The sequence below is a fragment of the Agromyces selenitireducens genome (assembly GCF_052748465.2).
Genome location: NZ_CM188259.1, coordinates 1,239,327 through 2,150,666 on the forward strand (window position 1 = coordinate 1,239,327; position 911,340 = coordinate 2,150,666).

Genomic DNA, 911,340 nt, shown 5'->3' on the forward strand with positions numbered 1-911,340 from the left:
GCGTGCCGCAGCGCGTTCCGCGGCGCGTGCCTCGGCTCGGGTGCCGGGGCGCATCTCGATCTCGCTCATGTCGTCTTCCTGTCGCGTGGCGTGCGACTGCGGCATCCGTCACGGCGGTCGCGGGCCGCCTTGCAGCATACGATGCGGGGCTGGGAGCCGCGCGCGCGTGCCGGATCTGTGGAGAACCGGCCGCGTCAGGCCGGCGTGCCCGCACCCGGCGAGGCGATGACGGATGCCGCGGCCTCGTGCCCCGCGAGGCAGGCCGCCGTGGCATCCGCGCCGCCGATCGCCGCGGCGAGGTAGCCGGCCGCGAAGGCGTCGCCCGCCCCGGTGAGGTCGCGTACGCCGGCCACCGGGGCGACCGGGACCCGCGCCACGAGCACGCCGTCGTCGAACACCCCGGTCGGCGCCGGGCCGTGCTTCACGACGAGCCGACGGCCGACGGATGCCGCGACCGGGCCGCCGCCGGCGACGCCGAGCAGCTGCGCCTCGGTCTCGTTCGCGAACAGCACGTCGGGCCGCAGCTCGGCGTACCAGCCGAGCACGCGCTCGACGCCGAGCCCGTCGAGGAGCCCGGTGGACGAGGCGTCGATCGAGACGCGCGCCCCGCGCTCGCGCGCCAGCCCGACGAGCCGCCGGACCTCGCTGCGCATCGGCTCGTGCTCGAGGCCGTAGCTCGGCACGTGCAGCCATCCGATGCCCCCGAGCCACCCGGCGTCGACGCCGTGCAGCTCGGCCGCGGCGGCGCGGTCGGGGAACATCGTGCGCTCGCCGTCGGGCGCGACGATGAGCACGACGGCGCCCGTGCGGCCGTCCCGCTGCACGCGCACGTCGACGCCGGATGCCGCGAGCGCCGCCTCGAGCGTGCGCCCGGCGCCGTCGTCGCCGACGCGCCCGATGAATCGGGTCGGCGTGCGGGCCGCGGCGTGCGCGGCGACGTTCGCGGCGCTGCCGCCGCGAGCGCGGAAGACCTGCGCGGCCGAGTCGGTGGCCGCGCGGATCGGCTCGGTCGCCCAGACGACGACGTCCTCGAGGAGGTCGCCCACGACGACGAGGACGCCCCCGGCGGGCGGGTCAGCGGGCGAGCCCACGTGCGATCTCCGCGCCGAGGAGCGCATTGCCGCGGTACACCGCCAGGTTCACCTCGAGGCTGCGCCCGCCCGTGGCGCGCCGGACGAAGTCGAGCAGGAACGGAGTCGTGTCGTGCCCGGTGACGCGTTCGGCAGCCGCTGCCGAGAGCGCCTCGGCGAGGACCCGGTCGTGTACGGCGGGGTCGAGCTGTTCGGACTCGGCGACGGGGTTGGCGACGAGCACCGCCGAGTCGAGGCCGAGCTCGTCGCGCGCACGCGCCACGCCGGCGGCCTCGGCCGGGGAGTCGACGCGCGCCGGGACCGGGAACCCCGAGTCGGCCACGTAGAAACCCGGGTACCGGTCGGTCCGGTAGCCGACGACGGTGATCCCGAGCGTCTCGAGCCGCTCGAGCGTGGCGCCGATGTCGAGGATCGACTTCACGCCCGCGCTGACGACCGTGATCGGCGTGACGGCGAGCGACGGCAGGTCGGCCGACTCGTCGAACGTGTCGGTCGCGCCGCGGTGCACGCCTCCGAGCCCGCCCGTCGAGAACACGCGGATACCCGCGCGGTGCGCGAGCCACGCGGTCGCCGCGACGGTCGTGCCCGCATCGAGCCGCCGGGCGCGAGCCACCGGCAGGTCGCGCGTGCTCGCCTTGACGACGTCGTCGGACCCGCAGAGCCGCTCGATCTCCGACGCGTCGAGTCCGACGGTCGGCACGCCGTCGATGACGCCGATGGTCGCGGGTTCGACGTCCGCGTCGCGCACGAGCGCCTCGGTCTCGAGCCCGACGTCGAGGTTGCGGGGCACCGGCAGGCCGTGCGTGAGGATCGTCGACTCGAGTGCGAGCACCGGGCGGCCGGCCGCGACGGCGTCGCGAACGCGGTCGGCGATGCGGATGCCGGCGGAGGGGGCGGTCTGCATGCGCCTCATGCTATGTCGGCGGCCGGGTCTAAGGTGATGAATCGTGCCGCAGCCCGTGATCGTCGCCCGAGACCTCGTCAAGCGCTACGGGGACTTCGCCGCCGTCGACGGCCTCTCGTTCGAGGTCGCGCCCGGCGAGTCGTTCGGCCTGCTCGGTCCGAACGGCGCGGGCAAGTCCACGACCATGCGCATGATCGGCGCGGTCTCGACGCGCACCGAGGGCGAGCTGTCGATCCTCGGGCTCGACCCCGACCGGCACGGTCCCGACATCCGCTCGCAGCTCGGCGTGGTGCCGCAGGCCGACAACCTCGACATGGAACTGCGCGTGCGCGAGAACCTGCTCGTGTACGGCCGCTACTTCGGGCTGCCGCGCCGGGTCGTCGCCGAGCGCGCCGACGAGCTGCTCGAGTTCGCGCAGCTCGCCGACCGCGGCCAGGCGAAGGTCGACGCACTGTCGGGCGGCATGAAGCGCCGCCTCACGATCGCGCGCGGGCTCATCAACGACCCGCGGATCCTCCTGCTCGACGAGCCGACGACAGGCCTCGACCCCCAGGCGCGTCACATCCTCTGGGATCGACTGTTCCGGCTGAAGGAGCAGGGCAAGACGCTCGTGCTCACGACCCACTACATGGACGAGGCGGAGCAGCTCTGCGACCGGCTCGTCGTCGTCGACCACGGCCGCATCATGGCCGAGGGGTCGCCGGCCGAGCTCATCCGCCAGTACTCGTCGCGCGAGGTGCTCGAGCTGCGGTTCGGCTCCGACCGCAACGAAGAGGTCGCGCGCGCGCTCGAGGGCTCCGGCGACCGCATCGAGGTGCTTCCCGACCGCATCCTCGTCTACACGGCCGACGGCGAGGCCGAGCTCGAGCGCATCTCGGCGGCCGGGCTGCACCCGATCACGAGCCTCGTGCGCCGCTCGAGCCTGGAGGACGTCTTCCTGCGCCTGACCGGACGGACCCTGATCGAATGAGCGACCTCCCCTCCGCGGGTCGAGGAGGCCCGAAGGGACGACTCCACGCCCGGCCGACGGATGCCGCGACCGACGGGGCGACGACGGATGACGCGCGCCGCGCGATCGCGGGCGGCGTCCGTCCGCGCCGTTTCGGCGCGTGGTACGTCGCCGAGCACCGCTTCCGCGTCATGTGGTCGTACGCGCAGACGATCCTCGTCACGGGGTTCGGCGAGCCGCTCATCTACCTCTACGCGATGGGCGTCGGGCTCGCGACGCTCGTCGACCGGAACCTGTCGCTCGAGGCCGGCGGCGTCGGGTACCTCGTCTTCGTGGCGCCCGCGCTGCTGTGCAGCGCGGCGCTCACGACGGCGATGATCGAGTTCTCGTACCCGGTCCTGCTCGGCTACAAGTGGAATCCGACGTTCAGCGGCATGCACTCGGGCCCGATCAGCCCGGGGCAGATCGTCGACGGACTCGTGATCTCGGTCGTCGTGCGCCTGACGGCGACGGTGGCGATCTACTACGCCTTCATGCTCCTGTTCGGCGCCGTTCCCTCGTCGACCGGCTGGCTCGCCGTCCCGATCGCGACGCTCACGGGCATGGCGTTCGGCACCCTGCTCATGGCGTACGCCTCGTCGATCCGCGAGGACACCGGGCAGCTCGCCATGGTGCAGCGCCTCGTCGTGCTGCCGCTCACGCTCTTCTCGGGCACGTTCTTCCCGCTCTCGCAGCTGCCGTGGTTCCTGCAGTGGATCGGCTGGATCTAGCCGCTCTGGCACGGCACCGAGCTGTCGCGCGTGGCCACGTTCGGCTACCCCGAACCCGTGTGGCTCAGTACGTTGCATGTCGTCGTCCTCCTGGCGATGACCGCCGCCGGCTGGGTTTGGGCGCGCCGCATCGCCGGCCGGAGGCTCGCCGCATGACCTTCGTCGACCACGCACTCGAGCACCGCGCCGCGCCCCGCCGCGGCGTCGGCGCGCTGTACGCGGGCAACTCGCGCGCGGTCGTGTACCGCGGCTGGCGCGCGACGCGCTCCACGAACTGGCTCGTCATGATGAGCGGCCTGTTCGAGCCCGTCTTCTACCTGCTCTCGCTCGGCATCGGACTCGGCGCGCTCGTCGGCACGGTCGCCGTCGACGGCCGCGAGGTGCCGTACGCGGCATTCATCGCCCCGGCCCTGCTCGCGGTCGCCGCGATGAACGGCGCGATCTACGACTCCACGTGGAACGTGTTCTTCAAGATCCGCTTCGCCAAGCTCTACGAGGGCATGCTCGCCACCTCGCTGGGCCCGCTCGACGTCGCCTTCGGCGAGATCTCGTTGGCCCTGCTGCGCGGCGCGCTCTACGCGGGCGGCTTCATGCTCGTCATGCAGGTGCTCGGGCTCAACCTGTCGTGGTGGGCTGTGCTCGCGATCCCCGCGGTGCTGCTCATCGCCTTCGGCTTCGCGAGCATCGGGATGGCGATCACGAGCTACCTGACGACGTTCCAGCAGATGGACTGGATCAACTTCGTGATGCTGCCCATGTTCCTGTTCTCGGCGACGTTCTACCCGCTGACGGTGTACCCCCAGCCGATCCAGTGGTTGATCCAGGCGCTGCCGCTGTGGCACGGCGTCGAGCTCGTCCGCGGCCTCACCACGGGGGTCGTCGGGCCCGGGCTGCTCGTGCACGTTGCCTACTACCTCGTCATGATCGTCGTGGGCATGGTCTTCACGACGAAGCGCCTCCGTGCGCTGTTCCTCGACTGAAGCGGCCGATCCGGGAGTGTTTCCGCGTGTGACGGCCGTCGGCGACATCCGCTCGGCCCCGGCGTATCGTCGCCTGCACCACGAACTCAGAGGAGCCGCCATGTCGACGCCACAGCCGCACGCCGCCGCCGAGTCCCGCACGGGCCTCGCGATGGGCATGCGCGGCTGCGTCGAGGGCGAGGCGTGCGCGAGCGACCGGCCGGGCCACGGGCTGCACCCGATGCAGGAACGACTGGCGCGGATCGCCGCGAGCAGGTGGGTCGACGCAGTGGTCGTCGACGTTGCGGCCGACGGCTTCGTCGACCTGGTCGACCTCGATGGCGGCCGGCACCGCGTCTGGCACCACGGTGCGGCGCAGGGCCGGGTCGTGGTCGGCGACCCGGTGGCCCTGCACGGCGTCTACGGCGTGCTGGCTCGCGGTGACGACCGCTTCAGCGTCGCCGCCGTCTGAGCCGAGCCGCGGTCAGCTCGCGGGCATCATCTCCCGCATCGAGCCCATCATCTTCTCCATCGCCATCGCCGCCTGATCGCAGGCCATGGCGCACATGCGGCAGTGCTCGGCCATGTCGGCGTGCTTCGAGCACTCCTCGGAGCACGCGCGGCACATCGCGACGCACGCCTCCATCATCGACATCATGACGGTCATGTCGTAGCCGTTCGTGCGCAGCATCATCCGCATCATGACGTCGCACACGTCGGCGCAGTTCGAGCACATGGCGCCGCAGCGCCCCATGCCCTCCGCCGCGTCGGCGTCGGCGCACATCACGCACGCCTGCGAGCACGCGGAGAGTGCCTCCATGGCCTCCTGCATCATCGACATGTCCATGCCCTTCATGGGCATGTCCGACCCCGACATCGCGCCCTTCATCATGTCCATCGTCATGTTCATCGGTGCACCTCGTCGTCTCCGGGGGCCGGGCGTCGACGTTGCCGGCTGCGGACCCGGCGACCCTGTCGGCGGCCATGCTACGCCGGGGCGGGGAGGGCCAGAAGGGGGTGGCGGGATACGGGGGAGCGTGGCAAACGGTCGAGGGAGTGCGACGAACGGTGACGTCGAGCGATTTCGGTGAGCGTCGGGTGTCACGTAAGGTTAGCCTCACCTTGCCTACCGACCTCGCGTCTCTCACACGAACGGCCACCACGTGCGTACGACCCTGACCCGGACCGAGCCCACCGCGCTCGACCTCCTCGGCGGCGACCCCGACGCGCCTGCCCTCGTGACGCCCGCGGCATCCGTCGACTACGCGGAGCTCGCCGATCGCGTCGCCGCACGCCGCGCGGAACTCGGCACGGGCCGCCGGATGGTCTTCCTCGCCGGATCGAACACCGTCGAGTCCGTGGTCACGTACCTCGCGGCGCTCGCGGGCGGACACCCGGTGCTGTTCGTCGCGCCCGACGCGGGCGGCGGCGCAGGGCTCGACGCGCTCGTCGCCCGATACGAGCCCGACGTGGTCGTGCGCGCCGGCCTCGACGACGTCGCCATCGAGGACCGCGGCGGGAGCCGGCACCGGTTCCACCCGGACCTCGCGCTGCTCGCGAGCACCTCGGGCTCGACGGGATCACCCAAGCTCGTGCGCCTCTCGCGAGGCAACGTGCTCGCCAATGCGCGGAGCATCGCCGAGTACCTCCGGCTGACCCCGGCCGACCGGGCCGCGACGACCCTGCCCCTCCATTACTGCTACGGCCTCAGCGTCGTCAACAGCCACCTCATCGCGGGCGGCAGCCTGCTGCTCACCGACCGTTCGGTGGTCGAGCCGGGCTTCTGGGCCGACTTCGACGCGCACGAGGCGACCTCGATCGCCGGCGTGCCGTACACGTACGAACTGCTCGAGTCGACGGACTTCGCGCGGCGACCGCACCCGACGCTGCGGTACGTCACGCAGGCGGGCGGGCGGCTCGCGCCCGAGCGGGTTCGGCGGCTCGCGCGACTCGGCCGTGAAACGGGCTTCGACGTGTTCGTCATGTACGGGCAGACCGAGGCGACCGCGCGCATGGCCTACCTGCCCCCCGAGCTCGCCGAGACCGCGGCCGGCGCCATCGGCGTGCCGATCCCGGGCGGCGCGTTCCGCATCGACGAGACGGTCGGCGGCGGCGCGCCCGGCGAGGGCGAGCTGGTGTACTCCGGCCCCAACGTGATGATGGGCTACGCAGAGACGCCCGACGACCTCGCGCGCGGTGCGGAACTCGCCGAGCTCCGCACCGGCGACCTCGCACGCCGGCGCGACGACGGGCTGGTCGAGATCACCGGACGCCTGAACCGGTTCGTGAAGGCGTTCGGCCTGCGGCTCGACCTCGACCTGATCGAACGACGGCTCGCGGATGGCGGCCTCGAGGCGCGGGCGGTCGGCGTCGACGAACGGCTCGCGGTGTTCGTGCGCGAGGAGCGCTCGGTCGGCCGAGCGCACGCGTCGGTCGCTCGCATCACGGGCCTGCCGCCGCACGGGTTCGACGTGCACGCGATCGCCGAGTTCCCCCGCACGCCCAACGGCAAGCCCGATCATGCGGCGCTCCGCGCGCACGCATCGCTGCTGCAGGCGACGGATGCCGCGGTGCCGGCGACGCATGCGACGGATCCTGTGGCCGATCTCCGCGACCTGTACGCCGAGCTCCTCGGTCGCCCGGACGCGACCCCGGACGACAGCTTCACGACCCTCGACGGGGACTCGCTGAACTACGTCGAGCTCGCGCTGCAGCTCGAGGCGCGCCTCGGCGCACTGCCCGCCGACTGGCCGAGCCGGAGCATCCACGACCTGTCCACGCTGTGCGGGTCGAGGATGCCCGTCAGGGCCGTCTCGAGAGCCGAGGAGCCGGTATCGGAGTCCCCTGCGGCGGTCTCAAGACGGCCTGGCGGCCTCCTCGACCCGCAGCGGCGCCGCATCGCGCGCGTCGAGACCTCGGTCGTGCTCCGTGCGCTCGCCATCGTGCTCATCGTGGCCACCCACGCCGACGTCGTCCAGCTGCAGGGCGGCGCGCACCTGCTCCTCGCGGTCGCGGGGTTCAACCTGGCCCGGTTCCGGCTCACCCCGGGGCACCCCGGGACCGGCGCGGCACCCGGCGACCTCCGCGCCGTTCGCTCGAGCCGGGTCCGCGGGCTGCTGCGCAGCGTGCGCGCCATCGCCGTTCCGGCCGTGCTGTGGGTCGGAGGCGTGGCGCTCGTCGCTCGGACGTACGATCCCGCCACCGTCGCCCTGTCGAACTGGCTCGTCGGCTCGTACGACGGGTGGACCGACCAGTGGCACCTCTGGTTCCTCGAAGCGCTCGTCTGGGCGATCCTCGCCGTGACCGCGATCGTCGCCGTGCCGCGCCTCGACGCGCTCGAGCGCCGTCGGCCGTACGCGTTCGCGGCCGTCGTGCTCGTCGCCGCGCTCGCGCTGCGCTACGCCGTCTCGGGTGGGCCCACGTCGTCGTCGCCGCTGCATTACGCGCTGCCGGGCGTGGCCTGGCTCATCGCGCTCGGCTGGCTGATCGCCCGGTCGACGACGACGCGAGGCCGGGTGGTGGCGAGCGTCGTCGTGCTCGCCACCGTTCCCGGGTTCTTCGGTGATCCGGTGCGCGAGGGCGTCGTGATCGCGGGCCTCGGCCTGCTCGTGTGGGCGACGAGCCTGCCGGTGCCGGCGTTCCTGGCGGGCGGGCTCGGCACCGTGGCATCCGCCTCGATGTTCGTGTACCTCACGCACTGGCAGGTGTACCCGCCGATCGAGGAGGTGTCGCCGCCGCTCGCGATCGCGGCGTCCTTCGGCGTGGGGATCGGGGCGTGGTGGGGCTGGGACCGAGTCGCGGGGTGGGTCAGCGCCAGGCGACCGCGACGATCACGTTCAGCAGCGTGAGACCGCCGATCGCCCACAGCGCCCACGACGGCGCCGGCGCCTTCTTGCGGTAGACGAACACGAGCACGGTGATGACCACCGCGACGAGGAGCTTGACCGCGACCTTGATGTTGTCGGTGTCGTAGAGGTCGCCCATCTCGATCACGCCGACCAGCAGCAGGCCGGTGACGAGCTGCGTCAGCGCGCCGTGCACCATCGCCGGCACCACGGTGCCACGTCCGGCTCCGATGGCCTTCACCTGCACGAGGAAGCCGCCGAGCAGCGACGCGAGGCCGACGAAGTGGAGGATGACGAGGATGATGCGGATGATCTCGAGGGCGGTCATGCCCCCGAGCCTATGAGCCGGGCCGCGTCCGGGGCCAGCCGGACGGCCCTCGCCGCGGCAGATTCAATCGAAGGTCGGATGCCGCGTGGTGCCCGCGCCGATGGCCGCGGCAACGCCGTCGTCAGCCGCGCAGCGCGCGGAGCGCGTTCGCGGTGACGATCGCCGCCTCGGCCGCCTCGCGGCCCTTGTCCTCCTTGGAGCCGGGCAGGCCGGCCCGGTCGAGGCCCTGCTGCTCGTCGTCGAGGGTGAGCACGCCGAAGCCGACCGGCTTGCCGGTGTCGAGCGCGACGCGCGTGAGCCCGTCGGTCGCCGCCGACGACACGTACTCGAAGTGCGGGGTCCCGCCGCGGATGATCACGCCGAGCGCCACGACCGCGTCGGCTCCCGCCTCGAGCGCCGCCTTCGACACGACCGGCAGTTCGAAGCTGCCCGGCACCCGCACGAGCTCGAACGAGGCGCCCGCCGAATCGAGCGTGCGCGTCGCGCCCGCGATCAGGCCGTCGGTGATCTCGTCGTGCCAGCTTCCTGCGACGACGACCACGCGAAGCCCGCGGCCGTCGACGTCGAGTTCGGGGGATCCGGCTCCGCTCATGATGCGTGTCCTCTCAGCAGTGCGTCCGCGGCCGCGTCGGTGAGCTGGCCGTCGTCGATCGAGTGTCCCATGCGCGTGCGCTTGGTCTCGAGGTACCCCGCGTTGCCGGCGCCGACGCCCACCACGAGCGGCAGCCGGTCGGCCACGCGGATGCCGTGGTGCTCGAGCTGGCGCACCTTCTCGGGATTGTTCGTGAGCAGGCGGACGCGGTCGATGCCCAGCTCCTCGAGGATGGCGCTCGCGGCAGAGTAGTCGCGCGCGTCGATCGGCAGGCCCAGGGCGAGGTTCGCGTCGAGCGTGTCGAGGCCCTCCTCCTGCAGCCGGTACGCGCGGAGCTTGTTGATCAGGCCGATGCCGCGGCCCTCGTGTCCGCGCAGGTAGACCACCACGCCGCCGTACTCCGAGATCGCGGCGAGCGCCGCGTCGAGCTGCGACCCGCACTCGCACTTCAGGGAGCCCAGTGCCTCGCCCGTGAGGCACTCGGAGTGGACGCGCACGATCGCGCCGTCGGGGTCGGACGAGGGTTCGCCCGCGATGATGGCCAGGTGGTCGGCGCCCGTGCCGCGGTCGCGGTAGGCGCGCACGCGGAAGTCGCCGTGCTCGGTCGGCAGCAGCGTCTCGACCTCGAACAGCACGCGCGACGTCTCGGCGACGGCCGCCGGCGCCTCACCGGCAGCGAGGTCCTGCCCGCCGTGGTGCTCGAGCAGCCAGTCGATGAGGGCGGCGACCGTCGTGACGGGCAGCCCTTCGCGCTCGCCGAGCTCGATGAGGCCGGGCAGCCGCATCATCTCGCCGTCGTCGGCGACGAGCTCGCCGATCACGCCGACCGGTGAGAGGCCGGCGAGCCGCATCAGGTCGACGGCGGCCTCGGTGTGGCCGGCGCGCTCGCGCACGCCGCCCTCGACCGCGCGCAGCGGGATGATGTGGCCGGGCCGGATCAGCCGGTCGGGCGTGGACTCCGGGTCGGCGAGCACGCGGAGGGTGTGCGCGCGCTCGCCCGCCGAGATGCCCGTGGACATGCGCTCGGCGGCGTCGACGGAGATCGTGTACGCGGTGCCGCGCAGGTCCTCGTTGCGCTCGACCATGAGCGGCAAGCCGAGCCGGTCTGCCACGGCGTTCGGCATGGGCGCGCACAGGAAGCCGCTCGTGTTGCGGACCATCCACGCGATCCACTCCTGCGTGGCGAACTCGGCGGCCATGATGGCGTCGCCCTCGTTCTCGCGCGCCTCGTCGTCGGCCACGATGACGGGCTTGCCGGCGCGCAGCGCCTCCAGCACCTCGGGGATCGTCGCGAGGCTCATCGCGCACCCCCGTCCGCCACGCCGGCGGGTTCGGAGGCGCGCACCGATTCGCCCGGCGCGCCCGGCTCGTGCAGCGACGACGGCAGTGCGCGGTGCGCGTCGAGCCGCAGCATCCGCTGCACGTGCCGTGCCAGCACGTCGGTCTCGAGGTTCACGCGGTCGCCGACGGCGAGTCCGCCCAGCGTGGTCGCCGCGAGCGTCTCGGGAATGAGCGACACCTCGAACCACGACCCGTCGGGCTCGTCGCCGAGCGCGCTGACGGTGAGCGAGACGCCGTCGACCGCGATCGACCCCTTGTCGACGACCAGCGCGGCGAGCGCGTCGGGCAGCGCGAAGCGGACGACGCGCCACTCGTCGCCCGGACGCACCTCGAGCACCTCGGCCGTGCCGTCGACGTGGCCCTGGACGATGTGCCCGCCGAGCCGGTCGCCGACGAGCGCCGCGCGCTCCAGGTTGACGGGGCGCCCCTCGGCGACGTCGTCGAGTGTCGACATGCGCAGGGTCTGGGCCATGACGTCGGCCGTGAACGACTCCGCGTCGGAGTCGACGACGGTCAGGCACACGCCCGACACCGCGATGGAGTCGCCGTGGCGCACGCCCTCGACGACCTTCGGCCCCCGGACGGTGAGTCGCACCACGTCGGCGTGCGGCTCGACGCGCGCGACCGCGCCGAGCTCCTCGATGATTCCGGTGAACATGCTCAGGCCTTCTCTCGGGTGGTGGGGTAGGGATGCGCGGTCGCGCGCGGGCGAGCGACGACGAGGAGGTCGTCGCCGAGCCGCACGAGGTCGGCGAAGTCGAATCGGAGGGCGTCGGCGATCGTGGCGACGCCGACGTCGGCGACGGCGGTCCGGGGGCCGCCGATCACCGCGGGGGCGAGGTACACGAGCAGTTCGTCGGCGAGCCCAGCCGAGAGGAACGCGCTCGCGAGCGTCGGACCGCCCTCGACGAACAGGGAACGGATGCCGCGGCGCTGGAGCTCGCCGAGGTCGGATCCGAGGTCGTCGCCGGTGAACTGCAGCACGTCGTGCGGGTGACGCGTGAGCGCGGCGGCGGCGGGAACCTCGCGGCGGCCGAACACGACGGGGACCGGCTGTGATTCGAGCAGCTCGCCGTCGGCGTCGCGGGCCGTGAGCGACGGATCGTCGGCGAGCACGGTGCCCGTGCCCACGGCGATCGCGTCGGAGGCGGAACGGCGCAGGTGCACGTCGGCGCGGGCCTCGGGGCCGGTGATCCAGCGGCTCGATCCGTCGGCGGCGGCGGCGCGCCCGTCGAGGCTCGACGCCCACTTCACGGTGACCCGCGGGCGACGCGCGCGGGCGGCGAAGAGCCAGTCGCCGAGGAACGCCTCGACCTCGTCGGCGAGCGTCCCGACCTCGACCTCGACGCCGGCCTCGCGGAGCGTGCGCGCCCCGCCCGACGAGTGGTCGCCGGGGTCGTCGACGGCGTACACGACGCGGGCGATGCCCGCCTCGATGAGCGCGTGCGCGCACGGCCCGGTGCGACCCGTGTGGTTGCACGGCTCGAGCGTCACGATCGCGGTCGCCCCGCGTGCCGCGCCCGGCGCGAGCCGCTCGAGTGCGTCGACCTCGGCGTGCGGGGTGCCCGCACCGCGGTGCCACCCCTCGGCGAGGGTCCGGCCGTCGGGCGCGAGGATGACGCAGCCGACGCGCGGGTTCACGCCTCGGGCGGGTCCGCGTTCGGCGAGGACGAGCGCCCGGCGCATCGCCGCGGCATCCGTCACCGCTCGCGTGCCCGTGGACATCGGTGCCTGCCTTCCAGGCTCCGGGGATCCCGGCGACGCGGGAATCGGCGGCGCAAGGCGCCGCCCTCACGTGCCGCCTCCCATCCGGACTTTCACCGTCGGTACCGGAGTTCCACCGGTTCAACCGTTCGCGCGCGGCCGGTCGGCCACGCGCTCCCGGCTCGCGGACTATCACCGCCGGTTCGGACTTGCACCGACCCCGGAGCACGTTTCACTTCGATTCTAGGTCAACGCCGCCGGGCTCCGGCTATTCCCGGTCGGCGCCCGCCGATGTCGCGTCAGCGGCACTCGGCGGCGGCGGCGATCTGCGCGTCGCTCGGACGGCCGTAGGCCTCGATGCCCGAGCCGGGCAGGTCGTAGCCCATGCCGATCGCCCATGCCGTGGCCCACGCCTCGTGATCGCCGCCGAACTCAGGTCCGGCGAAGATCGCGTGGCACTCCTCGCGGAGCACCTGCGTGTGCCCGACCTCGTGCACGACGACGGCCTTCGCGTTCTCGTCCCATGACCAGGCGTTCTCGATGCTCTCGCTGAGCGACACGAGTCCCCAGCCGTCGCCGTCGTCGAAGAACTCGGCGGTACCGGAGAACCAGCCGTCGCTCGAATACCCTCCGACGACGTACGCCCATGCGAAGTCGATCTCGACGCCGTACGAGATCGACCTGGCGAAATCCTCGATCTCGGCCCGGACGGGATGGGCCCCCCGCCGCTCCGCTTCGGCGGAGTGCGAGGTGCGGACGTCTGCCACGGCCGTGACCAACTCGGGCAGCCGGGCGACGCTGCCGGACTCGTACCAGGTGTCGTCGAGCGCACGCTCGAGCGCAGCCCTCGCCCGGTAGGTCGCGTGCGGGCTGGCGTCGAGCGCCGCTGCGGCGGACTCCTTCGCCCCGTCGAGCAGCGCATCGGTGGCGTCGGAGACGGCCCGGGTGGCCGCGGCAACGCGTTCGGTCGATGCCTCGGCAGCGGCTGCGGCCTCGTGCCGGTCCGGGATCAGCTCGATGAGCTCCCACAGGTCGGCGTACCGCTCCCAGGCGGGCGCCACGTCGGCGGGATCGGTGAGCGACGCGATGCCGCCCGCGCCGGCCGGCTCGTCGGCGGCGATCTCGCGGGCCGCGGCGACGGCGGCCTCGAGCGCGGTGCGGTCCTCGTCGGCCACCAGGTCGCCGGTCGGTACCTCGAGCAGGCGCTCGGCACGTTCGGCCGAGGCTGATCCGCGGTCGGCCGCGGCGTCGTACCGCTCGGTCGATTCGTCGTACCGCGCGTCGGCCGCCGACCACTCCGGCCAGACCTGCGCGTGCGCGACCGTCGCGGCGACGTGATGGCCGGCGAGTGCGACCGCGATGACCGCGACGATGGCCGCGCCGGCGCCGATCACGGCCGCGCGACGCGACCCGACGGCAGGCGGCGCAGTCCCCGCGCCGCCGGGTGAGGTCGCCTGATCGGCCTCGGACCCGGCCTCGGGCTCTGAAGATGCCGCGGGCGCGTCGGACGGGTGCATGGGGTCCTCTCGTGCGGCCGTCCGGGGGCCGCGACCATCACGCTACCCTCAGCGGCGGCCGCGTTCGGTCACGATTCCGTCGCGGTCGCCGGGCGCTCCGCCTCATCCTCCACGAGACCGCGAGCCGTGCCCTCGTCGACGATGAGGTCCGTCACGAGCCCGGCCGCCAGAGCGCCCCTGAGGCTCGGAAGCTTGGCCCGGCCCGAGACGACGCAGATGCGACGGGGTGCGCGACGCAGCGTCGCGAAGTCGGGTCCCGTGCCGCGCGCGTTGAGCGCGATCCCATCGGTCGACCCGTCAGCGCGGTAGAACACCGTCGCGACGTCGCCGACCACGCCGTCCCGGCTGAGCCCTCGGTAGTCGGCTCGCTCGAGGTAGCCGCCCTGGTAGACGTGGCTCGGCACCTCGGCGAACGGCGAGCCGATGCCGAAGATGGCGACGTCCATCGCCGACTGCAGGTCGAGCAGGCGCCGCGTGCTCCGCTCGCGCCAGAACGCCTCCTTCGTGGTGGGGTCGTCGAAGAACGCGGGCACGGGGAACTGCTGCACGCGGGCCCCGAAGGCATCGCCGAACCGCCGCAGCAGCTCCGATGCGTACAGGATGCCGGTGGTGCGGAGGTTGCCCGCGCCGTTCAGTTGCACGATCTCGGAGTTGTGCGTCGGCTTGGGCGCGAGGTGGCGGCTCATGGCGCTCATCGTCGAGCCCCAGGCGACGCCGATGGTCTGGTTCGAGTCGATGAACCGGTTGAGAATCCGTGCAGCCGTGAGCGCGACGCGCTCGAGCCGGTCGACGTCGCTGGCATGGTCGGGCACCGGGACGACGTGCGCGGAGACCTCGTGCCGTTCGAGGATGTCCTGCTCGAGCCGGCTCGGCAGGTCGAGCGGCGAGTGGATGGAGATCTCGACGAGCCCGGTCGCGCGCGCGTGGCTCAGGAGGCGCGAGACCGAGGATCTCGAGGTGTGCAGCTCCTTCGCGATGGCGTCCATCGTGAGGTCCTGCAGGTAGTACAGGTGCGCCGCGCGCAGCGCGTCGCGCGTCTTGCCTGAGGGCAGTTCGCCCTCGAGCGCCGGCCCCGCGGCATCCGTCACCGTCATGGTCATCTCCCTTGCACGTTCGTGCATTCCGCTTGCAAGCATGTGCGCCTCTGTCCACGATGTATTCATCCACAGCCGGGCGGACCACGCAACCCGGCGTGACCAGCTCGAAAGGACAGCGATGTCGCCCACCACGTCGCCGACGACGAACCACTCCACGCCCGCACGGCGCCCACGCGCCGAGATCGCGGAGCTCCGGGCCCGCCCCACGGCCGAGGTCGTGATCATCGGCGGCGGCATCAACGGCCTCGCCACGTTCCGCGATCTCGCCCTCCAGGGCGTCGACGTCGTACTCGTCGAGCGCGACGACTTCGTGTCGGGTGCGTCGTCCGCCTCGAGCCACATGATCCACGGCGGCATCCGCTACCTCGAGAACGGCGAGTTCCGCCTCGTCCAGGAGTCGGTGCAGGAGCGCAACTCGCTGCTCAGGATCGCGCCCCACTACGTCAAGCCGCTGCGCACGACCGTGCCGATCTTCTCCACGTTCTCCGGCATCCTCTCGGCGCCGCTGCGCTTCCTCACGCACCGGCAGGGCCGGCCCACCGAGCGCGGCGCGGCGCTCATCAAGGCCGGCCTCACGGTGTACGACGCCTTCTCACGCGACGGCGGGAGCGTGCCCCGCCACCGTTTCGTCGGCCGGACGCGCTCCCTCGCCGAGCTGCCCGCGCTGAACCCGGGCGTGAAGTACACCGCCACCTACTACGACGCGAGCATGCACGACCCCGAGCGCCTCGCGCTCGACGTGCTGCACGACGGCCTCGCCGCGGGGCCGCACGCGAGGGCGGCGAACCATCTCGAGGCCATCGGGTTCGGAGCGAACGGAGTCCGGGTGCGCGACGGGATCACCGGTGCCGAGTTCGACCTCGCCGCCGACGTCGTCGTCAACGCGTCCGGCCCCTGGACCGACCTCACGAATGCACAACTCGGTCGCGACACCGCCTTCATGGGCGGCACCAAGGGATCGCACATCGTGCTCGACCACCCCGAGCTGCTCGAGGCCACCGGCGGGCGCGAGATCTTCTTCGAGCACGAGGACGGCCGCATCGTGCTCATCTACCCGCTCAAGGGTCGCGTGATGGTCGGCACGACCGACCTCGAGCACGACCTGCGCGAACCGGCCGTCTGCACCGAGGAGGAGGTCGATTACTTCTTCGACCTCGTCGCGCACGTTTTCCCAGGCATCGCGGTCGACCGCTCGCAGATCGTCTACCGCTTCTCGGGCGTGCGGCCGCTGCCGCGCCACGACGACACCCAGCCGGGATTCGTGAGCCGCGACTACCGCATCGAGCGAACGGATGCCGACGATCGCCCCGGCACGACCCTGCTCAGCCTCGTCGGGGGCAAGTGGACCACCTTCCGGGCGCTCGCCGAGCACCTCTCCGACGAGGTGCTCGAGCTGATCGGGCGCCGTCGCGCGCGCTCCACGAAGGGCCTGCCGATCGGGGGCGGTGCCGGGTACCCGACGACGGATGACGCGAGGCTGGTGTGGGTCGTCGGCCACGGCGACGGCGTCGGCCGAGACCGGGCCGAGCAGCTGCTCGAGCGGTACGGCACGCGTGCCGAGGCCCTGATCCGCGAGGTCGAGGGCGGCCCGGAGACGCCGCTCGCCGGCCACGAGGCCTACAGCCGCGAGGAGATCGCGTGGATCGCGCGCAACGAACGCGTGGTGCGCCTCGCCGACCTGGTGTTCCGCCGCACGAGCCTCGCCTTCACCGGCGCACTCACGCCCCTGCTCCTCGACGAGCTGGCGGAGGTCGTCGGCGACGAGCTGGGCTGGGATGCCCCCGCGCGCCGGGCCGAGGTCGACGCCACGTGCCGGGTGCTCGCCGAGCGCCACGGCGTGGTGCTGGAGCAGGCCGCGACCGCCTGACGGGCGGGCGCGAATCTGCACAGACGTGCACGCCGGACCGCCGTTCTGCGGCGGAACCGGCGGGTACGTTTCATCGGGGCCGTGAGGCCCTGCCCCATCACCGGGGCGCCGACGACGGTGCCCCGCGTCAACGAAAGAAGGTCAACGTGGACAATCTCGGTGTCGTGTTCCTCTCGGAACTCGTCGGCACGGCCATGCTCGTGCTCCTCGGTTGCGGCGTCGTGGCGAACGTCGCCCTGACGAAGACGAAGGGCTTCGGCGGCGGCTTCCTGCTGGTGAACTTCGGCTGGGGCCTCGCGGTCTTCGCCGGTGTCATCGTCGCCTTCGCGTCGGGCGCCCACATCAACCCCGCGGTGACGCTGGGCCTGGTCGCCAACGGCGTGACCGAGTTCGGCAACGCCGCGGTCGGCACCACGGTCGAGGTCGGACCGCTCAGCGTGCTGACCTACATCGGCGGTCAGCTGGTCGGCGCCATCCTCGGTGCGGTCGTGTGCTGGCTGGGCTACAAGCAGCACTTCGACGACGAGCCCGAGCCCGCGGCGAAGCTCGGCGTGTTCTCGACCGGTCCCGCGATCCGCTCGTACGGCTGGAACCTCGTGACCGAGATCATCGGCACGTTCGTGCTGGTGTTCGTCGTGATCGGCTTCGGCCGCAACGGCGACGCGTCGGGCCTGGCGGCGCTGGGCGCACTGCCGGTGGCCCTGCTGGTCGTCGGCATCGGCGCCTCCCTGGGTGGCCCGACCGGGTATGCGATCAACCCGGCCCGCGACCTCGGCCCGCGCATCGCGCACGCCATCCTGCCGATCAAGGGCAAGGGCGGATCCGACTGGGCGTATTCGTGGGTCCCGGTCGTGGGCCCCGTCATCGGCGGCGTGCTCGCCGGCTGGGCGGCGATCCCGCTGCTGCCGGTGCTCGGCTGACCTCGCGGCATCCGCTCACCCACCACCGCATCACCTCATCCATTCACTGACAGCAACGGAGTTCTCAGATGGCTGACCACATCCTCGCGATCGACCAGGGCACCACCTCGTCGCGCGCGATCATCTTCGACAAGAAGGGCTCGATCGTCTCGACCGGGCAGCTCGAGCATGAGCAGATCTTCCCCAAGGCCGGCTGGGTCGAGCACGACCCGATGGAGATCTGGCGCAACACGCGCGAGGTCATCGGGCAGGCCCTCGGCAAGGCCGACCTGACCCGGCACGACATCGCCGCGGTCGGCATCACCAACCAGCGCGAGACCGCCGTGGTCTGGGACAGGAACACCGGCGAACCGGTGTACAACGCGATCGTCTGGCAGGACACCCGCACGCAGCCCATCGTCGACCGCCTCGCGGCCGACGGCGGCGTCGAGCGGTTCAAGCAGGACGTCGGCCTGCCGCTGGCGACCTACTTCTCGGGCACCAAGATCGTCTGGATCCTCGAGAACGTGCCGGGCGCCCGCGAGAAGGCCGAGGCCGGTGACCTCCTCTTCGGCACCACCGACACGTGGGTGCTGTGGAACCTCACCGGCGGGGTCGACGGCGGTGTGCACGCGACGGATGTCACGAACGCGAGCCGCACGCTGTTCATGGACCTCGAGACCCTGCAGTGGGACGACGAGATCCTCGGCATCTTCGGCGTGCCCCGTTCCATGCTCCCGGAGATCAGGTCGTCGTCCGAGGTGTACGGCACCGTCGAGGAGTCCAGCCTGCTGCGCGAGACGCCCATCGCGGGCATCCTCGGCGACCAGCAGGCCGCGACCTTCGGCCAGGCCGCGTTCGCGGCCGGCGAGGCGAAGAACACCTACGGGACGGGCAACTTCCTGATCTTCAACACGGACACCGAGATCGTCCACTCGAAGAACGGCCTGCTCACGACGGTCGGGTACAAGCTCGGCGACCAGCCCGTGCACTACGCGCTCGAGGGCGCGATCGCCGTCACCGGGTCGCTCGTGCAGTGGCTGCGCGACAACCTCGGGATCATCTCGTCGGCCGCCGAGGTCGAGGAGCTCGCGACGTCCGTCGAGGACAACGGCGGCGCGTACTTCGTGCCCGCGTTCTCGGGGCTCTTCGCCCCGTACTGGCGTCCGGACGCCCGCGGCGCGCTCGTCGGCCTGACCCGGTACGTGAACAAGGGACACATCGCGCGGGCGGCACTCGAGGCGATCGCGTTCCAGACGCGCGATGTCGTGGAAGCCGTGAACGCCGATGCAGGGATCGACCTCACGGAGCTGCGCGTCGACGGCGGGGCGACGGCCAACGACACCCTGCTGCAGTTCCAGGCCGACATCCTCGGCGTGCCGGTCGTGCGTCCTGTCGTCGCCGAGACGACCGCGCTCGGTGCCGCGTACGCCGCGGGCCTCGCCGTCGGCTTCTGGTCGAACCTCGACGACCTCGCTGAGAACTGGCAGGAGGACCGTCGCTGGGAGCCGAAGATGGACGCCGACGAGCAGGGCCGTCTCGTGCGCAACTGGAAGAAGGCCGTCACGAAGACGCTCGACTGGGTCGACGACGACGTCCGCTGACCTTCCTGCGGGTCGAGGAGCGGGCGCAGCCCCGTCTCGAGACCGTTCGTCCGATGGGCGATGTCTCGAGAGGCCGCTGCGCGGCTCCTCGGCCCGTGCCCGCGTCTACGGGGTCTCGAACGCCGTCGCGAGCAGTCCGGGCAGCTCCGCGAGGGTGCGGATCTCGTGCACGCCCGCGGCCGCGGCATCCGTCGCGTCGGGTTCCGACGGCCGGGCGCCCGACCGGTTGAGCCACACCCCGATGAGTCCCGCCCGGGCCGCCCCGATCGCATCGGTGCGGAGCCGGTCGCCGACGTACGCCGCCGCCCAGACCTCCGCATCGGCGGCGAACCGGGCGACCGCGACCTCGAAGATCCGCGGGTCGGGCTTCGTCACGCCCTCGGCGCCGGATGCCACGAGGTGCTCGATGCGCCCCGGATGGCCGACCTCGAGTCCGAGCCGCACGAGCTTGGCGAGCTGGAACTCGATCTCGCCGTTCGTGATGATCCCGAACCGCACGCCGGGCAGCGCCGCCTCGAGCGCGTCGAGCGCCGGGCCCACGTCGTCGTGCAGCGCCCACGACTCCCGGTAGCGCTCGAAGTACCTCGCGAACCATACGCCGGCCGTCTCGTCGTCGATCGCGTCGCCGTGGGCGAGCGCGAAGTCCGTCGCCCGGGCGCGGCGCTGCCCCTCGAAGGACAGTTCGCCGGCGAGATAGGAGTGGTAGTGCCGCTCCTCGAGCTCGTGCCACAGCGCCTGCGCCGCAGCGAGGTCGCCGGAGTACGCGCGTTCGCGCATGTGCAGGGCGATGCCCGCGGCGACCGCCTCGCGGTGCGCCATGAGCGTGTCGTCGAGGTCGAACAGCACCACCGGCCGGCCGCCGCCGGGGCCGCGGGCGGATGACGAGGGCGGTGTCGTGCTCACCGCCGCCGCAGGAAGCCGACACGGTCGTACACCTGCGCGAGCGTCCGCTCGGCGCGCTCCGACGCCTTGTCGGCGCCGATCGCCAGGAGCCGGTCGAGCTCGGCCGGATCCTCCATCAGTTCGAGGGTCCGCTCGCGGATCGGGGCGACCCGATCGACGACGACCTCGGCGAGATCCTTCTTCAGGTCGCCGTAGCCCCGGCCCTCGTAGGCCTGCTCGAGCTCGGGAATCGTCCGGCCCGTCACGGTCGCGTAGATGTCGAGCAGGTTCGCGATGCCGGGTTTCGCCTGCGGGTCGTAGCGGATCTCGCGCTCGGTGTCGGTGACGGCGCTCTTGATGCGCTTCGCGATGACCTTGGGGTCGTCCATCAGGTTGATGAGGCCGTTCGGACTGGCCGCGGACTTCGACATCTTGGCCGTCGGCTCCTGGAGGTCGTAGATCCGCGCCGACTCCTTCGGGATCATCGCCTCGGGCACCACGAAGGTGTCGCCGTAGCGCGAGTTGAAGCGACCCGCGAGGTCGCGGGTGAGCTCGAGGTGCTGGCGCTGGTCATCGCCCACCGGCACGAGGTGCGTGCCGTAGAGCAGGATGTCGGCGGCCATGAGCACCGGGTAGGTGAAGAGGCCGACGGTCGTGGAGTCGGCGCCGAAGCGCGACGACTTGTCCTTGAACTGCGTCATCCGGCTCGCCTCGCCGAAGCCGGTCAGCGTGCCGAGCACCCAGGCGAGCTCCGCGTGCGCGGGCACCTGCGACTGCACGAAGAGCGTCGACCGCGAGGGATCGACCCCGGCGGCGAGGTACTGCGCGGCCGTGCGTCGCGTCGCGTCGCGCAGCGCCGACGGTTCCTGCGGGACCGTGACCGCGTGCAGGTCGACGACGCAGTAGATCGGGTCGTGGTCGTCCTGCAGGGCGACCCAGTTCACGAGCGCGCCGAGGTAGTTGCCGAGGTGGAGCGAGTCGCCCGACGGCTGCATGCCGGAGAAGACGACGGGACGTGCGGAGTTCATGTTCGGTGGGGTCCTCAGGGTTCAGATGGCGTAGTCGACGACGACGGGGGAGTGGTCGGACCATCGCTCGTCGTACGCGTCGGCGCGATCGACGGAGTAGGCCGTCACCGCCTCGGCCAGCGCGCGGGTGGCGAGCTGGTAGTCGATCCGCCATCCGCTGTCGTTGTCGAACGCCTTGCCGCGCCACGACCACCACGTGTAGGGACCGGGCACCTCGCCGGCGACGCGACGACCGACGTCGACCCAGCCGAGGCCGGCGCCGGCGTTGTACGCATCGTCGTCCTCCGCGCCCATGAAGCGGTCGAAGTACGCGCGCTCCTCGGGGAGGAAGCCGGCGCGCTTGACGTTGCCCTTCCAGTTCTTGATGTCGAGCGTGCGGTGACCCACGTTGAGGTCGCCGACGACGACCGCGAGCTCGTGGCCGGCCAGCTGCGACATCCGCTCGCTCATCGCATCGAGGAATCGGTACTTCTCGACCTGCTTCGGGGAGTCGGCCTCGCCCGAGGGCACGTAGCAGCTCACGACGGTCACGATGCGGCCCGCGACCTCGTAGTCGGCCTCGAGCCAGCGACCCGCGGTGTCGTGGTCGGTCTCGCCGAGCTCGACGCGGTGGATGTGCGCGTCGGCGCGGCTCGCGATCGCGACGCCCGCGCGGCCCTTCGCGCTGGCGGGGTCGTGCAGGATGCTCCACTCGTCGCCGAGCAGCGCCGCGAGGTCGTCGGTCGACGCGCGCACCTCCTGCAGGGCGAGGATGTCGACGTCTCGCGCCGCGAGCCAGTCGCCCATGCCGCGCCGGAACGCCGCCCGCACACCGTTCACGTTGGCACTGGCGACGCGGAGCGGGGAGGCGGAGGGCATGACTTCGATCCTAGGCGAGCCCGCCGACGCCGCCGTTCCGGCGCCGACCGCGACGCCGCCGCGCGGCCGCCTCGGCCTCCGCCGCCTCGAGAGCACGCTCCGCGTCGACCACGGCGAGCTCGGCGTCGGCGAGGTCGGCCTCGGCACGGGCGAGCTTCCGACGGCCGCGGAGCCAGCCCAGCCAACCGGCGTCCTCCATGGCGTCGCGGATCGTCCGGACCCTGCGGCGCTGCTCGGCGGACTCGGCCCGCCGCTGGGCGAGCAGCGCTTCGGCCGCCCGCTGGTCCGGCGTCACGGGCCGGAGCGTGTCGTCCGCGTCCGCCGTCTCGATCGCGATCCACGCCGCGGCGACGAGGATCACGATGCTCGCGAGCCGGAACCACAGCAGGAGGCCGATGAAGACGGTGAAGGTCGCGAGGAGCGGGTTGTTCGTGGTCGCCGTGACCAGCACGCCGCCCAGCACGTGCAGCGCGCTGAGCGCGCCGGAGCCGAGCAGGGAGCCGGTCCACATCCTCCGCCACGGAACCGCGGCTCCGGAGAGGAAACGGAACAGCACCGCCAGCGCGATCGTGTCGATGACGAAGACGACCACGAGGGAACCCAGGCGCAGGCCGTTCGACATCACCGGCGAGGCGGCATCCGCCGGGAGCCCAAGGAGGTCGAGCAGCGCGTCGAGCAACGTGGTCGCGACGATCGACAGCAGGGCGGCGACGACGAGCGCGAGCCCGAATGCCAGCGAGGCGAGGAAGTCGCGGGTCTTGAGCAGCACGTACGAGCGATCGTCCCGCGGCAGGCCGAAGGTGCTCCGCACCGCCAGGCGCGTATAGGTGATCCAGCTGATGGCGGTCCAGATCAGGCCGGCGAGGGCGACGGCGCCGGTCAGCCCGAACAGGCTCGTGCTCGCCTCGGTGACCTCGACGAGGTCGTCGGTCGTGATCAGCCCGTCGGGGCCGATGAGCCCGGGCGCATAGGTGTTGATCAGCGTCACGAGCGCGCCGAGCGTGTCGGGGCTCGAGACGAGCCACAGTCCGGCGATCGCGAACGCGACGTAGATCGCCGCGAACGTCGCGAACAACGCCTGGTAGCTCATGCCCGCCGAGAGCAGGAAGCCGTTGCGCTGCAGGAAGTGCCGCCACACGCGCACCGGGAAGATCTCCATCGTGCGGCGAGTGAGATCGGTCACGCGCGCGATCGGCTCGTCGAACCGCTGACGCAGGTCGACCCCGTTGGAGTGGCGCGTCGAGCCCTTCGCGGACGCATCCCCGGCGTCGCGCCCCACGTCACCGCGATCTCCCACGCGATCACCCTAGCCAGAACGCCGCGTGGCGGACGACGACGGGGCCGGCATGCTGACGCCGGCCCCGTCGTGAATCGACGACGTCTACGGCTTCCCGCGCAGGATCGCCTGCTTGACCTCGGCGATCGCCTTGGTCACCTCGATGCCGCGCGGGCATGCGTCGGTGCAGTTGAAGGTCGTGCGGCAGCGCCACACGCCCTCCTTGTCGTTCAGGATGTCGAGGCGCACCTTCGCCTCGTCGTCGCGCGAGTCGAAGATGAACCGGTGCGCGTTCACGATCGCCGCGGGGCCGAAGTACTGCCCGTCGGTCCAGAAGACCGGGCACGACGAGGTGCACGCGGCGCACAGGATGCACTTCGTCGTGTCGTCGAAGCGCTCGCGCGCGGCGACGTCCTGGATGCGCTCCTTGCCCGGCTCGGGCGTGGTGCTCGCCTGCAGGAACGGCTGCACCTCGCGGTAGCTCGCGAAGAACGGCTCCATGTCGACGACGAGGTCCTTCTCGAGCGGCAGGCCCTTGATCGCCTCGACGTAGATCGGCTTCGTGATGTCGAGGTCCTTGATGAGCGTCTTGCACGCGAGGCGGTTGCGGCCGTTGATGCGCATCGCGTCCGAGCCGCAGATGCCGTGCGCGCACGACCGGCGGAACGTCAGCGAGCCGTCCTGCTCCCACTTGATCTTGTGCAGGGCGTCGAGCACGCGGTCGGTCGCGTACATCTCGACGTCGAAGTCCTGCCAGCGCGGCTCCGAGTCGACCTCGGGATCGAACCGGCGGATCAGGAACGTGACGGTGAACGACTGCAGCGCGGCATCCGTCGACGTGGTCTCGAGCGTGGCGGTCGTCACGTCAGTACTTCCTCTCCATCGGCTGGTATCGGGTGATCGTCACCGGCTTCCAGTCGAGCCGGATGTGATCGGAGGCGATCGACGAGTGCGGGTCGCCCGACAGGTACGCCATCGTGTGCTGCATGAACTTCGCGTCGTCGCGGTCGGGGAAGTCGTCGCGCATGTGGCCGCCGCGGCTCTCCTCGCGGTTGCGCGCCGACTCGACGACGACCTCGGCGAGGTCGAGCAGGAACCCGAGCTCGACGGCCTCGAGCAGGTCGGTGTTGAACCGCTTGCCCTTGTCCTGCACGGCGATGTTGCGGTAGCGGTCGCGAAGGCCGGCGATGACGGATGCCACGTGCGTGAGCGACTCCGCGGTGCGGAACACCTGCGCGCCCTTGTCCATCTCGTCCTGCAGCTCCTTGCGGATCGCCGCGATCCGCTCGGTGCCGTTCGAGTCGTGGAGCATCTCGAGCATGCGGCGGATGTCGCCCGCCGGGTCGTCGGGCAGCGGCGTGAAGTCGACGCCCGAGTTGACGTACGCGACGGCGTTGCGGCCGGCGCGCTTGCCGAACACGTTGATGTCGAGCAGCGAGTTCGTGCCGAGGCGGTTCGACCCGTGGACGGAGACGCACGCGCACTCGCCGGCGGCGTAGAGGCCCGGGACGACGGTCGTGTTGTCGCGCAGCACCTCGGCCTCGACGTTGGTGGGGATGCCGCCCATGGCGTAGTGCGCGGTCGGCATCACCGGTACGGGCTCGTACACCGGGTCGACGCCGAGGTAGGTGCGCGCGAACTCGGTGATGTCGGGCAGCTTGGTCTCGAGGACCTCGGCGCCGAGGTGCGTGCAGTCGAGCAGCACGTAGTCCTTGTTCGGGCCGGCGCCGCGCCCCTCCGCGACCTCCTGGACCATGCAGCGCGCGACGATGTCGCGCGGCGCGAGGTCCTTGATGGTGGGCGCGTAGCGCTCCATGAACCGCTCGCCGGAGGCGTTGCGGAGGATCGCGCCCTCGCCGCGCGCACCCTCGGTGAGGAGGATGCCGAGGCCCGCGAGGCCGGTCGGGTGGAACTGGAAGAACTCCATGTCCTCGAGCGGAAGGCCCTTGCGCCAGATGATGCCGACGCCGTCACCCGTGAGGGTGTGCGCGTTCGAGGTGGTCTTGTAGATCTTGCCGAAGCCGCCGGTGGCGAAGATCACCGCCTTGGCCTGGAAGACGTGCAGCTCACCGGTCGCGAGCTCGTACGCGACGACGCCCGACGGCTGGGGCACGCCGTCGACCTCGGTCATGACGAGGTCGAGCGCGTAGAACTCGTTGTAGAACTCGATGCCGAGCTTGACGCAGTTCTGGAACAGCGTCTGCAGGATCATGTGGCCCGTGCGGTCGGCGGCGTAGCACGCGCGTCGGACCGGTGCCTTGCCGTGGTCGCGCGTGTGGCCGCCGAAGCGGCGCTGGTCGATCTTGCCGTCGGGAGTGCGGTTGAACGGCAGGCCCATGTTCTCGAGGTCGATGACCGCGTCGATGGCCTCGCGGGCGAGGATCTCGGCGGCATCCTGGTCGACGAGGTAGTCGCCGCCCTTGACGGTGTCGAACGTGTGCCACTCCCAACTGTCCTCCTCGACGTTCGCGAGGGCGGCCGCCATGCCGCCCTGCGCCGCGCCAGTGTGGGAACGCGTCGGGTACAGCTTCGAGATGACGGCCGTCTTCGCGCCGGGGCCGGCTTCGATCGCGGCGCGCATGCCGGCGCCGCCGGCGCCCACGATGACGATGTCGAACTGGTGGTGGTGCACGCCGTCGACGATCGTCGACTCGGCGCTGGCGGTCTGGGGGTTCACGTGACTCCTATGCGGCGGGGCAGAACGAGGGGAGCAGGTCGGCGGGCGATCCGGCGGGGCACGGGTCGAACGTGAACACGACGAGCGTGCCGAGCACGATGAGCACGGCGGCGGATGCCACGAGCGCGAGCTTGAGCAGTTTCTGCACGGTGCCCGGGTTCGTGTAGTCGTTCACGAGCGTCCGCATGCCGTTGGCACCGTGGATCAGCGCGAGCCACAGCATGAGCACGTCCCACCACTGCCAGAACGGAGAGGCCCACTTGCCGGCCACGAAGCCGAAGTCGATGGCCTTGACGCCCTCGCCGACCACGAGGTTGGCGAACAGGTGGCCGAAGATCAGCACGAGCAGGATCACGCCGGAGGCGCGCATGTAGATCCAGCCCCACTTCTCGAGGTTGACGCCGCGCCTGGGCGCGGGCCGGGCGGGGGTGCGCGGGGATTCGATGACGGTCATCTCGGCGCTCCTACTCGCTGAAGACGTTGATCAGGTGGCGCGGCGTGAACGCGAGCATGGTGAGCACCCACAGTCCGATGACCACGTAGAAGAGGACCTTCTGGTTGCGGGTCGCCCACGACCAGAAGTCGACGAGGATGACACGGAGGCCGTTGAACGCGTGGAACACGATCGCGCCCACGAGCGCGACCTCGCCGAGGCCCATGATCGGGGTCTGGTAGGCGGCGATGACCGCGTTGTAGGCCTCGGGGCTCACGCGCACGAGCGACGTGTCGAGGATGTGCACCAAGAGGAAGAAGAAGATCGCGACTCCCGTGATGCGGTGCAGCACCCACGACCACATACCCTCGCGGCCGCGGTAGAGCGTGCCGCCCGGCTTCTGCGTCGCCGGCTCGTCGGGTGCGGTCGGGGTCCGTGTCGTCGTTGTTGACATGGACAACCCTCCTGGCGGTGTGCGTCGCTCGCCCGACTGTGGGCGCGACGGGACCGATGGCCCGGCTCCGAGTCTAATCCCGCCGGACGAGTGCTCCGGTCGCCACCGCGTCCACCCCGCGGCCCGTGGCTATCCTGAACGGATGCGACAGGCTCCCCTCGACCGCTTCTACAGCGTCATCCCCGCGGGCGGGGTCGGCTCGCGGCTCTGGCCGCTCTCGCGCGCCGACGCGCCGAAGTTCCTGCACGACCTCACCGGGTCCGGCCAGACGCTGCTGCGCGACACGTGGCAGCGCCTGGTGCCGCTCTCGGGCGAGCAGCGCATCATGGTCGTCACCGGCCGGGCGCACCGGGCCGCGGTCGAGGCCCAGCTGCCCGAGCTCGCCGACGAGAACATCGTGCTCGAGAGCGAGCCGCGGGACTCGACGGCCGCCATCGGCCTGGCCGCGGCGATCCTCGAGCGACGCGAGCCCGGCGTGATCATCGGTTCGTTCGCCGCCGACCACGTGATCTCGGGCACGGCCCTGTTCCGCGAGGCGGTCACGGCCGCCGTGGCCGTGGCCGACGCCGGGTACATCGCGACGATCGGGATCACGCCGACCGAGCCCGCCGTCGGGTTCGGGTACATCGAGTGCGGCGACCCGCTCGAGCTCGGCGGCCACGAGCACGTCTCGGCCGTGTCGAGCTTCGTCGAGAAGCCCGACCTCGAGACCGCCCGGGAGTACCTCGCCGGCGGCCGCCACCTCTGGAACGCGGGGATGTTCATCGCGCGCGCCGACCTGCTCCTCGAGGAGATCGCACGCACGAAGCCCGAACTGCATGCGGGCCTCGTCGAGCTCGCCGAGGCCTGGGACGACCCCACGACGCGCGGACCCGCGGTCGACCGGATCTGGCCCACGATCGAGAAGATCGCGATCGACTACTCGGTCGCCGAGCCGGCGGCGGCGGCCGGCCGGATGGCCGTCATCCGCGGTCACTTCCAATGGGACGACGTCGGCGACTTCGCATCGCTCGCCAAGCTCAACACCTCCGGGCGCTCGGGCGAGCTCGCGATCCTCGGCGAGAACGCGCGCGTCCTCTCGGACGCGTCGAGCGGCATCGTCGTCAGCCGCTCCGACCGGGTGATCAGCCTCATCGGCGTCCGCGATATCGTCGTCGTGGACACGCCCGACGCGCTGCTCGTCACCACGAGCGAGCACGCCCAGCGGGTGAAGGCGGTCGTCGACGCGTTGCGGCTCGGCGGCTCGAACGACGTGCTGTAGGCACGGGAAGGCGGTCGACGGATGCCGGTGCGCAGTTCCCTCTGGTTCGGAGCCGCCCTCGTCGCGGCATCCGTCGCCCTCAGCGGTTGCGGGCAGGCGCCCGAACCCGGCGACGACGGCGCGGCCGCCGACGGCTGCGTGCGGATGGTCACGAACTCGGGGGGACTCGAGGACCGGTCGTTCAACCAGTCGAGCTGGGAGGGCCTGCAGCAGGCGGAGGATGAGTACCGCGTCGACGCCGAGGCACTCGTCTCGACGAGCGAGACCGACCTGGCCCCGAACGTGCAGCAGGCGGTGGACTCGGGCTGCGGCCTCGTCGTGACCGTCGGGTACGAGCTCGCCGACGCGACGGTCGACCAGGCCGGAAGGAATCCCGACATCGCCTTCGCGATCGTCGACGAGACCGTGGAGGGCGAGAACATCAAGCCCGTCGTCTTCGACACGGCCCAGGCGTCGTACCTCGCGGGGTACCTGGCCGCGGGCGTGTCGAAGTCCGGCGTGGTCGCGACCTTCGGCGGCGGAAACCAGCCGCCCGTGACGCTGTTCATGGACGGGTTCGTCGACGGCGTCGCCCGATACAACGAGGTGCACGGCACCGACGTGCGGGCGCTCGGCTGGAACAAGGCGACCCAGGACGGCTCGTTCACGGGCGACTTCGAGGACATCAACAAGGGCAAGGTGCTCACCGAGGGCTTCATCGACCAGGGCGCCGACGTGATCCTCCCCGTCGCCGGGCAGGTCGGCGAGGGAGCGGCGGCGGCGGCGGTCGAGCGCGACGGCGTCTCCGTCATCTGGGTCGACAGCGACGGCTACGAGACGCTGCCGGCCGAGTTCCGGCCCGTGCTCCTCACGAGCGTGCTGAAGAACACCCAGCAGGCGATGGTCGAGATCGTCGGGGACGTGCAGTCCGACGCGTTCACGAACGAGTCGTACGTCGGCACGCTCGAGAACGGCGGTGTCGACCTCGCGCCGTTCCACGACCTCGAGTCGCTCGTACCGCCCGAATTGCAGGGCGAACTCGAGGGGATCCGGCAGGCGATCATCGCCGGCGAACTGGTCGTCGAGTCGCCCTCGACGCCCTGATCGGATGCCGCGTCCCCCGCTCGGGGGTGACCGAATCGTGCTCATATGAGCAGAATGTCGCGGCTTCATAACCATTGGCCGATGGGGCCTGAGGACCCATGGCGGCCGACCCAAGTTCGGATAACGTGACTCTCGGTCCCCGAGACCCGTTCGGGGTTGCGTCTTTTGGAGGACACTGTGACGTTCACGTTCAAGAAGGCCGCGGTCAGCGGCCTGGCGACGCTCGGTGCGGTCGCACTGCTCGCCGGCTGTGCCTCGGCACCCGAGGAGACCGACGAGGCCGACGGCGGCGAGGCGCTCGACTACCTGCCCTGCATGGTCTCCGATGCCGGCGGCTTCGACGACAAGTCGTTCAACCAGCTCGGCCTCGAGGGCATGCAGCGTGCCGCCGAGGAGCTCGGCACCGACTACATCGAGGTCGAGTCGGCGGCCGAGACCGACTACCCCTCGAACCTCCAGAACCTGGTCGACCAGGGCTGCGACACGATCGTGACGGTCGGCTTCCTGCTCGCGCCGGCCGCGCTCGAGTCGGCGACCGCGAACCCCGACATCGAGTACGTCTCGATCGACGACACCGTCGACCAGGACTTCGACGGCACCACCGACGCCGAGAACATCAAGCCGATCATCTTCGACACCGCCCAGGCCGCGTTCCTCGCGGGCTACCTCTCGGCGGGGATGTCCGAGACCGGCGCCGTCGGCACCTTCGGCGGCATCAACATCCCGACCGTGTCGATCTTCATGGACGGCTTCGCCCAGGGCGTCGACTACTACAACGAGGCCAAGGGCACCGACGTCCAGGTCATCGGCTGGGACCGCGAGGCCCAGGACGGCTCCTTCACCGGCGGCTTCGAGGCGAACGACACCGCTCGCCAGGTCGCGCAGGGACTCATCGACCAGAACGTCGACGTGCTCCTGCCCGTCGGCGGCCCGATCTACCAGAGCGCTGCGGCCGCGATCCGCGACGCCAACCGCGAGATCATGCTGCTCGGCGTCGACGCCGACGTGTACGAGACCGACCCGTCGGTCGGCGACCTGCTGCTCACCTCGATCCGCAAGGGCATCGACGTCGGCACGTACGAGGCGCTCGTCGCTGCCGGCAACGGCGAGTTCTCGGCTGAGCCGTTCATCGGCACGCTCGAGAACGAGGGCGTCGGCCTCGCGCCGTACCACGACTTCGAGGACGCGGTCTCGGACGAGCTGAACACGGAGATCGAGGACCTGCAGGCGCAGATCATCGCCGGCGACATCGTCGTCGAGTCGTACCTGGCCTCGCAGGAGTAATCCGGGCGCGAAGGGAGGTCGGCGGTCGCCGGCCTCCCTTCGTCGTTTCCTGCGGGTGCGCGGCACTCGCAACATCTGAGCAGCGTCGGCCGCGCATCGGCGCACTTCGGCGCACGACCGCTGCGAATCGCGGTCCGAGAACTAGGATCGGTGGCATGAAACTCGAACTCCGAGGAATCACGAAGAAGTTCGGTTCCCTGGTGGCGAACGACCACATCGACCTCACCGTCGAGGCGGGGGAGATCCACGCTCTCCTCGGTGAGAACGGCGCGGGCAAGTCGACGCTGATGAACGTGCTCTACGGCCTCTACGCGGCCGACGAGGGCGAGATCGCGCTCGACGGCCAGGTCCAGCACTTCGACGGCCCCGGCGACGCGATGCGCGCCGGCATCGGCATGGTGCACCAGCACTTCATGCTGATCCCCGTGTTCACGGTCGCCGAGAACGTCATGCTCGGCCACGAGGAGACCAAGGCGGCCGGCCGGCTCGACCTGCCTGCCGCTCGCGCGAAGGTGCGCGAGATCAGCGAGCGGTTCGGGTTCGACGTCGACCCCGACGCGCTCGTCGACGACCTGCCGGTGGGCGTGCAGCAGCGCGTCGAGATCATCAAGGCGCTCTCGCGCGATGCGCGCGTGCTCGTGTTCGACGAGCCGACGGCCGTGCTGACACCGCAGGAGACCGACGAACTCATGGGCATCATGCGCCAGCTGAAGGAGACGGGCGCGTCGATCGTGTTCATCACCCACAAGCTCCGCGAGGTGCGCGAGGTCGCCGACCGCATCACGGTCATCCGCCTCGGCAAGGTCGTCGGCGAGGCGCGGCCCACGGCGACGAACGCCGAGCTCGCCTCGCTCATGGTGGGCCGCGCCGTCGAGCTCACTGTGCAGAAGGAGGAACCGCAGCTCGGCGACGAGGCGCTCGCCGTCGAGCACCTGAGCGTCATCGACCCCATCGGCCAGCTCGTCGTCAACGACGTGAGCTTCAGCGTGCGCCGCGGCGAGGTGCTCGCGGTCGCGGGCGTCCAGGGCAACGGCCAGACCGAGTTGACCGAGGCGCTCGTCGGCCTCCAGCCGCGCGTGCAGGGCACCATCCGGCTCGACGGCGAGGAGATCACGAGGCACTCGGTCCGCCGCATCCTCGACGCCGGCGTCGGCTTCGTGCCCGAGGACCGGACGGAGGACGGCCTCGTCGGCGAGTTCACCGTTGCCGAGAACCTCATGCTCGACCGCGCCGAGGGCCCACCGTTCGTGAAGGCGGGCAACGTCCAGCACGGGTTCCTCGCCGAGTTCGCCACCGAGAAGGTCGCCGAGTTCGACGTCCGCACCCCTGGCATCGACACCAAGGTCGGGCGTCTCTCCGGCGGCAACCAGCAGAAGGTCGTGCTGGCCCGCGAGCTCAGCCGCGACCTGCGGCTGCTCGTCGCCGCCCAGCCGACGCGCGGCGTCGACGTCGGCTCCATCGAGTTCATCCACAAGCGCATCATCGAAGCGCGCGACACCGGGGTGCCGGTCGTCGTGGTGTCGACCGAGCTCGACGAGGTCACCGCGCTCGCCGACCGGATCATGGTCATGTACCGCGGCAGGGTCGTGGGCATCGTCCCAGGTGACACGCCCCGCGACGTGCTCGGCCTCATGATGGCCGGCGAAGCGCCGCCCTCCGCGCCCGCACCGAGCCCCGAAGGAGCCGTCGCATGAGCAACGTCAACGACCCCGACGTGGCGCTGGAGACCGACCACAAGGTCCCGCCGTCCGATCCGACCCTCGAGCCGGAGCCGGATGCCGAGCCGCCGTCGCGCTGGCACGAGGCCTTCCAGCGCATCGTGACCGGTAACGCGATCATCTCGGTGCTCGCGGTCGTGCTCGCCCTCATCGTCGGCGCCGTCATGATCGCGTTCACCGACGAGCGCGTGCAGGCGGCATCCGGCTACTTCTTCGCCCGCCCCGGCGACACCTTCGTCGCCATCTGGGATTCGGTCGGCGGCGCATACGCCGCGTTCTTCCAGGGCTCGATATACAACTTCCGTCGTGACGACTTCATCGCCGGCATCCGCCCGCTCACCGAGACCCTGAAGTTCGCCGCACCGCTGATCGCGGCGGGCCTGGGCGTCGGCCTGGCGTTCCGCGTGGGCATGTTCAACATCGGTGGCCGCGGCCAGATGCTGCTCGCCGCGGCGGGCGCCGGGTGGGTCGCGTTCTCGTTCGACCTGCCGTGGGGCCTCCACATGGTGGTCGCGGTGCTGGTGGGCATGCTCGCGGGCGCCCTGTGGGCCGGCATCGCGGGCCTGCTGAAGGCGCGCACCGGAGCGCACGAGGTCATCGTGACCATCATGCTCAACTACGTCGCGCTGTACCTCGTGTCGTGGATGCTGCGGACGCCCGGCCTGCTGCAGGCGCCCGGGTCGAACAACCCCAAGACGCCGCCGATGAAGGACACCGCCGTCTTCCCCGACCTGCTGCCCGGCCCGCAGCTCAACCTGCACTTCGGCTTCCTCCTGTCGATCGCCGCCGTGTTCCTCGTCTGGTGGATCCTCGACCGGTCGGCACTCGGGTTCAAGTTCCGCGCGGTCGGCCACAACCCGCACGCCGCGCGCGTGGCGGGCATCAACGTCAAGTCGATGTACGTCTACGCGATGCTCATCTCGGGTGCGCTCATCGGGCTCGCCGGCGTGCACCAGGTGCTCGGCACCGTCACGACCGGTTTCTCGTCGGGCATCGACGCGGGCATCGGGTTCGATGCGATCACCGTCGCCCTGCTCGGACGGTCGACGCCGTTCGGCATCCTGGCGGCGGGCCTCCTGTTCGGCGCGTTCAAGGCCGGCGGCTTCGCGATGCAGGCCGCCGAGGGCGTGCCCATCGACATCGTCCTCGTCGTCCAGTCCCTCATCGTGCTGTTCATCGCGGCGCCCCCGCTCGTGCGCGCGATCTTCCGCCTGCCGCAGCCGGGCGGCAAGCCCAAGCCCAAGCGAACGCGGACCCCGCGCAAGGAGGAGGTGGCGGCGAAGTGACCGCTCCCACGCAGCACCATGCCACGACGTCCACGCCGCGGCTCGACACCACCGTGGTCGTCAGCTGGAAGGCGCCGATCGCCTTCGCAATCGTCACCCTCCTGCTCGCGATCCTGTTCCTCGCCTCGCCCCACGACGGTGACGCGACCTTCCGGCTCTCCACGCGCAGCGACCTGATCCAGCTCCCCGAGCTGGTGCTCAACGGCGTCGTCTTCAGCTGGATCAGCATCGCCCTGCTCGTGCTGATCACCGCCAGCGCGGCGATGTTCGTCCGCGCCCGGCGGAACGTGCCGCTGTGGCTCATCATCGTGTTCGCACTCGTCGCCCTCATGGCCTTCCTCACGTGGGCGGCCGCGGGCGCGCGGACGCCGATCGTGCCGATGCCGGGCCTGCTCGCGGGTGCGCTGAGCCTGTCGGTCCCGCTCATCTTCGGTGCGCTGTGCGGCGTCATCTCCGAGCGGGTCGGCATCATCAACATCGCCATCGAGGGCCAGCTTCTCGCCGGCGCGTTCACCTCGGCGCTCGTGGCGTCCGTCATCGGCCAGCAGTTCCTCGGACCGCTCGTCGGCCTCGCGGCCGCCGCCGTCGCCGGCGTGCTCGTCGCGTTCGTGCTCGCGGCGTTCTCGATCAAGTACTTCGTCGACCAGGTCATCGTCGGCGTCGTGCTGAACGTGCTGGTGATCGGCCTCACGAGCTTCCTGTTCTCGCAGGTGCTCGCCCCGAACGCGAGCCTGCTGAACTCGCCGCCGCGCCTCGATCGCATCCCGATCCCGCTGCTCTCGGAGATCCCCCTGATCGGGCCGATGTTCTTCCGCCAGACGATCATCGTCTACCTCATGTACGCCATCGTCGCGCTCGTGTACTTCGGCCTCTTCCACACCAAGTGGGGCCTGCGCCTCCGATCGGTCGGCGAGCACCCGCAGGCCGCCGACACGGTCGGCATCAACGTCGCCCGAACGCGGTTCTGGAACGTCGCCCTCGCCGGTTCCATCGCGGGACTCGGCGGCGCGTTCTTCACACTCGGCGCCGTCGGCGCGTTCAACAAGGAGATGACCGCGGGCGCCGGCTTCATCGCCCTCGCGGCCGTCATCTTCGGCCAGTGGGACCCGATCAAGGCGACGCTCGCCGCGCTGCTGTTCGGCTTCGCGTCGAACCTGCAGAACACGCTGTCGGTCATGGGCTCGCCCGTGCCGAGCGAGTTCATGCTCATGCTGCCGTACGTGGTCACGATCCTCGCCGTGGCCGGCCTCGTCGGCAAGGTGCGTGGTCCCGCCGCCGCCGGCAAGCCGTACATCAAGTCCTGACGACGGGAGCACCATGACCGCCCAGCACGCGACCGACTGGGACCACCTCCGCGAGATCGCCCGCGAGGCGATGGCGAAGGCCTACGTCCCGTACTCCCAGTTCCCCGTCGGCGCGGCGGCCATCGCCGACGACGGCCGGGTCGTGAGCGGATGCAATGTGGAGAACGCCTCGTACGGCGTCACGCTGTGCGCCGAATGCTCGCTCGTGTCGGCGCTCGTGATGTCCGGGGGCGGCAAGCTCACCGCGTTCACCTGCGTCGACGGGCACGGAAACGTCCTCATGCCCTGCGGGCGCTGCAGGCAACTGCTGTACGAGCACTCCGCCGAGGGGATGCTGCTCGAGACCGTCTCGGGCGTGAAGACCATCGACCAGGTGCTCCCCGACGCGTTCGGGCCGCGCCAGCTCGCCGAGTTCCGAGGAGAGACCGAATGACCGCAGTCGAGGCGTTCGATGCCGTCGACCTGATCCGAACGAAGCGCGACGGCGGCGAACTCTCGACCGGCCAGATCGACTGGCTCGTCGACGCCTACACGCGCGGGTACGTGGCCGACGAGCAGATGTCGGCGATGACGATGGCGATCTTCCTCAAGGGCATGACCCGGCGCGAGATCCGCGACCTCACGATGGCGATGATCGCCTCGGGCGAGCGCATGGACTTCTCCGGACTCGGCAAGCCCACGACCGACAAGCACTCCACGGGCGGCGTCGGCGACAAGATCACGCTGCCGCTCATGCCCCTCGTCGCCACGTTCGGCGTCGCGGTTCCGCAGTTGTCCGGCCGCGGGCTGGGGCACACGGGCGGCACGCTCGACAAGCTCGAGTCCATCCCCGGCTGGCGCGCCGAACTCACCAACGACGAGATGTTCGCCCAGCTCCGCGACGTCGGCGGCGTCATCTGCGCCGCGGGCGCCGGGCTCGCGCCCGCCGACAAGAAGCTGTACGCCCTCCGCGACATCACGGGCACCGTCGAGGCGATCCCGCTCATCGCGTCGTCGATCATGTCGAAGAAGATCGCCGAGGGCACCGGCGCGCTCGTGCTCGACGTGAAGTTCGGCTCCGGCGCGTTCCTGCAGGAGATCGAGCGCTCGCGGGAGCTCGCCCGCACCATGGTCGCGCTCGGCGAGGACGCGGGAGTGGCGACGTCCGCCCTCCTGACGAACATGAACGTCCCGCTCGGCCTCACCATCGGCAACGCGAACGAAGTCCGCGAGTCCGTCGAAGTGCTCGCCGGCGGCGGGCCCGCCGACATCCGCGAGCTCACCGTCGCCCTCGCGCGCGAGATGCTCGCCCTCGCCGGCCGGCCGGACGAGGACGTGGAGGCGGCGCTCGACGACGGCCGTGCCATGGACACCTGGCGCGCGGCCATCCGCGCGCAGGGCGGCGACCCCGACGCCGACCTTCCGGTCGCGAAGGAGCAGCACGTCGTCAGCGCCGACCGCGACGGCGTGCTCGTGCAGCAGGAGGCACTGCCGTTCGGGATCGCCGCGTGGCGCCTCGGCGCGGGCCGCGCCCGCAAGGAGGACCCGGTGCAGCACGCCGCCGGCATCGACCTGCACGCCAAGCCCGGCGACGCCGTCCGGAAGGGGGAGCCGCTGTTCACGCTGCACGCCGACGAGCCCGCGCGGTTCGCCCGAGCGCTGGAAGCGGTCGAGGGCGCGTGGTCGATCGGTGATCCCGGTGACGAGGTGCTGGACGGCGGTCCGCTCATCGCCGACCGCATCGGGCGCTGACCCCCGCGGAAATCGCCCACGTCGGGTACGGCTTCCGCCGGTATCGTGATGGGGTGGACACGCATGCGACCGACTACCGGATCGAGGGCGACGGCACCGACATCCGCTCGTTGCCGAAGATCTCACTGCACGATCACCTCGACGGCGGGCTCCGGCCGCAGACGTTGATCGAACTCGCCGACGAGGTCGGGCTCGAGCTTCCCGCCGGCGACGCCGAGTCGCTGGGCACCTGGTTCTCCGACCAGTCCAACTCGGGCTCGCTCGTCGAGTACCTGAAGACCTTCGACCTGACCACCGCGGTCATGCAGACCCGCGGCGGCCTCGCGCGGGTCGCGCGCGAGTGCGTCCACGACCTCGCCGCCGACGGCGTCATCTACGGCGAGGTTCGCTGGGCGCCCGAGCAGCACCTGACCCGCGGGCTCAGCCTCGACGAGACGGTCGAGGCGGTGCAGGAAGGCCTCGAGGAGGGCGTCGAGGACCTGCGGCGCCAGGGTCACCGCATCCGCGTGGGGCAGCTCGTCACGGCCATGCGGCACGCCGACCGCGGCCTCGAGATCGCCGAACTCGCGGTGCGCCACCGAGACCGCGGGGTCGTCGGCTTCGACATCGCAGGGGCAGAGGCGGGCTTCCCGCCCAGTCGGCACCGGACCGCGTTCGACTTCCTCGCGACCCGGTTCATGCCGGTCACGGTGCACGCCGGCGAGGCCGACGGACTCGAGTCCATCCGCGGCGCCCTCTTCGACGGTCGCGCGCTGCGACTCGGCCACGGCGTGCGCCTCGCGGAGGACCTCACGATCGAGCGACAGGACGACGAGAACACCTACGTGTCGCTCGGCCCCGTCGCGCAATGGGTGCGCGACCGCGAGATCGCCCTCGAGGCCAGTCCGTCGTCGAACCTGCAGACCGGCGCGATCGCTGCATGGGGCGACGAGCTCGTCGACCACCCGTTCGACCTGCTCTACCAGCTCGGGTTCCGCGTGACGGTGAACACCGACAACCGGCTGCAGTCGGGCACCTCGCTCACGAAGGAACTCGCACTGCTGTCCGACGCGTTCGGATACGACGTCGACGACTTCGAGATCTTCCAGCTCAACGCCGCCGCCGCCGCGTTCCTCCCGCTCGACGAGCGCGAGGACCTGGCCGAGCAGATCCAGGACGGATTCGACGAGGCCTGAGCGGCCGGCCGCCCCGGTCCGGACCACCGCACCACCGCATCACGCTGAACGGAACCAGATGACCCTTCCCCCGCTTCCCGACTCCGCGATCGTCCTCGGCGACGACGCGACCGAGTGGCGCGCGGCCGTGCGTTCGGCCGGGCGCGCGCTCACCCGGTCCGGCGCGACGCGCGAGGCGTACACCGAGCGGATGGTCGGGGTGCTCGAGGAGTTCGGCGCCTATATCGTCATCGCCCCCGGCCTCGCGCTCGCGCACGCCCGGCCCGGTCCCGACGTGGTCCGGAACGGCCTGTCCGTGGTCATCCTCGCTGAACCCGTGCCGTTCGGACACCCGCACAACGATCCGGTCCACGTGGTCGTGGGCCTCGCGGTGACCGGCGCCGACGAGCACGTCGCGAGCGTCGCCGGGCTCGCGAACGTCTTCAACGAGCGCACCGCGATCGAGCGGCTCGCCTCGGCGACCACGATCGACCAGGTGCGGCAGGTCTTCGACGGCGAGCCCGGCGTCGGGCGACCGGTGTCGGACGCCGCAGGGGCACCGTCATGAGGATCGTCGCGGTGTGCGGCGTCGGCGTGGGCACCTCCGCGATCCTGAAGGCGAACGCCGAGCGCGCGCTCGGCCGGCTCGGACTGACCGCCGACGTCGATGCGAGCGACCTCGCGGGCATACGCGAGGCGGCCGCCGACGCGCAGGTCGTGCTCACCTCGACCGAGCTCGCCGCCCGGGTCCGCGAGGCGCTCGGTCGTACGGGGGCCGAGATCATCGAGGTCGACAACTACTTCGACGTCGACGAGATCGGCGGCAAGCTCGACGCCTCGCTCGGCTGACGCGGCCCGACGCGCACCTTCCCCGGCCGGGCGCGAGCCCGGGCCGGCGGCTCAGGCGACCAGTTCCTTCATTCCCGCCTCGAGGCGCGCGACCACGTCGGATGCCGCGGCGCGCCGCTCCGAGACCGACCCGTCGGACGCGGCCGCGTCGATGTAGACCTTGAGCTTGGGCTCGGTGCCGCTCGGCCGCACCATCACGCGCGCCCCGCCCTCGAGGCGGAGGCGGAGGACATCGGACGGGGGGAGCCCGTCGAGGCCGAGCGCGAGGTCCTCGACGGCCGTGACGCGCATGCCGCCCACCTCGGCCGGAGGCGCAGCCCGCAGGCGCGCCATGACCTCGGCGATCCGTGACAGGTCGGTGACCCGGATCGACACCTGCGCCGACGCGAAGCAGCCGAAGCGCTCGACGAAGTCGTCCAGGTGGTCGGCGATGGTGCGGCCCTCCGCGGCGAGACGCGCGGCGAGCGAGAGGAACGCGACGGCCGCCGAGATGCCGTCCTTGTCGCGGACCGTGTCGGGGTTCACGAGGTAGCCGAGCGCCTCCTCGAAGCCGAACAGGAGTCCGGGCGCGCGCGAGATCCACTTGAACCCCGTGAGCGTGGCGGAGAACCGCAGCCCGTGCGCCCGTGCCACCGTCTCGAGGCCGGGGGAGGAGACGATCGAGCACGCGAGCGTGCCGTCGCGTCCGGCGGCGGCGGCCTGCTCGGCGACCTGCCATCCGAGCAGCAGCCCGACCTCGTTGCCGGTGAGGCGGCGCCATCCGCTCGCCTCGGACACGTCGGGGACCGCGATCGCGAGCCGGTCGGCGTCGGGATCGTTCGCGATGACCAGGTCGGCGCCGGACTCGCGCGCCGCCTCGAACGAGAGGTCCATCGCGCCCGGCTCCTCCGGATTCGGGAAGGCGACGGTCGGGAAGCGGCCGTCGGGCTCGATCTGCGCGGCGACGAGCGTGGGCGCGCCGAACCCGGCGGCATCGAGCACGCGACGCAGCGTCTCCCAGCCGACGCCGTGCATGGCCGTGTACACGACTCGTGGCTGCACCTGCGGGGCGGATGCCACCGCCGCCGTCGCACTCACATAGGCGTCGACCACCGACTCGGGAGCGGTCTCGAACGCGTCGCGCGGCAGGTCGGGCACGCGAATCGTCTCGGCCACGCGCGTGATGTGCGCGGCGATCTCGGCGTCGGCGGGCGCGACGATCTGCGTGCCCTGGTCGTCGCCGCCCAGGTACACCTTCATGCCGTTGTCGTCGGGCGGGTTGTGCGACGCGGTCACCATCACGCCCGCCGACGTGCCGAGGTGACGCACCGCGAACGCGAGCACGGGCGTCGGCAGCATCCGCGGCAGCAGGGTCGCGCGGACGCCGGCGCCCGACATGACCTCGGCCACGTCGCGTGCGAACACCTCGGAGTTGCGGCGGCCGTCGTAGCCGACGACGACCGACGGGGCGGCATCCGTCGCCCGCTCGAGGAGGTGGGCGGCCAGGCCCGCGGCCCCCTGCGACACGAGCACCCGGTTCATGCGGTTCGGGCCCGCGGCGATCTCGCCGCGCAGGCCCGCTGTTCCGAACGCGAGTCGCGCGTCGAACCGGTCGGCGAGATCCGCGGATGCCGCGGCGTCCCCGCCGCGCACCCGCGCGACGATCGCGGCGAGCTCGTCGCGGGTCTCGGCGTCGGGGTCCTGGGCGATCCACGCCTCGGCGAGGGCGATCCGGTCGTCATCGGTGAGCTGCGGCATCCGTTGCCTTCTCTCTCGGTCACGGCGGCGGGGCGTGCCCCGCGGAGTCGAATGGGTGCGGGGCGGCGGTCAGATCGCCGCGACGATCTTCGCGAGCAGGTCTGAGATGCGGGACTCGGCGGCGCGGCCGGCCTCGATGACCTCCTGGTGGCTGAGCGGGGTCGTCTGGATGCCCGCGGCGAGGTTCGTGATGAGTGACATGCCGAGCACCTCCATTCCGGCCTGGCGGGCCGCGATCGCCTCCAGCGCGGTCGACATGCCCACGATGTCGCCGCCGATGGCCCGTGCCATCCGCACCTCGGCCGGGGTCTCGTAGTGCGGGCCGCGGAACTGCACGTAGACGCCCTCGTCGAGCGTCGGGTCGACCTCGTGCGCGAGCGCCCGCAGGCGCGACGAGTACAGGTCGGTGAGGTCGACGAACGTGGCTCCCTCGAGCGGCGAGTCGACCGTGAGGTTGATGTGGTCGCTGATCAGCACGGGCGTGCCCGCGGACCACGTCTCCCGGATGCCGCCGGCGCCGTTGGTGAGGATCATCGTCGTCGCGCCCGCGGCCGCGGCGGTGCGTACGGAGTGCACGACCCGGCGCACGCCGTGGCCCTCGTAGTAGTGCGTACGGGCGCCGATGACGAGCGCGCGGCGCCCGTTCGGCAGCGCGACCGATCGCAGCGTGCCGACGTGCCCCTCGAGCGCGGGCTTCGAGAAGCCGGGCACCTCGTGGGCAGGGATGGTGTGCGTCGTCTCGCCGATGAGCTCGGCGGCCGCGCCCCAGCCCGAGCCGAGCGTGAGGGCGAGGTCGTGGCGCTCCACGCCGGTGAGCTCCGCGATGCGGGCGGCCGCGTCGCGTGCGACGGCGAACGGGTCGGCGGCGGGGTCGTCGAGCGGGTTCTGCTGCTGCATCCCCTCATCGTACGCAAGCGACGGATGCCGCGGCACGGCCTGCGCACGCCCGTGCTCGTCTGCGCGCGGCATCCGCTCGCGCACCCGCGTCTGCGCGACGCGGCGCGCCGCCGCGTGGGCGTCCTCGCGTTCGCGCGCCCGCGAGCACGTGGAAGGATGGACGCCATGCACACCACGTTCGAGCGCACGCAACGGATCGCCGTCCTCGGGGGCGGGCCAGGCGGGTACGAGGCGGCGTTGGCCGGCGCGCAACTGGGCGCCGAGGTCACGCTCGTCGAGCGCGCCGGCGTCGGCGGGGCGGCCGTGCTCACCGACGTGGTGCCGTCGAAGTCGCTCATCGCCACCGCCGAGGCATCGAACGCGGTCAAGGAGGCCGCCGACCTCGGGGTGCAGTTCTTCGCGAAGGGCGACAACCACAAGGCCGTGAAGCCGGACGTCGCGATCAACCTGCAGGCCGTCAACAAGCGGCTCCTCGGCCTCGCGGCGCAGCAGTCCGAGGACATGCGCTCGAACCTCCTCGAGGCCGGCGTGAACCTCGTGCAGGGCGAGGGCCGCCTGGACGGCCCGAACGCGATCATCGTCGCCACGGCCAAGGGCGGCACCGACTTCGACCGCATCGAGGCCGACACCCTCGTCATCTCGACCGGCGCGACGCCGCGCGTGCTGCCGACGGCGGTGCCGGACGGCGAGCGCATCCTCACCTGGACGCAGCTCTACGCGCTGAAGCAGGTGCCCGAGCACCTCATCGTCGTCGGCTCCGGCGTCACCGGTGCCGAGTTCGCGTCGGCGTACCGCGCCCTCGGCGCGAAGGTGACGCTCATCTCGAGCCGCGAGCACGTGCTGCCGGGCGAGGACGCCGACGCGGCATCCGTCATCGAGAAGGTCTTCAAGCGCAACGGCATGAAGGTGCTGTCGAAGTCGCGCGCCGAGTCGGTCGTGGTCGACGGCGACGGCGTCGTCGCGACGCTCACCGACGGCAAGGAGGTGCGCGGCACCCACTGCCTCATGGCGGTCGGCTCGGTGCCGAACACCGCCGACATCGGGCTCGACGAGGCGGGCGTGCAGCTCGCCGAGTCCGGGCACATCCGGGTGAACCGGGTCGCGCGCACGTCGATGCCGAACATCTACGCCGCGGGCGACTGCACGACGTTCCTGCCGCTCGCGTCGGTCGCGTCGATGCAGGGGCGCACCGCGGTGTTCCACGCGATGGGCGACGTCGTCAACCCGCCCGAGAACCGCAACATCACCTCGAACATCTTCACGCAGCCCGAGATCGCCACGGTCGGCTGGACCGAGAAGGAGATCGACGAGGGCGTCGTGCCCGGCACCGTGTACAAGCTGCCGCTGTCGTCGAACCCCCGCGCGAAGATGATGGGCATCCGCGACGGGTTCGTGAAGCTGTTCGCGTCGGCCGGGTCGGGGGCCATCATCGGCGGCGTGATCGTCGCGCCGAAGGCGTCCGAGCTCATCTTCCCGCTCGCGCTCGCGGTCGAGCACCGGCTCACGGTCGACCAGTTCGCCGAGGCCTTCCCGGTCTACCCGTCGCTCACCGGGTCGCTGACGGATGCCGCGCGCGCCATGCACGTCGTCCGCTGACCGTGAGCCCGCCTCCGCTGCTCCACCTCCACGGTTCAGGAGACGACGTCGGCGGCGCCGAGCGCGCTCGTGTTCGCTGACACGCTCGATCTGCAGGATTCGGGAGCGAAGCGCGTTCGCACCCTCGGTCCTGTGCGGATTGGGGCGGTGATCGCGCGGTTCATGCTGTGCTTCCTGAATTCAGCGGCTGGGGCCGACGGGCATCGGATGCCGCTGGCGCTTGGCGCTCCTGGATTCTGGACGTCCGCGTGCGGTGCACCCTTCCTCCACAGCGAGGGTGCGCGTTGCTTCGTCCGCCGATGGGCTCACCGCGGGGCAGCCGTGACCGCGCGCGCAGGACGATCGCGTGGTGCATCGACGCTCTCGGGCGCTCGACCGGCTCGGCGGCCGTCTCGGCTGCCTCACCGCGTTGCGCGCGTTCGGTCTGTGGGACGGCAACCAGGCCCGAGCGCGCGGCCGCCATGATCCGGAACGCGGCTACTGCCTTGGCACTCGTTGCCTGAGCACGTCTCGGGACATCCGTCCTCGACCGCCGCGGCCATGCAGAATTCAGGAGCGGGTGCCCGATCGGTTGCAGCCTGAGGCGCCGCGCCGTGCTCAGGACTCAGGAAAGCACCGCGGCCATCGCCCGATCAGACCCGGTTTCGAGCGGATGTCGCGCCGTGGCCGGCCGTGCACTCCTGAATTCTGCACCTTGCGCGCGACGGGCGGAGCGTCGATGAGGCCCGCACGGTCCTGAATTCTGCTCGACCGGTCAGGTGGCGGGGGCGTCGTTGATGGCGAGGAGCAGGTGGCCGCTCGAGACGGTCACGCCGGGCTCGGCGTTGACCAGGCCGATGACGCCGTCCTTGTGGGCGACGATCGGCTGCTCCATCTTCATCGCCTCGAGCACGAGGACGAGGTCGCCCTTGACGACCTTGTCGCCCTCGGCGACGGCGATCTTCACGACGGTCGCCTGCATCGGCGCCTTCACGGCGTCGCCGGTGGAGGTGTCGACCGAGTGGTGCACGGCGCGGCGGCGTGGTGCCGGCCCCGCGGTCGCGGACCCGGACGCGGGCGCGCCCGCGAGGCGCTTCGGCAGCGAGACCTCGACGCGGCGTCCGTCGACCTCGACGACGACGCTCGTGCGCGCGGCCGGGCCCTTCGTCTCCTCGAGTTCGCCGGTCCACGGCTCGAGCGTGTTGTCGTACTCGGTCTCGATCCAGCGCGTGAAGACCGTGAAGGGCTCGTCGCCGGCGGGCGCGAACGCCTCGTTGCGCACGATGTCGCGGTGGAACGGCAGCACGGTCGGGAGCCCGGCGACCTCGAACTCGTCGAGGGCGCGGCGGGCGCGCTCGAGGGCGTCCTTGCGGGTGGGGCCGGTCACGATGAGCTTCGCGAGCAGGGAGTCGAACGCACCGGAGATCTCGTCGCCGCTCGTGACGCCCGAGTCGACGCGCACGCCCGGGCCGCCGGGGAATCGGAGCTGGTGGATGGGACCGGGCGCGGGGAGGAAGTTGCGGCCCGGGTCCTCGCCGTTGATGCGGAACTCGATCGAGTGCCCGTTGGTCTCCGGGTCGGGGTAGTCCAGCACGCCGCCCTCGGCGAGGCGGAACTGCTCGCGCACGAGATCGAGTCCGGTGACCTCCTCGGACACGGGGTGCTCGACCTGCAGGCGCGTGTTCACCTCGAGGAACGACGCCGTGCCGTCCTGGCCGATGAGGAACTCGCATGTGCCGGCGCCGACGTAGCCGACCTCCTTCAGGATGGCCTTGGACGCGTCGTACAGCAGGCGGTTCTGCTCCTCGGTGAGGAACGGCGCGGGCGCCTCTTCCACCAGCTTCTGGTGGCGGCGCTGCAGCGAGCAGTCACGCGTCGAGACGACCACGACGTTGCCGTGCTCGTCCGCGAGGCACTGGGTCTCGACGTGGCGCGGCTTGTCGAGGTACTTCTCGACGAAGCACTCGCCTCGCCCGAACGCGGCGACGGCCTCGCGCGTGGCCGAGTCGAACAGCTCGGCGACCTCGTCGCGCTCGCGCGCGACCTTGAGTCCGCGGCCGCCGCCGCCGAACGCGGCCTTGATCGCGACCGGCAGGCCGTGCTGGTCGACGAACTCGAGCACCTCCGAGGCATCCGCCACCGGGTTCAGCGTGCCCGGCGCGAGCGGGGCGCCGACCTTCTCGGCGACGTGCCGGGCCGAGACCTTGTCGCCGAGCCGCTCGATCGCCTCGGGCGACGGGCCGATCCAGATGAGTCCGGCGCCGATCACGGCCCGCGCGAAGTCGGGGTTCTCGGCGAGGAAGCCGTACCCGGGGTGCACGGCGTCTGCGCCGGAGCGGCGTGCGACCGACAGCAGCTTCTCGATGACGAGGTACGTCTCGGCGCTCGTGGTGCCGTCGAGGGCGTAGGCCTCGTCGGCGAGCTTCACGTGACGGGCGTCGCGGTCCTGGTCGGCGTAGACCGCGACCGAGCCGATGCCGGCGTCGCGGGCGGCACGGATGACGCGGACGGCGATCTCTCCACGGTTGGCGATGAGGACCTTGCTGATGCGGCGCATGACTCCCAAGCCTATTGGCCGACGCACGCCGAACTTTGGGTGCGGTCGACAAAAAAGACCGCGAGGTGTTTCGGTGCTCGACAAGCGACGGATGCCGCGGCATCCGCCTCACACGACCGTCAGCGCAGGTCCCAGAGGTCGGTCCAGGTCGCGCCGAGCTCGCGGACGAGCTCGCGGAGCGTCGACAGCGACAGCCCGACGACGGTGGACGGGTCGCCGGAGACGGAGCGGATGAACGGCCCGCCGAGGCTGTCGACGGTGAACGCGCCGGCGACCGAGAGCGGTTCGCCCGTGGCGATGTACGAATCGATCTCGCCGTCGTCGAGGCGTGCGAACTCGACGACCGCCGAAGCGGCTCGGCCGACGGCAGCGCGCGGAGCCCCGCCGCGGTGGTCGATGAGCCAGTGCCCCGACCACAGCACGCCGGAGCGGCCGTTCTGGCGCGCCCAGCGCTCGCGTGCGACGTCGGGCCGGTGCGGCTTGCCGAAGAGCTCGCCGTCGACGAGGAATGCCGAGTCGCCGCCCAGGATGAAGCCGTCGAGAGGCTCGCCGTCGAGCCGTCGTCCGACGATGGCCTCCGCCTTCAGTCGGGCGAGCAGCTGCACGAGCTCTTCGGGTGCGAGCGGGCCGTGCTCGGCCTCGTGCTCCGCGACCGCGGCCTCCTCGTCGACGCCGGGCGCCAGGAGCGCCGGCTCCACGCCGGCCTGTCGGAGCAGTTGGAGCCGGGCGGGCGAGGTCGAGGCGAGGTAGAGGTGCATGCGTCCATCCTGCCGTGGCGGCCGTGTGGGATGCTCGGACGATGGCTGCTCCACGTCGTCGACGTCCCGCTCGCTCCGGCGGACCCGCTCCGGCCCGGCGGTCGGCCGAGCCGGGCCCCGTGCTCGAGCTCGAGCTCGAGGTCGAGCGCATCGCCCACGGCGGCATCGCGGTCGCGCACCATGACGGCCGGGTGGTGTTCGTCGCCGACGCGATCCCCGGCGAGCTCGTCCGCGCCCACGTGGTCGACGCCGGCCGCGAGCGCTTCTGGCGGGCCGAGACCGTCGAGGTGCTGCGCGCCTCGCCGGACCGCCGCGCGCACGTGTGGCCCGAGGCATCCGTCGACCGTGCACCCGAACGCCGCGCGGGCGGCGCCGAGTTCGGCCACATCCTGATGCCGCGGCAGCGTGCGCTGAAGGCCGACGTGCTGCGCGACGCGCTCGCCCGGTTCGGCGGCGTCGAGGCCGACGTCGACGTCGAGCCGGTGGCGGCGGCGCTCGCTCCGGGCGTCGACGAGGACGCCGGTACGGGCTGGCGCACGCGTGTCCGACTGCACGTGGCGGCGGATGGCACGGTGGGCCCCTACGCGGCGCGCAGCCACACCGTGGTGCCCGTCGCGTCGCTTCCGCTCGCCGTGCCGGAGCTCGCCGCGATCGCGCCGCTCGACCGCACCTTCCCGGGCGCCCGCTGGATCGACCTGGTCGCACCGTCCGGCGGTCGGCCCGAGGCCGTGGTCCGCAGGCACGAGCCGCGTGGACGGGATCGGGAGCGCAGCGCGGGTCGCCGGGCTGCGGCCGAGGCGCGCGACGCGGCACGACCGGTCGTCGCCGAGGTGGTCGGCGACCGCCGCTTCGCCGTCGACCGCGACGGCTTCTGGCAGGTCCACCGCGGTGCGGCGGCGACCCTGACACGCGCGGTGCAGGAACTGGTCGACCCCGACCGGTTCGATCCGGCGGCCGAGAACCACGACCTGTACGGCGGAGTCGGCCTGCTCGCGGCCGCGGTCGGCGACCGGTTCGGCCCGTCGGTGCGGATCACGACGGTCGAGGCGGATGCGCGCGCCACGCTCCACGCCGGCGAGAACCTCGCCGGCTGGGTCGGCGCCCGGGCGATCACCGGCCGCGTCGACGGGTACCTCGAGGAACTCGCCGGGGCGGCGGATGCCGCGCGGCGGGGCCTGCGCGGCGCGACCGTCGTGCTCGACCCGCCGCGATCCGGCGCCGGCCGCGACGTGGTGGACCGGCTGGCGTCGCTCGGGCCCGCCCAGGTGGTGTACGTCGCGTGCGACCCGGTCGCGCTCGCGCGCGACGTCGGCCTGTTCCGGGAGCGGGGGTTCGAGCTCGAGGCCCTGCGCGCCTACGACCTCTTCCCGAACACCCACCATGTCGAGGCGGTCGCGCGGTTGGCCGCTAGGGTGTGAATCGACCGTGGAGCCGAGTGAGGGGGCGCTGTGACCGCGGAGTCAGAGTCGATCGCGTCGCGCACGACGGTGGCCATCGTCGACGACCATGAGGCCGTCCGCCTCGGCCTGCGTGCCGCGTGCCGCGACGCCGGCTACGACGTGGTCGCCGAGACGGCCGACGTGCCCAGCCTGCTGGCGCGGTTCCCGGACCCGGCGACCGAGCCGCCGCGCGTGGTGCTGCTCGACCTGTCGCTCGGTGACGGCTCGAGCGTGACCGACAACGTGCGCTCCGTGCTCGCCTCCGGCAGCCAGGTGCTCGTGCACAGCATCGCGGACCGCGTCGCGGCGGTCCGCGAGGCCCTCGCGGCGGGCGCGGCCGGGGTCATCCCGAAGTCCTCGCCGACCTCCGCGGTGATCGCGGCGATCGCGACGGTCGCACGCGGCGACGTGCTGAACAACGTCGAGTGGGCGAGTGCGATCGAGGCCGACCAGGAGTTCGCGAAGGCACAGCTGGGCAATCGCGAGCGCGACGTGCTGCACCTGTACGCCTCCGGGCTGCCGTTGAAGCTCGTCGCGGAACGGCTCGGGATCGCGCATTCGACGGCGCGGGAGTACCTCGATCGGATCCGCGCGAAGTACGTCGAGGTGGGGCGGCCGGCGCCCACCAAGGTCGACCTCCTGCGGCGCGCCGTGGAGGACGGCATCCTCCCCGGACTGGACTCGGAAGGCGGGGATGGCCGCCGCTGACTGGCGCGCGGCGAAGCTCGTCCCGCGCCGCGCGGCGGTGAGCCGGGCGCAGGTCGAGACCGTCTCGAGCCGGGCGTTGGGCGTGTTCGGCGTCGTGTTCGGCGCGCAGACGGTCCCGAGCGCGATCGCGCAGGCGCCGGCGCTCGTCGAGGGCGCCGGCACGGCGATGATGGCGGTGCTCTACGGCGCCCTCGCCGCACTGGCCGTGGCGACGTTCGCCCGGGTCGCGGTCCGCGCCACGGCCGCGACCTTCGCGGCCCTGTACGTCGTCGCCCTGCTGGCGTGGCCCTATCTCCTCGTGGACCCCGCGCGGATGTCCGGCGAGACGCCGTGGCTCTACTACCTCTGCACCGTGGCCACGACGGCGGCCGTGATCGCGCTGCCACCGTTGTCGGCGGCCGCGTACACGGTCGCCGTTCCGGCCGCGTACGGCGTCATCCGGGGCACCCCGGCCGGCGGTGACGCCGGGGTGTTCCTGGCCGTGCTCGACGCGATGTACGCGATGATCCTCGGGATCGTCGTGCTCGTGATCATCACGATGCTGCGGCAGGCGGCGGAGTCGGTCGACTCGGCGCAGGATGCCGCGCTGCAGCGCTACGACATGGTGGCCCGGCAGCACGCGAACGAGATCGAGCGGGTCAAGGTCGACGCGCTCGTCCACGACAGCGTGCTCACCACGCTCCTCTCGGCCGCTGCGGCGCGGACACCGGCCGAACGGGCCCTCGCGGCGCGGATGGCCGGCGACGCGGTGCACCGCCTCGACGAGGCCGCCACCGAGCTGCCGGGCAACGAGGACCGCGTGGGTCTCGAGGTGCTGGTGCGGCGGCTCCACGCCGCGGCGGCGGGGTTCTCGGCGCCGATCGACGTGCGCTCCGGCGACGTCGCCGGGGTCGACCTGCCGGTCGACGCGGTGGATGCGCTCTCGTCGGCGGCGGTGCAGGCGATGGTGAACAGCGTCCAGCACGCCGACGCGCCGGGCCGGGAGATCCGACGCTCGATCGACATCCGCGGCGTCGGATCGGGCGGCTGCGTCATCCGCGTGGTCGACGACGGCGAGGGCTTCGACCCGGACCTGGTGCCCAAGAGCCGCATCGGACTGCGGGTGTCGATCTCGGAGCGGATGGCGAACGCGGGCGGTTCGGCCGGAGTCGAGTCGGCGCCCGGCTCGGGGACGACGATCACGCTCGCGTGGCCCGCCGGGGTCGAGGGGAGCGCGCCGTGATCTCGGTCCCGCGGTGGCTGCTGCTCGTGCTCGCCGCCCTGTTCTCCGGATACCACGTGGTGCTCGGCATCTACTCGCTCGACAAGCCGGCATCGCCGTGGCCGACGGTCGCGGCCCTCGCGCTGTACGCGATCGCGACGGTGCTGAGCCTCTGGCCCGCGCGCCGCGCCCGGATGCCCGACTGGCTCGCCGCGTTGAACCTCGCCGTCGCCATCGTGCTGCCGCTGCTGGTGTCGAGCCAGCTCGATGCGACCGCCGACAACGGCTACGCGACCTGGTACGTCGCGGCCGTCGGCACGCTCATGACCATCACCGCCGCCCGGCGGCAGCTCCTCGCCGCCTGGCTCGGGGTCATCGCGCTCGCGATCCAGACCCTGCTGTGGGCCGGGCCGCTCGCCCTCGGCGCGCTCGGCGTCGTCGGTTCGATCGTGTGGGTGGGGATCGCGCACATGCTCTCGGCGGCACTGGCGGGCGCCGCTCGCTCGACGCGTCGGTACGTCCAGGCCGAGCGCGAGGCCGCGGCGTGGCAGGCCGCCCAGGACGCGCACCTGTTCGAGGGCCGGATGCGCCTCGCTCAGACCCAGCGGATCGCCGCCCCGATGCTTCGACGCATCGCCGATGCCGACCATGAGCTGAGCGACGCCGAACGGAGGGAGTGCCGCACGCTCGAGGCCGCGATCCGCGACGAGATCCGCGGGCGGATGCTGCTGACGGACGCCGTGCGGCGCTCCGTGAAGGAGGCGCGCGACCGCGGTGCGACGATCACCCTCCTCGACGAGGGCGGCATCGACGACCTCGACGAGGACGCGCGGGACCGCGTGCTGTCCCGGCTGGCCGACGCGATCGCCGCATCGCACGCCGATCGGGTCATCGCCCGCACCGCCGCGGCGGGCTCTCCGGTCGCGGTCACCGTGGTGGGGCTCCGGGGCGGCGGCGACGGCGAGGTGCTCGAATCGGACGATGCCGAGGTCGAGCTGTGGCTGGAGATCCCGCGGGCGGAGTGAGGGTGCCCGCGGCATCCGTCGCCCGGTCGGCGCCCGGACATGGAAGCGGGGGGTCGGCCCCTACCGACCCCCCGCAAGCCCGAGTCACGGCGACAACCCGATTACCGCCGGACTCGCCCCCAGAACTCGCCGTCGGTACCCAGCCGGCGGCGGTACGACTCCGTGGAGTGCGCACTCCCCATGCTACGGATCCCCGAACGCGACGGAAGTCAGCATTTCGGGGGACACGACGCGTCCTCCGTCAGCGCGGGGCGGAGCTCCAGCGGCCCGGACCGACCTCGATCGGGGGACGCAGCGCGTGCCTGGGGTGCGCCCACGCGCTCCGCGCCGGGGGCGGGGGCGTCGCCCGCTCCTCCCGCACGGCGGCCACGATGACCGCGGTGACCGCGGCCGCCTCCTCGGCGGACACGTCGCGCGTGAGGAACCTGAGGTCGAGGGACTCGGCGCCGTTCGGCTCTCCGGATGCGGTGGTCATGGCGCCTCCTACAGCGGGATGTTGCCGTGCTTCTTGGGCGGCAGGCTCGCGCGCTTGGTGCGGAGGGCGCGCAGCGCCTTGGTCACCGACACGCGCGTGGCCGCCGGCTCGATGACGCCGTCGAGCTCGCCGCGCTCGGCCGCGAGGAACGGCGAGGCGACGTTGTAGGTGTACTCGTTCGCGAGCCGGGTGCGGACCGCGGCGACGTCCTCGCCGGCCTCCTCGGCCCGCTTGATCTCGCCGCGGTACAGGATGTTGACGGCGCCCTGTCCGCCCATCACCGCGATCTCGGCCGTGGGCCACGCGAGGTTGATGTCGGCCCCGAGCTGCTTCGATCCCATGACGATGTACGCACCGCCGTACGCCTTGCGCGTGATGACGGTGACGAGCGGCACGGTCGCCTCGGCGTACGCGTAGAGCAGCTTCGCGCCGCGGCGGATGACGCCGGTCCACTCCTGGTCGGTGCCGGGCAGGTAGCCGGGTACGTCGACGAGCGTGAGGATCGGGATCGAGAACGCATCGCAGAACCGGACGAACCGCGAGGCCTTCTCGCCCGCCGCGATGTTCAGCGTGCCCGCCATCTGGCTGGGCTGGTTCGCGATGATGCCGACCGAGCGGCCCTCGACGCGGGCGAAGCCCACCACGATGTTCGGCGCGAACAGCGGCTGCACCTCGAGGAAGTCGCCGTGATCGACGATGCCCTCGATGACCGAGTGCATGTCGTACGGCTGGTTCGGCGAGTCCGGGATGATCGCGTTGAGCCTGCGGTCCTCGTCGGTGACCTCGAGCTCGGACTCGCTGTCGTAGACCGGCGCCTCGGACATGTTGTTGTCGGGCAGGAAGGAGATGAGGGTGCGCGCGTAGTCGAGCGCGTCGGACTCGTCGCTCGCGAGGTAGTGCGCGACGCCCGAGATCGTGTTGTGGGTGAGCGCGCCGCCGAGCTCCTCCATGCCGACGTCCTCGCCCGTGACGGTCTTGATGACGTCGGGCCCGGTGACGAACATCTGGCTGGTCTTGTCGACCATGATCACGAAGTCGGTCAGCGCGGGGGAGTAGACCGCGCCGCCGGCCGCGGGCCCGCAGACGATCGAGATCTGGGGGATGACGCCCGACGCGGCGGTGTTGCGACGGAAGATCTCGCCGTACTTGCCGAGCGCGACGACACCCTCCTGGATGCGGGCGCCGCCGGAGTCGAGGATGCCGATGATCGGCACGCCCGTCTTCAGCGCGTGTTCCATGACCTTGATGATCTTCTCGCCGGCGACCTCGCCGAGGGAGCCGCCGAAGATCGTGAAGTCCTGCGAGTACACGGCGACCTGCCGGCCGTGGATGGTGCCGACACCCGTGACGACCGCATCGCCGTAGGGCCGCTTGGCGTCCATGCCGAACGCGTGCGTGCGGTGCCGCACGAACTCGTCGAACTCGACGAAGGAGCCCGGGTCGAGCAGCTCGGCGATGCGCTCGCGCGCGGTCATCTTGCCCTTGGCGTGCTGCTTCTCGATCGCGGCCTCGCCCGAGGCGGTCACGGCCTCGTGGTATCGCTGCTTGAGGTCGGCGAGCTTGCCCGCGGTGGTGAAGAGGTCGGGGCCGTCGTTCGTCGATTCGGTCACGAGGCTTCACTCTACCGGCCTGCCTCCGGGCCGGTTCGTTGACGGATTCCCACAAAAACCCGGTGGTGCGTGGTGGTGATCGCCACCCTCGACCGCCGGACACTAGCCTGAGGGCGACGGATCGGGAGGCGCGCATGGACTGGGTGCGTTCGCGGGCGGAGGTCCCGCGGTTCGAGTGGCTCGACACGGTGGGGTCGACCAACGACGTGGCCCGCGAGGCGGCCACGGGGGCGGATGCCGCGGCATGGCCGCACGGTTCCGCGATCGTCACCGACGACCAGACGCAGGGGCGCGGCCGCCTCGGCCGGACCTGGCTGGCGCCGACCGGCAAGACGCTCGCGATCTCCGTGCTGCTCCGCCCGGGCGACCGGCTCGCAGCCGACGCGTACGGCTGGATCCCGCTCCTGGCCGGCGTTGCGATGACCGAGGCGGTGCGCGGGGCCGTGGCCGCGGCATCCGTCGATCGGGGCGGCGAGGACGACGGCACGGGCGGCGTCGAGGTCGAGCTGAAGTGGCCGAACGACGTGCTCGTGTCCGGCTACAAGGTGTGCGGCATCCTCTCGGAGCTCGTAGGACCCGGCACGGTCGTCGTCGGGGCGGGGCTCAACCTCACGCTCGACGAGCACGACCTGCCGACGCTCACGTCGACGTCGCTGCAGCTCGTCACGGGTCGACGGCCCGACGCCGACGCGGTGCTGGCCGATTACCTGGCCCGGCTGCTCGATCTCGTCGACGGCTTCGTCGCCTCGGACGGCGACGCCGTCGCGAGCGGCGCCGCGGAGCGCCTCGTCGCGGTCTGCGGCACGCTCGGACAGGAGGTCCGCGTCGAGCTGCCCGGCGGCGACGAACTCCTCGGCGTCGCCGAGGCGGTCGCGCCCGACGGCCGGCTGATGGTTCGCGACGCGGAGGACGGCGAGGTGCGGGCGGTCGCGGCCGGCGACGTCACGCACCTGAGGTACTGAGGGGGGTCATGGGGGAGGCGAGCGGTACGCACGGGCTGCCGGAGGGGGAACGCGTCGTCGCGCGGCTCCGGCGACACGCACGCGTGCTCGTGCTGCCCGCGCTGCTGCTCGTCGGGGTCGCCGGTGCGGCCGGCTACGCGCTGCCGCTGCTCGACGACGGTTGGCCGCGCCTGGCGGCGGTGGTCGCCGCCGCCCTCGTCGTCCTGCTGGGGTGCGTCCTGCCGTACCTCTCGTGGCTCGCGGCCCGGACGACGGTGACCACTCGCCGCGTGATCGTGCGGCGCGGCCTGTTCGTCCGCGTGCGACGCGAGCTGTGGCACCGGCGCGGATACGACGTGCAGGTGCGCCGCGGGTGGCTGCAGCGCATCGCCGGGTCCGGCGACGTCCGCCTCGAGACCGGGCACGACGTGCCGGTGGTGCTCCGCGACGTGCCCGACCCGCTGCGGGTGCAGGCGGCGCTGCACGAGCTCATGGCGACCTCCCACGCGCTCGGCGCACCCGCCGTCGGGCCCGGCACGGCCCCGGGAGACGACACCGCCTCGTGGCGCCGCGCCTGAGCGGATCGGCGCTTCGCGACGTCCGCTCGCGCACCGGGGCCGCAGCGGTGGGTGCGGCGCACTCGGCTCGAGCGCGTACTGTAGTCGGGCGGCTCGCCGTCCCCGCGGGCCGAGCGACGAAAGGCACCACTTGGGCGAGGAATGCATCCACGGATTCGACGAGGGCCTCTGCGCGATCTGCTCTCCGCCGGCTGAACCCGACCCTTCGGTCACCGCCGCGCGCAGCCGGCAGGTCCGCGCACCGGGCACCTCGCACGCCGCCGCGGCCGCAGCCGAGGCCCGGGCGGCCACCGCGAAGGCGTCGGGCCGTCCCGCGGCATCCGCCCGCGCCGCGCGCTCGACGGCGTCCACGCGCGCGGGGCGCGGTGGGGCGGGGGCGGGCGAGGCGCCGGTCGACGCGGCCGCGACCCGGCTCTACCACGTCACGCACATCGACAACCTCGGTCGCATCCTCGGCACCGGGGCGCTGCTCGCCGACGCCGGGGAGCCGCCCGCCGAGCCGGTGGTCGACCTCGCCGCGCCCGCTGCGCGCGCGTTCCGGCGGTCCGCGACGGTCGGCGGGTCGGGCGCGACCGTCGCCGAGTACGTGCCGTTCCTGCTCAGCACCGACGCCCACGTGTGGGAGTCGATCCGCACCGGGGCCGCGGACCCGAGGCTGACCGCGGAGGCCGTCGGCCGTCCCATCGCCGACCACGTCATTCTCGTCACCTCGGTGTCCGCAGCCGCCGGCGCCCGCCTGAAGGCGCCCGGCGAGGTCGTCGTGTCCGAGACGGATGCCGCGGTGGGCGGCGCCGTGTTCGCCGACACGTGGCCCGAGGCCGAGCGCACGCTCGTGCGGCTCACGCTCGCCGACGAGGGCGCGGGCCTGCGGGCGGCTGAGGTCCTCGTGCGCGGCAGCGTGCCGCTCGAGCGGATCGCGCTCGTCGCGGTCGCCAACGACCGGGTCCGCGACCGCGTCAGGGCCGCGCTGCAGGCGGTGGGGTCGAAGACCCGCGTGGCGGTGTACCCGCCGTGGTTCCAGGCCGCGGCCGAGTAGCGGCATCCGCCGCGCGGTCGCCGGCCGCACGGGCCGCCACGTCGGGAGCGGGCGCGACCGGCGGCTCCTCGAACAGCGACCGCTGCGCCTCCTCGACCCGGGCGAGGTTCGACAGCCCGTCGGCGCGGTGGTGCCCGAACACCCAGTAGCGGTACAGCAGGAACCGGAACGCGGTGCCGAGCGCGAGGCCGACGACGTTGGTGGCGATGTTGTCGGCGAGCAGGCTCGTGTAGCCGAGCACGTAGTGGCTGACCCACAGGCACAGCAGGGCGATCGCCATGCCGCCGACCGAGACGACCGCGTACTCGGCGAACTCCCGCAGCGCGTGACGTCGCCGGTGGCGGCGGAAGGTCCAGTACCGGTTGCCGAGCCAGTTGAACACGATCGCGACCGACGTGGAGATCGTCTTCGCGCCGATCGCCGACTGCGCCCACGTGTCCTCGCCCACGACGCCGAGCCTCAGGGCGTTGAACAACGCCACGTCGATCACGAAGCCGATGAGGCCGACCACGCCGAACTTCACGAGATAGGCGAGGAACCCGTTCCACGCCCGCGTCGCGAGGCTGCGGAACGTCGCTGGCATCCCCCGATCCTACGGCGCGCCCACCGTAGGATGGGGTGTCGCGGTGCGCGGTGCCCGCGGGAACGGATGGTGTCACCGGTGCGAGTCGGAGTGGTCGGCGCGGGGCAGCTCGCCCGCATGATGATCCCCGCGGCGATCGAGCTCGGCGTCGAGCTCCGCGTGCTCGCCGAGGGCGAGGGCATGGCGGCGGCGCTCGCCGCCCACGGCGTGGGCGACTACACCGACCCCGAGACGGTCCTCGCGTTCGCACGCGAGGTCGACGTGCTCACCTTCGACCACGAGCACGTGCCGCAGCAGGTGCTCCGCGCGCTCGTCGACGCCGGGGTGGCGGTGCACCCGGGGCCCGACGCGTTGCGTTTCGCCCAGGACAAGCTGCTCATGCGCGCCCGTCTCGACGAGCTCGGACTGCCCGTGCCCGAGTGGGCGCGCGTGTCCACGCCCGACGAGCTCGACGCGTTCGTCGCCGGGCACGGGGGCGCCGCCGTGGTCAAGACGCCGCGCGGCGGCTACGACGGCAAGGGCGTGCGCGTCGTGCGCGGCGCTGCCGAGGTCGCGGAGTGGTTCGCGACGGTCGGCGAGGACGGCCGCGACGGTGCGCTGCTCGTCGAGGAGCTCGTGGACTTCCGCCGCGAGCTCGCCCAGCTCGTCGCCCGGCGACCTTCGGGCGAGGTCGTCGCCTGGCCGCTCGTCGAGACCGTGCAGGTCGGCGGGGTCTGCAGCGAGGTCATCGCGCCCGCACCGCACGCGGCGGGCCGTCTCGCCGACGTCGCCGCCGACGTCGCGATCGCCATCGCCGAGGGCCTCGACGTCACGGGCGTGCTCGCGGTCGAGATGTTCGAGACGACGGACGACCGCGTGCTGGTGAACGAGCTCGCCATGCGCCCGCACAACTCGGGGCACTGGACCATGGACGGCGCGACGACCAGCCAGTTCGAGCAGCACCTGCGCGCGGTGCTCGACCTCCCGCTGGGCGGCACCGGATGCCACGACGAGTGGGCCGTGATGGTGAACCTGCTCGGCGGTCCGGCCGAGGGCACGCTCACCGACCGCTACGCCGAGGCGCTCGCCGGCCACCCGACCGTGAAGGTCCACAACTACGGCAAGCAGCCCCGCCCGGGCCGCAAGGTCGGGCACGTCACCGCGATCGGACCCGACCTCGACGAGGCCGTCTACGAGGCGCGGGCGGCTGCGGCGGCACTGCAGGACTAGACCCGCGAGCCGGCTGGCGGTTTCTTCCAGCCGGCGGCCCTACTATCGACGGGTGACCGCAGGCAATTCCCCCGCACCCCTCGTCGGTGTCGTCATGGGCTCCGACTCCGACTGGAACGTGATGCGCGAGGCGTCCGAACTCCTCGACGAGTTCGGCGTCGCGCACGAGGTCGAGGTCGTGTCGGCCCACCGCACGCCCGAGAAGATGATCGCGTACGGCAAGGAGGCCGCAGGGCGCGGCATCCGCGTGATCATCGCCGGCGCCGGCGGCGCCGCCCACCTGCCGGGCATGCTCGCCTCGGTCACGACCCTGCCCGTCGTCGGGGTTCCCGTGCCGCTGTCGCGCCTCGACGGGCTCGACTCGCTGCTGTCGATCGTGCAGATGCCCGCCGGAGTGCCCGTCGCCACGGTGTCCATCGGCGGCGCGAAGAATGCCGGCCTCATCGCGGTGAAGATCCTCGCCACCGCCGACGACCGGCTCCGCGACGCGCTCGCCGACTATTCGGCCGCGCTCGCCGCGCTCGTCGAGGAGAAGAACGAACGCCTGAAGTCCAGCCGATGAGCCTCGCCGACAGCCCGATCCGCCATCCCGACACGGCGTCCCGCCCGCTCATGACGCGGCGCGGGTGGTGGCTCGTGGGCATGAACATCCTGATCCCCGGCTCCGCGCAGGTGCTCGCGGGCGACCGGCGTCTTGGGCGCTTCGGGCTCGGCGCCACGCTCGTGCTCTGGGTGGTGCTCGTCGCGGCGATCGTGACGTGGTTCGCGGCGCCGACCGTCATCTACACGATCGCCTCGAACAGCGTCGCACTGTGGGTCGTCGCACTCGGCCTCGTGTTCTACGGGGTGCTCTGGCTCGTGCTGACGCTCGACACCCTTCGGCTCGTTCGGCTTGTCAGGACGCAGCCGTCGGCGCGAGTGCCGATCGCCGCACTCACCGTGCTCGTGCTCGTCGTCGCCTCGGGCGGCGCGGCGTACGGCGCGTACCTCGCCACCACGGCGAGCGGATTCCTCTCGAGCGTCTTCGCGGCGGGGCCGAGCGAGCCGCCCGTCGACGGCCGGTACAACATCCTCCTGCTCGGCGCCGACACCGGACCCGACCGCGAGGGCACGCGCCCCGACAGCATGACCGTCGCGTCCATCGACGCCGAGACCGGCCAGGCCGTGCTGATCGGCCTGCCGCGCAACCTCGAGGACATCCATTTCCCCTCCGACTCGCCGATGGCCGCCGCCTATCCGAACGGGTACGGCACCGAGCAGGGCTGCCTGGTCGACGTGTGCCTGCTGAACTCGATCTACACCGAGGTCGAGCAGGTCACGCCCGAGCTCTACCCCGATGCGGCCGCGCGCAACAGCACGCCCGGCATCGAGGCGATGCGGGATGCCGCGTCGGGTGTCACCGGCCTCACGATCCAGTACTTCGTGCTCATCGACATGCAGGGCTTCGAGGCGCTCATCGACGCACTCGGCGGCGTGGAGATCACGGTGGAGGAGCGCCTGCCGATCGGCGGCGACGAGAACCTGCAGAACGTCGACGGTTGGGTCGAGGCGGGCACGCAGCGGATGAACGGCTACACGGCGCTGTGGTACGCCAGGTCGCGGTACAGCGCCACGGACTACGACCGGATGCAGCGCCAGCGCGTGCTGCAGGAGGCGATCCTGCGACAGTTCACGCCCGCGAACGTGCTCACCAAGTTCCAGGCGGTGGCCGAGGCCGGCGCGGAGACCGTGCGCACCGACATCCCGCAGTCGATGCTGGGCTACTTCGTCGACCTCGCGGGGAAGACCCGGCAGTTGCCCATCCAGTCCGTCGAGCTCACGCCCGAGACCGGGATCGAACCGGCCTACCCGGACTGGGATGCCGTGCACGCGCTCATCCAGGACGCGATCGCGACGGCGACCGCCGAGCCGACTCCTGCGGAGTCCGCGGCGGGCTGAGCCGCTGCCGCTGCGCCGAAGGGAGCCGGCCCGCGGCTACAGGTCGGCGTGCAGCTGCCAGACGCGCTCGGCGGAATCGCGCCAGTCGAACGCGTGCGCCCGGTCGGTGCCCGCGATCGAGAGCCGCTCGGCGACGTCGGGCTGTTCGACCACGGCGGTGACCGCGGCGGCCAGGCGGTCGACGTAGCCGCCGCCGACCCCGACCGGCACCTCGATACCCGCGTCGGCCGCGACCTCAGCGTACGCGGGCGTGTCGGAGTGGATCACCGGGACGCCGAGGCTGAACGCCTCGATGAGCGAGGTGCCGTCGCCCTCGTCATGGCTGGGCGCGACCAGCGCCGTCGCCCCCGCCAGGACGACCGCGAGCGCCGCCGCGTCGTCCGGTTCGACCGCGACCACGCGGGACGGTGCGACGCCAGCCTCCTCCGCCACGGTCGACACGTGCTGCTCGCCCCAGGTCTGCGGTCCGAGCACGACCAGCGGGATCTCGGGCACGCCGGGACGGCCGAGTGCGCGCAGCAGGTCGACCACGCCCTTGCGCGGCTCGAGGGTGCCCTCGACCACGAGGTACTCGGCGGGGAGCGCGAGCCGCTCCACGATTTCGCGCGCGTCGGCCGGCACGACGAGGCCCGATCTCGGCGCGGTGCCGATGACCCGGATGCGGTCGCCGAGGTCGACGATCGACGCGAGTCGTTCGGCGAGCGCGTGCGTGGACACCACGACCGCGTCGGCGTGGCGGCGGGCGCGCTTCAGCATGGCCTTCTGCCAGGCCACCGAGGCGGAGGTCAGCGACTCCGGGTGGGTCCACGCGAGGACGTCGTGCACGGTCACGACGACCTGCTCGCCCGGGACGGTGCGGTCGTGCCGCCGGAGCGGCGCGAAGAGGCTCGGCGCGTGGATCATGCCCCCACCGGGGGAGGTCGTCAGGCCGAACTGCCAGGCTGCGGCGAGCTCGCGCCGCGCGAGGCTCGACCTGTAGAGACCCGACAGACCCGGGAAGGCCTCGAGGAGCCGCTCGTAGTCGCTCGGCAGCGAGCTCGACACGACGCCCTCGACCTGGCACCCGCGGGGGGCGGTCTCGATCAGGGCGCGCGTCAGCGCCTCGGCGTAGCGGCCGATCGGTCCGGGGACGGGAGCGACGACCTGGTCGACGATCACGCGGAGTGTGGTGGGCATACCTCCCCCTCGGTGCTCGTGCGGCGGCCCGTCAACTGTAACGGGCCGACGCGGTCGTGCGCCGCCGTCGTGCCGGCACTGTGGACGGCGACGACGCCCCGGACAGGGCAAGATGGATGGGTCCCGTCCCGCCGAGATCCGAGAGCGAATGACTCCCAGCACCCCGCCAGCCCGCGTCGTCGCCGTGGTCGTCGCCTACAACCGCCGCGAGCTGCTCGCCGAGGTGCTCGCCGCGCTCGCCGCGCAGGAGACGCCCCTCGCCCGCGTGGTCGTCGTCGACAACGCCTCGACCGACGGCTCGTCCGACGTCGCAGGGGCCGCCGGCGAGCTCGTCGACCTCGTCGAGCTCCCGCGCAACACCGGCGGCGCGGGCGGGTTCGCCGCGGGGATGGCGGTCGCGCTCGCCGACCACCGGCCCGACTGGATCTGGCTCATGGACGACGACACCGTGCCCGCCCCGGGCGCCCTCGGCGCGCTCCTCGGTGCGACGGCCGGCACGGACGCGGTCGTGGCGGGCTCGCGCGTCGAATGGTTCGACGGGACCGAGCACCCGATGAACACGCCGCGGGCGAAGCCCTTCGCGACCCGCTCCGAGCGCGATGCGGCCGCACGCCGCGGCGCCGTGCCCATCCGGAGCACGTCGTTCGTCTCGATGCTCGTCCGCGCCGACATCGTGCGCGCCATCGGCCTGCCCATCGCCGACTACTTCATCTGGAACGACGACTTCGAGTACTCGACGCGGGCGTTGCGCGGTCGCCGCGGCATGCACGTACCGGCATCCGTCGTCGTGCACAAGACGCGCGTGCTCGGGTCGACGGATGCCGACCCCGGAGCGCGTTTCTACTACGAGGTCCGCAACAAGCTGTGGATGTTCCGCCGGTCGCGCGGCCTCGCGCCGTGGGAGAAGGTCCTGTACGGCGGCTCGAGCGCGCTGCGATGGCTGCGCACGGTGCTGCGGTCGAACGACCGGGCCGTGCTCGCCGACGGCTGGCGGCGGGGATGGCGCGACGGCATCCGCTACCGCCCCCGGCCCAACGCCGACTCGCTCGCGGGCCTCGGCCGGGCCTCCGACGCGGTGGCGGCGGTGGAGCCGGCGTGAGCGAGCCGTTCAGCCTGCTGATGGCGGTGTACCGCGGCGACCATCCCGTGCACTTCGCCAAGGCGTTCGCCTCGAGCGTCGAGGCGCAGACCCGGCGTCCCGCGCAGGTCGTGCTCGTGCAGGACGGCCCCGTGTCGCCCGGACTCGAGGGAGCGATCGAGACCGCGATCGCCCAGTCGCCCGTGCCCGTACTGCACCATCGGATCACCGACAACGTCGGGCTCGCCCGTGCGCTCGACGAGGGCCTCTCGCGCTGCGACCACGACATCGTCGCGCGAATGGACGCGGACGACATCTCGCTGCCCGAGCGCTTCGCCGCGCAGGTCCCGCTCATCGAGGGCGGGCTCGACCTCGTCGGCACGGGCATGCTCGAGTTCCTCGACGACGACGGCTCGATCGTCGGCCGGCGCGTGCCGCGCACGGCGCAGGGCGAGATCGAGCGATTCGCCAGGTTCCACGACCCGTTCAGCCATCCGACCGTGGTGTACCGTCGGTCGGCCGTCGAGCGCGCCGGCGGGTACCAGCCGCTCGGACTCATGGAGGACTACTGGCTCTTCGCGCGGATGATCCACGCGGGCGCCCGAGTCGGGAACGTCGCCGAGCCGCTCGTGATGTACCGCGTCGGGGCGGGCGCGTACGCCCGGCGCGGCGGCCGGGCGCAGTGGAGCAGCGAGATGCGACTGCAGCGCGCGCTGCGCCGGATCGGGTTCACCTCGCGCTTCGAGTACCTGCGCAACGTGGTCGTCCGGGGCACGTACCGCTTCGTCCCGGAGCCGGTGCGGCGCCGCGCCTACCGGAAGCTCATCGCACGCGGGTCGAGCGCCGACCACGCCTGAGCGGATCGATCGGGCGGCCGGACCGCCCGATCCGGCACGGTGACCGCGATGCGACGCGCCGAGCGCGGTTGCCCTGATCGGACCCGGGGTCGCCCATACCATGGGGCCCGTGTCCCCGCGCGCGGGGGCGGGTCGGGGGAATGGCATGGCGTCGATTCGGGCGATGTTGGCGGCGGCGGCGGCGGTGGTCGCGCTCGTCGCGGGTGCCGTCACGGCCGACCTCGCGGCGCCCGCGCGGAGCGCGGCGGCGGCCGATCCCAAGGACTTCAACGCCGGCATGATCATCAGCGACCAGGTGTTCTACGACAGCTCGACGATGACCGTGGCCCAGATCCAGAGCTTCCTCAACGCGCGCGTTCCCACCTGCGCGACCGGGTACGTGTGCCTCAAGGACTACTCGCAGGCGACGACGAGCCAGCCCGCGCGGAGCGAGGGCTGTTCTCCGTACGCCGGCCAGTCCGATGAGTCCGCGGCGCTCATCATCTACAAGGTCGCGCGAGCCTGCGGCATCAACCCGCGTTCGCTCATCGTCCTCCTCGAGAAGGAACAGGGCATCGTCACGGATGCCACGCCGTCGTCGCGACAGTACCGGTCGGCGACCGGCTACGGCTGTCCGGACACGGCGGACTGCGACACCACCTACTACGGCTTCTTCAACCAGGTGTACAACGCGGCCTGGCAGTTCCGGAAGTACCGCGCGAACCCGGGCATCCGCGCCTACCAGGCCGGTCGGTACAACACGATCCTGTGGCATCCGAACACCGCCTGCGGTTCGTCGCAGGTGTACATCCAGAACCAGGCGACCGCCGGTCTCTACATCTACACGCCCTACCGGCCCAACGCCGCCGCGCTCGCGAACCTCTACGGCACCGGCGACTCGTGCTCGAGCTACGGCAACCGGAACTTCTGGCGGATCTTCACCGACTGGTTCGGCTCGACGAGCGCACCGGCCGCACCGGCTCCGGTCGCGGTGCCGACCGGAGAGATCCCCCTCGTCTACGCGATCGACGCCGCGGGCGGCTTCTTCCTCTACCCGGGCACGGGCTCGGGCGGATGGCGGACGCCGTTGAAGACCGGCACCAACTGGGGCGCACTGCGGTTCGTGACCGGCGCAGGGGATCTGACCGGCGACGGGAATCGGGACGTCGTCGCGGTCGGCCCGGACGGTGAGCTGTGGATCTACCCGACCGATGCGTTCGGCAGGTTCGGCACGCGGATCGAAGCGGGCAGCGGCTTCGGCGGCGTCACCGCGCTGATCGCCGCGGGGGACTTCAACGGCGACGGGACCCAGGACCTCTTCACGCGGACCGCAGCCGGCGAGCTGATGCTGCATGCGAGCAACGGTGCCGGGGCGTTCGCGCCGTCCAGGCGCGTGGGCACCGGATGGGGCGGCATGACCGCACTCGTCGGCGCCATCGACTTCAACGGCGACGGACGCGCGGACGTGCTCGCGCGGGACGCCGGCGGAGGACTGCGACTGTACGCGGGCGACGGTCGTGCCGGCTGGGCCTCGGCGCGGCTCGTCGGCAGCGGATGGAACGCACTCGACCCGATCCTCTCGCCCGGCGACTTCGACGGTGACGGCGCGCACGACGTGCTGGCGCGAGATGCCAGCGGGTCGCTCCGGCTCTACCCGGGGAACGGTTCGGGCGGGTTCCGCGCGTCCAGGGTCGTCGGCAGCGGATGGGGCGGCATGACCGTGATCGCGGGGCCGGGAGCGACCTCGGAGGCGCCGATCCCGCTCACGACCGGAATGGGGGACCTCACCGGGGACGGCTCGCGTGACGTGCTCGCCCAGGACTCGGTCGGCGGCACCTGGATCTACCCGGGGAGCGGTTCGGGCGGATGGGCGGCACGGCGTTCCGTGACCGGCGATTGGGCCGGGCTCGACCCCGTGTTCGGAGCCGGAGACCTCGACGGCGACGGCCTCCGGGATGTGCTCGCCCGCGACACCGCCGGGCAGCTGTGGCGGTATCCGAGCGACGGCGACGGCGGCTTCGGCCCGCGCGTGAAGGTGGGCGACGGCTGGAACCAGTTCACGGCGATCTTCAACGCGGGCGACGTCGACGGCGACCGGAGATGGGACCTGGTCGCGCGGAACGCCGAGGGCGCGATCCTGCTCTACCGCGGCGACGGCGCCGGCAGCTTCTCGTCACCGACGGCCGTCGGCTCGGGATGGCAGTCCACGCTCCGCGTGTTCAGCCCCGGCGACTTCACGGGCGACGGACGACCCGACCTGCTCGCGATCGCATCGACGGGCGAGATGCGGCTCTATCCCGGCACCGGCACCGGATACGGCACGCCGAGGGTCATCGGCAGGGGCTGGGGCGGCTTCACGTGGGTGGGCAGCCCGGGCGACTTCGACGGCGACCTGGAGCCGGACGTCCTCGCACGCAGTGCCGACGGCGTGCTGCGCCTCTACCCCGGCGACGGCACGGGCGGGTGGCTCGCCGCTCGGCAGGTGGGCAGCGGCTGGCAGGGGATGGAGTTCATCGGCTGAGCGGCGCCCGCGGCTGCCACGGCCGTCGGTCCGTCGGATGGCGCGCCGATAGACTCGGCGTGTGTCGCGCCCCCGCATCCTCTGCATCTCCTTCTCGAACCTGCGGGCGGACTCCCGCGTCCTGCGGCAGCTGAAGGTGCTCGAGCGCCACGGCGACGTCACGACGCTCTCGTATGGTCCGGCGCCCGACGGGGTCGCCGAGCACCTCGAGATCGACCACGCACTTCCCTCGCTCCCGCAGACGCCGTCGGGCGTGATGAAGCTCGCCGTCCGCGCCTACCGGTCCGTCGAGTTCGATGCGCCCGCGGTGCGCGCCGCGCTCGCCGCGATCGGCGACCGCCGATTCGACCTCGTGGTGGCGAACGAGGCGCGGGCACTCCCGCTCGCCCACCGGGTGGCGCACGGTGCGCCGGTCTGGGGCGACATGCACGAGTGGGCGCCGGAGGAGCGCACCCACGTCCTCTCGTGGCGCCTGCTGGTCGCCCCGTTCATGACCTGGGTGTGTCGCGAGTACCTGCCGCGCACGCACGCCGTGACCACCATCAACGACTCGATCGCCGAGCTCTACCGCACGAGCTTCGGGGTGTCCTGCGACGTGGTCCGCAACTCGACCGATCGTCGCGACCTGGCGCCGTCACCGATGCAGCCCGGCCGGATCCGGCTCGTGCACTCCGGCGGTGCGGTGCCGGGTCGCAGCATCGAGACGCTCATCGATGCGACCAAGCGGCTCGACGATCGGTTCACCCTCGACCTGTACCTCGTCGGCGCCCGCGGGGCGGACGCCTACCTCCGGTCACTCGTCGAGCGGGCCGCGGACTGCGACCGCGTGTCCGTGCACGATCCGGTGACGCCGGCGGAGCTGCCACGCGTCCTGAACGCGTACGACGTCGGGGTGTTCGTGCTTCCCCCGCGGACGATGAACCACCGATTGATGCTCCCGAACAAGTTCTTCGACATGGTGCAGGCGCGCCTCGCCCTGGTCTTCAGCACGGCCGAGGAGACGGATGCCCTGATCGCGAGGTGGGGCCTGGGCCTCGTCTCGCCCGGGTACGGGGTCGACGAGCTCGTGGCCACGCTCGAGCAGCTCGATGCGGCGTCGGTCGAGCGGTTCAAGCGCAATGCGCACGCGGCGGCAGACGTCCTCAACTCGGCGACCGACGAACAGGTCGAGGACGACCTCATCCGATCGCTCCTGTCCTCCCGCTGAGCGACCGGGCCGGCACCGGGCGCCGCACCGGCGGTCAGCGCACGAGCGTCGGGTAGAGCCCCGCGAGCCGCCGGTATCCCAGCTCGGCGTCGTGGGTCCGCGCGATCCACCGCGGCCCCTCCGCTTCGGTCCCCTGGTCGAGGCGGTCGAGCGCGGCATCCGCCACCGCCGTCGGGTTCCCGAACGCCGCTGCGCCGCCGCCCACGGGGGGCGCGTCCGGGTAGTGGCCCGGGGCGAGGGCGACGGCGACGGGGACGCCGATGGCGATGGCCTCGAGCTCGCTCGATGAGAGGATCCCGGCGCTCTGGCCCACCACCACGGCCGACTCGGCCATGTAGGCGAGGTAGTCGGCGTGGCTCATCCGCGGGACGAGGTGCACTCCCGCCCGCCGAGCCTCCTCGGCGCCCGGACCCCATTCCAGTCCGGTCACCTCGACGTCGTCGGGGAGCCGGTCGACGAGCCGGCGCGCGATCGCGAGCTGGTGATCCAGCCCCTTCACGTCCTCCCAGCGGGAGCAGAAGAACACCCGCCGCGACGGAGTCCCGGAGCGCCCGGGAAGGGCATCCGGGTCGATCGGGACGGGGAAGTAGATCGCGTCGGAACGGTGGGGGAGCACGTGCTCGGCGAGGTCCGGCGTCGAGTAGAGCACGGCGGCGGCGTGCTCGAGCCCCCACCGGATGCTGCGAGCCCACGCCGCCTCGTACTGCAGGGTGCGGATGTCGGTGCCGTGGAGATGCAGCACGAACCGCTTCGGCACGAATCGCGTGTGCTTGAGCATCGCGCCGGAATGCACGTGCAGCAGGTCGACGCGGGCCGATCGCGCGGCGAGCCGGGCGAGCCATGCCGCCCCCGAGACGGCGTACCGGATGCGCCCGATCGGCCCGTGCCAGGACGGGTCGGCCACCGCGCGAGGCATGAAGGACCACGGTTCGCCGTGGAGGTGCGCGCGTGTCAGGAGCCGCTCGGCGGTGAAAGCCGCATCGTTGACATGGAGGACGCGCACCCGCCCCGGCGACTCCGCCACGTCAGGCGCGCCCGATGACGCGGTACACGACGCCGTCCCCCCACGCGTCGGGCGAGCTCACCCGGCGGCCGTCGACGAACGCGCGCAGCCCCGGCAGGTCGGTCGGCGTGAGCGACCGGTACTCCGCATGATCGGCCTGCACGATCGCCGCGTCGACCGGCTCGCCGAGGTGGTAGGGGCTGAAGCCGAAGCCGGAGAGCTCCTCGTCGGTGTACAGCGGGTCGTGCACGAGCACGTCGGCGTCCCGACGGCGCAGCGACTCGACGGTGTCGAAGACGCCCGAGAAGGCGGTCTCCTTGACACCCCCGCGGTACGCCGCTCCGAGCACGACGACACGGGCCCCCGAGAGCTGGCCGAACGCGCCCTCGAGCATGCCGACGGCGTAGTCGGGCATGTCGAGGTTCGCCTCGCGCGCGGCACGCACGACGGTCGCCTCGGGGTCGTTCCAGAGGTAGAGCCGGGGATAGACGGGGATGCAGTGGCCGCCGACGGCGATTCCCGGCTGGTGGATGTGGCTGTACGGCTGCGAGTTCGAGGCCTCGATGACCTTGTAGACGTCGATGCCGGACTTCTGGGCGAAGCGCGCGAACTGGTTCGCGAGGCCGATGTTCACGTCGCGGTAGGTCGTCTCGGCGAGCTTGGCGAGTTCGGATGCCTCGGCGGAGCCCAGGTCCCAGACGCCGTTCGGGCGCGGAAGGTCGGGCCGCTCGTCGAAGTCGAGCACGGCCTCGTAGAACTCGACCGCCCGCCGCGCGCCCTCGTCCGAGAGTCCGCCCACGAGCTTCGGGTACTTGCGGAGGTCCTCGAAGACGCGGCCGGTGAGCACCCGCTCGGGCGAGAACACGAGGTGGAAGTCGGTGCCCTCCGTGAGTCCCGACGTCTCCTCCAGCATGGGCTTCCACCGGTCGCGCGTCGTGCCGACGGGGAGGGTCGTCTCGTACGCGACGAGCGTGCCGGGCGTCAGGTGGCCGCCGAGCGACCGGGTCGCGGCATCCATCCAGCCGAAGTCGGGGCGCGCCTCGGCGTCGACGAAGAGCGGCACCACGAGTACGACCGCGTCAGCGCCCGGGATCGCCTCGGCGTAGTCGGTCGTCGCGCGCAGTCGTCCCGCGGGCACGAGCTCGGACAGCTTCTCCTGGAGGTGCGCCTCACCGGGGAACGGCTCGACGCCGGCGTTGACCAGCTCGACGGTCCGTGGATTGACGTCGACGCCGACGACGTCGTGCCCCTTCGAGGCGAACTGCACGGCCAGGGGCAGCCCGATCTTGCCCAGCGCGATGACGGCGATCTTCACGTTTGATGCTCTCTTCCTCATGTGTGCGACGGGCCTCAGCAGCCCGTCACCTGGTACAGTCTCGCGTCGCCCCGCTCGGCCAGCAATGTCAGGGCCTCGGGGTCGCGCGGCAGGTCGGTGAGTCCGGGGTACAGCTCGGCGCGCGCGTCGCCGATGAACAGCATCCGGTCGTCGGAGTCGATGACGTGGGTGACGCCGAGTTGCCGGGCGGCCTCGCAGGCGGCCGGGTCGGCGTCGGCGAGGCCTTCCGCGACGGTCCGGTGCGCCTCGGTGTAGCGTCCGCCGACGTGCGGGAAGAGCACGGTGCGACCCGTGAACGCGTAGGCCAGGGCGCTGCCGTTCCAGGGGTTCTGCGCGATGACGCCGTCCTCCGGCACGAGTTCGGCGACGTCGTCGAACAGGGCCAGCTCGTCGGGATTCACCGAGGGGCTGCGATCGTCGAGCCGATAGGCGTGGGCGAGGTCGCGGTCCATGCTCGGGATGGCGCCGAACTGGGTGCCGACGACGGCGATCGCGGCCACGAGCGAGAGCACGGTGGCCCGCAGCGCCGGCGCCGGCTCGGCTCCCCGCCGGCGCGCCGAGCGATCGAGTGCGACGCCGACCCACTCGAGGGCCAGGACGAGGCCGATCACCGCGAGCGGAACCGCGACGACCGGCCCGATCGCTGCGATCCGGAACGCGTCGTTGTACCAGAGACCCGTGATCGCCGTGCGCAGCGGCCCCTCGGGCCAGCCGTTCGCGAAGCCGAACATGATCGCCGCGAGCAGCCACGACGCCACCAACCAGCCGGGCGCGCGTCGCAGCGCGAGGCCGCCGACGACGCCGATGCCCACGAGCAGGGTGGCGACCCACCCGATCGTGATGTCGAGCGGCGCGTTGCGGAGGGCCTCGGCGACCGAGACGTAGAAGGGCCTGACCGACGGCCACCCGTTGTCGCCGGTCTGGAAGCGGGTCCAGATGAACGCCTCGACCGCGAACACGGCGAGTGCGGCGCCGACGATCAGCAGGCGGCGGGAGGTGCGGGTCGCTTCGCGGACGGCGCGAACCGCCCACGCGACGATGAGCGGCGCGCTCAGGACGAAGATCGAGAAGAGGGCGTTCGGGTGTGCGAGGGTCGCGGCAGCCGTGGCCGTGGCCGCGGCCACCGCCCAGCCGAGCGGGCCGACCGCGGCGTCGAGGCGGACCGGCGGCGAGACCTCGACCGCGACTCGGCGGGTGAGGCCGTCGAGCCGCCGAGCGCCGCCGCGGAGCAGTCCCGCCAGGGAGCCGAGCGCGATCGGCACGAGGGCGATCCCGAGCGAGTTGGGGTAGAGCACGCCGTACCACACGAGCAGGTACGGAAAGGCGGCGAAGCCCGCGCTCAGGGCTCCGGCGAGGGCGAGCGCGATCGGCCGAGGCCCGAAGAGCATGCGGACGAGGAACACGCAGGCAGCGGGCCAGACGACGGCGGCGACGACCAGTGCGAGGGCGTTGGCGGTGACGACCGGGGTGGCGCCGGTGGCCTGCACGGTGAGCGCCGCGAAGGCGTGCCAGGTCGTCGGGTAGAAGTTCGACGAGGCGCCCGGCGTCGTCATCGTCATGTGCAGCGGCGAGGCGTCGCCGCCGTCGACGATCCAGCGCACCGCGTTCAGGTGGAAGAGGCCGTCATAGGTCTGCGACGGGTTGCGCGGTGAGAACATGCCCGGAAGCAGGGTCGCCAGGATCAGCGCCCCGCCCGCTGCGACGCCTCCGGCGGTCGGAAGCAGTTCCGACCAGCGGCCGGCGTCCGGGGAGTCCCGCCGGCGTGTCCACCGCCGGATGCCCCACGCGAGGAGCGCGGCCACGACGGCGACCGCGCCGACGGGCAGCAGGCTCCAATCGAGTCCCACGAGGGGCGCGAGGATCGAGGCGACACCGACGATGCCGACGGATGCCGCGACGGCGACACCTGCGAACGCGGCTCCGCGCAGGCCGAGCAGGATCGCGAAGGGCGCGCCGGGGACCACGAGCAGGACGATCGCGACGGCGATCGCCGGCAGTGCCTCGAACCAGCTCATGTGTGCGCGGGAGTCCCGGTCACGCCTCGCCGTCGCCGGATTCGAACGGCGCGGAGCCCTCGAGGAACGGCCGAAGGCGGTTGTCGAACATGGTGAGGGCGGAGCCGATGGCCATGTGCATGTCGAGGTACTTGTAGGTGCCGAGGCGGCCGCCGAAGAGCACGTCGCGCTCCTGCTTCGCGAGCGTGCGGTACTTCAGCAGCCGCGCGCGGTCGTCGGCGGTGTTGACGGGGTAGTACGGCTCGTCGCCCTGCTCGGCGAAGCGCGAGTACTCGCGCAGGATGACCGTGCGGTCGGTCGGGTAGTCGCGCTCGGGGTGGAAGTGGCGGAACTCGTGGATGCGCGTGTAGGGCACGTCGGCGTCGGCGTAGTTCATGACGCTCGTGCCCTGGAAGTCGCCCGTCGGCAGGACCTCCTCTTCGAAGTCGAGCGTGCGCCACTGGAGCGCGCCCTCGGCGTAGTCGAAGTAGCGGTCGACGGGTCCCGTGTAGACGACCGGGACCTGCCCGACGGTGTTCCCCTTCGAGAACGGCTGCGACTCGTCGAAGAAGTCGGTGTCGAGCCGGACCTCGATGTTCGGGTGGTCGGCCATGCGCTCGAGCCAGGCGGTGTAGCCGTCGGTCGGCAGGCCCTCGTACGTGTCGTTGAAGTACCGGTTGTCGTACGTGTACCGCACGGGCAGGCGAGAGATGACCTCGGCGGGAAGCTCGCTCGGCTCGGTCTGCCACTGCTTCGCGGTGTAGTGCTTGATGAACGCCTCGTACAGCGGGCGGCCGATGAGCTGGATGCCCTTGTCGTTGAGGTTCTGCGGGTCGGTGCCCGCGAGCTCGCCCGCCTGCTCGCGGATCAGCTCGCGCGCGGCATCCGGCCCGTGCGCGGAGCGGAAGAACTGGTTGATCGTGCCGAGGTTGATCGGCATCGGGAAGACCTCGCCCTGGTGCTGCGTGTACACGCGGTGCACGTAGTCGGTGAAGGTCGTGAACCGGTTGACGTACTCCCAGACGCGCTCGTTCGAGGTGTGGAAGAGGTGCGCGCCGTACCGGTGCACCTCGATGCCCGTCTGCGCCTCGTTCTCGCTGTAGGCGTTGCCGCCGATGTGGGGGCGGCGATCGATGACGGTGACGTGGAGGCCGAGGTCTCGGGCGGCGTGTTCGGCGATCGTGAGGCCGAAGAAGCCGGATCCGACGACGAGCAGGTCAGTGTTCACGGGGTGGGGGTTCCTCTCGGGACGACGTTCAAGCGTATCCGACCGTCGCTGTGCGGTACGTGGGCGCGTCGGCTCATCCGCGGCCTGCACGGGCCGCCTCGAACGCGCGATCGTAGGCTGCGAGACGCTGCACGTCGTCGAAGCGCTCGCCGAGCGTCCGCGCGACCTGCTCGGCCGACAGGTTCGCCGTGCGCTCGAGCACTCGGGCGACGGCGTCGGCGTACGCGTCCGGGTCGTCGCCCGCCACGAGCTCGCCCGCGGCGGGGTCGACGAACTCCGCCTGGCCGCCCTCGGCGCCGACCACGACGGGCCGGCCGTGCGCGATCGCCTCGGCGATCGCCACGCCGAAGGTCTCGCCGGCCGTCGGCAGCAGGAAGAGGTCGGCGTCGGCCAGGAACCCGCTCACCTCGGACGGCTGCCGGGCGCCGACCAGGCGGACGACGTCGCCGAGTCCGAGCGCGGCGATCGCCGACTCCGCGTCGGCACGCAGGGGACCGTCGCCGACCCAGGTCAGGTCCGCGTCGAAGCCGGCCTCCCGGAGCCGCGCCACCGCGGCGATGGCGATGAGCGGGCGCTTCACGGGTACGAGGCCGCCGACCGAGACGAGGCGGACCGCGTCGCCGTGTCGCGCGGGGCGCATCGGCGGCGGAACGGGCGCGTCGACCGCGTTCGGCACGACCGACACGGGCCCGCGCCGGCCGAGGCGCCGCACGGCACTCGCAAGGTGCTCGCTGACGGCCACGACGACGGCCGGGCGCGAGAGGAGCAGGCGACGGATGGCGCGCCGCGCCGCCCCGCGAAGGCCGGTGCCGACCGCTGCCGTGACGGCCGACGAGTGCTCGGTGTGGACCCAGCCCCGGCGGCGCGGGCCGAGGGCGAGCACCATCGGCCAGAGCGAGGTCGCGGCGTGCGAGTTCACCGCGTCGACGTCGCGAGCGAGCGAGCGGATGCGGCGCGCGGCGCGCCACCAGTCGGCCGGTACGGCGGGCCGCATGGGGATGCGCTCGACCCTGAGCCCGCCGACCGACCCGCGCACGTCGTCGTCGTGCTCGGGCGACACGAGGTGGGCGACCACGATCTCGTGCCCCCGGCGCAGCATCCGCACGTCCCGCGCCACGAACGCCCCGGCGTAGGGATTGCGCCGGTTCGGGTACCACGGCGTGACGACCAGGATCCTCACGGTCCGGCCGCCTCCAGGACGGCATCGGCCGCGGCGGAGCCGACGGCGTCGAGCGAGGCATTCGACTGCACCCATGCGGAGCGACGCGTGCGGCCGGCCTCCGTCTCGCCCGAACGCCAGGCGTCGATCGCGCGGATCATGGCTTCGGCGGCGGCCTCGGGCGTGAACGCCACCGCCTCGCCGAGCCCGTTGTCGCGGACCAGGGCTGCACCGCTGCCGGTTCCGGCGAAGATGACGGGCGCGCCGCATGCGGCCGCGGCGTAGGTCTTCGTGGGACGCGCGAAGTCGTACCCGATGCCGGGGACGATGCTGACCAGGGCGGCTGCGGCGCCGCGGATCCACCCCGCCGCCTCCGCCGGCGGGACCACGCCGCCGAGCACGATCCGGTCGCCGCCCACGCGTGCCGCCTCCGCCCGGATCGCGGGCTCGGACGCGCCCTGCCCGAAGTAGCGCAGGCGCGCGTCCGGGTGCCGCTCGAGCACCGCCGGCATGGCCTTCGCGAACAGCTCGGCGCCCTGCCATTCCGACATCGTGCCGGTGTACACGAGGTACGGGCCGCCGTCGTCCTCGGCGGCGCCGTCAGCCGAGAAGAGGCCGGTGTCGACGCCGTTGCCGACCGTGGCGATCCGCTCGCGACGGGCGCCGAGCTCGACGAGCCGGTCGGTCACCTCGTCGGAGATCGAGAGCACGCTCGCCGCACGGCGCAGCACCGCACCCTCGAGCAAGCGCATGATCCGGACCACCATGGCGGGTGCGCCCATCGAGATGACGCCGTCCGTCCAGACGTCGGCGGCGTAGTACGCGAACGGCTTGCGGCGCAGGGTGCTCACGACCGACACGACGAGTCCGGTCGTGGGCGGTGCCTCGGCGACCGCGAGGTCGTATCGGGCGAACAGGAGCCGGAAGAACAGCGGGATGTCGTAGCTCAGGTACTGGACGTACCCGCGCACGTTGCCGCCGCGGTCGCGCAGCACGGGGAAGCGCGACACCTCGACCCCGGGCTCGCCGACCGGGGTCGCGGGTGCGGTCTTCGGCGGCGTCGTGGTGACCACGCGCACTCGGCACCCGCGCTGTGCGAACCCGCGTGCGAGGGCGCGCAGCCGGAACGCGCCGGCGCTCACCTCGGGCGCGAACAGGCGCGAGGCGATGAGGACCCGGGGAGCGTCCGCCATGGATCAGGCGGCCGGAAGCGACTGCGACTGGCCGGTCTGCGCCGACTCGACGACGGCCTCGGCGACGCGCAGGGTCGTGAGGCCCTCGCGCATCGTGACGGTGTTCGCCGTCTTGCCGAGGATCGCGTCGCGGAACGCCTCGTGCTCCGAGCGGAGCGGTTCGCGCTTGGCGAGTGCGAAGCGGATCATCGAGCCCTCGGAGACGCCGCGGAATGCCGCGACGGACTCCCACTCGGTCGCCTGCGTGCCGTTCTCGAAGAACGTCAGGTCGGCGCTGACGGTGTCGGCGACGAACGCGCCGCGCTCGCCGGTGACGACCGTGACCCGCTCCTTCATCGGCGAGAGCCAGTTGACGAGGTGGTTCGTGATCGCGCCGTTGGCGAGCTGCCCGGTGGCCGAGACCATGTCCTCGTGCGGGCGGCCGCTTCGGGTGGTGGTGCGGGCCGCGACGCTCGTGTAGGCGGACTGGGCGAGCCACGCCGTGAGGTCGATGTCGTGCGTGCCGAGGTCCTTCACGACGCCCACGTCGGCGATACGCGCCGGGAACGGCCCCTGGCGTCGGGTGGCGATCTGGTAGAGGTCGCCGAGCTCGCCCTCCTCGAGGCGGCGGCGGAGGTCCTGGAGGGCGGGGTTGTAGCGCTCGATGTGGCCCACGGCGCCGACGAGGCCCGCCTGCTCGAACGCGGATGCCACGCGCTCGCCCGCCGCGCTGTCGCTTGCGATGGGCTTCTCGACGAGCGTGTGCACGCCCGCGCCCGCGAGCTCGAGCGCGACGGCCTCGTGGTAGCCGGTCGGCACCGCGACCACCGCGGCGTCGATGCCCTGGTCGATGAGGGCCGCAACGGACTCGAGCACGGGCAGGCCGCCCGCGACGCCGTGCGGGTCGCCCTGCGCGTCGGCGACGGCGACGAGCCGCACGCCCTCGAGTTCGCGCGTCACGCGGACGTGGTGGCGGCCCATCATGCCGAGGCCGATGACGCCGATGCGCAACTCCGCCATCACGCACCCGCCTTCGCGAGCTCGTTCACGGCGGCGACGACGCGCTCGAGGTCGCCCTCGGACAGCGACGGGTGCACCGGAAGCGACAGCACCTCTCGCGCCGCGCGCTCGGTCTCGGGGAGGTCGATCTCGAGGCCGAACGACGGGAGCCGGTGGTTCGGGATCGGGTAGTACACGCCCGAGCCGATCCGGTACTGGTCGCGGAGCGCGGCGGCGAAGCCGTCGCGGTCGTCGGACACGCGGATCGTGTACTGGTGGTACACGTGCTCGGCGCCGGCGGCGACCGGCGGAGTGACGACGCCCTCGAGGTTCGCGTCGAGGAAGGCGGCGTTGCGGCGGCGAGCCTCGGTCCAGCCGAGCACCTTCGTCAACTGCACGCGGCCGATGGCGGCGTGGATGTTGGTCATACGGGCGTTGAAGCCGACGACCTCGTTCTCGTACTGCTTCTCCATGCCCTGGTTGCGGAGGAGCCGCAGCATCCGCTCGACGCCGGCGTCACCGGTCGAGACCATGCCGCCCTCGCCGCTGGTCATGTTCTTCGTCGGATAGAGGCTGAACATCGCGAAGCGGCCGAACGTGCCCACCCTGCGACCGTCGAGGCTGGCGCCGTGCGCCTGCGCGGCGTCCTCGTACAGGGCCAGGCCGTGCTTCGCGGCGAGCTCCTCGAACGCGGTCATGTCGGCCGGGTGCCCGTACAGGTGCACGGGCATGATGCCGACGGTGCGCTCGGTGACCTTCGCGGCGACGTCGGCCGGGTCGAGGCAGAAGTGGTTCGGCTCGATGTCGGCGAACACCGGCGTCGCGCCGGTGAGCGCGACCGAGTTGGCGGTCGCGGCGAACGTGAACGACGGCACGATGACCTCGTCGCCGGGACCCACGCCGGATGCCAGCAGGCCGAGGTGCTGGCCCGCGGTGCCGGAGTTCACGGCGACCACGGCACGCCCGTCGAGGAGCACGTCCGAGAACTCCTGCTCGAACGTGGCGACCTCGGCGCCCTGCGCCAGCATGCCGGAGGCGAGCACCGCGTCGACCGCGGCCCGCTCCTCATCGCCGATGATCGGCTTCGCGGCCGGGATGAACTCGCTCATGACTGCTCCTCCCGCAGGATCCCTGCGTCTTCGATGTAGCGTTCGCCGGTCTCGGGGCACACCCACGCGTCACCCTGCTGCTCGAGCGGCACGCCCGCTCTGCCCACCCAACGGATGCGCCGCGCGGGCACGCCCGCGACGAGCGCGAAGTCCGGCACGTCCTTCGTGACGACCGCGCCGGCGGCGACGGTGGCCCACCGGCCGATCGTCACCGGAGCGACGCACACCGCGCGCGCGCCGATCGACGCGCCGTCGCGGATGGTGACGCCGACGGGCGTCCAGTCGTGCGCGCTCTTCAGCGAGCCGTCGGGAGCCACCGCGCGCGGATAGGTGTCGTTCGTGAGCACCACCGCGGGCCCGATGAACACGCCGTGGCCGAGCTCGGCCGGCTCGTAGACGAGCGCGTAGTTCTGCAGCTTGCAGTTGTCGCCCATGACGACGCCGCTGCCGACGTACGCACCGCGACCGACGATGCAGTTCTCGCCGAGGCGGGCGCCCTCGCGGACCTGGGCGAGGTGCCAGACCTTGCTGCCCTCGCCGATGACGGCGTCGTCGGAGACGTCCGCGCTCGCAGCGATCGTAGTCACGAAGGTGTCCTTTCCGGCCGTGCCCGCTCAGGCGCGCGGAGCACCGGCAGTTCAGTCAGTCGGGGGAGTCGCTCGCGGCGCCGTCGGCGCGGGACGCCGACTCGAGGCGCTCCAACCTTACCTGCTGCAGCGCCACCTCCTCGGCGAGGGTCCTGGTCCGGTCCTCGAGGTCGGTGAGCTCTCCGGCGTGCTGCAGGCTCACGAGGAACAGGATCACGATGCTCACGAAGAACACGAGGTTCGACGGCACCTCGACGCCGAGGACCTCGGCCGCCCACGTCAACGTCGACGGGAAGATGCCGACCACGAGCGCCGCCATGGCGGCCACGAACCACCACACGGCGTGCCGCTCGCGCAGGCGACGGCGGCGCAGGAGCTCGATGACCGCGAGGACGGCGATCAGGGCGGCTGCGACGCCGAGCAGGTAGGTCCCGGTGCTCACCGGCTGCCTCCCGTCTCGGGGATCACGACGCGGGGGCGGAGGAGGGCGAAGCCGAGTGCGACGAAGGCGCGGATGAGGTACACGGCGGCCTTGAGCGGGCGATGCGACGGGTTGCCGGCCTGACGCGGACGCATCACGGCGGGAAGCTGCCGGATGCGCAGGCCCGCACGCGCCGCGATGACGAGCGCCTCGACGGTGTCGCCGAGGTACTCGGCGGGGTAGTGCTCGGCGAAGAGCGCGACGGCGCGCGGACCGTTCGCCTTGTAGCCGCTCGTCGTGTCGGTGAGCTTCGTGCGACTGATGCGACCGATCACGCCGGAGAGCAGCCGCATGGCCCATCGACGAGGACCGGTCGCCCGGTAGTCGCCCCTGCCCGCGAAACGTGCGCCGATGACGATGTCGGCCTCGTCGAGCGCCGCGACGAGGGCGGGGACCTCGGCGGGGTCGTGCTGCCCGTCGGCGTCGAGTTGCACCACGTTGCGGAAGCCCTCGTTCCGTGCGTACTTGAAGCCCGCCCGCATCGCCCCGCCGACACCGAGGTTGTAGGGGAGTGCCAGCACGGTCGCGCCTCCGGCGCGGGCGCGCGCCGCCGTGCCGTCCGTGGATCCGTCGTCGACGACGAGGCACGGCACGCCTGGCATGACCCGCTGGATCTCCTCCAGGACGCGTCCGACCGAGGCCTCCTCGTTGAACGCGGGCAGCACGATGAGCGTGCCCTCGGGCCTCGGAAGCATGCGGGGATCCTATCAGCCGTCCGCCGGACGACCGGTGGGACGTGAAGCACAGCGGAGCCGCATGTCGCGTGTGGGAGGATGATCCCCGCGACACGCGAGAGGAGAATCTGGTCTCGTGAAGCTCATCTGGCGCACACTGCGCCGCCTGCTCCCGATCCTGCCGGCCGGGGAGCGCTCGTTCCTCACCTGGTTCATGGTGCTCTCGAGCGCGCTCGCCGTGCTCGACATCCTCGCGCTCGGCCTGCTCGCGCTCTCGCTCGGATCGATGGTGCAGGGCCTGCCCATCCAGCTGCCGTTGATCGGCGAGATCGGCGTCGACGGGTACGTCTGGGTGCTGCTCGTGGTCTCCCTGCTGATCATCCTCAAGTCGGGCCTCAACGTGCTCCTGCAGTGGATCGCGACGCGGAACTTCGCCAAGTACGAGCTCGCCGTGGGCGACCGGCTGTTCGATGCGTACATCCGCGCCCCGTGGGTCGAGCGCATCACGCGGAGCACCTCGCAGCTCGTCCGGCTCGTGGATGTGGGGGTCGCGACGACGACCTCCGGCTTCCTGCTCCCCGTCATCACGATCCCGTCCCTCATCACGACGTTCGTCGCGGTGTTCGTCGTCGTGCTCGTCGCGGCGCCGCTCACGGCGTTCATCACGCTCGGCTACCTGGGGCTCGTGGGGCTCGTGCTCTATCGCTGGGTCTCGCGACGCGCGGTGCAGGCCGGCCGGGTCAACCGCGACTACTCGATCAAGGCCGCGAGCGTCATGACCGACATGGTGAACGCCCTGAAGGAGATCACGCTTCGCAACAAGGCGGCGGAGGTCGCCGCGAACGTGCACCGCAACCGCATCATCTCGACCCGGGCGCGCGCGAACCTGTACTTCCTCGGCAGCGTCCCCAAGTTCGTGCTCGACGGCGCCCTCGTGGGCGGCTTCATCCTCGTCGGCGGCGCCGCCTACCTGGTCGACGGGCTCTCGGGCGCGATCGCGGCGGTCGCGCTGTTCGGCGTGTCGGGCTTCCGCATCGTCCCCTCGCTCATCTCCTTCCAGGGGCTGCTGACCAACGCACAGGCCAACGCGCCCCACGTCGAGATGGTGGTCAACGACGTGGAGGACGCGCAGGACCACCTCGATCGGGCCGAGCGCATCGGACACGAGCCGCTGCAGGGGGACCCGCGCCGTCTCGTCCTCCGCGACGTGGCGTTCTCGTACCCCGGATCCGACCGTCCGGCGGTCGAGGGCATCGACCTCGACATCCCGATCGGCTCGACCGTCGGCCTCGTCGGACCGTCGGGTGCGGGCAAGTCGACCATCGTCGACATCCTGCTCGGCCTCATCTCGCCGTCGCAGGGGTCGATCGAGGTCGACGGCGTGCCGCTCGAGCGCGTGCTGGCCGCCTGGCGCGACCGCGTCGGGTACGTGCCCCAGCAGGTCGCGCTGTTCAACGGCTCCGTCGCGCAGAACGTCGCGCTCTCCTGGGAGGGCGAGATCGACTACGACCGCGTCCGGCGGGCGCTCGAGCGCGCCCAGCTCTGGTCCGCGGTCGAGGCGCGGCCCGGAGGGATGGACTCGCGCATCGGCGACGCGGGCATCTCGCTCTCGGGCGGTCAGCGACAACGACTCGGCATCGCTCGCGCGCTCTACAGCGAGCCGCTCGTGCTGGTCCTCGACGAGGCCACGAGCGCGCTCGATACGAAGACCGAGGCGGATGTCGCCCAGGCCATCCGCGAGCTCCAGGGCAAGGTGACCGTCGTGTCGGTCGCGCACCGGCTCTCCACCGTGCGCGACAACGACCAGCTCTGCTACCTGAGCGACGGTCGGATCGTCGCCAAGGGCACGTTCGCCGAACTCGTCGCCGGAGTTCCCGACTTCGCGGTGCAGGCGGCCCTCGCCGGCCTCACCTGACCGGCGCGTCCTCCGCGGCCGGCCGTGCGGCCCGCTCCAGCTCGCGGCGCACGCTGCGGTGGGCGAGCGCGAGCGGGAGCGGAGCGTCCAGCGCGAGCGCTCTCAGGGGGTTCCGCGTGAGCGCAGTGCGCGGTCGCGGGAAGGGTCGACGCGCGACCGCGAGGGCCACGATGCGATCGCTGCTGCGCGCCTCCCCGACGGCGGCGAGCAGGTCCAGCTCGGCGAGCGCGAGGACCCCCAGCACCTCGGGGGCGAGCGCGCAGATGCGTCCGGCGACGTCGGCGAGGCTCGCGAGGTCCTCGGCCCCGATGCCGACCTCGGCGCGGTTGTCGATGGAGCCGAAGACGTGGCGGCGCAGGAGCTTGGCGGCGATCGTGCGACGCTCCCTCGGGCCGAGCGGGGCGGCGGCGTCGAGCATCGGCCCGAGCCATCCGAATTCGGTCGCGACCGGGCGCGGGGTCGTCGTGGTCCGCGTGGCGGCATCGTCGTGCACGACGTACGCGGGCCCGTCGAGGTCGAACGCGATCCGCGCACCGGAGAACCACACCGTCGTGGAGTAGGGCAGGTCTTCGCCGTTGGCGATGCCGAGCGGGAACCGGAGCCGGCCGAAGCGGGCCCGGGAGACGAGGCCGAGCGGCGCGCTCCGGTACACGAGGCGGTCGCGGACCGGATCGAGCCGGTCGCGGCGGCCGCGCCGGGCCGGAGGCGTGGGGACGATGCCCCCGTCGGCCATGACGATGCGAGGCAGCACCACCTCGGCGCCGTCACGGGTCGCGGCGAGCCACGAGTCGACGGCGCCCGGCTCGAGAGAGTCGTCGGATCCCATCACCGACGTGAAATCGGCGTCCGAGGCGTCGAGGCCGGCGTTGAACGGCGCGGACGGGCTCCGCACGCCGTCCGCCACCTCGAGCAGTCGGAGGCGGGGCGATTCGGCGAGCTGGCCGAGACGCTGCGCGATCGCCGATGCGGGGAGGTTGTGGCAGACGACGATCACGCGGACGCGGTCGGAGTTGTGGTCGAGCACCGAGCCGACGGCGCGACGGATGTCGCGGTCGGTCGTGTGCACGGGGATCACGACGTCGGCCGTCGGCGGCGCGGTCATGCGCGGCGGGCGCTCAGGGCGTCGATCACGCGCTCGGCGGCGCGCCCGTCCCCGTAGGGCGCGGCGTCGGTGTCGGCGGGACGGGGTCGCTCCGTCGCCGCGGCGATCTCCTCGGGCGTGTTCGCGAGCACGTTCCAGCCGAGGTCGACCGTCTCGGCCCACTCGGTCTCGGTGCGGACCGTGGTGCACGGGACCCGGAGGAGGAACGCCTCCTTCTGGAGACCGCCGGAGTCGGTGACCACGCCGCGGCTGCCGAGCACCGCGCGGACCAGCTGCGGGTAGGCGAGCGGCTCCCGCACGCGGATCGCGCCGCGTCCGAGCTCGATCCCGGCGTCCCGGGCCTTCGCGACCAGGCGCGGATGGGCGAGCAGCACGATCGGGTGGGGCGACGAGGCCAGCCCCTCCACGATGCGTTCGAGGCGGCGCGGGTCGTCGGTGTTCTCGGCGCGGTGGATGGTCGCGAGCGAGTACTCGCCGTCGCCCATGCCGAGTTCGTCGGCGAGCGGCGCGGGCGCGTCGGCCACGCGGTCGCGGACGAGGTGGAGCACGTCGGTCATCACGTCGCCGACGAGCATCGAACGCTCGGCGAGCCCCTCTGCCGCGAGGTGCGACATCGCCGCCTCGGTGGGTGCGAGGCACAGGTCGGCGGCGTGGTCGGTGAGCACGCGGTTGTGCTCTTCGGGCATGCGACGGTTCCTCGAGCGCAGGCCGGCCTCGAGGTGGGCGACCGGCAGGTGCAGCTTGACGGCGCTGAGCGCCCCGGCGAGCGTGGAGTTGGTGTCGCCGTAGACCAGCACCCAGTCCGGGGCCGCCGTCTCGAGCACGTCGTCCATCGCGGCGAGGATCGCGCCGGTCTGCACGCCGTGCGAACCCGAGCCGACGCCGAGGTGCACGTCGGCGTCGGGGATGCCGAGGTCGCGGAAGAAGACGTCGCTCAGCATCGGGTCGTAGTGCTGGCCGGTGTGCACGATCACGTGCTCGACGCCCGCGGCCGAGGCTGCCGCGGCGACCGGCGCGAGCTTCACGAACTGCGGCCTGGCGCCGACGATGCTGACGATCCTCACGGGGTTCGAGCCTAGCCGAACCTGTTAGCGTCGAGCCGTGAGCGGACCCGAAGTCGACGTGGTGATCGCCGTGCACTCCCCGGAGCGACCCGTCGAGCGCGCGGCGCGTTCGGTCCTCGAGGGCACCGACGCCGACGTCCGCGTCACCGTCGTGTGCCACGGGACGCCCGAGGAGGGGATCGGCCGTCGGCTGGGCCGGCTGGCCGAGGATCCTCGACTCCGGCTCGTCCGGCACGTCGACGGGATCGCCAGCCCGTCGGGGCCGTTCAACGCGGGGCTCGACCTCGCGGACGCGCCGTTCACGTCGATCATGGGCTCGGACGACGAGCTCGGCCCGGGGGCGGTCGACGGGTGGCTGAGGGTGCAGCGCCGCGACCGTGCGGACGTGGTCCTCCCACGGCTCGAGTACACGTCCGGACGCCGGGTGGGGTCGCCGCCGGTCCGGCCCTTCCGATCGCGCCGGCTCGACGGCGTGCGGGATCGGCTCGCGTACCGGTCCGCACCGCTCGGGCTGGTGTCGCGCTCGCGCTTCGGGCACCTCCGGCTGACGCCCGGCATGCGCAACGGCGGCGACCTCGCGTACGTCGGACGCCTCTGGTACTCGGGCGCGGCGATCTCGTTCGCGCGTGACGCACCGCCCTACGTGATCCACGACGACGCGTCCGACCGGGTCACGCTCGCACCGAAGCCCGTCGCCCGCGAGCTGGCCTGGCTCGACGACCTCGCCGACGCCGAGTGGTTCGCCGCGCTCCCCGCCGACGCGCGGCGGGCGCTCGCCGTGAAGTTCGCGCGCGTGCACGTGCTCGGCGCCGCCACGTCGCGGGCGGTCGCCGGGTCGATCGCCGACGACGACCGGGCGGCGCTCGTGCACGCCGTCCGCGTGATCGCGGCGATCGACCCGGCGTTCGTGCGGTCGCTCTCCTCCGCCGACGCGGCGCTGGTCCGCGACCTGCTGGCGGATGCCGCATCGGCGGAGCGCATCGTCGCCGCCGGTCGCGCGAGGCGGGTGCCTCGTCGGATCGCCGACTTCACGACGTCGTCGCCGCTCGACCTGCTCCGGCGCGACGCACCCGTCAGGCTCACGGTCGGCTCCGTGCTGGTGTCCCGCATACCGACCCGGACGGCGGGGCGCAGGTAGAATCGCACACCGTGGCGCCCGGGCACCGGGTGGTGAGGAGACCCGGTGAACCGACCCCGACTGCTGATCATGTCGTTCTCGCGCATCGAGGGTGACGCGCGAGTGCTGAAGCAGGTGAGGCTCTTCGCCGACCGGTTCGAGGTGACCACGTTCGGCTACGGGGAGATGCCGCCGGGTGCCGTTCGGCACATCCGGATCCCGGACGGCGCGGGCGCCGACCGGCCGCGCGACCGCGAGCTCATCCTCCGCCGCTACGCCCGTGCGTACGCCGACCTGCCGGGCGTGCGATTCGGCCGCGAGGCGCTAGCGGGCGGCGACTGGGACGTCATCATCGCCAACGACCCCGAGACGGCGCCGCTCGCGCTCGAGGTCCGCCGTCCCGGTACCGGGGTCCACTGCGACCTGCACGAGTTCTCGCCCACCCTGCACGAGGAGAGCCGGCGGTGGATGCGCCGGAGATCCCCTTACCTCGCGTGGCTCATCCGCCGCCATGTCGCGCGAGCCGACAGCTGGACGACGGTCGGCCAGGGGCTCGCCGAGCGATACCGTCGCGACTTCGGCATCGACGCGCGCGTCGTCGTGAACGCCTCCCCGTACGCCGACCTCGCACCGCTGCCGGTCGGGTCGCCGCTTCGGCTCGTGCACAGCGGGGCGGGGCTCCGCAATCGACGACTCGAGGTGATGGTCCGGGGGATGCAGCTCGCCCGGTCGGACGCGACGCTCGACCTGTACCTCACGCGGAACCATCCGGACTACCTCGACGAGCTCCGCGCCCTCGCAGCCGAGGGCGGCCGGGTCAGGGTGCTCGACCCGCTCCCGTACGACGAGCTCATCCGCACGCTCAACGGCTACGACGTCGGCGTGTTCGTGCTCCCGCCCACGACGTTCAACTACCGCAACGCCCTGCCGAACAAGCTGTTCGACTACATCCAGGCCCGGCTCGCGATCCTGGTCGGGCCGTCGCCCGAGATGGCGCGCATCGTGGAGGAGCGCGACCTGGGGGTCGTCAGCGACGACTTCACCGCCGAGTCGCTCGCCGCCGCGATCGAATCGCTCGACGCCGACCATGTCGCCGCGTGCAAGCGGGCGGCGGACGCGGCGGCGCACGAGCTCAACGCCGAGTCGACCGTGGGGGAGTGGGACGCCGCCGTGACCGCCCTCGCCGAGCGGAGCCGGGGGTGACGGGGCTGATGGCGCGGCTCGCCGCGGTGCGCGCCGCACTTCCGCGGCCGGTGGACCGCGCCGTCGGGGCGATCGTCGGCGCGGTGCCCGAGCGGCTGCAGATGCGCCTGAACCCCGGCGCGTTCGGGTTCACCGCGGCCGACATCCCGCCGCCCGTCGCGCCGCCGACCGGCGACCGGCGCCTGCTCGTCGCGCCCGTGAACTTCGCCGGCCAGGGGAACGCGTGGGCGCGGGCAGCGGAACGGCTCGACGGCGTCGGCGCGGTCAGCATGTCGTACCGCGCAGCGGGCGCGTTCGGCTTCCCGAGCGACTACGAGGTGCCGACGCGGGTCTTCGTCCGCTCGCGGGACTGGCAGCGGCGTCATCTCCGTGCCGTCACCGGCGGCTTCACGCATGTGCTGATCGAGGCGGAGCGTCCCGTGTTCGGTCGGCTCTTCGATGAGGACGTCGAGCGGGAGGTCGCCGCCCTGCGCGACGCGGGCCTGCGGGTCTCGATGGTCTGCCACGGGTCCGACATCCGCCTGCCCAGCCGCCACCGGGAATCCGAGCCCGACTCGCCGTTCGTGCCCGGCGGCTACGCCGAGACCGAGCGCCTCGAGGAGGCCGCGCGCCGCCATCGCGGCATCCTGGACCGGCTCCGCGCACCGGTGCTCGTGTCGACGCCCGACCTGCTCGCGGACGTCCCCGAGGCCGTGTGGCTGCCCGTCGTGGTCGACGAGCACTGGTTCGAGGCTGCCGGGACTCCACCGCTGCAGTCGGAGCGCCCCCTCGCGGTGCACGTCCCGAGCCGGGCCGGCCTCAAGGGCTCCGACCTCATCGAGGAGACCATGCGCCGACTGGATGCCGAGGGCGTCGTGCGCTACGAACGCCGCGAGAACGTTCCCGCACAGGACATGCCCGCGCTGTACGGGCGCGCGGACATCGTGCTCGACCAGTTCTCGCTCGGCATCTACGGGGTCGCCACGTGCGAGGCGCTCGCCGCGGGCCGCGTGGTCGTCAGCCACGTGAGCGATCGCGTGCGCGAGCACGTCCGGTCGGCGACGCGACTCGAGCTGCCCGTCGTCGAATCCCGCGCCGACGGGCTCGATCGGGTCATCCGCGAGATCGTCGCCGACCGCGAGGCGTTCCGACGCCGTGCGGCGCTGGGGCCGGAGTTCGTCCGCGCCGTGCACGATGGCCGTCGTTCGGCGAAGGTGCTCGGCGCCACGGTCCTGGCGGACTGAGCACGGCCGGCCTCGCGGCCGGGCGCCGCGCCGCCCGGGTCAGCGCTCGAAGGTGCGGCGCCAGGCCTCCGGCGACGTGATCTCCGGCAGCGCCTCGCGGTACTGCTTCGAGAGCTCGGGCCAGCGACGCTTCAGCTCGCGGTGCAGCCGGCGGCTCTGGCGGACGAGACGCCGGAAGGTGCGCGGGTCGCGCGTGTAGCGCACCTTGCCGGTGCCGTCGGCGGTCGAGACGAGCGCGCTGTCGTAGACGGGCAGGCGGAACCAGGTCGCGTCGCGCTTGGCGAGCTCGACCTGGGGGGCCGCGATGTTCCGCGGCTGCGGCTTCGTGAACCACTGGCGCGCGACCATCCGGGCGGTGAAGAGCACGAGCGGGATGCCGCGCGGACCCTTGCCGGGCTTGCCGTCGGGGCCGAGCGGGAAGACCTTCTTGCCCTCGACGGTCGCCGGCACCTCCTCCTCGGTCTTCAGCACGGTCTTCTCGGGGAACCGCTTCGCCTCGGCGCGGAGCTCGCCGAGGATGCTGCCGAGCTCGGCCTGCATGTGCTCGGGCCCCCGCAGGATGTCGCGGAGCGCCCGGTGTCGCAGCGTCACCGGGTAGTACTGCATCGAGAGCAGGTGACGCAGGTCCCACCGCCAGCTGTCCTCCGGGAGCTGTCCGCCGCCGTCGTGCGGGGAGTGCAGCAGCGCCGCGACGAAGCGGTTGCGGGCGTGGAAGTACGCCTGCCAGTCGATCGAGTCGTCCTTGTCGAGCCACGACACGTGCCAGAGCGCCGCGCCGGGCAGCGACACGGTGGGGTAGCCGTGCTCTCGGGCGCGCAGGCAGTACTCGGCGTCGTCCCACTTGATGAACGCCGGGAGCGCGAGGCCGGCGTCGCGGAGGGTCGCCGTGGGGATGAGGCAGAACCACCAGCCGTTGTAGTCGGCGTCCATGCGGGCGTGCATCCACCGCGTCTGCCGGAGGTTGCTGAACCGGAAGTCGTGCGGGACCTCGTCGTGCGGTTGCGCATGCCACATGAACGGCCCGAGGTCCATGCTCTCGGCGAAGGCGTGCATGACGGGTCGGTCGAGCAGGTCGAACATGTGGCCGCCGACGATCACGGGCTGCGTCGCGTACCGGGCGAACCGCACCGACCGGGCGATGCTCTCGGGCTCGATCGTGACGTCGTCGTCGAGCAGGATGACGTACTCGCTCGCACCGGCCTCGAGCGTCTCGAGCATCGAGCGCGCGAAGCCGCCCGAGCCGCCGAGGTTCGCCTGCTCGATGACCTCGAGCCGATCGCCCATGCGCTCGGCGATGCCCGGGTACTCCTTGCGGTCTCGGACGAGCTGCGTGCCCTGGTCGACGACGTAGACACGGTCGAGCACCTCGTCGACCGAGGCGTCGGAGGCGAGCGCCTCGAGCGTGCGCACGCAGTAGTCGGCCTTGTTCATCGTGGTGATGCCGATCGAGGCGCGTCCGTCGCGCACCGCGGCGACATCCGTCTCCCACGCCGCGTCGGCGAGCACGACCTCGCCGCGACCCGCGACGATGTCGAACCAGTACCAGCCGCCGTCGCCGAAGGTCGTGACGGGCAGGTCGACGTGCACGGTGGCGCCCGCTCCCGAGAACGACTCGGACGCCACGCGCTGGGGCACGCCCTGCGCGGTCGAGCGATAGACGAGCAGCGTGCCCGACCCGCTCAGGGTCGCGCGCAGGCGGATGCGGTCGACGACGGTCCAGTGCTGCCAGTACGACGCCGGGAACGCGTTGAAGTAGCCCGCGAACGACATCCGCTCGCCGGATGCCACGCGGAAGCGGTCGCGACCCAGCACGTCGTCGATGTGCGCGCGGTCGCTCACGCGCACCTCGCGTGTTCCGAACCGGGCCCACACGTCGGCGTCGACGTAGAGGGGCAGGACGTCGGGGTCGCCGTCCTGCGGGAAGACGACGCGCTGCAGCTCGGTCCAGGTCGAGGTCACTGGTTTGCTCTCCGGGGAAGTCGGTGGGGCCGACGACCGCCGGCCGCTACGAGCCTACCGCCACCGGCGGCCGGAGGCGGGGCGCGAGCTTCCACAGCTGCACGCCCAGCACCGCCAGCTCGGCGGCGGCGAGGCCCCACGCCACGCCGGGCGCGCCGATGAGCAGCAGCAGCGGGAACATGAGCGCGGTCCCCACGACCGCGCCCGCGATCGTGCTCGTCGACAGGACGCGCGACATCCCGAGCGCGGTCAGGCAGGCGAAGCCCGTGAGCTGCGAGGCGAGGATCGCGGCGAGGTTGACGCCCATCGGGATCGCGAGGTCCCAGCCGATCTCGAGCGCGCCTCCCGAGAGGATCCCGCCCGCCCACGGCGCGAGGAGCGCGTACGCGAGGCCGCCGAGCACGCCGAGCACGAGCGCGATGCCCGCGACCTTCCGCGCGCGCGCGGCGAGCGCCGCCGGGTCGGGGTGCGGCACCCAGCCCTGCGCGACCTGCACGATCGGGCGGGTCGCGTAGAGCGCGAGGCGCACCATCCGCTCGGCCAGGGCGTACACGGCCGTCGCGGCGGGCACGAACAGCTCGACGAGCACGATCGGAACGTTCACGTACACCGACGACGTCGCCGACATCGCGACCGTGTGGCCCTGCCCCCGCAGGTTGCGCACCGCGCGCACGGGGGACAGCGTCATCCGCCAGCCGCGGTGCCGTCGCAGGATGTCGACGGTGCAGATGAGCGCCGACACCACCACGCCCGCCAGCTGCAGTGCCGCGAACCATACGGCGTCGCCCGTCGCGATGACGGCGCCGGCGCCGGCGAGCGTGCCGACGAGCCGCGGCGCGGTGTCGAGCAGCAGGAATCGGATGGGGCTGCGCTCGCCGACGTAGAACCAGCCCGCGCCGAGCGCCACGAGGATGCCGCTGATCGTGGTGAGTGCGGCGAGCAGGGGCTGCGCCGGCGTGATCGCGATCGCCACGACCACCGCGACCGGCACGACGACGAGGCTCAGCCACACGCGGCTCAGCACGGAGTCCGCGAAGTAGCGGCCGCGCTCCTCGACCGGGCGCGACGCGACCTCGGTCGGCCCGACGACTCCCCAGCCGTACACCGCGAGCACGAACGCGAAGCCCGAGACGGCCTGCGCGACCGCGATCGTCGCCCACGACTCGGTGCCCGCCGCGATGATGACCGCCGGGATGACCAGCAGACTCACGATGCCGCTGAGCACCACCGAGAGGCCGTACCCGCCCAGCGCGCGCGCGATCACGCCCCTGCGCATGCGGTCCTCCTCGTCGGTCGGGCAGCGCGCCCGTCGGCATGCGCTGGATCCGCCCCATTCTGCCGCATCACCCGGCCGGGTCGGGGCCGCGGGCCGCGGCGAGCGCGTCGCGCCAGCTCATGTCGCGAGCTGCCTTGACCGCGCACACGACGACGAGCAGCCAGCCGCCCTCCTGCAGCGCGAAGCTCTCGGCGAAGCTCGTGACGGCGACCGCGACGAGCACGAGGGCCGGCCACAGGTAGACGACGCTGCGCCGGTTGGACGCGAGCAGCCATGAGCGCACGAGGGCGACGCCGACGAGCGCCGCGAAGAGCAGCATGCCGATCACCCCGACCTGGAAGTACGCGTCGATCCAGGCGCTGAGCGCCGACGTGAGCTCCCGGCCGATGGCGCGCTCGATCCAGACGTACGGCGCGGAGTCCGGCCAGCGGCCCATCCAGCCCCAGCCCTGCAGGGGGTTCGCGGCGAGGTAGCGGGACACCTCGCGCCAGACGTCGAGGCGCACGTCGAACTCGCCCCGGGCGTCGAGGAGCTCGATGATGCGGATGCGCAGCACCCAGCCGGTGACCAGCCCGACGACCGCGGTGGCGAGCAGGGCGAGCTGCCACCGCCAGCGGCTCGGTGCGGGCACGCGACGGAGCCCGTAGAGCGCCGCGAGCGCGACGAGCGACGCGCCGAGCGCGATCCACGTGACCGGCGAGCCGGCGAGCACGATGCACAGCGCGGCGAGCACGACCGACGCGATCGACCTGCCGCGCGGCACGCTGCGCGTGCGCCATTCGACGATGAACGTGAGCAGCGCGATGAGCGCGACGAATCCGAGGAAGTTGCGCGAGCCGAACACGCCCTGGATGGGCCCGAACGACGCGATGTCACCGGCGATGCCGAGGAACACGATCGGCAGGTCGAGCAGGATTCCGGAGAGCACCTCGAGCGCGATGGACAGTGCGAGCAGCAGCCGGAGCACGTCGCCGAAGGCCCGCACGATCTGGATCGTGTCGCGCATGAGCGCGACGTACAGGCCGAGCACGCCGAACGCCACGAGGTAGGCGACGCGCAGCAGCGTCGTGCCCGGCGCCTCGCTCCAGATGACGGACGCCGCCGCCCAGCCGACGAACACGAGGATCGTGAGCGGCAGGATGCCGTACCACTCGACGGCGCGCCAGCGGGCGACGAGAGAGAGCCCGCACAGGACGAGGAGCACCGTGAGTGCGGCGAGCAGCCCGGGCCAGCCGATCATGGCGCGCGCGGCGTGGGTCGAGAACGCGAGCCCGACCGCGATGAGGGTGAGCGCCTGTGCGAAGCGCGCCGATCCGGCGAACTCGCGCAGCGCCGACCTCACTGACGCACCCGGGGTCGGGTGAAGCGGCGCGGCCACCGCGTCGGCGTCAGCGCCGGCAGCGGTTCGGGCGCCCACTGGCGACGCTTCGTGCCCCACGCGATGGCGATGAGCAGCACCCACCCGGACTCGATGAGGATGCGGCTCTCGGCGAGCGACTGGCCGATGAGCGCGACGAGCGCCAGCAGCGGGATGAGCGATGCGGCCGAGTAGGGCACGCGCGCGCCCCGCTCGTCCATGGGCGGGTCGACGGCGAGGAACCACGATCGCCACAGCGCCCCCGCGACGATCGAGGCGAACGCGACGAGGCCGACCACGCCGAGCTGCATCCAGACGTCGAGCCACGCGTTGTGGGCCTGCAGGTACTCGACGCCCTTGCGGACGGCGAGCCCGTCGAACGGCTCGACCCAGGGGACCCAGTATCCGATCCAGCCCCAGCCGAGCCAGGGCCGCTCGGTCGCGAGCCCGACCACGGCCTCCCAGATGTCGAGGCGGCCGGTGAGGTCGTCGCCCTTGCCGAACAGCTCGAGCAGCGCATTCCAGAAGACGATGAGCAGGGCGACGGATGCCGCGAGCACCCCGGTCGCGGCCGCGTACACGCCGCGCCGCCGGTCGGGCCCCACGCGCCGGGCCCACAGCGCGAAGGCGAGCGCGACCGCGACGACCACGGCGACGAGGATCACGGTGGCCGACCGGGTCAGGACGAACGCGAGCCCCGCGACGACGAGCCATCCGATGCCCTGGGCCCGGCGCATGCCGCCGCTGGCGAGCAGCGCGCCGAACAGGATGATCGCGAGGAGCGCGGCCATCGCGAGCAGGTTGCGGCTCGCGACGATGCCCTCGATGGGGCCCCCCTCGAACAGCAGTGCCCTCGACCAGTAGAAGGCCATCGGGATCGACTCGGCGTCGGGGTCGAAGTCGGGGAAGTTGGGGAGCAGCGGCTCGCGCACGAACAGCGCGACCCAGAGTTCGAACAGCAGCGACAGGGCGAGCAACCACTTGAGCGCGCCGCCGAGTGCACGGAGGAACCCGTGCCAGCCGAGCGAGAGTGCGAGCGAGAGGGCGACGAACGTCGTGATCAGCAGCAGGCCGACACCCAGCACGCTCGCCGCGGGATAGAAGGACCAGGCGATCGAGAGCGTCGCGATGAGCACGAACGCGAGCGTCGACTTCGGCACCCGGCGCCACGCGAGCTCCGGTCGGGCGGACCACCACAGCCAGGCGGCGCCGATCACGACGAGCGCCACGATGATGCCGAAGCCCCACCAGCCGAGCAGGTTGCGCCAGAACTGGCCGGCGAACGCGGTGAACAACGCGAACGTCGCGAACGCGCCCTCGAGCGAGTGCCGTCGTCCGGTGGTCATGCGCACAAGGCTATCGCGGCCGGAGCGGCCGTCCGTGGGCCAGAATGGGCATGGTCCGTCAGAAGGAGCCCCTGTGAAGATCTCGGTCGTCGGATGCGGTTACCTGGGCGCGGTGCACGCCGCGGCGATGGCGAGGCTGGGGCATGACGTCGTCGGCGTCGACACGGATCCAGCGAAGATCGCGAAGCTCGAGGCGGGCGCCGCGCCGTTCTTCGAGCCGGCCCTCGACGAGCTGCTCCGCGAGGGCGTCGACTCGGGCCGGCTCCGCTTCACGACCGACCTCGCCGAGGCCGCCGACGCCGAGGTCCACTTCGTGGCGGTGGGCACGCCGCAGCTGCCGAACGCCGACGGCGCCGACCTCCGGTACGTCAACGGCGCGTTCGACGCGCTCGCGCCCGTGGCATCCGCCGGTTCGCTCATCGTGGGCAAGAGCACGGTGCCGGTCGGCACGGCGGCCGACCTCGTGGGGCGCCTACGGCAGGCGGGCTCGGCGGCACTCGTGGCGTGGAACCCGGAGTTCCTGCGCGAGGGCTTCGCCGTGGCCGACACGCTGACCCCCGACCGGCTCGTGTACGGCGTGGACGACGAGCGCGCGACCGAGCTGCTCGACCGGGTCTACGCCGACATCATCGAGCAGGGCACGCCCCGCATCGTCACCGACTTCGCCACCGCCGAGCTCGTGAAGACCGCTGCGAACGCCTTCCTCGCCACGAAGATCAGCTTCATCAACGCCATGGCCGAGATCGCCGAGGCGACCGGGGCGGATGTCACGACCCTCGCCGACGCGATCGGCCACGACGCGCGCATCGGCCGCCGCTTCCTCAACGCGGGCATCGGCTTCGGCGGCGGCTGCCTGCCCAAGGACATCCGCGCGTTCACCGCGCGCGCCGAGGAGCTCGGCCGCGCCGAGTCGGTGGCGTTCCTCCGCCAGGTCGACGCGATCAACCTGCGCCGCCGCGAGCGCGCGGTCGAACTCGCGGTCGAGATGCTCGGCGGTTCGGTGTACGAACGGCGCGTCGCGGTGCTCGGCCTGACGTTCAAGCCGGACTCCGACGACACGCGCGACTCGCCCGCGCTCGACGTCGCGGCCCGGCTGCACGGGCTGGGCGCCCAGGTGCGCGCGACCGATCCGCACGGGATCGAGAACGCCCGGCTGCGGCATCCGCAGCTCGACTACGTCGCGACGGCGGAGGACGCGCTGCAGGGCGCCGACCTCGCGGTGCTCGTCACCGAATGGCGCGAGTACCGCGACCTGAAGCCCGCCGCGGTGGCCGCGCTCATGGCCGAGCCGCGCATCATCGACGCGCGCAACGTCCTCGACCCGGGCGCGTGGCGCTCGGCCGGGTTCGCGTACCGAGGACTCGGCCGTTCGTAGACGACGGATGCCGCGGCGCGACGTGCGCCCCGCGGCATCCGCTCACGCCGGACCGCCGTGCCGGGCTCAGACGAACGCGGCCTCGCCCGTGATCGCGCGGCCCACGATGAGCGTGTTCATCTCGCGCGTGCCCTCGTAGGAGTAGAGCGCCTCGGCGTCGGCGAAGAACCGCGCGACGTCGTACTCGAGCACGATGCCGTTGCCGCCGCACGCCTCGCGCGCCCACGCGACGGTCTCGCGCATGCGCTCGGTGGCATACGCCTTCGCGAGTGCCGAGTGCTCGTCGCGCGGCTCGCCGCGATCGAGCATCTCGGAGACGCGCACGACCATGCCGAGCGAGGCCGTGATGTTGCCGAGGCACTTCACCAGCAGGTCCTGCACGAGCTGGTGCGCGCCGATCGGCTTGCCGAACTGCACGCGTTCCTTCGAGTACCGCACGGCGGCCTCGTAGGCGCCGATCGCGGTGCCGACCGCGGACCACGCGACTTCCGCGCGCGTCTGGCGGAGCACCGCGGCGGTGTCGCGGAACGAGTTGGCGTTCTGCAGCCGCAGCGACTCGGGCACGCGGACGTCGGTGAGCGTGATGTCGGCGTTCTGCACCATCCGCAGGCTCACCTTGCCCTCGATCTTCGTCGCCTCGTAGCCGGGCGTCGACGTCGGGACGATGAAGCCCTTGACCTGGCCGTCGGCCTCGTCCTTGGCCCAGACGATCGTGATGTCGGAGAACGTGGCGTTGCCGATCCAGCGCTTCTGCCCGTTCAGCACCCACTCGTCGCCCTCGCGGCGCGCGGTCGTCTGCAGGCCGCGCGCCGAATCGGACCCGGACAGCGGCTCGGTCAGGCCGAACGCGCCGATGACCTCGCCCGACGCGAGCCTCGGGATCCACTCGCGGCGCTGCTCGTCGGAGCCGGCGACCGCGATCGACCCGGTCGCGAGGCCGTTCTGCACGCCCACGAAGGTGCCGACCGACGGGTCGACCCGCGCGAGCTCGAGCGCGACGAACCCGCGGAAGACGGCGGAGTTCTCGAACGGCTTCGTCTCGTCCCATGCGAACGACAGCGCGCCGAGGTCGGCGAGGGGCTTCACGACCTCCATCGGGAACTCGGCGCGTTCCCAGTAGCCGTTCACGATCGGCTTGACGTCGCGCTCGAGCCATTCGCGGATGGCGGCGAGGGCCCCCTTCTCCCGATCGGAGAGCTCGGATTCGTACGAGTAGAAGTCGCTCGCGAGCGGCTCGAAGGTCATGGGGGCTCCAATGCGGTGGTCGGACTCCCCGAGCCTAGGCACGGACCCGACCGGGTCCGCAGCCGTTGGTAGCCTGCTGCCAAACCCCGGAAGGACTCGCTCACGCATGTTTGTCGCCATCCGCAACACCCCGAGAGACTATGCGTGGGGATCCCACACCGCGATCGCCGAGTTCCGGGGCGTCGATCCGAGCGGCGGGCCCGAGGCCGAGCTCTGGCTCGGCGCGCACGCGGGGTCGCCCGCAGAGGTCGTCGACGCGGCTTCCGTCGGCGCCGCCGACCTCGCCGAGCTCATCGCGGCGAACCCGACCGCCGCGCTCGGACCGGCGCTCGCCCGCGAGGGCGCCCGGCTGCCCTACCTGCTGAAGGTCCTGGCCGCGGCACGGCCGCTCTCGCTGCAGGCGCATCCGACGCCCGAGCGCGCACGGGCCGGCTTCGCGGAGGAGGAGGCGGAGGGCGTGCCGATCGACGCGTTCGACCGCAACTACAAGGACCCGTTCCACAAGCCCGAGCTCATCGTCGCCGTGAGCGAGACGTTCGAGGCGCTGTCGGGGTTCCGCCCGCTCGACGAGGTGCGCGGCGTGCTGGAGGTGCTGCGAGCCGCGGATGCCGCGAGCGACGAGCCGCAGCCCGGCGCGATCGACCTGCTCGACGCGCGCCTCGCCGACAACGAGCCGCTGCGCGAGACCGTCGAATGGCTGCTCGAGGACGGCCGTGGCGGCGACACGGGCGAGGTCGCCTGGCTGGTCGAGCGGGTGACGGCGCTCGCAGCCTCGGAGGCTGCGCTCGCCTCGCCCTATGCGGCGTCGTTCCGCACCGTGGCGGACCTCGCGGCGGAGTACCCGGGCGACCCCGGCATCGTCATCTCGCTGCTCCTGAACCGGGTGACGCTTCGCCGCGGCGAGGCGCTGTTCCTCGCCGCGGGCAACGTCCACGCCTACCTGTCGGGTCTCGCCGTCGAACTCATGGCGGCAAGCGACAACGTGCTGCGCGGCGGTCTCACACCCAAGCACATCGACATCCCCGAACTGCTCGAGGTGCTCGACTTCACTCCGATCGACCCGCCGCTCCTGCCCGCGACCGAGGTCGCACCCGGCGTCGTCGAGTACCGCCCGCCCGTGCCCGACTTCACGCTGTACCGGGTCGGGGCGACGACGGACGCCGCGCGGCTGGCGCTGTCGGGTCCGGCGATCGTGCTCGCCGAGGGCGGCGACGTCGAGGTGACCGGCGGGTCGGGCACGAGGCGGATCGCGCGCGGAGAGGCGCTCTTCGCCTCACCGGATGAGGGCGTGCTGACGGTCGCCGCCGCCGACGCGGCCTGGGTCGCGACGACCGGGCACGCGGCCGACGACTGACCGGGCGCCGTCGACGCCGCAGGACGCGCGTCCTCGCGGCCATGGATCGTCCAGCGACGGCGTGCGTACAATACCCGGAATGTCCGCGACCGCATCCGTCAACCTCGCCGCGCCCCCGCGCGCGCGATCGGTCGCGCTCGATGTCGTGCGTGCGGTCGGCCTCGTCGCGGTCGTGCTCGGTCACGTCTGGGCGAACGAGCTGGTCCGGCCGCTGCTCTTCAGCTGGCACGTGCCGGTCTTCTTCGTGATCAGCGGGTACCTGTGGCGCGAGGGGCGCCCGCTGGGCGAGGAGGTGCGGCGGCGCACCCGGTCGCTGCTGGTGCCGTACGTGCTCTGGCTCGCGATCGTCACCGCCGCCTGGGCGGCGTTCACCGCGCTCGTGGTGTCGATGCGGCTTCCGGACCCCGTGGCGCTCATCCTCGGCGGGTCGCGGATCGGCGGGCAGTACGCGGCGTTCTGGTTCGTGACGGCCCTGGTCGCCGCCGTCGTGGCGATGCGGGCACTGTCGGCGGTGCGCCCGTGGCTGCCCGCGGTCGTGGGCGTCCTCGCGATCGCCGTCGCGACGGTGCAGCCCGACGTCGTCCGCTGGATTCCATGGTCGGTCGGCGTCGGTGTCATGGCCCTGCTCTTCCTCGCGGTCGGCGACGGTCTCCGTCGCGTGCGGCATCGCGTGCCCGCGCCGCTCGTGCTCGGCGTCGTGCTCGTCGTCGCCGGCCTCGTGCTCGCCGGTTCCGGCGTCGTGGCTCCCGTCGACCTGAAGGCCGCCGACGTCGGCACGCCGATCGCGGGTGTCGCCGTCGCCGTCGCGATCTCGTGCGGCTTGATCTTCGTGGCCGAGTCGCTCGCGCACCGGGTGCCCGAGTGGGCGGGGCGTGCCGCGACCGCCGTCGCGGGGGTGGCGATGCCGGTGATCCTCGGTCATGCCCTGATCATCGAGGCGGGGCGCCTCGTGGGCGTGCCCGGGCCGGTCATCTTCGTGCTCGCGCTCCTCGTGCCGATCGTGCTCGGGTTGCTGCTCGCGCGTACGCGCCCCGGCCGGCTGCTGTTGTAGGGGCCCTGCGACGCGGTCGTCCGCGTGCGGGCCCGGTCGGCGGGACGGTGCCCGACGCGGACCGGGCCCGTCCCGCCTCGACCGTCCGCCGTCAGTCGGCGGAGGCCGCCGACGCCGCCGACGGAGCCGAGGCTGCGGACGCCGGCGTCACGGGGGAGGCCGGCGTGGGCGGGGTCGCCGCGGAGACCGGCGTCGCGGGGGAGACCGACTGCGGCGCCTGGGTCGGGCTCGCGGCCGTCGAGGCGCTCGGTGCCGTCGATGCGGTCGGCGTGGCCGGCGAGGAGGTCGATGCGGGCGCGATGCCGGCGGGCGTCTCGCCCGAGACGGTGCCGGCCTGCTCGGGCTGCACGGTGCCCGGCACGTCCCGCAGTTCGAACGCGTTCGCCGCGGCCAAGGCGCCGCCGGCGACGAGGCCGAGGCCGAGGGTGCCCGATGCGCCGATCACGATCCAGCGCTTGGTCTTCTGCATGGTGCTTCTCCTTCGTGTCCGGGACGGGGTTCCGTCGTGGAATCAGGTTCCCGCGGGCGGATGAGGCGGCCGGGAGGACTCGGTGAGAGGGTCCTCATGCGCCGGGTGCCGCGGCGCGGCGAGCCGCTCGGCGGCGTCGACGAGGCCGACTGCACCGTCGGGGTCGTCCCGTGCGAACGCGGACTGCATCGCCTGCGCGAGCAGGTGTCCGACCGCGTGCGCGTGATCGGTTCCCTCCGGGCGTCCCAGCCAGGATGCCTCGGCGGCCGCCGCCAGCGCGCGGAACCCGGTCGCCCGGGAGACGTCGCCGGACCTGCCGGCCAGGACCACGCTCGCGAGCGCGTGCGCGACGAAGGCGCCCGAGTCGATGCCGGGATCGGCGGACGCGGCGGTGTCGACGTCGACGAGGCCCGTGATCGAGCGTCCGTCGTCGCCCACGAAGAGCTGGCCGGCGTGCAGGTCGCCGTGCACGGTCATCGGCGTGACGGATGCCGCGGCGGCGCGGCGCGCGGCGGACACGAGGGGTCCGAGCCGGCCGGACAGGCGCGGCATCCGCTCGGCGAGGCGGCTCGCGTACCAGCCTGCGCGCGACGCCACCGACGGGCGCGCGGAGGGCGGGATGCCCTCGATCGCGGCGATGCGACCCCGCAGCGCGCCCAGCTCGCGGACGAGCGCCTCGGCGTCCGCCTCGGCGACCACGGCGTCGAGCGGCGTGCCGTCGGCCGCGGCGAGGACGAGCAGTCCCGCCGGAGACCAGCCGAGGACCGGCGGCACGGGCACGCCGGCAGCGGCGAACGCGCGATGGCGACCCGCGATCCGCTCGACGAGGTCGGGTCGCACGATCTTCACGTAGACGGCGCTGCCGCCGACGCCGACGCGGATCACTGCGCGTCGCGTCGGTCGATAGGCGACGAGCTCGACCGACTCCACGGCGCCCGGCACGCCGAGCCTGGCGAGCAGCACGCCGACCGCATGCGGGAACGCGGCGGCCGCGAGGGCCGGCAGGTGCGGGTCGTCCGGGTGCACCCAGATCGCGGCCGGGTCGACCGATTCGTCGACGTAGACGACGCGGGAGGCGTCGGTCGCGTCGCCGCCGAGTGCGGCGGCGACCGCGGTGACGGACGCGGCCCCGCGCGGTTCGATCGCCAGCGTCGACATGCCGACCACGGTCTCGCCGGCCTCGGCGAGTGCCGCCGCGGCGACCTCCTCGGCGGTCGAGCGCGCGAGTGTCGTGCCGTCTCCCGTCATGCTCGCCATCCGACCGGGCGCGCACGTGAGGCGGGTGAGGCGCCCATGAGAGCTCTCTCATGATCGGCCCGGCACGGGGTCCGAACCGGCACGGCCGCTGCGAAGATGGCAGGGATGGACCGGACCGAGACACCAGCCCGGCCGCGCGCGTTGACGGTGCGCGGGCGGATCATCGGCGTCGTCGTCGCCGTCGCCGCGATCGGCATCTTCGTCTCGGGACTCGCGGCGTACGCCGTCGAGCGGCAGCGCGTGCTCGACGCCGTCGAGGACCGACTCCTCGCGAGCGTCGAGAGCGTGCGGTTCATCGTCGCCGACGGGGAGTGGACCGGGCTCGAGCCCGCGCTCGCCGCGGTCGTGCAGCAGGTCAACCCCGACGACAACGCCGGGTCGATGGGCATCATCGACGGCCGCGCCGCGCTCGTGCCGGGGATACCGGTCGATGTGCCGCTCGACCGGTATCCGGCGCTGGTCGACCGCGTCGTCGAGGAGACCGCGGGCGACCGTGTCGTGACCGGCACCTACGTAGCCGACGACGGCGTGGCGCTGCGCTACATCGCGACGCCCGTGCGCCTCTCCGGCGACCCCGCCGAGGGGGTGTTCGCCAACGCGTACGACCTCGGCGCCGAGCTGTCCGAGATCGACGGCGCCGCCCGGGTGTTCACCCTGGCCGCGATCGTGATGCTCGCGGTCCTCGCATTCGTGGCGTGGGTCGTCGCGGGGCGGCTGCTCCTGCCGCTCCGGGAGCTGCGGGAGACCGCGGCGCGCATCACCGCGACCGCGTCGGGCGAGCGGATCCCCGTGCGCGGACGCGACGACGTGTCCGAGCTCACCGTGACCGTCAACGACATGCTGGATCGTCTCGAGGGCGCGCTCGAGAGCCAGCGCCGGCTGCTCGACGACGTCGGGCACGAGCTCAAGACGCCGATCACGATCGTGCGCGGCCACCTGGAGCTGCTCGACCCGACCGACCCGGCGGAGGTCCAGGACGCCCGGGAACTCTCGATCGACGAGCTCGATCGCATGTCGGTGCTCGTCGGCGACCTCACCGAGATGGCCCGGCTGGGCGCGCCCTCCGCGCTCGAGCAGGTCGAGACGGATGTCGCGGACCTGACGCGCTCGATCGTCGCCAAGGCGCGCGCGATCGCCGGCGCCGAGGTCGGTGACGGCCCCGTCGCCGAGGTCCGCGCCGTGCTCGACCCGGCGCGGATCACCCAGGCGGTGCTCCAGCTCGCCCAGAACGCGGTGACGCACGGGGGCGGCGCGTTCACGATCGGGTCGCTCGTGGATCCAGCCACGGGCGAGCTGCGCTTCACCGTCGCCGACCGCGGTCCGGGCATCCCCGAGGCGCAGCGCGAGCGGGTGTTCGAGCGCTTCGGCCGCGCCTCGGAGGGCCGCGGTGCGAGCGGCTCCGGACTCGGGCTGTCGATCGTCGACGCGATCGCCCGCGCGCACGGCGGACGCGTCGAACTCGCGAGCACGCCCGGCTTCGGCGCGGCGTTCACGCTCGTCCTGCCGGACCGCGCCCCGTTCGCGGGCGACGACGTGCGCACGCTGCCCCTCCCGATGGCCGGCATCGCCGAGGCCGTGAGGGGGACGACCCGATGAGCGCCGTCCTGATCGCCGAGGACGAGGACCGGATCGCCGCGTTCGTCGGGAAGGGACTGCGCGCCGCCGGCTTCGCGGTGCAGCGCGCCGCGACCGGCGAGGAGGCGCTCGAGCGCGCGCTCTCGGGCGAGTTCGACCTCATGGTGCTCGATGTCGGCCTGCCGGGCATCGACGGCTTCGAGGTGCTCGCACAGCTCCGCGGCTCCGGGTCGACGCTGCCCGTCGTGATGCTCACCGCGCGGACGTCCGGAGCGGACACCGTCGCCGGCCTCGAGGGGGGCGCGAACGACTACATGCCGAAGCCGTTCCGGTTCGACGAGCTCCTCGCGCGCATCCGGCTGCGGATGACGGAGCGGCCCGCGGAGGCCGGCGCCGATCTGACGCACGCGGGAATGACCCTCGACGTGCGCACGCGACGGGTGCGGATCGGCGGAACCGACGTCGACCTGTCGGCGCGCGAGTTCGCGCTGGCCGAGGAGTTCTTCAGGCATCCGGGCCAGGTGCTGAGCCGCGAGCAGCTGCTGAGCCGGGTCTGGGGCTACGACTTCGACCCGGGCTCGAACGTGGTCGACGTGTACGTGCGCTACCTGCGCGGCAAGCTCGGCCACGAGTGCATCGAGACCGTGCGCGGGATGGGCTACCGGCTGGCCTGATGGGGCGCCGCGACGCGGTCAGTCGTCGTCGTCGTCATCATCGTCATCATCGTCGTCATCGACGTCGACCGGCGGAGGCGCCGGAACCGGGCGCGGCGTCTCGCTCGGTGCCGGCGTCGCCGTCGCGGGGGGCGTCGTGGGGACGACGAGCGGATCGCCGTCGATCACGGGCGCGACGTCGATGTGCTCGCCCGGTCGCTCGGCCGTTCCCGAGGCCGCCCACGCGAACCCCAGGCCGAGGGAGGCGGCGACGGCCACGGCCGAGACGGCGACGATCGCGCGTCGCCGCAGGCGCGTTCGGCGTGACGGTTCCTCCACTCCTCATTGCTACCACCGGACGGGGTGCGCGACGAGCGGGCATGAGAGCACTCTCATGTTCGGGGCGGACCGATGCCGGATGCCGCGGCATCCGTCACCCGTCAGCCGGCCTGACGCGGGCCGAACACGCGGCGGTACTGCGTCGGCGTCGTCTGCAGCACCTTCACGAAATGGTGCCGCATGACCGCGGCCGCGCCGAAGCCGGTCTCGCGTGCGATCTCCTCGAGGGTGAAGTCGGTCTCCTCGAGGAGCTGCTGCGCGCGGAGCAGGCGCTGCCGATTCAGCCACGCGTTCGGAGTGGTGCCGGTCTCGGCCCGGAACTTGCGGGCGAACGTGCGCGGCGACATGAGCGCCTTGCGGGCGAGGCGGTCGACGGTGAGGTCCTCGTCGAGGTGCTCGAGCATCCACGCGAGCACCTCGGCGAACGAATCGGTGCGGCACTCGACGATCGGCGTCTGGATGAACTGGGACTGGCCGCCGTCGCGCTGCGGGGGCACGACCATGCGCCGGGCGATGATGTTGGCGGCGCTCGCACCGAGCTCGGTGCGCACGATGTGGAGCGCAGCGTCGATGCCGGCCGCGGTGCCCGCGCCGGTGACGACCCGGCCGTCCTGCACGAAGAGGACGTCGGGATCGACCTCGGTGCGGGGGAACATCTCGGCCATGCGCTCGGTGTACATCCAGTGCGTGGTCGCGCGGCGACCGTCGAGCACGCCCGCGCGACCCAGCGTGAACGCGCCCGAGCACACGCTGAGCACCCACGCGCCGCGGTCGACGGCCTCGCGGATCACCTCGAGCACCGCCGGGTGGGCCGGCTCATCGATGAGCGACGCGGGAACCGCGACGAGGTCGGCGGTGCGCGCGGCGTCGAGGCCCTCGTGCACGACGACGTCGAAGCCGAGCTTCGTGGCGATGGGACCCGGCTCGGCGGCGACGACGTGGAAGTCGAACGCCGGACCGCCCTGCTCGGAGCGGTCGATGCCGAACACCTCGCAGATCACGCCGAACTCGAACGGCGCCATCTGCGGGACGGCGATGCAGGCGATGGAGTGGAGCACGGCGGCCTCCCTGAGCCGGCCAGCACGCTGGCAGGAATGTGTCGATCAGTGGCGAGTCTGCCACTGTCGGCAGGATCTTGCAAGGGGCAGAATTCCTGCCATGGACATCATCTTCTTCCTCGTGCTGGCGACGCTCGCCGTGTGGGGTGTCGTGGCGACGCTCACGCGGCTCGACTCCGACGGCTACGGCCGCCCGGAGATCCGCGACCGCGTGCGCCACGTCGAGAACCTGCCGACGCGCAACGCCTGATCCCGCCCGCTAGCATCGTCACGACGTCGGAGGCGCCGGCGGCGGAAGGCGGACATGAGCTGGCTGGTCACCGGGGGAGCGGGGTACATCGGGGCGCACGTCGTGCGCGCGTTCCGGGCGCAGGGCATCGACACGGTCGTCGTCGACGACCTCTCGTCCGGCCGCAGGGGCTTCGTGCCCGAGGGCGCCCCGTTCGTCCAGGGCACCATCCTCGACGGCGCGCTCCTCGAGCGGACCATGGCCGACCACGGCGTGCAGGGCGTCGTGCACCTCGCCGGCTTCAAGTACGCGGGCGTCTCGGTGCAGCGTCCCCTGCACACCTACCAGCAGAACGTCACCGGCACCGCCACCCTTCTCGGGGCCATGGAGTCCGAAGGAGTCGACCGCATCGTCTTCTCGTCGAGCGCGGCCGTGTACGGCACTCCCGATGTCGACCTCGTGACCGAGGAGACCCCGAAGCGGCCCGAGTCGCCCTACGGCGAGTCGAAGCTCATCGGCGAATGGCTGCTCGCCGACCAGGGCCGCGCCACGGGGCTCCGCCACACCTCGCTGCGGTACTTCAACGTCGTCGGTTCGGGCACCGACGACATCTTCGACCCGAGCCCGCACAACCTCTTCCCGCTCGTCTTCGACGCGCTGCTCGAGGGCCGCACGCCGCGGATCAACGGTGCCGACTACGCGACGCCCGACGGGACCTGCGTCCGCGACTACATCCACGTCGCCGACCTGGCCGATGCGCACGTCGCCGCCGCCCGCCGCCTCGACGCCGGCGAGACCGTCGAGCCCGTGTACAACCTCGGTTCCGGCCGCGGGGTCTCGGTCGGTGAGATCATGCGCGAGGTGGCGAACGTCACGGGCATCGACTTCGCCCCCGAGGTCGGCCCCCGCCGCCAGGGCGACCCCGCGCGCATCGTCGCCTCGGGCGACCTCGCCGCGCGCGACCTCGACTGGCGCATGCGGCACGGCCTGGCCGACATGGTCGCGAGCGCGTGGGCGGCCCGCCGGGCGGCATCCGTCGGCTGACCTCGCATCACGAACCGGACACGCCGTCAGCGTGTCGCGGCGACGTTGAAGCCTCGACGGGCCGTTGAGGGTTTACGATTCGCGACTTGACTCAGCGGAATTACACCGGTGTAATTGGTCGAGACACACCCCTCGGGGATGTCGGTACAACTGGGTGGGAGACGATATGGGCAAGCCTGAATATCGTTCTGGGGTACCTGAGGATTGGTTCGTCGACCCTGTGCGGCTCGGCGTTCCGGGGGTTCGCGGGGTCGCAGACGACGACGACAATCAACTGGCATGGCAGACCGACGCGCTGTGCGCGCAGACGGATCCGGAGGCGTTCTTCCCCGAGAAGGGCGGCTCCACGCGCGACGCGAAGAAGATCTGCTCCGGCTGCGAGGTGCGCTCCGAATGCCTCGAATACGCGCTCGGCAACGACGAGCGGTTCGGCATCTGGGGCGGACTCTCCGAGCGCGAGCGCCGAAAGCTGCGCCGCCAGGCCGGCTGAACGCCGGGGCGTACGGCGTGCCGAATCATGGCACGCCCGATGCGATGACGGATGCCTCGGGGTGCGCCGCCTAGGCTTGCCCCGATGTTCCCCAGAGTCACCGCCGTCCTCGTCGTTCAGCACGGCGGCGACCGCCTCAATGCCACGCTCGACGCCATCCGCGCGCAGCGGCGACCGGTCGACTCGCTCGCCGTGGTGCTCATGCGCAGCGACGAGGCGACCCGAGCCCTCGTGGAGGCGGCCCACCCCGACCGCGTGGTGCAGCTCGAGTCGCCGAGGCCGTTCGGCGAGGCCGTGCAGACCATCGAGTCCACGCTCGACGCGCCCGGCACGGGCGACGATGCGCTCTGGCTGCTGACCGAGGACTCCGCACCCGAGCCGGGTGCACTCGAGGCGCTCGCCGGCGTCCTGTCGACCGCGCGCACGGCGGGCATCGCCGTGCCGAAGCTCGTCGGCTGGGACGATCCCGGGCGCATCCTGCGGTTCGGCCGTTCCGTCACCCGCAGCGGGCGGAGCCTCGCGGTCGTCGAGGACGAACTCGACCAGGGCCAGCATGACGACCTTTCCGACGTGCTCGGCGGCGACGCCGCCGGGATGCTCGTCCGGCACGCGCTCTGGCGGAGCCTCGACGGCCTCGATCCGGCGCTGCCCGTCGTCGACGACGGCCTCGACCTCGGCGTGCGCGCCCGTCTCGCCGGCAGTCGCGTGGTCGCGGTGCCGGCCGCGCGGATCCGCTTCGCCGACGAGGGCGTGGCCGGTCCGGGGTCCGCGACGGGCGGTCGGGCCGCGCGGCGACGCGCACGCGAGGCACGCACGGCCCGGCTGCACCGTCGGCTCGCGTGGGCTCCCGCTGCGCTCGTGCCGCTGCACTGGCTCGCGCTGCTGCCCATCGCGATCGGCCGGTCCGTCCGGCACCTGCTCGTCAAGACGCCCGGCGCGATCCCCGGGGAGTTCCGCGCCGCGCTCGAGGTCATGTCCACGCCGGGCCGCGTCCTCCGGTCCCGCCGGCGTGCGGCCGCGACACGGGCGGCCTCGTGGTCGACGATCGCGCCGCTCCGGATCCGCCGCGACGAGGTCCGGCTTCGACGCCAGCAGGCCGCCGAGGTGCGGCGCCAGCGGGCCCGTGGCCGAGTCGAGGACGCGCAGTTCTTCGCGACCGGCGGCGGCTGGGTGCTCCTCGGGGCGCTCGTCGCCTCGGCGATCGTGTTCGCGCCGCTCCTCGCCGCGGGCGGGATCGCCGGCGGGGCGCTCCTGCCCCTCTCGGACGACGTCGCGACGCTCTGGCGCAGCGCCGCCTACGGATGGCGCGACGTCGGCGGCGGCTTCATGGGAGCCGCCGACCCGTTCGCCGGGATCCTGGCGGTACTCGGCAGCGCGACGTTCTGGAACCCGTCCTGGGCGATCCTCGCGCTCTGGCTCCTGGCCATCCCGCTCGCGAGCCTCGGCGGCTGGTTCGCCGTCGCCCGGCTCACCGAGCGAACCGCCTTGCGCGTGCTGGGCGGCGTGGCCTGGGCGGCCGCCCCGCCACTGCTCGATTCGCTCGCCGCCGGCCGGCCGGGCGCCGTGCTTGTGCATCTCCTGCTGCCGTGGCTCGCCGTGCTCATGTTCGCGGCGGCCACCTCGTGGGCCGCCGCCGCAGCCGCCTCGCTCGTGTTCGCGGCGGTCGTCGCGTGCGCCCCGACCCTGGCTCCGGCACTCGTGCTGGCGTGGATCGTCGCGCTCCCGCTCAGTGGTCGCGCCGCCGTACGGCTCGCGGGGATCCCCATCCCGGCGCTCGCCCTGTTCCTGCCGTTGATCGTCGAGCAGGTCTCCCGAGGCACGCCCCTCGGACTGCTCGCCGACCCCGGCGTGCAGCGGCCTTCGTCGGTCCCGTCCGAAGTGCAGGCCGCACTGGGACAGGCGTCGGCGACCTGGGGGCGCTGGGAGGACGCGTTCGGCGGCCTCGTCGTCACCGCCGTACCCGCACCCGTCGTCGTCGGGGCCGTGCTCGCCCCCCTCGCGATCGCCGCGGTCTCCGTCGTCGCGTCGCGCCGGTGGCGAGGCGGGCTCCTCGCGCTCGGACTCGCCGCGCTGGGCTACGCGACCGCCGTGGTCGCGTCGAGCGTCGAGGTCGCCGCGGCCGGCGACGCCTCGGTGCCCCTGTGGACGGGCTCGGCCCTCAGCCTCATGTGGTTCGGACTCGTCGCGGCCGCCGTCCTCGCGCTCGAGGCGCTGCCGCGCGGCGCTGCGCCCGCCGCCGTGCTCGTCGGCGTGCTCGCCGTGGTCGCGGTCGCGCCGACCCTCGTCGCGCTGGCCCTCGGCCGCACCGCCGTCGGGCCGGCGCCGGAGCGCACCCTCCCGGCCTTCGTCGTCGCCGAGTCGGCCGCCGATCCTCGCGTCGGCACGCTCCGGCTCGAGCCGACCTCGGACGGCGGCATCCGTTCGACCGTCGAACGCGGGAGCGGTGCCACGCTCGACGTGCAGTCCACCCTCGCGGCGACGCGCGACGAGCTCAGCCCGACCACCGAGGCCGTCGCCTCCCTGGCGGGCAACCTGGTCTCGCGCAGCGGGTACGACGCCTCCGCCGCGGTCGAGGAGCTCGGGCTGTCGTTCGTGCTGCTCGGACCGGCCGGCGACGAGGCGGGAGCCGCCGCCGTCGAGCGACGGGCTCGCGTCGCCCTCGACGCGAACGCCGAGGTCGTCCCGGTCGGCGAGACCGACTTCGGGACGCTGTGGCGCTTCACGGACGCTCGCGTGGACGCCCCCGGCGCGCAGATTCCGGAGCCGCCGGCCGAGGCCGGCTGGGTCATCGCCGGGCAGCTCGTGGTGCTCGGCTCGGCGCTCCTCCTGTCGATCCCGACCGGAGGCGGGCGCGAGCCCGACCGGCGTCCTCCGCACCGCCGGCGCACGCGACGCCCCCGACGTCGCGGGCCGCGTCGGCCTGTGGCCGACCGGCCGATCCCCGCCGAGGCGGCGGAGCCCGATGCGGGCCCGGAACCGGCCGCACCGGCGGGTGCCGGCCCGACGACGACGTCGCCGCCGCCCGGACCGGAAGCCGACGAGCGAACGGCGACCGCCGCAGCATCCGCGGATGCGACGAGCAGGGGAGGCGACGACGATGCGCGTCAACCGTAAGGCGCTCCTGCGCGGTGCCGGGCGCACGGCGGCGGCGCTGGCCGTCGCCGGCGCGGCCGCGGCGGCACTGCTCGCCGGCATGCTCGTGCCCCGGCCGACCCTCGCCGTCGAGCCGCCGTCGGCCCTCGTCCAGCCCGCCGAGAGCCGGCAGCTGCGCGTGTGCCCCGGGCCGCTGCTCGAACTCGCGGGCGACGCGTCCGACGCGACGTCGGCGTCGTCGTTCGGCGCGGCCTCGGTCGCGATCTCCGCCGATCCGGCCGACGCGGTCGTCGACCAGTCGCCCATCGAGGCCCCCGACGACGCGGCCGCGTCCGCCGACGGCGGGCCGCTCGCGATCTCGGCGGAGCCGGGCGCCGTCGAGGGGGGCATGCTCGCCGGAGCTCAGGCGCAGCGGGCGTCGGCCGAGTCCGTGTCCGGGCTCGCCGCCGCGGCGTGCGCCGAGCCCGCCGCCGACTCCTGGCTCGTCGCCGGAGCCACCGACGTCGGGCGCTCGGGACTGGTCCTGCTCGCGAACCCCGGCCTCGTCGCGTCCACCGTCGACGTGCGCGTGCACGGCGAGACCGGCCCCGTCGACGCCCCGGGAGCGCTCGGGATCGTGGTGCCGCCCGGAACGCAGCGCGTGGTCTCGCTGGCCGGCCTCGCGCCGAACATCCGCTCCACTGTCGTGCATGTCACGAGCACCGGCGCCCCGATCGCGGCGGCCCTGCAGCACTCGGTCGTACTCGGCCTGGATGCCGCCGGAGTCGAGCTCTCCACGCCCACCGCGCTGCCCGCCGAACGCCAGGTGATCCCGGGATTCACGATCGTCGACGGTCGCGGGGTCGACCCGCAGGACGACCACGCCGAAGGCGACGACCACCCGGCGATCCGGCTCTACGCCCCGGGCGGCGGCGAGGTCGCCGCGACCGTGCGCGTCATCGGCGCGGACGGCACGGAGTCGGGCGCCGTCGACGTGACGCTCGTGGACGGCCAGGTCAGCGACGTCCCGCTCGGCGTCCTCGCCGCGGGCCGCTACACGCTCGTGGTCGAGGCCGACGCTCCCGTCGTGGCGGCCGCGCGCTCGACCGTCCTCCGCGCCGGCGAGGATCCGATCCAGGCCGACCTCGCATGGCATCCCGCGACCGGTCCGCTGCTGGACCGGGCGGCCGTCGCCGTCCCGCAGGCGCCCTCGCCGGTGCTGCACCTGGTGAACCCCGGCGACGAGGCGATCACGGCCACGGTCCTCGTCGGCGCCGCCGAGCAGGAGGTGTCGATCGGCGGGGGCGGAGCGGCATCCGTCGACCTTCGACCGGGTGAGCGGGTCGTGCTCGAGGGTGCGCAGGGGCTCCACGCCGCCGTCACGTTCGGCGAACCCGAGGCGATCGCGGCCATGCCGGTCGCGCCGCCCGGGCCGCTCGACGCACCCGTTCGGGTCTACCCGCAGTGATGCGGCGTCGGTTCAGAGGTGCCGGTAGCGACCGGGTGCGAGCTCCCACGGGTCGCGGTCGAGGAACTCGGCGACCGCACGGAACACGCAGCTCTCGATGAGCAGCCGCTCGTCCTTCTCCTCGCCCTCCTGCGTGCGGAGGAAGCGGACGATCGGCAGACGGAAGAACACGATGCGCCGCTCGCCGCGGTAGACCTTCCAGCGGTCGACGTGGTCGTCGTGGACGGCCTCCGCCGGCGCGTCGGCGACCTGGAACACGACGCCCTCGAGGTCGGGCCAGAGACCGCGCAGGTACGCGGCGGTCGAGGCGACCGTGACGTCGAACTCCTCGATGCGCGTGCGCAGCGGCTCGAGGTGCGGACCGGTGACCGCGGAGCGCATGCCGCGGCCGTGCCGGTCGCGCGAGAGGCGGCGCGCCGAGGCGGGCGTCGCGACACGGCGTGAGCGGGGCATGGAATCCACTGTAGCGGCGCGCCCGCTCGCTACGCTGGGGTCGCCATGAGACGTTGTTCGCGCACCGCATGCGCCGCCGAGGCGGTCGCGACGCTGACGTACGACTACGCCGATTCGATGGCGGTGCTCGGTCCGCTGGCCCTCACTCGGGAGCCGCATTCGTACGATCTCTGCGCCCGCCACGCCGAGCGGACGTCCGCCCCGCGGGGGTGGCAGATCATTCGGCACGTCACTCTCGGTGAGGTAGGGTTCACGGCATGAATCCCCCCCTTTCCTCGGGCGCTCGCGCGCGCCTGAACGCCAGCGTGAAGGCCTATGACATCCGCGGGATCGTGGGGGAGTCGCTGACGGACGACGTCGTGGAGGCGCTCGGTGCGGCGTTCGTCGACGAGGTGGGCGCGGCGGGCGGCCGGGTCGTCGTCGGGCACGACATGCGCGACTCGTCTCCGGCCTTCTCGTCGGCGTTCGCGCGTGGCGCGACGGCGCGCGGTGCCGACGTCGTGGCGATCGGGCTGTGCTCGACCGACGAGACCTACTTCGCGTCCGGCTCACTCGACGCGCCCGCGGCGATGTTCACCGCGAGCCACAACCCGGCGGCGTACAACGGGATCAAGTTCTCGCGCGCGGGCGCGCAGGGCATCTCGCTCGACACCGGGCTCGCCGCGATCCGCGACCGCGCGGGCGACTACCTCGATGCCGGCGGCGTGACGCCAGTCGCCGAGCCGGGCACGATCCGCGAGGCCGACGTGCTCGCCGACTACGCCGGCCACCTGCGTGCGCTCGTCGACCTCCGCGGCATCCGCCCGCTGAAGGTCGTCGTCGATGCCGGCAACGGCATGGGCGGGCTCACGGTCCCCGCGGTGCTCGGCGAGGCCGCCGGCCTGCCCGCCCTGCCCCTCGAGATCGTGCCGCTCTACTTCGAACTCGACGGCACCTTCCCGAACCATGAGGCGAACCCGCTCGACCCGGCCAACCTGGTCGACCTGCAGCGCGCGGTCGTCGAGCACGGCGCCGACCTCGGCCTCGCGTTCGACGGCGACGCCGACCGCTGCTTCGTCGTCGACGAGCGCGGCGAGGCGGTCGACCCGTCGGCGGTCGCGGCCATCGTGGCACTGCGCGAGGTCGCCCGGGTGCGGGCCCTCGGCGAGGAGCACCCGACGGTCATCCACAACCTCATCACCTCGCGCTTCGTGCCCGAGGCGGTGGAGGCGGCCGGCGCCGTCGCGGTGCGCACGCGCGTGGGCCATTCGCTCATCAAGGACCGCATGGCCGAGACCGGCGCCGTCTTCGGCGGCGAGCACTCGGCGCACTACTACTTCCGCGACTTCTGGGGCGCCGACAACGGCATGCTCGCGGCCATGCACCTGCTGGCCGAGTTCGGCGGACAGGCCGCGTCCGCGTCCCTGTCCGAGCTCGCCGCTCGGTTCACCCCGTACGCCATCTCGGGCGAGGTGAACTCGACCGTCCAGGACGTCCCCGCGGCGTACGCGCGCATCGTCGAGGCGTTCACGGGCCGTGCCGACTTCGACGAGCTCGACGGGCTCACCGTGACGGGCGTCACCGCCGAGGACGAGCCGTTCTGGTGGTTCAACGTGCGCCCCTCGAACACCGAGCCGCTGCTGCGCCTGAACGTCGAGGGCGAAGACGCCGCGACGATGGCCGGCATCCGCGACGAGGTGCTCGCGCTCATCCGCGCCTGAGCGCCGCCTCCGGCGGTCGGATGCCGCGGCGCGACCTGATGCGAGAATGGACGCCATGACCCTCGCCACCTCCACCGCGACATCCGCCCTGCCCTTCAAGGTCGCCGACCTCTCGCTCGCCGAGTCGGGGCGCCACCAGCTGCGCCTCGCCGAGAACGAGATGCCGGGCCTCATGGCGCTGCGCGAGGAGTTCGGCGTCTCGAAGCCGCTCGCGGGCGCGCGCATCGCCGGCAGCCTGCACATGACCGTGCAGACGGCCGTGCTCATCGAGACCCTCACCGCGCTCGGCGCCGAGGTGCGCTGGGCGAGCTGCAACATCTTCTCCACGCAGGACGAGGCCGCCGCCGCGGTCGTCGTCGGGCCAGATGGCACGGTCGACGAGCCGAAGGGCGTCCCCGTGTTCGCGTGGAAGGGCGAGACGCTCGAGGAGTACTGGTGGTGCACCGACCGCATCTTCGACTGGTCGGCCGAGGCCGAGGCGGCGGGCGCCGACTGGATCGGCCCGAACATGATCCTCGACGACGGCGGCGACGCCACGCTGCTCGTGCACCGCGGCCGCGAGTTCGAGGCGGCGGGTTCCGTGCCCGTGGCGACGGATGACGCGACGCCCGAGTACCGCGTCGTGCTCGACACGCTGCGCCGCTCGCTCGAGGCGAGCACCGACCGCTGGACGCGGATCGCCGCCGAGTTGCGGGGCGTCACCGAGGAGACGACCACGGGCGTGCACCGCCTCTACGAGCTGCACGCCGCCGGGCAGCTGCTCTTCCCGGCCATCAACGTCAACGACTCCGTCACCAAGTCGAAGTTCGACAACAAGTACGGCATCCGCCATTCACTGCCCGACGGGTTGAACCGTGCCACCGACGTGCTCATGGGCGGCAAGGTCGCGTTCGTGGCCGGGTACGGCGACGTCGGCAAGGGCGCCGCCGAGGCGCTCCGCGGCCAGGGCGCGCGCGTGATCGTCTCCGAGATCGACCCGATCAACGCCCTGCAGGCCGCGATGGACGGCTACCAGGTGTCTCGGCTCGAGTCGGTGGTCGACCAGGTCGACATCCTCGTCACCGGTACCGGCAACAAGGACGTCGTGCGCCTCGAGCACCTCCTCGGGCTCAAGCACCTCGCGATCGTCGCGAACGTCGGCCACTTCGACAACGAGATCGACATGGCCGCGCTCGAGTCGCTCGACGGGGCCGAGCGCGTCGAGATCAAGCCGCAGGTCCACGAGTGGCGCCTCCCGAACGGACGCAGCGTGCTCGTGCTCAGCGAGGGGCGCCTGATGAACCTGGGCAACGCGACCGGCCACCCGTCGTTCGTGATGTCCAACTCGTTCGCCAACCAGGTGCTCGCGCAGATCGAGCTGTGGACCCGGCCCGAGGAGTACCCGGTGGGCGTCTACGTGCTGCCCAAGCACCTCGACGAGAAGGTCGCGCGACTGCACCTCGATGCGCTCGGGGTCGAGCTCACGGTCCTCACTCCGGAGCAGGCCGCGTATATCGGCGTGCCCGTCGACGGGCCGTACAAGGTCGACCACTACCGGTACTGAGTGCCGCGCAGCGTCTCGTGCGGGTCGAGGAGCCGCGCCGCGGGCGTCGCGCGACCTACCGCTCGGGGAAGCCGATCGGGCGGGACTCGAGCACCGGCCGCAGTGCATCGATCCGCCGCTGCTCGAGGGCGAGTGCGGCCAGGTCGCGCTCGCGCCGGAGCGCGGCGACGCCGGCGAGGAACAGTTCGGGCTCGGCGGCCGGCACGGGCGAGACGTACGGCGCGACCTCGGCTGCGAGCGACTGCGCGACGCGGTGGCGGCTCGCGGGCGCGAGGTGGGCGGCATTGCGGAAGAACGACGCGACGCGGCGTGCGAGCGGGTCGGGCAGCCGGCCGACGTCGGCCACGGCGGCCCAGCCGGCGAGCGGCGCGGGCACGCCGAACGCGAGCGGCTCGTAGCGCGGCACCCGCTCGACCTGGCCGTGCGTGCCCGCGAGGATGTCGCCGAGCCGCTTGGAATCGGGGTTCAGGAAGCCGACGAGGACGGCGAGCCCGCCGAGGGTGAGCCAGATCTCGAGCACGCCGACCAGTGCGCGGATGAGTGCGTGCCGGAACCCGATCGCGCCGCCGTCGTCGCGGACGACCCGGATGCCGAGCGCGAGCTTGCCGAGCGAGCGGCCGCGACTGGCGGTCTCGACGGTCGTCGGCAGCACGACGAGGAGCGCGACGATCACCGCGACGCCGAGTGCGCGGCCGGCGGCCGCATCGAGTTCGAGGCCCGCGATCGCGAGCAGCGCCGCGAGGCCGAGCGCAACGGTCACGACCACGTCGATCGCGGCGCCGCCGGCCCGCATGACCGCGCTCGCGGGGCGCACGTCGAGCGCGACGGCCTCGCCCGTGAGCACGGCCTCGTCGTCGGGGCGCACGCTCGCCGACCGGACTGGGGCGGTCGGTTCCGGCATGGCTAGTATTCAAGCAGATGGACCTCGACGCGCTCGCCTCAGCCCGCCACGACGACTGGCAGCGGCTCGACGCACTCTCACGCGGCAGTCGGCTCGACGGCGAGCGCGCCGACGAGCTCATCGAGCGCTACCAGGCCGCCGCGTCCGACCTGTCGCTGGTGCAGGCGACGGCGGGGTCGACGTCGCTCGGCGACCGGCTCTCGGTGTCCCTCGCGCGGGCCCGGCTCCGCTTCACCGGCGCGCCCGAGGACCCGCTCCGCCAGTTGTCGCGCTTCGCGCTCGTGCACCTGCCCGCCGCGCTGTACCGGGTTCGGTGGCTGACGCTCGCCGTGGCGGCCGCGACGTTCGTGGTTGCCGGACTGTACGCGGCGTGGGCCCTCGCCGACCCGCGCGTGCTCGTGAACGTCGGCACCGAGGAGGAGCTCCGCCAGATCGCCGAGGAGGGCTTCGTCGCCTACTACTCCGAGAACCCGGCCGCGTCGTTCGCCGGGGCGGTGTGGACCAACAACGCCTGGATCGCCGCCCAGTGCGTCGCGTTCGGCATCACGGGCGTATGGGTGCCGTGGGTGATCCTCCAGAACGCCCAGAACCTCGGCGTCACCGCGGCGGTGATGTTCGCCTACGACGAGGCCGACACGTTCTTCCTCTACATCGCCCCGCACGGCCTGCTCGAACTGACCTGCGTCTTCGTCGCCGCGGCGGCCGGCCTGCGCATCTTCTGGGCCTGGGTCGCGCCGGGGGCGCGCACGCGCGGGCAGGCGCTCGCCGAGGACGCCCGGGCGCTGTTCACGATCGCGGTCGGGCTGGCGTTCTTCCTGCTCGTCGCCGGACTGGTCGAGGGGTTCGTGACGCCCGCACCGTGGCCGTGGCCCGTGAAGATCGGCATCGGCGCGCTGGCGCTGGCGTGGCTGCTCGTGTGGATGCTCGTGCTCGGCCGCCGGGCCGCGCTCGCGGGCGAGACCGGTGACCTCGCGGCGTTCGACGCGGGCGCTCGGCGGGCCGTCGCCGGCTGAGCACCGGCCCCCGGCCGAGATCAGAGCTGCCCGGCGGCCTTCAGCGCGAGGTAGTGGTCGGCGAGGGCGGGGGGCAGCTCGTGCGGCGACGCACTGACCGTCGAGCCGCCGAGGCTGCGGATCGCCGCGGCGACCCGGTCGGCATCGAGTCGCGACCGCTCGGCGGCGGCGGCGGCGTACACGTCGGCGAGCTCGTCGCGCCGTCCGACCGCGTCGGCGAGAGCCGGGTCGGCGACGGATGCCACGACGACATTGTGGCGCGCCGTGAGCTGGGGCAGCGCCGCGAGCAGGCCCCTGGCGCTGCCGGGGGAGTCGGCGGCCGTCAGGAGCACGACGAGTGCGCGGCGGCTCGTGACGCGGCGCACCTGGGCGGGAAGACCGGTCCAGTCGGCCTCGACGAGCTCGGCGTCGATGCCCGCCATCGCGTCGACCATGCGCCCGAGCAGCGCAGGTCCGCTCGCGCCGTGCACCCGCCCGCGGAGCCGGCGGTCCCACGCGAGGAAGTCGACGCGGTCGCCGGCGTGGCTCGCGAGCGCGGCGAGCAGCAGCGACGCCTCGAACGCGGTGTCGAGCCGGGGCTCGTCGCCGATGCGCGCGGCGGCGGTGCGCGAGGTGTCGGCGACGATCACGATGCGCCGGTCGCGCTCGGGGCGCCAGGTGCGCACCATGAGCCTCATCGAGCCGGGCTGCTCGGGATCGGAGCGGCGGGCGGTCGCCCGCCAGTCGATCGAGCGCACGTCGTCGCCGCGGACGTACTCGCGGAGCGAGTCGAACTCGGTGCCCTGGCCGCGGATGAGCAGCGGCGTGCGGCCGTCGAGCTCGCGCAGGCGCGTGATCCGCGACGGCAGGTGCGCGCGCGAGTGGAACGGCGGCAGCACGCGGAGGCGCCCGGACGCGGCGAGCGTCGCCTGCCGCGACCACAGCCGCAGGGGGCCGTGCGATCGGACCGTGACCGCGTCGGTGCGCCGGTCGCCGCGGCGCGTGGGGGTGAGGCGCTGCACGATCCGGCGGCCCTCGCCGGGCGGCACGTCGACGCCGGCCCGGTTGCGGCCGTGCACGCCGGCGGACGGCGACCAGCCGTCGCGCACGGTGGCGCGCAGCATCCGTTCGCCGAGGTTGCGGACGACCAGCACGGACTCGGCCGTCTCGCCGAGCCGCAGGCGGTCGGGCAGGTCGCGCGTGAGGGCCACGCGGCGGGGCGAGGCGGCGAGCGACAGGTCGAGCGCGCCGAGCCCGACCGCGAGCACGAGCCACCCGGCGAGCGCCGCCCAGGCCGCTCCGGCGTCGCCGCCGAGCAGGACGACGGGCACGACGCCGAGGGCGACGAGGATGGTGAACCGGCCGGTGACGGTCATCGCTACAGCGGCACCTGCACCTGCTGCACGATGCCGCGCAGCACCTGGTCGACGGACACTCCCTCGAGCTCCGCTTCGGGCCGCAGCTGCACGCGGTGCCGCCACACGGGCAGCAGCATCGCCTGCACGTGGTCGGGCGTGACCTTCTCGAAGCCCGTGAGCCACGCCCACGCCTTCGCCGCGGCGAGGAGCCCCGTCGCGGCGCGCGGGCTCACGCCGAGGCGCATCGAGGGGCTGCGCCGGGTCGCGCGCGCGAGGTCGACGACGTAGGCGAGCACGTCGTCGCCGACGCCGACGCGTCCGGCTGCGGCGCGCGCGGCGGTGAGCTCGGCCGCCCCGAGCACGGGCTCGACGCCCGCCGCCGCGAGGTCGTGCGGGTCGAACCCGTCGGCGTGGCGGCGCAGCACCGAGACCTCGGCGTCGCGCTCGGGCACGTCGAGCACGAGCTTCATGAGGAACCGGTCCAGCTGCGCCTCGGGCAGGTCGTAGGTGCCCTCGTACTCGATCGGGTTCTGGGTGGCGGCGACGAGGAACGGCGCGGGCAGCGGCCGGGTGACGCCGTCGACCGAGACCTGGCGTTCCTCCATTGCCTCGAGCAGGGCCGACTGGGTCTTGGGCGGTGTGCGGTTGATCTCGTCGGCGAGCAGCAGGTTGGTGAACACGGGCCCCTCGCGGAACGCGAACTCGCCCGAGCGCGGATCGTAGGCGAGCGACCCGGTGATGTCGCCCGGCATGAGGTCGGGCGTGAACTGCACGCGGCGCGTCTCGAGCCGGAGCGTGCGGCTGAGGGTGCGAACGAGCAGGGTCTTCGCGACGCCGGGCACGCCCTCGAGCAGCACGTGGCCGTCGGCGAGCAACGCGATGATGAGGCCGGTCACGGCGCCGTCCTGGCCGACGACGGCCTTGCCGACCTCGGTCCGCACGCGGTCGAGTGCGGTGCGCAGTTGCGCGTCGTCGTGCGGCGCGTCGTCGTGGTGCGGGTCGGTCATGGTCGCCTTCCTGTCGGTGCGGGAGCGTCGGTGGGGCCGGGGCGAAGCGCGGAGCGGACGCGGCGTTCGAGGTCGGCGAGATCGCGAGCGAGCGCCACGAGGTCGCGGTCGCCGTGGGGCAGGTCGTCCACGAGCAGGCGGCGAACGGATGCCGCGTCACGGACGCTCGCGCCGGCCGCGCCCGCGACCACGAGGTCGACGTGCGCCGACCGCGGCAGCCGCAGCAGGTCCTGCAGGCGCCGGATCGTGCCGATGCGCAGCTGGTCGAGCGCTCGGGCCCGCGCGGACGAGCGCGCGTAGAGGCGCGCGCGGCCCTCGCCGGTCTCGCCGGCGGGCACGTGCACGGGCAGGTCCTCGACGACGAGCGGGCCGAAGCGGCGCCCGCGCTGGATGCCGGCGGCGATGACGACGACGAGGGCGAGGACGAGCACGGGGCTCACCCATCCGGGCATGAGCTCCTGCATGGTCGGCGCGGCGGCGGCATCCGCGTCGGCCGGACCGGGCAGGTACCAGGCGACCTCGTCGACCGCGCCGAGCAGGCCGATGGCGAGCGCCGCGTTGCCCGACTCGTCGACGGTGTCGTTCGCGAACGGCGCGGTCGAACCCACGAGCGCGACCTCGGCGCCGTCGGGCGCGGTGCCGGTGACGACGGCGAACGCCTCGCCGTCGGCGAAGCAGCCCGCGACGCCGGATGCCGCGGCGTCGGCGTCGACCGTGAGCAGCCCCTGCCCGTCGGACAGCTCGCCCGCGCGTACCGCCGCGCGCAGTTCGCACGTGACCTCGCCGAGCACGCCGTCGGCAGAGCCCGCCAGTCGCACGCCGGGAGCGAGCACCTCGAGCGCGGCGAAGTCGGGTGCGGCGACGACGAGCCGGTCGCTCGCCCGCGCGAGGCGGGCGAGCCCCTCGCGGTCGAGCAGGCCGAGGCCGTCGTGGAGGAACACCGTCGCACCGCCCCGCGCGGCGTGCTCGGCCTCGTCGAGCGTGCCCGCCTGCAGGACGTCGACGCCCTGCGCCTCGAGCACCTGCACGAGCGCGCGGGCGCCGGCGGGCGCGGCGTTGTCGCTGCCCAGCGGCGGGCCGGACGGGCGCGCGAGGCCCTGGATGAACGCGAGCACGAGCGCGCCGAGCACCAGCACGACCGCGAAGACGATCCAGGTGCGGCGTCGGCGCACGAGCGCGCGCAGGCCCGGTGTGAGCGCGCGGCTCGGCGTGCCCGGCCCGCCGGCCGGGGCGGGGACCGTGCGTTCGGCGGGGGACGCGGCGGTCATGCGTCGCCTCCCGCGAGCGGCGCGGCGAGCTCGTCGCTCGCACCGGTGGCCGGTCGCGCCGCCGCCAGGTCGGCCTCGAGCTCCGTGACGCGCCGGTACTGCGCCTCGGTCCCGGGCCGGGACAGGTAGCGGACGGCGTCGAAGTCCGACGCGGCGGACTCGAGTGCGCCGGCGCGGTCGGGGAACGGCCCGGCCGCGGCATCCGCCATGCCGTGCGCGGTGGTTCCCGGATGCACGCGGACGAGCTCGCGCTCGACGAGCGAGCGCACGATCGCGCGGAAGCGCTCCTCGACGGCGAGCGCCCAGTCGCCGGCCGCGGCGGCAGCGGCGGCCGATCGTCGGAGCGCGGCGGCGTCGCGCAGGTCGCCGTCGTCGAACAGCGGCACGGGGGCGCCCGCTCGACGGCGAAAGCGCGGCAGGCCGAACACGAGCAGCGCGATCGCGACCAGCGCCGCCACGACGAGCACCGCGATGAGCGCCAGCGCCGGCATGGGCAGTCCGCCGGCGCCCTCGAAGAGGCCCACGAACCAGTCGCGCACGGCCTGTGCGAACAGGTCGAACGCGGTCGGCTCGGCCGCGCGGTACTCGGGCTTCGCCAGCTCGTCGAGCACCCACCGGCGCGCCTCGGGCGCGTCGGGGTCGAGCGGCGGCTCGAACCGCACCGGGCCGGTCAGGACCACGTCGGGCCGGGACCCGTCGGCGCGGAGCCCGACGTCGCACCGGCCGACGCGGGCACGGCCTCGTACGGGTCGGACACGGTCGCCCCTGCGTCGCGCGCCTCGACGTGGCGCTCGAGCTCGAGGTCGAGCCCCTCGGTCCGCATCCGCAGGTCGATGTAGATGACCGCGATGAGTGCGGCCTGCACGACCGAGGTGATCGCGCCGATGAGGATCGACAGCACGAGCGTGGCGATCGTCGTGCCGATCGAGATGGCCAGGTAGGTGTCGCCGAGGGCCGGGTCGAGGATGCTCGCGAGGATGGTCCCGAGGAACGAGATGGGCTGCACGACGACGTTGGCCGCGAACCCGAGGATGAGGCTGACGAGCACGATGAGCCCGAACGTGCGCCAGAAGTTGCCGTTCGTGAGGGTCCACGACCGCCGCATCGCCTGGCCGATCCCGGCGCGCTCGAGCACGATGACGCTCGGCACGAGTGCGAGCTTGGTGCCGATCCATGCGCCGAGCACCGCGAGCCCGAGGGCCGCGACGAACGCGACGAGGCCCGCGATGACCGCGGCCTCCGGGGAGATGAACGCGGCGGCGACGACGCCGCCGACCAGCACCCCGAACGCGATCATCACGGCGGCGCCGACGAGCAGGGTCCACCCGATGAGGGGGCCGATGCGCCGCGCGGCGCGGCGCCACAGAGCGCCGAACGTGAGCTTCTCGCCGATCGTGCCGCTCGCGACCTCGACGACCATGACGCCCTGCAGGAAGGCGGCCGCCACGACCGACACGGCGATCGGCACGAGCGAGAGCAGGATCACCCAGCCCACCGCGCCCGACAGGACCGCGTCGAGGTCGGATTCGCTCGCGGTCTCGACGCGGCCGAAGATCCAGACGAACAGCGGCACGAACACCGCCGCGGAGGCGATGGCCGACACGAGCTGCACGACGAGGCCCGTGCCGAACACGGGGGCGGGATTGCGGCGCAGCGTGCGGAACGGCGCCCACAGCAGGGTGCCGAACGACATCGGGCGCAGGGGGAGGAGGCCGGGCCTGGGCGGCGGGGTCCATGCGGCCGGTCCGGGCATGCCGTAACCGGGCTGCGCGCCATAGCCCGGCTGGGGGCCGTAGCCGGGCTGCGCGCCGTACGGCGGGGGAGCGGACGGCGGAAGGGGCGGCGGCATCGGCGGCGCCGATCCGGGCGCGGCCGCGGGAGCCGAGCCCGCCTGCGAGGCGGAGTCGGGGCCGTAGGGCGTGCCCGCGGCATCCGTGGCGTCGTCGCGGTCGCCCGCGGGCGGCTTCCAGTCGTGGTCGGGCACGGTGCCAGCGCTCCTTCTCCGGGGGATTCCCCAATGCTGCCACAGGCCGGCCCGCCCGGCCGGTCCGATGCGGCGACCGACTACGCTGGATCCACTGGTTCCCAGCCGGCACCCACGGAGAGCAACGGATGACGCCACGCGTACTCGTCGTCGACGACGACACGGCCCTCGCCGAGATGATCGGCATCGTGCTGCGCACCGAGGGGTTCGACCCGTCGTTCTGCGCCGACGGTTCGGGCGCGCTCGCCGCGTTCCGCGAGTCGAAGCCCGACCTGGTGCTGCTCGACCTCATGCTCCCGGGGATGGACGGCATCGAGGTCTGCGGCCGGATCCGCGCCGAGTCCGGCACGCCGATCATCATGCTCACGGCGAAGAGCGACACGTCCGACGTCGTGCGCGGGCTCGAGTCCGGTGCCGACGACTACATGGTCAAGCCGTTCAATCCGAAGGAGCTCGTCGCACGCATCCGTACCCGGCTGCGCCCCGCGCCGGAATCGACGGTCGAGACGATCTCGATCGGCGACCTGGTCATCGACGCCGCCGGCCACGAGGTTCGCCGGGGCGACGAGCGCATCAACCTGACCCCGCTCGAGTTCGACCTGCTGCTGACGCTCGCCTCGAAGCCGCAGCAGGTGTTCACGCGCGAGATGCTCCTCGAGCAGGTCTGGGGCTACCACTACAAGGCCGACACGCGGCTCGTGAACGTGCACGTGCAGCGGCTGCGCGCCAAGGTCGAGCACGACCCCGACAACCCGCGGATCGTCATGACCGTGCGCGGCGTGGGGTACCGCGCCGGCGCGACCACCTGAGCGGAGCCGTGCGATGACGGCGGCGGCGAATCCGGCGGCGCGTGCCGTCGGGTGGGGGCGCGCGCAGGCCCGCCGCCTCGGCACGCTCTGGCGGCGCTCGCTGCAGTTCCGCACCGTGCTCATCACGCTGGGCCTGTCGAGCCTGGCGATCCTCGTGATCGGCTTCACGATCTCGTTCACCGTCGCATCGAACCTGTTCCAGGACCAGGTCGACCGCGTGCTCGCGTCGTCGGCGACGGCGTCCGTCGCGGCCCAGCTCCTGCTCGAGGCGTCGGATGCGTCGGACCGGGCGTCGGTGCAGGCGGTGACGAGCTCGGCGCTCCAGACTGTCACGGGCGTGTCCGGCAGCGCCGACATCGCGCTGTTCCGGGCGCCCGGCACGACGCCGGCGGCGATCGCCCCGCCGGACTTCCTGAGCCCCGATCTCGGCGGGCGGATCTCCGCCGACCTGCGCGAGCGCGTGCAGGCCAACCCGGACGGGCAGTACTGGCAGTCCGTCGAACTCGTCGACGGCCGGGGCGGATCAGTGCCGGGGATCGTCGTCGGCTCGCAGCTCGAGATCCCCGGTGCCGGCTTCTACGAGCTCTACATCGGCTACGACCTCGCCGACGCAGCCCAGACGCTGTCCTTCATGCAGGCGACCGGCGCCGTCGGCGCGGTCGCCCTCATCGCGATGCTCTCGGCGATCACGCTCCTGGTCGTGCGCTGGGTGATCGAGCCCATCCGTGCGGCTGCGGCGACGAGCCGCCGGCTGGCGGCGGGCGACCTCGGCGTACGACTGCCGGTCAGGGGCGAGGACGAGCTGGCCACGCTCGCGGCATCCTTCAACGGCATGGCCGACACCCTGCAGTCCCGAATCCGCGAGCTGGCCGAGCTGTCGGTCATGCAGCAGCGCTTCGTGTCGGATGTCTCGCACGAGCTCCGCACGCCGCTCACGACCATCCGGCTCGCCGGCGACGTGCTCGACGGGCAGCGAGACGACTTCCGGCCGGCCACGGCGCGCACCGTCGAGCTGCTGCGGACGCAGACCGAGCGCTTCGAGAACCTGCTCGCCGACCTGCTCGAGATCAGCCGGTACGACGCCGGCTCGGTGGAGCTCTCGACGGAGCCGACGAACCTCGTGCACCTCGCGGGCGAGACGATCGAGTCGATGCACCAGCTGTCGGCCGAGCGTGGCAGCGAACTGCGGCTCGATGCGCCCGGGGGGCATCTCGACGCCGACGTCGACCCGCGTCGCATCCGCCGCATCGTGCGCAACCTCCTGGGCAACGCGATCGAGCACGGCGAGGGCCGACCGATCGTCGTCTCCGTCGACAGCAACGAGTCGGCCGTCTCGCTGTCGGTGCGCGACTACGGGCTCGGGATGACCGAGGAGGACGCCGCGCACGTCTTCGACCGGTTCTGGCGCGCCGATCCGAGCCGCCGTCGCAGTATCGGGGGCACGGGCCTCGGCCTCGCGATCTCGCTCGAGGACGCGGTCGTGCACGGCGGGACGATCGACGTGTGGTCGAGGCAGGGGAGGGGCACCGTGTTCCGGCTCACGCTGCCGCGCCGTCGCGGTGTCGGGCCGATCGTGCCGCCGCTGCCGCTCGAGCCCGACGACCCGGACGCGACCGGGCCCGGAGCGCCGGCCGCGCACCAGACCGACACCGCCGCCGTCAGGGAGGTCCACGATGCGTAGCACCGCCCGTCACGTCGCCGCGGTCGTCGCGGCCGCGCTCGTCGCCGCGCTCGCCGGCTGCGCCTCGATCCCGTCGAGCGGCACCGTCAATCCCGGCGTGGCGCGACCGGCCGAGCAGCCGGTCGACCTCGACGTGCTGGTCCGCAAGCCGCAGGGCGGCGAGACGCAGCAGCAGATCCTCGACGGCTTCATCGAGGCCGCGGCGAGCCCGCGCGGCAACTACGAGATCGCGCGCGAGTACCTGACCCCTGCCTTCGCGGGGGAATGGGCCTCCGATGCGGGGACGATCATCGACGTCCTCGCCGATCGGAGCTTCAGCCAGCTCGGCGAGAACGCGATCCGCGTGCAGACCGTGCCCTCGGGGACCCTCGCGCCGAACGGCCAGTACCTCGAGGCGGCCACCACCGCGCCCGTGCAGCTCGAGTACGGCTTCGAGCAGGTCGACGGCGAGTGGCGCATCTCACGCGCGCCGGAGGGACTGCTCATCGACGAGACCACGTTCCAGCTGGTCTACCGCGAGTACACCCTCGCGTTCTTCGACCCCCAGTTCCGCTTCGTCGTGCCCGACGTGCGCTGGTTCGCCGGCCGGGAGTCGGCGCAGACGAGCATCGTCCGCGCACTTCTGGCGGGGCCTGCGGAGTGGCTGGCGCCGGGCGTCGTGTCGGCCATCCCGGACGACGTGACGCTCGACCCCGCGACGGTCCCGGTCAACGACGGCGTCGCCGAGGTCTCGTTCGCCGGCGTGGCCTTCGACAACCTGCTCACCCTGCAGCGCATGCAGTACCAGCTCGAGCAGAGCCTCGCGGGCGTCCGGAACGTGCGGACCGTGCAGCTCTCGCTGAACGGGACGACGCAACAGGTACCCGACCTCGCCGCCGAGCCCGAGCGCACCCAGCGCATCGACCCGCGCGCCCTCGTCTACGACGGCGAGACGTTCGGCTTCCTGTCCGGCTCCGGCGACGAGATCGAGCCCATCGAGGGCGTGTCGGAGCAGGTCGTCGCGCTCGAGCCCACGGGGGCGGCCCTCGGGCCCGGCGACGACGCGGCCGCGGTTCGCGCCGCCGACGGCGTGTGGCTCGTCCGGGCCGACGAGGACCCCGTGCCGCTCGATCCGCGCGACGGACTCGTGGTGCCCGCGCTCGACGTCGACGACGTGGTGTGGTCGGTCCCGGCCGATGCCCCCGACGCGCTCGCCTGGTTCGCGGTCGACGGCAGCGCGTCGGAGCAGATCGCCGTGCCGTGGAGCGCCTCGCGCATCCAGTCGATCGAACTGTCGCGCGACGGCACGCGCATCGCCGCGCTCCTCGCCGACGGCGGGCGGACGCGCGTGGTCGTCGCGTCGGTCCAGCGCGACGAGGCAGGGCTGCCGGTCGCGCTCGGACCCGTCGCGCTCGAGCTCGCGGGAACCTCGGGCGAACCGCTCGACCTCGCCTGGCTCGACCCGGGCACGGTCGGAGTGCTCAGCGCATCGGGGTCCGGGGCGCGCATCGGCCTGCAGGAGATCGGGGCGCCCGACACGGCCGGCGAGGCACCTGAAGGCGCGGTGCAGATCGACGGCGCCAACAGCCAGCGCGACCTGCGGGTGCTCACCATCGACGGCGACCTCGCCACGCGCGCGGGCGTCGGCTGGCAGGTGCAGGACCGCGACGTGCGGTTCATCGCCACGCAGCAGTCCGGCTGAGCCGCGACCCGTCCTCCACAGACCGCCGCGGGTCGACGGTGCGCCCCGGAACCGCGTGCGAACGGAGGTCGCGCCGTGGGCCGGGCACGATGGCCGCCGTGCACCGAGTCGCCCGCGCCGCGCGCGCCGCCCTGCTCGACGCGCTCGCGCTCGCGCTGCCCGTGGACTGCGCCGGCTGCGGCAGCCCGGACCGCTCCGTCTGCGACGACTGCCGCCTCCGGCTCGCGCCCGCACCCGTCGCGGTGACGCGCCCCGGCCTCCCCGAGTGGCGCGGGCTCGAGGCGTGGGCTGGTCTCGAGTACGCGGATGCCGCGGCCCGCGCCATCCGCTCGATGAAGGACGCGCAGCGGACGGATGCCGCACCGGCCCTGGCGCCCGCACTGCGCGCCGCGCTCGCCGCGGCGTGCGCGACGGCCGGCGCGCCGCCGGCGTCGTCGGCGCTCGAGGCCGCGGTCGTGCCCTCGACCCCGGCCGCGCGACGCGAGCGCGGGTACGATCCCGTGCGCCTGCTGCTCGCGCACGCCGGGTTCCACGCGGCGCACGTGCTGCGGACCTCCGCCGGCCGGCTCGATCAGGCGCGGCTCGGACGCGAGGCGAGGTGGGCGAACTCGGCCGGGTCGATGGTGCCCACGTCGCGGCTGGACGGGCGGACGTTCGTGCTCGTCGACGACGTCGTGACCACCGGCTCGACGCTCGCCGAGGCGGTGCGCGCCATCCGTTCCGCCGGCGGAACAGTACACGCCGCAGCCGTCCTCGCCCAGACGCCGCGGCGCATCCCGGAGAGCTCCCTGCCAGTTGACGAACGCCCCGTGACATCCGGCACCCCGGGGACTACGGTGACAGGACAGGCGTGGTCGAACCACCCTTCCGAACCCGGGTGACACGCCGGTGGATGGAGGTCGTCATGGAACTGAACATCGTCGGACGCAACCTGGAAGTGACCGATCGATTCCGCGCCTACGCGGCTGAGAAAGCCGAGAAGGTGTCGCATCTCTCCGACCGTGCGATCTCGCTCGACATCAAGGTGAGCAGGCACAACGAGAAGAACGGGAACTCCGGGCTGGACCGCGTCGAGCTCACGCTCGTCGGCAAGGGGCCCGTCGTCCGGGCCGAGGCCGACGGCTCCGACAAGTACGCGGCGTTCGACGTCGCGCTCGGCCGACTGCTCGAGCGCGTCCGGCGGGCCAAGGACCGTCGCAAGGTGCACCGCGGGGGCAGCCGCAGGCCCACCTCGCTGCGCGAGGCCACCGACGGCGGCTTCGCCGACGTCGGGGTGCAGGCGGCCGATGTCGAGGTGCTCGAGCGCGTGCGCACGGGCGAGATCCCGATCGTGCCCGAGTCCCAGACCACCTCTGCCGAGGAGGCGCCGTACTCGCCCGTGGTGATCCGCCGGAAGGTGTTCAACGCCACCCCCATGACCGTCGACGACGCGCTGTACCACATGGAGCTCGTCGGCCACGACTTCTACCTCTTCATCGACGCCGAGACCCATCGTCCGAGCGTCGTCTACCGCCGCAAGGGCTGGGACTACGGCCTGATCGGCCTCGACGAGCACGGCCACGCCGACGCGACGGCCGAGACCGGACAGGCCGACCTGGCGCGCACCGGCGCCTGAGCGGCATCCGTCGACATCGTCGGCCCGGACCCGGCCGTACCGCGCCGGGCACCGGGCCGACGCCCAGTCCGCTGCCCAGTAGCATGGCTATGATGACCGTCTGCACAGGCGGATACTCCGGCGTGCGCGGGTGCCCCACCCCGACGTCGCATGCCTGACGACAACGGGAGAGCAGTTCGTGGTTTCTATCCTGGAGAAGGTCCTCCGCGTCGGCGAGGGTCGCACCATCAAGCGGCTCGAGAACTACGCCGCCGCGATCAACGCCCTCGAAGACGACTTCCGGGCCCTGAGCGACGACGAGCTCAAGCACGAGACGGTCGAGCTCCGCGAGCGGTACGGCAACGGCGAGTCGCTCGAGGACCTCCTGCCCGAGGCGTTCGCCGCGGTGCGCGAGGCCAGCCGGCGCACGCTCGGCCTGCGCCACTTCGACGTGCAGCTCATGGGCGGGGCGGCGCTGCACCTCGGCAACATCGCCGAGATGAAGACCGGTGAGGGCAAGACCCTCGTCGCGACGACGGCGGCGTACCTCAACGCGCTCACGAGCCGCGGCGTGCACATCGTCACCGTCAACGACTTCCTCGCGAGCTACCAGTCCGAGCTCATGGGTCGCGTCTTCCGCGCGCTCGGGATGACGACCGGATGCATCGTGGCCGGCCAGACGCCGGCGGTGCGCCGCGAGCAGTACGCCGCCGACATCACCTACGGCACCAACAACGAGTTCGGCTTCGACTACCTGCGCGACAACATGGCGTGGCAGGCGTCCGACATGGTGCAGCGCGGCCACTACTTCGCGATCGTCGACGAGGTCGACTCGATCCTCATCGACGAGGCGCGGACGCCGCTCATCATCTCCGGCCCGGCCTCCGGCGAGGCCAACCGCTGGTTCACCGAGTTCGCGCGGCTGTCCCAGCGGCTCGTGCCCGGCGAGGACTTCGAGGTCGACGAGAAGAAGCGCACCGTCGGCGTGCTCGAGCCCGGCATCGAGAAGGTCGAGGACTACCTCGGCATCGAGAACCTCTACGAGTCGGCCAACACCCCGCTCATCTCCTTCCTCAACAACTCGATCAAGGCCCGCGCGCTGTTCAAGCGCGACAAGGACTACGTCGTCATGAACGGCGAGGTGCTCATCGTCGACGAGCACACCGGCCGCATCCTCGTCGGGCGCCGCTACAACGAGGGCATCCACCAGGCGATCGAGGCGAAGGAGGGCGTGCAGGTCAAGGCCGAGAACCAGACCCTCGCGACCGTCACACTGCAGAACTACTTCCGCCTCTACGACAAGCTGTCGGGGATGACCGGTACCGCCGAGACCGAGGCGGCCGAGTTCATGTCGACCTACCGGCTCGGCGTCGTGGCGATCCCGACGAACAAGCCCATGGTCCGCATCGACCAGCCCGACCTCGTCTACAAGAACGAGGAGGCGAAGTTCGCGCAGGTCGTCGAGGACATCGTCGACCGCCACAAGAACGGGCAACCGGTCCTCGTCGGCACCACGAGCGTCGAGAAGAGCGAGTACCTCTCGCGCCTGCTCGCCAAGAAGGGCGTGCGCCACGAGGTCCTGAACGCGAAGAACCACGCCCGCGAGGCCGCGATCGTCGCGCAGGCCGGCCGGCTCGGCGCCGTGACGGTCGCCACGAACATGGCGGGCCGCGGCACCGACATCATGCTCGGCGGCAACGCCGAGTTCATGGCCGTGCAGCGGATGCACGAGCGCGGACTCAGCCCGGTCGACACCCCGGACGAGTACGAGGCCGCGTGGGACGACGTGTTCGAGCAGACCAAGGCCGAGGTCGCGGAGGAGGCCGACAAGGTGCTCTCCGCCGGCGGCCTGTACGTGCTCGGCACCGAGCGACACGAATCGCGTCGCATCGACAACCAGCTGCGCGGTCGCTCCGGCCGTCAGGGCGACCCGGGCGAGAGCCGGTTCTACCTCTCGCTCACCGACGACCTGATGCGCCTGTTCAACGCGGGCGCGGCCGAGAGCCTCATGTCGCGCGGCGTGCCCGACGACGTCGCCATCGAGTCGAAGGTCGTCACGCGTGCCATCCGCTCGGCGCAGGCGCAGGTCGAGGCGCGCAACGCGGAGATCCGCAAGAACGTGCTGAAGTACGACGACGTGCTGAACCGCCAGCGCGAGGCGATCTACTCCGACCGACGCCACATCCTGGAGGGCGACGACCTGCACGACCGCGTCCAGTCGTTCCTCGAGGAGGTCATCGACGAGGTGCTCGACGAGCACACGGCCGAGTCGAGCCCCGACGAATGGGACTTCGACGCGCTCTGGGCCGAGCTCAAGACCCTGTACCCGATCGGGATCACGATCGACGAGGTCGTGGCGGAGGCCGGCGAGAAGGGGCGCGTGAACCGCGATTTCGTCCGGCGCGAGATCCTCTCCGACGCCAGGCTCGCCTACCAGCGTCGCGAGGAGCAGCTCGGCGGCCCGGCCATGCGCGAGCTCGAGCGCCGCGTGGTGCTCTCGGTCATCGACCGCCGGTGGCGCGACCACCTCTATGAGATGGACTACCTCAAGGACGGCATCGGCCTGCGGGCGATGGCGCAGCGCGACCCGCTGGTGGAGTACCAGCGCGAGGGCTACGCGATGTTCCAGCAGATGATGGGCCAGATCCGCGAGGAGACCATCGGCTTCCTGTTCAACCTCGAGGTCGAGGTCGCACAGCAGGGCGCCGCGCCGCGCATCGAGGCGAAGGGCCTGCAGCGCCCCGCCGCACCCGAGGACAAGCTCAGCTACTCTGCGCCGAGCGACTCCGGCGGCGTCGAGGTGCGCAACCAGCGCGGGCAGATCCAGCAGGCCGCGACGCAGCGCGCGCGCCGCGCGGTCGCCCAGCAGCAGCAGCCCCAGCAGCCGGAGCAGCCGGCGGCTCGCGGTGCGTTCGGGCAGCGGACCGACGGCGACGGCGGCGCACCCGCGCCGATGAACCGCCAGGAGCGCCGCGCGCAGGACCGCAAGGGTCGCTGAGCCCGTCACGACCGCGAACGGCCCGGGCATCGCCCGGGCCGTTCGTCGTCGCACGGATCTGCTGAGCCGGCGGCCGGGTCAGGACGTGCGGACTCTCGCCTCGAGGAACGACGTGTGGACGGGTCCCATGCCCTTGATCTCGACGATGCCGCGCGGTCGGACCACGAACCGCTCGGCCACCGCACCGGCGATCCGATCGGTGAGCTGGATCGATCCGGGCGGCGCGGTGGACTCCATCCGGCTCGCAGTGTTCACCGTCTCGCCGTAGACGTCCCAGAGGAACCGCGACTCGCCGATGACGCCCGCGACGACCGGTCCGACGTCGAGTCCGACCCGCAGCTGGACGGTCTGCCGCCCGCCGATCGCGTGCGCCGACGCGAGGTCGCGCAGGCCGAGGGCGAAGTCCGCGAGCGCCTGGAGATCCGCCTCGCCCGCGGGTCCGCCAGTGATCGCCAGGTAGGCGTCGCCGATGGTCTTCACCTTCGTCACGCCCAGCCGGTCCGCCAGGGCATCGAACGTCCCGAGGAGCTCGTTGAGGTCGTGGACGAGTTCGTCCGCCGACATCGTCTCGGACAGGCTCGTGAAGTCCACGATGTCGGCGATCAGCACGCCGACCTCGTCGAACCGATCGGCGATCGGGTGCTCGCCGGCGATGAGCCGATCGGCGATGGGTCCGGGCAGCACGTTGCGGAGGATCCGGTCCGAGCGGTCGCGCTCGTCGGCCAGCGCCGCGGCGAGGCGATCACGGGATCGGACGTAGGCGCGCATGGCGACGAACACGATCGTCGACACCGAGACGATGTTCACTGCGAAGAAGAGGGTGACGATCCACGCGTCGAGGCGCGGCGCGTTCGCCTCGAGCGTCGACTCGAGCGGGACCATGGCGACGACGATCGCGACGAACGCAGCGAACACGAGCAGCGGCCGTCGCACCCGGCTGTACGACAGCGCGCCGACCGGAGCGGCTGCCGCGAAGAGGATGACGCCGCTGCTGTTCGCGAAGCCGCCGAGCGCCACGTGCACGAGCGGCGGGAGCGTGAGGAACATCGCCAGCTGCGAGCGGCGGAACCACGCGTCGTCACGCGTGGCGCGGAGGTGCGCCAGCCCGGCGATCGTGGCGAGGACGTACGCCGTCGGGATGGCGGCGGCCTGGGGAACGCCGATGGCGTAGTAGAACACCGCCCACGGCGTGACGACCGCGGCGGTGAAGACCGCGGCGAAGGTGAGGACCGTCTTCTCCATGCGACGGCCGTCGTCATCCTCCTCCGCGAAGCCGAGCGACGCGATCGGGGTGAGGACCGTGGCGGTGCGTCCGGCGGGCCGGGAGGGCTCCATGGCACGAGGCTACGCGATCGGCGGCATCCACCCGCCGCGGCCCGCCGCAGCCCTCCGGCAGGTCAGAGCACGCTGATCGCGCTCGCGCGCCAGCGCTGGTCGAGCCCCTCGAGACGGATGGCGACCGCGCGCGATCGGGCGCGCTGGTGGACCATCACGACGGCCTCGACGATCCCGTCCGCGGGCTCGTCGACATGCACCCGGCCGACGGAGAACGCGGGCCGCTGCGGCACGAGGCCCTTGGCGCGCCGAGCGCGCGCGGCGAGCACGACGCGCTTGGAGAGGTTGCGGTACACGTCGTCCGTCACCCAGCGGGCCAGCTGCTCGAGGTCGCGGGCACCGGCCAGTACCTCGATCACGCAGTGCGTGAGGTTCCGCAGCAGCGGCTCGGGATCGGCGAGTTCGGCGCGGCCCGAGCGCTGCCGGGCGAACTCGTCGTCGTCGAAGTCGAGGCGTCGCGCGACGGCGTCGCGGACGACGGGCGGGCCGGGCGGGCCGGGCAGGCGTGCGGTCATCGAGTGCTCCAGTAGGGTGGGGTCCGCTCGCCGGGCTGCGTCGACGCGGTACCCCCTGTTCGGGGGTGGTGCTCGGGTCCTGAGTGAACCGTATGGTTCCGTCCGTTCGCGTGTCAAGGAAATCCGCGCCCTGTGGAGAACCGGGGCGTGCGCCACCGCGGCGGGTAGCGTCGGCGCATGCGCTGGGACATGCTGTTCGACGACCTCGAGTCGCAGCTCGACCGCGAGCAGCGCGACGAGGAGCGCGTCCTGGCGCTCGAGTCGGAGCGACTGCGGCTCGCGCGGCTGAGCCTGCGCGACCGCCTCATGGCGATGGCCGCCGCCGACGAGGACGGAGCGGGCGTGCGCATCGAGCTCGCCGGCGGCCGAACCGTCCACCTCCGCCCCGCCGCCTTCGGGCGCGACTGGGTGAGCGGCGCACTCGTCGGCCGGGTCGACGGGGCGCAGTGCGTCGTGCCGATGGCCGCGGTCGCGGCGATCGCGGCGGGGCGTCGCCAGGTGGACGAGAGCCTCGCCCCGGTGCCGCTGCCGTCCGCCCGCGTCGCCGAGCGCATCGGCCTGGCGTTCGTGCTGCGCGACCTCAGCCGGCGGCGCATCGCCGTCGACGTCGAGACGCACGACGGCCGTCACCACGGCACGATCGATCGCGTCGGGCTCGACCACCTCGACCTCGCGGTGCACGAACCCGGAACGCCGCGCCGTGAGCGCGACGTGCGCGGCTACCGGCTCGTGCCCTTCGAGCGCGTGGTCGCGATCAGGGTCCGCTGAGCGCTCTCGGGCGTCAGTCGACCGGCCGCAGACCGCCCGAGCGAACGCCCGACAGCTCGACCACATTGGCGAACTCGCCCTGGTGCCACGCCGAATGACGCCGGGTCGCCTCGTACTGCTCCTCGATCCACAACTCGAGCTGCGTGCGCTCCACGCGCCACGGACCGCGCTCGCCGACGCGGATGGCGGGAAGCTCGCCGGATCCGATCAGCCCGTGCACGGTCTCGACGTCGACCGAAAGCACCTCGGCCGCGTCGGCGACCGAGAGGAAGCGGCCGATCGCGTCGCCCGGACCGTTCTGGATCATCCATCGATTATCGACCTCACCGTCGCGCGCCGCTCACCGTGTGGATAACTTCACGGCGTCCTCTCGGCAACCCGTCACGATGGTCCCGGCGACGCAGGAGAGGAGTCGGGAATGACGTTTCGGGGCGCACGGCGCGAACGGGGTCCGCTGCGGCTCGACCCTCGGCTGATCATCGGGCTCGTGCTGGTCGCAGGATCGACCGTGGGCGTCTGGGCCCTCGTGGAGGCGCTCGACGACACCCGCGAGGTGCTCGTCGCGCCCGAGACGCTGACGCCCGGAACCAGGGTCGACGAAGGGGCGCTGCGCGTCGAGTCCGTCCGGTTGGGCGGCCTCGCCGCGGAGTACCTCGCTCCGGGCGACGTGCCCGACGGCGGATACGTCGTGACCCGTACCGTCCACGCGGGCGAGCTCGTGCCCGCGGCATCCGTCGCCGACCGCGAGAGCGCGGAGCTCGCGGTCGTCGTCGTCGCGAGTGCGCGACCGCTGCCCGGTGACGTGGAACCCGGCGCACTCGTCGACGTGTGGACCGCCGCCGAGGTCGAGCGGGGCGTCCACGAGCCGCCCACGGTCCTCGTCCCGAGCGCAGAGGTCGCCGCGGTGACCGCCCCCGACGGCATGATGGCCTCGGGCGGTCCCACGGTCGAGCTGCTCATCCCGCGCGAGCGGACCGCGGCCTTCCTCGAGGCGCTCGCCGCCGGCCATGCGATCGACCTCGTGCCCGCGAGGGCCGCCGGGGGCGAGTGATGGCCCGCCTCGCGTTCGCCCTCGACCCCTCGGTGGAGGACCGCGTCCTCGCCGACCTCGTCGAGTCCGGACACACCATCGTGGCGCGCCTCGTCGGTTGGCGCGACGTGCTGGACTGCCTCGACGTGCTCGGACCCGACGTCGTCGTCGTCGGGGCCGGCCGCAGCACGCTCACGGCCGAGCTGCTCGCGGCGTGCGATGCTCGCGGCATCCGCTGCATCGCCCTCGCCGACAGCGATCACGACCGCGCCCAGGCGAACCGGATCGGCCTCCACGAGGTACTCGACGCCGATGCCGACGTGGCCGAACTCGAGGCGCTCGTCGCAGGCGGTGTCACGGTGCCGTCGCGCCTCGGTGAACCGGGCGTGGGCGACGGCGCCACCGGCGCGGCGGCGGGCGTGGTCGCGGTCTGGGGCCCCGGCGGTGCGCCGGGGCGCACGACGGTCGCCGTGAACGTCGCCGCCGAACTCGCCGCCGCCGGCCACCGCGTCGCGCTCGTCGACGCCGACCCGTACGGGGGCGCCGTCGCGCCGTGCCTGGGCCTGCTCGACGAGGCGCCGGGATTCGCCTCCGCATGCCGACTCGCGGGTGGCTCGGCACTCGACCGCGCGGAGCTCGAGCGGATCGCCCAGCGCTACTCGTCGCCTCGCGCCCCGTTCGAGGTGTTCACGGGGCTCGTCGGGCCGAACCGGTGGCCCGAGCTCTCGCACGAGCGGGTGACCGCCGCGCTGGAGGCGATGCGGGCACGGTTCGAGTACGTCGTGGTCGACACCGGATTCAGCCTGGAGCGCGACGAGGAATTGATGAGCGACCAGTTCGCGCCCCGGCGCAACGCGGCGACGTTCGCCGCGCTGTCGGCGGCCGACCGCGTGCTCGCGGTGGGCCTCGCCGACCCGGTGGGGCTCTCGCGGCTGCTGCGGGGCCACGGTGAGCTCGTCGACCTCGTCGACGCCGAGCGGGTCGACGTGGTGGTGAACCGGGTGCGTACGAGCGCGCTCGGCATCGACGCCCACGCGCAGGTCCGGCAGACGCTTCGGCGGTTCGCGGGCCTCGCTGACGCGACGCTGCTGCCGCACGACGGCAGGGCGACGGACGCCGCGATCCTCACGGCGCGCACCCTCCGCGACGCCGCGCCGCGCTCGCCGCTGCGCGCGGCACTGCGCGCGTACGTCGACGCCCGGCTGATGCCGGAGCCCGAGCCCGCCCGGCGCCGCGGGCCGCGGGTGGTCGTGCGCCGGCGGACGGCCGTGGCCTGAGGCGGCCCCCGGCGCTGGGTACGCTGGGTCTGTGTCGACCCTCAGTGACCTCGTCCTCGCCCAGGGGCGCAGCAGCCAGGCCGACGTGGACTGGCTGCACATGCTCGTCGGGGACCTCCAGCTCCTCGCGGACCTCGCGTTCGCCGACATCGTGCTCTGGGTGCCCTCGGGCGACGACGACTTCGTCGCCGTCGCGCACTCGCGCCCGTCGAGCGCCGCGACGCTGTTCTACCGCGACTTCGTCGGCCAGGCGGTCCGCGTGGAGTGGAAGGGCCTGGTCTCGCAGGCCTTCACGTCCGGTGCGATCGTCGATTCGTCCGCGCCCGACTGGTACGAGGAGATGCCCACCCGGGTGCGCGCGGTCCCGGTGATGCGCCGGCTCTCGGTCACGGGCACCGAGCTGGCGCCCGAGCCGGTCGCGGTCATCACCCGCCACACGAACCTCGGGGCGACCCGCACGCCGAGCCGGCAGGAACTCACGTTCAACGACTGCGCCGGTGAACTCTTCCAGATGATCGCATCGGGCGACTTCCCCGACCTCGGCGCGCCCACCGGCCCTCGGCGCGGCGCCCCGCGCGCGTCCGACGGCCTCATCCGGCTCGACGTCGACGGCATCACCACCTTCGCGAGCCCGAACGCGCTCTCGGCGTTCAACCGGATGGGCTTCGACGACGAGCTCGAGGGCCAGTCCCTGGCCGAGGTCGCATCGCGTCTGCTCAGCGGCAAGCTCGTGGTCGACGAGTCGCTCCCGCTGGTGGTCACCGGCCGGGCGCCGTGGCGCACCGACGTGGAGTCGCGCGGGGTGACGGTGTCGTTGCGCGCGATCCCCATCCGCCGCCGCGGGGAGCGGACCGGAGCGATCGTGCTGACGCGCGACGTGACTGAGCTCCGCCACCAGGAGCAGGAGCTCATCACGAAGGACGCCACGATCCGCGAGATCCACCATCGCGTCAAGAACAACCTGCAGACCGTGGCGTCGCTGCTGCGGATCCAGGCCCGTCGCACGCACTCCGACGAGGCACGCGACGCCCTGACGCAGGCGATGCGACGCGTCGGCGCGATCGCCGTCGTGCACGACACCCTCTCGGAGGGCCTCAGCCAGAACGTGGACTTCGACGAGGTGTTCGATCGCGCGCTGCTGCTCGTGGCCGAGGTCGCCGCCGCGCACAACACGACCGCGCACCCGAAGAAGTCGGGCACGTTCGGGGTGCTGCCGAGCGCCTACGCCACGCCGCTCGCGCTCGCGCTCACCGAGCTCGTGACGAACGCGGTCGAGCACGGCCTCGCCGGCCAGGAGGGCGACGTGGAGGTCATCGCCGGCCGCTCCGAGACCATGCTCACCGTGCAGGTCCGCGACACCGGTTCGGGGCTGCCCGAGGGCAAGGTCGGCGAGGGCCTCGGCACCCAGATCGTGCGCACGCTCATCCAGGGCGAGCTCGGCGGCACGATCGACTGGCACACCGTGGTCGGAAGCGGCACGGAGGTCACGATCGACGTGCCGCTGCGCTGGATCACCAAGTCCTGACGCTCCCGCCGCGGGCGGCGCCGTCGCACGCGAACGGCACCCGCTCGATGCGGGTGCCGTTCGGTTCGGGTGCTTGCGGGGAGTGCGAGCCGTCGGCCTGCCGGGAGGTGGTCGATCCGGGGACTGCGGCAGTGCGGCTCGCGACGCGCGGGGGTCAGCCCGCGCGACGGGCGCGAGCGGCGCGGCGCTTCAGGGCACGGCGCTCGTCCTCGCTGAGGCCGCCCCACACGCCCGAGTCCTGGCCGGTCTCGAGGGCGTACTGGAGGCAGATCTCGGTGACGGTGCATCGGGCGCAGACCGCCTTGGCCTTCTCGATCTGGTCGACGGCCGGTCCGGTGTTCCCCACGGGGAAGAACAGTTCCGGGTCGGCGGTGAGGCAGGCGGCTTTATCGCGCCAATCCATTCAGATGCTCCTTGCGTTGTCGATCCACAGCGGACGCACGCGTGCGCTGCCGGGAACCGGCTGGTGCTGCGGTGGGGGAAAGCCGAATCTCGGGAAGTAGGATCGGGGAGGATCGGCTCACGTCCCTGTGAGCATCAATTCGGCCTCATAAATGGTCGCATAGCGTGGGAAGTGAATCAAGAGTGCACTTCGGGAGAAGCCTGTGAATGGACGGGACGCCGCCCGTGACCGCGCGGCGCCCTCGGAAGGCGGAGTCCGGGCCGCGCTCCTGACCGTGTCGGTGCTCCTCTTCGCCGAGGCGGCAGCGCTCGTGGCGATGGTGGCGTGGCTCGTGTTCGACCTGTTCGTGCTGCAGCCGTCGTCGGTCGCGACGGCCGTCGCGCTCATCGTGATCACCGCGCTGGCGGCCGCGTGGGTGGCGGCGATCGCCGTGGCATCCGTTCGGCGGGCGCCGTGGTCGCGGGCCGCCGCGATCGTGTGGCAGGTGCTGCAGCTGTCGATCGCGGTCGGCGCCTTCCAGGGCCTGTTCGCGCGGGCCGACATCGGGTGGGCGCTGCTGCTCCCCGCCGTGACGGTGATCGGGCTGCTGCTGTGGCCGCCCGTCCGCGAGCGGTACGTGCGAGATGAGGACGCCGCGCCCGCCGGCACCGACTGACCGGCGCCCGCCGGACGCGAGCGGGCGGCCGCCGCTCGCGCGACGACCGCCCGGATGGCGGGGCGGCGGCTCAGCCGTCGACGCCGAGCTCCGTGCGAAGGCGCGCGACGTGACCGGTCGCCTTCACGTTGTACATGGGCTTGGCGATGCGGCCCTCCTCGTCGATGACGAAGGTCGAGCGGATGGCGCCCGTGACGGTCTTGCCGTAGAGCGACTTCTCGCCCCAGGCGCCGTACGCCTGCTGCACCGCGAGGTCGGTGTCCGACAGCAGGGGGAAGTCGAGGCCATCGCGCTCGGCGAACTGCTTGAGCGTCGCGACGTCGTCCTTCGAGACGCCCACGACGCGCACGCCCGCTCCGGCGAACGAGTTGAGGCTGTCGCGGAAGTCGCAGGCCTCGGTCGTGCACCCGGGCGTCATGGCCGCCGGGTAGAAGTAGAGCACGACCTTCTGCCCGCGCAGTGACGAGAGCGTGACGGGATTGCCGTCCTGGTCGGGCAGGGTGAAGTCGGGGGCGAGGTCGCCGGCGGCGAGTCGAGCGTCGGTCATGTCCCAATCGTAGGCACGACCACGGATGCCGCGGTGCGCGCGCTCCACGCGGCATCCGTCGCCCGCATCAGGCGAACGTGGTGAGGAGCCGCTGCAGGGAGTCGAGCCGGACCCGCCCGGACTCGCCGAGCTCGCCCGCCTGCACGGCTTCGTTCATCGCGCAGTCCGGGGCGTTCGGAAGGTGCGTGCAGCCGCGCGGGCAGTCCTCGGCGACGCGTGCGAGGTCGGCGAAGGCGCCGAGGATGTTCGAGGGATCGACGTGGCCCAGTCCGAACGAGCGGACTCCCGGGGTGTCGATGACCCAGCCCGTGCGGCCGTCGTGCACGAGGCGAAGGGACACGGTCGACGACGACGTGTGCCGGCCGCGGCCCGTGACGACGTTGACGTGGCCGGTCGCGCGGTTCGCGGCGGGCACGAGGGCGTTCACGAGCGTCGACTTGCCGACGCCGGAGTGCCCGACGAACACGGTGCGATGACCGACGAGGCGGTCGGCGATCTCGTCCAGCGGCATCGCGTCGGCGCGGCTCAGGATGACCGGGAGGTCGAGTCCCGCGAAGTTCGCCAGGAACGGCGCGGGATCGGCGAGGTCGGTCTTCGTGACGCACACGAGGGGGGCGATGCCGGCGTCGTACGCCGCGACGAGGTACCGGTCGACGAGGCGCACGCGCGGCTCCGGATCGGCGGCGGCGATGACGATGAGCATCTGGTCGGCGTTCGCGACGATGACGCGTTCGACGGCGTCGGTGTCGTCGGCACTGCGGCGCAGCAGGGTCGTGCGCTCCCGGACGCGCACGATCCGCGCGAGCGTGCCCTCGTCTCCCGAGCTGTCGCCGACGAGGTCGACGCGGTCTCCGGTGACCACGGACTTGCGGCGCAGTTCGCTCGCGCGGGTCGCGGTGATCTCGCGTTCAGTCGGTTCGCCCTCGTCGACGAGCACGGCGTAGCGGCCCCGGTCGACGCCGAGCACGATGCCGATCTCGGCGTCGGCGTGCTCGGGGCGCGTCTTGGTGCGCGGGCGGCTGCCGCGGCGGCTGGGCCGGACCCGGACGTCGGACTCGTCGTACTGGTCGTACTCCGGCTCGTCCTCGTCGTCGTCCGTCTCCCACCAGCTCATCCGAGCATCTGCTCCCAGAGCTCGGTGAACTGGGGGAGCGTCTTGGACGTCGAGCCGATGTCGTCGACGACGACGCCGTCGACGGCGAGGCCGACGATCGCGCCCGAGGTCGCCATGCGGTGGTCGGCGTACGCCTTCCACTCGCCTCCGTGCAGCGGCGCCGGCTCGACGCGGAGCCCGTCGTCGAGCTCGGTGACGCGGCCGCCGAGTCCGTTGAGCTCGGCGGCGAGCGCCGCGAGCCTGTCGGTCTCGTGGTGGCGGATGTGCCCGATGCCGGTGAACGTGCTCGGCTCGTCGGCGAGGGCCGCGAGGGCCACGAGATTCGGGACGAGCTCGCCCGCCTCCGACAGGTCGAGGTCGACGCCGCGGATGCCGCGGCCGCCGCCGTCGCCCGGTTCGGGCGCGTGCACCGTCAGCCGGTCGCCGTCGCGCTCGACGCGAGCGCCGAAGCGGGGGAGGAGGTCGGCCAGCTGCGCGCCGACCTGCGTCGTCTCGGCGGGCCAGCCGGTGATGGTGACCGATCCGCCCGCGACGAGCGCCGCGACGAGGAACGGCGCGGCGTTGGAGAGGTCGGGCTCGATGTCGACGTCGCGCGCGGCGATCGGACCGGGCGCGACGACCCAGCGGCCGACCGACGGCTGCTCGACCGCGACGCCGCGGAGCGCGAGGGTCTCGATCGTCATCTCGATGTGCGGCAGGCTCGGCAGTCGCTCACCCGTGTGGGTGAGGTCGAGGCCGCGCTCGAACCGCGGCGCCGAGAGCAGCAGGCCCGACACGAACTGGCTCGACGCCGAGGCGTCGATGGCGAGCTCGCCGCCCTCGACCCGGCCGAAGCCGTGCACCGTGAACGGCAGCGCGCCCCGGCCGTCGTCGTCGATGTCGACGCCGACCCCCCGGAGGCCGTCGATGACGCCCCGCATGGGACGGCGGCGTGCGCCCTCGTCGCCGTCGAACGTCGTGGGGCCGAGCGCGAGCGCAGCGACGGGCGGCAGGAACCGCATGACCGTGCCGGCGAGTCCGCAGTCGATCGTCGTCGAGCCGACCAGCTCGCCGGCGGGCGTGACGCGCACGTCGTCGCCGAACCCGCCGGCGCCCGACATCCGCTCGAACCCGACCCCGAGCTGGCGCAGACCCTCGACCATGAGCTCGCTGTCGCGCGACCACAGCGGTGCGCGCAGCGTCGACGGGCCGTCGGCGAGGGCGGCGAGCACGAGCTCGCGGTTCGTGAGGGACTTCGAGCCGGGCAGCGACAGGGTCGCGGCGAGCGGGGCGGATGCCACGCGCGCGCGCCATCCCTCGTTCGACTCGACCTGGCGGTTGTCGCCGTACGGATCGAACTCCGGTGCGGAATACCTCGAAAGCTGCATCGGTTACCAACAGTAGCGCCCGGCGGAACGGGAAGGAGTTGGTGCGCGTGTCGACGACAGTGCTCGAACGCCCCGTGGTCTCGGAGCCCCAGGATCTAGGATGGCCCGTGATGACCGGCGACGACACTGCGACCCCGGCCGACGAGCGATCGGCCGACACGCCCACCGACGAGACGCGCGACGAGACGCGCGACCTCGGCGCGCTGTTCGAGGAGCAGGCGCTGCCGTTCATCGACCAGCTGTACGCGGCCGCGCTCCGCATGACCAAGAACCCCGCCGACGCGCAGGACCTCGTGCAGGAGACGTTCGTGAAGGCCTACGCGGCGTTCGGGTCCTTCACCCAGGGCACGAACCTCAAGGCGTGGCTGTACCGCATCCTCACGAACACCTTCATCAACACGTACCGCAAGAAGCAGCGGGAGCCCTACCAGGGCACGATCGACGAACTCGAGGACTGGCAGCTCGGCGGCGCCGAGTCGACCACCGCGACCTCGAGCCGCTCCGCAGAGGCCGAGGCGATCGACCATCTGCCCGACAGCGCCGTGAAGGACGCCCTCCAGGCGCTGCCCGAGGACTTCCGCCTGGCGGTGTACCTCGCCGACGTCGAGGGGTTCTCCTACCAGGAGATCGCCGACATGATGAACACCCCCATCGGGACCGTGATGAGCCGCCTGCACCGTGGCCGGCGCCTGCTCCGCGAGTCCCTCGCCGAGTACGCGGCCGAGCAGGGCTTCGCCGTCGCACCGGCGCCCACCCGATCCCGGAGGAGCACGAGATGACCGACTGCGGCTGCGAGAAGGCGAAGGCCGAACTCGAGGAGTACCTGCACAACGAGCTGTGCAGCGAGGACGCCGCCGACATCCGCGAGCACGTGGAGCACTGCGAGGACTGCCGCGGCGAGTTGCGCGTCGGCGTGGCGATCACCGAGGTCGTGCAGCGGGCGTGCCGGGAGACCGCGCCGGAGGAGCTCCGTGTCATGGTCATGACGCGCATCCGCGACATCCAGTCCGGGCACGGCATCCTCGTCGACTGACCCCGGCAGCCGGCCCGCCTCGTCGGCCGGTCCCGCGCGGTCCGAACTTTCGATGGACGCGGACCGCGGCATCCGTTCCGTAGCGTCGTCGACGATGAACGAGACTGCCGCCCCCGCCAAGCGAACCGGACGCGTGCCCACGTGGCTCCGCGTCCTGATCCCCACCGTCCTCATCCTGATCTGGTTCGCGCTCTTCGGCGCGGGCGGCGCCGCATTCGGCACGATCAGCGAAGTGCAGCAGAACGACCAGGCGTCGTTCCTGCCCGCCTCGGCCGAAGCGACCGAGGTCAACGAGCTGCAGGACGCCTTCCGCGACTCCGAGAACGTGCCCGCGATCGTGATCGTCGCGACCGACGACGGGGGCGAGCTCAGCGACGCGCAACTCGCGGATGTGGAGGAGCTGCGCGACGACGTGCTCGACGTCGAGGGCGTGGTGGCCGACGAGACGTCCCCCGTGATCCCGTCGGAGGACGGCGAGGCCGCCCAGTTCGTCGCGTCCATCGCCCCCGGAGAGGGCGAGGAGGGCTCGGGCGCCACCGTCGAGGCGATGCGCGCACTGCTCGAGGAATCGGCCGTCGACGGCACCACCGCCGCCGTCACCGGCCCGGCCGGCTTCACCGCCGACCTCGCCGAGGCGTTCTCCGGCATCGACGGACTGCTCCTGCTCGTCGCGCTCGGCGCCGTGCTCGTGATCCTCGTGGTGGTGTACCGATCGCCGCTGCTGCCGATCATCGTGCTGTTCACGAGCCTCACCGCGCTCACGGCGTCGGTGTTCACGGTCGTGCAGCTCGCCAGGGCCGACCTGCTGCTGCTCTCGGGGCAGACGCAGGGCATCCTGTTCATCCTCGTCATCGGCGCCGCGACCGACTACGCGCTGCTGTACATCGCCCGCTACCGCGAGGCGCTCGCCCAGTACGAGCGCAAGTGGGATGCCACGTGGGCGGCGCTCAGGGGCTCGTGGGAGCCGATCGCGGCATCCGCGGGCACCGTCATCGTGGCGCTCCTGATCCTGCTCGCGAGCGAGCTGAACTCCAACAAGATCCTCGGGCCCGTCGCGGCGATCGGCATCGTGTTCGCGCTGCTCGCCGCGCTCACGCTGCTGCCGGCGCTGCTGCTCTGGGCGGGGCGCGTGGCGTTCTGGCCCCGCCGCATCCGCCGACCGGATGCCGCTGCCGACGTCGCGCCCGACGCCGAACCCGCGCCCGGTCGCCACGCGACTGCGACGGAGGAGCGCTCGACGAGCGAGCGGGGGCTCTGGGGGGCGATCGGCCGGCTCGTCGCGCGCCGCCCGCGCACGGTCTGGATCCTTTCCACGCTGATCCTCGCGGTCATGGCGCTCGGCCTCGTCCGCCTCGATGCGGACGGCGTGCCGTCCAGCGAGTTCATCCTCGGCGAGTCGCAGGCCCGCGACGGACAGGAGCTCGTGAGCGAGCACTTCCCCGGCGGATCGGGTACCCCGGCGGTCATCATCGGGCCGGAGGACGAACTGCAGGAGATCGCCGACATCGCGCTCGGCACCGCCGGAGTGGCATCCGTCGCCGTGCTCTCGGAGGATTCGCCCGCCGGGAGCGCGCCCGTCACCGAGGAGGGCGTGCAGGCGTTCGGCCCTCCCGGCACGCCGGCGCCCGAGCCCACCGTGGTCGACGGCACCGTGCTGCTGCAGGCCACGCTCGACGACCCCGCCGACTCGGCCGAGGCCGAGGCGACCGTGGTCGAGCTGCGCGAATCGCTCGACGCCGTGGGCGAGGAGGTCCTCGTCGGCGGACCGACGGCCGTCGCGCTCGACACGAACCAGGCCGCGGTCGACGACCAGCGCCTCATCATCCCGCTCGTGCTCCTCGCGATCCTCGTGATCCTGATGCTGCTGCTCCGTGCCGTGGTCGCACCGCTCATCCTCATCGCGAGCGTCGTGCTCTCGTTCGCCGCCGCACTCGGCGTCTCCGCGCTCGTGTTCGAGTACGTGTTCGGCTTCCCCGGCGCCGACCCGTCGGTGCCGCTGTTCGGGTTCGTGTTCCTCGTCGCGCTCGGCGTCGACTACAACATCTTCCTCATGACGCGCGTGCGCGAGGAGTCGATCGCGCACGGAACCCGCGAGGGGATCCTGCGCGGGCTGCGCCTCACCGGCGGGGTGATCACGTCGGCCGGACTGGTCCTCGCGGCGACGTTCGCGGCGCTCGGGGTGCTGCCCATCCTGTTCCTCGCGCAGATCTCGTTCATCGTCGCGTTCGGCGTGCTGCTCGACACCTTCCTCGTGCGCACGCTGCTCGTGCCGGCCGCGGCGTACGACATCGGCCGCGCGATCTGGTGGCCGAGCCGGCTCTCGCGCGAGGAACGGCACCACGGCGCGCACGCGGCGCCGGCCGAGCCCGAAGCGGGGCCCGAGACCGAGCGCGAGCGCGAGGTCGCGCCCGTCGGGTGACGGACCGCCGGCCGCGGCGCTGCCCACCGCCGCGGCCGGTCTCCCCGCGACGGACGCCGGACGCCCGACGCGACGAGCGGATGCCTCCCTGGGAGGCATCCGCTCGTCGCGTCGTGGGCGGGACTACAGCGTGACGGCCCGCTTGACCAGGTCGGCCTGCTCGGCGGCGTGGCGCTTGGCGGAGCCGGTCGCGGGCGACGCGGCCGCCGCGCGAGCGACGATGCGGACCTCGCGCGGCCCGAGCTTGTTCGTCTCGATGATGAAGAACGGCCAGGCGCCCTGGTTCTCGGGCTCGTCCTGCGCCCACACCAGCTCGGCGTTCGGGTAGGAGTCGGCGACGGCCTTGAGCTCCGCGGCGGGCAGCGGGTAGAACTGCTCGAGGCGCACGAGCGCGACCTCGGGGTTGGGGTTCTTCTCGAGCTCGGCGAGCAGGTCGTAGTAGAGCTTGCCGGCCATGAACACGACGCGCTTGACGGCGCCCTTGTCGCTGATGCGGGCGTCGTCGATCACCGGTTCGAAGCGGCCCTGGGTGAAGTCCGCGACCTCGCTGGTCGCCCCGCGCAGCCGCAGCATCGCCTTCGGGGTGAACACCACGAGCGGCCGGCGCGGGCGGGCGTACGCCTGCCTGCGCAGCAGGTGGAAGTACGACGCGGGCGTCGACGGACGCGCGACGGTCATGTTGTTCTCGGCGCACATCTGGAGGTACCGCTCGATGCGGGCGCTCGAGTGGTCGGGGCCCTGGCCCTCGTAGCCGTGGGGGAGCAGCAGCACGACGCTCGAGCGCTGGCCCCACTTCTGCTCGGCCGACGAGATGAACTCGTCGATGACGGTCTGGGCGCCGTTGGCGAAGTCGCCGAACTGGGCCTCCCACATCACGAGGGCATCGGCCCGCTCGACCGAGTAGCCGTACTCGAACGCCATCGCGGCGTACTCGGACAGCAGCGAGTCGTAGATCCAGAAGCGGGCCTGCTGGTCGCCGAGGTTCTGCAGCGGCAGCCACTCCTGGCCGTTCGCCCGGTCGTGGAGGACCGCGTGGCGCTGCACGAACGTGCCGCGGCGGGCGTCCTGCCCGACGAGTCGGACGGGCGTGCCCTCGAGCAGCAGCGAGCCGAGGCTCAGCAGCTCGCCGAAGCCCCAGTCGATCTTGCCGTTGCGGCTCATGTCGACGCGCTTGGCGAGCAGCTGCTGGATCTTCGGGTGCACGGTGAAGCCGTTGGGCTTGTTCGCGAACGCGTCGCCGACGGCGTGGACGACCTCGAGCGACACGCCCGTGGTCTCGGGCTCACCCGCGGCGGGCTCGGGCTCGAGGGCGTCGGCGCCGACGATCGGGATGGCGCCCGTCTGCGCGGCGTGCGTCTCCGCGAAGGCGCGCTCGAGGCGGTCCTGGAAGTCGCGGTGCGCGTTCTCGTACTCCTCCTCGGTGATGTCGCCGCGGCCGACGAGGGCTTCGGTGTAGAGCTTGCGCACCGAGCGCTTGGCCTCGATGAGGTTGTACATGAGCGGCTGGGTCATCGACGGGTCGTCGCCCTCGTTGTGACCGCGGCGGCGGTAGCAGACGAGGTCGATGACGACATCGCGCTTGAACTCCTGGCGGTAGCGGAACGCGAGCTCCGCGACGCGCACGACGGCTTCGGGGTCGTCGCCGTTGACGTGGAAGACGGGGGCCTGGATGGCCTTGGCGACATCCGTCGAGTAGATCGACGACCGCGCGTCGCCCGGGACGGTGGTGAAGCCGACCTGGTTGTTCACGACCACGTGGATGGTTCCGCCCGTGCGGTACGCGCGGAGCTGCGACATCTGCAACGTCTCGAACACGACGCCCTGGCCGGCCATGGCCGCGTCGCCGTGCACGAGGATCGGCAGGATCGAGAACGAACCGACCGGCTTGCGGTCCTGCTTGGCGCGCACGATGCCCTCGAGCACGCCGTTGACGGCCTCGAGGTGCGAGGGGTTCGCGGCCAGCGACACCGGGATCTGGGTGCCGTCGTCGGCGGTGAAGCTGCCCTCGGTGCCGAGGTGGTACTTCACGTCGCCCGAGCCGGAGAAGCCCTTGGTGTCCTGCGTGCCCTCGAACTCGCGGAACACCTGGCCGTAGGTCTTGCCGGCGATGTTGGTGAGCACGTTGAGGCGGCCGCGGTGCGCCATGCCGATCGCGACCTCGTCCATGCCCTCCTTGGCGGCGCCCTGGAGCACCTCGTCGAGCAGGGCGATCATGGACTCGCCGCCCTCGAGGCTGAACCGCTTCTGGCCGACGTACTTGGTCTGCAGGAACGTCTCGAACGCCTCGGCCTCGTTGAGCTTGCTGAGGATGCGCATCTGCTCGTCGTGCGTCGGCTTCTCGTACTTGCGCTCGACCTGCTGCTGGATCCATCTGCGCTGCGGCGGGTCCTGGATGTGCATGTACTCGATGCCGATCGTGCGGCAGTACGAGTCGCGGAGCACGCCGAGGATGTCGCGCAGCAGTGCGGTGCGCTTGTCGCCGAACCCGCCCGTGACGAACTCGCGGTCGAGGTCCCAGAAGGTGAGGCCGTGGCTTTCGATGTCGAGGTCGGGGTGCGAGCGCTGCACGTACTCGAGCGGGTCGATGTCGGCCATCATGTGGCCGCGCACGCGGAACGAGTTGATGAGCTCCTGCACGCGTGCGGTCTTGTCGATCGCGCTCGCGATGTCGACGGAGATGTCGGCGTTCCACTTGATGGGCTCGTACGGCAGGCGGAGCGCGGCGAAGATGTCCTGGTAGAAGTCCCGCTCGCCGATGAGCAGCTCGTGCACCTTCTTCAGGAACTCGCCCGACCCGGCGCCCTGGATGACGCGGTGGTCGTACGTCGACGTGAGCGTGATGGTCTTGCCGATGGCGAGGTTCGCGAGGGTCTTCTCGCTCGCGCCCTGGAACTCCGCAGGGTACTCGAGGGCGCCGGCGCCGATGATGCAGCCCTGCCCCTTCATGAGTCGCGGCACCGAGTGCACGGTGCCGATGCCGCCCGGGTTGGTGAGCGAGATCGTGGCGCCCTTGAAGTCGTCGGCGGTCAGCTTGTTGGAGCGGGCCCGTCGGACGAGGTCCTCGTAGGCGCTGAGGTACTCGTTGAACGTCATGGTCTCGGCGCGCTTGATCGCGGGCACGAGGAGGGCGCGCGTGCCGTCGGGCTTCGGCAGGTCGATCGCGATGCCCAGGCCGATATGCGCGGGCCTCACGACGGAGGGCTTGCCGTCGACCTCGGTGTACGAGACGTTCTGGCTCGGGAAGTCCTTCAGCGCCTGGATGAGCGCCCACCCGATGAGGTGCGTGAACGAGATCTTGCCGCCGCGCGTGCGACGCAGGTGGTTGTTGATCACGATCCGGTTGTCGATCATGAGCTTGGCCGGCACGGTGCGCACGCTCGTCGCGGTCGGCACCGCCAGTGACGCGTCCATGTTCGCGGCGAGGGTCTTCGGCAGGCCCTTCAGCGGCACGACCTCGTCTTCGCGCTCCCCCTCGACCTGCTGCTGCGGGCTGGTGACGGGAACGTCGGCGGGGACCGGCGCCGTGCGCGGCGCGACGGACGTCGTGCGGGCCTCGGGCGCCTGGCCGACGACGGCGTTCGGTGAGGTGCCGTTGCCGCTTCCGTTGCCGGATGCCGCAGCCGGCTCGGCGGGCTTCGCCGTGGGCTGGGCGGCGGGGGCCTCCGCGTCGGCCTGCGGCGCGGCCGCCTCGGAGTGCGGAGCCCGGGGCGCGGGCGTCTCCGCGGCGGGGGCCTCGTCGGCGGGCGCCTGGGGCGCGGGCGCCTCGGCGGCGGGCGCGGGTGCGGCCGGAGCCGCGGCATCCGCCTGCTCGCCTGCCGCCTGGTACAGGGCGGCCTCGTCGGGCATCGCGGCCGAGGCGGCGGGGGCGGGCTGCTCGCCGTTCGTCTTGATCCGGCGGTACTGCTCGAGCACCGGTCGCCACGTGTCGTCGACGGAATCGGGGTCGGCGAGGAACCGCTCGTACATCTCGTCCACGAGCCATTCGTTGGCTCCGAACTCCGCGGCAGTCGTCTCTTCGGACCCCGACCCGGTCAATTGGCTCGACACAGCCTCTCGCCCACTCTCTCCATTGATTGGATTCTCACCTGGTGGCGTGGCGCGCGCAGCACGTCGCGGAACGCCCAATCAAGCCTAAACCCGTTCGGGGGGCGGTCGGCACCGTGCAGGATCAGCGTGGGCGGATCGCGCCATCGATCCGGTCGATGCGCCGTCCGGCCCGCCCGGGGCGGCGTCCGTCCGCCGCGAATACGCTGAGGGCATGGAGTTCTATCGCACGACGCCGCGGCACGACCTCACGTACTCCGACGTCTTCCTGGTGCCGAGCCGCTCAGGAGTCACGAGTCGGCTCGACGTGTCGCTCTCGCCCGACGACGGATCGGGGGCGAGCATCCCGATCGTGTCGGCCAACATGAACTCGGTCACGGGCCCGCGCCTCGCGGCGACGCTCGCCCGACGCGGCGGCATCGGCGTGCTGCCCCAGGACCTCCCGTTGCAGGAACTCGACGAGGCGATCCGGTGGGTGAAGTCGCGGCCGGCGCGATTCGACGTGCCCCATGCCTTCCACGCCGACCAGTCGGTGACCGACGCGCTCGAGGTGCTGCCGCCCGTCGAGGGGCACGGCATCGTCCTGCACGACGACGACGGCCGGTACGCGGGCACCATCCCGGCGGCACGCCTGGCCACCGCGCTGCCCGACGCGAGGCTCGGCGACCTCATCCACGGCGCCATCCCGTCGCTCGACGCCGACGACGTCGACACGCCGCGCCGCGCGTTCGACCTCATGGTCGACGCCGGACTCGACTTCGCGCCGGTGCTCGAGCACGGCCGCGTGGTCGGCACCCTGAGCCGGCGCAGCGCCCTGCGCGGCACGGTCTCCGAGCCGAACACGGATGCCGCCGGCCGCCTCCGGGTCGCGGCCGCGATCGGCATCAACGGCGACGTCGCGGCCAAGGCCCGCGCGCTCGCCGCCGCAGGGGTCGACATGCTCGTCGTCGACACGGCGCACGGGCACCAGGAGGGCATGATCCGCGCGGTGCGCACCGTGCGGGCGGCCGACCTGGGGATCCCGATCGTGGCGGGCAACATCGTCACCGCCGACGCGGTCGCCGATCTCGTCGAGGCGGGCGCCGACGTGCTGAAGGTGGGCGTGGGCCCGGGCGCCATGTGCACGACCCGCATGATGACGGCGGTCGGACGACCGCAGTTCTCGGCCGTGCTCGAGACCTCCGAGGCGGCACGTGAGCACGGGGCGGCGGTCTGGGCCGACGGGGGAGTGCGCTACCCGCGCGACGTGGCGCTGGCGCTCGCCGCGGGCGCGGCATCCGTCATGATCGGCTCGTGGTTCGCCGGCACCATCGAGGCGCCGGGCACGCTGCGTCACGACCCCGAGGGCCGCGTCTACAAGGAGAGCTGGGGCATGGCCTCGACGAAGGCGGTCAAGGAGCGGTTCGGCCGGCTGTCGGCGTACGAGCTCGCGCGCAAGGAGCTGTTCGCAGAGGGCATCTCGTCGTCGGCGATCTACCTCGACCCGCTGCGTCCGTCGCTCGAGGACCTGCTCGACATGATCACGTCGGGCGTGCGCAGCTCGTTCACCTATGCGGGCGCGCGCTCGGTTCCCGAGTTCCGCGAGCGGGCGCTGGTCGGGATCCAGTCGGCGGCCGGGTACGAGGAGGGCAAGGCGCTGCCGGTCAGCTGGTAGTGGTGGGGTGCTTGGCGACTTCGGCGACCCTGTGAGCGGATGGCGCGGCTGCGCGCCGCGCCCCGATACCCTCACGGCATGACGGAGCCGACGCACCCCTTCACACTGCTCGCGGACCCGGTGCGCCGCCGCATCGTGGAGGTGCTCGCGGTCGGCGAGCACTCAGCGGGAACGCTGTGCGACGTGGTCATGACCGAGTTCGGCATCTCCCGGACCGCCGTCTCGCACCACCTGCGCGTGCTCCGCGACCACGATGCGGTCACCTCGCTGATCGACGCGGTCGAGCCGCGTGCACGCTCCTACCGGCTGAACCGGGCGTTCCTCGCCGTCCTCGACGAGGAGGTCGAGCGGTTGCTCCGGCTGTCGGATCATCGCTACGGCACCGTCGAGCGTCTCGCGCCGCCGCCCGTCGATCCGCCGCGGTCGCGCGGGGTCAGGCGGCACCGCTTCGGCGAAGCCGAGGCCCGGAGGCGGGCCGAGTCGCGCGCCGCTTGGGCGGGCTCGAGGATCCCCACCGCCGGGGCCTGATCGGTCGCGTCGACCCGGACCGCCTCCGCAGGGCGATTCGGCCGGCTCCGCATCTGCGGCGATGCTGCGTCCGGACGAGTGTTTCCAGGTCGCTCGTGTGAACACAGCCTCAAATGAGGCTGCCCCGACGTGCGGGGTGCGCCCGGCGTGAGCGCGCCGCGCGGGCCTGTCCACGTGGCGCGGCGGTCGTGACGGACCCGCTGATGCCGCTCACGGGCGTGTCGGACCTGCCTCATGTGAGGCCGCGGTCGTGTCGGGTGTGCCTCATGTGAGGCGGCGGCGGTGTCGGGCGGGCCCCACATGAGGCGAGGGAGGGGCGAGGCGTGAGTCGGCATGATCCAGCGGCACACCTGCGGCGATCGGCCTCATGTGAGGCGAGGCTCACATGAGCGGTGTGGAAACCGTCGCTCCGCGGGTGAGGAGAGCGCCCAGTACCAGAGAACGCCGGGCGGGTGGCATGGCCCCGGAAAGCGGCGGATCGACACGGGCCGATCGACAACGGGCGGGCGGGCGACCGGGCAGGGGCCGACCGGCGCCCCCGACCCGCGGGGTCGGAAGCGCGCGGCATCCGCCGATATACTTGGCCGCACAATGGACGACCCTCCTTCTGCGAAATCTCCCGGCCATAGACCCTCGCCCGTGACCGAACGGGGAGGCGCGGATGTCTGAGTGGATCCTCCTCGGCATCGGACTCCTCCTCACCATCGGCACGGGCCTGTTCGTTGCGAGCGAGTTCGCGCTCGTCAACCTCGATCGAGCCGACCTCGAGTCGCGACGTGCCAAGGGCGAATCACGGCTCGGCCTCACCATCGACGGCCTCAAGATCACCTCGACGCACCTGTCGAGCGCGCAGCTCGGCATCACGCTGACGACGCTCCTCACCGGGTACACCATGGAGCCGGCGATCTCGTCGCTGCTCGCCGATCCGTTGCGCTCCGTCGGCATCCCCGAGGCGTTCGTGCGACCGGTCGGGGCGATCACCGCCGTGGTCGTCGCGACGCTGCTGTCGATGATCATCGGCGAGCTCGTACCGAAGAACTTCGCCCTCGCGCTGCCCCGGCAGACCGCGAAGGTCGTCATGCCGTTCCAGACCGCGTTCACGTGGCTGTTCCGGCCGGCGATCGTGGTGCTCAACGGCAGCGCGAACCGCCTCCTGCGTGCCATCGGGATCGAGCCGAAGGAAGAGCTGTCCGGCGCGCGATCGGCCGAGGAGCTCTCCAGCCTCGTGCGTCGCTCGGCCAGCGCGGGCCTGCTCGAGCAGGACACCGCGACCCTGCTCGGGCGCACGCTGCGCTTCTCCGAGCACGACGCCTCCGACGTGATGACGCCGCGCCCGCGCGTCGCCGCCGTGCAACGGCTCGAGCCCGCCGAGGCCGTCATCGAGCTCGCCCGCCAGACCGGCTTCTCCCGATTCCCGGTGTACGACGAGAACCTCGACGACGTCGTCGGGCTCGTGCACGTCAAGCAGGCGGTGGCGGTGCCGCGTGAGAAGCGCGACCAGGTGCCCGCCTCCGCCCTCCAGTCCGAAGCGCTCCGCGTGCCCGAGACCATGAAGCTCGACATGCTGCTCGGCGAGCTTCGCGGACGCGGCTACCAGATGGCCGTCGTGGTCGACGAGTACGGCGGCACGGCCGGCGTCGCCACGCTCGAGGACCTCGTCGAGGAACTCGTCGGCGAGGTCTCCGACGAGCACGACCGCACTCGCGCGGGCGTCGTCCGCCGCGGCGAGTTCGTCAGCTTCCCCGGCATGCTGCGCCCCGACGAGCTCCTCGACCGCACCGGAATCCAGGTGCCGGAGGACGGCGCCTACGAGACCGTGGCCGGCTACGTCATGAGCGTGCTCGGGCGCCTGCCCGCCGTCGGTGACGAGGTCGACGTCGACGGCGGCCGCTTCCGCGTGCAGCGCCTCGACGGCCGCCGCATCGACCGCATCCAGTTCACCCCGGCGACCGCGCGCACGCACGCCGACGCACTGACGGAGGTCGAGCGATGAGCGACTGGGCCGGCCTCGCCTGGCTGTTCGTGCTGCTGGCGGCCAACGCGTTCTTCGTCGGCGCCGAGTTCGCCGTCATCTCGGCACGACGCTCGCAGATCGAGCCGCTCGCCGAGAAGGGCAAGCGGAGCGCGAAGACCGCGCTCTGGGCGATGGAGCACGCCACGCTCATGCTCGCCATGAGCCAGCTGGGCATCACGATCTGCTCGCTGTTGATCCTGACGGTCTCCGAGCCGGCGATCCACCACCTGCTCGAGTACCCGCTCGAGCTCACCGGATGGTCGCCCGAGGTCGTGTCGACGGTCGCATTCGTCATCGCCCTCGTGCTCGTGTCGTACCTGCACGTCGTGCTCGGCGAGATGGTCCCGAAGAACCTGTCGTTCTCGCTGCCCGACCGCGCGGTGCTCGTGCTCGCGCCGCCGCTCGTGTTCATCGCGCGCGTCTTCCGTCCCGTCATCGTGGCCCTCAACGCCACGGCGAACGGCGTGCTGCGCCTGTTCGGCGTCGAGCCGAAGAACGAGGCCACCTCGACGTACACGCTCGAGGAGGTGCAGACGATCGTCGACCAGTCCCGGCGCGAGGGCATGCTCGCCGATGCGAGCGGCACGCTGAGCGCTGCGTTCGAGTTCACCACCAAGCGCGTCCAGGACGTCGCCGTGCCCATGGACGAGCTCGTCTCCCTTCCCGCGGATGCCACGCCTGCCGACGTCGAGCGTGCCGTCGCCCGTCGCGGCTTCTCCCGGTACGTGCTCGCGGGCGACGACGGCGAGCCCGACGGCTACGTGCACCTGAAGGACGTCATCGACCTCGACGACGACGAGTTCGACGACCCGATCCCGGCCAAGCGGGTCCGGCGGCTCGTGTCGATCTTCGACGGAACGGACCTCGAGGACGCGCTCGCGACCATGCGACGACTCGGCACGCACGTCGCGCGCGCGTTCGACGGGCAGGGCGCCACCACCGGCGTGATCTTCCTGGAGGACATCATCGAGGAGCTCGTCGGCGAGGTGCAGGACGCCACGCGGCGCGGCTGATCGCGCCGCGGACCGACCGCGATCGGGGGGCGCGGTGCGCCAGCGCGAGGCGTAGAATTCGCGCGTCACGAAAGCTGAGGTGTACTCATGTTCGAGAACTCCATCGCGATGGCCACGCTTCCCGCGTCCGACCTCGAGCGGGCGAAGCGGTTCTGGCACGACGTGTTCGGCGTCGACCCCATCCGCAGCGACATGGGCGGTGAGACCTACCTGATCGGAGGCGTCGGCGTGCTCGTGTACGAATCGCAGTTCGCCGGCACCAACAAGGCGACCGCCTTCTCGATCATGACCGACGACCTCGACCGCGACATGGCAGCGCTCCGCGAGAAGGGCATCGCCTTCCACGACTACGACTTCCCCGGCCTCAAGACCGAGAACGGCGTGGTCGAGATGGACGGAGAGCGCGGCGCCTGGTTCGACGACAGCGAGGGCAACATCATCGCGCTCGCCGAGCCGACCAGTATCACCATGGACGACGCGAGGGCCCTGCTCGCCGGGCTGCGCGCCTGAACGCGACCGGCCTCACCACTCCCCGTCGTTGAGGTCGGACCGAGCGCGCACGTACTGCGACGGCCACATCGACGTGCCCGCCCCGAGCTCGCGCGCGGCGCGCAGGGCGAAGTGCGGGTCGCGCATCATCGCCTTGCCGAACATCACCGCGTCGGCTGCACCGGATGCCACGAGGGCCTCCGCCTGGGCCGGTGCGGTGATACGACCCACCGCCGAGACCGACACGCCGGCGCGGTCGCCCACGAACTCGGCGTGCGCCGCCTGGTACGCCGGCCCCGTCGGGATCCGCACGTCGCGCACCAGCCCGCCCGTGGAGATGTCGAAGAAGTCGGCACCGGCCTCGGCCGCCCACCCGGCGACGGTCGCGGTCTGCTCCTCGTCCCAGCCGCCCGGCGCCCAGTCCGTCGCGGAGAAGCGCACGAAGAGCGGCATCCGCTCGCCGATCTCGTCGCGCACGGCGCGCACGATCTCGAGCAGCAGTCGCGCCCGTCCGGCGAGCGACCCGCCCCAGCGGTCGTCGCGCAGGTTCGACAGCGGCGACAGGAACTGGTGCACGAGGTAGCCGTGCGCGGCGTGCACCTCGACGACGTCGAAACCCGCCGCGACCGCGCGCCGCGCCGCCGCCCGGAAGTCGTCGATGACGGCGAGGATGCCCGGCTCGTCGAGCACGACGGGTTCGCGCAGCCCGTCGAAGGCCACCGCCGAGGGTGCGACGGTCTGCCAGCCGCCCTCGTCGATCGGCTGGGATCCCGCCCGTCGCATCGGCTCGGGCCACACCGACGCCTTGCGTCCGGCGTGGGCGAGCTGGATGCCCGACGAGGCTCCCTGAGACCGGATGAACCGCGTGATCCGCGACCATGCCTCGACCTGCGCGTCGTTCCAGAGCCCGGTGTCGTGGTCCGAGATGCGCCCCTCCGGGCTCACAGCCGTCGCCTCGGCGATCACGAGCCCCGCGCCGCCCGCGGCCATCGCGCCGAGGTGCACCAGGTGCCAGTCGTGCGGCACGCCGTCGCGCTCGGTCACCGAGTACTGGCAGAGCGGCGGCACCCACACCCGGTTGCGGATCTCGAGCCCGCGGATCGCGATCGGGCGGAACAGTGCGGGGGTGCTCGGCACCGCGGCCGACTCGAGGGCGCTCATGCGGCCAGCTCCCGCAGCCACGACTCGAGCGCGGCGGCATCCGTGAACACGTGACCCGTGCCGCCGACGGCGACGGCGCCGTCGACGTTCACCGCCTTGTTGTCGATGAAGACGAGGTCGGATGCCGCGATGCCGAGCTCCGACACCACGTGCTCGTAAATCTCGGCGCTCGGCTTGACGAGGTCGAGCTCGCCGCTGACGAACACGCGCTCGAACAGCGGCGCGAACGACCCGTGACGCAGCCACCCGACGAAGTCGGCGCCCGCGTTCGACAGCAGCGCGAGGCGGGTGCCGCCGTCGCTGAGCGCGTGCAGCACCGCGAGCGTGCCCGGGTCGACCGAGAGCCAGCTGCGATGGTCGATCGCCCACAGCTCGTGCACGTCGATCGGGCCGAGGGCGAGCCCGAGGTCTCGGGCCACGAGCGCCCAGTACTCGCCGATCGACGTCGAGCCCTGGTCGAGTCCGTCGCGATGCGCCCAGTACGCCGGCCAGAAGCGCTCGGGGTCGGCCCCCGCGCGCTCGACGAGCGCAGCCCGGTCCGCAGCGGAGGGCGACCGGGAGACGACCTCCCCGTAGTCGAAGACGACGACGCGGGGCGCGAGCGCGATCGGCGGGGGAATGGTCGAGGGCATGCCCCTCAACCTATCGTTGGGGGCATGGGAACCGGGACATGGCGCGAGTGGACCGCCGAGGACGCATCCGAGTGGCTGAGCGCGCCCGGCGCGGACGACGACAAGTACCGCCGCGGCGTGCTCGGGGTCATCACCGGTTCGCCCGACTACCCGGGCGCCGCGGTCCTCGGCGTCGAGGCGGCGCACCGCACCGGCGTCGGCATGGTGCGCTTCACGGGCCCGCGTGCCGTGCGCCAGGCGGTGATCACCGCGCGCCCCGAGACGGTCGGCGTCGCAGGGCGCGTGCAGGCGTGGCTGCTGGGCTCGGGCATGGACTCGTCGCACCGGTCGTTCCTGCTCGCCGGCGAGCTGCAGCACGCGCTCGCGTCCGGCGAGCCGACCGTGCTCGACGCCGGAGGCCTCGACCTCGTCGGGTCGCACACGGCACCCACCGTGATCACTCCGCACTCGCGCGAGCTCGCCAACCTGCTGAACGAGCGCGACGTGCTCACGTCGGTCGAGGAGGTCGACGCGGACCCGCCCGGGTGGGCCGAACGCGCCGCCCAGCACCTGCAGGTCGCCGTGCTGCTCAAGGGCTCGGTGACCCACGTGTGCGACCCGGCGGGCACGCGGCTCACGGTGACGGCCGCGACGCACTGGCTCGCGAGCGCCGGCACGGGCGACGTGCTCGGCGGCATCGTCGGCGCGCTCGCAGCGACGCACCACGATCGCCTGATGACCGACGCCACGGCGATCACGCGCCTCGCGGCGACGGCGGCGTACATCCACGGCCAGGCCGCCCGGCGCGCGAGCGCGGCGTGGGACGGCGGACCGGTCACCGCGCTCGACGTCGCACAGGCGATCCCGCCGGTGATCGGCGGGCTGCTGCGACGGTGACCGCGGAGGATCGGACCGAGTGAGCGAGTGACCGAGCGTACGATTGACGCGGCGGTGGGCGACGCCCCGCCCCGCGGCATCCGTCACCGGATCGGCGGCCGCGCCGCGCTGTGGGTCGCCTTCGTGCTCGTGCACGGCCTGCTCGCCTGGCTCAACCTGTTCGCGCCCGGATATCCGATGGGCGACGTCACGGGGGTCTACCGGGTGTGGGCCGAGACGGCGCAGCACGGATGGCTCCGGATGGGCATCGACACCCCGTGGGTGTACCCGATCCTCGCGTTCGCGCCCATGACCGCGGCGCTGGCGTTCGGGGCGGAATGGTACGGCCAGGCCTGGCTGGCGATGGTCGCCGTGCTCGATGCGATCGCCTTCTCGCTGCTGCTCGGGCGTGGCACGTTCTCGTTGCGGCGCCGCGCGGCGGCCTGGTGGTGGGTGGCGTTCCTGGCGATGCTCGGCCCGATCGCGCTCGGGCGCATCGACGCCGTGACGGTGCCGTTCGCGGTCGTCGGCCTGCTCTGGGCCGCGGGGCGTCCGCGGGTCGCGGCGACCCTGCTCACGGTCGCCGCATGGATCAAGGTCTGGCCGGCGGCCCTCGTCGCGAGCCTGGTGGTGGCGTTGCGCCGCCGGGTCGAGGTGGCCACGATGGCCGTCGCGTTGTCGGCGGGCATACTCGGCGTGAGCCTCATCGCCGGATCGGGCGCCAACGCGTTCGGCTTCGTCGCCGCGCAGGCCGGCCGCGGGCTGCAGATCGAGGCGCCGCTGGCCGTGCCGTGGCTGTGGTGGATCGTGGCGGGCACCGACGAGGCGACGATCGTGTACGACCGCGACATACTGACCTTCCAGGTCGAGGGCCCGGGGGCGGATGCCGCGGCGGCCGTCACGACCCCGCTCATGGCGCTCGGGGTCGCGGCGGTGCTCGCCGCGGGCGTCCGCGCCGCCATGCGGAGGGCTCCCGTCGCGACGCTGCTGCCGCCGCTCGCGCTGGCGTTCACGACCGTGCTCATGCTCGCGAACAAGGTCGGCTCTCCGCAGTTCGTCACGTGGCTGGCCGCGCCCGTGATCCTCGGCATCGTGCTGGGCGGGAGCCGGTTCCTCACGCCGGCCGCGCTCACCGCCTCGATCGCGCTGCTCACGCACGTGCTCTACCCGTACTGGTACGGGTGGCTGCTCATCGCGAATCCCGGGTTCGTCCTGCTGCTGACGCTGAAGGTCGTGCTGCTGTTCGCCCTGCTCTCGTGGGCCGTCGCGAAGGTGTGGCAGGCTGGCTCCGTGCACCGGGCGCCTCGGGCGGATGCCGCGGCCTGAGCGGCGGGTGGCGCGGGCGCAGGAGGGGAACCATCATGCTGGTCGCATTCTCGGTCGCGCCGAGCGGAACGGGCCGGAAGGACGCGTCCGTCCACGATGCGGTCGCGGCAGCAGTGCGCATCGTCCGGGAGTCAGGGCTGCCGAACCGCACGACCTCGATGTTCACCGAGATCGAGGGGGAGTGGGACGAGGTCTTCGCCGTCGTCAAGGAGGCCACCGAGGTCGTCGCCGACTACGGCTCGCGGGTCTCGCTCGTGCTCAAGGCCGACATCCGCCCCGGGTGGACCAACGAGCTCGAGGGCAAGGTGGACCGCCTCGAGGCGGTCATCGAGAACGACGGCTGAGGGCAGCGCCCGCTCCGGCCGTCGGCGGATGGCGCACGGCCGGCGTTGTGCGGGGCCGGCCGTTCTGTCGCGTCGGTCGATTGTCGAATCGATTCGATCCGTGGCAGAATCGAGCGGGTGAGCCCCACGCCCGACGAGTCGACGACCTCCCTGTCGCCGGCTCGCACCCGATTCGCCCTGCTCGCCCTCGCGATGGGCGGCTTCGGCATCGGAGCGACCGAGTTCGTCGCGATGGGCCTCCTCCCCGACATGGCGGTCGACCTGCTGCCGGGCCTCGCGGCGACCTCCACCGAAGCCGCCAACGCCGCCGCCGGATGGATCATCTCCGCCTACGCGCTCGGCGTCGTCGTGGGCGCCCCCACGATCGCCGCGGCCGCCGCCCGCTGGCCGCGCAAGCAGCTGCTGCTCGCGCTGGCCGCGGCGTTCACGCTCGGCACCGTGGCATCCGCCCTGCTGCCGACCTTCGAGCTGGTGGTCGCCGCACGCTTCGTCGCCGCCCTGCCGCACGGCGCGTACTTCGGCATCGCCTCGCTCGTCGCCGCGAGCCTCATGGGGCCCGGCAAGCGGGGTCGCGGCGTCGCGCTCGTCCTGTCCGGGCTCACGATCGCGAATGTCGTCGGGGTGCCGGCGATCACGTGGCTCGGCCAGCTGGCCGGGTGGCGCATCGCCTACCTCGCGGTCGCGGCCATCTTCGCCGCGACGTTCCTCGCCGTGCTCGTCGCGGTGCCGTGGCAGGCGGGCGACCCCGGGGCGACCATCGGCCGCGAGCTTCGCATCTTCAGCCGCGCGCAAGCCTGGTTCGCGCTCGGCATCGGCGCGATCGGCTTCGGCGGGCTGTTCGCGATGTACAGCTACATCGCCCCGCTCGCGACCGATGTCACCGGGCTCTCCGCGGGTCTCGTCCCGGTCGTCCTCGTCGTCATCGGGCTCGGCATGACCATCGGCAACTTCATCGGCGGGCGCCTCGCCGACTGGAGCGTGCGCCGATCGATGTACCTCGGGTTCGCCGTGATGGCGGGCTCGCTCACGATGCTCGCGCTCACCGCTGCGAACCCGGTCGGACTCGTGGTCGGCGTCTTCCTCGTCGGCGGTTCCGCCTCGGCGCTGTCCCCGACCATCCAGATGCGGCTCATGGACATCGCGCGCGACAGCCAGTCGATCGCGGCGGCGCTCAACCACTCGGCACTGAACATCGGCAACAGCCTCGGAGCGATCCTCGGCGGCGCCGCGATCGCGGCGGGTCTCGGCTACGTCGCGCCCGTCTGGGTCGGGCTCGTGCTCACCCTCGCCGGGGCCGCGCTCGCGCTCGCCTCGTTCGCCCTCGACCGCGCGCGCTCGCGCCGCGGCATCCCGATGCCCTCGATCACCGGCGCGGTCCCCGCGGTCGGCGACTGAGGGCCTGCCGCCGACCGGTCGTCGGCTACTCCGACTGCAGGAGGATGCCGTCGGCGATCGCCCGCTTGCGGAGGGCGACCTTCGTGCCCACGTCGTACCCCGCGAGCCGGTACTTCTCGCGGATGCGCTTCAGGTAGCTCTTCGCCGTCTCCTCCGAGATGCCGAGCTGGAACGCGACGGCCTTGACGGGCTGGCCGGCGCCGTACAGCGCCATGACGCGACGCTCCTGCGCGCTGAGGCGCGGCGCCGCTCCGTCGTCGGCGAGCGCTTCGATGAGCTCGGTCGAGATGTACGTCTCACCGGCCTGCGCCGCGCGGATCGCCTCGATGATGGTCTCGACCGGCTCGGACTTCACGAGGTAGCCCAGCGCGCCCGCCCCGAGGGCCTCGCGCACCACGGCCGGCTCGGAGTACGTGCTCATGAGCATCGTGGCCACGTTCGCCGACTTCAGGGTCGAGAGCTTGATCGAGATCGGGATGTTGTCGCGCAGGTCGAGGTCGAGCAGCACCACGTCGACGGGGAACGCCGGGTGGGCGAGCAACTCCGACCACGACGGCACGGCCGCGACGAGGTCGATGTCGGATGCCGCGCCGCGGACCCACTCGGTGAGCGCACCGAGCAGCATGCGATGGTCGTCGACGATCGCCAGCCGGATCGGGCTGGGGTCGGGTTCGGGCACGTCAGGCTCCCCTCGGTCGAGCGGCGCGGTTCGGCGTCGCGGTTCCTGCGCGGCTCGTGGGGTCGATCCGGCAGTCGATGTCGATGCGGAAGCCGTCGAGCCCTGCGACCGCATCGTGTCTTCCGACATTATCCAGTGCCTCCCACGTCGCCTCGTCGACTCTCCGGACGGTGACGCCCGAGACGTCGAAGCGGATGGCGACGCGGGTCCCGTCGTAGAGCCGGCCGTCGTCGGGTCCGGCTTCCTCCGCGTCGGCGTCGCGGCAGGTCACGAGCACCCGCAGCGGCGGCGCCGACGCCTTGGCGCGCCGTTGTCCGGCGATCAGCCACAGGGCGAGGAGCAGGCCGTCGCGCTGTCCGGGTCCGAGGAGCCCCGCGAGGCCCGCCGGGTCGTCGATCGTGACGCGGCGGCTCAGGTACGCCGACTCGGTCACGGCGTGGCGCAGCCAGGTGTCGGTCCGTCCCTCGATGAGCCGGACGCGCAGCCGTGCCGCGAGCTGCCCGGCCCGCTCGGCGGCGGCAGGCGGCAGCGGGAGCACGATGCGGCCCGCGCCGACGTCGTCGAGCAGCGCCTCGGCGTCGTAGTCGAGCTCGGCGAGCTCCTCCGACGCGCGCATGCCGACGGCGGAGCGCGGGGTCGACACCGTGCTCTGCACGAGCGTCAGGTCGAGTTCCCGGCCGACGAGCCGGCGGAACCCGCGCACGGCGATCACCACGAGCACCACCGGCACCACCGCCGACGCCGCGATCGCCACGCCGATCACCGTGCGCGTGCCGGCCTCGGGCGCCTGCAGCAGCGCCTGGACGGTCAGCACGCCGGCGATCGCGATCGACGCGGCGAGCGGCCCGTGCGTCTCGCGGAGCGCCGCCACCGGCATCAGCAGCGCGGCCGCGGCGGGCGCGGCGGTCGGCGTGATCCCGAGGTGCAGCAGGTCGTCGGTGGCGACGACGTCGAGCCAGATGGGAACGGCGAGCGCCGCGAGGAGTGCGGCGAACACCCAGTCGGGCACCCGGCTGAGCCCGCGGGTCGCGACGACGGCGCCGACGCTGACCAGCCCGAACGCGATCCACGCAGGGCCCGGACCGCGGCCCGGCGGGAAGATCGTCGCGAGGCCCCAGGCGTGGAGGAGATGCGCCAGGACGATCGCGACGCTCGCGACGGTCACGCCCGCCGCGAGCCGGCGACCGCCGTGGGCGCTCCGGATGTCCTCCGCGGCGCGCGCCGACCGGGTCGGACGGCGGAACTGCGCCTCGTGCGTCGTGTCGCGCGGCACGTCTCCGCCCGCCGGCATCCGCTGGAATCGGCTCATGGCTTCGGCACCTCCAGCATCACGGTGGTACCGGAACCCGGGGAGCTGAACACGCGCGCGCGGCCGCCGACGGCGTGGAGGCGGCCGACGACCGATTCGGCGAAGCCCAGCCGGGCCGGGTCCACCGACGCGGGCTCGAAGCCCGCGCCCTGGTCGGTGACCATCGCGCGCACCGTGCGTTCGTCGTCGGTGATCGTCACGTCGGCCTCGCGAACCCCCGAGTGCCGCCGGACGTTCTCGAGGCACTCGCCGAGCGCGCCCAGCAGCGCGTCGAGGGTGTCGCGCGGCAGCACGAGCTGGCCGGCACCGTGCCAGTTCACGTCGAGCCCCATCCGCGCGAAGCGCTGCCGCACGGAGTCGAAGGTCGTGCCGAGTGTGTCGGAGGGGGAGTCCGGTGAGAACGCGGTGCTCGAGCCGTTGTCGAGCGGCGCGCCGAGCCGCAGCTGCTTGAGCAGCCGCGCATCGTCGCCGGCCTGCTGGCGCAGCGCGCTCTCGCCCACGCCGACGCCCGAGTGCGCGAGGAGGCTGAGGGTCGCGAGGACGGTGTCGTGCAGGACGCGAGCGTCCTGCCGCTGCTGCGCCTCGGACTCGCTCGCGAGGCGCTCGGCGCGGTGGGCCCGGCCGACCTCGTCGATCCGCTCGCCGGCCCGCTCGATGGCGCGGGCGAGCCAGAGGCCCGTGGCCGTGGACGCGACCCATCCGGCGATCGACGCGACGAGCACCGTACCGAGGTCGGCGCCCGCGAACCAGGAGGCCACCACCGCGGTGACCACGGCGAGCCCCGAGAGGACGACGAGCGCCACCCCGTTGGGTCGCACGATGGAGGGGATCGCGATCGAGGCGGCCGTGAGCGCACCGGTGACCGCCATCGCGGTCTCGGCGGCGGGATCGATCGTGGGGTCGAGCCCGATCACGAGCAGCAGGACGACGGAGGTCGCGATCGTGCCGAGGATGGGCAGCGTGGCGCCGCGCGCGGTGGCGAGGACGACGAGGACGATGAGCACCAGGTCGACGAGGATCGCGAGCGCGAACCGGTCCGGATCGAGGGCTCCCGGCACCAGCAGGCACGCGAGCGCGAGGACCGCCCCGGTGAGGCTCCCGGCGCGGGCGAGGCGCCGCAGCAGCCGGTCGCGCTCCTTGTCGATCCGGCGCATGCCACCCCTTTCGCGGCTCGGCGGCACGGCGGGCGGGTGCCGTCATCCTCGAAGATAGCCCAGAGTGACCCCCTGATGCGGGTCATCCGCGTGGAACCGGGCCGTGCGGTCCGGTTCCGGTCACGCCGCGAGCAGTGCCGCGAGGGCCGCGCCGACGGCGTCGTCCTCGATGAGGAAGGCGTCGTGGCCGTAGTCGGAGCGCAGCACGAGGGGCTCGTCGCCGTGCACGGCGCGACGCAACCCGTGTGCGAGCTCGCGCTGGCCCTCGAGCGGGAAGTAGCGGTCGCTGTCGATGCCGAGCACCAGCGCCACCGCCTCGATGCGGTCGAGCGCCGACGCGATTCCGCCGCGGCCGCGGCCGATGTCGTGGGAGTTCATCGCCTCGGTGAGCACGAGGTAGCTGTTGGCGTCGAACCGACGGGTGAACTTGTTGCCGTGGAAGTCGAGGTAGGACTCGACCGCGAACCGCCCGCCGCCGCCGAGCGGGTCGAGGCCCGACTGCCAGCTGCGCTCGAAGCGCTGGTTGAGCTCGACGGGCGTGCGATAGTTCAGCATCGCCATGCGCCGGGCGAGCGCGAGCCCGCGGGTCGGCCCGTCGCCGTCGGGCGCGTCGTAGTAGGCGCCGCCGCGGAACGCCGGGTCGCTGCGCACGGCCTCGAGTTGCACGGAGTTCAGCGCGATCTGGTCGGCGGTCGTCGCCGCGGGCGCGGCGAGCACGGCGATCCGCTCGACCGCGTCGGGCGCAGCGAGCGCCCACTCGAGCACGTGCATGGCGCCCATCGAGCCGCCGACGACCGCCGCGAAGCGCTCGATGCCGAGTTCTCTCGCGAACGCGACCTGCGCGGCGACCTGGTCGCGGATCGTGAGGAACGGGAACCGCGCGCCCCACTCGACGCCGTCGGGCGCGAGCGAGGCGGGCCCCGTCGACCCCTGGCACCCCCCGACGACGTTCGGGGCGACGACGAACCAGCGCTCGGTGTCGATCGCGCGGCCGCGGCCGACGACGCCGGGCCACCACCCGGCGCTCGGATGCCCCGGTCCCGACGGCCCGAGCACGTGGCTGTCGCCCGTGAGCGCGTGCAGGACGAGGATCGCGTTGTCGCGCGCCGGCGAGAGCGTGCCCCAGGTCTCGTAGGCGACGCGCACGTCGGGCAGCACCTGGCCGGACTCCAGCGCGAGGTCGCCGATCCTCGCGAACCGGCGGTCGCCGACGGGGTCGCCCGCCCGCCAGGCGCCCGTCGCGGGCGCGCGCCCCGCGAGCTGCCGGGCGGCGCGCGCCTCGGGCACGATGCTCGCGGGCACCGTCTCCGACGTCGTCTGCCAGTCCATCCCCTGATTCTCCCCGACTCCAGCCGTGCCGCGGCGACTGTTACGGCGCCCCGACCGTGGCCGGCGAGAGACGACGGATGCCGCGACCCGGGCGGGACGCGGCATCCGTTCGGTGCTCAGGCGGTCGTCACACGCGCGCGGCCTCCGTGGCGCGCCGCGCGGCGGCGAGGCCCGCCTCGAGGTCGGCCTTGAGGTCGTCGACGTTCTCGATGCCGACCGACAGGCGCACGAGGCCGGGCGTGACGCCCGTCGTGAGCTGCTGCTCGGGCGTCAGCTGCGAGTGGGTCGTCGACGCCGGGTGGATGACGAGCGAGCGCACGTCGCCGATGTTGGCGAGGTGGCTGAACAGCGAGAGGTTGTCGACGAGCGCGCGGCCGGCGTCGACCCCGCCCTTGAGCTCGAACGACAGCACCGCGCCCACGCCCTTGGGCGCGTACGTGTTCGCCGCCGCGTACCACGGGCTGGAGGGCAGGCCCGAGTAGTTCACGTGCGCCACGTCGGGGTGCGAGTCGAGCCACTCGGCGATCTCCTGGGCGTTCTGCACGTGCCGCTCGACGCGGAGCGAGAGCGTCTCGATGCCCTGGATGAGCTGCCAGGCGCTCGCCGGCGCGATCGACGAGCCGAGGTCGCGCAGCAGCTGCACGCGCGCCTTGATGACGTACGCGAGCGCGTCGCCGACCGCGGCCGTGTAGCTCGCGCCGTGGTACGACGGGTCGGGCTCGGTCAGGCCGGGGAACTTCTCGACGTTCTTCGACCACTCGAACCGGCCGCCGTCGACGATGACGCCGCCGATGACGGTGCCGTGACCGCCGAGGAACTTCGTCGCCGAGTGGATGACGATGTCGGCACCGTGCTCGAACGGGCGGATCAGGTACGGCGTCGCGATCGTGTTGTCGACGATGAGCGGGATGCCCGCGTCGTGCGCGATCCCCGAGACGAGCCCGATGTCGAGCACGTTGATCTTCGGGTTGCCGATGGTCTCGGCGAAGAACAGCTTGGTGTTGGGGCGCACCGCGCGGCGCCACTCGTCGGCGTCGTCCTGGTTCTCGACGAAGGTCGTCTCGATGCCGAGCCTCGCGAGCGTGTACTTGAACAGGTTGTAGGTGCCGCCGTAGATCGACGACGACGACACGATGTGGTCGCCGGCCTGCGCGATGTTCAGCACCGCGAACGTCTCGGCCGCCTGGCCGGACGCGACGAGCAGTGCGCCGCTGCCGCCCTCGAGCGCGGCGAGCCGTTCCTCGACGACGGCCTGCGTCGGGTTCATGATGCGCGTGTAGATGTTGCCGAACTCGGCCAGTGCGAACAGGTTCTGCGCATGCTCGGCGGAGTCGAAGACGTACGACGTCGTCTGGTAGATCGGCGTGGCGCGCGCCTTGGTCACCGGGTCGGGTGCGGCGCCCGAATGCACCTGCTTCGTCTCGAAGCGCCAGTCGGCCTGCTCTGCCATGGGGGACTCCTCTCGCGTGGGACGCGGCCGCGCCGCTCCCGTCGCCTCACGGTACGTCCGGTCGATCAGTCGATCAACGGATGCCGCAACACGGCGTCATGCGCCGCGACCGGTCTCGTCGCCGGTCTCGCGAGATGCGCGCGCGTCGGGAGCCGTCGCGTCCTCCGCCGCGCTGCGCGGCGCAGACGGGAGCGGCGGCAGCGCCTCGGGAGGGAGCACGAGCGTGCCGGTCGCCGTGGCCGGCTCCGGCCGGAACAACCACCTGGCTCGCGGCTCGACGAGCGGCCGGAACACGCGCCGCACGGGCCCCAGCGAGAGCACGACCGACACGAGCACGCAGAACGCGATCATGAGCGGGAGCACCCACCACGGCTGCCGCCCTTCGAGCAGCGGCGTCTCGCGCAGCGGGAAGAGCACGAACGAGTGCAGCAGGTAGATGTACATTGTCGCGCTGCCGAACGCGCTGAACCACGTCGTGCGGCGAGGCATGAGCACCAGGAACGCGACCGCGAGCAGCATCGCGAGCAGCAGCAGGAACAGGCGGATGGCGCCCGACCACGGCTCGTCGTACCCGATCGCCTGGTACGACTCGTCGTAGAGCATGAAGCGGCGCAGCCGCAGGTCGCGCCACGTCGTGATCGCGATCGGCATCACCGCGAGCAGCGCGGTGAACAGCGCGATCGCGCCCGCGCGCCAGCGCCACGCGACCGCGGTGGGCAGGTCGAGCCAGCGGTCGGTGATGCGCCACTGGCGCAGCTTCCAGCCGAAGACGAAGAACGGGAACATGCCGAACGTGCGGGTGAGCGCGAGCGTCGAGTCGATCTCGACCGCGTACCCCGCGCCGATCGAGATCGCGATCGCGATGATCAGGGGGTAGCGCAGCAGCACGAGGTAGGGCAGCGCGATGCGCCAGATCGCCAGCGCGATGAGGAACCACAGCGTCCACGACGCGGTCGTGTAGTCGAGCACGAAGTCGCCGCCGAGCAGGAACCGGATGACGGTCCAGATCGTCTCGAAGATGAAGTACGGGAAGACGATGTCGGTGAGCACCTGCCGCATCGCGCGCGCATTCGGCGGCCCGGACTTCGCGAAGTACCCGGACACCGTCACGAACACCGCGACGTGGAACGAGTAGATGAACAGGTACACGCTGTAGGCGGCGTCGTCCTCGGCGATGAGCGGCAGGATGCCGTGGCCGACCACGACGAGCGTGATCGCGATCCACCGCGCGTTGTCCCACAGCGGCACGCGCCGCTTCCGGTGGGGCGGCTTCGGGGCGCGGGCCTGCGGCGTCTGCTGCATCCGCCCATTCTGGCGCACCGCCGTCCGCCGCACATCGGCACGGGCCGCGTCGAGGTGCAGAATGGCCGAATGGACGGCATGCGCGCGGTGGTCACGGGGGCGAGTTCGGGCATCGGCGCCGCGACGGTGCGGATGCTGCGAGCCGGCGGATGGGACGTGGTGGCCGTCGCGCGCCGCGAGGACCGGCTGCGGGCGCTCGCCGACGAGACCGGGTGCGAGGTCTTCGTCGCCGACGTCACGAGCGATGCGGATGTCGCCGCACTCCGCGCGCACCTCGAGGCCGGCGACGGCATCCACGCGCTCGTGAACAACGCCGGAGGCGCGAAGGGGCTCGCCTCGGTCGAGGAGTCGGAGCTCGCCGACTGGTCGTGGATGCTCGAAGTGAACGTGCTCGGGGTGAAGCGGGTCACGAGCGCCCTCCTGCCCCTGCTGCGGCGCGGCGCCGAGCAGCGCGGGGTCGCCGACCTCGTGGTGGTCACGTCGATCGCCGGGCACGTCGCGTACGTCGGCGGCGGCGGGTACAACGCCGCCAAGTTCGCCGCGCACGCCCTGACCGAGGTGCTGCGGCTCGAGCTCAACGGGGAGCCCATCCGCGTCGTCGAGGTCGCACCGGGGATGGTGCGGACCGACGAGTTCGCGCTCGTGCGCTTCGGCGGCGATAGGGAGCGGGCCGATGCGGTGTACGAGGGCGTGCCCGATCCGCTGACGGCCGAGGACGTGGCATCCGTCATCGTCGACGCGATGTCGAAGCCGGCCCACGTGGACCTCGACCTCATCGTCGTCAAGCCCGTCGCGCAGGCTGCGCCGCACCGGCTCGCGAAGGGGCCGCTCGCGGTCCGGTGGGACTCCGAGCGATGAGCGACGGCGGGGTCGAGCGCCGGCAGCGGTGGGTCGACGCGACCGGGCGGTGGCTCGCCTTGCTCGGCATCGCGTTCATCGTCGCGTACACGACGTGGGTGCTCGTGCCCGACCTGCCGGCTCCCGTCGTCGTGGTGTTCAACGTCGTGTTCGGCGTGACGTGGCTGATGTTCCTCCTCGACGCCGTCATGCGGCTCGCGCTCACGCCCCGGGGCGAGCGGTGGCGGTACGCGTGGCGCCATCCCATCGAGCTGCTCTCGGTCATCTTCCCCGTCTTCCGTGCGCTGCGGGTCGTCTCGCTGCTGGGGTACCTCCCGGTGCTCCAGCGCCGCACCACCGAGGCGGTGCGCGCCCGCTTCATCCTCACGGCGATCATCTACGCCACCGTCTACGTGTTCTTCATCGCACTGGCCGTGCTCCAGGCCGAACGCGACGCGCCGGGGGCGAACATCACGAGCTTCGGCGAGTCGGTCTGGTGGGCCGTCGTCACGCTCGCCACGGTGGGGTACGGCGACACCTACCCGGTGACGGTGCTCGGCCGCATGTGGGCGGTGTTCCTCATGGCGGGCGGCGTCGCGATCGTCGGGGTGGCGTCGGCGACCATCATCTCGGTGCTCAACGAGCGCCTCGTCGGCCTCCGGCGCGGAGGGCCGGGCGGCGGGTCCGACATGATCGCCGCGCGACCCGCGCTCGACGAACCGGAGCCCACCGGCGGGGGGCCGGTCGATCCGCCCGACGCGCCGCACGGCCGGTAGCCTGACGGGATGACCTCCGACGCGAAGCAGTCCGACCGATGAGCGTCCACCTGGTCGGCGGCGGGTGGACCCCGCAGCACGCCGAGGCCGTGTACGGCCCCTTCCTCGGCGAAGCCGGCGAGGCAGCATCGCGCGACGGCGCCGACCGCCCGAGGGTGGCCGTGCTCGTCGTCGCCCCGCCCGGGTCGGGCGCGGACGAGCGCGCCCGCTGGACGGCCGCGCTCGAGGCCGCCTCCCCGGCCGATGCGCCGGCCGACGTGATGGTCACGATCGTGGGCGAGGACGGCGAGTTCGCCGCGTCCGCGGTCGCCGGGGCGCACGGGGTGCTCGTCGGCGGCGGCCTCACGCCCGCGTACCGGAGCGCGGTCGAACCCGTCGCGGGCGAACTGCGCCGGCTCGTGGCATCCGGCCTGCCCTACCTGGGCTTCTCGGCCGGTGCGGCGATCGCGGCCGACACCGCGCTGCTCGGCGGATGGCGCATCGGCGGCGTCCCCGTCGCGCCCGAGGAGGCCGCGGAGGACCTCGACGACGTCACCGTCGAGGCGGGCATCGGACTGGTCGACCTCACGATCGACTGCCACGCCGCGCAGTGGGGCACGCTCACTCGGCTCATCGCCGCGACCGAGGCCGGGCTCGTCGACGGCGGCATCGCGATCGACGAGGACACCCTGTTCTCGATCGGCGCCGCCGGGCTGCGCGTCGCCGGCGCGGGCAGCGTCTGGAGCGTCACCGCCGGCGACGACGGCGTCGTGGTCCGGAGCATCACCGGCTGATGGGCCGCACGCTCCCGGAGCTCGCCGACGCGGGCCTGATCGACTCGAGCTGGGCCGACGCGCTCGCGCCCGTCGCCGACGACATCGCGCGGATGGGCGACTTCCTCCGCGCCGAGGTCGCGGACGGCCGGGACTACCTGCCGGCCGGCGATCGGGTCCTGCGGGCCTTCCAGCAGCCCGTCGGCGACATCCGCGTGCTCGTCGTCGGGCAGGATCCGTATCCGACGCCGGGCCACCCGATCGGGCTGTCCTTCGCCGTCGAACGCCACGTCCGGCCGATCCCGCGGAGCCTCGCGAACATCTACCGCGAACTCGCCGACGACCTGGGCCTGGAGCCGCCCCCGCACGGCGACCTCGGCGCGTGGAACCGGCACGGCGTCATGCTGCTGAACCGCGTGCTCACCGTGCGGCCCGGCGAATCGGGTTCGCACCGCGGGAAGGGGTGGGAGCGGGTCACCGACCACGCCATCCGCACGCTCGTCGCGCGCGACGCCCCGCTCGTGGCGATCCTCTGGGGACGCGACGCGCAGTCGCTCGCGCCACTGCTCCGCGACACGCCCCGCATCGCATCCGCGCACCCGAGCCCGCTCTCGGCGACCCGCGGGTTCTTCGGCTCGCGGCCGTTCAGCCGAGCGAACGCGCTGCTCGAGGCGCGCGGCGGCCGGCCGGTGGACTGGTCGCTCGCGGACTGAGGCGGCGGACGGCCGCAACCGTCATCCGTTCGCAACACGGCGCGCGTAGCATTGCGGAATGCTCGAGGAGGAATACCAGCAGCGCCGGAGGCTGCCCCGGCACCTGCGTCCGCCCCAGCCCGGCGAGACGCCGTTCTCCTACGAGATCCGGCCCGCGAGGCCCGCCGACCTGCCCGCGGTGCGGGAGATCTACAACTACTACGTCGCCAACTCGATGGTCACGTTCGACGAGGACGCGATGACCCTCAGGGAGTGGAAGCAGAGGTTCGCGATGCTGCAGAAGCTCGGCATGCCGTTCCTCGTCGCCGAGTCGCCGTCGGGCCAGATCCTCGGGTACGCGCTCGTGACGCCGTGGAAGCAGAAGCGCGCCTACCGCTACACGGTCGAGGACTCGATCTACCTCGGCCCCGCGGCATCCGGCAAGGGACTCGGACGCGCGCTGCTCGGCGAGCTCATCGAGGCGTCCAGGGCCGCCGGGCTCAAGGAGATCCTCGCGGTCATCGCCGACCAGGGCGCCGAGGCGTCGATCGCACTGCACGAGCGGTTCGGCTTCACCGAGATCGGGCGCATGGGCCGCGTCGGGTTCAAGTTCGACCGGTGGCTCGGTACCGTCCTGTTGCAGAAGTCGCTCAAGTAGCCGGGCGGACGCCGCCGCTCAGGCGATGACCTCGAGCGTGCCCTGCAGCGCGGGCAGCATGAGCGCCACCACGAGTCCGGTCGCCCCGAACAATGCGGGGTGCGCGAGCCCGATCACGGTGCGCCGGAGCGCGGGGCGGCCCTCGAGCATCGGCGTCGGCACGCGGTCGGCCGCGGGCGCCTCGCTCCAGCCGCGGACGCGCGCGAGGAACCACGCGCAGCGCAGCACGAATGCCGCCCACAGCAGGCCGACCAGTATCGGAACGAGGAACACCATGATGTCGAAGCCGATGCCGATGACCTCGTCCTCCCGGCCCTCGGCGGCGAGCTGGATGGCCTGCGAGATCGCCGCGCCCACCACGACCGACGCGCTCCAGGCGATGACGGCGATGACGAGCGCCGCGTAGCGCACCGCGAAGTGGCCGAACACCGATCCCATCTCGTCGAAGTGCCGCCGAGGGGTGGCGTGCAGCACCGTGACGGTCGCGGCGAGCGACGGTACGACCATCGCGGTGAGCACGAGCGCGTCGGCCCACGTCGGCCACTCGGCGACCAGTGCCACGACCAGCAGCGCGCCGAAGGCGAGGCTCCAGGCGACGCCCCAGGCCAGCGGATGCCGCGCCACGGCACCGACGATGCGCGTTCCGGCCACCCCCGCCACGTGCGCCACTCTACCGGCGCGCCTGCGTAGGCTCGTGGCGTGGCCGACCGGATCGAGGACCTTCACGAGTACACGGCGCTCCAGCTGCACCAGCTGCTGCAGCGCGGCGAGGTGACGCCCGTCGAGGCGACCGGGCACTTCCTGGCGCGGATCGAGCGGCTCGACCCCGTGGTCGGCGCGTTCGCGGCGGTCACGCCCGAGCTCGCGCTCGAGCGGGCGCGCGCGGTCGAGCGCGACGTGCCGCGTGCGGCGCCGCTGTGGGGCATGCCGCTCGCCGACAAGGACCTCCACCCGCGCGCGGGCGTGCCCACGGCGTTCGGATCACGCGCGCACGCCGACCACGTGCCCGACGAGTCCGACGACCTCGTCGACGCGGTCGACGCGGCCGGAGCGGTGAGCCTCGGCAAGACGGCGACGCCCGAGTACGGGCTGCCGTCGTACACCGAGCCGCTCGCGGGCCGCCCGGCGCGGAACCCGTGGGACCTCGCGCTCGGCGCGGGCGGCTCGAGCGGCGGTGCGGCCGCGGCCGTCGCCGCGGGAATGCTGCCCTTCGCCCCGGGCAGTGACGGGGGCGGATCCATCAGGATCCCGGCGGCATCATGCGGACTCGTCGGCGTGAAGCCCTCGCGCGGTCGCGTGCCGGCAGGGTCGGGGCTCGACCGGGTCGCGGGGCTCGGCGTGGTCGGACCGATCGCACGCACGGTGGCCGACGCGGCGCTGCTGCTCGACGGCATGGTCGCGCCGCGCGGGTACCCGCCGCAGCATCCGTTCGCGGTGCGCGCACCGGGGGAGGACGGGCCCTACCTCGGGGCCGCGATCCGCGGCGAGGGCCGATTCCAGGTGGCGGTCATGACGGAGACGCCGTGGGACGACTTCACCGACATCCGGCTGGACTCGTCGGCGCGGGCCGCGCTCGAGGCGGGCATCGCGCTGCTCGATCGGCTGGGCCACGGCGTCGAGGAGCTCGCGCCGTCGCCCGAGCCGGGCTATCCGGGGGCGTTCCGCACGATCTGGCAGGCCGGCGCGGCGACGATCGACGTGCCCGACGAGCGGCACCACCGGCTCGAGCCGCTCACGCGGTGGCTGATGGCGCGCGGTCGCACGTTGACGGCCGCCGACCTCGCGTCCGCGCTGTCGTGGCTTGCGGGCTTCGAGCGACGCACGATCGCCCGGCTCGCGCCGTTCGACGCGGTGCTCACGCCTGCCCTCGCGCTCGAACCGCGGCCGATCGGCTGGTACGACGCCGAGGACGGCGAGGCGAACTTCGCGCAGCAGGTGCGGTTCACCCCGTACACGTCGTTCGTGAACGTCGCGGGCCTGCCGGCGTTGACGCTTCCCGTGCACGACACGGAGGCCGGGCTGCCGATGGGCGTGCAGCTCATCGGACGGCCGGGCGGCGAGGCGACGCTGTTCGCGCTCGCCGCGCAGCTCGAGCGGGCGGCGCGACGGGGTCGACGGCGGCCTCCCGTGTGGTGAGGGGTGAGCGGATGCCGCGAGCGTGATTCGAGGTTGTGGTGGGTGTCCGGCCGTGTGCAAGACTTAGGTAATGCTTACCTCACTCGCCGCGTCGCCCGAGGCCGTACCCCGCCCGCGCCCCGCCTACCGCGGTTTCCGCGCCGCTGTGGCCCGCGTCGAGCGACTCACGCCCCACTTCACGCGCGTCACGTTCGCCGGCGACGACCTCGCGAGCTTCGGCACGGCGGGCCTCGACCAGCGGGTGAAGGTCGTGCTGCCGCTCCCCGAGATCGGCTTCGCCGCGTTCCCCGAGGGCGATGACTGGTTCGGCGCCTGGCGGCAGCTGCCCGCCGAGGAGCGCAACCCGTTCCGCACCTACACGATCCGCGCCGTCCGGCCCGAGCTGCACGAGGTCGACGTCGACTTCGTCGCGCACGGCGACACGGGCCCCGGTTCGGCCTGGGCGACGCGCGCGCAGCCCGGCGACGAGATCGTCCTCGTCGGCCCCGACGAGCTCAGCGAGGGCCGCACCATCGGCATCGACTGGCGCCCGGGCGACGTCGACACCGTGCTGCTCGCGGGCGACGAGACCGCCGCCCCCGCGATCTGCGCGATCCTCGAGTCGCTGCCCGCAGACGCGTCCGGCGCCGCGATCATCGAGGTGCCGAGCGCCGACGACGTGCTGCCCGTCCGCGCACCCGTCGGCGTCGAGGTGCGCTGGCTCCCGCGGGTCCACGAGCAGTCGCACGGCGAGCGGCTCGTTCCCGCCGTCCGGGACTGGGTCGCCCGCACCTGCTGGCTGCGCGACTGCGCCGACCCCGCGTCGGCCGCCGCCGAGTCGTCGCGCCGCACGCTCGCCGAGCTCGAGTCGGCCGCCGACGCCGACGGCATCCTGTGGGACGTGCCCGAGGGCACGAGCCTCGACGGCGACTGCTACGCGTGGATCGCGGGCGAGGCGTCGGTCATCAAGGCGCTGCGTCGGTTCCTCGTGCAGGACGCCGGGCTCGACCGTCGCCAGGTGGCGTTCATGGGCTACTGGCGCCGCGGCCGCGCCGAGCTCGACTGAGCCGGACATGAGCCAGCGGATGCCGGTCGCCGCCCGGTCGCGCCCGGTCGCGGATGCGCCGACCCGCCCACCCGTGGGGTCGCGCCGACGGCGCGTGCCGGCCGGCGTCGTGCTCGCGGCATCCGTCGCCCTGCTCGTCGTGGTCGTCCTCGCGAGCCTCGCCATCGGATCGCGCGCCGTGCCCCTCGACGTGGTGTGGAGCGCATTCGCCGCGCCCGTCGAAGGCGACACCGACCAGCTCGTCGTGCGCGAGCTGCGGTTGCCGCGCGCGGTCGTCGGGCTGCTCGCCGGCGCCGCCTTCGGTGCGGTCGCCGTCGTCCTGCAGGGTGCGACTCGGAACCCGCTCGCCGATCCGGGCCTGCTGGGCCTCAACGCGGGCGCGGCGCTCGCGGTCGTCGCGGCGATCACGTTCCTCGGCGTCGCCACGCCCCTCGGATTCGTGTGGTTCGCGTTCGCCGGCGCCGCGGGGGCGGCCGTGATCGTGTTCGCCGTCGGGTCGACGGGCGGCGGGGCGACGCCCGCGAGGCTCGCCCTCACCGGAGCCGCCGTCATGGCAGCCGCCACCCCCCTCATCACGCTCATCCTGATCCGGGACCTCTCGACGTTGAACCAGTACCGTTTCTGGTCGGTCGGCTCGCTCGCGGGCCGCGGCCTCGACACGGCGGCGGCCCTCTGGCCGTTCCTCCTGGCGGGCCTCGCCCTCGCCGTGTGGCTCGCCCCGAAGCTCAACCTGCTCGCGCTCGGCGACGACGTCGCACGCGGGCTCGGGGTGCGGCTCGGCGCCACGCGGATCGCGACCGCGGCCGCCGTGATCGTCCTCGCCGGCACGGCGACCTCGCTCGCCGGTCCGATCGCGCTCCTCGGCCTCGCCGTCGCGCACGCCGCGCGAGGGCTCGTCGGGGGCGACTACCGGTGGCGCATCGCGCTCTCCGCGGTGCTCGGGGCGATCGTGCTCGTCCTCTCCGACGTCATCGGCCGGGTGGTCGCTCCGCCCGCGGAGCTCGAGGCGGGGATCGTCGCGGCCGTCGTCGGCGCGCCCGTGCTCATCGCGCTCGTCCGTCGCCGAGGGGGAGCGACGTGGTGAGCGCCGCGAGCCGCGCCGTGTCGAGCGTCCGCCCGCCGGGCGCGGGCGCGGCGGCCGACATCGCCCGCGCCGTCGCCGCCGTGCACGCGGCCGCCCGCCGGCGCGCGCTCCTCGTGTCCGTCGGCGCCGGCGTGCTCGTGGTCGTCGCGGCGACCGGGGCGCTCCTGCTCGGTGCCGCGGGGGTGAGCGCGCCCGAACTCGTCGCCGCGCTCACCGGTCAGGGCGACGCGAAGACGAACCTCGTGGTGTTCCGCCTGCGGCTGCCGCGCGTGGCCGCCGCCCTGATCGCCGGCGTCGGCCTCGGCCTCGGCGGAGCGTTGTTCCAGTCCACGCTGCGAAACCCGCTCGCGAGTCCCGACATCCTCGGCGTCACGGGCGGTGCGAGCCTCGCCGCGGTCACGGCCATGCTCCTGTTCGGGCTCTCCGGGCCCGCCGTCTCGGTCGCGGCGTTCGCGGGAGCCCTCGCGGTGGCCGCCGTCATCTGGGCTCTCGCGTGGCGCGACGGGCTCACCGGCATCCGCTTCGTGCTGGTCGGCATCGGCGTCGCGTCGATCGTGTCGGGCCTGCTCGGCTGGCTCATCACGCGCGCCGAGATCCGCGAGGCACCGGCCGCGCTCGTGTGGATGGTCGGCGGCGTGTCGAGCATCCGCTGGGACGAGCTGGCGCTCGCGGGCGTCGCCCTCACCGTCGTCGCCCTGCTCGCTGCCGCCTTCTCGCCGCGGATGCCGCTGCTCGCGCTCGACGACGACACCGCCCGCGGGCTCGGCGTCGACGTCACCCGGGCGCGTCTCGCTGCCGTCGTCCTCGGCGTCGCGGCGGTCGCGGTCGCGACCGCACTCACCGGCCCGATCGCCTTCGTCGCGCTCGTCGCGCCGCCGGTCGCGCGGGCGCTCGTGGGCAACGGCCGCATCGCGCTCGCCGCATCCGCGCTCGTCGGTGCGGCGATGGTGCTCGTCGCCGACCTCGTCGCCCAGCACGCGCTCGGCGGCGTCGCGGTGCCGGTCGGCATCGTCACGGGCCTCGTCGGGGCCCCGTACCTGCTGTGGCTCATCGCCCGCGGCAACCGGAAGGGAGCAGACGGATGACGCATCCCATCTCGCATGCGCTGCGCGCCGAATCGCTGCGGCTCGGCTACGACGGCCGCACCGTGATCGACGACCTCGACCTCGAGGTTCCCGACGGGTGCATCACCGCGATCGTCGGACCGAACGGCAGCGGCAAGTCGACGCTGCTGCGCGGGCTCGCGCGGCTGATCGCGCCCGGGTCCGGCCGCGTGACGCTCGACGGTCGCGACGTCCGCTCGTTCGGCGCACGCGAGTTCGCGCGCCGCGTCGCCGTGCTGCCGCAGCAGCCGGTCGCGCCCGACGGCGTCCTCGTGTCCGAGCTCGTCGCGCGGGGGCGCCATCCGCACCGTGGCTGGTTCGGAGGCCGATCGTCGGACGACGACCGCATCGTGGCGGAGGCGCTCGCGGCGACCGAGACGGCCGAGTTCGCCGCCCGTCCCGTGTCCGAGCTCTCGGGCGGCCAGCGGCAGCGCGTCTGGATCGCGATGGTCCTCGCGCAGCGCGCGGGCATCGTGCTGCTCGACGAGCCGACGAGCTTCCTGGACGCGGCGCACCAGCTCGAACTGCTCGACCTGCTCACCGAGTCCAACCGGCAGCACGGCACGACCGTGGTCATGGTGCTGCACGAGCTGAACCTCGCGGCGCGCTACGCGGATCACCTCGTCCTCGTCGACGCCGGCCGCATCCGCGCCTCGGGGAGCCCGGCGGACGTGATGACGGCGGAGACGGTCGCGGCGGCGTTCGGACTGGAGTGCCTGGTGACCGAGGACCCGGTCGCAGGGTCGCCGCTGGTCGTGCCGATCGGGCGGTACCACCGGGGCGCGGCCTGACGTCGCCGCCCATGACCGCATGTGTCATTCGTCTGAGTAAGGTTAGGCTAAGCTCACCATCGGTCCGAGTCGTCGATGTCTCGAATCCGCCGGACCGACTCCGACACCCCACCGAAAGGGACAACATGCACGCGCGCCGAACGCTCGCCGCCATCGCTGCGACCGCCGCCACCGCCCTCGCCCTCGCCGGTTGCGCCGGCGGCGCCGAACCCGAACAGGGCGGCGACGCGGGCGCCGCGTCATCCGACGCCGTCTTCCCCGTCACGATCGAGCACGCGTTCGGCGAGACCGAGATCGACGAGGCGCCCGAGCGCGTCGCCACGTGGGGGTGGGGGAGCACCGAGGCGACCCTCGCGCTCGGCGTCGTGCCCGTCGCCATCGCACAGCAGGCCTACGGGGCGAACGAGGACGGCGTGCTGCCCTGGGTCGCCGAGGAGCTCGACGAACTCGGCGCCGAGACCCCGACGATCCTCACCGACGACGGCGAGGCCCCGCCCTATGAGGAACTCATCGAAGCCGCACCCGACGTGATCCTCGCCCCGTACTCGGGCATCACCGAGGAGCAGTACGAGCTCCTCAGCGAGATCGCGCCGACCGTCGCCTACCCCGACGCCGCGTGGACGACGCCGTGGCGCGAGGTCGTCACGACCGTCGGCACCGCGCTCGGACTCGAGGACGAGGCGCAGGGGGTGCTCGACGACCTCGACGCCGAACTGGCCGCCACGGCAGGCGAGCACCCCGAGCTCGCCGGCAACACGGTCGCCGCCGTCTGGGACACCGCCGGCACGTTCTACGTCTACACGCCCGAGGACTCGCGCGTGGAGTTCCTCTCCGCGCTCGGGCTCGAGGACGCACCCTCCGTCGCCGAGCTCCAGAACGGCGACTCGCCCTTCTACTTCACGCTCAGCTACGAGCAGCTCGACCAGCTCGGGTCGGACCTCATCCTGAGCTACCACGACACGCAGGCCGAGGCCGACGCGTTCCTCGAGTCGGCGCCGATATCGGCGATCCCCGCGGTCTCGCGCGGACAGGTCGCGCAGGTCGTCGGCACCGAGCTCATCGCCGCCGTCTCGCCGCCCACCGCGCTCTCGCTCACCTACGGCCTGGACGAGCTCGTCGAGGCGCTCTCGGCGGCCGTCGAGCCGACGGACTGACTCGAGCCGGTCAGCCGGCGGACGCCGCCTTGCGGCCCGGGCGCGCCTCGCGCCCGGGCCGTCGGGGCAGGTAGCCGCCGGCCTCGAGTCCGGCCTCGACCTCGAACCGGTTGGCAAGCGGGTTCCGGCCCGACACCCAGTACAGGATCGGGAAGAGCATCCCGTACTTCCGCCACTGCGCGCGATGGATCGCCTCGTGCCCCAGCACCGCGTGCGAGACGTTCGACGACGTGAGGTAGCAGCCGCCGACGCACGATCCGCCCCGCCCGAACGTCCACCTCGGCATTCCGCGGAAGACGACGAGTCCGCGGCGCCGTTCGATGCGGCCCCTGCTCCACAGGAATCCCCACGCGAATCCGACGGCGGTCGCCCACCAGTACCCGGCCGCGCTGACGGGGGAGTCCGTCAGCCGGACCCGGTACATGCGGCTCACGCGCGCGCCTCGGGACGGCCGAGCGACTCCAGCAGCCGCAGCCACACCTCGCTGAGCGTCGGGAAGGCGGGCACGGCGTGCCAGAGCCGCTCGACCGGCACCTCGCCGACGATCGCGATCGTCGCCGCGTGCACGAGCTCGGCGGTGTCCTGCCCGACGAAGGTCGCGCCCACCACGACGCCGCGTTCGGCGTCGATGACGAGGCGGGCTCGTCCGTCGTACCCGTCGGCGAGGATGCCCGCACCGGTCACCGATGAGAATCCGACCTCGGCGAGGCGCACGTCGATGCCGGCCTCGGCGGCCCGCGCGGCGGTGTGCCCGACGGTCGCGACCTCGGGATCGCCGAACACGATGCCGGGCACGGCGACGTGGTCCGCGGTCGCCGCGTGCACGCCGAACCGCCCGTCATCGACGGCGCCGCCGAGCGCCCGCGCGGCGATCACGTCACCGGCGGCGCGCGCCTGGTACTTGCCCTGGTGGGTGAAGAGCGCGCGATGGTTCACGTCTCCGACGGCGTAGAGCCACGGCACGCCGCCGTCCGCATCGGGATCGGATGCCGCGACCGCCGCGAGCGTGTCGTCGACCTCGATCCAGGCGCCGGGTTCCAGGCCGACGGATTCGAGGCCGAGGCCCGAGGTGCGCGGCGTGCGGCCCGTAGCGACGAGCACCTCGTCGACGATGAACGTCTCGCCACCCTCGAGCGTGATGACCACGGCATCGTCGGCGTCTCGCTCGATTCGGTCGGGCGTCACGCCGAGCCGCACCGTCGCACCCGCGGCGCGCAGGCCCGCGACGACCGCCTCGCCGGCGAAGGGCTCCATCGTGCCGAGCATCGTGTGGCGAACCAGCACCGTGACCTCGGTGCCGAATCCGGCATAGGCCGAGGCCATCTCGGCCGCGACGACACCGCCGCCGATCACGGCGAGCCGGCGAGGCACGCTCCGCGCGCTCGTCGCGTCGCGGCTCGTCCACGGGCGCGCGTCGGCGAGGCCCGGGATGCGGGGAACCGTCGGCGTCGAGCCGGTGCACACCGCGACCGCGTGCCGGGCCAGGAGCACGAGCTCCTCACCGTCGTCCTGCGTCACGACGACCCGTCGCTCGCCGTCGAGCCGGCCGTGGCCGCGCACGACCTCGGCGCCGATGCTCGCGACCCAGTCGACGCCGTTGTGGTCGTCCCATTCGGACACCCAGTAGTCGCGCCGGGCGAGCACCGCCGCAACGTCGAGCTCGCCCGTCACCGCTGCCTCCGCGCCGGGCAGGCGCCGTGCCGCGCGGAGGGCGGTGGTGCTGCGCAGCAGCGTCTTCGAGGGCACGCACGCCCAGTAGGAGCATTCGCCGCCGACGAGCTCGTGCTCGACGATCGCGACGCCGAGCCCGGCGGCACGTGCGCGGTCGGCGACGTTCTCGCCGGATGCTCCGGCGCCCAGCACCACCACGTCGATCTCGCGCTCCATGCGTACTCCCTCCGGCGGCCCCCGTCTCGTGCCGGAGGGTGTGGTCACAGCCTATGCAGCGCGCCCGCGCCGCGGCATCCGTTCCGGTCGTCTCATCGGGCGGCGGATGCCGCGCCCGTCGCGAGCGCGCCGACCACCCGCAGGATCGTGGGCAGGTCGTCGACCGCCGCATCGGGCGACGAGGGGGTGAAGCCGGCGATCGACGCGCCGGCGAGCGGGAAGCGCTCGACGACGGCCTTCAGCAGCGTGACGAGCTCGGAGGCGTCGACGCCGAACGGCATGGGTGACGAGAGCCCCGCGAGGGCCGACGGGTCGAGGACGTCGAGGTCGACGTGGACGTACACGTTGCGCGCGCCCGTGGCCGCGAGCGCTTCGAGCGTGCGCTGCGGCTCGCGGAGCTCGTCGATCGAGAGCATCGCGATGCGGTGTTCGTCGATGAACGCCTGCTCGCCGTCGTCGACTGCGCGGGCACCCGCGATCACGATGCGAGCCGGGGGCACGCCGGCCCCCGAGTCGAGCACCAGTCCATCGGCGCCGTCGCCGGCGATCGCGCGCAGCACCATGCCGTTGAACGCGCCGGACGGGCTCGTCTCGGGCGTGTTGAGGTCGGGGTGGGCATCGAGCCAGAGCACTGCCAGGTCGTCCGGGTGGCGAGCGGATGCCGCAGCGGCGGACGCGAGCGCCACCCCGCAGTCGCCGCCGATCACGATCGGCGTGCCGGCGGCCGACGCGAGCGCCGCGGCCGCCCGATCGCGCACGCGGCGGACGGCGCTGTAGCGCTGCACGCCCGTGCCGAGCGCCTCGCCCGCCTCCACCGGGACGTCGACGAGCACGGTGGACGAGGAGGGGAGGTCGCCGTGGATCGCGTGCGCGCCATCGGCATGGCTCATCGCACGGGACGAAACGGAGCCCTGCCACTCGGGGATGACGAGGAAGGCGGCCGGCATGCTCCAAGTATGTTCCGCGCGGCACGCGTTGCGCCACGTCTCGACGGGGCAGGCGGCTACTGGTCGGGGAAGCGCACGAGCCGGCCCTGCACCGCGAGTCCGAAGCAGGCGATCGCCATGAAGCCCAGCCCCAGCAGGCCGCCGACGGTCGTGGACGCGATCACCGCGGCGCCGCTGAGTGCGAGCAGCACGAGCGTCACGCGCCACACCCAGCGTCGCCCGGTGAGCGCGGTCGCCAGGGCGAAGGCGATGAGCAGTCCCAGGCGGAGCCACAGGTCGGCCGGCGTGAACACGGGGCCGGTCCCCGTGGACAGGACCGCGCCGGCCGCGAGCAGCGCCGCCCAGGCGCCGAACAGCCACCAGCCGAACGGGCGAACCGGTTCGGCGCGCGGTGCGGCGGCGTCCGCCGGCGGCCGGTCGACGACGATGCGCGCGGATGCCGCGGGTCGGCGCGGTGCGGCGAGCAGGACCTCGTGCGCACGCGTCACCTCGATGAACCGGTCGCTCGCGGCGCGGATCTCCTCGGCGGGCCGGCCGGTGAAGCGGTCTGGGTGCAGGTCGCGCGCGAGCCTGCGGTACGCCCGGTCGATCTCGGCGGCGTCGGCATCGCGGCGCACGCCGAGCGCGGCGGCCGCCTCGTCGGGGCTCATGGCCCCGCGCGGCCGGCCGGAGTCATGCCGGGCCTCCTCCGAGGTCGCCGTTCAGCAGGGTCACCGGCGGGCCGGTCGTCGCCTCGGGGCGGGTCTCGCCGGCGCGCGGTTCGAGCGCGCGCGGCAGGGACGCGCGGATCGACGCGTCATGGTCGGGCGTCGTCGAGCCGAGCTCGTCCGACGCGAGTTCGGGCGGCGATGCGAACACCTCGGCGGCGCCCTCGCCCCGGAGCCGATCGCGGGCCTGGTGCTCGGTCAGTACCGGCACGAAGTCGCGGATCGGACGCCCGTCGAACCGTCGGTACTCCTCCTCCACGACCTCCGCGATGCGCTCGCGCGCGATCTCCGGGAAGTGCGCGGCGAGGCGGTCGGGGATGCGGTCGACCAGGGCGCGCTCGTCGTCGGCGTGCATCGCGGTTCCTTCCGTGGGTCGTGGAGGGGCGGATGCCGCGGGCGTCGTGCCGCGCGGCATCCGCTCGCGTCAGTTCGAGGCGATCTGCCCCTGCGACGACCCGCCTGCCTTCATCGCTGCGAGCCGGGCCTCCACCTCGGTGAGCTCGCCGAGGTCGTCGAGTTCGTTGAACTGCGCGTCGATGCTCGACGCGGCGAGCTCGGCCTGGCCGCGCGCCTTGGCCTCCTCGCGGCGGATCTTGTCCTCGAAGCGGCCGATCTCGCTCGTCGGGTCGAGGATGTCGATCGACTTGACCGCCGCATGCACCTGCTGCTGCGCCTCCGCGGTCTTCGCGCGCGCGATGAGCTCGGAGCGCTTGTTCTGCAGCTCGACCAGCTTCTGCTTCATGCCGTTGAGGCCGCTCTTGAGCTTGTCGACGACCTCGGTCTGCGCCGCGATCTGCGGTTCGGCCGCGCGGGCCTCGTTCTCGGAGGAGATCTGGCGGCTCAGCGCGACCTTCGCGAGGTTGTCGAACTTGTCGGCGCCGGCGGCGTCGCCTGCGGTGCGCAGTTCGTCGGCCTTCCGGCTCGCCGCGAGCGCCTTGTCGCCCCACTCGCGCGCCGCCTCGACGTCCTCGCGGTGGTCGTCCTCGAGGAGGCGCAGGTTGCCGATCGTCTCGGCGATGGCCGCCTCGGCGTCGGCGATCGAGTTCGTGAAGTCGCGCACCATCTGGTCGAGCATGACCTGAGGGTCCTCGGCCTGGTCGATGAGCGCGTTGACGTTGGCTCGCAGCAGTTGCGAGATGCGTCCGAAGATGGACTGCTTGGACATCGTGGCTTCCTTCCGGTTGGTGGTCATCGGGTCATCATGGGCGGGGACGGTCAGAACCGTCCTCCGCTTCCTCGTCTGGATCGGGTGGCGGATCCGCCGAAGCTGCCGGGCGAGCGGCCGCCGCCGAATCCGCCGCCGCCGAAGCCGCCGGTGCGCCGCCCGCCGCCGCTTCCGCCGAACATCCCGCCGCCGCCTCCGCCGCCCATCATCGAGTTGATGAGGATGCCGCCGAGGACCGCGCCGAAGACGTCGCCGCCGCCGCCACGGGCGGGCTGTCCGCCGAACATGCCGCCGCCGGCCGGCATCCCGGCACCGAAGCCGCTCACGTCCTGCTGCGCGAGCGACATCGCCTGGCCGGCGAGCTGCTCGGCACGCTGGGCGGTGGCGAGTGCGCGGGCGGGGTCGGGCACTGCGTGCGACTGCGCCTCGACGAGGAGGCGCCCTGCCTCGGCGAGGCGCGTGCGCGCCTCCGAGCCGATCGCGCCGCGGCGGGCGACGAGGTAGTCCTCGGCGGCCTGCACCTGCGTGCGCGCGGCGAGCAGGGTGCGGTCGAGCTCGGCACGCGTGCGCTGGGCCTGCACCTGAGCATCGCGGCTGCCCTGCACCGCACGGTCGATCTCGGCGTTGACCCGGTCGACGCGCGCGGTGAGCTCGAGCGGCGACCGCCCGGCCCGTGCGAGTTCGGTGCGGATCGCGGCCGCCTCGGCCTCGACGCGGTCGGCGAGCCCCGCGAGCGCGGGGTCCGGCATGCTCCGCGCCGTGCGCACGTCGGCCTCGAGGTCGTCGACGCCCGTCGCCGCCGCGCGGTCGGCCTCGACGAGGTCGGCGGCGAGCTTCTCGACCGCGGCCGAGAGCAGCCGCGCCTGGTCGACGGCCTCCTCGGCGGCGCGGATCTCGACCGCGGCGGCGCCGGACTCGCCGCGCTGGAGCGCGGCATTCGCCTCGGCCATCGCGCCGCGCGCGAACGAGATGCGCGCTCGCGCCTGTTCGGGGTTGTCGGCTACGGGGGCGAGGGCGGATGCCGCGTACTGCGCACCGAGTGCCTGCAGTCGTTGCGCGGCCGGGGCGATGCCGTCCTCCGCCGAGCGCGCGGCGGCCTCGATCCTGGCGAGGGCCTGCGGCGCGTTCTGCTCGAGGTCGCGCAGCGCGTCGAAGCGGTCGGCCTGCTCGTCGAGCATGCCCTCCGCCTCCGCGGTCAGCGAGAGGATCCCCGCGTACCACTCGCGCTGCTGCGCCTCGGTGTCGGGCTCGTGGTCGTCGAGCCGCTGCTGCAGCGTGAAGGCCTCGCGGACCTTGGACTTCGCCGCCTCGAGTGCCGAGCGGAACCCGGCCGCGGCCTCCTCGCCGAACCCGGCCGTGGCGAAGCCGAGTTCCTCCTCGCTCGTCTTCAGCGCGTCGTCGGCCTGGACGAGGGCGCTCCCGGCGCGGCGGCGCAGTTCTTCGATGGGCACGGGCGGTTCCGCGGGCGCGGCGCCGGACCCGCCGGGGATCCCCGGCGCGCCGACCGCCGCCTGCCGTCGCCGGCGTCGCGCGAGCACGATGGCGATCACGACGACGACGCCCGCGCCGATGAGCAGGATCCACAGGAATCCGGACCCGAACGCGCCGCCGTCCGCCCCGCCTCCGAGCGCCTCGGCCGCCGCGACGGCCGCGCCCGCCCAGTCACCGTCGCGGAGCTCGGGTTCGACCTCCTCGATGCTGATCCGGTCGGTGTCGTCCTGCGAGAGCGACGCGTCCTGCGCCGCGGAGAGGTAGTAGGCGCGGCCCTCGATCGCGACGGCGAGCAGGTAGTCCTCGGTGCCCATGTTGTTCGCGTTGGCGGTGTCGGTCGCCCACGCCGCGGCATCCGCCGGGTTCGTGAACTCGTCGACGTAGGCGACGAACAGCTGGCGGCCGTTCGCGTCGGCCGTGCGTTCGATCGCGGCCTCCACGTCGGCGAGCTCGGCCGCGCTCAGGGCGTCGGCGGTGTCGACGACGGGACTGTCGGTGAACGAGACGGGGTCCTCGGCGTGCACGGCGGCGGCCGGTGCGACGACCATCAGCGCTGCCAGCGCGGCGATCGCGATCGCACTCCCTCGAACCGACCGCATGTGCCAGTGCCTTCCCCTCGGAGCGGATGACTGGAGTCTATGGCGGGCCCGTTCGGCGCGTCCACGGATTCCCGGCGGACCTTCAGTCCCCGTCCAGCGATCCGACTCCGGGCACGGAACGGGACCTTGGTCGGTTCCGTGCCCGCCGGCGGAAGCGTATGGTCCTCCTCGTCGCACCGCGGCATCCGACGGCCGGGAACGGTGCGGGCAGGGGAAGCGTCATCTTGGGGGTCCGATGAGCGACCGAGCCACGTCCGACCGCACGGGCTCCGCCGCCCGCATGCTCGCGCCGCTCGCGCTTGCGCAGTTCATCTGCAGCTACGCGGGCTCGAACATGAACGTGATGATCAACGACATCAGCCGCGACCTCGGGACGTCCGTCCAGGGCGTGCAGGTGGCGATCACGACCTTCCTCCTCGTCATGGCGGCGCTCATGATCCCGGGCAGCAAGCTCACGGACCGCTTCGGGCGTCGCAGGCTCTTCCTCGTCGGCCTCGCCGTCTACGGGGTCGGCGCGCTGACCGCTTCGATCGCGCCGAACCTGGCCGTGCTGATGATCGGGTATTCCATGCTCCAGGGAATCGGCACCGCACTCCTCATCCCGCCCGTGTACATCCTGACGACGCTGCGATACGACGACGTCCGCGAACGCGCCCGTGCGTTCGGCGTGATCAGCGCGCTCGGCGGCCTGGGCGCGGCCGCCGGGCCGCTCATCGGCGGGCTCATCACGTTCGCGATCGACTGGCGTGCCGCGTTCGTGTTCCAGGCGCTCGTCGTCGCGGTCATCCTGCTCCTCGCGCGCCAGGTCGTGGACCCGTTGCCTGCGGACCCGTCCCGTTCCTTCGACCTCGGGGGCGCGGTGCTGTCGGCGATCGGCCTGATCGCGCTGGTGATGGGCATCCTCGCGCTCGACGACGAGCTGTGGCTCTCGATCGTCCTCCTGGTCGGCGGCGCCGCAATGCTCGCGTGGTTCCTGTTCCGCTCGGCGAGGGTCGAGCGGGCCGGGCGCGAACCGCTCGTGTCGCCGACGCTCTTCCGCAACCGCACCTCGAACACGGGACTGCTCACGCAGGTGCTGCAATGGATGCTGCTCATGGGCGTGTCGTTCACGGTGGCGGCCTACCTGCAGGTCGTGCGGGGGTACGACGCGATCGAGACGGGGATCATCTTCACGGCCGCGACCCTGGGGCTGCTCGTCTCGTCGCTCGCCGCCGGCCGCCTCGTCCGCCGCTTCGCGCAGCGCACGCTCATCATCGTCGGATTCCTGCTCACCTCCGCTGGGATCGCCGGACTCATCTGGATCGTGGCCGCGCTGCCGGGCGCGTGGGCCTTCGCACCCGGCCTGCTCGGCATCGGGCTCGGTCTCGGTCTCATGCTCACTCCGTCGGTGAACATCGTGCAGTCCGCGTTCACCGAGGAGCGACAGGGTGAGATCTCGGGCGTCTCGCGGGCCTTCTCGAACCTCGGTTCGTCGCTCGGCACCGCCGTCGCGGGCACCATCCTGGTCGCCGGGCTCGTCGATCCGTCGCGTTCGTACGCGCTCGCGATCGCGGTCCTCGGCGTGCTCGGCCTGGTCGGTGCGCTGCTCGCGCTGCGCCTCCCCAAGGCGGACACGGAACGAGCCGGGCCCTCAGCTGGCTGAGTGGACCCGGCTCTTCACAACGTGCCCCCGGAGGGATTCGAACCCCCGACCTACGGTACCGGAAACCGGCGCTCTATCCCCTGAGCTACGGAGGCGCACAGCCATTCACACTACCACCTGCACCGGCGATCGGATGACGCGCGGCGGGCGTCCCGGGCGCCCGTCAGCGGGCCGCGAGGTTGGCGCGAACCGCCGCGACGAGCTGCTCCGCATCGCCCGGTTCGAAGAACACCGCGGACTCCAGCACGATCCAGTACCCGTCGGCGAACACCTGCGCCTGCCCGGCACCGCCGGACTGTGTGAAGAAGCCCTCGACCTCGGGCGGGGTGCCGTACGTGGGCACCGCGTTGCTGTCGACCGCGGCCTGCCCGACCTGCGCCGCGTACGCGCCCTGGGGCAGGGTCGCGACGCCGAGCTCGATGAGCTCGCCGCTGGTCTGGTTGCTCCAGCCGCACACGGTGCCCTGGGCCTCGGCGACGGATGCCACGGCCTCGGACTCGGGCGCGTACCCGGGCGCCTCGCCGTAGTTCGGGTTGAACTCGTACATCTGGTCGAGCGTGAGGAGCTCGGTGCAGGCGGCCTCGAACGGCAGCGGCTCCTCCGTCGGCTCGGGCGTCGGCTCGGCCGTTCCGGTCGGGGCCGGGGTGCCGGATGCCGCGGGCGGCTCGGTCTCGCCGGGAGCGTCGTCGGGGTTCGTGCATCCGGCGAGCGCGAGCACGGCGGCGAGGGCGACCGCGGAGCGGAGGAGTGGGGCGTTCGGGCGCGGCATGCGGGAAACCATATCAACGGCGACGGGTAGGATCTTCGAGTGACTCCCGCCGATCTCTCGCGTGTCCTGTTCGACCTCGTCTCCGAGCTGGTCGAGCGACGACGCGCGGCAGGCGAGGAGGTCTCGCTCGACCTCGTGCCCGAGGCCGTCACCCTCGAGCGGCCCAAGCTGCGCGAGCACGGCGACTGGGCCTCGAGCATCGCGCTCCGCATCGCGAAGCCGCTCGGGTCGAGCCCGCGCGAGCTCGCCGGTGAGCTCGCGACGGGCCTCGCCGCCGTCGACGGCGTCGCGAGCGCCGAGGTCGCCGGTCCCGGCTTCATCAACATCAGGCTCGACGCCGCGGCCGCGGGCTCGCTCGCGAAGTCGATCGTCGACGCCGGTCCCGCCTACGGGCACGTCGATGCGCTCGCGGGCAGCGTGATCAACCTCGAGTTCGTGTCGGCGAACCCCACCGGGCCCCTGCACATCGGGCACACCCGCTGGGCCGCGCTCGGCGACTCGATCGGCCGGGTGCTTCGCGCCGCGGGCGCGAAGGTCGCGAACGAGTACTACGTCAACGACGCCGGCAACCAGATGGACAACTTCGGCGCCTCGGTGCTCGCCGCCGCGAAGGGCGAGCCGACGCCCGAGAACGGCTACCCCGGCCGGTACGTGACCGACCTCGCCGCTCGCGTGCTCGAGCGCGAGCCGCACCTGCTCGAGCTCGACGCCGATGTCGCGCTGCACACCGCACGCGAGATCGCCTACGAGCTGCAGCTCGCCGAGATCCGCGAGTCGCTCGCGCGCTTCAACGTGCACTTCGACATCTGGACCAGCGAGCGGGCGCTGCACGCGAAGGACGACGACGGGGTGTCCGCGATCGACGCCGCCGTCGAGCGGCTCCGCGCGCAGGGACACGTCTTCGACGAGGGCGGCGCCGTGTGGGTGCGGACGACCGACTTCGGCGACGACAAGGACCGCGTCATCCGCCGCGCCAACGGCGTCTACACCTACTTCGCCGCGGATGCCGCGTACTACCTCGACAAGGGCGACCGCGGCTTCGAGCACAAGATCTACCTGCTCGGCGCCGACCACCACGGCTACGTGCACCGCCTGAAGGCGCTCGCGGGCGCGGCGGGCGACGACCCCGAGAAGGACATCGAGGTGCTCATCGGCCAGCTCGTGAGCATCAACGGGGCCAAGCTCTCCAAGCGCGCGGGCAACATCATCGAGCTCGACGACCTCCAGGCCTGGCTCGGTACGGACGCGCTCCGCTACACGCTCGCGCGGTATCCGGCCGACTCCCCGCTCGCGCTCGACCCCGAGCAGCTGCGGAGCCGGTCCAACGACAACCCGGTCTTCTACGTCCAGTACGCCCATGCGCGCACCTCGGCCGTCTCCCGCAACGCCGCCGACTCGGGCGTCGACCGCTCCTCGTTCGCACCCGAGCTGCTCGACCACGAGACCGAGTCGGCACTGCTCGGCGCGCTCCAGGAGTTCCCGCGCATCGTCGCCCAGGCTGCCGAGCTGCGCGAGCCGCACCGCGTCGCCCGGTACATCGAGGAGGTCGCGGGCCTCTACCACCGGTGGTACGACAACTGCCGCGTCCTCCCGCTCGGCGACGAGCCCGTCGGCGACCTGCACCGCACGCGGCTGTGGCTGAACGACGCGACCGGCCAGGTCATCCGCAACGGCCTCGACCTGCTCGGCGTGTCGGCGCCCGAGCGCATGTAGCCTGCCGTCCCATGGCTGCATCCGACGATGACACCGTCCGTCTCGACCCCGTCGAGCCCGACGGCGGCCCTCGCCGGCGCACGACCGGAGGCGCGCGGGCGGCGATCATCGTGGGCGTGGTGCTCGTCATCGTGGCCGCGCTGCTCGTGCTCGTCGAGACGGTCGGTCGCGGCATCGCCGAGCGCGCCGTCGCCGACGCCATCGAGCGAGACCTCCCCGAGGGCGTCGAGGGCGAGGTCGACGTGCAGATCCGCGGGGTGTCCGCGCTCTGGCAGGCGGCCACCGGGCGGATGGACGAGATGGTGGCGACCGCGCCCGAGCTGTCCGTGAACGGCGTCGAGGTCGATGCCACGGTCACCGCGTACGGCGTGCCGCTCGCCGAGGGCGGGAGCGTGGAGCGCGCCGAGGCGGTGGCATCCGTCGACGAGGCGGCAGTCGACGCGATCGCCGAATCGCAGGCCATCGACGGCGGGCTCACCCTCGGCGACGGCACCGTGTCGTACTCCGACGAACTCGACATCCTGGGCCTGACGGTGGGGTTCGCGGTCACGGCGGAGCCCGAGGCCGCGGGCGATCGCGTCCTGCTGACGCCCGTCGCGGCCGAGCTGCAGGCCGGCTTCGCGACGCTCGACGCGTCGGACCTCGTCGACCGCGTACTGGGCGGCGAGCCCTTCCCGGTCTGCGTCGCCGATCGACTTCCCGAGGGCGTCGAACTGGCCGGCATCGACGTCACGCCGGACGGCGCGACCGTGCGGCTCGAGGCATCCGGCCTGCCCATCGCCGAGGACACGCTCGCGACCACCGGCACGTGCGGCTGAACGAGGCGGCCCGCCGCCCGCGCCGACGGGGTCCTCGTGCGTCACCCGATTCGGCCGGTACGGCGCCCGTCGGTAGACTCGCCCGTAGGCCGCCCCACAAGGGTGGCCTGCACCGAGGCTTCAGGAACCGATCCGGGTTCGCTCGCCGTCCGAGTGATCCGTCGTTCCCAGCGTCCCCGTGAGGTTCCCCGTGGCATCCAGCGCACCCGCCCCCGCGCGTCCGCCCGCGCCCGGCGACCCGAACGCGCTCGCTCCCCACGTCTGGCCCGAGGGCGCGCATCGCGACGCCGACGGCCGGCTCGTCGTCGGTGGCGTCGACGTCCGCACGCTCGCCGACCGCTTCGGCACGCCCCTCTACGTCGTCGACGAGACCGTCGCCCGGGCCCGTGCGGCCCGCACGCGCGCCGCGTTCGAGCAGGCCGCGGCATCCGTCGGCACCACGGCCGTCGTCTATTACGCCGGCAAGGCCTTCCTGTCCGGCGCGATCGTGCGCTGGATGACCGACGAGGGGCTCGGCGTCGACGTCGCCACCGGCGGCGAGCTCGCGGTCGCGCTCGCCGCGGGCGCCGACCCCGGGCACGTCGGCTTCCACGGCAACAACAAGTCGGTCGCCGAGATCGAGCGCGCGGTCGCCGCGGGCGTCGGCACGATCATCATCGACAGCGAGATCGAGGTGGGGCGGGTGGCGGATGCCGCGGCCCGGGCCGGCCGCGTGCAGCGCGTGCGCCTCCGCGTGAACTCGGGGGTCCACGCGTCGACGCACGAGTTCCTCGCGACCGCGCACGAGGACCAGAAGTTCGGCATCGCACTCGGCGACGCGAGGCGGGTCGTCGCCGACATCCGCTCGCACGCCTCGCTCGAGTTCGTCGGGCTGCACTGCCACATCGGCTCGCAGATCTTCGACGCCGCGGGGTTCGCCGAGTCGGCGGAGCGGCTCCTGGCGGTGCACGCCGACCTCGCCGCCGTCGCGCCCGTGCCCGAGCTCAACCTCGGTGGCGGGTTCGGCATCGCCTACACCGAGGCCGACGACCCCGCCCCCATCGAGGAGATCGCGGCGGGCATCGCGCGCGCGGTCTCCGACACCTGCGAACGGTTCGGCGTGCCCGTGCCCCGGCTCGCGTTCGAGCCCGGTCGATCGATCATCGGGCCGGCCGGTATCACGCTCTACACGGTGGGCACGGTCAAGCCGGTGCCGACCGACGAGGGATGGCGCCACTACGTGTCGGTCGACGGCGGCATGAGCGACAACATCCGGACCGCCATGTACGGCGCGCAGTACACCGTGCGCCTGGCCTCCCGCGTCTCGGGCGAGCCCGCCGCGCTCGTGCGCGTCGTGGGCAAGCACTGCGAATCCGGCGACGTCGTGGTCGACCACGACTGGCTGCCGCACGACGTCGCGCCCGGCGACCTCCTCGCGGTCGCCGCGACCGGCGCGTACTGCTGGTCGCTGGCCTCGAACTACAACCACGTGCCACGACCCCCGGTCGTGGCCGTGCGCGACGGCGCCGCGCGCACTATCGTGCGCGGCGAGACCGAGGACGACCTGCTCGCCCGCGACGCGTGGCTGTCCGACGACCACGACGATGACCGACACGGAGTCACCGCATGATCGAATACCGTTCCATCCGCGTCGCGCTGCTGGGAGCCGGCTCGGTCGGCTCGCAGGTCGCGCGCCTGCTGCTCGACCAGCGCGACGAGCTCGCCAACCGGATCGGCGCGCACATCGAGCTCGTCGGCGTCGCGGTGCGCGACGTCGACGCGCCGCGCGACGCCGACCTGCCGCGCGAGCTGTTCACGACCGACGCCGAATCGCTCATCGTCGGCGCCGACATCGTGATCGAGCTCATGGGCGGCATCGAGCCCGCTCGCACGCTCATCCTGAAGTCGATCGCCTCGGGCGCCGACGTGGTCACCGGCAACAAGGCGCTCCTCGCGACGCACGGCCCCGAGCTGTTCGCCGCCGCCGAGCAGGTGGGCGCGCAGCTGTCGTACGAGGCGGCGGTGGGCGGCGCCATCCCCATCATCAGGCCGCTGCGCGACAGCCTCGCCGGCGACCGCATCGAGCGGATCCTCGGCATCGTGAACGGCACCACGAACTTCATCCTCGACCGCATGGACACGACGGGGGCATCGCTCGAGGACGCCCTCGCCACCGCCACCGAGCTCGGCTACGCCGAGGCCGACCCCACCGCCGACATCGGCGGCTACGACGCCGCGCAGAAGGCGGCGATCCTCGCGAGCCTCGCCTTCCACACGGCGGTGCCGATCGAGTCGGTGCACCGCGAGGGCATCACGGGCGTCACGGCCGCGCAGGTCGAGTCCGCCAAGCGCGCCGGCTACGTCGTGAAGCTCCTGGCGATCTGCGAGCGGCTCACCGATCCCGAGACGGGGGAGGAGGGCGTGTCGGCGCGCGTCTACCCGGCGATGGTGCACCGCACGCACCCGCTCGCGGCCGTCCACGGCGCGAACAACGCCGTGTTCGTCGAGGCCGCCGCTGCGGGGCCGCTCATGTTCTACGGCGCCGGCGCCGGGGGAGTGCAGACCGCGTCGGCCGTGCTCGGCGACCTGGTCGCGATCGCCCGCCGGCACGTGCTCGGCGGACCCGGCACTGCCGAGTCCACGCACGCCGAGCTTCCCGTGCTCGACATCGGCCGCATCATCACGCGCTACGCCATCACGATCGAGGCCGCCGACCAGCCGGGCGTGCTCGCGACGATCGCGCACGTGTTCGCCGACCACGGAGTCTCCGTGGGCGAGCTGGAGCAGACCATCAGCGATGAGACGGGCCGGGCTACGCTGGTCATCGGCACCCACGAGGCGCGTGAGTCCGCGCTCGCCGAAACGGTGCGCGCACTCGCCGACAGCCCCGTCGTGACCTCCGTCGCATCCGTCATCCGAGTCGAAGGAGCAGAGTGAACCAGCAGGCAACGAAGGCGACGTCGCGCCAATGGCGCGGGGTCATCCGCGAGTACGCCGACCGGCTCGACGTGACGGATGCCACGCCCGTCGTCACGCTCGGCGAGGGCGGCACGCCGCTGCTGCCCGCCCCCGCGCTGTCGCGTCGCACGGGCGCCGACGTGTGGGTGAAGTTCGAGGGGATGAACCCGACGGGCTCGTTCAAGGACCGCGGCATGACGATGGCCGTGACCAAGGCGGTCGAGCGCGGCGCGAAGATCGTGATCGCCGCGTCGACCGGCAACACCTCGGCGTCGGCCGCAGCGTACGCCGTGCACGCGGGCATCAAGGCCGCCGTCCTCGTCCCCGAGGGCAAGATCGCGATGGGCAAGCTCAGCCAGGCGATCGCGCACGATGCGCACCTCATCCAGATCCAGGGCAACTTCGACGACTGCCTCGACATCGCGCGCGACCTGGCCGAGAACTACCCGGTCCACCTGGTCAACTCGGTCAACAACGACCGCATCGAGGGGCAGAAGACCGCGGCGTTCGAGGTCGTCGAGGTGCTCGGCGACGCGCCGGACCTCCACTTCATCCCGGTCGGCAACGCGGGCAACTACACCGCGTACACGCGCGGCTACCGGGAAGACATCGAAGCCGGCAACGCCACGAGGCTGCCCCGCATGTTCGGCTTCCAGGCCGCCGGGTCGGCCCCGCTCGTGCTCGGCGAGCCGGTTCGGCACCCGGAGACGATCGCGAGCGCCATCCGCATCGGCAACCCCGCCTCGTGGCACCTGGCGCTCGAGGCCCGCGACCTCACCGACGGCTACTTCGGCGCCATCGAGGACGACAAGATCCTCGAGGCGCAGCGCATCCTGTCGGCCGAGGTCGGCGTCTTCGTCGAGCCGGCGTCGGCGATCAGCGTCGCGGGCCTGCTCGAGCGCGCCGAGGCGGGTCAGGTCCCCGCCGGCGCCCGGGTGGTGCTGACCGTCACCGGCCACGGCCTGAAGGACCCGCAGTGGGCGCTCCGCATGCCCGACGGGTCGGATGTGCAGCCGACCGTGGTCCCCGCCGACACCGCGCACGTCGCCCAGGTGCTGGGGCTCGCATGAGCGCCGCGTCGGCGGAGGCGTCCGCGGCGGTGATGCCGGACCTCGCGGGCCGGCGGGTGCACGTCAAGGTCCCGGCGACCTCCGCGAACCTCGGCCCCGGCTTCGACACGCTGGGGCTGGCGCTCGCCCAGTACGACGAGCTCGACGTCGAGGCCGGCGGCGACGGCCTCCGCATCGAGGTGCACGGCGTCGGCGCGGGCGAGGTGCCCGTCGACGAGTCGCACCTCGTCGTACGGGCGATCGCGCACACCCTCGCGCACTACGGGCGGGAGCTGCCGCCGCTCAGGCTGGTGGCGCGCAACGCCATCCCGCACGGCCGCGGCCTCGGATCCTCGGGCGCCGCGATCGTCGCGGGCGTGATGGCCGCCAAGGGCCTGCTCGCCCCCGAGGTCGAGATCTCGCCCGACGAGCTGCTCGAACTCGCGACCGAGCTCGAGGGACACCCCGACAACGTCGCCCCGGCGCTGTTCGGCGGACTCACGATCGCATGGGTCACGCCCGAGGGACCCCGCCACAAGAAGCTCATGGTGCACCGTGGCGTGTCGCCGCTCGTGCTCGTGCCCGAGCACGAGATGTCGACCGCGCTCGCCCGCAGCCTCCAGCCGCAGTCGGTGCCGCACGAGGACGCGGTGTTCAACGTGTCCCGCTCGGCGCTGCTCGTCGCGGCGCTCATCCAGAGCCCGGAGCTGCTGCTCGCCGCGACCGAGGACAAGCTGCACCAGCGGTACCGCGCCGAGGCGATGCCCGAGACCGATCGGCTCATCCGCGTGCTGCGCGCAGCGGGGCATCCCGCCGTGGTCTCGGGCGCCGGCCCGTCGATCCTCGTGCTCGCGAGCGATCCGAGCGAACGCGCCGACGCCATGCGCATCGTGGAGGAGGCGGCCGAGACGCCGTGGCAGGCGCTCCCGCTCGCCGTCGACTTCCTCGGAGCGACCGTGACCCCGGCCGACGAGGACTGAGTCCGAGCGGTCGTCCCGGCGATCCCGGACCATCCTCTCCGGACGGCGTGGCGCGTGGTCGGGACGGCGTCGGCCGGGTGCTAGACTGGTCGCGCACCCGGCAGACGCTGCACCTCTCGCGTTCCAGCCGCATCGTGCAATTCCCGGCATTTCATGCTTTCGCAACGCGCAGTCTGCGCCTCGTGCGCACGACTCCGTCGCGCCGCGATCAGCTCTCCTCGGCCAACCCAGCACCTGGCGAGGGGAAAGGACGAATCCCAGTGACCAACGGAAACGACCACGCCGACGGCGTGGCGAACCGCACCACCCTGACCGCCATGAAGGTGGTCGAGCTCCAGGAGCTCGCCGCCTCGCTCGGCATCGCGGGCGCCTCCAAGCGCCGCAAGGGAGAACTCGTGGAGTTGATCTCCGCTCACCGCGACGCCGCCGACGGCACCGACGCCGTCGGCGACGCCGCGGGCTCCGCGACCGCCGAACCGGCGCTCCCCGGCCTCGAGGCCGAGTCCGCCGAGACCGCGAGCCCCGTGGGAGACGGGGGCCCCGTGTCGGAGCCCGTCGTCGCGGCATCCGTCGTCGAGGCGCCGCCCGCCGAGGCCGCGCCGGCCCGCCGCGGGCGCCAGCCGCGCCGCGCGACGAGCGCGACGGCAGCCGGCCAGCACGCGAACGCCGGACTGAGCGGCGTCGACCTCGTGCCCGGTGACCTGAAGGCCGAGGCCCCCGCCTCCGGAGACGACGCCCGCGAAGCCGCGCGCGCCGCCGTCCGCGAGGAGCTCGCCGCCGCCACCGGCGGCGCGGGTGAGGACACCGGCCGCGGCCCCGCTGCCGAAGGCGAGCCCGAGGGCGAGCAGCCCGAGAAGGAGCCCCGCCAGGGTCGCAGCCGCAACCGCGGCCGACGCGGCGGCGACCGCGACCGCGGCGACCGCGGCGAGGCCCAGAAGCCCGAGCAGAAGAACGATGGCGACCGCCAGGGCGGCAAGGGCCAGGAGGCCGGCAAGGGCCAGGACGGCCGCCGGTCGGACGACCAGGCCGACGAGCGCCAGGGCGACGCCGACAAGGGCCAGAAGGAGCAGGGCGGTCGTGGCCAGCAGGGCCGCGGCGACCAGGGCCGTGGCGACCAGCAGGGCGATGCCGAGGGCGGCGGGCGCCGGAACCGCTATCGCGACCGCAAGCGCCGCGGCCAGGGCGGCGGCGACGAGGTCGAGCCCGAGATCCTCGACGACGACGTGCTCATCCCCATCGCGGGCATCCTCGACGTGCTCGACAACTACGCGTTCGTGCGCACCACGGGGTACCTCCCCGGTCCGAGCGACGTCTACGTCTCGCTCGGCCAGGTGAAGAAGTACCACCTGCGCAAGGGCGACGCGGTCGTCGGCGCGATCAAGCAGCCGCGCGAGGGCGAGGGCAACAGCCGCCAGAAGTACAACGCGCTCGTGAAGATCGACTCGGTCAACGGCCAGAACGGCGAGGAGGCCGCCGCGCGCGTCGACTTCCAGAAGCTCACGCCGCTCTACCCGCAGGAGCGCCTGCGCCTCGAGACCGAGCCGACCAAGCTCACCCAGCGCATCATCGACCTCGTCGCACCCATCGGCAAGGGCCAGCGCGGACTCATCGTCGCGCCGCCCAAGGCGGGCAAGACGATCGTGCTGCAGCAGATCGCGAACGCCATCGCGACCAACAACCCCGAGGTCCACCTCATGGTCGTGCTCGTCGACGAGCGCCCCGAAGAGGTCACCGACATGGAGCGCACGGTCAAGGGCGAGGTCATCGCGTCGACCTTCGACCGTCCCGCGGAGGACCACACCACGGTCGCCGAGCTCGCGATCGAGCGCGCCAAGCGCCTCGTCGAGCTGGGTCACGACGTGGTCGTGCTGCTCGACTCGATCACCCGCCTCGGACGCGCGTACAACCTCGCGGCACCGGCATCCGGTCGCGTGCTCTCGGGCGGCGTCGACGCGTCGGCGCTCTACCCGCCGAAGCGGTTCTTCGGCGCAGCGCGCAACATCGAGAACGGCGGTTCGCTCACCATCCTCGCCACGGCCCTCGTCGAGACCGGGTCGAAGATGGACGAGGTGATCTTCGAGGAGTTCAAGGGCACCGGCAACTCCGAGCTGCGCCTGTCGCGCCAGCTCGCCGACAAGCGCATCTTCCCCGCGGTCGACGTCAACGCGTCGTCCACGCGCCGCGAGGAGATGCTGCTCTCGCCCGACGAGGTCAAGATCACCTGGAAGCTCCGTCGCGCGCTCGCGGGGCTCGAGCCGCAGCAGGCCCTCGAGGCCGTACTCGGCCGCCTTCGCGAGACGCAGTCGAACACCGAGTTCCTCCTGCTCATGCAGAAGAACGCGCCGGTCGGCGGCAACGGCAACGGTCACGGGCACGACGCCGACCACCACCGCTGAGCATGTTCGAGTCCGTCCAGGCACTGATCGCCGAGCACGGCCGGCTCCAGGAGGAGCTGGCCGACCCGGCGCTGCACGCCGACGCCGGGCGAGCGAAACGCGTGAACCGGCGCTACGCCGAGCTCAGCCGCATCGTCGCCGCGCATGACGCCTGGCTGCAGGCGCAGGCCGACCTCGAGGCGGCGCGCGAGCTCGCCAAGGAGGACGAGGCGTTCGCCGACGAGGTGCCGACGCTCGAGGAGCACCTCGCGGCGTCGCAGGAGCGGCTCCGGCGCCTCCTCATCCCGCGGGACCCCGATGACGGTCGCGACGTGATCATGGAGATCAAGGGCGGCGAGGGCGGCGCCGAGAGCGCGCTCTTCGCGGCCGACCTGCTGCGCATGTACATCCAGTACGCCCAGTCGAAGGGCTGGAAGACCGAGATGCTCGAGTCCGACGAGTCCGACCTCGGCGGGTACAAGAACGTGCAGGTCGCGATCAAGTCGAACGCGACCGATCCGTCGCAGGGCGTCTGGGCGCACCTGAAGTACGAAGGCGGCGTGCACCGCGTGCAGCGCGTGCCCGTCACCGAGACGCAGGGGCGCATCCACACGTCGACCACGGGCGTGCTCGTCTTCCCCGAGGTCGACGAGCCCGAAGAGGTCGAGATCAACCAGAACGACCTCAAGATCGACGTGTACCGCTCGTCGGGTCCGGGCGGCCAGTCGGTGAACACGACCGACTCCGCGGTGCGCATCACGCACGTGCCCACGGGCATCGTCGTCGCGATGCAGAACGAGAAGTCGCAGCTGCAGAATCGCGAGGCGGCCATGCGCGTCCTCCGCGCGCGCCTCCTGGCACGTCAGCAGGAGGAGCTCGCCGCCGCGGCATCCGACGCGCGCAAGTCGCAGATCCGCACGATGGACCGGTCCGAGCGCATCCGCACCTACAACTTCCCCGAGAACCGCATCGCCGACCACCGCACGGGCTACAAGTCGTACAACCTGGACCAGGTGATGAACGGCGCGCTCGATCCCGTCGTCGAGTCGGCGATCAAGGCCGACGAGGAGGCACGGCTCGCCGCGATCGGCGACCAGTAGGCGCCCTCACCGCTGGCGGCCGGGGTCCGGTGAGCGGATGCCGCGGCATCCGCTCGTTCAGATGTGGAAGTCGACATGCCAATCGTGCATGCCGCGGGCCGCGTCGGCGGTCGCCGGAAGCAGGGGCTTCGCGACGGCCGGGATGCCCACGAGCAGCGAGTGCGCGGGTGCACTGCGGGTGACGACGGCGTTCGCGCCGACCGCGCTCCAGGAGCCGACCTCGATGTCGCCGAGCACCTTCGCCCCCGCACCGACGGTCACGCCGTCGCCGAGCGTGGGGTGGCGCTTGGCCCCCTTCGGGGCGCCGCGCGGCGCCTTCCCGCCGAGCGTGACTCCGTGGTACAGCATCACGTCGTCGCCGACGACCGCGGTCTCGCCGATCACGACGCCCATGCCGTGGTCGATGAAGAAGCGCCGGCCGATGGTCGCGCCCGGGTGGATCTCGATGCCGGTGAGGAAGCGCGTGACCTGCGACAGCAGCCGCGCGGGCAGGCGCAGCAACGGCACCTGCCACATGCGGTGGGCGAGCCGGTAGGACCAGATGGCGTGCAGGCCGGAGTAGGCGAGCACGATCTCGATCCGGCTGCGTGCGGCGGGGTCGTGGGAGCGTGCGGTCGCGATGTCTTCCCTGAGGCTGCCGAGGATTCCCACCGGTTCAGTCAACCAGACGCAGTCTGGGATCAGTCGAGCAGCCCCTCGTAGAGCACCGTCGACAGGTACCGCTCGCCGTAGCTGGCGAGGATCACGACGATCGTCTTGCCGGCGTTCTCGGGGCGCTTGGCGAGCTGCGCGGCCGCGTAGACGGTCGCGCCCGACGAGATGCCGCCGAGGATGCCCTCCTCGACGCCGAGGCGGCGCGCGGTGGCGACGGCCTGGTCGATGTCGACGTCGATGATCTCGTCGTAGACCTCGCGGTCGAGGATCGAGGGCACGAAGTTGGCGCCGATGCCCTGGATCTTGTGCGGACCGGGCTGCCCGCCGTTGAGGATCGGCGACTCGAGCGGCTCGACCCCCACGATCTGCACCTCGGGCTTGCGCTCCTTGAGCACCTGGCCGACGCCCGAGAGGGTGCCGCCCGTGCCGATGCCGGAGACGAAGATGTCGACACCGCCGTCGGTGTCGTTCCAGACCTCCTCGGCGGTCGTCCGCCGGTGGATGTCGACGTTCGCCTGGTTGTCGAACTGCTTCGCGAGCACCGCGCCGGGCGTCTCGGCGGCGATCTGCTCGGCGCGCGCGACCGCGCCCTTCATGCCCTCCGACCCGGGGGTGAGCACGAGCTCGGCGCCGTACGCGCGCAGCAGCGCGCGGCGCTCCTTGCTCATGGTCTCGGGCATCGCGATGACGACCCGGTAGCCTCGGGCCGCGCCGATCATGGCCAGCGCGATGCCGGTGTTGCCGCTCGTGCCCTCGACGATGGTGCCGCCCGGCTTCAGTTCGCCGGAGGCCTCGGCGGCGTCGACGATGCCGATGCCGAGGCGGTCCTTCACGCTCGCGGAGGGGTTGTAGAACTCGAGCTTGCCGAGCACCGTGGCCTCGGCGCCATCCGTCACCCTGTTCAGCTTCACGAGCGGCGTGCGCCCGAAGACCTCGGTGATGTTCTCGTAGACCTGAGCCATGATGCTCCCTCTCGTGACGTCGGCGAGTGCCGCGATCAAGCTTACGGACGCGATCGATGCCCCGGGCGGTGGGTTACATTCCTTTGCGTGAATGCTCCACTGCCACCGACCGGTCCGCGTCCGCTCCGCCAGGTTCGCGACGAGGCGGTCGCCGCGCTCAGGTCCGCGGGCGTGCCCGACCCCGAGGTCGACGCCGACCTGCTGGTCGGCCATGTGCTCGGGCTGTCACGCGGCGGCGTGCACGCGCGGCTCGTCGTGGGCGGCGAGCTGGGGCCCGCGGATGCTGCGACGCTCGACTCGCTCGTCGCGCGCCGCGCGCGCCGCGAGCCGTTGCAGCACCTGACCGGCACGGCCGCGTTCCGGTCGCTCGAGCTCGCGGTCGGCCCGGGCGTGTTCGTCCCGCGTCCGGAGACCGAGCTGCTCGCACAGCTGGCCATCGATGCACTGCGCGCTGCGGCCGAGCCCGAGCCGATCGCGCTCGACCTCGGGTCGGGCAGCGGTGCGATCGCCCTGTCGATGGCGACCGAGGTCCCGCATGCGCGCGTGTACGCGGTCGAGAACTCGCCCGAGGCCTTCCCGTGGACGCGTCGCAACGTCGAGGAGGTCGGCGCGCCGAACCTGTCGCTCGTGTTCGGCGACCTCGCCGACGCGCTCGGCGAACTCGAGGGCCGGGCCGCGGTCGTCGCCTCCAACCCGCCGTACATCCCGCAGGGCGCGATCCCCCGTGACCCCGAGGTGCGGCTCCACGACCCGGAGCGGGCCCTGTACGGCGGCGCCGACGGGCTCGACGTGGTCCGGGTGCTCTCACGCCGGGCGCTCGCGCTGCTGCATCCGGGCGGCGCGCTCATGATCGAGCACGGGGAGGCGCAGTCCGCCGACATCGCCGCGCTCCTCGCTGGTGACGGATGGCACGCGATCGCGCACCACCGCGACCTCACGGGGCGCGACCGGGTCACGACCGCCCGGCGCTGAGCCGCGGCATCCGCTCGACGGGTCAGCGGCCGCGGCGCGCGCGCGTGTCGATGTAGTCGGCCACGCCGTCGAGCACGCGCTCGAGTCCGAAGCCGAACGGGTCGTCGTCGGCGCGTGCGAACACTCCGGCGTCGACCGCGCGACGCAGCGCCGGGAACTGCTCGGCGGTGACGAGGGCGTCGAGGATGGCCGAGCGGCCGTCGTCGATCGCCTGCGGATCGACGCCTGCCTCGCGTGCCGCGACGTCGTAGGAACGCTCGATGGTGCTCTGCCAGCGGACCTGGCCCGTCACCAGCAGGATGGTCGCGACGCGCTCGTCCTCGTCGAGGGGCGTGTCGGCGAGCGTGTCGAGCATCGCATCCATCCACGCGAGGTTGTTCGGCGTCACCGGGGTGCCCTGGATGGACACGTCGAGCAGCCACGGGTGCTGCCGTTGCACCTCGAGCTGCGCGTGCCCGATGGCCCGGAGCCGGCTGCGCCAGTCGGCGGGGTCGAGGTCGGGATCGGGCTCGGGTGGCAGGCCCGTTCCCCGCTCCTGCATGAGGACGAGCAGGTCGTCCTTGGCGGTCACGTACCGGTAGAGCGACATGGTCGTGTAGCCGAGCGACTGGGCGACCCGGCTCATCGAGACCGCGGCGAGACCCTCCGCATCGGCGATCTCGACTGCGGCGTCGACGATGCGCTCGATGCTCATCTCCCGTTTCGGACCGCGTTGGGGGTTGGCGGCGACGCCCCAGGCGAGGGCGACGCCGCGCGGCAGCTCGGGCTCGATGGGCGTCTCGGCGGTCATCCGGCTCCAATCGGCGGGCGACGGTTGCGTCCAGTGTAGAACTGTGTATTACTTAAACCGACGTGCACGTCATACACAGTTTACGTGATATACGCGGAGGTGCCATGATGCTCGCCATCGATGCGCGCGGAATCGCCAGGCGATTCGGCGCGACCGAGGTCCTGACCGGCCTCGACCTCGCGGTCGAGACCGGCACCGTGTTCGCCCTGCTCGGGCCGAACGGCGCCGGGAAGACCACGACCATCGACATCCTCACGACGCTCGTCCGCCCCGACGCGGGCACGGCGTCGGTCGCGGGGGTCGACGTGATCGCCGACCCCGACGGAGTTCGGGCGCGGATCAGCCTCACCGGCCAGTCGGCCGCCGTCGACGAGATGCTCACGGGTCGCGAGAACCTCGTCATGCTCGCCAGGCTCTCCGGGCTCGGCGCCCGTGCCGCGCGCGACCGGGCCGAGGAGCTGCTCGACCGGTTCGACCTCGCGGATGCCGCGGGCCGCCGCGTCGCGACCTGGTCCGGCGGCATGCGCCGTCGGCTCGACCTCGCCCTGAGCCTCGTGGTCCCGGCCGCCGTCGTCTTCCTCGACGAGCCGACGACCGGGCTCGACACCCGCAGCCGGCAGGAGCTCTGGAGGGTCATCCGCGAGATCGCCGGCGACGGCGCCACCGTGTTCCTCACCACGCAGTACCTCGAGGAGGCCGACCGGCTCGCCGACCGCATCGCCGTCCTCCACGGCGGACGGGTCGCCGCCGAAGGCACCGCTTCCGAGCTCAAGGCCGCGGTCGGCGGCGAGGCCGTCCGGCTCGTCGGCCCCGACGACGAGGTGCTCGCGGAGCTGCCGACCGACGGCACCGTCCACGGGCTCCGCGCCGCCGTCGACGAACTCGACCGGCTCGCGGCATCCGCCGTCGACGGGGCGAGGGTCGACATCCGGCGCCCGAGCCTCGACGACGTCTTCCTCGCCATCACCTCGGGTCCGGCGATGTCCGTGCGGGCCGACCGCGACCTCATCGGAACGAAGGGCCGACCGTGACCACCCTGATCCAGCACCCGCCCGCCGCCGCGCCGGCCGCGGTCCGCCGGCGCCCCTCCGGGCTCACCGCCGAGGCCGTCTTCATCCGCCGGAGCATCACCCACTCGCTGCGCGACGCCGAGGCGCTGCTCATGGCCGTGATCCTGCCGACCATGCTGATGCTGCTGTTCACCTACGTGTTCGGCGGCGCCCTGGATCCGTCGGGCGGGTACGTCGACTACGTCGTACCCGGCATCATCCTGCTCTGCGCCGGATTCGGCGCGAGCTCGACGGCCCTCTACGTCGCCCGCGACATGACGACCGGAATCATCGACCGCTTCCGCACGATGCCGCTGCGGGCGGGCGCCGTGCTCACGGGTCACGTCGTCGCGAGCCTGCTCCGGAACCTCTTCGCGACGGGCATCGTCATCGCGGTCGCGGTCCTCGTCGGTTTCCGGCCCAGCGCAGAACCGCTCGAGTGGGTCGCCGCGCTCGCGATGGTCGCGCTGTACATCCTCGCGATCACCACCCTGTTCGCGGCGATCGGCCTGGCCGCGTCGAGTCCGGACGCGGCGAGCGCCTACGGCTTCGTCCTGCTGTTCCTGCCGTACCTGTCGAGCGCGTTCGTGCCCGTCGACACGCTGCCCGTCTGGCTCGCGTGGTTCGCCGAGCACCAGCCGATCACGCCGGTCATCGAGACCATCCGGAGCCTGCTGACGGGCACGCCGATGGGCGACTCGGCCTGGTGGGCGGTGGGCTGGTGCGTGCTGCTCGTCGCGGTGGCGGCCGGGTGGGGGGCCTGGCTCTTCCGGCGCAGGTCGGGCCGGCGCTGACGCCCCGCGGCGGCGAGCACGGATGCCATGAGGTCGGACCGGCCCGCGGCATCCGTCATGCCCAGCCGCCGGCATGCCGCCGCGTCTAGAATCGTCGGGCCATGACTTCCTTCCACGACTGCTCGGTCGAGTCCGAGCTCCTCGCCGGCATGCGCCTCGCCCGCCGCGCCATCGGCAGCGGCGAGCTCGTCGTCATCCCCACCGACACCGTCTACGGCCTCGCCGCCGACGCCTTCAGCGCGGAGGCCGTGCAGCGCCTCCTCGACGCCAAGGGGCGCGAGCGCACGTCGCCGCCACCGGTGCTGATCCCCGGCATCCCCACGCTCGACGCGCTCGCCGTCGAGGTGCCCGAGGCGGTGCGCAAGCTCGTCGCCGAGTTCTGGCCGGGTGGGCTCACCGTGATCCTTCGCGCGCAGCCGTCACTGCAGTGGGACCTGGGCGAGACGCGCGGCACCGTCGCGCTGCGGATGCCGGCGAACCGCATCGCGCTCGAGCTGCTCTCGGAGACGGGCCCGCTCGCGGTGTCCTCGGCGAACCTTTCCGGCATGCCGTCGGCGACGACCGCGCAGGCGGCACAGGACATGCTCGGCGACCGCGTCGCGGTGTACCTCGACGGCGGCGAGGCGGGCACGGAGTACGAGGCGATCGGCGAGCGCCCGGCCGACACGTCGTCGACCATCGTGGACGCGACCGGGCTCGGCGCCGACGCCTCCGGTGAGCTCCGCATCGTGCGAGCCGGCGTGATCTCGCGCGAGCGGATCGTCGCGGTCGTGGGGGAGGAGCTCGTCGCTCCGGTCCCCACGGTGATCGCGCCGACCGCCACGGACGGCGCGCCCGAGCTCATCGACGACTCCGACGCCGCGAAGTCCGCTGCAGGCGCCGGCGACGATGCGGATGCCGCGGCATCCGTCGGCGATGCGGACCCCGCGGCATCCGCCGACGACGCGGACCCCGCGGCATCCGCCGACGATGCGGACGCCGCGGCAACCGCCGACGACCGAACGGACGCCGCCGCCTCATGACCCTGTTCGTCGCCCTCGCGCTCGTCGCGGCGATCGTGACCTTCGCCGGCTCGATCGTGGTCTGGAAGCTGAGCCTGAAGTACCGGCTCTACCCGAAGATCCGCGAGCGCGACGTGCACACCCGCCCCACCCCGCGGCTCGGGGGCATCGCGATGTTCGCCGGCATCCTCGCGGCGGTCGGGGCGGCCGCGTGGGTGTCGACGCTCGGCATCGACCGGTTCGCGAACGTGTCGATCATCTTCCAGGACCGCTGGCAGGTGCTCGCGATCCTCGTCGCCGCGGCCCTCATCGTCGGCATGGGCGTCGCCGACGACATCTGGGACCTCGACTGGATGACCAAGCTCGCCGGCCAGTTCCTGGCAGCGGGGCTCATCGCCTGGCAGGGCGTGTCGATCGTGTCGCTGCCGATCGGGCTCGGGCCCGACGGCGGGCTCATCGTGGGTTCGTCGTGGATGAGCGCGATCATCACGGTGTTCACGATCGTGCTCGTCATGAACGCCATCAACTTCATCGACGGCCTCGACGGGCTGGTCGCGGGCGTCGCGCTCATCTCGAGCGGCGTGTTCTACCTCTACTCGTACCTGCTGGTGCAGCAGACCTCGCCGACGAACTACTTCAACCTCGCGTCGCTGCTCGCGGTCGTCGTGGTCGGCGCGTGCCTCGGGTTCCTGCCGTTGAACTGGCACCCGGCGAAGCTGTTCATGGGCGACGCGGGCGCGCTGCTGATCGGCCTGCTCATGGCGACCTCCGCGATCGCGGTCACCGGCCAGATCGACCCCGGCACGATCAGCACGCAGGGCGAACTGCTGTTCCCGGCGTTCATCCCGATCATCATCCCGTTCGCGGTGCTGATCATCCCCCTGCTCGACTTCGGCCTCGCCGTCATCCGCCGCCTGCGGGCCGGCAAGTCGCCGTTCGCCGCCGATCGCAAGCACCTGCACCACCGCCTGCTCGACATGGGCCACTCGCACCTGCACGCCGTGCTGATCTTCTACGGCTGGACCGCCGTGGCCTCGCTCGGCTGCCTCCTCGCGTTCGTGCTGCCCGTGTACTTCCGCATCGACCCCATCTGGGCGTTCGCGTTCATCGGCGTCGGCTTCGTCGTGCTCGCCGCCGTGACGCTCGCACCCCTGGGCCGCCGCAAGCGGCAGACCGTGGCGGCCGAAGCCGATGCCGCGACCGCGCCCTACCCGCCCGGGCTCGACGAGCTCGCCGCCGACGACCACCCGACCGACCCCGCCACGCCCGCGACGGCGGGCGAGCACCGTACAGGAGCCCGATGAGCGCCGCACCCCGAGACCCCGCCGACCGCACGCCGACCTCCAATCCCGTGCTGCGCCGCGCGCTGCTGTGGGGCGGTGTGCTCGCGGCCGCCATCGCCATCGTGGGCGGCGTGCTCGGCTTCGCCTTCGCGGGCGTGGAAGGACTGGTGAGCGCCCTCCTCGGCACGCTCATCGCGGTCGTGTTCATGGGCATCACGGGTGCGAGCATCCTGCTCGCCAACCGCTTCGCCGGTTCCGACGTGTTCGTCGGGGCGTTCTTCGGCATCGTGCTCGGTGGATGGCTGCTGAAGTTCATCCTCTTCATCGTGCTCGTCGTCGCCCTGCGCGGGGCCGACTGGCTCGACCCGGTGGTGCTGTTCCTTTCGATCGTGGCCGGCGTGATCGGGTCGCTGGTCGTCGACGTCCTGGTCGTGGCCAAGTCGCGCCTGCCCTACGCGAGCGACACCCGGCTGCCCCCGCCGCCCACCCACGAGTAGGCGCCGCGCCGCCTCGGATGCCTCGTCGCGCATGCTCCGGACGTCCGGGCCGGTCGCCCCGGACTTCTACACGATGTAGCGATTCGGCGGAGGCCCGAAGTCTTGCTAGAGTGGGGGCGATCCCCCCACGGTTCCGCCTGTTCAGGCATGTGCGGAACCGGTCCGATGTTCGTCGACGCGAGAGCTTGCGCTCCACGCCCCGAAACAGGAGATAGCGCTGCTAGCACACGCTGTGAACCTGCTGGTTCCCTTTGCTACCGAAGATGGTGAGTTCCACGGGCCGTCGATCTCGGAATTCTTCCCGGGCCCCCTCCTCTTCGAGGACACGCCGTTCGAGATCAACCGCATCATGCTGGTCCGCTTCGTCGCGGTCATCGCGTTGCTGCTGGTCTTCTGGCTCGGCACGCGGCGCATGCGCGTCGTCCCGGGCCGATTCCAGAGCATCGTCGAAATGGGTCTCGACCTCGTCCGCGTGAACATCGCCGACGACCTGCTCGGCAAGAAGGACGGCAAGCGGTTCCTGCCGATCCTCACCACCATGTTCTTCATGGTGCTGTTCATGAACATCACGGGCGTCATCCCGTTCCTGAACATCGCCGGAACGTCGGTGATCGGCGTGCCGCTCGTGCTCGCGATCGTCTCGTACGTCACCTTCATCTACGCGGGCATCAAGAAGAGCCCCGGCAACTTCTTCAAGAACTCGCTCTTCCCCTCGGGCGTGCCGTGGCCGGTGTACATCATCGTCACGCCGATCGAGCTGATCTCGACGTTCATCATCCGGCCCGTCACGCTGACGCTCCGACTGATGATGAACATGATCGTCGGCCACCTGCTGCTCGTGCTCTTCTTCGCGGCGACGCAGTTCTTCGTCTTCCAGCTCGGCGGCTGGTACACCCTGCTCGGCGCAGGCACCCTGGCCTTCGGCCTCGTGTTCACGCTCTTCGAGGTGCTCGTCGCCGTCCTGCAGGCCTATGTCTTCACGCTCCTCACCGCGGTCTACATCCAGCTCGCGGTGGCGGAGGAGCACTGAGCCAGGGCATCCGCCCGAAAAGAACCCCAAGAAAGGAAACCCAACGTGGACGCAACCACCGTTCTCGCTGAGATCAACGGCAACATCGCGACGGTCGGCTACGGCCTCGCCGCCATCGGCCCGGCCATCGGCGTCGGCATCGTCGTCGGCAAGACCATCGAGGGCGTCGCCCGCCAGCCCGAGCTCGCCGGCCGCCTGCAGGTCCTGATGTGGATCGGTATCGCCTTCACCGAGGCGCTCGCCTTCATCGGTATCGCCACCTACTTCATCTTCGTCTGATTCTTCCGTCCCAACTTCAGGAGGCCAACGTGCTTCACGCAGTCCTGAGAGCTGCAACCGAGGGCGAGAACCAGAACCCGGTGTTGCCGGCGGATTACGACATCCTCTGGTCGGCGGTCTGCTTCGTCATCATCCTCGTCTTCTTCTGGCGGTACGTGCTGCCGCGCATGCAGAAGCTCCTCGACGAGCGTGCCGAGGCGATCGAGGGCAACATCGCGAAGGCCGACGAGGCCCAGCGCAAGGCCGAGGCGGCGCTCGAGGAGTACACCGCCCAGCTCGCCGACGCCCGCGCCGAGGCCGGCCGGATCCGCGAGACCGCTCGCGAGGACGGCAAGAAGATCGTGGCCGAGGCGAAGGACCAGGCATCCGCCGAGGCGGCCCGCGTCACCGCGAGCGCCCAGGCGCAGATCGAGGCCGAGCGTCAGTCCGCGTTCGTCACGCTCCGCTCCGAGGTCGGCACCATCGCGATCGACCTCGCGTCGGGCGTCGTCGGCGAGACCCTCACCGACGACCAGAAGGCGAAGGCCGTCGTCGACCGCTTCCTCGCCGACCTCGAGGCGTCCGAGCAGGCCGCCGCTGGGGGGAAGAAGTAGTCCATGGGCAGCGCTACGAGAGGAGCCCTGGCCGGCACGCGAGCCGAGCTCGCCGCGTCCGGCCGGGCCGAGCTCCCGGTCGCCGGCGACCTGCTCGCCGCGAGCCGGGTGATCGGTGCGACGCCGCACCTGCGGACCGCCCTCACCGACAATGAGGCCGGCGTCGCCGAGAAGCGCGCGCTCATCGAGCGCGTGTTCGGCGGCAAGGTCTCGCCGACCGCCGTCTCGCTCCTCGTGAGCGCGTCGTCGCAGCGCTGGTCCTCGGCGCCCGACTTCCTGTCGGGCCTCGAGGAGCTCGGCCTCCGGGTCGCTGCCGACGCCGCGGGCACCACCGAGGTCGACGCCGAGCTGTACGCGTTCCAGCGCTTGGTCGCGGCCGACGCGGAACTCGAGCTCGCGCTCGGGTCGAAGCTCGGCTCGACGGAGGCGAAGGTCAAGCTCGTCGACCGTCTGCTCGGTCCCGCCGCGTCGCCCGCCACCACGCTGATCGTCCGTCACCTCGTGCAGGCGCCGCGCGGCCGCCGCATCGGCGAGATGCTGCGTCACGTGGCCTCCGTCGTCGCCGACCAGCGCGGCTTCGACGTGGCGACGGTGACGACCGCGGTCCCGCTCACCGACGACCAGGTCGCCCGCCTCGAGCGCACGCTCGGAGCACAGGCCGGCCGCCGCATCCGCTTCGACTCGGTCGTCGACCCCTCGGTCGTCGGCGGTGTGCGGGTGCAGATCGGCGACGACGTCATCGACGGCAGCGTCGCCAGCCGCCTCAACGACCTGAGGCAGAAGCTTGCCGGCTGAGGCCGGACGACAACGACCGGCGTGCTGCGCCGCGACACACCAGTAGCTGTACCAGCGGTACAGAACAGGGCCCGGCCCTTCAGAAAAGGAAATGGCAATGGCAGAACTCTCCATCAGCCCCGACGAGATCCGTTCGGCTCTCTCGGAGTTCGCCCGCGAGTACGAGCCGGGCTCGGCGCAGAAGACCGAGGTCGGCTACGTGACCGACGCGGCCGACGGCATCGCCCACGTCGAGGGCCTGCCCTCGGTCATGGCGAACGAGCTCATCCGCTTCGCGGACGGCACCCTCGGCCTCGCCCTGAACCTCGACGAGGACGAGATCGGCGTCGTCGTGCTCGGCGAGTTCACCGGCATCGAAGAGGGCATGGAGGTGACCCGCACGGGCGAGGTGCTCTCGGTGCCCGTCGGCGAGGGCTACCTCGGGCGTGTCGTCGACCCGCTCGGCGACCCGATCGACGGTCTCGGCGACATCGCGACCGACGGCCGTCGCGCGCTCGAGCTCCAGGCGCCCGGCGTCATGCAGCGCAAGTCGGTGCACGAGCCGCTCCAGACCGGCATCAAGGCGATCGACGCGATGATCCCCGTCGGCCGTGGCCAGCGCCAGCTCATCATCGGCGACCGCCAGACCGGCAAGACCGCGATCGCGATCGACACGATCATCAACCAGAAGGCGAACTGGGAGTCGGGCGACCCGACGAAGCAGGTCCGCTGCATCTACGTCGCGATCGGCCAGAAGGGCTCGACCATCGCCTCGGTGAAGGGCGCCCTGGAAGACGCCGGTGCGATGGAGTACACGACGATCGTCGCGGCTCCGGCCTCCGACCCCGCGGGCTTCAAGTACCTCGCGCCCTACACGGGCTCGGCCATCGGCCAGCACTGGATGTACGCCGGCAAGCACGTCCTGATCATCTTCGACGACCTGTCGAAGCAGGCCGAGGCCTACCGCGCCGTGTCGCTGCTGCTCCGCCGGCCGCCGGGCCGCGAGGCGTACCCGGGCGACGTCTTCTACCTGCACTCCCGCCTCCTCGAGCGCTGCGCGAAGCTCTCCGACGAGCTCGGCGCGGGCTCGATGACGGGCCTTCCGATCATCGAGACCAAGGCGAACGACGTCTCGGCGTACATCCCGACCAACGTGATCTCGATCACCGACGGCCAGATCTTCCTCCAGTCCGACCTGTTCAACTCGAACCAGCGGCCGGCGGTCGACGTGGGCATCTCGGTGTCCCGAGTCGGCGGCGACGCGCAGGTCAAGTCGATCAAGAAGGTCTCGGGCACGCTCAAGCTCGAGCTGGCCCAGTACCGCTCGCTCGAGGCGTTCGCGATGTTCGCGTCGGACCTCGACGCGACCAGCCGCCGCCAGCTCGCGCGTGGTGCTCGCCTGACCGAGCTGCTCAAGCAGCCGCAGTACTCGCCGTACCCCGTCGAGGAGCAGGTCGTCTCGATCTGGGCCGGCACCAACGGCAAGCTCGACGAGGTGCCCGTCGAGGACATCCTGCGCTTCGAGCGGGAATTCCTCGACTACCTGGGCCGCAACACGTCGGTGCTCTCGGACCTCCGGGAGACCAACGTGCTCTCGGACGAGACGGCCGCCGCCCTCGAGTCCGAGGTCGACAAGTTCAAGCTCGAGTTCCAGACGGGTGAGGGCAAGCCGCTCGCCTCGGTCGGCAGCGAGCAGTTCGAGGCGATCGACGAGGAAGAGGTCGTCCAGGAGAAGATCGTCAAGGGTCGTCGCTAGTCGATTCCTTCGTTCCCCGAGGCTCTCGGGGCCGCTCCGGCGGTTGAACCGGGAGCCTCGGGAACAGGAAGTCAGGACACAGGAGAAACATGGGAGCGCAGCTTCGGGTCTACCGCCAGAAGATCAAGTCGGCGCAGACGACCAAGAAGATCACGCGGGCGATGGAGCTCATCTCCGCCTCGCGGATCCAGAAGGCGCAGGCGCGCGTCGCCGCGTCGACGCCGTACTCGAACGCCATCACTCGCGCGGTGTCGGCGGTGGCGAGCTACTCGAACGTCTCGCACGTGCTCACGACCGAGCCCGAGCGAGTCGACCGCGCCGCGATCGTCATCTTCACCTCCGACCGCGGCCTCGCGGGCGCCTTCAACTCGCAGGTGCTGCGTGAGTCGGAGGAACTCGCCGAGCTGCTTCGCAGCCAGGGCAAGGAGGTCGTGTACTTCCTCGTCGGCCGCAAGTCGGTGGGCTACTTCTCGTTCCGGCGCCGCGATTTCGAGCGCAGCTGGATCGGCGGAACGGACAGCCCTGAGTTCGAGACGGCCAAGGAGGTCGCCGACGCCGTGCTCGAGGCGTTCCTCCGCGATTCGGTCGACGGCGGCGTCGACGAGATCCACATCGTCTACAACCGATTCGTGAGCCGCATCACGCAGGTGCCCGTCGTGACCCGCCTGCTGCCCCTCGAGGTCGTCGAGGCCGAGGAGGAGGCCGCGCCGAGCGGCAAGCCCGAGGTGTTCCCGCTCTACGAATTCGAGCCCGACGCCGAGACGGTCCTCGACGGACTGCTCCCGGTCTACATCGAGAGCCGCATCTTCAACGCGATGCTGCAGTCGGCCGCCGCGAAGCACGCGGCGACGCAGAAGGCGATGAAGTCGGCCACCGACAACGCCGACAAGCTCATCAAGGACTACACGCGTCTCGCGAACGAGGCGCGCCAGTCCGAGATCACGCAGCAGATCGCAGAAATCGTGGGTGGAGCCGACGCGCTCTCCTCCTCCAAGTAGCCAAGATTCATCCAGAAGGAAGAGAACATGACTGACACCGCAACCGCGCCAGTCCAGAGCCGGACCGGCGCCGTCGGCCGCATCGCCCGCGTCACCGGCCCGGTCGTCGACATCGAGTTCCCGCACGACTCGATCCCCGAGATCTACAACGCCCTGAAGACCACGATCACGATCGGCGACGAGTCGAACGAGATCACGCTCGAGGTCGCCCAGCACCTGGGCGACGACCTCGTCCGAGCCATCGCCCTGAAGCCCACCGACGGACTCGTCCGCGGCCAGGAGGTGCACGACACCGGCGCCGCGATCTCGGTGCCCGTCGGCGACGTGACCAAGGGCAAGGTCTTCAACGTGATCGGCGAGGTGCTGAACGCCGAGCCCGGCGAGCAGATCGAGATCACCGAGCGTTGGCCGATCCACCGCAAGCCCCCGAAGTTCGACCAGCTCGAATCGAAGACCCAGCTCTTCGAGACCGGCATCAAGGTCATCGACCTGCTCACCCCGTACGTGCAGGGTGGGAAGATCGGCCTCTTCGGCGGCGCGGGCGTCGGCAAGACCGTCCTCATCCAGGAGATGATCCAGCGCGTCGCGCAGGACCACGGCGGTGTGTCGGTGTTCGCCGGCGTCGGCGAGCGCACGCGTGAGGGCAACGACCTCATCCACGAGATGGAGGAGGCGGGCGTCTTCGACAAGACCGCCCTCGTCTTCGGCCAGATGGACGAGCCTCCGGGGACGCGTCTGCGCGTCGCCCTCTCGGCCCTCACGATGGCGGAGTACTTCCGTGACGTGCAGAAGCAGGACGTGCTGCTCTTCATCGACAACATCTTCCGCTTCACCCAGGCCGGTTCCGAGGTGTCGACGCTCCTCGGTCGCATGCCGTCCGCCGTGGGCTACCAGCCGAACCTCGCCGACGAGATGGGCATCCTGCAGGAGCGCATCACCTCGACGCGCGGCCACTCGATCACCTCGCTGCAGGCGATCTACGTCCCCGCCGACGACTACACCGACCCGGCTCCGGCGACGACGTTCGCGCACCTCGATGCGACCACCGAGCTCTCCCGTGAGATCGCGTCGAAGGGCCTCTACCCGGCTGTCGACCCGCTGACCTCGACGTCGCGGATCCTCGACCCGCGTTACCTGGGCGAGGACCACTACCGCGTCGCGACCACGGTCAAGCAGATCCTCCAGAAGAACAAGGAGCTGCAGGAGATCATCGCGATCCTCGGTGTCGACGAGCTCTCCGAAGAGGACAAGATCACGGTGTCGCGTGCGCGCCGCATCCAGCAGTTCCTCTCGCAGAACACCTATATGGCGAAGAAGTTCACGGGCGTCGAGGGTTCGACGGTTCCGCTGAAGGACACGATCGAGTCGTTCGACGCGATCGCCCGCGGTGACTTCGACCACGTCGCCGAGCAGGCGTTCTTCAACGTCGGCCCGATCTCCGATGTCGAGGAGAACTGGGCTCGCATCCAGAAGGAGAACGGCTGATCATGGCCGGCCTCAATGTGAGTGTCGTCTCGGCCGACCAGGAGGTCTGGTCGGGCGAAGCGGCCATGGTGGTCGCCCGGACCGTCGAGGGCGAGATCGGCATCCTGCCGGGCCACGAGCCCATGCTCGCCATCCTCGCCGGCGGCGAGGTGCGGGTGACCCTGCCCGGCGGAGAGAAGATCACCGCCGACGCGGAGGACGGGTTCCTCTCGGTGCATTCCGACGCGGTGCAGGTCGTGGCCTCGCGGGCTGCGCTCGCCTGAGGGGCCGCGGATGCAGGGGGAGCAGCCGTTCGACCGTCAGTTCGGTGACCTGACGGTCACCCAGCTCATCGTCATGGCCGGGCTGCCGGGCGCGGGCAAGTCGACGATCGGGGAGATCGTCGGCGCCCGCCTCGGCGCCACGGTCGTCTCCGTGGACCCGATCGAATCCGCGATCCTTCGCGCGGGGATCGACGCCGACCAGCCGACCGGACTCGCCGCGTACCTCGTCGCGGAGCAGATCGCGGAGAAGGAGCTCGAATCCGGGCGTACGGTGATCGTCGACGCGGTCAATGCCGCCGAGTCGGCCCGGCTGCAGTGGCGCGACCTCGCCGAGCGCACCGATGTTCGCCTCCGGGTGATCGAGGTGGTCTGTTCCGACGAGACGTTGCACCGCGGGCGGCTCGAGAAGCGCGAGCGGAACCTGCCGCACCTCGACGAGATCACCTGGCGCGCGGTCGAGCAGAGCCTCGAGGGGTACGCGCCCTGGACCGGACCGTCGTCGGCGCTGCCGCGCGTGACCATCGACAGTGCGCAGGCGCTCGGCGCGAACGTCGATGCCGCGCTCGCGTTCATCGCGGCGTAGTGCTGGTCCTGCTCCCGCCCTCCGAGACCAAGCGAGACGGAGGGACGCTCGGCCCGCTCGAACTCGAGGGCCTCGCCTTCGAGGGGCTGACCGAACCACGTCGCGTCGTCGTCTCCGCCACGCGCGACCTCGCCCGGGACGCCGAGGCGATGATGCGCGCGCTGAAGCTGGGTCCGCGGCAGGCCGCGGAGATCGACCGGAACCGGACCCTGCTCGAATCACCCACGATGCCGGCCATCGATCGCTACACCGGAGTGCTCTTCGACGCGCTCGACCCCTCGAGCCTCGACGACACGGCGCGCGAGTTCGCCGGCGGACACGTGGCGGTGCACTCGGCGCTCCTCGGACTCGTCCGCGGCCTCGATGCGGTCCCCGCCTATCGGCTCTCGCACGACTCCCGGCTGCCGGGCCTCCGACTGAAGTCGGTGTGGCGCGACCCGGTGTCCTCCGCACTCGCGCAGCAAGACGGGCTGGTCGTGGACCTCAGGTCGGAGGGGTACGTCGACCTCGGCCCAGCTCCGTCGCGCGTCGACGTGGTGTACGTGCGCGTCGTCTCCATCGGGGACGACGGCCGCCGACGTGCCCTCAATCATTTCAACAAGCGTGCGAAGGGCCTGCTCACCCGAGCGCTCGTCACCCAGCGGCCGCTTCTCCGGTCCCGCCAAGACCTCATCGACTGGGCTCGGGACGCGGGCTTCGTCCTCGGTCCGGGATCCGCGGATTCGGCGCACCCGGTCGAGCTCGAGCTGGTGGCCTGAGCCTGCTCACACCGCAGCGGGGCGTGCGCCCGCTCGGAAGCAGCCTGCCACGTGATCGTCGACCATGCCCGTCGCCTGCATCAGCGCGTACATCGTCGTGGGACCGACGAAGCGGAAGCCCTTCGCGCGGAGGGCACGACTCATGGCCGTCGACTCGGGCGTCACGGCTGGGACCTCGTCGAACGAGGCGAGGGCGCGTGACCGCGCTGCCGGCGCGAAGGCCCAGAGGAAGCCGTCGAGCGGCTCGTCGAGCGCGAGGGTCGCGCGGGCGTTCGAGATGGTCGCCTCGATCTTGCCGCGGTGGCGGATGATCCGTGCGTCCTCGAGGAGGCGCTCGACGTCGGCCTCGGTCATCTCGGCCACTCGAACGGGCTCGAAGCCGTGGAAGACCTCGCGGAACGCCGGGCGACGTCGCAGGATGGTGATCCACGAGAGCCCGGCCTGGAACCCTTCGAGGCAGAGCTTCTCGAAGAGTCGCACCGGGTCGCGCTGCGGCCGGCCCCATTCCTCGTCGTGGTAGCGGCGGTATTCGGGGTCCCCTGCGCTCCAGGCGCACCTCGGGACGCCGTCGTCGCCGACGATCACGTCGACGCCGGCGGTCACGCGGCGAACCCGATGCGCTCGTGCGCCAGCAGCCACAGCTTGGTGGGGATGCCCTCGCCGGCGGAGTAGCCGGTGACCCGGCCGTCGGAGGCGAGCACGCGATGGCAGCCCACGATGATCGGCACAGGGTTCGAACCGACCGCCCCGCCGATCGCTCGCGCGGACCCCGGGCGCCCCACCGCCGCGGCGAGTGCGCCGTACGAGGTGGCCTCGCCCCAGCCGAGGCGACCGAGCTCGGCCCAGACCGACTGCTGGAACGGCGTGCCGACGAGCCGGACGGGGAGGTCGAAGGCGGTGCGGGAACCGGCGAAGTACTCGGCCAGCTGGTCGCGGGCCGCGAGGAGCAGTGGGCTGGGGCGTTCGGTCTCGGCGTCGTGCGGGAGCGCGCCGTCGCGTTCCATCGTCAGCGACGTCAGGTGCGCGTCATCGGCCTGGAGCTCGATGCGCCCGATCGGGCTGTCGAATCGGAGGAGGTACGGGGAGGTCATGCTTCGAGGCTAGCGGCGGCGTCCGTCATCGACTGGCGGGAATCGGACACTGCTGGGCCAGGCCAGGACCGCCGGCCGTGTGCAGGAGGGGTGCCGCGGCGGTCGCGTCGCGACCCCACCAGTCCTCCCCAGGCCGGCGTCGTGGCGGTCGGTTCCCGGCGACGCGCCCCGCGGGCAGCCCGGTCCGGTCGATCACGGACGCTTGGGCCATGACCACCATCATCCGCGCCGAGGCGGCGCACGACTTCCTGGCCCTCGTCCCCGCCCTCGTGGGCTACCGCCCCTCGGGCTCGGTGCTCTGCGTGGCCTTCGACGGCAACCGCACCGGCGGGGTCCTCCGGCACGACCTGCCGGCCGATGCCGAGGCGGCGGACGCACTCGTGGGCGCGATCGTGGGCACCATGTGCCGACTCGCCCACGCCGACGCCGTGGTCCCGATCGTCTACACCGATCAGCGGTTCGACGGCGGTGACATCCCGCATCGCGACCTCCTCCAGGGTCTCGCCCGCCGAGCCGAGGAGGCGGGGTTCCTCGTCCGCGACGCGCTGTGCGTGGCTCCCGACGGCTGGGCGTCCCTGCTCGACGAGGACCTGCCGCCGGGTGGGCGCTCCCTCGCGCTGATCGAGGAGAGCCCGGCGGCCGCCCGGGGCGAGGAGCACGGCCCGCTCGCCGATTCGGCGACGGCGCTGGTGCGCCTGCCCGAACCGGACCCGGAAATCGCCCGGGAGGTCGCGCGCATCCTCGACGCCCTCGGTGAGGTCGACCCGAGCGCCGCGACCTCGGCCGACGGATGCGCGCGCGGGTTCGACCAGCGGAGACTCGAGGTGATCGACGAGATGGAACGGGAATTGGGCGACGGGCTCGATCCCGTCGTCGCGGCGGAGCAGCTCGCCACGCACGAGGGCCGTTCCACCGCACGGCTCGCCTGGGTCGTCCACCTCCTCGGCCGCCCGGTCTTCCGTGACGCGATGATGCTGCAGGTGGCGTTCGGCCCGGTCATCGGAGAACTGGCACTCGACTCGGCCGAGGAGGCGGCCGAGCGGGCGCGGCGGTCGGGCGAGACCCTCGACGACCTCACGCGTCGCGAGCTCGACGCCGGCGGGGTGGAGTCGGTCGACGAATTCCTCACCCGGTTGCTGCTCGGCCAGGCGGCGGCGCGTCCCGACCCGGAACGGATCGTGCGAGCGCTCGACACGCTGGTCGTCGCGATCGCCAACGCGCCGCGGTCGCACCGCGCCGGCGCCCTCTGCGTCGCGTCGTGGCTCTCGTGGGCGCTCGGGCGCGGGTCAGCGGCAGGCGCCCTCATCGACCTGGCGCTCGACTGCGATCGCGCCCACGGCATGGCGCAGGTACTGGCCGGCCTCTTCGGTACGGGCACGCTGCCGGAATGGGCGTTCGGCGCCACGGTGACGGATGCCGCCGTGGGACACGGTGCCGTCAGTGCCCCGTGAACGGGCCGATCAGGCGCGCCATGAGCGACGGCCGTCCGGTCAGGCGCTCTTCCGCATCTGCGATCCCCATCCCGGTGATGCCGAGGTTCGCGAGCACCCAGCGGATCGGTTCCGGTTCCCAGAGCGGGGAGCGGTGGTCGACCCACGGCAGCGCGGTGAGCTCCGTCCGGCGCCCCAGCACGAGGTCGGCGAGCGTGCGCCCGGCGAGGTTGGTCGTCGAGAGGCCGTCGCCGACGTAGCCGCCGGCGAATCCGACGCCGGTCCGCGGGTTGTAGCTCGCGGTCGCATGCCAGTCCCGCGCGACGCCCAGCGGACCGCCCCAGCGGTGGGTCACGCCGGCGTCCCCGACCGCCGGGAACAAGTCGCCGAGCGTCCGCCGGAGGTGCGCGAACACGTTCTCGGACCGTTCGAACCGCGGGTCGACGGCGCTGCCGAAGTGGTAGTGCGCGCCGCGGCCGCCGAAGGCGAAACGGTTGTCGGCCGTGCGCTGCCCGTACACGAGCAGGTGACGGTAGTCGCTGAAGGTCTCGCCGTGCGCGATGCCGATCTCGTCCCACACCGCGTCGGCCAGCGGCTCGGTCGCGATCATGAGGGAGTAGATCGGGAGGATCCGCCGTCGCACGCGCGGCAGGCTCGGACCGTACCCCTCAGTCGCCACGATGACGTGACGCGCGGAGACGGTGCCCTCGGCCCCCGTGCCGTCGAGCGCGCGGAAGCGCACGCGACCCGCGGAGAAGTCCACCACCTCGGTGCGCTCGAAGAGCGCCACCCCGCGGGATTCCAGGACGCGCGCCAGGCCGCGGACGAGCTTCGCCGGGTGCACGCGAGCGGTCGCCGGGTCGAGGACCGCGGCGGGCGATTCCCCGTCGAGCCCTGCGACGCCGAAGCGGGAGGCGACGTCGGCCGGCGCCCAGTACTCGAGCGCGTCGACGCCGAAGCGGCCGGCCTCGGCGACATCCGCCCGCGCGGCGCGGCGCTGCACGTCGTCGCGTGCGAAGAGCACCGTGCCGCCCTGCGCGAAGTCGCAGTCGATGCCCTCGGCGTCGGCGACACGGCCGACCTCGGCGACCGTGTCGACCATCGCACGGCGCATCGCCACGGCCGCGTCGCGTCCGTGGGTGCGCTCGAGCGAGGCGGCCGAGCGCGGGAACAGCGCGGAGCACCAGCCGCCGTTGCGGCCCGACGCGCCGAATCCCACGATCTCACGTTCGAGCACCGCGATCCGCAGGCTCGGGTCGGCAGAGGTCAACGCGTACGCCGTCCACAGCGCCGTCAGGCCGCCACCGATCAGGCACACGTCGAAGCGGGCATCCGCCGTGAGGGCCGCGCGCGGACGGAGGTCGTCCAGCCCGCGCGCGGCCAGGTCGTCGAGCCAGAAGCTCGCACGCCGATACGACACCTGTGCGCCATCGGCGGGCACAGGCCGCCGCACTCCCGTCATCAGACGCGCGCGGGAACGAGCAGGTGCTCTCCGCCGTGGCGGTGACCCTTGAAGTCGGCAGCGCGGTTCGTCGCCTCGGTGAGCACGCCCCGGAGGATCTGCTCGATCTCCTGGAACTCGGGCACGCCGATCGTGAGCGGAGGCGCGAGCTGGATCACGGGGTCTCCCCGGTCGTCGGCGCGGCAGTACAGGCCCGCATCGAACAGCGCCTTCGACAGGAAGCCGCGGAGCAGGTGCTCGGACTCCTCGTCGTTGAACGTCTCACGCGTCGCCCGGTCCTTCACGAGCTCGATGCCGAAGAAGTACCCGTCGCCGCGCACGTCGCCGACGATCGGGATGTCGAGCAGCTTCTCGAGCTCGGCGCGGAACAGCGGCGAGTTCTCGCGGACCCGTTCGTTGAGGCGCTCCTCCTCGAAGATGTCGAGGTTCTCGAGCGCCACCGCGGCCGACACGGGGTGCCCGCCGAAGGTGTATCCGTGGTAGAAGGACGTCGTGCCGGTCTTGAACGGCGCGTAGATCCTGTCGGAGATGATCGTGGCGCCGATCGGGGAGTATCCCGAGGTCATCCCCTTCGCGCAGGTGATCATGTCGGGCTGGAACCCGTAGGTGGTCGAGGCGAACATGTTCCCGATGCGGCCGAAGGCGGTGATCACCTCGTCGGCGACCAGCAGCACGTCGTACTGGTCGCAGATCTCGCGCACGCGCTGGAAGTATCCCGGCGGCGGAGGGAAGCATCCACCCGAGTTCTGCACCGGCTCGAGGAACACCGCCGCGACCGTCTCGGGGCCTTCGAAGAGGATCATCTCCTCGATCCGGTTCGCAGCCCAGGCGCCGAAGGCCTCGACGTCGTCGGCCGGCGCACCGACGTCGCCCGCGCGGTAGAAGTTCGTATTGGGCACGCGGAATCCGCCCGGCGTCACGGGCTCGAACATCTCCTTCATCGCCGGGATCCCGGTGATGGCGAGGGCGCCCTGCGGCGTGCCGTGATACGCGACGGCCCGCGAGATGACCTTGTGCTTGGTCGGGCGGCCCTGGAGCTTCCAGTAGTACTTGGCGAGCTTGAAGGCCGTCTCGACGGCCTCTCCGCCGCCGGTCGAGAAGAAGACGTGGTTCAGGTCGCCGGGAGCGTACCCGGCAAGACGGTCGGCGAGCTCGATCGCCGCCGGGTGGGCGTACGACCAGATCGGGAAGAAGGCGAGCTGCTCGGCCTGCTTCGCGGCCGCCTCGGCGAGGCGGCGGCGCCCGTGGCCGGCGTTCACGACGAAGAGACCCGAGAGGCCGTCGAAGTACTCGCGCCCGTGGATGTCGTAGATGTGATGCCCGTCGCCGCGCGTGATGATGGGCACGCCGTGCTCCTCCATCGTCGACTGGCGGGCGAAGTGCATCCAGAGGTGGTCCTTCGCCTTCTGCTGCAGCGCGGCGTCGTCGAAGCCGGTCGTGCCGGAGCCGGGGGCTGCGTCGAGGGTGGTCATGGGGGGTCTCCTTCCGGGCGGGCCCGCGATCAGCGGGTGCCCCAGTTGTAGAACTGCTTCTGCAGCTTGAGGTAGACGAACGTCTCCGTGGTCTGGACGCCGTCGAGGTTGCGGATGCGGGAGTTGAGCAGCGTGATCAACTGGTCGTCGTTCTCGCACACGACCTCGGCCATGAGGTCGAAGCTGCCCGCCGTCAGCACGACGTAGTCGATCTCCGGGATCTCCGCGAGCGCCTCGGCGAGTTCGCGGGTGTCGCCTGTCGCCCGGATGCCGATCATCGCCTGGCGCGTGAACCCGAGTTGCATCGGGTCGGTCACCGCCACGATCTGCATGACCCCGGCCTCGGTGAGGCGCTGCACGCGCTGGCGGACCGCCGCCTCTGAGAGTCCGACCGCCTTGCCGATGTCGGCGTACGAGCGCCGTCCATCGGCCTGGAGCTGCTCGATGATCGCCTTCGAGACGTCGTCGAGTTGCACCGGCCGGTGGTTGGACGCGCGACTGCCGTTGGACATGCGTCCGATCATGACAGTGGATCGGTTCGATCACAAGGGATTCCGCAGATTCGTAGCCGATCTGCAACGGATTCCATCGTCGGATGCCCTTCCGTTCGTCGCGTCGCCATGGCACGATGGTCGGCATCGCGAGCGGCGCGCAGCGCGCCCCGCCGACGGCCGCGCGCCGCGGCATCCGCCCCACCCACCGGAGGACCCCGTGCCCGAGACCCTGCGCAACTTCATCGGCAACGAGTACGTCGACGCCCGAGGGGACGACGCACTCGACCTCATCGACCCCGCGACCGAGGCGGTGTACGGCCGGGCGCCCGTTTCCACGGCGGCGGACATCGACGCCGCCTACGACGCGGCGTCCGCGGCCTTCGAGAAGTGGGGGCAGACCACGCCGGCCGAGCGCCAGCTCGCGCTCTTCCGTATCGCCGACGCCATGGAGGAGCGAGCCGACGAGTTCGCCGACCTCGAGTCGCAGGACACCGGCAAGCCCCGCGCCACCCTCGTCGCCGACGAGATCCTCCAATCGGTCGACCAGCTCCGCTTCTTCGCCGGCGCCGCCCGGAACCTCGAGGGCCGCTCGGCGGGCGAGTACCTCGCCGACCACACGTCGTTCGTCCGCCGTGAGCCCATCGGCGTCATCGGCCAGGTCGCGCCGTGGAACTACCCGCTCAACATGGCCGTCTGGAAGGTCGCGCCGGCGATCGCCGCGGGCAACACGGTCGTGCTGAAGCCGTCCGACACCACGCCGCTCGCAACGCTCAAGCTCGCCGAGGTGGCCGCCGAGCACCTCCCTGCTGGCGTGCTCAACGTCATCACCGGCGACCGGGCCACCGGAGCGGCGCTCCTGCAGCACCCGACGCCCGAGATGGTCGCCATCACCGGCTCGGTGCGCGCCGGCATGGAGGTCGCCCGCGCCGCGGCATCCGACCTGAAGCGCGTGCACCTCGAGCTCGGCGGCAAGGCGCCCGCGATCGTGTTCGACGACGTCGACCTCGCGGCGGCGGCCGAGGGCATCGTGTCCGCCGCCTACTTCAACGCGGGTCAGGACTGCACGGCGGCCACCCGGGTCCTCGTCCACGAGTCCGTGCACGACGAGCTCGTCTCGGTCTTGGTCGAGCAGGCGCGCGCGAGCGCCCGCACCGGCGGGCCCCGCGAGGACGGCGTGTTCTTCGGCCCGCTCAACAATCCGAACCAGCTCGCGAACGTCTCCGGGTTCATCGAACGGCTCCCCGACCACGCCGACGTCGCCACCGGCGGTCGACGCCAGGGCGAGCGCGGCTACTTCTGGGAGGCCACCATCGTCACCGGCCTGCGCCAGGACGACGAGGCGGTGCAGCGCGAGATCTTCGGCCCCGTCCTCACCGTGCAGTCCTTCCGGGAGGAGCACGAGGCGATCGCGATGGCCAACGGCGTCGACTACGCACTCGCCGCGTCCGTCTGGACTCGGGACCACGGCCGCGCGATGCGGTTCGCCAAGCACCTCGACTTCGGCTGCGTGTGGATCAACACCCACATCCCGTTCGTGTCGGACATGCCGCACGGCGGCTTCAAGCACTCCGGCTACGGCAAGGACCTGTCGCAGTACGGATTCGAGGACTACACGCGCATCAAGCACGTGATGAGCTTCATCGGCTGACCCGGAGCGCCGCCGGGTGCGAGACTGGTTGCCATGGTCGACGGGGCAGTGCGCAGCAGGGTCGACCCGGAGGCGCCGCAGTGGGACGTGGTCGTCGGGGAGCGGTTCATCGCGGCGCTCGCGGCGCCCGCGCCCGATCGCGTGACGAGCGCGGTCGCCGACGTCGCCGCCGCCGACGACGTGGAGGTGGAGGGCCTCGTCGCCCGGATCCCCATGGGCCCCGGCGGCATCGAGGACCTCGCCCTCGTCTGGTGGCCACGCGGCGGCGACCCCCTCACCGCACTCGTGCGCGGACAGGCCGTCGTCGACCTCGCCTCCCCGGGCGGATCCCGGCGGTTCGACGCACGCGGGATCACGCCATGGCACCTCGCGGAGTTCTCGGCCGTCACACGGCTGCGCATCGCCGCCGCGGGCTCGCCGCTCGAGGCCGTCCGGCATGCGGCGCTCGCCGGCGAGGTGGTCCCGGCCCGCCGTGCGTCGTTCCGCGCGGCGGCGGTCGAGTGGTCTTGGCGCGAACTGCCCGAGCGTGCCGACCCGTATGCACTCGATGCCGACACGGTGCTCGCGCGCCGGCCGCGACTGCACGGCGCGGCCGTCGACGCCGACACCGTGCGCTCGCTCAGGCACGCGCCGCCGACGGCCCCGATGCCGATCCTCGAGGACGCGGACACGGTCCGCTCGTCCGGGCACGCGGGGGCGACGATCACGGCGCGGGCGCCCCGGCCCGAACTGGTCATCGAGGACGACACCGTTGCGGCCCGCGATCGCGCCGACGACGAGGCGGACTCCGGCGACACCCGGGAGCTGCCCGTTCCGGCGACGGCCTTCCGCGTGGTCGGCGGCGAGGCGGCGGTGATCGACTGCCCGGTCATCATCGGTCGCAGCCCCAAGCCTCCGCGGATGCCGCAGGGCGAGGTCGCGCTCGTGCGCGTCGACTCGCCCGCTGAGGTCGTCTCCGCGACCCACCTCGAGCTGCGGCGGGAGGGGATCCGGGTCGTGGCCACCGACCTCCGCTCGACGAACGGGACCATCGTCCGCTCCGCCGCCGGGGTCCGGCGACTGCGTCCGGGGGAGTCGGTCGTCGTCGCCCCGGGCACGACCCTGCAACTCGGAGGGGATACGATCGTCGAGATCCTGACCGATCTCGGGGGGATCGAGGCATGACCTCCACCGGACAGGGGCGGACCAGGTGACGCAGATCGGCAACGGCAACAGCCGGCACCGGATCGCGCTGCCGGACGGCACCGAGGTCACGCTCTCGTGGGCTGCGGCCACCGACACCGGCCTGCGCCGTGCGGTCAACGAGGACAGCTTCGTCGCGCAGGCGCCGGTGTTCGCGGTCGCGGACGGGATGGGCGGACACGCCGCGGGCGACTTCGCGAGCGCCGCCGTGGTCACCCGACTCGCCGAGCACGGCGGCAAGCCGGCCGTCGGCACCGCCGACATCGACGCCGCACTGCAGCTCGCCGTGCAGGACATGGGGCGCGGCACGGGCGTCACCGACGAGGGCAGCGGCACGACCGTGACCGGCGTCGCCCTCGGCGTCATCGGCGACCAGCCGGCGTGGATCGTCTTCAACATCGGCGACTCGCGCGTGTACCGCCTCGTCGGCGGCGTGCTCGAACAGCTCACCGTCGACCACTCGATCGTCCAGGAACTCGTCGACGCGGGTCAGATCTCGCGCGAGGAGGCCGACACGCATCCGCACTCGAACGTGATCACGCGTGCGGTCGGATTCCACGAGGCACCCATCCCCGACTACCGGGCGATCGCGCTCGAGGAGGGCATGCGGCTGCTCGTGTGCTCCGACGGACTGACGAAGGAGCTCACCTCCTACGGCATCCGTCATTTCCTCATCTCGGGTCGCCGTCCGGAGCAGGCCGTGCACCAGCTCGTCGAGGCCGCCGTCGGCAATGGCGGGCGCGACAACGTCACCGTGGTCGTCGTCGACGTGCTGCGGGTGGAGCGGCCCGCGGAGGCGGCCTCGGACCAGTCCTGAGCGGGACGGTCCTCCGCGGCATCCGTCGACCTACAATGGGGCGATGCACCGGGCGCCGAGCGCGCCCGGCGCGCTGCCGGTGCCCGAACCCGCTGGGAGGAACGTGACGAGGCGACTGCCGTCCACGCCGCCGAGCCTCCCGGGGTTCTCGTTCATCCGGGTGCTCGGAGCCGGTGGCTTCGCCGACGTCTTCCTGTACGAGCAGAACATGCCCCGGCGGCTCGTCGCGGTGAAGGTGCTGCTCGCCGAGGTCGTGAACGACGACGTCCGCCGGATGTTCCAGGCCGAGGCGAACCTCATGGCCCAGCTCTCCAGCCATCCGTCGATCCTTACCGTCTACCAGGCGAGCGTCGCCGCCGACGGCCGTCCGTACCTCGTGATGGAGTACTGCTCGGCCACGCTCGGCCAGCGGTACCGCGCCGTGCAGCTGCCGATCGCCGAGGTGCTCTCGATCGGCGTGCGCATCGCGAGCGCCATCGAGACCGCGCACCGTCAGGGCGTGCTCCACCGCGACATCAAGCCGTCGAACATCCTGACCACGGCCTACGGGCACCCCGTCCTCTCCGACTTCGGGATCGCCGCGACCCTCGGACAGGCGGAGGCGAACGACACGGTCGGGCTCTCCATCCCGTGGTCGGCTCCCGAAGTGCTCCTCGACGAGGTCTCGGGCACCGTGGCGAGCGAGGTGTGGTCGCTCGGCGCCACGGTGTACTCGCTGCTGGCCGGGCGCAGCCCGTTCGAGGTGCCCGGCGGCGACAACGGCACGATGGCGATCGTGAACCGCATCGAGCGATCGAGGCTCCAGCCGACGGGGCGGCCGGACGTGCCGCCGAGCCTGGAGGCGGTGCTCGCCAGGGCGATGTCCAAACGACCCGCCGATCGCCAGGCGGGCGCGCTGGAGTTCATCCGCGACCTGCAGGCGGTCGAGGAGGAACTCGCGCTGCCCCAGACGCCGCTCGAGGTCGCCATGGACGACTGGGCGATCGCGACCGCCGTCGACCTCGACGAGCGCACCCGGCTGGGCGCCGGGAGCTCGGCCGACACCGGCTCGACGCGTCCGCGTCGACGGCGCGCGTCGTCGGCCGCGAGGGCGGTCCGCCCCGCCGCGGACTCGCGATCCCGCGGCGACGACGCGGCGGTCCGCCGTGGCGCCGCGCCGCCCAGCACCGGCCGGCTGCTGTGGGGCGTCGGCATCGCGGCGGCGGTGTTCGTCGGGCTCGTCGTCGCGGGCCTGCTGACGGTCGCACGAGGGGCCGCGTCGATTCCGGTCGTGGCGAACGTGAGCGCGGAGGTGTCCGGCGCGAACGTGGTGTTCACCTGGGACGATCCCGGACTTCGGCAGGGCGACTCCTACGTCGTGAACGTCGAGGGCGGCGAGCGTCCGCCGCAGCGCGAGGCGATCGCCGCGGTCATCGCGGAGTCCGACGGACCGGTGTGCGTCACCGTCGCGGTATCGCGCGACGGGCGGACGGGCGCCCCGAGCGCCGAGCGGTGCGTCGAGGTGGACCTGCCGTGATCGACGTGCGGGAGCTCTGGCGCACCCGGCGCGCGGGCGTGCTGACGGGGACCGCGGTCGGCGTCGTGGTCGCCGTGGTCGCCGGGGTGGCGGTGGCGTCCGGCGGCTACACCGCCCAGCGCGTGGACCTCGGGGACGCCGCGGTCTGGGTCTCCAACGAACGGTCCGAGTCGGTCGGCAGGGCGAACACGGCGGTCCACGAGCTCAACGCCGTGGTCGAGGCCGGCGGAACGCGCCCCGAGGTCGTGCAGCGCGGCTCGACCGTCCTCGTGCTCGATCGGGACCGGGCGAGCGTGGGCATCGTCGACCCGGCGACGGCCAGCGTCATCGACACGGTCGCCGTGCCCCCCGCGGGAACGGAGGTCGCCCTCGCGGGCGACCGCGTCGTGGTCACCGCCGACGGCGACCTCTGGGTGGAGCCGGTGGAGGAGTTCGGGCGCTTCGTCAGCGACGCCGAGCCGGCGTTCGAGTTCGGTGCGGAATCCGTCGTGTCGGTCGACGAGGCCGGCCGCGTGTTCGGCTTCACACCGTCCACCGGCGAGGTCAGGGAGGTCCGTGCCGCCGCACCCGAGGGCATCGTCGATTCGTGGCGGCTCGAGCCGATCGAGCCCGAGGGCGTGCAGGTCACCTCTGCGGGTGGGCGCTGGGCGGTGCTCGACACCGTCGGGCGGGTCCTCCACCTCGACGGGCGGACCGTCGACCTGTCCGGACTCGTCTCGGGGGCCGGCGGAGCGGTGCTCCAGCGTCCCTCCGTCGGCGGCGAGGCGATCCTGATCGCCACGCGCGACCGCCTCATCGAGGTCGCGTTCGACGGCTCCGCGCCGCGCGAGCTCGTCGGCGGCCGATCGGGCGGACCGGCTCGGCCGATCCTGCACGGCGGGTGCGTCCATGCGGCCTGGGGCGGCGGAAGCGCCTGGCGCGCGTGCGGCGAGGACGCCGGGGACCTCCACGACCTGCAGCGCCGCGTCGCCGGAGCAGGCCTGCGCTTCCTCGCGAACGGCGACGCCCTGGTGCTCAACGACGGGCAGACCGGCGCCACCTGGGCCGCCGCCGACGGGTACGAGCTCATCGACAACTGGGACGAGCTGCTCGCGGTCGAGCGGGACGAGCGCCGCGTCGAGCAGAACGACCCCGACTCGCCGGTCACGACCGAGAAGAGCCAGGTGGCGCCGGTGGCGGTCGACGACGAGTTCGGCGCGCGCCCGGGCCGCTCGACCCTGCTGCCCGTGCTGCTCAACGACTACGACGCGAACGGCGACGTCCTCGTGATCGCCTCGACCTCGGGCGACCTGCCGGAGGGCGCGCGCATCGACCTCGTCTCCGACCGGCAGCAGTTGCAGCTGACGCTGGACGACCGCGCGGCCGGTTCGTTCGACCTCCGGTACGACATCGACGACGGTCGCGGCGGCTCCGCCCAGGCCGTCGCGCGGGTGACGGTTCGCGAGGCCGACGAGAACGCTCCTCCCGTCCAGGTGCGCGCCGCGCGGGCGGTCGTCGAATCGAGCGGCCGGGTGACCACCGCCGTGCTCGGGGAGTGGGTCGATCCCGACGGCGACCCGATGTTCCTTCGGAACGCGTCCGTCGGCGCTCCCGACGACGTGACCTCGACCGCCGAGGGCGTGGTCGTGTTCGACGAGCGCGGCGGCGAGGGAGCCGAGCGGCGGGTGTCGCTGCTGGTCTCGGACGGTCGCGACGACGGCTCCGGCACGCTGCGGGTGGGCGTGCGCGCACCCGGCGAGGCGCCCCTCGTCGCGGAGTCGTTCGTCGCGCTGGCGACGCAGGGCGAGGAGATCCGCCTCGAGCCGCTTCGGCACGTGCGTGGCGGCTCCGGCGACATCAGGCTGTCCGCCGTGCCGTCCAAGCCCGAGGCCGAGCTCGCGCCCGACTTCGACAAGGGCACCTTCCGATTCACGAGCGGCGCGGTGCGCACCCACTTCCTCGAGTACACCGTCACCGACGGCGGGCAGACCGCCACCGGCACGATCCGCGTCGAGGTGGCGGCGCCGCCCGAGCGCGACACGACGCCGATCACCGTGCCTCACACCGCGTTCCTGCGACTCGACCAGCCCATGGAGGTCGACGTCCTGGCCGGCGACATCGACCCCACGGGCGGGCTCCTGGTGATCACCGGTCCCGGTGAGGCGCCCGACGACCCCGGCGTGCGCGTCGAGGTGATCGAGCACCGGATGCTGCGCGTGAGCCTCACGCGCCCGCTCGAGCAGGGCTCGGCCACCTTCGGATATCGCGTGAGCAACGGCCTCGCCGACGCCGAGGGGACCGTCACGGTCGTGCAGGTGCCGGCGCCGCCGGAGCCGCAGCCGCCGGTCGCGGCGCCGGACACGGCGTCGGCACGCACCGGCGACGTGATCGACATCCCCGTGCTCGACAACGACGAGCATCCCGACGGCGACCCGCTCCAGCTCGACCCCGAGCTCCTCGAGCTCCCGGCGGACGGGCTGTTGTTCGTCGCGGGCAACCGCCTCCGATTCCATGCGCCGGAGGAGCCGGGCGTGTTCGAGGCCGCGTACCGGGTGGCCGGTCCCGACGGGCAGTACGCCACGGCATCCGTCGCCATCACGGTGCGGGAGGCGGACCCGGAGACCAACACCGCGCCCGTTCCGGCGACCGCGACAGCGCAGGTGCTGGCCGGCGACACGGTCCGCATCCGCATCCCGCTCGGCGGCGTCGATCCGGACGGCGACTCCGTGCAGCTGCTCGGCCAGGAATCCAACCCGGAGCGCGGCGCGGTCGTGGATCGCGGATCGGACTGGCTCGAGTACCATGCCGGCGAGTACTCCGCCGGAACCGACACGTTCGAGTACTCGGTGGTGGACGCGCTGGGCGCTCGCGCCACCGGGACCGTTCGGGTCGGCGTCGCACCCGGCCTGGAGGGAGCGCGCGCGCCGGTCGCCGTCGACGACCGGATCACCGTCCGTCCCGGCCGCACCATCGCGGTCCGGGTGCTCGCCAACGACTCGGACCCCGATGGCGAGCAGCTCATGATCGCCGCGGTCGAGTCGAACACGGGCACGGCCACGGCGCGCGTGGACGACGACGTGATCCGCGTCGAGGTGCCCGAGGGCGAGGCCGACCACAGCTTCGTCTACACGGTCGAGAACGAACGCCTGGGGGCCACCACCGCCTTCCTCCGCGTCGACGCCCGGGCCGATGCGCCGCTCCTGCGTCCCGAGGCCGCGGACGTCGTCCTCAGCCTGAGCGACATCCTCGAGGAGGACCGCGTCGAGGTCGACGTGCTGTCGGACGTCTTCATCGCCGACGCGAACGCCCGCGACGCGTCGGTCTCGCTCGTCGAGGGGTACGAGGACGGCGCCCGGGTGACCGGGGCGGGGGAGATCGAGGTCGACGTACGGGACCGGCAGCGGATCGTGCCCTACGCGGTGGGCCATCCCGACGACCCCGACCTGCGCGCGCTGGCGTTCATCTGGGTGCCGGGTCGGGACGACGCGATCCCGCAGCTGCGCCGGGACGCGCCGCAGGTGCGGGTGACGACGGGCGACGAGGTCGTCCTCGAGCTCGACGACCACGTCGTGGCGGCCTCGGGGCGTCCGGTCCGGTTGACGGATGCCGCGACCGTGCGCGCCTCGCACTCGGACGGCAGCGACCTCGTGGTCGACGACGACACGCTCCGCTTCCGCAGCGAGCCGGGGTACTTCGGACCGGCGTCCCTCTCGTTCACCGTCACCGACGGCGAGTCGGCGGACGATCCGGACGGGCGCACCGGCACGATCGTCATCCCGATCGACGTGCGTCCGACCGAGGGCCAGCCGCCGACGTTCACCGGCGGCGTCATCGACTTCGAGCCCGGGCAGGCGAGGACCATCGCACTCGAGCGGCTCACCAGCCGGCCCGACGACGAGAGCGAGGCCGATCTCGACTTCCGGATCGTCGGCGAACCGCCGGCGGGCTTCGACGTCGCCGTCGACGAGGGCGAGCTGCGGGTGCGCGCGGCAGAGTCCACGCCGCAGGGCACGCGCGACGCGGTCACGATCGCGGTCTCCGACGGCGCCGTGGAGGGCACGCCCGGGCGCGTCGAGTTCCGCGTCGTGCCCTCCACCAGGCCGCTCGCCCAGCCGGCGTCGGACGAGGCGGTCGCGCCGCGGGGACGGACGACGACGGTGGACGTCCTCGCGAACGATGCGGCGGGCAATCCGTTCCCGGACACGCCGCTGCGGGTCGTCGCCGTGCGCGGCCTGGATTCAGGCCTGCCCGCCGGGGTCTCGATCACCCCCGATGCCGATCGGTCGCGGTTGTCGATCACGGTGTCCGAGGGCGCCGAGCCCGTGAACACGGCCGTGCAGTACCAGGTCGCCGACGCGACCGGTGATCGCAGCCGGTACGCGTGGGGCACCGTGACCATCTCGGTCCAGGACCGTCCGGACCCGGTGACCGACGCACGAATGACAGGATTCGGCGACGGCGTGCTCGACGTCGCGTTCGGCGCCGGCGCCTTCAACAACTCGCCGATCCAGGGTTACCGCATCTCCCTGGTCGACCCCGGCGACGGCAGCGAGATCGGCGCGACGGAGTGCCTGGCGACGACGTGCGGCGTGGCCACTCCGGGCAACGGCCCCGGCGCCGCGGTGAAGGTGCGCGTCCAGGCGCGGAACGGCATCGGCCTCTCCGACCCGGTGGAACTGCCCACCCCGGTGTGGTCCGACGTGATCCCGGGGCCGCCGAGCGGACTCCGGGCGATGCCGCTCGACGGCCGGCTCCGCATCGAGTGGGATCCCGTCCCGACCGGATCGGGCAGCCCCGTCGGCACCTACGTGGTGTCGGTCGCCGGGTCGCCGCTCGAGGTCTCGGCCGCGCGCGTCTGCACGGCCGCTCTGTGCGCCACCGAGTCGCAGGGACTCGCGAACGGCAGCAGCGTCGCGGTGAGCGTGAGCGCGCGGAACGGCGCCTTCCCCGCGCTCGCGACGTGGACCGAGGCGACGACCTCGGGCACGCCGTTCGGGGCTCCCGTCCCGGGCGACATCGCGGTGGACGCGGATGCCGCGGCGGGATCGGTCGTGGTCTCCTGGAGCCCCTTCGCGGGCAACGGCGATGCGATCGCCGGGTACTTCGTCGAGCGGCTCGTCGAGGGCGAGTCCTCGGTGCCGACGGGCGCGCAGGCCTGCTCGGTGACGAAGCCGGCACCGGGCACCGTGGTGGCGCCGACCGTGGGCGGCACCGTGGCCGAGGTCGTGAGGGCCGGGCCGGACGTCGCGAGCGTGTCGTTCACGGGCACCTCGACGGAGGCCGCGCGGTACTCGTTCGTCGTCTGGGGCTACAACCGCGCGGGCTGCGTGCACACCGCGGTCGCGAGCACCGTCGTCCGTCCCGCCCCGGGCGGCGTGACCGGGGTGGACAGTGCGATGGACTGGCTCAACGTCGAGACCTGGGACCGCTACGTCTCCGGGGTCGACGCGGGCACGCGCCGGCTCCAGATCATCGCCGTCGACGCGAACGGCGCCCGCGTCGGAACGCCGCGCGACTTCAACGGCTCCGGATGGCTGCGCGCGCTGCTCAGCCGTCCGTTCGGCGAGACCGCCCGGTTCCAGGTTCGTGCCTGCTCGGTGTGGGGCTCGTGCGGCCCGTGGTCGGAGACCCAGCCGTCCGGCGAGTCGCCGTCGCTCACGTTCGCGCTGCCCGGCCGCGCCTACGATCCGGCGACGTCGACCTGGACGTGGACCGCCGACCCGGCCAATGGCGGCCTCCCGGCCGCGTACCGCTGCGGCATCGAGGGCGACGCCGTCGGCCGGGTCGCCCAGTCGGCGACCTCGTGCCAGGTCGCCGGGGGCGGTCCGGGGGACCGGGTCTGGTTGGATGTTGAGGTCGCGGGCATCACCGCGAGATTCGAGGCCCGATGAACGCGCAGGGAGCACGCATGACCATGACCCCCGACGACGCGAGCCGGTTCGCCGCCGACCTCGACCGACTGGTGGGCGCGGTCGAGGAGGTCCTGCTCGGCAAGAACCGCGTCATCCGCCTGGCGTTCACCGCACTGCTGAGCGAGGGCCACCTGCTCCTCGAGGACGTCCCCGGCACGGGGAAGACCTCGCTCGCGCGGGCCATGGCGCAGTCGGTCGCCGGGTCGAGCAACCGCGTCCAGTTCACGCCCGATCTGCTGCCGGGCGACATCACGGGCGTGTCCGTGTACGACCAGCGCACCGGCGCGTTCGAGTTCCACCCCGGTCCGATCTTCGCCAACATCGTCCTCGCCGACGAGATCAACCGCGCGAGCCCGAAGACGCAGTCGGCCCTCCTCGAGGTCATGGAGGAGGGACAGGTGACCGTGGACGGGCAGACGCATCCCGCCGGCCGGCCGTTCATGGTGATCGCGACCCAGAACCCCGTCGAGCAGGCGGGCACCTACCGACTCCCCGAGGCGCAGCTCGACCGGTTCCTCATGCGGACCTCGATCGGCTACCCGGACCATGCGTCCACCATCCGCATCCTCGAGGGCACCGACCAGCGCGCGCACGACCAGCGCGTCGAGCCGCGCCTCGACGCGGACGAGATCGTGCGGATGGCCGCGCTCGCGCGGACCGTGTACGTCGACCCCACCATCCACGACTACGTCTCGCGGCTCGTCGACGCCACCCGGACCGCGAAGGAGGTCCGCCTCGGTGTGAGCGTGCGCGGCGCGCTCGCGCTCGTCCGCGCCGCGAAGACCCATGCCGCGGGTCGCGGTCGCCACTACGTCGTGCCCGACGACGTGAAGGCCCTCGCCGAGCCGGTGCTCGCCCACAGGCTCATCCTCGACCCCGAGGCGGAGTTCGACGGCGTGACCGCCTCGAACATGATCGCGCAGGTCCTCATCGAGACGCCCCCGCCGTCGGCGAGGCAGGCCGGGTGACGTTCCACACCGGCTCCACGATCCCCGAGGAGGCGGCCAGGGAGGGTCTGCTCGCGGTCGTGATCGGGCGCGGCGTCGCGGCGGCGCGCGCCGCGGCATCCGTCGTCGACCGGCTGGCGACCTCCGCCCGCGGAGTCGTCACCACGCTCGGCTGGGGCGTCGTCGTGGCGGCCGTGGCCGCGCTCGCCCTCGGCTACGGCTGGGGCTGGGCCGAACTCGTCGTCGTCGGCTGGGGCCTCGCGCTCCTCGTCGTGCTCGCCTCGGCCCACCTCGCGGGGCGGGGCGCGGGCAGCATCGACCTGTCGCTGCCCGTCGACCGGGTGGCCGTCGGCGAGGCCGCCGAGGCCAGGCTCGTCGCGCGCAACCCGGGACGGCGCCGCTTCGCCGCAGCGCGGCTCGAGCTGCCCGTCGGCGATCGCATCGTGTCGCGCATGCTGCCTCCGCTCGCGCACGACGCCGTGTTCGACGAGCGGGTCGCCGTCCCGACCCGCCGGCGCGGCGTCATCGCGGTCGGTCCGGTGCGGACCGTGCGCGCGGACCCCATCGGGCTCATGCGACGCGACATCGAGTGGTCGGGCGTGCGGATGCTCCACGTGCACCCCCGCACGATCGCGGTCTCGCCGCTCAGCACGGGCTACCTGCGCGACCTCGAGGGCACGCCGACCCGCGACCTCACCGTGAGCGACATCGCGTTCCACGCGCTCCGCGAGTACCAGCCGGGCGATGACCGGCGCTACATCCACTGGCGGAGCTCCGCGAAGACGGGCACCTTCATGGTCCGGCAGTTCGAGGAGACGCGGCGGAGCCGGATGATGGTCGTGCTCGACCTCGCGTCGGACGCGTACGAGGACGCCGAGGACTTCGAGCTCGCCGTCAGCGCGGCCGCGTCCCTCGGGGCGCGCGCTATCCGCGACGCGCGCAGCATCAGCTTCATCACGTCGGGCCGCGCCCGCGCTGCCGGCCGGGCGTCGACCGCCGCCCCCGGGTCGCGCGGGGGCACCGGGATGCGGGAGCTGCCGACGGCCTCGCGCGACCGCCTGCTGGACGCCCTGTGCCTCGTCGAGACCGACCCCCGCGCCGCCGGGCTCGCCGACACGGTCCGCGCCGCCTCGGAGTCCGTGAGCGGGGTGTCGCTCGTGTTCGTGGTGACCGGTACGGCGCGACCCGTCGCCTCCCTGCGGCAGGCCGCATCGCGGCTCCCGGCGGGCGTCGAGGGCGTCGTCGTCAGGTGCGCCGCGGAGGGCGAGGCCGACGCTCGGGCGATCGGCGCGCTCTCGGTGTTCGGCATCGGCTACCTCGAGGACCTGCGGGCGATGGTCGCGAGAACGGCGTCGGTGGCATGAGCGAGCGCATGATCGGACCGGAGCGGCCCCTCGGCGCGCCCAGGTCCGGCGAGCGCGGTCGGGGGCTTCGCGACCTCGGGATCGGTCGCGCGAACGGGCCGATCCCGGCGCTCCTCGACGTGGCGATGATCGCTGCGATGACCGCGGCGGCCATGGTGCCGTGGTGGCCCGTGTACGAGAGCACCGCATTCGTCGTCGCCGCAGTGGTGGCGATCCTCACGGGCTCGGCCGTGGCGGTCGCCGGAGCCATCCGGTCATGGCCGTCATGGGCCGTCGTCGCGGGCGTGGCCGGCACGTACCTCGTGCTGGGCGTCCCGGTGGCCGTGCCCGGGAGGGCGTCCGCCGGCGTGCTCCCCACCGCGGAGGGGCTGGTCGAGCTCGTCGCCGGCACCGCCCTGTCGTGGAAGCAGCTCGTGACCATCGCCGTGCCCGTCGGCAGCTACCAGGCGCTGCTCGTACCGCCGTTCCTGCTCGGCCTCATCGCCTCCGCGGCTGCGGTGACGATCGCGCTGCGCACGCCGCGCCCCGCCGCGGCGGTGCTGCCCCCGGTGCTGCTGCTCATCGCGGGCATCGCCCTCGGGGTGGTGCACGACGAACTCGCGGTGCAGTCCGGCCTCGCGTTCCTCGTGACGTGCGTCGCCTGGCTCGTCCGAGTCGGCATCGCCTCCCGCGGGACGCTGGTCGCCGAGCAGTCGAGGGACGCCGCGTTCGCCGACGCGCGGCGGGTCGTCGCCGCCGCCGCACTGGTGGCGGTGGCGCTGGTCGGAGCGACCGCGGCGACCGCCGTCGCCCCGCCCGGCCCACGCGAGGTCGTGCGCGCGCAGTTGCAGCCGCCGTTCGAGCCGGACGACTTCGACAGCCCGCTCGCCGCGTTCCGGCGCGCGTTCGAACCGGACACCGCGTCGACGCCGATGCTGTCGGTCCGCGGGCTGCCCGACGGTGCCGGGCTGCGCATCGCCACCCTCGACACCTACGACGGCGTCGTGTACTCGGTCGGCGGCGCCGACCGGGCGGCGGCGTCCGGGCAGTTCACACGGCTGCCGTACCGGCTCGACCAGACGGCCACGCCGGGCGAACCGGTCGAGCTCGACGTCGAGGTGCTCGGATACGACGACGTGTGGGTGCCGGGCATCGGTCGGCTCGAACGCATCGAGTTCGGTCCCCGGGCATCCGCGCGGGCCGAGGCGCTCGCCGAGGAGTTCCACTACAACGACGTCACGGGCGCCGGCGGGGTGCGCTCGGGGCTGCAGGAGGGCGACGCGTATCGGGCCTGGTCCGTGGCATCCGTCGACGACGTCGACCTCGCCGGAATGCAGCCGGGAGGTGCCGTGCTGCCCGATGGACCTGACGCCCCGGACGACCTGCTCCGCCTCCTCGACACGTGGGCGCCCGCCTCCGACCCTCCCGGACTGAGGCTGGAGAAGGTCATCGGCGGCTTCCACGCCCACGGCTACGTCAGCCACGGCGACGACGACGAGCCGAGCCGGTCCGGTCACTCGCTCGACCGGCTGGCCGAGTTCGCGAGTGTCAAGCCGATGCTCGGCGACGGCGAGCAGTACGCCGTCGCAGCCGCGCTCATGGCGCGCGCGATCGGCTTCCCGGCCCGGGTGGTCGTCGGCTACCTGCCCGGCGACGGGGCACGCGCCGACGCGGAGGGCGCGCGGGTCTTCCGCAGCGCGGACCTGCAGGCCTGGATCGAGGTCCAGGCGAGCGGCGGCGAGTGGGTGCAGGTCGACCCGAACCCCGAACCCCGCGAGATACCGGAGCGCCAGCCCGACGAGCCGACGGTCGTCTCCCGCCCGCAGTCGGCCCTGCCGCCGCCGGAGGAGCGCACGCCCATCGAGGACCTCTCGGTCGAGCCGGACTCCGGCTCGGACGATGCCGACGACGAAGGCGCGGCGTGGCTCGATGCGCTCCTCGCCGCGGCTCGCGTCGTCGGCATCGTGCTCGCGCTGGTCCTGCTCGCTGCGAGCCCGTTCCTCGCGGTCGTGCTCGCGAAGTCCCGTCGCCGTCGGCTCCGACGGCGTGCGTCCACGCCGGTGGAGCGCATCGAGGGCGGGTGGCAGGAGTTCACCGACACCGCCGCCGACCACGGCTACCCGATCGACCCGGGCGCGACCCGTGCGGAACAGGCCGCGACCGTCGGCGGACTCGGCCCGCTCGTGCTCGCGGCGGTCGTCGACCGTTCGGTCTACGCGCCCGGAGGACCCGGCGATGGCGACGACGACCGCGTGTGGGCGGCGGTCGACGAGCTGCAGCAGCGCATCGCGGCGCCTCGGTCATGGCGCGAGCGGCTGAGGGCCGCCATCTCGCTCGCCTCGTTCGGCCAGTACGCTGGCAGCCGAAGGGAGGCGGCTCGTGAACTGCCGGATCTGCGGCGCTGACCTCCCCGAGGGCGCCATGTTCTGCGGCGAATGCGGCAGCTCGACGTCGGCCACGCCCGAATCGCGCCGGCCGATCGACCCGCGACCCGGCGACACGTACGTCATGCACCGCTCCGAGAGCGGCATCATCAGCGTGCCGGTGCCCGAGACGACGGATGCCGCGGCGACGGATGCCGCGGCGACGGTCGCCCCGGCCGTCGCGGTCGCGCCGGAATCCGGTCACGTGACGACGTGGCCGGGGCCTCCCGCCGAAGCGGCCGAGGGCGCGACCCTCCCCGCGTGGGAGCTGCGGTTCTCCACCGGCGAGGTCGTGACGGTGTCGGGGACCGGCCTCGTCGGACGCCGGCCGATGCCGCAGCCGGGGGAGCGGTTCGCGCACCTCGTCCAGATCGTCGACCGAGGACTGTCGGTGTCGAAGACCCACCTCGAGTTCGGCGAGCACGACGGCGAGCTGTGGGTCGCCGATCGCTTCTCCTCGAACGGGACGGTCGTCCGCCGGCCGGGCGAGGGTGGCGTGCGATGCGAACCGGGCCGCCGGATGCTGGTCCCGCGCGGCAGCCGCGTCGAGATCGGCGAGCAGGCGTTCACGGTCGACTGACCCGTCCTCCCCAGGCCGCTGCGCCGCGCCGGGCCCGAGGTTCCGTCCGGACGCCTTCGATCGGCCGTGCGGCCGTGGTGGGCTGTCGGCGTGCCCGACACGAGCTCCCCGGTCGCACCCGGCCTGTCGCCCCTCGCCCTGCCGCCGCGCGCTCCCGAGCCCGCCCGAGCCGGCTTCCCGTGGATCGCATCCTCGGCACCGGTCGCGGGCGCGCTGCTCATCTGGGCCGTCACCGGTTCGACCTTCGCGCTCCTGTTCGCCGTGCTCGGCCCGCTCGTGGCCGTGGCGTCGATGCTGGACTCGCGTCGTCAGGCCGTTCGCGAACGCCGGCGCGGCGCGGCCGACCGCGAGCGGGCGCTCGCCCGCCTGGAGGACGAGATCGCACTGCGACACGATCTCGAGCGCGAAGCGGCGTGGCGCGATGCGCCAGGCGCCCGTCGCATCATCGAGCAGCACGTCCCGGCATGGCGCGAGCGTGCACCGGGTCGCGTCGTCCTCGGCGCGGCGGGCGTGCCGAGCCGCGTGCGGGTCGAGGGCGTGCCGGGCGACGAGCGCGACGCCGACCTCCTCCGCCGGGCCGCAAGGCTCCTCGACGCCCCGGTCACGGCCGACGTCTCGGACGGCCTCGGTTTCGTCGGGCCGAGGGCGCTGGCGCTCGCCGCGGCGCGGGCGGCCGTCGTGCAGTGCGCACACGCCGTCGCACCCGATGCGCTTGCGATCGATGGACCGTCGAGTCCGGAGTGGAGATGGCTGGCGGCGCTCCCGCACTCGGCGGCGTCCGCCCCCGCCCGCCTGCTCGTGACGGAGGGGGCGGGGGCGCCCGCCGCCGGTGGCCGAGCTCGGGGCGCGCGGCCGCATGTCATCGCCGTCGGCACCGGAACCGCCGACCTCCCGCCGGGGCTCGGCACCGTGGTCGACCTCCGGCATCGGGGCAGCGCCGTCGTGGGCGGCCGACCGCCCGTCGAGATCGTCCCCGAGCTCATGAGCTCCGCTGAGGCCGGCACGTGGGCGGAGCGTGCGGCGGCGGTGGCGCGCCGAGCGGGTCTGGGCCGGACCGAGCGACTGCCGATCCGCGTCGAGCTCACCGAGTTGGGCACGGTCGACGCCGATCCGAGCGACCGGTCGTCCCTTCGCGTGCCGGTCGGCGCAGGCGACGGCGTACCGCTCGCGCTGGACCTCGCGGCCGGTCCGCATGCCCTGGTCGCGGGAACGTCCGGGAGCGGCAAGAGCGAGTTCCTCGTGTGCTGGATCGCCTCGCTCGCGGCCGCCCACGCCCCGGACCGCGTCGCGTTCCTGCTCGTCGACTTCAAGGGCGGGGCCGCCTTCGACCCCGTTGCCGCGCTGCCGCACGTGACGGGAGTCGTCACCGATCTCGCGGAGGGCGAGGCCGGGCGCGCCGTGGCGAGCATGCGGGCCGAGCTGAGGCACCGCGAGCAGGTGCTCGCCGCTGCCGGAGCACGCGACATCGCCCGCCTCCCGAGCGAGGTGGTGCTGCCACGCCTCGTGGTGGTCGTGGACGAGTTCCAGGCGATGGTCGAGCGGTTCCCCGACCTGGGAGCGGTCATCGCCGACGTGGCCGCGCGTGGTCGATCACTGGGCGTGCACCTCGTGCTCGCGTCGCAGCGACCGAACGGCGTGGTCCGCGAGAGCGTGACCGCCAACTGCGGCATCCGCGTCTCACTGCGGGTGCTCCAGCGAGCCGACAGCGTCGCGGTCGTCGGCACCGACGAGGCCGCGTCGCTGGACGTCTCCACACCGGGTCGCGCCATCGCCGATCCCGGCGACGGGCGCACGGTGCGGTTCCAGTCGGCGATCGCCGACGAAGCGGCGATCCGTCGCGCCCGAGAACGCCACGCGGGCGCCGCGCCGCCGCGGCGTCCCTGGCTCGACCCGCTGCCGGCGACGCTCGGGCTCGACTCGATCGCCGAAGTGCTCGGCACGGCGCCTGCCGCGCCGGGGCGCGTCCTGCTCGGCGTCGCCGACGATCCGGACCGGCAGCGCCGCGTCGCGATCGAGTGGGACCCTCGCGACGACGGACCGCTCGCCGTGCTCGGGATGCCGGGCTCCGGGCGCACCGCCCTGCTCGATGCCATCGCCGCGCAGGTCGCCGACGCTCGCGGCGTCGATGCGGTCGTGCGGGTCGAGGGGACCCGGAGCGGCGTGTGGGACGCGCTCGATCGCGCCGAGTCGGCGATCGCGGGCGGTCCTGGCGTGCCGCACCTCATCGTCTTCGATGACGTCGACGGGAAGTTCTCGGGCTGGCCGGACGAGGCCCGGTTCGCAGCGATCGCGAAGCTCGAGACCGTGCTCCGAGGTGCGCGGGGCGCGGGATCCGCGGTCGTGGTGTCGGCGTCGAGGCCGGCCGGGCTCGGATCCGGCGTGCGCGACGGCCTCACGTCGACGGTCCTGCTGCGGCATCCGTCGCGAGCCGACCTCGTGCATGCCGGCGGCGACGGATCGCTGTGGGACCCCGACGGTCCGGCCGGATCGGGGCAGTGGCGCGGACTCCGCGCACAGTTCCTCGCCGCACCGCGGCCGGCCACGATGCCGGTGCGGCCGCCGGCGCGGTTCGAGCCGGCGCAGCATCCGCTCACGGTGATCTGCAGCGCGACGCCGCGCGCGGACGCCGCCGCGCTCACGACCGCCTGCCCGGAGGCGGACGTCGTCCTGCTCGGCGCCGGCGGCGATGCGACCGACCGGGCGGCGACCGCGCTGCGGGGCGGGACCGGGCCCGCCAGGAACCGGTTCGTCATCGGCGACGCCGAGTCGTGGGCCGCGAACTGGTCGCTCGCCGGCCAGGCGCGCGGAAGGGCCGCGATCGTGGTGCACGGCGGGAACGCGGAGTACCGTGCGCTGATACGGGATCCCGGGCCGCCGCCGCTGCTCGACGACCATCGCGGGCAGTGCTGGGTGATCCTGCCGGAGCAGTCGCCGGTTCGTCGGACCTGGATCACGCCGGACGACGGAATCCGCGCGTGAAGGGCCTGCACCAGCACTGATTCCGTGCGATTCGACGCGAGAAATTAACGATTCGGTCATGATCTCGTGATTTCTGCCACGCAGTGTGACATCATCTTCGCACCCCCTGCACGTACATCGAAGCCGATGAGGAGCCCCGCGTGACCAGTCGACCCCTTCCCCAGGACCCCGTCGTCCGTGCCCTGATCGCCCAGGCTCGCCGGACCCAGCTCACGCGCCGCACGCTCCTCGCCGGCGGCGCGGCGGGCGCGTCGGCGCTCGCGCTGGCCGCGTGCTCGACAGGCGGCGGCCAGGCGCGTCCGAGCGCGGCCGCCGACGTGTCCGACACCGACAAGACCCTCAACTGGGCCAACTGGGCGGCCTACATCGACGAGGACGACGCGGGCAACTACCCGACGCTCGTCCGCTTCGAGGAGGAGACCGGGATCTCCGTCAACTACGAGGTCGCCGTCGACGACAACAACACCTACTACGGCAAGGTCAAGGACCAGCTCGCGCTCGGCCAGGACATCGGCGCCGACACGGTCTGCCTCACCGATTGGATGGTCTCGCGCTGGATCCGCCTCGGCTACACGCAGGAGCTGGACCACGAGAACATCCCGAACATCGCCAACCTCGCACCGGCGCTCGAGAACCCGGACTTCGACGAGGGACGCAAGCACTCGCTTCCGTGGCAGGGCGGGTTCGCCGGCATCTGCTGGAACACCGAGAAGGTGCCCGGCGGCCTCCGCGAGGTCCAGGACCTCTGGAACTCCGACCTCAAGGGCCGCGTCGGCGTCCTCTCCGAGATGCGCGACACGATGGGCCTCATCATGCTCCAGAACGGCGTCGACATCTCCGGCGACTGGGGCGACTCCGAGTTCGACGCGGCCATCGAGATCCTCGACGAGCAGGTCGCGAACGGCCAGATCCGCAACATCAAGGGCAACTCGTACCTCGAGGACCTGAAGAGCGAGGACACGCTCGCCGCGATCTGCTGGTCGGGCGACATCACGGTGCTGAACGCCGAGGCCGGCGACAAGTGGGAGTTCGCCATCCCCGACGCGGGCGGCACGCTGTGGAACGACAACTTCCTGATCCCCATCGGATCGCCTCGCAAGACGAACGCCGAGACGCTCATCAACTACTACTACGAGCCCGAGGTCGCCGCCGAGGTCGCCGCGTGGGTGAACTACATCACGCCGGTCGTCGGGGCACAGGAGGCCGCAGCCGCGATCGATCCGGAACTCGCGGAGAACCAGCTCATCTTCCCGAACGAGGAGACCCTCTCCAACGCGTACATCTTCCGTGCGCTCTCGGGTGCCGAGGAGCAGAAGTACCAGACGCAGTTCCAGCAGATCCTCCTGGGTTCGTGATGTCGGGTCGCGAATTCGCCGAGAGCGGGGCCGACCTCGAGCTCGTCGGCATCCAGAAGCGCTTCCCCGGGTTCACCGCCATCGAGGAGCTCGACCTCACGATCCCCGCGGGATCCTTCTTCGCGCTGCTCGGCCCGTCGGGCTGCGGCAAGACGACGACCCTGCGCCTCGTCGCCGGCCTCGAGGAACCCACGCAGGGGCGGATCCTCATCGGGGGCAGGGACGTGACCGACACCAAGGCGCACCAGCGCCCGGTGAACACCGTGTTCCAGAGCTACGCGCTCTTCCCGCACATGACCATCATCGACAACGTCGCGTTCGGTCTGAAGCGCCGCCGCATGGACGACCCGATGGGCAAGGCGCACGAGGCGCTGAAGCTCGTCGAGCTCGACCACCTCGCCCAGCGGCGACCCGCGCAGCTCTCGGGCGGTCAGCAGCAGCGCGTGGCGCTCGCCCGGGCGATCGTGAACCGCCCCGCCCTGCTCCTCCTCGACGAGCCGCTCGGCGCGCTCGACCTGAAGCTGCGCCGCCAGATGCAGCTCGAACTGAAGACCATCCAGGAGGAGGTCGGCCTGACCTTCCTCCACGTCACCCACGACCAGGAGGAGGCCATGACGATGGCCGACACCGTGGCCGTCATGAACAAGGGCGCCATCGAGCAGATGGGTGCGCCCGAGGAGCTCTACGAACTTCCGCGGACGGCGTTCGTCGCCAACTTCCTCGGCAAGTCGAACCTGTTCACCGGCGACATCGTCGGTACCACGAGCGACGCACTCGCGGTCGACGTCGCCGGTCAGCGCATCACGGTGCCGGTGTCGCGCGCCCAGCGCCATCAGGGGCTCGTCACCGTCGGCGTGCGGCCCGAGAAGGTCGCGCTCCACACCGAGGCGCCGGAGGCCGCGTCGACGCACAACCTCGTCGGTCCCGGCCGCGTGATCGACGTGTCGTTCGCCGGCGTCAGCACCGAGTACATCGTCGCGGTGCCCGGCATCGGCCTGCTCTCGGTGTTCGCACAGAACGTCGGCTTCGGGCCGGTCGCGCACGAGGGCGACGAGGTCTGGGTGAGTTGGCAGGTCGAGCACGGCTTCGGCCTCGCCGACGAACCGCAGGAGGCCGACCGCTTCCCCGCCGACGACGACACCCGCTCGATCGCGGTGCAGCGGCGCGAGGCGCTCATCTCGGAGCTCGAGGGCAGCTGAGCCATGGCCTTCGCAGCATTCGCGACGACGGAGGCCCAGCCGCAGGCACCGAAGAAGAAGAGCCGCATCGCGCTGCTCCTGCTCCTGCCCGGCATCCTCTACCTCGTCCTGTTCTTCCTCACGCCGCTCATCTCGCTGCTGCTGACGTCGCTCCAGGCGCCGTCGGAGTTCGGCGACATCGGCGTGTACGACTACGCCTTCAACTGGCAGAACTACGTCGCCGTCATCGAGTCGTACTGGCCGCACATCCTGCGCTCGTTCGGGTACGCCCTCGCGGCGACCGTGCTGGCGCTGCTGTTCAGCTACCCGATCGCCTACTTCATCGGCGTGAAGGCACGTCGCCGGCCGCTGCTCCAGAGCATGCTGCTGGTGCTCGTGATCGCCCCGTTCTTCATCAGCTTCCTGCTCCGCACGCTCGCGTGGAAGCAGATCCTGTCGGACGAGTCGATCATCATCACGTCGCTGAAGGCGCTGTCGCTGCTCGCACCCGACGCGTACTTCGCGGGCACGCCGTTCGCGGTGATCTTCGGCCTGACGTACAACTTCATCCCCTTCATGACGCTGCCCCTGTACACCACCCTCGAGCGCCTCGACACCCGGTACCTCGAGGCGGGCAGCGACCTGTACGCCAACCCCCTCACGGTCTTCCGCAAGGTCACGATCCCGCTGTCGATGCCCGGCATCGTGGCGGGCACGCTGCTGACCTTCATCCCCGCGGCGGGCGACTACGTCAACGCGAGCCGCGACTTCCTCGGCGGTCCCGACACGCAGATGATGGGCAACGTGATCGAGGCGAACTTCCTCGTGCTGCTGAACTACCCGGCGGCCGCGGCGCTGTCGATCATCCTGATGGCCGCGATCCTGGTGCTCGTCGGCGTCTACGTGAAGCGATCCGGAACGGAGGACCTGCTGTGAGCGGCGAAGCACAGGCCGGGGCGGTCCTCGGCGGACTCGCGGGCAGCGAGGAACTCGAGGAGCGGCGACCCCCGCAGGCCCCCAGGCGGCGACGCATCGGCCTCGGCGACTGGCTGCTGCCGGTCTACGTGACCCTCGCGTTCATCTTCCTGCTGATCCCGATCGCGTACACCTTCGTGTTCTCGTTCAACGACTCCATCAAGTCGAACATCTCGTGGCGCGGGTTCACCTTCGACAAGTGGCTCAACGTGTGCAACGTCGAGGGCGGTGCGGTGTGCGAGGCCTTCGCGAACAGCATCATCATCGCGCTGGTCGCGACGGTGGCCGCCACGACGCTCGGCACGATGATCGCGATCGCGCTCGTCCGGTACCGGTTCCGCGCGCGCTCGGCGATCAGCCTCCTGCTGTTCCTGCCGATGGCGACGCCCGAGGTCGTGCTCGGTGCGGGCCTTGCCGCGCAGTTCCTCGCAGTCGGCGTTCCGAAGGACATGACGACGATCATCCTCGCGCACACGATGTTCTGCATCAGCTTCGTCGTGGTCACGGTGAAGGCCCGCGTGGCGAGCCTCGACCCGGCGCTCGAGGAGGCCGGCCGCGACCTGTACGGATCGCCGCGCGCGGTGTTCTGGCGCGTCACGTTCCCGCTCCTGGTGCCGGGCATCATCGCTGCGGCGCTGCTCGCGTTCGCACTGAGCTTCGACGACTTCATCATCACGAACTTCAACTCCGGTTCGGTGACGACGTTCCCGAAGTACGTCTACATCTCCGCGTCGCGCGGCATCCCCGCCGAGGCGAACGTGATCGCGTCGGCGGTGTTCATCCTCGCGCTGACGCTCGTCATCGTCACCCAGGTGTCGCGGGCGGCACGTGCGAAACGGCTCGCCAAGAACGTGGGCTGAGAGCGTCACGGCCCGGCCGAGACGACGAGCGGACGCCGCGACCTGGAGGGGTCGCGGCATCCGCTCGGTCGTTCGCCGACCGGGTCAGACCGTCGCGCGGATGCGGCCGACGACCGCCCCGCCGCCCAGGACCTCGAGTCCCAGGTCGGGCTCGGCCGCGTCGACTGCGCTGCCCTCGAGCGCACCGGCGCCCGCGAGGAGGCGCGCCGCGACGATCGCCAGGGCGCGCGGGGAGCCGTCGAGCATCTTCAGCGCGACCGTGGTGCCGTCGGGTGCGGTCATGACCTGCACGCCCTCGGCACCGAACTTCGAGAAGACCCCCAGTCGCTCGATCGCGACCGTGTCAGGTCGTCCCGGGCCGGCGACCGCCCATCCGTTGGCGCGCACGGCCTCGGTGAGGGCCGCGGCCTCGCGGAACAGCGCGAAGGGCGAGGAGGTCGACGAGGTCGTGATCTTCTGGATGCCGCGGGCGAGCCCCGTGAGGCTGAGCGCGTGCACGGGTGCGCCGCACCCGTCGATCACCGTCGCCGACGGCCGCTCGCCGGTGAGTCGCTCGAGCACGTCGAGGACGCGCTTCTGCATCGGGTGCTCCAGGTCGAGGTAGTCGTCGAGGGGCCAGTCGTTCGCGTGGCAGGCGAGCAGCATCGCCGCGTGCTTGCCCGAGCAGTTCATCGTGATCGCCTCGGCGCGAAGTCCCTGTCGCATGAGCTGGTCGCGCGACTCGCGATCGGTCGGGAACTCCGCGGGGCACCGCAGCGCCGACGCGGGGAGTGACGCGCGCGCGAGCAGCCCGCGCACGAGTGCGACGTGGCGCGGCGTGCCCGTGTGGCTGGCGGTGGCGATCGCCGCGTCCTCGCCGCGGAGCGTCACGCCGGAGGTCATCGAGGCGACGGCCTGGAACGGCTTCATGCTCGAGCGGGGCAGGACCGGCGCACGCACGTCGCCGAGTGCGCGGAGCACCTCGCCGTCGGGCGCGAGCACGATCGCCGAGCCGATGTGGCGCGATTCGGCGAAACCGCCGCGCTCGACCACGGCGAGCTCGGCGGCGTCCGACGCGCTGAAGGTGCCGGCCACGCTCAGGCGAGGGTCGCGAACGCGTCGTCGAGCACGCCGAGCGCGTCCTCGATGAGCTCGTCCGTCATCCGGAGGCTGGGCAGGAAGCGGAGCACGTTGCCCCAGGTGCCGGCGCTCAGGAACAGCACGCCCTGCTGCGCCGCGTGCGCGATGAGCGCCGATACGGCCTCGGGGTTCGGCTCCCGGGTGGTCTGAGCGGTACCCGGGCGCACGAGCTCGATCGCGATCATGGCGCCGCGGCCGCGGACGTCGCCGATGATGTCGTACTTCGCACGGAGCCGTTCGAGGCCCGCCGTGAGGGTGGCCCCGATACGGCGGCCCTCGGCGAGCAGGTCGTCGCGCTCGATCGCCTCGAACACGGCGACGGCCGCGGCGCACGCCACCGGGTTGCCGCCGAACGTGCCGCCGAGCCCGCCGGGGTGCGAGGAATCCATGATCTCGGCGCGGCCGGTGACGGCGGCGAGCGGCATGCCCGCGGCGATGCCCTTCGCGGTGAGGACGAGGTCGGGGATCCAGCCGAAGTGCTCGGCGGCGTAGTACCGGCCGGTGCGGGCCATGCCGGACTGGATCTCGTCGGCGATCATGACGACGCCGTTGGCGGTGCACCACTCCTGGAGCGCCGGGAGGTACCCGTCGGCGTAGACCATGAAGCCGCCCTCGCCCTGGATGGGCTCGACCACGAGGCACGCGAGGTCGCTCGCCCCGACGACCTTCTCGAGGTAGCCGATGGTGCGCTCGGCGGCCTCGTCGCCCGAGAGGCCGTCGCGATACGGGTACGAGCTCGGCGCGTGGTACACGTCGCCCGCGAGCGGGCCGAAGCCGGTCGCGTACGGCATGGCCTTGTAGTTCATGGCCATCGTGAGGTTGGTGCGACCGTGGTACGCGTGGTCGAGCACGGCGACCGCACGGCGGCCGGTGTGCTTGCGGGCGATCTTCACCCCGTTCTCGACGGCCTCGGCGCCGGAGTTCACGAGCACCGTCTTCTTCGCGAAGTCGCCGGGGGTGTGCTCGGCGAGCAGCTCGGCGACGCGCACGTACTCCTCGTACGGCGTGATCGTGAAGAGGGTGTGCAGCACGTCGTGGGCCTGCCGCGTGATGGCGTCGACGACGCCCGCAGGAGTGTGGCCGGCGGTGGTCACGCCGATGCCGGCGCCGAAGTCGAGGAACCGGTTGCCGTCGACGTCGACGAGGATCGCCCCGTGCGCGCGCTCGATGTAGACGGGCAGCACGCTCGACACCCCGGAGGACACGACCGCGGTGCGCCGCGCGTGGAGCTCCTGCGACCTCGGGCCGGGGATCGCGGTGACGACCCGTCGCTCCTGCGGCACGGCGGCGGCGTGCGCGCTCGACTCGGCGGGGAGGGACTCGACGGGAATCTGGGTGTCAGTCATGATCGGACCAGCTTATCGCCGCACCCCGGACCCGCCGTCGGCGGGCAGGTGCAGAATCGACGACGACGCGGAATCCGCGTCGATGAGGGAGGACGACCCATGCTCGGGGAGCACCGATACGCGATCGACCTCGAATGGCAGGGCGACCGCGGCGACGGCACCGCGTCGTACCGCGCCTACGGGCGGCAGCACGTCGTCCGCGCCGACGGCAAGCTGCACGAGATCGCGGGGTCGAGCGACCGTGCGTTCCACGGCGACCGGGAGCGATGGAATCCCGAGGAGCTCGCGCTCGCGGCGCTCAGCCAGTGCCACATGCTCTCGTACCTGCACGTCGCGACCAACCACGGCGTGGTCGTGGTCGGCTACTCGGACGCCGCGACCGCCACGATGCAGGAGGACGGCCGCGGCGGCGGGCGGCTCGTCGAGGCGGTGCTGCGCCCCCGCGTGGTCGTCGCCGAGCCGGGCATGCGCGAGCTCGCCGATTCCCTGCACCACGAGGCGTCCGAGAAGTGCTTCATCGCGGCGTCGGTCAACTTCCCGGTCCGGCACGAGCCGGTCGCACTCGTCCGCGGCGTCGAGGAGTAGCGGCCGGTCAGGCGCCGGTGCGGGGGTCCATGTCGGGCACGGGAGGCACGACCGGCGGGCAGGTGTATCCGCCGACGAGGCGCGAGCACGGCGGGAAGTACGCCGGGAGTCGCTCCGACTGCGGGTCGCCGAACCAGCGGTGCCACAGCCGCCAGAAGTTGAGGTTGCCGTACGCCGAGCAGTCGTCCCCCGAGGTCGGGTCGGCGAGCAGGGCCTCGTTCGGCTGGTACGGCGTGTAGTTGTAGAGGTTCGCCGTGGCCTGGTTGCGGATGCGGACGGTACTCGCCCCGCACGCGTCATCCGGATGGTAGCCGACGTCGACCGTGCCGATGCGGTACTGCCGGTCGGGCTCGGCCGTGTACTGCCGGAACTGCCACGCCGCACGGTACACCTGGTTGAAGAAGCCGAAGTAGCGGGCGTCGCACTCGGCGTCGTCGGGGCACGCGTACCCGGTGGCGCGCTCATAGCCGCGCGCGCTCGGTCGGGTGAGCAGCGACTGCTCCTTCTGCAGCAGCACCAGCAGCACGCGCGGGCTGATGCCGCACGCCTCGGCGACGTCGGCGATGATCCGGCTGGCGCGCACCGACTCACCGCCATCGACGGCGGCGCAGTGGCGCGGACCGACGGCCGGCACCCGTTCGACGGGCTCGGCGTGGTCGGCGAGGCACGGCACGAGGTCGACGGGCCGGCAGTTCCGCGACTCGAGGAACTCCTGGATCTCGTCCTCGTCCATCGCCGTGGCGTCGTAGAACGCATCGTCGCTCACGATGAAGCCCGGGTCGAAGGCGTCCGTCGACGGGATGCGGCGGTCGGCCGGGTCGTCGGCCCGGTCGAAGCCCGGCTGTGGCGCACAGCCCGCGAGCACGAGGGCGACGGATGCCGCGACCGCGGCGATCCACGTGCGCACCGTCGTCCTCATCGGCACGACGATAGCGAAATGCGCTTCCCGCAGGCTGGGAGTCGGTGGGTCAGACGCGCTCGCGGGGCGCCACGCGGTCGGCGATCCGGGCGAGGGCGCCGTGCGGCGGCGCCTCGTTGTAGGCGTCGGCGAGCTCCTGGCCGCTGAGTGCGTGGATCGCGGCCATGATCTCGTCGGTCGCGGCCCGGCGGGCGCGGCCGGACGTGGCGGCGCCGTGCCGGCCGACGTCGATGGGGGCGCCGAAGTGCACCTGCACGGGTCGCACCCGTGGAAGCTTCGCGCCGACGGGCTGGATCTCCTGCGTGCCGACCAGGCCGACCGGCACGACGAGGGCACCGGTCGTGAGGGCGAGCCACGCCACGCCCGTGCGACCGCGGTAGAGCCGGCCGTCGAGCGAACGCGTGCCCTCGGGGTAGAGCGCGAACGCACTGCCGGAGTCGAGGATGCGCCGGCCCTGGTCCAGCGCGGCCTGCGCCTGGGCGCCCGCGCCGCGCTCGACGCCGACCGCGCCGATCGCGGTGAAGAACGTTCGCGACAGCCAGCCCTTCACCCCGGTGCCGGTGAAGTAGTGCGACTTCGCGAGGAACTGCACCGGCCGCGGGGCGGCGAGGGGGATGACGATGCTGTCGACGAACGAGAGGTGGTTCGAGGCGAGGATGACCGGGCCCGACCTGGGCACGTTCTCGGCACCCGTGATCTTCGGGCGGTACAGGAGACGCACCGTCGGCCGCAGGATTCCGCGGACGATGCCGTACACGGGCCCCGGCTTCGACGGCGGCGCGGGAACGGCGTCGGCCTCGATCTCACTCACGGTCCGACGGTACGCCACCGCCCATGCGCGCCGGGGAATATCCCGGGCGGCTCGGAGCGGCGCCCGGCGTGCGTCATCATGGGGCGCATGGATCTCACCGAGAGCGATGTCGTCGCACTGGGCGACACGGGCGCTCGCGCCGTCGTGCTCGTCGGCGGGCGCCGGGCGCCGGCGGTCGATGCCGTGCTGCGCGCCCACCTGGCCGCGTCGGCCGAGGTCCCCGCCGACGACATCGAGCTCGATCACGCCTGCGAGCGGTGCGGGGCGAGGCACGGCAGTCCGGTCGTCTCCTACCCGACGACCGCGTCGGGCGGGCGCTGGTACGCGGACGCCGGCGTCGCGGACGGCGTCGTCGTCGCGGCGGTCGGGACGCGGCATCCGCTCGGGGTCGGGGTCGAGCCGGCGACCGCGGACGTCGAGCCGCTCATCGACGAGGCCGCGCTCCACCCCGAGGAGCGGGCGCGGCTCGCCGAGCTCGACCCGGTGGCCCGGCCGCTCGTACGGGCTCAGGTGTGGGCGCGGAAGTCGGCGCTGCTGCGTGCGGTCGGCCACGTCGGCGTCATCGAGCCGTCGATGCTCGCGCTGACCGACCCGCTCCATGACGACGGCGTCGGACGCATCGCGCGCACGCTGCCCGAGTTCGGCTCGAGCTGGCGCGAGGTCCGCTTCCACGACGTCGCCGTGCCCGGCCGGGTCGCGGCATCCGTCGCGGTGCTGCCGCGCCCGTGACCGGCCCCCACCTAGAGTGGTCGGGTGCGCAGCGTCATCATCCTCGGGTCCACGGGTTCCATCGGCACGCAGGCGCTCGACGTCATCCGCGCCAACCCGAACCGGTTCGATGTCGTCGGCCTCGCGGTCGGGTCGAACCGCGCCGAGCTCGAACGGCAGGCGGACGAGTTCGGCGTCGAGCACACCGCGGTCGGCGTCGACGAGGCCGTGCAGCTCGTCCGTTCCGTCCGTGCCGACGTCGTGCTGAACGGCATCACCGGATCGGTCGGACTCGGGCCGACCATCGCGACCCTCGAGCGCGGGATGACGCTCGCGCTCGCCAACAAGGAGTCGCTGATCGTCGGCGGCGACCTCGTGACCCGGCTCGCGAAGCCCGGGCAGATCGTCCCGGTCGACTCCGAGCACTCCGCGATCGCGCAGGCGCTGCTCGCGGGCACCGCACATGAGGTGCGCCGGCTCGTGCTCACCGCCTCGGGCGGGCCGTTCCGCGGCCGCGCTCGCGCCGAGCTCGTCGACGTCAGCCCGGCGGACGCGCTCGCCCACCCCACGTGGGACATGGGGCTCGTGGTCACCACGAACTCGGCGACGCTCGTCAACAAGGGCCTCGAGGTCATCGAGGCCCACCTGCTGTTCGAGGTCGACTACGACCGGATCGACGTGGTCGTGCACCCGCAGTCGATCGTGCACTCGATGGTCGAGTTCATCGACGGGTCGACGATCGCGCAGGCGTCGCCGCCCGACATGCGACTGCCGATCTCGCTCGGTCTCGACTGGCCGCACCGGGTGGCGGCAGCCGGCAGGCCGCTGGACTGGACCACGGCGCAGCAGTGGACGTTCGAGCCGCTCGACGACGATGCGTTCCCGGCGGTTCGCCTCGCCAAGCAGGTCGGCCGCGCGGGCGGGGAGTACCCGGCGGTGTTCAACGCCGCGAACGAGCAGGCCGTCGCCGCGTTCCACGCGGGCCGCATCCGATTCACCGACATCGTCGACACGGTTCGCGAGGTCGTCGAGTCCCATGAGTCGGCCTCGGGCGACCTGACCGTCGACTCCCTCGCCGAGGCCGAGCGCGCCGCGCGCCGGCAGGCCGACCTGCGCATCGCGCGACGGTAGCCCGCGGCATCCGCACGGTCGCGCCATCGGCTCACAGCCGCCGGACAGCGTGCACCGAGCCGGCGGCCCTACGATGACGGGGTGGAAACCGTGCTCGCGTTCGTCGTCGGCGTCGCCATCATCGTCGTCGGCCTCGCCGTGTCGATCGGCCTGCACGAGATCGGGCACCTGGTGCCCGCGAAGCTCTTCGGCGTCAAGGTCACGCAGTACATGATCGGCTTCGGGCCGACCATCTGGTCGAAGCGGCGGGGCGAGACCGAGTACGGCGTGAAGGCGATCCCGCTGGGCGGCTACATCGCGATGATCGGCATGTTCCCGCCCGGCAAGGGCGAGCAGGCGGGCGAGGGCAGCACGAGCTTCCTGCGCGGGATGGTGCAGGACGCCCGAGCCTCGAGCGCCGACTCGATCACGCCCGGCGACGAGCACCGCGCGTTCTACCGCCTGCCGGTGTGGAAGCGCATCATCGTCATGTTCGGCGGGCCGTTCATGAACCTGGTGCTCGCGATCGTGCTGTTCGCGATCCTGCTCATGGGCTTCGGGGTCGCACAGCCGTCGACCACGATCGGGTCGGTCTCGGAATGCGCGCTGCCCGCCACGAGCGAGCGCCAGACGTGCGAGCCGGGCGATCCCGCAGCGCCCGGCGCGGAGGCGGGACTGCAGCCCGGCGACGAGATCGTGTCGGTCGCCGGTGTGGCGATCGCCTCCTGGAACGAGTCGACCGCCGTCATCCGCGAGCATCCGGACGAGGCGATCGAGGTGGTGGTCGTGCGCGACGGCGAGCAGGTCGTGCTCGACGTCACGCCGCTGCTCAGCGAGCGGTACGTCATCGACGACCGGGGACGGATCGTCGAGGACGAGGCGGGGGAGCCCATCACCGTCGAGGTCGGCTTCATCGGCATCGCGCCGGCCTCGGAGACGGTCCGCCAGCCGGCGACCGCCGTGCTGCCGACCGTCGGCGAGAACATCACCGGCGTCGCGAACATCATCGTGAACCTGCCGCAACGCATGGTCGACGTGGCCGAGGCGGCGTTCGGCCCCGAGGAGCGCGACCTCGACGGACCGATCAGCGTGGTGGGCGTCGGCCGGGTGGCCGGCGAGGTCGCGAGCCTCGACGAGGTCCCGGTCGCATCGCGTGCGGCATTCATGGTCGGCCTTCTCGCCTCGCTCAACGTGGCGCTCTTCGTGTTCAACCTCATCCCGTTGCTGCCGCTCGACGGCGGGCACATCGCGGGCGCGCTCTGGGAGGCGATCCGCCGCGGCTGGGCGAAGGTGCGCCGACGGCCCGACCCGGGGCCGGTCGACATGGCCAAGTTGATGCCCCTGACCTTCGCGGTCGTCATCGTGCTCGGCGGCATGAGCGCACTGCTCATCTACGCCGACATCGTCAAGCCCATCAGCGTGCTGTAGCCCCCGGGACGCCGCTCGGGTTCAGCGTCGGTGAGCGAGGCGGACCCCCACCTCGGGCTCCGCGGCCATCGTCCGCTCGAGCGCGAACGCCTGGTGCCGGTATCCGACGGTCTCGTAACCGATGATCACGACGACGGGCGAGAACGCGGCGATCGCGATGCCGCCGCCCATGCTCCAACCCGACTGCACGGCGGCGATCGCGAGCCCGAGCGGTACGAGGCTGCCGAGGAACAGCGCGATGTGGAACGGGTCGAGCTGCTTCAGGAGCAACGTGTAGAGCGTGAACAGCGCGACCGAGAAGACCGCGACGGGCACGATGACGGTCAGGAGGGCCTGGGTGTCATCGATGTGCGCCACTCCCTCGATCACGTACGCGGCCACGTGGAGGCCTGCTCCGGTGGCGGCGAGGGCGCCGAAGACGACGATGTGGCCGTAGCCCCAGACGAACCCGCGGCGCCGGTGCCGGGCGAGCACCACCCCGGACGGCATGGTGAAGTACACCCACCAGAGGGCGAAGGCGAGCAGCGTGCCGCCGAACACGACGAGTCCCGCCTCGAGGTCCCAGCCCTGTTCCTCGACGACCGCGGAGATGGCGAGGACCGTGCCGAGCACCACCTCGCCGAGCGTGATGATCACGAGCAGCCCGTAGCGCTCGGCGATGTGGTGCGCGTGCCAGGGCGTGCCGCCGTCGCGCGACTCGGCGATGACCGGGCCGGTCAGCTCGACCAGCACCAGCACGGCCGAGACGACGAGCGTCGCCTCGAGCGGCGGCCGTGCGATGAGCAGGAGGATCCAGCCGACCTGTGCGATCGAGATGACCACGACGTAGGTGAGCGCCGCCCGGCGATGCGGCGGGTCGTGGCGCGCGGCGCGGAGCCACAGCGCGATCGTGGCGACGCGCATGACGACGTAGCCCACGACCATGAGGCGGTTGTCGATGTAGGCGCCTTCGTCGATGGAGTCGAAGAACCGGGGCATTCCGAGGGCGATCAGGAGCACGCCGATCATCGCCACCATCGTGGCGATGCGGAAGTACACGTCGTCGTTGTCGTAGGCCGAGGCGAGCCAGGAGTAGTTGATCCAGGCCCAGGTGATCGCGAACACCGCGAACGAGAACGCGATGATCGCCGGCGTGAAGTGTCCGAGCTCGAGCAGGTGGGCGGCCTGGGTGCCGGCCTGGCTGAACGCGATGACGAAGGTCAGGTCGAAGAAGAGCTCGAGCGGCGTGGCACTGCGGTGCGACTCCGCCGGATCCCGGCCCGCCATGCGCCGCAGGCGGTGGTTCAGGCGCGAGCGAGCGGATGCCGCGTGCCCTGCCGCATCCGTCGTGGTCTCGCTCATGGAACCCCCTCGAGAACGGCCGCGCGCCCGCGCCGTGCTGACATTCTGCATCAGCGGATGGTGCGGGCGCGCGGCCCGAACGCGGAGATCAGCGCGAGAGCAGCAGCGCCTCGCCCTGGCCGCCGCCGCCGCACAGCGCGACCGCGGCCTTCCCACCGCCGCGGCGGGACAGCTCGAGCGCGGCGTGCAGGGCAAGTCGTGCGCCGGAGGCGCCGATCGGGTGGCCGAGCGCGATCGCGCCGCCATGGACGTTCACCTTCTCGTGGTCGAGCGAGAGGTCCTTCATCGACTGCAGCGACACGGCGGCGAACGCCTCGTTGATCTCGACGAGGTCGAGGTCGCCGGCCTGCCAGCCGGCGCGATCGAGCGCAGCCGCGATGGCGTTCGAGGGCTGCGAGTGCAGGGAGTTGTCGGGGCCGGCGACCTGGCCGGACGCGCCTACGACCGCGAGCCACGGCAGGCCGCGCTCCTCGGCCCACGCGCGGCTCGCGACGACCACGGCCGCGGCGCCGTCGGAGATCGGGGAGGAGTTGCCGGCCGTGATGGCGCCGCCTTCGGCGAACGCCGGGCGGAGCTTGCCGAGCGTCTCGGGCGTGGAGTCGGGACGCACGCCCTCGTCGGTCGCGACGACCACGGGGTCGCCCTTGCGCTGCGGGATCTCGACGGGCACGATCTCGGCGTCGAAGAGCCCGTCGGCCTGCGCTTTTCCGGCGCGGACGTGCGAGGCCGCGGCCACTTCGTCCTGCTCGGCGCGGCCGAGGCCGTAGCGCTCGTTGAAGCGCTCGGTCGACGAGCCCATCGACTCGTGGTCGAACGCGTCGGTGAGGCCGTCGTGCGCGGTGGTGTCGACCAGCTCGATCGAGCCGTACAGGTGCCCCTTGCGGGAGCCGGGGAGGACGTGCGGGGCGTTCGTCATGGACTCCTGGCCACCGGCGACGACGACGTCGGCCTCGCCGAGGCGGATCAGGCGCGCGGCATCCGTCACGGCCACGAGGCCCGAGAGGCAGACCTTGTTCAGCGTGATCGCGGGCACGCGCCACGGGATGCCGGCGGCGACCGCCGACTGCTTCGCGGGGTTCTGCCCGGCGCCGGCCTGCAGGACCTGGCCCATGATCACCGCGTCGACGTCGTCGGGGGAGACGCCGGCCCTCTCGAGGGCGCCGCGGATGGCGACGGTGCCGAGCTCGACGGCGGTGCGGCTGCCGAGGTTGCCGGCGATGCGGCCGAACGGGGTGCGCGCACCGGCGACGATGACGACGTCGGGGAAGCTCATTTCGGGTGGACTCCTTCGTCTCGGGATGCGCGGGGACGCTGCGTACCCGACTCGGGTTGCGCGTCATGCGCGTTCGACTCTAGTGTACGTTCCTGAGACCTGAACCAGCTGTCAGGTTTGACATCGTCGTCACTCAGAGAGGCTCACAGCATGCGAGTTACACCGAAGTACCTCGCGCCGGCGCTCGTCGCCGCCGCGGCCACCGCCATCGCGCTCGCCGGTTGCGCACCGACGAGCCCCGCCGGGGGAGGCGACGCCGACGGCGCGGACGCCGCTCCCGTCGCCATCGGCATGATCACCTCCCAGACCGGCCCGCTCGCCGCCTACGGCGAGGCCTACACCGCCGGCTTCGAGGCCGGCCTCGACTACGCCACCGAGGGCACCGGCACGGTCGACGGCCGCGAGCTCGACATCACGTGGGAGGACGACCAGGGCAACCCCGACACCGCGGTCGCCAAGGCGAAGGACCTCATCGGCCAGGGCACGCAGATCCTCGCCGGGACCGTGGTCTCGGGCATCGCGACATCGCTCGCCGAGCAGGCCGAGCAGAACGAGGTGCTCTACATCTCCGGCCCCGCGGCCACCGACGCCATCACGGGCGTCAACGAGTACACCTTCCGCTCCGGCCGTCAGACCTACCAGGACGTCGCGACCGCGGGCACCTTCATCGGCGATCCCTCGGGCAAGAAGGTCGTGGTGTTCGCGCAGGACACGGCGTTCGGCCAGGGCAACCTCGCCGGCGTCGAGGCCGTGCTCGGCGGCCAGGGGGCCGAGGTCGAGGGCGTGCTCGTCGCCGAGGACGCGACCGAGTTCACGCCGTTCGCGCAGCAGCTCATCGCCGCGCAGCCCGACCTCGTCTTCGTCGCGTGGGCCGGAGCCTCGTCGGGCGCGATGTGGACCTCGCTGCAGCAGCAGGGCGTGTTCGACGCGACCACGGTCGTGACCGGCCTCGGCGACGTCGCCACGTACCAGGCCTACGGCGACGCGTCGGGTGACATCTCGTTCCTCAACCACTACTTCGGCGGCGCCGCCGGCACCGAGGTCGAGTCGGCGATGGTCGAGCACCTCGAGGAGGCGGGAGCCGAGCCGGACCTCTTCTCGGTCGACGGCTTCGTCGCAGCGCAGATGATCGTGCAGGCCGTGCGCGAGGGCGGCGACGACGTCGAGGCGATGATCGACGCGCTCGAGGGCTGGACCTTCGAGTCGGTCAAGGGCGAGGTCACCGTCCGCGAGGACGACCACGCGCTCATCCAGCCGATGTTCCAGGTCTCGCTCGTCGAGGGCGACGCCGGGTGGGAGCCCGAGCTCGTCGAGACGATCGACGCCGAGACGGTCGCCCCGCCGGTCGTCGACAGCAAGTGACCTGATCCGTCCCACCACGATCGGAACCGCACGGACATGACCGACCACACGGCGCTCGAGCTCGAGCACGTCTCCCTCCGCATCGGCGGCGCGCAGCTGCTGCAGGACATCTCGCTGGCGGTGCCCGAGGGCGAGATGCTCGGCGTCATCGGCCCGAACGGGGCCGGCAAGACGACGCTGTTCAACGTCGCCTCGGGCGTGCTGCGCCCCACCGAGGGGGTCGTGCGCCTCGCCGGCGCCGACGTGACCCGTCATCCCGTGCACCGGCGCGCCGCGGCCGGCCTCGGCCGCACGTTCCAGACCTCGAGCCTGTTCCCGGCGCTCGACGTCCGCGAGAACGTGCGGCTGGCCGCCCAGGTGCGCGAGGGCCGCGCGGCATCCGTGTTCCGCACCCCGCGGCGCACGGATGCCGCCACCCGACGCGCCGTCGCGGCGCTCGAGGAGGTCGGCATGGCCCACCGGGCCGACCGGGTCGCCTCGGGCCTCGCCCACGGCGAGAAGCGCAAGGTCGAGATCGCGATGCTCATCGCGATGGAGCCCCGCGTGATCCTCCTCGACGAACCCATGGCGGGCGTCGGCTCGGCCGACGTGCCGGCGCTCACCGAGGTGATCCGCGGGCTCCACCGCGGCGGGCGCACCGTGCTCATGGTCGAGCACCACATGGACGTCGTGCTCGGCCTCGCCGACCGCGTCGCCGTCATGCACCACGGCGAGCTGCTCGCCGTCGATTCCCCGGAGGCCGTCATGGCGAACCCCACCGTGCAGTCCGCGTACCTCGGCAGCGCCGCATGAATCGCGAGAGCCCGGCCGGCGAGCCGATCCTCAGCATCCGCGGCCTGCACGGACGGATCGGCGGTCAGCAGGTCGTCGAGGACGTCTCCTTCGACGTGCCCGCCACGGGCGTCACCGCGCTCCTCGGGCGCAACGGCGTCGGCAAGACGTCCACGATCAAGTCGATCCTCGGCCTCATCGACCGCACCGGCGAAGTGCGGCTCGCGGGCGAGCGCATCGACCGGATGCCCACGCACCGCATCGTGCAGCGCGGCGTCGCCTACGTCCCCGAGGACCGCGAGGTGTTCGGCTCGCTGACCGTGGCCGAGAATCTGCGCCTGGCCGAGCGCGACCGGATGCCGCGGCGCGAGCTCGTGGCGGCCCTCTTCCCCGACCTGCAGGCCCGGCTCGAGCAGCGTGCCGGCACCCTCTCGGGCGGCCAGCAGCAGATGGTCTCGCTCGCCCGCGCACTCGTGAACGAGAACCGGCTGCTGCTCGTCGACGAGCCCACGAAGGGCCTCGCCCCGCGCATCGTCGACGAGGTCGCCGACGCGCTCGCCGAGGCCGCCCGCACCGCGCCGATCCTGCTCGTCGAGCAGAACCTGCCCGTCGTGCGCCGGCTCGCCGAACGCGTGGTCGTGCTCTCCTCCGGCCGGGTCGTGTTCGCGGGCACGGCCGATGAACTGCTCGACGACCACGACCGCGTGCAGCGCTACCTCGGCGTGCACGACGAACGGGAAGCCGCCTGATGGACACGCTGATCCTCCTCCTCATCACCGGGCTCGGGCTCGGCGCCCTCTACTTCCTCGTCGCGAGCGGCCTCTCGCTCATCTACGGCCTCATGGGAGTGCTCAACTTCGCGCACGGCGCGTTCCTCACGATCGCCGCGTTCATCGGCTGGGAGGTCGGACGGCGCATCTCCGACGGCACCTGGACCGGGCTGCTGATCTCGATGGCCGTCGGCATCGTCATCGGCGCGACCGTCGCCGTGCTCACCGAGGTGCTCGTCATCCGCCGCCTGTACGAACGCCACATCGAGCAGGCGCTCGTCACCGTCGGGATCTCACTGGCCGCGGTCGCCCTCTTCGAGGGCATCTGGGGTTCGGACCCCATCTACACCGATCGGCCGGCCTGGCTGACGCAGACCACCGAGGTGCTGGGCGCCCGCATCCCCAACGACCGGTTCCTGCTCATCCTGTGCGCGCTCGTGGTGCTCGGCGGGATCGTGCTCTTCCTGCGTCGGACCCGGTACGGCCTCATCATCCGCGCGGGTGTCGAGAACCGGCACATGGTCACCGCGCTCGGGATCGACGTGCGACGCTCGTTCACGCTCGTGTTCGCGATCGGCGGCGCGGCAGCCGGACTCGGCGGGGTGCTGGCATCCGTCTACTACGGCTACGTCTCGGCCCACCTCGGGTCGGTGCTGCTCATCTTCGCGTTCATCGTCACCGTGATCGGCGGGCTCGGATCGCTCACCGGCGCCGCGATCGCCTCGGTGCTCGTGGCCGTGCTGCAGCAGTTCGCCAACTTCTACCTCGGCGGCACCGGCGACCTCGTGGTCGTCGTGCTCCTCGCCGCCGTGCTCCTCATCCGCCCGCGTGGACTCATGGGAAAGACCGCATGACCGCCAAGTCGCTCCGCCTCGTCATCGGCGGCATCCTGCTCGTCGTCGCGCTGGCCGTGCTGCCGCTCCTCGCGATCGAGATCCCGGGCGTGCTGCCCGGTCCGACGTACACCCCGGGCACGCTCCAGATGCTCGCGTTCGCACTGCTCATCGCCGCGCTCGCCCTCAGCTACCGCATGATGTTCGGACTCGCCGGGCTGCTGTCGTTCGGGCACGCGCTGTTCTTCGCTGCGGGGGCCTACGGGCTCGCGATGACGCTCGAGGCGTTCGGCCCGTCGGACTGGCCGAGCCCGGCGATCTTCGTCGCCTCGATCGGCATCACCCTGGTCGCCGGGGTCGTGCTCGCCGCGACCGTCGGCTCGCTCGCGCTCCGCGTCACGGGCATCTCGTTCGCGATGGTCACCCTCGCGTTCGCCCAGGCCGGCTCGGTGCTCATCCGCCGCAACCCGGGCGGCGCGACCGGCGGCGAGGAGGGCATCCCGCTCGACACCGCGAACGTGCCGCCCGAGCTCGTCGGCGTGGTCGACACCCGCAACCTGTACTGGATGGCGCTCGGCGTGCTCGTGGCCGTGTACCTCGTGGTGCTCTGGGTCGAGCGCAGTCGCGCGGGTCACGTCGCCGAGGCCATCCGCGAGAACGAGCTGCGCGTACGCGTCATCGGGATCCGGCCGTACGACGTGAAGCTGCTCGTGTTCATCGTCGCGTCGGTGCTCGCCGCGGTCGCCGGCATGGGGTACCTGCTGCTGCAGTCCGGTGCCGCGCCGCGCGTCGCCACCGCGGACTTCACGCTGACCGTGCTCGTCATCGTGGTGCTCGGCGGAGTGGGCGCCCGGTGGGGCGCGATCGTCGGCGGTATCGTCTACACACTGCTCGACCAGCGGCTCACGGCGCTCGCCGGGTCGGACGCGGTCGCCGCGCTGCCCGACGTGCTCCGGATTCCGCTGTCCGAGCCGCTGTTCATCCTGGGCACGCTGTTCGTGCTCGTGGTGCTGTTCCTGCCCGGGGGCATCGCTGGACTTCCCGACCGGATCCGCACCGGGAAGCGGCAGCACCCGGCCGAACGGGAGGAGGCGGTGGATGCCTGACGCGACCAGGGAGCACGACGCACCCCGGACCCACGACGGGCCCTGCACGCTCGGGCGCTGGACCGCCGACCGTGCTCGGACGACGCCCGACGCCGTCGCGATCGACGACCGGGGCGTCGTCGTCACGTACCGAGAGCTCGACGAGCGCGCGACCCGGCTCGCCGCCGCGTTCCGCGCGGCCGGCTACTCCGTGGGCGACCGGATCGCGACGATCACGGGCAACAGCGCCGACCACGTCGTGCTGTTCTTCGCGTGCGCGAAGGCCGGGCTCGTGCTCGTGCCGCTGTCGTGGCGCCTGTCGCCGCGCGAGCTCGCCGAGCAGCTCGAGACGGCCGATCCGGTGCTGCTCCTCGTCGAGGACGAGTTCCAGACCGTCGCGCGCGCCGCGCTCGACCGGCTCGCCCGTCGCCTCCCGACGGGTGCCCTCGGCGCGCACGGCGTCGAGCAGCACGTGCCGCATCCCGGCAGCCGGGCCGTGCCGCCGGCCACGCGCCGAGACGTGCGCGACGACGATCCGCTGCTCATCGTGTTCACCTCGGGCACCACGTCACGGGCGAAGGGCGCCGTGCTCACGCATGCGAACTGCTTCTGGACGAACCTGTCCCTCTCGAAGACCATCGCGATCGCCGAGCACGACGTGGTGCTCGCGGTCATGCCGCAGTTCCACGTCGGCGGCTGGAACATCCAGCCCCTGCTGGCCTGGTGGTCGGGTGCGACGGTCGTGCTCGAGCGCACGTTCGACCCGGGGCGCGTGCTGCACCTCATCGCCGAGCGCGGGATCACGACGATGATGGGCGTGCCCGCGAACTACCTGTTCCTCGCGCAGCATCCGGAGTTCGCCGCGGCCGACCTGTCGAGCCTCGGCCACGCGGTGGTCGGCGGCGCGCCCATGCCGCCCGCGCTGCTGCGCACGTGGCATGCGCGCGGCGTGGCCCTGACCCAGGGCTACGGGCTGACCGAGGCCGCGCCGAACGTGCTGTGCCTGCCGGACCGCGAGGCGACCCGGCGCGTGGGCTCGGCCGGACTGCCGTACGCCCACGTCGACGTCGCGGTCGCCGATCCGGCGACCGGGGAGGTGCTCGACGGCGCCGCAGAAGGGGAGCTGCTCGTCGCCGGACCGGGCGTGTTCGCGGGCTACTTCCGCGACTCGGACGCCACGGCCGCGGCACTCCGCGACGGCTGGCTCCGCACGGGCGACCTGGTCCGCCGCGATGCCGACGGCTACTTCACGATCGTCGACCGGCTGAACGACGTGTACATCTCGGGCGGGGAGGGCGTCTCGCCCGCGGAGGTCGAGTCGGTGCTGATCGCCCATCCGGCGGTCGCCGACGTCGCGGTCGTGGGCGTGCCCGACGAGCGCTGGGGCGAGGCCGGCTCGGCCTGGGTGGTGCTGCGTCCGGGCGCGATCACGGATGCCGCGGAGCTGGCGGAGTTCGCCCGTGCCTCGCTCGCGGGCTACAAGGTGCCGCGCGACATCCGCTTCATCGACGAGATCCCGCGTTCCACTGCGTCCAAGGCGCTCCGCCGGGTGCTCGCCGAACGCGCCGCGCGGCTGGCCGAGGCCGAAGGGGTGGACGCGTGACCGCCACAGCGCCGCGCACCGCGCGCGGGGAGAAGACCCGGCGAAAGCTGCTCGAGGCGGCCGAGCACGTGTTCGCCGAGCTCGGCTACACCGAGGCATCCGTCTCGCGCATCACCGAGCGTGCGGGCGTCGGCCAGGGCACGTTCTACCTGTACTTCGACACGAAGCTGCGCATCTTCGAGGAACTCGTCGAGGACCTGAACCACCGGGTCCGGCAGGCGATGAGCGAGGGCGCCGCGAGCGCGACCACGCGCCTCGAGGCCGAACGGGCCGGGTTCGCCGCGTTCTTCCGGTTCACGGCCGAGCACCCGGCGCTCTACCGCGTCATCCGCGAGGCCGAGTTCGTCTCGCCCGAGTCGCTGCGGCTGCACTACACGCGCATCGTCGAGGGCTACATCGACGGCCTGCGCCTGGCGCAGCTGGACGGGGAGATCGGCGACATCGACCCGACCGTGGCCGCGTGGGCGCTCATGGGCATCGGCGAGATGATCGGCATGCGCTGGGTGCTGTGGGGGAGCGGCGAGGGCGGCGCCGGCGACGACGCCGACCCGACCGCGTCGGGCACGACGGCCGTCCCCGAGCACGTGCTCGACGAGATGATGCGGTTCATCGGCGGCGCCCTCGGAAGGGGCGCCGGCCGGAGCGACGAGGAGGATTCATGACCGGACCGACCGGATCGACGGGACTGGCCGGACGCCGCGCGATCGTGACCGGTGGCGCGAGCGGCATCGGCCTCGCGTGCGCCGAGGCGCTCGCGGCGGCGGGCGCGCACGTGACGATCGCCGACCTCGACGGCGAGGCCGCGGCATCCGTCGCCGACCGCATCGGAGGCGAGGCCTGGACGGTCGACCTGGGCGACACGGCCGCGCTCGCCGACCTGACGCTCGAGGCCGACGTCCTCGTGAACAACGCGGGGCTGCAGCACGTGCGGCCGATCGAGCAGTTCGAGCCGGAGCGGTTCTCGCTGCTGCTGCGCGTGATGCTCGAGGCGCCGTTCCTGCTGATCCGCGCGGCGCTGCCGGGCATGTACGAGCGCGGGTTCGGGCGCGTGATCAACGTCTCGAGCGTGCACGGCCTGCGCGCCTCGCCGTTCAAGTCGGCGTACGTGGCCGCCAAGCACGGCCTCGAGGGCCTCAGCAAGGTCACCGCGCTCGAGGGCGGCCCGCACGGCGTGACGTCGAACTGCGTGAACCCGGGTTACGTGCGCACTCCGCTCGTCGAGAAGCAGATCGCCGACCAGGCGAAGGTGCACGGCATCCCCGAGGGGGACGTCGTCGAGAAGGTCATGCTCACCGAGTCCGCGATCAAGCGGCTCGTCGAGCCCGGCGAGGTCGCGAGCCTCGTGCGGTGGCTCGCGAGCGACGACGCTCGCATGGTCACCGGCGCGAGCTACACCATGGACGGCGGGTGGAGCGCCCGATGAACGGTCCGGTCCCCTTCAGCGCGCCGGTGCGCGGCGGCGACCTCGCCGGCGGGCAGTGGCGAGCGGATGCCGCCGGCATCCCGATCCTCGCCCTGCACGGCATCACCGCGAGCCACCGCGCCTGGCACCACGTCGCCGACGCGCTACCCGGGCGCCGGATCGCGGCGCCCGATCTCCGCGGTCGCGGACGTTCGAACGCGCTGCCGGGCCCGTGGTCGCTGCGCGACCACGCCGACGACCAGGCCCGGGTGCTCGACGCCCTCGGCATCGACCGCGCCTTCGTCGTCGGCCACTCGATGGGGGCGTTCGTGACCGTCCGGTTCGCGGCGGCGCACCCCGACCGCGTCGCGGGCGTCGTGCTCGTCGACGGCGGCCTGCCGATCCCGCATCCCGAGGGGCTCGCACCCGACGAGGTCGCCGCGGCCGTGCTCGGCCCGGCGCTCGCCCGGCTCGAGATGCGCTTCGCCGACCCGGCCGCGTACGTCGACTTCTGGAAGGCGCACCCGGCGATCGGCCCGGCATGGGACGACCACCTCGCCGACTACGTCGCGTACGACCTCGTGGGCACGCCGCCCGAGCTGCGCTCGTCGTCGGTCGCCGAGGCGGTCGCGCAGAACGTGCTCGAGCTCGACGGCAGCGCCGGCTACGCCGACGAGCTCGCGTCCCTCCCGGCGCCCGTCGATTTCCTCCGCGCCGAGCGGGGGCTGCTCGACCAGCCCGAGGCCCTGTACGCTCCCGAGCGGGTGGCGGCGTGCGCAGAACGGATGCCGGCGCTCCGCGTCACCGAGGTCGCGGGGCTCAACCACTACACGATCGTCATGACGGATGCCGGTGCGGCCCGGGTCGCCGCGGTCGTCGCGCCGCGTCTCGCCGAGGCCGACGACGCGGCATCCGTTGCGAATCGCTGACAAGGAGGTCACACGATGACACTGGACAAGACCGTCGGATCGGCCGCGGAGGCGGTCGCCGACATCCCGCACGGCGCGTCGCTCGCCGTGGGCGGGTTCGGGCTGTGCGGCATCCCCATGGTGCTGATCCAGGCGCTGCTCGAGCGCAGGGTGGGCGACCTGTCGGTCGTCTCGAACAACTGCGGCGTCGACGACTGGGGCCTCGGCGTGCTGCTCGGCGCGGGGCTCATCCGCAAGATGACCTCGTCGTACGTGGGCGAGAACAAGGAGTTCGAGCGCCAGTACCTCTCGGGCGAACTCGAGCTCGAGCTGACCCCGCAGGGCACGCTCGCCGAGAAGCTCCGCGCGGGCGGCGCGGGCATCGCGGCGTTCTACACGCAGACGGGCGTGGGCACGCAGGTCGCCGAGGGCGGCCTGCCGCAGCGGTACGCCGCCGACGGCTCGATCGCGGTCGCGTCGGAGCCGAAGCCCGTGCAGGCCTTCACGGTGCGCGGCGAGGAGCACGAGTTCGTGCTCGAAGAGGCCATCACCACCGACTTCGCGCTCGTGCACGCCGTGAAGGGCGACCGGCACGGCAACCTGGTGTTCGACAAGTCGGCCCGCAACTTCTCGCCGCTCGCGGCGATGGCCGGGCGCGTGTGCATCGCGCAGGTCGAGGAGCTCGTCGAGCCCGGCGAGATCGACGCCGACGCCGTGCACCTGCCGGGCATCTTCGTCGACCGCGTGGTCGAGGTCGGCCCCGGCATCGAGAAGCGCATCGAGCGTCGCACCGTCCGAGAGGGGAACTGACCATGGCGCTCACCCGCCTCGAGATGGCCGCCCGCGCGGCGCAGGAGCTCGCCGACGGATCGTACGTGAACCTCGGCATCGGCCTGCCGACGCTCGTGCCCAACTACGTGCCCGACGGCGTCACGGTCGTGCTGCAGTCCGAGAACGGCATCCTCGGCGTCGGTCCGTACCCGACCGAGGACCAGGTCGACCCCGACCTCATCAACGCCGGCAAGGAGACCGTCACGGTCCTCCCGGGCGCGGCGTACTTCGACTCGGCCACGAGCTTCGGCATGATCCGCGGCGGCAAGGTCGACGCCGCCATCCTCGGCGCCATGCAGGTGTCGAAGGACGGCGACCTCGCCAACTGGATGATCCCCGGGAAGATGGTCAAGGGGCCCGGCGGCGCGATGGACCTCGTGCACGGCGCCCGCCGCCGCATCGTGCTCATGGAGCACGTCGCCAAGGACGGCTCGCCCAAGATCGTCGACTCGTGCTCGCTGCCGCTCACGGGCAAGGGCGTCGTCGACCGCATCATCACCGACCTCGCGGTCATCGACGTCACACCCGATGGGCTCAAGCTCGTCGAGGTCGCACCGGGCGTCTCGGTCGACGAGGTCGTCGAGAAGACCCAGCCGCCCCTCGACACCTCGGCGGTCGCCGTCGTGGTGGTCGAGTAGCGCGAAGCGCGTATCCAGATCCCGTCGAAAGGACTCCGTCATGACCGATCACCTCCTCCCCGGCATCACCGCGCACCGCGTGACCACGCCGCGCTACACCGCCCAGGTGCTCGAACGACCGGCGGATGCCGCTGCCGACGCGGCGCGCACCGTGCTGTTCGTGCACGGCAACGTGTCGTCGTCGCTGTTCTGGCAGCCGACGATGCTCGCGCTGCCGGACGACGTGCGCGCGCTCGCCGTCGACCTGCGCGGCTTCGGCGGCAGCGACGTCCTGCCGGTCGACGCGACCCGGGGCCTCGGCGACTTCGCCGAGGACCTCGCGTCGGTGATCGCCGAGCTGGGCCTCGCCGACGTGCACCTGGTGGGCTGGAGCATGGGCGGCGGCGTGGTGCTCCAGGCGCTGCTCGAACACGAGCTGCCCGTGGCATCCGTCACGCTCGTGAACCCCGTGTCGCCCTTCGGCTTCGGTGCGACGGATGCCGCGGGGAAGCTGCTGAACCCCGACGCTGCTGGCTCGGGCGGCGGGGGAGCGAATCCCGACTTCATCGCGCGGCTGGAGGCGGGCGATCGCACGGCGGAGGCGCCGGCGTCGCCGCGCTCGGTGTACCTCGGCACGTACGTGGCGCCCGGCTTCACGTCGGAGCACGACGACGTGTGGGTCGAGTCGATGCTCACGACCGCGACCGGGGAGCACAACTACCCGGGCGACTCGCGCCCCTCGGAGCACTGGCCGGGCTTCGCGCCGGGCGGGCGTGGCGTGCTCAACACCATGGCGCCGACGAACTTCGACGTCAGCGGCATCGTCGACCTGCCGTCGAAGCCGCCGATCCTGTGGATTCGCGGCGCGCAGGACGCGATCGTCTCGGACGCGTCGCTGTTCGACCTGAACCAGCTGGGCGCGCTCGGCGTGATCCCCGGCTGGCCGGGCGCCGACGTCGCGCCGCCGCAGCCGATGATCGCGCAGACCCGGATGGTGCTCGACCGCTACGCCGAGCGCGGCGGAAACTTACGCGAGGTCGTGCTCGAGCAGTGCGGGCACTCGCCGCACCTCGAGCACCCCGAGCGGTTCCTCGAGGAGCTCGTCGCGCAGCTCGACGGCGCCGAGGAGGCCGCAGCCTGAACCGGAGGAGCGATACCGTTTCGTGATGCGGGGGTGCGCCGGACGGCGCACCCCCGCTGCAATGCTGGTCCCGACGGTTCCCCGCCCTTCGAAAAGGAGATTCCGTTGGCCCGACGCCCGCCCTACGCCGCGCTGCCTATCCTGACCCTCGCCGCCGGGCTCGCGATCGCGCTCTCCGGCTGCGCTCCCGAGGCCGCGCCGGTCTCAGAGCCCGACATCGCGCCCGGGACCGCATCGCCCGCCGCGACGCCGAGTCCGGATCCACTCGACTCCGTCACCGCCGTCGTCATCCGCCCGGGGGGCCTCGACCTCGTCGACGCCGGCGGAGCGGTGGTCGCCGAGCACTCGTTCGACGACGACGCCGTCGCCATCGTCGAGACGCTCGCGACGGTGTTCGGCAGCGGCGCCGAGATCGAGGAGGTCGCGGGCGTGTGCTGCGAGGCACCCCGCATGACGATCTACCACTGGGACGGCTTCCAGGTCATGGACGACCACATGGGGTACTTCACCGACGACGACGAGCGGAACTGGATCGACGAGGTCGGCCCCGACGTGCACGAGATGAACGTCCGCGTCGCCGCCGAGACCGCGGCAGTCGGCGGTGTGGCCGTGACTGCGGGAGACGGATTCGCGATCGGCGACGACATCGACGCGCTCGACGGGCGTGTCGACCACGCGGGCGGTCCGGACTGGGTCCAGGTTCCGCTCGAGACGGGGCCCGAGCTCGGACCCGAGATGATCGAGGGCATGCCGAACGCCTACTCCGTCATCGTGCAGGTCGCCGGGCCGGCCGCCGAGCCGCAGCTCGTCGCGCCCGTCAACCTCGGCGCGCACACCGTCTGATGCCGGCCCCGCACGAAGGAATCCCGATGATCCGTCGAACCCGTACCGCAGTCCTGCCCGTCCTCGCCCTCGCGGGGAGCCTCGCGCTCACGGCGTGCGCGGCGAGCCCGGCCTCCTCGCCGACGCCCAGCGCGTCCGAGGCGGCGCCCGCCGAGACGCCCGCGCCGTCGCCCGATGCCGCCGACGGTGAGATCGCCGCCATCCTCGTGCGGGCCGACGCCGTCGAGTACCTCGACGGGTCCGGCGAGCCCATCGATGGTGCACGGGATACGTACGCCGAGCCGATCGACGCCGCGCTCGCCCGCCTCGCCGACCTGCTCGGGGACCCCGCCGTCGAGACCTACGAGTCGCACTTCACGGCGGGTACCGGCACGCTCTACCGGTGGAACGGCCTGGCGCTCGAGCAGTTCCCCGTTGAGATGGTCGCCGACGTACCCGACGCGCCCACCTGGGGCGTCCGGCTCGAATCCGCGTCGGCGGGGGAGCTCGAGCTCGTCACCGTCGACGGGCTCCGGGTCGGCGACACCGTCCCCGACGACCTCGAGACCTCGGCATGCAATTCGCTCATGGCCGAGATCGTCGGCACGGTCGGCGTCGAGGTCGACGGCACCCCCTCGGTCGCCGCGATCCGCTCGCCCGTCTACACGGACGCCTGCGAATGACCCCGCGCGCAGGATAAGCCGCCCGGGCCGGCCGCGCCAGTCCCTCGCACCCGCCGCCGTACGGCGCGCAGGATGAGGGGATGACCGACGCACGAGCCGTCCACGACGACCGCATCGCCCCCGAGCCCGAGGACGATCGCAAGCCGGACACTCCGCCGGAGGTGTCGAAGCGATCGTGGAAGTACGTGTTCCGCAAGACGCTCCGCGAGTTCGTCGACGACGAGTGCCAGGACAGCGCCGCGGCACTGACGTACTACGGGGTGCTCGCCATCTTCCCCGGCCTGCTGGCGCTCACGTCGCTGCTCGCGCTCGTCGGACAGGGCGGGAGCGCCATCGACGCCCTCCTGGGCGTGCTCGAGGGCGTGGCACCGCCCGAGGTGCTGCAGGTGCTGAGCGAGCCGCTGCGCAACTTCGCGAACTCGCCCGCGGCCGGACTCGGGTTCGTGACCGGTCTCGTGATCGCCCTGTGGTCGGCATCCGGATACGTCGGCGCCTTCGGGCGGGCGATGAACCGCATCTACGAGATCGAGGAGGGCCGGCCGTTCTGGAAGCTGCGCCCGATCCAGCTCGGCGTGACCGTCGCCACCGTCATCCTCGTCGCGATCATCGCGGTGATCCTCGTGATCTCCGGGCCCGTGACGGACGCCATCGGCTCGGCGCTCGGCCTCGGCGAGGCGGTGCGCGTGGTGTGGGAGGTCGCCAAGTGGCCGCTGCTCGCGTTCGCCGTGATCCTCATCATCGCGCTGCTGTACCACGCGACCCCGAACGCGAAGCAGCCGAAGTTCCGGTGGGTGAGTCTCGGCGCGCTGCTCGCGATACTCGTGCTCGTCATCGCGTCCGCGGGCTTCGCGCTGTACGTCGCGAACTTCTCCAACTACGACCGCACGTACGGGTCGCTCGCGGGCGCGATCGTCTTCCTGCTGTGGCTCTGGATCGCCAACAACGCGCTGCTGTTCGGCGCCGAGTTCGACGCCGAACTCGAACGCGGGCGAGAGCTGCAGGCCGGTATCGAGGCCGAGGAGCGCATCCAGCTCCCCCCGCGCGATACCCGCAAGCTCGACAAGGCCGAGGAGAAGCGGAAGGAGGACGTGCGCATCGGTCGCCGGATCCGGGAAGCGGCGGACGGGCGTCGGCGCGAGCAGGAGGCCACCCGCGATTAGGCATCCCGGCGACGCCGTACGGAAGGATGGGTGCATCGGGGGACGGCGTCGAGGAGGTGCCATGGACAACGCGGACCAGCTGGACCCGAAGGACCCGCGCAAACCGCACAGTCTCGGGGAGATCTCGCCGCGGTCGTGGAGGTACGTCGCGAGGCGCACGGTGCGGGAGTTCATCGACGACGAGTGCCTCGACACGGCCGCCGCGCTGACGTTCTGGGGCATGCTCGCACTCTTCCCCGGCCTGCTGGCGGTGACGTCCCTGCTCGCACTCATCGGCCAGGACGGGCGTGCGATCGGGGAGTTGCTGGATCTCGCCGAGCAGCTCGCGCCGGGCCCGGCGCTCGAGGTCGTCTCCGAGCCCCTCCGCACGTTCGCCGGCTCGCGGGCCGCGGGCATCGGCTTCGTCACCGGCCTCGTGATCGCGCTCTGGTCGGCGTCGGGCTACGTCGCCGCCTTCAGCCGCGCGATGAACCGCATCTTCGAGGTCGAGGAGGGGCGCCCGTTCTGGAAGCTGCGTCCGATCCAGCTGGCGATCACCGTCGCCGCCATCGTGCTCGTGGTGATCGTCGCGGTGATCCTCGTCGTGTCCGGGCCCGTGACCGATGCGCTGGGTTCGGCGCTCGGCCTCGGCGAGGCGGTCCGCGACGTCTGGGATGTCGCGAAGTGGCCGCTCCTCGCGGTCGTGGTCATCCTCGCGGTCGGGCTGCTCTACTACGCGACGCCGAACGTGCGCCAGCCCAGGTTCCGTTGGATCAGCTTCGGTGCGCTGCTCGCCATCGCGCTGCTCGTCATCGTCTCGGCGGGATTCGCCCTCTACGTGGCCAACTTCTCGAACTACGACCGGACGTACGGCTCACTCGCGGGCATCATCGTCTTCCTGCTCTGGCTCTGGCTCTCCAACGCCGCATTGCTGCTCGGTGCCGAATTCAACGCCGAGTTGGAGCGCGCCCGCCAGCTCCAGGCTGGGTTCGCCGCCGAGGAGCGACTCCGACTCTCACCCCGCGGGACCCGCGCCGCCGAGCGGGCGGAGGAGCGGGATCGCGAGGGCGTCGAGCTCGGGCGTCGCATCCGCGAGGCGCACGCGCGCCGGGAGGACGCACCGGACGAGGAGTCGTGACGTCGGAACGAGCCAGGCCGGAGCCATCCGTTCGATGGAGGTGCCGCCCAGCGGGGCCGCCCTAGACTGGCAGCGTGCCTGCAGTGAACATCGGAATGCCCAAGGTCCCCGAAGTCCTCGCGCCCCGGCGCAAGTCTCGGCAGATCAAGGTGGGCAAGGTGCTCGTCGGCGGCGACGCCCAGGTGAGCGTGCAGTCGATGACCACGACGCCGACCCCGAACATCAACGCGACCCTGCAGCAGATCGCCGAGCTCACGGCCTCGGGCTGCGACATCGTGCGCGTCGCCGTGCCGAGCCGCGACGACGCCGAGGCGCTGCCGATCATCGCGAAGAAGAGCCAGATCCCGGTCATCGCCGACATCCACTTCCAGCCGAACTACGTCTACGCGGCGATCGACGCCGGCTGCGCGGCCGTACGCGTGAACCCCGGCAACATCCGCAAGTTCGACGACCAGGTCGCCGAGATCGCCAGGCGTGCGAAGGCGGCGGATGTCTCGATCCGCATCGGCGTGAACGCCGGCTCCCTCGACCCGCGCCTGCTGCAGAAGTACGGCAAGGCGACCGCCGAGGCGCTCGTCGAGTCGGCCGTGTGGGAGGCGAGCCTGTTCGAGGAGCACGACTTCCACGACTTCAAGATCTCGGTCAAGCACAACGACCCCATCGTCATGGTCAAGGCGTACCGGATGCTGGCGGAGCGGGGCGACTGGCCCCTGCACCTCGGCGTCACCGAGGCAGGCCCCGCGTTCCAGGGCACGATCAAGTCGGCCACCGCGTTCGGGATCCTGCTCGGCGAGGGCATCGGCGACACCATCCGCGTCTCGCTCTCCGCACCGCCCGTCGAAGAGGTGAAGGTCGGCCTGCAGATCCTGCAGTCGCTGAACCTGCGCGAGCGCAAGCTCGAGATCGTCTCGTGCCCGTCGTGCGGTCGCGCGCAGGTCGACGTGTACAAGCTCGCCAACGACGTCACCGACGGGCTCGAGGGCATGAGCGTCCCGCTGCGCGTCGCGGTCATGGGCTGCGTCGTGAACGGCCCCGGCGAGGCCCGTGAGGCCGACCTCGGCGTGGCATCCGGCAACGGCAAGGGCCAGATCTTCGTCAAGGGCGAGGTCATCAAGACCGTGCCCGAGTCCGAGATCGTCGAGACGCTCATCGCCGAGGCGAACCGCATCGCCGACGAGATGGGCGTCGACGCGCCGGTCGGCGCGCCCACGGTCGTCACGCCGTAGCGCAGTCGCGGCATCCGCTCGTCGCTAGAATCTTCGGGTGCCCACACGCCTGACGAACTTCTTCCTCCGCACGCTCCGCGAAGACCCCGCCGACGCCGAGGTCACGAGCCACAAGCTGCTCGTGCGCGCCGGCTACATCCGCCGGCAGGCGCCGGGCGTGTTCGCATGGCTGCCGCTCGGGTTGCGCGTGAAGGCGAAGATCGAGCGCGTCATCCGCGAGGAGATGGAGGCCGCGGGCGCGCACGAGGTGCACTTCCCGGCGCTGCTGCCGCGCGAGCCCTACGAGCAGAGCGGCCGGTGGACCGAGTACGGGGACGCGCTGTTCCGCCTGAAGGACCGCAAGGAGGCGGACTACCTGCTCGCGCCCACGCACGAGGAGGTCTTCACGCTGCTCGTGAAGGACCTGTACTCGTCGTACAAGGAACTGCCGCTCACGATCTACCAGATCCAGGACAAGTACCGCGACGAGGCGCGCCCTCGCGCGGGCCTGCTGCGCGGCCGCGAGTTCACGATGAAGGACGCGTACTCGTTCGACGTGACCGACGCCGGGCTCGACGCCTCGTACCAGGCGCAGCGCGACGCGTACGAGCGCATCTTCGCCCGCCTCGGCCTCGAGTACGTGATCGTGCAGGCCGACGCGGGTGCCATGGGCGGTTCGAAGAGCGAGGAGTTCCTGCACCCGACGCCTGTCGGCGAGGACACCTTCGTCCGCTCGGCAGGCGGCTACGCCGCGAACGTCGAGGCGTTCACGACGCTCGCGCCCGAGCCGATCCCGTTCGGCGGCCTCCCGCCCGCCGAGATCCTGGATTCGCCGAACACGCCGACGATCCAGACGCTCGTCGACCTCGCCAACGACCGCTACCCCCGCCCTGACGGCCGGCCGTGGACCGCCGCCGACACGCTGAAGAACGTCGTGCTCGCGCTCACCCACCCGGACGGCAGGCGTGAGATCGTCGTCGTCGGCATCCCGGGCGACCGCGAGGTCGACGCCAAGCGCGTCGAGGTCGCGTTCGCGCCCGCCGTCGTCGAGGCCGCGACCGACGAGGACTTCGCCGGGAACCCGGGACTCGTGAAGGGCTACATCGGACCGTGGTCGCCCGAGGGTCCCGTCCTCGGCGCCGAGTCCGTCACCGGCATCCGCTTCCTCGTCGACCCTCGCGTGGTCGACGGCACCGAGTGGATCACGGGCGCCAACCTCGACGAGAAGCACGTGTTCGGCCTCGTCGCCGGCCGCGACTTCGTCGCCGACGGCACCATCGAGGCGGCGAACGTGCGCGCCGGCGACCCGGCACCGGACGGCTCGGGGCCGGTCGAGCTCGCGCGCGGCATGGAGATCGGCCACGTGTTCCAGCTCGGCCGCAAGTACGCCGACGCGCTCGGGCTCAAGGTGCTCGACGAGCACGGCAAGCTCGCGACGGTCACGATGGGCTCGTACGGCATCGGCGTGACCCGCATCCTCGCGATCATCGCCGAGCTGCACAACGACGAGAAGGGCCTCATCTGGCCGCCCGCCGTGGCGCCGTTCGACGTGCACGTGCTCGCGACGGGCAAGGACGCCGTCGCGTTCGAGGCCGCCGAGCGCGTCGTCGCCGATCTCGAGTCCGCGGGGCTAGAGGTGCTCTTCGACGACCGCCCCAAGCTCTCGCCGGGCGTGAAGTTCGCCGACGCCGAGCTCATCGGCGTGCCGCGGATCGTGATCGCCGGTCGCGGCGTCGCCGACGGCGTCGTCGAGGTCTGGAACCGCGAGTCGGGCGAGCGCACGAGCGTGCCGATCGACGGCGTGCGTGTCGCGCTGGGGCGCTGACGCACCGCCGCTGGGCCGACCCGCACCTCGGAGGCAGACGAACGCCCCCGGCGCCCTCACGGGCGGTCGGAGGCGTTCGGCGTCTCAGCGGCCGATCTCGCCTCACATCTTGGCGTAGCGCGCCCGGGCGAAGCAGAAGATGCCGTACACGATGAGCCCGGCGCCGACGAGCCAGAGGATGAACACCCCGAACGGCAGTTCGGTCAGGCTCTTGAGGGCGGCGTCGAGGCCACCGGCCGCCTCGGGGTCGGCGGTCACCGCGGCGACGACGAACAGCACGCCCACGATCGCGACCGCGATGCCCTTGGCGATGTAGCCGACGATGCCGAACGTGGTGATGCCCTTGTGCGTCGACTCGCGGCCGGGAAGCATCAGGTGCTTCTCGAACTTGCGCTTGGCACCCCGGTAGACGAACGCGGCGCCGACACCGAGGATGATGAGCCCGACCAGCGCGAGCAGGAAGACCCCGCCCGGGGTCGCGAGCAGCTGCGCGCTGAGGGCGTCGGTCGACTGCTCCGAGCTCGATCGACCGCCCAGTGCGTACGTCAGTGCGGTCACGCCGATGGCCGTGTACGCGATCGCCGTGCCGACGTACTTGACGCGATAGCCCCACTTCTTCTTCGTGTCCGGGTCGCGGACGAGGAACGCCTCGGCGATCTGCCACAGGGCGAGGGCGAACAGGCCCAGCCCGATGACCCAGAGCAGCACGAGGCCGAACGGCCAGCTCGCCACCTGCTGCATGGCTCCGCCCTGGTCGGCTTCACCCCCGGCGCCCTGGGCGACGGAGATCGCGATGGCGCCGATCACGACGTGGACGATCCCGAGGACCACGTACCCGATGCGGGCGAGCACCTCGAGGATGCGGGAGTTCTGGGCCGCGCTTGCGGCCGACTTGCCGGTGGTCGATGTCATGCGGACAGCGTAGTGATGGGAGGCGCTCGAGCGTCAGGGGTGGGCACTCGCTTGCGCGGACGATTCCCGCGGTGCTATAGCGGCGCGGCCGGACGTCGTTCACACGTCGGTCCGGACGCGTTCACCCGCGGGTCGCCGCCCGGCCGAGCGTCCGTCATCCGCCCCCGCGATGCTCGCCGCGTCCCTCAGACCCGACTGCGCCCGACGGGCGCCTGAACGAGGAGCTGCCATGGCCCTGCCCGAACTCCGTCTCTCCGCCGTGGACCACGCCCGCGGCAAGCGATCGCCCGTCACGTGCCGGCTCAAGTGCGCCGACGCGTGCCTCGGCCCCGAGTGCAACAACTCCGCGAACCCCGAGTTCCGCTCGCTGGCCTCGACCGCGCTCTCGCGGCGCGCGCTGATCGGCCTGGGGACGGCGGGCGCGATCGCGATCGCCGTGGGCGACGCCTTCCGCGGTGCGCCCGCGCAGGCCACGCCCGGGACGGGCGCCGTCGCGGCGTCCGGCCTTCCCTTCGAGCCGATCGCCCCTGTCGCCTCGACGGTCGACGAGTTCACGGTCCCGGCCGGCTACCGCTGGCAGGCGCTCGTCCGATGGGGCGACCCGATCTTCCCCGACGCCCCCGGGTTCGACCTCGCGAGCCAGACGCCCGAGGCCCAGGCCCGCCAGTTCGGATACAACGTCGACTACATCGACGTGATCGTCGACGCCGGCGGCGTCACGGGCGTGCTCGTGGCGAACCACGAATACGTGAATCCCGCACTCATGTTCCCGCCGTCGAGCGATCCTGCGGAGCTGCGGAAGCGGAGCGAGGTCTTCAAGGCCGCGCAGGGCATGTCCGTGGTCGAGGTCGAGCGCGACGCGATCGGCGCGCCGTGGCGCCTCAAGGCCGACGGACGCCGCAACCGCCGGCTCACGGTCGACAGCGACTTCGAGCTCACGGGGCCCGCGGCGGGGTCGGCGCTCTTGAGGACGGCCGAGGACCCGTCGGGTCGGATCGTGCGCGGCACGCTCGGCAACTGCGCGGGCGGGACGACGCCGTGGGGCACGGTGCTCTCCGGCGAGGAGAACTTCAACGGCTACTTCTCCGCACCGGCCGACACGCCCTCGCGCGCTCGCTACGGATTCCGCCGGTCGGCGACCTCGACGGGATGGGAGACCTGGGACCCGCGCTTCGACGGCACGGCACCGGGGTACGAGAACGAGTCCAACCGGTTCGGCTACATCGTCGAGATCGACCCGCAGGATCCGACCTCGACGCCCGTGAAGCACACCGCGATGGGCCGCTTCAAGCACGAGGGCGCCAATGTGCGCATCGCCGAGGACGGCCGCGTCGTGGCGTACATGGGCGACGACGAGCGCGGCGACTACCTGTACAAGTTCGTGTCGAAGCACCGCTACAACCCCAACCGGGCGGATGCCGCAGCGCGGAGGCAGAACCTGCGGCTGCTCGCCGAGGGCGACCTGTTCGTCGCTCGCTTCTCGGGCAACGCGCCCGCTGCGGAGATCACGGGCACGGGCGCGCTCCCGTCCGACGGCGCGTTCGACGGGGCGGGGGAGTGGGTCGCGCTCACCCGCAACGGCCGCAGCGCCGTGCCGGGCATGCGCATCGACGAGGTCCTCGTCGACACGCGCCTCGCGGCCGACCACGTCGGCGCCACGAAGATGGATCGCTGCGAGGACGTCGAGCCGCACCCGACCACCGGCCGGGTCTACGTCGCCTGCACGAACAACACGCGCCGCGGCCTCGACTACGCGCCCGACGAGGCGAACCCGCGCTCGGCCAACCGCGACGGCCATGTCATCGAACTCACCGAGCTCGACGGGCAGGGCGGCACGCGCTTCGGCTGGAGCATCCTGATGCTCTGCGGCGACCCCGCGGGCATCTCCGAGACCTACTTCGCGGGATACCCGAAGGATCTCGTCTCGCCCATCTCGTGCCCGGACAACGTCGCGTTCGATTCCGAGGGCAACCTGTGGATCTCGACTGACGGCGCACCCTCGACCATCCGCAGGAACGACGGGCTCTTCAAGGTGCCGCTCGAGGGACCTGAGCGTGGTCGCGTGCAGCAGTTCCTCTCGGTCCCGCGCGACGCCGAGACCTGCGGCCCGATCATCCGGGACGGCGAGGGCATGGTGTTGGTGGCGGTGCAGCACCCGGGCGAGGACGGGACGTTCGACGCCCCGAACTCCCTGTTCCCCGACTACGGCTCGGCCGAGCCCGGTGCGGCGGCCGCCCCGCGTCCGTCGGTCGTGCAGGTCTGGCGCGGCTGACGCCTCCGGCGAGGGGCGACGGATGCCGCGGCGGCATCCGTCGCCCCTGCTCGCTCAGTCCTGGTGGTGCAGGTGGTCGCGGTGCTTGGACGCCTGGCGTCGCGCGGTCGCGAGGTCGATCGGACCGGTGACCGAGCGCTCGTCGGTCCAGCACTCGATCCCGGTGAGGTCCGGGACGAGATCGCGCGTGAACACCGGGTCGCGACCCTGGCGGCGCTGGTGCATGAAGTCCCGCATGAGGCGGAACGCGACCCCCGAGAGCAGGCCGATCGCGATCAGGTTCACGAGCGCCATCAGGCCCATGATCCCGTCGGCGGTGTTCCAGATGAGGTCGCTGCCCGCGATCGAGCCGACGAAGATGGCCACGACGACGAGCGATCGGTACGTCGTGAGCACCGCCGTGCTCGTGGTGATGAACTCGATGTTCGACTCGCCGTAGTAGTAGTTGCCGAGGATCGAGCTGAACGCGAGCAGGAACACGATGATCGTGAGCAGGACGCTCGCCCATGACCCGAGGTTGGCGACCATCGCGTCCTGGGTGAGGCCGATCCCGCGTTCGGCGTTCGCGAGGTCGGGGTTCGAGACGAGGATGATGAACGCCGTGATCGAGCAGACGAGGAACGTGTCGAAGTAGACGCCGAGGGTCTGCACGAGTCCCTGCTTCACGGGGTGCGTGACCGCGGCGCTGGCGCCGGCGTTCGGCGCCGACCCGAGGCCGGCCTCGTTCGAGAACATGCCGCGCTTGACTCCCGTCATGATGATCGTGCCGAGCGCCGCGCCGAGGAGTTCGTTGTAGCCGAAGGCCTGGGTGAAGATCGAGGCGAACACCTCCGGGAGGCGCGTGATGTTCATCGCGACGATCACGAGCCCGACGAGCAGGTAGAGGAGCGCCATGAGCGGCACGACCGCCTGGGTCACGTGGGCGATGCGCCGGACGCCGCCGAAGACGACGAGGCCGGTGAGCGTCGCGAGCACCGCCCCGACCGCCCACGCGACCCATCCGGCCGCACCGTCGGGAGCCACCGTCGACGTGAAGCTCGCGCTGATCGTGTTGGCCTGCAGCGACGAGAACGCGAAGGGGAAGCAGAGGATGAGGATGACCGCGAAGAGGATGCCGGCCCACCTCGCCTTGAGCCCGCGCTCGATGTAGTACGCCGGGCCGCCGCGGAAGCCGTCCTTGTCGCGCACCTTGTACAGCTGGCCCAGCGTGGACTCGACGAACGCCGAGGCGCCGCCGATGAAGGCCATCAGCCACATCCAGAAGATCGCCCCCGCCCCGCCGACCGCGATCGCCGTGCCGACGCCCGCGATGTTGCCGACGCCGACGCGTGATGCCGCCGAGATCGTGAACGCCTGGAAGGCGGACACCGACTGGGGGCGCCCCGACTCGTCGCGCGGCGTCTTGTCGGTGAGGGTGCGGAACATCTCGGGGATGAGCCGGAACTGCACGACGCCCGAGCGCACCGTGAAGTAGATCCCGAGGACCGCCACGAGGGGCAGGACGATCCAGGTCCAGAGGGTGTCGCCCGCGGTGAGGACGAGATCGTTCAGGGCATCCATGACGCCCAGCATGCCAGTCGCGGCGAGGATCGCTCGGTTCGGCGCGCTTCCGTCGCCTCGGGCGCCGCGTCAGGCGGTCGGCGAGCCCGCGGCGCCGTGCGAGCGCTCGCGGACGAGGCGCTCGACGACATCGGCGGCCGCGCCGGCGGCATCCGTCGCCTGCAGCCGCTCGCCGAGTCGCGCGGCCGCCGACCTCGCGCCCTCATCGGACAGGAGGTCGGTCACCGCCGCCGCGAGGCGCGCGGGCGACGACGACTTCGGCAGCGCCTGCCCGGCGCCGGCGCGCTCGATCGACCGCCCGACCATCGGCTGGTCGAGCATCGGGTGCATCGGGAGGACGAGGACCGGAACGCCGTGCGCGAGCGCCCGGAAGGTCGTCGAGTGCCCGCCGTGCCCGATCACGAGCGACGCCCGCGGGAACAGCTCGCCGTGGTCGGCGCGGTCGACCATCCTCACGTTCGGCGGCAGCCGCAGCTCGCGATCGGGCCGCAGGCCACCGAGCGTGATGATCCCGCGCACGGGCAGCGAGCCGAGCGCGGCCGCGATGCGCTCGTACGCGTCGGTCTGTCCGGGGAACCAGGTGGTCGACAGGCTCACGACGACCAACGGGGGAGCGGATGCGTCCGGTGCGGCGGCCCGGCCCGCCTCCAGCGCTCCGACCCAGTCGGTCTCGCGTGCCAGCGGCGTGCGGCGGGACGACGCCGGGTCGAGGGCGACGTCGCAGATCACGATCCGGGCGGCGGCGTGCGCCCACTCGGTCAGGGGGCCGGCCCCGCTCAGGCGCGCGGCGACCCCGACGGGACCGCGCCGATACACGTGCTCCCAGTACTCGAGGTACGTGTGGAACAGCACGGCGGCGGGGACACCGCCCTGCTGCGCCCCGCGGGTCGAGGACGCCATGAGCGAGTCGACGATGGCGGCGTCGGAGCCGGCGACCGCCTCGCGTACCTCGTGCTCGAGGTCCCGGTCGGCGGCGAGCCTCGCGGCCTGGCCGATCGCGGCCGGCACCGATCGTCGCACGCCGGAGTTCCAGAAGTCGAGCGATTCGAGGGCGCGGAATGCGTGCCCCGCGCGCCCGACGGCCTCGGCCTGCCGGCGGTGTCCGAGTACCTCGATGCGGTGGCCGCGACGGGCGAGCTCGCCGGCGATGCGGAGCGTCGGGGGCACGTTGCCGCCCCCGTCGACGGTGACGACGGTGATGGTGGACATGGCGGTTCCCTTCATGCGGGCGGCGTGCGCCGGGCGTCCGGGTCGATTCGGTCGGTGACGGATGCCACGAGCTCGAGCATCCGGTCCAGGGTCTCGTCGCGCGTGCGGCCGAGGTCGCGGCGCCAGAGCTTCCACGCCGAGACGTCGGTCGCGGCCACGAGCAGGTCGGTCGCGGTCTCGCGCCGGGGCGCGGGGAGTGGATCGAGCGAGCGCGCGAACACGGCGCCGACCCACTCGCGGTGCAGGCGCTTGCCGGGCGTGGTGATCTCCGCGGCGAGGGGCTCCCAGGATTCCTGCCCGAGCAGCAGGAGCACGGTGTCGCCGCGGAGCTCGTAGTGGTCGACGAGCGCGGAGAGCGACGCGGGAACATCGTCGGGGTCCGCGGTGCGCTCGGCGACGACCTCGGCGCTCGTGTGCTCGAGGACCTCGCGGAAGAGCGCGTCGCGGGAGCCGAAGGTGCGGAGCACGGTCTGGACGGAGACGTCGGCTCGCTCCGCGATCGCCGGGAGGGTGCACGCCGCGATCGGGCGTTCGCCGCCGAGCTCGACCGTCGATCGGATGATCCGCCGGCGGGTCTGCTCGGCCTGCTCGGCGCGGGCCCGCATCGTGTACGTTCGCGTGGTTTTCATGACAATGCCCATTAACGCCGAATCTCGTTTCCGTGTCAATACCCATACACGCGAAAATTCCGGCCCCCGGATGACGGTGCTCCGCGGCATCCGCTAACCTTGAGTGTTCCGCCCGGGTGGGGAGCGGACCTGAGAGCTGAATAGAGGAGGCCGGAAGTGGACATCGACCTCAGCGTGCTCCGCATGATGGAGCGCGAGAAGGAGATCCCGTTCGACGAACTGGTGCAGATCATCGAGCAGGCGATCCTGATGGCCTACCTCAAGCACACCAACCCCGCCCAGCACGGGCACGCGAACCCGAAGGGCGCCCGCGCGCACCTCGACCGCAAGACCGGCCACGTCTCGGTCTACGTTCCCGAGTACGACGAAGAGGGGAACGTCATCGGCGAGGCCGAGGACTCCCCGAGCGACTTCGGCCGCATCGCGGCCTTCGCGGCCAAGCAGGTCATCAACCAGCGACTGCGCGACCTGGCCGACGACGCCGTCCTCGGCGAGTTCCGCGGCCGCGAGGGCGACATCGTCGCGGGCGTCATCCAACAGGGTCCGAACCCTCGGATGGTGCACATCGACCTCGGCACGGTCGAGGCGATCCTCCCGCCCGAGGAGCAGGTGCCCGGCGAGGAGTACCCGCACGGCCAGCGCATCCGCGTGTACGTCACGAGCGTCGCCAAGGGTGCGAAGGGGCCGTCGATCACGGTCTCGCGAACCCACCCGGCGCTCGTGCGCAAGCTGTTCGCGCTCGAGGTGCCCGAGATCGCCTCCGGCGTCGTCGAGATCGTCTCCCTCGCCCGCGAGGCCGGCCACCGCACGAAGATCGCCGTACGCGCCACCCAGCCGGGCGTCAACGCCAAGGGCGCGTGCATCGGCGAGCTCGGCCAGCGCGTGCGTGCCGTGACCGCCGAGCTCGGCAACGAGAAGATCGACATCGTCGACTGGAACGAGGAGTTGGCGACGTTCGTCGCCTCCGCCCTGTCGCCGGCGAAGGTCACGAGCGCCTACGTCATCGACGAGGGCACGCGGGCCGTGCGCGCGCTGGTGCCCGACTACCAGCTGTCGCTCGCCATCGGCAAGGAGGGTCAGAACGCCCGTCTCGCCGCGAAGCTCACGGGCGCGAAGATCGACATCCAGCCGGACTCGATCCTCGATGAGGCGTGACGCTCGGCCGCGTTGCCGGGCGTTGTCCGGAGACGCACAGGCCGGAGGTGTAGGATGGAACCCGTCAGAACGTGCATCGGATGCCGTTCGCGCGCCCCGCGGTCCTCACTTCTGAGGGTCGTCGCCCAGCAATCCCGAGTCGTCGCCGATACGTCGGCGGTGCTCCCCGGGCGGGGTGCGTGGCTCCATCCGACGCTCGAGTGCCTCCGACCCGCCCAGCGGCGCCGCGCCTTCGGGCGCGCGCTCCGCGTGACCGGCGAATTGGACACATCCGATCTGGAGAACAGGCTGAACGGCTAATGGACAACTCATGAGCGGCTCGAAATGAGACCCGTCCGTCATTGATGGTCCCCCTGTTTCGGGGCGGACCCGGAACAGGAGAGAAGTGGCTGCCAAACCACGCGTACACGAGATCGCCAGCGAGCTCGGCGTCGACAGCAAGGTCGCGCTCGAGAAGCTGAAGGAGATGGGCGAATACGTCAAGGGCCCGTCGTCCTCGATCGAACCCCCCGTCGCCCGTCGCCTCCGCGCCGCCCTCGAGGCGGCCGGTGGGGCGAGCAAGTCCGCCGAGGCACCCAAGGCGTCGTCGGCCAAGGCGTCGTCGGTGAAGCCGGGTCCCAAGCCCGGTCCGAAGCCCCCCGCGGCTCCCGAGCCCGAGGCGGCTCCGCAGGCCGACGCGCCCCTGTCGGTCGCCGAGCGCCAGGCGGCCGCCGAGAAGGCGGCTGCCGAGAAGGCGGCTGCCGAGAAGGCGGCTTCCGAGAAGTCTGCGGGGGAGACCGCCGCGACGGAGGAGCCCGCCTCGACGACCGAGCCCGCCGCGGCCAAGTCCGGCGGCGCCAAGCCCGGCGACGTCGCACGTCCCGCGGGTCCGAAGCCCGGCCAGAGCGCGCCGCGTCCGGCGCCGCGCCCCGGCGCGCCCCGCCCCGGCAACAACCCGTTCTCGAGCTCGCAGGGCATGGGCCAGCGACAGGGTCAGCCCCGTCCGGGCAACAACCCGTTCTCGAGCTCGCAGGGCATGGGCCAGCGGCCCACGCCCGGCAACATCCCGCGGCCCCAGCCGCCGCGCCCGGGCGCCCCGCGTCCCGGCGCGCCCCGTCCCGGCGGCCCCGGCGGCCGTCCCGGGGGCGGCGGCTTCCAGCGCCCCGGCGGCGGTGGCGGCGGTGCGCGTCCCGGCGGTGGCGGCGGCTTCGGCGCGCCGCGTCCCGGCGGCGGCTTCGGCGGCCCGCGTCCCGCGGGCGGCGGCGGTCGCGGTCGTGGTCCCGGCGGCGGCACGGCAGGCGCGTTCGGCCGCGGCGGCGGCAAGAGCAAGGCCCGCAAGTCGAAGCGGACGAAGCGGCAGGAATTCGAGATGCGGGAGGCGCCGTCGCTCGGCGGCGTGAGCGTCCCACGCGGCGACGGCACCACCGTCATCCGCCTGCGTCGAGGCTCCTCCATCTCCGACTTCGCCGACAAGATCGACGCGAACCCCGGTTCGCTCGTCACGGTGCTCTTCCACCTCGGTGAGATGGCCACCGCGACCGAGTCGCTCGACGAGGCCACCTTCGAGGTGCTCGGCGCCGAGCTCGGCTACAAGATCCAGGTCGTCTCCCCGGAGGACGAGGACCGTGAGCTCCTCGAGGGCTTCGCCATCGACCTCGACCAGGAGCTCGAGGACGAGAGCGACGAGGAACTGCAGGCGCGCCCGCCGGTCGTGACCGTCATGGGTCACGTCGACCACGGCAAGACGCGACTCCTCGACGCCATCCGCAACGCGAACGTCGTCGCGGGCGAGGCCGGCGGCATCACCCAGCACATCGGTGCGTACCAGGTGCACACCGAGCACGAGGGCCTCGATCGCGCGATCACCTTCATCGACACGCCGGGCCACGAGGCGTTCACCGCCATGCGTGCCCGTGGTGCACAGGTGACCGACATCGCGATCCTCGTGGTCGCGGCCGACGACGGCATCATGCCGCAGACGGTCGAGGCGCTGAACCACGCCCAGTCGGCGAACGTGCCGATCGTGGTCGCGGTCAACAAGATCGACAAGCCCGACGCCAACCCGGCCAAGGTGCGCCAGCAGCTCACCGAGTTCGGCCTCGTGGCCGAGGAGTACGGCGGCGACGTCATGTTCGTCGACGTATCGGCACTGAACAACATCGGCATCCAGGAACTGCTCGACGCAGTCCTCCTCACCGCCGACGCCGGCCTCGACCTGCGTGCCAACCCCGACAAGGACGCGCGAGGCGTGGCCATCGAGGCGAAGCTCGACAAGGGCCGCGGCGCCGTGGCGACCGTGCTCATCCAGTCGGGAACGCTGCGGGTCGGCGACGCGATCGTCGCGGGCACGGCCTACGGCCGCGTGCGTGCCATGGCCGACGAGAACGGCGATGCCGTACTCGAGGCGACGCCGTCGCGTCCCGTGCAGGTGCAGGGCCTCTCGACGGTGCCGCGCGCCGGCGACACCTTCCTCGTCACCGAGGAGGACCGCACCGCGCGTCAGATCGCCGAGAAGCGCGAGGCCGCGGAGCGCAACGCGCAGCTGGCCAAGGCGCGCAAGCGGATCTCGCTCGAGGACTTCACGCGAGCCCTCGAGGAGGGCAAGGTCGAGGCGCTCAACCTCATCATCAAGGGCGACGTGTCGGGTGCCGTCGAGGCGCTCGAGGAATCGCTCATGAAGATCGATGTCGACGACTCGGTGCAGCTGCGCATCCTCCACCGGGGCGTCGGTGCCGTCACCGAGAGCGACATCGACCTGGCGACGATCGACAACGCGATCGTGATCGGGTTCAACGTCCGGCCCGACGTGAAGGCGCGTGAGCGCGCCGCCCGCGAGGGCGTCGACGTGCGCTTCTACTCGGTCATCTACAACGCGATCGACGACATCGAGAACTCGCTGAAGGGCATGCTGAAGCCCGAGTTCGAAGAGGTGCAGTCGGGTGTGGCCGAGATCCGCGAGGTGTTCCGCTCCTCGAAGTTCGGCAACATCGCCGGTGTCATCGTGCGGTCGGGAACGATCACGCGAAACGCCAAGGCGCGCGTCATCCGCGACGGCGTCGTGGTCGGCGACAACCTCGCGATCGAGTCGCTCCGCCGGTTCAAGGACGACGTCACCGAGGTCCGCACGGACTTCGAGGCGGGCATCGGCCTCGGCAAGTTCAACGACATCCAGGTCGGCGACGAGATCGAGACCATCGAGATGCGCGAGAAGCCGCGGGCGTAGCACCCTGCGCACGGGGCCCCGTTCGTCCACCGCGATGAGCGGGGCCCCGTACTCCTCCCACACCACGAAAGGCAGGGAATCATGGCCGATCCGCAACGGGCCAGGAAGCTGGCCGACCGCATCAAGGAGATCGTCGCCAAGCGCCTCGACAAGGGCCTGCGCGACCCGCGACTCGGCTTCGTCACGATCACCGACGTGCGCGTGACGGGCGACCTGCAGCACGCGAGCGTCTTCTATACCGTCTACGGCACCGAGGAGGAGCGACGCGACTCCGCGCTCGCCCTCAAGGCGGCCACGGGCATGCTCCGCACCGAGGTCGGCCGCAACATCACCGCGCGATTGACCCCGACGCTCGAGTTCATCGCCGACGCGATCCCCGAGAACGCCGAGCACATCGAGGAACTCCTCCGCGAGGCGCGCCAGCGCGACGCGGAGACCTCGACCCTCGCGGCGTCGGCCCAGTACGCCGGCGACGCCGACCCGTACGTGACACCGCGCGACGAGGACGAGGACGAGTCGGACGACGTCCAGCAGGAGCGCGGCGCGAGCGCCGCGGGCTGACCCCGGTCGGCTCCGGCGCACCGGTCGAGGCCGCCGTGCGCCCGAGCAGGGCGTCGGCGGCCTCCGCCATGCGAGCGCTGGGTCGGAGCATGGCGTTCCGCCGGAATGCTCCGATGCGCAGGCGATGCTCCGGCTCGCCGCCGGCATCCGTTCGGCCCTGTCGGGCCCGACCGCCCGGCGGTACACTGCCCCCGGATCTGCCCATTTCAGCGGAGGGACGGCGCATGTCGGCCACGGCACCACCGGTGATCCTCGTCGTCGCCCGGGATCCCGACGCGCGCTCGGCCATCGTGGCCGAGCTCGCTCGCCGCTACGGCGCGGACTACCGCATCGACGAGGTCGTGGACGAGCACGAGGCGGCCCACCGGATCGAGATGCTCAGCGACGAGGCGGGGCAGCTCGCCCTCATCCTCGCCGACCGTGCCGGTGACGTCGACGGGCGGACGGTGTTCGCCGTGGCGAGGTCGTGGTTCCCCGACGTCCGGCGCGGCCGGCTCATCGAATGGGGCCAGTGGGGCGACGCCGGGGTGCGCGAGGAGATCCTCTCCCTCATGGCCGCCGGTGAGCTCGAGTACTACGTGATCCGGCCGTGGCACTCGCCCGACGAGTACTTCCACCGCACCATCACCGAGTTCCTGCTCGAATGGGAGCGCTCGATCGGCGCCCGTCCCCGCGAGGTCACGGTGATCGGGCGGGCGAGCCTGCCGCGCACCCACGAGGTGCGGAGCCTGCTGGCGCGCGGCGGCGTGCCGCACGACTGGCTCGAGCCCGCCGACCCGACGGCACGGGAACGGCTCGACCGCTCCGGGATCACCGACATCCCGGACGTCCCGGTCGTGGTCATGCTCGACGGCCGCGCGGTCATCGACCCGTCCAACGCCGAACTCGCTGCGGCGTACGGGCTCGACACCGTCGTGGACGCGGACGGCACCGCCGACGTCGTCGTGGTCGGCGCGGGCCCGGCGGGGCTCGCTGCGGCCGTCTACGCCGCCTCGGAGGGCCTCGACGTCCTGGTCGTCGAACGCGAGTCGATCGGCGGCCAGGCGGGGTCCAGCTCGCTCATCCGCAACTACCTCGGCTTCTCCCGCGGCATCTCCGGGTCGGAGCTCGCCCAGCGCGCCTACCAGCAGGCGTGGGTGTTCGGAGCCCGCTTCGCCCACGCGCGCGAGGTCGTCGGGCTCGAGCGCGATGGTGCCGGCTTCGTGGTCCACATCGCGCCCGACCTCGCGGTGCGGTGCCGGAGCGTGGTGCTCGCGACCGGCGTGTCGTACCGGCGGTTGGGCGTCCCGGACCTGGAGGGCTTCGAGGGCAACGGGGTGTACTACGGCGCGTCCGCGGTCGAGGCCCCGGGCATGGCGGGCAAGCCGGTGTTCGTCGTGGGCGGCGGCAACTCCGCGGGGCAGGCGGCGCTGCACCTCGCCCGCTACGCGGCATCCGTCACCCTGCTCGTACGCGGCACGTCGCTCGCCGACAGCATGTCGCAGTACCTCATCGACCAGCTCGCCGCGCAGGGCGTGACGATCCGCTCCCGCGCCGAGGTCGTCGGCGGAGGCGGCGGCGGGACGCTCGAGCACATCATCGTGCGCGATCGCGACTCCGGCGAGACGATCGAGGAGGCGTGCGCCGGATTGTTCGTCCTCATCGGCGCCGCGCCGCGCACCGGCTGGCTGCCACCCGACGTGGTGCGCGACCGCTGGGGATACGTGCTCACGGGTCCCGACGTCATCGCGCAGGGCGGAGGGGGCGTCTGGCCGCTCGAACGCGAACCGGCCTCGCACGAGACGAGCCTGCCCGGCGTGTTCGCCGTCGGGGACGCGCGCCGCGGGTCGGTCAAGCGGGTCGCGTCGGCGGTGGGCGAGGGATCGGTCGTGGTGTCGTCGGTGCACGCGCACCTCGCGGAGGTCGAGGCGGCCGGGGCCGCGACGACGACCGGCACGGGCGGGGAGGGGAGCGCGTCGCGATGACGCGCATCGAGCCGGGGACCGGGCCGGTGGCGCCGTCGCCGTCGCCGGCTCGCGTCGCGCTCGTCGCCGCGATCCTCGCCGTGCCGTTGCTGGGGCTGTGGCTGCTCGTGGCCAGACCGGCGCTCGACCTCGAGTGGGAGCACCAGCCGGCGCACTTCTGGATCGTGCTCGCGGCCGGGGCCATCAACGCGGCGCTCGCCTGGACCGTGGGAGCGGCGGCGCGGCTGCGCCGGGACGCGCGGCTCGTCCTCGTGTCGCTGTCGTTCCTCGCGGCCGCCGGCTTCCTGGCACTGCACGCGCTCGCGACGCCAGGCGTGCTGCTCGGAGGCTCGAACACGGGCTTCGCGCTCGCGACGCCCGTCGGCCTCACCGTCGCGGCGGTGTTCGCGGCATGGTCGAGCCTCGACCTCGACGGCGACAGCGGCGCGCGCGTGCTGCGGCTCGCACCGTGGCTCGTGGGCGGGCTCGTCGCGCTCATGCTCGCGTGGGCCGCGGTGTCGCTGCTGCGGCTCGGGCCGCTCGACGCGCCGGCGCCGCCCGAGCGCATGGCCGTGCCGTTCGCACTGCTCGCGTGCGTCGGGCTCATCGGGTACGGGTTCGCCGTCATCCGCTACCTGCGCATGCCGCGCCATGCCGCCTCGCCGCTGCCGCTCGCGTTCGCGGCGGCGTTCACGCTGCTCGCCGAGGCGGAGATCGCGGTGGTGCTCGGCCGCAACTGGCACCTGTCGTGGTGGGAGTGGCACGTACTGATGCTCGCCGCGTTCGTCATCATCGCGGTGGCCGCGCAGCGCTCGTGGCGCGAGGAGCGCTGGGCGGGGCTGTACACGCACGACACGGCCGCGGGCGAGCGAGACGTCTCGGTGCTGTTCGCCGACCTCGCCGGGTTCACCCGCTTCTCGGAGTCGCACGATCCGGCCGAGGTGACGGCGATGCTCAACACGTACTTCACCGATGCGATCCCGCCGCTCGTCGAGCGGTTCGGCGGCCGGGTCGACCGGCTCATCGGCGATGCCGTGATGGCGGTGTTCGAGACGGATGCCGCGTCGAGCGCCTCGCACGCGCACCGCGCCGCCGGCGCCGCCCTCGCGCTGCAGCAGGCGACCGCAGTGGTCGCCGCCGAGCACCCGGACTGGCCGAGGTTCCGCGTCGGCGTGAATTCCGGGACCGCGAACGTGGGCATCCTCGGCACGGGCGGCGGGCGCACCTACACGGTCATCGGCGACACCGTGAACGTCGCGTCGCGCATCGAGCACCGCGCCCCGGTCGGCGGCGTCGCGATCGCCGCGTCGACGCGGGAGCGCCTCGGCGACGCGGCGGTGACCGAGCCGCTGGGGGCGCTGCGCGTCGACGGACGCGAGGCGCCCGTCGAGGCGCACCTGCTCGTCGGCCTCGCCGGCTGAGCGGATGACGCGCGGCGTACCGGGCGCCGGCTCAGGCGTGCGGGAGCGCGTACCCGTCGGGTGAGGCGACCGCGAGTCCGTCCGCGACCAGTGCGTCGAGCGCGCGTCGGAAGCGAGCGGGATCGTCGGGCAGCAGCCGTGCGAGTTCGTCCGTGCGGACCGGCCGGTGCGCGGCGCGCAGCTCGCGCATGACGATTCCGCGCGCCTCGCGGTCGCTGCCGGCGAATCGCGCCTGCCGTGGACGGCGAGGTCCGTCGTACTCCGGGTACCCGGCGGCGCGCCAGGCGCACAGGTCGGCGATCGGGCACGTCTCGCAGCGCGGTGCGCGGGCCGTGCAGACCGTCGCGCCGAGTTCCATGGCTCCGGCGTTGAACCGGTGGGCGGACTCCCGGTCGGCGGGGAGCAGGCGTTCCATCGCGGCGAGGTCTCGCACGGTGGCGGGCGGACCGGCCTCGGCGTGGCCGTCGACCGCGCGCGCGATGACGCGACGGGTGTTGGTGTCGACGACGGGATGCCGGTCGCCGAACGCGAACGCCGCGATCGCGCGCGCCGTGTAGTGCCCGACGCCCTGCAGGGCGAGGAGCTCGTCGAGGTCGCGCGGCACCTCGCCGCCGTGCCGCTCGACGATCTCGGTCGAGGCGCGGTGCAGCCACAGCGCGCGCCGCGGGTAGCCGAGCCGGTCCCATGCGCGCACGGCCTCGGCAGGCGGCTCGGCGGCGAGTGCGGCGGCCGTCGGCCAGCGTGCGATCCACTCCTCCCACCGCGGCTGGACGCGACTCACCTGCGTCTGCTGCAGCATGAACTCGCTCACGAGCACCGCCCACGGCGACACGTCGGCGGCGCGCCACGGCAGCGGTCGGGCCGCCTCGGCGAACCATGCGACGATCGCGCGCGCGATCCGGTCGGGGCGGTCGGCGTCCCGGGGGTCGCCGGCGCGGGCGGGCTGCGGCATCCGCCCAGCCTATTCGGGCCCAGCCGTGCGACGACGCCGCATCGACGCGGACCCCGCCGCGCCGTACGCTCGACGCATGGAACTGGTCACCACGCCGCGCGTCGCGTTCCTTCGACAGGTCGTCGACGGGTTCCTCGCACAGACGGGCCGCGGGCGCGTGATCGTCGCGATCGACGGCCCGGTGCGGAGCGGCAAGACCCAGCTCGGCGACGACCTCGCCGACGTGCTGCGGGAGCGCGGCCAGGCGGTCTTCCGCGCGAGCGTCGAGGACTTCCACCGCTCGCGCGAAGCCCAGGCGGAGTACGGGCCCGACACGCCCGATCGCTACTTCGGCTACGGCATCGACGAGTCGGTGCTGAGGCGCACGCTCGTCGACCCGTTCCGCATGGCGGGCTCGGCCGCGTTCGTCACGAGCGCGTTCGACCTCGTGCGGGACGCCTGGGTGGAGCCGAAATGGCGCACGGGCCCCGCCGACGCGTTCCTCGTGCTCGATGGGCGGTTCCTGCTGCGCCGACGGCTGCGCGACCTGTGGGATGTGCGGATCGCGGTCGACGGCGACCCGGTCGACCCGGCCGACGTGATCGCCTACGCGGAGTCCGACCCGCGCGAGCACGCGCAGGTCGTGATCGACGTCGCCGACCCGGCCCACCCGCGGAGTGGCGGCCCCCGAGGCTAGCTTCGGAGCACGGCCGTCACGCGCTCCGGCGGCAGCGGCGCGCCCGCGCGCTCGACCTCGTGCACGAGCGCGACGAGCGCGCGGTTGACGGGTGCGTCGAGCCCCGCGGCATCCGCTTCGCGCACCACCGCGCCGTTCAGGAAGTCGATCTCGGTCGGCTGCCCGCGGCGGAGGCTCTGCTGCGTCGAGCCGAGGTTCGGCACGTCGCCCATCCGCACGCGCATCGACCACGGCAGCAGCTGCCCGGCCCACAGCGGCAGCCTCGCGAAGAGTCGCAGGCGTCGGTCGCCGAGCCCCTGCAGCGAGCCGAAGCGGATGCCGCGGGCCGCGCCCACGCGCACGGTCTCGCGCATCGACGCCGCGACCACGCGCCGCAGTCCGCGATCGTCGACGACGTCCTGGACGCTCCGGCCGACGATCGCGGGGACCGCGTTGAGCATGTTGACGACGAGCTTGGTCCACTGCGCGCCGCGGAAGTTCGCGATCGCCACGATCGGCGCCGCCTCGGAGAGCAGGGCGGCGACCCGGCGCACCTCGTCGTCGGGTTCGCCGGCGCCGGCGACCGGTGACGGGCGGCCCAGGTAGCTCGCCGCGGTCGTGGTCACCCGCACCGACCCGGGCTCGGTGTAGTTGGCGGCGATGATCGACAGCAGGCCCATGCACGACGAGCGGGGCAGCATCCGCTCGGCGGTGGCGACGCCGTCGAGTCCGTTCTGCACGACGACCACGGTGGCGCCGTCGACCACGTCGGCGTTCGCGGCGAGCGCCGACTCGGCATCCTGCGCCTTCGTGCACACCAGCACCAGGTCGGGTCGCGTCGTCAGCCGCTCGCCGGCCGCGGGATGCACGTGCGCATCGCCGTACCCGCCCGACAGGCGGATGCCGCCGGAGCGGATCGCCTCGAGTCCCGCGCCGCGCGCGGTGACCTCCACGTCGTGGCCCGCGCGCGCGAGCAGCGCCGCGAACGTCCCGCCGAGCGCGCCCGCGCCGATGATGCCGATCCTCACCGCTCCAGCGTAGGACGACCGGCGGTCGGCATCCGCTCGCGCTGTTAGCCTGTACCGCGTGAACAGCGGCATCCTCCTCGTCGACAAGCCGCAGGGGATGACCAGCCACGACGTCGTCGCCCGCATCCGCCGCCTCGCCGGCACGCGCAAGGTCGGGCATGCCGGCACGCTCGACCCGATGGCCACCGGGTTGCTCGTCATCGGGGTCGACTCCGCGACGCGCCTGCTGCACCACCTCGTCGGGCTCGACAAGGAGTACCTCGCGACCGTTCGACTCGGCTGGGGCACCACGACCGACGACGCCGAGGGCGAGGCCCTGCCCGCGGCATCCGCCGACGTCGTCGCCGCGATCGAGCGGGATCTGGTCATCGACCGCATGGCCGCGCTCACGGGCGTCATCGAGCAGGTGCCGAGCGCCGTGAGCGCCGTCAAGGTCGACGGCAAGCGGGCGTACCAGCGGGTGCGCGAGGGCGAGCAGGTGGAGCTGAAGGCGCGCACGGTCACCGTCGCCGCGTTCGAGTTGCTCGACGTGCGCCCGGGCGACGGATGCCTCGACCTCGACGTGCGCGTCGCGTGCTCGTCGGGCACCTACGTGCGGGCGCTCGCGCGCGACCTCGGCGCCGCGCTCGACGTCGGCGGCCACCTCACGGCGCTGCGCCGGACGCGCATCGGCCGGTTCGACGTCGCCGAGGCCGGCGAGCTCGAGGGCTTCGATGTCGCCGCGCGCCGACTCTCCCCGTCGGATGCCGCGCGGCGGACGCTGCCCGTCGTCGAGATCGGCGCCGACGCCGCGCGCGACCTCCGACACGGCAAGCGCATCGCGGCACCTGCCGACGCGGACGCCGTCGCCGGTCCCATGGCCGCGATCGGGCCGCAGGACGTGCTCGTGGCGATCGTCGAGCGCCGCGGCCCGCAGCTGAAGGTCGTCACCGGGTTCCCCGCCGAGGAGGGCGCATGATCGAGTGGTTCGCCTACGTGCAGGTCGCGGTCGCCGTCGTCGGCGGCGTGCTCTGCGTCGTGCTCGGGCTGGCGAAGCGCGTGCCGAACGACCTCGTGCTCGGCGTGCTCGCCCTGGTCGAGCTGCTCCTCGTCGCCCAGGTCGTCGTCGCGATCGTCGCCCCGGCCGTCGGCAACGCACCCACCGGCGACCCGCTCGAGTTCTGGGTGTACCTGGTCAGCGCGCTGCTGCTGCCGCCCGCGGCCGCGTTCTGGGCGCTCCTCGACCGGAGCCGCTGGGCGACGGTCGTGTGCGGCGTGGCAGCACTCGCCGTCGCGGTCATGGTGTACCGCATGCTGCAGATCTGGACCGTGCAGGAGGCGTGATGCGCGTTCTGGGAGAATCGACGGACATGAGCGACGCACGCACCGAACCCCCCGCGGGGCCGAGCCGCATGAGCGGCGTCGGCCGCGTCCTCGTCGCCGTGTACGCGGTGCTCGCGCTCGCGGCGACCGGCCGCAGCTTCGTGCAGATCGTGCAGCGGTACGACGAGGCGCCGCTGGCCTACACGCTCTCCGCGCTCGCCGCCGCCGTCTACATCGTCGCCACGGTCGCGCTCCTGCGCCCCGGGCGCACCTGGTACCGCGTCGCGTGGGCGACCATCGTCTTCGAGTTCGCCGGGGTCGTCGTGGTCGGGGCGCTCAGCGTGGTGCGGCCCGACCTGTTCCCCGACGACACCGTGTGGTCGTGGTTCGGCCGCGGCTACCTGTTCATCCCGTTCGTGCTGCCGTTGCTCGGCATGTGGTGGCTCGCCACGCACCGGCCCGACGCGGATGCCGCGGCGCCGGCCGGCCGGGCGGCGTCCGTCGCCCGCGCGGCATCCGCCGACCGCGACGCCTCGGCGGAGGGCCGCTCGTGAGGACCTTCGACGGACTCGATGCGGTGCCGCGCGGCTTCGGGCCCTCGGCGGTGACGATCGGCAAGTTCGACGGCGTGCACGAGGGGCACCGCGCGGTCATCGCGAAGCTGCGCGAGATCGCCGAATCCCGTCGGCTCGCGGCCGTCGCGATCACGTTCGATCGTCACCCGGCCGCCTTCCACGCCCCCGACCGATGCCCGCCGCAGCTCATCAGCACCCGGCAGAAGCTCGAGCTGCTCGCCACCACCGGCCTCGACGCGACGGTGCTGCTGCACTACGACGCCGCCCTCGCGTCGAACTCCGCCGACGAGTTCGTACGCCGCTTCCTGGTCGAGGCGCTCCGGGCGCGCGTGCTGCTCGTCGGCCACGACTTCAGGTACGGCGCAGGAAACGAGGGCGACGTCGACATGCTGCGGCGCCAGGGCGAGGAGCTCGGCTTCGAGGTCGTCGTCGTCGACGACGTCGTGCCGGAGGGCGGGCGGCGCGTCTCGTCGACGTGGATCCGCGAGCTGCTCGATGCCGGCGAGGTCGAGCACGCGGCGAAGCTGCTCGGCCATGTCCCGACGGTGAGCGGGATGGTGGTGCACGGCTTCAAGCGCGGGCGCGAGCTCGGCTACCCGACTGCGAACCTCGAGCCGGATGCCGAGGGCTTCATCCCGGGCGACGGCGTGTACGCAGGCTGGCTCGTCGACGGCGGCGTCCGGTACCCGGCCGCCATCTCGGTCGGCAACAACCCCACCTTCGAGGGCGTGCGGATGAAGCAGGTCGAAGCGTACGTGCTCGACCGCGATCTCGACCTGTACGACCACGTCGTCGGCATCGAGTTCGCGCACCGGGTGCGGGGCATGGAGAAGTTCGAGGGCATCGAGGCGCTCATCGAGCAGATGGGGCGCGACGTGGAGCGCGTGCGGGAGCTCGTGGCCTGACGCCGGCCGGAGCCGCGCAGCTCGGCGCTCAGGCCCCCTGCGGCGCGGGCGGCACCTCGTCGTCGCGTGGTGCGCGGGGGGCGTCGTCGCCGATGCCGGTCAGGAACCGCAGCAGGCCCGCCGCGGTGTCGACCAGCGGGGAGCCGTGGCCGAACTCCCAGCCGGCATCCGTCGCCCGCAGGCGATGCCCGGAGATCACCGCGCGGATCTCGGTGGGCGCGGCGGCCGCGCGGCGGAGGGCGACCGCGCCGGACGCGCGCGGCGAGAGCGGCACGACCACGCCGACCGCGTCGCCGATGAGCAGCGCGGCGACCACGGCGTCGTCGAGCTCGACGACGTCGGTCGGCTTGGGTCGGTCGCGGACGACGCCCGCCCGCGCCGCGATGGCGCCCGACGCCTCCGCGGGCCCGGCGAGCCGGGTGAGCTCGGCGAGCCGCCGGGCCTCGCCCCCGCGCGCCAGCCGCCCCGCGGCGTCCAGTGCGCGACGGGTGCGCGTGCGACCGAAGTCCTCGACGAGCTCGGACGCCACGTCGCCCACCCGCCAGCCCGGACGCGCAGTGGGTGATGCCCAGGCGTCGCCGTCGCACGATCGGACGACGGCGGCGAGCGCCGTGAGCACCTCGGCGGTCTCGGCACGACGGTCGGCGGTCACGCCGGACTCGTCGACGTCGGAACGTCGGCTGAGCGGAAGGTAGCGCGAGAGGTCGGCCACCCGCCCAGCCTAGACTCGGCTGGTGACGAATGCCGCCCTCCGCCCGCTGTGGGCGGGGCGCACGCTCGCGCTCGTCGGCATCGTCGCCGTCGCGTTCAACCTCCGGACGGCGGTCGCGTCGCTCTCACCGATCCTCGTCTCGCTGGAGCGCGACATCCCGCTCTCGGCGGTCGCCGTGGGCTTGCTCGGCATGCTGCCGCCCCTGTGCTACGCGGTGTTCGGCATCGTCACGCCCGTGCTCGCGCGGCGGTTCGGCCTCGAGGCCACGCTGCTGGTCTCGCTCGGGGCGCTCGCGATCGGCCTCGCCTGGCGCGGGCTCGCGCCGTCGGCGGAGTGGCTCCTCGTTGCGAGCTCGCTGACGTTCGCCGCGATCGGCGTCGGCAACGTGCTCCTGCCACCGCTCGTGAAGCGGTACTTCCCGGATCGCATCGGCCTGCTCACGACCGTCTACGTCACCGCGATGTCGGTGAGCACGTTCCTGCCTCCGCTGGTCGCCGTGCCGGTGGCGGATGCCGCGGGGTGGCGCGTCTCGCTGGGCCTGTGGGCGGTGCTCGCACTGGCGTCGCTCGTGCCGTGGATCGCCCTGCTCGTGCATCCGCGGCGTGAGGTTCCGGCAGAGCTTCCCGAGGAGGCCGAGCCGGGCCTGCTCCGTCGCGCGTTCCGGTCGCCGCTGGCGTGGGCGCTCGCGATCGTGTTCGCCGTGTCGGGGTTCAACGCCTACGCGCTGTTCGCGTGGTTGCCGCTGATCCTGCAGGAGACCGCGGGGTCGTCGCCGCTCGAGGCGGGTGCGCTGCTGTCCCTGTTCGCGGCGATGGGCCTGCCCGCGGCGCTGGCCGTGCCCGTCCTCGCCGAGCGGCGCGGAGCGGTGCGGGTGCTCGTCGCGATCGGCGCGGCCGGCATCGTCCTCGGCTACCTCGGGCTCATCCTGGTCCCGTCGACGGCGACGTGGCTCTGGGTCGCCCTCATCGGGATCGGACCGCTGTTCTTCCCGCTCGCCCTCGTGCTGATCAACCTCCGCACGCGGACGCACGCCGGGGCGGTCGCGTTGAGCGGGTTCGTCCAGTCCGCCGGCTACGTCGCGGTCGCCGTGGGACCGCTCGCGGTCGGCCTCCTGCACGACGCGACGGGGGAGTGGACGCTCCCGCTCGTGCTGTTGCTCGCCTCGGCGGTGCCCGCCGTGGTCGGCGGCGCCGTCGTCTCGCGCCCGAGGTTCTTCGAGGACGAGGGCGGCTGACTCCGGAGCCGGAGCCGTCGCAGCGGTGGGACGGGCATCGCCCGTCCCACCGGAGCGTTTCAGGCGGTCGCGCCGACCCCCACCGGGACGAGGCTCGCCGGCGCCGCCTCCTGCTGGTCGGGTGCCGCGATCGGGTCGTCGCGCTCCGCGCGACCGGCCGGCAGCAGGAACGCCAGCGCGAACGCGGCGGCGAGCACGGCGGCGCCCGTGGCGACCGCTGGGACCGCGGCATCCACGTACGACGTCGGCGTCAGCTCGCCGCCGGCGCCCGTGAAGACGGCCGTCAGGACCGCGATGCCGAGGGCCCCGCCCACTTCGCGCAGCGTGGAGTTCGTGCCGGTCGCCTTCGCGTGGTGTCGTTCGGGCATGCGCGCGAGCACGGCGGTCGCCATCGGGGCGAACACGAGTCCCATCCCGACGCCCGCGAGCACGAACGGCGGGACGAGCGTCGCGAACGCCACGTCCGTGGTGAGGACTCCCGCCATCCAGAAGAGGGCGACGGACTGCGCGCCGAGGCCGGCGACCATGAGGGCGCGCGTTCCGATGCGCGGCGCGATGAACCCGGCGATCGGCGCCACGACCATGGGCGCGATGGTCCACGGGGTCGTCATGAGCCCGGCCTCGAGGGGCGAGCGCCCCTGCACCACCTGCAGGAACTGCACGAGCAGGAAGATCGAGCCGAACATGCCGAAGCTGAAGGTGAGGCCGACCGCGTTCGCCACGCTGAAGCTCCGGTCGCGGAACAGCGAGAGCGGGAGCACCGGCGACGCGGTGCGCGTCTCCCACGCGACGAAGGCGAGCAGGAGGACGGCGCCGGCGCCCAGCGACGCGAGCACTTCGGTGCTGGTCCATCCCGCCTCGTTGCCGCGCACGATGCCGTAGATCACGCCGAGCACGCCGAGCCCCGCGAGCGAGACCCCCGGCAGGTCGAGCGGGCGGCGCTCGCCGCGCGAGTCCGGCAGCACCGCGAGGGCGAGCGGGATCGCGGCGACGCCGATCGGCACGTTGACCCAGAAGATCGACTGCCAGTTCCAGCCCTCGATGATGAGCCCGCCGATGAGCGGTCCGAGTGCGACGCCGAGCCCGGAGACGCCGCCCCAGATGCCGATCGCGGCGGGGCGCAGCCGCGTGGGCACCGCGCCGGCGAGGAGCGTCAACGACAGCGGCATGATCGCCGCGGCTCCGAGTCCCTGGAGCGCCCGCGCGCCGATGACCATCCACGGCTCGGTGCTGAGGGCCGTGAGGACACTCGCCGTGCTGAACACCGCGACGCCCGCGACGAACACGGTACGGCGCCCGACGCGGTCGCCGAGGGCCGCGGCCGGGAGGATGAAGGTCGCGAACGCGAGGGTGAACGCGTTGAGGAACCACTGCAGCTCCTCGATCGTGGCGCCGAGCTCGACGGCCATGACGGGGAGGGCGTTGGTGATGACGAGGTTGTCGAGGGTCGCCATGAACATCGGAAGCGACGTGGCGACGAGGACGAGCCAGACGGGGGCCCTGCGGACGGATGACATGTGAAGCTCCTGGACGGATGGATGAAGTAATCGAATGATTACAAACGTAATGTAGTAATCGACTGATAACATGTCAACCATGGCCACCCGATCCGAACGCATCCCCGCCGGAGAGCGGCGAGAGCAGATCCTCGACGCCGCCATCGCCGTGTTCGGCGAGCTGGGCTATGCCGGCGCCACGACCGATCGCGTCGCGCGCGCGGCCGGGATCAGCCAGCCCTACGTCGTCCGGATCTTCGGCACCAAGGAGCAGTTGTTCATCGAGACGCTGCGCCACACGATGGGGCGGGTCCTCGCCGCCTTCCGCGGCGCACTCGCCCGCGACGACGGTCGGTCCGCCGAGCAGCGCCTGGGCGAGGCCTACGTGCTGCTGATGGAGGATCGGGGTGTGCTGCTCACGATGCTGCACGGGTTCATGCTCGGCGGCGACCCCGCGATCGGGCCGGTGGCCCGCGAGGGCTTCCTCGAGATCTTCCGGATGCTGCGCGACGAGGCGCGCTTCACCGCCGACCAGATCCACCGGTTCCTGGCCGACGGCATGCTCATCAACACGCTGCTCGCCTCCGGCATCGCGCTCGCCGCGCCGGCCGACCGCGACGCCGCCGGGCTCATGGAGTGCACGTTCGGCGAGCAGGTCGGCGAGGCGCTGGCGCGCGCCTCGGCGTGACCCGGGTCCGATCCGGTTCCGGGTCCTGGCCGGGTCCGGGCGATCTCAGCGGTTCGCGGTCGGTCGCCACAGCATGACGATGTCGCTGTCACCGCGGCGGACCTCGATGAAGCCCTTCCGCACGTAGAGGTTCCGCGCCGGATTGCCGACCTCGACGCTGAGGCTCACGCCCGGTACGCCCGCGGCCGCAGCACGATCGAGCGCCGCGTCGATGAGGCGACCGCCGATGCCGCGGCCGCGCTCGTCGGCGGAGACCCACACCGACAGCTCGGGGATCTCATCGGCCACGTAGCCGTACGCCGGATCGTCGGCAGTGAAGTGCACGACCCAGGCGACCCCCGCCTCCTTGCCGTCGCGGACCGCGACGATCCCGTAGTCGCCATGGCCCGGGAACCGATCGAAGTAGTGCGCGAAGCGGCGCTCGGAGACCACGTCGGCCATCGTGAACCGCTCGCCCATGCGATTGACGTTGTCGAGGGTGGCGCGTGCGAGGAGGCCCCGGTCTGCCGGGCCGGCATCGCGGAGGCGTGTTCCGGCGTGCTGCGCGGGCCGGTGCACGAGCGCCGCCGCGCCGATGAGCGGCCCGTCGCCGGAGAGCTGCGACGGCACGATCCGCGTGCGCCGGACGAAGTCGAACGCGGTCCGCCGGTCGAGTGCGGCGCGGGCCGCGTCCAGCAGGGCGGGGGAGACGCGGGAGAATCCGCCGCCCACCGCGACGACGTCGAGGTCCACGAGGCTCGCGGCCGAGGCGATCGCCCGGCCGATCGCGGTTCCGGAGCGGGCGACCGCGGCGATCGCGACGGCGTCGCCCGCGGCGTGCGCGCGCGCCAGGTCCTCGCCGGTCGCGCCCGCGAAGCCGTTCGCGCGCGCCCAGCGCACCGTGCTCGGGCCCGAGGCGACCGCCTCGAGGCATCCGCTGCCGCCGCACGCGCACGCGTCGTCGAACCCGCCGACCTCGAGGTGGCCGATGTGGCCGGCGTTGCCGGTCGGGCCCGCGACCGGGAGGCCGTCGAGGACCAGCCCTCCGCCGACACCCGTGGAGACGACCATGCCCATCAGGTTCCGCGCGCCCCGGCCCGCTCCGACCCAGTGCTCGGCGAGGGCGATGCAGAGCCCGTCGCCCGCGAGCGCCGGCGGCGGCGCGTCCGGCACGAGGCCGGCGACCCGGTCGACGAGCGGATGCCGCCGCCAGGCGGGCACGTTCAGCGGCGACACGGTGCCGGCCTCGAGGTCGACGGGGCCGGCGCTGCCGATGCCCGCGCCGGCGAGTCCGGCTCCACCCGGAACGGCGACGAGGGCGTGGCGGACGACGTCCTCGACGGCGCGGTCGAGTTCGTCCGCGGAGGCGGCGGGTCCGGTCGGGCGCCGTGCACGCGTGCCGGCGACGACGCTGCCGACGTCGTCGACGAGGGCGGCCTCGACCTTCGTTCCGCCGAAGTCGACCGCGAGTGCGAGGCGTGCCGTCATGCGGTCAGCATACGGGCGCGGCATCCGTCGCCCTCTGCTCATGTGAGCAGATCGACCCGCGCATGTTGCCGTGCGCGCGAGGCGAGCCTACGCTGGGAGGCGGCGGAAGGAGACGAATGGACGAGACCGACGAACTCCTCTCGATCCGGGCGGCGGAGCTCTACTACGAAGAGAACAAGACGCAGGACGAGATCGGCCAGGCCCTTCGCCTCACGCGCTGGAAGGTCGGGCGGCTGCTCGCCCAGGCCAAGCAGCGCGGGTTCATCCGCATCGAGATCCTGCACCCGCGGGCCCGGCGACTCCCCATCGAGCGGCGGCTCCGCGAGGAGCGCGGGCTCGACGACGCGATCGTCGTCTCGTCGGCGGGCGTCGGCTCGCCCGACGAGCTGCAGGCCCGGACCGCACAGGCCGCCGCAGACTACCTCACCGCCCTCCGCCCGGTGCCCCGCACGCTCGGCGTCAGCTGGGGCCGCACGCTCTTCGAGATCTCGCAGCACCTGCGGAACGGCTGGGCCACCGGCGTGAACGTCGTGCAGATCAACGGCGGCGTGAGCCTCAACCGGCGCGCCGGCACCGCCGCGGCCACCGCGGTCGCCATCGCGCAGAAGGGGGGCGGCAACGCCACCCTCCTGCCCAGCCCGGCGATCCTCGAGCACCTCGCCACGAAGCAGGCGATCGAGTCCGACCGAGTGGTCGCGGGGGTCATCGAACTCGCCCGTTCCGCCGACGCCTACCTCTTCAGCGCCGGTCCGGCCGACCACTCGTCGGTGCACATCGAGAGCGGCTACCTCACCGAGTCCGACGTCGACCTGCTCGTGCAGAAGGGCGCCGTTGGCGACGTCGTCGGCCGCTACATCGACGCCGACGGCAACATCGTCGACTCCGGGCTCGACGCCCGCACCGTCGGCCTCACCCTCGACGAGCTCCGCGAGGGAAGGCTCCGCATCGCCGTCATCGCCGGCCGCGCGAAGCACCCCATCGCCGATGCGGTCGTCCGTTCGGGCCTCTGCTCGGTCCTCGTCACCGACGAGGCCACCGCCCTCCACCTCCTCGACGGCTGAGCCGCCCGCGGCATCCGTCACGACCGAAAGCCAGGAACACATGTCAGGCACCTCACTGGTCACCGCCCGGGAGCGCGCGCTCGCCGTGCTCGGCGGCGAGCCCGACGACGCCACCCTCCGCCGGTACCTCCACGGCATCGCCGGCGTCGACGCGGTCGGCCTCGAGCAGCGCGCCGCCGGGCTCGGCACGCGATCCATCAAGACGACCTCCAAGAAGCGGGCGCTCGACACGATCATCTCGCTCATCGACCTCACGACCCTCGAGGGCGCCGACACGCCCGGCAAGGTGCGCTCGCTCGCGGCCAAGGCCATGGTCCCCGATCCGACGGATGCCGCGACCCCGCGCGTCGCGGCCGTCTGCGTGTACGGCGACATGGTCCCGCACGCGGTCGAGGCGCTCGGCGCGCTGCACGGCGACCCCGACGACGGCCGCATCGCCGTCGCGGCGGTCGCGACCGCGTTCCCCTCGGGCCGGTCGTCGCTCGAGATCAAGCTCGCCGACACCGCCGAGGCCGTCGCGAACGGTGCCGACGAGATCGACATGGTCATCGACCGCGGCGCCTTCCTCGCCGGCCGGTACGGGCTCGTGTTCGACCAGATCGCCGCGGTGAAGGAGGCCTGTCGCCGCCCCGACGGCACGAGCGCCTCACTCAAGGTCATCCTCGAGACCGGCGAGCTCGTGACCTACGACAACGTCCGCCGCGCCTCCTGGCTGTCCATCCTCGCCGGCGGCGACTTCATCAAGACGTCCACCGGCAAGGTGCAGCCCGCCGCGACGCTGCCCGTCACGCTGCTCATGCTCGAGGTCGTGCGCGACTGGCACCTGATGACCGGCCAGCGCATCGGCGTGAAGCCCGCGGGCGGCATCCGTGCCTCGAAGGACGCGATCAAGTACCTCGTCACCGTCGCCGAGACCGTCGGCGAGGAGTGGCTGCAGCCGCACCTGTTCCGCTTCGGCGCCTCGAGCCTGCTGAACGACGTGCTCCTGCAGCGACAGAAGATGACGACCGGCCACTACTCCGGTCCCGACTACGTGACGATCGACTGAGACGAGAGCACCGATCATGAGCTTCCTCGAATACGCACCCGCACCCGAGTCGCGGGCGATCCTCTCGCTCCGCGACAGCTACGGCCTCTTCATCGACGGCGAGTTCGTCGACGGCCGCGGCACCCCGTTCCAGACCTCGTCGCCCGCGACCGAGGAGCGCATCGCGACCATCGCGAACGCGAACGGCGCCGACGTCGACGACGCGGTCGCCGCCGCGCGTCGCGCCTACGACCGCACCTGGTCGCGCATGTCGGGCCGCGACCGCGGCAAGTACCTCTTCCGCATCGCGCGCCTCATCCAGGAACGGGCACGCGAGCTCGCCGTGGCCGAGTCGCTCGACAACGGCAAGCCCATCAAGGAGTCGCGCGACGTCGACGTGCCGCTCGTGGCCGCGTGGTTCTTCTACTACGCCGGCTGGGCCGACAAGCTCGACCACGCGGGCCTCGGCGCGAACCCCCGCGCCCTCGGCGTGGCCGCGCAGGTCATCCCGTGGAACTTCCCGCTGCTCATGCTCGCGTGGAAGATCGCGCCGGCGCTCGCCGCGGGCAACACGGTCGTGCTGAAGCCCGCCGAGACCACCCCCCTCACGGCGCTGCTCTTCGCCGAGATCGTGCAGCAGGCCGACCTGCCGCCCGGCGTGGTGAACATCATCACGGGCGCCGGCGACACCGGGGCGGCGCTCGTCGGGCACGACGGGGTCGACAAGGTCGCCTTCACGGGCTCGACCGCGGTCGGTCGCGCGATCGCCAAGCAGGTCGCCGGCACGAACAAGAAGGTCACGCTCGAGCTCGGCGGCAAGGCCGCGAACATCGTGTTCGACGACGCGCCCATCGACCAGGCGATCGAGGGCATCGTCAACGGGATCTTCTTCAACCAGGGCCACGTCTGCTGCGCGGGCAGCCGGCTGCTCGTGCAGGAGTCGATCCACGACGAGGTCGTCGAGCGGCTGAAGAACCGCCTGTCGACGCTGCGTCTCGGCGACCCGCTCGACAAGAACACCGACATCGGCGCGATCAACTCCGCCGAGCAGCTCGAGCGCATCAACGAGTTGTCGGAGGCGGGCGTCGACGAGGGCGCCGAGCGGTGGAGCGCGCCGTGCGAGATCCCCGAGAACGGGTTCTGGTACGCGCCGACCATCTTCACCAACGTGCAGACCTCCAACCGGATCGCACGTGAGGAGATCTTCGGGCCGGTGCTCTCGGTGCTCACGTTCCGCACGCCGCAGGAGGCGATCGCCAAGGCGAACAACACCCCCTACGGCCTGTCCGCGGGCATCTGGACCGACAAGGGCAGCCGCATCCTCGCGGTCGCCGACCAGCTCCGCGCGGGCGTGATCTGGGCGAACACGTTCAACCGGTTCGACCCGGCGAGCCCCTTCGGCGGCTACAAGGAGTCCGGCTACGGCCGCGAAGGCGGCCGCCACGGCCTCGGCGCGTACCTCGCACCCGCGTCGGTCACGTCGACCGGTCGGGGCGGCACGCCGCGCGGCGTGGAGGCCGCTGCGGCATCCCCCGACGAGAAGCCCGCACGCCGCACCCGTCGAACGTCCAAGCCCGCGAAGAAGGGAGCCGCCAAGTGAGCCGCCTCGCCGTGCCGAAGACCTACAAGCTGTTCATCGGCGGCGCGTTCCCGCGCAGCGAGTCCGGCCGCACCTACGAGGTCCTGAAGGCCGACGGCGCGTTCCTCGCCAACGCCGCGAAGGCCTCGCGGAAGGACGCGCGCGACGCCGTCGTCGCCGCGCGCGGCGCCGTCGCAGGCTGGGCGGGCGCCACCGCGTACAACCGCGGCCAGGTGCTCTACCGCATCGCCGAACTCCTCGAGGGGCGGCGGGCGCAGTTCATCGCCGAGATCGAGGACGCCGAGGGCGCCACCCGCGCCCTGGCCGCCGCGCAGGTCGACGAGGCCATCGATCGCTGGGTCTGGTACGCCGGCTGGGCCGACAAGTTCGCCCAGGTCGCCGGCAACGCCAACCCCGTCGCCGGCCCCTACTTCAACATCTCGGTGCCCGAGCCCACGGGCGTCGTCGCCGTCGTCGCGCCGCAGGACTCCTCGTTGGTCGGTCTGGTCTCGGCCGTCGCGCCGGCCCTCGTCGCGGGCAACGCGGTGGTCGTCGTCGCGAGCGAGCGGTACCCACTCTCGGCCATCTCGCTCGCCGAGGTGCTCGCCACGAGCGACGTGCCGAAGGGCGTCGTGAACATCCTGACGGGATCGCCCGCCGAGATCGCGCCGTGGCTCGCAAGCCACGCCGACGTCAACGCGATCGACCTCGTCGGAGCGGCCGACCTCGACTGGATCGACCTCGAGATCGCCGCGGCGGACACGCTGAAGCGCGTGCTGCGCCCCGAGCAGGGCCCGGATGCCGCGGCGCCGACGCTCGACCGCATCTCCGCGTTCACCGAGACGAAGACGGTCTGGCACACCAAGAGCCTCCGCTGACCTGAGCCGTCCCGGGCGAGCGCGGTCGCGCTCGGAGGATTCACAGCCGTGGCCCGGCCCGGCCCGCACCTCGCGGGCTAGGGTCGGGCCATGCGCATCCTGGTGACCGGGGCGACCGGGTACATCGGCGGTCGGCTCGTGCCGCGGCTGCTCGACGAGGGGCACGACGTGCGGGTCGTCGTGCGGCGTCCCGAGCGGCTGCGCGACGTGCCGTGGGCCGCGGGCGTCGACGTCGTGGACGGGGACCTGACGGATGCCGCGGTGGTCGGCCGGGCGATGCGCGACGTCGACGTCGCCTACTACCTCGTCCACTCGATGGGCGGTCGCGGCGACTTCGAGGACACCGAGCTGCGCATCGCGCGGAACATCGCCGCGGCGGCGAAGTCGAACGGCGTCGGGCGCATCGTCTACCTCGGCGGACTCCACCCCGATGGCGGCCGGCTCTCGCGGCACCTGCGGTCGCGCGTGCGGGTCGGGGAGATCCTGCTCGGGTCGGGCGTACCGACCATCGTGCTGCAGGCCGGGGTCATCATCGGGTCCGGCTCGACGTCCTTCGAGATGATCCGGCACCTCACCGAGGTGCTGCCGTACATGCCCGCGCCGCGGTGGGTGCGCAACTTCATCCAGCCGATCGCGGTGCGCGACGTGCTGCACTACCTGATCCGCGCCGCCGAGGCGCCGCCCGAGGTGAATCGCGCGTTCGACATCGGCGGTCCCGACGTGCTCCGGTACGGACAGCTCATGAACGGCTACGCGGTCGAGGCCGGCCTCCGGCAGCGGCCGATCGCCGCGCTGCCCGTGCTCACGCCATGGCTCGCGGGGCAGTGGGTGAACCTGGTCACGCCGATCCCCAGGCGGCTCGCGGTGCCGATCATCGAGTCGCTGCAGTTCGACTGCGTCATGCGAGAGCACGACATCGACGCGGTGATCCCGCCGCCTCCCGAGGGGCTCGTCGGCTACCGCCGGTCGGTGCGGCTGGCCCTCGAGAAGGAGCGCGCCGGCGAGGTCGAGACGAGCTGGCGCAACGCCGAGGTCGCGGGGGCGCCGAGCGATCCGCTGCCGAGCGACCCCGACTGGGCCGGGTACACCGTGTACGTCGATCGGCGCGAGCGCCACGCGGACGCGCCCGTCGATGCGCTGTGGACGGTGATCGAGGGCGTCGGCGGAGAGAACGGGTGGTACTCGTTCCCGCTCGCGTGGGCCGTCCGCGGGTGGATCGACAAGCTCTTCGGCGGCGTCGGCCTGCGGCGCGGCCGGCGCGACCCCGACACGCTGCACCCGGGCGACGCGGTCGACTTCTGGCGTGTCGAGGCGATCGAGCGGCCGAGGTTCCTGCGGTTGCGTGCTGAGATGCGCGTCCCCGGCCGGGCGTGGCTCGAGCTGTTCGCCGAGCCCGACGGCGGCGGCTCGCGCTACCGGCAGCGTGCCGTGTTCTTCCCCAAGGGGCTCGCGGGGCGGCTCTACTGGTGGTCGGTGCTGCCGTTCCACGGCATCGTGTTCGCCGGCATGGCCAATCGGATCACCGCGGAGGCGGAAGCCGCGGCATCCGCCTCAGGAAAGTAACGAAACGGTAACGACGTTGCTAGAGTGACCTGCACGGCTCGCGCAACGAGGCGCGAGGCCGAGGAAGGTCCCGATCCGTGCGCCACGCCCCCCACGCGACCGTCAGCCCGGCCGCGCCCGCCGTCCGCCCCGCCCGAACCCGATTCCGCAACCTCGCCCGCCGCGCCGCGAGACCGCCCCGCCGACACGTGCGCATCGCGCTCGCGGCCACCGGCGTCGCCGCGACCGCCTCGCTGCTCTGGACCGCCGCGACCCCCGCCGACGTGTACGCCATCGACGTGTTCGGCGCGCTGCGCCAGCCCGGCGATGCAGCGGCCATCATCGGCCACCGCGGCGACCGCTCGCTCGCCCCCGAGAACACGATGCCCGCGCTCGAGCTCGCCATGGACGAGCTGGCGTACGTCGAGACCGACGTGCGCCTCACGCGCGACGGCGTGCCCGTGCTGTTCCACGACACCGACCTCGAGCGGGTCACCGGCCGCGACGGTCGCGTCGAGGACCTCGAACTCGCCGAGCTCGAACGGCTCGACGTCGGAGCCTGGTACGGCGAGGACTTCGCCGGTGAGGCCGCCCCGACGCTCGACGCCTTCCTCGAGGCCCTCGCGGAGCGCGAGGACGCCCGCGCGCTCGTCGAGCTCAAGGCGGTCTGGTCGCCCGACGAGGTCCGGCGCGTCGTCGACCTCGTCGAACGCCACCGGCTCCGCGGTCGCGTCGTGCTGCAGAGCTTCAGCATCGAAACCCTCCAGTCCGTGCAGCGCGTCTCGCCGACCACGCCGCGGATCATGCTCATCCGGGAGCTGCCCGCCGATCCGGTGCCGCTCGCCGAGTGGCTCGGGGTCATCGGATTCGGCACGACCGCGGCATCCGTCACCGCTGCACCCGACGCCGTCGACGCCGCGCACGCCGCCGGCATCGCCGTGCTCTGCTACACGCTCAACACGCAGGACACCTGGGCGCAGGTGAGCGCGCTCGGCGTCGACGGCATCATCACCGACCAGCCCAGCGACCTCGACGAGTGGATCGCGATGACCGCGCCCGGCACGTGACGCCCGCGCTGGGCCTGGCGTGCGGGGCCGGTCAGCGGACGACGACCGCGTCGACCTCGAGCCGCGCCGCCGCCGCCGCGAACTCGGCGTGCATCGCCGTCGAGAACAGCACGAACCGCACGAGATCCGGCGATTCGGCGGCGCGCGAGGCGGCCGCGAGCGCGACCTCCGCGACGTCGTCGGCGGGCCAGCCGTACACGCCGGCCGACACCGCCGGCAGGGCCACGGACGCCGCGCCGAGCCGCGCCGCGAGCCCGAGCGAATTGCGGTACGCCGCGTCGAGCAGCCGGCGCCGTCGCGCGGCCTCGGCGCCCTCGCCGGGCCACACCGGTCCGACCGTGTGCACGACCCACCGCGCGGAAAGCCGGCCCGCCGTCGTCGCCACGGCCTCGCCCGTGGGCAGCCCATCGGGCAGCGTCGAGGCGCGCAGCGCGCGGCACTCGGCGAGGATCTCCGGTCCGCCCGCGTGGTGGATCGCCCCGTCGACCCCGCCGCCGCCGAGCAGCGACGAGTTCGCGGCGTTGACGATGGCGTCGACCCGCTCGAGCGTGAGGTCGCCGGCGACCAGCTCGATGCGCGGCATCCGTCAGCCCCGGTTGTTGGAGAGCTCGAAGATGCGCACGAGCTCGGCCACGGCCTCCTCGCGCTGGTCGCCGCCCTCCTCGTACATGTGCGACACGTGCGTGCGCAGGTGGTTCTCGACGAGCAGCTTGTTGAGCGAGCCGAGCGACTTCTGCACCGCGAGCGACAGCGTGATGATGTCGACGCAGTAGTCCTCGTTCTCGATCATCTTCTCGATGCCGCGCAACTGGCCCTCGATGATCTTCGTGCGGTGCAGGGCGCGCTTCTTGATGTCGTCGATCACCCTGCAAGGATACGCCCGAGGCGCGATACCCCGGTCGGTATCGACCGCTCGTCGGACCGGCGTGCCCGAACGGATGACGCGGGCCCGCCCGTTCGCTACCGTGAACGCATGGCCGCAACCCCGCCCGGCACCCGCCGGATGCAGCGCATGTTCGCCGCAGCGACGGCGCTCGCCGGAGCGCTCGCGCTCTGCGTCGGAGCCGCCGCAGCCGCCGCCCCGACCGCCGCCGAGCGACCCGCCGCGGCCCCGCCGCCCGTGCAGGCCGTGCCCGCCGACGTCGACGACTTCACCTTCGCGCGGTTCGATGCCGTGTACGAGCTCGGCCGCGACGCCGACCGTCGCTCCGAGCTGCTCACGACCGAGACCCTCGTCGCCGTGTTCCCCGAGTACGACCAGAACCGCGGCATCCGTCGCGCCATCCCGCGCACGTACGACGGGCATCCCACCGACATCCGCATCGTGTCGGTGACGGATGCCACGGGCGAGGCTCGCGGGTACGAGGTCGAGCGCAGCGAGGACGGCGTGTTCGAGCTCGTCACGATCGCCGCCGAGGATTTCGTGCACGGCGAGCAGACGTACGTGATCACCTACCACCAGCGGAACGTCACGTTCGATCCGGACGACCTGCCCATCCAGGAGTTCTACTGGGACGTCAACGGCACCGGGTGGGCGCAGCCGTTCGGCGTCGTCCGGGGAGAGCTGCGTCTCGACGAGGACCTGAGGCAGGCGTTCACGGGCGATGCGGCGTGCTACCGCGGGTACGAGGGCTCGTCGACGCCATGCGATGAACTCCTGATGCAGGAGGACCCGGCGGAGGAGGGGCCGGTCCTCGTGGCGACCGCAGCCGCGCTCGGCCCCTACGAGAACCTCACGCTCGCCGCCGGGTTCGCACCCGGGACCTTCGAACCGCGCGACGAGCGGTTCACGTCCTCGCCCGCGGCGATGGGGTCCGCCGCGGCGGGACTCACGGCGCTCGTGATCGCGATCCTCGCCGGCGTCTTCCGAGCGACGCGCTGGCGCGACCACCCCGGGCGCGGCATCATCGTCGCCGAGTACGAGCCGCCCGAGCGGCCGTCGCTCATGGAGGCCGCCGACCTCGTGAAGGCGCCCGGGAAGGGCATCACCGCGACGATCCTCGCCGAGGCGGTCGCCGGGCGGGTGCGCGTGGTCGAGACCGGCCGCAAGAAATACGCCGTGCAGCTCCTCGGCGGCGTCGACGGCGCCGATCGAGACGCCAGGCGCGTGCTCGCGGCGCTGTTCGGCCCGGGGGCGGCGCCCGGCGCGCTCCGAAACCTGAAGTCGCGCGACACCACCCTCGGCACCAAGCTCGTGAGCCTTCGCCGGCAGGTCCACTCGCGCGTGGCGCGCGAAGGCCTCCGCCGTCGCCCCGACCGTGGCCTCCGCGCCCTGCTCGCGGTGCTCGTCATCGCGGCCGCGGTGCTCGCCGCGATCCTCGGCATCATGGCGCTCGACGCGAGCATGGGCGGCGCCTGGCCGTGGCTGCCGATCCTCGGTGCGGGCGCCGCCGCGCTGGCGACCGTGTGGCTCGTCGCCGACGTGCGCCCGCTCACCGAGCGCGGGCGCGGGTTCCGCGACCACCTCGAGGGACTCCGCGAGTTCATCCGGCTCGCCGAGGCGGATCGGCTTCGGATGCTGCAGAGCCCGACGGGCGCCGAGCGGGTCCCCCTCGCGCAGGGCGCCGTCGCGGCCTCGGACGGCCCCGACCCCGACGCCGTGCTGCGCGTCACCGAGAAGCTGCTGCCGTACGCGGTGCTGTTCGGCCAGGAGCGCGAGTGGAGTCGCGAGCTCGCGGAGCTCTACGCCCAGCGCGGCGAGCAGCCCGGATGGTACTCGGGTCGCAGCGGCTTCAACGCGGCGGTGTTCGCATCGAGCGTCAGTTCGTTCTCGAGCGTGGCGAACTCGAGCTGGTCGGGGTCGTCGTCGAGCTCGTCCTCGGGCGGCTCGAGCGGCGGCGGCTCGAGCGGCGGCGGTGGTGGCGGCGGTGGCGGTGGCGGCGTCTGACCGGACGGCGACGCGCGGGGCTCACTCCGCCTCGTCGGCGCCCGGCTCCTCGGGCAGCACGACGCGGCGCTCCTCGTCGATGCCGACGACCTCGTCCTCCGGCTCGTCGCCCACCGGACGCTCGTCGTCGTCGGCGACCTCGGACCCGGCCTCGGCCGGGATCTCGCCGTCCTGGGCGGCTTCGAACTCGTGGTCGTCGGTGATGTCCTCGCCGAACTGCGTCGCCTCGTCCATGCACCGAGCCTAGCCCGCCGCGGTTCGGAACGCTCGGGATCCGGGACGGCATTGGCGCGGAGCGTGCCACGGCGCGTAGAATGTCCGAGGCGCCCGACGAATCCGTTCTTCGGTCCGACGGCAGGGGGAACTCGCCCCGCCATGCTCGGCTCCCGGATTCGGCGCACCGCGACGACGGCCCAGACGATCGAGCCCGTCCGGCGGTGCCGGCCACCGCGCCCGGTGGCGGGGGAGCCCGTTCGCATCGGGCCCAGACAGGGGAGGACCATTGGCCCAGACGAGGCAGCGACAGCGCACGCGTTCGCGTGACGACGACGCGCCCATCATCCCGATCCTCGCGCGGAAGGTCCGCGAGGTAGAGCAGAAGGCGCAGAAGAACAAGCTGGGCCCCACCAACCGTACGAAGTTCCAGGTGATCGCGCTGCTCATGCGCGAGGAGCGCGCGCGTGTCAAGGGCGACGGCGAGCTCGGCGACGCCGCGCGCGCCGAGCTGCTGAAGCGCCTCGACGGCATCGCGCAGATCCTCGCGAAGACCGCCGCGCGCGACACGAGCCTCATCACGCTGCTCGAGCCGGACGCCTCGATCTCGACGGTCGCGCAGCGGTTCCGCCGGGACTGGCTGCTCGAGTCGGGAGCCGAACTGAGCGAGGACGAGCTGATCATCGTGCGCGAGCCCGAACCGCAGCCCGAGCTCTCGCAGAACCAGGTGATCCCGCCGTCGGTCAAGTCGCGCAAGCTGGCCAACCCGTTCCTCCCGCCCGACTTCTCCTCGGCAGCGCAGCCGACCGTCCACGTGCGCCGACTGGCGAACTGGGAACTGCTCGGGCCGCTGTTCAAGTCGTTCGAGGCCGGCTCCGGCGGCCAGGCCGCCTCCATGGACCTGCCCGAGGCGCCCAGGGTCGACCGGCTCGCGCCGCGCGGCCTCGAGCTCATGCCGCACCAGGCGCGGTTCATCGAGGCCGCCCGCCAGGGTCACCGCCGCTTCCTCCTCGCCGACGAGCCCGGGCTCGGCAAGACCGCGCAGTCGGTCCTCGCGGCGTCCGTCGCCGGCGCCTACCCGCTCCTCGCGGTCGTGCCGAACGTCGTGAAGATGAACTGGGCGCGTGAGGTCGAACGCTGGACCCCGCACCGCCGCGCCACGGTCATCCACGGCGACGGCGACAGCGTCGACGCGTTCGCCGACGTCATCGTCGTGAACTACGACGTCCTCGACCGGCACATGGCCTGGCTGTCGACCATGGGGTTCCGCGGCATGGTCGTCGACGAGGCCCACTTCATCAAGAACCTGCAGTCGCAGCGCTCACGGAACGTGCTCGCGCTCGCCGAGCGCATCCGCCGCAACACCCCGGGCGGCGACCCGCTGCTGCTCGCGCTGACGGGCACGCCGCTCATCAACGACGTCGACGACTTCCGGGCCATCTGGCAGTTCCTCGGATGGATCGAGGGCGACCGCCCGTCGCCGGAACTGCTCGGAAAGCTCGAGGAGACCGGGCTGACGCCGGCCGACCCCGGCTTCTACGCCGCGGCCAGGCGCATCGTGATCGACCTCGGCATCGTCCGGCGCCGCAAGGTCGACGTCGCCGCCGACCTGCCGGAGAAGCGCATCGCCGACCTCCCCGTCGAGCTCGACGACGAACTGGGCCGGTCGATCCGCGCCGCAGAGCGCGAGCTCGGCCACCGCCTCGCGAGCCGGTTCCGGGCGCTCGTCGAGTCGCGCAAGCTTCGGGTCGGCGACCTCGACGAGCTCGAGCGCGACCAGTTCATCCGCGCTGTCGCGCTCTCCGAACTCGAGGAGTCGAAGTCGACCAAGTCGGCCGAGAACGTCTTCACCATGGTGCGGCGCATCGGCCAGGCCAAGGCGGGCCTCGCGGCCGACTACGCCGCGCAGCTGGCCCGATCGGCCGGCAAGGTCGTGTTCTTCGCCAAGCACATCGACGTCATGGACCAGGCGGAGGCGGCCTTCGCCGCCCGCGAGCTGCGCACCGTGTCGATCCGAGGCGACCAGAACGCGATCGCGCGCCAGCACGCCATCGACGCGTTCAACTCCGACCCCGAGGTGTCCGTCGCGGTGTGCTCGCTCACCGCGGCGGGCGTCGGCGTCAATCTCCAGTCCGCGTCGAACGTCGTCCTCGCCGAGCTCAGCTGGACCGCCGCCGAGCAGACGCAGGCGATCGATCGCGTGCACCGCATCGGCCAGGACGAGCCCGTCACGGCGTGGCGCATCATCGCCGCGCACACCATCGACGCCCGCATCGCGGAGCTCATCGACCAGAAGCAGGGCCTGGCGCTCCGCGCCCTCGACGGCAGCGACGTCGAGCCCGGCTCGGCCGACTCGGTGCAGCTCGACGCGCTGCAGCACCTGCTCCGCCAGGCGCTCGACGGCGCCCTGTAGCGGCCGGGCCCGCGGCATCCGTTCTCGTCATCGGCACGAACGGATGCCGCGAGCCCGACTAGACTCCTCGACGTTCGCGCCTCGATGATGCGGCCCCCCGCGAACGTCCACCTCACGAGGAGTCACCAGGCATGAAGATCGGCATTCTCACGAGCGGCGGCGACTGCCCCGGCCTCAACGCGGTCATCCGCGGCGCGGTGCTGAAGGGCGTCATCTCGCACGACGCCGAATTCGTGGGCTTCCGCTGGGGATGGCGCGGCGTCGTCGAGCGCGACATCATGCCGATCACCCGGCACGACGTGCGCGGCCTGTCGAAGCAGGGCGGCACCATCCTCGGCTCGAGCCGCACCAACCCCTTCGAGGGCGAGCAGGGCGGGCCCGACAACATCCGCACGATGCTCGAGGACGAGGGCATCGACGCGATCATCGCGATCGGCGGCGAGGGCACGCTCACCGCGGCGCGCCGCCTCGTCGACGAGGGCGGCCTGCCCGTCATCGGCGTGCCCAAGACCATCGACAACGACCTCGCCGCGACCGACTACTCGTTCGGCTTCGACACGGCGGTCGAGATCGCCACCGAGGCGATCGACCGGCTGCGCACCACGGCCGAGTCGCACAACCGCTGCATGGTGCTCGAGGTCATGGGCCGCCATGTGGGCTGGATCGCGCTGCACTCCGGCATGGCGGGCGGCGCGCACGCCATCCTGATCCCCGAGCAGCCGATGGGCATCGAGGAGATCTGCCACTACGTCGACTCCGTCCGCGAGCGCGGTCGCGCACCGCTCATCGTCGTCGCCGAGGGGTTCAAGCTCGACACCATGGACGAGGCGCACTCGCATCTCGGGCTCGACGCGTTCAACCGCCCGCGGCTCGGCGGCATCGCAGAGAAGCTCGCCCCGATCATCGAGGAGCGCACCGGCATCGAGTCGCGCCACACGGTGCTCGGCCACATCCAGCGCGGCGGCGCGCCGTCGGCCTACGACCGCGTGCTCGCCACGCGCCTCGGCATGGCCGCGGTCGACGCCGCGTTCGACCGCGCCTGGGGCAGCATGGTCACCCTCCGCGGCACCGACATCGCGCGCGTCACGATCGCGGAGGCGACAGGCGGACTCAACCTGGTGCCGCAGTCCCGCTACGACGAGGCGAAGATCCTCTTCGGCTGAGTCGATGGGCGACCCACGGATGCCGCTGCCGCAGGTCTGCGTCTGCTACCTGCTGCGCGAGTCCGGCGGGCGCACGGAGGTGCTCCTCGGCCGGAAGAAGCACGGGCTCGGGCGGGGCTACTTCGTCGGGCTCGGCGGCAAGCTCGAGCCGGGGGAGACCGCGGTCGAGGCGGCCGTGCGCGAGGTGCACGAGGAGTCGGGCGTCACCGTGCGCGCCGCCGACCTCGAGGCGCGAGGGCTGCTGACGTACCTGTTCCCGCACCGCGAGGCGTGGAGCCAGGAGTCGAGCGTGTTCGTCGCGCGCGCGTTCACGGGCGCGCCCGCGGCATCCGACGAGCTCGACCCGGAGTGGTTCGACCTCGACCGCGTGCCGCTCGACGAGATGTGGGACGACGCGAAGCACTGGCTTCCGGGCGTGCTCGCGGGAGGACGGGTGCGGCGCACGTTCGTGTTCGGCGAGGACCTCGCGAGCGTGGTGCATCACCGCGATCACGTCGCATAGGATCATCGGGGCTCGCCGCAGAGCCCCGGGCCGCCGTCGTCCCGCTCCGACCCCCGCTCCACCGAGCGGACCGCAGCCGAGGCGCCCCCTTCGCGCCTCCCGACCACGGGGACCACATGACCGCGACCGAGACCGAGCACCGACCCGACCCCGCTCCCCAGCCGCGCACGACGAACGCGATCGACCGTTACTTCGAGATCACGAAGCGCGGCTCGAGCGTCTCCGCCGAGGTGCGCGGGGGCATCGTGACCTTCGTGACGATGGCGTACATCGTCATCCTCAACCCGATCATCCTCTCGAGCGGCACGGACGTCGCGGGGAACGCGCTCGACTTCGCGCAGGTCGCCGCCGTGACGGGCCTCACGGCGGGCGTCATGACGATCCTGTTCGGCGTGGTCGCACGCCTGCCGTTCGCCTTCGCCGCCGGGCTCGGCATCAACTCGTTCCTCGCCGTCTCGGTGGTCGGGCAGGTCACGTGGCCCGAGGCGATGGGGCTCGTGCTCGTCAACGGCCTCGTCATCGTGCTGCTCGCCGCGACGGGCCTGCGCCGCCTCATCTTCGAGGCCGTCCCGATGCAGCTGAAGCTCGCGATCACGGTCGGCATCGGCCTGTTCATCGCGTTCATCGGCTTCGTCGACGCCGGGTTCGTCACGGCGACCGGTGCCGCGTCGCCGCCGGTCGGGCTCGGTGTCGACGGGTCCGTCTCGACGATCCCGACGCTGGTGTTCGTCATCACGCTGCTCGCGACCGGAGTGCTCGTGGCGCTGCGCGTCAAGGGCGGCATCCTCATCGGACTGCTCTCGGGCACGGTGCTCGCGCTCGTCCTCGAATCGATCCTCGACCTCGGCCCGAAGTTCGGCGCAGACGGCTCGGTGAACCCGCAGGGCTGGGGCCTGTCCGTGCCCGAGCTGCCCGCGCAGTGGGTGGGCCTGCCCGACCTCTCGCTCGTCGGCCAGGTGAGCTTCGGGAGCTTCGAGCGGATCGGCGTGCTCGCCGCACTCATGCTCGTCTTCACGCTCGTCTTCACCAACTTCTTCGATGCGCTCGGCACGATGACCGGCCTGTCCAAGGAGGCGGGCCTCGCCGACGCGAAGGGCGACTTCCCGCGCCTGCGCTCGGCGCTGGTCGTCGAAGGCGTCGGCGCGGTCGCGGGAGGGTTCACGTCGAGCTCGTCGAACACGGTCTTCATCGAGTCCGGCTCGGGCATCGGCGAAGGCGCGCGCACCGGTCTGGCCAACCTCGTCACCGGCGTGCTGTTCCTCCTCGCGATGTTCCTCACGCCGCTCACGTCGGTCGTGCCGTCCGAGGTCGCGGCCGCGGCGCTCGTCATCGTCGGCGCCCTGATGATGTCGCAGATCCGCGGCATCGACCTGTCCGACTTCAGCGTCCTCCTGCCGGTCTTCCTCACGATCACGGTGATGCCGCTGACGTACTCGATCGCGAACGGCATCGGCGCGGGCTTCATCAGCTGGGTCGTCGTGCGTGCGCTGTCGGGCAAGGCGCGCGAGATCAGCCCGCTGCTCTGGATCGTCGCGGTCGGGTTCGTGATCTACTTCACGCGCGGTCCGGTCGAGTCGCTGATCGCCGGCTGAGGGCGGCGCCATCGGACGGGTGTCCGCCGCCCCGCCGATCCGGGGGTTGGCCCCATGTCGGGGGCGACCGCGCGTCCGTAGCGTGGAGGCATCCGCTCGAACAGGAGAACCCCGCGATGACCACCGCAACCGACCCCATGACCGACCCCATGACCGCCGCCGCGCCGACTTCACCGTACGCCGTCGACTACTCCGCCGCACCCGCGGCATCCGTCGACGAGCAGCGCGGCTTCGCGATCTCGAGCCTCGTGCTCGGCCTCGTCTCGATCGTGGCGGGCTTCACCTTCGTCGTCCCGGTCGCCGGCCTCGTCCTCGGCATCCTCGCGCTGAAGCGCGAGCCGTCGGCACGGACCATGGCGATCTGGGGCATCGTGCTGAACGCCGTGATGCTCGCCGGCATCGTGATCGCCGGGCTTGCCGCGGCCGCGTTCGGCCTCTTCCTGCTGCCCTTCGTGCCGCTCGCGTTCATCTGAGCCTCGCCCGTCCTGCCGATGCCCCGGTCCACCGCGACCGGGGCATCGGCATGTCCGCAGCCTGTTCCGGGCACGCGCGCAGGCGTAGTCTGGCGCTCGGAGGGTGGCGATGGGGCGGGAACGGGGGCGACCGATCCGGGCGGCGGGCCCCGACGAGCCCGGGTACGCCGCCACCGAGGACGGGTACGTCGCGTACCGGGTGTTCGGCCACGGCCCGCGCGACCTGCTCGTGATCGGGAACTGGGCGAGCAATATCGAGGTCATCGCCGAGCACCCGTCCATGGCGCGGTACCTGGATCGCCTGGGCCGGTTCGCGCGCGTCATCTGCTTCGACAAGCGCGGCGCCGGCCTCTCCGACCCCGTGCCGCTGAACGCGCTGCCGACCCTCGAGCACTGGATGGACGACGCGCGCGCCGTCCTCGACGCCGTCGGCTCGGAGAGCGCCGCCCTGCTCGGCGACGCCGAGGGCGGGCCGATGGCGATGACCTTCGCGGCCACCTACCCGCAGCGCACCCGGGCCCTCGTCCTCGTGAACACGTTCGCGAGGATGCTCCGAGCCGACGACTACCCGATCGGGATGCCGGTCGAGACGTCGGAGAAGCTCCTCGTGGAATGGGAGCGCGGATGGGGCCGGGGCGACGTCGTCCTGCCGCTCTCGGCGCCGAGCGTCGCCGACGATCCCCAGATGCAGCGCTGGGCAGGTCGCTACATGCGGCTGTCGGCTTCGCCCGCGACCGCCACCCGGATCTACCGCTGGGTGCTCCACCTCGACGTGCGGTCGGTGCTGCCGAGCATCAACGTGCCAACGCTCGTGCTGCAGCGGCGCGACAACCGCCACTACCGGGCGCCCATGGGCCGGTACCTCGCCGAGCACATCCCCGGGGCGACGTACGTGGAGCTGCCCGGAGCCGACTGGTACCCGCCCTTCATCGACGCCGATCCGGTCCTCGACCGGATCGAGGAATTCCTCACGGGGGACCGGCCGGAGCCGACCGACGACCGCGTCCTCGCCACGGTGCTGTTCACCGACATCGTCGGCTCGACCGACTCGGCCGCGCGTCTCGGCGACCGGCGCTGGCTCGACCTGAAGGACGCGCACGACGCCCTCGTCCGGGCGCAGCTCGAACGGTACCGCGGGAAGGAGATCGCGACGACGGGCGACGGATTCCTCGCGATCTTCGACGGTCCCGCCCGCGCGGTGCGTTGCGCGTCGGACATCTCGTCGGCCGTCCGGGCCCTGGGCATCGAGATCCGGGCGGGGCTGCACAGCGGCGAGGTGGAACTCCACGACGGCGAGATCGCGGGGATCGCCGTCCACATCGCGGCGCGCGTCATGGCGCTCGCGGAGGCGGGACGGGTGCTGGTGTCCGGCACGGTGAAGGACCTCGTCGTCGGTTCGCCCATCCGGTTCGACGACCGGGGTTCGCACGCGCTCCGGGGGGTCCCGGGGGAGTGGCGCCTCTTCGAGGTCGCCGGGCTCGACTGACGGCGGCCGATGCGCCTCAGCCGTAGAAGCCGCGCAGCAGGGCCTCGGTGCCCTCGAGGTGCTCGGCCATCGCGCGCGCGGCGTCGTCGCCCGAGCCGCGCAGGATCGCCTCGACGATCGCGCGGTGCTGGTCGTCCGAGTGCGCGATATTGGGCGTGAGCAGCGGGATGCCGTCGAGGAACGCGTTGACGCGCATGCGCACGTCCGCCATGAGCGGGATCACGCTGGATGCGCCGAGCAACTCCGCGATGAGCAGGTGGAATCGCGAGTCCGCGACGCGGTAGTGCTCAGGCCCGGCGTCGTGGCAGTCCTGGTACGCCTGCCACAGCCGTTCCCGGTCGGACGCCGCGAGCGGGCGCTCCGCCGCGCGCCGCGCCGCGCCGACCTCGACGACCGCGCGCAGCGCGAGCGTGTCCTCGAGCTCGGCGGCGAGCGCCTCGGGCTCGGTCGGCGGCGCGGGGGAGTGCGGGGTGGTGTGCGCCGGAAGCGGGTCGGCGACGAACGTGCCGCCGTAGCGACCCCGTCGCGAGATCACCCAGCCCGCGTCGGCGAGCGACCCGATCGCATCGCGGAGGGTGTCGCGGCTCACCTCGAGCGTGCCCGCGAGCTCGCGCTCCGGGGGGAGGCGCTCGCCCGGGGCGATGAGCCCGAGCCGGATCGACTGCAGCAGCCGTTGCACCGTCTCCTCGAATGCGTTCGCCGGGCGGGCGGGCGTGAGCAGCAGCCCGGCGCTCAGCACCGAGGCGGGTTCGGGCGCGGGCGGGCTCGCCGCGGCATCCGTCGCCGCCCGCTCGTCGCCCGCCCCCGTGGTCATGGTTCGAGCCTAGAGTGGCGTGACGTAGGCCGAGCTGATGCCGCCGTCGACGAGGAACGTCGAGCCGGTGATGAACGAGGCGTCGTCGCTCGCGAGGAACGCGACGGCCGCGGCCAGCTCCTCGGGCTCGGCGAAGCGGCCGACGGGCACGTGCACGAGCCGGCGCTGGGCCCGCTCGGGATCCTTCGCGAACAACTCCTGCAGGAGCGGCGTGTTCACCGGCCCGGGGCACAGCGCGTTCACGCGGATGCCATGCCGGGCGAACTGCACGCCGAGCTCGCGGCTCATCGCGAGGACGCCGCCCTTCGACGCGGTGTAGGAGATCTGCGACGTGGCCGACCCGAGCACGGCGACGAACGAGGCGGTGTTGATGATGGACCCGCGGCCCTGCGCGACCATGTGCCGGAGCGCCGCGCGTGAGCACAGGTACACCGACTTCAGGTTCACGTCCTGCACCTTCTGCCAGGCGGGCAGCTCGGTGGTCTCGATCGAGTCGTCGTCGGGCGGCGAGATGCCGGCGTTGTTGAACGCGACGTCGACCGAGCCGAACACGCGGGCCGCCTCGTCGAAGAGGTGGTTCACCTGGTCCTCGTCGGTCACGTCGACCTGCACGAACAGGCCGCCGACGATGGATGCCGCGGCCTCGCCGGCCTCGCGGTCGAGGTCGCCGATCACGGCCTTCGCACCCTCGGCGGCGAGGCGCTTGGCGGTCGCCAGGCCGATGCCCGATGCGCCCCCGGTGATGACGGCGACGCGGCCGGCGAGGCGCTGGGTGAGGTCGATGCGGGTCAGGTCTGCCATGGTGCTCCTTGGGTTCAGGCCGGGTCGACGGCGAAGAAGACGTTCTTGGTCTCGGTGAAGGCCAGCGGCGCGTCGGGCCCGAGCTCGCGGCCGAGCCCCGACTGCTTGAACCCGCCGAACGGGGTCGCGTAGCGCACCGACGAGTGCGAGTTGACGGACAGGTTGCCCGACTCCACGGCCCTCGCCACGCGGATGCCGCGGCTGAGGTCGCGCGTCCAGATCGAACCCGAGAGGCCGTACTCGGTGGCGTTCGCGAACGAGATCGCGTCGGCCTCGTCGTCGAACGGGAAGACGGACACGACCGGCCCGAAGATCTCCTCGCGCGCGGCTCGCGAGTCCCGAGACGGCGTGAGCACGGTCGGTGCGAACCAGTACCCGGGTCCGTCGGGAGCGGTGCCGCGGAACGCGACGTCCGTGTCATCCGGCACGTACTCCGCGACGCGCTCGAGGTGCGCCCGCGCGACGAGCGGGCCCATCTCGGTCGTGTCGTCGGCCGGGTCGCCGACCCTCACGCTCCGCACGGCTGGCTCGAGCAGCTCCATGAAGCGGTCGTAAGCGCTGCGTTCGACGAGGATGCGGCTGCGAGCGCAGCAGTCCTGACCGGCGTTCTCGAAGACCCCGTACGGCGCCGTGGCGGCGGCGCGTTCGAGGTCGGCGTCGGCGAACACGATGTTGGCGCTCTTGCCGCCGAGCTCGAGCGTCACCCGCTTCACCTGGTCGGCGCAGCCCGCCATGATCCGCTTGCCGACCTCGGTCGATCCGGTGAAGACGATCTTGCGCACGATCGTGTTGGACACGAACCGCTCGCCGACGACCGAGCCCGTGCCCGGGATCACCTGGAACAGGCCCTCGGGCAGCCCGGCCTCGAGACCGAGCTCGGCGAGGCGCAGGCTCGTGAGCGGCGTCCACTCGGCCGGCTTCAGCACGACCGCATTGCCTGCGGCGAGCGCCGGGGCGAACCCCCACGACGCGATCGTCATCGGGAAGTTCCACGGCGTGATGACCCCGACGACCCCGAGCGGCTCGTGGAACGTCACGTCCATCCCGCCCGCGACGGGGATCTGCCGCCCGGAGAGTCGTTCGGGTGCCGAGGCGAAAAACTCGAGCACGTCGCGCACGTGGCCGGCCTCCCAGCGCGCCTGCCCGATCGGGTGGCCGGAGTTGAGGACCTCGAGCCCGGCGAGGTCCTCGACGGCGCCGTCGACCGCGTCGGCGAACCGCCGCAGCAGGCGCGCGCGGTCGGCGGGGGCGACGCCCGCCCACTCGCGCTGGGCGCGCGCGGCGCGCTCGATCGCGGCATCCGCCTCGTCGACCGTGGCCGCGGCGACGGTGGTGACGACGGTCTCGTCGGCGGGGTTGACGATGGTGTGGGTCACGCGGGGGTCCTCCTCGTGCGATGCGTGCGGGCGGCCTCGACGAGGCCAGCGAACAGGCGGCGGTCGGCGGCGTTCTCCTCGGGGTGCCACTGCACGGCGACGCCGAACGACGCACCGTCCACCTCGACGGCCTCGATGACGCCCTCGTCCGTGCGGGCGGTGACGACGAGCCCCTCGGCGACGCGGTCGATCGCCTGGTGGTGGTAGACGTGCACGTCGACGGCGCCGCCGGGCTCGTCGGTCTCCCCGAGGACCGCGTCGAGGCGGCTGCCGCGCTCGACCGCGACCCGCTTCTCGCCGAACACGGCGGGCGCGGGCTGGTAGTCGTCGTTGCCGACGACGTCCGGGAGGTGCTGGACGAGCGTGCCGCCGAGCGCGACGTTCAGCATCTGGGCACCGCGGCAGATGCCGAGGAACGGCACGTCCTCCTCGATCGCGGCGGTGAGCAGCGCGTCCTCCCACGCGTCGCGGTCGGGGCGCGGGGCGCCCGTGCGCTCGTGGGCGTCCTGGCCGTAGCGGCGCGGATCCACGTCGGCTCCGCCGGAGACGATGAGCCCGTCGATCGAGGCGAGCACGCGATGCGCCACCTCGGGCGTGACCGGCTGCGGCGGCAGCAGCACGGCGATGCCGCCGGCATCCGTCACCGCATCGAGGTACACCTTGGGCAGGAACGACGCCGGGAGGTCCCAGACGCCCGTCTGCGAACGCTCGAGGTAGGTGGTCACGCCGATGACGGGCGCGTCCGGCGAACCCGACGCGGCGGTGTCAGAGGCGCTCGAACCCACGGACCCGCTCCCAGTCGGTGACGGCCGCATCGTACGCGGCGAGCTCGATGCGCGCGTTGTTGAGGTAGTGGTCGACCACCTCGTCGCCGAAGGCCTCGCGCGCGAGGTCGGATGACCCGAACAGCTCGGCCGACTCGCGGAGCGTCGCGGGCACACGCGCGACGTCGCTCTCGTACGCGTTGCCGACGAACACGTCGCCGGGGTCGAGTTCGTGGTCGATGCCGTGCAGGCCCGCGGCGATGAGCGCGGCCACGGCGAGGTACTGGTTCACGTCGCCGCCGGGCACGCGGTTCTCGACGCGCATGCCGAGCCCGTGGCCGACGACCCGCAGCGCGCAGGTGCGGTTGTCGAGTCCCCACGCGATCGCCGTGGGGGCGAAGCTGCCGGCGACGTAGCGCTTGTACGAGTTGATGTTCGGCGCCGAGAACAGCGTGAGCTCGCGCATCGCTGCGATCTGGCCGCCGAGGAAGCGCTTGAACATCGTCGACATGCCACGCTCGTCGGCCGGGTCGCTGAAGACGGCCTCTCCGGAGTCGCTGCGGAGCGAGATGTGGATGTGGCAGCTGTTGCCCTCGCGCTCGTCGAACTTCGCCATGAAGGTGAGCGCCTTGGCGTGCCGATCGGCGATCTCCTTCGCACCGTTCTTGTAGATCGAGTGGTTGTCGCACGTGCCGAGCGCGTCGGTGTAGCGGAAGGCGATCTCCTGCTGCCCGAGGTTGCATTCGCCCTTCACGCCCTCGCAGTACATGCCGGCGCCGTCCATCGAGTTGCGGATGTCGCGCAGCAGCGGCTCCATGCGGGTCGAGGCGAGCAGCGCGTAGTCGATGTTGTAGTCGCTCGCGGCAGTGAGGTCGCGGTATCCCTTTCGCCAGGCGTCGCGATACGAGTCGTCGAAGACCATGAACTCGAGTTCGGTGCCGACGTACGCCTTCAGGCCGCGCTCGGCGAGCCGGTCGAGCTGGCGCTGCAAAATGCGGCGGGGGGAGGCCTCCACGGGCCGTTCGTCGAGCCACTGCAGGTCGGCGGTCACGAGCGCGCTCGCGTCGAGCCACGGCGCCATGCGGAGCGTCGTGAGGTCGGGCACGAGGGCCATGTCGCCGTAGCCGCGTTCCCAGCTCGACATCTCGTAGCCGTCGACCGTGTTCATCTCCACGTCGACGGCGAGCAGGTAGTTGCACGCCTCGGCGCCGTGCAGCGCGACCTCCTCGAGGAACAGGCGCGCCGAGACGCGCTTGCCGACGAGTCGGCCCTGCATGTCGGTGAACGCCACGATCACGGTGTCGACATGCCCGTCGGCGACCGCGGAGCGGAGTCCGTCGAGCGTGAGGTATCCGGTGGGTGCCGCCATGTCGGGCGCCTCCTCGCGTGGGAATGGTCGGGTTCGTCGCCCATTACATCACGCCGCGGCATCCGAGGGTAGGCATTCAACGTGGCGACAGCGGATGGCACGCGCCGAACTCGGCCAAAAAAGGTCTGTACGAGCGACCATTGGCGGTCCTATCATGTGGCGCACAGCATCGCACCCCGCGCCCGCCCCCCAGAGGCCTGCGCGATGACGGACAGGAGCGCCACATGGCGAAAGACACCCTCAAGGTCTCGGGCGTGACGTACACGACCGCCGAGCAGGGATACTTCGAGAAACGCCGACTCACCCGGGCCGCGGGAGTGTGGGGCCTCTGGGGCCTCGCCGTCGCCGCGGTCATCTCCGGTGACTTCTCCGGATGGAACTTCGGCATCGACTTCGCCGGGTTCGGCGGCATGCTGATCGCGTTCGCAATCCTCGTGGTCATGTACTACGGGCTCATCTTCTCGATCGGCGAGATGGCCTCGGCCATGCCGCACACCGGCGGTGCGTACTCGTTCTCACGGGCCGCGATGGGGCCGTGGGGAGGCTTCGTCACCGGCCTGGCCGAGACCATCGAGTACGTCGCGACGACCGCGGTGATCGTGTTCTTCTCGGCGTCGTACGCCGACGCGATCACGAGCGAGCTGCTCGGCTTCTCGATGCCCGGTCCGGTGTGGTGGATCATCCTGTACGCGATCTTCATCGGGATCAACGCGGCAGGCGCGAACATCTCGTTCAAGTTCGCGATCGTCGTCTCGATCATCTCCATCGGCATCCTGCTCGTGTTTTCGGTCATGGCGCTGTTCTCGGGCCAGTTCTCGTGGGACAACCTCTTCGACATCGCGCCCGACCCCGGCCAGAGCGCGTTCCTCCCGCACGGCGTGCTGCCGATCCTGTTCGCCCTGCCGTTCGCGATGTGGTTCTTCCTCGGGATCGAGGAGCTGCCGCTCGCGGCCGAGGAGTCGCACAACCCGGTCAAGGACATCCCCCGGGCCGGCATCATCGCGCGTGCCACGCTGATCGTCACGGGTCTCCTGGTGCTGTTCCTCAACACCGGCGTCGTCGGCGCAGCCGACACGGCCGTCGCAGGCGAGCCGCTGCTCGACGGCTTCCGAGTGATCGTGGGCGACGGGCTCGCGGCCGTGCTCGCACTGTTCGCGCTGATCGGCCTGCTCGCGTCGCTGCAGGGCATCATGTTCGCGTACGGACGCAACATGTACTCGCTCTCGCGCGCCGGGTACTACCCGAAGTTCCTCTCGCTGACCGGCAAGCGGCAGACGCCGTGGGTCGCGCTCGTCGCAGGCGCGGTGATCGGCTTCGTCGCGCTCCTCGTGCTCGATCTGCTCGCACAGGTCGACGCCGAGGGCGCGGGCGCGGTCGCGGGCGCGATCGTGCTGAACATCGCGGTGTGGGGTGCCGTGCTCGCCTACCTCCTGCAGATGATCGCGTACGTGATCCTGCGCAGGAGGCACCCGGACATCAAGCGCCCGTACCGCAGCCCGTGGGGCGTGCCCGGCGCGATCACCGCGGCGGCGATCTCGGGCCTCATCTTCCTGGGCTTCCTGCTCAACCCGACGTTTGTCCCGGCGATCATCGCCATCGCGGTGGTGTACGCGGTCATGCTCATCGGCTTCGGCGTCTACGGCCGCAACCACCTGGTCCTCTCGCCCGAGGAGGAGTACGCGGTCTCGGGCGGCCTCCACGGCGATCCGCAGGCGGAGGGCTACGGCGGCAGGGTCGAGGAGGAGATCCTCGCCATGGACGGCGTCGACGAGACGGCCGGCGAGCCGAAATCGGCAGCCGCCGAGCCGAAGGCGTAGCCGGCGCACGGGCGGACGGCGCACGAAACGTGCGCCGTCCGCCCGGCGACGCACGGAAGCGCCGAGGACGCTGCGAACGGCGCCGCGGGGCTCGCGAGTAGGCTCGACACGACCCCGCGCGGCGACCCCGCGCACCCGCAGAGGCGATGGAGCCATACGTGTCGACGATCCGACCATCCCACCCGACTGCCGTGAGCGAATCAGCGGAGGACCCGGTGCTCACCGCGAACTTCCAGGGCCCGACCCGCACCGAGACCGACTCGCTGGGCTCGGTCGAGGTGCCGGCCGACGCGTACTGGGGCGTGCACACCATGCGCGCCCTCGAGAACTTCCCGATCTCCAAGCGCCCGATCTCGGTCTATCCGGAGCTCGTCGTCGCCCTCGCACAGGTGAAGCAGGCCGCCGCCCGGGCCAACAAGGAGCTCGGGGCGCTCGAGCCGCAGAAGCAGAAGTGGATCGACGAGGCGTGCCAGCGGATCATCGACGGCGAGTTCCACGACCAGTTCGTCGTCGGCGTCATCCAGGGCGGCGCGGGCACGTCGACGAACATGAACGCGAACGAGGTCATCACCAACGTCGCGCTCGAGATCTCCGGCCACCCGAAGGGCCGCTACGACCTCCTGCACCCCATCGACGACGTCAACCGCAGCCAGTCCACGAACGACACGTACCCGACCGCCGTGAAGCTCGCGATGACCGCGTCCCTCACGACGATGCTCATCCAGCTCGACCAGCTGCGCATCTCGTTCGGCCGCAAGGGGCGCGAGTTCCACGAGGTGCTGAAGGTGGGCCGCACCCAGCTGCAGGACGCGGTCCCGATGACGCTCGGGCAGGAGTTCCACAGCTTCGCCACGACGCTCGGCGAGGACATCGCCAGGCTCCGCGAGACGATCAAGCTGCTCTCCGAGGTGAACCTGGGCGCGACGGCGATCGGCACGGGCATCACCGCCGACCCGGGCTACGCCGCCGCCGTCGTGCGCCACCTCAGCGAGATCACCGGCCAGCACCTCGAGACCGCGCCCGACCTCGTCGAGGCGACGAGCGACACGGGCGTGTTCATGACCTTCTCGAGCGCGCTGAAGCGCAGCGCCATCAAGCTGTCGAAGATCTGCAACGACCTGCGGCTGCTCTCGTCGGGTCCGCAGGCGGGCCTCGCCGAGATCAACCTGCCGCCCAAGCAGGCCGGCTCGAGCATCATGCCCGGAAAGGTGAATCCGGTCATCCCCGAGGCCGTCAGCCAGGTCGCCTACGCGGTCGCGGGGGCGGATGTCACGGTCATGATGGCCGCCGAGAACGGCCAGTTGCAGCTCAACGCGTTCGAGCCGGTCATCGCGCACTCACTGCTGCAGTCGATCACGTGGATGCGCCAGGCGTGCTGGACCCTCCGGGTCAACTGCGTCGACGGCATCACCGCGAACACCGAGCGACTCGAGGCGCAGGTCGCCTCGAGCGTCGGCGTCATCACCGCGCTCATCCCGTTCATCGGCTACACCGAGGCGGCGAAGCTCGCCAAGCAGGCGCTCGCCACCGGACGGCCGGTGGCCGACCTCGTCGTCGAGGCGGGGCTCATGACCCGTGAGGACGTGACGCGGCAGCTGTCGCCGTCACGACTCTCGGGCGTCCATCCGATCACCCAGACGATCGCCGTGGTGCAGCGGAAGGGCGAGCCGAGCGACTGACGCGAGCGCCGTCCGCAGCGGTCAGACGACCCGGCAGTGCGTCGTGAGCGAGCCGATGCCCTCGATCGTGACCGTCACGGTCGAGCCGTCGTGGAGGAAGACCTGCGGGTTGCGGCTGTAGCCCGCGCCACCCGGGCTGCCGGTCGAGATCAGCGTGCCCGGCGGCAGGGTCGCCGTCTTCGAGAGGTACGAGATGATCTCGGCGACGCTGCGCACCATCTCGTTCGTCGAGCTGTCCTGCAGGATGTGCCCGTCGAGGTTGGTCGTGAGCCAGAGGTCCTGCGGGTCGGCGATCTCGTCGGCGGTGACGACGACGGGACCGGTCGGGGTGAAGCCGTCGAACGACTTGCAGCGCGACCACTGGGCCTCACTGAACTGGATGTCGCGAGCCGTGATGTCGTTCACGACCGTGTAGCCCCACACATGGTCGAGCGCGTCGAGCGGCGAGACGTCCTTCGCGGCCGTGCCGATGATGACGCCGAGTTCGGCCTCGTAGTCGACCTGGGTCGCGACGTCGCCGGCCCATTCGGTGGTCTGCCCGTGCCCGGTGAGGGAGTTCGGCCAGAGCGAGAAGATCGTCATCGCCGACTCCGACCGCAGCTTCAGCTCGGAGGCGTGCGCGGCGTAGTTCGCGCCGATCGCGAGCACCTGGGCCGGCCGGAGCACCGCGGAGGAGTGCCGGAGCTCGTGCACGGGGGTGGTCGGGGCGCCGGCGTCGACCGCGGCGTCGACCGCCGCATGCACCGCGTCGAGGGCCCCGGGGCCGCGCTCGATGAGGTCCTGCAGGTCGCGCGGCGGGTCGGGGAGGATCGCGTCGAGGAAGATCGCGTCGTCTCCGAGAACCGTCGCGAGTCGGGGGGTGGGCTGGCCTTCGACTCGGAGGTGCGCGAACTTCACCACCCCAGACTATCCACCGGTCCAGCGCGTCGGCTGTGCGAGACGTACAACGACCGGGGTCGGATGCTCCGTCACGTCGACAAAGGTCAGGCGGATGCCGCGGCGCGCCACAGGTGCATGGACGCGTAGCTGCGCCACGGCGCCCAGGCCGCGCCGTGCGCGGCGAGGGCCCGCGCCTCGGCGGGAAGCCCGAGGCGGGCGGCGCCGTTGCGCAGCGCGAGGTCGGACACGAGCAGCTCGTCGGGCTCGCGGGTCACCCGCATCGCCAGGTAGCCGGCGGTCCACGGTCCGATGCCGGGCACGGCCAGGAGGTCGGCGCGGAGCTCGTGCCGCTCGCGCTCCGGCGCGACGACGAGCTCGCCGGAGGCGAGCCGGCCGCACACGTCGACGATCGTGCGGATCCGGGCAGCCGGGCCGCGCAGCACCGACGCGCCCTCGGCGGCGATCGCCGCCGGAGTCGGGAACAGCAGCCGCGACCCGTCGAAGTCGACCGGCTCGCCGAGCGCCTCGGCGAGGCGGGTGAGCGCGGTGCGGGCGGATGCCACGGAGACCTGTTGGCCCACGAGCGCCCGGACGACGAGCTCGTGCGGGTCGAGCGCCCCGGGCATGCGGATGCCGGGCGTCGCCGCGATCGACGGCGCGAGCGCGGGGTCGGCGGAGAGGGCCTCGTCGATCGCGACGGCGTCGGCGTCGAGGTCGAACAGGCGCCGCACCCGGGCGACGAGCGGGGCGAGGTCCGCGAGCGCGGTGAGGCGCGCCTCGACGTCGAGGCCGGCCGCGCCGGTCGCGCCGGTCGCAGCGCGGAGCCGGACGAGCGCCGGACCGGCGGGCAGCGCGAGCGTCCGCTCGAAGCGATCGCGGCCGGCGACCTCGACGCCATCGACCGCGCGTGCCGCGAGCCATGCGAACACGCCCGCGGCGTCGAGCGGCGCCCGGGCGGGCAGGTGCAGGCGCACCACGCCGGGCTCCGCCGCGGCGGCCGGCGCCGCGGCATCCGTCGACGCGGATCGCGGGCCGGAGCGGCGCGCGGCCGACGCCCGGAGCTCGAGCGGGCTGCGCTCGTACACCGCCCGGATCGTGTCGTTGAACTGGCGGATGCTGCCGAAGCCCGACGCGAACGCGACGTCGGCGACGGGCAACGAGGTCGAGACGAGCAGCGTGCGAGCGGTCTGCGCGCGGTGGGCGCGGGCGAGTGCGAGGGGCCCGGCGCCGAGTTCGGCGGAGAGCACGCGCGTGAGATGGCGAGGGGTGTACCCGAGTCGCGCGGCGAGGCCCGGCACGCCCTCGCGCTCGACGACGCCGTCGGCGATCAGCCGCATGGCGCGCGCGGCGAGGTCGTCGCCGAGGTCCCACTCGGGCGAGCCCGGGACCGCGTCGGGCAGGCAGCGCTTGCACGCGCGGAGGCCCGCCTCGTGGGCGGCGGCCGCGGTGCGGTAGAAGGTGACGTTCACGGGCTTGGGCGGCGCGGCGGGGCAGCTGGGCCTGCAGTAGATGCCCGTCGAGTGCACGCCGGTGATGAACTGCCCGTCGAAGCGCGCGTCGCGCGCCAGCATCGCGCGGTAGCGCTCGGCGAACGCGGGATCGCCCAGCGGCTCGGCGTCGCGCGGCCGGACGGGTGCGGCGGTCGGGGTCATCACCCTCCAAGGCTCGCACGCCCCACCGACCCCCGGTAGCGGAAATCGGACATCACTGCGATCGGTACGCTGGCGGGATGCACGACGACGTCCTCACCCGCCTCACCGCCGCGCTCGGCGACGCCGTCGTCGCCGGGGGACCCCTCCTCGACGCCGTCCGGGAGGACCGCTCGGGCTGGGTGAGCGAGCATCCGGCGCTCGCGGTCGTGCACGCCGCATCCGTCGACGATGTGCAGCAGGTGATGCGCCTCGCGTCCGAGACCGGTTCACCCGTCGTCCCGCGCGGCGCCGGCACCGGCCTGGCCGGCGGCGGCATCGCGAGCCTCGGCGCGATCGTGCTCGACCTCACGCGGATGAACCGCATCCTCGAGCTCGACGACGTCGACGAGCTCGCCGTCGTCGAGGCCGGCGTGCTGAACGGCGACCTCGACCGCGCGGCGCGCGAGCGCGGCCTCTGGTACGCACCCGACCCCGCGAGCCGTGCCATCTCGTCGATCGGCGGCAACATCGCCACCAACGCGGGCGGCCTCCTCTGCGCGAAGTACGGCGTGACCCGCGAGAGCGTGCTCGGCCTCGCGGTCGTGCTCGCCGACGGCTCCCTGCTTCGCACGGGGCACCGCACCGTCAAGGGCGTGACGGGCTACGACCTCACGGCGCTCATGACCGGCTCCGAGGGCACGCTCGGCGTCATCGTCGAGGCGACCGTGCGCCTCAGGCCGATCGTGACGGGCGAGACCCACACGGTCGCCGCGGCCTTCCCCGACGTCGAGGCGGCGGGCGTCGCCGCGGCGGGCGTCGCGGCGGCACGCATCCGTCCCGCCCTGCTCGAGCTCATCGACGCCGTCGGGCTCGCTCGGGTCGCCGAGCACCTCGGGCCGGACGCGCTCGCGGGCACGCCCGTCGCCGGCCTCGAGCCGGGCGAGACCTTCCTGCTCGCGCAGACCGACGCGGGCGACGCGGCCGCCGAGGCCGACGTGATCGCGCGCGTGTTCGCCGAGGCGGGAGGTCGCGTCACGCGGTCGACGGATGCCGCGACCGGCGAGCGCCTCCTCGACATCCGCCGGGCCATGCACCCCGCCCTCGCCTCGCGCGGGCGCGTGCTCATCGAGGACGTCGCGGTGCCGCGCTCCCGGCTGCCGCAGATGTTCCGCGAGATCGCCGAGATCGGCGAGCGGTACGGCGTCGAGATCCCCACCCTGGCACACGCGGGCGACGGCAACCTGCACCCCAACTTCGTCTTCGAGGGAGAGGACGTGCCCGACCACGTGTGGGCGGCGGCCGACGACATGTTCCGCGCGGCCGTGCGGCTCGGCGGCACGCTGACGGGGGAGCACGGCGTGGGCCTGCTCAAGCGGCGCTGGCTCGCCGACGAGCTCGGCGACGCGTCGGTCGACCTGCAGCGGCGCATCAAGGCGGTGTTCGACCCGGCCGGCATCCTGAACCCCGGCGTGATGTTCGTCCCCGAGCCCGGCGCCGCTCGGTAGGCTGCACCGCGTGAGCCTCACGCCGACGCCAGCGCCCGGTCCGCAACCGCACCTGCACGTCTGGCCGCCCGAGGCGCCGCGCCGCCGCGGCGCCGCGGTGGGGATCGTGGTCCTCAGCGCGTTCGCGGTGCTCGCCGGGCTGCTGGTGCTGGCCTACCTCGCGATCTCGTTCGGCATCTCGGTGCTCGTGGTGGGCACGCTCGTCGCGCTCGTGCCGCTCGCGATCGTGCTGCTCGCCGTGCGGTGGGTCGACCGGTGGGAGCCCGAGCCGCGCTGGGCGCTGTGGTTCGCGTTCCTCTGGGGCGCAGCCGTCTCGGTCGCCATCGCCCTCATCGTCGACCTGGGGGTGCAGCTGTTCGTGGCGATGTCGAACCCTGCGGGCGCCACCGCCGACGCGAGCATGCAGGCGGTCGTGCAGGCGCCGATCGTCGAGGAGCTGGCCAAGGGCGTCGGGGTCCTGCTGATCTACGCGTTCTCGAAGTCGCACTTCGACGGGCCCGTCGACGGGCTCGTCTACGCGGCGACGGTCGCCGCGGGCTTCGCCTTCACCGAGAACGTCCTCTACTTCGGCGCGGCGCTCATCGAGGGCGGCGCCGGCGAACTCGGCGCGACCTTCGTCGTGCGCGGCATCTTCTCGCCGTTCGCGCACGTGCTGTTCACGGCCTGCATCGGCATCGCGATCGGGTTCGGCGCGCGACGCGGCGGCGCGGGCGTCGTCGGCTGGTTCCTCGCCGGGCTCGTGGCGGCGATCCTCCTGCACGCGTTCTGGAACGGCTCGCTCGCGTTCGCCGACGCGTTCGCGCTCTACTTCACCGTCCAGGTGCCGATCTTCATCGGCGCCGTCGTGGTGACGCTGCTGCTGCGCCGCGAGGAGCAGCGGGTCACGCGGCGGCGCCTCGCCGAGTACGCCGCGGCCGGCTGGTTCAGTCCCGACGAGGTCGAGGGCCTCTCGTCCTGGTCGGGTCGCCGCGCGGCGCTCGGCTGGGCGCGCGCCCAGCGCCCGCCGCGCACCGCGCAGGTGCAGCGGTTCATCGCGGATGCCACGCGGCTGGCGTTCACGCGGCAGGCGCTCGTGACCGGCCGCGCCGACGTGCGCCGACTCGAGGACGAGCGCGTGCTGCTCGATGCGGTCACGCGCCACCGCAACGCGATCTCGGCCTGACCGACCGCGGCTCGGAGACCCGGCCGGAACGGAAAGAACTCGTCGCCCTGTGGATGTGGCAATGCCGACATCTCGACGGGGCGACGAGTCCTTTGAGGGCTTCAGCCTGCAAGATGTTCGCCGTTGGCGCAAGACCCCCCCGGACGGACGTCCCGGATTGAACCGGCCCGCGGCATCCGTTTGGATGGGGGGATGACTGATACGAACAGCAAGCCCGAGGTCGACGCTCCCCAGGGCCCGGCGCCCGAAGACCTGGTCATCGAGGACGTCGTCGTGGGCGACGGCCCCGAGGCGACGCCCGGCTCGACGGTCGACGTGCACTACCTCGGGGTCGAATACGACTCGGGCGAGGAGTTCGACTCCTCGTGGAGCCGCGGCCAGTCCATCAACTTCCCGCTGCAGGCGCTCATCGCCGGCTGGCAGGAGGGCATCCCCGGCATGAAGGTCGGCGGTCGCCGCAAGCTCATCGTGCCGCCGCAGAAGGCCTACGGCCCCGCGGGCGGCGGCCACCAGCTCTCGGGCAAGACCCTGATCTTCGTGATCGACCTGCTCGGCGTCAGCTGAGCGGACTCGAACGCTTCCCGGCCGGCGGACCCTCGGGTCCGCCGGCCTTCGTCGTGTTCCCCGAACTTCTTTCATGCAAGTGCATCCGATCGGGGTGCGACGTCCGAAGTAGGTGGTGAAGGCAAAACTTGCCGCTCCGCCACGGCGGGGCCGATCTGGAGGGAATCATGAAGAAGATCCTCATCGCCGGTATCGGAGCCGGGGCGCTCGTCGCCTTGGGCGCCGTCGCACCGGCCAACGCCGCCGAAGACAACGCGATGCTGTCGGTGCTCCACGGCGTCCCCGGCCTGACGGTCGACGTCTACGTCAACGACGAGCTCACGCTCGACGACTTCGAGCCCGGCGACCTCGCCGGCCCGCTCGAGCTGCCAGCCGGCACGTACACGGTGGCCATCACCGCAGCGGATGCCGCGGACGCCTCCGAGCCCGCGATCGGGCCCGTCGACCTCCCGCTCGAGGCCGGCGGCAACTACACCGCTGTCGCGCACCTCGACGCCGAGGGCAACCCGACTGCGAACCTCTTCACGAACGACGTCTCGGACATCGCCGCCGGCGAGGGTCGCCTCACGGTGCGCCACGTCGCCGCGGCTCCCGCCGTCGACGTGCTCGCGGGCGGCTCGGCCGTGATCTCGGGTCTCGAGAACCCCAACGAGGAGACGCTGAACCTCCCGGCCGGCACGGTCGAGGCATCGGTCGCCGCCGCCGGCACCACCGACCCGGTCATCGGGCCGGCCCCGGTCGACGTGACCGAGGGCACGCTGACCATCGTCTACGCATGGGGCAGCCTCGAGGACGAGAACCTCGACCTCGCGGTGCAGACCATCACCGGCATGCACTCCTCGCCTGACGGCGTGCCGGCAGGTTCCGCGGGCCTCGTGGCCACGAACTCGCCCGAGCAGCAGGTCGGCATCTGGGCCGCTGCCGGCCTCGCGGTCCTGGCGGCCGTCGCGCTCGCCGCGGGCTTCGCCCGCAAGGCGATCACCGCGAAGGCGGAGCGCTGATCCGCATGAGGGGAAAGGAGGCCGCGGCCGGGGTGATCGGGTCCCTGGTCGCGGCCTCCGCCGTGCTCGGCCTCCTGGCCGGGTGCGTCGCGGCGCCGTCGGGAGACGGTGCCGCGACGAGCACGGTCCCGGAGACGACGCCCGCGACGCAGCCCGCCGACGGCGACGCACGGCCCGCGGCGGCGGCGCCGCCCGCGTCCGTGCCGGACGTGCCGCGGCAGTCCGCGTCGCTCGAGGAGCAGCGCCGGGCACAGCCCCCAGCACCGACCCGCATCGAGGTGCCCGCGCTGGGCATCGACATGGCGATCCGGCCCGTGGGGCTCGACGGCGACGGCAACATGGGCCTGTTCGACGATCCCGCGATCGCGGCCTGGTACCGCTGGGGTCCGGCGCCCGCGAGCGAGTCGGGCTCGACGGTCATCGCCGCGCACGTGGACTCGCTGGAGTACCGCGTGCTGCCGTTCGCCAAGCTGCGCGACGCGCAGCCCGGCACGCTCGTGATCGTGACGGATGCCGCGGGCACCCGGCACTCGTACGGCATCGACGCGACGCAGGTCGTCGAGAAGGCCGCCGTCGACTGGGAGGCCGCCTTCGACCGCTCGGGCTCGCCGAGGCTCACCCTCGTCACCTGCGGGGGCGAGTTCGACTACGAGAACCGCACGTACCTCAGCAACCTGGTGCTGACCGCCACGCCCCGCTGACCCGCTGGGCGCTTCGATCGACGAGCGAGGGAGGATGGATATGCTGATGTCGACGCCGCATGCGACCCTCGCGGCGCCGCCGCGAGTCGCGGCCGACGCGACGCGGCTCCTCCCGACCCGGAGAAGGGGTGAACGCCGCACCGTGAGCGCGACCGCCTTCGACACCCTCGACGATCGCACGCTCGCGACGGAGTTCGCCGCCGGCGAGGAGCGGGCGCTCCGAGAGGCGTACGCGCGCTGGTCGCCGCTCGTGTTCCGGCTCGCCCTCCGCTCTCTCGGCGACCGGTCGGACGCCGAGGACGTGACGCAGCAGGTCTACATCTCGGCGTGGCGGGGCCGACACACGTTCGACGCGGGCAGGTCGACGCTGAGCGCCTGGATCGTCGGCATCGCCAAGCACCGCATCGCCGACGCCCACGCGGCGCGCTCGCGGGCCCGGCGCCTCGAGGACACGCTCGTCGCCGAGGCGGCGACCGCGCCCGAATCCGTCGACGACGACCTCGCGGAGCGGGTCATGGTCGCCGAGGAGCTCGAACGCCTCGAGCCCGTGCCGCGACGGGTCATGCAGCTCGCGTTCTACGACGAGCTCAGCCACTCGCAGATCGCCGAGACCCTCGGCCTGCCGATCGGAACCGTGAAGAGCCATGTCCGACGCAGCCTCGCCCGGCTGCGCACGCGATGGGAGGTGGATGATGGACCACATCGAGTCTGAAGAACTCGCCGTGCTCGCGCTCGACGGGCGCGAGCCCGACGCAGCCGTCCGAGCCCACCTCGACGCCTGCCCGGACTGCCTCGCCGAGTACGACTCGCTCGTCCGCACCGTCGCGCTCGGTCGCGGCGCGCCCGATGACGACCTCGAGGCGCCGCCGTCGTCGGTGTGGGAGTCGATCCACGCCGAACTCGGCCTTGCGCCCGAGCTCGCCGCCGATCCGACCGCCGGCCGGACGCCGGTGGCCGTGGCCGCCGCGCCGGCCATGCGCGGCGAGCACGTCGCGCCCCGGCGGCGTGCCCGCACGCCGTCGCTCGCCTCCGGAGGCCCGGAGGGTCCGCGGCGTCGCATCGCGTGGCTGCCGATCACCGTCGCCGCGGCGATCGGCGGCATCCTCGCGGGCCTCGGCCTCGGCTGGCTCCTCGGCGCCGCGGGCGGGGGGACCGTCGGGCAGGACCCGGCGGTCGTGCTCGCCAGCGCGGAGCTCGACTCCTTCCCCGGCTGGGACGACGCCGTCGGCAGCGCCACGGTCGAGGAGGGTCCCGACGGGCTCCGCACGGTCGTCGTCGACCTCGACGCGACCGTCCCCACGGGCGAAGTGCGCGAGGTGTGGCTCATCCGCTCCGACGCGTCCGGCCTGGTGAGCCTCGGCCTCCTCGACGGCGACAGCGGTCGCTTCGTCGTGCCGGCCGGCATCGACCTCGACGAGTTCACCCTCGTCGACGTCTCGGCCGAGCCGGTCGACGGCGATCCGGCGCATTCGGGCGACTCGATCGTCCGAGGCGAGCTCCGCTCGACCTGAGTCGGCGGGGTCGGCCGGCCCGGCGGCCGCGGATCAGGCGTCGCGCGTCGGGCGCTGCCCGCGCTGCGGCTCCGCCGCGTCGCGCACGCGCTCGACGAGGTCGCGCCACGGGCCCGTGACCTGCCGTTCGGCGAGCGTGGCCTCGTGCGGCTCGCAGCGGATCCGATACTCGTAGCGGTCCGGTTCCGGCGGCGCGGGCGGCGTGTCGTCCCACGGGATGCGCTCGAGGAGCAGCTCCCACTCCTCGGCGTCCGGCTGGTCCTCGACGTGGACCGTCCACGTGAGGCGCAGGCCGGCGATGCCACCGCTGCGCACGACCTCCACGTCCATGGGGCGATCGTACTCCGGCCCCGGACAGCCATGGCGGGGAGCCGCTCGTCGCTGCGCGCTCCGGCTTCCGATGAGTGGAAGTGTGATCGGCCGGCGTCATCCGTCGAAGTGGGAGAATGGGGTGATGGGCCGGATCACGGCGCGCAGGCGCGTCACCCGATACTCGTTCGGCGAGCGCATCTCCCGGCGCGAGGACGAGCTCACCGTCGAGGAGCCGCTCGAGGTCCGCGTCGGCGGTCGTGCGCTCACCGTCACGATGCGCACGCCGGGTCATGACGTGGAGCTCGCGCTCGGGCTGCTCGTGTCCGAGGGGGTCGTGCACCGGCGCGACGACGTCATCGCCGCGCGGCACTGCGCCGGCGAGCCGGGAACCGAGGGCGAGTTCAACGTCCTCGACGTCGCGCTCGCACGCGGCGTCGCCCTGCCCGACAGCGCCCGGCACGCCCTCACGATGACGAGCGCGTGCGGGCTCTGCGGCAAGGACAGCATCGAGGCGGTGCGCGTCCGATCCGTCCACGACGTGCGCGCCGACGACCTCGCGGTCGATCCGGCGTGGCTCGCAGGCCTGCCCGACCGGATGCGAGCCGAGCAGCGCGCGTTCGAGCGCACCGGCGGACTGCACGCCGCCGCACTCGTCGACGTCGAACGCGACGAGTTCCTCGTCGTGCGCGAGGACGTCGGCCGCCACAACGCCGTCGACAAGGTCGTCGGCTGGGCCGTCCGCGAGGACCGCCTGCCGTTGCGCGGCACGGTGCTCGTGCTCTCCGGACGCGGCGGATTCGAGCTCGTCCAGAAGGCGTCGATGGCCGGGATCCCCGTCGTCGCGGCGGTATCCGCGCCCTCATCGCTCGCCGTCGACCTCGCCGACGAGGTGGGCCTGACCCTCGCCGGCTTCGTGCGCGGCGGGTCGATGGTCGTGTACGCCGGCGACGAGCGGCTCCGCGCGGCATCCGCCGCGACATCCGCTCCGAACCCGACCCTGGAGGTGCCCGCATGAGCCGGTCCGTTCCCGAACACGCCGACTACCCCGACCTGCAGACCGGTTCCCCCAAGCACGAGGCCGCCGGCGCCGAGGCGGTCGCGCGGACGCTCGAGTCGACCATCCGCGAGCTCGGACCGGTGCGCGCCGCACGACTGCTGCTGAAGGTCAACCAGCGCGACGGGTTCGACTGCATGAGCTGCGCCTGGCCCGACCCGAGCCATCGCAGCGCGTTCGAGTTCTGCGAGAACGGCGCGAAGGCCATCACGTGGGAAGCCACCCCGCTCACCGTCCCGCGCGAGTTCTGGGCGGAGCATCCGCTCTCGTCGCTGCAGGACGCGACCGAGCACTGGCTCGGGCAGCAGGGTCGGCTCGTCGAGCCCGTGTACAAGCCCGCGGGCGCCGACCGGTACGAGCCCGTCTCGTGGGAGCGCGCGTTCGAGCTCATCGGCGAGCGGCTGAACGCCCTCGACTCGCCCGACGAGGCGGCGTTCTACACGAGCGGCCGCACGGCCAACGAGACCGCGTTCCTCTACCAGCTCTTCGTGCGGGCGTTCGGCACGAACAACCTCCCGGACTGCTCCAACATGTGCCACGAGTCGACCGGCACCGCCCTCGGCGAGGTCATCGGCGTCGGGAAGTCGACGATCGCCTACGACGACTTCGGCGAGGCCGACCTCGTCATCGTGATCGGCCAGAACCCGGGCACGAACCATCCGCGCATGCTCACGGCGCTCGAGGGCACCAAGCGCAACGGCGGTTCGATCGTCGCGGTGAACCCGCTGCCCGAGGCGGGGCTCATCCGGTACAAGAACCCGCAGAAGGTGCGGGGACTCGTCGGGCGCGGCACGCCGATCGCCGATCGCCTGTACCAGGTCCGCTCCGGCGGCGACCAGGCGCTGCTCCAGGCGGTCTCGAAGCGGGTGCTCGACGCCGAGGCCGCGGCGCCCGGCACCGTGCTCGACCACGCGTTCCTCGCCGAGCACACCGTCGGCCTCGAGGCGTTCGCCGAGCACCTCGCGGATCTCGACGAAGCCGAGGTGCTGCGCGCGACCGGCCTCACGTCCGAGGAGATCGACGACCTCGCCGCCCGTTACATCGCGGCGGAGCGTGTCATCATCACCTGGGCGATGGGACTCACGCAGCACCGCAAGGCCGTGGACACCATCAAGGAGATCGTGAACCTCCTCCTGCTGCGCGGCAACATCGGCCGGCCCGGCGCGGGCGCATCGCCGATCCGCGGGCACAGCAACGTCCAGGGCGACCGCACCATGGGCATCTGGGAGAAGATGCCCGACCGGTTCCTCGACTCGCTCGCCGAGGAGTTCGGTTTCGAGCCGCCCCGCGCGCACGGACTCGACGCGGTCGACACGCTCCGTGGCCTGCGGGACGGGCGGGTGAAGGTGTTCATCGCGCTCGGCGGCAACTTCGTCGGTGCGATCTCCGACACCGCCGCCGCCGAGGCGGCCATGCGCGGCGCCCGGCTGACGGTGCAGATCTCCACGAAGCTCAACCGCTCGCACGTCATCACGGGCGAGGAGGCGCTGATCCTCCCGACGCTCGGCCGCACCGAGGTCGACCTGCAGGAGACCGGCCCGCAGTTCGTCTCCGTCGAGGACAGCGTGTGCGCCGTCCATGCCTCGCACGGCAGCATCCCGCCCATCGGCGACGACGTGCGGAGCGAGATCGCGATCGTCGCCGGGATGGCGCGCGCGACGATCGGCGACCGGCACGGCATCGACTGGGACGGGATGGTGCGCGACTACGACGTGATCCGCGACCACATCGCCCGCGTCATTCCCGGGTTCGAGCGCTTCAACCACGACGTGCGGCGCTCGGGCGGCTTCGTGCTGCCGAACGGCCCGCGCGACTCCCGCACGTGGGTCACCGCGACCGGGAAGGCGCAGATCTCCGTCACCGAGCTGGAGCCGATCGAGGTGCCGCCCGGTCGGCTCATCCTGCAGACGCTGCGCTCGCACGACCAGTTCAACACGACCGTGTACAGCCTGAACGACCGCTATCGCGGCGTCCGGAAGGGACGCGACGTGGTGTTCGTGAACCCGGACGACCTCGCCGAGCGTGGGCTGGCCGACGGCGACCGCGTCGACGTGGTGAGCGAATGGCCGGGGGAGGCCGATCGCGTGCTGCCCGGTCAGCGCGTCGTCGCGTATCCCACGGCCCGCGGTTGCGCGGCGGCGTACTATCCCGAGGCGAACGTGCTCGTGCCGCTCGACAGTACCGCGCTCGGCAGCAACACGCCCGTGTCGAAGGGCATCGTCGTCCGGCTGGAGCCGACGGCGGGATGAGCCCGTGGGCGCGCCGAGTGCCCTAGTCGGGGTCGAGGCCGACGGCGCGCCATCCGCTCGCCACGGCCCGCGACTCGCGCGATGCGACGCCGAACCGTGCCCGTGCCGCCGCGTGCGTGGCGGCCGCGAACACCTCGAAGCCGTCGTCGGGGCCGAGCACGCCGTCGGTGAGAGTGTCGTACCAGACGCGGCCCGCGTGCTCCCAGGCGAACCCGCCGAGCTCGACCGCGGCCAGGGCGAAGGCCCGGTTCGGGATGCCCGAGTTGAGGTGCACGCCGCCGTTGTCGTCGCGCGTGTGGATGTAATCGCGGAAGTGCGACGGCTGCGGGTCGCGACCGAGGACGTCGTCGTCGTACGCGGTGCCGGGCTCGAGCATCGAACGCAGCGCGCGGCCCTGGACGAGCTCGGTGAAGATCCCCTCGCCGATGAGCCAGCTCGCCGCGCCGGCATCCTGCCCCATGGCGTACTGCTCCACGAGCGCTCCGAACACGTCGGAGACGTGCTCGTTCAGCGCCCCCGACTGGTCGCGGTAGCGCAACCGGGCGGTCGCCTCGGTGACCCCGTGCGCGAGCTCGTGCCCGATCACGCTGAGCGACTGGGTGAATCCGCGGAAGACCTCGCCGTCGCCGTCGCCGAACACCATGCGCTCGCCGTCCCAGAAGGCGTTGTCGTAGCGGTCGCCGAAGTGCACCGTCGCCTCGAGCGGCGCGCCCGCGCCGTCGATCGCGTCGCGGCCGTACACGCGCTGGAACAGCCGGTACGTCTCGCCGAGGCCGTCATACGCCTGGTCGACGGCCTCGTCGCCCGTGTCGGGCTCGCCCTCGCGGCGGACCAGCCGGCCGGGCAGCGTCTGCGCGCCGCCGGCGTCGGAGATGCGGCGATCCGGCTCGGGCTCGGCGCCGGGGCGCAGCGAGGGGCGGCCCTCGTGTTCGGGCGGCACCGCGAACGGCGGGTGCCCGCCCTCGACGCGCAGCTCGCGCATCGGAACGTCGTGACGGAGCGAGCGCCGTGCGGCCTCCGCCGCGACGTCGAACTGATCGGTCGCCTGGGCGACCCGAAGCAGCAGCCACGGCGGCACGATGCCCGTGCGAGGGCCGGCGTCGCGCGGGTGAGGGGCGGGCGGCATCCGGGTCATGGGTCGATGCTCGCATGCACTGCCGACAGCGTCGCGTCCCCCCGGCCGCGAGTCGCCTGCGAGTAACGGACCATCGCGGCACGGCATGGCAGGCTGGTGGGGTGACCGCGACCGCCCCTGCAATCGCCGACGTGCGCACGCACCCCGTCGCGCTGGTGCCGGCGCTGATCGTCTGCGGCGCGGCCGTGATGCTGTTCGGCTTCCAGATCAGGATCGCCGGGTACGCGCTGCTCGCGATCGGCCTCGTCATCGCCTGGCTCGTCGACCGGTCGGGGCGCACCGAACGGCTCGCACCCGACCTCGCGCTCATCGCCGTCGGCCAGGCGATCATCTCAACGATGCCGCTCGAGGCCGACATCTCGTGGTGGAACATGGTGCGCTTCGCGATCGTGCTCGGTTCGGCCGTCGCGGTGCCGTACGTGATCTCGCGGTACGTGTACGGCGACCGCGTCATCCGCTTCCCGTGGCGCACGGGCCGCAGGTGGACCCGCACGCAGTGGCTCTACCTCATCGGCGTGACGTTCGCCGGATGGCTCATCCTGCCGTTCTACTTCATCACCTCGGGCGTCTACACGAACTGGCCCACGGTCGTCGCGCCCGACGAGATCGCACGCCTGTTCGTCGGCGTCAACGCGGTCGGCACGTGGGACGAGCTCTTCTTCATCTGCACCGTCTTCGCGCTGCTGCGCCGGCACTTCCCGACGTGGCAGGCGAACCTGCTGCAGTCGATCGTGTTCGTCTCGTTCCTGTGGGAGCTCGGCTACCAGGCGTGGGGCCCGCTGCTGACCATCCCGTTCGCGCTCATCCAGGGTTACACGTTCAAGCTCACCAAGTCGCTCACCTACGTGCTCGTCGTGCACCTCATCTTCGACGCGGTCGTCTTCGCCGTGATCGTGTACGCGCACAACGGGTGGCCGGCGATCTTCCCGTTCGTGCCGGGCGGCGTCGCCGGCGGGTGACGGATGCCTCGGGGCGGCCCGCTTCCCCCGGTCCGAGCGTTCACGACGAGCGCAGCCGCAGTGCGCTCCGCACCGACAGGAGCGCCAGTACGAGCGCGGCGGCCACGATGGCCGCGCACAGGGTCCACTCGAGCAGTCCCGGCCGAGCGGGTGGGAACTCGAACACCGCGCCCGCGTCGCTGCGGTGGAGCGTCGCGGTCGCGCCGACGGTGAGATCGTCGCTGCGCACGTCGGCGCGTGCGCCGTCTGGGAGTTCCACGCCGACGACGCGGAACGGCGCTCGGCCGCTGCCGCGCCGGTCGCCGACCAGCCGCTCCTCGATGCGCTCGTCGACGACGGTCGCTTCGACCGGCGTGTACGACGCGAGCGCTCGGGCGGAGGTCTCCCCGATCACGGCGACCGCCCACACCGCGAGTGCGATGGCGATGAGCGCGAGCACGGCGGCGGTGAGCGCAGGCGGCGGGTATCCGCCGCGGTCGTCGTTTCGTCGTTCTGCGGGGGTCATCGCGGTGCGATCCATCGGTACGTTCACGCACGCGCGACCACGCCGGGCGGCGTCCGAGCTCAGCGTGCGACGTCCGCGCCGTGGTCGCCGAGCCAGTCGAGCAGCACGGCCGCGTGGTTGACCCGCTCGTCGCGCGCACCGAACAGGAGCGTGACCCGCTCGTGCTCGCGGCCGGTCGCGAGCAGCGCTTCGGCCGCGGGATTCCCGTCGAGCTCGACGCGGTAGCGCGCCGCGAACTCGTCGAACCGCTCGCCGGCCGCGTGGTGCCACTCGGTGCGCAACTCGGGGGAGGGCGCGACGTCCTTCGCCCATCCATCGAGCTCGGCGCGCTCCTTCGAGATGCCTCGGGGCCAGAGCCGGTCGACCAGTACGCGATACCCGTCGGATGCCACTGGCGGGTCGTAGACGCGCTTCATCGTGAACGCCATGCGCTCAGTCTGCCGGTTCGCGTGGAGCCGCCGCATCCGGACGACCGGCAGTCAGCGATTCCGCCTGCCGCGCAGCCCGACGACGAGGAGCGCAACCCCGAGCACCGCGATGATCGGACCGAGCACGGCCCACAGGGTGGAGCCCGTCATCGGGCTGCCGCCGAGCAGGCCGACCCCCTGGAGCGTGAAGACGACGCCCGCGACGACCGCGACCGTGCCGGCGGTGACCGGAAGCACCCTCATGCAGCGCAGCCTCCCCGACTCCACGACCGTCCGCAAGACCCGGCCGCGTCGACCGACGGCGGCGGCATCGGTGCGCGCGGCGCGATCGGCTTCGAGCGTCGGGCCGGTGGCATCCGCTCTGCTAGAGTATTGAGGTTGCCGTGAATCGGCCGCGCATGAAGAGAGCCCAGGCATCAGGCCCCGGGCAGCGCGCAACGAGAAGGAAGGGGATCCCATCTATGGCTCTGGATGCAGACACCAAGAAGGCGATCATCGAAGAGTACGCGACGCACCCCGGTGACACTGGATCCCCCGAGGTCCAGATCGCGATCCTCACCAAGCGGATCAAGGACCTCACCGAGCACCTCAAGGAGCACAAGCACGACCACCACTCGCGTCGTGGCCTGCTGCTCCTCGTCGGTCAGCGTCGTCGTCTGCTCGGCTACCTCGCCGACGTCGACATCAACCGCTACCGCTCGCTCATCGAGCGTCTCGGGCTGCGCCGCTAAGCGCTGCAGACCGCGCGGCTCTCGACGACACCGCGAACTTCTTGCGAAGGCCCCCCGCCGGCTCATCACGAGCCCGCCGGGGGCCTTCGTCATGCCGGGCGCGGTGCTGCGGCGACCCCGCGAGAACGGATGCCGCCGCATGCCCTGTCAACCCCGTTGAGCCCGCCACGGGGCCTCCGTACCGTCGAACGGGTCCGACGACGAGAGGAGTGTCCCGCATGGCCGAACGACTGGACGGCAAGACCGTCGCCTTCCTGGTGACCGACGGGTTCGAGCAGGTCGAGCTGACCGAGCCGTGGAACGCGATCAAGGGCGCCGGCGCCGAGGTCCACCTGGTGTCGCCGTCCGAGGGCACGGTCCTCGGCATGGACCACACGGACAAGGGCGACACGTTCGACGTCGACCGCGACGTGAGCGACGTCGCCGCTGACGACTACGACGCGCTCGTCCTGCCGGGCGGCGTCGTCAACGCCGACCACCTGCGCATGGACGAGGCCGCCGTGGGGTTCGCGCGCGCGTTCTTCGAGCAGCACAAGCCCGTCGCCGTGATCTGCCACGGCGCGTGGACGCTCATCGAGGCCGACGTCGTCCGCGGCCGCACGATCACGTCGTACCCGTCGCTGGCGACCGACCTGAGAAACGCGGGCGCGGACTGGGTCGACGAGGAGGTCGTCGTCGACCAGGGGCTCGTCTCGAGCCGCAGGCCCGACGACCTGCCCGCGTTCATCGACAAGGCGATCGAGGAGATCGCCGAGGGGGAGCACGCCGGCCAGGTGGCCTGAGCCCCCGGGCCGAACCAGGCGAGGATGCCGCGGGCATGGGGTTGCCCGCGGCATCCTCATGCCCGTGCCCGGTGCGCCCTCGCCGCCATCCGGTTGCCGCACCGGGTGCTGCAGTAGCGCTTCGACGCGTTCTTCGACAGGTCGACGAACACGCCCGTGCAGTCGTCGGCGTCGCAGCGGGCGAGGCGGCGCGTCTCATCGGCGCGGATCACATCGACGAGGGCCATGGCGCCCTCGACGAGCATGCGCTCGGCGAGCGGGACGTCCTGCGACACCGCGTGGATGTGCCAGTCGAGGTCGTCGTGCCGCATGAGGCGCGGCGTGGCATTCGTCTCCTCGAGGATCGCGTTGACCGCCTCGACCATGGCGTCGCGCTCCAGGGTCCAGATCGCGCGGAGCCGGTCGCGCACGGCGCGGACCTCGTCGAGCTCGCGCCGGTCGCCGTCGCGCCGACCCGAGAACCCCCACGCGTCGAGGAGCGCCGTCAACTGCGCGGTCGTGGCGAGCTCGTCCTCGCCGGATTCCGACGCGCCGGGGACGGTATCGGCGACCGCCGCCATGAACCCGAGGGCCGCTGTCGTGTCAGCGGTGAAAATCATTTGACTCCTGACATCCGTTCGGCTACTGTCACGAGCATAACGACGTTCGGCCCTGACGTGGCCGACGGCGCGCAGGTCGTTGAAGGGGGCATCGTGCGTGCATCACGGGGGATCGTCGGGATCGCGCTGGGACTGGCCGCGGGCCTCGCCTTCGGTGCGGGCGGCGTGTTCGTCAAGCCGCTCCTCGAGGGCGGATGGTCGCCCGGCGCGGCCGTGCTCGCACGGATATCCATCGCGGCCGTCCTGCTCGTGATCCCCGCGCTGATCGCCCTCCGGTTCGACCTCCGCCCGCTGTGGCGCGCCCGCTGGACCGTGCTGCTCTACGGCCTCGTCGCCGTCGCGAGCGTCCAGGTCGCGTTCTACGCCTCGATCGAGCGCATCCCGGTGTCGATGACGCTGCTCATCGAGTACCTCGCCCCGATCGCGCTCGTGCTGTTCGCCTGGGTGCGAAGCCGACGGATGCCGCAGCTCATCGTGCTGGGCGGCTCGGTGCTCGCGATCGCCGGACTCTGGCTCGTGATCGGCCCGGGCGGCGGCGACCTCGACCCGCTCGGCCTCATCTTCGGCGCCATCGCCATGATCGGCGTCTGCGTGTACTACGCGATCGGCGAGCGCGCGACCGAGCAGCTGCCGCCCGTCGCGCTCCTCGCCGCCGGATTCGTCGTCGGCGCGATCGCCCTCGGGATCGCCGGCGCGGTCGGGGTCCTGCCCATGGAGGCGACGTTCACCGACATGGCGTTCGTCGGCGGCACCGCGCCCTGGTGGGTGCTGCTCCTCACCGTCGGCGCGCTCTCGACGGCGTTCGCCTACACCGCGGGCGTCGCAGCGATCCGGATGCTCGGTTCCAGGCTCTCGTCGTTCCTCGGCCTCTCCGAAGTGATCTTCGCAGCGATCGTCGGCTGGATCCTCCTCGGCGAGGCGCTCGGCCCGCTGCAGGTCCTCGGCGGCGTGCTGATCCTCGGCGGGATCGTGCTCGTCCGGCTGGAACGCGGCGACCGGACCGCGGCGTCCGTCGCCCTCGACATCGACCTCGCACCGGTTCCCGACGGCACGACGGTGGATCCGCCCGCCGACCCGCAGCGCCCGCGCGTCGCCGAGCGCGCGTAGGCTGCGCGCATGCGCTTCGGACTCGTCATCCTGCCCCAGTACGAGTGGCCCGAGGCCGCGAGGCTCTGGCGCGACGCGGAACGGCTCGGCTTCGACCACGCCTGGACCTACGACCACCTGTCCTGGCGCGGGCTCGCGGGGGAGCGGTGGCACGCGACCGTCCCGACCCTGACGGCGGCCGCGATGGTGACCGAGCGCATCCGCCTCGGCACGCTCGTCGCGAGCCCCAACTACCGCCACCCGGTGCCGTTCGCGAAGGACGTCGCGACGCTCGACCAGATCGCCGGCGGCCGGGTGGTGCTCGGCCTGGGTTCGGGCGGCACCGGGTTCGACGCGTACGTGCTCGGACAGGGCGAGCTGACGCCGCGCGAGCGCTACGAACGGTTCCGCGAGTTCACCGAGGCGCTCGACCTGCTGCTCCGCTTCGAGCGCGGCTCGGGCGAGGGCATCACGTACTGGGGCGACGAGTTCTCCGCCGACGCGGCGCGCATGGTCGGCGAGCCCGCCCAGCGGCCGCGCATGCCGTTCCTCATGGCCGCGAACGGCCCTCGCGCCATGCGGCTCGCCGCACGGTTCGGCTCGGGCTGGGTCACCACGGGTCCGAAGGCGTACACGGATGCCGCGTGGTGGGCGGGCGTCGCCGCGCTCGTCGCCCGCCTCGACGAGGCCTGCGCCGCCGAGGGACGCGATCCCGGCGACCTCGACCGGGTGCTGTCGCTCGACGACGAGGCGCGGTACTCGATGGCGAGCGTCGGCGCGTTCGAGGACGCGGTCGGCCGCGCACGCGAGCTCGGCTTCACCGACGTCGTCTCGCACCGCCCGCGGGAGCACGGCATCTACGCCGGCGACGAGGCCGTGCTCGAGGAGGTCGGCGCCCGGCTCGAGGCGCTGCGGTGACGGATGCCGCGGCCTGCGCCGTGCTCCGCCGCGGGTAGCCTGTCGTGGTGCCTGCGCCCCGCTTCGTCCACCCGCTCCGCTGGGAGCCGCTGCCGTACCTCGTCCTCCTCGTGCTGCTGGTGCTGACGGGGCTCATCCGGCCCGAGTCCGGCATCGCCTTCGCGGCGCTGGTCGTCGCGATCGCGCTGGCCCTCGCCTGGCTCGCGACCGTCTTCGTGCGCGAGCGGCGGATGCGGAATCCCGATCCCATGGGCGACCTGAGGAGCCTCGACGAGCTCGACCTCGTCGAGGCTCCGTCGGCCGGCGGCACGCTGCGCACGGTGGTGCCCGTCGCCGACGCATACCGCCACCAGGCCGCGATCGACCTCGCGCGCCTGGGCGGCGGCGCCGACCAGCATGCCGTGCTCGTGCCGCGCGCCCGGCGGTGGCTGTCACCGCGATACCGCATCGGCGTGCAGCTCGTCGGCGGAGGCCGGCCACGGCACGCGGGCTTCGTGGCGGATGCCGCCGACGCGACCTGGCGCGACCGGCTCGACGCGCTGCGCGAGGAGGGACGGTACGTGCGCGTGCCCGCGCGGATCGAGGGCGCGGCGCGGCCGTTCCGCGTCGACCTCGACGTCAGCGGGCTGGCTGCCGTACTCGGTGACGACGGAGCCGACGCCTCCGGATAGGCAAGGATTCGTCACCACTACGGGTGCCCCCTATACGGGGTTCACGGGGGCAAGTCAAGACTGTTTCTTCCGGTGACAACGCGCATAGGGTCTCCGCTTGAGGGGCGTCGACGAGGATGCTCCCCGTGAAGGAGAGACGATGTATCGAACTGCAAGGCTTTCCCGCCGTGCAACGGTGCTCGCGACCGCGACATCCGTGGTCGGCGCACTGGCACTCGCGCCCGCAGGGGCGGCACTCGCCGCACCCGGCAAGTCGTGCGACGCGCGCAACAACAACACCGTCGCCAAGCTGCTCGAATGCGTGAGCGCCGACGGTGCCCTGGAGCACCTCGAGGCGTTCCAGGCGATCGCCGACGAGAACGACGACAACCGTGCCGCCGGCACGTCCGGCTACGAGGCGAGCGTCGACTACGTCGTCGAGGTCCTCGAGGCCGCCGGATGGGACGTGTCGATCGACGAGTTCCCGTACACGTACGTCGGGCCGTCGACGCTCACGCAGCTCACGCCGGTGAACGCCGAGTACCCGACCGGGCCCTTCACGGGCAGTGGCGCGGGCGACGTCACCGCCGACGTGACCCCCGTCGACATCCAGCTCGGTCTCGGCAACACGAGCACCAGCGGTTGTGAGGCCACGGACTTCACGGGCTTCCCGGTGGGCGACATCGCCCTCATCCAGCGCGGTGCCTGCAACTTCAGCATCAAGGCGCTCAACGCCGAGGCCGCGGGTGCCGCCGGCGTGATCATCTTCAACCAGGGTGAGGTCGACACCGACGCCAAGCAGGGCCTCATCGTCGGCACGCTCGGCGGCTCCAACGTCGTCGACATCCCGGTCGTCGGCGCGAGCTACGCGCAGGGCGTCTCGCTCGCCGAAGCCGGTTCGACCGCGAACATCATCGTCCCCGAGCCGGAGTCGCGGCCGCAGAAGAACGTGATCGCCGAGAAGACCGGCGTCAACGACGACAACGTCGTCATGGCCGGTGCGCACCTCGACTCGGTGCAGGCCGGCCCCGGCATCAACGACAACGGCAGCGGCTCGGCCGCCCTGCTCGACCTCGCGGAGAAGATCTCGAAGCTCGAGCCGCAGAACACCATCCGCCTCGCGTGGTGGGGTGCCGAGGAGAGCGGCCTGATCGGCTCCGAGGAGTACGTCGCCGAGCTCAGCCAGGAGGAGCAGGACCGCATCGCGCTGTACCTGAACTTCGACATGGTCGCGTCGCCGAACTACATCTTCATGGTGTACGACGGCAACGAGTCCGGCTGGACGGCCCCGGCGGGCGTGCCCATCCCCGACGGCTCGATCCAGATCGAGCAGCTGTTCGAGCAGTACTACACGAGCGTCGGCGAGCCGTATGACGACGCCCAGTTCAGCGGCCGCAGCGACTACGACGCATTCATCCGCGTCGGCATCCCCGCGGGCGGCCTGTTCACCGGCGCCGAGGTCGTGAAGACCGAGGAGCAGGCGGCGATCTGGGGTGGCGTGGCCGGCGAGTCGTACGACCAGTGCTACCACCAGGCATGCGACACGATCGACAACGTCAACCTGCACGCGATGGGCGTCAACGCCGACGCGGTCGCGCTCGCCGTGCTCGTCTACTCGTACTCGACGGAGTCGGTGAACGGCGTCGAGGGCGTGAACATCCCCGGCGGGCTGAACCTGCCCGAGGCGGCGGGTCCGGAGGGCACCATCGGCGGCAACGCCGGCGGCCTCGACCCCGACCTGGTCCACGACCACGACCACCACCACGGACCGACCGAGACGGAGTAGCCCGGATCGATCGACCCCGGCGGGGCCCGTCGCGAGAGCGGCGGGCCCCGCGCTCGTCCGCGGGGGCGGGCGGTAGCGTGTGCACGTGGTCGAGTCCAGTGGCACCATCGGCCGGTTCCCCCGGCGCGGCGTGGCCTCGGGCCGTCGTGCCGCCGCCGTGGACGACGAGCGCTCGCGCGACGACCGGCTTCCCGACATCGACTGGCGCGTGCTCCCGCCGGGTGCCGAGCGCACGACGTTCGCAGCGCCGAGCGGCGCGCTCGCCCGGGTCGCGATGGGTCCTGCCGACGGCCCGCGCATCGTGCTGGTGCCGGGAGCCACGGGGTCCAAGGAGGACTTCGTGCTGCTCATGCCGTTGCTGGCGTCATCGGGTCATCGGGTCGAGTCGTTCGACCTCGCCGGACAGTACGAGTCGGCGGATGCGGGTCCGTGGAACCTCGTACCGCCCCGCGAGCACTACGACGAGCGGCTGTTCGTCGACGACCTGCTCGCCGTACTCGACGACGGCGCGCCCGGCGCCCACGTGCTGGGCTACAGCTTCGCCGGGACGATCGCGCAACGGGCGCTCGTCGAGCGCCCCGACCGGTTCACGAGCCTGACGCTGCTCAGCACCCCGCCGCTCGCGGGGCAGGTCTTCCGCGGGATGAAGGCCATCGGCCCGATCACCGGCGTCGCGTCGCCCCGTCAGGGTGCCGAGCTCATGCTCTGGGGCATCCGCAACAACCTCAACCGCGTCCCGCCCCGTCGGCTCGCGTTCGTCCGCTCCCGATTCGCGTCGACGCGCCGCGAGAGCGTCGTCGACATGATCGGGCTGATGATGCGCACACCGGACCTGCGCCGGGAGCTCGCCGGCTCGTCCGTGCCGATGCTGGTCGCGGTGGGGGAGCACGACATCTGGCCGCGGCGGTTCCACGAGGCGTTCGCGCGCGAGATCGGCGCCCGGTTCGAGGAGTACCCGTCGGGACACAGCCCGTGCGAGCAGTCTCCGAACCAGCTCGCACGCGACCTCCTCGCGCTCTACGCCGAGGCTGGACTCACTCCCTGACCGCGTCCGACGGTGGGCGGGCGGCGCGCCGCCGCTCGGCTCGCCGCCGGAGCGGCGGCCAGGCGCGGCGGTCGACCTTCAGCGTGTGGAATCCCATTCGGACGCGCCGCCACAGCCCCGACGCGCTCTCGAACGGGCGGGCCGACACTCCGACGACGAGCGATGGCTCGTACGCGACGGTCATGCCGGGCTGCATCCACCATGACAGGTCGAGGTCGTCGTGCACGTCGGCACGATCGCGGTGCACCACGTCGCGCAGCACCGCCCACGCGTCGCGGCGCAGCGCGAAGTTGGATCCGAACAGCGGAGGATGGCCGAGGAGTGCGCCGATCGCGACGAAGTAGCCGCCGAGGTAGAGGCGGCGACCCGCCCACCGACGCGGAGCCGTCCCGCCGTAGAAGTTCCCCGTTGCGGTCACCGCCGTCGGGTGGTCGGGGTGCGACATCCGTCGCTCGACCTGCTCGAGCCAGTCCGGCGCGGGCACGGAGTCGGCATCCAGCCTGGCGAGGATGCTGCCGGATGCTGCGTCGAACCCGGCCGCGGTCGCGGGCCAGATGCCCAGTGCCGGCGGGCGCACGACCCTCGCGCCGGCCGCGTGGGCGACCGTCGCGGTCCCATCCGTCGAGTCGGCGTCGACGACGATGACCTCGTCGGCCGCGCGGGTCTGCCGGGCGATCGCCTCGAGGCACGTCGCGAGGTACGACGCGTCGTTCCGGCTGGGAATGACGACGGAGATCGTGAGCACGGTCATCCGCAGCCGGCCTGGCCGGCGCGCGGCGGCCGGCGGGGCTCGACGCTCCGGGGACGAGATCGCGTCGAACCCTGCATGGTCCCCTCGATACGGGCTTCACCGACGGATGTCAAGGCCGAGCGCTCGCCCCGCTCGGCCTGCCGGAGCCTCGTCGCGGACGCCGGCGGCAGACTGGGCGTCGTGGAGACGATCGTCAAACGCAGTGCCGATGCACCGGAGGGCTTCTTCGAGGCGGAGGCGGCCGGACTCGCCTGGCTCGCCGCGGCCGGCGGCGTACGCACGGCGAGGGTGCACGGCGTCGGGACCGCGTGGATCGAGCTCGAGCGGATCGACGAGACCGGGCCCGCGCCTGCCGCCGCGTCGGCCTTCGGAGTCGCGCTCGCCCGCACGCATGCCGCCGGGGCGAGCGCGTTCGGCGCCCCGCCGGACGGCTGGAGCGGGCCGCTCTTCATCGGCCGTCGGCCGATGCCGTCGGCGGCCGAGCCGACGTGGGGCGCGTTCTACGCCCGCGACCGCGTCCTGCCGTTCCTCGCGATCGCCGAGCAGGTCGGGGACGTCACGCCGGTCGAGGCGGAGCTCGTCCGTCGGGCCGCCGCGGCCGTGGCATCCGGAGCCTTCGACGACGACGAGTCCCCGGCACGGATCCACGGCGACCTCTGGAACGGCAACGTGCTGTGGTCGGCGGACGGCGTGGTGCTCATCGACCCTGCCGCGCACGGCGGCCACCGCGAGACCGACCTGGCGATGCTGCAGCTGTTCGGCTGCCCGTTCCTCGAGGACGTGCTGGAGGCGTACGACCGGGCAGCGCCGCTGCGATCAGGATGGCGCGAGCGCGTGCCGGTGCACCAGCTGCATCCGCTGGCCGTGCACGCCGCCGGGCACGGCCGGGGGTACGGCGTGGCGCTCGCGGATGCCGCGGAGGCCGTGCTGGCACTGGCCTGAACGGCGTCGCACCCCGCCGGGAATAGTCTGGTCGCGGCATCCGTTCTCATCAATTGCATGCCAATGTATGCAAAGCCGAGGAAGCCCAGGAGGGCGAGAGACATGCAGTTCGGAATCTTCACCGTCAGCGACATCACGCAGGACCCGACCACCGGCCGCACGCCGAGTGAGGCCGAGCGGATCCAGGCGACGCTGACGATCGCCAAGCACGCGGAGGAGGTCGGGCTCGACGTGTTCGCGCTCGGCGAGCACCACAACCCGCCGTTCTGGTCCTCCTCGCCCACGACGACCCTCGCCTACATCGCGGGCCAGACGAGCACGCTGCAGCTGTCGACCGCAACCACGCTGATCACCACGAACGACCCGGTCAAGATCGCCGAGGACTACGCGATGCTCCAGCACGTGTCGGGCGGCCGCGCCGACCTCATGCTGGGCCGCGGCAACACCGGACCCGTTTACCCGTGGTTCGGCAAGGACATCCGCCAGGGCCTGCCCATCGCGATCGAGAGCTACGAGCTGCTGCACCGGCTCTGGCGCGAGGACGTCGTGGACTGGGAGGGCAGGTTCCGCACGCCGCTGCAGGGCTTCACCTCGACGCCGCGGCCGCTCGACGGCGTGCCCCCGTTCGTCTGGCACGGCTCGATCCGCACGCCCGAGGTCGCCGAGCAGGCCGCGTTCTACGGCGACGGCTTCTTCGCCAACCACATCTTCTGGCCCGCCTCGCACACCCAGCGCATGATCGCCCTGTACCGGCAGCGGTACGAGCACCACGGGCACGGCACGGCCGCGCAGGCGATCGTCGGCCTCGGCGGCCAGGTGTTCATGCGGAAGAACTCGCAGGACGCCGTGAACGAGTTCCGGCCCTACTTCGACAACGCGCCCGTCTACGGACACGGCCCGAGCATGGAGGACTTCACCCAGCAGACCCCGCTCACGGTCGGCAGCCCGCAGGAGGTCATCGACCGCACGCTCGGCTTCCGCGACTACGTCGGCGACTACCAGCGCCAGCTGTGGCTCCTCGACCACGCCGGCCTGCCGCTGAAGACCGTGCTCGAGCAGCTCGACCTGCTCGGCGGCGAGGTGGTGCCGGTGCTCCGGCGCGAGTTCGCGAAGGACCGCCCGGCCGAGGTGCCCGACGCGCCCACGCACGCGTCGCTCGTCGCGGCGACGTACGGCGACCGGGCGCCCCGCCAGGCCACGCCCCGGGCCAACCGCGGCGACAACCTCACGGCCGGCTCGCCCTACCAGGACGCCGAGCCCGAGCCCGCCGTGGCGCAGGGTTCGGCATTCGGGCTCGCCGCGACCCGGACGGCGGGTGTCCGATGACCGCCAAGCGCATCGTCGTCGTCTCGTCCGGCCTCAGCACGCCGAGCTCGACCCGGCAGCTCGCCGACCGGCTCACGGCCGACGCCGTGGGCGTCCTCCGCGAGCGGGGCGTCGAGGCCGAGGTCCGCACGGTCGAGCTGCGCGACCTCGCGCACGACATCACGAACCATCTGCTCACGGGCTTCGCGCCGCCGAAGCTGCAGGAGGTGCTCGACGAGCTCGCCTCGGCCGACGGCCTCATCGCCGTCACGCCGATCTTCTCCACGAGCTACGCGGGCCTGTTCAAGTCGTTCATCGACGTGATCGACCCGCAGTCGCTCACCGACCTCCCCGTGCTCATCGGCGCGACCGGCGGCACCCCGCGGCACTCGCTCGCGATCGACTACGCCATCCGGCCGCTGTTCACCTACCTGCACGCGATACCGGTGACGACGGGCGTGTTCGCCGCCACCGGCGACTGGGGCGGGGGCGGCGACGGCGTCCGCTCCCTCCCGGAGCGGATCTTCCGCGGCGCGCGGGAGTTCGCCGAGCTCGTCGAGCGCACCGACCGGAGCGACCGCGTGAACGACCCCTTCGCGCTCGACCGGCCCATGGGCCACCTGCTCGGCGGGCTCGCGGGGGAGTAGCCGCAGCGCGCGCCGCGCACCGCGGCGCTCGCACCACGGCACGAGCCGGGGCGGAGGCGAATCGTCCTCCCGGCCCCGGCTCGTGGTCCGGATGGCCGCGCGACGCGTCAGTCGTCGAGCACGAACGTGACCTCGAGGGTCACCGACCACTCGATGATGCGGTCGCCGTCGACCTTGACCTTCTGCTCCTTGACCCAGGCGCCCTTGACGCCGCGCAGTGTCTGGGCCGAGCGTGCAATGCCGACCGCGACGGCGTCTTCGAAGCTCGTCTCGGAAAAGGCGGTGATGGTGGTGACCCGTGCGACGGATGACATGGAGTTCCTCCTCGAACGATCCGGGACGCACCGGACGATGCCCCCCAGGGCCAATCATGCGCCTCCTCGGCTCCCGCCGCGAGGGGTTGCGTGAACGGATGCCGCGGGGCCACCTCCCGCGCCTCCGGAGCCCGGCGCGCTCGCCGGGCGTGACCCGCGCGCGACCGTCCCGGGAACGGCATCCGTCGGCTGGGTGAACCCTCGTGGACCACCGGCGTCGCGCCGTGCGCCGCCGCTCCGGCCACGCCACGCTGGGAGCCGTGAAGGTCGCACTCCTCGCGGAATCGTTCCTCCCGCACATGAACGGCGTCACCCATTCGCTGCTGCAGGTGCTGCGCCACCTCGAACGACGCGGCGACGAGGCCCTCGTGATCGCACCGCGCTCGGGGCCGGTCGAGCACGGGCTCCACGGGGCCCGCGCCGAGTTCCTCCGCTCGGTGCCGCTGCCCGGGTACCCCGAGGTGCGGGTCGCGTTCGCCGGCGCCCGCCGGCTCGCGGGCGTGCTCGCCGACTTCGCGCCCGACGTGGTGCACCTGGCGTCGCCGTTCGTGCTCGGCTGGCAGGGCGTGCTCGCCGCCGAGCGGCTCGGCGTGCCATCCGTCGCCGTCTACCAGACCGACGTGCCCGCGTACGCCGAGCGCTACCAGGTGCCGGGCGCGGGGCCGATGCTCGCCCGGCACGTCGCCCGCATCCACCGACGCGCGACACTGACGCTCGCACCGTCGACGTCGGCGGCCGAACGGCTCGAGGACTACGGCGTCGAGCGCATGCGGCGGTGGGCGCGCGGGGTCGACACCGAGCGATTCCAGCCGGCGCGGCGCGACCCGGCGTGGCGCCGGCGATACGCGGCCGAGGGCGAGGTGCTCGTCGGGTACGTCGGCCGCCTCGCGCCCGAGAAGCAGGTCGAGGACCTCCGCGCGCTCACCGGCATCGAGGGCCTGCGGCTCGTGGTGATCGGCGACGGCCCGGCGCGGCCGGCGCTCGAGGCGATGCTGCCGGGCGCGCGGTTCACGGGGTTCCTCGGCGGCGACGCGCTCGCGACGGCGATGGCGAGCCTCGACCTCTTCGTGCATCCCGGCGAGAGCGAGACCTTCTGCCAGACCGTGCAGGAGGCCCTGGCGAGCGGAGTGCCGGTCGTGGCAACCGGTCGCGGCGGCCCGCTCGACCTCGTGCACTCGAGCCGCGACGGCTGGCTGTACCGGCCCGGCGACCTCGGCGAACTCGCGGCGCGTGTCCGCGACCTCGCCGGAGACGCCGCGAAGCGGCGTGCGTTCGGCGAGGCGGCGCGCGAGGGTGTCGCCGACCGCAGTTGGGAGCGACTCGGCGATGAACTGCTGGGCCACTACGACGAGGCGCGCGGCATTCGCGCGCGCCTCGTCGGGGCGGCGCCGACGGTCGAGCCGGTCGCGACGGCCGAGCGCGGCGAGCGGATGCCGCGCGCGGGCGCCGCGGCCGCCGATACGCCGGCGCCGCCGGCGCCGCCCGCCGGCGGATGGCGGCGCTACGTCGCCGTCGGCGACTCCATCACCGAGGGACTCTGCGACTCCTCGCGCATGGCCGCGGGGGAGTACCGCGGCTGGGCCGACCGGCTCGCCATGCTGCTCGCCTCGGCCGGAGACGGCGTCGCCTACGCGAACCTCGCGGTCCGCAGCCGCAGGGTCGGCGACGCGGTGGGGCGGCAGCTGCCCCGGGCCGTCGAGCTCGAGGCGGATCTCGTGTCGGTGCTCATCGGCGGCAACGACCTCGTCCGGGTGGGTGCGCGTTGGGACGTGCTCGCGGGCCGGCTCGCCGATGCGGTCGACGCCGTCCGTTCGACCGGATGCGACGTGCTCGTGGTCGCGCCGTTCCTGCCGGCGCACGCACGGCTCGGGGTGGTGCGCACGCAGTTCGGACGCTTCGCCGAGCGCCTGCTCGAACGCGCCGACGCGAGCGGGGCCTTCGTGCTCGACGCCGGCGCGCACACCGGGCTCACCGTCCGCGGAGTCTGGGCCGAGGACCGCGTGCACCTGAACTCGTCGGGTCACCGCACGCTCGCGTACGCGGCTGCGTCGGTGCTGGGGGTGCCGGATGCCGCGGCGCTCGCGGGGCTCGACGCGGCCCTGCACGGCGACGCCGACGAGCCCGACGCGCCGCCCCTCGGCACCGCCGAGTGGATCCGGCGGCACGCCGCGCCATGGGCGGGACGCCGCCTCCTCGGCCGCACCGCGGGCGACGGCCGTGACCCGAAGCACGACGCGCTCGTGCCCGTGCCCCCGCCCGGAGGCCATCGCTCGAGGGGCGGCGCGCGGACCTGACGGCGGCCGTGTCGCGGGAGCGCCGCGGCATCCGGCCACCGGGCCCCGCTAGGTTGCGACACGCCGGGCTGGTAGGCTCGCCCAGGGTGCCCGTGCGGCACCCGCTCAAATCAACATGAGCTCGCGCCCCATCGTTCGGGCGCTCTGGAGCAGGCCGGCAGGAAGCTGGTCCCCTGTGGTGGCTTACCAAGCGAGAGCTTGGTGGACTTCTACTGGTGGCCAGCGCTGGCGGGTCATCGACGCGCTGAGATCTGCCTGTTCCTGCTCCTTGTTCACCTCGCGCGCCACACGGGCGTGCGAGCCGAAACAAAGGAGAGAGACCTCTTGGAAGGTCCTGAAATCACGTTCGCCGAAACCGTCATCGACAACGGTCGGTTCGGCACCCGCACCATCCGCTTCGAGACCGGACGCCTCGCCCAGCAGGCGCAGGGCTCGGCGGTCGCCTACCTCGACGACGAGACCATGCTGCTCTCGGCCACGTCGGTGTCGAAGCACCCGAAGGAGCACTTCGACTTCTTCCCGCTCACGATCGATGTCGAGGAGCGCATGTACGCCGCGGGTCGCATCCCCGGCTCGTTCTTCCGCCGCGAGGGCCGTCCCTCGACCGAGGCGATCCTCACCTGCCGCCTCATCGACCGCCCGCTGCGCCCCTCGTTCGTCGAGGGCCTCCGCAACGAGGTCCAGGTCGTCGTGACCGTGCTCGCGATCGAGCCCGACGAGTTCTACGACGTGCTCGCCATCAACGGCGCGTCGCTCTCGACGCAGCTGTCGGGCCTGCCCTTCTCCGGACCGGTCGGCGGCGTGCGCGTCGCCCTCATCGACGGTCAGTGGGTCGGCTTCCCGAAGCACTCGCAGCTCGAGGACGCGGTCTTCAGCATGGTCGTCGCCGGCCGTGTCGTCACCGAGGCCGACGGCTCGCAGGACGTCGCGATCATGATGATCGAGGCCGAGGCCACCGACAACGCGTGGAACCTCACGCAGGCCGGTGCGGTCAAGCCCGACGAGACCGTCATCGCACAGGGCATCGAGGCGTCGAAGCCGTTCATCAAGCAGCTCGTCGAGGCGCAGCAGAAGGTCGCGGCGACCGCGGCCAAGCCGACCGCCGACTACCCGACGTTCCCGCCCTACCAGGACGCGACCAGGGCCGCCGTCGAGGAGCTCGCGCTCGAGGAGCTCAAGGGCATCTACCAGATCGCCGGCAAGGTCGAGCGCCAGGACGCCGACGACGCGCTCAAGGCGCGCGTCAAGGAGGCCGTCGCCGCCAAGGTCGAGGCCGGGGAACTCCCCGAGTCGGCCAACGGCGAGGTCTCGGCCGCCTACAAGTCCGTCACCAAGCACGTCGTGCGCTCGCGCGTCCTCTCCGAGGGAGTGCGCATCGACGGTCGCGGCCTGGCCGACATCCGTCCGCTCGACGCCGAGGTGCAGGTGATCCCCCGCGTGCACGGCTCCGCCATCTTCCAGCGCGGCGAGACCCAGATCCTGGGCGTCACCACGCTGAACATGCTCAAGATGGAGCAGCAGATCGACTCGCTGAGCCCGGTCACCAAGAAGCGCTACATGCACAACTACAACTTCCCGCCGTACTCGACGGGTGAGACGGGTCGTGTCGGTTCGCCCAAGCGCCGCGAGATCGGCCACGGCGCCCTGGCCGAGCGTGCGCTCATGCCGGTGCTTCCCACGCGCGAGGAGTTCCCCTACGCCATCCGCCAGGTCTCCGAGGCGCTCGGCTCGAACGGCTCGACCTCGATGGGCTCCGTCTGCGCGTCCACGCTGTCGCTGCTGAACGCGGGCGTGCCGCTCAAGGCGCCGGTCGCGGGCATCGCGATGGGCCTCATCTCCGACACCGTCGACGGTGAGACCCGCTACGCGGCGCTTACCGACATCCTCGGCGCGGAGGACGCGCTCGGCGACATGGACTTCAAGGTCGCCGGCACGTCCGAGTTCGTGACCGCGATCCAGCTCGACACGAAGCTCGACGGCATCCCCGCCTCGGTGCTCGCGGGTGCGCTGACCCAGGCCAAGGAGGCGCGCACCACGATCCTGCAGGTGCTGAACGCCGCCATCGACGGTCCCGACGAGATGGCGCCCACCGCGCCGCGCGTCATCAGCGTGCAGATCCCGGTCGACAAGATCGGCGAGCTGATCGGCCCGAAGGGCAAGACGATCAACGGCATCCAGGACGACACGGGCGCCGACATCTCGATCGAGGACGACGGCACCGTCTACATCGGCGCGACCGACGGTCCCACGGCCGAGGCCGCCCGCGCCGCGGTGAACGCGATCGCCAACCCGACCAACCCCGAGGTCGGCGAGCAGTTCCTCGGCACCGTCGTGAAGATCGCCGCGTTCGGCGCCTTCATCTCGCTGCTGCCCGGCAAGGACGGCCTCCTGCACATCTCGGAGGTCCGCAAGCTCGCCGGCGGCAAGCGCGTCGAGAGCGTCGAGGACGTGCTGGGCGTCGGCCAGAAGATCCTCGTCGAGATCACGAAGATCGACGACCGCGGCAAGCTCTCGCTCGCCCCGGTCATCGCCGACGACGCCGACACCAACGGTCGCTCGGCCACCGGCGAGCACGCCGAGGCCCCCGCGGAGGGCGCCGACGCGTAGGCGATCCCCGCTCGAAGCGGATGCCCGTCCCGACCTCGTCGGGGCGGGCATCCGTCGTCTCGTCGACTACATCGGCAGGAACGTCGCCGAGCGGATGACGCGGTCGCGTTCAGCGATCGCGGCGTCGGCGGCGGACCGCTCGGCCATGCGCCGCAGCAGTCGGTCGCGATCGATGCGGCGTGCGGCCCGGCGCCGGCCCCAGCGGGCGAGTGCGAGGCCGGTCCGCACGGCCCACTCGCCGAGCCGGTTCGAGCCGGGGGAGTACGTCAGGGAGTCCATCACGCCTCCTTCGGGGAGTCCGCGGTCTCCGGGGAGTCCGCGGTCGGCTCGCCGCGCACGAGCGGGAACGCGTTGACGTGGATCTGCACGGGACGCGAGCCGGCCGACGGCGTGCGCTTGTAGGCGCCGATGTACTTCTGCAGGACGACGTCGATCTCGGTCACGAGCCCGTGCAACTGGTCGGGCGTGAGTCGCAGGTTGATGGTGTCCGACGTGGCGACCTCGAGCCAGTCGCTCCCGAACACCGCCTCGCCCTCGGCCACGTACTCGCGGAAGTTCTGCTCGCGTGATCGATACCACTCGTCCTCGACCAGTTTCACCGCCAGCCGCTCCGCGCTGCCCGGCGGCAGGTCTCGCGCGTCCGGGATCGCGATCGAGCCCGGACTGCGCTCCCACCAGCGTTCACGGCCCTTCCCACGCGTCGTGTCCTCCCGCACGAGGCCGGCACGCGCAAGCTGCCGAAGGTGGTAGCTCGTGGCCCCGCTCGATTCACCCAGGCGCTCGGCGAGCATGCTGGCGGTGAACGGGCCGTACGACGACAGCTCGTCGTAGATGCGCACCCGCAGCGGGTGGGCGAGGCTCTTCAGGCTCTCGGACGGGAGCAGGTGGTCGATGCCGGGGTGTCTCGTGCTGCTCGGCCAGTCCTCGAGGCCCTTGGTGACGTCATCCATGTTGCAAAGATATCGCTGCAAAGGAAGCTTTGCAATAGGTACTTTGCAAACAGTTCTTTGGATCGCGCGATCCTATCCGGCGACGTGGCGGAGCACCGCGGCCGCGAGTCGGTCCGCCGCATCCTGCGCGAGGGAGAGGTACAGGATGGGCTCGATCAGCTCGAGCTCGAGCACGGCGAGTCGACCGCCGAACCGCACCACGTCGATCCGCGCGTAGTCGAGGTCGAACGGGAGCCGCGAGTACAGGTCGCGCACCTGGGCGAGGTCGTCGGCGGAAGCCGCATGGGCCGCGACGGTGCCGCCGTAGATGCCGTGTGCGCGGAAGTCGCCGGCGGCGGGCAGCTTGCGCAGCACATGGCTCACCTCGCCGCCGATCACGGCGAAGGAGTACTCGCCCTCCTCGAGCACCGCCGGCGCGAACGGCTGGACGAGCATCGCGTCCCCGACCGTGCGCAGGTGCTCCGACAGCCGGGGGGCGGGGAGCCGGACCACCCCGGAGCCGCCGACCCCGACCGTCGGCTTCACGACGAGCTCGTCCCACCCGGCCGCGGAGACGGCGCGCACGGCCGCGTCCGGGTCCGACGTCACCGTTCGGATCAGCGGCACGAAGGGAAGGCCCCGGTCGGCGAGCGCGTCGAGGTAGCGCTTGTCGCTGTTCCACCGGACCGCGTCGAGCGGGTTCCGGACGCGGCATCCCTGAGCCTCGATGGCCGCGAGGGCGGTGAGGAACTCGGGGAGCCGGTCGACGTAGTCCCACGTGCTGCGCAGGACCGCGAGGTCGAACCCCGCCCAGTCCGCGTCATCGGACCACGCGACGGGCACCGCGTCGACCCCGCGCCGGCGGAGCGCGGCGATCAGGAGCCGGTCGTCCTCGAAGAGCGCGTCGACGTCCCGGATCTCCCAGGTGACGAACCGCGGGAGCCGTTCGCAGCGGAGCACCGCGACGCGCGCCATCCGATCATCCCGACCGGGCGAGCAGCGGTGCGAGCCGATAGGGGATGAGCTCGCCCATGACGAGCGATGTCTCGGTGCGCTCGACGCCGTCGATCGCGAGGATCTCCTCGTCGATGCGGAAGAGATCGTGCGCATCGCGACCCACGACCCGCACGAGCAGGTCGACCTGGCCGGACAGCCCGTGGGCCTGGATCACCTCCGGGATCCTGGCGAGCTCCCGTACCACGTCGGCGAGGACCTTCTGCCGCGCGTGCACGGCGACGAACGCCTCGAGCGGGTAGCCGAGCGGCGCCGGGTCGATGCTGCGCTCGAACGACATGAACGCTCCGGATGCATCCAGCCGCGCCATCCGCGCCTGCACGGTGTTGCGGCTCATCTTGAGCCGATCGGCCAGGGCCACGACGGTGGCGCGCGGATCGTCGGCGAGCGCCTTCAGCAGGGCTCGGTCGACCGCGTCGTAGCCGTTCATAGCGCCACACGTTAGCACCCTGACGTGGCGGTGCACCATGCAATGTGCGCAACTCGTCCGCCGTTGCTTGAGCCGAATGCCAGATCGTCGTACGCTGCCGGTATCCGGCATCGGCGCCGGGTGCGACGCTGCCCACAAGGCGGCCGAGCCGACACGGAGGTTCGACGATGACCCCTTCCGACCGAGAGGCGACCGGGCTGCTCACCCGCCCCGACGACCTCGTCCAGCTCCTCGACGAGTCGGGCGTGCGACACGCGCACCCCGTATTCGACCCGTGGGTCGCCGACGTCGACACCGATGCGCTGGCCGCCCTCCACCGCGACATGGTCGTGGTCCGCCGGCTCGATACCGAAGCCACCGCGCTGCAGCGCCAGGGCGAGCTCGGCCTGTGGCCGCCGCTCGCCGGCCAGGAGGCCGCGCAGATCGGCTCCGCGCGTGCCCTCGACGACGAGGACTTCGTGTTCTCCAGCTACCGCGAGCACGCCGTGGCGTGGCTGCGCGGCGTGCAGCCCGTCGAGCTCCTCAGCGTGTGGCGCGGCACCGCGGCGTCCGGCTGGGACCCCTACGAGAAGCGCATGGCCGTGCCGCAGATCATCATCGGCGCGCAGTCGCTGCACGCCGTCGGCTGGGCCATGGGCGCGAAGTGGCAGGGCGCCGACCACGCCGCCATCAGCTACTTCGGCGACGGCGCGACGAGTGAGGGCGACGTCAGCGAGGCGTTCGTCTTCGCGTCGAGCTTCGAGGCGCCCGTCGTGTTCTTCTGCCAGAACAACGGCTGGGCCATCTCCGAGCCCGTCGGCCTGCAGTCCAAGCAGCCGCTCGCGCGCCGCGCCGACGGGTTCGGCATGCCCGGCATCCGCGTCGACGGCAACGACGTGCTCGCCGTGCTCGCCGTGACCCGCTGGGCGCTCGACCGCGCCCGGCGCGGCGAGGGCCCCGCGTTCATCGAGGCCGTCACGTACCGCATGGGCCCCCACACGACCGCCGACGACCCGAAGCGCTATCGCACCGACGACGACCTCGCCGTGTGGCGCGAGCGCGACCCCATCGCGCGACTGCACGCCCTGCTCGCGGCATCCGGTGCCGACATGGGCGCCGTCGACGCCGACGCGAAGGCCGCTGCCGACCGGGCCGCAGCCGACCTCCGCGCGGCCATCGCGAACATCCCCGACCCGGAGCCGATGAGCGTCTTCGACCACGTCTACGCCGAGCCCAACAGCCACCTGGAGCGGCAGCGGTCGCGGTACGCCCGGTACCTGGCGATGTTCGACGAGGAGGGCGACCGATGACCACGCTGACCCTCGGCAAGGCACTCAACGAGGGGCTCCGCCGTGCGCTCGCCGACGACGACACGGTCGTGCTCATGGGCGAGGACATCGGCACGCTCGGCGGCGTGTTCCGCATCACCGACGGGCTCAAGGCCGAGTTCGGCGCCGAGCGCGTCGTCGACACGCCCCTCTCCGAGGCGGGCATCCTCGGAACCGCCGTCGGCCTCGCGTACCGCGGGTTCCGGCCCGTCGTCGAGATCCAGTTCGACGGGTTCGTCTACCCCGGTTTCGACCAGATCGTCGCGCAGGTCGCGAAGCTGCACTACCGCTCGCGAGGCACGGTGAAGATGCCCATGGTCATCCGGATCCCGTTCGGCGGCGGCATCGGCGCGGCCGAGCACCACTCCGAGTCGCCCGAGGCGTACTTCACCCACACCGCCGGACTGCGCGTGATCGCGTGCTCCAACCCGGCCGACGCGTACGTCATGATCCGCCAGGCGATCGCGAGCGACGACCCCGTCGTCTTCCTCGAGCCGAAGCGCCGGTACCACGTCAAAGGCGAGGTCGACCTCGACGCCAACCTCGCCGACGCCCGGCCCATGGGCGTCGCCACGGTCGTGGCATCCGGGCGCGACGTCACGCTCGTGACGTACGGCGCGCTCGTGCAGACCGCGAAGGACGCCGCGACCGCAGCCGCGGAGGACGGCGTCTCGATCGAGGTCATCGACCTGCGCTCGCTGGCCCCCGTCGACTACTCCACGATCGAGGCATCCGTTCGCCGCACCGGCCGCCTCGTCGTCGCCCACGAGGCGGGCGAGCAGGGCGGCGTCGGCGCCGAGATCGCCGCGTCGATCACCGAGCGGTGCTTCGAGTACCTCGAGGCCGCGCCCGTGCGCGTGACCGGCCACGACATCCCGTACCCGCCGGCGAAGCTCGAGCAGCACCACCTGCCCGACCTCGACCGCATCCTCGACGGCGTCGACCGCGCCATGGGCCGGCCGAACTCCCTGTCGGACATGTCGGGGGTGGAGGCGTGAGCATGATCCGCGACTTCGCACTGCCCGACCTCGGCGAGGGGCTCACCGAGTCCGAGATCGTCGCCTGGCGCGTCCAGGTCGGAGATCACGTCGAGCTGAACCAGATCATCGCCGACGTCGAGACCGCCAAGGCCGTCGTCGAGCTGCCGTCGCCGTTCGAGGGCACCGTCACGGCGCTGCACGCGGCCGAGGGCGAGACCGTCAACGTCGGCGAGAAGCTGTTCTCGTGCGACACCGGCGGCGGCGCCGCATCGACGGATGCCGCAGCGACGGCGTCAGCCGGCGATGAGGTGGTGACGGCGCAGGCCGCTGCCGCTCCCGCGCCCGCGCAGGAGGCGCCCGACGCCGAGGCCGCCGCGCCCGTCGAGACGCGCGAGCCGACCCTCGTCGGCTACGGCGCCGGCGTCGACCGGGCTCCCAAGCGCCGCGCCCGACGTCTCGGCAGCGCCGCCGCACTCCGCGACGACCTCGTGCCCGCGCCGCCCGAGCACGACCGCATCGAACCCGACACCGCGACGCACGGCGGCGCGAACGGGCTGCACGACGCCGACGAGCGCCCCGAGCGCCCGCGGTCGACGCCACCCGTGCGCAAGCTGGCACGCGACCTCGGCGTCGACCTCGAGCGGGTGCTCGGAACGGGCGAGCGCGGGCTCATCACGCGCGCCGACGTCGAGGCCGCGGCATCCGGAACCTCGGCGCGCGCCCAAGAGGGCGTCGGCGCCGGGGCCGAGCTGGAGGTCGGGGAGGCCGGAGGCCGTCTCGAGGCCCGTCCCGCCGAGACCCGCATCCCGATCAAGGGCGTCCGGAAGCACACGGCCGCGGCGATGGTCCGCAGCGCGTTCACCGCCCCGCACGTCACCGAGTTCCTCACGGTCGACGTGACCGCGACGACGGAGCTCCTCGCCGCCATCCGCTCGGACCGCGCGTACGCCGGGCACAAGGTGACGCCGCTCACGGTCGTCGGCAAGGCGCTGTGCATCGCGGCGGCCCGCACCCCGGAGGTGAACTCGCGGTGGGACGAGGACGCGCAGGAGATCGTGCGCTTCGGCCACGTGAACCTCGGCATCGCCGCGGCGACCGAGCGCGGGCTCGTCGTGCCGAACGTCAAGGGCGCCGAGCGGATGACGCTCATCGAGCTCGCCGACGCGATCTCGGCGCTCGCCGAGACCGCACGCGCCGGCAGGACGCCGCCGGCCGCCCTCTCGGGAGGCACGATCTCGATCACGAACATCGGGGTGTTCGGCATCGATGCGGGCACGCCGATCCTCAACCCCGGGGAGGCGGCGATCCTCGCGATGGGTGCCGTGCGTCGCCAGCCGTGGGAGCACCGCGGCGAGATCGCCCTGCGCGACGTCATGACCCTCTCGCTGTCCTTCGACCACCGCCTGGTCGACGGCGAGCAGGGTTCGCGCTTCCTGGCAGACATCGGCCGGATCCTGCGTGAGCCCGGCCTCGCGCTCACGATGTCCTGATCCCGTGCGCCGGGGGTGGTGCACCCGCCCCCGGCGTCGGAGAATGGGCGCATGGACAAGCGCACGCCGCTGTCGCGCGACGACGTCGCGGCCGAACTCGAGGCGACCGGATTCCGGCACGACGGAGAACGGTTGACCGCGGAATTCCGCACGGCCGATTTCGCGTCCGCCGTGCGACTGCTCGACGCGGTCGCGGTCGAAGCGGATGCCGCGAATCATCACCCCGACGTGAAACTCGGCTGGGGGCGCGTCGAATTCGACCTCGTCTCGCACGATGTCGGGAGCGTGACGCGGCGCGACGTCGAACTGGCGAAGCGGATCGCCGCCATCGCAGGCGAGCAGGGCGCGCGCGTCCGCTGAATTCGGCCGCCCGCTTCGAACTCGAATTCTCCACATCCGACGCTGAATTCGTGCGCGCCATTTCCGAACGGAATATGCTTCGTATTCGAAAGCAGTTCCCCCTGGAGAATTCAGCGGAGAATACCGCAGAAAGGGCGTGCACAATGGCCAAGCGAGTCGTGGAGACGCTCGTCGACGACCTCGACGGATCCGACGCCGACCGGACCATCGCGTTCAGCATCGACGGCGAGGGCTATGCCATCGACCTCTCGTCGGCCAACGCCGACAAGTTCGACGCCGCGGTCGCACCGTTCGTCCGAGCCGCGCGCCGGACCTCGTCCGGCCGTGCGAGCGGCGGCACGCGCCGCCGTGCCGCAGGCGGCGCAGGCGACACGAAGGAGGCCCGCGAGTGGCTCCGTTCGAACGGGCACCAGGTCTCCGACCGCGGCCGCATCCCGGCACCTCTGCTCGAGCTGTACCGCAACCGCTGAGCGCCGCTCAGCGCAGCTCGAACTCGATCTCCTCGATCTCCTCGCCGCGCGCCTTCGCGACGTCGCGGTGACGGCCGACCTCGACGAATCCGAGCTTCCCGAGCACCGAGACGGATGCCGCGTTGTCGGCCGCCGCCCGCGCCCGCACGGGTCGCGGCTGCGAGTCGAGGAAGAGCCGCACGGCGCGCGTCGCGATGCCGCGACCCCACTGCTCGCGGTCGATCCAGTAGGTGATCTCGGGCGTCCGCGTCTCGGCGTCGATCCAGCGCGCGACGCTGCCGACGATGCGGCCGTCGCAGCGCACGGTGCGCGCGTCGACGTCGTCGCGCCCGAACAGGCGCTCCCAGTGCGCGTCGAACGCGGCACGGTCCGACGGGTCGCCGGCGGTGAATGCGGCCATGCGGTTCGCCTCGGGATCGAGTTGAATGCGGAACAGCTCATCGAGGTCGCCCGCGCGGGTCGCGCGCAGGGTCACGACGTGAGGCTCGACCATGCCATGTCCTCCAGGATGCTGCGGACCACCCTGTCCGCGGGTCGGCGCCCATGGATGCGGGCGCTGTGGGGGGTCGAGTTGATCAGTCCGAAGGCGGCGTGTGCCCGGATTCGCAACTCGGATTCGGCCCGGTCGGGCCTCAGGCGGGCGAGCACGCCCACCCACAGTTCGACGTACTCGCGCTGCAGGCGCCGGACCTCGTGGGCGTCCGCCTCGTCGAGGCTGCCGAGGTCGCGGTCCTGCACGCGGATCACGTCGGCGTTCGCGAGCGCGAAGTCGACGTGGAAGCGGATGAGGGCGCGGAGCGCGCCCGCGGGGTCGTCGGCCTCCGCGATCGTGCGCCGCCCGCCGTCGAGCAGTCCGCGGCTCGCGTCGGCGAGGATCGCCGCGAGCACCGCGGCCTTGCCGGGGAAGTGGCGGTAGACGGCCGGGCCCGACACGCCGGCGGCCTGGCCGAGCTCCTCGAGCGTGACGCCCGGGTAGCCGCGCTCGGCGAAGAGCCGCGCGGCGGCGTCGAGCAGCGCGGCGCGACGGTCGGCCTTGGCGCGGCCGCGTTCGGTGAGCGTGTCGCTCAGGGTGCACCTCCGGGGCATTCGGTGAATGCACACTAACCGACTGCCGGGTGTGCGGCAACCGAGGAGGCCGGCCCGCGCGCGGCATCCGCTCGATCGGGGTGCTCAGCGAGCGGATGCCGCGGCGGCCTCGCGCACGAGTCGCACCGCCTCGGCGGTGCCGCCGTTCCACGGCGTGCCGTGCCCGGGAAGCACCCACGTCGCGTCGATCGCGGCGAGCCGTTCGAGCGAGTCGAGCGCCGCATCGGGCTCGTCGGTGAAGGGCGCGGGTGCGGGGCCGCGCCGCCCCGTGAGCACGTGCCGGGTGGTGAGCGCGTCGCCGACGCAGACGGCGTCGAGGTCGGGGGAGTGGACGGCGATGCTGCCGGGCGAGTGGCCCGGCATGCCGATGATCACGGGCGAGCCGGGGAGGTCGAGCCGCTCGCCGTCGGTGACGGTGCGGACCTCGCTGAGGTACGCGGTCCTGGCGCCGCCCTTTCCGAGCGCGTAGGCGAGGAACCTGACGACGGGCCAGGGGCGGGCGCCGCGGCCGAACGAGGTCGACGGCTTCTCGCCGCCCTTCGCGCGGTCGGCGTCCGCGGCGTGGACGTAGACCGGCACTCCCTGCTCGAGGCGGAGGCGTTCGGCGAAGCCGACGTGGTCGCTGTCTCCGTGCGTGAGGATGATCGCCCGCACGTCGTCGACCGTGAGGCCGGCCTCGGCGAGTTCGGCGAGCAGTTCGGCATGGTGGCCGGGGAGGCCGGCATCGACGACCGTGACGCCGCGGTCGTCGATCATGAGGTAGGACGCGACGATCTCGTTGCCGACGCGCCTGAGTCCTGGACGAAGTTCCATGATGGCTACGATACGTAGCTATGATGGCTAGTGTCAATAGTCATCGATCCTCAGGCGAAGGAGGAGCCATGCCGGCACCCGTGAAGGTCACCCCGGAGGCGTTGCGCGAGACGGCGCGAGAGCTCCTCGAGCGCGGCGGGCTCGCGTCGCTCACGATGCAGTCGGTCGCCACCCGACTCGGCGTCCGTGCGCCGTCGCTCTACAAGCACGTCCGCGATCGCGACGACCTCGTGCGCATCGTCGCGGAGGACGCCGCGGCAGAGATCGGCGAGCGCGCGGATCGCGCGATCGCCGGCGTGGAGGATGCCGCCGACGCGGCGCGGGCGCTCGCGGCATCCGCCCGTCGTTTCGCGCACGAGCGACCGCACGGCTACGGCCTCGTGTTCGGCCCGCTCCCCGAGGGTGCGCGCGCGGGAGGATCCGCGCTCGACCGGGCGAGTGCCGCGGTGCTCGAGGTCTCGCGGCGGCTCGCCGGCGACGGGCAGGCGCTCCCGGCCGCGCGCACGCTCACGGCATGGATCCACGGGTTCACCAGCATGGAACTCGCCGGGGCGTTCCGACTCGGCGGGTCGGTCGACGAGGCCTGGGCGTTCGGGCTCGAGCGCCTGATCGCGGGGCTCGCGGCGACCGCGGGGGAGTCCGGAGGCGTGCACGCGGACGCCCGGGCCGGGTGAGCCCGCTTGCGGAACTCGGTGAATGGTCGCTAACATGAATCCCGGTTAGCGAGCGTTCACCGAAGGCGCTCGGGTCCACGCCACGACGGAGAGGCGGACGGGAGCGGATGCACATCCTCACGAGCGCGCTCGACGCGGCATCCGATGCCGCCCGCGCGAACGCCGAGGCCCACGAGGCGCTCGTCGGCGAACTGCGAGCCAAGCTCGCGAAGGCCGCCCTCGGCGGGCCGGAGGCCTCCCGCGACCGTCACGTCGCGCGCGGCAAGCTGCTGCCGCGCGACCGGGTCGAGCGCCTGCTCGACGAGCGCAGCCCGTTCCTCGAACTCGCGCCGCTCGCAGCTGAGGACCTCTACGGCGACGACACGCCCGCCGCGGGCGTCATCGCCGGCATCGGGCTCGTGCACGGCCGGCCCGTCATGGTCGTCTGCAACGACGCGACCGTCAAGGGCGGCACCTACTACCCGATGACCGTCAAGAAGCACCTGCGGGCGCAGGACGTCGCGCTCGAGAACCGCCTGCCCTGCGTCTACCTCGTCGACTCCGGGGGCGCGTTCCTGCCGAAGCAGGACGAGGTGTTCCCCGACCGCGACCACTTCGGGCGGATCTTCTACAACCAGGCCAACCTGTCCGCCCGCCGCATCCCGCAGGTCGCCGCGGTCATGGGCTCGTGCACCGCGGGCGGCGCGTACGTGCCCGCGATGAGCGACGAGACCGTGATCGTCCGCAACCAGGGCACGATCTTCCTCGGCGGCCCGCCGCTCGTGAAGGCCGCCATCGGCGAGGTCGTGACCCCCGAGGAGCTCGGCGGCGGCGACCTGCACGCGCGGCACTCCGGCGTCACCGACCACCTCGCAGAGGACGACGAGCACGCGCTCGAGCTCGTCCGCGACATCGTCGGCACGCTGCCGCAGCCCGCCGACCGCGCCTGGGCCGTGCGCGAGCCCCGCGAGCCGGCGGTCGACCCCGCGACGCTCACGTCGGTCGTGCCGGTCGACGTGCAGCAGCCCTACGACGTCCGCGAGGTCATCGCACGCCTGGTCGACGGCAGCGAGTTCCACGAGTTCAAGCGCGAGTACGGCGACACGCTCGTCACGGGCTTCGCCTGGATCGACGGCCACCCGGTCGGCATCGTCGCCAACAACGGCGTCCTGTTCAGCGAGTCGGCCATGAAGGGCGCGCACTTCATCGAGCTGTGCGACCAGCGCGGCATCCCGCTGCTGTTCCTCCAGAACATCTCCGGGTTCATGGTCGGCCGCGACGCCGAAGCCGGCGGCATCGCCAAGCACGGCGCGAAGATGGTCACCGCGGTCGCCACGACGCGCGTGCCGAAGTTCACGGTCGTGATCGGCGGCTCCTTCGGCGCCGGCAACTACTCGATGTGCGGCAGGGCGTACTCGCCGCGATTCCTCTGGATGTGGCCCAACGCGCGCATCTCCGTGATGGGCGGCGATCAGGCGGCATCCGTGCTGTCGACCGTCAAGCGCGACCAGATGGCCGTGCGCGGCGAGCAGTGGTCGGCCGAGGACGAGGAGGCATTCAAGGCCCCCGTGCGCGAGCAGTACGAGACGCAGGGGAGCCCCTACCACTCGACCTCGCGGCTGTGGGACGACGGCGTCATCGCGCCCGGCGACACCCGCACGGTGCTCGCGCTCGCGCTCGAGCTGGCGAGCCGCACCCCGCTGCCCGAGCCCCGCTTCGGCCTCTTCAGGATGTGACCGGATGACGCAGCCCACCCCCTCAACGCCGCAGCGACCCTTCGATCGCGTGCTCGTCGCGAATCGCGGCGAGATCGCCGTCCGCGTCATCCGCACCTTGAAGCGGCTCGGCATCCACGCGATCGCCGTGTACTCCGACGCCGACGCCGGGGCGCCCCACGTCGCGCTCGCCGACGAGGCCGTCCGCATCGGACCGGCCGCGGCATCCGAAAGCTACCTCGACCCCGCGCGCATCGTGCGGGCCGCGCTCGACATGGGTGCGCAGGCGATCCACCCCGGGTACGGCTTCCTCTCCGAGAACGCCGCGTTCGGCCGCGCCTGCGCAGAGGCCGGGATCGTGTTCGTCGGACCGGGTTCGCTCGCACTCGAGGTCATGGGCGACAAGATCCGCGCCAAGCAGCACGTGGCCGATTCGGGCGTGCCCGTCGTACCCGGGGTGAGCGAGCCGGACGCCACCGACGACGAACTGCTCGACGCGGCGTCGTACATCGGCTTCCCGTTGCTCGTGAAGCCGTCGGCCGGCGGCGGCGGCAAGGGCATGCAGGTCGCGCGCGACCAGGGCGAGCTTGAGCACGCGCTCCCGGCCGCACGCCGGGTCGCGCGCGCAGCCTTCGGCGACGACACGCTGCTGCTCGAGCGCTTCATCGACCAGCCCCGCCACATCGAGGTGCAGGTGCTCGCCGACGCGCACGGCACCGTGATCCACCTCGGCGAGCGCGAGTGCTCGCTGCAGCGGCGCCACCAGAAGGTCGTGGAGGAGGCGCCCTCGCCGCTGCTCGACGCCGACACCCGTGCGCGCATCGGGGCCGCCGCGTGCGACGCGGCCCGCAGCGTCGACTACCTCGGTGCGGGCACGGTCGAGTTCCTGGTCTCGGATGCCGCGCCCGACGAGTTCTTCTTCATCGAGATGAACACGCGCCTGCAGGTCGAGCACCCGGTCACCGAGCTCGTCACGGGCGTCGACCTCGTCGAGCAGCAGCTGCGCATCGCCGCGGGGGAGCCGCTCGCCATCGCGCAGTCCGACGTCCGGCTCGAGGGCCACGCGATCGAGGCGCGCGTCTACGCCGAGAGCCCCGAGCGCGGGTTCCTGCCCTCGACCGGCGAGGTGCTGGCCTGGCGCGAGCCGTCCGGCGACGGCGTGCGCGTCGACGCGGGCATCCGCGAGCGCCAGGAGGTCGGCGCCGACTACGACCCGATGGTCGCGAAGGTCATCGCGCACGGCGCCGACCGGGCCGAGGCCCTCGACCGGCTCGACGCCGCGCTGGCCGACACCGTGCTCCTCGGCGTCGAGTCGAACATCGCGTTCCTCCGGACGCTGCTCGCGCACCCCGACGTGCGCGCCGGGCACCTCGACACCGGTCTCATCGATCGTCTCCAGGAGTCGGGCTCAGGCGCTGCGACCGCGTCCGCCGACGAGTCCGACGAGGCGGCGGACGACCCGACCACCCGGCTCGCCGAGGTCGCCCGCCTCGCCCGCGACCGTGCGGCGCGCGCAACGTCGGCGCACGATCGTGCGTGGCAGCGCGAGCTCGGCTGGCGGCTCGGCGACGGCGGCATCACCGAGCGCGCGTCGCGTGCGGCCGCCGACCTCGACCGCGCGACCGTGCGGGTCGCCGACGACGGCACGGCGTGGGTGCACCTCGACGGCCGCACGGTCGCCCTCCCACGAGTCGACCGCCGAGCGGCGCTCGAGGCCCGCCTCGCACAGCTCGAGCGCGGCGGCACCTCCGACCCCGACCTCCGCGCCCCGATGCCGGGCAGCGTGACGACCCTGCTCCTGGCCGATGGCGACCGCGTCGAGGCCGGGCAGGCGGTGCTCGCCATCGAGGCCATGAAGATGGAGCACCGCGTCACGGCGACCGTCCCCGGCGTCGTCCGGCTGCGCGTCGCCGCGGGTGAGCAGGTCGCGCGCGACCAGGTCGTCGCGCGCATCGAGCACGCTGCAGAGCGCGTCGACGCCGGCCCTGCGGCATCCGACCCCCGACCCTCGGACGGCACCCATGACGCAGCCGTCCCGAACGCATCCCACCAGGAATGAGGAGCACGATGCACGACCTGACCGACGAGGAACAGCAGCTGTACGACATGGTCTGCGAGTTCGCCGACACCGTCGTCGCACCGCAGGCCTACGAGGCCGACCGCTCGCACGAGCTGTCGATGGACGTCGTCGCCCAGATGGGCGAGCTCGGGCTCTTCGGCCTGCCGTTCCCCGAGGAGGTCGGCGGACAGGGCGGCGACTACATGGCGCTGTGCCTCGCGATCGAGGCGCTCGCCCGTGTCGACCAGTCGATCGCGATCACCCTCGAGGCCGGCGTCGGCCTCGGCGCGATGCCGATCTACCGACACGGCACCGAGGAGCAGAAGGCCGAGTTCCTCCCCGACCTCGTGGCGGGGCGCGCACTCGCCGGCTTCGGCCTCACCGAGCCCGAGGCCGGATCCGATGCCGGCGCCACGCGGACGACCGCGGTGCTCGACGGCGAGGAGTGGGTTGTGAACGGCTCGAAGCAGTTCATCACCAACTCGGGCACGCCGATCACGCGGTTCGTGACCGTCACCGCGGTCACCGGCGAGCGGACGCGCCCCGACGGCTCCGTCTCGAAGGAGCTCTCCACGATCATCGTGCCGAACGGCACGCCCGGGTTCACCGTGGGGCCGGACTACGACAAGTCGGGCTGGCGCGCCTCTGACACCCACCCGCTGACCTTCGACGACGTCCGGGTGCCGGCCGCCAACCTGCTCGGCGAACGCGGACGCGGCTTCGCCAACTTCCTCCAGGCGCTGGACGAGGGCCGCATCGCGATCGCCGCCCTCGCGACAGGCGCGGCGCAGGGATGCCTCGACGAGGCCCTGACCTATGCGAAGACCCGCAACGTCTTCGGCGTGCCCATCGCGAGCCACCAGTACATCGCGTTCACCATCGCCGGAATGCAGGCCCGCGTGCACACCGCCCGCCTCGCCTGGCACGACGCGGCGCGGCGAGCCGATGCAGGGCTGCCGTTCAAGAAGGAGGCCGCGATCGCGAAGCTCGTCTCGAGCGACGCCGCCATGCTGAACGCGCGCGACGCGACCCAGATCTTCGGCGGAATGGGATTCATGAACGAGACGACCGTGGCTCGGCACTACCGTGACTCGAAGATCCTCGAGATCGGCGAAGGCACGAACGAGGTGCAGCTCATGGTCATCGCCCGCGAGCTCGGGCTGGCCGGCTAGGGCGGGTCGGCTGCGGGAAAGGAGGAGCGTCATGACGGACGCCGCGATGCGCGAGGTCGTGCAGCGGGGGCTCTGGTTCGAGGAGTTCGAGGAGGGCGTGCGCTACCTGCACCGCCCCGGCCGCACGGTGACGGAGGCCGACAACGTCCTCTTCACCACGCTCACCATGAACCCGCAGCCGCTGCACCTCGACGCGGCCTGGTCGGCGCGCCAGCCGTTCGGCCGCATCCTCGTGAACTCGCTCTTCACGCTGTCGACCCTCGTGGGCCAGTCGGTGGGGCAGCTCACGCAGGGCACGCTCGTCGCCAACCTCGGATTCGGGGCCGTCGCGTTCCCCAATCCGGTGTTCGTGGGCGACACCCTCTACGGCGAGAGCGTCGTCGAGTCGAAGCGGCTGTCGTCGTCGCGTCCCGGAGAGGGCATCGTGGTGCTCGGCCACACCGCCCGCAACCAGGACGGCGACGTGGTCGCGACCGCGTCGCGCACGATGCTCGTCTGGACCCGCGACGCCGGCGAACGGCAGTCGCGCACGAACGGCGAGGCGAACCGATGACGCACCCGCCGTTCCCCTTCGGTCCCGCGCTGCTGTTCTGCCCGGCCGACCGGCCCGACCGGTACGCCAAGGCCGCGGAGCGCGCCGACGCCGTGATCCTCGACCTCGAGGACGCCGTGGCCGAGGTCGCGAAGTCGGCGGCGCGCGAGTCGCTCGTGGCGAACCCGCTCGACCCCGCGCGGGTCATCGTGCGCGTGAACCCGGCGTCCACGCCGCACCTCGTCGACGACCTCGCGGCGCTGCGGCGCACGTCGTACCGTACCGTCATGCTCGCCAAGTGCGAGGGCACGGCCGACCTGGTGACCCTCGAGGACTTCGACGTGATCGCCCTGTGCGAGACCGCTCGGGGCGTGCTCGCCGCCCCCGCCCTCGCGTCGGTGCCGATCGTGTCCGCGCTCATGTGGGGCGCGGAGGACCTCGTCGCCTCGCTCGGCGGCGCCTCCAGCCGCCACGCCGACGGGCGGTACCGTGACGTCGCGCGACACGCCCGGTCCCAGGTGCTGCTCGCGGCGGGCGCGCACGGCGTGGCGGCGATCGACGCGGTGCACCTCGACCTCGCCGACGCGGACGGCCTCCGCACGGAGGCAGAGGACGCGGCCGCGCTCGGCTTCGCCGCGACGGCGTGCGTGCACCCGGGCCAGGTGGAGGTCGTCAGGGCGGCCTATGCGCCGAGTCACGAGCGACTGGAGTGGGCGCATGCGCTGCTCGCCGAGGCCGCCGTGCGCGAACGCGACGGCGTGTTCGCCTTCCGCGGGCAGATGGTCGACGCGCCGCTGCTACGGCAAGCTGAGGCGGTCGCGCGGCGGGCGCGTTCCCGGGGTGGGCTCGATGAAAGGACTGAGGCCTGATGAAGATCATCGTCCTCGTGAAGGAGGTCCCCGACACGTGGGGGGAGCGGAAGCTCGACCTCGAGACCGGGCTCGCCGATCGCGCCGCGAGCGAGGCGGTGCTCGACGAGATCGGCGAGCGGGCGCTCGAGGTGGCGCTCGCCCACGCCGACGTGCACCCCGACGCCGAGGTGGTCGTCATGTCGATGGCACCCGAACGCGCCGCGACGACGATCCGCAAGGGCCTGGCGATGGGAGCCGGATCGGCCGTGCACATCGCCGACCCGGCCCTGGCCGCCGCGGATCTCGGCCTCACCGCGCGCACGCTCGCCGCGGCGATCCGACGCACCGGGTTCGACCTCGTCATCACCGGCAACCTCTCGACCGACGGCAGCGGCGGCGTGATTCCCGCGATGCTCGCGGAGTTGCTCGAGGTGCCCAACGCGACCGCCCTCTCATCCGTCGAGATCACCGACGGCTCGGTGTCGGGAACGCGCAACGTCGACGGTGGCACCATGCGCGTGAGCGCGTCGCTGCCGGCGGTCATCTCGATCACCGAGGCGCTCCCCGACGCCCGCTTCCCGAACTTCAAGGGCATCATGGCCGCGAAGAAGAAGCCGTTCGAGACGTTGAGCGCCGCCGACCTGGGCATCGAACCCGAGGATCTCTCCGTCGCCGTGTCGATCATGACCGCCATCGCCGAGAAGCCCCCGCGCACGGCGGGGATCAAGATCACGGACGACGGCGACGGCGGCACGAAGATCGCGGAATTCCTGATCGAGAACCGGCTGGTCTGAGAGGACGATCATGACCGACCACCCCGCAGACGCCATCCTCGTCGTGCTCGAGGCGACGCCGAACGGCGAACTCGCGTCGAGCGCCGCCGGCCTCCTCGCGGCCGCGTCTCAGATCGGCACGCCCGTCGCGCTCGCCGTCACCGCGCCCGGCCGGGCGCAGTCGCTCGCCGAGCAGGCTGCCGCGCTCGGCGCCGAGCGGGTGCTCGCCGTCGAGACGACCTCGACGCAGTCCGAGCTCACGATCCCGCAGGTCGACGCGCTCGCCGCGGCTGCGGCGCTCGTCGCGCCCGAGGCGGTGCTCATCTCGAACTCGATCGAGGGCCGCGACATCGCCGGCCGGTTCGCCGCCCGCACGAGCGCTCCCATCGCCGCGGACACGGTCGGCGTCTCCCGCGATGACGAGGGCGTCCTCGCCCACCACTCCGTGTACGGCGGCGCGTACACCGTCGACTCCGCGGCGACCTTCGGGCCGCTCGTCGTGACCGTGCGGCAGGGCGCCGTCGAGGCGCGCGCCGAAGCACGGCCCGTCGCACTCGAGTCGCTCGAGGTGCCGGCCTCGGGCGCGGCATCGGCCGCCATCGACTCGGTCGAGGCCGTGACCGTGACGTCCGGTCGACCCGAGCTGCGGGGAGCGAAGCGGATCGTCTCGGGCGGTCGCGGCCTCGGCTCGGCCGAGAAGTTCGCGCTCGTCGAGGAGCTCGCCGACGCGCTGGGCGCCGCCATCGGTGCGTCGCGCGCGGCCGTCGACGCCGGCTACATCCCGGCGAGCCAGCAGGTCGGCCAGACCGGCGTCTCGGTCTCGCCGCAGCTGTACATCGCCCTCGGCATCTCGGGTGCGATCCAGCACCGCGCCGGCATGCAGACCGCCAAGAACATCGTCGCCGTCAACAAGGATCCCGACGCGCCGATCTTCGAGGTCGCCGACTTCGGCGTCGTCGGCGACGTCTTCACCGTGGTCCCGCAACTGATCAGCGCACTCGCCGAGCGGAAGCGGTGACCCGTGGCAGCCGTCCGGAACCTGCGCAGGGGATTGCCTCGCCGGCACGGCGGTGAGCCCTGGCCGCCTCCCGGCGAAGCGCCCGGCGACCCCGTCGCCGCGTCGGTCGAAGCTCCCGCGAATCCTGCCGGCCCCGAGACGACGATCGCCGCGTCACCGGTGGCATCGGCGCCGGCGGCTCCGGTCGCGGCGGCGGCGGCCGTATCGTCCGCGGTGGCCCCTGCCGTCGCGCCCGCCTCCGTTTCGTCGGGTCGTCGGCTTCGGAGCGGGCTTCCGCGCGTGCCGGGTGGCGCACCGTGGCCCGCGGCCGGCGATGCGCCCCGTGCCGAGAACATCGAGGTGACGGATGCCGCGGACGCCCCGCCGCCAGTCGTCGCCGTGGAGCCCATCGCCGAGCGTGCCGAAGCGACGGCACCTGCACCGCAGTCCGAGGGCACCGCCGCGCCTGCAGTGGCGACCGGTGCCGGGCTTCGCCGCGGGCTCCCGAGGGTCGCCGGGGGAGATCCGTGGCCGGCGTCGGCGGTCGCACCGGTCGCTGAGGCCACGGCGCCGGAGCCGCTCGTGGAAGCCTCCGCACTGCCCGCCGAGTCCGTGCCCGAGTCGTCGGTGGCGGCACCCGCACCGTCTGTCCAGGCCGACGAGCCGGCGCCCGCAGTGCCCGCCGCCACCCCGGCTCCCGCACCATCCGCGGTGGCGGCTCCCGCAGCGTCCGTGCCCGCGGCGCCCACTCCGACCGCGGCGCCCACTCCAACCGCCGCACCCGCCGAGTCGGCGGGGCCTTCCGCACCGCCCGCGGCGGCCCCGGCACCGAGCGCCCCCTCGCAGCCGGGCCCGGGACGGTACGGCCCGCTGACCGTCAGGCAGTGGGTCGGGGCATCCGTCGTCGGCGTCCTCGCGATCATCGGCGCCGCGACCATCGTCGTCCAGCTCACGAGATGGTTCCTCGGACTGGAGCTCATGCAGGACTTCATCGCGACCTACCCCGGCGAGACGCCCCTGCCCGAGGGGGCGCCCGTCGGGCTTCCGGCCTGGCTCGGCTGGCAGCACTTCTTCAACGTCTTCCTCATCCTGCTGATCATCCGCTCGGGCCTGCAGGTGCGCACCGAGCGGCGGCCGCCGGCGTACTGGACGCCGCGCTGGTCGAAGGGCGGCCAGGGCAGGATCAGCATCAACCTGTGGTTCCACCAGTCCCTCGACATCCTGTGGCTCGTGAACGGACTCGTCTTCGTGGTCCTCCTGTTCACGACGGGCCAATGGATGCGCGTCGTGCCGACCAGCTGGGAGGTCGTCCCGAACGCGGTGTCGGCCGGGCTGCAGTACCTGTCGCTGGACTGGCCGCTCGAGAACGGCTGGGTCAACTACAACAGCCTGCAGGTGCTCGCGTACTTCGCGACGATCTTCATCGCTGCGCCGCTCGCCGCCATCACCGGGGTGCGGATGTCGGGGCTGTGGCCGAAGAACGCCACGACGCTCAACCGCGTCTATCCCGTCGAGTGGGCGCGTGCCGTGCACTTCCCGGTCATGCTGTACTTCGTCGCGTTCATCGTGGTGCACGTCACGCTCGTCTTCCTGACCGGGGCGCTGCGCAACCTCAACCACATGTACGCGGCGCGGGACGCCGACGACTGGCTCGGTTTCTGGATCTTCGTCGCCTCGATCGTCGTCATCGCGGCAGCGTGGATCGCGGCCCGCCCGACGGTGCTCGCGCCGATCGCAGGACTGTTCGGCAAGGTGGGTCGATAGGCGTCAGCCCGACGCGGTCGTTGAGGACGAGGACGACGAGCGGATGCCGCGACGCGACGCCCGTATGCGGGGCGCGCGCCGCGGCATCCGTCCCGCTCACACGGCGACGTCGCGCCGGCGGAAGACGAGCCAGCCCGCGAGGAGCAGGACCGCGATCACGGCGAAGTTCAGCCAGATCGTCTCGTTCCATCCGTTCTGGAGCGGCGCGTCGGCGTAGGCCCAGCTGTACGGCGAGAAGTCCTGGAGCCACTTCAGGTCGTCGCCCTGGTTGCCGAGGGCGTGCATCGCGTACGCGTAGACCGCGATTCCGGCACCCGCGCCGAGCGCCCAGGTGCGCCGGCCGGTGATGCCGCCGACCGCGACCGCGGCGACGGCGCTGAGCGACACGAGGCCGAAGAAGGCCGTCGTCGTGGCGACGAGGTTCGCGACCTCGATCTCGAGCTCGGACGGCTCGTTGAGCAGCAGCACGACCGCGAAGCTCACGACGCACAGCCAGGCGAGCTTCACGAGCACCGCGGCGGTCCGCTCGGCGAAGAGCTGACCGCGCGTGACGCCGTGCGCGAGGGTCAGCTCGAGCTGGCCGTTCTCCTCGTCGTTCGCGATCGCGCCCGTGCCCCAGCCGACCGCGGCGATCGTGAGCAGCACGAATCCGATGAGGCCGAAGAACGTCGCCTGCGCGTATCCGGGGCCGGAGCCGATCTGGTCGTAGCTCAGCGTCTGCACGAGCTCGGGCGGCAGCGAGTCGATCATCTCCTGCATCTGCCCGTTGCCGCCGAACGACGGGTACAGCGGCAGGTACAGGAACAGGGCGACGAGGATGCCGGCGGTCCAGCCCGCCAGTCCGCGCCAGCCGTCGGCGATCGAGCGGCGGAAGAGCGGGAGCACGCGGGTCATCGCTTCGCCCCCTTCCGGTCGGAGTCGTCGTCATCGTCGGCATCGGTCGCCGACAGGTCGGTGCCGTAGTAGGCGAGCACCATCTCCTCCAGGTCGGGCTCCTCCATGGTCAGGTCGACCACGGCGAGACGTGCGACGGCCTTCACGAACGCGTCGACGTGCGCGTCGAGCGTCGCCGAGAGCGCGACGGTTTCCGGGCCGTTCGCCTCGGCCGCGACGCCCGTCACGCCCGGGACCGCGTCGAGGGTCGCGCGTGCCGCCGCGGCATCCGCTTCGGCGACCACGAGCTTGACGTGCCGGACGGCGTTCTCGCGGAGCGCGGCGACCGTGGACCGCTCGACGATGCGACCCTGCTTGAGGATCGCGATCTCGTGCGCGGTCTGCTGCACCTCGCTCAGCACGTGCGAGCTCAGGAACACCGTCTGCCCCTTCGCCTTGGCCTCGTGCAGCATCGCGTGGAACTCCTGCTGCACGAGCGGGTCGAGCCCGCTCGTCGGCTCGTCGAGCACGAGCAGCTCGGGCTCGTGCATGAACGCCTGGATGAGGCCGATCTTCTGCTTGTTGCCCTTCGACAGGTTGCGCACGGGTCGGCCGAGGTCGACGCCCAGCCGGTCGGCGAGAGCGTCGACGGCGCCGGGCCGCACGGGTCCGGAGATCTCGGCGTAGTGGGCGAGCAGCTCGCGGCCCTTGACGCGGGTCGACAGGTGCAGCTCGCCGGGCAGGTAGCCGATGCGGCGCCGCAGCGACGCCCCGCCGGCGCGGGGCGTCTCGCCGAGCACGCGCAGTTCACCCGCCGAGGGGCGGAGGATGTCGAGCAGCAGCCGCATGGTCGTGGTCTTGCCCGCGCCGTTCGGCCCGATCATGCCGAACACGCTGCCGCGCGGGATGTCGAGGTCGATGCCGTGCAGGGCGGTGTTGGCGCCGTAGCGCTTGACGAGGCCGCGCGTCGCGACGGCCGCCTCGGTGGTGGTCTCCATGGAGGTCCTTTCCGGTTCGATGACGAGATGGCGGATGCCGCGCGTCAGGCCTGCGCGGCGTCGTCACCGGTCGGGGGATCGGGGTCCTGGTTCGGGTTGCCGGTTCCCTTGTCGGAGCGGACCCGCTCGGCGGGCGCCGACGCGTCGGGGTGCGGCGACGCGTGCCCGGCGCCGGCGTCGGCGATGGCGGCGCGCGCCGCGTCGAGGATGCGCGAGTCGGTGTACATGCCGTGCGTGTAGAGCTCGAGCGTGGGCAGCGTCATCCGCCGCACGGTCGCTGCGTCGTCGAGGGGTGCGCCGAGCGTGCGCGCGAGGTGGTCGCGCAGGAGCAGGGGGGCGAGGCCGTAGACGGTCACGAGCAGGGCGCGCAGCTCCGGGTCCGAGCTCTCGTGCATGGCACCGGAGGCGACGCCCTCGGCGAGCATCGCGCGGGTCTCGCCGAGGATGAGGTCGAACAGCCGCGCACCGCCCTCGGTGCCGTCGGCGAGCATCATGGCCACGTAGTCGAGATAGCCGCGGAAGCGCCCGGGGTCGTCGAGCCATTCGCGGATGCTGGAGGCGACCGACGTGTCGCCGAGGCGGGACTTCTCGCCCATGAGCTGGCCCACCATCCATTCGTCGCACGCGCGGCGCAGGCCCTCCTTGGAACCGAAGTGGTGGATCACGAGGCCGGGGCTCACGCCGGCGTCGGCGGCGATGTCGCGCACGCTCGTCCGCGCGAACCCGCCCGCGCCGAACCTCGCCACCGCAGCGTCGCGGATGCGCGATGCCGTGGTGGCGTCGCCGGCGGGGATTGAACGCATGTTCAGCATACTAAACGCTCGTTCAATCGCTGCGCAAGGCGTCGGAACACGGGACGGACGCAACGCGCGATGGATCGTTCGGACGATGCCGCCGGGACGGGCTCCGGAGACCCTGTTCACCAACGGTTCGGTAACGCTTCACCGGATCCGGCGAGATCGGCGGCCCAACGCCGCCTAACCTCGAAGCAATCCTGGGGAGGAGGATCGCGTGGCACCGAGGCACGCACAGTACGGAGCACGGCGCGCCGGGGGCGGGCCGCCCGCCGCGGTCGCGCGCGCCGCGACCGCGGAGATCGACATGGGCGCCGCGTCGTCGGCCCGGTCCGCGGAGGCGGAGGATGCCGCCGATGCCGTCTCGTCGCCGACGACGGCCGAGATCCAGACGAATGCGTTGTCCGGCCCGATCACGGTTCCCCAGCGCGTCCGCCTGGCGGACTCCGGGATCGACACGCATCCGCTGGCGCTGCGTGCGAGCGGCTTCGGCGCCGCCACCGGCGCGACCGAGGCCGAGGAGGTCCTCGATCGATTCGCCTCGCTCGGCGGCACGCTCGTCGACACTGCCGACAGCTACGCCGGGGGTCGCAGCGAACGCATCGTGGGGGAGTGGATGGCCGCGCGCGGCACGCGCGACCGGATGCGGATCATGACTCGCGTCGGCCGCCATCCGGACCACCCCGGGCTCTCGCCGGCATCCATCGCGGCGGCCGTCGACGCGTCGCTCGGTCGCCTCGGCACCGAGCGCATCGACCTGCTCTGCTTCCACGGCGACGACCCCGACGTGCCCCTCGAAGAGAGCCTCGGTGCGGTCGACGCCCTCATCGCCGCGGGCAAGGTGCGCGCCATCGGCGCCTCCGGGTCCACGCCCGAACGGCTCATCGAGGCTCGGGTCCTCGCAGCCAACGGGCTCCCGCGCTTCGAGGTGCTCGCCACCCGCTACAACCTCATGGAGCGACGCGGTTTCGAGGGGGCGCCGGAACTGGTCGCACACGCCCAGGGGCTCGCGGTGCTGCCCGACATCGCACTCGCCGAAGGTTTCCTCGCCGGCCGCGTGCGCCGTCGTGCCGACCTCCGCCGCGACCCGCGCGGCGAGCGGCAGGCCAGGCACCTCGGCCGCCGCGGCCTGCGGGTGCTGCGCATGCTGGACGAGATCGCCGCGGCGCACGGCACCGTCCCGGCCGCAGTGGCCATCGCCTGGCTGCTCTCACGGCCCACCGTCGTGGCGCCCATCGCCGGCGCGAGCCGTCCCGAGCAGGTCGACGCGCTCATGGGGGCGGCGTCGCTGATCCTGCACCGCTCCGAGCTGGTCGAGCTCGATCGCGCCTCGTCCTGAGCCGCGCGCACGGTCCGCGCCGCGGGGCGTGGCATAGGCTGGAGGCGTGAACGGCGCCGTCGACCTCCCCCTCGGAGTGCCCGAGCTCGAGTTCCGCGCCGCAGGCGACACACTGGTCCGCCGCTCGGTGCTGCCCTCCGGCATCCGCGTTCTCAGCGAGCGCGTGCCCGGCAGCCGCAGCGCCACGATCGGCTTCTGGGTGGCGGTGGGCTCGCGCGACGAGCACCCGTCCGACTCCGGGCACCCCGCCACCTACGGGTCGACCCACTTCCTCGAGCACCTGCTCTTCAAGGGCACCGAACGCCGCAGTGCGCTCGACATCGCGATCGCGTTCGACGCCGTCGGCGGCGAGCACAACGCCGTCACGGCGAAGGAGTACACCTGCTACTACGCCAAGGTGCAGGACCGTGACCTGCCGATGGCGGTCGGCGTCCTCGCCGACATGTTCACCTCGTCGCTCCTCGACCCCGAGGAGTTCGAGAGCGAGCGCCGCGTCATCCTGGAAGAGCTCGCGATGGCCGGCGACGACCCGGCGGATGTCGCGAGCGAGCGCTTCTTCGAGGCGGTGCTCGGGCGGCATCCGCTCGCCCGGCCCATCGGCGGCGACCCCGACACGATCGCGGCGGCCGCGCGCGACGCCGTGTGGGCGCACTACCGCGCCAACTACCGGCCGCAGGACCTCGTCGTGACGGTCGCGGGCGCGGTCGACCACGATCGCGTGGTCGCCGACCTGCAGGCCGCCCTCGGCGATGCCGGGTGGCGCCTCGACGACGAGGCGGCGCCGGTCGAGCGCCGCGCCACCGAGCCGGCGACGCCGACCGGCACGAGCGGCCTGTCCGTCGTCGAGAAGCCGAACGAGCAGGTCAACCTCGTGCTCGGCATGCCCGGCCTCGTCGCCACCGACGACCGGCGCGCCGTGCTCAGCGTGCTCAACACCGTCTTCGGCTCGGGCATGTCGTCGCGGCTGTTCCAGCAGGTCCGCGAGCGGCGCGGCCTGGCCTACTCGGTGTACTCGTTCGCGCCCGGCTACTCCGACGCGGGCGTGTTCGGCATGTACGCCGGGTGCGCGCCGAAGAACGCCGCGACCGTCGCAGCGCTGATGCGCACCGAACTCGAGCGGCTCGCGCACCACGGCGTCGCCGCCGACGAGCTGGAGCGCGCGGTCGGCTACCTCGGCGGCGCCTCGGCGCTCGCCCTCGAGGACTCCGACACCCGGATGTCACGGCTCGGCCGTGCCGAACTCGCCCTCGGCGAGTTCGCCGACCTCGACGAGGCCCTCCGCCGGGTGGCTCGCGTCACCGCCGACGACGTGCAGGCACTCGCCGCCGACCTCGCCGCACGGCCGATCTCGCTCGTGGCCGTGGGCCCCGTCGACGAGCACGCCTTCCGGTCGGTCGTCGACCAGCCCGAACCCCGAACCGACGTCGCCTGAGCGACGCCCGACCCACCAGGATCCGACGTGCCTCACCACCTGTACCTCGTTCGCCACGGCGAGCAGCTCGACGCCGAGCACGGCATGCCCGACGGGCCGCTGTCGCCCCGCGGCCGCCGGCAGGCGGAACTGCTCGCTGAGCGGCTCGGGGGGATCCCGTTCGACCACGCCTGGCACTCGCCCCTCCAGCGCGCCGCCGAGACCGCCCAGATCATCGCCCAGAAGCTGCCCGCCCTGCGGCCGGAGCCGACCGCGCTCCTGTTCGACTGCATCCCCTCCGGTCCGGATCCGGAGACCCCCGCGGCGTACGCGCCGTTCTTCGGCTCGTACTCGGAGCTCGACTTCGAGGCCGGCCGGGCGCAGATGGCCGACGCGCGGGCCGAGTTCCTGAGTTCCCATCGCGAGGACCGGCACGACCTGCTCATCACGCACAACTTCGTGATCGGCTGGTTCGTGCGCGAGGTGCTGGGGGCGCCGGAGTGGCGGTGGGTCACGATCAACCAGGCCAATTGCGGCCTCACGGTGCTCACGCAGCGCGCACCGGGCCGGCCGTGGAGCCTCGTCGTGCACAACGACCTCGCGCACCTGCCGCCCGAGCTGCGGACGGGCCTGCCCGACCAGTACTCGCTCTGAGCGGCGCCGCGCAGCCGGTCAGACCCGCTTGCCGTACCAGTTCGTCGCGTTCGGGTTGGCGTTGTAGGGCTCGACGTCGACGTAGCCGCTCGACCGGTACAACCCGCCGGCGGCCTCGAGGCTCGCGTTCGTGTCGAGCACGAGCTCGCCCGCGCCGAACCCGATCGCCCGGCGCTCGAGCTCGGCGAGCAGTCGGCGCCCCTCGCCGCGGCCGCGACCCGCGGGCGCGAGCCACAGGTGCTTGACCTCGTACCGCACGGTGCCGTCCTCGGCGTCCGGGATGCGCCGCACGCCGCCGCAGCCGACCGCGGCGCCGGACTCGTCCTCGAGGACGACGAACACGCCCGCCGGGGGCGTGAACTGCGCCGGGTCCGGCCAGGTGGGGCGGTACTCGCCCTGCTCTGACGGGAACCCGGCGGCTCGCTCGGCGAAGTAGTCGCCGAGCAGCCGGTGCGCGTCGGGGTCGGTCACGGCGGCGTCGCGGAAGCGCAGCATCCGCCCAGCCTACGTCGGTCACCGGTCGGGCCCGCGCAGGACGATTGCTAGGGTGATCGTCGTGACGATCAGGGTGGCGGTGGCCGGGGCGACCGGGAAGATGGGGCGGCTGGCCGTCCGGTTGATCGAGGAGGCCGACGACCTCGAACTGCACGCAGGGCTCGACTCGTCGTCGAGCCTCGACGAGCTCGACGGCGCCGACGTCGTGCTCGACGTCACGCACCCCGGCGCGAGCCAGGGCATCGTCGAGGCGGCCATCGAGGCCGGCGCCGCGGTCGTGGTGGGCACGTCGGGCTGGTCGAACGAGCGCGTCGCCGAGGTCGAGCGGCGGCTGCGCGACCACGACGAGGCTCCGGGCGTGATCTTCGTGCCCAACTTCTCCGTGGGCAGCGTGCTCGGCTCCGCCTTCGCCGCGTTCGCCGCGCGTCACTTCGACTCGATCGAGATCGTCGAGGCGCACCACGCCGGCAAGGTCGATTCGCCCTCCGGCACGGCCGTCCGCACCGCCGAGCTGATCGCCGCCGCACGCGGCGAGTCCGGGCCCGTCGCCGCGCCGCACGCCGACCAGCGAGCGCGCGGGCAGCTCGTGGCGGGCGTGCCCGTGCACAGCCTCCGGATGTCCGGGCTCCTCGCCGAGCAGCGCGTGATCGTCGGCGGCGACGGCGAGACGCTCACGATCGCGCACTCCACGGTCTCGTCGTCGGCATACGAGACCGGCATCCTCCTCGCGCTGCGGCGCGCGGCGACGGCCGAGGGGGTCACCGTCGGGCTCGACGCCCTGCTCGGGCTCGAACTGCCCGGCTCCCGATGAGCACCGCGAAGATCGGCGCTGTCGTCATGGCGGTGCTGCTCGGGGTGTACCTCGCGCTCGTCGGGTGGCGCGCCGTGCAGTTCGTGCTGACCGGCGAGCCGGTCGCGGTGGTGATGGGCGTCGCGCTCATCGTGCTGCCCGTCGTCGCGGCGTGGGCGATCTGGCGCGAACTCCAGTTCGGCATCCGGTCGCAACGGCTCGTCCGGCAGCTCGATGAGGAGGGTGCGCTCGACCTGGGCATGCCGCTCCGTCCGAGCGGTCGGCCCGAGCGCGCCGCGGCGGATGACGCGTTCCCCGCGTTCCGCGACGCGGTCGAGTCCGACCCGGAGTCCTGGCGCGCCTGGCTCCGCCTCGGCCTCGCCTACGACGCCGCCGGCGACCGGCGGCGCGCGCGCCGGGCGGTGCGCCGGGCTATCGAGCTGGAGCGTGCTCGAGGCTGAGCATCGCGTCGATCGCCGATTCGACCGTGACGTGCCGGAACCGGTAGCCGTCGTCGATGAGTCGCTGCGGACGCACCTTCTGGCTCGACAGCAGCAGGTCGTCGGCGGCTCGGCCCAGCCCGAACTCGAGCAGCTTCTCGGGCACGGGCAGCCCGTACGGGCGGTGCATGCGCTCGGCGAGCGCGGACATGATCCGGTCGGCCGTCGCGGGGGTCGGTCCGACGAGGTTCACCGGTCCCGAGAGGCGCGAGTCGAGCAGGTGGACGATGGCGCCGACCTCGTCGTCGATCGAGATCCACGGCCAGTGCTGGCCGCCCGTGCCGAGCCGGCCGGAGACGCCGAGGGCGGTCAGGGCCCGCACGCGCTGCATCGCGCCGCCGCGCCCGATGATGATGCCGGTGCGCAGGAGGACCGTTCGCGTCTCGCGAGGTGCCAGCTTGGTCGCGGCCTCCTCCCATCGACGCACCACGTGGGCGAGGAAGCCGTCGCCTGCGCTGGAATGATCCGTGAGGTGCTCGCCGGGGCGGTCGCCGTAGATCCCCACGGCGGAACCGCTGAGGAAGATCCGCGGCGGAGCCTTCGCCTTCTGCATGGCCTCGGCGAGCGTGCGCGTCGCAGCCACGCGCGACTCGAGGATCTCCTGTTCCCAGCGCCTGGTCCACGGCAGCCGCGCGAGCGAGGCGCCCGACAGGTTCAGCACCGCATCGACGCGGTCCATGACGGTGAAGTCGATGATCCCCGAGGCCGGGGACCAGGCGACCTCGTCGTCGGCGGTCGCCTGACGTCGCACGAGGCGCACCACCTCGTGGCCCGCGTCGGTCAGGCGAGCCGTGACCGCGGTGCCGATGAAGCCGGAGGCGCCGGCGACGAGGATGCGCACCTACGCGAGCTCGGCTTCGATCGTGATGGTCGTGCCGCCCAGCGCCTTCGAGATCGGGCAGTTCGCCTTCGCCTCGTCGGCGATCCGCTCGAACTCGGTCTCGGTGATGCCGGGCACGCGCGCGCTGACGAGCAGATGGCTGCCGGTGACCCCCTCGCCGGGCTGGAAGGTCACGGCCGCAGTGGTCTGGATGCTCTCGGGCGTGTGGCCGGCCTCGGCCAGGGCGAGCGAGAACGCCATCGAGAAGCAGGCCGAATGCGCTGCGGCCAGCAGTTCCTCCGGGTTCGTGGTGCCCGCCTCACCCTCGGCGCGCGCCTTCCAGTTCACGTCGAACTCGGCGAGCTTCGAGGAGTCGAGGCGCGTCGTGCCCGACCCCTCGAAGAGGGTTCCCGTCCAGACCGTGGTCGATTCGCTCGTCAGTGCCAATGGGTCCTCCTCCTCGAGCCGGTGCTCCAGCCTATCGACCGGATGCCGCGCGCGGCAGTGGGTCCGGCCCGCGCGTCACGCGTGGCGGATGACGCGTGCCCGCACGAGCAGCAGGTACACGTGGCATCCGAGGCAGTAGGCGAACGCCGCATTGAGGAACGCGGCGACGAACGCGATCGACGCGGCGAGGGGGACGGCGAGCGGAGCGCCCGCGAGGCCGAGCACGACGCCCGTTCCGGTCACGAGGAGCCCGACGAGTTGCGCGAACGTCGGCGGACGCGGGTCCTCGAGCTCGGCCGGCGGCGCGAGTCGCGGCCGCACCAGCGCCCGGAAGAACAGGCCGAACGGATGCCGCGCGACGCCCGCGACCGCACCCCACGCGAACAGCGCCGCAATCGCGGCGAGCAGCCCGAGCGCCGCGGCATCCGCCCCGCCGAACCCGAGGACGGCGGTCACGAGCAGCAGGACCGCCGTGATCGCGGCGGCGAAGCGCGGACCGCGCGGGTCGATCCCCGGCCGCGTGGGCGCGGGGCCCGGGCGGGACTCAGGCGTGCTGGGGGACACGGTACCTCCGGGTGAGATCGTCGATGAGGGTGCGGAGCTCGCCCACGCGCGGGACGCCGGCGATCCGGCCGACCGTGCGCCCGGTCGCGTCGAGCACGAGCACCGTGGGAGTCTGCCGCACGTCGAAGCGGTCGGCGAGCGCGGCGTCGTCGGTGAGGTCGACCTCGATGTGGCGCACGTCGCCGTCGTGGCCCTCCGCGAGCCCCGCGAGCGACCGTGCGACGCCGGGGCAGCGGCTGCAGTACGAGGTGGAGAACTGCACGAGCGTGACGTCGGCGCCGAGCGCGTCGCGTGCGAGGCCGAGCGCGGCGGCGTCCGAGGCGTCGCCGTCGGTCGGGGCGAGGGAGGGCGTGGCGCGGTTCGTCCGAACGCGTCCCTCGCGCGACCTCGCGAGCACTCCGATGGCCGTCGCGACCAGGGGCAGCCCGATGCCGGCGACGAAGGCGGGCACGAGATCCATGCGCAGGATGCTACGGGGGCGGGGCTGGAAGCCCGCCGCGTGTGACGGCAGGTGACGCACGGGCCGGACGGTGCGGCGTCCGCGGCCCCGACGCGCCCGCGCCGTGCCATCCGCTCGGCTCGTGCGGGCGTAGCCTTGACGCCGTGGCCAGCTCGATCCCCACCCCGTACGAAGACCTCCTCCGCGACGTGCTCGCGAACGGCACTCCGAAGGGCGACCGCACCGGAACGGGCACGCGCAGCGTGTTCGGCCGTCAGCTGCGGTTCGACCTGTCGAAGGGCTTCCCGCTCATCACGACCAAGCGCGTGCACTTCACGTCCATCGCGTACGAGCTGCTGTGGTTCCTGCGCGGCGAGTCGAACGTGCGCTGGCTGCAGGAGCACGGTGTGACCATCTGGGACGAATGGGCGGATGCCGCGGGCGAGCTCGGTCCCGTCTACGGCGTGCAGTGGCGCTCGTGGCCGACCCCGTCGGGCGAGCAGATCGACCAGATCGCCCAGGTCATCGAGCAGATCCGTACGAACCCCGACTCGCGCCGCCTCATCGTGTCGGCGTGGAACCCCGCCGACATCCCGGACATGGCTCTCGCGCCGTGCCATGCGTTCTTCCAGTTCCACGTGGTCGACGGGCAGCTGTCGTGCCAGCTGTACCAGCGCAGCGCCGACCTGTTCCTCGGCGTGCCCTTCAACATCGCCTCGTACGCGCTGCTCACGCACATGATCGCCCAGCAGGCCGGGCTCGAGGTGGGCGACTTCGTGTGGACCGGCGGCGACTGCCACATCTACGACAACCACGTCGAGCAGGTCACCGAGCAGCTCACCCGCGACCCGTACCCGTACCCGACGCTGCGCATCGCGCGCACGCCCGACTCGATCGACGACTACCGGTTCGAGGACTTCGAGGTGGTCGGCTACGAGCACCACCCTGCGATCCGCGGTGCCGTCGCCGTATGAGCACGCCGCGGATCGGCCTGATCTGGGCTGAGGCCCACGGGGGCGTGATCGGCGCAGGCGGCGGCATGCCCTGGCACGTGCCCGAGGACCTCGCGCACTTCAAGGCGACCACCGACGGCGCCCCCGTCGTGATGGGCCGCCGCACGTGGGACTCGCTGCCGCCGCGGTTCCGCCCGTTGCCCGGCCGCGCGAACATCGTCGTCACCCGGCAGTCCGACTGGACCGCCGAGGGCGCGGTGCGTGCGGGCTCCGTGGAGGAGGCGCTCGCGCTCGCGGCATCCGACGCCGACGACGTGGTCTGGGTCATCGGCGGGGCCGAGCTGTTCGCGCGCACCATCGAGGCGGCCGACCTCCTCGTCGTCACCGAGCTCGACCTCGACGTCGTTGGCGACACCTTCGCGCCGGCGCGCGGCCCCGAGTGGCGCGTCACGACGGTCGACCCCGCCGACGGATGGCACACCTCGTCGAGCGGCATCCGCTACCGCTTCGTCATCTCCTCTCGCGACGCATCCTGATCCCGACCCGACTGCGGACATGACGGGGCCGGAGCGCGGTCGGTGGACGGGACGTGTTCCGCTCGCGCGACTCCTGAAAACAAGGACGCGCCCTGCTGCGGGTGCCCGCCGGCTCAGGCCGCCCGCGCGCGGGGTGGCCGCCGGGTGTCCTTGGTTTCGGGAGGTTTCGGGGCGCGGGGTGGTCGTCGGGGTGTCCATGGTTCCGGGAGGCTCGGCGGGCGCGAGGAGGTTGCCCGGAGTGTCCTTCGTTTCGGGAGCTCGCCCGATCGGCGGACCACGAGGCGTCAGCGGGAGCGATGCGGTGGGCCGGGCCATGCGGCATCCGCTCGACCCGATAGCCTGTAGGGCGTGACTGCAGACAACCCCTTCGGCCAGGTGCTCGTCGCGCTCGTCACGCCCATGACGGCGGACGGCGAGGTCGATTGGCCCGGCGTCGAGAAGCACATCGACGACGTCATCCGGGCCGGGGCCGACGGCATCGTCGTCACGGGCACCACCGGTGAGACCTCGACCCTCACCGACCCGGAGAAGATCCGCCTCGTCGAGGTCGGCAAGGAGGTCGCGGCCGGCCGGGCGAAGATCATCACGGGCGGCGGCTCGAACGAGACCGCGCACGCGATCGAGCTCTACCGCAAGAGCGAGGCGGTCGGCGCCGACGGCATCATGATCGTCACGCCGTACTACAACAAGCCCACGCAGGCCGGCATCCTCACGCACTTCCGCATGGTGGCGGATGCCACCGACCTGCCGGTCATCCTCTACGACATCCCCGGCCGCACGGGCGTGCCGATCAAGTACGAGACCATCCTCCGGCTCGCCAAGCACCCGAACATCCTCGCCGTGAAAGACGCCAAGGGCGACTTCAGCGAGGTCAGCCGGGTGCTGAACCAGACCGACCTCATGTACTTCTCGGGCGACGACGCGAACGTCCTGCCGCACCTCGCGATCGGCGCCACCGGCCTCATCGGCGTCACGGCGAACATCGCCCCCGCGCCGTACCGCACGATCGTCGACGCCGTGAATCGCGGCGACCTGAAGACCGCGACCGCCGAGCACCAGCGGCTCGAGCCGCTCGTGCGCGCCGTCATGACGCACGTGCCCGGCACCGTCGCGGCGAAGTACATCCTGCACGGGCTCGGCCGCATCGGCAGCCCGCGCGTGCGACTGCCCCTCGTCGGACCCGAGGAGTGGGAGGCCGCGCTCATCGAGGACGAGATCGACCTCGTCCAGGGCATCCCCGGCGTCGACTTCCACAACTTCCGGCCCGACCGCAACGCCGCCGCGGGCGGCGCCCTGCCGAAGGTGGCCGGCACGACGCGCTGACGGACGGCGCGCGCCGCGCACCCGCGCACGCGCGGCTCCAGCCAGCCCCGAGACATCCGCGGCCCCCGAGGGTCGCACCGAACTGAACACCGCGAATGTGAGGAGGGCACATGCCCGACGAAGTCATCGACCCCGCGCCGCTCGAAACCGGCACGCTCCGCGTCATCCCGATCGGCGGCCTCGGCGAGGTCGGCCGCAACATGACGCTCTACGAGATCGACGGCAAGCTGCTCATCGTCGACTGCGGCGTGCTCTTCCCCGAGGAGCACCAGCCGGGCGTCGACCTGATCCTGCCCGACTTCGGGTTCCTGCGCGACCGCCTCGACGATGTGGTCGCGGTCGTGCTCACGCACGGGCACGAGGACCACATCGGCGCCGTGCCGTACCTCCTGAAGCTCCGCTCCGACATCCCGCTCATCGGGTCGAAGCTCACGCTCGCGCTCGTGGAGGCGAAGCTCAAGGAGCACCGCATCCAGCCGTACAGCCTCACGGTGGAGGAGGGCGGGCGAGAGAAGCTCGGGCCGTTCGATCTCGAGTTCATCGCCGTGAACCACTCGATCCCCGACGCGCTCGCGGTCGTCATCCGCACGGATGCCGGAACCGCGCTCGCGACGGGCGACTTCAAGATGGACCAGCTGCCGCTCGACGGCCGGCTCACCGACCTGCGCGAGTTCGCCCGCATCGGCGAGGAGGGCGTCGACCTGTTCCTCGTCGACTCGACCAACGCCGACGTGCCCGGCTTCACGCCGCTCGAACGCTCGATCGGGCCGGTGCTCGACGAGGTGATCGCCCGCTCGCCCCGGCGGGTGATCGTCGCGAGCTTCTCGAGCCACGTGCACCGGGTGCAGCAGGTGCTGCACGCCGCGCACCAGAACGGACGCCGCGTGGCGCTGCTCGGCCGGTCGATGGTTCGCAACATGACGATCGCCGCCGACCTCGGCTACCTCGAGGTGCCCGAGGGCGTGCTCATCGACTACAAGAAGGCGGGCGACATCCCCGACGACCGCATCGTCTACATGTCGACCGGATCGCAGGGCGAGCCGATGGCCGTGCTCTCGCGCATGGCGAATCGCGACCACCAGATCGAGGTCGGCGAGGGCGACACGGTGATCCTCGCCTCGAGCCTCATCCCCGGCAACGAGAACGCCGTGTACCGCGTGATCGACGGCCTCACGAAGCTCGGCGCGAACGTCGTCCACAAGGGCAACGCGAAGGTGCACGTCTCCGGCCACGCGGCCGCGGGCGAGCTGCTGTACTGCTACAACATCGTGCAGCCGCGCAACGTGGTGCCGATCCACGGCGAGTACCGGCACCTGGTCGCCAACGCGCGCCTCGCGCAGGACACCGGCATCCCCGCCGAGCGCACGTTCCTCGCCGAGAACGGCACGGTCCTCGACCTGCGCGACGGGAAGGTCACCGTCGCAGGCCAGCTCGACCTGGGCTTCGTCTACGTCGACGGCTCGACCGTCGGCGAGATCACCGACGCCGACCTCAAGGACCGTCGCATCCTCTCGGAGGAGGGCTTCATCTCGGTCATCATCGTCGTCGACGCGAACACCGGCAAGGTCATCGTCGGCCCCGAGATCCACGCCCGCGGATTCGCCGAGGACGACGCGGTGTTCGAGGACGTCAAGCCCAAGATCGTCGCCGCGCTGGCGGATGCCGCACATCACGGGGTGCGCGACCCGCGCGCGCTCCAGCAGACCGTGCGCCGCACGCTCGGCAGCTGGGTGAACCGGCGCCTCCGCCGGCGGCCGATGCTCGTTCCGCTCGTCATCGAGGCGTAGTCGGCTTCGTTTCGGGCGAGCGGACGCCGCGGCATCCGCTCACCCGAAACACCGCCGTAACACCACGGGCGTACCCTCCGCGCATGGCCGAGTTCACCATCCGGCCCGCCGCGCCGGCCGACGGCGGGTTCCTCGCCGACATGGTCGTCGAGGCGGCGAACTGGCGCGCGGGCGCCGTGCGGCCGAGGCCGGCGGTGCTCGCCGATTCGCAGCATGCGGCGTACGTGTCCGGGTGGCAGCGCCCTGCCGACCGTGGCGTCGTCGCGGTCGACCCCGAGGGCAGGTCCGTCGGTGCGGCCTGGTACCGGCTGTTCGGAGCCGACAGGCCGTCCATGGGGTTCGTCGCGGCCGGCGTCCCCGAGCTCATCATCGGCGTCCGGCCGCTCTGGCGCGCCCAGGGCCTGGGGCGGGCACTGCTGCGCGCCCTCGCGGACGACGCCCGCGCCGGGGGCTACGCCCGGCTGGCGCTCAGCGTCGATCACGACAACTTCGCGCGCGAGCTGTACCGCTCCGAGGGCTTCGCCATGGTCGCATCGGCGGCGGGTCGCGAGACGATGGTGTGCCGGCTGCGCTGAGCGCGGCATCCGTCGCCCGAGCGCTGCGTGCGACACTCGACCGGCCTGCCGGCCCGCGTCGGCGGCGGGCCGTAACGTGGAACGCATGGCTACGCGCACCAAGTCGAACGGCCGCGCCTCGGGCGCGTCCGGCCGCGGCTCGTCGACGCGGACCGCGCCCACCAAGAAGCTGCCGGCGCAGCGATCGTCGACGCGCACGTCGCGCTCCACGTCGCCGGCTCCCGACCGGCCCGCTCTGATCGTCCGCGGCTGGATGGGCCTCGCGCACCTCACGGGCGGTGCCGCCAGGGCGCTCGGCCCCGAGACCCTGGCCCGCGAGGAGCGCCGCGACGGACTCCCGTTCTTCCTCGTCCTCCTCGCGATCGCCGGGGCGGTCGTGGAGTGGTTCCTCATCAACGATCCCGTGGCACGCACGCTCGACGCCTACACGTTCGGCGGACTGTTCGGCCGCGTGGCGTTCGCGCTCCCGGTGGTCATGTTCATGTTCGCGATGTGGCTGTTCCGCCACCCGAGCTCGGTCCACGACAACACCCGGATCGGTATCGGGCTCGGCATGCTGCTCCTCACGACCTCGGGGCTCTGCCACCTGTTCGGCGGCCAGCCGTCGCCGAGCGCGGGCATGCCGGAGCTCGCGACCGCGGGCGGCATCCTCGGCTGGATGCTCGCGCAGCCGCTCATCTTCCTCATCACCGAGATCGGCGCCGGCATCGTGCTCGGAGTGCTCGGGCTGCTGTCGCTGCTGATCCTCACCAAGACGCCGCCGAACCGCATTCCACAGCGCTTCCGCGAGCTGTACGAGTGGCTGTTCGGCGCGGTCGATCACGGCGACGAAGCTCCCGCCGCCGCCGACGGCGCCGCCGAGAAGCCGAAGCGGCGCTCCCGGAAGGAGCGCGCCGAGCAGGTCGAGCTCGACGGCGTGGACAGCGACGACGATCAGCCGGGCGGCGGCCTGCTGCCCTGGTGGCGGCGCAACTCGTCGAACCGCGAGGAGGACCCGGACTTCGACGCGGGCGGGGCGGAGGGGATCACCGAGGTGTTCGGCGAGGGGTCGGCCGCGGGCAGCTTCGACACGCCGCTCGAGGGCGCACGGCCGGACCCCGACGCGTATGGGGCGGGCGTGATCGACGACCTCGAGCGCGCCGAGTCGGCGCTGCAGCGCTTCACGGGCGAGGTGCCGCATGGCGGCACCGGCCTCCGGGGCGACGACGCCGGCGCCACGCAGGCGCTCGCCGGACTCGAGCCGGCGGTGGCGGCCGGGGTCGTCGCGGTCGACGGCGTCGCCGGCGGCGCCGACCCCGCGGCATCCGAGGCGCCGGTGGCCGCCGCCGAGCCGGATCGGCCATACCATCTGCCGTCGGCCGCGACGCTCGCCGCGGGCGCACCCGCGAAGACCCGATCGGCGGTGAACGACGAGGTCGTCCGGCAGATCACGGGCGTGCTCGAGCAGTTCGGCGTCGACGCGAAGGTGACGGGCTTCTCCCGCGGGCCGACGGTGACGCAGTACGAGATCGAGCTGGGGCCGGGCGTGAAGGTCGAGCGTGTCACCGCGCTCTCGAAGAACCTCGCGTACGCGGTCGCGTCCAACGAGGTCCGGATCCTGTCGCCGATCCCGGGCAAGAGCGCGATCGGCGTCGAGATCCCCAATGCCGACCGCGAGACCGTGACGCTCGGCGACGTCCTGCGCTCGGGCGCGGCCGTCAACGCGAAGCATCCGATGACGATCGGCGTCGGCAAGGACGTCGGCGGGGGCTACGTCGTGGCCAACCTGGCGAAGATGCCCCACCTCCTCGTCGCCGGCTCGACGGGCTCGGGCAAGTCGAGCTTCGTGAACTCGATGATCACGAGCCTCCTCATGCGGGCCAAGCCCTCCGAGGTGCGGATGGTGCTCATCGACCCGAAGCGCGTCGAGCTCGCACCCTACGCCGGCGTGCCGCACCTCATCACGCCCATCATCACGAACCCCAAGAAGGCCGCCGAGGCGCTGCAGTGGGTCGTGAAGGAGATGGACATGCGGTACGACGACCTCGCGTCGTTCGGGTTCCGCCACATCGACGACTTCAACAAGGCCGTCGTGAACGACGAGATCGTGCTCCCGGCCGGCTCGGAGCGCAAGCTCAAGCCGTATCCGTACCTGCTCGTGGTCGTCGACGAACTCGCCGACCTCATGATGGTCGCGCCGCGCGACGTCGAGGACTCGATCGTTCGCATCACCCAGCTCGCGCGCGCGTCGGGCATCCACCTCGTGCTCGCGACGCAGCGGCCGTCGGTCGACGTGGTCACGGGGCTCATCAAGGCCAACGTGCCGTCCCGGCTCGCGTTCGCCGTGACGAGCGTCACCGACTCCCGGGTCATCCTCGACCAGCCGGGCGCCGACAAGCTCATCGGCCAGGGCGACGCGCTGTTCCTGCCGATGGGCGCGTCGAAGCCGATCCGCGTGCAGGGCGCGTGGGTGACCGAGACCGAGATCGATCGCGTCGTCAAGCACGTCACGCGCCAGGCTCGGCCCGAGTACCGCAACGACGTGGCGGCCGCCGTCGAGAAGAAGGAGATCGACTCCGACATCGGCGACGACCTCGAGCTGCTGCTCGCGGCCGCCGAGCTCGTCGTGTCGACGCAGTTCGGGTCCACGTCGATGCTGCAGCGCAAGCTCCGGGTCGGGTTCGCCAAGGCCGGCCGGCTCATGGATCTTCTCGAGTCGCGGGAGATCGTCGGCCCGTCCGAGGGGTCGAAGGCTCGCGACGTGCTCGTGACGCCGGAGCAGTTGCCGGGCGTGCTCGCCAAGCTGCGCGGCGAAGAGCCGGCTGCACCCGCTGCGCCGGCTGCATCCGCTCCGCCCGCGGCGCCCGCAGCCGCACCCCCTTCCGCCGCACCGCCGCCTGCGGCCTCGCCCGACGAGGTCGACGATCGGTACGACGATCCGGTCGGCCGCATCCCCGAGGGCCTCGAGGAGGTCGAGACGGCTCCCGACGAGGACGCATGGGGGCTCACCGGGCGTGACTGACGTCACGGGTCGGAGGGCCCGGGGCGCCCGCGGACCCCGCACTAGGCTGTGCCCATGACCTCACCGGCCGGCCGAACTCGCTCGGCGAACTGGAACCTGCCGAACGCCATCACGGTCGTCCGGATCGTGATGGCCCCGGTGTTCTTCTGGCTGCTGCTCGCCGACGCCGGCGCCGACGGCCCCATGCGCTGGTGGGCCGCCGTCATCTTCGTCGTCGCCATCTCGACCGACTGGGTCGACGGCTGGCTCGCGCGCCGCAACGGACTCGTCACCGACCTCGGCAAGATCCTCGATCCGATCGCCGACAAGCTCCTCACGAGCGGTGCCCTCGTGTGCCTGTCGATCCTCGGCGAGCTGCCGTGGTGGGTCACGATCGTCATCGTCGTGCGTGAGGTCGGCATCACCGTATGGCGCTTCGTCGAACTCGGCCGCGGCACCGTCGTGCCGGCCTCCTCGGGCGGCAAGCTGAAGACCCTCACCCAGGCGATCGCGATCTCGCTGTTCCTCACCCCCCTCTGGACGCTCGTCGGCGACTGGATCATCTGGGTCAACTGGGCATTCATGGTCCTCGCGCTCGTGCTCACCGTGTGGTCCGGGCTGCTCTACGTGCGCGACGCCTTCCGCCTGGCCCGCGAGCACCGCGGCGAGGCACGGTGACGGGCCCCGCGACGTCGGATCCCGAGACGACGGCGACGGAGGCCGAGGCGCTCATCGAGCGCCTCACGGCGTCGGGCCGCACGGTCGCCTGCGCGGAGTCGCTCACGGGCGGACTGCTCGCCGCGACCCTCGTCGACGTGCCCGGCGCGTCGAACGCGTTCCTCGGCGGCATCGTGGCGTACGCGACCGAACTGAAGCGGGCCCTCGTCGACGTCGACGCCCACCTGCTCGAACAGCGCGGGCCCGTCGACCCCGAGGTCGCCGAGCAGCTCGCGGATCACGTGCGAGCGCTGTGCGCGGTCGGCGGCCGCCCGGCCGACCTCGGCATCGGCACCACCGGCGTCGCGGGCCCCGACCCGCAGGACGGGCACCCGCCGGGCACGGTCTTCATCGGCATCGCCTCGGCCCGCGGCATCCGCTCGGTGGCCCTCCGGCTCGCCGGCGACCGGCAGGAGGTTCGACGCGCGACGGTGGCGCGAGCGATCGCCGAAGGGCTCGCCGAACTCGACGCACCGGCCCCCGGAACCGCGGAATAGCGCACGTGAACAGCCTGTTACAGGTGGCAGGTTCACAAGAAAAGTCCAGTGTGCGACGCTAGGCTCGGTACATCGGGAAGAGGCGCTAGACTGACCTCCCCGCACCGGCCCCGCGGGGGCCGCAGGCATCTGAGAGGGAGGTTCCGATGGTTCTGGTTCGACAGGAGATCGGCGACGTGCTGAGGGACTTCCGCCTGCAGAAGGGCCGGACCCTCCGTCAGGTCGCCAGCAAGGCGAGCGTCGCACTCGGCTACCTCAGCGAGGTCGAGCGCGGGCAGAAGGAGGCCTCGAGCGAGATCCTCGCCTCGGTGGCCGAGGCACTCGACACGCCCATCTCCGTGATCATGCACGAGGTCGGCGACCGCATCGCGGTGCTCGAGGGTCTCAGCACCCCGTCGGTGCCCGACAGCCTGCCCGACGACCTGGTCGCGGAGTTCGACGCGGACATGATGGTCCGCTGACCCGCAGGCATCCAAGCTCGACGACGGCCGGTCCTCGGACCGGCCGTCGTCATGTCCGGAGGGTTCCGTGAAGCGAAGCGAGTTCAACCTGGCCGTCGAGCAGGAGTTCGGTGCAGGATACGGCGGCGTCGTCGTCAACGACCTGGTGCTCGCCGAGCTCGGCGGGCGGACCGCGCGCGAGGCGCTGGCCGACGGCGCTGCGCCGCGCGACGTCTGGTCGGCGATCTGCCGGGCGACCGACGTCCCGGAGTCGCGCCGTCACGGCGCGGGCCGCCCGGTGCCGGGAGAGCGACGCTGACGGCTCCGAAGACGCGTTCGACACGCCGCGCGTCGTGTCGAACATCCGTTCGGATGGCGCGCTAGGCTCCTGCACAACGGGAGCGATGTCGCATCCATCCACATCGGCGCTTCCCGAGCGACGGATGTCGGTGGCCGGCCATACGGTCGATGCGTCGGAACACACCGCCAACGCCTTGTCGAGAGACGTGCCGGGTCACGGCCCGGCACGCGGATCGACAGCCTAGAGGCAGCCGCAACGACCACGAAGGAGCACCGATGCCATCCCCTGCAGACCGCGAGAAGGCCCTCGAGACCGCACTCGCCCAGATCGATCGCCAGTTCGGCAAGGGCTCGGTGATGCGCCTCGGCAGCGAGGAGCGCGCGCCCGTCGAGGTCGTCCCCACCGGCTCCATCGCGCTCGACGTCGCGCTCGGCGTCGGAGGCCTCCCGCGCGGCCGCATCATCGAGATCTACGGGCCGGAGTCCTCGGGCAAGACGACGCTGACCCTCCACGCGATCGCCAACGTGCAGCGCGCGGGCGGCATCGCCGCGTTCATCGACGCTGAGCACGCGCTCGACCCCGACTACGCCAAGAAGCTCGGAGTCGACATCGACTCGCTCCTCGTCTCGCAGCCCGACACGGGTGAGCAGGCCCTCGAGATCGCCGATATGCTCGTGCGCTCGGGCTCGATCGACCTCGTCGTGATCGACTCCGTCGCGGCGCTCGTGCCGCGCGCCGAGATCGAGGGCGAGATGGGCGACTCGCACGTCGGCCTCCAGGCCCGCCTCATGTCCCAGGCGCTCCGAAAGCTGACGGGCGGGCTGAACCAGACGAACACCACGATGATCTTCATCAACCAGCTGCGCGAGAAGATCGGCGTGTTCTTCGGCAGCCCCGAGACCACCGCGGGTGGCAAGGCGCTGAAGTTCTACGCCTCCGTCCGACTCGACATCCGTCGCATCGAGACCTTGAAAGACGGCACCGAGGCGGTCGGCAACCGTACGCGCGTCAAGGTCGTCAAGAACAAGATGGCGCCGCCGTTCAAGCAGGCCGAGTTCGACATCCTCTACGGCGTCGGCATCTCCCGCGAGGGCAGCCTCATCGACTACGGCGTCGACCAGGCCATCGTCAAGAAGTCCGGTGCCTGGTACACCTACGACGGCGACCAGCTCGGCCAGGGCAAGGAGAACGCGCGCAACTTCCTCCTGCAGAACCCCGACATCGCGGCCGACATCGAGCGCAAGATCCTCGCGAAGCTCGGCATCGGCCAGCCCTCGGGCGGGGCCGCCCCGGTCGCTCCGGTCGCTCCGGTCGAGTCGATCGCCGCGAAGCGCAAGGGCGCCTGAGTCCGAGACGGGTCGCATGGGCGAGCAGCGGAACGAGGGACTGGCACCGGTCACGTACCTGCCGTGGGCCGTGCCGTCGTCGGAGGGATCCGGCGACGGCGGGTCCGCGTCGCGAGGCGAGCGGGTAGCCGCAGCTGCCGGCGTGAGCGGACGCCACCCCGCGGGCCGTGGCCGCGCGGTGCGGGAGCATCCCGCCGATGACCGGGCGGACACCGGTGAAGCGGAGGGCGGTCGTGGCGTTCGAGGCCGGCTCGCGATCGTCGGCGAGGAGCCGGAAGCCGAGACCGGCGTCGAACGCGATGAACGCATCGACCGGCTGATCGTCTCCCGCCTCCGCCGCTCGTCGTTGTCGGTCGCCGAGGTGCGGGCGACGCTCGCCGAGCACGGCCTCGACGACCACGAGATCGAGGAGTGGGTCGAGCGGTACGAGCGCCTCGGCTACCTCGACGACCGACGCCTCGCCGAGCAGCTCGTCCACAGCCACGGCGTCCGCCGCGGCCGGGGGAGCGGGGCCCTGCTGCACGAGCTCGGGCGCCGCGGCATCGACGGCGAGCTCGCGCGGTCGGCCCTCGAGGCGCTCGACCCCGAGGTCGAGCTCGAGCACGCGACGGCCATCGCCGCGCGCCGCGTGCGGCAGCTCGCCGGACTCGACCGCGCGGTGGCGCACCGCCGACTCACTGCGTTCCTGCTCCGTCGAGGGTACGGCGGCGACGTGGTGCGCGAGGCGGTTCGAGCCGCGCTCGACGACGACGCCGAGTGACGGCTCGTAGACTGGTGCGATCATGAGCACCATCCACGAGGCGGCGCCTCCGGCCGCAGCCGCCGACGGCGTCGCGCCGCGCACCTACGAGGTCCGCACCTACGGGTGCCAGATGAACGTCCACGACTCCGAGCGGCTCAGCGGTTCGCTCGAGGCCGCGGGATACGTCCCTGCCGACGGCGCCGAGCCCGACATCGTCGTGATCAACACCTGCGCCGTGCGCGAGAACGCCGACAACAAGCTCTACGGCAACCTCGGTCACCTCGCCGGCGTGAAGCGCCGCCACGCGGGCATGCAGATCGCCGTCGGCGGCTGCCTCGCCCAGAAGGACAAGAACGTCATCCTCGAGAAGGCGCCCTGGGTCGACGTCGTCTTCGGCACGCACAACATGGGCTCCCTCCCGAGCCTGCTCGAGCGCGCGCGTCACAACGACGAGGCACAGCTCGAGATCCTCGACGCGCTCGAGGTGTTCCCGTCGACGCTGCCCACCAAGCGCGACTCCACCTACTCGGGCTGGGTCTCGATCTCCGTCGGCTGCAACAACACCTGCACGTTCTGCATCGTGCCCGCCCTGCGCGGCAAGGAGAAGGACCGCCGCCCCGGTGAGATCCTCGCCGAGATCCAGGCGCTCGTCGACGACGGCGCGATCGAGGTCACGCTCCTCGGCCAGAACGTCAATTCCTACGGCGTCGAGTTCGGCGACCGTCATGCGTTCGGCAAGCTCCTCCGCGCGGCCGGCGAGATCGACGGCCTCGAGCGCATCCGCTTCACGAGCCCGCACCCCGCCGCCTTCACGGACGACGTCATCGATGCGATGGCCGAGACGCCCAACGTGATGCCGCAGTTGCACATGCCGCTGCAGTCCGGATCCGACCGCATCCTCAGGGCCATGCGCCGGTCCTACCGCTCCGAGAAGTTCCTCGGCATCCTCGACCGGGTCCGCGCGAAGATCCCGAATGCCGCGATCTCGACCGACGTCATCGTCGGCTTCCCCGGCGAGACCGAGGCGGACTTCCGGGAGACCCTCCGCGTCGTCGAGGCAGCCCGATTCGCCTCCGCCTTCACCTTCCAGTACTCCATCCGCCCCGGCACGCCCGCCGCGACCATGGACGACCAGGTGCCGAAGGAGGTCGTGCAGGAACGCTACGAGCGACTCATCGCGCTGCAGGAGCGAATCTCGTGGGAGGAGAACCGGAACCGCGTCGGCACCGCCGTCGAGGTGCTCGTCTCGACCGGCGAGGGCAAGAAGGACGCCGAGACGCACCGCATGAGCGGCCGCGCCGAAGACAGCCGCCTCGTCCACTTCGAGGTTCCCGAAGGGTCCGACCTGCCCCGTCCGGGCGACGTCGTCTCCCTGACCATCACGCAGGCGGCGCCGTTCCACCTGCTCGCCGATTCGGCCGACGGCCGCCCGTTGCGCATCCGCCGCACCCGCGCCGGCGACGCGTGGGATCGTGCGCAGGCCGAGAGCTGCGCGGTACCCGCCACAGCCGGCGCCGCGGCATCCGGCCCCGGCCCGGTGGCGCTCGGCCTGCCGACACTGCGCATCGGATCCGAACCGCTCACCTCGCCCGGCGTCGGCACCATGCCGATCTACGACCCGGCCGACGGCCAGCGCTGACGTGACCCTCGTCGCGATCGTCGGCGCCACCGGCACCGGCAAGTCGCGCTTCGCGCTCGATCTCGCGCACGCGATCGCCGAACGGGGCGGATTCGCCGAGGTCGTCAATGCCGACGCCATGCAGCTCTACCGCGGAATGGACATCGGCACCGCCAAGCTGCGGCCCGGCGAGCAGGAGGGCGTGCCGCACCACCTCCTCGACGTGCTCGACGTCATCGACGAGGCATCCGTCGCCGCCTACCAGCCTGCGGCCCGCGCCGCCGTCGACGACATCGCCGCGCGCGGGGGCGTCGCCCTGCTCACGGGCGGCTCGGGGCTCTACGTCTCCAGCGTGATCCACGACCTGCGCTTCCCCGGCACGGATGCCGCGATCCGGGCCCGACTCGAGCGCGAGCTCGACGAGGTCGGCCCCGGGCTGCTGCACCGCCGCCTGCGCGGACTCGACGCCGCGACCGCGGCATCCGTCGACCCGCAGAACGGACGCCGCATCGTGCGCGCGCTCGAGGTCATCGAGCTGACCGGCGAGCCCAAGGCCGCGCGACTGCCCGACGAGCCCGTGCCGTGGCGCCCGCACCGCATCGTGCACCTGCGCGCCGAGCGGGCGCGCCTCGTCGAACGGCTCGACGCGCGCGTGGAGCGGATGTGGGCCGACGGCCTGCTCGACGAGGTCCGCGCACTGATCCCGAAGGGGCTCGAGCGCGGCGTCACCGCGCGCAAGGCCATCGGCTACGCGCAGGCGCTCGCCGAGATCCACGGGCGCATGACCGAGGCCGACGCGATCGCGGAGACGCAGGCGCTCACGCGCACCTATGCCAGACGGCAGGTCGGGTGGTTCCGGCGGTACGCCGCGGCGTCCGTCGTCGACGCCGACGACCGGGCGGCGGTGGCCGCCGAAGTGACACGCCGGGCCGGGGTCGATTGAGCGCCCGGCCGCGCCCGGTCGGGAGCCGCCGTCCCGCTGCCTAGACTGGTGCGATGGCGTTCGATCTGCGGTTCACCAAGGGACACGGCACGGGCAACGACTTCGTGCTGTTCAGCGACCCCGAGGGCGAGACCGAGCTCACCCCGACGCGCATCGCCGCCGTGTGCGACCGGCACTTCGGCGTCGGAGCCGACGGCCTGATCCGGGCCGTGCGGTCCGACCGGTTGCCCGACGGCGCCGCGGCGCTCGCGGAGGACCCGCAGGCGACGTGGTTCATGGACTACTGGAACGCCGACGGCAGCCCGTCGGAGATGTGCGGCAACGGCATCCGGGTGTTCACCCGCTACCTCATCGACCAGGGACTCGTCGAGCTCGGACCCGACGAGTCGATCGCGATCGGCACGCGCGCCGGCGTACGACGCGTGCACGCGCTCGGCAACGGGGGCTTCGAGGCCGACCTCGGAACATGGCGCCTCGACGGCGGCGAGCCGCTCGTGCGCGCCAAGAACCTGCCCGTCGCGCGGCCCGGCCTCGGGATCGACGTCGGCAACCCGCACGTCGTCGTCGCGCTGGCCGACGACGACGAGCTCGAGGGTCTCGACCTCGCGTACCTGCCGATCCTCGACCCGCAGCCCCAGGCCGGCGCCAACGTCGAGTTCGTCGTGCCCGCCGAACCGCTGGTCGAGGGCGGCCGCGGGCGCATCCGCATGCGCGTGCACGAGCGGGGGTCGGGCGAGACGCTCTCGTGCGGCACCGGTGCGGTCGCGTCGGCGCTGGCGGTGCGCCACTGGGCCGGCCAGGGCGCCCCCGACGACTGGGTCGTGCAGGTGCCGGGCGGGGTCGTGGGCGTGCGCATGTCCGCGCAGGACGACGGCGAGCACGTGCTGCTCTCGGGGCCGGCCGAGCTGGTCTTCGACGGGGTGCTGAGCCTCGCCTGATCGAGCGGTGGCCGCGAGGGCGGCCGAGGGCGGCCGGTCAGCGCCGGCGCGTCACCGCCAGTACGCGGAACCCCTTCGAGGTCGCGGTCCGGACGACCGTCCAGCCATCGCCGAGCTCGTCGCCGAGCCAGCGCTGGAGCGAGTCGGCGCCGAGGTTCTTCTGGACGACCAGCCACGCAGTCGCCCCCTCCTGCAGACGAGGCAGCCATCGGCGCAGCAGCGCATGCAGCTCGGCCTTGCCGATCCGGATCGGCGGATTCGACCAGATCGCGGCGAATCGGAGGTCGGGGGGAACATCGTCGGGCATCGCCGCGTTGACGTTCTCGAGGCCCAACCGCCGCGCATTCCTCCGGACCAGGTCGAGCGCCCGTTCGTTCACGTCCACCGCCCACACCGTGGCATCCGGCGCCTCGAGTCCCAGGGTCAGCGCGATCGGACCCCAGCCCGCCCCGAGGTCGAGCAGGTGGCCGGCGGCGGGCGGATCGGGCACCTCGCCGAGCAGCACGCGAGTGCCGAGGTCGACGTGACCGGGGCTGAACACCCCGCCCGCGGTGAACACCTCGACCTCGCGGCCGGCGAGCCGGACGGGGACGATGCGGAGCGAGCCGTCGTCGGCGGGCTTCGACGAGAAGTAGTGCTCCTGCGGCATACACGGGAACCTATCGCACGAACGGAAGTAGGCTGGACATGATGAACGACGCTGCACACGAGACCTCCGACGACGCCGTCGAGCGCGTGCTGCGCAGCGCCGACACCCGGGCCGGCATCGCGCGCTTCGGCGGCGGCGACGCCACGTCGATCCAGCGCGACGGCCTCGACCGCGGCCCTGCGGGCGACGGCCACGACGGCGAGCAGTACGACCGGGAGGAGCGCGCTGCGCTCCGACGCGTGGGCGGCCTGTCGACCGAGCTCGAGGACGTCACCGAGGTCGAGTACCGGCAGCTGCGCCTCGAGAACGTCGTGCTGATCGGCGTGTATCCACAGGGCTCGCTGGAGGACGCCGAGAACTCGATGCGCGAGCTCGCGGCCCTCGCCGAGACCGCCGGAGCGCGCGTGCTCGACGGCGTGCTGCAGCGCCGACCGCATCCCGACCCCTCGACCTACCTGGGCCGCGGCAAGACCGAGGAGCTGCGGCACATCGTCGCTGCGCTCGGCGCCGACACGGTCGTCGCCGACACCGAGCTCGCACCGAGCCAGCGGCGTGCGCTCGAAGACGCGGTCAAGGTCAAGGTCATCGACCGCACCGCCGTGATCCTCGACATCTTCAGCCAGCACGCCAAGAGCCGCGAGGGCAAGGCGCAGGTCGAACTCGCGCAGCTCGAGTACCTCCTCCCGCGCCTGCGCGGCTGGGGCGAGTCGATGTCCCGCCAGGCCGGTGGACAGGTCGGCGGCGCCGGCGCCGGCATGGGCTCACGCGGTCCCGGTGAGACGAAGATCGAGCTCGATCGACGCCGCATCCACACGCGGATGGCCCGGCTGCGCAAGCAGATCGTCGGCATGAAGCCCGCGCGCGAGGCCAAGCGCGCGAACCGCAAGCGCAATGCGGTCCCGTCGGTCGCGATCGCCGGGTACACCAACGCCGGCAAGTCGAGCCTGCTCAACCGCATCACCGGGGCCGGCGTGCTCGTCGAGAACGCCCTCTTCGCGACGCTCGACGCGACCGTGCGCCGCAACACGACCGCTGACGGCCGCGTCTACACGATCGCCGACACGGTCGGGTTCGTGCGGAACCTGCCGCACCAGCTCGTCGAGGCGTTCCGGTCGACGCTCGAGGAGGTCGCCGACGCCGACCTCATCGTGCACGTCGTCGACGCCGCGCACCCCGACCCCGCGAGCCAGATCGCGACCGTCCGCGACGTCATCGGCGAGGTCGGCGCCCGCGACATCCCCGAGCTCGTCGTCTTCAACAAGGCCGACCTCATCACCGCCGAGGACCGCCTCGTGCTGCAGGGGCTCGAGCCGAACGCCGTCTTCGCCTCCGCGCGCACGGGCGAGGGCGTCGCCGAGGTGCTCGAGGCCATCGGCCGCATGCTGCCCGACCCGGCCATCGAGGTCGACCTCCTGGTGCCGTACGACCGCGGCGACATCGTCTCGACGCTCCACGAGACCGGTCGCGTGCTCTCGACCGAGTACGTCGAGGACGGCACGCGGATCCGCGCGCTGGCCTCGCCCGAGCAGGCCGCGCAGCTCGCCGAGTACCGCGCGAGCGCGCTCGCGTAAGCACCCGCGCGCCCGGTCACGCGTCGTAACAACGGGGCGGATGCCGCCGACCCCGTCGTATCGTCGCTCCTGATCGTGGCGAGCGGCCGGATGCCGCCCGTCTGGAGCGACCGCCGAGCCCGGCACCCGCCCGCGAGACCCACCTGCCGTGACGGCCGGTCGGGCGCGGCGTGCCGTGCACTCGACCTCCCGTCGCGGCATCCGTCACAGGAGCGCCATGACTGGATACGATCCCGATTTCGGGGACTTCCGGCCGACGCCGCCGGTCTCCTTCGAACTGTTCCCGCCGCGCACGGACGCCGCCGCGCTCGCGCTCGGACGCGCGATCGACCGTCTCGCCGAGGTCGATCCGGCATTCATGTCGGTGACGTTCGGCGCCGGCGGTTCCTCGCGAGACCGGTCGCTGACGGTCCTCCGCCACCTGCTCGAGCACACCGACGTCGAGCCCATGGCGCACCTCACGTGCGTCGGCTCCAGTCACGCCGAGGCGAACCGACTGGTGCGCGAGTTCCTCGACGCCGGCGTGACGAGCTTCCTCGCGCTCCGCGGCGATCCGCCCGCAGGCGCCGACCCGGACGCCGGGATCGGCGACCTCGAGAGCGCCGCCGAGCTCGTGCAGCTCATCCACCGGGTGCAGGAGGAGCGCGAGCCGTTCGGGCAGGCGGGCGTCCCCGGCGTCCCGGGCGGATCGCGGATCCTCGAGCGCCCGCGGCCCGAACTGGTCGCCGTGGCCGCCTATCCGAACGGTCATCCTCGCTCCCGCGGGCTGGACCACGACGTCGACGTGCTGCTCGCGAAGGAGGTCGCGGGCTCGAACCTCGCGATCACCCAGCTCTTCTGGCGAGCGGACGACTACCTCGGGTTCGTCGAGCGGGCTCGTGCCGGCGGCGTGACCATGCCGATCCTGCCCGGCGTCATGCCCGTGACGTCGCCGACGCGGCTCGCCCGACTGCAGGAGCTCACCGGTGTGCCCGCCCCGGAGGAGCTTTCGGTCGCCCTCGCGATCGAGCCCGACGCCGACGCGCAGTTCGAGCTCGGCGTCGACTTCGCGGCCCGGCTCGCCGACGAGGTGGTCGCCGGCGGCGCACCGGGCCTCCACCTGTACACCTTCAACCGCCATGAGGCCGTGCTCGCCGTCCTGGACCGGCTCGGCCTCCTCACCCCCGCCCCCGCGGGAATCGAGAGGAACACGAGAACATCATGAACGCACCCGCATTCCCGACCGGAACCATCCTCGGCTATCCCCGCATCGGCCGCCGCCGCGAGCTCAAGCACGCGGTCGAGGCCTTCTGGGCCGGCCGCATCGACGCGTCCGAGCTCGAGGCGCGCGCCGCCGGACTCCGCGCGGCGACGCGCGACCGGCTCGCCTCGCTCGGCCTCGGCCGCGACGACTCATCGATCCCGGAGTCATTCTCGTTCTACGACCAGGTGCTCGACACCGCGATCGCGGTGGGCGCGGTGCCCGACCGGTTCCGGCGCCTCGCGAACGAACGCGGAACGATCGACCTCGCGGGCTACTTCACCATCGCCCGAGGCGAGGGAGACGACGCCCCGCTCGAGATGACGAAGTGGTTCGACACGAACTACCACTACCTCGTCCCGGAGATCGGACCGGACACCGCGTTCGCGCTGCACGCCGAGCGCATCGTCGCCGGGTTCGCCGAGGCGAAGGCGGCCGGCTTCCTCACCCGTCCGGTCCTCGTCGGACCGGTCACGTTCCTGCTGCTCGCCAAGGCCGCCGACGGGGCGCCCGAGGGCTTCCGCCCGCTCGACCGCCTCGTCGACCTCGTGCCCGTGTACGCCGAGTTGCTCGCCGAGCTCTGCAGGGCCGGCGTCGAGTGGGTGCAGCTCGATGAGCCCGGGCTCGTGAGCGAGAGCATCGACGAGCCGCGCGGCCGCGTCATCGAGGCGCTCGGCGCCGCCTACGACGCGCTCGGCACGGCCGCCCGCCGCCCGCTGCTGTTCGTCGCGGCCCCGTACGCCGGCCTCGGCGACGCCCTTCCCGCCCTGGCGGCTGCGCCGGTCGAGGCCATCGGGCTCGATCTGGTGCGTGGCCGGGTGCCAGAGCAGCTCGATCCCGCGACGGCGGCGGGACTCGCCGCGAAGACCCTCGTCGCCGGCGTGATCGACGGACGCAACGTCTGGCGCGGCGACCTGGACCGCGCCTTCGACCGCGTCGAGGCGCTGCGCACCCTCTCCGGGAGCGTCTCGGTGTCCACGTCGACTTCGCTCCTGCACGTGCCGCACGACGTGGCCGATGAGACCGCGCTCGACGCGGGGCTCGCCGGCTGGCTCGCGTTCGCCGACCAGAAGGTCGCCCAGGTCGCGACCCTGGAACGCGGCCTCGTCGCCGGACGAGCGGCGATCCAGGCTGAGCTCGACGCGGCATCCGCTGCGCTGGCCGAGCGGGCCGCGGCGCCCGGCGTCCGCGTTCCGGCGGTTCGCGATCGCCTCGCCGCGCTCGACGACGCCGCGTTCTCGCGCGCGGCGAGCGACGCACGCGCCGCCGCACAGGAGGACCTGGATCTGCCCGCACTGCCGACCACGACGATCGGCTCGTTCCCGCAGACGACCGAGATCCGCCGTGCACGCGCCCGGCTGGTGAGGGGCGAGCTGACGGATGCCGCCTACCGCGAGCTCATGCGCGAGGAGATCGCCCGCGTCATCTCGCTCCAGGAGGACCTCGGCCTCGACGTGCTCGTGCACGGCGAGCCCGAGCGCAACGACATGGTCCAGTACTTCGCCGAGTTGCTCGAGGGCTTCGCGGTCACGGAGCACGGCTGGGTGCAGTCGTACGGCTCGCGCTGCACGCGCCCGTCGATCCTCTGGGGCGACGTGGCGCGGCCCGCGCCCATGACGGTCGAGTGGTCGCAGTACGCCCAGTCGCTGTCGGACAGGCCCGTGAAGGGCATGCTGACCGGCCCGGTGACCATCCTCGCGTGGTCGTTCGTGCGCGACGACCAGCCGCTCGGCGACACCGCGCGCCAGGTCGCGCTCGCGCTCCGCGACGAGATCGCCGACCTCGAGCGCGCGGGCATCCGCATCATCCAGGTCGACGAGCCGGCTCTGCGCGAGCTGCTTCCGCTGAAGCGCGCGGACCAGCACGCCTACCTGGAGTGGTCGGTCGGGTCGTTCCGTCTCGCGACGGGCGGCGCGGCGCCGGCCACGCAGGTGCACACGCATCTCTGCTATTCGGAGTTCGGGGTCGTGATCGACGCGATCCGGGAGCTCGACGCCGACGTGACGTCGATCGAGGCGGCGCGCAGCCGCATGGAGGTGGTCGACGACCTCGCCGCGAGCGGCTTCGACCACGGCGTCGGCCCGGGTGTCTACGACATCCACTCGCCCAGGGTGCCGGGCGTCGACGAGGTGCGGTCGCTCCTCGAGCGCGCGGTCGGCGGCGTGCCGGCCGGCCGGCTCTGGGTCAACCCCGACTGCGGCCTGAAGACGCGCGGATACGACGAGACGGTCGCGTCGCTGGCGAACATCGTCGAGGCCGCGCGCGCCGTGCGCGAGCGCGTCGCGGTCGGCGCGAACGCGGGCTGACGGCAGGCGAGGGCGGATGCCGCGGCAGTGGGCCGTGGCATCCGCCGCCGGTCGTTCGCGGTGGCGTCGCGGCGCGGCGTCAGACGGCGCGGAGGACCGCCACGACCTTGCCGAGCACCTCGGACTCGTCGCCGAGGATCGGCTCGAAGGCCGTGTTGCGGGGGAGCAGCCAGGTGTGGCCGTCGCGCTGGCGGAAGACCTTGACGGTCGCCTCGCCGTCGAGCATCGCCGCGACGATCTCGCCGTTCTCGGCGGTGGGCTGCGAGCGCACCACGACCCAGTCGCCGTCGCAGATCGCGGCGTCGATCATCGAGTCGCCGACGACCTTGAGAATGAACAGCTCGCCCTTGCCGACCAGCTGGCGGGGGAGCGGGAAGACCTCCTCCACCTGCTGCTCGGCCGTGATGGGCACACCGGCGGCGATGCGCCCGACGAGGGGCACCATGGTCGCGTCGCCGATCGGTGCGGGCTCGGCGGTCGACTGCCGTGGCTCGGAGCCGGGGACGTCGATGAGCACCTCCAGTGCGCGGGGACGGTTCGGGTCGCGACGGAGGTAGCCGGCGAGCTCGAGCTGGTTGAGCTGGTGGGTGACGCTGGAGAGCGACGAGAGGCCGACAGCGTCGCCGATCTCGCGCATGCTCGGGGGATACCCGCGCTCGGCGACCGAGCCGCGGATGACGTCGAGGATCGCGAGCTGCTTGGCGCTCAGCGTCTTGCGCCGACGCGACCGGCCGCTCGTGCCGCGCGCCCGGTCGGTGTCGATACTCACGTGCTGGCCTCTCGTCGGGGCCGCCATGGCCCGGATGTCGGTGGTCGGTGTTCGACTGTCGTCGGACATTCGAAACTGTATCCGCCCAGCGCGCTCGCGACAAACATCTGTTCGAGTGTGTCGCGGAATCCGGGGCCGAAACCCACCCGCGGGCTCCTTGCAGGTTCGATTGTTCGAAGATATATTCGGAACACAGCTTCGCATCCGGCCTTCCCGGCCGAGGGTCGGGTGCGAAGCCATCCCGAGGAGGTGCGGAGTGAGTGCAGTGCTGATGGGGTCGACCGGTGGTCGGCCGATGCCCGAGTTCGCCCGGCCCGTCGTGCGCTCGCGGCTGCGACTGACGCGCCGCGGCCGGATCGTGCTGACCGCCCTCGCCGCCCTGCCGCTCGTCGTCGGAGTCCTGGTCGGGTCGCTCTCGTCCGGCGGCGCCGTCGCCGGCATCGACGGCGGCGCTACGCCCGCGACGTTCGAGACCGTCGTCGTCGGAACGGGCGACTCCCTCTGGGTGATCGCCGAACAGATCGCGCCATCCGAAGACCCGCGCGACGTGATCCTCGAGATCATGCGCCTGAACGGCCTCGCCGACGCGGTCGTGCAGCCCGGTCAGCGCCTCGCGCTCCCCGTCGTCGACTGACGGCCGCGGCGAGCACGTCATCGACCGCCGCACACCGAGGGAGCTGCAGCCGCGCGCGGATAGCATTGATCGGTGACGAGTCTCGACGACCTGCCCATCCGCGACGACCTGCGCGGCAAATCCCCGTACGGTGCACCGCAGAAGACCGTGCCCGTCGCCCTCAACGTCAACGAGAACACGCATCCCGTCCCGGAGGACGTGGCGCACGACATCGTCGCGCGCGTCGCAGGCGCGATCATCGGCCTCAATCGCTACCCGGACCGTGAGTTCAGCGACCTGCGGCTGGCGCTCGCACGATACCTGGGGCACGGACTCCGGCCCGAGCAGCTGTGGGCCGCCAACGGCTCCAACGAGGTGCTGCAGCACATCCTCCAGGCATTCGGCGGTCCAGGGCGCACCGCGCTCGGCTTCGCGCCGACGTACTCCATGTACGGGCTGCTCGCCTCGGGCACCGGCACCGGCTGGATCACCGCCGACCGCGACGCCGACTACGAGCTCTCGCCCGAGACGGCGGTCGCCGCGATCGAACGGCACGACCCGGAGATCGTGATGCTCTGCTCGCCGAACAACCCGACCGGCACGCCGCTGTCCATCGAGACGATCGCCGCGGTCGCCGACGCCGCGCGCGGCGTCGTCGTGGTCGACGAGGCGTACCAGGAGTTCGCCGAGCCTGGCGCGCCGAGCGCGCTCACCCTGCTCGAGGGCCGGCCGCGCCTGCTGGTCTCGCGCACGATGAGCAAGGCATTCGCGTTCGCCGGTGCGCGCGTCGGCTACCTCGCCGCAGACCCCGCCGTGGTCGACGCGCTCCGGCTCGTCCGGCTGCCGTACCACCTCTCGGCGCTCACGCAGGCGGCGGCGCTCGGCGCGCTCGCGCACTCCGGCGAGATGCTGGCGATGGTCGACGAGATCCGCGGGCAACGCGAGCGCATCGGCCGCGAGCTCGGCGCGCTCGGCTATCGTCCCTATCGCAGCGCCGCGAACTTCGTGCTCTTCGGCGGCGTCGCCGATCCGCACGCCGTGTTCGAGGCGCTGCTCGAGCGCGGCATCCTCATCCGCGAGATCGGCCTGCCCGGGTGCCTTCGCGTCACCGCCGGCACCGAGGCCGAGACCACCGCCTTCCTCGAGGCGATGGCGGCGTTGACGCCGCCCGGCTCCGCCACGACCTGACCCACCACCCGGCAACCCACGGACCCGCTGAATAGGATGACCGCATGACCACCGACCGCCCCACTCGCACCGCGCGCGTGCAGCGCGAGACCAGCGAGTCGAGCATCGATCTCTCCATCGACCTCGACGGCACCGGCACGAGCGACATCGAGACGAGCGTGCCGTTCTACGACCACCTCCTCACGGCGTTCGCGAAGCACTCGCTGACCGACCTCACCGTGCGCGCGAAGGGCGACATCGAGATCGACGTGCACCACACCGTGGAGGACGTCGGCATCGTGCTCGGCACGGCGATCCGGCAGGCGCTGGGCGACAAGCGGGGCATCTCGCGGTACGGCGACGCGCTCGTGCCGCTCGACGAGGCGCTCGCGCAGGCCGTGGTCGACATCTCGGGCCGGCCCTACCTCGTGCACGCCGGTGAGCCCGCGGGGTTCGAGTTCCACCTCATCGGCGGCCACTTCACCGGCTCGATGGTGCGGCACGTCTTCGAGGCGATCACCTTCAACGCCGGGCTGACGGTCCACGTCACCGTGCTGGGCGGCCGCGACCCGCACCACATCGCCGAGGCCGAGTTCAAGGCGTTCGCGCGCGCGTTCCGCCAGGCGAAGGCGTACGATCCGCTCGTGACCGGCATCCCGTCGACGAAGGGCGCGCTGTGACCCCCACGCCTCGCGTGGCGGTGCTCGACTACGGCTCGGGCAACGTGCACTCGGCGGCCAAGGCGCTCGAGCGTGCCGGAGCCGACGTCGAGCTCACTGCCGACCGCCGCACCGTCATGGAGGCGGACGGGCTCGTCGTCCCCGGCGTCGGCGCCTTCGCCGCCGTCATGGACGGGCTCCGGGCCGTCCGCGGCGACGAGCTCATCGACCGGCGGCTCGCGGGCGGCCGGCCGGTGCTCGGCATCTGCGTGGGCATGCAGGTCATGTTCGAGCACGGCGTCGAGCGGGGCGTCGACACCGAGGGGCTCGGCGAATGGCCCGGAACCGTACGCGAGCTCCCGTCGGACGTCCTGCCGCACATGGGCTGGAACACCGTCGAACCCGATGAGGGCTCGGTGCTCTTCGCCGGAATCGAGCACGAGCGGTTCTACTTCGTGCACTCCTACGCGGCACAGGAATGGCATCTCGACGTCATCCCGCCGTTCCCGCAGCCGAAGCTGACCTGGGCCCGGCACGGCGGGCGATTCCTCGCCGCCGTCGAGAACGGCCCGCTGTCGGCGACGCAGTTCCATCCCGAGAAGTCGTCGGATGCCGGCATCCGACTGCTCGCCAACTGGATCGGCTCGCTCGCCTGAGGCGGGCGGACGAACCGGTTCGCCATGACCGGCCCGCAGCGGACTAGGATGCTGTGACTGTGCCGAAGTCGCGAATCTCGCGGCATCCGATTCGAGGACAGTGATGAGTGAGTTCAGCAAGAGCCCCCGCCTGGTACTGCTTCCGGCAGTCGACGTGGCGGGCGGCAAGGCGGTGCGCCTGACGCAGGGCGAGGCGGGCACCGAGACCAGCTACGGCGACCCCGTGGACGCCGCGGCGGACTGGGCCGACCAAGGCGCCGAGTGGATCCACCTCGTCGACCTCGACGCCGCCTTCGGCCGCGGGTCGAACGCGGGCGTGCTGAAGAAGGTGATCCGGCAGGTGCGCGGCGTGAACGTCGAGCTCTCCGGCGGCATCCGCGACGACAAGTCGCTCGAGCACGCGCTCGAGATCGGCGCCAAGCGCATCAACCTCGGCACGGCCGCGCTCGAGAACCCCGAGTGGGCGGCGTCCGTCATCGCGCAGTACGGCGAGGCCATCGCCATCGGGCTCGACGTGCGCGGCCACACGCTCGCCGCGCGCGGCTGGACCAAGGACGGCGGCGACCTCTGGCAGGTCATGGATCGCCTCGAGGCCGCCGGCGCCGCACGGTACGTCGTCACGGACGTGACGAAGGACGGCACCCTGCAGGGCCCGAACCTCGAGCTCCTGCGCCAGATCATGGAGCGCACGCGGCGACCCGTCATCGCGTCGGGCGGCGTCTCGAGCCTCGACGACATCGCCGCCCTCCGCCAGCTCGTACCCCAGGGGCTCGAGGGCGCGATCATCGGCAAGGCCCTCTATGCGGGCGCGTTCACGCTGCCCGAGGCGCTGGATGTCGCATCCCACTGACCCGGCTGCGGACTCGGCCGGTCGGCCCTGGGCAGGCCGTTCGTTCCAGTCGAACCCGCATGCGGGCGACGACGGACGGATGGCGCCCGAACTCGCCGCCGCACTCGCACGCTTCCGCGCGGGCGACGGGGGGCAGGCCGACGTGGTCGCCGCGTTCGGCGCGTCGCGGCTGCTGATCCCGCTCCTCGCCGAACTCGGCGACGGCGGGACCGAGGTCGGCGCGCACGGCCACGCCGTCGACAAGAGCCAGGAGCTCTCGATCGTCACGGTCGAAGGACCCGACGGTCGCCGCGTCCTGCCCGTGTTCGGCTCGGTCGAGGCCATGTCGCGCTGGAACCCGGTCGCGCGTCCCGTGCCGGCTGACGGGGTGCGCGTCGCACTCGCGGCGGCCGACGACGGCACCGAGCTCGTGGTGCTCGACCCGGCGAGCCCGACCGAGTTCGTGCTGCGCAGGCCCGCCGTGTGGTCGGTCGCGCAGCAGCAGCACTGGCGACCGCCGTTCGAGTCCGACGCGGTGCGCGGCGCGTTCGAGCGCTCGATCGCGGGCGAGCTCGCCGTCGTGGGCGTCGAACTCGAGGCCGGCGATCCGGATGCCAGGCTGCGCGGCCCGGAGCTCGTCGTGCGACTGCGCCTGGTCGCCGGACTCACCCGGACCGAGCTCGACGCCGTCACGACGCGGCTCGCCCGGCGGTGGTCGGAGGACGACGCGATCGCGACGGGCGTCGACTCGCTCACGGTCCGCCTGGTCGCCGACGTGGCGGAACCGCCCTCGCCGGGGCGCCTGCCGTAGGCTGACCGCATGACCGACGCCTCCGGGGGGAACCAGCGTCCGCCGCACCACGACGATGTGCTCGACGACGTCGAGACGGATGCCGCACCCGCGCAGCATCCCGCGGAGTCGCCGTCGGCCCGCGCGAGCGCGACGGGATCCGACCGGGACGACGGCGACGGCGACGACCTCGCCCCGCCTCCCGAACGGCCCACCCTCTCGGACGACCGGCGCCCGCCCGTGCTCAAGATCGTCCCGCCGCCGCGCTCGATCAGGACCGCTCGGGTGCTGTGGCTGCTCAGCTTCACCGCCGTCGCCGTGGCCATGCTGATCGCGTTCCTGTCGCACGAGTCGATCGCGGCGAAACTCGAGGAGACGCTGCTGCGGCTCTCGCCGGGCTACGACGAGGCCTCGATCTCGTCACTCGTCGACATCATCTACTGGACCTGCATCGCCAGCCTCGGCGTCGTCGTGACCGTCGAGGCCATTCTGCTCGCGATGGTGCTGAACCGCCGCGGCGGGGCCCGCTGGGTCCAGCTCCCGCTACTCCTGGTGCACGCCGGTGCGGCGCTCGTCGGGAGCGCCTTCCTCACCGTCACGGAGTTCGGCCTCCTCGTCGAGGTGCTGCTCCTCGGCGGGCTCGGCCTCGCGGTCGCCGCCTGGGTCTCCAGCCTCCTCCCCGGCGCCAACCGATGGTTCCGCACTCGGGGCGAGGTGCAGCCGGCGACGCTCCACTGAGACCGGCCCTGCCGCGATCACGAGCGCCTCGCAGCTGCGCGTGACGACGTCGCACGCCTCCGCGGATGCGCGGTCGAGGAGCGGACTGCCGGCCAGCGCCCGCCAACGCTGCAGGGCGGCCGTGGCAGCGCGGTGCAGGTCCTCCGGAGCGGCGTCGTCGGGCAGGCCCAGGCGGTCGGCGAGTCCGGTGCCCGCTGCGCCGATGAGCCGCTCCGCCTCCGCGGAGTCCGCCGGGGAGAGGCCGAGGCCGCTCGTTCGCGCGGCCGAGAGCAGCGCCAGTTCCCTGAGCTCGTGGGCATTCGACTCGAGCCGCTCGATCGAGCGCTCGATGAGGGGCGCAGCCGTCGGCCGACGCTCCGCGAGCAGCGCCCGGAGCGCCGCGAGCGCCGAACTCGCCTTCAACGCGTCGGCCCGCGACCGGAACTGGCCGCCCACCAGGTGGATCAGGTCGTCCATCCCGGAACGGCGATAGAGCTCGTCGGCCAGGCCCGTCGAGTCGTGGTGCCCAGCGCGGATCGACACGGCCGCCATCCGGATCCCGAACATCCCGAAGCGCTCGAGCAGGTTCCGGCGCTCCTCCGCCGTCACGTCGATCGGCGCGTCCTCGCGGACGAACCGGTCGACCGACACCAGCATCCGTTCGCGGGCGCTGCGGCCGAGGCGAGCGAGCCTGCGGAGCGCGTCGTACTCGCGTTCGCGGAGGGTTCGCGCGGACTGCGCGAGGAGCCCAGCGATCGGCACCACGTCGAGCGCGAGGGACCGCAACGACCCGTCGCTGCGGTAGCGTTCGGCGATCGACCTCGCCGAGAGCAGCGCGTCGATGCGGCCCGCCCCGATCTCGTCCGCGCGCGAGAGCACCGCGATCGCGTTGACCGTGCGCGACCGTGCGACCGCCGTGTCGTGGAACGCGGAGAGGAAGCCCACGTCGGCGGAGTGCATGTGCCGGGTGAGGTAGATGATCGCATCGGCTTCCGACGGGTTGGCCTCCGGGGTGAGGAAGGCGGCCGATCGCGCGGAGATGTCGGTCGAGAGCGAGCCGATCCCCGGCGTGTCGATGAGGGTCACGTCCTCGAGGCGCTTGGACGGCCATTCGACCACGACGCGGTCGACGTCCTCCGGCGTCGACGGCTCGAGGTCGATGACGAGACGGCCGTCGACGCGGCGGACCGGGACGGAACGGGCCTCCCCGCTCCGGAGGTGGACGGTGATGCTCGGAGCGGTGCCGTGGCGATACCACACGATGACCTTGGTGCACTCGCCGGCGTCCGTCGGGGCGATCTCCTCGCCGATCACGGCGTTGAGCAGGGTCGACTTGCCCGCCTTCACCATGCCGGCGATGGCCACCCGCAGCGGCTCCCGGAGGCGGTCCTGCTGCTCCCGGATGCGCTCGACGGCAGCGGCGTCGCCCCGGAAGTGGTCGGCCGCGAGTTCGAGGAGCTCGTCGGCCTGCTCGAGGAGGCGCCCGTTCACGCCTGGCCGCTCCCGGCCGCCGGGGCGGAGTCGACCGGCGCCCCGGTCGGGTCGGATGCCGCGGACGAGGTGGAGTGTCGCGCGCGGTTCGCCGCGACCGTCGCACCGTCGATCGACTTCGCCCTGCTCGAGAGCGCGTCGACCTGCTGGAGGTCGCGTCGCAGCTGCTGCACGCGCTTGTCGCGATCGCTCGCATACATGTTCGCCGCCTTCTGGGCCGCCAGCACCGAGTCGGCCAGCGACCGGTGGTGCTCGTCCGCGATGGCCGTGAAGTGGTCGCGCGTGATGCGCTGGACGAGGCGCAGGCGGTCGCGCAACTGCTTCCCGACCTGGAAGATGATCTCGTCGACCTGGCGTCGGATGAGGTTCTTCGCCTCGGCACGGCGGCGCTGGAGGCGATTCTCGACGTCCTCCTTGTAGGCCTTGCGGCCGATGACGGCACCGGCGGCGAGCGAGAGCGGATTGATGAGCGACATCCCGACGATGCTCGTGATGATGCCGACCATGAGCACGCCGCCATAGGACCCGCGGAGCCCGATGTAGAACTTCTGCATGGGCCCGAGCCGGCCCGGGTCGAGCTCGGTCATGTCGTCGACGGCGTCGAGCACCTCGTGGGTGTCGTCGACGTGGATCTGCGGGAGGGTGACCTCCTCTTCGTTGAAGTGCCGGGCGACCTTCGCCGAGAGCCACTGCGCGCGCTCCTGGGTCCAGACGAACGTGTCGGTGACCGCCGACGACACGCGCTGCTCGAACCAGTCGACGAGCTCGTCCCAGATCGGACCGGGGTCGCCCTCGTCGATCGCCTCCTCCGCCTCGCGCTGGATCGTGCGCAGCCGGTCGCGGAGGTCGTGCTCCATGTCGGCGATCAGGTCGGTGGCCCCGTCGTTGAGGGTGATCTGCCAGCGGGCGGAGTTGCGCCGGAGCTCATCGGCGCGGGCCTTCGTCGTCTCGAGCTTCGCGACCATCTCGGGCGTCTTCTCGGGGTCGAGCAACGCGCTGAGCTCGGAATCGATGGAGAGGCGCAGGTGCTCGGTCGTCGACATGAGGTCGGCAGCCGCCGACCGGCGCTGCAGGAGTTCCGCCTTGCCGACCACGTCGCGTCGGAGGTAGGAGACCAGCTCGGTGAACCCGGACTCGGCGTTCAGCTCGTGGTCGGATTCCCGCAGCGCGGTCAGGCGCAGGTTCGACGAGATGGGGAAGATCGGGATCGACGGATCGATCGACTGCAGGTGGCCCCGATCGAGCTCCTCGACCTGACGCCACTGCGGGTAGAGGTCGATCTTCGTGAGGACGCATGCCACGTTGGGCGAGATGCGCATCGCGTGGCGAAGGAACTGGATCTCGGGCTCGGTGAACTCCTGCGACGCGTCGGAGACGAACAGCATGGCGTGCGCGGACGGCAGCGTCGCGAGGGTCGTGATCGCATGCGCCGAGTTGAGCCCGCCGACGCCGGGGGAGTCGATGAGGGTGAGCCCGCCCTTCAGGAGCTTGCGGGGGAGTGCGACCTCGGCGGAGGCGACATCCGTCTCGGTGCCACGGCCGCCGCGCTCGGAGACGTACCGGGCCAGGTCGGCGATCGGGATCTCGGTGCGCTGCGAACGACCGTCGGCCTCGAGGGTCCCGCCGATCGCGCTCGTCGAGAGCACCGAGGCGGACGCGCGCTCGCCGTAGCGGACCGTGGTCGGCACGGCGGTGGCGATGTCGTCGTCGACGGGGCAGACGGGGGCGTTCACGAGTGCGTTGATCAGCTGGCTCTTGCCCTGCTTGAACTCGCCGACCACGATGACGCGGATGTTGGGGTCGTGGAGCCGGTCGCGGGTCTGCTCGAGCCGGCGCCGCAGGTCGGGTCGGTCGCCATTGCCCGCGAGGGCGATGCCGCGGTCCACGAGTTCGATGAGTTGCTGCACCGTTGCACTCCCCGTTCGACGTTCTTCGATTCAACCAGACGGACAGCGGATTCGGCCCGGCGCACCTGGAGTGCGCCGGGCCGAACCGCCGTGTGGGACTACAGCGCGAGGTCGACCTCGTTGTCGGCGACCTGGTCGCCGGGGCCGGTCTCGACCGCGTTGTCGTTCACCTGGAACGAGTCCTCGATCTCGGTCTCCTCGTTGAAGGATTCCTCGACCTCGACCTCGACCTCGACCTCGGTGAGGTCGCCGGGGCCGGACTCGAGGTTGTTGCCGTTGAACGACTCCTCCACCTCGACCTCGGTCGAGTTGTCCGAGTTGTCCTGGAACGAGTCGTTGACCTGGAACGAGTCCTCGATGTCGACCTCGATGTCGGTGTTCGTCGAGTTGTCGACCGAGTTGTCCTCGTTGAAGGAGTCCTCGATGTCGACCTCGATCTCGGTCTCGTCGTTGTAGGAGTCCTCGTTGAAGGAGTCCTCGATGTCGACCTCGATCTCGGTCTCCTCGTTGAAGGAGTCCTCGATGTCGACTTCGGTGGAGTTGTCCGTCGAGTTGTCCGTGTTGAACGAGTCGACGGCGACGTTCGTCGTCGAGTTGTCCGAGTTGTCGTTGAACGAGTCCTCGATCTCGAGCTCGTTCTCCTCGTTGAAGGAGTCCTCGATGTCGACCTCGAGGTCGTACTCGGTGTTGCCGGCGATGACCGTGCCGCCCGTGGTGGCGACGATGCTGCCGTCACCCACGTTCGTCGACGTGTTCTCCACCTCGTTGTTGACGCCGACGATGCTGTCCTCGGCCCAGATGTTCGTGTTCGTCGACTGGTCGTTGACCACGTCGCGGTCGTCGATGTACGAGTAGTTGTTGACCACGCTCATGATCTTCTGGACGGCGACGTCGTAGTCGCCCTTGCCGCCGCCGTGGTGGCCGCCCCAGTCGCCCTTGCCGCCGCCGTCGTGACGGCCGCCGCCGCCGCCCCAGCCGCCGCCGCCGCCGCCGCCCCAGCCGCCGCCGCCGCCACCGCCGCCGCCCCAGGCTCCGCCCGAAGCGCTGCTGTCGATGCTGTTGCCGCCGGTGTCGTACTCGCGGTTGCCGACCGGCGAGAAGTCGAGCGCGACCGGCAGGACCGCGTCGACGTCAGCCGCGCAGATGCCGTTCAGGCCCGCGTTGGTCAGGGCGCCGTCCGGGTCGCCCCGGAACTCCGCAGCCGCCTCCGGGTCCCGCAACAGGCCCATCAGGAAGTCCAGCAGCGCCGTCGTGATGTTCGACATGATCGATCTCCTCCATACGTTGAGATGGCGATGACCGACACCTGCGCCGGTCCCCCGAGAGACACCTTCCTCTTCTGCCGATCCCGGGACATCGGGGGCGAGCCCCGTGCTTTCCGGTGACGGTAGGGGGGATGGGGGAATCCGCGGCGGCCCGTTAGGGGATTCGGCAGGGCCCCCGAACGGGAGGTCGGGGTCGGGGACCGGCGAACGGCTCGCTCAGCTCGTCTCGTCGGCCTCGAGCGCCGTCCGCAGCTTCGCGATCAGGTCGGAGCGGTTGGTGGCGCCGAGGCGGCGACGGATGCGGGCGATGTGGTGCTCCGCGGTGCGCGGCGAGATGAAGATCGCCTCCCCGATCTCCGCGTAGGTCTTGCCCTCGAGTACAAGGCGCGCCACCTCGCGCTCGCGAGCGCTCAACCGAGCATCGTCGCGCCCCGGCGCCGACGACGTCGTGCCACTCGAAGCGCTCCGGTCCGCGCGCGCGAGCCCGGCGGGTCTCGACTCGTCGGGGTGGAGGCTCCGCGCCAGTGCGAGCAACCGCAGGGAGTCCTGGTGCTCCGCCGCGCGAGCGGCGGCGTGCCCGGCGAGCCTCGCGGCATCCCACGGGTAGCCCGCAGCCCGGAGCTCGCGCGCCGAATGCTCGACGGCCTCGACGTCGACCTCGCCGGCGAGTGCCGCCGCCCAGGTGCGAGCGGCTCGCGCGAGGCGCTGCGCGGTGCGATCGCCGACGCGCGCATCGAGCGACTCGGCGTGGCGTTCGACCGCGGCGGCGTCATTCCGGAGCAGCCCCGACTCGATCTCCGTCCAGTGCAGTGCCGTGGTGAGCGGCCCGGGGTGGCCGACGTCGTCGAGGATCCGCCAGACCTCGGTGAGGTGCGCATCGACGAGGTGCATCTCCCCGAGGCGCGCGGCTGCGACGACGAGTTCGGCCAGGGCCGGAAGCGTCGTCAGGTCGGGGCGCATGCCGGCGATCGAGTGGCGGGCCGCCTCCCACGCCCGGACCAGGTCGGGGATCTCGCCCTGGTGCCGGGCGAGGCCGACGCGGAGCGCGCTCGCGAGGAGCTCGTCGCGCAGGCCGAGCGGGTGGGCCGCGGCATCCGCCATCGCGGCGGCGAGATGCTCGCGCGCGTGCAGCGGGCGATCGGCGCGGAGCGAGACCATGCCGCGCATGAGCTGTAGCCGGGCAGAGAAGGCCGGGCCGCCCTGACCCGCCTCGATCGCGGACGAGAGCACGTCGTCGGCGATGCTGAGTTCGCCGAGGGCGAGGGCCACCTGCGCCGCGAGCACCGCGGGGACCTCGGGCAGTGCGGTCGCCGCATCGGCCTCGGACAGCACGCTCGACGCACTGAGGAGCGATGCGAGCGCCCGGTCCGGGTCGTCGTCGAGGAGGCGCAGCAGGCCGTCGGCCATGAGGTCGATCGCCATATGGGACGACGTCGGGTACGCGACCCGGTCGCCGGTCGCCTGAAGCGTGGTCGCCCGCTCGAGCGCCCCGGTCGCAGCCAGGCCGACCACGGCGAGCGGCCCGAAGGCGCACTCGTCGCCGGCGAGGCGCTCATACGCCTCAGCGCTCTGCCGCAGCAGGCCCTGGCGCGCCCAGACCGCGGCGGCGACCTCGACCGCGCGGCAGACGTCCGGAGACCCGGCTCGGGCGAGCAGGCGGTCGATGAGGCGTTCCGCGTCCCGGATGTCGCCGGCAGCCCAGGCCGCGGACGCCCGACGTGCCTCCAGTGCGGTCGGGTCCGCTCCGGCCGCCACGGCGGCCGCGTACCGTCTGCCGGCCTCCGCCGGATCGGTCCTGAGGAGCTCGTCCCCGGCGCGCTCGAGCGCGGATGCGACGCGACCGTCGCGGAAGCCCTGCTCGGCGAGCGAGAGCGCGGCATCGTCGAGGGGCATGCCCGAGGCCTCGATCGCGTCGACGAGCTCGCGACGGAGCGACCAGGCCTCGTCCGGCAACGCCACCCGGAGGACCGCCGCGCGCACGAGTGGCGTCAGCCGGCCATCGGCCCCCGCGAGGCCCGATGCCCGCGCCGCCTGCATGAGCGCGAGCGTGTCGGCCTGCGCGAAGCGCGGTGCGGTGGCGAAGGCGGGCCCCGATGCCGAGAAGCCGACGGCGAGGGCGAGCACGAACTCGCGCGTGGGCCGGTCGAGCCCGTCGAGCTCCTCGGCGACGTGCGCGAGCACCTGGCCGGGAACGTGGGCGTCGACCTCGAGGCCCCAGCCGTCGTCCCGGACCGCGACGAGGGCCAGGTCGACGAGGCGAGGGTTCCCGGCCGTCAGGTCGAGGATCCGGTCGATGACACTCGGCTGGACCGCGGCCCCGAACACCTCCGAGGACCGCACCATGACCTCGGCGGCTGAGAGCGGGTGGAGCATGACCATCGAGTGGCGCCGCCCGGCGTGGTCGAGCACGTGTGCGACGGGCGCGGACGGCGAGGGGCGGAAGGCCACCACGAGATGAGCGAGGTCGTCGCCGACCACCCGGTCGAGGACGGACAGCTCGCCGGTGGCCAGCTGCTCCGCGTCGTCCACGAGGATCACGACCGGCGTCGCGCCGGCGTCGACCGCCAATTCGGTGTCGGGCTCGATGCCGTGCACGACGCGCGCGCCGCCCGCATCGAGCTCCGCCGCCATCCGCTCGAGCAGCGTCGACTTGCCCGATCCGCCCGGACCGCTCACGCCGGCGACCACCCGGTCGGAGCCGCGAAGGATCAGCCGGACGAGCGCCTCGCCGTCGGACCAGCCGGCGACGGCGGGCGGGCGGTGGGAATCGGTGGCATGCGTGGATGCGGTCATGGCGCGGTCGTGGGCTCCGGCGACGGGTCGGTGGTCGGGTCAGGGGCGACCGTGGGCTCGGGGCTGGGCTCCGGGACGGGCTCGGGGCTCGGTTCCGGCTCGGGCACCGGCTCGGGGCTGGGCTCCGGGACGGGCTCGGGGCTCGGTTCCGGCTCGGGGCTGGGCTCGGGCACCGGCTCGGGGCTGGGCTCGGGGGTCGGATCCGGTGCGGGGTCCGGGGTCGGGTCGGTGCTGGGTGCCGGCGCGGGCGTCGGGTCCGTCGTCGGATCGGCGGCCGCTCCGTCGCCGGTCGTGGAACCGGACGCGGAGGTGTCCCCGCTGCCGTCGGACGATCCGGCTCCCGCCGAACCCGAGGTCGACTTGGTGGTCGTCGGCGTGGACTTGCCCGGCTTGAGCGGGCCCGCAGGCTCCTCCACCTCGGATTCGTCGGCACGGGTGAGGGGATCGTCGGCGAGCGGCGCACGCGGCGGGGCGCCCGAGTCCGTGGCTTCGCCGGTGACGTACCTGCCCGCGGCGGTCGCGCTCGATCCCTCCAGTTCCGCGGCACCGCCGGTCGAGCCGTCCTGCTGACCGCCCGCGCCGAGCGGCGTGATCGGCACGATCACGGCGAGGAGCGCGGCCGCGGCACCGGCGAGCAGCGTGGTGCGCACCCCCATCGAGAGGTGCGGCGAGTCCGCCGCGAGCAGCCACGCGGGCACGGCCGTGCGGCGCGCCCCGTCCGCCGCCACCTCGTCGTGGTCGCCCTCGGCGGCCATGCCCTCGACTGCGGGCTCCGGCGCAGGCGGCGCCTCGAGTCGCCGGCCCGCCGCGATCGCGGCGCCCTGGCTGATGGATGCCTTCGGGTCGACGTCGATGGCCACGGGGAGCCCGAGCTCGGCGGAGATGAGCTGGGTCACGGCCGGGATGCGGGACGAGCCGCCGATGAGCAGGATCGCAGACAGTGCATCGGCGTCGAGTTCCGCCGCGGCGATCGCGTCGCGCAGCGTGTCGACCGTCCGCCGGAGGTCGGGTTCGATCATCTGCTCGAACTCGGCCCGTACCAACCGGACGCGGGCCTGGCCGGACGGGAGGATGACGGGCACGGCCGTCTCGCCGTCGAACGAGAGCGCCTCCTTGGCCTCGGTGCATTCACGGCGCACCCCGGCGAGGGCGACGATCGCATCCGGCGTTCCGTCGTCGAGCTCGGCGAAAGCCTCCCCGGCGGCTCCCCGGACGTGCTCGAAGACGAGCTGGTCGAAGTCCGAGCCGCCGAGGCGGTCGATCCCGCGGGGCGCACCCACCAGGCTCAGGCCGTCGTCGCCCTCGCGCCGCAGCAGGGCGACGTCGAACGTGCCTCCGCCGAGGTCGTAGACGCCCAGGACGCGCTCGTCCTCGAGTTCGTGCTCAGAGAGGTACTTCAGCCCGGCGGCCTCGGGCTCGCTCACGAGGTCGACCTCGCCGAGACCGACCCCCGCGAGCGCGGTCCGGACCGACTCGATGCGGTGCGCGCCCCATGCGGCGGGGTAGGACAGCGCGACGGAAGCGGGCGATCCCCCCTCCTGGGCCTCGGCGCGCTCGACGACCCACTGGGCGAGGAGCGCGAACAGGTCCTCGGGCGCCACCGCGATGTCGCCGACGATCAGCGGCGTCTCATCGCCGATGCGACGCTTGAACTCGCGGACCACGCGGTCGGGCGATTCGATCGCGCGCCGCTCCGCGGCCTCGCCGACGACGACGGCGCCGTCCTCCCCGAGGTAGACGACGGTCGGCACGGCGGATTTCCGCGTGCCGAGGTCGATCGGCCTCAGCCGTAGGGCGCCGTCGGCCTCCCGCCGGCCCACTGCGGCCGCGGTGTAGGTGGTTCCGATGTCGATTCCGAGCGCGTATGAGTTCAAAGGACTCTTACCCCCCTGCGCGACACCGGCGTGCGCCGTTCGAGTCCGTGCCGCGACCCGTCGAGTATCCCGCGCTCGCGCTATGGCGGCAACCGGGGCAGGTGCCCCGATTCGGGGTACATATCGACCACGGTGGCTGGCCTCCTGCGGGATTCCGCCCGATGTCCGGGGGACAGCGGCGCGTTCGGGGGCCATACCCCCAGAACGGGGGTCATGCCCCTTCCGTCGCCGAAGCGATACTTATGGGTCATGGTGTGGGCGCGGAGGGGGCTGCGACGCCTGGTCGCAGCAGCGACGGCGGCGGTCGTCGCCTCGAGCCTGACCGCCTGCGGGCTGTCCACGTTCTTTCCCGTGGTCGACGAATCCACGCCGACCGGCGAGAAGGTGGATGCCGCGCTCGAGCCGTTCTACGGCCAGGTCCTGCGCTGGGAGCAGTGCGGGGACTTCCAGTGCGCGACCGCGATCGCGCCGCTCGACTGGGATGCCCCGACCGGAGCGGAGATCGAGCTCGCGCTCATCCGCCAGCCGGCGCGGGGCGATCGAGTGGGCTCGCTGCTCATGAACCCCGGCGGTCCGGGGGTCTCCGGCTACGATGCGGTCGCGAGCGGGCTCGAGGTCGCCACCACCGAGAACCTGCAGGACCGCTACGACATCGTCGGCTTCGATCCGCGCGGTGTCGGTCGCTCGACTGCGGTCGACTGCCTGCCGCCGAAGGAGCTCGACAGCTTCCTGTACACCCCGGCACGCGGAGTGCGCGGCACGACCGACTGGCTCACGTCGCAGAACGAGCTCACGCATCGCTTCGGCCAGGCGTGCCTGCGGAACACGGGCGAGCTGCTCGCCAACGTCGACACTGCGAGCGTCGCGCGCGACCTCGACATGCTCCGGGCCGCGCTGGGCGAGGAGCAGCTGGCCTACCTGGGGTACTCGTACGGCGCTTACCTCGGCACGGTCTACGCGGGCCTGTTCCCCGAACGCGTCGGCCGGCTCGTGCTCGACGGTCCCATCGACCCGTCCCTCGGCCGTTCCGCGATCACGCTTGCGCAGGCCAAGGGCTTCGAGGCCGCGCTCCGGTCGTATCTCACGGCCTGCATCCCAGCCGCGACCTGCCCGTTCGAGGGCACCGCGGATGACGCGCTGCCGATCGTGCGCGAGATCCTGGACGCCGTCGCCAAGAACCCGATCCCGTCGACCGACGGCCGCGTGCTCGGTGTCGACACGCTGCTGCTCGCGATCGCCGCGCCGCTCTATCGGCAGGACACGTGGCCCGTGCTCGACACCGTCTTCACGACCGTGCTCGCCGGGCAGGCCGAGTTCGCGCTGACCGTCGTGGACGGCTACTACGGCCGCACGCCCGAGGGCGACTACTCGGGCAACCTCCCGGAGGCGATCCGGGCGGTGAACTGCCTCGACCACACCGCGCAGAACAACGTCGAGGTCATGAAGGAGGAGGCCCGGACGCTCAGCAAGGAGGCGCCGCACATCGGCGTGTACTTCTCCTTCGGCGACGTCGCATGCCTGTCGTGGCCCTTCCGGTCCGAGCTCGAGCGCGTGGCGATCACGGCGCCCGGCGCAGCGCCGATCCTCGTGCTCGGCACGACGGGCGACCCGTCGACGCCGCACGCGTGGGCGGTCGCGGTCGCCTCGCAACTCGAGAGCGGCGTGCTCGTCACGCGCACGGGCGAGGGCCACACGGCGTTCAACAAGGGCGATGCGTGCGTGGATGCCGCGGTGGAGGCGTACCTCGTCGACGGCGTCGTGCCGCCCGCCGACGTGACCTGTCCGGCCTGAGCCCGCGGTCCCGGAGACGTTGACTCGCGCATCCGCGGCGGAGCATGATCGGGACTGCGCGACGGCGCGCGGAATCCAGGTGGATCATGACCCAGGCATCGACCGGGGCCGCGACGGGCGCGAGCTTCCGGCCGCACGACCCCGCCCTGCTCGACCTCGCCCGCAGGCACGCGGCGGAATGGCTCGACGCCCTGCCCGAACGGTCCATTCCACCGCGTGCGTCGGTTGACGAGGTCGGCGACGCGCTCGGGCGCGAGCTCCCCGAGCACGGCGAGCCGGCTGCGGAGGTGATCGATCGGCTCGTCGAGCGCATCGAGCCCGGGCTCATGGCGATGGGCTCGCCGCGCTTCTTCGGCTGGGTGATCGGCGGCACGCAGCCGGTCGCGCTCGCCGCGGACTGGCTCGTGTCGGCCTGGGACCAGAACAACGGACTGCGGAACGTCACTCCCGGCACGGTCGCCGTCGAGGAGGTCGCGGCGGACTGGATCCTCGACCTGCTCGGACTGCCGCCCGAGAGCGAGGTCGGCTTCGCGACCGGCGCCACGACGGCGCAGTTCGCGTGCCTGGCGGCGGCCCGCGACGAGGTGCTGCGCCGTGCCGGGTGGGACGTCGCCCGCGACGGCCTCGCCGGCGGGCCGCGCGTGCGCTTCGTGGTCGGCGCCGAGCGGCATGCCACGATCGACCTCGCCGGCCGGTACCTCGGACTCGGCATCCCGGCCGCTGCGGCGTCCGACGACCAGGGTCGGATCCGGCCCGACGCCCTGCGCGAGGTGCTCGCAGCAGGCGAGGGACCGGCGATCGTCTGCCTGCAGGCCGGCAACATCCACTCCGGCGGGTTCGATCCCTTCGAGGAGGCGTGCCGCGTCGCGCACGAGGCGGGCGCCTGGGTGCACGTCGACGGCGCGTTCGGCCTGTGGGCTGCGGCGTCCCCGCGGCTGCGGCACCTCACGGCGGGACTCGCCGACGCCGACTCGTGGTCGACCGACGCGCACAAGACGCTCAACGTCCCCTACGACTGCGGCATCGCGATGGTCCGCGACGGCGCGGCGATGCGGCATGCCCTCACCATGCATGCGAGCTACCTGCAGGCGACGGCCATCGGCGCCGACCCGCACGAGAAGGTCGCCGAGCTGTCGCGACGGGCTCGCGGCGTGCCGACGTGGGCGGTGCTGCGCCACCTGGGTCGTGACGGCGTGGCCGAGCTCATCGATCGGCTGGCGGAGTCCGCGCGGATCATCGCCGAGGGGGTCGCGCGACTTCCCGCAGTGACGGTCCTCAACGACGTGGTGTTCACGCAGGTCTGCATCGCGCTCGAGGACGACGCGGCCACCGAGGCGCTGAGCGCCCGGCTCTGGGCCGACGGCGAGGTGCTCGCGATGACCTCGCGCTGGCACGACCGCGCCGTCGTGCGCTTCTCCGTGAGCAACTGGGGCACGGACGCCGCGCAGGCGCGCCGCACGGTCGCCGCCGTCGAGCGCGCGCTCGCCGGGTTGCGCTCGGGCGGCTGAGGGGGACCCGGCGACGATGTCCGCGGCATCCGCTTGAATGGGGGGATGACCGGGGCGCTCGACGAGTTCGCGCCCGCGACGCGGGCGTGGTTCACCGAGTCGTTCCGCGAGCCCACACCGGTCCAGGACGCGGCGTGGCGGGCGATCTCGCGCGGCGAGCATGCGCTCGTCGTCGCCCCGACGGGGTCGGGCAAGACGCTCGCGGCGTTCCTCTCGGCGATCGACCGGCTGCACCACGCGCCGCCGGCGGTCGACGCGGCGACGGGCGAGGTGACGGAGGCCGCGCCGCGGGCGACGCGCGTGGTCTACATCTCGCCGCTCAAGGCCCTCGGCGTCGACGTCGAGCGCAACCTCCGCGCGCCGCTCGTCGGCATCGCGCGCACGGCCGCGGCGATGGGCGTCGAGGTGCCCGACGTCACCGTCGGGGTCCGGTCTGGCGACACCTCGCCGACCGACCGCCGCGCGCTCGTGAAGCGTCCGCCCGACATCCTCATCACGACGCCCGAGTCGCTGTTCCTCATGCTCACGTCGCAGGCGAGACAGACGCTCGCCGGCGTCGACACGGTCATCGTCGACGAGATCCACGCACTCGCGGGCGGCAAGCGCGGCGCACACCTCGCGCTCTCGCTCGAGCGGCTCGACGAGCTCGCGGGCGCGCCCGTGCAGCGCATCGGCCTGTCGGCGACCGTGCGCCCGCACGAGGAGGTCGCGCGGTTCCTCTCGGGCACGCGGCCCGTCTCGATCGTCGCGCCGCCCTCGGGCAAGCGGTTCGACCTGCGGGTGACCGTGCCCGTCGACGACCTGGCCGACCTGTCGGGCGAGGGCGGAGGGTCGGTGTGGCCGCACGTCGAGGAGGCGATCCTCGACGAGGTGCTCGCGCATCGCTCCACGATCGTGTTCGCGAACTCCCGGCGGCTCGCCGAACGCCTCACGGCGCGGCTCAACGAGCTGTGGGCCGAGCGGAACGCGCCGCCCGAGGGGGAAGGTGGCGGCGGGGAGCTCGAGCGGTCGGTCGCTGCGGCGTCCGTCGCTGTCGACGGATCGGGCGGAGCCGCGGCGGCCGCCCCGATCGCTCCGGCGGGGGCCGCATCGGTCGCGATCCGCCGGCCTCCGGCCGAGCTGCCGGGTGCGTCGGGCCTCACCGCCGGCGCCGAGCCCGTGATCGCGCGCTCGCACCACGGCTCGGTGAGCAAGGAGGAGCGCGCGTTCGTCGAGGCCGACCTCAAGGCCGGGCGGCTGAGGTGCGTCGTGGCGACGTCGAGCCTCGAGCTCGGCATCGACATGGGCGCCGTCGACCTCGTCATGCAGGTCGAGTCCCCACCGTCGGTCGCGAGCGGGCTCCAGCGCATCGGGCGCGCCGGGCACCAGGTCGGCGAGGTCTCCAAGGGCCTGATGTTCCCCAAGCACCGTGCCGACCTCCTGCACTCCGCCGTGGTGGCCGAGCGGATGGTGGCGGGCGGCATCGAGCCGCTGCGGATCCCCGCGAACCCCCTCGACGTGCTGGCGCAGCAGACCGTCGCCGCGTCGGCGGTCGACGAGTGGGAGGTCGAGCACTGGTTCGACGTGGTACGGCGCGCGGCGCCGTTCCACGCGCTCCCGCGCTCGGTGTTCGACGCGACGCTCGACCTGCTCGCGGGCCGCTATCCGTCCGACCGGTTCGGCGAGCTGCGACCGCGCATCGTGTGGGATCGCGACGCCGGCACGATCACGGGCCGGCGGGGGGCGCAGCGCCTCGCGGTGACCTCCGGTGGCACCATCCCCGACCGCGGGCTCTTCGGCGTCTTCATGGTCGGCGACGCCGGTCCGGGCCGGCGCGTCGGCGAGCTCGACGAAGAGATGGTGTACGAGTCGCGGGTCGGCGACGTGTTCGCGCTCGGCGCGACGAGCTGGCGCATCCAGGAGATCACGCACGACCGCGTCATCGTCTCGCCGGCGTTCGGGGAGCCCGGCCGGCTGCCGTTCTGGAAGGGCGACGGCATCGGCCGGCCCGCCGAGCTCGGCGAAGCGATCGGCGGGTTCATCGGCGAGCTGGCGGGCGCCGACGCATCCGCTGCCATCGCGCGCTGCGAATCGGCCGGGCTCGACGAACGCGCGGGCGCGAACCTCGTGCGCTTCATCTCCGACCAGCGCGACGCCACGCGCGTGGTGCCCGACGACCAGAACCTCGTGGTCGAGCGGTTCCGCGACGAGCTCGGCGATTGGCGCATCGTGCTGCACTCGCCGTACGGCATGCGCGTGCACGCGCCGTGGGCGCTCGCCGTCGACGCCCGCGTCCAGGAGCGCTTCGGCCTCGAGTCGCACGCGGTCGCGAGCGACGACGGCATCGTGCTGCGACTGCCCGACACGGCCGACGAACCGCCCGGCAGCGAGCTGTTCGACTTCGACCCGGCCGAGCTCGCGCAGGTCGCGACGGAGCGCGTCGGCGACTCGGCGCTGTTCGCGTCGCGCTTCCGCGAGTGCGCGGCGCGGGCGCTGCTGCTGCCGCGCCAGAACCCGGGCAAGCGGTCGCCGCTGTGGCAGCAGCGGCAGAAGGCGTCGCAGCTGCTCGAGGTCGCGCGCGACTTCCCCGACTTCCCGATCGTGCTCGAGGCCGTGCGCGAGTGCCTGCAGGACGTCTACGACCTGCCGGCGCTCACCGCGATCGCCGAACGCATCCGCGCGCGTCGCGTGCGGTTCGTCGACGTCGCGACCGACACCGCGAGCCCCTTCGCCGCGAGCCTGCTGTTCGGCTACGTCGGCGCGTTCATGTACGAGGGCGACGCGCCGCTCGCCGAACGCCGGGCGGCCGCGCTCTCGCTCGACCCGGGCCTGCTGGCCGAATTGCTCGGCACGGTCGAGCTGCGCGAGCTCCTCGACCCGGCCGTGGTCGAGGAGACCGAGCGCATGCTGCAGCGGCGCCATCCCGATCGGCTCGCGACGGGCGAGGAGGGGGCGGCCGACCTGCTGCGCGAGCTCGGACCGCTGACCGCGGCCGAGGTCGCCGAGCGCGTCGACGCGTCGACGGATGCCGCGGCATCCGTCGACGCTCTCGTCACCGCGCGCCGCGCGGCGCGGGTGCGCTACGCGGGCGGCGATTGGATCGTCGCCGTGGAGGACCTCAGCCGCCTGCGCGACGCGCTCGGCGTGCCGATCCCGCCGGGCCTGCCGGAGGTGTTCGGCGAGGCCGTGCGCGACCCGCTCGGCGACCTCGTGAGCCGCTACGCACGCACGCACGGTCCCTTCACGACGCACGCCGTCGCCGAGCGCTTCGGGATCGGCGCGGCCATCGCGCACGCCGCGCTCGCCCGCCTCGCGGGCGACCGCCGACTCGTCGAGGGGGCGTTCCTGCCGCACGGCACCGGTACCGAGTGGTGCGACGCCGAGGTGCTGAGGCGCCTGCGCCGCCGCTCGCTCGCGGCGCTCCGCGAGGAGGTCGAACCCGTCGCCCCGCGCGAGTTCGCCAGGTTCCTGCCCGACTGGCAGCACGTCGGCGGGCGCCTGCGCGGCGTCGACGGCGTGGCGGCGGTCATCGAGCAGCTCGAGGGCGTCCGCATCCCCGCGTCGGCGTGGGAGACGTTCGTCCTCCGCGCCCGGGTCGGCGACTACCGCCCAGACATGCTCGACGAGCTCACGGCGAACGGCGAGGTGCTCTGGGTCGGGCAGGGCTCGCTCTCGGGCGACGACGGCTGGGTCAGCCTCCACCTCGCCGACACCGCGAAGCTCACCATGCCCGCGCCAGCCGACCAGCCGCTCGACCCGCTCGAGACCGAGCTGCTCGCCGTGCTCGGCGGCGGCGGCGCCTACTTCTTCCGCCAGCTCGTCGACGCCGTGGGAGGCACCGACGAGACGGCGGTGCTCGACGCACTGTGGCGGCTCGTCTGGGCCGGACTCGTCACGAACGACACGTTCGCGCCCGTGCGGGGCCTCCTCACCGGCGGCGGCGCGCACAAGACGAAGGCGACGGCGCCGCGGGCGCGACTGCGCGGCCGCACGCTGTCGCGCCGGGCGCTCGCGTCCGCCGCGGCCGCGGCCGACGGGGCCCGGGCGCCGCGGTCGGCGCCGCCGCGGGCGGCCGGCCGCTGGTCGGTGCTGCCCATGCCGAGCGACGCCGCGACGCCGCGTGCGCACGCGCTGGGTGAGACGCTGCTGGAACGCTACGGCGTCGTCACCCGCGGTTCCGTGGTCGCGGAGGACATCCTCGGCGGCTTCGCGCTCGCCTATCGAACGCTCGCCGGGTTCGAGGAGACCGGGCGGGTGAGGCGCGGGTACTTCATCGACGGCCAGGGCGGCGCGCAGTTCGCCACGAGCGCCGCGGTCGACCGGCTCCGGCAGGCGCCCGCGGGCGGCGCGGTCGTGCTCGCCGCGACCGACCCCGCGAACCCGTTCGGCGCCGCACTCGAGTGGCCCGAGCCGACGGTCGATCTCACGCACCGCCCCGCCCGGAAGGCCGGTGCACTCGTCGCCCTCGTCGACGGCGAGGCGGTGTTCTACCTCGAACGCGGCGGCCGCACGGCGCTCGTGTTCACCGGCGACGAGGAGGCGCTCACGTCCGGCGCGACCGCCCTCGCCGAGGCGCTCTCGCGCGCCCGCGGCGCCCGGTTCCGGGTCGAGTCGGTCAACGGCGGCGGCGTCCACGGGTCCGTTCTCGACCCGCCACTTCGTGCGGCGGGCTTCCGCGAGACGCCGCAGGGGCTCCGCTTCGAGGCGAGGAGCTGACCGGCGTGCCCGAGGGCGACACCGTATTCCGCGTCGCGAAACGCCTCGATGACGCGCTCGCCGGGCGCGTCGTGACACGCAGCGACCTGCGCGTGCCCGCGTTCGCGACCGTCGACCTCGCGGGCGACGTCGTCCACTCCGTCGGCAGCCGCGGCAAGCACCTGCTCATGCGCATCGGCGACGGGGTGCTGCACTCCCACCTCAAGATGGAGGGGGAGTGGCGCGTGCTCCGGCCCGGCCAGAAGTGGCCTCGGCCCGCCCACCGTGCGCGAGCGGTCATCGAGACGGCGGAGGCCACGGCGATCGGCTTCGACCTCGGCCTCGTCGAGGTCTTCCCGGCATCCGAGGAGGCCGACCGAATGGGCCACCTCGGCCCCGACCTGCTCGGTCCCGACTGGGACGCGGCCGAGGCCGCACGGCGCCTCGCCGCGGATCCGGCGGCTCCGGCCGTCGTCGCGCTCGCCGACCAGCGCAAGCTCGCGGGCCTCGGCAACGTGCTCGTCAACGAGGTGTGCTTCCTCCGCGGCATCCGCCCCGACCGGCCGATCGGCGAGATCGACCTCGCAGCGACGATCGACCTCGCGCGGCGGGTCATCTTCGCGAACCGCGAGCGCCTCGAGCGCACCACCACGGGCGACACGCGCCCGGGGCGACGGCTGTGGGTCTACGGGCGCGAGGGGGAATCGTGCCGACGCTGCGGCACCCGGATCGTGCACGGCCGCTTCGGCCGCAACGACGTCGAGCTGCGCGAGACGTACTGGTGTCCGCACTGCCAGCCGTAGAGGGGCGCCATGGCCGGAGGGGACCTTCGCCCCTTCCGGCTCGTGCGGTGCTCCGGTCTCATGGACTCCTCGGCAGCGACGAAGCGGAGGGGTGGAATGTCCGACCGGAACGATGGAGAGCCGCCACCGACGATGCCGTGGTACGCCCGCACCTGGGCGCTCATCGCTGCCGGTGCGGCGGGAGTCCTGGGCCTGATCCTGCTGGCCGTGGGGATCTTCGCCTTCACCAGCGCCTCGGGCGTCAGCGACGAGGCCGCCGCCCTTGAAGCCCAGGCCGCCGCCACCGCCGAGGAGGCGGACGCTGCTGAAGCCCAGGCGGCCGCCGCTCGGGAGGCGGCTGCCTCCATTCCCGACCTGATCGCGGAGGTGGAGAGCCAGAGCTTCGCCGTCCTGACCGCGTCCGAGGCGACCGTCGCCGCCCGCAACGCCCTGGTCGAGTGCTCCAATGCGGCGACGGAGGTCAGCGCTCTCGTTGCCTGCTTCCAGGAGCAGTCCGCCCTCGTCGCGGCCGCCGTTGACGAGGAGATCGCCGCAGTTCGGGCGCTGGACGAGGCCGTCGTCGAAGCGCGAGATGCCCTCGACACCGCGGAGGAGGAACGATGAGCGATTCAGTCCCTCCCGAGGACCGGACTCCCGCCTCGCCCCCGGCCGAGGGCCCGCTCGACCAACGTGCAGCGGCCGAGCAGCACACGGCCCCGGTAGAGGCGCAGTCGGCCCGGGCACCCGACCACGTCGACGCCCCTCGGCCGCGGCCCGCTGCGGGACGACTCATCCTCGTCATCGCCGGGGCGGTGCTGCTCGTGATCGGCCTCGGCACGCTCATCGCGGGTCTGCTGGCGACCAGCAGCGCCACGGCGGCCCGCGACGATGCCCAGACGGATCTACGGGCGGCGCAATCCGACCTGGTCACCGCCGAGGACGACCTGGCCGCGGCCGAAGGCGAACTCGATGCGGCACGGACCGAGGCCGACAGCACGATCGGCGTCGCCGATGAGGTCCTGGTCGTCGGCGGGGAGCTGTGCGACTGCGACGGACGCCTGACCGATCTCGAGACCCGGATGCGCGAGGCGGCCGAAGCCGGCGACCTGGAGACGCTGGACGCCCTCGCCGCTGAGGCCAACACCGAGATCGACACCGCCAACGATCTGCTGGACGCCCTGCGCTCGGCCCTCGGCATCGGGGGCGTCTCGGCGTCTAGGTGACCGGGCCGGTCCACTTCTCTCCGGGCCCCTGGCCGATCGGGTCGGGGATCGAGGAGGCCTCGCGGAACGCGAGTTGGAGCGAGCGGAGACCGTCGCGCAGCGAACGCGCGTGCATGTCGCTGATCTCGGGCGCGCCCGCGGTGATCAGCCCGGCGAGGGCGTTGATCAGCTTGCGTGCCTCGTCGAGGTCGGTCTGCGACGCGGGGTCGTCCGCGAGCCCGACCTTCACGGCGGCCGCGCTCATGAGGTGGACCGATGCGGTGGTGATGACCTCGACCGCGGGCACGTCGGCGATGTCGCGCGTCGCGTCGGTCACGGCCTGTGCGGCGTCCGGCGCATCGGCGACGCCGCCGGCTCCGTGGTCGAGGGGCTGCTCGTGCTCGGGCGCACGCGTGGGCTCGGGCGAAGTGTCGCTCACCGGGGGATTCCTCTGCTAGACTACTGCGGGCTCCGGGGCCAGTCCCCGGTACGAAAGTGGAGAGACTCCCACCCGCGCATACCGCTTCATCAAGGTTACCGGGTCGTTCGCACTCCGCTTCCCCGTTCCGGCGGGGGAGTAGCAAGGGTGCCGCATGAGCCCGCGGATTCGTTCCGCGGGGGTCATCGCGTGGATTTCCGCTCTCGTCGTCGGGCGGCATCCGTCTCCCGATGAGCTGGAACCACAGTTCGAGTAGAGGAGACACGCATCAGCGATCCGCGTACCAATGACCGTATCCGCGTCCCCGAGGTCCGCCTCGTGGGCCCAGGCGGAGAGCAGGTCGGCGTCGTGAAGATCGAGGTGGCACTGCGGCTCGCGCAGGAGGCCGACCTCGATCTCGTCGAAGTCGCGCCGAACTCCCGTCCGCCGGTCGTCAAGATCATGGACTACGGCAAGTACAAGTACGAGGCTGCGCAGAAGGCCAAGGAGGCTCGGCGCAACCAGGCGAACACGATCCTCAAGGAGGTCCGGTTCCGCCTCAAGATCGACAAGCACGACTACGAGACCAAGATGAAGCGCGCCGTCGGCTTCCTGAAGGCCGGCGACAAGGTGAAGGCGATGATCCTCTTCCGGGGTCGCGAGCAGTCGCGCCCCGAGATGGGCGTCCGCCTCCTGCAGCGCTTCGCGGAGGACGTGGCCGAGTACGGCACCGTCGAGCACAACCCCACGATCGACGGCCGCAACATGGTGATGGTCATCGCTCCCCTGAAGAACAAGTCCGAGGCCAAGGCCGAGGCGAACGCACAGCGTGCTGCGGCGAAGCAGCGCCCCCCGGCCGAGTCCGAGGGCGACGACCCGCAGACGGCCGAGGCCACCGAGGCCTAGGCCAGCACATCGTCCGCCACCCCGAGTGGCGGCAGAACCAAGGAGAAACACGAGATGCCGAAGCAGAAGACCCACTCCGGGTCCAAGAAGCGCTTCAAGGTCACCGGCAGCGGCAAGATCAAGAAGCAGCAGGCCGGTATGCGGCACAACCTCGAGGGCAAGTCCTCGGTGCGCACCCGCCGTCTGAACCAGGACAAGGTCGCCTCGGCGCCCGACACCAAGGTCATCAAGAAGCTGCTCGGTCGCTGAGCGACGAGACCCGATAAGGAAGTAACAGAGCAATGGCAAGAGTGAAGCGGGCGGTCAACGCCCACAAGAAGCGTCGGGTCATCCTCGAGCGCGCCGAGGGATACCGCGGGCAGCGTTCGCGCCTGTACCGCAAGGCGAAGGAGCAGGTCACCCACTCGCTCGTCTACTCGTACAACGACCGCCGCAAGAAGAAGGGCGACTTCCGTCGCCTCTGGATCCAGCGGATCAACGCGGCCGCGCGCCAGAACGGCATCACGTACAACCGCCTCATCCAGGGCCTCGGCCTCGCGGGTGTCGAGGTCGACCGTCGCATCCTCGCCGAGCTCGCCGTGAACGAGCCCGCGGTGTTCGCGGGCCTCGTCGAGACCGCCAAGCAGGCGCTCCCGAGCGACGTGAACGCCCCGAAGAACGCGGCGTAGTCCTCCGCCTTCCGGTTCGAACGGCCCGGCATCCCCCGTGGGTGCCGGGCCGTTCGTCGTCTGCGAGCGGATGCCGCGGGCGCTCGGCGACGTGTGCGGCATCCCTCGGCGGGTGCTCCCGCGCCTCGCGGGCACGGTCAATAGACTGGCGGCATGCTCGAGAACCCGAGGTCGCCGCGCGTGCGGGCCGTCGCGAAGCTCGCGAAGAAGCCGGCGCGCGCCGAGACGGGCATGTTCCTGCTCGAGGGGCCGCAGGCGGTCGCCGAGGCGCTGACGTTCCGCCCGCAGCTCGTCGTCGAGCTCTACGCCACGCCGACCGCGATCGAGCGCTACAGCGACATCGGCGACACCGCCATCGACGCGGGCGTCGACGTCGAGTACGTCTCCGAAGAGGTGCTGCACGCGATGGCCGACACGGTCACGCCGCAGGGCTTCGTCGCCGTCTGCCACCAGTTCCCGACCGCCGTGAAGGACGTGTTCGCGACGAAGCCGAAGCTGGTCGCGATCCTCGAGGAGGTGCGTGACCCCGGCAACGCCGGCACGATCGTGCGGGCAGCGGATGCCGCGGGCGCCGACGCCGTCGTCTTCACCGGCCGCGCGGTCGACCTCTACAACCCGAAGGTCGTCAGGTCGTCGACCGGGTCGATCTTCCACCTGCCGGTCGCGGTCGGCGCCGAGCTCGAGGACGTCATCGCGCGCGCCCGCGAGGCCGGCCTGACGATCCTCGCGGCCGACGTCAAGGGCGAGGACCTCCTCTCCGCCCGGCGGGAGGGCCTCCTCGAACGCCCGACCGCGTGGCTGTTCGGGAACGAGGCGCGCGGGCTCTCCGACGACAGGCTCGCGCTCGCCGATCGGGTGGTGACCGTGCCGATCTACGGGCATGCGGAGTCGATGAATCTCGCGACCGCGGCATCCGTCTGCCTGTACGAGAGCGCCTTCGCCCAGCGCGACCTCTAGGTCACGAATCGGTAAACCCCCCCGCGCGTGGGTGGCCGCGCGATGCCGCAGCGCCCTAGTTTGAGGGGTATGCCTCCGGCCGATCCCGCACCTCCTACGTCGAACATCTCGGTCCGCCGCGGCGAACCGCTCGTGGTCATCGAGCACGTCGACAAGCACTTCGGCGAGCTCCACGTGCTGAACGACATCAACACGGTCGTCAACCGAGGCGAGGTCGTCGTCGTCATCGGCCCGTCGGGCTCCGGCAAGTCGACGCTGTGCCGGGCCATCAACCGCCTCGAGACCATCGACTCGGGCACCATCACGATCGACGGCGAGAAGCTGCCCGAAGAGGGTGCGGGGCTCGCCAAGCTGCGTGCCGACGTCGGCATGGTCTTCCAGTCGTTCAACCTGTTCGCCCACAAGACCGTGCTCGAGAACGTCACGCTCGCGCCCATCAGGGTGCGGCGGGTGTCGCGCAAGGAGGCCGACGCCAAGGCGATGGAACTCCTCGAGCGCGTCGGCGTCGCGAACCAGGCGCAGAAGATGCCGGCGCAGCTCTCCGGAGGGCAGCAGCAGCGCGTGGCGATCGCCCGCTCGCTCGCGATGAACCCGAAGCTCATCCTCCTCGACGAGCCGACGAGCGCACTCGACCCCGAGATGATCAACGAGGTGCTCGACGTCATGGTCAGCCTCGCCGAGCAGGGCATGACGATGATCGTCGTCACGCACGAGATGGGCTTCGCGCGCAAGGCAGCCGACCGCGTGCTGTTCATGTCCGACGGGAAGATCGTCGAGGAGGCGACGCCCGCGGAGTTCTTCGACCATCCGAAGACCGATCGCGCGAAGGACTTCCTGTCGAAGATCCTCGAGCACTAGACCTCCGCTGCCACGAGCGGCGGGGAACCCGAACGAACCACGAGAGATGAGGCACGACATGAGACGCAGCAGAATCGCACTCGTCGCGGCGGCCGCCGCCAGCGCACTCCTGTTCAGCGGCTGCGCCGGCGATGCCGGTGACGACGCCGCCGAGGAGCCCACGGTCGAGGAGGCCCCTGAGTTCGAAGAGGGCACGACCATGGCCGAGCTCGCCGAGGCGGGCTCCATCACGATCGGCACGAAGTTCGACCAGCCGCTGTTCGGCCTCGTCGGCCCCGACGGCGTGCCCGTCGGCTTCGACGTCGAGATCGGGAAGATCATCGCCAGCGAGCTCGGCATCGCCCCTGAAGACATCGAGTGGGTCGAGACCGTGTCGGCCAACCGCGAGCCCTTCATCGAGAACGGCGAGGTCGACATCGTCGTCGCGACGTACACGATCAACGACGACCGCAAGCAGGTCGTCGACTTCGCCGGACCGTACTTCGAGGCGGGCCAGTCGATCCTCGTGCTCGAGAGCAACGAGGACATCCAGAGCGAAGAGGACCTCGTCGGCCAGCCGGTGTGCTCGGTGAGCGGTTCCACTCCGGCCGCGAACCTGCGCGACATCGGCGCCGAGGTGATCGAGACCGACACGTACAGCAACTGCCTCGAGCCGCTGCGCAGCGGCCAGGCCGTCGCAGTGTCGACCGACAACGTGATCCTCGCGGGCCTGGTCGACCAGAACCCGGGTGAGTTCAAGGTCGTGGGCGAGCCGTTCACCGAGGAGCCGTACGGCATCGGCCTCATGAAGGGCGACGACGAGTTCCGCGACTTCATCAACGACGTGCTCGAGGAGGCCTACGAGGACGGCAGGTACGAGGAGGCGTGGGAGGCGACCGCAGGAACCGTGCTCGAGTTCCGCGACCCGCCGGCCGTCGACCGCTACTGATCCCGTCGGGCGGGGTCCGGCGCCGAGCGCCGGGCCCCGCCTCGACCGCCTGACCGCCGCGACGCGCCGGGCACCGGTCCACTGAGAGAAGGAGGAGCGTGGACGCCGTCATCGACAACCTGCCCGCGTACCTCGAGGGCTTCGGCATGACGCTGCTGCTCCTCGGCGTCTCGGGGCTCGCCGCCCTCGTGATCGGCACCCTGGTCGCGGCGATGCGCATATCGCCGGTGCCGTCGCTGCGCTGGTTCGCGACGGGCTACACCGAGCTGGTGCGCAACACCCCGCTCACGCTCGTGCTGTTCTTCACCGCGATCGTGCTGCCGCTGCTCGGATCGCGGCTCGACTACGTCACCGCGGCGATGATCGGCCTGTCGGTGTACACCTCGCCGTTCATCGCGGAGGCGCTGCGGTCGGGCATCAACGGCGTGCCCGTCGGACAGGCCGAGGCGGCGCGCAGCGTCGGCTTCGGGTTCGGCCAGACCGTGGGGCTCATCGTGCTGCCCCAGGCGTTCCGGATGACGGTGCCGCCGCTCATCAACGTCTTCATCGCACTCACGAAGAACACGTCGGTCGCGGGCGGGTTCTTCGTGGTCGACCTCTTCGCCACCGGCCGCATCCTCGCGAACGCCCGCGGCGACGCGGTCATCCCGATCCTGCTCGGCGTCGCGACCTTCTACCTGCTCATCACCGTGCCGCTGGGAATCCTCGCGGCGCGCCTCGAACGCCGTTGGGTGGTGCAGCGATGACCGGCGCGAGCGTCCTCTTCGACGCGCCGGGCCCCGTCGCCCGCCGTCGCTCCCTGATCAGCTCCATCATCGGCGCCGTCCTGATCCTGGCGGGGCTCGCGTGGGTCGCACTGACCCTCGCGGCGCCGAAGGGCAACCTCCCCGGGTACTTCGACCCGTCCCGCTGGGAGCCGCTGGCGGAGCCGCTCGTGTGGCAGCGCATCATCACGGTCGGCATCTGGGGCACGCTCAGCGCCGCGTTGACCGCCGCCGTGCTCGCCATCATCCTGGGCATCATCTTCTCCCTGCTGCGCAGCGCGCAGACGTGGTGGATCCGCGTCCCCACCGCGGTGGTGCTCGAGTTCCTGCGCGGCATGCCCGTGCTGCTCATGATGCTGTTCATCCTGCTGGTGCTGAGCACGGGCACGTTCTGGGCGGTCGTCGCCGCGCTCGCGCTCTACAACGGTGCGCTCATCGGCGAGGCCCTGCGCGCCGGACTGGCCTCACTGCCCCGCGGCCAGCGCGAGGCGGGCCTCAGCCTCGGCATGCGCCCGATGCAGTCGAAGATGCTCGTCGAGTTCCCGCAGGCGTTCCGGCAGATGCTGCCGATCATCATCGCCCAGCTCGTCGTGCTGCTGAAGGACACCTCGCTCGGCTACATCGTCGGCTACGTCGAGTTGCTGCGCGTGACCATGAACCAGCTCGCGACGTTCTACGGCAACTACTACCTGTTCTCGTTCTTCGTCGTCGCGCTCGTGCTGTACCTGATCATGAACCTGTCGTTGTCATGGTTCGCGCGCTGGGTCTCACGACGCACGGCCAGCAAGACGGGAGGCCCGGCGCTGAATCCGGATGACGAGGACCAGGCGCTCCTCCAGGCCAAGGCGATCGCCGACGCACAGCAGTCGCGCGATCAGAGGGGTCGCGGCGGGATCTGATCCCGGGCGCCGACCGGCTTCGACACGTCTCGTGGCGGCCGCGCCCACTAGACTCGTTCTTCGTGTCCGAGCCCCTTGAGATCACCGAACCCGCGGTCGCCGCGGCCGTCGATGCAGCGCTCGCCGCGATCGGCGCGGCCGGCGACTCCGCGGCGTTGAAGGCCGTCCGCGCCGAGCACACCGGCGAGAAGTCCGTGCTGGCGCGCCTCAACGCGTCGTTGCGCAATGTCCCGAACGACCAGAAGGCCGCCCTCGGCAAGCTCGTGGGTTCCGCGCGCGGCCGCGTGAACCAGGCGTTCGCCACCCGAGAGGCCGAGATCCTCGAGGCCGAGGCGGAGGCGCAGCTCGCCGCCGAGACGGTGGACGTCACCGCGCTGCCGTCGCGCTTCGCGCCCGGCGCGCGGCATCCGCTCGCCCTGCTGCAGGATCGGGTGTGCGACGTGTTCACCGGCATGGGCTGGGAGATCGCCGAGGGCCCCGAGGTCGAGAGCGAGTGGTTCAACTTCGACGCGCTGAACTTCGACGCCGACCACCCCGCCCGCGCGATGCAGGACACGTTCTTCGTCGACCCGCCCGAGTCGCACCTCGTGCTGCGCACGCACACGAGCCCGGTGCAGGTGCGCTCCATGCTCGAACGCGAGGTGCCGATCTACGTGCTCGCGCCCGGGCGCGTGTACCGCACCGACGAGTTCGACGCGACGCACCTGCCCGTGTTCATGCAGTTCGAGGGTCTCGCCGTCGACAAGGGCCTCACCATGGCGCACCTCAGGGGCACGCTCGACCACTTCGTGAAGTCCATCTTCGGCGACGACGCCAAGGTGAGACTGCGGCCCAGCTTCTTCCCGTTCACCGAGCCCTCCGCCGAGCTCGACTTCTGGCACCCGACGTTCAAGGGCGGGGCGCGCTGGATCGAGTGGGGCGGGTGCGGCATGGTGCACCCCAACGTGCTCCGTGCTGCGGGCATCGACCCCGAGGTGTACACGGGCTTCGCCTTCGGCATGGGCATCGAGCGGGGACTCATGCTCCGCAACGGCGTGCAGGACATGCGCGACATGGCCGAGGGCGACATCCGCTTCTCACAGCAGTTCGGAATGGTGGTCTAGAGATGCGAGTGCCGCTCAGCTGGCTCGCCGAGTACGTCGACCTGCCCCCTGGCACGTCCTTGGAGGAGGTGCACGCCGCGCTCGTGCGCGTCGGGCTCGAGGAGGAGGACGTGCACACGTTCGACCTCCAGGGTCCGATCGTGGTCGGCGAGGTCCTCGAGTTCGTCGAGGAGCCGCAGTCCAACGGCAAGACCATCCGCTGGTGCCAGGTTCGCGTCGCGCCCGACGGCGAGACGGCGGCCGACGGAGGCGCCGCCGTGCACGGCATCGTGTGCGGCGCCCGCAACTTCTTCGTCGGCGACAAGGTCGTCGTGACGCTGCCGGGCTCCGTGCTGCCGGGCCCGTTCCCGATCGCCGCGCGGAAGACCTACGGGCACGTCTCCGACGGCATGATCGCGTCGACGAAGGAACTCGGGCTCGGGGAGGACCACGACGGCATCCTGCGCCTCTCGACCCTCGGCGTCGACGCGCCCGTGGGCACCGACGCGATCGCGCTCCTCGGGCTCGACGACGCGGCGGTCGAGATCAACGTGACGCCCGACCGCGGCTACGCGTTCTCGATCCGCGGCGTCGCTCGCGAGTACGCCCACGCCACCGGCGCCGTGTTCCGCGACCCGGCAGCGCAGGTGGCGGCCGCGGATGCCTCCTCCGAGGCCTTCCCCGTCGAGGTCCGCGACGACGCGCCCATCCGCGGCCGCGTCGGCGCGAGCGTGTTCGCGACCCGGATCGTGCGGGGCATCGACCCGACCCGGCCCACGCCGGCGTGGATGGTCGCGCGGCTCAAGCTCGCAGGCATCCGCTCGCTGTCGCTGCCCGTCGACATCACCAACTACGTGATGCTCGAGCTCGGCCAGCCCATCCACGGGTACGACCTCGATGCGCTGCAGGGTGGCATCGTCGTGCGTCGCGCGCACCCTGGTGAGACGCTCGAGACGCTCGACGGCAAGGTGCGGGAACTCCACCCCGAGGACCTGCTCATCACCGACGACCGCGGCGCGATCGGCCTCGCGGGCGTCATGGGCGGCGCAGACACCGAGATCGGCGACGAGACCCGCAATGTGCTCATCGAGGCGGCGAACTTCGACACTGTGTCGATCGCACGCACCGCACGCCGGCACAAGCTGCCGAGCGAGGCGTCCAAGCGCTTCGAGCGCGGGGTCGACCCCGCGATCGCCGGCGCGGCGGCCGCACGCGTCGCGCAACTGCTCGTCGACCTCGCCGGCGGCACCGCCGACGAGACCGGCTCGCTCATCCACTCCGCGCCCGAACGCGACGCGATCCTGCTGCCCGACGGCTACGTCACCCAGCTCATCGGCGTGGAGTACTCCGACGACGAGGTGCACGACGCACTCGCCGAGATCGGCGGCCGTGTGACGCGCGTCGACGGCGGGTTCTCCGTCGTCCCGCCGACCTGGCGGCCCGACCTCACCGCGAAGGCCGACCTCGCGGAGGAGGTCGCGCGCCTGCTCGGCTACGACCGCATCCCGTCGGTGCTGCCCGTCGCCCCGCCCGGCCGCGGGCTCACGCGCGCCCAGCGCATCCGGCGCGGCGTCGCCGACGCGCTCGCGGCGGGCGGCGCGACCGAGGTGCTCGCGTTCCCGTTCGTCACCGAGGCCGAGAACGCCGCCTACGGCAGCGTCGACGGCTCCCCGGTGGCGAGCGTGAGGCTCGCCAACGCGCTCGACGCGTCGACGCCGTACCTGCGTCGCTCGCTCCTGCCGGGGCTGATCGGTGTCGCGCGCCGCAACCTCTCGCGCGGGCTCGTCGACCTCGACGTGTTCGAACTCGGCCTCGTGTTCCTGCCGGAGACGGGCCGCGAGTACGGCACGGCCGAGCTGCCGATCGGGTGGAAGCGGCCGGCCGCGTCCGTGCTCGACGAGCTGAACGCCGGGATCCCGGCTCAGCCGCGCCACATCGCCGTCCTCTTGACCGGAGACCTGCGTGCGAAGCAGCCCGGCCGCGCCGCCGAGCCCGCCGGGATCGCCGACGCGCTCGATGCGGTGCGCCGCATCGCCCATGCCGCGGGCGCGGAGGTCGAGTTCGCGCAAGGCGCCCACCAGGCGCTGCACCCGGGCCGCACCGCCGAGGTGCGGGTGGCCGGGCAGCTGGTCGGCTACGCCGGCGAGCTGCACCCGGGGTACGCCGCCGGGGCCGACCTGCCGCGCGTCGTGGCGGTCGCCGAGGTCGACCTCGATGCGATCATCGCGCTCACCGACCCGGCGGTCGAGGCGCGACCGATCGGCACGCTGCCCGCGGCGACGCAGGACCTGTCGCTCGTCGTGGGCGCCGACGTGCCGGCCGCCCGCGTGGCGGAGGCCGTGCGCGACGGCGCGGGCGACCTGCTCGAGCACCTGCAGCTCGTCGACGACTACCGCGGCCCGGGCGTGCCCGAGGGTTCCAAGAGCCTGACGTTCGCTCTCCGGTTCCGCGCGGGCGACCGCACGTTGACCGCAGCCGAGGCCAGCGACGCCAAGCTCGCGGGCGCGGCCCTCGCCGCTGAGCGCACGGGGGCGGCGATCCGCGAGTAGCGGCATCCGTCGACGGATCGCCTCGAGGGCGCCCTGCCGACGCAGGCCGGGCGCCCTCGTGGTTCCACCGACCCGGCATGGGGGGTGCCGCCGATCGGACCCCGGCGGTACGGTGGGGCATGGCCGAAGCGAAGACCCAGCCGACCGGGGCGTCGGTGTCCGACTTCCTCGCCGCCGTCGAGCCGGCGGGGCGCCGTGAGGACGGCTTCGAACTCCGCGAACTGTACGACCGCGTGACCGGCACCGACGCGGTCATGTGGGGTCCGTCGATCGTCGGCTACGGGCTGCACCACCTCCGGTACGCGTCCGGTCGCGAGGGTGACTGGCCGGTGGTGAGCTTCTCGCCGCGGAAGGCCGCGATCTCGCTCTACGGCCTGCAGACGCCGGGGGCCGATGAGCTCATCGACCGGCTCGGCAAGGTCAAGCGGGGCGCCGATTGCCTCTGGGTCGGCCGGCTCTCCACGATCGACCGGCACGTGCTGGAGGAGCTCGTCGACCGGGCATGGGTGCGTACGCGCGGCGAGGACGTCTGAGTCGCCGCGAGGCGCGCTGCGCCGCGGATTTGCGAGTGCGCCGGGCGGATCGGTAGGGTCGCCGCATGTCCACCGGTCGGTCCGCCATCCCCGCACGCGATGCGCGTGCCGCGGTGTCGCATGGCCGACGTCGGGTCGAGCGCCGAATCCAGGCGACTCCCGTGACGGCCTGACCCTGCCGTCCTGGGCGTCGCCGGAACCGTCTCACCCGACCGATCAGCCCATAAGGTGGAATCCATGACGTACACCGTCGCCGTCTCCGGCGCGTCCGGCTACGCGGGCGGGGAGCTGCTGCGCCTCCTCGCCGACCATCCCCAGTTCGACGTGCGCACCGTCACCGCTCACTCGAATGCCGGGCAGCCGCTGACCGCGGTGCAGCCGCATCTGCGCAGCTACACGCACCTGACGCTCAAGGAGACCTCGGCAGCCACCCTCGCGGGCCACGACGTCGTGTTCCTCGCGTTGCCGCACGGCGCGTCGGGCGCGATCGCCGCCGAGCTCTCCGACGACACGCTCGTGGTCGACTGCGGCGCCGACCACCGCCTCGAGGACTCCGGCGACTGGGCCGCGTTCTACGGCGGCGACTTCCACGGCGCGTGGGCGTACGGCGTCCCGGAGCTGCCGCGGCTGTCGGGCACGCAGCGCACCCGCCTCGCGAAGACACGTCGCATCGCGGCGCCGGGATGCAACGCGTCGGCCGTCGCGCTCTCGCTCGCCCCCGGCATCCGCGCGGGCGTCATCGAGGACCGCGACATCGTGTCGGTGCTCGCCGTCGGCCCGTCGGGCGCCGGTCGCGCGCTGAAGGCGCACCTGCTGGGCTCCGAGATCCTGGGTTCCGCGAACCCGTATGCCGTCGGCGGCACGCACCGCCATATCCCCGAGATCCAGCAGGCGCTCCGCTGGGCGGGAGCCGCCGCACCCTCGCTCTCGTTCACGCCGGTGATCGTGCCGATGTCGCGCGGCATCCTCGCGACCTCGACCGCCCGCATCGTCCCCGGCACGGGTGCCGCGGCAGTGCGCGCCGCCTGGGAGGACGCCTACGCGGCCGAGACCTTCGTGCAGGTCCTCCCCTCGGGGCAGTTCCCGCGAACGGCCGACGTCCTCGGCGCGAACACCGCGCTCATGGGGCTCGCCGTCGACGAGGCAGCGGGCCGGGTCGTCGTGGTGACCGCCGTCGACAACCTGGTCAAGGGCACCGCGGGCGCCGCGATCCAGTCGGCGAACATCGCACTCGGCCTGGCCGAGACCACCGGCCTCCCCGTGAACGGAGTCGCACCGTGAGCATCACCTCGCCTGCAGGATTCGAGGCCGCGGGCATCGCCGCCGGCATCAAGCGCACGGGCGCACTCGACCTCGCGCTCGTCGTGAACCGTGGGCCGGGCCAGCACGCGGCCGCGGTGTTCACGTCCAACCGGGCCAAGGCCAACCCGATCCTTTGGTCCGAGCAGGCGGTCGCCGACGGGACGGTCGCGGCGGTCGTGCTGAACTCCGGCGGGGCCAACTGCTTCACGGGGTCCGAGGGATTCCAGGTCGCGCATCGCACGGCCGAGGCCGCGGCATCCGCCCTGCACGTCTCATCCGGCGACGTCCTCGTCTGCTCGACCGGCCTCATCGGCGAGCAACTGGACGGCGAGGTGGTCGAGGAGGGCGTGCTCTCCGCGGTCGATCGCCTCTCCGCCGACGAGTCGGCCGGCGACGACGCGGCGCGTGCGATCATGACCACCGACTCGCGGCCGAAGACGGTCGACGTGCAGGTCGACGGATGGCGCATCGGGGGCATGGCGAAGGGCGCGGGCATGCTCGCACCGGGCCTCGCGACCATGCTCGTGGTGCTCACCACCGACGCCGAGGTGCCCTCGCCCGAGCTCGACCGGGCGTTGCGGCAGGCGACGAGGGTCACGTTCGACCGGCTCGACTCGGACGGCTGCATGTCGACGAACGACCAGGTCACGCTCCTCGCCTCGGGCGCGTCGCGGGTCGTGCCCGACCCGCAGACCTTTACGGAGGCGCTCACCACCGCCTGCCGCGAACTCGCGCTGCAGCTGCAGTCCGACGCCGAAGGTGCGAGCCACGACATCGCCATCGAGGTGCACGGCGCGACCACCGAGGACGACGCGGTCGAGGTGGGTCGATCGGTCGCCCGGAACAACCTGTTCAAGGCCGCGATCTTCGGCAACGACCCGAACTGGGGCCGGGTGCTCGCCGCGATCGGCACGACCCGGGCCCCGTTCGACCCCTACCTCGTCGACGTCACGATGAACGGCGTCCGCGTGTGCCACGCCGGACGGCCCGACCGGCCCCGCGACGAGGTCGACCTGACGCCGCGCGCCACGCACGTGCTCATCGAGCTGCACGCGGGCGAGGCATCCGCCACCATCTGGACGAACGACCTCACGCACGACTACGTGCACGAGAACAGCGCGTACTCGAGCTGAGCATGAGCGAGGAGCACATGACCCCCGACGGCGACGCCCGAGCGGATGCCGCTGCCGCCGCCCGCAAGGCGGAGACCCTCATCGAGTCCTTGCCGTGGCTGAAGCGGTTCCACGGCGAGATCATCGTCGTGAAGTTCGGCGGCAACGCGATGGTCAGCCCCGAGCTGCAGCGCGCGTTCGCCGAGGACATGGTGTACCTCCGCTACGCCGGCATCCGGCCGGTGGTGGTGCACGGCGGCGGCCCGCAGATCTCGTCCATGCTCGAGCGCCTCGGCATCCCGAGCGAGTTCCGCGGCGGGTACCGGGTGACGAGCCCCGAGACGATGGACGTCGTGCGCATGGTGCTGTCGGGCCAGGTGAACCGAGAGCTCGTGAGCCTCGTCAACGAGCACGGACCGCTCGCGGCGGGGCTCTCCGGCGAGGACGCGGGCCTGTTCCGCGGCCGTCGGCGCGGGGCGGTGGTGGACGGCGAGGAGGTCGACCTCGGGCTCGTGGGCGACGTCGTCGCGGTCGACCCCGAGGCGGTGCACGCGCAGCTCGAGGCCCGCCGGATCCCCGTCGTGTCGTCGATCGCGCCCGACCTCGACCATCCGGGACAGTCGCTGAACGTCAACGCCGACTCGGCCGCCGCATCGCTCGCGGTCGCACTCGGCGCGGCGAAGCTCGTGATCCTCACCGACGTCGCGGGCCTGTACCGCGACTGGCCGAACCGCGACTCGCTCGTCTCCGAGATCTCGGTGCCCGACCTCGAGGCGCTGCTGCCGTCGCTCGAATCGGGCATGATCCCGAAGATGACGGCCTGCCTCGAGGCGGTCGCCGGCGGCGTGCCCAAGGCGGCGATCATCGACGGCCGGGTGCCGCACTCGATCCTGCTCGAGATCTTCACGCAGCAGGGGATCGGCACCGAGGTCGTGGCGTCGGCGGATGCCGCGGCATCCGTTGCCGGTGCGTCGTCGACGGATGCCGCGGGGGCCGTCTCGTGAGCGGGCCCGCGCACGACTGGCGCGACCGGTTCGGCCGGCGCATGATGCGCACGCTCGGGATGCCGCTCGCGAAGCTCGAGCGCGGCGAGGGCTGCTGGGTCTGGGACGACCAGGGCACGCGGTACCTCGACTTCCTCGCCGGCATCGCCGTGAACTCGCTCGGCCACGCGCACCCGGTGTTCGTCGACGCGGTGTCGCGGCAGGCGGCCACGCTCGCGCACGTGTCGAACTACTTCGCGACCGGGCCGGCACTCGAACTCGCCGACCGGCTCACGCGCCTCACCGGCGCCGGCGAATCCGGGCGCGTGTGGTTCGGCAACTCCGGCGCCGAGGCGAACGAGGCCGCGTTCAAGCTCGCGCGCCTCAACAACTCCGGCGGCGCGCGCACGCGCGTGCTGGCACTCGTCGACGCGTTCCACGGCCGCACGATGGGGTCGCTCGCGCTCACCGGCAAGCCCGCGATGCGCGACGCGTTCGAGCCGCTGCCCGGAGGCGTCGAGCACCTGCCGACGACGATCGAGTCGCTCGAGGCCGAGGTCGACGAGTCCGTCGCCGCGCTGATCGTCGAGCCGATCAAGGGCGAGGCCGGCGTGCTCGACCTGCCCGACGGCTACCTGCAGGCGGCCCGCGAGCTCACCCGCCGGCACGGGGCGCTCCTCATCCTCGACGAGGTGCAGACCGGAGCCGGCCGCACGGGCGAGTGGTTCGCCTACCAGCACGCCGGCATCGTGCCCGATGCGATCACGGTCGCGAAGGGCATCGGCGGCGGCATGCCCATCGGGGCGCTCGTCACGTTCGGGCACGCGTCCGAGCTGTTCTCGAAGGGTCAGCACGGTTCCACGTTCGGCGGCAACCCGCTCGCGACCTCGGTCGCGAACGCCGTGCTCGCCGAGATCGAGCGCGCGGGCCTCGTCGGCAATGCGGCCCGGCGCGGTGCCGAACTGCGAGAGCGCATCCTCGCCATGGGGTCGCCGCTCGTCGAGGGCGTGCGGGGCAGGGGGCTGCTCCTCGGCGTCGCGCTCACGGAACCGGCCGCCCAGGCGCTCTCCGCCGCGGCGCTCGACGCCGGACTGATCGTGAACGCCGCGAACGACTCCACCATCCGGCTGGCGCCACCGCTCATCATCGGCGACGACGAGCTCGACGAGTTCGAGGCGCGGTTCGCGCGCGCGCTCGCCGCAGTCGCCGCACCGCACCGCTGACCATCCGCGCCCTCGCGCGCACGAACGGAAGACCACATGACGCGACACTTCCTCCGCGATGACGACATCACACCCGCCGAGCAGGTCGAGATCCTCCGCCTCGCCGAGCGACTGAAGGCCGACCGCTGGGCCGAGACGCCGCTCGCCGGACCGCAGACCGTCGCGGTCATCTTCGACAAGTCCTCGACGCGCACCCGCGTGTCGTTCGCGGTCGGCATCGCCGACCTGGGCGGATCGCCGCTGATCATCTCGACCGCGTCGAGCCAGCTGGGCGGCAAGGAGACCCCGTCCGACACGGCGCGCGTGCTCGAGCGGATGGTCTCCGCGATCGTCTGGCGCACGTACGCGCAGTCCGGCCTCGACGAGATGGCCGCCGGCACCACGGTGCCCGTCATCAACGCGCTCTCCGACGACTTCCACCCGTGCCAGCTGCTCGCCGACCTGCTCACCATCCGCGAGCACAAGGGCGAGCTCGCCGGGCTCACGGTGGCCTTCCTCGGCGACGGCGCCTCGAACATGGCGCAGTCGTACGTGCTCGCGGGCGCGACCGCCGGAATGCACGTGCGGGTCGCGTCGCCAGAGGAGTTCGCGCCCGCGGCATCCGTCGTCGCCGACGCCGACCGCATCGCAGTCGGGACCGGAGGCTCGGTGGCCCTGTACACCGACCCCGCCGAGGCCGTCGCCGGCGCCGACGTCGTGGTGACCGACACGTGGGTATCGATGGGCAAGGAGGACGAGAAGGCGCACCGCGTCGCGACGTTCGGGCGGTACCGGGTCGACGCCGAGCTCATGGCGCTCGCGAAGCCCGATGCCGCGTTCATGCACTGCCTTCCCGCCGACCGGGGGTACGAGGTCACGGCCGACGTCATCGACGGCCCGCAGTCGATCATCTGGGACGAGGCGGAGAACCGCCTGCATGCGCAGAAGGCGCTGCTCGTCTGGCTCTTGGCACGGAAGGACGCGTGAGCATGACCGACCAGCAGCACGGCACCAACGAGGGCTCGCTCTGGGGCGCCCGCTTCGCCGGCGGTCCGTCGCCCGAGCTCCAGCGCCTGTCGAAGTCGACCCACTTCGACTGGCAGCTCGCACCGTACGACCTCGCCGGGTCGCGCGCGCACGCGCGCGCCCTCGCCGCGGCCGGCTACCTCGAGCCCGGTGAGCTCGACCGCATGCTCACCGGTCTCGACGCACTCGAGGCGCGCGTGCGCTCGGGCGAACTCGCCTCCGCCGAGTCCGACGAGGACGTCCACGGCGCGCTCGAGGCCGCGCTGATCGCCGAGGTCGGCTCCGAGCTCGGCGGCAAGCTCCGTGCCGGACGCAGCCGCAACGACCAGATCGCCACGCTCGTTCGTCTCTACCTCAAGGACCACGCCGCGACCATCGGCCGGCAACTCGTGCACCTCATCGACGCGCTCTCCGCGCAGGCCGACGACCACCGCGCCGCGATCATGCCCGGCCGCACCCACCTGCAGCACGCGCAACCCGTGCTGCTCGCCCACCACCTCCTCGCGCACGCATGGGCGCTCTCACGCGACCTCGAGCGCCTCGTCGACTGGCTGAAGCGCGCCGACGTGTCGCCCTACGGCGGGGGAGCGCTCGCCGGGTCCACGCTCGGGCTCGACGCGGCATCCGTCGCCCGCGACCTCGGGCTCGCGGCACCCGCGGAGAACTCGATCGACGGCACCGCGAGCCGCGACGTCGTCGCCGAGTTCGCATTCGTCGCCGCGATGATCGGCATCGACCTCTCCCGCATCTCGGAGGAGGTCATCCTCTGGAACACGCGCGAGTTCGGCTTCGTCACGCTCGATGACGCCTACTCGACGGGGTCGTCGATCATGCCGCAGAAGAAGAACCCCGACATCGCCGAGCTCGCGCGCGGCAAGTCGGGCCGGCTCATCGGCAACCTCACGGGCCTCCTCGCGACGCTCAAGGCGCTGCCGCTCGCGTACAACCGCGACCTGCAGGAGGACAAGGAGCCCGTCTTCGACTCCGTCGAGACGCTCGAGGTGCTGCTGCCCGCGTTCACGGGCATGATCGAGACGCTGACGTTCCACACCGACCGCATGGCAGAGCTCGCGCCGGCCGGGTTCTCCCTGGCGACGGACGTCGCGGAGTGGCTCGTGAAGCGGCGCGTGCCCTTCCGCGACGCGCACGAGATCACGGGGGCGCTCGTCCGCCACGCCGAGGAGCACTCGCTCGAGTTGCACGAGGTGGACGATGCGGCGCTCGCCGCGATCTCGCCGCACCTCACCCCCGAGGTGCGCGAGGTGCTCACCATCGAGGGTTCGGTGGCGAGCCGCGACGGCATCGGCGGCACGGCGCCCGACCGCGTCGACGCGCAGTTCGCGGCGCTCGCCGACCGCGTCCGCCACCTCGTGCCGTCGCTGCCCGGAGGCGACGACTGACCGTGCCGGGTGAACGGGTGGGCTCGGGCGAGCGGATGCCGCCGACGCAGCGCGTCGGCGATCTCGTGCGACCCGACCGTGCCTGGTTCGCGCGTGATTCCGTCGAGCTCGCGCCCTGGTTGCTCGGCGCGGTGCTCGTGCACGACACCGACGAGGGGCGCGTCGCAGTGCGCCTCTCCGAGGTCGAGGCGTACCGGGGCGTCGGGGAGGACCCGGGTTCGCACGCGTTCCGCGGCATGACGGCGCGGAACGCGGTGATGTTCGGCGAGGGCGGGCACCTGTACGCGTACTTCACGTACGGCATGCACGTGTGCATCAACATCGTCGCCGGGTGGGAGGGGCGTTCCGCGGGCGTGCTCCTGCGCGGCGGCGTGGTGGTCGAGGGTGCGGAGCTCGCCCGGTCGCGTCGGCCCCGTTCGTCGGATCGTGATCTCGCGCGCGGGCCGGCGCGGCTCGCTCGGGCGCTCGGCGTACCGCTGACCCGGAACGGCGCCGACCTGCTCTCCGCGCCGTTCGACCTGCGCGTCCCGCCGACGCCGGTCCCGCACCACACCGGGCCGCGCACCGGGATCAGCGGACCCGGGGGAGCGGCCGACTACCCATGGCGCTTCTGGTTGCCCGGCGATCCGGGCGTCTCGGTGTACCGCCGGCATCCGCGGTCGCACTGATCGGCGCGAGGGAACGACACGGCGCGACCTGCTCGTGCGGCGGGCCCCGGCCTCACCGGATCGCGGCGTGCACCGCGAGTGCGGCCGCACATGCCCAGATGAGGCTCGCGAACGTGCCGATGATGAACCGCTCGCGCGCCTCGGGCGCCTCGAGCTCGGTGAACCGGCCGACGCCCTTGACCGCCACGACGATCGCGAGGCCCTCCGGGAAGCCGGCGATGATCGAGCCCGCTGCGCCGAGACGCTCGAGCACGCCGATCGTGAGGCCGCCGCGCAGCACCTCGCGCCGTACTGCCGCGACACCGGGCGCGCGCGGCTCGTCCGGACGAACGGTGACGAGGATGCCGCCGTGCGCACCCGGCGGAGCGCTCGTGCCCATCGCGAGGTGCAGGGCCGTCGCCGCGGCGGGACTCCCGCCGAAGACCGCGACCACCGCGCCCAGCAGCGCGATCAGGGGAGCGGCGACGGCGGGGACCGGGTCCGGGATCGTCGAGGCCGCCACGATCGCCACGACGACGGTTCCCGCCGCCGGCCACAGGTGGATCGGGCGCGGACGCAGGTATGCGAGCACCGACAGCACGGCGGCCGCCGCGAGCGATCCGACGATCACCGCCCAGCCCAGGGCCGACATCGCCTCGACGAGGTTCACGGGTCCTCCTTCTGCGGCGTCCGGGGTCGGGTCCGGCTGGTCGTCGGCCGCGCGACGAGCCTAGCGACCGGCTCCGTCATCGGAGCGGTCTCGACCGGGAGCGTCGCCGCCTGCGGGATCGCCGGTCGGGATCCGGCCGGCGACGTCGAGTTCGCCGAGCAGGCGGATGAGCGCAGGGGCGGCGTCGCCGTCGGCGTTCCACTGCGCCGCACGGAGTCGTTGGCTGACCGCCGCGTCGGAGATGCCGAGGATGCGCGCGGCGTCCTTCTGCGTGCGACCGTCGCGCACGAGGTCGACGGCCTCCCAGCCGTGCGGGGTGCGGCGATCGCGGAGGAGGAGAAGCAGCCGTACGAGCGACTCGACGTGCGCGGGCTCCAGCGTGCCGTGGTCGCCCTCGGCGGCCCGCAGTGCGAACCGCGCGTCGGCACGCTTGGCGGCCTCGACGGCGTCGCGCGCGGCGACGAACGCGGGGCCCGCCGCCTTGCGCACGGCGTCGGGAAGCGGTTCGCGCACGTCGCCGACGCCCAGCCCGATGCTCCAGCGCCCCGCACGGTGCAGCGCGAGCACGAGGTCGAGTGCGGTGGCGGGGTCGGCGGTGATGGCCTGGACCTCGTCGCCCGCGGTCTGGTCGACCGGGAGCGCCAGTCGGTCGCCGAATCCCGCTTGCAGCTCATGCCGCATGGAATCGGATCGATCGATGTCGGCGCGGCTGCCGATCTGGTCGGCGGTGATGACGTACATCTCGCACCTCCTCCGATGAAGGTACCAGACTTCAGCGAGAGTGATCAAGGTTCAAACCTTTATTCACTTGAATGAAGCTTTGGGGCTTCAGCGCTCACATGCCCGGCGCGCTGCTAGCCTTGCTGTCGTGTCCGACCCCGCCATCCTCGCCACGCAGCAGAACGACCCGACGTTCGAGGACGTGTGGGAAGAGCTCCGCTGGCGCGGGCTCGTGCACGTCTCGACCGACGAGGCCACCCTGAAGCAACTGCTGGCCGGCGACCCGATCACCTACTACTGCGGGTTCGACCCGACCGCGCCGAGCCTTCACCTGGGCAACCTCGTGCAGATCCTGACGCTGCGGCGGATCCAGCTCGCCGGCCACAAGCCGCTCGGTCTCGTCGGCGGATCGACCGGGCTCATCGGCGACCCGCGCCCCACGGCCGAGCGCACCCTCAACACGAAGGAGACCGTGGCCGAGTGGGTCGAGCGGCTCCGAGCGCAGGTCAGCCGCTTCCTGTCGGCCGAGGGCGACAACGCGGTCCGCATGGTCAACAATCTCGACTGGACCGCCGACCTCTCCGCGATCGACTTCCTCCGCGACATCGGAAAGCACTACCGTGTCGGCACGATGCTCAAGAAGGACGCGGTGGCATCCCGCCTCAACTCCGAGGCCGGCATCAGCTACACCGAGTTCAGCTACCAGATCCTGCAGGGGTTCGACTTCCTGGAGCTGTACCGCCAGTACGGGTGCGTGCTCCAGACCGGCGGCAGCGACCAGTGGGGCAACCTCACGAGCGGCACCGACCTCATCCACCGGGTCGAGGGCCGGCACGTGCACGCGATCGGCACGCCCCTGATCACGAACTCCGACGGCACCAAGTTCGGAAAGAGCGAGGGCAACGCGATCTGGCTCGACGCCGAGATGTGCAGCCCGTACCGCTTCTACCAGTTCTGGCTCAACACCGACGACGCCGACGTGGTCTCGCGGCTCAAGGTGTTCACGTTCCTCCCACGCGAGCGCATCGACGAGCTCGCCGAGAAGGTCGCGACCGAGCCGTTCCGCCGCGAGGCGCAGAAGGTGCTCGCGAACGAGGTGACCACGCTCGTGCACGGGGCGGAAGCCACCGACGCCGTGGTGGCGGCCTCGCAGGCGCTGTTCGGCCAGGGTGACCTCGCGACGCTCGATCGGGGCACCCTCGAGGCTGCGCTCCGCGAGCTGCCGCACACCGAGGCCGAACCCGGCGCCCCGGTGGCGCAGCTGCTCCTCGACACCGGGCTCGTCTCGAGCCTCAGCGAGGGCCGCCGCGCGATCGCCCAGGGGGGCGTCTCGATCGACAACGTGCGCATCGACGACGAGGCGGCGACCATATCCGACCGCGTGACGCCGGGTGGCATGGCGGTGCTGCGACGTGGCAAGAAGACCCTCGCGGGCGTCTTCGTCCGGTAGGTCGCCATGACGCGAGGAGCCGCCGACCGCCTCCTCGCACGCGTGTGGGCCGAGCTCGGGCGCGAGCCCGCCGAGCTCGAGCTCCTCGCGCCGCTCCCGACCGCCCCGCTGCCGGCTCGGCTCGACGCGTCCGCGCTCGCCGTGGCATCCGTCGCCGCAGCGAGCCTTGCGGGGTGGGCGGCCTCGGCGGGCCGTCGCTCGATCCGGCTCGACGGCGACCGCATCGCCAACGCGTTCCAGAGCGAGCGCGTGGCCCGCTTCGCCGGCGAGGCACCCGACGTGTGGTCGCCGCTCTCGGGCTTCCGGCGCGCGCGAGACGGCTGGGTCCGCACGCACGGCAACTACCCGCACCATGCGGCGGCCCTCCGCCGGGTGCTCGGGCTGTCGGCGACGGATGCCGCGGTGCCGGCGCTGGTCGACGACGCCGTGGCGCGCCGGCCGGCCGTCGGCCTCACGGCCGAGGTGACCGCGGCGGGCGGCATGTGCGTCGTCGTCGCGCCGGAGGAGCCCGCCGTCGACGCGCGACTCGCGGGCACCCCGCTGATCGGGGTGTCGCGGCTGCGGGATGCCGGGCCCGTGCGAAGCGACGCCGGCCGCAGGAACGCCGGGCACCCGCTCGCCGGGGTCCGTGTGCTCGACCTCACGAGGGTGATCGCGGGGCCGGTCGCGACGCGCACGCTCGCGCTGCTCGGTGCGGACGTGCTGCGCGTCGATCCGCCTGAGCCCGCGGAGCTCGGCTGGCAGCACCTCGAGGGCGGGCCGGGCAAGCGCACCGCCATCGTCGACGCGCGCACCCCCGACGGGACGGCGGTGCTGGACGGGCTCATCGCGGATGCGGACGTGGTCGTGCTCGGCTACCGCCCGTCCTCGCTCGCTCGCATCGGGCTCGATCCCGCCCGTCTGGCCGGGCGGCATCCCGGAGTCGTCATCGCGCAACTGTCGGCCTGGGGGTTCGAGGGAACGGCGGCCGAGCGCGGCGGGTTCGACAGCCTCGTGCAGGCTGCGAGCGGGATCGCCGTCACCGAGGGGGAGCGCGGCGCACCGGGTGCTCTGCCCGCGCAGGCGCTCGACCACGCCAGCGGGTACCTGCTCGCCGCCGCGGTCTGCACGCTGCTCGACCGGCGCTCGGTCGAGGGCGGAACGTGGCTGGCACGGATGTCGCTGCGCCGCACGGCCGCGGAACTGCTGAGCATGCCTCGCACCGCCGTACCGACGCCGGAGCGGACGCTCGACGACGACGCACGCGCGAGGCACTCGATCGACATCGCGGGACCCGCCGGCGCGCAACGGATCGCGCTGCCCGCGATCGCCGCTCCGACGGGTCCGCTGACGTGGGCCGAGCCTCCGCATCCGTGGGGCTCGGATGCGCCCGGATGGGCGGAATGACGGGCGACACGCCCGGGATGCAGGCCCGAGTTGCGGGAGGTCCGGCATGTACGTAAAGTATTCATTCGTTGCCCCACAGGAGCGAGAGAAGCGAGAGAGCTTCTCCTCCTCAAGTGGCACGACAATCCCGAACCTGATGACGACTCGATCGTCCGGGTTCGAAGCGTCCGGAACGGTCCCTCGAGGATCACCGGGTGAAGAACGAAACAGCTCCGGCTGATCGGTTCGCTTCGAGCGGCCGTGGCTCGGGTGCGTCCGTTCCTTGAGAACTCAACAGCGTGCACTATGTTCAATGCCAATTTTTTGAACCCCGGCCTCGTCTTCGGATGGGGTGGGTGATTTCTTTGATTGATGGACAATTTGATTTTCGAGTCAGTTGTTTCTCTGTCAGTGATTGAACTTCCTGGCGCTCTTTGGGGTGTTGGGGACCATTTTTTTTGGAGAGTTTGATCCTGGCTCAGGACGAACGCTGGCGGCGTGCTTAACACATGCAAGTCGAACGATGAAGCCCAGCTTGCTGGGTGGATTAGTGGCGAACGGGTGAGTAACACGTGAGTAACCTGCCCTGGACTCTGGGATAACCCCGAGAAATCGGAGCTAATACCGGATAGGACCTTTCCCCGCATGGGGTTTGGTGGAAAGTTTTTCGGTTTGGGATGGACTCGCGGCCTATCAGCTTGTTGGTGAGGTAATGGCTCACCAAGGCGTCGACGGGTAGCCGGCCTGAGAGGGTGACCGGCCACACTGGGACTGAGACACGGCCCAGACTCCTACGGGAGGCAGCAGTGGGGAATATTGCACAATGGGCGCAAGCCTGATGCAGCAACGCCGCGTGCGGGATGACGGCCTTCGGGTTGTAAACCGCTTTTAGTAGGGAAGAAGGGCTTCGGCTTGACGGTACCTGCAGAAAAAGGACCGGCTAACTACGTGCCAGCAGCCGCGGTAATACGTAGGGTCCGAGCGTTGTCCGGAATTATTGGGCGTAAAGAGCTCGTAGGCGGTTTGTCGCGTCTGCTGTGAAAACTAGAGGCTCAACCTCTAGCCTGCAGTGGGTACGGGCAGACTTGAGTGGTGTAGGGGAGACTGGAATTCCTGGTGTAGCGGTGGAATGCGCAGATATCAGGAGGAACACCGATGGCGAAGGCAGGTCTCTGGGCACTTACTGACGCTGAGGAGCGAAAGCGTGGGGAGCGAACAGGATTAGATACCCTGGTAGTCCACGCCGTAAACGTTGGGCGCTAGATGTGGGGACCTTTCCACGGTTTCCGTGTCGTAGCTAACGCATTAAGCGCCCCGCCTGGGGAGTACGGCCGCAAGGCTAAAACTCAAAGGAATTGACGGGGGCCCGCACAAGCGGCGGAGCATGCGGATTAATTCGATGCAACGCGAAGAACCTTACCAAGGCTTGACATATACGAGAACGCCGCAGAAATGTGGAACTCTTTGGACACTCGTATACAGGTGGTGCATGGTTGTCGTCAGCTCGTGTCGTGAGATGTTGGGTTAAGTCCCGCAACGAGCGCAACCCTCGTCGCATGTTGCCAGCACGTTATGGTGGGGACTCATGTGAGACTGCCGGGGTCAACTCGGAGGAAGGTGGGGATGACGTCAAATCATCATGCCCCTTATGTCTTGGGCTTCACGCATGCTACAATGGCCGGTACAAAGGGCTGCGATGTCGTAAGGCGGAGCGAATCCCAAAAAGCCGGTCTCAGTTCGGATTGAGGTCTGCAACTCGACCTCATGAAGTCGGAGTCGCTAGTAATCGCAGATCAGCAACGCTGCGGTGAATACGTTCCCGGGCCTTGTACACACCGCCCGTCAAGTCATGAAAGTCGGTAACACCCGAAGCCGGTGGCCTAACCCTTGTGGAGGGAGCCGTCGAAGGTGGGATCGGTGATTAGGACTAAGTCGTAACAAGGTAGCCGTACCGGAAGGTGCGGCTGGATCACCTCCTTTCTAAGGAGCATCTGGCACTCTTCGGGGTGTCCAGGCATGCCAGATCAGCGGCGTTCGTTCGCTGCTGGCAGCTCATGGGTGGAACATTGACATAGGCATCAGCTGAGTCGTCCTGGTTTCAGTACGCCGGCCCTTCGGGGTGGGTTGGAACGGATCGGGTCGAGGGGGTTGGTGCGTGCACGCTGTTGGGTCCTGAGGGGCCGGACGATCCTCGCGCTTTCGGGTGCGGGGTGATGGTCTCTTCAGACCTTCGCCGATGTTGACCTGTGGGTCTTCGGGGGTGGGGGTTCTGACCGTCTGTTGAGAACTACATAGTGGACGCGAGCATCTTAGATTCAGGACGTCATGTCCTGGGTCACAAAAGGTGAGTCGCCAGGTTGCATCCTTCGGGGTGTGGTTTGGCGTATTCACTGGTCAATTTCTCATCCGGGCCTTCGGGTTCGGGTGTGCGATTCGATAACTCATGTGATTTTCAAGTTTCTAAGAGCAAACGGTGGATGCCTTGGCATCTGGAGCCGAAGAAGGACGTCGTAATCTGCGATAAGCCTCGGGGAGCTGATAAACGAGCTGTGATCCGAGGATTTCCGAATGGGGAAACCCCGCCAGGCCCTCAGGGTGACCTGGTGACTCCCGCCTGAATGTATAGGGCGGGTAGAGGGAACGTGGGGAAGTGAAACATCTCAGTACCCACAGGAAGAGAAAACAACCGTGATTCCGTGAGTAGTGGCGAGCGAAAGCGGATGAGGCTAAACCGGTCATGTGTGATACCCGGCAGGGGTTGCATGGTCGGGGTTGTGGGACCTCTCGGGCTGTTCTGCCGGACAGCCGCGGTGACGCGTCAGGTATAGACGAACCGGATTGAAAGCCGGACCGGAGTGGGTGTGAGTCCCGTAGTCGAAATGCCTGGCCGGCCGGAGGGGGATCCCAAGTAGCACGGGGCCCGAGAAATCCCGTGTGAATCTGTCAGGACCACCTGATAAGCCTAAATACTCCCAGATGACCGATAGCGGACAAGTACCGTGAGGGAAAGGTGAAAAGTACCCCGGGAGGGGAGTGAAATAGTACCTGAAACCGTTTGCTTACAAACCGTTGGAGCCTCCTTGTTGGGGTGACAGCGTGCCTTTTGAAGAATGAGCCTGCGAGTTAGTGATCTGTGGCGAGGTTAACCCGTGTGGGGCAGCCGTAGCGAAAGCGAGTCTGAATAGGGCGATTCAGTCGCAGGTCCTAGACCCGAAGCGAAGTGATCTATCCATGGCCAGGTTGAAGCGACGGTAAGACGTCGTGGAGGACCGAACCCACTTAGGTTGAAAACTGAGGGGATGAGCTGTGGATAGGGGTGAAAGGCCAATCAAACTTCGTGATAGCTGGTTCTCTCCGAAATGCATTTAGGTGCAGCGTTGCGTGTTTCTTGCCGGAGGTAGAGCTACTGGATGGCCGATGGGCCTCAACAGGTTACTGACGTCAGCCAAACTCCGAATGCCGGTAAGTGAGAGCGCAGCAGTGAGACGGTGGGGGATAAGCTTCATCGTCGAGAGGGAAACAACCCAGACCACCAACTAAGGTCCCTAAGCGCGTGCTAAGTGGGAAAGGATGTGGAGTTGCACAGACAACCAGGAGGTTGGCTTAGAAGCAGCCACCCTTGAAAGAGTGCGTAATAGCTCACTGGTCAAGTGATTCCGCGCCGACAATGTAACGGGGCTCAAGCACGTCACCGAAGTTGTGGCATTGACGCGTATAGGCAGGCCTTCGTGGTCCAGCCGTGTTGATGGGTAGGAGAGCGTCGTGTGCTGGGTGAAGCGGCGGTGGAAACCAGCCGTGGACGGCACACGAGTGAGAATGCAGGCATGAGTAGCGAAAGACGGGTGAGAAACCCGTCCTCCGGAAGACCAAGGGTTCCAGGGTCAAGCTAATCTGCCCTGGGTAAGTCGGGACCTAAGGCGAGGCCGACAGGCGTAGTCGATGGACAACGGGTTGATATTCCCGTACCGGCGAAGAACCGCCCACACGAAGCCAGGAGTGCTAAGCATCCCAAGCCGTGACCGACCCTTCGGGGGACGTTGCGGGGCGGCATGCGACCCCATCTGGTGGAGTGAGCGTGATAACAGGTGTGACGCAGGAAGGTAGCCCAGCCCGGGCGATGGTTGTCCCGGGGCAAGCGTGTAGGCCGAGCGATAGGCAAATCCGTCGCTCATGCAGGCTGAGACGTGATGCGGATGAAAAGTGGGTGATCCTATGCTGCCGAGAAAAGCATCGACGCGAGGTTCCAGCCGCCCGTACCCCAAACCGACTCAGGTGGTCAGGTAGAGAATACCGAGGAGATCGAGAGAATCGTGGTTAAGGAACTCGGCAAAATGCCCCCGTAACTTCGGGAGAAGGGGGGCCGGATTCGTGAAGGGACTTGCTCCTGGAGCGTTGAAGGCCGCAGAGACCAGTGGGAAGCGACTGTTTACTAAAAACACAGGTCCGTGCCAAGTCGCAAGACGATGTATACGGACTGACGCCTGCCCGGTGCTGGAAGGTTAAGAGGACCGGTTAGCTCTTCGGAGCGAAGCTGAGAATTTAAGCCCCAGTAAACGGCGGTGGTAACTATAACCATCCTAAGGTAGCGAAATTCCTTGTCGGGTAAGTTCCGACCTGCACGAATGGCGTAACGACTTCCCAGCTGTCTCAACCGCGAACTCGGCGAAATTGCATTACGAGTAAAGATGCTCGTTACGCGCAGAAGGACGGAAAGACCCCGTGACCTTTACTACAGCTTGGTATTGGTGTTCGGTGTGGCTTGTGTAGGATAGGTGGGAGACTGTGAAGCGGGCACGCCAGTGTTCGTGGAGTCATTGTTGAAATACCACTCTGGTCACTCTGGATATCTAACTTCGAACCGTGATCCGGTTCAGGGACAGTGCCTGGTGGGTAGTTTAACTGGGGCGGTTGCCTCCCAAAGAGTAACGGAGGCGCCCAAAGGTTCCCTCAACCTGGTTGGCAATCAGGTGGCGAGTGTAAGTGCACAAGGGAGCTTGACTGCGAGACTGACAGGTCGAGCAGGGACGAAAGTCGGGACTAGTGATCCGGCAGTGGCTTGTGGAAGCGCTGTCGCTCAACGGATAAAAGGTACCTCGGGGATAACAGGCTGATCTTGCCCAAGAGTCCATATCGACGGCATGGTTTGGCACCTCGATGTCGGCTCGTCGCATCCTGGGGCTGGAGTAGGTCCCAAGGGTTGGGCTGTTCGCCCATTAAAGCGGTACGCGAGCTGGGTTTAGAACGTCGTGAGACAGTTCGGTCCCTATCCTCTGCGCGCGCAGGAAATTTGAGAGGATCTGACCCTAGTACGAGAGGACCGGGTTGGACGAACCTCTGGTGTGCCAGTTGTTCCGCCAGGAGCACCGCTGGTTAGCTACGTTCGGGATGGATAACCGCTGAAAGCATCTAAGCGGGAAGCCGGCCTCAAGATGAGATTTCCATCCCCTTCGGGGGGAGAGGCTCCCAGCCAGACGACTGGGTTGATAGGCCAGATGTGGAAGCACCGCAAGGTGTGCAGCTGACTGGTACTAATACGCCGATAACTTGACAATCACTACACACACTCTGTTGTAAGGCTGGAGTGCGTGGCCTGATGACTCGCGTCCACTCTGTGGTTCCCAGCAGACGGGAAAACACACACAATCACACAGTGATACACGCCCCGACCCACCCGGTCGGGGCCCACCGAGACCACCACCACACCCCCGCGCGGGTGTGCTGGTCCTAGAGTTTCGGCGGCCATAGCGCGAGGGAAACGCCCGGACACATTCCGAACCCGGAAGCTAAGACTCGCAGCGCCGATGGTACTGCAGGGGCGACCCTGTGGGAGAGTAGGACACCGCCGGACATTCATTGAGGAGTGGCCACCCACAGCGTTCAATTGCGAGCGCTGGCGGGTGGCCATTCTTCGTTTAAGGTGCCGGCCCAGGGGTCGGCAGTACGGTTGAGTCCACGACGGCTCCCCATACGACAGGAAGATTCGTGAGCGATTCGACGCAGCACGGCCCGGGCGAGGAGCGCCCCGGCGCTGACCGACGACCGCGAGGAGCCGGCGGAGAACCGCCTCGACGCGACGACCGCGGGAACTCGCGGAACGCACGCGGTGATCGCGGGGATGATCGCCGGCCGCGCAAGGACGGTGATCGCCCGTACCGTCCTCGCCAGGACGGCGGTGAGCGGAAGTCGTACGGTTCGCGTCCTGCGCGCGATGGCGAGCGCAAGCCCTACGGGCGTCCCGACGGTGAGCGGAAGTCGTACGGTTCGCGTCCTGCGCGCGATGGCGAGCGCAAGCCCTACGGGCGTCCCGACGGTGAGCGGAAGTCGTACGGTTCGCGTCCTGCGCGCGATGGCGAGCGCAAGCCCTACGGGCGTCCCGATCGTGCCGACGAGCGCAAGCCCTATGGGCGTCCCGACGGTGAGCGCAAGCCATACGGCTCGCGCCCTGCTCGGGATGGCGAGCGCAAGCCCTACGGTCGTCCCGATCGTGCCGGTGAGCGGAAGCCGCATCAGGGTGGGGCTCGCACCGGCGACCACCGGAGCGCCGGCCGGGTCGCCGGGCGCCCCGCCGAACGGCGTCCGCGAGAGGACGCCGGTCGTCGTCCCGGGGCGCACGGCGCAGCGGAACTCCAGGTTCGACCCAGGCACGATGATCCGGAGATCCCCGAGCGGATCGAGCCGAAGGACCTCGACCGCAGCGCCCGAGCCGAGCTGAAGACCCTGACCAAGGAGAACGCGGACTGGGTCGCACGTCACCTCGTGGCCGCGGCCGAGGCGCTCGAGGACGACCCGGCGCTCGCGCACCGGCACGCGCTCTCGGCGTCCCGCCGCGCAGGCCGCATCGGCGTCGTACGGGAGACCCTCGCGATCACCGCGTACGCGACCGGCGACTTCGCCCTCGCGCTGCGCGAGCTCCGCACGTTCCGCCGGATCTCCGGCAGCGACGAGCAGCTTCCGCTGATGGTCGACAGCGAACGCGGCGTCGGTCGTCCGGACCGTGCGCTCGAGCTCGGGCGATCCGTCGATCGTTCGACGCTGCCGGCATCCGTGCAGGTCGCGCTCGCGATCGCGATGTCGGGTGCCCGGCTCGACCTCGACCAGCCCGACCTGGCGCTGGCCGAGCTCGAGATCCCGCAACTCGACCCCGATCGCGCCTTCTCGTACAGCCCGGCGCTCTTCTCCGCCTACGCGGAGGTGCTCGAGCAACTCGGCCGCTCGGAGGAGTCCGCATCGTGGCGCGAGCGCGCGCAGCGAGCCGAGGCCGCTCTGGCCGGCGACGGGTTCGACCTGGTCGAGGTGTACGACTTCCAGGGCGACGAGCCGGCGGATGCCGACGGTGCCGCGAAGCCCGTGGTCGCGGCATCCGCGGCCGGCCGGTCCACCGCAGACCCCGACCTGCCGGAGTCCGCGGCCCCCGACCTGCCGGAATCCGCGCAGCACGATCCGGCCGAGGGCGAGTCGAGCGATCCGGCCGACGCGATGGAGCCCGAGGTGGCGGCGATCCTCGCCGAGACCGCCGACCCGGACACGAGCGTCGCCGAGGACGACGACACGGAGACCGAGCGCGGATGAGCCCGTTGTTCGGTCGCCGCGATGCCGGCGCCACGCCGCTCGACGGCATCGATGCCGTGTTCGCCGACCTCGACGGCGTGGTCTACGCAGGACCGCACGCACTCCCGCACGCCGTCGAGAGCCTCAACCGCGTCGCCGACCACCTTCCCGTCGGCTACATCACGAACAACGCCTCGCGCAGCGACGAGCAGGTGGCGGGGCACCTCGCCTCCCTCGGGCTGCGCGTGACCGCGCACGACGTGGTGACCTCGCCGCAGGCGGCGATGCGGCTGCTCGCGGCATCCGTCGACCCCGGCTCGCTCGTGCTCGTCGTGGGCGGGGACGGGATCGTCACCGAGCTCGAGCGCGGCGGCTACCGGGTCACGCGGTCGGCCGACGACGCGCCCGACGCGGTCATGCAGGGCTTCCACCCGGACGTGGGATGGCGCGAGCTCGCGGAGGCGGCGTTCGCGCTCAACGCGCACGGCGGTCCGGGTGAGCCGGGAGGCATCCCGTGGATCGCCACGAACATGGACTGGACGATCCCCGTCGAGCGAGGCATCGCTCCCGGCAACGGCACGCTCGTGTCCGCAGTGCACACCGCGGCCGGACGGTTCCCCGAGGTCGCGGGCAAGCCCGAGACCCCGATCTTCGACGTCGCACGCGACCGTTTCGGCGCGACGACCCCGCTGATGCTCGGCGACCGGCTGGACACCGACATCCGCGGGGCGAACCGCGCGGGCATCGCATCGGTCGTCGTGCTCACCGGGATCGACAGGGCGAAGCAGGTGCTGGCGGCCGATGCCGCGAGTCGTCCGGACTTCATCCTCGGCGACCTGCGCGGGCTGCACGAGCCGTATCCGGAGGTCGAGCGACGGCGCGGCGCGGTGCGGGTCGGGCGCGCCTCCGTACGCGTCGACGGGCGGAACGTCGTGATCGAGCGGGACGGCGACGACGCGCTCGACCTGCTGCGCGCCGCCTGCCTGGCGATCTGGGAGTGCGGCACGGCGATCCACGCGCTCGAGGTGCCTGAGCGGCTGTACCGCTGAGCCGACCGCCCGGTCGATCCGTGTCGGCCGCGGTGGTGTCGGTGGAGCCGGGTACCGTTGAGTGCGTGAGCACTGGAGATCTGGACCCAGACGAGGTCGGCGCGCCCGGGCCCGACACGGCGGCATCCACGGCCGATGCGCTCGTCGACATCGAGACGGCGCCGCTCGAGGAGCGCGCGGCCCGCTACGACGTGCTCGCCGATCGGCTCCGTGCCGAACTCGAGCGGTCCGACCCCGCTCGCGCCTCGGGCTGACCCGTGAGCGGAGAGCGGCTCGACGCCGCGCTGGCGGCACGCGGACTCGCGCGATCGCGCACGCACGCGGCGTCCCTCATCGCCGACGGCGTCGTCACCGTCGATGGCCGTCCCGTGACCAAGGCGTCGTACCGGGTGGCCGACGACGCGGTGCTCGAGGTCGCGGCATCCGACCACTACGTCAGCCGAGCGGCGCACAAGCTCATCGCCGCACTCGACGCGTTCGACGTCGATCCCGCGGACCGCGTCGTGCTCGATGCGGGGGCGTCGACGGGCGGGTTCAGCCAGGTGCTGCTCGAGCGGGGCGCGGGGACCGTGCTGGCGATCGACGTGGGGCACGGGCAGCTCGCGGCGCAGCTCTCGGGGGCGCCCGGGCTCGTGCTCGTCGAGGGGTGCAACGTGCGACACCTCGACGCGCCCGAGCTCGCTCGGCTCACGGGAGTCGACGAGCGGCCGACACTCGTCGTCGCCGACCTGTCGTTCATCTCGCTCACGACCGTGCTGCCGGCCTTGCGGGAGACCGCCGCCGACGACGCCGAGTTCGTGCTGCTCGTGAAGCCGCAGTTCGAGGTGGGCCGGAGCAACACCCGCGAGGGCGTGGTCCGCGATCCGGCCGCGCGCGAAGACGCCGTGATGCACGTGCTCTGGGCCGGTCACGACCTCGGGCTTCGGACCGCGGGCGTGCGGTCCTCCCCAATCCTCGGAACGCACGGGAATCGCGAGGTCCTCGTGCTGCTCAGCCCGTCGCGGGGCGCCGATCCGTCAGAATGGTCGGGTCGGGTCCGAGAAGCGACGGGAGGCGTCACGGCGTGAGCGATGCACGGCATTTCCTCGTGGTGTCGCACACGGGTCGGCAGTCCGCCCTCGAGGCGACGGCCGACGTGTGCGGGCAGCTGGTCGCCGCGGGCGCCGTCCCGGTGATCGCGGCCGAACAGTGGCACGACGTCCTCGCCCACCTGCCGGAGCTCGAGGGGGTCGTCCGCCGGCTCGAGGAGGTGTCGCCCAAGCACCTCGAGCTCGTCATCGTGCTCGGCGGCGACGGCACGATCCTGCGCGCCGCCGAGCTCACGCGCGAGCATCCCGTCCCGCTGCTCGGCGTCAACCTGGGTCACGTCGGCTTCCTCGCCGAGAGCGAACGCGACGACCTCGGCTACACCGTCGGGCGCGCCGTCGCGCGCGACTACACCGTCGAGGAACGCATGACGCTCTCCGTGCGCGCGAAGGTCGGCGACGACGTCGTGTACGAGAGCTGGGCGCTCAACGAGGCCACCGTCGAGAAGGCCGAGCGCGAACGCATGCTCGAGGTCGTGATCGAGGTCGACCGGCGTCCGCTGTCGTCGTTCGGATGCGACGGGGTCGTCATGTCGACGCCCACGGGCTCGACGGCGTACTCGTTCTCCGCGGGCGGGCCGGTCGTCTGGCCGGCGGTCGAAGCGCTCCTGCTCGTCCCGCTCAGCGCCCACGCCCTCTTCGCGCGCCCCTTGGTCGTCGGGCCCGAGTCGTCGCTCGCGGTCGAGGTGCTCGAGCGCACCGAGGCCTCGGCGGTCATCTGGTGCGACGGGCGGCGCATGTTCGAGCTCCCGCCGGGTGCACGCGTGATCGTGCGCCGGTCACCCGTGCCCGTGCGCCTGGCGCGGCTGCACCAGGCGCCGTTCACCGACCGGCTGGTGAACAAGTTCCAGCTGCCCGTCACGGGATGGAAGGGGCCGGTCGCAGGTGATTGAGGAACTCGGAATCCGCGACCTCGGCGTGATCGCCGAGGCGACGCTGCCGCTCGGTCCCGGTTTCACCGCCGTGACGGGCGAGACCGGCGCGGGCAAGACCATGGTCGTCACCGCACTCGGCCTCCTCCTCGGAGCGCGGGCGGATGCCGCGTCGGTGCGCGCCGGCGCGAAGCAGGCGTGGGTCGAGGGTCGATGGCTGCTCGACGACGTCGAGCCCGTCGCCGAGCGCGTCGCCGACGCCGGCGGCGACCTCGACGGCGGCGAGCTGCTGCTCGGCCGTTCGGTCTCCGCCGAGGGGCGGAGCCGGGCCATCGTCGGCGGGCGGACCGCTCCCGTCGGGGTGCTCGCCGATCTCGCCGACCACCTCGTGGTCGTCCACGGGCAGGCCGACCAGCAGCGTCTCCGCTCGACGACGGCGCAGCGCGAGGCGCTCGACCGGTTCGCCGGCGCGGGCCTCGCCACCACGATCGAGGAATACCGGGCCGCCTATCGCTCGTGGCGCTCCGAGGCGGACGAGCTGGGCCGGCTGCGCGAACAGCACGACGCGCGCGCCCGCGAGGCCGAGGAACTCCGCGCGGCGCTCGACGAGGTCGAGGCGGCCGACCCGCAGCCCGGCGAGGACGCCGCGCTGGCCGAGCGGGCCGACCGGCTCACGAACCTCGAGGACCTCCGGGTGGCCGCGGCGCAGGCGCGCGAGCTGATCTCGGCCGAGGCGCCGGCCGACGACACGCCCGATGCGGTGACGCTCGTCGAGGCCGCCCGCCGTCACGTCGATCGCGTCGTCGCGCACGACCCCGCGCTCGCGCCGATCGCCGAAGCCGTCGCGGGCGCCGGGTTCGCCCTCGCGGATGCCGCAGCCGAGCTGTCGGGGTACCTCGCCGGCCTGGACGCCGACGGCGCGGCCGAACTCGAGACCGTGCAGGAGCGTCGGGCCGTGCTCGCGGCACTCATGCGGCGGCACGGATCCCTCGAGGAGGTGCTCGCATTCCGTCACGACGGCGGGCTGCGACTCGTCGAGCTCGACGGCGACGACGATCGCATCGTCGAGCTCGAGGAGTCCGTGGAGCGTCGTGCCGCCGAGGTCGCCGAGCTGGCCGATCGGGTGAGCGGGCTGCGGGCGTCGGCGGCCGAGCGGCTCGCCGCCGCCGTGACCGGCGAACTCTCCGCGCTCGCGATGCCCGACGCCGAGCTCACCGTCGCCGTCGAGCGCGCGCCCGAGCCCGGACCGAACGGGCAGGACCAGGTCGCGATCCTGCTCCGGCCGCACCCGGGCGCCGAGCCGCGTCCGGTGTCGAAGGGCGCCTCGGGAGGCGAGCTCTCGCGGGTCATGCTCGCGATCGAGGTCGTCATCGCCGCAGCCGACCCCGTACCCACGTTCGTGTTCGACGAGGTCGACGCGGGCGTCGGCGGGGCCGCCGCGATCGAGATCGGGCGACGATTGGCCCGGCTCGCCGAGCGTGCACAGGTCATCGTGGTCACCCATCTCGCGCAGGTCGCGGCGTTCGCCACGAACCACCTGAGCGTGGTCAAGGGCACCGACGGGCGCGTCACCGCATCGAGCGTCCGGCAGCTGCAGGGGGTCGACCGCGAGGCGGAGATGGCGCGGCTGCTCTCGGGTCTCGCCGACTCCGAGAGCGGGCTCGCGCACGCGCGCGAGCTGCTCGACATCGCCGAGGCCACGGCGGCCTGAGGCGGTCGCAACGACTGCCGACACGCCCGGACGCGAGCGGGTGGCCGACATGCCCGCCGCATGTCGGGCCATTCCCAGCCTGGATTCGGATAGACTGCAAGCCCGTGGTGGAAGATCGCGGCGCAGACATTTCGAACGACACGACCAAGCACATCTTCGTGACCGGTGGTGTCGTTTCCTCTTTGGGCAAGGGCCTGACGGCGGCAAGCCTCGGCAACCTGCTCACGGCACGGGGTCTGCGGGTGGTGATGCAGAAGCTCGACCCGTACCTCAACGTCGACCCGGGCACCATGAATCCGTTCCAGCACGGTGAGGTGTTCGTCACCGACGACGGTGCCGAGACCGACCTCGACATCGGCCATTACGAGCGGTTCCTCGACATCGAGCTCTCGCAGGCGGCGAACGTCACGACCGGCCAGATCTACTCCACCGTCATCGCCAAGGAGCGACGCGGCGAGTACCTCGGCGACACCGTGCAGGTCATCCCGCACATCACCGACGAGATCAAGCGCCGGATGCGGCTGCAAGCGTCCGAGACCCCGAAGCCCGACGTCATCATCACGGAGATCGGCGGCACCGTCGGCGACATCGAGTCGCAGCCGTTCATCGAGTCGGCGCGCCAGGTGCGCCACGAGCTCGGCCGCAAGAACGTCTTCTTCGTGCACGTCTCGCTCGTGCCGTTCATGGGCGCCTCGGGGGAGCAGAAGACCAAGCCGACCCAGCACTCCGTCGCGGCACTGCGCTCCATCGGCATCCAGCCGGATGCGCTCGTCCTCCGCAGCGATCGCCCCGTGACCGAGTCGAACAAGCGAAAGATCGCCCTCATGTGCGACGTCGACGAGGCCGCCGTGGTCAACGCGGTCGACGTGCCGTCGATCTACGACATCCCCACGATGCTGCACGAGCAGGGCCTGGACGCGTACCTCATCGAAGCGCTCGGCCTCGGCGACAAGGCGGGCGATGTCGACTGGTCGGGCTGGAGCGACCTCCTCGATGTCGTGCACGACCCCAAGCACGAGGTCACCATCGGCCTCGTCGGCAAGTACATCGACCTGCCCGACGCCTACCTGTCGGTGACCGAGGCGCTGCGGGCCGGCGGCTTCGCCAACGAGTCCAAGGTCAGGATCGAGTGGATCCCCTCCGACGAGTGCCGCACCCCCGAGGGCGCGAAGGAGAAGCTCGGACACCTCGACGGCATCCTCGTGCCCGGCGGCTTCGGCGTGCGCGGCATCGAGGGCAAGCTCGGTGCCCTGCAGTTCGCGCGCGAGAACGGGATCCCGACGCTCGGGCTCTGCCTCGGCCTGCAGTGCATGGTCATCGAGTACTCGCGCAACGTCGCCGGCCTCCCGGGTGCCTCGTCGAGCGAATTCGACCCCGACACCGAGTTCCCCGTCATCGCGACGATGGAGGAGCAGGTCGAGATCATCGCCGGGGGCGACCTCGGCGGCACGATGCGCCTCGGGCTCTACCCGGCGAGGCTCGACGAGGGCTCGATCGTCGCCGAGCTCTACGGGTCGACCGAGGTCTCCGAGCGGCACCGTCACCGGTACGAGGTGAACAACTCCTACCGCGACCGCATCGCCGAAGCCGGCCTGGTGTTCTCGGGCATGTCGCCCGATCGCCACCTCGTCGAGTTCGTCGAGCTGCCGCGAGACGTGCACCCGTTCTACGTCGCCACGCAGGCGCACCCCGAGCTCCGCAGCCGGCCGAATCACGCGCACCCGCTGTTCCGCGGCCTCGTCGCGGCCGCGCTCGAGCGCCAGCAGGCCAGCCTCCTCTTCGAAGTCGAGAATGCCTGAGTCGCTGCCGGTCGACGAGTACGTCGACCTGCCCCTGCTGGACCGGGAGACGGTCTTCGACGGGCGGATCTGGGACGTGCGCCGCGACGCCTTCGCGTACGGCGACGATGAGATGCGCATCGAGCGGGAGTACGTCGACCACCCCGGCGCGGTCGCGGTGCTCGTGCTCGACGACGACGAGCGCGTACTGCTCATCAAGCAGTACCGCCACCCCGTCCGTGCCCGCGACTGGGAGATCCCAGCCGGGCTGCTCGACGTGCGGCACGAGCCCGCGCTCGAGGCCGCACGGCGCGAGCTCGCCGAGGAGGCCGACCTCGCGGCATCCGACTGGGCCGTGCTCGTGGACTACTTCACGACGCCCGGCGGCAGCAGCGAGGCGATCCGCGTCTTCCTCGCCCGCGGCGTCCGCGCGACCGACGCACCGTTCGACCGCGAGCACGAGGAGGCCGACATGGAACTGCGCTGGGTGCCGCTCGACGACTGCGTCGACGCCGTGCTCGCGCGGCGGCTCGGCAACCCGTCGCTCGCGATCGGCGTGCTCGCCGCCGCCGCCGCCCGCGCCCGCGGCTGGCGGAGCCTCTCGCCCGCGAACGCGCCCTGGCCCGCGCATCCGGCGAACCGGCCGGAGGCGTAGTGGACGCACGCGCGGTCGACGACTACCTGCGGCACCTCACCGTGGAACGCGGCCTCGCACGCAACACGCTCGCGTCGTACCGTCGCGACCTCGCGATCTACGAGGCGTGGCTCGACACGGCCGGGATCGATCGGCCCGAACAGGCCGCCGAGGCCGATCTCACGGCGTTCCTCCGTCACCTGAGCGCCGAGCGCGAGCCGCGGCTGGCCGTGTCCTCGATCGCCAGGGTGCTCTCGGCGGTGCGCGGGCTGCACCGCTTCCTGGCGGAGGAAGGACGCACCGCGACCGACCCGTCGCGCGACCTGCGCCCGCCGAAGCAGCCGATGCGGCTGCCGAAGGCGGTCCCCGTCGAGCAGGTCGCCGCGATCATCGAGGCCGCCCGCGTCGGCGACGAGGTGACCGCCCTGCGGGACGTCGCGCTGCTCGAACTGCTGTACGCGACCGGCGCGCGCGTCAGTGAGGCGACCGCCCTCAACGTCGACGACCTCGTCGACGACGACGTCGTGCGGCTCTTCGGCAAGGGCGGCACCCAGCGCATCGTGCCTGTCGGCAGCTACGCGCGCCGCGCGGTCGATGCCTACCTCGTGCGATCCCGGCCCGTGCTGTCGGCACGGGGAACCGCGACGCCCGCACTGTTCCTCGGCGTGCGCGGCCGACGCATGTCGCGCCAGGCCGTCTGGAAGGTGCTGCAGGATGCCGCCGAGCGGGCCGGCGTCGCGGCATCCGTCTCACCGCACACCCTGCGGCACTCGTTCGCCACGCACCTGCTCGCCGGCGGTGCCGACGTGCGCGTCGTACAGGAACTGCTCGGGCACGCGTCGGTGGCGACCACGCAGATCTACACGCTGGTCACAGCCGATACACTCCGCGAGATGTACACGGTCGCGCACCCTCGTGCTCGCTAGAATCGACCAAGCATCGCAGCCGACAAACGGAGAGAGAACCGCACCGTGACCAACGAGACCTACGACCCGGCGGACGGCACCGCCACGCTGGAGTCGGATCTCGGTCCCACCGGTCGGCCGCTCCGGGAGTTCGCCGAGCCGCCCGCGCTCGCCTCTCACGGTCCCGCGCGCATCATCGCCCTCTGCAACCAGAAGGGCGGCGTCGGCAAGACCACGACGACGATCAACCTCGGTGCGGCGCTCGCCGACTACGGCCGCCGCGTGCTCGCTGTCGACTTCGACCCGCAGGGCGCGCTCTCCGCGGGCCTCGGCGTGCCGACCCACGACGTGCCGACGATCTACGACCTGCTGCTCTCGCGCAACGTCACCCCGGCCGACGCGATCCAGTCGACGAACGTCGAGGGCCTCGACGTGATCCCGGCCAACATCGACCTCTCCGCCGCCGAAGTGCACCTCGTGACCGAGGTTGCGCGCGAGCAGATCCTCGCGAGCGTGCTGCGCAAGGTGTCGGGCGACTACGACGTCATCCTCATCGACTGCCAGCCGTCGTTGGGCCTGCTGACCGTGAACGCGCTCACCGCGAGTCACGGCGTGATCATCCCGCTCGAGTGCGAGTACTTCGCGCTGCGCGGCGTGGCGCTGCTCATCGAGACCATCGACAAGGTGCGCGACCGGCTCAACCCGGCCATCACGCTCGACGGGATCCTCGCGACCATGTACGACGCGCGCACCCTGCACTCGCGCGAGGTGCTCGAGCGCGTGGTCGAGGCGTTCGGCGACAAGGTGCTCGAGACGGTCATCACCCGCACGGTGAAGTTCCCCGACGCGACCGTCGCAGCGACGCCGATCACCGAGTTCGCGCCCGAGCACCCGGCGTCGCGCGCGTACCGTCAGCTCGCCCGGGAGCTGGTCGACCGTGGCGCGGTCGCCTGAACCGACGGCGGCGGCGACCGGTGGCGGTGCGGCGGGCGCCGCGATGACGGATGCCACGCCGCCGGCCGGGCACGACGCTCCGGCCGAGCCGCAGTCCGGCGCCGGGTTCCGCGTCGCTCTGTCGAACTTCGAGGGTCCGTTCGACCTGCTGCTCTCGCTCATCGCCAAGCACGAGCTCGACATCACCGAGGTGTCGCTGTCGGCGGTCACCGATGAGTTCATCGCCTACCTGCGGGGCATCGAGACGAACGAGGACCTCGACCGGGCGAGCGAGTTCCTCGTGGTCGCGGCCACGCTGCTCGACCTGAAGGTCGTGGGGCTCCTCCCGCAGGGCGAGCTCGTCGACGCGGAGGACGTCGCGCTGCTCGAGGCGCGCGACCTGCTCTTCGCCCGCCTGCTGCAGTACCGGGCGTTCAAGGAGGCCGCGCGCTGGTTCGGCGGCCGGATCGAGGCGGAGTCGCTGCGCCACGCGCGCACGGTGCGACTCGAGGAGCGGTTCCGCCGGCGCGAGCCCGAACTGCGCTGGACGCTCGGCCCCGACGACTTCGCAGCCCTTGCGATGCTCGCGCTCACGCCGCGCGAGGTTCCCGTCGTCGGCCTCGATCACCTGCACGCCCCGCTCGTGTCGATCCGCGAGCAGGCCGCGCACGTCGTCGCCGTGCTGCGTCGCGGCGACCCCGTCACGTTCCGCCAGCTGATCGCCGGCATCGACCGGCCGGGTATCGTCGTGGCTCGGTTCCTCGCGGTGCTGGAGCTGTACCGTCACTCTGCGATCGGGTTCGAGCAGCTCGAGCCGCTGGGTGAGCTGACGCTGCGGTGGGCCGCCGGCGACGGCTGGACCGACGACCGACTCGAGACCCTGGGAGCCGACTATGACGAGTGAGACGGATGCCGCGGAGCGGGGCCCCGAGACGGCCCCGGAGCCGGTCCCGCGAGACCCGGAGTCGCCCGAGATCTCGGTGGCCACGCCCCTCGACGTACCCGGCCAGCCGCGGCTCGACCTCGACCGGGCGCTCGAGGCGATCCTCTTCATCGCGGACGAGCCGCAGTCGATCGTGCACCTCGCGGCGGCGGTGCAGCGTCCGCTCGCCGAGGTCCGGGCCGCGATCTCGCGCCTGCGGGACGACTACGACGGCCGGGCGCCGTCGGGCGAGCCGCGCACCGACGAGGGGGAGTCGCCGGCAGGCGCCGGCATCCGTCGCGCCTTCGAACTGCGCGAGGTCGGCGGCGGGTGGCGCTTCTACGCACGGGCCGAGTACGACCGGCTCATCACCGACGTCGTCGCCGCGCAGACCTCGACGCGGCTGTCGCAGGCCGCGCTCGAGACCCTCGCGGTGATCGCCTACAAGCAGCCGATCTCGCGGTCGTCGATCGCGTCGATCCGCGCCGTCAACGTCGACTCGGTCGTGCGCACGCTTCTCGGGCGCGGGCTCGTCACCGAGGTCGACACCGACGAGGAGACCGGCGCGATCCTGTACGGCACGACCGACGTGCTGCTCACCAACCTGGGCGTCTCGTCGATCGACGAGCTGCCGCCGATCTCGCCGCTGCTCGACGGCGGCCAGGAGGGATTCGAACGTGACCACCTCTGACCCGGCCGGCGGCGCGGGCGCGCTGCCCGGAGGCACACGCCTCCAGAAGGCGCTTGCGGCCGCGGGCGTCGCCAGTCGACGCGTCGCCGAGCAGATGATCGTCGAGGGCCGCGTCGAGGTCAACGGCCGCGTCGTGACCGAGCTGGGCACGCGCATCGATCCGATGGCCGACAAGGTCGCCGTCGACGGCACCGCGGTGCAGCTCGACCAGGAGAAGCGCTACTACATGCTGAACAAGCCGCGCGGCGTGGTGTCGTCCATGGCCGACGAGCACGGCCGGCCGGACCTCAGGCGGTTCACCGACCCGCTCGACGTGCGGGTGTTCAACGTGGGACGGCTCGACGGCGACACGAGCGGCCTGCTGCTGCTGACCAACGACGGCGAGCTCGCGCACGTGCTCGCCCACCCTTCGTTCGGCGTCGAGAAGACGTACATCGCGAAGGTGAAGGGCCGGGTGACGCCGCAGACCCTGCAGCGGCTCAAGGACGGGATCGAGCTCGAGGACGGGCCCATCCGCGCCGACCGCGCGAAGATCATCCAGACGCAGGCCGGCGCCGGACACACCATGGTCGAGGTCACGCTGCACTCCGGCCGCAACCGGATCGTGCGCCGAATGCTCGACGCGGTCGGCCACCCCGTGGTCGAGCTCGTGCGGCGCCAGTTCGGCCCGCTCCACCTCGGGACGCTGAGGTCGGGCGCGATCCGCGAGTTGACTAGAGTCGAACTCGGCGCGCTGCTCACGATCGCGCGGGCCGCGGACGAGCAGCGGAAGGGGAACGGCTGAGGTGGTCGAGTCACGGCTGGTCGGGCCGGTCCGCGTCGTCGGCGCCGGCCTGCTCGGCACGAGCGTCGCGCTGGGCCTGCGCGCCCGTGGAATCGACGTGATCCTCGCCGACGCGTCGCCCACCCATGTCGCGATCGCCGTCGACCTCGGCGCAGGTCGACCCGCGCAGCCGGGCGATGCGCCCCAGCTCATCGTGGTGGCGGTGCCGCCGGATGTCACGGCGACCGTCGTCGCCGCCGAGCTCGCCGCGTTCCCCGACGCGATCGTGACGGATGTCGCGAGCGTGAAGGCCGGGATCCTCGCCGAGCTCGAGGCCGCCGGCGCCGACGTCTCCCGCTACATCGGCTCGCACCCGCTCGCCGGACGCGAGCGGGGCGGACCCCTCGCGGCGCGCGCCGACCTGTTCGCCGGCCGCCCCTGGGTGGTCGCGGCGCACGACGAGATCAGCTACCGGCGCGCGAGCGCGATCGACGACCTCATCCTCGACCTCGGCGCGACCCTCGTCGAGATGACCCCCGAGGAGCACGATCGCGGCGTCGCGCTCATCTCGCACGTTCCGCAGGTCGTGGCGAGCGTCATGGCGCGCCGGTTCATCGACGCCCCCAACGCCGCGCTCGGCCTCTCCGGCCAGGGCGTGCGCGACGTGACCCGCATCGCGGCGAGCGACCCGGACCTGTGGGTGCAGATCCTCGGCGCCAACGCCGCCCCGGTCCGCGACATCCTGCTCGCCTACCGCGACGATCTCGACCGCTTCATCGACGCGCTCGCCGACCCGGCCGCGCCCGGCGCCCGCCGCAAGGTCGCGGAGGAGCTCACGGGCGGCAACACGGGCGTCGAACGGCTGCCGGGCAAGCACGGCACCGACAAGCGCTTCACGACGATCATCGTCATGGTCGACGACCGGCCCGGCCAACTGGCGACCCTGCTCGCCGAGATCGGCGAGATCGGCGTGAACCTCGAAGACCTCCGCCTCGAGCACTCGCCCGGCCGCCAGGTCGGCCTCGCCGAGATCGCCGTGCTCCCCGAGGCGGCCGACCGACTCACCACCGAGCTGGCCGCACGCGGCTGGCGGATCGCAGGATAGAACGTGCCCCACGAACCCCACCCCGTCGAGTACCCCGTCGTCGTCGCCGTCGACGGTCCCGCAGGCAGCGGCAAGTCCAGCGTGTCGAAGGAGGTCGCGCGCCGGCTCGGCTGGGGCTTCCTGGACACGGGCGCCGCGTACCGTGCGCTCGCCTGGCATGCCACGGCGTCGCACGTCGACGCGGATGACGCGGCATCCGTCGTCTCGTGCCTCGACTCGTTCGACTACCGCATCGGCACCGACCCGCAGGGGTACGCGGTGCACGTCGGCGAAACCGACGTGACCGACGCGATCCGGGAGCCGGGCATCTCGGCCATCGTGAGCGCCGTCGCGCGCGTCCCGGAGGTGCGTTCGCACCTGATCGAGGTGTTCCGGGCGATCATGGCCGCCGAGGCGCGCCCGGGCATCGTCGTCGAGGGCCGTGACATCACGACCGTCGTCGCGCCCGACGCGCCCGTGCGGATCCTGCTCACGGCGTCGGAGGACGTGCGCACCGCGCGCCGGTCCGCCGAGCTCGTGGGTCACTCCGCCGCCGCGACCGGGGCGCAACTCCGCGCCCGCGACGCCGCCGACTCGAAGGTCGTCGACTTCATGAACGCCGCCGAGGGGGTCACCACGGTCGACTCGACCGACCTCGACTTCGACGCGACCGTGGAGGCGGTGCTCGGCGTGATCCGCGACGCTCAGGTTCGTACTGGTTGAATAGACAGGTTGTGCGCTCGCGCGTACGACCCCGAGACCTTCCAGGAGCTGACATGACCGACCGCGACGACGAGTTCGACGCCCCCGACGACGACCTCGCCGAGCGCCTCGCCGAGGTCGACGAGGACCTCGCGGAGCAGCGCGCCGCCGCACTCCGCTCCGGACTCGACGAGTACGACCTCGACGAGGAGGACCGCGACCTGCTCGAGCTCTCCGAGGAGGGCGAGGAAGGCATCCGCTACCTGCCGGCGCTGCCGGTCATCGCGATCGTCGGCCGCCCGAACGTCGGCAAGTCGGCGCTCGTGAACCGCATCCTCGGCCGCCGCGAGGCCGTCGTCGAGGACACGCCCGGCGTCACCCGAGATCGAGTCTCGTACAAGGGCGAGTGGCTCGACCGTCGCTTCACCCTCGTCGACACCGGCGGATGGGAGCCCGACGCGCGCGGCATCGACGCGTCGGTGGCCGCGCAGGCCGAGGTCGCGATCGACCTGTCGGACGTCGTGCTGTTCGTCGTCGACGCCACGGTCGGCGCGACCGCGACCGACGAGCATGTCGTGCGGCTGCTGCGCAAGACGAAGAAGCCCGTGTTCCTCGTCGCCAACAAGGTCGACGACGCCCGTCAGGAGCCCGAGGCCGCTGCGCTATGGAACCTCGGCCTGGGCGAGCCCTACCCGGTCTCGGCGCTGCACGGGCGCGGCGTCGCCGACATGCTCGACGAGGTGTTCAAGGTCCTCCCGCAGGTCTCCGCGGTCGCGAAGGACGAATTCGGCGGACCCCGCCGCGTCGCGATCCTCGGCCGTCCCAACGTCGGCAAGTCCAGCCTGCTGAACAAGGCCGCGCGCGAGGAGCGTGTCGTCGTCAACGAGCTCGCCGGCACCACGCGCGATCCGGTCGACGAGCAGATCGAGCTCGGCGGGAAGATCTGGCGGTTCGTCGACACCGCCGGCATCCGCCGTCGCGTGCACCTGCAGCAGGGAGCCGACTTCTACGCGTCGCTGCGCACCCAGGCCGCGCTCGAGAAGGCCGAGGTCGCGGTCGTGCTGCTCGACGTGTCGCAGCCGATCTCCGAGCAGGACGTGCGAATCATCGACCTCGTCCTCGAGTCGGGCCGCGCGCTCGTGCTCGCGTACAACAAGTGGGACCTCCTCGACGACGACCGTCGCCGCTACCTCGAGCGCGAGATCGAGCAGGACCTGCACCACGTGCAGTGGGCGCCGCGCGTGAACATCTCGGCCAAGACCGGCCGCCACCTCGAGAAGCTCGTGCCCGCCCTCGAGACCGCCCTCGAGTCGTGGGACACGCGCATCCCGACGGGCAAGTTCAACGCGTTCCTCACCGAGCTCACGCAGGAGCACCCGCACCCGGTGCGCGGCGGCAAGCAGCCCCGCATCCTGTTCGGCACGCAGGCGTCCACGCGCCCGCCGACGTTCGTACTGTTCACGACCGGATTCCTCGACCCGGGCTACCGCCGGTTCATCCAGCGGCGCCTGCGCGAGATCTACGGCTTCGTCGGCACGCCCATCGTGACCAACATGCGGGTTCGCGAGAAGCGGCCCCGCTAGCCGGTACGGCGTCGGGCGAGCGGATGCCGCGGGCGGGCGGGACGACGTGGAACTGACGGTGCGCGTGAAGCCGGGCAGCCGGCGCGGCCCGCTCGTCGAGGCGACGCCCGACGACCCCATGGCATCCGTCACCGTGCACGTGCGCGAGCGCGCCGTCGACGGCGCCGCCAACGACGGCGTCGTCGCGGCACTCGCCGCGCACTACGGGGTGCCGCGACGCGATGTCGAGATCGTGCGCGGACACACCGCGCGGATCAAGCGGGTGCGGGTCGACCTGCCCTGATCGCCGGCAGGCGCCACGCGTGCGTCGCGATCGCATGCGGTCGGCTGAACGCGGTGCGCACGCCCGTCGAGGCGAGCACCGAGTCGGGAAGTCGCCCTGCGAGGTCGGGGAACCCGGTCGCGGCGAGGAGGTCGTCGTCGAGCTCGAGCAGCTCGGCGCGGTGCAGCGCCCACGGCGCATGTGCGTTCCGCGCCCACACCGTCCGGCCGAGGTGCCGCTCGTGGTACCCCCACCGGTCGGTGAGGAAGTGCGCGAGCGCGGCGTCCGGCGCGTCGGGCGGAACCGGCTCGCCGAGGCGCGCTCGGACGTGCGTCGACGGGCCGCGGAGCCCTCGGCGGCGGCTCCGGAAGTCGAGCTCGAAGCCCGCGGCATCCGCACGCCGGGTGACGCTCGAACGCGCCCAGTGGTACGGCAGCCCGAAGCCGACCCGGGCGGCGATCACGGGAAGCAACCGCCCGGCCTCGAGCGTGCGGAACACCACGCCGTGCCGGCCGGCGACGTCGCGCGCGTACAGGCGCACGTTGACCTCGACGAACGTGCCGAGGCGATGCAGCGGCGGCAGCGGCGGGAAGCGCGTGTCGGCGAGCACGAACGGGATGAGTCCCACCCAGGTGGACCCGTCGACGACGTCGGGGCGCGTGCCCCTGGGCAGGTAGGGCTGGACGCGTGCGGGCTCGACGCGCCAGTGCAGGAACACCAGGTCGCGCCAGTGCTGCTCGAGGACGGCGCGCCCCGGCAGCGGGGGTGCGGTGCGCGGCAGTCCGTCCACGTGCACCATCCTGCCGTGCCGACCGCGCCCCGCGCGAGGGCCGCGCCCTGCGTAGGCTCGGAGCATGGGATCTGACGGCGGAGTCCTCGGGGACCGGGCGCTGGCGGTGCTCTCGGGGTTCCACCGCTGGGTGATCAGGGTCTCCCGGGGCAGGCTGGGGTGGCGCATCGGGCGTCTCGTCACCGTCGAGTTGCACACCATCGGCCGGCGCACCGGGCTCCCGCGCAGCGCGATCCTCTCGGCGCCGATCGTGGAACCCGGCCGGGTGGTGCTCGTCGCGTCGAAGGGCGGCGCGGACCGGCATCCGGCCTGGTACCTGAACCTCGCCGACCACCCGGACGTCGTCATCGACCTGCGCGACGGCAGCCGAACCATGCGGGCTCGCACCGCCACGCCCGAGGAGAAGGCGGAGCTGTGGCCGCGGGTCACGGCGGTGTACCCGGGATACGCGCACTACCAGCAGCGCACGCGTCGCGACATCCCGGTGGTGATCTGCGAGCCGAGGCAGCCGGACGGCGGCGGCCGCGATTGACGACGGTTGACGATGGGGAGCGGGTCGCCCAGCATGGGCGCATGGGGCAGGCCGACGACGACGCCGGAGCGATCGTCGTGCGCGCCCTCGGAGCGGTACGCGACCGCTTGCGCGAGTACCATCCGCTCGCGATGGTCGACGAGCCCGACGCGCTGCACCAGATGCGCACGAACGTGCGACGGTTGCGGAGCCTGCTCGCCGCGTACGGGCCCGTCCTCGACGCGGGCGTCGCGACCGAACTGCGTCGGCGGCTCCGCGAGCTCGGGCGCGAGCTCGGAACCGTGCGCGACCTCGAGGTCCGTGTCCAGGTCGCCGAGGACGCGCTCGGGGCGGGCGACGAGGCGGGGCGATTCGACTCGGACGAGGATCGCGCACGCGTGCGCGGCATCCTGATCGACGACGAGACGGTCGCGCACGACCAGGCGCACGCACGCTTCGTCGAACGGCAACGGATGCCGCGGGCGATCGCGCGCCTCGCGGAGCTCGATCGCGTGCTCGCCGATCCGCCGTTCACCGAGCGCGCCGCCCGACCGGCGAAGCGCGAACTGGCGGCGCTTCTCGACCGGGAGGCGAGCCGCGCCGCCAAGCGAGCGCGACGCCTGCCCGCCGACCCGGAGCTCGAGGACCTGCACGAGCTCCGCAAGGCGGGCCGGCGCCTTCGCTACGCGGCCGAGGCGGTCACGCAGCCACCGGTCGAACTGTTCGGTGATGCGGCGGTCGCGCTCGCCGAGGCGGGCGACGCGATCCACGACGTGCTCGGCGACCATCGCGACGAGCTGCTGTTCGCGGAGCACCTGCGTCGTTCGGCGGCGCACGCTGCGCATGCGGGGAAGCCGGCGGACACGCTCCTGCGACTCGCGGACGACGCGGATGCGCGCGCCGAAGCGCACCTCGCGAAGCTGGCTGACGCGATCGACGGCGTGAAGGCCGCCGCCGCGAAGTGGCACGGCAAGGTGCGCTGAGCGCGGATCAACCTGCGAGTACGCGACGCATCACGACCCGGTGCGGTTTCGGGCGGGCGACCTCGACGAACCCGGCCGCAGCGAACATCGACACGGTCCCGGGGAAGAGCTCGGCAGCCGGCGGCTTCGACCGAGCGGCGGGATCGACCGCGTACGCCTCCACGACCCGGGCGCCGTGCTCGTGCGCGTAGGCGACCGCGGCGGCGGCGAGTGCCGTCGCGACGCCGCGCCGGCGGAAGGCGCGCGGGATCACGAAGCACGACACCGACCAGACGCCGACATCGGTGAAGTCGGGGTCCGGCGTCGCCGACGCCACGGGGCTGTGCGGGAGCCGGACGAGGGCCGGTCGCGGTTCGACCGCACACCACCCGACGGGCGTCTCGCCGTCGTACGCGAGCAGTCCCGGTCCGGGGCCCGCCTCGGCGAGCTGGGCGGCGAGCCGGTCGCGGAGCTCGCCGGGCTCGGCCGCCCGGAACTCGGCGCCACGGAGCTTGTACCACTGGCACCAGCACGTCGCGGGATCGCCGCGAGTGCCGAAGACCGCCTCGACATCGGCGAACGGCGCCTCGCCGGCCGGAACGACGCGCAGGCTCGGATCGACCGATGCGATCACGTCGTCGGGTTCGTGCATGTCGCGAGGCTATCGCGGGGGAGCGACATCCGTGGATGCCGGGTCGAGCCGGAGCGCGCGCAGCTCGTGGGCCAGTCGCCGGAGCGCGTCGTGGTCGGCCGTGAAGCTCGCGTCGAGCGCGGCGGAGCCGAGCATCGCGGCAGCCCGGGGGTGTCGACGCTGGTAGTCGGCGAGGAGCTCCACGCGCTCGTCCTCGTCGAGCGGCCGGGCGTTCGCCGCGTAGCGCCGGGATCGCCAGTCCACGCGCACCCGCGGGTTCGTGACGGCGTTGCGATACCAGTCCGTGCGCGGCCCCCGGCTCGCGACGACCCACAGGACCGGCGGCGAGCCCGGGTCCCGGCCCGCGCGCCGCGCGACCTCGACGACGGTTCGCCTCGGCTCTCCGGTCGTGCGACCGACCGCGGTGAGCATGAGGAAGCGGCCGCCGAGCAGCCAGCCGAGACGCGCTCGGTAGAGCACCGAGGGGGCGCGGTAGAACCATGCCAGGAGCGGGCCGGGCTTCGTCATGACCACGGCGCAATCCTACGAGGGGAGCCGTGCAGCCGGTGGCGCCGTCCGACACTCCCGATACGATGAATATGCAACACAATGAAGTATCATCACGATATGACCCGCGAACCGACGGTGCTCGACCGCCTCCTCGAGATCAGCGAACTGTTCCAGCGCGACCTGGCCCGCGAGTTCGCGGGCACCTCGCTCACCACCGCCCGCACGCGGGTGCTGTGGGACCTCGCGCACGCCGGGCCGTCCACCCAGCAGGCGCTCGCGAACCGGCTCGAGGTGAGCGCGCGCAACATCACCGGCCTGGTCGACGCGCTCGAGGAGGGCGGCTACGTCGAACGCGCCCCGCACCCGACCGACCGGCGGGCGACCCTCGTGGCCCTCACCCCGTCGGCCGACGAGCTCATGCGCGAGATGCAGCGCGACCATGAGGAGCTCTCGGCCACGCTCCTCGCCGCGGTCGCGCCGGCCGACCGGGAGCCCCTCCTGCGTGGCATCGACGCGGTCGCCGAGCGCCTGCGCGAACTGGTCGCGGCATCCGGCGCTGCCCGCGCGGCGGCCCACCCCACGGGAGCGGGACGATGACGGCGGACGTCGAGCGGGCGGCCGCGCCATCCGTCGCCCGTCGCATCGGCGGGTTCGCGCTGCGAGCGCTGAAGCTCGAGCTGCGCATCTACTCGAGCATCGGGCGCTTCATCACGAGGCGTCCGGCGGTCGCGCCGGGCGCGGCCGGATTCGGCTACCACACGCCGGTCTTCACGATCCTGATGATCTTCATCGTGCTGTCGGCGGTCGAGATCCCGATCATCGACCTGATCGTGCACCGATGGCCGGTGGTGCGGATCACGTTCCTGATCCTCGGCATCTGGGGGCTCACGTGGATGTTCGGCCTGCTCGCCGCGTACCTCATGCGCCCGCACACCGTCGGGCCCGAGGGCATCCGCGTGCGCGAGGGGCTCGAGATCGACATCCTGCTCACCTGGGACGACATCGCCTCCGTCGCGCGCGAACGCCGCGTCGACGAACCCAAGACCCCCAAGATCACCGAAGCGGATGCCAGCCGGACACTGTCGCTGCGGATGCAGGACGAGACCGTCGTCGTCGTCGAACTCGAGCGACCCACCGTCGTGCGGCTGCCCGGGATGCCGCCGAAGGGCGGAGCGCAGGCGGTCGACGAGGTGCGGATCTGGGTCGACGATCCGGGCGGATTCATGGACGCGGTGCGGCAGCACATCTGAGGGCTCCCGCGTTGCGGGGCAGGGGTCGCCGACGGATGCCGCGCGGCCGGCGTGTGCACGAGCACCCCGTCCGATGCCGCTATGATGGTCAAGTTGTCTTCGCGGGAACGTCGAGGGCATCGGGCTGTGGCGCAGCTTGGTAGCGCACTTGACTGGGGGTCAAGGGGTCGCAGGTTCAAATCCTGTCAGCCCGACCGGGAAGAGGCCCGGAATCACGCGGAAGTCGCGGGTTCCGGGCCTCTTGCGTCGGAGATGCAGTGCCCGTCTCGCCCCGAGGGCGGGGATCACGGAGTCCGGCCCGCCGGCCCGCTTCACGATCGAGACGCGCGGCGCCGACGGCGTCGTTCGCGCCAGCCCAGTGCTGCCTCTTCAGCACGCTGTCGCTCCTGCTCGGCGGCGGCACGTCGCGCTCGTTCGAGGCGCCGTTCGCGCCAGGCTCGTACCGCACGGTCGGGGTCGCGGAGTCCCGTCACGACGGGCGGGCCGCCGAGGAGTTGACGACGCGCCTCCTTCACCCGCGCGTTGAAGTCGTCGATCGCGGCCCGCACGTCCTCCTCGCGGTGCATGCGGTCGAGCCGATCGTCGAGCGCTGCATCCTCGGTGCGCAGGGTCAGTGCAGGCGGGCCGAGCCCGGTCAACTGCTCCGACTCGATCTTCCGGCGGATCCACCAGTCGGGATCATGACGACCGTTCAAGCCGGGCAGCGGCTTGCCGGCGCCGGGAAGGTTGTCGAACTCGCCGCGACGGATCGCCTGCTGGATGGCCGTCTCGACGTATGCCGCCCGATCGGCGGCCGTCGGGGCGGAGACCTCGGACTCAGGCTCCGGCTCGGCGGACGCGTCGTTCGCCGCGACCGGCACGCCCTCGCCGGCTGTTCGGGATTCGAGCGCCCGGTCGAACTGTTCGAGTCGATACTGCGACACCGTGCGTCGAACGTCGTCTGACATGTGGCTTCCTCCCTCCGTCCACGTTACGTCTCGGCCGCGCCGTCGTCGACGTCAGCGAAGCACCCACCGATCGGGGGCCGTTCTCGAGGAAGGCCCGGGTGGCCCCGATTCGTCGGAGTGGCCGGAAATGCCTCGTTTCTGCCCTGCCGTGCCGCCTGTGGACAGACTCCTCCGTGCTCGCTTGGCGGCCCCTAGTCTGACGCAGGGCGGCGCTGCCCACGGCGCGCCCGAAGGGAGCGTCAGTGTTCACGACCGTGGTCCGCTCGGATTCGATGCGACCCGCACTCCAGCCCGGCGACGTGCTGCTCGGCACTCGTGTGCGTCGCCGTACGCGGCTGCGTCACGGCGAGATCCTCGTGTATCGGGTGCCTGAGGAGCCGGGGACGCGCATCAGGCGGCTGATCGCCGTGCCGGGAGACCGGGTGCGAATCGAGGAGGACGGCGGCGTATCAGTCAACGGCGAAGCGGTCTTCGAGCCGTACGCCCGCCGATCGGGCGGGTTCCGCGGCTCGTTCGGCGTTCCGGACGACCGGTACTTCGCGTTGAGCGATCGCCGCGAGGGACTGCTCGAGCCGCTCGCCTGGCGGCAGTCGTTCGTGCCGACGGGCGACGTCGTCGGCGTGGCACGGGTACGACTGCTGCCCTGGCCGATCGCCGGCACCGGTGTCCTCGCACGGTGATGCCGCCGTACGGTGAGGGAGTGGAGGTCGTACTCGCCGCGAGCGCGGTGGTCACCGATGCCGACGGGCGGGTGCTGCTCGTCCGGCGCGGTCGCGAACCGCAACGCGGACGCTGGTCCGTGCCGGGTGGACGAGTCGAGCCGGGCGAGACCCTCGAGGAGGCGGCGGCCCGAGAGGTCCATGAGGAGACGGGTCTTCGCGTCGAGGTCGATCGCGAACTCTGGAGCGTGCGCGTCCCGATCGGCGACGGGCGGGAGTTCGAGATCCACGACTTCGCGGCGACCGTCGCCGGTGGCGAGCTCGCGCACGGCGACGATGCGACCGACGCGCGCTGGGTCGCGCCGAGCGAGTTGCCCGAGCTGAGGCTCACGATCCACCTCATCGACCACCTGCGCCGCGCCCGCATCGCCGCACCCCTGCCGCACGTCGACGAGCACGCCGTCACCGTCGCTGCCGGCCGCGAAGCGGTCTGGTCGGCGCTCGGGCAGGTCGTGGAAGGCGCCGGCACCCCGTGGTTCGCCGGGCTCCTCGGATGCGACGACACAGTGGCATCCGGCCCGCGCCCACTCGCCGTGGGGTCGACGGTGCCGGGATTCCACGTCGTCGCCGCCGACCGCCCGGCAGGGCTCAGGCTCGCCGGCCGGCACCGGTTCTCGGACTACGAGCTCGTGTTCCGCATCGACGAACTCGGTCGCGGTCGATCCCGCCTGCGAGCCGAGACGCGCGCGTTGTTCCCGGGGCGGCTCGGCGCGGTCTACCGGATGCTGCTCCTGGGCGCCGGTCTGCATGCGCGTGCCACCCGCGGCATCCTGTCGACGGCGCGGCGGGCCGCCGAGATGCGCGCGACCGGGTCAGGCGGCCGTGCGTGAGGGTGCGGCATCCGCGGCTGCGTCGTCGTGTCGCTGCGCGCGCGTTCGCCGACGAGCACGGGTACGGCCCGGAGCTCATCCCGGACGGGATCGAGCGCCGCCGCAGCGCCGCCGAAGCCTGAGCGAGGCATGATCGACGCATGGGATTCACGCGAGCCGAGCTCGAGTCGTTCAGGGGGAGGAGCGTCGACGACCTGATGCCCGAGCATCCGAAGCTCGTGTTCGTCGGCATCAACCCGGGTCTCTGGACCGCGGCGACCGGCACGCACTTCGCCCACCCCGGCAACCGGTTCTATCCCGCGCTCGCCGCAGCGGGGATCATTCCGCGGATGCCGCGCTTCGCCGACGGATTCACTGACGAAGATCGGCGGATGTTCCTCGACGCCGGCATCGGCATCTCGAACCTCGTGCACCGGGCGACCGCGCGAGCCGACGAGCTCGACCGGGAGGAGCTGCGCGAGGGGGCGGCGAGGCTCGAGGCCGACGTGGCCATGTGGCATCCGCTCGTCGTCGCGGTCGTCGGGCTCACCGCATATCGGCAGGGCTTCGGGCGGCCGAACGCGAAGGCCGGCCGACAGGAGGAGCGCCTGGGCGGCGCCGAGCTGTGGGTCGTCCCGAACCCGAGCGGGTTGAACGCGCACGCGACCGTCGCCGACCTCGCACGCGCGTACGCCGAGCCGGCGCGCGCCGCCGGGATCGAACTGCACCGCCCGGAGGCGTGAACGGCAGGGACGCGCGACGGCCCGGTCGCCGGCAGAAACTGGGCGACCGGGCCTTGGGACGGTTTCAGCCGCGCTGGCCGGCACCCGTCACCAGGTTGTACGGCGCGAACACCCAGCCCGGACTCTGCCCGACGACCGCCCACGCGTCGAGGTAGCGACCGTCGGAGGGACCCTGCTCAGGGCCATACTCCAGCGGGATCCGCGACCCGTCGTCCGACCCGTCGATCGTGAGCCCGACGGACGCCGCGTAGGCGGCGAGGTCATCGCCCGGCGTGTAGCCGCCCGCCGTGACGGTGACCCCGTCGCCGATCGAGCCTCCTGTGAACTTCACGAAGATCGGGCGTCCCTCATCGACGCGGTCGTGCGCCACGAGCAGGCCGCCCGGCCAGAAGTACGAGTACGAGTCGGAAGTGGCCAGTTCCTCGTCGCTCTGCAGGGTGGGCTGCGCAGCGAACACGGTGGTCAGCGCGCCGACGAAGGTCGCCGGGTCGTCGAAGTACGACAGCTTCGCCACGACGGCGCCAGAGGCGTCGACGAGGTCGAGCCCCTCAGGGCGGACCGCGATCGTCGATACGGTGGTCAGCGGATCGACGGCCGGCGGCGGAGGCGGCGGCTCCGTCTCGATCGGGAAGGTCCGCGGCGGAACCTCTGGCGTCGTCGCTGCGACCACGGGTTCGCTCGTCGCAGCGACGGCCTCGGTGGGCTCGTCGTCGCGACCGATCGCGCCGGCGATCGCGGCACCTGCGGTGCCGAGTCCGAGCAGCAGGGCGACGGCGAGCGTGCCGCCGACGATGCGGTCGGTGAGCTTGCTGCGCTTCGGCTTCGGTTCGGCCGCGGCCTGCTCGAGCACGTTGCGCTTCATCTGGACGAGCATGCGAGTGAGCTCGTCGCCGGTGGGGGGTTCAGTTCTCATCGACGGTCACCGCCTTCCTCAGTCGTGCCCGGCTTCTGGACACGTGTTGCTTCACCGCGCCGACGCTGAGGCCGAGGGCCTTCGCCGCGTCGGCGTACGGCATTCCCTCGACGAGGCACATCTCGCACACCCGTCGGTCGATCGGCTCGAGCCGATCGATCTCGTCGAGCACCCAGCGCAGCTCCTCGCGGGCGGTGTCGGCGTCGCTTCGTGCGCCGCCGAGCCCGGCGAGGTCGGTCGTGTGTTCGTCCGGCAGCGCGTCGGCTCCCTTCCGTGCCTGCATGCGGGACTGGTTCCGTGCGAGGTGCCGGCAGGTCACCAGCAGCCACGGCAGCAGCGACGACTCGCGATGGTGATCTCGCCCGCCCTCCGCCACGCCGTGACGAACGTGTCCTGCACGATCTCCTCGACGTCCATCCGGCTCGACGCGAGCGCCCAGGCGTAGCGCGTCACCGCCGCGGCGTGACGGTCGAACAGGACCGCCAGCGCACCCTGATCACCGTCCGCCAATCTCCCGAGGAGATCGGCGTCGGTGCCTTCGTTCTCTTCCACGTGCACCCGCTCAAACTCGAGGTGTCCGCTCAGGTGACGAAGGTCACAGGTCGTCCCCGATCCGGAGCGCATAATGGATTGATGAATCCATCAATCCAGTGAGGGAGTGCATGTTCTCCGACGCCAGCCGACCGCTCTACGAGGTCAAGGCCAACCTCTTCAAGGGCCTCGCGCACCCGCTGCGCGTGCGCGTGCTCGAGGTGCTCGCGGCATCCCCCGACGACACGCCCGTCGCCGAACTGCTCGAGGCGACCGGCCTCGAAGCCTCGCACCTCTCCCAGCACCTCGCCGTGCTGCGCAACTACGGACTCGTGACCGCCGAGCGCCGCGGCAACCAGGTGCGCTACCGGCTCGCCTACCCGCAGGTCGCCGACCTGCTGCGCGTCGCACGCTCGCTCCTCGCCGAGATCCTCGTGACCACCGAGCGGCAGCTCGTCGAGCAGTCCGCGCTGCCCGAACTCGCGCCGGCGGCGACGACGGATGCCGCAGCCCCCCGGGCCCGCGCATGACCGCCGTCGCACCCGTGCAGCGCGCCGCGCGCGCCATCCGCTCGCTGCTGCCCGGCGCCGCCGACTACCGCGACGTGCGCCGCACCTGGAAGGGCGACCTCGTCGCCGGCATCACCGTCGGCATCGTCGCACTGCCGCTCGCCCTGGCGTTCGGCGTGAGCTCCGGCGCCGGGGCGGCGAGCGGGCTCGTCACCGCGATCGTCGCCGGCGTCGTCGCCGCCGTGTTCGGCGGGTCGAACGTGCAGGTGTCCGGCCCGACCGGGGCGATGGTCGTCGTGCTCGCCCCGATCATCGCCGCGCACGGGCTCGGCGCGCTCGCGATCGTCGGCGTGCTCGCGGGGCTCATGGTGCTCGCCGCCGGCATCCTCCGGCTCGGCCGCGCCGTCACCTTCATCCCGTGGCCGGTCATCGAGGGGTTCACCCTCGGCATCGCCGTCATCATCTTCCTGCAGCAGGTGCCCTCGGCGCTCGGCGTGCCCGCCGCCGAGGGCGCCAACGCGATCGTCGGCGCCGTCGACGCGGTGGCACGAGCGTCGTGGGCGGATGCTGCGTGGGCGCTCGTCGTCGTCGCCGTCGTCGCGGCGATCATGCTCGTCGCCCCACGCATCCACCCGCTCGTGCCCGGCTCGATCATCGCGATCGTCGTCGTGACGGTCGTCACCGCGCTCGCCGGAGCCCCCGTCGCCAGCATCGGCGAGCTGCCGTCGGGACTCCCGGCGCCCGTCATCCCGACCGTCGACCTCGAGACGCTCGGCGTGCTGCTGCTGCCGGCGGCGACCGTCGCGGCCCTCGCCGCGATCGAGTCGCTCCTGTCGGCGCGGGTCGCGGCCACCATCTCCGACACGGGCGCGTACGACGCCGACCGCGAACTCGTCGGCCAGGGGCTCGCGTCGGTCGCCTCCGCGCTGTTCGGCGGCATGCCCGCGACGGGCGCCATCGCGCGCACCGCGGTGAACGTCCGCTCCGGCGGCAGGACGCGACTCGCGGCGATCCTGCACGCGGTGCTCCTCGCGGGGATCGTCGCCGTCGGCGCGGGCGTGGTGGCCGCCATCCCGCTCGCCGCCCTCGCGGGCGTGCTCATGGTCACCGCGACCCGCATGATCTCGATCGCGACCGTGCGCACCGTCATGGGCGCCACCCGGGCCGACGCGATGGTGTTCGTCGGCACGGCGATCGTCACCGTGAGCGTCGACCTCATCACCGCGGTGCTCGTGGGCATCGCCGTCGCCGCCTTCCTCGCCCTGCGCACGCTGGCCCGTTCGAGCGGCGTGCACCGTGAGGAACTCCCCGCACCCGCGGAACCCGGCGACGAGCGGATCGCGCTCTACCGGCTCGAGGGCGCGCTCTTCTTCGGCGCGGCCGAGCGGATGCTGCAGCGCGTCGGCGAGCTGCGAGACGTCGACGTCGTCATCATCCGGATGTCGCAGCTGCAGCTGCTCGACGCCACGGGCGCCCAGGTCATCACCGAACTCATCCACGCGCTCGAACGGCGCGGGGTCACCGTGCTGGTGAAGGGCATCCAGGGACGCCACCTCGAACTCGCCACGCGCGTCGGCGTGATCGCCTCGCTCCGGCACCGCAACCACCTCTTCGACGACCTCGCCGCCGCGGTCGAGCACGCGCGCAGCCACACGCGGCGCGCGGCGGAGGCGCGCGGCTGAGGCCGTCCGGCCTGCTCGGCAAGCCCCTGCCCGGGAGATCGGACCGTGGGGCACGATGGAGGCATGCCAGCGCAGCCGCCCACGGTCTCGGTCGTCATCCCGGTGAAGGACGACGCCGACGTGCTGCGCCGGTGCCTCGCCGCGCTCGCCGCGCAGACCCTGCCGCCCGACGAGGTCGTCGTCGTCGACAACGGGTCGACGGACGACTCGGCCGCTGTGGCCCGCGCCGCCGGGGCTCGTGTGGTGGACGAACCCGAACCGGGCATCCCCGCAGCGTCCGCGCGCGGGTTCGACGAGGCCCGTTGCGAGATCATCGCGCGACTCGACGCCGACTCTCTGCCGCCCGCCGGCTGGATCGCGCACATCGCGACCGCGTTCGGCGCCGATCCCGAGCTCGACGCCATCACGGGCCCCGCGACCTTCATCGACGGACCCGAGCGCTGGCGTCGCCCGCTCGCGTTCGCGTACCTCGGAAGCTACTTCGCGACCGTGACACCGGCGCTCGGGCACGTGCCCCTCTTCGGCTCCAACTTCGCCGCCCGCCGCAGCGCGTGGCTGGAGGTCCGCGACCGCGTGCACCGACACGACCCCCTCATGCACGACGACATGGACCTGTCGATCCACCTCGGCCCGCGCCGCCGCATCCGCTACGACCACGCGCTCATGATGGGCGTGTCGATGCGGGCGCTGAACGGCGACCGGATGCTGCGCCTCCGCCGTGGCATGCACTCCATCGTGTCGCACTGGCCGGCCGAGTTCCCCTGGTACCGCTGGTACCGCCGCGCGGTCCGGCCGCGCTCCCGCGGGGCCGCCGCGGTGCGCCCCTGACGACATCGGGGCCGCGGCGTACGATGGAGATCACGCCGGCCGGGGCGCTCTGGAGGGAGCACCACTGGCCACCTGGCATCCGATCCTCGCCGCCGACGAACCCGAACCGGGCCGGTGGCGACTCGTCGACTCGATGGGGCGCGAGTACGGTCGCGTGACGATCGTCCGCGTCGACGGCGAAGTGCGATACCGCGCCGAGTTCGAGGGGCGCCTGCTCGGCTGGGGTCGCACGTTGCGCGGCGCGTGCGAGCGCGTGCACCACGCCTTCGTGCGCTCGCACGGGCCGGGGGAGTGGCAGGGATACCCCGACTTCTCGCACGCTCGACCGTGATGACGTCCTCCGCGCGGTACTGAGGAAAAGTCGACACCTTTGACGACTTTCACAGGAAACCGGCACGACTCGTGGAGGAAGAGTGTGCAGACTGGCGACTTCGCCCCGGCGACCCCCCTTTTCTTGCACCGAGACGACGACAGGATCCTCGGCCCGTGACGACAGCACGCGTGGCCGACATGTGAAATCTATGCGCAACCAGACGACATCCCCCAACGCCCCCCAGCCCACCACGCCGCACGACCTCGACGCGAACCGCTCGCGCGTCCGCCGCGTGCGACGCAACCGGAAGGCCCTGTTCGCCTCCGGCGCCATCGTCGCGGTCGGCGCCCTGGTCGGCTCCGGCTTCGCGCTCCAGTCGGCCGTCGCCGACGAGCACGCCCGCATCGCCCAGACCGCGGCACTCGCCGATGCCCATAACCGTGGCATCGAGCAGCTCGACGCGCACGGCGGCATCCTCGAGGCGCAGGCCGTGAAGCAGGCCGAGGACACGCTCACCGTCGCCGGCGACACGCTCGCCGCAGCCGAGGGCAAGGCCGATGCCGCCGAGCTCGCCTCGACGGTCGCCACCCTGGAGCACTACACCTACCTCGCTCCCGAGCGCGTGTTCGAGCTCGCCGACGTGGCCACGACGCACGCGGAGCAGGTGAAGGCCGAGATCGCGGCGTTCGACAAGGCCGCCGCCGAGAAGGCTGCAGCCGAGAAGGCCGCTGCCGAGAAGGCCGCTGCCGAGAAGGCCGCGGCAGAGGCCGAGTCGTCGGCTTCGCAGCCGAGCAGCCCGTCGTACCCGTCGGGCCCCGCCAACCCGAGCGGCGCGCAGGCGATCGCCCGCGACCTGATGTCCTCGATGTACGGCTGGGGCGACGACCAGTTCGGCTGCCTCGTCGACCTCTGGAACAAGGAGTCGGGCTGGAACGTCTATGCGACCAACCCCTCGAGCGGGGCGTACGGCATCCCGCAGGCGCTCCCCGGGGACAAGATGGCGACCGCCGGCGCCGACTGGCAGACCAACGCCGCGACCCAGATCAAGTGGGGCCTCGGCTACATCTCCGGTCGCTACGGCACCCCCTGCGGCGCGTGGTCGCACTCCGTGTCGGTCGGCTGGTACTGATCCAGGATCCTCCCCCCGGGCTCACCCGGTGGTGCGCGGCGTCTCGAACGCCGTCAGCCACCGGGTGAGCACCGTTTCGAGCACGGCCCGTTCGTCCGCGTCGATCGCGGCGAGCAGGCGGTGCTCGTTCGCCATGTGCGCCGTCATGCACTCGTCGATGAGCTCGCGCCCGGCCGGCGTGAGCGCGATGACCCGTCCGCGTCCGTCGGCGTCGCTCACGCGTCGCGTGACGAGGCCGCGCTGCTCGAGCCGGTCGATGCGCTTGGTCATCGCGCCGCTCGTGACCATGGTGGACGCCGCGAGGTCGCCTGGCGTGCGCTCGTACGGCTCGCCGACGCGGCGGAGGGTCGCCAGCACGTCGAACTCGCCCTCGGCGAGCCCGAAGCGGGAGTAGACCGCCACGAGCTCTTCGCCGAGGGCATTGGCGAGCCGGTGGAGCCGGCCGATCACGCCCTGCGGGGAGACGTCGAGATCAGGCCGCTCGCGGCGCCATTCGGCCATGATCCGGGCGACATGATCGCCTGCGGCATCCGTTGGGGAGGTCATGATCGCATTCTATCTTCCAAGGAAGCTATACTGTCTTCCATGGAAACTATCTGGCGCTGGGGGCTCGTGACCGCGATCGCCCCGATCGCGTGGGGCAGCACCTACTTCGTCACGCGGGAGTTCCTGCCTGCCGACGCGCCGCTCTGGGGCGCCGCGCTGCGGGCGCTGCCCGCCGGCCTCGTGCTGCTGGCCATCAGGCCGCGGATGCCGCGGGGTGCGTGGTGGTGGCGGTCGCTCGTGCTCGGCACCCTCAACGTGGGCGTCTTCTTCGCGCTCATCTATCTCGTCGCGCAGTTGCTGCCCACGAGCCTCGCGTCGACCGTCATGGCCACGTCGCCCGTCGTCATGATGCTCCTCGCATGGCTGCTCGCGGGGGAGCGCCTTCGGGCGGTGCCGCTCATCGGCGCGGCGGTCGGACTCGCCGGCGTCGTCCTGCTGCTCGCCACGGATGCCACGGCCGTCGACCCGCTCGGCGTCGCGGCATCCGTCGCGGCCATGCTGCTCTCGTCGCTCGGCTACGTGCTCGCCCGGCGCTGGCGCGACGGCACCGAGGTGCTCGCCGTGACCGCGTGGCAGCTCATCGCGGGCGGGCTCATGCTCGCACCCGCAGCGCTGCTCGTCGAAGGCGCCCCGCCCGCCCTCGGCGCCGTCGAGATCGCCGGATTCGCCTACGTGAGCCTCGTCGCCACCGCCGCGGCCTTCGTCGCCTGGTTCAGCGGACTCTCGCACCTTCCCGCGGGCACGGTCGGCCTCATCGGGCTGCTGAACCCGGTCACCGGGGTCCTGCTCGGCACCATGCTCGCCGGGGAGGTGCTGGGCGCATGGCAGCTCGCCGGACTCGGGCTCGTGCTCACGGGCATCCTGCTCGGACAGCCGGCGGCGGCGCGCATCGTGGCGCGGATCCGCCCGCGCCACCGCGCGGCGGGGCCGCCGCACTCGCCCACGGGTGCCCTGCCGGCGGCGAGCGGCGCGGTGCGCAGCGCGGCGGCCGCGGTCGCGACGCGCTGAGCGCCGGGGACCGAAGTCCCGTAGGGCCACGGTGCGCGGTGCTAGCGTCCGCGACAGGAGGTCGGCGTCGCCGAGCACTCCAGCGGCGACGATCGGGGGACGCATGGTCCACGGCTGGTGGCATCGACGGCGGAGGCCTCCCGCGCGACGCGCCGACGCCGGAGGTCGCGCACCGGGCGCTGCGATGACCGCGCCGACCGCGGCGCTCCCGCGCGCGACCGTCCTCCTCCTGGGCCTCGCGGCGGCCACGGTCGCGGTGTTCGGCATCGCCGCGGCGCGTTCGGTCGTCGCACCCGCGTTCCTCGCGCTCGTCCTCACCATCTGCGTGCACCCGCTGCGGCGGATGCTCGAACGGCGCGGCGTCCCGCGCGGACTCGCGACCGGCAGCGCGATCATCGCCGTGTTCGCGCTCCTCGCCGGGTTCTTCGCCGCGCTCTACATCGCGCTCGTCCAGTTCGCGACGCTCCTGCCCGAGTACGCCGACGAGATCGAGGCGGGGCTCGCGAACCTCGCCGGCGGTCTCGAGGCGATCGGCATCGGCGCCGCCCAGGCCGAGACGATCGTCGGCGGGCTGGAACCGTCTCGGGCGATCGAGATCGTGACGGGGTTCCTGGGGGGCATCACCGGGATCGTGTTCTCCCTCGTGATCATCCTGACGCTGCTCATCCTCATGGCCATGGACGCGAGCTACGGCCCCGCCGTCCTGCGCGAGCTCCGGTCGCGCCGGCCCGCACTCGTCGGCGCGCTCGTGGGATTCACCGTCAACGTGCGGCGCTACATGCTCGTGACCGCGGCCCTCGGCGCCGCACAGGGCGTGATCAACTGGCTCGCCCTGCTCATCCTCCAGGTGCCCGGGGCGGCGCTCTGGGGCCTGCTGTCGTTCATCTGCAGCTTCATCCCGAACATCGGGTACTTCATCGCCATCATCCCGCCGCTCGTGTTCGGGTTCCTCTCCGGTGGGTGGCCGACGGTGATCGCCGTGATCGTGCTCTACGGCCTGGTCAACGCCGTCGTCCAGTCGATCATCCAGCCCAAGGTGGTCGGCGGCGCCGTCCGCTTGAGCGAGACGATCACGTTCGTTTCGGTCCTGTTCTGGTCGCTGGTCATCGGGGCGATCGGCGCCATCCTCGCCGTACCGCTCACGCTGCTCGCCCGCACCCTCCTCATCGACGCGGACCCCTCGATCCGCTGGTGGCGGCCGGCCACCGGAGACGTGCACGACATGAAGGCGCTGGCGGCCGAGATGGGGGCCGAGGTGGCGGCGCAGGGCCGCGCGGACCGGGAGGCACGCGCCGAGCGGCGCCGGAAGTGATCGGTCGACCGCGCACTCACGAGAAGGCGGTGCGGTCGGCGCCGCGCTCCGGCCGGGCGCGTCGTAGCCTGACGGGATGAGCGAGCACACCGAGCAGGCAGCCGAGCCCGCCGCCGGCGGCATCCGTGCGCGAGTGACGCGCCTCGTCGAATGGGCGATGAGCACGAAGCCCGTCAGGGCGTTCCTGCGCTACCAGGAGGAGCACGGGCCGGCGCTGGCCGACTCGGTGACGTACCGCACGCTCTTCTCGGTGTTCGCGGGCGTCTACCTCGGCTTCGCCATCGCCGGCATCTGGCTCGCGGGCAACCCCGACGCGATCGATGCGCTCGTCGAGATGGTCGGCACCGTGATCCCGGGCCTGGTCGGCGAGGGCGGGGTCATCGATCCCGATGACGTCGTGCAGCCGCTCACGCTGAGCATCACCGGCGCGTTGGCACTCGTCGCCCTGATCGGCGCGGCGATCGGCGCGATCTCGTCGCTCGACGTGGCGCTGCGCGAGCTCACCGGTCTGCCCGACCCCGGCCGGTTCTTCCTGTGGACGATGCTCCGCAACCTCGTCATCGCGATCGCGTTCGGACTGCTCCTCGTGGTCGCCGCGGCGATCACGGTGCTCGGCACGGGCGCCCTCGGCACGGCGCTGGCATGGTTGGGACTTCCCGTCGGCGACGCGGTGCTCGACACGAGTTCGCGGACGCTGTCGATCCTCGTCACGTTCGCCATCGACACGGTCGTGATCGCCGGGCTGTTCCGCGTGCTGTCCGGCCTGCGGCCGAGCGCCCGTACGCTCTGGACGGGGGCGCTCATCGGGGGCGCCGGGCTCACCGTGCTGCAGGTCCTCTCGGGCCTGTTCGTGGGCGGCGCGTCGACGAACCCGCTGCTGGCCTCGTTCGGGTCGCTCATCGCCCTGCTCATCTGGCTGAACCTCTCCAGCCAGGTCGTGCTCATCGCGAGCTCCTACATCGTCACCGGCGTCGACGACGAGACCGACCGTGTCGCTGCGAGGTTCGGCGCCACGTCGGCGCCGCTGCGGCGGCTGAAGCGCGCCGAACGACGGGCAGCGGATGCCGCGGCCGAGGTGGCCGCGGCCCGCGACGCGCTGCCCGGCGTGCACGACCCCGGCGCGCACGCCGCGCGACGCACCCCGTGACGTGCGTCGACCCCGGCGCGCGGGCCGGCGTCGAGGCAGGTCGTGACGTTCGTCAGCTCCGCTCGGGCACGCCGTCGCCGTCGAAGTCGGTGTCGGTGTACTCGCCCTCGTCCTCGACGATGACCGCGTCGGCCTCCTCGACGACGACGTCGTCCTCGCCGTCCCAGTCGCCGTCGTTCGCCGTGGCGCGCGAGTCCTTCGGCACCGCCGCGTCGGCGGGCACCTCGGAGTCGGTGTACTCACCCTCGATCGGATCATCGGACCGGATCTCGTCGACCATGCTCACTCCGTTCGTCGCGACCGTTGATCCGCGCGGCGCGCGGCGGTCGAGGCTCACGCTAGGCACCACGCGTCGCCCCGTCCACGGGATTGACGCTTCGCTGCGACCCGAGTACAAGGTCACCGGCTCCTTCGCGCGGACCGTGGGCGTCCCGGCCCGCTGGCGGCGGCGACCGAGCGGCTCCAGACTGGATGCGTGCCGTCCGTCCTGGGACTCGTCCGCTCCGTGGTCGCGCCGCTGACGCGGACCCGTCCGTTCCGTGCGCTGGCGCCGCGGGTGCTCCCGAGCATCGAAGCCGCGATCGGCGCGGTCACCGGCGGGCGGGTGCAACTCGCGTCGCTGCTCGTGCCCTCGCTCGTGCTGCATTCGGTGGGTGCCCGTACGGGCGAACGCCGCTCGACACCGCTGATGTACACGCCGGACGGGCACGGGCGCGCGATCGTCGCCGGCACGAGCTTCGCCCGCGCGCGCCATCCGTCGTGGACGTACAACCTGCTCGCCGACCCGCGCGCCGAGATCACGGTGCGCGGTCGGACCATGCCGGTCCTGGCCGCGCTCGTTCCGGAGGAAGAGCGCGACATCGCATGGGCGCGCATCGAGGCGCAGTGGCCCGGGTACCGTGCGTACGAGCGCGAATCCGGTCGCGTGGTGCGGTTGTTCCTGCTGCAGCCCGTGTCCGCCCACCCGCGCCACCAGGGGGACGCGCAACGTCTCGACGTCGGCGGTGGCTGGGGTTAGGCTCCCCGCATGTGCAGGAACATCCACACCCTCCACAACTTCGAGCCCGCCGCCACGAGCGACGAGGTCCGTGCCGCCGCGCTCCAGTACGTGCGCAAGGTGAGCGGGTCGACGCACCCGTCGCAGGCGAACCGTGCCGCGTTCGACGAGGCCGTCGAGGCGATCGCGCACGCCACGCAGCACCTGCTCGACCACCTCGTCACCAACGCGCCGCCGAAGGACCGCGAGATCGAGGCCGAGAAGGCGAGGGCGCGCGCGGCGAAGCGCTACGCATCGATGAGCGCGTGACCGACGTCGGCGGCGCACGATAGCGTCGAGCCATGGCCGGCGACGCGGTTACCCTGCACATCGACGGACCCGACGGCGAGCGCGCCGTGCGGATCTCGAGTCCGACCCGGGTGCTGTGGCCCGAGTCGGGCATCACGAAGCTCGAGCTCGCCGAGTACCTCGTCGCCGTCGGCCCCGCGTTCGTGGCCGCGAACGGCGGCCGGCCGGTGTCGCTCGAGCGGTATCCGGAGGGTGTCGAGGGTGAGTCGTTCTTCTCGAAGAACCCGCCCCGCGGCGTGCCCGCATGGATGCGCGACGTGTCGGTGACGTACCCGAGCGGCAGGCGGCATCCGCAGCTCGTCATCGACGAACCGGCCGGGGCAGCGTGGGCCGCGCAGATGAACACCGTCGTGTTCCACCCGTGGGCGTCACGCGCCGCGAACCCCGACAATCCCGACCAGTTGCGCGTCGACCTCGACCCGCAGCCGGGCACGGGCTTCGCCGAGGCGGTCCCCGCCGCGCTCGCCCTCCGCGACCTGCTCGCCGAGGTCGGGCTCACGGGCTACGTGAAGACCTCCGGCAACCGAGGCATCCACGTGTTCGCCCCGATCGAGCCGGAGCACGAGTTCCTCGACGTGCGACACGCGGTCATCGCGCTGTCGCGTGAGCTCGAACGACGGATGCCGCGGCAGGTGACGACCGCGTGGTGGAAGGAGGAGCGCGGCGAACGCATCTTCCTCGACTACAACCAGGCCAACCGCGACCGAACCATGGCCGGTGCGTACAGTCCCCGCGCGCTCCCGAACGCGGCCGTGTCGTGCCCGCTCGAGTGGAGCGAGCTCGAGCAGGCCGATCCGGCCGAGCATACCGTTCGGAGCGTCCCGGCACGGCTCGCGGAACACGGCGACCCCTGGGCCGACATGCACGACCACCCCGGGCGCATCGACACGCTGCTCGAGTGGTGGCAGCGCGACCTCGACGACGGCCTGAGCGAGCTGCCGTTCCCGCCCGACTTCCCGAAGATGCCCGGCGAGCCCACGCGCGTGCAGCCCAGCCGGGCGAAGAAACCGGCCGACGACCGGACCGCCGACTGATCCGGAGCTCACACCTCCCGGGGCGCCGAATCCGCGTGCGGCACCCCATGCACCGTGCGGTGCAGTCGCTCCATCCGAGCGTCGAGCTCGGCGGCCGTTCGCGCGGCATCCGTCAGCTGCTCGAGCAGCTCGTCCGGCACCCGCCGGTCGTACTTGTAGTAGATCTTGTGCTCGAGGCTCGCCCAGAAGTCCATCGCGATCGTGCGGATCTGGACCTCGACCGCGACCGGGTGCTCGCCCGTCGACAGGAACACCGGCACCTCGACGATCAGGTGCAGGCTCTGGTAGCCGTTCTCCTTGGGCCGGGCGATGTAGTCCTTGACCTGGATGACTCGCACGTCGGCCTGCGCCGTGAGGAGCTCGGCGAGCCGGTGGGCATCGGAGACGAAGCTGCAGGTCACCCGCACGCCCGCGATGTCGGTGATCGTCTCCCGGATCGCGTCGAACGTCGGCTCGACGCCCTTGCGCCGCATCTTCGCCACCACGCTGTCGAGCGACTTCAGCCGGCTCGAGATGTGTTCGATCGGGTTGTACGCGTGCGCCTGGTTGAACTCCTCGCGCAGGATCGACAGCTTCGTGATCACCTCGTCCATGCCGAACTTGTACCGCAGCATGAACCGCTCGGTCTCGTCGCGGAGGGCGCGCATCTCGTCGAGGGTCCGGCCGTCGAGCGCGTCGAGCGTGCGCTGCGCGCGGGCGGTGAGCATCGAGGCGGGGGGCGTGTGCCGGGCGGGTGCGGTTCCGTCGAGCGGGGTCACGCGCGTCACGCTACGGGTCGAACCTCTGGGTTCCCTCTGCGCCGGCCATGCGGACGCCGCGGATGGGCGGCGTCGATCGACGCGCTCAGTCGGCGGCGTCGACGTACCGCCAGCGGTCGTCGCGGACGAACCGGCTCGTCTCGCGCTGCGCTCCGCGTTCGCCGTCGACCGCGTACCGCGCGACGAACTCCACGACGCCGTCGCGGTCGAGCGGCCCGCCGCGGTCGGCACGCACGACCTCGAGCGAGCGCCAGGCGATCGCGGCGTCGAGCTCCAGGGTGCGGGGCCGGGTCGACGGATGCCACGTCGCGAGCAGGTACGCGACGTCGCCCGCCGTGAATGCGGTGTACCGCGACCGCATGAGCTGCACCGCGGTCGGCGCTGCCGCCCGTCCGGCCAGGAACGGTCCGCAGCACTCGCCGAAGTCCTGCCCGGTGCCGCAGGGACAGCGGGCGTGATCCTCGGGGGCGGCGAATCGGGCGTCGTGGGGCACCCGACCAGTGTGCCGTACATGCGAGAGAGCGGCATCCGCCGGGCACGGTGATGGGATGCCCAGCCGGAACCGAGGATTCGTCCAGTTTCGTACGGAAGGGTGGGGGACTTGTGCGCCCGGGCCCGCGACGGCCCGGGCGATTCCATGCCCACGCTCGGAGGGCCCCCGACTCCACGATCCGAGCGCCCCCGAGAACCTATGCGCAACGACACCCAGCAGACCGAGACCCGCACGCCCACGACCCCCTTCGCCACGCCCGCCGCGACGCGGCGCGCATCCCGCCGCCGCCGCCTCGGCCGCCGTCGCCTCATCGCCGGAGGCGCCGTCCTCACGGCCGGCCTCGTCGCCGGCACCGGCGTCACCATGCAGTCCGCGCTGGCCGCCAACGAGCGCGTCCAAGCGACCGCCGCGATCACCGACGCCGCCGCGCGCGACACCCTCCAGCTCGGCGCGTACGCCGGCATCGCCGAGGCGAAGACCCACGCGCAGGCCGAGGACACGCTCGAGCTCGCGAGCGACACGCTCGCCGACGTGGAGGGCAAGGTCGACGCCGACGGCCTCGCGGCCTCCGTCGCCTCGCTCGGCGACTACGAAGCGCTTCCGCTCGACGAGGTGCGTGAACTCACCGCCGAGACGAAGGCGCGGATCGCCGAGGCGATGCAGGCTGCCGAAGCCCACGACCGCGCCGAGGCCGAGCGCGTCGCCGCCGCCGAGGCGCAGGCGCGCGCCAACACGCCCGAGGGCGCCAAGCAGTCCGCTCGCGAGATCATGGCATCGCAGTACGGCTGGGGCGCCGACCAGTTCCAGTGCCTCGACTCGCTCTGGACCAAGGAGTCGGGCTGGAACTACCAGGCCGTGAACCCCACCAGCGGCGCGTACGGCATCGTCCAGGCGTGGCCCGCCGACAAGCTCGCCACCGCCGGCGCGGACTGGCGCACGAACGCCGCGACCCAGATCAAGTGGGGCCTCCAGTACATCTCCGCGAGCTACGGCACGCCGTGCGCGGCGTGGGGGCATTCGCAGGCCGTCAACTGGTACTGATCCGGCACGCGCCGAGTACGTCGACCGGCCGCGCGGGAGTGATCCCGCGCGGCCGCGTCATGCCGTGCGCGGGTCCAGCAGGTGCCGGCGCTCCGGATGCCGATCGAACCACTGCTCGACGTACCAGCAACTCGGCACGATCCGCTGCGCGGTCCGCTGCTCGACGTCGTCGACGGCGAAGCGCGTGAGCTCGGCAGCGAGCCCGGCGCCGCGGTAGGGCGGGTTCGTGAACGTGCGGACGAACGCGACGGCGTCGCCGAGCTCGCGGTAGTCGAGCACGCTCGCGATCACGCCGTCGACGCGCACGACGTAGCGTCGGAGGCCGGGTTCGTGGGCGAAGTCCTTCGTCACGGTCTCAGGCTACGCCGTCTCGGCCCCGCAGGCGGTCGAGCTCGCGGCGTTCCCGCTTGGTGGGGCGGCCGGCGCCGCGATCGCGCAACGCGACGGTCGGCACCGCCTCGCGCGGTGGAGGCGGCGGGGTCCGATCCTCGGCCGCCGTCGCGGCGACCGCCGGCGAGACGCGCTTCACCAGGAGGCGCCGCACGATCAGGATCCGGTCGAAGCCGTGGAGGCGGACCCTCACCTCGTCGCCCGGTCGCACGGCGAGCGCCGCCTTCGCCCGCTCGCCGTTCACGCGCACGTGCCCGGCGCGGCAGGCGGCCGTCGCCGCCGAGCGCGTCTTGCAAACGCGCACCGCCCACAACCACGCGTCCACGCGCGCCGACTCGAGGTCCGCCATCGTTCCAGCCTACGTACGGGTCACCGGGCCATCGCCCACCAGATCAGCAGCAGCGTCACCGCGAACCCCACGAGGTAGTTGATCAGGATGAAGTGGCGCCACCCGCGGTTCGACTCGCCGGACGCGGCATCCGTCACCGACCGGTAGGGCCACGCCGCCCACAGGTAGGGCGCCACGAGCAGCGCCGCGAGCGGACCGGGCCACTCGGTCGCGAGCATCAGCAGGCCCGCCGCCGTCCAGAGTGCGAGCGCGAGGCGAACGGTCGCCGCCGCACCGAAGGCGGTCGCGATCGAGGCGATGCCGCCGTCGCGGTCGGGGACCACGTCCTGGACCGCACCGAACGCATGGCTCGCCATGCCCCACAGGAAGAACGCCGTGAGGAGCGCGACGAGCGGCCACGTGAACTCCGCCCCCGCCGCCGCCAGGCCGTACACCGCCGGGCTCACGAAATGCGTGCTCGACGTCATCGAGTCGAGCAGCGGCCGCTCCTTGAACCGCAGCCCCGGCACCGAGTACGCGAAGACCGCGAACAGGCTCACCGCGAGCACGGCCCACGACCACGGATGCGACGTGCCCGCGAGCCAGAGCATGGCCACGAGCAGCGGTGCCGCCGTCACGACCCCCGCCCACACCACCGCCCGGTGCAGCCCCGGGTCGAGCAGGGCGCCCTCCGCGCCGCCCTTGCGCGGGTTCCGGAGGTCGGACTCGTAGTCGTACACGTCGTTCACGCCGTACATCAGCAGGTTGTACGGGATCAGGAAGAACAGCGTGCCCACGACGAACAGCGCGTCCACGTCGCCCGTCGTCAGCACGTACGCCGCCGCGAAGGGGAACGCGGTGTTGATCCAGCTGATCGGCCGGGACGACAGGATCACCTGGCGGATCGCGTGGCGCGCGCCGTTCCGGGTGCGCGGCGGCTCGAAGCCGGTCATCGGCGCTCCTCCGTGTCATCCGTGTCGTGCGTGTCGTCGCGCGTCGGGCCCGACGCGGCTGCCGCCGTCGCACGACCGGGCCACCGCCGCACCGCGACCTGCCAGACCGCCGGCAGGAGCAGGACACCCGCCAGCGGATACAGGAAGTCCTCGATCGGCGCGAGCCCGATCGTCACGCCCGACCGCTGTCCGTCATCGTACGCGACGATGCCCGTGCCGATGATGAGGGAGTCGAAGACCGCCGTGAGCGCGAAGAGGGCGGATGCGGCGACGCCGGTCGCGATCCACCGGTGCCGGGCGGCCCGGCGGCCGCGCGGCAGCCATGCCCAGGCCGCCAGCACCGCGACCGCGAGGAACGGCAGGCTCATGAGCGCGTACGTCATGATCGCCCTCCCGGCTCCGAGCCGGCCTCGATGGCGGATGCCGCCGCCCGAGCCTCGCGCGCCCGCAGCATCCGCTCGACGCCGAACACGAGCACGAGCGTCAGGTAGCAGAGGAAGAGCAGGAACACCGGCTCCTCGAGCGGCAGCTCGGGCGCAAGTTCGACGCCCGTCACGATCTGCGACTCGCCGCGGAAGAACACGCCGAGCACGATCCCCGCGGCATCCCAGAGCAGGAAGAACGCCAGTCCCACGCCGATCGTGACCGCCGAGGCGACCGGGGCGCGCCAGAACACGAGCCGCCAGCGCGAGTCGATGAGCGCCATGCACCCGATGACGACGACGAGTCCCGCCAGGTATGCGAACCCCGTCATGCGAGTGATGCGCCCGGCCCGGCCGCCTCGAGGGCGTCGGATGCCGTGGGCTCGGCGATCGGCCCCGCCGACCTGTCGCCGCGCACGCGCTTCAGCACGTTCTCGGCGCTGATCAGGCACATCGGCAGGCCGATACCCGGCACCGAGGAACCGCCGGCGTAGTAGAGGCCGTCGACGCGCCGCGACTGGTTGGTGCCGCGCAGGAATGCGCTCTGCCGAAGCGTGTGCGCGGGGCCGAGCGCCCCGCCCTGCCACGAATTCAGGTCCTCGGCGAAGTCGGCCGGCCCGATCGTGCGGCGCACCACGATGCGTTCCGCGAGGTCGTCCAGGCCCGACGCCTCGGCGATGCGGGCGATGGCCCGGTCGGCCGTCTCCTCGACGAGACGGTCGCCGGCACCGTCGAGTCCGCCGTTGCCGATCGCCACGTCGGCGGGCACCGGGATCAGGATGAAGAGGTTCGTGTCGCCCTCCGGCGCCACCGTCGGGTCGGTCGCGCTCGGCATGCACACGTAGAAGGACGCCGGGTCGGGCACGTGCGGGTCCGAGCCGAAGATCGCGCCGAAGTTGCGCTTCCAGTCGTCGGTGAAGAAGAGGGTGTGGTGCGTCAGGCCGGGCACCTCGCCGCGGATGCCGAGCAGCGCGAGCACCGCACCGGGGCCGGACGTGCGCCGGCGCCACCACGACTCCGGATAGGTCTGGGCCTGCCTGGGGAGCAGTTCGGTCTCGGTGTGGTGCAGGTCGGCCGCGGAGACGACCCTGTGGGCGGGCGCGACGACGCTGCGACCCGACGCATCACGGAACCGAGCACCCGCGACCGCGGGCTTCGCGTCCCCGGACAACTCGATCGACTCGACGCGCGCGCCCGTCACGATGTCGACGCCCGCGTCCTGCGCCACGGCCGCGATCCGGTCGATCAGCTCGGCGAAGCCGCCCTGGGGGTAGAAGACGCCCTGCTGGAGGTCCATGTGGCTCATGAGGTGGTACATCGCGGGCGTGGCATCCGGCGAGGAACCGAGGAACACGGCCGGATAGCCGAGGACCTGCTGCAGCCGGCGGTCGCGCACCGACTGCGCTGCGAAGCGGTCGAGCGGGGTCGCGAGCAGCTTGGCCAGGCGGCCGGACCGTCGCAGCACCTCGCCGGTGAGCAGCTCGCGCGGGTCGTCGAAGTTCGTGTACAGGAATCGGCGCCGGGCGATGTCGTAGGTCGACTCCGCCGAGTCGAGGTATCGCTCGAGGGCCTGCCCGGCGCCCGGCTCGATGGACTCGAACAGGGCGACGTTCTCCGTACGCGTCGGACGGATGTCGACCGGCTCTCCGAACCCCTCCGCATAGACGCGGTACCCCGGGTCGAGGCGGACGAGGTCCAGCTGCTCCGCGGCGCTCGTGCCGAAGAGCCGGAAGAAGTGGTCGAACACCTCGGGCATGAGGTACCACGAGGGACCGGTATCGAACCGGAATCCGTGTCGCTCCCAGCGGCCGGCGCGGCCGCCCAGCTCGTCGCGGGCCTCCAGCAGCGTCACGCGGTGCCCGTCGCGGGCCAGCAGCGCGGATGTCGCCAAGCCGGCGATCCCGCCGCCGATCACCACGATCCGCTCGGATGCGCCGATCATCGTCGATTCCCTCCAGTGCCCAGTGCGGAGCGCACCGCGATGGCGAGCTTCTCGCCGTCGGGCACGCGGATCCGCGTCGCCATGATCTCGGATGCGGGCGTCGCCCGGCAGCGCGCCGTGAGGCTCGCGAACAGCCCGTGCGCCGCGGCCACCGCCGAACGCGCGCGGCGCGGCAGCTCGGGGAGCGTGCGCCGGGCGATGTCGAGGTCGCGGTCGATGTCGTCGAGGATCGCGTCCTTGTCGTCCTCGGTGAACGCGTCGGGGTCGACGCCGGGGAAGTAGTTCCGGCCGAGCGTGCGCCAATCGACCGCGAGGTCGCGCAGGAAGTTGATCTTCTGGAACGCCGCGCCGAGGTGGATCGCGCCCCGCTCGAGTCGCGCGCGACGCTCGTCGTCGACCGGCTCGTCGACGAGGAAGGCGGCCAGGCACATGAGCCCGACGACCTCCGCGGAACCGTGGATGTACGGCCCGATCTCTTCGGGCGCGAACGGGGCCGGGTCGAGGTCGCGTCGCATCGAGGCGAAGAACGGCCGCGTGAGCTCGCTGCCGAACCCCGTCTCGCGGGCGACGTTCGCGAACGCATGCACGACCAGGTTCGCCGAGTAGCCGCGTTCCATCGCCCGCTCGGTGTCCGCCTCGAGCCCGTCGAGGACCTCGTGCAGCTCCCGCTCGGTCAGACCGGCCTCGGCCGCGGCGCCGTCGACCACCTCGTCGGCGACCCGCACGAGCGCGTACACCGAGCGGATGCGGCGACGGGTCTCGGCGTCGAGCAGCCTCGCCGCGGCGCCGAACGAGGTCGAGTAGCGGGCGATCACGGTCGCCGAGCTCGCCGCCGCGGCATCCGCGTACCGCTCGAGGAGGGTCATGGCGGAGCGCCGGCTCATCGCACGCGCTCCATCGCCCGCTGCGCGAACTCGCCCAGTTCGGAGCGGAGTTCGGGGGGCAGGTCGGCCGCGTCGAGTTCGTGGCGGGCGAGCGTCACGTGCTCCTCGGCCAGGACGGTCGCCGCCTCGAGCGCACCGCACTCGCGCAGGGTCTCGCGGAGCACCGCCGCGTCGTCCTCGTCGAGGGCAGGATCGCCGAGCCGCTCGACGATCCGCGGCCAGGCGGCGGTCGTCGCCGCGTGCGCGATGAGTGCCGTGCGCTTGCCCTCGCGCAGGTCGGCTGAGGCGGACTTGCCCGTCACCGTGGGGTCGCCGAACACGCCCAGCACGTCGTCGGTGATCTGGAATGCGACGCCGACGAGCCGGCCGAACCGGCACAGCGCGGCCACCGCGTCGTCGCCTGCCCCGGCGAGCACGGCCCCCGCGGCGAGCGGCGCCTCGAACGAGTAGACCGCGGTCTTCTGCTCGAGCGTCGCCAGCACCGCCTCGATCGCGGGCGTGGCACCTCGCAGCGAGCCGATCACGTCGGCGAGCTCGCCCGCCGCGGAGACGAACACCGCTCGATCGAGGATGTCGAGCAGCGACTCGCGGCACTCGCGCGCCACCGGGAGCATCGCGATCTCGCGGTGTGCCCGGCTCAGCGCGAGGTCGCCCCCCAGGACCGCGGCGGTCTCGGCCCACACGGCGCTCGCACGCTCGTCGGCCCCGTGTGCGATCGCGCGCTGCCGGAACCGGCCGGCGACGTTCGGAGCGCCACGGCGGACGGTGTCGCGGTCGATGAGGTCGTCGTGGATGAGGAATGCCGTGTGCAGCAGCTCGAACGCGAGCGCGACGCGAGTCGCCATCGCGCGATCGGCGCCGCCGAATCCCCGATACGCCGACCACACGAGTCGCGGCCGCACCCGCTTGCCGCCGGTGCTCTGCTGCTCGATGGACTCCCACAGTGCCGCGTAGTGGGCGCCGAACGCGCCCGCGCGTACCCGCGCCTCCGAGAAGAAGGAGCGGAGCTCGTCGTCGATCGCCGAGTCGAGCAGGTCAGGCACGGAACAGCTCCAGTTCACGGGCCTGCAGCACCAGCCACGGGCTGAACGCCCAGGGGGCGGCCTCGACCGCGGTCGCGAGCGACCTCGGGTCGACCCAGCGGTACTCGGCCACCTCGCGGGGATTCGGATCGGGTTCGCCGGTCGTCGTGGCCACGTACACGGGGCACACCTCGTTCTCCACGATCCCGCTCGCGTCCGTGGCACGGTAGCGGAAGAGCGGGAGGGCGAGTTCGACGGTGCCGACCTCGAGCCCGAGCTCGAAGTCCGCGCGCCGGTGGACGGCGTGCAGCAGCGGCTCGGCCGGCTTCGGGTGACCGCAGAAGGAGTTCGTCCACACGCCGGGCCACGTCTGCTTCCCGATCGCGCGGCGCGTGATCAGCACCTCGCCGATCGGGTTCAGCACGTGGCACGAGAACGCGAGGTGCAGCGCCGTGTCCGGCCCGTGGACCGCGCTCTTGGGGGCACGCCCGATCGGCGTGCCGGACTCGTCGAGGAGCACCACTTCGTCTTCGACGGCCTCGGTCGTGTGCGCCATGCTGGCCTCCTCGTCGGTACGGCGTCGTGCGCGGACCCGTGCGGATCGTGAACCCGAAGCTAGCAGCGGGCCCGCGACCTCGGAACAACCGAAAGTTGGACCGGTGCGCCCTGACGGCCTGAGTCCGGCATGCTGGAGTGATGACGGGGGAGAGCGGCGACGGCTGGGTGCATGGGCCCGACGGATCCCGCTACTGGGGGCGGTACGGCGCGGCCGGCCTGCTGCTGCTCGATCCCCACGGTGCAGTGCTGCTCCAGCACCGCGCCGCGTGGAGCCACTTCGGCGGGACCTGGGGGATCCCGGGCGGCGCGCGGCATCTCGGCGAGTCCGCCTACGAGGCGGCGGTGCGGGAGGCAGGCGAGGAGACGGGGCTGCCGGCCGAGCTCGTCGTCGAACGATTCGAGAGCGTGCTCGACCTCGGGTACTGGTCGTACACGACCGTCGTGGCCGACGCCGTGCGCCGGTTCGAGCCGCGCATGACGGACCCCGAGAGCATCGCGCTGCGGTGGACCCCGATCGACGCCGTCGAGGCCCTCCCGCTGCATCCGCGATTCGCCGAGGCGTGGCCGGCGTTGCGCGCACGGGTACGAGCCGCCGGGGATCGCTAGGATCGGATCGTGGCGGGACAGAGCGTGGGGGCGCAGGTCTGGACGATACCGAACGTCCTCTCCATGCTGCGGTTGCTCCTCGTTCCCGTCTTCCTCGTCCTCGTGGTCCGGGGCGCGTACGTGGCCGCGCTCATCGTCCTCGTCGTCGCGAGCCTGTCCGACCTGCTCGACGGCTACCTGGCCCGGCGATTCGACCAGGTCACACGGCTCGGGCAACTGCTCGATCCCGCGGCCGACCGCCTGTACATCTTCGCCGCGCTCGTCGGCCTCGCCGCGAACGGGCTGGTGCCGTGGTGGATCGTCGTCGTGATCGTCGCCCGCGACGTCATGCTCCTCGTCCTCGGCGTCGTACTCGCCAACCACGGGTACGGACCGCTCCCCGTCCATCAGCTGGGCAAGGCGGCCACCTTCGCGCTCTTCTTCGGGGTGCCGGTGATCATGCTGGGCCTCGCGTTCCCGGCGGCGCAGCCGGTCAGCGAACCGCTCGGCTGGGCGGTGACCCTGTGGGGGGCGTTCCTCTACTGGTGGGCGGGCGTCATCTACGCGATCGAGACGGCGCGCGTGGTCAGGATTCCGCGTGCGTCCGGCCCCGCCGCATCCGATACGCTTGAGCAGGGAGGTTAGCGGTGGCGGATTCCGACATGACCCAGGCCGGTGCGAACGGTGAGGAGCGCGAGCCCTCGACCGCGACTTCGGCGCATGAGTTCAACGGCGCGAACGACACGACGATGGGGTTCAGCCGCGAGGCCGCTGCCCAGCTGAGCGCGCTCGACGCCGACATCAGCGCGGCCGAGCAGGAGGCGATCAACGCCCTGCCGTCCGGCTCCGCGCTGCTGATCGTGCGTCGCGGTCCGAACGCCGGCGCGCGCTTCCTGCTCGACACCGACGTCACGACCGTCGGCCGGCACCCCGACGCCGACATCTTCCTCGACGACGTGACCGTCTCGCGCAAGCATGCCGAGTTCGTCCGGCATCGCACCGCGTTCGAGGTGCGCGACCTCAACTCGCTCAACGGCACCTACTTCGACGGCGTGCGCATCGAGACCGCATTGCTGAGCGACGGGGCCGAAGTCCAGATCGGCAAGTACCGGCTCACCTTCTACGCGTCGCGACGCGACCTCGCGCCGGCGGGCGCGGGGTGACCGAGGGCGCCGCGACGCGGCGTCAGGTCCACGCCCCGCCGCGCTTCGGCATCGGTCAGGTCCTCGCGAAGCTCCAACCCGAGTTCCCGGAGCTGACCCCCTCGAAGCTGCGCTTCCTCGAAGAACAGGGGCTCGTCACGCCCGCACGGACTGCGGCGGGGTACCGCAAGTTCTCGCCCGCCGACGTCGAGCGGCTCGGCGTCGTGCTCTCCATGCAGCGCGACCACTACCTCCCGCTCAAGGTGATCCGTGCCCACCTCGAGGCGGTCGACCGCGGCGAGACGCCCGCCCTCCCGGGCGCGACCAGCGGCGCGACCGTGCGTGCCACCGCGAACCGCTACACGCGCAGCGAGCTCCTGAACGCAGCGGATGCCACGGCGAAGCTGCTCGACGATGCGATCGCCGCCTCGCTCATCCGGCCCGCCGACCTGTACGGCGACGACTCGCTCGAGGTGCTGCGAGCGCTCGCCGCCCTCCGGGCGGTCGGCATCGAGCCCCGTCACCTCCGCGGGATGCGCGGGGCCGCCGAGCGGGAGGCCGCGCTCATCGAGCGGGCGATCGCACCGGAACGACGTCGCGATGCCGCTGGCCGGGCGCGCAACGACGAGCGCGCCGGCGAGCTCGCCGGGCACCTCGCCGCCGTGCACGCGAGCGTCCTGCGCCAGTCGCTCGGCCGTTCGTCCGACTGACGACGACACGCCGTGACGTTCGGCCCGATGTCCTCGACTCCGGTGCCCACCGTGGGTAGCGTGGAATCCGCGCCGCTGAGGCGCCGACGACAGTGAGGGGCGATGGGATGACCGAGCTCGATCGGAGCGAACGCGCACGGTACGACCTCGGTCTGCTCTTCACCGACGGCCTGCCGGAGCACGACGACGGCACCGGCTACCGCGGTGCGGTCGCCGCGCGCGCCGCCGGCATCAGCTACCGCCAACTCGACTACTGGGCGCGCACGCAGCTCGTCGAGCCGACCGTCCGGGGTGCCGCCGGCTCCGGTTCGCAGCGGCTCTACGGGTTCCGCGACATCCTGGTGCTCAAGCTCGTCAAGCGGCTGCTCGACACGGGCATCTCGCTCCAGCAGATCCGCGTCGCGGTGACCCAGCTGCGCGAGTCGGGCGTCGACGATCTCGCCCAGACCACGCTGATGAGCGACGGTGCGAGCGTCTACCTCTGCACGTCCGACGACGAGGTCATCGACCTCGTCAACCGTGGGCAGGGCGTCTTCGGGATCGCGGTCGGCAAGGTCCTCCGCGAGGTCGAGTCCACCTTGATCGAGCTCGACACCCAGGCGACCGACCCGGTCGATGAGCTCGCCGCCCGCCGCAGCCGCTCGGCGCGCAAGATCTCATAGCGCGGCGTCATCCGGCGACCTCCGCGGCGGTCGGGTCGCGGGGCGTCGGTCGACCCGTCAGGGGTGTGCACGTCCGGCTCCGCGGTGAGCGCCCCGACCGCGGCATCCGTCGTCAGCGCGAGGAGGAGTCGATCTCGAGGCGCTGCTGGGGGGCTCCGCCGAATTCGGCGATGCGGGCCGTACGGAGCACGCGCTCGAGCAGCTGGTCGAAGTGGTGGGACATCTCCTCGGCGCTCTCGCCGGGCCACATGTGCAGCGGCTTCGCGGCACCCTGCGCCTGCTGCAGCGACGTTCGCTCGGGCAGCTGGGGCGAGAGCACGAGCGGTCCGAACATGTCGCGCAGTTCCTTGATGCGGAACTGGTGCTCGAGCGACTGCACGCGCGCGCGATTCACGATGATGCCGAGTGGCTGCAGGCGAGGGGAGAGGCCTCGGCGGATCTCCTCGATCGCGCGCAGGGCGCGGTCGGCCGCGGCGACCGAGAACAGGCCGGGCTCGGTGACGACGGCCACGCGGTCGCTCGCCGCCCACGCCGTGCGGGTCAGGGCGTTCAGCGACGGTGCGCAGTCGATCAGGACGAGCTCGTAGTCGGCCTCGACGTTCGCGAGCGCCTCCTCGAGCTTCCAGATGTCGCGGATCGACGGGTGCGGACCGTCGTAGTTGATCGCGGACGGGCTGCCGATCATGACGTCGATGGTCGACTGCGGGTTCGAGCGCGCCCAACCGCTGGGGGCGATCGCCGAGCGGACGATCTTCTCCTTGGGCGAGGCCAGCACGTCGGCGACGTTCAAGTGACCGGCGACCTGGATGTCCATGCCGGTCGAGACGTCGGACTGCGGGTCGAGGTCCACGACCAGTGTGCGCACGCCGCGCGCGAAGGCGGCCGACGCCAGTCCGAGGGTGACGGTCGTCTTTCCGACGCCGCCCTTCAGGGAACTGACCGAAAGAACGTGCACGAGCGAATACGTTACCGTTACTCGCAACGCGATACCTAAATGTTCGCTGTGCGGATAACCCCCCACCCGGAAAGGCCTGCATGTTCTCGAAGATCCTGGTCGCCAATCGCGGTGAGATCGCCATCCGGGCGTTCCGCGCCGCCGTCGAGCTCGGTGCGAAGACGGTCGCCGTCTTCCCGTATGAGGACCGCAACTCGCTGCACCGCCTCAAGGCGGACGAGGCCTACCAGATCGGCGAGCCCGGGCACCCCGTGCGCGCGTACCTCGACGTGTCGGAGATCATCCGGGTGGCCAGGGAGTCCGGGGCGGACGCGATCTACCCCGGCTACGGATTCCTCTCCGAGAACCCCGAGCTCGCGCAGGCGGCCGCCGATGCGGGCATCACGTTCATCGGCCCGCCCACGCGCGTGCTCGAGATGGCTGGAAACAAGGTCACCGCGAAGGAGCAGGCGATCGCGGCCGGCGTCCCCGTGCTGAAGTCGACCGAGCCCTCGCGCGACGTCGAGGCGCTGCTCGCGCAGGCCGACGAGATCGGTTTCCCGATCTTCGCGAAGGCCGTCGCCGGCGGCGGCGGTCGCGGCATGCGCCGCGTAGACAGGCAGGAGGACCTGCGCCGCGCCCTCGAAGAGGCCATGCGCGAGGCCGACAGCGCGTTCGGCGACCCGACGATGTTCCTCGAGCAGGCCGTGCTCCGGCCGCGTCACATCGAGGTGCAGGTGCTGGCGGATGCCGCGGGCGACACCGTGCACCTCTTCGAGCGCGACTGCTCGGTGCAGCGCCGTCACCAGAAGGTCGTGGAGATCGCCCCGGCGCCCAACCTGACGGACGAGGTCCGCGAGTCGCTCTACCGCGACGCGGTGGCGTTCGCGAAGTCGATCGGCTACGTGAACGCGGGAACGGTGGAGTTCCTGCTCGACACCGCGGGCGAGCGCGCCGGCCAGCACGTGTTCATCGAGATGAACCCGCGCATCCAGGTCGAGCACACCGTGACCGAGGAGGTCACCGACGTCGACCTCGTCGTCGCCCAGATCCGCATCGCTGCGGGGGAGTCCCTCTCCGACCTCGGCCTCACCCAGGACCGCATCCACCTCCGCGGGGCAGCGCTCCAATGCCGGATCACGACGGAGGACCCGACGGCGAACTTCCGGCCGGACACAGGCAAGATCACGACCTACCGATCGCCCGGCGGGGCCGGCATCCGTCTCGACGGCGGCACGGTCAACCCGGGCGCGCAGATCAGCCCGCACTTCGACTCGATGCTCGCCAAGCTGATCTGCCGCGGCCGCGACTACCAGCAGGCAGTGACCCGCGCCAAGCGCGCCCTCGCGGAGTTCCGCATCCGAGGCGTCTCGACGAACATCCCGTTCCTGCAGGCGGTCCTCGACGACCCGCAGTTCGTGTCGGGCGACCTGAGCACCTCCTTCATCGACGAGCGACCGCAGCTCATGCGCGGTCGGGTCTCGAAGGACCGTGGCACGAAGATCCTCAACTGGCTCGCGGATGTCACGGTGAACCAGCCCAACGGATCCGCGCCGACCACCGTGGCGCCCGTCGACAAGCTGCCGGAGATCGACCTGTCGCAGCCCGCGCCGAGCGGTTCGCGCCAGCGGCTGCTCGAGCTGGGCCCGGCCGGCTTCGCCGCCGCCCTGCGCGAGCAGACGCCGCTCGCGGTCACCGAGACCACGTTCCGCGACGCGCACCAGTCGCTGCTCGCGACGCGCGTGCGGACCAGGGACCTCGCGGCGGTCGCGCCGTACGTCGCCCGCATGACGCCCGAGCTCCTCTCGGTCGAGGCCTGGGGTGGCGCGACCTACGACGTCGCACTCCGATTCCTCGGCGAGGACCCGTGGGAGCGGCTCGGCACACTCCGCGAGTCGCTGCCCAACCTGAACATCCAGATGCTGCTCCGGGGCAGGAACACGGTCGGCTACACGCCGTACCCCACCGAGGTCACCGACGCGTTCGTCCAGGAGGCGGCATCCACGGGCGTCGACATCTTCCGCATCTTCGATGCGCTGAACGACGTCTCGCAGATGCGTCCGGCGATCGACGCGGTGCTCGCCACCGGCAGTGCGGTGGCGGAGGTCGCCGTGTGCTACACCGGCGACCTGCTCGACCCGGCCGAGGACCTCTACACGCTCGACTACTACCTGCGCCTCGCCGACGACATCGTCGCTGCGGGCGCACACATCCTCGCCATCAAGGACATGGCCGGCCTGCTCCGGCCGACGGCGGCCGCGAAGCTCGTCGGCGCACTGCGCGAGCGCTTCGACCTGCCCGTCCACCTGCACACGCACGACACGGCGGGCGGCCAGCTCGCCACGCTGCTCGCGGCCAGCCGCGCGGGCGTCGACGCGGTGGATGTCGCGAGCGCGCCGATGGCGGGCACCACGAGCCAGCCCTCGGCCTCGTCGCTCGTCGCAGCTCTCGCGCACACCGAGCGCGACACCGGCATCTCACTCGACGCCGTCTCCGACCTCGAGCCGTACTGGGAGGCGGTGCGCCGCCTGTACCGCCCGTTCGAATCGGGACTGCCCGGCCCCACGGGCCGCGTGTACCGCCACGAGATCCCGGGCGGCCAGCTGTCGAACCTCCGCCAGCAGGCGATCGCGCTCGGGCTCGCAGACGACTTCGAGCTCATCGAGGACATGTACGCCGCGGCGAACAAGATCCTCGGACGGGTGCCGAAGGTCACGCCGTCGTCGAAGGTCGTGGGCGACCTGGCGCTGCACCTCGCCGCCGTCAAGGCCGACCCGGCCGACTTCGAGGCCAACCCCGAGAAGTACGACGTGCCCGATTCCGTGATCGGCTTCATGGCCGGCGAGCTCGGCGACCTCCCGGGCGGCTGGCCCGAGCCGTTCCGCTCGAAGGTGCTGGCCGGCCGCGACGTGCGCATCGGCGTGACCGAGCTCACGCACGCCCAGCGTCGCGGACTCGAGGCGCCCGGGCGCGAGCGGCAGGAGCTCCTGAACTCGCTGCTCTTCCCGGCGCCCACCCGGCAGTTCGAGCAGATCCGCGAGCTGTTCGGAGACCTCTCGGTGGTCGACACCGCCGACTACCTCTACGGGCTGCGTCCCGGCGCCGAGCATGTCGTCGAGATCGCCAAGGGCGTTCGCCTGTACGCGGGTCTCGAGGCGATCGGCGAGGCCGACGACAAGGGCATGCGGACCGTCATGACGATCCTGAACGGGCAGCTCCGGCCCGTCTTCGTGCGCGACCGGAGCATCACGGTCGAGACCCGCGCTGCCGAGAAGGCCGACCAGTCCCAGCCCGGGCACATCGCCGCGCCGTTCTCCGGTGTCGTGACGCTGCAGGTCGAGTCCGGCGCCGAGGTCGCGGCGGGCCAGGCCGTGGCGTCCATCGAGGCGATGAAGATGGAAGCGGCGATCACGTCGCCGATCGCCGGCGTCGTCGAACGGGTCGCGATCCCGAAGACCCAGCAGGTCGAGGCGGGTGATCTGCTCGTCGTCGTGCGCCCCCTGTAGGCTGATCAGCGTTCCGCACTGGTGAGCGTTCCGCACTGATGAGGAGGGGAATCGGTGGCTGAGCACGACGATCCGGAGAACACCGAGCGCCGTGAGGGTTCACGCTCTGCGGCTCGGCGGCAGGGAGCGGACTCCGACGGCGCGGGCGATCCGCCCGAACCCGTCGACGTGCGAGTCGACCTGCCGCCGCCGCCCCCTCCGCAGATGCCCGACGACGAGGTCGCCGTCGCGATCGACGATGTCGCGGTCGATCCCGGCGGACTCGGTCCTGCAACGAGGGCGACGACCTCGGTCGAGCTGGTCGATCCCGCGCTCCCGCGCGGCCGTGGCCGAAAGGAGTCCACGCGCGACGGGGCATCGCCGTACCGAGCGCTGCTCGCGGCGGATGCGTCGCGCTCCCGCCGGGCTCGGGTCGCGACCGACTCGGGTGCCCACGTGGCGATCATCGACGATCCGGCTAGGGTGGGCGCGCCCGCCGAGGTGCCGGAGGCTGCCGATTCCCTCACCGCCGACCGCCTGATCGACCTGACCCGCACGACCCGGCCGGCGCCGCAGGGCGGATTCAACCGTTTCCTCTACGACGCCACATTCCGCCTGGTGAACCTCGGCGATTCGGCGAAGGTCCAGGCGCACCGTGCGATGAACGAGCGCATCCAACGCCGCTTCGAGGGCGGCGCGCGCTTCGTGCCGGTGCTCACCCGCAAGGGCGGAGTGGGCAAGACCACCGTGACCACCCTCCTCGGCATGGCGCTGGCCGACGCGCGCGATGACCGGGTCATCGCCATCGACGCGAATCCGGACCGTGGGACGCTCGCAGAGCGGGTCGATCGGCAGACCCGCGAGACCGTCCGGGACGTCGTGGCGAAGGCGAAGTCCATCGCCGGGTACACGGATTTCTCGGAGTTCGTCTCCCGGGACGAGACCAGGCTCGACATCCTCGCCTCTGATACGGACCCGACCCTCTCGGAGGCGTTCGACGCCGACGACTACGAGGTCGTCGCCGACCTCGCGGCGCGGTACTACTCGCTCGTGCTCACCGACTGCGGAACCGGCATCGTGCACTCGGTGATGCGGGCGACACTCGAGCGGGCGGATTCGATCGTGGTGGTCTCGGGCGGCAGCGTCGACGAGGCGCGGCTCGCGAGCGAGACGCTCACGTGGCTCGAGGCGAACGGCTATGGGGAGCTGGTCCGCAACGCGGTGGTCGCCATCAACCTCGCCACCCAGGGCACGCATCTCGTCAAGGTCGATGAGATCGAAGCCCACTTCCAGTCGCGCGTGCGCGAGATCGTGCGGATTCCGTACGATCCGCAGCTCGCGGCGGGCTCAGTGGTGCACTGGCGCGACCTGCGTCCGGTCACCCAGTACGCAGCCCGCGAACTCGCCGCCCTCGTGGTGGAAGGCCTGCCCGCCGACCGCGGGCACTGATCTCGGAGCACCATTGCCGGAACGTCCCATTCGCCTGTTCGGCGATCCCGTCCTGAAGACCGTCTCAGCACCCGTCGACCAGATCGACGATCGCGTGCGCGCCCTCGTCGACGACCTCGTCGAGAGCGTTCGTCTCCCCGGTCGGGCCGGCGTCGCCGCCCCGCAGATCGGCGTGAACCTGCGCGTGTTCAGCTACAACGTGGACGGCGAGATCGGATACGTCATCAACCCCGAGATCGTCGAGGTGTCGGGGGAGCCCGAGCTCATCGACGAGGGATGCCTCTCGGTGCCCGGCCTGTGGCACAAGACGCCGCGGCGTCCGTTCGCGCGGGTGCGGGGGATCGACGTGGACGGCAACGAGATCGAAGTCTCGGGCACGGGTCTCATGGCGCAGGCCCTCCAGCACGAGGTCGACCATCTCGACGGCCTGCTCTACCTCGAGCGGCTCGAGAAGGACGAGCGCCGGGCGGCCATGCGCGCGGTCCGGGAGTCGGACTGGTTCTGAGGTCGGTGCGTTCCGCCGACGCGTCGCGGTCGACCGGCCGGATGCATGGGAATGGCCCCGCGGAGTGCTCCGCGGGGCCATTCGCCGGTCGGTGACGACTCACTGCACGATCGAGTGACCCTCCGTCGCTGGGGAGCCGGAGTACATGCCCTGGATCTCCCCGTCGAAGTCCTCGAGGATCACGTTGCGCTTGATGCTCATCTTCGGCGTGAGGTGTCCGCTGGCCTCGGTGAACTCGATCGGGAGGATGACGAACTTCCTGATCGACTCCGCGCGCGACACGTGCTCGTTCGCCGCGTCGATGGCGCGCTGGACCTCAGCGAGCACCGCGGGGTGCCGCGTGGCCTCGTCGAGGCTCATGCCCGCGTCCTCGCCGTGCGTGTTGAGCCACACCGGGAGCATCTCGGGGTCGAGCGTGACGAGCGCCGAGATGAACGGCTTCTGGTCGCCGACGACGACGACCTGCCCGACGAGCGGGTTGGCCCGGATCGGATCCTCGAGCGCAGCGGGCGCGACGTTCTTGCCGCCGGCGGTGACGATGATCTCCTTCTTGCGGCCGGTGATGGTGAGGAAGCCGTCGGAGTCGAACGTGCCGATGTCGCCCGTCTTGAACCAGTCGCCGTCGAACACGGCTGCGGTGGCATCGGGGTTCTTCCAGTACTCCTTGAAGACGTTGATGCCCTTGACCTCGATCTCGCCGTCGTCGGCGACGCGCACCGCCACGCCCGGCAGCGCGGGCCCGACGGTGCCGATCTTCGACTTGGTGACGAGGTTGACGGTCGCGGGAGCCGTCGTCTCGGTGAGGCCGTAGCCCTCGAGGATGGTGATGCCGAGCGCGTGGTAGAAGTGGCCGAGGCGCGGGCCGAGCGGCGCCGACCCCGAGACCGCGTACTTCACGTTGCCGCCCATCGCCGCGCGCAGCTTCGAGAAGACCAGGCGGTCGAAGAGCATGAACTTGAGCTTGAGCCCCAGCGGGATCTTGCCGCCGGACTCCTGGGCGGTCGAGTAGGCGACCGCCGTCTCGGCGGCAGCGTGGAAGATCTTGCCCTTGCCGCCGGCCTCGGCCTTCTGCTCGGAGACGTTGTAGACCTTCTCGAACACCCGGGGGACCGCGAGCAGGAAGGTCGGCTTGAAGCTCCCGAGCGAGGGCAGCAGCTGCTTGGTGTCGGGCTGGTGGCCGACGCGCACACCGGCGTGCACGCAGAGCACTGAGATGAAGCGGGCGAAGATGTGCGCCGTGGTGATGAACAGCAGCGTCGAGGCGCCGTCGGGATCGAGCACGACCTCCTTGAGCGCGACCGCGGAGTTGCGGCAGAGCTCGACGAAGTTGCTGTGGGTGAGCACGCAGCCCTTGGGCCTGCCGGTCGATCCGGACGTGTAGATCAGCGTGGCGATGTCGGAACCGACCGCGAGGTTGCGGCGACGCTCGATCTCCTCGTCGGGCACGTCGGTGCCGGACGCGGCCAGCTTGTCGAGGTCGCCGAGGTCGACCTGCCAGACGTTGCGGATCGCGGGGAGGTCGGGGTGCACCTCGTCGAAGCGCGCGAAGTGGTCGGCGGTCTCGACGATGACGGCGATCGAGCCCGAGTCGCCCAGGTTCCACTTGACCTGCGAGGGCGAGCTGGTCTCGTAGATCGGCACGAGGACGGCGCCGGCGAACCACACGGCGAAGTCGATGAGGGTCCATTCGTAGCGCGTCTTGCACATCAGGCCGACCTTGTCGCCCGGCTGGATGCCGGCGGCGACGAGGCCCTTGGCGAGGCGCACGACCTGCTCGTGGAACTCCCGCGTGGTGACCGGGCTCCAGCCGCCTTCGGCGGTGGGCAGCGAGAACAGGACCGAGTCGGGCGTGGCCTTCACGCGATCGACGAGCAGGTCGGTGGTGTTCGCGTCCGGGTCGGCGGGGACCAGCAGTGGAGTGGCGAATTCGGTCACGGTAGCTCCTTCGGCACCGGGAGGTCGCACACGCTTCGGGGCCGCGCGAACCTCGGCATTGGGGTTGACTACACTCTAGTCGGTGCTGCGCGGCGCGTCCGCTGCGGTTCCTCGTCCGCGACCCCCTTCGAAAGGCAGCCCGACGTGCACGCGATCGGCATCGACATCGGCGGCACCAAGATCGCCGGGGCAGTGGTCGACGAGCTCGGCGCCATCGTGCGCACGGAGCGCGTCCCCACGCCGGCAGGCGACTCGGCCGCACTCGAGGACGCGGTGGTCGACATGATCCGCCGGCTCTCCGCGACCGGTCCGGTCACCGCGGTCGGCGTCGCGGCGGCCGGCTTCATCGACGCCGCGCAGTCGACGGTGTACTACGCCCCGAACATCGACTGGCGCAACGAGCCGTTCCGGGAGAAGCTCGAAGCCCGCGTCGGGAGCGCGGTGATCGTCGAGAACGATGCGAACGCCGCCGGATGGGCTGAGTTCCGCTTCGGCGCCGGCCGCATGGTGAGCGACATGGTGATGCTCACGATCGGCACGGGCGTGGGCGGGGCGATCGTGGCGGGCGACCGCCTGTTCCGCGGCGGCTTCGGCGCGGGTGCCGAACTCGGCCACCTCCGCGTCGTGCCCGGCGGCATCGCCTGCGGTTGCGGCCAGCACGGATGCCTCGAGCAATACGGTTCCGGACGGGCGCTCATGCGCATGGCGAACGAGATCGCCGACGCCGGCGGCATCGGTCAGGCGCTCGCACGCGCGCGCGACGAGCACGGCGCGCTCGACGGCGCCACCGTCGGCGGCCTCATCGCCGCTCATGATCCGGGCGCGCTCGCTGCGCTCCGGCAACTGGGACGCTGGCTCGGTGAGGCGGCCGCGAGCCTCTCGGCCGTGCTCGACCCGCAGCGATTCGTCTTCGGCGGCGGCGTCGCCGCGGCCGGCGAGCTGCTGCTCGCACCGGTTCGCGAGGCGTTCCTCGAGCACCTCCCGGCGCGCGGCTACCACCCCGAGCCCGACTTCGTCATCGCCGAGCTCGTCAACGACGCCGGAGTGGTGGGCGCGGCCGACCTGGCGCGGCTCTGGGTCGAGGAGCACGGCTGAGGCCCCGGCGGTTAGGCTTGCAGGCGGGCGCGACGGACGGAGGACACCGGTGTTCTACTGGATCATGAAGCACATCGTGGTCGGCCCGATCCTCCTCGCGATCTTCCGGCCGTGGGTGGTGGGGCTCGAGCACGTCCCCAGGCACGGACCCGTGATCCTCGCGTCGAACCACCTGTCGTTCATCGACTCGATCTTCCTGCCGATCGTCGTCGACCGGCCCGTCGTGTTCCTCGCCAAGAGCGAGTACTTCACCGGCAAGGGCCTGAAGGGCTGGGCGACGCGGCTGTTCTTCCAGGCGGCCGGCCAGCTGCCCATCGACCGTTCCGGCGGCAAGGCGTCCGAGGCGTCGCTCAACACCGGGCTGCGTGTGCTCCGCGAGGGCCGCATCCTCGGCATCTACCCCGAGGGCACAAGAAGCCCCGACGGCCGGCTCTACCGCGGTCGCACCGGCGTGGCGCGCATGGTCCTGGAGGCCGGCGTACCCGTGGTCCCGGTGGCCATGATCGGCACCGCCGAGGTGATGCCGATCGGCACCCGGGTGCCCAAGGTGCGTCGTATCGGCATCGTGTTCGGCGAGGCGCTCGACTTCAGCCGGTTCGAGGGCATGGAGGGCGATCGCTTCGTGCTGCGTTCCGTGACGGACGAGCTCGTCTACGACCTGCGGGCGCTGAGCGACCAGCAGTACGTCGACGTCTACGCGAGCTCCGTTCGAGAGCAACGCGCCACGCAGTCGCGGTAGGCTGGAGGGTACGGCGTCGCGACGTGCGGCGCCGGTCTCGTTCCCTCCCGCGCCCAGTGCGCCCGAACCCTCCAGGACAGCCCCGTGGTACAGCTCGTCGAGCCGGTCGTGAATGCAGATCCCTCCGTGATTGCCGGCCTCGACTATTGGCGCACGCTCCCGATCAAGCAGCAGCCCGCCTGGCCCGATCCCGAGGCTGCGCACGCGGCATCCGCCGAGCTCGCCACGCTGCCGCCGCTCGTCTTCGCGGGCGAGGTCGACATGCTTCGCGACCGGCTCGCGGCCGCCTCGCGCGGCGAGGCGTTCCTCCTCCAGGGCGGCGACTGCGCCGAGACCTTCGCAGGGGCGACGGCCGACCAGATCCGCAACCGCGTCAAGACCGTGCTCCAGATGGCGGTCGTGCTCACCTACGGCGCCTCGATGCCGGTGGTCAAGATGGGGCGGATGGCGGGCCAGTTCGCCAAGCCGCGCTCCAGCGACACCGAGACCCGCGGCGACGTGACGCTGCCGGCGTACCGCGGCGACATCGTCAACGGCTTCGACTTCACGCCCGAGTCGCGTGCGGCCGACCCGTCGCGCCTGCTCCATGGCTACCACATGGCCGCATCGACCCTGAACCTGATCCGCGCGTTCACTCAGGGCGGGTTCGCCGACCTGCGCCAGGTGCACGCGTGGAACCAGGGCTTCGCTTCGAACCCCGCGAACGCCCGCTACGAGAAGCTCGCCCGTGAGATCGACCGCGCGGTGAAGTTCATGGACGCGTGCGGCGCCGACTTCGACGAACTCCGACGCACCGAGTTCTACACCGGCCACGAGGGTCTGCTCATGGACTACGAGCGACCCATGACCCGCATCGATTCGCGCACGGGCACGCCGTACAACACGTCGGCGCACTTCATCTGGATCGGCGAGCGCACCCGGGAACTCGACGGCGCGCACGTCGACTTCCTCTCGCGCGTGCGCAACCCGATCGGCGTGAAGCTCGGGCCGACGACCACTCCCGAGACGATGATGGAGCTCGTGGAGAAGCTCGACCCGAACCGCGAGCCGGGCCGGCTCACCTTCATCACGCGGATGGGCGCAGGGAAGATCCGCGACGCCCTTCCGGCCCTGCTCGAGGCGATCAAGGCGAGCGACGCGAACCCGTTGTGGGTCACCGACCCGATGCACGGCAACGGCATCACGACGTCGACCGGATACAAGACGCGTCGCTTCGACGACGTGGTCGACGAGGTCCGCGGCTTCTTCGAGGCGCACCGGAACGCCGGCACCTTCCCCGGCGGCATCCACGTCGAGCTCACCGGCGACGACGTGACCGAGTGCCTCGGCGGCTCGGAGTACATCGACGAGGAGACGCTCGAGACGCGGTACGAGTCGCTGTGCGACCCGCGCCTCAACCACATGCAGTCGCTCGAGCTCGCATTCCTCGTCGCCGAGGAGCTCGCCGCGCGCTGAGCGCGGAACGGATCGCACCATGGGCGGCCGTGGCGTCCACCGGATGCCGCGGCCGTCCGTCCGCGGCGAGGCGCGATGCTGCTCGGGCTAGGGCTCGAAGTTGACGGTGATCTCGGAGCCGCGCTTGACGCGCTCGCCCGCGGCCGGGCTCTGCACCGAGGCGACGACCGCGCCCTCGAGGAACTGGGGGACGTTCGAGCTGACGGCGAAACCGAGCTCCTCGAGCTGCGTGCGCGCCTGTGCGATGGTCTGGCCGGTCACGACGTTCGGCACCTCGACGAGATCGGGTCCCTTCGACACCGTGAGCCGCACCGTGTCGCCCGGGTTCATGGGATCGTCGAGCCAGTCGGCCGTGACGACCACGTCGACCGGGACCTCGTCTGCGAAGACCGGGTCCGCGAACTCGACGACGAGCCCTGCCCCCTCGAGCCGCGACTGCGCCTCGCCGACGGCGAGGCCCTCGACGGGCGGCACCGGTCCGACCGAGACCACCAGCGAGAGTGCGCCCAGTTCGGGATACGTCGCCCCGACGGGGGCCCCGTCGGCGTCGAGCACGGCGATCACGTTCCCCGACTCGACCTCGGCCGAGAACTGCTGGGTCGCCGCTTCGGCGACGGTGAAGAACTCGCCGAGCTGGGCGCGCGCGTCGGCCTCGGGCAGGCCGACCACCTGCGGCACGTCGAGGAACTGCGGCCCGAGCGAGACGAACAGCTGCACCGTCGAGCCGCGGCGGGCCTGGGCGCCCGCCTCGGGGTCGGTGCCGGAGACCTGTCCCTGCGGCACGACGGGGTCGTTGCGCTCGGCGCGCTCGACCTCGAACCCGGCCTCCTCGAGCACCTGCACGGCGCTGTCGGGCATCAGGTTCGCGGTGTCGGGCACCACGGCGAGTGAACCCGGGCCGGCGCCGAAGTACCACCCGGTGCCGCCCGCGAGGCCGGCGAGCACGAGCACGAGGGCGAGCAGCCAGTACCCGCGACGCCGTCGCCGGTCGGACGCGCGGGCGAGTGCGGTCGCGTCGTCGTCCGGCTCGGCGTCGCCCGCGTCGGCGACGGCGAGCATGCCGGTGCCCAGCACTCGCGTCTCGGCCGTCGGGTGGCGGTCGCCCGCGTCGAGCACCATGGTGTCGCTCGCTGCGGGGAGCGGCTGGGCGGGGCGCAGGTGGGGCTCCATCTCGCGCAGTCGCTCGAGCATGGTGCGGGCGTCGGCGGGCCGCTGGTCGGGGTCGCGCGTGGTCGCCCACAGCACGAGCTCGTCGAGCTCGGGCGGGATCGAGGGGTTGCGGGTGCTCGGAGCCGGCACCGAGTCGTTCGCGTGCTGGTACGCGATCTGCATCGGCGCCTCGCCGACGTAGGGCTGTTCGCCCGTGAGCATCTCGTAGGTCATGATGCCGAGCGCGTAGATGTCGCTGCGCGCGTCGGCCACGCCGCGGGTGACGAGCTCGGGGGAGAGGTACGCGATGGTTCCGAGGAGCGCCTGCCCGGTGGCGGTGTTCGCGCTCGCGGCGCGGGCGAGTCCGAAGTCGCCGAGCTTGATGCGGCCGTCGTCGGCCAGCAGCACGTTCTCGGGCTTGAGGTCGCGGTGCACGATGCCGGCCTTGTGCGCGGCGGCGAGCCCGGACAGCACGGCGTCGAGGATGTCGACGGTCTGCTCGGGGGTGAGCCGCCGGTAGTCCTTCAGCAGGTCGCGCAGCGTGATGCCGGGCAGGTACTCCATGACGAGGTACGCCATGTCGGCGTCCTGCCCCTGATCGAACACGTTGACGACGTTCGGGTGCGCGAGCCGTGCGGCGGAGCGCGCCTCCTGGACGAACCGGGTCTTGAACGTGTTGTCGTCGGCGAGGTGGCCGTGCATGACCTTGATCGCGACGCGCCGCTCGAGGCGGAGGTCGGTCGCGAGGTACACCGTCGCCATGCCGCCGCGCGCGATGCGCGAGCGCACCTGATACCGGCCGTCGACGAGACGGCCGATCATCGGGTCTGCGGGCGGCGCGGTGGTCACCGTACGAGTGTACGAATCCACGTATGCCGTCAGCCGAACAAACGCCGGGGAGCCTCAGGATCGCAATTGCATCGTGATCGGAGGGCGCCCGTCAGCCGAGCTCCTCGAGCCAGCGCCGTGCCGAGGCCTCCCACTTGGCGTAGTGGTGCGGATGCGCGCTGCGCTGGACGGCCTGCGCGGCATCCGTCACCGTCATCGACGACCACCCGTCGAGGTCGAGCAATCCGGGGGCCACGCCGGCCGTGGGGGAACCGCGCCCGCCGAAGAACGCGCGCGCGGCGTACGCCGGATCGAGGACCTGCTCGGGCGTGCCCCAGCCCTGGCTCGGGCGCTGCTGGAACAGTCCGAGCGAATCGAGGTCGCCGTGGCGGACGTTGCGCAGGCCCGATTCCTGCGCCGCGGCGGCGAGCGCGATCACGATGCCGCGGTCGGGCACCCCGAGTTCGCGGCCGACGTCGGCGATGACCTGCGCGTTGGCGCGCATCTCGGCGTCGAGCGCCACGTCGAGCGAGGCGGCGGCGGTCGCCTCCACGGGCTGCTCACGGCGCACCACGAGGCGCTGCCCCGGATGGATGACCGCGTCGCGGTCGAGGTCGTTGAGCTCGAGCAGCCGCGCGAGCGTCGTGCCGTGGCTGACGGCGATGCCGATGAGGGTGTCGCCCGCGGCGACCTCGTGGGTATCGGATGCCGCGGCGGGGGCGGGCGGCGGGGGACTCGCCCCGTCGCCGCCGGGCAGCACGATCGACTGCCCCGGGAAGATCAGGCTCGCGCGGCCCAGGCCGTTCGCCCGGAGCACATCGTCGACGGCGAAGCCGTACTCGGCGGCGATGCCGCTCACCGTCTCGCCCGGTGCCACGACGTGGCGTGCGATGCTGGGTGGCTCGGCGCTGCGCTGGGTGGCGCCGCCGGGGAGTGCGAGCCGCTGGCCGGGGAAGATCAGGCTCGACCAGCTCAGCCCGTTCTTCGCGAGCACCTCGGCGGTCGAGAGGCCGTAGCGAGCGGCGATGCCGCTGACGGTGTCGCCCTCGCCCACGGTCACCTCCGCGGGGACGTCGGTCGCCGTGCGCACCTGCGGAGCCGGCGACGGGGACGACGGCAGCGCCCTGGCCTTCGGCGACCGCTTCACCGTCTGAGGTGCGGCCTCCGCGGGCTGCGCGAAGCCGAGGGTCACCGCAACGGCGCCCGCGATCGCGACGGGCACGGTGAGCAGGCGACGGATGCCGCGCGGCCAGACCTTCGGCTCGTACGCGTCGTCGCCCGCCGATGCGGCCCCCGGATGCTGCGTCATGCTCCCCTCCGCTCCCTGGCGGATGCGGTCACCGTCTCACGCGCGCCCGGGCGAGTCAAACTCATCCGCGCGCGTCGCGCGGCCCGCCGGAAGGCGGTTCCGCAGGCCGCCGTCGGCGTGGCAGGCTGGAGTGGTGACCGATGCCGACCAGGCCGACTGGCTGACCATCCCCGAACTCGTCGAGCGACTCGACCAGACCCCGAGCCGGATCCGGCGCCTCATCGCCGAGCGATACCTTCTCGCCACGAAGATCGACGGCGTGCTGAAGGTCCCGGCCTCGTTCCTGAGGGACGACGCGCCGCTGCCCGAACTGCACGGCACCGCGATGGTGCTCGCCGACGCGGGCTTCAGCGATGCCGAGTCGCTCGAGTGGTTGCTGGGCGAGGAGGACAGCCTGGGCACGACGCCCATCGCGGCGCTGCGCGCCGGACGCAAGTCCGAGGTGCGGCGCGTCGCGCAGGCGCTCGCCTGAGCCGCCGCGCGCGGGGCTCCGGTCAGCTGACGCGCCGGGTGACCGCGCGCGCGAGGTCCGCGAGTCCCGCGGCGGCCTCACGGTCGACGGGCGCGGCCGCGAGCGCGGCCATGGCCTGCTCGGTGTTCGACGCGATGAGCCCCTCGACCGCATCGACCGCTCCGGCCTCGAGGATCGCCCGCTGCAGCATCCGGACCTGCTCCTCGCTCAGCGCCGGGTCGCCCAGCAGTTCGTCGAGCAGTCGACGCTCGCCGGGTCGCATCCGCTCGCGCGCGATCGCCACCAGGACGGTGCGCTTGCCCTCACGGAGGTCGTCGCCCGCCGGCTTGCCGGTGACCTCGGGGTCGCCGTAGACCCCGAGCAGGTCGTCGCGGAGCTGAAAGGCGACGCCGAGGGGGAGGCCGAACTCGCGGAGCGCGTCGAGCTGCGCCGGGCTGCCGCCGGCGATCGCCCCGCCGATGGCGAGGGGCGCCTCGATGGAGTACTTCGCCGACTTGAACATCACGACGCGCTCCGCACGGGAGCGTTGGTCCGACTCGGGTCGCGTGTGCCAGGCGCGCTCCTCGAGGATGTCGAGGTACTGGCCGACCGTGACCTCGGTGCGCATGCGGTTGAACTCGAGCCGCGCCGATCGGGCCGCCCCCGGCCGGCTCAGGGTGGCGAGGCCCTCGTCGAGGAGCTCGTCGCTCCAGCCGAGCAGCAGGTCGCCGAGCAGGATCGCGGTGCCGCGACCGTAGTCCGGCGAGGAGCCGGACCATCCCGCGTCGCGGTGCTGCGCCTCGAAGACGCGATGGGCCGATGGGGCGCCGCGGCGCGTGTCGGAGTGGTCGATCAGGTCATCGTGCACGAGGGCGGCGGCGTGGAAGATCTCGAGGGCCGCCGATGCCGACACGACGGCGTACCGCTCGGCGGATGCCGCGGCATCCGTTCGCTCGACGCCGTCGCGCAGGGCCTCCCACCCGAGGTGGCAGAACCGGGCCCGGAATCGCTTGCCGCCGCTGAGAAAGCGCTCGGAGAATCCCGAAAGCGGGTCGAGGTCGGTCGCGATGGAGCGGAGAATGGAGGCACGATCGGCGAGGAACTCCTCGAGGCGTTCGTTCACGAGATCGACGAGTCGGGGAGCCGGGACCATCGTCCTAGCCTAGCGACGGCGCGGCGGACTAGAATGGCGTCACGAAGCGTCGGTCCCGAACACGAGGGGAAAGAGATGCCGCTTTCGGAGCAAGAGCAGCGCCTTCTCGAAGAGATGGAGCGGAACCTCTACAAGAACGACGCCGACTTCGTCGCGACGGTCGGAGGTTCCGGCCGCGGTCGACCCAATTACCGGGCGATCGTCATCGGCGTGCTGCTCGCGGTCGCCGGTGCGGGAGCGCTCATCGGCGGCGTCGCCTCCCAGCTCCTCATCGTCGGCGTGCTCGGCTTCGCCCTCATGTTCGTCGGCGTGCTCGTCGCCATCACGCCGTCCAAGCGCGGCGCTGCGACCACGTCGCCGATGGCAGGCCCGTCCGGAAGGGCAGGCAGGCCTGCCCCCACTCCGCGCGGCGGCTTCATGGACCGTCTCAACGAGCGATGGGATCGCCGCCAGGAGGGTCGCGACTGAGCCGCGGCACCCGCTGAACCACTTCGCCTGAACGGGCCGATCATCCGATCGGCCCGTTTTTCGCGTGCCCGGGGTCGGCCGCGTCGCTCCGCTCCATCCATTTCCCTCCACCTTCGGAATCCCTGAGAATCCGGGCTTCCACTGAGGTACGACGCGCCGGAACACGGCAAGGTCATTGAGTGGTGGAGGACAGTGGAGTAAAGTGGGGCCACACCTGGTTCCTGGCCGGAGGAGTGGGGGTGGTGCGATGTTCCTCGGAAGCTACGAGCCCAAGCTCGATGAGAAGGGTCGCGTCATTCTTCCGGCGAAGTTCCGGGAGGAACTGTCGAACGGACTCGTGCTCACGCGCGGTCAGGAGCGCTGCATCTACGTGTTCAGCGCGCGGGAGTTCGAGAGCATGAGCGAGAAGATCCGCCTGGCCCCGGTGACGAGCAAGCAGGCGCGCGACTACATGCGCGTCTTCCTCTCGGGGGCGTCCGCGGAGACCCCCGACAAGCAGCATCGGGTCACCATCCCCGCCACGCTTCGCGCGTACGCGGGCCTCGACCGGGACCTCACGGTCATCGGCGCGGGAAGCCGGGTGGAGATCTGGGATGCAGCGGCGTGGCAGACGTACCTCGCCGAGCAGGAGGCGGCCTTCGCGGAGACGGCGGAGGAGGTGATTCCCGGACTCTTCTGAGTCCTCGGGTCCCGACTCCCAGCCGTGCGAGCCTGCTGCACTTCCCCGCAGCAGGACGAACGGATGGGGATCAGGACCCGAGGCCCAGGAAGAAGGGAGACATCATGGACATCGATCGCATCCACACGCCGGTCATGCTGGACCGCACGCTGGAGCTGCTGGCACCCGCCCTCGAGCGCGAGGGTGCCGTGTACGTCGATGCCACGCTCGGCATGGGCGGGCACAGCCGCGCGGTGCTCGAGCGGTTCCCTGGCGCCACGGTCATCGGGCTCGACCGCGACACCGAGGCGCTCGCGATCGCACGCGAGCGGCTCGCGCCGTTCGGCGACCGGGTGCGACTCGTGCACACGGTGTACGACGGCATCGCCGAGGCGGTGCGCGGAGAGGGATTCCGCGAGGTGCACGCCATCCTGTTCGACCTCGGCGTCTCGTCGATGCAGCTCGACCGGGCCGAACGCGGCTTCGCCTACGCCAAGGACGCCCCGCTCGACATGCGCATGGACTCCACCGGCGGGCGCACCGCCGCCGACGTCATCGCCGAGTACGACGAGGCCGACCTGCGTCGCATCTTCCACGAGTACGGCGAGGAGAAGCTCGCGGCACGCTACGCCCGCGCGATCGTGCGGGCCCGGCAGTCCGCGCCGATCACCCGGTCGGGCCGGCTCGTCGAGGTGCTGACGGATGCCACGCCCGCAGCGCTGCAGCGCGCCGGCCACCCGGCCAAGCGGGTGTTCCAGGCGCTGCGCATCGAGGTGAACGAGGAGCTCGGCGCGCTCGAGCGCGCGATCCCAGCGGCCCTCGACCTCGTCGCCGTCGGCGGCCGCATCGTCGTGCTGTCGTACCAGTCGCTCGAGGACCGTCTCGTCAAGCGGGCCCTCGCCGCGGCATCCAGTTCCACGGCGCCGGCCGGGCTGCCCATGGAACTGCCCGAGCATCGCGCGCAGTTCAGGCTCCTCGTCCGGGGAGCCGAGCTCGCGAGCGAGACCGAGCAGGCGGAGAACCCGCGTGCCAAACCGGTGCGACTCCGCGCCGCAGAACGAGTGAGGAGGCCGTCGTGACCGCACTGCCGGCCCAGACACGACCCGCCGCACGCCCCGCGACCGAGCGGATGCCGCGGCTCCGTCCGGCACCCGACGTCGCCGCCGGCGCGCGCGGGCGGCCACGGCTCGCCTACGCGGTCGTCGCACTCGCGTCGATCGGGGTCATCGCGGTCGCCCAGCTGCTCCTGTCGATCGCGATGACCCAGGGCGCGTACGAGATGGACGAGCAGCTGCTGCGCCAGGCCGAGCTGCGCCGCGAGGAGGCGAAGCTCACCGACGACCTCGACCGGCTGGAGTCGCCGCAGTACCTCGCGTTGAACGCCGAGGCGCTCGGCATGGTGCCCAACGCCGATCCGGTGTACCTGCGCCTCTCGGACGGGGCGGTGATCGGCGAACCCCGGCCGGCGTCCGGGACTGCGGCGTCCTCGGCTCCGCTCGTCCCGAATGCGCTGATCGACGGCGTGCCGCCGGTGACCGAGCAGCGCACGGGGGAGACTGCGACTGCCGGAGGGGGCGAGCCGGCTGCGGGGACTCCCGCTGCTCCGCCAGGGCTCACGGGCGGCCTGCCGACGCCGGCCACGCACTGACACGGTCCCGGCCACCCGAGCCTCGACCGACCGACCGACGACGATGAGGAGCGAACCACCACGATGAACCGAGTGAGCCGGCATCCCACGCGGCGGATCCTCGCCGCCGGCGTCGCTCTGCTCCTGCTGGTGGGGTGGTTCGTCATCCGGCTCGTCGACATCCAGGTCGTCCGCGCGGCCGAGCTCAACGAGGCGTCCCGCGACGTCCGGTCGCGGATCGACACGATCTACGGCGAACGCGGCGAGATCCTCGACGCGAACGGCACGGTGCTGGCCGAGAGCGTGATGCGGTACGACATCGCGCTCTCGCCGAAGCAGGCGATGGTCGGGCCCGTCTCCAGGACGCAGCCCGATCCCGCCGACCCTTCGAAGACCATCGAGGTGGAGGTTCCGCTCGATCAGGTGCTCGCCGAGCTGGGCGCCGTGATCGGGACGTCCGGCGAACAGCTCCGAGCCGTGATCGACGCGTCCCTCGAGCAGGATCCGGCGTCGGACTTCGCGTTCGTCGCGAAGGGCGTGGACACGGCGACCTACGAGGAGGTCAAGGCCCTGAAGGTCCCGTGGGTGGTCCCGTACGAGCACCCCAGCCGTCGCTATCCGAACGGCGCCGTCGCAGGCAACCTGCTCGGGTTCATGGGCGACGACGGCGATGCGCTCGCCGGCCTCGAACTCTCCGAAGACCGGTGCCTCGCCGCGGAGAACGGCGAGATGCGCTCGCTGCGAAGCCTCACCGACTGGGTCACGATCCCCGGTTCGGAGCAGCTGGTCGCCGCGGCCCGCGACGGCGGCGACCTGCAGCTGACGATCGACGCCGACCTGCAGTACTTCGTCCAGCGCGTCGCCGCCGAGCAGGTCGCGGCGACGCAGGCCGAGTGGGCGACGGTCACGGTGATGGAGGCGAAGACCGGCCGCCTCCTGGCGGTGGCCGACGTGCCGACCGTCGACCCGAACGCGCCGACCTCGGTCGACTCGGACGACCGTGGGTCGCGCGCGTTCACCGCCCCCTTCGAGCCGGGATCGACGTTCAAGTCGCTCACGTCGGCATCCGTCATCGATGCCGGGGAGGCGACGCCGACGAGTCGTGTCACGGCCCCGTACCGCTACGAGCCGGACGGCGCGGACATCACCGACTCGTTCGGTCACGACCCGGAGCGCTGGACCATGACGGGCATGCTGGTCGTCTCGTCCAACACGGGCATGTCGCTGTTCGGCGAGCGGATCAGCGACGCCGAGCGCTACGAGTACATGCGCGCGTTCGGCCTCGGCGAGCCGACCGAGGTCGGCTTCGCGAGCGAGGCGGGTGGCGACCTGAACTACGACGACGGCTGGCCAGACTCGCAGACGCGCTACGCGACCATGTTCGGCCAGGGCCTGTCGACCACTGCGGTGCAGATCGCGAGCGTCTACCAGACCATCGCCAACGGCGGCGTGCGCATGCCGGTCACCCTCGTCGACGGATGCCGCATGCCGGACGGCACGCTGGAGGACGCAGCGTCCACCGAGGGGCGCCGAGTGATCTCCGAGGGCGCCGCCGAGCAGACGGCAGCGATGCTCGAGCGCGTCTACGAGGACGCCTGGGTCTCGGACCGCTGGGAGATTCCCGGCTACCGGGTCGCTGCGAAGACCGGAACCGCGCAGGTCCCCGACGGCGCGGGCGGCTACCTGTCGGGCTACCTCGTCTCGGCTGCCGGCTTCGCGCCGGCCGATGACCCCGAGTTCGTCGTTTCGGTGAGCATCAAGAACCCGGTTAAGATGAATTCGTCCGCCGCAGCTGCTCCCGTCTTCCAACAGGTGATGAGCCAGGTGCTGAAGAAGTATCGGACGGTTCCATCCGGCGCCCCGGCGCCTGAACTGCCAGCAAACTGGTGAGAAAGTTGGGTTCGTGACCGGAACGCCTCCCACGGCACTCCGGCCGCAGCACCCGAATCCTCGATCGCTCCGCGGCCTCGCGGACGCGTTCGGATTCGAGGTGCGCGGCGGGATCGACGACCTCGACGTCACCGGCGTGGCCATCGCCTCCGGCGCCGTCCAGGGCGGCGACCTGTACGTCGGCGTGCCGGGCCGCAACGCGCACGGAGCCCGATTCGCCGGGCAGGCCGCGGCCAACGGGGCCGTGGCGGTGCTGACGGACCCCGCCGGCGCCGGGCTCGCCGCCGAGTCGGGTCTGCCGGTGCTGGTCACGGGCGATGCGCGCGCGGCGCTCGGCGACGTCGCGGGGTGGATCCACCGCACCGATGAGAACCCCGCGACCCTGTTCGCGGTCACGGGGACGAACGGCAAGACCAGCGTCGTCTACCTGCTCTACGCGATCCTCCGCCAGCTGGGCGTGACCGCCGGACTGACCTCGACCGCCGAGCGCCGCATCGGCGACGAGGCGGTGACGAGCGCGCTCACGACGCCCGAGGCGAGCGAGCTGCACGCGCTGCTGGCCCGGATGCGCGAGGTCGACGTGCGCGCGGTCGGCATCGAGGTGTCTGCGCAGGCGCTGACCCGCCACCGCGTCGACGGCCTCGTGTTCGACGTGGCGGGCTTCACGAACCTCTCGCACGACCACCTCGATGACTACGCGTCGATGGTGGACTACTTCGAGGCCAAGCGCGAGCTGTTCACGCCCGACCGAGCCCGGCGCGGCGTCGTGACGGTCGACTCGGAGTGGGGACGGCGCCTGGTCTCGGAGTCGCGGATCCCGCTGACGACGCTCGCGACCGAGCCGGGCGTCGACGCCGACTGGCGGATGACGCTGCTCGACGAGGCGCCCACGCACACGTCGTTCCGGCTCGAGGGCCCCGACGGTCGTGCGCTCGAGACGAGCGTGCCGCTCATCGGGCACTTCATGGCAGCCAACGCGGCGCTCGCGATCGTCATGCTGGTCGAGGCGGGCCACGATCTCGACCTCATCGGCGGGGCCATCGCCGGTCGCGGCATCGACGCGTACATCCCGGGCCGCGCCGAGCGCGTGTCGGGCGACCGGGGGCCCGTCGTGTACATCGACTACGGCCACACGCCGGACGCCTTCCGGCAGACCCTCGACGCGATCCGCCGGACGACCGACGGTCGCATCGTCATGGTGTTCGGGGCCGACGGCGACCGGGACACGACCAAGCGCGCCGACATGGGCGCGATCGCGGCGCGCGGCGCCGACGCGCTCGTCATCACCGACTTCCACCCCCGTTCCGAGGATCCCGCGGCGATCCGCGCCGCGCTCATCGCCGGGGCGCGGGACGCCGTGCCCGACCGCGAGATCCACGAGATCGGCGACCCGCGGGCGGCGTTCCGCCGCGCGCTCGACCTGGTCGGCGAGGGCGACGCGGTGCTGTACGCCGGCCCCGGCCACGAGGACTACCACGAGGTCGCCGGGGTGAAGCATCCGTACTCGGCCCGGGACGACGCCCGGCTCGCACTGCAGGAAGCGGGGTGGCTCGAATGATCGCGCTGACCATGGCCGAGGTCGCCGCGGCGACGTCCGGCCGATTCGAGGCGAGCGGCACGCAGGCCACGCCCGAGACGGTGGTCACGGGCGCCGTGACCACCGACTCGCGCGAGGTGGAGTCCGGTGGCGTGTTCGTGGCCAAGCGCGGCGAGTCCGACGACGGGCACCGGTTCGCGCCCGGCGCCGTCGAGCGCGGCGCGGCGCTGCTCGTCGTCGAGCACGAGCTCGACCTGCCCGTGCCGCAGGTCGTGGTGGCCGACTCGGTCGATGCGCTCGGTGCGCTCGCGACCGAGGTCGTGCGCCGGGTCCGTGCCCTCGGCAGGCTGCGGATCGTGGGCGTCACTGGCTCGAACGGCAAGACGACCACGAAGAACCTCCTGCGTACGGTGCTCGAGCAGGTCGGGCCCACGGTCGCGGCCCGGAAGAGCTACAACAACGAGGTCGGAGCGCCGACCACGATGCTCGAGCTCTCCGACGACACCGAGTTCCTCGTCGCCGAGATGGGCGCGTCGGGCGTGGGCGAGATCGCCCGCCTGGTGCGCATGGCGCGGCCCGACGTGGGCATCGTGCTCAAGGTCGGCCTCGCGCACGCCGGCGAGTTCGGCGGCATCGAGAAGACCGTGCAGGCCAAGTCCGAGATGGTCACCGAGCTGCTGCCGACGGATGTCGCGGTGCTGAACGCCGACGACCCGCGCGTCGTGCCGATGGCCGGGCTCACGCGTGCGCGCGTCGTGTGGTTCGGACTCGCCGACCAGGCCGACGTCCGCGCGACGGACGTGCAGGTCCACGCACGCGGCACGGAGTTCACCGTCACGGTGCCCGGCGGCGAGTCGGCACGGGTGAGCTTCTCGGTGCTCGGCGAGCACCACGTGATGAACGCCCTCGCGGCGATCGCGGCGGCGCTGCAGCTCGACGTGCCGCTCGCGCGCATCGTCGAGGGCCTCGAGAAGGTCACCCTCGCCGAGCAGTGGCGCATGCAGGTCATGGGCGGCCGGCACGACATCACGGTCATCAACGACGCGTACAACGCCAGCCCCGACTCGATGGCGGCGGCGCTGAAGACCCTCGCGCAGGTCAAGCGCCCGGGCGCCCGCACGATCGCGGTGCTCGGCGAGATGAGCGAACTCGGCGAGTTCTCGGGCGAGGAGCACGACCGCATCGGCCTGCTCGCCGTCCGCCTCGGCATCTCGCAGTTGGTCGTCGTGGGAGGGGGCGCCCGCCGCCTGCACATCTCCACGATCAACGAGGGCTCGTGGGACGGCGAGTCCGCGTACGTGGACACCGCCGACGAGGCGTTCGACCTCGTGACGTCGATGGCGCGTCCCGGGGACACCGTACTGGTGAAATCGTCGAACTCGGCGGGCCTCCGCCACCTCGGCGACCGACTGGGAGAATGGTTCGCGTGAGAGCACTTCTGACCGCCGGAGCACTGTCGCTCTCCTTCACGCTCTTCCTGACGCCGCTGTTCATCCGGCTGTTCACGAGGCTCGGGTGGGGGCAGTTCATCCGCGACGACGGGCCGCAGACCCATCATGTGAAGCGCGGCACGCCCACCATGGGCGGCATCATCTTCATCCTGGGCACGTTGTTCGGCTACTTCAGCGCCACGTTGCTCATCGGCGACGGGCCCACGGCCTCGGGCCTGCTCGTGCTGTTCATGATGGTCGGCCTCGGCATCGTCGGCTTCATCGACGACTTCCTGAAGACCCGCAAGAAGCAGAGCCTCGGGCTCGGGGGGTGGGCGAAGATCGCCGGCCAGACCCTGGTCGCTGCCGTCTTCGCGCTGCTCGCCCTGCAGTTCCCCAACGAGGAGGGGGCGACGCCGGCGACGACGAAGATCTCCTTCATCCGCGACCTGCCGCTCGACTTCATGGTCTTCGGCACGGTGTTCGGCATCGTCGCCTACGTCCTGTGGATCGTGCTCATCTCCGCGGCGGCGTCGAACGGCGTGAACGTGACCGACGGCCTCGACGGACTCGCGTCCGGCGCGTCGATCCTCGCGATCGGGTCGTTCATCATCATCGGCTTCTGGCAGTTCAACCAGTCGCGCTTCAGCGAGAACCTCAACCCGAGCGACCTGTACCGCAGCTACGACGTCCGCGATCCGCTCGACCTCGCGATCGTGGCGACCGCGATCGTCGGCGCTGTCGTCGGGTTCCTCTGGTGGAACACCAACCCGGCCCACATCTACATGGGCGACACCGGTTCCCTCGCGCTCGGCGGCGCCCTCGCCGCGCTCGCCGTGACGAGCCAGACCGAGCTCCTGCTGCTCGTCATCGGCGGCCTGTTCGTGATCGAGGCGGGTTCGGTGATCGTGCAGCGCGCGTACTTCAAGGTCTCGGGCGGCAAGCGCATCTTCCTCATGAGCCCGATCCACCATCACTTCGAGCTGAAGGGGTGGGCCGAGGTCACGATCGTGGTGCGGTTCTGGATCATCGGCGGCCTGTTCGTGGCGGCCGGCGTCGGCGCGTTCTACTTCGAATGGCTGCAGAGTTGACGGATGCCGCATCCGGCGCCTCGCGCCTCGATCACCTGACCAGCTGGCACGCCGACTGGCGCGGCCTGCGTGTCGTGGTGCTCGGACTCGGCGTCACCGGGTTCGCCGTCGCCGACACGCTCGCCGAGCTCGGCGCCGAGGTCACGGTGTACGCGCGAGATCGCGACGACGACCGGGCGCGGATCCTCGACGTGATCGGGGTGCGCCTCGAGGTGGACCCGCTCGACGACGTCCCCGACGGGATCGCCGGCGACGCCCCCGATCTCATCGTGGTCTCGCCCGGATTCCGGCCGGACCATCCCGTGCTCGTGTGGGCGGCGCAGGCCGGCGTCGCCGTGTGGGGCGACATCGAGCTGGCCTGGCGTGTCCGCGACAAGGTCAGGGCCGCCGAGTGGATGCTCGTCACGGGCACCAACGGGAAGACCACCACCGTGCAGCTCGCGGCGACGCTCATCGCGGCGAACGGCGTGCGCGTCGCGCCGTGCGGGAACATCGGCGTCCCGGTGCTCGACGCGGTGCGCGACCCGATCGGCTACGACGTCCTCGTCGTCGAGCTCTCGAGCTTCCAGCTGCATACGATGCCGACGACCGGTCCGGGAGCGGTGCACCCGTACTCGAGCGTCTGCCTGAACCTCGCCGACGACCACCTCGATTGGCACGGCTCGGCCGGCGCCTATCGCGACGCGAAGTCGAAGGTCTACCAGAACACCAAGGTGGCGTGCGTGTACAACCGCGCCGACGAGGCGACGATGCACATGGTCGAGGACGCGGACGTCGAGGAGGGCGCGCGCGCGATCGGGTTCGGCCTCGACACCCCCGGGCCGAGCGACTTCGGCGTCGTCGACGGCATCCTCTGCGACCGGGCATTCCTCGAGGAGCGTCGCACCGCCGCTCTCGAGATCACCACGCTCGACGAGCTCGAGCCGCGCGGCCTGGCCGTGCCGCACATCGTGGCGAACATCCTCGCGGCGTCGGCGCTCGCACGCTCCTACGACGTGCCCGTCGCGGTCCTCCACGACGCGCTCGCGACGTTCCGCCTCGACGCGCACCGGATCGAGACGGTCGCGATCTCCGGCGGCATCCGCTGGATCGACGACTCGAAGGCCACCAACCCGCACGCCGCCGAGGCGTCGCTGCGGGCCTTCGGCCGGGTGGTCTGGATCGTGGGCGGTCTGCTGAAGGGCGTCGACGCCGACGCCCTCGTCCGGCGCCACGTGCCGCGGCTCCGGGCGGCGGTCGTGATCGGTCGCGACCGCGCGGCCCTCGTCGAGGCGTTCCGCCGACACGCGCCGGGACTGCCGCTCCTCGAGGTGGCGACGGATGACACTGAGGACGTGATGCCCGACGCGGTCGCCCTGGCGGCCTCGGTCGCGGAGGACGGCGACACCGTTCTCCTGGCCCCGGCTGCGGCATCCATGGACCAGTTCGCGGACTACGCCGACCGGGGCCGGCGATTCCAGGACGCCGTCCGCGAGCGATTGGGAGGAACGGCGCATGACGAGCCCGCCTCGGACGACCCGCCCGCAGAAGGGCGCTGACGGCACGGGACCGGTCGCACGGATCCGGCTCGGAGCGTTCCGCGCCGAGTCGAAGGACTACTTCCTGCTGCTGGGGACCGTCCTGTTCCTCGTGGTGCTCGGGCTCGTCATGGTGCTGTCGTCGTCGATCGTGCAGTCCGGCCTCGAGAACGACGGCGACTACACCTCGCGGGCGCTGCAGCAGGCCACGTACGCCCTCATCGGCGTGCCGGTCATGCTGCTTGCGGGGCGGATGCCCGAGGCGTTCTGGATGCGCATCGCATGGCTCGTGCTGGCGATCTCCTGCGCGCTGCAGCTCCTGGTCGTCGCGACCCCGCTCGGCGTCGAGGTCGGCGGCAACACGAACTGGCTCCGGCTGGGCCCGGTGCAGTTCCAGCCGTCGGAGCTCATCAAGGTCGCCCTGGTGCTGTGGCTCGGGCTCATCGTGACGAAGAAGAAGGACCAGCTCGGCGACTTCACGCACGGGATCCTGCCGATCCTGCTGGTCGGCGGCGGCGCCATCGGCCTCGTGCTCCTCGGCGGCGACCTCGGCACGGTGATGGTCATGGCCGGGATGCTGCTCGGCACCCTCTTCCTCATCGGCGTGCGGCTGCGGCTGCTCGTCGTTCCGCTGCTGTTCGGCGCGACCGCGTTCGCGCTCGTCGCGGTGTCGAGCGAGAGCCGGATGAAGCGCATCACCGCGTTCCTCCAGGAGCACTGCACGCAGTTCGACACCGCCGACTGCTGGCAGATCCAGCACGGCACCTTCGCCCTCGCGAACGGGGGGATCCTCGGCGTCGGCCTCGGCAACTCGGCCGCGAAGTGGTCGTGGCTACCCGCCGCCGACAACGACTTCATCTTCGCCATCATCGGCGAGGAGCTCGGACTGATCGGCGCGGTCGTCGTCCTGGGGCTCTTCGTGGTGCTGGCACTCGCGCTCGCCCGGGTCCTCCGCGCTGCGCAGACGCCGTTCGCCAGGACGGTGTCCGCGGCCGTGCTCGTGTGGGTCGTCGGCCAGGCCTGTGTCAATATCGGTGTCGTGCTCGGCGTCTTCCCCGTCCTCGGTGTGCCGCTGCCGCTCGTCTCCGCCGGCGGCACGGCACTGCTCACCACGCTCGCCGCGATCGGCATCGTCCTCTCCGTCGCGCGCGACCCCGGCGCGCCCGCCCGTGCGGCGGCGCGCGCCGAGCAGCGGCGCGAGGCCCGCGCCATGAAGGCGGCGCGCGCCCGATGACGACCTACCTGCTCGCCGGCGGGGGGACCGCCGGCCACGTGAACCCGCTGCTCGCGGTCGCCGACCGGCTCCGCGAACGCGATCCCCGCGCTCGGGTGCTCGTGCTCGGCACCGAGGAGGGCCTCGAGGCGCGCCTCGTCCCGGCCCGCGGCTACGAGTTGCTCACGATCGAGAAGGTGCCGTTCCCGCGCCGGCCCAACGGCGCCGCGCTGCGGTTCCCGTCGCGGTTCCGCCGCTCGATCCGCACCGTCGCGGCGCTCATCGCCGACCGCGGCGTCGACGTCGTGGTCGGGTTCGGCGGCTACGTCGCCACGCCCGCGTACCTCGCCGCTCGCCGCGCGGGCGTCCCGGTCGTGATCCACGAGGCGAATGCGAAGCCGGGCCTCGCCAACCGCCTGGGCGCGCGATTCGCCGCGCGCGTCGGCGTCGCCTTCCGCGGCACGCCGCTGCCGCGCGCCGAGTTCGTCGGCATGCCGCTCCGCCGCGAGATCGAGACGCTGGATCGCGGTGGCCGCCGCGCCGAGGCCGCGGAGCTGTACCACCTCGACCCGGCTCGTCCGGTGCTGCTCGCGACGGGCGGGTCGCTCGGCGCCCGGCGCATCAACCGCACCATGGTGCAGAGCGCGTCGGCGATCGTCGCCGCCGGGTGGCAGGTGCTCCACGTCACGGGCGCGGCATCCGATGTCGAGGACCCGGGCGTCGACGGCTACCGCATGCTCGAGTACGCCGACCGGATGGACCTGGCGCTCGCGATCGCCGACGCCGCCGTCTCGCGCGCTGGCGCCGCGACGGTGAGCGAGCTGTCGGCACTCGGGATCCCGGCCGTCTACGTGCCCTACCCGGTCGGCAACGGCGAGCAGCGCTTCAACGCCGCCGATGTGGTGGCCGCGGGCGGCGGCATCCTCGTCGACGACGCCGCGTTCGTTCCCGAATGGGTCGACGAGAAGCTCGTGCCCCTGCTCGCCGACGGCGAGCAGCTCGCGTCGATGGCCCGCGCCGCGGCATCCGCCGGCGCTCTCGACGGCACCGACCGCACGGTCGCGCTCATCGACGGCGCGCTGGCCGGGGCGGGGTCGCCACCCCGACGGGGCGCGTAACGTTGACGTCGACCGCAGCACACCACCCAGGAAGCACCGCACACCGTGACCATCAAGCCCGACCTCTCCACGCCCGTCCCCGCCGACCTCGGCGCCGTCCACTTCGTCGGCATCGGCGGTTCGGGCATGAGCGGCATCGCCCGCCTCGTGCTCGGTGCGGGCCATCGGGTGACCGGTTCCGACGTGCGCGACTCCGACAACATCGCGGCGCTGCGCCGGCTGGGCGCGACGATCGCGATCGGCCACTCCGCCGAGAACCTGCCCGACGACGTCGACACGGTCGTCGTCACGGGTGCATTGTGGCAGGACAACCCCGAGTACCGGCTCGCGCTCGAACGCGGCATCCCCGTGCTGCACCGCTCGCAGGCGCTCGCGTCGGTCATCGCCGGGCAACGGCTCGTGTCCGTCGCCGGCGCGCACGGCAAGACCACGTCGACGGGCATGATCATCACGGGCCTGCTCGCCCTCGGCGAGGACCCGAGCTTCGTCAACGGCGGCGTCATCGAGGAGCTCGGGGTGAGCTCGGCCTCGGGGTCCGGCGACCTGTTCGTGGTCGAGGCCGACGAGTCCGACGGATCGTTCCTGCTCTACGACACGTCGGTCGCCCTCATCACGAACGTCGATCCCGACCACCTCGACCACTACGGATCGCTCGAGGCGTTCGAGCAGGCCTTCGTCGACTTCGCCGACCGCGCGCGCGAGTTCGTCGTGATCTCCTCGGACGACGCGGGAGCGAAGCACGTGGCCGGGCGGCTCTCGCACGAGCGCGTGCTCACCTTCGGCGATGCGGCGGATGCCACGGTGCGCGTGCACTCGATCGAGACGGACGGCCCGGTGGCCTTCGCGATCACGTACGAGGGTGCCGAGCACCGTGCGCGCCTGCGGGTGCCCGGGCGTCACAATGCGATCAACGCCGCCGGCGCGTTCGCGGTGCTCGTCGGCCTGGGCTTCGACCCGGCGACGTCGCTCGAGGGCATCGCCCGCTTCGCCGGCACCGGCCGTCGGTTCGAGCTCCACGGCACGGTCGACGGCGTGAGCGTGTTCGACGACTACGCCCACCATCCCACCGAGGTCGCAGCGGCGCTCTCGGCAGCGCGCACGGTCGTCGGCGGCGGCCGCATCATCGCGGTGCACCAGCCGCACCTCTACAGCCGCACCCGCCTGTTCGCGAAGGAGTTCGCGGAGGTGCTCGAGCAGCACGCCGACGAGACGGTCGTGCTCGACGTGTACGGAGCGCGGGAGGATCCCGAGCCCGGCGTCACCGGGGCGCTCGTCAGCGAGCGGTTCGCGCACCCGGAGCACGTGGCGTTCATCTCGGACTGGCAGGAGGCGGCCGAGCACACGGCGCGCATCGCGCGTCCGGGCGACTTCGTGATCACGCTGGGCTGCGGCGACGTGTACCGCATCGTGCCGCAGATCCTCGGTTCACTCGAGCGCGAGCGGCTCGCCTGAGGACCTCGACGTGAAGCGGCCGCAGGGGTTCGAGCGGGCGACGCCGGCTCGCCCGCGTGCGTCGACCACGGCGGAGGCCGCGGGACGGCGGCCGCCGGAGGTACCGCGCGACCAGGCGCTGACCGAGCCGATCAGCCTGCCGGCGGGCGGGGCGACGGATGCTGCCGTCGGCGTGCCGTCGGTGGAGGGCGCCCGTCCGGCGGCCGGTTCCGCGACGGCGACGCCCCCGGCGCCACCCTCGCCACGCGCGTCGACCCCCCGCGCCTCGACGCCGCGGAGCACGGGCGACTCGTCGCGCGACGTGCGGGCGGCGCGGCGGGCCCTCGCGGCCGCGGAACGGCGCAGGCGCCGGTACGAGCGTCAGGAGGTGCGGCGCTTCACGAAGCGGAGCCGCCTGCGGCGTATGACCTGGATCGTCGGCCTCGCGTCGGTCGCGGCGCTCGCCCTGCTCGCCGTCGGCGTCGCCTACTCGCCGCTCATGGCATTGCGCGAGATCCGCGTCGAGGGCGCGTCGCGGGTGCCCGCCGCCGACATCCGTGCTGCGTTCGACGATCGGCTGGGCACCCCGCTGCCGCTCATCGCGACCGACGAGGTGCGGCGCACCCTCTCGGCGTTCCCGCTCATCGAGACCTACTCGACGCAGACGGTGCCGCCCGGCACACTGGTCGTGCGGGTCGTCGAGCGCACGCCGGTCGGAGTCGTGCAGACCTCCTCCGGGTACGTGTCGGCGGATGCCGCGGGCGTGGTGATCGAACGCCACGGCGCCCCGCCCGAGGGGCTGCCGCTGGTGACCGCGGTGGGCGGCCTCGACGGCGACGCGTATCGAGCGGCGGGAGCCGTGCTGCGCAGCCTGCCGGCGGAGCTGCGTGCGCGTGTCGCCCAGGTGACGGCCGACACGCCCGACGACGTTCGCCTCGAACTGGCCGAGGGCGCCGTCGTGGCCTGGGGGAGCGCGGACGAGTCGCCCCTCAAGGCCACGGTCCTCGCACGGCTGATGGCGGCGGCGCCGCCGGATCGGGTCGATCGCTACGACGTCTCGGCGCCGCTCAGCCCGGTCACCGATTGACGCCGGAACCTCGACGACGATCCGCCTTCCGGATCGCGACACGCGGGGCCGCCTCTCGGACCGGTTCGGACGCGCCGATACCTTCGACTCAGGAATTGCATACTCGGCAAAACTTTAACCTTCGACTGGAGGTTGAAAGTTCAGAGTTCGCACGGAGGGCCCGAAATGTCGACTAACCAGAACTACCTCGCCGTGATCAAGGTCGTCGGCATCGGCGGCGGCGGCGTCAACGCCGTCAACCGCATGATCGAGCTCGGCCTACGGGGAGTCGAGTTCATCGCGATCAACACCGACGCCCAGGCACTGCTCATGAGCGACGCCGACGTCAAGCTCGACGTCGGTCGCGATCTCACCCGCGGGCTCGGGGCCGGCGCGGACCCCGAGGTCGGACGTCGCGCCGCCGAGGACCACGCCGAGGAGATCGAGGAGGCGCTCGCGGGCGCCGACATGGTGTTCGTGACCGCGGGCGAGGGCGGCGGGACCGGCACCGGCGGGGCTCCGGTCGTCGCGCGCATCGCGAAGTCGATCGGTGCGCTGACGATCGGCGTGGTCACCAAGCCGTTCGCCTTCGAGGGCAAGCGCCGCCAGACGCAGGCCGAGCAGGGCGTGGCACGCCTGAAGGAGGAGGTCGACACCCTCATCGTCGTCCCGAACGACCGCCTTCTCGAGATCAGCGACCGGGGCATCTCGATGCTCGAGGCGTTCGCGACCGCCGACCAGGTGCTCCTCGCCGGCGTGCAGGGCATCACCGACCTCATCACGACTCCGGGCCTGATCAACCTCGACTTCGCCGACGTGAAGTCGGTCATGCAGGGCGCGGGGTCCGCGCTCATGGGCATCGGCTCCTCGAGAGGGGCCGATCGTGCGATCAAGGCGGCGGAGCTCGCCGTGGCGAGTCCCCTCCTCGAGGCCTCGATCGATGGCGCGCACGGCGTGCTCCTGTCGATCCAGGGCGGCTCGAACCTCGGCATCTTCGAGATCAACGACGCCGCGCGCCTCGTCCAGGAGGCGGTGCATCCCGAGGCCAACATCATCTTCGGTGCGGTGATCGACGACACCCTCGGCGACGAGGTGCGGGTGACGGTCATCGCCGCCGGATTCGACGGCGGCGACCCGATGCCGAAGCCCGTCGAGGTCAAGAAGCCGACTGCGGTCCCGGCGGCCGTCGGCGCGAGCGTCGGCGCGGGCTCGGCGATCTCGGGTGGGGAGGCCGGCGAGCCGCTCGCGGAGATCGACATCGAGGAACTCGTGGAGACGGCGAACTGGGGCGAGGCCTCGAGCACCACAGCCGACCAGATCGTGTCCGACCCGGCCTTCGCCGACGACTCCGACGACCTCGACATCCCCGACTTCCTGAAGTGATCGGTGCTGTCGCGCCGAGCACGCCCGACGGGTCGGGAGGCCGACCATGAGCGAGCTCGACGAGCGGCTGGCCGCGGTGCGGGCGGGCGTCGCCGACGCCGCGCACACGGCCGGCCGCGACCCTGCCGAGGTCACGACGATCGTGGTCACGAAGTTCCAGCCGATCTCGCTGATCCGCGAGCTCGCAGCGCTCGGCGTCCGCGACATCGGGGAGAACCGCCACCAGGAGGCTCAGGCCAAGGCGGCGGAGCTCGCGGACCTCGACCTCAGGTGGCACTTCGTCGGGCAGCTGCAGAGCAAGAAGGCCAGGCAGGTGCGCGCGTACGCGGCGGCGATCCACTCGGTCGACCGCGAGTCGCTCGTCGATGCGCTGCGCTCCGATGAGGCATCCGTCGACTGCTTCGTGCAGGTGAACCTCACGGACGATCCAGGTCGCGGGGGAGCCGCCCCGGACGAACTCGAGGCGCTCGTCGAGAAGGTGCTCGGCACTCCCGGGCTCTCGCTGCTCGGACTCATGGCGGTCGCGCCGCTCGGTGAACCGGCCCGGCCCGCGTTCGCGCGGGTGCGTGAGATGTCCGACCGCGTACGGGCCCTCGCACCGGCGGCGCGCTTCCTGTCGATGGGGATGTCGCACGACTACCGCGAGGCGATCCTCGAGGGTGCGACACACCTTCGGATCGGCACGGCAATCACGGGGAATCGGCCGACCGCCGGATAGCCTCGAACCACGGAACCACTGACGGAGGCAGCGATGTCGAACCCGCTCAAGAAGACCATGGTCTACCTCGGACTCGCGGATGAAGAGCTCGAGGCCGAGACCCAGCAGCCGGCACCTGCGCCCGTCGTGCATGCCGCTCCCGCACCGGCCGCCCCCAAGGGCGGAGCCGCGGTGACCCCGCTCCGGAAGACGCACGTCCAACCGACACCCCCGCAGGCGGAGATGAACGAGATCCTCACGGTGCACCCGCGCCAGTACCGCGACGCCCAGATGATCGCCGAGTCGTTCCGCGACGGCGTTCCGGTCATCATCAACCTGTCGCAGATGTCCGACGCCGACGCTCGCCGGTTGATCGACTTCGCCAGCGGTCTCTCGCAGGGCCTCTACGGGAAGATCGAGCGCGTGACGAACAAGGTGTTCCTGCTGTCGCCGGCGCACGTGGTCGTCTCGGGCGAGGCGGGCGAGTCCGAAGGGGATGTGGACGCGTCCTTCTTCTCGCACGCGTAGACTCCCGACGTGAGTGCCCTCGCCATCGTCTGGAACCTGGTCTACACCCTCCTCCTCATCTACTTCTTCGCGATGTGGGCGCGGTTCGTGCTCGACCTCGTGCGCACGTTCAATCGGTCGTGGCGTCCCCGCGGCCTGGTGCTCGTGCTCGTGGAGGCCGTGTACACCGTGACCGACCCCCTCGTGAAGTTCTTCCGGCGGCTGATCCCGCCGATCCGCCTCGGTCAGGTCGCGCTCGACCTCGGCTGGTCCATCGCCATGCTCGTGGTGATCATCGCGATGACCGTCGTCTCGTCGCTTGCCGCCGCCTCGTGAGCGGATGACGGGCCGTGGCGCGCCGTGCGTCGGGGCACTGCGTCCCCGAGGATCTCTTTGCTACCGTTAGCTGAACGTGATCGACAGTTCGACAGATTCGAGGGATGGGAAGCCATGGCGCTAACTCCGGAAGATGTGGTCAACAAGCGCTTCCAGGCGACGAAGTTCCGGGAGGGCTACGACCAGGACGAGGTCGATGACTTCCTCGACGAGGTGGTCGTCGAGCTGCGCCGCCTGAACCAGGAGAACGAGGAGCTCCGCCAGCGCCTCGCCGCCGCCGAGGCACGCTCCGGCGAAGGCCAGGGCGCTCCCGCGCCGGCTGCCGCACCCGCCCCGGTCTACGCCGAGCCCGCGGCCGCGCCGCCCACGGTCGCCGTGCCGACGCACACGGCCGCGCCGCAGTCGGAGATCGACGAGCAGACCAGCACCACCAACCTCCTGCAGCTGGCCCGCCGCCTGCACGAGGAGCACGTCCGCGAGGGCGTCGAGAAGCGCGACGCGCTGATCGCCGAGGGCCATGCCACGGCGGCGCGCATCGTCGCCGAGGCGGAGGCCAAGCAGCGCGCGCAGATGGGCATCCTCGACCAGGAGCGGATGGCGCTCGAGAAGCGCGTCGACGAGCTCCGCGTGTTCGAGCGCGAGTACCGCCAGAAGCTCAAGAGCTACATCGAGGGTCAGCTCCGCGAGCTCGACACGGCCCAGCCGGTGCAGGTCTCCGGCGGCGCCGGATTCTCCGCGCCGGTCGGCGCGCCGGGCGTGACGAACGAGCAGCCCTCACCGACGTTCCAGGGCTTTGCGGGCTGAGCGCCCGGCCAGGGTCGGCATCACCGCACTGCTCATCCTGGTCGGCGTCGCGATCACGGTCTACGGCGTCGACCAGGTGAGCAAGCAGTACGTCGTCACGACGCTCGCTGAGGGCGAGGTCGTGCCGGTGCTCGGCAACGTCCTGCAGTGGCAGTTCGTGCGCAACCCGGGCGCCGCGTTCTCCATCGCCAGTGGCATGACGTGGATCTTCACGATCTTCGCCGCGGGCGTGATCACGTTCATCATCTGGTTCGCGCGTCGCATCCGCTCGATCGCGTGGGCGCTCGTGTTCGGGCTGCTCCTCGGCGGCGTGCTCGGCAACCTCACCGACCGCCTGTTCCGCGAGCCCGGCTTCGGCATCGGGCACGTGATCGACTTCATCTCGACGCCGTGGCTCATCCCGGCGATCTACAACGTCGCCGACATCGCCATCGTGTCGAGCATGGTGCTGTTCATGATCCTCACGATCCGCGGCGTGGGCCTCGACGGGTCACGTCCGTCGCGCGACGGCGGCGAGCCGGGCGCGAACGATGCGAACGAGGCGAAGCCCGAGCGCGACGCCCGGAGCGGCGGCGCAGGGGCCGAACTCGCGCGCGAGTCCTGAGATGGAGCACCGTTCACTTCCCGTTCCCGACGGGCTGGAGGGCGCGCGAGTCGACTCCGGGCTCGCGAAGCTGCTCGGGTTCTCGCGCACGCAGGCGGCCGACATCGCGACGGCCGGCGGAGTCCACCTCGACGGGGCGGCGGTCGACAAGTCCGACCGATTGCACGCAGGCGCCTGGCTCGAGGTGAGCTGGGAGCCGCCGCGCACGCTCGAGGTGGAGGCGATCCCGGTCCCGGACCTCGGCATCGTGCACGACGACGATGATCTCGTCGTGGTCGACAAGCCCGCGGGCGTCGCCGCGCACCCGTCCCTCGGCTGGGAGGGGCCGACGGTCGTCGGCGCCCTCGCCGCGGCCGGGTACCGGATCTCGACGTCGGGCGCCCCGGAACGCCAGGGAGTCGTGCACCGGCTCGACCAGGGTACGAGCGGCCTGATGGTCGTCGCGAAGTCCGAGCGCGCCTACACGGATCTCAAGCGGAAGTTCCACGACCGCGAGGTCGAGAAGATCTACCACACGGTGGTCCAGGGGCATCCCGACCCGCTGGCCGGAACCATCGACGCGCCGGTCGGGCGACACCCCCGCTCGGAGTGGAAGTTCGCGGTGACGGTCGACGGCAAGCCCGCCGTCACGCACTACGAGACGATCGAGGCGTTCCCGTACGCCTCACTGCTCGAGGTGCACCTCGAAACGGGGCGCACGCACCAGATCCGCGTGCACATGGCGGCGCAGCGGCATCCGTGCGCCGGCGACGCGATGTACGGGGCCGACCCGACGTTGAGCGCCCGGCTGGGGCTCGAGCGGCAGTGGCTGCATGCGAGGCGGCTCTCGTTCGTGCACCCCGGCACGCGTGAGTGGACGACGTACGGATCGGACTACCCGGCAGACCTCCAGCACGCGCTCGACGTGCTCCGCGGCGACTGAACCGCCCGCAGCGCGACGCCCTCGTGCCGGTGGCGGCGAATAGACTGCAACCACTCCCAGACCCCGATCGCCGCACCACCGATGAGGAGCCCTGTGGCCGCCGATTCCTTCGTCCACCTGCACGTGCACTCCGAGTACTCGATGCTCGACGGTGCGGCTCGGGTCGGTGAGCTGATGAAGGCCGCGGCCGCCGAGGGCATGCCCGCCGTCGCGATGACCGACCACGGCAACGTCTTCGGCGCGTTCGACTTCTGGAAGCAGGCGACGGACGCGGGCGTGAAGCCGATCATCGGCACCGAGGCGTACCTGACGCCGGGAACGCACCGCAGCGACAAGACCCGCGTCCGGTGGGGCAACGGCGGAGGCGACGACGTGTCGGGGTCCGGCGCGTACACGCACATGACCCTGCTCTCCGAGACGACCGAGGGCATGCACAACCTCTTCAGGCTCTCGAGCCGCGCGTCCATCGAGGGGTACTACTTCAAGCCGCGCATGGACCGCGAGCTGCTGCAGACCTACTCGACGGGGCTCATCGCGACCACGGGCTGCCCGTCCGGCGAGGTGCAGACGCGGCTCCGCCTCGGCCAGTACGACGAGGCGGTGAAGGCCGCGGCGGAGTTCCGTGACATCTTCGGCAAGGAGAACTTCTTCGCCGAGGTCATGGACCACGGGCTCGGCATCGAGAAGCGCATCATGGACGACCTGCTCCGCCTCGCGAAGCAGCTCGACCTGCCGCTCGTCGCGACGAACGACCTGCACTACACGCACGCCCACGACGCGAAGAGCCACGCGGCGCTGCTGTGCGTGCAGTCGGGCTCGACGCTCGACGACCCGAATCGGTTCAAGTTCGACGCCGACGAGTTCTACCTGAAGTCCGCCGCCGAGATGCGGCACCTGTTCCGCGACCACCCGGAGGCGTGCGACAACACGCTGCTCATCGCCGAGCGCTGCGACGTGCAGTTCAACACGAGCGCGAACTACATGCCGCGCTTCCCGGTGCCCGAGGGCGAGAGCGAGCAGAGCTGGTTCGTGAAGGAGGTCGAGAAGGGCCTCCACGAGCGGTACCCGGGCGGGATCCCCGACGAGGTGCGCAGGCAGGCCGACTACGAGGTCGAGGTCATCAGCCAGATGGGCTTCCCCGGCTACTTCCTCGTCGTCGCCGACTTCATCAACTGGTCCAAGCGCAACGGCATCCGCGTCGGCCCCGGTCGAGGCTCGGGCGCCGGCTCGATGGCCGCGTACGCGATGAAGATCACCGACCTCGACCCGCTGCAGCACGGCCTCATCTTCGAGCGGTTCCTGAACCCAGACCGCGTCTCGATGCCCGACTTCGACGTCGACTTCGACGAGCGTCGTCGCGGCGAGGTCATCAAGTACGTGACCGACAAGTACGGCGACGAACGCGTCGCGCAGATCGTCACGTACGGCACGATCAAGGCGAAGCAGGCCCTGAAGGACTCCTCGCGCGTGCTCGGGTTCCCGTTCGGCATGGGGGAGAAGCTCACCAAGGCGATGCCGCAGGCCGTGATGGGCAAGGACATCCCGCTCTCCGGCATCCTCGACAAGGACCACCCGCGCTACAAGGAGGCGGGCGACATCCGCGCCCTCATCGAGACCGATGCCGAGGCGAAGACGGTCTTCGACACGGCGCTCGGCCTCGAGAACCTGAAGCGGCAGTGGGGCGTGCACGCCGCGGGCGTCATCATGTCGAGCGAACCGCTGATCGACATCATCCCGATCATGAAGCGCGAGCAGGACGGCCAGATCGTCACGCAGTTCGACTACCCGGCCTGCGAGTCGCTGGGCCTGATCAAGATGGACTTCCTGGGCCTCAGGAACCTCACGATCATCGACGACGCGCTCGACAACATCGAGGCCAACCGCGGGTTCCGTCCGGTGCTGGAGGACCTGGCGCTCGACGACGCCCCGGCGTACCAGCTGCTCTCCCGCGGCGACACGCTGGGCGTGTTCCAGCTCGACGGCGGGCCGATGCGCTCGCTCCTGCGGCAGATGAAGCCCGACAACTTCGAGGACATCTCCGCCGTCATCGCGCTCTACCGCCCCGGTCCCATGGGCGCGAACTCCCACATCAACTACGCGCTGCGCAAGAACGGCCTGCAGCCGATCACGCCGATCCACCCCGAGCTCGAGGAGCCGCTGCGCGACATCCTCGACACGAGCTACGGCCTGATCATCTACCAGGAGCAGGTCATGGCCATCGCGCAGAAGGTCGCCGGGTTCAGCCTCGGCCAGGCCGACATCCTGCGCCGCGCGATGGGCAAGAAGAAGAAGTCCGAGCTCGACAAGCAGTACGAGGGCTTCTCCGGCGGCATGAAGGCCAACGGCTACTCGGATGCCGCGATCAAGACGCTGTGGGACATCCTGCTGCCGTTCTCCGACTACGCGTTCAACAAGGCCCACTCCGCGGCCTACGGCGTGCTGAGCTACTGGACCGCGTACCTCAAGGCGCACTACCCGGCCGAGTACATGGCGGCGCTGCTGACGTCCGTGGGCGACGCGCGCGACAAGCTCGCGCTGTACCTCAACGAGTGCCGCCGCATGGGCATCAAGGTGCTGCCGCCCGATGTGAACGAGTCGATCGGGTTCTTCGCCGCCGTCGGCGACGACATCCGCTTCGGGCTGGGCGCGGTGCGCAACGTCGGCTTCAACGTCGTCGACGCGATCCGTGCGGCGCGCGACGCGAAGGGGCGCTTCGAGACGTTCCACGACTTCCTGAAGAAGGTGCCGACCCAGGTCGCGAACAAGCGCACGGTCGAGTCGCTCGTGAAGGCCGGCGCGTTCGACTCGCTCGGGCACACGCGCCGGGCGCTCGTCGAGATCCACGAGGGCGCCGTCGAGGCCGCCGTGAAGGAGAAGCGGGCGGAGGAGAACGGCGACATCGGGTTCGACTTCGACAGCCTCTTCGAGGATCACGAGAAGGAGGCGGCGCCCTCGCCGGTACCGGACCGACCCGAGTGGTCGAAGCGCGACAAGCTCGCGTTCGAACGCGAGATGCTCGGCCTCTACGTCTCCGACCATCCGCTCGCGGGCCTCGAGGCGACGCTCGCGAAGCACGCCTCGACGACCATCACCGACCTGATGAGCTCGGATGCCACGCAGGACGGCGACGTCGCGACGATCGCCGGGCTCGTGACGAGCGTGCAGCACCGCGTGGCGCGGCAGTCGGGCAACCAGTACGGCATGATCCAGGTCGAGGACTTCTCGGGCGAGATCACCGTCATGTTCATGGGCAAGGCGTACCAGGAGTTCGCGCCCGCACTGAAGGGCGACTCCATCGTGGTGGTGCGCGGCCGCGTGAGCCTGCGCGACGACGGCATGAACCTGCACGCCTACAGCGTGTTCGAGCCCGAGGTCGGCCAGGGCGACGAGAACGGCCCGGTCGTGATCTCGCTGCCCGACGTGCGGGCGACGACCGACACGATCACGGCGCTCGGCGACGTGCTGATCCGCCACCGCGGTGACACCGAGGTTCGCCTGAAGCTCACGAAGGGGCGCACCGCCCGCGTGTTCGAGCTGCCCTATCCGGTCGCGGTGAGCGCCGACTTCTACGGGGAGCTCAAGAGCCTGCTCGGTCCGAACTGCCTCGCGTGACGCTCGCCCAGCGCTCGCCCGGCCGCGATCGGTAGGCTGGGCGGGCCATGCTACGCACCATCGACCTTCGCGGCACCCGCCCCTCCGCACGCGAACTGCTCGCGCTCGTCCCGCGCGCCGAGACCGACGTCGCGGCCGCGCTCGACGCCGCACGCGGGCTCATCGACGACGTGCGCGCACGCGGCGAGGCCGCGCTGCTCGACCAGGCCGAGCGGTTCGACCGGGCCCGACCGGCCTCGGTCCGCGTCGGCGCCGACGAACTCGCCGCCGCACGCGACGCCCTCACCACGGAGGTCCGCGCGGCGATCGAGTCGACGATCGAGCGCGTGCGCGCCGCGAGCGCCGCGCAGGTCCCGGCTCCCGAGACGACGGTGCTCGGGCCGGGCGCGATCGTCGAGCAACGCTGGCAGCCGGTCGCGCGGGTCGGGCTGTACGTGCCCGGCGGAAAGGCCGTGTACCCGTCGAGCGTCGTCATGAACGTGGTGCCCGCGCAGGTCGCGGGCGTCCGCTCGATCGCGCTCGCGTCGCCCGCTCAGGCCGCCTACGGCGGGCGCATCCACCCCACGATCGCCGGCGTCGCCGCGCTCCTCGGCATCGACGAGGTGTACGCGATGGGCGGCGCCGGCGCGATCGGGGCGTTCGCATACGGCGTACCCGGCATCGGACTCGACCCCGTGCAGCGGGTCACCGGTCCGGGCAACGTCTTCGTCGCCGCAGCGAAGCGGCTGGTGCAGGGCGTCACGGGCATCGACTCCGAGGCGGGCCCCACCGACATCCTCGTGATCGCCGACGACGCGGCCGACGCCGACCTCGTGGCATCCGACCTCGTCAGCCAGGCCGAGCACGACGAGCTGGCGGCCGCCGTGCTCGTGACCGACTCGCCGCCGTTCGCGAACCGCGTGCTCGAGCGTCTCGCTACGCGCGTGGCCGCCACGCGGCACGCCGAGCGCATCCGGACCGCGCTCGAGGGACCGCAGTCGGCGGTCGTGCTCGTCGACGACCTCGAGCAGGCGGCCGACTTCGCCAACGCGTTCGGCGCCGAGCACCTCGAGATCCAGGTCCGCGACGCGGACGCCGCGCTCGCCCGCATCGAGAACGCCGGAGCGATCTTCATCGGTCCGCACTCGCCCGTGAGCCTCGGCGACTACGCGGCGGGCTCGAACCACGTGCTGCCGACCGGCGGGCAGGCGCGGTATGCGTCGGGCCTGTCCGCGGCGACGTTCCTGCGGCCGCAGCAGGTCGTGCGCTACGACGAGCGGGCCCTGCGCGAGGTCGCCCCGGTCATCGCGACCCTGTCGGCCGAGGAGGACCTTCCCGCGCACGGCGAGGCGGTCACCGCCCGCTTCGGCGACCGACCCTGACCGCGCCGCTACGCTGGGAGCACCATGCACTGCCCGTTCTGCCGCCACCCGGATTCGCGCGTCATCGATTCGCGCACGAGCGACGACGGCCTCTCGATACGTCGGCGCCGACAGTGCCCGGAGTGCGGGCGCAGGTTCTCGACGACCGAGACCGCGAGCCTCGCGGTGATCAAGCGCTCCGGCGTGATCGAGCCGTTCAGCCGTGAGAAGGTCGTGCTCGGCGTGAAGAAGGCGTGCCAGGGGCGGCCGGTGACCGACAGCGACCTCGCGGTGCTCGCGCAGAAGGTCGAGGAGACGATCCGCTCGACGGGAGCGTCGCAGGTCGAGGCGAACGACATCGGCCTGGCGATCCTCCCGCCGCTGCGCGAGCTCGACGAGGTCGCGTACCTGCGGTTCGCAAGCGTCTACCAGGCGTTCGAGTCGCTCGAGGACTTCGAGACCGCGATCGGCCAGCTTCGCGAGGAGCACGGGCGCCTGCCCGCGCGGCCCGTCGAGTAGCCTGATCCAGGCATGTATCGACTTCTCTTCTCACAGGTCCTCTCGCGCATCGACCCGGAACGCGCGCACCACCTCGCCTTCGGCGTCATCCGTCGACTGCCCGCGCTCGGCATCGGGCGGCTCGTCGAGCGCTACACGGCGCCCGCCCCCGAGCTCGGCGTCGAGGCGCTCGGACTGCGATTCCCGTCGCCGTTCGGGGTCGCCGCCGGATTCGACAAGGACGCCCTCGCGGTCGTCGGCCTCGGCAACCTCGGGTTCGGCCACGTCGAGGTCGGCACCATCACCGCCCTCGCTCAGCCGGGCAACGAGCGGCCGCGCCTGTTCCGGCTCATCGCCGATCGCGCGTTGATCAACCGCATGGGCTTCAACAACGGCGGGGCGGATGCCGCAGTGGGCCGCATCTCGCGGCTGTCCCGTCTCACGCACCGGCCGGTGCTCGGGGTGAACATCGGCAAGAGCCGCGCCACGCCCGTCGAGCGCGCGACCGACGACTACGTCCGCAGCGCGAAGGTGCTCGCCCCGCACGCCGACTACCTCGTCGTCAACGTGAGCTCGCCGAACACCCCGGGCCTCCGCGGCCTGCAGGAGCTCGATTCGCTCGCCCCGCTGCTGGAGGCGGTGCGCGACACGGCCGGGCGCACGCCGCTCCTCGTGAAGATCGCACCCGACCTCGACGATGCCGAGGTCGTGCGTATCTGCGAGCTCGTGGTCCGGCTGGGACTCGACGGCATCATCGCGACGAACACGACGATCTCGCGAGCCGGCCTCGTCACGCCTGCCGCAGAGGTCGAGGCCATCGGCGCGGGCGGGCTCTCCGGGGCACCGCTCGCAGCTCGGTCGCTCGCGGTGCTCGCACTCATCCGCGCGCACGTGCCCGAATCGCTGTGCGTCATCTCGGTCGGCGGCGTCGAGACGGCGGACGACGTCCAGGAGCGACTCGACGCGGGCGCGACGCTCGTGCAGGGCTACACCGGATTCGTCTACCGCGGTCCGCTGTGGGCTCGGCAGGTCAACCGCGGGCTCGAGCGCCTCCGCCGCGAACGCGGCGTCGCGGCATCCGTCACCTGACCCTCGGCAGGCACGCCCGCGAGGTCTGACGTCAGAGCATGCCGATGTCGGCGAGCCGGTCGGCCAGCGTGGCACCGTCGCTGGCCGAGACCCACGGGACGTCGGCGCCGTGCTGCTCGGCCTTGGCGCGGCCGCCGGCGAGGACCGCCTCGCCGACGGACAGCTCGCGGATCGCGACGGCCGCGACCCGCTCGGGGTGCTCCGCCGCGAAGGACGCGTACAGTTCCTCGTCGTGCTGGCCGTCGTCGCCGATCAGCAGCCAGCGGATGTCGGGGAACTCCTCGGCGAGCCGGCGCAGGTTGTCGGACTTGTGCTCGCGGCCGCTGCGGAACCAGCGGTCGTGCGTCGGGCCCCAGTCGGTGAGCAGGATCGGTCCGGCGGGGTAGAGGTTGCGCGACAGGAAGCGCGTCAGCGTCGGGGCGACGTTCCATGCCCCCGTCGAGAGGTAGACGACCGGCGCACCCGGGTGCCGTCGCACGAGCCGCTCGTAGAGCACCGCCATGCCCGGCGTCGGACTGCGGGCGTGCTCGTCGAGCACGAACGTGTTCCAGAACGCCACGAACGGGCGGGGGAGCGCGGTCACCATGACGGTGTCGTCGATGTCGGAGACGATGCCGAAGTGCACGTCGGGCGCGACGACCCAGACCGGAGCCTCGACCGGCTCCGACCCCTCGACGTGCAGCACCGCCCGGTTCCAGCCGGGCTCGAGCCGCGCGGGGACCCGCGTGTCGATCACGCCGCCGCGGTCGGCGAGCACCTCGATCCGCTCGCCGCCGACCTCGATGGTCACGCGGACGTCGCCGACCGGCACGCTCGTGAAGCTGCGCCAGCCGCGGATGCCCTGCTCGCGCCGCCGCCGGCGACGCTTCGACGTGCCTTCTGCGGAGGCCGGCCTCGACAGCAGGACGCGACAGAACACGCGGACCCACTCCGTCGAGCCGTACCCGGTGTACGGGACCACGGTCGGCACGTGGCCGCGGCGCCTCGCCCAGCGCTCGCGGACATCGTGGATCCAGTCTTCGAGGCGCGCGGCACCGTGCCGGACCGGCCGTTGCCGGGGACCGGCCGGGACGGGGGAGCTCACCGGCATCCACTCAGTCTTTCATGCGGTCCCGCAGGTGGGTCAAACCCGGGCCGCGAACGGCGGTCGGCAGCATCCGCGGTCGCAGGTAGAGTAGTCCGGCAAGTGAGGAGGTCCCGTGCCAAACATCGACCTGATCCTCGGGACCGATCACGTCCGGAGGCGCTCGGTCCGCACCGAGCCGACGCAGCGACGCAGCAGCCAACGGCTCGACGCGCTGCTCGACGCCGCGGCCGAGATCGTCGACGAACTCGGATTCGAGCGACTGACCACGCAGATGGTCGCCGAGCGCGCGGGCGCGTCGATCGGCACGGTCTACCGCTACTTCCCCGACCGGGTCGCCGTCCTGCACGCGCTGCGCGAGCGCAGCGTCCGGCGGTACCGCGAGCGGCTCGCCGAGGCGCTCGAGCAGGCCGACCTCGCGGAGTGGTGGCACGTGATCGACGTGGCGCTCGACGTGTGCGCCGAGCTGTACCGCGACGAGCCCGGGTTCACGGTCGTCCACGCCGCGCCTCGCGAGCTGGCCGACGACGGCGAGGCGGAGATCGCCCATCGCCTGGCGCGCCTCCTCGAGCACGACTTCGGCATCCGCGACGACGCCGAGACCCGCTTCCGGCTCGGCATCGCCGTCGAGGTCGGCGAGGCACTCATCCATCGCGCCTTCGCGCGAGGAGCCGACGTCGACGTGCGGTACATCGACGAGGCGCGGCGCGTCGTGCGCGAGTACCTCGACGGGCACCTCGCCGACGGCGTCGCGGCCACCTCGGCCGCCTGAGAACCTGCCGAGATCGCTCGCGCGGCGGCGGGTGCCGTTGCGACGGACCGCAGTGAGGTGTTTGGCTTGACCCTGCGCCGGTCGGCGCCCCAGCACGTGGGGAGAGGCAGCATGATCGAGTTCCGCGGCGTCACGAAGCAGTTCCCCGACGGCACGGTGGCCGTGCACGACGTCGACATCGTCATCCCGCCGCACAAGACCACGATCCTCGTGGGTTCGTCCGGCTCGGGCAAGACCACGCTGCTGCGCATGATCAACCGCATGGTCGACCCGACCGCGGGGCAGGTGCTCATCGACGGCACGGATGTCGCGACGGTCGATCCCGTGAAGCTGCGACGCGGCATCGGGTACGTCATGCAGAACTCCGGGCTGCTGCCGCACCGCAAGGTCATCGACAACGTCGCGACCGTGCCCGTCCTTCGCGGCGAGTCGAAGCGCGCGGCGCGCGCCCGGGCCCTCGAACTCATGGACACCGTCGGGCTCGACCGCTCCCTCGCCGACAAGTACCCGGCACAGCTCTCCGGAGGCCAGCAGCAGCGCGTCGGCGTGGCGCGCGGGCTCGCCGTCGACCCGAACATCCTGCTCATGGACGAGCCGTTCGGTGCGGTCGACCCGATCGTGCGTTCCGAGCTGCAGCAGGAGCTGCTGCGGCTGCAGGGCGAGCTCGGCAAGACGGTCGTGTTCGTCACGCACGACATCGACGAGGCGTTCCTCCTCGGCGATCAGGTCGTGATCCTGCGGACCGGCGGCGAGATCGTGCAGATCGGGTCGCCCGCGGAGATCCTCGCCGGCCCGGCCGACGAGTTCGTCGCCGGCTTCATCGGCGCCGACCGCGGCCGGCGCACGCTGCGGGTCACCGAGGTCGACGGACGCCGGGTCGTGGTCGACGAGGCCGGGCGGCCCGCCGGGGTCCTCGCCCCGTGAACTGGCTCTGGGACAACCTCGACCGGGTGGCCGAGCTGACACTCGTGCACCTGGCGTTGTCGGTGCCGCCCGTCATCCTGAGTTTCGTGATCTCGATCCCGATCGGCTGGGCGGCATGGCGGTACCGGTGGTCGCGGGGCGCCGTGCTCGGGTTGGCCGGCATCCTCTACGCGATCCCGTCGTTGCCGCTGTTCATCGCGATGCCCGGGATCATCGGCACGTCGCTGCGCTCGCCGGTGAACGTCGTGGTCGCGCTCACGCTGTACGGGATCGCGCTCATGGTCCGCTCCGCGGCGGACGGGTTCGGCGACGTCGACCCGGGAGTGCGGCTCTCGGCGACGGCGATGGGCTACTCGCCGTGGCGCCGGTTCCTGGGCGTGGAGCTCCCGCTCGCCGGTCCCACGCTCCTCGCGGGACTGCGCGTCGTGATCGTGAGCACCGTGAGCCTCGTCACCGTGAGTGCGGTGCTCGGCATCCAGAGCCTCGGCAGCCTCTTCACCGACGGCTTCCAGCGCAACATCCCGCTCGAGATCGCCACGGGCATCGTCGCGACCGTGATCCTCGCGCTCGTGCTCGATTTCGCAGCGGTGCTGCTCGGCCGGGTGCTGATGCCGTGGACGAACGTCGATGCCCGCGCGCGACGAGAGTCGAGGAAGTCGATCCGCGACCCCGAGGGGGCGGTCGCATGAGCCTCTTCGCCGAGGCGTTCGCGTGGATCCTCGACCCGGCCAACTGGTCCGGCGACGACGGGATCGGCGCACAGCTCTGGTTCCACCTGGTGTTCAGCCTCGCCGTCGTGGGGGCGGCTGCGGTCATCGCGCTGCCGGTCGGTGCGCTCATCGGCCACACCGGGCGAGGCCGCGAGACGGCGGTCACGATCTCCGGCGGAATGCGGGCACTTCCGACGCTCGGCCTGCTCACGCTGGTCGCGCTGGCGCTCGGCGTCGGCATCCTCGCTCCGTTCATCGCGCTCGTGGTGCTCGCCATCCCGCCCGTGCTCGCCGGCGCGTACGCCGGCGTCGGCGCCGTCGACCGGCGCACCGTCGACGCGGCCCGTGGGATGGGCATGACCGAATCCCAGATCGTCGGCAAGGTCGAGTTCCCGATCGCCCTGCCCACCGTCATGGGCGGCATCCGCTCGGCAGTGCTGCAGGTGGTGGCGACCGCCACGCTCGCCGCCTACGTCGGCGGGCCGGGGCTCGGCACCTACCTCTTCCTCGGCATCCAGACCCGCGACTACCCGTTGATGCTCGCCGCGTCGATCCTCGTGATCGCGCTCGCGCTCGTGCTCGACGCCGTCTTCGCCGGCCTGCAGCGACTCGTCGTGCCCGCGGGCGTCCGCGCCGCGCGCGACACCGAAAGGCTCCGCCTCCGGCCGGTCCGGTCGAAGGCGGTCGTGGGCGCACCCGCATCAGGGGCGCCCGTCAACGAAGGGAATGCATCATGAGGTCCGCAACTGGAAGAGGCCGGCTCGTCGCCCTGGCGGCGGCCGCGGTCGGGGCGACAGTGGCCCTGGCAGGGTGCGCGTCGGGGGATCCCCTGGACGAGGAACCCGGTGACGGCGGCGACGGCGCGAGCACGTCGGAGACCATCGTCGTCGGATCGCAGGACTACTACTCGAACGAGATCATCGCCGAGATCTACGCGCAAGCCCTCGAGGCGAACGGCTACACGGTCGAGCGGGAGTTCCGCATCGGCCAGCGTGAGGTCTACATCCCCGAGATCGAGGCGGGCGAGATCGACCTGTTCCCCGAGTACACCGGCAACCTGCTGCAGTACTACGTGCCCGACACCGAGGCCACGACCGCCGACGACGTCTACGCCGAGCTCGAGGGCGCACTGCCCGACGGACTGCGCGTGCTCGAACCGTCGTCCGCGACCGACCAGGACTCGTACAACGTCACACGCGAGTTCTCCGAGGCGAACGACGTCACCAGCCTGGCCGACCTCGCCGACGTCTCCGAGCCGATCACGCTCGGCGGCAACGCCGAGTTGGAGACACGGCCGTACGGTCCCGAGGGACTGCAGGAGGTCTACGGCGTCGACGTCGGCTTCACCGCGATCCAGGACTCGGGTGGTGCGCTGACCCTCAAGGCGCTCACCGACGGCCAGGTGCAGATGGTGAACATCTTCAGCGCCGACCCGAACATCGCCACGAACGACCTCGTGACGCTCGAGGATCCCGAGGGCCTGTTCCTCGCTTCGAACGTCGTCCCGATCGCGAGCGAGAAGGTCACCGACGAGATCGCGGCGATCATCAACGAGATCAGCGCGGAGATGACCCCCGAGGACCTCGTCGAGCTCAACTCGCAGAGCGTGAACGAGCAGCGTTCGGCCGACGACATCGCCGCCGAGTGGCTCGAAGCGAGCGGCCTCCTCTAGGAATCGTCCCGACGCTCGGGAGGGTCGGTCGCCTCGGCGGCCGGCCCTTCGTCGTGTCCGGCGAGGTCGGCCGCGACCGGCTCGGCGGCGTCCGGCGCGATGCCGTGCGGGGCGACCACGGCGCCGGCGTCGTGCACCGCATCATCCGCCATGTGCCGTGCCTCGAGCCGCATCAGGATCTTCTTGGCGAGCCAGACCAGCACGAGGAACAGCACGATGGCGCCGACGAACAGGTACCCGGCCCAGTGCAGGTCATCGCTCAACCGCCGGTACTCGCCCGCGGCCGCCGATCCCACGCTCACGTAGGCGAAGGCCCAGATGATGCAGGCCGGCGTCGTCCAGGCGAGGAACCGGCGGTACGACATGTCGCTCATGCCGACGGTGAGCGGCACGAGCGAGTGGAGCACGGGAAGGAACCGCGAAATGAACACCGCCGGGCCGCCCCGCCGGGCGAGGTATCGCCGCGCGCGGTGCCAGTTGTGCTCGCCGATCCGCCGGCCGACGCGGGACCGCTCGATGTGCGGACCGAACCAGCGGCCGAGGGCGAAGCCGATGCTCTCGCCGATGAGCGCACCGACGATCACCGCGAGCGCCAACGCGAAGTACTCGACCGTGCCCTCGACGCCGGTGGATGCGACGATGACGATGCTGTCGCCCGGGACGACCAGTCCGATGAGCACCGACGTCTCGAGCATGATGCCGATCCCGGCCAGCACGGTGCGCAGCACCGGGTCGACGTTCGCCACGGTCTCGAGGATGCCGTCGAGCAACTCGTTCATCGTCTCGAGCCTATTCGCTGCGTCGCGGATACGGCTGTGAGCTAGACGGCCACGGCGGCGAGGACGAGGACCGGCGTCGCGACGATCACGCCCGTGGCGGCCCAGCTCGCGACCCGGGCGTGCGGCGCGAGCGGATGCCGCCCCGGTTCGAGTCGGAGGAGCCGCTGCTCGAGCATGCCCGCGTCGGGGTTCACGCCGCCGGCGTCGGCGTACGCGCCGGGCTCGCCGGTGCTGCCGACGAGGACGAGGGCGCGGCGGAGCGGCTGGTCGCCGGTGACACGTCGGGCGCCGTCGTCGGCGAGCAGCTCGGTGAGCAGCGCGACGGCGCGCTCGGCGCGATTGGCGATGGGGAACCATGGGAGCGCGCCGTGCCAGGCGCGGAAGGCGAGGAGCACGAGGTGGTGGAACTGGTCGAGGTGCGCCCGTTCGTGCGCCACGACGGCCCGGAGCTCGTCGTCGTCGAGGAGCTCGACGAGGCCCTCGGTGATCACCGTGGCGGTGCGGATGCCGGGGACGCAGTACGCGACCGGCACTGGGTGGGAGAGGACCCGGGGCGCTGCCGGGTCGGCGCCCGGTTCGGCGAGCAGGTCGACCAGTCGGTGCTGCCGGCGGCGGGCGCGTTCGGCGCGGACGGCCGTGGCGGCGAGGTTGAGTGCCAGGTGCACCGCCAGTCCGACTGCCAGCGTGAGCGCGGCGAGGTGGACGACCCCGTAGCCGTCGGGCACGGGGCCGGCCGAGAAGGCGGGCAGCAGGTCGGCGGCCGCGCCGGCGATCGATCCGGCCGGCGAGGCGCCGAACACGAGCAGCGACCCGATCATCGCGAGTCCGCCGCCCAGTGCGATCCCCTGCCACAGCGCGAGGGCGGTCGCGGGGGAACGTGAGGGCCACGCCGCCCGGGAGAGGGCGACGGGGACCGGCCAGGCGAGCGCGAGCGCGACGACGCCGAGGAGGACGGCGGCGGCGACCACGTCAGCGGCGCACGAGTTCGTCGAGGAGTCGGCGCAGCGTGCGCGCCTCGCCGTCGGTGACGGTGCCGACGAAGCGCGCCAGCGCGGCGTCGCGATCGGAGGACGACGAGAGGACCTCGTGCATGAGCTCCGCGGTGTGCTCCGCGCGTGAGAGGAGCGCGTGGTAGCGGTGCGGCCGGGTCTCGCGGGCGCGGGACACGAAGCCCTTGCGCTCGAGCCGCGAGAGCACGGTGAGCACGGTCGTGGTGGCGGGGGTCCGCGACGGGTCCGCGGGGTCGGCGAGGCGCTCCCGCACCTCGTTCGCGGTGAGGGCGCCATGGCTCTTCCAGAGCTGCTCCATCACGGAGCGCTCGAGCTCGCCGAGTCCTGCCATACGACGAGGATACCGCGCATCCGCGTCATGGTTCTACATGACGTAGAAAAGTGCTCTACGCTGTGTAGAAGTATCGCGTCGCCGTCACTCATCGAAAGGTGCCTCCGCAGTGAACGAGCTCCTCGATCCGCTCCTGCTCGCCAGGTGGCAGTTCGGCCTCACGACGGTCTACCACTTCCTCTTCGTCCCGCTCACGATCGGGCTCGCCACCACGGCCGCCATCTTCCAGACCGCCTGGGTGCGCACCGGGAAGGTCGAGTACCTCCGCATCACGCGGTTCTTCGGCACGATCTTCCTCATCAACTTCGCGATGGGCGTCGTGACGGGCATCGTGCAGGAGTTCCAGTTCGGCATGAACTGGTCCGAGTACTCGCGGTTCGTCGGCGACGTCTTCGGTGCGCCGCTCGCGCTCGAGGGCCTGCTCGCGTTCTTCCTCGAGGCGACGTTCATCGGTCTCTGGATCTTCGGCTGGAACCGCCTGCCGCAGAAGCTGCACCTCGCGACCATCTGGGCGACCGCGATCGGCAGCATCCTGTCGGCGTACTTCATCATCGCCGCGAACGCCTTCATGCAGAACCCGGTCGGCTACCAGATGAACGCCGAGCGCGGCCGGGCCGAACTCGTGGACATCTGGGCCCTGCTCACGAACCCGGTCGCCCTCGCCGCGTTCCCGCACACCATCTTCGCGGCCTTCATGGTGTCGTCTGGCCTCGTGATCAGCGCCGCCGCCTGGCACCTCGCCCGCAACCAGCACCTGGACACCATGCGGCCCGCCCTGAAGTTCGGACTCTGGACGATGGTCGGTGCGGGCGCCCTGACCACGTTCTTCGGCGACCAGCTGAGCCTCGCAATGGTCGCCACGCAGCCCATGAAGATGGCCGCCGCCGAGGCGACGTACGACACGGTCTGCGGCGCGGATGCCTCGTTCTCGCTGTTCACGCTCGGCACGCCCGACGGCAGCACCGAGCTGTTCTCCGTCCGCGTCCCGTACCTGCTCTCGCTGCTCTCGACGCACACGCTCGACGGATGCGTCGAGGGCATCAACGACCTGCAGGCGCTGTACGCCGACCTGTACGGACCCGGCGACTACGCGCCGATCATCTGGGTGACCTATTGGTCCTTCCGCTGGATGATCGGCCTCGGCATGCTGCACATCCTCGTCGCCGTCGTCGGCCTCTGGCTCACCCGCGGTGGCCGGATGCCGCGCCGGCGCTGGGTGTGGACCGCAGCGATCTGGAGCTTCCCGCTCTCGCTCATGGCGATGATCGTCGGCTGGGTCTTCACCGAGATGGGCCGGCAGCCGTGGATCGTGTTCAGCCTCCTGCCGACGGAGTCGGCGGTGTCGCCGAACGTCACGGGCCTCGAGGTGCTCATCTCGCTCGTCGCCTTCACGCTCATCTACGGCGCCCTCGCGGTGGTCGAGGTGAAGCTGATCCTCCAGGCGATCCGCACGGGCCCGCCCGAGGTCACGCCGCCCGACCCGGAGACGGGCAAGGTCGAACACGCCGCCACGGTCTACTAGGAGAAGACGGACATGGATCTCGCAGTGCTCTGGTTCTGGATCGTCGCCTTCCTCTTCGTCGGCTACTTCGTGCTCGACGGGTTCGATTTCGGCGTCGGCATGTCGCTGCCCTTCCTCGGGAAGGACGACACCGACCGCCGCGTGCTCATCAACACCATCGGCCCGGTCTGGGACCTCAACGAGACCTGGGTCATCGTCGCGGGCGCCTCGCTGTTCGCGGCGTTTCCGGAGTGGTACGCGACGCTGTTCTCCGGCTTCTACCTGGCGCTCCTGCTCATCCTGCTCGCGCTCATCGCACGCGGCGTCTCGTTCGAGTACCGGCACCAGCGGCCCGAGCTGGCGTGGAAGCGGCGCTTCGACTCGATGATCGTCGTCGGCTCGGCCGTGCCCGCACTGCTCTGGGGCGTCGCGTTCGCGAACATCGTGCAGGGCGTACCGCTGGATGCGGACCACAACTACACCGGGACGCTGTTCGACCTGCTGAACCCGTACGCCCTCCTCGGGGGGCTCACGACCCTCCTCCTGTTCTTCACGCACGGCGTCGTCTTCGCGGCGCTCAAGACCGACGGCGAGATCCGCGAGCGCGCCCGCCGCCTCGCGACCCGCGCCGGCGCGGTCACGATCGTCGTCGCGGCGACGTTCCTCGTCTGGACGGGGCTCGCGCACGGCACGTTCTGGTTCTGGGCGCTGGCCGCGGTCGCCGCCCTGGCCCTCATCGGCAGCTGGCTCGCGAACTCCCGCGGCGCCGAGCGGACCGCCTTCGCGCTCATGGCCCTCACCATCGGCGCGGCGGTGTTGGGACTGTTCGCCGCCCTGTTCCCCGACGTCATGCCCGCCTCGAACGACCCCGCGAACAGCCTCACCATCGCCAACGCGTCGAGCACGCCGTACACGCTCACGGTCATGAGCTGGACCGCGCTGATCTTCCTCCCGCTGATCCTCGCGTACCAGGGGTGGACCTACTGGGTGTTCCGCAAGCGCGTGACCAGGCAGACGATCGACGCCGCGGTGCACTGACGTGCGCCCGCTCGACCCCAGGCTCATCCGCCGCTCGCGCGCCGCGCGCGGATTCCTCATCGGCGGCGGCGCGCTGGCGCTGCTCCAGGCGGGATCCACGGTCGCGTTCGCGTGGGCGTTCTCGACGCTCGTCGTGGGGCTCATCGAGGGCGAGGTGACGTGGGGCGTCGAGCCGGTCGTGGTCGTGCTCGTGGTCGCGGCATCCGTTCGCGGCATCGCCGGATGGCTCTGGGAATGGCTCGGGTCGGCAGGGGCGATGCGCGTCAAGTCCGGGCTCCGTGACGACCTGCTCGCGGCACTCGGGTCGCGGCCGCCCGAACGGCGCGGAGCCACGACCGCGAAGGCCGCGACGCTCCTCGGGCCGGGACTCGACGCGCTCGACGAGTACTTCGGCCGCTACCTTCCGCAGCTCGTCCTCACCGCCGTCGCGACGCCCGTGCTCGTCGCAGCGGCGTGGATGGCGGACTGGGTGTCGGGGCTGATCCTCGTGATCGTCCTGCCCCTCATCCCGGTGTTCATGGCACTCATCGGCATGGCCACCGAGGTCGTGCAGCGACGCCAGTGGGAGCGGCTGCAGTCGTTGTCCCGCGGGTTCCTCGAGGTCGTCGGGGGGCTCTCGACGCTCATGGTGTTCGGCCGCGCCGAACGGCAGGTCGGTCGCATCCGCACCGTCACCGACGAGTACCGCTCGAGCACCATGAAGGTGCTGCGGGTCACGTTCCTCTCCGGCTTCACCCTCGAGCTCGCCGCGAGCCTGTCGGTCGCGCTCGTCGCGGTGTCGATCGGCCTGCGCCTCGTCGCGGCCGACATGTCGTTCGCGCCCGGGCTGTTCGTGCTCATCCTCGCCCCCGAGGTGTTCCTGCCGATCCGCAACGTCGGCGCCGCGTTCCATGCATCGACGGCGGGGCTGGAGGCGTCGCGTGACGCGCTCGACGTGCTCGAGGGCGACACGGACGCCGCGTCGCGACCGGCTGCGATCGCTCCCGCGGTGACGAGTGCGACGGATGCCGCGGGCCTGCGGGTGCGCGGACTGCGGGTGTTCCGCGACGGCCGGCCGGTGCTCGCCGGGTTCGATCTCGACGCCGCGCCGGGCGAGGTCGTCGCCGTCACGGGTGCGAGCGGCTCGGGCAAGTCCTCGCTCGTGGCCGCACTCCTCGGATTCGCCGACGCCGCGGGGGAGGCCACGCTCGACGGTGCGCCGGCAGGAGCGGGCACGCGATACCGCACCGCCTGGGCCGGGCAGGCGCCCCACCTGCTCGAGGGCACGGTCGCGGAGAACGTGCGCCTCGGCGCGTCGGATGCGCCCGCCGAGCTCGCCACCCGTGCGCTCGCGCTCGCCTCGGTCGACGTGCCCGCCGAGACGCCGCTCGGGCCCGGGGGCTCCGGGCTCTCCGGGGGGCAGGCGCAGCGCGTCGCGGTGGCGCGCGCCATCCATCGGCTGCTCGCACTGGACGCGCCGTTGCTCGTGCTCGACGAACCGTCGTCGGCACTCGACGCCGACCGCGAGGCGGCACTGGCCGCGGGATTGCGCGCGCTCGCGGACGAGGGGCGCATCGTCGTCGTCGTCACGCATCGCGAGGCCCTCGCTCGCCACGCCGACCGCGTGGTCGCGATCCGGGAGGTCGCCCATGCCTGATCCGACCACCACGGTGCTCCGCCGCGCCGTGCCGCCCGTGCGCCGGCTGCTCCCGTCGGTGCTGCTCGGCGTGGCCGCCGGGCTCTCGAGTGTCGCCCTGCTCGCTGCGAGCGCGTGGCTCATCGCCCGCGCCGCCGAGCAGCCTCCCGTGCTGTACCTGTCGCTCGGCGTGGTCGGCGTGCGTGCGTTCGCGCTCGGCCGTGCCGTGTTCCGCTACCTGGAGCGCCTCGCCGGGCACGACGCCGCGTTCCGCCAGCTCGCCGCGATCCGCGCCGACGTGTTCGAGCGGATGCTGCCGGTCGCGCCCGATGGGCTCGCGACGACCCGGCGCGGCGACCTGCTGTCGCGATTCGTCGGCGACGTCGACGAGCTGCAGAACGTCTCGCTGCGCATCGTGCAGCCGCTCGCCAGCGCCGCGGTGGTGCTCGCTGCGGCGCTCGCCGGGCTGGCCTGGCTCGCCCCGGGCTCGGCGCTCGCGGTCGGCGCCTGCCTCGCGGCGGGCATCGCGCTCGCGGTGCTCGCCCAGCAGGTGATGGCGGCCCGCGCGGACGCCCGGCTCGCGCCGCTCCGCGGCCGGCTGCAGGCGGCGATCGTGGAGCATGTCCAGGCGCTCGACGTGCTCGTCGCGTACGACGCCGCCGAAGCCGGTCGTGCGCGCATCCGACAGATCGGCGCACAGCTCGAACGCGTGACCCGGGCCCGGGCCTCTGCCCAGGGCTTCGCTGCCGCCGCGATGAGCGCCGTGGGCGGCATCGCGGCCGTCGCGAGCCTCGCAGCAGCGGCCCCCCTCCTCGCCGAAGGGCGGATCGACGGGCCGACGTTCGCCGTGCTGTGCCTCGTCCCGCTCGCGATCGCCGAGGTCGCGACGGCCGTTCCGGTCGCCGTCGGGTCCCTGCGGGCCGTCCGCGCGAGTGCCGGCCGGGTCGCCGACGCGGTGCCCGACGAGGTGCCGCCGGAGTTGCCGGTGCCGCGTCCGGCGGCCGATGTCGACCTCGCGCGCCGCGATCCGGCGCCTGGGCGTGAGGGCAGGGCTCCCTCGCTGCGACTGAGGGGCATCCGCGCGAGCTGGCCGCGGGTCGCCGCGGATGACGATCAGCGACCGGAGCTGGCATCCGTCGCATCACCGTCGTCCGGGCCCGAACGCCCCGACCTCGACGGGGTCGACCTCGACGTCGGACCCGGCGAGCGCGTGCTCGTCGAGGGCTCGTCCGGTGCGGGCAAGACCACGCTCGCGCACGTGCTGGTCCGCTTCCTCGAGTACGACGGCTCGTACCGGATCGGCGACGTCGAGGCGCGCGAGATGGACCCGCGCGACGTCCGTCGCGCGGTCGGCCTGGTCGAGCAGCGTCCATGGCTGTTCGACGAGGACCTGCGGCAGAACCTGCTGTTCGCGCGCGACACCGCGTCCGACGACGAACTGCTCGAGGTGCTCGACCGCGTCGGCCTGGGGTCGTGGGTCGCCGGACGCGGCGGGCTCGATGCGCGCGTGGGGGAGTGGGGCGCGCTCGTCTCCGGCGGCCAGGCACAGCGCATCGCGCTCGCGCGGGCGATGCTCGCCGACTTCCCGGTGCTGGTGCTCGACGAGCCGACGGCGAACGTCGACCCAGAGCGCGCCGACGCGCTGCTGCACGACCTGCTCGGCGCGGCCGGGCCGGGGCGGAGCGTCATCCTGATCTCGCACACGGGTGCCCCGGCGGGGCTCGTCGAGCGGACGGTGACGCTGGGCGGCTGAACGTGATCGGCCGGATCGGTCCGCTGCGCCGCCCGGGCGCGACGGATGGCCCGCGCGGGGCGGGCAGTACGCTCGGAGGGTGCCACGACGCATCCGGAGCCTGACGCTGCACGAATGGCGCGACCCCGAGACGGTGTTCCTGGCACTCGGGGCCGACGCGGAGACGGTCGCCTGGCTCGACAGCGGCGACGACGTGCGCGCGGGGCGCAGCGTGATCGCGGTGGCCGCCGCCGACGCCCCGGTCGTGATCGCCGACGATGCGGTCGACCCCGACCGCGTGTACGCCGAGCTGGCTCGCCGGATCGGCGGCGTCGGGCTCGGCGCGGACGCCGACCCTGAGGGCCGCGCCGCCGTCGGCTGGTACGGCTGGTTCGGGTACGAGTTCGGGGCGCGCACGCTCCGGGTCCCGGCTGCGGCCACCGAGGCGCCGGCCGCGGCGTTCTTCTTCGCCGACCGGGTGGTCGTGTTCGAGCACGCTGCCCGCGACGTGCGACTCGAGTGGATCGAGGGCGACGACCACGCCGCATCCGTCTCGGACTGGGTCGACCGCACCCGCGCGACGCTCGCCGCCCTCTCGGCGGAGCGGCCGGATCACCCCGCCGACGTGCGACCTGAGCCATCCGTCGCGACGCGCTGGCGCCACGACGCCGACGCGTACCGACGGATGATCGGCGAGTGCCGGGCCGCGATCGTACGCGGCGACGCCTACCAGCTCTGCCTCACGAATCGCGTCGCCCTCGACGTACGACCCGACCCGGTCGCGACCTACCTCCGGCTCCGCCGCGGCAGTCCGAGCCACCACGGCGGCTACCTCAGGTTCGGCGACGTCGCCCTGCTCAGCGCCTCGCCCGAGCAGTTCCTCCTCGTCGAGCGCGACGGCACGGTGGCGACCAGGCCCATGAAGGGCACCCGGCCCCGCTCGGCCGACCCCGTCACCGACATCGCGCTCCGCGCCGAGCTCAGCGCGAGCGAGAAGGAACGCGCCGAGAACCTCATGATCGTCGACCTCATGCGCAACGACCTCGGCCGCATCGCCGAGCTCGGGACGGTCGCGGTGCCGAGCCTGCTCGAGGTCGAGGAGTACCCGCACGTGCACCAGCTGGTCTCGACCGTGACGGCGCGGCTGCGGCATCCGCTCACCGCGCTCGACGCCGTGAGGTCGGCATTCCCAGCCGGGTCGATGACCGGTGCGCCGAAGGAGAGCGCGATGCGGATCCTGCACGCGCTCGAGCGAGGTCCCCGGGGCGTGTACTCGGGGGCGTTCGGATGCCTCGGGGTCGACGGCACCGCCGACCTCGCCATGGTCATCCGGTCGATCGTGCTCACGCCGTCGGGTGCGTCGATCGGCACCGGCGGCGGCATCACGGCGCTGTCGGATCCCGACGAGGAGGTCGAGGAGACCCTGGTCAAGGCTCGAGCGCTGATCGCCGTGCTCGGCGGCGGTGCGGCATCCGTCACCCCGGCGGGACGCCGCGCCGATTGAGTAGGCTTGACCCTCGGGCGTGCCGCTCGCGCGCGCCCGCGACCCGGGCGATCGACCCCACCCCGCGCATCACGATTGAGAGTCACGTGGCACACGAGCAGGACACCACCGACACCGCCGACGCCGGCACCTACGACTTCGCCGCCATCCAGGCGAAGTGGCTCCCGGTGTGGGAGGAGCTCCAGCCGTTCCGCGCCGCGCAGCCCGGCGACACGCGTCCACGCAAGTACATCCTCGACATGTTCCCGTACCCGTCGGGCGACCTGCACATGGGCCACGCCGAGGCGTTCGGGTTCGGCGACGCGGCCGCTCGGTACTGGCGCCACCAGGGCTTCGACGTGCTGCACCCCATCGGGTGGGACTCGTTCGGCCTGCCCGCCGAGAATGCGGCGATCAAGCGCGGCGCCGACCCGAAGGCGTGGACCTACGCGAACATCGAGCAGCAGAAGCGCTCGTTCAAGCAGTACGCGCCGTCGTTCGACTGGTCGCGCGAGCTGCACACCAGCGACCCCGAGTACTACAAGTGGAACCAGTGGCTGTTCCTGAAGCTGTACGAGAAGGGCATCGCGTACCGCAAGGCCGGCCAGGTCAACTGGTGCCCCAACGACCAGACCGTGCTCGCCAACGAGCAGGTCGTCGACGGCCACTGCGAGCGCTGCGGCTTCGTCGTCACGAAGAAGGCGCTGACGCAGTGGTACTTCCGCGTGACCGACTACGCCGACCGCCTCCTCGACGACCTCAACCAGCTCGAGGGCAAGTGGCCCACGAAGGTCATCACGATGCAGCGGAACTGGATCGGGCGGTCCTCCGGCGCCGACGTCGACTTCGCGATCGAGGGCCGCGACCAGCCGGTCACGGTGTTCACGACCCGCCCCGACACGCTCTACGGCGCGACGTTCATGGTGGTCGCACCCGACTCCGAACTGGCTGCCGAGCTCGTCGCCGGCGCGTCCGACGACGTCCGCGCCAGGTTCGACCAGTACCTCGAATCGGTGCGCGCCGAGAGCGACATCGACCGGCTCGCGACCGACCGGCCCAAGACGGGCGTGTTCCTCGATCGCTACGCGACCAATCCGCTGAACGGCGAGCGGCTGCCGATCTGGGCTGCCGACTACGTGCTCGCCGACTACGGCCACGGTGCGATCATGGCGGTCCCCGCGCACGACCAACGCGACCTCGACTTCGCGCGCACCTTCGAGCTGCCCGTGCGCGTCGTCGTCGACACCAACGCGCCGGTGACCGGCGTGATCCCCGTGATCCCGGTCGACGACCAGGGCGTGCCGCTGCCGCTCGAAGACCTGCCCGAGCTCGACCCCGCCGCGACCGGCGTCGCGCTCACCGGCGAGGGGCGCCTGATGAACTCCGGCCCGCTGAACGGGCTCAGCAAGACCAACGCGATCCGTCGCGCGATCGAGATCCTCGAGGAGCGCGGCCTCGGCCGCACGGCCAAGAACTACCGCCTGCGCGACTGGCTCATCTCGCGGCAGCGGTACTGGGGCACGCCCATCCCGATCGTCCACTGCGAGCAGTGCGGCGAGGTGCCGGTGCCCGAGTCCGACCTGCCGGTCCGGCTGCCGGATGCCGCAGGCCTCGACCTGCGACCCAAGGGGGCGAGCCCGCTCGGCGCGGCCGACGAGTGGGCTCGGGTGGAGTGCCCGAACTGCGGCGGCGACGCACGCCGCGACTCCGACACGATGGACACGTTCGTCGACAGCTCCTGGTACTTCCTGCGCTACCTGAACCCGAACGACGACGGCCGTGCGTTCGACCCGGCCGAGGCCGAGAAGTGGATGCCGGTCGACCAGTACGTCGGCGGCGTCGAGCACGCGATCCTGCACCTGCTGTACGCGCGCTTCTTCACGAAGGTCCTGTTCGACCTCGGGTACCTCGGCTTCACCGAGCCGTTCACCTCGCTGCTCAACCAGGGCATGGTGATCATGGACGGCCAGAAGATGTCCAAGTCGAAGGGCAACCTCGTCGAGTTCGCCTCCGAGCTGTCGGCGCACGGTTCGGACGCGCTCCGCGTCACCCTCGCGTTCGCGGGCCCGCCCGAGGACGACATCGACTGGGCCGACGTGTCCCCGGTCGGTGCGGCCAAGTTCCTCGCTCGCGCCTGGCGCATCTCCGGCGAGGTGACCTCCAGCCCCGACGTCGAGTGGAAGACGGGTGACCCGGCGCTGCGGCGGGTCACGCATCGCCTGCTCGCCGACGCGCCCGGCCTCGCCGAGTCGTTCAAGTTCAACGTCATCGTCGCTCGCCTCATGGAGCTCGTGAACGCGACCCGCAAGGCGATCGACTCGGGCGCCGGGCCGGCGGATGCCGCGGTGCGGGAGGCCGCCGAGGTGACGGCGATGATCCTCGACCTCTTCGCCCCGTACACGGCCGAGGAGATGTGGCAGCGCCTCGGATACGAGCCCACCGTCGCGAACGTCGTGTGGCGCAAGGCCGACCCGGCGCTCCTCGTCGAGGAGTCGGTCACCGCGATCGTGCAGGTCGACGGCAAGGTGCGCGACCGCATCGAGGTGTCGCCGAAGATCGGCGCCGAGGAGCTCGAGGCGCTCGCGCGCGCGTCCGACGCGGTCGGCCGGTCGGTCGGCGAGCGCGAGATCGCGAACGTGATCGTCCGTGCACCGAAGCTCGTGAACATCGCCACGCGCCGCTAGCGCACCCGCCCTCCACAGGAGTCCACGTCGACCGGGCGTCCGCGCACGACCGGTCGCGAGGCCGCCGACCGTCGCGCCGTGGCTAGCGTTCCGGCATGCCCGTGCGCCGACCGACCGACCGAGCCGCCGCCGACCCGCTTGCCGCGCTCGACGACGTCCGCGCGGCGCCGCGGTCGCGCATCGCGGTCGGCGCCGCAGTGGTCGTGTTCGTGGCGGCGGTCGCGGTCTCGGCGGTCGTCACGTTCGCGTCCGCCGGTGGCGGCATGCAGGGTGAGGTGGGTGCACCGGGTGTCCGTATCGAGGGTGTCGGGGCGACGGATGCCGCGGCCGGGGGAGCCACGGGCGACGACGAGCTCGCGTCGACCGGCACCCTGCTCGTGCACGTCCTCGGTGCGGTCGCCCGACCCGGGATCGTCGAGCTCGCCCCGGGGGCCCGGGTCGTCGACGCGGTCGGCGCTGCGGGCGGCCTCACGGCCGAGGCCGATCCCGGTGGAGTGAACCTCGCACGCGCACTGGTCGACGGCGAGCAGCTCGTGGTGCCCGTCGTCGGCGCGGCCGAGTCGGCAACGGCCGCCGGAGCGCCGGGTCCGGGCGACGGGCGAGTGAGCCTCAACCATGCCGACGCGGCCGAGCTGGACACGCTGCCGCGCATCGGCCCGGCGCTCGCGCAGCGCATCATCGACTGGCGTGAGGCGAACGGGCCGTTCACCGACGTCGCACAACTGCTCGACGTCGCCGGCATCGGCGACGCCGTGTACTCGGGCCTCGTCGACCTCGTGACGCTCTGAATGCGCGCCCACGACCTGCGCCTGCTGCCGTCCGCGATCACCGCATGGGCGATCGCCTGGGTCGCGACCGGCGCAGCGGACGCGGGTGCACCCGCGTGGGTGGTGCCGACGGCATGCTGGAGCGCCGCGGCAGCCGGGCTGGTCGCCGCGGTGACGCGCTCCAGCGCCGTGCGCGCGGCGCCGACCGGGGGTGGTGCGGGCCGTCCGAGGAGTACCGGGGGTGCGGTGTTCGCGCTCGTCGCGGTCGCCGCGACGTGCGCCGCCCTCGTCGCCACCGCCGCCGGGATCGGCCTCGCGCTTCGAGGGTCGGGTCCGCTTCCGGCCGCTGCCGCCGACCGCTCCTGGGTCGAGGCGGAGATCCGGATGGAGGCGGCGGCGAGGGCCTCGTCGGTCGCGGCATGGGAGGAGCGGTCGACCGCCTGGCGAGCGCCGGCCACCGTGATCGCGGTCGACGGTCGCCCGCATCGTCCGGTGCGCGTCGAGGCGGTGCTGTCCGGCCCAGCCGCCGCACCCCCATTCGGCGCGACGCTCACGCTACGCGCCAGGGTCTCGGCACTGCCGGGCTCCGACCGTGAGGGTTTCCGGCTGCGCGGCGAGGTCGAGCGGATCGGATCGGCGTCCGCCCTGATCGCATGGACGCACCCGCTGCGCGATGGACTCGCCGACGCGGCGCAACGGCTCGGCGGCGACGGGGGCGCGCTCGTCCCCGGTCTCGCCATCGGCGACACCGCGGGGGTCTCCGAGGAGCTCCGGGAGGCCATGACCGCGGCGTCGCTCACCCACCTCACCGCCGTTTCCGGGGCGAATTGCGCGATCGTGACGGCGGCGGTGTTCTGGGCAGCGGGACGCGCGGGCCTGCCGCGTGCCGCGCGCATCGGTGCCGCCCTGGCCGCGCTGCTCGGGTTCGTCCTGCTCGTGACGCCCGAGTCGAGCGTCGTCCGCGCGGCCGTGATGGCGGTGGTGGTGCTCGTCGCGCTCGGAGTGGGCCGCGCGGGCGGGGGCGCATCGGCCCTCGCCGTCGCGACGGTGATGCTGCTCGCGATCGATCCCTGGTACTCGCGCGACTTCGGCTTCGCCCTGTCCGTCTGCGCCACGGCGGGACTCATCCTGCTGTCCGGCCCGCTCGGCAGGGCCCTCGCGAAGTGGATGCCGCGACCCGTCGCAGCAGTGGTGGCGATCCCGCTCGCCGCGCAGCTCGCATGCCAACCGGTGCTCATCCTCCTCGAGCCCGTGCTGCCCGTCTACGGGGTGCCCGCCAACCTGCTCGCCGCCCCCGCGGCTCCGATCGCGACCGTCGCCGGCCTCGTCGGGTGCCTCCTCCTGCCGGTGCTGCCGTCGGTCGGCTTCGCGGCCCTGCAGGTCGCCTGGCTGCCGGCGACATGGATCGCCATGCTCGCCCACGGGACGCAGCGATTGCCGGTCCAGACCGTGTCGTGGCTGCCGGATGCGCCCGGCGCGGCGCTCTGCGCCGTGGCGGTCGCCGCCGGTCTCGTCGCCTCGAGCCGGCCGCCGGGGCGCGGCCGGGCGATCGCCGCCGCGGTGCTGGTAGTCGCCGTCGCCCTTCCCGTCGGTGCCGCGGCCGGTCGCCCGCTCGTCGCCCGGGCCGCGCTGCCGGGCGACTGGCAGATCATGCAGTGCGACGTGGGGCAGGGCGACGCCGTGCTCGTGCGCGACGCGGGAGCGACCCTGCTCGTGGATGCCGGACCTGATCCCGGCGCGCTCGAGCGCTGCCTCGACCTCGCCGGCATCCGGCGCCTCGATCTCGCCGTCATCACGCACTGGGACGCCGACCACGCCGGCGGGGTCGCCGCCATCGCAGGGCGCGTCGGCGTGGTCCTTCACGGGCCGCTCGACGGCGGACGCTCGAAGCGCGCGCTGGCCCCGCTCGTGGGCGGCGGTGCCGAGGTGATGGAGGTCGCCTCGGGCGCGTCCGGATCGCTCGGCGAGGCGGACTGGCGGGTGCTCTGGCCGCCCGCCCGGACGGCTCCCGGCAACGACGCGAGCGTCGTGCTCGACCTCCGGTCGGAGCGCTTCCGGGCGGTGTTCCTGGGCGATCTGGGCGAGGAGGCGCAGGAGCGCCTGCGGCGCGACCACGACCTCGGCCGCGCCGACGTCGTGAAGGTCGCCCACCATGGCAGCGCCGACCAGAGCGCCGAGCTGTACCGGGAGCTCGCGGCATCCGTCGGATTCGTCGGCGTGGGTGCGGAGAACGGCTACGGCCACCCCACGGAATCGCTGCTGGACCTCCTCGCCCACGGCGGCACTGCTGTCGTCCGCAGCGATCAGGTGGGGACCTCCGCGCTCATCGCGGCGGACGGCGGGTTCAGGCTGTGGAGCGAGCGTGCCGCCGACGTCGGCGGCGATCCGTAGACTGGTCCGGCAGTCGGAGGGAGCGCACGTGGCGGCACGCGGAGGCACGGCCAAGGCGAAAGCGGCGATCCCGCAGTTGACCTGGAACCAGGTCAGGCCCGCACCTGTCGTGCTCGTGTCCGGGGGCGAAGACGTCCTGGCAGAGCGCGCCGTCACGATGCTGCGCGACGCCCTGCGCGACGTCGACCCTGAGCTCGAGGTCAGCGACCTCGATGCCGACGGCTACCGGCGCGGCGAACTGCTCACCCTCGCGAGCCCGTCGCTGTTCGGCGAGCCGCGGCTCATCCGGGTCGCGGGCGTCGAGCGTTCGACCGACGACTTCCTCCTCGACGCGCTCGAGTACCTGGCCGATCCCGCCGAGGGCACGACGCTCGTGCTGCGACACCGCAGCGGCACCCGCGGCAAGAAGCTGCTCGACGCGATCCGCGCCGGCACGGGCGGTGGCATCGAGATCGTGTGCGCCGAGCTCAAGCGCGACTCCGACAAGCAGGACTTCGCCGCGGCCGAGTTCCGCCTCGCCGGGCGGCGCATCGCGCCCGCGGCCCTGCGCTCCCTCGTGGCGGCCTTCAGCGACGATCTCGGCGAGCTCGCCGCCGCCTCCCGTCAGCTCATCGCCGACGTGCCCGGCGACGTCGACGAGGCGACCGTCGCCAAGTACTACGGCGGCCGCGTCGAGACCACCGCGTTCGCGGTCGCCGACTCGGCCATCGCGGGGCGGCACGGCGAGGCGCTCATCGCGTTGCGCCACGCGCTCGACTCCGGCGCCGACCCCGTGCCGATCGTCGCCGCCTTCGCCATGAAGATTCGCACGATGGCCAGGGTGGCCGGTGCCCGCGGTGCTGCGGCGTCGTCGCTCGGCCTCGCGCCGTGGCAGGTCGACCGCGCCCGCCGCGACCTCATGGGATGGGACGACGAAGGCCTGGGCGCCGCCATCGATGCCCTCGCCGCCGCCGACGCCGCCGTGAAGGGTGCCGAGCGCGACCCGGTCTTCGCGCTCGAGCGGCTCGTGGGCGTCATCAGCGCGCGCGGCCGCGCCCTGGCCTGAGCCCTGCGCCCGTCCTCGTCCGCCGGTACCGGACTGCACGCCGGGGCGGCAACGCACGGCAACGCCGAGGGGTCCCGCACCGACACGGTGCGGGACCCCTCGGTCGAGTTCGTTCGTCGCCTAGAGCGCGGCGACCTGCTTCGCGATGGCCGACTTTCGGTTCGCGGCCTGGTTCTTGTGGATGACGCCCTTGCTCGCGGCCTTGTCGAGCTTGCGGGTCGCGACTCGAAGGGCGGCGGTCGCCTTCTCCTTGTCGCCCTCGGCGACGGCCTTGCGTGTCGCGGTGATGACGGTCTTGAGCTCGCTCTTCACGGCCTTGTTGCGCTCCTGCGCCTTCAGGTTGGTGCGGATGCGCTTGATCTGCGACTTGATGTTTGCCACGTGGTTCGTCTTTCGTGTGTTCTGCGGGTACCGGAGTTGCCGCAATCGGTAGAGGGGCCGTCGCGGCGCATCGTGCGGGGTGGGACCCACACGCAAGCCAACAGGCAACGATACCAGCAACGGCGGGCGACACCAAAGCGCGAGGGCGTCGTCGTCGTGGTGTCAGCGGGCGACGCGACGACGGTCGCTCCGGGCCGCGCGGAGTTCGAGCTCGGCCACTGCCCCGAGCACCGCCGCAGCGAACTCCGCCGGCCGCACGAGGCTCACGAGGTGCGTCGCGCCGTCGATGTGCACGAGTCGCCCGTCGCGCGCCGCTCGGAGCAGCCGGCGCTCCTCGATGCGGAAGTGGTCGTAGCGCCCGTTCACGAACCAGATCGGCACCTCGACGGCCGCGATCGACGCCTCGATGTCGAGCTCGGCGACCGCGCCGATCGCCGGCTGCATCACGTCGAGCGCGACGCCGCCGGCGACCACGTCGTCGACCGCGGCGGGGGAGAGGAAGAGGCGCGCCATCGCGTCGTTCAGCCCGCGCCCCCGGTCGGGCAGCCGCCGGATCGCCGCAGCGAGCGCCAGGTACCCGCGCAGGCCGGCGCCGCGCGGGCGGGTTCCGCATGAGGCGGCGACCAGCCCGTCGAGACGATGCGGATGCCGCGCCGCGTACTCGATCGCGAGATACCCCCCGAGGCTCATTCCGACGAGCAGCCGCGGGGTTCCGGGATCGGCGTCGGCGAACGCCTCGTCGATGGCGTGCATCGCCGCGGCGAGCGTGAACTCCTCGTCGAGGCGCGCACCGTGTCCCGGCAGGTCGACCGTGACGACATCGAGGTCGTGGCGCGACAGGCGCGCGACCTGCCCGCGCCACATCGTCGCCGACGTGCGGATGCCGTGGACGAGGACGACGCGGGCGCGCGGCATCCGTCAGCCCGCCCGGATCGCGCCGAGCTCGCGCGCCTTCGCCACGGCCGCGGTGCGCGATCCGACGCCCAGCTTGGTGAAGATGTGCACGAGGTGCGACTTCACGGTCGCCTCGCTGAGGAACAGCGCCTGCCCGATCTCGCGGTTGGTGCTGCCGCCCGCGACGAGCGCGAGCACCTCGGACTCCCGGACGGTGAGGCGCTGATCGGGACTGCGCTGCGACGCGTCGAGCCGCGACGCGACCGCGGGTGCGAGGGCGGACTCCCCGGATGCCGCCGCGCGGATCGCCGCCACGAGCTCGCCGGGCGGGGCGTCCTTCAGGAGGTACCCGCTCGCGCCTGCCTCGATGGCGCCCAAAATGTCGGCGTCGGTGTCGTAGTTGGTGAGCACGAGCACGCGCGGAGCGCCCGGCGTCGAGCGGATGCGCCGTGTCGCGTCGACGCCCTGGAGCCGGCCGGGGAACTGCAGGTCCATGAGCACGAGGTCGACGCCGGGCGTCGCGGCCAGCGCCACGGCCTCCTCGGCGCTGGCGGCCTCGCCGACCACCGAGAGGTCGGGCTCTGCCTCGAGGAGGGCCCGCATGCCGGCGCGCACCACGGGATGGTCGTCGCTCAGCACGAGCCGGATCATGCGGTCACCGCCGGAATGCGCACGGACAGCGCGGTCCCGCCGCCCGGGGTGGACTCGACGTCGGCGGTCCCGCCGAGCGCCTCGGCGCGGTGACGGATGGCGCGGAGGCCGAAGGACGCGGCATCCGGGCCCGCGGGCTCGAGCCCCGCCGGATCGAACCCGACGCCGTTGTCGACGACGTCGAGCGCGACCTCGTCGCCGAGGTAGCTGAGGGTCAGCTCGGCGCGGGCCGCATCGGCGTGCTTGACGACGTTCGAGAGCGAACCCTGCGCAATGCGCAGCAGCGTCGCCTCGATCGACATCGGCAGGGGCACCGGGTGGCCGCTCAGCGAGAACGAGATCCGAGTGCGCGAGCCCGCCTGCGCGGCCTGCTCGTTCGTCGCCGAGGCGAGTCGACGCAGCGCCGCGGGCAGGGTCTGCTCGTCGAGCGCGGGTGGGGTGAGCTCGCGGATGAACCGGCGGGTCTCCTGCAGGTTGTCGGACGCGGTCTCGCGCGCGAGGCGGAGCTTGTCGCGCACGGCATCGTCGTGGATGTCGCGTTCGGCCGCGTGCAGCAGCATCTGGATGCTCGAGAGGCCCTGCGCGACGGTGTCGTGGATCTCGCGGGCGATGCGCTCGCGCTCGGCGAGCGTGCCGGCTTCGCGGCTCGCCGCCGCGAGCTCCTCGCGGGTGGCGAGCAGGTCGAGGATGAGCGACTGGCGCTCGCGCGACTCGACGGCCATCGCCCGGTAGCCGAGCCCGATGATGACCGCGACGCCCGCGGAGATGAAGGGGCCGAGGATGCTCCCGACCTCGAAGCCCAGGTGCGAGGTCGTGCTCCACACGCTGAGCAGGAAGGTCACGGCGACGAGTGGCACCGCGAAGCGTGCGGGCAGCACGTGCAGCTCGAGGAAGAAGAGGGGGAACGCCAGGAAGGCCGCATCCGGGGTCAGCGCGCCGAGGCCGAGCCAGAGGCCCAGGAGCATGACGAGCCAGCCCGCCCGCATCCACGGCGTCACCACCTGGTGCGCCGTGACCACGCCCACCGCGTAGGTGCCGATGAAGGCGATCGACAGGATGGCGATCGCGATGAGCTGGTCGTCGCCGACGATCACGGCGCGCGCGAGGACGAACAGCGTGAGACCCACGACGAGCACATGCAGGCCGACGCGGAGTGACGTGAACACGGGCCGCAGCGCCGACGGCTGCACCCGTCCGACGAGTGGGGCATCGAGCACGGTCATGGTGCGTTTCAGCGTAGTCCGCGGGCCCGCGGGAGGCATCCGTCGAAAGTGGGATCGGCGGCGTGGGAGAATCGACGGGATGTCTCCGAGAGCCGCTGACCCCCCGGTGCCCGCCGCCACCGATCCCGCGCTGATCCGCAACTTCTGCATCATCGCGCACATCGACCACGGCAAGTCGACGCTCGCCGACCGCATGCTCGGCATCACGGGCGTGGTCGCCGACCGCGACATGCGCGCGCAGTACCTCGACCGCATGGACATCGAGCGCGAGCGCGGCATCACCATCAAGAGCCAGGCCGTGCGGATGCCGTGGCAGGTCGGCGACACGTCGTACGCCCTCAACATGATCGACACGCCCGGGCACGTCGACTTCAGCTACGAGGTGTCCCGTTCGCTCGCCGCCTGCGAGGGCGCGATCCTGCTGGTCGACGCCGCGCAGGGCATCGAGGCGCAGACGCTCGCGAACCTCTACCTCGCGCTCGAGAACGACCTCGAGATCATCCCGGTGCTGAACAAGATCGACCTCCCGGCCGCCGAGCCCGAGAAGTACGCGCGCGAGCTCGCCGACCTCATCGGCGGTTCGCCCGACGACGTGCTGCGCGTGTCGGGCAAGACCGGCATGGGCGTGGAGGACCTGCTCGACCGGGTGGTCGAGCGCATCCCCGCCCCGACGGGCGACGCGGATGCCCCGGCCCGGGCGATGATCTTCGACTCCGTCTACGACAGCTACCGCGGCGTCGTCACGTACGTCCGGATGGTCGACGGCAAGCTGAACCCACGCGAGCGCATCCAGATGATGTCGACGCGCGCGACCCACGAGATCCTCGAGATCGGCGTGAGCGCACCCGAGCCGACACCCACGAAGGGCCTCGGCGTCGGCGAGGTCGGCTACCTCATCACGGGCGTGAAGGACGTGCGGCAGTCCAAGGTCGGCGACACGGTCACGACGGCTGCGAAGTCGGCTGCCGAGCCGCTCGCGGGCTACACCGAACCGCTGCCCATGGTGTTCTCGGGCCTGTACCCGATCGACGGGAGCGACTACCCCGAGCTCCGCGAGGCGCTCGACAAGCTCAAGCTGTCGGATGCCGCGCTCGTCTACGAGCCCGAGACGTCGGTCGCACTCGGCTTCGGCTTCCGCTGCGGATTCCTCGGCCTGCTGCACCTCGAGATCGTCACGGAGCGCCTCCGCCGCGAGTTCGACCTCGACATCATCGCGACCGCGCCGTCCGTCGTCTACGAGGTGACCACGGAGGACAAGAAGACCGTCACGGTCACCAACCCGAGCGAATTCCCGACCGGCGGCAAGATCGCCGAGGTCCGCGAGCCCATCGTCAAGGCCGCGATCCTCGCGCCGAAGGACTACGTCGGCACCATCATGGAGCTGTGCCAGTCGCGTCGCGGCACGCTGCTCGGCATGGAGTACCTCGGCGAGGACCGCGTCGAGATCCGCTACAGCATGCCCCTCGGCGAGATCGTGTTCGACTTCTTCGACAACCTGAAGTCGAAGACCGCCGGCTACGCCTCGCTCGACTACGAGCCCGCGGGCGACCAGGCCGCCGACCTCGTGAAGGTCGACATCCTGCTGCAGGGCGAGCAGGTCGACGCGTTCAGCGCGATCGTGCACCGCGACAAGGCCTACGCCTACGGCGTGCTCATGACCGGGCGGCTCCGCGAGCTCATTCCGCGGCAGCAGTTCGAGGTGCCCATCCAGGCGGCGATCGGCGCGCGCATCATCGCGCGCGAGTCGATCCGCGCGATCCGCAAGGACGTCCTGGCCAAGTGCTACGGCGGTGACATCACCCGCAAGCGCAAGCTCCTCGAGAAGCAGAAGGAGGGCAAGAAGCGCATGAAGATGGTCGGCCGTGTGGAGGTCCCCCAGGAGGCGTTCATCGCCGCGCTCTCGGGCGAGACCGAGAAGAAGGACGCGAAGAAGTAGCGTTCCGGGCGTCCGGCCGATTCCGGCCGCACGGGCCCTCCGAAGTACGATGTTCGGATGACTCGACGCAGCACGTTCACCGACCAGTCGGTCACGTACGGCGCGATCGGCGCGACGCTCGACCCAGACCTGCTGCGGTACCCGCCCGCCGGGTTCCGCCCGGCGGAGGACTCCGTCAAGCTCGGCTCCGGGCGCGAGCGCTTCGACCGCGCCGCCGAGGAGCTCATGACCTGGGGCGTCCAGAAGGGCGCCGGATTCGAGGTCACCGAGGTCGCCCCGGGCACGGGCGCGCAGTACACGGGCATCGCCTACGACGCCGACGGTTCGCCGCTCGCCGAGCAGCCGACCGCGCACGCCGAGCAGCGGTTCGCGGCCGACGGCACCCCCTTCGTCTCCGCGGGGATGACCGCGACGCTCCGGCGGCGCGGACGCCTGCGCAGCCGGACGACCCCGATTCTCGTCGTGTACGTCGTCGACGAGCCCGGTCGCATCGGCTTCGCCTACGGCACCACGGGCGACTCCCCCGAGCACGGCGAGGAGTCCTTCGTGCTCGAGCACCGCGACGACGACACCGTGTGGCTCACGATCCGCTCGGCGCTCGAGCCCGGGGGCGGCATCCACCGCCTGCTCGCGCCGCTGACCCGCCGCCGGCGCCGAGAGCTGACGCGCGCCGAACTGCGCGCGCTGCACCCCGCGTACACCTGACCGTGGCCGGACCCCTCCCGATCGCCGATCCGGCGCCCTCCGACGGCCTGCTGCCGGCGAGCGCGGTGACGGATGCCGCCGACCGGGCGTTCGGCGTCTACGTGCACGTGCCGTTCTGCCGGGTCCGCTGCGGCTACTGCGACTTCAACACGTACACGGCGGGCGAACTCCGGGGGGTCACCCAGGCCGGGTACCCCGACCAGGCCATCGAGGAGATCCGTCTCGCACGGCGCGTGCTCGCGGCATCCGCTGCTCCCGAACGGACCGCGCAGACGGTGTTCTTCGGCGGCGGCACGCCGACGTTGCTGCCGGCCGCCGACCTCGTGCGCATGCTCGCCGCGATCCGCGACGAGTTCGGGCTGGACGACGGCGCCGAGGTCACGACCGAGGCGAACCCGGACTCGGTCGGTCCCGACGGCCTTCGGCGGCTCGCCGAAGGCGGGTTCACGCGCGTGTCGTTCGGCATGCAGTCCGCGGTGCCGGAGGTGCTCGCAGCGCTCGACCGCACGCACGACCCCGCGCGGGTGCCGCTCGTGGTCGGCTGGGCACGCGACGCCGGGCTCGACGTGAGCCTCGACCTCATCTACGGCACGCCGGGGGAGTCGCTCGCCGACTGGCGCACGAGCCTCGAGGCCGTCGTCGCCGAGCGGCCCGATCACGTCAGCGCGTACGCCCTCATCGTCGAGGACGGCACGAAGCTCGCCCGACGGATCCGCCGCGGCGAACTCGCGCCGATCGACGACGACCTCGCGGCCGACATGTACGAGCTCGCCGACGACCTGCTCGGCGCGGCCGGATACGAATGGTACGAGGTGTCGAACTGGGCGACGGATGCCACGAACCGGTCGCGGCACAACCTCGGGTACTGGCGCGGCGACGACTGGTGGGGAGTCGGGCCCGGGGCGCACAGCCACGTCGGCGGCATCCGGTGGTGGAACGCGAAGCACCCCGCCGCGTACGCCGAGCGGATCGCGGCCGGCGTGTCGCCCGCGGTGGGCAGGGAGACCCTCGACGCGGCGACGCGGGAAACCGAGCGCGTGCTGCTCCTCGCACGGATCCGGGAGGGAATCGAGGTCGCGTCGCTGCACGCCGGCGGCCGTCACGCCGTCGCCGGGCTCATCGCCGACGGGCTCGTGGACGCGAAGAACGCCCTCGCCGGGCGGGTCACGCTCACCCGGCGAGGGCGTCTGCTGGCCGACGCCGTCGTGCGGCGCCTGCTCTACACGGTGGTCGAGTAGCGCGCGGCGCGCACCCGACGGTGGTCGAATGGCGCGCAGCGCGGACCGGGACCTAGCTCACGAACTTGATCGCGATCGGGTAGACGTACGGCTGCCCCTGGTTCGCCTTGAGCGCGGCGATGATGCCGAACACGATGGCGGCGATCCACGCGGCGAGCAGGATCAGGAAGCCGATCAGCACGAAGGCGAGGATCCAGCCGACGACGTACGCGATGAGCAGCGTGATCTGGAAGTTCAGCGCCGTGGCCGAGTGCGCGCGGATGAACGCTCCGCGGTCCTTGAGCACGAGGTAGCCGATGAGCGGCGGCAGGAACCCGAACAGGATGCCGCCGATGTGGATCAGCGTCGCCCAGAGCCGCTGGTCGGGCGGGCTCATCTCCTGGGCGGGGGCGCCGTAGCCGGGACCACCGCTGGGCGGAGGCGGCGTGGGCCCGCCGGGAGGCGGCGGAGGCGTGGTGCCGCCGGGCGGCGGGGTGCTCGGCGGGTTGGGCGGTGTGGGAGGTGGTGCGTCGGACATGATGCTGGCTCCTTGGTCGGTCGCACGCCCGTGTCGCGAGGCGTTCCCTCATGCTGGCACACGGCGACGCGCCGGTCGAGGGGTCTCGGACCGGCGCGTCGCAAGGTCGTGCGCGGGTTACTTGATGAGGCGCAGTGCGAACGGGTAGCGGTAGTGGCGACCCTCCTTGGCCTGCAGGAAGGCGATGATCGAGAAGACCACGCCGAGGATCCACGGAACGTACAGGAGGAAGCCCAGCACCGCGCCGATGCCGAAGGTCACGACGGTGAGCACGGTGACGACGACCCAGAGCGCGACGGTGCCGAGCGCCAGGGTGATCTGGAAGTTCAGCGCCTCCTTCGCCTCGGTGTTCGTGAACGAGCCGCGGTCCTTGAAGACGAGCCAGATGATGAGCGACGGCAGGATGCCGAGGATGCCGCCGAGGTGGGCGAACGAGCCCCACTGCACGTCCTGCTCGTGGGAGAGCGGGGCGGCGGGAGCGGCGGGTGAGGTGTTGGGGTCGGTCATGCGGGGTTGCCTTTCGGGTTGACGGGGAGGTGCGACGGTCGCACGCGCGAGGACGGGGCGGCGGTCGGCGCGATCACACGCTACTGCCGTGGGACTCGGCCCGGCAACGGTGCCGGCACCGAATCCCGCGATATGATTGGCAGTCATGCGAACCGAGTGCTAAGCGCATGGTTCGCGCGCACGCAGGTCGGTCGAGGGAAGCGAGGGTCATGGTCTCCGAACGCAGCCTCGCCGTGCTCCGCGCGATCGTCCAGGACTACGTCGCCTCGCGCGAGCCCGTCGGCTCGAAGACGATCGTCGAGCGGCACCACTTCGGCGTCTCGGCCGCCACGATCCGCAACGACATGGCCCTCCTCGAAGAGGAGGAGCTCATCGCGGCGCCGCACACCTCGTCGGGCCGCATCCCCACCGACAAGGGCTACCGCGTGTTCGTCGACCAGCTCGCCGACATCCGGCCCCTCACGACCGCGCAGCGTCAGGCGATCGAGACGTTCCTCGGCGAGTCGAACGACCTCGACGAGCTGCTCGCACGCACCGTCCGCCTCGTCTCGCAACTCACCCGACAGCTCGCGGTCGTGCAGTACCCGAGCTTCGCCCGCGCCCGAGTCCGCCACGTCGAGCTCGTCTCGCTCGCGCCGACACGCGTGCTGTGCATCCTCATCTCCGACACCGGCCAGGTCGAGCAGCGGCTCGCCGAGCTCGACCAGCCCGTCGACGAGGAGACGCTGCACCGCCTCCGCAACCGCCTCAACGAGGTCGCCGAGGGGCTCACGATGGCGGATGCCGCGACGGCGCTCTCGACCGAGACCGAGAAGGCCGACAGGGCCCACGCGGAGGTGCTGCGGACCCTCGCCGCGACCCTCGCCGACCAGGCCAAGGTCACGCGCAGCGACCGGCTCGTGGTGGCCGGCGCCGCCAACCTCGTGCGCACCGAGCAGGACTTCGCCGGCAACATCCTCGGCGTCATCGAGGCGATCGAGGAGCAGGTGGTGCTCCTGAAGCTCTTCGGCGAGATGGCCGCCGACCAGGGCATCGCCGTGCGCATCGGCCGCGAGAACGCACCCTTCGGACTCGGCGAGACCTCGGTCGTGTCGAGCTCGTTCGAGATCCCCGGGCGCGACGTGTCGCGACTCGGCATCGTCGGGCCCACCCGCATGGACTACTCCCAGAGCATGGCCGCCGTGCGCGCCGTCGCTCGCTACCTCTCGCGCACGCTCGGCGAGAACTGAACCGCGCGGAGCCGCCCGTGCGCGGCATCCGTCACCGGCAATCGAAAGGAACCCGCCCGCAGTGGCCGACCATTACGAGGTCCTCGGCGTCTCGCGCGACGCCACCCCCGACGAGATCAAGAAGGCGTACCGACGGCTCGCCCGCGAACTGCACCCCGACGTCAACCCCGGCGCCGAGGCGTCCGAGCGGTTCAAGCAGGTCACGCACGCCTACGACGTCCTCTCCGACCCCAAGCAGCGCCAGCAGTACGACCTCGGCGGCGGGCAGGGCGGCTTCAACGGCGCCGGGTTCGGCGGGTTCGGCGATATCTTCGAGACCTTCTTCGGCGCGGGCCAGTCCAGCCGCGGGCCGCGGTCGCGCCGCGAGCGCGGGCAGGACGCCCTGATCCGGCTCGAGGTGGGCCTCGACGACGTCATCTTCGGAACGCACCGCGACCTCGAGGTCGACACCGCCGTGACCTGCGAGACCTGTCACGGCTCGTGCTGCCAGCCGGGCACGTCGCCCGTCACCTGCGACATCTGCGGCGGCACCGGGCACATCCAGCGCGCGGTCCGGTCGCTCCTCGGCAACGTCATGACCTCGAGCCCGTGCGGATCGTGCCGCGGGTACGGCACGATCATCGCGACCCCCTGCGCCACGTGCCAGGGCCAGGGTCGCGTTCGTGCGCGCCGTACCGTGCCCGTCGACGTGCCCGCGGGCGTCGACACCGGCGTGCGGCTGCAGATGCCGGGCTCGGGCGAGGCCGGTCCCGCCGGCGGACCGAACGGCGACCTCTACCTCGAGATCAAGGTGCGGAACCACGAGGTGTTCAGCCGCAACGGCGACGACCTGCTCTGCACGCTCGAGGTGCAGATGACCGACGCGGTGCTCGGCACGGACGCGAAGGTGGCGGCCCTCGACGGCGACGTCGACCTCGAGCTGAAGCCGGGCGTGCAGTCGGGCGACATCCTGACCGTGCGCGACCGCGGCATCACGCACCTGCGCGGCGGGGGCCGTGGCGACCTCAAGGTGGCCGTGCACGTCGTGACGCCCACGAAGCTCAGCCACAAGGAGCGCGAACTCGTTCAGCAGCTCGCCAAGCAGCGCAAGGCGCAGCCGCCGCAGCTCGGGCACTTCCAGCAGGGACTGTTCGCACGACTGCGCGACCGGTTCCTCGGCTGACGCGCGAAGCGGATGCGGCGATGAGCAGCCTCTACCTCGACGAGACCCTCGACCTGGCCCGTGTCGAGCCGGGCGCGACGGTCGAGCTCGTCGGCGACGAAGCGCGGCACGCCGTGACCGTCGCGCGCGTGCGCGTCGGCGAGCGGGTTTCGGTCGGCGACGGACGCGGTCGGATCGTCTCGGGCGAGGTCGCCGCGACCGAGTCGCGCCGGCTCGAACTGGTGGTCGACGAGGTCCGCGACGAGCCGGAGCCGTCGCCGCGGCTCACGCTCGTTCAGGCGCTCGCGAAGGGCGATCGCGACGAGCTCGCGGTCCAGGCCGCGACCGAGCTCGGGGTCGACCGGGTCGTGCCGTGGGCTGCGGCCCGCTCGGTGTCGCGCTGGGAGGGACCCAAGGCCGAGAAGGGTCGTGCGCGCTGGGCCGCCATCGTGCGCGAGGCGGTCAAGCAGTCCATCCGGAGCCGCGTGCCGCCCGTCGACTCGGTCGCAGCGACGCGCGAGCTCCCGGCGCGCCTGCAGGGCGAGCGGATGCTGCTGCTCGTGCCGGGCGCACCGACCCCGCTCGGCGGCATCCGTCACGACGGCCGCGACCTCGCGCTCGTCGTCGGCCCTGAGGGCGGCATGGACCCTGCAGAGATCGAGCGGCTGGTCGAGGCCGGGGCCGAGCCGGTGCGGCTCGGGGAGTCGGTGCTGCGCACGTCGACGGCCGGCCCTGCGGCGATCGCGGTGCTGTCGGTCGCGCTCGGGCGGTGGTGACGCATCCGTCGCTACGATGGGGGCATGAGCGGAACGGCGGAGCCCACGGTGTTCGAGCGCATCGCCGCGGGCGAGATCCCGGCGCGGATGGTGGCCGAGACCGATCGCGTGATCGCGTTCCACGACATCGCCCCGCAGGCGCCCGTGCATGTCATCGTCACCCCACGCAAGGGCGAGTACCGCGACGTCGTCGAACTGGCTGCGGGCGACCCCGACCTGCTCGCCGAACTCGTCTCGGTCGCGCGGGGCATCGCCGACGAATTGGCGGGCGGCCAGTTCCGGCTGATCTTCAACACCGGCCCCGCCGCGGGCCAGACGGTGTTCCACGTCCATGCCCACGTGCTCGGCGGCGGGCTCGAGGAGGGTTCGCTTGGCGGGCGCTGACGACAAGGGCGAGGCCCGGCTCCCCGTCCCCGAGGCACGAGCCGACGAAGAGCGGCTCCACGTCGACGGCATCGCGATGGTGCGCCTGCTCGGCCCGCAGGACCGCCTGCTCACGAGCATCGAGCGCGAGTACCCGGGCGTCGAGGTGCACGTGCGCGGCAACGAGATCGCCATCCGCGGCGACGAGGAGCAGCGGCGGCGCGTGCGCCGGCTGATCGAGGAACTGCTCGAGCTCGTCCGCGGCGGCGAGGACCCGACGCCCATCGAAGTGAGGAGCTCCGCCCGAATGCTCGACGCCGACCCGAACTCCCGGCCCTCCGAGGCTCTGGGCCAGGTGATCGTGTCGGCCAGGGGCCGCTCGATCCGGCCGAAGACCGAGGGGCAGCGCGCCTACGTCGACGCGATCGACGAGCACACCATCGTGTTCGGAATCGGGCCGGCCGGCACCGGCAAGACGTACCTCGCGATGGCGAAGGCCGTGCAGGCGCTCCAGCGCAAGGAGGTCAACCGGATCATCCTCACGCGTCCGGCCGTCGAGGCGGGGGAGCGGCTCGGGTTCCTGCCCGGCACGCTCACCGAGAAGATCGACCCGTACCTGCGGCCGCTCTACGACGCGCTCAACGAGATGATGGACCCGGAGATCGTCCCGAAGCTGCTCGCGTCCGGCACGGTCGAGGTCGCGCCGCTCGCGTACATGCGCGGACGCACGCTCAACGACTCGTTCGTCGTCCTCGACGAGGCGCAGAACACCACTCCCGAACAGATGAAGATGTTCCTCACACGGCTCGGGTTCGGCTCGCGCATGGTCGTGACCGGCGACATCACGCAGGTCGACCTGCCGGGCGGCTCGTCGGGCCTCCGGCTCGTCACGCGGATCCTCGACGGGGTCGAGGACATCCACTTCGCGAAGCTCACGAGCGACGACGTCGTGAGGCACACGCTCGTCGGCCGCATCATCGACGCCTACACCGAGTTCGACCAGCGCTCGCAGGCCCAGCGATTCGAGCGCGAGCAGGCGCGCGAGTTCGCGAACCGCGCCGAGCGCCGCGGCGCCGCCGACCGGCGCGGAGCGGCCGGGCCTCGCGACCACCTGCCGAGGAAGAGGAGCACGTGAGCATCGAGGTCAACAACGAGTCGGCCGTCGCGGTCGACGAGGCGGCGCTGCAGCGTCTCGCGGTGTACGCGCTCGACGCCCTGCACGTCCACCCCGACGCCGAGCTCGCGATCGTCCTCGTCGACGAGGGGGCGATGGAGCAGCTCCACGTCCAGTGGATGGACGAGCCCGGGCCGACCGACGTGCTGAGCTTCCCCATGGACGAACTGCGCCCGGGCACCGAGGACCAGCCCGCGCCGCCGGGCCTCCTCGGCGACGTCGTGCTCTGTCCGCAGGTCGCGGAATCCCAGGCCAGGGCGGCCGGTCACGACCTCCTCGACGAACTGCAACTGCTCACCGCGCACGGAATCCTGCACCTGCTCGGGTTCGACCACGCGGAGCCCGCCGAGGAGCGCGAGATGTTCGGCCTGCAGCGCGACCTCCTGGTCGGCTTCGCCATGCAGGAGCGACGCCGCTGACCATGATGCTGCCCTGGCTCTTCCTCGCCGCGGCGCTCGTGCTCGTCGCCTTCGGCGGCCTCATGGCCGCGGTCGACTCGGCGATCGGCGCGAGCTCGCGCGCCGACCTCGTCGAGATGTCGCTCGGCGCGAGGGCCGAGCGTTCGCTGCGCGCCATCGCCGACGACGCCGGCGCGCACGTCAACGCCGTGAACTTCATGCGCATCCTCGCCGAGACCACTGCGGCGGTGCTCGTGACGCTCGCGTTCACGTTCTTCCTCGACGACGTGTGGCTCGTCCTGCTGGTGTCGGCGCTGATCATGACGGCCGTGTCATTCGTGCTCGTCGGCGCGAGCCCGCGCAGCGTCGGCCGGGCGCATGCGAGCACGGTGCTCCGGCTCTCCGCACCGATCGTCCGGTTCGTGCGCGTCCTCCTGGGGCCGCTCGCGAACGCGCTCGTCTCGCTCGGCAATCGCGTGACACCGGGCCGCATCCGGTTCGCCGGCGTGTCGAGCGAGGAACAGCTGCTCAGCATGGTCGACGAGGCCACCGAGCTCGAGGTGCTCGACCAGGGCGACCGCGAGCTGATCCATTCCATCTTCGAGTTCAGCGACACCCTCGTGCGCGAGGTGATGGTGCCGCGCACCGACATGGTCACGATCGAGCGCTCCGCCCACCTCCCGCAGGCGATGGCGCTGTTCCTCAAGGCGGGGTACTCGCGCATCCCGGTCGTCGAGCGCGAGGCCGACGACATCGTCGGCGTACTCTACCTGCGCGACCTCGCCAAACTCGGGTTCGAGCGGCCGCTCGACTCCGAATCGCTCACGGTCGCCGACCTCACCCGCCCCGCCGTGTTCGTCCCCGAGTCGATGAAGGCCGACGCGCTGCTCCGGCAGATGCAGCTCGAGTCGAACCACCTCGCGATGGTCGTCGACGAGTACGGCGGCATCGCCGGCCTCGTCACGATGGAGGACCTCATCGAGGAGCTCGTCGGCGACATCTCCGACGAGTACGACCGCGAGGCCGCGCAGGTCGAGGAACTCGGCGAGGGGCGGTTCCGGATCAACGCCCGCCTGCCCGTGGACGAGCTCGGCGAGCTGTTCGGGCTCGACCTGGAGGACGAGGACGTCGACTCGGCGGGCGGGCTGCTCGCGAAGGAACTCGGCCGGCTGCCGCAGACAGGCGACCGCGCCTCGGTGAGCGGCCTCCTGCTCGAGGCCGAGCGCACCGAGGGCCGCCGCAAGCGCATCGCCACGATCCTGGTCGAGGCCGACCAGGCGCTGATCGACGTGCGCACCGCATTCGCCGGAAACGACGCCGCACCGACCGAGGGAGATCGACCATGACCGACTACCGCGCAGGGTTCGTCTCGTTCGTGGGCCGGCCGAACGTCGGCAAGTCGACGCTCACGAACGCGCTCGTCGGCGAGAAGGTCGCGATCACGAGCTCGAAACCGCAGACCACACGGCGCGCCATCCGCGGCATCGTGCACCGCGAGTACGGGCAGCTCATCGTCGTCGACACGCCGGGATTGCACCGCCCGCGCACGCTCCTCGGCGAGCGCCTGAACTCGCTCGTGCAGACCACGCTCGGCGACGTCGACGTGATCGGCTTCTGCGTGCCCGCGAACGAGGCGATCGGTCCCGGCGACCGGTACATCAACGAGCAGCTCGAGCAGTACCCGCGCGCGAAGAAGGTCGCGATCGTGACCAAGACGGATGCTGCGGGCAGGGCGAAGGTCGCCGAGCAGCTGCTCGCCGTGTCGCAGCTGCGCGAATGGGACGCGATCATCCCCGTCTCTGCACCGAAGGGGGAGCAGCTCGACGTGCTGGTCGACGAGCTGCTGCAGCTCATGCCCCAGTCGGAGCATCCGCTCTACCCGGCGGAGGCCGTGACCGATGAGGACACCGCCGAGCGCATCGCAGAGTTCGTGCGCGAGGCCGCGCTCGAGGGCGTCTCCGACGAGCTGCCGCACTCGATCGCCGTCACGGTCGATGACATGATCGAGCGCGACGACAAGGACCTGCTCGAGATCTACGCGAACCTCTACGTCGAGCGCGACAGCCAGAAGGGCATCATCATCGGCAAGGGCGGGGCGCGCCTGCGCGAGGTGGGGGAGCGCGCCCGTGCGCAGATCGAGGGGCTGCTCGGGCGCCGGGTGTACCTCGCGCTGCACGTCAAGGTCGCCAAGGACTGGCAGCGCGACCCGAAGCAGCTGGGCCGGCTCGGGTTCTGACGGTCGCGTGCGCGGGATCGCTGCGCTTGCGGGAACAGCGACCGGTCGCGCAGGGGGATCATGCGTGCACGAGGCGGCGGCATTGCGGGCTCCCTTGGTTAGGGTCGGAGCGTGTCGCCCCGCAGCATCTATGTCGAGACCGTGATCAGGGCTGACCTCGATGAGGTGTGGGCCGCGACGCAGGACCCGGCCAAGCACGTGCGATGGGACGTCAGGTTCTCCGAGATCCGGCCGACCGGAGTCACCGAGGATGGCGCCGCCCGGTTCGACTACTCACGGCGCGCGATCTTCCACACCGTCGAGGGCACGGGCGTGAGTCTCGGTGAGGTGTCGCGCCCGGACGGCGTCCGTACCTCGGCGCTGCGATTCGCCACCACGGACCGGTGGTCTCCGATCCGGTCAGGACGCGGGTACTGGCGGTACGAGCCCGCGCCGGGCGGCATCCGCTTCATCACCGGTTACGACTACGAGCCCGGCTGGGGGCCGCTCGATGTCATCGTCAGGCCAGTGCTGGGGTGGGCGACGGCGTGGAGCTTCGACCGGCTCCGGATCTGGCTCGAGAGCGGCCAAGCGCCGGAGCGCTGGCCATTGGCGAGCGCAGCATGGTGGTGGCGCCGGGATCGACCGCGCGCGTCCAGGTGCCGGCGTTCACCGGACGGTGGACGCCGGAGAGCCGACCACCTGCGTGGTGCGCCGCCGACGCTTGCGGAGCTGCCCGAGCCGGAGGCGAGCCGATGACCTCGATGTTCGAGCGGGCGCTCGGGGAGGCGCAGTTCGCGCGGCTGCATCCGATGTTGCAGCGCAGGTTCGGTGTCGGGCTGGACCGAGCCGAGGCGTGCATCGGCCGCGGCGTCATGAGCGAGATCCGGCGCGGGCCGTGGTGGACCGTGCCGTTCCTGCAGATCGGCCGGCTCCGCAACATCCTGGTGCCGGATGTCGGCGACGACGTGCCGTTCACGATCGAGAACCACCCCTACCTCGACCCGTTCGGCCGTGAGACGGTCACGTTCGTGCGCGAGTACACCGTCGGTCGGCGCCGCCGACGGTTCGATGCGACGATGATCCTCGTCGGCGACCGGATCGTCGACTTCCTCGGCACGCACCAGCACCTGGCCGTCGATCTCGACCTCGCCGTCGATGAGGACGGCGGGCTGCTCCTCACCTCGAATGCGCAGCGGTTCTACGAAGGCCTCGTGGGCTTCCGGTTCCCGATGCTGTTCAGTGGGCGCGCGACCCTGCGCGAACGCTACGACGACGCCGACGGGCGGTTCCACATCGACCTCGAGGTGCGCAACGACCGCTTTGGATTCCTCTTCGGCTACCGCGGCAGCTTCACCTGCCACTGGGTGCCGGCCACCGACGCCCCGAGGAGGCTGAAGCCGGTCCGGCACGAGCTCCGCACCTGAGCGACATGCAACCCGGGAGGGCATTGCGTTGGAGGGGTCGGCGCCGCCCCGCCGCCCACGCCGCGAACGCCGCCAGGCTGGGCCAACCGGATCGCCCCGACACCGTCCGCGACGAGATCCGCTGGCAACTCGATCACATGTCCGACCTGACGAGGTCCGCGCTGCGACGGTTGCCCCCCGTCGGCGAGGACCCCGCCGGTCCTCTCGGCTCAGGACTCCTCGCGTCCGGCATCCTCGGTTCGATCATTCGGGAGATCCAAGCCGGCGTGCGCGATGCTGCACCGCAGAACGGGGACAAGTAGGTGATCGTCGCCGTCAGTCGTCGGTGTCGGTCCAGGACGCGATGTCCACGCCGTGGTTGTCGGGCGACGCGAGCGACCACCAGGCGGGAGCGTGCGAATCGTCGGCGAGTCGCCCTCCGGCGGCAATGGCGGCATCCACGCGCGCCTGAGCCTGGTCGGCCGGCACGAACACGTCGAAGTGCGTCCGGCCCCTCGCCGGGGCGTCTCCGGCGATCGGGTTGAAGGCGAGCTGCGGCCCGCAGCGCAGCGGATCGACGGCATCCGTTTCGCCGAACGGCTCGTAGCCCAGTGCGGCCATGAAGAACGGTCGCACGTCGGCTCGGGAGTGCTGGGCGACGTAGACGCCGATCGACTGCGCGCGCCAGGGATCGGACGTCAGACCTATCTCGGCGGCGGCGATGGATACCGCGGCGGCGAACCCCGTGGCAGGCGCGGGGATCCCGTCCCAGCTGCGGTGCGGGATGCGCACGACGACCGCCTCGGGACGCACGTCGACGTCGGGCAGCATGCCGAACCGCTCGGCGGCGGCGGCGACCGATCCGACGAGGCCGGCCGCATGCGAGAACGACGTCGCGGTGAAGACGGCCTGCGGGCCCGTTCCGGTGACACGCCAGTCCGAGACGCCCGGCGCTCGGTGGAACTCGGCCGCGGAGATCCATTCCGAGGCGTTCGTCGACTCACCCATGGGACTCCTCCTCGCGCCGTCGGAGTCCGAGACCGCGGACCAGCGAGGACTCCAGACGGCACGCTACTCCGTCGTCGACCCATGGGGTCCGCCCGGAGGATGATTCCGTTCGCCGCCGCGCGCTCCGCTCCGGGGCAGGGCGTACCGTGGATCGGTGAGCATCTCGACCCATCGCGCCACGCTCATCGTGGACGGCATCCTCGCGGCGCTGTTCTTCGCGGTGTGCGTGCTCTACGCGTTCGTCGGCGGCTGGCCCGACGTCGTCGTGGTGACGCTCTTCTCTGCCGCGCTGGTGATCCGCCGGGTCGCCCCTGGTGCTGCGCTCGTGGTCGCGTGGGTGGCGGCGTGCGCGCAGATGCTGATGCTCCGCGAAGTGCAGCCGGCGGATGCCGCGGTCTTCGCGATCATGTACTCGACCGCCGCATACGGTTCGCCGGCGGTCCGGTGGTGGGGACTCGGGTCGGCGGGCGCGGGCGCGGTCCTCGCCTCGGCGTACCTGTCAGTGGTCATGCCGCTCGTCAACGGCATGGGTGTCGCGCCGGCCGCCGACGCGTTCGGCCGCCTGATGTGGTCGGGACTCGTCTTCGGCGCCGCACTCGCCGGGCTCGTCCTCGCGTGGACGGTGGGCCTGCTCGCGAAGACCGTCCGCGACGCACGCGAGCAGGGCCGTCGCGCCGAGCTCGACCGCCGCGAGCTCGAGCACGCCGAGTACCGCTACGTCGTCGAGCAGGAGCGTTCGCGCATCGCCCGTGACATGCACGACGTGGTCGCGCACTCGCTCGCCGTCGTCATCGCGCAGGCCGACGGAGCCCGCTTCGCCGCCCGTACCCGCCCGGAGGCGGCGGTGCAGACGCTCGAGACCATCTCGGGCGTCGCGCGCGGTGCGCTCGGCGACGTGCGGGCCCTGCTCGGTGAGCTCCGGCACCGCGAGGGCGGCTCGCCGCAACCGGTGCTCGACGACCTCGACGACCTCGTCGAGCAGGTCCGGGACGCCGGGCTCGACGTTCGGCGCACCGAGCGCGGCGAGCGCGTGCCGCTCGGCGCCGGCCACCAGATCGCCGTGTACCGCATCGTGCAGGAGGGCCTCACGAACGCGCTGCGTCACGGCGACGTGTCCGAGCCCGTCGACCTGGCGCTCGAGTGGGACGCGCACGGTGTCGCGGTGCGGCTCGAGAACGCGGTGCCGGATGGCGCGGCGCCGGGCACCGCGCGCGACGCGACGCCGGGTCCGCGCCACGGCATCCCCGGCATGCGCGAGCGCGCCGAGCTCGCCGGCGGCGCGTTCGCCGCCGAGTCGCTGCCGAACGGACGGTTCCGGGTGTCGGCTCGCATCCCCGCGCAGGCGGCGTCGTGAGCGGCATCCGTGTCGCACTCGTCGACGATCAGGCGCTCTTCCGGGCCGGCATCCGCATGCTCGTCGAGTCGCAGTCCGACCTCGTGTTCGCGGGCGACGCCGCCGACGGCCGTGCCGCCGTCGCCCTCGCCGAGCGCAGCCGCCCCGACGTCATGCTCATGGACGTCCGGATGCCGCAGCTCGACGGGATCGCCGCGACCGAGCGCATCCTCGCCGACGCGGCGCGCGCCGGGCGCGAGCCGCCCCGCATCCTCGTGCTCACGACCTTCGACCTCGACGAGAACGCGGCGCGCGCCATCCGCGCGGGCGCGAGCGGGTTCGTGCTGAAGGACGCCGATCCCGAGTTCCTGCTCGCGGCGATCCGCACGGTGCACCGCGGCAACGCGGTGATCGCCGCGAACGCCACGCGCGACCTCATCGCGAGCGCGAGCCGGGGGAGCGGCCGCCGTCCCGCACCGGCCGCGTGGAACGACCTCACCGCGCGCGAGCGCGACATCTTCCGGCTCGCGGCCAAGGGCCTGTCGAACGCCGAGATCGCGGCATCCGAGTTCCTCGGCGAGGCGACCGTCAAGACGCACCTGAGCCGCGTGCTCGCCAAGCTCGGCCTACGCGACCGCGTGCAGCTCGTCGTGTTCGCGTACGAGCACGACCTGCCCGTCGACTGACCCGACGGTCCCGCGGGTCATCCGAGCGGATGACGTGGGCGAGCCTCCCGGCGGACGCGCCGGGCGCTGTCCGGTCCATAGCGTCGACGACATGCACATCCAACCCTCAGACCTCGGACTCGTCGCCCGCGTCGCCGGCCTCGGCAAGCGCTACGGCTCGGGCGCCGGGACCGTGACCGCGCTCGACGACGTCTCGCTCGGCCTCCGCCGCGGCGAGTTCACCGCCGTGATGGGCCCGTCGGGCTCCGGCAAGTCCACGCTCATGCACATCATGGCCGGGCTCGACTCACCGACGTCGGGCCGCGTGTGGCTCGGCGACACCGACATCACCGAGCTGCCGGATGCCGCGCTGACGGTGCTGCGCCGCCGCCGCGTCGGCTTCGTGTTCCAGTCGTTCAACCTCGTACCCACGCTCGACGTCGAGGGCAACGTGCTGCTGCCGTTCGAGCTCGACGGCCGTCGGCCGACGCGCGACGAGCGTGCGGTGATCGACGCACTGATCGACCGGCTCGGCCTCGCACCGCGCCTGCGTCACCGTCCGCACGAGCTCTCCGGCGGGCAGCAGCAGCGTGTCGCGATCGCCCGCGCCCTCGCGACCCGGCCCGACCTGGTGTTCGCGGACGAGCCCACCGGCAACCTCGACTCGCGAACCGGCCGCGAGGTGCTCAGCATCCTCGCGGAGGCGAGCCGCGAGTCCGGCCAGTCCATCGCGATGGTCACCCACGATCCGGTGGCGGCGAGCCACGCCGACCGGATCCTCTACCTCGCCGACGGCCGCATCGTGCGCGATGCCGCGCGGTCGACGCCCGAGGAGATCGCGACGTACATGCTCGCGATGGAGGCCGCGGCATGAGCCGCCTGCGCCTCGCCGACCAGTGGCCGACGCTCGTCGTGGCGGCTGTCGCCGCCGCGTTCGGCGCGATGCTCCTGCAGGTGACCGGGCTCCTCGGCGCGGCGATCCGCGCCGACGACGCGACGGGCTCGAGCGACACCGCGATGCTCATCCTCGCGATCACCGCGTGGGTGTTCATCGTCATCGCCGTATACGTCGGCGCGATCGTGACCTCGAACACGGTCGCCACCGTCGTCGCCGGTCGCACCCGGACGATCGCGCTGCTGCGCCTCGTGGGCGCGAGCGCCGGCTCGCAGCGCGCCGCGATCGCCAGGGAGGGGCTCGTCGTCGGCACGGCCGGGGCGGTGGCCGGCGTCCTCATCGGTTCGTTCGCCGCCTGGGGGATGGGGGCGTGGGCCGTGCGGGCCGACGTGATCCCGGAGACCGCGTACGACTGGGCGAACCCCTGGGTGGCACCGCCGGCCGTGGTGGTCGCCCTCACGACGTGGCTCGCGGCATGGGTGGGTTCGCGACGCGTGCTCGCCGTGCGCCCCGCCGAGGCGCTGGGCGGCGCGAACGAGTCCTCGCGTGAGGAACTCCACGCCCGCAAGGGTCGCAACGTCGCCGCCGTCACGCTCACCGTGACCGGGCTCGCGCTCCTCGTGATCGGCGTGCTCGCGGGGCTCGTCACGCCCCTGGGCGTGTTCATCGGCCTCATCGGCGGCGTACTGTCGTTCACCGGGATCGTCCTGGGCGCCCACCTCGTGATGCCGCCGGTGCTCCGCGCGGTCGGCCGGCTGCTCGGCCGTTCTCCGTCGGCGCGGCTCGCCGCCGAGAACGCCGTGCGGCATCCGGAGCGGAGTTCGCGCATGACGATCGGGCTCGTCATCGGCGTGACACTCGTCACGATGTTCGCCGTCGCGATGGAGTCGTACCGCGTCCTCCTCCTCGAGGCGGTCGCCGACCGGCCCGAGCTCGTGGCGGGCATCGAGGCGATGGTGGATGCCACGGTGGCCGTGTTCAGCGTCCTCATCGGGTTCAGCGCGCTCATCGCCGCGATCGGCCTCGTCAACACGCTCTCGCTCAGCGTGCTGCAGCGCACGCGCGAGCTCGGGCTGCTCCGCGCGCTCGGCTTCGAGCGCCGGCAGGTGCGCGCAATGGTCGTCGCGGAGGCGGCGGCGCTCACCGCGGCGGCCACGATCGTCGGAATCGTGCTGGGCGTCGGGTACGGCTGGGCGGGGGCGCAGTCGATGCTCGGGAGCGTCTCCGGCGAGCCGATGCTCATCGCGCCCGTCATGCCGTGGCCGGTCCTCGGGCTGGTCGCCGCGGCGGCGGTCGTGCTGACGGTCGTCGCGTCGCTCGCGCCCGCCCGGCGCGCGGCGCGGGTGTCGCCGGTCGAGGCGCTCGCGGTGGGGTGAGCACCCGGGGCGGGTGCCGGTTCCTGGGGGGCGGCATCCGCCCCGCTCGTGCGGCCGGAGACGGGCCCGTTCGTCACGGTGCTGCGCCGCCGGCGAGCGGGTGTTAGCCTTGTCGCGTGCTTCACGGCCTGCTCCTCCTTAGCTGCCGCAGCGAGTCCTAGTTCACAGGCCTCCCTCGCTGCGGAGTTCGTCGTCGGCTGAAACCCCCGAATAAGCGAGAAGAGCACCCAATGAAGAACTCCCAGAAGCCCTCCGCGATGCCCGTGCATCGCTACCGTCCGTACCACGAGCAGATCCGCGTCGACCTGCCCGATCGCACGTGGCCGTCGAATCGCATCGAGAAGGCGCCGCGCTGGTGCGCGGTCGACCTGCGCGACGGCAACCAGGCGCTCATCGACCCGATGAGCCCAGAGCGCAAGCGCATCATGTTCGACCTGCTCGTGCGCATGGGCTACAAGGAGATCGAGGTCGGCTTCCCGTCGGCCAGCCAGACCGACTTCGACTTCGTGCGCAGCCTCATCGAAGAGGGAGCGATCCCCGATGATGTCACGATCCAGGTGCTGACGCAGGCGCGCGACCACCTCATCGAGCGCACCTACGAGTCCATCCGCGGCGCGAAGCAGGCGATCGTGCACCTGTACAACTCCACGAGCGTGCTGCAGCGCGAGGTCGTCTTCCGCACCGACAAGCAGGGGATCATCGACATCGCCCTCCACGGCGCGCGCAAGTGCCGCGAGATGGAGGCGACCGTGCCGGGCACGACCGTCTACTACGAGTACTCGCCCGAGAGCTACACGGGCACCGAGCTCGAGTTCGCCGTCGACGTCTGCAACCGGGTGCTCGAGGTGCTCGAGCCGACGCCCGAGCGGAACGTCATCGTCAACCTCCCCGCCACGGTCGAGATGGCCTCGCCCAACGTGTACGCCGACTCGATCGAGTGGATGTCGCGTCACCTCGCGTACCGCGAGAACGTCATCCTGTCGCTGCACCCGCACAACGACCGCGGCACCGCGATCGCCGCGGCCGAGCTCGGCTACATGGCCGGCGCCGACCGCATCGAGGGATGCCTGTTCGGCAACGGCGAACGCACGGGCAACGTCGACCTCGTCGCGCTGGGCATGAACCTGTTCACGCAGGGCATCGATCCGCAGATCGACTTCTCGGACATGGACGAGATCAAGCGCACTGCCGAGTACTGCAACCAGCTGCCCGTGCACGAGCGCAGCCCGTGGGCCGGCGACCTCGTCTACACGGCGTTCTCGGGATCGCACCAGGACGCCATCAAGAAGGGCTTCGAGGCGATGGAGGCGCGCGCCGCCGAGCGCGGCGGCTCGGTCGACGACCTTGCCTGGGCCGTGCCCTACCTGCCCGTCGATCCGAAGGACATCGGACGCAACTACGAGGCTGTGATCCGCGTGAACTCGCAGTCCGGCAAGGGCGGCGTGGCGTACCTGCTGAAGAGCGACCACGCGCTCGACCTGCCGCGCCGGCTGCAGATCGAGTTCTCCGGCGTCGTGCAGGCGAAGACCGACGCCGAGGGCGGCGAGGTCACGAGCGACGAGATCTGGCGCATCTTCAACGACGAGTACCTGCCGGCGCCGCAGGACCGGCCCGACGAGAAGTGGGGCCGGTTCGAGCTGCTGTCGTTGCGCACCGAGAGCGACCTCACGGGCGACGTTCGCGTGCGCGTCGGCCTCCGCGACGGCGACGAGCGCGTCGACGCCGACGGGTCGGGCAACGGGCCGGTCGCCGCATTCCTGTCCGTGCTCGCCGCCGAGGGCGTCGACGTCCGCGTGCTCGACTACAGCGAGCACGCCATGTCGGCCGGGGGCGACGCGATCGCCGCGGCCTACGTGGAGTGCCAGGTCGAGGGCCGCACGCTGTGGGGCGTGGGCATCGACGCCGACATCTCGACCGCGTCGCTCAAGGCCGTCGTCTCCGCGGTCAACCGCGCGCTGCGGGCCGCCCGCGTGCGCGAGGAGGCACAGGCGCCGGCGCTCGCCTGACATTCGTGCGGCGGGCGGGTGCCGCATCCGTCGCCCCGCCCCGCTGTCACGTCGGCCGGGTTCAGCTGCGTCGCCACACCCGCCAGCTCGCGATCGCGCGCTGCTCGGGCAGGCTCCAGCCGAAGCGCACCGATCCCAGCCGGATCAGGGTGGTGACGATGACGCACGTGATCGCGGCGACGGTGATGTTCGTGCCGAGGGCGACGAGCACGACGATGAGCACGGTGCCCGCGGCCGCCGCGACGGCGTACAACGATCCGACGTGCATCAGCGCGATCGGCAGGTTGAGCGACACGTCGCGCAGGATGGAGCCGCCCACAGCCGACACGACGCCGACGAACACCGCGGGCACCTCCGGGACCCCGTAGGCGAGCGCCTTCGTCGTGCCGATCGCGGCGAACAGGCCGATGGTGACCGCATCGAGCGCGATGATGAGCGGGTTCAGGCGCGTGAACAGGCGCAGCAGCGCCATCCCGAGCAATGCGGCGAGCGTGGCGACGACGAGGTACCAGTTGCTCTTCATCGCCGCCGGCAGCTGGTTCAGCAGGATGTCGCGGAGGAGACCGCCGCCGAGTCCGACCAGGATCCCGATGAGCGCCACGCCGAGCAGGTCGAGCCGGCGTTCTTTGAGCCTGCCGGCGAACATGGCACCCTGCAGGGCGCCGACGCCCACCGCCGCGAGGTCCGTCCAGAGCGGGATCTCGAACGGGGCGACGGTCATGCCTCGGTTGTACCACGCGCGCCGCGCGGGGCAGCGGGTCCGGCGCCGACGGCCGCGAGGTGCTCCTCGAAGGTGATCCGGCCGTACGGCTCGCCGGGTACGAGGTTCGCGCCGGACGCGAACGCCGTGAACCGGGTGCCCGGCAGCCGGAACGCGACGGTGGGGCGGCGGGAGCCGCGGGCCGCGAGGAAGGCACGTGCGAGGTCGCGCGCGGTGCGCGCCTCGGGGCCGCCGATGTCGGGCACGAGCCCCGCGGCATCCGTCTCGAGGAGTTCGACCAGGCGGCGTGCGACGTCGTCGACCGCGATCGGCTGGAACGCGAACGCCGGCGCGAACACGACGGGGGAGAAGCGCTGCACCGCGAAGAGCGATGCGACGAGGTCGTGGAACTGCGTCGCGCGCAGCACCGTCCACCGCAGGCGCGACTCGGCGACGAGCCGCTCGGAGTTCCGCTTGCCGGCGTAGTACGCGAGCGGGATGCGGTCGATGCCGACGATCGACTGGTAGATGATCCGCGGCCTGCCCGATCGCTCGGCGGTGCGGACGAGCCCGCGTGTGATCTCGGTGTCGTCACGGAGCGTGGTGGCCAGGTGCAGCACCGCTCCGACGCCCTCGAGCGCCGCCTCGACGCCCTCGCCGGTCTCGAGATCGCCCTGGAGCGTGCCGGGCCGGCCGCTGCGGCTCAGCACGCGGACCTCATGGCCGTGCTCGGCGAGGCGGCGCACGACGGCGTGCCCGAGCGTGCCGGTCCCGCCGGTGACGAGGATGAGTGCGGACGACGAGGTCACCCGACCATTCTGCCGCCCCGGCGAGCGGTGCGGGCGCGCGCACGGCGCCGACCGCGGCGGTCGGTGGGAGAATCGTCGGGTGCCCGTGTACCGAGATGACGCCGTCGTGCTGCGCACCCACAAGCTGGGCGAAGCCGACCGCATCGTCACGCTGCTCACCCGGCGCCACGGCAAGGTCCGGGCCGTCGCGCGCGGAGTCCGGCGCACGGCGTCGAAGTTCGGTTCGCGGCTCGAGCCGTTCATGGTCGCCGACCTGCAGCTGTACGAGGGCCGCACGCTCGACGTGATCACCCAGGCCGAGACGATCGGCTCCTACGGTGCCGAGATCGTCGACGACTACGAGGCCTACACCGCGGCGAACGCGATGGTCGAGACGGCCGACCGCGTCACCGAGGCAGAGGGCTCGACGCAGCAGTACCTACTGCTCGTCGGCGCGCTGCGCTCGCTGTCGCGGCGCGAGCACGGCGCGTCGCTGACGCTCGACTCGTACCTGCTGCGCGCGCTCGCGATCGCCGGCTGGGCACCGAGCTTCGTCGACTGCGCCCGCTGCGGTCGGCCCGGACCGCACACCTCGGTCGTCGTGCAGCTCGGCGGCGTCGTGTGCGACGAGTGCGCCCCGCCGGGCGCGCCCCGCATCGCGGCATCCACCGTCGACCTACTGGGTGCGCTGCTCGCGGGCGACTGGGCGGTGGCGGATGCCGCGCCCGAACGCGACCGAGCCCAGGCGAGCGGCATCGTCGCGGCCTACACGCAATGGCACCTCGAGCGCGGCCTGCGCTCGCTCTCCCACGTCTCCCGAGGAGCGACCCCCCAGTGACCCCGAAGCCCTACACCCACAAGGACGCGGTGCCCTACCGCCCGCTCGACTGGACCGGCGTGCACCCGCCCGCGTTCGCGAGGGGTTCGGTACCCGAGCACGTCGCGATCGTGATGGACGGCAACGGCCGATGGGCGAACCGGCAGGGCCTCACGCGCATCGAGGGGCACAAGGCCGGCGAGGCGGCCCTGCTCGACGTCGTCGCGGGTGGCATCCAGGCGGGCGTGAAGCACCTGTCGGTGTACGCGTTCTCGACCGAGAACTGGAAGCGATCGCCCGACGAGGTGCGCTTCCTCATGGGCTACAACCGAGACGTGCTGCACCGCCGACGCGACCAGCTCAACGAGTGGGGCGTGCGCATCCGCTGGGCCGGTCGCCGCCCGCGCCTGTGGCGGTCGGTCATCGACGAGCTGCAGTACGCCGAGCGCCTCACCGCCGGAAACGACACCATGACCCTCACCATGTGCGTGAACTACGGCGGGCGCAACGAGCTCGTCGACGCCGTCCGCTCGATCGCCGACGACGTGGCATCCGGTCGCCTTCGTCCGTCAGCCGTCACCGAGAAGCTCATCCAGAAGCGGCTCTACGTGCCCGACCTTCCCGACGTCGACCTGTTCGTGCGCAGCTCGGGGGAGCAGCGCACCTCGAACTTCCTGCTCTGGCAGTCGGCGTACGCCGAGATGGTGTTCCTCGACACGCTCTGGCCCGACTTCAGCCGCACCGACCTGTGGCACGCGATCGAGCTGTACGCGTCGCGCAGCCGCCGGTTCGGCGGGGCGATCGACGCGCCCGCCGAGGGCGACGAAGCGTAGCGCGCGAGCGGATGCCGCGGCGCCGGCGTCGAATATGGAGCGATCCCGTGCCGTCGCGGGAATACACCGCTGGAGGCCTCCGTTGGCCCTCTGCGTGACGAGCCCCATCAAGATCGACATCTGGTCCGACATCGCGTGCCCGTGGTGCTACATCGGCAAGCGCCACCTCGAGAGCGGGATCGCCGCGCTCGGGGACGACGCTCCCGACGTCGAGGTCGAGTACCACTCGTACGAGCTCTCGCCTGACACGCCCGTCGACTACGCGGGCTCGACGGTCGAGTTCCTCGCGCACCGCAAGGGGCTTCCCGTCACGCAGGTCGAGCAGATGCTCGAGCGGGTGACGGGGATCGCCGCCCAGGCGGGGCTGTCGTACGACTTCGACACCGTCGTGCACACCAAGACGCTGAACGCGCACGAGCTGCTGCACTTCGCGAAGGAGCACGGCCTGCAGCTCGAGCTCTCGGAGCGCCTGTTCCGCGCCTACTTCACCGAGGGGCGCCACGTGGGCCGCATCGACGAACTGGTCGAGCTGGCGGCCGAGGTCGGGCTCGACGCGGATGCCGCGCGCGAGGCGCTCGAGTCCGGTCGGTACGGCGAGGCCGTGCAGGCCGACATCGCTCAGGCGGGCGCATACGGCGTCCAGGGTGTGCCGTTCTTCGTGTTCGACGGGAAGTACGGCGTCTCGGGCGCTCAGCCCGCGGAGGTGTTCTCGCAGGTGCTGACGCAGGTGGCCGGCGAGCGCGACGGGGCTGCGGCGTGACCGGCCCCGAGACGGATGCCGCGCCGGCGCCGTTCACCATGCTCGGCGGCGCGGGAGTCGTCTGCGAAGGCGACGTGTGCGTCGTCCCACCGGTGGTCGAGTAGGTCTCGATACGCATCGGCTTCAGGCTGGCGCTGATGCGCGAGGAGTCGCGACACGCTGTCCGCACGACCGCGGACGCGGCGTGTTGCGTCCCCTCACGGCGCGGCGCGGCGCGGTGAGCGCGCGCGGAAGGTTCAGGTCACTCGGGGTCGCTGATATCGGCGACGGTCGCCTCGAGCGCACGGACGAGCGCGTCGGCGTCGACGAAGAGGCTGCGGCCGTGCTCGCCCGCGCCCATCGAGACACGCCGGCCCGGGATCGTCGCGTCGACGACGACCGGCCATGCGTGCGTCGAGCCGAGCGGGGTGATGGTGCCGCGCTCGTAGCCCGTGGCCTCGAGCGCGAGCGAGGCGTCGGGCAGCTGGAGCTTGTTGACCGACAGGAGCGCGCGGAGCTTGGGCCAGCTGATCTTGCGGCCGCCGGGCACGAGCGCGAACACGTACGTGTCGTCGCTCTTCTTGACCACGAGCGATTTCACGATGTCGGCGGGCGTGATGCCGAGCAGCTGGGCGGCCTCCTCGAGGCTGCGGGCGGCCGGTCGCTCGATGACCTCGATGTCGAGGCCCCTGGCGGCGGCATCCGCGCGCACGCGCTCGGCACCGGTCAGCCCCTCGAACGCGGTCATGCGGTCCTCCACAGCTCGGCCATGAACGCATCCTAGGCGGCCGCGCGTGGGCGCCGGGCGGGAAGCCCCGGTCGTCTGGGAGAATCGGAGGCGATGCCAACGACCACCACCCCCGCCCGCCCGCTCACGATCGGCGGCCTCGAACTCGAGGTGCCCGTCGTGCTCGCACCCATGGCGGGCATCACGAACACCGCGTTCCGGCGGCTCTGCCGCGAGTTCGGCGCCGGCCTGTACGTCAGCGAGATGATCACCAGCCGCGCGCTCGTCGAGCGCACGCCCGAGTCGATGCGGCTCATCACGCACCACGAGTCCGAGACGCCGCGTTCCATCCAGCTGTACGGCGTCGATCCGAAGACGGTGTCCGAGGCCGTGACGATGCTCGTCGCGGAGGACCGCGCCGACCACATCGACCTGAACTTCGGCTGCCCGGTGCCGAAGGTGACCCGCAAGGGCGGGGGAGCGGCCCTGCCGTGGAAGTCGGGCCTATTCCGCGACATCGTCGAGGGCGCGGTGAAGGCCGCCGGCGAGGTCCCGCTGACGATCAAGATGCGCAAGGGCATCGACGCCGACCATCTCACCTACCTCGAGGCGGGCCGCATCGCCGAGGGCGCCGGCGTCGCGTCGATCGCGCTGCACGCGCGCACCGCGGCCGAGTTCTACTCCGGGCACGCAGACTGGTCGGCGATCGCCAAGCTGAAGGAGGCCGTGACGAGCGTGCCGGTGCTCGGAAACGGCGACATCTGGTCGGCCGACGACGCCCTCCGCATGGTCGATGAGACCGGATGCGACGGGGTCGTCGTGGGCCGCGGCTGCCTGGGCCGACCGTGGCTGTTCGGCGACCTCGCGGCCGCGTTCCGCGGCGACCCTTCGACGGGCTCAGGGCACGTCAAGGCCGAGCCGTCGCTCGGCGACGTCGCTCGGACGTTCCGCCGGCACGCCGAACTGCTCACCGAGTTCTTCGACAGCGAGGAGCGCGGCTGCCGCGACATCCGCAAGCACGTCGCCTGGTACTTCAAGGGCTACCCGGTCGGAGGCGACCTTCGCGCGAGGCTCGCGACCGTCGAGTCGCTCGCGCAGCTCGACGACCTGCTGGGCACGCTCGACTGGTCGACGCCGTACCCGGGCGAGGGTGCCGAGGGGCCGCGCGGCCGCGCCGGAACCCCGAAGCACCCGGCCCTGCCCGACGGCTGGCTCGAATCCCAGGAACTCGTCGGTCACGACCGAACGACCCTCGTCGACGCCGAACTCGACACGAGCGGCGGCTGAGCCGGTGCGCGACCGACTCTTCGGCGGCTACCACGAGGCCGACGCCGAACGCTTCCTGCCCGAGCAGCACGACAACCGGCGCCGCAGCGACTTCGCGCGCGACCGCGCGAGGCTGCTGCACTCGAGCGCCCTGCGCCGACTCGCGGCGAAGACGCAGGTGCTGAGCCCCACCTCCGGGCTCGATTTCGCCCGCAACCGCCTCACGCACTCGCTCGAGGTCGCGCAGGTCGGGCGCGAACTCGCCGGCAGCCTCGGCCTCGACCCCGACGTGGTCGACACCGCGTGCCTCGCGCACGACCTCGGTCACCCGCCATTCGGGCACAACGGCGAGAAGGCCCTGAACGGGTGGGCCGTCGAGATCGGCGGGTTCGAGGGCAACGCGCAGACCCTGCGCATCCTCACGCGCCTCGAGCCGAAGGTGTTCTCGCCCGAGGGCCGGCCGCTCGGTCTGAACCTCACGCGGGCGAGCCTCGACGCGAGCTGCAAGTATCCGTGGCCGGAGACCTCTGGCGTCGGCGACCCCAGCGGCCGCAACAAGTTCGGCTTCTACGCCGACGACGTCGACGTGTTCGAGTGGATGCGGCGTGGTGCCCCCGAACGCCGGCTCTGCGTCGAGGCGCAGGTGATGGACCTCTCCGACGACATCGCCTACTCGGTGCACGACCTCGAGGACGCGATCGTCGGCGGGTACATCGACGTCGCCGCGCTCGGCCGCCGTGTCGACCACGACGAGCTCGTCTCGTCGATGCACGACTGGATCGGCGGCGCCATCGCCCACGACGAGCTCATCGCCGCGTTCGACCGCCTCGACTCGCTCGACGCCTGGATCTCGTCGTGGGACGGCAGCCGCCGCGACCAGGCGGCACTCAAGAACCTCACCAGCCAGCTCATCGGCCGGTTCGCGCACGCCGCGACCGAGGCGACCCGGGCGCAGCACCCGGTCGCGAGCCTCATCCGGTTCGACGCCGACGTGGTCGTGCCGCGCGAGATCCAGGCCGAGATCGCCGTGCTCAAGGGCATCGTCGCCGCGTTCGTCATGTCGAGGAACACCCGCCAGCCGATCTACTCCCAGCAGAGGCAGGTGCTCACCGCCCTCGCCGACGCGCTCTGGGAGTCCGGCGAGGCGCACCTCGATCCCGGCTTCGCCGAGGACTGGCGAGCAGCCGCGGATGACGCGGCGCGCAAGCGCGTCGTGGTCGACCAGGTCGCGAGCCTCACCGACCAGTCGGCGCTCGCCTGGTACGAGCGGCTCGTGCAGCGATGATCGCCGCGACCGGCCGCCGCGCGGCATCCGCCGAATAGGATGAAGGGCATGGCGGGCCGGATTCGACAGAGCGACGTCGAAGAGGTCAAGGCCCGCACGAACATCGCCGACATCATCGGCGAGCACGTGGCGCTGAAGTCCGCCGGCGTCGGCTCGATGAAGGGCCTCTGCCCGTTCCACGACGAGCGCAGCCCCAGCTTCCACGTCACTCCGCAGCGCGGCTTCTACCACTGCTTCGGATGCGGCGAGTCGGGCGACGTCTACACGTTCCTGCAGCGCATGGACCACGTGTCCTTCACCGAGGCCGTCGAGCGGCTCGCGGGCCGCATCGGCTTCGACCTCCACTACGAAGACGGGGGACCGGCCGCCGAGCACGGCAACCGTGCGCGCCTGCTCGCCGCCAACGACGCCGCGGCGGAGTTCTTCGTCGAGCGCCTCGGCTCGCCCGAGGCCGAGGTCGGCCGTCGATTCCTCGGCGAGCGCGGGTTCGACGCCGAGGCCGCCCGCCGCTTCGGGGTCGGCTTCGCACCCAAGAGCTGGGACGCGCTCACGAAGCACCTGCGCGCCCGCGGCTTCACGACCGAGGAGCTCGCGGCATCCGGGCTCGTCTCGCAGGGCGACCGCGGCGTCTACGACCGATTCCGCGGCCGGCTCGTCTGGCCGATCCGCGACGTCACCGGGCAGACCGTCGGGTTCGGCGCCAGGCGACTGCTCGAGGACGACAACGGGCCGAAGTACCTCAACACCCCCGAGACCGCGGTCTACCACAAGGCGCAGGTGCTCTACGGACTCGACCTCGCCAAGCGCGACATCGCGAAGACGCATCGCGTCGTGGTGGTCGAGGGGTACACGGATGTCATGGCCTGCCACCTCGCGGGCGTGACCACCGCCATCGCGACCTGCGGCACCGCCTTCGGCGTCGACCACATCAAGGTGCTGCGCCGCGTGCTCGGCGACGACTCGGGCGTCGGCGAGGTCGTGTTCACGTTCGACGGCGACGAGGCCGGGCAGAAGGCGGCGATGCGCGCCTTCGGCGAGGAGCGGCGGTTCGCGGCCCAGACATTCGTCGCCGTCGCGCCCGACGGCCTCGACCCCTGCGACCTGCGCCTCGCGCGCGGCGACGGCGCGGTGCGGTCCCTCGTCGAGTCGAAGACGCCGATGTTCGAGTTCGTGATCCGGCACACGCTGTCGCGGTTCGACCTCGAGACCGTCGAGGGGCGCGTGAACGCGCTGCGCACCGCAGCGCCGATCGTCGCCGACATCCGCGACCCGGCGCTCCGGCCCGGCTACACGCGCGAGCTGGCACGCATGCTCGGGATGGAGCTCGGCGAGGTCACGCGCGCCGTCCGCGCGGCGGAGGGCCGTGACCGAGGCGCACCCGGCCCAGGCGCATCCGGCCGGGGCGACCGCGCCGAGCGTGGAGACCGGGGCGGCGACCGTCGCGATGGGCCGCGCGACCCGGCGAGGCCCGCGGGCGGCTCGAACGGCGCGCCCGGAGGCGCCGCGCACGGCGAGCCGTCCAACAGCGCCCAGCCGGCACGGGCATTCTCCATCCGCGACCTGCCGAACGACCCCGCGACCCGCCTCGAGCGCGACGCCCTCCAGGCCATGCTCGGGTATCCCGAGGCGGTCGGAGTCGACCTGCTGCGGCAGGGAGTGGACTGCCGGTTCGGCAACGCGACGCTCGCGGTCGTTCGCGACGGCATCGCGTCGGCCCTCGCCGCGGCATCCGTCGACGAACCGGGCAGGGGAGCGACCGCGACGGCGACCGTCACGGTCGACCGCGTCGTCGCCGAGGTCCCGCCGCCGTTCGCGTCGATCGTGCAGCAGCTCGCAGTGCTGCCCGTGCCGCAACGGAACGAGGTCGAGCTCACGGCGTACGTCCGCGGCGTGGTCGGCGCACTCGTCGACCGCGAACTGCTCCGCCAGAAGCAGGAGCTGCTGGGTCGCCTCCAGCGTGCCGACCGCTCCGACACCGCCACCTACACGGCGATCCAGCGCGCGCTCGTCGCCCTCGAGGACGAGCGACGCCGACTGCGTGCCGACTGACCCGCCGCGCGGCCCCCGGGGGCGGCATCCGCTCACCGCTGCGCCCTGAACTGAGGGCCGCTCAGGGTCGACGCTGCGCACATGAGCACAAGGTTGCAGATCGGTCACATTCGACGTTCCGGGATCCCCGCGCCCCGAACGGGGGACGGCGGTTGTGCTAGGCCTGAGAGATACGAGATCGTGACGCGGCGACCCCGCGCGCGATCACCTGACAGGAAGAGGTAGACGGATATGTCATCCGCATCCACGAACCGCAGGCGGGCGCTCGCGTTCGCCGCGGGCTTCTCCGCCGCGGCCCTCGCGCTCACCGGCTGCACCGCCGGCGGCGACGACGAGGGCGGCGAGGCCGGTGGCACGCTCACCATCGGCACGACCGAGCAGATCACGGCCCTCGACCCCGCGGGCTCGTACGACAACGGCTCGTTCGCGGTGATGAACCAGGTGTACCCGTTCCTCATGAACACCCCCTACGGCAGCCCCGATGTCGAGCCCGACATCGCGGAGTCGGCCGAGTTCACCTCGGAGAGCGAGTACACGGTGACCCTCAAGGAGGGCCTCACCTTCGCCAACGGCAACGAGCTCACCTCGTCCGACGTGAAGTTCACGTTCGACCGCCAGCTCGCGATCGCCGACCCCAACGGCCCCTCGTCGCTGCTCTACAACCTCGACAGCGTCGACACGCCCGACGACCTCACCGTCGTGTTCAACCTCAAGTCGCCGAACGACCAGATCTTCCCGCAGATCCTCTCGAGCCCGGTCGGCCCGATCGTCGATGAAGACGTCTTCTCAGCCGACGCGCTGACCTCCGACGACGAGATCGTCGAGGGCGAGGCGTTCGCCGGCCAGTACACGATCACGACCTACAACTTCAACGAGCTCGTGTCGTACCAGGCCAACCCCGACTACCAGGGGCTGCTCGGCGAGGCGAAGACCGAGACGGTCAACGTCCGCTACTACACCGACGCGTCGAACCTGAAGCTCGACGTGCAGGAGGGCAACATCGACGTCGCGAACCGCACCCTCAGCGCGACCGACATCGAGGACCTCCGCGGCAACGACAACGTGAAGGTCGTCGACGGCCCGGGCGGCGAGATCCGCTACATGGTCTTCAACTTCAACACGATGCCGTTCGGCGCGACCACGGCGGAGGCCGACGAGGCGAAGGCCCTGGCCGTGCGCCAGGCGGTCGCGCACCTCATCGACCGCGACGCGATCTCGGAGGAGGTGTACAAGGGCACCTTCACGCCGCTGTACTCCTACGTGCCCGAGGGCCTGACCGGCGCCAACGAGGCGCTCAAGGAGCTCTACGGCGACGGCAACGGCGCTCCGGACGCCACCAAGGCGGCCGAGGTGCTCGAGGCCGCCGGCATCGAGACGCCGCTGGACATCAGCATCCAGTACGTCGCCGAGCGCTACGGCCCGTCGTCCTCCGACGAGTACGCCGTCATCAAGGACAGCCTCGAGGCGGACGGCCTCTTCACGGTCAACCTGCAGTCGACCGAGTGGGTCCAGTACTCCGACGACCGCGTCGCCGACCTGTACCCGGTGTACCAGCTCGGCTGGTTCCCGGACTACTCGGACGCGGACAACTACCTCACGCCGTTCTTCCTCACGGAGAACTTCCTCGCGAATCACTACGACAACCCCGAGGTGAACGACCTCATCCTGCAGCAGGCCGTCACGGCCGACCCCGCGGAGCGCGAGGCGCTCATCGGCGAGATCCAGGACGCGGTCGCGGCCGACCTGTCGACCCTGCCGTACATGCAGGGCGCGCAGATCGCCGTCGTGGGCGCCGATGTGGAGGGTGCCGAGGACACGCTCGACGCGTCGTTCAAGTTCCGCTACGCGGCGCTGTCGAAGGGCTAGCCACGGGCTAGAGTCGTTGAAGCTCGACGACGGGGGCGATCTGCTACCGCGGGTCGCCCCCGTTCCCCTGTACCCCTGAGGAATCCATGAGCACCACGCTTGACACCGTGCCCCCGTCGGAGGGGGCACCCCAACCGGATCGGCCCAAGGCGAAGGCGCAAGGAGGCGGCTTCGCACGGTACCTGCTGATCCGCTTCCTGCTGATCTTCCCGACGATCTTCATCCTCGTCACGGTCGTCTTCTTCCTGATGCGCACGACGGGCGACCCGATCACCGCCGCGCAGGGCGGGCGCCTGAGCGCCGATCAGCTCGCGCAGCTGCGCGCCGAGGCCGGCTACGACCGGCCCGTCTTCGTGCAGTACGTCGAGTACCTCGGCCAGATCTTCACCGGCAACTTCGGCGAGACGATCACCACGAACCGGCCGGTCCTCGAGGTGCTCCTCACCTACGGCCCCGCGACGCTCGAGCTGGTCTTCTACTCGCTCATCGTCGCGTTCGCGGTCGGCATCCCGCTCGGACTGCGCGCCGCCTACCATCGCGACAAGCCGCAGGACGCCGTCTACCGCGTGCTCGCCATCCTCTGGTACGCGATCCCCATCTTCTTCGCCGGCCTGCTGCTCAAGCTCGTCTTCGCGGTGTGGCTGAAATGGCTGCCCGTCGCGGGCCGGGCGACGGTGAGCTCCGAGATCCAGATGCAGCTGCTCGACACGAGCACCGGGCTCTACACCATCGACGCGATCCTCACCGGCGATCCCGAGGTCGTCCTCGACGTGCTTTCGCACGCGGTCCTCCCGGCCATCGCCCTCGGCCTGCTCACCGCGGGCATCTTCCTCCGCCTCGTGCGGACGAACGTGATCGGAACCCTCGCGACGGACTACGTCGACGCGGCACGCTCGCGCGGCGTCAGCGAGCGACGGCTGCTGAAGCGACATGCCTACCGGCCCGCGCTGATCCCGATCATCACCGTGATCGGCATGCAGATCGCGCTGCTGCTCGCCGGGGCCGTGCTGACCGAGACGACCTTCGAGTGGAAGGGTCTGGGCTTCATCCTCGCCGAGTTCCTCGAGTCGCGGGACTTCGTCGCGGTGCAGGGCATCGTCGCCCTGCTCGCCGTCATCGTCGCCCTCACGAACTTCGTGGTCGACATCATCGCGGCGTTCATCGACCCGAGGGTGAGGTACTGAGATGTCGACGGCATCCGTCACCACCGCCCCGGCCGCCCCGCGCCGCCGGCTGGTCGACCGTCTCCCGGTCGTGCACCAGCTGCGCCAGAGCGTCGGGCTCCAGCGCGGCATGCTCGTCGCCGGCCTGATCATGGTCGGCGTGTTCCTCATCACGGCGGCGCTCGCCCCCGTGCTCGCGCCGTACGGATTCGCGCAGCGCCGCGACGACGACGGGTCGTTCGGCACGCAGCAGCCCCCGTCGCCCGAGCACCTCCTCGGCACGACCGTCGGCGGCTACGACGTGCTGTCGCGCGTGATCTGGGGCACGCAGACCGCAGTGCTGGTGATCGTGCTCGCCCTGCTGCTGTCGATCTTCATCGGCGTGACGCTCGGCCTCTACGCCGGGTACTTCGGCGGCTGGCTCGACCGGGTGCTCGTCGTCATCGCCGACGCCATCTACGCCTTCCCGTCGCTGCTGCTCGCGATCGTGATGTCGATCGTGATCTCCGGCGGGCAGTCCAGCCTGCTCGGCGGCGTGCTCGCTGCGGCGATCTCGATCATGGTCGTGTTCATCCCGCAGTACTTCCGGGTGATTCGCGCCGAGACCGTGCGCATCAAGTCCGAGGCGTACGTCGAGTCGGCGAAGGTCCTCGGCGCGTCGAACGGTCGCATCGTGGTGAAGCACGTGTTCCGCAACGCCACGCGCACGCTCCCGCTCATCATCACGCTCAACTCGTCCGAAGCGGTGCTCACGCTCGCAGCGCTCGGCTTCCTGGGCTTCGGCATCGAGCCGACCGCGGCGGCCGAATGGGGCTACGACCTGTTCAAGGCCCAGTCGGATGTCACGAGCGGCATCTGGTGGACGGCGATGTTCCCGGGCCTCGCCATCGTCTTCACGCTGCTCGGCATCACCCTCGTGGGCGAGAGCCTCAACGACCTCGCCGACCCGCGCCTGCGCGGCCGGCGTCGCGTCGCGCAGGCCGCCGGCGAGGTCGCCGAGACCTCGGTCGTCCCCGGCGGCACCCTCGGCGCAGGCCCGGGCGGACTCGCGGGACTGGAAGACGGCGAGACGTTCGACGAGCACGGAATCGAGGTCAGGCGATGAGCACGGTGGTCGACATCCGGAACCTGGGCGTGTCGTTCGCGACCGACGCCGGCGCCGTCAAGGCCGTCGACGACGTCAGCCTGTCGGTCGAACGCGGCGAGGTGCTCGCCATCGTCGGCGAGTCCGGCAGCGGCAAGACCGTCACCGCGAAGACGATCCTCGGCCTGCTCCCCGAGACGGCGACGACGCGCGGCGCGGTCGTGCTCTCGAACCGTGCGGGCACCGCGGAGCACGACGTGATCACGTTGAGCGGAACGCAGCTGCGCGGCATCCGCGGCACCGACGTCGCCATGGTGTTCCAGGAGCCGTCGACGGCCCTGAACCCGGTCTACACCGTGGGCTGGCAGATCATGGAGGGGCTGCGCGCCCACGGGAAGGTCTCGAAGGCCGAAGCGCGCGCGAAGGCGATCGACATCCTCGGCAAGGTGGGCATCCCCGATCCCGAGACGCGGGTCGACCACTTCCCGCACCAGTTCTCCGGTGGGCAGAAGCAGCGCGTCGTCATCGCGATGGCCCTCGTCCTCGAGCCCGGCCTCATCGTCGCCGATGAGCCCACGACCGCGCTCGATGTCACCGTGCAGGCCGAGATCCTCGACCTGCTCCGCCGTGTCCGCGACGAGTTCGGCACGGCGATCGTGCTGATCACGCACAACATGGGCGTGGTGGCCGACCTCGCCGACCGTGTGGCGGTCATGTACCAGGGGCGGGTGGTCGAGGAGGCCACGGCGACCGAGCTGTTCGCCGCGCCGAAGGACGACTACACGAAGCGACTGCTCGCCGCGGTGCCGTACGTGGGGCACGGCGTGGCGAAGGCCGCGGAGCGCGCGGCAGCCCGACCGGAGGGCTGGGCCGAGCAGACGCCCGTCGTCGAGGCGCGCGGGCTTGAGATCGAGTACCCCGGGCGACTCGGGCGTGCCGGCTTCCGTGCCGTCGACGGTGTCGACCTCCTCATCCGTCCGGGCGAGGTGCTCGGCCTGGTCGGCGAGAGCGGCTCGGGCAAGACCACGATCGGTCGCGCCATCGCGGGACTCACGAAGGTCACGGGCGGATCGCTGCAGGTGCTCGGGCACGAGATGAACGGCATCCGCGAGCGCGCCTTCCGGCCATCGCGAAGCCGCATCGGGTTCGTGTTCCAGGACCCGGCATCGAGCTTCAACCCGCTGCTGACCATCGCCGAATGCGTCGCCGAGCCCCTCGTCATCCACGAGCGCGCGGTCGACGCCCGGGATGCCCGGCCGCGCGTCGACGAGCTGCTCGAGGCGGTGCAGCTGCCCGCGGCGTACGGCGACCGGTTCCCGCACGAGCTCTCGGGCGGCCAGCGGCAGCGCGCGAGCCTGGCGCGGGCGATCGCGCTCGAGCCGGAGCTGCTGATCGCCGACGAGCCCACGTCGGCGCTCGACGTCTCGGTGCAGGCGCGCGTGCTCGAGCTGTTCGCCGAGCTCCAGCGCGAGTTCGGGTTCGCCTCGCTGTTCATCAGCCACGACCTCGCTGTCGTCGACCTGCTCGCCGATCGCATCGCGGTGCTCTACCGCGGGCGCCTCGTCGAGGAGGGCACCGGCGCCGAGGTGCTCGGTGCGCCGGAGGACCCCTACACCCAGCGGCTGCTCGCGTCGCTGCCGGTGCCCGACCCGGCCGCACAGGCCGAGCGGCGCGAGGAGCTGCGCCGGATCCGGGAGGTCGCGGGATGAGCCATACGGCAGCACACGGGCACCCGGTCGTCGTCAGCGACCTGTCGGTCGAGTATCCGGCTCACGGTGCCAGCGCAGCCCATGTGGCGCTGCGGGGCGTCGACCTGCGGCTCGCGCCAGGCGAGGTGCTCGGGCTGCTCGGCTCGGCCGGCAGCGGCAAGTCGACCCTCGCGCGGGTGCTCTCGGGCGTGGCCTTCGAGCCCGCAGCTCCCGGCGGCGAGGTGCGGCCGGTGATCACGGGTGGCGACGCGATCGTGCTCGGAACGCCGCTGCGCGGCATCCCGCGCCGCAGGGTGCCGGAGCTGCGCTTCCGCGTCGGCTACCTCGCGCAGGACGCCGCGGAGCACCTGCCGGCCGACCGGACGGTCGCCGAGATCATCGGCGAGCCGATCCTCGAGCGCGACCGACGCTACAACCGGAGGGCGCTCGCGACGCGCGTGGCGACGATGGTCGACGCGGTCCGGCTGCCCCTCGGCATGCTCGATCGATACCCGTACGAGCTGAGCGGGGGCCAGCGCCAGCGCGTCGCGCTCGCCCGCGCGCTCGTCCTGGGCCCGTCCTTGCTCATCGCAGACCAGCCGACGGCGGGGATCGACCTCACCGTGCGCGACGCCGTCGCCCAGCTGATCGGCGAGCTGCGTGACGGGCACACGTTCTCGGCGATCGTCATCACGCACGACCTGCCGGTGCTGCGCCGTGTCGCCGACCGGCTCGCGGTCCTCGACCAGGGCCGGCTGGTGGCGCTCGGCACGATGGAGGAGCTGTTCCGCGACCCCGCGCACCCGTACGTGCGGGCACTCGGCTCGGCGCTCGACGGCGGTCACGCGGTCATCGACGACCTGAGGCCCGAGCAGTCGGCGTGACCACCTCGTCCGTCGACGGAACCGGCCGCGGGACCATCGCGATCGTGTCCGACGTCGAGCCGCGGTTCGCCACCGCGGTCGTCGACGCCGGAGGAGTCGTCGAGCCGCTCTCCGGGGACACGAGAGGACTGGTGTGGACGAGCCCGTCGGGCGAGGACGAGCTCGAACGCGTGCTCGCCGCGTATCCGGCGATCTCGTGGGTGCAGCTGCCGTGGGCCGGCGTCGACGCGTTCTCGGGCCTGCTGCGTCGCCACGCCGGCGACGGCCGGACGTGGACGAGCGCGAAGGGCTCCTACGCCGGGCCGGTCGCCGAGCACGCCCTCATGCTCGCCCTCGCCCTGCTCCGTGAGCTGCCGCGGCGGGTCCGTGCGGGGCGGTGGGCGCACGACGAGCTCGGTCGAACGCTGCACGGGACTCACGTGGTCCTCGTCGGCGGCGGGGGCATCACGGTCGAGCTGCTGCGGCTGCTCGAGCCCTTCGGCGTCCGGGCCACGGTGGTTCGGCGAACGGATGCCGCGGTGCCGGGCGCCGGGCGAACGGTGACCTCCGTCGGGCTCGTCGACGCCCTCGCCGACGCCGACGTCGTGTTCGTCACGGCGGCGCTCACCGACGGAACCCGCGGCATGATCGGACGCGACGCGTTCGCCGCGATGCCGCACGGCGCCGTCCTCGTGAACGTCGCCCGCGGGGCCATCGTCGACACCGACGCGCTCCTCACGGCGCTCGGGTCCGGTCGGCTCGGGGGTGCGGGCCTCGACGTCACCGACCCGGAGCCGCTGCCGCCGCGGCATCCGCTCTGGACCGCGCCGAACTGCATCGTGACGCCGCATGTCGCCGACACGGACGCGATGACGGTGCCGCTGTTCGCCGAGCGGATCGGCCGGAACACGCGCGCATTCCTGGGCGACGGCGCCTTCGAGGGCGTCATCGATCTCGAGGCCGGGTACTGATGGACCTGAGGCCGCCTCGAATTGGGACTGGGGCGGTCGTTTTGCTAGAGTGATCCCTGCGCAATACGCGATCCTCCATAGCTCAATTGGCAGAGCAATCGGCTGTTAACCGATAGGTTCTTGGTTCGAGTCCAAGTGGGGGAGCTCTCGAAGGCCGTCCGGTTCCCGGGCGGCCTTTCGTCACCCCGGGAGGTCTCGTGTCCGATGTCGCGGACGCCGCCGCCGGTGGGGCCGCGGTCCGCAGCGCCCGGCGCGACGGGATCGCCGTCGGTCTCGCGACGGCCGCGTACGGCGTGTCGTTCGGCGCCCTCGCCGTCGCATCCGGGCTCGACGTCTGGCAGGCGTGCTTCCTCAGCCTCGTGATGTTCACCGGTGGATCGCAGTTCGCCCTGGTCGGCGTCATCGCGTCCGGGGGAGCGGCGGCGGGCGGATCGGCCGTCGCCGCTGCGGCCCTCCTCGGCGTGCGCAACGTCGTCTACGGCATGCGCATGCGACCGGTCGTCGGCGACCACGGGGTGCCGCACCGGGTCGCGGCCGCCTGGCTCACGATCGACGAGTCGACCGCCGTCGCGCTCGCGCAGACGAGCGACCGGGCTGCGCGCGTCGGGTTCTGGGTGACGGGCATCGCGATCTTCGTCGGCTGGAACCTCACGACGCTCGCGGGTGCGCTCATCGGCGATGCGCTCGGCGACACCCGGGCCTACGGACTCGACGCGGCTGCGGCGGCGGCGTTCCTCGGCCTGCTGTGGCCACGGCTGAAGCGGCTCCAGGCGGGCGCGACGGCGGTCGTCGCAGCGGTGGTCGCCACCATCGCCACGCCCGTGCTCACCCCGGGACTCCCGGTGCTCGTCGCGGCCGCGGTCGCGGTCGTCATCGGCTGGTTCGACCTCCTCCGGCGGAGGGGCGAGGCATGACCGTCTGGCACGTCATCCTGGTCGCGACGGCCGCGACGCTGGGCCTGAAGCTCGCCGGCCACCTCGTTCCGGCCGGGTTCCTCGAGCGCGAGCGGCCGGCGCGGATCGCGGACCTGCTGACCGTCTCGCTCCTGGCCGCGCTCATCGCGGTCCAGACGCTCGGCGACGGGCAGGCGCTCACGGTCGACGCCCGCGTGCCCGCCGTGATCGTCGCCGCCGCGCTCTACGCGGTGCGCACGCCGTTCATCGTCGTCGTGGCCGTCGCGGCCGCGGTGGCCGCCGGCATCCGCTTCTTCGCCTGACCGGCAGGTCGACGGATGCCGCGGCGCGGGCACTCGCGCGCGTCAGCCCTCGAGGTCGTCCACACCCGGCATCCAGCTGCTCCCGGGACGCCCCCAGCCGCGCTTCTTCGTGATCTTCTGCACGATGCGCTGGTCGTGGTCGTCGAGGCGGTCGGTGTAGAGGATGCCGTCGAGGTGGTCGTACTCGTGCTGGAAGATCCGCGCGAGCCATCCGTCGGCGACGATCTCGAACGGCTCGCCCTCGAGGTCGGTGGCCCGCAGGATCGCGCGATCGGCACGGCGCAGCCCGAACCGCTCGCCGGGGAACGACAGGCAGCCCTCGGACTCGTCCTCATCATCGGGCATGCCGGGCACCGGCGGGGAGATCCAGAGCTCCGGGTTGATGGCGACGCCGCGCCACGTCCGGTCGTCCTCGTCGGTCCAGCCGAACGTGAACACGCGCAGCGGCACGCCGACCTGGGGAGCCGCGAGGCCGACACCGGGGGCGGCGTCCATCGTGTCGTAGAGGTCGGTCACGAGGGCCCGGATCCCGTCGTCGATGTCGTCGACCGGCGACGCCGGAGCGTGGAGCACGGGGTCGCCCGTGATGCGGATGGGGAGGACGGCCATTCGCCAAGGATAACGACGGGGGAGCAGGTAGGGTCGATGCGTGGATCCCGACCTCACCGAACTGACCGAGCTCATCCCGCTCGATCCGACACAGTTCATCGGCATCCCGCTGGCACTGATCGGCGCGGTCTTCCTGTCGATGGGCGCCCAGTTCCAGCATCGCGGCGTCGTCAAGGTCGAGGCACTCACCGCCGACACGCTCGGCAAGGGCCTCAACGGCAGGCAGCTCGCGCTCCTGCTCGCACGCCCCTCGTGGGTGCTCGGCACGTTGATGCTCGGGCTCGCGATCATGTTCCAGCTCGCGAGCCTCTACTTCGCGCCCCTCATCGTGGTGCAGCCGCTCGGAGCCCTCGCGCTCGTGATCACCTCGATCCTGAACTCCCGGCTCAACCACGTGAAGCTGAACCACAAGTCGATCGTCGCCATCGTCATGTGCGTGGGCGGCGTCTTCATCTTCGTGGGCGTCGCGGCGTTCACGGCCGTCAGCAAGCCGGTGTCGGTCGGCCAGATCGTCACGATCCTGATCGTCCTCGCGGTCGTGCTCACCGCCGCGGCGATCACCTTCGCGCTCTGGCGTCGGCGCATCCGGGCGCTCTACTACGTGATCATGGCCGGAGTCCTGTACGGCTTCGTCGCCACGCTCGCGAAGGTCGTGCTGAACCGCCTGCAGCAGGGCGAGTTCGAGTGGATCACGCTCCTCTGCGTCCTCTCCCTCCTCGCCGCGACGGCGCTCGGGGCGTACTTCGTCCAGAACGCCTACGCGAGCGGCCCGCCCGACCTGGTGATCGCCGGACTCACGGTGGTCGACCCCATGGTGGCGGTCCTCATCGGCGTGATCGTGCTCGGCGAGGCGTCGCAGGCGCCGCTGTGGGCGACCTTCGTGTTCATCGTCACGGGCGCGGTCGCGGTCTGGGGAGTGTTCCGGCTGGCCGCGAACCATCCGCAGACCCGCCTCTGAACCGCGCCGCGGGTCAGGTCGCCCGCACGGGGGTCTCGTAGACTATCTTCGGATGGAGCCTCCGGCCATCGAGCCGGGCACGCCCCGGCGATCGGCCCCCGATCCCTTCCGCCCGGGCCACCACAGCCCACGAACTGCGAGGTACAGCACCACGTGTCCGACACACCGAGCGCGTCAGCCGCTGCCGACGCGGAGCGTCCCCTCCGCATCCTGATCGGCGCCGACACCTTCGCGCCCGACGTCAACGGCGCCGCCCGGTTCGCCGAGCGACTCGCCGCCGGCCTGGTGGAGCGCGGCCACGATGTGCACGTCATGGCCCCGGCCGCGAGCCGCAAGCACGGTAGCTGGAAGGAGGTGCACGAAGGTCAGGAGATGACCGCGCACCGCCTCTACAGCTGGCGCTGGTATCCGCACGACTGGCTCCGCTTCGCACTGCCGTGGCGCATCAAGCAGAACAGCGCCCGCGTGCTCGACATGGTGCAGCCCGACGTGGTGCACTTCCAGTCGCACATCATCGTCGGTCGCGGCCTGTCCGTCGAGGCGCAGAAGCGTGGCATCCGCATCATCGGCACCAACCACATGATGCCCGAGAACATGCTCGAGTTCTCGCTCATCCCGAGGGCCTGGCGCGAGTGGGCCGTCGGGCTCGCGTGGAAGGCCGCGCGACGCAGCTTCAGCCGCGCCGAGTCCGTCACGACGCCGACCCGCCGGGCCGCAGACTTCCTCGAGCGGGCGACGGGCCTGCGCGGGGTCCACGCGATCTCGTGCGGCATCGACGCGCACAAGTACTCCCCGAACTGGGAGCCGCGCACCGAGAACCGCATCATCTTCGTCGGCCGCGTCACGCACGAGAAGCACATCGACGTGCTGCTCAACGCGATCACGATGCTGCCCGACGAGCTCGACGTGAAGGTGGAGATCGTCGGCGGCGGCGACCAGAAGCGCAACCTCGAGCACCTCGCGAGCGAGCTCGGGATCGCCGACCGGGTCACGTTCACGGGCTACGTCACCGACGAGGAGCTCCGCGAGGCGTATCACCGCGCGTCCGTCCTCGCCATGCCGTCCATCGCCGAGCTGCAGAGCATCGTGACGATGGAGGCCATGGCGTCGGCGCTGCCGGTCGTCGCTGCGAACGCGATGGCGCTGCCGCACCTCGTGCACGACGGCGAGAACGGCTACCTGTTCACGCCCGGCAGCGCGGAGGATCTGGCCGCGAAGTTGCGGGTCGTCCTCGAGGCCGCGCCGACGGAGTACCGCCGGATGCAGGAGGAGTCCCTGCGGCTCATCGCCGCACACGACATCCAGCGCACCATCACGACGTTCGAGAATCTGTATCGTGGGAAGCCGGTGACCGAACCGGTCACCGACGTCGCACCGGCGGCACTCCCCGAGTGACCCGGCGCACGGGGCGGTAGCTCAGCCGGTCAGAGCAGTGGACTCATAATCCATCGGTCACGGGTTCAAGTCCCGTCCGCCCTACCTCGAAATCTCGACTCATCAGGGTTTCTTGTCCCAAGCGGAGGGACGAGATTTGATGCGCAACACGTTTATCCAACACTTTTGGTCGAGAAACGGTCGTACGGGCCCTCCTGAACGGGAGGTGCTCGGGCGGGTTCGGCTCGTCTGGGATGTCCTCGGACACCTATGTGTCATGGACAGCGAACGCATCTCCGGACTCGGTCTCGAGCCGATGTTGACGACCAGCGAGCTCGCCGAGTACCTCGGCGTGCAGGCGCAGGCGATCTACGATCTGCGCGCCGACGGGAGGGGTCCCTCCGGCATCCGTGTGGGGCGGGAGATCCGCTACCGCATCTGCGACGTCCGGCGCTGGCTCGAGCGGCTGCACGAGGCCGAGCCGGCGACGACGCGTGGCGGCGGTGGACGCTGATGGCGGGTCGGAAGCGCCTGCCGATCGGCACGTTCGGGGAGATCACCGTGCAGAAGGTCGCAGTGCGCAAGTACCGCGCCTCGACGCGGTACCGCGACTGGGATGGCGTGACGCGCCAGGTTTCGTGGACCGCTGAGAGTCGAGCGGCGGCGGCGTGGGCGCTGAAGAAGGAGCTCACGGGTCGGATGCGGCTCGGTGACGGCGCCGACGGGCTCTCTGCGGATTCGCCCTTCAGCGACCTTGCCGCCGCGTGGCTGGAGGACATGTGTCGGGATCACGATCTGGCGGACAACACGAAGGACACGTACGAGCGCGAGCTCCGGACACTCGTGATGCCCACGTTCGGGAACTTCACCGTGCGCGAGGTGACCGTCGGGCGAGTCGAGAGCTTCCTGAAGACCCAGCGGGCGAAGTCGTACCCGCGGGCGAAGCACTCGCGGACGATCCTCGGGATGGTGATGTCGTTCGCGGTGCGGCGCGAGATCGTCCCGCGCAACCCGGTGAAGGAGACGTCGAGGCTGAAGAAGCCGAAGCACGTGCCGAAGGCGCTCACGTCCGAGCAGATCGCGCAGATCCGGCAGGCGGCGCGAGATTGGCGCACGGAGGAGGGACGACTCGGCCCACGACCAGACGGCCAGATCCGCGACCTCATCGAGGTCATGCTCGGAACCGCCACGCGGATCGGTGAAGCCTTGGCCCTGCGTAAGTGCGACGTGGACATGACCGTAGACCCGCCCCGGGTGTACGTCGCGGGCACGATCATCGTGAGCAGGGGCAAGGGCGTCTTCCGGCAGTCGCACCCGAAGACCCATGAGTCGAATCGCGTGATCGCGGTGCCGCCGTTCGCCGCTGAGGTGATCCGCCGGAGGCTGGCGCTGATCGCGGGCGAGAACGATGAGGCGCTGCTCTTCCACTCGCGGAAGGGGACCCCGCTCACCCCGAACAACGCGCGGCGGACGTTTCGGGCGATCCTCGCGAGCGCCGGCATGGAGGACATGGAGATCACCCCGCACGCCTTCCGCCGGACTGGCGCGACGCTGCTCGCCAACGAGGTCGGAATCCAGACTGCTGCCGACGTGCTCGGACACACGTCCACCTCGACAACCAAGGAACACTATGCAGAGCCGGATCGGTCGGTGAATTCGGTGGCGGCGGAGGTGTTGCAGAGGTTGGCGCCGGATCCCGACCCTAGGTGATCGGCTGAGCTGATGCATGTCGCCGTCGCCAGAATTTCCTGGCCGGTCTCTTCGTCGCAAGGTGGGTCGCCGTGCACGTGTGTGACAGGCTCGGGCGGTGAGCCAAGGCAAACTGTTCTACGTGGTGGGTCGATGGTCCGGCACATCGTCTGGGCGGATAGCTGACCGTCCATGGTCGCCATCGTGGTCGCGACATGCCGGTCGCCTGGTAATGGAGATCAAAACCATACATTGTCATGCCCGCCGTCAATAGAGCGGGATGGCCGACAATCATGCTTGAACTGTGAGCTCGAAATATACGCTCTGCGGCGACAGGGTACGCCGGGTCCGGGGCTTCAGCGCCTCCTCCAGGTTGTAGCGATCTGTTCGCCGGAGGTGGACCGCAGCCGCAGCCGCAGCCGCAGCGCGAGGTGCGGGCCCGGGCGCAGCGCGAGAGCGCATTCCGGCGCGGCAACTCAAGGCTCCGGTAATGACTGATCGCGGAGACACTTGACCCGAGGGTCTACCCTCCATGTCGGGGAGCGCCAATAGGATCACGTTGGGGCATGCCTCTGCCCGTTCACGGGCCGGGCGGCAGCCGCGTGCGGGCGTACAACGCTCAGGCTCGCTCGACGGAGCTGGGCCAGGAGCGCAGCGCCTCCAAAAGGCCATCAGTGAGATCGCGATTCGTGAAGGAACAAGATTCATGGCGAGGCTAAACCTCAAGGCCGTCGAGGAGCGCGTCGCCCCTCTCGGAGGACGCGACGCGTACGACCGTGAGTTCATCTTCGATCTGCTGCTTGCGTACGGGAAGCCACGGGCCAACGTCACGCGGCTGCGCAATGGCTCCCTCAGTGTGGCGGACGACAAGACGACGGAGGTCGCGCAGAAGAACGTTGTCTACTTCAAGGAGACGACCGACGACCCGCTCGGCGTGATCGACGAGCTCAAGAGTTCGCCGACTGTGGTGCGCTACAACACGCGGTTCGTGATCGTCACGGACTACGACCAGCTGCTCGCCGTCGATACGAAGACTGGCGAGAACCTGATGATACCGATTCGGGACATCGGCCAGCACTTCACGTTCTTCCTGCCCTGGGCGGGCATGGAGAAGGCGCAGTATGTCGCCGAGGCGCACGCCGACGTCAAGGCGGCCGAGCGGATGGGCAAGCTCTTCGACGAGCTTCTCGCCGCCAACCCCGGGCTACTCGAGCTCCCGCACGGCCGTCACGCACTGAATGTCTTCTTCACCCGGCTGCTGTTCTGCTTCTTCGCTGAGGACACCGGGATCTTCGACGAGAGCCTATTCACTAACGCCGTCGGCTCGCACACTCAGGCGGACGGGTCGGACGTCGCGGAGTTCCTCGTCGACCTGTTCGCTGCGCTCGACACCGAACTCGTCGCGGACAAGCCGAAGCATCTGGCCAGCTTTCCGTACGTAAATGGCCGACTCTTCAGCATGAAGACTGACCACATCGTGCCGAATTTCACCAAGAGGGCCCGGGATCTGCTCATCGAGTCAGGCACGCTGATCTGGCGCGAGATCAACCCCGACATCTTCGGGTCGATGTTTCAGGCGATCGTCACGCCCGGTGACCGCTCGGATCTCGGGCAGCACTACACCTCGGTCCCAAACATCCTCAAGACGATCGAGCCGCTGTTCCTCGACGGGCTCAAGGAGGAACTCGACGCCGGGTACGACTCGGTAAAGAAGCTCGAAGCCCTGCTGACGCGAATCAGTGAGATCAAAGTCCTCGATCCAGCCTGTGGCTCGGGCAACTTCCTGATCATCGCCTACAAGGAATTACGGCGTGTGGAGCATGCAATCTTGGAACGGCTCGCCGAGCTCGATGTCCACCATCAGGTGCTGTATGCCGTGTCGAACATCAACATCGAGAACTTCTACGGCATCGAGATCGACGACTTCGCCGTCGAGGTCGCGATCCTTTCCCTATGGATCGCCAAGCACCAGATGAACACCGAATTCAGGGCAAAGTTCAACCTCTCCATCCCGCTCATTCCGCTCAAGGAGACGGGGCGGATCCAGCAGGGCAATGCCGCCCGTGTGGACTGGAACACCGTCTGCCCGAACGATGGCGGCGAGATCTATCTGATCGGGAACCCGCCGTACAAAGGTGCGAAGGCGCAGACGGCGGAGATGAAGGCTGATTTTTCGTTCGTGTTCGGAGAGCGACCCTTCAATAAGAACCTGGACTACATCGCTCTCTGGTTCGTGAAGGGTGCGGACTACATCGAGGGCACGCGAGCTGAGCTTGCGTTCGTGACCACCAACTCGGTTTCGCAGGGCGAGCACGTGGGGCTGATGTTTCCGATGATCTTTGCCAAAGGCATCGAGATCGGATACGCCTACACCTCGTTCAAGTGGGAGAACAACGCCAAACGCAACGCAGGCGTCACCGTCGCGGTCATCTGTCTTCGCAACGCGTCGTCGTCGCCAAAGTACGTGTACACCGACGACCTCAAGATCGCCGCTACCAACATCAACGGATACCTCGCAGACGGGGCAGATGTGGTAATGCAGCGGCGTACGAAACCTCTGGGTGCGGCACGTCCTGAGATGGTGTTCGGGTCGATGCCGCGTGATGGCGGGGGGCTTATTCTGTCGGCGGACGAGCGCCGCCAGATGATTGCCGCTTATCCATGCAGCGAACTGTTCATCAAGCGCTACATGGGATCCTCTGAGTTCATCAACGACGGTGAGCGATACTGCCTGTGGATCCCAGACGAGATGGCTACGGCTGCCAGGGCGATACCCCCAATCGGAGCTCGCCTGGAAAGAGTCGCTGAGGAACGGTCCAAGAGCAAGGCGGGCAGTACGGCCGCATTCGCCTCGCAGCCCCATCGGTTCGTGCAGATCAGCTACAAGCCGACCAACTCGATCATTGTCCCGAGCATCTCTTCAGAGCGCCGGGATTACATCCCAATGGGGTATCTCGGCCCGGACGTCGTGATCTCGAACAAGGGGTTCGCCGTGTACGACGCTGAGCCATGGGTATTCGCCTTCCTCACGTCGCGGATGCACATGACGTGGGTGAACGCAGTATCTGGCCGCATGGAGATGCGGTACCAGTACTCGAACACGATCGTCTACAACAACTTCCCCGTCCCGCCTCTCACCGATGCGGTGAAGGAGCAGCTCACCATCGCGGCGTTCCGTGTGCTCGACGTGCGCGAGTACCACTGCGAGAACACTCTCGCCGAGTTGTACGACCCCGATTCGATGCCGAGCGACCTACGGCAGGCTCACGCCGACGTTGATGCGCTGGTCGACTCGCTCTACTCCAAGCGCGGATACGAGACCGATGAGCAGCGGTTGTCGGACCTGTTCGCTATGTATGAGGCGATGACAGCCGAAGCGGCCGCGAAGGCGCCAGCTAAGAGGACGAGGGGGGCGCGGAAGTGAACGCGATCAAGAAGCCGGTCAACATTGTCAACGTGACCTACGCTCACACGGGCGGGTCGGTAAACACCGACGGGATGGGCATGCGGGAGATGCAGCAGCGCGTCTTCGCGAAGCGCGATGCCCAGCATCTCCTGGTCAAAGCCCCACCGGCGTCGGGCAAATCCCGTGCACTGATGTTCGTGGCCCTCGACAAGCTCTACAACCAGGACCGAAAGAAGGTCATCGTCGCCGTCCCAGAGCGGTCGATCGGAGCTTCGTTCTCGTCGACGAAGCTGACCGAGCACGGCTTCTTCGCGGACTGGGAGGTGAAGCCCGAGCACAACCTCTGCGATGCCGGCTCGTCTCAGGGCAAGGTTGGCGCGTTCATCGACTTCCTTGATGGCCCCGACGCCGTGCTGGTGTGCACGCACGCGACGCTGCGGTTCGCGTTCGAGAAGCTCGCTCCGGAGGCCTTCAATGGCACCGTGCTCGCGATCGACGAATTCCACCACGTTTCTGCCGACACCGAGGCCAACCGCCTCGGCGCGCTGCTTCGCGACGTGATGAACGGCTCGGACGTCCATATCGTGGCGATGACCGGCTCGTACTTCCGCGGCGACTCGGTACCTGTGCTGTCGGCCGAAGATGAAGCGCGGTTCATGCCGGTCACGTTCAACTACTACGACCAGCTCAACGGGTACGAGTACCTGCACTCGCTCGGCATCGGCCACCATTTCTATCAAGGCCGCTACACGGATGCGATCACCGAGGTCTTCGACCTCGACAAGAAGACGATCCTGCACATTCCCAACGTCAACTCGGGCGAGTCCACCAAGGACAAGATCGAGGAGGTCGGCTTCATCATCGACTCGATCGGTCACGTCGAATCCACCGACCCGGACACGGGGATCATGGAAGTCCGCCGGAACGACAATGGCGAGATCCTTCGTGTCGCTGACCTGGTTGACGACACGGACCAGAAGAAGCGCGCAGATACCTTGCACTACCTCAACACCGTCGCGTCCAAGGATCGGGACGGCGTCGATGTGATCCTCGCCCTCGGTATGGCCAAAGAGGGCTTCGACTGGCCTTTCGCGGAGCACGCCCTCACCGTTGGCTACCGGGCTTCGCTGACGGAGGTGATCCAGATAATCGGCCGTGTCACGCGCGACTCGCCCGGGAAGGACCACGCCCAGTTCACGAATCTGATCGCCGAGCCGGACGCCCCCCAAAGTGAGGTGAAAGTCTCGGTGAACAACATGCTGAAGGCGATCACTGCGTCATTGCTGATGGAGCAGGTGCTGGCGCAGAACTTTGAGTTCAAGACCAAGCGAACCGACGACGACCAGCCGACCCCGCCGGGCGTCATCAAGATCCATGGCTTCAAGGAGCCTTCGACCGATCGGGTCAAGCAGATCGTAGAGACGGACCTCAACGACCTCAAGGCCACCATCCTGCAAGACGACACATTCGCGAAGGCCGCCATTGGCTCGGTGGACCCTGAAATGACGAACAAGATCCTGATCCCCAAGATCATCCGGGAGCGCTACCCCGATCTGGACGAGTCGCAGGTCGAGGAATTGCGGCAGCAGGTCGTGGTGGACTCGGTGATCAAGAATGGTGAGGTCAAGATCGTCGGCGACAAGCGCTTCCTCAAGATGTCCGACAAGTTCGTGAACATCGACGACATCAACATCAACCTCATCGACTCGGTCAATCCGTTCCAGCGGGCCTTCGAGGTCATCTCGAAGTCGGTTACGCCGTCGGTGCTGCGGATCATCTCCGACGCAATCACGGCCACGCGTGTGGAGGTCACCGAGGAGGAAGCGCTCGCGTTATGGCCGAAGATCCAGCAGTGGGCGAAGGTGAACGGTCGCAGGCCGAGTGTTCGGTCCGACGAGCCGACGGAGAAGCGCTACGCCGAGGTGGTGCTGTTCCTACAAAGGAAGCGTCAAGAGCGCGAGGCGGCTCAGCGCGCGACCGACATGGCGGACGAATCATGAGCGACCCCAGCACCGCCGAGGACCACGGCTTCAAGCCGCCGTCCAGCATCGACGAACTCCTAGACTCCGATCTCGATGGCCTGCTAGACGCGCCCGACATGCCGCAGAAGATCACCGCGGCAGATCGGCTTGAGCGGGCCTTCCTGGAGATCGTGGAGTTCCGGCGCACCCACGGCCGGATCCCGAGCTCGACGACGCGGGATATCGCCGAGCGGAAACTCGGCGCACGACTGGACGGGATCCTCGCCAACGACGAGAAGATCGCGGCCCTGAAGCCACTCGACGAGTTCGGACTACTGGAGACGCCCGAGGCGCCGGCGTCGATCGACGAGCTGCTCGGCGACGACGAGTTCGACCTGCTCGGCGATGACACGGGCCTGCTGGACGTCTCCGACCTGCCGGTGCGCCGCCAAGTACACGACAGCGAGAGTGCAGCGCGCCGTGAGAAGGCCGAGGACTTCGAGCAATTCGAGCCGCTGTTCAAGCAGAAGCACGATGAGCTGCGAAGTGGCGCGAGCAGGCTACTGCCCTACCCCGGCATGTCCCACATCGTGGCGGGCGCATTCTTCGTTCTCAACGGCGTGATGCTGTTCGTCGCCGAAGTCGGTGAGACTGAGTACAAGCAGACGACCGTGCGGGAGAACAAGCGCGAGCGGCTGCGGGTCGTCTTCGAGAACGGCACGGAGTCCTCCATGTATCGGCAGTCGCTTGCAATCAGGCTGAGTGACGAGGACGGCAACGTCGTCGCCCGGACCGAGCTGCCTGAGATCCTCGGTGAGGACGAGGTCAGCGGTTACATCTACGTGCTCCGGTCCCGCAGCGAAGACCCACTAATCGCCGACATCGACCACCTGTACAAGATCGGCTTCACGCGAGGGGCGGTCGAAGATCGGATCAAGAACGCCGAGAAGTCGCCGACGTACCTCATGGCGCCGGTCGACATCGTAGCCAGTTACCGCACTTACAACCTGAAGGCATCCGCGCTGGAGAACCTTCTGCATCGGGTCTTCGCCGCAGCGCGACTCCACCTAACGCAGGCCGATCACAAGGGTCGCGCCTACGACCCGTCGGAATGGTTCATCGTGCCGCTCGGCGTGATTGACCAAGCGATCGAGCTGATCATCTCGGGAGGCATCGTCGACTACATCTACGACGCCAAGGCTCAGAAGCTCGTCGGGCATCGCGATGATTAGCGAAACCACGCATGGTGACGCCCACAGCCGCGTCGACGTAGCCACAGGAGCTCTATAGCAGCCCTAGTCCTGGTCGTGCTTGGTCGGAGAAGGAAACGCCTCGTGAGCGTGGCGACGTCGAGTGACGTCTTCGATCACGAACTGCACGAAGTCCGATTCACGGTCGACAATCGAGAGATCTTCGTCGGTAGCAACACGAGGCTCACCCGGCCAGGCAGTTTGGCGAGTTGGGCGATCGCGGTCGAGGCGCGTGCCAGACGTTCCGACCCAGTCATGGAGCCGTTGGCGGGCGTCGGCGAAGTCGCGGTGCCAGCCGTAGGGTGCTGACCCGTGCTGGTCGGGGTCGTAAGCGCTGAGCCAGTGCAGGTGCAGCGCGGAGAGTTCCCAGACGAGTTCGGGGTGCCGGTGCCAGAACGGTGGCACCACGGACGCCGGTAGGCCGTACGTTCGTCGTAGCCAGTTCACCCAGCGGTTGAGTTCAATCCACTCGACCTCCGCTTCCTCAGCGGTGAGCAGGTTCCAGTTGATCGGGTGCGGCGGCTCCGGAGTGAGCGGGCCGTCGAGGTCGTCGAACGCGTCGGCGCCGAGCGAGTCGTCGTCCGTCTGCCAGCGGCTCGAGGCATCCGGCATGGTCGGCTCACAGCCCGAGGGCGGATGACTCGTCGCGCACCAGTGCTGGCCGGCGTGATGCCAGCGCGTCGGGCACGGCCTGCTCGACGGCTGGTCCAGTACGCCGTGAGCGATCGACGTCGTAGTTCGTGCGGGCGAGGTCGTGGCCGATCTTCTTCGCGACGAACTCTTCGCGCTCGATGATCGCGCCGTCGCGCTCTACCTGGAAGGTGCGGACGTACCCCTCGGCGACGAAGCTGTCGCCCTTCGCGAAGCGGGCGAACGCGCGGTCGGCGGTGGCGCGGTAGGTCACGAGGTCGTGGAAGCTCGGCTCGAGCTCGCTGAAGCTGCCGTCGTCTTCCCGGCGGAAGTGCGGCTGGCCGATGCGGACGTAGAAGCGGGTGTCGCCGTTCTCGGTGATGGACTGCTGGGGATCCGAGGCGATGAAGCCGGAGAGCGACTGCTGCGTGTGAAGAGCCATGGGACTCGACCTCCTGTTCGTTTCGGCGGACCGATCGGTCCGCTCGAGGAACAGGTGCGCCGGCCGATTCACGGGCGCGGCGTCGCGTACGGGTCAGGCGGCACACGGGGATGCTGCGTCGTGCGGACATGGGCGAGGTGCACGGTCTCGACAGCGGTTCGGAGTCGGTCGAATCGTCCGATCGGATTCCCGCGGTATTGCGCGAGGTAGAAGACGTCGGTGCCCTGCCGTGTGATGCGGATGCCGCCGTAGGCGTGGCCTTCCGAGTCGCGCAGGGTCCATGTGCCTGGACTGTTCTCATCGGCGTTGAGGAGCGGGTGCCACTGGGTGGATCCGGGCTGCTTCGTGTTCACGGTGGCGTCCTTCACTGGGGCGGATGTCGCTTCTTGGTAGAGGGTCCAGACGACCTCAGCGCAGAGGCGGATGTCGTCGGCGGGGAAGTAGCCGAGGAAGGCGCGCGCGTCGTCATCTGCGGACCATGTGTCGGCGCGGAGGAGGGGTCGGGGTGGATATCCAGCGGTCACCGTTCGGATGATGGCGATGCGCCTGCTTGCGTCGAACTGAAGCCAGGTGCCGGGCCCGACGACCCGGAGCTTCGGCTGCCAATAGCGCATGCTTCGAACATACATTCGAAGATCGGATTGCAGTCATCAGTCTTCGGGAGTCGGCGGTGATTCTGGCGCAGCCGCTCGAGCCGGCTTCCGCAGGAGCCGTTCGATCTCCACGCGTTGCGCGCGTAGCTCCGCGGCGTCCGCTCGGTTCGTCCACAGAAGCAGCTTGGCGATGACCGGGGGAGCGGCACGCAGAAGGATGAGCCCCGTGCCGAACGGGAGCGTTCGGATGGTGTCGGGTGGCATCGTTGCGACACGGCGGATCGAGCGCTGGGACGAGCGGGATCCGCGGTCGCCGACGGTGGTCGAGTCGGTTGCTTCGTCGCGCTCGCCGATGAGAGTTGACAGGTCTTGGAGGTCCCGGGAGTTGGATGCTCCGCCGAGGACGATCTTGACGATCGAGGAGTCCCAGATCGAGTTGGCAGCATTGTCGCTCCACTTCGTGCGAGCTTGCGCGAGGGACTGCAGGACCGGCATCGTCGTGATCCCGGTGCCGCCGCCCTCGGCCATGAGGCTGGGCAGCGATGGCAGGGGTGCGAGGTTGCCGATCTCGTCGAGGGCGAGCAGGAGCGGCGGGTCGAGGCGTGCGCCGGGATTGCGGGCTGCCATTCGTCGGGCGGTCTCGATGAGGTCTTCGACGAACGCCGAGACGAGCGCTGCGGAGTTGTTCGCGCCAGCGCCGGTGGCGAGGAGGTACAGAGTGCCCTTGCTGCGGAGGAATCGTTCGGGGTCGAATCCCTCGCCGTCGGTCGGCGAGACGGCGTCGAGTACCCGGGGGTCGGCGAGGGCGCCGAGGGAGAGCGAGACCCCTTGCCAGATGGAGTCTCGGGTGCGGGGGTCGGCCTCGAGCATGGCCTGGAGTGAGTCGCCCCATCCGGTCGCGGCGTACGGGTTGCTGAGCAGAATGGAGACGGCGTCGTGGGAAGCGGATGGGTCGAGGGTCCAGCGGAAGAGCTCGGCGGGTGGGCGACGGTCGAGGGCGGCGGCGTGAAGGAGCGATTGGAGCGCGGTGCGGGTCTTCGCCTCCCAGAACCCGCCGCCGTCGACGCCGCCGGCCGACAGCCCGGTTCCGGCGGCAAGGCCGGTGGCACGGATCATCGCGGTCAGCGGGTCCTCACAGCCACGAATGGGCGACCAGCGCAAGCCGGCAGGGACGCCCGCGGCGAGGTGCTGCGGGTCGAACACCGCGACCGGCCCCGTCCGTTGCCGCGCTCGAAGTGTGACGGTGAGGTTGTCCGGTCGGGTGGACGTGGTCACGACGGGGCCGGGTGCGTCGAGAATGGCGTTGATGACGATGTGCGCGCCCTTGCCTGAGCGGGGTGGGCCGATGACGAGCATCGAGTCCTCGACGCTTGCCCAGACCGTGGTGCCGCGAGCGCGACCAAGGACGTAGCCGACGTCAGCTGGGCCGGCGTTCGTGAGCGAGGGGCGCAAGTGGATGGCCCGCTTCATGAGCGCGGCGCGGGATGCGGCGCGCGTCACCTCGGTTCGCGTGGCTATGCCGGCGATGCGGTGAGGATCGAGCCTTCGGGTGCGAGCTGTACCGCGAAGCATCCACCACAACCAGATCGCTACGGCCACGGCGATCGTGATCAGCACGGCAGCACTGAGCCAGAACACGAAAGGGTTCAGCCCGGGCGCGCCGAGAGCGGTGGCTGGGTTGCCTGGATTCAGGACTACGGCGAGCCCGGCCTCGGGCCCACCAGTCGGTTGCGGGAGTCCCGTAGCCCACGTTGCGATAGTGCCGGCCAGGCGGAGGAGCAGCGCGAAGCCGGCCGCGCCGATCAGGAGCGCGATGCCGAGGTTGGCGAACTCATCGCCGAGTGTGCCTGTTCGTGTCGTGCTCATCTATGCACCCCACCTCGCATGACGCCCTCAGAGCACGAGGCCGGGGCCGGCGCGGTCGAAGCGTCGGGCGGGGGAGTAGGCGAAGGTCCGGTCACCTGAGAACCCGCTCGTGGAGTCGAGTAGGTCGGTGACATCCTGAGCATCGGTGACGAGGCTTGCGACGCCTTCCTGGATCAGCCGGTGGCATCCGGCGCTCGCGGCGCTCGTGACAGGTCCGGGCACGGCGCCGACGGGTCGGCCGAGCGAGTGCGCTTGGCCGGCGATGTTCAGCGATGACGATCGGTGCCCGGCTTCGACGACGACGGTCGCCCCTGACAGCACGGCGAGGAGCCGGTTGCGCTGCTGGAAGCGCCACCGAGTGGGCGCAGCCCCGGGCGGGAGCTCGCTGACGATGAGGCCGCCGGCGTCGGCGATGCGTTCGAAGAGCTGTTCGTGGCCGGCGGGGTAGGCGCGGTCGAGTCCGCTGGCGATCACGGCGATTGTCGATCCGGGCGATGTGGCAGTTGCGGCACGGTGCGCTGCCCCATCGATGCCGTACGTCCCGCCGGAGACCGCCATGCGCCCTTGGGATGCGAGCCCCGAGACGAGTTCGGTGGTGACGTGGTCGCCGTAGCTGGTGGAGGCGCGCGCGCCGACGACGGTGACCCTGCTCGGGAGAGGCGCTGCGAGCAGGCTGGGGTCGCCTTTGAGCCAGAGCGCGAGTGGTGCGCTTGCGCCGAGCTGCTGGAGTTCGCCGGGCCAGTCGAGGTCGTCTGGGGTCAGCAGGTGCAAGTCGTGGCGTTCCATGTCGGCGCGGATTCGTTCGACCTGGTCGGGGTTGATGCGTGGGGCGAGTCGACGCCGCCACAGTTCGCCTTCGGCCGGGTCGACGCCGTTCGGCAGCCGCTCCCCGGTCGTGACGAGGTCGACCGTCGCGGCGGCGCCGAGTCGGCCAACGAGGGTCCCGGTAATAATGTCGTTCGGCTCGGACAACGCCGCGAGTGTCATCCTCGCCTCCCGCTCCAGGTCCAGGGTTTCGGTCATCTGCAGTGCCTCCTCCATCTGATCGACTATCGGCCCGCAGTCATGCGGGCAGTCGTATCGAATGCTTCGAGTTCGTCGGGGTGGAGTTGGTGCTGGACGACGAAGCTGCGGTCCTTGACCCGCCAGAGCCCTTGGCCGGTGCCGAGTGCAGGGAGGAGCTTCTGCTCGGTGCCGCTGAGTCCGAGGGCGGTCGCGGTGTGACCGAGTTGGTCGGGCTCCTGGCGGTAGACGATCCGGGTTTCCGCGTTCGCGAGCAGGGATGATGCGAGGGCGCGCATCGCGGATCCGGAGTCGCCGACGTTGTCGAGGTCGCTGAGCTTGTGGAAGACGAGCATGTTCGCGATGCCGAAGTGGCGCGCAAGCCGCCATTGCGCGTCCATTCGGCGCAGCAATGCGGGGTACGCCATCAGCCGCCAGGCCTCGTCGTAGATGACCCAGCGTTGGCCGCCTGCCGGGTCGGCGAGCGCGGACTCCATCCACGCCGACGAGCAGGTCATCAGTACGGAGATGAGGGTCGAGTTCTCGGCGACGCGGGAGAGATCGAGCGAGACCATCGGCAACGACGGGTCGAATCGGACGGTGGATGGCCCGTCGAAGAGGCCGGCGAGGTCGCCGGCGACGAGGCGGCGCAGCGCGTGGCCGACGAGGCGCCCGTCTTCTGCGAGCCGACCGTCGTGGTTGTCCTCGCTGGTGGGATCCAGGATGCGGTCCACGACCATTGGCAGGATGGGCACCTCCGCGCTCCTGACCGTGTCGGCGAGCGCGAGGTCGATGGCCGTGTGTTCGAGCGGGCTCAGCGCCCGGTCGAGCACGGTCTCGGCGAGCGCGCCGATGAGCTCACGGCGACGTGATGCCAGCTGGGCGGCCCATTCTGCGTCCGACGCCGACGCCGCCCGATGCCCTTCATCGAGCGGGTTGAGCCGGTTGCGCAGCCCATAGCCGAGAATGATCGCCCTACCGCCGACGGCTTCGGCCACCGCCGTGTGCTCACCCTTGGGGTCGCCGGGAACGTAGACCCGCCGGCCGAATGGCAGCGACCGGGTGTAGAGCGACTTTGCGAGCGACGACTTCCCGGAGCCGACGATGCCGGCCAGGACGATGTTCGGCGCCGTGATCATGCCGCGCTGGTACAGGACCCACGGGTCGTAGACGAACGATCCGCCCGAGTAGAGGTCCTGGCCGACGAAGACGCCGGCCGAACCGAGCCCGGCTTCGGCGAGGAACGGGTAATGCCCGGCCAGCGTGGCCGACGTGTCTTGGTGCTTGGGCAGCTTCAGACGGCCGGGCATCCTGAGCTGCGCTGGACCCGTGTCGCCGGCAGCCGGGAGGTAGGCGGCCGACCGAGCTTCCGCGCGCTCGGCTTGCAAGCGGGCGCGCGCCTCGAGTGTCTTCGCTCGTCGAGCATCCGCTTCGATCTGCGACGCTGAACGTTTCCGCGCACGTCGCTCGCGGCGGTGCTCGTTGTGGGGCACCGCGAGCGCCGCGGTGTGCAGCCGTTCGTCGACCGTGTTCACAGCGCGATCACGTGCCGGGTCCGGTGTGCCGACAGCGCGGGGTCGACGTCGAAGTGCTGGGGAATCGCATCCCGGAACGGTGCGGATGTCTCGACGGTTGCCCCCGGCACCACCGGTTCCGCGTCGGGCGCGGCCTCGTAGCGGCGAAGGAGCGAAACATAGCCGTACATCTCGCTGTAGGTCAGCGCGTACGGCGAATCGGGATCCTCGATCGTGCGATCGGCCGATCCGACGGGAATCCGGTCGTAGACGTAGCCGTTCACGAGCGCGGCATCAGTTGTCTCGTCGCCGAGGTCCCACTGCTGCAGGTACTCGATTGCGGCCGCTTCGCCGTCGCGGTCGATCATCGCCAGCAGCTCGCTGGCATCCTCATCCTGAAGGAAGACGACGCTGATCCATCGGGACGTCGATGCGTCCATGCGTTCGTCGATCATGATGACTCCAATCGGATGCTTCGCACGACAGGTGCTCCGCATAGGAGGTGTGCCCGGCTTCACACGCTGCGGCAGAGCGGCAGGGCGGCGGCGGTGAAGGCCTGCGCCTGCTGACCCACGAGGCGGCGGATCTCGCAGGAGGCCTGGATCGCGGCCTGCTCGATCGTCGACACCGCCGCGTCGAGGTCGTCGACGGTCGGTGCTGTGACGCAGACCAGACCGGTCGTGCGCAACACCCCATGACCGGCGGTGAGGTCGGCCTCTTGCTGCAGTACGTCTTCGTACTCGGCGCTCGAGCCGGCGTCCTCGATCTGGCCGATACGTCGGCGCTGGTGGGCGTCGCTGATGAGCTCGGTCTTCTTCTTGCGGAGATCCCTCGCAGCCTGGTCCGCCCGGACGGGCAGATAGTGCAGCGACACCGTTCGAAGCACGCCGTTCGTGAAGACGAGAGGCGAAAGGAACCCGGGGTAGACCTGCGAACGTGGCCATTCGCTGATCCAGAGCACGGCATGGAATGCGCTGTCGGAGCGAAGGCGATCCCAGCTCTCGGCTACGGCCACGGGGCCGGCTGCGTCCAACGAGCGTCCGACTTCGGGATGCCGGTCGAGTTCGACGCCGACCGCCGGGTCGTAGGCCGTGCGCAGGATGCTCGCGAGCTCGTCGGCGGTTAGCCATCCGCCGACGATCAGGTCGGCGGCGCGGAGCGCCCCCGTCAGTGCCGCCATCTCCTGGCGAAGCACGGTCGCTGCACCGCGCATGCCGCCGCCCGACGTGCGGACCTGTCGCGCGGCGGCCTTCAGATCGAGGGAGAGGCTGATCGTGGTCGCGTGCCGTTCGCCGGCCGGCCCGGCCCGTTGGATGAGGTCGCGGTAGGTGGATGACGCCCAGCTATCGTCTTCGATCCCATGCCGCTGCCACCATTCGGCGAGACCGGTGCCCGAGTCGGGGAGGGTGCGCTCGGTGACCTGGAGGCGTGCGATGCGCCCGGATCGGCAGGCGCCGGCGAGCGCCCGGCCCCAGAGGGTGACGCGACGGTGCTGCTCGCCGGGATCGAGGAGCGCGAACGCCGGATGCGACACCGTCACGATCGCGGTGAGGGTCTGCGTGTGCGGGTCGTGGATCATGACCGCACCTGACTCGGGATCGTTCCATTCCCGAAGCGGCGCCGCGTCGCCCGGCAGCGCGAGCGTGCCGGCCGGTCGAGGCTTCACGATGCGGCGCCGATAGGTGAGCTGCCCGTGTGCGGCACGCCAAAGCCAGCGGCTGACGATCGGCACCCACTCGACGACCTTCCGGCCGCCGATCGGGATCGCCGCGAGTGCGGCTGCGGTTGCCCAGATCGGGCTCGTCCATGCGATGCCCGCGGCGCCAGCGGTGTACAGCGAGACGACGTTGGTGAGCACGGCGATCGAGAGCGCGATCAGCTGGGGGAGTGAGAGACCGAGCAGGATGCCTCGTCGCGTGAGCCGTGAGAATTGGACCGGCTCGAGTTGATACGCGGTGCTCGTTTCCGTGCCCATGGCTACACGTCCTTTCGTGCGCGGCGGGCCGCCGGGGAAGCAGCATCCGGCCAAGGTGTGGGGGTCTTCGCCTTGCTGGGGCCGAGCACCGGGGGCGACGAACTCGGTGGGGTGGATGCCGCGGCGTCGCCGGCCGATGCCGAATGCGTGTCCGCGACGCCGCCGACCGCGTGTCCGACCGTCGGTCCGGCCTTCGCTGTCGACGACGCGACGACGGCGCCGGCAGCGACCCCTGCCCCGACTCCGGCCGCCGCTGCGCCTGCGCCGGCGGTGCCCCCGCCCGCAGCTGAACCCTGCGTCGCGGACCCGCCCGCGGCACCGGTCGTCGAGGCGGCTCCGTTAGGCCCGACGCCGCCGGTCCCTCCGCCACCTGACGCGCTGCCCCCGCTGCTCTGGCCAGCTGGAGCTTGGCCACCGCGCCCCGCTCGCGCGACACCGCCACCATCGCTGTCGCCGAGAATCTTCTTCGCGCTGTCGGACATTGGCCCGTTCGGCACGGGCACTGGTCGGTTCATCGCGGACTTCGCTTCCTGCTCACTCGACATCGCGTGATACATGTCGAGGCCGACGAAGTTGAGGAACTTGTACGTGATGTACGGCGCGAACGCGGCGATGAACATCAGTACGATCCCGGCGATCGGGTCGCTGATGGATGCCAGATCCGCGTCGATCGGCGCTGACACCTGCGCGACCGCGACCAGGAAGATCACGACGAGCACGAGCTTCGACAGGATCAGCGCGATCACGAAGGCCACCCACTTCGAGAACCACCCCTTCGCGGCATCCCAGGTCGCACCCGCCAGCGCAACCGGCCCGAAGACGATCGCGACGAGCAGCAGCGCCTTGCGGATCAGAAGCGAGAACCAGACGATCGCGGCTGCACTGATCGCGAGCGCGGACAAGAAGATCGTCACGATCGCACCGACACCTGGAGCGCCGATGTTGATCGCCGCGAGGCCGGAAGCGAGCAGGGCGATCCGATCGCCCATCCCTTCCATCGTGTTCCCGCTGGCCTGCACGATCCCGACGGTCAACTGGTCGGTGATCTCGAGCAGGAGGCCGGTGATCGTCACGATGACGAAGGAACCGAGCACCGCCTTCGCCAGGCCGAGCGCCGCACGAGAAAGCGCCCCCGGGTCACGTCGCACGAGGCCCGTGATGAGCTGCAGGCAGAAGAAGATCAGGGCGAGGAGCACGGCGACGCCGAACAGCACGTTGAAGACAGCGATGTATCCGGGGTCGGTGAGATCGACCAGCGTGGTCGTATCGAACGCGTCCCAAACGGCCTCGAACAGCCACGCGGCCGCCAACCCCATCGCGTGCGCGAGCCAGTCGAACGGCGCCGCAATCAGCGACGCCGTGCCCTCGCCTACCGTCCCGCAGACCTCGGCGATCACGGGGATGTCGCAGACACTCATCGGCGCTTCCATCACGATTGCGCGCGCCCCGGATCAGACGGCTTGGCCGACATTCCAGAAGAAGTTGATGAGCGTGACGGCCCCGCCACAGATGATCGCCGCGCCGCATGCGACCAGCACGCCGAGCTTGCCGCGTGAGGCGAGGTGCGGGTTCGACGAGTTCGCGCCGAATCCCCACACGATCGCCGAAACGAGCAATGCAAGCACGCTCAGGATCAGCCCGACCGTCATCACGGCGCCGACGATGATGCGCAACTGGTCGATGCCGGGAAGGCCGGTGCCGTTCGGATCGATGTCGATCACTGGAATCTCCCTCGTCGCACGGATGGGTTCGAGAGGGAGGTGTGCATAGCGCACCGCGTCGACGCTCACCTAGCGCTGGAGGAGGTGGGTGAGCGGCACTGCGCGCCTAGATGAGGTGCATTCAGGTGCCCAATCGCTGTCGGCTTCTCAGTCGCCGTTCTTCTTGCGGTGTTGCACCTGCAATCCGCCAGCAGGGCGGGGCTCGATGAGGAAGAGGTCCGTCGCTCGAACAAGGTCGGAGAGTTTCGCGTACCCCCAGTTTCGTGAGTCGAAATCGGTATGCTGCTTCCTCATCAGTACGCCCACCGCCGAGAGGTTCGCCCATCCGTCCTCGCCCGATGCGGTGGTGACGCTCGTCCGCAACCCTGAGACGAGCTTGGTGTCGCCGCGCAGCTTCTGCGGCGGAACGCGCGTCGGCGCCGTAGTGGTGCTCTCCGCTGCCGGCTCGTCGAGCACGTCGAGGTAGGTGAATCGATCGCACGCGTTACGGAAGGCTTCGGGCGTCTTCCGCTCTCCGAACCCATAGACCGTGACACCTTCTTCCCGAATACGTGATGCGAGACGGGTGAAGTCGCTGTCGGATGACACGATGCAGAACCCATGGAATCGGCGCGTGTAGAGCAGGTCCATGGCGTCGATGATCAGCGCACTGTCGGTCGCGTTCTTTCCGACCGTGTTGGCGAACTGCTGCATCGGCTGAATGACGTGCTCGTTGGCGACCGGTTTCCAGCTGCTCAGGCTCGGCTTTGTCCAGTCGCCGTAGACCCGCTTCACCGAGGCCGTGCCAAACCGGGCGACCTCTGTGAGGACTGCACCGATCTTCGATGGCGGCACGTTGTCGGCGTCGACAAGGACGGCGAGGAGGTCGTTCGGCTGCGACATACCAACAAGCATGGCAGTCAGTGCCCAGCCATCCCGCCTGCCTAGGGATTACGCATCGGAAGCCGCAGGCGGATCGCTTTCCGGGCGCTCAGACGGAATGAGAAGGCTGCGTCGGCAATCTGACGTGCCACCGGCAATGTCGAGAGGACAAGGTCGCTGGAAGGTTCCCTGCCCGTGGGCTGAACCCCACTCGCGCGCCGACCAACCTACGCGCCGAGGTCGGGTGTGTAGGCATTGAGCAAGGTTCGAGTGAGCTGTTCTCCGCGGATTGCGATGGCTTCCAAGTGAGCGGTTGTCATGGGAGCAAAATTCGTCGGGTAGTTCTGGACGCGAGTGCGGGGAACGAGGTCCGCCACGGATATTGGCAGCCGCTCGTCTCGCATGCCGAGGTAGACGTGAACAAACCCCTCTAACTGTGCATTCTCGCGGGCCGAGTGGACACGGCTCCGGCCCGCATCCTGAGACTTGGTGTGGGTGATGTCGAAGCTCTGGGCAAGTCTGCCGACCATGAATCGTGCTGCGGGGCGCTCCACACGGCCGCGTCCGGCATCGACGGCCACGATGTAGTCGAGGTCGAAGACATGCGAGCTGAACTGCCTTGATCGACCGGGGAGTAAGGGAGCGAGCCCGAGATTGTCGTACACACCGCCGTCGGTCATGACCAGTTGCTCGCTGCGATGAGTGCCGTCCCTGCCTACGAACTCATAGCCGCGGCGCAAAGCAGGAAGCAGGACGGGGAATGCCGCGGAGGCCGCAACCGCTTCCGCGACTGTTACTTCGCTGAGGATCGTTCCGTATGGTGAGCATGCGCTGACGGCACTGCCGAATCGCACCGCATTGCCAGTCCTCATGTCGGTTGACGAGATCACGGCGTCGGTGCCAGCATGCGTGACGTCGGTGACAAGCTTGGCGCCGAAGTCACGTGCCGCAAGCGCCTCGACGAGCGCATCCGTGCGGGAGTAGGAGCGCCCTTGCCGCCCGCCGATCGCGTGGACAGCGCTTGCGATGGCTCGCCCCGCCGCGCGTGGTGCGAACGCGCGTCGGGCGAGTTCCCATTGGAGGCCGGCGCGTAGAACCTCCGTGACGGTGTCGTCGAACTCATCGAACCGTTCGGGGCCGTAAGCCCACATCGCCGTGAGGAGGCTGCCACCACTGATTCCGGAGACGACTGTCACCTGGCGCAGTAGGTCGCGGTCGTGGAGCGCGCGTAGGCTGCCGAGGCCGAATGCTGTTGCGCGGAAGCCGCCGCCCGACAGGGCGAGTCCGATTCTCGGGCTCATTGGTTCGTGCCGATACGTTTGCGTCCGCCGATGCCGGGGGGCGGTTGCGTCGGGTAGGCATATCCGCCGGGGAACCACGCACCGGGTGAGGTGAGATACAGTCCGACACCCCGCGCCTGCCGGCGGGCAGTGGTCCGGTCGACCACTCGAGCATAGACGTCGGGCGACGTTCCTCGATCGATCCAGCCTTCCCAGATGGTGACGTCACCACCGAGGATCAGCATGAGGGAACGACGGCTGTTCCCGTCTGGGGCGACGATGTCGGCCATGCCTGCCTCATCCGTCGAGCTGGGTGATGCAAAACCGTACGGGTGTGTGTGCCACATGCCGACAAACCCAACCCGATTGGCAGTGGCGGCACGGAGCGAGGTCACAATCTCTTGCGTACCCTCAATTCCGTGGTCGAAGTATGCGGCCGACAGATGGCTATCCGGCGAGGGACCTGAAACCGTGTCGATGAGGACGGTCTGCGTTGCCTCGTCGAAGCTCCCCAGCAGCATCCCGCCGGTTTCGATCCGCGGCCCGCGCACTCGGCGCCCACGGCGAGCCTCGGTGCGCATCTCTGCCAGCGCACGCGCGTTGATGCGGATCTCGTACTCCCCGGTCTGATCTGTGAGGGTCAAGTCATTCCGCCACCCAATGAGCACGGGTCGCGGTCCCTTCGCATCCGGGTAGAAGTCGCAGCCGATTGCGGTCATGGGCGCAGCGTCCGTACTGGCCACGACAGCGACCGCGGAGACGAGTAGCGCGGAGGCAAGAGCTGCTGTCTCGCCCGCGGAACCCGTGAATGTGGGGGCGGAGCAGCCGGGCTCGGGGAAGAATCGCTCCGTTCGAGGAGGGTCGGGAAAGAGGTCCTCGGAAATGCTTCCCCACCCGGCAGGCGCAGTGGTGGCCGTGTCGATGGCGAGGCGGCGAAGGATGTCATGCCCCCCTCCGGTCGCTCCTCGTAGTGAGACCGTGGCCACACCCCGCTGGGCTGTGTGGCCGAACAGTGCGCTTATGGTCGCCGGCCACTGGGCACGCGCGGCTGCGCGGGCTCGTTCGATGCCGACCCGCACACCGATGTCGGCCGTCGCGTCGACGATGAGGTCGTACTGGAGCAGGCTCCCCGGATCGGTGAGTATCCCCGTCACGATGTTGACGCGCGAGCTCGTGACGGTCAGGTCCTGGCGGATTCGAGACAATCGCGGCGCGAGTCGTTCGGCCTTGTTGTAGCCGATGTCAGCGTCCTCGTACGGCTGCCTAACGAGGATTCCCGGCGTGACAACTCCCTTGTCGATGACATGTAGCTGGGCAACCCCTGCACGAACACAGTGCTCGGCGATCGGAGCTCCAAGGGCGCCGCAACCCAGCACCAGCACTCTCTTGCCAGAAAGCCACTGGACAGGTGAGTCGGTATCTCGACGACGCGTCACCTCGGGGCGAGCTTCGTGGATGACCATCCACCGCAGTTTCGCGAAACCGAGCCAGTCGTGAGCCAGGTCCCGCACCCGCGCAGCGAGATCGACGTGCTCGGGACTGACATCTTGGAGAAGATCGGTGATCTTCGTGCCGAGATCATCGAGGTGCCAGGCCGTGATATGAGCGAGCAGCACTCCCGGCTCAAGACGGCGGGCAGGCGTACCCAACAGCATCATCGCGGGCACGGCGTCATCGCCTTCAAGCGTCACGCCTATGGCCTTGTTGATCGTGCGAGCGTTGACGAGCGCCTTGAGCAGCTCATCGCGGCTGACGCCATGCCGGTCGAGAGCACTCGCGAGGAGCTCCGCGGTGCTCGGGTACTCCATGTCGAGAGTGTCGCTGATCAGCACCAACGGCGCCGCGAAGAGCGCAATGCCGTCCTCTGCCCGAGCTGGCAGCTCATCAGCCACGAACCGGTCATAGACCTGCTGCCCTGTCAGCCAATCGAGGATGTCGATTCGCTCGCCCCGTTTCGCGCACCACGCATATAGGAGCCGTACCCGTGCAGGCCAGGCCTCCGACCAGGGAACGAGATCACCCAGGTCCGGGCGGACCACCACCCAGCCATTCTTGTACGAGTTGTACGCGACCGGCGGGTGGAGCGGCTGTCCAGCAGGATCAAGTTCGCCAGCCGCCGCTCGGCGGAGCCAGAGATTCAGTCGCCCAATCAGTCCCCGCATTCCGTCCGCGGGATTCCATTCCACGGCGGGGGCCGCGTACAGGCAGAGAAAGCGCCCCCATTGGACGTGTGGCGTTCCCGCCCATCGTCGATGCGTGACATACACATCCGGGTGTTGGTATGGGAAAGACGAGCCGACGACGATCTCGAACCGCTCACGAGCGCGGACGCGGATGCCGTCACCGACCGTCTCGATTCCGGACGTGTCGAGCGAGACCGTGAAGCTGGTCAGACCGCTCTGGTTGGTCTCAGCGCCCAGTAGCTGGATTGCACCGCCGCTAACTTCGGCGAGTTCGGACAGCTGCCGCCGCGCAAGTGCACTCAACGACCGAACCCGACCGGCGTCTCCGGCGCGCTGCTACCGCCTCGATCCGCGGTCACGGCCGCATCCACCCGCTCATGGCCGACACCCGTCGTGAAGGCCGCAGCCGACCTCGGAATCTCGTTCCCAACCGCTACCGCAGCCGCTGTGACAGCAGCGAACCGACGTCCAACCGCGGACGCGGCGAGCTCGATCACGGCCTCGGATGCGGCCGACTTGACCAAATCGCCGCGGATGATGCGGGCACCCGCTGCGTCGACACCGAACACCACCGGCGAAGGAGCCCCCTCGTCCACCCACGACATGGTGCAGATCACCTCGTCGGCGATCTCCGCATATCGATCCGCAGCCATCCTATGGGGAGGGTTGAGTCCGTCGACGTCCACATTCGGGAACACTGCACTGCTGCACACGACGGTGCCGCCCGGACGTGCATTGCGCTCGAACGCATTGAGCACATCCATCTGAAGCTGCTCATCGCCATCGGCGTCCCTCTTGTACATCACTCTCTTGGAGCAGTGATGAGGCGCCAACAGAAGATCCCATGCGAGGTACTGCTCGCGGTTGTAGTACTCGCTGTAATCGAAGACCTTCATGATCGTGTCATGAGCGAGGTCGCCGAACAGCAGCACCTTCCCGTCAACACCCGTCTCATCGGTCAACTTCACCTGCATCGAGAGCGAGGTCTCGTTCCGAGCGGCAGCGGCATCATCCTTGAACGGCGCGTGGATAAACGCCTCGAACTCGCCAGCACGCTCGTGCCCGTCGAGTACCGTCAACGACCGTCCAGGCCACGCCAGATACTCGTCAGGCAATTCGCTGTACGCGTGCGAACTGTGCTCATCGTCGTAGCCGACAACGCGAATCCGATCGCCGCTCGCGGGAACGGTGCCCGCGTTCACAGCATCCATCGTGGCCGCGATTCGCCGCTCCGACTCCTCTCGGAACGCAACGGCGTCGCTACACAGCTCTGGAGCGTCCGGGTCGTTGTACTCACGCCAAAGTCGGGGTGTCGACCACAATTCGCCGATGTTCACCTTCTCCAGCAGGTCCGCGAACCCAAGACAGTGGTCCTTGTCCGCATGGGTAAGCACAAACGTTGCGAGATAGGGCTTGCCTTCGACCACTGGCAACGCTTCGACGAGGCGATCGACTACCGCCACCTCAGGCGTTTGCTCGTCGTCCGCCTTCGCCATGTCGTGAATGTCGACCTGCATCACAAGAAGGTCGTCGACGACTACCGTGGTGCTGTCTCCGGTACCGACCGGCCAGAACACCACACCGCGGGCAGGAAGCCCTTCGGACTCGCTCATGCAGCGCCTCTCCGCCAGGTCATCGGGCGTGACTCTAGGCTTCGCAACTAAGCTACCGGCCGCCGCCGACACCCCGACCAACCAACGCGCTGCGGGGCCGTCGCCCCTCATTCCATTCGTCAGAGATGCCACGGAGCATTGGCTATCAAGATGAACGACGACTGTTGTCTCGCACATCAGAGTCGAAGTCGTTCTGACCTGACCGGTAGCCGGTCGGCCAGTGATGCATCGCCGTAAGGCTGGTTGGTTCAGCACGGCAGACGCTCGGGGTGCGGATTACGCACGCCTGTCCGCAAAATAGCCCAGTGAAGGGGGCTTACCGCTCTGCTCACGAACGCTCCAAACGCAGGCCGAGCGATCGCTCGCCTAAAGCTGAGATCCGACGCCGAGCAGGAAGTTGACCCAGGCTACGCCTGAGCCGGCGAGCGCCGCGGCACCGCACGCCACCCAGAGCCCGATCCGCGCGCGCGTGGCCGTCTGGACGTGTCCGTTCGCGGATGCGAGCGCCCAGGTGACTCCGCTGATGATCATCATCAGCACGGCGACAATGAGCACGAACGTCAGCAGGGCGCCCGCGATACTCTCGATTTCGGCTGCGCCGCCGACGGCTCCGAAGTCGGGGAAGATGTCCATGTCATGCCGCCCTTCCTGGCCGACATCCGGCCGTGGCAACTTCGGCGCCGGCAAGGCCTGCCGCACCGTGTTCCGCAAGCCACACCAGTGCGTCGACCGCCGGCTCGCTCGCCCCGCCCGGGTGGATCTCGAGGTGAAGGTGTGGCCCGGTCGACTTTCCAGCGGATCCAACATCGCCGATGTGCTGCCCCGCGGCCACGCTGTCACCCACGGTGACATGGATTCCGTCGTCGTACATGTGGGCGTAGTACGACGCGACGCGCTCGCCGCCGACGGTGTGCTCCAGGATGATGACCCCGCCGTAGGTGCCGCGCTCTCCGGCGAACGTGACGACACCGTCGGCGACCGCGAGAATCGGTGTGCCCGCCGGTGCTGGCAGATCACTGCCTGCATGGAATCGCTCCACGCCGGTGTACGGGTCGATTCTGGGCCCGAAGCTGTCCGACGTCGTGTACGTGCCAGCCGGGAGCGGGAAGACGACGCGCGAGGTCTCGGGTGCCGCCGGGCTTGCACCGCTCGACCCACTCGGCTGCGATCGGGTGAGCGCGGTGAGGATGGTCTCGGCGACCGGCTCGTAGTTCCGGTATCGGTCCGGAAAGGCGCTGACCTCGACCGCCTGCGCAGCCTCGCCCGGGTCGAGCAGCTGCCAACCCGAGATGTCCAGCAACCCGCGCGGGGACCCGCCGTTCGGCCCTGAAGGACCTCCGAAGAACGCCCGCGACTGATACACGGGATCCATCAATTCGGCGACGGTGCCCCAGCCCGACGCGGGGCGCATCTGGAACAACCCGAGCGAATCGTGATCGGAACCGACACCGTCGTTGGGGTGGTCGAGGGACTCGGGATACGCGCTCGGGTTGGCGAGCATGCGCAGGGATGATTCGGTGACCGCCGCCATCAGCGCGATGATCACCCCGTTCCGGCCAACGCCCGCGACCCGGCCGCCGATCGAGATGATCGTCGCAGCATGCGTGAGCTGCTGCCTGTTCAGCGTGATCGACCGTCCGTCGCGAGTCTGCGCAGTCAGCGAGTCCGGGATCGCACCAAGGAGAAGCGATCCAGAGGCGCACGAGATCGCAGCGGGGTTCATGAGCGCCGCCACGCTCACGAGCGACGCCGGCGGCGCGACGATCAGGAGAAGCACGAGCAGGCCGATGAGTTTCTTCATCGCTCGCCTCACTCCAACGGGGAATCCGGTCGGGATATCCGCAGCAGCACGCATGGATCGACTGCGGGGCACGCGATGAAGACCGTGAATGAAATCCGTCGACTCGTGCGCATCTCCTGCTCGCCCCAAGTTCCGGCCCGCTGGCGAACGCCCACGATGGTGAAGGCCGCGGCATCCGCGGGAAGCTGGCCCGGAGCCGCCTGCGCGATCGCGGTCCACCACGTGCTGGGCACTACGACCGACTCCACCTCGATCCTCTGCCGGGTCCCGTAGTCGCCGAGCCGACCCCAGTACTCCGGTCCCGGCAGGTAGTTGCGAACATCGGCTGCGACCGCGGATGCCTCGTCGGCATCGGCTGCATCGACCAGAGTCTGCGCCCACTCCGAGACGCCGCCCGGATGTCTGGTGTCCCACGTGAATAGCGCGCGCGCCACAGCCCGGGCGAACCGCTCCGGATCCGATGTCGCGACGATCGGTCGTGGTTGAACGACTGGTGCTGCGCTGCTGGGAGACGCGGATGCCTCGTGGCCGGCGTGCCCGGTTCCGCCGGCGGCGCCTGGGCCGCGAAGTAGCCCGAAGATTCCAATTGTCACGAGCAGGAGGAACACACCCGCGACGACAGAGACCGCGATGATGATCCGGCGACGTCGATGCAGGGCGAACATCACCGGCTCCTCGAGGTCGCCGCGTGACGCAATCGGCTTCGTAGCGACCGCAGGGTTTCGGCGAACTCGATCGTGCCTGCGAGCGTAGCTTCGAACTGCTCCCACTGCTCGTCCGTAAGCGTGGATGCGAGCTCGTCGACGTCGTATCGCTTCCACCAGTCGCGAAGGTCGGTCCACTGGAACACGAATGCGCGAACCGGCAGCGCGTCGGAGCCATCCGCAGGCGTTATCCGCTTGATGCGCGCAGCGCCACTCGTGGGCGCACCGCCCTTCACGCGGGCGAGCGCCTCACGTGCAAGTTGCTCGAGCTCGACTGCCCTCGCCGTCGACTCGACCGCGTGCAGACGCGCGGCGCCGTGCAACGAGGCCCGCCGAACGCCCGTCGGCTGCGAGACGTCAGAGGCGATCGCCTCGAGTTCAGCAAGTGACATCCGCGCACCGATGCGCTGATGTGCGGGGTGAACCGCTGCGCCGTTGTCGATGCCATCGAGCTCTGCGAGCGCCTGAGCGCGAATCGTGGCATCCACGTGGCCATCCCCGGCGATCCGCTGCAGGTCGTTGATCTCCTCGAGTCGGGAGTACGCGCGCCGACCGGTCACGATTCGGGCCGCCTGTGATCGGCTGTCCCCGACGCCGCTGAGGGACGGTTCCGCCGATTCGGCGGCACCGTCCGGTCTCGGGTTCTCGTCGTTCGCGTGGAACCTCGACGCAGCCTGACGGCGTGCCGCCTCCTCGGCGAGTACAACCTTCAACTCGCGGTACAGGGTTGCCGCTTCCGTCGCACTGAGCGGTTTGTGGAGGAGGTTGTCGTCCTGCTCCGCGAGAAGCTCCATGAGGCGATCCGAGATACCCGACCGAACCCAGACGTTGAGCTTCCGAACGCCCAACTGCCGAAGCGCCGCCAGTCGACGCGCCCCGCAGACGAGGACGCCTTCGGGAGTGACCGTGATCGGTTGTAGCAGACCTTGACGTTCAATCGAGGTGGCGAGCGCGTCGATGTCGCCGAGGTCAACCCGATGCCGCGTGCCGATTCGGATGGAGTCGATCGAGCGCTCCAGTTCGATGTGCCCGGCGGAACTGGTCATACCCGCGCCTCGGGGAGATTGACCACGATCTCCGAGATCAGGTCGTCGTCTCCGAACAACGAACGCAGCGGCTCGCCCACCAGGAGTCGAAGCAGGATGCCTCGGCCGGCTGCCGTGTGCGATTGCGTTGGATCCGCGCAACCCAATACCGCCCGCAGCATCGAGAGCCACGCGCCCTTCGGAAGGTCGAGCAGCGCCCGCGCGGTGTAATCGCGACGCAGCGACTCGTAGGCGGACGCGCGCGACGGCGCATCCGCCAATCGCCCGCAGATGTACTCGACGCCACCGCGTGCACGGTCTGGTGGCCAGCCGAGCAAGGTGAACAGTGAGATCGCGTCCTCGACAGCCGACTCGACGCCCGGGGGAGCAGCATCCATGCCGACGTCGACCGGTTCAGTCCGGAATGCGGGGTGGTAGTCGGGCAGGGCGTGCTCGCGGTCACTGAAGCGTTCGGCATCGTGGTAGCCCGAGAACCGAGGTCGACGGGCCTGGTGTACCGAGCAGAGGAGCCCCTGCGCGCGTTCCTCCGCGATACAGGTCACCTGGACGGCTCGAGTGACAACGGCCCACGGGTCATCCGCTCGCAAAGTGGCAGGTGCCCGCATCGCGTCGAATGCGGCGGCCGCAGCCTCCCATGGATCCAGCCCGTGCTTGCGGGCGAGAGCGGCATAGCGGTCGGCCGCATAGCGCATGAGTTCTGCGGCCTCGGGATCGGTACGCCAGCAGGATCCGCCGTCGGACTGCAACCGTTCGAGCACGATGCGAAGGTGCTCGGAATCGCGAAAGGACTCCGAGTGAGGATCGTTGTCAACTTTCCGGTCCATCGTGGCACCTCCCGACACGGTGATGTGCGTCTCCGCCGACACCACGATGCGCATGATCAACGCCGCCCCAGGTCGCGCCGGATGAACGTGGGATGCGCCTGCGACCGCCCGAAGGCGGAGAGAGGAGGAAGCCGATCCGCCCGATCGCGGATCGCTCGCCGAGTGGTCGCGGCGGATCGCCGCATCCGCCGTGCCAGTTCTGCCTCGAAGTTGAGTCCCCGTCCGGCAACCCGGCCAGACCCGCTGTTGAGCAGCTCGGACGCGCGAACCCAGATGATGCCAGGCTGCTCAGGCGCACCGCCGAGGAGATCTCGCCGGACGCGTTCGCGCGGCGTCGCGCTCTGCGGCGCCCGGGCGAACGCGTGACGCTCATCGGGTCGGTCGGGTGTGAGCACGTCGTTACCCCGGTGCTCGATGGCGCGAGCGTTGCGTGTCTCCTCGAACTCGTCCTCATCCATCTCTCGTGCCCTCCATCACGGTGTTGTTCTCCAGAGCAGGTGTGACGACGCGTTCCCGGAACCAGCGCCCGACCGTGGACGGGTGCACGCCCAGGTGCTTGGCGATCGCCGAGTTCGACCATCCGAGCGCGCGAAGCGACGAGGCATCCGAGCGACCCGAGGTGGTCGGAGTGGACTCTGTTGTCGCCGAGGCGCCGCTCGGGTCGGCGACGTCGGGCTCAGCAGCCGGCGCCGCCGTGCGGCCGACTTCGTGACGCATGAGCACCGAGGTGAGGTGCGTGATCGAGAGCAGCACCAGCGGGGGTACAGCCGAGACGGATGCCGCGAGTACGACCGGCACTTCCGTGGCCTCGGCGACGATCGCATGGATCGCGTTCGCGGTGACCGAGATGGCCGCGCCCGCGACGAGCAGCGCCCATGGATACCAGGCGACGCGGGAGCGCGCGAGGGCGACGGCCGCGACGGTCGCGACCACGATGATGCCGTCGACGATGAGCGGCCATACCCAGGCCTGAGCCGGGTCGAGTCCCGACCGGCGTGCGAGGTCGCTGAGCGAGGTGAACGAGAGCCAGAAGGCACCGGCTGCGATGAAGACCGTACCGATGACTGCGGTGATCATCGCGAGTCGGACGCCATCGACGCTCGCGCAAGTCACGGCAGACACGGCCCCGCACCTCTCTGGATGCGTGGAGCGGGACAGTCACGCCAGGTCGCGGCCGTCGTGGGGTTGGCAATCGCCGCTTGTCGGACGGCGGAGCGGATCGTGGTCGCGATCTCCCACTCGGGCAGCCCGATGCTGATCGCCGCCGTGCCCAGTGCGGCCTCGACGTCCGACGATGCGAAGCCGGCCTCCGCGAGTCGGCAGGCAGCCCAGAAGAGGCCGTGGTTCCGTTCGCCTTCCCGAAGGCGACTCACCCAAGTGGCGAGGCGTTCGGGATCCGGCGAGGTGCTCGTCGCGATCTTCGCGGCCGATCTCACGGGTCGCGGATCAATGAAGCGCCGAAGGGACTCTGCGTCGACGGGCCGGGGGTTTGCGGCGCACAGGGAGAAGAGTCGATAGGCGACCCGTCCGCGGTCGGCGGCCAGCATCGACGGCGGAACGAGGACATAGCCTCCGGCGCCGCGGAAGTCGATATGCGCCGCCGCAGCTTGCCAGCATCGCTGTGGACGAGACGGCACCGCCGGGAAGTAGACGTGGAGCCCGCCAGACGGCGTGCGGACCTTGGCGAGCTCGCCTTCGACGTGGCCGGCGGTGACGGCGCGCTCGAACGCGCTGAATCCGGATGCTTCGCCGGCGACATCGACGTCAACGACATCAATGCCCGAGGTTCTTCCCGTCGGCATGCCGATGTTCGCGTTCGGCCACCTCGACCACCACGCCCGTACGAGGTCGACGTCGCAACTCGCATCGTGGAAGCCTGCGCGCGTCAGTGGACGCTTCCCATCCACGGTGCACGGGAAGATCGGGGTGCCGGCTCGAGCGAAGGCGAGCGCGGCGTCGCACGTCGACATCCGTCCCGTGGCCAGTAGCAATTCGGCGACGCTCATGACAGGCTCCGGGTCCCCACTCGGAGTTCGCGGTCGAGGGGCGTCGGTCGCGAGGCGGCCGGCCCGACGTTCAGGGGAGGGCCAAGCGGTTCTACGCCCGGAGGTTCGATAGCGCCGCTCTGCGCGGTCGGCAACAGGTCGAGGATTGCGACGGCAGCTCGGCGCACGCGCTCGCCGGTGTCTTGGACGACCTCGACCGCGGATTTCTCCTTCACCGACGTCGCCCAGGTGGAGACGTACGGAATCGTGTAGCTACTCGTGTCCATGCCATGCGCCGCAGCGATCATCAGCGCGACGGACTCGGCCTCGACCTCCCCGATGCCGCGATGCGTCACCGCGTCCGTCGTCGGATCGTGCATTCGGATGTGGGCGAGCTCGTGCGCCAGTGTCTTGACCTTCGCCGCGGCATCCATGTCTTCTCGAATCTCGACGATGCGCGCACCGAAGTCGGTCACACCGTTCGCGCCGCCGAGTGTGCAGGCCTCCACCATCGAGAGGCGGAATCCCTCGCCTCGGACCATGTCGGCGAGCCCGTCCCAGAGGCCGACCGGGGCTTCACCACTGAGCAGGTGCGGTACGGGGAGCGCAGGGAGCGGGACTCCGTCGGTCTGCGAAACATCCCACACGTACGCGGGCCGCACCCCGATCATGCGCGGGCGGACCACCCCACCCGGGCGCGGGCGCTCGTGCCGCTCGAGCCGACGCCACGAACTCGGATCGGTGGGCGAGGATGTCGCGAACCGCGCAGTCAGGGGAGCGAGGATCATGTACCCGGAATGGCCCGCGAGTACGCGCCGCCCGAGAGACTGCCACTGCTTGAAGCCGGCGACCCAGGTTGGAACGGGCTCGGGCACCTGGCCGCGGCGGAACGCTGCCTCGTGCTGCCACCAGATCAGCATCGTGTTGTTGAAGGAGCGGGTCCGAAAGCGGGCGGCGAATTCGAGCGCTCGCCTCCATTCGTCGCCTGAGACGAGCGATTCGACGGACGCGACGAGGTGCTCGTGAATCTCGTCAAGTTTCGCATCCCAGCCTTGGCGTGGTTGCGGCTTGGTCGACACGTCGTTCACCTTCCAGAAGGGCGTCGCCGGTTCGGCGCGGCTGACGCATAGGTGTGCGCACACGGCATGGAAGGCCTCCAGGCATCTCAATGTCGCCGCCGGGTCCGTCGTCGCCGGCGCCTTCAGCGCTATCGCTAAACTGAGTTTGAGCATGCTCAAACCGGGCGCTTGACTCGTTCCTAGCACTGGAATTGAGCATGCGCAACCGTTGCGTTGGGCATGCTTAAAGACTAGATTGAGCATGCCCAACTCGTGCCCGGAGTTGGAGCCAAGACGACGATGCCTCGCCTGACCCGAGCGGGTGGAAGGTGTTCCGACACATGATCGAAGACGAGAGCAACACCGCAGCAGAGGATCTCGCGAAGCGACTCCGGCTCCTTCTCGATGTCGCCGTCGCCGAGACCGGCTCAGAGCCCACGTACTCCCAGATCGCGGCGTTCCTCGAGCAGCGCGGCACGAACCTCTCCCGCTCGCGATGGACCTACATGGTGAACGGTCATCGGTATGTGCAGGACGGCGCGCTGTTCGAGGGTCTGGCCGACTTCTTCGACGTCGACGCAGCCTTCCTCATGGGTGCTGAAGGCGCTGAGACTCCAGCGAAAGTGAGTGCGCAGCTCGACCTCGTGCGCTCCATGCGTGCCGCACGCGTCAAGTCGTACGCGGCGCGCACATTGGGCGACATCTCGCCGAACGCGCTCCAGGCGATCAGCAAGTTCCTCGACGAGGAGATCAAGCACACATAGAAGTCCGGCGGGCGCTGCGAAACGCGGTGGTATCCGGAGACATCATGAGGGGGTGGCCGAGACAGTGAACAGCGAAGTGAACGTATCGACGGCGTTCCATGAACTCGCGCTTGGTGAAACCTTCACGTTCGACGAACTCGTGGGCGCGGTGCAGTTGCGACGTCGGCGAGGAATCCGCATCGTCGAGCTGGCCGAACTCAGTGACCACGACGGACTCTGCGCCATCTGGCTGATGACGGACACCGAGGACATCGTGCTACACGCGCGCAGCGACTCGAGGCTCCACAGGCAGCAGTTCGTGTTGCACGAGCTGGCCCACATGATCCTCGATCACGGGATCGACGACGATCGTGAGATGCCGGACTTCCTACTGCCGGACATCCCACCTGAGACTCGACGTCGCTTGCTTCGGCGGCAGAACCTCGACACGGCGGAGGAGATCATCGCGGAGTCGCTCGCCGACCAGCTCGCCGCAGCGATCCGCGGATCGGCGATGCACGAGTCACGATTCCTGGAGATCTTCGGGTGATTCCCGTCCTGGTCGCCACGCTGATGTGGATTCTCCTGGCCTGCCTGGTCATCATGCGCCGTGGCCGCGAGGAACGCACGATCACCTACGCCACGCTCACCATCGCGATCTCGATGACCCTAAACATCGACCCACTGTACGAAGCGCTCGATGCGGCGTTCGGCGGGTGGAATCTCGTGACGCTCCTCGCCGATCTGGCGTTGACGATCGGCGTGTTCTTCCTCGGCCGTGGGGTGATGAAGGCGTCCGATCGACAGCCGCGCATCGTCAGGGTCGCTCTCGGCCGCACCGTGCTCGCCGCTGCGCTTGTGTGCTCGATCGTCGCGTTCGTATTCATCGACCAGGGCGGGACGACGACGACGTTCATGCTCGACCTCGGCGACCAGCCGGCCGCCGCGACGTACTCGATGATCCACTTCGCGTACTACGCCGTCGTGCTCGCCGCGATGGCGGTGCTGGCAGCGCAGCGCATCCGAGAGTCGCAGGGCAGCCAGCGATTCCCGCCGACATGCCTGCTGATCGGCAGCCTCCTTGGCATAACCCTGAGCGCGGTCGTCATCACGATGGACGTAGTGCACGTCGTCGGTAACCTCGATCTCATGGCCACCGTCTCGGCTGCCTATGGCCCGCTCTACCTGGGCACCTTCGCGTTCCTCTGCGCGGGGTTCGCTTCGCAGCCGGTGCTGCGAAGTCTGGAGACGCGATCTCGAGCTCGCACGACCCGAGTGCTCACCGACGAGCTCGAGCCGATCTGGCGTCGAGCGATCGGGGTGCGCCCAGGCATCAGCCAGCGAGCGGATGCCGCGTTCCAATCGTCCGAACCGGAGACCGTGTTGCATCGCGAGATCGTCGAGATCCGCGACGCGCTGATCGATAACCGCGTGTCGTTCGAGCTCACCGCTGGGGAGAGCGAGCTCATCGATCGTGCCGAACATCACCTGGTTGGCGGCGATGTGTCCGATGCGACCTCTCAGCCTGCTGACGCCCAGTCGGCTGGAGACTCGCGAAGGGCAGCGCGATGAGGGCGGGCTGGTCGGTCGCAGCGATCGGGGTCGCTGCGGCGGTGTCCCTCGGTGGGCTGGGACTCCTCATCGCGCGACGTATGACCGCGCCGGCGCCACCGCGGCGTTTTGACCTGGTCATCCGCGAGGTGACCCAGACTGGCGGCGCGCGAGCAGTCGTCCTGGACCGGACGCGGCAGACGATCGAGCACGGCCGATACAGCCTGCTTCTGGAGCGCGGTGGGCTGGTGCGGCTGCGAAGCACTGTGCACGACATGGGGTCGGGCCTCGTCGGGCGAGAGGTGGTCGATGGCGGCGGGGCGACCGACCTTGTGGCGGGGGACCGCGCGTCGTGGAGCGGGATCTACTACTCGGCACCTTCCGACGCGGGCCTCGACGCCGTCGATGTCGACATCCCGACCGGCGCCGGGCCGGCCCCTGCCTGGCTCATCGAACCAGCCGGCGCGGCGTCGTCGACGTGGGCGATCCACATCCACGGGTTGGGAAGCCCCAGAGCCGGAACGCTCAGGGGAGTTCAGGTCGCGTCCGAACTCGGGCTGACGTCGCTGGTCGTCACGTATCGGAACGACCGCGAGGGGCCTTCGGTCGGGACGAGGCGATCGACGCTCGGGGCGACGGAGGTCGATGACGTCCGGTCGGCGCTCGCCTTCGCTCGCGCCAACGGCGCGCGCCGATTCGTCATCTTCGGCTGGTCGATGGGAGGCGCGATCGCATTGCAGCTCGCCGCCGACCCCGCGTTGCAGCCAGAGCTCGCCGGACTCGTGCTCGAGTCGCCCGTACTCGACTGGGTATCGACGATCAAGGCGAATTGCCTGCGCTCAGGACTCCCCGCCTGGGCAGGGCCGCTCGCCATTCCTTGGCTCGACGTGCCGATGCTTGCTCGGCTGGCCGGCATGCCGAGTGCTGTGGGCGTCGACCGCTTCGACTGGATCGCGCGTGCCGAGGAGATCTGCACCCCAACGCTGGTGCTTCATGGCACCGTGGACACTTCGTCGCCGTTCGAGGTCGCCGTACGCCTCGAGCGACGTCGCCCCGAACTGGTCACCCTCGAATCATTCAAGGCCGACCACACGATGACCTGGAACTCCGATCCGGAACGCTGGCGTCAGACCGTCCTCAGCTGGCTGGTTGCCCGCGTCGGTTGAGACTGGCGCCTCCGCGGTCAATCACCTCCATCACCTGAACGGGGTTTCCCCGCGATCGGCGCTCGGCGATACGCTCGCCCCATGAGCGGTAAGGCCCTAGCGCGACTCGCCACAGTGGTAATCATCATTGGGACCATCTTCCTGTTGGCGCTTCTCGGCGCGGGATGGGGTGCGCTCACCAGCTCTTCAGGTTGGGGAGCGTTCGGCATCTTGCTTCTCCCGACCCTGGGCTGCTTCGGCATCGGACAGGCGTTGGCTTCGGCCGCGAAACGGAAGGGTGTGAATCCGACGACTTGGGAGTCCTACCCTCGAGGTGACGCGCCGGCGAAAGTTGATCCCACGCGGCGCCACTTCATCATGTCGGCGCTCCGCCAGACGCTCGTCGAGGACCCGGCCGGCACCGAAATCGCCGGCTCCAACCTCGCCGCTGCCGATGAAATGCTAAGGAGCTACCACCAAGCGCCCGAAGCGAACTGGGGAGTCATCTGGCAGGAAGCCGCGCGAAGTCGAAAGCTTCCGATGTATGGAGAGGCACCCTACTGGTCCAACACGGGACCTGGAGGGCGCCCGGTACCTCTCACCTACCTCGCATTTTGGGACTCCTCGGATCGGTTGCGGGCTGTGCGCGACGGCGGCACAGCACCGTCGATAGTCGGGTTGGCCATGGACGATCCCGACCTCGCGGTTAGGTCGGCGGCGCGGACGCGATAGGTGCCAGGCTGAAGTCCGAGAAGCGAGGCTCGGGACGCCAGGCGCCAGCGAGGGGGAGACTTCGGCTGGGTACGAGCTCAGAGAGCGGCACGCCATGGATCGCGCGGGATGGCGTCGATCAATCAAGAGCCGCGCTTCCCGCGCGTGATGCGCGAATTGCTGCTCAGCGACGCGAAAGGTAGCTAGGAGCCTGGCCGACCCGACCGGTCACCGCAAGCGGCGCGGCGGCCGGTCGGCTTCGACGAGGTCGAATTCCGCGGCAGGAACGTGATTGAGCGCGGCTTCAACGAAACCAAGCAGTGGCGCAGCCTTTGGTCAGCCGGTACGACAAGCTCGCCATCACTTAACCGCGGCGGAGCCGTCCTGAGACCTATCACGCTCTGGACCGTCCGATTAGGAGAAAGGCCTGGTCGGGATCGCCGCTTTTCGCATTACGACCATGCCGTAGGGCTACCAACCTGCCACCACCAATGCCGCCACGCCTCTTGCAGATCGAGGCGCACCTTCTCGACGGCGGGGAGGTGACGGCGATGACGGTATCGATGCGGGTGATGAGCGCCGGCGACGGCTTTCGGTACTTGCTCCGCACTGTCGCTGCCGGCGATGGCGACCGTTCGCTCTCGACGCCGCTGACCCGCTACTACAGCGCGGAGGGCACGCCGCCGGGGCGCTGGATGGGAAGCGGCCTCCATGCCTTGGGCTCGACCATCGTGGAGGGGAGCGAGGTCTCCGAAGAGCAGCTCCAGCGCCTGATCGGCCTAGGGCGCGATCCGGTTACCGGTGAACCACTCGGGCGGGCGTACCCCGTCTACGAGAAGGGGTCGGATCTCGCGACTGCCCGCCGCCGCGCTGTCGCCGGCTACGACTTCACGTTCTCGATTCCGAAGTCCGCGAGCGTCCTCTGGGGCGTTGCGGATGCAACGACGCAGGCGCTGATCGTGCAAGCCCACCATGCGGCAGTTGCGGAGTCGCTTGCGTTCATCGAGCGCGAGGTTGCAGCGACGCGCACCGGGGTTGCCGTCCGCGACGGCGCCGTTGCGCAAGTCGACGTGTCGGGGCTGATCGCAACCGCGTTCGATCACTTCGACAGCCGCGCCGGCGATCCACACCTGCACACGCACGTCGTGATCAGCAACAAGGTGATGGCCGTGCTCGACGGGAAATGGCGTTCGCTCGACGGACGACCGCTGCATGCAGCGGTCGTTGCGATCTCCGAGCTACATGAGACGCTCTTCGCGGACGCACTGACGCGGTCGATCGGCGCGCAATGGGAGCAGCGTCCACGTGGACGAGACCGCAGTCCGGCCTGGGCGATCACGAAGGTTCCGGAGGCCCTGGTCGCCGAATTCTCGACGCGTTCGCAGCACATCGATGCTGAGACGGACCGTTTGATCGAGGCGCACATGCAGGCGCAGGGGCGTCGGCCCGGTCGCGTGACCATCATGAAGCTCCGCGCGCATGCCACGCTGTCTACCCGGCCCACGAAGGAAGTGCATTCACTCGCGGAGCTCACGGCGGGCTGGCGCGAGCGCGCTGCGCGAGTGCTTGGCACGGGTGCCATGAACTGGGATCACGCAACGGTCGCCAACCTTCCGGAGGCCATGCTTCGAGCTGACGACATCCCGCTTTCGCAAGTCGGCGCCCTCGGGAGTGCCGTGATGACTGCCGTGAGCGAGAAGCGCTCCACCTGGCGGCATTGGAACCTCGTCGCCGAAGCAGCCCGTCAGACAATGAGCCTCCGGTTCGCGTCGGCGTCAGATCGCGAGGCGGTGATCGGTCTCGTCGTCGATGCTGCCGAGCGGGCGTCGCTTCGCCTGACGCCGCCGGAGCTCGCGCCGAGTCCGGCATCGTTCCGGCGATCGGACGGCTCGTCGGTCTTCCGTCAGAAGCAATCGGTCGTGTTCAGCTCGGCAGAGGTGATGGCGGCCGAGTCGAGTCTGCTGGCGCGCTCGGCCGACGACTCCGCGCCGCGCGTCGCGCTGAAGACACTCCATGTGACGCTCAACGGCGGCAGTGGCAGGGGAGCAGTCGGCGACGGGCAGTTCGAGGCGCTCGCGAAGATCGTCGCCTCGGGGCGCCTCGTGGACGTGCTCGTCGGTCCGGCTGGCGCGGGCAAGACCAGCGCGATGAGTGCGCTTCGCCGTATGTGGGAGAAAGAGCACGGCGCCGGCTCGGTCGTGGGGCTCGCGCCATCCGCCGCGGCCGCTCACGTCCTTGCTGAGGATCTGGGCATCCCGACCGAGAACCTCGCGAAGTGGTGGCACGACCACCTGCGCAAGGGGACGACATTCCGGGTCGGCCAGCTCGTCATCGTCGACGAGGCATCCCTCGCGGGCACGTTGCACTTGGCACGAGTGACGGCGCTCGCTGAAGTTGGGAGAGCGAAGGTCCTGCTCGTAGGCGATCCTGCGCAGCTTCAATCCGTCGAGGCCGGTGGCGCGTTCTCGTTGCTCGTCCACGACCGGACGGATGCTCCGGAGCTCGTTGAGGTGCATCGGTTCGTCAACGAGTGGGAGAGGACAGCGTCGCTGGCTCTGCGCCGAGGCGACCCCGAGGCGATCGATGAGTACATTGCGCACGCCCGAGTAATCGAGGGCAGTACCGAGGCGATGGCGAATGCTGCGTACCTCGCATGGCGCGCCGATACCCGCGCCGGCAAGGCGAGTGTGCTGATCAGCGAATCGAACGAAGCGGTGTCGGCCCTCAACGTCCGGGCACGGGTCGAACTCATCCTGGAGGGTCGAGTCGACGCGCTCCGCGAGGCGGAGCTGCACGATGGCACCGCGGCATCCGTCGGCGACATCGTCATCACCCGGCGGAACGATCGCCGGCTTCGCGCCGGACGACGCTGGGTGCGCAACGGCGACCGATGGACCGTTGCGACAGTGCGCAGGGATGGCGGGCTCGAGGTTCGCCGGCCCGAACGCTCATGGCGGGGCACCGTCGTGCTGCCGGCGGCGTACGTCCGTCGTCACGTCGAACTCGGGTATGCGGTGACCGCTCACCGCGCCCAGGGCATCACCACCGACACATCCCACGTTGTGGTCGCGTCGGGCACGACTCGGGAGAACCTCTACGTGGCGATGACACGTGGACGCGAGTCGAATGCCGCGTACGTCGCGATCGACCGACCGGATGTCTCGCACATCGGGCCGCGGCCCGGCGACGCGGAGAAGCCGACGGCGCGGAGGGTTCTCTACGGCGTGCTGCAGCATGTCGGAGCCGAGTTGTCCGCGCACGAGACGCTCGCGGGGGAGCAGGATGCCTGGGCTTCGATCGCTCAGCTCGCCGCGGAGTACGAGACCATCGCTGCAGCGGCCCAGCGGGGTCGATGGACGGAGCTCGTGCGCGGTTGCGGACTTCCTCCAGGCCAAGCCGAGGCCGTGATCGAATCCGATTCCTTCGGGCCGCTGACTGCCGAGCTCCGGAGAGCGGAAGCCGAGCACTTCGACATTGAGCAACTGCTCTCAACAATCGTCCGCGCTCGCGGGTTCGACGATGCGCAGGATGTCGCGGCGGTGCTGCGTGCCCGAGTCGCGGCGGCAACAGCCCGTGGTGTCCGCGGTCGCGCCGCGCCTTCTCGCAGGGCTCCGCGGCTCATAGCGGGACTTATCCCGCCGGTTCTCGGTGAGATCGATCCCGAGTCTCGCCGGGCGCTCGAGGAGCGGCGCGCTCTGATCGAGGCACGCGCGGACGCGATTCTCGATCAGTCGCTGCACGGAAAGGCGTCGTGGACTCGCGCACTCGGGGTGCCCCCGCGCGGAGCCTCAGAAGTCTGGCGCCGTCACGCCCTGACCGTTGCCGCCTACCGCGATCGCTACGGCGTCACGGGTATGCACGCCTTGGGGCCCGAACCGCAAAACGAAGTGCAGCGGGCGGATGCGGCCAGGGCACGGCGTGCGCTCGGCATCGCGCGGCGGCTGTCGGAACAGGCGCGCGGCCTCGAACGGCAGAGGCCGAGTGTCCCGACGGCTCTTCCGTCTGTCGGACCTCAGTTCTAAACTGCGGCCGAAGGCGACCTCATTTCGTCCCATCGCTCGTCGCGATGGTTTGACCTCCGACCTACGGCGGTCCCTCCAAGTTCTCGTCGCCGAACATATGGAGGGCTGCAGCATGTTCGGACTCATCTGGGCGAGCGTCGCCCGCACCCACTTCGTGCTGCGTCGGTTCATGCCTACCAACATCCTGCTCGACGCCATCCACACGCGCCGTGGACTGAAGTGGGGCGTGCCTGCGATGCTGCTCGCAGTTCCGTACGGCCTCGGAGCGCTGCTGTGCCTCGGACTCGCTAAGGGCGAGGCGCCGGGCTGGCTGTACCTCGTCGGAGTTCTCTTCGCATGGAACGCGCTGAAGTTCATCGTCGCCGGCCCCGTAACGCTGATCCGGCTCGCGCGGGTTCGGGTGCACGAGGCTCGAGTCCGTCGTGAGGCGGTGAGTACGCGCGAGGAGCACGACGGCTTCGGTCGGGGCGTCGCCGCGCCCGACCCCCGGCCTGAGCGCGAGTCGGCAGATCTCGCCAGATAGACCTTCATCCCGGCATTAGCGGCACGGCACTGTCGGTGTACCTGTTGTTCGCGTAAGTCTTGTGGCACGACGTATGCGCGAGCAGGAGGAACAGCCATGTCGGTCCCGCAGGAGCAATTCGACGATCTCCTCAGCCGAACTGCGCTCGCGGCGCTGTTCTACTACCCGGAGATCGGGGTCGACGATGTCGAGTACGACCTTCAGAGGGACATCGAGTACTGCCTCGAACCGATCGACGGGCTCACGGTCGAGGACGTCGAGCGCCTTCGCAGCGTGATCGGGCGCGTGATCACGAATCCGTCGGCGCATCGCTCCGAACTGCTCGCCCTCGTTATCGAGCTCGCGGGGCCTCCAGCCGGGTAGGAGATGCTTGTGCCCGGCACCTTCCGCGACGACGAAGCCAAGCGCGCCGCCGAGAAGCGCGAGCGGAATCGACGTTGGCGAGAAGCCAACGCGGATTACGTGCGCGAACAGAGTCGCGCGTGGAAGGAAGCGCACCCGGAGCGCGTGCGGGAAATGAATCGTCGGTGGCGCGAGGAGCATCTTGATCGAGCTCGCCAGCAGAACCGGGATTCGGCGCGACGCACGGCCGTACGCAAGCGGCGCGAAGCCGAGGTACGTCGGAAAGCGCGGGAGCGAGCGAAGCGCTGGCGGGAGGAGCACCCCGACCGGGTGCGCTCGTACCAGCGGCGATGGGCCGAAGACAATCGCGACAAGGTCCGGGAGTACTACAACCGCTACTACGCGACGCATCGCGACGAGGTGAGCGAGCGCGCCGCTGCGCGACGTGACACTGATCCCGACCGCACCAGGCGCGCCACAAGAGAGTGGGCAGAGCGGAACAAGGATCGTCGCGCGGAACTCCAGCGCAGCCGGCGGAGCAACCCCGAGATCTATCAGGCCGAGCTCGAGGCGAACGCCGCGGCACGGCGTCTCAAGCGGCGGCTCGCTCGTGCGGGGCTACCGCCGAGGCAACTGCACCGAACCACCGCCGCAGAGCGTCGTGCGAATGAGAGGGAGGCCGCGGCATATTTCGGAGATCCAACCCTCAACGAACACCTGCGGCAGTTCACGGTGTTCGCTGAGACGTTGACGGAGCACATGCTCGAGCACGGTGCCAGCATGCGGGAGTTTGCGGAAGCCTACGCGTCGAGACGTGCGCGGATAGGGCTCCCGCCGGTCGACGTCGAACGCGTAGTCTACGCACGCGCCGTTGAGGTCGTGAGCAACCGCGTTCGCCGGGTCGACCTTCTCACCAGGCGGGATGTCGCGGCCGCCGTGCGCAGCACGAAGGCGGCGGTTCGGCAAGAGGAGCGCCGACGACAGTACAACCGACTCGCGCGTGCGGTCGTCGACCACGTCAAGGTCAACCGAGCTCGGCTTATCAACGACGCCGAGCTGGAGAACAGGGCGCGGCTCCATTACGGCAAGAAGCCCATGTCCCGCGAATCCCTTGTTGTGCAGCTCGCGCTCCAGGAGGTCCTTCCGCTGGTTCCGACCAGCCGGCTGACGGAACGCGACACCAACGCAGTCGCCCGAGCCGCGGTGGTCACGATTGATGCCGAGTGGCATCTGCGCGCCGTGGCCACGCAGGTGGCTCTGACGCCTCGTGAACCGCGCGCAGCTTCGACCCCACGTTCGAGCCCTCCATCGTTGGCAACACGCTAGCGAGGTGCGGGCACCTACGTTCGATTCCGGCCGGTTTCGAGAGTCGAGCGCGTCGGTTGGCGTTGCCCGCTCGCGCCGAATTGTTGGGCCCGGACATCGTTCCCCGCACGAATCTCGGGGCGCTTCAGACTGGCTTTCAAGAGGATGCCGTTCCGACGGTGGCCAACAACCGCCAGAATTGCCCTCGCCCCCTAATCTCGGGAGAGGGGAGTCTCGAGTTGGGAGCTGGCCGCCGTGAATATTCAGTGGACTACTTACCTGCGATGGGCGGTGTGTGTCTTAGCAGGATTGGCGACCCTGTTACTCGCATACAGTGAGCTTGGCCTGACAGCTATCCAGAGCCTTGAGCTGAGCCTTGAGGAGACGAGTGTCCAGGGTATTGCGGGTATCGTTGCGGCGGTCATCATCGGTGTCTTGTTGCTTCCAGCAGCGCGACGAACCGTGGAGAGCGGAGTGCCGAGGGCGAGCTGGCTCCGACGGCAATGGGATGCCGGCGATTGCACGACGTCGCCGTGGTCAGGCCTTGACCTGACGAATCTCGATCGTCGCACCCTTGTGGTGACCAGCCCTCGCCAAGCGCAGCGTGCCCAACGATCTCTGATCCGCGCCGGTGGCGCGCTCAGCATGCCCGTCTTAAGCGTGCGCGTTGATGCCCACTCTCCATTCGAGGCCGCTGTGGCCGCCGCGCGACGCGACTATACGCGTCTCGTTCGTGCCGGAAGGAAGCCGTTGTGGGAAATCGATCGACTTGTGGTCTATCTCGTCGACCTTTCCTCAGTAGAGCCAACAGCTCCGCAGCTCAGCGAGATCACGGAGGTCATCCAGAGGTGGAATGAACTCCGACCTGCGCGCGTGGCAGTCGTGTTCATCAACGAGGCTACGGCCGCCAACGACTTTGCCGTGGACGAGTTCGCTGGATTCCAATCTGTTCGGTTGCAGTCCGATTCTGATGAACGTGCCCCGTTGCCAGATCAGGTTCAGGCAGACTTGCTGACAGAAAAGACCGCACAGGTGCGAGGGCCGCTGCTGTTGGCATCACTATTTGCGACGGCAGCTTTGCTCCTATCGAGTCCGACCCTAGACAGCTGGTGGCCGGGCGTGAGTTTCTCGGCGGCATCATTCGGAATGGTGCTCGCCGCTTGCTGGACGATATGGCCCCCTGAGGTGATCGCGTCCCGACTCGGAACATCGGTCGCAGTCGCCATCGGCGTTGCAGTACTGATGTGCTCGGGGCTTCTTGCATCGGCGGCTGGCTCCTTTCCAAATGGGGTGTCTCTCTGGCTCGCACTCGGTTCCACGGCCACGGTAGCCGCATTCATCGTGTCGGCGCTGCAACGCGGAACAAAGAACCGCGAGTTCCCGAACCTCAGCGCGGTGGGCTGGATTGGCGTCTTGCTGGCGACGTGGTTTACCGTGGCGGCCGATCCAGCGCTGATTGCACTCGGACTCATCGGATCGCTCGTCGCGATCAGATCGGGCTCTGCGAATGCCAGACTCGTCGTGCTATCTGTGCTTGCCGCGCTGGTTGCCATCCATGTCGGCTTGGCACTCTTTGCGCTTGGCCCCGACGCGACAGATAGCGGTGATCTTGCGTACGACGGGTTCTGGCCAGTTCTCGTTGGCGCCATCGCTATCGAAGCAGTCATCGTCCTAATGATTAGAGGCGGAGGAGCTACTCAACAGATAGCCGACGGGTCGAGCAAGCCAGCTTTCATTGGTTTCGGGGCGTGGTGGATCGTTCTGTGGATGGCCGCGCCGTTGCCATGGTCAAATGGCGTTGCCTCCACCGGCGCACTCGCGCGCATCGACGGCTTGGAGTACTTCATTGTCATCGGATCGAGCCTTCTGAGCGTCCTCCTTGGTATCGGTGGGCTCCTTCTCTGCTCACTTCTTGGCGCTTCACGCTGGGTAGTCCGTTTGGCGCTCGCGCTCCCGATTCTCGCCGGCATCGTCGCAGCATCGCCGGTGAGCTTCTCGTGGGCCGGCTGGCCGGCCTGGGTACCCACTGGCTTGTGCGTGCTCGTCGTCCTTGCCATAGCTCCCAGGCGCACGGAGTACGAGACCTGGTCGCAGGCGTTTGGAGCCCGAAACATCCTTCATGCGCTTGCCCTTGTGGCAGCTGCTTCACTTTCGCTCGGGCTACTCGTCTCAGTCTTCGGCCGCGTTGCGCATGACCTCTTGCGGTCGGCGTTCGCTGATGTACCTTTGCGAGACGCTCCCGACCTGATAACGCAGGTTTGGTTCTACGGGAGCGATGTGCTAACCGTCTTGGAAGCCTTTCGAACCCCGAGTGGACTCACTGCTTCCCTCGTCCTCGTTGGAGGTCTGGGCCTTGCCTGGATAACGCCTCGACTCATCGGCTGGAGCAGGTTCAGCGCGCTGAGCACCAGCTGGATCGAGAAGGGCGCTGAGGTTCGAAGCCGAGTCGATCTCCGTGGTGTGGATGTGCTCGCGGCACTTGCTGTCGGCCTCCTCTTGGCCGCGGGTTCGGCACCCCTCTACGACAGCACCCCCCTCTACCCGCTTCTGGGATCCGCGGATTACAACTTGGCGAACTTGCTCTCCGCCGTAATATGCGTTCTGGTGCTGATTTGGGCATGGCGCTGGCGGCACGGATCTGCCGACTGGTTAGCGCTACTGCTAATTCTCAACGCATATATCCTCGGCTCTCCAGGTACTGGCACTGAAGCGGGAATAGTGATCGGAATCTTGGCCGGCGCACTCCTTATCGGTGGGCCCAGCACCATCCTCGACTCACGGCGATCCACCCCACTCGTGAACGTGGTCGTTTGTGCCGTCGCCGTCGCGCTCTGCGCCCTCGCGATCTGGATCGTTGCCGGAAGCCGGACATCCGTGGACTTCGGTGGCGTGCCGATACTGAATACGATCGTTCTCGCCGCGTTGTTCGTGCCAGCGATCATCGTGAGGCCGGGACCTTACTCCGCGTTGTCAATCCGCGTCTCGCAGTTCAAACGAGCTGGGCGTCGACTCGCGGCGGTCGCCACGGTCTGGGTCGTGCTGGGCCTGGCGCTGTCGCAGCTGTATGTCGCCTCGTTGATTCAAACGGGTTGGGTCTCCGAGGAAGAACTCTGGCCAGTGTTCCTACAGTTCAGCACCGTCGCCATCTTGGTTGTGCTCGGCGCCTACGGATGGCTCCATCTCGGTGTGCTCGTCCTTGGCGCAGGGGCACGCAAATGGAGATGGTCACGCCACCTACGCCGGGAGGTTGCGCGGGCCTTCAACGACGCAGACGCCTCTGCCTCAGCCGTCATGGCGGACCATACGGCTCGCCCGCCGAGATGAGTCCCTCAGTCGAAGAACAACTGTCGGCGAGATGTACATGGGTGCTTCGCAGAACCGCTCTCCGAACACGCCGGGGGACTCAGCGCTCTTGAGGTAGAGGCTTTGGAGTACTGGACAGAAAGGGCCGAAACGACGGCAAAGAACTGGGAGCTGCTACCGGTGTGATCGGCTCAACGTCATTGCCGCCCACCGAGTCCCCGCACTCAGCGCTGCCCGGCGGGATCACCCCGCAGCAGGCGTGGGACGCGACCCCGAAGGCCAAAGCTCCCAGTCCGGAACCGCCGGCGGCCCACGCCGGTCCCGTTTGAACCGATGGCGGCAACGAGCGCATGCGCGTCGTCAAGGTCGCCGGCAACGGCACGGCGTACGCCCGCGGCATCTTGCTTCCAGACCAGCTGCGACTACGTCGGCCAACGCGTGTACGTCGTCTAGGAGACCGTCGGAGTCATGTTTTTCGACCATTGCACCCTCATCGCCGAGTACCCGTTGGCCCGCACCCGGCACCCGCTACGTCGGCAGCAGCGAGCCCGCGGCCGACTGCCCAAGACCCTCCCAGCGTCACCGATGTCCTGAGACATCAACTGTTACCGAAGTCCTGAGGCAGAACTGTCACCGATGTCTTGAGACATCACACCCGGGCCGACGACTTGAGCCGCGCACATTTTTCCAGCACTTTTGACTCGAGACGGCTCGAGGACGGTCGAGATCAACGGGTAGCATCGGGACTCGACAGTTGTGATCGCGGCAAGAATCCACTGATCACGTCTAGATTCTTCGAGTGATTCTGGCTCAGGCCGAAAACGGCGACTGCAGACCGGGTAGATCCTTCGGTCACGGGTTCAAGTCCCGTCCGCCCTACAAGTCCCTTGTGTTACTTCGCCTGATTGGTGCCGTTCGGCCTTCGGGTGAGTGGTGTCAATGTTCCGGTTGATCGGTTCCACCTGTTTCGGTTGATGGGTGACACTCCCGAGTATGCGGGAGTTGAGCGTGTCAGAGCAGCGGTATCAGGCCGTGCTCGCCGTGATCAAGGACGGTGACACGGTGGTGTCGGTCGCGGCCCGGTTCGGGGTGTCGTGGAAGACCGTGCATCAGTGGTTGTCCCGGTATGAGGCGGATGGGCTCGAGGGGCTGGCGGATCGTTCGCATCGGCCGAGGTCGTCGCCGTTGCAGATGCCCGCGGTTGTCGAGGTCGCGCTCGTGGATCTGCGGCGTCGGCATCCCTCGTGGGGGCCGCGGCGGCTGGTCTACGAGCTGCGCCTGGCCGGCGTCGAGCCGGTGCCGAGTGAGTCAGCGGCGTATCGGGCGTTGCTGCGTTTCGGGTTGATCGATCCCGCGGCGAGGCGACCCAGGGATCGGAAGTGGAAGCGGTGGGAACGGGGCCGGGCGATGGAGCTGTGGCAAATGGACGTGGTCGGCGGGGTCGTGCTCGCGGATGGGCGCCGGGCGAAGGCGTTGACCGGGATCGATGACCATTCGCGGTTCTGTGTCTCGGCGTTCTTGATGCCTCGGGAGAACGCGGGCAGTGTCGCCGAGGGCCTCCGCCTCGCCTTGGAACGGTATGGGCTGCCGGGTCAGGTGCTCACCGACAACGGGAAGGTGTTCACGGGCCGGTTCAGCCAGCCGCCGGTGGAGATGCTGTTCGATCGGATCCTGCGTGAGCACGGCGTGGAGCATCTGCTGACCCAACCGCGGTCGCCGACGACAACGGGGAAGGTCGAGCGGTTCCATCGAGCGCTGCGGACCGAGTTCCGCACCGACCGGGTGTTCGCCTCGCTGGCGATCGCGCAGGCCGAGCTCGATGCCTGGGTTCAGGACTACAACCATCGTCGTCCGCATCAAGCGATCGGGATGGTGCCGCCGGCGACACGGTTCCTTGCCGCGGCGACCACGCCGTTACCGATTCGGCCGACCGCGGCCACCGCAAGGCCGGCGGCTGCTGCCGGGCGACCGGGACTGGGTCGCCCGGCGTGCGAACGCGGTCGGGGTGATCACCGTGAACTGGCAGCAGATCGTGCTCGGCAAGGCCGCCGCGGGCCGGGACCTGGACGTCTGGGTCACGGACGAGGTCGTGCAGGTCTGAAGCGCTCTCTGACGGTGCAGACGTGGCGGCGGAGATCGTCACCGACCCATTCGTGTACGCGATCGGATTCACGATCGACACCCAGCGGGTCGTCACGGCGGCCATCCCGTGCGAACACCTCTGGATCTTCAGCGCTGAATCTCGAAAAGCGGTCAAGTTTGCTCCTTCTAGTCAACCAGCTCCGCAATCGGCTGGCTTTAGCCGGAGTCGTCACCCTCTAGGTAGTCGAAGGCGGTGCGGGGGAAAGTAGCGCGAGGGCTGGGTTCGGCCCGTCTGCCGACCCAGAAGTATGCTCGTCCGTCGCTGCCACGGGCATAGCGGTGGGTGCGGCGAACACGGATCCCGTCCGGAGGCACCTCGTGCTCGTTCAGTCGCCACGCCTCGGCCACGATCCTGCTGTGGTACTGCGGGTTGCCTGCATTCGCCTGGGGATCAGTGCGTCCGCGCCGAAGGTACAACTCCGCGACGGCGCCGCCTGGTCCGGGCCGTGTCCGCGGCAGGTAGGGGACCCAGGCCGGCGACGCCCCGGCGGCAAACCGGTATCTGGGTAGGTCGGCGTCATCTTGTGGACCTGCCCCTTGCCGGACCGACGCCTCGCCGTTGGTGACGAGCTGTCCATCCTCGGTGCGGTAGGCCTGCTCGAACGCCCACACGAGGTTGGCATGTTCGTCGGGCAGGAAGCGGACGTCCTCAACATCGTCGTTGCTGACGATCGCCACCGCATTGTTCGGCACAAAGAGCAAGTCCTGTGCTGCGGCGGGATCCTGCCCATCGGCCGTCGTCAGGGTGAACACCGTCCAGCTCTCGGCATCCACTGGCGGTATCGGGGTCAGTACGCCGAAACTGTCCACCACCGACAATTCAGTGATCCGGCGCAGGGTGCCGCCCCGTTGCTCGAGAGGGACGATGTACCAGTCGTTGACGTCGACGTAGCCGAGCTCCGGCAGCAACATTGAGAGCACATTGGGCTCGGGGTCGTTCGGCGAATCGAGGTACGCATCGGCATCCTCCAGCCGCCACCAGCGTGGGTGTGGCGCACCAGGCACCGCGATCTGGGTGGGCACCACCCGTCGGGTGCCGGTGTCGGTCGGATCGGCGGGCGAGGTGGCCACCAGGTCCACGGCATACCAGTCGACCGTGGGGCCGACGTACTCGCCGGCCCGCAGTCGATGGGCGCCCGTGTCGAGCTCGAAGCTGTGCTCGAGGGCGGCCGACTGCCAGGCCGGCGATTCCCCGTTCGGCTCCTCGCGCTCCACCGCCCACTCCAGCGGGGCGTCGAGGTCGATCTGCTCGTCGGTGCCTGAGCGGTTCAGCGTCGCAAGGGCGAACTCGCTCCAGGCGGCCGACACCCACGCCGGCCGGCCACCGTTCTCTGCCGTGAACTCCCCGACCTGCCACTGGCGAGCTAGGAACCACAGCGGATCTTTGACTCGAGCCTGCACCGCCTCGGCGAGTCGTACGCTGCTATCTGCGCCATACAACTGTTGGGCAAAGTCAACCATCAGTCCTCCTGGGCGACGAAGCCCGCGATCTCACGCAACCCGATGCCGCTCGGCCCCACCGGGTCGCCGTCATCGAATACCACCATGGCGCCGTCGCGGAACGAGGACAGCACGTCGAGCGGACGGCGGAACTGGCGTATCGGCAGACGCCTGCGCAACCCCGCCGGAGTGAGCTTGGCGGTGACCTGGTTCGCGAACGGGAGCAGCGGCCCGGGCAGCCGCCGTGCCTCGGCGGGCAGTGCGCGGATCATCATCCAGCGGATGGCATGGCCGACCATCCCTGCTGCGGCCTCGGGTGTCCACTCGGTGATCGTCTCGTCCGGCTCGTCGCAGAGCAGCAGGCAGTGTGGGGGCTCGCTTTGCGGCGCGTCGTAGTTGATCGCGACACCGGTTTGCTGCCGGCGGCTGGGCCGGGACTCCGACCACTCGTCGGCAACGGTGCCGACATACAGCTCGGGCGACTTGAGCGTCGCCTGCCGTGCCAGCACGGCGCCGAACAGCCGGGTACGTGGAGCGATGGTCTCATCTCGCTGATCTGCGGTCGGATCACCCGATTCGTCGTCGGTGGCGGCCGGGCTGATCGGGAAGGCGCGGTATTCGCCGAGCCGGCTCGCCGTACGCACCGCCCGGCCGACCCGGCTTCGTACGTCTACGAAGTCCCCAAGGACGGCACCCGGTCCAGCGTTGGTCCCCAGCAGGGGAGTGGTCGCCGGCACGCGGGCGATGGGTGGAAGCACCGGCAGGGCCCCACCGTCCAGGACGTCCCGAATCGCCGCGGTGAGCGCCGTCATCTGGCGCACGACCTCGGTGTCAGTCGTGGGCGTGGCCTCGCTGTCGGATAGCGCCCCGGCGAGTGCAGCGGCCCGACCCTCCAGCCGGGCAACCAACCGGGCGTACTCCGACTCGAATAGATCGGCCGCGTCGGCTAGTTCGAGCGTCGCGAATAGCCGCAGCGCACCCGGCTCGGCGAAATGGGAAGCCTGGACCAGTACGGCGTCCAGCCGGTCCCGTGCGGACTCCAGATTTGCCAGCGAGTTTGCAAGAGCCGCTTCATCGGCAGCGGCATCGAGCAGTCGGCGGTGGTTACGGGCGCGGATCATGACCGTGGACACGGCCGATCGCAGCGCCTCCGCGGACGCGGTGACCGCGGCTCGTAACCGGCTTGCCCGCCTGCGGAGCTCGGCCCGACCGGGCCGCAGCGCCTGAAGGGATGCCGCGGAGTCCAGGGGCAGCGCCGGAGACGCCGCCCCGGACAGGTCGGTCGCGTCCAGCGGACGGCCGTCGGTGACCAGGCCGTGGAACTCGGCGGCGGAGTCGAGGAGTGTCCGGACCGGGGCGGGGATGTCGATCTCGACTGGCCGGACTCGGGCGAAGAAGACGCCCAGCTCGCCGTCCGGTAATGGTCCGAGAAGAGTGGCGGTGGCAGGATCGGTACGCCACCGGCGGAGCAGTTCATGCCGGGCCCGCACCGCGAGCTCGCTGTGCCCCCCGACGACCAGATCCAGTGGCACCAGCCCGAGGTCGCTCGCGAGCCGGAGCCGGATCCGCCGCGGCGCGGACCCGTCGGCCGCACCGACGACGACATCGACCGCCGCGGTCGCGGCCTGTGGCAGCAAGTCGGCGGCGGCTGCCGCAAGGGCCGGCTCGGCCAGCACGCGGGGCGGCGTGGGTCCGTCGAGGCTGGCTACCTCGACCGGTACGAATGCCACGATCACCCGGTGCGACGAGCCCTGGCCGGAACGCACCGTACGGATGAAGGTCGGTTCGCCGGGCACCGGCTCGCCGCTGAGCACGGCCAGCCAGGCATTCGCAGCCGTCTGCTGGCCGTTCGCCCGAAGGTGGGTCGCCTCGCACAACACCAGGTCCGCGAGGGCGTCCAGGTCGTCACGCAACTCATCCTGCAGATGGTCCAGCAGCGCGCGGTCGGCCGGGCTGGACACGAACTGCAGCCCGCTGTCGATCAGGGCGAACCCGTCGAGCGCCCGCAGCCGTACCGGCTGGTTCGACTCCGGATCGCGCAGCGGCAGGTTGTCCCGCAGCGTCAGGATGAGGTCGTCGCGGTTGCGTTCGTGCAACCGTCGTTCGGCCCGGAGCCCGATCGCGTGTGCCGGTGACATGCCCCGCTGAAGCAACGACAACAGGCGCAGCGCCTGGCGGACCCGGCGAGACGTCAGGTCGATCGCGAAGCCGCCGGACGTCCGGAACCGTTGATGAGCGGCCCTGAGCAATGCCGCCGTGGTGGCCTGGGCCGGGCTGGGCGCCTGGAGGTAACCGACGGCAGTGCCAGTCGCGGCCTCCGGCTCGGGATTGGCGAGGAATCCGTACCAGCCGGCCTGCAGGCGCTGCTCGCCAGCTCGGCGCCGAGCGATGAGCTGCCGGTGGGCGAGGCCGCTCATCCAGGCATCGGCGCGGTGGCCGACCACGTCCAAGGTCTCCATCAGCAGCACTTCGAGCTGAGCCCGTCCGCCTGGGCGGCGGGCCACCTGCTCGAGGTGGTTCAGCGCACTGATCATGGTCGCTGACCGGTTGGCGATCTGGTCGCGAACCTTGTTCGGAAAGCCGAAGGGGACCTGTTGTGGGCGGGCGAGACGGAGAAGCGCGTTGACCTCCAACTCATCGAGTCGGTCGTCCTGCGGTCGCGGCAGCACCATGCGATCCCGCAGGGTGGTCTTCCCCCGCCCGGTCAGGAACGCCTCCACCAGCAGGGAGATGCCCTTCGTGATCGACATCCGGGCCAGTCGGTACAGCAACGGCAGGCGGGCATCCGTCTCTATTGGGTCCGCCAGCGCCGACAACGGTTCGGTACGCAGCGCGGCGAGGTACTCCTCCGGCGCACCGCCGACGTACCCACAGCCCAGTGGCTCGGCGTCGGCCTCACCGAGAGGGGCGACGAGCAGCCGGCGGGACGTTGCCAGCTGACGCAGGATGGATTCCAGTTTCTCGGCGAGGCGGCGTTCGTTCGGCTCTATCCGCGTCACCGCCTCGGCCGCATACTGCGCTTCGGAACCCAGATACGTAGCCGCATAGCGGATCAGCACCGAGGAGATCGCCCGCTCGGCGGTCGTTTGTTCGTCAAGTGGTTGCATCCGCGTGATGTCGATGAGCGGCAACACGCCGTAGGGGTTGTTGCCGAACCGGACGACGGGTAGCACCCCCCGGCCGACGATATCCCGGGCCAGGAACTCCACTACGTCCTCGTCGGTCACCTCGGCGAGGCCGCGGAGCGCGCCAGCGACCGCGTCCAGCAGCGCTGGGCCGACAACCCGGATCATCGCGCGCGCGTCCTCCAGGGCGGTGTCGGCCGCACCGGTGGCGCGACGGATCGGCCCAGCATCCACCGCAAGAGCCTCGATCAGCAGGTCGGCCGCCTGCTCCAGCGGGGAGCCCAGCTCGCCCGACTCATCAGAGGTTGCGGCCCGCAGGTACGCGAGGGGGTCCCGGCGTCCGTCCAGGTCCGGCGCACGGGCCTGGGCACTATTGTTGGTCGGCGCATCCTGCTCCAAGAAACCGAACCGGCCGTGGGCCACGGCGTCGCGGAACAGCCGGCTCAGTGCTGGCCTGGCGTCTCCGGCGTTGAACCCGACCGCGACCAGCCAGTCCGCACGCAGGGCGGCCCCGACCAGCTGTGGGTCGATCAGTCGCAGGCCGAGCCCGGCTGCCACCGCGACGTCGAAATCCACCAGGAAGCCGCCCGGCACCAGCGCATCCGGGGTGTACCGCAGTTCCGCGGGCAGGGCGGCGCTCACGCCGAGCGGCGTCACCACACCGGACCCGTCGAGGGCGAAGAGCGCGACCCGGGTCGGCGGCACGGCAATCCGGCCGATCCGGTCCGCCCAGTCAGGATCCGCCGGCGCGCCCCGGCTGCGGAGTAGGTGCACGGCGCGTGCCGGCCCCACCCGTGCCGCGAGCAGCGACCAGGCGCCGGCTACCACCGGGTCGTCGGCGTCCCACCACCGCCGGCCGCCGATGGCCGCTTCGAAGGCCGCCAGCGCCGGCCGCTCGCCGCGTGTGATCGGTTGGATGCCGCGTTCGCTGAACCCGTCGTCGAAGAACCAGCGGAACCAAATCTGCCGCTCGCCGTCGGCCAGCGGGACATCCGTGCTGGCGAATGGTTTGTTGAGCAGGCTGGTCCGCTGGTCGCGATTGTCCCGGCCGTCGTCGGGTTCGACAACCCGGTGCGGCAGGTCGGCTGAGATCACCCGGTATTCCAACCGCAACGGAAGCAGCAGCAGCGGTGCGCTCATAGCAGCCTCCGGACCGGGATCACGACCGCAACCGGCCGCTGCCACATGCTGCGGGCGATTGTGGCCGACGTACGGCCGGGACCCCAGTAGTCGGGTCCGTTCTGGACGGCTAGCGCGGTCGATGCGACGTCGAGGTAGCCCGCAGCGGTCAGGTTCACGTGAGACCAAGACAGGTCGTCCCAGCTCGGGATCTCGGTCGGTTCCGGCGGGTCGACCTGGGCGAACTCGGTGGGGATCGTGTCGTCCAGCACCCGACCGAGTGTGGCCAAGGCGAACGGCAGCGCCATCGCCCGGTACTGCTGGCGTTCCCGGCGGACCCGGACAGTGGCGATGTCGAGCCCGAAGCGCAAGCGTCCTACCGGTTCGAAGAGCACCAGGAAGAACCGGTTCAACGCGGCCTCCACCGCCGCACGCCCGATCGCGAACCCGTAGTAGGCGACGTCCGCGCCGAGTCGGCCGAAGAACACGGGGTGGTGGTCGGTGCCCTCGCCCTGCCGCCAGGTGGTTCCCGGACCGCGGTTCAGCACCGCCACCAACTGGCCGAACCGACGGATAGCGTCGCTTCGCAACACCAGGACGAGATCGGCCTGACCGTCGTCATGCGGCGGGAGGTTGAGGCCCGGCGTGCGGCTCCACAGATGAATCGGTGGAATGTCCGCGCCGGTCGGGTCGGAACCGGCACGGCCCCGGTCCCAGAATCGGGTCAGCACCGTGCGGCTCCCGTCCATCGGAAAGCCCCGCCAGCGCAGCTCGTTGGCGAGCTCGTGGTTGGCGCCCACCAGGAACGCCTCAATAAAGGGCCGATGCTCTTCGACGAGCGTGACGGTGTTCTCCGGTAGGCCGGTCAGTTCACTGAGGATCCGATCTGGCGCGAACTTCTCCAGCAGCGGTGACATCGCCACCGGCGGAGTCGGGTGACGCACGACCGGCCCCAGCACGTTGCGCTCCCGTGCGCTGAGTCCCGCGATGACGTCGGCGGCCTTGGCCGCGGGCAGCCGTATGAGCGTGGCGCGGACCGGCGCGACCAGTTCGACGGCGGTCGCTCGCCCAACCGGGATGGCGATCCCGGGTTGCCGGGCGGGCTCGAAGACTTCGGCCGCACCCAGCTCGTCGCGGATGAACCCAGCCAGCGCGGCCGGTACTTGCGGCGACGGAAGTGCGTTCGGCTGGGTCGGTGGGCGGCCCGACGGCAGCGTAGGGACGCGGATCGTTGGCACCAGGCCACGGGTGGGTCGCTTCGCGGACTGCCGTCGCAGGTCCCGGGAGGCGAAGGTGGACGGTACACCGACCGCACGCAGTGCTTCGCGCATCGTTCGGCCTTCGCCGACCGGTTGGTAGGGCGCCAGCGGCTCGGCCGCGGCCAGTGCAACTTCGGCGGGGAGGCGGTTGAATCGCGACGCGACCAGGCGTTGCGCCATCGCCGCGGCGAGCCGGAACCGATTGATCCGCTCGTTGGCCCGAACCGCCTCGTCGTGCTGCGAATAGCAGAGCCGGACCAGCGCCTCCTGGTTGCGGCGTACGGTTTCGGCGCCGAGGCCGGCCGCCTCGCGCAGGCCGAGGTCCAGATTGATCCGGTCGAACCAGTGGTTGGCCTCCGCCCGGCCCACCCGTACGTCACGGGTCGGGGTGCTGCGCCAGCCGTACGCGGGTGGTGCGAGCAACGGATCCTCAGCGTCCGGACCGTCACCATCCGGCGCAGGGGTTTCGGCCGCGATGGCACCGGTCAGCGCGGCGGCCAGCAGCGGGCGCAGCGCGGGCGGCGTCTCGATCGGTCCCAGCTCGGTTCCAAGCCTGGCGAGCGCGTGCCGGACGGTGATCGTCCGCCCAGGCGCGGAGAAACCCGGGAAGAAGCCGGGATCGTCAGCCCGCGCCAACCGGGTCACCGCCACTCCCGATGCGTCGGTAGCCGGGAGTGGCCGGAGCCGCCGCAGCAGCAGCTCCAGGTCTTCCACCGCGCTGGTGACGAAATGGCTCTGGAAGTAGACCGGTAGAACGACCGGATCGGGCGACCCGCCCCAGGCAAGCGCGTTCCACGGCGTGGGCTGCACCGGGAGCCCGAGTCCGGCCAGCCGGCCTGCCGCGTAGCTTGGCACCAGAAACAGGTGGTACACGGAGCTGTCGGTCAGCCTGCGGGCACACAGCAGCCGAGCGAACACAGCGTCGGCGTGCGTCCGCACCAGCTCATCGACCGCGACGTCGGGAGCCACCTCCCGGCTGACGTGCACATGCGCCCAGGCCCAGGACTGGCTCAGGTCCGGCAGGGATGTACGCGGCTCCAGTACCCGGATCACCGGCAGCAGCGCGCCGCCAAGCTCGACGAACTCGAACTCCGCCGGCCGCAGGGCAATCAACGCCAGCCACGGACGTACCCGATCGCGCCCTGAGGTGTCCAACGTGTAGCGCCAGGGAAAATCGGCGTCGACGAACTCGACGAACGGAACGTAGTTGGGCTCGAAGCCGCGGCCGGCCGGAGTGGGCTCGACCCGGCTTATCATCCGGGGGTCAACTCCGACCACGTCCCCGGCGCCGCGCAGCTCGACGTCAAGCGACGCGTTCCCGACCGTCTCGCCGTCGGTCCGGATCTCCACCGCAACGTCCGCGCGGCGGCGGAACCCACCCGGCCGGGGCGGTCGAAGATCGACCAACAGCGGCGCCCGAGCGTTCGGCAACAGGGAGAACGTGGCCGCCATCTCGCCTCCTCAGGCTGCCGCGGCCACGACGTACGCCGCCACCGCTGGGTTTGCCGGGGCGGTGCGACCGCGTGACGGCGCCGACTCGAGCACCTTTGACAGCGACGCCACGAGGTCTAGCTCGCCGCCGATCGGAGCGTATTCCGTCGTCCGGATCGATACGGCGGACTCGCCGACTCCGGCCACCGCCTCCGGGTTCAGCGGCTGCGCAACCTGTCGGCGGTGCACCGCGCTCCAGCGAGCGAACTCAGCGTCGGCGAGCTCGACGTCCTCGACCACGACCGGCGGCAGGGTGGAGCCGCCCCGGGGCTGCAACACAATGACCTCATAGCCGTACTCGGCGTCCACCCCCGCACCGGGATTCACAACCAGGTCCTCCCCGCCGAGGACGAGGCCAGCCGGGTGCTCCTCGAACGCCGGCGCCCGCAGCCGTTCCTCTTCGCCTAGCGCCCAGAAATGGCCGCGGACGAAATCGGCCACCGCCGGGGACAACGGCAGGTCATTGCCGACCGGGTCGAGCACCGCGAGGTCGTACCGGTGGGCGCCGCCGGCCAGCGCCGCCTCGCCGAGCCGCTCGATAACCACCCCGAGCGGGACCGCCCGCTGCAGGATGTGCACGCCGGCCGCCGGATCGACGACCCCCTGGGCTTCCGGCGCGTCGACCGCGGCAGGTGGGAACACCACTCCGCTCACCCGAGTGGTCGACGGGATCGGCTCGACACCGGCGCCGCCCTCGATGGCATCGCGCAGCACGGTAATCGGGTCAGTAGTGGGCGGGGTCAGCGGCAGTTCCTCGCCCCAGTCGTGCTCGACGCCGAACCCGACGTCGTACCCCCACACAGTCGCCCACACCCGGCCGGCCACTCGGAACGGGTTCGGACCGGACAGCCGCAGATCGAAGCCGAGACTGAGCACCACGTCGCCGTCGACAAGGAGCGACAGGTGGCCTCCCAACTTCGCGTCGAAGGCGAACGGGTCGAAGTACACCAGCGCGTGCAGATACAGCTCGCCCTCGGCGGCAAGCTGTCCCACGAGAAAGACGTCCGGACCCTTGGCGTACAAGCTCGCCATGGCGCCGAACTGCAGAGAGTTGGCGGTCACGGCGAGATAGGCCGACAGGGTCACGCGCGGGTTGTTCGTGCCGAAGTTGATCGAGAGTCGGCTCAGGTCCGGAAAGTTCGCCGGCCGCGGATAGGCCGGATGGAGCCCGCCGAACGAGATGACATGGTCGGTCCGGGGGGCCCAGCCGGTGCGCGCCGCCATCTCACCGCTGATCGCGTACGTCAGCACGCGCGATCCCGGGTTCAGCGCGGCGTCCATGGAAATCGTGCCGGCGGCGAAATTGATCTCACCGAAGAAGGACACGCGCAATGAGACCAGGGCGGTGTCCTTGTTCGGCAGATCCGAGCTGATCAGGCCGAGGATGAGCGCCCGTGGCTGGTCGCCCACCTCGATCACCAGGCCGAGCTTGCCCTCGACTAGAGTCGGTCGACCGAAGACGATCCTGGCCACTGGGCCGAAGATGTGTACGCCTTCGGCGGCGGGAAACACGTCGGCGAGTGCATCCAGGATCCGCGGAGCCTGACCGACCGGATCCGCCGGGAACAGCAGGTTGTCAAGGCTGCCGCGCGTGATGAGCTCCCTTAGGGCGGAGCTGTCGGCCCGGCGGTTGATGCCGATGATCCCGCCTAGGCCGGTGAGGAAGAAGCCGTAACCGAGCGGAATATGGAACTCGCCGAACACCGACGCGAGGAATGAGAAGCCGTCCCGGCCGCCGGGCAGTTGGGTGGTGAGGATCGCCATCGCTGAAAATCCCATGGTCTCGAACTGGAGGGCGAGTACGCCGCGGTACTCATGGTCCTTACGGAACAGTGCACCGCCACCAGCGATCGGCCCTGTTTCTAGCGCCACGGCGTACCCGGATGGGAATTGGATCCCCGCATCGAGGTCTAACACGCCGAACGCTCCCTCGGGATTCTCGGTCAGCCTGAACTCGAGACCGAGATCCGCAAACGCAAGTGTGAGCGGCCCGATGGACGCGGCGGCGCTTACCAGTGTGGTGAGGCTCGCTCCCTGCGCGAGCGTCAGGCGTAGGCCGAGTTCGTGCACCCGTACGACGCCGGCGACGCTGACGTCCAACGGGATCCGAAGGGTGAGCGCCGAGCCCTGTTCGATGTATATGCCGCGCCCGGGTCGCCAACCCGCGACGACGTCGCCCGCATCCAGCTCGATCGGCCTAGGAATGATCTGGGCAAGCAGTCCGTCGCCGGAGGCGTTCAGGACCAGCCGCAGCCCCTTGATCGCGACGGCGACATAGAAGTCGCCCTCGGCGGAGCCACCGACACCGAACGAGACGCCGTTTGCCTCCAGCCTGGATCCGCCTGAATCTCCGATGATCAGGATGGTCGCCTGGTCGGGCTGCCTCTCCTTGGCGACCTCCATCCGAAACGAACCCGCTGGGATTGTGCTGTCGAGCATGTCGACCTGCAGCCCAGACGGGTGGATGCGGAAGACCATCCCACCGACGAGGTCAGGCCCGGCCTCGATATACATGACCCAGGTCCCGTCGTCGCTGACTGGTAGCGCAGCCTCGATGGCGGCTCCGACGGACGGCATGATGGCGATCCCGCGGTCCCGATCGACGGGCGCCAGGCTTCCCTTGATGGGAAAGGCGATCAGGCTCACGTCGACATCGACGCTGTCGCCTTTCACCAGCCGGTGCAGGGGAATCTCTACACCAGTGGGCCGTAATCCGCCGTGGTCATCGAGCACATCATCCAGCGCCGTCGGCAAGTCACGGGGAAGGGCGACGACGCCCAGTTCGTCGCTGAGTCTGGCGAGATTATCTAGCAGTTGGTCGGCTGCGAACTCGGTCCGACCCCACGCATAGACCTCTTGCATGAGACTCGATGGGTCGTCGACCCATCTACGGATACGATCCCATTGGAATCGATACCGCTCGAAAGCGATCGCCGCCGCGCCCTCGCCCTCTGCTGGCATGAGGACCTCTATCTCCAGCACACCGAGCAGGATGAGCCCGCGCAGGATCGCAGGAGCGCGGAAGCGCAGGTAGTCCACGATGAGCAGGTCAACGATCTCCGTAGCGAAGCTGGGCCCGAGGTTGATCGCGTCGAGAACCTCGGGTAGTTGGCGCACTGCTAGGAAAATCTCAGGCACATCTCCCGCGATCCGGGTGTGGTCCGCATCGTCGAGCGGCTGGCTCGCCCAGGCCTTATCACCAAGCGTGGTGATAAGCGCGGACAGACTCTGCTTCGTGGCCGCCGTCGCTGCCATCGCTTCCGCGACTGCTGCTGCGCTCGGATCATGACCGAGGCGCTGGAGCAACTGCCGCATTCCGGCGGGTGAGTCGAGTGCCAGGAACACCGGAGTGAGCAAGTCGAGGAGTTCACCGGTGAGCCGGTCGGCTGTAGAGGTCACTGTGAAACTCCGATCGCGTGGGTCAAGCCACGAGCGCGGGTAACGCGGAGATGACCTCGGCGGTCCTGTAGTCCACGTTGTCACCGTAGAACTCGATCAGGAATGCGTAAGACGGCTCCAGACGCTGTTGGCGTTCACCGATGCCGCGCTCCTCGTAGCCGAACAAAGCTGAGCGCACGCGCGCCTCACCGTCGAGCCCGCGAGCTTCCAGACGACGTTGGAGCATGTCGACCGCGGTGTCCGGTCGTACTAGGTCCACGGGAGGTCCGCTCCGGACGATCGGCCGCCAGACCTCCCGACCCCCGACCACGACGTCGTCGGTGCCGATTCGTACCATCGCTCGGCCGCCCGGCCCGATCGCGGGAATACCGTCTATGGTCCGCCGGAATATCAGTCCGGCGTCGAGCGTCGCGACTTCGGATAGCTGCCCGACCGGCGAGCTCGTCTGAGCGTGCAGGTGCGTGACGCGCTCCATCGTTGTCGGCCCAGCGGGGCGGCCGAGCCGGACGAGGAAGTCCCGGGCGATCTCTTCGAGACGACCCACAGATGAGGTGATGTTCTGCCCCTGCTCGTCTGCGAGTGCGCGCAGGCTGTATCGGATGCCACCCGACCTAGCGTTCATGGCGACTCTTACCCGCTGATCGCCAGCGATGAGCCAGTCCTGCTCGCGGTTCCACTCGAGGTCCGCGAGCCGATCAATTAGCATCAGGCGACGCAACATCGATAACACGCTGACCCGGCTCACTGGTTGCGCTTTCACCTCGTGGACCCTGGCGTGAGCGACGGGGAGTTCAGGCATCTCGTCCAGCGTGAGGATAATCATCGCATCAGGACCGCCAGCACACGGCGGCCCCTCCGACATCGGCCGGAGCCAGGGTGTCCTCCGGATCCGCCAGGCTCTCGCCCTTGAGGCGACGCATCGCGTCGGCCTCGGACCGGCCCCATGCCATGGCCACCGGAGCATCGTCGATATTGCCAAGCCATGGAGATGAATGCGCCTCGTCCAGCCATGCCTCGGCCAGCGGCTCTCCGCCGCCTGCTCGTAAGCCAAACGCGGCCCCGCGATCCGACGTCCAACTTGCGTCAGAACTCAGACCGGTAAAGCCGAACATCATGTGGATCCCAGCGAAGCACCGTGTCCAGGTATGCGACGGAAAAGCCTCGGCGCGCACCGCCCGCCGATCGATCGCCGCCCGTTCGGTTTCACCAGGACGCCTGAATTCATGATTGATGAGTCGTACCTGGAGACCCTCGCACAAATCAAGCACCAGCCACCGTAGGCGACCATCTCCCAGCTGCATGCGTGCGCTTGGAGGCTCTTGATCTTCTCCTTCTTCCCTCGGCGGCAGGACTGCTGAAGCTACTACGCATCCGTCGGGGCTATTGAAGGTGGCGTCGACCCAGTGCACCCACTTCCCGCCCCTTAGCTCGAATCCATGCGTGCCTCCGTGGGTCGCTAAGAAGGCAAAGTCGACCGTGTCGACGCCGCCGGGAGCACTGTCCGTTTCACGGGTCCAGTGCCGAGGACTGGCTGCGCCTTCAGCAAGTCGGACTGTCACACGATGGCCGCCAGCTCGCATGGCTCCCGCGAATCCGTCCGCAACGTCATCGCAGTACTTCGTCTGCTCGTAGCCATGAACGGCACAAACGGGTTGCTTCCTGTAGTCATTGACCCAGTAACTGCCCACGGTCACTGACGGATGATGCACCACCCGCCAACGATATTCCCGGAACGGCAGATCTGAATAGTCCTCACTTAGGCGGACGAGGATGCGATATGCCGAGAATTACATCGAGCAGATTCGAGACCTCCGTAGGACGGCACCACCGAGCCGAATAGCTCCATCGGTCACGTTCAATTCATGCGTCGAAGGCATTTACGCGATGTCGCGGTGAGCATGACCGGTCGAGAAGCCTCACCGACCGGCGCTCGCCGACAGCGTTCCGGCTCCCGGTGGTCCGTTGCTTGCGATCAAGGCCGACGCTTGCGAGATGATCCTAGCCTCCGCAGTGTTGCTGTGGGGCTGGGCGCATCGCTCGGCTTCTCTGTCGCGAGTACCGCGGCAGGCGACTCTGGGCGGGACTCGGCGGCGCGCCTGTCACTCGTGACGATCGCCGGTTAGGTTGCGTTCTTCGTCGAACCAGCCACGCTCGGCTTCGTCGGTGACGGGCAGGACCCGCGTGCCGCTCTGCTGATCTCGCTCGTGTTCGTGGTCATCGCGCGGCTGATCGGTGGGCGCGCTGTGCCCGCGCGCGTGCTCGTCGACGAGGTATGACGCGAGGCTCACCGCAGTGCAGTCGCGTGCTCGGGGTCGCACGGCAGAACTATTGGCTGATCACCGTCAGCAGCGGCGCCGTCGATCTGGAAGTGCATGGCGGCTTCTCGTCTTTCGTCAGGGCTGCGGGGCGAGAGTGGATGTGACGTTCGGGATGGGCTCCAACCGTCAGAGCCGAAAAGGAGATTCTTCGAACGACCACACGGTGACCGCTTCCGTGTCCAAGACGAAGCTGCCACCGCGCTGCCCTCTATGCGGGACACAACTAACACCAGACCGGCGGCGGGACGGCCACCGGCTTCCGGAGGCGGACGACGTGGTCCTTCCACGTGCTCGTGCCTGAGGATCAACGAGATCGCCTGCTGTATGGCCCTGACCAAAGGACGCTCCGGACGCGGGACCGGATTGAGGCGGAGTCTAGGTGGTGGTCGCCCAACGTCGAAGGCTACGCGAGCAGGCTGGCCAAGCTGGGCCGCGCCTCCAGCGCATCGGCAACGGGCATGCTTGCAGCCTCGGCGAGGGCTGCGAGATCCTCAGGACCACCCGTCACTGCGCCCAAGCCCGCATCTTGGTCGCGCTGGCCGCGTAGCGCAGTAGCGATCCGGATTCGGTCAGCCTCGTGCAGGTCGAGTGAGGTCCGGGCGGCAATGATCGCCCGCTGGTAATGCGCCCGCCGCGTATCGGCGTCGACGGCTGCCCGTGCTGCCTGCAACGGTTCCTCGATCGGGCTCAGGTATCGCCAGTCGTCGCGGTCGACTCGGCTCTCCAAGCGGAGCAGCAGGAAGCTGCCCGGCGGCACTGACGAGGGCCCGTCGCCTGACCAACAGACGAGATGCCCGTTGGCAACCCACAGTGGCTGCGGTGGCGGCTGATCCAAGACAGCCAGAAAGCCCGGCGCGAGGACGGGGCCATTGCCGCCGGGCATTGCCAGCGACCCGTCGTAGGCGAGCGTGCCGACATTGCCATCGATGTTGAGCAACTGTTCGAAGGCGTCCACGACCTGGCCGGCGATACCCAGCCCGGTAGACAGAGCGGTCGTTGTCAGCAACCCGCCAAAACTGCCAACGACGTCGATCAAAGTGCGGACACTGTTGTCACCCTTGACCGCGACCAGGCCTGTGTTTATCGAAACGGTGCCACCGGAGAACGGCAGCAGGGGCGTCAGCGGTTTGTTTGTCGTGACGGCTGCGTTGGCGGCTTCGGTGAAGCCGGGAATCGATCCCGGATTGATCACCGCGACCTGCTCATGCCGGTTGTGGCCGAAGTCGCGGACGACGACACTGTGCACTGCCGGGTGCCACTCGGTGAACCACCGTCGAGAATGCTCAAGTCGGGCCTCTGTCAACCACAAGCGTAGATACGTGGAGTCGGCGGCGAACCCCGGTGCTTCCGAGCCCGCCGGCCCCGCGCGCTCCGCCGGGATCCACTCCGCGTGTCCCGGCCACGCCTTAGAGCTGACCACGGACTTCACGCGCTCGAACAGTCCCATCGGAGTCTCCTTTCAGTGGGCCAATCAGGTGAGGGCTTCGGAGATAAACAAGCAAGCCCCGAGGGCGTCCTCTACTTGCCGGTCGCCTCCACGCGCCACTAGAGACTCCTGCATCGCCCGATAGGCACGCACGAGTCGATCGTGGGTGAGCTCATCAATGGTGTCGAGCCGCAACGCCTCGGTCAGCGCCCGAGTAGCGTCCAGCCACATTTTGCGCTGGAAACCCGGGAGGGTGATAACCACGGGCACGCCCTCCTGGGCGAAGTCGCTGCCCAGCTGGCGCAGGTACGCCGCCTGTTCGCGCGACCAGGTGTCCAGTTCGAGCTCGAAATCTGGTGGGCCTTGAACGATGACGAGTTCTGGGTTGACCCATTGCGACAACAGTTCGTTCGCGGTCGCGAAGCGCGAGCTTGCAGGTTCCCGCTCCCGTGAGGTGGAGGGCACGTAGGGAAACGCGACTCCGCGACGCTCTTCAACCGGCGAGCCGATCAGGTGGATGACTCGAGCGGTGCTCAGAGCCGGAGGGACGTCGACGCGAGTGAGACCCGTACTGAGGACCGTTGCGCGGTTTCCCCAACATTCCGCCAGAGCTGGGTCGCCAGTGAGCACCGTCGTGGGCCATGTCGGATGCCGGGTGGGGGAAGGCCGCCGTGTGGATCGTTTGAGGCGACGCCAGATCGGCCAGTTCGCTGGAAGGGATCCAGCAACGGAGCTGAGCATGGTCTCCCACGAGACTGCGCCGACGTCCGCGGAGTGCAGGATCTCAACCGGCGTGTCCTCATCGAGTCCGGCAGTCAGGGCTTGCAGCGCTAGCGTGTCGGCACGGCCGGAGGGTACTTGGAGTGCCCAGGCTGGGCGGACGTCACCGTTGGGGTCGTGTCGGATCACTTGCACGGTCCCGGTGCGGAGGATCTGGGTCTGCGTGGAGCCTGCGATCCCCTCGATCTCGAGCACTACAGGCGATACATCCGAGCTCTTTGGTATGAGGAACGCGTGCGAGGCAGGACTTCCGCCCAGCCACGACGTCGGCCGGTTGTGTGAACCCACGAGGGGACTGAGTTCTGCTGGGAGAAGCAGTCGGTTTTGCGCGTCGCGCGTGCCGACGATCGCGCCAACAGTCGGTAGCCAGCTCTCCTCAGTTTGACCAGCTCCGACGGCGCGGACGACGATGCAACGCAAGACCCATGCCTGCCATGCCCTGGGCGAGATCGAGAGTACGTCTGACGTCGGGTTGTTGAGATCATCCCAGGGCGGCAACCCGATGAGTGGGCGCGCCAGCTCGTACGCGGCCGAGAGTGCCTGGATCTTTTCGGCGAGGAGCCCTGGGGGACTGCCAGGTTCGTGGAGGGCGGCTATTGCTGCTGCCGCCGACGCTCGGAGCCTGCCGCCTGCATCATCGGCCTCGGCGAACCAGTCCGCGGCTTGCTTGAGCATTGGGGCGGCGGCCCGCGGTAGCCGTAGGGAAAGCGAGTCGCCTTCGTCGAGCGCGACCTCGGCTGCGTGGTTGACTCCGAGTCGGTCTGCGAGGCGCCGAGCCTTGATCGCTCGGCGACCAGTGAGGACACTGTTCCTCAGCGCCAGGCGCAATGCTGTCTCTGGGTCATCGCCTTCCGGTTCGAGCCATTGGTTGAGCGCGGGCGCGGCCGGGACGGGTTCGCCGGTGAGCATAGCGAACTCGATGTGATCGAGCGCACGGTGGGCGTCGGCAGCTGTGGTCGGCACTGTCGGGATCTCCGAACGGAGCAGCCCTGATGTGGGCAATGAACCGCCTGCGCGTACGGTGCGCCACCAGCTGTGCAGGAGGGTCGGATCGGGCGTGGCGGGGCCCCTCTCCCAGATCGGCACAGTCACCTTGTCGCCGTCGAAGGCCTCCAGATCTGCGAGCAGGACGACGTCTCGCGGATCGCCCGAATCTGCCAGTCCGCTCGAGAGGCCATCGCCAAGATCCCGCAGCCGGTAGCGGCGAACGATGACCATTCGCGCTCGCTCAGCCATGAGGTACTCCTCCGGCGAGTCCGGCTGGGTGGCCAAGTCCTGAAGTTCCATTAGGGCTTCGTCGATATCTCCCGACCGCGCGCGAGCTTGGGCTTGGGAAACGGCGAGTGCGGGTACTTGGAGGTGGACGGGCACACGGGCCCGGGTTGACGGCGCCTTCGCCGTCACGGGCAGTTTCGTGTGCCCGGTCGCCAGACTTGCAATGGCTCGCAGGGATGATTCACGGTCGTGGTCGACTGTCACGATCGAGCCCGTCTCGGTCAACCATTGAGCGGCCTCGTCAGCGTGTCCGAAGCGTTGCCACCAAGCCCAGCTCGCTGTCAGCCTGATGCGCGCCCCGACATCGTCTACAGGCCAGTCGGTCCACTCGTTGCCTTGCTGGCTACCGACGGAAGCTTCTGCCAGCTCGACCGCCCTCGCCAGCCACCTCAGGGACTCGCGTTTCGTCCCGTGCCGCGCTTGCGCGAGTCCGACGAGTAACGCGGTCATGGCGACGAGTTCCGGGCCGATGTCTCGTTCGATCGCTGCCTTGTAGAGACGCATCGTCGTGGCCGTTAGGTCTTGACTCGTCGGTACGACCCTTTCGAGGCCGGATACGAACGAGGCCGCCAGTTGTTCGTCGAGACGGTCTGCCCACTCTTCGACGGCCGTGCCAACCACGGTCGGCAGATGCGCAGCACCGCGAGCCGCGGCCCGCGAGCTGGGACGCGACTTCGTTTGTACCTCCGCCCACAGCAACTGGTGGCCGTCGACTGGATCGGGTGATTCGCGTTCGAGGCAGGCCACGTAGCTCGCCGTAACCGGACCTGCGAGGGCGTGATCGTGGCCAACCGCACCCTGTGCCCCGAGCAATAGCGCGGTGATCCGCTGCAACCAACCGAACGCTGCCTCGGCGCGGGCGCGTTCCTCGATCCGCTCCCACCATTCGATCAGGTCGACCTCATCGTCGTCATGTGTGAGTTCGATCGCTCCGGCCACGTGTTCGACCGTGACGGCGTTTCTTGGCGATGTCTCGCAGTGCATGCGCAGGAAGCTCGCAGCTTGTCGACGGGCGCGGGTCCATGCCGCTCGACGTGTGTTGTCGAGGTACGCCATCATCCGTGCGCGCAGATGGGGATCGACGACCATCAGGTCGAATTCGAGGCTCACCCATTCCTGCTTGGCGATCGACGCTTCGAGGCGGTCGAGCTCAGCGCCTTGAAGGCCGGTCACGCCGCCGAGAGTTGTCGCGTCGAAGCGGCCGAGGGCGACGATGACTGGCAGCATGTCCTCAAGGGTGTCGTCGTCGAGGCGATCGATGATTCGGTGCCGGACGTAGAAGTCCGCGTCCATTGCTGCGATGGCCGCCGTGCTCAGCTCGGGGTCGTCCTTGGCCCAGTTTGCGAGCAAGGCGACATCGAACGGGTTGAGCTCGTCGCCTCCTGCCGTTTCGGCGACACGGGCGACGATCGCGTTGGCTCGCTTCGGATCCACGTCGAACCAGCGGACGAACCTGCCGGCTTCCGGCTTAGAGAATCCCCCGACGAGAAGTTCCTTGGCGCCGTCGGGCAGCGGCAGCACTCGTCGTCCCGACAGCACCACCCGCACGGCGGGTGATGCTTCGTGCAATCTCGAGACAACGTCCAGTGCTGCCTCGACATTCGCTCGCCCACCGGCGGCCTTCTCAAGCTCTTCGGTGGTGTCGAGAATGACGACGGTCGGACGGGGGAGCGCCGACACCGCCTCGCTGAACGCGGCGTGCACCAGGCCCGCTCTCTGGGCTCGGATCGCGGGCACGTCGGCCGGATGGGTTCGCTCAGCCTCCTCGATACGGGCATGCCAATCGGCGATGAGTCTGTCTAGTCGATCGAACCGGAGGACTGCTTCGGGCTCGGCGAAGAAGCGCAGTTCGGCGGCGAGCGTCAGCATCAGCAGGCCGGGCTCGGTTCCGGGATAATTGGGGTGCAGGTAGTCGAAATCGATTCTCGCCACGGAGCCGGCCGAACCGTCGCTGGGGAACCGGGATTCGAGCCAGCGGACCAACATAGTCTTTCCGGTTCCCCCGTCACCTCGAAGGTGCAGAGCCCAGAGGGGGCTGGAATCGGCCAGGAGCGAAAGCAGTTGCGCCTGATAGCGCTTGCGTGGGAAGTAGCCCGCGCTGAAAATCGTGATCTCCTCGTCACGGCGCTTGCGAGCCACTAGGCGGCCTGCCCGAAGGCGTGCGCCGGTGAGTTCGCGGCCCAACGTGAGCTCCAACCTGGCGGCACCCTCGATCCAATTGACTGCCTCGGCCAGCTCGCCCTCGGCGATCGCGGCTTCGACGAGCTCGATCAGGCGATCCGCGACCGCATCGGGGGACGGCGCTTCGGAGGTGAGCCGCGCGAAGCGGTCCAGTGCTGCCGGCACCTCCACGTGGGCCCGCTGGGCCTCCTGCACGGCGTCAGCCACGGCGCGCAGATGATGTTCAAGGATCGTCAGGGGTGCACCGGCGACGAGTGGATCGGTGAGGACGTTTCGTGCCTGCTCCTCGGGTACCACGTAGCGGTCGCCGGTCTGCACCATCAGTCCCGCTGCGCTGAGTGCGTTCAGAGCAGCTGCCGGTGCGAGCCCGGATGCGTCGAGCACCGCCGATGTCCAGATGGGGGCCATCGCAAGCCGGGCCACGGCATCGATCCCAATGGTGTCGATCTCGGCCGCACGGCGAGCCTGGGCATCGTTTGTCGCCGTAGCCAGCGCTGCCGCAAACCGCCGGTCGAAGTCCCCGCTCAGGTCGCCTCTGGCTACGCGGCTCATGGGACCTCCCCGATGAGTTCGCTCAGTCGTTGCAGGTCCGTCGCGGGCACTAGGGCTTCCGTATCACGGAAGGCCAGGATCGCGACCTGAAGGGCGTCGCCGATGAACATGGTGGGATTTCCGTTGGTAGTCTGCTGGATCCGGTCGAGCACTTTGTCACGGTACTTTGGGACGGCAACCAACGGCTCGTCTCCGCCGAGCAGCAACTGCTGGTAAGCCAGGTGCGCGGTCGGTGGTGCGAACGGCTTGAGGTCGCACTTGACCGCACGCCCCCGTTGGACGAATGACGCGATGGCCTCGATGGCGCCGTCACCCGGCGTGCCATCCCCGGCGCTGTAAGAGAACAGGAGTGGTACGCGTTGCTCGGATGTGCCGAGCCCGTTGCCGGTCACAGTGCGCAGCAGACCGCTGACGGCCAGACCGTACTTATGCAGGTCGTCGATCTGGATCACCAGCCCGCGTCCGGGCGATGGGCCATCGCCGACCGCCCGCCCGATGACGGCTAGGTCCGAGCGCAACGCCATGCCGACGACCTCAGTCGAGTTCCAGGCGTCGGTCCCTGCTTCGATCCGCTCGCGGATGGCCGGATCGAGCTCGGGGGCCGGCTGGGCATCGAGCATCATGACCTGGAGGGTCGTTGGGGGTTCCGCGCCGGCGACTCGGGCGGCATCGCGTGCGTTCATGGCCAGCCGGCGTGCCAGTGTGAGGAAGTCTTGCCCGCGGTCGTCACCGGCCCGCTGGCCCGTATCGGAGACGCAATAGCCGGCGAGGGTGGCGATCGCTGCGAGCTCCGCCAACGTCCGACTGGTACCGACCTTCGTGCTGCTGGAGACATCGCTGGGGGAACAGAGCGCGAGCACGACCGGGGCACCGACGGTGGTTGCGGTCAGGAATCGGCCGAATGCGTCCAATACCTCGTGCCGCCCGCAGAAAGTCGGCGGCCGTCGGTAGTCGGACAGCAGTTCGGCGGCCCTGGCCACGCGCCTTCTGTGAACTCCGCTGGCGTCCAATTCCACGCGACCGTCCACGTCGGGGGTACTGAACACGGCTGGGTATGCCCAGTCCACGTCATCGGTGACACCGTTCGAGGCGATGTACGCCTCCCGTCGCCCGGCTGCCGCTGCCTGCAGCACATTGCCGCTCGCGAGCAACGCTCCGTAAAAAGCGAAGGTGAACTCCCTGCACGTCTGAGATGCGATGGTCCCCGTCATCGCCGCGACGATCGGCACCCCGAGTTGGACGCAGTCCGCGGCCAAGGAGGGGCGGAATGTGACGAAGTCCGGACCGTCGCCACCACCGGGCAGGGAATGGCCCGCCGCCGTCCGGCAGGCGGTGAGAACGAGCACCCTGGGCAATGCGGCGCCGGCACTGAGCACGTTGATCAGCTGCTCGCCACTCATCTTGTCGCTCCTGGCGTCGGATCTCGGCAACGGAGCGAGTTCGACGTAGCTGCTGCCGTTGGCGAGCTGCTCACCGTGGGCGATGAGGTGGATGATGTCAGGTTGGACGGTCCGGCAGGCCGCAGCCAGGTCGTCCCGATTGGCGTTGACGATCACGTTCGCTTCGAGTCCCATATGGCGGCGTCGCACGGTGTCAAGGAGGGCCAGGTACTCCGCGGCCGGCTGGATTGTCGGGTCATCCAGCGTGGTGCCGATGACGACGAGCACGCGTGGGATGAGAGCGACGGGGCCGGGATTGACGCGCGCGGCCGGCCCGACGGAGCGGCTAATGGCCACGGCCGGCCGGCGTCGTAGTGCGAGAAAGCCGTCCCCGTCGTGCAATAGTTCCCAGGGGAGTCGTTGCAGCGCGGCAGCGTCCTTGCTGGTGGCAACCACCAGGTTGATGTCGTCGTCGCCGTCGAGCAACGCCTGCCGACCTGCAGCGTCGACAAGGCACGACAGCAAGTGCTGGCCGATCGTGCTTCCGTCGGCGCTATCGACGTCGTTCCGCTCCAGGCGGTCCAGTGCGGCAACGAGGTCGTTGGTCTGCATCGCGCCGTCGGGTGGGACGGGCAGCACTCCGAGCTCGGTCGCCGCCTCGGCGAGCTCCCGCGGGGGTAAGTCTGCGGTCGCCACAGTCCACGGTCCGGGGCCGCTGATTTCGAACAGCACCCGCCGGTTCACCGGCGTGCCTCGACCCGTTCGCGGGGCGGCTCTTCGAGCTCATCAGCACCCGATTTCGCCAAGGCGGCCGCAAGCGCGCTCAGGTTGCCTTCGATCGCCTCGGCGGCGCCACCCGCCCGCACCCCGGGTGCGTGTAGTGCGATCAGCTCCTGGTAGGCGTGGTCCTGCACCGTCTCCTCCAAGCGACGCCGTCGTTCGTTATCAGCCCGACGGGCGTCGGCCGTGGCTGCCACAACGCCGGCCAGTGCGATGCGTGGGCCACGGAGCGACGGTGGCGTGGCCGGGTGGGGACCTCCACTAAACCAGCGGCGCCATTGTTGAACCTCGCCAGTGGGGGCGAAGTCGGCCGCGTCGAACCCGATCCAGGAAGCAAGCGTGAAACCTGGCGGTCCGACCCTGAGTCCTGCGTCGACGACTGCGGATGCATAGGCGAGGTCTGGCAGTTCCGCGTTGTGCACCAGGGCAGCCGCCTCGGATGAAGGCCACGCGGGACCCGGATCCAGGTTCATCGCGACGATGGCGTGCTCGATTAGGCTCAACCGCACGATCGCCGCAGGGTAGCCTGCACGTGGCTCGGACATCCGCTGCTGAGCGCCGAGTTCCAGCTCGGCGATGGGCCACAGAGCCCACTGCCCGAGGAGGGCGACGGAGACCAGATCGGCAAAGATTTCCACGCTCCAATCGCCCCAGCGGGTGACAGCGTCCTGATCGGAAGGGTTGACGGTCGCGACCGCGTCCTGGATCGTGGTGCGGAATGCCTGCACGAGTCTCGCGGCGAACTGCAGGTGATGGCCCGTTTCGTGAGCGATCAGGCTGAGCAGCCACGGCTCGTAGGTCGCCGCCACAGGCACCCGTACGGTCGGCACCGGCAGGCGAGCTAGATGCTCCCGGACGAAAGGGGCATCGGCGTAGGTCGCAGCCAGGTCGGCCGGCACTAGCCCGGCCGGGAACGCCTCGGGGGCGTGCACCGGATCCAGGTAGGGGAGCGGCACGGCACCGGCCAGCGGCGGACGAGTGTTGGCAGCGCTCCCGTCGGCGAAGCAGGGCCGCCAACAACTCCACAGCACCTCGTCGGCGGCCTGGATGCACCTCTTGCGAGATTCGGGTCCGTCCCGTTGGTCGAATCGTTCGGCAAAGAACCGCCAGACCCGTTCGACCCAGACCGCTCGTCGATCGGCCAGCCGGCATGCCTCATACACGAGGAGCCAGTCGTCGTCCGCCGGCGGGATCGTCGCGGCCACGGCCCCCAGACAGTTGTCGACTACCGCCGAAATGGTGTCCAGTTGGGTCCTGTACTGCTGCCACGTGTCGGACTGATGACGGTCACTCAGCCACTGGGCGAACGCGGTAGTCAAAACGCTCACCCGGGCGTGGGACGCCGCGACGCGCCCCACAAGCATCTCGGGAACTTCCCCCACGTGCCGAAGCATAGTTGTCTGGACTGGTATGACGATAGTCCTGCTCATCGTGGTTTCTTCCTCGAACAGCGCGGCTCCGAACGTCAGCGTTGAGCCTGGTGAACCCGCCTCTGCTAGAACTCGCAGCGTCTCGCCATGGATACTCATGATGGCCCACTCGCAGTCTTACTCGCTCGCAGTGAACCAGAAAAAGTCCTCACTTCAACGGACCGCTTCGACGAGTTCACCGACACCTTGGAACAGCGGTCCCCGGCGATGATCAGCATGTGGCGGGCGTCGTGGGGAGAGTTCACCCCGTTCCCGTTCTAGCCGGCGCCGCTTCGTGTGCACTACCAACGCGATCGAGTCGTTGAACGCGAGGTTCCACAGCGCCGTCCGCCTACGCGGGCAATTCCCGAACGAGCAGGCCGGCAAGGTGGGGCGCCATCGCCGCTGTCTTGCGATCTTCGGCTGGAATAGCCGGCCCCCGATCTCGCAGCAAATCGATGGACTGCCGGTTCGCCGGGGCACGTTTCAGTCCGGCGAAGTGAGGATTCTAGCTTGACCCGCTGAAGAGAAAACACGAAAGGTGGAAGATGAGCGTTCATCGGTGTTGGGTGCGTGCCGCTGAACGTCACGTCGGGGTCCAAATGCCAGGTTGGAACGACGCGATTCAGGTCGAAGTCCGGGGACGGCTGAGCCCAGATCGAATGAACGACCCCGGCTCGTATGAGGGACGACTTGATCCGCGCACGTTTATCCAACGCTTTTGATCCGAGAGGGCTCGAGAACGGTCGAGGTCAACGGGTAGCATCAAAATCCGACAGCGACGATCGCGGCAAGGAATTCCAGATCACGTCGAGATTCTTCGAGGCATCCCGGCTCGTGCCGAGATCGCGAGCCTGGGCCGAGTAGATCCATCGGTCACGGGTTCAAGTCCCGTCCGCCCTACCTTGAAATGTGCCTTTGATCAGCGATTTGTCTGAGGCGTCGCTTTCGTTCCGAAGCTGGCGCTGTGGCGTGGTGCCGCCGCGAAAGTGCGCTTGATCTGGGATTTCAGATTCGAACCTGTGACATTCCTACGCCTGGATTCGGGTTCAAGTCCCCTCGTTAGGTGCGGAAATCTCTCTTGATCTGGAGTTTCATTGGACTCGGGCTGGCGGCGAGCGCACGCCGCGCACGTCTATTCAGCACCTATTGCATCGCGACCCACGCCGCCCGCTCACATGGTCGACGTTGGCCTGACGTCGGGTTCTCGGGACGTTGAGGGTGGTCACCTCTCGGGCACGTGCGAACCGTGCGCGCCCGTGATCCCTTGGCAGCCCCTGCGTCGGGATGGTTACGTGATCAGAAGCCGAGGTCGAAGCTGCCTCCTGCGTCGAATTCGTCGGGCGGGGGCGAGTCGGTGGTGTCATCGGGGGGAGGGCTCCAGGTGTTCCATGCGACCGAGGCGAGCGAGTACCAGATGACGGTGTCCAGGATGGAGAAACCGACCACCGCGTTCGTCTCTGCTCGTACCTCCGTCTCGTCGAGCGTCTGTGCGATGGTGCCGGGTCGGCGGCGTTCAGCTCTGGCGGCCGAGTGGGCGAGGCTCTCGGGGCGAGCGTCGGCTGGTCGCTCGTCGTCGGCGGTCGCGGTCGCGGTGAGCCGTTCGTAGAGCAGGTCGAGCTGCGCGGGGGTGAGCTGTTCGAACGCTTCGACATGCGCCTGCTCGAGGACGTCTTGTGGTGCAGTCCGCAGCAGTTGCTCGTACCGTTCGACGGCTGCGGCGTCTCTATGCGGGACGCCCGCCGGTGCGGGCTCGGGTTCGAGTTCGACCTTCCGACCGAAGATGCGTTCGAGTAGACCCATCAGGTGCTCCTATGTCGTTTTCGCACGGTCCGTGCGACTGGCTGACGAGATTCGTGTGGACGATCGTGGGATTTCGTTCTTCTCGCGGTGCCCGGTCACGTGCTCCTGCGCCCGGCCGTGATCAGCCGAATGTGAAGCAGTAGACCTCCGCTCCGGTTTCGAGGAACTCGATCTCGAACCTGCGGTCCGTGATCGGACCGGGCTGCCGGATGAGCTGGTACGTGTTCTGATCGCGGACGATCCCGCGGCCGTCGGCGTCCACGTCGGTACCGTTGGCGTCGGCCACGGGCCGGCCGTCGAGAGTCACGCGGAACGGAATGGCAGCGCCCCTGGCCCGGGGGCCCATGACGAGGTTGAGGTCGCGGGCGCTGAACTGGAACGCGATCCGTGCGCCGGGTGCGTTCGAGCCCGCGGCGTGCCGGGCGACGGTCCAGTTCCCCGATAGGTCCCACGAGTTGAGCGGCAGCGAGGGCGCCGTCGTGTACTCGTACGGCAGGTCGAACGGCGCTGATCCCTCCGACGCGAAGCCACTGCTCTGGATGTACCCGAGGTAGGTCTCTGGTGACCGCAGCGCCTGCCAGTCAGCTGCGACCTCGAGTCCCCGAGGCTCGACCGACACCAGGTCCCGGTCGAGGGCCTGTGCTCCGGCGTCGAGGAGGAGGCGCTGAATGACCATCTCGGTCTGCGCGTACTCGCCCTCGCCGAAGTGATGGTGCCGGACGCGTCCGTTCACGTCGGCGATGTAGACCGCCGGCCAGAACCGGTTCTCGAAGGCGCCCCACACCCGGTATCCGCTGTCGACCGCGACGGGATACTCGATGCCCAGGTTGCGCGTCTGCGCGACCACGTTATCGATGTCGCTCTCGAAGCCGAACTCGGGCGTGTGCACGCCCACGACGGTCAGGCCGGCCTCCTCGTACTTCGATGCCCAAGCCCGGATGTACGGGAGCGTTCGAAGCCAGTTGACGCAGGTGTAGGTCCAGAAGTCGACGAGGACGACCCGGCCGCGGAGTCCCTCGGGTGTCAGCGGCTCGGAGTTGAGCCATGCGGTCGCTCCGACGAACGGTGCGAGGCGCCCTTCATCTGGGAGCATGCCGTCGTCTTCCGCCAACCAGTGCGCGATGGAACGGATGATGCCGGTTCGGGCGCGCCCGTCTGGCTTGGTCGTGGCAGCTGCGTCGTGCATCGGGATCTGCTCATCGTGCATGGGACACCTCCAGGAGAGAGTTGCTCGGTCAATCGGACGGGCTCGCGGGGCGCAGCGCCTCGTCTGCGGCGGGTGTGGCGCCCTGGGCGAGCTTGAGCCGAGTCCAGACGTTCATGTTGATGATCACCGCGGCGATCTCGGCGACCTCCTTCTCGTCGAAATGGGCCCGTAACGCGTCGTGCAGTTCAGGGAACCGTGCGATGTCGAAGGTCGTGAGACCCTCGCAGTAGGCGAGCGCGACCTTCTCGATCGGCGAGAACATGGCACTCTCGCGCCATCCGCTCAGGTGCGCGACGACCTCGGCCGGGATACCCAGCTCGTCCGCCGCTCGGCTGTGCAGGATCAGGCAGTACGAGCACGGATCGAGCTGGGCCACGCGAAGCCGCAGCAACTCGGCAAGCCGTGGATCCAACGACAACGCGGCCGAATACCCGAACCTCGCGGCCATCTCCATCGCGATGTCGTGGAACGGCGTGAGGTCGGGATCGAAGCGCGTGTTCACGAACCGAACCTTGGACCGAGATTCTCGGTCTGATTCAGCGGCCGAAGGCGGTCGCGACGAGCTAGTCATGAGCGTCGGACTCTCAACGCCGGATCTCGGGGAGCCTGTCGCCGATGTGCCCCGGCGCCGTGACGGCGAGTACACGTTGCACGAACGCGTCATACTCCTCCATGAAGTGACGAAGGAACTTCGCCGTGGCCTCGTCGCGAACCTCTCCGTCGTTGCTGAACACGTCATCGCGGAACGTGATGTATGCCTCGGGCGCATTCAACTGGGGGGCATCGAGGAAGCTCAGCACGCTGCGCATCGACGACTGCATGACTGCGGTTCCGATGCCGCCGGGTGAAGCTCCGATGATGCCGGTCGGCTTCATTGCGAAGGAGTTCGATCCCCACGGGCGCGAACCCCAGTCGATGGCGTTCTTCAGTGCGCCCGGGATCGAGCGATTGAACTCCGGCGAGATGAACAGGATGCCATCGGATGCCTCGATTGCCTGCTTGAGTGCTCGGGCCGGCGGCGGGAAGTCCGCATCGAAGTCCTGGCTGTACAGCGGCAGGTCGCGTATCGCGATCTCGGTGAACTCCAGATCATCGGGTGCGAGCTTGAGGAGCGCTTTCGAGAGCGTTCGGTTGATCGACGTGCTCGAAAGGCTTCCGACGAAGTATCCGATCTTGTGTGTGTGCATGAGCCTGGTCCCTTTCGGTCGTAGCGGCATTCAGTCGCTCTCGGTGACCGCGATGATCGTCCTACCCCTGACGCGCGCGCCGGATGCGAAGGCCGCCGCGGACTCGGCAATGGGCCGCACGCTGCCGACGATCGGCCTGACGCGCCCCATCTGGAGCCGACGTCCCAGATCGGCGAGACGTGCACGATCCGGCTCCACGACGAAGAAGATCGCCTGGCCGTCCGTGGGTTGTCGCGGCGGCGGGCCGGCGACGGTCACGATCCTGCCTCCGGGCCGGAGGACATGGAGCGAGCGTTCGAAGACCTCACCGCCGATCACGTCGAAGACGACATCGACCTGGTCTCGTTGTTCGAGTCGGTCGGACTGCAGGTCTATGAACTCGTCCGCTCCGTGCTCGAGGACGAATTCCCGGTCTCCCGCGCGGCCGGTGCCCACGACCCACGCGCCCGCATCGCGCGCGAGTTGGACGGCGGTGGACCCGACGCCTCCGGCTGCGCCGTGGATGAGAACCGACTGACCGGTCTCCAGGTGGCCGTGGTCGAAGAGTCCTTGCCAGGCCGTGAGTCCTGAGATGGGCAGCGCGGCCGCGGTGACGAAATCGACGCCGGCCGGAAGTGGTGCGAGGTTGCGCGCCTCGACGGCGGCATACTCGGCCAGGGAGCCGTTGCGGGCCCAGTCCGTGAGGCCGAACACCCGCTGTCCCACGGTGAGTCCCGTGGTGCCGTACCCCAACTCGACGACGACCCCCGCCAGTTCGTGACCTGGGACGCTGGGGGCACGATCATGGCCGGCGCGGTCGATCCAGGTGCCCGGCCACGTCAGTTCACCGCGTGTGAAGCCCGCGGCATGAACCCGGACGATGACGTCATTCTCTGCAGCGTGCGGATAGTCGATGTCGGTCCAGTTCATGGCCTCCACGTCGAGCCCCGACTCGGCCACGGTGATGGCTTTCATGACGCAACTCCTTGCTCCGGCCAGTCCTACGGATACGGCGTCATGCGCTCTTCAGGAAGGCAGACAGGAGCTCCAGCATCTGATCGGGTGCCTGCTCGGCGACCCAGTGACCGGTGTCCGGGATCACGGCGGTCTCCACGTTGGTCGCTGCCGGCCTGATGCCCTCTGCCGCCGCCGGGCCCCAGCTGTTCGCCCCACCGATCCCGAGGACGGGGATGGTCAGCTTCTCTTGCTGGCGCTGGTGATTCTGCTCCAGGGTGGCGTCCCACGCTCGGTACAGCCCGAAGCTGGCGCGAAGGGCATCCTTGGTGCGGTTGTAGAGGTCGACGTAGTACTTGATGGTGGGGTTCGGAAGTGTCTCTCCGCCGCCTTGGATGGCGAACTCGTATCGATAGAACTCCTCGGCGTTGCTGCGGACCATGTTGACGATGAGTTCATCGTCGACGCGGTTGAATGGGATGTGCCACAGCCGGTTGTTGAGGAAGTCGGGGACGAAGAGCGGTGGTGCAGGGATCTCGGGATGCTCGACGCCGGGAGGGCCGGGGATCTCGGCGACAGCCATGCGCTCCACGCGGTCTCGGTGGTCTGCGGCGAGCGCATACGCGATGATGTAGCCGGTGTCGTGCCCGACCAACGAGAACCGCTCGTGGCCGAGTTCGTCCATCAACGCGGCGAGGTCGTCGGCAAGGGTCGCCGAGTCGTAGCCGACGGCTGGCGTGGCGGTCAGCCCGATCCCGCGCTGATCGACGGCGACGACGGTGAAGTCCTGGGCCAGCGTCGGCATCAGGAAGCGCCATGCGTACCAGCTCTCCGGCCACCCGTGGACCAGCAGCAGCGGGGGACCATCGCCGCCGACGACCGCGTGCTGCCGGATTCCGTTGGCCTGCACGAATCGATCCTCGAACGTCGCCGTGAACCCCTCAGGGAGGTTCGGCGCATCGGACACCGATCCGGTCGATCCTCCTTTCGCCGCGGATGCCGCGGACGGTGAGCCTGCGAGGATCGCCATGCCGGCCGCGACCGCCGCACCACCCACGAGCCCACGGCGTGACAGCAGCTGGTCTCCGCCGTTCGGCGGCAGGTCGGGGGCGGCGTGACCTCGGTGAATGATGGACATGGCAGTCCCCTTTCAGTGCGCACGGATCGTGAATTCTCTGCCGGGAGTCGGCAAGTCCAAGGTCTACCCAGTGCACGGCAGCTCGCACCCGTGAGTGCCACTGGTCGAGGCACTGGCCCTGGGCTCGAGGCCTACACCAGTGAGTCACCCGTGGCCTTCACGGGTGCGATGGGGGAGGGGGCGGGAGCAAGCTCGGCGGTGTCACCATCCTCATCAGGTCTCACGAAGGGAGACGTCGTCATGAGCACGATCATTGAAACCCCCACCGGGATCCGCCCGTTCCACATCGACATCGCAGACGAGCAGATCGACGACCTTCGCCGGCGCGTCGCTGCGACGCGCTGGCCCACGAAGGAGCTCGTTCCGGACAGGGCGCAGGGCGTGCAGCTCTCGACGGCACAGGCGCTCGCTCAGTACTGGTCCGAAGAGTACGACTGGCGTCGATGCGAAGCACGCCTCAACGCGCTACCCCAGTTCACAACCGAGATCGACGGGGTCGAGATCCACTTCATCCACGTCAGATCCCGGCACCAGAACGCCCTGCCGCTCATCATGACGCACGGCTGGCCCGGGTCGGTGGTCGAGATGCTGGAGACGATCGGCCCATTGACCGACCCGACCGCGTACGGTGGCACGCCGGAGGACGCCTTCCACCTCGTGCTGCCATCCCTGCCCGGCTACGGGTTCTCCGCTCAGCCGTCCGAACTCGGCTGGGACGCCGGCCGGACCGCCCGCGCCTGGGCCGAGCTGATGCGCCGCCTCGGCTACTCCCGTTACGTCGGGCAAGGCGGCGATGTCGGCGCTCTCGTCACCGACTTGATGGGCCGCCAGTCGGTCGAGGGCCTGATCGGCTACCACCTGAGCCTCCTCACGGCGGTCCTCGCGATCGGCGATCACTTGCCGAAAGAAGCCGAGAAGGAACGCGTCGCGGCCGAGGCATTCGGCACGTTCCGGCAGGACGGCTTCGGGTACTTCCTCGAGATGGCCACGCGCCCCCAGACGATCGGCTACTCATTGCTGGATTCCCCGGTCGGGCTGGCGGCCTGGATGCTCGACCACGACACGGACAGCTACTACAAGATCTCCCGCGCGTTCGTCGACAGCGAACCCGTGGGCAATCTCACCCGAGACCACGTTCTGGACAACATCACCTTGTACTGGCTGACTCGCACGGCGGACTCCGCCGCGCGGTCGTACTGGGAGGACGCACGAGCGCTCGCTGCAGCGCTGGCGAGCGGGCAGGCGCCGCCACCGGTCACCGTGCCAGTCGGATTCACGACCTTCCCCGACGAGATCTGGGCGTCGCCCCGCAGCTGGGTCGAGGCGGTCTACCCGGATCTGGCCTACTTCAACGAGGTCGACCGGGGCGGCCACTTCGCAGCCTGGGAGGAACCGGAACTCTTCACCTCCGAGATGCGGGCGGCATTCAAGTCGGTGCGCTGAAAGACGAGTGCTGGTGCCCGGGTCAGGTCACGTTCCCGGGCGCCAGCGCCTCCGCCAACTCCTTGCGAGAAGCGATCCCGAGCTTCGCGAAGACCTTGTGCAGATGCCACTCGACGGTTCGGGGACTCAAGAACAACTGCGCGCTGATATCCGGGTTGGAATGCCCGTCGCGAGCGAGACGGGCGATCTGCTGTTCCTGCGGGGTCAGCACGTCGCGCCGACCGGGGCCGCGCTTGCTGACGCGTTCACCCGTGGCGACGAGTTCGCGGCGCGCGCGCTCCGCGAACGCGGTCATGCCGATCGCAGCGAACTCCTCGTAGGCGTCCCGCAATCGGCCGCGTGCATCGATGCGTCGGCCTTCACGGCGGAGCCATTCGCCATGGAGCAGGTAGGCACGGGCGAGTTCCGTACGGAGCGGGGTGCGGCCGAGGTGATCGATGGCCTCCCGAAAGTGGCGGTCCGCTGCGATGCCGTCGCCGATGAGTGCTCGGCTGCGGGCTTCGATGCCGAGCGCCGAGTCCGTCCCGCTCGCCTGCGTCGTCTCGACGAGGCGCTCCATCGCCTCACGCGCCTGTGCCGTCCGCCCTACGCGCATCGCCGCCTCGACCAACTCGGGAAGTGCCCAGATGGAGACGAACGGCTCGTAGGTGGCGGACGTGGCGCGGTTGGCGGCGGCCATCGCCAGGTCGTATCGCGCAAGGCCGTTGTAGAGGACAGCTGCCGCCCAATCCGTGTTCGTCGTAGCCATTCCTTGGCCGCCTTTTGCTGCCTCGGCCAGCGTCTCGGCGATCAACGCCGTCGTTCGGTGTTCGTCGCCTTGCGCAGCCAGGAGCCGCAGTTCGATTGTGGGCGGGAAGTGGCTGCCGATGGCTGCGGCGACGTTTGTCGCTTCGGCGACGATGGACGCGGCGCCGGCGAAGTCGCCGGCCCAGACTGCGGAGTTGCCGAGGGCTGCCAAGGAGATCGGCAACTGTCCCAGGGCGCCGAACCGTCGGAAGATCGCGCTCTGCAACTCGGCGATCGACTTCGTGCCTTCGGGGTCCCACGAGGCATCCGTGGCGGCGGTCGCCGCCCATCCCCACCGGACGACATCTTCAGCGGGGATGCCGGCCAGCATCGTCGCAGCACGCTGTAGCGTCGGGACGGCGGCGGCATGTCCGTCGATGATCAATCGCGCCAGGCCTTCGAGCAGGAGATCCAGCGCACCCGGATCACCTGGCCTCGGAGGCAGGGCGAGGATCGTCCGACAGATCCGTGTGAGATCGTCGTGTCCCGCGTGCTGACCGGCGAAGACCGTCGCGACCCAGGCGATCAAGTAGGTCTGACGGCCTTGGTCGGCGTCGATCGCCTGCATCTGCGCGGCAGCCTTGGCGAGCAACGGCGGAGCATCACTGCCGAAGTCGGCGGCGAACGCAATGTGGCCGCGAAGGAGATCTGCCAGGGCATGCTGGAAGGCGTCGAGTTGACCTGTCTGTGCCTCGTCGAGCGAGTCGAGGGCATCATCGAATGCGCCCGCCTGGAAGCTCGCTTGAGCGGCGGCCAGGATGCGAGTTGTGCGCTGGGCCGGGTCGATCGTCAACGCCGCCGCCCTGTGCAGGAAGGCCGCGGCCGCGGAGATCCCTCCGCGGGCCTGCGCCCGAGCCGCGGAGCGCTCCAGAGCCGATGCGACGACTTCGTCCGGCCCTGTGCTTGCGGCCGCGAGATGCCAGGCGCGTCGATCCGGATCGGCCTCGGAGTCCGTCGCATCGGCGAGGGCGGCGTGTACGCGCCGCCGCTCGTCGACGGCGGCCGCGCGATACACGACCGAGCGGACCAGGGGGTGCCGGAATCCCAGGTCGAGTCGGCTGTCGAGCAGGCCAGCTGTCGCCGCAGGCGCTGCTGCATCGAGGGTGATCCGGAGGCGTTCGGCGGCGGCTCTGACCAGCGAGGGATCACCGGCCGGCTCGGCCGCCGCGACGAGCAGCAACTGCCTGCTCGGATCCGGGAGCGCTGTCAGTCGGAGGAGAAAACTCTGCTCGAGTCGGGCCGGGACCGACACGCTGTCCGGAAGGCCGAATCCGCCGGCAATCTTCTGCGTCGTCCACGCCTTCGGCAGTTCCAGCAGGGCCAAGGGGTTGCCCCCCGCCTCCGCGATGATGCGATCCCGCACGGACTCGTCGAGTCGACCTGGTATCGCCGACTCGAGGACGGCACGCGCGTCCGTATCCCCGAGCGGTGTCACCGTCATCTCTGGGAGGCCGGCCAGCTGGGGGATGTCCTCCCCGTCGCGGGCGGCGAAGACGAGGACAACAGACTCAGCGGCGAGGCGGCGGGCGACGAAGCCCAACACCTGCGCCGACACACGATCCAGCCACTGCGCATCATCCACGAGGCAGACCAGCGGCTGCGCTTCGGCGACGTCGGACATCAGGCTCAGGACAGCCAAGCCGACCAGGAACTTGTCGGCGGGCGTGCCGGCGCGAAGCCCGAACGCCGTCGCGATGGCGTCTCGCTGTGGCTCGGGCAGGCGGTCGAGGTGATCGAGAAGCGGAGAGCACAGCTGGTGTAGCCCGCTGTACGCGAGCTCCATCTCGGATTCGACCGAACCAGCTCGCAGAATGCGACAGCCTGCGGCGTTGGCCAAAAGGTAGTCGAGGAGGGCTGTCTTCCCGATCCCTGCTGTGCCCCGAACGACGAGCGCGCCGCTTGTGCCGAGCCGGGCGCGGGCGATCAGTTCGTCCAGCCGGGCGCGCTCGTCTCGTCGGTCTGTCAGGCGCAGGTGCGCCTCGAGTCTTGCTCCCAAGAGCGGTTCACCCGCCTTGCTCCACCATGCCGGCGACGGTCACCGCCCGTCGCCCACGCAGACTGTACCCGACCGCCGGCGATGCGACTACAAAGTAGGGACAACCGCCTGCCGAGGATGACTTCTTGACGTTCGACAGCCGGTAGGAATGTCATCACGCAACCTCGCGAGAAGGCGGCCCCCGTCGCGCGGCAGGTCGTCTCTGGCACCGCGAAGCCGATCTCTTTTCCGGCTCACCATCCGCCGTCCCACGATTCGCCGAAGGAATCCGGGCCTTCGCGAGCCGCCCATCCGCCGCCGTTGAAGTCCACCGCTCCTCATAGGGCTGATGGGAGCGCGAAGGCGGCCACCGTTTCGAGGATCGACGAGGTGGCCCAGATGCCCACCGGGATGCCGGTCGCGCCGGGACCGAGTGTGCGGGCGATGGCGCCGGGTCGGCGACGCTCCGAATGTGCAGCGGAACGAGCGAGGCTCGCCGGTCGGGGGTCGGTCGGCTTCTCATCGTCGTCGGTGGCACCGTTGGTGAATCGCTCGAACAGCACTCTCAGCTGCTCGGGCGTGAGTCTCTCGAACGCTTCGACATGCACGCGTTCGATTGCCCCGGTGTCGGCGGTCAGGAGCATCCGCTGATATCTGTCGACGATGAGTCCGTCGCTTCGCGACTCGCTCGAACGTGACGACGGAGGTTTCCGCTTGGCGCCGAAGACGCGGTCCGTCAGTGCCATGGTGATTTCTTTTCGTTCTGGCCGTGCAGTATGCGTCACGCCATTTGGGGCGCGCGCATGTCGCCATCCGCTGTCGGTTCGGTGGTCTTCCCGTGCGTCTCCACGTGGCTCAATAGCCGGGTGAAGGTGCCACCGGTGCCCCGCAGGCGGTCGAAGAAGGTCGTCGCCTCAGGTGTGGCGGTGGCCCGTCTGGCTGCTTCGTAGGAGGCGAAGTAGAGGTCGACAGTTCGATGAGCTGGAGCGGGTGACCCGTCGTTGCTCGGGAAGACCCTGGCAGTCTCGATTCGCAGCAATCCCGGCATGGTCCCGGCGAGATCGAGCAGCGCCGGGAACCGGCTTTCGAACGCGATCGGTCGCGCGGGGTTGTCGATGATCAGCGACAGCTTGATCTCATCCATGATCCGTCTCGATTCGGGTCGGCATGTGCGCTGAGCCGCTCGGCCGTCGCACGCTGCGCGTAATGCGGCACGTCCTTCGGAAGGCTGGACGTGGCGCCGACGTGATCGGAGTGGTGATGGCTGTAGATGACCCAACCGTCCGAGCCGATCGCGGGCCATTTGGCCGTATCCGGAATGGGGTGCGTGGTGGTCTCACGCACGCCCCGCGCCTCAGCCGAGTTTGCGGATGTCGCCGGCGCGACCTTCGCACCGGAAACCCGGCGCGTCGTGGTCTGAGTCGTGTTCATGATGGCCTCCTCGTGCCGGCGTACGGATCGATCCGGCCCTCTCAGGATGTCGCTGAGCTGGCCTCCTCGCGCCCGGGGGACACCCGGGCGCGATGCCCGGGCAACCCCCGGACCTCCCTGGCCGTTTGTCGCAGGGGGTTGTCGGCATGGCGAGGTCCGCGGCCACGTCGGGCTGCCGACCTCGTTCGGAACCGTAGGCGCGCGATGGTCAGACTTGATACCGAGAGTCAACGGCGCACGGCGGCTACGCGGGTCGCGCTAGCGTCGCACAGAGGTGCGGGGCCGTCACGCCTCGATCGCTCCGGCCGGAGGACGAGCGAATTCGATTGCACCACTGTCCGAGAACCGGATCCATGCCCTGTCGTCGGCTTCGACGACGGTCATGAGCACTCGACCGCACCTGCTGCACCGCACGACCGTGCCGGCGCCGCTGACATACACCAATGCGCGGGCGAGTTCCGCAAGCATCCCGCACCCTACGCATCGCATCATCGTGGTGGTGATGTCGAACGAGAAGAAGTCGGCGAGCGGGCCGGCGAGGGCGTTGCCGTCGAGGTGACCGGTCATCACGTGCCTCCGTATCGTTCGGTGCGGATGTCGCGTGGCTCGTGGCCGAGTTCCACGAGCCAGTCGGCGACGCGCTCGACGAACCCCGTCGAGCCGCACACGTAGACCCGCGGGCGCTCGGCCGGCGGGATCACGGCGGCGGCCAGCGCCTCGCGCGTGATCCGCCCGGGCGGCGCCGACCAACCGTCGGGCGCACGCCGCGTGTACACGAGGCCCAGCTGCAGGGGTGCGGATGCCGTGGCGAGCGCCGCCCACTCGTCGGCGAAGTAGACGTCGTCGGGGGTGCGCACCGAGTACAGCAGCCGGAACGGCGTCGGATCGTCGGCGTCGGCGTGCGCCTGTGCCATCGCGTAGAGCGGCACGACGCCGGAGCCGCCGGCGATGAGCTGCACGGGGCGCGCGTCATCCGTCACCGCGGCCGGCCGCCACACGAAGAACGCGCCCAACGGGCCGTGCACCTCGAGCTGATCGCCGGCCCGCAGCTCGTCGACCAGGTACGGCGACACCTCGCCGTCGGGCAGCTTGTCGACCGCGAGCACGACCCGCGTCGACCGGCCCGACGAGGCGATCGAGTACGAGCGGGTCGCGGTGTACCCGTCGGGCGCGGTGAGCCGCACGTCGAGGTGCTGGCCGGCCTCGTTGCCGGGCCAGCCGTCGACGTCCAGCTCGATACGGGTCGCGTTCGGCGTCTCCCGGTGCGTCGCGGCGACGGTGGCGACATGCCATCCGGCGCGCGGCACCGCGCGCAGCGCCGAGCGCGGCGACGCGCCCGCCGACGCGACCGGCGGTGCGGCCCCGTCGGCGCTCACCAGTACCGCTCCTCCTTCCACGGGTCGCCCCGCAGGTGGTACCCGTTCTGCTCCCAGAACCCGGGCTCGTCCTCGGCCATCATCTCGAGGCCGCTCACCCACTTCGCGCTCTTCCAGAAGTAGAGGTGCGGCACGAGCAGGCGCGCGGGCCCGCCGTGCTCGGGGTCGAGCGGTTCGCCGTCGAACTCGAACGCGACCCACGCCTTGCCGTCGAGCAGGTCCTCGAGCGGCACGTTCGTCGTGTACCCGCCGTAGCTGTGCGCCATCGTGTACTCGAAGTCGGTCTCGACGTCCTCGAACAGCGTGTCGAGCGACACGCCGCGCCATCCGGTGCCGAGCTTCGACCAGTGCGTGACGCAGTGGATGTCGGTCGTGACGTCCTCGATCGGCAGCGCCATGAACTCGTCCCACGTCCACGAGCGCGAGGCGCCCGTCTCCGTGCGGATCGTGAACGACCAGTCGGCGGTGTCGATGTCCGGCGTCGGCCCGGCCGACAGCACCGGGAAGTCACTCACCAGCGTCTGCCCGGGCGGCAATCGGTCGTCCCGCTCGCGCCCGCGCCCCGTGAAACCCCTCGTGATGAACGACATGCCCGTCTCCTCCCAGCTTGTTCGAGGTGGTCAATCCCACCTCGACCAACGGCCCTGCGGACCTCGAGCTCGGGCCACAGCCACGCACAACCGCCAGACGGGACGCAGGGCGCTAGGGGTCAGTCGAAGCTGGGTGCGTCCGTACCGCATCGCTGAACTGAAGCTCTCAGTGCGACCGGATGCTACTCCCCTCCGCCGTCACCGGCAATGACAGGAGCGCCCGATCGAATCGGCGGGCTCGAGACTTCCCGCACAGACCGGCAGGTGACGCGACGCCAGTGGAGCCGCCAGTGGAGCCACCAGTGGAGCCGCCAGTGGTGCCGACGGGCGCGAGGCCCGGACCGCTCGGGCAGGCTCGGTCTCGTAGAACTACGGCTCTGTGAAAGGAACTCCATCATGAGCATCACCGTCGCCACGTTCCCCGGTGAGACTCGGGCGTCCCCACGAATCTGGGCAGAAGCCGTCTATCCAGGTCTCGCCTACTTCAACTCCGTCGAGCGGGGCGGTCTCTTCCCCGCTTGGGAGGAACCCGAGCTCTTCGCCACCGAGGCGCGGAGCGCGTTCAGGACGCTCCGATAGTCGGATCTGCGGGCTCAAGCGTCGAGGCGGCATGATTAGGGCGCTCTCTCGAACAGACGCGCGCGGCTGGAAAGGAGCGGATGATGATGGAACACCCTCGGGACTACGATCTCGCAAAGATCGCCACACTGGAGTTCGCCCCCGCGTGCCACCTCAGCGGCTGCTTCCGGGACGCTGCCGAGGCCGTTCAATGCGTATCTTGCCTCGACATCCGGGCTCTCTTCTGTGTACGTCACGCCCGGGAATGGAACTCCGCCGCCCGTGCCGCGGAGTGCGGTTCATGTCATGCCACCTCTTCGCGCTACGCCGCCCTATATGCGATTCGTCCGCTCGGGGCGTTCCTGGTCGGGGGCGCACGATGAGCGTGCTTGGATGCACAGGGCTCGGAGGGTCGAGCGCGCGGTCGCGTTCCGGGCGCTCATTCCCGATCGTCGTCGAAGCCGCCGCTCTGCGCGTTCCACGACCTCCATGCAGCGGAGACGACCGAGAACCAGACGACAGCATCCAGCAACGCCGCATCCGACAGCGCATGGACGATCCATTGTTCACCGCCCTCGGAAAGGCCCTTGTCGGCCTGCGCGATCGAACGGGCAAGGCTTCTCGGCAGCGCATCGAGAGGTCGAGTCCCGACAGTCGGAGCGATCGCGGTGAGTCGATCGAACAGCACGTCCAACTGAGCCGGGGTGAGCCGCTCGAAGGCCTCGAGATGGGCGTGCTTGATTACGCCCCGCGGTGCGTCCCGTAGCATCCGCGCGTACTGGCTCACTGCCTTCTCGTCTGCTTCGGGCACGACCCAGGGAACAGGCTGGACGGCTGGACGTGCCTGTTGAAAGAGCCTGTCGACCAAGCCGATGAAACCCATCCCTCTCGACCTCCTCGCCGGCGTGCAACTCGTGGCGATCGGGATCATGTTCAGGGTGCCGAGTCCACTCATTCCAGCCTTGTCCAAGTCCTGCCTGGTCGCCCCAGTAGGAACCACTGGACTTTCCCCGGCACCGGCTCGGCTTCAGTCGCGGGTGCAAATTTGCGCCACGGGTGTGGACGCCTCTCCGGTCGTTGCGGCAGGTGGTGCCCCGAACTAAACTCCAGCCAACCGAGACCTCATGTTTCCCGCCTCCGCGCCTGCCTGGCTCTGTTCCTGACAGCCTGATCGCAAGGAACGACCGTTCGGTTCATTCCCGTCACGTGAGTAACGCACTGCAGGTTGTGGCCCGGACCCCGACCACATCTCGACTTCAGTGGACGATCGTAGATCTCGGGATCGAGGGCACAGTCAGGTGTATGGGGGCCTGAGTATGGGAATGAACGACGAAACTGCGCTCCTTGATCGTTCTCGGGAACGTACGCGGCTCGACGAATTCCTCGCGGATGCCAGCAGCGGGCACGGCACGGTTCTCGTCGTCCGCGGCGAAGCCGGAGTCGGCAAGACAGCCCTATTGCGCTACTGCGCCGACCGAGCAACCGAGCTCCAAGTTCGACGGACGGCTGGAGTCCAGTCCGAGATGCAGCTGCCGTTCGCCTCGCTCCATCAGCTCTGCCGGCCGCTGCTAGATCGGGTGGACACGCTCCCACGACCGCAACAGACCGCCATGAGGATCGCCCTCGGCCTCATCGAGGGGGACTCACCCGACCCGTTCCTCGTCTCCCTCGCCGCTCTCGGCTTGCTCTCGGAGGCCGCAGCGCAACAGCCGATGCTCTGCCTCATCGACGACGCGCAATGGCTCGACAACGCCTCTGGGCAAGCCCTTGCGTTTGTCGCAAGACGGCTGCTCGCTGATTCCGTGGCCATGCTTTTCGCCGTCCGCGAGCCGGCGGTGAATCGAGAGCTCGACGGCCTTCCCGATCTCTGGCTGGGTGGTCTGGCCGAACCCCATGCGCGTGCACTCCTGCAGACGGTCATTCCTGGACAACTCGATTCGCAGGTGAGAGAACGCCTCTTGGCCGAGACGCGCGGCAATCCGCTCGCACTCCTCGAACTGCCCCGACGGTTGAGCTCCACACAGCTGCCGGGTGCCTTCGTGCTTCGTGACGGCAGAGATCTGCCCGAGCGGATCGAGGAGGCGTTTCTGACGAGCCTGGCGGCTCTCCCTCCAGAAGCTCGCCTACTGCTCCTGCTTGCGGCGGCCGAGCCGACGGACGACCCGATGTTGCTCTGGCACGCCGCGGGCCAATTGGGCATCGGTGCTGAGGCGGCAGAGGCGACAGAGCGCGAAGGCCTGCTCGCCATCGACAATGGCGTGCGATTCCGGCATCCGCTCGTGCGCTCCGCGGTCTACCGGGCGGCATCGCCCCATGACCGGCGCCTCGTGCATCTCGCCCTCGCCGAGTCCAGCGACGCCGAGGCGGATGCCGACCGCCGCGCCTGGCACCTCGCGGCGGCAACCATCGGACCGGACGAGTCAATCGCCCTGGAACTCGAACGATCAGCAGGCCGGGCTCGCGCTCGCGGCGGCCTCTCCGCGGCGGCGGCGTTCCTCACGCGCTCGGTGGTGCTGACCAATGACCCGACCAAACGGGCTGAACGCGCGCTCGCCGCAGTGCAGGCGAGCGTGCATGCCGGTGAGTTCGAATCCGCGTTGAAGGTTCTTCCGATGGCCTACACATCGGCGATCGACGAGCTTCAGCGCGCTCGAGCCGACCTGCTGCGAGCCCAGATCGTGTCCGCCTCCGGAGCGCTCGACGAAGCGTCCTCCCTATTGCTCGCAGCGGCGACGCGGCTGGAGCCACTCGACCCCGTGCTGGCCCGTGAGTCGTACCTGGATGCCTGGGGCGCCGCCCTGTTCGCCGGAAATCGCGCCGGCGCGGATATGCGCGAGGTGTCACGCATCGTGCGCACCAGGCGGATCTCCGCCGACCAACCGCATGGAACCGACCTCCTCCTCGACGGGATGTCCGTCCTGATGACCGACGGCCGAGAGGCGGCCGCCCCTGAGCTCCGCCGTGCGATCCGGGGCTTCGTCGGCGAGGACCTTCCGGTCGACAAGGGAATGCGCTGGAGTGTGATCGCGTCGTGCGCCGCGCTCGAACTCTGGGATTTCGAAAGCCGAGACGGCATCACGATGCGGCAGATGCAGCGCGCCCGGGACGCCGGCGCGCTCACGCCACTGGCGTTCAGCTTGAACAGCACCGCCATCACGATGGCGATGACCGGCGAGTTCCAATCGGCCCAGCTACTGTGCTCGGAAGCCGAGGCTGTAAATCAGGCGATCGGCAGTCGGGTCCCCCCATTCGGTGGGATGCTCCTGGCCGCACTTCGCGCCCGGGAGGGCGGCGACGCCGAACTCATCGAGCGGGCAATGCAGGACGCCGAAGCGAGCGGATCGGGTTTCGGACTCCAGTGGGCGCAGTGGACGGCCGCCATGCTCCTGAATGGCTTGGGTCGGTATGACGAGGCGCTGCTTGCTGCCCAACGAGCCTGGGATCAGTGGCCGGACTGGTTCGTCTCGATCTTTGCTTCGGTCGAGTTGATCGAGGCTGCTACGCGCCTCGGCCAACTGCACCGAGCTGCAGATTCGCTCGAACGGGTCCGTGAGAGCGCCAGAGTGGGCGCGACCGACTGGGCGAAAGGCGTCTCCGAACGTTCGACTGCACTCCTCATCGAGGGAGCAGACGCCGAAACCCACTACTTGAACGCCATCCGGCACCTCAGCGCGACACGTCTCCGACCAGATCTGGCGCGAGCCCACCTCGTCTACGGCGAGTGGCTCCGGCGGGGGCAACGTCGAGTCGATGCTCGCGAGCAACTGAAGATCGCGCATTCGATGTTCACTGAGATGGGCGCCGAAGGATTCGCGGAACGAGCCCGACATGAATTGCTCGCGACCGGGGCGACGGTGCGCAAGCGCAATCAGGCGCAACGGGAGGCGTTGACACCGCAAGAGGCGCACGTGGCACGACTCGCTGCGGACGGTCGAACCAACGCGGAGATCGGTGCCACGCTCTACCTGAGTCCGCGCACCGTCGAATGGCACCTCAAGAAGGTCTTCCTCAAGCTTGAGATCACCTCCCGCCGAGCCCTGCGGAACTCGCTGGCGAAGTACGAATCGGTCGCCGGGTGATCGCGCATCCCACCGGCCCGCCCGCGGCCGCCTCCGACCGAGGCTTGAAGCGCTCGCAGCCGCTTGAGCTTCGACCAGGGTCCGAAGTCCCAATAGTCCGCATGGTCGGCGACCTCCGGCAGGATGCTTCCACGGCGGTGCCCGGGCCGACGACTTGAGCCGCGCACGTTTATCCAGCACTTTTGACCCGAGACGGCTCGAGGACGGTCGAGATCAACGGGTAGCGTCGAGACTCGACAGTTGCGATCGCGGCAAGAAACCACTGATCAGGTCTAGATTCTTCGAGTTATCCCGGCTCAGGCCGAACGGGCAACTCCAGACCAAGGAGATCCATCGGTCACGGGTTCAAGTCCCGTCCGCCCTACTTCGCCACTTCGCCTCGGACGAGGAACCCGAACGCCGGCACCGTCCAGCTGCCCGGACGGTGCCGGAGGCCACAGAGCGGGTTTCGTCACTCGACCGACATCGGCAGAGGCCGCCTGCTCGTCGACCGATTCTCTACGAAGTCCGACGGCCGACGCGGTGGGCGGCTCGTAGGGTCGAAGGGTGCCCAACACCCCGATGCAAGAGGTCCGAATGATCACCGTGCACCTGCGCTACGAAATCGACCCCGAGAAGGTTGCGGAGTTCCGGGAGTACGGCCGACGCTGGATCCGACTCATCGGTCGGTTCGGCGGCCGTCACCACGGGTACTTCCTCCCCAGCGAGGGTGACAGCGACGAGGCGTTCGCGCTCTTCAGCTTCCCGTCACTCGCCGAGTACGAGCGGTACCGGGTCGAGGCAGCCGACGACCCGGAGTGCCTCGATGCCTACCGCTTCGCGACCGAGACGAAGTGCATCCGACGCTACGAGCGACGCTTCCTCTCGCCGGTGTTCGACTGAGATCGCCGGGCTCCGGGCCCCTCCCCACTCTCACCCGATCGTGAACTCCGCGCGAACCTGAACCAACGTGATGGAATCGACGAAGGCATCGATCAACTCAGGCGTGAGCGTACCGACATTGCCGATCAGATCTTGGAACGCCCCCGACTCCAGTCCCGCACGCAACGCCGACCGGAGCTCGATCATCTCCGCGGTCACTGACACGGTGCCGCGTCGCGGCGTCGTGGCCTCAGTGGTCGTGCCGACGGCGACCCAGTAGTCATCGACGTTCGCCACGACGGCCACCGGGAGGGTGGAGGACACGAGCGGCTGCTTCGCGTCCGTTCGGAAGCGCGTGAGCGAGAGCGAGACGGTGTCCGCGGTGGAAAGTGCCTCCGAGGTGATGGCGAAGTCGTACGCGATCCGCGACGGATCACTGTCATCGGCGACGAGGTAGAGCGTGCCGATCGGGGTCAGCTGCATCATGTCCTCTGGACCGAACGCTGCGGTGGCCGATTGGTCGTCGATCGAGGCGCTCACCTCGGCGACCGTCTTCGTCGTGTCTGGCCTGATCGGCTGGGGCTTGCTCTTTGCCCCGGCGCCCAGTACTCGATCGATGACGACCTGGGCCTCGGTGGCACCGACCACGCGGTCGACGATGCGTCCCTTCGGGTCGACCAGCAGGTGCGTCGGGAACGCCGACGGGTTCTCGTCATCGAGGAGGAACATCCACGCCGCGCGCCAGAGTGCGGACGCGGTGGAGGCCTCGGCGTGGAGCACGGTGCTCGTCGGAGCGACGGACGCCTTCCAGTTGACCGCATCCTGACGACCGGCGGGCACGCCTTCGGTGATGCCTTCGGTCAGCAGGCTCGTGAACGCCAACTCGACGCCGTGCTCATCTCGGAGCTTCTGCTGCGCTGTCTCGACCTCCTCGGCGAAGAACCGACACGGCGCGCACCAACCGGCGCAGACATCGATGAGCGTGTACGTTCCACCGCGGGCGGTCGTGATCGTGTCGCGGATATTGCGCCGGACGCCGTCCTGGTCCTCGGCTTCGACGCTCGCAAGCTGCTCGCCGGGCAGGAAACCGCTCGGCCTCACGACGAGCGTCGTCGTGGTCTCGACTGCGTCCACGGTCGCCCGGAGGCCGACGAATCCGCCATCAGGACCAGCGGTGGCGGTGACCGTCAATCGGCCGTCGTCGCCGGTCTGCCCCGACTGGGCGCTGATCACGACCGTGGCATTGGAGACGGGGTCCTCCATCACCTCGAGCGTCACCGTGGCACCTGCCACCGGTTCGCCGAGTTCGTCGACCACGGTCAGCCCGACGGGCTCGCCGAATGGCGCATTCGGTGCCGCGAGATAGACGGATGCGTCGAAACTGGCCGCAGCCGCGGCGCCGACCGCCGTCGCGGGCGACGCGGGTGCCAGGACTCCGAGCAGGAGCCCCAGGACGCTCGCCCATGCGAAACCGGAGGGCGTCCGCTTCCGATGCTCCGTACGGCGTGCCGCAGAGTGCGCGGTCTGGTTCATCGTCGTCGCGTGAGCGAGCATGGTCTGACCTCCGAGTCGGGCAGTACTCGGGCCAGATGCTGCCAGTACAGAAGATGGTGGAGCCGGAATGCCGCCGACAGCCCCAAAACGGGGCACGTCGTCCAGGTCGGCCCACGTCGCCGCATGAACCCCGTGTGACCGCAATCCCGTCTCGCGATGACCCACGTTGAAGCCACGGGCCGGGACGTCGTCGTTCCGTCGTCCCGGCCCGCGCTGCCGAGTCAGTCCTGCCTGGCGGTGACCGCGCCCGTTCCAGAGGCGATCGAGCCGCCGGCGAGCCCGGCGAGGATCGCACCCACGTCGAGCCCGGTCAGCGACTTGACCACCTCGGTGCCCTCGCCGAGGACCTGGCCGACCGTCTTGGTCATCGCGCTCGCGCCGTCGGTGGAGACGACCGTGAGCGTGTCGATGTTCGAGATGGGCTCGGCGGCGGCTCGAACGATCTCCGGCAGGCGCGAGATGATCTCCTGCGCGAGGGCGGCCTCACCGTACTTCTTGAGCGCCTCGGCCTTCGCGTCGGTCGCCGCCGCCTCCGCGACACCCTCGGCCTGGATCGCGGCGGCGCGCGCCTCGCCCTCGGCGCGTACACCGGCGGCGAGGGCGACCTGACGGTCGCGCTCGGCCTCGCCCGCGAAGCGCACGCTCGTCGCGGCGGCCTCCGCGTCCTGCACGGCCGCGACCTTGTTCGCCTCGGCGATCTTGGTGCGCTTGTACGCATCGGCCTCGGTGGCGGCGTTCGCGGCGTCGCGCTGCGCCGTGGCGCGCTGCACCTCGGCGTAGGCCTCGGCCTCGGCGGGCTTGCGAATCTCGATGTCGAGGCGCTCCTGGGTGACGAGGGCCTGCTCCGAGAGCGCGTCGCGCTCCTGCACGGCGACCAGCTTGTCCTGCTCTGCGCGCGCGAGAAGCCCGGATGCCTCTGCCTCCGCGTTGGCGCGGTCGGTCTCGGCCTTGATCGAGGCCTGCTTGAGGCTCAGCGCCTTCTGGCGCTCGGCGACCTGCTCGGCGGCCTCGATGCGCGCGAACTCGCTGACACGCGCCGCCTCGGCTTCGCTGACCTCGGCGACCTGTCGAGCCCGGGCGGCCTCGGCGCGACCGAGGTTGGCGAGGTAATCACTGCCCGGCGTCGAGATGTCGCTGATGTTGAGCAGGTCGACCTGGAGGCCCTGCTCGGAGAGGTCGGTCTTCGTCTCGGCGACGACGCGGTCGGAGAGCGACTTGCGGTCGGAGATGATCTGCTCGATCGTCATGTCGCCGACGATGGAGCGCAGCGACCCCTCGAGCGACTCCTTGATGATCTCGGTCAGGAGGTCCTGCTGCGACAGGAATCGTTGCGCGGCACGCCGCACGCCGTCCTCAGTGCCGCTGACCTTGAAGTTGATCGACGCCTTGATCGCGATCTTGATGCGGTGCTTGTCGACGCCTTCGACGGTGATGCCGATCTGGCGCTGCTCGAGCGAGATCGCGAACCCCTGCTGGAGGATCGGCCAGACGAAGGTGCGACCGCCGATGACGACGCGCTGTCCGGATCCGCTGTCAGCGGTGCGGCCGGCGCCCCGGCCGACGATGATGAGCGCCTCGTTCGGTGGCACGCGACGGATGCGGCGAGCGATGAAGGTGAGCAGTCCGGCAACGGCGACGACGATCGCGATGATCGCGCCGATCTGCACGAGCTCGGGGGAGAGGGGGATCACGGGGTCCTTCCGGTTCGGGGATGATGTGGCGTTCGTGTCTCAGGGGGAGGGTGCTACCGGCGGCGTTCAGCCGCGGTCGGCGATCACCTTGACGCGGCTTCCGGCGTGGGCGACGACGCGCACGCGCGACCCCTCGGGGATCGGCGCATCGGCGAACGCGAGGCGTCGTTCCAGCTCGCCCGGACCGTCGAGGCTGACCTCGCCGCCCGACTCGCCGATCGCGGCGGTGGCGACCCCGGTGAGGCCGACCGCGGACGCGGGCACGCCGTCGGAGCTCTTCGCGAGGGACCGCACGACGAGGGCGGCCGCGACGTACGCCAGCGCCGCGAGGATCGCGCCGAGCACGTAGGCCCAGACGACGTCGAGCCCGCTGCTCGCCGTGATCGCCCCGGCCGCGCCGAAGACCGTGAACGCCACCGCCAGAGCGGTGCCGGAGATCATGCCGTCGCCGATCTCGAAGTGGTCCAGCACGTCGCCGATCACGAGCGACACCACGAGCAAGGTGAGGCCGAGGCCTCCCACGATGAGAAACGGAAGGAGCACGGGCGGCCTCTCTTGCGGGCGCCCCGAGGCCGGGCATGCCTGAGACGAGCGGGCTGCGACGGGTGCGGGGGCGGGTAGGGCTGGCGGGGGTCGGGATCACCCTAGCGGCGACCCCGGCGCGGGCGCCAGAGCGGGCGCGCGTATCGCGTCGACCGCCGCATCGCCGCGGATGACGCGCATGAGTCGCACCACCTCGTCGGCCACCTCGGTCGTCACCGACCGGCACACGATGCTGTACGGGCCGAGGGCCGCCAGCCCGCCCGCCCGGATCCGGATGACCTCCCATCCGACCTCGCAGAGCGCCTCGTCCTTCTCCTGGTCGGAGCCCTCCTTCAGGCCGCGGTGCGCGCGCCCCGATCGCCCGGGGTCGTCGTACTCGATCGCGATCCGCAGCTCGGCGACGAGGATGTCGGGCCAGACCTCCTGTCGTCCGTAGAACATACGAGCGGTACGCACCGCGTTGGCGCGGTGGTGCAACCGCACGCGTTCGCCGAGCAGCACGCGCAGGCGCTGCTCGGTCATCGAGGTGCCCACCCGGAGCCCGTGCTTCATGAACGGCATGCCGGCCTCACGTGCGGCACCCGGCGCCGCCGCGTTCGCCCTGCACTTCGGGCAGCCGGGACCGGTCAGCACGTCGATCACGGGGGCTCGGAACCGGTCGTGCCCCCGCCGGCACCGCCAGTCGTACTCGGCGCCCACACGGGTCTCGGCGGCGAGTGCGGAGCGCTGCGGCGGCGCGACCCGACCGAGGAGCTCGCCTCGCGTTCGCTGGGTCTCGTGCAGCAGCATGCACATGGGGCAGTTCCTTCGCAGCGCGACCGCTCCGGGGGACCCGGCCTCCGCGCCGTGCCCGCACCCGAAGCTCACCGCGACCAATGCGCGCTCCCGACCGTCATGCCGACATCGTGGCGGGTGCCGCCGACATCGGCGGCCGGACCGGTGTCGGCGGCGCGGAGGATGATGGAAGCGTGCGGATCGCGATCGCGGCGACGGGCGCTGGGCGCGTGACGGTCGGCGACCCCGATGGCGGCTCCGTTCACGACCTCGAGCGGCATGACCTGCCCGCGCTGGTCGCGCGGCTCGAGGCCGAGCACGCGCCGCGGTGGATCTGGCGCGATACCCGGGAATGGGCGCCGCAACTGCTGGCGGCCGGCGTGCGCGTCGCGCGGTGCCATGACCTGAGGCTGTGCGGGGCGATCCTCGCCTCGTCGACCGTCGTCGCCGAGGCACGCGAGGGCATGCCCGGGCGCCCGGCGTGGTTGCCGCCCGGCCCCGCAGAAGCCGCTGCCGACGCGAGTGCCCCGGCCGCGGCATCCGTCGCCGCCCACGCCCCGCACGCCGCACTCTTCGAACTCGACGAGCCCGTCGACGCCGGCTCTCGGGAAGGCGCGCGGCATCCATCGATCGACGACCTTGCGGCCGAGCACGACCGGCAGCTCGCACTGGCGGATGCCGCGGAGCGGTCCGGCGCGCTCCGCCTGCTGCTCGCCGCCGAGTCGGCCGGTGCGCTGATCGCCGCCGAGCTGCGGGTGGCGGGGCTGCCATGGGACCGCGCCGAGCACGAACGCGTGCTGGAGGAGGCGCTCGGCCCCAGGCCCGCCGCCGGCCGGAAGCCGCATCGTATGGAGGAGCTCTCGGCGCTGGTGCGCGACGCGCTCGAAGCGCCGACGCTCAACCTCGACTCGCATGCCGACCTGCTGCGCGCGCTCCGCGCTGCCGGCATCGGGGTCGACTCGACCGCGCGGTGGCAACTGCGCGAACACGACCATCCGGCGATCGCTCCGCTGCTCGCCTACAAGAAGCTCGCGCGGCTGCTGTCCGCCAACGGCTGGGCCTGGCTCGACGAATGGGTCGTGGGCGGGCGCCTCCGGGCCGATTATGTGGCCGGCGGTACCGCGACCGGCCGGTGGGCTACCGCGGGCGGGGGAGCCCTGCAGCTGCCGAAGGCGGTGCGCGGTGCGGTGTCCGCCGATGACGGCTGGTCGCTCGTGGTCGCTGACGCCTCCCAGCTCGAGCCGCGCGTGCTCGCGGCCCTCGCGCGCGATCCGGCGATGGCCGCGGCGGGTCGCGGGCGCGACATGTACGGCGCGATCGTCGACGACGGCGTGGTCGCCACGCGCGACGAGGCCAAGGTTGCCCTGCTCGGCGCCATGTACGGTGCCACCACCGGCGACAGCGGCCGCCTCGTGCCGCGTCTCGCGCGGGCCTACCCCCGTGCCATGGCCCTCGTCGACGACGCTGCGCGTGCCGGCGAGGCCGGCCGTCGCGTGTCGACGCTCCTCGGCCGATCGTCGCCCCTGCCGTCGGCATCTTGGCACGACCTCCAGGCCCGCGCGAACGCCGTCGACGCCACCGCCGTCGACGAACGCCGTGCGCGGGCGGCGGCCCGCGACTGGGGCCGGTTCACCCGGAACTTCGTGGTGCAGGGCACCGCGGCCGAGTGGGCGCTGTGCTGGATGGCGGGGCTTCGCGCACGCCTCGCCGCGATCCCGGTCCCGCCGAGCGTGACGCCGGCGACCGCGTCGGGGCCCGCCTTCGAGCGGATGCCGCACGTGGTGTACTTCCTCCACGACGAGCTGATCGTGCACGCGCCCGATGCCCTGGTCGACGCCGTCGCGAGCGCGGTCCGTGAGTCCGCCGCCGAGGCGGGCACCATGCTCTTCGGGGAGGCGCCCGTCGAGTTCCCGCTCGACCTCGTCGTGACGCGGAGCTACGCGTCGGTCGTCTGAGCGGCCGACGCGAGCGGAGCGCCCGCGCCCCGCGCCGGCCGTCGTCCGCGGCGCGGGCGCTCCGCACTGGGCGAGAACGCGAGCGATGCGGCATCCGTTCGGGCCACCTCGTCGAGCCAGCGCAGCGCCGACTCGGCTGCTTCGAGATCGGCGGCGGCCGACAGCCGCGCGAGCCCATCGCGGGCGTGGTCCCGGTCGGTCGCGTGCGTCGCTCCGCGAGCGGCCGCGCCGGATGCCGCATCTCGCCGCCTCACCCACCTGGCTCGCTCGCCGTCGATCACGCCGTCGGCGTCGACGCCCGGCATGGAGAGCGCGATGAGGACGCGATCGACCGTCTCGTGCCAGGGATCCGCGCCCGACGCGTCGCGCCCGGCGAGCCAGGCGGCGGCGGCGGCGCGGCCGGCCTCGGTGAGCCGGTGGAGGGGGAGGTTGTCGTCGGTGGCGCCCGCGGGCTCCACGAGCCCTCGGCCGGTGAGACGGTCGAGGGTCGAGTACGTCTGGCCCACGTTCACGTCGCGCCGTCCGCCGGTCCGCTCGGCGAGGCCCCCGTGCAGCTGGAATCCGTAGGCCGGCCCGTTGAGCAGCAGCACGAGCAGCGCATCGCGTACGGCCACATGGTCTCCTTCGCCCGGGGATGATTCGACTCACCCGGTATGCAGTTTAGGGCAGAGGCTTGTCATGGCGGGCAACGCGCGTCATACTCGAACTGGCGAGTCGCATCGTCGACAACCGAACACACCCGCTCACGCCGAGCCGTTCGTTTCCGAGGTCGTAGGGGAAGACGCACCTCACGAGAAACGGAGCAGGAGATGGCGGAGCAGTTCACGCGGGCCGAGCGCGCCGCGCGAGGCATGCTGTTCGTGCACTCGTCGCCGCGGGCGGTGAGTCCCCACGTCGAGTGGGCCGTCGGTCGTGCGCTCGGCAGCGCCGTCAACTTCGACTGGGCCGAGCAGCCGGTGCTGCCCGGCATGATGCGCACCGAATACTCCTGGACCGGCGATCCGGGGGCGGGCGCGCGCATCGCGTCCGCCCTGCGCGGTTGGGAGCAGCTGCGCTTCGAGGTGAGCGAGGACCCCGGGCCCGGCAACGACGGCTCGCGGTGGATGCACACTCCGGAGCTCGGCGTCTTCTTCGCCCAGACGGATTCCGCCGGCAACGTCGTCATCCCTGAGGACCGCATCCGATACGCCATGGAGATCGCGGCGTTCGACGCGGGCGAGCTGCACCGCGAACTCCGGCTCGCACTGGGCCAGGCGTGGGACGACGAGCTCGAGCCGTTCCGTCACGCCAGCGACTTCGCCCCGGTGGTCTGGTTGCATCGCGTGGGGTGAGGCACGCCGCCGCGGTGGCGCGACGCGTGGTCGGTCGACCTGGTCCCGGCAGCGCACGACCGAAACCGGCGGCGGTGACGCAGAAGGCCCCGGCACCACGTGGTGCCGGGGCCATCGCATATGACGGATGCCGCGGCATCCGTCACACCGTTCAGGCGGAGCGGAACGCGGCGACCGCGTTGTGCCCGCCGAACCCGAACGAGTTGCTGATCGCGATCAGGTCACCGTCGCCGAGGGCGCGCGGTGAGGTCACCACGTCGAGCGGGATCTCCGGATCCTGGTCGTCGAGGTTGATCGTCGGTGGTGCAGTGCGCTCGTGGAGCGCGAGCACCGTGAAGATCGCCTCGATCGCGCCGGCACCGCCGAGCAGGTGGCCCGTCGAGGCCTTCGTCGCGGTGACCGGGATGGCGTCGAGCCGGTCGTCGAAGATGCGTCGCAGGGCGTTGTACTCCGCGATGTCGCCCACCGGGGTGCTGGTCGCGTGCGCGTTGACGTGCCGTACGTCGGCGAGGCTGGCGCCCGCGCCCTCGATCGCGGACTTCATCGCGCGGGCGGCCGCCGACCCCTCGGGGTCGGGGGCGGTGATGTGGTACGCGTCGCTCGTGATCGCGCCGCCGAGCAGCTCGGCGTAGATCTTCGCGCCGCGCGCCTTCGCGTGCTCTTCGGTCTCGAGCACGAGCGCGGCGCCGCCCTCGCCCATGACGAAACCGTCACGGCCGAGATCGTAGGGGCGCGAGGCGACTGCGGGATCGTCGTTGCGACGCGACAGCGCCTGCATCGAGTTGAACGACGCGATGGTGATCGGGTGGATGGCCGATTCCGAGCCGCCGGCGACGACGACGTCCGCGATGCCGTCCTGCAGCTGCTCCCACGCGCTCACGAGCGACTCGGTGCTCGACGCGCACGCCGAGACGACGGTGCGGATCCCGGCACGAGCGTGGAGGTCCATGCCGACCGCCGCACCCGGGCCGTTCGGCATGAGCATCGGCACGGTCATGGGCAGCACGCGGCGCGTTCCGCGTTCGCGCAGGGTGTCCCACGCGTCGAGCAGGGTCCAGACGCCGCCGATTCCGGTCGCCCAGGCGACCGCGAGTCGCTCGGGCGCCACCTCGGGCGCGCCGGCATCGGCCCAGGCCTCGCGGCCGGCGATCAACGCGAACTGGCTCGACGGGTCGAGCCGCTTGAGCTCGTGGCGCTCCAGGGACTCCGCGGCGGGCACCTTGGCCGTCGCGGCGAAGGTCACCGGCAGGTCGTACTTCTCCACCCATTCGGCCTCGAGGGTGCGCGCGCCGGACTCACCGGCGAGCAGGGCGTTCCAGCTGTCACGGGCGGTGCCGCCGATCGGCGTGGTCGCACCGATACCCGTGATCACGATCTTCTTGGTCATACGAGAACAACTCCGTGGGGAAGAGGGTCGGCGGGGCGGGCCGGAGACCGGCCCGCCCCGTCGCCACTAGGCCTGGGCCTTGACGATGAAGTCGACGGCGTCGCCGACGGTCTTGAGGTTCTTGACCTCCTCGTCGGGGATCTTCACGTCGAACTTCTCCTCGGCGTTGACGACGATCGTCATCATCGAGATGGAATCGATGTCGAGGTCATCGGTGAACGACTTGTCCAGCTCAACCGTGTCGGTCGCGATGCCGGTCTCGTCGTTGATGAGCTCGGCCAGGCCGGCAAGCACTTCTTCGTTGGACAATGCCATGGTTCTTCTCCTTGGGGGGTGTCTCGTTGACCGAGACACAGTCTAGATGGACGAGGGACGGCGGCTAGGGGAGAGCCACCACTTGGGCGCCGAACACGAGTCCGGCGCCGAAGCCGATCTGGAGGGCGAGGCCGCCCGAGAGTTCAGGCTGCTCCTCGAGCAGCCGGTGCATCGCCAGCGGGATCGAGGCCGCCGACGTGTTGCCCGTGGTGGCGATGTCACGGGCGATCGCGACGGATTCCGGCAGCTTCAGCTGCTTGGCGAACTCGTCGATGATGCGCATGTTGGCCTGGTGGGGGATGAACGCGGCGAGGTCGTCGGCGGTCACGCCAGCCGCATCCAGCGCCTGCTTGGCCACCTTCGCCATGTCCCAGACGGCCCAACGGAAGACCGTCTGGCCCTCCTGGCGGAGCGTCGGCCACTCCGAGCGGCCCTCGCGGAAGTCGAGCAGCGTGTGGTTCATGGTGACCGCGTCGGCCTTCGAGCCGTCGGAACCCCACACGGTCGCGCCGATGCCCGGGTCGTCGCTCGGCCCGATCACGACCGCGCCCGCACCGTCGCCGAGCAGGAACGAGATCGTGCGATCGGTCGGGTCGACCACGTCGGACAGCTTCTCGGCACCGATGACGAGCGCGTAGTGGGCGGCACCCGTGCGGATCAGGGCGTCGGCCTGTGCGACCGCGTACGCGTAGCCGGCGCACGCCGCGTTCATGTCGTACGCGGCGGCCGGGTTCGAGCCGACCCGATCGGCCACGACCGCGGCCATCGAGGGGGTCTGCCGCACATTGGAGATCGTCGCGGCGATCACGAGGTCGATCTGCTCGGCAGGGACGCCCGAGCGCTCGATCGCCTCGCGCGCGGCATCCGTGGCGAGGTCGACCGCGAGTACGTCGGCGCCAGCCCGGACGCGCGTGATGATTCCCGTGCGCTGCCGGATCCACTCGTCGGAGGAGTCGATCGGTCCGACGAGGTCGTCGTTCGGGACCGCGTTCTCGCCGCGGGCGGCGCCGACGGAGTAGAGGCGCGTGTGCGCGGGGCCGTGCGACTGGGTGAGCGTGGGGTGCGTCATGCGTTCTCTCGTGTCGGTCGGTGGGCTATGCGGCCTGCTCGAGCAGCGCGATCGCTGCCGGAAGGTCGTCCGGCGTCTTGACGGCGACCGTCGGGACGCCCTTGAGTGCGCGCTTGGCGAGGCCGACGAGCGCGCCGGCCGGCGCGAGCTCGATGATGCCGGTCACGCCCGCGTCGGCGAACGAGTCCATGCAGCGGTCCCAGCGGACGGGGGAGGCGACCTGGCCGACGAGCAGCTCGACGAACGACGAACCGGATGCCACGGGGGATCCGTCGCGGTTCGTCCAGAGCGGGAGGACGGGGTCGGAGGCCGACAGCGACAGCGCGACCTCCGTGAGCCGCTCGCGTGCGGGCTGCATGTACCGGGTGTGGAAGGCGCCGGCGACCTGCAGCGGGATCACGCGGGCACCGGCGGGCGGCTCGGCCTTGAGCTCCTCGAGCGCCTCGAGGGCCCCGGCGACGACGACCTGCCCGCCGCCGTTGAAGTTCGCCGGCTCGAGGTCGAGCGCGTCGAGTCGTGCCAGCAGCTCGGCTTCGTCGGCGCCGATCACGGCGCTCATGCCGGTCGGCTCGAGGGCAGCGGCCTCCGCCATCGCCCGACCGCGCTCGGCGACGAAGCGCATCGCATCGGCCGCGTCGAGAACGCCGGTCGCGGCCGCGGCGGTGATCTCGCCGACCGAGTGTCCGGCGACGCCGCCGATGCGGGCGATGCGACCCTGCGCGGCGAGCGCGTCGAACGCGAGGATCCCCGCGGCGACGATGAGCGGCTGTGCGATCGCGGTGTCCCTGATGGTGTCGGCGTCGCTCTCGGTGCCGTGCAGGGTCAGGTCGACGCCTGCGGCCTCCGAGAGCGCGGAGAGGCGCTCGGCGAACGACGGCTCGGTGAGCCAGGGTGCGAGGAAACCGGGGGTCTGGGAGCCCTGACCAGGGCAGACGACGACGATCACCGTCTCAGTCTGCCAATCACTACCCCGGCATGAGTGTGCACTCGTGACAAGGTATGCGGGGAGACGTTGTGACGACGGCACATAGTCGGCGTCAGTTCGCCGACCGGCGCCGCGGCACGGCCTCATGGTCGCTCATCGAGCCGATGATGAGCGCCGACTGCAGGATCAGCGCCTCGCGCGCTCCCGTGGCATCCCACCCGATGACGTCGGAGACGCGCTTCAGCCGGTATCGCACCGTGTTCGGATGCACGAAGAGCTCCCGGGCGGTCGCCTCGAGGGAGCGGCCGTTGTCGAGGTAGCTCCAGAGCGTGGTCAACAGCTCGGTCGAATGCGCCTGCAGCGGACGGTAGATGCGGTGGACGAGCGTCGCACGCGCGAGCGGGTCGCCGGCGAGAGCGCGCTCGGGCAGGAGGTCGTCGGCGTGCACGGGCCGGGGCGCGTGCCGCCACGACCGGGCGACCGCGAAGCCCGCGAGCGCCGCCTTCGCGCTCTTCCCGGCGTCGACGAGGTTGGGCACCTCGTGGCCGAGCACGAGGTGGCCTGCGCCGAAGTGCGGCTCGAGTTGCGTGGCGATCTCCATGAACGTCAGGGCCGGCGCCGTGCCGACCGCGTCCTCGGACTCGCTGCCCCGGGGCTCGGCCCGGCCGATCACGACCACGAGCCGGTTGCCCTGCACGCCCACGAGCACATCGGCCTGCATGTGACGTGCCGCACGGCGGACCTGGTCGACGTCGAAGAGCTTCGGCGCCGTGCCGACGAGCACCGCGACCTCGCCGTGGCCGTGCCAGCCCAGTGCCGCGATGCGGCTCGGCAGCTCGTCGTCGTACTCGCCGGACAGGATCGAGTCGACGACGAGCGCCTCGAGCCGGGCGTCCCAGAGGCCGCGCGCCTCGGCGGCGCGGGCATAGACGTCGGCCGCCGCGAAGGCGATCTCACGCGAGTAGAGCAGGATCGCCTCGCGGAGCGGCTCGCCGCCGTCCTTCACGCGCTCCTCGACGACCTCGACCGTGACCCGGATGAGCTGCAGCGTCTGCTGCAGGCTCACCGAGCGCAGCAGTTCACGCGGAGCGGCGCCGAAGACGTCCGCCGCGATCCACGGCGTCGACTTCGGGTCGTCGAACCACGAGATGAACGACGAGATGCCGGCCTGGGCGACGAGGCCCACCGCCGAGCGGCGGCTCGGCGGCATGTCCCCGTACCAGGACAGCGTGTCCTCCAGCCGCTTGAGCGTCTGCGTGGACAGCTCGCCCGCGATGGTACGCAACCACGCGAGCGTCTCCGCCTTGGTCCGGGGCTTCGTCGCCACTGCCGGGGGCCTGCTAGCTCTCGCCGCCGGCAGTGCCGGTCGTGCCCGCGTTCACGTCGTGGAGCCGGTACTTCTCGATCGCCTGCGCGGGAAGCGAACGGTCGACCTCGCCGCGGTCCGCGAGCAGCTGGAGCGTCCGCACGACCACCGAGGGTCCGTCGATCTTGAAGTAGCGGCGCGCGGCCGGACGGGTGTCGGAGAACCCGAACCCGTCGGCGCCGAGCGTCGCGTACTGCCCAGGCACGTAGGGTCGGATCTGCTCCTGCACCGCGCGCATGAAGTCGGACACGGCGACGAAGGGGCCCCGGGCTCCCGCGAGCTTGTCCGTGAGGTAGGGGACACGGCGCTCGGCGTCGGGGTGCAGGAAGTTGTGCTCGTCGACCGCGAGGCCGTCGCGGTTCAGCTCGGCCCAGCTCGTCACCGACCACACGTCGGCCGAGACGCCCCAGTCCTGCGCGAGCAGCTGCTGCGCCTCGAGGATCCACGGCACCGCCACGCCCGAGGCGAGCAGCTGCGCCTTCGGACCCTCGTGGTGCGACTCCGAGACGCGGTGGATGCCGCGGACGATGCCCTCGACGTCGACGCCCTCCGGCTCGGCGGGCTGCACGAGCGGCTCGTTGTAGACGGTCAGGTAGTACATGACGTTCGGATCGGGGTGGTTCCCGCCGTACATCCGGTCGAGGCCCGAGCGCATGATGTGCCCGATCTCGTACCCATAGGCCGGGTCGTACGAGACGACCGCGGGGTTCGTCGCAGCGAGGAGCGGCGAGTGGCCGTCGGCATGCTGCAGGCCCTCGCCGGTGAGCGTGGTGCGACCGGCGGTCGCACCGATCATGAAGCCGCGCGTCATCTGGTCGCCGGCGGCCCAGATGGCGTCGCCGGTGCGCTGGAACCCGAACATCGAGTAGAAGACGTAGATCGGGATGAGCGGCTCGCCCTGGGTCGAGTACGAGGTGCCGACGGCGGTGAACGAGGCGAGCGCGCCCGCCTCGTTGATGCCGACGTGGATGATCTGACCCTGCGGGCTCTCCTTGTAGGCCAGCAGCAGCTCGCGGTCGACGGACGTGTAGTGCTGCCCCATGGGGTTGTAGATCTTCGCGTTCGGGAAGAACGCGTCCATGCCGAAGGTGCGGGCCTCGTCGGGGATGATCGGCACGATGCGGTTGCCGAAGTCCTTCGAGCGCATGAGGTCCTTGAGGATGCGGACGAACGCCATGGTGGTGGCGACCTCCTGCGTCCCCGAGCCCTTCTTGGCGATCGCGTAGGCCGAGTCGTCGGGCAGCGAGATCGCGGTGTGCTTCGTGCGGCGCTCGGGCAGGTAGCCGCCCAGTTCGCTTCGGCGCTCGTGCATGTAGCGGATCGCCTCGTCGTCCTCGCCGGGGTGGTAATACGGCGGGAGGTAGGGGTTCTCCTCGAGCTGCGCGTCGGAGATCGGGATGCGCATCGTGTCCCTGAAGGTCTTCAGGTTGTCGAGCGTCATCTTCTTCATCTGGTGCGTGGCGTTGCGGCCCTCGAACGCGGGACCGAGGCCGTAGCCCTTGATGGTCTTGGCGATGATGACGGTCGGCTGGCCCTTGTGCTCGACCGCGGCCTTGAATGCCGCATAGACCTTGCGGTAGTCGTGGCCGCCGCGCTTGAGGCCCCAGACCTGGTCGTCGGAGAGGTCCTTCACGAGCTCGAGGGCGCGCGGGTCGCGGCCGAAGAAGTTCTCGCGCACGTAGGCGCCGGACTCGGCCTTGTAGGTCTGGTAGTCGCCGTCGGGCGTGACGTTCATCAGGTTGCGGAGGGCGCCGTCGTGGTCGCGCGCGAGCAGGTCGTCCCACTCGCGGCCCCAGACGACCTTGATGACGTTCCAGCCGGCTCCGCGGAAGAAGCTCTCGAGCTCCTGGATGATCTTGCCGTTGCCGCGGACCGGACCGTCGAGGCGCTGCAGGTTCGCGTTGATGATGAACGTCAGGTTGTCGAGGCCCTCGTTCGCGGCGACCTGGAGCTGCCCGCGGCTCTCGACCTCGTCCATCTCGCCGTCGCCGAGGAATGCCCAGACGTGCTGGTCCGACGCGTCCTTGATTCCGCGGTTCGTGAGGTACTTGTTGGCCTGTGCCTGCCAGATGGCGTTGATCGGCCCGAGGCCCATCGACACGGTCGGGAACTGCCAGAACTCGGGCATGAGGCGAGGGTGCGGGTACGACGACAGGCCGTTCGGGGCGTGCGACTTCTCTTGACGGAAGCCGTCGAGCTGGTCGCCCGTGAGACGGCCCTCGAGGAACGCACGTGCGTAGGTACCGGGGGAGGCGTGGCCCTGGATGAAGATCTGGTCGCCGCCGCCCGGGTGGTCCTGGCCGCGGAAGAAGTGGTTGAAGCCCACCTCGTAGAGCGCCGCCGACGAGGCGTACGTCGAGATGTGCCCGCCGACCGCGATGCCGGGCCGCTGCGAGCGGTGCACGAGCATGGCGGCGTTCCAGCGGATCCAGGCGCGGTAGCGGCGCTCGATCTCCTCGTCGCCGGGGAACTCGGGCTCGTTCTCGGGGGCGATCGTGTTGATGTAGTCCGTCGTGGGCACCATCGGCACGCCCAGGTGCAGCTCCTTGGAGCGCTTGAGCAGGCTGAGCATGATCTCACGCCCGCGCTGGTGGCCCTTCTCGGCGACGAGGGCGTCGAGGGACTCGGCCCACTCGTTGGTCTCCTCCGGATCGGAGTCCATCGCCTCGACCGAGTACGGGTCCTGGTCGTTGACAGTCACACTCGACCTCTCTCTTCAGCAGATCGTGCCTCTGATTCGTGCGTGCGCACGACGAAGACCGGGTCACGGTCGGGGGCACCACGCCATCCTAGTGATTCTATGCCCGCGTTTCGGCAGCTAGGCTGGCGCGCGTCCCACCGGTCGTCAGGGAGGCGCTGTGATCCTCGACGTGGGGGCGACCGCGCCCGACTTCGAACTGCCCGACCAGTTCGGCGCGCCGCAGCGGCTCGCGGCACGTCGCGGCGTCCGTCCGGTCGTGCTCGTGTTCGTCCCGTTCGCGTTCTCGCGGACCTGCACGGGCGAGATGCGAGAGCTCGACGCCAACGCCGCGCTCTTCGCCGGCGCCGGTGCCGAGGTGCTCATGGCATCCGTCGACGCGAAGTACGCCCTGCGGGCGTGGGCCGAGGCCGAAGGCGTCGGGCTCACGCTGCTCTCCGACTTCTGGCCGCACGGCGGCGTCGCCGCAAGCTACGGGGCGTTCGACGAGGCTGCGGGGTTCGCGCGGCGGGCGACGTTCGTGATCGACGCGGCGGGCGTCATCCGCTCGTCGTTCGTCACCGGACCGGGCGAGGCGCGACCGCTGTCCGCATACCGCGAGGCGCTCGACGGGCTCGGCCGCCCGTGACGGATGCCGCGGGCGCGCGTCGTACGATGGGGGAGCGCCGCAGGCGCAGGGGCCTTTAGCTCAGTTGGTAGAGCGCCACGCTTACACCGTGGATGTCGTCGGTTCGAGCCCGGCAGGGCCCACCCGTCTCGCCGTGCGCCACTCAGGCGGGCAGCACCCACTCGTCGTCGGTGATGATCGGGACCTCCTGACCGTCACCCGTCACCCCGGCGATCGAGACGCCCGGTCCGCCCACCACGACGTCCGTGTGCACGGCGGCGACGTGGTTCACCCCGGTCGATGCGTCGCCGTCGGGCACGACCATCGGGAAACCCTGGCCCCAGGCGATATGCGAGCCCGCGTTCTCGTCGTAGAGCATGTCGTGGAACAGCACCCCGGCGCGACGCACGCGGGAACCGCCGTCGACGAGCGCGACCTCGCCGAGCCGGCGCGCGTTCGGGTCCGAGTCGAGTTGCGTGATCACCGCGTCGAGCCCGCGCTCCGCATTCGCATCGACGATGCGGCCGCCCTCGAAGCTCAGTGTCAGGCCTTCGACGAGCACCCCGCTCGGCAGCAGGAGGAACGGACGGGTCGTCGCGATCGTGCCGTCGGCGCGACTCGGATCGGGCGAGGTGAACACCTCCTCGGTCGGGATGTTCGGGCTGAACTCCACGCCGTCCGAGGTGTGCATGGTCGCCGCCAACCAGCGCCACTCGGGGACGAGTCCGATCTCGAGGTCGGTGCCCGGGCCCGAGTAGCGCAGGGCGGTGAGGTCGAGCGCATCGACCGCGGCTGCGCGCCGCCGCAGCCGCGCGGTGTGCGCCAGCCAGTCGCGGACCGGGTCGTCGGAGTCGAGGCCCACCGCGGTGCCGACGGCCCGCCAGAGCCGGTCGACGTCCGGCTCGCCGTACACCGCGCGCGCCCAGCCCGCGTTCGGCGCGGCGACGATGCACCACTGGAGGCCGCCCGCCATGAGCGCGGCGCGCTCGCGCGCCGCGAGCTCGACCGGGCTCGCGGCGACCACCGCGGCCGCGTCGACGTCGTCCATCAGGTGCGGTTCGGGGTTCCCGGTGATCCGGAGGTACGCCAGGCCGGGCTGCTCGAGGCGCTCGGTGGCGGCGCGATCGCGAGCGGTCCCCGCCGCGATCATCGGACCCGCTCCGTGCACGATCCCCGATCGGCGCACATGGTCGTCCTGGTACTCGACGTCGACGAACCCGGCGCCCGCATCGTAGGCGGCATCGACGATCGCTCGGACGATAGGGGCGTGCTCCACGAGCGCTCGGACCACGAGTGTCTGGCCCGGCTGGAGGTTGAGACCGCCGCGGACCACGACGTCCGAGTAGCGGTTCAGGAGTTCGGACGTCGTCAGGTCGACCATGCCGCGGATGCTAACGAGGCTCAGTCGAGGCGGCAACCGCGGGCCCGGCTGGCCGCGCGGATCGGCGTAGGCTGGGCGGGTGCCTGTCCGCCTCGCCGACGTCCTCTCGACCGTGGAGCGCCTGTGGCCGGTCTCCGGTGCCGAACCGTGGGACGCGCCGGGGCTCGTCACCGGCGACCCGGCGCGTGCGGTCTCGAGCGTCCTCCTCGCGGTCGACGCCGTATCGGCCACCGTCGACGAAGCCGTCGCCCAGGGCGTCGACCTGATCGTGGCGCATCACCCGCTGCTGCTGCGCGGAGTGACCTCCGTCGCCGAGGACCGGTACAAGGGCGCGCTGCTCGCGAAGCTCATCCGCGCCGACTGCGCGCTCGTCGGGGCGCACACGAACGCCGACGTCGTCGAGACCGGCACGTCGGCGGTGCTCGCCGACCGCCTCGGGCTCGTCGATGCCCGGCCGATCGTGCCGGGGGCGACGGATGCCGCGCGTGGGCTCGGGCGCGTCGGGCGCCTCGCCGAGCCGACCACGCTCGGCCGGCTCGCGCGCCGGCTCGCCGAGCTGCTGCCCGCCACCGCGACCGGCGTGCGCGTCGCCGGAGGCTACGACGACCCGGTCGAGACGGTCGCCGTGTGCGGGGGAGCGGGCGATTCGCTCCTCGCCGACCCCGCCGTGCGCGCCGCCGACGTGTACGTCACGGCCGACCTGCGGCACCACCCAGCGTCCGAGGCCCGCGAGCAGGCGATGCTCGGCGGCGGCCCGGCGCTCATCGACGTGTCGCACTGGGCGAGCGAGTGGCTCTGGCTCGACGCGGCCGCCCGCGAACTCCGCGCCGCCCACCCCGAACTCGAGGTCGTCGTGAGCGACCTCAACACCGACCCGTGGGACTTCCAGGTCGTCCAGTGACCGGTCCCGCCCCCACCACCCCCACGAGGAGCACCACGTGAAGGCAAGCCCCGCCGACCAGCAGCAGCTGCTGCGCCTCCAGTCGATCGACACGCGCCTGCAGCAGCTCGCGCACAAGCTCCGCTCGCTGCCCCAGACGGCCGAGCTCCAGGCGCTCGCCGAGCGCGACTCGGGGGTGCGGGGCCGCCGAGCCGAGGCGGTCGGCGCCCTCGAGGACGCGCGCGCCGAGCTGGGTCGCATCGAGTCCGACGTCGAGGTCGTCGAGAAGCGCATCGCGCGCGACGGCGATCGCCTCACGCACACCTCGTCGATGAAGGACGTCACCGCGCTCGAGTCGGAACTCGTGTCGCTTCGGAAGCGCCTCGCCGACCTCGAGGACCTCGAACTCGTCGTGATGCAGAAGGTCGAGGACGCCGAGGCGCGCGTCGCCGCGATCGACGACGAGCGCGCCGCGATCGCCGCCGACGCCGGCCGGCTGGAGGCCGCCCGCGACGAGGCCGCGGGCGGGCTCGGCACCGAGCGCGACGGCGCGGAGCGCGACCGTGCGACGATCGCGGGCACCATCCCGGAGGACCTGCTGGCGTTCTACGAGCAGCGCCGCACGCGCGGCGGCGGCGTCGGTGCGGCGCACCTGCGCCAGCGCACGTGCGGCGGGTGCACCATCACGTTGACGGGCTCCGACCTCGAGGCGGTCCGTCGTGCGGCGCCCGACGAGGTCGTGCAGTGCCCCGAGTGCGACCGGATCCTGGTCCGCACCGACGAGTCCGGGCTCTGACGGGCGCGCCTGCGAGGCGCTCCCGGCGCACGATCGGCGCCGTCGGCTACCCTTGGAGGGCGAGCGGGTCGGCAAGACGGCCGCGTCGTCCGAGCGATCGGGCGCCGAGGAACGTCCGGGCTCCGCAGGGCAGGACGGTGGGTAACGCCCACCCGGGGTGACCCGCGAGACAGTGCCACAGAAAGCAGACCGCCACGGGCCCCGGCCCGCGGTAAGGGTGAAACGGTGGGGTAAGAGCCCACCAGCGGCCGCGGTGACGCGGTCGGCTCGGTAAACCTCGTCCGGAGCAAGGCCAGACAGGGAACGATGGGGCTGCCCGTCCCGTTCCCGGGTGGGCCGCTGGAGGGTTGCGGTGACGCAGCTCCGAGAGAGATGGTCGTCCAGCCGGTGTCGCGCAAGCGCCCGGTGAACAGAACCCGGCGTATCAGCCGGCCCGCTCGCATCACGCCGCCCGCGACGCCGTCAGAAGCGCGCAGCGAGCGCAGCCGCGCCCAAGAGGCCCGCGTTGTTGCGGAAGGCCGCGGGCACGATCGGCGTGTCGAGCGATAGCAGCGGCAGGAACTCCTGGTGGTGCTTCGAGACGCCGCCGCCGACCACGAACAGGTCGGGGGAGAACAGGAACTCCACGTGCGAGTAGTACCGCTGCAGCCTGGCGGCCCATTCCTCCCACGAGAGATCCTCGCGCTCCATCGCCGAGTACGCGGCGCGATCCTCCGCATCGTGCCCGTCCAGCTCGAGGTGCCCGAGCTCGCTGTTCGGCACGAGCACGCCGTCGTACAGGAACGCCGAGCCGATGCCCGTCCCCAGCGTCGTCAGGATCACCAGCCCCCGCTCGCCGCGCGCGGCGCCGAACTGCGACTCGGCGTAGCCGGCGGCATCCGCGTCGTTGATGAAGTGGATGGCGCTGCCGAGCTCGCGCTCGAACAGCCGCTCGGCTTCGAGCCCGATCCACTCGTCGGAGATGTTCGCGGCCGACAGGGTCCGGCCGTGCCTGACGATGGCGGGGAAGCACACCCCGAGCGGCAACGACGTGTGCCCCTGTCCGGCGATGATCGCGAGCAGCTGCCCGGTCGCCTCGAGGATGTCGACGGGCCGGCCGCCCTGCGGCGTCTTGATCTTCACCCGCTCGGTGACGAGCTCGCCGGTGCCGAGGTCGACGACCGCTCCCTTGATGCCCGTGCCGCCGATGTCGATGCCGATCGCACGCTCAGTCGCCATGGCGCCACCCTATCGCGGGGCGTTCGGCCGCCGTTCAGGGCAGGGTCAGGATCTCCGAACCGCGCTCGGTGACCACGAGCGTGTGCTCGAACTGGGCCGTGAGGGACCGATCGCGCGTGACGACGGTCCAGTCGTCGTCCCACAGGTCCCAGTCGGTGGTGCCCAGGGTGAGCATCGGCTCGATCGTGAAGACCATGCCCGGCTCCAGCACGGTCGTCGCGTTCGGGTCGTCGTAGTGGGGGATCACGAGGCCCGTGTGGAACGCCCGCCCGACGCCGTGCCCGGTGTAGTCCCGCACGACGCCGTAGCCGAACCGCTTCGCGTACGACTCGATCGCGCGGCCGATCACGTTCACCTGCCGGCCGGGGGCGACGGCGCGGATGCCGCGGGCGAGCGCCTCGCGCGTGCGCTCGACGAGCAGCCGCACCTCCTCGTCGGCCTCGCCGACAACGAACGTCGCGTTCGTGTCGCCGTGCATGCCGTCGAGGAAGGCGGTGACGTCGATGTTGACGAGGTCGCCGTCCTCGAGGACCGTGTCGTCGGGGATGCCGTGGCAGATCACCTCGTTGACCGAGGTGCACGACGACTTCGGGTAGCCGCGATAGCCAAGCGTCGACGGGTACGCGCCGTGGGCGACGACGTGCTCGTGCGCGATGCGGTCGAGCTCGTCGGTCGTGACGCCTGGACGGATCGCCGCTGCGGCCGCCTGGATCGCATCCGCGGCGACGCGTCCTGCGGCGCGGATGCGGTCGACCTCGTCCGGGGTGTAGCGGTCGCCACCGCCGTTCGGCGACGGCGCGGCGCGGCCCACGTACTCGGGTCGGGCGATCGAGGCGGGCACGGGACGGGCGGGCGACAGGCGGCCGGGGATGAGGAGGCCGTCGGGGTCCTTGGGCATAGGATCAGCCTATGTCCGCCGACACTGAGCATCAGTTCTGGTACAACCTCAACACCGGTGAGGTCGAGGAAGGCATGGTCTCCCCGGCCGTCGAGCGCGTGGGTCCCTTCGAGACCCGCGCCGAGGCCGAGCAGGCACTCGAGATCCTCCGCGCGAACAGCGCCAAGTGGGCCGAGGAGGAGGCCGCCGAGGAGTGACCCGCCGCGCCGCGGCCGACCCGAGCGTGGGCCCGGCTCAGTAGGAGTGCTCCTCGGTCGGATACGCCCCCGAGGCGACATCCGCCCGCCACGCGGTCGCCGCGTCGCCCAGGACGCCGGCGAGGTTCGCGTACTGCTTGACGAACTTCGGGATCCTCCCCGTCGTCAGGCCCGCCCAGTCGGTCCACACCAGCAGCTGCCCGTCGCAGTGCGGCCCGCCGCCGACCGAGATGGTCGGGATGTGCAGCAGCTCGGTGACCTGTCGCGCTGCGTCTGCGGGAACCATCTCGAGCACCACCGCGAACGCGCCCGCATCCTGCACCGCCTCGGCGTCGGCGAGCAGCTGCTTCACGCCCTCACCGCGGCCCTGGATGATGTGGCCGCCGAGGCCGTGCTCGCTCTGCGGGGTGTAGCCGATGTGCGCCATCACCGGGATTCCGGCGCCGACCACGCGACGGATCTGCTTGTGGCTGCGTTCGCCGCCCTCGAGCTTGACCGCGTGCGCGCCCGTCTCCTTCATGAAGCGGATGGCCGTGCGCAACGCCTCGTCGGGACCGTTCTCGTACGACCCGAAGGGCATGTCGGCGACGACGAACGCGCGCTGCACGGCGCCCGCCACCGCGCGGGTGAGCGGGATGAGCTCGTCGACGGTCACCGGCAGGGTCGTCTCGTAGCCGAGGACGTTGTTCGCCGCGGAGTCGCCGACGAGCAGGAAGTCGATGCCGGCCTCGTCGAAGATCCGTGCGGTGAGCGCGTCGTAGCTCGTCAGGCCCGTGATCTTGATGCCCTCGCGCTTGGCGTTCTGGAAGTGCCTGGTGCGGACGCGCTTGGGCCCGGAGGTCGTCGTCGCGGCTCCGCCGTAGGGGTTCTCGGCCGGGGCCGCCGTGCTGTCGGATGCGGCGTCGTTGGATGCGTGCTCGGACATGCCGCAAGTCTGGCACACGAGCCATCCGCTCGATCTGCCGCGGCGGTGCGACCCAGTACGCTGAGAGCATCGAGGAAGGGTGTGCATGGACAAGCAGCGCGACTTCGTTCTCCGGACCATCGAAGAGCGAGGGGTCAAGTTCGTCAGGCTCTGGTTCACCGACGTGGTCGGCACGCTGAAGTCGGTCGCGATCGCGCCGGCCGAGGTCGAGGGCGCCTTCACCGAGGGCATCGGCTTCGACGGCTCCGCGATCGAGGGGCTCAGCCGCACGTTCGAGTCCGACCTGCTCGCGTTCCCCGACCCGACGACCTTCCAGACGCTCCCGTGGCGCGGCGACATCGACCCGACGGCGCGCATGTTCTGCGACATCACCACGCCCGACGGCGAGCCGGCCGTCGCCGATCCGCGCAACGTGCTGAAGCGCACCCTCGCACGCGCCGCCGATCGTGGTTTCACCTTCTACACGCATCCCGAGATCGAGTTCTACCTGCTCAAGTCGAGCAAGTACGGGCCCGAAGGGCCGCAGCCGGTCGACTCGGCGGGCTACTTCGACAACGTCCCGGGCGGCACCGCGCACGACTTCCGGCGTCGTTCGGTGCGGATGCTCGAAGACCTCGGCATCTCGGTCGAGTTCAGCCACCACGAGGCCGGGCCCGGCCAGAACGAGATCGACCTCCGCTACGCCGACGCGCTCACGACGGCCGACAACATCATGACCTTCCGCACGGTCGTCAAGGAGGTCGCGATCGAGCAGGGCGTCTACGCGACGTTCATGCCGAAGCCGTTCTCGGACAAGCCCGGCTCGGGCATGCACACGCACCTGTCGCTCTTCGAGGGCGACGCGAACGCCTTCTACGAGGCGGGCTCCCAGTACCAGCTGTCGAAGATCGGCCGCCAGTTCATCGCCGGCCTGCTCCGCCACGCCAACGAGATCACCGCGGTCACGAACCAGTTCGTGAACTCGTACAAGCGCCTGTGGGGCGGCGACGAGGCGCCGAGCTTCATCTGCTGGGGCCACAACAACCGATCCGCGCTCGTCCGCGTCCCCCTCTACAAGCCGGGCAAGGGCCAGAGCGCACGCGTCGAGTACCGCGCGATCGACTCCGCCGCGAACCCCTACCTGGCGTTCTCGCTCATGCTCGCGGCGGGCATGAAGGGCATCGAGGAGGGCTACGATCTCCCGGCCGAGGCCGAGGACGACGTGTGGGCCCTCACCGACAGCGAGCGTCGCGCGCTCGGCTTCCGGCCGCTCCCGGCGAGCCTGGACCACGCCATCGAGTACATGGAGGAGTCCGAACTCGTCGCCGACACCCTCGGCGAGCACGTCTACAACTACGTCCTCGCGAACAAGCGCGCCGAGTGGCGCGACTACCGTTCGCAGGTGACCCCGTTCGAGTTGCAGCGCAACCTCGAGATCCTCTGACGATCGGCACCGGATGACGCGCCAGGCCCCGATGCTCGGTGCGCTGGCGCGTGCCGGCTTCGACGACCTCGACCGGGCCGCACGCGAGTCGGCTGCGCTCGCGGAGTCCGCCGCCGTCCCGCTCGAGACGCTCATCGAGGCGATCTCCGTCGCGGGAGACCCCGACCAGGCGCTCGAGGAACTCCGCCGGCTGATGGACCGTGCACCCGAGGCGGTCCACGGCATCCTGGCCGACGACGAGGTGTTCGACCGGGCTGCGCGACTCCTCGGCGCGTCGCGGGGCTTCGGCGAGTTCATGCTGCGGAACGTGGACGAGCTCGACGTGCTCGTGGCGGGGCCGACCGCGCCGCCGACCGCCGCGGAGGCCGCCGCGGAACTCGTCGAGGCAGTGGCATCCGTCGACGCGAGCGGCGCCGCCCTCGTCGACGCAGGAGCCCGCGTGCTGCGCGTGCGGTACCGCCGGCTCCTCGCGCGCATCGCACTGTGGGACCTCACCCGTCCCGACGCGGTCGAGGCGGTCGACACCGTCGCCGCAGGACTGGCCGACCTCGCCGGCGCCGCGCTCGAGGCTGCGCTGCACCTCGCGCGGAGGGTCGTCTCCCGGGGGCCCGGCGAGCCCGCCGCCCCCGGCCGGTTCCCGGCCGAGCAGGTCGACGCCACGCGCCTCGCGATCATCGGCATGGGCAAGGCGGGTGCGCGCGAGCTGAACTACGTCAGCGACGTCGACGTGATCTTCGTCGCGGAGTCCGCCGACGAGGAGGCGGTCGCGACTGCGCGCGCGATCGACATCGCCACGCGCCTCGCGATGCTCGTCATGCGCCTCATCGGCGAGCCGGGCATCGAGCCGCCGCTGTGGGAGGTCGATCCGAACCTCCGCCCCGAGGGCAAGGACGGCGCGCTCGTGCGCACACTCGAGTCGCACCTGCAGTACTACGACCGGTGGGCGAAGAGCTGGGAGTTCCAAGCGCTGCTCAAGGCGCGCCCGCTCGCGGGCGACCCCGGGCTGGGCCAGCGCTACGAGGCCGCCGTCGCCCCGAAGGTGTGGGCGAGCTCCTCGCGCGACGGGTTCGTCGAGTCCGTGCAGCGCATGCGCGAGCGCGTCACCGAGCACATCCCGGGCGACGAGGTCGACGTCCAGCTCAAGCTCGGACCGGGCGGGCTGCGCGACATCGAGTTCACGGTGCAGCTGCTGCAGCTCGTGCACGGGGCGACGGATGACGCCATCCGCCAGGCCGGCACGCTCCCCGCCCTCGCCGCACTCGCCGAGCACGGCTACGTCGGTCGCGAGGAGTCGGCGGAGTTCTCGCGCGACTACCGGATCCTGCGCGTCCTCGAGCACCGCCTCCAGCTGAGCCGGCTGCGGCGCACCCACCTCATGCCGCGGGATGCCGGCGCGACCCGCGTGCTCGCGCGGTCCTCCGGCCTCGGTCGGAGCGCCGACGAGCTCACCATGCTCTGGCAGCGCACGCGTCGTCGCGTCCGAGGGCTGCACGAACGGCTGTTCTACCGACCGCTGCTCTCGGCCGTGGCCGCGCTGCCCGCGGACGGGCTCGAACTCACGAGCGACCAGGCGGCGGCGCGTCTCGCCGCGATCGGCTTCCGCGATCCCAAGGGTGCGCTCGCGCACATCGGCGCACTGACGGCCGGCGTGACCCGGCGCGCCACCATCCAACGGCACCTCATGCCGGTGCTCATCTCATGGTTCGCCGACGGGACCGACCCCGACTACGGCCTGCTGGCGTTCCGGCGCATCAGCGACACGCTCGGCACGACGCACTGGTACCTGCGCCTCCTCCGGGATTCGTCGGACGCCGCCCTGCGGCTCACCAGGGTGCTGTCCGGCTCGCGGTTCGCGGGGGAGCTCCTCGAGCGCAGTCCCGAGGCGGTGGCCTGGCTCGAGGACGTCGACGAGCTGCGACCGCGACCGCTCGCGGCGCTGCGCGAGGAGGTCGGTGCGGTCCTCGCCCGGCACACCGAGCTCGACCCCGCCGCGAAGGTGCTGCGGGCGATGCGCCGCCGCGAGGTCCTGCGCCTCGCCCTCGCGGGCATGCTCGACGTGTGTTCCGTCGAGGAGCTCGGACACGGGCTGAGCGACGTGGTCGAAGCCCACATCGACGGCCTCGTCCGGGCGATCCGGCGCGGTGACGACGGCATCGAGTTCGCGGTCATCGGCATGGGCCGGTTCGGCGGACGCGAGCTCGGCATCGGCTCCGACGCCGACATCCTCTACGTGTACCGCGCGGCAGGCGCCGAACCCGACGCCGCCCACACTCGGGCGCTCAAGATCGTCTCCGAACTCGTCCGTGTCAGCGAGGATGCCCGGCTCCCGTTCGAGCTCGACGCGAACCTCCGACCCGAGGGACGCAACGGCGTGATCGCCCGCTCACTCGACGCCTACCGCGCGTACTACGCACGATGGTCGCTCACGTGGGAGGCCCAGGCGCTGCTTCGCGCGCGCGGGGTCGCCGGTGATGCCGCGCTCGTCGACGAGTTCACCGAGCTCGCCGACACGGTGCGCTATCCGGAGCAGATCGCCGAGCGCGAGGTGCGCGAGGTCAAGCGGATCAAGGCCCGCGTCGAGAACGAGCGACTGCCGCAGGGCGCCGACCCGACCCGCCACCTGAAGCTCGGGCGCGGTTCGCTCAGCGACGTCGAGTGGTACGTGCAGCTCATCCAGCTCGAGCACGCTGCGCGCGTGCCGTCGCTGCGGACCACGTCGACGCTCGAAGCCCTGGCGGCCGCCGTCGAGGCCGGTCTCGTGCACGCATCGGACGCGACCACGCTCCGTGCGGCATGGATCTTCGCGTCCCGGGCGCGTTCCGCCCTCACGCTCTGGCTCGACCGGACCACCGACGTGCTTCCGGTGGAGCGCACCCAGCTCGAAGGCGTCGCGCGGATCATGGGCTACCCGCCGGGATCCGCCACGCAGCTCGAGGACGACTACCTCCAGGTCACGCGACGCGCCCGCGCGGTGTTCGAGCGCGGGTTCTACGGGGTCGAGCCGAAGCGCGAACCGACCCGAGGCTGATCGCCGGACGTCACGAGGGCCCGTGTCGCGTATCGCGACACGGGCCCTCGGCTCTCTGGGGGGATGGGGGGGTGAGAGTCTAGACGCCGTAGTAGAGCTCGAACTCGAACGGGTGGGGACGCTGGGCCAGCGGCTTCAGCTCCTTCTCCCGCTTGTAGTCGATCCAGGTCTCGATGAGCTCCTTGGTGAACACGCCTCCCTCGAGGAGGAAGTCGTGGTCGGCCTCGAGCGCGTCGAGCGCCTCGCCGAGGGACGCGGGCACCTGCGGGATGGCCTTCGCCTCCTCGGGAGGAAGCTCGTAGAGGTCCTTGTCGACCGGCTCGTGCGGCTCGATGCGGTTCTTGATGCCGTCGATTCCCGCCATCAGCTGGGCGGCGAAGGCGAGGTACGGGTTGCCCGACGCGTCCGGCGCGCGGAACTCGATGCGCTTGGCCTTCGGGTTGGTGCCCGTGATCGGGATGCGGATGGAGGCGGAGCGGTTCCCGGCCGAGTAGACGAGGTTGACGGGGGCCTCGAAGCCCGGGACGAGGCGGTGGTAGGAGTTCACCGTCGGGTTCGTGAAGGCGAGCACGGCGGGGGCGTGCTTGAGGATGCCGCCGATGTACCACCGCGCGACATCCGACAGACCGCCGTAGCCGGCCTCGTCGTAGAACAGCGGCTTGCCGTCGTTCCAGAGCGACTGGTGGGTGTGCATGCCCGAGCCGTTGTCGCCGAACAGCGGCTTCGGCATGAAGGTGGCGGTCTTGCCCCACTCGTTCGCCGTGTTCTTGACGATGTACTTGAACTTCAGGATGTCGTCGGCCGCGTGGACCATCGTGTCGAACTTGTAGTTGATCTCGCCCTGGCCGGCCGTGCCGACCTCGTGGTGCGAGCGCTCGACCTCGAGTCCTGCGTCGATGAGCTTCAGCACGATGTCGTCGCGGAGGTCGGCGTGCTGGTCGACCGGCGAGACGGGGAAGTAGCCGCCCTTGTACGCGGTCTTGTTCGCGAGGTTGCCGCCCTCTTCGACGCGGCCCGAGTTCCAGGCACCCTCGCTCGAGTCGACCGAGTAGGAGCTCGAGTGCTGGTTCACCTCGTAGCGGACGTCGTCGAAGACGTAGAACTCGGCCTCGGGCGCGAAGAACGCGGTGTCGGCGATGCCCGTCGAGGCGAGGTACTTCTCGGCCTTCTTGGCGATCTGGCGGGGGTCCTTGCCGTAGATCTCGCCGTTGCGGGGGTTGTAGATGTCGAAGACCATGATGAGCGTGCGCTCGGCCCGGAAGGGGTCGACGTAGGCGGTCGACACATCGGGGATCAGCTGCATGTCGGACTCGTGGATCGACGCGAAGCCGCGGATCGAGGAGCCGTCGAAGAGCTGGCCGACGGTGAAGAAGTCCTCGTCGACGGTCGAGGCCGGGATGTTGAAGTGCTGCTGCACACCCGGAAGGTCGGTGAAACGGATGTCGAGGAACTTGACGTCCGTCTCCTTGATGAACTTGAGGACTTCGGAAGAATCACTGAACATGTGACGGTGCTCCAAGGCGGGTAGGGGGCGAGACGCAGTCGTTCGACCGCTCCCGACGGTAGCCGGACGCCGTTTCCCGACCGTGACGCGAATGTTTCGACCGTGTTACACGATGCCGCCTCGGTAGAATCGTCCGGTGAGCCCGCCAGCCCCCGCCCCGTCCGGACACCTCGAGCCGAGCCGCTACCCGGGGGAGCGACTCGGCCTTCCCGAGGAGGGGGCCGGCTCGATCGCGCGCCTCGGCCGTCGCGTCGCCGCGCTCCTGGTCGACTGGGCCATCGCGAACGTCATCGCCCTCCTCGCGGGTCCGTACGCGTCGAATGCGCAGTCGTGGACCACTCTGCTCGTGTTCGCGCTCATGCAGGTGCTGTTCATCCCGACGATCGGCGGGAGTATCGGGCACCGGGCGCTCGGGCTCCGGGTCGTCCCGCTCGGCGGCGGCTGGGTCGGTGCCTGGCGCCCCGTCGTGCGCACGCTGCTGCTCGTGTTCGTCATTCCGGCCGTCATCTTCGACTCCGACCAGCGGGGGCTGCACGACAAGGCGGCCGGCACGGTGCTGATCCGCGCCTGAGACGCGACTGCGGCATCCGCTTCGATGAACGGATGCCGCAGCCCGGAGGGAGTCGTCAGCGCATCTTGCCGCGCTGGGGCCGCACCTTCATGGGGTCGATGCCCTTCGGGATCGGCAGGGACGCCTGGAGGGAGTTCAGCCGGTTGGTCACGGCCAGCACCTCGGGCTTGGTGAGCGTGCGCTTGGTCTTCCGCAGCGTCGCGGGGAGGCGGTGCAGCTCGATGGAGCCCTCCTCGTGGCCGACGGAGAGCAGCCTCACGGGGACGTTCGGGAGCACGCGCGTGATCTTGCGCTTCTCGTCTTCGAGCATGCGGGTCGTGCGCGAGCGCGGACCCTCGCTGATCAGCACGACACCGCCGCGGCCGACGGCGCGGTACACCGCGTCCTGAGTCTTCCCGTTGACGGCGACCGGCATCTCGTTGCCGACCCAGCCGCCGCGGAGGCCGCTGCGGAGGACGGCGCCCACTGCGCCCGGCTGCCCGTCGATCTGCGAGTAGGCGGCCCGCTCGGCGCGACGGCCGAGGATCACCAGTGCGATGAGGATGCCGGCGAGCACGCCCGAGACCACCCACAGGGCGATGGTGAAGCCGTTGCCGCCGCTCAGCCACAGCGCGAGGCCGAGACTCACGAGGACCGGGAGCAGGAAGCCGAGGAGCATGAGCCACTGCGCGCTGGAGTCGTAGCGGCGGGTCATCTGGAAGACCTGCCACATCTGCTTCATGCGGCCGGGTTCCTTGCGCGGCTTGGGGGCGGACCCGGCGTCCTTGGTGCGTGCCATGCCTCAAGGATACCGGCGGCGGACGGGCCCCTCCGACCGAGGGAGGGACCCGCCGCGCGGGCTCAACCGACGGCTTGCGCGAACCCGAGCGACTCGTCGGCCAGATGTGCGAGCTCGGGCGGGAGCGCGCGGCCCTTCGCGTGCATGGACTGCGCCCAGAGCCGCCCCGCGCGATACGACGACCGCACGAGCGGGCCGGCGAGGACCCCGAGGAATCCGATCTCCTCGGCCTCCGACTTGAGTTCCACGAACTCCTCGGGCCGCACCCATCGCGCGACGGGCAGGTGTCGTGGGCTCGGCCGGAGGTACTGCGTGATGGTGATGATGTCGGTACCGGCGTCGTGCAGGTCGCGGAGCGCCTGCGAGACCTCGTCGCGATCCTCGCCCATGCCGAGGATGAGGTTCGACTTGGTGATGAGGCCCGCCGCCCGCCCCTGCCTGATGACATCGAGCGAGCGCTCGTAGCGGAACGCCGGACGGATGCGCTTGAAGATGCGCGGCACCGTCTCGACGTTGTGGGCGAACACCTCCGGACGGGCCGAGAACACCTCGCCGAGCAACTCGGGATTCCCCGAGAAGTCGGGCACGAGGATCTCCACGCCCGTGCCGGGGGACTGCGAGTGGATCTGGCGGATCGTCTCGGCGTAGAGCCAGGCGCCCTCGTCGGGCAGGTCGTCGCGGGCCACGCCCGTGACCGTCGAGTACCGCAGCTGCATCCGTACGACCGACTCGGCGACGCGACGCGGTTCGTCGACGTCGTAGTCGGCGGGCCTGCCGGTGTCGATCTGGCAGAAGTCGCACCGGCGGGTGCACTGCGATCCGCCGATGAGGAAGGTGGCCTCCCGATCCTCCCAGCACTCGTAGATGTTGGGACAGCCGGCCTCCTGGCACACCGTGTGCAGGTCCTCGCCCTTCACCAGCTGCTGCAGCTGCCGGTACTCCGGGCCCATCTTCGCGCGGGTCTTGATCCACTCGGGCTTGCGCTCGATCGGGGTCCGGGCGTTCCGGACCTCCAGGCGCAGCATCCGTCGGCCGCCGGGATCGGCGCTCATGCCGCGACCCCCTCGACCGGGGAGAATTCCGCGTCGAGTCGGTCGCGCACGGCGTCGACCACGTCGGCCGGGCGGACGGTGCGGCCGAGCACGCGCGACATCGTGGTGATGCCGGCGTCACGGATGCCGCACGCGATGATCCTGTCGTACGGCTCGAGCGAGTTCGAGCAGTTCAGCGCGAAGCCGTGCATCGTCACACCATCGGCGACGCGGATGCCGATCGCGGCGATCTTCTCCTCGGCCCCGTCGCGCACGATCCAGACGCCCGAGCGACCCTCGACCCGGCGCCCCTCGATGCCGAACCCGGCGAGCACGTCGATGAGGACGCCCTCGAGGCGCCGGACGTAACCGACGACGTCGATGGGTTCGGCCAGGCGCAGGATCGGGTAGCCGACCAGTTGACCCGGCCCGTGCCAGGTGATCTTGCCGCCGCGATCGACGTCGACGACGGGCGTGCCGTCGGTCGGGCGTTCGTCCGGAGCGGTGCGCTTGCCGGCCGTGTAGACCGGGTCGTGTTCGAGGAGGATGACGGTGTCCGGTCGTTCACCGGAGACCACCGACTGATGGACGGCGCGCTGGAGGGCGAGGCCCTCGCTGTACGGCACGGAGTTGGCGCTTAGCCCCGTGTCGACGTAGTCGAGCATGGACCTCAGTCTAGGTCGGACCACCCGTCCTCCCCAGCCGCCGCCGACCACCTGCCCATTCCGACCGCGCGGATGTCGGCGACCGGGCCCGGCCGGCCGCGAGAACCTTCCCGCATGCCGAATCCCAGCCGACGTCGCGGGCGCTCCGCACGCGCGCGCGTCCCCGCTTCCGCACCGTCCGGATCAGGTCGCCCACATGGCCGATCCGACGGCGGGGTCGGTGCCTCGCCCTCCGCGGGCGGAATCCTCGCGGGATACCGCCTCGTGCGACGACTCGCGGCGGGGGACCGGGCCGACGTCTTCCTCGCCGTCGTGGACGGGGGAGCGGTGGACGACGCGGCGGGCGGGGGTGACGGCGGAGCGGCGCCTGCGGGCGCACCGCTCGCGGTGATGCGGGTCTACGGGCCGGAGGCCGACGACGATGCGATCACGACCGAGATCGAGGCGATGGAAGCCGATCGCACGGGAACGCTGCCGAGGTTGATCGACGTCGCCAACGTCGGGGACGGCCGGGCATGCCTGGTCGTCGAACGCATCTCCGGCACGCCGCTCTCCGAGTTCCTGACCGCGGGCAGCCTGCTGCCGGGCCAGGTCGTGACCGCGCTCGCCCCCGTCGTCGTCGCACTGCGGCACCTCGCCGATCGGGGCCTCGTCCACGCGAGGCTCGCCGCAAGCGATGTGCTCGTCGACGACACCGGCCGTCCCCGGCTCATCGGGCTCGGCGCCCTGTGCCGACTCGACCGGCGCGAGTCCGCGGCCGATCGGGTCGCGGTCTCGCGCGAGGGGCATGCGGCACTGCTCCGGCTCCTCGAGGATTCCGCTACGGCGTCGACCGACCGCGCAGCCTTCACCTCCGTGCTCGACCTCGCCCGGTCCGCACTCGATGCTCGGCCCTTCGGTCGCGTCGAGGCCGAGATCGAGCGGGCGCTCTTCGCGGTCGCTCCCGCGCGTCCGCTCCTCGCTGCGATGGACCGACCGACGAGCGGGCCGTCGCCGACACGTGTCGCGACCGCCCTGCGCGGAGACCCGAAGCCCGCCGCGCTGATCGACACGGACCGGCCGATCGCGGCGGAAGCGCCGGTCCGGAATCGGATGGGGCGACTGGCGGCGCTGGCGCAGCTCCCGCCGACGGCGGTGGACGACCTCGCCGTCGCGCTCGACACGGATCCGCGAGTCCGGTCCGTTCGTCGTGCGGCCGCGTGGGCGCGACGACGTCGGCCCGCCCTGTTCACGGGCGGATTCGCCGGGGCCGCCGCGCTCGTGGCGCTGCTCTCGGCCGTTCCGCCATCGTCCGCCGACAACGGTGCCCGCGCGGAGCGTCCCGGCTTCGAGGCGGTGCGCGAAGGGGCTGATTCGGGCGCGGCTCAGGACGGTACGGAGGCGACGGTTGCCGTGCCTGCGGGTGAGCTCGACGCGGCCCCGTCGCCGGACGTGCCCGATGATCCGGTGACGGCCGCCGCCGCGCTGCTGGAGATCCGTCAGACCTGCCTCGCGACGAACGACCTCGACTGCGTGCTCGCCGTGGACCAGCCGGGATCCCCGATCGCGGCACGCGATCGCGCGGCGATCGAACGCGGCGAGGCGGCAGCCCATGCGGAGGTGGACCTCGACGCCATCACCGTGGCGGCCGACCTGGGTGACGCGATGGTGTTGACGGTCCCGTGGACCGAGGTGGAACGCGAACCGGCCTCGCTCCTGATGATGCGGAGCGAGGCCGGCTGGCGTCTGCGGGAATGGTTCGACTAGATGCCGAGGTCGCCCTCGAAGTCGCCCTCCTCGAGACGGGCCTTGACCGCCGTGAGGAACCGCGCGGCGTCGGCACCGTCGATGATGCGGTGGTCGTACGACAACGCGAGGTAGACCATCGAGCGGATCGCGATCGCGTCCGAGCCGTCCTCGGAGATCACGACGGGGCGCTTCACGACCACGCCGGTGCCGAGGATCGCCGTCTGCGGGAGGAAGACGACGGGCGTGTCGAACAGCGCGCCTCGCGAGCCCGTGTTGGTGAGCGTGAAGGTTCCGCCGGCGAGCTCGTCGGGCTTCAGCTGGTTGTTCCGCGTGCGCTCGGCGAGGTCGGCGATCTGCTTGGAGAGACCGGCGAGGTCGAGCTCGCCGGCGTCGCGCACGACCGGCGTGAGCAGCCCGCGCTCGGTGTCGACCGCGATGCTGAGGTTCTCGCGCTCGGGGTAGACGATCGACTCGCCGTCGACGGTCGAGTTGATGATCGGGTACGCCCGCAGCGCCTCGACGGCGGCGAGGGCGAAGAACGGCAGGAAGGAGAGCTTCGTGCCCGTCTTCTCGTGGAACTCGCCCTTCACGCGATCGCGGAGACGCGCGACCCGCGTGACGTCGACCTCGACCACCGACGTGAGCTGCGCGGTCGACTGCATGGAGACGACGGCGCGCTCGGCGACGACCTTGCGCAGCCGCGTCATCGGCTGCGTCGTGCCGCGCAGCGGCGATGTCTCGAGCTGCTGGCGCGCGGGAGCGGCCTCGGCCGCGGGCGCTGCGGCGGTCGAACCGGCCGACATCACATCCTGCTTGCGGATGCGCCCGCCGACGCCCGTGCCCTGCACGGAGGCGAGGTCGACGCCCTGCTCGTTGGCGAGCTTGCGGACGATGGGGGTCACGTAGCCCGACGGGCCGGCGTGCGCGCCGCCTGCCTGCTGCGGCTCGGCCTGCGCCGGAGCGGGCTGCGGAGCCGGTGCCGTGGTGGCCTGGGGCGCCTCGGCCTGCGGGGCCGGAGCCGCCTGGGCTTGCGGAGCGGGTGCGGCCGGAGCCTGCTGCGCGGGTGCCTCGGCGGCCGGCGCGGGCGATTCGTATCCGCCCTGCGGGGCGGGAGCCGCCTCGGCCGCGGGCGCGGCCTCCTGCGCGGGTGCGGGTGCCGGCTGCTGGGGCTCGGCAGGCGCTTCCGGAGCCTGCTGTGCGGGAGCCGCTTCCTGTGGGGGGGCCGCCTCCTGTGCGGGAGCCGCCTCCTGTGCAGGAGCCGCCTCCTGTGCGGGAGCCGCCTCCTGTGCGGGAGCCGCTTCCTGTGCGGGAGCCGCCTCCTGTGCGGGAGCCGCCTCCTGTGCGGGAGCCGCCTCTGCTGCCGGCGCAGCCTCGGCCGCGGGTGCCTCAGCACCCGCGCCGGATCCGTCGCCGATCGTGACGAGCGCGGTGCCGACCTCGACGGTCTCGTCCTCCTGGACGAGGATCGCCTCGATCACGCCGGCCACCGGCGACGGGATCTCGGTGTCGACCTTGTCGGTCGAGACCTCGAGCAGCGGCTCGTCGACCTCGACACGGTCGCCCACGTTCTTCAGCCAGCGGGTGACCGTGCCCTCCGTGACACTCTCACCGAGTGCCGGGAGGCTGACGGATTCGCTCATGCGCTTGTCTCCTTCACAGCGTGTGACGCGTTCTAGCTTATTGCAGTCGTGATTCGGCGGCCCGGCATCAGAGCGCGTGGAGCGGCTTGCCCGCGAGCTTCAGGAACGCCTCGCCGAGTGCCTCGTTCTGGGTCGGGTGGGCGTGCAGCAGCGGCGCGATGTCCTCGGGGTACGCCTCCCAGTTCACCGCGAGCTGGGCTTCGCCGATGAGCTCGCCGACGCGGGCGCCGATCATGTGCACGCCGACCACGGGACCGTCGTTCACGCGGACGACCTTGATCGACCCGCTGGTCTCGAGGATGTGGCTCTTGCCGTTGCCGGCGAGGTTGTACTCGTACGACGAGACCTGGTCGGCGCCGAACTTCTCGGCCGCCTTCGCCTCGGTGTACCCGATCGAGGCGACCTCCGGGTCGCTGTAGGTCACCTTGGGGATGTTGACGTCCTCGACGACGATCGGGTTCAGGCCCGCGATCTCCTCCGCCACGAAGATGCCCTGCTGGAACCCTCGGTGCGCGAGCTGGAGACCGGGAACGATGTCACCGACCGCGTACACGCCGGGCACGCTGGTCTGCAGGCGCTCGTTCGTGGGGACGAAGCCGCGGTCGATGGTGACGCCGGCCTCCTCGAACCCGAGGTTGGCGGTGACCGGGCCGCGACCGACGGCGACGAGCAGCAGCTCGGCTTCGATCGTGTCGCCGTTCTCGAGGCTGATGACGACGCCGTCGTCGTGCTGGGTCACGCCCTGGAAGCGCACGCCGAGCTTGTACTCGATGCCGCGCTTGCGGAATGCGCGCTCGAGCTGCTTGGAGATCGACTCCTCCTCGTTCGGCACCAGGTGGGGGAGCGCCTCGATGATCGTGACGTCGGAGCCGAAGGACCTCCAGACGCTCGCGAACTCGACGCCGATGACTCCGCCACCGAGGATCGCGACCTTCTGCGGCACGAAGTCGAGTTCGAGCGCCTGCTCGCTCGTGATGACGCGGCCGCCGATCTCGAGGCCGGGCAGCGATCGCGAGTAGGAGCCGGTCGCGAGCACGACGTTCTTGCCCACGAGGCGCTGCTCGCCCACCTGCACGGTGTCGGCGGCCACCAGGCGGCCCTCGCCCTCGACGACGGTGATGCCGCGGGCCTTGATGATGCCCTGGAGGCCCTTGAACTTGCTGGCCACGATGCTCTCGCGGTACTTCGTCACGGCCGGGACGTCGATGCCCTCGAACGAGGAACGCACGCCGAACTTCGCCGATTCGCGGGTGTTGTCCGCGATCTCGGCCGCGTGGAGCAACGCCTTCGTCGGGATGCAACCGCGGTGGAGGCACGTGCCGCCGAGCTTGTCCTTCTCGACGAGGGCGACGCTGAGGCCGAGCTGGACGGCACGAAGCGCGGCCGCGTACCCTCCGCTGCCGCCTCCCAGGATGACGAGGTCAAAGTTCTGCTCGGACAAACCGGATTCTCCCTTGCGCGTCGGATCTGCGGCGAGAACTGCCCCGGCTGATGGCCGGGCAGGCTGCACGGGCGGTGATCGCCCCCCACGACCTTACTACCTGGCGGCGAGCTGCTCGCCCAGCGCGACGAGCGTGCGCACGGCCGCCCCGGTCGCGCCGGGACCGCTGTGCCCCCAGGCCGAGCCGGAGTTGAACGAGGGCCCCGCGATGTCGATGTGCGCCCAGGGAATGCGCGGCGCGTCGTCGCCCTCTCGGCGGCCGACGAACTCCTGGAGGAACACGCCCGCGAGCAGCATCCCCGGCACGACCGTCCCGAGCTTGGTGTTCGCGAGGTCGGCCACGTCGGACTTCAGCAGCGCCCGGAGGTCGGCGGGCAGGGGCATGGGCCACACGGCCTCGCCCGCGGCATCCGCGGCCCGTCGCACCTCGCCGACGAGGTCGTCGTCACCCATGACGCCGGAGATGCGGTTGCCGAGCGCGACGACCTGCGCGCCGGTCAGCGTGGCGACGTCCACGATGGCGTCGGGCTGCTCCTCGCTCGCGGCGGCGAGCGCGTCGGCCATGACGAGGCGGCCCTCGGCGTCGGTGTTGAGGACCTCGACCGTGGTGCCGCCCTTCATCCGGATGACGTCGTTCGGCCGGGCGGCGTGGCCCGACGGCATGTTCTCCGCGAGGCACAGCCATCCCGTCACCCGCACCGGCACGTCGAGTTCCGCGAGCGCGACCATGGCGGAGAGCACCGCCGCCGCTCCGGCCATGTCGGACTTCATGCCGACCATCGACGCACCGGGCTTCAGCGAGAGCCCGCCGGAGTCGAACGTGATGCCCTTGCCCACGAGCGCGAGGTGCACGGATGCCGCGGCGGGGGCGTAGTCCAGTCGCACGAGCCTCGGGGGACGCGAGGATCCGCCGCCGACCGCGAGGATGCCGGCGAAGCCCTCTGCGGCGAGCGCCTCCTCGTCGAGCACGCGCACGCCGATCCCGGCGGCGGAGGCCGCCTCGGCCGCGAGTTCGGCGAGCACCGCCGGCGGCAGGTCGTTGGGCGCGTCGTTGACGAGGTCCTTGGTGCGCGCCACCGCGGCGACGGTCGCCTGCACGCGAACGAGCCGGACCGCGTCGGCGTCGTGGCCGGTGTGGAGGACGATGCGCCCCGGTCCCGCAGGCGCCTCGCGGTACCGGGTGTACGCATACGCGCCGAGGCCGGCGCCCTCGAGTGCGGCAGCGGCGACCAGGGCGTCGGCATCCGCGGGTGCGGCGACGGCGACCGTGGTCGCCGACGCGAGGGCGCGCGTCCCGGCGCCGGCGGCGACGCGGATGGCTGCGGCATCCGTCGTGTCGCCCAGCCCGGCGACGACGACCACGCGCGCGGGGTCACCGGGGGCGACGAGCTTCGTGACCTCGTCGGCCGCGCCCTTCGCACCGAGCGCCGTGAGGGCGGCCGCGATCCACTCGAACCCGCCGGGTGCGAGCGGCTCGGCGCCGTCGACGGCGCGGCGTGCGAAGACGAGGACGGCATCCGCGTCGGTGTCGGCGGGCAGTGCTGTGCTGAGCTCGAGGCTGGGAACGGGCATGGACTCGATCGTAGGTGTTCGCTGTGGGCATCACCGCGGGCGTCCGGCATCCGGCCGGGGGAGCGCGTCGGCTCAGTAGCCTTGGAGCATGCGCGATCCCCGCACCCTCTACGAGCTCGCCCCGGACGCCGAGGTGCCCGCCGGGCTCCCGCTCGTCGCGGGGCTCACGGGCTTCGCCGATGCGGGCGGCGCCGTCGCGCAGACCACCGCGTACCTTCGCTCGACGCTCGAGACGCGCGTCGTCGCCGCGTTCGACACCGACGAGCTGCTCGATTACCGCGCGAGACGTCCGATCATCATGTTCGAGGAGGACCGCCTCACCGACTATCGCCCGCCGCGACTGTCCCTCGACCTCGCGCGCGACGAGCTCGGGCAGCAGTTCCTGCTGCTCACCGGCTTCGAGCCCGACTTCCAGTGGGAGCGGTTCTGCGCGGCGGTGCTCGGCCTGATCGAAGGGCTCGAGGTCGGCTCGACGACCTGGCTCAACTCGATTCCCATGCCGGTACCGCACACGCGTGCGATCGGGGTGACCGTGAGCGGCAACCGGTCCGACCTCGTGGAGGCGATGTCCGTGTGGCGCCCCACCACGCAGGTCCCGGCGAACGCATTGCACCTCGTCGAGTACCGGCTCCAGGAGCGCGGGCATCCCACCACCGGGTTCGTGCTGCTCGTTCCGCACTACCTGGCGGATGCCGAGTACCCGGCGGCGGCGGTCGCGGCGCTGGAGGCGATCAGTGCGTCGACGGGCCGCATCTTCCCGACCGATGCGCTGCGGGAGCAGGCTCGGGAGTTCGTGGCGCGGATCGACGAGCAGGTCGCCGAGAACGGCGAGCTCGCGAAGCTGGTCCATGCGCTCGAGGAGCGCCACGACGCGTACATGGAGGGCACGACGGTGCGTTCTCCCCTCACCGATGAGGACGGCGAACCGCCCTCGGCCGACGAGATCGCGGCCGAGCTCGAGAAGTTCCTCGCGTTCCGCCGCAACCGCGACGACGAGCGGGAATGACTGCTCCGCCCGGGAATGTCCGCGGACGCTCCGGCGTTTCATCCCCATGCAGGCCTCGACGCGCCCGATCCCGGCGGTGTCGCGGGACGGCAGACGCGCGCGGCTCTGTATAATAGGGGGAAGGACCCGTTCTGGTCCGCCGTGCGGCTCGCGCCGCATCCGACGCGGACTTGACATGGGTCCTCATCGTGTCCGAAATCGCCGGATCGCGACGTATTCCGCGTGTCCGAGCTCGGGCACCGCGCGCGACGGTGAGGAAGAGGTTCAAACGCATGGCAACCAAGGCCACCACGGCGGCGACCGACGAGGTCGAGGCGAAGACCGCCACCGCCTCGAAGCGCACCACCACGACGAAGAAGACCACCACGGCCAAGCCTGCCGCGAAGACGAGCGCCGCCAAGTCCGCCGCGACGAAGACCGCGAAGTCGTCCACGGCCGCACCCGAGACGGATGCCGCGGCCGAGGCCGCGCCGAAGGGCAAGCAGGCGACCACCGCCTCGAAGACGCCTCGCACGTCGACCGCGAAGGGCGCGAAGGGCGCCAAGGCCGAGTCCGGGGCTGACACCGACGAGGTCGAGCCCGAGGAACTGGAGGACGCCGAGGCCGACACAGCGGCGCCCGCCGATGAGACCCCGGCCGAGGAGGCCGCGCCTGCGGAGGACGAGGAGGAGGCGAAGCCGATCCCGGTCGAGCCGCACCCCACGGGAGCGCTCGTGCTGCGCGCGTCCGACGACGAGGACGAGATCCCCGTCTACTCCACGACGATCACGGGTGCGACCGCCGACCCCGTCAAGGACTACCTCAAGCAGATCGGCAAGGTCGCGCTCCTCAACGCGGCCGAGGAGGTCGAGCTCGCGATGCGCATCGAGGCGGGCCTCTTCGCCGAGGAGAAGCTGTCGCACATGAGCGACGCCGAGAAGAAGTCGCAGCTCGGGCGCGAACTGCAGTGGGTCGCCCGAGACGGGCAGCGGGCCAAGAGCCACCTGCTCGGTGCGAACCTGCGACTCGTCGTGTCGCTCGCCAAGCGCTACACGGGTCGCGGCATGCAGTTCCTCGACCTCATCCAGGAGGGCAACCTCGGCCTGATCCGCGCGGTCGAGAAGTTCGACTACACCAAGGGCTTCAAGTTCTCGACCTACGCCACGTGGTGGATCCGCCAGGCGATCACCCGGGCGATGGCCGATCAGGCCCGCACCATCCGCATTCCCGTGCACATGGTCGAGGTCATCAACAAGCTCGCCCGCGTGCAGCGGCAGATGCTGCAGGACCTGGGCCGCGAGCCCACGCCCGAGGAGCTGTCGAAGGAACTCGACATGACCCCTGAGAAGGTCATCGAGGTGCAGAAGTACGGCCGCGAGCCGATCTCGCTGCACACCCCGCTCGGCGAGGACGGCGACAGCGAGTTCGGCGACCTGATCGAGGACACCGAGGCCGTCGTGCCCGCCGACGCGGTGGGCTTCACGATGCTGCAGAAGCAGCTCGAGTCGCTGCTCGACTCCCTGAGCGAGCGCGAGGCGGGCGTCATCCGCATGCGCTTCGGCCTCGGCGACGGCATGCCGAAGACACTCGACCAGATCGGCGACACGTTCGGCGTCACGCGCGAGCGCATCCGCCAGATCGAGTCGAAGACGATGGCGAAGCTCCGCCACCCGTCGCGTTCGCAGTCGCTCCGCGACTACCTCGAGTAGGCCGCAGGTGAAGTACGCGCCGGCGATCCTCGTCGGCCGGCTCGTCAGGATCGCCGCCCGGCTGCGCAAGCCGGGCGGCGGTTCGGCGGTGCCGGGCCTCATCGTCAACCGCATCGCGCCCGGCTACCTCAAGCGCACGCTGTCGGGCTTCCCGCAGGGGCTGGTCGTCGTCTCGGGCTCGAGCGGCAAGTCGACCACGACCAAGATGCTCGTCGCGATCCTCCGGGCCCACGGCGAGCAGGTCTTCACCAATCCCTCGACGGCGAACATCAGCCAGGGACTCACGTCGGCGCTCCTCGAGCGGGCCGACTGGCGGGGCCGCGTGCCGGGCGACGTCGCGGTGCTCGAGATGGACGAGGGGCACGGCGCGGTGGTCATGCAGGGCGTCGACGCGCGGATCGCGACACTCACGAACGTGATGGTCGACCAGATCGACCGCTTCCACGATTCCGAGATGGTCGCGGGCATGCTCGCGCGCATCGCGGACCGCGCGCACGAGGCCGTCGTCGTGAACGCCGACGACGCCTACCTCCTGCGGCTCGCGGCGAACCTCCGGGCGGACGTCGCGGTGCGCCGCTTCGGCGTGTCCGATGCGGTCCTCGCCGCGGCGCCGCGCGGACTCGGGCACACCGAGACGAGCGCCCAGCGGCTCGACCCCGCCGACGGCATCGTCGTGGCATCCGTCGACGGCGCGTCGACCGTGCTCGCCGACGGTGCGGCGTCGATCACCGTCGGGCTTCCCGCGCGCGGCATCCACTACGCCGTCGACGCCGCCGCCGCGTACGCGACCGCGAAGCAGGTGCTGGGGGAGCGGTTCTCCGCAGAGACCGCCGCCGCGTCGCTCGGCGCGATCCCCGCCGTGTTCGGGCGCGGTGAGCGCGTCACCGTGCGTGGCCAGCAGGTCGACTTCGTTCTCGTGCAGAACCCGGCCAGCTACCAGCTCAACGTCGACAGCATCGCGCCCGGGACCGAGCAGATCCTGTTCGCCATCGGATCGGACGTCCGCGATCCGTCGTACTTCTGGCCGGCGGACGCCTCGTCGCTCGGCAGGGTGTCGCTCGTCAGCGGTTCGAAGGCCGCGGAGGCGGCGCTCATGCTGGCCTACGACGGCGTCGAGATCGACCGTGTCGAGCCCGACCTGGCTCGGGCGCTCGACGATTTCCTCGCCCTTCCGGCGCCCGCGGCGGGCGTGAAGACGATCGTCTTCTCCGCCGACTCGATGCGGCGCACGCGTGCCCACCTCGGACTCACGGGAGCGGAATGACCCTCACCATCGTGTCCCTGCTGCCGTCGCTGCAGAACACCAACGGCGACGCCGAGAACGCCGTGGTGCTCGAGTCTCGCGCCCGCTGGGCCGGACTCGATGCCCGCGTGGTCGCGGTCGAGTCGGCATCCGACCTGCCCGAGCACGTCGACGCGGTGGTGCTCGGCTCGGGCAGCGACGCCTCCCTCGACATCTCGCGGGAGCGGCTGCTCGGCCTGGTCGACGAGCTTCGTCGGTGGGGCACGGAAGGCGTGCCGATCCTCGCCGTCGGCACGGGGTGGGAACTGCTCAGCTGGGGAATCGAGCGCGCCGACGGGTCGACCGTCGAGGGACTCGGCATCGTCGCCGGTCGCGGCGTGCCGCGCGCGCGCCGCATCACGGGCGACCTCATCGTCCAGGTGCCGCGGATCGGTCAGCTCGTGGGCTTCGAGAACCACGCCCGCGACTACGTCGGCGCGGAGGCGTCCCCGCTCGGTCGCGTGCGGGCCGGCACCGGCAACGGTCGCGGATCCGGGCAGGAGGGCGTTCGCATGGGCGACGTCATCGGAACGCACCTTCACGGACCCGTGCTCGCCAAGAACCCGCGCCTCGCCGACTCGATCCTCGAGCGCATGTGCTCGCGCGCCGGGCTCGCGTACACGCCGGGCGCTCAGGCCGCGGTGGTGGACGGCTACGCGGAATCCGCCCGTCACGCCCAGCTCAAGGCTGCGGGCGTCGCGCCGGCCGACTGAGCCCGGTCCGCGGCATCCGCTGCACCGCACACGACGAACGCCCCGAATGGCTCCGGGGCGTTCGTGTCGTCTGGGACGCGCTCAGTCGCGCGTATCGGTGAGGAGCCGGCTCGACTCGTCGTGCCAGCTGTGGGCGATCTGCGAGAGCTTCTCCTCGTGCTTGCGACCGTGATGGGCGCAGAACAGGAGCTCGCCGCTCGTGACGACCACGCGGATGTAGGCCTGCGCGCCGCAGGCGTCGCACCGGTCGAGGGCCGTGAGCTCGTGGGGGGTGTCGAGTTCGTCGACCGCACCGGCGGTGTCGGTGTACTGGTTCATGGCGCCTCCTCCGTAGCTCACGATCCGATCTGTTCTCATCAATCAAAACACGTGCGGCGCCGCGATCCTTCCGTGGGAGCCCGCATTTCGCTCAGCGCGAAGCGCCTGACCTGCATCGGGGGTGGCCCTCAGTAGGCTTGTGCGACGTGAGCTCCGACTATTCCGCCCGCCATCTCTCCGTGCTCGAGGGCCTCGAAGCCGTGCGAAAGCGCCCGGGCATGTACATCGGCTCGACCGACTCCCGCGGCCTCATGCACTGCCTCTGGGAGATCATCGACAACTCGGTAGACGAGGCGCTCGCGGGCCACGGCACCGAGATCGAAGTGGTACTCCACGCCGACGGCAGCGTCGAGGTCCGCGACCGCGCCCGCGGCATCCCGGTCGACGCCGAGCCGAAGACGGGACTGTCGGGCGTCGAGGTCGTGTTCACGAAGCTCCACGCGGGCGGCAAGTTCGGCTCCGGCTCGTACTCGGCATCCGGCGGCCTGCACGGCGTCGGCGCGTCGGTCGTGAACGCGCTGTCCGAGCGCCTCGACGTCGAGGTCGACCGGGGCGGGGCCACGTGGGCGATGTCCTTCCATCGCGGCGAGCCAGGCGTGTTCGCCGACAACGGCACGCCGTCGCCGACAGCAACCTTCACGCCGTTCGAGCGATCCAGCGAGCTGCGGAAGGCCGGGCGTGTCGCGAAGGGCGTCACCGGCACCCGCGTCCGGTACTGGGCCGACCCGCAGATCTTCACGAAGGGCACCGCGTTCCAGCTCGAGGACCTCCTGAACCGGGCCCGGCAGACCGCCTTCCTCGTCCCGGGCCTCGCCATCTCGGTCGTCGATGAACGGGGCGAGGAGCCCGAGAGCCACCGCTTCCGATTCGACGGCGGCATCTCCGAGTTCGTCGAGCACCTCGCCGTCGACGGTCCGGTCACCGACGTCTGGCGACTCACCGGCGACGGTCGCTTCACCGAGACGGTTCCCGTGCTGAGCGACCACGGCGCCATGATCCCGACCGACGTCGAGCGGCACTGCCACGTCGACATCGCCCTGCGCTGGGGCACCGGCTACGACACCGTCTCCCGCAGCTTCGTGAACATCATCGCGACGCCGAAGGGCGGAACCCACCTGGCGGGGTTCGAGCAGGGCCTGCTGAAGTTCCTCCGGCAGCAGGTCGAGCAGAACGCTCGACGGCTCAAGGTCGGCAACGACAAGATCGACAAGGACGACGTCCTCGCCGGGCTCACGGTCGTGCTGACCGTGCGCCTGCCGGAGCCGCAGTTCGAGGGCCAGACCAAGGAGGTGCTCGGCACCCCCGCGGTGCGCTCGATCGTGGCATCCGTCGTGCAGAAGGCGCTGGGGGAGCGGTTCGCCTCCACGAAGCGCGATGACAAGGCCCAGACCTCGCTGCTCCTCGAGAAGATCGTCTCCGAGATGAAGGCGCGCATCTCCGCGAGGACCCACAAGGAGACGCAGCGGCGCAAGAACGCGCTCGAGACGTCGTCGCTGCCTGCCAAGCTCGTCGACTGCCGCTCGAGCGACGTCGAGCAGAGCGAGCTGTTCATCGTCGAGGGCGACTCCGCGCTCGGGACGGCCAAGCTCGCGCGCGACAGCGAGCACCAGGCGCTCCTGCCGATCCGCGGCAAGATCCTCAACGTGCAGAAGGCCAGCATCGCCGACATGCTGAGCAACGCCGAGTGCGCGTCCATCATCCAGGTGATCGGCGCAGGTTCCGGGCGAACCTTCGACCTCTCCGCGGCGCGCTACGGCAAGGTCATCATCATGAGCGACGCCGACGTTGACGGCGCGCACATCCGCACGCTGCTGCTGACGCTGTTCTTCCGCTACATGCGGCCCATGATCGAGGACGGCCGCGTGTTCGCCGCGGTCCCACCGCTGCACCGGGTCGTCGTCATGAATCCCGGCTCGAAGCCGAACGACGTCATCTACACCTACTCCGAGGCGGAGCTGACCGGGGTCCTCGCCACGCTGCGCAAGCAGGGCAGGAAGCACCAGGACCCGATCCAGCGCTACAAGGGGCTCGGCGAGATGGACGCCGATCAGCTCGCGACGACGACCATGGACCGCGGGCACCGCACGCTGCGCCGGGTCGGCGTCGCCGACGCCGAGAATGCCGGCCGTGTGTTCGAACTCCTGATGGGCAACGAGGTCGCGCCGCGCAAGGAGTTCATCGTCGACAGCGCCGCGGCGCTCACGCGTGAGCGCATCGACGCCTAGCCCTGCACCCGCGCGGACGGTTCCGCCCGGGCAGTCGTCGGTCAGGGGCGACCGGGCGGGATGTTCTGGTTCAGGTGGAACACGTTGCCGGGATCGACCTCGTACTTGAGCGCCCGGAGCCGAGCGAGCTTCGCCTCGGAGTATGCGCGACGCACTCCGGCCGCGCCCTCGTCGGCGAGCGCATTCACGTAGGCGCCGCTCGCGAACCGGTCCAGCGTGCCCGCGTATCGGCGTGCCGCTGCGATCCGCCGCTCGTCCTCCGCCGGATCGCTCCACCGAGATGCGGCGACGAACTCGAACGCGGCGCCGCGGCCCGAGAACGCGGTCGCCTCGTCGGGCACCTCGGCGATGGCTCCGCCGTAGGCCTGCAGGCTCACGTTCGGCAGGTCCCGCCCCGCTCGCGACAGGACGGCGTCGATGACCTCGTCGCCGAGCGCGTCGAAGTAGTGACCCTTCCAGTACCGCCGCCACGCGTGGCCCTCGACGTCATCCTCACGCGTCTGCAGCTCGAGGTAGCTGAGCGGCTCGACGATCCGCTGCGGTGCCTCCGTCGCGTCCGCGAGTTCGGATCCGAGCCGCTCGGCCACGGCGGCGCCCTCGACGGGGTCGCCCACCCACACGAAGCCGAGGGACACGGTGCCGCCCGCGATGGTCGCGTTCCACGTAGCCCTCCGATCGGCCGAGGCGGCAGCATCCCGCCAACGTCGCATGGCGCCCCCGGCGGCGGATGCGGGGAACCGGAACTCGACCGAGAGCGCCTGTCCGGGCTCGGGATGGAGGGCGAACTCGAACTCGGTGACCACGCCGAAGTTCCCGCCGCCACCCCGAAGGCCCCAGTAGAGCTCCGGATTCGATTCGGCCCCGACCCGAAGCGTCTCGCCCGCCGCGGTCACGAGCACGAACGAGACGACGTTGTCGCACGCGAGGCCGTGGCGGCGTGCGAGCCAGCCCATGCCGCCGCCGAGCGTGAGACCGCCGACTCCGGTGTGCGAGACGTTGCCGGCCGTCGTCGCGAGCCCGTGCTCCTGCGCAGCACGGTCGAGTGCTCTGAGCAGCGCACCGCCCTGGACGCGCGCCCGGCGCGTCCCGGCGTCGACCTGCACCGCGCCCATGGGGCGGAGGTCGATCATGAGCCCGCCATCGGGCACGGCATGACCGACGATCCCGTGTCCTCCGCATCGGACGCCGACCTCGAGGTCGTGTGCGATCGCGAAGCGGACCGCGACAGCCACGTCGTCCGCGCTCGTGCAGCGCACGATCCAGCGCGGCCGACGGTCGACCATGGCGTTCCAGACCGTCCGCGCCTCGTCGTATCCCGGGTCGCCGGGCTCGAGCACGTCACCCTCGACCGCGCTCCTCAGCTGCTGGACCGTCATCATCACCTCCCGGGTCCGGATGGGCCGCGACGCCTCGATGCGTCGAGGGCGCGCCGCCGGGACATGGCCGAACATGCCACGCCCGCCTCCGGGCCGTCAAGCGTCGCCGCCGGGGCTCGGCGTTGACCGGAGTGGCGCCGGCGCCACGGTCAGCGCTCAGCGGATGGCGCGGCCCACCGCGTGCACGGCGGCCTCGAGCGGCTGCCCCGACCCGTCGCGCTTGCCGTTGCCCGCGGGCAGCGCCCGGACGGCGCCGTCCGACGCGAGGGCGTGCGCCGGTCCGGGACCGACCCACGCGACCGCCAGGGCATCCTGGCCCTTGAGGAAGCGGTGGGCTCGGACACCTCCGGTCGCGCGGCCCTTGCCCGGGTACTCGGCGAAGTCGGAGACCTTCGCTGCGCCGGGGTCGGCGCCGAGCAGGGTGTCGCTGGCGGCCGCCACCGTGACGACCACCGCGGCGTCCACGTCGTCCCGCTGAAGCGCCTCGAAGTCGATGACGCGAGCGTCGGCTGCGAGCTTGATGCCGGCCATGCCGCCCGCCGGGCAGCCCTGCGGGCGCACCGTCGAGGCCGGGAAGTGCAGCAACTGGGCGTCGCTCGTGACGAAGACGAGCTCGTCGTCGTCGCCGCCCTGGGCTGCGCCGACGACGCGATCGCCCGGCTTGAGTGAGATGACCTCGAAGTCGGGCCGGTTCGGGTAGTTGCCCGGCGCGACGCGCTTCACGATGCCCTGTTCGGTGCCGAGCACGATCGGCTGGACCGAGGCGAGCGACACGACGCCCAGCACGCGCTCGTCGCGGTCGGTGAGCCCGAGGTACTCGGCGACCTTCACGCCGGCGGCGAGGTGGACCGAGTTCGCCGGCAGCACGGGCAACTCGAGCGGGGAGAACCGGATCAACCGGCCCTTCGAGGTCACGGCGCCGATCTCGCTGCGGCTCGTCGTGTCGAGCTCCGAACGGACGGCGTCGTGCTTCGCACGGCGAGCCGGGGGAGCGAGCTGCACGGCGGGCGCCCCTTCGGCGGCGTCGATGCGCGCGATGCGCCCGGTGGCGCTCAGGATGACACGGCAGGGCACGTCGGCGTGCTGGAGCTCGGCCGGGTCGACCGCCCTGCGGGACTTCGGCTGCACCTTGGCCTCGGTGAGCATCGTCCGGCGCGGCGTGCCGTACAGCTCAGCCGCCCGGCCGAGCTCGTCGCCCACCTGCGCGCGGATGCGGGCGTCGCTGCCGAGGAGTTCCTCGAGCGCGGCGATCTCGGCGAGGAGCTGGTCGCGCTCGGCCTCGAGCTCGATCCGCGAGAACCTGGTGAGTCGACGCAGCCGAAGCTCGAGGATGTACTCGGCCTGCAGCCGACTGAGGTCGAACACGTCGATGAGGCGGGTCCGCGCGGCATCCGCATCGTCGCTCGTGCGGATCACCTGGATGACCTCGTCGATGTCGAGGATCGCGATGAGCAGCCCCTCGACGAGGTGCAGGCGCTCGCGTCGACGCGCGAGCCGGAACTCCGAGCGTCGGGTGATCACCCGGATGCGGTGGGCCAGGTACACGTCGAGCAGCTCGCGGAGTCCGAGCGTCTGCGGCTGCCCCTCGACGAGGGCGACGTTGTTGATGCTGAAGCCGTCCTCGAGGGGGGTGAGCCGGTACAACTGCTCGAGGACCGCCTGCGGGTTGAAGCCGGTCTTGACGCCGATGACCAGTCGCAGGCCGCGATTGCGATCGGTCAGGTCCGTGACATCCGCGATGCCGGTGATCTTCTTGGCGTTGACGCCGTCCTTGATCTTCTCGATGACCTTCTCCGGGCCGACGAGGTACGGCAGCTCGGTGACCACGAGCCCCGTCTTGCGCGCGGTGAGCTGCTCGATGCTCACCTTCGCGCGCGTCTTGAACGAGCCGCGACCGTTCGCGTACGCGTCGCGGATGCCGGCGAGGCCGACGATCGTGCCGCCCGACGGGAAGTCCGGCCCCGGGACGTACTCCATCAGCTCGTCGAGTGTCGCCTCGGGATGCTCGAGCAGGTGGCGGGCCGCCGCGACGACCTCGATGAGGTTGTGCGGCGCCATGTTGGTGGCCATGCCGACCGCGATGCCGCTCGCGCCGTTGACGAGCAGGTTGGGGATGGCGGCGGGCAGCACCTCGGGCTGCTGGTGGGAATTGTCGTAGTTCGGGACGAAGTCGACGACGTCCTCGTCGAGGTCGTCGGTCATCGACATCGCGGGCGGCGCCATCCGCGCCTCGGTGTAGCGCGCCGCGGCCGGGCCGTCGTCGAGCGAACCGAAGTTACCGTGGCCGTCGACGAGGGGTACGCGGAGCGTGAAGGGCTGCGCGAGCCGGACGAGCGCATCGTAGATCGCCGAGTCGCCGTGCGGGTGCAGCTTGCCCATGACCTCGCCGACGACGCGAGCCGACTTCACGTGACCGCGGTCGGGGCGCAGCCCCATGTCGCTCATCATGTAGAGGATGCGGCGCTGGACCGGCTTCAGGCCGTCCCTCGCGTCCGGCAGCGCGCGCGAGTAGATCACCGAGTACGCGTACTCGAGGAACGAGCCCTGCATCTCCTCGGCGACGTCGACGTCGTCGATCCGCTCGGCGATCCGGGAGGTGCTGGGCTCGTTCTTGCTTGGGGTCATTCGTCGTCTCTGCGCAGGGCGTGCCGGGCACGCACGGGGGAACGGGGACCGCGCCCGGCCTGTGCCAGACTGGGCGCGATGCCTGCAATGCTACCGGTGCCCGCCGACGGAGCCCCGCGGCTCACCGCGGTGCTCGGCGCCGCGCTGGCGTCCGTCGCAGGAACGCGGAACGTCCTCGACCTTCCGGCCGCATCGTCTGCAGTCGTCGTCCTCGTCGACGGGCTCGGCGCGGCGAACCTCAACGCCCGCGCAGGCCATGCGCGAAACCTCGCCGGTCGGATGGCGAAACGCGACGTGATCCGCACGGTGTTCCCGTCGACGACCGCCGCCGCGATCGCGAGCTTCGCCACGGGCCTCATGCCGGGCGCCCACGGCCTGATGGGCTATCGGGTGCCCGACCGCGCGAACGACCGCGTCGTCAACCAGCTCAGCGGGTGGGACGACCTCATGGTCCCCGAGACCTGGCAGCCCCACCCCACCGTCTTCGACCAGGCGGTGGAGCGCGGTGTCCGCGCCGTCGCCGTGGGCGGCACCCGGTATGCGACGTCGGGCTTCACCCGGGCGGTGCTGCGCGGCGCCGAATACCGTGCGGGCGGCACCGTCGCCGACCGCTTCGCCGAGGCCATGCGCGTCGTGCAGGAGGGGCCCGCGCTGGTCTACGTGTACGTTTCGGAGCTCGACCAGATCGCCCACGCCCACGGTTGGGAGTCCGATCGCTGGATCACGGCACTCGAGTCCCTCGACGCCGAGGTGGCCGCATTCGAGCGGCGGATGCCGCGGGGCACCGGACTGCTCGTCACCGCCGACCACGGCATGGTCGACGTGCCCACCCATCGCCACGTGTTCGTCGATGCACGCCCGGAGCTCCTCGAGGGCGTGCGCCACGTCGCCGGGGAGCCGCGTTGCCTGGGGCTCGTGCTCGAAGCGGAGCTGGATGCCGCCGCGCGCGAGGCGCTGGTCGCCGGATGGCGCGATGCGGAGGGGTCGCGCGCCTGGGTCGTCTCGGCCGACGAGGCCGTCGCCGCCGCACTGTACGGCGACGTCGAACCGCGGAACCGCGACCGCATCGCCGACATCCTCATCGCGGCGCGAGCCGGCGTCGCCTACTACGACCGACGCGACGCCGACCGACGAGGGGAATCGATGATCGGCCAGCACGGCTCGCTGACCGACGAGGAGACACGGATCCCCCTGATCAGGATGGGCGCGTACGCGCGATCCTGACCGCGGGTGAGGTCAGGCCGGGTACCGGCCGCGCTTCACCTGCGGCTTCGGCAGGCGCAGCGGACGCAGCTGCAGGGCTCGCATCGCGGCGTACCAGCGCACGCGCTCGACCTTGTCGGCGCCGAACTTCGCCGCCAGCTTCCGCTGCAGGACGAAGCCGAGGATGATCACGTCGACGATCGAGACGAGGAAGAACGCCCAGAGGGCGAAGATGCCGATCGTCTGCACCTCGTAGCTCGGGACGAAGGTCAGCACGATCACCGCGAACATGACCGGGATCAGGATCTCGCCGATGCTGAACCGCGCGTCGATGTAGTCGCGCACGTACTTCTTCTGCGGGCCGCGATCGCGTGCCGGGAGGTACTTCTCGTCGCCGGCGGCCAGACCGAGGCGGGCGCGCTCGCGTGCCTCGGCGGACTTCGCACGGGCCTGGCGGGCGGCCTCCTTGCGGTCGTTCGGCACCAGGGGGCGCTTGCGTGCGGCCTCGCGTTCGGCGCGCGTGGGGGTCGGGGCGCCCTTGCCGACCTTGGGGGCGGCGCCGTCGCCGTCGCCGGTCTGCGGAGCGGGAGTGTCGGTACTGGGGTGCTTGGCCACGGGAGTCCTCGTCGATTCGGTTCGCCTTAAGATTACCCGCATGACCGACCTGCGACCCGACGTCCAGCCTGCCCGTGAACCCGTCGAGCCGACGAGGGGAGGGGAGACCCTCGATCGGCTCCGGGCCGCCGTCGAGTCCGGGTTCCCGTCCACGGTCGCAGACCTCACCCGTCTCGTGCGGATCCCGTCCGTCTCCTGGGCCGCGTTCGATCCCCAGCACGTGGCGCGTAGCGCCGACGCGGTCGCCGCCCTGGTCCGCGGGCTGGGCGTGTTCGACGTGGTCGACATCCGACGCGCCCCGATCGGTTCGGAGGACGGCGCGCCCCTCGGCCAGCCGGCGGTCGTCGCGCGCCGCGCCCCGCGGAACGGGCGCCCGACCGTCCTCCTGTACGCCCACCACGACGTCCAGCCTCCCGGACGGGACGAGGACTGGGCCTCGGCGCCGTTCGAGCCCACGCTGCGGGGCGACCGCCTCTACGGACGCGGAGCGGCCGACGACAAGGCGGGCGTCATGGCGCACATCGCCGCCGTCCGGGCCCTGGTCGACGTCCTCGGCGACGACCTCGACCTCGGCATCGCGCTCTTCATCGAGGGCGAGGAGGAATTCGGGTCGCGGTCGTTCGCATCGTTCCTGCGTGACAACCGCGAACTCCTCGAGGCGGATGCGATCGTCGTGGCCGACTCCAACAACTGGGACGTCGACACCCCCGCACTCACCGTGGCCCTGCGCGGGAACGTGACGTTCCGGCTCAGCGTCACGACACTCGACCATGCGTCGCACTCCGGCATGTTCGGCGGAGCGGTGCCCGATGCGATGCTCGCCGCGGTCCGACTGCTGGATTCGCTCTGGGACGCCGACGGCGCCGTGGCGGTCGAAGGACTCGTCGCGGCCGACCTCGAGACGCCCGACTACGACGACGCGCAGCTCCGCGCCGAGGCCGGCCTGCTCGACGGGGTGGCGTCCATCGGGCGCGGCAGCATCCTCTCGCGCATCTGGGCGCAGCCCGCGATCACGGTGACCGGGATCGACGCCCCGACGGTCGCGAACGCGTCGAACACGCTGCTGCCGAGCGTGGCCGTGCGGATCAGCGCGCGCATCGCCCCGGGCCAGGACGCCGCCGAGGCGCTCGAGGCGCTCCGCGCCCACCTGTACGCCCATGCGCCGTTCGGGGCGCGAATCGCCATCGACGACGTCGACACCGGGCAGCCGTTCCTCGTCGACACGAGCGGATGGGCGGTGACCGAGGCGAAGGCCGCCATGGCCGACGCGTGGGGGAAGGAGCCGATCGACATCGGCGTGGGCGGCTCGATCCCGTTCATCGCCGAGCTCGTGGAGGAGTTCCCGGCGGCGCAGATCCTGGTCACCGGCGTCGAGGACCCGGATTCGCGCGCCCACAGCCCCAACGAGTCCCTGCATCTCGGCGTGTTCCGACGTGCCGTGCTCGCCGAGGCGGCGCTGCTCGCGCGACTGGAGACGCGCGGCGGCCGCTGAGCCGGTCGGCCTGCGATGGAGCGGATGCCGCACCCGCGCGCCGAGCGGGGGAGACCCCCAGCCGCCGCAGGTACAATCGGCGTACCCGAAGACTTCCGAGGAGTGACATGAGCGACACGATCACCGACGCCACGCACGGCGTGAAGCTGAGCGAGCCCGCCGCCGCCAAGGTACGCAGCCTCCTCGAGCAGGAGGGTCGCGACGACCTGCGCCTTCGCGTGGCCGTCCAGCCCGGCGGCTGCTCGGGTCTGATCTACCAGCTGTACTTCGACGAACGAGTCCTCGACGGCGACGCGGTGGTGGACTTCTCCGGCGTGGAGGTCGTGGTCGACAAGATGAGCGTGCCCTACCTCGACGGCTCGACGATCGACTTCGAGGACACCATCCAGAAGCAGGGCTTCACCATCGACAACCCCAACGCGGAGGGCAGCTGCGCCTGCGGCGACTCGTTCCACTGAGTCCGGCCCGCCTTCCGGAAAGGGAGACTCGCTCCGGCGGGTCTCCCTTTCCGGATTTTCCGCCGATGGGCGGACGTTTCGTCGCATATCTCGCTGAATGGGCGCCGAGCGTGCACGACCACGGTGCCGGTTCGGAGTAGGCTAGGACCGATCAATGCGCTTCGCTGAGAAGCGCCTTCGAGTCTCCCGAAAGGTCACCGGTGCGCCACAATCGCCGTCTCCGATGGGCTGCTGTTCCGATCGCAGCGACGCTCAGCCTCGTCCTCGCCGGATGCACGCAGGCACAGCTGAACGGATTCCTCCCCGGGTTCGTCGAGGGCGAGCCGCCCACGACCAACCACGCGGAGCGCATCTCCGGCCTGTGGGTCACGTCGTGGATCGTCCTCCTCATCGTCGGCGTCGTCACCTGGGGTCTGACCATCTGGGCCGTCATCGCGTACCGGCGCCGCAAGGGCCAGACCGGCCTCCCGGTCCAATTGCGATACAACATGCCGATCGAGGTGTTCTACACCGTCGTGCCGCTCATCCTGGTGCTCGGCTTCTTCGCCTTCACCGCGCGCGACCAGCAGGCGATCGAGCAGCGCTTCGCGGAGGACGAGGTCGACGTCCAGATCGAGGCCATCGCCAAGCAGTGGGCATGGGACTTCAACTACGTCGACGAGGACGTCTACTCGGTCGGGGTCCAGGCTCGGTTGGACGAGGACGGCGCGGCGGGCTCAGTCGTGCAGGAGGAACTGCCCACGCTCGTGCTGCCCGTCGGGGCCAACGTGGAGATCGCCCTCCAGTCCCGCGACGTCATCCACTCGTTCTGGGTGGTGGACTTCCTTTACAAGAAGGACATGTTCCCCGGCAAGACGAACTACATGTCGTTCGTTCCCGAACGCGAGGGAACCTATGCCGGCAAGTGCGCCGAACTCTGCGGGGAGTATCACTCGCTCATGCTCTTCAACGTCGAAGTGGTCTCGCAGGACGAGTACGAGGCGCACATCGACTCGCTCCGCGCCGCCGGTCAGGTCGGCCAGTTGTCGACGGAGTACGACCGGAACCAGAACCTGCCCGGAACGGGCGCGCCCGAACTCGAAGAGGAAGAGTAAGCCGCGATGAGCACCACCACCGCACCGGGTCGCCCCAGCGCGACGTCGCAGCCGTTCGGCACCTCGAAGGTCGAGCGCAAGGGCAACATCATGGTCAAGTGGATGACGTCCACCGACCACAAGGTCATCGGGTACCTGTACCTGGTCACGTCGTTCATCTACTTCCTCGTGGGCGGCGTGATGGCGCTCATCATCCGCGCCCAGCTGTTCGAGCCCGGCCTCGAGATCGTCCAGACGCGTGAACAGTACAACCAGCTCTTCACGATGCACGGCACGATCATGCTGCTCATGTTCGCGACCCCGCTCTTCGCCGGCTTCGCGAACGTGCTCATGCCGCTGCAGATCGGCGCACCGGACGTGGCGTTCCCGCGCCTGAACGCGCTCGCGTACTGGCTGTTCAACTTCGGCTCGCTGATCGCGGTGGCCGGATTCTTCACTCCGCAGGGCGCCGCGTCCTTCGGATGGTTCGCCTACCAGCCATTGGCATCGACGACGTTCTCACCAGGAATCGGCGGAAACCTCTGGATGCTCGGCCTCGGCATGTCCGGCTTCGGCACGATCCTCGGCGCCGTGAACTTCATCACGACGATCATCACGATGCGCGCCCCGGGCATGACCATGTTCCGCATGCCGATCTTCACCTGGAACACGCTCGTCACGTCGATCCTCGTCCTGATGGCGTTCCCGGTCCTCGCGGCCGCGCTGCTGGCCGCCGCGGCCGACCGCATCTTCAACGCTCACATCTACGATCCCGCGAACGGCGGCGTCATCCTATGGCAGCACCTGTTCTGGTTCTTCGGGCACCCTGAGGTCTACATCATCGCCCTGCCGTTCTTCGGTATCGTCTCCGAGATCTTCCCCGTGTTCAGCAGGAAGCCGATCTTCGGGTACAAGACGCTGATCTATGCGACCATCGCCATCGCCGCGCTCTCCGTATCGGTGTGGGCGCACCACATGTACGTCACCGGCTCGGTGCTGCTGCCGTTCTTCGCGCTCATGACGATGCTCATCGCAGTGCCGACGGGCGTGAAGATCTTCAACTGGATCGGAACGATGTGGCGAGGATCGATCACCTTCGAGACGCCGCTCATCTGGGCGCTCGGCTTCCTCATCACGTTCGTGTTCGGCGGCCTCACGGGTGTCATCCTCGCCTCCCCGCCACTCGACTTCCACGTGTCCGACACGTACTTCGTCGTCGCGCACTTCCACTACGTCGTCTTCGGCACGGTCGTGTTCGCGATGTTCGCCGGCTTCTACTTCTGGTGGCCGAAGTGGACCGGCAAGATGCTGAACGAGACGCTCGGCAAGTGGCACTTCTGGCTCCTGTTCATCGGGTTCCACACGACGTTCCTCATCCAGCACTGGCTGGGCGTCGTCGCCATGCCGCGTCGGTACTACTCGTACCTGCCGGAAGACAACATCACCTGGATGAACCAGCTGTCCACGATCGGCGCCTTCATCCTCGCGGTGTCGATGATCCCGTTCTTCGTCAACGTCTACATGACCGCGCGCCGCGCGCCGAAGGTGACCGTCAACGACCCGTGGGGCTACGGCGGCTCACTCGAGTGGGCGACCAGCTGCCCGCCGCCCCGGCACAACTTCACGTCGATCCCGCGCATCCGTTCGGAGCGCCCGGCCTTCGACCTCAATCACCCGGAGGCCGGCATCCCAGTGGGCATCGGCCCGGCGAAGGACGCCCCCGAGGCTCCCGTGTACGACGCCGACACGAAGGAAGTCAAGTAGATGCGCACGAACGTCATCCTCTTCTGGGTCCTGACCGGATTCTTCGTCCTGGCGGCAGGCGTCTACGCCTTCTGGTCGACGATCGACGGTGCATCGCGGATCGCCAACTCATACAGCCCCGGTCCGGAATGGGCTGGGACCATCGCACTCGCCCTGACGGCGATCTTGAGCGCGTTCATCGCGTTCTACCTCGGCCGTGTCCGCAAGGAACAGGGCGGCGAACTGCCCGAGGACCGGCTCGATGCCAACATCGACGACGGTGACGCGGAGCTCGGCTTCTTCAGCCCATGGAGCTGGTGGCCGATCCTGCTCGCGGGCGGCGCCGGGTTGGCCTTCCTGGGGCTCGCGGTCGGCGTCTGGATCACGTTCATCGCGGTCCCGCTCGCCCTCGTGGCGCTCGTGGGATGGGTGTACGAGTACTACCGCGGAAACTTCGCGCGCTGAGCGCGTTCGACGTGGGAGCCCCGGCCGGGTCCGGCCGGGGCTCCTCCGCGTCGTGGTCGAACTCCGGATTCAGTCCCTTCTCACGGCACCGACGACGCACCATGCGAATGCGGGCTCGCGAAGGACGATCTCGAAGCCCTGTCGTCGCACGGCGTCGCACATCGATTCAGGATCGTGGATGAACGCGCGGTAGCTGCGACGCGCGGCTCGACACATCCCGTTCTCGACGGCCGCGGCGGCGCGCGTCAGCCAGTTGCGCGGCGGGTGACTGAACGCGATGGTGCGATGTGCGCGCCCGGCGGCTGCTGCGAGGAGCAGCTCTGCATCGGGATAGCAGCACACCACGCGATTCAGGACGACGATGTCCGACCGGGGGCGGAGCCGGGCTGCAACGCCAGATCGATGCGGACGGTGCGCGCGACCAGTCCGTCGACCCCGGCGGCAGCGATGAGGCGCTCCGCCTCCGCCTCGTACTCGTGCGAGAGCTCGAGGTTGACCGTGCGCGCGGCACCTCGGGCGAGCAGTTCGAACTGCAGTTCGCCGACCCTGCCTCCGATCTCGAGCACGCTGGCGCCGTCGATCCCGCTGTCGACGACGAACTCGAGGAGTCGGCGCTCGACCGTGGTCGGACCCTTCGCGCCGTAACGGCGCGCGACATGGCGTGCGAACCGCTCGTCGAACACGGCGTCGTAGCGGGTCGGATCAGGCGGGCCGCAGCACGCGTCCATCTCGCCAGTATGGGCCCGGCTCAGCCCCGATGGAAGCGAAGCACGTCGACGGACACCGTCACCTCGGTCTTCGCTTCGCGAGGCGCCGCGGACTCGAGACCACCGGCGCGCGCTTCGGTGAGTGCGTCGTCATCCCCGTCGCCAACGTGGTGAGCCGACGGCCCCATCCTCACGAGCGACCGAGCCTGGGCCGCATCCAGCGCGATGCGGTACTCGAGACGGTGGCGCGTGCCGGCCCGGAATCCGGCGCGTGCCAACTGGTCCGTGACCATCTCGGCCTTCCCGCCGGGGATCTCGAGCATCCCACCCTGCGCACGGAGCTCGCGCAGATGTCGATCGGTGGGAACGACGACCACGACCGCGCCGCCCGGCTTGGTGATCCTGGCGAACTCCTCGGGGTTCCGGGGTGCGAAGACGTTGATCGAGACATCCGCGATCGCGTCGCGGATCGGCAGCGGACGCCAGAGATCGAGGACGATTCCGACCGCGTTCGGGACGGCCTTCGACGCCATGCGAACAGCGACGGGGGAGCGGTCGCCGAGCAGGAACTCAGCCCCGGGGAACCGTGCGGCCAGATGCGCGGAGTAGTGACCGGTGCCGCAGCCGAGATCGGCGATCCTCAGCGGTTCGGAAGACCCATGCGCGACCGGATCACAGGCGTCGGCGATGGCCTCGGCGATCGGGTCGAATGCGCCTGAGCCGAGCAGAGCGGCACGGGCTTCGAGCATCTCCCGGCTGTCGCCGAGCGTGTGCGGCGCGCGTGGCGGTAGGAGCGTCAGTGTCCCGTGCTTCGACAGGTCGAACCGGTGGCCGGCGGCGCAACCGACGACCCGACCGGGGAGTTCGGCGAGGGGGAGTGAACAGTTCGGGCACCGGAGCCACGTCGAGTCGATCGACATGGTCCGGTGCCCGATGGCGGTGCGGTCGCGGGTCAGTGCTGCGACGAGTGGTGAGCCGCCTCGAGTTCGCCCTTCGTGACCGGCGCGATGCGGTCCTCGAAGAACCACCGCGACATTCCTGCGCGGATGCGCTGACCGACCGTGATCTTGCCGCGGTCGTTCGGTCGCAGCATGAGCGGCTCGTACGACTCGTAGCTGACGAGCTTCCAGCGGTCGTACTCGTCGAGCGGCTGGTGCACCTCGATGAACTCGCCGCCGGGGAGCTTGACGATGCGTCCCGACTCATAGCCGTGAAGCACGATCTCGCGGTCCTTCTTCTGCAGCGCGATGCAGACGCGCTTGGTGACGAAGTAGGCGATGATCGGGCCGAGGATCAACAGTGCCTGCAGCGATCCGATCACGCCCTCCATCGTGAGCATGAAGTGCGTCGCGATGAGGTCGGAGGCCGCTGCCGCCCACAGGACCGCGTAGAAGGTCACGCCGGCGGCGCCGATCGCGGTACGCGTCGGCTTGTTGCGCGGACGGTCGGCGATGTGGTGCTCGCGCTTGTCGCCCGTGACCCACGCCTCGATGAAGGGGTAGATGAGCACCGTCAGGATGAACAGCCCGAGCACGGTCACCGGCACCAGGATGTTCAGCGACCAGGTGCGGTCGAACAGCACGAACTCCCAGCCCGGCGGGACGAGACGCAGCGCACCGTCCGCGAACCCGATGTACCAGTCGGGCTGCGTACCGGCGGAGACGGGCGACGGGTCGTACGGACCGTAGTTCCAGATCGGGTTGATCGTGAACAGCGAGGCGATCAGCGCCAGCACGCCGAAGACGATGAAGAAGAATCCACCGGCCTTCGCTGCGTACACCGGCAGGATGGGCGGGCCCACCGCGTTCTGCTGGGTCTTTCCCGGTGCGGCGTAGTGCGTGTGCTTGTGCACGACCACGAACATCAAGTGGATCGCGATGAGCGCGAGCAGGATCACCGGCAGGATCAGGATATGGAGCGTGTAGAGGCGCCCGACGATGGCCGTGCCCGGGAACTCGCCGCCGAAGAGCAGGAACGAGGTCCACGTGCCGATCAGTGGGAAGCCCTTGATCATGCCGTCGATGATGCGGAGGCCGTTGCCCGAGAGCAGGTCGTCCGGCAGCGAGTAGCCAGTGAAGCCCTCGCCCATCGCGAGGATGAACATCACGAAGCCGATGACCCAGTTGATCTCGCGCGGCTTGCGGAACGCACCGGTGAAGAAGATCCGCAGCATGTGCAGGCCGATCGCGGCCACGAACAGCAGCGCCGCCCAGTGGTGCATCTGGCGGACGAAGAGACCGCCCCGGATGTCGAACGAGATGTCGAGCGTCGAAGCCATCGCGATCGACATCTCGACGCCCTTGAGCGGCACGTACGAGCCCTCGTACTCGATCTCGGCCATCGAGGCCTGGAAGAAGAACGTCAGGAACGTGCCGGTGATGAGGATGACGACGAAGCTGAAGAGCGCGATCTCACCGAGCAGGAACGACCAGTGGTCGGGGAATGCCTTGCGGCCGAGTGCGTTGACGAACGTCGAGAGGCTGGTCCGCTGGTCGATGTAGTTCGACGCGGCACCTGTGACGGAGCGACGCTGCGGCGCTTGCGTTGTTGCGGTACTCAATGACGCTCCCAGAAGCTCGGACCGACGGGTTCGGTGAAGTCGCTCTGCGCAACGAGGTAGCCCTCGTCGTCGACCGCGATCGGCAGCTGGGGAAGCGGACGTGCGGCCGGCCCGAAGATGACCTCGCAGTGGTTCGCCACATCGAACTGCGACTGGTGGCAGGGGCAGAGCAGGTGGTGGGTCTGCTGCTCGTACAGGGCGACGGGGCAGCCGACGTGGGTGCAGATCTTGGAGTACGCGACGATGCCGTCGTACGACCAGGAGGCGCGCTCCTCGGTCTCGTTCAGATCCTCGGGGTTGAGGCGCATGAGCAGCACCGCGGCCTTGGCCTTCTCCTCCAGGCGCCCGTGGTGCATCTCGGCGAGGCCCTCGGGGATCACGTGGAAGGCACTGCCGATCGTGACGTCCGACGCCCTGATGGGGACACCCGACGGGTCGATCGTGAGTCGGGTGCCCTGCTTCCACATGGTGTGGCTGAGCAGCTCGACCGGGTTCTCGTCCTGCGGCGCGAGCCCACGGAAGAGGACGACGGCCGGAAGCGGGAACACCAGCAGTGCACCGATGAGGCTGTTGCGGATGACCGACCGGCGCGTGAAGCCCGACTCGCGGTCGGCATCCTGGAAGACCTGGATCGCGCCCTGACGCGTCTCCTGATTGCCGCCGATGGGGTGCCGCTCGTCGGCGATCTCGACGTCGGCCATGAGCGACTTCGCCCAGTGGACCGCGCCGAATCCGATCCCCAGCAGCGCGAGCGTCGCGCCGAGGCCCACGAACATGTTGTTCAGGCGGACGTCGCCGACGTTGTTGCCCTCCATCGGGAAGAGCATGTACGCCGCGATCGCCCAGATGCTGCCGAGGATCGAGAGGTAGAACAGCGTGTAGACCGTGCGCTGCGCGCGCTGCTCCTTCTTGGGGTCCTCATCGGTGACGCGCGGACGGTGCGGCGGGAAGCCGGGGTTCTCGAACGCGTCCGCCGGGATGAGTGCGGTACCCGTCTTCACGGCGGGGACGTTCGCGGCGTGCGACGAGTCGGCAGCGGCGATCTCCGAACCGCTGTGGTCGTCCTGTGCCATGGTTCTCCTTCTTCGCTTCTTCGGTCGGCCCTAGTTGGACTTCGCCGTGATCCACACGGTGATCGCGACGATGGCGCCGAGACCGAAGATCCAGATGAACAGGCCCTCCGCGACCGGACCGAGCGAGCCGAGCTCGAACCCTCCGGGCGAACGGTTGTCTTGCACGTACTGCAGGTAGGTGATGATGTCGCGCTTGTCCTCGGGCGTGATGTTCAGGTCGTTGAACACCGGCATGTTCTGCGGACCCGTGACCATGGCCTCGTAGATGTGGACACCGGAGACATCCGTGAGCGCGGGAGCGTACTTGCCCTCGGTGAGGGCACCGCCGGCGCCGGCGACGTTGTGGCACATGGCGCAGTTGATGCGGAAGAGCTCGGCACCGTTCGCGGCGTCGCCGCCGCCGCTGACGAGGCTGTCGGCGGGGATGTCGGGTCCGGGCCCGAGCGAGCCGACGTAGTACGCCAGCTGCTTGACCTGCTCGTCGGTGAACTGCGGCGGCTTGACCGGAGCCTGAGGACCCTGCATCTGCATCGGCATGCGACCGGTGCCGACCTGGAAGTCGACCGACGCTGCGCCGACGCCGATCAGGCTCGGCCCCACTTCGGTGCCCACCGCGTCGATCCCGTGGCACGTGGCGCAGTTGGCCTGGAAGAGCTTCTTGCCCTCTTCGATCGTCTCCTGCGACGTGGGGGAGGGCTCGGCCTGCGCGGTCGTCGTGCTGAAGGCGGCGTAGGCGCCGCCGGTGAAGACGAGGCCGAGTGCGAGCAGCGCGGCGGTGGCGAGCGGATGCCGGCGACCGGTGCGTCGCTTCGAGCGGGTCATTGATCTCTTCCTGTTCACGGGCATTGCGGTTCGACGCTCCTGGGTTCGGCCGTTATCTGAGGACGTAGATGACGAGGAACAGACCGATCCACACCACGTCGACGAAGTGCCAGTAGTACGACACGACGATCGCGCTGGTGGCTTCGCGGTGGCCGAAGTTCTTGACGGCGAACGTGCGGCCGATCACGAACAGGAAGGCGATGAGACCGCCCGTGACGTGGAGGCCGTGGAAGCCCGTCGTGAGGTAGAACGCCGAGCCGTAGGCGTTGGAGTCGAGGGCGATGCCCTCCGAGACGAGCTGCGCATACTCCCAGACCTGACCGGCGACGAAGATGGCGCCCATCGCATAGGTGAGGAAGAACCACTCGACCATGCCCCACTGCGTCGGCTTCCAGCCCGTGCGATAGGGCTGGCTGCGCTCCGCCGCGAACACCCCGAACTGGCACGTGAACGACGACGCCACGAGGATGATCGTGTTGGTCAGCGCGAAGGGGAAGTTGAGGCGACCCGCTTCGAAGTCCCACAGTTCGGGGGACGTCGACCGGAGGGTGAAGTAGATCGCGAAGAGGCCCGCGAAGAACATCACCTCGCTTCCGAGCCACACGATCGTTCCGACCGCAACGGTGTTCGGACGCTTGATCACGGGCGCGCTCGCCTGATACGTCAATGAGGTGCTCGTCACCATCCCATTATGGCTGATTCGGCGGCCAAGTTTTCGACGTCACGTCGAGATCACAGACTCGTCGACCGTCGCGGAGTCCGAGACGGTCCTGCTGAAGGCCGTGAATCCGCCGTGAATCCGCGCGGATAGGATCGACCCATGTCCGCGACGCAGAACTGGCCGGCCGTGCTCAACGCCCTCCTCGAGGGCGAGGACCTCAGCGTGTCCGATGCGGCATGGTGCATGGAGCAGGTGATGACGGGCGTCGCGACCGACGCGCAGCTCGCCGCATTCCTGGTGGCGCTCAGGTTGAAGGGTGAGACCGTCGACGAGGTCGTCGGCTTCCGCGACGCGATCCTCGAGCACGCCGTGCAGCTGCCTGCGGACTCCATGGCGCTCGACATCGTCGGCACCGGAGGCGACCGGTTCGGCACCGTGAACGTCTCGACGATGGCCTCGGTCGTCTGCGCCGCGGCGGGCGTGCCGGTCATCAAGCACGGCAACCGCGCGGCGAGCTCCGCATCCGGCTCGTCCGACGTGCTGGGCGCCCTCGGAGTCGACCTGTCCCTGTCGGCCGCTCGGGTGGCCGAGGTGCTCGACGAGGTCGGCATCACGTTCGCGTACGCAGCCGCATTCCACCCCGGTTTCCGCCACGCCGGTCCCGTGCGCTCGCAGCTCGGCATCCCGACCGTGTTCAACTTCCTCGGCCCGCTGTGCAATCCGGCCCGTCCGGAGGCGTCAGCGGTCGGCGTCGCCCACCTCGATCGCGTCCCGCTCATCGTGGGCGTGTTCCAGACACGCGGCGCGACGGCGCTCGTCTTCCGGGGCGACGACGGACTCGACGAGCTCACGACGACGGGGCACAGCCACATCTGGGAGATCTCCCGCGGCACCGTCAAGGAGCACGACCTCGACCCCCGGGAGCTCGGCATCCCCCGGACGGGCATCGAGCAGCTGAAGGGCGGCGACGCCCAGCACAACGCGGGCGTCGTCCACGACGTGTTCGGCGGTGCACGCGGGCCGATCCGCGACATCGTCGTGCTGAATGCGGCCGCGGGTCTCGTGTCGTACGAGCTGGCGAACGATCCGAACCAGATGCAGCGGACGATCCTCGAGCGGTTCCACGAGAAGATGGCCGTCGCCGAGGGGGCGATCGACAGCGGCGCAGCGGCGCGCAAGCTCGACGAGTGGGTCGCGGCGACGCGACGCTGAGGCGACCGATTTGCCGCGCGGCATCCGCTCTGCGCCGTCGCCGGGAACGCAGTGACGGGGCCCCGCCGAAGCGGGACCCCGTCACGTGCAGCCGAACGGTCAGCGGACGTCGTCGTCGACCCAGTCGAAGGTCTTGGTGACGGCCTTCTTCCAGAGGCGCAGCTGGCGCTCGCGCTCGTCGGCGTCCATCTTCGGCTCCCAGCGGCGGTCCTCCTGCCAGTTGGCGCGGAGCTCGTCCAGGTCCGACCAGAAGCCGACGGCGAGCCCCGCGGCGTACGCGGCACCGAGCGCGGTGGTCTCGGCGACGACCGGGCGGATGACGGGCACGCCGAGGATGTCGGCCTGGAACTGCATGAGCGTGTCATTGGCGATCATGCCGCCGTCGACCTTGAGGTCCTCGAGGTCGACGCCGGAGTCGGCGTTGACCGCGTCGAGCACCTCGCGGGTCTGGAACGCCGTCGCCTCGAGTGCCGCGCGCGCGATGTGCCCCTTGTTCACGTAGCGGGTCAGGCCGACGAGCGCGCCGCGGGCGTCCGGACGCCAGTACGGGGCGAAGAGCCCCGAGAAGGCGGGCACGAAGTACGCGCCGCCGTTGTCCTCGACCGTCTTGGCAAGTTCCTCGATCTCGGGAGCGCTCTGGATGATCCCGAGGTTGTCGCGCAGCCACTGCACGAGCGACCCGGTGACGGCGATCGCGCCCTCGAGCGCGTAGTGCGCAGGCTGGTCGCCGAGCTTGTAGCCCAGGGTGGTGAGCAGGCCGTTCTTCGAGTGGACGATCTCGGTGTCCGTGTTGAAGATCAGGAAGTTGCCCGTGCCGTAGGTGTTCTTCGACTCGCCCTTGTCGAAGGCCGCCTGGCCGAAGGTCGCGGCCTGCTGGTCGCCCAGGATGCCCGCGACCGGCACCTCGCGGAGCAGGCTCGAGGACTCGACGTTCCCGTACACCTCGGAGGAGGAGCGGATCTCCGGCATCATCGAGCGCGGGACCCCGAACGTCTCGAGGATGTCGTCGCGCCACGAGAGCGTCTCGAGGTCCATGAACAGCGTGCGGCTCGCGTTCGTGACATCCGTCGCGTGCACACCGCCGTCCGTACCTCCGGTGAGGTTCCACAGGACCCAGCAGTCGGTGGTGCCGAAGAGCAGGTCGCCCGCCTCGGCGCGTTCGCGCGCTCCGTCGACGTTCTCGAGGATCCAGACGATCTTGGTGCCCGAGAAGTAGGTCGCCAGCGGCAGGCCGACGTCCTGCTTGAACCGCTCGACGCCGCCGTCGGCCGCGAGGCGGTCGACGATGGGCTGCGTGCGGGTGTCCTGCCAGACGATCGCGTTGTACACCGGCTCGCCGGTGTTCCTGTCCCAGACCACGGCCGTCTCGCGCTGGTTGGTGATGCCGACCGCGGCGATGTCGTGCCGGGTCAGGTCGGCCTTGCCGAGGGCCTGCCCGATGACCTCGCGCGTGTTGCGCCAGATCTCCATCGGGTCGTGCTCGACCCAGCCGGCCTTGGGGAAGATCTGCTCGTGCTCGAGCTGCCCGGTCGAGACGATCGAGCCCTTCTTGTCGAAGATGATCGCGCGCGACGAGGTGGTGCCCTGGTCGATCGCGAGGATGTAGTCGGCCATGTCGGATTCGTACCTCTCTGTACCGTTGGTGGTTCGATTTCAGGTGAAGCGGATGTCGCGTGGCGCTCGTCTCCGATCGACGAGGGGCCGGTCGCCGACCGGCCCCTCGTCGCGCTCAGAACTCGATGGGCAGCAGCGGGATCGCCGCCCAGCCGGCGAGCACGCCGCCGATGACGGGGCCCACGACCGGGACCCACGAATACGCCCAGTCGGATCCGCCCTTGCCCTTGATCGGCAGGATGGCGTGCGCGATGCGCGGGCCGAGGTCGCGGGCCGGGTTGATCGCATACCCGGTCGGGCCACCCAGGGAGGCGCCGATGCCGACGACCAGCAGGGCCACCGGCAGTGCGCCCAGCGCCGCCAGGCCCGACGCGTCGCCGTTGCGGCCGAAGCCGATCACGACGAACACCAGCACGAACGTGCCGATGATCTCGGTCACGAGGTTCCAGCCGTACGAGCGGATCGCGGGACCGGTCGAGAACACGCCGAGCTTCGCCGCGGGCTCGGGCTCGTCGTCGAAGTGCTGCTTGTAGCCCAGCCAGCACACGACCGCACCGAGGATGGCGCCGACCAGCTGACCGCCGATGTAGGTCAGCACGCTGAGCGGTCCGACCTCGACCGTGGTGCCGACCGCGGCGTTGCCGAACTCGGGGACGCCGTTGGCGACCAGGCCCAGCGTCACCGCGGGGTTGATGTGGGCGCCCGACGCGAAGGCGACGATGACACCGGCGAAGACCGCGAGGCCCCAGCCGAAGTTCACCAGCAGGAAGCCGCCGCCGAAGCCCTTCGTCTTCGTCAGGGCGACGTTCGCCACGACGCCGCAACCGAGGAGCACGAGCATGGCCGTACCCACCAGTTCAGCGAGGAACAACACACCGAGATTGTCCACGTTGACCTTCCATCCTTTCGCCGTGCCCCGACGGGCCGCGCCCAGGGGCGGAACTGCGCCCACACTACCGGCGGCTCTCACAAGCGGGGAAGGGGTTCCGCATTTTCTGCGAAAGCCCTTTCACCCACGCCGTCGGCAGGGGTAGCTTGACGGGGGAGTGCTGCGTCGGCGCCGACGGGCGAGGGGTCCGGGCACGCGCAGCCGAGGGGAAAGGGACGCTTCGTGAAGAAGATCATCAATGACCCGAAGCGCGTCGTCGACGAGTCCGTCGCCGGATTCGCGCTCGCGCACGCCGACCTCGTCACGGTCGCCACCGACCCGATCCACGTCGTGCGCGCCGACGCACCGGTGCAGGGCAAGGTCGGCATCGTCTCGGGAGGCGGAAGCGGCCACGAGCCCCTTCACGCCGGATACGTGGGGCACGGCATGCTCGACGCCGCAGTGCCCGGTGCCGTGTTCACGTCGCCCACGCCGGATCCCATCCTCAACGCCACGAAGGCCGTCGACGGCGGCAAGGGCGTGCTGCACATCGTGAAGAACTACACCGGCGACGTGCTCAACTTCGAGACCGCAGCCGACCTCGCCGCCGCGGACGGCATCGAGGTGCGCGCCGTGGTGACGAACGACGACGTCGCCGTCAAGGACTCCCTCTACACGGCCGGCCGACGCGGCGTCGCGGGCACAGTGCTCGTCGAGAAGATCGCCGGCGCGGCCGCCGAACGGGGCGACTCGCTCGACCGGGTCGCCGAGGTCGCCGAGCGGGTCAACGCCAACGCCCGCTCGATGGGCATGGCGCTGACGCCGTGCACGGTGCCCCACGCGGGGGAGCCGAGCTTCACGCTCGCGGAGGACGAGGTCGAGATCGGCATCGGCATCCACGGCGAGCCCGGCCGCGAACGCATCAAGATCGAACCCGCGGACTCGCTGGTCGACCGCCTGATCACGCCGGTCCTCGAGGACCTGCCGTTCTCATCCGGCGACCGCGTGCTGCTCTTCGTCAACGGCATGGGCGGCACGCCGCAGGTGGAGCTGTACCTCGCGTACCGGCGTGCGGCCGAGGTGCTCGAGGAGCGCGGCATCCGCATCGAGCGCTCGCTCGTGGGCAACTACATCACCTCGCTCGAGATGCAGGGCTTCTCGATCACGCTCCTGAAGCTCGACGACGAGATGATCGAGCTGTGGGACGCCCCCGTGCACACCGCCGCCCTGCGGTGGGGTCGCTAGGGGCGCCGCGGTGGGACTCGACATCACCTGGGCGGTCGACTGGGTGCGACGCAGTGCTGAATCCATGTCCGTGAACCGCGTCGAGCTCATCAACCTCGACCGGGAGATCGGCGACGGCGACCACGGCGAGAACATGGATCGCGGCTTCCAGGCCGTTCTGCCGAAGCTCGACGACCTGCCGGCGGGGTCGACCCCGTCCGACGTGCTCAAGCTGCTGGCCACGACCCTGATCTCCACGGTCGGTGGTGCAGCCGGCCCGTTGTACGGCACGGCCTACCTCAAGGCCTCCGGCGCCGTCGGCGGTGAGGTGTCGCTGGATTCGGCCGCGATCGTGAGGTTGCTGGAATCCGGACGAGACGGCATCGTCATGCGCGGCAAGGCCGAGCTCGGCGACAAGACGATGGTCGACGCGTGGTCACCGGCGGTCGACGCGGCCCGCGAGGCGGCCGACGCGGGGGCCAGCGCCGCGGAGACGCTCCGCGCCGCAGCGGACGCCGCCGCGGCCGGCTCCGACGCGACGATACCGCTCGTCGCCCGCAAGGGGCGCGCGAGCTATCTCGGCGAACGTTCGGCCGGGCATCGCGACCCGGGGGCGCAGTCGACGGCCTACCTGATCGACGCGGCGGCCGCCGCGGCGTCCAACGGGACCAGTGCCTGACGCCGCCGGCGCCGAACGCGTCGGCATCGTCTTCGTGTCGCACTCCGCGCAGCTCGCCGAGGGACTCGTCGACCTCGCCCGGCAGATGGCGCCGACCGTCCGCCTCGAGGCGGCCGGCGGTACGGACGACGGTCGTATCGGCACGAGCTTCGACAAGGTCACGGCGGCGATCGGGGCCGCGGATGCCGGCGCCGGGGCGGTCGTGCTGTGCGACCTCGGCTCGGCGATCATGACCGCCGATACCGCGCTCGAGTTCCTCGACGACGACCAGCGCGCGCGTGTGCGGATCGCCGATGCGCCGCTCGTGGAGGGCGGCGTCGCGGCATCCGTCAGTGCGGAGTCCGGCGAGTCTCTCGATGCCGTGGTACGCGCCGCCGAGTCGGCGGGTGGGGGTGGGGGCGCGGACGAGCCGACCCGCCCGGGCGATGCGGGGTCGACGGGGATCAGCCGCCGCGTGACGCTGACCAACGCCGACGGGCTGCACGCGCGACCTGCCGCCGAACTCGTCAAGCTCGCGAGCACGTTCCCGCAGACCGTGACGGTCAACGGCATCGACGCGAAGAGTCTCCTGTCGATCATGGCGCTCGGCCTCACGCAAGGGGCCGAGGTGGAGATCGCGTCGGACGATCCGGACGGCGCCGCAGCGGTCGACGCGATCGTCGCGTTGGCCGAATCCGGCTTCGGCGAGCACTGAGGCAGAGGTCGCGACCGCGCCGCTCGCGTCATCCGGCGGCGTCACCGCTGGTACGACGTACCGCCCGCCCCGCGGCGCGCCCGAACGACGCCGCGGGCGACGACCGCAGCCGCGGCCGCAGCGGCGGAGCCCCACACGGCTGCGGCGCCGATCGCCGTCGCCGCGCTGGGCGCGACGATCGACTCGCCTGCGAGGGCCTGGACCGTGACGACGGCGGTCGTCGCGGCCGCGAGCACGGCTGCGATGAGCACCAGACCGAACCGCACGCGGGGATCGGCGAGCACGGCGACGCGACGGCTCGCCCACTCGAGGGCCATGACGAGCACGATGAGCGCCTGCAACGCGTGCATGCCGACGAAATGAGGGATGCGCAGGTCGCCGGCCACGGTGCTCCACCCGAGCACCGGAATGCCCGGGCCTCCGTCGGCGACCCCGACGGAGTGCGCGCCGGCGATGCCGCGGAAGTCGGCGAGCTGCTCGGCGGTCGGGCTCGTCATCAGGAACGCGAGGGCCATGCCGCCGAGTGCGAGGATCGCGCCGGCGCGGATCGCGAGCGTGCGCGCCGCATCGCCGAGCGGCGCCCGGAACAGCGCGAAGGCCACGACGAGCGTGGCGATCCAGACCACGACGATGGACGCCGCCATCGCCGACCACAACGCCGTCGCCAGCGGCGTCGACACGTTGAAGTGGCTCGTCGTGCCGGCGACGACCGCGCCCACGATGACGACCATCTCGACGACGAGCGCGGCCGCGCTGATCGTGCCCGCCCACCACGACACGCGGCGGAGGCGCCCCCGAGTGAGCCTGATGAGCCACGAGAGGGTCACCGCGTAGATCGCGATCGAGAGCGAGAACTTGAGCGGCTTCGCCCAGATCGGCTGGCCGACCAGCACCCGGTCATCGAGGAGCAGGCCGACGACGCTCGCGCCCGCGAGGGCGACCATCGCGATGGTGAGGATGAGGAGCGGCCGGTGCAGGGGTGCCGCGAGGACGACGTCTCGTCGTGCCCGCGACGACGGGCTCGGTGCGTCGGTCAGGGTGGTCATCGAGAACTCCTCGTGCGTCGGATCGCTTCGGCCCGTTCGGGCTCGTACCTGATGGTGGAGACGTGCTCCTGCGCGGCTCGCCGGAGCGCCGCGAACAGCGCGTCGCCGAGCGCCGTGCCGACCACGACGGTCTCGGCCTTCTCGTCGCGGGTGGCACGGGCTTCGACCATGTCGAGGTCGGCCTCGGCGACGATGAGGGCCGCTTCGACGTATCGGCGATACCAGTCGTCGGCATCCCGCTGGCCGACCCCCTCGATGGCCCGGATGACGGCCGCGGTCGCCGTGCGTCCCGGGTTGTCCTGGTGGATCGCGAACCCGCCGAGCAGGTCGTCGGCGCGCTCGAGTGCGGCGGCATCCACTTCTCGTTCGTCGATTCGAGCGGATGCCGCTCGCTGGGCGACGCCGAAGACGTGGGGGAGTGGCAGGTCGGAGTCGATCGCGCCGATCACCTCGCGCGCGGTCGCGACGTCGAGCCCGCCCGGGCCGAGCAGCGCCCGGATGAGACGGATGCGACGCACGTGCTCGTCGCCGTACTGCGCCTGATTCGGGCTCGTGCGGAGTCCGGGCGGAAGCAGGCGCTCACGCAGGTAGTACTTCACGGTCGCGACCGGCGTGTCGGTGGTTCGGCTGAGCTCGGACATCCGCATATGGATACTATAACTATCGATAGTGACTTTGTCCATATTTTCCTCGCGGGCCGTCGCCCCGCGGGAGTACCATCACGCCATGGCACGCGAAGAGGCGGGCCCCGACACTCGAAACGCGTTCACGCGGTTCTTCGATCGCGTCGACCGGGTGATGACCCCGGCATTCGAGTCGCCGACGGTGGCCCCAGAGGAGCCCGACGACCGCAGTCAGTCGGGGGAGAAGCCGTGTCCGCTCTGCGGACACCCGATGTTCGAGCACCGCATCGACGAATCCACGTCGAACGTGCTGCTCGAATGCCCGACCGACGAGCGGCTGCCCGAACCCGCGGCAAGCGGCCCGCTCAATGAGTACGGCATGCCGGCCAGCGACGAGCGCCTGGAGAAGCTGAGGCGTCGCTCCGAGAAGCGTTCCTGAGTCCGATCATCCGCCTCCGGGCATCCCGGGGCCGTACTGCTGCGGTTCCCGGACACTGAAGCCGCGCCATTGTGAAGCGACTTCAGTGAATTGCCCTTGTGCGCCGCCCAGCCCGACGAGGGGATGCGTCCCCTGGTTGAACGGACATAATGTGCATTATCGGCGCATTACGGCGGGCCCGAACTTCAGCGCACGATACGCGCTGAGGTCGAAGGACCCTATGCGATCGGGTGCTCATCCGTGATCATCGAGACCGATGCCGACGCACCGAGATGCGCGCGCACTGGGGGCGAGATGATGTTGAGCGAACCGGGACCGGCGCCGAGAGGCCCGGCCTGGCGGGCGGTGGCACGTTGCGTCGGAGCGAGCATGGTGATGCTCGTTCGTCGGCGGGTCCACCTGCCGCGCGGCCAAGTGGGGCGCGTGCTGCGCTTCGCTGACGGGAGCACCGCCCGCGTCTACCGCGAGACGACGGTCGACCGGAGGCCGCCCGTGGACCCGTGCGTGCTCGTCGTCGCCTTCAGGCTCCGCCTGATCCGTGGCCGTCGGATGCACCGCGCCTTCGAAGCGGAGAGCCTGCTCAACACCCCGCTGTTCGTCGGGTTCCCGGGGTACGTGTCCAAGCTCTGGTGCACGCATGACGGCTCCGGGGTCTATCGCGGGCTCTACGAGTGGGACGGCCCTCAGCTGGCCCAGCAGTACGCCGCATCGCTCTGGCGGGTCCTCGAACTGGGAAGCGTCCCCGGCTCGATCCGCTACCAGGTCGTCCCCGGATTGCACCGCGACGACGTCCTGGCCCGCGAGCGCGGCGTGGACGTGGAGTGGGGTGTCGAGTTCCTCGGCCTGGACGGGCTTCCGTCTGAGGAAGGGATGGTGTCGGCGCGCCTCCGCGCGGCCGACGGGACGGCTGAGCAGCTGCCCTGCCGGTTCGTCGCCGGGTGCGACGGCCAGTCGAGCTCCGTGCGCCGCCTCGTGGGCGCGGAGTGGTGCGGGGCGCCCTACCCGGTGGAGGCGATCCTCGCGGATGTGGAGCTCGGCACGGCCTTGGAGCCGGGCGTGCTCCACGTCGCGGTGGGAGATGCCGGGCTGGCGTTCCTGTTCGCGCTCGGCGAGGGTGCCAGCTGGCGGATGCTCGCGACCCGCCCCGCCGACGTCCCGCCGCATGGGCCGTTCGGGCAGCTGGGTGAAGGCGTGCCACCCGAGGAGGTGCGTCGTCTCATCCGCGAGTCGCGCCTCGGGGCGACCATCGACGACGTCCGCTGGTCGGCCCGAGTGCCGCTCCAGCACCGAGTGGCGAAGCCGTTCCGACGCGGACCGCTGTTCCTCGTCGGCGATGCCGCTCACGCGCATTCGCCGGCCGGCGGACAGGGCATGAACAACGGAATCCTCGATGCCGTCAACCTGGGATGGAAGCTGGGCCTCGCCGCCTCGGGCGACGCTCACGAGCGGCTGCTCGAATCGTACGACCAGGAACGGCGACGAGCCGCTCACCAAGTGCTTGCGCTGACCCATCTGATCTTCTTCGGCGAGGCATCGGCGAACCCCGCCGCCCGGCTCGCCCGGGGCGTGCTCCTGCCGTATGCCGCTCCCCTGCTCCCGGGACTGCTGCGGCGGCGGCATGTCACGGCGGCCGGCGTCCGGCTGCTCTCCCAGCCGTTCGTGCACTATCGGAACAGCAGCATCTCCCGAGACGCCGAGCCACGCGCCACGCGTTGGCCCCGCCCGGGCAACCGACTCCCCGACGCGCCTGCCACCATCGGCGGTCGTCGGGGTCGACTCCACGAACTGACGGCGGCACCCGGCATCCACGTCCTCCTCGAACCCGATGCGCCATGCGACCCAGGGATGCTCGGCGGGCAAGCGCCGAATGGTCCAGTACGCGTCCACCGTCTCGTCGGCCATCCCGGGCGTGGCGTGGTGGCGGTGCGCCCCGACGGCTACGTCGGCTTCCGTTGCGGCGAGACCGACGACAGGCTCGGCGACTGGCTCCGCCTGGTGGGCGCAGTGCCGAGCGCGATGCGCGACCTGCGTCGACCGCCGAATGCTCCTCAGGAGTGATGCCGGTCAGCCGACCGCCTTCCTCACGAGCTCGACGATCGCCTTCTCCCCCGCCGGCGTCAGCTCCGTGAGCGCGTACGCTGCGGGCCACATCTCGCCGTCATCGAGCATGGCGTTGTCGTTGAAGCCGAACGTGGCATACCGGGTCTTGAACTTCAGCGCGGGCTGGAAGAAGCAAAGCACCTTGCCGTCCTTCGCCCACGCCGGCATTCCGTAGTAGGTGCGCGGCGCGAGCTCCGGCGCGTGCTCGGTGATGAGTTCGTGCAGCCGCTCCGCCATCGTTCGGTCGGCGCCCTCGAGCTCGGCGAGCTTCTCGAGCAGGTCGGCGCGGCCGTCCTGCTTCTTCCCGCGGCGCACCTCCTTGGCGCGGGCCTTCATGGCATCGCGTTCCTCGTCCGTGAAGCCCTCGGGGTTCTCGTCGCGCGCCGCCGTCTTCTTCGTGTCAGCCATGGCCGACTCCTTTCAGCTCTTCGGTTCGGGTCGATGCCAGAACGGTCATCGGCCGACGTAGTCGGCGAGGTGCTGCCCGGTCAGCGTCGTGCGACCGCCGACCAGATCCGCCGGGGTGCCCTCGAACACGATGCGGCCGCCGTCGTGCCCGGCGCCGGGCCCGAGGTCGATGATCCAGTCGGCGTGCGCCATGACCGCCTGGTGGTGCTCGATCACGATGACCGACCTGCCGGATGCGACGAGCCGGTCGAGCAGGCCGAGCAGCTGCTCGACGTCGGCCAGGTGCAGGCCGGTGGTGGGCTCGTCGAGCACGTAAACCTGCCCCTGCTCCCCCATGCGGGTCGCCAGCTTCAGTCGTTGCCGCTCACCCCCCGACAGCGTGGTAAGCGGTTGCCCGAGCGAGATGTACCCGAGGCCGACGTCCGCGAGCCGCCGCAGGACGGCGTGTGCCGCCGGGATGCGCGACTCCCCCGTTCCGAAGAACGACTCCGCCTCCGACACGGGCATCCCGAGCACCTCGCTGATGTCGCGTCCGCCGAAGCGGTACTCGAGCACGGACGCGTCGAATCGCCGTCCTTCGCAGACCTCGCAGGTGCTCGCCACACTCGCCATCGGGCCCAGGTCGGTGTAGATGACCCCGGCACCGTTGCAGTTCGGGCATGCTCCCTCCGAGTTCGCGCTGAACAACGCCGGCTTGACGCCGTTGGCCTTCGCGAACGCCTTGCGGATCGGTTCGAGCATGCCCGTGTAGGTCGCCGGGTTGCTGCGACGCGACCCGCGGATGGCACCCTGGTCGACCGACACGACGCCGTCGCGCCCGGCGACCGAGCCGTGGATGAGCGAGCTCTTGCCCGATCCGGCGACGCCGGTCACCACCGTCAGCACGCCGAGCGGGATGTCGACGTCGACGCCCTGCAGGTTGTTCGCGGACGCGCCGCGGACCTCGAGCGCGCCGGTCGGCGTGCGCGTCGAGGACTTGAGCGTCGCGCGGTCGTCGAGATGGCGGCCCGTGAGGGTGCCGCTCCCCCGCAGCCCGTCCACCGTGCCCTCGAACACCACCTCGCCGCCGGCGGAGCCGGCGCCCGGGCCGAGGTCGACGACGTGGTCGGCGATCGCGATCGCCTCCGGCTTGTGTTCGACGACGAGCACGGTGTTGCCCTTGTCGCGCAACTGCAGGAGCAGCCGGTTCATTCGCTGGATGTCGTGCGGGTGCAGCCCGACCGTGGGCTCGTCGAAGACGTACGTGACATCCGTCAGCGACGACCCCAGGTGACGGATCATCTTCGTGCGCTGCGCTTCGCCCCCCGACAGCGTTCCCGACGGACGCTCGAGCGAGAGGTAGCCGAGGCCGATCTCCACGAACGAGTCGAGGATCTGCCGCAGCGTCGAGAGCAGCGGCGCCACCGACGGCTCGTCGAGGTCTCGGACCCACTCGGCGAGGTCGCTGATCTGCATCGCACAGGCGTCCGCGATGCTGATGCCGCGGATCTTCGAGGACCTGGCGCCCTCGCTGAGCCGGGTCCCGCCGCACTCAGGGCAGGGCTTGAACGTGACCGCGCGCTCGACGAAGGCCCGGATGTGCGGCTGCATCGCCTCCCGGTCCTTGGAGAGGAACGACTTCTGGATCTTCGGGATGAGCCCCTCGTAGGTCATGTTGATGGACTGCAGCCGGACCTTGGTCGGCTCCTTATACAGGAAGTCGTGGAGTTCCGCCTCCGTGTAGTCGCGGATCGGCTTGTCCGGGTCGAGGAAACCCGACTCGCTGAAGATCCGGACCATCCAACCCTCGGCGTTGTATCCCGGCACGGTGAGGGCTCCCTCGGCGAGCGACTTGCGATCGTCGTAGAGCTGGGTCAGGTCGATGTCGGAGACCGTCCCCATGCCCTCGCAGCGCGGACACATGCCGCCGAGCTGGCTGAACTCGGCCGTGACGGCCTTGCCGTCGCCGCGTTCGACCGTGATCGACCCGCTCCCCCGCACGGTCGGGATGTTGAACGAGAAGGCCTGGGGCGACCCGATGTGCGGCCGGCCGAGCCGGCTGAAGAGGATCCGCAGCATCGCGTTCGCATCGGTGACCGTGCCGACCGTGGAGCGCGCGTTCGCGCCCATCCGCTCCTGGTCGACGAGGATCGCCGTCGTCAGACCCTCGAGGACGTCGACGTCCGGGCGCGCCAGCGTCGGCATGAAACCCTGGACGAACGCACTGTACGTCTCGTTGATCATGCGCTGCGACTCGGCGGCGATGGTGTCGAACACGAGCGAGCTCTTGCCCGACCCCGAGACGCCGGTGAACACGGTCAGCCGTCGCTTCGGGATCTCGACGCTGACGTCCTTGAGGTTGTTCTCGCGCGCCCCCCGCACGCGGATCAGGTCGTGGCTGTCGGCGACGTGCTGCGCTGTGCCCGACGCACGCTCGGTCCCGGTCGTCGTCATCGTCAGCGCGGCTCCTGGATGCGGACCATGTTGCCCGCGGGATCGCGGAACGCGCAGTCGCGGACGCCGTACGGCTGGTCGATCGGCTCCTGGGCGACCTCGGCGCCGCTGGCCTGCACCTGCTCGAACACGGCGTCGACGTCGTCGGTCGCGAGCACGATGCTCGCGTACGTGCCCTTCGCCATCATCTCCGCGATGGTGCGGCGTTCCTCCTCGGTCACGCCGGGGTCGGCGGCGGGCGGGTGGAGCACGACCGACGTCGCCGACTGTCCGGCCGGCCCGACCGTGATCCAGCGCATCCCGTCGTACCCGACATCGTTCCGCACCTCGAATCCGAGCGTGTCGCGGTAGAACTCCAGCGAGGCCTCGGGATCCGTGTGCGGCAGGAACGTGTACTGAATCGTGATGTCCATGTCGGCCACGCTACTGACGACCGGCGGCCGCCGCTTCTCGATTCCTGATCGGTCTGGTCACCCGCTTGGCGAGGACGGACGGGACGCCCTCCAGGGGGTGCGACGCCGTCCGGCGGTAGACGCTCGGCGACACCCCGACGAGCTCGGTGAATCGAGTGCTGAACGTGCCGAGCGAGGAGCAGCCGACGGCGAAGCAGACGTCGGTGACGCTCAGGTCGCCGCGCTGCAGGAGCGCCATGGCCCGCTCGATCCGTCGCGTCATGAGGTACGAATACGGCGATTCGCCGTAGGCGCGGCGGAACTCCCGGCTCAGGTGCCCGGCCGACATGTTCACCCCACGCGCGAGCGCGTCGACGTCGAGCGGCTGCGCGTACTCGCGGTCCATCCGATCGCGTACGCGACGGAGCCGGGCGAGATCGTTCAGGCGCTGTTCCTCCGCCGGACTGGTGCTCACGTGCGCGATGCTGCCACTTCGGGTGAGCGTTGTCCAGCACGTGGGCTCGGGGGTGCCGAACGAGCGATTCGAACGTGCGTTCGAGGCCGAACGACCCGACGCGGTCCCCCGCTCGGTGGAAGAATGACGCCATGTCCGCGAAGGTGGCGTTCGTGCTCGGCGGCGGCGGCGTACTCGGGGCCGTGCAGGTCGGGATGCTCCGCGCGGTGCTCGAGCGCGGCATCCGCCCGGACCTGGTCGTGGGCACGTCGATCGGCGCCATCAACGGCGCGATCATCGCCGCGGACGTGGACCGCAGCGTCGAGCGCCTGGATCATGCCTGGACGTCGAAGGACGCGCGCGTGCTCACCACGGGCCTCGGCGTACGGCCAGGACGCGCGCACGTCATGTCGCCCGGTCCGCTGCTGCGCCTGCTCGAGGGCGCGCTTCCGGAGGTGCGCACCTTCCGACAGCTCGAGGTGGCGTTCCGCTGCTGCGCCGCCAGCATCGAGCGCGCCGCCGAGCACTGGTTCACCGACGGACCCCTGATCCCCGCCGTGCTCGCCTCGGCCGCGCTTCCGGGCGTGTTCCCCGCGGTGCGGATCGGCGATGAGCACTTCGTCGACGGCGGCATCGTGAACTCCATTCCCGTCAGCGAGGCCGCCGCGGCCGGCGCGACCGAGATCTACGTCATGCAGGTCGGGCGGATCGAGTACCCGCTCTCGGCGCCGCGCAACCAGTTCGACAACGCCCGCGTCGCGTTCGAGATCTCCCGCCGGCACCGGTTCGCCCGGGACACCGCCGCGCTTCCCGCCGGAACGCGGCTGCACGTGCTCCCCACGGGAACCTCGAGCGAGCGCGACAACCGCATCGTCCGCAACCTCTCCCCGGCCGCGGTGCGGCGGCGCATCGAGAGCGCCCATCGCGCGGCATCCGACTACCTCGATCACGAGTCCGCGCCGATGCCGGCGACCGACGGCTCGCCGGCCTGATGCGCGTTCCGCCGACGTGGGTTCGTCGGCTCGTCCTCGCCCCCGCCGTCATCCTCGCGGCCGCGGTCTTCACGGCGTTCCTCCCGCTCTGGCTCGTCGTCGCGACCGCGGTGTCGATCTTCGTCGAGCCCCGACTCCGGACCCCCCGCCTGCTCTGGATGGGCTACCTGTACCTGCTGTGGGATGCCGCCGGGCTGATCGCGTTGTTCGCGTTGTGGATCGCCTCGGGCTTCGGGCGTGGCATCCACTCCCCCGGTTTCCGGCGTGCGCACTACCGACTGGTCGCGCGGATGCTCGAGTTCCTGTTCTGGAACGGGCGTGCGGTGCTGCGCCTCGACATCGACGTGCGCGTCCCCGCCGGGTTCCACGACGATGACGGTCCCCGAGTCATCGCGAGCCGCCACGCAGGACCCGGCGACTCGTTCATCCTCGTCCACGCCCTGTACCACTGGTTCGATCGGTCGCCCCGGGTCGTGATGAAGGACACCATGCAGTGGGATCCGGCCATCGACGTGGTCCTCAACCGGCTGCCGAACCGGTTCCTCGCCCCGGAGCCGGCACCGGACGCCCGAAGGACCTCCGACCATGTCCTGCAGGGGCGAATCCGCGAGCTCGCGAGCGACATGGGGCCACGCGATGCGTTGCTGATCTTCCCGGAGGGCGGCAACTTCACGGAGCGCCGCCGGACCGGCGCCATCGAGCGATTGCACGCGGCCGGCCTGCATGCGGCCGCCGAACGCGCCGCCCGCCTGCAGAACGTGATGGCCCCGCGGCCGGGGGGCCTGTTCGCCGCGATCGACGCCGCGCCGGACGCCGACGTCTTCTTCGTCGCGCACACCGGACTCGATCGGATCCGCACCATCACCGACGTGTGGAGGGAGCTGCCCACCGACAAGACCATCACCATGCGGTTCTGGGATGTCTCGCGAGCCGACATCCCGACCGACCACGACGAACGCAACGATTGGCTGCTGGCGGAGTGGGAGGAGATCGACGACTGGATCGAGGAGCACAGGCCCACGTCTGTCCCCGAGGCACGGCCCATCGCGCGGATCCGTCGTCGGCGCTCCTTCCCGTCCGAGCACCCGCGCCGAGTCCCGGGCGCGACACGCCGGGAATGACGCGTCGGCTCCGCGCTTCCGGCGAATCGCGGGCATACGCTGACCCCGAGCGCGCCACCCCGGGCGCGCCGGAAGGAGTCGTCGCAAATGTCGTCCCCGCAATCCAACAGCGCCTTCAGCGCCTTCGCGTTCGATTCGGCCGAGCTCACGAAGTCGGCGGTCAACACGATCCGCGTCACGCTCGGCATCACGGGCGTCCTCGCCCTCATCGCCGGGATCTTCATCACGTTCTGGCCCAAGGACTCGGCGATCGTCCTCACCGTGATGATCGGCATCTACTTCCTCATCGCCGGACTCGCCTACGTCGGGCTCGGCATCTTCTCCAAGGGCCTGTCGGGCGGCGCGAGAGCGCTCGACATCATCCTCGGCATCCTCTTCGTGATCGGCGGCGTGCTGATGCTGTCGAACCCGACCGAGAGCGCCGTCGTGCTCGGCATCTTCCTCGGCGTACTGGTCGGCATCCTCTGGATCGTCGAGGGCGCCGTCGCACTGGCACAGGCCGGCAGCTCGGCCTCGAAGGGATGGGCGATCTTCTTCGGCCTCCTCAGCATCATCGCCGGCATCGTGCTGCTGTTCTCGCCGTTCTGGGGCGCCGCGATCCTGTTCTGGGTGACCGGCATCGCGCTCATCGTGCTCGGCATCATGCAGATCGTGCGCGCATTCACGTTCGGCCGTGGCCTCCAGTTGTCCGCCTGAGTCCGGGGGGCTCGCGGGCGGGCCGCGGGGCCGGTCGTCTCGGATTCGACCGGCCCCGCCTTCCTGCCCGGGCTACCGCTCGGGCGAGAACCCTGAGACGTCGCCGACGTAGCGGGTGTGGTTCTCGGGCAGCGGGTCGACCGCCGCGGAGGCCACCTCGGCGGCGAACTCGGCCACGTTGTAGAGCTTGCCCGCGTCCTCCTTGCGGGCGGCGATCGCGCCCGGGTTCGCCCGCTCGAGCAACGTCGCGGTGATGGTGCCCTCGATCATGTCGCCGGAGACGACGACGAGTTCGACGCCCCTGGCCTCGAGCTCGGGCAGCTTCGCCCGGAGGGCGTCCTCGCCGGCGCGCTTGGACAGTGCCACGGGCTCGTACTCGGGCATGGTCGGCGTCGTGCGGATGAAGTGGGCCTGGTGGCTCGTGACGAACACGATGCGGGCCCGTTCCGCGAGGTGCGGGAGCGCGTTGTCGACCACGTTGACCTGCGCGTCGCGGTTCAGGCGCATCGCGTAGTCCTCGCCCATGCCGGTCTCCATGCCGCCGGACGCGTTGAGGACCAGGAGGTCGACGGGCCCGAGTTCGGAGACGGTGCGCGCGAAGAGGGCCTGCACCGACGCGGCATCCGTCAGGTCGGCGCCGACCGCGATCGCCCGGCCGCCGGCCGCGGTGATCTCGCTCGCGATCTTCTCGGCCCGAGGCGCCTTGCTGCGGTAGTTGATGACCACGGCAGCGCCGGCCCCGGCGAGATAGCGCGCCGTGTCGGCGCCGATGCCGCGAGACGATCCGGTGACGACGGCGACGCGGCCGTCGAGCGATCCGGGGGCGAGCGGGTTGGTCACGATGGGCTCCTCGATGCGTGGGATGTCTGCGCGCCACTCGGACGCGCCCCCGAGACTACCAACTCCCCCATGCGCGCCTGACGCGCTGCTAGGTTCGACAAGGGGTCGCGAAGGAGAGAACGTGGATGTGTTGACGCAGTACGCGTGGATCGCCTGGCTGGTGCTGATCCTCGTGTTCGCGACCATCGAGGTGTTCACCCTCGAGATGACCTTCCTGATGCTCGCGCTCGGCAGCGTCGCCGGGCTGCTGTCCGGCCTCACCGGCATCCCGTGGTGGGCTCAGTTCATCGTCGCCTCCGTCGTGGCGGTCGCGCTCATCCTCACCCTGAGGCCGTCACTGCTGCGGATGCTGCGCCGCGGCGCGGATCCGACCCGCAGCAACATCGACGCCCTCATCGGCGTCGAGGCGAAGGTGGTGCGCACGGTCACGGCCGCCGGCGGACAGGTCAGGCTCTCGAACGGCGACGTGTGGACGGCGAGGCTGTCGCCGGTCACCGAGCAGGCGGATGTCGCCGTGGGCGAGCTCACGCTCGTCACCGGTATCGACGGCGCGACGGCGGTCGTCGTGCCCATGGAGAGGAGCGCACAGGCGTGAACGACATCGGGCCCATCCTCACGCTGGTGGTCGTCGCGGCGATCGCGATCTTCGCGATCGTCGTGATCGCACGCGCGATCCGGATCATCCCGCAGGCGTATGCGGGCGTTGTGGAGCGACTCGGCCGGTATCACAAGACACTCACGCCGGGCCTCAACCTCCTCGTGCCGTTCATCGACCGGCTGCTGCCCCTCGTCGACATGCGCGAGCAGGTGGTGTCGTTCCCGCCGCAGCCGGTGATCACGGAGGACAACCTCGTCGTCTCGATCGACACCGTCGTCTACTTCCAGGTCACCGACGCGCGTGCGGCGACCTACGAGATCAACAACTACCTCGGTGCGGTCGAACAGCTCACCACCACCACGCTGCGCAACGTGGTCGGCGGGTTGAACCTCGAGGAGGCGCTGACCAGCCGCGACAACATCAACGGGCAGTTGCGCATCGTGCTCGACGAAGCCACCGGCAAGTGGGGCATCCGGGTCTCCCGGGTCGAGCTCAAGGCGATCGACCCGCCGCTGTCGATCCAGGACTCGATGGAGAAGCAGATGCGCGCCGAGCGCGACCGGCGCGCCGCGATCCTCACCGCGGAGGGCACGAAGCAGTCCGCGATCCTCGAAGCAGAGGGTGCCCGGCAGGGGGAGATCCTCCGCGCCGAGGGCGACGCGAAGGCGGCCGTGCTCCGGGCGCAGGGCGAGGCGGAGGCGATCCTCACCGTGTTCGACGCGATCCACAAGGGCGACCCCGACCCGAAGCTGCTCGGCTACCAGTACCTGCAGATGCTGCCGCAACTGGCCGAGGGCGCCTCGAACAAGCTCTGGATCATCCCGAGCGAGCTCACCGAAGCGCTCAAGGGCATCGGCAACGCCTTCACCCCCAAGCCCGGCGACCGCTCCCCCGGCTGAACACCCGGAAGTCGGTGATAGATTCGTCGAAGGGGCGATCACGATGGTGGACCTGAGCCAGTACCTCTGGATCATGTGGCTCATCCTGATCTTCGTCTGCGTGACGATCGAGCTCCTGACCCTCGAGTTCACCTTCCTGATGATCGCGTTCGGATCCGTCGCGGGACTCGGCGCCGACCTGCTCGGCTGGGAATGGTGGGCTCAGTTCCTCACCGCGGCCGCCGTCTCGGTGCTCCTGATCCTCCTGATCCGGCCGGTCCTGCTGAGATACATGCGACGGGGAGAAGATCCGACGCCGAGCAACGTCGCCGCGCTGGACGGCATGTCCGGTCTGGTGGTGTCGTCGGTGAGCGGCACCGGCGGGCTCGTCAAGCTCGCCAACGGCGAGACGTGGACCGCGCGCCTCGCGACGGGCTCCGATCGTGGCGTGCTCGAAGCCGGGGCCGCCGTGCGCGTGATCCTCGTCGACGGTGCCACCGTGGTCATCGCCCCCGTCGAGCGGGATCCCGCATGACGATCCGACCCGACCACACCGAGGAGCGCCGAGCATGATCAGCATCGACGGATTCATCACGCAGATCTTCATCATCGTCCTGCTCGTCGTCGTCGGGATCTTCGTCCTGGTCACCCTGATCCGCGCGATCCGGATCATCCCGCAGGCGTATGCGGGCGTGGTGGAGCGACTCGGCCGATACCACCGCACGCTCACGCCGGGGCTGAACATCCTCGTGCCGTTCATCGACCGGGTCCGCCCGCTCGTCGACATGCGCGAGCAGGTGGTGTCGTTCCCGCCGCAGCCGGTGATCACGGAGGACAACCTCGTCGTCTCGATCGACACCGTCGTCTACTTCCAGGTCACCGACGCGCGTGCGGCGACCTACGAGATCAACAACTACCTCGGTGCGGTCGAACAGCTCACCACCACCACGCTGCGCAACGTGGTCGGCGGGTTGAACCTCGAGGAGGCGTTGACCAGCCGCGACAACATCAACGGGCAGTTGCGCATCGTGCTCGACGAAGCCACCGGCAAGTGGGGCATCCGGGTCTCCCGGGTCGAGCTCAAGGCGATCGACCCGCCCCATTCGATCCAGGACTCGATGGAGAAGCAGATGCGCGCCGAGCGCGACCGGCGCGCCGCGATCCTCACCGCCGAGGGCACGAAGCAGGCCGCCATCCTGCAGGCCGAGGGTGCCCGGCAGGCCGAGATCCTCCGCGCCGAGGGCGACGCGAAGGCGGCCGTGCTCCGGGCGCAGGGCGAGGCGGAGGCGATCCTCACCGTGTTCGACGCGATCCACAAGGGCGACCCCGACCCGAAGCTGCTCGGCTACCAGTACCTGCAGATGCTGCCGCAACTGGCCGAGGGCGCCTCGAACAAGCTCTGGATCATCCCGAGCGAGCTCACCGAAGCGCTCAAGGGCATCGGCAACGCCTTCACCCCCAAGCCCGGCGACCGCTCCCCCGGCACCTCAGGCTCACCCACCGACCTGCCCGGCTGACCCGCACGTGGCGTCGCAATGGTTCGACCCGCCGAGGCCGCGCGTGCTGGCGCACCGGGGCCTCGCGCTCGACTCACCCGAGAACACCATGCTCGCGTTCGAGCATGCGGTCCGGGCCGGCGTCGAATACCTCGAGACGGACGTGCACGTGAGCGCCGACGGCGAGGCCGTGCTGGCTCACGACCCCACGCTTCGGCGGGTCGCCGTCGGGCGCGGCGAGCGCGTCGCCGACCTGCGGCTCGCCGACCTCCGGACCGTCGATCTCGGCGCCGGCCAGGGCTTCGCCACGCTCGGCGAGCTGTTGCACGCGTTCCCGAGCACGCGATTCAACATCGACGTGAAGACGGATGCCGGAGTCGAGCCGACCGTCGACGCGGTCCGCCGCGCCGACGGGGCCGACCGCGTGCTGCTCACCGCGTTCTCCGACGCCCGTCGCAGGCGGCTCGCCGCGATGGTCCCCGGGGTCGCCACGTCGGCGGGTCGCGCGTCGGTGCTCCGCGCGCGCGCAGCATCCGTCACCCGCAGTGCGCCGTTGCTGCGCCGCGCGGTCGCCGGCGCGCACGCGCTGCAGATCCCCGAGCGGGTCGGCCGGATCCGGCTGCTCTCACCCGCGCTCGTCGACTCGGCCCACGCGGCGGGCCTCGAGGTGCACGTCTGGACGGTCAACGACGAGGCCGACATGCGGCGACTGCTCGCCCTCGGCGTCGACGGCATCGTGACGGATCGCGCCGACGTCGCACTGCGCGTCGTCGCGGGAAACTGAGAGTCGCCCGGCAAAAGCCCAGCCCGCGGGAAGAGGATGCCCAGCTTGATCGTCTATACCTGAGTGACGATCGAGAGGAGTACGCCATGGCGGACCGGAGCCTTCGGGGCATGCGAATCGGCGCCCAGAGCCTGCAGAGCGAGGACGGCGTCGTGTTCGCCGACCGTGCGGACTACACGTACCAGTGCGAGGCGTGCGGCCAAGAGACGATCATGACCTTCTCGACGGAGGCGGAGACCCCCGAGATGTGGGAGTGCCGTCACTGCGGCGGTTCCGCGGTGCTGCTGGTCGACTCGAAGCCGGTCGAGATCGACCGGTCGGGCGAGAAGGTCGCCCGCACCCACTGGGACATGCTGCTCGAGCGCCGGACTCGCGCCGAGCTGGAGGAGCTCCTGGAGGAGCGCCTCAACTACCTGCGGGCCCGTCGAGGCCAGCAGAAGATCGGCGCCTAGGCCGCCGACTCCACGCCGTCGCCCCGCCCGGACCCCGTCCGGCGCGGGGCGTTCTGCTGTGCGGCGCGGACCCCGGCGATGACGAGTCCGGCGATGGCCCCGAGGGTGATGAGCGTCGGCACGAATCCGCCGAGCACCACCGACGGGGTGAACCCCTCGCGGAGCTCGACGTCGGTGACCATGGCACCGGCCTCATACGCGGGCAGCGAGTCGATCGTGCGACCGGCGGGATCGATGACCTGGCTCGTGCCGACCGTCGAGATGTTCACGACGCTCCGGCCCGTCTCGATGGCGCGCAGGCGCGCGATCGCAAGCTGCTGCTGGTTCTCGTCCGTGCCGCGGAAGTCGGCGTTGTTCGTCTGGAACAGGTACACCTCGGCGCCGTCGCGTGCGCCCTCCCAGATGAGTCCGTCGTAGATGACGTCGAAGCAGATCGCCAGGCCCGCGACGGCACCGTCGAGCTCGAACACGGGAGGCTCCGTCCCCGGCGAGTAACCGCGCTGGATGAGGCCCGTGAGCTCCGGGGCGAGCGCATCGAAGAACCAGCGGTCGGGGATGTACTCGCCGAACGGCACGGGGTTCCGCTTCGAGAACCGGTCGACGGCCCCCTCGCCGGCCTTCCACAGCAGGGACGTGTTGTAGAACCGCTCCTCGTCATCCACGGTGACCGTGTTCAGGACGATCGGGGCATCGAGTCGTTCGCCCAGGTCGTCGAACACGCGAGCCGCCTCATCGCTCCGGGTCGGGTCGATGTCGGAGCCGCCCTCCGGCCAGAGCAGCACGTCGATCCCGGGCTCGTCGAGCACCGGCTCGGTCGCCTCGAGTTGCGCGGCGAGCACGTCGCCCGGCTCCCGCTCGTCGAAGTAGCCCGACGGCCCATTGCCCTGGACGCTCGCGACCCGCAGCTCGCCGCTCGCCACGGTCGGCCACGCGGGAACGACCATCGCCGCGACGAGCAGCGCCGCCACGGGGACCGCGGTCCTGAGGTCGCGCCATCCTCGCAGCCGGACCCACTCGACGGCACCCGCGACGATGACCACCATGACCAGGCCGAGCCCGCTCGATCCGACCCAGGAGACCACCTGCGCGAACGGGCTCTCGGACTGGCTGAGTGCGGCTCGCCCCCACGGGAAGCCGCCGTACGGCAGTGTTCCGGTCGCCGTCTCGCGGAGGATCCACAGCCCGGCGACGAGCAGCGGGAGGAGCAGGAGCCGTGCCCAGCGCGACGAGGTGGCCCGCGGCACCCAACGGTACGCGAGTGCGATGAGCACCGCCCCACCTGCGACGAACCACGATTCGAGGATCGACAGCGCCAGCCACGGCACGGGGCCAAGGTACAGCGACGTCCATGACACGTGCGTGAGGTAGAACGCGAGCCCGAACGCCAGGCCGATGTGGAACGCCGCCCACGACGACCGGCCGATCAGCGCGACGAGCGCCATCGCGATGCCGGCGAACGCGAGCGGCCACACGCTCGCGCCCGGGAAACCGAGGTCGTACACGACGCCGCCGAGGGCGGACACGATGAGCGCCGCCCACAGCGGCATCAGCGGCCGGGTGGCGTCGACGGATGCCGCGGCCGTGGCATCCGTTCGCGTGGGCACCGCGCTCATGCCGCCGCACCGTAGGCGACCACGCCGCGACGCACCGCGTCGATCGCGGCGCGCGCGGTCGCACCGAGCTCGGCGTCGGCGACGATCGACACCTGGTCGAGCAGGTCGACGACCTGCTTGGACAGCCGCACGAAGTCGCCCGCGGCGAGCTCGGTCTCCGACAGGACGCTGCCGAGCGCCGCGCCCCGAGCCCACGCGTGCATGGCCGAGGCGAGCGCCGGCGACGGTTGCTCGGTGCCGGGCAGACGGTGGTCGCGCTCGACGTCGTCGAGCTCGCTCCACGCGTCGGTCGTGCGATCGAAGGCGATGCGGAACGGTCCCTTGGGCAGCCGGAACTGGATGCCGCGATCGTCGCGCCGCGGCTCGTACACGAGCGCTGCCGCCATCGCCGCGATGCCGGCCACGTCGAGCCCGTCCCACAGGCCGCGACGGAGCGACTCGGCGACGAGGAGGTCGCGTTCGCCGTAGATCCGCTTGAGGGTGCGGCCCGCCGCCGTCGAGACGAGGCCGCCCTGACCGTCGGATTCGAGGTACCCGAGCCGCTCGAGCACTTCCGCGACGCGGTCGAACCGCTTGGCGACCTGCCCGGTCCGAGTGCGGATCTGCCGGCTGAGGTCGTCGTGATCGCGCTTGAGGCGCCACCAGCGCTCCGCCCAGCGCGAGTGCTGCTCGCGCTCGGCGCAGCCGTGGCAGGGGTGCGCGCGCATGCGCTTGCGTTCGGCGGCGAGCTCGCGCTGCATCCGCTCTCGCTGGGCGTGCGTCGCGTTGCCCTTCGACTGCTGACGTTCGAGGTCGGAGATGCGCCGGCGCATCGCGGCGTACTCTCCGAAATCGCCGAGGTGGCACTGCATCGCCTTCTCGAAGCCGGCCATCGACTCCTCCTGCTTGCGCAGCGTGCGCGCGAGGTCGACGACGGCCCGGTCGGCCTGGAACTGGGCGAACGACAGCTCGAGCACCTGGCGCGTGCGTTCTCGACCGAACTGGTCGACGAGGTTCACGGCCATGTTGTAGGTCGGCGAGAAGCTGGAGTTGAGCGGATAGCTGCGGCGCGAGGCGAGTGATGCCACGGCCTCGGGGTCGAGTCCGTCGATCCACTGGATGACCGAGTGGCCCTCGACGTCGATGCCGCGGCGACCCGCGCGGCCCGTGAGCTGCGTGTACTCCCCCGGCGTGATGGGCACGCGCGCCTCGCCGTTGAACTTCTCGAGCTTCTCGAGCACGACCGACCGCGCGGGCATGTTGACACCCAGCGCGAGCGTCTCGGTCGCGAACACGACCTTCAGCAGCTTGCGCTGGAAGAGGTCCTCGACGATCTCCTTGAACGTCGGGAGCATGCCCGCATGGTGCGCCGCCACGCCCCGCTGCAGCCCTTCGAGCCACTCCCAGTACCCGAGCACGGCGAGGTCGTCGTCGCGCAGCATCCGCGCCCGCTCCTCGACGATCGCCCTGATCTCGTCGCGCTCGGCGGTGTCGGTGAGGCGGATGCCGCTGCGGAGCACCTGGCGGACGGCCTGGTCGCACCCGGCGCGCGAGAAGATGAAGACGATCGCAGGCAGCAGGTGCTTCGAGTGGAGCAGTGCGACGACATCAGGCCGATCGATGCGCCCGCCGCCCGGGCCGCCCTGGTGGAAGCGCCCCCGGTCGCTGCCGCGGCGGCCGCGCTCCGAGCGGCCACGGATCGATCGGCCGCCCGCGCGGGCCAGGCGCTGGAGTTCGGGATTCACCCGGTGCGTCGCCGCCTGACCCGACGAGTCGAACAGGTCGACGAGCTTGCCGCCGACGAGCACGTGCTGCTCGAGCGGCACGGGGCGCTGCTCCGAGACGATGACGTCGGTGTCGCCGCGCACCGCCTGCAGCCAGTCTCCGAACTCCTCGGCGTTCGAGACTGTGGCGCTCAGCGAGACCAGGCGCACCTCCTCGGGAAGGTGGATGATCACCTCCTCCCACACCGCACCGCGGAAGCGGTCGGCGAGGTAGTGCACCTCGTCCATGACGACGTACGCGAGCCGGTCGAGCAGCGGCGAATCGGCGTAGAGCATGTTCCGCAGCACCTCGGTCGTCATCACGACGATGCGCGCCGAGGAGTTGATGTTGGTGTCCCCCGTGAGGAGTCCGACGTTCCTCGCCCCCCAGGCCTCGACGAACTCCTGGTACTTCTGGTTCGACAGCGCCTTGATCGGCGTCGTGTAGAACACCTTCTCGTCGCCGGACAGCATGGCGAGGTATACGGCGTACTCCGCCACGACCGTCTTGCCGGCGCCCGTGGGTGCGGCGACGAGCACGCTGCGGCCCTCGTCGAGGGCGCCGCACGCGGCCCGCTGGAAGGGGTCGAGGTCGAAGGAGAGGTTCGCCGCGAACTCCTGCAGCCTCGGCTGGCGCCGTTGCTGCCGGGACAGGGCGTAGCGTTCCGCCGGCGAGAGGCTCATCACCCCTCCAGCCTAGACAGGCGTGCCGAACTCCCGCTCCAGGCGCTTGGCGACCCGCTTGTCATGCAGGTAGGCGATGCCGTACGCGCCGAAATACAGCCCGATCATGGGGATCGCCAGCATGAACATCGACACGACGTCGGCCGACGGGGTGGCGATCGCGGTGAACAGGGTGATGACGAGGATCGCCACACGCCACGACTTGATGATCGACGCGGCGCTGATGACGCCGGCGAGGTTCAGCAGCACGATGAACACGGGGACCACGAAGGCGATGCCGATGGCGAGCACGAGCTTCAGGACGAAGTCGTAGTACTCCTTCGCGGTGAGCAGCGATTCGCTGCCCTCCGGGACGAACCCGGTCATGAGCTTGACGATGTTGGGAAGGACGAACCAGCCGGCAGCGCAACCCGCGAGGAACAGCGGGATCGCCGACGCCAGGAAGATGAACGAGAACTTGCGTTCGCGCTGGTTCAGGCCGGGAACGAGGAACGCGAAGATCTGGTACAGCCACACCGGGCTGGAGATGACGATTCCGACCGTGAACGCCACCTGCAGGCGGAGATCGAACGCGCTGGAGATCGTCGGGAAGATGATGCCCCCGCCGCCCTGCGCCTCGGCCACCGCTTCGACGGGCGCCTGGATCGCGTTCCAGATGAAGAGGTCCGTCAGGATCCAGCCGACGACCGCCCCGAGGACGATGGCGATGGCAGACCTGAACAGCCGCTTCCGCAGCTCGACGAGGTGCGCGCCGAGCGACATCCGCTTCTCGCGGTTCGCGCTGCCGCGATCCTTCACGGCGGTCACAGGGCTAGGCGTTCGGGCCGGCGTCCGTGCGCTTCGCCGGATCGGCGGGGGCCGCGGACGCGGTGGGAGTGCTCGCCGCAGTCGACGAGGTCGTCGATGCTCCGCTCGCGGGCGCGTCGGTGGTCGCCGTATCGTCGGACGCGTCGGTGCGCTCCTCGGAGTCCGACCGGACCTCGCTCTTCAGGATCTTCATCGACTGGCCCAGGCTGCGCGCGAGCGCGGGCAGCTTCGGCGCACCGAACAGCAGCAGGATCACCAGGAGGATGATCAGCGCGTGCCAACCGGTGAAGGCGTTTCCAAACATAGGTGCTCGTCCAATTCTGGCGGGATGGTCCGGCCAGTCTACCCGGTCGATCCGGCGGTCCGCCTCACTCGGTCTCCGGGTCGCGGGTCGATTCGGACGGATCGTCCGGGTAGCCGGCCAGCCCGGCCTCCGCCCATTCCGCGACCACCGCGCGGGCCTCGGCGGGCGAGACGACCGTGACGAGGCCGGGAAGGCCCGCGACGAGCCGCTTGAGGCCGTGCACGTGCGCGAGTCGCAGCGTGACGCGCAGGCGGCCGTCGATCTCGGTCGTCGTGGAGTCGGCGAGGTAGTCGGCGAGCAACGGCAGGGTCGCAGGCGCGACGTCCACCACGATCTCGAGGTCGGTGTCGGACGCCTGGAACAGCGTCTCGGGGATGGCCCGATCGGAGTGGTCGGCGATCGGCTCCTCGGCCACCTCGAGCCCGCTCATGCGGTCGATGCGGAAGTTGCGCACGTCCTCACGCAAGTGGTCGAACGCCTGCAGGTACCAGTCCGCGCCGAGCGACGCGATGCGGAGCGGATCCACCCGTCGGTGCCGTCGCTCGCCGCGCGCATTGAGGTAGTCGAACTCGAGCTGCCGGCCGGATGCCACGGCGCGACGCACCACGGCGAGGGAGGCGTCCGCGGCCTCTTCGGCCACCGCCAGCCTGCTCGGCGCCGCAGAGGCCCCGGCCCGCAGCTTCTCGGTGAGCGCGGCCAGCGACGCGCTCCCGGCGTTCTCGGGCGACGCGGACAGGTACTGCAGGCCCGCGATGAGCGCCGCGGCCTCGCGTGCGGAGAGCCTCGGCGCATCGTCGATCGCGACGTGGTGGACGATCACGATGACGTCGTCCTCCTCGAACGAGTCCCAGTCGATGTCGAACAGGTCGTTCGGCTGGTAGGTGCCGGTCGCCCCGGGCAGGCCCGACGTGGCGATGAGCTTCACCGCGTCGCGGATCTCCTCCTCGCCGACGCCGAAGTGCGCCGCGGCCTCGGAGACGTCGACGACACGCTGCTCGAGCAGGTACGGCACGAGCGCGAGCAGGAACACGAGCTTGTCGGGGGCCCGCATACCGGCCGCTCGACGCGGCGACGGCCCCTTCATCGTGTTCCTCCCGCTCGGTGCGCGGCGGCGACGGCGGCGAGCCGCTCGCGCACCGCGCCCCGGAGCGGCGCGGGCGAGATCACGCGCACCTCCGGGCCGTACGAGGCGAGCTCGTCGGCGAACACGGCCGCATCGGTGTAGTGCAGGCGGATGACGCCGGCGTCCTCGTCGGACCGCACCGCCCGCTTCCCGAGCCGCACCTCGGCGTCGGATCCCGCGCTCACCGCGAGGTCGGCGACGTTCGCCTGCCGCAAGGCCTGGAGGTCGGCGAGCACGCGATCCTGGACGTCGGCGGGCGGCGGGTCGAACGCCGTGCCCGCGAGGGTGTGCACGTCGCCGACGATGCGCGACAGCAGGAAGGTGCGGGGCCCCGCTGCGTCGGCGTCGCGGCCGTGCAGGTGCCAGCGGCCCTCGTGCAGCACGACCGCGTACGGTTCCACCGTGCGCAGTCGCGGCTCGTGCTCCCCCGGCTTGAGGTAGCGGAAGCGGACGCGCTGTCGCTTGTCGAGCGCCTGCCGGAGCGGCTCGAAGGCGGCATCCCGCACCCGGAGCCGTGGCGCGTAGCCGATGACGGGCTCCCGCGGCTCGATGCCGAGCGAGCGGAGCTTCGTGAGCGCGCGCTGCGAGTCGGCCGACAGCGACGCCTCACGCCACACCTCGGCGGCGAGCCCGAGCAGCGCCAGCTCGTCGGGCGTGAAGCGCACGTCGACGGGGAGGTCGTAGTCGCCCTTCGGTATCCGGTACCGAAGGGCCTGGTTGTCGCCGGGCCGGTCGGGCGACTCGATCGTCTCGAGCGGGATGCCGAGGTCGCGGATCTCGTCCTTGTCGCGTTCGAACTGCCGCTCGAGGTTGGCATTGCCGCCGCGGTCGTCGTATCGCTCGGCGTAGCCGCGCACGGTCGAGAGGATCTCGGACTTCAGCAGCCCCGTCTCGGTCGCGAGCAACGCGAGCACGAGGCTGAACAGCCGGTCCTCGACCGGGATCCTCGGCTCCCCCGTGCGCTTGGATGTCGCCACGTCAGCGATCATACTGACCGGCGCACCGGGCGGAGGATGCGCCCGCCCGTCACACCACGCCGAGGATGTCGATGACGAAGAACAGCGTCGAGCCAGCGGGGATGCCCGGCTGCTCGGTGTCGCCGTAGCCGTCCTCGGGTGCGATCACGACGCCCACCTGGGACCCGACCGTCTGGCCGATGATCGCCTCCGAGAACCCAGGAACCACCTGCGATCCCTCGCCCTCGGCGACGACGAAGGCCGTGGGCCCGCCGTTCTCCCAGGTCGAGTCGAACACCTCGTTGTCGGACCAGAGCACGCCGGTGTAGTGCACGACGACCTGGTCTCCGTCCTCCACGACGTCCCCCGAGCCGGCCTTGAGCACCTCGACCTCGGTCGTCTCGAACGGCTCCGTGTCGGGCACCGTGATGCCGGGTCGACCATCGGGCGCCGTGACCACGGCGGGGAAGCCGTCGCGCGAGAGCTGCGGAGCGCCGTCCGCCTTCCGGAGGAAGGCGCGCTGCACGTCGAACACCGCCACGAGGCTGTCCTCGGGACCGATGCCGAGCTGCTCGTTGCCGGCTTCGCCGAACGCGTCGGCGGGCGGCACGACCACGGCGACGCGGGAGCCCTCACGCGCACAGCTCAGTCCCTTGGCGAACCCCGGGATGCCGCCGCCGCCGAGCAGGATCGGCACGGGCTCCTCCTCGCCGAACCCGCCGACGGTGAGCTCCTCGCCGGTCGACCCGTTGTAGACGGCGAGGCCCACCAGTGCCTGCTGGCCCGCCACGAGCCGGTCGCCGTCGCCCTCGATGACCTCCGTGCACTGGGTCTCCGACGGCGAGACCGGCGTCGGGAAGTCGACCCGGGGCTCGTCGCCGAAGTCGCCCTCGACCTCGATGAGGTCGGACGAGGCACCGGAGGTCGCCTCGGGTTCGGGTGCCGCGGTGCAGCCGGTGAGCGTGACCGCGACGGCGGTCGCGGTGGCCAGAAGCGCGAGCGGGAGTCGCACGGGTCCTCGTTTCGTCTGGGTGGAACGGGCGCAGACAGCCTAGTCGGCGTCGGCCGTCTCGGTGTCGGGTGGGGTGTCGTCGTCACCGCGCGAACGGCGGGCCGCGGCATCCGCTGCACGCGCGCGCTTGCGGAGCACCTTGTCGCTGACGTTGCGCTCGCCGAGGGCGCCCGGGGTCCAGGCCTCGAAATCCTCGTCGCTGAACTCGGTCTTCGACGGGCGGCGCTTGAGCTCGGGCAGCACCGTGCCGGGCGCGAGCCGGCGCGCGGTGAGGAGGAACCCGGTGTGGGCGATCATGCGGTGGTCGGGTCGGACCGCGAGGCCCTGCACGTGCCATCCGCGGACCATGGTCTCGCTCGCCTGCGGCTCGGTGTACCAGCCGGTCGCCCGGATCGCCTCGGCGACCCGCGAGAGCTGGGTGACGGTCGCGATGTAGCAGAGCAGCACGCCGCCGGGCTTCAATGCGGTGGAGACGGCGGCGACGCACTCCCAGGGGGCGAGCATGTCGAGCACCACGCGATCGACGGATGCCGCGGGCGCCTGCTCGGGCAGCGCCTCGGCGAGGTCGCCGAGCGTGATGGACCAGTTCGCGGGGTCCTCGCCGTGGAAGGTCGCGACGTTGCCGCGCGCGACGTCGGCGAACTCCTCGCGGCGCTCGAACGACAGCAGGCGACCGGCCGGGCCGATCGCGCGCAGCAGCCAGAGCGAGAGCGCACCGGAGCCGACGCCCGCCTCGACCACGGTCGCGCCCGGGAAGACGTCGGCCTGGGCGAGGATCTGCGCGGCGTCCTTCGGGTAGACGATCGCCGCGCCGCGCGGCATCGACATCACGAAGTCGCTGAGCAGCGGCCGGAGCGCGAGGTACTCGACGCCGACCTGGTTGGCGACGACGGAGCCGTCGGGCCGGCCGATGAGGTCGTCGTGCGCGATCGGCCCCTTGTGGGAGTGGAAGAGCTTGCCCGGCTCGAGCGTGATCGTGTGCAGGCGGCCCTTCGGTCCGGTCAGCTGCACGCGGTCGCCGGCGCGGAAGGGCCCGCTCGCCTCGCCGCGGCTCACGCGCGTTCCTTCGCGGAGGCCATGACGCGTGCGATGTCGTCGATCGTCCGGCCGTCGAGACTGTCCCAGATGACGTGCGCGGCGGCCGGGTCGAGCGGCACCATGTGCGGCACGCCGATCGCGACGGTGCCGGCGGATGCCGCGGAGCGCAGCCCCGGCACGGAGTCCTCGATCGCGACGCACTCGGCGATGTCGACGCCGAGTCGCTCGGCGGCCGTGAGGTAGGGCTCGGGGTGCGGCTTCGGCTCGGCGACCTCGTCGCCCGTGACGAGCAGGTCGAACGCCTCGAACGGGATGGCCGCGACGATGTCCTCGGCCATCGCGCGGACGGACATCGTCACGAGCGCGGTCGGGACAGCGGCGTCGCGCACCGACTTCAGCAGCGCCTGCGCGCCCGGTTGCCACGGCACGCCGTGCTCGGCGAGCTGCTCGCGCACGCGTGCGGTCAGTCGCGCGACGATGGTGTCGGCGTCGAGGTCGACGCCCGCCCGCTGGAACACGGCGGCGGCCTCCCAGAGGCCGGCGCCGACGACCTGCAGCGCGTCCTCGTCGGTCCAGTCACCGCCGAACTCGCGGACGAGTTCGCCCTCCGCCCGCATCCAGTACGGCTCGGTGTCGACGAGGGTGCCGTCCATGTCCCAGAGGACGGCGGCGGGGAGGGGTCTGATCACAACGGGCGATTCTATCCGCACGCCCTATTGTGGAGGTGAGCCCGGAGGTCCCGGGCTCGGGAAGCGGGGCGAACCGAGTGCACCAGCCGACCGGGTTCGAGGGCGGACGACTCCTCGTCGTCGCGTTCGAGGGGTGGAACGACGCAGGCGAAGCTGCCACCGGCGCCGCGAGGCTCCTCGCCGAACGACTCCGGCTCGCCGAGGTCGCCGCCGTCGATCCCGAGCTCTACTTCGACTACCAGTTCACGCGCCCCACGATCCAGGCCGAGCCCGACGGCACTCGCCGGCTGAAGTGGCCGGGTGCCGCGATCCTCGGCCCGAGCGGCATCCCCGCCGAGCCCGACGAGGAGGGCGTCACCGGCCCCGGCGCCGACACGCTGCACGTGCTCCTCGGGGCCGAGCCGGCCAGGACCTGGAAGGGCTTCGCCGCCGAGCTGGTCGATGCCGCGCTGTCGGCCGACATCGAGGGCATCGTGCTGCTCGGGGCGATGCTCGCCGACGCACCGCACACCCGGCCGCTCGCGGTGTTCGCCTCGAGCGAGAACCCGGAGGTGCGCGCCGCGCTCGGCGTCGAGCGGTCGTCGTACGAGGGGCCGGTCGGCATCCTCAGCGTCATCGCCGACCAGGCCGAGCGCGTCGGCATCCCGACGGTGTCGCTCTGGGCGTCGGTCCCCCACTACGTGCACAACGCACCCTCGCCGAAGGCCGTCCTCGCACTGCTCGGCAAGGTCGAGGAGCTCACCGGGCTCAGCATCCCCCGCGGCTCCCTCGAGGACGAGGCGAAGGAGTGGGAGGCGAGCGTCGACGCGCTCGCCTCCGACGACGACGAGATGGCCGGCTACATCCAGCAGCTCGAGCAGGCGCGCGACGCCGCCGACGCGCCCGAGGCATCCGGCGAGGCCATCGCGCAGGAGTTCGAGCGGTACCTGCGTCGACGCGGCGACCAGCCCGGCGGCGGTCCGTGGCGGCCACGCGACGGGGGCTGAGCCCACCGGCCGCTCCGCGGCATCCGCTCGCTGCTGCTACGCCCGCGCACTGCTAGAACGGCTGCAGGACGCCCGTGCCGAGCAGGACGAAGATCGTCGTCCCGAGCGCGATCCGGTAGATCACGAACGGCAGGAAGCTGCGCTTCGAGATGTAGCTCATGAAGAAGGCGATGACGAGCAGTGCGACGACGAACGCCACGACGGTCGCGACCGCCGTCTCGAGCGGGCCGTACACCGCCGGTTCGCCCCAGCTCTTGAACAGCTGGTAGAAGCCCGACCCGAACACCGCGGGAATCGCGAGCAGGAACGCGTACCGCGCCGCGGCAGCGCGCTCGTAGCCGAGCAGCAGGCCCATGGTGATCGTGCCGCCGGAGCGCGAGACGCCGGGGATGAGCGCGAGCGACTGGGCCAGGCCGAAGTAGATGCCGTGCGGGACCGTCAGGTCGTCGAGCTTGCGGCGCTTCGCGCCCGCCCAGTCGGCGAGGCCCAGCACGATGCCGAACACGATGAGCATCGTCGCGACGACGTACAGGGACCGGAAGACGGTCTCGATCTGATCCTGGAACAGCAGGCCGAGCACCACGATCGGGATCGAGCCGACGATGATGAGCCAGCCCATGCGCGCATCCGGGTCGTTGCGGGGCACGCGACCGGCCAGCGACCCGAACCAGTGGCGGATGATCCGCACGATGTCGCGCCAGAAGAACACGACCACGGCCGCCTCGGTGCCGAGCTGCGTGATCGCGGTGAACGCCGCCCCCGGGTCGGCCGCATTGGGCAGGAACTCGCCGAGGATTCGCAGGTGCGCGCTCGACGAGATCGGCAGGAACTCGGTGAGTCCCTGCACGAGGCCGAGGATGATCGCTTCGAGCAACTGGGTATCGCCTTCCGCCCTCCGGACGGCGGAGGGCACGGGACCGTCGTGGTCGGGAGTGGTGGGACGTACGTCGGTGCGCGGACCTCAGTACGCGAGCAGGAGGTCGCGGAGGACCCGCCTACCGAAGACTAGTGCGTCGAGCGGCACGCGCTCGTCGACGCCGTGGAACATCGCCGGGAAGTCGATGTCGGCCGGGAGCCGCAGCGGCGCGAAGCCGTAGCCGGCGATGCCGAGGCGCGAGAGCGACTTGTTGTCGGTTCCGCCGCTCAGGAGGTACGGGAACACGGTCGCCTCGGGATCGTGGGCCTGCAGGGCCTGCGTGACGGCGTCGACCAGCGGGCCTCGCGTCGGCGCCTCGAGGCCGACGTCGCGATGCACCGTCTGGATCTCGATGTCGGGGCCGATGAGCTCGCGGATCTCGGCGAGGACCGCGTCCTCCTCCCCCGGCAGGGTGCGGATGTCGACGAGCGCCTCGGCACGGTCGGGGATCACGTTGTGCTTGTAGCCCGCATCGAGCAGCGTCGGGTTGGACGTCGTGCGGAGCGTCGCGGTGATGAACCCCGACGCCGACCCCGTCGCGAGCGCGAGCTCGTCGGGCGACACCTGCTCCGGATCGACGCCGAGCGCGCCCGCGATCGCGGCGAGCAGCTCGCGCGTGGTGTCGGTGAGTCGCAGCGGCCACTCTCGGCGCCCGATCGCCGCGACCGCCTCGGCGAGCCGCGTGATCGCGTTGTCGCGCACCAGGCGCGATCCGTGCGCCGCAGTGCCGTGCGCGACGAGCCGAACCCAGAGGAGCGACTTCTCGCCCGTCTGCAGCAGGTACGCCCGTTCATCGCCGACCGTGATCGAGTACCCGCCGACCTCGCTGATCGCCTCGGTCGCGCCGGCGAACAGTCCGGGGTGCTCGTCGACCAGCCAGCTCGCACCGTACAGCCCGCCGGCCTCCTCGTCGGCGAAGAAGCCGAGCACGAGCTCGCGCTCGGGCAGCCTTCCCTCGGCGAGGATGTCGCCGACCGCGGCGAGGATCATCGCGTCCATGTCCTTCATGTCGACCGCGCCGCGACCCCACAGCATGCCGTCGCGGATCTCGCCGGCGAACGGGTCCACGCTCCAGTTGCGCGGATCGGCCGGGACGACGTCGAGGTGGCCGTGCAGCACGAGCGCGGGCTTGTCGGGGTTCGCGCCCGGAACGCGCGCGACCACGCTCGTGCGGCGCGGCGCCGCCTCGAAGACGGCCGGCTCGAGTCCCATCGCGCGCAGGCGCGCCTCGACGTACTCCGCCGCCTCGCGCTCGCCGTTCGAGCGGCCTTCGCCGTGGTTCGTGGTGTCGAACCGGATGAGGTCGCGCGCGATGACCCCGGTCTCGTCGAGGTCGTCGGGCAGGCCGGCGGCCGCTGCCGCGGCCTCCGCGGAGGTCGGTCGGGCGTCGGTCGGGGTGGTCTCGGCCATGCGGTCCACGCTAGCGTCGGCGGGCGTCCGCGCGTGTTCAGCGGGCCCGGAAAACCGTGCTAATGTCTTCTACGGCCGCTGAGGGATCAGGGGTCCACGGCAACGCGCGGGTGGCGGAAATGGCAGACGCGCTAGCTTGAGGTGCTAGTGCCCTAACGGGCGTGGGGGTTCAAGTCCCCCCTCGCGCACGCGTTGTCGAGAAGGCCGGATCTTCGGATCCGGCCTTCTCGCGTTAACGCGTGGTCGTGCACTGTGCAGAATTCAGGAGCGAACCGACGCCGCCACCCCCTGGGCGCGGTGTATCGCTCCCGGGAGGCCCTCCTCGCACCCTTCGATCCTGAATTCTGCACAGGGTCGAACGAGGGGAAGAGCCGAAGCGACCCCCGGTCGGGGGCGTGGACGCGTGGCATCGGCGACTTGCCGTATTCGAACATGTGTTCGAACATTGAGTGGTGACGATGACCGCTCCCCGACCCGGGCCGACCGCTTCCGCAGCGGCGGCGGGCCGGGTGGAGCGCGTCGAGGAACTGCAGGCGCGCATCCGCGGCATGCAGGCCACCCGGCTCGACTCGCGGGCCGTGCCGACGCATCCGGCGCTCGCCGCGGTGCTGCCGGGCGGCGCGCTCCGCGAGGGCGCGGTCGTGCAGGTCGAGGGGTCGGTCACGCTGCTCATGGCCGCGCTCGCGGGGCCGTCGCGGAGCGGGCGGTGGGTCGCGGTCGCGGGCATCCCCGAGTTCGGCGTCGAGGCGGCGGCCCGGTTCGGCGTCGACCTCGAGCGGCTCGTGCTCGTGCCCGATCCCGGGCGGCAGTGGCTGACGGTCGCGGCGGCGCTCGCCGACGTGATCCCGGTGGTGGCCGTTCGGCCAGTGGGGCGGCTCGCGCCGGCCGAGGCGTCGCGGTTCGCGGCACGGCTCCGGCAGCGGGGCGCGCTACTGCTCGTCGACGGCGACTGGCCGGGCAGCGACGCGCGGCTCGAACTCGAGCGGAGCGAGTGGTCCGGGCTCGGGCACGGGCACGGGCACCTCGCCGAACGCGAGGTGATGGTCCGGGTCACGGGTCGCGGGGAGGTCGGCCGGGGCAGCCGGCGGCGCCTGCGGCTGCCCGCGGGCGACCTGGGGTTCGCGGCGGTCGACGAGGGGGTCGAGGCGACCGCCCGCGGCGCGGCATCCGTCGCCCACGACGTCGGCGGCATGATGCACCGGCCCGACTTCGCGGCGAGGGCGTCGTGAGCGGGGCGGTGCGCACCATCGTGCTGTGGTGCCCCGACTGGCCGGTCCTCGCGGCGTGCCGCGAGCACGGCGTCGACCCTGCGCTCCCCGTGGCGCTCACCGAGAAGGGACTCGTGCACTCGTGCTCGGCCACGGCACGGCGCGACGGCGTGGCGCGCGGGTTGCGGCTCCGCGAGGCGCAGTACCGTTCGACCGCGCTCACGGTGCTCGAGTACGACGCGGCGCTCGACCACCGGGCGTTCGAGCCGGTCGTGCGCGGCATCGAGGCGATCGTGCCGGGCCTGCAGGTGCTCCGGCCGGGCACGCTCGCGATGCGTGCGCGGGGTCCGTCGCGGTACTACGGGGGCGAGGATGCCGCGGCGCGGGCGCTCCTCGATGCGGCGGCCGGGCTCGGGGTCGCCGGTGCCCGGGTGGGTGTCGCCGACGGCCCGTTCGCGGCCGAGCAGGCAGCGCGGGCCGGTCGCGGCACCTCGGTGCACGTCGTGCCGGCCGGTGGCGCGGCCGCGTTCCTCGCGCCGCTGCCGGTGTCGCTCGTGACCGACGCGCGCACGACGACGCTCCTGCACCGCCTCGGCGTGCGCACGCTCGGCGAGTTCGCGGCGCTGCCCGACGATGACGTGCGGCGCCGGTTCGGAGCGGCGGGCGCGTTCGCGCACGACCGGGCGGCGGGACGCGAGCAGTCTCGCGTGGCGCCGCGCACGCCGCCGCCCGACTTCGAGGTCGAGCAGCACTTCGAGCCCCCGCTCGAGCGAATCGACCAGCTCGCGTTCGCGTTCCGGGTGCGGGCCGAGGAGTTCATCGAGCGGATGCGGGCCGTGCGGCTCGTGTGCACCGGCATCCGCATCGAACTCGACGACGACCGTGGCGGGCACTCGAGCCGCAGCTGGCTGCACCCGCACTGGTTCACGCCCGCCGACGTGGTCGACCGCGTGCGCTGGCAGCTGCAGGGCGGGAGCACTGCCGATGCGGGGCTGGAGGCCGCGATCGTGCGGCTGCGGATCGTGCCCGAGCGCGTCGACTCCACGGGCAATCACGAGGAGGGGTTGTGGGGCGGCGGGCCCGACGAGCGCGTGCACCACGGGCTCACGCGCGTGCAGAGCATGCTCGGGCACGAGGGCGTCGTGACCGCGGCGGTCGGCGGCGGTCGCATGCTCGTCGACCGGCAGGTGCTCGTGCCGTGGGGCGATCGCGCACCCGAGCGTGGGGCGGCCGAGGCGCCATGGCCGGGGAGCCTGCCCGCACTCGCGCCTGCGAGCGTGTTCCGTGAGCGGATGTCGGTGGCGCTCGCCGACGAGGGCGGCACGCCGGTCGCCGTCGACGCCCGCGGGGCGATCTCGGCGGCGCCCGTCTCCTTCGCGGTGGCCGGCGCACGACCGTCGCCCGTTCGGGCGTGGGCGGGCCCGTGGCCGGTCGTCGAACGCTGGTGGGATGCCGAGCGGGCCCGGCGCGTGCACCGGTTCCAGGTCGTCGACCACGACGGCTGCGCGTGGCTGCTCGTGCGCGACGCCGACGGCTGGTGGGCCGAGGCGAGGTACGACTGATGGGCTGGAACAACCCCGAGATCCCGTGGTCGGAGCTCGAACGCCGGCTCTCCGACCGACAGCGACCGAGCACCTCGAAGGTGCTGGCCGACGGCGGCGACAGTCCGGGGTGGAGCCGGAAGCGGCATCCGTACCGCCCCTCGCAGGAGGCCGAGGAACGGCCGACCGGGCCGATCGTGCCGTACGCCGAGCTGCACGCGCACTCGACGTTCAGCTTCCTCGACGGCGCCTCGGGACCCGAACGGCTCGTCGAGGAGGCGCACCGCCTGGGCCTCACGGGCCTCGCGATCACCGACCACGACGGGTTCTACGGCATCGTGCGGTTCGCCGAAGCCGCCGAGGCGTACCCCGAGCTCGACACGGTCTACGGCGCCGAGCTGTCGTTCGGGCTCACCGAGCCGCAGATGGGCGCGGCCGACCCCGAGGGCGACCACCTGCTCGTGCTCGCCGCTCGAGAAGAGGGGTACCACCGGCTCGCCTCGGCGATCACCGCGGGCCAGCTCGCGGGCGGTGAGAAGGGCCGCCCGGTGTACGACCTCGACGAACTCGCGGCGCGAGCCGACGGCCACTGGGTGATCTCGACGGGCTGCCGCAAGGGTGCGGTGCGTCGGGCGCTCGCGGGCGCGGGCGGGGCGGATGCCGCGTGGCGCGAGCTCGACCGACTCGTCGCGCTGTTCGGGCGCGACCACGTCGTCGTCGAGCTCACCGACCACGGCGACCCGATGGACCAGGTGCGCAACGACGCGCTCGCGGAGCTCGCCGCCCGTGCGCGCCTGCCCGTGCTCGCGACGAACGCCGTGCACTACGCGACCCCCGATGAGCACCGGCTCGCGTCGGCGCTCGCCGCGGTGCGCGCGCGGCGCAGCCTCGACGAGCTCGACGGGTGGCTGCCTGCCTCCGACGGGTTGCACCTGCGCTCGGGCGCCGAGATGCTCGCCCGGTTCGACCGCTACCCCGGCGCGGTCGCGCACTCCGTGGAGCTCGCGCGCGACCTGACGTTCCGGCTGCGGAGCGCCCGGCCGAAGCTGCCCCGGCAGGAGGTCCCCGAGGGGCACACGCCCATGTCGTGGTTGCGCGAGCTCACGTGGCGCGGCGCCGAGCGGCGCTACCCGGGCGTACCCGGCCACGTGCGCGAGCGACTCGCGAAGGAGCTCGACGTCATCGAGCAGAAGGACTTCCCCGGCTACTTCCTGATCGTGCACGACCTCGTGCAGGAGGCCAGGCGCCGGGGCATCCTCTGCCAGGGTCGCGGCTCGGCGGCGAACTCGGCGGTCTGCTATGTGCTCGACATCACCGGGGTCGACTCGATCTTCTACGAGCTGCCGTTCGAGCGGTTCCTGTCGTCGCTGCGCGACGAGGAGCCCGACATCGACGTCGACTTCGACTCCGACCGGCGGGAGGAGATCATCCAGTACGTCTACGGCAAGTACGGCCGGCACAACGCCGCGCAGGTCGCGAACGTCATCAGCTACCGCCCGAAGGGCGCCGTGCGCGACATGGCGAAGGCGCTCGGCTACTCCACCGGCCAGCAGGATGCCTGGTCGCGCCAGGTCGAGCGCTGGGGCGCCGTCGTCGAGACGCAGGACCACGACATCCCGCCGGCCGTCGTCGAGCTGGCCGAGCAGCTGCTGACGTTCCCCCGGCATCTCGGCATCCACTCGGGCGGCATGGTGCTCACCGACCGGCCCGTCGGCGAGGTGTGCCCCATCGAGCACGCCCGCATGGAGAACCGGACGGTCCTGCAGTGGGACAAGGACGACTGCGCGTGGATGGGCCTCGTGAAGTTCGACCTGCTCGGCCTCGGCATGCTCGCCGCGCTGCAGTACACGTTCGATCTCGTGCGCGAGCACACCGGCGAGGAGTGGGAGCTCGCGACGCTCCCCAAGGAGGAACCGGCGGTCTACGACATGCTGTGCCGCGCCGATTCGATCGGGGTGTTCCAGGTCGAGTCGCGTGCGCAGATGGGCACGCTCCCCCGACTCAAGCCCCGCTGCTTCTACGACCTCGTCGTCGAGATCGCGCTCATCCGGCCCGGGCCGGTGCAGGGCGGTGCGGTGCACCCGTACATCCGCCGCCGCACGGGCGAAGAGCCGGTCGCCTACCTGCACCCGAAGCTCGAACCGGTGCTGCGGCGCACGCTCGGGGTGCCGCTGTTCCAGGAGCAGCTCATGCAGATGGCCGTCGCGGTCGGCGATTGCGACGCGGCCGACGCCGACCTGCTGCGCCGGGCGATGGGCTCCAAGCGCGGCGTCGAGAAGATCGAGCGGCTGCGCGCGAAGCTCTACGCGGGCATGGAGCGCAACGGCATCGCCCCGGACGTGGCCGACGCGATCTACGAGAAGATCGAGGCGTTCGCGAACTTCGGCTTCGCCGAGAGCCACGCGATCAGCTTCGGGCTGCTCGTCTACGCGAGCTCGTGGCTGAAGCTGCACTACCCGGCCGCGTTCCTCGCGGCGCTGCTGCGCGCGCAGCCCATGGGCTTCTACTCGCCGCACACCCTCACGGCCGACGCACGGCGGCACGGGGTCGAGCTGCTCCGGCCCGATCTCGCGCGGTCGGGCGTGCACGCGGGGCTCGAGGCGGCCGGCACGGCCGGCACGGCCGACCCCGATGAGACGGCGTCGGATGCCGCGGCGGGGGCACGCGGCATCCGTCGCCCCACCGGCATGCCGGGCTGCGCCGACGCCACCCAGCCACCCATCGGCCCGTTCGACCGCGACGCGCCCGACCGCTCGACGGAGCACCGCCGCGACGGCGCGTTCGCGGTGCGGCTCGGCCTCGCCGACGTCACCTCGATCGGGGCGAAGGTGGCCGAGCGGATCGTCGCCGAGCGCGAGCAGCACGGGTCCTACCGCGACATGGCCGACCTGTCGCGTCGCGCCGACCTCGACGCGGCCCAGCTCGAAGCGCTCGCCGCGGCGGGTGCGTTCGAGTGCTTCGACCTGCAGCCCAGGCAGGCGCTGTGGCTCGCGGGCGAGGCCGCGCAGGACCGCGCCGACTACCTCCCCGGCGCGGTCGTGGTCGTGCAGCCGCCGCTGTTGCCGCTGCTGAACGACGCCGAGCAGGTCGTCTACGACCTGTGGGCCACGGGCATCTCCCCCGACGACCACCCGATCCGCCACGTGCGCGACCGGCTCGACACGCGTGGCGTCGTCCGCATCGATCGGCTGACCGAGGCGGAGTCGGGCCGGCGCATCGAGGTCGGCGGGGTCGTCACGCACCGGCAGCGTCCGGCGACCGCGAGCGGCATCACGTTCATGAACCTGGAGGACGAGTCCGGCACGCTCAACGTGATCGCGAGCGTCGGCGTCTGGACGAGGTACCGCCGCATCGCCCGCGAGGCGCCCGCGATGGTCGTGCGCGGCATCCTCGAGCGCTCACGCGAGGGCGTCGTGAACCTCGTCGCCGACCGCTTCGAGCCGCTCACCGTGTCGACGTCGAACCGGTCGCGCGACTTCCGCTGAGTCGCGCGGTGGACCCTGCAGCCGCGCGACAGCGGCGATACGCTGGAGCATGGCCGTGCGCACCGTCGCATCGGCAGGCTGACGGAGCGTTCCCGTGGCCCGGCCGACGCGTGCACCGCTCATCACGACGGCGTTCGTCGCCCTCGCGGCAGCCGATCTCGCCTACTTCACCGCCGACGGCATGGCGATCTTCGCCTTGCCGCTGTACGTCGTCGGCCCGATCGGCGGGAACGAGGCCGCCGCAGGTATCGCCTTCGGCGCGTTCGCGGTGTCCGCCCTCGTGCTGCGGCCCATCGCCGGGCGGCTCGCCGACCAGTTCGGTCGCCGACCGCTGCTCGTCGGCGGCGCCCTGCTCGCTGCCGGCGCCCTCGCGCTCACCGCGACCGCCGACTCGCTGGTCGTCGTCGTGGCGCTCCGCCTCCTGGGCGGCGTCGGCGAGGCCGCGTTCTTCGTCGCGAGCTTCGCCGCGCTCGCCGACATCGCGCCGCCGGAGCGCATGGGCGAGGCCCTGTCGTACAACTCCCTCGGCCTCTACCTCGGGCTCGCGCTCGGTCCGCCGATCGGCGAGGTCCTCCTCGACGCCGGCGGCTACGCGGCCGTCTGGATGGGCGCGGCCGCCGTCGCGGCGCTCGCCGCCGCGATCGTGCTCATCGTCGGAGAGACACGGACCACCCGTCCCGTGGCGAACGAACCGATGCGCATCATCCACCGGCCCGCGATCCCGGCCTCGCTCGGATTCCTCACGTCGCTCATCGCGATGGGGGGCCTCCTCGCCTTCGCATCGCTGCACGCGACCCGCACCGGGTTCGAGAATCCGAGCGTGGTGCTGCTCGTGTACGGCGGCACGGTCGTGGTCTGCCGGATCGCCTTCGCGCGCGTGCCCGATCGCGTCCCATCGCTCGCGCTCGGCACTGCGGCGCTCGTCACGATCGCAGTCGGAGCGGTCGTCGCCGCCGCCTGGCAGCAACCGGCCGGCTTCCTCGTCGCCACGGTCGTCATGGCGGTCGGCGTCGCCTTCAGCACGCCCGCCTTCTTCTCCGCGATCTTCGCGACCGCATCACCGTCCGAACGGGGCATCGCGTCGGGCACCGGCAGTGCCGCGATCGACCTCGGACTGGGGATCGGGCCGATCCTGCTCGGGTTCGTCGCGGCGCCGCTCGGGATCCCGTGGGCGTTCGCGGTCGCGGCGGCGATCGCCGGGCTGGGCGCGGCGTGGACGGCGGCGCTCGCTCGGCGCGCGAGGACGGCGACCGCCGCCTGAGCGGCGTCGTGTCGCGGCCCCCCGCGATGCGGCATCCGCTAGCCTCGTGCGGTGCCCGCCCACAGTCACGATCGCTCCGGACCCGACCGCTACGGCGATGACGTGCTCGCCGGCGACTGGCGTGCCGCCGGTCGCCGCACGATCCCCGAGGTTCCCGCGACCCGCGACCTCGTCGTCGAGCTCGCCGCCGACGGGTACTGCGGCGCCGTCGTCGGCGTCGAGAAGCAGACGGTGACGCTGGAGGACCGCCACGGGCGAACGCGCATGTTCCCGCTCGGCCACGGGTTCCTCGTCGACGGCGAGCCCGTGCGGCTCGTCGCGCCGAAGGCCGCCGCACCCCAGGGTCGCCTTCGGACGGCATCGGGGTCGTTCGCCACGGAATCCGGACCGGCGAAGGTCGCCCTACCGAGCCGCATCTTCGTCGAGGGGCGCCACGACGCCGAGCTCGTCGAGAAGATCTGGGGCGCCGACCTGCGCGTCGAGGGCGTGGTCGTCGAGTACCTCGAGGGCGTCGACGTGCTGGGCGAGGTGCTCGACGGGTTCCAGCCGGGTCCGGCGCGCCGGGTCGGCGTGCTCGTCGACCACCTCGTCCCCGGCTCGAAGGAGCAGCGCATCGCCGACTCGGTCATGCGGGGCCGACACCGCGGACACGTGCTCGTCGTCGGCCACCCGTACATCGACATCTGGCAGGCGGTGAAACCCGCCCGACTCGGGCGCGACGCGTGGCCGACGATCCCGCGCGGCACGTCATGGAAGCACGGCGTGTGCGCGGCGTTCGGCTGGCCGCACGCCGAGCAGTCCGACATCGCGCGCGCGTGGCAGCGCATCCTCGGGCAGGTCCGCGGGTACGGCGATCTCGAGCCCGCGTTGCTCGGCCGCGTCGAGGAGCTCATCGACTTCGTGACGACTCCGCCGCATCCCTGAGCGGCCGTCATCCGATCGTGGTGCCGAACGCGAGTCCGAGCAGGTAGGTGACGGCGGCCGCCCCCAGTCCGATCGCGAGCTGCCGCACGGCGCGCTTCAGCGGCGACGCACCGGACAGGAGGCCGACGGTGGCGCCCGTGAGGAGCAGCGCGAGGCTCACGAGCACCGTCGCGGTGATGATCGCGGCCGTGCCCGACATCCCGAAGATCCACGGCAGCACCGGGATGAGCGCTCCCGTCGCGAAGAACAGGAAGCTCGAGATCGCCGCGTTCACGCCCGTGCCGACCGCCTCGTGGTCGTCGTCGACGAGACCGATCGCGTCGGTGGGTGCGGGGGTGCGTCCGGCCGCCTGCACGCGCGCGACGACGAGCGAGGCCTGTTCGACGGCGTCCTGCGGGTCCATGCCGCGCGCACGGTACACGAGCGCGAGCTCGTTGGCGTCGATGTCGAGGTCGACGAGCGCCTCGCGCGCGGTGGGGTCCGGGGCGGATGACTCGAGCAGCTCGCGCTGGGAACGCACCGAGACGTACTCCCCCGCGCCCATCGACAGGGCGCCGGCGAGGAGGCCCGCGATGCCCGTGAACAGGACGATGGGCGCCGGCACGCCCGTTGCGCCGATGCCGAGGACCAGCGCGAGATTGGAGACGAGCCCGTCGTTCGCGCCGAACACCGCGGCTCGGAACGTGCCTGCGAGGCGGCGTCGCCCGCGTGCGGCCAGCCCGCGGACGACTTCGCCGTGGATGCGCTCGTCGGCGGCCATCGCGGCGGTGGCGTGCGGGTCGGTCGCGTAGGGCGAGCGGGACTCGGCGCGCTGTGCGAGCGCGAGCACGAAGATCGACCCGAAGCGGCGGGCGAGCCCGGCCAGCATGCGGGTGCGGAGATCGGCGCGCGGTATGGCGCCGTCATCGCCGTCGAGCAGTGAGAGCCAGTGCGCCTCATGGCGTCCTTCGGCCGCGGCGAGGGCGAGCAGGATCTCGCGTTCCTCGCCCTCGCGCCGCGCGGCGAGCTCACGGTAGACGGCGGCCTCCGCGCGCTCGGCGGCGATGTGGCGCTTCCAGCGTGCTCGGTCGGCTGACGTGCCCTGTGGTTCGTCGGCGGTCATTCGGCTCCATCCGTTCGCGGGCGACGGTCGCGACCTGTCGGCCGGGCGCCCGCCTCATCGCGCGTCGGGCCCCGCTGGGCCTCCGAAAGGCTAGCGTCGCGGATGCCGCCGTTGGGCGCTCCGCGGCGGGATTGGCAGCATTTCGGACCGCCGAACGTCGGCTCAGCCGACGAGCTTCTGCCAGCCGTCGCCGTCGGCGTACTCGAAGATGAGGTTCGTCTCGGTGTGGGCGACCGCGGGGTGGCCGGTGAGGTGCGCGAGGACGAACTGGCGGAGCTCCTCCGCGTCGCGCGCGGCGACGTGCAGCAGGTAGTCCTCGGCTCCGGCCATGTGGAAGACGCCCAGGACGCCGGGAAGGTGCGGCACGGCGTTGCGGAACGCGTCGATCTCGCTGCGGTCGTGCTTGACGAGCCGGATGGCGATGAGGGCCTGCAGGGAGACGCCGAGCGACGCGAGGTCGACGTCGACGCGATACCCGCGCACGGTGCCGAGGCTCTGCAGGCGGCGGAGACGGAGCGACACCGTCGACTCGGCGACGCCGACCTCGGCGGCCAGGGCGGCACCCGAGGCCCGGGCGTTCTTCGACAGCGCGGCGAGCAGCGCGCGGTCGACTCGGTCGAGTTCGGCTTTCTGCGCCATGGTCGAGCTCCTCACCGTCTTTGTTGAAGATACTGCGCAATCTCGGGCACAATTGCAAGCATCTTCGTCACGAGTCCAAATGGATAGAAGATTCTGTAGCCTGCTCCCATGCTGACACCGATGTCGAACCTCGAGACCCGCGCCGTCCACGCCGGCATGGAGGGCGTCCACGAGCAGGGCTCGCACGTTCCCACGATCGATCTTTCCACGACCAACCCGCTCGGCGACGTGGAGAGCGGCGGAATGTCCTACGAGGAGCTCGCCACGGGCGGCTGCCTCACCGAGGGCCGCTCGGCCGTCTACCAGCGGCTGTGGCATCCGGGCGTCGCGCGCTTCGAGACCGCGCTCGCCGACCTCGAGGGCGCCGACGGTTCGGTCGCGTTCGGCACGGGCATGGCGGCCCTCGCGGCGACGCTCATCGCGACCGTCTCCGACGGCAGGCCGCACGTCGTGGCCGTCCGCCCGCTGTACGGCGGCTCCGACCACGTGCTCGAGAGCGGCCTGCTGGGCACCCGGGTCACCTGGACCGACGTGGACGGCATCGCCGCCGCCATCCGCCCCGACACCGGGCTCGTCATCGTCGAGACCCCCGCGAACCCCACCCTCGAGCTCATCGACCTGCGGCGGGCAGCGGATGCCGCCGGCGACGTACCGCTCCTCGTCGACAACACCTTCGCGACGCCGGTCCTGCAGCGCCCGATCGAACACGGCGCGACCCTCGTGCTGCACAGCGCGACCAAGTACCTGGGCGGACACGGCGACGCCATGGGCGGCGTGGTCGCCGGCCCGATCGAGTGGGTCGAGAAGCTCCGCCGCGTCCGCGCCCTGACGGGCGGACTGCTGCACCCGATGGGCGCATACCTGCTGCACCGCGGCATCCGCACCCTGCCCATCCGCGTGCGCGCCCAGCAGGAGACCGCCATGGAGCTCGCCCGACGGCTCGAGGCGCACCCGGCCGTCGCGCGCGTGCGCTACCCCGGCCTGCCCGGCCAGGACCCGCAGGGCCTCATCGGCCGCCAGATGGCGGGAGCGGGGTCGATCATCGCGCTCGAGCTCACGGGAGGATTCGACGCCGCATGCCGGTTCACCGAGGCATGCGAGCTCGTGACGCACGCGGTCTCCCTGGGCGGCGTGGACTCGCTCGTGCAGCATCCCGCGTCGCTCACGCACCGCCCCGTCGCGGCGCACGCGAAGCCGAACGCGGGCGTCGTGCGCCTCTCCATCGGGCTGGAGCACGTCGACGACCTCACCGCCGACCTCATGGCCGCGCTGGACGCCGCCGCGGAGCCTCAGGACCTCGGGCGATCCTCCGGTGCCGGCGTCTCCGCCGACGTCGCCGGCTGAACCGCCCCGACGTCCGGCGCCGTGGCGGCGGGGTTGCGGATCCCGATCCACGACACGACCCCGCCGACCACGAGAAGCGCCGCGGTGACGATCGCCACACGCCGGTAGCCGTCGACGTCGAGCTGCCCCGCGACGATCACGCCGATCGACGCGATGGAGACGAGCCCGGCGATGCGGGCGACCGCGTTGTTCACCGCCGAGCCGATCCCGGCCCGTGACGGCTCGACCGCGCCGAGGATCGCGGACGTGAGCGGCGCGACCGTCATGGCCATGCCGAGACCGACGACGATCATGCCCGGGAACACCTGCCACCAGTACTGCACGGGCAGGTCGATCATGAGCGTCAGCAGGTAGCCGACGGCGACCACGATCGGGCCGGCGGTCATGAAGAACCGCGGCCCGTAGCGGCCGCCGAGCGTGCCGAACCACGCTCCGAGCAGCACGAGCAGCGCCGTCGGCGGAAGCGTGGCGACGCCGGCGAGTGTCGCAGAGAATCCGCCGACCTCCTGCAGGAAGATCGGCAGGGCGAACAGCCCCAGCATGAACGCGGCGTAGATGAACCACGTCGCGAGGTTTCCCGCCGCGAAGTTCCTCGCCCGGAAGAGCGTGAGCGGGAGCATCGGGGCCGCCGCCCGCCGCTCCCAGAGGACGAAGGCGACGAGGGCGACCACGCCGACGACCGCCGGGATGTACACGAGCGGGTCGTCCCATCCGAGGCGCCCCTGCTCGATCAGGGCGAAGACCGTGCCGCCGAGCCCGACCACCCCGAGCACGGCGCCGAGCCAGTCGACGCGGGCGCGGTCGGGGTTCGGCTCGTCGCGGCCGAGCGGGCGCATCATGACGAGCACGGCGGCGATCGGCACCACGTTGATCGCGAACACGAGCCGCCATGACACGAGGTCGACGAGCACCCCGCCGAGGATCGGCCCGATGAGGAACGCGCTCGTCGTCCAAGCGGTCCAGCGACCGATCGCGCGCCCCTGCTCCGCGGCCGGGAAGTTCGCGATGATGAGGGCGAGCGAGCTGGGCACGAGCAGGGCACCGGCCGCGCCCTGCAGGGCTCGCGCGACGACGAGCACGGCGCCGTCCATCGCGATCGCGCAGACCACTGAGGTCACCGCGAATCCGTACAGGCCGATGCGGAGGATCCGAAGCCTCCCGAACGAATCGGAGAGGGACCCGGCGAGCAGGATCAGCGCGCCGAGCGTCAGCAGGTAGGCGTCCACCGCCCACTGCTGCAGCGTGAGGCCGCCACCGAGTTCGGCCTCGATCGCCGGCAGCGCGATGTTGATGACCGCGCCGTCGAGGAACGCGATGAACGCGACGACGATCGCGATCACGAGTACGCGCGTGCGGCGGTCCATGCGCGTCATGCTACGCCGCGCCGGTGACGGATGCCGCCGCGCGGACTCAGCGCCCCGAGAGGCGCTTGCGCAGCAGTTCGATCCGGGACTGCAGCTGCGTCACGGTCGCGTGCGCGACCTCGGGGCCGCCGCACGCCCGGCGCAGGTCGGCGTGCACGAGCGAGTGCGCCTGCCCGGTCTGCCGGGCATAGAGCCCGACGAGGCTGTTCAGCAGCGACCGCTGCTCCTTGAGCGTGCGGTACAGCGCGACGGGCTCGGCGTGGCCGGGCTCCTCCTCGGTGGATGCCACGTTCCTGCGCCGGTCCGACGCGCGCCGCGCCTGCCGTGCCTGCCGGTGACGCAGCAGCTCGGCGACCTGGTCGGGCTCGAGGATGCCGGGGAGCCCGATGAAGTCGAGCTCCTCGTCGCTGCCGGGCTCGGCGAACGTGCCGAAGTCGGTGCCGTCGTATACGACCCGGTCGAACGTCGCGTCCGACCCGAGCGCCTGCCAGGTGAACTCGTACTGGAGTTCGTCGGAGGCCTTGTCGTCGCGATTCGCCGATTCGAGGAGGCCGTCCTCCAGGCCCGGATCGTCGTCGTCGCCCGAGCGTCGGTCGAGCGCGTGGTCGCGCTGGCGTTCGAGCTCGCCCGCGAGCGCCATGAGCACGGGAACATTGGGCAGGAACACCGACGCGGTCTCACCGCGACGGCGTGCTCGGACGAATCGTCCGATCGCCTGGGCGAAGAACAGGGGCGTCGATGAGCTGGTGGCGTAGACGCCGACGGCCAGTCGCGGCACGTCGACGCCTTCGGACACCATGCGCACCGCGACCATCCACCGGCTCGTGCTGTTCGAGAACGCCTCGATGCGCGCCGATGCCTCCTTCTCGTCGGACAGCACGACGGTGACCTTCTCGCCGCAGACGCGCTCGAGGATCTCGGCGTAGGCGCGCGCCATCGACTGGTCGGTCGCGATGACGAGCCCGCCCGCGTCGGGGATCGCGTGCCGCACCTCGGTGAGGCGACGGTCGGCGGCCTGCAGCACCGAGGGGATCCACTCCCCCGTGGGCTCGAGCGCCGTCCGCCATGCGGCCGAGTGGATGTCCTTCGTGGCGTCCTCCCCGAGGCGGGCCTCCATCTCGTCACCCGCCTTGGTGCGCCAGCGCATGTTGCCCGCGTAGACCATGAACAGCACGGGGCGCACGACGCCGTCCTGCAAGGCGCGCCCGTACCCGTAGTCGTAGTCGGTGCTCGAGACTCGGATGCCGTGCGCATCCGGCTCGTAGTGCACGAATGGGATCGGCGCAGAGTCGCTGCGGAACGGCGTGCCCGTGAGCGACAGCCGCCGGGTCGCGGGCTCGAACGCCTCGCGGATCGCGTCGCCCCACGAGAGCGTGTCGCCGCCGTGGTGGACCTCATCGAGGATGACGAGCGTGCGGCCCGAGAGCGTCAGCTCGCGGTGCAGGGCGGGGCGCACCGCGACCTGCGCGTACGTCACGGCGACCCCGTGGTAGTGCCTGGCCGAGCGGCCATGGGCGTTCCGGAACCCGGGATCGAGGCGGATGCCGACCCGCGCCGCGGCATCCGCCCACTGGCGCTTCAAGTGGTCGGTCGGGGCGACGACCGTGATCCGGTCGACCACGCGGCGTGCCCGCAGCTCGACGGCGAGGCGCAGCGCGAACGTGGTCTTGCCGGCCCCGGGCGTCGCCGCGGCGAGGAAGTCGCGCGGTTCGGTCTCGAAGTAGCGGTCGAGCGCTTCGGCCTGCCAGGCGCGCAGTTTCGAGGCGGTGCCCCACGGCGCGCGTGCCGGGAACGAGGGTGAGAGGTGTTCGGCGGCCGAGGTGCCCGGCAGGTGCTGGCCGGTGGGGGTCGCGTTGCTCACTCTGCAGCACTGTAGTCGAGACGCCCGACACGGATGCCGCGCTCGGCACGGACGCGCGACCAACGGCCCACGGCGACGGCGTGGCCTGTGCAGAATGGAGGGATGGTCACCCAGCAGCACCCCTGGTCGAGATATGTCGCGATCGGCGACTCGTTCACCGAGGGCATCGGCGACCCCGAGCCCGGCGTGCCCGGCGGCCACCGGGGCTGGGCCGACCGCGTCGCGGAGGTGCTCTCCCAGAGCACCGACGACTTCGCGTATGCGAACCTGGCGATCCGCGGCAGGCTGATCCAGCAGATCATCGACGAGCAGATCGAACCGGCGCTCGAGCTGCGTCCCGACCTCATCACGATCTCGGCGGGCGGCAACGACGTGATCCGCCCGCGCACCGACCCCGACGAGATCTCGGCGCGCTTCGAGTACGCGATCGAGCGCCTGTCCCGCGATCGGGCGACGATCGTGGTGTTCACGGCCGTCGACGTCGGTTTCAGCCCGGTGTTCCGTGGCATCCGCGGCAAGGCAGCGATCTACAACGAGAACCTGCGGGCGATCGCGCAGAAGTACGACTGCGTGGTCGCCGACCAGTGGGCGCTCACCGAGATCCAGGACACGCGGATGTGGGACCGCGACCGCCTGCACCTGAACGCCCTCGGCCACCACGAGGTCGCCCGCATGGTGCTGCGCGCCCTCAACGTCGAGAACGACCTCGAGCCCATGAAGCCCGAGCCGCTGCCCCAGCACTCCTGGCGGCAGGCGCGAACGCAGGACCTCTCGTGGGCGCGCGAGTACCTCGTGCCGTGGGTCATCCGCCGCATCCGCCACCAGTCATCCGGCGATCTCATCACCGCGAAGCGACCGCAGGCCGGGCCCTACGCCGCACGGACTGAGGCACTCGCCGACGAGGCGCGCGCGTCCGACGAGTAGCCGATCAGTCGAGCGCCCCCGGGTTCGTCAGGCGCCACCACGCGCCGGGGTCGTCGATGGTGCCGTCGAGCTCGAGCGGCACCTCGATGCGCTGCGCGCCGGCGGTGACCACCGCGAGCCCGGCCGCGGCGCCGTCCGCCGCCAGGGTCACGGGCTCGGCGGTCACGGCCACATCGACGGGCGTGTCCGACCAGACGACGACGGTCGCCCGCTCGGTCGCCCGGGCCGTCGCGCTGTCGCCCCACGGCGTCTCGTACGTCGCGAGCTCGGTGCCGGCCTCGAGCGCGACGACCTCGCGGAACCCGGGCGCGATCGTGTCGATCATGTCGGCGATCCCGGCGCGCACGTCCGGATGGTTCGCTCCCCCGAGGAGCACGCCGACGAGCGTGACCGAGGTCGACCCGACGGGTACGTCCGCGGAGAACAGCAGGTTCGCCGCGTCATCCGTGGTGCCGGTCTTGATGCCGTCGACGCCGTGCGTGTCGAGCAGCTTGTTGGAGTTCTCGAGGGTGCCGAGGCCCGGGATGTCGACCTGCTTCGTCGCGACGATCTCCGCGAGCGTCGGGTCCTGCAGGGCGAGCTCGCCGAGCTTCACGAGGTCGGCCGCGGTGCTCGTGTTGTCGAGTGAGAGGCCGCTCGTGTCGGCGATGTCCGTGTTCGCGAGACCGTGCTCGGCGACCCACGCCCGCGCGCGCTCGAGGTACGCGTCGACCGAACCGAACGCCCACTGCGCGAGCGAGATGCTGTAGTTGTTGCCGGACGGCAGCATCATCGCCTCGAGGCTCTGCCGCAGGCTCAGGGTGGTGCCCGCGGCGACCGGGGCGACCGAGCCGTTCTGCGCGACCATGTCCCAGTAGAGGTCGATGTCCGCTTCGGTGTAGGCGATGCCGGGGCCGCCCTCGCCGGCGGGGATCGGGTGCTCCTCGAGGATCACGAGCGCCGTCACGACCTTCGCGATGCTCGCCATCGGCATGGGCGTCGACTCGCCACCGGCCGCGAGCGTGCCGTCGAACCCGACCGCGCCGACCGCCCACGTGCCGAACCCGGGCTGCATCACAGCCTGCGGCGTCGCAGCGATCGGCGCGGGGTCGACCACGACCGGCGCGATCTCGGACACGGGCGCGGTGAGCGTCGTCGTCGCATAGGCGCCGCCGCCGACGAGTCCGGCGAGCAGCACGCCGAGCGTGCCGAACACGGCGATGCGGCGTCGGCGGTACACCCGCGGCGAAGGGCGGGGCGGGGCGGCGGGTGCGGCGGGCGGCGCCGGGTCGAGCGTGCGTGACATCCGTTGCAGGATACCGACCCCGCCTATGCGAGCGCGTACAGCGCCACGGCTGCGGCCGCGGCGACGTTCAGCGAGTCGACGCCGTGCGCCATCGGGATGGTCACGATCGTGTCGGCCGCCGCCAGCGCCTGCCGTGAGAGCCCGTCGCCTTCCGCGCCGAGGACGAGCGCGAGGCGCTCCGGCGGGTCGGCCGCGAGTCGACGCAGGGTGACGGCGTCGTCGGCGAGCGCGAGCGCCGCCAGCCGGAATCCGTGGGCGGTGAGCAGCTCGCGCGCCTCGCTCCACTCGGGCAGTCGCGTCCATGGCACCTGGAAGACCGTGCCCATGCTGACGCGCACGCTGCGGCGGTAGAGCGGGTCGGCGCAGCGCGGCGTGACGAGCACCGCGTCGGCGCCGAGCGCGGCGACCGAGCGGATGATGGCCCCGACGTTGGTGTGGTCGACGATGTCCTCGAGGATGACGACGCGGCGCGAGGTGGCGAGCAGCTCGCCGGGGTCGGGCAGCGCGGGCCGTTCGAATGCGGCGAGCGCACCGCGGTGGACGCGATACCCCGTGATGGCCTCGAGCTCGGCGGGATCCGCGAGGTGCACGGGGATGTCGAACGGCGCCAGGGCGTCCTCGAGCCCCGGGAGCCACTTCTCCTCCATGAGCACCGAGCGGGGCGTGTGCCCGGCGTCGAGGGCGCGGCGGATGACCTTGGCCGATTCGGCGATGAAGATGCCGCGTTCCGGCTCGGTGATGCTCCGCAGCGCGACATCCGTCAACCGGGCGTAGTCGGCGACGGTGTCGGATGCCGCGTCGCTGACTCGTTCGATTCGCATGTGTCCTCCGCTGACAGCCTGCCAGCCTGCGGAAACATTCCGGTAAAGCGGGGTGTTTAGACTCTGGGAACCGCGGTACCGGACTCGGGCGCCGCGGCACCGTCGAAGGGAGGGCCCGTGGTCACGGGTATCGAGGCGCCGGCATCGCACGGCGCACTGTTCGACGAGGCGATCGACCTGATGCGCGGATCGCGCGTGGCGGTGCTGACCGGGGCGGGCGTGAGCACGGATTCCGGGATCCCCGACTACCGGGGTGAGGGTGCGCCGGTGCGCAATCCCATGACCGTGCAGACGTTCCTGTCTTCTGAGACGGCGCGCAAGCGCTATTGGGCCGGCAGCCACCTGGGGTGGCGGGCGTTCGCCTCGGCGCAGCCGAACGACGGCCACCGAGCGCTCGCGGGCCTCGAGGCGGCGGGCGTGGTGTCGGGCGTCGTGACGCAGAACGTCGACGGGCTGCACCGCAAGGCGGGCAGCACGCACGTGGTCGAGTTGCACGGCGGTTCCGACCGGGTCGCGTGCCTGGCGTGCGGGCAGATGTTCGCACGGCAGTCGGTCGCCGACCGGCTCGAGCTGTTGAACCCGCACATCGACCTGTCGAGGCCGGCGCGCATCAACCCCGACGGCGACGCGGAGGTCGACGACGTCGAGTCGATGGTGCTGCCCGAGTGCACCGTGTGCGGCGGGGTGCTGAAGCCCGACGTGGTGTTCTTCGGCGAGTTCGTGCCGACCCCGGTCTACCGCCAGGCGGCGTCGCTCGTGCAGCGGGCCGACGTGCTCCTGGTCGCGGGTTCGTCGCTCGTGGTGAACTCGGGCGTGCGCCTGCTCGAGATCGCACGCCGTCGTCGGGTCCCGATCGTGGTCGTGAATCGCGGCGTGACGAAGGGCGACGGCCGGGCGACGGTGAAGATCGACGCGGGCGCCACCGAGACCCTGACCGCGATGGCGGAGGCGCTCGGCGCATGATCGTGCGCCTCTGGCGGCCGACGGATGCCGCGGAGCCGGTCGACGGCGCTCCGGCGACGACGATCGCGCTCGTGCGCCACGGCGAGACCGACTGGAACCGCGAGCGTCGCATCCAGGGGGCGACGGACATCCCGATGAACGAACGCGGCCGGGCTCAGTCCCGGGCGGTCGCCGAGCGCCTCGCGACGTCGCGCTGGGATGCGGTGGTGACGAGTCCGCTGTCGCGGTCGGCGGAGACCGCGGCGATCATCGCGCGGAGGCTCGGCCTCGTCGACCCGGCACACGTGCCCGCCCTCGCGGAGCGCCGGCACGGCCTGCTCGAGGGGCTCACGGCCGAGGACCGGCTGCGGATGGAGGCCGACGCGGTGCCGATCGACGGACTCGAGTCGCGCGTGTCCGTCGTGTCGCGGGCGGTGCCGGCCCTGCTGGGGTTGGCGGCCCGGCATCCCGGGGGTGCGGTCGTCGCGGTGACGCATGGCGGTGTCATCCAGTCGGTGCTGCTGCACCTGTGGGAGCGGGCGTCGCTGCCGAGCGGGTCGGTCGCGAACGGGTCGGTGCACGAGTTGCGTGCGTCGGACGCGCGGCTCGAGCTGGTGTCCTCCGACGCGGTGGTGCTCGCGGAGGCGACCGGAACCGAGTGAAGGGCGCTACCGGGCCCGGTCCGCGGCGACGCCGCGCACCACGTCGAGCAGGCGCTCGGCCGACGCACTCCAGGTGAACCGCGCCGCGGTGTCGACGGATGCCGCGGAGCGCCGCTCCCACTCCCCCGGCCGTTCGAGCGCGCCGACGGCCTGTGCGAGGGCGTCGGGGTCGTCGGCGGGGAAGTAGAGGGCTGCGTCGCCGCCGATCTCGCGGAAGATCGGGATGTCGCTCACGACGACGGGCGTGCCGAGCCGCATGGCCTCGACGAGCGGGATGCCGAACCCCTCCGCCTTCGACGCAGTGACGAGCGCGGTCGCCCCGGCGAGCACGTCGGCGTACTGGGCGTCGGTCGCGCCGTCGTGGAACACGAGCCTCGCCTGGGGCGCGAGCTGCTCGAGCCGCCGGCGCTCCTCGGGGCGCACGCGGCTCATGAGGTGCAGTTCGTGGTCGGGCAGGAGCGCGGCGGCGCGCACGAGCGTGTCGACGCCCTTGTACGACATGAAGGAGCCCATGTAGACGAGTCGACCGCCCTCGGGGCGCGCGCGTGGAAGGTCGGGCGTGCCGATCTCGTCGGCGGCGTTCTGGACGACGGTGAGCGGCCGCTTCGTCAGCCGGTGCTTGCGGATCAGCCCGGCGCTCGTCTCGGACACGGTGACGACCGCGTCGGCACGGTTCAGCAGCATCCGCTGCGGCCACCACATCAGGTGGTAGACGCGCCAGAGCGCGCGCACGAACGAGGGCAGGTCGCGGGGCGGGGTGCGGTTCTCGTAGTAGATGAGGTCGTGCAGGGTGAGCACGAGTGCGTAGTCGCGCCCCCACGACCCCATGGTCTGCATCGGGGAGAACACCACGTCGGGCTCGAGCTTGCGCACCTGCCGCGCGACCCACGGCTCGCGCACGCTCGTCGGCCCGCTCACGAGCTCCCACGGCAACGGCGGCAGCTTGTCGAGCTGCCGGTGGTCGCTGATGAGCATCGTGAGCGGATGCCGCTTCCCGAGCTCGCGCACGATTCCGGCGGTGAACCGGCTGATGCCGTCGTGGTGGTCGATCCGCACGTACCGGCAGTCGACGACGAGCCTCACGCGCGCTCCCCCTCGACGAACACGCGGATGTGCCCGGCCGCCTCGGCAGGGGTCTCGTAGTGGATGAGGTGCCCGACGCCGTCGATCACGGCGATCGTGCCGTCGGCGAACAGCGGCGCGAGGCGGTGCTGTGCGGCGAGCGGGGTGATGTCGTCCTTCTCGGCGACCACGAGCAGCACGGGCACGTGGATCGCGGGCGCGTACTCGCGCACGTCATGGCTCACCGACGCACGGAACGCGGCGAGCACCGCATCGCGGTCGCTGAACGCGGAGAAGTACTGGTCGTGCTGGTCGTGGATGAACCGGCGCAGCGCCGGCTCCTCGGTCTTCGCCATGGTCACGCTCATGACCCTCACGATGGCGCGGTTGCGCAGCAGCGCGAACCCGATCTTCTCGGGGAGCGCTGCGGCGGCGCGGTAGTAGCCGATCGCGAGCCGCGTCATGATCGCGCGCGGCCCGTCGAGCGCGGGCGCGCCGATCGGGTTCACGAGCACGAGCCGGTCGGGTTCGAGGCCGGAGGCCACCGCGGCCGAGGCGATGATCGACCCGAACGAGTGGCCGAGCAGCGTATAGCCGCCGGCGGTGCGAGCCGCGGCATCCGTCGCCCCGGACGCCGCGACGAAGGCGGCGAGCCAGGTCGCGTACCCGTCGATGTCGTGGTCGGCGCCCGCGAAGGTCGACGACTCGCCGAACCCGGGCAGGTCGGGCACGATCACCCGGTAGCCGGGCAGCTTCGCGACGATGGGCTCGAGGCCGTGGTGGTCGCCGCGGAAGCCGTGCACCATCACGATGACGGGTGCGTCGTGGTCGCCGTACTCCCACCACGCGGTGTCGCTCCCGGCGACGAGGGCATGGTGTTCGCGGACCGGGATGCGCGCGAGGTCGTCGGCGTACGGTGAGGCGATCATCCCGGCCATCCTACGGCGCGGCTGCTGGGCGCTGTCGGGGGGCATGGATACCGTGACGGGCATGGAGCACTCCCCCGTCGCATCCTGGGCCGACACGCTCGCGGTGTTCGACCTCGAGACCACCGGCATCGACATCGACACGTGCCGCATCGTCACCGCCCACGTCGGCGTGATCGGGCCGGGCGGCGAGGTGCTCGAGCAACGCCAGTGGCTCGTCGACCCCGGCGTCGAGATCCCCACGGCCGCGACGCTGATCCACGGCGTCACGACCGAGCGGGCGCGGCTCGAGGGGCTCCCGGCGGTGCAGGGCGTCGTCGAGATCATCGGTGCGTTGACGGATGCCGCGACGCGGGGCCTGCCCATCGTGGCGTACAACGCCGCCTACGACCTGTCGGTGCTGCATCGCGAGGCCGAGCGGTACGGGCACGACGCCTTCAGGGGTCCGGCGCACGTCGTCGACCCCCTCGTGATCGACAAGGCCGTCGACACGTACCGGCGCGGCAAGCGGACCCTGACGGCCGCATGCGAGCACTACGGCGTCGAGCTGACCGCGGCGCATGACGCGGGCGCCGACGCGATCGCGGCCGGCCGGGTCGCCCAGGCGATCGCGCGCCGCTTCCCGGAGCTCGCGGCGGTGGCCGCGGCCGAACTGCACGCGCGCCAGGTCGACTGGTGCCGCGAGCAGGCCGAGAGCTACCAGGACTGGCGGCGCCGCAACGGCGAGCCCGAGTTCACGACGTCGGGAGCGTGGCCGCTGCGCTGACCGCGCGCCGCCGCGTGACGGGACGAACGGCCGTCGCGCGATCGGCGCGCGTCTGGAACGCTGGACCCATGACGGCACCGACGGACCACCGATCCGCGACCGACGCGTTCGCCGAGGCGAGCGCCCTGTGGCTCGTGGGCGACAGTCCGCCCGCGTTCCTCATCGACGCCGCGGTCGACGCGGTCGTCGCCGGGCTCGACGCGCCCGCCCTACACGAACTCGCGGGGCTGTCCGACTCCGACGAGGCATGGGAACTGCGTGCCGCGCTCGAGCGCGCCCTCGGCGACCTCGGGGTGCCGGTGCCCGACCCCGCGCCTGAGACGCGACCGATGGCGATGCGCGCGCTCGCCGCGCTGATGCTGCGCGACCGCATCTCGGTCCGTGAGCTCGTCGACTGGTCCCGCGGGGTCATCGGCGACGCCGAGCCCGGTGAGGCGCGCCGCTTCCTCGAGATCGGCGACGACCTCGACGGCGGCCGCATCACGCCGCACGAGGCGCAGCTCGGCGCGATCGACGAGGCCACCCGATACCTCCACGTCACCGCCGGCGACTCCGGAGCCTGATCCCCCGGCGGAGCGGACATGACGAAGGGCCGGACGACTCGAATCGCCCGGCCCTTCGCGTTCGGCTTACTTGCCGAAGTTCTTGAAGCGCTGGTTGAACTTCTCGACGCGGCCGGCCGAGTCCATGATGCGCTGCTTGCCCGTGTAGAACGGGTGCGACGCCGACGAGATCTCGACGTCGATGACCGGGTAGGTCTCACCGTCGAGCTCGATCGTCTTGTCGCTCGACACCGTCGAACGCGTGAGGAACGTCTCGCCCGAGGCGAGGTCGCGGAAGACGACGGCGTTGTAGGCGGGGTGGATGTCGGTCTTCATGGAGACTTCCTTGGTTGATCGGATTCGGATTCGCCCCGCCTTCGGGCAGGGAAAGCATGTCGGCCGTCGGGCCAGCACACAAGTCTAGCAGAGGGTCGGCGGATGGCGCGTCAGCGGGCGGCGCGCGCCGAGTACCGCCCGTCGCGCTCGGTGAGCTCGATGGGCATGCCGAACGTCTCGGTGAGCGTCTCGGAGGTGAGGGCCTCGGCGATGGGGCCGGCGGCGCGGATGCCACCATCCGCCAGGAGCATCGCGTGGGTGAATCCCTGCGGGATCTCCTCGACGTGATGGGTGACCATCACGATCGCCGGCGACGACTCCGACGAGGCGTACCCGCCGAGCAGCTCGACGAGCTCCTCACGGGCGCCGAGGTCGAGCGACGCGGCGGGCTCGTCGAGCAACAGCAGCTCCGGGTCGGTCATGACCGATCGCGCGATCTGCACGCGCTTCTGCTCGCCGTCTGAGAGGCTTCCGAACCGTCGGTTCGCGAACCCCTCGAGCTGCCACTCCTTCAGCACGCGCTGCGCGCGCCGGTCGTCGATCGTCTCGTACTCCTCGTTCCAGCGACCCGTGACCGAGTAGGCGGCGGTGAGCACGCTGTCGAGCACGGTCTCGTTCTTCGGGATGCGACGGGCCATCGCCGTCGACGCGAACCCGATCATCGGGCGGAGCTCGAACACGTCGGTCTTGCCCAGCGGCTCCTGGAGCACCTCGACCGAACCCTTCGTCGGGTGCATGGCAGCGGCGGCGATCTGCAGGAGCGTGGTCTTGCCGGCCCCGTTCGGGCCGAGGATCACCCAGCGCTCGTCGGATGCGACGTTCCAGTCGATGTCGTCGAGGATCGCATTCCCATCGCGGACCACCGACACATGCTGGAACTGCAGAACCGTAGACGCCATGCCCACCATGCTAGTGGGACCGGCGGACCCGCCCCGCGCACCCGCGGAGGGCTCAGCGGCCCGCGAGGACCCGCTCGTAGAGGGCCCGTGTGTCGGCCGCGATGGCGTCCCAGGCGAAGTGCCGCTCGGCGCGCACGCGCCCCGCAGCGCCCATCTCCCGGGCGCGCGACGGGTCGCTCACCACCCGGGTGAGCGCCTCGGCGAGGTCGGCGACGTACCGCTCCGGATCGACCGGCGTGCCGGTGCCGTCATCCGCCTGTTCGATCGGTACGAGCACGCCGGTCACGCCGTCGTCGACGACCTCGGGGATGCCGCCCGTGGCGGTCCCGACGACGGCGGCCCCGCACGCCATGGCCTCGAGGTTCACGATGCCGAGCGGCTCGTACACCGACGGGCACACGAAGCACGTCGCGGAGGTGAGCAGCGCGGTGAGCTCGTTGCGAGGCAGGTGCCGGTCGATCCAGACGACGCCCTCGCGGGTCTGCCCGAGCTCGGCGACGAGCCCCGAGACCTCGGCCATGATCTCCGGCGTGTCGGGCGCACCCGCGCACAGCACGAGCTGCACCTCGGCCGGAAGCGCACTCGCGGCGCGCAGGAGGTACGGCAGGCCCTTCTGGCGGGTGATGCGCCCGACGAACACGATCGACGGGCGGTCGGGGTCGACGCCGAGCGACCGCACGAGGTCGGGGTCGTCGTTGGGCTTCCAGTCGGTGAGGTCGATGCCGTTGTAGACGACCGACACCCGCTCGGGGTCGATGTCGGGGTAGGAACGCAGGATGTCGCGGCGCATGCCGTCGCTCACCGCGACCACGGCGTCGGCATCCTCGAACGCGGCCTGCTCGACCCAGCTGGAGACCCGGTAGCCGCCGCCCAGCTGCTCGGCCTTCCACGGACGGAGCGGTTCGAGGCTGTGCGCGGTCACGACGTGCGGGATCCCGTGCAGCTTCTTCGCGGTGAACCCGGCGAAGTTCGCGTACCAGGTGTGCGAGTGCACGAGGTCCGCGCCCGCGGCATCCGCTGCCATCAGCAGGTCGACGCCCATCGTCGACAGGGCCGCATTCACGTCCGCGAACTCCGCCGGCGTCCCGTAGCCGGTGGTGCCCTCCTCGTCGCGCGGAGCGCCGAAGCAGCGCACGCGCACGTCGGTGTCGTGTCGGAGGGCTCGGACCAGTTCGGCGACGTGCACTCCGGCGCCTCCGTAGATCTCGGGCGGGTACTCGCGGGTGAGCAGGTCGACGCGCATGCGGCAACGTTAGCCCGTTCCGGTCACGCGCCGTCAACCACCTGTGACGCGCGGCATCCGTCTGACTACGCTGGGGACATGGTGGCGACGCGGAAGATCTTCGGGATTGTTCTTGCAGGCGGCGAGGGGAAGCGCCTCATGCCCCTCACGGAGGACCGCGCGAAGCCCGCGGTGCCGTTCGGCGGGCAGTACCGCCTCATCGACTTCGCGTTGTCGAACCTCGTCAACTCCGGGCTCCGGCAGATCGTCGTGCTCACCCAGTACAAGTCGCACAGCCTCGACCGCCACGTCTCGCAGACCTGGCACCTCGACGGCCTGCTCGGGTCGTACGTCGCCTCGGTGCCCGCCCAGCAGCGCCTCGGCAAGCGCTGGTTCTCCGGCTCGGCCGACGCGATCCTCCAGAGCCTCAACCTGATCTACGACGAGCAGCCCGACATCATCGTCGTGGTCGGCGCCGACCACGTCTACCGCATGGACTTCAGCCAGATGATCGACGCGCACATCGAGTCCGGTCAGGAGGCGACCGTCGCGGCGATCCGCCAGCCCATCTCCCTCGCCGACCAGTTCGGCGTCATCGAGGTCGACCCGCAGGCACCAGACCGCATCCACCGCTTCCTCGAGAAGCCGAAGGACCCCGAGGGCCTCCCGGATTCCCCCAACGAGGTGCTCGCCTCCATGGGCAACTACGTCTTCAACGCCGATGCGCTCATCGACGCGGTGCTCCGCGACGGCGAGCGCACCGACTCGAGTCACGACATGGGCGGCGACATCATCCCCGCCTTCGTGGCCCAGGGCAACGCCGGCGTGTACGACCTCAAGCGCAACGAGGTGCCCGGTTCCACCGACCGCGACCGCTACTACTGGCGAGACGTCGGAACGATCGACTCGTTCTTCGAGGCGCACCAGGACCTCATCTCGGTGCTGCCGATCTTCAACCTCTACAACCGCGAGTGGCCGATCTTCAGCCAGCAGGTCAACTCGCCGCCCGCGAAGTTCACGCGAGACGCGCGCGGGTCGCTCGGGACGGTCATCGACTCGATCGTCTCGCTCGGCTCGGTGATCTCGGGTGCGCACGTGGAGCGCAGCGTCCTCGGGCCCTGGGCGATCGTCGGGTCGGGGGCGAACGTGTCCGACTCGATCCTGTTCGATCGGGCGCGCATCGAGGCCGGCGCGACGGTGCGACGGGCGATCCTCGACAAGGAGGTCGTCGTCGAGGAAGGCGCGCACATCGGCCTGAACCGGGCTGAAGACCTCGCGCGCGGATTCGTCGTCACCGAGAGCGGCGTGACGGTGGTGGGCAAGGGCTCGCACGTACGAGCCTCCACGTGACGGCGGGCTCATCCGGCCGCGCGGGCGGCCTCCTCGTCGTGCTCGACGCCGACTCCACGCTGATCCGCGAGGAGGCGATCGAATTGCTCGCCGCGGCGGCCGGCAGCCTCGAGCACGTCGCCGCGGTCACCGAGCGCGCGATGCGCGGCGAGCTCGACTTCGCCGCGAGCCTGCGCGAGCGCGTCGCGACGCTCGCCGGGCTTCCGGTCGACGAGGTGCTCGCGGCGCGCGGCCGACTCACGCCGACGCCGGGCGTGCATGAGTTGGTCGACGGCGTGCACGCGGCCGGCGGTCGCGTGGGCGTGGTCTCCGGCGGATTCCACGAGCTCCTCGACCCGCTGGCCGAGCGTCTCGGGCTCGACTTCTGCCGCGCCAACCGACTCGAGGTCGACGGCGACCGGCTCACCGGCCGGGTGCTCGGCGACATCGTCGACGCGGAGGCGAAACGGCGTGCGCTCGAGGAGTGGGCCGCGGCATCCGGCACCCCGATCTCTCGCACGATCGCCGTCGGCGACGGCGCGAACGACCTGCGCATGCTCGATCGTGCCGCGCTCGGCGTCGCGTTCTGCGCGAAGCCGGTCGTGCGGGCGCAGGCGGATGTCGCGATCGACCGCGTCGATCTCAGCGGCGTGCTCGCGCTGGCCGGGTTGCGAGGGTAGGGCGCCGGCTCCCCCGGCGGCGCGCCGCTGGTCGACCTCCGAGGGCGATCTGGGAGATCCATCCGAAAGCATCGATCAGCGCGCCATCGGGCCTACCGTGAGGGCATGAAGACTCGAACCGCTGCCGTTTCGTCCGCTTCCCTCGCCGCGCTGGCCCTGCTGGCCGTCGGCGTCGCACCCGCAGCGTCGGCTGCGCCCGCACCCGCCTCGGCCGCTGGTGGGTTCCAGGAGACCATTCCCCTCCCCGACGGGTTCCAACCCGAGGGCATCGCGATCGACGCCCGGGGCACTGCCTACTTCGGCTCGCTCGCCGACGGCGACATCTACGCCGCCGATGTCCGCTCGGGTGAGGGCGAGCTCATCGCCGAGGGTCCGGGATCGCCGTCCGTCGGCCTCGCCGTCGACCAGCGCGGGCGCCTGTTCGTCGCGGGTGGGCCAGCGGGCGATGCGCGCGTCATCGACACGCGCACGGGCGAGGTGCTCGCGAGCTACCAACTGTCGGCCGGCCCGACGTTCATCAACGACGTGATCGTCACGCGTGACGCCGCCTGGTTCACCGACAGCCAGCAGGCGCAGCTGTACAAGCTGCCGCTCGGCCCGGCCGGCACGCTGCCGGCGCAGGATGAGGTAGCCGCGCTCCCGTTCACCGGCGACTTCCAGCTCGTGCCCGGGTTCAACGCGAACGGCATCGAAGTCACGCCGGACGGCAAGGGCCTGCTCGTCATCCAGTCTGCGACGGCGACCCTGTTCCGCGTCGACCCGCAGTCCGGCGTCGCGACCGCCGTCGACCTCGGCGGCGTGCCGCTGACGAACGGCGACGGCCTGCTCGTCGAGGGTCGCACGCTCTACGTCGTGCAGAACCGGCTCAACCTCGTCGGCGTCGTGCAGCTCGCCGCCGACGGCTTCAGTGGCGAGTACGTCGACCAGCTCACCAACCCCGCGTTCGACGTGCCGACCACGGTCGCCTCGTACGGCAACGGGCTCTACCTGCCGAACGCGCGATTCGGCACGCCGCCGACCCCCGACACCGAGTACTCGGCGAACCGCGTCGAGCGCTGACTCGACCGGGCCCGCCCGCCGTGTCGACGGCGGTCTCAGTGCCCCATGCCGAGGCCGCCGTCCACCGGGATGACGGCGCCGGAGATGTAGCCGGCGTCGTCGCCCGCGAGCCAGGCGACGACCTTGGCGACCTCACCCGGCGTCGCGAAGCGGCCTGCGGGGATGTTCTTCCTGTACTCGGCCTGCTGCTCCGCGGGCAGTGCGTCGGTCATGTCGGTCTCGATGAAGCCGGGCGCGACGACGTTCGCCGTGATGCCGCGGGCCCCCAGTTCGCGCGTGATCGAGCGGGCCATGCCGACGAGACCGGCCTTCGACGACGAGTAGTTCACCTGGCCCGCACCGCCGAACAGTCCGACGACGCTCGAGATGAGCACGATGCGGCCGAACCGCGCCTTGAGCATGCCCTTCGACGCGCGCTTCACGACGCGGAAGGCGCCCGTGAGGTTGGTGTCGACGACGCTTGCGAACTCGTCTTCGCTCATGCGCATGAGGAGGGTGTCGCGTGTGATGCCGGCGTTCGCGACGACGACCTCGACCGGTCCGAACTCGGCCTCGATCTCGCTGAACGCACGGTCGATCGAATCGGCGTCGGTGACGTCGGCGCGCACCGTGAGCGTGCCCTCCGGGCCCTCGCCCGAGCGCGCGGTCACGGCGACCCGGTGCCCCTGCGCGACGAACTCCTGCGCGATGGCATAGCCGATCCCGCGATTGCCTCCGGTCACCAGCACCGTACGGCTCGTGGTCATGGCGGACTCCGTCTCTCTCCAAGGCGCGCGCGTCAAGGCCGAACGGCCCGTCCCAGCATAGAGGTTGCCGTGTACGCGGCATCCGTCGCCCGCAACGGACGTACCCTTGGAGGTGAGGAGCGCCGCCAGCCCCGGCGACCATCATGAAGCAGCAGCCCACCCAGTCGATCACGTCGCTGCCCGCGTCGCCGGACGAGGAGCGGCGGGCCCGCATGATCAAGTACTCGATCATGATGGGCATCCGCGTGGTGTGCATCTTCGCGCTGCTGTTCGCGCAGGGCTGGTGGATCCTGGTGTTCGCGGCCGGAGCGGTCTTCCTGCCGTACTTCGCGGTCGTCGTCGCGAACGTCGGCACCTCGCGGCGCGGCGATGAGGTGCTGCGGCCGGGCGGGCTCGTCCCCCTCGCGCCGACCGCGCCGACCGCCGACGACTCCGCCGACGACGCACCGGCACACGAGGGCGACCCGCGCTTCCATGCCGCGGCCGACGACGACCCGCGCGAGAAGCGCCCCGAGGGGGACGCCGCGTGATCGGCTCGCTCGGCGCCGCCCCCGCGGGCGGCTGCTCCCGCGCGGGGTGCCACGACCCCGCGACCTGGCGCATCGATTGGCGGAACCCGCGCATCCACACGGGTGAGCGCTTCAAGACCTGGCTGGCGTGCGACGAACACGTCGACTACCTGCGCGAGTTCCTCGCCGCGCGCTCGTTCCCGGTCGACGTCTCACCCTTCGAGACGACGGATGCGGCGGGCGCCGAGCCGCACGACCGCGACGACGCACCGGCAGGCGGTGACGCGGCATGAGCGAGTGGCGCTTCCTCGCGTCGCCGCGCTGGGCGGGCTATCTCGCCCTCGTGGTCGTGTTCGCGATCGCCTGCTCGGCGCTCGGCACGTGGCAGTTCAACCGTCGCGCCGAGGCGCTGGCCGAGGTCGCCCGCATCGACGCGAACTACGACGCCGACCCGATCCCCGTCGCCGAGGCACTGCCCGACCCCGAGTCCTTCGACATCGACCAGCGCTGGCAGGTCGTATCGCTCGCGGGCGAGTACCTGCACGACGAGGAGGTCGTCGTGCGCAACCGTCCCGGCTCGGGCAGCACCGGCTTCGAGGTGCTGACGCCCATGCGGCTCGACGACGGCATGGTGTTCGTGGTCGACCGCGGCTGGATCCCGCAGGCCTCCGACGGGCGGCCGTCCGAGGTCGCTCCGGCCCCTGAGGGACAGGTCGAGGTCACGGCCCGACTGAAGGCCGGCGAGCAGCAGATCGCCGGTCGCACCTCGTCGGGCACCGAGTTCGCGACGATCGACCTCGCCGAGCTCGCCGGGCGAGTGGGCGAGCCGACGTACACGGGCGCCTACGGCATCCTCGTGCAGTCGGGGGCGGATGCCACGGAGCCGCCCATCGCGCTCCCCCGCCCGGTTCGCGACGAGGGCCCGCACCTCTCGTATGCGCTGCAGTGGTTCGTCTTCGCCCTGATGGGCTTCGTCGCCCTCGGCTGGTTCGCGAACCAGGAGCGCAAGCTGCTCGCAGCGGATGCCACGGAGCGCTCGGGCACGCCGCGCCGGGCCGCGCCCGAGTCGACGCGGCCACCGAAGCCGCCGCGCACCCGCAGCGATGCCGACGTGGAGGACGAGATCCTCGACCGGCGGTGATGAGCCGCGGCACCCGCTGCGCTCACCTCGTCGCTGGACCGGTGCCGTCTCGGACGACGTCCGTGCCGATGACCCGGTCGTAGGGCGTCCGTCCGCGTGAACGAACTCGGCCACGCGACCGCCGATTCGTAAAGTATGTACATAATTACGGCGCATCACGACAATCTCGACGTGCCCGAAGCCATGTCCCTGGTGCGTGCGACGATCCGCAGGACGGACCGACGATGTGGGAGGACGAGATGCGCGGCGAGGCGACCGTATTGCACGCGGACCTCGACGCGTTCTACGCCTCGGTCGAGCAGCGTGACGCGCCCGAGCTGCGCGGCCGGCCGATCATCGTGGGCGGCGGTGTCGTGCTGGCGGCGAGCTACGAGGCGAAGGCCCGTGGGGTGCGCACCGCGATGGGCGGCCGGCAGGCGCGGGACCTGTGCCCGGATGCCGTGGTCGTCCCGCCACGGATGGACGCGTATTCGACGGCCAGTCGAGCCGTGTTCGCCATCTTCCGCGATACGACGCCCTTCGTGGAGGGGCTTTCCATCGACGAGGCGTTCCTCGAAGTCGGGGGTCTCCGACGCATCGCGGGCACGCCCGAGCAGATCGCGGTGCGATTGCGTGAGCGGGTTCGGACGGAGGTCGGGCTGGCCATCTCGGTCGGGATCGCGCGGACCAAGTTCCTCGCGAAGGTCGCCAGCGCGGTCAGCAAGCCCGACGGGCTGCTGCTCGTCGAGCCCGAGCGGGAGCAGGCGTTCCTGCTCCCGCTGCCGGTGGAACGGTTGTGGGGAGTCGGTGCCGTCACCGCCGAGAAGCTGCACCGGCTCGGCATCCGCACCGTCGGGCAGCTGGCCGAGCTCGAAGCGGCGACCGCGGAGCAGCTGCTCGGCAAGGCGACCGGCGCGCATCTGCACGCGCTCGCCCGGCTACGCGACCCGCGTCCGGTCGACACCACGCGCCGCCGCGGCTCCATCGGCTCCCAACGCGCGCTCGGCAGCCGCCCGCGCCCGGCCGACGAACTGGACCTCATCCTCACCCAGATCATCGATCGGCTCGCCCGCCGCCTCCGCGACGGGGACCGGGTGTGCCGCACGGTCGTGCTGCGTCTTCGCTACGGCGACTTCGCGAAGGCCACCCGATCGCGCACCCTCCGCTCCGCGTCCGACCGCACCGCGGTGCTGCTCGCCGTCGCGCGAGGACTGCTCGCCGGTGCGCAGCCCGAGATCGCCGAGCGCGGCATCACCCTGATCGGCGTCTCGCTGTCGCAGCTGGCGCGCGCCGACAGCCTCCATCCGGAGCTGCCGATCGACTGGGACGACGGGGTGCGCCTCGACACGGCGCTTGACGCGGTACGCGATCGCTTCGGCGCGGCGTCCGTCGCGCGAGCTGCGCAACTCGGTCGCGATGCGGGCTGGTCGCCGCCACTGCTGCCCGAACACGAGTGACCTCAGGAGTGGCTGGCGTCGAGGTGGTTCGTGATCGCTGTCATCACGTGTGGCATGTTCGGATATGGGAACGAGTGACCGGCGTCGCCCAGCCAGAGGCCGCGAGCGGAAGGGATCGCTGCGGCGAGTCGGTGGCCGTGCTCGATCGGCAAGAACGCGTCGGCCGTCCCGTGGATCACGAGGGTGGGTGCCGTGATCGTGCCCAGAACGGGGTAGCGGGAGCGGGTCGCGGCGACGGCAGCCTGGTGTTGGCGCAGCGCACGGAGGTTGAGGCCGTTTCGTTCGCGGAGGTCGTAGAGCACGATCCTGGTCCACTCCTCCACGTCGACAGGTTCGTCCCCGCCTTGCGCGACCAGTCCCGCGAGCATCTCCTTCACGAGGTTGGCCTCACCGCCGAGCAGGCGGTAACGCAACAGCGGGAGGCCGGCTGTCGCGGACCTGATCAGCGCCCAGGTCCGTGGTCCGGGCATGGAGGGGTCAGTGGGGTCCGCGGATGTCGACATGAGGGTGAGCGACCGGACCCGCTCGGGGTATCCGATTGCGACCTCTTGGGCGATGAAGCCTCCGAGGGAGAGCCCGACCACGTGAGCACGGTCGACGCGAAGCTCGTCGAGGACGGCGATCGCATCGCCTGCCATGTCGATCAGCGAGTAGGGATGCTCTCGGCTCCAGCCCGTCATCCAGCTCGATGCACCGGTACCCCGCTGGTCGTACCTGACCACTCGGTATCCCGCCGCCGACAGGGCGCGCAGGAACGTGGGCGGCCAGACCAGCGAGCCCGCACCGAGTGCGATGTTGAGCAGTACGACGCCCTTCTCCACACCGACAGGCGGGATGGACTCGTACCAGATCCGGGCCCCGCCGGACTGCGCGTACCCCGACTTGCCGGTGACGACTCCCGTCACGGGGCCGGCGCGGATGCGGGCGATCGTACTCTCCGTACCGGGCGGTAGGCGGGGTCCTCGCCAGGCCAGAAACGCCGCGAGCCCGGCAAGCCCCAACGCCGCCGATGCCAGCACCACCGACTTCCTCATCGGCTCAGTCTAAGGACGACCCCGGCACGCCCCCCGGGCAGTCGAGCGCGCGTGCTCACTGATGGCGGGGGCCTACGCGAGCTCGATGAGCTCCTGGTACTCGCGGCTCCAGTGGTCCTCGGTGCCGTCGGGCATGATGAGCACGCGCTCCGGGTTGAGGGCCTCGACGGCGCCCGGATCGTGCGAGACGAGCACGACCGAGCCCTCGTAATGGGCGAGCGCGTCGAGGATCTCCGCGCGGCTCGCGGGGTCGAGGTTGTTGGTCGGCTCGTCGAGCAGCAGCACGTTCGCCCCCGAGACCACGATCATGGCGAGCGCGAGGCGCGTCTTCTCGCCGCCGGAGAGCACGCCGGCGGGCTTGTGCACGTCGTCACCCGTGAACAGGAACGAGCCGAGCACCTTCCGCGCCTCCGTCTCGGTCAGGTTCGGCGAGGCGCTCACCATGTTCTGCAGCACGGTGCGCGCGACGTCGAGCGTCTCGTGCTCCTGTGCGTAGTAGCCCACCCGCAGGCCGTGACCGGCTTCGACGACGCCCGTGTCGGGCCGGTCGACGCCCGCGAGGATGCGGAGCAGCGTGGTCTTGCCGGCACCGTTCAGGCCGATGATGACGACCTTCGAGCCGCGGTCGATCGCGAGGTCGACGGCGGTGAAGATCTCGAGCGAGCCGTAGCTCTTCGACAGGTCGGCCGCGGTCAGCGGCGTGCGACCGCACGGCGCCGGCGTCGGGAAGCGCAGCTTCGCGACGCGGTCGACGGCGCGCACCTCGTCGAGGCCGGCGAGCAGCTTCTCGGCACGCGCGACCATCTGGTGCGCCGCGGCGGCCTTCGACGCCTTCGCGCCGAACTTCGCGGCCTGCGCCTGCAGAGCGCCCGCCTTCTTCTCGGCGTTGGCGCGCTCCTTCTTGCGCCGCTCCTCGTCGGCGGCGCGCTGGCGCAGGTAGTGCTTCCAGCCCATGTTGTAGATGTCGATGAGCGAGCGGTTCGCGTCGAGGTAGAAGACGCGGTTCACGACCTCGCCGACGAGCTCGACGTCGTGGCTGATGACGATGACGCCGCCCTTGTAGTTCTTCAGGAACTCGCGCAGCCACACGACCGAGTCGGCGTCGAGGTGGTTGGTCGGCTCGTCGAGGATCATCGTGTCGGCGTCCGAGAACAGGATGCGCGCGAGCTCGATGCGCCGCCGCTGGCCGCCCGACAGCGTCTTCAACGGCTGGTCGAGGATCCGGTCCGGCAGGTTGAGGTTCGACGCGATCGACGCGGCCTCGGCCTCTGCCGCGTATCCGCCGAGCGCCTGGAATCGGTCGGTGAGCGTGCCGTACCGCTTCATCGCCTTCTCGGCGACACCCGGGTCATCGGAACCCATGTTCTCGGACGCCTCGCGCATGCCGAGCACGAGCGAGCCGAGGCCGCGGGCGTCGAGGATCCGCGTGCGCGCGAGCATCTCCGGGTCGCCCGAGCGCGGGTCCTGCGGCAGGTATCCGATCTCCCCGGTGCGGTCGATGCGGCCACCGGTGGGCGAGGTCTCGCCCGCGAGGGTCTTCGTCAGCGTGGTCTTGCCGGCGCCGTTGCGGCCGACGAGCCCGATCTTGTCGCCATCGGAGACGCGGAAGTTGACGCCTTCCATGAGCAGGCGCGCGCCGACGCGGATCTCGAGATCATGGACGGCGAGCACGGTCGACCTCCGGTCGGGGTGGGTATGGGTGGGCGTGCCGAGCGGCACAGCCCTCCAGTCTAGCGGGCGAGGACGGATGCCGCGTGTCGGCGGTCCGCGGCAGACTGGCGCCATGGCGCCCACATCCTCCCCCGCCCTGCGCGCCGCGCGGATCCAGGCGCACGGCTTCCGCTCCCCCGCCGGCGATGCGGTCGCGGTCGTCGAGCGGCTCGGCGCCCTCCAGGCGCAAGACCTCGGTGCTGCGAAGTGGGCGATCGGCAGCCGCATGGCCGAGCCGAGCATGGCGGCCGTCGATACGGCCCTCGAGTCCCGGCGGGTCGTCCGGTCCTGGCCGATGCGGGGCACCCTCCACGTCCTTCCGTCGCGTCTGCTGCGCCCGGTGCTCGCCATCACCGGCCCGCGCGTGCTCGCGGCCGCCCGGCGCCGGCACGAGCAACTCGAGCTGGGCGAGGCCGAGTACCGGCTCGCGCGCGACGCCGCCGAGCGGCTGCTCACCGGGGGCGGCAGCGCCACGCGCGACGAGCTCGCGGCGACCTGGGAGGCCGCAGGCGTCCATTCCGGCGGCCAGCGCGCCTACCACCTCATCGGCTGGCTCGCCCTCGACGGCGTACTGTGCTGCGGTCCGGTCGACGGGCGCGTGCAGCACTTCGCCTTGCTCGACGAATGGGCACCGGCGGGCGCCGACGAGCCGACCGAGCGAGACCAGACACTCGGCGACCTGTTCACGGCGTACATCACCGGACACGGTCCGGCGACGATCTCCGACTTCGCCTGGTGGACCGGCCTGACGAAGGCCGACGCGAAGACGGCCCTCGCCGCCGCGGGCGATCGCGTCGAGCCGTTCGCGGGCGACGACGACCGCTTCATGGCCGCCGGGTCGACGGATGCCGCAGCCTCGCGCCCGCGCGGCGCCCTCGCGCTTCCCGCCTTCGACGAGTACTTCCTCGGCTACGCCGACCGCTCCCCCGTATGCGAACCGCGGTACGCCGACCTCGTGGTCCCCGGCCGGAACGGCGTCTTCCAGCCGCTGCTCGTGCTCGAGGGACGCGTGGTCGGCACGTGGCGCCGTCGAGGCACGGCGACGAAGCCGCGCATCGAGCTGCGCTGGTTCGAGCCGATGCACACGACGGCATCCGACCGGTTCATCCGGCCGCTCACCACCTGGGCACGCTTCCAGGGCGTCGAACTCCAGGGCGTCGAGGGTCTGGTGGTCGGGTAGCGGCGACGCCGCGTATCGAGCGCGGTCGGGCTGGGTCTCGATACGGCCGCGAGCGGCCTCCTCGACCAGCACAGGCTGCCGCGAGCGGCCTCCTCGACCAGCACGAGGAGGGCGGCCCGAGCCGAAGGCCCGGACCGCCCGATCGCGGTTCAGCGCGATGCGCTCACTCCTGGACGAGCGCCGCCTGCAGCTCGAGCGAGATCGTGACCTGCTCGCCGACCAGCACGCCTCCGGTCTCGAGGGCCGCGTTCCAGCTGAGGCCGAAGTCCTCGCGGTTGATCACGGTCTTCGCCGTGGCGCCGCCCTTGTAGTTGCCGTACGGGTCGGTGCCGAAGCCGCCGAAGTCGAAGTCGAACGTGGTGGGCTTGGTCACGCCCTTGATGGTGAGGTCGCCGTCCACCTTGAACTCGCCGTCCACGATGCGGACACCGGTCGAGACGAACTCGATCGTCGGGTACTGCTCGGCCTGGAAGAAGTCGTTCGTCCGCAGGTGCGCGTCGCGGTTGGGCTCGTTCGTGTTGATCGACACGACCTCCGCGGTGGCGGTCACGCGCGAGTCCAGCGGGTCCTCGCCGGTCACGAACGTGGCGTCGAAGCGCTCGAACTTGCCCTTGACCTTGCTGATCATCAGGTGGCGCACGCTGAAGGCCACCTCGCTGTGCGTGGGGTCGATCTTCCAGGTGCCGGCCTTGTAGCCCGGGATCTCGATCGTCGTCTCGGTCGTCGTCATGCCATGTACTCCTTCGATGCGTTCGCAGCCTGCTTCCGGCCACGTTGAATGCAAACGCATGAAGTGTCGGGAACTATTCCCCGGAGTTCGGAACGAGTTCGCGTCGGAGCTCGAACACCCGCTCCGCGGCCTCGTCGAGACGCTCCTCCGGGATGCGCCCGGAGGCGACCGCGTCGGCGATCGATGCGGCGAGACCATCGACGCTGATGCCGAACTCCGACGGGTCGGCGGGCAGCACGTAGAGCAGCAGGTCGCCCCCCGCCGCGAGTGCGCGCACCGCGTTCTCGCCCGGGTCGGCGTACTCGGGCAGTCCGTTGTGCTGGAGCATCAGCATGTCGTCCGTGACGATCACGCCGTCGAAGCCCAGTTCCTCGCGGAGGATCCGATGCCACTCCGGCGACAACGACGCGGGCGCAGCGTCCACGGCCGGGTAGGCGAGATGGCCCGTCATCACGAGTTCGACGTCGGCGCCGACCGCCGCGGCGAACGGCAGCGACGGCCCGGCGCGCCACTCCTCGAGCGACAGCGGCGCCGACGGGATCGACACGTGCGAGTCGCCCGGCGCGGCCCCGTGGCCCGGGAAGTGCTTGACCGTGCTCGCGACCACGCCGCGTTCGCCGTCGACCGCGGCCGCGACGCGCTCGCCCGCCGCCTGCGGGTCGGTGCCGAGCACGCGGTCGAAGATGAACGACGATGGATCGGCAGTGACATCCGCCACGATGCCGAAGTTGATGTTGACCCCGGATGCCGCGAGCGTCGCCGCCCGCGCCGCGAACGCGTCTCGCGTGGCCTCCGCGGGCTGACCGCGCACGACCCCCGGCCCGGGTGCCGGATCCCAGTCGATGCGGCTGACGATGCCGCCCTCCTGGTCGATGCCCACGAGTGTCGCCGCCTCGGGGTCGACCTGCAGGTGGGCCGTGAGCGCGGTGAGCGACGCCTCATCGCCGGGCATGTTGTCGCCCATGAGGATGACGCCCGCGATGCCCTCGTCGAGGAGCGCGCGCATCGCGCCGGGCTCGGTGCCGGGCGCATGCAGCATGAGCACCGAGGCGGCCTTCTCCTCGACGGTCATGCCCGCCACGCGTTCGGCCGCCCACTCCGCGGGCGTTGCGGGCGTGGGGGTGGGCGTCGGAGTCGGGCTCGGTGCGGCCGCGGTCGGGCTCGGGTCGGGCGACGCAGGCGCCGCGCACCCCGCGAGCACCGCCGTGCCGGCGAGGGCGAGGGCGGCCAGGGTCGAGCGGAGGCTCCGGCGCATCCGGCGAGTCTACGCGGCCCGCCTGCGCGGTTCCCGGGCACGGTCGGGGTAGAACGGACGGGATGGACGACGGACGCGACCGCGAGATCCTGCGCCGGCACGCTGCCGACGGCACGCTCATGGCGGGTGGCGCGGCGGCGATCCTGATGCAGCTCGCCGACCCGCGGATCGCCGCGGGCGTCGCGCGGCACAGCGGGTTCAGGGAACGGCCGCTCGACCGGCTCGACGGCACGCACCAGTACCTGACGGCGCTCGTGTTCGGCGACGAACGCGACATCCGTCACGTGGTTCGCGTCGTCGATGCACGCCACGCGCGCGTCCGTGGCAGCGAGCCGCGGACGTACGACGCGCGCGACGCCGACGCGCAGCGGTGGGTCGCCGCGACGCTGCTCGCCATCGCGCTCGAGCTCGAGGAGCGCCTCGCCGGGCGGCCGATCGCCACCGAGACCGGCGACGCGCTCGTACGCGGCTACGCGCCCATCGCGGCGCGCCTGCAGGGGGCGGATGCCGGATGGCCGACGTCGCGCGCCGAGTTCGACGCCTGGTGGTCCGGGCGCCTCGTCGGGCTCGAGGTGGGCGACGACGCGCGTGCCATCGCCCGGGACCTGCTCGGCGGGAGCGGACTTCCCGCCCCGCTCCGAGCGCTCATGGCACCCGTCCGCCTGATCACGGCCGCGCTGCTTCCGCCCCCCTTCCGCGACGCGTACGGCTTCCGCTGGACACCGCGGGCCCAGCGGGTGGCGGAGGCATGGCTGCGCGGGCTCGGCATCGCCCGCCGCGCCGTCCCGGCCGGCATCCGCTCGCTGCCCACGCGAATCTCGCTCCGTCGGCTGCGACGGCGCATTCGGTACGCTGGGTGCCAACCGCGAGGACGAGGATGACCCAGCAGGCAGCACATCGAGGCGAACCGCTCGACGCGATCGACCGTCGCATCGTCGCGGAGCTCAGCCGCGACGGCCGCCTCTCCGTTCGCACCCTCGCCGAGCGCGTGCACATCTCCCGCACGGCAGCGCACAATCGCGTCCTCGCACTGCAGCAGCGCGGCGTCATCACGGGCTTCGGCGCGCAGATCGACCGCAAGGCGATCGGACTGAACATCTCCGCGCTCGTCGTCGTGCGCATCGGCGACGTGTCGTGGGAGGAGATCGCGGCGAAGCTCGCGACGCTCCCCTTCGTCGAGAAGGTGCAGGCCGTCTCGGGTGACATCGACATCATCCTCACGGTGAGCGCGCCCGACCACGAGCAGCTGAGCCAGGCGATCCTCCGTGACATCCACGACATGCCCGGTGTCGTGTCCACGAGGTCGCACCTGATCCTCGCCGAGATCGACGGTCGGCCGCCCGCGCAGTCGCTGGACATCTGGCGCTCCTGAGGGCCCGTCCGGCGGACGCACGGCACCCGTTTCGGTCCCGGCGTGCCGTTCGTTCACGGTTCTCGCGAACCCCCAGCGGACGCCATGCAGACTGGCGCACCATGGCCGTATGAGCCTCAACGTCGAGCATCACGAACCTCGGGTCCTGCCCTCCGAGAAGCCCCTGCGCCTCCTCGACAACGCCGGGCACGCGTTGCACGGCAAGGAGACCGGCGGCTTCGAGCTGCCGGCCGTCGAGACCCTCCTCGAGCTCTACCGCCGCATGGTGGTCGCACGCCGATTCGACGTGCAGGTCACCGCGCTCACCAAGCAGGGCCGCCTCGCGACGTATCCGTCGGCGTACGGCCAGGAGGCCTGCGAGATCGGCGTCGTCTCGGCGATCACGTCCGACGACTGGTTCTTCCCCACCTATCGCGACAGCATCGCGCTGCTCACGCGCGGCCTGGAGCCGGCCGACATCCTGCACTCGTTCCGCGGCGACTGGCACAACGGCTACGACCAGCGCGCCCACCGCACCGCCGCGCAGGCGACCCCGCTCGCCACGCAGGCGCTGCACGCGGTCGGCGTCGCGCACGCCGCACGACTGCGCCGCGACCCGATCGTGACCCTCACCTACCTCGGCGACGGCGCCACGAGCGAGGGCGACGCGCACGAGGCGTTCAACTTCGCCGCCGTGTGGCAGACGCCGACCGTGTTCCTCGTGCAGAACAACCAGTTCGCGATCAGCACCCCGCTGAACCGCCAGTCGCACGCGACCACGCTCGCCGACAAGGCCGTCGGCTACGGCATGCCCGGCTACCACGTCGACGGCAACGACGTCGCCGCGATGTACGCGGTCGCCACCGCGGCGGTCGAGCGCGCCCGCTCAGGCGGCGGCCCGACCCTCATCGAGGGCCTCACCTACCGCATCGAGTCGCACACGAACTCCGACGACCCGACGCGCTACCGGCAGAGCCGCGAGGTCGAGCACTGGAAGCGCCGCGACCCGATCGAGCGACTCGAGAAGTACCTCGTCTCCGAAGGCGCCCTCACCGACGCGGTCCGTGCCGAGATCGGCGAGGCCGCCGAGGCGCTCGCGGCCCGCACGCGCGACGCCATGAACGTGCAGCCGGAACTCGACCCGCTCGAGCTCTTCGACCACGTCTATGCGACGCCGCGCGCCGCCCTCGCCGAGCAGCGCTCCGCGCTCGAGGCCGAGCTCGCCGCCCACGCCCGGCACGCCGGAACGGAGGTGGCCGCCCGATGAGCGCGACCGCGACCGAACGCGCAGCGGATGCCGCGGCATCCGCCCCGCAGTCACTGACCATGGCGGCCGCGCTGAACGCGGCCCTGCGCGACGCGATGGAGGCCGACGAGAACGTCGTCGTCTATGGCGAGGACGTCGGGCCGCTCGGCGGCGTGTTCCGCGTCACCGACGGCCTGCAGGCGAAGTTCGGCGACGAGCGCGTCTGGGACTCCCCGCTCGCCGAGTCCGGCATCGTCGGCACCGCCGTCGGCATGGCCATGTACGGCATGCGCCCCGTCGTCGAGATGCAGTTCGACGCGTTCAGCTATCCCGCATTCGAGCAGATCGTCTCGCACGTGGCGAAGATGCGGAATCGCACGAAGGGCCGGCTCACGCTGCCGATGGTCATCCGGATCCCGTGCGCCGGCGCCATCGGCGGCGTCGAGCACCACTCCGACTCGTCCGAGGCGTACTGGGCGGCGACGCCCGGCCTCACGGTCGTCATGCCGTCCAACCCCGCCGATGCGTACTCGATGCTGCGCGAGGCCATCGAGAGCGACGACCCGGTCGTGTTCATGGAGCCGAAGAGCCGCTACTGGTCGAAGGCGAGCCTCGAACTTCCCGTGCGCACCGAACCGATGAACCGTGCGAAGGTCGTCCGCGAGGGTACGGATGTCACCCTGATCGGCTACGGCCCCACGGTGCGCACCGCACTCGACGCGGCATCCGCCGCCGAGGCCGAGGGACTCTCGGTCGAGGTGATCGACCTGCGGAGCCTCTCGCCGTTCGATGACGAGACCGTGAGCGCATCGGTTCGGAAGACCTCGCGTGCCGCGGTGATCCACGAGGCTGCACAGTTCGGCGGCTACGGCGCCGAGGTCGCCGCACGACTGACCGAGCGGAACTTCTTCCACCTCGCCGCGCCCATCCTCCGCATCACCGGCTACGACATCCCGTACCCGTCGCCCAAGCTCGAGGAGCACTACCTGCCGACGCCCGACCGCGTGCTCGACGCGATCGCCTCGTGGGAATGGGACCTCGCATGAGCGCGCACGAGTTCATCCTGCCCGACCTCGGCGAGGGCCTCACCGAGGCGGAAGTCGTCGCCTGGCTCGTGCAGCCCGGCGACGAGGTGACCGTCGACCAGCCGGTGGTCGAGCTCGAATCGGCCAAGTCGGTCGTGCAGCTTCCCACGCCCATCGCGGGCGTCGTCGAATCGCTCGGCGGTGAGGTCGGCCAGGTGCTGCATGCGGGCGAGGTCCTGCTGCGACTCGCGCCCGTGGGCGCCCCGGTCGAGGCGACGGATGCCTCGGGCGCCCCGGACACGGCCGCCGCTGCGGAGCCCGCCGAGGAGGCCGCCACGGCCGACGCGACCGGCCCGGTAGCCGCCGAGCCAGGCATCGCGGTGCCGACGGATGCCGTGGGCGAGGAGTCCGGCGCCGTGCTGATCGGCTACGGCACCCGCACCGCCGCGGCCTCCGCTCGTTCGTCCTCGGCGCCGTCGCGCTTCGGACGTCGACGGGGCGGAACCGCCGACGGGGATGCCGCTGGGTCGACTCCCGCTCCGCAGGCGGCGCCGCCCGAGCCGTCGACCTCCGACGCCGGCGACGGCACGCCCGACGAGCACCACGGCCTCCTCGAGCACGGTCGCCACTCCCCCGTGATCTCGCCCATCGTGCGTCGCCTCGCGCGCGAGCACGGGTTCGACGCGAGCGAGCTGCTCGGCTCCGGACCCGACGGCCTCGTAACCCGCGGCGACGTGGAGGCGTTCATCCGCGAGCTCGACGAGGCGCGCACGGCGCCCGCCGGTGCGCCTACGACGGCGACCCCCGCTTCGGCGTCGTCCGCGGAGCCGGCAGCCGGGACGCGCGACCGGCGGCGCGTGCCGCTCGACCGCATGCAGCGCGCCGCCGCGGCGCACTTCACGCGCTCCCGCCGTGAGATCCCCGAGGCGACCGTGTGGATGGACGTCGACGCGACCGAGCTCCTCGCCGCGAAGCGCCAACTCCAGGAGGCCACGGGCGAGCGGTTCGGCATGACCGCACTCGTCGCCCGCTTCGTGGTGGCCGGGCTCAAGCGGCATCCGTCGCTGAACGCCAGCTTCGACGCCGACCGGAACGAGCTCGTGCTGCACTCGGCCGTGAACCTCGGCCTCGCGGCGCAGACCCCGCGCGGGTTGCTCGTGCCGGTCGTGCACGGTGCCGAGCGGATGTCGCTGCGCGAACTCCGGGACGCCGTCCAGGGTCGCACGGAGCAGGCGGCGACGGGCGCGTTCCCGCCGGACGCGCTCTCGGGCGGCACGTTCACGCTCAACAACTACGGCACCCTCGGCGTGGACGGATCGGCCGCGATCATCAACCATCCCGAAGCCGCCATGCTCGGCATCGGCCGGCTCGTGCAGCGGCCGTGGGTGGTCGACGGCGAACTCGTCGTGCGGACCGTGACCGAGCTCACGATCTCGTTCGATCATCGCGTCTGCGACGGGGCGGAGGCCGCAGCCTTCCTGACGTTCGTCGCGGGCTGCATCGAGCGACCGGTCTCGCTGCTCGCCGACCTGTAGGACGATCGGACGGATCGAGGCGCACTCCCTGCGGAGTGCGCCTCGATCGTTTCCGGGCTCCCGCCGGTCTAGAAGAAGTCGTCAGGCGTGCCGGCCGCGCGCTCGACGTCGCGGGTGTCGACTCGGGCCGCGGCGAGCTTGGAGTGGGCGAGCCGGAGGCCGGACTCCATCTGGGCGGCCCAGGCGTCGGACTCGCGCGCGGTCGCCTCGGCGGCGCGAGCGCGCGCGTCGGCCGCGTCAGCCGCGCGCCGAGCGTCGGAGACCTGGCGGAGTGCGAGCGAGATTCCGTAGTACGCGGCGACCATCGTGGCGATCGGCGCGGCGACGATCGCGAGCGCGCTCACCCCCGAGGCGTCCGGCGCGAACGCCACGACGAGCGCGAACGCCAGGAACAGCGCGGCGATCGCCGCGAGCACGACGGTCATGAAGCGGAGGTCGCGGCTCCACTGGGCGCTGCGCTTCGGAGCGCCCGCCGCAGGCGGCGACGTGGCGTCGGCGGACGCGTGGACCTGGTCTGCTCCGAGCACGGCCGTATCGCCGTGACCGGAATCGAGGAGCCCGGATTCGGGCGGACGTGTTGTGGTGTCGCTCATCGGCGGTGCCCCTTGCGTTCGGATCGTCCCCTCATTGTCCTGCCGTGCTCGTGAGGCGGTCAAGGAAGCGCGCCGGACGTCCTGAGGCCCGCCGGGCGCGGATGTCGGTGGGTGCTGAGACGATCTCAGTATGGGAGTCGTGGAACTGAGGCAGGCGCGGCAGGTCGCCGTCGGCGACACGCTCGTCAGCGCGAGCGGGCGGTCGTACGAGGTCGTGAAGCTCGCGCGCATCGGCCGCGGCATGCGCGTCGACTACGTCGACCACGACGGCCGACGGGGGCGCTTCACTGCCGCACCGGACTCGATCCTGCGCGTGCGAGTCGCCGCGGTCGCGTAGCCCCGCGACCATGCCGTGACACGACGAAGGCCGGCGCTCAGCACCGGCCTTCGACCTTCAGATGGTGGATCTGAGGGGACTCGAACCCCTGACCCCCTGCATGCCATGCAGGTGCGCTACCAGCTGCGCCACAGACCCGTTCTGGATGCCGCCCCCTGCGGGGCAACGGATTCAGCGTACACCAGCCCCGCGCCCGAAATGAAATCGAGACGACCTCACGGTTGCGTGCCGGTGCCGCCTGCGGCGGAGCTTCCGTGACGCTCCAGAAGGGGCTCCACGGGGATCGCGGGGCAGTCTCGCCAGAGCCGCTCGAGCCCGTAGTAGAGCCGCTCCTCCTGGTGGAAGACGTGCACCACGAGGTCGCCGAAGTCGAGCAGCGCCCAACGGCCGCCGTCGCGCCCCTCGCGTCGCATCACGTCCTGCCCGGCATCGCGGACGGCGTCGACGACGGCGTCCGCGATCGCGACGACGTTCCGCTCGGAGTTGCCGCTCACGAGCAGGAACACGTCGGCGAACGGCAACGGCTCCGACACGTCCAGCGCGACCAGATCCTCGCCTCCCTTGGCATCGGCCGCGCGGGCAGCGACGGCGAGCAGGCGATGTGCGTGGTCGGATGCGGTCATGTACTCGACTTCCTCGTAGCGTTCTGCATGGGCGCCTAGAAGAGACCCGCGAGGGCTCCGACGACGAGCGTCGCCACGACGCCGAGCGCGAGCACGCCCGCGGTCACCGCGAGCACGAGGGGCACGTTCATGCCCTCCTTCGACGGGGGCGCCATCATCGCGCGGTTCTGGCCCTGCGTGCTGATCGCGCGCGTCGCGGCAACCGGGGCCACGCCGGCGCCAGCGACGTCTTCGACGCTGTCGAACATGCGGTCGACGTCGGCGGAGTCGATCTGGCTGGGGTGCACACCGGTCGCCCCGTAGCTCCTCGGCAGGTCGATCGAGCCGGTCACCATGATCTCGCCGCTCGGGGCGAGCGGGGTGCCGAGCGCGCCGTGGTCGGGCAGGCTCGGCAGGATGAGCGCGTTGGTCGTGGTCGGTACGCCGCGCGGGGACCCGCCGCGCGACAGCAGCTGGTCGTACGGCTCCTCCCGGTCGTCGGGCAGGTTGAGCTGCGAGGTCCAGTGACCGACGGGCTTCGGCGCGGCGACAGGCTCGTCGAGCCCGGCATCCACCGTCGTATGGGGTGCAGCGGCACGACTGGGCACCTGCTGGTGCGGCGGACGTTGCGGCTGCGGGTACGCCTCACGGCGTTCGTCGGGACGCTGCGACGGACCGCCCGGCGCTCGCTGCGGAGCGGGACCGCGGGCGGGGGCCGGCCGCGAGGCCTCGACGAACTCGTCCTCGGCCTCGAAGCCCTCGGCCGTATGGGCATCGAGCATCGCCCGGAGTTCGCGTCGCGTGAGCGTCCGCTCGGGGGTGTCGAGCTGCGAGGGCGCCGGCTGCGGCGCTGCCGTGCGGACGCCCGGCTGTGGAGGCTGCGACGACGGAGTCCGCCCGGCAGGTGCGGGGATCGGACCGGATGTGGTCGCGGCGCGCTGCGGCCCCTGCGGCGGGAGCGGACCGGACGAGGTCGCCCCGCGGTCGTCGGCGCCTTGCTGGGGCCGTTGCGCGGGCGGGAGGTTCTGGTAGTGCTGCGGGGGCGCGCCCTGCGATCGGGGCGGCGTGCTCCCCCACCCCTGCGGCGGCCGTTGCTGCGGCGCCTGGCGAGGGTCCACCGGACGTCGGTCGGCGGGCGGCTGCCCCTGAGCGCCACCGCCGGGGCCGCCGCGTGTCGGCGCGGGACCGTAGCCGGCGCCCTGCGGCGCGCCCGAGGTCGCGGGCTGGGGCACGCGCGGCTGCTGGGGGTAGGGCTGCGGGGCGTGCGACGGGGCGGGAGGCGAGGCATCCGTCGACTGCGCCGCGGCGGCCTCGGCACGCTGCTGCTCGAGCAGGCGCTCGCGTTCGCGGATCTCGCGCCGCGTGAGCGGCGGTTCCTGCGACGACGTCATTCGACACTCCGGTAGAGGTGGTGCTTGGAGATGTACTGGACGACCCCGTCAGGCACCAGATACCACACCGGGAAACCCCGGCGCGTCCGATCCCGGCAGTCCGTCGACGAGATCGCCAGCGCCGGTACTTCCAGCAAGCTTACGTCCTGCTCAGGCAATCCCGAAACGGACAGCACGTGTCCCGGACGACTCACAGCCACGAAGTGAGCGAGCGACCAGAGCTCCTCGATGTCCTTCCACGAGAGGATCTGGGCGATCGCGTCGGCCCCCGAGATGAAGAACAGGTCGGCGTCGGGGCGCTCGGCACGGAGGTCGCGGAGCGTGTCGATCGTGTACGTCGGCTTCTGCCGGTCGATGTCGACCCGGCTGACCGTGAACCGCGGGTTCGACGCGGTCGCGATGACGGTCATGAGGTACCGGTGCTCTGCCGGTGTCACCACTTCTTTGTAATACGGCCGCCCTGTGGGGACGAACACGACCTCGTCGAGGTCGAACGACTGCGCGACCTCGCTCGCCGCCACGAGGTGGCCGTGGTGGATGGGGTCGAACGTGCCGCCCATCACGCCGATGCGTGGTCGGCGCACCTCGGTGGCCATGGCCGAACCGGCGGCCTCAGTGACCGCCGTGCTCGGCTCCCGAGTGACGCGCAGCGTAGGCCGCGGCCTTGGCGCGGTGACGGTTGGCCACGTCGCGGTACGAGTAGGTGACGGCGCCGAGCGCGAAGAAGATCACGAGCGTGATGATCCCGTAGACGATGGCGTTGAACGGGAGTTCCCGCGCGAACTCGGTCTCGGTGAACACCGTGCTCGTCAGCACTGCCGTCGCAAGGCTCATCGCCGCTCCTCCAGGTCTCTCGGATGTCGCTCCGGACAGTCTAGCGGTCCGGACGGATGCGGCCGACGCGGGGTCGGCCCCGGCGCGTCAGGCGCGCACGTGCCCCGCACCGCGCACGATCCACTTCGTGCTCGTGAGCTCGGGCAGGCCCATGGGCCCGCGCGCATGCAGCTTCTGCGTCGAGATGCCGACCTCGGCGCCGAAACCGAACTCGGCGCCGTCGGTGAAGCGAGTCGACGCGTTGACCATGACGGCGGCCGCATCGACCTCGTCGAGGAAGCGCTCGGCGTTTCCGAGGTCGTTCGTGATGATCGACTCGGTGTGCTTCGTCGAGTACCGGCGGATGTGCGCGAGGGCGTCGTCGAGCGAGTCGACGATGCCGACGGACAGGTCGAGGCTCATGTGCTCGGTCGCCCAGTCCTCGTCGGTGGTCGGCACGGCCGACGGATGCAGCGCCCGGACGCGCTCGTCGCCGTGCACCGTCACCCCGGATGCCTCGAGCCGCTCGAGCACGGGCGGCAGCAGGCGCTCCGCGGCATCCGCGTGCACCAGCAGGGTCTCGAGCGCGTTGCACACGCTCGGCCGCTGCACCTTGGCGTTGTGGACGAGGTCGACCGACCAGTCCTCGCGCGCGCTCTGGTCGAGGAACATGTGCACGACCCCGGCGCCGGTCTCGATGACGGGCACGGTCGCCTCGTCGACGACGGCGCGGATGAGGGCCGCGCTTCCGCGCGGGATGAGCACGTCGACGTGGTCGCGCGCGCGCATGAGGTGCCGCGCGCCCTCGCGGCCGAAGTCGTCGACGGTCTGCACGGCGTCGCCGGGGAGGCCGACGCTCGCGATGGCCTCGCGGAGCACGTCGACGAGCACCGCGTTGGTGCGCTCGGCGGCGGAACCGCCGCGCAGCGCGACCGCATTGCCGCTCTTCAGCGCGAGTGCGGCGATGTCGACCGTCACGTTGGGGCGGGCCTCGTAGATCGCGCCGACGACGCCGAGCGGGACGCGCACCTGTTCGATCCGCACGCCGTTCGGCAGCGTGCGTCCGCTGACGGTCTCGCCGACGGGGTCGGTGAGGGCCACGACGTCGAGCACGGCGTCGGCGATCGCCCCGATGCGGCGTTCGTCGAGCGTGAGGCGGTCGAGCAGTCCGGTGCCGAGCCCGGACGTGCGGCCCGCCTCGAGGTCGGCGGCGTTCGCGGCGACGATCTCGCCGACGCGCGCGCGGAGCCGGTCGGCGATCGCCTGCAGCGCGGCGTCCTTCTCGGCGGTCGTCGCACGCGCGAGCCGGCGCGACGCCTCCTTCGCGGCGGCGAGGCGCTCGTCGAGCACGGTCGCGAGGTGCGTCTCGAGGTCGATGGCGGGATCGGTGCGGACGTCGGTCATGCTGCCAGCCTAGTTCGCACGCGAGCGCTCCGGGCTGCGTGTGACGTCAGCGGGCGGCGGGCTCGAACCAGGTTCCGATGGGCGACCCGGTGAGTGCCTCGGCGACCAGCGACGTCGCCGTGACGAGCACCCCGGTGCCGGATGCCGCGGCGATCCGCGCGGCGGACACCTTGGTCTCCGCTCCCCCGGTGCCGACGCCGGCGCGGCCGATCGAGCCGATTTCGACGCCTGCGAGCTCGTCGCCGAGCGGCACGTGCGGGATGCGGTCGGCACCCTCGAGGTGCGGCGGCCTGGTGTAGAGCGCGTCGACGTCGGAGAGCAGCACGAGCAGGTCGGCGCCGATGAGCTCGGCGACCATCGCCGCGAGCCGGTCATTGTCGCCGAATCGGATCTCGTGGGTGGCGACGGTGTCGTTCTCGTTCACGATCGGCATGATCCTCAGCCCGAGCAGCCGTTCCATCGCACGCTGCGCGTTGAGGCGGTGCGTGTCGTTCTCGAGGTCGCCCGCGGTGAGCAGCACCTGGCCGGCGACGATGCCGTAGCGGCGCAGGGACTCCTGGTAGCGGTAGATGAGGATGTTCTGGCCGACGGATGCCGCGGCCTGCTGCGTCGCGAGGTCGTCGGGTCGGGCGTCGAGCCGCAGGTACGGCATGCCCGTCGCGATCGCCCCCGACGAGACCAGCACGACCTCGGCGCCGCGCTCGTGCGCCGCGGCCAGCGCGTCCACGAGCGGTGCGATCTGCCCGACGTTCACGCCCGAGATCGAGGACGAGCCGACCTTCACCACGATGCGACGCGCGTCCGCCACGCGTTCGCGCGTCAGGGGCGTCGTCGTCATCCGCGTTCCTCGTGGTCGGCGGCGTCGGCGGCCTCGTCACCCGCCCAGAGTCCGGCCGCGCGCTCGCGCTCGAGCTCGGCTCGCGCCTCCGCCTTCGCGTCCATGCGCTCGTGGTACTCGCCGCGCCGCTCGGCGCGCGTCGCGCGACGGTTCTCGTCGAGGCGGACGTCGCTCCCGCGGGGCGACGTGATGAGCTCCGCCGTCGAGGTGAGCGTGGGCTCCCAGTCGAACACGACGCCGGCGCCGGGTCCGATGACCACGGTCGAGCCGGCCACGGCGCCCGCGCGGACGAGCTCGTCCTCCACGCCGAGGCGGGCGAGCCGGTCGGCGAGGTAGCCGACGGCCTCGTCGTTCGTGAAGTCGGTCTGCGCGACCCAGCGCTCCGGCTTCGCGCCGAGCACGCGGTAGATCGTGCCGTAGCTGCCGCCCTCGGGCTTCACCACGAATCCGGCATCGTGCACGGGCTTCGGGCGCAGCACGATCCGCGGCGCGGCGGGCGCGTGCGCGGCATCCGCTCGGGCTCGGTCGACGACCTCGCCGAGTGCGAAGCCGAGCTGCCGGAGCCCCTCGTGGCTCACCGTGGAGATCTCGAACACGCGGTAGCCGCGCGACTCGAGTTCGGGGCGCACGAACTCGGCGAGCTCGCGCGCCTCGGGGACGTCGACCTTGTTCAGCGCGACGAGCTGCGGACGATCGAGCAGCGGCACCTGGCCCTCGGGCACGCGGTACGCCTCGAGCTCGCGCAGGATGACCTCGAGGTCGGAGATCGGGTCGCGGCCCGGCTCGAGCGTGGCGCAGTCGAGCACGTGCAGCAGCGCGGAGCACCGCTCGACGTGCCGGAGGAACTCGAGCCCCAGGCCCTTGCCCTCGCTCGCGCCCTCGATCAGGCCCGGGACGTCGGCGACCGTGAATCGGTGGTCACCGGCCTGCACGACCCCGAGGTTCGGGTGCAGGGTCGTGAACGGGTAGTCGGCGATCTTCGGGCGCGCCGCGGACATCGCCGCGATGAGGCTCGACTTGCCGGCGGACGGGAAGCCCACGAGCGCGACGTCCGCGATCGTCTTCAGCTCGAGCGTGACCTCGCCCTCGAATCCGGGCGTGCCCAGCAGGGCGAAGCCGGGGGCCTTGCGCTTCTGCGAGGAGAGCGCGGCGTTGCCGAGGCCGCCCTGGCCGCCGGGCGCGACCACGAAGCGCATGCCCGGTTCGGTGAGGTCGGCGAGCTCGGTGCCGTCGTCGTCCTTCACGAAGGTGCCGACGGGCACGGGGAGCTCGAGCGGCTCGCCGGTCGCCCCGGAGCGGTTGTCGCCCATGCCGGGCTGGCCGTTCTCGGACGAGCGGTGCGGCCGCCCGTGGTACGCGAGGAGGGTGGTCACCTGGGGGTCGGCGACGAGCACGATGTCGCCGCCGTCGCCGCCGTTCCCGCCGTCGGGGCCGGCGAGCGGCTTGAACTTCTCCCGGCGCACCGACACGCAGCCGTTGCCGCCGTGTCCGGCGCGCAGGAACAGGCGCACCTGGTCGACGAAGCTCACCATCGCCTCATCACTCCCTCTCGAAAAACACGTGAGGGCGAGCCGAAGCCCGCCCTCACGAAACCGGTCGTCGCTACGCGTCGACCGCGACGATGTTCACGACCTTGCGGCCGCCCTTGGCGCCGAACTCGACGGCGCCGGCCTCGAGGGCGAACAGCGTGTCGTCGCCGCCACGACCCACACCCGCACCGGGGTGGAAGTGCGTGCCGCGCTGGCGGACGAGGATCTCGCCGGCCTTGACGACCTGACCACCGAAGCGCTTCACGCCGAGGCGCTGCGCGTTCGAGTCACGACCGTTGCGAGTGGAGCTCGCACCCTTCTTGTGTGCCATTGTCCCTGTCTCCTCTGGCCGTTACTTGATGCCGGTGATCTTGACGCGCGTGAGCTCCTGACGGTGGCCCTGGCGCTTCTTGTAGCCGGTCTTGTTCTTGAACTTCTGGATCACGATCTTCGGGCCGCGAAGGTCGTTCAGGACCTCGGCCGTGACCGTGACCTTGGCGAGCGACTTCGCGTCGGAGGTGATCTTGTCGCCGTCGACGAGGAGGACGGGCGTGAGCTGCACGTTGCCGTCCTTGTCGGCCTTGATGCGGTCCATCGTCACGATGGTGCCGACCTCGACCTTCTCCTGCCGACCACCGGCGCGCACTACTGCGTAAACCACTTCTCGTACCTATCTCCAGGGAGCCTTGCGACTCCTACGAATTTGATGGGATGTCACTGCGCGGATGACCCCAGCGGGAAGGAGGGTCGTCACTGCCAGAAAACTGTGCGTGCCCACCGGGATAAGCGGCGGCACCAACGGTCGAGTTTACACGGATGCCGCAGGGGCGGTCAAACGCGCGGCGACCGCGTGTCCCATCGGCCACGAGCGGATGGCCCGCCGCCCCGGCGTACACTCGGCGCATGGCCGTGCTCATCGATCCGCCGCTCTGGCCGAAGCACGGCACCGTGTGGTCGCACCTCGTGAGCGACGCCTCGATCGAGGAGCTCATCGCGTTCGCCGAACGCAACGGCATCCCCGCGCGCGGCTTCGACCTCGACCACTACGACGTGCCCGTAGAACGCTACGACGAGCTCGTCGCGGCGGGCGCCGAGCCCGTGCCCGCGCGGGAGCTCGTCCGGCGGCTCCGCGCCAGCGGGCTCCGGGTCACCCCGCGCGAGCGACGCGGCTCACTCGGACGCTGAGTCGCCCTCGCCGCTCTCGGGGCGCGTGATCACCGGCGGAGCGCCCGCGGGGCTCAGGGCCGCCGTGGTCACCCGACGGCTCTTCGAGCGGGTGCGACCCTCGCCGGGCTGCTTGGGCGCGGGCAGCGCGTCGAGCATCGAGTCGAGGAGCACCTCGGCCTCCGGCACGCGCGCCGGACGTTCGCGCCGCACGGGCGCCTCCGGCAGCTCGATGAGCGGTGCGGAGCGGTCGTCGGAGGTCTCGGCCGCGGGCGTGGAACCGGCGGCGGCTTCGCCAGGCGTCTCGGTGGCGGCGACCGCCTCGGCGGCCTCGGCGGCCTCGTTCCGCTCGCCGCTCGCTCCGCCCGTTCCGCGCGACGCGCGCCGGCGTCCGCGACGGCGCCCCGTGGGTGCCTCCGCGGCTGCCTCAGCCTCGGGCGCAGCGCCCGACCCGGCGGCCGGCTCGCCGGTCGGAGCCGCGGCTGCGACATCCGTCAGCGGCGCCTTGTGCTCGGCGTGCGCGACCGTCGATGCGGCGATCTGCGCGAGCGCGTGCTTGACGTCCTCGGTGATCGCGTGGGTGCCGGCATGCGCCTTGTCGGCGGCCGGCGGCTGCGACGAACCGCCGCCGTTGCCGCCACCGCCGCCACCTCCGCGGTTGCGTCGACGCTCGACCTGCTGCTGCGGTGCGCGGTGCTTGGCGATGGGCTCGTGGTGCACGATGATGCCCCGCCCCGCGCACACCTCGCACGCCTCGGAGAAGGACTCCAGCAGGCCGAGGCCGAGCTTCTTGCGCGTCATCTGCACGAGCCCGAGCGAGGTGACCTCGGCGACCTGGTGCTTGGTGCGGTCGCGCGAGAGGCACTCGACGAGTCGGCGCAGCACGAGGTCGCGGTTCGACTCGAGCACCATGTCGATGAAGTCGACCACGATGATGCCGCCGATGTCGCGCAGGCGCAGCTGGCGGACGATCTCCTCGGCCGCTTCGAGGTTGTTCTTCGTCACCGTCTCTTCGAGGTTGCCGCCGGAGCCGACGAACTTGCCGGTGTTGACGTCGATGACCGTCATCGCCTCGGTGCGGTCGATGATGAGCGAACCGCCCGACGGGAGCCACACCTTGCGCTCGAGCGCCTTCTCGATCTGCTCGGTGATGCGGAACTCGTCGAATGCGTCGCGCTCGCCCTCGTACGCCTCGACGCGCTCGAGCAGGTCGGGCGCGACCTGGCCGAGGTACTTCTCGATCGTGCGGCGTGCGTCGTCGCCGGCGATGATCATCTTCTGGAAGTCCTCGTTGAAGACGTCGCGGACGATCTTGATGAGCAGGTCGGGCTCGGAGTGCAGCAGGGCCGGGGCCTGGACCTTCTCGATGGTCTGCGAGATGTCCTGCCACTGGTTGACGAGCCGGTTGACGTCGCGCGTGAGCTGCTCCTCGGTGGCGCCCTCGGCGGCGGTGCGCACGATGACGCCCTGGTTCTCGGGCAGCACCTCCTTGAGGATCTTCTTCAGGCGCGCCCGCTCGGTGTCGGGGAGCTTGCGGCTGATGCCGTTCATCGAGCCGTTCGGCACGTACACGAGGTAGCGGCCCGGCAGCGAGACCTGGCTCGTGAGGCGCGCGCCCTTGTGTCCGATCGGGTCCTTGGTGACCTGGACGAGCACGCGGTCGCCCGGCTTCAACGCGAGCTCGATGCGACGCGGCTGGTTCTTCTCGCCGTTCTCGGCGGCGGCGTCCCAGTCGACCTCGCCCGAGTACAGCACGGCGTTGCGGCCGCGGCCGATGTCGACGAACGCGGCCTCCATGCTCGGCAGCACGTTCTGCACGCGGCCGAGGTAGACGTTGCCGATGAGCGACGCGTCCTGGTTGCGGGCGACGTAGTGCTCGACGAGCACGCCGTCCTCCATGACGCCGATCTGGATGCGGCCGCCCTTCTGCCGGACGACCATCCGACGGTCGACCGACTCGCGGCGCGCCAGGAACTCGGCCTCGGTGATCACGGCGCGTCGGCGGCCGGCGTCGCGGCCGTCGCGGCGGCGCTGCTTCTTCGCCTCGAGACGCGTGGAGCCCTTGACCTTCTGCGGCTCGGTGATGAGCTCGGGCTCGCGGGGCTTTCGGACCTTGACGACGGTGTTCGCCGGCTCGTCGCCGGCGTTGCGCGACTCCTCGCCGCTGCGGCGGCGCGACCGGCGGCGCACGCTCGACCCCTCGCCCGAGGCCTCGCGGTCACGGTCACGGTCGCCTCGATCGCCTCGATCGCCTCGATCGCCTCGGTCGCCTCGGTCGGCGACCGGCGGCTCGAACACCGGCGGCGCGTGGAAGATGAGCGACGTCGTCGTGAGCTCCGCGGGGATCGGCGACTCGGGCGTCGCGGGAGTCTCCTCGGCAGCTTCGGGCGCGACGGATGCCTCGAGGCCGGCCTGCTCGCCCTCGGCCTCGGCCTCGCCGTCGTCCTCGGCGGTGCGATCCGTCGGGACCTGCCCACCCGTGGGCGCCACCTCGGACTGCTCCCCCGGAGCGGACTCGGGGGTCTCCGCGACGGCGGGAGTCTCGGCGGGCGCGGCGGGCTCCGGAGTCGCCGTGGGCTCCTCCGAGCCTGCGTGAGCGTCGTCCACGGCCTCGGCCGCGGCATCCGTCACGTCGTGCTCGCCGCGTGGCACGACCTGCGTCGCGCGCCGGCCCGTGCGGCGGGCGCCGAACAGCCCCACCTTGCGCCGGCTCGGCTCGTCCGATGATGCGTCCGTCGGTGTTCCGTTGTTGTCTTCCACCATCTCTGGTGCACTCCTACGCCGGGGGCGGTGGCCGCGCCACCTCACCCCGTACTCCTCGGAGCGGCCCAGCGCCGTGCGCCGGACCGCCAATCCTTCTCTGCTGCGCCCGGCGGGTGCCGGTGACGCCAAATCTCGCGGTTCGTCCGCGGATGCGGATGCGGTGCATCCCCAAAGCCCTCGTTGGCGTCGCACCGAGCGCGGCCCGGGCGACTGCAACGATTATCGCACGGTCTCCCAGCGCCGCGCGGAATCGCCGTGCCAGAATACCGGGCATGCCCGACACCCCCCGCCCGGCGCGACCCGTCGCGCTCGCCGTGTTCCTCGTGATCGCCGGGGCGCTCGGGCTTCTCGCCGCCTTCGAGCTGACGCTCGAGAAGATCCTGACGCTCTCGAATCCCGGGTACGTCCCGGGCTGCAACGTCGGCGTCCTCGTGGGCTGCAGCGTCAACCTCGGATCGGACCAGGGGTCGGTCTTCGGCTTCCCCAACCCGCTCATCGGGCTCATGGCCTGGCCGGTCGTCGTCACGACCGGCATGGCGCTGCTCGCCGGCGCACGGTTCGCGCGCTGGTACTGGATCGGGCTCAACGTCGGCGTGACCGGCGCGCTCGCGTTCGTGATCTGGCTGATCGCCCAGAGCATCTACGTGCTCGACGTGCTCTGCCCGTGGTGCATGCTCACCTGGGCGGTCACGATCCCCGTGTTCTTGGTGGTCACGCTCCGGAACCTGCGCGAGGGCGCCATCCCGGCATCCGAGGGCATGCGGCGCGTCGCCGGCACGCTCATGGGATGGGTGGCCGTCATCACCATCGCGTGCTACGCCGTCGTGGTCCTGCTCGCGCAGGCGCAGATGAACGCGATACCTCGCGTGCTCATCGACCTGCAGAACCTGTTCTGATCCGCAGAGCGCCGACGGCGGCGGCATCCGTCACCGGACACCGCCGCCGCGACGCGGTTGCGGAGCGGGCTCAGCCGAACCAGAGCGCGAGCTCGCGCTCGGCCGACTCGACCGAGTCGGAGCCGTGCACGAGGTTCTGCTGCACCCTCAGGCCCCAGTCGCGGCCGTAGTCGCCGCGGATCGTGCCGGGCGCCGCAGTCGTCGGATCGGTGGTGCCGGCGAGGACCCGGAAGCCCTCGATGACGCGGTTGCCGGCCACGCGCATCGCGACCACGGGACCGGACTCCATGAACTCCACGAGCGGCTCGTAGAAGGGCTTGCCCTCGTGCTCGGCGTAATGCTGCGCGAGCAGCTCGCGGTCGGGCTGCACCATGCGGATGTCGACGAGCGAGTAGCCCTTCGCCTCGATGCGGCGGAGGATCTCGCCCGTGAGGTTGCGCGCGACGCCGTCGGGCTTCACCAGCACGAGGGTCTCTTCGATGGCGGTGGTCATTCGGGTTCCCTTCCTGGGGCGGCGGACGCCGCCCGATCACGGTCGATGCGCGCGCCGGCGATCATGCAGTACGCCCACATGCCGCCGAACAGCGCACCCACGACGAACATCGCCGGGTTCAGCACGCCCGACGCGAAGATGACGGCCTGCAGCGCCCAGCCGAGCCCGTAGGCCCACTCGTGGCGCAGCGAGCCCACGGTCACGACGAGGCCGAGGATGACCAGGCCGCCGCCGGCGAGCGGCGCCCACTCGGGCAGGCCGAGGATGCCGCCCTCCTCGCGCGACAGCCCCCAGATCACGAGGGCCGCGAGGAAGACGACGACGACCTCGAAGACGAGCACGATGCTCGCGAGCGTGCGGCGCACCGAGCGCGGTCCGCCGGGCACGGGCCGCGGCACCTCGTCGCCCGCCGGTCGCTCCGGGTCGGCGGCGGTCATCGGCTCGCCCAGCCGCGATCGTCGGCGATCGCCATCGCGTCGCCCACGAGCGTGACCGACCCGGTCACCACGACGCCGCGCTTCTCGCCGCGCGTGGCCCAGTCGCGGGCCTCGTCGAGCGCGTCGTCGAGGCGCTCGATCACGTCGACGCGCTCCGGCCCCACGATCGAGGCGACGGATGCCGCAAGCTCGCCGGCCGGGATCGCCCGGTCGGATTCGGACTGCGTCACGACGAAGCTCGCCGCCGTCGGCTCGAGCGCCCTCACGATGCCGGTCGCGTCCTTGTCGCCGAGCACGCCGAGGACGACGACGAGCTCGTCGAAGTCGAAGTACTCGCCGAGGGCCTCGACGAGCGCGCCCGCGCCGTGCGGGTTGTGCGCGGCGTCGACGAGCACGGTCGGGTCGACCGAGATCGGGTGGAGCCGGCCCGGCGAGGTCGCCCCGCCCAGCCCCGCCTCGACGACGTCGTCGGCCAGGCGCACGCCGCCGCCGAGGAACGATTCGACCGCGGCGATCGCGAGCGCCGCGTTCTCGGCCTGATGGCGGCCGTACTGCGGCAGCGCGAGGTCGCGGTACTCGCCCGCGAGGCCGCGCACCGACACGAGCTGGCCGCCGACGGCGACCTTCGAGTCGAGCACGGCGAAGGCGCCGCCCTCGACCGCGACCGTGGCATGCTTCGACGCGGCGACCTCGTGCAGCACCTCGAGTGCCTCGGGAGCCTGGAAGGCGGTCACGACCGCGGCATCCTGCTTGACGATGCCCGCCTTCGTGCGGGCGATCTCGGCCACGGTCCGGCCGAGCCGCTGCTCATGGTCGATCGCGATCGGCGTGATGACGGCGACCTGGCCGTCGGCGACGTTCGTGGAGTCCCACTCGCCGCCCATGCCGACCTCGAGCACGGCGACGTCGACGGGCGCGTCGGCGAACGCCGCGAAGGCGAGCACCGTGAGCGCCTCGAAGAACGTGAGCGGTTCCTCGCCGCGACCCGTGAGCTCGGCGTCGACGAGGTCGAGCACCGGCAGGATCTCGTCCCAGATGCGCGCGACCGCCTCGTCGGCGATCGGCGCGCCGTCGATGCGGATCCGTTCGGTGAACCGCACGAGGTGCGGGCTCGTGAGCAGGCCCGTTCGGAGCCCCTGCGCCCGCAGGATGCTCTCGATCATCCGGCTCGTCGAGGTCTTGCCGTTCGTGCCCGTCAGGTGGATCACGGGAGCCGCGCGATGCGGGTCGCCGAGCAACTCGACCGCCCGGCGGGTGGCGTCGAGCCGCGGCTGCGGCGACGCCTCGCCGACCCTCGCGAGCAACGCCGCATAGACGGCGTCGGCCGCGTCGCGCTCCTCGGGCGTGGACTCGGGGATCACGTCGGTCACCGGGCCGTCACCTCCGCGAGCTTCTCGACCGCGACCGAGAGCTTCGACGCCTCGCCGACCGAACGCGCGTCGTCCCCGCCCACGTCGCCGGCGGCGATCACGACCTCGGGCGCGAGTGTCTCGCGGCCGATGAGGTCGCGGTGCGTCTCCGCGGCGGCGGCGCCGGCGGCGGTGTCGAGCGTGAGCGTCAGGCGGATGCGATCGCCGACCTCGAGGCCGGCTGCCTTGCGGGCGTCCTGCACGGCTCGGACCACGTCGCGCGCGAGGCCCTCGGCCTCGAGCTCGGGCGTCGTCGCGGTGTCGAGGATGACGAAGCCGCCGTCGGCGAGCAGCCCGAGCGCCTGGCCGCCGTCACCGGCGCCGCTCGCCTCGAGCACGAGGTCGTACTCCCCCGGCTCGAGCGCGATGCCGCCCGCGACGACCGCGTCGCCCTCGAGCGTCCAGTCACCCGAACGCGCGGCCCGGATCGCCTGCTGCACCCGCTTGCCGAGTCGTGGTCCGGCGGCGCGCGCGTTCACGGTGAGCCGCTTGGTGACGCCGTAGGCGGCCGCGCTCGACTCGTCGAACTCGACGAGATCGACGCGCTTGACGTTGAGCTCGTCGCGCAGGATCGCTTCGAACGGTGCGAGCATCGCGGCCTCCGCAGTGACGACCGTGAGCGACGCGAGCGGCAGTCGCACTCGCCGCCCGGCCTGCTTGCGGAGCGCCAGCACCGCACCGGTCACCTCGCGCACGGCATCCATCGCCGCGACGAGCTCGGGATCGGCCGGGAACTCGGAGGCGTCGGGCCAGTCGGCCAGGTGCACGCTGCGGCCTCCGGTGAGCCCGCGCCAGACCTGCTCGGTCACGAGCGGGAGCAGCGGCGCGGCGAGACGCGTCAACGTCTCGAGGACGGTGTGAAGCGTGTCGAACGCCTCGGCGCCCGTGCCGTCCTCGGCGACGCCGCCCCAGAACCGGTCGCGCGACCGGCGCACGTACCAGTTCGTGAGCACGTCGGCGAAGTCGCGGAGCTTCTGCGCCGCGAGCGGCGAGTCGAAGTCCTCGAGGTCGGCCGTGACCGCCTCGACGAGGTCGCGCAGCTTGGCGAGGAGGTAGCGGTCGAGCACGTCGGTCGAGTCGGTTCGGCGGGATGCCTCGTAGCCGCCCTCGCGCGCCGTGTTGGCGTAGAGCGAGAAGAAGTACCAGGTGCTCCACAGCGGGAGCATGAGCTGGCGCACGCCCTCGCGGATGCCCTCCTCGGTGACGATGAGGTTGCCGCCGCGCAGCACCGAGCTCGACATGAGGAACCAGCGCATCGCGTCGGAGCCGTCGCGGTCGAACACCTCGTTGACGTCGGGGTAGTTGCGCAGCGACTTCGACATCTTCTGCCCGTCGTTGCCGAGCACGATGCCGTGGCTCACGACGTTCTCGAACGCCGGGCGGTCGAAGAGCGCCGTCGACAGCACGTGCAGCGTGTAGAACCAGCCGCGCGTCTGACCGATGTACTCCACGATGAAGTCGGCCGGGTTGTGCGAGTCGAACCACTCGCGGTTCTCGAACGGGTAGTGCACCTGCGCGAACGGCATGGAGCCCGAGTCGAACCACACGTCGAGCACGTCGGGAATGCGGCGCATGGTCGACCGGCCGGTCGGGTCGTCGGGGTTCGGGCGGGTCAGCTCGTCGATGTACGGGCGGTGCAGGTCGGGCTCGCCGTGCTGGTTCACCGGCAGGCGGCCGAAGTCGCGTTCGAGCGACTCGAGCGAGCCGTAGACGTCGATGCGCGGGTACGCGGGGTCGTCGCTCTTCCATACCGGGATCGGCGAGCCCCAGTACCGGTTGCGGCTGATCGACCAGTCGCGCGCGCCCGAGAGCCACTTTCCGAACTGGCCGTCCTTGACGTTGGCCGGGACCCAGTTGACCTCCTGGTTGAGCTCCTCCATGCGGCCGCGGAACTCCGGCACGCGCACGAACCAGCTCGACACCGCGCGGTAGATGAGCGGGTTGCGGCAGCGCCAGCAGTGCGGGTACGAGTGCTCGTAGCTCGCCTGGCGGAGCAGCCGTCCCTCGGCCTTCAGGAGCTGGGTGAGCGGCTTGTTGGCGTCGCTCCACAGCTGGCCCGCGACATCCGTCACCTCGGGAAGGAACCTGCCACCCTCGTCGAGTGAGACGATCACGGGGATGCCGACCGCCTCGCAGGCCTTCTGGTCCTCCTCGCCGTAGGCGGGCGCCTGGTGCACGAGTCCGGTGCCGTCCTCGGTCGTGACGTAGTCGGCGACGAGGATGGTCCAGGCGTTCTCGAGCCCCCAGCGCTCGATGTCGGCGTAGTAGTCGAACAGGCGGTCGTAGGTCACGCCCTCGAGTTCGGCGCCGCGGACCGTGCGCGACACCGCGGCGCGCGCCTCCTCGGGCGACTCGTAGCCGAGCTCCCTCGCGTAGTTGCCGACGAGGTCGACGGCGAGGAGGTACTCGGCCCCGAGCACCTCGGTGTCGGATGCCGCGCCGCCCGCGCGCTCGCGGAGGACCGTGGCATCCGGGGTGCCGTTCGGACCGGCGGGGACGACCGCGTACTCGATGTCGGGGCCCACTGCCAGCGCGAAGTTCGTCGGGAGGGTCCACGGCGTGGTCGTCCAGGCCAACGCGCGTACGGCGGTGAGCCCGAGCGATTCGGCCTTCGCGCCCGTGAGCGGGAAGGTGACGGTGACGGTCTGGTCCTGGACGTTCTTGTAGACGTCGTCGTCCATGCGCAGCTCATGGTTGGAGAGCGGCGTCTGGTCGCGCCAGCAGTACGGCAGCACGCGGTGGCCCTCGTAGGCGAGGCCCTTCTCGTGCAGCTGTTTGAAGGCCCAGATGACGGATTCCATGAACGTCACGTCGAGGGTCTTGTAGTCGTTCTCGAAGTCGACCCAACGGGCCTGGCGGGTGACGTACTCCTCCCACTCCTTCGTGTAGCGGAGGACGGCGTCGCGCGCGGCCTGGTTGAACGCGGCGATGCCCATCTGCTCGATCTCGGCCTTGTCGGTGATGCCGAGCTGGCGCTCGGCCTCGAGCTCGGCGGGCAGGCCGTGGGTGTCCCAGCCGAAGCGGCGATGCACCTGCTTGCCGCGCATGGTCTGGAAGCGCGGGAAGACGTCCTTCGCGTAACCCGTGAGGAGGTGCCCGTAGTGGGGCAGCCCGTTGGCGAAGGGCGGGCCGTCGTAGAAGACCCACTCCTCGGCGCCGTCGCGCTGGTCGACGGAGGCCTGGAACGTGCCGTCGGCCTTCCAGTGCGCGAGCACGTCGCGCTCGATGGCGGGGAAGTCGGGCGACGGGGCCACGGGCTGGTCGTCGTTGCGGGGGTACACGCGCGCTCCTTGCGGGACGGATCACCTACCGCGAGGACGCCGGGACCGGTTCGACCCCTGCGCGGTACCACCCCGCTTGCCCGGCAGCGTCGCACCGGACCTCTCTGCTGCGGCTGTGACGGGCCTGCCCCGTTCGGTTCTACTGGGCTCGCGGTGGTGCTGCGGGCGGTTCTTCCGAAGACTCCCCGGTGATGGCCGGATCGATGTCGGTCCTTCCAGACTACCGGGTCGGCGGCGGGCGTCGCACGCCGGTTGCGGGACCGCCCGGGGTCCAGCGGTACGCCTCGCCGATGAGCTCGAGGAGGGCCTGCTCGGGCAGGTCGCGGGCCCTGGCCTCGTCGACGAGGTCGTGGATGGCGCCCGCGAGGGCGCCGTGGCCGCCGAGCCGGACAGCGACGACCGCGCCGCGGCCGCGATGCAGCTCGATGAGGCCCTCGTCGCGGAGGGTCCGGTAGGCGCGGAGGACCGTGTGCATGTTGACGCCGACGGATGCCGCGAGCTCGCGTGCCGCGGGAAGGCGTTCGCCGCCCGCGAGGCGGCCGTCGACGATCGAGGCGCGGATGCCGCTCGCGAGCTGCCGGTGCAGCGGGATCGCACTGGTCGGGTCGATGTGGATCAGCACTTCATGAATCTACTTGTTCTATGCATATACTAACAAGTTGCTTGTGGCGCCATCCGCGCGGTGTCAGGATGATCCGGGCCCCCACGACGCGGCCCGATCCCACTCTCCCCTTCCTGCAAGGACCTCGATGCGTGCTGCACCCGTGACCACTCGGCGCCTCGGCCGCCGTTCCGCCCTCGTCACCGCCGGCCTCGCGTCGGCGCTCGCGCTCACCGCCTGTCAGGCGGCCGAGCCGGAGGGCTCCGACGAGCCGGTCGAGGGCGGCACGCTCGTCTACGCGAGCGGCGACGCCGAGCCCACGTGCCTCGACCCCCACGTCGGCGGCAACTACCCTCAGGCGCTCATCGCCGGGCAGTTCCTCGAGTCGCTCGTCTCGCGCGACTCGTCCGGCGAGATCATCCCGTGGCTCGCCGAGTCATGGGAGTCGTCGGAGGACGGCCTGTCGTGGGAGTTCGCGCTCCGAGAAGGAGTGTCGTTCACGGACGGCACGCCCTTCGACGCGGAGGCCGTGAAGGTGAACGTCGAGCACCTGCAGGACCCCGCGACCCAGTCGTCCACGGGCTACCTCGCGATGGGCAAGGTCGAGCAGGTGGAGGTCGTCGACGACCTCACCGCCCGCTTCGAGCTGACGAGCCCCGACAGTGCCCTCCTCGAGTCGCTCAGCCAGCCGTGGACCGCGATCCAGTCCCCCGCCGGCATCGCGCGGGGCATGGAGGAGAACTGCGAGGCGCCGATCGGCACCGGCCCGTTCGTGGTCGACGAGTGGGTGAAGCAGGACCGTGTGACCCTGGTCCGGAACGACGACTACTCGTCGCCGCCCGCCGATGCCGAGCACGACGGGCCGGCGTACCTCGAGGCGATCGAATGGCGCTTCGTCCCGGATGCCGCCTCCCGCTACGCCGCGCTCCAGGGCGGCCAGGTCGACGTCATCGACAACCCGCAGCCCGACACGATCGCCGCCGCCGCCGAGTCCGGAGCGTTCACCTGGCTCGACGCACCGCGACCGGGCGCCTCGAACCGGATCGAGCTGAACTCCGGTCAGGCGCCCTTCGACGACGAGCGCGTCCGCGAGGCGTTCATCCGCGCAGTCCAGGTCGACGACGGCATCGACGCGCTGTTCTTCGGCACCGCGGAGCGGTCGTACTCGGCGCTGTCGTCCGCCGAGGCCCTCGCCTACTCGGACGAGACGCTGTTCGAGCCCGACCTCGAGCGCGCGAACGAACTGCTCGACGAGGCGGGCTGGACCGAGCGCGACGCCGACGGCACGCGCCTGAAGGACGGCCGGCGCCTGAGCCTGCGCTTCCCGGTGAGCACGAACCAGTCGATCCCTGCCGAGCAGTCGCTGTTCGACCAGGTGCAGGCGACCGCCGAGGAGGCCGGCTTCGATGTCGTCATCGACCTGCTCGACCTGTCGAGCTGGTACGGCCGGCTGTTCGCGAACGAGTACGAGATCGTGAGCGCGCCATACACCAAGGTCGGGCCCGACGTGCTGCGGATCCTGTACCACTCCGACAGCATCACGCCCGCTCCGAGCGGCTACTTCGCGAACCTCGCGCAGCTCGACGACCCCGAGGTCGACGCACTGCTCACCGAGGCCGCCGCGACGAGCGACGCCGACGCGCGCGCCGACCTCTACGAGCGCGCGCAGCAGCGCATCCTCGGCGGGTTCTACCTCCTCCCGCTCTACGACCAGCAGAACAGCTTCCTCCTCGACCCGTCGGTTCGCGGCGCCCGCGCCATGCCGACCGTGTCGACCCCGACCTTCCATGACGCCTGGCTCGCCGGCTGAGCCGAGCCCGCGCCGCCGCAGCACCGCGCGTCACGCCGCAGTGCTCGTCGGCGGCGCCGTGTTCGTCCTGTGGGCGGTCGCGACGCTGACCTTCATCGCGATCCGCCTCATCCCGGGCGATCCGGCGCAGGCCATCCTCGGCGGGCCGGGTTCGCAGGCGTCGCAGGAGGCGCTCGACCTCGTCCGCCAGGAGTACGGGCTCGACCAGCCGCTCGTGGTGCAGTACCTCGCCATGCTCGGCCGGCTGATCACCGGCGACCTCGGCACGTCCTACGCGCTCAAGGTGCCGGTCGCAGAGCTGCTGGCCGCGCAAGTCGGGGGAACGCTGCTGCTCGCCGTCCTCGCGCTCGCCTCGGCGTGGGTGCTGGCGCTGGGGCTCTCCCTCTGGTCGACCGGCCGCGGTCGTGCGGCAGCGGCCGTCGGCGAGGGCATCGAGCTGACCGCGGCCGCCCTGCCGCACTTCTGGCTCGCGGCGGTGCTCATCGCGGTCTTCAGCACGGGCCTCGGATGGTTCCCGCCCGTGTCCACGGGCACCCCGGCCGGGCTCGTGCTGCCCGTCATGACGCTCGCCGTGCCGCTCGCCGGCTTCCTCGCGCAGGTCATGCGCGAGAGCCTGCTCGACGCGCTGCAGCAGCCGTTCGTGGTCTCCGCGCGGGCGCGCGGCGAGAGCACCGCGGGCGTCCGACTCCGGCACACCATTCGCCACGCCGCGCTGCCCGGCATCAGCCTGTCCGGCTGGGCCCTCGGCTGGCTGCTGTCGGGCGCCGTCGTCGTCGAGACGATCTTCGCGATGCCCGGGCTCGGCCGCACCCTCCTGCAGGCGGTCACGCTCCGCGACATCCCGGTCGTCGTCGGCGTCGTGCTGCTCGTCGCGCTCGTCTACGTCGTCATGACCGTGCTCACCGACCTCGCGGCCCGGATCGCCGACCCGCGCCTCCGGCAGGAGGGCGCACGATGAGCGAGCTCGAACTCCGGCAGGCCACCGTCACGGCGGCGGTCGAGCACGACGAGGCGCCCAGGCGACCCCGAGTGCCTCGCATCGGAACGCTGCTCGCGTTCGCGTTCGTGCTCTTCCTCGTCATCGCGTCGTTCGCGCCGTGGCTCGTGCAGACCCAGCCGCCGAACGCGATCTCGGCCGCGGAGGCGTTCCAGCCCCCTTCGGCGGCGCACTGGTTCGGCACCGACGAGTCCGGCCGCGACGTCTACAGCCGCGTCGTCGCGGGTACGAGCACGTCGCTCACGATCGGCGTGATCGCCACCCTCATCGGCCTCGCGCTCGGCCTCGTGCTCGGCGTGCTCGCGAGCTTCGGCGGCCGCGCCGTCGACTTCGGCGTCAGCCGGCTCGTGGAGGTGCTGTTCGCATTCCCGGGCCTGCTGCTCGCGCTCCTCGTCATCGTGATCTACGGGCCCGGGCCCGTGACGGCCACGATCGCCGTCGGGCTGTCCACCGCGCCCGGCTACGCGCGCATCATCCGCGGCCAGCTCATCTCGATCCGCACGGCGCCATACGTCGAGTCCGCCCGCGTGCTCGGCCACTCCCCTGCCCGCATCCTCTCCCGGCACGTCCTCCCGAATGCGCTCGTGCCGTTGTTCGTGCTCGCCACGCTCGGCGTCGGCCAGGCGATCGTGTGGGCGTCGGCGCTCAGTTACCTCGGGCTCGGTGCGCAGCCGCCGGCCGCGGAGTGGGGCGCCATGCTCGCCGCGGGTCGCACGTACCTCGCGACCGCGTGGTGGATGACCGTGTTCCCCGGGCTCATGATCGTCGGCACGACCGTCGCGACGACCGTGCTCGGCCGCGCGCTCACCCGCCGCCACCGGGAGGTGCGATGACCGATCGAACGGATGCCGCGACCTCGAGCCGCACCGCACGCGCGCCGCTGCTCGAGGTCGCCGGCCTTCGCGTCGCGTTCGGCCGGGACGAGGTCGTCCACGGGATCTCGCTCCGGATCATGCCCGGCGAGTGCGTCGCGATCGTCGGTGAGTCCGGCTCCGGCAAGAGCGTGACCGCACGCTCGCTCCTCGGGCTGGCCGGGCGGGGCGCCCGCACGACCTCCGACCGGCTCGAGGTGCTCGGCCGCGAGCTCGGCGACGCCGACGAACGCGCCTGGCGCGCCGAGCGCGGGCGCAGCATCGGCCTGATCCTCCAGGACGCGCTGGTCTCCCTCGATCCGCTGCGCCCGGTCGGCCGCGAGATCGAGGATCCCCTGCGCATCCACGAACGGATGCCGACCGCCGATCGCCGCGCGCGCGTGCTCGAGCTCCTCGACCGCGTGGGCATGCCGGACCCGGTGCTCGCGGCCGGCCGCCGTTCAGGCGAGCTGTCGGGAGGCCTGCGACAGCGGGCACTCATCGCCTCCGCCCTCGCCCTGGATCCGCCGCTCGTCATCGCCGACGAGCCGACCACAGCCCTCGACGTCACCATCCAGGCCCGCGTGCTCGCGCTCCTCGGCGAGGTGCGCTCGCGCGGCACCGGCCTGTTGCTGATCAGCCACGACCTCGCGGTCGTCAGCCGGCTCGCCGACCGGATCCTGGTCATGCGCGGCGGCCACGTGGTCGAGGAGGGACCGTCCGGGCAGGTGCTGGGCTCGCCCCGCGAGGCGTACACCCGGGCGCTCATCGCCGCAGTGCCCACGGACCGGGCACGAGGGGAACGGCTCGGTCTCGCCGGACCCGAGCCGATGCCGCCTGACACGCTGCCGGCCCCCGCCGAGGTCTCTGCGCGCCCGGGCACCGCTGCCGACGGCACCGCGCCGGTGCTCCGGCTCGACCGCGTGACCAAGACCTTCCCCGTCCCGGGCGGCAGGTTCGCCGCCGTCGACGACGTGTCGCTCGAGCTGCGGGCCGGCGAGACGCTCGGCCTCGTCGGCGAATCCGGTTCGGGGAAGACGACCGTCGCGCGGCTCGCCCTCGCACTGACCGAGCCCGACTCCGGCAGCGTGGAGCTCCACGGCGCGCGCTGGTCGGGGCGTCCCGAACGGGAACGACGACCGATGCGACGGCGCATCGGAGCGGTCTACCAGGACGCGCTGAGCTCCTTCGACCCGCGTTGGAGCATCCGCGGCATCCTCGACGACGCGGTCGCCGTCGCCCTGCCCGGCGCCGGACGCCGCGATCGCGGTCGACGCATCGCCGACCTGCTCGACCAGGTCGGGCTCGCGGCCTCCTTGGCCACCCGCCGCCCGCTCACGCTTTCGGGCGGGCAGCGCCAGCGCGTCGCGATCGCGCGCGCGCTCGCGGCGGCGCCCGAGGTGCTCGTCTGCGATGAGCCGGTCTCCGCGCTCGACGTGACCATCCAGGCGCAGATCCTCGACCTGCTCGACGACCTCCAGCGTCGGGACGGCCTGGCGCTGCTCTTCATCTCCCACGACCTCGGCGTGGTCCGGCACATGAGCGACCGGATCGCGGTCATGCGCGCCGGCAGCATCGTCGAGGCGGGCGGAGCCGAGGACGTGTTCGCGTCGCCGCGGCATCCGTACACCGTCCGACTCGTCGCCGACGCACCCCGGCTCACGACGTGACCGGCCCTCCGGCGCGGGCGTTGCCCGGCGAACCGGGGCGCCAGTAGCATCGGGGCGAGCCCGGGAGGCGCGATGAGCCAGGACGATGCGACACGACCGGTTCCGCACGAGCCCGCGACCGAGCGGCTCGGCACGGCGCCCGATCCTGCGGATCCCGGTCGACCGCCCGGCACCCGCCGGATGACGTGGCTGTGGGTCGCGATCGGCGTGCTGGCCATCGCCGTCCTGGTGCTGCTCGCGCTCCTCATCCTGCGACCGGCCGCGACGCCCGCGGCGGACACGACCGCCACGCCGACGCCGAGCGAATCGCCGTCGAGCACGCCCCCGGCCGAGACGAGCCCCGAGGCCACCACGGAGCCCGCCCCGCCATCCGCACCCGTGTTCACGTCGTTCAGCGCCGAGCCGACGACCGCCGACTGCTCGGGCGGTGCCGCATCCGTCCCCCTCGTGTTCAGCTGGTCGAGTGAGGGCGCGACGGAGGCATGGATCGGCGTCGGCACCACGGACGCGCAGGCCGCGCCCTACGAGGCGGTGCCGACCTCGGCCTCCGGCTACGCGAACCTCGCGTTCCAGTGCTCCGAGGAGAGCCAGGTCTACACCGTCACGATCAGCGGACCGACGGGCGTCACGCACAACTCGGTGACCATCGTCAGGGGCTGACCGGGCGCGCGCCGGCGCCGCCGAAACTGGGTCGAGCGGGCCCGATGGGGTGCGCGCCTCGCGGTCCGGTAGTCTTGAACGTCGCATACTCAGGCACCTCATCACGGACTCGGTGCCGCACATACCGAACCGGAGCATCATGACCGACAGCGCGCGCATCCCCGACAAGCCGGCACTCGAGGGCCTCGAATCCAAGTGGGGCGATGCGTGGGAGGCCGACGGCACGTACCGGTTCGAGCGCGAGGGCGCGACCCGCGAGACCATGTACTCGATCGACACCCCGCCGCCGACGGCGTCCGGCTCGCTCCACATCGGCCACGTGTTCTCGTACACGCACACCGACGTCATGGCCCGCTTCCAGCGGATGCGCGGTCGGCGCGTGTTCTACCCGATGGGCTGGGACGACAACGGCCTGCCCACCGAGCGTCGGGTGCAGAACTACTACGGCGTGCGCTGCGACCCCTCGCTGCCGTACGACGGCGACTTCACGCCGCCCTTCGCCGGCGGCGAGGGCAAGAGCGTGAAGGCCGCCGACCAGCTGCCGATCAGCCGGCGCAACTTCATCGAGCTGTGCGAGCAGCTCACGGTCGAGGACGAGCAGCAGTTCGAGGCCCTCTGGCGCATGCTGGGCCTGTCCGTCGACTGGACGCAGACCTACCGCACCATCGCCGACGAGGCGCTGTTCACCTCGCAGCTCGCCTTCGTCCGCAACGTCGAGCGCGGTGAGGCCTACCAGGCGCTCGCGCCGACGCTGTGGGACGTGACGTTCCGCACCGCCGTGGCGCAGGCCGAGCTCGAGGACCGCGAGCAGCCCGGTCACTACCATCGCGTGGCGTTCCACAAGCCCGGCGGCGGGCATGTCGAGATCGAGACGAGCCGACCCGAGCTGATCCCCGCATGCGTGGCGCTCGTCGCGCACCCCGACGACGAGCGGTACCAGCCCCTGTTCGGCACGACCGTGACGACGCCGGTGTTCGGCGTCGAGGTCCCGGTCGTGGCGCACCACCTCGCCCAGAAGGACAAGGGCACCGGCATCGCCATGATCTGCACCTTCGGCGACGTGACCGACGTCGTGTGGTGGCGCGAGCTCGACCTCCCGAACCGCGCGATCATCGGCTTCGACGGTCGCGTGATCGCCGATGCGCCCGACGCGATCAGCTCGGGGGCGGGTCGCGAGGCCTATGCGAAGCTCGCCGGCAAGACCGCGTTCTCGGCGAAGCAGGCCGTCGTCGAGCTGCTGCGCGACTCGGGCGACCTGCTGGCCGACCCGAAGGCGATCACCCACCCGGTCAAGTTCTTCGAGAAGGGCGACCGCCCGCTCGAGATCGTCTCGACACGCCAGTGGTACATCGTCAACGGCGCGCGCGACGAGGCCCTGAAGAGCCGGCTCCTCGAGCGCGGTCGCGAGATCGACTGGCACCCGGACTTCATGCGCGTGCGCTACGAGAACTGGGTCGGCGGGCTCTCCGGCGACTGGCTCATCTCGCGCCAGCGCTTCTTCGGCGTGCCGATCCCGGTCTGGTACCCCCTCGACGGCGACGGCAACCCCGTGTACGACGAGCCCATCGTCGCCACGCGCGAGATGCTGCCCGTCGACCCGTCCTCGACCGCGGCCCCCGGGTACGACGAGTCCAGGCGAGGCGAACCCGGCGGGTTCATCGGCGAGCACGACGTGATGGACACGTGGGCGACCTCGTCGCTCACCCCGCAGCTGGCCGGCGGCTGGGAGCGCGATCCCGAACTGTTCGACCTGGTCTTCCCGTACTCGCTGCGTCCGCAGGGCCAGGACATCATCCGCACCTGGCTGTTCTCGACGACCCTCCGCGCCGAGCTCGAGCACGGCGCGTCGCCGTGGAGCAATGCCGCGATCTCCGGCTTCATCGTCGATCCCGACCGCAAGAAGATGTCGAAGTCGAAGGGCAACGTCGTCACGCCGTCGGGCCTCCTCGAGCAGCACGGCGCCGACGCGGTCCGATACTGGGCCGCATCGTCGCGCCTCGGCACCGACGCCGCCTTCGACCCGCAGAACCCGACGCAGGTGAAGATCGGGCGCCGCCTCGCGATCAAGGTGCTGAACGCGGCCAAGTTCATCCTCGGCTTCGAGGGTGCAGCGGATGCCGCGGTCACCGTGCCCGTCGACCGCAGCATGCTCGCGGGCCTCGCCACGGTCGTCGAGCAGGCCACGCGCGCGCTCGAGGCGTACGACCACGCCCGCGCCCTGGAGGTGTCGGAGACGTTCTTCTGGACGTTCTGCGACGACTACCTCGAGCTCGTCAAGGAGCGCGCGTACGGCGAGGCGAGCCCCGAGCAGGCGTCGGCGGTCGCCGCGCTGAAGACCGCGCTGAGCGTGCTGCTGCGCCTCTTCGCACCCGTCATCCCTTACGCGGCGGAGGAGGCGTGGAGCTGGTCGAACGACGGTTCGGTCCACGTCGCGCCCTGGCCGTCGGTGGAGGATCTCGCCGCTCGCGGTGAGGCCGGCGTGGAGCTGCTCGAACTCGCGAGTCTCGCACTCACCGGCATCCGTCGTGCGAAGACCGACGCGAAAGCCTCGCAGAAGACGCCAGTCGCCAGTGCGGTCATCGCGGCGCCGGAGGCGGCCACGACCCTGCTCGCGTTCGCCGAGGGCGACCTGCGCGCCGTCGGCCGGATCGCCGAGCTCCGCTTCGACACTGCCGACGCACTCGAGGTGCGCGAGGTCGTGCTCGACGTCCCAGTAGAGGAGGCACGCGCATGAGCGTGACGATCCGCGACATCCGCGACGGCGACTTCTTCGGCTGGCTGCCGCTCTTCGACGCGTACTGCCGCGCGCGCGACGTCGCGCTCGACGACACCAAGGCGCTCATCGTCTGGAGCTGGATCCAGGACCCGCGCAGCGCGCTCCGCGGCATCGTGGCGGTCGACGGCGACGGCGCGCCGGTCGGCCTCGTGCACTACCACCCGGAGCCGCGCACGATCGACGCGAGCGTCGGGCTCGTCGTCGACGACCTGTACGTCGACGACGCGCATCGCGGCAACGGCGTGGCCCGTCAGTTGCTCGGGACGGTCCGCGAGCGGGCGGGCGAACTCCACGCCACGCGCGTCAGCTGGTCGGCCGATCCCGGCGACGCGGACGGCATCCGGGTGTCGGAGGAGGTCGCTCGCCGCAACCCGGCCATCGCCTTCGAGATGGAACTCTGATGCGCCTCGGCACGCGCTGGGAGTTCGGCGCGGAACCGCCCGCGTCGGTGCCCGCCGGACTGCGGCCGCTCATCGCGACGGCCGAATCTCACGTCGCCGACGGCGCGGGGCGCCACTGGACGCTCACCTGGCTCGAGGGCCGCCCGATCGCCGAGCTCGACGACGGCACGGTCGTGACGATGGGCGACGCGCCCGCCGTCGACTCGCCCGAGGCGGACGACGAGAACTGGTGACCGCCCGCGTCGCGACCGGGTGAGGCCGCTCCGCGCTCGCGTCAGGCGCGCGCGATGATCTCCCCGTGCGGCATGAGGAACCAGGCATCGGAGTCGGCCGCCCATCCACGCCAGGCCTCCGCGATGCGATCCAGTTCGGCACGGCTGGAGTGCCCCGACTCGATCGCGTGCGCGGCGAACTGCGACCGCACCGCCCGCTCCGCCCACGCGCCGCCCCACCACTCGCGGTCGCGGTCGGATTCGAAGACCCAGACCGAACCCGACGCACGCACCTCGGCGAACCCGGCTTCGCGTGCCCAGCGCTTCAGCATGCGACCGGCGTGCGCCTCTCCCCCGTTCCAGGCGCAGATCGCTTCGTTGAGGGATCGCCAGCGCTCGAGTACCGGCGATTCCGGACTCCAGATGACGCCGCCGTAGTCGACGTCCCGGGCTGCGAGCACGCCGCCGGGCTTCAGCACGCGCCGGAACTCGCGCATCGCCTCGACGGGTCGCGCGAGGTGCTGCAGCACCTGGTGCGCGTGGACGACGTCGAACGAGTCGTCGTCGAAGTCGAGCCGGTACGCGTCGCCGACGCGGAACTCGACGTTGCCGACGCCCTCGCTCGCGGCGAGTCCGTTGGCACGCTCGACGACGTCGTCGGCCGCGTCGATGCCCACCACCTGCCCCGGACGCACGCGTCGCGCCAGGTCGATGGAGATGGTGCCCGGGCCGCTGCCGACGTCGAGCACGCGCATGCCCTCGGCGAGGTGCGGGACCAGGTACGCCGCCGAGTTCGCGACGGTGCGCCACTCGTGCACGCGGAGGACGCTCTCATGGTGGCCGTGGGTGTAGGCATCGCGCGATCCGGCGCCGGAAGCTCCGTCCATGCCACCGAGCCTACGGCGTGCGACCTCATGACGACCGGCCCGCCCCCACGTGGGGACGGGCCGTCGATGATGTCGGAATCAGATCGCGAAGCCCAGCGCGCGCATCATGTCGCGGCCGTCGTCGGTGATCCGCTCGGGACCCCACGGCGGCATCCACACCCAGTTGATGCGGAACCGCTCCACGACGCCGTCGAGCGACTCGGCGGTCTGTTCCTCGATGACGTCGGTGAGGGGGCAGCCGGCGCTCGTGAGCGTCATGTGGATGACGAGGGCGTCGTTCTCGTCGTCCCAGCTGAGGTCGTAGATCAGCCCGAGGTCGACGATGTTGACGCCGAGCTCCGGGTCGACGACGTCCTTCAGCGCCTCGCTGATCTCGTCGAAACGCTCGGGGGCGAGTGAGGTGACCATGGTGGGATTCTACCGGCGCCTACTGGGCGGCCGGCTCGGGGACGTTGTAGCGGTCGTAGCCCTCGTCCTCGAGGCGGTCGGCGAGCTCCGGTCCGCCCTGCTCGGCGATCCGGCCCGCCACGAAGACGTGCACGAAGTCCGGCTTGATGTAGCGGAGGATGCGCGTGTAGTGCGTGATGAGCATGATGCCGAGGCCGGTGTTCGCCTTGGCGCGGTTCACGCCCTCCGAGACGACCTTGAGCGCGTCGACGTCGAGGCCCGAGTCCGTCTCGTCGAGCACCGCGAACCGCGGCTTGAGCAGCTCGAGCTGGAGGATCTCGTTGCGCTTCTTCTCGCCGCCGGAGAAGCCCTCGTTGACGTTGCGCTCGGCGAAGGCGGTGTCCATGCGGAGGTTGGTCATCGACTCGCGCACGTCCTTCACCCAGCTGCGGATCGACGGCGCCTGCCCGTCGATCGCGGTCTTGGCGGTGCGGAGGAAGTTGGTGACGGTCACGCCGGGGATCTCGACGGGGTACTGCATCGCGAGGAAGAGGCCCGCACGCGCGCGCTCGTCGACGGTCATGTCGAGCACGTTCTCGCCGTCGAGGAGGATCTCGCCCTCGACGACGGTGTACTTCGGGTGGCCGGCGATCGTGTACGCGAGCGTGGACTTGCCGGAGCCGTTCGGCCCCATGATGGCGTGGATCTCGCCCTCGTGGATGGTGAGGTCGACGCCGCGGAGGATCTCACGGGTCCCCTGGTCGGTCTCGACGTTGACGTGGAGGTTCTTGATCTCGAGCACAGACATGGTGATTCGGTGGTCTCTTTCGTTCGTGTCGGCCGCGCGGGCCGGAAGCAGATGGAAGTCGGGGTCAGACGGCGATCTTCACCTCGGGGTCGATGAACACGCCCCCGTCGGTGATGTCGACCTGGTAGACGGGCACCGGCTCGTACGCCGGCAGTGTCAGCGGCTTGCCCGTAAGGAGGGAGAACTTCGAGCCGTGCGCCCAGCATTCGAGCGTGTCATCCTCGACGAACCCCTCGGAGAGCGAGATGTCGCCGTGCGTGCAGGTGTCGCCGATGGCGAAGATGTCGCCGGCCGCGTCCTTCACGACCGCGATCGGCACGCCCTCGACGACGAAGCGCTGGGCCTCATTGACGGCGAGGTCGTCGACCCCGCACACGCGAACGGATGCCACGTCAGCTCCCCTGCAATTCGGCCTCGAGCGCCGACATCAGGCGCCCCTCGAGCTCGGCGTCGCCGATCTGCTGCACGACCTCGGCGAGGAAGCCGCGGACGACGAGACGTCGCGCCTCGTCCTCCGTGATGCCGCGAGCCTGCAGGTAGAACAGCTGCTCGTCGTCGAACCGGCCGGTCGCCGACGCGTGGCCGGCGCCCTCGATGTCGCCGGTCTCGATCTCGAGGTTCGGGACGGAGTCGGCGCGGGTGCCGTCGGTGAGGACGAGGTTGCGGTTCTGCTCGTAGCTGTCGGTGCCGGTCGCGGCGTTGCCGATGAGCACGTCGCCGATCCACACGCTGCGCGCGCCATCGCCCTGCAGGGCGCCCTTGTAGGTCACGCGCGAGCGCGTGTGCGGGGCGTCGTGGTGCACGAACACCTGCTGCTCGAGGTGCTGGCCGGCGTCGGAGAAGTACAGGCCGAGCGCCTCGACGTCGCCGCCCTGTTCGGCGAGGTGCGTCGAGGGATTCACCCGGACGACCCGGCCGCCGAGCGAGACGACGATGTGCTTGAGCTTCGCGTCGCGCGCGATGCGCGCGAAGTGGCTCGCGAGGTGCACCGCGTCGTCGGCCCATTCCTGCAGCGAGACGACGGTGAGGTTCGCCCCCTCGCCGACGATGATCTCCACGTTCTCGGCGAGGCGCGCCTCGCCCGTGCCGCGGAGCACGACGAGCGCACGGCTGTTCGGGGCGGCCTCGATGACGGTGTGCGCGGCGCGCGGGCTGCTGCCCAGGTCGGAGCGCGAGACGGTGACCGCCTTGGCCTCCTCGCCTGTGACCGACACGAGGAGCGCCTCGTCGAAGCTCGACCAGGCGTTCGCCGCGGCGCGGTCCTCGGGCAGCCCGGCCGTGCCGATGCGCCGATCGTCGCGCGGGATCCACGACAGCTCCACGCCCGCGGCATCCGTGGACGTCACCTCGAGGCGCGAGCCGTCGAGCTCGCCCGAGGTGAGGTCGGCGAACGCGGCGACGGGCGAGTACTTCCACTCGTGCTCGCGACCGGTGACCGGGGCGAACGCCGCGACGTCCGTCGACCGGAACCGCTCGGAGCGGGTCTGGACGGGCACGACGGGGCCGTCGGAGTGGGGTCGGAAGCCGTGCTGCTCGGCTGTGGGCATAGCGGTGCTCTGCGTTGCGACGGTCATTCCTAGCCGACCGATCCTTCCATGCCCATCTCGATGAGCTTGTTGAGTTCCATCGCGTACTCCATGGGCAGCTCGCGCGCGATCGGCTCGATGAAGCCGCGCACGATCATGGCCATGGCCTCGTCCTCCGCCATGCCGCGGGACATCAGGTAGAACAGCTGCTCCTCGCTCACCTTCGAGACCGTGGCCTCGTGGCCGAGCTGCACGTCGTCGACGCGGATGTCGATCGCGGGGTACGTGTCGGAGCGGGAGATGGTGTCGACCAGGAGCGCGTCGCAGCGCACGGTGTTGGCCGAGTGGTGCGCGTTCGCGTCGACCCGCACCTCGCCGCGGTAGCCCGCACGGCCGCCGCCGCGGGCGATGGACTTCGACACGATCGACGACTGCGTGTACGGCGCCATGTGGATCATCTTCGCGCCGGCGTCCTGGTGCTGGCCCGGGCCCGCGAAGGCGACCGAGAGGGTCTCGCCCTTGGCGTGCTCGCCCATGAGGAAGATCGACGGGTACTTCATCGTCACCTTGGAACCGATGTTGCCGTCGACCCACTCCATGGTGGCGCCCTCGTGGGCGACCGCGCGCTTGGTGACGAGGTTGTAGACGTTGTTCGACCAGTTCTGGATCGTCGTGTAGCGCACACGCGCGTTCTTCTTCACGATGATCTCGACGACCGCGGAGTGCAGCGAGTCGGACTTGTAGATCGGGGCGGTGCAGCCCTCGATGTAGTGCACGTAGCTGTCTTCATCCGCGATGATCAGCGTGCGCTCGAACTGGCCCATGTTCTCGGTGTTGATCCGGAAGTAGGCCTGCAGCGGGATCTCGACGTGCACGCCCTTGGGCACGTACACGAACGAGCCGCCCGACCACACCGCGGTGTTCAGCGCGGCGAACTTGTTGTCGCCCGCGGGGATGACGGTGCCGAAGTACTCCTCGAAGATCTCGGGGTGCTCCCTCAGCGCCGTGTCGGTGTCGAGGAAGAGGACGCCCTGCTCCTCGAGGTCTTCACGGATCTGGTGGTACACGACCTCGGACTCGTACTGGGCGGCGACGCCGGCGACGAGGCGCTGCCGCTCCGCCTCGGGGATGCCGAGGCGCTCGTAGGTGTTGCGGATGTCCTCCGGGAGGTCCTCCCAGGTCTGGGCCTGCTTCTCGGTGGAGCGGACGAAGTACTTGATGTTCTCGAAGTCGATGTCCGAGAGATCGGCGCCCCAGGTCGGCATGGGCTTGCGGTCGAACAGCTGGAGCGCGCGCATGCGGCGCTGCAGCATCCACTCGGGCTCGTTCTTGAGCTTGGAGATGTCGGCCACCACCTCGGGCGACAGGCCGCGGCGGGCGGATGCGCCGGCCACGTCGGAGTCGGACCAGCCGAACTCGTACGTGCCGAGGCCCTCCAGCTCGGGGCGGTCGATGAGTACGTCCGTCATGCTCTCCCTCTTCTCCTCCCACGTACCGGATATCAGTCCGGCCCACCCCCGCCGCCCGGTCGAGGTGCCGCTGCAGTCGTGGGGTGATGTGCGGGTGGCTTCGTCGCGTACCTACAATGGCTGTGGGTCCGCCCACGCCCTCGCGCGTCTCACGGACCTGCCAACCAATCAAGTCTATAGGGTCGAAGGTCCCGGAAGTCCGACTCCCAGCGGCCTCCCACCGCGACCCGGATCAGGAACGACGAGCGTGAACCGCTTCACCGCGTGGCTCCCCGACCGCATCGACCGCCGGGTGCGGGTGGCCGCGTGGCTGTCCTTCGTCGCCCAGACGATCATCATCGCGACCGGGGGCGCCGTGCGCCTCACCGGCTCCGGGCTCGGATGCCCGACGTGGCCCCTGTGCACCGAGGACTCGCTCGTGTCGACGCCCGAGATGGGCATCCACGGCATCATCGAGTTCGGCAACCGCCTGATGACCGGCGTCGTCGGCATCGTCGCGCTTCTGGTCGTGCTCTCGATCTGGCGAATGCGACACGAGCGCCGCGACCTGTGGCGCCTCGCGGTCATCGTCGTCCTCGGCATCGTCGCGCAGGCCGTCGTCGGAGGCATCACGGTGTGGACCGGGCTCAACCCGTTCATCGTGGGCTTCCACTACGTCGCCTCGCTGCTGCTCGTGTGCGTGACCGCCGCCTACCTGGTGCGGCTCGACGCAGTCCCGGGTCCGCGCGAGCTCGCGGTGCCCCGCTGGTACGCCGCGCTCGCCCACGCCACGACGGCGGTGCTCGGCCTGACGATCGTCTTCGGCGTGCTCACGACCGCGTCGGGTCCGCACTCGGGCGACGCGGACGCGGGCCGCACCGGGTACAACGCCGAGCTGCTCGAGCACGTGCACGCGTGGCCCGGCTACGCCCTGCTCCTGCTGACGGTCGCACTCGTCGCCGCCGCCCGGCGCCTCCGCCTGCCGACCCTCGGCTGGGGCATCGCGCTGCTGGCGATCGAACTGGTGCAGATCGCGGTCGGCCTCTACCAGGCGCGCAACGGCCTGCCGCCGGTGCTCGTCGGCATCCACATGGTCCTGGCGGCGCTCACCGCCGCCACCATGACGGTGTTCGTACTGCGACTCAAGCGGCCGGCGACGACGGATGCCACGGCGTCGGACGCCGCGCTCGCGGCATCCGCTCGCTGACTCAGAACGGCAGCAGCGGGTCGATGCCGACCGCGAGGAACAGCAGTGACAGGTACACGATCGAACCGTGGAAGACCCGCATGGGCGAGACCTCCTCGCCGCGGATCGCCAGGCCGTAGAGGCGGTGCGTCTCGTAGACGAACCAGCCGCCGGTGACGAGCGCCACCGACGTGTAGAGCAGTCCCATGCCCGCGACGGGCACGAGGAGCAGCGATGCGGCGACCGTGGCCCACGCGTAGAGGACCACTTGGAGGCCGACCTGCGCGCGGCCGCGGACGACCGCGAGCATGGGCACCCCGGCGGCGGCGTAGTCGTCCTTGTACTTCATCGACAGCGGCCAGTAGTGCGGCGGGGTCCACAGGAAGATGATGAGGAACAGGATGAACGGTGCCCAGTCGAGGCTCCCCGTCACCGCGGCCCAGCCGATGAGCACCGGCATGCAGCCCGCGACGCCGCCCCAGACGATGTTCTGCGCCGTGCGTCGCTTGAGGATCAGGCTGTAGAACACGACGTAGAGCAGGATCGCGGCGAGCGACAGCGCGGCGGCGAGCCAGTTCGTGAAGGCCCAGAGCCAGACGATGGATGCGGCGCCGAGGGCGTATGCGAAGACGAGCGCCTCACGATCGGTGAGTTCGCCCGTGACGAGCGGCCGCCCCTTGGTGCGCTTCATCACTCGGTCGATGTCGCGGTCGATGTAGCAGTTGAACGCCCCCGCGGATCCGGCGCTCATCGCGCCGCCGATCAGCGTGGCGATGACGAGCCACAGGTCGGGAAGGCCGTTCGCGGCGAGGATCATGGTCGGCGCGGTGACCACGAGCAGCAGCTCGATCACCCTCGGCTTCGTGAGGGCGACGTACGCGGCGACCTTGCGTCGCAGGTTCGTCGTCGCCGGTCGAGCGTCGGGAATGGTCGGTGCGGCCTGCATGAACTTCCTCTTCCGGGCGCGCGCGGACTGGGCGGAGGCGTGCGCATTCCGTTCGATTCTAGGCCATGGCCGACGCCCGTCCCGACCGTCTCGCGACCCCGGGACGGCCGGGCACCGCGGCCGCGGGTGCGCGTCAAGCCCCGTCACAGAGCATGGGCGACTCCATATACTGAGGTCAGCGCGCCCGGGGCGCGGATTCGCCGTGCAACTCCACCTGACGCATGACCGGATCGGTCACCGGGCTCCACCGCGCCGTCGCATTTTCCGGCGGGTCCGGGAGCCGTATGGAGAAGGCTCCCCGACGCCGTCACGACCGGAAGGAACAGCAACCCGTGGCAACTCTGCACTGGGACCCCATCGACGATCGCGCGGTCGACACGGCGCGCATGCTCGCCGCCGACGCCGTGGAGAAGGTCGGCAACGGCCACCCCGGCACGGCGATGAGCCTCGCGCCCGTCGCGTACCTCCTCTACCAGAAGATCATGCGCCGCGACCCGGCCGACCACGGCTGGCTGGGGCGAGACCGCTTCATCCTGTCGGCCGGCCACAGCTCGCTCACGCAGTACGTGCAGCTCTACCTCGCCGGCGACGGCCTCGAGCTCGCCGACCTGCAAGCGCTCCGCACGTGGGGCTCGAAGACCCCCGGCCACCCCGAGTACGGCCACACCGACGGCGTCGAGATCACGACCGGCCCGCTGGGGCAGGGCCTCGCCTCCGCCGTGGGCTTCGCCTACGCGGCCCGCTACGAGCGCGGCCTCTTCGACCCCGAGACCGCGGCCGGCGAGAGCCCGTTCGACCACCACGTGTACGTGATCGCGAGCGACGGCGACCTGCAGGAGGGCGTCACGGCCGAGGCCTCGTCCCTCGCCGGCCACCAGCAGCTGGGCAACCTGGTCGTGGTCTACGACTCGAACCAGATCTCGATCGAGGACGACACCGACATCGCCTTCACCGAAGACGTCGCCAAGCGCTACGAGGCGTACGGATGGCACGTGCAGACGGTCGACTGGAAGAAGTCCGGCGACTACGTGGAAGACGTCTCCGAGCTGAACGACGCATTCGACGCCGCGAAGGCCGAGACCGGCAAGCCGTCGATCATCATCCTCAAGACGATCATCGGCTGGCCCGCACCCAACAAGCAGAACACCGGCAAGATCCACGGCTCGGCCCTGGGCGCCGACGAGCTCGCCGCGACCAAGGAGGTGCTCGGCTTCGACCCCGAGCAGACCTTCGTCGTCGCCGACGAGATCCTCGAGCACACGCGCGGAAACGCTCGCGATCGCGCCGCCGAGGCGAAGGAGACCTGGCAGCAGGCGTTCGACGCGTGGGCGGCCGCGAACCCCGAGCGCAAGGCCCTGCTCGACCGCCTCGAGGCCGGCGAGCTGCCCGGCGCACTCGAGGACGCGCTGCCCGTGTTCGAGCCCGGCAAGGACGTGTCGACGCGCGCCGCGTCGGGCAAGGTCATCAACGCGCTCGCCGCGCGCCTCCCCGAGCTGTGGGGCGGTTCGGCAGACCTCGCCGAGTCCAACCTCACCACGATCAACGACGCCGAGTCGTTCATCCCGGCCGAGCACTCGACGCACGAGTTCAGCGGCAACGCGTTCGGGCGCGTGCTCCACTTCGGCATCCGCGAGCACGCCATGGCCGCGATCGTGAACGGCATCGTCCTGCACGGGAAGACTCGCGCGTTCGGCGGCACGTTCCTGATCTTCAGCGATTACATGCGCCCGGCCGTCCGCCTCGCGGCGCTCATGGGCATCCCGTCGATCTACGTGTGGACGCACGACTCGGTCGCCCTGGGCGAGGACGGCCCCACGCACCAGCCCATCGAGCAACTGTCGTCCCTGCGCGCCATCCCGGGCCTATCGGTCGTCCGCCCGGCGGACGCCAACGAGACCGCGTACGCGTGGCTCGAGATCCTCAAGCGGCGCGGCGGACCCGCCGGCATCGCACTCACCCGCCAGAACATCCCGGTGTTCGAACGCGGCGAGGGCGCGGCATCCGGTGACACGCTCGCCTCGGCCGCGAACGCGGCCAAGGGAGCGTACGTCCTCGCGGAGGCAGCCTCGGGCGAGCCCGAGGTGATCCTCCTCGCCACGGGCTCCGAAGTGCAGGTCGCGCTGGCCGCACGCGAGCAGCTCGCCGCCGACGGCGTGCAGGCGCGCGTCGTGTCGGTACCGAGCCTCGAGTGGTTCGAGGAGCAGGACCAGGCGTACCGCGAGTCGGTGCTCCCGGCATCCGTCACCGCACGTGTCTCGGTCGAGGCGGGCCTGGCGCTGACCTGGCAGCGCTACCTCGGCACGCGCGGCCGCGCCGTCTCGATCGAGCACTTCGGCGCGTCCGCCGACTACAAGACCCTGTTCCGCGAGTTCGGGATCACGGCCGAGGCCGTCGTCGCCGCCGCGAAGGAATCGCTCGCGTCCGCGTGACTGAGCAGAAGGAGACCATCACCATGACCACCTCCCCCACCACCGCCCTCTCGGAGGCCGGCGTCAGCATCTGGCTCGACGACCTCTCGCGCGAGCGCATCGCGTCGGGCGACCTCGAGCGGCTCATCGCCGAACGCGACGTCGTCGGCGTGACCACCAACCCGACGATCTTCGCCGGCGCGCTCGCCAAGGGCGACGCGTACCGCGACCAGCTCCACGCACTCGCCGCCGACGGCGCCGACGTCGACCGCGCGGTCTTCGAGACCACGACCGACGACGTGCGCGACGCCGCCGACGTGTTCCGCCCCGTCTACGACCGCACCGACGGCTACGACGGACGCGTCTCGATCGAGGTCTCCCCCGATCTCGCGAACGAGACCGACGCGACCATCGCCGAGGCCCACCGCCTCTGGGAGAAGGTCGACCGGCCCAACGTGATGATCAAGATCCCCGCCACGCGTGCCGGACTGCCCGCGATCACGGCGGCGATCGGCGCGGGAATCAGCGTCAACGTGACGCTCATCTTCAGCCTCGACCGGTACCGCGACGTCATCGACGCGTACCTCGCCGGCCTCGAGCAGGCGAAGGCCGCCGGCATCGACCTGTCCACCATCCACTCGGTCGCCTCGTTCTTCGTCTCGCGTGTCGACAGCGAGATCGACAAGCGCCTGGACTCCATCGGCACGCCCGAGGCGCTCGCACTGAAGGGCCGCGCGGGCGTCGCGAACGCGCGCCTGGCCTACGAGCTCTACCAGCAGCAGTTCGCCACCGATCGTGCGATCGCGCTGCTCGACGCCGGCGCCAACCGCCAGCGTCCGCTGTGGGCGTCGACCGGCGTGAAGGATCCGGCGTTGCCCGACACCCTGTACGTGACCGAGCTCGTCGCACACGGCGTCGTGAACACCATGCCCGAGAAGACCCTCGAGGCGACGTTCGACCACGGCGTGATCGAGGGCGACACGGTCACGGGCGCGTTCGCCGAGGCCGGCCGCGTGCTCGACGCGCTCGCGGGCGTCGGCGTCGACTACGACGAGGTCACCGACCTGCTCGAGCGCGAGGGCGTCGACAAGTTCGTCGTGTCGTGGCACGAGCTGCTCGACACGGTTCGCACCGCGCTGGAGGCCGCACGATGAGCTTCCGCATCTCCGTCAGCGGCCCCGCCGCCGACGCCGTCCGCCGCGCGGTCCCGCAGCTGGTCGCCGACCGCGTGGCCTCGCGCATCACCGCGCTCGACGCATCCCTGTGGGGCCCCGACGCCGAGGCCGAGTCGGCCAAGCGGCTCGGCTGGACCCAGGCCGTCGCCGTCTCCCGTCCCCTGCTGCCCGAGATCGCCTCGCTTCGCGACGAACTGCGCGCCACGGGCGTCGACCACATCGTGCTCGCCGGCATGGGCGGATCGTCGCTGGCTCCCGAGGTCATCACCCGCACGGCAGGCGCCGAGCTGACCGTCCTGGACTCGACCGAGCCCGGCCAGGTCCGCGCCGCGCTCGCGGACCGGATCGGCCGGTCCGCCCTCGTCGTGTCGTCGAAGTCGGGTTCGACCGTCGAGACCGACTCGGTGCGCCGCGCCTACGAGCAGGCGTTCCGCGACGCCGGCATCGACCCCGTCTCCCGGATCATCATCGTGACCGACCCGGGTTCGCCGCTCGACGAGTCGGCGCGCGCCGCCGGCTACCGGGTCTTCAACGCGGATGCCACCGTCGGCGGGCGATACTCCGCGCTCACGGCGTTCGGCCTCGTGCCCTCCGGCCTCGCCGGCGTCGACCTCGACGAACTGCTCGCCGAGACGCAGGCCATCGAACTCGGGCTCGCCGTCGACGCGGAGGAGAACCCCGGCCTCATCCTGGGTGCCGCGATCGCCGCGACCGAGCCGCGCCGCGACAAGCTCGCGATCGTCGCCGACGGCACGCACATCGTCGGGTTCGCCGACTGGGCCGAGCAGCTGATCGCCGAGTCCACCGGCAAGGGAGGCACCGGCATCCTGCCGGTCGTGCTCGGCACCGACGCGCCCGAGCTGGTCGACGTGGCATCCGACGTCCAGGTCGTGCGCCTCGTCGACGACGCCGGCACCGACGTCTTCGTCGACGGCACGGACGGCGAGATCCGAGTCTCCGGCACGCTCGGCGCGCAGCTGCTCGTCTGGGAGTACGCCACCGCGGTGGCCGGTCGCATCCTCGGGATCAACCCCTTCGACCAGCCCGACGTCGAGTCGGCGAAGATCGCCGCGCGCGGCCTGCTCGACGCACGGCCCGAGCCGGCCCCGGCCGCGTTCGTCACCGATGGCATCGAGGTCCGTGGCACGCCCGACGTCATCGGCGCCGCCAGCGACCTCGCCTCGGCGATCGAGGTGCTGCTCGAGGAACTGCCCGCCGACGGCTACCTCTCGGTGCAGGCGTACGTCGACCGCGTCGCGCACCCCGAGGTCGAGCAGCTCCGCGACGTCCTCGCGGCGCGCAGCGGCCGGCCCGTCACCTTCGGATGGGGCCCGCGCTTCCTCCATTCGACCGGCCAGTACCACAAGGGCGGTCCGGCGCACGGCGTGTTCCTGCAGCTCCTGCAGCGACCCGCAGAGGACCTCGCGATCCCCGAGCGGCCCTTCACGTTCGGCGAGCTGATCGCCGCGCAGGCCTCCGGCGACGCCTCCGTGCTCGCCGAGCACGGGCGCCCCGTCCTGACGCTCACGCTCGCCGATCCGAGCCGCGACGTCCAGGCGTTGCGCGCCGCGATCGGCTGACCGGGAGCACGCACATGCATCCGGTCGAGATCACGGCGACGCACAACCCCCTGCGTTCGCCGAAGGACTACCGCCTGAACCGGATCGCCGGCCCGTCGAGCCTCATCATCTTCGGCGTCACCGGCGACCTGTCGCGCAAGAAGCTCATGCCCGCGGTCTACGACCTCGCGAACCGCGGGCTCCTGCCCCCCGGTTTCGCGCTGGTCGGGTTCGCCCGCCGCGACTGGGAGGACCAGGACTTCGAGCAGGTCGTGCACGATTCCGTCAAGCAGTACGCGCGCACCGAGTTCCGCGAGGACGTGTGGCAGCAGCTCGCCCGCGGCGTCCGCTTCGTGCCCGGCGCCTTCGACGACGACGAGGCGTTCGAGCGCCTGCGCCGCACCGTCGAGGAGTTGGACCGCGAACGCGGCACCATGGGCAACCACGCGTTCTACCTCTCCATCCCGCCGAAGTCGTTCCCCGTGGTGACCGAGCAGCTCAAGCGCTCGGGGCTCACGGAGCAGCGTGACGGCCAGTGGCGCCGCGTCGTCATCGAGAAGCCGTTCGGGTCCGACCTGAAGACGGCGATCGAGCTGAACGACGTGGTCGCGTCGGTGTTCCCGCCCGACTCGGTGTTCCGCATCGATCACTACCTCGGCAAGGAGACGGTCCAGAACATCCTCGCGCTGCGGTTCGCCAACCAGCTGTACGAGCCGATCTGGAACGCCAACTTCGTCGACCACGTGCAGATCACCATGGCGGAGGACATCGGCGTGGGCGGCCGCGCCGGCTACTACGACGGTATCGGCGCGGCGCGCGACGTCATCCAGAACCACCTGCTCCAGCTCCTCGCGCTCACCGCCATGGAGGAGCCGATCTCGTTCGACGCCGCCGACCTGCGCGCGGAGAAGGAGAAGATCCTTCGCGCGGTGCGCCTGCCCGGGGATCTCGCGACCGCGACGGCCCGGGGGCAGTACTCCGGCGGATGGCAGGGCGGCGAGAAGGTCGTCGGCTTCCTCGACGAGGAGGGCATGAACCCCGAGTCGATCACCGAGACGTATGCGGCCATGAAGCTGCTGATCGGCACCCGCCGGTGGGCCGGCGTGCCGTTCTACCTCCGTGCGGGAAAGCGGCTCGGCCGACGGGTGACCGAGATCGCGGTCGTGTTCAAGCGCGCCCCGCAGCAGGTGTTCGCCGACAGCCAGACCTCGCAGCTGGGCCAGAACGCGCTCGTCATCCGCGTTCAGCCGGATGAGGGAGTGACCATCCGGTTCGGATCCAAGGTGCCGGGCGCAGGCATGCAGGTGCGCGACGTCACCATGGACTTCGGGTACGGCCACGCCTTCACCGAGGCCAGTCCCGAGGCCTACGAGCGGCTCATCCTCGACGTGCTGCTCGGCGACCCGCCCCTCTTCCCCCGTCAGGAGGAAGTCGAGCTGTCGTGGAAGATCCTCGACCCGATCGAGGAGTTCTGGGCTACCCAGGGGCAGCCCGAGCAGTACCGGCCTGGTTCATGGGGGCCGTCGACCGCAGACGAACTCCTCACTCGCGACGGACGCACCTGGAGGCGCCCATGATCGTCGAACTGCCCGAGACCACGACCAGCCAGGTCTCGAAGACGCTCGTGAAGATTCGCGAGGAGGGCGGGGTCGTCGCGCTCGGCCGCGTGCTCACGCTCGTCATCGCCACCACGCACGGCGGCGAGGAGGAGGCCATCGAGGCCGCCAACGACGCCTCGCGCGAGCACCCGATGCGCGTCATCGTCGTGTCGACGGAGCTCGAGGAGGACGGCCCCGCCAAGGAGAGCCGGCTCGACGCCGAGATCCGCGTCGGCGGCGATGCGGGCGCGAGCGAGGTGATCGTCCTCCGTGCCCGCGGCGACGCGGCCCAGGACGAGCAGAGCCTCGTGATGGGCCTGCTCCTGCCGGACGCCCCGGTCGTCACGTGGTGGCCCGGCGCGGCTCCCGAGGTGCCGGGGGACGCGCCCCTCGGTCGGATCGCCCAGCGACGCATCACCGACGCCTCGACGCAGCACGACCCGCAGGCAGCGCTGCACGCGCTGGCCGAGAGCTACCGACCGGGCGACGCCGACTTCGCCTGGACGAGGCTGACCCTGTGGCGAGCCCAGCTCGCGGCGGTGCTCGACCAGCCTCCCTACGAGCCGGTCACCGCCGTGCACGTCGCGGGGTCGATCGACTCGCCGTCGACGACGCTGCTGGCGGCATGGCTGTCCATGCAGCTCGGCGCGAGCACCGACTGCGCCCTCGTCGGACTCGAGCACGGTTCGCACGGAATCCGCGGCGTGCACCTCGTGCGGAACACCGGAACGATCGAACTGGTCCGCGACCTGCCGGGCGTCGCCACGCTCCGCCAGCCGGGCCAGCCCGTGCACGACGTGGCGCTCCCCCGTCGCAGCCTCCGCGACTGCCTTGCCGACGAGCTTCGCCGTCTCGACCCGGATGAGTTGTACGGTGAGGTGATCACGAGCGGCCTGTCGCTCATCGCCACGGGCCGGGACACCGACGACGAAGGAGTCACCGTATGACGAACGAGCGCCGCGTGCTCCACCCCGACAAGGGCACCCTCGCGGGTGCGGTCGCCGCCCGGTTCATCACGAAGGTGCTGGACCTCCTCGACGACCAGGACGTGGTGCACGTGGTGCTCACGGGCGGGAGCATGGGCGCCGCCGTACTCGAGGCGGTGCGGGAATCCCCCGCCCACAAGTCGATCGACTGGGGCCGAGTGCACTTCTGGTGGGGCGACGAGCGCTGGGTTCCCGAGGGCCACGAGGATCGCAACGATCGGCAGTCGCGTGTGGCGCTCCTCGACTCGCTCGACCTGCCATCGGAGAACGTCCACCCCTTCCCCGCGTCGGACTCCGGACTCTCGCTCGACGAGGCGGCCGACGCCTACGCGGCGGAACTCGGGAGGTTCTCGGCGAACGGGTACCCGCACCCCGTCTTCGACATCATGTTCCTCGGCGTCGGTCCCGATGGGCACGTCGCATCGCTGTTCCCGCACCGCTCCGGCATCCAGGTGGTCGACCGTCCGGTCATCGCGGTCCGCGAGTCGCCGAAGCCGCCGCCCGAGCGCCTCAGCCTGACGCGTCCGGTCATCAACGCCTCGCAGCGCGTCTGGCTCGTGCTGGCGGGCGCCGACAAGGCGTCGGCCCTGGGCCTCGCGCTGGCCGGCGCGAGCCGTGACGAGGTGCCGGTCGCGGGCATCAAGGGCCGGCGGCGCACCGTGTTCTTCATCGACCAGGATGCCGCAGCCGAAGTCCCCGATGCGCTCATCGCGCGCGAGTACTGACGACTGCCCGCGCACACGACGAAGGCCGCCCCGGATTTCCGGGGCGGCCTTCGTCGTGGATCGTCACGCGCGACCACGCGCGTGCGAGCGTCAGTCCTTCGCCTGGGTGCCGCGCCGCTGGCGCAGCTGCTGCAGCGCCTCCTCGAGGAGCGCCTCGGCCTCCTCCTCGGTGCGCCGCTCCTTCACGTAGGCGAGGTGCGTCTTGTAGGGCTCGAGCTTCGCGACGGCCGGCGGGTTGTCCTTGTCGCGGCCGGCCGGGAGGCCGGTCGAGGGGCTGTCGATGACGTCGGGGATCTCCTCCTCCGGCAGGTTCGCCGCGAAGTACCGCACCGTCTCGTTGCCCTGGGCGTCCCAGTAGCTGACCGCGACGCGGTCGGCGTGGAAGCCGCGGTCCTGCTCGCCCATGGGGCCGGAGCCGACTCGCGAACCTCGGATCGCGCTGTTTCCTGATGCCACGGTGACCTCCGTCAGATTCCGGCGTCGAACTTCGTGATGAGCCCCAGCACGACGATGCAGGTGATCCAGACGAGCCCGAGGATGATCGTGATGCGGTTCAGGTTGCGCTCCGCCACCCCGGACGCACCGAGGTTCGACGTGACGCCGCCGCCGAACATGTCGGACAGCCCGCCGCCGCGGCCCTTGTGCAGCAGGATCAGGAGCGTGAGCAGGATGCTCGTGAGGCCGAGCAGCACCTGCAGGACGACCTGGAGAATCTCCACGGTGAAACCTTTCCGGGGCATGACCAAGTGTCGAATGCCGCCAGTCGAGTATAGCCGCCCGTGTCGGCCGGCCCGCGCGGGTGCGGCGGGTCGGGCGACGACGGTCGGCCTGCGCGTCGGCCCGTCAGGCCCCGACGTGCTTCTTGAATCGGACGATGCTCGAGAACTCGTCGAGGTCGAGGCTGGCGCCGCCCACGAGCGCACCGTCGACATCGGCTTCCCGCAGGAAGGCGGCGATGTTGACGGCCTTCACCGAGCCGCCGTAGAGGATGCGTGTCGCCGCAGCGAGCTCCTCGCCGGCGATCTCGGCGAGCACGCCGCGGAGCGCCGCCGCGACCTGCTGCGCTTGGTCGGGCGTCGCGGCCTTGCCCGAGCCGATGGCCCAGACGGGCTCGTAGGCGACGACGAGTCCCTTGCCTGCGTCGACGCCCTCGAGCGCGGCACGGAGCTGCGCGACCGGCACAGCGCTCGCCCCGTGCTGCTCCAGGTCCTCCGCCGTCTCGCCCACGCAGAGCACCGGGATGAGCCCGTGCCGGTGCGCGGCCTTCACCTTCGCGTTCACCTCCGCGTCCGACTCGCCGTGGAGCGTGCGCCGCTCCGAGTGGCCGATGATGACGTACCGGCAGTCGAGCTTCGCCAGGAACGCACCGGAGACCTCGCCCGTGTAGGCGCCCGAGTCGTGCTGCGACAGGTCCTGCGCGCCGTAGGCGAGGGGCAGGTCGTCGGCCGCGACGAGCGTCTGCACCGAGCGGAGGTCGGTGAAGGGCGGGAACACGGCCACCTCGGCGTCGGCGGCGTCGTGCTTCGCGTCGGCGAGCGACCACGCGAGCTTCTGCACGAATGCGATCGCCTGCAGGTGGTCGAGGTTCATCTTCCAGTTGCCCGCGATGAACGGGGTGCGGTTCACTGCCATCCGAGGACCTCCAGTCCGGGGAGCTTCTTGCCCTCGAGGAACTCGAGGCTCGCGCCTCCGCCCGTCGAGATGTGTCCGAATGCGTCATCGTCGAAGCCGAGCTGGCGCACTGCCGCCGCCGAGTCGCCGCCGCCGACGACGCTGAGTCCATCGACCTCGGTGAGCGCGGATGCCACGGTCCGGGTGCCCTCGGCGAAGGGAGCGAGCTCGAACACGCCCATGGGGCCGTTCCAGAACACCGTCCTCGCCGCGCGGATCCGCTCGGCGAAGGCCGCAGCGGTGTCGGGGCCGATGTCCAGCCCCAGCCCGGACGCCCCGAACGGCGTCTCCTCGATCGCGTCGGCCGCGGTCACCTGGTGCTCGGCGTCGGCCGAGAAGGAGGCCGCGACCACGACGTCGGTGGGGAGCACGATGTCGACCCCGCGCTCCGCGGCATCCGCGAGGTAGCCCTTGACCGCCTCGATCTGGTCGGCCTCGAGCAGGCTGGAGCCGACTTGGTGCCCCTGCGCCGCGAGGAAGGTGAAGAGCATGCCGCCACCGATGAGCAGTGCGTCCACGCGCGGCAGCAGGTGCTCGATCACGCCGAGCTTGTCGGAGACCTTGGAGCCGCCGAGCACCACGACATAGGGCCGCTCGGGCTTCTCGGTGAGGCGGTCGAGCACGTCGAGCTCGGTCGCGATGAGCAGGCCGGCGGCGCTCGGCCGCAGTTGCTCGAGCTCGAACACGCTCGCCTGCTTGCGGTGCACGACGCCGAAGCCGTCCGAGACGACGGAATCGGCGAACTCCGCCAGCTGCCCGGCGAAGGCGGTGCGCTCGGCCTCGTTCTTGCTCGTCTCCCCCGCATTGAAGCGGAGGTTCTCGAGCACGAGCACCTCGCCGTCGCGGAGGGCGGCGACCTTGGCCACGGCATCCTCGCCGACCGTGTCGCCTGCGAAGGCGACGGGCGCGTCGAGCAGCTCGCCGAGGCGGGCCGCGACCGGCGCGAGGCTGTACTTCGGTTCCGGGGCGCCCTCGGGCCGGCCGAGGTGGGAGATCACGATCACCTTGGCGCCCTGTTCGATTAGCGCGGTGAGGGTGGGGACCGACGCGCGCACGCGGCCGTCGTCCGTGATGACCCCGTCCTTGACAGGGACGTTGAGGTCGCAACGGACGATGACGCGGGTGCCTGCGAGCGGACCCAGGGAATCGATGGTTCGGAGGGTCACTTCGTTCGCCTCAGAGCCGCTCGGCCACGTACTCGGTGAGGTCGACGAGGCGGTTGGAGTAGCCCCACTCGTTGTCGTACCACGCCGACAGCTTCACCTGGTCGCCGATCACGCGCGTGAGGCCGGCATCGAAGATCGATGAGTGCGGGTCGGTGACGATGTCGCTCGAGACGATGTCGTCCTCCGTGTACTTCAGGATGCCCTTGAGCGGCCCCTCGGCGGCCTTCCGGTAGGCGGCCTTGACCTCGTCGACCGTGACCGGACGAGAGGAGGTCACCGTGAGGTCGGTGATGGAACCGGTCGGGACCGGAACTCGGAGCGCGAAGCCGTCGAGCTTGCCGATGAGCTCGGGCAGCACGAGGCCGATGGCCTTGGCCGCGCCCGTCGAGGTCGGCACGATGTTGACCGCTGCGGCGCGGGCCCGACGCAGGTCCTTGTGCGGGCCGTCCTGGAGGTTCTGATCGGCGGTGTACGCGTGGACGGTGGTCATGAGGCCGCGCTCGATGCCGAACTCGTCGTTGAAGACCTTGGCGAGGGGCGCGAGGCAGTTCGTGGTGCACGACGCGTTCGAGATGATGTGGTGCTTCTCGGGGTCGTAGCTGTCCTCGTTGACGCCGATGACGAACGTGGCGTCCTCGTCGGTCGCGGGTGCGGAGATCAGGACCTTCTTGGCGCCGGCCTCGATGTGCTTGCGTGCGTCGGCGGCCTTGGTGAAGAAGCCGGTCGACTCGATCACGATGTCGACGCCGAGCTCGCCCCAGGGCAGGTTCGCGGGGTCGCGCTCGGCGAACGCCCTGATCGACTTGCCGTTCACGACGAGGTGCTCGTCGTCGTACTCGACGGTCGCATCGAGGCGGCCCGTGATCGAGTCGTACTTGAGCAGGTGCGCGAGGGTCTTGTTGTCGGTGAGGTCGTTCACCGCGACGATCTCGAGGTCGGCGCCCTGGGCCAGGGCTGCTCGGAAGTAGTTGCGGCCGATACGGCCGAAGCCGTTGATGCCGATCTTTACGGACACAGGTGTCTCCCCTGTTCTGACGGGCGCGATCGCGCTTTCGAGATGGATCTGACCGGACGGCGGTGTCCCCGGACGACGCCCGGGGACACCATCCGCGTTATGACAGTAGCAGCAGCCCTGAGGTCTTCTCAGTCGCCGTCTGGAGGCGCTGCTGGACGTTCGCCCAGTCCACGATGTTCCAGAACGCCTTGACGTAGTCGGCGCGCACGTTCTTGTAGTCGAGGTAGTAGGCGTGCTCCCACACGTCGAGCATGAGCAGCGGCACGATGCCCGCCGGGAGGTTCGCCTGCTGGTCGAAGAACTGCACGACGATCAGGCGCTGGCCGATCGAATCCCACGCGAGCACGGCCCAGCCCGAGCCCTGGACGCCGAGCGCGGTCGCCGTGAAGTGAGCGCGGAACTTGTCGAACGAACCGAAGTGGTCGTCGATGGCCGAGGCGAGCTCGCCGGTGGGCTTGTCGCCGCCGTCCGGCGACATGTTCGTCCAGAAGATCGAGTGGTTCACGTGGCCGCCGAGGTTGAACGCGAGGTCCTTCTCGAGCTTGTTCACGTTGGCGAGGTTGTCCGAATCGCGCGCCTCTGCGAGTTGCTGCAGCGCGGTGTTCGCCCCGGTGACGTAGGCCTGGTGGTGCTTCGAGTGGTGAAGCTCCATGATCGTGCCGCTGATCGACGGCTCGAGCGCACCGTAGTCGTAGGCGAGTTCGGGGAGGGTGTAGTCAGCCATTGCTTCTCCTTGTCAGCAGCCGGGTGAACCGGACCTCTGCCCGGCGGACCGCGGCTTCCTCGATCCTATGCCCGCGGTCGCCGCGAGCGATGGGGGTTGACGGTTTCCTACGGTCGACGCGCTCGCCCGGCGCGCGCAGCGAGCGCCCGCCTTCAATCGACGTCGAGGTCCGGGGGCAGGTTCGCCTCGGTGCCCGGCACGCCCAGCTCGACGGCGCGCTTGTCGGCCATCGCGAGCAGGCGGCGGATGCGGCCGGCGACGGCGTCCTTGGTGAGCGGAGGATCGGCGTGGTGGCCGAGCTCGTCGAGGCTCGCGTCCCGGTGCGCCAGGCGCAGGTCGCCGGCGTAGCGCAGGTGGTCGGGGATGTCCTCGCCGAGGATCTCCATCGCCCGCTCGACGCGCGCGCAGGCCGCCACCGCCGCCTGCGCGGAACGGCGCAGGTTGGCGTCGTCGAAGTTCACGAGCCGGTTCGCCGTCGCACGGACCTCGCGACGCTGCCGCAGCTCCTCCCAGTTCCGGACGGTCTCGGTCGCGCCCATGAGCGCGAGCATGCTGCTGATCGCCTCGCCGTCGCGGATGACGACTCGGTGCACGCCGCGCACCTCGCGAGCCTTCGCCGAGATGCCGAGTCGGCCGGCCGCGCCGACCAGCGCCATGGCGGTCTCGCTGCCGGGGCAGGTCACTTCCAGGGCTGCAGAGCGACCCGGGTCGGTGAGGCTCCCGCGGGCAAGGAACGCACCGCGCCACACGGCCGCGACATCGTCGCGGGAACCGGTGGTGAGCTTGTTGGGCAGGCCACGCACGGGTCGCCGTCGCGCGTCGAGCAGACCGGTCTGGCGGGCGAGCGTCTCGCCGCCGTCGAGCACGCGGACGAGGTACTGGTTCGTGCGGCGCAGGCCGGCGGCGTTGATCACCGACACGTCCGGGCGGACGCCGTACAGCTCACCGAGGTCGCGGGTCACGCGACGTGCGATTGCGGGCGAGTCGAGCTCGGCTTCGATCGCGATGCGCCCGGAGATGATGTGGAGACCTCCCGCGAACCGGAGCACCGACGCGAGCTCCGCTGCACGGACCGGGGTCTTCGTCACCTCGGTCCCGGCCAGCTCCTCTTTCACCTCTGCGGTCAGGGCCACGTGGTCGTCCTCTCTGTCGTTCGTGGGCGCGCGGGGCGCGGGGTCATTCGCGTCCGAGGTCGCGATGCTTGACGCTGACCGCCAGTCCTGGGATCGACCGCAGCCGCGCGGCCAGCTCGCGGGCCATCGCGACGGAGCGGTGCTTTCCGCCGGTGCAGCCGATCGCGATGGTGGCGTGCGGCTTGTTCTCGCGCTGGTAGCCCGCGAGCACCGGCTCGAGCGCCGTGACGTAGGCGTCGAGGAAGCCGCGCGCGCCGTCCTGTTCGAGCACGTAGTCGCGCACGGCGACGTCTTCACCGGTGAGGTGCCGCAGGCGTTCGTCCCAGAACGGGTTGGGCAGGAAGCGCGCGTCGGCGACGAGGTCGGCATCGGCGGGCAGCCCGTACTTGAATCCGAAGCTCTGCACGGTCACGCGCAGTCCAGCCCGGCCCGCCTCGGCGAAGGTGTCGGTGACGAGGTTGGCGAGCTGGTGGATGTTGAGCTCGGACGTGTCGACGAGGATGTCGCTGGACTCGCGCACCTCGGCGAGCCGGGTGCGCTCGGCGGTGATCCCGTCGAGCAGCGTCCCGTCGCCCTGCAGCGGATGCGGCCGGCGCACCGATTCGAAGCGGCGGACGAGGACGGCATCGCTGGCGTCCAGGAACACCACGCGAACGTCGGCGTGCGTTCGGAGCGCGGCCAGGATCTCGCGCAGTTCCGAGAAGAAGTCGCCGCCCCGGATATCGACGACCGCGGCGATGCGCGGGAGCGACGTGCCTGCGCGCTCGGCGAGGTCGACGAGCGGACGGAGCATCTGCGGGGGAAGGTTGTCGACCACGTACCAGCCGAGGTCCTCGAGCGCATCGGCGACGGTCGATCGTCCGGCTCCGGACATCCCGGTGACGATGAGCATCTCCTGCCGTTCGCCGTCGGTCATGCGCGTCGCGGTCCCTTCCGTGCGTCGTTCCCCCGAAGCTCCAGCCTAGTCGGCCGAGTCGCCCTGCAGGCGCGAGCGCACGCTCGCCGCGAGCGCCGGGCCGATCCCGGGCACCTGCGCGATGGCCGCCTGGTCCGCGCTCCGCAGGCGCGCAACCGAGCCGAAGTGCGTCAGGAGTGCCTTGACCCGCGCTGGACCGAGACCGGGCACCTCGGAGAGGACGCTCGAGATGTCCCGCTTGCGGCGCTGGCGCTGGTGGGTGATGGCGAATCGGTGGGCCTCGTCGCGGATCCGCTGGAACAGGAACAGCGCGTCGCTGTTCCGCGGAAGGATCACGGGGAAATCGGAGTCCGGCGTCCAGATCTCCTCGAGGCGCTTCGCGATGCCGCACAGCGCGATGCCCTGCACTCCGGATTCCCGCAGCGCCCGCGCGGCGGCGGCCACCTGGGGCGGTCCGCCGTCGACCACGAGCAGGTTGGGCCGGTAGGCGAACTTCTTCCGACGACCGGATGCCGCGGCATCCGTCACCTCGTCACCGGGATCGCCTGCACCTCGAGCCGACATGTCGTCGGCGCCGTGGGCGGTCGCGTCGCCCGGCCGGTCGACGAGGTACGCGAGCCGCCGCGTGAGCACCTGGTGGATGGAGTCGGTGTCGTCGGTGGAGTTCGGGATCGTGAAGCGCCGGTACTCGTCCTTGCGGGGCAGGCCGTCCTCGAAGACGACCATCGACGCGACGATGTTGGTACCGCTCAGGTGCGACACGTCGAAGCACTCGATGCGCAGGGGCGCGTCGGCCATGTCGAGCGCCTCCTGGATGTCCTCCAGGGCGCGCGATCGCGCGGTGAAGTCGGCGCTGCGACGGGTCTTGTAGAGCATCAAGGTCTGCCGTGCGTTCTGCGTCGCCGTCTCGAGCAGGGCCGCCTTGTCGCCGCGCTGTGCCGCGCGCAGCCGCACCTTCCGGCCGCCGAGGTCGCCGAGCCAGGCGGCGAGGGCCTCGGCGTCGTCGGGCAGGGCAGGCACGACGACCTCGGACGGCGGCCGGATGTCGTCGCCGTACGCGTGCTGGACGACCGAGTCGACGAGGTCGCCGAGGCCCATGTCGAGTTCGGTGTCGACGGTCCAGGAGCGCTGTCCGCGGATCCTTCCGCCGCGCACGATGAAGAGGTGCACCGCGGCGGCGAGCTCGTCGTGGTCGATGCCGAAGACGTCGATGTCGACGTGGTCGCGGAGCACGACGGTGCTCTTCTCGAAGAACTGCTCCGCGGCCTGGAGCTGGTCGCGTCGCCGTGCGGCGGTCTCGTAGTCCTGCGCGGCGGCCGCCTCGCGCATCTGCTGCGTGAGGTCGGTGATGATGCGACGGTCCTGGTTCTGCATGAAGGCGACGAACCGCGCGACGTTGACGCGATGCTCCTCGATCGTGACCCTGCCCGAGCACGGCCCGAAGCAGCGGCCGATCTGCCCCGCGAAGCACGGCTTGCCGGTCTGCATCGCCCGCTTGTAGTCGCTGTCTTTGCAGGTGCGGATCGGGAACAGCTTGAGCATGAGGTCGAGCGTCTCGTTGACCGCCCAGACCTTGGGGTAGGGGCCGAAGTACCGTGCTCCGCGGATGCCGCGGCGCCGTGTGACGATCGCCCGGGGGGCCTCGTCGGCGAGCGTGACCGCGAGGTAGGGGTAGCTCTTGTCGTCACGGTACTTGACGTTGAACGGCGGGTCGAACTCCTTGATCCACGTGTACTCGAGCTGCAGCGCCTCGACGTCATTGCCGACGACCGTCCATTCGACGGATGCCGCGGTGGTGACCATTCGTCGCGTGCGCTCGTGGAGAGTGTGGAGCGGCGCGAAGTAGTTCGAGAGCCGGGCGCGCAGGTTCTTCGCCTTGCCGACGTAGAGCACCCGCCGGTCGGCGTCGCGGAACCGGTAGACGCCCGGTGCGGTCGGGATCTCCCCCGGCTTGGGCCGGTACGGGACGGTGCTTCGCATCGTCAACTGGCGGCGACGGCCGGTCCCGCCGCAGCCTCGATGACCTCGCGCAGGAAGTACCCGGTATGGCTGTCGTGGTTCTCGGCGACGTCCTCCGGAGTGCCGACGGCGACGACCTGCCCGCCGCCGGAGCCGCCCTCCGGTCCGAGGTCGACGATCCAGTCGGCGGACTTGATGACGTCGAGGCTGTGCTCGATGACGATCACCGTGTTGCCCTTGTCGACCAGCTTGCCGAGCACCTTGAGGAGCTTCCGCACGTCTTCGAAGTGGAGCCCAGTGGTCGGCTCGTCGAGGACGTAGACGCTTCGACCGTTCGAACGGCGTTGCAGCTCGGTCGCGAGCTTGACGCGCTGCGCCTCGCCTCCCGAGAGCGTCGTGGCGCTCTGGCCGAGCTGAACGTAGCCGAGCCCGACGTCGACGAGGGTCTTGAGGTAGCGGTGGATCGCGGAGATCGGCTCGAAGAACTCGGCGGCCTCGCTGATCGGCATCTCGAGCACCTCGGCGATGTTCTTGCCCTTGTAGTGCACCTGCAGGGTCTCGCGGTTGTAGCGCTTGCCCCCGCAGACCTCGCACGCGACGTAGACGTCGGGCAGGAAGTTCATCTCGATCTTGATCGTGCCGTCGCCCGCGCAGGCCTCGCAGCGACCGCCCTTGACGTTGAAGCTGAACCGCCCGGGCAGGTAACCGCGCGCCTTGGCCTCGGCGGTCTCGGAGAACAGGGTGCGGATCCGATCGAACACGCCCGTGTACGTGGCGGGGTTCGAGCGGGGCGTGCGGCCGATCGGCGCCTGGTCGACGTGCACGACCTTGTCGAGGTGGTCGAGTCCGGTGACGCGCCGATGCTTGCCGGGTACCTTGCGGGCGCCGTTCAGCCGGTTGGCGAGTACGCGGTACAGGATGTCGTTGACGAGCGAGGACTTGCCGGAGCCGCTCACGCCCGTGACGGCGGTGAGCGTGCCGAGCGGGAACGACACGTCGACGCCCCGGAGGTTGTTGGCCTGCGCACCCTCGACGGTGATCATCCGCTCCGGGTCGACGGGACGACGCCGTGCCGGGAGCGGGATCTCCTTGCGGCCGGAGAGGTAGTCGCCCGTGAGCGACTCGCGGTTCTTCACGAGGTCGGCATAGCTGCCGCTGTGCACGACGGTGCCGCCGTGGACGCCGGCGCCGGGGCCGATGTCGACGATCCAGTCGGCCGTGCGGATCGTGTCCTCGTCGTGCTCGACGACGATGAGCGTGTTGCCGAGGTCGCGGAGCGCCACGAGCGTGTCGATGAGCCTGCGGTTGTCGCGCTGGTGCAGGCCGATGCTGGGCTCGTCGAGCACGTAGAGCACGCCCGTCAGGCCGGAGCCGATCTGGGTGGCGAGGCGGATGCGCTGCGCCTCGCCGCCCGAGAGCGTGCCCGCGGCGCGCGCGAGGTCGAGGTAGCTGAGGCCGACGCGGATGAGGAAGTCGAGCCGGAGCTTGATCTCGCGGAGCACCTGCGCGGCGATCGCCTGCTCACGGTCGCTGAGCTCGAGACGGTCCATGAAGGAGCGCGCGTCGTGCAGGCTGAGCCGGCAGACGTCGGCGATCGAGGCGTCGTGGATGAGCACCGAGAGCACCTCGGGCTTGAGTCGGTCGCCGCGGCAGACCGGGCAGGGCACCTCGCGGAGGTACTCGGCCCAGCGGGCTCGCTGCACGTCGGTCTCGGCCTGGAGGTACTGGCGCTCGATGTACGGCACGACGCCCTCGAAACCGGAGGTGTAGCTCATCTCGCGGCCGTAGCGGTTGCGCCAGCGCACCTTGACCTCGAAGTTGTCGCCGCGAAGCACTGCGGCGCGCGCGTCGGCCGGGAGCTCGTCCCACGGTGTGTCGAGCGAGAACCCGAGGTCGCGGGCGAGGCCGTGCAGAAGCTTCTCGTAGTAGTTGTAGAGGCTCTTGCCCTGCGAGGTCCAGGGCAGGATGACGCCCTCGTTGATGCTGAGCGACGGGTCGCCGAGCAGTAGGTCCTCGTCGACGGACATGCGCGTGCCGAGGCCGGAGCACTCGGGGCAGGCGCCGAACGGTGCGTTGAACGAGAACGTGCGCGGCTCGATCTCGGTGAGCGCGATCGGGTGCTGGTTCGGGCAGCTCAGCTTCTCGGAGAAGGTCTGCCATGCGGCGTCGCCATCGCGATCGACGTAGTTGATCTGCACGACGCCGTCGGTCAGGCGGAGCGCGGTCTCGAGCGAGTCGGTGAGCCGGCCGAGCACCTCGTCGGATGCCACGAGGCGGTCGATCACGACCGAGATGTCGTGCTTGACCTGCTTCTTGAGTGTGGGCGGCTCGTCGAGCCGGATGACCTCGCCGTCGACGACCGCGCGCGAGTAGCCTTGGCCGGAGAGTTCGCGGAAGAGGTCGACGAACTCGCCCTTCTTCTGCGAGACCATCGGGCTGAGCACCTGGAACCGGGTGCCGGCAGGAAGTTCCATGAGCTGATCGGCGATCTGCTGCACGGTCTGGCGCTGGATGCGCTCACCGCACACCGGGCAGTGCGGCACGCCGATGCGCGCCCACAGCAGCCGCATGTAGTCGTAGATCTCGGTGATCGTGCCGACCGTCGAACGGGGGTTGCGGTTGGTCGACTTCTGGTCGATCGAGACCGCGGGGCTCAGCCCCTCGATGAAGTCGACATCGGGCCGGTCGACCTGGCCGAGGAACTGACGCGCGTACGCGGACAGCGATTCGACGTACCGGCGCTGCCCCTCGGCGAAGATCGTGTCGAACGCGAGCGAGGACTTGCCGGACCCCGACAGGCCCGTGAACACCACCATCGCGTCGCGCGGGATCTCGACGTCGACGTTGCGCAGGTTGTGGACGCGGGCACCGCGGACACTCAGGCGCGAATGGGCATCGAGACGTGAAACTGGCACCCTACGAGTGTACGAACGCCCTCTGACATGAACGCCGAGAGCGCACGCGCTGAGAGCGAACATACGTTCGACTTCGCCGGCCCCGGGCCCGGGCCCGACCGTGCGCCGGGTCGCTCGGCACTCGTTCAGCCGAGGTGGCCGGCCTTCTCCATCTGCCGCAGTTCGCGCTTGAGCTCGGAGACCTCGTCGCGCAGTCGGGCCGCGAGCTCGAACTTGAGCTCGCCCGCCGCCTCGAGCATCTGCTCATTCAGGTCGCGGATGAGGTCTTCGAGGTCGTTGGCGCCGGCCGCGGCGATACCCTCGCGCCGCATCGGGACGGGTGAGGTCTTCTTCGCGTCGCGGCCGCGCAGCAGCGCCGCCGTATCGGCCTCCTCGCGCGCGAGGACTTCGGTGATGTCGGCGATGCGCTTCCGCAGCGGCGTCGGGTCGATGCCGTTCACCCGGTTGTACTCGAGCTGCTTGTCGCGGCGGCGGTTGGTCTCCTCGATCGCGGACTGCATCGAGTCGGTCATGACGTCGGCGTACATGTGCACCTGGCCCGAGACGTTGCGTGCCGCGCGCCCGATGGTCTGGATGAGCGACGTCGACGAGCGGAGGAAGCCCTCCTTGTCGGCGTCGAGGATCGCCACGAGCGACACCTCTGGCAGGTCGAGTCCCTCGCGGAGCAGGTTGATGCCGACCAGGACGTCGTACACGCCTGCCCGGAGTTCGGTGAGCAGCTCGACGCGCCGAAGGGTGTCGACGTCGGAGTGGAGGTAACGGACGCGCACGCCCGCCTCGGTCAGGAAGTCGGTGAGCTCCTCGGCCATCCGCTTCGTGAGCGTGGTGACGAGCACGCGTTCGTCGCGCTCGGCACGGGCACGGATCTCCTCGAGCAGGTCGTCGATCTGGCCCTTCGTCGGCTTCACCACGATCTCGGGATCGACGAGGCCGGTCGGGCGGATGATCTGCTCGACCACCCCGTCGGCCACCCCCATCTCGTACTTGCCCGGGGTCGCCGAGAGGTAGACGCTCTGGCCGATGCGGTCCTTGAACTCGTCCCACTTCAGCGGGCGGTTGTCGAGCGCGCTGGGCAGCCGGAACCCGTGCTCGACGAGCGTGCGCTTGCGCGACGAGTCGCCCTCGTACATCGCCCCGATCTGCGGCACGGTGACGTGCGACTCGTCGATCACGACGAGGAAGTCGTCGGGGAAGTAGTCGAGCAGGCAGTGCGGGGGCTCACCCGCGGAGCGCCCGTCGATGTGCCGCGAGTAGTTCTCGATGCCCGAGCAGAAGCCGATCTGCTCCATCATCTCGAGGTCGAAGGTCGTGCGCATGCGCAGGCGCTGCGCCTCGAGCAGCTTGCCCTCGCGCTCGAGCTCCTGCAGCCGCTCGTCGAGTTCGTCGCGGATCGTGCCGATCGCCCGCTGCATCACGTCGGTGCTCGCGACGTAGTGCGAACCGGGGAACACGGGGACCGCATCGAGCTTCGCGAGGACCGAGCCCGTCAGCGGGTGCAGGCTGTACAGCGCCTCGATCTCGTCGCCGAACATCTCGATCCGGATCGCGTGCTCCTCGTAGACGGGGATGATCTCGATCGTGTCGCCGCGGACCCGGAACGTGCCGCGCGAGAAGTCGACGTCGTTGCGCTGGTACTGCATCGACACGAACTTGCGGATCAGCCAGTCGCGGTCGACTCGCTGACCGACCTGGAGGGGCATCATGGCGTTGAGGTACTGCTCGGGCGTGCCCAGGCCGTAGATGCACGACACCGTCGACACGACGACCACGTCGCGCCGGCTGAGGAGGGAGTTCGTCGTCGAGTGCCGCAGCCGCTCGACCTCGGCGTTGATCGACGAGTCCTTCTCGATGAAGGTGTCGGTCTGCGGCACGTAGGCCTCGGGCTGGTAGTAGTCGTAGTACGAGACGAAGTACTCGACCGCGTTGTTCGGCATCAGCTCGCGGAACTCGTTGGCGAGCTGGGCCGCGAGCGTCTTGTTGTGGGCGAGCACGAGCGTGGGTCGTTGCACCTGCTCGATGAGCCATGCGGTCGTCGCCGACTTGCCCGTGCCGGTCGCGCCGAGCAGCACGACGTCGGTCTCGCCGGCGTTGATGCGCGCCGCGAGGTCGGTGATCGCCTGCGGCTGGTCGCCGCTCGGCGAGTACTCGCTGACGACCTCGAACGGGCGCACGGAACGGGTCGACTGCATGGCTCCAAGTCTAGGTTCGGCCACCGACACCGATCCTGAGAGCGGATGCCGCAACCCGCGGCATCCGTCGACCGTCAGCGCTTCGCGCGCCGCGCCCGGTCGACGTCGACCCAGAGGGCGTCGGCCTGGCTCATCGTGTGGGCGAGGCTGCCGCCCGTGTCGATCACCACGTCGGCGAACGCACGGCGATCCTCGTCGCTGATCTGCGCATCGACCCGCGCCTCGGCGTGGAGCGGGTCGAGCCCGCGCTCCTCGACGAGGCGCTTGACCTGTGCACGCTTGGGCGCACTCGTGACGACGATCAGGTCGAACGGGTGGTCGACCTGCGCCTCGACCAGCAGCGGGACGTCGTAGACCACGACGGCGTCCGGGTCGTCCCGCTCGGCCTTGGCGATGAGCCGGCCCGAGAGCTCGCGCACCGCGGGGTGCACGATGCCGTTCAGGCGAGCCCGTGCGTCGTCGTCGTGGAACACGATGTCGCCGAGCCGCTGCCGATCGAGCGTGCCGTCGTGCCTGAGCACGTCGTCGCCGAACTCGGCGACGATGGCGTCGAGGCACGCGGAGCCGGGCTCGACCACACGACGAGCGAGCTGGTCGGCATCGAGGTGGATGGCGCCGTGCTCGACGAGCCGGCGGGCGACGGTGGATTTTCCGGAGGCGATTCCGCCGGTGAGGCCGATCAGGTACACACGACCAGCCTATTGGCTGTGCCACCCTCGTCCCGACCGACGCTCGAGGTCGTCGGGAGCGTGCCGCCCTCTATCATCGCCTTCGTCGCTCCGACGACGAGGTCGTCGCCGAGCCGATGCCGGACACGCCGACGGAGAACACCGGGACGCCGGAAGGCCGGCCCCCGAGGGGACCGGCCTTCCGTTCGGTTCGCCGTTCGAGCGGCGGACTCAGTTGCTCGAGAGCTTCTCGCGGAGCGCCGCGAGCGACGCGTCGTCTGCGAGGGTGCCGGCGCCGGCCGACTCGCTCACGAACGACGAGGTGCCCGACGAGAACGAGTCGTCCGAGGTCTGCGCCGCAAGCGAGGCCGCGACCTGCTTCTTGTGCGCCTCCCAGCGAGCCTGGGCGGCAGCGTACTCCTGCTCCCACTTCTCGCGCTGGGCCTCGAAGCCCTCGCGCCACTCGTTGGTCTCGGGGTCGAAGCCCTCGGGGTACTTGTAGTTGCCCTGCTCGTCGTACTCGGTGAGCATGCCGTAGAGCGCCGGGTCGAACTCGGTGCCCTCGGGGTCGACGCCCTCGTTGGCCTGCTTCAGCGACAGCGAGATGCGGCGACGCTCGAGGTCGATGTCGATGACCTTGACGAAGACCTCCTCGCCGACCGACACGACCTGCTCGGCCAGCTCGACGTGGCGGCCCGACAGCTCGGAGATGTGCACCAGGCCCTCGATGCCATCGGCCACGCGGACGAACGCACCGAACGGCACCAGCTTGGTGACCTTTCCGGGCGTGACCTGGCCGATGGCGTGCGTGCGGGCGAAGACCTGCCAGGGGTCCTCCTGCGTCGCCTTGAGCGACAGCGAGACGCGCTCGCGGTCGAGCTCGACGGAGAGCACCTCGACGGTGACCTCCTGGCCGACCTCGACGACCTCGCTGGCGTGCTCGATGTGCTTCCAGGAGAGCTCCGAGACGTGGACGAGACCGTCGACGCCACCGAGGTCGACGAACGCACCGAAGTTGACGATCGACGAGATGACGCCCTTGCGGATCTGGCCCGGGTGGAGGTTCTGCAGGAAGGTCGAGCGCGACTCCGACTGGGTCTGCTCGAGCAGCGCGCGACGCGAGAGCACCACGTTGTTGCGGTTCTTGTCGAGCTCGAGGATCTTCGCCTCGATCTCCTGGCCGAGGTACGGCGTGAGGTCGCGCACGCGGCGCAGCTCGATGAGCGAGGCGGGAAGGAAGCCGCGGAGGCCGATGTCGACGATGAGGCCGCCCTTGACGACCTCGATGACGGTTCCGGTGACGACCCCGTCGGTCTCCTTGATCTTCTCCACGTCGCCCCATGCGCGCTCGTACTGCGCACGCTTCTTCGACAGGATCAGGCGGCCTTCCTTGTCCTCCTTCTGGAGGACGAGGGCCTCGACGGTGTCGCCGACCTCGACGACCTCGCTGGGGTCGACATCGTGCTTGATGGAGAGCTCGCGCGAGGGGATGACGCCCTCGGTCTTGTAGCCGACGTCGAGGAGGACCTCGTCGCGGTCGATCTTCACGACGGTGCCCTCGATGAGGTCGCCGTCGTTGAAGAACTTCAAAGTCTTCTCGACCGCGGCGAGGAAATCGTCAGCAGACCCGATGTCGTTGATCGCGACCTGCTTGGGCGCCTTGGTCGTTGCGGTTGTCATGTAGTGGATGCTCCGTTAATGGACAGAATCGGGCCCGTCGCGGAATGAGCGTGTCGTTGGTGATCCGCGGCGGGCATGCGGACAGGGATGTCACACGAGTGACGCTTCATCCTATCCGCAACCTCCGCCGAGGGGCAACCGCGCAACTGCGCGGCCCTCGCGCGGCATCCGCTCCGCCGCCGAACCGTCCGTCGCCAAGTCCGCCCACGAGCGCTCAGGCGAGCAGCCCGCCCTTCAACGTGTCGAGCCCCACGCCGCCGAGCGCGAGCGCGCGCGAGTGGAACGAGCGGATGTCGAAGGCATCGCCCTCGCGCCGGTGCACCTCGTCGCGCAGCTGCTCCCAGATGCGCTGGCCGACCTTGTACGACGGCGCCTGCCCCGGCCAGCCCAGGTAGCGGTGCACTTCGAAGCGGACGAACTCGTCGGGCATGTTCACGTTGGCGCCCAGGAACTCGAACGCGTACTCCCCCGTCCATGCCCCGGTGCCGTCCGGCCGCAGCTTGCCCAGGTGCACGCCGATGTCGAGCACGACGCGCGCGGCGCGCATCCGCTGGCCGTCGAGCATGCCGAGGCGGTCGGCCGGGTCGTCGAGATAGCCGAGCTCCGCCATGAGCCGTTCGGCGTACAGCGCCCACCCCTCGGCGTGGCCGGACGTGCCGGCGAGTTGACGGCGCCAGGTGTTCAGCTGCCCGCGGTTCACCACCGCCTGGCCGATCTGCAGGTGGTGGCCGGGCACGCCCTCGTGGTAGACGGTCGTCTTCTCGCGCCAGGTGTCGAACTCGGTGACCCCCTCGGGCACCGACCACCACATGCGACCCGGCCTGGCGAAGTCGTCGCTCGGACCCGTGTAGTAGATGCCGCCCTCCTGCGTGGGCGCGATCAGGCACTCGAGCGTGCGGATCTCGTCGGGGATGTCGAACTGGGTCGCGCCGAGCTCGGCGACGGCCCGGTCGCTCGTGTCCTGCATCCACCGCCGGAGCGCTTCCGTGCCGACGAGCTTCCTGGACGGGTCCGACTCGAGGTGGGCGACGGCTTCGGCGACGGATGCCCCGGGGACGATCTGGCGCGCGACCGCCTCCTGCTCGGCGACCATCCGGGCGAGCTCCTCGATGCCCCACTCGTACGTCTCGTCGAGGTCGATGACGGCGCCGAGGAACCGGCGGGACTGCAGTGCGTACACGTCGCGCCCGACCGCGTCATCGCGTCCGGCGCGCGGGGCGAGCTCACCGTCGAGGAATTCGGCGAGACGCCCGTAGGCGGATGCCGCGCCGGCGGCGGCCGCATCGAGTTCGCGCTGCAGCGGCCCGGCGACCCGGGCGTCGCTCGAGGCGGCGCCCTCGACGAAGGCGGGGAAGAACCCGTCTGGGCGCGCGTGCCTCCGCGCCTGCTCGGCGACCTCGCGCACCTGGCGCACGGCGGGAACCACTCCCCGCTCGATTCCGACGCGCAGCGTCCGGACGTATCCGTCGACCGCGGCCGGGACCGCGCCGAGCCTCGCGGCGATGCGCTCCCAGTCGTCGGTGGAGCGCGTCGGCATGAGGTCGAACACCTCGCGGATCTCCTGCGCGGGGCTCGCGATCACGTTGAGGTCGCGGAGGGTCAGGTCTGCGCCATCCGCCTCGAGGTCGAGCTCGAGTTCGCTGCCGAGGTCGGCGACCGTGATGCGGTCGACGTCGTCGGTCGGCGTCGCGCTGCGCAGCTCGCCGAGGGTGGTCCGCGTCGCGTCGACCACGGCGGCGTGCCCCTCGGGCGAGTAGTCGGGCAGGCGGTGGTCGTCGCTCGTGCGCCCGATGTACGTGCCGACCACCGGGTTCAGCCGGACGATCTCGTCGACCCAGCGCTCGGCGATGCGGTCGACGTCGGTCTGGGTGCGCTCGGATGACATGGCAGCGAGCCTAGGCGAGCGCTCGACCGGCGTGCGAACCGGAGGCCCCCTCGGTTCCGGGCTTGCCGTCAGTGCGCGGCATCCTCCCAGTCGCGGCCGCGGCCGACCGAGACGTCGAGCGGCACGAGCAGGTCGGCGGCTCGCGACATGCGGTCGTGCACGAGGGCCTCGACGTCGTCTCCCTCGCCCGCCGCGACCTCGAAGATGAGCTCGTCGTGCACCTGCATGAGCATGCGCGACCGGAGCTCGCGCGCCTGCAGCTCGCGCTCGACGCCGATCATCGCGAACTTCATGATGTCGGCGGCCGAACCCTGGATCGGCGCGTTGAGCGCCGCCCGCTCGGCGTTCTCGCGCAGCACCCGGTTGGGGCTGTTGAGGTCGGGGAACGGGCGGCGACGGCCGAAGATCGTCTCGGTGTAGCCGTCGACCTTGGCCTGGGCGACGACCCCGCGCAGGTAGTCGCGAACCGCGCCGAACCGCTCGAAGTAGTCCTTCATGAGCTGCGTCGCCTCGGCTCGGTCGATGCGCAGCTGCTTCGACAGGCCGAA

The 911,340-nt window shown here is 71.3% G+C and carries 829 protein-coding genes, 7 tRNA genes, 3 rRNA genes, 1 other RNA gene, 2 pseudogenes and 1 riboswitch (2 of these 843 running past the window's edge); of the genes and pseudogenes, 498 read left to right on the forward strand and 344 right to left on the reverse strand.

Features of this window, described 5'->3' with window-relative positions; all coding sequences use genetic code 11:
- The 3 genes from ACULK4_RS05790 to ACULK4_RS05800 all read right to left on the reverse strand — a co-directional run.
- On the reverse strand, positions 1-69 hold the start of the coding sequence (locus tag ACULK4_RS05790; protein ID WP_445965605.1) for an ABC transporter ATP-binding protein. Its footprint begins 1,977 nt before the window's first position; the window shows 69 of its 2,046 coding nt (coding positions 1-69); its start codon is at positions 67-69; its stop codon lies beyond the left edge, outside the window.
- A 125-nt stretch (positions 70-194) separates the two neighbouring features.
- Positions 195-1,091, reverse strand: a complete 897-nt coding sequence (locus ACULK4_RS05795; RefSeq protein ID WP_445965604.1) for a carbohydrate kinase family protein — start codon at positions 1,089-1,091, stop codon at positions 195-197.
- Positions 1,075-1,995 carry a pseudouridine-5'-phosphate glycosidase gene (locus tag ACULK4_RS05800; protein ID WP_445965603.1) on the reverse strand — a complete coding sequence of 307 codons (921 nt, stop codon included), beginning with the start codon at positions 1,993-1,995 and terminating at the stop codon, positions 1,075-1,077. The genes ACULK4_RS05795 and ACULK4_RS05800 overlap by 17 nt, the downstream gene beginning before the upstream one ends.
- 43 nt (positions 1,996-2,038) lie before the next feature.
- On the opposite strand from ACULK4_RS05800, the gene ACULK4_RS05805 reads away from it, so the two are divergent.
- From ACULK4_RS05805 to ACULK4_RS05820, 4 genes are all read left to right on the forward strand, one after another.
- Positions 2,039-2,965 (forward strand): ABC transporter ATP-binding protein, encoded by a 927-nt coding sequence (locus ACULK4_RS05805; RefSeq protein WP_445965602.1) that lies wholly within the window; start codon positions 2,039-2,041, stop codon positions 2,963-2,965.
- A complete protein-coding gene (locus tag ACULK4_RS05810) occupies positions 2,962-3,714 on the forward strand; it encodes an ABC transporter permease (RefSeq protein WP_445965601.1) in 753 nt (250 codons plus the stop codon). The genes ACULK4_RS05805 and ACULK4_RS05810 overlap by 4 nt, the downstream gene beginning before the upstream one ends.
- A 152-nt stretch (positions 3,715-3,866) precedes the next feature.
- Entirely contained in the window at positions 3,867-4,694 is an 828-nt protein-coding gene (locus ACULK4_RS05815; RefSeq protein ID WP_445965600.1) for an ABC transporter permease, read from the forward strand.
- Between the two features lie 100 nt (positions 4,695-4,794).
- The gene (locus ACULK4_RS05820; protein ID WP_445965599.1) at positions 4,795-5,145 is read left to right on the forward strand and encodes a hypothetical protein; all 351 of its coding nucleotides are present in this window, start codon (positions 4,795-4,797) and stop codon (positions 5,143-5,145) included.
- Between the two features lie 12 nt (positions 5,146-5,157).
- On the opposite strand, the gene ACULK4_RS05825 is transcribed toward ACULK4_RS05820, so the two are convergent.
- Complete coding sequence (locus ACULK4_RS05825) at positions 5,158-5,583, reverse strand: four-helix bundle copper-binding protein (protein ID WP_445965598.1); 426 nt, start codon at positions 5,581-5,583, stop codon at positions 5,158-5,160.
- Between the two features lie 253 nt (positions 5,584-5,836).
- Between ACULK4_RS05825 and ACULK4_RS05830 the strand changes: the two genes are divergently transcribed.
- A complete protein-coding gene (locus ACULK4_RS05830) occupies positions 5,837-8,521 on the forward strand; it encodes an AMP-binding protein (protein ID WP_445965597.1) in 2,685 nt (894 codons plus the stop codon).
- On the opposite strand, the gene ACULK4_RS05835 is transcribed toward ACULK4_RS05830, so the two are convergent.
- From ACULK4_RS05835 to ACULK4_RS05865, 7 genes are all read right to left on the reverse strand, one after another.
- Entirely contained in the window at positions 8,481-8,846 is a 366-nt protein-coding gene (locus tag ACULK4_RS05835; RefSeq protein ID WP_445965596.1) for a hypothetical protein, read from the reverse strand. The genes ACULK4_RS05830 and ACULK4_RS05835 overlap by 41 nt on opposite strands.
- Positions 8,847-8,967: 121 nt before the next feature.
- Positions 8,968-9,438 carry a 6,7-dimethyl-8-ribityllumazine synthase gene (ribH, locus tag ACULK4_RS05840; protein WP_445965595.1) on the reverse strand — a complete coding sequence of 157 codons (471 nt, stop codon included), beginning with the start codon at positions 9,436-9,438 and terminating at the stop codon, positions 8,968-8,970.
- The gene (gene ribA / locus ACULK4_RS05845) at positions 9,435-10,739 is read right to left on the reverse strand and encodes a GTP cyclohydrolase II (RefSeq protein WP_445965594.1); all 1,305 of its coding nucleotides are present in this window, start codon (positions 10,737-10,739) and stop codon (positions 9,435-9,437) included. Before ribA ends, ribH begins: the two co-directional genes overlap by 4 nt.
- Positions 10,736-11,437 (reverse strand): riboflavin synthase, encoded by a 702-nt coding sequence (locus ACULK4_RS05850; RefSeq protein WP_445965593.1) that lies wholly within the window; start codon positions 11,435-11,437, stop codon positions 10,736-10,738. Before ACULK4_RS05850 ends, ribA begins: the two co-directional genes overlap by 4 nt.
- A gap of 2 nt (positions 11,438-11,439) precedes the next feature.
- Positions 11,440-12,504 (reverse strand): bifunctional diaminohydroxyphosphoribosylaminopyrimidine deaminase/5-amino-6-(5-phosphoribosylamino)uracil reductase RibD, encoded by a 1,065-nt coding sequence (ribD, locus tag ACULK4_RS05855; RefSeq protein ID WP_445965592.1) that lies wholly within the window; start codon positions 12,502-12,504, stop codon positions 11,440-11,442.
- A 66-nt stretch (positions 12,505-12,570) separates the two neighbouring features.
- Positions 12,571-12,716, reverse strand: a riboswitch (FMN riboswitch).
- A 66-nt stretch (positions 12,717-12,782) separates the two neighbouring features.
- Positions 12,783-14,000 (reverse strand): hypothetical protein, encoded by a 1,218-nt coding sequence (locus tag ACULK4_RS05860; protein ID WP_445965591.1) that lies wholly within the window; start codon positions 13,998-14,000, stop codon positions 12,783-12,785.
- 68 nt (positions 14,001-14,068) lie between these two features.
- Entirely contained in the window at positions 14,069-15,100 is a 1,032-nt protein-coding gene (locus ACULK4_RS05865; RefSeq protein ID WP_445965590.1) for a sugar-binding transcriptional regulator, read from the reverse strand.
- Between the two features lie 115 nt (positions 15,101-15,215).
- Here ACULK4_RS05865 and ACULK4_RS05870 point away from each other — a divergent pair, with 115 nt between their 5' ends.
- The 3 genes from ACULK4_RS05870 (at position 15,216) to glpK (ACULK4_RS05880) (ending at position 19,467) form a co-directional block, all read left to right on the forward strand.
- A complete protein-coding gene (locus tag ACULK4_RS05870) occupies positions 15,216-16,964 on the forward strand; it encodes a glycerol-3-phosphate dehydrogenase/oxidase (RefSeq protein WP_445965589.1) in 1,749 nt (582 codons plus the stop codon).
- Positions 16,965-17,158: 194 nt separating this feature from the next.
- The gene (locus tag ACULK4_RS05875; protein ID WP_501043378.1) at positions 17,159-17,884 is read left to right on the forward strand and encodes an aquaporin; all 726 of its coding nucleotides are present in this window, start codon (positions 17,159-17,161) and stop codon (positions 17,882-17,884) included.
- Between the two features lie 68 nt (positions 17,885-17,952).
- The gene (glpK, locus tag ACULK4_RS05880) at positions 17,953-19,467 is read left to right on the forward strand and encodes a glycerol kinase GlpK (protein ID WP_501043362.1); all 1,515 of its coding nucleotides are present in this window, start codon (positions 17,953-17,955) and stop codon (positions 19,465-19,467) included.
- Between the two features lie 105 nt (positions 19,468-19,572).
- Here the strand turns inward: glpK (ACULK4_RS05880) and ACULK4_RS05885 are convergent, their stop codons facing one another.
- The 8 genes from ACULK4_RS05885 to sdhC all read right to left on the reverse strand — a co-directional run bounded on the left by ACULK4_RS05885 (position 19,573) and on the right by sdhC (position 27,075).
- On the reverse strand, positions 19,573-20,370 hold the full coding sequence (locus ACULK4_RS05885) for an HAD family hydrolase (RefSeq protein ID WP_445965199.1): 798 nt from the start codon (positions 20,368-20,370) through the stop codon (positions 19,573-19,575).
- A complete protein-coding gene (trpS, locus tag ACULK4_RS05890) occupies positions 20,367-21,377 on the reverse strand; it encodes a tryptophan--tRNA ligase (RefSeq protein ID WP_445965200.1) in 1,011 nt (336 codons plus the stop codon). The genes ACULK4_RS05885 and trpS overlap by 4 nt, the downstream gene beginning before the upstream one ends.
- Before the next feature lie 21 nt (positions 21,378-21,398).
- The gene (locus ACULK4_RS05895; protein WP_445965201.1) at positions 21,399-22,235 is read right to left on the reverse strand and encodes an exodeoxyribonuclease III; all 837 of its coding nucleotides are present in this window, start codon (positions 22,233-22,235) and stop codon (positions 21,399-21,401) included.
- 10 nt (positions 22,236-22,245) lie between these two features.
- Positions 22,246-23,532, reverse strand: a complete 1,287-nt coding sequence (locus tag ACULK4_RS05900; RefSeq protein WP_445965202.1) for a YihY/virulence factor BrkB family protein — start codon at positions 23,530-23,532, stop codon at positions 22,246-22,248.
- Positions 23,533-23,616: 84 nt separating this feature from the next.
- On the reverse strand, positions 23,617-24,375 hold the full coding sequence (locus ACULK4_RS05905) for a succinate dehydrogenase iron-sulfur subunit (protein ID WP_445965203.1): 759 nt from the start codon (positions 24,373-24,375) through the stop codon (positions 23,617-23,619).
- 1 nt (position 24,376) lies between these two features.
- Positions 24,377-26,188: a succinate dehydrogenase flavoprotein subunit gene (sdhA, locus tag ACULK4_RS05910; RefSeq protein ID WP_445965204.1), complete on the reverse strand. Its 1,812-nt coding sequence runs from the start codon at positions 26,186-26,188 to the stop codon at positions 24,377-24,379.
- 7 nt (positions 26,189-26,195) lie between these two features.
- Entirely contained in the window at positions 26,196-26,642 is a 447-nt protein-coding gene (locus tag ACULK4_RS05915; RefSeq protein WP_445965205.1) for a succinate dehydrogenase hydrophobic membrane anchor subunit, read from the reverse strand.
- A gap of 10 nt (positions 26,643-26,652) precedes the next feature.
- Positions 26,653-27,075 (reverse strand): succinate dehydrogenase, cytochrome b556 subunit, encoded by a 423-nt coding sequence (sdhC, locus tag ACULK4_RS05920; RefSeq protein WP_445965206.1) that lies wholly within the window; start codon positions 27,073-27,075, stop codon positions 26,653-26,655.
- A gap of 142 nt (positions 27,076-27,217) precedes the next feature.
- Here sdhC and ACULK4_RS05925 point away from each other — a divergent pair, with 142 nt between their 5' ends.
- The 11 genes from ACULK4_RS05925 (at position 27,218) to ACULK4_RS05975 (ending at position 38,745) form a co-directional block, all read left to right on the forward strand.
- Positions 27,218-28,336, forward strand: coding sequence for a mannose-1-phosphate guanylyltransferase (locus ACULK4_RS05925; RefSeq protein WP_445965207.1), 1,119 nt, complete (start codon positions 27,218-27,220; stop codon positions 28,334-28,336).
- A gap of 21 nt (positions 28,337-28,357) precedes the next feature.
- A complete protein-coding gene (locus tag ACULK4_RS05930) occupies positions 28,358-29,419 on the forward strand; it encodes a BMP family lipoprotein (protein WP_445965208.1) in 1,062 nt (353 codons plus the stop codon).
- Between the two features lie 177 nt (positions 29,420-29,596).
- Positions 29,597-30,703 carry a BMP family lipoprotein gene (locus ACULK4_RS05935; protein ID WP_445965209.1) on the forward strand — a complete coding sequence of 369 codons (1,107 nt, stop codon included), beginning with the start codon at positions 29,597-29,599 and terminating at the stop codon, positions 30,701-30,703.
- 155 nt (positions 30,704-30,858) lie between these two features.
- Complete coding sequence (locus tag ACULK4_RS05940; RefSeq protein WP_445965210.1) at positions 30,859-32,397, forward strand: ABC transporter ATP-binding protein; 1,539 nt, start codon at positions 30,859-30,861, stop codon at positions 32,395-32,397.
- On the forward strand, positions 32,394-33,707 hold the full coding sequence (locus ACULK4_RS05945; protein ID WP_445965211.1) for an ABC transporter permease: 1,314 nt from the start codon (positions 32,394-32,396) through the stop codon (positions 33,705-33,707). Before ACULK4_RS05940 ends, ACULK4_RS05945 begins: the two co-directional genes overlap by 4 nt.
- Entirely contained in the window at positions 33,704-35,011 is a 1,308-nt protein-coding gene (locus ACULK4_RS05950) for an ABC transporter permease (protein ID WP_445965212.1), read from the forward strand. Before ACULK4_RS05945 ends, ACULK4_RS05950 begins: the two co-directional genes overlap by 4 nt.
- Before the next feature lie 13 nt (positions 35,012-35,024).
- Complete coding sequence (locus ACULK4_RS05955; protein WP_445965213.1) at positions 35,025-35,444, forward strand: cytidine deaminase; 420 nt, start codon at positions 35,025-35,027, stop codon at positions 35,442-35,444.
- Positions 35,441-36,742, forward strand: coding sequence for a thymidine phosphorylase (locus tag ACULK4_RS05960; protein WP_445965214.1), 1,302 nt, complete (start codon positions 35,441-35,443; stop codon positions 36,740-36,742). Before ACULK4_RS05955 ends, ACULK4_RS05960 begins: the two co-directional genes overlap by 4 nt.
- Before the next feature lie 53 nt (positions 36,743-36,795).
- Positions 36,796-37,917, forward strand: a complete 1,122-nt coding sequence (locus ACULK4_RS05965; protein ID WP_445965215.1) for an adenosine deaminase — start codon at positions 36,796-36,798, stop codon at positions 37,915-37,917.
- Positions 37,918-37,975: 58 nt separating this feature from the next.
- Positions 37,976-38,464, forward strand: coding sequence for a PTS sugar transporter subunit IIA (locus tag ACULK4_RS05970; RefSeq protein ID WP_445965216.1), 489 nt, complete (start codon positions 37,976-37,978; stop codon positions 38,462-38,464).
- On the forward strand, positions 38,461-38,745 hold the full coding sequence (locus ACULK4_RS05975) for a PTS sugar transporter subunit IIB (RefSeq protein WP_445965217.1): 285 nt from the start codon (positions 38,461-38,463) through the stop codon (positions 38,743-38,745). Before ACULK4_RS05970 ends, ACULK4_RS05975 begins: the two co-directional genes overlap by 4 nt.
- Positions 38,746-38,796: 51 nt before the next feature.
- Here ACULK4_RS05975 and ACULK4_RS05980 read toward each other — a convergent pair whose 3' ends face one another.
- Positions 38,797-40,482 carry a phospho-sugar mutase gene (locus tag ACULK4_RS05980; RefSeq protein ID WP_445965218.1) on the reverse strand — a complete coding sequence of 562 codons (1,686 nt, stop codon included), beginning with the start codon at positions 40,480-40,482 and terminating at the stop codon, positions 38,797-38,799.
- A gap of 69 nt (positions 40,483-40,551) precedes the next feature.
- A complete protein-coding gene (locus tag ACULK4_RS05985; protein ID WP_445965219.1) occupies positions 40,552-41,379 on the reverse strand; it encodes a purine-nucleoside phosphorylase in 828 nt (275 codons plus the stop codon).
- A gap of 165 nt (positions 41,380-41,544) precedes the next feature.
- Here ACULK4_RS05985 and ACULK4_RS05990 point away from each other — a divergent pair, with 165 nt between their 5' ends.
- Complete coding sequence (locus tag ACULK4_RS05990; protein WP_445965220.1) at positions 41,545-42,975, forward strand: NAD(P)H-quinone dehydrogenase; 1,431 nt, start codon at positions 41,545-41,547, stop codon at positions 42,973-42,975.
- A gap of 754 nt (positions 42,976-43,729) precedes the next feature.
- Here ACULK4_RS05990 and ACULK4_RS05995 read toward each other — a convergent pair.
- The gene (locus ACULK4_RS05995) at positions 43,730-45,511 is read right to left on the reverse strand and encodes an acetyl/propionyl/methylcrotonyl-CoA carboxylase subunit alpha (RefSeq protein ID WP_445965221.1); all 1,782 of its coding nucleotides are present in this window, start codon (positions 45,509-45,511) and stop codon (positions 43,730-43,732) included.
- A gap of 119 nt (positions 45,512-45,630) precedes the next feature.
- Positions 45,631-46,269 carry a Maf family protein gene (locus tag ACULK4_RS06000; protein WP_445965222.1) on the reverse strand — a complete coding sequence of 213 codons (639 nt, stop codon included), beginning with the start codon at positions 46,267-46,269 and terminating at the stop codon, positions 45,631-45,633.
- Between the two features lie 41 nt (positions 46,270-46,310).
- On the opposite strand from ACULK4_RS06000, the gene ACULK4_RS06005 reads away from it, so the two are divergent.
- Genes ACULK4_RS06005 through ACULK4_RS06020 form a run of 4 tightly spaced genes read left to right on the forward strand, consistent with a single transcriptional unit; the run spans position 46,311 to position 50,642 of the window.
- Positions 46,311-47,687: a class I SAM-dependent RNA methyltransferase gene (locus tag ACULK4_RS06005; RefSeq protein ID WP_445965223.1), complete on the forward strand. Its 1,377-nt coding sequence runs from the start codon at positions 46,311-46,313 to the stop codon at positions 47,685-47,687.
- A 30-nt stretch (positions 47,688-47,717) separates the two neighbouring features.
- Entirely contained in the window at positions 47,718-48,416 is a 699-nt protein-coding gene (locus tag ACULK4_RS06010; RefSeq protein WP_445965224.1) for a response regulator transcription factor, read from the forward strand.
- Positions 48,403-49,638, forward strand: coding sequence for a sensor histidine kinase (locus tag ACULK4_RS06015; RefSeq protein WP_445965225.1), 1,236 nt, complete (start codon positions 48,403-48,405; stop codon positions 49,636-49,638). Before ACULK4_RS06010 ends, ACULK4_RS06015 begins: the two co-directional genes overlap by 14 nt.
- Entirely contained in the window at positions 49,635-50,642 is a 1,008-nt protein-coding gene (locus ACULK4_RS06020; RefSeq protein WP_445965226.1) for a DUF8320 family protein, read from the forward strand. Before ACULK4_RS06015 ends, ACULK4_RS06020 begins: the two co-directional genes overlap by 4 nt.
- 241 nt (positions 50,643-50,883) lie before the next feature.
- Here ACULK4_RS06020 and ACULK4_RS06025 read toward each other — a convergent pair whose 3' ends face one another.
- Entirely contained in the window at positions 50,884-51,117 is a 234-nt protein-coding gene (locus ACULK4_RS06025; RefSeq protein WP_445965227.1) for an acyl-CoA carboxylase epsilon subunit, read from the reverse strand.
- Between the two features lie 8 nt (positions 51,118-51,125).
- Positions 51,126-52,727, reverse strand: coding sequence for an acyl-CoA carboxylase subunit beta (locus tag ACULK4_RS06030; protein WP_445965228.1), 1,602 nt, complete (start codon positions 52,725-52,727; stop codon positions 51,126-51,128).
- Between the two features lie 134 nt (positions 52,728-52,861).
- Here ACULK4_RS06030 and ACULK4_RS06035 point away from each other — a divergent pair, with 134 nt between their 5' ends.
- From ACULK4_RS06035 to ACULK4_RS06045, 3 genes are all read left to right on the forward strand, one after another.
- On the forward strand, positions 52,862-53,689 hold the full coding sequence (locus ACULK4_RS06035) for a biotin--[acetyl-CoA-carboxylase] ligase (RefSeq protein WP_445965229.1): 828 nt from the start codon (positions 52,862-52,864) through the stop codon (positions 53,687-53,689).
- Between the two features lie 8 nt (positions 53,690-53,697).
- Positions 53,698-54,246, forward strand: a complete 549-nt coding sequence (locus ACULK4_RS06040) for a PH domain-containing protein (protein ID WP_445965230.1) — start codon at positions 53,698-53,700, stop codon at positions 54,244-54,246.
- A gap of 130 nt (positions 54,247-54,376) precedes the next feature.
- The gene (locus ACULK4_RS06045) at positions 54,377-55,282 is read left to right on the forward strand and encodes a DarT ssDNA thymidine ADP-ribosyltransferase family protein (protein ID WP_445965231.1); all 906 of its coding nucleotides are present in this window, start codon (positions 54,377-54,379) and stop codon (positions 55,280-55,282) included.
- On the opposite strand, the gene ACULK4_RS06050 is transcribed toward ACULK4_RS06045, so the two are convergent.
- Positions 55,203-55,865: a GtrA family protein gene (locus tag ACULK4_RS06050; RefSeq protein ID WP_445965232.1), complete on the reverse strand. Its 663-nt coding sequence runs from the start codon at positions 55,863-55,865 to the stop codon at positions 55,203-55,205. The genes ACULK4_RS06045 and ACULK4_RS06050 overlap by 80 nt on opposite strands.
- A 66-nt stretch (positions 55,866-55,931) precedes the next feature.
- On the opposite strand from ACULK4_RS06050, the gene ACULK4_RS06055 reads away from it, so the two are divergent.
- The 3 genes from ACULK4_RS06055 to ACULK4_RS06065 all read left to right on the forward strand — a co-directional run bounded on the left by ACULK4_RS06055 (position 55,932) and on the right by ACULK4_RS06065 (position 59,012).
- The gene (locus ACULK4_RS06055) at positions 55,932-57,074 is read left to right on the forward strand and encodes a 5-(carboxyamino)imidazole ribonucleotide synthase (RefSeq protein ID WP_445965233.1); all 1,143 of its coding nucleotides are present in this window, start codon (positions 55,932-55,934) and stop codon (positions 57,072-57,074) included.
- 94 nt (positions 57,075-57,168) lie between these two features.
- Positions 57,169-57,636 carry a 5-(carboxyamino)imidazole ribonucleotide mutase gene (gene purE / locus ACULK4_RS06060; protein WP_445965571.1) on the forward strand — a complete coding sequence of 156 codons (468 nt, stop codon included), beginning with the start codon at positions 57,169-57,171 and terminating at the stop codon, positions 57,634-57,636.
- Positions 57,633-59,012 (forward strand): LCP family protein, encoded by a 1,380-nt coding sequence (locus ACULK4_RS06065; RefSeq protein ID WP_445965234.1) that lies wholly within the window; start codon positions 57,633-57,635, stop codon positions 59,010-59,012. The genes purE and ACULK4_RS06065 overlap by 4 nt, the downstream gene beginning before the upstream one ends.
- Before the next feature lie 36 nt (positions 59,013-59,048).
- Here the strand turns inward: ACULK4_RS06065 and ACULK4_RS06070 are convergent, their stop codons facing one another.
- Positions 59,049-60,188, reverse strand: a complete 1,140-nt coding sequence (locus ACULK4_RS06070; protein ID WP_445965235.1) for a glycosyltransferase — start codon at positions 60,186-60,188, stop codon at positions 59,049-59,051.
- Positions 60,189-60,336: 148 nt separating this feature from the next.
- Here ACULK4_RS06070 and ACULK4_RS06075 point away from each other — a divergent pair, with 148 nt between their 5' ends.
- The 4 genes from ACULK4_RS06075 (at position 60,337) to ACULK4_RS06090 (ending at position 65,830) form a co-directional block, all read left to right on the forward strand.
- Positions 60,337-61,287 (forward strand): glycosyltransferase, encoded by a 951-nt coding sequence (locus ACULK4_RS06075; RefSeq protein ID WP_445965236.1) that lies wholly within the window; start codon positions 60,337-60,339, stop codon positions 61,285-61,287.
- Positions 61,284-62,123, forward strand: a complete 840-nt coding sequence (locus ACULK4_RS06080) for a glycosyltransferase (protein WP_445965237.1) — start codon at positions 61,284-61,286, stop codon at positions 62,121-62,123. Before ACULK4_RS06075 ends, ACULK4_RS06080 begins: the two co-directional genes overlap by 4 nt.
- A gap of 145 nt (positions 62,124-62,268) precedes the next feature.
- Positions 62,269-64,623: an FG-GAP-like repeat-containing protein gene (locus ACULK4_RS06085; protein ID WP_445965238.1), complete on the forward strand. Its 2,355-nt coding sequence runs from the start codon at positions 62,269-62,271 to the stop codon at positions 64,621-64,623.
- 61 nt (positions 64,624-64,684) lie between these two features.
- Positions 64,685-65,830, forward strand: coding sequence for a glycosyltransferase (locus ACULK4_RS06090; RefSeq protein WP_445965239.1), 1,146 nt, complete (start codon positions 64,685-64,687; stop codon positions 65,828-65,830).
- A gap of 34 nt (positions 65,831-65,864) precedes the next feature.
- Here the strand turns inward: ACULK4_RS06090 and ACULK4_RS06095 are convergent, their stop codons facing one another.
- From ACULK4_RS06095 to ACULK4_RS06145, 11 genes are all read right to left on the reverse strand, one after another.
- Positions 65,865-66,746 (reverse strand): glycosyltransferase family protein, encoded by an 882-nt coding sequence (locus ACULK4_RS06095; protein ID WP_501043363.1) that lies wholly within the window; start codon positions 66,744-66,746, stop codon positions 65,865-65,867.
- Positions 66,747-66,855: 109 nt separating this feature from the next.
- A complete protein-coding gene (locus ACULK4_RS06100) occupies positions 66,856-68,148 on the reverse strand; it encodes a nucleotide sugar dehydrogenase (protein ID WP_445965241.1) in 1,293 nt (430 codons plus the stop codon).
- A 35-nt stretch (positions 68,149-68,183) separates the two neighbouring features.
- On the reverse strand, positions 68,184-70,184 hold the full coding sequence (locus ACULK4_RS06105; protein WP_445965242.1) for a DUF6541 family protein: 2,001 nt from the start codon (positions 70,182-70,184) through the stop codon (positions 68,184-68,186).
- 19 nt (positions 70,185-70,203) lie between these two features.
- Complete coding sequence (glf, locus tag ACULK4_RS06110; RefSeq protein WP_445965243.1) at positions 70,204-71,391, reverse strand: UDP-galactopyranose mutase; 1,188 nt, start codon at positions 71,389-71,391, stop codon at positions 70,204-70,206.
- Positions 71,392-71,464: 73 nt separating this feature from the next.
- Complete coding sequence (locus ACULK4_RS06115) at positions 71,465-72,571, reverse strand: glycosyltransferase family 4 protein (RefSeq protein ID WP_445965244.1); 1,107 nt, start codon at positions 72,569-72,571, stop codon at positions 71,465-71,467.
- Entirely contained in the window at positions 72,568-73,743 is a 1,176-nt protein-coding gene (locus tag ACULK4_RS06120; RefSeq protein ID WP_445965245.1) for a glycosyltransferase family 4 protein, read from the reverse strand. The genes ACULK4_RS06115 and ACULK4_RS06120 overlap by 4 nt, the downstream gene beginning before the upstream one ends.
- Before the next feature lie 3 nt (positions 73,744-73,746).
- The gene (locus ACULK4_RS06125) at positions 73,747-74,742 is read right to left on the reverse strand and encodes a Gfo/Idh/MocA family protein (RefSeq protein ID WP_445965246.1); all 996 of its coding nucleotides are present in this window, start codon (positions 74,740-74,742) and stop codon (positions 73,747-73,749) included.
- The gene (locus tag ACULK4_RS06130) at positions 74,742-75,830 is read right to left on the reverse strand and encodes a DegT/DnrJ/EryC1/StrS family aminotransferase (RefSeq protein ID WP_445965247.1); all 1,089 of its coding nucleotides are present in this window, start codon (positions 75,828-75,830) and stop codon (positions 74,742-74,744) included. Before ACULK4_RS06130 ends, ACULK4_RS06125 begins: the two co-directional genes overlap by 1 nt.
- A complete protein-coding gene (locus ACULK4_RS06135; RefSeq protein WP_445965248.1) occupies positions 75,827-76,417 on the reverse strand; it encodes an acyltransferase in 591 nt (196 codons plus the stop codon). Before ACULK4_RS06135 ends, ACULK4_RS06130 begins: the two co-directional genes overlap by 4 nt.
- Positions 76,418-76,472: 55 nt before the next feature.
- Positions 76,473-76,859, reverse strand: a complete 387-nt coding sequence (locus ACULK4_RS06140; RefSeq protein WP_445965249.1) for a DUF2304 domain-containing protein — start codon at positions 76,857-76,859, stop codon at positions 76,473-76,475.
- A complete protein-coding gene (locus ACULK4_RS06145; protein WP_445965250.1) occupies positions 76,856-77,593 on the reverse strand; it encodes a glycosyltransferase family 2 protein in 738 nt (245 codons plus the stop codon). The genes ACULK4_RS06140 and ACULK4_RS06145 overlap by 4 nt, the downstream gene beginning before the upstream one ends.
- 115 nt (positions 77,594-77,708) lie before the next feature.
- Between ACULK4_RS06145 and ACULK4_RS06150 the strand changes: the two genes are divergently transcribed.
- Positions 77,709-79,487, forward strand: a complete 1,779-nt coding sequence (locus ACULK4_RS06150; protein ID WP_445965251.1) for an ABC transporter ATP-binding protein — start codon at positions 77,709-77,711, stop codon at positions 79,485-79,487.
- On the opposite strand, the gene ACULK4_RS06155 is transcribed toward ACULK4_RS06150, so the two are convergent.
- Positions 79,480-80,589 (reverse strand): glycosyltransferase, encoded by a 1,110-nt coding sequence (locus tag ACULK4_RS06155; protein WP_445965252.1) that lies wholly within the window; start codon positions 80,587-80,589, stop codon positions 79,480-79,482. The genes ACULK4_RS06150 and ACULK4_RS06155 overlap by 8 nt on opposite strands.
- Complete coding sequence (gene wecB / locus ACULK4_RS06160; RefSeq protein WP_445965253.1) at positions 80,586-81,653, reverse strand: non-hydrolyzing UDP-N-acetylglucosamine 2-epimerase; 1,068 nt, start codon at positions 81,651-81,653, stop codon at positions 80,586-80,588. Before wecB ends, ACULK4_RS06155 begins: the two co-directional genes overlap by 4 nt.
- Before the next feature lie 37 nt (positions 81,654-81,690).
- Here wecB and ACULK4_RS06165 point away from each other — a divergent pair, with 37 nt between their 5' ends.
- Genes ACULK4_RS06165 through ACULK4_RS06175 form a run of 3 tightly spaced genes read left to right on the forward strand, consistent with a single transcriptional unit; the run spans position 81,691 to position 85,196 of the window.
- Positions 81,691-82,791 (forward strand): glycosyltransferase family protein, encoded by a 1,101-nt coding sequence (locus ACULK4_RS06165; RefSeq protein ID WP_445965254.1) that lies wholly within the window; start codon positions 81,691-81,693, stop codon positions 82,789-82,791.
- Positions 82,792-82,836: 45 nt separating this feature from the next.
- On the forward strand, positions 82,837-83,973 hold the full coding sequence (locus ACULK4_RS06170) for a glycosyltransferase (protein ID WP_445965255.1): 1,137 nt from the start codon (positions 82,837-82,839) through the stop codon (positions 83,971-83,973).
- On the forward strand, positions 83,970-85,196 hold the full coding sequence (locus ACULK4_RS06175) for a CgeB family protein (RefSeq protein ID WP_445965256.1): 1,227 nt from the start codon (positions 83,970-83,972) through the stop codon (positions 85,194-85,196). The genes ACULK4_RS06170 and ACULK4_RS06175 overlap by 4 nt, the downstream gene beginning before the upstream one ends.
- Positions 85,197-85,235: 39 nt before the next feature.
- On the opposite strand, the gene ACULK4_RS06180 is transcribed toward ACULK4_RS06175, so the two are convergent.
- From ACULK4_RS06180 to ACULK4_RS06195, 4 genes are all read right to left on the reverse strand, one after another.
- Complete coding sequence (locus tag ACULK4_RS06180; protein WP_445965257.1) at positions 85,236-87,155, reverse strand: glycosyltransferase; 1,920 nt, start codon at positions 87,153-87,155, stop codon at positions 85,236-85,238.
- 46 nt (positions 87,156-87,201) lie between these two features.
- The gene (locus ACULK4_RS06185) at positions 87,202-88,431 is read right to left on the reverse strand and encodes a lipopolysaccharide biosynthesis protein (protein ID WP_445965258.1); all 1,230 of its coding nucleotides are present in this window, start codon (positions 88,429-88,431) and stop codon (positions 87,202-87,204) included.
- A gap of 67 nt (positions 88,432-88,498) precedes the next feature.
- Positions 88,499-89,773, reverse strand: a complete 1,275-nt coding sequence (locus tag ACULK4_RS06190) for an O-antigen ligase family protein (RefSeq protein ID WP_445965259.1) — start codon at positions 89,771-89,773, stop codon at positions 88,499-88,501.
- Positions 89,770-91,134, reverse strand: coding sequence for an O-antigen ligase family protein (locus tag ACULK4_RS06195; RefSeq protein ID WP_445965260.1), 1,365 nt, complete (start codon positions 91,132-91,134; stop codon positions 89,770-89,772). The genes ACULK4_RS06190 and ACULK4_RS06195 overlap by 4 nt, the downstream gene beginning before the upstream one ends.
- A 73-nt stretch (positions 91,135-91,207) precedes the next feature.
- Here ACULK4_RS06195 and ACULK4_RS06200 point away from each other — a divergent pair, with 73 nt between their 5' ends.
- A complete protein-coding gene (locus ACULK4_RS06200) occupies positions 91,208-92,509 on the forward strand; it encodes a UDP-glucose dehydrogenase family protein (protein WP_445965261.1) in 1,302 nt (433 codons plus the stop codon).
- Between the two features lie 66 nt (positions 92,510-92,575).
- Here ACULK4_RS06200 and ACULK4_RS06205 read toward each other — a convergent pair whose 3' ends face one another.
- Positions 92,576-93,754, reverse strand: a complete 1,179-nt coding sequence (locus ACULK4_RS06205) for an acyl-CoA dehydrogenase family protein (RefSeq protein WP_445965262.1) — start codon at positions 93,752-93,754, stop codon at positions 92,576-92,578.
- A gap of 106 nt (positions 93,755-93,860) precedes the next feature.
- Here ACULK4_RS06205 and manA point away from each other — a divergent pair, with 106 nt between their 5' ends.
- Positions 93,861-95,108, forward strand: a complete 1,248-nt coding sequence (gene manA, locus ACULK4_RS06210; protein WP_445965263.1) for a mannose-6-phosphate isomerase, class I — start codon at positions 93,861-93,863, stop codon at positions 95,106-95,108.
- 79 nt (positions 95,109-95,187) lie between these two features.
- A complete protein-coding gene (locus ACULK4_RS06215) occupies positions 95,188-96,159 on the forward strand; it encodes an acyltransferase family protein (protein ID WP_445965264.1) in 972 nt (323 codons plus the stop codon).
- Positions 96,160-96,250: 91 nt separating this feature from the next.
- Here the strand turns inward: ACULK4_RS06215 and ACULK4_RS06220 are convergent, their stop codons facing one another.
- Together ACULK4_RS06220 and ACULK4_RS06225 are read right to left on the reverse strand one after the other, a co-directional pair.
- On the reverse strand, positions 96,251-96,628 hold the full coding sequence (locus tag ACULK4_RS06220) for a hypothetical protein (protein ID WP_445965265.1): 378 nt from the start codon (positions 96,626-96,628) through the stop codon (positions 96,251-96,253).
- A 42-nt stretch (positions 96,629-96,670) separates the two neighbouring features.
- Positions 96,671-97,876: a phosphotransferase gene (locus ACULK4_RS06225; protein ID WP_445965266.1), complete on the reverse strand. Its 1,206-nt coding sequence runs from the start codon at positions 97,874-97,876 to the stop codon at positions 96,671-96,673.
- A gap of 114 nt (positions 97,877-97,990) precedes the next feature.
- Between ACULK4_RS06225 and ACULK4_RS06230 the strand changes: the two genes are divergently transcribed.
- Together ACULK4_RS06230 and ACULK4_RS06235 are read left to right on the forward strand one after the other, a co-directional pair.
- Positions 97,991-99,481 (forward strand): sensor histidine kinase, encoded by a 1,491-nt coding sequence (locus ACULK4_RS06230; protein WP_445965267.1) that lies wholly within the window; start codon positions 97,991-97,993, stop codon positions 99,479-99,481.
- A complete protein-coding gene (locus ACULK4_RS06235; RefSeq protein ID WP_445965268.1) occupies positions 99,478-100,134 on the forward strand; it encodes a response regulator transcription factor in 657 nt (218 codons plus the stop codon). The genes ACULK4_RS06230 and ACULK4_RS06235 overlap by 4 nt, the downstream gene beginning before the upstream one ends.
- Before the next feature lie 18 nt (positions 100,135-100,152).
- Here the strand turns inward: ACULK4_RS06235 and ACULK4_RS06240 are convergent, their stop codons facing one another.
- Both ACULK4_RS06240 and ACULK4_RS06245 read right to left on the reverse strand, forming a co-directional pair.
- Positions 100,153-100,452: a hypothetical protein gene (locus tag ACULK4_RS06240; protein WP_445965269.1), complete on the reverse strand. Its 300-nt coding sequence runs from the start codon at positions 100,450-100,452 to the stop codon at positions 100,153-100,155.
- Between the two features lie 101 nt (positions 100,453-100,553).
- Complete coding sequence (locus ACULK4_RS06245; RefSeq protein WP_445965270.1) at positions 100,554-101,510, reverse strand: GlxA family transcriptional regulator; 957 nt, start codon at positions 101,508-101,510, stop codon at positions 100,554-100,556.
- Positions 101,511-101,610: 100 nt separating this feature from the next.
- On the opposite strand from ACULK4_RS06245, the gene ACULK4_RS06250 reads away from it, so the two are divergent.
- From ACULK4_RS06250 to ACULK4_RS06270, 5 genes are all read left to right on the forward strand, one after another.
- A complete protein-coding gene (locus tag ACULK4_RS06250) occupies positions 101,611-101,760 on the forward strand; it encodes a hypothetical protein (RefSeq protein WP_445965271.1) in 150 nt (49 codons plus the stop codon).
- Positions 101,761-101,814: 54 nt separating this feature from the next.
- The gene (gene galE, locus ACULK4_RS06255; protein WP_445965272.1) at positions 101,815-102,783 is read left to right on the forward strand and encodes a UDP-glucose 4-epimerase GalE; all 969 of its coding nucleotides are present in this window, start codon (positions 101,815-101,817) and stop codon (positions 102,781-102,783) included.
- Between the two features lie 166 nt (positions 102,784-102,949).
- A complete protein-coding gene (locus ACULK4_RS06260; RefSeq protein WP_336572884.1) occupies positions 102,950-103,273 on the forward strand; it encodes a WhiB family transcriptional regulator in 324 nt (107 codons plus the stop codon).
- Between the two features lie 84 nt (positions 103,274-103,357).
- The gene (locus tag ACULK4_RS06265; protein ID WP_445965273.1) at positions 103,358-106,387 is read left to right on the forward strand and encodes a glycosyltransferase; all 3,030 of its coding nucleotides are present in this window, start codon (positions 103,358-103,360) and stop codon (positions 106,385-106,387) included.
- Positions 106,344-107,813 carry a DUF5719 family protein gene (locus tag ACULK4_RS06270; protein WP_501043364.1) on the forward strand — a complete coding sequence of 490 codons (1,470 nt, stop codon included), beginning with the start codon at positions 106,344-106,346 and terminating at the stop codon, positions 107,811-107,813. Before ACULK4_RS06265 ends, ACULK4_RS06270 begins: the two co-directional genes overlap by 44 nt.
- Positions 107,814-107,825: 12 nt before the next feature.
- Here the strand turns inward: ACULK4_RS06270 and ACULK4_RS06275 are convergent, their stop codons facing one another.
- On the reverse strand, positions 107,826-108,266 hold the full coding sequence (locus ACULK4_RS06275; protein WP_445965275.1) for a hypothetical protein: 441 nt from the start codon (positions 108,264-108,266) through the stop codon (positions 107,826-107,828).
- Positions 108,267-108,311: 45 nt separating this feature from the next.
- Here ACULK4_RS06275 and ACULK4_RS06280 point away from each other — a divergent pair, with 45 nt between their 5' ends.
- Genes ACULK4_RS06280 through ahcY form a run of 3 tightly spaced genes read left to right on the forward strand, consistent with a single transcriptional unit; the run spans position 108,312 to position 111,509 of the window.
- Entirely contained in the window at positions 108,312-108,527 is a 216-nt protein-coding gene (locus ACULK4_RS06280; protein ID WP_445965276.1) for a DUF3499 family protein, read from the forward strand.
- On the forward strand, positions 108,524-109,966 hold the full coding sequence (locus tag ACULK4_RS06285; RefSeq protein ID WP_445965277.1) for a phosphomannomutase/phosphoglucomutase: 1,443 nt from the start codon (positions 108,524-108,526) through the stop codon (positions 109,964-109,966). The genes ACULK4_RS06280 and ACULK4_RS06285 overlap by 4 nt, the downstream gene beginning before the upstream one ends.
- A gap of 55 nt (positions 109,967-110,021) precedes the next feature.
- Positions 110,022-111,509: an adenosylhomocysteinase gene (gene ahcY / locus ACULK4_RS06290; protein WP_445965278.1), complete on the forward strand. Its 1,488-nt coding sequence runs from the start codon at positions 110,022-110,024 to the stop codon at positions 111,507-111,509.
- Positions 111,510-111,564: 55 nt separating this feature from the next.
- Here the strand turns inward: ahcY and ACULK4_RS06295 are convergent, their stop codons facing one another.
- Positions 111,565-112,410: an RDD family protein gene (locus ACULK4_RS06295; RefSeq protein ID WP_445965279.1), complete on the reverse strand. Its 846-nt coding sequence runs from the start codon at positions 112,408-112,410 to the stop codon at positions 111,565-111,567.
- A gap of 17 nt (positions 112,411-112,427) precedes the next feature.
- Between ACULK4_RS06295 and ACULK4_RS06300 the strand changes: the two genes are divergently transcribed.
- Positions 112,428-113,423 carry a stage II sporulation protein M gene (locus ACULK4_RS06300; protein WP_445965280.1) on the forward strand — a complete coding sequence of 332 codons (996 nt, stop codon included), beginning with the start codon at positions 112,428-112,430 and terminating at the stop codon, positions 113,421-113,423.
- A gap of 20 nt (positions 113,424-113,443) precedes the next feature.
- On the opposite strand, the gene ACULK4_RS06305 is transcribed toward ACULK4_RS06300, so the two are convergent.
- From ACULK4_RS06305 to ACULK4_RS06325, 5 genes are read right to left on the reverse strand one after another with little or no spacing between them, the layout of a single operon-like run.
- The gene (locus ACULK4_RS06305) at positions 113,444-114,778 is read right to left on the reverse strand and encodes a DUF58 domain-containing protein (protein WP_445965281.1); all 1,335 of its coding nucleotides are present in this window, start codon (positions 114,776-114,778) and stop codon (positions 113,444-113,446) included.
- A 2-nt stretch (positions 114,779-114,780) separates the two neighbouring features.
- The gene (locus ACULK4_RS06310) at positions 114,781-115,767 is read right to left on the reverse strand and encodes an AAA family ATPase (RefSeq protein ID WP_445965282.1); all 987 of its coding nucleotides are present in this window, start codon (positions 115,765-115,767) and stop codon (positions 114,781-114,783) included.
- Entirely contained in the window at positions 115,764-117,035 is a 1,272-nt protein-coding gene (locus tag ACULK4_RS06315; RefSeq protein WP_445965283.1) for a DUF4350 domain-containing protein, read from the reverse strand. The genes ACULK4_RS06310 and ACULK4_RS06315 overlap by 4 nt, the downstream gene beginning before the upstream one ends.
- On the reverse strand, positions 117,032-117,715 hold the full coding sequence (locus ACULK4_RS06320; protein ID WP_445965284.1) for a DUF4129 domain-containing protein: 684 nt from the start codon (positions 117,713-117,715) through the stop codon (positions 117,032-117,034). The genes ACULK4_RS06315 and ACULK4_RS06320 overlap by 4 nt, the downstream gene beginning before the upstream one ends.
- On the reverse strand, positions 117,706-119,019 hold the full coding sequence (locus ACULK4_RS06325; RefSeq protein ID WP_445965285.1) for a DUF7847 domain-containing protein: 1,314 nt from the start codon (positions 119,017-119,019) through the stop codon (positions 117,706-117,708). The genes ACULK4_RS06320 and ACULK4_RS06325 overlap by 10 nt, the downstream gene beginning before the upstream one ends.
- Before the next feature lie 128 nt (positions 119,020-119,147).
- Between ACULK4_RS06325 and mtrA the strand changes: the two genes are divergently transcribed.
- From mtrA to secA, 6 genes are all read left to right on the forward strand, one after another.
- Positions 119,148-119,828, forward strand: a complete 681-nt coding sequence (gene mtrA / locus ACULK4_RS06330) for an MtrAB system response regulator MtrA (protein WP_445965286.1) — start codon at positions 119,148-119,150, stop codon at positions 119,826-119,828.
- Between the two features lie 13 nt (positions 119,829-119,841).
- On the forward strand, positions 119,842-121,509 hold the full coding sequence (gene mtrB / locus ACULK4_RS06335; protein ID WP_445965287.1) for an MtrAB system histidine kinase MtrB: 1,668 nt from the start codon (positions 119,842-119,844) through the stop codon (positions 121,507-121,509).
- Positions 121,502-123,190, forward strand: a complete 1,689-nt coding sequence (locus tag ACULK4_RS06340) for an LpqB family beta-propeller domain-containing protein (RefSeq protein ID WP_445965288.1) — start codon at positions 121,502-121,504, stop codon at positions 123,188-123,190. The genes mtrB and ACULK4_RS06340 overlap by 8 nt, the downstream gene beginning before the upstream one ends.
- Positions 123,191-123,288: 98 nt before the next feature.
- Positions 123,289-124,071, forward strand: a complete 783-nt coding sequence (locus ACULK4_RS06345; RefSeq protein ID WP_445965289.1) for a ComF family protein — start codon at positions 123,289-123,291, stop codon at positions 124,069-124,071.
- A 23-nt stretch (positions 124,072-124,094) separates the two neighbouring features.
- Positions 124,095-124,805, forward strand: coding sequence for a ribosome hibernation-promoting factor, HPF/YfiA family (hpf, locus tag ACULK4_RS06350; RefSeq protein WP_445965290.1), 711 nt, complete (start codon positions 124,095-124,097; stop codon positions 124,803-124,805).
- A 178-nt stretch (positions 124,806-124,983) separates the two neighbouring features.
- Positions 124,984-127,782: a preprotein translocase subunit SecA gene (secA, locus tag ACULK4_RS06355; protein WP_445965291.1), complete on the forward strand. Its 2,799-nt coding sequence runs from the start codon at positions 124,984-124,986 to the stop codon at positions 127,780-127,782.
- Between the two features lie 78 nt (positions 127,783-127,860).
- On the opposite strand, the gene ACULK4_RS06360 is transcribed toward secA, so the two are convergent.
- The gene (locus ACULK4_RS06360; protein ID WP_445965292.1) at positions 127,861-129,117 is read right to left on the reverse strand and encodes an adenylate/guanylate cyclase domain-containing protein; all 1,257 of its coding nucleotides are present in this window, start codon (positions 129,115-129,117) and stop codon (positions 127,861-127,863) included.
- Positions 129,118-129,179: 62 nt separating this feature from the next.
- The gene (locus ACULK4_RS06365) at positions 129,180-129,632 is read right to left on the reverse strand and encodes an Rv3235 family protein (RefSeq protein WP_445965293.1); all 453 of its coding nucleotides are present in this window, start codon (positions 129,630-129,632) and stop codon (positions 129,180-129,182) included.
- Positions 129,633-129,809: 177 nt separating this feature from the next.
- On the opposite strand from ACULK4_RS06365, the gene ACULK4_RS06370 reads away from it, so the two are divergent.
- Positions 129,810-130,400: a hypothetical protein gene (locus tag ACULK4_RS06370; RefSeq protein WP_445965294.1), complete on the forward strand. Its 591-nt coding sequence runs from the start codon at positions 129,810-129,812 to the stop codon at positions 130,398-130,400.
- Between the two features lie 13 nt (positions 130,401-130,413).
- Here the strand turns inward: ACULK4_RS06370 and ACULK4_RS06375 are convergent, their stop codons facing one another.
- Positions 130,414-130,707: a helix-turn-helix domain-containing protein gene (locus tag ACULK4_RS06375; RefSeq protein WP_445965295.1), complete on the reverse strand. Its 294-nt coding sequence runs from the start codon at positions 130,705-130,707 to the stop codon at positions 130,414-130,416.
- 111 nt (positions 130,708-130,818) lie between these two features.
- Here ACULK4_RS06375 and ACULK4_RS06380 point away from each other — a divergent pair, with 111 nt between their 5' ends.
- From ACULK4_RS06380 to ACULK4_RS06390, 3 genes are read left to right on the forward strand one after another with little or no spacing between them, the layout of a single operon-like run.
- Positions 130,819-131,451, forward strand: a complete 633-nt coding sequence (locus ACULK4_RS06380; protein WP_445965296.1) for a hypothetical protein — start codon at positions 130,819-130,821, stop codon at positions 131,449-131,451.
- A complete protein-coding gene (locus ACULK4_RS06385) occupies positions 131,451-132,707 on the forward strand; it encodes a CpaE/TadZ family protein (RefSeq protein ID WP_445965297.1) in 1,257 nt (418 codons plus the stop codon). Before ACULK4_RS06380 ends, ACULK4_RS06385 begins: the two co-directional genes overlap by 1 nt.
- 31 nt (positions 132,708-132,738) lie before the next feature.
- A complete protein-coding gene (locus ACULK4_RS06390; protein WP_445965298.1) occupies positions 132,739-134,232 on the forward strand; it encodes a sensor histidine kinase in 1,494 nt (497 codons plus the stop codon).
- Between the two features lie 154 nt (positions 134,233-134,386).
- Here the strand turns inward: ACULK4_RS06390 and ACULK4_RS06395 are convergent, their stop codons facing one another.
- A complete protein-coding gene (locus ACULK4_RS06395) occupies positions 134,387-134,635 on the reverse strand; it encodes a WhiB family transcriptional regulator (protein WP_055859573.1) in 249 nt (82 codons plus the stop codon).
- 274 nt (positions 134,636-134,909) lie between these two features.
- Here ACULK4_RS06395 and ACULK4_RS06400 point away from each other — a divergent pair, with 274 nt between their 5' ends.
- A complete protein-coding gene (locus ACULK4_RS06400) occupies positions 134,910-135,290 on the forward strand; it encodes a hypothetical protein (RefSeq protein WP_445965299.1) in 381 nt (126 codons plus the stop codon).
- Between the two features lie 70 nt (positions 135,291-135,360).
- Here ACULK4_RS06400 and bcp read toward each other — a convergent pair whose 3' ends face one another.
- The 3 genes from bcp to aroA form a co-directional block, all read right to left on the reverse strand.
- Positions 135,361-135,837, reverse strand: coding sequence for a thioredoxin-dependent thiol peroxidase (bcp, locus tag ACULK4_RS06405; RefSeq protein WP_445965300.1), 477 nt, complete (start codon positions 135,835-135,837; stop codon positions 135,361-135,363).
- Between the two features lie 67 nt (positions 135,838-135,904).
- On the reverse strand, positions 135,905-136,951 hold the full coding sequence (gene rsgA / locus ACULK4_RS06410; protein WP_445965301.1) for a ribosome small subunit-dependent GTPase A: 1,047 nt from the start codon (positions 136,949-136,951) through the stop codon (positions 135,905-135,907).
- Positions 136,948-138,318 carry a 3-phosphoshikimate 1-carboxyvinyltransferase gene (gene aroA, locus ACULK4_RS06415; protein ID WP_445965302.1) on the reverse strand — a complete coding sequence of 457 codons (1,371 nt, stop codon included), beginning with the start codon at positions 138,316-138,318 and terminating at the stop codon, positions 136,948-136,950. Before aroA ends, rsgA begins: the two co-directional genes overlap by 4 nt.
- 110 nt (positions 138,319-138,428) lie before the next feature.
- Between aroA and ACULK4_RS06420 the strand changes: the two genes are divergently transcribed.
- The 3 genes from ACULK4_RS06420 to ACULK4_RS06430 all read left to right on the forward strand — a co-directional run bounded on the left by ACULK4_RS06420 (position 138,429) and on the right by ACULK4_RS06430 (position 141,770).
- Positions 138,429-139,097, forward strand: coding sequence for a sigma-70 family RNA polymerase sigma factor (locus ACULK4_RS06420; protein WP_445965303.1), 669 nt, complete (start codon positions 138,429-138,431; stop codon positions 139,095-139,097).
- Positions 139,094-139,351, forward strand: a complete 258-nt coding sequence (locus tag ACULK4_RS06425) for a zf-HC2 domain-containing protein (RefSeq protein ID WP_445965304.1) — start codon at positions 139,094-139,096, stop codon at positions 139,349-139,351. The genes ACULK4_RS06420 and ACULK4_RS06425 overlap by 4 nt, the downstream gene beginning before the upstream one ends.
- A 94-nt stretch (positions 139,352-139,445) precedes the next feature.
- The gene (locus ACULK4_RS06430; RefSeq protein WP_445965305.1) at positions 139,446-141,770 is read left to right on the forward strand and encodes an MMPL family transporter; all 2,325 of its coding nucleotides are present in this window, start codon (positions 139,446-139,448) and stop codon (positions 141,768-141,770) included.
- 123 nt (positions 141,771-141,893) lie between these two features.
- On the opposite strand, the gene ACULK4_RS06435 is transcribed toward ACULK4_RS06430, so the two are convergent.
- Positions 141,894-145,817, reverse strand: a complete 3,924-nt coding sequence (locus tag ACULK4_RS06435; protein ID WP_445965306.1) for a multifunctional oxoglutarate decarboxylase/oxoglutarate dehydrogenase thiamine pyrophosphate-binding subunit/dihydrolipoyllysine-residue succinyltransferase subunit — start codon at positions 145,815-145,817, stop codon at positions 141,894-141,896.
- Positions 145,818-146,028: 211 nt separating this feature from the next.
- Here ACULK4_RS06435 and guaB1 point away from each other — a divergent pair, with 211 nt between their 5' ends.
- From guaB1 to ACULK4_RS06460, 5 genes are all read left to right on the forward strand, one after another.
- Entirely contained in the window at positions 146,029-147,468 is a 1,440-nt protein-coding gene (gene guaB1 / locus ACULK4_RS06440) for a GMP reductase (protein ID WP_445965307.1), read from the forward strand.
- A gap of 78 nt (positions 147,469-147,546) precedes the next feature.
- Complete coding sequence (locus ACULK4_RS06445) at positions 147,547-147,996, forward strand: ArsR/SmtB family transcription factor (protein WP_445965308.1); 450 nt, start codon at positions 147,547-147,549, stop codon at positions 147,994-147,996.
- 661 nt (positions 147,997-148,657) lie between these two features.
- The gene (locus tag ACULK4_RS06450) at positions 148,658-149,989 is read left to right on the forward strand and encodes a hemolysin family protein (protein ID WP_445965309.1); all 1,332 of its coding nucleotides are present in this window, start codon (positions 148,658-148,660) and stop codon (positions 149,987-149,989) included.
- Positions 149,986-151,023: a hemolysin family protein gene (locus ACULK4_RS06455; protein WP_445965310.1), complete on the forward strand. Its 1,038-nt coding sequence runs from the start codon at positions 149,986-149,988 to the stop codon at positions 151,021-151,023. The genes ACULK4_RS06450 and ACULK4_RS06455 overlap by 4 nt, the downstream gene beginning before the upstream one ends.
- An 87-nt stretch (positions 151,024-151,110) precedes the next feature.
- Complete coding sequence (locus ACULK4_RS06460) at positions 151,111-151,533, forward strand: VOC family protein (RefSeq protein WP_445965311.1); 423 nt, start codon at positions 151,111-151,113, stop codon at positions 151,531-151,533.
- Positions 151,534-151,545: 12 nt separating this feature from the next.
- On the opposite strand, the gene ACULK4_RS06465 is transcribed toward ACULK4_RS06460, so the two are convergent.
- Together ACULK4_RS06465 and ACULK4_RS06470 are read right to left on the reverse strand one after the other, a co-directional pair.
- A complete protein-coding gene (locus ACULK4_RS06465) occupies positions 151,546-152,673 on the reverse strand; it encodes an NADH:flavin oxidoreductase/NADH oxidase (RefSeq protein WP_445965312.1) in 1,128 nt (375 codons plus the stop codon).
- Positions 152,670-153,305: an HAD-IA family hydrolase gene (locus ACULK4_RS06470; protein WP_445965313.1), complete on the reverse strand. Its 636-nt coding sequence runs from the start codon at positions 153,303-153,305 to the stop codon at positions 152,670-152,672. Before ACULK4_RS06470 ends, ACULK4_RS06465 begins: the two co-directional genes overlap by 4 nt.
- Before the next feature lie 24 nt (positions 153,306-153,329).
- Between ACULK4_RS06470 and ACULK4_RS06475 the strand changes: the two genes are divergently transcribed.
- The 4 genes from ACULK4_RS06475 to ACULK4_RS06490 all read left to right on the forward strand — a co-directional run bounded on the left by ACULK4_RS06475 (position 153,330) and on the right by ACULK4_RS06490 (position 157,225).
- Complete coding sequence (locus ACULK4_RS06475; RefSeq protein WP_445965314.1) at positions 153,330-154,181, forward strand: ADP-dependent NAD(P)H-hydrate dehydratase; 852 nt, start codon at positions 153,330-153,332, stop codon at positions 154,179-154,181.
- 54 nt (positions 154,182-154,235) lie between these two features.
- The gene (locus ACULK4_RS06480; protein WP_445965315.1) at positions 154,236-155,486 is read left to right on the forward strand and encodes a hypothetical protein; all 1,251 of its coding nucleotides are present in this window, start codon (positions 154,236-154,238) and stop codon (positions 155,484-155,486) included.
- Between the two features lie 35 nt (positions 155,487-155,521).
- A complete protein-coding gene (locus ACULK4_RS06485) occupies positions 155,522-155,830 on the forward strand; it encodes a thiamine-binding protein (protein WP_445965316.1) in 309 nt (102 codons plus the stop codon).
- Between the two features lie 192 nt (positions 155,831-156,022).
- Positions 156,023-157,225 carry an MFS transporter gene (locus ACULK4_RS06490; protein ID WP_445965572.1) on the forward strand — a complete coding sequence of 401 codons (1,203 nt, stop codon included), beginning with the start codon at positions 156,023-156,025 and terminating at the stop codon, positions 157,223-157,225.
- A 25-nt stretch (positions 157,226-157,250) separates the two neighbouring features.
- Here the strand turns inward: ACULK4_RS06490 and ACULK4_RS06495 are convergent, their stop codons facing one another.
- From ACULK4_RS06495 to ACULK4_RS06520, 6 genes are all read right to left on the reverse strand, one after another.
- The gene (locus ACULK4_RS06495; RefSeq protein ID WP_501043379.1) at positions 157,251-157,850 is read right to left on the reverse strand and encodes a LuxR C-terminal-related transcriptional regulator; all 600 of its coding nucleotides are present in this window, start codon (positions 157,848-157,850) and stop codon (positions 157,251-157,253) included.
- A gap of 55 nt (positions 157,851-157,905) precedes the next feature.
- Complete coding sequence (locus tag ACULK4_RS06500) at positions 157,906-159,213, reverse strand: hypothetical protein (RefSeq protein WP_445965318.1); 1,308 nt, start codon at positions 159,211-159,213, stop codon at positions 157,906-157,908.
- Complete coding sequence (locus tag ACULK4_RS06505) at positions 159,210-160,367, reverse strand: sensor histidine kinase (protein ID WP_445965319.1); 1,158 nt, start codon at positions 160,365-160,367, stop codon at positions 159,210-159,212. Before ACULK4_RS06505 ends, ACULK4_RS06500 begins: the two co-directional genes overlap by 4 nt.
- Positions 160,368-160,487: 120 nt before the next feature.
- Positions 160,488-161,696, reverse strand: coding sequence for a homoserine O-acetyltransferase MetX (metX, locus tag ACULK4_RS06510; RefSeq protein ID WP_445965320.1), 1,209 nt, complete (start codon positions 161,694-161,696; stop codon positions 160,488-160,490).
- A gap of 127 nt (positions 161,697-161,823) precedes the next feature.
- Positions 161,824-163,146: a bifunctional o-acetylhomoserine/o-acetylserine sulfhydrylase gene (locus tag ACULK4_RS06515; RefSeq protein ID WP_445965321.1), complete on the reverse strand. Its 1,323-nt coding sequence runs from the start codon at positions 163,144-163,146 to the stop codon at positions 161,824-161,826.
- 96 nt (positions 163,147-163,242) lie between these two features.
- Entirely contained in the window at positions 163,243-164,448 is a 1,206-nt protein-coding gene (locus ACULK4_RS06520; RefSeq protein WP_445965322.1) for an acyltransferase family protein, read from the reverse strand.
- Positions 164,449-164,517: 69 nt separating this feature from the next.
- On the opposite strand from ACULK4_RS06520, the gene ACULK4_RS06525 reads away from it, so the two are divergent.
- Genes ACULK4_RS06525 through ACULK4_RS06545 form a run of 5 tightly spaced genes read left to right on the forward strand, consistent with a single transcriptional unit; the run spans position 164,518 to position 168,163 of the window.
- Positions 164,518-165,306 carry an SDR family oxidoreductase gene (locus ACULK4_RS06525; RefSeq protein ID WP_445965323.1) on the forward strand — a complete coding sequence of 263 codons (789 nt, stop codon included), beginning with the start codon at positions 164,518-164,520 and terminating at the stop codon, positions 165,304-165,306.
- Positions 165,303-166,061, forward strand: coding sequence for a potassium channel family protein (locus tag ACULK4_RS06530; protein ID WP_445965324.1), 759 nt, complete (start codon positions 165,303-165,305; stop codon positions 166,059-166,061). The genes ACULK4_RS06525 and ACULK4_RS06530 overlap by 4 nt, the downstream gene beginning before the upstream one ends.
- Before the next feature lie 38 nt (positions 166,062-166,099).
- Complete coding sequence (locus ACULK4_RS06535) at positions 166,100-166,834, forward strand: type 1 glutamine amidotransferase family protein (RefSeq protein WP_445965325.1); 735 nt, start codon at positions 166,100-166,102, stop codon at positions 166,832-166,834.
- Entirely contained in the window at positions 166,834-167,526 is a 693-nt protein-coding gene (locus ACULK4_RS06540) for a uracil-DNA glycosylase (RefSeq protein ID WP_445965326.1), read from the forward strand. Before ACULK4_RS06535 ends, ACULK4_RS06540 begins: the two co-directional genes overlap by 1 nt.
- A gap of 58 nt (positions 167,527-167,584) precedes the next feature.
- The gene (locus tag ACULK4_RS06545; protein ID WP_445965327.1) at positions 167,585-168,163 is read left to right on the forward strand and encodes a GNAT family N-acetyltransferase; all 579 of its coding nucleotides are present in this window, start codon (positions 167,585-167,587) and stop codon (positions 168,161-168,163) included.
- Positions 168,164-168,181: 18 nt separating this feature from the next.
- Here ACULK4_RS06545 and ACULK4_RS06550 read toward each other — a convergent pair whose 3' ends face one another.
- A complete protein-coding gene (locus ACULK4_RS06550) occupies positions 168,182-168,823 on the reverse strand; it encodes a hypothetical protein (protein ID WP_445965328.1) in 642 nt (213 codons plus the stop codon).
- Between the two features lie 51 nt (positions 168,824-168,874).
- Here ACULK4_RS06550 and ACULK4_RS06555 point away from each other — a divergent pair, with 51 nt between their 5' ends.
- The 6 genes from ACULK4_RS06555 (at position 168,875) to ACULK4_RS06580 (ending at position 175,476) form a co-directional block, all read left to right on the forward strand.
- Complete coding sequence (locus ACULK4_RS06555; protein WP_445965573.1) at positions 168,875-170,299, forward strand: amidase; 1,425 nt, start codon at positions 168,875-168,877, stop codon at positions 170,297-170,299.
- Positions 170,300-170,369: 70 nt separating this feature from the next.
- Positions 170,370-171,344, forward strand: a complete 975-nt coding sequence (locus ACULK4_RS06560) for a siderophore-interacting protein (RefSeq protein WP_445965329.1) — start codon at positions 170,370-170,372, stop codon at positions 171,342-171,344.
- 7 nt (positions 171,345-171,351) lie between these two features.
- Positions 171,352-172,428 (forward strand): FecCD family ABC transporter permease, encoded by a 1,077-nt coding sequence (locus ACULK4_RS06565; RefSeq protein ID WP_445965330.1) that lies wholly within the window; start codon positions 171,352-171,354, stop codon positions 172,426-172,428.
- Entirely contained in the window at positions 172,425-173,513 is a 1,089-nt protein-coding gene (locus ACULK4_RS06570; protein ID WP_445965331.1) for a FecCD family ABC transporter permease, read from the forward strand. The genes ACULK4_RS06565 and ACULK4_RS06570 overlap by 4 nt, the downstream gene beginning before the upstream one ends.
- Complete coding sequence (locus ACULK4_RS06575) at positions 173,510-174,322, forward strand: ABC transporter ATP-binding protein (RefSeq protein WP_445965332.1); 813 nt, start codon at positions 173,510-173,512, stop codon at positions 174,320-174,322. Before ACULK4_RS06570 ends, ACULK4_RS06575 begins: the two co-directional genes overlap by 4 nt.
- A gap of 125 nt (positions 174,323-174,447) precedes the next feature.
- A complete protein-coding gene (locus tag ACULK4_RS06580) occupies positions 174,448-175,476 on the forward strand; it encodes an iron-siderophore ABC transporter substrate-binding protein (RefSeq protein WP_445965333.1) in 1,029 nt (342 codons plus the stop codon).
- A gap of 10 nt (positions 175,477-175,486) precedes the next feature.
- On the opposite strand, the gene ACULK4_RS06585 is transcribed toward ACULK4_RS06580, so the two are convergent.
- From ACULK4_RS06585 to ACULK4_RS06615, 7 genes are all read right to left on the reverse strand, one after another.
- On the reverse strand, positions 175,487-175,900 hold the full coding sequence (locus ACULK4_RS06585; RefSeq protein ID WP_445965574.1) for a Fe-S oxidoreductase: 414 nt from the start codon (positions 175,898-175,900) through the stop codon (positions 175,487-175,489).
- Between the two features lie 5 nt (positions 175,901-175,905).
- Positions 175,906-177,363: a dihydrolipoyl dehydrogenase family protein gene (locus ACULK4_RS06590; protein ID WP_445965334.1), complete on the reverse strand. Its 1,458-nt coding sequence runs from the start codon at positions 177,361-177,363 to the stop codon at positions 175,906-175,908.
- Between the two features lie 92 nt (positions 177,364-177,455).
- Positions 177,456-178,310: an arginase family protein gene (locus ACULK4_RS06595; protein WP_445965335.1), complete on the reverse strand. Its 855-nt coding sequence runs from the start codon at positions 178,308-178,310 to the stop codon at positions 177,456-177,458.
- Positions 178,311-178,366: 56 nt separating this feature from the next.
- Positions 178,367-178,960: a J domain-containing protein gene (locus tag ACULK4_RS06600; protein ID WP_445965336.1), complete on the reverse strand. Its 594-nt coding sequence runs from the start codon at positions 178,958-178,960 to the stop codon at positions 178,367-178,369.
- A gap of 22 nt (positions 178,961-178,982) precedes the next feature.
- Positions 178,983-179,372 (reverse strand): three-helix bundle dimerization domain-containing protein, encoded by a 390-nt coding sequence (locus ACULK4_RS06605; RefSeq protein ID WP_445965337.1) that lies wholly within the window; start codon positions 179,370-179,372, stop codon positions 178,983-178,985.
- A gap of 69 nt (positions 179,373-179,441) precedes the next feature.
- Entirely contained in the window at positions 179,442-180,182 is a 741-nt protein-coding gene (locus ACULK4_RS06610) for a PspA/IM30 family protein (protein WP_445965575.1), read from the reverse strand.
- Between the two features lie 50 nt (positions 180,183-180,232).
- The gene (locus ACULK4_RS06615; RefSeq protein ID WP_445965338.1) at positions 180,233-182,272 is read right to left on the reverse strand and encodes a TPM domain-containing protein; all 2,040 of its coding nucleotides are present in this window, start codon (positions 182,270-182,272) and stop codon (positions 180,233-180,235) included.
- A gap of 235 nt (positions 182,273-182,507) precedes the next feature.
- Between ACULK4_RS06615 and ACULK4_RS06620 the strand changes: the two genes are divergently transcribed.
- A complete protein-coding gene (locus ACULK4_RS06620; protein WP_445965339.1) occupies positions 182,508-183,914 on the forward strand; it encodes an MFS transporter in 1,407 nt (468 codons plus the stop codon).
- Between the two features lie 22 nt (positions 183,915-183,936).
- Here ACULK4_RS06620 and ACULK4_RS06625 read toward each other — a convergent pair.
- Both ACULK4_RS06625 and ACULK4_RS06630 read right to left on the reverse strand, forming a co-directional pair.
- Positions 183,937-184,009, reverse strand: a tRNA-Arg gene (locus tag ACULK4_RS06625).
- Positions 184,010-184,077: 68 nt separating this feature from the next.
- The gene (locus ACULK4_RS06630) at positions 184,078-184,683 is read right to left on the reverse strand and encodes an iron ABC transporter ATP-binding protein (RefSeq protein WP_445965340.1); all 606 of its coding nucleotides are present in this window, start codon (positions 184,681-184,683) and stop codon (positions 184,078-184,080) included.
- A 39-nt stretch (positions 184,684-184,722) separates the two neighbouring features.
- Between ACULK4_RS06630 and ACULK4_RS06635 the strand changes: the two genes are divergently transcribed.
- The 8 genes from ACULK4_RS06635 (at position 184,723) to prfA (ending at position 195,655) form a co-directional block, all read left to right on the forward strand.
- A complete protein-coding gene (locus tag ACULK4_RS06635) occupies positions 184,723-186,396 on the forward strand; it encodes an arginine--tRNA ligase (RefSeq protein WP_445965341.1) in 1,674 nt (557 codons plus the stop codon).
- An 11-nt stretch (positions 186,397-186,407) separates the two neighbouring features.
- A complete protein-coding gene (locus ACULK4_RS06640) occupies positions 186,408-187,214 on the forward strand; it encodes an LmeA family phospholipid-binding protein (RefSeq protein WP_445965342.1) in 807 nt (268 codons plus the stop codon).
- A gap of 190 nt (positions 187,215-187,404) precedes the next feature.
- Positions 187,405-188,823, forward strand: a complete 1,419-nt coding sequence (gene lysA, locus ACULK4_RS06645) for a diaminopimelate decarboxylase (RefSeq protein ID WP_445965343.1) — start codon at positions 187,405-187,407, stop codon at positions 188,821-188,823.
- Positions 188,820-190,130 (forward strand): homoserine dehydrogenase, encoded by a 1,311-nt coding sequence (locus ACULK4_RS06650; RefSeq protein ID WP_445965344.1) that lies wholly within the window; start codon positions 188,820-188,822, stop codon positions 190,128-190,130. Before lysA ends, ACULK4_RS06650 begins: the two co-directional genes overlap by 4 nt.
- Complete coding sequence (gene thrC, locus ACULK4_RS06655) at positions 190,127-191,221, forward strand: threonine synthase (protein WP_445965345.1); 1,095 nt, start codon at positions 190,127-190,129, stop codon at positions 191,219-191,221. Before ACULK4_RS06650 ends, thrC begins: the two co-directional genes overlap by 4 nt.
- Complete coding sequence (gene thrB, locus ACULK4_RS06660) at positions 191,218-192,180, forward strand: homoserine kinase (protein WP_445965346.1); 963 nt, start codon at positions 191,218-191,220, stop codon at positions 192,178-192,180. Before thrC ends, thrB begins: the two co-directional genes overlap by 4 nt.
- Positions 192,181-192,497: 317 nt before the next feature.
- Positions 192,498-194,576, forward strand: coding sequence for a transcription termination factor Rho (rho, locus tag ACULK4_RS06665; protein WP_445965576.1), 2,079 nt, complete (start codon positions 192,498-192,500; stop codon positions 194,574-194,576).
- A 2-nt stretch (positions 194,577-194,578) separates the two neighbouring features.
- Positions 194,579-195,655, forward strand: coding sequence for a peptide chain release factor 1 (gene prfA, locus ACULK4_RS06670; RefSeq protein WP_445965347.1), 1,077 nt, complete (start codon positions 194,579-194,581; stop codon positions 195,653-195,655).
- 57 nt (positions 195,656-195,712) lie between these two features.
- Here the strand turns inward: prfA and epsC are convergent, their stop codons facing one another.
- Positions 195,713-196,306 (reverse strand): serine O-acetyltransferase EpsC, encoded by a 594-nt coding sequence (epsC, locus tag ACULK4_RS06675; RefSeq protein ID WP_445965348.1) that lies wholly within the window; start codon positions 196,304-196,306, stop codon positions 195,713-195,715.
- A 29-nt stretch (positions 196,307-196,335) separates the two neighbouring features.
- Positions 196,336-197,271, reverse strand: coding sequence for a cysteine synthase A (gene cysK, locus ACULK4_RS06680; RefSeq protein ID WP_445965349.1), 936 nt, complete (start codon positions 197,269-197,271; stop codon positions 196,336-196,338).
- An 87-nt stretch (positions 197,272-197,358) separates the two neighbouring features.
- On the opposite strand from cysK, the gene prmC reads away from it, so the two are divergent.
- Positions 197,359-198,243 carry a peptide chain release factor N(5)-glutamine methyltransferase gene (prmC, locus tag ACULK4_RS06685; RefSeq protein ID WP_445965350.1) on the forward strand — a complete coding sequence of 295 codons (885 nt, stop codon included), beginning with the start codon at positions 197,359-197,361 and terminating at the stop codon, positions 198,241-198,243.
- 22 nt (positions 198,244-198,265) lie between these two features.
- On the opposite strand, the gene ACULK4_RS06690 is transcribed toward prmC, so the two are convergent.
- Entirely contained in the window at positions 198,266-199,033 is a 768-nt protein-coding gene (locus ACULK4_RS06690) for a TetR/AcrR family transcriptional regulator (protein WP_445965351.1), read from the reverse strand.
- A gap of 104 nt (positions 199,034-199,137) precedes the next feature.
- Here ACULK4_RS06690 and ACULK4_RS06695 point away from each other — a divergent pair, with 104 nt between their 5' ends.
- The 15 genes from ACULK4_RS06695 (at position 199,138) to ACULK4_RS06765 (ending at position 212,176) form a co-directional block, all read left to right on the forward strand.
- Positions 199,138-200,064: an ATP-binding cassette domain-containing protein gene (locus tag ACULK4_RS06695; RefSeq protein ID WP_445965352.1), complete on the forward strand. Its 927-nt coding sequence runs from the start codon at positions 199,138-199,140 to the stop codon at positions 200,062-200,064.
- Positions 200,061-200,876 carry an ABC transporter permease gene (locus tag ACULK4_RS06700; RefSeq protein ID WP_445965353.1) on the forward strand — a complete coding sequence of 272 codons (816 nt, stop codon included), beginning with the start codon at positions 200,061-200,063 and terminating at the stop codon, positions 200,874-200,876. The genes ACULK4_RS06695 and ACULK4_RS06700 overlap by 4 nt, the downstream gene beginning before the upstream one ends.
- A 101-nt stretch (positions 200,877-200,977) precedes the next feature.
- Positions 200,978-201,898 carry an L-threonylcarbamoyladenylate synthase gene (locus ACULK4_RS06705; protein ID WP_445965354.1) on the forward strand — a complete coding sequence of 307 codons (921 nt, stop codon included), beginning with the start codon at positions 200,978-200,980 and terminating at the stop codon, positions 201,896-201,898.
- The gene (locus ACULK4_RS06710) at positions 201,895-203,181 is read left to right on the forward strand and encodes an MraY family glycosyltransferase (RefSeq protein WP_445965355.1); all 1,287 of its coding nucleotides are present in this window, start codon (positions 201,895-201,897) and stop codon (positions 203,179-203,181) included. The genes ACULK4_RS06705 and ACULK4_RS06710 overlap by 4 nt, the downstream gene beginning before the upstream one ends.
- The gene (locus ACULK4_RS06715) at positions 203,178-203,657 is read left to right on the forward strand and encodes a Cg1360 family ATP-synthase-associated protein (protein WP_445965356.1); all 480 of its coding nucleotides are present in this window, start codon (positions 203,178-203,180) and stop codon (positions 203,655-203,657) included. Before ACULK4_RS06710 ends, ACULK4_RS06715 begins: the two co-directional genes overlap by 4 nt.
- A gap of 232 nt (positions 203,658-203,889) precedes the next feature.
- On the forward strand, positions 203,890-204,687 hold the full coding sequence (atpB, locus tag ACULK4_RS06720; protein ID WP_445965357.1) for a F0F1 ATP synthase subunit A: 798 nt from the start codon (positions 203,890-203,892) through the stop codon (positions 204,685-204,687).
- A gap of 45 nt (positions 204,688-204,732) precedes the next feature.
- Positions 204,733-204,966, forward strand: coding sequence for an ATP synthase F0 subunit C (gene atpE, locus ACULK4_RS06725; RefSeq protein WP_022888426.1), 234 nt, complete (start codon positions 204,733-204,735; stop codon positions 204,964-204,966).
- 29 nt (positions 204,967-204,995) lie between these two features.
- Entirely contained in the window at positions 204,996-205,559 is a 564-nt protein-coding gene (locus ACULK4_RS06730; protein WP_445965358.1) for a F0F1 ATP synthase subunit B, read from the forward strand.
- 3 nt (positions 205,560-205,562) lie between these two features.
- Positions 205,563-206,354, forward strand: a complete 792-nt coding sequence (locus ACULK4_RS06735; protein ID WP_445965359.1) for a F0F1 ATP synthase subunit delta — start codon at positions 205,563-205,565, stop codon at positions 206,352-206,354.
- A 97-nt stretch (positions 206,355-206,451) separates the two neighbouring features.
- Complete coding sequence (gene atpA, locus ACULK4_RS06740) at positions 206,452-208,089, forward strand: F0F1 ATP synthase subunit alpha (protein WP_445965360.1); 1,638 nt, start codon at positions 206,452-206,454, stop codon at positions 208,087-208,089.
- Between the two features lie 89 nt (positions 208,090-208,178).
- Entirely contained in the window at positions 208,179-209,087 is a 909-nt protein-coding gene (locus ACULK4_RS06745) for a F0F1 ATP synthase subunit gamma (RefSeq protein WP_445965361.1), read from the forward strand.
- Between the two features lie 27 nt (positions 209,088-209,114).
- Positions 209,115-210,572: a F0F1 ATP synthase subunit beta gene (atpD, locus tag ACULK4_RS06750; protein WP_445965362.1), complete on the forward strand. Its 1,458-nt coding sequence runs from the start codon at positions 209,115-209,117 to the stop codon at positions 210,570-210,572.
- Positions 210,573-210,574: 2 nt separating this feature from the next.
- A complete protein-coding gene (locus tag ACULK4_RS06755; protein WP_445965363.1) occupies positions 210,575-210,835 on the forward strand; it encodes a F0F1 ATP synthase subunit epsilon in 261 nt (86 codons plus the stop codon).
- A 10-nt stretch (positions 210,836-210,845) separates the two neighbouring features.
- The gene (locus tag ACULK4_RS06760) at positions 210,846-211,418 is read left to right on the forward strand and encodes a P-loop nucleotide/nucleoside kinase family protein (protein ID WP_445965364.1); all 573 of its coding nucleotides are present in this window, start codon (positions 210,846-210,848) and stop codon (positions 211,416-211,418) included.
- Positions 211,418-212,176, forward strand: a complete 759-nt coding sequence (locus ACULK4_RS06765; protein ID WP_445965365.1) for a YaaA family protein — start codon at positions 211,418-211,420, stop codon at positions 212,174-212,176. Before ACULK4_RS06760 ends, ACULK4_RS06765 begins: the two co-directional genes overlap by 1 nt.
- Before the next feature lie 6 nt (positions 212,177-212,182).
- Here ACULK4_RS06765 and ACULK4_RS06770 read toward each other — a convergent pair whose 3' ends face one another.
- Together ACULK4_RS06770 and ACULK4_RS06775 are read right to left on the reverse strand one after the other, a co-directional pair.
- Positions 212,183-212,779, reverse strand: coding sequence for a DNA-3-methyladenine glycosylase I (locus tag ACULK4_RS06770; protein WP_445965366.1), 597 nt, complete (start codon positions 212,777-212,779; stop codon positions 212,183-212,185).
- The gene (locus ACULK4_RS06775; protein ID WP_445965367.1) at positions 212,776-213,267 is read right to left on the reverse strand and encodes a methylated-DNA--[protein]-cysteine S-methyltransferase; all 492 of its coding nucleotides are present in this window, start codon (positions 213,265-213,267) and stop codon (positions 212,776-212,778) included. Before ACULK4_RS06775 ends, ACULK4_RS06770 begins: the two co-directional genes overlap by 4 nt.
- A 209-nt stretch (positions 213,268-213,476) precedes the next feature.
- On the opposite strand from ACULK4_RS06775, the gene ACULK4_RS06780 reads away from it, so the two are divergent.
- Positions 213,477-214,718 carry a DUF4192 family protein gene (locus ACULK4_RS06780; RefSeq protein ID WP_445965368.1) on the forward strand — a complete coding sequence of 414 codons (1,242 nt, stop codon included), beginning with the start codon at positions 213,477-213,479 and terminating at the stop codon, positions 214,716-214,718.
- Here ACULK4_RS06780 and ACULK4_RS06785 read toward each other — a convergent pair.
- The 3 genes from ACULK4_RS06785 to ACULK4_RS06795 are packed head-to-tail and all read right to left on the reverse strand — an operon-like array spanning position 214,705 to position 218,143.
- On the reverse strand, positions 214,705-216,117 hold the full coding sequence (locus tag ACULK4_RS06785; protein WP_445965369.1) for an NAD(P)/FAD-dependent oxidoreductase: 1,413 nt from the start codon (positions 216,115-216,117) through the stop codon (positions 214,705-214,707). The two genes, ACULK4_RS06780 and ACULK4_RS06785, sit on opposite strands and share 14 nt — an antisense overlap.
- 41 nt (positions 216,118-216,158) lie before the next feature.
- Positions 216,159-217,631 carry an aspartate aminotransferase family protein gene (locus ACULK4_RS06790; protein WP_445965370.1) on the reverse strand — a complete coding sequence of 491 codons (1,473 nt, stop codon included), beginning with the start codon at positions 217,629-217,631 and terminating at the stop codon, positions 216,159-216,161.
- A gap of 29 nt (positions 217,632-217,660) precedes the next feature.
- The gene (locus ACULK4_RS06795) at positions 217,661-218,143 is read right to left on the reverse strand and encodes an Lrp/AsnC family transcriptional regulator (RefSeq protein ID WP_445965371.1); all 483 of its coding nucleotides are present in this window, start codon (positions 218,141-218,143) and stop codon (positions 217,661-217,663) included.
- A gap of 199 nt (positions 218,144-218,342) precedes the next feature.
- Between ACULK4_RS06795 and ACULK4_RS06800 the strand changes: the two genes are divergently transcribed.
- The 14 genes from ACULK4_RS06800 (at position 218,343) to ACULK4_RS06865 (ending at position 241,819) form a co-directional block, all read left to right on the forward strand.
- The gene (locus ACULK4_RS06800; protein ID WP_445965372.1) at positions 218,343-219,773 is read left to right on the forward strand and encodes a gamma-aminobutyraldehyde dehydrogenase; all 1,431 of its coding nucleotides are present in this window, start codon (positions 218,343-218,345) and stop codon (positions 219,771-219,773) included.
- A 33-nt stretch (positions 219,774-219,806) separates the two neighbouring features.
- A complete protein-coding gene (locus tag ACULK4_RS06805; RefSeq protein WP_445965373.1) occupies positions 219,807-220,937 on the forward strand; it encodes an FHA domain-containing protein in 1,131 nt (376 codons plus the stop codon).
- Between the two features lie 25 nt (positions 220,938-220,962).
- A complete protein-coding gene (locus ACULK4_RS06810; RefSeq protein ID WP_445965374.1) occupies positions 220,963-221,772 on the forward strand; it encodes a PP2C family protein-serine/threonine phosphatase in 810 nt (269 codons plus the stop codon).
- Positions 221,773-221,815: 43 nt separating this feature from the next.
- Positions 221,816-223,288 (forward strand): serine/threonine-protein kinase, encoded by a 1,473-nt coding sequence (locus ACULK4_RS06815; protein ID WP_445965375.1) that lies wholly within the window; start codon positions 221,816-221,818, stop codon positions 223,286-223,288.
- Positions 223,285-229,158, forward strand: coding sequence for an Ig-like domain-containing protein (locus ACULK4_RS06820; RefSeq protein ID WP_445965376.1), 5,874 nt, complete (start codon positions 223,285-223,287; stop codon positions 229,156-229,158). The genes ACULK4_RS06815 and ACULK4_RS06820 overlap by 4 nt, the downstream gene beginning before the upstream one ends.
- Before the next feature lie 17 nt (positions 229,159-229,175).
- Complete coding sequence (locus ACULK4_RS06825; RefSeq protein WP_445965377.1) at positions 229,176-230,147, forward strand: AAA family ATPase; 972 nt, start codon at positions 229,176-229,178, stop codon at positions 230,145-230,147.
- Positions 230,144-231,490 carry a DUF58 domain-containing protein gene (locus tag ACULK4_RS06830; protein WP_445965378.1) on the forward strand — a complete coding sequence of 449 codons (1,347 nt, stop codon included), beginning with the start codon at positions 230,144-230,146 and terminating at the stop codon, positions 231,488-231,490. The genes ACULK4_RS06825 and ACULK4_RS06830 overlap by 4 nt, the downstream gene beginning before the upstream one ends.
- The gene (locus ACULK4_RS06835; protein ID WP_445965379.1) at positions 231,487-233,874 is read left to right on the forward strand and encodes a transglutaminaseTgpA domain-containing protein; all 2,388 of its coding nucleotides are present in this window, start codon (positions 231,487-231,489) and stop codon (positions 233,872-233,874) included. Before ACULK4_RS06830 ends, ACULK4_RS06835 begins: the two co-directional genes overlap by 4 nt.
- A 103-nt stretch (positions 233,875-233,977) precedes the next feature.
- The gene (locus ACULK4_RS06840; protein ID WP_445965380.1) at positions 233,978-234,472 is read left to right on the forward strand and encodes an FHA domain-containing protein; all 495 of its coding nucleotides are present in this window, start codon (positions 233,978-233,980) and stop codon (positions 234,470-234,472) included.
- A 90-nt stretch (positions 234,473-234,562) separates the two neighbouring features.
- Entirely contained in the window at positions 234,563-237,451 is a 2,889-nt protein-coding gene (locus tag ACULK4_RS06845) for an FtsK/SpoIIIE domain-containing protein (RefSeq protein WP_445965381.1), read from the forward strand.
- 140 nt (positions 237,452-237,591) lie between these two features.
- The gene (locus tag ACULK4_RS06850) at positions 237,592-238,806 is read left to right on the forward strand and encodes an ABC transporter substrate-binding protein (RefSeq protein ID WP_445965382.1); all 1,215 of its coding nucleotides are present in this window, start codon (positions 237,592-237,594) and stop codon (positions 238,804-238,806) included.
- Positions 238,806-240,005 (forward strand): ABC transporter ATP-binding protein, encoded by a 1,200-nt coding sequence (locus ACULK4_RS06855; protein ID WP_445965383.1) that lies wholly within the window; start codon positions 238,806-238,808, stop codon positions 240,003-240,005. The genes ACULK4_RS06850 and ACULK4_RS06855 overlap by 1 nt, the downstream gene beginning before the upstream one ends.
- A gap of 3 nt (positions 240,006-240,008) precedes the next feature.
- Positions 240,009-240,920, forward strand: a complete 912-nt coding sequence (locus tag ACULK4_RS06860) for an ABC transporter permease (RefSeq protein WP_445965384.1) — start codon at positions 240,009-240,011, stop codon at positions 240,918-240,920.
- 95 nt (positions 240,921-241,015) lie between these two features.
- Positions 241,016-241,819 carry an ABC transporter permease gene (locus ACULK4_RS06865; RefSeq protein ID WP_445965577.1) on the forward strand — a complete coding sequence of 268 codons (804 nt, stop codon included), beginning with the start codon at positions 241,016-241,018 and terminating at the stop codon, positions 241,817-241,819.
- An 84-nt stretch (positions 241,820-241,903) separates the two neighbouring features.
- Here ACULK4_RS06865 and ACULK4_RS06870 read toward each other — a convergent pair whose 3' ends face one another.
- Positions 241,904-242,893 carry an asparaginase gene (locus ACULK4_RS06870; protein WP_445965385.1) on the reverse strand — a complete coding sequence of 330 codons (990 nt, stop codon included), beginning with the start codon at positions 242,891-242,893 and terminating at the stop codon, positions 241,904-241,906.
- Between the two features lie 2 nt (positions 242,894-242,895).
- On the reverse strand, positions 242,896-244,284 hold the full coding sequence (gabT, locus tag ACULK4_RS06875; RefSeq protein WP_445965386.1) for a 4-aminobutyrate--2-oxoglutarate transaminase: 1,389 nt from the start codon (positions 244,282-244,284) through the stop codon (positions 242,896-242,898).
- A gap of 99 nt (positions 244,285-244,383) precedes the next feature.
- Here gabT and ACULK4_RS06880 point away from each other — a divergent pair, with 99 nt between their 5' ends.
- The gene (locus ACULK4_RS06880; RefSeq protein WP_445965387.1) at positions 244,384-244,869 is read left to right on the forward strand and encodes an OsmC family protein; all 486 of its coding nucleotides are present in this window, start codon (positions 244,384-244,386) and stop codon (positions 244,867-244,869) included.
- 7 nt (positions 244,870-244,876) lie between these two features.
- Here ACULK4_RS06880 and ACULK4_RS06885 read toward each other — a convergent pair whose 3' ends face one another.
- Both ACULK4_RS06885 and ACULK4_RS06890 read right to left on the reverse strand, forming a co-directional pair.
- Positions 244,877-245,788, reverse strand: a complete 912-nt coding sequence (locus ACULK4_RS06885) for a LasA N-terminal domain-containing protein (RefSeq protein WP_445965388.1) — start codon at positions 245,786-245,788, stop codon at positions 244,877-244,879.
- Between the two features lie 49 nt (positions 245,789-245,837).
- Positions 245,838-246,599 (reverse strand): lysophospholipid acyltransferase family protein, encoded by a 762-nt coding sequence (locus tag ACULK4_RS06890; RefSeq protein ID WP_445965389.1) that lies wholly within the window; start codon positions 246,597-246,599, stop codon positions 245,838-245,840.
- A gap of 87 nt (positions 246,600-246,686) precedes the next feature.
- On the opposite strand from ACULK4_RS06890, the gene ACULK4_RS06895 reads away from it, so the two are divergent.
- The 3 genes from ACULK4_RS06895 to ACULK4_RS06905 all read left to right on the forward strand — a co-directional run bounded on the left by ACULK4_RS06895 (position 246,687) and on the right by ACULK4_RS06905 (position 249,845).
- On the forward strand, positions 246,687-247,328 hold the full coding sequence (locus ACULK4_RS06895) for a 4'-phosphopantetheinyl transferase family protein (RefSeq protein WP_445965390.1): 642 nt from the start codon (positions 246,687-246,689) through the stop codon (positions 247,326-247,328).
- A gap of 24 nt (positions 247,329-247,352) precedes the next feature.
- A complete protein-coding gene (gene dxr, locus ACULK4_RS06900; protein ID WP_445965391.1) occupies positions 247,353-248,438 on the forward strand; it encodes a 1-deoxy-D-xylulose-5-phosphate reductoisomerase in 1,086 nt (361 codons plus the stop codon).
- A gap of 81 nt (positions 248,439-248,519) precedes the next feature.
- Positions 248,520-249,845: a M50 family metallopeptidase gene (locus ACULK4_RS06905; RefSeq protein WP_445965392.1), complete on the forward strand. Its 1,326-nt coding sequence runs from the start codon at positions 248,520-248,522 to the stop codon at positions 249,843-249,845.
- Positions 249,846-249,866: 21 nt separating this feature from the next.
- On the opposite strand, the gene ACULK4_RS06910 is transcribed toward ACULK4_RS06905, so the two are convergent.
- Both ACULK4_RS06910 and ACULK4_RS06915 read right to left on the reverse strand, forming a co-directional pair.
- Complete coding sequence (locus ACULK4_RS06910) at positions 249,867-251,186, reverse strand: low temperature requirement protein A (protein ID WP_445965393.1); 1,320 nt, start codon at positions 251,184-251,186, stop codon at positions 249,867-249,869.
- Between the two features lie 88 nt (positions 251,187-251,274).
- Positions 251,275-252,459, reverse strand: coding sequence for an acetyl-CoA C-acetyltransferase (locus ACULK4_RS06915; RefSeq protein WP_445965394.1), 1,185 nt, complete (start codon positions 252,457-252,459; stop codon positions 251,275-251,277).
- Between the two features lie 150 nt (positions 252,460-252,609).
- Here ACULK4_RS06915 and ACULK4_RS06920 point away from each other — a divergent pair, with 150 nt between their 5' ends.
- From ACULK4_RS06920 to ACULK4_RS07005, 18 genes are all read left to right on the forward strand, one after another.
- Positions 252,610-253,821 carry a substrate-binding domain-containing protein gene (locus ACULK4_RS06920; protein ID WP_445965395.1) on the forward strand — a complete coding sequence of 404 codons (1,212 nt, stop codon included), beginning with the start codon at positions 252,610-252,612 and terminating at the stop codon, positions 253,819-253,821.
- A gap of 36 nt (positions 253,822-253,857) precedes the next feature.
- Positions 253,858-254,613, forward strand: coding sequence for an ABC transporter ATP-binding protein (locus ACULK4_RS06925; RefSeq protein WP_445965396.1), 756 nt, complete (start codon positions 253,858-253,860; stop codon positions 254,611-254,613).
- The gene (locus ACULK4_RS06930) at positions 254,610-255,341 is read left to right on the forward strand and encodes an ABC transporter ATP-binding protein (protein WP_445965397.1); all 732 of its coding nucleotides are present in this window, start codon (positions 254,610-254,612) and stop codon (positions 255,339-255,341) included. Before ACULK4_RS06925 ends, ACULK4_RS06930 begins: the two co-directional genes overlap by 4 nt.
- A complete protein-coding gene (locus ACULK4_RS06935) occupies positions 255,341-256,216 on the forward strand; it encodes a branched-chain amino acid ABC transporter permease (protein WP_445965398.1) in 876 nt (291 codons plus the stop codon). The genes ACULK4_RS06930 and ACULK4_RS06935 overlap by 1 nt, the downstream gene beginning before the upstream one ends.
- Entirely contained in the window at positions 256,213-257,301 is a 1,089-nt protein-coding gene (locus tag ACULK4_RS06940) for a branched-chain amino acid ABC transporter permease (RefSeq protein ID WP_445965399.1), read from the forward strand. The genes ACULK4_RS06935 and ACULK4_RS06940 overlap by 4 nt, the downstream gene beginning before the upstream one ends.
- Positions 257,294-258,883: an AMP-binding protein gene (locus ACULK4_RS06945; RefSeq protein WP_445965400.1), complete on the forward strand. Its 1,590-nt coding sequence runs from the start codon at positions 257,294-257,296 to the stop codon at positions 258,881-258,883. Before ACULK4_RS06940 ends, ACULK4_RS06945 begins: the two co-directional genes overlap by 8 nt.
- The gene (locus ACULK4_RS06950; RefSeq protein WP_445965401.1) at positions 258,880-259,545 is read left to right on the forward strand and encodes a TetR/AcrR family transcriptional regulator; all 666 of its coding nucleotides are present in this window, start codon (positions 258,880-258,882) and stop codon (positions 259,543-259,545) included. Before ACULK4_RS06945 ends, ACULK4_RS06950 begins: the two co-directional genes overlap by 4 nt.
- A complete protein-coding gene (locus ACULK4_RS06955; protein ID WP_445965402.1) occupies positions 259,542-260,306 on the forward strand; it encodes a 3-hydroxybutyrate dehydrogenase in 765 nt (254 codons plus the stop codon). The genes ACULK4_RS06950 and ACULK4_RS06955 overlap by 4 nt, the downstream gene beginning before the upstream one ends.
- Entirely contained in the window at positions 260,303-261,214 is a 912-nt protein-coding gene (locus tag ACULK4_RS06960) for an alpha/beta hydrolase (RefSeq protein WP_445965403.1), read from the forward strand. The genes ACULK4_RS06955 and ACULK4_RS06960 overlap by 4 nt, the downstream gene beginning before the upstream one ends.
- 15 nt (positions 261,215-261,229) lie before the next feature.
- Positions 261,230-262,003, forward strand: coding sequence for a CoA transferase subunit A (locus ACULK4_RS06965; protein WP_445965404.1), 774 nt, complete (start codon positions 261,230-261,232; stop codon positions 262,001-262,003).
- 2 nt (positions 262,004-262,005) lie between these two features.
- On the forward strand, positions 262,006-262,662 hold the full coding sequence (locus ACULK4_RS06970) for a CoA transferase subunit B (RefSeq protein WP_445965405.1): 657 nt from the start codon (positions 262,006-262,008) through the stop codon (positions 262,660-262,662).
- 40 nt (positions 262,663-262,702) lie between these two features.
- Entirely contained in the window at positions 262,703-263,782 is a 1,080-nt protein-coding gene (locus ACULK4_RS06975; protein WP_445965406.1) for an alpha/beta hydrolase, read from the forward strand.
- Positions 263,783-263,887: 105 nt separating this feature from the next.
- Entirely contained in the window at positions 263,888-264,625 is a 738-nt protein-coding gene (locus ACULK4_RS06980; RefSeq protein WP_445965407.1) for a hypothetical protein, read from the forward strand.
- Between the two features lie 26 nt (positions 264,626-264,651).
- Entirely contained in the window at positions 264,652-265,287 is a 636-nt protein-coding gene (locus ACULK4_RS06985; protein WP_445965408.1) for an alpha/beta hydrolase family protein, read from the forward strand.
- An 80-nt stretch (positions 265,288-265,367) separates the two neighbouring features.
- A complete protein-coding gene (locus ACULK4_RS06990) occupies positions 265,368-266,447 on the forward strand; it encodes a YihY/virulence factor BrkB family protein (RefSeq protein ID WP_445965409.1) in 1,080 nt (359 codons plus the stop codon).
- A 61-nt stretch (positions 266,448-266,508) separates the two neighbouring features.
- A complete protein-coding gene (locus ACULK4_RS06995; protein ID WP_445965410.1) occupies positions 266,509-267,564 on the forward strand; it encodes a YihY/virulence factor BrkB family protein in 1,056 nt (351 codons plus the stop codon).
- A gap of 95 nt (positions 267,565-267,659) precedes the next feature.
- Positions 267,660-268,790, forward strand: a complete 1,131-nt coding sequence (gene ispG, locus ACULK4_RS07000) for a flavodoxin-dependent (E)-4-hydroxy-3-methylbut-2-enyl-diphosphate synthase (RefSeq protein ID WP_445965578.1) — start codon at positions 267,660-267,662, stop codon at positions 268,788-268,790.
- Between the two features lie 37 nt (positions 268,791-268,827).
- Positions 268,828-270,594 (forward strand): proline--tRNA ligase, encoded by a 1,767-nt coding sequence (locus tag ACULK4_RS07005; RefSeq protein ID WP_445965411.1) that lies wholly within the window; start codon positions 268,828-268,830, stop codon positions 270,592-270,594.
- 102 nt (positions 270,595-270,696) lie between these two features.
- Here ACULK4_RS07005 and ACULK4_RS07010 read toward each other — a convergent pair whose 3' ends face one another.
- Positions 270,697-271,506: a DUF1206 domain-containing protein gene (locus tag ACULK4_RS07010; protein ID WP_445965412.1), complete on the reverse strand. Its 810-nt coding sequence runs from the start codon at positions 271,504-271,506 to the stop codon at positions 270,697-270,699.
- A 229-nt stretch (positions 271,507-271,735) separates the two neighbouring features.
- On the opposite strand from ACULK4_RS07010, the gene ACULK4_RS07015 reads away from it, so the two are divergent.
- Positions 271,736-273,778: a PhoX family protein gene (locus tag ACULK4_RS07015; protein ID WP_445965413.1), complete on the forward strand. Its 2,043-nt coding sequence runs from the start codon at positions 271,736-271,738 to the stop codon at positions 273,776-273,778.
- 54 nt (positions 273,779-273,832) lie between these two features.
- Here the strand turns inward: ACULK4_RS07015 and ACULK4_RS07020 are convergent, their stop codons facing one another.
- The 3 genes from ACULK4_RS07020 to ACULK4_RS07030 form a co-directional block, all read right to left on the reverse strand.
- Entirely contained in the window at positions 273,833-275,338 is a 1,506-nt protein-coding gene (locus ACULK4_RS07020) for an alanine/glycine:cation symporter family protein (protein WP_445965414.1), read from the reverse strand.
- 69 nt (positions 275,339-275,407) lie between these two features.
- Positions 275,408-276,547 (reverse strand): glycosyltransferase, encoded by a 1,140-nt coding sequence (locus tag ACULK4_RS07025; RefSeq protein WP_445965415.1) that lies wholly within the window; start codon positions 276,545-276,547, stop codon positions 275,408-275,410.
- 11 nt (positions 276,548-276,558) lie between these two features.
- Positions 276,559-277,176, reverse strand: coding sequence for a TetR/AcrR family transcriptional regulator (locus ACULK4_RS07030; protein WP_445965416.1), 618 nt, complete (start codon positions 277,174-277,176; stop codon positions 276,559-276,561).
- 156 nt (positions 277,177-277,332) lie between these two features.
- Between ACULK4_RS07030 and nusA the strand changes: the two genes are divergently transcribed.
- From nusA to ACULK4_RS07060, 6 genes are all read left to right on the forward strand, one after another.
- Positions 277,333-278,331 carry a transcription termination factor NusA gene (gene nusA / locus ACULK4_RS07035; protein WP_445965417.1) on the forward strand — a complete coding sequence of 333 codons (999 nt, stop codon included), beginning with the start codon at positions 277,333-277,335 and terminating at the stop codon, positions 278,329-278,331.
- 54 nt (positions 278,332-278,385) lie between these two features.
- The gene (locus ACULK4_RS07040) at positions 278,386-278,631 is read left to right on the forward strand and encodes a YlxR family protein (protein ID WP_445965418.1); all 246 of its coding nucleotides are present in this window, start codon (positions 278,386-278,388) and stop codon (positions 278,629-278,631) included.
- Between the two features lie 85 nt (positions 278,632-278,716).
- On the forward strand, positions 278,717-281,533 hold the full coding sequence (gene infB, locus ACULK4_RS07045; protein ID WP_445965419.1) for a translation initiation factor IF-2: 2,817 nt from the start codon (positions 278,717-278,719) through the stop codon (positions 281,531-281,533).
- Between the two features lie 81 nt (positions 281,534-281,614).
- Positions 281,615-282,094 (forward strand): 30S ribosome-binding factor RbfA, encoded by a 480-nt coding sequence (gene rbfA / locus ACULK4_RS07050; RefSeq protein ID WP_445965420.1) that lies wholly within the window; start codon positions 281,615-281,617, stop codon positions 282,092-282,094.
- Positions 282,095-282,318: 224 nt separating this feature from the next.
- Positions 282,319-284,058: an NAD(P)/FAD-dependent oxidoreductase gene (locus tag ACULK4_RS07055; protein ID WP_445965421.1), complete on the forward strand. Its 1,740-nt coding sequence runs from the start codon at positions 282,319-282,321 to the stop codon at positions 284,056-284,058.
- Positions 284,055-285,458, forward strand: coding sequence for an adenylate/guanylate cyclase domain-containing protein (locus ACULK4_RS07060; protein ID WP_445965422.1), 1,404 nt, complete (start codon positions 284,055-284,057; stop codon positions 285,456-285,458). Before ACULK4_RS07055 ends, ACULK4_RS07060 begins: the two co-directional genes overlap by 4 nt.
- A 31-nt stretch (positions 285,459-285,489) precedes the next feature.
- Here ACULK4_RS07060 and ACULK4_RS07065 read toward each other — a convergent pair whose 3' ends face one another.
- A complete protein-coding gene (locus ACULK4_RS07065) occupies positions 285,490-286,410 on the reverse strand; it encodes an iron-sulfur binding domain-containing protein (RefSeq protein WP_445965423.1) in 921 nt (306 codons plus the stop codon).
- Positions 286,411-286,486: 76 nt separating this feature from the next.
- On the opposite strand from ACULK4_RS07065, the gene ACULK4_RS07070 reads away from it, so the two are divergent.
- Positions 286,487-287,086 (forward strand): nucleoside/nucleotide kinase family protein, encoded by a 600-nt coding sequence (locus ACULK4_RS07070; protein ID WP_445965424.1) that lies wholly within the window; start codon positions 286,487-286,489, stop codon positions 287,084-287,086.
- Here ACULK4_RS07070 and ACULK4_RS07075 read toward each other — a convergent pair.
- Complete coding sequence (locus tag ACULK4_RS07075; protein WP_445965425.1) at positions 287,083-288,093, reverse strand: ketopantoate reductase family protein; 1,011 nt, start codon at positions 288,091-288,093, stop codon at positions 287,083-287,085. The genes ACULK4_RS07070 and ACULK4_RS07075 overlap by 4 nt on opposite strands.
- 97 nt (positions 288,094-288,190) lie before the next feature.
- Between ACULK4_RS07075 and truB the strand changes: the two genes are divergently transcribed.
- The 4 genes from truB to ACULK4_RS07095 all read left to right on the forward strand — a co-directional run bounded on the left by truB (position 288,191) and on the right by ACULK4_RS07095 (position 290,875).
- Entirely contained in the window at positions 288,191-289,051 is an 861-nt protein-coding gene (truB, locus tag ACULK4_RS07080; protein ID WP_445965579.1) for a tRNA pseudouridine(55) synthase TruB, read from the forward strand.
- A complete protein-coding gene (locus tag ACULK4_RS07085; protein WP_445965426.1) occupies positions 289,048-289,416 on the forward strand; it encodes a hypothetical protein in 369 nt (122 codons plus the stop codon). The genes truB and ACULK4_RS07085 overlap by 4 nt, the downstream gene beginning before the upstream one ends.
- Before the next feature lie 68 nt (positions 289,417-289,484).
- Positions 289,485-289,949 (forward strand): hypothetical protein, encoded by a 465-nt coding sequence (locus tag ACULK4_RS07090; protein WP_445965580.1) that lies wholly within the window; start codon positions 289,485-289,487, stop codon positions 289,947-289,949.
- Positions 289,946-290,875, forward strand: coding sequence for a bifunctional riboflavin kinase/FAD synthetase (locus ACULK4_RS07095; protein WP_445965427.1), 930 nt, complete (start codon positions 289,946-289,948; stop codon positions 290,873-290,875). Before ACULK4_RS07090 ends, ACULK4_RS07095 begins: the two co-directional genes overlap by 4 nt.
- A 28-nt stretch (positions 290,876-290,903) precedes the next feature.
- Here ACULK4_RS07095 and ACULK4_RS07100 read toward each other — a convergent pair whose 3' ends face one another.
- On the reverse strand, positions 290,904-291,587 hold the full coding sequence (locus ACULK4_RS07100) for a hypothetical protein (RefSeq protein WP_445965428.1): 684 nt from the start codon (positions 291,585-291,587) through the stop codon (positions 290,904-290,906).
- A 22-nt stretch (positions 291,588-291,609) separates the two neighbouring features.
- Between ACULK4_RS07100 and ACULK4_RS07105 the strand changes: the two genes are divergently transcribed.
- Positions 291,610-292,821: an MFS transporter gene (locus ACULK4_RS07105; protein ID WP_445965429.1), complete on the forward strand. Its 1,212-nt coding sequence runs from the start codon at positions 291,610-291,612 to the stop codon at positions 292,819-292,821.
- 59 nt (positions 292,822-292,880) lie between these two features.
- On the opposite strand, the gene ACULK4_RS07110 is transcribed toward ACULK4_RS07105, so the two are convergent.
- A complete protein-coding gene (locus ACULK4_RS07110; protein WP_445965430.1) occupies positions 292,881-294,338 on the reverse strand; it encodes a DHA2 family efflux MFS transporter permease subunit in 1,458 nt (485 codons plus the stop codon).
- Positions 294,339-294,417: 79 nt separating this feature from the next.
- Here ACULK4_RS07110 and ACULK4_RS07115 point away from each other — a divergent pair, with 79 nt between their 5' ends.
- A complete protein-coding gene (locus tag ACULK4_RS07115; protein ID WP_445965431.1) occupies positions 294,418-295,005 on the forward strand; it encodes a TetR/AcrR family transcriptional regulator in 588 nt (195 codons plus the stop codon).
- Positions 295,006-295,050: 45 nt separating this feature from the next.
- Here the strand turns inward: ACULK4_RS07115 and ACULK4_RS07120 are convergent, their stop codons facing one another.
- Complete coding sequence (locus ACULK4_RS07120; protein WP_445965581.1) at positions 295,051-295,464, reverse strand: GNAT family N-acetyltransferase; 414 nt, start codon at positions 295,462-295,464, stop codon at positions 295,051-295,053.
- A 90-nt stretch (positions 295,465-295,554) separates the two neighbouring features.
- Positions 295,555-296,472, reverse strand: a pseudogene (locus ACULK4_RS07125) (ROK family protein); the annotation flags it as partial.
- Between the two features lie 116 nt (positions 296,473-296,588).
- On the opposite strand from ACULK4_RS07125, the gene ACULK4_RS07130 reads away from it, so the two are divergent.
- From ACULK4_RS07130 to ACULK4_RS07155, 6 genes are all read left to right on the forward strand, one after another.
- Positions 296,589-297,533: a sugar-binding transcriptional regulator gene (locus ACULK4_RS07130; RefSeq protein WP_445965432.1), complete on the forward strand. Its 945-nt coding sequence runs from the start codon at positions 296,589-296,591 to the stop codon at positions 297,531-297,533.
- A 40-nt stretch (positions 297,534-297,573) separates the two neighbouring features.
- The gene (gene deoC / locus ACULK4_RS07135; RefSeq protein WP_445965433.1) at positions 297,574-298,581 is read left to right on the forward strand and encodes a deoxyribose-phosphate aldolase; all 1,008 of its coding nucleotides are present in this window, start codon (positions 297,574-297,576) and stop codon (positions 298,579-298,581) included.
- A 16-nt stretch (positions 298,582-298,597) separates the two neighbouring features.
- Positions 298,598-300,160, forward strand: coding sequence for an aldehyde dehydrogenase family protein (locus ACULK4_RS07140; RefSeq protein WP_445965434.1), 1,563 nt, complete (start codon positions 298,598-298,600; stop codon positions 300,158-300,160).
- Positions 300,157-301,017, forward strand: coding sequence for an aldehyde dehydrogenase family protein (locus ACULK4_RS07145; protein WP_445965435.1), 861 nt, complete (start codon positions 300,157-300,159; stop codon positions 301,015-301,017). Before ACULK4_RS07140 ends, ACULK4_RS07145 begins: the two co-directional genes overlap by 4 nt.
- Before the next feature lie 90 nt (positions 301,018-301,107).
- On the forward strand, positions 301,108-302,580 hold the full coding sequence (locus ACULK4_RS07150) for an SDR family oxidoreductase (RefSeq protein WP_445965436.1): 1,473 nt from the start codon (positions 301,108-301,110) through the stop codon (positions 302,578-302,580).
- A 77-nt stretch (positions 302,581-302,657) separates the two neighbouring features.
- Positions 302,658-303,626: a glycerophosphodiester phosphodiesterase gene (locus ACULK4_RS07155; RefSeq protein ID WP_445965437.1), complete on the forward strand. Its 969-nt coding sequence runs from the start codon at positions 302,658-302,660 to the stop codon at positions 303,624-303,626.
- A 31-nt stretch (positions 303,627-303,657) separates the two neighbouring features.
- Here the strand turns inward: ACULK4_RS07155 and ACULK4_RS07160 are convergent, their stop codons facing one another.
- A complete protein-coding gene (locus ACULK4_RS07160; RefSeq protein ID WP_445965438.1) occupies positions 303,658-304,209 on the reverse strand; it encodes an O-acetyl-ADP-ribose deacetylase in 552 nt (183 codons plus the stop codon).
- A gap of 3 nt (positions 304,210-304,212) precedes the next feature.
- Entirely contained in the window at positions 304,213-304,491 is a 279-nt protein-coding gene (locus ACULK4_RS07165; protein WP_445965439.1) for a metal-sensitive transcriptional regulator, read from the reverse strand.
- A 108-nt stretch (positions 304,492-304,599) separates the two neighbouring features.
- Here ACULK4_RS07165 and ACULK4_RS07170 point away from each other — a divergent pair, with 108 nt between their 5' ends.
- Entirely contained in the window at positions 304,600-306,513 is a 1,914-nt protein-coding gene (locus ACULK4_RS07170; RefSeq protein ID WP_445965440.1) for a DUF2207 family protein, read from the forward strand.
- 21 nt (positions 306,514-306,534) lie between these two features.
- Here the strand turns inward: ACULK4_RS07170 and ACULK4_RS07175 are convergent, their stop codons facing one another.
- Positions 306,535-306,747: a hypothetical protein gene (locus ACULK4_RS07175; protein ID WP_445965441.1), complete on the reverse strand. Its 213-nt coding sequence runs from the start codon at positions 306,745-306,747 to the stop codon at positions 306,535-306,537.
- A 268-nt stretch (positions 306,748-307,015) separates the two neighbouring features.
- On the opposite strand from ACULK4_RS07175, the gene ACULK4_RS07180 reads away from it, so the two are divergent.
- The 6 genes from ACULK4_RS07180 to ACULK4_RS07205 all read left to right on the forward strand — a co-directional run bounded on the left by ACULK4_RS07180 (position 307,016) and on the right by ACULK4_RS07205 (position 314,355).
- Positions 307,016-309,139 carry a DEAD/DEAH box helicase gene (locus tag ACULK4_RS07180; protein ID WP_445965442.1) on the forward strand — a complete coding sequence of 708 codons (2,124 nt, stop codon included), beginning with the start codon at positions 307,016-307,018 and terminating at the stop codon, positions 309,137-309,139.
- A 131-nt stretch (positions 309,140-309,270) separates the two neighbouring features.
- A complete protein-coding gene (locus ACULK4_RS07185; protein WP_445965443.1) occupies positions 309,271-310,302 on the forward strand; it encodes a 6-phosphofructokinase in 1,032 nt (343 codons plus the stop codon).
- 4 nt (positions 310,303-310,306) lie between these two features.
- Positions 310,307-310,804 (forward strand): 8-oxo-dGTP diphosphatase, encoded by a 498-nt coding sequence (locus ACULK4_RS07190; RefSeq protein WP_445965444.1) that lies wholly within the window; start codon positions 310,307-310,309, stop codon positions 310,802-310,804.
- 116 nt (positions 310,805-310,920) lie between these two features.
- Positions 310,921-312,396, forward strand: coding sequence for an NCS2 family permease (locus ACULK4_RS07195; protein WP_445965445.1), 1,476 nt, complete (start codon positions 310,921-310,923; stop codon positions 312,394-312,396).
- Positions 312,397-312,512: 116 nt separating this feature from the next.
- Entirely contained in the window at positions 312,513-312,869 is a 357-nt protein-coding gene (locus ACULK4_RS07200) for a DUF4190 domain-containing protein (protein WP_445965446.1), read from the forward strand.
- 109 nt (positions 312,870-312,978) lie between these two features.
- Positions 312,979-314,355 (forward strand): adenylate/guanylate cyclase domain-containing protein, encoded by a 1,377-nt coding sequence (locus tag ACULK4_RS07205; protein WP_445965447.1) that lies wholly within the window; start codon positions 312,979-312,981, stop codon positions 314,353-314,355.
- Between the two features lie 16 nt (positions 314,356-314,371).
- Here ACULK4_RS07205 and ACULK4_RS07210 read toward each other — a convergent pair whose 3' ends face one another.
- Genes ACULK4_RS07210 through ACULK4_RS07230 form a run of 5 tightly spaced genes read right to left on the reverse strand, consistent with a single transcriptional unit; the run spans position 314,372 to position 319,479 of the window.
- Positions 314,372-315,169: a FadR/GntR family transcriptional regulator gene (locus ACULK4_RS07210; protein WP_445965448.1), complete on the reverse strand. Its 798-nt coding sequence runs from the start codon at positions 315,167-315,169 to the stop codon at positions 314,372-314,374.
- Between the two features lie 9 nt (positions 315,170-315,178).
- Positions 315,179-315,970: a 3-oxoacyl-ACP reductase gene (locus ACULK4_RS07215; protein WP_445965449.1), complete on the reverse strand. Its 792-nt coding sequence runs from the start codon at positions 315,968-315,970 to the stop codon at positions 315,179-315,181.
- A gap of 14 nt (positions 315,971-315,984) precedes the next feature.
- On the reverse strand, positions 315,985-317,346 hold the full coding sequence (locus ACULK4_RS07220; RefSeq protein WP_445965450.1) for an aldehyde dehydrogenase family protein: 1,362 nt from the start codon (positions 317,344-317,346) through the stop codon (positions 315,985-315,987).
- Positions 317,343-318,131 carry a gamma-glutamyl-gamma-aminobutyrate hydrolase family protein gene (locus tag ACULK4_RS07225; RefSeq protein WP_445965451.1) on the reverse strand — a complete coding sequence of 263 codons (789 nt, stop codon included), beginning with the start codon at positions 318,129-318,131 and terminating at the stop codon, positions 317,343-317,345. The genes ACULK4_RS07220 and ACULK4_RS07225 overlap by 4 nt, the downstream gene beginning before the upstream one ends.
- The gene (locus tag ACULK4_RS07230; protein WP_445965452.1) at positions 318,112-319,479 is read right to left on the reverse strand and encodes a glutamine synthetase family protein; all 1,368 of its coding nucleotides are present in this window, start codon (positions 319,477-319,479) and stop codon (positions 318,112-318,114) included. Before ACULK4_RS07230 ends, ACULK4_RS07225 begins: the two co-directional genes overlap by 20 nt.
- Positions 319,480-319,703: 224 nt before the next feature.
- On the opposite strand from ACULK4_RS07230, the gene ACULK4_RS07235 reads away from it, so the two are divergent.
- Both ACULK4_RS07235 and ACULK4_RS07240 read left to right on the forward strand, forming a co-directional pair.
- A complete protein-coding gene (locus ACULK4_RS07235; protein WP_445965453.1) occupies positions 319,704-321,296 on the forward strand; it encodes an amino acid permease in 1,593 nt (530 codons plus the stop codon).
- A 146-nt stretch (positions 321,297-321,442) separates the two neighbouring features.
- Positions 321,443-322,975, forward strand: a complete 1,533-nt coding sequence (locus tag ACULK4_RS07240; protein ID WP_445965454.1) for an aspartate ammonia-lyase — start codon at positions 321,443-321,445, stop codon at positions 322,973-322,975.
- A 21-nt stretch (positions 322,976-322,996) separates the two neighbouring features.
- On the opposite strand, the gene ACULK4_RS07245 is transcribed toward ACULK4_RS07240, so the two are convergent.
- Both ACULK4_RS07245 and ACULK4_RS07250 read right to left on the reverse strand, forming a co-directional pair.
- Complete coding sequence (locus ACULK4_RS07245) at positions 322,997-323,872, reverse strand: fumarylacetoacetate hydrolase family protein (RefSeq protein WP_445965455.1); 876 nt, start codon at positions 323,870-323,872, stop codon at positions 322,997-322,999.
- Between the two features lie 86 nt (positions 323,873-323,958).
- The gene (locus tag ACULK4_RS07250) at positions 323,959-325,506 is read right to left on the reverse strand and encodes an AlkA N-terminal domain-containing protein (RefSeq protein WP_445965582.1); all 1,548 of its coding nucleotides are present in this window, start codon (positions 325,504-325,506) and stop codon (positions 323,959-323,961) included.
- 77 nt (positions 325,507-325,583) lie between these two features.
- Here ACULK4_RS07250 and ACULK4_RS07255 point away from each other — a divergent pair, with 77 nt between their 5' ends.
- The 7 genes from ACULK4_RS07255 (at position 325,584) to ACULK4_RS07285 (ending at position 331,929) form a co-directional block, all read left to right on the forward strand.
- A complete protein-coding gene (locus ACULK4_RS07255) occupies positions 325,584-326,990 on the forward strand; it encodes an FAD-binding oxidoreductase (protein ID WP_445965456.1) in 1,407 nt (468 codons plus the stop codon).
- A gap of 10 nt (positions 326,991-327,000) precedes the next feature.
- Complete coding sequence (locus ACULK4_RS07260; protein WP_445965457.1) at positions 327,001-328,152, forward strand: PrsW family intramembrane metalloprotease; 1,152 nt, start codon at positions 327,001-327,003, stop codon at positions 328,150-328,152.
- A 192-nt stretch (positions 328,153-328,344) separates the two neighbouring features.
- The gene (locus tag ACULK4_RS07265) at positions 328,345-328,716 is read left to right on the forward strand and encodes an FKBP-type peptidyl-prolyl cis-trans isomerase (protein WP_445965458.1); all 372 of its coding nucleotides are present in this window, start codon (positions 328,345-328,347) and stop codon (positions 328,714-328,716) included.
- A gap of 167 nt (positions 328,717-328,883) precedes the next feature.
- Entirely contained in the window at positions 328,884-329,717 is an 834-nt protein-coding gene (locus ACULK4_RS07270; protein WP_445965459.1) for a DUF4397 domain-containing protein, read from the forward strand.
- A 5-nt stretch (positions 329,718-329,722) separates the two neighbouring features.
- Positions 329,723-330,418: a class F sortase gene (locus ACULK4_RS07275; RefSeq protein WP_445965460.1), complete on the forward strand. Its 696-nt coding sequence runs from the start codon at positions 329,723-329,725 to the stop codon at positions 330,416-330,418.
- Between the two features lie 46 nt (positions 330,419-330,464).
- On the forward strand, positions 330,465-331,130 hold the full coding sequence (locus ACULK4_RS07280) for an RNA polymerase sigma factor (protein ID WP_445965461.1): 666 nt from the start codon (positions 330,465-330,467) through the stop codon (positions 331,128-331,130).
- A complete protein-coding gene (locus ACULK4_RS07285; protein ID WP_445965462.1) occupies positions 331,111-331,929 on the forward strand; it encodes an anti-sigma factor in 819 nt (272 codons plus the stop codon). The genes ACULK4_RS07280 and ACULK4_RS07285 overlap by 20 nt, the downstream gene beginning before the upstream one ends.
- A gap of 33 nt (positions 331,930-331,962) precedes the next feature.
- On the opposite strand, the gene ACULK4_RS07290 is transcribed toward ACULK4_RS07285, so the two are convergent.
- The gene (locus ACULK4_RS07290; RefSeq protein WP_445965463.1) at positions 331,963-332,259 is read right to left on the reverse strand and encodes a protealysin inhibitor emfourin; all 297 of its coding nucleotides are present in this window, start codon (positions 332,257-332,259) and stop codon (positions 331,963-331,965) included.
- Between the two features lie 124 nt (positions 332,260-332,383).
- Between ACULK4_RS07290 and fdhD the strand changes: the two genes are divergently transcribed.
- Both fdhD and ACULK4_RS07300 read left to right on the forward strand, forming a co-directional pair.
- Positions 332,384-333,256, forward strand: a complete 873-nt coding sequence (gene fdhD / locus ACULK4_RS07295; RefSeq protein ID WP_445965464.1) for a formate dehydrogenase accessory sulfurtransferase FdhD — start codon at positions 332,384-332,386, stop codon at positions 333,254-333,256.
- Positions 333,253-335,544 carry an FdhF/YdeP family oxidoreductase gene (locus ACULK4_RS07300; RefSeq protein ID WP_445965465.1) on the forward strand — a complete coding sequence of 764 codons (2,292 nt, stop codon included), beginning with the start codon at positions 333,253-333,255 and terminating at the stop codon, positions 335,542-335,544. Before fdhD ends, ACULK4_RS07300 begins: the two co-directional genes overlap by 4 nt.
- A 22-nt stretch (positions 335,545-335,566) precedes the next feature.
- Here the strand turns inward: ACULK4_RS07300 and ACULK4_RS07305 are convergent, their stop codons facing one another.
- Complete coding sequence (locus tag ACULK4_RS07305) at positions 335,567-336,679, reverse strand: M4 family metallopeptidase (protein WP_445965466.1); 1,113 nt, start codon at positions 336,677-336,679, stop codon at positions 335,567-335,569.
- A 101-nt stretch (positions 336,680-336,780) separates the two neighbouring features.
- Between ACULK4_RS07305 and ACULK4_RS07310 the strand changes: the two genes are divergently transcribed.
- Positions 336,781-337,638 carry a CPBP family glutamic-type intramembrane protease gene (locus ACULK4_RS07310; protein WP_445965467.1) on the forward strand — a complete coding sequence of 286 codons (858 nt, stop codon included), beginning with the start codon at positions 336,781-336,783 and terminating at the stop codon, positions 337,636-337,638.
- Positions 337,639-337,678: 40 nt separating this feature from the next.
- Here ACULK4_RS07310 and ACULK4_RS07315 read toward each other — a convergent pair whose 3' ends face one another.
- From ACULK4_RS07315 to ACULK4_RS07325, 3 genes are read right to left on the reverse strand one after another with little or no spacing between them, the layout of a single operon-like run.
- Positions 337,679-338,143: a hypothetical protein gene (locus tag ACULK4_RS07315; RefSeq protein WP_445965468.1), complete on the reverse strand. Its 465-nt coding sequence runs from the start codon at positions 338,141-338,143 to the stop codon at positions 337,679-337,681.
- A gap of 59 nt (positions 338,144-338,202) precedes the next feature.
- Positions 338,203-338,571, reverse strand: a complete 369-nt coding sequence (locus ACULK4_RS07320; protein WP_445965469.1) for a DUF488 domain-containing protein — start codon at positions 338,569-338,571, stop codon at positions 338,203-338,205.
- 51 nt (positions 338,572-338,622) lie between these two features.
- Positions 338,623-338,814 (reverse strand): hypothetical protein, encoded by a 192-nt coding sequence (locus ACULK4_RS07325; RefSeq protein ID WP_445965470.1) that lies wholly within the window; start codon positions 338,812-338,814, stop codon positions 338,623-338,625.
- Positions 338,815-339,032: 218 nt separating this feature from the next.
- On the opposite strand from ACULK4_RS07325, the gene rpsO reads away from it, so the two are divergent.
- Positions 339,033-339,302 carry a 30S ribosomal protein S15 gene (rpsO, locus tag ACULK4_RS07330; protein WP_067946678.1) on the forward strand — a complete coding sequence of 90 codons (270 nt, stop codon included), beginning with the start codon at positions 339,033-339,035 and terminating at the stop codon, positions 339,300-339,302.
- A 218-nt stretch (positions 339,303-339,520) separates the two neighbouring features.
- Positions 339,521-340,084 carry a type 1 glutamine amidotransferase domain-containing protein gene (locus tag ACULK4_RS07335; protein ID WP_445965471.1) on the forward strand — a complete coding sequence of 188 codons (564 nt, stop codon included), beginning with the start codon at positions 339,521-339,523 and terminating at the stop codon, positions 340,082-340,084.
- A 56-nt stretch (positions 340,085-340,140) separates the two neighbouring features.
- Here ACULK4_RS07335 and ACULK4_RS07340 read toward each other — a convergent pair whose 3' ends face one another.
- Positions 340,141-340,683: a CGNR zinc finger domain-containing protein gene (locus ACULK4_RS07340; protein ID WP_445965472.1), complete on the reverse strand. Its 543-nt coding sequence runs from the start codon at positions 340,681-340,683 to the stop codon at positions 340,141-340,143.
- A gap of 93 nt (positions 340,684-340,776) precedes the next feature.
- Here ACULK4_RS07340 and ACULK4_RS07345 point away from each other — a divergent pair, with 93 nt between their 5' ends.
- The 5 genes from ACULK4_RS07345 to ACULK4_RS07365 all read left to right on the forward strand — a co-directional run bounded on the left by ACULK4_RS07345 (position 340,777) and on the right by ACULK4_RS07365 (position 346,168).
- Positions 340,777-341,790, forward strand: coding sequence for an EamA family transporter (locus tag ACULK4_RS07345; RefSeq protein ID WP_445965473.1), 1,014 nt, complete (start codon positions 340,777-340,779; stop codon positions 341,788-341,790).
- A gap of 9 nt (positions 341,791-341,799) precedes the next feature.
- On the forward strand, positions 341,800-342,687 hold the full coding sequence (locus tag ACULK4_RS07350; protein WP_445965474.1) for an LLM class flavin-dependent oxidoreductase: 888 nt from the start codon (positions 341,800-341,802) through the stop codon (positions 342,685-342,687).
- Between the two features lie 47 nt (positions 342,688-342,734).
- Entirely contained in the window at positions 342,735-343,358 is a 624-nt protein-coding gene (locus ACULK4_RS07355; protein WP_445965475.1) for a hypothetical protein, read from the forward strand.
- A gap of 139 nt (positions 343,359-343,497) precedes the next feature.
- Positions 343,498-345,123: a M28 family peptidase gene (locus tag ACULK4_RS07360; RefSeq protein ID WP_445965476.1), complete on the forward strand. Its 1,626-nt coding sequence runs from the start codon at positions 343,498-343,500 to the stop codon at positions 345,121-345,123.
- A gap of 85 nt (positions 345,124-345,208) precedes the next feature.
- The gene (locus tag ACULK4_RS07365; protein WP_445965477.1) at positions 345,209-346,168 is read left to right on the forward strand and encodes an alpha/beta fold hydrolase; all 960 of its coding nucleotides are present in this window, start codon (positions 345,209-345,211) and stop codon (positions 346,166-346,168) included.
- On the opposite strand, the gene ACULK4_RS07370 is transcribed toward ACULK4_RS07365, so the two are convergent.
- On the reverse strand, positions 346,158-346,919 hold the full coding sequence (locus ACULK4_RS07370) for a glycosyltransferase family 2 protein (protein ID WP_445965478.1): 762 nt from the start codon (positions 346,917-346,919) through the stop codon (positions 346,158-346,160). The two genes, ACULK4_RS07365 and ACULK4_RS07370, sit on opposite strands and share 11 nt — an antisense overlap.
- A 189-nt stretch (positions 346,920-347,108) precedes the next feature.
- On the opposite strand from ACULK4_RS07370, the gene ACULK4_RS07375 reads away from it, so the two are divergent.
- The 3 genes from ACULK4_RS07375 to ACULK4_RS07385 all read left to right on the forward strand — a co-directional run bounded on the left by ACULK4_RS07375 (position 347,109) and on the right by ACULK4_RS07385 (position 349,813).
- Complete coding sequence (locus ACULK4_RS07375; RefSeq protein WP_445965583.1) at positions 347,109-347,861, forward strand: fructosamine kinase family protein; 753 nt, start codon at positions 347,109-347,111, stop codon at positions 347,859-347,861.
- 102 nt (positions 347,862-347,963) lie between these two features.
- Positions 347,964-349,187, forward strand: coding sequence for an LLM class flavin-dependent oxidoreductase (locus tag ACULK4_RS07380; RefSeq protein ID WP_445965479.1), 1,224 nt, complete (start codon positions 347,964-347,966; stop codon positions 349,185-349,187).
- Complete coding sequence (locus tag ACULK4_RS07385) at positions 349,184-349,813, forward strand: FMN reductase (RefSeq protein ID WP_445965480.1); 630 nt, start codon at positions 349,184-349,186, stop codon at positions 349,811-349,813. Before ACULK4_RS07380 ends, ACULK4_RS07385 begins: the two co-directional genes overlap by 4 nt.
- 107 nt (positions 349,814-349,920) lie before the next feature.
- Here ACULK4_RS07385 and ACULK4_RS07390 read toward each other — a convergent pair whose 3' ends face one another.
- Positions 349,921-350,127, reverse strand: a complete 207-nt coding sequence (locus tag ACULK4_RS07390) for a dodecin family protein (protein ID WP_445965481.1) — start codon at positions 350,125-350,127, stop codon at positions 349,921-349,923.
- A gap of 260 nt (positions 350,128-350,387) precedes the next feature.
- Between ACULK4_RS07390 and ACULK4_RS07395 the strand changes: the two genes are divergently transcribed.
- Together ACULK4_RS07395 and ACULK4_RS07400 are read left to right on the forward strand one after the other, a co-directional pair.
- Entirely contained in the window at positions 350,388-352,421 is a 2,034-nt protein-coding gene (locus ACULK4_RS07395; protein WP_445965482.1) for a glycosyltransferase, read from the forward strand.
- A gap of 324 nt (positions 352,422-352,745) precedes the next feature.
- Positions 352,746-355,028, forward strand: a complete 2,283-nt coding sequence (locus ACULK4_RS07400) for a polyribonucleotide nucleotidyltransferase (protein ID WP_445965483.1) — start codon at positions 352,746-352,748, stop codon at positions 355,026-355,028.
- A 66-nt stretch (positions 355,029-355,094) separates the two neighbouring features.
- On the opposite strand, the gene ACULK4_RS07405 is transcribed toward ACULK4_RS07400, so the two are convergent.
- The 4 genes from ACULK4_RS07405 to ACULK4_RS07420 all read right to left on the reverse strand — a co-directional run bounded on the left by ACULK4_RS07405 (position 355,095) and on the right by ACULK4_RS07420 (position 357,401).
- Complete coding sequence (locus tag ACULK4_RS07405; protein ID WP_445965484.1) at positions 355,095-355,307, reverse strand: hypothetical protein; 213 nt, start codon at positions 355,305-355,307, stop codon at positions 355,095-355,097.
- A complete protein-coding gene (locus ACULK4_RS07410; protein WP_445965485.1) occupies positions 355,307-355,978 on the reverse strand; it encodes an ArsR/SmtB family transcription factor in 672 nt (223 codons plus the stop codon). Before ACULK4_RS07410 ends, ACULK4_RS07405 begins: the two co-directional genes overlap by 1 nt.
- A 72-nt stretch (positions 355,979-356,050) precedes the next feature.
- Positions 356,051-356,932, reverse strand: a complete 882-nt coding sequence (locus ACULK4_RS07415; RefSeq protein ID WP_445965486.1) for an ATP-grasp domain-containing protein — start codon at positions 356,930-356,932, stop codon at positions 356,051-356,053.
- A gap of 4 nt (positions 356,933-356,936) precedes the next feature.
- The gene (locus ACULK4_RS07420) at positions 356,937-357,401 is read right to left on the reverse strand and encodes an Lrp/AsnC family transcriptional regulator (protein WP_445965487.1); all 465 of its coding nucleotides are present in this window, start codon (positions 357,399-357,401) and stop codon (positions 356,937-356,939) included.
- A gap of 167 nt (positions 357,402-357,568) precedes the next feature.
- On the opposite strand from ACULK4_RS07420, the gene pdhA (ACULK4_RS07425) reads away from it, so the two are divergent.
- From pdhA (ACULK4_RS07425) to ACULK4_RS07445, 5 genes are all read left to right on the forward strand, one after another.
- Positions 357,569-358,690: a pyruvate dehydrogenase (acetyl-transferring) E1 component subunit alpha gene (gene pdhA / locus ACULK4_RS07425; protein WP_445965488.1), complete on the forward strand. Its 1,122-nt coding sequence runs from the start codon at positions 357,569-357,571 to the stop codon at positions 358,688-358,690.
- Positions 358,687-359,706 (forward strand): alpha-ketoacid dehydrogenase subunit beta, encoded by a 1,020-nt coding sequence (locus tag ACULK4_RS07430; protein ID WP_445965489.1) that lies wholly within the window; start codon positions 358,687-358,689, stop codon positions 359,704-359,706. Before pdhA (ACULK4_RS07425) ends, ACULK4_RS07430 begins: the two co-directional genes overlap by 4 nt.
- Before the next feature lie 2 nt (positions 359,707-359,708).
- Positions 359,709-361,178, forward strand: a complete 1,470-nt coding sequence (locus ACULK4_RS07435) for a dihydrolipoamide acetyltransferase family protein (RefSeq protein ID WP_445965490.1) — start codon at positions 359,709-359,711, stop codon at positions 361,176-361,178.
- Between the two features lie 51 nt (positions 361,179-361,229).
- Positions 361,230-361,538 carry a 4a-hydroxytetrahydrobiopterin dehydratase gene (locus ACULK4_RS07440; RefSeq protein WP_445965491.1) on the forward strand — a complete coding sequence of 103 codons (309 nt, stop codon included), beginning with the start codon at positions 361,230-361,232 and terminating at the stop codon, positions 361,536-361,538.
- A gap of 143 nt (positions 361,539-361,681) precedes the next feature.
- Entirely contained in the window at positions 361,682-362,008 is a 327-nt protein-coding gene (locus tag ACULK4_RS07445; RefSeq protein WP_445965492.1) for a histone-like nucleoid-structuring protein Lsr2, read from the forward strand.
- 7 nt (positions 362,009-362,015) lie between these two features.
- On the opposite strand, the gene ACULK4_RS07450 is transcribed toward ACULK4_RS07445, so the two are convergent.
- The 3 genes from ACULK4_RS07450 to ACULK4_RS07460 all read right to left on the reverse strand — a co-directional run bounded on the left by ACULK4_RS07450 (position 362,016) and on the right by ACULK4_RS07460 (position 363,907).
- Positions 362,016-362,501, reverse strand: coding sequence for a GNAT family N-acetyltransferase (locus ACULK4_RS07450; protein WP_445965493.1), 486 nt, complete (start codon positions 362,499-362,501; stop codon positions 362,016-362,018).
- A complete protein-coding gene (locus ACULK4_RS07455) occupies positions 362,480-363,094 on the reverse strand; it encodes an SACE_7040 family transcriptional regulator (protein WP_445965494.1) in 615 nt (204 codons plus the stop codon). The genes ACULK4_RS07450 and ACULK4_RS07455 overlap by 22 nt, the downstream gene beginning before the upstream one ends.
- Positions 363,095-363,178: 84 nt before the next feature.
- Positions 363,179-363,907 (reverse strand): MBL fold metallo-hydrolase, encoded by a 729-nt coding sequence (locus tag ACULK4_RS07460; RefSeq protein ID WP_445965495.1) that lies wholly within the window; start codon positions 363,905-363,907, stop codon positions 363,179-363,181.
- Between the two features lie 68 nt (positions 363,908-363,975).
- On the opposite strand from ACULK4_RS07460, the gene ACULK4_RS07465 reads away from it, so the two are divergent.
- The 9 genes from ACULK4_RS07465 to ACULK4_RS07505 all read left to right on the forward strand — a co-directional run bounded on the left by ACULK4_RS07465 (position 363,976) and on the right by ACULK4_RS07505 (position 374,423).
- The gene (locus ACULK4_RS07465) at positions 363,976-364,581 is read left to right on the forward strand and encodes a TetR/AcrR family transcriptional regulator (RefSeq protein WP_445965496.1); all 606 of its coding nucleotides are present in this window, start codon (positions 363,976-363,978) and stop codon (positions 364,579-364,581) included.
- A 107-nt stretch (positions 364,582-364,688) separates the two neighbouring features.
- Positions 364,689-366,296: a carboxyl transferase domain-containing protein gene (locus ACULK4_RS07470; protein ID WP_445965497.1), complete on the forward strand. Its 1,608-nt coding sequence runs from the start codon at positions 364,689-364,691 to the stop codon at positions 366,294-366,296.
- A gap of 4 nt (positions 366,297-366,300) precedes the next feature.
- A complete protein-coding gene (locus tag ACULK4_RS07475; RefSeq protein ID WP_445965498.1) occupies positions 366,301-368,334 on the forward strand; it encodes an acetyl/propionyl/methylcrotonyl-CoA carboxylase subunit alpha in 2,034 nt (677 codons plus the stop codon).
- A gap of 8 nt (positions 368,335-368,342) precedes the next feature.
- Entirely contained in the window at positions 368,343-369,506 is a 1,164-nt protein-coding gene (locus ACULK4_RS07480) for an acyl-CoA dehydrogenase family protein (protein ID WP_445965499.1), read from the forward strand.
- Between the two features lie 31 nt (positions 369,507-369,537).
- Positions 369,538-370,059, forward strand: a complete 522-nt coding sequence (locus ACULK4_RS07485) for a MaoC family dehydratase (protein WP_445965500.1) — start codon at positions 369,538-369,540, stop codon at positions 370,057-370,059.
- Positions 370,056-370,907 (forward strand): HpcH/HpaI aldolase/citrate lyase family protein, encoded by an 852-nt coding sequence (locus tag ACULK4_RS07490; RefSeq protein WP_445965501.1) that lies wholly within the window; start codon positions 370,056-370,058, stop codon positions 370,905-370,907. Before ACULK4_RS07485 ends, ACULK4_RS07490 begins: the two co-directional genes overlap by 4 nt.
- Positions 370,907-371,683, forward strand: a complete 777-nt coding sequence (locus ACULK4_RS07495; RefSeq protein WP_445965502.1) for an electron transfer flavoprotein subunit beta/FixA family protein — start codon at positions 370,907-370,909, stop codon at positions 371,681-371,683. Before ACULK4_RS07490 ends, ACULK4_RS07495 begins: the two co-directional genes overlap by 1 nt.
- Positions 371,684-371,693: 10 nt before the next feature.
- The gene (locus ACULK4_RS07500; protein WP_445965503.1) at positions 371,694-372,680 is read left to right on the forward strand and encodes an electron transfer flavoprotein subunit alpha/FixB family protein; all 987 of its coding nucleotides are present in this window, start codon (positions 371,694-371,696) and stop codon (positions 372,678-372,680) included.
- A 279-nt stretch (positions 372,681-372,959) separates the two neighbouring features.
- On the forward strand, positions 372,960-374,423 hold the full coding sequence (locus ACULK4_RS07505) for a cytochrome b/b6 domain-containing protein (RefSeq protein WP_445965504.1): 1,464 nt from the start codon (positions 372,960-372,962) through the stop codon (positions 374,421-374,423).
- 96 nt (positions 374,424-374,519) lie between these two features.
- On the opposite strand, the gene ACULK4_RS07510 is transcribed toward ACULK4_RS07505, so the two are convergent.
- From ACULK4_RS07510 to ACULK4_RS07520, 3 genes are read right to left on the reverse strand one after another with little or no spacing between them, the layout of a single operon-like run.
- The gene (locus ACULK4_RS07510) at positions 374,520-375,317 is read right to left on the reverse strand and encodes an ABC transporter permease subunit (RefSeq protein WP_445965505.1); all 798 of its coding nucleotides are present in this window, start codon (positions 375,315-375,317) and stop codon (positions 374,520-374,522) included.
- Positions 375,314-376,294, reverse strand: coding sequence for an ABC transporter ATP-binding protein (locus ACULK4_RS07515; protein WP_445965506.1), 981 nt, complete (start codon positions 376,292-376,294; stop codon positions 375,314-375,316). The genes ACULK4_RS07510 and ACULK4_RS07515 overlap by 4 nt, the downstream gene beginning before the upstream one ends.
- Positions 376,295-376,338: 44 nt before the next feature.
- Positions 376,339-377,097 carry a TetR/AcrR family transcriptional regulator gene (locus tag ACULK4_RS07520; protein WP_445965507.1) on the reverse strand — a complete coding sequence of 253 codons (759 nt, stop codon included), beginning with the start codon at positions 377,095-377,097 and terminating at the stop codon, positions 376,339-376,341.
- A gap of 208 nt (positions 377,098-377,305) precedes the next feature.
- Between ACULK4_RS07520 and ACULK4_RS07525 the strand changes: the two genes are divergently transcribed.
- Genes ACULK4_RS07525 through ACULK4_RS07535 form a run of 3 tightly spaced genes read left to right on the forward strand, consistent with a single transcriptional unit; the run spans position 377,306 to position 380,492 of the window.
- Entirely contained in the window at positions 377,306-378,427 is a 1,122-nt protein-coding gene (locus tag ACULK4_RS07525; protein ID WP_445965508.1) for an aldo/keto reductase, read from the forward strand.
- A 46-nt stretch (positions 378,428-378,473) separates the two neighbouring features.
- Complete coding sequence (locus ACULK4_RS07530; RefSeq protein WP_445965509.1) at positions 378,474-379,859, forward strand: M16 family metallopeptidase; 1,386 nt, start codon at positions 378,474-378,476, stop codon at positions 379,857-379,859.
- A 27-nt stretch (positions 379,860-379,886) separates the two neighbouring features.
- Positions 379,887-380,492, forward strand: coding sequence for a histidine phosphatase family protein (locus ACULK4_RS07535; RefSeq protein ID WP_445965510.1), 606 nt, complete (start codon positions 379,887-379,889; stop codon positions 380,490-380,492).
- Positions 380,493-380,510: 18 nt separating this feature from the next.
- Here the strand turns inward: ACULK4_RS07535 and ACULK4_RS07540 are convergent, their stop codons facing one another.
- On the reverse strand, positions 380,511-380,987 hold the full coding sequence (locus ACULK4_RS07540) for a GNAT family N-acetyltransferase (protein WP_445965511.1): 477 nt from the start codon (positions 380,985-380,987) through the stop codon (positions 380,511-380,513).
- 61 nt (positions 380,988-381,048) lie between these two features.
- Between ACULK4_RS07540 and dapB the strand changes: the two genes are divergently transcribed.
- Positions 381,049-381,798 carry a 4-hydroxy-tetrahydrodipicolinate reductase gene (gene dapB / locus ACULK4_RS07545; protein ID WP_445965512.1) on the forward strand — a complete coding sequence of 250 codons (750 nt, stop codon included), beginning with the start codon at positions 381,049-381,051 and terminating at the stop codon, positions 381,796-381,798.
- Entirely contained in the window at positions 381,795-382,238 is a 444-nt protein-coding gene (locus ACULK4_RS07550; protein WP_445965513.1) for a tetratricopeptide repeat protein, read from the forward strand. Before dapB ends, ACULK4_RS07550 begins: the two co-directional genes overlap by 4 nt.
- Here ACULK4_RS07550 and ACULK4_RS07555 read toward each other — a convergent pair.
- From ACULK4_RS07555 to ACULK4_RS07570, 4 genes are all read right to left on the reverse strand, one after another.
- Positions 382,210-383,118 (reverse strand): TIGR01777 family oxidoreductase, encoded by a 909-nt coding sequence (locus ACULK4_RS07555; protein WP_445965514.1) that lies wholly within the window; start codon positions 383,116-383,118, stop codon positions 382,210-382,212. The two genes, ACULK4_RS07550 and ACULK4_RS07555, sit on opposite strands and share 29 nt — an antisense overlap.
- Positions 383,119-383,544 carry an OsmC family peroxiredoxin gene (locus ACULK4_RS07560; protein WP_445965515.1) on the reverse strand — a complete coding sequence of 142 codons (426 nt, stop codon included), beginning with the start codon at positions 383,542-383,544 and terminating at the stop codon, positions 383,119-383,121.
- Positions 383,545-383,619: 75 nt separating this feature from the next.
- Positions 383,620-384,108: a DUF4395 domain-containing protein gene (locus ACULK4_RS07565; protein ID WP_445965516.1), complete on the reverse strand. Its 489-nt coding sequence runs from the start codon at positions 384,106-384,108 to the stop codon at positions 383,620-383,622.
- Positions 384,089-384,568, reverse strand: a complete 480-nt coding sequence (locus ACULK4_RS07570; protein WP_445965517.1) for a TlpA family protein disulfide reductase — start codon at positions 384,566-384,568, stop codon at positions 384,089-384,091. The genes ACULK4_RS07565 and ACULK4_RS07570 overlap by 20 nt, the downstream gene beginning before the upstream one ends.
- A gap of 143 nt (positions 384,569-384,711) precedes the next feature.
- Between ACULK4_RS07570 and ACULK4_RS07575 the strand changes: the two genes are divergently transcribed.
- The 15 genes from ACULK4_RS07575 (at position 384,712) to dapF (ending at position 400,243) form a co-directional block, all read left to right on the forward strand.
- The gene (locus tag ACULK4_RS07575) at positions 384,712-385,521 is read left to right on the forward strand and encodes a thymidylate synthase (RefSeq protein ID WP_445965518.1); all 810 of its coding nucleotides are present in this window, start codon (positions 384,712-384,714) and stop codon (positions 385,519-385,521) included.
- Complete coding sequence (locus ACULK4_RS07580; RefSeq protein ID WP_445965519.1) at positions 385,518-386,036, forward strand: dihydrofolate reductase; 519 nt, start codon at positions 385,518-385,520, stop codon at positions 386,034-386,036. Before ACULK4_RS07575 ends, ACULK4_RS07580 begins: the two co-directional genes overlap by 4 nt.
- A 399-nt stretch (positions 386,037-386,435) precedes the next feature.
- Positions 386,436-387,359 carry a 4-hydroxy-tetrahydrodipicolinate synthase gene (gene dapA, locus ACULK4_RS07585; protein ID WP_501043380.1) on the forward strand — a complete coding sequence of 308 codons (924 nt, stop codon included), beginning with the start codon at positions 386,436-386,438 and terminating at the stop codon, positions 387,357-387,359.
- A 110-nt stretch (positions 387,360-387,469) separates the two neighbouring features.
- Complete coding sequence (locus ACULK4_RS07590; RefSeq protein WP_445965521.1) at positions 387,470-389,146, forward strand: ribonuclease J; 1,677 nt, start codon at positions 387,470-387,472, stop codon at positions 389,144-389,146.
- 83 nt (positions 389,147-389,229) lie between these two features.
- Positions 389,230-389,721, forward strand: a complete 492-nt coding sequence (locus ACULK4_RS07595) for a GNAT family N-acetyltransferase (RefSeq protein WP_445965522.1) — start codon at positions 389,230-389,232, stop codon at positions 389,719-389,721.
- A gap of 85 nt (positions 389,722-389,806) precedes the next feature.
- A complete protein-coding gene (locus ACULK4_RS07600) occupies positions 389,807-392,722 on the forward strand; it encodes an FtsK/SpoIIIE family DNA translocase (RefSeq protein WP_445965523.1) in 2,916 nt (971 codons plus the stop codon).
- A gap of 54 nt (positions 392,723-392,776) precedes the next feature.
- Entirely contained in the window at positions 392,777-393,379 is a 603-nt protein-coding gene (gene pgsA, locus ACULK4_RS07605; RefSeq protein WP_445965524.1) for a CDP-diacylglycerol--glycerol-3-phosphate 3-phosphatidyltransferase, read from the forward strand.
- Entirely contained in the window at positions 393,376-393,915 is a 540-nt protein-coding gene (locus ACULK4_RS07610; protein ID WP_445965525.1) for a CinA family protein, read from the forward strand. The genes pgsA and ACULK4_RS07610 overlap by 4 nt, the downstream gene beginning before the upstream one ends.
- A 146-nt stretch (positions 393,916-394,061) precedes the next feature.
- A complete protein-coding gene (locus ACULK4_RS07615; RefSeq protein ID WP_067949248.1) occupies positions 394,062-394,376 on the forward strand; it encodes a helix-turn-helix domain-containing protein in 315 nt (104 codons plus the stop codon).
- Between the two features lie 67 nt (positions 394,377-394,443).
- The gene (locus ACULK4_RS07620) at positions 394,444-394,674 is read left to right on the forward strand and encodes a DUF3046 domain-containing protein (protein ID WP_445965526.1); all 231 of its coding nucleotides are present in this window, start codon (positions 394,444-394,446) and stop codon (positions 394,672-394,674) included.
- A gap of 257 nt (positions 394,675-394,931) precedes the next feature.
- Positions 394,932-396,002, forward strand: coding sequence for a recombinase RecA (gene recA, locus ACULK4_RS07625; protein WP_445965527.1), 1,071 nt, complete (start codon positions 394,932-394,934; stop codon positions 396,000-396,002).
- A 16-nt stretch (positions 396,003-396,018) separates the two neighbouring features.
- On the forward strand, positions 396,019-396,762 hold the full coding sequence (locus ACULK4_RS07630) for a regulatory protein RecX (protein WP_445965528.1): 744 nt from the start codon (positions 396,019-396,021) through the stop codon (positions 396,760-396,762).
- Positions 396,763-396,784: 22 nt separating this feature from the next.
- A complete protein-coding gene (gene miaB, locus ACULK4_RS07635; protein WP_445965529.1) occupies positions 396,785-398,383 on the forward strand; it encodes a tRNA (N6-isopentenyl adenosine(37)-C2)-methylthiotransferase MiaB in 1,599 nt (532 codons plus the stop codon).
- A gap of 1 nt (position 398,384) precedes the next feature.
- Positions 398,385-399,305 (forward strand): tRNA (adenosine(37)-N6)-dimethylallyltransferase MiaA, encoded by a 921-nt coding sequence (miaA, locus tag ACULK4_RS07640; RefSeq protein WP_445965530.1) that lies wholly within the window; start codon positions 398,385-398,387, stop codon positions 399,303-399,305.
- A 53-nt stretch (positions 399,306-399,358) separates the two neighbouring features.
- Positions 399,359-400,243, forward strand: a complete 885-nt coding sequence (gene dapF, locus ACULK4_RS07645; protein WP_445965531.1) for a diaminopimelate epimerase — start codon at positions 399,359-399,361, stop codon at positions 400,241-400,243.
- A 37-nt stretch (positions 400,244-400,280) separates the two neighbouring features.
- On the opposite strand, the gene ACULK4_RS07650 is transcribed toward dapF, so the two are convergent.
- Positions 400,281-400,892 carry a class I SAM-dependent methyltransferase gene (locus ACULK4_RS07650; protein ID WP_445965532.1) on the reverse strand — a complete coding sequence of 204 codons (612 nt, stop codon included), beginning with the start codon at positions 400,890-400,892 and terminating at the stop codon, positions 400,281-400,283.
- A gap of 41 nt (positions 400,893-400,933) precedes the next feature.
- Between ACULK4_RS07650 and hflX the strand changes: the two genes are divergently transcribed.
- The 3 genes from hflX to metE all read left to right on the forward strand — a co-directional run bounded on the left by hflX (position 400,934) and on the right by metE (position 406,009).
- Complete coding sequence (gene hflX / locus ACULK4_RS07655; RefSeq protein ID WP_445965533.1) at positions 400,934-402,463, forward strand: GTPase HflX; 1,530 nt, start codon at positions 400,934-400,936, stop codon at positions 402,461-402,463.
- 217 nt (positions 402,464-402,680) lie between these two features.
- Positions 402,681-403,667 carry a methylenetetrahydrofolate reductase gene (locus tag ACULK4_RS07660; protein WP_445965534.1) on the forward strand — a complete coding sequence of 329 codons (987 nt, stop codon included), beginning with the start codon at positions 402,681-402,683 and terminating at the stop codon, positions 403,665-403,667.
- Positions 403,664-406,009 (forward strand): 5-methyltetrahydropteroyltriglutamate--homocysteine S-methyltransferase, encoded by a 2,346-nt coding sequence (metE, locus tag ACULK4_RS07665; protein WP_445965535.1) that lies wholly within the window; start codon positions 403,664-403,666, stop codon positions 406,007-406,009. The genes ACULK4_RS07660 and metE overlap by 4 nt, the downstream gene beginning before the upstream one ends.
- Positions 406,010-406,088: 79 nt before the next feature.
- Here metE and lexA read toward each other — a convergent pair whose 3' ends face one another.
- Positions 406,089-406,805, reverse strand: a complete 717-nt coding sequence (gene lexA / locus ACULK4_RS07670) for a transcriptional repressor LexA (RefSeq protein WP_445965584.1) — start codon at positions 406,803-406,805, stop codon at positions 406,089-406,091.
- A 229-nt stretch (positions 406,806-407,034) separates the two neighbouring features.
- Between lexA and ACULK4_RS07675 the strand changes: the two genes are divergently transcribed.
- The 6 genes from ACULK4_RS07675 (at position 407,035) to ACULK4_RS07700 (ending at position 411,513) form a co-directional block, all read left to right on the forward strand.
- Entirely contained in the window at positions 407,035-407,412 is a 378-nt protein-coding gene (locus ACULK4_RS07675; RefSeq protein ID WP_445965536.1) for a LysM peptidoglycan-binding domain-containing protein, read from the forward strand.
- Positions 407,413-407,484: 72 nt separating this feature from the next.
- Positions 407,485-408,579 (forward strand): histidinol-phosphate transaminase, encoded by a 1,095-nt coding sequence (locus tag ACULK4_RS07680; RefSeq protein ID WP_445965537.1) that lies wholly within the window; start codon positions 407,485-407,487, stop codon positions 408,577-408,579.
- Between the two features lie 44 nt (positions 408,580-408,623).
- Entirely contained in the window at positions 408,624-409,238 is a 615-nt protein-coding gene (hisB, locus tag ACULK4_RS07685) for an imidazoleglycerol-phosphate dehydratase HisB (protein WP_445965538.1), read from the forward strand.
- A complete protein-coding gene (gene hisH / locus ACULK4_RS07690) occupies positions 409,235-409,873 on the forward strand; it encodes an imidazole glycerol phosphate synthase subunit HisH (RefSeq protein WP_445965539.1) in 639 nt (212 codons plus the stop codon). Before hisB ends, hisH begins: the two co-directional genes overlap by 4 nt.
- 103 nt (positions 409,874-409,976) lie before the next feature.
- Entirely contained in the window at positions 409,977-410,723 is a 747-nt protein-coding gene (priA, locus tag ACULK4_RS07695; protein ID WP_445965540.1) for a bifunctional 1-(5-phosphoribosyl)-5-((5-phosphoribosylamino)methylideneamino)imidazole-4-carboxamide isomerase/phosphoribosylanthranilate isomerase PriA, read from the forward strand.
- Entirely contained in the window at positions 410,707-411,513 is an 807-nt protein-coding gene (locus ACULK4_RS07700; RefSeq protein WP_445965541.1) for an SseB family protein, read from the forward strand. The genes priA and ACULK4_RS07700 overlap by 17 nt, the downstream gene beginning before the upstream one ends.
- Before the next feature lie 522 nt (positions 411,514-412,035).
- Here the strand turns inward: ACULK4_RS07700 and ACULK4_RS07705 are convergent.
- From ACULK4_RS07705 to ACULK4_RS07725, 5 genes are all read right to left on the reverse strand, one after another.
- Positions 412,036-413,700: a dynamin family protein gene (locus tag ACULK4_RS07705; protein WP_445965542.1), complete on the reverse strand. Its 1,665-nt coding sequence runs from the start codon at positions 413,698-413,700 to the stop codon at positions 412,036-412,038.
- Entirely contained in the window at positions 413,697-415,607 is a 1,911-nt protein-coding gene (locus ACULK4_RS07710) for a dynamin family protein (RefSeq protein WP_445965543.1), read from the reverse strand. Before ACULK4_RS07710 ends, ACULK4_RS07705 begins: the two co-directional genes overlap by 4 nt.
- A gap of 98 nt (positions 415,608-415,705) precedes the next feature.
- Complete coding sequence (locus ACULK4_RS07715; RefSeq protein ID WP_445965544.1) at positions 415,706-416,872, reverse strand: IniB N-terminal domain-containing protein; 1,167 nt, start codon at positions 416,870-416,872, stop codon at positions 415,706-415,708.
- Between the two features lie 216 nt (positions 416,873-417,088).
- On the reverse strand, positions 417,089-419,665 hold the full coding sequence (locus ACULK4_RS07720) for a LuxR C-terminal-related transcriptional regulator (protein ID WP_445965545.1): 2,577 nt from the start codon (positions 419,663-419,665) through the stop codon (positions 417,089-417,091).
- A complete protein-coding gene (locus tag ACULK4_RS07725) occupies positions 419,662-421,539 on the reverse strand; it encodes an Hsp70 family protein (protein WP_501043365.1) in 1,878 nt (625 codons plus the stop codon). Before ACULK4_RS07725 ends, ACULK4_RS07720 begins: the two co-directional genes overlap by 4 nt.
- A gap of 249 nt (positions 421,540-421,788) precedes the next feature.
- Here ACULK4_RS07725 and ACULK4_RS07730 point away from each other — a divergent pair, with 249 nt between their 5' ends.
- The 6 genes from ACULK4_RS07730 to ACULK4_RS07755 all read left to right on the forward strand — a co-directional run bounded on the left by ACULK4_RS07730 (position 421,789) and on the right by ACULK4_RS07755 (position 431,517).
- Positions 421,789-423,330: an alpha/beta fold hydrolase gene (locus tag ACULK4_RS07730; protein ID WP_501043366.1), complete on the forward strand. Its 1,542-nt coding sequence runs from the start codon at positions 421,789-421,791 to the stop codon at positions 423,328-423,330.
- 86 nt (positions 423,331-423,416) lie between these two features.
- Positions 423,417-424,838, forward strand: coding sequence for a pyridoxal phosphate-dependent decarboxylase family protein (locus tag ACULK4_RS07735; protein ID WP_445965548.1), 1,422 nt, complete (start codon positions 423,417-423,419; stop codon positions 424,836-424,838).
- Positions 424,839-424,883: 45 nt separating this feature from the next.
- Positions 424,884-429,533, forward strand: a complete 4,650-nt coding sequence (locus ACULK4_RS07740; RefSeq protein ID WP_501043367.1) for an Lhr family ATP-dependent helicase — start codon at positions 424,884-424,886, stop codon at positions 429,531-429,533.
- A 5-nt stretch (positions 429,534-429,538) separates the two neighbouring features.
- Positions 429,539-430,315 (forward strand): DNA-formamidopyrimidine glycosylase family protein, encoded by a 777-nt coding sequence (locus tag ACULK4_RS07745; RefSeq protein ID WP_445965550.1) that lies wholly within the window; start codon positions 429,539-429,541, stop codon positions 430,313-430,315.
- A 96-nt stretch (positions 430,316-430,411) separates the two neighbouring features.
- Positions 430,412-430,918, forward strand: a complete 507-nt coding sequence (locus ACULK4_RS07750; RefSeq protein WP_445965551.1) for a hypothetical protein — start codon at positions 430,412-430,414, stop codon at positions 430,916-430,918.
- A gap of 188 nt (positions 430,919-431,106) precedes the next feature.
- Complete coding sequence (locus ACULK4_RS07755) at positions 431,107-431,517, forward strand: hypothetical protein (RefSeq protein ID WP_445965552.1); 411 nt, start codon at positions 431,107-431,109, stop codon at positions 431,515-431,517.
- Here the strand turns inward: ACULK4_RS07755 and ACULK4_RS07760 are convergent.
- Entirely contained in the window at positions 431,510-431,833 is a 324-nt protein-coding gene (locus ACULK4_RS07760) for a DUF1844 domain-containing protein (RefSeq protein WP_445965585.1), read from the reverse strand. The two genes, ACULK4_RS07755 and ACULK4_RS07760, sit on opposite strands and share 8 nt — an antisense overlap.
- A 369-nt stretch (positions 431,834-432,202) precedes the next feature.
- Between ACULK4_RS07760 and infC the strand changes: the two genes are divergently transcribed.
- The 18 genes from infC to ACULK4_RS07850 all read left to right on the forward strand — a co-directional run bounded on the left by infC (position 432,203) and on the right by ACULK4_RS07850 (position 449,751).
- Entirely contained in the window at positions 432,203-432,820 is a 618-nt protein-coding gene (infC, locus tag ACULK4_RS07765) for a translation initiation factor IF-3 (protein WP_445965586.1), read from the forward strand.
- A gap of 54 nt (positions 432,821-432,874) precedes the next feature.
- Positions 432,875-433,069 carry a 50S ribosomal protein L35 gene (rpmI, locus tag ACULK4_RS07770; protein ID WP_067949205.1) on the forward strand — a complete coding sequence of 65 codons (195 nt, stop codon included), beginning with the start codon at positions 432,875-432,877 and terminating at the stop codon, positions 433,067-433,069.
- Positions 433,070-433,101: 32 nt separating this feature from the next.
- Complete coding sequence (gene rplT, locus ACULK4_RS07775; RefSeq protein ID WP_445965553.1) at positions 433,102-433,488, forward strand: 50S ribosomal protein L20; 387 nt, start codon at positions 433,102-433,104, stop codon at positions 433,486-433,488.
- Between the two features lie 153 nt (positions 433,489-433,641).
- Positions 433,642-434,445 carry a TrmH family RNA methyltransferase gene (locus ACULK4_RS07780; protein WP_445965554.1) on the forward strand — a complete coding sequence of 268 codons (804 nt, stop codon included), beginning with the start codon at positions 433,642-433,644 and terminating at the stop codon, positions 434,443-434,445.
- Positions 434,446-434,514: 69 nt separating this feature from the next.
- Positions 434,515-435,303, forward strand: a complete 789-nt coding sequence (locus tag ACULK4_RS07785; protein WP_445965555.1) for an amino acid ABC transporter ATP-binding protein — start codon at positions 434,515-434,517, stop codon at positions 435,301-435,303.
- Between the two features lie 58 nt (positions 435,304-435,361).
- The gene (locus tag ACULK4_RS07790) at positions 435,362-436,231 is read left to right on the forward strand and encodes a glutamate ABC transporter substrate-binding protein (RefSeq protein ID WP_445965556.1); all 870 of its coding nucleotides are present in this window, start codon (positions 435,362-435,364) and stop codon (positions 436,229-436,231) included.
- A 146-nt stretch (positions 436,232-436,377) separates the two neighbouring features.
- Entirely contained in the window at positions 436,378-436,977 is a 600-nt protein-coding gene (locus ACULK4_RS07795; protein ID WP_501043381.1) for an ABC transporter permease subunit, read from the forward strand.
- The gene (locus ACULK4_RS07800; protein ID WP_445965558.1) at positions 436,974-437,894 is read left to right on the forward strand and encodes an amino acid ABC transporter permease; all 921 of its coding nucleotides are present in this window, start codon (positions 436,974-436,976) and stop codon (positions 437,892-437,894) included. Before ACULK4_RS07795 ends, ACULK4_RS07800 begins: the two co-directional genes overlap by 4 nt.
- Before the next feature lie 62 nt (positions 437,895-437,956).
- Positions 437,957-438,997 carry a phenylalanine--tRNA ligase subunit alpha gene (gene pheS, locus ACULK4_RS07805; protein WP_445965559.1) on the forward strand — a complete coding sequence of 347 codons (1,041 nt, stop codon included), beginning with the start codon at positions 437,957-437,959 and terminating at the stop codon, positions 438,995-438,997.
- A 2-nt stretch (positions 438,998-438,999) separates the two neighbouring features.
- The gene (gene pheT / locus ACULK4_RS07810) at positions 439,000-441,525 is read left to right on the forward strand and encodes a phenylalanine--tRNA ligase subunit beta (protein ID WP_445965560.1); all 2,526 of its coding nucleotides are present in this window, start codon (positions 439,000-439,002) and stop codon (positions 441,523-441,525) included.
- A gap of 119 nt (positions 441,526-441,644) precedes the next feature.
- Complete coding sequence (locus tag ACULK4_RS07815) at positions 441,645-442,058, forward strand: DUF1801 domain-containing protein (RefSeq protein ID WP_445965561.1); 414 nt, start codon at positions 441,645-441,647, stop codon at positions 442,056-442,058.
- A 237-nt stretch (positions 442,059-442,295) separates the two neighbouring features.
- Positions 442,296-443,339 carry an N-acetyl-gamma-glutamyl-phosphate reductase gene (gene argC / locus ACULK4_RS07820; protein ID WP_445965562.1) on the forward strand — a complete coding sequence of 348 codons (1,044 nt, stop codon included), beginning with the start codon at positions 442,296-442,298 and terminating at the stop codon, positions 443,337-443,339.
- Positions 443,336-444,493, forward strand: a complete 1,158-nt coding sequence (gene argJ / locus ACULK4_RS07825; protein ID WP_445965563.1) for a bifunctional glutamate N-acetyltransferase/amino-acid acetyltransferase ArgJ — start codon at positions 443,336-443,338, stop codon at positions 444,491-444,493. Before argC ends, argJ begins: the two co-directional genes overlap by 4 nt.
- Positions 444,494-444,510: 17 nt before the next feature.
- The gene (gene argB / locus ACULK4_RS07830) at positions 444,511-445,476 is read left to right on the forward strand and encodes an acetylglutamate kinase (protein ID WP_445965587.1); all 966 of its coding nucleotides are present in this window, start codon (positions 444,511-444,513) and stop codon (positions 445,474-445,476) included.
- A gap of 41 nt (positions 445,477-445,517) precedes the next feature.
- Positions 445,518-446,678 (forward strand): acetylornithine transaminase, encoded by a 1,161-nt coding sequence (locus ACULK4_RS07835; RefSeq protein WP_501043382.1) that lies wholly within the window; start codon positions 445,518-445,520, stop codon positions 446,676-446,678.
- 36 nt (positions 446,679-446,714) lie between these two features.
- Complete coding sequence (gene argF / locus ACULK4_RS07840; RefSeq protein ID WP_445965565.1) at positions 446,715-447,644, forward strand: ornithine carbamoyltransferase; 930 nt, start codon at positions 446,715-446,717, stop codon at positions 447,642-447,644.
- 2 nt (positions 447,645-447,646) lie between these two features.
- Entirely contained in the window at positions 447,647-449,083 is a 1,437-nt protein-coding gene (argH, locus tag ACULK4_RS07845; protein ID WP_445965566.1) for an argininosuccinate lyase, read from the forward strand.
- A gap of 35 nt (positions 449,084-449,118) precedes the next feature.
- Complete coding sequence (locus tag ACULK4_RS07850) at positions 449,119-449,751, forward strand: DNA-3-methyladenine glycosylase (RefSeq protein WP_445965588.1); 633 nt, start codon at positions 449,119-449,121, stop codon at positions 449,749-449,751.
- 52 nt (positions 449,752-449,803) lie between these two features.
- Here ACULK4_RS07850 and ACULK4_RS07855 read toward each other — a convergent pair whose 3' ends face one another.
- Together ACULK4_RS07855 and ACULK4_RS07860 are read right to left on the reverse strand one after the other, a co-directional pair.
- Positions 449,804-450,400: a hypothetical protein gene (locus ACULK4_RS07855; RefSeq protein ID WP_445965567.1), complete on the reverse strand. Its 597-nt coding sequence runs from the start codon at positions 450,398-450,400 to the stop codon at positions 449,804-449,806.
- Positions 450,401-450,460: 60 nt separating this feature from the next.
- The gene (locus ACULK4_RS07860) at positions 450,461-451,141 is read right to left on the reverse strand and encodes a DNA-binding protein (RefSeq protein WP_445965568.1); all 681 of its coding nucleotides are present in this window, start codon (positions 451,139-451,141) and stop codon (positions 450,461-450,463) included.
- Between the two features lie 127 nt (positions 451,142-451,268).
- Between ACULK4_RS07860 and tyrS the strand changes: the two genes are divergently transcribed.
- From tyrS to ACULK4_RS07970, 22 genes are all read left to right on the forward strand, one after another.
- A complete protein-coding gene (gene tyrS, locus ACULK4_RS07865) occupies positions 451,269-452,570 on the forward strand; it encodes a tyrosine--tRNA ligase (protein WP_445965569.1) in 1,302 nt (433 codons plus the stop codon).
- A 6-nt stretch (positions 452,571-452,576) separates the two neighbouring features.
- Entirely contained in the window at positions 452,577-453,956 is a 1,380-nt protein-coding gene (locus tag ACULK4_RS07870; protein ID WP_445965570.1) for a CoA transferase, read from the forward strand.
- A gap of 434 nt (positions 453,957-454,390) precedes the next feature.
- Positions 454,391-455,915: ribosomal RNA gene (locus ACULK4_RS07875) — 16S ribosomal RNA — on the forward strand.
- A 470-nt stretch (positions 455,916-456,385) separates the two neighbouring features.
- A 23S ribosomal RNA gene (locus ACULK4_RS07880) occupies positions 456,386-459,487 on the forward strand.
- 179 nt (positions 459,488-459,666) lie between these two features.
- Positions 459,667-459,783, forward strand: a 5S ribosomal RNA gene (gene rrf / locus ACULK4_RS07885).
- The 16S, 23S and 5S rRNA genes sit together here, the layout of an rRNA operon.
- A gap of 134 nt (positions 459,784-459,917) precedes the next feature.
- Positions 459,918-461,504 carry a primosomal protein gene (locus ACULK4_RS07890; protein WP_501043368.1) on the forward strand — a complete coding sequence of 529 codons (1,587 nt, stop codon included), beginning with the start codon at positions 459,918-459,920 and terminating at the stop codon, positions 461,502-461,504.
- Positions 461,501-462,532 carry an HAD-IIA family hydrolase gene (locus tag ACULK4_RS07895; RefSeq protein WP_445966763.1) on the forward strand — a complete coding sequence of 344 codons (1,032 nt, stop codon included), beginning with the start codon at positions 461,501-461,503 and terminating at the stop codon, positions 462,530-462,532. Before ACULK4_RS07890 ends, ACULK4_RS07895 begins: the two co-directional genes overlap by 4 nt.
- 65 nt (positions 462,533-462,597) lie before the next feature.
- A complete protein-coding gene (locus ACULK4_RS07900; protein ID WP_445966762.1) occupies positions 462,598-462,786 on the forward strand; it encodes a hypothetical protein in 189 nt (62 codons plus the stop codon).
- A 3-nt stretch (positions 462,787-462,789) separates the two neighbouring features.
- Positions 462,790-463,599 carry a TlyA family RNA methyltransferase gene (locus tag ACULK4_RS07905; protein WP_445966761.1) on the forward strand — a complete coding sequence of 270 codons (810 nt, stop codon included), beginning with the start codon at positions 462,790-462,792 and terminating at the stop codon, positions 463,597-463,599.
- The gene (locus ACULK4_RS07910; RefSeq protein ID WP_445966760.1) at positions 463,554-464,510 is read left to right on the forward strand and encodes an NAD kinase; all 957 of its coding nucleotides are present in this window, start codon (positions 463,554-463,556) and stop codon (positions 464,508-464,510) included. Before ACULK4_RS07905 ends, ACULK4_RS07910 begins: the two co-directional genes overlap by 46 nt.
- On the forward strand, positions 464,503-466,200 hold the full coding sequence (gene recN / locus ACULK4_RS07915) for a DNA repair protein RecN (protein ID WP_445966759.1): 1,698 nt from the start codon (positions 464,503-464,505) through the stop codon (positions 466,198-466,200). The genes ACULK4_RS07910 and recN overlap by 8 nt, the downstream gene beginning before the upstream one ends.
- A gap of 182 nt (positions 466,201-466,382) precedes the next feature.
- Positions 466,383-467,999 (forward strand): CTP synthase, encoded by a 1,617-nt coding sequence (pyrG, locus tag ACULK4_RS07920; protein WP_501043369.1) that lies wholly within the window; start codon positions 466,383-466,385, stop codon positions 467,997-467,999.
- Positions 467,992-468,633: an NUDIX domain-containing protein gene (locus tag ACULK4_RS07925; protein ID WP_445966757.1), complete on the forward strand. Its 642-nt coding sequence runs from the start codon at positions 467,992-467,994 to the stop codon at positions 468,631-468,633. The genes pyrG and ACULK4_RS07925 overlap by 8 nt, the downstream gene beginning before the upstream one ends.
- The gene (gene xerD / locus ACULK4_RS07930) at positions 468,633-469,538 is read left to right on the forward strand and encodes a site-specific tyrosine recombinase XerD (RefSeq protein WP_445966756.1); all 906 of its coding nucleotides are present in this window, start codon (positions 468,633-468,635) and stop codon (positions 469,536-469,538) included. The genes ACULK4_RS07925 and xerD overlap by 1 nt, the downstream gene beginning before the upstream one ends.
- 45 nt (positions 469,539-469,583) lie before the next feature.
- Positions 469,584-470,471 (forward strand): ParA family protein, encoded by an 888-nt coding sequence (locus ACULK4_RS07935; RefSeq protein WP_445966755.1) that lies wholly within the window; start codon positions 469,584-469,586, stop codon positions 470,469-470,471.
- Positions 470,472-470,514: 43 nt separating this feature from the next.
- Complete coding sequence (locus tag ACULK4_RS07940; protein WP_445966774.1) at positions 470,515-471,354, forward strand: segregation and condensation protein A; 840 nt, start codon at positions 470,515-470,517, stop codon at positions 471,352-471,354.
- Positions 471,344-472,063, forward strand: a complete 720-nt coding sequence (gene scpB, locus ACULK4_RS07945) for an SMC-Scp complex subunit ScpB (RefSeq protein WP_445966754.1) — start codon at positions 471,344-471,346, stop codon at positions 472,061-472,063. Before ACULK4_RS07940 ends, scpB begins: the two co-directional genes overlap by 11 nt.
- Positions 472,050-472,847 (forward strand): pseudouridine synthase, encoded by a 798-nt coding sequence (locus ACULK4_RS07950; RefSeq protein WP_445966753.1) that lies wholly within the window; start codon positions 472,050-472,052, stop codon positions 472,845-472,847. Before scpB ends, ACULK4_RS07950 begins: the two co-directional genes overlap by 14 nt.
- A 1-nt stretch (position 472,848) precedes the next feature.
- A complete protein-coding gene (locus tag ACULK4_RS07955) occupies positions 472,849-473,931 on the forward strand; it encodes a prephenate dehydrogenase (protein WP_445966752.1) in 1,083 nt (360 codons plus the stop codon).
- A 3-nt stretch (positions 473,932-473,934) separates the two neighbouring features.
- Positions 473,935-474,633, forward strand: a complete 699-nt coding sequence (cmk, locus tag ACULK4_RS07960; RefSeq protein WP_445966751.1) for a (d)CMP kinase — start codon at positions 473,935-473,937, stop codon at positions 474,631-474,633.
- Positions 474,634-474,686: 53 nt separating this feature from the next.
- On the forward strand, positions 474,687-476,195 hold the full coding sequence (gene der, locus ACULK4_RS07965; RefSeq protein WP_445966750.1) for a ribosome biogenesis GTPase Der: 1,509 nt from the start codon (positions 474,687-474,689) through the stop codon (positions 476,193-476,195).
- 46 nt (positions 476,196-476,241) lie between these two features.
- Positions 476,242-476,478 (forward strand): DUF167 domain-containing protein, encoded by a 237-nt coding sequence (locus ACULK4_RS07970; protein ID WP_445966749.1) that lies wholly within the window; start codon positions 476,242-476,244, stop codon positions 476,476-476,478.
- Here the strand turns inward: ACULK4_RS07970 and ACULK4_RS07975 are convergent.
- On the reverse strand, positions 476,450-477,247 hold the full coding sequence (locus ACULK4_RS07975; RefSeq protein ID WP_445966748.1) for a YqjF family protein: 798 nt from the start codon (positions 477,245-477,247) through the stop codon (positions 476,450-476,452). The two genes, ACULK4_RS07970 and ACULK4_RS07975, sit on opposite strands and share 29 nt — an antisense overlap.
- A gap of 64 nt (positions 477,248-477,311) precedes the next feature.
- On the opposite strand from ACULK4_RS07975, the gene ACULK4_RS07980 reads away from it, so the two are divergent.
- The gene (locus ACULK4_RS07980; RefSeq protein ID WP_445966747.1) at positions 477,312-477,779 is read left to right on the forward strand and encodes a nitroreductase/quinone reductase family protein; all 468 of its coding nucleotides are present in this window, start codon (positions 477,312-477,314) and stop codon (positions 477,777-477,779) included.
- A 41-nt stretch (positions 477,780-477,820) separates the two neighbouring features.
- Positions 477,821-478,741, forward strand: coding sequence for a CHAD domain-containing protein (locus ACULK4_RS07985; protein WP_445966746.1), 921 nt, complete (start codon positions 477,821-477,823; stop codon positions 478,739-478,741).
- A 7-nt stretch (positions 478,742-478,748) separates the two neighbouring features.
- On the opposite strand, the gene ACULK4_RS07990 is transcribed toward ACULK4_RS07985, so the two are convergent.
- Both ACULK4_RS07990 and ACULK4_RS07995 read right to left on the reverse strand, forming a co-directional pair.
- The gene (locus ACULK4_RS07990; RefSeq protein ID WP_445966745.1) at positions 478,749-479,372 is read right to left on the reverse strand and encodes a GNAT family N-acetyltransferase; all 624 of its coding nucleotides are present in this window, start codon (positions 479,370-479,372) and stop codon (positions 478,749-478,751) included.
- Between the two features lie 9 nt (positions 479,373-479,381).
- Positions 479,382-479,879 (reverse strand): nitroreductase family deazaflavin-dependent oxidoreductase, encoded by a 498-nt coding sequence (locus ACULK4_RS07995; RefSeq protein ID WP_445966773.1) that lies wholly within the window; start codon positions 479,877-479,879, stop codon positions 479,382-479,384.
- Between the two features lie 99 nt (positions 479,880-479,978).
- Here ACULK4_RS07995 and ACULK4_RS08000 point away from each other — a divergent pair, with 99 nt between their 5' ends.
- From ACULK4_RS08000 to ACULK4_RS08010, 3 genes are all read left to right on the forward strand, one after another.
- Complete coding sequence (locus ACULK4_RS08000; RefSeq protein ID WP_445966744.1) at positions 479,979-480,458, forward strand: MarR family winged helix-turn-helix transcriptional regulator; 480 nt, start codon at positions 479,979-479,981, stop codon at positions 480,456-480,458.
- Entirely contained in the window at positions 480,455-481,111 is a 657-nt protein-coding gene (locus tag ACULK4_RS08005) for a hypothetical protein (protein ID WP_445966743.1), read from the forward strand. Before ACULK4_RS08000 ends, ACULK4_RS08005 begins: the two co-directional genes overlap by 4 nt.
- Positions 481,112-481,231: 120 nt before the next feature.
- A tRNA-Pro gene (locus ACULK4_RS08010) sits at positions 481,232-481,305 on the forward strand.
- Between the two features lie 117 nt (positions 481,306-481,422).
- On the opposite strand, the gene ACULK4_RS08015 is transcribed toward ACULK4_RS08010, so the two are convergent.
- A complete protein-coding gene (locus ACULK4_RS08015) occupies positions 481,423-482,058 on the reverse strand; it encodes a DnaJ family domain-containing protein (protein ID WP_445966742.1) in 636 nt (211 codons plus the stop codon).
- A 242-nt stretch (positions 482,059-482,300) separates the two neighbouring features.
- Between ACULK4_RS08015 and lepB the strand changes: the two genes are divergently transcribed.
- The 4 genes from lepB to ACULK4_RS08035 are packed head-to-tail and all read left to right on the forward strand — an operon-like array spanning position 482,301 to position 484,329.
- Positions 482,301-482,738 (forward strand): signal peptidase I, encoded by a 438-nt coding sequence (gene lepB / locus ACULK4_RS08020; protein ID WP_445966741.1) that lies wholly within the window; start codon positions 482,301-482,303, stop codon positions 482,736-482,738.
- A 20-nt stretch (positions 482,739-482,758) separates the two neighbouring features.
- On the forward strand, positions 482,759-483,607 hold the full coding sequence (locus ACULK4_RS08025) for an NUDIX hydrolase (protein ID WP_445966740.1): 849 nt from the start codon (positions 482,759-482,761) through the stop codon (positions 483,605-483,607).
- Positions 483,604-483,729: a hypothetical protein gene (locus ACULK4_RS08030; RefSeq protein WP_445966739.1), complete on the forward strand. Its 126-nt coding sequence runs from the start codon at positions 483,604-483,606 to the stop codon at positions 483,727-483,729. Before ACULK4_RS08025 ends, ACULK4_RS08030 begins: the two co-directional genes overlap by 4 nt.
- 18 nt (positions 483,730-483,747) lie before the next feature.
- On the forward strand, positions 483,748-484,329 hold the full coding sequence (locus ACULK4_RS08035; RefSeq protein WP_445966738.1) for a mismatch-specific DNA-glycosylase: 582 nt from the start codon (positions 483,748-483,750) through the stop codon (positions 484,327-484,329).
- Between the two features lie 64 nt (positions 484,330-484,393).
- On the opposite strand, the gene ACULK4_RS08040 is transcribed toward ACULK4_RS08035, so the two are convergent.
- The 3 genes from ACULK4_RS08040 to ACULK4_RS08050 are packed head-to-tail and all read right to left on the reverse strand — an operon-like array spanning position 484,394 to position 485,794.
- Positions 484,394-485,242, reverse strand: coding sequence for a hypothetical protein (locus tag ACULK4_RS08040; protein WP_445966737.1), 849 nt, complete (start codon positions 485,240-485,242; stop codon positions 484,394-484,396).
- Positions 485,232-485,525 (reverse strand): RNA polymerase sigma factor, encoded by a 294-nt coding sequence (locus tag ACULK4_RS08045; protein ID WP_445966736.1) that lies wholly within the window; start codon positions 485,523-485,525, stop codon positions 485,232-485,234. Before ACULK4_RS08045 ends, ACULK4_RS08040 begins: the two co-directional genes overlap by 11 nt.
- Before the next feature lie 32 nt (positions 485,526-485,557).
- A complete protein-coding gene (locus ACULK4_RS08050; protein WP_445966735.1) occupies positions 485,558-485,794 on the reverse strand; it encodes an RNA polymerase sigma factor in 237 nt (78 codons plus the stop codon).
- Positions 485,795-485,904: 110 nt separating this feature from the next.
- Between ACULK4_RS08050 and ACULK4_RS08055 the strand changes: the two genes are divergently transcribed.
- The 5 genes from ACULK4_RS08055 (at position 485,905) to ACULK4_RS08075 (ending at position 490,234) form a co-directional block, all read left to right on the forward strand.
- Positions 485,905-486,303: an ArsR/SmtB family transcription factor gene (locus tag ACULK4_RS08055; protein ID WP_445966734.1), complete on the forward strand. Its 399-nt coding sequence runs from the start codon at positions 485,905-485,907 to the stop codon at positions 486,301-486,303.
- Positions 486,300-487,964: a SulP family inorganic anion transporter gene (locus ACULK4_RS08060; protein ID WP_445966733.1), complete on the forward strand. Its 1,665-nt coding sequence runs from the start codon at positions 486,300-486,302 to the stop codon at positions 487,962-487,964. Before ACULK4_RS08055 ends, ACULK4_RS08060 begins: the two co-directional genes overlap by 4 nt.
- A gap of 63 nt (positions 487,965-488,027) precedes the next feature.
- Positions 488,028-488,792, forward strand: coding sequence for a glycosyltransferase family A protein (locus ACULK4_RS08065; RefSeq protein WP_445966732.1), 765 nt, complete (start codon positions 488,028-488,030; stop codon positions 488,790-488,792).
- Positions 488,793-488,946: 154 nt separating this feature from the next.
- Positions 488,947-489,123 (forward strand): hypothetical protein, encoded by a 177-nt coding sequence (locus ACULK4_RS08070; RefSeq protein WP_445966731.1) that lies wholly within the window; start codon positions 488,947-488,949, stop codon positions 489,121-489,123.
- A gap of 190 nt (positions 489,124-489,313) precedes the next feature.
- Positions 489,314-490,234 carry an aggregation-promoting factor C-terminal-like domain-containing protein gene (locus ACULK4_RS08075; protein WP_445966730.1) on the forward strand — a complete coding sequence of 307 codons (921 nt, stop codon included), beginning with the start codon at positions 489,314-489,316 and terminating at the stop codon, positions 490,232-490,234.
- A gap of 21 nt (positions 490,235-490,255) precedes the next feature.
- Here the strand turns inward: ACULK4_RS08075 and ACULK4_RS08080 are convergent, their stop codons facing one another.
- A complete protein-coding gene (locus ACULK4_RS08080) occupies positions 490,256-490,780 on the reverse strand; it encodes a MarR family winged helix-turn-helix transcriptional regulator (protein ID WP_445966729.1) in 525 nt (174 codons plus the stop codon).
- A 39-nt stretch (positions 490,781-490,819) separates the two neighbouring features.
- On the opposite strand from ACULK4_RS08080, the gene ACULK4_RS08085 reads away from it, so the two are divergent.
- The 3 genes from ACULK4_RS08085 to ACULK4_RS08095 all read left to right on the forward strand — a co-directional run bounded on the left by ACULK4_RS08085 (position 490,820) and on the right by ACULK4_RS08095 (position 494,247).
- Positions 490,820-491,788, forward strand: a complete 969-nt coding sequence (locus ACULK4_RS08085) for a DMT family transporter (protein WP_445966728.1) — start codon at positions 490,820-490,822, stop codon at positions 491,786-491,788.
- A gap of 184 nt (positions 491,789-491,972) precedes the next feature.
- Positions 491,973-493,100: an AI-2E family transporter gene (locus tag ACULK4_RS08090; RefSeq protein WP_445966727.1), complete on the forward strand. Its 1,128-nt coding sequence runs from the start codon at positions 491,973-491,975 to the stop codon at positions 493,098-493,100.
- A 76-nt stretch (positions 493,101-493,176) separates the two neighbouring features.
- Positions 493,177-494,247 carry a YihY/virulence factor BrkB family protein gene (locus tag ACULK4_RS08095; RefSeq protein WP_445966726.1) on the forward strand — a complete coding sequence of 357 codons (1,071 nt, stop codon included), beginning with the start codon at positions 493,177-493,179 and terminating at the stop codon, positions 494,245-494,247.
- A gap of 52 nt (positions 494,248-494,299) precedes the next feature.
- On the opposite strand, the gene ACULK4_RS08100 is transcribed toward ACULK4_RS08095, so the two are convergent.
- Positions 494,300-494,527, reverse strand: coding sequence for a hypothetical protein (locus tag ACULK4_RS08100; protein WP_445966725.1), 228 nt, complete (start codon positions 494,525-494,527; stop codon positions 494,300-494,302).
- Between the two features lie 195 nt (positions 494,528-494,722).
- Here ACULK4_RS08100 and ACULK4_RS08105 point away from each other — a divergent pair, with 195 nt between their 5' ends.
- Genes ACULK4_RS08105 through ligD form a run of 3 tightly spaced genes read left to right on the forward strand, consistent with a single transcriptional unit; the run spans position 494,723 to position 496,626 of the window.
- On the forward strand, positions 494,723-495,265 hold the full coding sequence (locus ACULK4_RS08105; RefSeq protein ID WP_445966724.1) for a nitroreductase family deazaflavin-dependent oxidoreductase: 543 nt from the start codon (positions 494,723-494,725) through the stop codon (positions 495,263-495,265).
- Positions 495,266-495,274: 9 nt separating this feature from the next.
- A complete protein-coding gene (locus ACULK4_RS08110) occupies positions 495,275-495,553 on the forward strand; it encodes a DUF2277 domain-containing protein (RefSeq protein WP_445966723.1) in 279 nt (92 codons plus the stop codon).
- Positions 495,554-495,585: 32 nt separating this feature from the next.
- On the forward strand, positions 495,586-496,626 hold the full coding sequence (gene ligD, locus ACULK4_RS08115) for a non-homologous end-joining DNA ligase (RefSeq protein WP_445966722.1): 1,041 nt from the start codon (positions 495,586-495,588) through the stop codon (positions 496,624-496,626).
- A gap of 8 nt (positions 496,627-496,634) precedes the next feature.
- Here the strand turns inward: ligD and ACULK4_RS08120 are convergent, their stop codons facing one another.
- Positions 496,635-497,273, reverse strand: coding sequence for a GTP pyrophosphokinase (locus tag ACULK4_RS08120; protein ID WP_445966772.1), 639 nt, complete (start codon positions 497,271-497,273; stop codon positions 496,635-496,637).
- Between the two features lie 196 nt (positions 497,274-497,469).
- Positions 497,470-497,877 carry a YchJ family protein gene (locus ACULK4_RS08125; RefSeq protein WP_445966721.1) on the reverse strand — a complete coding sequence of 136 codons (408 nt, stop codon included), beginning with the start codon at positions 497,875-497,877 and terminating at the stop codon, positions 497,470-497,472.
- Positions 497,878-498,075: 198 nt separating this feature from the next.
- Here ACULK4_RS08125 and ACULK4_RS08130 point away from each other — a divergent pair, with 198 nt between their 5' ends.
- Positions 498,076-498,918: an aggregation-promoting factor C-terminal-like domain-containing protein gene (locus ACULK4_RS08130; RefSeq protein WP_445966720.1), complete on the forward strand. Its 843-nt coding sequence runs from the start codon at positions 498,076-498,078 to the stop codon at positions 498,916-498,918.
- A 57-nt stretch (positions 498,919-498,975) separates the two neighbouring features.
- Here ACULK4_RS08130 and ACULK4_RS08135 read toward each other — a convergent pair whose 3' ends face one another.
- The 9 genes from ACULK4_RS08135 to idi are packed head-to-tail and all read right to left on the reverse strand — an operon-like array spanning position 498,976 to position 505,415.
- On the reverse strand, positions 498,976-499,269 hold the full coding sequence (locus ACULK4_RS08135) for a GNAT family N-acetyltransferase (RefSeq protein WP_445966719.1): 294 nt from the start codon (positions 499,267-499,269) through the stop codon (positions 498,976-498,978).
- A gap of 4 nt (positions 499,270-499,273) precedes the next feature.
- The gene (locus ACULK4_RS08140) at positions 499,274-499,657 is read right to left on the reverse strand and encodes an RNA-binding S4 domain-containing protein (RefSeq protein WP_445966718.1); all 384 of its coding nucleotides are present in this window, start codon (positions 499,655-499,657) and stop codon (positions 499,274-499,276) included.
- 20 nt (positions 499,658-499,677) lie between these two features.
- Positions 499,678-500,589 carry a prenyltransferase gene (locus ACULK4_RS08145; protein ID WP_445966717.1) on the reverse strand — a complete coding sequence of 304 codons (912 nt, stop codon included), beginning with the start codon at positions 500,587-500,589 and terminating at the stop codon, positions 499,678-499,680.
- Positions 500,586-500,972: a lycopene cyclase domain-containing protein gene (locus ACULK4_RS08150; RefSeq protein WP_445966716.1), complete on the reverse strand. Its 387-nt coding sequence runs from the start codon at positions 500,970-500,972 to the stop codon at positions 500,586-500,588. Before ACULK4_RS08150 ends, ACULK4_RS08145 begins: the two co-directional genes overlap by 4 nt.
- Positions 500,969-501,343 carry a lycopene cyclase domain-containing protein gene (locus ACULK4_RS08155; protein WP_445966715.1) on the reverse strand — a complete coding sequence of 125 codons (375 nt, stop codon included), beginning with the start codon at positions 501,341-501,343 and terminating at the stop codon, positions 500,969-500,971. Before ACULK4_RS08155 ends, ACULK4_RS08150 begins: the two co-directional genes overlap by 4 nt.
- Positions 501,340-502,953: a phytoene desaturase family protein gene (gene crtI, locus ACULK4_RS08160; protein WP_445966714.1), complete on the reverse strand. Its 1,614-nt coding sequence runs from the start codon at positions 502,951-502,953 to the stop codon at positions 501,340-501,342. The genes ACULK4_RS08155 and crtI overlap by 4 nt, the downstream gene beginning before the upstream one ends.
- Positions 502,950-503,837: a phytoene/squalene synthase family protein gene (locus ACULK4_RS08165; protein WP_445966713.1), complete on the reverse strand. Its 888-nt coding sequence runs from the start codon at positions 503,835-503,837 to the stop codon at positions 502,950-502,952. Before ACULK4_RS08165 ends, crtI begins: the two co-directional genes overlap by 4 nt.
- Positions 503,834-504,880, reverse strand: a complete 1,047-nt coding sequence (locus ACULK4_RS08170; protein WP_445966712.1) for a polyprenyl synthetase family protein — start codon at positions 504,878-504,880, stop codon at positions 503,834-503,836. Before ACULK4_RS08170 ends, ACULK4_RS08165 begins: the two co-directional genes overlap by 4 nt.
- Entirely contained in the window at positions 504,873-505,415 is a 543-nt protein-coding gene (gene idi / locus ACULK4_RS08175; RefSeq protein ID WP_445966711.1) for an isopentenyl-diphosphate Delta-isomerase, read from the reverse strand. The genes ACULK4_RS08170 and idi overlap by 8 nt, the downstream gene beginning before the upstream one ends.
- A gap of 140 nt (positions 505,416-505,555) precedes the next feature.
- Between idi and ACULK4_RS08180 the strand changes: the two genes are divergently transcribed.
- The 5 genes from ACULK4_RS08180 (at position 505,556) to ACULK4_RS08200 (ending at position 508,516) form a co-directional block, all read left to right on the forward strand.
- A complete protein-coding gene (locus ACULK4_RS08180) occupies positions 505,556-506,023 on the forward strand; it encodes an NUDIX domain-containing protein (protein ID WP_445966710.1) in 468 nt (155 codons plus the stop codon).
- 9 nt (positions 506,024-506,032) lie between these two features.
- On the forward strand, positions 506,033-506,647 hold the full coding sequence (locus ACULK4_RS08185; RefSeq protein WP_445966709.1) for a CDP-alcohol phosphatidyltransferase family protein: 615 nt from the start codon (positions 506,033-506,035) through the stop codon (positions 506,645-506,647).
- Positions 506,648-506,664: 17 nt separating this feature from the next.
- Positions 506,665-507,165 carry an FHA domain-containing protein gene (locus ACULK4_RS08190; protein WP_445966708.1) on the forward strand — a complete coding sequence of 167 codons (501 nt, stop codon included), beginning with the start codon at positions 506,665-506,667 and terminating at the stop codon, positions 507,163-507,165.
- Complete coding sequence (gene ftsR, locus ACULK4_RS08195) at positions 507,162-507,854, forward strand: transcriptional regulator FtsR (protein ID WP_445966707.1); 693 nt, start codon at positions 507,162-507,164, stop codon at positions 507,852-507,854. The genes ACULK4_RS08190 and ftsR overlap by 4 nt, the downstream gene beginning before the upstream one ends.
- Before the next feature lie 107 nt (positions 507,855-507,961).
- The gene (locus tag ACULK4_RS08200; protein ID WP_445966706.1) at positions 507,962-508,516 is read left to right on the forward strand and encodes a MerR family transcriptional regulator; all 555 of its coding nucleotides are present in this window, start codon (positions 507,962-507,964) and stop codon (positions 508,514-508,516) included.
- 112 nt (positions 508,517-508,628) lie between these two features.
- On the opposite strand, the gene ACULK4_RS08205 is transcribed toward ACULK4_RS08200, so the two are convergent.
- Positions 508,629-509,471: a ParA family protein gene (locus ACULK4_RS08205; protein ID WP_445966705.1), complete on the reverse strand. Its 843-nt coding sequence runs from the start codon at positions 509,469-509,471 to the stop codon at positions 508,629-508,631.
- Positions 509,472-509,551: 80 nt separating this feature from the next.
- Here ACULK4_RS08205 and ACULK4_RS08210 point away from each other — a divergent pair, with 80 nt between their 5' ends.
- Genes ACULK4_RS08210 through def (ACULK4_RS08220) form a run of 3 tightly spaced genes read left to right on the forward strand, consistent with a single transcriptional unit; the run spans position 509,552 to position 514,889 of the window.
- Positions 509,552-512,956 carry a pyruvate carboxylase gene (locus ACULK4_RS08210; RefSeq protein ID WP_445966704.1) on the forward strand — a complete coding sequence of 1,135 codons (3,405 nt, stop codon included), beginning with the start codon at positions 509,552-509,554 and terminating at the stop codon, positions 512,954-512,956.
- A 54-nt stretch (positions 512,957-513,010) separates the two neighbouring features.
- Positions 513,011-514,384 carry a MinD/ParA family ATP-binding protein gene (locus ACULK4_RS08215; RefSeq protein ID WP_445966703.1) on the forward strand — a complete coding sequence of 458 codons (1,374 nt, stop codon included), beginning with the start codon at positions 513,011-513,013 and terminating at the stop codon, positions 514,382-514,384.
- Between the two features lie 13 nt (positions 514,385-514,397).
- The gene (gene def / locus ACULK4_RS08220) at positions 514,398-514,889 is read left to right on the forward strand and encodes a peptide deformylase (protein WP_445966702.1); all 492 of its coding nucleotides are present in this window, start codon (positions 514,398-514,400) and stop codon (positions 514,887-514,889) included.
- A 99-nt stretch (positions 514,890-514,988) separates the two neighbouring features.
- On the opposite strand, the gene ACULK4_RS08225 is transcribed toward def (ACULK4_RS08220), so the two are convergent.
- A complete protein-coding gene (locus tag ACULK4_RS08225; protein WP_445966701.1) occupies positions 514,989-516,824 on the reverse strand; it encodes an AMP-dependent synthetase/ligase in 1,836 nt (611 codons plus the stop codon).
- A gap of 144 nt (positions 516,825-516,968) precedes the next feature.
- Here ACULK4_RS08225 and ACULK4_RS08230 point away from each other — a divergent pair, with 144 nt between their 5' ends.
- From ACULK4_RS08230 to ACULK4_RS08240, 3 genes are all read left to right on the forward strand, one after another.
- A complete protein-coding gene (locus tag ACULK4_RS08230; protein WP_445966700.1) occupies positions 516,969-517,919 on the forward strand; it encodes an ROK family glucokinase in 951 nt (316 codons plus the stop codon).
- A gap of 49 nt (positions 517,920-517,968) precedes the next feature.
- Entirely contained in the window at positions 517,969-518,658 is a 690-nt protein-coding gene (locus ACULK4_RS08235) for a lysophospholipid acyltransferase family protein (protein WP_445966699.1), read from the forward strand.
- An 84-nt stretch (positions 518,659-518,742) separates the two neighbouring features.
- On the forward strand, positions 518,743-520,113 hold the full coding sequence (locus ACULK4_RS08240) for a class II 3-deoxy-7-phosphoheptulonate synthase (RefSeq protein ID WP_445966698.1): 1,371 nt from the start codon (positions 518,743-518,745) through the stop codon (positions 520,111-520,113).
- 87 nt (positions 520,114-520,200) lie between these two features.
- Here the strand turns inward: ACULK4_RS08240 and pknB are convergent, their stop codons facing one another.
- Positions 520,201-522,084: a Stk1 family PASTA domain-containing Ser/Thr kinase gene (gene pknB, locus ACULK4_RS08245; RefSeq protein ID WP_445966771.1), complete on the reverse strand. Its 1,884-nt coding sequence runs from the start codon at positions 522,082-522,084 to the stop codon at positions 520,201-520,203.
- 118 nt (positions 522,085-522,202) lie between these two features.
- The gene (locus ACULK4_RS08250; protein WP_445966697.1) at positions 522,203-523,399 is read right to left on the reverse strand and encodes a LysM peptidoglycan-binding domain-containing protein; all 1,197 of its coding nucleotides are present in this window, start codon (positions 523,397-523,399) and stop codon (positions 522,203-522,205) included.
- Between the two features lie 133 nt (positions 523,400-523,532).
- Between ACULK4_RS08250 and ACULK4_RS08255 the strand changes: the two genes are divergently transcribed.
- Positions 523,533-523,871, forward strand: a complete 339-nt coding sequence (locus tag ACULK4_RS08255) for an Rv2175c family DNA-binding protein (protein ID WP_445966696.1) — start codon at positions 523,533-523,535, stop codon at positions 523,869-523,871.
- Positions 523,872-523,893: 22 nt separating this feature from the next.
- Here the strand turns inward: ACULK4_RS08255 and ACULK4_RS08260 are convergent, their stop codons facing one another.
- Complete coding sequence (locus tag ACULK4_RS08260) at positions 523,894-525,003, reverse strand: polyprenyl synthetase family protein (RefSeq protein ID WP_445966695.1); 1,110 nt, start codon at positions 525,001-525,003, stop codon at positions 523,894-523,896.
- A gap of 75 nt (positions 525,004-525,078) precedes the next feature.
- Between ACULK4_RS08260 and ACULK4_RS08265 the strand changes: the two genes are divergently transcribed.
- The 24 genes from ACULK4_RS08265 (at position 525,079) to ACULK4_RS08380 (ending at position 551,841) form a co-directional block, all read left to right on the forward strand.
- Entirely contained in the window at positions 525,079-525,471 is a 393-nt protein-coding gene (locus ACULK4_RS08265) for an SCO2097 family morphological protein (RefSeq protein ID WP_445966694.1), read from the forward strand.
- 247 nt (positions 525,472-525,718) lie between these two features.
- On the forward strand, positions 525,719-526,150 hold the full coding sequence (gene mraZ, locus ACULK4_RS08270) for a division/cell wall cluster transcriptional repressor MraZ (protein ID WP_445966693.1): 432 nt from the start codon (positions 525,719-525,721) through the stop codon (positions 526,148-526,150).
- Positions 526,151-526,254: 104 nt separating this feature from the next.
- Entirely contained in the window at positions 526,255-527,208 is a 954-nt protein-coding gene (gene rsmH, locus ACULK4_RS08275) for a 16S rRNA (cytosine(1402)-N(4))-methyltransferase RsmH (RefSeq protein ID WP_445966692.1), read from the forward strand.
- On the forward strand, positions 527,205-527,777 hold the full coding sequence (gene ftsL, locus ACULK4_RS08280; protein WP_445966691.1) for a cell division protein FtsL: 573 nt from the start codon (positions 527,205-527,207) through the stop codon (positions 527,775-527,777). The genes rsmH and ftsL overlap by 4 nt, the downstream gene beginning before the upstream one ends.
- A gap of 72 nt (positions 527,778-527,849) precedes the next feature.
- Positions 527,850-529,646: a peptidoglycan D,D-transpeptidase FtsI family protein gene (locus ACULK4_RS08285; protein ID WP_445966690.1), complete on the forward strand. Its 1,797-nt coding sequence runs from the start codon at positions 527,850-527,852 to the stop codon at positions 529,644-529,646.
- Positions 529,647-529,659: 13 nt separating this feature from the next.
- Positions 529,660-531,204 carry a Mur ligase family protein gene (locus ACULK4_RS08290; protein WP_445966689.1) on the forward strand — a complete coding sequence of 515 codons (1,545 nt, stop codon included), beginning with the start codon at positions 529,660-529,662 and terminating at the stop codon, positions 531,202-531,204.
- Positions 531,201-532,613 (forward strand): UDP-N-acetylmuramoyl-tripeptide--D-alanyl-D-alanine ligase, encoded by a 1,413-nt coding sequence (locus ACULK4_RS08295; RefSeq protein WP_445966770.1) that lies wholly within the window; start codon positions 531,201-531,203, stop codon positions 532,611-532,613. The genes ACULK4_RS08290 and ACULK4_RS08295 overlap by 4 nt, the downstream gene beginning before the upstream one ends.
- Positions 532,610-533,704 carry a phospho-N-acetylmuramoyl-pentapeptide-transferase gene (mraY, locus tag ACULK4_RS08300; RefSeq protein WP_445966688.1) on the forward strand — a complete coding sequence of 365 codons (1,095 nt, stop codon included), beginning with the start codon at positions 532,610-532,612 and terminating at the stop codon, positions 533,702-533,704. Before ACULK4_RS08295 ends, mraY begins: the two co-directional genes overlap by 4 nt.
- Entirely contained in the window at positions 533,689-535,242 is a 1,554-nt protein-coding gene (gene murD, locus ACULK4_RS08305) for a UDP-N-acetylmuramoyl-L-alanine--D-glutamate ligase (protein WP_445966687.1), read from the forward strand. Before mraY ends, murD begins: the two co-directional genes overlap by 16 nt.
- Positions 535,199-536,455 (forward strand): putative lipid II flippase FtsW, encoded by a 1,257-nt coding sequence (gene ftsW / locus ACULK4_RS08310; RefSeq protein WP_445966686.1) that lies wholly within the window; start codon positions 535,199-535,201, stop codon positions 536,453-536,455. Before murD ends, ftsW begins: the two co-directional genes overlap by 44 nt.
- A complete protein-coding gene (locus ACULK4_RS08315) occupies positions 536,452-537,552 on the forward strand; it encodes a UDP-N-acetylglucosamine--N-acetylmuramyl-(pentapeptide) pyrophosphoryl-undecaprenol N-acetylglucosamine transferase (RefSeq protein WP_445966685.1) in 1,101 nt (366 codons plus the stop codon). Before ftsW ends, ACULK4_RS08315 begins: the two co-directional genes overlap by 4 nt.
- A gap of 45 nt (positions 537,553-537,597) precedes the next feature.
- Positions 537,598-539,004, forward strand: coding sequence for a UDP-N-acetylmuramate--L-alanine ligase (gene murC / locus ACULK4_RS08320; RefSeq protein WP_445966684.1), 1,407 nt, complete (start codon positions 537,598-537,600; stop codon positions 539,002-539,004).
- A 10-nt stretch (positions 539,005-539,014) separates the two neighbouring features.
- Positions 539,015-540,070 carry a cell division protein FtsQ/DivIB gene (locus tag ACULK4_RS08325; RefSeq protein WP_445966683.1) on the forward strand — a complete coding sequence of 352 codons (1,056 nt, stop codon included), beginning with the start codon at positions 539,015-539,017 and terminating at the stop codon, positions 540,068-540,070.
- Between the two features lie 165 nt (positions 540,071-540,235).
- Positions 540,236-541,432, forward strand: a complete 1,197-nt coding sequence (gene ftsZ, locus ACULK4_RS08330) for a cell division protein FtsZ (RefSeq protein WP_445966682.1) — start codon at positions 540,236-540,238, stop codon at positions 541,430-541,432.
- A gap of 46 nt (positions 541,433-541,478) precedes the next feature.
- On the forward strand, positions 541,479-542,150 hold the full coding sequence (locus ACULK4_RS08335) for a YggS family pyridoxal phosphate-dependent enzyme (protein ID WP_445966681.1): 672 nt from the start codon (positions 541,479-541,481) through the stop codon (positions 542,148-542,150).
- A 33-nt stretch (positions 542,151-542,183) separates the two neighbouring features.
- Positions 542,184-542,657: a cell division protein SepF gene (locus ACULK4_RS08340; RefSeq protein ID WP_445966680.1), complete on the forward strand. Its 474-nt coding sequence runs from the start codon at positions 542,184-542,186 to the stop codon at positions 542,655-542,657.
- Between the two features lie 9 nt (positions 542,658-542,666).
- Positions 542,667-542,972 carry a YggT family protein gene (locus ACULK4_RS08345; RefSeq protein WP_445966679.1) on the forward strand — a complete coding sequence of 102 codons (306 nt, stop codon included), beginning with the start codon at positions 542,667-542,669 and terminating at the stop codon, positions 542,970-542,972.
- A gap of 114 nt (positions 542,973-543,086) precedes the next feature.
- Complete coding sequence (locus tag ACULK4_RS08350) at positions 543,087-543,776, forward strand: DivIVA domain-containing protein (RefSeq protein ID WP_445966678.1); 690 nt, start codon at positions 543,087-543,089, stop codon at positions 543,774-543,776.
- Positions 543,766-544,380, forward strand: coding sequence for a signal peptidase II (gene lspA / locus ACULK4_RS08355; RefSeq protein ID WP_445966677.1), 615 nt, complete (start codon positions 543,766-543,768; stop codon positions 544,378-544,380). Before ACULK4_RS08350 ends, lspA begins: the two co-directional genes overlap by 11 nt.
- A 1-nt stretch (position 544,381) precedes the next feature.
- Positions 544,382-545,302, forward strand: a complete 921-nt coding sequence (locus tag ACULK4_RS08360; RefSeq protein ID WP_445966676.1) for an RluA family pseudouridine synthase — start codon at positions 544,382-544,384, stop codon at positions 545,300-545,302.
- 81 nt (positions 545,303-545,383) lie between these two features.
- On the forward strand, positions 545,384-548,914 hold the full coding sequence (gene dnaE / locus ACULK4_RS08365; RefSeq protein ID WP_445966675.1) for a DNA polymerase III subunit alpha: 3,531 nt from the start codon (positions 545,384-545,386) through the stop codon (positions 548,912-548,914).
- Between the two features lie 47 nt (positions 548,915-548,961).
- Positions 548,962-550,275, forward strand: coding sequence for a histidinol dehydrogenase (gene hisD / locus ACULK4_RS08370; protein WP_445966674.1), 1,314 nt, complete (start codon positions 548,962-548,964; stop codon positions 550,273-550,275).
- Positions 550,276-550,299: 24 nt separating this feature from the next.
- Positions 550,300-550,773 carry a transcriptional regulator NrdR gene (gene nrdR / locus ACULK4_RS08375; protein WP_445966673.1) on the forward strand — a complete coding sequence of 158 codons (474 nt, stop codon included), beginning with the start codon at positions 550,300-550,302 and terminating at the stop codon, positions 550,771-550,773.
- Positions 550,774-550,785: 12 nt separating this feature from the next.
- A complete protein-coding gene (locus ACULK4_RS08380) occupies positions 550,786-551,841 on the forward strand; it encodes a quinone-dependent dihydroorotate dehydrogenase (protein WP_445966672.1) in 1,056 nt (351 codons plus the stop codon).
- Positions 551,842-551,872: 31 nt separating this feature from the next.
- Here ACULK4_RS08380 and ACULK4_RS08385 read toward each other — a convergent pair whose 3' ends face one another.
- Positions 551,873-552,931: an App1 family protein phosphatidate phosphatase gene (locus tag ACULK4_RS08385; RefSeq protein ID WP_445966671.1), complete on the reverse strand. Its 1,059-nt coding sequence runs from the start codon at positions 552,929-552,931 to the stop codon at positions 551,873-551,875.
- 109 nt (positions 552,932-553,040) lie between these two features.
- On the opposite strand from ACULK4_RS08385, the gene ACULK4_RS08390 reads away from it, so the two are divergent.
- From ACULK4_RS08390 to ACULK4_RS08410, 5 genes are all read left to right on the forward strand, one after another.
- Positions 553,041-553,697 (forward strand): TetR/AcrR family transcriptional regulator, encoded by a 657-nt coding sequence (locus tag ACULK4_RS08390; RefSeq protein WP_445966670.1) that lies wholly within the window; start codon positions 553,041-553,043, stop codon positions 553,695-553,697.
- A gap of 111 nt (positions 553,698-553,808) precedes the next feature.
- Positions 553,809-554,621 carry an ABC transporter ATP-binding protein gene (locus tag ACULK4_RS08395; protein ID WP_445966669.1) on the forward strand — a complete coding sequence of 271 codons (813 nt, stop codon included), beginning with the start codon at positions 553,809-553,811 and terminating at the stop codon, positions 554,619-554,621.
- On the forward strand, positions 554,618-555,310 hold the full coding sequence (locus ACULK4_RS08400) for an ABC transporter permease (protein WP_445966668.1): 693 nt from the start codon (positions 554,618-554,620) through the stop codon (positions 555,308-555,310). The genes ACULK4_RS08395 and ACULK4_RS08400 overlap by 4 nt, the downstream gene beginning before the upstream one ends.
- Positions 555,307-556,068, forward strand: a complete 762-nt coding sequence (locus ACULK4_RS08405; protein ID WP_445966667.1) for an ABC transporter permease — start codon at positions 555,307-555,309, stop codon at positions 556,066-556,068. Before ACULK4_RS08400 ends, ACULK4_RS08405 begins: the two co-directional genes overlap by 4 nt.
- Entirely contained in the window at positions 556,065-557,003 is a 939-nt protein-coding gene (locus tag ACULK4_RS08410; RefSeq protein WP_445966666.1) for an ABC transporter substrate-binding protein, read from the forward strand. The genes ACULK4_RS08405 and ACULK4_RS08410 overlap by 4 nt, the downstream gene beginning before the upstream one ends.
- Here the strand turns inward: ACULK4_RS08410 and ACULK4_RS08415 are convergent.
- The 3 genes from ACULK4_RS08415 to ACULK4_RS08425 are packed head-to-tail and all read right to left on the reverse strand — an operon-like array spanning position 557,000 to position 559,123.
- On the reverse strand, positions 557,000-557,782 hold the full coding sequence (locus tag ACULK4_RS08415) for a DedA family protein (RefSeq protein WP_445966665.1): 783 nt from the start codon (positions 557,780-557,782) through the stop codon (positions 557,000-557,002). The genes ACULK4_RS08410 and ACULK4_RS08415 overlap by 4 nt on opposite strands.
- Positions 557,783-557,823: 41 nt before the next feature.
- Positions 557,824-558,750, reverse strand: a complete 927-nt coding sequence (locus tag ACULK4_RS08420) for a M56 family metallopeptidase (RefSeq protein ID WP_445966664.1) — start codon at positions 558,748-558,750, stop codon at positions 557,824-557,826.
- Position 558,751: 1 nt separating this feature from the next.
- Complete coding sequence (locus ACULK4_RS08425; protein ID WP_445966663.1) at positions 558,752-559,123, reverse strand: BlaI/MecI/CopY family transcriptional regulator; 372 nt, start codon at positions 559,121-559,123, stop codon at positions 558,752-558,754.
- A gap of 109 nt (positions 559,124-559,232) precedes the next feature.
- Between ACULK4_RS08425 and ACULK4_RS08430 the strand changes: the two genes are divergently transcribed.
- The 9 genes from ACULK4_RS08430 to holA all read left to right on the forward strand — a co-directional run bounded on the left by ACULK4_RS08430 (position 559,233) and on the right by holA (position 573,379).
- Positions 559,233-560,645: a cytochrome ubiquinol oxidase subunit I gene (locus ACULK4_RS08430; RefSeq protein ID WP_445966662.1), complete on the forward strand. Its 1,413-nt coding sequence runs from the start codon at positions 559,233-559,235 to the stop codon at positions 560,643-560,645.
- Positions 560,646-560,657: 12 nt separating this feature from the next.
- Positions 560,658-561,662 (forward strand): cytochrome d ubiquinol oxidase subunit II, encoded by a 1,005-nt coding sequence (gene cydB / locus ACULK4_RS08435; RefSeq protein ID WP_445966661.1) that lies wholly within the window; start codon positions 560,658-560,660, stop codon positions 561,660-561,662.
- 1 nt (position 561,663) lies between these two features.
- Positions 561,664-563,298 (forward strand): thiol reductant ABC exporter subunit CydD, encoded by a 1,635-nt coding sequence (gene cydD / locus ACULK4_RS08440; RefSeq protein ID WP_445966660.1) that lies wholly within the window; start codon positions 561,664-561,666, stop codon positions 563,296-563,298.
- Entirely contained in the window at positions 563,291-565,030 is a 1,740-nt protein-coding gene (gene cydC, locus ACULK4_RS08445) for a thiol reductant ABC exporter subunit CydC (protein WP_445966659.1), read from the forward strand. The genes cydD and cydC overlap by 8 nt, the downstream gene beginning before the upstream one ends.
- Before the next feature lie 79 nt (positions 565,031-565,109).
- Positions 565,110-566,513 carry an aminodeoxychorismate synthase component I gene (gene pabB / locus ACULK4_RS08450; RefSeq protein WP_445966658.1) on the forward strand — a complete coding sequence of 468 codons (1,404 nt, stop codon included), beginning with the start codon at positions 565,110-565,112 and terminating at the stop codon, positions 566,511-566,513.
- Positions 566,514-566,599: 86 nt separating this feature from the next.
- On the forward strand, positions 566,600-569,176 hold the full coding sequence (gene leuS / locus ACULK4_RS08455; RefSeq protein WP_445966657.1) for a leucine--tRNA ligase: 2,577 nt from the start codon (positions 566,600-566,602) through the stop codon (positions 569,174-569,176).
- A 95-nt stretch (positions 569,177-569,271) separates the two neighbouring features.
- Positions 569,272-569,964 carry a ComEA family DNA-binding protein gene (locus ACULK4_RS08460; protein WP_445966656.1) on the forward strand — a complete coding sequence of 231 codons (693 nt, stop codon included), beginning with the start codon at positions 569,272-569,274 and terminating at the stop codon, positions 569,962-569,964.
- Positions 569,965-572,334, forward strand: a complete 2,370-nt coding sequence (locus tag ACULK4_RS08465; protein ID WP_445966655.1) for a ComEC/Rec2 family competence protein — start codon at positions 569,965-569,967, stop codon at positions 572,332-572,334. It abuts the gene before it with no gap.
- A gap of 28 nt (positions 572,335-572,362) precedes the next feature.
- Positions 572,363-573,379: a DNA polymerase III subunit delta gene (gene holA / locus ACULK4_RS08470; protein WP_445966654.1), complete on the forward strand. Its 1,017-nt coding sequence runs from the start codon at positions 572,363-572,365 to the stop codon at positions 573,377-573,379.
- A 120-nt stretch (positions 573,380-573,499) separates the two neighbouring features.
- Here holA and rpsT read toward each other — a convergent pair whose 3' ends face one another.
- The 4 genes from rpsT to ACULK4_RS08490 form a co-directional block, all read right to left on the reverse strand.
- Positions 573,500-573,760 (reverse strand): 30S ribosomal protein S20, encoded by a 261-nt coding sequence (rpsT, locus tag ACULK4_RS08475; RefSeq protein ID WP_445966653.1) that lies wholly within the window; start codon positions 573,758-573,760, stop codon positions 573,500-573,502.
- Positions 573,761-573,922: 162 nt separating this feature from the next.
- Positions 573,923-574,675: an alpha/beta fold hydrolase gene (locus ACULK4_RS08480; RefSeq protein ID WP_445966652.1), complete on the reverse strand. Its 753-nt coding sequence runs from the start codon at positions 574,673-574,675 to the stop codon at positions 573,923-573,925.
- A 3-nt stretch (positions 574,676-574,678) separates the two neighbouring features.
- Complete coding sequence (locus ACULK4_RS08485) at positions 574,679-575,305, reverse strand: response regulator (protein WP_445966651.1); 627 nt, start codon at positions 575,303-575,305, stop codon at positions 574,679-574,681.
- On the reverse strand, positions 575,302-576,528 hold the full coding sequence (locus tag ACULK4_RS08490) for a sensor histidine kinase (RefSeq protein ID WP_445966650.1): 1,227 nt from the start codon (positions 576,526-576,528) through the stop codon (positions 575,302-575,304). The genes ACULK4_RS08485 and ACULK4_RS08490 overlap by 4 nt, the downstream gene beginning before the upstream one ends.
- Before the next feature lie 79 nt (positions 576,529-576,607).
- On the opposite strand from ACULK4_RS08490, the gene lepA reads away from it, so the two are divergent.
- From lepA to hemW, 3 genes are read left to right on the forward strand one after another with little or no spacing between them, the layout of a single operon-like run.
- Entirely contained in the window at positions 576,608-578,464 is a 1,857-nt protein-coding gene (lepA, locus tag ACULK4_RS08495) for a translation elongation factor 4 (RefSeq protein ID WP_445966649.1), read from the forward strand.
- 57 nt (positions 578,465-578,521) lie between these two features.
- Positions 578,522-579,169 carry a DUF1990 domain-containing protein gene (locus tag ACULK4_RS08500; protein ID WP_445966648.1) on the forward strand — a complete coding sequence of 216 codons (648 nt, stop codon included), beginning with the start codon at positions 578,522-578,524 and terminating at the stop codon, positions 579,167-579,169.
- 2 nt (positions 579,170-579,171) lie between these two features.
- A complete protein-coding gene (gene hemW / locus ACULK4_RS08505) occupies positions 579,172-580,407 on the forward strand; it encodes a radical SAM family heme chaperone HemW (RefSeq protein WP_445966647.1) in 1,236 nt (411 codons plus the stop codon).
- 52 nt (positions 580,408-580,459) lie between these two features.
- Here hemW and ACULK4_RS08510 read toward each other — a convergent pair whose 3' ends face one another.
- Both ACULK4_RS08510 and ACULK4_RS08515 read right to left on the reverse strand, forming a co-directional pair.
- Positions 580,460-580,924 carry a DUF4870 domain-containing protein gene (locus ACULK4_RS08510; RefSeq protein ID WP_445966646.1) on the reverse strand — a complete coding sequence of 155 codons (465 nt, stop codon included), beginning with the start codon at positions 580,922-580,924 and terminating at the stop codon, positions 580,460-580,462.
- A 117-nt stretch (positions 580,925-581,041) separates the two neighbouring features.
- Positions 581,042-581,431, reverse strand: coding sequence for a DUF4870 domain-containing protein (locus ACULK4_RS08515; RefSeq protein ID WP_445966645.1), 390 nt, complete (start codon positions 581,429-581,431; stop codon positions 581,042-581,044).
- 209 nt (positions 581,432-581,640) lie between these two features.
- Between ACULK4_RS08515 and hrcA the strand changes: the two genes are divergently transcribed.
- The 10 genes from hrcA to ACULK4_RS08565 all read left to right on the forward strand — a co-directional run bounded on the left by hrcA (position 581,641) and on the right by ACULK4_RS08565 (position 590,154).
- Positions 581,641-582,660 carry a heat-inducible transcriptional repressor HrcA gene (hrcA, locus tag ACULK4_RS08520; protein WP_445966644.1) on the forward strand — a complete coding sequence of 340 codons (1,020 nt, stop codon included), beginning with the start codon at positions 581,641-581,643 and terminating at the stop codon, positions 582,658-582,660.
- 61 nt (positions 582,661-582,721) lie between these two features.
- Complete coding sequence (dnaJ, locus tag ACULK4_RS08525) at positions 582,722-583,822, forward strand: molecular chaperone DnaJ (RefSeq protein WP_445966643.1); 1,101 nt, start codon at positions 582,722-582,724, stop codon at positions 583,820-583,822.
- Positions 583,823-583,842: 20 nt separating this feature from the next.
- Positions 583,843-584,577, forward strand: coding sequence for a 16S rRNA (uracil(1498)-N(3))-methyltransferase (locus ACULK4_RS08530; RefSeq protein ID WP_445966642.1), 735 nt, complete (start codon positions 583,843-583,845; stop codon positions 584,575-584,577).
- Between the two features lie 24 nt (positions 584,578-584,601).
- Entirely contained in the window at positions 584,602-584,961 is a 360-nt protein-coding gene (locus tag ACULK4_RS08535) for an HIT domain-containing protein (protein ID WP_445966641.1), read from the forward strand.
- Positions 584,962-585,037: 76 nt separating this feature from the next.
- Entirely contained in the window at positions 585,038-586,075 is a 1,038-nt protein-coding gene (locus tag ACULK4_RS08540) for a PhoH family protein (RefSeq protein ID WP_445966769.1), read from the forward strand.
- Positions 586,072-586,533, forward strand: a complete 462-nt coding sequence (gene ybeY, locus ACULK4_RS08545) for an rRNA maturation RNase YbeY (protein ID WP_445966640.1) — start codon at positions 586,072-586,074, stop codon at positions 586,531-586,533. Before ACULK4_RS08540 ends, ybeY begins: the two co-directional genes overlap by 4 nt.
- Before the next feature lie 5 nt (positions 586,534-586,538).
- Positions 586,539-587,858, forward strand: a complete 1,320-nt coding sequence (locus ACULK4_RS08550; protein WP_445966768.1) for a hemolysin family protein — start codon at positions 586,539-586,541, stop codon at positions 587,856-587,858.
- Complete coding sequence (gene era / locus ACULK4_RS08555; RefSeq protein WP_445966639.1) at positions 587,855-588,748, forward strand: GTPase Era; 894 nt, start codon at positions 587,855-587,857, stop codon at positions 588,746-588,748. The genes ACULK4_RS08550 and era overlap by 4 nt, the downstream gene beginning before the upstream one ends.
- 111 nt (positions 588,749-588,859) lie before the next feature.
- On the forward strand, positions 588,860-589,486 hold the full coding sequence (locus tag ACULK4_RS08560; protein ID WP_445966638.1) for an SRPBCC family protein: 627 nt from the start codon (positions 588,860-588,862) through the stop codon (positions 589,484-589,486).
- Positions 589,483-590,154, forward strand: a complete 672-nt coding sequence (locus ACULK4_RS08565) for a DUF4166 domain-containing protein (RefSeq protein WP_445966637.1) — start codon at positions 589,483-589,485, stop codon at positions 590,152-590,154. The genes ACULK4_RS08560 and ACULK4_RS08565 overlap by 4 nt, the downstream gene beginning before the upstream one ends.
- A 315-nt stretch (positions 590,155-590,469) precedes the next feature.
- Here the strand turns inward: ACULK4_RS08565 and ACULK4_RS08570 are convergent, their stop codons facing one another.
- Positions 590,470-591,141, reverse strand: a complete 672-nt coding sequence (locus tag ACULK4_RS08570; RefSeq protein ID WP_445966636.1) for a VOC family protein — start codon at positions 591,139-591,141, stop codon at positions 590,470-590,472.
- Between the two features lie 154 nt (positions 591,142-591,295).
- On the opposite strand from ACULK4_RS08570, the gene ACULK4_RS08575 reads away from it, so the two are divergent.
- From ACULK4_RS08575 to leuA, 5 genes are all read left to right on the forward strand, one after another.
- Complete coding sequence (locus ACULK4_RS08575; RefSeq protein ID WP_445966635.1) at positions 591,296-592,495, forward strand: sensor histidine kinase; 1,200 nt, start codon at positions 591,296-591,298, stop codon at positions 592,493-592,495.
- A 56-nt stretch (positions 592,496-592,551) separates the two neighbouring features.
- Positions 592,552-593,160 (forward strand): response regulator, encoded by a 609-nt coding sequence (locus ACULK4_RS08580; RefSeq protein ID WP_501043383.1) that lies wholly within the window; start codon positions 592,552-592,554, stop codon positions 593,158-593,160.
- Positions 593,161-593,251: 91 nt separating this feature from the next.
- The gene (locus ACULK4_RS08585) at positions 593,252-594,013 is read left to right on the forward strand and encodes an ABC transporter ATP-binding protein (protein ID WP_445966633.1); all 762 of its coding nucleotides are present in this window, start codon (positions 593,252-593,254) and stop codon (positions 594,011-594,013) included.
- Positions 594,010-595,410: an ABC transporter permease gene (locus ACULK4_RS08590; RefSeq protein ID WP_445966632.1), complete on the forward strand. Its 1,401-nt coding sequence runs from the start codon at positions 594,010-594,012 to the stop codon at positions 595,408-595,410. The genes ACULK4_RS08585 and ACULK4_RS08590 overlap by 4 nt, the downstream gene beginning before the upstream one ends.
- Before the next feature lie 230 nt (positions 595,411-595,640).
- Positions 595,641-597,416, forward strand: a complete 1,776-nt coding sequence (gene leuA / locus ACULK4_RS08595) for a 2-isopropylmalate synthase (protein ID WP_445966631.1) — start codon at positions 595,641-595,643, stop codon at positions 597,414-597,416.
- A gap of 61 nt (positions 597,417-597,477) precedes the next feature.
- On the opposite strand, the gene ACULK4_RS08600 is transcribed toward leuA, so the two are convergent.
- Complete coding sequence (locus ACULK4_RS08600) at positions 597,478-598,137, reverse strand: trimeric intracellular cation channel family protein (protein ID WP_445966630.1); 660 nt, start codon at positions 598,135-598,137, stop codon at positions 597,478-597,480.
- Positions 598,134-598,925 (reverse strand): SDR family oxidoreductase, encoded by a 792-nt coding sequence (locus ACULK4_RS08605; protein ID WP_445966629.1) that lies wholly within the window; start codon positions 598,923-598,925, stop codon positions 598,134-598,136. The genes ACULK4_RS08600 and ACULK4_RS08605 overlap by 4 nt, the downstream gene beginning before the upstream one ends.
- Positions 598,926-599,004: 79 nt before the next feature.
- Here ACULK4_RS08605 and recO point away from each other — a divergent pair, with 79 nt between their 5' ends.
- The 3 genes from recO to ACULK4_RS08620 all read left to right on the forward strand — a co-directional run bounded on the left by recO (position 599,005) and on the right by ACULK4_RS08620 (position 601,314).
- Complete coding sequence (gene recO, locus ACULK4_RS08610) at positions 599,005-599,742, forward strand: DNA repair protein RecO (protein WP_445966628.1); 738 nt, start codon at positions 599,005-599,007, stop codon at positions 599,740-599,742.
- Positions 599,739-600,554: an isoprenyl transferase gene (locus tag ACULK4_RS08615; protein ID WP_445966627.1), complete on the forward strand. Its 816-nt coding sequence runs from the start codon at positions 599,739-599,741 to the stop codon at positions 600,552-600,554. Before recO ends, ACULK4_RS08615 begins: the two co-directional genes overlap by 4 nt.
- Positions 600,555-600,648: 94 nt before the next feature.
- Complete coding sequence (locus tag ACULK4_RS08620) at positions 600,649-601,314, forward strand: DsbA family oxidoreductase (RefSeq protein ID WP_445966626.1); 666 nt, start codon at positions 600,649-600,651, stop codon at positions 601,312-601,314.
- A 241-nt stretch (positions 601,315-601,555) separates the two neighbouring features.
- Here ACULK4_RS08620 and ACULK4_RS08625 read toward each other — a convergent pair whose 3' ends face one another.
- Complete coding sequence (locus ACULK4_RS08625; RefSeq protein WP_445966625.1) at positions 601,556-602,041, reverse strand: aminoacyl-tRNA deacylase; 486 nt, start codon at positions 602,039-602,041, stop codon at positions 601,556-601,558.
- Positions 602,042-602,134: 93 nt separating this feature from the next.
- Here ACULK4_RS08625 and dusB point away from each other — a divergent pair, with 93 nt between their 5' ends.
- The 12 genes from dusB (at position 602,135) to ACULK4_RS08685 (ending at position 615,471) form a co-directional block, all read left to right on the forward strand.
- Positions 602,135-603,307, forward strand: a complete 1,173-nt coding sequence (gene dusB / locus ACULK4_RS08630; protein ID WP_445966624.1) for a tRNA dihydrouridine synthase DusB — start codon at positions 602,135-602,137, stop codon at positions 603,305-603,307.
- A gap of 4 nt (positions 603,308-603,311) precedes the next feature.
- Positions 603,312-604,571 carry a deoxyguanosinetriphosphate triphosphohydrolase gene (locus tag ACULK4_RS08635; protein ID WP_445966623.1) on the forward strand — a complete coding sequence of 420 codons (1,260 nt, stop codon included), beginning with the start codon at positions 603,312-603,314 and terminating at the stop codon, positions 604,569-604,571.
- A 48-nt stretch (positions 604,572-604,619) separates the two neighbouring features.
- Positions 604,620-606,620 carry a DNA primase gene (dnaG, locus tag ACULK4_RS08640; protein WP_445966622.1) on the forward strand — a complete coding sequence of 667 codons (2,001 nt, stop codon included), beginning with the start codon at positions 604,620-604,622 and terminating at the stop codon, positions 606,618-606,620.
- Positions 606,621-606,851: 231 nt separating this feature from the next.
- Positions 606,852-608,486, forward strand: coding sequence for an ABC transporter substrate-binding protein (locus ACULK4_RS08645; RefSeq protein ID WP_445966621.1), 1,635 nt, complete (start codon positions 606,852-606,854; stop codon positions 608,484-608,486).
- Between the two features lie 86 nt (positions 608,487-608,572).
- The gene (locus ACULK4_RS08650; protein WP_445966620.1) at positions 608,573-609,670 is read left to right on the forward strand and encodes an ABC transporter permease; all 1,098 of its coding nucleotides are present in this window, start codon (positions 608,573-608,575) and stop codon (positions 609,668-609,670) included.
- A 1-nt stretch (position 609,671) separates the two neighbouring features.
- On the forward strand, positions 609,672-610,754 hold the full coding sequence (locus ACULK4_RS08655) for an ABC transporter permease (RefSeq protein WP_445966619.1): 1,083 nt from the start codon (positions 609,672-609,674) through the stop codon (positions 610,752-610,754).
- On the forward strand, positions 610,751-612,442 hold the full coding sequence (locus tag ACULK4_RS08660; protein WP_445966618.1) for an ABC transporter ATP-binding protein: 1,692 nt from the start codon (positions 610,751-610,753) through the stop codon (positions 612,440-612,442). Before ACULK4_RS08655 ends, ACULK4_RS08660 begins: the two co-directional genes overlap by 4 nt.
- A complete protein-coding gene (locus ACULK4_RS08665; RefSeq protein WP_445966617.1) occupies positions 612,439-613,305 on the forward strand; it encodes an ATP-binding cassette domain-containing protein in 867 nt (288 codons plus the stop codon). The genes ACULK4_RS08660 and ACULK4_RS08665 overlap by 4 nt, the downstream gene beginning before the upstream one ends.
- Positions 613,302-614,255, forward strand: coding sequence for an NAD(P)-dependent oxidoreductase (locus ACULK4_RS08670; RefSeq protein WP_445966616.1), 954 nt, complete (start codon positions 613,302-613,304; stop codon positions 614,253-614,255). Before ACULK4_RS08665 ends, ACULK4_RS08670 begins: the two co-directional genes overlap by 4 nt.
- A 71-nt stretch (positions 614,256-614,326) precedes the next feature.
- Positions 614,327-614,399, forward strand: a tRNA-Asn gene (locus ACULK4_RS08675).
- A gap of 53 nt (positions 614,400-614,452) precedes the next feature.
- Positions 614,453-615,169 (forward strand): AzlC family ABC transporter permease, encoded by a 717-nt coding sequence (locus ACULK4_RS08680; RefSeq protein WP_445966615.1) that lies wholly within the window; start codon positions 614,453-614,455, stop codon positions 615,167-615,169.
- Positions 615,166-615,471, forward strand: coding sequence for an AzlD domain-containing protein (locus ACULK4_RS08685; protein WP_445966614.1), 306 nt, complete (start codon positions 615,166-615,168; stop codon positions 615,469-615,471). Before ACULK4_RS08680 ends, ACULK4_RS08685 begins: the two co-directional genes overlap by 4 nt.
- A 42-nt stretch (positions 615,472-615,513) precedes the next feature.
- Here the strand turns inward: ACULK4_RS08685 and def (ACULK4_RS08690) are convergent, their stop codons facing one another.
- The gene (gene def, locus ACULK4_RS08690) at positions 615,514-616,080 is read right to left on the reverse strand and encodes a peptide deformylase (protein ID WP_445966613.1); all 567 of its coding nucleotides are present in this window, start codon (positions 616,078-616,080) and stop codon (positions 615,514-615,516) included.
- Positions 616,081-616,120: 40 nt separating this feature from the next.
- On the opposite strand from def (ACULK4_RS08690), the gene ACULK4_RS08695 reads away from it, so the two are divergent.
- From ACULK4_RS08695 to ACULK4_RS08730, 8 genes are all read left to right on the forward strand, one after another.
- Positions 616,121-617,038, forward strand: coding sequence for a DMT family transporter (locus ACULK4_RS08695; protein ID WP_445966612.1), 918 nt, complete (start codon positions 616,121-616,123; stop codon positions 617,036-617,038).
- Positions 617,039-617,191: 153 nt separating this feature from the next.
- The gene (locus tag ACULK4_RS08700) at positions 617,192-618,433 is read left to right on the forward strand and encodes a glycosyltransferase (RefSeq protein ID WP_445966611.1); all 1,242 of its coding nucleotides are present in this window, start codon (positions 617,192-617,194) and stop codon (positions 618,431-618,433) included.
- A 10-nt stretch (positions 618,434-618,443) separates the two neighbouring features.
- Positions 618,444-618,517: transfer RNA gene (locus ACULK4_RS08705), tRNA-Ile, on the forward strand.
- A 172-nt stretch (positions 618,518-618,689) separates the two neighbouring features.
- A complete protein-coding gene (locus ACULK4_RS08710; protein WP_445966610.1) occupies positions 618,690-618,926 on the forward strand; it encodes a helix-turn-helix transcriptional regulator in 237 nt (78 codons plus the stop codon).
- A gap of 185 nt (positions 618,927-619,111) precedes the next feature.
- Positions 619,112-620,122 (forward strand): tyrosine-type recombinase/integrase, encoded by a 1,011-nt coding sequence (locus ACULK4_RS08715; protein WP_501043370.1) that lies wholly within the window; start codon positions 619,112-619,114, stop codon positions 620,120-620,122.
- 685 nt (positions 620,123-620,807) lie between these two features.
- Positions 620,808-623,525 carry a DNA methyltransferase gene (locus ACULK4_RS08720; RefSeq protein WP_445966608.1) on the forward strand — a complete coding sequence of 906 codons (2,718 nt, stop codon included), beginning with the start codon at positions 620,808-620,810 and terminating at the stop codon, positions 623,523-623,525.
- Positions 623,522-625,507: a DEAD/DEAH box helicase gene (locus tag ACULK4_RS08725; RefSeq protein ID WP_445966607.1), complete on the forward strand. Its 1,986-nt coding sequence runs from the start codon at positions 623,522-623,524 to the stop codon at positions 625,505-625,507. The genes ACULK4_RS08720 and ACULK4_RS08725 overlap by 4 nt, the downstream gene beginning before the upstream one ends.
- The gene (locus ACULK4_RS08730; RefSeq protein WP_445966606.1) at positions 625,504-626,700 is read left to right on the forward strand and encodes a GIY-YIG nuclease family protein; all 1,197 of its coding nucleotides are present in this window, start codon (positions 625,504-625,506) and stop codon (positions 626,698-626,700) included. Before ACULK4_RS08725 ends, ACULK4_RS08730 begins: the two co-directional genes overlap by 4 nt.
- Before the next feature lie 63 nt (positions 626,701-626,763).
- Here ACULK4_RS08730 and ACULK4_RS08735 read toward each other — a convergent pair whose 3' ends face one another.
- From ACULK4_RS08735 to ACULK4_RS08845, 23 genes are all read right to left on the reverse strand, one after another.
- Positions 626,764-627,330 carry a hypothetical protein gene (locus ACULK4_RS08735; RefSeq protein ID WP_445966605.1) on the reverse strand — a complete coding sequence of 189 codons (567 nt, stop codon included), beginning with the start codon at positions 627,328-627,330 and terminating at the stop codon, positions 626,764-626,766.
- Between the two features lie 7 nt (positions 627,331-627,337).
- A complete protein-coding gene (locus tag ACULK4_RS08740; RefSeq protein WP_445966604.1) occupies positions 627,338-627,790 on the reverse strand; it encodes a single-stranded DNA-binding protein in 453 nt (150 codons plus the stop codon).
- Between the two features lie 68 nt (positions 627,791-627,858).
- Positions 627,859-628,404, reverse strand: coding sequence for a hypothetical protein (locus tag ACULK4_RS08745; RefSeq protein WP_445966603.1), 546 nt, complete (start codon positions 628,402-628,404; stop codon positions 627,859-627,861).
- A gap of 36 nt (positions 628,405-628,440) precedes the next feature.
- Positions 628,441-630,249 (reverse strand): type IV secretory system conjugative DNA transfer family protein, encoded by a 1,809-nt coding sequence (locus tag ACULK4_RS08750; RefSeq protein ID WP_445966602.1) that lies wholly within the window; start codon positions 630,247-630,249, stop codon positions 628,441-628,443.
- Positions 630,250-630,276: 27 nt separating this feature from the next.
- Positions 630,277-631,272, reverse strand: coding sequence for a DNA-processing protein DprA (gene dprA, locus ACULK4_RS08755; RefSeq protein WP_445966601.1), 996 nt, complete (start codon positions 631,270-631,272; stop codon positions 630,277-630,279).
- 26 nt (positions 631,273-631,298) lie between these two features.
- Positions 631,299-632,786: a putative type IV secretion/conjugal transfer ATPase gene (locus ACULK4_RS08760; protein WP_445966600.1), complete on the reverse strand. Its 1,488-nt coding sequence runs from the start codon at positions 632,784-632,786 to the stop codon at positions 631,299-631,301.
- The gene (locus ACULK4_RS08765; protein WP_445966599.1) at positions 632,783-633,220 is read right to left on the reverse strand and encodes a hypothetical protein; all 438 of its coding nucleotides are present in this window, start codon (positions 633,218-633,220) and stop codon (positions 632,783-632,785) included. Before ACULK4_RS08765 ends, ACULK4_RS08760 begins: the two co-directional genes overlap by 4 nt.
- 59 nt (positions 633,221-633,279) lie before the next feature.
- Positions 633,280-634,740: an SCO6880 family protein gene (locus tag ACULK4_RS08770; RefSeq protein ID WP_445966598.1), complete on the reverse strand. Its 1,461-nt coding sequence runs from the start codon at positions 634,738-634,740 to the stop codon at positions 633,280-633,282.
- 2 nt (positions 634,741-634,742) lie between these two features.
- Positions 634,743-636,158 carry a conjugal transfer protein TrbL gene (locus ACULK4_RS08775; protein ID WP_445966597.1) on the reverse strand — a complete coding sequence of 472 codons (1,416 nt, stop codon included), beginning with the start codon at positions 636,156-636,158 and terminating at the stop codon, positions 634,743-634,745.
- A 33-nt stretch (positions 636,159-636,191) separates the two neighbouring features.
- Positions 636,192-636,461, reverse strand: a complete 270-nt coding sequence (locus ACULK4_RS08780) for a DUF6112 family protein (protein WP_216841909.1) — start codon at positions 636,459-636,461, stop codon at positions 636,192-636,194.
- A gap of 147 nt (positions 636,462-636,608) precedes the next feature.
- On the reverse strand, positions 636,609-637,343 hold the full coding sequence (locus ACULK4_RS08785; RefSeq protein ID WP_445966596.1) for an NYN domain-containing protein: 735 nt from the start codon (positions 637,341-637,343) through the stop codon (positions 636,609-636,611).
- A gap of 206 nt (positions 637,344-637,549) precedes the next feature.
- The gene (locus tag ACULK4_RS08790; RefSeq protein ID WP_445966595.1) at positions 637,550-638,623 is read right to left on the reverse strand and encodes a patatin-like phospholipase family protein; all 1,074 of its coding nucleotides are present in this window, start codon (positions 638,621-638,623) and stop codon (positions 637,550-637,552) included.
- A complete protein-coding gene (gene cap2-3, locus ACULK4_RS08795) occupies positions 638,620-641,088 on the reverse strand; it encodes an anti-phage 6A-MBL system cap2_3 protein (RefSeq protein WP_445966594.1) in 2,469 nt (822 codons plus the stop codon). The genes ACULK4_RS08790 and cap2-3 overlap by 4 nt, the downstream gene beginning before the upstream one ends.
- The gene (mblB, locus tag ACULK4_RS08800; RefSeq protein ID WP_445966593.1) at positions 641,085-642,398 is read right to left on the reverse strand and encodes an anti-phage 6A-MBL system MBL-fold protein; all 1,314 of its coding nucleotides are present in this window, start codon (positions 642,396-642,398) and stop codon (positions 641,085-641,087) included. The genes cap2-3 and mblB overlap by 4 nt, the downstream gene beginning before the upstream one ends.
- 366 nt (positions 642,399-642,764) lie before the next feature.
- Entirely contained in the window at positions 642,765-643,031 is a 267-nt protein-coding gene (locus ACULK4_RS08805) for a DUF6112 family protein (protein WP_445966592.1), read from the reverse strand.
- Position 643,032: 1 nt separating this feature from the next.
- Positions 643,033-644,199, reverse strand: a complete 1,167-nt coding sequence (locus ACULK4_RS08810) for a M23 family metallopeptidase (protein ID WP_445966591.1) — start codon at positions 644,197-644,199, stop codon at positions 643,033-643,035.
- An 8-nt stretch (positions 644,200-644,207) separates the two neighbouring features.
- Positions 644,208-644,864, reverse strand: a complete 657-nt coding sequence (locus ACULK4_RS08815; RefSeq protein ID WP_501043371.1) for a hypothetical protein — start codon at positions 644,862-644,864, stop codon at positions 644,208-644,210.
- A complete protein-coding gene (locus ACULK4_RS08820; protein ID WP_445966589.1) occupies positions 644,864-645,949 on the reverse strand; it encodes a ParB/RepB/Spo0J family partition protein in 1,086 nt (361 codons plus the stop codon). Before ACULK4_RS08820 ends, ACULK4_RS08815 begins: the two co-directional genes overlap by 1 nt.
- Positions 645,946-646,773: a hypothetical protein gene (locus ACULK4_RS08825; protein ID WP_445966767.1), complete on the reverse strand. Its 828-nt coding sequence runs from the start codon at positions 646,771-646,773 to the stop codon at positions 645,946-645,948. Before ACULK4_RS08825 ends, ACULK4_RS08820 begins: the two co-directional genes overlap by 4 nt.
- Positions 646,774-646,829: 56 nt before the next feature.
- Positions 646,830-647,231 (reverse strand): hypothetical protein, encoded by a 402-nt coding sequence (locus ACULK4_RS08830; protein WP_445966588.1) that lies wholly within the window; start codon positions 647,229-647,231, stop codon positions 646,830-646,832.
- Complete coding sequence (locus ACULK4_RS08835; protein ID WP_445966766.1) at positions 647,224-647,850, reverse strand: DUF2637 domain-containing protein; 627 nt, start codon at positions 647,848-647,850, stop codon at positions 647,224-647,226. The genes ACULK4_RS08830 and ACULK4_RS08835 overlap by 8 nt, the downstream gene beginning before the upstream one ends.
- Positions 647,851-647,882: 32 nt before the next feature.
- The gene (locus tag ACULK4_RS08840) at positions 647,883-648,779 is read right to left on the reverse strand and encodes a bifunctional DNA primase/polymerase (protein ID WP_445966587.1); all 897 of its coding nucleotides are present in this window, start codon (positions 648,777-648,779) and stop codon (positions 647,883-647,885) included.
- Complete coding sequence (locus tag ACULK4_RS08845) at positions 648,776-649,990, reverse strand: ArdC-like ssDNA-binding domain-containing protein (protein WP_445966586.1); 1,215 nt, start codon at positions 649,988-649,990, stop codon at positions 648,776-648,778. Before ACULK4_RS08845 ends, ACULK4_RS08840 begins: the two co-directional genes overlap by 4 nt.
- A 167-nt stretch (positions 649,991-650,157) precedes the next feature.
- Here ACULK4_RS08845 and ACULK4_RS08850 point away from each other — a divergent pair, with 167 nt between their 5' ends.
- The 11 genes and pseudogenes from ACULK4_RS08850 to ACULK4_RS08900 all read left to right on the forward strand — a co-directional run.
- Entirely contained in the window at positions 650,158-650,580 is a 423-nt protein-coding gene (locus ACULK4_RS08850) for a hypothetical protein (protein WP_445966585.1), read from the forward strand.
- A gap of 52 nt (positions 650,581-650,632) precedes the next feature.
- Entirely contained in the window at positions 650,633-651,109 is a 477-nt protein-coding gene (locus tag ACULK4_RS08855) for an ImmA/IrrE family metallo-endopeptidase (protein WP_445966584.1), read from the forward strand.
- The gene (locus ACULK4_RS08860) at positions 651,106-652,131 is read left to right on the forward strand and encodes a hypothetical protein (RefSeq protein ID WP_445966583.1); all 1,026 of its coding nucleotides are present in this window, start codon (positions 651,106-651,108) and stop codon (positions 652,129-652,131) included. Before ACULK4_RS08855 ends, ACULK4_RS08860 begins: the two co-directional genes overlap by 4 nt.
- A complete protein-coding gene (locus ACULK4_RS08865; protein ID WP_501043372.1) occupies positions 652,128-653,276 on the forward strand; it encodes an alpha/beta fold hydrolase in 1,149 nt (382 codons plus the stop codon). Before ACULK4_RS08860 ends, ACULK4_RS08865 begins: the two co-directional genes overlap by 4 nt.
- A gap of 81 nt (positions 653,277-653,357) precedes the next feature.
- Positions 653,358-653,987, forward strand: a complete 630-nt coding sequence (locus ACULK4_RS08870; RefSeq protein ID WP_445966581.1) for a hypothetical protein — start codon at positions 653,358-653,360, stop codon at positions 653,985-653,987.
- A gap of 530 nt (positions 653,988-654,517) precedes the next feature.
- Positions 654,518-657,988, forward strand: a complete 3,471-nt coding sequence (gene mobF / locus ACULK4_RS08875) for a MobF family relaxase (protein WP_445966765.1) — start codon at positions 654,518-654,520, stop codon at positions 657,986-657,988.
- Between the two features lie 112 nt (positions 657,989-658,100).
- On the forward strand, positions 658,101-658,511 hold the full coding sequence (locus ACULK4_RS08880; protein WP_445966580.1) for a sulfate permease: 411 nt from the start codon (positions 658,101-658,103) through the stop codon (positions 658,509-658,511).
- Positions 658,512-658,607: 96 nt separating this feature from the next.
- Entirely contained in the window at positions 658,608-658,874 is a 267-nt protein-coding gene (locus tag ACULK4_RS08885) for a hypothetical protein (protein ID WP_445966579.1), read from the forward strand.
- 9 nt (positions 658,875-658,883) lie between these two features.
- Entirely contained in the window at positions 658,884-660,179 is a 1,296-nt protein-coding gene (locus ACULK4_RS08890) for a hypothetical protein (RefSeq protein ID WP_445966578.1), read from the forward strand.
- A 750-nt stretch (positions 660,180-660,929) separates the two neighbouring features.
- Positions 660,930-663,482, forward strand: a complete 2,553-nt coding sequence (locus ACULK4_RS08895) for a hypothetical protein (protein ID WP_445966577.1) — start codon at positions 660,930-660,932, stop codon at positions 663,480-663,482.
- Between the two features lie 972 nt (positions 663,483-664,454).
- A pseudogene (locus ACULK4_RS08900) lies at positions 664,455-665,556 on the forward strand (IS481 family transposase); the annotation flags it as partial.
- A gap of 203 nt (positions 665,557-665,759) precedes the next feature.
- Here the strand turns inward: ACULK4_RS08900 and ACULK4_RS08905 are convergent.
- From ACULK4_RS08905 to ACULK4_RS08955, 11 genes are all read right to left on the reverse strand, one after another.
- Positions 665,760-667,064, reverse strand: coding sequence for a hypothetical protein (locus tag ACULK4_RS08905; protein WP_445966576.1), 1,305 nt, complete (start codon positions 667,062-667,064; stop codon positions 665,760-665,762).
- A complete protein-coding gene (locus ACULK4_RS08910) occupies positions 667,064-671,308 on the reverse strand; it encodes a hypothetical protein (protein ID WP_445966575.1) in 4,245 nt (1,414 codons plus the stop codon). Before ACULK4_RS08910 ends, ACULK4_RS08905 begins: the two co-directional genes overlap by 1 nt.
- Positions 671,305-673,998, reverse strand: coding sequence for a hypothetical protein (locus tag ACULK4_RS08915; RefSeq protein ID WP_445966574.1), 2,694 nt, complete (start codon positions 673,996-673,998; stop codon positions 671,305-671,307). The genes ACULK4_RS08910 and ACULK4_RS08915 overlap by 4 nt, the downstream gene beginning before the upstream one ends.
- A 9-nt stretch (positions 673,999-674,007) precedes the next feature.
- Entirely contained in the window at positions 674,008-677,436 is a 3,429-nt protein-coding gene (locus ACULK4_RS08920) for a DUF6603 domain-containing protein (protein ID WP_445966573.1), read from the reverse strand.
- Between the two features lie 22 nt (positions 677,437-677,458).
- A complete protein-coding gene (locus ACULK4_RS08925) occupies positions 677,459-678,259 on the reverse strand; it encodes a hypothetical protein (RefSeq protein WP_445966572.1) in 801 nt (266 codons plus the stop codon).
- A 4-nt stretch (positions 678,260-678,263) separates the two neighbouring features.
- Positions 678,264-679,130, reverse strand: a complete 867-nt coding sequence (locus ACULK4_RS08930; protein ID WP_445966571.1) for a DUF6345 domain-containing protein — start codon at positions 679,128-679,130, stop codon at positions 678,264-678,266.
- 405 nt (positions 679,131-679,535) lie between these two features.
- Positions 679,536-679,724, reverse strand: a complete 189-nt coding sequence (locus ACULK4_RS08935; protein WP_445966570.1) for a hypothetical protein — start codon at positions 679,722-679,724, stop codon at positions 679,536-679,538.
- Positions 679,725-680,157: 433 nt separating this feature from the next.
- Positions 680,158-681,201, reverse strand: coding sequence for a hypothetical protein (locus ACULK4_RS08940; protein ID WP_445966569.1), 1,044 nt, complete (start codon positions 681,199-681,201; stop codon positions 680,158-680,160).
- 24 nt (positions 681,202-681,225) lie between these two features.
- A complete protein-coding gene (locus ACULK4_RS08945) occupies positions 681,226-685,968 on the reverse strand; it encodes a hypothetical protein (protein WP_445966568.1) in 4,743 nt (1,580 codons plus the stop codon).
- Complete coding sequence (locus ACULK4_RS08950; RefSeq protein ID WP_445966567.1) at positions 685,965-688,091, reverse strand: CHAT domain-containing protein; 2,127 nt, start codon at positions 688,089-688,091, stop codon at positions 685,965-685,967. The genes ACULK4_RS08945 and ACULK4_RS08950 overlap by 4 nt, the downstream gene beginning before the upstream one ends.
- A complete protein-coding gene (locus tag ACULK4_RS08955) occupies positions 688,088-689,509 on the reverse strand; it encodes a hypothetical protein (RefSeq protein ID WP_445966566.1) in 1,422 nt (473 codons plus the stop codon). The genes ACULK4_RS08950 and ACULK4_RS08955 overlap by 4 nt, the downstream gene beginning before the upstream one ends.
- 322 nt (positions 689,510-689,831) lie before the next feature.
- Between ACULK4_RS08955 and ACULK4_RS08960 the strand changes: the two genes are divergently transcribed.
- Positions 689,832-690,053 carry a transposase gene (locus ACULK4_RS08960; protein WP_445966565.1) on the forward strand — a complete coding sequence of 74 codons (222 nt, stop codon included), beginning with the start codon at positions 689,832-689,834 and terminating at the stop codon, positions 690,051-690,053.
- 782 nt (positions 690,054-690,835) lie between these two features.
- Here the strand turns inward: ACULK4_RS08960 and ACULK4_RS08965 are convergent.
- From ACULK4_RS08965 to ACULK4_RS08990, 6 genes are all read right to left on the reverse strand, one after another.
- Positions 690,836-691,339, reverse strand: coding sequence for a hypothetical protein (locus ACULK4_RS08965; protein WP_445966564.1), 504 nt, complete (start codon positions 691,337-691,339; stop codon positions 690,836-690,838).
- A 121-nt stretch (positions 691,340-691,460) separates the two neighbouring features.
- On the reverse strand, positions 691,461-692,525 hold the full coding sequence (locus ACULK4_RS08970) for a thioredoxin (protein ID WP_501043373.1): 1,065 nt from the start codon (positions 692,523-692,525) through the stop codon (positions 691,461-691,463).
- A 49-nt stretch (positions 692,526-692,574) separates the two neighbouring features.
- Positions 692,575-693,048 carry a carboxymuconolactone decarboxylase family protein gene (locus ACULK4_RS08975; RefSeq protein WP_445966562.1) on the reverse strand — a complete coding sequence of 158 codons (474 nt, stop codon included), beginning with the start codon at positions 693,046-693,048 and terminating at the stop codon, positions 692,575-692,577.
- Positions 693,049-693,130: 82 nt separating this feature from the next.
- Entirely contained in the window at positions 693,131-693,733 is a 603-nt protein-coding gene (locus tag ACULK4_RS08980; protein WP_445966764.1) for an NADPH-dependent FMN reductase, read from the reverse strand.
- Between the two features lie 30 nt (positions 693,734-693,763).
- Positions 693,764-694,687, reverse strand: a complete 924-nt coding sequence (locus ACULK4_RS08985) for an NADP-dependent oxidoreductase (RefSeq protein WP_445966561.1) — start codon at positions 694,685-694,687, stop codon at positions 693,764-693,766.
- Positions 694,688-694,727: 40 nt separating this feature from the next.
- Positions 694,728-695,696, reverse strand: coding sequence for an alpha/beta fold hydrolase (locus ACULK4_RS08990; protein ID WP_501043374.1), 969 nt, complete (start codon positions 695,694-695,696; stop codon positions 694,728-694,730).
- 258 nt (positions 695,697-695,954) lie between these two features.
- Here ACULK4_RS08990 and ACULK4_RS08995 point away from each other — a divergent pair, with 258 nt between their 5' ends.
- Positions 695,955-697,247: an epoxide hydrolase family protein gene (locus ACULK4_RS08995; protein ID WP_445966559.1), complete on the forward strand. Its 1,293-nt coding sequence runs from the start codon at positions 695,955-695,957 to the stop codon at positions 697,245-697,247.
- A gap of 22 nt (positions 697,248-697,269) precedes the next feature.
- Here ACULK4_RS08995 and ACULK4_RS09000 read toward each other — a convergent pair whose 3' ends face one another.
- The 7 genes from ACULK4_RS09000 to ACULK4_RS09030 form a co-directional block, all read right to left on the reverse strand.
- Positions 697,270-700,029, reverse strand: a complete 2,760-nt coding sequence (locus tag ACULK4_RS09000; protein ID WP_445966558.1) for a helix-turn-helix transcriptional regulator — start codon at positions 700,027-700,029, stop codon at positions 697,270-697,272.
- 317 nt (positions 700,030-700,346) lie between these two features.
- A complete protein-coding gene (locus ACULK4_RS09005) occupies positions 700,347-700,754 on the reverse strand; it encodes a hypothetical protein (protein ID WP_445966557.1) in 408 nt (135 codons plus the stop codon).
- A gap of 35 nt (positions 700,755-700,789) precedes the next feature.
- Positions 700,790-701,152, reverse strand: coding sequence for an EthD domain-containing protein (locus ACULK4_RS09010; RefSeq protein WP_445966556.1), 363 nt, complete (start codon positions 701,150-701,152; stop codon positions 700,790-700,792).
- Positions 701,128-701,439, reverse strand: a complete 312-nt coding sequence (locus ACULK4_RS09015) for an MBL fold metallo-hydrolase (protein ID WP_445966555.1) — start codon at positions 701,437-701,439, stop codon at positions 701,128-701,130. Before ACULK4_RS09015 ends, ACULK4_RS09010 begins: the two co-directional genes overlap by 25 nt.
- Before the next feature lie 285 nt (positions 701,440-701,724).
- Complete coding sequence (locus ACULK4_RS09020) at positions 701,725-702,006, reverse strand: DUF6510 family protein (RefSeq protein ID WP_501043375.1); 282 nt, start codon at positions 702,004-702,006, stop codon at positions 701,725-701,727.
- Positions 702,006-702,815: a ferredoxin reductase gene (locus tag ACULK4_RS09025; protein WP_445966955.1), complete on the reverse strand. Its 810-nt coding sequence runs from the start codon at positions 702,813-702,815 to the stop codon at positions 702,006-702,008. The genes ACULK4_RS09020 and ACULK4_RS09025 overlap by 1 nt, the downstream gene beginning before the upstream one ends.
- The gene (locus ACULK4_RS09030) at positions 702,812-703,405 is read right to left on the reverse strand and encodes a sulfite oxidase-like oxidoreductase (RefSeq protein ID WP_445966956.1); all 594 of its coding nucleotides are present in this window, start codon (positions 703,403-703,405) and stop codon (positions 702,812-702,814) included. The genes ACULK4_RS09025 and ACULK4_RS09030 overlap by 4 nt, the downstream gene beginning before the upstream one ends.
- A gap of 396 nt (positions 703,406-703,801) precedes the next feature.
- Here ACULK4_RS09030 and ACULK4_RS09035 point away from each other — a divergent pair, with 396 nt between their 5' ends.
- On the forward strand, positions 703,802-703,984 hold the full coding sequence (locus ACULK4_RS09035; RefSeq protein ID WP_445966775.1) for a hypothetical protein: 183 nt from the start codon (positions 703,802-703,804) through the stop codon (positions 703,982-703,984).
- Positions 703,985-704,402: 418 nt separating this feature from the next.
- On the opposite strand, the gene ACULK4_RS09040 is transcribed toward ACULK4_RS09035, so the two are convergent.
- Positions 704,403-704,846 carry a hypothetical protein gene (locus tag ACULK4_RS09040; RefSeq protein WP_445966776.1) on the reverse strand — a complete coding sequence of 148 codons (444 nt, stop codon included), beginning with the start codon at positions 704,844-704,846 and terminating at the stop codon, positions 704,403-704,405.
- 439 nt (positions 704,847-705,285) lie between these two features.
- Here ACULK4_RS09040 and ACULK4_RS09045 point away from each other — a divergent pair, with 439 nt between their 5' ends.
- Entirely contained in the window at positions 705,286-708,042 is a 2,757-nt protein-coding gene (locus ACULK4_RS09045; protein WP_445966777.1) for an AAA family ATPase, read from the forward strand.
- Between the two features lie 546 nt (positions 708,043-708,588).
- On the forward strand, positions 708,589-708,924 hold the full coding sequence (locus ACULK4_RS09050; protein WP_445966778.1) for an NIPSNAP family protein: 336 nt from the start codon (positions 708,589-708,591) through the stop codon (positions 708,922-708,924).
- 30 nt (positions 708,925-708,954) lie between these two features.
- Here the strand turns inward: ACULK4_RS09050 and ACULK4_RS09055 are convergent, their stop codons facing one another.
- The 4 genes from ACULK4_RS09055 to ACULK4_RS09070 all read right to left on the reverse strand — a co-directional run bounded on the left by ACULK4_RS09055 (position 708,955) and on the right by ACULK4_RS09070 (position 713,486).
- The gene (locus ACULK4_RS09055; protein WP_501043376.1) at positions 708,955-710,436 is read right to left on the reverse strand and encodes a TlpA family protein disulfide reductase; all 1,482 of its coding nucleotides are present in this window, start codon (positions 710,434-710,436) and stop codon (positions 708,955-708,957) included.
- Between the two features lie 242 nt (positions 710,437-710,678).
- Positions 710,679-712,148, reverse strand: a complete 1,470-nt coding sequence (locus tag ACULK4_RS09060; RefSeq protein ID WP_445966780.1) for a flotillin family protein — start codon at positions 712,146-712,148, stop codon at positions 710,679-710,681.
- Between the two features lie 66 nt (positions 712,149-712,214).
- Positions 712,215-712,691, reverse strand: a complete 477-nt coding sequence (locus tag ACULK4_RS09065; RefSeq protein ID WP_445966781.1) for an NfeD family protein — start codon at positions 712,689-712,691, stop codon at positions 712,215-712,217.
- Positions 712,692-712,787: 96 nt separating this feature from the next.
- Positions 712,788-713,486, reverse strand: a complete 699-nt coding sequence (locus ACULK4_RS09070) for a putative endonuclease domain-containing protein (protein ID WP_445966782.1) — start codon at positions 713,484-713,486, stop codon at positions 712,788-712,790.
- Positions 713,487-713,659: 173 nt separating this feature from the next.
- On the opposite strand from ACULK4_RS09070, the gene ACULK4_RS09075 reads away from it, so the two are divergent.
- Positions 713,660-715,420: a bifunctional 3'-5' exonuclease/DNA polymerase gene (locus ACULK4_RS09075; RefSeq protein WP_445966783.1), complete on the forward strand. Its 1,761-nt coding sequence runs from the start codon at positions 713,660-713,662 to the stop codon at positions 715,418-715,420.
- Here the strand turns inward: ACULK4_RS09075 and ACULK4_RS09080 are convergent.
- Positions 715,402-716,034: a PadR family transcriptional regulator gene (locus ACULK4_RS09080; protein ID WP_445966784.1), complete on the reverse strand. Its 633-nt coding sequence runs from the start codon at positions 716,032-716,034 to the stop codon at positions 715,402-715,404. The two genes, ACULK4_RS09075 and ACULK4_RS09080, sit on opposite strands and share 19 nt — an antisense overlap.
- A gap of 195 nt (positions 716,035-716,229) precedes the next feature.
- On the opposite strand from ACULK4_RS09080, the gene ACULK4_RS09085 reads away from it, so the two are divergent.
- Entirely contained in the window at positions 716,230-716,751 is a 522-nt protein-coding gene (locus ACULK4_RS09085) for a DUF3145 domain-containing protein (RefSeq protein WP_445966785.1), read from the forward strand.
- Between the two features lie 151 nt (positions 716,752-716,902).
- Here the strand turns inward: ACULK4_RS09085 and ACULK4_RS09090 are convergent, their stop codons facing one another.
- The 6 genes from ACULK4_RS09090 to aceE form a co-directional block, all read right to left on the reverse strand.
- Positions 716,903-718,138: a beta-ketoacyl-[acyl-carrier-protein] synthase family protein gene (locus ACULK4_RS09090; protein ID WP_445966786.1), complete on the reverse strand. Its 1,236-nt coding sequence runs from the start codon at positions 718,136-718,138 to the stop codon at positions 716,903-716,905.
- Between the two features lie 66 nt (positions 718,139-718,204).
- Positions 718,205-718,453: an acyl carrier protein gene (locus ACULK4_RS09095; protein ID WP_067950223.1), complete on the reverse strand. Its 249-nt coding sequence runs from the start codon at positions 718,451-718,453 to the stop codon at positions 718,205-718,207.
- 64 nt (positions 718,454-718,517) lie between these two features.
- Complete coding sequence (locus ACULK4_RS09100; protein WP_445966787.1) at positions 718,518-719,522, reverse strand: beta-ketoacyl-ACP synthase III; 1,005 nt, start codon at positions 719,520-719,522, stop codon at positions 718,518-718,520.
- Positions 719,523-719,547: 25 nt separating this feature from the next.
- A complete protein-coding gene (locus ACULK4_RS09105; RefSeq protein WP_445966788.1) occupies positions 719,548-720,468 on the reverse strand; it encodes an ACP S-malonyltransferase in 921 nt (306 codons plus the stop codon).
- Between the two features lie 91 nt (positions 720,469-720,559).
- Positions 720,560-721,774: a PucR family transcriptional regulator gene (locus tag ACULK4_RS09110; protein WP_445966789.1), complete on the reverse strand. Its 1,215-nt coding sequence runs from the start codon at positions 721,772-721,774 to the stop codon at positions 720,560-720,562.
- 13 nt (positions 721,775-721,787) lie between these two features.
- On the reverse strand, positions 721,788-724,514 hold the full coding sequence (aceE, locus tag ACULK4_RS09115; RefSeq protein WP_445966790.1) for a pyruvate dehydrogenase (acetyl-transferring), homodimeric type: 2,727 nt from the start codon (positions 724,512-724,514) through the stop codon (positions 721,788-721,790).
- A gap of 157 nt (positions 724,515-724,671) precedes the next feature.
- Between aceE and ACULK4_RS09120 the strand changes: the two genes are divergently transcribed.
- Both ACULK4_RS09120 and ACULK4_RS09125 read left to right on the forward strand, forming a co-directional pair.
- The gene (locus ACULK4_RS09120) at positions 724,672-725,139 is read left to right on the forward strand and encodes a peroxiredoxin (RefSeq protein WP_445966791.1); all 468 of its coding nucleotides are present in this window, start codon (positions 724,672-724,674) and stop codon (positions 725,137-725,139) included.
- A gap of 49 nt (positions 725,140-725,188) precedes the next feature.
- Positions 725,189-725,261: transfer RNA gene (locus ACULK4_RS09125), tRNA-Val, on the forward strand.
- A gap of 20 nt (positions 725,262-725,281) precedes the next feature.
- On the opposite strand, the gene ACULK4_RS09130 is transcribed toward ACULK4_RS09125, so the two are convergent.
- Positions 725,282-726,499 (reverse strand): aminopeptidase, encoded by a 1,218-nt coding sequence (locus tag ACULK4_RS09130; RefSeq protein WP_445966792.1) that lies wholly within the window; start codon positions 726,497-726,499, stop codon positions 725,282-725,284.
- A gap of 79 nt (positions 726,500-726,578) precedes the next feature.
- Here ACULK4_RS09130 and ACULK4_RS09135 point away from each other — a divergent pair, with 79 nt between their 5' ends.
- The 3 genes from ACULK4_RS09135 (at position 726,579) to rnpB (ending at position 728,615) form a co-directional block, all read left to right on the forward strand.
- Positions 726,579-727,400 carry a Nif3-like dinuclear metal center hexameric protein gene (locus ACULK4_RS09135; protein WP_445966793.1) on the forward strand — a complete coding sequence of 274 codons (822 nt, stop codon included), beginning with the start codon at positions 726,579-726,581 and terminating at the stop codon, positions 727,398-727,400.
- A gap of 37 nt (positions 727,401-727,437) precedes the next feature.
- Entirely contained in the window at positions 727,438-728,175 is a 738-nt protein-coding gene (locus ACULK4_RS09140) for a zinc ribbon domain-containing protein (RefSeq protein ID WP_445966794.1), read from the forward strand.
- Positions 728,176-728,239: 64 nt separating this feature from the next.
- An RNA gene (rnpB, locus tag ACULK4_RS09145) (RNase P RNA component class A) lies at positions 728,240-728,615 on the forward strand.
- 22 nt (positions 728,616-728,637) lie between these two features.
- Here the strand turns inward: rnpB and ppgK are convergent.
- Positions 728,638-729,393, reverse strand: a complete 756-nt coding sequence (ppgK, locus tag ACULK4_RS09150) for a polyphosphate--glucose phosphotransferase (RefSeq protein ID WP_445966795.1) — start codon at positions 729,391-729,393, stop codon at positions 728,638-728,640.
- A 34-nt stretch (positions 729,394-729,427) separates the two neighbouring features.
- Positions 729,428-730,291, reverse strand: coding sequence for a type I methionyl aminopeptidase (gene map, locus ACULK4_RS09155; RefSeq protein WP_445966796.1), 864 nt, complete (start codon positions 730,289-730,291; stop codon positions 729,428-729,430).
- Positions 730,292-730,302: 11 nt separating this feature from the next.
- On the opposite strand from map, the gene ACULK4_RS09160 reads away from it, so the two are divergent.
- Positions 730,303-730,488, forward strand: coding sequence for an SPOR domain-containing protein (locus ACULK4_RS09160; RefSeq protein ID WP_445966797.1), 186 nt, complete (start codon positions 730,303-730,305; stop codon positions 730,486-730,488).
- 37 nt (positions 730,489-730,525) lie between these two features.
- On the opposite strand, the gene panB is transcribed toward ACULK4_RS09160, so the two are convergent.
- A complete protein-coding gene (gene panB / locus ACULK4_RS09165) occupies positions 730,526-731,413 on the reverse strand; it encodes a 3-methyl-2-oxobutanoate hydroxymethyltransferase (RefSeq protein WP_445966798.1) in 888 nt (295 codons plus the stop codon).
- A gap of 85 nt (positions 731,414-731,498) precedes the next feature.
- On the opposite strand from panB, the gene ACULK4_RS09170 reads away from it, so the two are divergent.
- Together ACULK4_RS09170 and ACULK4_RS09175 are read left to right on the forward strand one after the other, a co-directional pair.
- Complete coding sequence (locus tag ACULK4_RS09170; RefSeq protein ID WP_445966799.1) at positions 731,499-732,836, forward strand: glutamine synthetase family protein; 1,338 nt, start codon at positions 731,499-731,501, stop codon at positions 732,834-732,836.
- A gap of 13 nt (positions 732,837-732,849) precedes the next feature.
- Complete coding sequence (locus ACULK4_RS09175) at positions 732,850-735,864, forward strand: bifunctional [glutamine synthetase] adenylyltransferase/[glutamine synthetase]-adenylyl-L-tyrosine phosphorylase (RefSeq protein ID WP_445966800.1); 3,015 nt, start codon at positions 732,850-732,852, stop codon at positions 735,862-735,864.
- Between the two features lie 79 nt (positions 735,865-735,943).
- Here the strand turns inward: ACULK4_RS09175 and glnA are convergent, their stop codons facing one another.
- On the reverse strand, positions 735,944-737,368 hold the full coding sequence (glnA, locus tag ACULK4_RS09180; RefSeq protein WP_445966801.1) for a type I glutamate--ammonia ligase: 1,425 nt from the start codon (positions 737,366-737,368) through the stop codon (positions 735,944-735,946).
- Positions 737,369-737,504: 136 nt separating this feature from the next.
- Here glnA and ACULK4_RS09185 point away from each other — a divergent pair, with 136 nt between their 5' ends.
- Complete coding sequence (locus tag ACULK4_RS09185; protein ID WP_445966802.1) at positions 737,505-737,939, forward strand: RDD family protein; 435 nt, start codon at positions 737,505-737,507, stop codon at positions 737,937-737,939.
- A gap of 55 nt (positions 737,940-737,994) precedes the next feature.
- Here the strand turns inward: ACULK4_RS09185 and ACULK4_RS09190 are convergent, their stop codons facing one another.
- The 3 genes from ACULK4_RS09190 to lipB all read right to left on the reverse strand — a co-directional run bounded on the left by ACULK4_RS09190 (position 737,995) and on the right by lipB (position 740,413).
- A complete protein-coding gene (locus ACULK4_RS09190; RefSeq protein ID WP_445966803.1) occupies positions 737,995-738,717 on the reverse strand; it encodes a DUF4191 domain-containing protein in 723 nt (240 codons plus the stop codon).
- 62 nt (positions 738,718-738,779) lie between these two features.
- Entirely contained in the window at positions 738,780-739,769 is a 990-nt protein-coding gene (gene lipA, locus ACULK4_RS09195) for a lipoyl synthase (RefSeq protein ID WP_445966804.1), read from the reverse strand.
- Positions 739,766-740,413 (reverse strand): lipoyl(octanoyl) transferase LipB, encoded by a 648-nt coding sequence (gene lipB / locus ACULK4_RS09200; RefSeq protein WP_445966805.1) that lies wholly within the window; start codon positions 740,411-740,413, stop codon positions 739,766-739,768. Before lipB ends, lipA begins: the two co-directional genes overlap by 4 nt.
- A gap of 264 nt (positions 740,414-740,677) precedes the next feature.
- Here lipB and ACULK4_RS09205 point away from each other — a divergent pair, with 264 nt between their 5' ends.
- Entirely contained in the window at positions 740,678-742,159 is a 1,482-nt protein-coding gene (locus tag ACULK4_RS09205; RefSeq protein WP_445966806.1) for a protein kinase, read from the forward strand.
- On the opposite strand, the gene sucB is transcribed toward ACULK4_RS09205, so the two are convergent.
- From sucB to ACULK4_RS09220, 3 genes are all read right to left on the reverse strand, one after another.
- Positions 742,156-743,781, reverse strand: a complete 1,626-nt coding sequence (gene sucB / locus ACULK4_RS09210; protein WP_445966807.1) for a 2-oxoglutarate dehydrogenase, E2 component, dihydrolipoamide succinyltransferase — start codon at positions 743,779-743,781, stop codon at positions 742,156-742,158. The two genes, ACULK4_RS09205 and sucB, sit on opposite strands and share 4 nt — an antisense overlap.
- A 67-nt stretch (positions 743,782-743,848) precedes the next feature.
- Positions 743,849-745,222 carry a dihydrolipoyl dehydrogenase gene (gene lpdA / locus ACULK4_RS09215; RefSeq protein ID WP_445966808.1) on the reverse strand — a complete coding sequence of 458 codons (1,374 nt, stop codon included), beginning with the start codon at positions 745,220-745,222 and terminating at the stop codon, positions 743,849-743,851.
- Positions 745,223-745,318: 96 nt separating this feature from the next.
- Positions 745,319-746,794: a leucyl aminopeptidase gene (locus ACULK4_RS09220; protein ID WP_445966809.1), complete on the reverse strand. Its 1,476-nt coding sequence runs from the start codon at positions 746,792-746,794 to the stop codon at positions 745,319-745,321.
- An 88-nt stretch (positions 746,795-746,882) separates the two neighbouring features.
- On the opposite strand from ACULK4_RS09220, the gene ACULK4_RS09225 reads away from it, so the two are divergent.
- The 4 genes from ACULK4_RS09225 to ACULK4_RS09240 all read left to right on the forward strand — a co-directional run bounded on the left by ACULK4_RS09225 (position 746,883) and on the right by ACULK4_RS09240 (position 751,483).
- A complete protein-coding gene (locus ACULK4_RS09225; protein WP_445966810.1) occupies positions 746,883-747,800 on the forward strand; it encodes a proteasome assembly chaperone family protein in 918 nt (305 codons plus the stop codon).
- Positions 747,801-748,072: 272 nt separating this feature from the next.
- Entirely contained in the window at positions 748,073-749,488 is a 1,416-nt protein-coding gene (locus ACULK4_RS09230) for an RNA polymerase sigma factor (protein WP_501043306.1), read from the forward strand.
- A gap of 7 nt (positions 749,489-749,495) precedes the next feature.
- Positions 749,496-750,752, forward strand: a complete 1,257-nt coding sequence (locus ACULK4_RS09235) for a Mur ligase family protein (RefSeq protein WP_445966811.1) — start codon at positions 749,496-749,498, stop codon at positions 750,750-750,752.
- Positions 750,749-751,483 (forward strand): type 1 glutamine amidotransferase, encoded by a 735-nt coding sequence (locus ACULK4_RS09240; protein ID WP_445966812.1) that lies wholly within the window; start codon positions 750,749-750,751, stop codon positions 751,481-751,483. Before ACULK4_RS09235 ends, ACULK4_RS09240 begins: the two co-directional genes overlap by 4 nt.
- Positions 751,484-751,564: 81 nt before the next feature.
- On the opposite strand, the gene ACULK4_RS09245 is transcribed toward ACULK4_RS09240, so the two are convergent.
- The gene (locus tag ACULK4_RS09245; RefSeq protein WP_445966813.1) at positions 751,565-751,801 is read right to left on the reverse strand and encodes a DUF7455 domain-containing protein; all 237 of its coding nucleotides are present in this window, start codon (positions 751,799-751,801) and stop codon (positions 751,565-751,567) included.
- Positions 751,802-751,947: 146 nt separating this feature from the next.
- Here ACULK4_RS09245 and ACULK4_RS09250 point away from each other — a divergent pair, with 146 nt between their 5' ends.
- The gene (locus tag ACULK4_RS09250) at positions 751,948-754,026 is read left to right on the forward strand and encodes a DNA gyrase/topoisomerase IV subunit B (protein ID WP_445966814.1); all 2,079 of its coding nucleotides are present in this window, start codon (positions 751,948-751,950) and stop codon (positions 754,024-754,026) included.
- A gap of 41 nt (positions 754,027-754,067) precedes the next feature.
- Here the strand turns inward: ACULK4_RS09250 and ACULK4_RS09255 are convergent, their stop codons facing one another.
- Both ACULK4_RS09255 and ACULK4_RS09260 read right to left on the reverse strand, forming a co-directional pair.
- The gene (locus ACULK4_RS09255) at positions 754,068-755,402 is read right to left on the reverse strand and encodes an FAD-binding oxidoreductase (RefSeq protein WP_445966815.1); all 1,335 of its coding nucleotides are present in this window, start codon (positions 755,400-755,402) and stop codon (positions 754,068-754,070) included.
- 156 nt (positions 755,403-755,558) lie between these two features.
- Positions 755,559-758,027 (reverse strand): DNA gyrase/topoisomerase IV subunit A, encoded by a 2,469-nt coding sequence (locus tag ACULK4_RS09260; RefSeq protein WP_445966816.1) that lies wholly within the window; start codon positions 758,025-758,027, stop codon positions 755,559-755,561.
- Between the two features lie 78 nt (positions 758,028-758,105).
- On the opposite strand from ACULK4_RS09260, the gene ACULK4_RS09265 reads away from it, so the two are divergent.
- Positions 758,106-759,251 (forward strand): alkaline phosphatase family protein, encoded by a 1,146-nt coding sequence (locus ACULK4_RS09265; RefSeq protein WP_445966817.1) that lies wholly within the window; start codon positions 758,106-758,108, stop codon positions 759,249-759,251.
- Positions 759,252-759,263: 12 nt separating this feature from the next.
- On the opposite strand, the gene ACULK4_RS09270 is transcribed toward ACULK4_RS09265, so the two are convergent.
- Entirely contained in the window at positions 759,264-759,845 is a 582-nt protein-coding gene (locus ACULK4_RS09270) for a DUF3043 domain-containing protein (protein WP_445966818.1), read from the reverse strand.
- Positions 759,846-759,885: 40 nt separating this feature from the next.
- Between ACULK4_RS09270 and ACULK4_RS09275 the strand changes: the two genes are divergently transcribed.
- The 5 genes from ACULK4_RS09275 to ACULK4_RS09295 all read left to right on the forward strand — a co-directional run bounded on the left by ACULK4_RS09275 (position 759,886) and on the right by ACULK4_RS09295 (position 765,076).
- Positions 759,886-761,337 (forward strand): dipeptidase, encoded by a 1,452-nt coding sequence (locus tag ACULK4_RS09275; RefSeq protein WP_445966819.1) that lies wholly within the window; start codon positions 759,886-759,888, stop codon positions 761,335-761,337.
- Positions 761,338-761,444: 107 nt separating this feature from the next.
- Positions 761,445-761,795 carry an iron-sulfur cluster insertion protein ErpA gene (gene erpA, locus ACULK4_RS09280; protein WP_445966820.1) on the forward strand — a complete coding sequence of 117 codons (351 nt, stop codon included), beginning with the start codon at positions 761,445-761,447 and terminating at the stop codon, positions 761,793-761,795.
- A 200-nt stretch (positions 761,796-761,995) separates the two neighbouring features.
- A complete protein-coding gene (gene ctaC / locus ACULK4_RS09285; protein WP_445966821.1) occupies positions 761,996-762,889 on the forward strand; it encodes an aa3-type cytochrome oxidase subunit II in 894 nt (297 codons plus the stop codon).
- A gap of 6 nt (positions 762,890-762,895) precedes the next feature.
- Complete coding sequence (gene ctaD / locus ACULK4_RS09290) at positions 762,896-764,632, forward strand: aa3-type cytochrome oxidase subunit I (RefSeq protein WP_445966822.1); 1,737 nt, start codon at positions 762,896-762,898, stop codon at positions 764,630-764,632.
- The gene (locus tag ACULK4_RS09295) at positions 764,633-765,076 is read left to right on the forward strand and encodes a cytochrome c oxidase subunit 4 (RefSeq protein ID WP_445966823.1); all 444 of its coding nucleotides are present in this window, start codon (positions 764,633-764,635) and stop codon (positions 765,074-765,076) included.
- 350 nt (positions 765,077-765,426) lie between these two features.
- Here ACULK4_RS09295 and ACULK4_RS09300 read toward each other — a convergent pair whose 3' ends face one another.
- The 6 genes from ACULK4_RS09300 to ctaE are packed head-to-tail and all read right to left on the reverse strand — an operon-like array spanning position 765,427 to position 770,923.
- The gene (locus tag ACULK4_RS09300) at positions 765,427-765,804 is read right to left on the reverse strand and encodes a class I SAM-dependent methyltransferase (RefSeq protein ID WP_445966824.1); all 378 of its coding nucleotides are present in this window, start codon (positions 765,802-765,804) and stop codon (positions 765,427-765,429) included.
- 20 nt (positions 765,805-765,824) lie between these two features.
- Entirely contained in the window at positions 765,825-766,703 is an 879-nt protein-coding gene (locus ACULK4_RS09305) for a methyltransferase domain-containing protein (protein ID WP_445966825.1), read from the reverse strand.
- Between the two features lie 32 nt (positions 766,704-766,735).
- Positions 766,736-768,343 carry a cytochrome bc1 complex cytochrome b subunit gene (gene qcrB, locus ACULK4_RS09310; protein WP_445966826.1) on the reverse strand — a complete coding sequence of 536 codons (1,608 nt, stop codon included), beginning with the start codon at positions 768,341-768,343 and terminating at the stop codon, positions 766,736-766,738.
- Positions 768,340-769,416 carry a cytochrome bc1 complex Rieske iron-sulfur subunit gene (gene qcrA, locus ACULK4_RS09315; RefSeq protein ID WP_445966827.1) on the reverse strand — a complete coding sequence of 359 codons (1,077 nt, stop codon included), beginning with the start codon at positions 769,414-769,416 and terminating at the stop codon, positions 768,340-768,342. The genes qcrB and qcrA overlap by 4 nt, the downstream gene beginning before the upstream one ends.
- Positions 769,417-769,446: 30 nt before the next feature.
- Entirely contained in the window at positions 769,447-770,238 is a 792-nt protein-coding gene (gene qcrC, locus ACULK4_RS09320; RefSeq protein WP_445966828.1) for a cytochrome bc1 complex diheme cytochrome c subunit, read from the reverse strand.
- A gap of 52 nt (positions 770,239-770,290) precedes the next feature.
- Positions 770,291-770,923 carry an aa3-type cytochrome oxidase subunit III gene (gene ctaE, locus ACULK4_RS09325; RefSeq protein WP_445966829.1) on the reverse strand — a complete coding sequence of 211 codons (633 nt, stop codon included), beginning with the start codon at positions 770,921-770,923 and terminating at the stop codon, positions 770,291-770,293.
- 135 nt (positions 770,924-771,058) lie between these two features.
- Between ctaE and trpD the strand changes: the two genes are divergently transcribed.
- Entirely contained in the window at positions 771,059-772,111 is a 1,053-nt protein-coding gene (trpD, locus tag ACULK4_RS09330) for an anthranilate phosphoribosyltransferase (RefSeq protein WP_445966830.1), read from the forward strand.
- A 99-nt stretch (positions 772,112-772,210) separates the two neighbouring features.
- Here trpD and glpK (ACULK4_RS09335) read toward each other — a convergent pair whose 3' ends face one another.
- Together glpK (ACULK4_RS09335) and ACULK4_RS09340 are read right to left on the reverse strand one after the other, a co-directional pair.
- Entirely contained in the window at positions 772,211-773,725 is a 1,515-nt protein-coding gene (gene glpK, locus ACULK4_RS09335; protein WP_501043307.1) for a glycerol kinase GlpK, read from the reverse strand.
- 115 nt (positions 773,726-773,840) lie between these two features.
- Positions 773,841-774,566: an aquaporin gene (locus ACULK4_RS09340; protein ID WP_501043384.1), complete on the reverse strand. Its 726-nt coding sequence runs from the start codon at positions 774,564-774,566 to the stop codon at positions 773,841-773,843.
- A 270-nt stretch (positions 774,567-774,836) separates the two neighbouring features.
- On the opposite strand from ACULK4_RS09340, the gene dhaK reads away from it, so the two are divergent.
- From dhaK to dhaM, 3 genes are read left to right on the forward strand one after another with little or no spacing between them, the layout of a single operon-like run.
- On the forward strand, positions 774,837-775,838 hold the full coding sequence (dhaK, locus tag ACULK4_RS09345) for a dihydroxyacetone kinase subunit DhaK (RefSeq protein WP_445964158.1): 1,002 nt from the start codon (positions 774,837-774,839) through the stop codon (positions 775,836-775,838).
- A 10-nt stretch (positions 775,839-775,848) separates the two neighbouring features.
- Complete coding sequence (gene dhaL / locus ACULK4_RS09350) at positions 775,849-776,496, forward strand: dihydroxyacetone kinase subunit DhaL (RefSeq protein ID WP_445964159.1); 648 nt, start codon at positions 775,849-775,851, stop codon at positions 776,494-776,496.
- Complete coding sequence (gene dhaM, locus ACULK4_RS09355; protein WP_445964160.1) at positions 776,489-777,190, forward strand: dihydroxyacetone kinase phosphoryl donor subunit DhaM; 702 nt, start codon at positions 776,489-776,491, stop codon at positions 777,188-777,190. Before dhaL ends, dhaM begins: the two co-directional genes overlap by 8 nt.
- 41 nt (positions 777,191-777,231) lie before the next feature.
- On the opposite strand, the gene ACULK4_RS09360 is transcribed toward dhaM, so the two are convergent.
- Both ACULK4_RS09360 and ACULK4_RS09365 read right to left on the reverse strand, forming a co-directional pair.
- Positions 777,232-778,236 carry a hypothetical protein gene (locus ACULK4_RS09360; RefSeq protein WP_445964161.1) on the reverse strand — a complete coding sequence of 335 codons (1,005 nt, stop codon included), beginning with the start codon at positions 778,234-778,236 and terminating at the stop codon, positions 777,232-777,234.
- Entirely contained in the window at positions 778,233-778,919 is a 687-nt protein-coding gene (locus tag ACULK4_RS09365) for a MerR family transcriptional regulator (protein ID WP_501043308.1), read from the reverse strand. Before ACULK4_RS09365 ends, ACULK4_RS09360 begins: the two co-directional genes overlap by 4 nt.
- A gap of 43 nt (positions 778,920-778,962) precedes the next feature.
- Here ACULK4_RS09365 and ACULK4_RS09370 point away from each other — a divergent pair, with 43 nt between their 5' ends.
- Together ACULK4_RS09370 and ACULK4_RS09375 are read left to right on the forward strand one after the other, a co-directional pair.
- Positions 778,963-779,298: a hypothetical protein gene (locus tag ACULK4_RS09370; RefSeq protein ID WP_445964163.1), complete on the forward strand. Its 336-nt coding sequence runs from the start codon at positions 778,963-778,965 to the stop codon at positions 779,296-779,298.
- A 369-nt stretch (positions 779,299-779,667) separates the two neighbouring features.
- Positions 779,668-781,356, forward strand: a complete 1,689-nt coding sequence (locus tag ACULK4_RS09375; protein WP_445964164.1) for an FAD-dependent monooxygenase — start codon at positions 779,668-779,670, stop codon at positions 781,354-781,356.
- 6 nt (positions 781,357-781,362) lie between these two features.
- Here the strand turns inward: ACULK4_RS09375 and ACULK4_RS09380 are convergent, their stop codons facing one another.
- From ACULK4_RS09380 to ACULK4_RS09395, 4 genes are read right to left on the reverse strand one after another with little or no spacing between them, the layout of a single operon-like run.
- The gene (locus tag ACULK4_RS09380) at positions 781,363-781,806 is read right to left on the reverse strand and encodes an iron chaperone (protein ID WP_445964165.1); all 444 of its coding nucleotides are present in this window, start codon (positions 781,804-781,806) and stop codon (positions 781,363-781,365) included.
- 45 nt (positions 781,807-781,851) lie between these two features.
- Positions 781,852-784,239 (reverse strand): ATP-binding cassette domain-containing protein, encoded by a 2,388-nt coding sequence (locus tag ACULK4_RS09385; RefSeq protein ID WP_445964166.1) that lies wholly within the window; start codon positions 784,237-784,239, stop codon positions 781,852-781,854.
- A 2-nt stretch (positions 784,240-784,241) separates the two neighbouring features.
- The gene (locus tag ACULK4_RS09390) at positions 784,242-784,652 is read right to left on the reverse strand and encodes a VOC family protein (RefSeq protein ID WP_445964167.1); all 411 of its coding nucleotides are present in this window, start codon (positions 784,650-784,652) and stop codon (positions 784,242-784,244) included.
- 10 nt (positions 784,653-784,662) lie between these two features.
- Complete coding sequence (locus tag ACULK4_RS09395) at positions 784,663-785,106, reverse strand: helix-turn-helix transcriptional regulator (RefSeq protein ID WP_445964168.1); 444 nt, start codon at positions 785,104-785,106, stop codon at positions 784,663-784,665.
- 131 nt (positions 785,107-785,237) lie between these two features.
- Here ACULK4_RS09395 and ACULK4_RS09400 point away from each other — a divergent pair, with 131 nt between their 5' ends.
- The 3 genes from ACULK4_RS09400 to ACULK4_RS09410 all read left to right on the forward strand — a co-directional run bounded on the left by ACULK4_RS09400 (position 785,238) and on the right by ACULK4_RS09410 (position 787,894).
- Positions 785,238-786,077 carry a patatin-like phospholipase family protein gene (locus tag ACULK4_RS09400; RefSeq protein ID WP_445964169.1) on the forward strand — a complete coding sequence of 280 codons (840 nt, stop codon included), beginning with the start codon at positions 785,238-785,240 and terminating at the stop codon, positions 786,075-786,077.
- On the forward strand, positions 786,077-787,198 hold the full coding sequence (locus ACULK4_RS09405) for a 1-acyl-sn-glycerol-3-phosphate acyltransferase (RefSeq protein ID WP_445964170.1): 1,122 nt from the start codon (positions 786,077-786,079) through the stop codon (positions 787,196-787,198). Before ACULK4_RS09400 ends, ACULK4_RS09405 begins: the two co-directional genes overlap by 1 nt.
- A gap of 87 nt (positions 787,199-787,285) precedes the next feature.
- On the forward strand, positions 787,286-787,894 hold the full coding sequence (locus tag ACULK4_RS09410) for an HdeD family acid-resistance protein (protein WP_445964171.1): 609 nt from the start codon (positions 787,286-787,288) through the stop codon (positions 787,892-787,894).
- 72 nt (positions 787,895-787,966) lie between these two features.
- Here the strand turns inward: ACULK4_RS09410 and ACULK4_RS09415 are convergent, their stop codons facing one another.
- On the reverse strand, positions 787,967-788,734 hold the full coding sequence (locus tag ACULK4_RS09415) for an SDR family oxidoreductase (RefSeq protein WP_445964172.1): 768 nt from the start codon (positions 788,732-788,734) through the stop codon (positions 787,967-787,969).
- Between the two features lie 121 nt (positions 788,735-788,855).
- Here ACULK4_RS09415 and ACULK4_RS09420 point away from each other — a divergent pair, with 121 nt between their 5' ends.
- The 6 genes from ACULK4_RS09420 to ACULK4_RS09445 all read left to right on the forward strand — a co-directional run bounded on the left by ACULK4_RS09420 (position 788,856) and on the right by ACULK4_RS09445 (position 792,942).
- The gene (locus ACULK4_RS09420) at positions 788,856-789,329 is read left to right on the forward strand and encodes an NfeD family protein (protein ID WP_445964173.1); all 474 of its coding nucleotides are present in this window, start codon (positions 788,856-788,858) and stop codon (positions 789,327-789,329) included.
- Positions 789,330-789,343: 14 nt separating this feature from the next.
- A complete protein-coding gene (locus ACULK4_RS09425) occupies positions 789,344-790,231 on the forward strand; it encodes an SPFH domain-containing protein (protein WP_445964702.1) in 888 nt (295 codons plus the stop codon).
- 43 nt (positions 790,232-790,274) lie between these two features.
- A complete protein-coding gene (locus ACULK4_RS09430; RefSeq protein ID WP_445964174.1) occupies positions 790,275-790,745 on the forward strand; it encodes an NfeD family protein in 471 nt (156 codons plus the stop codon).
- 34 nt (positions 790,746-790,779) lie between these two features.
- Entirely contained in the window at positions 790,780-791,727 is a 948-nt protein-coding gene (locus ACULK4_RS09435; RefSeq protein ID WP_501043309.1) for an SPFH domain-containing protein, read from the forward strand.
- A gap of 43 nt (positions 791,728-791,770) precedes the next feature.
- Entirely contained in the window at positions 791,771-792,490 is a 720-nt protein-coding gene (locus ACULK4_RS09440) for a glycerophosphodiester phosphodiesterase family protein (RefSeq protein ID WP_445964176.1), read from the forward strand.
- 86 nt (positions 792,491-792,576) lie between these two features.
- On the forward strand, positions 792,577-792,942 hold the full coding sequence (locus ACULK4_RS09445) for an RNA polymerase-binding protein RbpA (protein ID WP_445964177.1): 366 nt from the start codon (positions 792,577-792,579) through the stop codon (positions 792,940-792,942).
- Here the strand turns inward: ACULK4_RS09445 and lnt are convergent.
- The 9 genes from lnt to ACULK4_RS09490 form a co-directional block, all read right to left on the reverse strand.
- A complete protein-coding gene (gene lnt / locus ACULK4_RS09450; RefSeq protein ID WP_445964178.1) occupies positions 792,939-794,555 on the reverse strand; it encodes an apolipoprotein N-acyltransferase in 1,617 nt (538 codons plus the stop codon). The genes ACULK4_RS09445 and lnt overlap by 4 nt on opposite strands.
- Entirely contained in the window at positions 794,552-796,981 is a 2,430-nt protein-coding gene (locus tag ACULK4_RS09455) for a DEAD/DEAH box helicase (protein WP_445964179.1), read from the reverse strand. The genes lnt and ACULK4_RS09455 overlap by 4 nt, the downstream gene beginning before the upstream one ends.
- A 12-nt stretch (positions 796,982-796,993) precedes the next feature.
- Positions 796,994-797,743: a twin-arginine translocase subunit TatC gene (gene tatC, locus ACULK4_RS09460; RefSeq protein ID WP_445964703.1), complete on the reverse strand. Its 750-nt coding sequence runs from the start codon at positions 797,741-797,743 to the stop codon at positions 796,994-796,996.
- Positions 797,744-797,792: 49 nt separating this feature from the next.
- Positions 797,793-798,092 (reverse strand): twin-arginine translocase TatA/TatE family subunit, encoded by a 300-nt coding sequence (gene tatA / locus ACULK4_RS09465; RefSeq protein ID WP_445964180.1) that lies wholly within the window; start codon positions 798,090-798,092, stop codon positions 797,793-797,795.
- Between the two features lie 64 nt (positions 798,093-798,156).
- Positions 798,157-799,143, reverse strand: coding sequence for a helix-turn-helix transcriptional regulator (locus ACULK4_RS09470; RefSeq protein WP_445964181.1), 987 nt, complete (start codon positions 799,141-799,143; stop codon positions 798,157-798,159).
- A gap of 29 nt (positions 799,144-799,172) precedes the next feature.
- Positions 799,173-800,192 (reverse strand): helix-turn-helix transcriptional regulator, encoded by a 1,020-nt coding sequence (locus ACULK4_RS09475; protein ID WP_445964182.1) that lies wholly within the window; start codon positions 800,190-800,192, stop codon positions 799,173-799,175.
- Between the two features lie 49 nt (positions 800,193-800,241).
- Positions 800,242-801,183, reverse strand: a complete 942-nt coding sequence (locus ACULK4_RS09480; protein ID WP_445964183.1) for an FKBP-type peptidyl-prolyl cis-trans isomerase — start codon at positions 801,181-801,183, stop codon at positions 800,242-800,244.
- A gap of 39 nt (positions 801,184-801,222) precedes the next feature.
- On the reverse strand, positions 801,223-802,239 hold the full coding sequence (locus tag ACULK4_RS09485; protein ID WP_445964184.1) for a tRNA (adenine-N1)-methyltransferase: 1,017 nt from the start codon (positions 802,237-802,239) through the stop codon (positions 801,223-801,225).
- Entirely contained in the window at positions 802,236-802,910 is a 675-nt protein-coding gene (locus ACULK4_RS09490) for an HAD family hydrolase (protein ID WP_445964185.1), read from the reverse strand. The genes ACULK4_RS09485 and ACULK4_RS09490 overlap by 4 nt, the downstream gene beginning before the upstream one ends.
- A 77-nt stretch (positions 802,911-802,987) precedes the next feature.
- On the opposite strand from ACULK4_RS09490, the gene ACULK4_RS09495 reads away from it, so the two are divergent.
- Positions 802,988-803,896, forward strand: coding sequence for a PAC2 family protein (locus ACULK4_RS09495; protein ID WP_445964186.1), 909 nt, complete (start codon positions 802,988-802,990; stop codon positions 803,894-803,896).
- A 52-nt stretch (positions 803,897-803,948) separates the two neighbouring features.
- Here the strand turns inward: ACULK4_RS09495 and ACULK4_RS09500 are convergent, their stop codons facing one another.
- The gene (locus ACULK4_RS09500) at positions 803,949-804,809 is read right to left on the reverse strand and encodes an undecaprenyl-diphosphate phosphatase (RefSeq protein WP_445964187.1); all 861 of its coding nucleotides are present in this window, start codon (positions 804,807-804,809) and stop codon (positions 803,949-803,951) included.
- A gap of 48 nt (positions 804,810-804,857) precedes the next feature.
- The gene (locus ACULK4_RS09505; protein WP_445964704.1) at positions 804,858-806,156 is read right to left on the reverse strand and encodes a M20/M25/M40 family metallo-hydrolase; all 1,299 of its coding nucleotides are present in this window, start codon (positions 806,154-806,156) and stop codon (positions 804,858-804,860) included.
- A gap of 170 nt (positions 806,157-806,326) precedes the next feature.
- Here ACULK4_RS09505 and ACULK4_RS09510 point away from each other — a divergent pair.
- From ACULK4_RS09510 to ACULK4_RS09535, 6 genes are all read left to right on the forward strand, one after another.
- A tRNA-Leu gene (locus ACULK4_RS09510) sits at positions 806,327-806,410 on the forward strand.
- Between the two features lie 270 nt (positions 806,411-806,680).
- The gene (imuA', locus tag ACULK4_RS09515) at positions 806,681-807,451 is read left to right on the forward strand and encodes a DnaE2-dependent mutagenesis accessory factor ImuA' (protein ID WP_445964188.1); all 771 of its coding nucleotides are present in this window, start codon (positions 806,681-806,683) and stop codon (positions 807,449-807,451) included.
- The gene (locus ACULK4_RS09520) at positions 807,448-808,992 is read left to right on the forward strand and encodes a DNA polymerase Y family protein (RefSeq protein ID WP_445964189.1); all 1,545 of its coding nucleotides are present in this window, start codon (positions 807,448-807,450) and stop codon (positions 808,990-808,992) included. Before imuA' ends, ACULK4_RS09520 begins: the two co-directional genes overlap by 4 nt.
- On the forward strand, positions 808,992-812,456 hold the full coding sequence (locus ACULK4_RS09525; protein WP_445964190.1) for an error-prone DNA polymerase: 3,465 nt from the start codon (positions 808,992-808,994) through the stop codon (positions 812,454-812,456). Before ACULK4_RS09520 ends, ACULK4_RS09525 begins: the two co-directional genes overlap by 1 nt.
- Before the next feature lie 94 nt (positions 812,457-812,550).
- A complete protein-coding gene (locus ACULK4_RS09530; protein WP_445964191.1) occupies positions 812,551-813,717 on the forward strand; it encodes an MFS transporter in 1,167 nt (388 codons plus the stop codon).
- 51 nt (positions 813,718-813,768) lie between these two features.
- Entirely contained in the window at positions 813,769-814,641 is an 873-nt protein-coding gene (locus ACULK4_RS09535) for a DUF3097 domain-containing protein (RefSeq protein WP_445964192.1), read from the forward strand.
- A 7-nt stretch (positions 814,642-814,648) separates the two neighbouring features.
- On the opposite strand, the gene ACULK4_RS09540 is transcribed toward ACULK4_RS09535, so the two are convergent.
- Together ACULK4_RS09540 and ACULK4_RS09545 are read right to left on the reverse strand one after the other, a co-directional pair.
- The gene (locus ACULK4_RS09540) at positions 814,649-815,743 is read right to left on the reverse strand and encodes a VIT1/CCC1 transporter family protein (RefSeq protein ID WP_445964193.1); all 1,095 of its coding nucleotides are present in this window, start codon (positions 815,741-815,743) and stop codon (positions 814,649-814,651) included.
- 162 nt (positions 815,744-815,905) lie between these two features.
- Complete coding sequence (locus tag ACULK4_RS09545) at positions 815,906-816,382, reverse strand: Lrp/AsnC family transcriptional regulator (protein ID WP_445964194.1); 477 nt, start codon at positions 816,380-816,382, stop codon at positions 815,906-815,908.
- A 108-nt stretch (positions 816,383-816,490) separates the two neighbouring features.
- On the opposite strand from ACULK4_RS09545, the gene ACULK4_RS09550 reads away from it, so the two are divergent.
- Positions 816,491-817,726 carry a trans-sulfuration enzyme family protein gene (locus ACULK4_RS09550; protein ID WP_445964195.1) on the forward strand — a complete coding sequence of 412 codons (1,236 nt, stop codon included), beginning with the start codon at positions 816,491-816,493 and terminating at the stop codon, positions 817,724-817,726.
- Here the strand turns inward: ACULK4_RS09550 and ACULK4_RS09555 are convergent.
- Entirely contained in the window at positions 817,672-819,099 is a 1,428-nt protein-coding gene (locus tag ACULK4_RS09555; protein WP_445964196.1) for an MFS transporter, read from the reverse strand. The two genes, ACULK4_RS09550 and ACULK4_RS09555, sit on opposite strands and share 55 nt — an antisense overlap.
- 37 nt (positions 819,100-819,136) lie before the next feature.
- The gene (locus ACULK4_RS09560; RefSeq protein WP_445964197.1) at positions 819,137-820,951 is read right to left on the reverse strand and encodes a DEAD/DEAH box helicase; all 1,815 of its coding nucleotides are present in this window, start codon (positions 820,949-820,951) and stop codon (positions 819,137-819,139) included.
- A 102-nt stretch (positions 820,952-821,053) separates the two neighbouring features.
- On the opposite strand from ACULK4_RS09560, the gene ACULK4_RS09565 reads away from it, so the two are divergent.
- Positions 821,054-821,875, forward strand: coding sequence for an SGNH/GDSL hydrolase family protein (locus ACULK4_RS09565; protein ID WP_445964198.1), 822 nt, complete (start codon positions 821,054-821,056; stop codon positions 821,873-821,875).
- Positions 821,876-821,879: 4 nt separating this feature from the next.
- Here ACULK4_RS09565 and ACULK4_RS09570 read toward each other — a convergent pair whose 3' ends face one another.
- Entirely contained in the window at positions 821,880-823,160 is a 1,281-nt protein-coding gene (locus tag ACULK4_RS09570; protein WP_445964199.1) for a D-alanyl-D-alanine carboxypeptidase family protein, read from the reverse strand.
- Between the two features lie 23 nt (positions 823,161-823,183).
- The gene (locus tag ACULK4_RS09575; RefSeq protein WP_445964200.1) at positions 823,184-823,981 is read right to left on the reverse strand and encodes a TrmH family RNA methyltransferase; all 798 of its coding nucleotides are present in this window, start codon (positions 823,979-823,981) and stop codon (positions 823,184-823,186) included.
- 180 nt (positions 823,982-824,161) lie between these two features.
- On the opposite strand from ACULK4_RS09575, the gene ACULK4_RS09580 reads away from it, so the two are divergent.
- Together ACULK4_RS09580 and ACULK4_RS09585 are read left to right on the forward strand one after the other, a co-directional pair.
- Positions 824,162-824,944, forward strand: coding sequence for a Sir2 family NAD-dependent protein deacetylase (locus ACULK4_RS09580; RefSeq protein WP_445964705.1), 783 nt, complete (start codon positions 824,162-824,164; stop codon positions 824,942-824,944).
- On the forward strand, positions 824,941-825,585 hold the full coding sequence (locus tag ACULK4_RS09585; RefSeq protein WP_445964201.1) for a histidine phosphatase family protein: 645 nt from the start codon (positions 824,941-824,943) through the stop codon (positions 825,583-825,585). Before ACULK4_RS09580 ends, ACULK4_RS09585 begins: the two co-directional genes overlap by 4 nt.
- Before the next feature lie 6 nt (positions 825,586-825,591).
- On the opposite strand, the gene ACULK4_RS09590 is transcribed toward ACULK4_RS09585, so the two are convergent.
- Complete coding sequence (locus tag ACULK4_RS09590) at positions 825,592-826,668, reverse strand: glycosyltransferase family 4 protein (protein WP_445964202.1); 1,077 nt, start codon at positions 826,666-826,668, stop codon at positions 825,592-825,594.
- Complete coding sequence (locus ACULK4_RS09595; RefSeq protein WP_445964203.1) at positions 826,665-827,576, reverse strand: alpha/beta fold hydrolase; 912 nt, start codon at positions 827,574-827,576, stop codon at positions 826,665-826,667. The genes ACULK4_RS09590 and ACULK4_RS09595 overlap by 4 nt, the downstream gene beginning before the upstream one ends.
- 61 nt (positions 827,577-827,637) lie before the next feature.
- Here ACULK4_RS09595 and ACULK4_RS09600 point away from each other — a divergent pair, with 61 nt between their 5' ends.
- Together ACULK4_RS09600 and ACULK4_RS09605 are read left to right on the forward strand one after the other, a co-directional pair.
- On the forward strand, positions 827,638-828,339 hold the full coding sequence (locus ACULK4_RS09600; RefSeq protein ID WP_445964204.1) for an exonuclease domain-containing protein: 702 nt from the start codon (positions 827,638-827,640) through the stop codon (positions 828,337-828,339).
- 68 nt (positions 828,340-828,407) lie between these two features.
- Positions 828,408-828,902 (forward strand): hypothetical protein, encoded by a 495-nt coding sequence (locus tag ACULK4_RS09605; protein ID WP_445964205.1) that lies wholly within the window; start codon positions 828,408-828,410, stop codon positions 828,900-828,902.
- Between the two features lie 66 nt (positions 828,903-828,968).
- Here ACULK4_RS09605 and ACULK4_RS09610 read toward each other — a convergent pair whose 3' ends face one another.
- From ACULK4_RS09610 to glgA, 3 genes are all read right to left on the reverse strand, one after another.
- Positions 828,969-829,217 (reverse strand): type B 50S ribosomal protein L31, encoded by a 249-nt coding sequence (locus ACULK4_RS09610; protein WP_445964206.1) that lies wholly within the window; start codon positions 829,215-829,217, stop codon positions 828,969-828,971.
- A gap of 110 nt (positions 829,218-829,327) precedes the next feature.
- A complete protein-coding gene (locus tag ACULK4_RS09615; RefSeq protein ID WP_445964207.1) occupies positions 829,328-830,116 on the reverse strand; it encodes an ABC transporter ATP-binding protein in 789 nt (262 codons plus the stop codon).
- 52 nt (positions 830,117-830,168) lie between these two features.
- On the reverse strand, positions 830,169-831,359 hold the full coding sequence (gene glgA / locus ACULK4_RS09620) for a glycogen synthase (protein ID WP_445964208.1): 1,191 nt from the start codon (positions 831,357-831,359) through the stop codon (positions 830,169-830,171).
- A gap of 78 nt (positions 831,360-831,437) precedes the next feature.
- On the opposite strand from glgA, the gene glgC reads away from it, so the two are divergent.
- The 3 genes from glgC (at position 831,438) to ACULK4_RS09635 (ending at position 834,406) form a co-directional block, all read left to right on the forward strand.
- Positions 831,438-832,688: a glucose-1-phosphate adenylyltransferase gene (gene glgC, locus ACULK4_RS09625; protein WP_445964209.1), complete on the forward strand. Its 1,251-nt coding sequence runs from the start codon at positions 831,438-831,440 to the stop codon at positions 832,686-832,688.
- On the forward strand, positions 832,685-833,347 hold the full coding sequence (gene serB / locus ACULK4_RS09630; RefSeq protein WP_445964210.1) for a phosphoserine phosphatase SerB: 663 nt from the start codon (positions 832,685-832,687) through the stop codon (positions 833,345-833,347). The genes glgC and serB overlap by 4 nt, the downstream gene beginning before the upstream one ends.
- A 105-nt stretch (positions 833,348-833,452) precedes the next feature.
- Entirely contained in the window at positions 833,453-834,406 is a 954-nt protein-coding gene (locus ACULK4_RS09635) for an SMP-30/gluconolactonase/LRE family protein (RefSeq protein ID WP_445964211.1), read from the forward strand.
- 35 nt (positions 834,407-834,441) lie between these two features.
- Here the strand turns inward: ACULK4_RS09635 and ACULK4_RS09640 are convergent, their stop codons facing one another.
- Complete coding sequence (locus ACULK4_RS09640) at positions 834,442-835,152, reverse strand: beta-ketoacyl-ACP reductase (protein WP_445964212.1); 711 nt, start codon at positions 835,150-835,152, stop codon at positions 834,442-834,444.
- A 143-nt stretch (positions 835,153-835,295) separates the two neighbouring features.
- Between ACULK4_RS09640 and ACULK4_RS09645 the strand changes: the two genes are divergently transcribed.
- From ACULK4_RS09645 to dinB, 4 genes are all read left to right on the forward strand, one after another.
- Entirely contained in the window at positions 835,296-835,682 is a 387-nt protein-coding gene (locus ACULK4_RS09645) for a DUF3099 domain-containing protein (protein WP_445964213.1), read from the forward strand.
- A complete protein-coding gene (locus tag ACULK4_RS09650) occupies positions 835,679-835,954 on the forward strand; it encodes a hypothetical protein (RefSeq protein WP_445964214.1) in 276 nt (91 codons plus the stop codon). Before ACULK4_RS09645 ends, ACULK4_RS09650 begins: the two co-directional genes overlap by 4 nt.
- The gene (locus ACULK4_RS09655) at positions 835,951-836,802 is read left to right on the forward strand and encodes an SURF1 family cytochrome oxidase biogenesis protein (RefSeq protein WP_445964215.1); all 852 of its coding nucleotides are present in this window, start codon (positions 835,951-835,953) and stop codon (positions 836,800-836,802) included. The genes ACULK4_RS09650 and ACULK4_RS09655 overlap by 4 nt, the downstream gene beginning before the upstream one ends.
- 239 nt (positions 836,803-837,041) lie before the next feature.
- The gene (gene dinB, locus ACULK4_RS09660) at positions 837,042-838,238 is read left to right on the forward strand and encodes a DNA polymerase IV (RefSeq protein ID WP_445964706.1); all 1,197 of its coding nucleotides are present in this window, start codon (positions 837,042-837,044) and stop codon (positions 838,236-838,238) included.
- Positions 838,239-838,240: 2 nt separating this feature from the next.
- Here dinB and ACULK4_RS09665 read toward each other — a convergent pair whose 3' ends face one another.
- Both ACULK4_RS09665 and ACULK4_RS09670 read right to left on the reverse strand, forming a co-directional pair.
- Complete coding sequence (locus ACULK4_RS09665; protein ID WP_445964216.1) at positions 838,241-839,272, reverse strand: alpha/beta fold hydrolase; 1,032 nt, start codon at positions 839,270-839,272, stop codon at positions 838,241-838,243.
- Positions 839,273-839,344: 72 nt separating this feature from the next.
- Positions 839,345-840,943, reverse strand: coding sequence for an ABC-F family ATP-binding cassette domain-containing protein (locus ACULK4_RS09670; RefSeq protein WP_445964707.1), 1,599 nt, complete (start codon positions 840,941-840,943; stop codon positions 839,345-839,347).
- A 112-nt stretch (positions 840,944-841,055) separates the two neighbouring features.
- Here ACULK4_RS09670 and ACULK4_RS09675 point away from each other — a divergent pair, with 112 nt between their 5' ends.
- Complete coding sequence (locus tag ACULK4_RS09675) at positions 841,056-842,162, forward strand: winged helix DNA-binding domain-containing protein (RefSeq protein WP_445964217.1); 1,107 nt, start codon at positions 841,056-841,058, stop codon at positions 842,160-842,162.
- 163 nt (positions 842,163-842,325) lie between these two features.
- Here the strand turns inward: ACULK4_RS09675 and ACULK4_RS09680 are convergent, their stop codons facing one another.
- On the reverse strand, positions 842,326-842,892 hold the full coding sequence (locus ACULK4_RS09680) for a YceI family protein (protein WP_445964218.1): 567 nt from the start codon (positions 842,890-842,892) through the stop codon (positions 842,326-842,328).
- Positions 842,893-842,965: 73 nt separating this feature from the next.
- Positions 842,966-844,147 (reverse strand): glycoside hydrolase family 3 N-terminal domain-containing protein, encoded by a 1,182-nt coding sequence (locus ACULK4_RS09685; protein ID WP_445964219.1) that lies wholly within the window; start codon positions 844,145-844,147, stop codon positions 842,966-842,968.
- A gap of 62 nt (positions 844,148-844,209) precedes the next feature.
- On the opposite strand from ACULK4_RS09685, the gene ACULK4_RS09690 reads away from it, so the two are divergent.
- The 5 genes from ACULK4_RS09690 (at position 844,210) to ACULK4_RS09710 (ending at position 849,304) form a co-directional block, all read left to right on the forward strand.
- Entirely contained in the window at positions 844,210-845,028 is an 819-nt protein-coding gene (locus tag ACULK4_RS09690) for an oxygenase MpaB family protein (protein ID WP_445964220.1), read from the forward strand.
- On the forward strand, positions 845,025-845,519 hold the full coding sequence (locus tag ACULK4_RS09695; protein WP_445964221.1) for an Lrp/AsnC family transcriptional regulator: 495 nt from the start codon (positions 845,025-845,027) through the stop codon (positions 845,517-845,519). The genes ACULK4_RS09690 and ACULK4_RS09695 overlap by 4 nt, the downstream gene beginning before the upstream one ends.
- Positions 845,520-845,628: 109 nt before the next feature.
- Positions 845,629-846,765, forward strand: a complete 1,137-nt coding sequence (gene pdhA / locus ACULK4_RS09700) for a pyruvate dehydrogenase (acetyl-transferring) E1 component subunit alpha (protein ID WP_445964222.1) — start codon at positions 845,629-845,631, stop codon at positions 846,763-846,765.
- Positions 846,762-847,790 carry an alpha-ketoacid dehydrogenase subunit beta gene (locus ACULK4_RS09705; protein WP_445964223.1) on the forward strand — a complete coding sequence of 343 codons (1,029 nt, stop codon included), beginning with the start codon at positions 846,762-846,764 and terminating at the stop codon, positions 847,788-847,790. Before pdhA (ACULK4_RS09700) ends, ACULK4_RS09705 begins: the two co-directional genes overlap by 4 nt.
- Positions 847,787-849,304, forward strand: a complete 1,518-nt coding sequence (locus ACULK4_RS09710; RefSeq protein WP_445964224.1) for a dihydrolipoamide acetyltransferase family protein — start codon at positions 847,787-847,789, stop codon at positions 849,302-849,304. The genes ACULK4_RS09705 and ACULK4_RS09710 overlap by 4 nt, the downstream gene beginning before the upstream one ends.
- A gap of 68 nt (positions 849,305-849,372) precedes the next feature.
- On the opposite strand, the gene ACULK4_RS09715 is transcribed toward ACULK4_RS09710, so the two are convergent.
- Positions 849,373-849,897, reverse strand: coding sequence for a hypothetical protein (locus ACULK4_RS09715; RefSeq protein ID WP_445964225.1), 525 nt, complete (start codon positions 849,895-849,897; stop codon positions 849,373-849,375).
- A 130-nt stretch (positions 849,898-850,027) separates the two neighbouring features.
- Here ACULK4_RS09715 and ACULK4_RS09720 point away from each other — a divergent pair, with 130 nt between their 5' ends.
- Entirely contained in the window at positions 850,028-850,234 is a 207-nt protein-coding gene (locus tag ACULK4_RS09720; RefSeq protein WP_445964226.1) for a hypothetical protein, read from the forward strand.
- Positions 850,235-850,296: 62 nt separating this feature from the next.
- On the opposite strand, the gene ACULK4_RS09725 is transcribed toward ACULK4_RS09720, so the two are convergent.
- The 10 genes from ACULK4_RS09725 to rplU form a co-directional block, all read right to left on the reverse strand.
- Positions 850,297-850,372, reverse strand: a tRNA-Ala gene (locus tag ACULK4_RS09725).
- 77 nt (positions 850,373-850,449) lie between these two features.
- A complete protein-coding gene (gene rsfS, locus ACULK4_RS09730) occupies positions 850,450-850,857 on the reverse strand; it encodes a ribosome silencing factor (RefSeq protein WP_445964227.1) in 408 nt (135 codons plus the stop codon).
- A 35-nt stretch (positions 850,858-850,892) separates the two neighbouring features.
- Positions 850,893-852,227, reverse strand: coding sequence for a hypothetical protein (locus ACULK4_RS09735; RefSeq protein WP_445964228.1), 1,335 nt, complete (start codon positions 852,225-852,227; stop codon positions 850,893-850,895).
- Positions 852,224-852,823 (reverse strand): nicotinate-nucleotide adenylyltransferase, encoded by a 600-nt coding sequence (nadD, locus tag ACULK4_RS09740; RefSeq protein WP_445964229.1) that lies wholly within the window; start codon positions 852,821-852,823, stop codon positions 852,224-852,226. The genes ACULK4_RS09735 and nadD overlap by 4 nt, the downstream gene beginning before the upstream one ends.
- Positions 852,824-852,839: 16 nt before the next feature.
- Complete coding sequence (locus ACULK4_RS09745) at positions 852,840-853,061, reverse strand: hypothetical protein (RefSeq protein WP_445964230.1); 222 nt, start codon at positions 853,059-853,061, stop codon at positions 852,840-852,842.
- Between the two features lie 87 nt (positions 853,062-853,148).
- Positions 853,149-854,444, reverse strand: a complete 1,296-nt coding sequence (locus ACULK4_RS09750; RefSeq protein ID WP_445964231.1) for a glutamate-5-semialdehyde dehydrogenase — start codon at positions 854,442-854,444, stop codon at positions 853,149-853,151.
- A 46-nt stretch (positions 854,445-854,490) separates the two neighbouring features.
- Positions 854,491-855,282: a glutamate 5-kinase gene (gene proB / locus ACULK4_RS09755; protein WP_445964232.1), complete on the reverse strand. Its 792-nt coding sequence runs from the start codon at positions 855,280-855,282 to the stop codon at positions 854,491-854,493.
- Positions 855,279-856,814, reverse strand: a complete 1,536-nt coding sequence (obgE, locus tag ACULK4_RS09760) for a GTPase ObgE (RefSeq protein ID WP_445964233.1) — start codon at positions 856,812-856,814, stop codon at positions 855,279-855,281. The genes proB and obgE overlap by 4 nt, the downstream gene beginning before the upstream one ends.
- A 70-nt stretch (positions 856,815-856,884) precedes the next feature.
- Positions 856,885-857,142, reverse strand: coding sequence for a 50S ribosomal protein L27 (rpmA, locus tag ACULK4_RS09765; RefSeq protein WP_445964234.1), 258 nt, complete (start codon positions 857,140-857,142; stop codon positions 856,885-856,887).
- A 21-nt stretch (positions 857,143-857,163) separates the two neighbouring features.
- Positions 857,164-857,472, reverse strand: a complete 309-nt coding sequence (rplU, locus tag ACULK4_RS09770; protein ID WP_129234758.1) for a 50S ribosomal protein L21 — start codon at positions 857,470-857,472, stop codon at positions 857,164-857,166.
- 242 nt (positions 857,473-857,714) lie between these two features.
- Between rplU and ACULK4_RS09775 the strand changes: the two genes are divergently transcribed.
- Positions 857,715-857,996, forward strand: coding sequence for a DUF4031 domain-containing protein (locus ACULK4_RS09775; protein ID WP_445964235.1), 282 nt, complete (start codon positions 857,715-857,717; stop codon positions 857,994-857,996).
- Here ACULK4_RS09775 and ACULK4_RS09780 read toward each other — a convergent pair.
- Complete coding sequence (locus ACULK4_RS09780) at positions 857,982-860,738, reverse strand: Rne/Rng family ribonuclease (protein ID WP_445964236.1); 2,757 nt, start codon at positions 860,736-860,738, stop codon at positions 857,982-857,984. The genes ACULK4_RS09775 and ACULK4_RS09780 overlap by 15 nt on opposite strands.
- 272 nt (positions 860,739-861,010) lie before the next feature.
- On the opposite strand from ACULK4_RS09780, the gene ACULK4_RS09785 reads away from it, so the two are divergent.
- Positions 861,011-861,634, forward strand: coding sequence for a vitamin K epoxide reductase family protein (locus tag ACULK4_RS09785; RefSeq protein WP_445964237.1), 624 nt, complete (start codon positions 861,011-861,013; stop codon positions 861,632-861,634).
- Positions 861,635-861,704: 70 nt separating this feature from the next.
- Here the strand turns inward: ACULK4_RS09785 and ndk are convergent, their stop codons facing one another.
- From ndk to ACULK4_RS09810, 5 genes are all read right to left on the reverse strand, one after another.
- Positions 861,705-862,127, reverse strand: a complete 423-nt coding sequence (gene ndk / locus ACULK4_RS09790) for a nucleoside-diphosphate kinase (RefSeq protein WP_445964238.1) — start codon at positions 862,125-862,127, stop codon at positions 861,705-861,707.
- Positions 862,124-862,564, reverse strand: a complete 441-nt coding sequence (locus tag ACULK4_RS09795) for a DUF4233 domain-containing protein (protein WP_445964239.1) — start codon at positions 862,562-862,564, stop codon at positions 862,124-862,126. The genes ndk and ACULK4_RS09795 overlap by 4 nt, the downstream gene beginning before the upstream one ends.
- Complete coding sequence (locus tag ACULK4_RS09800; RefSeq protein ID WP_445964240.1) at positions 862,561-863,934, reverse strand: bifunctional folylpolyglutamate synthase/dihydrofolate synthase; 1,374 nt, start codon at positions 863,932-863,934, stop codon at positions 862,561-862,563. Before ACULK4_RS09800 ends, ACULK4_RS09795 begins: the two co-directional genes overlap by 4 nt.
- Positions 863,931-867,254 carry an isoleucine--tRNA ligase gene (gene ileS / locus ACULK4_RS09805; protein WP_445964241.1) on the reverse strand — a complete coding sequence of 1,108 codons (3,324 nt, stop codon included), beginning with the start codon at positions 867,252-867,254 and terminating at the stop codon, positions 863,931-863,933. Before ileS ends, ACULK4_RS09800 begins: the two co-directional genes overlap by 4 nt.
- 220 nt (positions 867,255-867,474) lie before the next feature.
- On the reverse strand, positions 867,475-867,876 hold the full coding sequence (locus ACULK4_RS09810) for a GntR family transcriptional regulator (protein WP_445964242.1): 402 nt from the start codon (positions 867,874-867,876) through the stop codon (positions 867,475-867,477).
- A 127-nt stretch (positions 867,877-868,003) separates the two neighbouring features.
- On the opposite strand from ACULK4_RS09810, the gene ACULK4_RS09815 reads away from it, so the two are divergent.
- From ACULK4_RS09815 to ACULK4_RS09850, 8 genes are all read left to right on the forward strand, one after another.
- Positions 868,004-869,665, forward strand: a complete 1,662-nt coding sequence (locus ACULK4_RS09815; RefSeq protein WP_445964243.1) for an ABC transporter substrate-binding protein — start codon at positions 868,004-868,006, stop codon at positions 869,663-869,665.
- Positions 869,643-870,623: an ABC transporter permease gene (locus ACULK4_RS09820; protein WP_445964244.1), complete on the forward strand. Its 981-nt coding sequence runs from the start codon at positions 869,643-869,645 to the stop codon at positions 870,621-870,623. Before ACULK4_RS09815 ends, ACULK4_RS09820 begins: the two co-directional genes overlap by 23 nt.
- A complete protein-coding gene (locus tag ACULK4_RS09825) occupies positions 870,620-871,495 on the forward strand; it encodes an ABC transporter permease (RefSeq protein ID WP_445964245.1) in 876 nt (291 codons plus the stop codon). The genes ACULK4_RS09820 and ACULK4_RS09825 overlap by 4 nt, the downstream gene beginning before the upstream one ends.
- On the forward strand, positions 871,492-873,183 hold the full coding sequence (locus ACULK4_RS09830) for a dipeptide ABC transporter ATP-binding protein (protein WP_445964246.1): 1,692 nt from the start codon (positions 871,492-871,494) through the stop codon (positions 873,181-873,183). The genes ACULK4_RS09825 and ACULK4_RS09830 overlap by 4 nt, the downstream gene beginning before the upstream one ends.
- 72 nt (positions 873,184-873,255) lie before the next feature.
- Positions 873,256-873,843, forward strand: coding sequence for a hypothetical protein (locus ACULK4_RS09835; RefSeq protein WP_445964247.1), 588 nt, complete (start codon positions 873,256-873,258; stop codon positions 873,841-873,843).
- A 139-nt stretch (positions 873,844-873,982) separates the two neighbouring features.
- Positions 873,983-876,577 carry a valine--tRNA ligase gene (valS, locus tag ACULK4_RS09840; RefSeq protein ID WP_445964248.1) on the forward strand — a complete coding sequence of 865 codons (2,595 nt, stop codon included), beginning with the start codon at positions 873,983-873,985 and terminating at the stop codon, positions 876,575-876,577.
- Positions 876,574-877,020: a GNAT family N-acetyltransferase gene (locus tag ACULK4_RS09845; RefSeq protein WP_445964249.1), complete on the forward strand. Its 447-nt coding sequence runs from the start codon at positions 876,574-876,576 to the stop codon at positions 877,018-877,020. Before valS ends, ACULK4_RS09845 begins: the two co-directional genes overlap by 4 nt.
- Positions 877,020-877,253 carry a hypothetical protein gene (locus ACULK4_RS09850; protein ID WP_445964250.1) on the forward strand — a complete coding sequence of 78 codons (234 nt, stop codon included), beginning with the start codon at positions 877,020-877,022 and terminating at the stop codon, positions 877,251-877,253. The genes ACULK4_RS09845 and ACULK4_RS09850 overlap by 1 nt, the downstream gene beginning before the upstream one ends.
- 41 nt (positions 877,254-877,294) lie before the next feature.
- On the opposite strand, the gene ACULK4_RS09855 is transcribed toward ACULK4_RS09850, so the two are convergent.
- The 6 genes from ACULK4_RS09855 to sufB all read right to left on the reverse strand — a co-directional run bounded on the left by ACULK4_RS09855 (position 877,295) and on the right by sufB (position 882,309).
- On the reverse strand, positions 877,295-878,119 hold the full coding sequence (locus tag ACULK4_RS09855; RefSeq protein WP_445964251.1) for a class I SAM-dependent methyltransferase: 825 nt from the start codon (positions 878,117-878,119) through the stop codon (positions 877,295-877,297).
- Between the two features lie 78 nt (positions 878,120-878,197).
- The gene (locus ACULK4_RS09860; RefSeq protein ID WP_445964252.1) at positions 878,198-878,527 is read right to left on the reverse strand and encodes a metal-sulfur cluster assembly factor; all 330 of its coding nucleotides are present in this window, start codon (positions 878,525-878,527) and stop codon (positions 878,198-878,200) included.
- A 19-nt stretch (positions 878,528-878,546) separates the two neighbouring features.
- Complete coding sequence (gene sufC, locus ACULK4_RS09865) at positions 878,547-879,314, reverse strand: Fe-S cluster assembly ATPase SufC (RefSeq protein WP_445964253.1); 768 nt, start codon at positions 879,312-879,314, stop codon at positions 878,547-878,549.
- Positions 879,315-879,378: 64 nt separating this feature from the next.
- Positions 879,379-879,705: a non-heme iron oxygenase ferredoxin subunit gene (locus ACULK4_RS09870; RefSeq protein ID WP_445964254.1), complete on the reverse strand. Its 327-nt coding sequence runs from the start codon at positions 879,703-879,705 to the stop codon at positions 879,379-879,381.
- 1 nt (position 879,706) lies between these two features.
- Entirely contained in the window at positions 879,707-880,861 is a 1,155-nt protein-coding gene (gene sufD / locus ACULK4_RS09875; protein ID WP_445964255.1) for a Fe-S cluster assembly protein SufD, read from the reverse strand.
- 29 nt (positions 880,862-880,890) lie between these two features.
- The gene (gene sufB / locus ACULK4_RS09880) at positions 880,891-882,309 is read right to left on the reverse strand and encodes a Fe-S cluster assembly protein SufB (RefSeq protein ID WP_445964256.1); all 1,419 of its coding nucleotides are present in this window, start codon (positions 882,307-882,309) and stop codon (positions 880,891-880,893) included.
- A 247-nt stretch (positions 882,310-882,556) separates the two neighbouring features.
- Here sufB and ACULK4_RS09885 point away from each other — a divergent pair, with 247 nt between their 5' ends.
- Positions 882,557-883,495 (forward strand): COX15/CtaA family protein, encoded by a 939-nt coding sequence (locus tag ACULK4_RS09885; RefSeq protein ID WP_445964257.1) that lies wholly within the window; start codon positions 882,557-882,559, stop codon positions 883,493-883,495.
- A gap of 1 nt (position 883,496) precedes the next feature.
- Here ACULK4_RS09885 and ACULK4_RS09890 read toward each other — a convergent pair whose 3' ends face one another.
- A complete protein-coding gene (locus tag ACULK4_RS09890; RefSeq protein WP_445964258.1) occupies positions 883,497-884,420 on the reverse strand; it encodes a heme o synthase in 924 nt (307 codons plus the stop codon).
- Positions 884,421-884,752: 332 nt separating this feature from the next.
- Between ACULK4_RS09890 and tkt the strand changes: the two genes are divergently transcribed.
- From tkt to pgl, 6 genes are read left to right on the forward strand one after another with little or no spacing between them, the layout of a single operon-like run.
- Positions 884,753-886,849, forward strand: a complete 2,097-nt coding sequence (gene tkt / locus ACULK4_RS09895; protein WP_445964259.1) for a transketolase — start codon at positions 884,753-884,755, stop codon at positions 886,847-886,849.
- 23 nt (positions 886,850-886,872) lie between these two features.
- Positions 886,873-887,982, forward strand: a complete 1,110-nt coding sequence (tal, locus tag ACULK4_RS09900) for a transaldolase (RefSeq protein ID WP_445964260.1) — start codon at positions 886,873-886,875, stop codon at positions 887,980-887,982.
- The gene (locus ACULK4_RS09905) at positions 887,979-889,583 is read left to right on the forward strand and encodes a glucose-6-phosphate isomerase (RefSeq protein WP_445964261.1); all 1,605 of its coding nucleotides are present in this window, start codon (positions 887,979-887,981) and stop codon (positions 889,581-889,583) included. The genes tal and ACULK4_RS09905 overlap by 4 nt, the downstream gene beginning before the upstream one ends.
- A 14-nt stretch (positions 889,584-889,597) precedes the next feature.
- Positions 889,598-891,139 carry a glucose-6-phosphate dehydrogenase gene (gene zwf / locus ACULK4_RS09910; RefSeq protein WP_445964262.1) on the forward strand — a complete coding sequence of 514 codons (1,542 nt, stop codon included), beginning with the start codon at positions 889,598-889,600 and terminating at the stop codon, positions 891,137-891,139.
- The gene (locus ACULK4_RS09915) at positions 891,136-892,107 is read left to right on the forward strand and encodes a glucose-6-phosphate dehydrogenase assembly protein OpcA (protein ID WP_445964263.1); all 972 of its coding nucleotides are present in this window, start codon (positions 891,136-891,138) and stop codon (positions 892,105-892,107) included. Before zwf ends, ACULK4_RS09915 begins: the two co-directional genes overlap by 4 nt.
- Positions 892,104-892,871 (forward strand): 6-phosphogluconolactonase, encoded by a 768-nt coding sequence (gene pgl, locus ACULK4_RS09920; RefSeq protein ID WP_445964264.1) that lies wholly within the window; start codon positions 892,104-892,106, stop codon positions 892,869-892,871. The genes ACULK4_RS09915 and pgl overlap by 4 nt, the downstream gene beginning before the upstream one ends.
- A 90-nt stretch (positions 892,872-892,961) precedes the next feature.
- Here pgl and ACULK4_RS09925 read toward each other — a convergent pair whose 3' ends face one another.
- From ACULK4_RS09925 to polA, 15 genes are all read right to left on the reverse strand, one after another.
- Entirely contained in the window at positions 892,962-893,327 is a 366-nt protein-coding gene (locus ACULK4_RS09925; protein ID WP_445964265.1) for an RNA polymerase-binding protein RbpA, read from the reverse strand.
- Between the two features lie 11 nt (positions 893,328-893,338).
- Positions 893,339-893,590, reverse strand: a complete 252-nt coding sequence (gene secG / locus ACULK4_RS09930; protein ID WP_445964266.1) for a preprotein translocase subunit SecG — start codon at positions 893,588-893,590, stop codon at positions 893,339-893,341.
- Between the two features lie 124 nt (positions 893,591-893,714).
- Positions 893,715-894,503 (reverse strand): triose-phosphate isomerase, encoded by a 789-nt coding sequence (gene tpiA / locus ACULK4_RS09935; protein ID WP_445964267.1) that lies wholly within the window; start codon positions 894,501-894,503, stop codon positions 893,715-893,717.
- Positions 894,494-895,708 (reverse strand): phosphoglycerate kinase, encoded by a 1,215-nt coding sequence (locus ACULK4_RS09940; protein ID WP_445964268.1) that lies wholly within the window; start codon positions 895,706-895,708, stop codon positions 894,494-894,496. Before ACULK4_RS09940 ends, tpiA begins: the two co-directional genes overlap by 10 nt.
- A 10-nt stretch (positions 895,709-895,718) precedes the next feature.
- Positions 895,719-896,723, reverse strand: a complete 1,005-nt coding sequence (gene gap / locus ACULK4_RS09945; protein WP_445964269.1) for a type I glyceraldehyde-3-phosphate dehydrogenase — start codon at positions 896,721-896,723, stop codon at positions 895,719-895,721.
- Between the two features lie 97 nt (positions 896,724-896,820).
- On the reverse strand, positions 896,821-897,447 hold the full coding sequence (locus ACULK4_RS09950) for a superoxide dismutase (RefSeq protein WP_445964270.1): 627 nt from the start codon (positions 897,445-897,447) through the stop codon (positions 896,821-896,823).
- Positions 897,448-897,599: 152 nt separating this feature from the next.
- On the reverse strand, positions 897,600-898,580 hold the full coding sequence (gene whiA, locus ACULK4_RS09955) for a DNA-binding protein WhiA (RefSeq protein WP_445964271.1): 981 nt from the start codon (positions 898,578-898,580) through the stop codon (positions 897,600-897,602).
- Between the two features lie 43 nt (positions 898,581-898,623).
- A complete protein-coding gene (rapZ, locus tag ACULK4_RS09960; protein ID WP_445964272.1) occupies positions 898,624-899,496 on the reverse strand; it encodes an RNase adapter RapZ in 873 nt (290 codons plus the stop codon).
- Between the two features lie 45 nt (positions 899,497-899,541).
- On the reverse strand, positions 899,542-901,476 hold the full coding sequence (gene uvrC, locus ACULK4_RS09965) for an excinuclease ABC subunit UvrC (RefSeq protein WP_445964273.1): 1,935 nt from the start codon (positions 901,474-901,476) through the stop codon (positions 899,542-899,544).
- Between the two features lie 2 nt (positions 901,477-901,478).
- Positions 901,479-904,433 carry an excinuclease ABC subunit UvrA gene (gene uvrA, locus ACULK4_RS09970; protein ID WP_445964274.1) on the reverse strand — a complete coding sequence of 985 codons (2,955 nt, stop codon included), beginning with the start codon at positions 904,431-904,433 and terminating at the stop codon, positions 901,479-901,481.
- 62 nt (positions 904,434-904,495) lie between these two features.
- On the reverse strand, positions 904,496-906,559 hold the full coding sequence (uvrB, locus tag ACULK4_RS09975; RefSeq protein WP_445964275.1) for an excinuclease ABC subunit UvrB: 2,064 nt from the start codon (positions 906,557-906,559) through the stop codon (positions 904,496-904,498).
- Positions 906,560-906,633: 74 nt separating this feature from the next.
- Positions 906,634-907,248 (reverse strand): dephospho-CoA kinase, encoded by a 615-nt coding sequence (gene coaE, locus ACULK4_RS09980; RefSeq protein ID WP_445964276.1) that lies wholly within the window; start codon positions 907,246-907,248, stop codon positions 906,634-906,636.
- Positions 907,249-907,458: 210 nt separating this feature from the next.
- Complete coding sequence (gene rpsA, locus ACULK4_RS09985) at positions 907,459-908,907, reverse strand: 30S ribosomal protein S1 (protein WP_445964277.1); 1,449 nt, start codon at positions 908,905-908,907, stop codon at positions 907,459-907,461.
- Between the two features lie 214 nt (positions 908,908-909,121).
- Entirely contained in the window at positions 909,122-910,792 is a 1,671-nt protein-coding gene (locus ACULK4_RS09990; RefSeq protein WP_445964278.1) for a DUF885 domain-containing protein, read from the reverse strand.
- Positions 910,793-910,860: 68 nt separating this feature from the next.
- A protein-coding gene (gene polA / locus ACULK4_RS09995) for a DNA polymerase I (RefSeq protein ID WP_445964279.1) crosses the window boundary here: on the reverse strand, positions 910,861-911,340 show its 3' end. It continues 2,208 nt past the right edge of the window; 480 of the gene's 2,688 nt are visible here — the last part of the coding sequence; its start codon lies off the right edge, out of view — the gene reads right to left on this strand; its stop codon occupies positions 910,861-910,863.

Bases quoted from the DNA above. Each gene is read 5' to 3' on its own strand.
- ACULK4_RS05800 (WP_445965603.1), bottom strand. From the start codon at position 1,995: ATGCAGACCGCCCCCTCCGCCGGCATCCGCATCGCCGACCGCGTTCGC.
- ACULK4_RS05810 (WP_445965601.1), top strand. From the start codon at position 2,962: ATGAGCGACCTCCCCTCCGCGGGTCGAGGAGGCCCGAAGGGACGACTC.
- ACULK4_RS05815 (WP_445965600.1), top strand. From the start codon at position 3,867: ATGACCTTCGTCGACCACGCACTCGAGCACCGCGCCGCGCCCCGCCGC.
- ACULK4_RS05820 (WP_445965599.1), top strand. From the start codon at position 4,795: ATGTCGACGCCACAGCCGCACGCCGCCGCCGAGTCCCGCACGGGCCTC.
- ACULK4_RS05825 (WP_445965598.1), bottom strand. From the start codon at position 5,583: ATGAACATGACGATGGACATGATGAAGGGCGCGATGTCGGGGTCGGAC.
- ACULK4_RS05835 (WP_445965596.1), bottom strand. From the start codon at position 8,846: ATGACCGCCCTCGAGATCATCCGCATCATCCTCGTCATCCTCCACTTC.
- ribH (WP_445965595.1), bottom strand. From the start codon at position 9,438: ATGAGCGGAGCCGGATCCCCCGAACTCGACGTCGACGGCCGCGGGCTT.
- ribA (WP_445965594.1), bottom strand. From the start codon at position 10,739: ATGAGCCTCGCGACGATCCCCGAGGTGCTGGAGGCGCTGCGCGCCGGC.
- ACULK4_RS05850 (WP_445965593.1), bottom strand. From the start codon at position 11,437: ATGTTCACCGGAATCATCGAGGAGCTCGGCGCGGTCGCGCGCGTCGAG.
- ribD (WP_445965592.1), bottom strand. From the start codon at position 12,504: ATGTCCACGGGCACGCGAGCGGTGACGGATGCCGCGGCGATGCGCCGG.
- ACULK4_RS05860 (WP_445965591.1), bottom strand. From the start codon at position 14,000: ATGCACCCGTCCGACGCGCCCGCGGCATCTTCAGAGCCCGAGGCCGGG.
- ACULK4_RS05865 (WP_445965590.1), bottom strand. From the start codon at position 15,100: ATGACCATGACGGTGACGGATGCCGCGGGGCCGGCGCTCGAGGGCGAA.
- ACULK4_RS05870 (WP_445965589.1), top strand. From the start codon at position 15,216: ATGTCGCCCACCACGTCGCCGACGACGAACCACTCCACGCCCGCACGG.
- ACULK4_RS05875 (WP_501043378.1), top strand. From the start codon at position 17,159: ATGCTCGTGCTCCTCGGTTGCGGCGTCGTGGCGAACGTCGCCCTGACG.
- glpK (WP_501043362.1), top strand. From the start codon at position 17,953: ATGGCTGACCACATCCTCGCGATCGACCAGGGCACCACCTCGTCGCGC.
- trpS (WP_445965200.1), bottom strand. From the start codon at position 21,377: ATGAACTCCGCACGTCCCGTCGTCTTCTCCGGCATGCAGCCGTCGGGC.
- ACULK4_RS05895 (WP_445965201.1), bottom strand. From the start codon at position 22,235: ATGCCCTCCGCCTCCCCGCTCCGCGTCGCCAGTGCCAACGTGAACGGT.
- ACULK4_RS05915 (WP_445965205.1), bottom strand. From the start codon at position 26,642: ATGACCGTCATCGAATCCCCGCGCACCCCCGCCCGGCCCGCGCCCAGG.
- sdhC (WP_445965206.1), bottom strand. From the start codon at position 27,075: ATGTCAACAACGACGACACGGACCCCGACCGCACCCGACGAGCCGGCG.
- ACULK4_RS05925 (WP_445965207.1), top strand. From the start codon at position 27,218: ATGCGACAGGCTCCCCTCGACCGCTTCTACAGCGTCATCCCCGCGGGC.
- ACULK4_RS05930 (WP_445965208.1), top strand. From the start codon at position 28,358: ATGCCGGTGCGCAGTTCCCTCTGGTTCGGAGCCGCCCTCGTCGCGGCA.
- ACULK4_RS05940 (WP_445965210.1), top strand. From the start codon at position 30,859: ATGAAACTCGAACTCCGAGGAATCACGAAGAAGTTCGGTTCCCTGGTG.
- ACULK4_RS05945 (WP_445965211.1), top strand. From the start codon at position 32,394: ATGAGCAACGTCAACGACCCCGACGTGGCGCTGGAGACCGACCACAAG.
- ACULK4_RS05955 (WP_445965213.1), top strand. From the start codon at position 35,025: ATGACCGCCCAGCACGCGACCGACTGGGACCACCTCCGCGAGATCGCC.
- ACULK4_RS05960 (WP_445965214.1), top strand. From the start codon at position 35,441: ATGACCGCAGTCGAGGCGTTCGATGCCGTCGACCTGATCCGAACGAAG.
- ACULK4_RS05970 (WP_445965216.1), top strand. From the start codon at position 37,976: ATGACCCTTCCCCCGCTTCCCGACTCCGCGATCGTCCTCGGCGACGAC.
- ACULK4_RS05975 (WP_445965217.1), top strand. From the start codon at position 38,461: ATGAGGATCGTCGCGGTGTGCGGCGTCGGCGTGGGCACCTCCGCGATC.
- ACULK4_RS05980 (WP_445965218.1), bottom strand. From the start codon at position 40,482: ATGCCGCAGCTCACCGATGACGACCGGATCGCCCTCGCCGAGGCGTGG.
- ACULK4_RS05985 (WP_445965219.1), bottom strand. From the start codon at position 41,379: ATGCAGCAGCAGAACCCGCTCGACGACCCCGCCGCCGACCCGTTCGCC.
- ACULK4_RS05990 (WP_445965220.1), top strand. From the start codon at position 41,545: ATGCACACCACGTTCGAGCGCACGCAACGGATCGCCGTCCTCGGGGGC.
- ACULK4_RS05995 (WP_445965221.1), bottom strand. From the start codon at position 45,511: ATGCGCCGCATCAGCAAGGTCCTCATCGCCAACCGTGGAGAGATCGCC.
- ACULK4_RS06000 (WP_445965222.1), bottom strand. From the start codon at position 46,269: ATGCACCTCTACCTCGCCTCGACCTCGCCCGCCCGGCTCCAACTGCTC.
- ACULK4_RS06005 (WP_445965223.1), top strand. From the start codon at position 46,311: ATGGCTGCTCCACGTCGTCGACGTCCCGCTCGCTCCGGCGGACCCGCT.
- ACULK4_RS06015 (WP_445965225.1), top strand. From the start codon at position 48,403: ATGGCCGCCGCTGACTGGCGCGCGGCGAAGCTCGTCCCGCGCCGCGCG.
- ACULK4_RS06025 (WP_445965227.1), bottom strand. From the start codon at position 51,117: ATGACCACCGCATCCGGAGAGCCGAACGGCGCCGAGTCCCTCGACCTC.
- ACULK4_RS06035 (WP_445965229.1), top strand. From the start codon at position 52,862: ATGGACTGGGTGCGTTCGCGGGCGGAGGTCCCGCGGTTCGAGTGGCTC.
- ACULK4_RS06040 (WP_445965230.1), top strand. From the start codon at position 53,698: ATGGGGGAGGCGAGCGGTACGCACGGGCTGCCGGAGGGGGAACGCGTC.
- ACULK4_RS06050 (WP_445965232.1), bottom strand. From the start codon at position 55,865: ATGCCAGCGACGTTCCGCAGCCTCGCGACGCGGGCGTGGAACGGGTTC.
- ACULK4_RS06055 (WP_445965233.1), top strand. From the start codon at position 55,932: ATGGTGTCACCGGTGCGAGTCGGAGTGGTCGGCGCGGGGCAGCTCGCC.
- purE (WP_445965571.1), top strand. From the start codon at position 57,169: ATGGGCTCCGACTCCGACTGGAACGTGATGCGCGAGGCGTCCGAACTC.
- ACULK4_RS06065 (WP_445965234.1), top strand. From the start codon at position 57,633: ATGAGCCTCGCCGACAGCCCGATCCGCCATCCCGACACGGCGTCCCGC.
- ACULK4_RS06070 (WP_445965235.1), bottom strand. From the start codon at position 60,188: ATGCCCACCACACTCCGCGTGATCGTCGACCAGGTCGTCGCTCCCGTC.
- ACULK4_RS06075 (WP_445965236.1), top strand. From the start codon at position 60,337: ATGACTCCCAGCACCCCGCCAGCCCGCGTCGTCGCCGTGGTCGTCGCC.
- ACULK4_RS06085 (WP_445965238.1), top strand. From the start codon at position 62,269: ATGGCGTCGATTCGGGCGATGTTGGCGGCGGCGGCGGCGGTGGTCGCG.
- ACULK4_RS06095 (WP_501043363.1), bottom strand. From the start codon at position 66,746: ATGCCTCGCGCGGTGGCCGACCCGTCCTGGCACGGGCCGATCGGGCGC.
- ACULK4_RS06105 (WP_445965242.1), bottom strand. From the start codon at position 70,184: ATGAGCTGGTTCGAGGCACTGCCGGCGATCGCCGTCGCGATCGTCCTG.
- ACULK4_RS06120 (WP_445965245.1), bottom strand. From the start codon at position 73,743: ATGGCGGACGCTCCCCGGGTCCTCATCGCCTCGCGCCTGTTCGCGCCC.
- ACULK4_RS06125 (WP_445965246.1), bottom strand. From the start codon at position 74,742: ATGGCGGAGTTGCGCATCGGCGTCATCGGCCTCGGCATGATGGGCCGC.
- ACULK4_RS06130 (WP_445965247.1), bottom strand. From the start codon at position 75,830: ATGAGCGAGTTCATCCCGGCCGCGAAGCCGATCATCGGCGATGAGGAG.
- ACULK4_RS06145 (WP_445965250.1), bottom strand. From the start codon at position 77,593: ATGCTTCCGAGGCCCGAGGGCACGCTCATCGTGCTGCCCGCGTTCAAC.
- ACULK4_RS06155 (WP_445965252.1), bottom strand. From the start codon at position 80,589: ATGACCGCGCCGCCGACGGCCGACGTCGTGATCCCCGTGCACACGACC.
- ACULK4_RS06185 (WP_445965258.1), bottom strand. From the start codon at position 88,431: ATGCGCAGGGGCGTGATCGCGCGCGCGCTGGGCGGGTACGGCCTCTCG.
- ACULK4_RS06195 (WP_445965260.1), bottom strand. From the start codon at position 91,134: ATGACCACCGGACGACGGCACTCGCTCGAGGGCGCGTTCGCGACGTTC.
- ACULK4_RS06205 (WP_445965262.1), bottom strand. From the start codon at position 93,754: ATGACCTTCGAGCCGCTCGCGAGCGACTTCTACTCGTACGAATCCGAG.
- manA (WP_445965263.1), top strand. From the start codon at position 93,861: ATGTTTGTCGCCATCCGCAACACCCCGAGAGACTATGCGTGGGGATCC.
- ACULK4_RS06215 (WP_445965264.1), top strand. From the start codon at position 95,188: ATGTCCGCGACCGCATCCGTCAACCTCGCCGCGCCCCCGCGCGCGCGA.
- ACULK4_RS06220 (WP_445965265.1), bottom strand. From the start codon at position 96,628: ATGCAGAAGACCAAGCGCTGGATCGTGATCGGCGCATCGGGCACCCTC.
- ACULK4_RS06225 (WP_445965266.1), bottom strand. From the start codon at position 97,876: ATGACGGGAGACGGCACGACACTCGCGCGCTCGACCGCCGAGGAGGTC.
- ACULK4_RS06230 (WP_445965267.1), top strand. From the start codon at position 97,991: ATGGACCGGACCGAGACACCAGCCCGGCCGCGCGCGTTGACGGTGCGC.
- ACULK4_RS06235 (WP_445965268.1), top strand. From the start codon at position 99,478: ATGAGCGCCGTCCTGATCGCCGAGGACGAGGACCGGATCGCCGCGTTC.
- ACULK4_RS06250 (WP_445965271.1), top strand. From the start codon at position 101,611: ATGGACATCATCTTCTTCCTCGTGCTGGCGACGCTCGCCGTGTGGGGT.
- galE (WP_445965272.1), top strand. From the start codon at position 101,815: ATGAGCTGGCTGGTCACCGGGGGAGCGGGGTACATCGGGGCGCACGTC.
- ACULK4_RS06260 (WP_336572884.1), top strand. From the start codon at position 102,950: ATGGGCAAGCCTGAATATCGTTCTGGGGTACCTGAGGATTGGTTCGTC.
- ACULK4_RS06265 (WP_445965273.1), top strand. From the start codon at position 103,358: ATGTTCCCCAGAGTCACCGCCGTCCTCGTCGTTCAGCACGGCGGCGAC.
- ACULK4_RS06270 (WP_501043364.1), top strand. From the start codon at position 106,344: ATGCGACGAGCAGGGGAGGCGACGACGATGCGCGTCAACCGTAAGGCG.
- ACULK4_RS06275 (WP_445965275.1), bottom strand. From the start codon at position 108,266: ATGCCCCGCTCACGCCGTGTCGCGACGCCCGCCTCGGCGCGCCGCCTC.
- ACULK4_RS06280 (WP_445965276.1), top strand. From the start codon at position 108,312: ATGAGACGTTGTTCGCGCACCGCATGCGCCGCCGAGGCGGTCGCGACG.
- ACULK4_RS06285 (WP_445965277.1), top strand. From the start codon at position 108,524: ATGAATCCCCCCCTTTCCTCGGGCGCTCGCGCGCGCCTGAACGCCAGC.
- ahcY (WP_445965278.1), top strand. From the start codon at position 110,022: ATGACCCTCGCCACCTCCACCGCGACATCCGCCCTGCCCTTCAAGGTC.
- ACULK4_RS06295 (WP_445965279.1), bottom strand. From the start codon at position 112,410: ATGCCGGAACCGACCGCCCCAGTCCGGTCGGCGAGCGTGCGCCCCGAC.
- ACULK4_RS06300 (WP_445965280.1), top strand. From the start codon at position 112,428: ATGGACCTCGACGCGCTCGCCTCAGCCCGCCACGACGACTGGCAGCGG.
- ACULK4_RS06305 (WP_445965281.1), bottom strand. From the start codon at position 114,778: ATGACCGTCACCGGCCGGTTCACCATCCTCGTCGCCCTCGGCGTCGTG.
- ACULK4_RS06310 (WP_445965282.1), bottom strand. From the start codon at position 115,767: ATGACCGACCCGCACCACGACGACGCGCCGCACGACGACGCGCAACTG.
- ACULK4_RS06315 (WP_445965283.1), bottom strand. From the start codon at position 117,035: ATGACCGCCGCGTCCCCCGCCGAACGCACGGTCCCCGCCCCGGCCGGC.
- mtrA (WP_445965286.1), top strand. From the start codon at position 119,148: ATGACGCCACGCGTACTCGTCGTCGACGACGACACGGCCCTCGCCGAG.
- mtrB (WP_445965287.1), top strand. From the start codon at position 119,842: ATGACGGCGGCGGCGAATCCGGCGGCGCGTGCCGTCGGGTGGGGGCGC.
- ACULK4_RS06340 (WP_445965288.1), top strand. From the start codon at position 121,502: ATGCGTAGCACCGCCCGTCACGTCGCCGCGGTCGTCGCGGCCGCGCTC.
- hpf (WP_445965290.1), top strand. From the start codon at position 124,095: ATGGAACTGAACATCGTCGGACGCAACCTGGAAGTGACCGATCGATTC.
- ACULK4_RS06360 (WP_445965292.1), bottom strand. From the start codon at position 129,117: ATGGAGCCCTCCCGGCCCGCCGGACGCACCGCCACGGTCCTCACCCCG.
- ACULK4_RS06365 (WP_445965293.1), bottom strand. From the start codon at position 129,632: ATGACCGCACGCCTGCCCGGCCCGCCCGGCCCGCCCGTCGTCCGCGAC.
- ACULK4_RS06370 (WP_445965294.1), top strand. From the start codon at position 129,810: ATGCGCTGGGACATGCTGTTCGACGACCTCGAGTCGCAGCTCGACCGC.
- ACULK4_RS06375 (WP_445965295.1), bottom strand. From the start codon at position 130,707: ATGATCCAGAACGGTCCGGGCGACGCGATCGGCCGCTTCCTCTCGGTC.
- ACULK4_RS06380 (WP_445965296.1), top strand. From the start codon at position 130,819: ATGACGTTTCGGGGCGCACGGCGCGAACGGGGTCCGCTGCGGCTCGAC.
- ACULK4_RS06385 (WP_445965297.1), top strand. From the start codon at position 131,451: ATGGCCCGCCTCGCGTTCGCCCTCGACCCCTCGGTGGAGGACCGCGTC.
- ACULK4_RS06395 (WP_055859573.1), bottom strand. From the start codon at position 134,635: ATGGATTGGCGCGATAAAGCCGCCTGCCTCACCGCCGACCCGGAACTG.
- bcp (WP_445965300.1), bottom strand. From the start codon at position 135,837: ATGACCGACGCTCGACTCGCCGCCGGCGACCTCGCCCCCGACTTCACC.
- rsgA (WP_445965301.1), bottom strand. From the start codon at position 136,951: ATGAGCTGGTGGGAGACGGACGACGACGAGGACGAGCCGGAGTACGAC.
- aroA (WP_445965302.1), bottom strand. From the start codon at position 138,318: ATGCAGCTTTCGAGGTATTCCGCACCGGAGTTCGATCCGTACGGCGAC.
- ACULK4_RS06420 (WP_445965303.1), top strand. From the start codon at position 138,429: ATGACCGGCGACGACACTGCGACCCCGGCCGACGAGCGATCGGCCGAC.
- ACULK4_RS06425 (WP_445965304.1), top strand. From the start codon at position 139,094: ATGACCGACTGCGGCTGCGAGAAGGCGAAGGCCGAACTCGAGGAGTAC.
- ACULK4_RS06430 (WP_445965305.1), top strand. From the start codon at position 139,446: ATGAACGAGACTGCCGCCCCCGCCAAGCGAACCGGACGCGTGCCCACG.
- guaB1 (WP_445965307.1), top strand. From the start codon at position 146,029: ATGGAGTTCTATCGCACGACGCCGCGGCACGACCTCACGTACTCCGAC.
- ACULK4_RS06445 (WP_445965308.1), top strand. From the start codon at position 147,547: ATGACGGAGCCGACGCACCCCTTCACACTGCTCGCGGACCCGGTGCGC.
- ACULK4_RS06450 (WP_445965309.1), top strand. From the start codon at position 148,658: ATGTCTGAGTGGATCCTCCTCGGCATCGGACTCCTCCTCACCATCGGC.
- ACULK4_RS06455 (WP_445965310.1), top strand. From the start codon at position 149,986: ATGAGCGACTGGGCCGGCCTCGCCTGGCTGTTCGTGCTGCTGGCGGCC.
- ACULK4_RS06460 (WP_445965311.1), top strand. From the start codon at position 151,111: ATGTTCGAGAACTCCATCGCGATGGCCACGCTTCCCGCGTCCGACCTC.
- ACULK4_RS06465 (WP_445965312.1), bottom strand. From the start codon at position 152,673: ATGAGCGCCCTCGAGTCGGCCGCGGTGCCGAGCACCCCCGCACTGTTC.
- ACULK4_RS06470 (WP_445965313.1), bottom strand. From the start codon at position 153,305: ATGCCCTCGACCATTCCCCCGCCGATCGCGCTCGCGCCCCGCGTCGTC.
- ACULK4_RS06475 (WP_445965314.1), top strand. From the start codon at position 153,330: ATGGGAACCGGGACATGGCGCGAGTGGACCGCCGAGGACGCATCCGAG.
- ACULK4_RS06485 (WP_445965316.1), top strand. From the start codon at position 155,522: ATGCTGGTCGCATTCTCGGTCGCGCCGAGCGGAACGGGCCGGAAGGAC.
- ACULK4_RS06490 (WP_445965572.1), top strand. From the start codon at position 156,023: ATGGGCGGCTTCGGCATCGGAGCGACCGAGTTCGTCGCGATGGGCCTC.
- ACULK4_RS06495 (WP_501043379.1), bottom strand. From the start codon at position 157,850: ATGCTGCTCGGTGCGCTCACCGAGTGGGTCCGCGGCGCGGCATCCGAC.
- ACULK4_RS06500 (WP_445965318.1), bottom strand. From the start codon at position 159,213: ATGAGCCGATTCCAGCGGATGCCGGCGGGCGGAGACGTGCCGCGCGAC.
- ACULK4_RS06505 (WP_445965319.1), bottom strand. From the start codon at position 160,367: ATGCGCCGGATCGACAAGGAGCGCGACCGGCTGCTGCGGCGCCTCGCC.
- metX (WP_445965320.1), bottom strand. From the start codon at position 161,696: ATGGACTGGCAGACGACGTCGGAGACGGTGCCCGCGAGCATCGTGCCC.
- ACULK4_RS06515 (WP_445965321.1), bottom strand. From the start codon at position 163,146: ATGGCAGAGCAGGCCGACTGGCGCTTCGAGACGAAGCAGGTGCATTCG.
- ACULK4_RS06520 (WP_445965322.1), bottom strand. From the start codon at position 164,448: ATGCAGCAGACGCCGCAGGCCCGCGCCCCGAAGCCGCCCCACCGGAAG.
- ACULK4_RS06525 (WP_445965323.1), top strand. From the start codon at position 164,518: ATGGACGGCATGCGCGCGGTGGTCACGGGGGCGAGTTCGGGCATCGGC.
- ACULK4_RS06530 (WP_445965324.1), top strand. From the start codon at position 165,303: ATGAGCGACGGCGGGGTCGAGCGCCGGCAGCGGTGGGTCGACGCGACC.
- ACULK4_RS06535 (WP_445965325.1), top strand. From the start codon at position 166,100: ATGAGCGTCCACCTGGTCGGCGGCGGGTGGACCCCGCAGCACGCCGAG.
- ACULK4_RS06540 (WP_445965326.1), top strand. From the start codon at position 166,834: ATGGGCCGCACGCTCCCGGAGCTCGCCGACGCGGGCCTGATCGACTCG.
- ACULK4_RS06545 (WP_445965327.1), top strand. From the start codon at position 167,585: ATGCTCGAGGAGGAATACCAGCAGCGCCGGAGGCTGCCCCGGCACCTG.
- ACULK4_RS06560 (WP_445965329.1), top strand. From the start codon at position 170,370: ATGCTTACCTCACTCGCCGCGTCGCCCGAGGCCGTACCCCGCCCGCGC.
- ACULK4_RS06565 (WP_445965330.1), top strand. From the start codon at position 171,352: ATGAGCCAGCGGATGCCGGTCGCCGCCCGGTCGCGCCCGGTCGCGGAT.
- ACULK4_RS06575 (WP_445965332.1), top strand. From the start codon at position 173,510: ATGACGCATCCCATCTCGCATGCGCTGCGCGCCGAATCGCTGCGGCTC.
- ACULK4_RS06580 (WP_445965333.1), top strand. From the start codon at position 174,448: ATGCACGCGCGCCGAACGCTCGCCGCCATCGCTGCGACCGCCGCCACC.
- ACULK4_RS06585 (WP_445965574.1), bottom strand. From the start codon at position 175,900: ATGTACCGGGTCCGGCTGACGGACTCCCCCGTCAGCGCGGCCGGGTAC.
- ACULK4_RS06590 (WP_445965334.1), bottom strand. From the start codon at position 177,363: ATGGAGCGCGAGATCGACGTGGTGGTGCTGGGCGCCGGAGCATCCGGC.
- ACULK4_RS06595 (WP_445965335.1), bottom strand. From the start codon at position 178,310: ATGCCGGCCGCCTTCCTCGTCATCCCCGAGTGGCAGGGCTCCGTTTCG.
- ACULK4_RS06600 (WP_445965336.1), bottom strand. From the start codon at position 178,960: ATGAGCCCCGACGAGGCGGCCGCCGCGCTCGGCGTGCGCCGCGATGCC.
- ACULK4_RS06605 (WP_445965337.1), bottom strand. From the start codon at position 179,372: ATGCACGCCGACGACGAGCGCGCCCTGGTCGACCGCATCCCCGACCGC.
- ACULK4_RS06610 (WP_445965575.1), bottom strand. From the start codon at position 180,182: ATGTCCAAGCAGTCCATCTTCGGACGCATCTCGCAACTGCTGCGAGCC.
- ACULK4_RS06615 (WP_445965338.1), bottom strand. From the start codon at position 182,272: ATGCGGTCGGTTCGAGGGAGTGCGATCGCGATCGCCGCGCTGGCAGCG.
- ACULK4_RS06620 (WP_445965339.1), top strand. From the start codon at position 182,508: ATGAGCGACCGAGCCACGTCCGACCGCACGGGCTCCGCCGCCCGCATG.
- ACULK4_RS06630 (WP_445965340.1), bottom strand. From the start codon at position 184,683: ATGCCGCGCCCGAACGCCCCACTCCTCCGCTCCGCGGTCGCCCTCGCC.
- ACULK4_RS06640 (WP_445965342.1), top strand. From the start codon at position 186,408: ATGGCTGCATCCGACGATGACACCGTCCGTCTCGACCCCGTCGAGCCC.
- ACULK4_RS06650 (WP_445965344.1), top strand. From the start codon at position 188,820: ATGATCGAATACCGTTCCATCCGCGTCGCGCTGCTGGGAGCCGGCTCG.
- thrB (WP_445965346.1), top strand. From the start codon at position 191,218: ATGAGCGCCGCGTCGGCGGAGGCGTCCGCGGCGGTGATGCCGGACCTC.
- rho (WP_445965576.1), top strand. From the start codon at position 192,498: ATGAAGGTGGTCGAGCTCCAGGAGCTCGCCGCCTCGCTCGGCATCGCG.
- prfA (WP_445965347.1), top strand. From the start codon at position 194,579: ATGTTCGAGTCCGTCCAGGCACTGATCGCCGAGCACGGCCGGCTCCAG.
- cysK (WP_445965349.1), bottom strand. From the start codon at position 197,271: ATGGCTCAGGTCTACGAGAACATCACCGAGGTCTTCGGGCGCACGCCG.
- ACULK4_RS06690 (WP_445965351.1), bottom strand. From the start codon at position 199,033: ATGACCGCCGAGACGCCCATCGAGCCCGAGCTGCCGCGCGGCGTCGCC.
- ACULK4_RS06695 (WP_445965352.1), top strand. From the start codon at position 199,138: ATGATGCTCGCCATCGATGCGCGCGGAATCGCCAGGCGATTCGGCGCG.
- ACULK4_RS06705 (WP_445965354.1), top strand. From the start codon at position 200,978: ATGACTTCCTTCCACGACTGCTCGGTCGAGTCCGAGCTCCTCGCCGGC.
- ACULK4_RS06710 (WP_445965355.1), top strand. From the start codon at position 201,895: ATGACCCTGTTCGTCGCCCTCGCGCTCGTCGCGGCGATCGTGACCTTC.
- ACULK4_RS06715 (WP_445965356.1), top strand. From the start codon at position 203,178: ATGAGCGCCGCACCCCGAGACCCCGCCGACCGCACGCCGACCTCCAAT.
- ACULK4_RS06735 (WP_445965359.1), top strand. From the start codon at position 205,563: ATGGGCAGCGCTACGAGAGGAGCCCTGGCCGGCACGCGAGCCGAGCTC.
- atpA (WP_445965360.1), top strand. From the start codon at position 206,452: ATGGCAGAACTCTCCATCAGCCCCGACGAGATCCGTTCGGCTCTCTCG.
- ACULK4_RS06745 (WP_445965361.1), top strand. From the start codon at position 208,179: ATGGGAGCGCAGCTTCGGGTCTACCGCCAGAAGATCAAGTCGGCGCAG.
- atpD (WP_445965362.1), top strand. From the start codon at position 209,115: ATGACTGACACCGCAACCGCGCCAGTCCAGAGCCGGACCGGCGCCGTC.
- ACULK4_RS06755 (WP_445965363.1), top strand. From the start codon at position 210,575: ATGGCCGGCCTCAATGTGAGTGTCGTCTCGGCCGACCAGGAGGTCTGG.
- ACULK4_RS06760 (WP_445965364.1), top strand. From the start codon at position 210,846: ATGCAGGGGGAGCAGCCGTTCGACCGTCAGTTCGGTGACCTGACGGTC.
- ACULK4_RS06775 (WP_445965367.1), bottom strand. From the start codon at position 213,267: ATGACCTCCCCGTACCTCCTCCGATTCGACAGCCCGATCGGGCGCATC.
- ACULK4_RS06780 (WP_445965368.1), top strand. From the start codon at position 213,477: ATGACCACCATCATCCGCGCCGAGGCGGCGCACGACTTCCTGGCCCTC.
- ACULK4_RS06790 (WP_445965370.1), bottom strand. From the start codon at position 217,631: ATGACCACCCTCGACGCAGCCCCCGGCTCCGGCACGACCGGCTTCGAC.
- ACULK4_RS06795 (WP_445965371.1), bottom strand. From the start codon at position 218,143: ATGTCCAACGGCAGTCGCGCGTCCAACCACCGGCCGGTGCAACTCGAC.
- ACULK4_RS06805 (WP_445965373.1), top strand. From the start codon at position 219,807: ATGGTCGACGGGGCAGTGCGCAGCAGGGTCGACCCGGAGGCGCCGCAG.
- ACULK4_RS06815 (WP_445965375.1), top strand. From the start codon at position 221,816: ATGCACCGGGCGCCGAGCGCGCCCGGCGCGCTGCCGGTGCCCGAACCC.
- ACULK4_RS06825 (WP_445965377.1), top strand. From the start codon at position 229,176: ATGACCATGACCCCCGACGACGCGAGCCGGTTCGCCGCCGACCTCGAC.
- ACULK4_RS06835 (WP_445965379.1), top strand. From the start codon at position 231,487: ATGAGCGAGCGCATGATCGGACCGGAGCGGCCCCTCGGCGCGCCCAGG.
- ACULK4_RS06840 (WP_445965380.1), top strand. From the start codon at position 233,978: ATGCACCGCTCCGAGAGCGGCATCATCAGCGTGCCGGTGCCCGAGACG.
- ACULK4_RS06855 (WP_445965383.1), top strand. From the start codon at position 238,806: ATGTCGGGTCGCGAATTCGCCGAGAGCGGGGCCGACCTCGAGCTCGTC.
- ACULK4_RS06860 (WP_445965384.1), top strand. From the start codon at position 240,009: ATGGCCTTCGCAGCATTCGCGACGACGGAGGCCCAGCCGCAGGCACCG.
- gabT (WP_445965386.1), bottom strand. From the start codon at position 244,284: ATGACTGACACCCAGATTCCCGTCGAGTCCCTCCCCGCCGAGTCGAGC.
- ACULK4_RS06880 (WP_445965387.1), top strand. From the start codon at position 244,384: ATGCTCGGGGAGCACCGATACGCGATCGACCTCGAATGGCAGGGCGAC.
- ACULK4_RS06885 (WP_445965388.1), bottom strand. From the start codon at position 245,788: ATGAGGACGACGGTGCGCACGTGGATCGCCGCGGTCGCGGCATCCGTC.
- ACULK4_RS06895 (WP_445965390.1), top strand. From the start codon at position 246,687: ATGGATCTCACCGAGAGCGATGTCGTCGCACTGGGCGACACGGGCGCT.
- ACULK4_RS06910 (WP_445965393.1), bottom strand. From the start codon at position 251,186: ATGAGCGAGACCACGACGGATGCGGCAGGGCACGCGGCATCCGCTCGC.
- ACULK4_RS06915 (WP_445965394.1), bottom strand. From the start codon at position 252,459: ATGAGCTTCCCCGACGTCGTCATCGTCGCCGGTGCGCGCACCCCGTTC.
- ACULK4_RS06920 (WP_445965395.1), top strand. From the start codon at position 252,610: ATGCGAGTTACACCGAAGTACCTCGCGCCGGCGCTCGTCGCCGCCGCG.
- ACULK4_RS06925 (WP_445965396.1), top strand. From the start codon at position 253,858: ATGACCGACCACACGGCGCTCGAGCTCGAGCACGTCTCCCTCCGCATC.
- ACULK4_RS06930 (WP_445965397.1), top strand. From the start codon at position 254,610: ATGAATCGCGAGAGCCCGGCCGGCGAGCCGATCCTCAGCATCCGCGGC.
- ACULK4_RS06935 (WP_445965398.1), top strand. From the start codon at position 255,341: ATGGACACGCTGATCCTCCTCCTCATCACCGGGCTCGGGCTCGGCGCC.
- ACULK4_RS06940 (WP_445965399.1), top strand. From the start codon at position 256,213: ATGACCGCCAAGTCGCTCCGCCTCGTCATCGGCGGCATCCTGCTCGTC.
- ACULK4_RS06945 (WP_445965400.1), top strand. From the start codon at position 257,294: ATGCCTGACGCGACCAGGGAGCACGACGCACCCCGGACCCACGACGGG.
- ACULK4_RS06955 (WP_445965402.1), top strand. From the start codon at position 259,542: ATGACCGGACCGACCGGATCGACGGGACTGGCCGGACGCCGCGCGATC.
- ACULK4_RS06960 (WP_445965403.1), top strand. From the start codon at position 260,303: ATGAACGGTCCGGTCCCCTTCAGCGCGCCGGTGCGCGGCGGCGACCTC.
- ACULK4_RS06965 (WP_445965404.1), top strand. From the start codon at position 261,230: ATGACACTGGACAAGACCGTCGGATCGGCCGCGGAGGCGGTCGCCGAC.
- ACULK4_RS06970 (WP_445965405.1), top strand. From the start codon at position 262,006: ATGGCGCTCACCCGCCTCGAGATGGCCGCCCGCGCGGCGCAGGAGCTC.
- ACULK4_RS06975 (WP_445965406.1), top strand. From the start codon at position 262,703: ATGACCGATCACCTCCTCCCCGGCATCACCGCGCACCGCGTGACCACG.
- ACULK4_RS06985 (WP_445965408.1), top strand. From the start codon at position 264,652: ATGATCCGTCGAACCCGTACCGCAGTCCTGCCCGTCCTCGCCCTCGCG.
- ACULK4_RS06990 (WP_445965409.1), top strand. From the start codon at position 265,368: ATGACCGACGCACGAGCCGTCCACGACGACCGCATCGCCCCCGAGCCC.
- ACULK4_RS06995 (WP_445965410.1), top strand. From the start codon at position 266,509: ATGGACAACGCGGACCAGCTGGACCCGAAGGACCCGCGCAAACCGCAC.
- ispG (WP_445965578.1), top strand. From the start codon at position 267,660: ATGCCCAAGGTCCCCGAAGTCCTCGCGCCCCGGCGCAAGTCTCGGCAG.
- ACULK4_RS07010 (WP_445965412.1), bottom strand. From the start codon at position 271,506: ATGACATCGACCACCGGCAAGTCGGCCGCAAGCGCGGCCCAGAACTCC.
- ACULK4_RS07015 (WP_445965413.1), top strand. From the start codon at position 271,736: ATGGCCCTGCCCGAACTCCGTCTCTCCGCCGTGGACCACGCCCGCGGC.
- ACULK4_RS07020 (WP_445965414.1), bottom strand. From the start codon at position 275,338: ATGGATGCCCTGAACGATCTCGTCCTCACCGCGGGCGACACCCTCTGG.
- ACULK4_RS07025 (WP_445965415.1), bottom strand. From the start codon at position 276,547: ATGTCCACCATCACCGTCGTCACCGTCGACGGGGGCGGCAACGTGCCC.
- ACULK4_RS07030 (WP_445965416.1), bottom strand. From the start codon at position 277,176: ATGAAAACCACGCGAACGTACACGATGCGGGCCCGCGCCGAGCAGGCC.
- ACULK4_RS07040 (WP_445965418.1), top strand. From the start codon at position 278,386: ATGGAACCCGTCAGAACGTGCATCGGATGCCGTTCGCGCGCCCCGCGG.
- rbfA (WP_445965420.1), top strand. From the start codon at position 281,615: ATGGCCGATCCGCAACGGGCCAGGAAGCTGGCCGACCGCATCAAGGAG.
- ACULK4_RS07055 (WP_445965421.1), top strand. From the start codon at position 282,319: ATGTCGGCCACGGCACCACCGGTGATCCTCGTCGTCGCCCGGGATCCC.
- ACULK4_RS07060 (WP_445965422.1), top strand. From the start codon at position 284,055: ATGACGCGCATCGAGCCGGGGACCGGGCCGGTGGCGCCGTCGCCGTCG.
- ACULK4_RS07065 (WP_445965423.1), bottom strand. From the start codon at position 286,410: ATGCCGCAGCCCGCCCGCGCCGGCGACCCCCGGGACGCCGACCGCCCC.
- ACULK4_RS07070 (WP_445965424.1), top strand. From the start codon at position 286,487: ATGGAACTGGTCACCACGCCGCGCGTCGCGTTCCTTCGACAGGTCGTC.
- truB (WP_445965579.1), top strand. From the start codon at position 288,191: ATGACCAGCCACGACGTCGTCGCCCGCATCCGCCGCCTCGCCGGCACG.
- ACULK4_RS07085 (WP_445965426.1), top strand. From the start codon at position 289,048: ATGATCGAGTGGTTCGCCTACGTGCAGGTCGCGGTCGCCGTCGTCGGC.
- ACULK4_RS07090 (WP_445965580.1), top strand. From the start codon at position 289,485: ATGAGCGGCGTCGGCCGCGTCCTCGTCGCCGTGTACGCGGTGCTCGCG.
- ACULK4_RS07110 (WP_445965430.1), bottom strand. From the start codon at position 294,338: ATGTCATCCGTCCGCAGGGCCCCCGTCTGGCTCGTCCTCGTCGCCACG.
- ACULK4_RS07115 (WP_445965431.1), top strand. From the start codon at position 294,418: ATGGCCACCCGATCCGAACGCATCCCCGCCGGAGAGCGGCGAGAGCAG.
- ACULK4_RS07120 (WP_445965581.1), bottom strand. From the start codon at position 295,464: ATGGGCGAGCGGTTCACGATGGCCGACGTGGTCTCCGAGCGCCGCTTC.
- ACULK4_RS07130 (WP_445965432.1), top strand. From the start codon at position 296,589: ATGGACGAGACCGACGAACTCCTCTCGATCCGGGCGGCGGAGCTCTAC.
- deoC (WP_445965433.1), top strand. From the start codon at position 297,574: ATGTCAGGCACCTCACTGGTCACCGCCCGGGAGCGCGCGCTCGCCGTG.
- ACULK4_RS07140 (WP_445965434.1), top strand. From the start codon at position 298,598: ATGAGCTTCCTCGAATACGCACCCGCACCCGAGTCGCGGGCGATCCTC.
- ACULK4_RS07150 (WP_445965436.1), top strand. From the start codon at position 301,108: ATGCGCATCCTGGTGACCGGGGCGACCGGGTACATCGGCGGTCGGCTC.
- ACULK4_RS07160 (WP_445965438.1), bottom strand. From the start codon at position 304,209: ATGCCGCGCATCGAGCTGGTCGCCGGCGACCTCACGCTCGAGCGGGTC.
- ACULK4_RS07170 (WP_445965440.1), top strand. From the start codon at position 304,600: ATGGCCGCAACCCCGCCCGGCACCCGCCGGATGCAGCGCATGTTCGCC.
- ACULK4_RS07175 (WP_445965441.1), bottom strand. From the start codon at position 306,747: ATGGACGAGGCGACGCAGTTCGGCGAGGACATCACCGACGACCACGAG.
- ACULK4_RS07185 (WP_445965443.1), top strand. From the start codon at position 309,271: ATGAAGATCGGCATTCTCACGAGCGGCGGCGACTGCCCCGGCCTCAAC.
- ACULK4_RS07190 (WP_445965444.1), top strand. From the start codon at position 310,307: ATGGGCGACCCACGGATGCCGCTGCCGCAGGTCTGCGTCTGCTACCTG.
- ACULK4_RS07195 (WP_445965445.1), top strand. From the start codon at position 310,921: ATGACCGCGACCGAGACCGAGCACCGACCCGACCCCGCTCCCCAGCCG.
- ACULK4_RS07200 (WP_445965446.1), top strand. From the start codon at position 312,513: ATGACCACCGCAACCGACCCCATGACCGACCCCATGACCGCCGCCGCG.
- ACULK4_RS07205 (WP_445965447.1), top strand. From the start codon at position 312,979: ATGGGGCGGGAACGGGGGCGACCGATCCGGGCGGCGGGCCCCGACGAG.
- ACULK4_RS07210 (WP_445965448.1), bottom strand. From the start codon at position 315,169: ATGACCACGGGGGCGGGCGACGAGCGGGCGGCGACGGATGCCGCGGCG.
- ACULK4_RS07215 (WP_445965449.1), bottom strand. From the start codon at position 315,970: ATGGCAGACCTGACCCGCATCGACCTCACCCAGCGCCTCGCCGGCCGC.
- ACULK4_RS07230 (WP_445965452.1), bottom strand. From the start codon at position 319,479: ATGGCGGCACCCACCGGATACCTCACGCTCGACGGACTCCGCTCCGCG.
- ACULK4_RS07235 (WP_445965453.1), top strand. From the start codon at position 319,704: ATGGCGAAAGACACCCTCAAGGTCTCGGGCGTGACGTACACGACCGCC.
- ACULK4_RS07240 (WP_445965454.1), top strand. From the start codon at position 321,443: ATGGAGCCATACGTGTCGACGATCCGACCATCCCACCCGACTGCCGTG.
- ACULK4_RS07250 (WP_445965582.1), bottom strand. From the start codon at position 325,506: ATGACCCCGACCGCCGCACCCGTCCGGCCGCGCGACGCCGAGCCGCTG.
- ACULK4_RS07255 (WP_445965456.1), top strand. From the start codon at position 325,584: ATGCACGACGACGTCCTCACCCGCCTCACCGCCGCGCTCGGCGACGCC.
- ACULK4_RS07265 (WP_445965458.1), top strand. From the start codon at position 328,345: ATGACTGATACGAACAGCAAGCCCGAGGTCGACGCTCCCCAGGGCCCG.
- ACULK4_RS07270 (WP_445965459.1), top strand. From the start codon at position 328,884: ATGAAGAAGATCCTCATCGCCGGTATCGGAGCCGGGGCGCTCGTCGCC.
- ACULK4_RS07275 (WP_445965460.1), top strand. From the start codon at position 329,723: ATGAGGGGAAAGGAGGCCGCGGCCGGGGTGATCGGGTCCCTGGTCGCG.
- ACULK4_RS07280 (WP_445965461.1), top strand. From the start codon at position 330,465: ATGTCGACGCCGCATGCGACCCTCGCGGCGCCGCCGCGAGTCGCGGCC.
- ACULK4_RS07285 (WP_445965462.1), top strand. From the start codon at position 331,111: ATGGACCACATCGAGTCTGAAGAACTCGCCGTGCTCGCGCTCGACGGG.
- ACULK4_RS07290 (WP_445965463.1), bottom strand. From the start codon at position 332,259: ATGGACGTGGAGGTCGTGCGCAGCGGTGGCATCGCCGGCCTGCGCCTC.
- fdhD (WP_445965464.1), top strand. From the start codon at position 332,384: ATGGGCCGGATCACGGCGCGCAGGCGCGTCACCCGATACTCGTTCGGC.
- ACULK4_RS07300 (WP_445965465.1), top strand. From the start codon at position 333,253: ATGAGCCGGTCCGTTCCCGAACACGCCGACTACCCCGACCTGCAGACC.
- ACULK4_RS07305 (WP_445965466.1), bottom strand. From the start codon at position 336,679: ATGACCCGGATGCCGCCCGCCCCTCACCCGCGCGACGCCGGCCCTCGC.
- ACULK4_RS07315 (WP_445965468.1), bottom strand. From the start codon at position 338,143: ATGACCCCCGCAGAACGACGAAACGACGACCGCGGCGGATACCCGCCG.
- ACULK4_RS07320 (WP_445965469.1), bottom strand. From the start codon at position 338,571: ATGGCGTTCACGATGAAGCGCGTCTACGACCCGCCAGTGGCATCCGAC.
- ACULK4_RS07325 (WP_445965470.1), bottom strand. From the start codon at position 338,814: ATGAGGGTGCTTCCGGTCACCGCCGGCACGGTCGCGGTCGTCGCGGGC.
- rpsO (WP_067946678.1), top strand. From the start codon at position 339,033: ATGGCTCTGGATGCAGACACCAAGAAGGCGATCATCGAAGAGTACGCG.
- ACULK4_RS07335 (WP_445965471.1), top strand. From the start codon at position 339,521: ATGGCCGAACGACTGGACGGCAAGACCGTCGCCTTCCTGGTGACCGAC.
- ACULK4_RS07340 (WP_445965472.1), bottom strand. From the start codon at position 340,683: ATGATTTTCACCGCTGACACGACAGCGGCCCTCGGGTTCATGGCGGCG.
- ACULK4_RS07350 (WP_445965474.1), top strand. From the start codon at position 341,800: ATGCGCTTCGGACTCGTCATCCTGCCCCAGTACGAGTGGCCCGAGGCC.
- ACULK4_RS07360 (WP_445965476.1), top strand. From the start codon at position 343,498: ATGTATCGAACTGCAAGGCTTTCCCGCCGTGCAACGGTGCTCGCGACC.
- ACULK4_RS07370 (WP_445965478.1), bottom strand. From the start codon at position 346,919: ATGACCGTGCTCACGATCTCCGTCGTCATTCCCAGCCGGAACGACGCG.
- ACULK4_RS07380 (WP_445965479.1), top strand. From the start codon at position 347,964: ATGCAGTTCGGAATCTTCACCGTCAGCGACATCACGCAGGACCCGACC.
- ACULK4_RS07385 (WP_445965480.1), top strand. From the start codon at position 349,184: ATGACCGCCAAGCGCATCGTCGTCGTCTCGTCCGGCCTCAGCACGCCG.
- ACULK4_RS07390 (WP_445965481.1), bottom strand. From the start codon at position 350,127: ATGTCATCCGTCGCACGGGTCACCACCATCACCGCCTTTTCCGAGACG.
- ACULK4_RS07405 (WP_445965484.1), bottom strand. From the start codon at position 355,307: ATGGACTCCCTGACGTACTCCCCCGGCTCGAACCGGCTCGGCGAGTGG.
- ACULK4_RS07410 (WP_445965485.1), bottom strand. From the start codon at position 355,978: ATGGATGACGTCACCAAGGGCCTCGAGGACTGGCCGAGCAGCACGAGA.
- ACULK4_RS07415 (WP_445965486.1), bottom strand. From the start codon at position 356,932: ATGGCGCGCGTCGCGGTGCTCCGCTGCGAACGGCTCCCGCGGTTCGTC.
- ACULK4_RS07420 (WP_445965487.1), bottom strand. From the start codon at position 357,401: ATGAACGGCTACGACGCGGTCGACCGAGCCCTGCTGAAGGCGCTCGCC.
- pdhA (WP_445965488.1), top strand. From the start codon at position 357,569: ATGACCCCTTCCGACCGAGAGGCGACCGGGCTGCTCACCCGCCCCGAC.
- ACULK4_RS07430 (WP_445965489.1), top strand. From the start codon at position 358,687: ATGACCACGCTGACCCTCGGCAAGGCACTCAACGAGGGGCTCCGCCGT.
- ACULK4_RS07435 (WP_445965490.1), top strand. From the start codon at position 359,709: ATGATCCGCGACTTCGCACTGCCCGACCTCGGCGAGGGGCTCACCGAG.
- ACULK4_RS07440 (WP_445965491.1), top strand. From the start codon at position 361,230: ATGGACAAGCGCACGCCGCTGTCGCGCGACGACGTCGCGGCCGAACTC.
- ACULK4_RS07445 (WP_445965492.1), top strand. From the start codon at position 361,682: ATGGCCAAGCGAGTCGTGGAGACGCTCGTCGACGACCTCGACGGATCC.
- ACULK4_RS07450 (WP_445965493.1), bottom strand. From the start codon at position 362,501: ATGGTCGAGCCTCACGTCGTGACCCTGCGCGCGACCCGCGCGGGCGAC.
- ACULK4_RS07455 (WP_445965494.1), bottom strand. From the start codon at position 363,094: ATGCCCCGGAGGTGCACCCTGAGCGACACGCTCACCGAACGCGGCCGC.
- ACULK4_RS07460 (WP_445965495.1), bottom strand. From the start codon at position 363,907: ATGGAACTTCGTCCAGGACTCAGGCGCGTCGGCAACGAGATCGTCGCG.
- ACULK4_RS07465 (WP_445965496.1), top strand. From the start codon at position 363,976: ATGCCGGCACCCGTGAAGGTCACCCCGGAGGCGTTGCGCGAGACGGCG.
- ACULK4_RS07470 (WP_445965497.1), top strand. From the start codon at position 364,689: ATGCACATCCTCACGAGCGCGCTCGACGCGGCATCCGATGCCGCCCGC.
- ACULK4_RS07475 (WP_445965498.1), top strand. From the start codon at position 366,301: ATGACGCAGCCCACCCCCTCAACGCCGCAGCGACCCTTCGATCGCGTG.
- ACULK4_RS07480 (WP_445965499.1), top strand. From the start codon at position 368,343: ATGCACGACCTGACCGACGAGGAACAGCAGCTGTACGACATGGTCTGC.
- ACULK4_RS07485 (WP_445965500.1), top strand. From the start codon at position 369,538: ATGACGGACGCCGCGATGCGCGAGGTCGTGCAGCGGGGGCTCTGGTTC.
- ACULK4_RS07490 (WP_445965501.1), top strand. From the start codon at position 370,056: ATGACGCACCCGCCGTTCCCCTTCGGTCCCGCGCTGCTGTTCTGCCCG.
- ACULK4_RS07495 (WP_445965502.1), top strand. From the start codon at position 370,907: ATGAAGATCATCGTCCTCGTGAAGGAGGTCCCCGACACGTGGGGGGAG.
- ACULK4_RS07500 (WP_445965503.1), top strand. From the start codon at position 371,694: ATGACCGACCACCCCGCAGACGCCATCCTCGTCGTGCTCGAGGCGACG.
- ACULK4_RS07510 (WP_445965505.1), bottom strand. From the start codon at position 375,317: ATGACCCGCGTGCTCCCGCTCTTCCGCCGCTCGATCGCCGACGGCTGG.
- ACULK4_RS07515 (WP_445965506.1), bottom strand. From the start codon at position 376,294: ATGGAGACCACCACCGAGGCGGCCGTCGCGACGCGCGGCCTCGTCAAG.
- ACULK4_RS07520 (WP_445965507.1), bottom strand. From the start codon at position 377,097: ATGCGTTCAATCCCCGCCGGCGACGCCACCACGGCATCGCGCATCCGC.
- ACULK4_RS07540 (WP_445965511.1), bottom strand. From the start codon at position 380,987: ATGCTGCGCTTCCGCGACGCCGCCGTGACCGACCCCGACGCGCACCGG.
- ACULK4_RS07550 (WP_445965513.1), top strand. From the start codon at position 381,795: ATGAGCACCGCGAAGATCGGCGCTGTCGTCATGGCGGTGCTGCTCGGG.
- ACULK4_RS07570 (WP_445965517.1), bottom strand. From the start codon at position 384,568: ATGGATCTCGTGCCCGCCTTCGTCGCCGGCATCGGGCTGCCCCTGGTC.
- ACULK4_RS07580 (WP_445965519.1), top strand. From the start codon at position 385,518: ATGAGCACGCCGCGGATCGGCCTGATCTGGGCTGAGGCCCACGGGGGC.
- dapA (WP_501043380.1), top strand. From the start codon at position 386,436: ATGACGGCGGACGGCGAGGTCGATTGGCCCGGCGTCGAGAAGCACATC.
- ACULK4_RS07590 (WP_445965521.1), top strand. From the start codon at position 387,470: ATGCCCGACGAAGTCATCGACCCCGCGCCGCTCGAAACCGGCACGCTC.
- ACULK4_RS07595 (WP_445965522.1), top strand. From the start codon at position 389,230: ATGGCCGAGTTCACCATCCGGCCCGCCGCGCCGGCCGACGGCGGGTTC.
- ACULK4_RS07600 (WP_445965523.1), top strand. From the start codon at position 389,807: ATGGCTACGCGCACCAAGTCGAACGGCCGCGCCTCGGGCGCGTCCGGC.
- pgsA (WP_445965524.1), top strand. From the start codon at position 392,777: ATGACCTCACCGGCCGGCCGAACTCGCTCGGCGAACTGGAACCTGCCG.
- ACULK4_RS07615 (WP_067949248.1), top strand. From the start codon at position 394,062: ATGGTTCTGGTTCGACAGGAGATCGGCGACGTGCTGAGGGACTTCCGC.
- recA (WP_445965527.1), top strand. From the start codon at position 394,932: ATGCCATCCCCTGCAGACCGCGAGAAGGCCCTCGAGACCGCACTCGCC.
- ACULK4_RS07630 (WP_445965528.1), top strand. From the start codon at position 396,019: ATGGGCGAGCAGCGGAACGAGGGACTGGCACCGGTCACGTACCTGCCG.
- miaB (WP_445965529.1), top strand. From the start codon at position 396,785: ATGAGCACCATCCACGAGGCGGCGCCTCCGGCCGCAGCCGCCGACGGC.
- dapF (WP_445965531.1), top strand. From the start codon at position 399,359: ATGGCGTTCGATCTGCGGTTCACCAAGGGACACGGCACGGGCAACGAC.
- ACULK4_RS07650 (WP_445965532.1), bottom strand. From the start codon at position 400,892: ATGCCGCAGGAGCACTACTTCTCGTCGAAGCCCGCCGACGACGGCTCG.
- hflX (WP_445965533.1), top strand. From the start codon at position 400,934: ATGAACGACGCTGCACACGAGACCTCCGACGACGCCGTCGAGCGCGTG.
- ACULK4_RS07660 (WP_445965534.1), top strand. From the start codon at position 402,681: ATGACTGGATACGATCCCGATTTCGGGGACTTCCGGCCGACGCCGCCG.
- metE (WP_445965535.1), top strand. From the start codon at position 403,664: ATGAACGCACCCGCATTCCCGACCGGAACCATCCTCGGCTATCCCCGC.
- lexA (WP_445965584.1), bottom strand. From the start codon at position 406,805: ATGGCGGCCCCGACGAGAGGCCAGCACGTGAGTATCGACACCGACCGG.
- hisB (WP_445965538.1), top strand. From the start codon at position 408,624: ATGACCACCGACCGCCCCACTCGCACCGCGCGCGTGCAGCGCGAGACC.
- priA (WP_445965540.1), top strand. From the start codon at position 409,977: ATGAGTGAGTTCAGCAAGAGCCCCCGCCTGGTACTGCTTCCGGCAGTC.
- ACULK4_RS07700 (WP_445965541.1), top strand. From the start codon at position 410,707: ATGTCGCATCCCACTGACCCGGCTGCGGACTCGGCCGGTCGGCCCTGG.
- ACULK4_RS07715 (WP_445965544.1), bottom strand. From the start codon at position 416,872: ATGTCGAACATCACGACGGCGCTGCTGGACTTCCTGATGGGCCTGTTG.
- ACULK4_RS07720 (WP_445965545.1), bottom strand. From the start codon at position 419,665: ATGACCGCATCCACGCATGCCACCGATTCCCACCGCCCGCCCGCCGTC.
- ACULK4_RS07730 (WP_501043366.1), top strand. From the start codon at position 421,789: ATGGTGTGGGCGCGGAGGGGGCTGCGACGCCTGGTCGCAGCAGCGACG.
- ACULK4_RS07735 (WP_445965548.1), top strand. From the start codon at position 423,417: ATGACCCAGGCATCGACCGGGGCCGCGACGGGCGCGAGCTTCCGGCCG.
- ACULK4_RS07740 (WP_501043367.1), top strand. From the start codon at position 424,884: ATGACCGGGGCGCTCGACGAGTTCGCGCCCGCGACGCGGGCGTGGTTC.
- ACULK4_RS07750 (WP_445965551.1), top strand. From the start codon at position 430,412: ATGTCCGACCGGAACGATGGAGAGCCGCCACCGACGATGCCGTGGTAC.
- rpmI (WP_067949205.1), top strand. From the start codon at position 432,875: ATGCCGAAGCAGAAGACCCACTCCGGGTCCAAGAAGCGCTTCAAGGTC.
- rplT (WP_445965553.1), top strand. From the start codon at position 433,102: ATGGCAAGAGTGAAGCGGGCGGTCAACGCCCACAAGAAGCGTCGGGTC.
- ACULK4_RS07780 (WP_445965554.1), top strand. From the start codon at position 433,642: ATGCTCGAGAACCCGAGGTCGCCGCGCGTGCGGGCCGTCGCGAAGCTC.
- ACULK4_RS07785 (WP_445965555.1), top strand. From the start codon at position 434,515: ATGCCTCCGGCCGATCCCGCACCTCCTACGTCGAACATCTCGGTCCGC.
- ACULK4_RS07790 (WP_445965556.1), top strand. From the start codon at position 435,362: ATGAGACGCAGCAGAATCGCACTCGTCGCGGCGGCCGCCGCCAGCGCA.
- ACULK4_RS07795 (WP_501043381.1), top strand. From the start codon at position 436,378: ATGACGCTGCTGCTCCTCGGCGTCTCGGGGCTCGCCGCCCTCGTGATC.
- ACULK4_RS07800 (WP_445965558.1), top strand. From the start codon at position 436,974: ATGACCGGCGCGAGCGTCCTCTTCGACGCGCCGGGCCCCGTCGCCCGC.
- pheT (WP_445965560.1), top strand. From the start codon at position 439,000: ATGCGAGTGCCGCTCAGCTGGCTCGCCGAGTACGTCGACCTGCCCCCT.
- ACULK4_RS07815 (WP_445965561.1), top strand. From the start codon at position 441,645: ATGGCCGAAGCGAAGACCCAGCCGACCGGGGCGTCGGTGTCCGACTTC.
- argC (WP_445965562.1), top strand. From the start codon at position 442,296: ATGACGTACACCGTCGCCGTCTCCGGCGCGTCCGGCTACGCGGGCGGG.
- argB (WP_445965587.1), top strand. From the start codon at position 444,511: ATGACCCCCGACGGCGACGCCCGAGCGGATGCCGCTGCCGCCGCCCGC.
- ACULK4_RS07835 (WP_501043382.1), top strand. From the start codon at position 445,518: ATGATGCGCACGCTCGGGATGCCGCTCGCGAAGCTCGAGCGCGGCGAG.
- argF (WP_445965565.1), top strand. From the start codon at position 446,715: ATGACGCGACACTTCCTCCGCGATGACGACATCACACCCGCCGAGCAG.
- argH (WP_445965566.1), top strand. From the start codon at position 447,647: ATGACCGACCAGCAGCACGGCACCAACGAGGGCTCGCTCTGGGGCGCC.
- ACULK4_RS07850 (WP_445965588.1), top strand. From the start codon at position 449,119: ATGCCGCCGACGCAGCGCGTCGGCGATCTCGTGCGACCCGACCGTGCC.
- ACULK4_RS07860 (WP_445965568.1), bottom strand. From the start codon at position 451,141: ATGTACGTCATCACCGCCGACCAGATCGGCAGCCGCGCCGACATCGAT.
- ACULK4_RS07870 (WP_445965570.1), top strand. From the start codon at position 452,577: ATGACGCGAGGAGCCGCCGACCGCCTCCTCGCACGCGTGTGGGCCGAG.
- ACULK4_RS07895 (WP_445966763.1), top strand. From the start codon at position 461,501: ATGAGCCCGTTGTTCGGTCGCCGCGATGCCGGCGCCACGCCGCTCGAC.
- ACULK4_RS07910 (WP_445966760.1), top strand. From the start codon at position 463,554: ATGGTCGGGTCGGGTCCGAGAAGCGACGGGAGGCGTCACGGCGTGAGC.
- ACULK4_RS07925 (WP_445966757.1), top strand. From the start codon at position 467,992: ATGCCTGAGTCGCTGCCGGTCGACGAGTACGTCGACCTGCCCCTGCTG.
- ACULK4_RS07940 (WP_445966774.1), top strand. From the start codon at position 470,515: ATGACGGATGCCACGCCGCCGGCCGGGCACGACGCTCCGGCCGAGCCG.
- scpB (WP_445966754.1), top strand. From the start codon at position 471,344: ATGACGAGTGAGACGGATGCCGCGGAGCGGGGCCCCGAGACGGCCCCG.
- der (WP_445966750.1), top strand. From the start codon at position 474,687: ATGACCGACCGCGACGACGAGTTCGACGCCCCCGACGACGACCTCGCC.
- ACULK4_RS07980 (WP_445966747.1), top strand. From the start codon at position 477,312: ATGGGATCTGACGGCGGAGTCCTCGGGGACCGGGCGCTGGCGGTGCTC.
- ACULK4_RS07985 (WP_445966746.1), top strand. From the start codon at position 477,821: ATGGGGCAGGCCGACGACGACGCCGGAGCGATCGTCGTGCGCGCCCTC.
- ACULK4_RS07990 (WP_445966745.1), bottom strand. From the start codon at position 479,372: ATGCACGAACCCGACGACGTGATCGCATCGGTCGATCCGAGCCTGCGC.
- ACULK4_RS07995 (WP_445966773.1), bottom strand. From the start codon at position 479,879: ATGACGAAGCCCGGCCCGCTCCTGGCATGGTTCTACCGCGCCCCCTCG.
- ACULK4_RS08000 (WP_445966744.1), top strand. From the start codon at position 479,979: ATGACCCGCGAACCGACGGTGCTCGACCGCCTCCTCGAGATCAGCGAA.
- ACULK4_RS08005 (WP_445966743.1), top strand. From the start codon at position 480,455: ATGACGGCGGACGTCGAGCGGGCGGCCGCGCCATCCGTCGCCCGTCGC.
- ACULK4_RS08015 (WP_445966742.1), bottom strand. From the start codon at position 482,058: ATGTCAGACGACGTTCGACGCACGGTGTCGCAGTATCGACTCGAACAG.
- ACULK4_RS08035 (WP_445966738.1), top strand. From the start codon at position 483,748: ATGGGATTCACGCGAGCCGAGCTCGAGTCGTTCAGGGGGAGGAGCGTC.
- ACULK4_RS08040 (WP_445966737.1), bottom strand. From the start codon at position 485,242: ATGAGAACTGAACCCCCCACCGGCGACGAGCTCACTCGCATGCTCGTC.
- ACULK4_RS08045 (WP_445966736.1), bottom strand. From the start codon at position 485,525: ATGCAGGCACGGAAGGGAGCCGACGCGCTGCCGGACGAACACACGACC.
- ACULK4_RS08055 (WP_445966734.1), top strand. From the start codon at position 485,905: ATGTTCTCCGACGCCAGCCGACCGCTCTACGAGGTCAAGGCCAACCTC.
- ACULK4_RS08060 (WP_445966733.1), top strand. From the start codon at position 486,300: ATGACCGCCGTCGCACCCGTGCAGCGCGCCGCGCGCGCCATCCGCTCG.
- ACULK4_RS08065 (WP_445966732.1), top strand. From the start codon at position 488,028: ATGCCAGCGCAGCCGCCCACGGTCTCGGTCGTCATCCCGGTGAAGGAC.
- ACULK4_RS08075 (WP_445966730.1), top strand. From the start codon at position 489,314: ATGCGCAACCAGACGACATCCCCCAACGCCCCCCAGCCCACCACGCCG.
- ACULK4_RS08080 (WP_445966729.1), bottom strand. From the start codon at position 490,780: ATGACCTCCCCAACGGATGCCGCAGGCGATCATGTCGCCCGGATCATG.
- ACULK4_RS08085 (WP_445966728.1), top strand. From the start codon at position 490,820: ATGGAAACTATCTGGCGCTGGGGGCTCGTGACCGCGATCGCCCCGATC.
- ACULK4_RS08090 (WP_445966727.1), top strand. From the start codon at position 491,973: ATGACCGCGCCGACCGCGGCGCTCCCGCGCGCGACCGTCCTCCTCCTG.
- ACULK4_RS08095 (WP_445966726.1), top strand. From the start codon at position 493,177: ATGAGCGAGCACACCGAGCAGGCAGCCGAGCCCGCCGCCGGCGGCATC.
- ACULK4_RS08100 (WP_445966725.1), bottom strand. From the start codon at position 494,527: ATGGTCGACGAGATCCGGTCCGATGATCCGATCGAGGGTGAGTACACC.
- ACULK4_RS08110 (WP_445966723.1), top strand. From the start codon at position 495,275: ATGTGCAGGAACATCCACACCCTCCACAACTTCGAGCCCGCCGCCACG.
- ligD (WP_445966722.1), top strand. From the start codon at position 495,586: ATGGCCGGCGACGCGGTTACCCTGCACATCGACGGACCCGACGGCGAG.
- ACULK4_RS08120 (WP_445966772.1), bottom strand. From the start codon at position 497,273: ATGCGCGCCCTCCGCGACGAGACCGAGCGGTTCATGCTGCGGTACAAG.
- ACULK4_RS08130 (WP_445966720.1), top strand. From the start codon at position 498,076: ATGCGCAACGACACCCAGCAGACCGAGACCCGCACGCCCACGACCCCC.
- ACULK4_RS08140 (WP_445966718.1), bottom strand. From the start codon at position 499,657: ATGGCGGACCTCGAGTCGGCGCGCGTGGACGCGTGGTTGTGGGCGGTG.
- ACULK4_RS08145 (WP_445966717.1), bottom strand. From the start codon at position 500,589: ATGACCGGCTTCGAGCCGCCGCGCACCCGGAACGGCGCGCGCCACGCG.
- ACULK4_RS08150 (WP_445966716.1), bottom strand. From the start codon at position 500,972: ATGACGTACGCGCTCATGAGCCTGCCGTTCCTCGCGGTCGCGGTGCTG.
- ACULK4_RS08155 (WP_445966715.1), bottom strand. From the start codon at position 501,343: ATGACGGGGTTCGCATACCTGGCGGGACTCGTCGTCGTCATCGGGTGC.
- crtI (WP_445966714.1), bottom strand. From the start codon at position 502,953: ATGATCGGCGCATCCGAGCGGATCGTGGTGATCGGCGGCGGGATCGCC.
- ACULK4_RS08165 (WP_445966713.1), bottom strand. From the start codon at position 503,837: ATGAGCCGGCGCTCCGCCATGACCCTCCTCGAGCGGTACGCGGATGCC.
- idi (WP_445966711.1), bottom strand. From the start codon at position 505,415: ATGGCGCACACGACCGAGGCCGTCGAAGACGAAGTGGTGCTCCTCGAC.
- ACULK4_RS08180 (WP_445966710.1), top strand. From the start codon at position 505,556: ATGACGGGGGAGAGCGGCGACGGCTGGGTGCATGGGCCCGACGGATCC.
- ACULK4_RS08190 (WP_445966708.1), top strand. From the start codon at position 506,665: ATGACCCAGGCCGGTGCGAACGGTGAGGAGCGCGAGCCCTCGACCGCG.
- ACULK4_RS08200 (WP_445966706.1), top strand. From the start codon at position 507,962: ATGACCGAGCTCGATCGGAGCGAACGCGCACGGTACGACCTCGGTCTG.
- ACULK4_RS08210 (WP_445966704.1), top strand. From the start codon at position 509,552: ATGTTCTCGAAGATCCTGGTCGCCAATCGCGGTGAGATCGCCATCCGG.
- pknB (WP_445966771.1), bottom strand. From the start codon at position 522,084: ATGATCGGCCGTCTCGTCGACGGCCGGTATCAGGTGCGCTCGCGCATC.
- ACULK4_RS08250 (WP_445966697.1), bottom strand. From the start codon at position 523,399: ATGACGCAGCATCCGGGGGCCGCATCGGCGGGCGACGACGCGTACGAG.
- ACULK4_RS08260 (WP_445966695.1), bottom strand. From the start codon at position 525,003: ATGGTCCCGGCTCCCCGACTCGTCGATCTCGTGAACGAACGCCTCGAG.
- ACULK4_RS08265 (WP_445966694.1), top strand. From the start codon at position 525,079: ATGCCGCTTTCGGAGCAAGAGCAGCGCCTTCTCGAAGAGATGGAGCGG.
- mraZ (WP_445966693.1), top strand. From the start codon at position 525,719: ATGTTCCTCGGAAGCTACGAGCCCAAGCTCGATGAGAAGGGTCGCGTC.
- rsmH (WP_445966692.1), top strand. From the start codon at position 526,255: ATGGACATCGATCGCATCCACACGCCGGTCATGCTGGACCGCACGCTG.
- ACULK4_RS08295 (WP_445966770.1), top strand. From the start codon at position 531,201: ATGATCGCGCTGACCATGGCCGAGGTCGCCGCGGCGACGTCCGGCCGA.
- murD (WP_445966687.1), top strand. From the start codon at position 533,689: ATGGCTGCAGAGTTGACGGATGCCGCATCCGGCGCCTCGCGCCTCGAT.
- ftsW (WP_445966686.1), top strand. From the start codon at position 535,199: ATGACGAGCCCGCCTCGGACGACCCGCCCGCAGAAGGGCGCTGACGGC.
- ACULK4_RS08315 (WP_445966685.1), top strand. From the start codon at position 536,452: ATGACGACCTACCTGCTCGCCGGCGGGGGGACCGCCGGCCACGTGAAC.
- ftsZ (WP_445966682.1), top strand. From the start codon at position 540,236: ATGTCGACTAACCAGAACTACCTCGCCGTGATCAAGGTCGTCGGCATC.
- ACULK4_RS08335 (WP_445966681.1), top strand. From the start codon at position 541,479: ATGAGCGAGCTCGACGAGCGGCTGGCCGCGGTGCGGGCGGGCGTCGCC.
- ACULK4_RS08340 (WP_445966680.1), top strand. From the start codon at position 542,184: ATGTCGAACCCGCTCAAGAAGACCATGGTCTACCTCGGACTCGCGGAT.
- ACULK4_RS08350 (WP_445966678.1), top strand. From the start codon at position 543,087: ATGGCGCTAACTCCGGAAGATGTGGTCAACAAGCGCTTCCAGGCGACG.
- ACULK4_RS08360 (WP_445966676.1), top strand. From the start codon at position 544,382: ATGGAGCACCGTTCACTTCCCGTTCCCGACGGGCTGGAGGGCGCGCGA.
- dnaE (WP_445966675.1), top strand. From the start codon at position 545,384: ATGAGGAGCCCTGTGGCCGCCGATTCCTTCGTCCACCTGCACGTGCAC.
- hisD (WP_445966674.1), top strand. From the start codon at position 548,962: ATGCTACGCACCATCGACCTTCGCGGCACCCGCCCCTCCGCACGCGAA.
- nrdR (WP_445966673.1), top strand. From the start codon at position 550,300: ATGCACTGCCCGTTCTGCCGCCACCCGGATTCGCGCGTCATCGATTCG.
- ACULK4_RS08380 (WP_445966672.1), top strand. From the start codon at position 550,786: ATGTATCGACTTCTCTTCTCACAGGTCCTCTCGCGCATCGACCCGGAA.
- ACULK4_RS08385 (WP_445966671.1), bottom strand. From the start codon at position 552,931: ATGCCGGTGAGCTCCCCCGTCCCGGCCGGTCCCCGGCAACGGCCGGTC.
- ACULK4_RS08395 (WP_445966669.1), top strand. From the start codon at position 553,809: ATGATCGAGTTCCGCGGCGTCACGAAGCAGTTCCCCGACGGCACGGTG.
- ACULK4_RS08405 (WP_445966667.1), top strand. From the start codon at position 555,307: ATGAGCCTCTTCGCCGAGGCGTTCGCGTGGATCCTCGACCCGGCCAAC.
- ACULK4_RS08410 (WP_445966666.1), top strand. From the start codon at position 556,065: ATGAGGTCCGCAACTGGAAGAGGCCGGCTCGTCGCCCTGGCGGCGGCC.
- ACULK4_RS08415 (WP_445966665.1), bottom strand. From the start codon at position 557,782: ATGAACGAGTTGCTCGACGGCATCCTCGAGACCGTGGCGAACGTCGAC.
- ACULK4_RS08425 (WP_445966663.1), bottom strand. From the start codon at position 559,123: ATGGCAGGACTCGGCGAGCTCGAGCGCTCCGTGATGGAGCAGCTCTGG.
- cydB (WP_445966661.1), top strand. From the start codon at position 560,658: ATGGATCTCGCAGTGCTCTGGTTCTGGATCGTCGCCTTCCTCTTCGTC.
- cydC (WP_445966659.1), top strand. From the start codon at position 563,291: ATGCCTGATCCGACCACCACGGTGCTCCGCCGCGCCGTGCCGCCCGTG.
- ACULK4_RS08460 (WP_445966656.1), top strand. From the start codon at position 569,272: ATGCCCGTGCGCCGACCGACCGACCGAGCCGCCGCCGACCCGCTTGCC.
- ACULK4_RS08465 (WP_445966655.1), top strand. From the start codon at position 569,965: ATGCGCGCCCACGACCTGCGCCTGCTGCCGTCCGCGATCACCGCATGG.
- ACULK4_RS08480 (WP_445966652.1), bottom strand. From the start codon at position 574,675: ATGCCGCGCGCCCGCGTCGTCCTCGTCCACGGCATCCGCACGTCGGCG.
- ACULK4_RS08485 (WP_445966651.1), bottom strand. From the start codon at position 575,305: ATGATCCGGCTCGTGCTGAGCGACGACCATCCCGTGGTGCGCGCCGGC.
- ACULK4_RS08490 (WP_445966650.1), bottom strand. From the start codon at position 576,528: ATGACCGTGCTCGATGCCCCACTCGTCGGACGGGTGCAGCCGTCGGCG.
- lepA (WP_445966649.1), top strand. From the start codon at position 576,608: ATGTCTCCGAGAGCCGCTGACCCCCCGGTGCCCGCCGCCACCGATCCC.
- ACULK4_RS08500 (WP_445966648.1), top strand. From the start codon at position 578,522: ATGACTCGACGCAGCACGTTCACCGACCAGTCGGTCACGTACGGCGCG.
- ACULK4_RS08510 (WP_445966646.1), bottom strand. From the start codon at position 580,924: ATGTCCGACGCACCACCTCCCACACCGCCCAACCCGCCGAGCACCCCG.
- ACULK4_RS08515 (WP_445966645.1), bottom strand. From the start codon at position 581,431: ATGACCGACCCCAACACCTCACCCGCCGCTCCCGCCGCCCCGCTCTCC.
- hrcA (WP_445966644.1), top strand. From the start codon at position 581,641: ATGGTCTCCGAACGCAGCCTCGCCGTGCTCCGCGCGATCGTCCAGGAC.
- ACULK4_RS08530 (WP_445966642.1), top strand. From the start codon at position 583,843: ATGAGCAGCCTCTACCTCGACGAGACCCTCGACCTGGCCCGTGTCGAG.
- ACULK4_RS08535 (WP_445966641.1), top strand. From the start codon at position 584,602: ATGAGCGGAACGGCGGAGCCCACGGTGTTCGAGCGCATCGCCGCGGGC.
- ACULK4_RS08540 (WP_445966769.1), top strand. From the start codon at position 585,038: ATGGTGCGCCTGCTCGGCCCGCAGGACCGCCTGCTCACGAGCATCGAG.
- ACULK4_RS08550 (WP_445966768.1), top strand. From the start codon at position 586,539: ATGCTGCCCTGGCTCTTCCTCGCCGCGGCGCTCGTGCTCGTCGCCTTC.
- era (WP_445966639.1), top strand. From the start codon at position 587,855: ATGACCGACTACCGCGCAGGGTTCGTCTCGTTCGTGGGCCGGCCGAAC.
- ACULK4_RS08565 (WP_445966637.1), top strand. From the start codon at position 589,483: ATGACCTCGATGTTCGAGCGGGCGCTCGGGGAGGCGCAGTTCGCGCGG.
- ACULK4_RS08570 (WP_445966636.1), bottom strand. From the start codon at position 591,141: ATGGGTGAGTCGACGAACGCCTCGGAATGGATCTCCGCGGCCGAGTTC.
- ACULK4_RS08580 (WP_501043383.1), top strand. From the start codon at position 592,552: ATGCTCGTCGAGTCGCAGTCCGACCTCGTGTTCGCGGGCGACGCCGCC.
- ACULK4_RS08585 (WP_445966633.1), top strand. From the start codon at position 593,252: ATGCACATCCAACCCTCAGACCTCGGACTCGTCGCCCGCGTCGCCGGC.
- ACULK4_RS08590 (WP_445966632.1), top strand. From the start codon at position 594,010: ATGAGCCGCCTGCGCCTCGCCGACCAGTGGCCGACGCTCGTCGTGGCG.
- leuA (WP_445966631.1), top strand. From the start codon at position 595,641: ATGAAGAACTCCCAGAAGCCCTCCGCGATGCCCGTGCATCGCTACCGT.
- ACULK4_RS08600 (WP_445966630.1), bottom strand. From the start codon at position 598,137: ATGACCGTCGCCCCGTTCGAGATCCCGCTCTGGACGGACCTCGCGGCG.
- ACULK4_RS08625 (WP_445966625.1), bottom strand. From the start codon at position 602,041: ATGACCGCGTTCGAGGGGCTGACCGGTGCCGAGCGCGTGCGCGCGGAT.
- dusB (WP_445966624.1), top strand. From the start codon at position 602,135: ATGCCAACGACCACCACCCCCGCCCGCCCGCTCACGATCGGCGGCCTC.
- dnaG (WP_445966622.1), top strand. From the start codon at position 604,620: ATGGCGGGCCGGATTCGACAGAGCGACGTCGAAGAGGTCAAGGCCCGC.
- ACULK4_RS08645 (WP_445966621.1), top strand. From the start codon at position 606,852: ATGTCATCCGCATCCACGAACCGCAGGCGGGCGCTCGCGTTCGCCGCG.
- ACULK4_RS08650 (WP_445966620.1), top strand. From the start codon at position 608,573: ATGAGCACCACGCTTGACACCGTGCCCCCGTCGGAGGGGGCACCCCAA.
- ACULK4_RS08655 (WP_445966619.1), top strand. From the start codon at position 609,672: ATGTCGACGGCATCCGTCACCACCGCCCCGGCCGCCCCGCGCCGCCGG.
- ACULK4_RS08660 (WP_445966618.1), top strand. From the start codon at position 610,751: ATGAGCACGGTGGTCGACATCCGGAACCTGGGCGTGTCGTTCGCGACC.
- ACULK4_RS08665 (WP_445966617.1), top strand. From the start codon at position 612,439: ATGAGCCATACGGCAGCACACGGGCACCCGGTCGTCGTCAGCGACCTG.
- ACULK4_RS08685 (WP_445966614.1), top strand. From the start codon at position 615,166: ATGACCGTCTGGCACGTCATCCTGGTCGCGACGGCCGCGACGCTGGGC.
- def (WP_445966613.1), bottom strand. From the start codon at position 616,080: ATGGCCGTCCTCCCCATCCGCATCACGGGCGACCCCGTGCTCCACGCT.
- ACULK4_RS08710 (WP_445966610.1), top strand. From the start codon at position 618,690: ATGGACAGCGAACGCATCTCCGGACTCGGTCTCGAGCCGATGTTGACG.
- ACULK4_RS08715 (WP_501043370.1), top strand. From the start codon at position 619,112: ATGCGGCTCGGTGACGGCGCCGACGGGCTCTCTGCGGATTCGCCCTTC.
- ACULK4_RS08720 (WP_445966608.1), top strand. From the start codon at position 620,808: ATGGCGAGGCTAAACCTCAAGGCCGTCGAGGAGCGCGTCGCCCCTCTC.
- ACULK4_RS08730 (WP_445966606.1), top strand. From the start codon at position 625,504: ATGAGCGACCCCAGCACCGCCGAGGACCACGGCTTCAAGCCGCCGTCC.
- ACULK4_RS08735 (WP_445966605.1), bottom strand. From the start codon at position 627,330: ATGCCGGATGCCTCGAGCCGCTGGCAGACGGACGACGACTCGCTCGGC.
- ACULK4_RS08740 (WP_445966604.1), bottom strand. From the start codon at position 627,790: ATGGCTCTTCACACGCAGCAGTCGCTCTCCGGCTTCATCGCCTCGGAT.
- ACULK4_RS08745 (WP_445966603.1), bottom strand. From the start codon at position 628,404: ATGCGCTATTGGCAGCCGAAGCTCCGGGTCGTCGGGCCCGGCACCTGG.
- ACULK4_RS08750 (WP_445966602.1), bottom strand. From the start codon at position 630,249: ATGAGCACGACACGAACAGGCACACTCGGCGATGAGTTCGCCAACCTC.
- dprA (WP_445966601.1), bottom strand. From the start codon at position 631,272: ATGACCGAAACCCTGGACCTGGAGCGGGAGGCGAGGATGACACTCGCG.
- ACULK4_RS08765 (WP_445966599.1), bottom strand. From the start codon at position 633,220: ATGATCGACGAACGCATGGACGCATCGACGTCCCGATGGATCAGCGTC.
- ACULK4_RS08770 (WP_445966598.1), bottom strand. From the start codon at position 634,740: ATGGGCACGGAAACGAGCACCGCGTATCAACTCGAGCCGGTCCAATTC.
- ACULK4_RS08775 (WP_445966597.1), bottom strand. From the start codon at position 636,158: ATGAGTGTCTGCGACATCCCCGTGATCGCCGAGGTCTGCGGGACGGTA.
- ACULK4_RS08785 (WP_445966596.1), bottom strand. From the start codon at position 637,343: ATGTCGCAGCCGAACGACCTCCTCGCCGTCCTTGTCGACGCCGACAAC.
- ACULK4_RS08790 (WP_445966595.1), bottom strand. From the start codon at position 638,623: ATGAGCCCGAGAATCGGACTCGCCCTGTCGGGCGGCGGCTTCCGCGCA.
- mblB (WP_445966593.1), bottom strand. From the start codon at position 642,398: ATGAGCGAGTCCGAAGGGCTTCCTGCCCGCGGTGTGGTGTTCTGGCCG.
- ACULK4_RS08805 (WP_445966592.1), bottom strand. From the start codon at position 643,031: ATGGACATCTTCCCCGACTTCGGAGCCGTCGGCGGCGCAGCCGAAATC.
- ACULK4_RS08810 (WP_445966591.1), bottom strand. From the start codon at position 644,199: ATGAAGAAACTCATCGGCCTGCTCGTGCTTCTCCTGATCGTCGCGCCG.
- ACULK4_RS08815 (WP_501043371.1), bottom strand. From the start codon at position 644,864: ATGTTCGCCCTGCATCGACGTCGCCGGATCATCATCGCGGTCTCTGTC.
- ACULK4_RS08820 (WP_445966589.1), bottom strand. From the start codon at position 645,949: ATGACCAGTTCCGCCGGGCACATCGAACTGGAGCGCTCGATCGACTCC.
- ACULK4_RS08825 (WP_445966767.1), bottom strand. From the start codon at position 646,773: ATGGACCGGAAAGTTGACAACGATCCTCACTCGGAGTCCTTTCGCGAT.
- ACULK4_RS08830 (WP_445966588.1), bottom strand. From the start codon at position 647,231: ATGGATGAGGACGAGTTCGAGGAGACACGCAACGCTCGCGCCATCGAG.
- ACULK4_RS08835 (WP_445966766.1), bottom strand. From the start codon at position 647,850: ATGATCACCGCAGTCATCGGTACGGTCTTCATCGCAGCCGGTGCCTTC.
- ACULK4_RS08840 (WP_445966587.1), bottom strand. From the start codon at position 648,779: ATGAGCGTCGCCGAATTGCTACTGGCCACGGGACGGATGTCGACGTGC.
- ACULK4_RS08845 (WP_445966586.1), bottom strand. From the start codon at position 649,990: ATGCTCAAACTCAGTTTAGCGATAGCGCTGAAGGCGCCGGCGACGACG.
- ACULK4_RS08850 (WP_445966585.1), top strand. From the start codon at position 650,158: ATGATCGAAGACGAGAGCAACACCGCAGCAGAGGATCTCGCGAAGCGA.
- ACULK4_RS08865 (WP_501043372.1), top strand. From the start codon at position 652,128: ATGAGGGCGGGCTGGTCGGTCGCAGCGATCGGGGTCGCTGCGGCGGTG.
- ACULK4_RS08870 (WP_445966581.1), top strand. From the start codon at position 653,358: ATGAGCGGTAAGGCCCTAGCGCGACTCGCCACAGTGGTAATCATCATT.
- mobF (WP_445966765.1), top strand. From the start codon at position 654,518: ATGACGGTATCGATGCGGGTGATGAGCGCCGGCGACGGCTTTCGGTAC.
- ACULK4_RS08880 (WP_445966580.1), top strand. From the start codon at position 658,101: ATGTTCGGACTCATCTGGGCGAGCGTCGCCCGCACCCACTTCGTGCTG.
- ACULK4_RS08885 (WP_445966579.1), top strand. From the start codon at position 658,608: ATGTCGGTCCCGCAGGAGCAATTCGACGATCTCCTCAGCCGAACTGCG.
- ACULK4_RS08905 (WP_445966576.1), bottom strand. From the start codon at position 667,064: ATGGTTGACTTTGCCCAACAGTTGTATGGCGCAGATAGCAGCGTACGA.
- ACULK4_RS08910 (WP_445966575.1), bottom strand. From the start codon at position 671,308: ATGAGCGCACCGCTGCTGCTGCTTCCGTTGCGGTTGGAATACCGGGTG.
- ACULK4_RS08915 (WP_445966574.1), bottom strand. From the start codon at position 673,998: ATGGCGGCCACGTTCTCCCTGTTGCCGAACGCTCGGGCGCCGCTGTTG.
- ACULK4_RS08925 (WP_445966572.1), bottom strand. From the start codon at position 678,259: ATGATTATCCTCACGCTGGACGAGATGCCTGAACTCCCCGTCGCTCAC.
- ACULK4_RS08940 (WP_445966569.1), bottom strand. From the start codon at position 681,201: ATGGGACTGTTCGAGCGCGTGAAGTCCGTGGTCAGCTCTAAGGCGTGG.
- ACULK4_RS08945 (WP_445966568.1), bottom strand. From the start codon at position 685,968: ATGAGCCGCGTAGCCAGAGGCGACCTGAGCGGGGACTTCGACCGGCGG.
- ACULK4_RS08965 (WP_445966564.1), bottom strand. From the start codon at position 691,339: ATGGGTCTACTCGAACGCATCTTCGGTCGGAAGGTCGAACTCGAACCC.
- ACULK4_RS08970 (WP_501043373.1), bottom strand. From the start codon at position 692,525: ATGCACGACGCAGCTGCCACGACCAAGCCAGACGGGCGCGCCCGAACC.
- ACULK4_RS08980 (WP_445966764.1), bottom strand. From the start codon at position 693,733: ATGCACACACACAAGATCGGATACTTCGTCGGAAGCCTTTCGAGCACG.
- ACULK4_RS08985 (WP_445966561.1), bottom strand. From the start codon at position 694,687: ATGAAAGCCATCACCGTGGCCGAGTCGGGGCTCGACGTGGAGGCCATG.
- ACULK4_RS08990 (WP_501043374.1), bottom strand. From the start codon at position 695,696: ATGGCGATCCTCGCAGGCTCACCGTCCGCGGCATCCGCGGCGAAAGGA.
- ACULK4_RS09005 (WP_445966557.1), bottom strand. From the start codon at position 700,754: ATGGCACTGACGGACCGCGTCTTCGGCGCCAAGCGGAAACCTCCGTCG.
- ACULK4_RS09010 (WP_445966556.1), bottom strand. From the start codon at position 701,152: ATGGATGAGATCAAGCTGTCGCTGATCATCGACAACCCCGCGCGACCG.
- ACULK4_RS09015 (WP_445966555.1), bottom strand. From the start codon at position 701,439: ATGAACACGACTCAGACCACGACGCGCCGGGTTTCCGGTGCGAAGGTC.
- ACULK4_RS09020 (WP_501043375.1), bottom strand. From the start codon at position 702,006: ATGACCGGTCACCTCGACGGCAACGCCCTCGCCGGCCCGCTCGCCGAC.
- ACULK4_RS09030 (WP_445966956.1), bottom strand. From the start codon at position 703,405: ATGTCGTTCATCACGAGGGGTTTCACGGGGCGCGGGCGCGAGCGGGAC.
- ACULK4_RS09035 (WP_445966775.1), top strand. From the start codon at position 703,802: ATGAGCATCACCGTCGCCACGTTCCCCGGTGAGACTCGGGCGTCCCCA.
- ACULK4_RS09040 (WP_445966776.1), bottom strand. From the start codon at position 704,846: ATGGGTTTCATCGGCTTGGTCGACAGGCTCTTTCAACAGGCACGTCCA.
- ACULK4_RS09045 (WP_445966777.1), top strand. From the start codon at position 705,286: ATGAACGACGAAACTGCGCTCCTTGATCGTTCTCGGGAACGTACGCGG.
- ACULK4_RS09055 (WP_501043376.1), bottom strand. From the start codon at position 710,436: ATGAACCAGACCGCGCACTCTGCGGCACGCCGTACGGAGCATCGGAAG.
- ACULK4_RS09070 (WP_445966782.1), bottom strand. From the start codon at position 713,486: ATGTGCATGCTGCTGCACGAGACCCAGCGAACGCGAGGCGAGCTCCTC.
- ACULK4_RS09085 (WP_445966785.1), top strand. From the start codon at position 716,230: ATGGCGGAGCAGTTCACGCGGGCCGAGCGCGCCGCGCGAGGCATGCTG.
- ACULK4_RS09090 (WP_445966786.1), bottom strand. From the start codon at position 718,138: ATGACCAAGAAGATCGTGATCACGGGTATCGGTGCGACCACGCCGATC.
- ACULK4_RS09095 (WP_067950223.1), bottom strand. From the start codon at position 718,453: ATGGCATTGTCCAACGAAGAAGTGCTTGCCGGCCTGGCCGAGCTCATC.
- ACULK4_RS09100 (WP_445966787.1), bottom strand. From the start codon at position 719,522: ATGACGCACCCCACGCTCACCCAGTCGCACGGCCCCGCGCACACGCGC.
- ACULK4_RS09130 (WP_445966792.1), bottom strand. From the start codon at position 726,499: ATGGTCGACCTGACGACGTCCGAACTCCTGAACCGCTACTCGGACGTC.
- ppgK (WP_445966795.1), bottom strand. From the start codon at position 729,393: ATGGCGACTGAGCGTGCGATCGGCATCGACATCGGCGGCACGGGCATC.
- map (WP_445966796.1), bottom strand. From the start codon at position 730,291: ATGCCCAAGGACCCCGACGGCCTCCTCATCCCCGGCCGCCTGTCGCCC.
- ACULK4_RS09160 (WP_445966797.1), top strand. From the start codon at position 730,303: ATGTCCGCCGACACTGAGCATCAGTTCTGGTACAACCTCAACACCGGT.
- panB (WP_445966798.1), bottom strand. From the start codon at position 731,413: ATGTCCGAGCACGCATCCAACGACGCCGCATCCGACAGCACGGCGGCC.
- ACULK4_RS09170 (WP_445966799.1), top strand. From the start codon at position 731,499: ATGGACAAGCAGCGCGACTTCGTTCTCCGGACCATCGAAGAGCGAGGG.
- ACULK4_RS09175 (WP_445966800.1), top strand. From the start codon at position 732,850: ATGACGCGCCAGGCCCCGATGCTCGGTGCGCTGGCGCGTGCCGGCTTC.
- glnA (WP_445966801.1), bottom strand. From the start codon at position 737,368: ATGTTCAGTGATTCTTCCGAAGTCCTCAAGTTCATCAAGGAGACGGAC.
- ACULK4_RS09190 (WP_445966803.1), bottom strand. From the start codon at position 738,717: ATGGCACGCACCAAGGACGCCGGGTCCGCCCCCAAGCCGCGCAAGGAA.
- lipA (WP_445966804.1), bottom strand. From the start codon at position 739,769: ATGAGCGCCGATCCCGGCGGCCGACGGATGCTGCGCCTGGAGGTCCGG.
- lipB (WP_445966805.1), bottom strand. From the start codon at position 740,413: ATGCTCGACTACGTCGACACGGGGCTAAGCGCCAACTCCGTGCCGTAC.
- sucB (WP_445966807.1), bottom strand. From the start codon at position 743,781: ATGAGCGAATCCGTCAGCCTCCCGGCACTCGGTGAGAGTGTCACGGAG.
- ACULK4_RS09220 (WP_445966809.1), bottom strand. From the start codon at position 746,794: ATGCCCGTTCCCAGCCTCGAGCTCAGCACAGCACTGCCCGCCGACACC.
- ACULK4_RS09225 (WP_445966810.1), top strand. From the start codon at position 746,883: ATGCGCGATCCCCGCACCCTCTACGAGCTCGCCCCGGACGCCGAGGTG.
- ACULK4_RS09230 (WP_501043306.1), top strand. From the start codon at position 748,073: ATGGCAACCAAGGCCACCACGGCGGCGACCGACGAGGTCGAGGCGAAG.
- ACULK4_RS09240 (WP_445966812.1), top strand. From the start codon at position 750,749: ATGACCCTCACCATCGTGTCCCTGCTGCCGTCGCTGCAGAACACCAAC.
- ACULK4_RS09245 (WP_445966813.1), bottom strand. From the start codon at position 751,801: ATGAACCAGTACACCGACACCGCCGGTGCGGTCGACGAACTCGACACC.
- ACULK4_RS09255 (WP_445966815.1), bottom strand. From the start codon at position 755,402: ATGACGGTCCAGCAGCTGAGGAGCGCGGTCGAGGGTGACGTGCTCGAG.
- ACULK4_RS09260 (WP_445966816.1), bottom strand. From the start codon at position 758,027: ATGACCCCAAGCAAGAACGAGCCCAGCACCTCCCGGATCGCCGAGCGG.
- ACULK4_RS09265 (WP_445966817.1), top strand. From the start codon at position 758,106: ATGCCTGCAATGCTACCGGTGCCCGCCGACGGAGCCCCGCGGCTCACC.
- ACULK4_RS09275 (WP_445966819.1), top strand. From the start codon at position 759,886: ATGACCGACCTGCGACCCGACGTCCAGCCTGCCCGTGAACCCGTCGAG.
- erpA (WP_445966820.1), top strand. From the start codon at position 761,445: ATGAGCGACACGATCACCGACGCCACGCACGGCGTGAAGCTGAGCGAG.
- ctaD (WP_445966822.1), top strand. From the start codon at position 762,896: ATGAGCACCACCACCGCACCGGGTCGCCCCAGCGCGACGTCGCAGCCG.
- ACULK4_RS09295 (WP_445966823.1), top strand. From the start codon at position 764,633: ATGCGCACGAACGTCATCCTCTTCTGGGTCCTGACCGGATTCTTCGTC.
- ACULK4_RS09300 (WP_445966824.1), bottom strand. From the start codon at position 765,804: ATGGACGCGTGCTGCGGCCCGCCTGATCCGACCCGCTACGACGCCGTG.
- ACULK4_RS09305 (WP_445966825.1), bottom strand. From the start codon at position 766,703: ATGTCGATCGACTCGACGTGGCTCCGGTGCCCGAACTGTTCACTCCCC.
- qcrA (WP_445966827.1), bottom strand. From the start codon at position 769,416: ATGGCACAGGACGACCACAGCGGTTCGGAGATCGCCGCTGCCGACTCG.
- qcrC (WP_445966828.1), bottom strand. From the start codon at position 770,238: ATGACCCGCTCGAAGCGACGCACCGGTCGCCGGCATCCGCTCGCCACC.
- ctaE (WP_445966829.1), bottom strand. From the start codon at position 770,923: ATGGTGACGAGCACCTCATTGACGTATCAGGCGAGCGCGCCCGTGATC.
- trpD (WP_445966830.1), top strand. From the start codon at position 771,059: ATGTCCGCGACGCAGAACTGGCCGGCCGTGCTCAACGCCCTCCTCGAG.
- glpK (WP_501043307.1), bottom strand. From the start codon at position 773,725: ATGGCCGACTACATCCTCGCGATCGACCAGGGCACCACCTCGTCGCGC.
- ACULK4_RS09340 (WP_501043384.1), bottom strand. From the start codon at position 774,566: ATGCTCGTGCTCCTCGGTTGCGGCGTCGTGGCGAACGTCGCCCTGACG.
- ACULK4_RS09360 (WP_445964161.1), bottom strand. From the start codon at position 778,236: ATGACCACCCTGACCGACGCACCGAGCCCGTCGTCGCGGGCACGACGA.
- ACULK4_RS09365 (WP_501043308.1), bottom strand. From the start codon at position 778,919: ATGGACAAAGTCACTATCGATAGTTATAGTATCCATATGCGGATGTCC.
- ACULK4_RS09370 (WP_445964163.1), top strand. From the start codon at position 778,963: ATGGCACGCGAAGAGGCGGGCCCCGACACTCGAAACGCGTTCACGCGG.
- ACULK4_RS09375 (WP_445964164.1), top strand. From the start codon at position 779,668: ATGGTGATGCTCGTTCGTCGGCGGGTCCACCTGCCGCGCGGCCAAGTG.
- ACULK4_RS09380 (WP_445964165.1), bottom strand. From the start codon at position 781,806: ATGGCTGACACGAAGAAGACGGCGGCGCGCGACGAGAACCCCGAGGGC.
- ACULK4_RS09385 (WP_445964166.1), bottom strand. From the start codon at position 784,239: ATGACGACGACCGGGACCGAGCGTGCGTCGGGCACAGCGCAGCACGTC.
- ACULK4_RS09390 (WP_445964167.1), bottom strand. From the start codon at position 784,652: ATGGACATCACGATTCAGTACACGTTCCTGCCGCACACGGATCCCGAG.
- ACULK4_RS09400 (WP_445964169.1), top strand. From the start codon at position 785,238: ATGTCCGCGAAGGTGGCGTTCGTGCTCGGCGGCGGCGGCGTACTCGGG.
- ACULK4_RS09405 (WP_445964170.1), top strand. From the start codon at position 786,077: ATGCGCGTTCCGCCGACGTGGGTTCGTCGGCTCGTCCTCGCCCCCGCC.
- ACULK4_RS09410 (WP_445964171.1), top strand. From the start codon at position 787,286: ATGTCGTCCCCGCAATCCAACAGCGCCTTCAGCGCCTTCGCGTTCGAT.
- ACULK4_RS09430 (WP_445964174.1), top strand. From the start codon at position 790,275: ATGGTGGACCTGAGCCAGTACCTCTGGATCATGTGGCTCATCCTGATC.
- ACULK4_RS09435 (WP_501043309.1), top strand. From the start codon at position 790,780: ATGATCAGCATCGACGGATTCATCACGCAGATCTTCATCATCGTCCTG.
- ACULK4_RS09445 (WP_445964177.1), top strand. From the start codon at position 792,577: ATGGCGGACCGGAGCCTTCGGGGCATGCGAATCGGCGCCCAGAGCCTG.
- lnt (WP_445964178.1), bottom strand. From the start codon at position 794,555: ATGAGCGCGGTGCCCACGCGAACGGATGCCACGGCCGCGGCATCCGTC.
- ACULK4_RS09455 (WP_445964179.1), bottom strand. From the start codon at position 796,981: ATGAGCCTCTCGCCGGCGGAACGCTACGCCCTGTCCCGGCAGCAACGG.
- tatC (WP_445964703.1), bottom strand. From the start codon at position 797,743: ATGTCGCTCGGCGCGCACCTCGTCGAGCTGCGGAAGCGGCTGTTCAGG.
- tatA (WP_445964180.1), bottom strand. From the start codon at position 798,092: ATGTTTGGAAACGCCTTCACCGGTTGGCACGCGCTGATCATCCTCCTG.
- ACULK4_RS09470 (WP_445964181.1), bottom strand. From the start codon at position 799,143: ATGCGGGCCCCCGACAAGCTCGTGTTCCTGCTCGCGCTCGTGCCGTAC.
- imuA' (WP_445964188.1), top strand. From the start codon at position 806,681: ATGACCGCTCCCCGACCCGGGCCGACCGCTTCCGCAGCGGCGGCGGGC.
- ACULK4_RS09525 (WP_445964190.1), top strand. From the start codon at position 808,992: ATGGGCTGGAACAACCCCGAGATCCCGTGGTCGGAGCTCGAACGCCGG.
- ACULK4_RS09540 (WP_445964193.1), bottom strand. From the start codon at position 815,743: ATGACCGCCGACGAACCACAGGGCACGTCAGCCGACCGAGCACGCTGG.
- ACULK4_RS09545 (WP_445964194.1), bottom strand. From the start codon at position 816,382: ATGGCGCAGAAAGCCGAACTCGACCGAGTCGACCGCGCGCTGCTCGCC.
- ACULK4_RS09550 (WP_445964195.1), top strand. From the start codon at position 816,491: ATGCTGACACCGATGTCGAACCTCGAGACCCGCGCCGTCCACGCCGGC.
- ACULK4_RS09555 (WP_445964196.1), bottom strand. From the start codon at position 819,099: ATGACGCGCATGGACCGCCGCACGCGCGTACTCGTGATCGCGATCGTC.
- ACULK4_RS09565 (WP_445964198.1), top strand. From the start codon at position 821,054: ATGGTCACCCAGCAGCACCCCTGGTCGAGATATGTCGCGATCGGCGAC.
- ACULK4_RS09570 (WP_445964199.1), bottom strand. From the start codon at position 823,160: ATGTCACGCACGCTCGACCCGGCGCCGCCCGCCGCACCCGCCGCCCCG.
- ACULK4_RS09575 (WP_445964200.1), bottom strand. From the start codon at position 823,981: ATGCGAATCGAACGAGTCAGCGACGCGGCATCCGACACCGTCGCCGAC.
- ACULK4_RS09580 (WP_445964705.1), top strand. From the start codon at position 824,162: ATGCGCGGATCGCGCGTGGCGGTGCTGACCGGGGCGGGCGTGAGCACG.
- ACULK4_RS09585 (WP_445964201.1), top strand. From the start codon at position 824,941: ATGATCGTGCGCCTCTGGCGGCCGACGGATGCCGCGGAGCCGGTCGAC.
- ACULK4_RS09595 (WP_445964203.1), bottom strand. From the start codon at position 827,576: ATGATCGCCTCACCGTACGCCGACGACCTCGCGCGCATCCCGGTCCGC.
- ACULK4_RS09600 (WP_445964204.1), top strand. From the start codon at position 827,638: ATGGAGCACTCCCCCGTCGCATCCTGGGCCGACACGCTCGCGGTGTTC.
- ACULK4_RS09605 (WP_445964205.1), top strand. From the start codon at position 828,408: ATGACGGCACCGACGGACCACCGATCCGCGACCGACGCGTTCGCCGAG.
- ACULK4_RS09610 (WP_445964206.1), bottom strand. From the start codon at position 829,217: ATGAAGACCGACATCCACCCCGCCTACAACGCCGTCGTCTTCCGCGAC.
- ACULK4_RS09615 (WP_445964207.1), bottom strand. From the start codon at position 830,116: ATGGCGTCTACGGTTCTGCAGTTCCAGCATGTGTCGGTGGTCCGCGAT.
- glgA (WP_445964208.1), bottom strand. From the start codon at position 831,359: ATGCGCGTCGACCTGCTCACCCGCGAGTACCCGCCCGAGATCTACGGA.
- glgC (WP_445964209.1), top strand. From the start codon at position 831,438: ATGGTGGCGACGCGGAAGATCTTCGGGATTGTTCTTGCAGGCGGCGAG.
- ACULK4_RS09635 (WP_445964211.1), top strand. From the start codon at position 833,453: ATGAAGACTCGAACCGCTGCCGTTTCGTCCGCTTCCCTCGCCGCGCTG.
- ACULK4_RS09640 (WP_445964212.1), bottom strand. From the start codon at position 835,152: ATGACCACGAGCCGTACGGTGCTGGTGACCGGAGGCAATCGCGGGATC.
- ACULK4_RS09645 (WP_445964213.1), top strand. From the start codon at position 835,296: ATGAAGCAGCAGCCCACCCAGTCGATCACGTCGCTGCCCGCGTCGCCG.
- ACULK4_RS09655 (WP_445964215.1), top strand. From the start codon at position 835,951: ATGAGCGAGTGGCGCTTCCTCGCGTCGCCGCGCTGGGCGGGCTATCTC.
- dinB (WP_445964706.1), top strand. From the start codon at position 837,042: ATGCGCGGCGAGGCGACCGTATTGCACGCGGACCTCGACGCGTTCTAC.
- ACULK4_RS09665 (WP_445964216.1), bottom strand. From the start codon at position 839,272: ATGAGGAAGTCGGTGGTGCTGGCATCGGCGGCGTTGGGGCTTGCCGGG.
- ACULK4_RS09675 (WP_445964217.1), top strand. From the start codon at position 841,056: ATGGCGCCCACATCCTCCCCCGCCCTGCGCGCCGCGCGGATCCAGGCG.
- ACULK4_RS09680 (WP_445964218.1), bottom strand. From the start codon at position 842,892: ATGACGACGACCGAGACGACGATCGAGATCCCGGGCTACAAGGCCGGC.
- ACULK4_RS09685 (WP_445964219.1), bottom strand. From the start codon at position 844,147: ATGCGCCGGAGCCTCCGCTCGACCCTGGCCGCCCTCGCCCTCGCCGGC.
- ACULK4_RS09690 (WP_445964220.1), top strand. From the start codon at position 844,210: ATGGACGACGGACGCGACCGCGAGATCCTGCGCCGGCACGCTGCCGAC.
- ACULK4_RS09695 (WP_445964221.1), top strand. From the start codon at position 845,025: ATGACCCAGCAGGCAGCACATCGAGGCGAACCGCTCGACGCGATCGAC.
- pdhA (WP_445964222.1), top strand. From the start codon at position 845,629: ATGAGCCTCAACGTCGAGCATCACGAACCTCGGGTCCTGCCCTCCGAG.
- ACULK4_RS09705 (WP_445964223.1), top strand. From the start codon at position 846,762: ATGAGCGCGACCGCGACCGAACGCGCAGCGGATGCCGCGGCATCCGCC.
- ACULK4_RS09710 (WP_445964224.1), top strand. From the start codon at position 847,787: ATGAGCGCGCACGAGTTCATCCTGCCCGACCTCGGCGAGGGCCTCACC.
- ACULK4_RS09715 (WP_445964225.1), bottom strand. From the start codon at position 849,897: ATGAGCGACACCACAACACGTCCGCCCGAATCCGGGCTCCTCGATTCC.
- ACULK4_RS09720 (WP_445964226.1), top strand. From the start codon at position 850,028: ATGGGAGTCGTGGAACTGAGGCAGGCGCGGCAGGTCGCCGTCGGCGAC.
- rsfS (WP_445964227.1), bottom strand. From the start codon at position 850,857: ATGACCGCATCCGACCACGCACATCGCCTGCTCGCCGTCGCTGCCCGC.
- ACULK4_RS09735 (WP_445964228.1), bottom strand. From the start codon at position 852,227: ATGACGTCGTCGCAGGAACCGCCGCTCACGCGGCGCGAGATCCGCGAA.
- nadD (WP_445964229.1), bottom strand. From the start codon at position 852,823: ATGGCCACCGAGGTGCGCCGACCACGCATCGGCGTGATGGGCGGCACG.
- ACULK4_RS09745 (WP_445964230.1), bottom strand. From the start codon at position 853,061: ATGAGCCTTGCGACGGCAGTGCTGACGAGCACGGTGTTCACCGAGACC.
- ACULK4_RS09750 (WP_445964231.1), bottom strand. From the start codon at position 854,444: ATGACCGACGTCCGCACCGATCCCGCCATCGACCTCGAGACGCACCTC.
- proB (WP_445964232.1), bottom strand. From the start codon at position 855,282: ATGACGACGACGCCCCTGACGCGCGAACGCGTGGCGGACGCGCGTCGC.
- obgE (WP_445964233.1), bottom strand. From the start codon at position 856,814: ATGGTGAGCTTCGTCGACCAGGTGCGCCTGTTCCTGCGCGCCGGACAC.
- rpmA (WP_445964234.1), bottom strand. From the start codon at position 857,142: ATGGCACACAAGAAGGGTGCGAGCTCCACTCGCAACGGTCGTGACTCG.
- ACULK4_RS09775 (WP_445964235.1), top strand. From the start codon at position 857,715: ATGGCCGTGCTCATCGATCCGCCGCTCTGGCCGAAGCACGGCACCGTG.
- ACULK4_RS09780 (WP_445964236.1), bottom strand. From the start codon at position 860,738: ATGGTGGAAGACAACAACGGAACACCGACGGACGCATCATCGGACGAG.
- ACULK4_RS09785 (WP_445964237.1), top strand. From the start codon at position 861,011: ATGCCCGACACCCCCCGCCCGGCGCGACCCGTCGCGCTCGCCGTGTTC.
- ndk (WP_445964238.1), bottom strand. From the start codon at position 862,127: ATGACCACCGCCATCGAAGAGACCCTCGTGCTGGTGAAGCCCGACGGC.
- ACULK4_RS09795 (WP_445964239.1), bottom strand. From the start codon at position 862,564: ATGACCGCCGCCGACCCGGAGCGACCGGCGGGCGACGAGGTGCCGCGG.
- ACULK4_RS09815 (WP_445964243.1), top strand. From the start codon at position 868,004: ATGCGTGCTGCACCCGTGACCACTCGGCGCCTCGGCCGCCGTTCCGCC.
- ACULK4_RS09820 (WP_445964244.1), top strand. From the start codon at position 869,643: ATGACGCCTGGCTCGCCGGCTGAGCCGAGCCCGCGCCGCCGCAGCACC.
- ACULK4_RS09825 (WP_445964245.1), top strand. From the start codon at position 870,620: ATGAGCGAGCTCGAACTCCGGCAGGCCACCGTCACGGCGGCGGTCGAG.
- ACULK4_RS09830 (WP_445964246.1), top strand. From the start codon at position 871,492: ATGACCGATCGAACGGATGCCGCGACCTCGAGCCGCACCGCACGCGCG.
- ACULK4_RS09835 (WP_445964247.1), top strand. From the start codon at position 873,256: ATGAGCCAGGACGATGCGACACGACCGGTTCCGCACGAGCCCGCGACC.
- valS (WP_445964248.1), top strand. From the start codon at position 873,983: ATGACCGACAGCGCGCGCATCCCCGACAAGCCGGCACTCGAGGGCCTC.
- ACULK4_RS09845 (WP_445964249.1), top strand. From the start codon at position 876,574: ATGAGCGTGACGATCCGCGACATCCGCGACGGCGACTTCTTCGGCTGG.
- ACULK4_RS09850 (WP_445964250.1), top strand. From the start codon at position 877,020: ATGCGCCTCGGCACGCGCTGGGAGTTCGGCGCGGAACCGCCCGCGTCG.
- ACULK4_RS09855 (WP_445964251.1), bottom strand. From the start codon at position 878,119: ATGGACGGAGCTTCCGGCGCCGGATCGCGCGATGCCTACACCCACGGC.
- ACULK4_RS09860 (WP_445964252.1), bottom strand. From the start codon at position 878,527: ATGGTCACCTCACTCGCCCCCGAGCGTTTCGACGAGATCAGCGAGGCG.
- sufC (WP_445964253.1), bottom strand. From the start codon at position 879,314: ATGTCTGTGCTCGAGATCAAGAACCTCCACGTCAACGTCGAGACCGAC.
- sufD (WP_445964255.1), bottom strand. From the start codon at position 880,861: ATGCCCACAGCCGAGCAGCACGGCTTCCGACCCCACTCCGACGGCCCC.
- sufB (WP_445964256.1), bottom strand. From the start codon at position 882,309: ATGACGGACGTACTCATCGACCGCCCCGAGCTGGAGGGCCTCGGCACG.
- ACULK4_RS09890 (WP_445964258.1), bottom strand. From the start codon at position 884,420: ATGCAGGCCGCACCGACCATTCCCGACGCTCGACCGGCGACGACGAAC.
- tal (WP_445964260.1), top strand. From the start codon at position 886,873: ATGACCACCTCCCCCACCACCGCCCTCTCGGAGGCCGGCGTCAGCATC.
- ACULK4_RS09905 (WP_445964261.1), top strand. From the start codon at position 887,979: ATGAGCTTCCGCATCTCCGTCAGCGGCCCCGCCGCCGACGCCGTCCGC.
- zwf (WP_445964262.1), top strand. From the start codon at position 889,598: ATGCATCCGGTCGAGATCACGGCGACGCACAACCCCCTGCGTTCGCCG.
- ACULK4_RS09915 (WP_445964263.1), top strand. From the start codon at position 891,136: ATGATCGTCGAACTGCCCGAGACCACGACCAGCCAGGTCTCGAAGACG.
- pgl (WP_445964264.1), top strand. From the start codon at position 892,104: ATGACGAACGAGCGCCGCGTGCTCCACCCCGACAAGGGCACCCTCGCG.
- tpiA (WP_445964267.1), bottom strand. From the start codon at position 894,503: ATGGCAGTGAACCGCACCCCGTTCATCGCGGGCAACTGGAAGATGAAC.
- ACULK4_RS09950 (WP_445964270.1), bottom strand. From the start codon at position 897,447: ATGGCTGACTACACCCTCCCCGAACTCGCCTACGACTACGGTGCGCTC.
- rapZ (WP_445964272.1), bottom strand. From the start codon at position 899,496: ATGACCGACGGCGAACGGCAGGAGATGCTCATCGTCACCGGGATGTCC.
- uvrC (WP_445964273.1), bottom strand. From the start codon at position 901,476: ATGCGAAGCACCGTCCCGTACCGGCCCAAGCCGGGGGAGATCCCGACC.
- uvrA (WP_445964274.1), bottom strand. From the start codon at position 904,433: ATGTTCGCTCTCAGCGCGTGCGCTCTCGGCGTTCATGTCAGAGGGCGT.
- uvrB (WP_445964275.1), bottom strand. From the start codon at position 906,559: ATGCAGTCGACCCGTTCCGTGCGCCCGTTCGAGGTCGTCAGCGAGTAC.
- rpsA (WP_445964277.1), bottom strand. From the start codon at position 908,907: ATGACAACCGCAACGACCAAGGCGCCCAAGCAGGTCGCGATCAACGAC.
- ACULK4_RS09990 (WP_445964278.1), bottom strand. From the start codon at position 910,792: ATGTCATCCGAGCGCACCCAGACCGACGTCGACCGCATCGCCGAGCGC.